Raw genomic sequence first — 922,746 nt, 5'->3', positions numbered from 1 at the left:
GGACGCGGTAGAGGCCCTCGGGTGGCAGGGGCTCGAGGTGCTCGGCCCAGGTGGCGTCCGGGAGCGGCGTGCCGTGGGAGTGCCAGCGTGCCCGGTTGGCTGCCCAGCCGCTGGGCAGGTAGAGGCCAGGGCCCGGCTGTCCGTGATTGTGGAAGTAGACGAGTCGGCCCTCGGGGATGTCTGTGCCGAGCGCGCGGCGGGTGCGGTACAGGCCGCAGGGGGGAAGGCTGGCCATGGCGGGGTTGTAGTGCGGTTGGGAAAGGTTTTTCCCTCTCCACGGAGTTTTTTCCGGGCTCCGAACCCCCCGTCACCGTCCCGTGTCCGGGACTCTCCCTCAACCCCCTGGAATCACGAGGAGGGCGTCTGGGCAGAGCTGTCGGCACGGCATGTGCTCATGCCTCAGTGCGCAGGACGGGGCGGTGCTGCTGGATGGGCGGGATGGGGTTGGGTGAGCGGTACCGTGGGGGGCCTCGCGACGGGGCGGTGGTGAAGGGGTTGGGGGCGGATGGACCGCCCGTCGCGAGGTAGGCGGGTGGGAAGGGCGAGGGGTCGCCCTGTGTGGAAGCCCGGCCGGGTCACACCGGCCGGGTGTTCGCATTGCGGGAGGAGAAGAAGGCCAGCACCTGGGCCTCGCCCCAGTAGGACGGGGACAGGGGGCTGCCGGCGACGAAGCCGACGTGGCCGCCCCGCTCGGTGACGACGAAGTGCAGCAGGGGGTTGGCGCTCACGTCTCGGGGGAGGGTGGCCTCGGGAATCATCGGGTCGTCCTTGGCGCTCAGCAGCAGGGTGGGGCGGCGGATGGCGTGGAGGCGGGGACCCGAGGAGGCCTCGGCGTAGTAGTGGGCGGCGTCGCGGAAGCCGTGGAGCGGGGCGGTGACGGCGCCGTCGAAGCCGCGGAGGGTGCGGGCGCGCTCCATGGCGGCGCCGTCGAAGGAGCCGGGAAAACGGCGCAGCTTCTCGCGGGCCTTGCGCTTGAGGGTGCGCAGGAAGCGCTCGCGGTAGAGGAGCTGGAAGGGGCCGGGTCCGTCGATCGTGTCCGCGCAGACGCCCAGGTCGAAGGGGGTGCTCACTGCGGCGGCGGCGTCCACGGGCGAGGTGTCTCCCGTCTCCTCCATCAGCCGCAGCAGCACGTTGGCGCCGAGCGAGAAGCCCGCCGCGTAGAGCGGGCCGGTGAGGCGCTCGCGCAGGTGCATCAGCACGGAGAGCGCGTCGCCGATGTCGCCCGAGTGGTAGGAGCGGGCGAGGCGGTTGGGCTCGCCGCTGCAGGAGCGGAAGTTGATGGCGGTGGCGCCCCAGCCTCGCTCGGCGGCGCCGCGGAGGATGGCGGCGATGTAGCCGGAGCGCGAGGAGCCCTCCAGGCCATGGAGGGTCACCACGTGGGGGGCGCCCCGGACGCCATCGAAGGAATCCAGGTCGACGAAGTCCCCATCGGGCAGCTCCCAGCGCTCGCGCTTCAGGGGCGGCAGGTGCGTGGGGCGCGCGAGGGTGGCGAAGATGGTCTGCGCGTGCGGCGAGGCGAGGCTACGCGCGGGGGCGAAGGGCTCGGTGGGCTGGAAGGGCACGGGCGGGGGGATATCACCCGCGGCGGGCCTTGCGCATGGAGGAACAGCCGTGCTCGCGGACGGTGCGGGCCTCGTCCGTCAGCTCGAAGAGGGCGAGGTACTTGCCCACGCGCTCCTCGAGGGTGGGGGCCTCGATGAGGCGGCAGACCTCGTCGGCCTGGTAGGAGCGGCAGACGTCGGGGCGCCGGTCGTAGACGGAGCAGAGGTTGTCGGCGGTGAGGTGGGGGCAGCGCACGCCCAGGGGCTTGTCGAGGGCGGCGATGTCCGGCGCCACGCAGCAGGCGCCACAGAGAGTGCATTCCATGGGGACTCGAGCGGGAGGGGGCTTCAGCGCACGGCGTCACCGGCCATGATGGTGGTGGAGCCGAAGTTGTTCACCTGGAGGGGGACGGACTGGCCCTTCTTCCAGGCGAGGAACTCGGCCTCGTTCTTCGGCTCGTGCAGGTGCTCCTTGGCGCCGTCGTCGTCGTAGCCGATGCGCACGGCGTACTTCTCCTCGCGGCGCAGCCTGTCCAGGGAGCCCGGGGTGAGCTGGGGCCAGCGGGGGGCGCAGTCGTGGTCGGACTCCACCTTGCTGTCCACCTGGTTCCACACGTAGGTGTCGTAGGTGCAGCTCACGTCGAAGACGGGCTCGGAGCGGTAGCGCGTCCGCGTGTCGCAGTCCTGGTAGGACTTGCTGCAGTACTTGGGCTCGTCCCGGCAGGTCTCCTTCATGTAGCCGTTGGCCATCTTCTGGCGGGTGCACTTCTCGGTGGTGCCGCACTGCTCGCGGCGCGTCTTGGTGGTGCACACGCGCTCGGTGCCGTCGGCGACCTGGCGGGTGCCTCGCTGGCGGGGGAAGCAGCTCCGGATGTTCTCCACGCCGGCCACCTCGCCGGTGCCATTGACGGGCATGCGGGGCGAGCGGACGCTCAGGTCGCTGCGCCAGCCCTCGCGGCTCACCCGCTGGAAGGTCTCCCGGAAGATGGTGCGCGTCCACTCGGTGCGCGTGACCTGGCCGGTGACGCCGTGGGAGCGCGAGCCCCAGACCATGCAGGTGCCGAAGAGCGCCAGGACGCCGAGGCCCACGTAGAGCCACTTGCGCCCGGAGCCCGGCGCCGCCACGGCACGGGAGGGAGGCGGGGCGGAAGGCTCGATGGGCTCCTCGTGCCCCTCGGAGAGGGCACGTGAGGTGGAGGAGCGCTCGGCGCGGCAGTTGCGGCAGATGGGCGTGTCGCCGCGGTTGGACGCGGAGCAGTAGTCGCAGAACCAATCCGCCCCCGCGTTGGCGGCGGAGAGGGCCTTCTCGTCGGTGACGCCCTCGCGCCGGGACTTGCCGGTGGCGGCATCCACCTCACCGAAGTCGAACTCGGACTCCTTGCCCGTCTCCTCGCGCGGGTTGTTGCAGTTGGGGCAACTGCGGTGCCTCGCGAGGATGTCCCGGGTATCGCAGGAGGTGCAGTTCCACGTGCCCTCGATGATGCGAGTGCGGTCGGCCATGACCGCATCCTAGCGGTTCCTTACACCCAGAGCCCACGGGGGGTCGGGAGGAGGGGGGACAGGGGCAGCCCGGGGCGGAGGGGCCGCACCATGGGCAGAGAGCCGTCGCGGGCCACACGGGTGGCTCCCTCGCCCTGGAGGCGAGGAAGGAGCGGGGCATGGGAGGGCTCCTCCCAGACCACCACGCGGGAAAGGCGGGAGCGCGAGGCCTCGCGGCGGGCGGCCTCCAGGAGGGCCTGGGCCTCCGAGGGAGAGCGTGCATCGAGCATCAGCACCGTCAGCTCGGCGCTCCGGCCCACGAGTCCCCAGAGGATGGTGGAAGCGCCCGCATTGGCGCCGACGGAGGCGGGGAGGGAACAGCCGAGGTGCTCGACGTAGATACGGCCGCGCTCCAGGTGCCAGTCGAGCTGGGCCGGGGTGGGCCAGAAGAAGAAGGGCACCTCAGGGAGGCGCAGGCGGCCGAGGGCTGTAGCGAGGTCCTCCTCCCGCAGGAGTGAGTCCACGGGCTCGCCGGGGTTGCCGGGAGTGGGGGGCAGGTGCCAGTCCCAGGCGGGCAGCTCCTGGTAGCCCGAGCGCGCATAGATGCGCGGGCCCACATCAGAGAAGAGGAGGGCGGCATGGGCGTGAGGCTGGCGCTCCAGCTCGGCGGCGAGCAGGTCCATCAGCCGGGTGGCGTAGCCGTGGCCGCGCAGACGCTCCTCGGTGAAGACGCTGGCGATGGCGAAGCTGTCGCCGGGGACGAGCGAGCCCTCGTCGTTGCGCAGGAAGCTGCGGGTGCGGAACGTCTCGCAGGAGGCGAGCACTTCGCCGTCCTCGCCGCATAGCAGCCAGGTGCGCATGTCCGAGCGGGACCAGGGGTGGGCGCGGAGACGTTGCTCCCGGGCGGCATAGCCCTGGGGGGAGAGCAGCTTGCCCCACTCGGAGTACGTGAGCGCGTCGCGTTGGAGCTGCTGTTCGTCGGAGGCGGCAACGAGGTGCATGGGTCAACTCCCTCTCCCTCTGGGAGAGGGTCGGGGTGAGGGTGTTCCAGCCAGAGCCCGCAAATGAAACGCGGCGCCGGGGAGAGCTCCGCGGCGCCGCGTGGGGTGCATCTTGAAGACGCGACTACTTCGGGTTGGTACCCGGGGCCTTCAGGCCTCCACCGTAGCGGCCGGACTGGCCGGGCGTCGACACGGGCCACTCCTGGGGACTGGCGGAGGAGGGCAGGGCGGGGCGGAAGCGGGTGCCGATGTCGAAGAGGGTGAACAGGAGCATGAGCACCACGAACAGCATGGACGTGCCGAACACCAGCCGGCTGGCGCCCTGGTGCTCGGACAGGTGCATGAAGTACAGCGCCACGAGGGCGCCCTTCACCGAGGCGATTACCAGCGCGAGCGCCAGTGCACCGGTCTCGATGTGCATGCGGCCCGTCCACACCGTGATGACGGTGAACACCATGAGCGCCGCCCAGACCAGGATGTACTTCCCGGGTCCGGAGTGGTGCTCCTCGCGCATCTCACGCTCTTCCTTGAACGACTCATTGGCCATGGCGGACATGAGCGGGGGCCTCCGTTAGATGAGGTACAGCATGGGGAAGAGGAAGATCCACACCAGGTCGACCAGGTGCCAGTACATGCTGCCCAGCTCGACGGCGGTGTAGTTGTGGTAGCTGAACTCGTTCCTCATCGCCTTGAGGGTCACCCACCCCAGCACGATCATGCCCACGATGACGTGGAAGGCATGCAGGCCCGTCGAGAGGAAGTAGATGGTGAAGTACGCGGACGCGCCGGGCAGCGTGAGGCCCGGGTAGGCGTAGTACGGACCGGGCAGCGTGTGGTCGTGGAACTTGTGGGCGTACTCGAAGTACTTGACCACGAGGAAGCCCGCGGCCATCACGATGGTGAGCACGAACATCAGCACCACCTGCTTGTTCTTCGCCTCCTTGGCGTAGTGCACCGCCATGGCGGCGGTGAACGACGAGGTGATGAGCAGCAGGGTGTTGAAGGTGCCCAGCTTCCAGTCCAGCAGACGGCTGGCGGCGGCGAACGCCTCCGGGAAGAGGAAGCGGTAGTTCGCGTAGATGACGAACAGGCCGGCGAACAGCAGGATTTCAGTGGCCAGGAACAGCCACATGCCGAGCCGGGCCGCGTGGTGCTGCACCTCGAGCGAGGCGAAGTGAGCAGCCACCTGCGGCCGCGGGGGCACGCCAGCCACGTCGGCGGTGGCGGTACTAGACTGCATCGGGCACCTCGGCCTTCTTGGGCTCCACGTAGAAGTGGGGCTCCTCGGGGTAGGTGGGCTGCGGGCCCACGAAGTTGTGGGTCGGGGGCGGAGACTCGGTCAGCCACTCGTAGCCGCGGCTGCGCCACGGGTTGGAGGCGGCGCGGCGGCCGTACACCAGCGCGTACGTGAGGTAGATGGCGCTGATGAGGAAGCCGAACGCGAGCAGCGAGGCGCCGGCCGTGGAGGCCACGTTCAGCGTCTGGAAGCGCTCCGGGTACTCATAGTAGCGGCGCGGCATGCCCGCGTTGCCCAGGAGGAACTGGGGGATGAACGTGGCGTTGAAGCCCAGGATGATGAGGGCCGCGGACACCAGGCCCCACCCCTCGTGGTAGCTCTTCCCGAACATCTTCGGGAACCAGTAGTGGAGCGCTGCCATGAAGGCCATGATGGTCGCGCCCACCATGATGAAGTGGAAGTGCGCCACCACGAAGTAGGTGTCGTGCCAGGGCACGTCCAGCGACGCCGTGGCGAACGCCACGCCCGTCATGCCGCCGAACACGGTGAAGTAGAGGAAGCCGCAGAAGTAGGCGAAGGGCGTCTTGAAGTCGACCGCGCCCTTGTAGACGGTGCCCACCCAGTTGAAGACCTTGATGGCGGTGAACACGCCCACCAGCATCGTCAGCACCGCGAACACGCCCGCGTTGAACGTGGACTGGCCGGACACGAACATGTGGTGGCCCCACGCGAAGAAGCCCACGAAGGCGATGCCCAGCGACGAGAACGCCACCGCGCGGTAACCGAAGATGTTCTTGCGGCTGAAGGTGGCCACCACCTCGGACATCACACCGAAGGACGGCAGCACCATGATGTACACGGCGGGGTGCGAGTAGAACCAGAACAGGTGCTGGAAGAGCACCGGGTCGCCGCCCTGGGCCGGGTCGAAGATGCCGAAGTGGAACAGGTGCTCACCCACCACCAGGAGCAGCACCAGGCCCAGCACCGGCGTGGCCAGCACCTGGATGCACGCCGTGGCGTACATGGCCCACACGAACAGCGGCATCTTGAACCAGGTGATGCCCGGCGCCCGCATGGTGTGCGTGGTGACGATGAAGTTGAGGCCCGTGGCGATGGAGCTGAAGCCGATGATGAACGCGCCGAAGAGGATGGGCGCCACCGTCGTCGTCGTGTGCGTGCTGTACGGGGTGTAGAACGTCCAGCCCGTGTCCATTCCGCCGTTGATCATTCCCCAGATGGCGATGACCGCGCCCGTCAGCAGCAGGTAGAGCGAGAGCAGGTTCAGCTTGGGGAAGGCCACGTCCTTGGCGCCCAGCATCAGCGGCAGCATGAAGTTGCCGAAGGCGCCGGGGATGGCCGGGATCATGAACAGGAAGATCATCACCACGCCGTGCATGGTGAAGGCGCGGTTGTACGTCATCGCGTCGATGATGGTCGGGCCCGGCGTGAGCAGCTCCAGACGGACCACCAGCGCGTAGATGCCGCCGATGAGGAAGAAGAGCAGGACCCAGATGAGGTACATCACCCCGATGCGCTTGTGGTCGAGCGTCAGCAGCCACGACTTCAGCGTGGTGCCATCGACCAGGTAGCTCGGGTGGTGCTCGTGATGCTCATCCGGCGCGGGCACAGCGCCCGGCTCGGCTGCGATGCTACTGGATGGGCTCATAGACAGGTCCTTGAGAAGCGTCGGTGCGGATGTCCGGAACGCGCAGGGTCTTGATGTACTCGACGATGGCCGCCGTCTGGGGCCCCGTCAGCTTGCCCTGGAAGGTGGGCATGACGTTGGGATAGCCGGCCACGAGGTGGGCACCCGGGTCCATCATCGACTGGGTAATCCAGGCCTCGTCCACGCGGATGTTGCGGCCGTTGTCCAGCGCCTCCGTGCGGCCGTACATGCCCAGGAAGGTGGGTCCGATGTGCGGCTCACCATTGACGGTGTGGCACTTGAAGCAGCCGACCTCGGCCGCCACCTTCTGGCCCTGCTCCGCCATGCGGGCCGGGTGAGGCTCCAGGCTCAGGTCCGCCAGCGCGTCCTGGCGGTTCTGCAGGGCGCCCTTGCGCTGCTCCTTCACCCACGCGTCCCACTCCTCGGCCGAGAGCACCACCACCTCTCCCAGCATCTTGGAGTGCGACAGGCCGCAGTACTCGGTGCACAGAATCTGGTACGTGCCCGGCTTGGTGGCCTCGAACCAGGTCTGCGTGTAGCGGCCCGGAACCGCATCCATCTTGATGCGGAAGGCCGGCACGAAGAAGGAGTGGAGCACGTCGCGCGAGGTGATGAGCAGGCGCACCGGGCGGTTGGCCGGCACGTGCAGCACGTTCACGCCGTTGGGGCCCTCCGGGTAGGAGAACTTCCACATCCACTGCTTGCCCATGACGTAGACGTCCATGGCGTCCTTGGGCGGAGTGGAGACGAAGACGAAGTCCCGGAAGCCGATGACGAACCAGGTGAGGAAGAACACCAGCGGCAGCGAGACGAAGAGGAACTCCGTCTTCACCGACGGGACGACGTACTCCGTCGCCTGGTTCGGCTTCCGCCGGCGGTAGCGGAAGAAGAAGAAGACCGCCGCCGTGCCCACCGCGAGCGAGCTCAGCATCGTCACGGTGACGACGAAGTAGTGCAGGTTGTCCACCCGCTCTGCGAAGGTCGACGCCTGCTCCGGGAGGAACAGGAGATTGTTCAGCAACTCGTTCATGCTGCTGCGCCTTTCTTCAGCTCACGCCTCCAGTAGTAGGCGAGCATGGTAGCGAGCGCGCCGAACACCATGAGCGCGCCTATCCGGAGGAATCCAAAGATGTAGAAGCCGTACCGCCGGGTGGCGGTGTCATACTTGAAGCAAGTGAGGACGATGCGGTCGAAGCTGGTGCCCACGCGGCCACCGGCCGCCTCCAGCAGGGCCAGCTTCATGTCCTTCGCGGGGAAGGACGTGCCGTACAGGTAGCGCGAGATGGACCCCTCGGGGGTGAGCACCATCAACACGGCCGGGTGCACGTACTGCTTGGTGCTCTCGTCGTAGGCGTACTTGAAGCCCACCGTGTCCGCGAGCTGGTGGATGTTCTCCTGGGTGCCGGTGAGGAAGTGCCAGGGTGCCGTCTCCGGCAGGCCCATGGACTGAAGGTGGCGTCGGCGCCGTTCGTGGCTCTGCGCCGGCGTGTCCTTCGGGTCAATGCTCACCGTGACCGCCTCGTAGTCCTTGCCCAGCTCCAGCCCCAGCTCGCGCATGGTGCGGATCTGCTCGTTGATGACGAGGTTACAGAGCAGAGGACAGTTGTAATACACGAGCGTCAGCAGCACCGGTCGGGTCCGCGGCAGCACGTCGCGCAGCCGTACCGACTTGCCGGAGGCGTCGGTGAACTGGGCCTCCAGCGGTGCCAGATCTCCCAAGTGCTCCTCGACGTCCACCCCGCGCACCTGCGGCGGAGCGTCAGACTGGGCGTCGATAATGCTCTTGGGAACTTTGCCGCCACCCGGGAGGGCATACGCCGGCAGCCCGGTGCTCAGCACCAGGAGCAGCGCCGCCATCCCGGCGCGGACAGTGTAGGGAGAAGTGGGGGTGCACATCGCGCTTCTTCTTCTACCGCGAAACTACGGCTGCTGGGGCGCCGGCTGCTGCGGCGCGGGGGAGGGGTTGGCGGGGGCCTGCTGCCGGCTGGCCGCCTGCTCGGCGATGACCTGGTCCATTGCCGTGGAGATGGTGGGACGAGCCACCACGCCGGGCTCGTCCGCCCAGCCGCTCTCCAGCGCCTTCTGCTGGGAGGCGATCTTCTCCTCGGCGTGCGTGTCCAGCTGGAACAGGCGCTGGTTCACGATGCCAATCTCGTAGGCCGTCTTGTGGTCCTTGTCCGGCGTGATGAGCGCCGGAATGGGGGCCGGGCCCTCGGGGACGAACTCCCGCGTCGTCGCCACCTGGATGCGCCAGGCCCAGATTCCGCCGACGATGAAGACGACGAGGGAGACCACGCCCACCTGCACGACCTTGGAGGTGATGATGTGGTCTTCCTCGGCGGCCACGCCATGCGCGCCACGGATGACGCGCGACTCGAGCTCCGACTCGGTCTTCTTCATGGCTGCACGTACCTCAGCGACTCCGAGATGTAGGGATCCTTCACCGGCAGCGTGTAGCGGCCCCGGGCCTGCCAGACGGCCGCGGCCACCGCCAGCCCACCCACGCCCACGAAGGAGGTGATGAGCGTCCAGTGGAACGACGGGCCCTGCGGCGAGTACGCCGGCCAGATGAGCCAGTACATGTCCACCGCGTGCATGATGAGCAGGTAGACGGCCACCACGGCGAGCAGCCGCGGCTTGAGCTTCAGGTTGCGCGAGAGCAGGGTGAAGAAGGGCACCGCGAAGCCCATGACGAAGAGCGCGATGGACAGCGGCCTCCAGTTGCCCTCGATGCGCAGCTTGAACCAGCCGGCCTCCTCCGGGATGTTGGCCACCCAGATGAGGAGGAACTGGGAGAAGGCGATGTAGGCCCAGAAGGCCGTGAAGGCCAGCAGGAGCTTACCCAGGTTGTGGTAGTGCGCCGTCGTCACCAAGGTGCCGTACTCGTCCTTGCCCTGGGCATTCACCGTGGCGATCGTCAGCACGCAGAAGGCGGCCAGGAAGCTCCCGGCGAAGTAATAGACGCCAAAGATGGTGGACTGCCAGAGCGGCGTGAGCGTCATCAGCCAGTCGAAACCAGCAAAAGTAATGGTCAGCGCAAGGAAGGGGAGCGAGCCGGGGGAGAAGCGCCGCTGCTTGGTGGTGAGCTCCAGCGCGCCGGTGGTGTCCTGCTCCATGCTCCAGGTGCGCAGCCGCCAGGACACGAAGATCCACACCCCGAAGTAGATGGCCTGACGGATGTAGAGGAACGTCAGGTTGAGGTAGGGGTGCTTGTGGTGCAGGTGGTGCAGCTCCACCTCGGTGAACTTCACGCCGTCGGTACCGGGGAACACCCAGTTGGCGCCGTCCACCCAGGGGAAGATGTACTTGGCCCCGAAGAGCAGGGGCAGGATCAGCAGCGCGAACACGAACACGCTGGAGCCCATGGTCTCCATGGTGCGGCGCAGGATGGTGATCCACTTGGCCTTGGCCGTGTGGAAGATGGCCACCATGATGATGGCGGCCACCGAGATGCCCAGCCAGTAGGTGAAGCCGAACAGGTAGCTGAACACCGTCGCCTGCGGCGCGGTGAAGAAGCCCACCGCGGTCAGCACCAGGCCGAGCACGCCCAGGCCACCCGCCAGCGTCATCGTCTTGGAGCCGCCGTTGAAACGATCCACGGCAATCATCACCGGTTCTCCTGCGGAAGGGGCTGCTGGCCGCCCACCTGAGTGTTGCGGGCCTTCTGCAGCGCGCGCACGTAGGCCACCACGGCCCAGCGCTCCTGAGTGTTGAGCTCGCCCGAGAAGGACGGCATCACGCCGTAGCCCTCGTTGATGGCGACATAGATGTGTCCGTCCGGCTTGTGGGCGACCTCGAGCAGGGACGGAGGCAGGCGCATGGCCATGTTCTCCGCCACCACGCTGTTCCCGTCACCGAGCCGGCCGTGGCACTGCGAGCAGACGATGTTGTACTTCTTCTGGCCCAGCTCGAGCACCTCACGGTTGAGCTCGAGCGGGATGCCGCTGACGAGCTGCCCGTTGACGCGGCCCGTGCTCAGCCCGGGGTTGCCCACCGGCCGCTCGCGCGGGATGGTGCCCTCGGGCGGGGTGCGCATGGACTGGCCATTCGCCCAGAACTCACTCGTCTCGTAGTACTCGTACTTGGCCTGATCCTCCATGCGCTGGAGGAACTCGGACGGGACGTTGCAGCCGGCCAGGGCGAGCCCGGCCGCGGGGATGAGCCACTTCATTCCTTCTCTCCCGTGACCACGGTCACATGGGTTGCACCCAGGGACGTGAGCTGGTTCTTGACGTCATCGGCCTTCACGGTGGCGGCGGCGGGCACGCTCAGCCAGTAGCCGTGCGTGGACGCGCTGCGGAACTCCTCGCTCTCGAAGACCGGGTGGTACGGCTGGGGCAGACGGCTGAGCCCCAGCAGACCGAAGAAGATGCCGAACGCGCACAGCAGCACCGACAGCTCGAAGGTGATGGGCACCCAGGCCGGCAGGCTGAACGTCGGACGGCCACCCACGTTGAGCGGGTAGTCGATGGTGTTCATGTACGTCTGGAAGGCGAGGGCGGTGATCATGCCCGTCAGCGCGCCACCCAGGGCGATGAAGGGGACGCGCGAGGGCGGCAGGCCCAGCGCCTCGGACCCACCGTGCAGCGGGTAGGGCGAGTAGGTGTCCATGCCTTCGTAGCCCTTCTCCCGCATCTGCCGGGTGGCATCCACCAGGGCCTCGGGAGTGGCGAACTCGGCCAGCACCCAGCTATCCAGAACCTTGATTTCGGCGGACATGGGTCAGTGCGCTCCGTGGGTGGCGCCAGTCTCCGCGCCATGGGCGGCGTGGTGGGCGGCGTGCTTGAGCTCGAGCTGGAGCTCCTTCACCTCGCTCACCGCGACCGCGGGGACGAACTTGAGGAAGAGCAGGAACAGCGTGCCGAAGAGGCCCAGCGTTCCCACGTAGATGGACCAGTCCACCCAGGTCGGGCTGTACAGGTCCCACGAGGAGGGCAGGAAGTCCTGCGTCAGCGACGTCACGATGATGATGAAGCGCTCGCACCACATGCCGATGTTCACCAGGATGGACGCCACCCACATGATGGGGATGCTGGTCCGGCACTTCTTGAACCAGAAGATGTTCGGGGTGATGACGTTGCAGGCGATCATCAGCCAGTACACGCCGGCGTACGGACCGCGGGCGCGGTTCACGTAGAAGGTCCAGATCTCGAACTCGCTGCCGGAGTACCAGGCGATGAAGTGCTCCATCAGGTAGCCGTAGGAGACGATCAGGCCCGTCGCCAGAATCACCTTGTTCATGTTCTCCAGGTGGCGGTCGGTGATGACGTCCCGGAGCTTGAGGTACTTGCGGGCGGGCACGATGAGCGTGATCACCATCGCGAAGCCGCTGAACACGGCGCCGGCCACGAAGTAGGGCGGGAAGATGGTGGCGTGCCAGCCGGGGATGAGCGAGGTGGCGAAGTCGAAGGACACGATCGTGTGCACGCTGACCACGAGCGGGGTGGAGATACCGGCGAGCAGCAGGTAGCCAATCTTGTAGTTGTGCCAGTGACGGCCGGAGCCGCGCCAGCCGAGGGCGAAGAGGCCGTAGATGGTGCGCTGCAGCTTGCCCTTGGACGAGTCACGCAGGGCCGCCAGGTCGGGGATGAGACCCACGTACCAGAAGAGGGCGGACACGGTGAGGTACGTCGAGATGGCGAACACGTCCCACACGAGCGGCGAGCGGAACTGCGGCCAGGCGCCCAGGGTGGAGGGGTAGGGGAAGAGCCAGAAGGCGAACCAGGGACGGCCCGTGTGCAGCAGCGGGAAGAGACCCGCGCAGCACACGGCGAAGAGCGTCATGGCCTCGGCGAAGCGGTTGATGCTCGTGCGCCACTTCTGCTGGAAGAGCAGGAGGATGGCGGAGATGAGCGTACCGGCGTGACCGATACCGACCCACCAGACGAAGTTGACGATGTCGAACGCCCAGCCGTTGGGCTGGTTGTTACCCCACATGCCGATGCCGCGGGCCAGGGTGACAGTCACACCCAGGACCAGCAGGCCGAGCGCCGAGAGGGCCAGGCCGAACAGCATGAACCAGCCCTTACCGGGCTTGGCCCACACGTGGTCGAGCAGGGTCTCGTTGAGGGACTTGTCGTCGTGGTGCGGCGCGACGAGGGGCCGCGGCTCGAGCGGATCGAGCGAAGCGGCGTTATGAGCAGCGGTCTCGGCCATGGCTCAGTGGCCTCCTTCGTGCGACTCGCCGGCGGGCTTGGCGGACGCGAGGGCAGGATTGGGATTTCGCAGGCGGATGAGGTGGGCGGTGCGCGGCTTGGTGCCCAGCTCGTTCAGCAGCTTGTAGGCGCGCTCGTCGTGGTGGTGCTTCGTCACCTGGGCGTTCGGGTCGCTCAGGGTGCCGAACACGATGGCCTCGGTGGGGCACGTCTGCTGGCAGGCGGTCTGCAGCTCCTTCTCGAAGATGGGCCGCTTCTCCACCCGCGCCTTGATGCGGACGCGCTCGATGCGCTGCACGCAGTAGGTGCACTTCTCCATGACGCCGCGGTTACGCACCGTGACGTCCGGGTTCATCATCATCTTCTGCGTGGGCGTCTTGTCCGCGGTGTAGTGCAGGTAGTTGAAGCGGCGGACCTTGTACGGGCAGTTGTTGGAGCAGTACCGCGTACCGACGCAGCGGTTGTACACCATGTCGTTGAGGCCCTCGTCCGAGTGGACGGTGGCGTTCACCGGGCACACGTACTCGCAGGGCGCCTTCTCACAGTGCACGCAGGCCACCGGCTGCATGACCATCTCGGGGTCGTGCAGCTCCTGGCCGGAGAAGTAGCGGTCGATGCGCAGCCACTGCATCTCACGGCTGCGGGACACCTGCTCCTTGCCCACGACGGGGATGTTGTTCTCCGCCTGGCAGGCCACCACGCACGCGGCGCAGCCGGTGCAGCGGGCGAGGTCGATGGCCATCGCCCACTTGTAGTCCTTGTACTCGAAGTCCGGCAGCAGGTTGGGCTTCTCGACGTCGCCGCGGACGCGGAACATCAGAGGGCTCGCGTGATGCTTCTCCTGCTCCAGCTCCTTGCGGAACTGCTCCACCGGCATGTCGAGGGCGATGGGGCGGCCCTCCGTGCGCCAGTGGCTCTGGGTCAGGGAGAACTTGTGGGTGGCGCGCGCATCCTTCTCCAGCGACGCACCGCCGTCGAACCAGGGCGCGTCGGAGTTGCGCACCAGGTTGGCGTTGAAGCCGACTTCCTTGGCCACCGTCTCGAAGAGACCCGTGCGGCCGTAGCCCAGGGGCAGCACCACCACGCCGTCGGCGATGCCGGGGGTGATCCACACCGGAACCTTCAGCGAGGCCTTGCGGTACGTGAGCGTGGCCATGTCACCCGGCTGCAGCTTCAGGCTCTCGGCGGTGGCCGGGCTGACGTAGGCCGCGTTGTCCCAGGTGATCTTCGAGATGGGGTCCGGCAGCTCCTGCAGCCAGGACATGTTGGCGAACTGGCCGTCGAAGACCTTGTAGTCCGTGACGAAGTTCACCTCGAGGCCGCCGGAGGCAGGCGGGGTGTAGGCGTCCACCAGGGCGCGGGCAGCGTCCAGGTTCGGGGTGCTGGTGATGGCCGCCGAGGCGGTGTCGGGGACGATGCCCACCGACACCCACGTCTCCCAGGCCGTCTCGAAGTCGGCGAGGGCGGCGGAGCGGCCACGCCAGAAGTCGCGGAGGATCTGGTAGCTGCTGCGGTACGGCTCACCCAGGAAGAGCGCGAGCAGCTCCGAGGCGGGCACGCCGTTGTAGAGCGGCTGAATCAGCGGCTGCACGACGGACACCGTGCCGTCCATGGACCGGCCATCGCTCCAGGACTCCAGCTCGTGCGCGGCCGGGATGAACCAGTCAGCGTACGTGCTCGTCTCGTCCTCGAAGAGCGAGGTGTAGACGACCGTGAGCTTGCTGCGGTTGGCGTTCTCCGGGCTCAGCGCCTTCTGGAGCTCCAGGTCCACCGGCGCGCGGTAGACCGGGTTCCAGGAGGTGATGACGAGCACGTCCACCGCGCCGTTGTTCAGCTCCTGCACCAGCGAGCGGAGGCTGGCGTCGTTGGTGCTCTCCGTGACGGTGGCGGCCACGTAGCGCACCGTCTGGGGCACGTTGCCGAGCGCCGAGTTGATGGCGGCGGCCAGGGCGTGCACCGCGGCGGGCTGACGCTCGCCTGCGACCACCGCGCTGCGGCCAGCGGCGGCGCGCAGGTCAGCGGCGACCGCATCCACCCACTTCTGGTGGTTGGCGTTGAGCTGGGCCTTCGCGGCGGCAGCGGCGCCCAGACCCTCGGCCCCTCCGCCCACGCGCGAGGCGATGGCGGCGGCGATGGCGAGAATCTCCTGGGACTTCGCGCGCAGGCGGTGGTCCGCCATGCCGCCGGTGATGGTGAAGCGCGGCTCGGCGACGTAGAGGCGGTTGAGGTTGCCCTCGGCCGGGTCACGCCGCTTCGCGAAGGCGCGGGCGTAGGCCAGGTTGGCCGGGCGGCTCTCCAGGAAGTCCGCGTCCAGGGAGAGGACGACGTCCGCCTTGGAGAAGTCGTACACCGGGGTGGCCGGGGCGCCGAGCACCGCGCGGGCACCCTCGGTGGCCGCGTCCTGGGCGACGGACGTGTAGCCGACGAACTTCGCGTTGGGCAGCCGCTTCTGGATGCGCTCGCGCAGATCTCCGAGCACCGGAGAGGTGTTCGGCTCGGTGAGGAAGCGCACGCGCGCTCCGCCGTTCTCCTGAGCCGCCCGGGCGATGACCGTGCTGATCTCCTCACCGAAGGTGCGCAGCGAGCGCGGGTCCTTGCGGTGACGCAGCACGCGGGCGCGCTGCGGATCGTACAGGGACATCAGGAAGGCCTGCTCGAAGACACCGGCGGCGCCCAGGTTCACCGGGTGCTGCGGGTTGCCTTCCACCTTGACGGGGCGGCCCTCACGCGCGGTGACGAGGATGCCGGAGGTGTGGCCCCCGAACGTCATGCCCGAGGCGTAGTGCAGGGGGTTGCCCGGCACCATCTCGGGAGGCGTGCGGGTGTAGGGCACCATGCGCTCGTCCACCGGGCGGGTGGAGCAGGCGGTAGCGCCGGCCAGCGCCATGGATGCGCCCAGCAGCTGCATGAACTCACGGCGGGCCACGCCGGTGGGGGGCAGGTCCGCGCCCGTGGGGAACTCGGGGCGGGTCTCCTCGAGGTACTCGGCCTGGCCGAGCCTCTCCTCGAGGCTGCGCCAGTACGTCTTGCCGTAGGCGCCCTCGGACGTCACGGCGTTCGCGGCGGCGTGGTCCAGCGCCTCACCCACGACGTCATGGTGATGGTCGTGGTCGTGTGCGGCCTCAGCCTTGTCGGAGACGACCGGCAGGGCGAAGGAGGTAGGGGTGTCCTTCATGGGGGCTCCGTCGAGCTTGGGCTTCAGCGATGGCATGTGGAGCAGCTCGTGCGCGCGTGAACGTCGTACTGTTCATACAGCGTGTCGGCGAGCTTGGCGGCCTCTTCATGGTCGGCCGGCGGCTGCCAGGTCATGCTGGTGATGAACTCCTGCGGGCGCAGGTTGGGCTTCGGGTTCCGGTGGCAGTCCAGACACCACTGCATGGTGAGCGGCTGGTACTGCTCAATGGCGGCCATCTGGTCCACGCGGCCGTGGCAGCTGACGCAGCCAACGCCCTTGGACACATGGATGGCGTGATTGAAGTAGACGAAGTCCGGCAGGTTGTGGACGCGCACCCAGGGGATGGGCTGGTCCGTGAAGTACGCCTCACGCACCATCGCCAGGTACGGGCTCTTGTTCCACACCTGCGCGTGACACGACATGCACACGGTGGTGGAAGGGATGCCCGCCGACGGCGACTTCTCCACGGAGAAGTGGCAGTAGCGACAGTCGATCTGCTCGTCACCCGCGTGGTGCCGGTGATCGAACTCGATCGGCTGTTCGATCGGCCGGTTCTGGTTGGTGACGAACGGAGACCGCACGTACGCCATCAGACCGCCCAGTGCGATCGCGGGAATTGCAAGTAGCGCCGCGGCCGAAGCTCGCGACACCGTGTTCGTCCAGCGTGGGAAGAGAGGACCACTCATATCCAGGACCGGGGGCTAGTCATTGGGCGGCTCCAGAGGACGCGACCGGGAGGACGGTGCGGCCGGACCGGAGATGGCACAGGGAGACTGGAACAAGAAGCTCATGCACGGCGTTGCTGTGGCTGCGACGGCTCCTGCCCTGGCAGGAGACATGCGGACACGCCCGACCCCATCCGACTGATGATTTGCGATGGGCGGGGTCCCTCCTCCTCGTCCCGTCCCAACGCGGCGCGTGACCATCGAGCATCATTATCCAGGTGTCAACCTTTCTCTGTCCGCGCGCGGGGGGATACCACGACCCGCCACGTTGTGGCGCGGCTGGAAACTTGTCCGGATGATGTTCTCTTCTACGAGATGGAAGGGGGGTTGAACCTGAGGGGATTTCAGGTGGCGTCCGGGTCACGCCAGCGCTCGCGGCGGCGCTCCAGCAGCCGATCCACCAGCTCCCGGACCCGGGGATCCCGATCAAAGTGCCGATCGTGCCGGCTGCCCTTGCCCTGGTTGCAGCGCGCACACGCCAGGCCGAGGTTCTCCAGCGCATCCGTGCCCCCATGAACCCGGGGGATGATGTGCTCGATGGTGGCGCGGCTGATGGGCTCGCCGTCCAGGCTGACGGTGAGGTACGCGTTGCAGTGCAAGCACTTTCCGAGCCACACCTCGCGCCCGCGGTAGTCGGTGCGCTCGAAGGTGGCGTCGGTGGCCACGATGTCGAGGATGCGGCGGCGCTTGGAGGTGCTCACACCTCTTCTAATAGATGGAAGAGGCGTGGGGTGCCATGGGGGGTGGGGTGGAGCGAGCATGCGGCCCCATGCAAGGAAAGACGGTGGTCATCACCGGGGCGTCCTCGGGAATCGGTGAGGAGCTGGCGGTGGCGCTCGCGGAGCGCAGGGCCCAACTGGTGCTGGCGGCCCGGAGTCAGGCGGAGCTGGAGCGGGTGAAGCAGCGGTGTGAGCAGGCCGGAGGCCGCGCCTTGGTGGTCCCCACGGACGTGGGTAACCCCGAGGACTGCCGGCGCCTGGTGGAGCGGGCAGTGGAGACGTTCGGCGGCATCGACGCCTTCGTCAACAACGCCGGGATGGCGATGCGGGGGCGCTTCGAGGACGTGACGGACCTCTCCATCTTCGAGCGCCTCATGCGGGTGAACTACCTGGGCTCGGTCTACTGCACGCACGCCGCGCTCCCGCACCTGAAGGCACGGAGGGGCCTGCTCGTCGCCATCTCCTCGCTGACGGGCAAGAACGGCGCGCCCACCCGTACCGGGTATGCCGCGACGAAGCACGCGATGCAGGGGTTCTTCGACTCGCTGCGTATCGAGCTGAGCGGCACGGGCGTGGACGTGCTCGTCGTGTCGCCCGGGTTCGTCACCAGCAACATCCGCTCGCGGGCGCTCGGTCCCGACGGCTCGGCCGGCCATGCGGACATCGCCGAGGAGAAGGGCAACCGGATAATGGATACGCGCACCTGCGCGGACCTCATCCTGCGTGCCATGGAGCGCCGCGAGCGCGAGCTGGTGATGATGCCGGCCGCGAAGCTGCTGCTGGCCCTCAAGGCGCTCGCGCCGGGCGTCATCGACCGCCTCGCCTCGCGGATGTTGAAGCAGGCGCGGCCCTAGGAGCGTGTCGGCGAATCGGCCAGAGGTACGGTAGCGCGTAGCGGGAGCGATATGGCGCCCCAGGTGCGGATGCCGTGGAGCCGCGACCGCCGTGCGGCGACCTGCTCCGCTACGCCGCCTGCGCGGCCAGGCTGGGCAGTTCCCACCCCAGCTTCCACAACTTCTTCAGGTTGTGGACGGCACACGCCAGCGAGAATTCCCCTTGCACCTTGGTGAGGCCCCTCAGCGAGAAGCGTGGCAGGACTGTGTTCTTCACCTGCCCGATGACAGGCTCGGCTGTCACCTTGCGCCGCGCGTACGCCTTGCGTCCCCGCTTCGTCAAAATCTTGCGCTTCATTCGCTCCTTGAAGCTCAGTCCCGCCGGCGGGCGTCCTCGAGGAGCTGGCGGCGCTTCCTCTCCGTGCTTGCCGCGCCCGGTGGCCACAAAGCACTCCACCCCCTTGTCCTCCACCTTCTCAATGTCCTCCTGGCTCAGGTAGCCCGTGTCCGCACTCAGCTCCTTGGGCACCAGTCCCGTGTTGGCTTCCACCTGCTCCACCATGGGGGCCAGCTGGCGTGCATCACTGGTGCTCTGCCCCACTTCCTGGGCCACTATCAGTTGCGTGTCCGCGTCCGCTGCCACCTGTGCGTTGTAGGACTGCTGGAAGGCGCCTGCCCGCGGCATTATTCTCGATTCCGGGTCGGTGAAATTGCGCTGCGCCTTCTCGGAGGGCTTCGCCTCCTCCGGGTTTTCACCCCTGGCCCCAGCCTTCTCCCTGGCCTCCTTCTCCAAGTCCTCCTTGGCCTCGCGAATCTTCTCCCGGCGCTTCTCCTTCTCCACCGCCAGCTCGAGCTTCTTCTCCGCCTCCAGCTCACGCGCGGCCTGCCGCAGCCGCTCGGCGCGCTTCTCTGGATTCTTCAGCTCCTCGGGCAGCTCATCCCCGCGTCGCCCCTTGCCGTAGCGCCTGTCCTCCTCCGCATCCAGCGCCGCGGCCTCCGCAAGCAGCCTGTCTATCTGCTCGTCCAGCTTCTTCATGGACTCCTCCATTCGTCCGTAGCTCATCGCCTTGTGCTTGCTGGCGTTGGCCTTCCATTTCGAGCCATCCACCGCCAGGTGCCCCAGCTTCTTGAGCCCCGAGCCGCGCGCCAGCCTCAGCGTGTCCACGAAGAGCGCTCGGAAGGCTTCCAGGTGCCTCACCCTGAAGGTGCACACCGTGTCGTGGTCCGGCCTCTCTCCTCCCGTCAGGTAGCGGAAGGCGATGTCCGTCTCGCACCTCCTCTCAATCTCCCGGCTGCTCGTAATGCCTCGCGCGTACGCGTACATGAGCAGCAACGTCATCATCACCGGGTGGTAGGGCGGCTGACCGCACTCCTGGGTGTACGCCTTCAGAATGGCGCTGAAGTCGAGCGTCTTGCGCAGCTCGACGAAGAAGCACGCCAGGTGCCCCTCTCCCAGCACTTCCCTCGCGTACTGCGGTAGCAACTGGCCCTGCTCCGGCTGCCACTCCCGGAACGGTCTCGGCGAGGCGTAGCGGGCGGAGCTCTTCGTCTCCTCCCGCTCCGGCTTCTCGCTGGTTGCTACTTCCAACAGGGCGGCCTGCTCCGGCTTCTTCCTCGAGGTGGTGCTCACCCTCCACCTTCAACCAGAACTCGCCTCCCCTCTGAAGGACCACCTGGGGCGTCACTCCTCTTCCCCACCCTCCAAGGTGGGGTTTTCCGACACGCTCCTAGCGGCTCCCAGGGGCGTCCGCGGCGAGAAGATCCTCACGCAGGCGCGTGAGCACCTTCCCAAGCAGGTTCTGGCCCCGCCACGTCGCGGGGTCCTGGATGCGCGGGTCCTCCGCCGAGAGGCCCACGCCCCAGATGCGATCCATCGGACTGGCCTCCACCAGCTCCGTGCCCGCCGTGGCCAGCAGCGCCGCGAGTAGCTCCGCGTTCTGCGTGAACTTGGCGTGGCTGCCCTCATAGACGATGCGCTCGCGCTCGCGCTCCCACACCGCGCCCTCGAAGCCGCGCACCTTGCGCCCCAGCGCCTTGTGCTCCTTGGGCGTCCGCGCTTTCAGGATGCGCGTTGCCATCTCCTCGTCAGCGAAGAGCACCGCCTTGCCATGCATCATGTACTGCTCGGCGCACGTGAACCGCACGCCCCCCACCACGAACTCCACCGGGTACCACTGCGAGAAGGGGGACTGCTGTCTCCAGAAGAAGGTGAACCTGCGCTGCGCGTCATTCATGGGAGCCCTCGAATGGTTGGTGTTATTATGACACCAAGTCTGACGCAGCAAGCGCGTGTCCCTGACAGCGCCTGCGGTGCTCAGGATGTGGGGGGCCGGTAGGACACCCCAGTGACGGTGTACTCCATGGCGCCACGTGGACGCTCGACCCGAACGGACTCGCCTGGCTCCTTGCCCAGGAGGGCCCGCGCGAGGGGAGAACTCGACACTGAGGCGGCCCGCCTTCACATCCGCCTCGTCCGGGCCGACGATGCGGTACGCCGTCTCCTCACCCTCCTCGTCCTCGAGCGTCACCCACGCACCGAAGTAGACGTGCTCCTCGTCGGGGTGCTCTGAGGACACCACCTTGACCTCCTCCAGGATGGCGGCCAGTTGCTGCGCGCGGCGCGTCCGCTCACGGGCACGTGCCTCGCCTTGAAGCGCCGGGGTGTCCTTCTGCTGAGACGCGGGAGCCGTCAGCGCTGCGAGCTCCTCCTGCAGGGCCCGGTAGCCTTCGGGAGTGATGTACCGCTTCTCGCCGGTCGCCGAGCGGGGCCGAGGAGGAAGCAGAACGTCCTCTCCGCCTGAGTCTTCTTTCGTGAAGGCCTTCGACATGGTGCTCCCTCCCGGACGGTCGCCATCCTGCCTGGAGGCTCGTGCCTTGTCCCGGAGGACAGGGCGCCCTTGGGAGCTCGCGCGAGCACACCGACATTCAAACAACCTTGGGGCTCGCTCAGCTCATCGCTACCTATAAACAGGAAACCCAGGCCACGGGGCCGTGACGCCTTCCGGCTGCTCTCCTGGCTGCCCTCCGGACCAGGGAGCGTGGAATGCCGAGTGCGAGAGGGATGCCGACGATTCCGCGGGAAGAAAACTGGGAGGCGCGGGCATGGCGAGGAAGACATTGAGGGGCATCCGAGTGGGCGTGCTGGCTACGGATGGGTTCGAGCAAGTGGAGCTCACCCTTCCCGTGCGGGCGCTGCGCAAGCGGGGCGCCCAGGTGGACATCATCTCCCTCCACAAGGGGCACATCCGCGGCATGAACCTGCTATGGCCGGGCAAGAAGGTCCCGGTGGACGAGACGGTGCACAAGGCCCGGCCCAAGGACTTCGACGCGCTGCTCATCCCCGGGGGCTTCGTCAATCCGGACTCTCTCCGCCAGAGCGAGGACGTGCTCGACTTCGTGCGCGAGTTCGACCGGCACGGCCGGCCCATCGCCACGCTCTGTCATGGCCCTTGGGTGCTCGTGTCCGCGGGCCTGGCCAGTGGACGCAAGCTGGCCTCGTGGCCCGGTATCAAGGACGACATCCGCAACGCGGGCGGCCAGTGGATGGATGAGCCGGGCGTCCGCGATGACCGGTGGTTCTCCAGCCGCAGCCCTCTCGACATGCGCCACTTCATCAAGGGCATGGTGCAGCTCTTCGAGGAGTTCGCTCCGCGCAATCACCCGGTGGAGAAGCGCTCGCGCTGGGGCCGCTGGCTGTTCGCCGCCGTGCTGGGCCTGGTGGCCATCCGCCCGGCTCGTGCCGCCCTCGCGCGCTAGGTGCGAGGTGTTGGCAGGGCGCATCCGGGGCGGCTACCGTCCGCCCTGGAGCGAGCCATGGACAGCATGACGTTGGAGCAGCGGGCCCGCGCGGAGGGCTCGCCGGTCATCGATGGAGAGACGGCCACCTTCGTGTGGCGCGGGCGCAAGCCTGTGTCCGTATCGGGTGACTTCCGGGACTGGTCGGGCGAGCCCATCCCCCTGAAGGAGGTGGCGCCCGGGCTGTGGACGCACACGCTGAAGCTGCCTCGCGATACCTATGTGGAGTACGCATTCCAGGACGCGAAGGGCCGGCGGGTGAGAGACCCCCTCAACGAGCGTCTCGTCTCCAACGGCTTCGGGGACTTCAACCACTTCTTCCACATGCCCGAGTCGCGCCCTACACCCCTCGCGCAGCGGCAGCGTGGCGTGCCGCGCGGCACTGTCACCCGTCACATGGTGGAGACGAATGAGCTGTGTGTCGGCCGCCAGCGCGCGGTCCACCTCTACGAGCCTCCCACCTCCAAGTCCTGCCCGCTGGTGGTGGTGTTCGACGGGCCGGATTTCCTTCGGCGCGCGAAGCTGCCCACCCTGGTGGATAACCTCATTGCTCAGGGCCGCATCCGTCCCGTCGCCCTGGCGATGGTGGCCCACGGTGGCCCCGCGCGCACCGTCGAGTACACCTGCAGCGAGGCCACTCTGGCCTTCCTGTTGGACAAGGTTCTGCCGCTCGCCCGCCGCGAACTGCGGCTCGTGGATGAGAAGCGCGAGCCCGGCGCCCATGCAGTCCTCGGTGCGTCGTTTGGCGGGCTGATTGCCTTGTACGCGGGATTGCGCGCGCCCGAGGTCTTCGGACACGTACTCTCCCAGTCCGGGGCCTTCAGCGTGTGGAACCGCGACTTCGTGGTGTTCGACCTCGCCCGCCGTGCTCCCTCCCGGCCACTCGAGGTGTGGATGGATTGCGGCCACTTCGAGGCGCTCGCCGAGTGCAACCAGCGCATCCTCCCCGTGCTTCGTGCCTCGGGCCACCGCGCCGAGTACCGCGAGTACCACGGCGGCCATAACTACACGGCCTGGCGGGACGATGTGTGGCGCGGGCTGGAGTGGCTGTTCGGCCCTCGGGAGCGGGCTCGCGGCGAGGATTGAGACGCTCGCCTGGCGGGCGCGAAGGTCTGCCTGCTCGGCGAGGGGTCGAGGTGATGGTCCTGTCAAGACGGGCAGGTGGGTCCGTATCGGACGCCCGGAGCCCTTTTCCGGCCGCGCCGGACGGGGGATAACGGAGGGGTAGTTTCCCGTGCCGGAGTGTCGGTCTGGAAGACCCTCACCCCAACCCTCTCCCAGAGGGAGAGGGGGCATACACAGAGGAACGTGATGAACGCTCAGGAGCGCAAGGCGGCCTACCGCCAACGCGCGGAGAAGGGCGAGGCGGTCCCCGTCTCGGTCGTGCTCCCCGCCGACCTCGACACCCCGCTGTCTGCCTACCTCAAGCTCGGTGGTGCGCGAGGTTTCATCCTCGAGTCCTGCCATGGTGGCGAGCGCTTCGGTCGCTACAGCCACATCGGCACCGCACCCTCCGGTCGTCTCCGGCTCGACCGCACTGGCGGCACCCTCTGGCGCGGCGACCAGCAACAGCGTCTCGAGGGCGCTCCTCTCGACGTCCTGCGCTCCGTCTGGCGTGAGCATGCCGTGGCCAAGCTCCCCGGTGAGCCCCCGTTCGTCGGCGGCCTCGTCGGCTACCTCGGCTACAACTGCATGTCCTGGTTCGAGCGCCACGTGCCAGATCGGCACTCCCGCGACATCTCCTTCCCCGACTCCGAGTGGCTGCTGTGCGATGAGTTCGTCACTCACGATTCGCGCACTCAGACGCTGCATGCCACCGCCATTGCCCGGCCGAACCGTCATGGCAGCGTCGCCCAGGCGCTCGCGGACGCGGAGGCTCGTGCCGAGGCCCTCGCCGCGCGGTTGCTGCGGCCCCTCCCGGTGGACGCCTATGTCCCCAATCCGCCCATGCGCGGAGAGGCCGAGATCTCTGTCCACTGGGACCGCGCCGGCTACGAGGCCGCCGTGGAGCGCGTGAAGGAGTACATCCGCGCCGGTGACTGCATGCAGGTGGTGCTCGCCCGCCGCTTCGAGGCGCGTGGCGCGCCGCCGCCGCTCTCCCTCTACCGGGCGCTGCGCCGCATCAACCCCTCGCCGTACCTCTTCCACATCGAGCTGGGTGATGCGCGCGCACTGGTGGGTGCTTCTCCGGAGCTGCTCGTGCAGGTGCGCGACGGAGACGTCGTGGTACGCCCCATTGCCGGCACCCGGCGCCGCGGCACCACCGAGGCCGAAGACCAGGCCCTGGAGAAGGAGCTGCTCGCCGACGAGAAGGAGCGCGCCGAGCACATGATGCTGGTGGACCTGGGCCGCAACGACGTGGGCCGCGTGGCGGCTCCGGGCTCGGTGCGCGTCGAGGACCTGATGGTCATCGAGCGCTATAGCCACGTGATGCACATTGTCTCGCAGGTGCGCGGGAAGCTCGATGCGAAGTACGACGCGCTCGATGCGCTGGCGTACACCTTCCCGGCGGGCACGGTGTCCGGGGCTCCGAAGATTCGCGCGATGCAGATCATCGACGAGCTGGAGCCCACGCGTCGTGGCCCCTACGCGGGCGCGGTGGGCTACCTGTCCTTCTGCGGCGCGCTGGACCTGGCCATCGCCCTGCGCACCTTCTTCATCGACGGGGACCGCACGATGTGGGAGGCGGGCGCGGGATTGGTGGCGGACTCGGTGCCCTCGAAGGAGGCGGACGAGACGGAGGCCAAGGCGCGGGTGCTTGCCACGGCCCTGAAGCAGGCGCGTGAGGGAGGTGTGCGGTGATCCTCGTCATCGACAACTACGACTCGTTCACCTTCAACCTCGTGCAGCTCCTGTACACGCTGGGAGCCGAGGTGAAGGTGGTTCGCAACGATGAGATCGACGCCGCGGGTGTGGAGGCCTCGGGGGCCTCGCACCTGGTGGTGTCACCGGGACCGTGCACGCCGACGGAGGCTGGGGTGAGCATGGCGGCCATTCGCGGCGCGAAGGTGCCGGTGCTGGGCGTATGCCTCGGTCACCAGTCCATCGGGGCCGTCTTCGGCGGCAACGTCGTGCGAGCGCCGGAGCCGGTGCACGGCAAGACGGCATCCATTCGCCATGAGGGCCGGAGCATCTTCGAGGGCATGCCCGCGGGCTTCCAGGCGGCGCGCTACCACTCGCTGGTGGTGGACGCGGCAACGCTGCCGGCGGAGCTGGAGGCGACGGCGTGGACGCTGGATGGGCTCATCATGGGGCTGCGGCACCGTGAGCGGCCGGTGGTGGGCGTGCAGTTCCACCCGGAGAGCGTCCTGACGCCCGAGGGCCCCCGGCTGGTGCGCAACTTCCTCGAAGGTCGCCTGTAGCCAAAGGCCATCTGTCGCATCCACTCCCTCTCCCTCTGGGAGAGGGTCGGGGTGAGGGTATCGAGCCCCATCTTGTTCAGGTGCGCAGGAAGAACGCGGCGGTCATCGCTACATTGAAGGCCGTGATGCCGAGGCGGAGATGGGATGGGGAGATGCGGCGACCGACTCGCGCTCCGACGTAACCGCCAGCCACCGCCCCGAGAGCCATCAGGAGCGTCTGTGTCCACCAGACTTCTCCTGCGACGATGAAACACGCCACGGCCACGGTGTTCGTCACCCCTACGAGCAGCGTCTTGGCCGCGTTCATCGCCCGGAGGTCGCTGACACCGAACAGACTCCAGACCGCCATCATCATGAGTCCGACGGCACCTCCGAAATAGCCGCCGTAGATGGAGAGAACGAACTGCCCCCCGAGTAGCAGGGCCGGCCCGATGCGGATGCGCTGCCGGAGCCTTGCGCCTGCCTGCTGGCCGAACGCGAAGGCCAGGGTGCCGAGCAACAGCAGCCAGGGAATGACTGCGTCGAAGGTCGTCTGGGGCGTCAGAAGGAGCAGCATGGCTCCGGTGAGTCCGCCGGCCAGGCTCACCGGGAGCAGTGCTCTCACCGAGACGCCTTCGAAGCTCCTGAAATCATCACGGTAGGCCCAAGCGCTGGCGAAGCTGCCTGGGAACAACGCGACGCTGCTCGACGCATTGGCGGCGACCGAGGGCACGCCGCTCCAGACAAGCGCGGGGAAGGTGACGAACGAGCCGCCACCGGCGACCGCGTTCATGGCGCCGGCCAGAAAGCTGGCGGCGGCCAACAGCAGAGGGGAACTCATGCATCCAGCTTGAGGGTGCTGGCGAGGCTGGACAATCTGGGATTGGCTGAGGCTGCCTTCGTCCCAGACGAAGGCTGGCCATTCAGCAAGCCCCGAGGGCCCGATGATGCGTTTCGATCTGACCGACTTGCGACTGTTCCTCCACGTGGCCGAGGCCGGGAGCATCACGGGGGGAGCCCAGCGAAGCCATCTCGCCCTGGCCTCCGCGAGCGCTCGCATCCGCGGCATGGAAGATGCGCTTGGCGTTCCGCTGCTGGAGCGGGAGCGGCGCGGTGTCCGTCCGACTCCTGCGGGACGGGCGTTGGTCCATCATGCTCGCACCGTGCTGGAGCAGCTCGAACGGATGCGGGGCGAGCTCGGCGAATACGCCCATGGCTTGAAGGGCCATGTCCGCCTCCTGTCCAATACCTCCGCGTTGACGGAGTTCCTGCCGGAGGCGCTGAGCTCCTTCCTGACGGACCACCCGAACATCAACATCGACCTGGAGGAACGGCTCAGCTACGAGATTGTCCAAGCCGTGGCCGAGGGGCGGGCGGATATCGGCATCGTCTCTGACTCCGTCGACCTCGAGGGCCTCGAGACCTTTCCGTTCCGACTCGATCAGCTCGTGGTCGTCACCGCGCGAGCACATCCCCTGGCGGCGCGCCGGGAGCTCCGCTTCGTCGAGGTGCTGGACCAGGACTTCGTGGGGTTGGCCTCGGGAAGCGCGCTCCAGGACTACCTGGCCGAGCATGCGGCACGCTCCGGGCGCCGGTTGAAGCTCCGAGTCCGTCTGCGCAGCTTCGATGCGATCTGCCGGATGGTCGAGCGCGACATCGGCATCGGCGTGGTGCCCGCGACTGCCGCCCGCCGGTATCAGAAGTCCATGGCGATCCGCGGGCTCCGGTTGACGGACTCCTGGGCCCGACGGCAGCTCACTCTCTGCGTGCGCCGGTTCGCCGAACTGCCAGGTCATGCCCAGCAACTGGTCCAACATCTAAGAGCGTCAAACTGAGCCCGGGCGAAGCTTCCTCGCTAGGGCGGAGCCACCTCACGGAAGGGTAGCACCCATCCGTGGAGATCGTCCCACGGTCCTACTGCGGCCAGGTTCACCGTGGGGTCCACGAGCCGCTGGCGCGGCCGGCCATTGAGGCTCGCGAAGGCGTCTACGTGTACTTCCACGCTCGGGTGTCCCTGCTCGGCGAAGTGGTGGGACAGGTAGTGCGCGAAGGTCAGCAGCATGTCCGGCTGCGTGGCCATCATCTTTACCTGGTAGGGCGAGAGGTGCTGGCTCGGAGGCACCACCCACCGCTTCCCGGTGGCGGGTTCGCTGACGCGGAACTCGGCCACGCCGTTCTTCTCCATCAGCATGACGTTCCACGAGAAGCGGTAGCCCTCCTCCGTCCACATCACGTCGCCCGGGTAGAGCAGATGCCGCATCGGCATGAGGAACTGCACCCCAAGGAACACCACCGCCAGCGCGGGGCCCGTCCAGGCGCGCCTTGAGGGCAACGCAGGGGATGGCTCGGGAGTGGCGGCTTTCATCGGCTCGCGCCGCAGCCAGCTCGCGAGCCGCCGAGGCCAGTCAGGCGGGAAGAAGAGCAGGGCGCCCGCCATCATCAGCCATGGGAACATGCCGATGGGGAAGAGCATCCGCGTGATGACGTGGAAGCCCACCACGGCTGCGTAGGCCAGCCACCGTGTCCGCCTCCACAGCAGCGCGGGCACCACGCACAGATCAAACACCGCTCCGGCGATGCTGAAGGCGTGTGGCGCCCAGGGTTGTTCGAAGAGTCGTCCAAGCACCGGCAGGTCCGTGCTCGCCGCCAGCCAGATCTTCATCGGCTGAGCATGGACGAGCCAGTCGCTCTTCAGCTTCGCTACCCCGCCGAAGAAGTACACAAGCCCCACTTGCCCTCGCAGCAGCCACATCCACCAGGCGGGCACGTGCGTCCGCCCCTTCATGTCCAACGGCAGCACCACCAGCAGCAGCCCCGCCAGCGAGATGAAGTAGTAGTGGTTGAGGTAGTACGTCTTGTCGATGAGGTGCGCGTACGTGAAGGTCAGTAGGAACGTGAGCGCGCTCGCTCGGTACGCCACGCCCAGCGTGATGCCCAGCGCCCCCAGCCCCATCAGTGCGAAGTGGAGGTACATACCCACGCCCGGCCATGGGCGGATCCACTCGAGTCCTGCGTAGGGAAAGAGCACCTTCGGCGCGAGGTAGTGCTCGTGGATCCACCCGTACGCGAAGAAGCGCGCCACGGCGACCACCATCAGCAGCCCGAAGATGACCCGGTAGGCCACCAGCGAGGATGGATCCACGGGGGTGAAGAGGGATTCGCTGAGCCGCTGGTGGAGCGCGCGGAGGGGGAACCCGGGGCGCTCGATACCCTCACCCCCGCCCCTCTCCCGGTGGGCGAGGGGAGTTTGCTGCTCAGTCTCCATCGTTGTCGTTGAACTTGAGCGTCACTCCCAGGTTCGACACGACCTCGGAGGCGAGCGTGGCTCGGAGCGTTGCGAGTGCTGCTCGGGCGTTCTCCACCGACTCGCGGTCGTTGGTCAGTGCCGTACGCAACGGGGGCGGAATGGCCTCCAACGCCGAGCGCACCGCCGCCAGATCCCCGCGCACCGTCTCGTCCACCTGCTTGTTGGTGGCGGCCACCACCTTCGAGAGTCCTCCGCTCCCGTTCGCTCCCAGCCAGACGCGCTCCATGCCCAGCACCGCGTTCTCCAGGTCCTTCAGCGAGTTGTCGCTGCGCCGCGCCTCCTCCAGCTCCGGACGGACCGTGCCTCCCGTCTCGAAGCCGAGGGGCTTCGACAGCTTCTGCTCCGCTACCTCCACGCTGAAGATGAGCCGGTTGACCACCGTATCCACTGCCTCCTTCTGCGTGGCGTAGGTGCTCCCGTCATTCCCCGCGGTGGAGAGCTGTGCGACGTAGTTGTCCTGCTCGGGCTCCCACGCGGCGAGCACCGCTGCTGCCTCCGTTCGCAGCACGGCCCCGAGCGCCTTCAGGTACGTCCGACGGCGCGTGCCCGCGTTGCTTTCCTCCAAGGCCGCCGCGTCGAAGAGCAAGTACTCGATGGCGAGCATGCCCTTGCGGTTCGCACCCTGCTCCGCGACGGAGGTCTCGGTGAGCGGCGTGTCCTCCGCCAGCAGGCTGTCGATGCCCGTCGTGGAGGGCACCTGGTTCACCGCGGCCGACGTGTGCCGCTCCTCGGCCGGGCCGATGCGGAAGGCTTCCTGTCGCAGCCACGCCCCACGCGTCTCTCTCCAGGCAGCGCGGGCCTCGGTGAGCGTGGTCTCCGTGGGGGTGGCCTCCAGCGCCGTGAGCGCTCCGGCCAGCGTCTCCGTGCGCGTGCTGAAGTCCCGGTACGTGGGAAGGGCCACGTCCCCGGCCAGCTCCTTCAGGAAGGCCGAGCGCAGGGCAGTGCCCTGGGAGTCGCCGCAGCTCGCCACGGCGAGAGACAGCAGGAGGGTGGGGGGAATGAGACGGCGCAGGATGGGGCTCACAGCGACTCCAGGAAGCGCAGCAGCGCGGTGCGATCGGTGGCGGACAGGGTGCGGAAGCGCTCTCGCGAACGCTCGGCCTCGCCACCGTGCCAGAGAATAGCCTCCTCCAGCGAGCGGGCTCGGCCATCGTGCAGGAAACGCGTGTGGCGGTTGACCGTCTCCACCAGCCCGATACCCCACAGCGGCGGCGTGCGCCACTCGTTCCCCGTGGCCTCGAAGTCCGGGCGGCCATCGGCCAGCTCTGGCCCCATGTCATGCAGCAGCAGGTCCGTGTACGGGAAGATGATCTGCTTCGACAGCTCCGGCGCATCCGCGACCGTGCCTGTCTCATGGCGCGGCACGTGGCACTTCGCGCAGTCGAGCTCCCGGAAGAGGCGCCGTCCGCGCAGCACCTCGGGCTTGTCCACGTCCCGGCGTGCGGGCACGGCCAGCATCTGCGTGTAGAACGTGAGCTGCTCCAGCTTCCGCGCTTCCAGCTCGGGCGTTCCTCCTGAGATCGAGGTGCGGCAGGCCTCCTGCGCGGGAGGGCAGTCCTCCTCGGGGAACAGGTCCGAGGTGATGCCGATGTCTCCGCGGAAGGCGCCCGCATTCTGCTGGCGCAGGGACGGCTGATTGGCCTTCCAGCCGAAGCGGCCCACGCGCAGCTCGCGGTGCTCCACGTCCCAGACATGGTTGATGCGTCCGGAGATGCCATCTCCATTGCTGTCGTCCGGATCCGCGAGCGCCTCCAGCGTCGCGTCCGGGATGGCCTCCAGCAGGCCGAGCCCCACCATGACCGGAGCCACCCGCGGGCTCATCATCAGCTCCGGGTGTACGGGGCCGAAGGCCAGGTTCGCGAGCGTGTAGTGTGGCTCCTCCAAGGAGTACCCCGTCCCGTCCTCGTATCGGCCGTCGCGAAGCGAGTGCGTGAGGGTCACCTCGCCCTCCTTGGGCACGCCGAGGATGGACTGGGGCTGGAGCTGCCCGCCATAGGTAGGGTCCCCGAGCGGCCCGCCGTGGACGTCTTGCCCGGGGATGCTCAACCGGAAGAGCAGCGACAGCGGCTTCTCGTCCGGCTCGGTCGGGGGCTTGCCGCGCCCGTCCTTGAAGTGGCATGCGGCGCACGAGGGCGCGTTGAAGGTGGGACCCAACCCGTCCAGACCCTCGGTGGAGGAGGGGGCCGTCACCCAGTTGCGGTTGAAGAGCGCGTTGCCGGTGAAGAAGGCATCGCGTCGGTCACCCTGGAGGTTGCGCGCCGCCAGTGTGAAGGCGTTGCGCGTGGTGTCGTGGACGGTGGTGGCTCCGCCGGATAGTTCCTCGCCCGGCTCCGGCCCCTCCTCACCGCAGGCGCAGGCGAGGAGGAGCAACAGGCTGATCGTGCGCCGCATGAGTCGTTCTCACTCCAGGTTGAGCGTGATGCCCAGCGCGGTGGCCACGTCGACGAGCGTCTCCGTCTGCGCCTCCAGGGCCTCGATGGCCGCCTTCACCTTCTGGCGGCCCTCGCTATTGTCCGCGCCGAGGATGGCCTGGTCGAACGGGCCGGGAATCGCCTGGATGGCGTCGATGCTGGCCTGCAGGCGCTTCTTCAGCTCCTCGTCCAGCTTCGGGTCCACCGCCGCGACGAGCTCGTCCAGGCCCTTGCCGTCCTGGGAGCCGTAGCGTCCCAGGTACACGTTCTGGATGCCGAGCGCGTTGGCGTACAGGTCCGCCTTCGTGTTATCGCTGAAGCAGGAGTGCTCGTCCTCCTGGTCCTTGTTGTCGTAGGCCACCGTCATCCGCTCGCCGGACAGCTCGGCGCCGCTCAGGCTGCCCAGGCCGGTGAGCATCGCCAGCACCGACTCCTCCAGCTCCTGCGCGCTGAACTCCTTCGCGTAGTTGCTCGCGCCCGGGGCCCACTGCGCCTTCACCGACTCCAGGTCCTTCACCAGCAGGTCCGTCGCGAGCTTCAGGTACTCGCGGCGGCGCGCGGCGTTGGCGCCGTGCCCCCGTCCTCGAAGTCCGAGGCCGGCCGGTTGCCCGGGCCCGTCGTGCTCCGGTCCTGGCCCCACAGCAGGAACTCGATGGCGTGGTAGCCGGTGGCGATGTTCGTCTCACCATCGCGCTCGTTGAGGGAGATCAGCAGCTCCTCGGTGAGCGTGGGGTACTCGGTGGTGGCGTTGATGATGCCGGCCTCCGGAGCGCCCTCCACCGAGTCGATATACGCCTCGTCCAGCGGCCAGGCGTTGATGCGGCCCTCGGGGCCCGTGTCCTCGTTGTCGATGGGGCCGCCGTAGAAGCGGAAGGCCTCGCTCTGGCCGTAGGAAGGACGCGACGCGAGCCACGCATTGCGCGCCGCCGCCAGCTTCGCCTCGGTGGGGTCCGCCACGAAGACATTCACCGCCGTCTGCAGCTCCTTCGCCTTCGTCACCGCGTCCGTGTAGTTCTCATTCACCAGCGCCGCGTAGCGCTCCACCACCGGCTGCGCCCGCGACTCCTCCAGTGGATCCGTCCCGCAACCCGTGGAGGCCAGCGCCCCCGCCACCAGTGCCATCCAGCCCAGCTTCTTCATGTGCGGCCCTTTCGCCTACGTTCGTCGAATGGTCGGCTCGATAGCGAATGTGAGAATCAAAGTCAAAATTGGGGGCCCCAAGGAGTGGCGGTGCGCGCTCCATCGCCGCTCCTGCTGTTCAGGCTGGGATCAGCTCCACGGGAAGCACCGCGGGTCCGCGGGTGGTGATGGCCACGTTCCACTTCACCGGACCGGGCTCGCGCACCAGCCGGTCACACCGCGCGAGCAGCGCCTCCATCGCCAGGCGCACCTCCAACCGGGCCAGGGGTGCACCTACGCAGAAGTGGATGCCCTGGCCGAAGGCCAGGCTCGGGACGCCCGTGCGCTCCATGTCGAAGTGGTGGGCGTTGGCGTAGACCGACTCGTCCCGGTTGGCCGAGACGAACTGCACCATCACCGTGGCGCCCTTGGGCAGCCGCACTCCGCCCAGCTCCGTCTCCTGGGTGGTGGTGCGGATGGTGGACTGTGAGGGGGAATGGAAGCGCAGCACCTCCTCGACGAATTTGGGCACGAGCGTCCGGTCCTTCTTCAGCCGCGCCCAGATGTCCGGGTTGTCCGCCACCATCAGCGCGCAGAGCCCCAGCAGGTTGTACGTCGTCTCCAGCCCCGCGACGAGCAGCAGGACGAGGAAGCCCAGCAGCTCGTCATCCGACATCACCCCGCCTTGCGCGCGCGCCTGGAGCAGATCCGTCACCACGTCGTTTCCGGGCTCGCGCCGGCGCAGCTCCAGGACCCCGTTGAGGTGGTGCCTCATATCGTCCAGGCCGGCGACCAGCTCGGCCCGCTTCTGGGTGTCCTCCGGGGAGATGACGCCGACTTCCGTCACCGCATCCGCCCAGCTCCTGAAGCGCGGCGCCAGCGAGGCGTCCAGTCCCAGCAGCGCGCTCATGGCGCGCGAGGGCAGCGTCAGGGCCATCGTCTCCATGAAGTCCACCCGGCGGCGCGCCAGCATGTCGGCGACGATCGACTCGGCCGAGTCGCGGATGTAGGACTCGAGGCGGGACACGCCCGGCGCGGAAAAGGTCCGGGTGATGAGCGCGCGCAAGCGGGTGTGCGTCGGAGGGTCCATCATCAGGAGGGAGTTGGCCACCGGGTTGCCTTGTTCGAGCCAGGCTGGCTGAACGGCGGGGCGGAAGCCCTCGGACGAGAAGAGCTGCGGATTCTTGAGGATGTAGAGCACGTCCTCGTAACGGGTCACCGCCCACATGCCTCCCGGCTCCACCTGGCTGACCGGCGCTTCACGCCGCAGGGTGGAATAGAAGGGGTGCGGGTCGTTCCAGATCTCGGGCGAGTAGATGTTGGGTTTGTCGGCCATGGGCAGGACTCGGAGTGAGTTTCCGAAGCCTAGACCCGGCCGCGCACCGGAGGGAATGGACCCCCCTGCGCCTGTTCTCAGCCACTCAGATGGGTGGTGTCGTTCCAGAGCTGGAGGACCTGTTGGTCCGCGTCGCTGTCCAGGCCGAGCACGCTGATGGAGGCGGTGCTCAGCACGAAGAGGCGTCCCTCGGTCGGAGGCAGCCCGAGCCAGCGGGCGGCGAGCACTCGCAGCAGATGGCCGTGGGCGAAGAGCAGCACGTTACCCCCCACGGAGCGGGCTTCGGCGATGACGCGGTCCGCACGTGCTCCTACGTCCCGCGCGGACTCACCGCACGGCACGCCATCTGTCCACAGTGTCCAGTTGGGGCTGGTGGTGCGGATCTCCACCTTGGTCTTTCCCTCGAAGGAGCCGTAGTCCCACTCCATCAGGTCCGAGCGCAGTTGGGCCACGTCACCGTAGCCAGCGAGGGCGCACGTCTCGCTGGCTCGGCTCAGGGGGCTGGTCCACACCGCGGCGAAGTCCCAGGCGCGCAGTGGCTCGCGCAGCCGGGTGGCCATGCGTCGTCCCTCCTCCAGCAGAGGGATGTCCGTGCGGCCGGTATGCTGGCCGCTGCGGCTCCAGGCGGTGTCTCCATGGCGAACGAGGACGAGCACGGGGGAGCGTGGCTTCATGGCATTCCTCTCGGGACGGGCGCACTCTGCCACCGCACGGGGGCTCGGCGGAACTCCCCCTGGAAAGCTCATACTTCCGCGTGCGCTGCTAGGGTCGGGAGCGTGACGCTCCCTGCTCTGACGTCTCGCGGCTACACCGGCGAGGCGGACCTGTCCCGTATGCATGCCCTCGTCCGCGAGGCGTGGCGGCAACACGGCCCGCGTGTCGAGTGCACCGTGGGTGACCTCGATTGGCGGCTGTATCGAAGGGCGACGGTGGATGCCAGCGCGAACATCCGACTCTGGGAGGCCAGCGGGCTCCTGGTGGGCTTCGCGTGGTTCTTGCCGAATGGCGACCTCGACATCCTCGTGCACCCACGCGAGCACTGTGTCGCCGTGGTCGCCGAAATGGTGGCGTGGGGGGAGGCGCGGCTGCGCATGTCTGGCAACGGCGAGCAACCCGGTCGCCCGCTCCATGCGTGGGCGCTCGCGAGCAACGAGCCGCTCTCCCGTGCGCTAAGGGCCGCCGGGTTGCATCCCACCTCCGCGTGCTACCTGCACCTGTTTCGCGAACTCGATACGCCGCTCGAGGTGCCATCGCTGCCCCGGGGCTTCCACGTGCGAGCTGTCGCCGGGCTGTCCGAGGCCGCCGCGCGCGCCGCGGTGCACCGGGCCGCGTTTGGTTCGGAGCGGGTGTCCACCGAGGTCTACGCGCACCTGATGTGCAGCGCGCGCCACTACCGCCCTGAGCTCGACGTGGTCGCGGTCGCGCCCGAGGGGGCGCTCGCGGCGATGGCCTTGGGCTGGCTCGATCCAGACAACCTCGTGGGCGAGCTGGAGCCGGTGGGCACGGCGCCCGCGTACCGCCGGCTCGGGCTCGCGCGTGCCGTCTCACAGGAGGCCTTGCGATGCCTGCAGGTGGCGGGTGCTCGCTCGGCGGTCATCTACGCGCTGCCTGACAACGCCGCCTCGGTCGAGCTGTACGCCTCGCTGGGCTTTCGTGAGCTCGACCGCAACATCGGCTTCGTCCGCTCGCCCCCATAGTCTTCCAGTCGTCCGCTGGGCCCCAAGAAGGGGTTGATGCCTACTGCTGTGATTGATGTTCCACGGAGATACCGTGACGATGCTCAACATCCTCCGAGAGGTCGACAAGGCGAAGGTCCGGCCCGTGTCCAAGGTGCTGCGTCAGCTCGAGCGGCTCGTGTCTGGCTTCAACTACAGCATCACGCTCGATGTGAAGGCGCTCGACCTGCCGGGGGCTGAGCTGCCCCTGAACGAGGTGATGCTGGCGTGCTACCCGGAGAGTCAGCCGCACCTTGTGCACGTCAGGCAGGTCTCGCTGGAGGAGATGAAGACCGACGTCGACTCCTGCCTGCGCTACGAGGGCGACGAGGCTGCTGGCCCGCAGTTCACCGCCGCTCGCCGGGAAAAGTTGGAGCAGGAGTTGCTCCCGGCGTTCTGGCGCGGTCTGGCGGAGCTCATCCCCTATCCAGAGGCGGAGCTCCATTCCTATCCCGATGAGAGGGGTCTGCCGGGCTACGTCGTGTTCTGGTCCTTCGCCTATGTGCTCCACCATCGCGCGCAGCGGCGGTGTGTGGTCATCACGGGAAGTTCGTCGGACTGAGGGCGCACCTGGCTGGGAAGACCCTCACCCCGACCCTCTCCCAGAGGGAGAGGGAGGAAGGGAGGGGAGGGGCGCGGGGAGATGCGGCTCAGCGCTTCAGGCCGCGCTTGATTTCAGCGCATACCTGACGGGCCGCCGCGGGCCCATCGGCCTGCGCCGCGCGGACGATGGCGCTGCCTACCACCACGCCATCCGCATGGGCACCCACCACCCGAGCCTGCTCGGCGTTGGAGATGCCGAAGCCCGCCACCACCGGCACCGGCGACGAGCGCCGCACCATCTCTAGCCGCTCGGAGAGGTTCGCCGGCAGCTCCGCGCGCATGCCCGTCACGCCCGCCACCGACACGCAGTAGACGAAGCCTCGCGCGTCCTTCGCGATGGCCTCGGCCCGCGCAGGCGGCGTCGTGGGCGCGCACAAGGGGATGAGCTCCAGCCCCTCCTTGTCGAAGGCCGCACGGATGTCCGCGCTCTCCTCGGGAGGCAGGTCCGGCAGGATGGTGCCCGCTACCCCGCGCTCCCGGGCCAGCTTCGCGTAGCGCTCCTCACCCAGGGCCATCACCACGTTGACGTACGTCATCACCACCAGGGGCGTATTCGGGCAGCGCGCGCGCACCGCCGGCACCACCTCGTCCAGCACCCGCTTCAGCGTGGAGCCGGCCTTCAGCGCCCGCTCGGACGCGGCCTGGATGACCGGGCCGTCCGCGATGGGATCGCTGAACGCCACGCCAATCTCGAGGATGTCCGCGCCACCTTCCACGCACGCGGCGAACACGTCCACCGAGCGGGCCAGGTCCGGGTCTCCCGCCATGGCGTACGCCACCAGCGCGCCCTCACCACGGGCCTTCGCCCGGGCGAACGCGTCCGCAATCTCGCCGCTCATGCTTTCTCCTGGACGGCGGCGGGAATGCCCCGCGCCGCGATGGTGGCCACGTCCTTGTCTCCGCGGCCCGAGCAGTTGATGACCAGGTACTTGCCCTTGCCCAGCTCACGCGCCAGCTCGCCCGCGCGCGCGAAGGCGTGCGAGGACTCCAGCGCGGGGAGAATCCCCTCGGTGCGGGACACCTGGTAGAAGGCCGCCAGCGCCTCGTCGTCCGTGGCGGTGCGCACCTCCATCCGTCCCGTCTTCGCCAGGTGCGCCAGCTCCGGCCCCACGCCCGGGTAGTCCAGGCCCGCGGAGATGGAGTGGGCCTCGATGATCTGCCCGTTCTCGTCCTGCAGCACCAGCGAGCGCGAGCCGTGCAGCACGCCCTCGGTCCCCTTCGTCAGGGACGCGCCGTGCTGACCCGAATCCAGGCCGTGGCCACCGGCCTCCACTCCCACCAGGCGCACGCCCGTGTCCTCGATGAAGGGGTGGAGGATGCCGATGGCGTTCGAGCCGCCGCCGATGCACGCGATGATGGCATCCGGCAGCTTGCCGAAGGCCACCAGCGACTGCGTGCGCACCTCGCGGCCGATGATGGACTGGAAGTCCCGGACGATGGTGGGGTAGGGGTGCGGACCGGCCGCGCTCCCAATCACGTAGTAGGTGTCCTCCACCTGCGCCACCCAGGTGCGCATGGCTTCGTTCATCGCGTCCTTGAGCGTGCGCGAGCCCGACTCCACCGGGCGCACCGTGGCCCCGAGCGCCTTCATGCGGAAGACGTTGAGCGCCTGGCGCTCCACGTCCAGCGCGCCCATGTAGACCTCGCAGGACAGGCCGAACAGGGCGCACGCGGTGGCGGTGGCCACGCCGTGCTGTCCCGCGCCCGTCTCCGCGATGACGCGCTTCTTGCCCATGCGCTTGGCGAGCAGCACCTGGCCGATGGTGTTGTTGATTTTATGGGCGCCCGTGTGCGCGAGGTCCTCGCGCTTGAGCCACACCTCGGCGCCTCCCCACAGCTCGGTGAGCCGGCGTGCGGGCGTCAGGGGCGTCTCGCGCCCGACGAACTCGCGCAGCACCTGCGCCACCTGCTCGTCGAAGGCCGGGTCCTTGCGGGCCTCGGCATAGGCCTGCTCCAACTCCAGCAGCGCCGGCACCAGCGTCTCCGGCACGTAACGGCCGCCATAACGCCCGAAGCGGCCCGGGGCGGTTTGCGTGTCCATGTTCTCCATCACTCCCATGCCAGGGTCTTCACGGCGCGCACGAAGGCGCGCACCGCTTCCGCATCCTTGACGCCGGGGCTGACTTCCACCCCGCTCGCCACATCCACGCCATAGGGCCGCGTGGCCCGCACGGCTTCCCGCACATTGCCGGGATTGAGTCCTCCGGCCACCAGCACCGGCACGCCCGCATCCGCCAGCCGTGCCACCAGCGACCAGTCGAACCCCACGCCACCACCCCCGTAGCCCGGCGCCGCCCCGTCCAGCAGCAGCGTGGCCACGTCGCCCGCGCCCACGTAGGTGCGCGCCTTCTCCACGTCCTCGGGGCCTCGTACTCGCAGGGCCTTGATGATCGGCACGCCGTAGCCCGCGCAGGCCTCGGGCGGCTCGTCACCGTGCAACTGCACCGACGTCAGCCCGCAGTCGCGCACCCGTGCGCGGATGACGTCCGGCGACTCGTTGACGAAGACGCCCACCACCGCGCCCAGCGCCGGCCGGGTGCGCGCCAGGGCTGCTGCCACCTCTGGCGTCACGTACCGGGGCGAGCGCAGGTAGAAGTTGAGCCCCAGCGCGTCCGCGCCCGCGGCCCAGGCCATCCGCGCGTCCTCCACTCGGGTGATGCCGCAGATCTTCACCCGCGTGCTCACGGTGCCCCCGCGAGCAGTCGCGCCAGTGCACGGCCCGGCTCCGCGTCGCGCAGCAGGGACTCGCCCACCAGCACGGCGTCGGCTCCCGAGGCCCGCGCCGCCGCGAAGTCCTCGCGCGTCTTCAGGCCGCTCTCCGCCACCAGCGCCTTGGCCCGGCTGCGCAGCGTGGGGATGACCTTCAGGGCCGTGTTGATGTCGGTGCGCAGCGTGGCCAGGTTCCGGTTGTTGATGCCCACCAGCTCCGCGCCTGCCTTCAGCGCTCGCTCGGCGTGCTCCTGCGTGTGGGCCTCGACGAGAGCCGCCACCCGGCAGGACTTCGCCGCCGCCACCATCTCCGCGAGCGGCCCATCCTCCAGCGCGTCCGCGATGAGCAACACCGCGTCCGCGCCGAGCGCCGCGCTCTCCTCCACCTCCTGCGGCGCCACCAGGAAGTCCTTGCGCAGCACCGGCAGCGAGATGGCCGCGCGCACCTGGAGCAGGTCCTCGAGGCTGCCCCCGAAGTCCACGTCGTCCGTGAGCACGCTCACCGCACTGGCCCCGGCGGCCTCATACGCCTTCGCCACTGCGACGAGGTCCTGATGCGGGAAGTTGCCGCCCGAGGGGCTGCGGCGCTTCACCTCGGCGATGACATTCACCGGCAGCCCGGCCCGGTGCTGGGTGAGGGCGGCCGCGAAGTCTCGCGAGGGCGGGCGGGGCGTGCGGGCCACCAGTGGCTTGCGCGCGGCGAGCTCCCGGCGCTTGCGCTCGAAGATGGCCGCGAGCTTGTCCGTCTCGGGCGCGCTCATGAAGTGCCTCCGCCCACGAGGGCTTGCAGCTTGGCCGCCGCGGCGCCGGAGTCGATGGACTCCACCGCTCGCAGCACGCCTTCCTTCAGGTCCGCCGCCTTGCCCACCACCACCAGCGCCGCGGCCGCGTTGAGCAGCACCGCCGTGCGCACACCGGAGCGCTCACCGGCCAGCAGCGCCTTGAGGCGCCGGGCGTTGTCCTCCACGTCCCCGCCAGCGATGGCCTCGGGCGGCACTCGCTCGAGCCCCGCGTCCTCCGGGGAGATGGAGAAGGTCCGCACCGTGCCGTCCTCGCGCAGCTCCGCCACGTCCGAGGCCGTGCAGGGAGAAATCTCGTCCAGCCCGTCCCGGCCGTGCACCACCCACGCCCGCTTGCTGCCCAGCTTGGACAGCACTCGGGCCGTCTGCTCCAGTCGCTCGCCCGCGAAGGTGCCGAGCAGCTGGTAGCGCGCGCCGGCCGGGTTGGTCAGCGGCCCCAGCAGGTTGAAGAGGGTGTGCAGGCCAATTTCGCGCCGCGCGGGTGCCACGTGCCGCATGGCGCTGTGGTGCGAGGGAGCGAAGAGAAAGCCCACTCCGTGCTCGTCCACGTCGCGCGTCACTTGCTCGTGCGCTCGGTCCATGGGCACGCCCAGCGCGGCCAGCACGTCCGAGCTGCCACAGCGCGAGGACACCGCCCGGTTGCCATGCTTGGCCACCGTCACCCCCGCGCCCGCGGCGACGAAGGCCACGGCGGTGGAGATGTTGAAGGTGTGCGCTCCATCTCCGCCCGTGCCGCAGGTGTCCAACACCACCTGGGCCTTGGGGTGGATGCGCGTGGCGCAGGCTCGCATGGCCTCCGCTGCGCCGAGGATTTCGTCCTCGGTCTCTCCCTTCATCCGCAACGCGACCGCGAAGGCACCCACCTGTGCGGGAGTGGCCTCTCCGGCGAGCATCTGTCCCATGATGCGGGTCATCTCCTCGCGGGTCAGGTCTCGCCGACCCACCACCCTGCCCAGCGCTTCCTTGAGCGTCATGTGTGCCTACTCCAGCCGTGCCACGTACTGCCTCTAGTAAGGAGGGGGAGCGACTCGTAGGAAGAATAGCCAACCACGTCTTCCCAAAATTCCCGAAGAGTGTCGCTGGGCGGTATGTGGGAATCAATGTAGGAGGGGGGAATTTTCATCTTTACGGAGGGTGCGCCTTGGCGAAGCCGAGCGTCATCGTGGTGGGGGCGGGGTTGGCGGGATTGACGTGCGCCCGGGTGCTTCATCAGGCCAAGGTGAAGGTGCGAGTGCTGGAGGCGAGCGACGGAGTGGGAGGCCGCGTGCGCACGGACTCGGTGGACGGCTTCCTGCTGGACCGAGGCTTCCAGGTGTTCCTCACCGCTTATCCGGAGCCGCAGCGGTGGTTGGATGCGAAGGCGCTCGACTTCCAGCGATTCTTCCCGGGGGCGCTGGTGTGGCGTGCGGGGAAGCTGCACAAGGTGGCGGACCCGTTCCGCCGGCCGCTGCAAGCTGCGGTGCACGCCTTCAATCCGGTGGGCTCCCTCGCCGACAAGTTGCACGTTCTTGACTTGCGCCAGCAGGCACTGGCGGGCCCGGTGGAGGACGTGTTCCACCGCAAGCAGGGTCCGTCTCGGGAGTACCTGCGCGACGTGGGCTTCTCCGATGAGATGGTGGAGACGTTCTTCCGGCCCTTCTTCGGGGGCATCTTCCTGGAGAAAGAGCTGCGCACCTCGAGCCGGGTGCTGGAGTTCGTCTTCCGGATGTTCACCACGGGCGCCACGGTGGTGCCGGCGCGGGGCATGGGAGCCATTCCCGAGCAGCTGGCGGCGAAGCTGCCCTTCGGCGTGGTGAAGCTGAACACGCCGGTGGAGGAGGCGTGGGGCCACCGGGTGAGGCTGGCCACGGGGGCGAGAGAGGAGGCCGACGCGGTGGTGGTGGCGACGGATGCGCCCGCTGCGGAGGAGCTGTTGCCCGGCATGCCGCCGAGGAAGATGAACGCGGTGACGTGCCTGTACTTCGCCGCGCCGGAGCCGCCGGTGCGAGGGCCCTACCTGGTGCTGAACGGAGAGGGGAGGGGGCCGGTGAACAACCTCGCGGTGATGAGCGAGGTGGCGCCCACGTACGCGCCGGAGGGACAGGCGCTCGTGTCGGTGTCGGTGCTGGAGCCAGCAGGGGACGCGGAGACGCTGGAGGCGCGGGTGCGCGAGCAGCTCACGGAGTGGTTCGGCGGGCAGGTGGCGAAGTGGAGGCACCTGCGCACGTACGCGATTCCGAACGCCTTGCCGGCCCAGCCGCCCGAGGCCTTCGAGGAGCCCCACCGGAAGGTGCGGTTGTCACCGGGCCTGTACGTCTGTGGAGACTACCGGGAGAACGGCTCCATCGAGGGAGCCATGGTGTCTGGACGCCGGGCCGCCGAGGCATTGCTGAGGGACCGTGATCTCGACTGAGCCCATATCCCCTCGCCCACCGGGAGAGGGACGGGGTGAGGGTATCCGTCACCTGGGTTGGTTCGTGGCGGCTGCGCTGGCCGTGCTCCCGTGGACCGCGCTGGTTCACGTGCACCCGCAGCGCTTCTTCCTCTGGGCCGCGCTCTACTGCGCGCTGTGGAACGTGCTCTCGTGGAAGGCGCTCGGGGAGGAGGGGAGAGCTCGTCTCGTCCCAAGACGCGCGGACGTACTGTGGGGCGTGGCGCTGGCGGGAGTGCTGTACGTGGGCTCGCGGGCGGTGCTGTGGGCGATGTGCGGAGGTTTCACGAACGTCCTCTGCGAGCCGCTGACGGCCATCTACGCGACGTTTGGTACAGGCTCACTCGGAGCGGCGTTGGCGCTGGCACTGGTCATTGCCCCGGCGGAGGAACTGTTCTGGCGCGGAGCGGTGCAACAGGCCCTGAGGCCGAAGCTCGGGCGTGTTGGGGGCGCACTGGTGGCCGCGGTGCTGTCGAGCCTCGTGCTGCTCGCCTTCCGTGAGCCGTTGTTGGCGCTCGCGGCGTTCCCTACGTCTCTTGCGTGGGGGCTGCTCGCCGAGTGGCGCCGCAGCCTCGTGGCCTCTTCGGTGAGTCACTCCCTGTGGGACCTGCTCATCGTCATCCTGCTGCCGGCCCTCTGAAGGGCAGTCGGTCACGAAAGCAGTGGTTTCAGTTCGTGCAGGCAGTACCTTTCAATGAGGCTCTCGACGGACATCCCCCGTCGATCCGCGAACTCAGCGGCGACGAGCTTCAGCTCGGCGAGTGCGGCGTTGAAGTTGCCGCCGACGTACTCCAACTCCGCGCGCAGGATGCGTTGAGTTCCCTCGTCGAGAGAGAACTCCCGCAGCATGCTGGCAGGAGACTCAATCGGCTCGAGCCGATCGATGACAGGCGCGAGCGTTGCCCCCAGCCGTTCTCCCAGCGCTTGAGCGTCCGTCTGTTGCGTGACGTCCCACTGAGCCGGAGCCCCCGGAGCAAGCTCCTCGAGCCGAACTCCGAAGTGAACTGCCTCGCCGGCGATCATGAGCAGTCCCGTGGTGCTACCTCCCAGCGCGGTCACCGCATCGAACGAGATCCCAATGTTGACGTAGAAGTCTCCTTCGGCCGCTGTGTTCCCTCGCGAGAGCTGGAAGTTGATGACCTGGGGGGTCTGTCCATGCTTGCGACGAAACGTGAGCCCCTTCTTGCGGAAACCCCGTGACCTGGCCAGACCCGCCACCGCGACAGACACCGCCTCCGAGTTGAGAGGGCGCTCGTGATGTGCCCCTGGGACCCGGCCAAGGGAACATCCCTTTGGAGTGCTGTCAGGACTCCCTGAATGTGCCATGGCAGGCGCTGCGAGCTCTTGCGCGCTGTCCTGCCCGCTTGCCTGCGGTAAAAGGGCCGCCATGACCCGCAAACTCCTCTCCCTCGCCACCGCCGCGCTGCTCTTCTCGGGCTCCGTGGCCGCCGCCGAGGCGCCCTCCCGTCTCCCCAACGCCACCGAGCTCAAGCGCATGACGGCTCGTTTCGCCCCCGTCGACATCCAGGCCGATGTCTCCAAGCTCCCCGAGAACGAGCGCCGCGCCCTCGCGAAGATCATCCAGGCCGCCAAGCTCATGGACCCGCTCTTCCTGCGCCAGGCCTGGGCCGGGAACGAGACGCTCCTGCTCGAGCTCCTGAAGGACACCTCCCCGCTCGGCCGCGAGCGGCTGCACAGCTTCCTGCTCAACAAGGGGCCCTGGTCCCGGCTCGACCACAACGCGCCCTTCGTCTCCGGTGTCCCCGCGAAGCCCGCCGAGGGCAACTTCTACCCGGCCGGCGCCTCCAAGGCCGACATCGAGGCCTGGGTGAAGTCCCTCCCCGAGGCCCAGCAGAAGGAGGCCACCGGCTTCTTCACCACCATCCGCCGCGACACGAACGGCAAGTTCATCTCCGTCCCCTACAGCATCGAGTACCAGGGCGAGCTCGCCCAGGTCGCGCAGCTGCTGCGCGAGGCCGCTGAGCTCACCACCCAGCCCACGCTGAAGGCCTTCCTCTCGAAGCGCGCCGATGGCTTCCTCTCCAACGACTACTACCCGAGTGAGGTGGCCTGGATGGAGCTCGACGCCAGCATCGAGCCCACCGTCGGCCCCTACGAGGTCTACGAGGACGAGTGGTTCAACTACAAGGCCGCCTTCGAGGCCTTCATCGCCCTGCGCGACGACGTAGAGACGCAAAAGCTCTCGAAGTTCAGCGGCGAGCTGCAGGGGCTGGAGAACAACCTCCCCATCGACCCGAAGCTGCGCAACCCGAAGTTGGGAGCGCTCGCCCCCATCCGCGTGGTCAACAGCATCTTCTCCTCGGGAGATGGCAACAGGGGTGTGCAGACCGCGGCCTACAACCTGCCCAATGACGAGCGCGTGGCGGCCGAGAAGGGCACCAAGCGCGTGATGCTCAAGAACATCCAGGAGGCCAAGTTCCAGCGCGTGCTGCTGCCCATCGCCCAGGTGGCGCTCCCCGCGAAGGACCGCAAGGACGTCTCCTTCGATGCCTTCTTCACGCACATCCTCATGCACGAGCTGATGCACGGCCTGGGGCCCCACAACATCACCGTCGAGGGCAAGCAGACCACGGTGCGTCAGGCGCTCCAGGCGTCCTCCAGCGCCATCGAAGAGGCCAAGGCGGACATCTCCGGCCTGTGGGCCCTTCAGCAGCTGGTGGACAAGGGCGTCATCGGCAAGGAGCTGGAGCGCACCATGTACACCACCTTCCTGGCCTCCGCGTTCCGCTCCATCCGCTTCGGCATCAACGAGGCGCACGGCAAGGGCATTGCCCTGCAGCTCAACTACTTCCTGGATAACGGGGCGGTGGTAGTGAACAAGGACGGCACCTTCGCGGTGGTGCCGGGGAAGATCAAGGAGTCCGTCAACGCCCTGACGAAGCAGCTCATGGAGCTGCAGGCCAGTGGCGACCGCACCGCCGCCGAGTCGCTGCTCGGCAAGATGGGCGTGGTGCGTCCCGAGGTGAAGCGCGTCCTGGACAAGCTGAGCAACGTCCCCGTGGACATCGAGCCTCGCTACGTCACCGCCGAGAAGCTCTCCGCCGAGCTCGGGGGCTTCTCCGCCCCGGCCGGGAAGTAGCACCGTCGTCCGCCCGTCCGCCGCGTGCGTTTTCTCGTGCGCGGCGGGCCGGGTCGGGTGAAGAGAGGCGACGGATGCGGAACCACCATTCTCCAGACCCTTGGGGTGTGCTCATCGCGCTGACGGTGCTCGGCGCGTGGCTGGGTCATCTCGCCTGGTTGCTGGTGGCGGCTCGCCTGTCCCTCGCCTCGCCGCTCACGTATCTGCACATCGCCGTGCAGGCGTACCTGAGCACCGGCCTCTTCATCACCGGCCATGATGCGATGCATGGCACGGTGAGCCGCTTCCGGTGGGTGAACCAGGCCGTGGGCACGGTCGCCTGCTTCCTCTTCGCCGGGCTCTCCTACCGGCGCCTGGTGGTCAACCACCGCGCCCACCACGCCGACCCCACCGGCCCGGACGACCCGGACTTCTCCACTCGCACCCAGTCCTTCTGGCTTTGGTTCGCCACCTTCATGGTGCGCTACACCACCTGGCTTCAAATCCTGGTCATGGCGGCCAAGTTCAATCTGTTGCTGCACCTCGGAGTGGCGCAGTGGCGGCTTCTGGCCTTCTGGGTGGTGCCCTCGGTGCTCGGCACGGTGCAGCTCTTCTACTTTGGCACCTTCCTGCCCCACCGGCGGCCGGACACTCCGGACATGGCTCCCCACCACGCCCGCTCCCTGCCGCGCAACCACCTGTGGGCCATGCTCTCCTGCTACTTCTTTGGCTACCACTGGGAGCACCACCAGTCGCCCTCCACCCCCTGGTGGCGCCTGTGGAAGATGAGCGACGCCCGCGAGCCGGTGGCCCGGTTGTAACTCGATTCGGGTTCGGGCGTACTGAAGGGAACCATGCGCCAGACGCCGCCCGAGCCCCTGGGGTCCGAGATCACCTCTGAGTCGCTGTACCTGCGACGGCGCGAGTTCATCAAGAACGCCGCTCTCTTCACCGGTACCGCCGCGGCCGTAGGGGCCAGTCTCCAGCTTCTCAGCAACCGGCCCACCGGTAGTGGAGGTCCCCCGCTGCTGGCTACGCCGGGCGAGGCCCCCAAGGTGGTGCGGCCTCGCGGCCCGTATGACACCGATGAGCGGGCCACGTCCTACGAGGACGCCACCACCTACAACAACTTCTACGAGTTCGGCCTCGACAAGGGCGAGCCCGCCGAGAACGCGCACACCCTCAAGCCTCGGCCGTGGACGGTCGTCATCGACGGCGAGGTGCACAAGCCCCAGCGGGTGGACATGGACACGCTGCAGTCCTGGTTCCCGCTCGAGGAGCGCGTCTACCGCATGCGCTGCGTGGAGGCCTGGTCCATGGTGATTCCGTGGCTCGGCTTTCCGCTAGCGGGGCTGCTGCGGCGCGTGGAGCCCACCGGCAAGGCGAAGTACGTGGCCTTCACCACCCTCAAGGACCCCGAGCAGATGCCGGGCCAGAAGTACCCCGTGCTGGACTGGCCCTACGTCGAGGGGCTCCGTCTGGACGAGGCCCTGCATCCTCTCACGATGATGGCGGTGGGCATGTACGGCCGCGTCCTGCCCAACCAGAACGGCGCGCCCCTGCGGCTGGTGGTGCCGTGGAAGTATGGCTTCAAGGGCATCAAATCCATTGTCCGCATCTCTCTCACCGAGAAGCAGCCGCCCACCACCTGGAATCGCTCCAACCCCAGCGAGTACGGCTTCTACGCCAACGTGAATCCCGAGGTGGCGCACCCGCGCTGGAGCCAGGCCTCCGAGCGCCGCATCGGAGAGCTCCGACGCCGGCCCACGTTGCCCTTCAACGGCTACGCCGAGCAGGTGGCCAGCCTTTACAAGGGCATGGATCTGCGCAGCAACTACTGACGCCCATGGCCGCTCCTCCGCACCCCTGGCTCAAGCCGGCTGTCCTCGTAGGCGGCCTCTTCCCGTTGGCCTTCCTGGCGCTCCAGTTCGCGCAGGGGACGCTCGGTGCCAACCCCATCGAGCGCGTGCTCAACCAGACGGGGCTGCTTGCCCTCATCCTCCTGGTGGCGTCACTCGCGTGCACGCCGCTCAAGGTGGTGTCCGGGTGGACGTGGCCCATCCGCCTGCGCAAGCTGCTGGGCCTGCTGGGCTTCGCCTACGCCTCGCTGCACTTCCTCACCTACGCCGTGCTGGACCAGGGGCTCGCGTTCGATGTCATCCTCGAGGACATCGCGAAGCGGCCCTTCATCACCGTGGGCTTCCTGGCGCTGGTGCTCCTGGTGCCGCTGGCCGTCACCAGCACGAATCGCATGGTGCGCCGCATGGGCTTTCCCGCCTGGCAGCGGCTGCACCGGCTGGCCTATGTGGCCGCCTCGCTGGGCGTGGTGCACTTCGTCTGGCGCGTGAAGAAGGACCTCACCGAGCCGCTCATCTACGGGGGCGTGCTGGTGCTGCTCTTCGCCATCCGAGTGGTCGAGGCCGTGCGCAAGCGTCGAGCGCGCACTGCGGCCTCAGTCCCTGCCCGCTCGGTGTAGAGCGGCACTCCTCCGAGCGGCCAGCTCAGCCCTTCTTGGCCGGCGGCAAGATGGTGTCCACCAGCGTCATCAGCTGGGCGCAGCTCACCGGCTTGCGCACGAAGGCGTTGATGCCCGCTTTCTGGCAGTGGCCGGGAGCACGCCCGGGCCCATCCAGAGAGATTCACCCTCAGCAGACTCTCAATCACACGAGCAGCCAGGTGCTCCACGGAGGCCCTTGGGAGGCTGACGGTAACGTGCGCTCTGGCGAGGGATGGCTGGGGAGGGGCTGGTGGGGAAGCAGGGGTGGGAGTACCGGCGGAGACGGCCGGAGGGGACAGTGTTGTATGCGGCGGTGAGGGACAACCTCGCCACGATGCTGGCGGAGGCGACCGAGCTGGGGCGCGGCCTGCCCTGGTACGTAGAGCGGGACTTCGCCAGGTACCTGGAGTGCGGAGTGTTGGCGCATGGCTTCGCGCGGGTGCGCTGCGAGAGTTGTAAGGACGAACTTCTCGTCGCCTTCTCGTGCAAGGGACGAGGGGTGTGCCCGTCCTGCAATGCAGGAGAAGGAGCCGACCTCCGCGCAGGTGACGGAGTGGGTGGAGATGCTCTACGACCAGGCGCTGCTCACCGAGGGCAGCAGCGTGGAGGATCCGAACCGCTTCGCGCGGCGGATGACGGCGCTGATGACGCAGCTCGCGGGGCAGCCGAAGCACACGCCCGCGGGCGCGGTGGCCGCTGGCCCCGAGACGCCCACGTCGGAGGCGGAGCCCTCTGCGGGAGCCGCGGTGGCCGCCGGCCCCGAGACGCCCGTCCGGCCCAACTGAGCGGCGGGGGCGCGTAGAAAGAAAGGGGCGAGGCACACAGCCTCGCCCCTTTTTCACATCAGGGAGTGGGCCCGCTGGCTACGGAAGCAGCACGCGGAGGCTCACCCCCCCGGGCCCCACACTGAGCGAGGCAGTCTTGGGCGGCTCCTCGCGTTTCCCCAGAATCAAGCCGACGACAGCGGCGCCAACTCCCACGCCCGCGCTCACGCCAGCTACCACGAGGTAGGTCTGGTAGTTGTTGCGGAGAGCAACGATCTCATCCCTGCGATCGGGAGTGGGGGCAGCGCCGTCCTTGTACTCGTTGTCGAGTTTGTTGTAGGCGTCCAAAGACAACACCCCAAAGACGCCCGCCGTGGCAGCGCTCACCCCTGCGACGATCCAGGGAACGACGACCTTCTTGGGCTTCTTATCATCATCTCCCCCGCCCTCCCTCATCACCAGCACGCGCACCGGCGTGCTCCGCTGTCTGGCCCCATCCGCCTGGAGGAAGTACTCACCATCGGCGTCCGGCTTCCACGAGAAGCTGTAGACGCCGTCTTGCTGACGGTTCAGCTTCTCCGTCCGCGCATCACCACCACTCCTTGCCACCGAGAGGCCCAGTTCCTGGGGAGGCTGGAACTTCTCGCACAGGGGCAATTTGTTCATCGCCAGTTCGGCCCGCACCGACACCTCCTGGCCAAGCATCACCACCTGGTCCTGACTGGGCGTCAGGATGCTCAGCCCGGAAGTGCATTGAATCACCGTCACCGTCACCTGCGTAGGCTTCCCCACCCCAGCATGGGACGCCTGGATGATGTATTCGCCTACCTCGGATGGAGTCCATTCGGTGCTGTAAACGCCTTCCTCCATCACCTGGTTGGGCAGCGCTCCGCTCGGCGTCACCGTGAGGTCCAGCCGCTCTGGATAGAGGGGCCACAACCCTTGGATCACTTGCAATCGGGCCTGTACCGGTACCTTCTCGTCGACCATCACCCCCGCGTTCTGCTCGGGCGTCAGGATGGGCACCCCCGAGTAACGCTTCACGTCGAGAAAGCCGGGGAGGTGCTTGCTGATGTTGGGGGACGTGAACAACTGCGCGAGCGCAATGCTGATCCAGCCTGCCCTGTCTGGTTTGAATTTGGAGGGTCCTGGAATCTGACTGGCGGCCAGACTCTCCTTGCCCAGCTCATTGCCTTGAGAGTCAAAGACGCGCCCACTAATCGCCGTCACCCCAGTCTCGTTCAGGTCAAGCGTGATGAGGACGGCTCGCTGGGCCTTGGTGGCGGTGGCGACGCGGCCAAGGCAGGCCGGGCTGCCCGTATCGGACCTGCATTGGGACCTGTTTGCATCGACCTTGAATTGTTTGACCACCTCGTTCGCGGGCACCACCCCCACGGCATTGCGGTTGATCTCCGCGAAACACGCCGTCTGGAGCACCGCGCGCTTCGAGGCCTCGACGCCCTTGATGATACAGGGATGAAGCACCACGCGCTGTGGCTGGCCCAAAGCCAGGGGGGCGAACAAGAGGGCGATTGCTAGCAGGAGGGGGGACCGCGGATGGAAGGAGCGGTTCACGGACGGAACCTCGAGGGCGTAGGGCGGGATTGAAGCCGGTGTGAAGACCGGATTGACGAATGGTGGCTACGTGGATGGCCCGTACCATGCTATCCCCGCTTCTGTCTGGTTCGTCAAAGGGTTTGGAGGTCACCGTGATACTGCGCAAGGTCCTTGGAGCGCTGCTGGTGTTGGGGGCGCTCGAGGGGTGCAAGGCTCCGGGCAGCTGCGAGCAGGACGCAGAGTGCCCTCAGGCACAATTCTGCGACAAAAACGTGAATATGTGCTTTTCCAACCGGTACTCAGCGCTGAGCATCACGCTGTCGCCGCCACTCCAACAGAACAACTTCGTGGGCGGAGGTCCGTTGCGAGTAGAGGGCCGGCTGACGCTCGACCCAGGTTCGCGTCCTGTCTACCCAGCGCAACTGAACCTCAATGTGACTCCTCCCAATGGGACGCCCACGAGCATCACGCTCCAGAGCACGGCGGAAGGGACGTACAGCGCCGAGTGGACGCCCCCTCCGGGGGAAGGGACGTACACCCTCGAGGTGGCCCATCCCGAGTCCTGGGGACCGAGGGACACCCTGCAGGTGAAGGTGGATCGCACCGCGCCGGTGCTGGCGCTGCAGGTGCCCGAGGCGCAGCCTGCGGCACCCAAGGACGGCTTCAGCTATGCGGACCCGCAGGCGGACAAGGCGTGGGCTCGCGACCAGACCGTGACGGCCCGGGTGGAGGTGGAGGAGGATCCAGCGGGCTTTGATCCAGCGGACCTCCGGGTGGTGGTGAAGGGGCACGCCGGAGGTACGAACGTGACGGACCTCACGGTGAATCAGGTGACGACATCGTGCACCAAGGCCTACTGCGGCACGGTGGACGTGCCCCTGTGGCGCCCGGGGCTCGAGGCCTTCCGCGGCGACTTCCAGCTCGAGGTGACGGCGAAGGACAAGGTCGGCAACGAGCGCTCGGCCAGCGGCACCATCCCCGTGACGCGCTGGAAGTGGGTGTTCGATGGGGCGACCGGGCCCATCCTGTCTACCCCCGCCATTGGCGACAAGGGGACCATCTACTTCGGCACCAGCGACACCAACGGCAAGGTCTTCGCCCTCAACCCCGAGGGAACCCTGAAATGGCAGAACCCACTCGGTCCGGTGAGCGGTAGCCCGGCCGTGGGACGAACCTCGGATGGAACCGATCGCGTCTACGTGGGAGCCGCTCCCGCTGTCTCCGGGGGCGTCTTGTTCAGCCTGGATGGCAACAACGGCAATCCGACAGCGCAGTGCCCGGAGGAAGGCCGGAACCTCGGCTGGGAACCTGTCGTCTCAGGCGTGGCGATCACGAGCGCGTCACCCGGTCCAGGTTTTCCATCGGCTGAAACCGGGATTGCCATCACTCGGCAGTTCACGTCGCCCAGGTTCCAGCCTGATTTCCCCGGCTCGTGCTCCTCCCTGGGCGGTCAAACCGCCCTGGTCGGGGCGAGCGTGATCACGAAGGGAGCCGATTACTACTTCAGCACTTTCGCCCCGACGTTGGACCCGTCGCCGGACGCGCCACCGTTCGACATGTTCATCGATGCCTTCAGCTTCGGGAGCGGTGGAGGAGTCACCACCAAGCAGGGATACAACACGCCGAATCCGCGGGCTCCGGTGACGGGCATGGCCCTCGTGGAGAGCAACCGGGGCACCCTGACGCTGGTTGCCGCAGGCTTGACCTCGCCGAAGCAGGGTGGAGTCGAGGCCCACGACGCAACGGAGGGGCGAAGCGCGGCCTGGCGCTACCCGGCCTCCTTCGAGGGAGTGGCGCCTGTGAGGAACCTAGCCATCGGAGCGGGCAATGTCGTGTTCTTCGGCCACGAGGACTCGACGGGCTCAGCGCCACTGACGGCGATCGACCTGTTCTCCACGGCCCCCCGCGCCAGCGTTCCGAATGCGGGTAGCTTTCCTGGGTCTCCGGTCCTGGGGGCTTCCGGTGTTCTCTATACCGCCTCCGCGACAGGGCCCGCCGCTGCTATTGGCGAGGTATCCGTCTGGAGCGCGAATGACCTGACGCTGCGTTGGAAGCTCAGCGACAGCGTCGGACGCGCGCAAGCCTCGCCGTCTCTGGACTGCGCACGCCAGGCGGATGGAACCCCCGCTGCTCAGCCCAAGGGCGTACTGTACGTACCCGGCCTGGACGGTCGGCTGTATGCGCTCGTCGTGGATAGCCCGGGCCTGGAGAAGAATGCCCCCTGGCCCAAGTACCAGCACGATGCGCGCAACACCGGCAATGTCGCGATGCCGATCACGAACTGCCCCTGACAGGCCTTCAGGGGCTGCAATCCATCCCCATCCCAGGAGGCCCGCCCACCCGGGCCTCCCGTGGGCAGGCCCCTGAGTCGGCGTGCCCGCCCACAGCCGCGCCCTGACGCCCACCCAGCTACGACACCGGATGCCGTGGTTGGCGGCCGAGCCAGCGCATCCCCGTGAACCGGGGACGCGCTTGGGGTAGCCTTCGATCCCTGACTTTGCCCCTGGGGGGGCCACGAAGGCCGAGGACATGTCATGCGGCTGAGCGAGGAGCGACACGTGGAGTTCCACTTCAACCGGACATGGGGCGCTGGAGACACGAATTCATGAGACACGCGTATACGCGAGCACTGTTGCTCCTGGCGCTCCTCACCACCGGCGTGGCCGTAGCGGAGCCGGACACCTTCGGTCTGGGAACGAGTCGGGATAGCGACTTCAACGCGGGCACTTCCTCGATCGTCAACGCCTACGCCCGGGTCACGACACCGTTGGCGCCGGGAGACCTGGAGATCTCCATCGACAGCGTGAGGCCTGGCTCGGTAAGTGGACGGGATACGAACGCCAACGCCTTCCAGGCAGGCGATCTGGTGATGGTCCTGCAGACGACCGGCGCCGTGCCCACCATCCCGACCGGCCTGACCACGATGGTCGATCTCGAGGCCTACGGTGTCGGGAAGTGGGAGTTCGCTCGACTCAAGGCGCCCACCGATAGCAGCAAGCTGACCCTCACGGCTCCACTCGTCCATGGGTACCCGGTGTACGTCACCCAGGTCATCCGGGTTCCCGAATACAACGATGTCTCGGTGGGCAACAACAAGGCCATCACGGCCAGGCCTTGGGATGGAAAAACGGGTGGCGTCCTCGCCTTCCTGGCCGATGGAAACGTCACCGTCACCGGCACGGACAGCAACGCCGGCACCATCAATGCCGATGGACAGGGGTTCCGCGGGGGAGCGTACAAGCCGGACTTGGACGACACCTCTGGTTGTACGAACAATTCCGGCCCTTCCCCAGCCTATGCCCAGAAGGGCGAGGGTGTGGATAGCACGCGCTACACCGCAGAAGGCACTGGTGACCTGGGTAGCAATGAAGGAGCGGGTCGCGGCAACTTCGCGAACGGAGGAGGTGGAGGGATCTGCTCCGTTTCAGGAGGAGGAGGCGGCGGCGGAAACGCTGCGAATGGTGGTAGAGGAGGGCCTGCGAGCACGACGGGTGGAATGGGGGGAGTGCCGCTGGTCTACTCCCTGGTCGATCGCCTCACCTTTGGAGGCGGTGGAGGAAGTGGCCATGGACCACGCCTCGACTTGAGTCAGTCGGATGGAGGAAAAGGAGGCGGCATCGTCTTCATCCGGGCACTGACTTTGACCGTGGACGACGAAAACGCCATCAGCGCCTCTGGCAATAAGGGCGATAGCGGCGGCACCAGGGTTCTTCCAAGCACCAGAGCCGATGGTGGTGGTGGTGGCGGGGCGGGAGGCACCATCGTCGTGAGACTGAGGGATGCACTCAACTGTAACAATGAAACCGTCATTTCGGCCAGGGGAGGAGCTGGAGGAACTGCGGACTCCAACGCCAATCCAATACCGGGCGCGGGAGGAGGTGGCGGTGGAGGCCGAGTGCTCTACCAGGTGGGCACGACCGTGGTGTCGTCGGTGGAGAAGTGCTCCAACGCCATCGCGACAACGTCAGGCGCCATTGGTGGAGTGCCGAACGGCTCGGCGGGCGGAGCCGGTTTCATCTCCTCGCTCCCGGGTCCGTTTCCCACGCTGTTGGCACCGACGTTGGACGCGATGGCCGCGTACACCAACCAGCGAAGGCCCACCATCCAGGGAGGGCTCTCGAACACCGCATACGCGGGCCGTCAGGTGGTCATCTACCAGGGCCACTTGGAGGTAGGGCGCACGTACGCCGACGCCACCGGACGTTTCTCCTTCAAGATGCCGCAGAACCTCGTGGATGGTCAGTACTCCATCGCGGCGGCCTTCGCCTATCAGGGGGTCCAGAGTCCGAAGAGCCAGCCCCAGACCTTCACGGTGGATGGGACCATCCCGGCGCAGCCCCTGGTGGATCTGCTCGCCGCGCGGGCGGCCGAGGCCAACATGCTCATCGGCAAGCCTGACCTGGAGACCGGCACCGACAAGCTCTACATCAGCGGAAGGTCGGAGCCGGGAAGCACCGTCACGGTGCAGCAAACCGGTCCGAATGCCTTCTCCGATTCGGTGTCGGGCACCGCGGATGGCTTGGGCAAGTGGAGGGTGAGCATCGCCCAAACCGCCATCGTGGAGACCGTCAATGCCACACTCACGGTGACGGCGGTGGATAGGGCGAACAACGCGAGCCCAGGACCGGCGACCACGCTGACCTTCCGTCTGGACACCCAGCTACCGGCAGCCCCCGCGCTGCTGACAGTGGGAGGGGAGACGCCAGGAGGAGCCGTGCCCGTCAATTCGCTCCGTCCGGTCCTGGAAGGCTCGGCGGATAGCGGAAACCGGGTGGAGCTGACGCTGACCAGGACGGGCGGGAGCCCGGAAGCCCCTCAGACCCTCCAGACGATCTCGGTCGCGGGACGCTGGAAGGCCGCTCCGCCGGTCGATCTGACGCACAATGCCACCTACACCGTGACGATGAAGGCAATCGATGCGGCCGGCAACGAGAAGTCCAATGATCTCCCATCCCCGACCTTCACCGTGGATGCGGAGAAACCCGCCCCCCCCGTGTTCGGCAAACTGGGAATCACCCCAGGAAGAGATGCGAGCCCTGGCATGCTCATCGGCAAGCCCGACCTGGATCCTTCCACGAGGCAACTCGCCATCCGCGGCACCGCGGAATCGGGGAGTCGCGTCACGGTGCGCCAGCTCGACTCGGCCGGCGTGGAGGTCTCGGCCACGACGGTCACCGCCAACGGTGGAGCATGGCAGGTAGACTTCGCGCAGACGCTGGATGTCGCGGGTGCCACGTTCACGCTGGAGGTGAAGGCGGAGGATGCGGCGCACAACGTGAGCGCGGCGACCACGCTGGGGTTCAAGCTGGACACGCAGAATCCCCAACCCCCCACCAGCATCACGGTGGCAGGAGTGACGCCGTACGCCAACTGCACCGTAACTCCTACCAACTACGTCAAGGTCAACCAACCGTTGATCCAGGGAATGGCTGAAGCCAGAGGCACGGTGAGCGTGACCCTGAATCCCGTCGTCAGCATCCCGTCGACGGTGGTGAATGGCCAGTCGGGCCCGGGAAGCTGGAGCGTCTCGCCCACCAGCTCGTCATTGGATGACCGCGCCTATGAACTGACTGTGAAGGTGAAGGACGAAGCAGGGAATGAGAGCGAGGCGGCCACCTCCTGTTTCTTCGTGGATGCGAACAGGCCAGACAAGCCGGGGTTCGTCTCCATCGTGGTGGGGGCGACGACGACACCCGCTGTCAGCGGCATGCTCATTGGCCGCCCCTTGCTGAGCGCGGTCTCGGACACACCGGCGCCGAATGGCACGCTCAGTATCAGTGGCACTGCAGTGGGTGCCAAACTGCACCTGAATCTGATCCCGCAGAACCCGGCGGTGAGTGAGGTTCCAACCACATTGACCCTCACGTCCGGAACCTGGAGTAGCGCCTGGCCCGGGTTGGTGAGTGGCAAGTACGCGCTGGAGGCCAGGGTGGAGGATGCGGCCGGCCACAAGAGTGATCCGGCAACGTTCTACTTCGAGCTGGATCTCATTCCTCCGACCATCACCTTCACCAAGACCCCGGACGGCCTGACCGCCTCCAAGGACTATGTCTTTGGCTTCCAACCTTCGGAGGCCGTGAAGCCGTTGTCGTCCTACCGCTGCTCGCTCAAGGAGAAGGATGGGCCGACGACCGCGTTCCCGAATTGTTCCAATCCGTTCTTCGGTGCGGTGACCCGGTCGGGTGAGTACACGCTTCAGGTCTGGGCAACGGACCTGGCCGGAAACGAGACTGACAATGCAGCGGCCCCTACCTACACCTGGCGGGTGGATGACAACCAACCCCTCGGCAAGATCTTGAATTGGGACACCGGGCTCCTGGGCAAGGACCGCCTCCCCGTTGCCACCGGCGGCGGCACGAGCCTGGATGAGGTGACGTTCGTGCTCCAGGCCGACAAGGACAACATGAAGATCGGGTGCAAGCGGGAGGGCCAGGAGTGGGAGGAGCCCTGTTGCCCAGACGCCGAGCTCATCACCAATCCGGCCCCCGCCACGCCAGAGCGGCCCATCTGTATCAAGACCTATCCAGCTCTCGCGGAAGGCGATCACGTCTTCACCGTGAAGGCCTACTCGAGGGACCTGGGCATCGAAACGCCAGAGAGCTCACGAGTCGAGTACAAGTGGTTCGTGGATCAGCAGGCCCCCATCACCCTCATCACCACCCAGCTCAACAGCTGGATATCCACTGACTATGTCCAGGTGAATTTCGTCACGCCGAACGAGCCCAAGGGAGTGGACCGCTTCGATTGCGAGCTCAATGGTGAGACGTTCACGACGGAAAACAACTTCGTGGTGGTCAACTTTCCCAGGGAGGGAGGAGACAAGCCCTACACCCTCAAGATAAGGGCTATCGACAAGGCCGGCATCCCAGAGGTCACGCCCGTGCAACTCTCCTGGACGGTCGATCGCCAGGACCCGGCGACGCCCGGCGTCGAGTTGCCCACGGAGGGAGGGCGCTACAAGGACCTGACCTTGAAGGGAACGGCGGCCGGAGAAGGCTTCAGCACCATCTCCGCCTACCTGGACGATGATGTCCTGACGCCCGTCGGAACGGCGGTGGCCGCGGACAACGCGAATGGGGACTGGCAGCTCGTCATTCCGGCCGAGCGCAAGCCGAAGGATGGCCCCCATTTCGTCAGGCTCAAGGTCACGGACAGAGCTGGAAATACGGGCGAGCTGTCGGGGCAGATCAACTTCGTCATGGACAATGAGCCCCCCGGCGTGACGATCCAAGGGCCTGACAAGAACTCGGCCAGCCGCTCCGCCACGTTCAACCTCACCTCGAATGAAGAGGGGGTGACCTTCAAGTGCAAGCTGGATGTCCAGGGCGAGCCCACGGATTGCGGCCCGCAGTTGTCGGTCTCCGACCTCGAGGAAGGGCCCCATACGCTCAACGTCTACGCAGTGGACATCGCTGGCAACCGAACGGAGACGAGCTTCAGCTGGAGCGTCTACCTGGGCCGGGACATCCGCGCTGAAGGCGGAGGGTTGGGCTGCTCGACCTCGAAGGGGTCTCCAACGCTGTGGCTGCTCGGACTGCTCGGAATCCTGGGCAAGGCGGTCTCCCGGCGCCGCGGAATGGCGGGTAGCAGGCAGTAATGCGACAACGGGTGTGTGGAGGAGCCGCGACTCTTCCACACACCCGCCACCCGGTGCTCGCCCTGCGCCGTGAGCGAGGAGGTCTCTCGAGCTTGCTTGAGGTGTGGAGGCAGGAGGCGTGTCTTGGCGTACGAGAAGGGAGCAGGCGGGGTGAGAGCGATTGTGGAGCACCTGGGGTTGCCCACGGAGAGTGCGCGCCTGGCCCCTGCGCGAGGGCCACGCCAGGCTGCGTGGTGTTGAAGCTCAAGACACCCAAGAAACCCAGGGCTTCTGCCGCGCACCTCATGGGAGGGCGGCCTGGGCTGGCGTGTACTCAAGGGGGCTGCGCGGCTTCTCCACCAGCCTGGGGCATTGCTCGGCCGGCCTCTGTCCGCGGCCCTCCTCGGCCCCTCCGCTCTCGTCCTCGCCTTCAACAGTCCTTCCATCCTTCTTAGACGTATACGGGCGGAGTGCCAGGCGGCGGGTTCGATTCCCGCCGCCTCCACTCTTCTAGGCCTCGGGTTCTTTGTAACCAGAGGCCATCTTTCTCTTCCACCCCAGGCCGCGAGCTGTTCGCAACCCTTCGTCAGCAATTCTCCTGGCACATCATGGCGTCCGCTTCCAGACCGAGCCCCACCACTGGATGGGTCACGCTTCTGCTCCTGACCCTCCTCGCGGGCTGTACGGCGACAGGCTCGGGCAGGGCCCTCGCGCCAGTGCTTCGGGGGCGGACCGGGTCACCGCCGAGTGGATTGGTCTTCATCCAGGGAGATGCTCGAAAGGGCGCCGACCTCTGGCTCCAATCCATGGATGGCCAACATCAATGGCCCCTGACGTCCAGCGGCAAGGTGAGCTTCTACGCCGGAGCGGCCATCTCTCCCGATGGGAAGCAGGTGGCCTGGGTCGAATTCCAGGCCCCTGGCTCCCGCCGAGGCCCGGAGGGCGGCTGGAACAAGCTCTTCATCGTCAACGCGGACGGGACCGCACGTCGCGAGCTGCTGGACCTGACGCGGCAGCCCCTGCCGGAGGGGCAACTCATGGCGCGGCATTTCCGCTGGTCCGATGACGGGAAGAGCATCGCCTTCGTTCTCGAGCACCTCGCCTCGAAGGAAGACCCCTGGGCATGTGGGCGGGTGTTCCTCTATTCCGTGGACGTGGCGTCGGGCCACCTCTCCCCTCTGCCCGAGGTGGGGCTCCTGGGTCACGTCACGCTGCTCGATTGGTGGCCGGCACGTGAGGAACTCACGCTGTATGTCGAGTGCGCGCTGCGCCCGGAGGAGGGCGTCAGCTACTACCTGCCCCCGATGAGCACCCTCGTGGCCGTGCTCCGGGTGAGCGATGGCGCGCTGCGGACGGAGGTCGCCTCCGAGCCTTCGCTGTCCCCGGATGGGACCTTTGTCTTCCTCCCCTCGCGACCGCGCTTCCGCTCCACGCCCACCGTCTACCGGACGGCGGCTCTCGGAGGACCGCTCGCCCTGACCCTCGCCGCGCCGCTCGTGTTGCCCTACCGGTACGTGGGACGGCTCACCTGGCTGCACCGCTCCCTGGCCGCACTCGTCAGTGCCACGCGGTGGGAGGGGCCTGGCATGGAATGCGTGGGCACGCAGCCGCAACCGCGGACGTTGTTCCGGTTGAACCCGGCAACGGGCGCACTCCAGCAGGTGCGGGCGGATGCCACCGCGCTGAACGTGGTGGCCATCAGCCCCGATGACACGCACGCCCTCGTCGGCATCATCACCGGCATGAGCGAGGAGCCCAGCATCATCTGTGGCAAGAGCCCCGCCGAGCGGCTGTTCCTCGTGCCGCTGGAGGACCTCGCGAGTGAACTGCCCCTCGAGGAGCTCCAGCGCCGCGGCACACCGCTCACGCCCCCTCGCGCGTGGAGTTCCACGCGGGCCTTCTTCGAATACGTGGGCTGGGTGCGGTGAGTCGGCCCGGGTGATGGCCGTCTACGCCAGGAGGACGGCCGGTTCGTTGCTAGTGACGCCCTCCTCGCGGAGCGGCAGGTGCCGACTCGTCTGACACCTTCGCCTGGGCGGGCGCTGATCCCCTCCCCGGATACCTTGCCGCTGCGGAGTGCGTCCTACTCGATGGCGCGGTAGACGCCGCCGGTGGCCTTGGCCAGTTGCAGCATCAGCTCGCGCGACTTGGGCTTGTTGTCACTTTTGAAGCTGCCCATCAGGAAGGCGACGGTATTCACCACCACCTTCCGCTGGGCATTCCAGGCGGCCACGTCCTCGAGGATCTCCGCGTGGGCCTTCTTCTTTCCGTCCGTCGGCATGCCGTCGGTGAGGAAGTAGACGGCGTCCACCTCGGAGTCGGCGAAGGCCTTCTCCAGAGCGCCGTGGATGTTGGTGCCACCCCCCTGCTGAAGCGCGCCCACGTACTGCACCGCCTCCTGCACCGACCGCGGCGTGGCCGCGACGAGGCGAGGCTTCCACGTCTGCACGCGCGTGGAGAAGACGACGAGGTTGAACTTCGCGTCATCCGGGAGCTGCTCCTTCAGCACGGACTGTAACTCGCGCTGCACGAACTGGAGCCGGGTGATCGACTCGCCCCGGTTGGTGGTGAAACGCGCCTCCATGCTGCCGGAGATGTCCACCACGAAGATGGCGCGCTTGCTGCGGAGGGTGCCGTACACCGGGCTGCGCGGCTTGATGGTCTCCAGGATCTTGCGCGCCTCCTCCTTGTGGTCCCCGAAGGTGAACTCGTCGAGGATGATGAACTTGTTCTCCGCGTCGGTGATGGCGTCCTTGAGCACGCGCAGCACCTTCAGCTTGTCATCGTTGAAGGAATACGTTCCCAGCACCCCGCGCACCTCGCGCGACGTCATGCCGAGGATGTGATCGTCCATCATCTTCACCGCCTGCACCATGTCGCCGCTGAAGGTGAGGCTCGGGACGAGCTGCTGGATTTGCGAGGAGCTGAAGCCCTCGGGGCGGCTGGAGATGGCTGTCTGGAGCACGTTCATCTTGCCGTCGGTGAAGTCCTCCTTCTGGAGCGCCGCGGCGAGTGTGCGGACGTCCGCGTCCGGCCATGCGCCCACCTGGTTCACCAGCAGCGGCGTCATCTCGCCAGTGCTGCTGCCCCGGGTTGACGCGCTGACGCTGGTGGACGCGCTGTCGGTGGCCGCTGGCGCGGCGCTGGAGGCCGCGGGCGCGGCCTTCTGGATGTGGGCGAGGAGCGCCTTGGCCTTCTCCTTCTCGTCGTCGAAGCTGAAAAGGGTGACGAGCTTGCGTTTGTTCTCCGGATCCTCGATGCGGTCCTTGAGCGTCGAGAGCGCCTCGAGCTTGTCTTCGCCGAAGGAGAACGGCTCGACCAGGCGCGCCACTTGTGCGCAGGTGAAGGTGTTGGTGGAAGCCGCGGTCTTCAGGATGGTGAGCTTCGCGTCGGAGAGGTGCTCGTCGTCCAAGCGAGCTTTGAGCTGCTGGAAGAGCGCACCGTCCATCGCCCGAGCGGGCGCGGGCAGCACCGCGGCGAGCGTGAGACAGATGACCAGACAACTGGAAAGGTTCATGCCTGGAATGGTGAAGGAAGCAGGGGGGCGCGGCAATGCCCCCGGCCGTGCCCCTCGCGGCGGAGGACTCGCACTGCGAGCAGTCGCTGCGCCACCGCGATGATGAACACCTGCCTCATTTGCGAGCTGCAGAAGGTGTCTGCAGAAGGTGTCTGCAGAAGGTGTCAGAGGATTCGTACAGAGCACCGCAGTTGCGGACTGCCTGCTTAGCCAGGAGGACGGCCGGTTCGTTGCCAGTGACGCCCTCCTCGCGGAGCGGCAGATGTCGACTCGTTTCACGAGTGGCGTGGACCTCCTCACCATCATCAAGTGGAAGGAGCTCTACGCGCTCATCGAGACCGCCACGGGCAAGTGCCTCGATGTCGCCAGCGTCATCGAGGGGGTTGTCCTGGGCCACTCCTGACACGCTCGCGGTTCGCGACGTGGGCGCCCTATGTCTTCGCCGTCAGGCCGGACAGGCGCCTCATGAGTCCATCGGCGCCACGAGCTCGCCACACACTCCCGAGGCCTCGTGGCGTCGAACAGGCATCGTGCTTGCACGGCACGGAGTCCCCCTGATTCAAGGAGATGACCCATGAAATCCCTCGGTGCCCGCCTGCTCCTCCTCGTGCCGCTGAGCCTCGCACTCGAGGGCTGTTGCGATCATGGACCCGAAGAAGCCTTGTCCACTCCGCCCGATCGAGAATGCATGACGGGCGTGGAGGTGGGCGATGACATCGCCATCTGGGATTGCGTCGATCAGCAGCACGTCGTCGCGTTCCGGAGAGCGTCGGCACTCTTCGGCTGCTCGGCGGTCCAGGTGCAACGCGTCCCCTGCGGCCAGCTCACCCCCTACGAACAAGCGCTCGATGGAGACCCCTGCGAATACGGGAGGCCACGCGGCGATTGAACGGGAAGTCCGGTGCGCCTACTTCTTCCCGGGCAACCGCAACCAGACGCCCTGGAAGTGCTTCTTCGCCGCCGAACGCGGCAGGGCTGCCGGCTCCGGCCCGCGAAGCTGGAGCTGCTGGCTGAGGGGCCTCGGCCAGCTCAGCCCTTCTTGGGCGGCGGGAGGATGGTGTCCACCAGCGTCATGAGCTGGGCGCAGCTCACCGGCTTGCGCACGAAGGCGTTGATGCCCGCCTTCTGGCCCTTGTTGCGCACCTCGGCGGCGTTCGCGTCACCCGTCATCATCAGGATGGGAATCTTGGCGACCTTCAGGTCGCGGCTGGCTCGCACCGTCGCCGCGAAGTCCGCGCCGTTCATCCCGTCCATGTGGAAGTCGGTGAGGATGAGGTCCACCGGCTGCGACTCCAGCACCTTCAGGCCCGCCTCGGCCGACTCGGCCTCGATGTACTCGAAGGAGCGCGCCATCAGGTAGATCTTCAGCAGCGTCCGGATGGAGCGGCTGTCATCCACCAGCAGCACGCGCTGCGGCTGCACGCCGGGCTCCGGACGGGCGAAGGCGCGCGACTCGGCGCTCGTCACGGCCGCGAAGGCCTTGGCCGTCTCGGCATTCAGCATGCCGAAGGGACGCGCCGGCTCGGACACCGGAGCTGGGGTATGCACCGGCCCAGTGGAGGCAGCAGTCGGCCGCGCCGGCTCATTGGGAGCCGACGTCGGACGTGGCGATGACGTCGCCGCTGCTTCGGGTACAACAGTTGCCGGCTTCATTGGAGAGTCTCCCTGCACTGTCCCCCCTCCACATCCCTATTCGGGAATTCCTGAGTATGTTGTCCGACGGACAGCTCGAAGTCAAAGCGACCTGCTATCCGCCCTTGGAGTTTTTCGCTCGGCTGGGATGAGCTTTTTTACGGCACTTCGAGAACGAACGACTGGCTCTCCACCGGAGGCAACCCGTCTTCGAGCGCCAAGGTGGGAGACAGCTCGTTGGGTACGCGCCACGTCTGGCCAGTGAACTGGACGAGCGTAATGGCGTAGCGGCCAGAAGGCACCGACTTCAGAGCCTCCCGCTTGAGTGGATTCCTCACATCGAGCGCCTGAGGCAGCACGAGCACTCCCAGTGAACTCACGGGCACGGGATACATGCGCGGAGTGCCATCGGGATTGCGGAGGGCATCCATCAGGGCCGGGTCCGGCGCGAGCGTCGCGGCGAGCACCACCTGGTCCGGCAGTCCGTCGCTGGTGCCATCGGCCCGGGGGTAGTCGGTGCCCACGGCATCGAGGAGGCCATCGCGATCCAGGTCGTTCTCGTCGGCGAGCTTCTGCGCGGCACTGAGTCCTTCCCCGTCCGCCAGCTTGCGCACCAGCACGCGCGGCCACAGCTCCGGCTGGCCGTTCCCGTCGGCGTCGTCGGGCACGCCGTCGGCGTTGTCGTCCACGTAGCGCACCAGCATGGTGGGCGTGTGCGCGTGGATGGACACCACGCCCTCGTTGACCTGCAGGGGCCAGAGCTCGAGCCGTTTGGGGCCCGACGTGGGGTTGAACGAGGTGCCTCCCTCCACGCGGAAGGCGGGCCGCTCGGGGACGGTGTTCGAGTCGCTGAAGCTCACGGAGACGCCGGTGGCAGCCTGGGGCACACCATCCGGGCCCACGGCCACCTCCACCACACGCGGGACGCGGGTGATGGGGTCCACCGCGGCGCCTCCCACGTCTCCGGCGTTGGGCTCGCCGGTGATGCTGTACCAGGGAATGAAGTCCGGGCCGTGGCAGGGCGAGGCGACCGCCAGGCAGGTGTCCGCGTCGATGAAGCCGCGCAGCAGGTAGCGCCCCGGGGCCACGAGGCTGAAGGAGAAGGGCGCGGTGAAGGGGCCGGACGAGCCGGGCTCCGCCGGTCCGAAGAGCTGCTGCGCGGGGATGACGGTGAAGCTCACCGGGCGGCCCGCGCCTTGGGGCGGAGGCGGACGCTCGGCGTCATAGAGCAGGACGATGGCGTTGCCGCGGGCGCGGCTCTGCACCACCACCTGTCCGTCGATGCGGGCCAGCTTCTGGTTCTGGCGCTGGTCCGCGGTGGGCACCACGGGTGGGGGCTCGCAGCCGGTGGCGAGCACGGACGCCAGGGCCAGGCCTACCAGGCTCTTCGAGCAGGGGACGCTCATGGGGTCACCGTCAGGATGGCGAGCACGCGGCGCTCGATGCGGTTGCCGAAGGGGTGCTGGGCGTGCGTGGGGCCCAGGTTGGAGCCCACCAGCGCCACTGACACCCGGTCCTTCACAGGCGTGTAGCCCACGCGGGCGTTGATGACGGTGTAGGCGGGCAGCGAGTTGGCCAGCGGCTCGATGACGGTGGGGTCCTTCGACGCGGGCTCTCGCTCCACCCAGGTGGTGTTGGACGTCCAGGCCACGTCCACGCCCAGCTCCAGCGCCTGGCGCGTGCGGTAGGTGACGCCGCCGTAGAGCTTGAATTGGGGTGCCTGGCTGCAGGGGCCGCACAGGCCATCCTCGCCCTCGGCCGACACCTGCTGGAAGGCGGCGTTGGCCTTGATGCCGAGGCCATCCACCGGGGCCAGCGTCACACCGGCCTCGGCTCCGCGCGCGGTGTAGACGGCCGCTTCGTTCTCGAAGAGGGAGCGGCCCAGCAGGTACGTGCCCGTGGTGGCGTCCCAGGACTCCTCCGCCGGCAGGGGCCTCACCGCGGACAGGTGGATGAGGTTGCTCACCCGGTTCTGGTACAGGGCCACGTCCCAGTCCATGCCCAGGCTGGGGGCCTCGCCGCGGTAGCCCAGCTCAAGCGCCACCATCTGCTCCGCCTGGAGCGCCCGGTTGCCGCTGGAGAGCGCGCTGGCGCCGTTGACGCTCGGGATGGGGATATGCACGTCCATGTAGCTTTCCAGGAACGTGGGCACGCGGAAGGCCGAGGCAGCGCTGGCGCGGAAGGCATGGCCCTCGAAGGGCATGAAGACAGCGGACACGCGCGGCGAGTGGGCGAGGCCCGGCTGGCCCTTGTCCAGCAGCGGGTGACGGTCCACGCGGTAGGAGGCCACCACGCGCAGGGGCTCCGCCAGGCGCCACTCGTCCTGCACGAAGGCCGCGGCGTGGATCTCCTCGCGCAGGGGGCCCAGGTAGCTCCACGCCACGCGCTTGAGGCGGCCCTCCACGCCCACGTTCACATGGTGCTCGCCCAGCAGCTCGAAGCGCTTGCTGTAGAGCACTTCACCGTTGAAGAGGTTGGATTCAACGTGCGTGGCCAGCGAGCGCTGGCCCACGGCCTCGAACTGCGGCCCCGCGTCCACCGAGAGGTGGTTCCAGAAGGCCTTCACCTTCAGGGGCCCCAGCTCCGCGTCCGCCTTGGCGAAGGCGCTCACCCCGTCCAGGTAGAAGTTGCGCAGCACGCCCAGCGGGTAGGCTTCCGTGTAGTAGCGGTTGACGCCGCCGGACAGGCCCAGCGTGGCACCCGAGTCGAACTGGTAGTGGGTGGCCAGGCTTCCCCGTGCGCTGCGCACGCCCAGGTCGGGTTGGGGGTCCACCACCGCCATGTCCGGCCGGTCCCCCGCGAAGTCGCGGCTCCACTTGTCCGCCTGGATGTACGCCGCCGAGGCGCGGTAGCGCAGCCCGCCCGTGCCGCCATGGCTCACGAAGCTGCCGCCCGCGGTGTTGCCGTTGCCGCCCTGGACCTGGAAGCGCGCCTTGGGGCCGGTGCCCGGAGGGCGGGTGATGATGTTGACCACGCCCAGCATGGCGTTGGCGCCGTAGAGCGCGCTGCCCGGGCCGCGGATGACCTCGATGCGCTCGATGTCCTGCAGCTCCACCGGGATGGACGACCAGAGCGTCATGCCCAGGAAGTCCTGGTACTCGGTGCGGCCGTCCACCAGCACCAGCACCTTGTTGGCGACGCGCTGGTTGAAGCCGCGTATCGAGAGGTTGGCGCTGGCCGGCCCCAGCATCATCACCTCGGCGCCCGGCACGCGGCGCAGCAGCTCCGGCAGGCTGGTGGCGCCCGACAGGCGGATGTCCTCGGCGGTGATGACGGTGGTGGCGTTGGGCGCCTCCAGCGAGGACTGGGCGCGGCGGCTGGCCGTCACCACGAGCTCCTCGTAGGGCACCGCTCCCTCGTCCTCCGCGGAGGCTGCCTCGGCTTCGGCGTCGGGGACCGCGTCGTCAAACGTGGGCTTCGCGGGGCTGGCAGCGGGCGGTGCCGTGGGCAGGGACTCGGCGCGGGCGATGGCCTTCTCCAGCCGCTCGACCAGGACCGCGAGCGACCGGGCCGCCTCGGCGCCGGGAGCCGCGGGCATGGGGGGCAGTCCGGGCTTCTTCCCCGGCACCGCTGGCTCGGTGGGCTTCGCCGCCTCGGCCTGCTTTGTCGCCTCGGCGGCCCGCAGCGCCTCCTCCAGCTTCACCAGTGCGGCCTGCGCGTTGGCCATGTCCGGCGGGTTGGCGGAGATGTAACGCCGCAAGTAGTCCGCCGCCTCGGTCAACCTGCCCGCGTCCTGGTAGGCGCGGGCGATGTTGAAGAGGACGTTGGGGTGGGGCTTGATGGAATACGCGACGAGCAGCTCGGCGATGCCCTGGTCGTACTGACCCTGGCCGATGAGGCTCATACCGTTGCGGAAATGACGGCGGGCCTCCAGGCGCGCGTCGCCGAAGGCACTCCCCGCGTACAACACCAGCGCGAGGGCGCCCGCTCGCTTCAGGGCGGTCGGGTTCATCACAATCTCAGTAAGGGTCGTCCTTGTACCCGGCGGAGTTCCTGTCCGACGCGGAGCGGGAACCGGACTTCTTCTTCAGCTTCTGCTGGTGGCGCACCACGGGCCCCTCGCCCTCGGCGATGACGGTGACCCGCTGGTAGCCCTCCATCGCGAACGTGAGGCGGGCGCTCGCGCGGCCATCGGCGCCAGGAGGCACCGGCAGCTCCACGGGCGTCTCTCCCAGCGTGCGTCCCTGGTACAGCACCTTCGCGCCGCCGGGTACGCTGTCGATCAGGAAGCGGATGGCCACGGGCTCGGCGGTGGCGGACGGAGCGGCCACCACCGCGGACTCAGCGGCAGGCTGCGGCGTCGGGACCGCGGGTGCGGACTCCGTGGCGGGGGCGGGCTGCCCGGCCGGAGGCGTCTTCACCGCCGGAGCCACCGCCTGGATGGGCTCGGGAGTTGGCGGGGACTGGGGCGCGGGAGTGCGCAGGGCTACCACCGCGGCCACGCCCAGGCCGAGCACCAGCGAGCCAGCGAAGAGGGCCAGGGGCAGTGTGCGCCGGGCGGCCGGTTTCGCGGGCGCCTCTTCGACGGCGATGTCCAGCGCCACAGTGCTCGCGCCCGTGGAGCCGGGAGAGGGCAGGGGGCCCGTCTGCGGGCCCGACATGGGACCGCTGCCGGGCGAGGGAATGGCGGTGAGTCCGCTGGTGATGGCGCGCGGGCTGGAGAAGGCCCCGCTGAAGCCCGCGGAGGTGGCGGCGCGGCGGATGGCCTCCAGCCTCATCCATGGACTGGAAGCGCTCCTCGGGGCGCTTGTACAGGCACCGCATCACCAGTGCCTCCACCTCCTGCGGCACGGTGTGCGCGGGCCAGACAGCGGCGAAGACGGGCGGGGCCTCGTTGAGGTGCTTGAAGATGACGTCGATGCTCTGCGCCGCCATGAAGGGCGGGCGCCCCATCAGCATCTGGAACATCACCACGCCCAGCGAGTACACGTCGCTGCGTGGGTCCGACACATTGCGCGCCTGCTCGGGCGCCATGTACTGCGGCGAGCCGAGGATGACGCCGGCCTGGGTAATCTCCGTCTCGTTGGGCCCGCCGCGGTCCGGCAGGAAGGACTTCACCAGGCCGAAGTCCAGCACCTTCACCACGTCATGATCCTCCTCCTCGTTGAGGACCATGATGTTGGCGGGCTTGAGGTCGCGGTGGATGAGGCCCACCTTGTGAGCTTCGCGCAGCGAGCGCGCCACCTGCTGGGCGATGTTCATCACCCGCATCCACGGCAGCGGCCCGAGCTGGGTGAGGAGCTGCGCCAGCGTCTGCCCCTCCAGGTACTCCATGGCGATGTACAGCACGCCATCGTCCGTGCGGCCGTAGTCGATGATGGTGACGGTGTTGGGGTGGCGCAGCTTGGAGGTGACGGCCGCCTCCAGGAAGAAGCGCTTCTGGAAGCCCGGGTCCTTGCCCTCGCTGTACTGGGGGTTGAGCACCTTGAGCGCCACCAGCCGCTCCAGGGGGGACTGCACCGCCTTGTACACGCGGCCCATGCCGCCCGCGCCGAGCGCCTCCACGATGCGGAACTTGTCGTTGAGGATCCGGCCGATGAGGGGATCTCCGACGTCGGCCGGTGCGCTCTGAGCTTGCGCGCCGCTTTGTACCATGAGCTCCCCCGCCGCCCGCCGCCGGGCGGGGCGAAATGTGACCTATCCCGTATGCTACCACCAGACGCGCCGGCTCCGAAAAGTCGGGAGCTGCCGGATTCCCCTGTTGTAGGGGGCCGACCATACGGCCCCAGCGCCGAGACGTCACGTACCAGACAGGTTCACCTGCCGGGTCCTTCCCTGACGCGCTGCGTTTCTCAGGATTCCCCTCAGGCCGACGCTGGATTTGCGCACCGCGTCAATGCAGTCTCCGACTCCATGGTGATTTCTCCGTGGGTGCGAAGGAGCCGGCTGTTGGCGCCGGTCATGGGAGTGCTGGCGGCCGGGCAGGCGCACGCCCAGGCGGCCGAGCCGGTAGCGGACTCAGGCGATACGGCGTGGATGCTGGTGGCCTCGGCGCTGGTGCTGCTGATGACGCCAGGGTTGGCGCTCTTCTACGGCGGCATGGTGCGGCGCAAGAACGTGCTGGCCACGTTCATGTACTCGTTCTTCGCGTTGGCGCTGGTGACGGTGCAGTGGGTGCTGTTCGGCTATTCGCTGGCCTTCGGCAAGACGCACGGAGGGCTCATCGGCGGCGCGGACTTCCTCTTCCTGGACGGGGTGTCGCTGGAGGCCAAGGGGAGCATCCCGCACCTGGTCTTCATGGCCTTCCAGCTCAAGTTCGCCATCATCACCCCGGCGCTCATCTCGGGCGCGTTCGCCGAGCGGATGAAGTTCAGCGCGTATGCGCTCTTCATCCTGCTGTGGAGCACGCTGGTGTACGACCCGGTGGCGCACTGGACGTGGGCCGAGGGAGGGTGGCTGCTGCAGTTGGGGGTGCTCGACTTCGCGGGCGGCACGGTGGTGCATTGGACTGCGGGGGTGAGCGCGCTGCTGTGCGCGCTGTACGTGGGCAAGCGCGTGGGCTACGGGCGCGAGCGCTTCATTCCGCATGACCTGCCGATGACGGTGATGGGGGCGGGGCTGCTGTGGTTCGGTTGGTTCGGCTTCAACGCGGGCAGCGCGCTATCGGCGGGGAAGGTGGCGGCACTGGCGTTCGTCACCACGCACGTGGCGGCGGGGGCGGCGGCGCTCTCGTGGACGGTGGCCGAGTGGTCCTTCCGCCGGAGGCCCACGCTGCTGGGCTTCGTGTCCGGGCTGGTGGCGGGGCTGGTGGCCATCACCCCGGCGGCGGGCTACGTGTCGCCCGGGGCCTCATTGGTCATTGGGCTCATCTCCGGCCTGGTGTGCTACGGCGCGGTGCTGCTCAAGGAGAAGCTGCACTACGACGACGCGTTGGACGCCTGGGGCGTGCACGGCGTGGGCGGCCTGCTGGGCGCGCTGCTGGTGGGCGTGTTCTCCCAGGCCGCGCTCAACCCGGCGGGCGCGGATGGGCTGCTGCACGGCAATCCGGCGCTGCTCGGCAAGCAGGCGCTGGCCCTGCTGGTGGTGGGTGCCTACACCGCGGTGGTGACGCTCGGCCTGCTCAAGCTGGTGGACAAGGTGGTGGGCCTGCGCGTCACCGAGGAGGAGGAGCGCATGGGGCTCGACTCCACTCAGCACGGCGAGGCGGCGTACACCTCGTGAGGTCTACTTGCGCTTGCGTGCGAGTGCCTTCTGCCGGGCGGCTTCCCGGGCCTTCTCCCGGGCCGCCTTGAGCTTCTCCATCTTCTCTCGGGCCTTCTCCCGCTTGGCCTGGGCCTTCTCCCACTTCACTTTGGCCTTCTGCACCTTCACCACGGTGCGCTGGGTGAGGCCCGCCTTCTTCTTGCACCCGGCGGCGACGGCCTTGAGCGCCATCGGGCGACCCTTTACGGAGAGCGGGCTGCGCGCAAGCTCAGGCATCTCGGAGAGCAGCTTGTCCGCCTCACTTCCACAGCGGAGGTAACGGTTCCTGACGTCCGTGTAGATCGAGAGCCGTGCCTCGAGGTCCTTCTCCCGTTTCGCCTTCTTCTCCAGGGCCGGCGCCTCCTGGCTCTCGCCGAGCGGCCCGGACACGAAGTCGATCACCCTCCGGGCGCTCTGGAGCCGAGTCTCCGCCTGCTCCAGGCGCCGCTCGGTGCTCCGCGCCGAGGCCGCATAGTCCTCGCTCTTCGCCTCCAGCTCCTTGCCCGTCTTCAGCCGCTCCCGGGTACGTTGGATGGCGTCGCTCGCCGCCGTCACCTGCTCGCTTCCGGCATTCCGGGCCTCGAGCGCATCCAGCGCCTCGGTGACCGCGAACATCGCCTCCACGACCGCGTCTCGCTGCTTCTCCACCGTGGCCTCGAGCGCCTTGCGCTCGCGCTCCGCGATGGCTTCGCGCTCCTTGCGCTCGCGATCCGTGACGGACTCTTTCTCCCGCCGAACCTTCTCCTCGCGGACCCGCGGAACGCGCGCCTGCAGCTCCGCAAGCTCCGAGCGGAGCATGTCCCCCTCGGGCGAGAGGTCCACGTCCGGGTGGGCCAGCACCTTCTCCGCCTTGGCGAGCAGCGGCTCTGCGCGGTCCGCGTTCAGCTCCCGGAGATGTTGCGAGGCCTCGTTGAGCAGCAGGGTGGCCTCGTCGGTCCGCTTGTCGCCGTGAGACTGGCGCTGCTGCTTGGTGCGCGGGCCGCAGGCGCTCGTGGCCACCACCACGAGGAGGAGGAGGACCCAGGTGCGGGAGGTCGTGCGTGCGGGAGTCATATCGATCGCCATCCAGGCCCGGCTCGGGGTAGGGGAGAGCATGGTCCGGAAGGGCCGGTGGAAGGAAGTCCGGGGGAAGACACCGGGCGCCGATCCAGGGCGGTTGAAGCCTTACACTGAGAGTCATATGAGCGACCGACTGAAGGCCTTGCTCTCCTCTGCGCCGCGCTACCCCCAGCGCATCGTCTGCATGACGGAGGAGACGACCGAGACGCTGTACCGCATCGGTGCTGGAGACCTCGTGGTGGGTGTCTCCGGTTTCACTGTGCGTCCGCCCGAGGCGCGCAAGAAGCCGCGTGTCAGCTCCTTCCTGGACGCCAACTTCGAGCGAATCCTCGAGCTGAAGCCGGACCTGGTGCTGGGTTTCTCGGATCTACAGGCGGACATCGGCCGCGAGCTGTGCAAGCGCGGGGTGCCCGTGGTCCTCTTCAACCAGCGCTCCATCGCGGAGATCCTGCAGACGGTGCGCGTGGTGGGGGCAATGGTGGGGCGGGCCGAGGCCGCGGAGAAGCTGGCGGACGAGCTGGAGGCCAACCTCGTGCGGCACGCGGAGGCGGCGGAGCGGCTTCCTCGCCGGCCCCGCATCTTCTTCGAGGAGTGGCACGAGCCGCTCATCTCCGGAATCCGCTGGTGCTCGGAGCTGGTGGAGTGGGTCGGCGGGGAGGACGTGTGCCGCGAGTCGCGCCAGCACCAGGGCGCCAAGGGCCGCATCTTCGAGCCAGCTGAAGTGGCCCGGAGGAATCCCGAGGGTGTCATCGCGAGCTGGTGTGGCCGCAAGGCGAAGCGCGAGAAGATCATCTCGCGGCCGGGCTGGGAGCGGGTGACGGCGGTGGTGGAGGATCAGCTCTACGAGGTGAAGAGCCCGGTCATCCTCCAGCCGGGGCCCGCGGCCCTGTCGGATGGGGTGGAGCAGCTCGCGCGCATCGTGGCGGCCATTGCCCGGGGCGAGAAGCTGCCCTCGCCACGTCCGGGAGACCTGCGTGCGGTGCCGCTACCCACCGACAGCGCGTAATGGGGTGATGGACTCGTAGACCACGCGCAGGAAGTCGTCGATGTCCAGCGGCTTGTGCATCAGGCGCACGCCGGAGGGAGGCCGGACCCGCGGGTGGGCGGTGATCATCAACGCGCCCGTGCTGTGCAGCCGGTGCTCCCGCTCGGCCTGTTCCAACAGCCAGTCACCATTCTGGCCGGGCAGCATGTAGTCGGTGATGACCAGGTGGAAGGACTCCGACCTCAAGCGGGCCAGTCCCTCTTCCGCAGTACCGCTACCGGCGACCGAATAGCCCTCGCTCTCGAGCAGATCGGTCAGCCCTTCGCGGATGTCCTCGTTGTCCTCTACCAGGAGAATCTTCACGTTGAGTCCGGACGTTACGGGGTGCAGCTCTACGAAAGGCTGAAGTCTCCCGCTTCCGGCTACGCCCGGGAATCCCTTCGAGCCCGGTACAGGCCGGAGCTGTTCACTAGCGTATTCCACGGCCCCGGCGGCGTGACAGGATGGGGCCCGTGTCGCTTGCCTGGCTGCCCCTCCTCGTCGCGCCCTTGCTGGCGGCGGACCCCGCTCCGCCCGCCAAGGGCTACGAGGATGCGCTCGTGCAATGGGGCCTGGCCCTCGAAGAGGGCCGGAGCATCGAGCCGGAGCCCGAGGGCAAGCGCCTGGAGTCCGTGCTCGTGGCCTCCGAGGACGTCGTCGCCCCGAGTGACCCCTACCCGTTGCTGCTCAACGTGTTCCACGCGCGCACGCGCGAAGGGGTCATCCGGCGCGAGGTGTTGCTGAAGCCCGGGGAGCCCTACTCGGCGGTGCGGGCCCTGGAGACGGCGCGCAACCTGCGCAAGCTGGGCATCTTCGCGGTGGTGCGCGTGGTGCCGGTGCGCGGCTCCACGCCGGACGCGGTGTCGCTGCTCATCATCACCAAGGACCTCTGGTCGCTGCGGCTCAACCAGGACTTCCAGGTGGTGGGCACGTTGGTTCAGTCACTGCGGCTACAGGGCACCGAGCAGAACTTCCTCGGGCTGAACAAGAAGGTGGCGCTGGACTTCCTGCTGCGCCTGGACTCGGTGAGCCTCGGGCAGACCTATGTGGACCCGCGTCTGGGAGGTAGCCGCTGGTCCCTCAGTGAGACGGCCTCCCTCGTCTTCGGGCGCGAGAGCGGCCAGCTCGAGGGCTCCCGGGGCAACGTGCAGGTGACGCGCCCCTTCTACTCGCTGGACACGCCCTGGAGCTTCCAGGCGCAGGCCGTGTGGCGCGTGCAGCCCATCCGCGTCTTCCGCGGCGCCGAGGTGTGGGCCCTGCCGTACCCCGGGGGCGGCACGGTGCCCTACATCTACGATGCTCGCGAGTTCAGCGGGAGCACGCTGTACCTGCGCTCCTGGGGCTCGCGCTACAAGTTGGACGCGGGTGGAGGCGTAGGCTTGTACCACCGGCGCTATGGGGCTCCCGCGAGCTCCGGGCTGGATGAGGCCCAGAGCGCCTGGCTGCGGGACACCCTCCTGCCACGCAGCGAGGACGCCACGTATGTGCTCGCCTACGCGCGCTTCTGGGAGACGCGCTACGAGGTGATGCGCGACGTGGACTCCTACGCCCTCTCGGAGGACTTCCAGGTGGGGCCCTACCTCACCGCCACGGCGCGCTACGCCCCCGCGCTGTTGGCCTCGGCGGGAAACTTCGCTGAGGTGGGGCTCACCGCCCGCTACCGCGTGCGACTGGGGGATGCGCTCTCCTCGCTGGCCACCGCTGCCTCTGTGCGCCGGGTTCTCGGTGGGCAAGGGGCGGGGACCTGGACCAACCGCCGCTGGGCCGCGGAGTTTCAGCAGGTCTCCCCGAAGGTGCTCGGCGGGCGCTTCGTGGTGAGGGGCCTGCTGGACGTGAACATCGACGACCTGAACGAGCGCGTGCTGCTGCTCGGAGGCGGCAACGGACTGCGGGGGGCGCGACCGGAGGCCTACTCAGGCAAGCGCATGGCGTTGCTCAACGTGGAGTACCGCACCCGGCCCCTCATCCTCTACACGGTGCACCTGGGCGGCGTGCTCTTCTACGACGCGGGCTCGGCGTTCGAGGAGGGCCCTCGCTTCGTGCACTCGGTGGGCGTGGGCCTGCGGCTGCTCTTCCCCCAGTTCAACACCTTCCCGTTCCGCCTCGACTTCGGGTACGTCCTCAACGACGAGCGACCCGAGTTCGGCGGACGCTTCTCCTTCAGCGGCGGCCAGGTGACGGAGTTCCGGCCTGCCTTCCTGGATTCGCCCTAGCCTCAGCGGTTGAGCTGGTAGCGGCGGGCGATCTCCGTCACCTCGCGGGTGACGGCCTGAAGCGTCTCGGTGGCCTGCAGGGTGGTGTCCAGCCGCTTCATCGTCTCGTCCATGCCGGCCGAGATGTGAGCGATGGCATTGAAGATGTGCGAGATGCCCGTGTTCTGCTGGTTCACCGCGACGGCGATCTGCCGCACGGCCGCGGCGTTCTCCTGGATGATGAACGACATCTCGCGCAGGTTGTTGCCCGAGGACTTCACCATCTCCAGGCCGCCCTCCACCTGCAGCGCGCCCTGCTCGCTCATGGAGACCACGTCCCGGATGGCGGTGCCGATGTCCAGCAGGCTCTTGCGGATGAGGGCGTTCTCCCGGATGGTCTGATCCGCCAGCTTGCGAATCTCGCTGGCCACCACGGCGAAGCCCGCCCCCTGGTCTCCCGCGCGCGCGGCCTCGATGGAGGCATTGAGCGCCAGCAGGTGGGACTGGTCCGCCAGGTCCTTCACCGTGACGGCGATGTGGGCAATCTGCGTGGCGCTCTCCTGCAGCCGCAGCACCTTGCCGCGGATGCCGTCCACGAAGTCGCGGATGGTGTTCAGGCCCGTCAGGGTTCTATCCAGCGCCTCCTCGCCGTACTGGCCGAGCTGTCCGGCGTGGCCCGCCACGCTCAGCACGCTCTCGGCCTTGTGGGAGGCCAGCTCGGAGGTGGTGCGAATCTCCTCCGAGGTGAGCTGGGCCTGCTGCAGCATGGCGGCCTGCTCGGACAGGCGCTGACGCTGCTGGTTGCTCGCGGAGCCGAGCGCCGTACTCGCCGACAGCAGCATGGTGGCCGAGGCCTGGAGGCGGGTGGGAATCTCCTGCAGTCGCTCCAGCACCGTGACCATGCCCGCCGCGAGGTCTCCCATCTCATCGGTGGAGGCCCACTGCGGAGCGCAGGGGGCGCCCTTGGCCAGGGCCTCGACGGCTTCCAGCACCGCCGCCGTCGCGCGCACCTGGCGGCGTGCCAGCATCCAGGCGGAGAGCGACAGGACGATCAGCACGAACGCCCCCAGGGTCAGCAGTGGCGGGCCCATCGTCGAGAGCAGGGAGTCGCTGAAGCCGTGCAGCTTCTCGGCGATCAGCTCGCCCTGGGCCTTGGAGATGGCCGGGTCCGCGAGCACGGCGCGCATCTGCTGGTCGCGCAGCTCGAGCGTCTGCAGGATGAACACCACTCCCGTGAGCACCAGGGTGCTCGTCAGGGTGGCGGCGAACACGTAGGGCAGGAACCAGCGCTGCCTCGGCCAGAAGAGCCCCCGTCCGCTGGCATGCACCCGCAGGCGGTTGCGCTCCTCGACCACGAGCGGCATCAACATCTGTTCGAGCTTGATGCCCACGGGCAGTGCCAGCACCTGGCCGATGGTGGCGGCCACCAGGAACCCGAGCCCGATCATCACGGGATGCTTGCCGGTGCGCACGACCAACGGGACGACATAGATGAGGCCGCCCAGGAGGGCAGGGGCCTGGGTCCCCACGAAGGCAAGCTTCCAGGGCAGCATCTGCAGGCGGGCGAGTCGCTCTTGCGGTGGCTCGTCAGGCCACGTGGGGATGTTGCTCCGCAGCAGCGAGGAGATTCCCACCCAGGGGATGAGGAAGGCCGCCACCACGAAGACGACCGGGAGCACATGCGTCAGGGCCCAGAGGTGGTCCTCGGCCGACAACCCCAGCGACAACGCGAGGAGGTATCCGGCGATGGGCGCGGAGGGGGTGAGCCACGCCAGCACGACGAAATGGATTCGTCGGGCGAGCTGCGGGGGAATGACCTTCTGCGGGGGCGAGCCGTTCATGAGGCGGGGGCCATTCTCCCAGAGGGAGGGGGGCGGAATGGAGGGGCGCGGGAAGAAATCTTGGCGCCTGCCTGGATGCTTCCCTATCGGGCCAGATGGTAATCCCGAAGGGCCCGCCCGTCTTCAAATAGAGGAAAACTGGGAAAAAGGAAAATCAGGGCGGGGGCGTGTGCAGCAGCTCCCGGAAGAGCACTTCGGCCACATCCCGGAAGAGCTCCCCCGATGCCAGCAGCCCCCCACAGTGATGAGGCTCGCGCGCCAGCGTCAGCGCGACGCACCTGCTCAGCAGTGCCTCCCAGAAGGACTCCGAGTCCGGTGGCAGGAGGTACTCCCGGATGACACCTCGGGGCCAGGGCAGCACCGTGGTCGGGTCCGCGTCGCTCAGGCTGGTGAAGCAGTCCAGGTCCACGTCCAGGAGGATGCGCTCGGCGGACTCCAGCACGTCCCGCACCGCGTCACCGGGGGCGGGCGAGTTGAAGGCCTCCGCCGCCCGGTCCACCGTCGGTACCACCACCAGCCGGTGCGAGCGCCCCCGCGTGTCCACGTAGACGTCTCCCGCGAAGGTGCCTCGGGGCCGTCCCCGGGCGATCACCAGTGCGTCGCCCACCAGCCCTGCCTCCATCGCCGCCAGCACATGATCGTAGTTGCGCACGTCCAGCGACCAGCGCGCGTGCTCGTCCAGGGCCCGCAGCCCCGCCGAGCGGTCCGGCACTGCTGCCGGCGCCTGGGGCACCACCAGGTCCAGGTGCCGATCCAGCGTCACCAGCAGCGCCGCCGGCCCGTCCTCCAACGCGCAGGCCCACGCGGGCAATGCCAGCCGGTGCGGGTCGAACACGTACGCGTCCGTTGGCCCCCGCCCGCCGCCGAGCGACAACCGAATGATGCCCGCAAGACGCAGGTGCTTCTGGGATTCGTCCATCACTGGGAATAACCGTCCGCGCACGGCATTTGGCGGGCCGCGCGCCGCCAGGAGTGTAGGCTGCTCGCGCTTCCTACCTCAAAGGAGGGAACGCCCGCCTCACGGGCGCCAGCCACGCATGCGCATCCTGCTCGCAGCCGCGCTCCTTTTGACGAGCGCCCCCGTCCTCGCCCAGCAGCCATCCGCCAAGACCATGACCGCCTCGCAAGATGCCTTTCTGCGGGACTACGCGGAGACGCGCCGCTTCATGAGCGGGCGTCCCGTCAACCCCCGCATCACCCCCGACGAGAAGACCGTTCTCTTCCTGCGTGGCCAGCCCCGCGCGCCCATCCAGACCCTCTTCGCCTTCGACGTGGCCACCGGTGAGACGAAGGAAGTGCTCACCCCCGAGGCCATCCTCAAGGGCGCCGAGGAGACGCTCTCCCCCGAGGAGAAGGCCCGCCGCGAGCGCATGCGCGTGAGCGCCAAGGGCTTCACCTCGTACCAGCTGTCCGAGGATGGCACGCGGATTCTGGTGCCGCTCTCCGGCAAGCTCTACCTGGTCGAGCGCGCCACCGGGAAGTCCACCGAGCTGAAGACGGGCCCGGGCGTCATTGATCCGCGCTTCTCCGCGGACGGCCAGCATGTGGCGTACGTGCGGGACAACGACGTCTTCCGCATCGAGCTGGCCACCAACAAGGAGCACCGCGTCACCAGCGGTGGTACCCCGGCGAAGACGCACGGCCTGGCCGAGTTCGTCGCCCAGGAGGAGATGAGCCGCTTCTCCGGCTGGTGGTGGAGCCCGGATGCGAAGTTCATCGCCTACACCGAGTCGGACACCGCGGAGGTGGAGAAGCTCTCCATCATCGACGTGATGCACCCGGAGAAGGGCTCGGAGGACTACTCCTATCCGCGGCCGGGGAAGAACAACGCGAAGGTGCGCCTGGGCATCACCCCCGTCACGGGCGGCAAGACGGTCTGGGTGCAGTGGGACGCGGAGAAGTACCCGTACCTGGCCACGGTGATGTGGCCGAAGAAGGGTCCCCTGACGGTGCTGGTGCAGAACCGCACGCAGACGGAGGAGAAGCTGCTCGCGGTGGACGTGGCCAGCGGCAAGACGCGGGAGCTGCTCACCGAGAAGGATGCGGCCTGGCTCGAGCTGGAGCAGACCTTCCCGGTGTGGCTGGAGGATGGCGGCGGCTTCCTCTGGCACACCGAGCGCAACGGCGGTCCCGAGGTGGAGCTGCGCAATGCGGATGGCAGCCTCGCGCGCTCGCTGGTGAAGCCGGAGGCGGGCTTCCGCAACCTCGCGCGCTACATCGAGAAGGAGCGCACCCTCTACTTCGTGGGCGGCCCCAACCCCACCGAGAGCTACCTGTGGCGCGTGAAGGACGGCGGCGCCCCGGAGCAGGTGCGTCCCGGCACCACCGGCGAGGCCATCGAGGGCGGCAGCGTCGCCCGGTCCGGCAACCTGGCCGTCATCACCCACTCGAGCCCCACGTCCATGCCCCGCACCTACGTGGTGCGCGGGGACGGTACCCGCGTGGGCGAGCTGCCCTCGGTGGCGGTGGAGCCCGGCTTCGTCCCCGTCGTCGAGTACCGCGAGGTGGGCCCGCTGAAGTTCCACTCCTCGCTGGTGCGCCCGCGCAACGCAAAGCCCGGCCAGAAGCTGCCCACCATCGTCGAGGTGTACGCCGGCCCCACCGTCACCGTCGTCCACAAGTCCATGGCCGCGCACCTGCTGTCGCAGTGGATGGCGGACCAGGGCTTCCTCATCGCTCGCTTCGATGGTCGGGGTACCCCGCTGCGTGGCTCCAAGTGGCAGCGCGCCGTGCACCTCGACTTCTCTGGCGTGACGCTGGAGGACCAGGCCGCCGCCGTCCAGGCGCTCGCCGCCGTGGTGCCCGAGGTGGACCTGCAGCGCGTGGGAATCGAAGGCTGGAGCTTCGGTGGCTACATGGGCGCGCTTGCTGCCCTCAAGCGCCCGGACGTCTTCAAGGCTGCCGTGGCTGGTGCCCCGGTGGTGGACTGGCTCGACTACGACACCCACTACACCGAGCGCTACCTCGGCCTGCCCCAGCAGCACCCCGAGGCCTACGAGAAGAGCTCAGTGCTCACCTACGCCCGCGACACCTCCAAGCCCATCTCCCCGCTGCTGCTCATCCACGGCACCGCGGACGACAACGTCTACTTCTTCCACACGCTCAAGCTCTCCGACGCGCTCTTCCGCGCAGGCAAGCCGCATGAGCTGCTGCCCCTGAGTGGCCTCACGCACATGGTGCCGGATCCGCTCGTCACCCAGCGCCAGTACGAGTGGGTGATGAACCACTTCAAGCGGCACCTGGCGAAGTAGGCGCGGGGGACGAGCCCGCAAAGAGAAAGGCCCGGCTCCCCTTTGGGATGCCGGGCCTTTTTCCGAGGCCACCTATCGGTAACGTAGTGGCTCGGGGCGGAGTCAGACCGCGCGAACGTTCTGCGCCTGCAGGCCTTTGGGGCCCTTGGCCAGCTCGAACTCCACCTTCTGCCCCTCGGCGAGGGTCCGGAACCCATCCATGTTGATGGCGGTGTGGTGGCAGAACACGTCCTCGCCCCCACCGTCCTGCACGATGAATCCGAAGCCCTTCGCGTCGTTGAACCACTTCACGGTACCAGTTGCCATTGTGCTTCCTTGTCAGGAGCCAGCGCCTGGCCGGCTCGTTCTCCCGTCCCCCGTCCGTCGGGTGACAAGTGAAGTTGTAGGCGGGCAGCCGAGCGCCTGTCTAGTCGGCTGCCCTGTTTTCCTGCTTGGTGCCGTTTAGCGGGTTTTCAAATTTCCAGCAGGAGCCGAGTGGGATCCTCGATGCAGTCCTTGATGCGGACGAGGAACTGCACGGCCTCGCGGCCGTCGATGAGGCGGTGGTCGTAGGAGAGGGCCAGGTACATGATGGGCCGGATGACGACCTGGCCGTTGCGGGCCACGGGGCGATCCACGATGTTGTGCATCCCCAGGATGCCCGTCTGAGGCGGGTTGATGATGGGGGTGGAGAGCATCGAGCCGAAGATGCCGCCGTTGGTGATGGTGAAGGTGCCGCCCTGCAGCTCGGCGAGCGTGAGCTTGTCGTTGCGCGCGCGGGTGCCGTAGTCGCCGACCTTCTTCTCCAGCTCGGCCATGGACTGGGTGTCGGCGTCGCGCACCACGGGGACGACGAGGCCGCGGCTGCCGCTCACCGCCACGCCGATGTCGTAGTAGTGCTTGAAGACGACGTCGTCGCCGTCGATCTCCGCGTTCACCTGGGGGAAGGCCTTGAGGGCCTCGACGGCGGCGCGGATGAAGAAGCTCATGAAGCCGAGCTTCACGCCATGACGGGCCAGGAACTTCTCCTGGTGCTGCTTGCGCAGGTCCATCACCGCGCCCATGTCCACCTCGTTGAAGGTGGTGAGGATGGCGGCGGTGGACTGGGCCTGGACGAGGCGCTCGGCGACGCGGCGGCGCAGCGGCGTCATCTTCACGCGCTCCTCGCGGTCGGCGCGCGGGCGCGGGCCGGAGGGGGCGGCCGGAGCACGCTGGGCAGGGGCCTCGGCCGGGCGGTTGAGCTGACCGAGCGCGTCCTCCTTGGTGATGCGGCCGCCGGTGCCGCTGCCCTTGAGCTGGGCGACGTCGAGCTTGTTCTCCTCGACGATCTTCCGGGCGGTGGGCGTCATGCGGACGTCGGAGCCGGCGGAAGCAGCGGCGGCTGCGGGAGCCGGAGCGGCTGCGGGAGCGGCGGCCGGGGCCTGGGGAGCGGTGGCGGTGGCGCCAGCGCCGGCCTCGATGGTGCCCAGCACGTCACCCACGCGCACCTTGTCGCCCTCGTTGAAGGCGATGGTGGCGATGGAGCCGGCGGCGGGGGAGGGCACGTCGATGGTGACCTTGTCGGTCTCCAGGACGACGAGGGGCTCGTCGGCGGACACCGCCTCGCCCTTCTTCTTGTTCCACTTCCCGACGACGGCTTCAGTGATGGACTCGCCCAGGGGCGGGACTTTCAGTTCAACGGCCATTCTTGGTTCCTCGGAGGATGGCTTCCTCGACGATGAGCTGCTGCTCCAGGTTGTGCGTCTGCGGGAAGCCCGTGGCGGGGCTGGCGGCTTCCGCGCGTCCGATGTAGCCCACCTTCAGCGGGTTCTGGCCTCGCGCGTTGGCCAGGTCATGCAGGCGGGGCAACATGAAGTACCAGCCGCCCGAGTTCCGGGGCTCTTCTTGCACCCAGAAGAGCTCGGTGAGCTTCGGCATCTTCGCGACGAGGCCTGCCAGCTCGTCGAAGGGGAAGGGGTAGAGCTGCTCCACGCGCACGATGGCGATGGAGTTGTCCTTGCGCTCGTCCCGGGCCTTGACCAGGTCGTAGTAGACCTTGCCAGAGCACAGGAGCAGCCGCGTCACCTCGGCCGGAGCCACCTTGTCCAGGATGACCTCCTGGAAGGTGCCGGTGGCCAGCTCGTCCAGCTTGCTCGTCGCCTCGGGGCGGCGCAGCAGGCTCTTGGGCGACATGATGACCAGCGGCTTGCGCAGCGGGCGCAGCACCTGGCGACGCAGCAGGTGGAAGATCTGCGCGGGCGTGGTGGGGTAGGCCACCTGGATGTTGTCCTCGGCGCTCAGGCTCAGGAAGCGCTCCAGACGGGCGCTGGAGTGCTCGGGGCCCTGACCCTCGTAGCCGTGGGGCAGCAGCAGGGTGAGGCCGCTCAGGCGCCGCCACTTGCTCTCACCGGCCGCGATGAACTGGTCGATGATGATTTGAGCGCCGTTGGCGAAGTCACCGAACTGGGCCTCCCAGATGGTGAGGCCGTCCGGCACGTCGAGGCTGTAGCCGTACTCGAAGCCCAGCACGCCCATCTCCGAGAGGGGGCTGTTGAAGACGTCGAAGCGGGCCTTGCCGGTGGGGAACTGCCGCAGCGGGACGAACTTCTCGGCCGTCTTCACGTCGTGCAGCACGGCGTGGCGGTGGCTGAAGGTGCCGCGCTCGCTGTCCTGGCCGCTCACGCGGATGCTGTAGCCCTCGGAGAGCAGGGTGGCGTAGGCGAGCGACTCACCCTCGCTCCACTGCAGCTCCTCCGTCTGGAGCATGCCCTGGCGCTTCTTGAGCACCGTGCGCTCCACGTCGCGGTGGACGTTGAAGCCCTCAGGCACCTCGGACAGCTTCTTCAGGGCCGAGCGCAGCGTCTCCTTGTCCACCGCCGTGGTGGCCTGGGGGGCGCTCTTGTGCAGTCCGCCCTTGTAGGGCTGCCACAGGCCCTCCAGCGCGTTGGGCTCCTTGAACTGGCTCTCCGCGCGGGCGCGGGTGAGCGCCGCGTCGAACTCCTGCATGCAGCGCTGCTTGATGGCCTCGGACTCCTCCGCGGGGATGCGGCTCTGCTGCGCGAGCTGCTGCGCGTAGAGCGTGCGCACCGTGGGGTGCTTGCGGATGATCTCGTACATCGCCGGCTGGGTGAACGAGGGGTCATCACCCTCGTTGTGGCCGTAGCGGCGGTAGCAGACGAGGTCGACGACGACGTCGCTCTTGAAGGTCTGGCGGTACTCGGCCACCAGGCGCGCCACGTGGGTGCACGCCTCGGGGTCATCCCCGTTCACGTGGAAGACGGGCACATCCAGCATCTGCGCCAGGGCCGTGGAGTAGATGGAGCTGCGCGAGTCGGACGGATCGGTGGTGAAGCCCACCTGGTTGTTGATGACGACGTGCAGGGTGCCGCCCGTCTTGTAGCCCTCGAGCCCCGCCAGGTTGAGCGTCTCGGCCACCACGCCCTGGCCGATGAAGGCCGCATCGCCGTGGATGAGCAGCGGCATCACCCGGGTGCGCTCGCCGTCCCCGCTGCGATCCTGCTTGGCGCGCACGCGCCCCTCCACCACCGGATCCACCGCCTCCAGGTGGCTGGGGTTGAAGGCCAGCGACAGGTGGATGCCCTTGCCGCCGCGCGTGGTGTGGTCCGAGCTGAAGCCCATGTGGTACTTCACGTCGCCGCGGCCCATGTGCTGCTTGGGATCCTGCGGGCCCTCGAACTCGCTGAAGATCTGATCCGGCTTCTTGCCCAGGGTGTTCGTCAGCACGTTGAGGCGGCCGCGGTGGGCCATGCCGATGACGACTTCCTTGAGCCCCAGGTCGCCGCCCACCTCGAGCACGGCATCCAGCATGGGCACCAGCGCCTCACCACCGTCGAGCGCGAAGCGCTTGGCGCCGATGAACTTGGTGTGCAGGAAGTTCTCGAAGCCCTCGGCGTAGGAGAGCTTGGTGAGGATGTGGCGCTGCTCGTCCACCGAGAAGGCCGTGCGGTTCTCGGTGAACTCCATGCGCTTCATCAGCCAGCGCCGCCGCTCGCTGTCGAGCATCTGCATGAACTCGACGCCGATGGAGCCGGTATACGTGCGGTGCAGCCGGCCGAGCAGCTCCTTGAGCTTCACCCGGGCCTCGGGGAAGACGTTGGAGCTCTCCACCATCTGCTCCAGCTCGGTGGGGGAGAAGTACTTCTCGTCCACCATGCCCACGTCGGCCGTGTGGTCCAGGCTCGGGCGGGACCGGCCGAGCGGATCCAGGTTGGCGCGCAGGTGGCCGCGCAGGCGGAAGGCCGAGATGGCCTGGTCCACCCGGGCCTGCAGCTTCATGTCCTGCTCGAAGGCGACCGTGGGGGCCGTCTGGGGGGCCAGCGCCACCGCGGCGGCCGCCTTGCTGCCCTTGCCCTCACCTTTGCCTTCTTTGCCCGGGACTACTGGGGCGGGCGGTTCGATCAGGGTCTTGTTGAAGATGGGACGGCCGGCGCCGTCGTTGCGCGCGAACAACTCGCGCCAGCTCGGGTCCACGCTGGACGGATCCTCGAGGTAGCGCGCGTAGAGCCCCTCGATGAAGTCGATGTTTCCGCCGGAGAGGTACGAGTCCTGGAAATTCGCCATGGCGTGCTGTCTTTTACTGGAAGGCCGCCCCGTTGGGGGGTTTTCGGCACGATTTGTTGATCAGCCAGGCCCCATCTCCCAGTCCTTCCGGGCTGGGGGAGCAGCAGGATTCATGCGCCACGTGAGCGCAACTTCATCCGCTGTCTCCTGCCGGGCGGGGCGCGGGGCCCGGGCTTCTTCCTGGCTTACCCGGGCCCCCGGGAGTGATAAACCCCCCCGCACTTCCTTCTCATTAGCCAGAAAGGCCTGTGCATGCTGCTGCAGGGCAAGAAGCTCCTCATCACTGGAGTGCTCACCCCCCAGTCGCTCGCCTACGGCGTGGCTGAGCACGCGATCGAGCAGGGGGCGGAGATCGTCCTCACCGGTTTCGGTCGGGCGCGCTCGCTCACGGAGCGCAGCGCGAAGCGCCTCAAGGCGGGTACGGAGGTGCTGGAGCTGGACGTGACCAACCCCGCCCACTTCCCCGCCCTCACCGAGGCGCTGCGCCAGCGCTGGGGCCGGGTGGACGGGGTGCTGCACTCCATCGCCTATGCCCCCGAGGACGCGCTGGGTGGCAACTTCCTCAACACCCCCTGGGAGAGTGTCCAGACGGCGTTCCGCGTCTCCACCTTCTCCCTCAAGGAGCTGTCCGTGGCGGCGATGCCGCTGATGACGCAGGGCGGCTCCATCGTCACCCTGGACTTCGACAACCGGGTGGCCTGGCCCATCTACGACTGGATGGGAGTCTGCAAGGCGGCCCTGGAGGCCACCGTGCGCTACCTCGCCCGGGACCTGGGCCCCAAGGGCATCCGGGTAAACGCCCTGGCTGCTGGCCCGCTGGCCACCATAGCCGCCAAGGGCATCCCTGGTTTCAAGTCCCTGGAAAAGGGCTGGGGCACCCAGGCCCCCCTGGGGTGGGATGCCCGCACCAGCCATGACATGGTGGCTCGCACCGCGTGTGCGCTCCTCTCAGACTGGCTGCCTTCCACTACGGGCGAAATGGTACACGTGGACGGCGGCTACCACGCCATTGGGGCGCCCCCGGTGACCCCTGAGCAGGACGAGCAGGGAGGCGGCGAGAGCGGCTCTCCCCCCTCGGCAGGCTGAGTGCTGTACGGCGGGACGGGCTCGCCCGTCCCCTCTGAAGTCCCAGATTCGATCGCCCCCGCTTTTGCTGGATGGCGAGGTCACGCTACAGTCTCACCGTTTCCTTCAGCCGGTTCCCATTCCTGGGCGCCGGCAGGAGCCTGGGTTTGAGCGCCAACATCCTACTCGTGGATGACAGCCCGACCGTACGCAACATCCTCAAGATCTATCTCATGAACCTGAAGATGGGGTTCGTCGAGGCAGAGGATGCGACGCGGGCACTGCAGCTTCTCCGGCTGGTGCCGGTGAAGCTGGTCATCGCGGACATCAACATGCCTGGCATGGACGGCATCACCTTCGTCAAGCAGGTGCGCCAGAGCCCGTTGGCTCAGGTGCGCGACGTTCCGGTCATCCTGCTGACGGGTGAACGGGGCGGCGACCTGCGTCAGCGGGGCGTCGAGGCCGGAGCCAATGCCTTCATCAACAAGCCGGTCTCGCATCACGACCTGACAGAGACCGTGCGCAAATTTCTGTCGCAGAATTGAGAGCTGAGTCGTGAGCCTTCCGTCCCTGCTCCTCGTCGACGACAGTGATGCCATCCTCGCGCTCGAGCGTGCGATCCTCTCGGGCCATTACGCGCTGAATACAGCGAGCAATGGCAAGGAGGCGCTCGAGAAGGTGGCCCGCGTGCAGCCCGAGGCCATCCTGCTGGACCTCTCCATGCCGGAGATGGACGGCGACGAGGTGCTCAAGCGGCTCAAGGCGGACCCCACCACCTCGTTCATCCCCGTCATCATCATCTCCTCGGAGGTGGCGCGGGCGGAGGCGTGCCTGTCGCTGGGCGCGGAGCTCTTCCTGGCCAAGCCTTTCCGGGCCGATGAGCTGTTGAGCGCGGTGGAGAACGCCCTGGCCAACGCGAGGCGCCGGGCCCGGCAGGGCTCTCTGGCCCTGCTGCGGCTGACGGTGGGCGGGTTGGAGTTCGCCATCCCGCTGGACTGTGTGCGCCAGGTCATCCTCCAACCCGCCACGCGCGCGCTGCCGCTGGGGCCGGGCTACATCTCCGAGTTCTTCGAGCTGCGGGGCCAGCCGGTATGCGTGCTGGACCTGGCGAGACGGCTGGAGGTGGCGCACCGGGAGCAGGTGGAGGAGCGCAAGCTGGTCATCCTGGAGATCGACAGCGTGCTGCTGGCGCTGAGCGTGGATACGGTGCAGGACCCCGAGGAGTACCAGTCCTCGGACATTGATCGGCGCGACCGCGTGGGTGGTGCCGATCACGGTCAGCTGCGCGACACGCTGATGGGCATGCTGCGGACGAGTGATCGCCCGGTGCCCATCTTCGACCCGAAGGCTTTCGCCACGCAGGAGCTGTTGCGCGAGGCCGTGGGTGTGCTTCGGCCGGCGGGGGTGGAGCGCAGCGCATGAGTTCGGGGGTGGAGTCTCAGCAGGTGCTCGCGCGGGCGCGTGAGGTTGTCTCGTCGTGCACGGGTTTCCGTGACACGGCCATCTCACCCACGGCGGTGGATCGCGTCGTGCGCGCGGAGCTGGCACGCGGCCGTTCCGCCATGGAGCTGCTGGCGGAGCTGCAGCGTCCTGGCGCACCGCTGGCCCGGGCGCTGCTGGACGCCGTGCTGGTGGGGGAGACGTACTTCTTCCGCCACCCGGAGCAGTTCCGCTTCCTGGCCAACGAGGCGGTGCCCGCGGCGCTGGGCCGCGGCAACCTCACCCTGCGCGGCTGGAGCGCCGGGTGCGCCTCGGGCGAGGAGGCCTACTCCATCGCCGCGTGTCTGCAGAACATGGTGCCTCCGGGCGTGCGTGTGGAGGTGCTCGGCACGGACCTGCACGAGGGCCGCCTGGAGCTGGCGCGCCGGGGCGTGTACGGCAACTGGTCTCGACGCGAGGCTGGACCGCTGCTCCATCCCCTCTACCTGGAGGTCGCCGAGGGCCGGGTGAGCATCCTCGACTCCGTGCGCGCCGTCGTTCGCTTTGCCCAGGGCAACCTGCTGGAGCCGCTGGCCGAGGTCCACGGCAGCTTCGACGTCATCTTCTGCCGCAACGTGCTGACGTACTTCTCTCCGGACGCGGTGCAGGTGGCGTTGGGCCACTTGGCGCGAGCACTCGTTCCGGGTGGCTTCCTGCTGCTGGGCACCGTGGAGGTGGATCATCCGCCCGCGGGGCTGGTGCGGGTGGGGGCTCCGGAGCTGCAGGCCTTCCGCCGTCCGCTGCCTCGGGAGCTGACGCCCCCGCCGACGCCCAAGCCCGTCATCCGCGAGCCCGAGCCCTTCAGGGCCTCCCTTCGCGTCACCGCGCCGCCTCCTCCTCCCGCGCCCACCGCCGTGGGCCTGCACACCGAGGCGCTCCAGCGCATCGAGAGCGGCGACGAGACCGGTGCGGCCTCGCTTCTGGAGAAACTGTTGCAACAGTTCCGTGACTACCTTCCCGGCATGCTGGAGCTGGCCCTGCTGCGTGAGCGCGCCGGGGCTCGCGAGGCTGCCTTCGCCCTCATGCACACCGTGCGCGACAATGCCGCCCGGCTTCCGCCGGACTTGATCATCGAGGGGCCTGAGCCTCTTCCGGCCCGCTTCTACAGGGCGTCCGCCGACGCCTTCCTCACGCTGGGAGCCATCGAATGACATCCACTTCCCGAGGCCCCGAGGAGGTTCAGGATCAGGACGTCCGCACGCTGCTGGAGGAGCGTGCGACGCGCCTGCGTGGGCGAGCCGATGGCTCCGCCGACGAGACCCTGCTCATGGTGGCCGAGTTCCCCCTGGGCGAGGAGCGCTACGCCATTCCCCTGGAGTCGCTGCGCGCGGCGCTGCCGTTGCGCCTGGTGACTCCGGTGGCCCTGTCCCAGCCGCACGTCATCGGCGTGCTGCGCTACCAGGGCTCGGTGCTTGCCGCGCTCAGCCTCGCCGCGATGCTGGGCGGCCATGGCTGGCGGCAGGACCCCGCCGTGCTGCTCGTGGTGGAGCGCGGTGACGGCGAGCTGTGCGCCCTGGACTGCGAGGCCATTCCCCGCCCGCTCAGCCTGCCCACCGCGGCGGTCGAGGCGGCGCGGACGCACTCGGAGGGCCCAGTGACGGAGATCCTCTTGAGCGGTAGCCGTCAGCTCATTCATCTCATCGACCTGCCGCGCCTCTTCACGCGTGGCACCGGGACCACGGGGGCTCGCAATGCCGGTTGATCCCATGCTGCAGAGCCTGGTGGCCGGCTTCTCCACCGAGGCTCAGGAAGTCTGTCAGAAGGTCACCCTGGACCTGCTCGACCTGGAGCGGGAGGGCCTCGACAACGAGGCCCTGGCCAAGGTGTACACGCGCCTGGCTCGGCACCTGCACACCCTGAAGGGCAGTGCCGCCAGTCTCGGGTTGCAGGACCTGAGCTCCATCGCCCACAAGCTGGAGGATGCCCTCGCGCCGCTGCGCAAGGACATCAAGCCCATGCCGCGGTCGATGGTGGACATGCTGCTGCACGGGCTGGATCTGTTCCTGCTCCGTGCGCAGGCCCACGCCGAGGGTCGCGGAGAGGCGCTGCCGGATCCAACGGCCGCCCTGGCGCAGCTCGTGTCGGACGCGCCGCCTCCGGAAGAGGCCGCGGAGGGCAATCCGGACATGGAGGCCGCCCTGGCCGTCCATGCCGTGCCGGCCACCCCCGCTCCCATGCAGGCCGCTCCGTCGCAGGCTCCCGTGTCCGCGGCGGAGGACGACTCGGCGGTGGAGGCCAGCTGGCGCGTGGCCGCGCACCAGGTGACGGCGCTGATGCGCGAGGTGGAGCGCCTGCGCGAGTTCCGCATGCGCCTGGAAGACCGTCTGCGCGACATCTCCAAGGCGGTGGAGCTGCTGACGGCGCGCGAGCTGCTGGCGCCTACGGCCCGTGCCCGCGCGGTGCTGTCCTCCGTGACAGCCGGCGTGCGCTCGGACGGCCACGAGGCCTCGGACATCGTGGACAGCCTGGAGGAGGGCCTCAAGTCCATCACCACGCGCCCGGTGCGCACCATCCTCGAGCCGTTGCAGCGCATGGTGCGCGACCTGTCGCGCCAGCTGGGCAAGCAGGCCCGGCTCTCGGTGGTTGGCGCCGAGGTGTCGCTGGATCGCCGGCTGCTGGATAAGCTCAAGGGCGCCATGGTGCACCTGCTGCGCAACGCGGTGGACCACGGCATCGAGATGCCGGACGAGCGCGAGCGCGTCGGCAAGCACCACGAGGGCGCCCTCACCCTGCGCGTGGAGCAGCAGGGCAACATCCTCGTCCTGGAGCTGAGCGACGACGGGCGCGGCATCGACGTGCAGATGGTGCGCGCGTCGGCCGAGCGCAAGGGGCTCATTTCCGTGGACGAGGGCGCGCGGATGCACGAGGCGCAGCTCCGCGACCTCATCTTCCGCCCCGGTTTCAGCACCCGCTCGGACGTCACTGACACCTCGGGCCGCGGCGTGGGCCTGGACGCTGTGCGCTCCGCGGTGGAGGCCATGCAGGGCCGCATCGAGGTGGTGAGCACCAAGGGCTCGGGCACGCGTTTCATGCTCACCCTGCCCATGGAGCTGGGCAGCTCGCCGGTGCTCACGGTGCGGACCATCGACTCGCAGGTGGGCCTGCCCATGCTGGCCGTGGAGTCCACCCAGCTGGCCAGCCAGGAGAACCTGCGCATCGGCCGCCTGAAGACGCAGCTGGACTACAACGGCCAGCTGGTGCCGGTGATGGACCTGGGCGCGCGCCTGGGCCTGCGCGCCTCGGCGCCTCCGTCCGAGGGCCAGCCGCTCATCATCGTCCAGAGCGGCGGCAAGCGCATGGCGCTCGCGGTGGACGCGGTGGTGGGTGACCGCGACCTCGTCATCCGCCCGCTGCCCGCCGAGGTTCGCGACGTGCCCGCCTACCAGGGCGCGGCCATCCTCAGCCGCGGCGAGCTGTTGCTCATCCTACGTCCCGGCTGGGTGGTGACCGATTCCACCCCGCAGTCGGTGACCATGCCGCAGAGCCGCCGGGCCCTCGTGGTAGACGACTCGCTTACCGCGCGCGCCCTGCACCGGGCCATGCTGGAGGCCGGTGGTTTCACCGTGCACCTGGCGGCCAGTGGCGCTCGCGCCATGGAGCGGTTGCAGACGGAGACCTACGACGTGATCATTTGCGACCTCGAGATGGAGGAGATGAACGGCACCGAGCTCATCGCGAAGTTGCGCTCGCAGCCGGACACCCGGGAGGTTCCCGTCATCCTCGTCTCCGCCAACGACAGCGCGGGCGCTCGTTCGCGCGGTCTGTCCGCAGGGGCGGATGGTTACCTCAGCAAGCGTGAGTGCGCCGCGGGCCGCCTGTTGACCGAGGTGTTGGACGTGATGAGCCGGAGAGGGGCACGGGCATGAGTAGCGGGAAGGAGCCCATCCGCGTCCTGGTGGTGGACGACTCCCCCACGATGGCCGACGCCGTCAGCGCGCTGCTGACGGACGATCCGCGCATCGAGGTGGTGGGGCGGGCCAATACGGGAAGTCGGGCGGTGACGTTGGCGCGGCTGTTACGCCCGGATGTCATCACCATGGACTTGCTGATGCCGGACCTGGATGGACCGGCGGCCATTGCGGCCATCATGGCCGAGGCGCCGGCGCGCATCCTGGTGGTGAGCGCCGTGGCGGACCAGCGCAACCTGGACGTGTGCTTCCAGGCGATGAGCGCGGGTGCGCTGGAGCTCATCGGCAAGCCATCCGTCACCAGTGGTGAGGAGCTGCGCCGCTGGGGCCGGCAGCTGGCCGAGTCGGTGTGCCTGATGGCGGAAGTGCCGGTCATCTCCCGGCGCGTGCGCATGGCCTCCCCGCCGCCGCCCGTCACCGGGGCGCGCGTGGACATCTTCGGCCTGGCGGCCTCCACCGGCGGGCCTCCCGCGCTGTCGGAGGTGCTCTCGCGCCTCCCGGCGGACCTGCCTGTGCCCATCGTCATCGCCCAGCACATCACCGAGGGCTTCACCCCCGGCATGGTGCGTTGGCTCTCGCAGGTGACGTCCCTGAAGGTCGTCATCGGCCGTGAGGGCGAGCGGCTGGAGCCGGGTCGGGTGTACTTCCCGCTCGACGGGCACGACCTGACGGTGGAGGGCAACGGAGTGGTGCGGCTGACGCGTACGCGTGGCGGACCGTGCCCCTCTGGAGACCTGCTGTTGTCCTCGCTGGCGCGCACCTACGGCAGCCGCGCGGGTGGCGGCGTGCTCACCGGCATGGGTGAAGATGGGGCTCGTGGCCTGCTGGACATCAAGAAGGCCGGCGGCGTCACCTTCGCCCAGGACGAGGCCTCCTCCGTGGTGTTCGGCATGCCCCGGGTGGCCATCGAGCTGAAGGCGGCGGATAGGGGCATTCCTCTCTCCGCCATTCCCGACACTATCCGCATGAGCTGCCGCCGCGGCCCCATGCCCAACAGCCGCCCTCCAGGTCCGGAAGGTGTGGCTTGAGCCCCTTTTCGTGCCGGTCCGTCCGTCCGGCCCCGCCCTTCTCCCCTGAGGAGCTTCCGTGAGTACCCACGCTACCTCGAATCAATCGCTCGGCATCGGCCCCAAGATTGTTCTCATCACAGCGGGTGTCGGTATCGCCATCGCCATCCTGCTCACCGCCGTCGCCGCCGGGCGGTTGCGCGGCAACCTCGTGGACAGCACCGTCAGCGAGGGCAAGGCGATCGCCATCGGCTTCTCGGCCGCCGCCGAGCGGGCCTCCGCGGATGGCGCCACCTCGCTGCGGCCCCTGCTCGACACGTTCCGTGACGTCGAGGGCGTGGGCTACATCTACGTGGTGGACAGCGCCAACAACGTCCTGGCCTCCACCTTCTCCGAGGACGTCCCCCAGACGCTGCTCGGTGCCAACAGCCTGCAGCCCGAGGAGCTCTCCCATGGCCAGCGCGTGAAGGTGAAGGAGCTGGTGGAGGTGACCCTCGACGGCAAGCAGATGGCCGCCGCCGATGTGGCCGCCCCGCTGGCCGGTGGGATGCGCGGCGTGGTGCACGTGGGCATGAAGCACGAGAACGTCGGCAAGCAGGTGACTCGGCTGTGGGGCTCCATGCTGGGACTGGGCCTGCTCATCGTCCTGGGCGGCATCGTCGCGGTGTCCATGCTGAGCCGCTCCATCGTGGGCCCGCTGCGCGAGCTGGCGGATGTGGCCGCCCACATCGTCGAGTCCGGTGACCTCACCCGTCCCATTCATGTGTCCGCCTCGAGCGAGGTGGGCCTGCTCGCCCGCTCCTTCGCGCAGATGGTGGATCGCCTGCGCACGGTGACGCAGAACCTCCAGCAGGCCGCCGAGGCCCTCAACGCCTCCACCGAGCAGCTCAACAGCTCCGCTGCCGAGCAGTCGCAGACGGTTTCCCGTCAGGCCTCCGCTCTCCAGGAGACGCAGGTCACCGCCCAGGAGATTCGTCAGACGAGCCTCCTGGCCGCCCAGAAGGCCGACTCGGTGCTCTCCGTGGCCGAGCGCGCCGACGAGCTGAGCCGCGCGGGCGAGGCCGCCCTGGAGCAGACGCTCGTGGGCCTCAACGACATCCGCACCCAGGTGCAGGAGATCGCCCAGAAGATCCTCGAGCTGGGTGAGCGCACGGTGCAGATCGGCAGCATCACCCAGACGGTGAAGGACCTGGCCGACCAGTCCAACATGCTGGCCCTCAACGCCGCCATCGAGGCCGTGCGCTCGGGCGAGCACGGCAAGGGCTTCGGCGTGGTGGCCCGCGAAATCCGCGCCCTGGCCGACCAGTCCATCGAGTCCACGGACCGCGTGCGCGAGCTGCTGGACGATATCGGCAACTCGGTGGCCATGGCCGTGCGCATCACCGAGCGCGGCTCGCAGCGCATGGAGGCGGGCCTGGAGCAGGTGCGCACCTACGGCAAGAACCTGCGCGAGCTGTCCTCCATCATCCAGGACAACGCCGCCGCCGTGCGGCAGATCGCCGCCGCCGTGGGTCAGCAGAACGTGGGCATCAACCAGATCACCACCGCCGTGAGCGACCTGTCCAAGATGATGGACGAGACCGTGTCGCGTATCGGCGCCACTGGCGAGGCCGCCACCACGCTGCAGATCATCGCCGACCAGCTCAGCAGCGCGGTGAAGGCCTACCGGGTTCAGTAGTTCGTCGCCGGTAGGAAAGACGAAGGGCCAGGGGAGGGGAGACCCTCCGACCTGGCCCTTGTCATTTCCGGGGTCCTCCACACCCTCACCCCGACCCTCTCCCAGGGGGAGAGGGACTCACTCGGCTCCCTCTCCCTTTGGGAGAGGGCAGGGGTGAGGGTCTTTGTTCTACGCCGCGGGAGCGGGCTCCGCGGTGGGCAGGGCCTTGAGCTTCAGGCCCTCGCCCTCCACGTCGAAGCGCGCGATGCCTCCGCTCGCCAGCTCGCCGAAGAGCAGCGCCTCGGCCAGCGGCTTCTTGAGCGTGTTGTCCACCAGCCGCGCCATGGGCCGCGCACCGAAGGCCGGGTCGTACCCGTTCTCCGCCAGCCACGCCCGCGCCGCCGGCGTCAGCTCCAGCTTCACGTTCTTCTCCGTGAGCATCTTCTGGAGCAGGCCCACCTCCTTGTCCACCACCTTGAGGATGACCTCGGGCGGCAGTCCGGAGAAGAGCACCCACCCGTCCAGGCGGTTGCGGAACTCCGGCGTGAAGGTGTTCTCGATCGCCTTCTTCGCGCGCTGCGCGTCCGCCGGCGCCTGCTTGTCCCCGAAGCCGATGGACTTGGTGCTCATCTCCCTCGCTCCTGCGTTCGTCGTCAGGATGAGGATGATGTTGCGGAAGTCCGCCTTGCGGCCGTTGTTGTCCGTCAACGTCGCGTGGTCCATCACCTGGAGCAGGATGTTGAAGAGGTCCGGGTGGGCCTTCTCAATCTCGTCCAGCACCAGCACCGCGTAGGGGTGCTTGCGGATGGCGTCGGTGAGCAGGCCGCCCTGGTCGAAGCCCACGTAGCCCGGAGGCGCACCGATGAGCCGGCTCACCGTGTGCTTCTCCGAGTACTCACTCATGTCGAAGCGCAGGAACTCCACGCCCAGCACCGCGGCGAGCTGCTTGGCCAGCTCCGTCTTGCCCACGCCCGTGGGGCCCGAGAAGAGGAAGCTGCCAATCGGCTTCTCCGGCGCGCGCAGGCCGCTGCGCGCCAGCTTGATGGCGTCCACCACCGACTTGATGGCCGGCTCCTGCCCGAAGATGACCTTGTTGAGCTCCGGCTCCAGGTTCTTGAGCTGCACGCCCTCGCTGGCGGACACGCTCTTGGCCGGAATCCGCGCCATCTTCGAGATGACGGACTCCACGTCCGCCACCGTCACCTGCCCGGTGCGCTGGCCCTCGGGCTTGAGGCGCTCGGCCGCACCCGTCTCGTCCACCACGTCGATGGCCTTGTCCGGCAGGAAGCGGTCGTTGATGTGCTTGGCGCTCAGCTCCGCCGCCGCCCGCAGGGCCTCGGTGACGTACTTCACCCCGTGGTGGTCCTCGTAGCGGCTCTTGAGCCCCTCGAGGATGAGGATGGTGTCCTCCACGCTCGGCTCGCCCACCTCAATCTTCTGGAAGCGCCGCGACAGGGCCCGGTCCCGCTCGAAGGACGCCTTGAACTCCTGGTACGTCGTCGAGCCGATGCAGCGCAGCTTGCCGCTGGCCAGCGCGGGCTTGAGCAGGTTGGACGCATCCATGGAGCCGCCGCTGGTGGCCCCCGCACCGACGATGGTGTGGATTTCGTCGATGAAGAGGATGGCGTCCGGGTGCTCCTGCAGCGCCTTGAGCACGCCCTTGAGGCGCTCCTCGAACTGGCCGCGGAACTTGGTGCCCGCCAGCAGCGCGCCCATGTCCAGCGAGAAGATGACCGAGTTCTTCAGCACCTCGGGCACCTTGCCCTCGTGGATGTGCAGCGCGAGGCCCTCGGCGATGGCCGTCTTGCCCACGCCCGTCTCGCCCACGTAGAGCGGGTTGTTCTTGCGGCGCCGGCACAGCACCTGGATGGTGCGCTCCAGCTCCTTCTGGCGCCCGATGAGTGGGTCGATGCGACCCAGCTTCGCCTCTTCGTTGAGGTTGGTGGTGTAGGCCTCCAGGGGGCTCTTGCGCGGGCCTCCCTCACCCTCCTCGTCATCTCCGGCGGGCATGCCCCGGGGCGCGCCCTCGGATTCACCTTCGGAGGGCGGGGCGCCGTCCTTGGTGGTGCCGTGGGAGATGTAGTTGAGCAGATCCAACCGGCTGACCCCCTCCTGCTGCAGCAGGTAGAGGGCCTGGCTCTCCTCCTCGCGGAAGAGCGCGACGAGGATGTCCCCGCCGTCGATGAACTTCTGCTCGGCGGACAGGGCGTGCATGGCGGCGCGGTGCAGCACCCGCTCCACGCCGATGGTCTGCTGCGGTTCGGCCTCCACCCCCTCGGGTAGACGCTCGACAGTCTCCTCCAGGAAACCCTCGAGCCGCTCCTGGAGGCGCTTCACGTTGGCCCCACAGCCCTTGAGCACTTCGCGGGTGCGGGTGTCCTTGGTGAGCGCGAGCAACAGGTGCTCGAGCGTCAGGTACTCGTGACGCATCCGGTGCGCTTCCTCCAGCGCGTTGCGGAAGCTGTCCTGCAAAGCCTTGGCAATCAGCGGTCCTGCCACGGTCTCAACCTTCCTCTGGTTCCATCGAGAGGCGCAGCGGGAAGCCATTCTCCCGCGCCGCCGCCTCCACGGTCCGTACCTTCGTTTCGGCGACCTCGAACGTATAAACGCCAGCTACGCCGACTCCGTTGTAATGAACGTGCAGCATGATCTGCACGGCGTCCGCCTCGGATTTGTGGAAGACCTCCTTCAGGACGGCCACCACGAACTCCCGAGTGGTGTAGTTGTCGTTGTGCAGCAGTACCTTGTAGAGGGTGGGCCGCTTGAGCTTCTTCTGCGGCACCGTCTCCGTGACAACGTTGGAATCCGGGTCGTACTTCTCTCGGGACATGGTCTCCCTCTAACGAGTAGGGGGCACCAACGGCCCCCGCTTGAATCCTGTTTCGGCCCGCCACCGGGGCAGGCCAGCCAGCACGGCCGCCCGTTCGTGCTCCAGGTAGGAGCGTACCGCCCGGTCGACCCCTGGGTGGAAGAGCAAGTGAGCGCTCCGGGTGAGGCTCGGCTCGCACCCCCGGGTGAGCTTGTGCTCGCCCCCCGCCCCCGGCTCGAAGCGCTCCAGCCCTCGGGCGATGGCGTCGGCCATCGGGTGGTAGAGGCACACATTGAAGTGAAGGAAGGGGTTCTCCTCGAGGCTCCCCCAGTATCGGCCGTAGAGCACCCGGGGGCCCACCAGGTTGAAGGCGCCGGCCACCAGCTGGCCCTCCCGGCGGGCCTCCACCACCTCGCAGGCGTGAGAGAAGGTGGACAGCATCCGCGCGAAGAAGTCCGGGGTGAGAAAGCGCCGGCCCCAGGGGTACTTGTCCACCGTGGAGGCATACAGGCGGTAGAGGTCTTCCGGGTTCACTCCAGCCAGGGCATCGCCCCGGAGGGTGCGCAGGGTGAGGCCCTGGGCAGCTGGGGCCCGGAGCTCCCGGCGGAGCTGGTGTCGCCTCCGTGTGTGGAAGCGGGCGAGGAAGTCCTCGAAGGAGCCGTAGCCCGCGTTGCGCCACTGGTACTGGACGCCCAAGCGCACCGCATAGCCAGCGGACTCCAAGGAGGTGGCCTCGGCCTCGGTGGGGAAGAGGACGTGGACGCTGGAGAAGCCCTCGGCGCGGGCGTACTCCAGGGCTGCGCGGGCGAGCTCCGCTTCCCGGGCCGTCCGGTCCTCGCCGGAGGCCACCAGCAGCCGGCGGCTCGTGACGGGCGTGAAGGGAACGGCCAGCACCAGCTTGGGGTAGTAACGCACGCCCAGCCGCTCTGCAGCGGTGGCCCAGGCGCCGTCGGCGACGAACTCGCCGTGGCTGTCGTCCTTGAGGTACGCGGGGGCCGCCGCCACCAGCCGCGTGCCCCTCCAGAGGGTGAGGTGGCGCGGGTGCCAGCCCACATGGGGACCCACGCTGCTACTCTCCTCCAGCGCCGCGAGGAAGGCCCACTCCAGGAAGGGCCGGGCCGCATCGTCGAGCAACGCGTCCCAGGCTCCCCGGGGAACCTCGGTGATGGCGCGATGGATGCGCAGGGTGGGCGGCAGCGGGTCGGACATCGTCGGGCGGCCGCAGCCTATAACGGCCACGCGCCGGGCCCGCCAGCTCGCGCGAAGTTGTCCAACTGTTGGACAACTTCGCGCGGTGCGCGTCCAGAAGGTCGGTGGGAATGGCGGCCTAGCGGCCCCGGGTGAGCTCTGCGGCGAGGAACCGGCCCACTTCTGCGAGTCCTGCCTGGGCTCGCTGCCGGCCCTCGGGCGACTCCATCACCCTGCGCGCGGCCTCGCTGGCGGTGCCGGCCTCCAGGTCCGCGAGCACCAGGAAGGCACTCCACGCGGGCGTCAGCTCCGCCACCCGCCCGGGGCGAGTCGGCCGATCCTTCAGCGTGGTGGCCACCTTCTCCAGCAGGCCCTCGTCGTTGAGCCGCTTGGACTTGCCCCGCATGGCCAGCCACGCCTCTTCCAGCAGCGAGGGCAGCAGCCGGCCCTGAAGGGCGGAGGACAGCCGCTGGGCGGCCTCGTCTTCGTCGATGTTGTGGGCGCGTGCGTAGGTGGGAATCAGCTTCGCCACCACCACCGGGCGCGTGGCCAGGTGCGCCAGCCGAGGGGGAAAGGTCATGGCGCGCTCTCTACCATCGCACGAGGAGGCGGAAGCCCTGGACCAGGCGCTCCTCCACGCTGACGATGGGCTGTACGTGGGCCCGCTCCAGCGCCGCCTCCAGCGCGCCGGCGATGAACTCCGGGCGGTTGTGCATGTCGGGGATGGTGATGCGCCGGGCGCGCTCGCCCACCGACGCCAACTGCACCTCCAGGTCCGGCCGCCCCATCATCGCCAGGTAGCGCGGCAGCCGCTCCACCACACGCGCCGGGCCAATCATGGGGATGGCTACCACGGTCACCCGGCCTATCAGCGTGTCCGCGAACCCCTGGGTCAGCTTGCGGCCGAGGATGCGGTAGGCATCCGCGTCGCTCAGCTCCCCATAGGCCATGTCCCGGGCAATCGCCACGCACCGCTTCCACACCTGCACGGGGTAGTCGACCTCGGGGCACCGGCGGTCATACCCCTCGGCTTCCAGCGCCCGGCTCAGTTCGCTGTTCGGCTCCAGTCCCCGGACGAACAGGCCCTCGAACACGCTCGATGGGATGCGCGGCTGCGCTGCCACTCGGGGGGGGTGCACCAACAGACTCGAGCTCTCCATGGAACGTCTCCCCGGTGGAAAAGCCCACCGTGTTCTCAGCTTATCATGCCTGACCAGTGATTCACTGAAGTCCAGTAAAGTTCTGATTGTCAGATAAAGCAACCCGAGAGGGAGGTAACCCCTCAGCTCGCGGTTGCCACGGAAGGGCGGGCGGCTTAGAGGATGGGCACAGGAGAGATTTCCACATGTCGGTGAACATCCAGCTCGAGTGGACGCCCAACCCCAGCACCTTGAAGTACGTGGTGGACCGGCGGCTCGTGTCATCCGGGGCGGTGAACATCACGAGCAAGCAGGCGGCGGAGGAGAAGTCGCCGCTGGCGCTCAAGCTCATGGGCATCAAGGGCGTGACGGCGGTGATGGTGGGCAGCAACTTCGTCACCGTCACCAAGGGGGACGAGGGCGAGTGGGATGAGCTGAATGACGCGGTGATGGGCACGCTGGACGAGCACCTGACGGCGGGGCTGCCGGCGGTGAACGAGGATGCGCTGGCGGCGGCGCGCACGGCTGTGAGTGCAGGCGGTTCGGTGGAGGCGCGCATCCAGGACATCCTGGACGCGGAGATCCGGCCGGCGGTGGCGCAGGATGGCGGCGACATCACCCTGGACCGCTATGAGGAAGGCATCGTCTACCTGCACATGAAGGGCGCCTGCGCAGGCTGCCCCTCGTCCACGGCGACCTTGAAGATGGGAATCGAGACGCGCCTGCGTGAGCTCGTCCCCGAGGTCACCGAAGTGGTGTCCGTCTGAGGCGGCAAGTCAAAGGCAAGCAGGTCCGGCGGGAGCTTCTGCCGGATCAATCCAAGGAGCTCCTGCGTGAGCTGCACCTGCTCACGCGTGAGGGCAACCTCAACGCGGACGCGCTGCGCAAGCTCAAGCAGGTCAATCACCTGGTGGGCCTGCTGCGGCCTGCCATGGAGGAAGTGCAGTCGCGCCATGGTGCGCCCGTGGTGGTGGACGCGGGCAGCGGCAACGCGTACCTGGGCTTCATCCTCTACGAGCTGTTCCTCAAGGACGCCGAGGCGGGCACGCTGCTGAACGTCGAGGGGCGGCCGGAGCTGACGCAGCGGGCGAAGGAGCGGGCCGGGCGGCTGGGCTTCGGGCGGATGGAGTTCCAGACGGCGCACCTGGACGAGGCGCAGTGGCCCGAGCGCATCCACGTGCTCATGGCGCTGCACGCGTGCGACACGGCGACGGACGACGCGCTGGCGGTGGCCATCCAGAAGGGTGCGGACCACGTGGCGGTGGTGCCGTGCTGCCAGGCGGAGGTGGCCCAGCAGCTCAAGGAGAGCAAGCAGGCGGTGGACCCGACGCTGGCGCTGCTCTACCAGCACGCCTGGCACCGGCGGGAGTTCGGCAGCCACCTCACCAACGTCATCCGCGCGCTGACGCTGGAGGCTTTCGGCTACCAGGTGACGGTGACGGAGCTGACGGGCTGGGAGCACTCGCTGAAGAACGAGCTGATTCTCGGCCGGCGGGTGCACCGGGAGAACCGGCAGGCGCGCGCGAAGCTGGAGTCGCTGCTGGGCTCCTTCGGGGTGCGGCCCAAGCTGGCGCGGGTGCTGGGCGTGGAGCCCGCGCCGCGGACGCTTCCCACTCCTTCCTGAGCGCAACTGGCTCCGAGCCCGTTGCACGGGGCGCGTCCGCGCCTCGTCCTGACGCGTGACCCGGGGTGACGTTCGCGGTAGGGTTGGGCACTGGACCTCCGCCGTCAGTCTGGAGCCCTCTCATGGATTGGTTGTTGTCCACCTCGACGCGCCCGGACGTGTACCCGCGCGCTGTCCTGTCCGTGCTCGTGCTGGGCGCGCTGGTGTGTGCCGCCGCCGCGGTGCGGATGCTGTTGCACTGGAGTTGCTGGTCCCTCTCTTTCCGCCGGGCCTGCCACCAGCTACGCAAGGGGGGAGGATGGCTCCCGCGGGCGGAGGAGCACTTCCAGGCGGCGGCCCGCTGCTCGCGGGGACCCCGACGCACAGCGGCGTTGGCGGGCGTGGGGTTCTGCCGCATGAACCTGGGCGGGTACGCGGAGGCCGCGGCCGTGTTGGAGCCGCTCATGGAGCAGCAACTGCCGCGCTCGATGTGGATGGACGCGCTCATCCTGCCCGCCCACCTCTCGCTGTGCCTCGCCATGCTGGGGAAGACCTCACGCGCCAGACGCTGGCTCGGCGAGGCCCACGCCCGCTTTGGGGCGAAGGTCTCCTTCCTGGTGCTGCCCGAGGTGGCCATCCTCTGCCGTGAGGGGCATCTGGGCGCGGCCTTGAAGCTGATGGAGGCCAGTTGGCCGGTGGTGATGGCTGACAGGCTCGTGTGTACCCGGCTCCGGCTGTTCCGCGCCTATGCGCAATGGAAGGTGGACCCCGAGCGCGACCGCGAGTTCATCTACATGACCCTGTTGTCGCTCGCGCTGCTCCCGGAGCGGGAGTTGGCGTTCTGCCGGGAGCACTGGCCGGTGCTCGCGGACTTCATCCAGATGGGCCAGGAGCTCGTGGCCCGCCACGACCAGCAGCGGGCGCTCAGGCAGGCCGAGCTGGAGGCCCGGCACGCGGAGAGGGGAGCCCAGTCCAAGGCCGGGGTCACGCTGAAGCCGGAAGACGGCGAGGACACCGCCCACTGACTCCTCCGGCCTGGGCGGCTCCTTGAAGACGAAGCGCTTGCCGGCGGTGACAGCTACCCGTACGACTCCCGCTTGATGCGTTTGTCCTCGAGGCCGATCGTGTGGAGGTGGCCGAGCACCGTCTCCATGAAGCGCGGCGTGGCCGGGGTGCGCGTCTCCAGCGCCTTGCGCCGGTCCCATGGGGTGATGGCCGGGCCGCACACGTAGACGAGGCACGTGGCCCGGTCCGGGATGAGCTCCTCCAGCAGGGCCTCGGCGACCCGGCCCTTGCGCACGGCGGCTCCGAAGCGCGACTCGTCCGTCTCTCGGGTGAGGGTGTGCACCACGCGCAGCTTGTCTGGGTGCGAGCGCTCGAGCGCCTCGAAGGCCTCTCGATAGAGGATGTCGCCCCACGTCTTGTTGGAGCAGATGACGGTGTGGCGAGGCTTGAGTGCCCGGTGCAGGGCGTCCTTGATGATGGAGAAGTTGGGGACCGCGCCGGAGCCGGCGACGACGTGGACGAGGTGGTCCGTGCGCTCCTCGATGTCATCCGGCAGCACATAGGGCCCCATGAAGCCCAGCACCTTCATGCGCGAGCCGGTGAGGGGCGCGTGGACGAGGTAGGGGGAGAGCAGGGGCGGGTAGCGGGTGAAGCCGGGGATGTAGTCCTCGTCCTTCACGGTGATGGCCACCAGGGGCTCGTGCGGCGCGGAGGCGAGCGAGTACGAGCGCGCGGGCTCCTTGCGGGCCTTGTGCTCCTGGAGGTAGGCGGCGAAGCGGCCCAGCGCGGGGAACTGGTGCGGGTCCAGGTTGAGGAACTGGCCGGCCTTGTATTCGGGGCGCTCCTGGCCGAAGTCCAGGTAGAGGGTGGCGGTGTCGTGCGTCTCGAGGCGCACCTCGGTCACCGTCACCTCGTACTCCCGGGGGCGATTCCGGGCGGTTGTCACGGCTGCGCTCATGGCCTCCTCCCTACCAGCCCGGTGGACGTTCTTTCGAGGAAAGCGTTGCGGCTGGGCGTCAGCAGCGGACAATGCCCCCTCAGGTGACGAACGTCCAACAGAGGGAACACGTCTTCGTCTCGGCGCTGCCGGGACTGGAGCCCGCCGTGCAGGCCGAGGCCCTGGGCTTTTCTCCCCGCCCTGTCGACGGGGGGGTGGAGTTCATGGGGGCGCCGGGGCTGCACCAAGAGGCCAACCTACGCCTGCGCACGGCGAGCCGGGTGTGGCTGCGGCTGGGGCGCTTCTCCGCGACGGACGCCGGGGCGCTCGCCAAGGGCCTGGCGGGGCTGCCGCTGGAGCGGGTGTGGGACGGGCGGACGACGCCGAGGCTCTCGGTGGCCCTGCATCATGCGCGCTTCAAGGGGCCGGACGCGGTGCTGGCCGCTGCAGCGCGGGCGTGGGGGCTTCCCTCGGTGGAGCGCGCGGGGGTTCTGGATGAGGAGTCCTCCGAGGGCCTCACCCTGCTGGTCCGGGTGGAGGGCGACACGTGCACGGTGAGCGCGGACACCAGTGGTGAGCCACTACATCGGCGCGGGTACCGGCAGGAGGTGAGCCGAGCACCCCTGCGCGAGACGCTCGCCGCGGGCATCCTGGTGCTGGCTGGGTATGACGGGGTGGAGCCGCTGGTGGACCCGATGTGCGGCTCGGGTACCTTCCTCATCGAGGGTGCGTGGATGTCCCAGCGGCGGGCGCCGGGGCTCCAGCGTGCGTTCGCCTTCGAGCGCTTCCCCGGCTTCGATGCGGCGGACTGGGGTGCGCGCAAGGCGAGGGCGGAGGCAGAGGCGCTTCCGGCTCCGCGCTCGGCGTTGAGGGGCCATGACATCAACGCGGGCTCCTTGGGCACGGCGCGGCGCAATGCCCGGCGGGCTGGGGTGACGCTCACGCTGGAGCGCCAGGACGTGCGCACGCTGGCGGCGCCGGCGGGGCTGGGGCCTGGGTTGGTGGTGGCGAACCCGCCCTACGGCAAGCGGGTGGGGGAGGCGGAGGACCTGCCGGGGTTGTACCGGGCGATGGGAAACACCTTCCGGCGGGCCTTCAAGGGCTGGCGAGCCGCGGTGCTGCTGCCAGAGGACCCGGGCCTCATTCGCGCGCTGGGGCTGCCCGAGGGGCGCAACCTGCCGGTGCGCAACGGTGGCCTGCGCTGCCGCCTCTTGGTGAGCACGCTCTAGCGAGTGGGCGGAAGAGGCCGGGGCTCTACCTGGAGCGGTAGCCGCAGCTCGAAGCGCGCGCCGCCTCCGGGCCGCTGGCCCACCGACACCGTGCCTCCATGCGCAACCACCACCCGCCTCACCACGGCCAGGCCCAGGCCCGTGCCCGTGGTGCGCGTGGTGAAGAAGGGCTCGAAGATGCGCTGGGCATCTCCCGATGAGACGCCGGGGCCCTCATCCTCCACGGTGAGACAGAGGCCCTCGGGCACGCTCTCCACCGCCACGCGCACTTGCCCTCCAGGGGGCGAGGCCTGCACTGCGTTGCGCAACAGGTTCTCCAGCGCGAGCTGCAACAGCGTCTCGTCCGCGTGGAGCGTGGGCAGGCTGGGCGCCTCGTCCACTGTCACCCGCACGGTGCCGAGCTGGCGCCGCTCGTGGAAGAGCTCCAGCGTGCGTCGGGCCAGCTCACCCGGATGCAGCGGGCGCGGCCGGGGCTCCAGCGGACGCACCACGTCCAGCAGGTCGCGCACCATTGCGTCCAGCCGCGTGGCCTCCTCCTCCAGCATCTCCACCGCGCTGGTGCCAACGGGGCCCAGCTTGTCCCGCTTCAGCACCGCCACCGCGTTGAGGATGGAGCCCAGCGGGTTGCGCACCTCGTGGGCCACCACGCCCGCGGCCTCACCGAGCACCGTCAGCCGCTCCTGGGCCACCAGCTCCGACTGCAGCCGCGACAGCTCGGCCAGCCGGGAGGCGGCGAGCCGGTGGTGGCGCACGTTCTCCAGCGCTCCGCCCACCTGCCGCGCGAACAGCTCCAGCGTGGCCGCGCTCGTCGGCGTCAGCGTCTCGCCCTGGACGGACAGCACGCCATAGGGCGCTCCCTCCACGAAGATGGGCGCGTCCAGGCCCCGGACGATGGGGTAGGCGCGCCGCATCTGTGCCAGCAGCTCCGAGGGGTGGAAGTTCTCCAGCGACCGGAGCAGATCCTGATGGAAGGCCGCCTTGCGCTGGGTGAGCACCTCCTCGATGTGGGGCAGGCTGGAGCGCGGAAAGCGCACCTCGTGAATGGGTTTTCTGTAGAGCAGCTCTCCGGCGGCCACCTGGGCGGGGTCCTGCCGCATCGGCCCATGGACGACTGCCTCCCCCTCGAGCAGCAGGACCGTGACGAAGAAGCCCTGTTGGTGGATGGCCTCCACGGCCGTCTCCAGCACGCTCTGCTCGTCACGGCAGCGCACCAGCTCACCGGAAGCCTGCACGAGCGCCTCGGTGAGCCGCCGCATGCTGGCCTCGCCCTCGGCGTCGAGGAACATCAGCAGCGTGTCCTCGGGCCGCACTCCAGGGCCCCGGCGCATGTACCAGGTCCGTTCCTGGCCTCCTGCTCCGCGTACGCGCAGCCACACGGACTCGGGAGCGCCTTCCCCGCGCGTGTACTCCTCGTGCATCAGCGCCAGCCATGAGCGATCCGCGGGCGCGAAGCGGGCCATCAGCTCCGTGCTCGTGGTGGCACGCACCTCCTCGAGTCCGACACCCAGCAGCGTCAGCATCGCCGGATTGGCGTAGACCACCTTGTCCCCGCGGACCACCATGGCTGGAGCGGGGAGACCTTCGAGCGGTCGGTACTCCGCCATATCGGACACGGCTTCCTCCCGGATGCAATCACTCCCGCTGTGCTCCGTAGACCAGAGCGTAGGGCAAGACGGGGGAAATGCACATGCGCTTCGCCAACGTGACGAATCCGGACGGGCTGGAACTGAAGGCGGTGGTGGTGGTGGTTGCCGCCTATTTCGTGCTGGCCGCGGTCTTCCTCAGCGGGATGTTGTAGGCGCCCCGGTGCGGTTGCCGCGGAGGAACTCGTCGATGAACGAGCGCTCCTCCGGTCGCAGGTCCGCCAGGCCCAGGCCATAGCCGCGCGGCTGCTTGCCGTCATCCAAGGTGTACTCCCAGATGACGGAGCTGCGCAGTTTGATCTGCCGCTGCTGCTGCTCGAAGTTGAGCACCAGATCCACACGCATCCCCAGCCTCAGCGGCTTGTCGGTGGGGATGAAGAGGCCTCCGGACTGGAGGTTGATGATGCGGTGATCCGTGAAGATGCCCGCGGTGCGCGTGCTCACCTTCACATCCACCTGGAGCCGGTCGTTGCGCGTCTGCTGCAACCCGACGAACTCCTCGGCCGAGTAGGTGTAGCCCTGGGCCTGCTGCTGCTGGCCGGGGCGGGCCGCCGCGTTGGGCGCGCGGGCGGGCGCCTGCTGGGCCTCGGCCTCGCGCATGCGGCGCGCGAGCAGCTCGAAGACCTCGGCGTGCGCCTTGCGCAGCTCGGGGTGGGTGTCAGGCCCCTGATGCTCGGGTGAGTAGCGCTTCGCCAGGCGGAAGAAGGCGCCGCGCAGCTCCTCCATCGGCGCGTCCGGCTTCACGCCGAAGAGCTGGTGGGCCGGCAGTCCCTGCATCTGGCGCACCTGCTGGCGCAGCCGCTCGGCCTGCTGGACCTCGGCGGCCGGGTTGGCCTTGAGCGCGCCCAGCAGATCCTTCACCTCGTTGAAATGCTCGATAGGCTCCCACGAGGAGCCGTCGCGAGAGGCGCGGGTGACAGCCTTGAGCCGCCCCGAGCCGATCAGCTCGCGCAGCGACTGGAGCGTCAGGGGCCCCAGCACGCGACCGATGGAATCTCCGATCCAATAATTCGTCGACACGCGGTCACCTCGTGAGGGATCAGTGGGCCAGGGCCTGGCGGACAGCGAGGGCGATCTCCAGCGGATGGAAGGGCTTGCCCACGAAGCCCACGGCGCCGGCGGACATCGCCTGCTCCACCACGGGCTCGGCATCCATGCTGCTGATGATGAGCACCCGCGTGTCGGGAGACGAGTCCTTGAGGGCTGCGAGCACCTCCAGCCCGCTGCGTCGGGGCATGAAGAGGTCCAGCAACATCACCGCGGGACGCTCGCGCGCCGCCACCTCGAGTCCCTCCTGTCCATCCGACGCCTCGAGGAGCCTCACCTCGAGGCCGCTCTCTTGGATGGCATCCTTGAGGAGGCTGCGGACGAACCGATCATCATCGACCAGCAGAAGAGTCGGAGTGGACATGCTCGTGAATGATAAGCCGAATGGCTCTTGAATGCCCGCGCAACCTGGAAGGCCGTGCATCGATGAACGCAGCGTGAAAGAGGATGGACGGGAAGTCGACGAGTGCTCCACGGTACTGACTGCTTTTGGAGTAAGTGAGGGGGCCATGTCCACTGACAAAGCCCTGGCTCATTTCGAATCTCAGAAGAACAGCTACCTCGAAGATTTGAAGCAGTTGGTGCGAATTCCCAGCGTCTCATTCGATGGGTTTGACCCAGCGCATGTGCGTGCGAGTGCAGAAGCCACAGCGAGACTGTTGAAGTCGCGTGGCTTCGAAAATGTGCAGCTTTTGGAGCTCGAAGGCGCACATCCGTATGTGTATGGCGAGGTTCTGAAGGCTCCTGGCAAACCCACTTTGTTGCTGTATGCGCACCATGACGTACAGCCAGCAGGAGACGAGGCGGCGTGGAAGAGCCCGCCGTTCGAGCCGCAGGTGAGAGATGGGCGCCTGTATGGACGAGGCTCGGCGGACGACAAGGCCGGCATCGTGGTGCACACCTCGGCGGTGGAGGCGTGGCTGAAGGGCGCGGGTGCGCTGCCGCTCAACGTGAAGGTCGTCATCGAGGGCGAGGAAGAGGTGGGCAGCGAACACCTCGAGACGTTCCTGCAGAAGCACAAGGCGCTGCTGAAGGCGGATGCCATCGTGCTGACGGACACCACGAACTTCGAGACGGGGTTGCCGTCCATCACCACGGCGCTGCGTGGACTGGTGACGGTGGACGTGGAGGTGCGCGCGCTGCGGCAGGCGGTGCACTCGGGCATGTGGGGCGGGCCGGTGCCCGACCCGGTGATGGCGCTGTGCCGGATGCTGGCGACGCTGACGAACCCGGACGGGAGCATCGCCATCGAGGGCATCTATGAGCAGGTGCGTCCGCTGAGCGAGGCCGAGCGCAAGAGCATCCAGTCGCTGCCGGGTGACGCGGAGTACTTCAAGAAGCAGGTGGGGATGGTGCCGGGGGCGCAACTCTTGGGAGGTCGCCACCCGTGGGAGATGAACTGGCGGCAGCCGGCGCTGGCCATCAACGCCATCCAGGCCAGCAGCCGCAAGGACGCGCGCAACATCATCTGCGACACGGCCTGGGCACGCGTGGGCATCCGCATCGTTCCCGACATGGATGCCCAGGACGTACAGCGGCGGCTGGTGGAGCACCTGAAGAAGGTGGTGCCCTGGGGGCTGGAGCTTCACATCAAGGCAGACCCGCCGGCAGGCCCGTGGTTCACGGATATTTCGCACCCGGCCTTCCAGGCGGCGTTTCGCGCGCTGCGCAAAGGCTACGGGACGGAGCCGGTGGCCATTGGATGCGGTGCGTCGATTCCGTTCGTGGAGCCGTTCGCCAAGGAGCTGGGTGGTGTGCCAGCGCTGCTCATTGGCGTGGAGGACCCGTACACGAACGCGCACTCGGAGAACGAGAGCCTGCACCTGGGCGACTACGAGAAAGCGGTGCGCAGCGCCATCCACCTGTACGAGGAGCTGGCGAAGGATTTGAAGTAGGCAGGTTGAATACCGGAGGGGCAGTCCCGTCGGAGGCGGTGAGTCGTTCGCTCATCGGGAACTGCCCATGTCCTCGCTCTTCCGTGTCATGTCGTGTGCCCTGCTCGTCGGGGTGTTGCTCGTCTCCGCCTCCGCGGAGGCTCGCTTCGGCAAGCGCTCGAACTCCTCGGAGGACACGGAGGAGGAGTCGGACTCGCGAGTCCATGATGCCACCCCAGTGGGGAGGGGCTCTGGCTCCAGCGGATCCGGGCACGACGACTCTCCTGTGTTTTATCGGTCGAGGCCTTCACGCTCCTATGTGACGTCCCGGCCTTCGCACTCTTTCTGGAGCGAGTCGCGATTCGCATCGCGCCGCCATCGGAATTTCACCCTAGGGCTCGACGCCCAGGTCATGCGGGAGGGCGCGGGAGTGGGCCTGCATCTGGGCGTGGAAGGCGAGCGGTTCGGTGGCTTCCTGCGGACGAGCGGGCTCACGCTGAAGGCGGATGATGGGAGCGGAGACACGGACAACATCTCCGTGACGGAGCTGCACCTGTCGTTCGCTGCCTTGACGGGGCGGATGGGGCGGCTGCGGTTGGAGGGAGGCGTGTCCGTTGCCAAGGCCCCGGACGTCACCTTCGTCGGCCCCAGCGTGGGACTCTCGTCCGAGCTGTACCTGCTGCGCTCCCTGTCCCTGGAGGCCAGAGTGCAGCTCACTCCCTGGCCCCACCGCCAGCTCGATGCCGCGGGCGGCATGGTGTGGTACCTGGGCGCCTGGCACATGTTCGCCCTGCGCGGTGGCATGCGGGTGCTGATGTTGGACGACGCGGGTTGGGTCGATGGTGTCGCCCACCGCGACGTGCTGCCCGGTCCCTACGTCTCGTTCGGGCTGGCCATCTGAGCCCTGCCTCCGGGTGGGGGCGAGACGTCACCCAGGATTCACCGGCGTGCAACACGGCCTTCGCATGGAGGGGGGAGAGTAGAGCCCATGAACGTCGCGTCCCTCTTGAATCCCCCTCGCACCGACGGCCCCACGCCGAGTGCCCTGAAGCTGCTGCGCGTCGAGACTGGCCTGCTCGCCCAGGCCCTCCTCGGTTCCATTCGGGAGAGCACTCGGGAGAGCGTGCTCGCCTTCCGCTTCATGCGCAGCCTGCTGCTCAACGGAGCGGCCTCCGTTCCCTTGAAGTAGGGCCCTGGAGGCACGGGTCCGCTTCCAGGTGGGAACCTGGGGTTCAGCTACCCTCACCCTTTCCCTCTCCCGAGGGGAGAGGGGGAGGGGGCGCAGGTGGGACTCCCTTGCCCGCGTAGGCCACCACCTTCACCTCCGAGGTGTCGTCCAGCGCGAGCCCGTCTCCCTTTGCCTCCGTGTTCGTCACCGAGATGACGTCGCCTCGGTGCAGCTTGAAGAAGCGCTCGTTCTTCTCCGTGCGGTGCTTCTCCTGCATCGCCAGCCCCATGCGGCCCTCGGGTCCACAGCCGATGAATCGCTGCCGCCCCTTGCCCTCGAGCGACTCGGACACGATGCGGAACAGCCGCTCCGGTCTCGGCTCTGGCCAGCCCTCGCCCTTGGGCGCCAGCATCAGGTAGCTCATCTTCAGCGACTCCTTGTGGAGCCCCGCCGCCCGGGCGATCTCCTCCACCACCTTGGGCATCGGCCAGTCGCGCTCCGCGTGGCACCAGTCGCTCTCCTTCACCAGTGCCGGGCACGCGCCTCGGTACATGCACGGCGCGCGGATGGCGTAGCCCTTCTCCACCATCTCGTCCCGCACCTTCAGCAGCAGCCGGGACGTCTCGCGCAGCGCCGGCTCCAGCACCAGCAGGCTTCCGCCCGGTTTCACCTGTGCCAGTGCCTGCTCCAGCAGCGCCGCACGTGGCTTCACCGCCTCGTCCCCTGAGCCGTACAGCTCATTGAGGACATGTCCCATGGTGATCAGGTCGTACTTGCCCTCGGGTGGAGCCGCCTTACGCGTGGGATCCCACTCCCGGGTGGCGAGCGCCTCGCCCGCCTCCGCCGCGAGCTCCCGGGCAAGCGTCAACGCCGGCTTGCTCCGGTCCGCCGCAGTGACCTCGGCGGCCCCGGCATCCAGTGCGGCAAAGGCCATGGGGCCCGGTCCGCTGCCCAGGTCCAGGACAGTGCGCGGCCGGTTGGGCAGCTCCCCGAGGGCCTCGCGGGCCTGGGCATAGGACACGGGCCAGTAGAAGAGCAGGTAGGCGCCCAGGAGCTTCGGGTCGTCCATGTACCGGGCTCCGGCCAGCTTCCGGTCACGCGTCAGCCCGAGGGAGAGCTGCTTCACCCCTGCTCCCACCTCTTTGACTTCCTGCGGCGTCAGGCGCGTCTCGGGCCCGTCCCCCCGCTTCCGGGCCTCGCGCCACACGGCGATGAGCCGCGGTATCCACCGCTCCAAGTCCTTGCCGTAAGCGCCACTCATCCAACCCTGCCTTCCAACGAGGGGTCGCCTCTTGAGGGCAACCGCGTTAAATCCCGTCCCAAATGATTTCCGTCCGAGACCTGCGCAAGCACTACCAGGTCCACAAGCGCCCGCCTGGCCTCAAGGCCGCCCTCCGCTCCGTCTTCCACCGGACCTACACCTCCGTGAAGGCGGTGGATGGCATCTCCTTCGAGATAAAGCCCGGGGAGCGCGTGGGCTTCCTCGGTCCCAACGGGGCGGGGAAGACCACCACCCTCAAGGTGCTCGCCGGGTTGCTCCACCCGTCGAGCGGTGAGGTGCGAGTGGATGGTCATGTTCCCCGCCACCGCGAGGATGCGTTCCTCAAGAAGATCATGCTGGTGATGGGGCAGAAGCAGCAGCTCCTCTGGGACCTGCCGCCCGCCGAGACGTTCGAGCTCAACCGGGCCATCTACGACGTCCCCCGTGCCCAATACAAGCAGACGCTGGACGAGCTGGTGACGTTGTTGGAGCTGGAGGAGCTCATCGGCAAGCCGGCGAGGCAGCTCTCGCTGGGCGAGCGGATGAAGTGCGAGCTGGCCGCGGCGCTCATCCACCGCCCGAAGGTGCTCTTCCTGGACGAGCCCACCATTGGCCTGGACGTGTCCATGCAGGCCATCATGCGGACCTTCATCAAGTCCTACAACGAGCGCAACGGGGCCACGCTCATCCTCACCAGCCACTACATGGATGACGTGGCGGCGCTGTGCCCGCGGGTCATCGTCATCGACAAGGGCCTGCTGTCGTACGACGGCGGCCTGGACGCGCTGGTGCAACGGGTGCGGCCGGAGAAGCGGGTGGTGTTGCGCCTGAACCAGCCGGTGGACGTGAACAGCCTGGCGCCCCTGGGCAAGGTGGTATCGCACGACAACGTCACGGCGGTGCTGCAGGTGCCGCAGGATGCCGTCAACACCACCGTCAGCCGGGCCCTCTCCCACCTGCCGGTGCAGGACCTGACGGTGGAGAACGCGCCGCTGGAGGAGGTCATGAGCGAGTTGTTCGCCGAGACGAAGGCCCACCGGGGAACGGTGGGCACATGAGCGCGGGGAGCACACTGCGGGCCCTGCCCACGCTGCTGCGGGTGGGCCTGTCCGAGGCGGTGGCCTACCGGGCGGAGATGTTCGTCTGGGTGCTGTCCACCACCATGCCGCTCATCATGATGGCGCTGTGGACGGCGGTGGCCCGGGAGGCGCCGGTGGGCCAGTACGGCTCCCAGGACTTCGTGCGCTACTTCCTGGCGGCCTTCGTGGTGCGGCAGATGACGGGGGCCTGGGCGGCCTGGATGATCAACTACGAGGTCCGCCAGGGCACGCTGGCCATGCGCCTGTTGCGGCCCATCTCGCCGCTGTGGGGCTACGCGGCGGAGAACCTCGGGGCCATGCCCATGCGGCTGTTCGTGGTGGTGCCGGTGGCGAGCTTCGCCGTGTACACGGTGGGCTGGCAGTCGGTGCCCCAGACGGCGTGGGGCTGGGTCTTCTTCCTCGTGTCTCTCTTCGGCGGATGGCTCATCACCTTCCTGGTGAACGTGGCCATTGGCACGCTGAGCCTCTACATGGAGAGCAGCACCAAGCTGATGGACGTATGGCTGGCGCTCTTCTTCGTGTGCTCGGGCTACCTCTACCCGGTGGATCTCTTCCCGCCCGTGTGGCGGACGATCATCGACTGGCTGCCCTTCCGCTACCAGATAGGGCTGCCGGTGGAGTTGATGACGAACGCCCACGGATTCGGGGCCGCGCTGGGACTGCTGGGGCGCCAGTGGCTGTGGGTGGGGCTGATGCTGCTCCTCAGCCTGGGACTCTGGAAGCGGGGCCTGAAGCGCTTCGCGGCCTTTGGAGGGTGAGGGAGATGCTGCGGCGCTATCTGAGCCTGCTCGGAGTGCAGCTGAGGGCCTCGAGCCTGTTGGCGATGCAGTACCGGGGGGACTTCGTCATCGAGGGCATCATCTCCCTCTTCTGGACGGCCACCGCGCTGGCACCGCTCTTCGTCGTCTACCGGGATCGGCAGTCCATCGCCGGGTGGAGCTTCGGCGAGGCGCTGCTGGTCATCGGGTGGTTCACCCTGCTGCAAGGGATTCTCGAGGGGGCCATCAACCCGAGCCTCACCGGCGTGGTGGAGCACATCCGCAAGGGGACGCTGGACTTCGTGCTGCTCAAGCCAGCGGACGCGCAGTTCCTGGTGTCCACCGCGCGCTTCCTGCCGTGGCGTTCCATCAACGTGCTGGCGGGGCTTGGCTTGTTCGCCTACGGCTTCCACCTGATTGGCCGCCTTCCCTCACCGGTGGGGGTGCTGGCCTCGCTGGTGCTGCTGGGCACGAGTGTGTTGCTGCTCTACTCATTGTGGATATTGACGGTGAGCGCGGCCTTCTACGTGGTGAAGGTGGACAACCTGACGTACTTCTTCACGTCCATCTTCGATGCGGCGCGCTGGCCGGCGTCGGTGTTCCGAGGGTTCCTGGCCTTCGTCTTCACGTTCGTGATTCCGCTGGCGGTGATGACGACCTTTCCGGCGCAGGCGATGCTGGGGCGGCTGCCGTGGATGTCGCTGGTCTGGGCGGTGGTGGGCTCCATCCTCTTCGCGTTCCTGTCGAGGAGGGTGTGGCTGCACTCGATTGGCCACTACACCTCCGCGAGTAGCTGAGCGCCTCCCACCCCGAGTCGCTGCGCATCTCCTGCTTCGAGCGACTGAGCACCTCCCATCTCTCTCGCTGACCTACCCCTCTCCCCTCGGGAGAGGGACGGGGTGAGGGTGCCCGTCACTCGGGTTGGGCCCCGAAGCGTGGCCCGACATGACTTGAGAAGTCATCTGGAATGGCTATTATCTCGAAGGTCAGGTGTGGGAGCTTCGGGCTGACGGCCCGGCACCTGCACGAGGCGCTATCGAGATGCCATCCCCATCCGACGATCCGCCGCCTTTCGCCGAACGCTTCCACGCGAGACCCCCTTGGTCTGCCCACCGGAGGAGACATAGGTTTCCCATGCACATCATGAGAATCGGGCCCTATCGCATCGATCCGGATGACCCACGCGCACCGTCCCAGGAGGTTTGGGAGCGGCTGACGCCCGAGGAGCGTGCGCGTATCGTCGAGGGACTGCCGTCCGAGTTTCCGGTCTCCGAAGCGGCTCCACCCGAGGGAGACCCGCACTTCGTGGCCAAGGTGGAGACGCGCCAGGTGCTGGGGGACTTCTTCACACGCGCGGGCCGCAAGGTGTACCTGGCCTGTGAGCTGCCCGTGTACTACCCGGGCGAGCGCATGTTCGCTCCCGATGTCATCGCCGTTCTGGGGGTGGAGTCGCACGAGCGCATGCGCTGGGTGGTGAGTGCCGAGGGCAAGGGGCTCGACTTCGCTCTGGAGATTCATGTCGCGGGCGATCGCCGCAAGGATCTGGAGCGGAACGTGAAGCGCTTCGCCCGGCTTGGCATCCGCGAGTACTTCCTGTTCGACCGTGGGCGCTTGCGGCTCAACGGGTGGAGGCTGGAGGAAGGGCGGCGTGGCTACGACGCCATCCTGCCGCAGCAGGGCTTCTTCGCGTCCGAGGTGTTGGGGCTGGAACTGCGGGTGGATGGCGAGCGGCTGCGTTTCCATCACGACCGGGTGCCCCTGCCAGCGGCGGACGAGATGATCGCCATGCTCGAGCGGAGGGCACGGGAATCGGAGGTGCAACTCGCCAGGGAATCCCAGGTGCGCGCCGAGTTGGAGCACCGGCTCGCCGAGGAGGCACGCCTGCGCGCCGAGGAAGCACGGCGCCGGGAGGAATCCGATCATCGGTTGGCCGAAGCCCTTGCCGAGCTGGCGCGGCTGCGCGGCGATCCAGGCTGAAGCCGCCCCTTCGCTCGGGCCCGCGCCGTGCCGGGCAGAGGCTCAGTCGGGGATGATGGCGTCGGCCTCAATCTCCACGAGCATGACGGGGTCGATGAGGCGGCTCACCTCCACCATGCTGGTTGCGGGGCGGATGGTGCCGAAGACCTCGCCATGGGCCCGGCCCACATCTCCCCAGAGGGAGATGTCCATCACGTACATGCGAGTGCGAATCACGTGCTCCATCCGGCCCCCGAGGGCCTCGAGCGCCGCCTGGATGTTGCGCAGCGCCTGGGCGGTCTGGGCGTAGACGTCTCCCTCGCCCACCACCTGGCCCGAGGCATCGGTGGCGGTGGTGCCGGAGACGGAGATGTAGGGGCCCACGCGGACGGCGCGGGAGTAACCCACGCGCGGCTCCCAGGCGGTGCCAGTCGAGTACGTGTTGCGCTGCATGGTGGCTCCTTGGTGGGAAAGGCGGGAAACCCCCACCCTAGCCCTCTCCCAGCAGGAGTGGGGACATACCTGGGGTGCGCCTGGAGGCGGGGAGGGGCCTGGCCGCCTGGAGGCTTTCCGACGGAACGGGTCCGGAATGTGGAACCTCGCGAAAAAACACACGCCCCGTGATAGTTCCCATCCCGATATGGCATCCGAGCTCGACCAGGAAGTCGCCCGTCGGCGCACCTTCGCGATCATCTCCCACCCCGACGCCGGTAAGACGACGCTTACCGAGAAGCTGCTGCTCTACGGCGGCGCCATCCACCTGGCTGGTAGCGTGAAGGCCCGCCGGGCGAGCCGCCACGCGACGAGCGACTGGATGGAGCTGGAGAAGGAGCGCGGAATCTCCGTGACGTCCTCCGTGCTCCAGTTCCCCTACCGGGGCCACGCGGTGAACCTGCTGGACACCCCGGGCCACCAGGACTTCTCCGAGGACACCTACCGCACGCTGGCGGCGGCGGACTCGGCGGTGATGCTCATCGACGCGGCCAAGGGCGTCGAGCCGCAGACCAAGAAGCTCTTCAAGGTGTGCCGCATGCGCGGCATCCCCATCTTCACCTTCGTCAACAAGCTTGACCGCTGGGGCCGCGCGCCGCTGGAGCTCATGGACGAGCTGGAGCAGGTGCTGGGCATCCGCGCCTACCCGATGAACTGGCCCATTGGCATGGGGCCGGAGTTCCGGGGCGTGTATGACCGGCAGTCCAAGGTGGTGCACGTCTTCGCCGCGGAGGGCCGCCATGGCGAGTCCGAGGTGCAGGAGCGCTCCATCTCCATCGACTCACCGGACATCCTCACCGTCCTCTCCGAGCGCGAGCTGGCCACGCTCAAGGAGGAGATCGAGCTGCTGGACATTGGCGGGGACGAGTTCACCCGGGAGAAGGTGGAGCAGGGTCAGCTCACGCCGATGTTCTTCGGCAGCGCGATGACGAACTTCGGCGTGCGGCCGTTCCTGGACCACTTCCTGACGCTGGCGCCGGCGCCCACGTCGCGTCAGACGAAGAACGGGCCGCGCGAGCCCACGCACCCGAAGTTCGCGGGCTTCGTGTTCAAGATTCAGGCGAACATGGACCCGGCACACCGCGACCGCATCGCGTTCATGCGGGTGGTGTCGGGCCGGTACACGAAGGGGATGAGCGCGTTCCACTCGCGGCTGGGCAAGGAAGTGCGCCTGGCCAAGCCGAGCCAGTTCCTGGCGGCCGAGCGCACGGCCATCGAGGACGCGTGGCCGGGGGACGTGATTGGCCTGTTCGACCCGGGGATGTTCCGCATCGGGGACACGCTCTGCGAGGGCGAGGACCTGCTGTTCGACAGCGTGCCGCGCTTCAGCCCGGAGTACTTCGCGATCGTCCGCTCGAAGGATCCGTTGCGGCGCAAGCAGATGGAGAAGGGGCTGGAGCAGCTCTCCGAGGAGGGCACGGTGCAGATCTTCCAGCAGCTCGGGATGGGGATGAAGGATCCCATCGTGGGCGTGGTGGGAGCGCTGCAGTTCGAAGTGTTGCAGTACCGGGTGGAGCACGAGTACGGCGCGCGCATCATGCTGGACCGGCTGCCCTTCAGCCACGCGCGGTGGGTGGTGGGGCCGAACTTCGATCCGAAGACGTTCGACTGGGAAGGCAACCGGCAGACGGTGCAGGACCGTGACGGCCTGCCGCTGGTGCTCTTCCGGGACGACTGGGCCTTGCAGCACGCCGAGGAGAAGCACCCGGAGCTGAAGTTCCTCTCGGCGGCACCGCTGTTGCGCCAGCTGGCCGCGACGGGGAGCTGACGCCCGCCTATCGCTTGCGCCTGGTGTCGTAGGGGGGCGCTCGTCCCCCCTGAACCGGGGGTTCAGCGCCCACGACACGCGTGTTACCGGAGAGTCCTCACATGTTGGCAAGGGGGCCTCATGAACAAGCTCGTGTGGTGTGTCGCGTCGTTGGGGCTCTTGGGGTGTGGGGCTCTGGTGGATCTGACCGGAATCGAGACGAGCTCCGCGCACTGTGACTTCCGCCAGAGCGGCCCGAATGGTCGGGAGGATCGCTGCCAGGAGCGGGTGGAGGTCATCAAGGGGGGCATCGAGCCCTTCAAGGGCCTCTGCACGTCGATTGGGGCAGTCGCTGGAGACGGCCCCTGCCCGCGCGAGGGAGTGGTCGGCGGGTGTTTCATCGGCGAGCAGGGTGACGGCAGCGACGTCAACGACTGGTACTACGCCCCGATGACCCGTGAGGATGTTCGGGGCAAGTGCACCTCCCGGGAGCCGTTCCTCGAGCCGTAGCCCCAACCCGTACCTCGAAGAAATGGGACCCCTAAACCAGCCCGCGCCGTGCTGCCTCCAGTGCGGCTTCGGCGCGGGAACAGATGTTGAGCTTGCGGTAGATGTCCTTCACGTAGCCGGCGACCGTGCTCTCGGCCAGGCCGAGCATCCCCGCCACCTCGCCTATTCGCATTCCGCGGCCGATGTAGCCGAGCACCTCGGTCTCCCGAGGAGTGAGCACCGCGGAAGGCGCGGGCGGTGGGGGCGCTGGGGCCTGCTGGCGGCTCGGCTCGCGTGATCGCTCCCGGAAGAACTCGAGGATGCGGCGGGCCACCGGTGGGGAGAGTGCTGGCGTGCCCCCCTCCAGTTGCCGGAGCTGCCGCAGCCAGAGCTCCTCGGGGGTATCCTTCAACAAGTACCCGTGCGCACCCGCGGAGAGCGCCGGGAAGAGGTGGTCATCGTCCGCGTAGATGGTGACTACGACGATCAACGACGAGGGATGCGTGTCGCCCAGTTGCTTGATGAGCTCGACGCCCGAGCCATCAGGCAACCCGAGGTCGATCAGCGCCAGGTGCACCGTGCTTCGCTCCTGGATGAGCGCACGTCCCGCGGCGACGCTTCCCGCCTCGAAGATGGTGGGGTGAGGATAGGCCTTCTCCAGCCGCAGCCTGAAGCTGGCGCGGAGTTCGGGCTGATCATCGACGATGAGCACCTGCTTCTCGTCCGTCATGCGTGCCCCCTCTCCGCGCCAGCGTACAGACGCTCTTGCACGGGGAGCCGGAACTCCAGCAGGGTGCGCGACGGCCCGGACTCGATTCGCACCTCACCTCCCGCCTCCTCGCCGCGCTGCTTCAGGTTTCGCAGCCCTTCACCGCTCCCAGCGCTCTCATCAAAGCCCGCTCCGTCGTCCCGAATGGTGAGGAGCAACCCCTCCTTGCCACACTGGCTCGTCACCTCCACCTTCCGGGCCCGCGCGTGGCGAATCACATTCGAGATGGCCTCCCGTGTCATCGACACGAGCTGGCGCGAGACATGGTGGCTCAGCTCGGCGCCGTCCGGCTCCGCTGGGGGAATGGGCCATTCGAGCTCGATCCCAGCGGCTTCGAGCCGCTGCGAGGTCTCGTGCCGGATGTCCGCCAGCACGTCCGCCGCCGGGATGAGCCGTCCAGTCAGCGCGCTCACGATGGAGCGGATGTCAGCGATGGCCAGCCGGATGGATTGCCGGGTCCGGTCGAGCGCGTCCTGGTGGAGTGCCGTTAGCAGTCGGGCCCCCACGTCGTCGTGGAGATCTCTCGCGATCCGCAGGCGCTCCTCTCGGACTCCGCGGTCATAGGCGTCGCGGCTGGCTTCGATCTGGCGCATCAGCTCGACCAGGTACTCTCCCAACCGGAGATGCTGCGGGCCAAAGAGGGTGCGTCCCTTGAAGGGATAGGCGGCGCGCAGCGCGGGCGCTGAAGCCGATGGCGGCAGCAGCAGCTCGAGACCATCCTGTTGGAGCTGGACCTGGCGCACCTCGTCGGCCACGGGCTCGAGGGTGAGTGGATCGAAGAGTCGCCGCACCAGGGCCTTCCACCGCTCCGCGCGCTGCTCTCCGGCCGGCGCGAAGGCCACCTCGAGCAGGGCCTGGAAGAGCTGCTGATCACTGAGCTGCCTGCGCGACACCAGGCGGGACCAGAGCCAGTTGCGCAGCGGCAAGTATCCGAGCCCGCATAGCAACACCGCCAGCCCCAGCGAAGAGGACGCCTCGAGCTGGAGCAGGACCGCGAGCGCGGCGTCCAACAGGAGGAGTGCAAGGGCGCCGCCCACCCAGAACAGGATGCGGTAGGCCCACTCGTCGAGCTCGAAGAGGCGGAAGCGGCGCAGCCCGAGCGCCAGGCCCACGTCCATCAGGAGGAAGAACCCGAAGGAGTATCCCTGGGCAATGGGGGGAATGCCGCCCAGCAGGGTCGAGCCCACGCGGGTGAAGACGAAGAGGCTCGCTCCCACCAGGATGGAGAGGCCGAACCACTGCAGCGAGGCCTGCGCGCGCGGGTCACCTCGGGTGACTCGCCACTGCACCACAGCGCACCCGAGGGCGAGCAGCATCTCGGAGAGAATCGGGAGCTGCGCCCCCCATTCCTGATCTGGCGTGAGTCGGAAGAGGTTGGCGAGCAGCCAGGTGACGAAGACGGCTGGCACTGCCCAGAGCCAGCGCGGCCGGACGAGCTGCCGGGGATAGGAGAGGAACAGCGCGACCAGGCCGTTACCGAAGAGGGAGGCACCCGTCTGATTCAGCGCGGAGAGCGTGCGGATCAGCCCACCGTCGAGCGCCAGCTCTCGCGTGCTGTAGACGGCGGCGGTCACGGTGAAGAGCGGAAACATCATGCTCATCACGCCGAACATGCGGACCGCCACGTCTCGCGAGCGGAGCACGAAGACCCAGGCGCCGATCAGGAAGCCCGCGCTCCCGGCGAAGAGCTGGAACCAGAAGACAGGTGGCAGGCTTCGGAGGGGTCTCCGCGCTTCGGGGGAGAGGGTGAACGAGCGAGGCTCACCCTCCTGTCCGATGACCTCCAGCCGCACCGAGCCCGTCGCGAGTATCCGGGCCAGACGGCTCTGCTCCGCGAGAAAGCCGTCCAGCTGCTCGTAGGTCTGGAAGAGATCCGGATCCTCGACGAGTGCCGTCGCGGAGATCACGACGCGCGGATGCTCCGGGGCGCTGATGGCGAGGAGCCTGGCGGGGACGGGAAGCTGGGAAGAAGGACCCTCTCCGTGGACGACGGTCACCGTGCCAGCCTGGAGATCGGCCTCGAGCGTCAGGCCCATCCAGGGCTGCGACAGGGCCAGGAGCACGGCTCCGGTACACCAAAGCACTGCGAGGAGAGCAGCTCCGAGGAGCTTGTGGGCGGGAGAACTCAGATTCACTGTAGACATCGAGTCCGAGTCTAACTCACCTGGAGTGAAGCTCTGTCCTCCCCAATATCCCCTCGCCCTCCGGGAGAGGGACGGGGTGAGGGTATCTCGATTCCTGGGTTGAACCCGTGGCGGTGGCCCTAGCTCTTGCGGCCTGCCGCGCGGATCTCCTTCCACTTGCGCAGCAGATGCGGGAACTCGCCGCGGACGAACTCGAAGAAGCGGCGTGTCTCGTCGAGCCGGGCTCCCGCGGGAGAGTCCACTCCGAGCGCGGCGATTCCTTCCTCGAGTCCCTGCTCCCAGCGAACGAGTGTCTCGTCGCGCCGGGTGAGCGACTCGTACCACATGTCGTTGTGCACCCTGTAATGGTCCCGGCGCTCGCCCGGCTCGCGCTCGCGAGACACCAGCCCGAGCTGCATCAAGTACCGAACGGCGATGGAGATGGCGGCGGGGCTGACGTGGAGCATGGCGGCGAGCTCGGCCGCGGTGCTCCGGCCCTCGTCGGCGATGAGGAGGCCCACGAAGACCCGGGCGGGCATCCGCGGGAATCCTGAGTCCGACATGATCAGGGCGAAGCGCTCGACGAACCGTCCCACCGCCACCTCGTCACGCTCTGCGCGGTCTGCCTTCCGCGTCTTCTTCGATTCCTTCGCCATGTCCCTCCGAGGCTAGCACGGGCCAACATTCTTTCGAACATTTACGAATTTATAAAACAAGTATACGAATAGGCCATGACGACAACGGTCTGCTTCTTTCGGGAACTCACGGCCGAGCAGTCTTCACTGGCGGGTGGCAAGGGCCGGACGCTCGCCCGGCTCCAGCAGGGCGGCCATCCGGTACCGGACGGCTTCATCGTGCTGGCCAGCGCGTTCGAGGGAGACACGCTCCGGCCCTCGGAGTGGGAGCAGGTTCGTGCGGCGCTGGCCCGGCTGCGAGCGGGTCAGCCAGAGCGCTCGTTCGCGGTCCGCTCGTCGGCCCTGAGCGAGGACTCCGCGCGAGCCTCGTTCGCAGGCGAGTTCGAGACCGTGCTCGAGGTGCGCGAGGACAGCGCCGTGCGGTCCGCGATCGAGTCCGTCCGCCGCTCGCGTCACGCGGGCCGGGTGGCGGCCTACAGCCAGGCACAAGGACTCGAGTCCGCCCACGAGGTCGCCGTCGTGGTCCAGGTGCTCGTGCGAGCCGAATTCGCGGGGGTGCTGTTCACCGCGGACCCGGTGACGGGCAGCCACCTGGCGATGGTCGGCAACTATGTGCGTGGCCTGGGCGAGCGACTGGTCGCTGGCGACACGAACGCACCGTCCTTCACGCTGAGCAGACCGCGAGGCGTCTATGCAGGCCCCGAGGAGCTGCGCCGCTACGCGAGGCAACTGTACCGGCTCTCCGCACAGCTCGAGCGGGAGCTCGGCGCGCCCCAGGACATCGAGTGGGCCATCGCGGAGGGCAGGCTCGCCGTGCTGCAGGCGCGGCCCATCACCACCTTGCGCGGCCACGACCCAGCGACGGGCGAGTGGAACGACAGCCTGACGGGCGATTACCTGTGGACGAGCACGAACCTCGGTGAGGCCGTGCCCGATGTGATGACGCCCTGCACCTGGTCGCTCGTTGGGATCTTCATTCGCCAGACGCTGCCGCTCCTGTACCTCTGCGGCTACCAGCCGATTGGCAACATCGGCGGGCGCTTCTACATGAACCTGAGCCTGACCTCGACGATTGGCGCGGCGTTCGGCTTCAGCCGGAAGCGGCTCGCCGAATCGAGCCAGGAAGCCTTCGGGAAGCTCCCGGACGAGCTGGAGATTCCCCTGATTCCGCTCTCACGCTGGAGCGTACTGCGGGCGTTGCTGCCGGCGGTGCTGCGCCTCAAGAGCCGGTTGCGCGCCAATGAGAAACGGGTGCCCGCGTTCCTCGAGACGGCACCGGCGCGCTGCGAGGCGCTGCGAGCCCGGATCCAGGCTACGTCCAGCGCGGCGGAGTTGAGCCAGCTGTGGAAGGCCGAGCTGGAGCCGTTCTTCCACGAGTGCTGTCACATGCTGGAGGTCTGCGCTCGAAAGGAGGGAAACCCCTCGGTCGCACTTCGGCGAGAGCTGAGCGGGCTGGTGGGTGATGCCGATACCAACGCACTGCTCTCGGGGATGAGCGCGGGAGCGAGCCGGCTCGAGAGCCTCGGGCCCCTGCTGGGTCTCACGCAGCTGGCTCGCGGGGAGATCGATCGCGAGACCTATGCTCAGCGATATGGCCACCGCAGCCCGCATGAGTTCGAGGTGTCCATTCCGAGGCCGGCGGAGGAATCGGAGTGGATCGATCGGCAGCTCGCCGGCTTGCGTGATGCACCGGTGGATGTGAACACGCTGCTCGCGCGTCAGAAGGAAGCACATGCCGCGGCGTGGGAGCGCTTCCGGCAACGCTACCCGCGCAAGGCCGCCGCGATCCGGCGCCGGCTCGACCGGGCTGCGGTGGCGGCCCACGCCCGTGAGGCGGGGCGTTCGGAGGTGGTCCGCGTGTTCTGGCCGCTGCGGATGTTCGTTCAACGTGCCGGTGCCCTCACCGGTCAGGGCGAGGCCCTCTTCTTCCTGTCGATTGAAGAGATTCTCTCCGTCCTGGGAGGGGATGACGCGTCGCTCGCCTTCATCCCGGCGCGACGTGAGACCCATGCCCGCTATCGTGCGTTACCGCCCTATCCGGCGCTGATCCGCGGGCGCTTCGATCCATTCCACTGGGCGGCGGATCCGCGGCGGCGCAGCGACAGGTTCGACGCGCGTGGTGACGGCGCGCCCGCCAGCGATTCCATCACCGGCTTCCCCGGAGCGGCGGGGGTCGTCGAGGGGCGGGCGCGGGTGCTGCTCTCGGCCGACGAGGGCGGGCAGCTGCAGGCGGGTGAGATTTTGGTGACGAGTGTGACCAACGTCGGCTGGACGCCGCTGTTCCCCCGAGCGGCCGCGGTCGTCACCGACATCGGGGCGCCGCTGTCGCATGCCGCGATTGTCGCGCGCGAGCTGGGCATCCCCGCCGTGGTCGGCTGTGGAAACGCGACGATGCGGCTGCGCACGGGCGACCGGGTGAGGGTCAACGGCGGGCAGGGGACGGTGGAGGTGCTGTAGGGGACAAGGGACCCGGGTTGTCCCCGGGTCCCGAAGCGCTACTGCTACTTGCTGGCTTGCTGGCAGTACCCGTTACCACCCTCGAAGTGGAAGCCGAGGTTGACGGTGGGCTGATCGACGATGCAGTTGCTCACCACGAACTCCGTGTTCTTCAGATCGCCGCTGGTCACGATGTCGCTGAACTGGCCAGCTTCCGAGAGGTACGAGCCATTCCGATTGACGTAGCTGAACACCTTCGACAGGTCGGAAGCGGTGGTGGGGAGAGCGCCGGAAGGCGAATAGGCCCGGACGCGGATCCGGAAGCGCGTGGGGATCTGCGGGGTGCAGTTCGAGTCATTGGCCGTCAAGGAGAGCAGCTCGGCGGCGTAGATGACCGGGCCGGTGGAGGTGGCCGGGTCCCACGAGACAGGGTACTTGTTGAAGTTATCGCAGGTCGGGGTGGGCACGGTCTGGCAGGTCTCGCTGGAGCCGCAGTACGAGCCGTAGGCGCAATCGGAGGGCTGAGGGTTGGCGAGGGTGCAGGGCGGGCCCGGCTCCTCTGTACCGGCGTCAGTGCCCGCGTCGGTGCCCGCATCTGTCTCGGTACCGGCGTCATTCCCCGCATCCGAGCCGGGGTCCTCGGTCCCCGCGTCGTTGCCAGGGCGCTCACCGGGGTCGTCCGGGTTGCAGGAGGTGGCCGTGAGGACGAGGCCCAGCGAGAGGGGAAGGAGGACTGAAAGGAATCGTCGCAAGGTCGCGTCTCCGGGTAACAGCCAACCGGCACACAGGTGCCGGGGGGGAGACAGATTCTAGCGCTCCACACTGGCGCCGAGCTTGCTCACTTGTATGGCACCACCGTGCCTCCGCGGTGGGCCGAGTCGCGCAGCACCAGGCGGGTCTCCTTGTAGAGGCGCGCGGCCTTGGGGCCGACAAGGAAGGCCTTGGGGTCGCCCTTGCGGAACGTCTTCTTAAGGTACTCCTCAATCTCCCGGTACAGGCGCCGGAACTGGTCCGAGGCCGCGTCCTTGCGACCCGTCTGGGGCGTCACCTCCATCTCGGCCCACATCTGCCCGCTGAGCAGCTCGCCCTCCTCGTTCATCCGGCAGCGCTCCATGAAGATGACGGGCGAGCGCACTTCGTCGATGCGCCAGAAGCCCTTGTCCGGGCCGCGCTTCACCTTGTCCACGATGGCCGGCCCAACGCCCACGGCCACCAGGTAGATGTCTTCCTCGGGCAGCCGGGGGACGTTCTCCTGGCTGGCCCGGAAGGTTTCCCAGTCCGGGGGGACGCGCCGGGGGTACACCTCCAGCTCGAAACGCTCGAGGAAGCGGAAGAAGGCGACCTCGTCGTCGGGGGACATGAAGTACTGAAGCTGGCTGGCCATGGTGAGGCAATTAACCGAATGCCGTCCCTTGCGGAAGTCCGAGGCGATTCAGACTAAAGAATCCGCCATGGAAAAGACCTTCGACGCGCTGCTCGCCCGGATGCAGGAGCTTCGGGACCTCGGTGGACTCATCAGCCTGGCCACTTGGGACCAGGAGACCTACCTGCCCCCCAAGGCGGCGGAGTCGCGGGCCTTCCAGCTTTCCACCCTGCAGGGCATCTACCACGAGCGCCTGGTGGACCCCCGGCTGGGCGAGCTGCTCGCCTCGGCGGTGGGCAACAAGCACCTCACGGATGACCAGCGGGCCATGGCGCGGGTGCTCATCCAGGAGCGAGACCGGGCGGTGAAAGTGCCCAAGGCGCTGGTACAGGCGCTTGCCGAGGCGCAGAGCCGGGGCCTCGTGGCGTGGCGCGAGGCTCGCAAGCAGAACCGCTTCTCCGTCTTCAAGCCCGCGCTGGAGCGGATGCTGACCCTGCGCCGCGAGCAGGCGGATGCCTACGGCCATGACGGGGAGCGTTACGACGCGCTGCTCGAGGGCTACGAGCCCGGCATGCGCGTGGCGCGCCTCAGCCCGGTGCTCAGCGCCCTCCGGAACAACCTCATCCCCCTGGTGGCGGCGCTCCAGTCCGCGCCGCGCAAGGTGGGGGACCTCTTCGAAGGCCGGCGCTTCGACACCGAGACGCAGTGGCGCTTCACCATGCGGCTGCTGGGGGACATGGGCTTCGACCTGGAGGCGGGGCGGCAGGACAAGAGCATCCACCCCTTCTCCAGCGGGCAGCACCCCATGGACGTGCGCCTCACCACGGACTTGGAGGAGGGCTCGCTTACGGCCCTCTTCAGCACGCTGCACGAGGGTGGACACGGCCTGTATGAGCAGGGCTTCTCCGCGGACCACTACCGCACGCCGCTGGCGAACGCGCCCTCCATGGGCATGCACGAGTCTCAGTCGCGCATGTGGGAGAACCTGGTGGGACGCGGTCGGCCCTTCTGGTCGCACTACCTCCCGGCACTGCGCGAGGCCTTCCCCCAGGCGCTCGCGGGCGTGGAGCTGGACGCCTTCCACACGGCCATCAACCGCGTCACGCCCTCGCTCATCCGCGTGGAGGCGGACGAGGTGACGTACAACCTGCACATCGTCCTGCGCTACGAGCTGGAGCTGCTGCTCATCCAGGACTCGCTGCCGCTGGACGAGTTGCCCTCTGCCTGGAGCGAGCGCATGCGAGGCTTCCTGGGCGTCACCCCGCCGGACGACACGCAGGGCGTGTTGCAGGACATTCACTGGGCCTGGGGCGAGTTCGGCTACTTCCCCACGTATGCGCTGGGCAACCTCTATGCCGCGTCCCTCTACCGCGCCGCGCAGCGCGCCATGCCGACGTTGGAGGAGGGCTTCGCCCGCGGCGAGCTCAAGCCCCTGCGCGAGTGGTTGCGCACCCACGTCCACGCAGATGGCTACCGGCTGCCCGCCGAGGACCTGGTGCGCAAGGTGACAGGCCAGGGCCTCACGGACGTGGACTTCCTCGCCTACCTCAAGTCGAAGTTCGGCGCCCTCTACGGCGTGACGCTCTGACGGCGGCTCAGGGCGTGGACGTGCCCTGTCCGCGCCGACGCGCCGCCTCCTCGAGGTAGGCGCGCACCAACTGGGCGAGGGGGAGCTGGAGCGCCGTGTCGAGGTCGATGAACGCGGCCCACACCACCTCGCGGTTGTCGAGGGCGAGGGTGGGCTCTGCGTCGACCTCGAGCTCGGCGAAGTGGCAAAGGTCGCGCTTGTACTCGTCCGTGCCCCGGGCCTCGAAGACCTCGCGCAGCTCGCTCGGGGCGACGCTCAGCCCCACCTCTTCGCGCAGCTCGCGTGCGCCAGTCTCACGAGGGGACTCGCCCCGGTGCTGGCCACCACCCGGCAGGCTGAAGACCTGCTTGTAGGAGTTCTGCAGCAGCAGCACCTTGCGGCCGTGCCACACGCCGACGAGGGTGCCCTCCGTCTCCGGGCGGCGCACGAACCAGTACCCGAGCGCCAGGGTGTAGGCGCCCCGGTAGGCGATGCGAACGAGTGGATCGACAAGAGAGCTCACGGCTCCTCCTCGTTGGCACGGTAACCGAGTGGCCTGGCAGGGTCGATCTGTCGTCTCGATTCCGGGACCTGGTCCGTGGTGTGCCGGAAGGCCCTTGCACCTGGAAATATTCGAGATATTCCGGGAGGGACTGGAGCCGTCATCCATGGCCGCATCCCCGGAAGTCACCGCGCAGCACCCCCAGCCCTTCGAGCTGACCCCTTCCCAGAAGCTGCTCACCCTGCTGGGTGTACTGCTGGGCATGCTGCTGGCCGCGCTCGACCAGACCATCGTGTCCACCGCGGGTCCCGCCATCCAGAAGGACCTGCACATCCCCGCCTCGCTCTACGCGTGGATCACCACTTCGTACCTGGTGGCCTCCACGGTGCTGGTGCCGGTGTACGGGAAGCTGTCGGATGCGTTCGGCCGGCGGCGCATCCTCGTCATCGGCATCGTCATCTTCCTGCTGGGCTCGGCGCTGTGCGGCCTGTCGCAGACGACGCTCCAGCTCATCCTCGCCCGCGCGTTGCAGGGCGTCGGCTCGGCCTCGCTCTTCACCAGCGCGTTCGCCATCGTCGCGGACATCTTCCCGCCCTCCGAGCGCGGCAAGTACCAGGGCATCTTCGGCGCTGTCTTCGGGCTCTCCAGCGTGGTGGGGCCGCTGGTGGGGGGCTTCCTCACGGACCACCTGAGCTGGCACTGGGTGTTCTTCGTCAACCTGCCCGTGGGCGCGGTGGCGCTTGGTTTCATCCTCACCCGCATGCCGCCGCTTCGCCATGCGGGGCGCAAGGCCTCCGTGGACCTCGTGGGCGCGTTCACGTTGTCCGTGTTCACCGTACCGTTGCTGATTGCCCTGTCGCTCGGCCGTCGCACCGTCGCTCCGGGCGAGACGGGTTACGAGTGGGGCTCGCCTCAGATTCTCGGCATGTTCGCGCTCTCGGCGGTGGGGCTCGTTGCCTTCATCCTGGCCGAGCGCACCGTGCAGGAACCGCTGCTCGACCTGAAGCTCTTCCGCAACAAGACGTTCGCCGTGGGCAACGCGGCTGCCTTCATCAGCGGCGCGGTCTTCCTGGGCGCCATCGTCTTCCTGCCCCTCTTCATGGTGAACGTGGTGGGGCTGTCGGCCACGAGCTCGGGCTTCACGATGACCCCGCTCACCCTGGGCATCGTCACCGGCAACATCCTCTCCGGCCAGCTCGTGTCACGGCTGGGCCGGTACAAGGTGCTCATCCTCAGCGCACAGGCCGTGGCGGTGATCGCCTTCGGGGTGATGGCCTTCACCCTCAGGCCCGCTTCCACCCAGGGCGAGCTCACGCTGAAGATGATCTTCGTGGGCCTGGGGCTGGGTCCCTCCATCCCGCTGTTCACTCTGGCCATCCAGAACGCGGTGGCGCCGCACCAGGTGGGAGTTGCCACCTCCAGCGCCACCTTCTTCCGCCAGATGGGCTCCACCATCGGCGTGGCGCTGATGGGCACCGTGTTCGGCGTGGCGCTCTCCTCGTCCATGGCCACGCACATGAGTGAGGCCACCCGGGATGTGCCCGTGGAGTTCCGCCGCCAGTTGCTCCCGCAGCAGGCCGCGGGCGGGCAGGTGAGTGAGGAGGGAGGCCCCTCGGAGCGCTCCTTCGACGCAGCGGCCATCAAGGCCCGCATCGCCGAGGGCTTCGAGAAGCAGCGCGAGGCGCTCGCCCCCGCGGCCCAGGCGGGAGATCCGGCGGCGAAGGATCGGCTCGCGGGCCTGGCCCAGGCGCAGCAGGCCGCCGAGGCCACGGTGGACAAGGTGGCCCTGGCCTTCAAGGAGGCCTTCTCCGAGGCCATCCGCGACATCTACCGCATCACCATGCTCATCGCGCTGCTGGCGCTGCTCGTCACGCTGGCGCTCCCGGAGCTGCCGCTGCGCAAGACGAATGCGCCCGCGCCTCAGGTGCTGGAGTAGGCCCCCTCAGCGCCGGTGTCCGCGCAGCCGCGTGTAGACGTACGAGACGGCCAGCAGCATCACCCCGAGCAGGATGAAGGTGAGGATGCGCTGGTTGGGCGGCAGCCCGGACAGGTCCACGAAGAGCAGACGCCCCAGGGTGAAGGTCAGCACCGCGAGGCCCACCAGCCGGTACCAGCGCTCGCGCACCGCGAAGCCCAGGGCGAACAGGCCGAAGGCCGCCACGCCCCAGCCCAGCGTGGTGAGATCCGAGGGCATCAGCTCGCCCACGAGCCATACCAGCGCCAGTCCCGCGCCGGCCGCGCAGAAGAACTGGAGCGTGTCGCGGCGGCGGCCCTCGGGAGGCGGAGGCAGCCGGTCCATCGGGACCACCGCGGACCGCTCGACGAGCGTGAAGCCCACCACCAGGGCGGCGTACAGGAGGGCTCGGCCCGAGGGCGGCAGCCACGTGGCTCCGAGCGCCACGTAGAGGATGCTCACGCCCACCACCTGCAGGGCACCCGCGCCCAGGACACGCCCGGCGACTCCCGCCACCAGTCCCACCGCCGTCCACGCCCACACCAGCGCGGTGTCCTCGTACTGCGAGGGCAGGCCCAGCGCGAGCGTGAGGATGCTCGTGGCGAGGAAGGCCTGGATGACCCCGGGAGCCGCGCCCCTCCAGTTGGCCACCGCGGCCCCCGCGCCCTGGGCCAGCGCCAGCGCGACGAAGAAGGCGAAGAGGTGCGACTCGCCCCAGCGCGACACCTCCACCGCGCCCAGGGTGAGCATCCCCACCCAGTTGAGCAGCGCGAAGGAGAGCGCCGCCCGCCTCGACAGCTCGCGGGGGTGGACCAGCAGCGCCACCGAGAAGATGAAGTAGTAGAGCGCGAGGAAGGCGAGGCTCAGCGCCAGCCGCTCGCTGTCTGGCTGGCCCGGGGCGATGGCGTCCGTGCGCATCGCCCAGATGACGTGCGTCGAGTAGACGGCCACCAGGCTCGACAGCGGCACGAGGACCCAGCGGTTCTTCACCAGGAAGAACAGCGCCCCGCTCGCCAGCATCGTGGTGGACATGAGCGTGAAGAGGGTGATGTCGCTGAGCATCCCCGTGCGCAACCCGAGGAAGAGCGCGATGCCCGCCACCGTCTCCGACTGCATCCGCTGGGCGATGACGATGATGCCCACCACGTTCATCGCCAGCAGCACCAGCGCGAGCGGCTCGTTCTCGATGACCCGCACCGCCGGCACGAAGTGCAGCGCGTACGTGACGAAGTAGGAGAGCGCGAGGCCTCCGCCGAAGATGATCTGCCCGAAGACCTGGTGCCGCCGTGACAGCCAGTGGCCCAGCGCCGCGAGTCCCCCGCTCAGCAGGTAGCCCGCCCCCACTCGCGCCAACACGCCCAGCTCGCCGAAGTGGTAGATGATGAGGAAGGCGAAGCCGATGATGAGCGCCACGATGCCCACCCGGCTCAGCCAGTACGTGCCGAGGTGCGCCTCCAGGTCTCTCTTCTCCTCGGGCTCGCCGGGCGCTGGGGCTCTGGCCACCGGGAAGGGGAGTGGCCGCGCCGGGGCTACCGTCTCCAGCCTCTCGATGCGCGTCTCCAGCCGGGAGACCGTCTCCTCCAGCCGCCGCACCACCTCCCGCAGGTCCTGCGTGTCTCCCTCCGCCATGCGCTCCTCGTGCGCCGCACCTTAGGCCGGGAGTGGCTTCCACTCCGAGCGCAGAATACCCATCATCAGCGTGTCCACGTACGCGCCGTCGACGTAGTGGTGCTGCCGGAGCACGCCCTCGTGGCGGAAGCCCGCTTTCTCGTAGGCGCGGATGCCCGCCACGTTGTGCTCCAGCACCTGCAGGTCGATTCGGTTCAGGTTCAGCGTGCCGAAGCCGTAGTCCAGCACCATCCGCGTGGTTTCCGAGCCGTAGCCCTTGTGCCACTCGGACGGCTCGCCGATCAGCATGCCGAAGGTTGCTCGCCTGCTTCGGAAGTCCATGTCGTGCAGCCCGCAGGTGCCGATCATCCGGTCCCCATCCCGCAGCACGATGGCGAACAGCACATCCCGTTGACTGGCCGTGAGTGCGTCCACGAAGGACACCTCTTGCGCCGTGTTCATCGGACGGTGAACCAGCAGGTTGCGGCGCACGTCCGGGTGGTTGACGAAGGCCGCCAGCCTCGGAGCGTCGTCACGCTCAACAGGGCGGAAGTACAGGCGTGGGCCCAGCAAGAAGGGCGTCTGCACGGTGGGGTCCTCCTCGAGAGAAGACCCTCACCCTAGTCCTCTCCCAGGGGGAGAGGGGACTTTCATGGGAAGCGCTCTCGGAAGAACGGGGGGTTGCTCCGTCAGGTGAAAAGCAGCGGCCGGCAGGCCCGAGCCAGTTGCAGCGCGTCTCGTGCCAGCACGTGGGAGGACAGGTTGGTGTCCAGCCACGCGGCACGTGCCACCTGGTTGCTCAGCTCGAAGCACAACGTTGCCGTGCGCCGTGCCAGCCGGCTGTCCTTTTGCAAGGCACGGGCGTTCAGTTCACACAGCTCCGCGCATTGGCGCAGCAGGCGCATCGGCTCGCTGTCAGCGCGCATCCCCGTGGAGGCCAATTGCTCCATCGCCGCCTCGCACGAGGCCTGACAGCTCAGGCTCGCAGCGATGCAGTGATGGATGTCGGCCGTCGCGCCACCCAGTCGGACTCCAGACATGCCCACGCCACCTCCACAGCGGCTTCAAAACTACGCACGTTCCCCCCAGCCGCAACCGGATCTGCCGCCCTCACGGACGCATGTTAAATCGGCTCCATGACATTGAGGTTCGTCCCTACTGACCTTGAGTAGGACGCACAGGAGCACACCGAGGTTCCCGCCCCGCTCTCCGAGAAACTCCGGCAAACCTCCTGGCGTGCATGTCGTCAGCGCAGATGCAAGTGGGACGCCTGTCTTCGTGCTCAGTCCGCACGGGCGGAAGATTACGCTCCGTGTGGGTCCGGTGCTGGAGACGCTGAACACCTTTTTCTCCAGCGGCCTTGCCCGAATTTCGGACTCGCGTGTCCCAAGGCGGTGAAGACCCCTTCACCAGAGGACACGCGAGATGAAGACCCCGAAGAAGTTCCAGCTCCGCAACACGCTCACCGCCGCGAGCCTCGGCATGCTCGCCATCACCACGCAGGCCGGATGTGGCGGTGCCGTCGAGGAGTCAGAGACGGAAGAGCTGCCCTCCACGTTCGGCGGAGCCGAGCTCGCCTACCCGGGGCGGACCGGCGTTGCGCGCACCGGCATGCTGCGCACGGAGCGGGGCGAGCTCCAGGTGAGCTACGAGGAGATCGACGGCAACGCGGTCATCGACGGGGACATCGTGATGCCGCTGCACCTCCTGTCCGAGCCGGGCGAGCGTCATGCCAGTGGAACGGCCCGCTCCTATGCCTCGACGCGTTGGCCCAATGGCGTGGTGCCCTATGTGATCGACTCGGGGCTGAGCAGCCCGTCGCGCGTCACCGACGCCATCGCGCACTGGACGGAGAAGACGAACATCAAGTTCGTCGCCCGCACGAACGAGACGGACTACGTGAGGTTCGTGTCGGGCTCCGGGTGCAGCTCGTCCGTTGGCAAGGTGGGCGGCGCGCAGAACATCACCCTGGAAAGCGGCTGCTCCACGGGCAACGCCATCCATGAGATCGGACATGCCCTGGGGGTGTGGCACGAGCAGATGCGCAGCGACCGCGACAACTACGTCACCATCAACTGGAGCAACATCCAGTCGGGCTACTCGCACAACTTCCAGACCTATACGGCCAGTGGGTATGACGGCCTGGACGTCGGCGCGTACGACTACGGCTCGATCATGCACTACTCGCGCAACGCGTTCGGCATCAACGGCGCGGAGACGATCACCCCGCGCACTTCCGGCGTGACGATCGGCCAGCGCGATGGACTGAGCTCGACCGACCTCGAGACAATCAGGACCATCTACGACGGGGTGACGGAGTTCACCAACATCTCTGGCTGGTGGGGGAGCGCCAACGCGGGTGGCGGCGTGGCGATCACGCAGCTCGACAGCGACTCCCGGCCCGACATGATCGTCTTCCACGTGGATGACCCGAGCGGCGGGAACAACGGTCACTACCGGATCGGCTGGAACATCGACAAGGTCACGCTCGCCAACGGCGCGGGCACGAAGTACAGGCCCACGAACTGGAGCGGTCCCACCAGCATCGGCGGCTGGTGGGGCAACACGACGAGCGGTGCCGGCATCGCCGTGGGTGACATCAATGGCAACGGCCGGCCCGACCTGGTCGTCGTCCACGTCGACAATCCGGACGGCGCGGACGGTACCCACTACCGCATCGGCTGGGACCTGACGACGAGCGGCTCCGTCAGTTCATGGAGCGGCCCCTACGGCTTCTCGGGTGGATTCCACGGCAGCCGTACGCAAGGCGCCGATGTCGCCCTGTATGACCTCAACGGCAACGGCAAGCTCGACATGGTCGTGGGCACCGTCGATGACGCGAGTGGCGGGAACGCCATCTACTACAGCGTCGGCTGGGACCTCAGCTCGAGTGGCGGCATCAGCTCGTACAGCGGCAACCACACGAAGACCGGCTGGGTGGGGAACACCACGCAGGAGATGGGTCTCGACGTCGCCGACATGGACGGCAACGGCAAGCCCGACATCGTGATCTCCTGGGTGGATGCACTGTCGGGCGATGACGTCCACGTCTACCAGGTCGGCTATGACCTCTCGTCGTCGACGGGCGCGGTGTCGTCGGGCTGGAGTGGCTCCGGCTCTGCGATGAACACCGCCGCCCGCACGCTCAATGCGCGGGTGGGCGAGCACACCCAGGGGGCCGACGTGGCCGTCTACGACTTCAACAACGATGGGAGCAAGGATCTCCTCGGCTTCCACATCGACCACGTGAACGACAACACGGGCTACCTCTCCGTGCTGATGGACCAGTCGGACAAGCTGTACAGCTTCGCGGCGAAGCACAGCGGCCAGTTCATGGACATCGTGAACGACGACACCCATGACGGGGCCCGGCTGCAGCAGTGGCCCTGGGGGAACGGCGACAACCAGAAGTTCTCCCTCCGCGCCACCGGGGACGGCTACTACTTCGTCGTGGCGAGGAGCAGCGGCAAGTGCCTCGACATCGGTAACAGCTCCACGGCGGATGGGGCCGCCGTCCAGCAGTGGTCGTGGAACGGTAACGACAACCAGAAGTTCTCGCTCGTGAGCCACGGCGACGGCTACTACAGCCTCAAGGCCAAACACAGCGGCAAGTGCCTGGACGTCTTCGCCTTCAGCCAGGAGAACGGCGGCGAGATCCTCCAGTGGTTCTGCAATGGCTACGACAACCAGAAGTTCACGATGACCCGGCTCTAGAAGCCGGCGAGCCGAGCCAGCAGCCCTCCGCGAGCACACCAGCCTCGCGGAGGGCTTCTTCCATTACTGGCGCGAGAGGAAGCGCACCAGTCCGGGCTGGAGGGACTCGCGCTGGGCGATGCACAGGTCCACGTTCTCCAGCGCCTTCTCCAGGAACTTCGGGCCGCCGGGGTAGCGGGCCGCGCGCTCCTTGAAGAAGGTCTCCACATGCTGGCGGTGCTCGGCATCGCAGAATGCGCCACCCAGCCACGGCATGTGGCCGCCTATCTCGTGCGGCATCCGGGCCATGATCGCGTCGAAGTGCTCCGTCACGTAGGTGTAGAAGTGCTCGCGCGTGCTCTCCGCGGACAGCATGGCATTCACCAGGCCCGAGGTGACCTCGAGCGTGGAGAAGTCCTCGGAGAGCATGAGGGCGGTGGTGGCGCGGGCGAGCGCCGGGTCGCGGAAGGAGCCCAGCGCGCCAAACAGCTTGCCGCGCTCGGCCGGTTCCGTTGTCTTCCGGGCCTCGGCGAGCAGGCGCTGGTGGAGCGCGGCATCCCCCTTCACCGCGGCCAGCTGCAGCACCACCTCCACCATCTCCGGTGAGACGGCTCGGCGATCCTCCAGCCACTTGCGCGTCAGCTCGCGGGCTCCAGCCAGGAGTGACGGCTCTTCGCCCAGGAGCGCCACGACCCTCACGACCGAGGGCCTCAGCAGACGCGTGGCCTCGTCCTCGCCCGGGCGCGGCTGCAGGCCGAGCGCGCGTGCCTTGTCGCCGAACGTGTGGCGCACGAAGGCCGCGTACTTGGGCCTCAGCGCCTCGGGGATGAACTCGCGCCGCACCGAGCCCACCATGCCCAGCGCTCGGGTAAGCAGGTCCCTGTCATCCGAGGGCAACAGGCGCGTTACCACGCCGAGGGCTTCGTCCACGGGCAGCTCGTTGCTGGCCATCAGCGCCTGGGCGTCGCCGAGCAGGCCCATGCGCTCGGGCAGGGTGAGCTGCTTGCCGCCACCGCGGGTGAGTCTGCCGAGCAGGTCACCCTCCAGCTTCACCTGGTAATAGCCGCGCGCATCGGCGTTCGGGGCGACCCATTCAGGGCAGCCGGTGGCGCCCTTCAGCACGAGCTCGCCCGTCTTCTCGGTGAGGAGGGTGCAGGCCCGCGCCTCCTGCTTGCCGGTGCCGTAGCGCACGCACACGGGCACGTGCCACGTCTGCTCCGCCGTGCCCGCGCCCTTCGAGCCCACGGGCAGGAAGCGGCGCTGCGCCAGCGTCAGCTTCGGAGGCGCGCCCGCCTCGCATAGCAGCCCCATGGTGACGAGGGGCACGCCGGGCTGGACGAGGAAGGTGGAGAGGGAGGCCGTCATGTCGGTGCCCGAGGCCTCGGAGAGGGCCTGGAAGAAGTCGGCCGCGGTGGCGTTGCCATGGGCGTGCTTGCGCATGTGGGCGCGTACGCCCTCGCGGAAGCGCTCCGGGCCCACCCAGGACTCGAACATGGCGAGCACCGCGTTGCCCTTGTCGTAGGTGATGGCGCCGTCGAAGGCGGTGAGGATGTCCCCCTCGCTCTCCACGGGCTGGAGGATGCGGCGCGTGGTGACGAGCCGGTCCGCCGTCATCGCATTGGCCTGTTCACGCACGCGCGCGGCCTCCATGTTCCACGAGGGCTGCCACTGGCCCGTCACCTTGAGCGCGAGCCAGTCCGCGAAGGACTCGTTGAGCCAGGTGTCATCCCACCAGGCCAGCGTCACGAGGTTGCCGAACCACTGGTGGGCCAGCTCGTGCGCCTGCACCTGCGCGAAGTCGCGCTGGCGCGCCAGCGTGTCCTGCTCGGGCCGGGCCAGCAGCAGGGGCATCTGGAAGGTGATGAGCCCCGGGTTCTCCATGGCCCCGAAGAGGACGGGTTGCGGAATGGTCAATACGTCCAGCTTCTCGTAGGGGTAGGGGATGCCGAAGTAGTCCTCCAGCAGGCCGAGCAGCGGCGGCGTGGCCTGGGCGGCATAAGCGGCCTCGGCCGTGCGGCCCTTGGGCACCACGATGCGCACCGGCGTGTTCTTCTGTCCGGCCGGCGCCGCGTCCACCGTCTCGAAGGGGCCTACCGCGAAGGCCACCACCTCGCTGGGCAGCGGCGGCGTGGGCCGGAAGCGCACCGTCTTCCAACCGTCCGGGCCCGTCTCCTCGGAATCCACCGGCGTGTTGGAGAAGGCCCGCTGGTCCCGCGGCACCCTCAGCGTGAGCTGCCATGGCACCTTGAAGCCCGGCTCGTCGAAGCACGGCATCGCCCGCCGCGCGTCATCCGGCTGGAACTGTGTCAGTGCGTACCAGTTGTCCCCATCCTTCTGGCGGAAGAGGCCCACCGTCTCCTTCGCAGGCGCGAGCCCCTGGTACGCCACACGCAGCGTCGCCGTGCCCGGGCCCACCGGGCGCTCTAGCAGGAAGCCGAGGAGGCTGTTGCTCTCCGTCACCACGCGTGCCGGCTGCGACGCGCCTCCCGCCGTGAGCGTGGCCTCCTTCACCTTCAGGCCATTGCCGTGCAGCCACACCTGCCGCGTGGCTTCAGACACCGTGAGGGCGATCTCCACTACTCCCTCGAAGGCCTCCTGCTTCGGGTTCACCGAGAGCTCCACCTTGTAGCCCGTGGGCTTCACCTGGGTGCCCAGGCGGAACGTGGGGGGACGAGGAGTCTCGGCAGCGGGGGCCGGCGGTGGGGTCGCGGGTGTGGTGAGCGCGGTGCCCTGCTGGGGCGCGGCACAGGCCAGGGTGAGCGCGAGCAGCGCCCACGGGGTGTGGCGGAGGCGGACGATCATGGATTCCCTCTGTTGGGTGGCGGGAGAACGCCTGGGCGCCGTTTCTATTGCGCAGCGCGTGAGGGCTGGGACCCCTCCGTGCGGAGGGGTGCTCGCGGCATGTCGCTGGGAGTTCTGGCCTCCAAGCCCTGAGGTTTGCTCCGCCACCTGTCCCGGGAGTGTTGTCCCGGGGCAGGTTCGCTCGAGGCAGGTTCAGCTCTGCACGGGATGCTGGCCGAGCAGCGCCAGCAGCTCCTCACCGTAGATCTGCACGCGCTTGTCCCCGAAGTAGGGCACCGCCCCCAGCTCGTCCAGGTTCGCCGGAGGACGTGACACGAGCGTGTCGAAGACGGGGTTGGGCAGCACCACCGAGGGTGTCACCTTCCGCGTCGAGGCCTTCTCCGCGCGCCACGCCTTCAGCGCCTCCTCACGCTTGCGCCGGTTCGCGTCCTTCGGCCCCTTCTGCTCCTGCTCCGGCTTCAGCTCGCCCCGCTGCGACTTCTCCAGCAGCTCGCGCACCAGGGCCAGCACCTCGTCTCCGTGCGCCCGTACGAAGGCGCCCCGGACTCCCGCCGCCTTCGTCAGCTCCCTCGGACTGCTCGGCGGCTTCACCGCGATGTCCGAGATGGCCATGTTGGAGAGCATCCTCCCCATGGGCACGTTCTCCGCCTCGGCCCACTCCAGCCGCTTGCGGTGCAGCGCCTGGGCGATGGCATTGCCCAGCACCAGCTGCGTCGGCGTCAGCCCCGCCTTCGGCAGGCGCGGCTTGAAGTCCGCCCCTACTTCTGGCCTCGCCGCCGCCTCGTCGCACATGCGCTGGCAGTCCAGCAGCACCTCTTCGAGGATGTCCGCCTTGCGCGTCTCCTCCCGCACCAGGCGGCCCAGCTCCACCAGGTAGCGCACGTCGTTGGCGATGTAGTCCCGCATCCCCGGAGGCAGCGGCCGCAGCGAGAAGTCCGACTGCTGGTGCTCTTTCGGCAGCTCCACGCCCAGCCGCTCGCGCGCCAGGTCCGCCAACCCCACCTTGGGCCAGCCCAGCAGTGTCGCCGCCCGGTGGGTGTCGAAGAGCCCCCGTACGCGCACCCCCGCCTCGGCCAGGTAGGGCAGGTCTCCCCCCGCGGCATGGAAGAACTTGGTCCGCTCCGGGTCCCCCATCACAGGGGCCAGCAGGACCGGCTCTACCCCGGGCTGGAGCGTGTCGAACAGCAGGACCTCCTCGTCCGTGGCTACCTGGAGGAAGCACAGGCGGGCGCGGAAGGCGTGCATCGCATCCGCCTCCACGTCCACGGCCAGCTCCTGGGCCGCTTCGAGCTTCCGGGCCGCCTCCTGGGCCCCCGGGGAATCAATGATGTCCTGCGCACCTTGTGGGAAGGTCGGCATTGCGGAGAGCAGGCTAGCGGACCAGGTATGTACGTGTAGCGTGTTTTTTCCTAAGTCGCCGCTAGGATGACAACCCCGATGAACCCCGACGTCCTTCGCCTCGAGAAAAGCCTGCTCGGCCACATGGGCCGTGCCATTTCGGACTACTCCCTCATCTCCGAGGGGGACCGCATCATGGTGGGTGTGTCCGGTGGCAAGGACTCGTACACCATGCTGTACCTCCTCCGGGAGCTACAGCGCCGCGCGCCAGTGAAGTTCGACTTGCTGGCGGTGAACCTCGACCAGGGCCACCCCGGCTTCCCCGCCGACAAGCTGGAGGGCTGGTTCAAGTCCGAGGGCTTCGCCTACAAGATGCTCAAGGAGGACACCTACTCCATCGTCCTGGAGAAGACGCCTCCCGGGAAGACGCAATGCGCCGTCTGCTCCCGAATGCGGCGGGGCATCCTCTATACGGCCGCGGTGGAGCTGGGCTGCAACAAGATTGCCCTCGGCCACCACCGGGACGACCTCATCCATACCCTGCTGCTCAACCTCTTCTTCGCCGGCTCGCTCAAGGCCATGCCGCCCATCCTCAAGAGCGACGATGGGCGCAATACCGTCATCCGCCCGCTGTGCTACGCGCCGGAGAAGGAGATTGCCGCCTACGCGGAGGCGAAGCAGTTCCCCATCATCCCCTGCGACCTGTGCGGCACGCAGGAGAACCTCCAGCGCAAGCGCATGCAGAAGCTGATGGAGGAGCTGGGCAAGGAGATTCCCAACGTCCGCCAGAGCGTGCTCTCCGCCATGAGCAACGTGCGGCCGAGCCACCTGCTGGACCGGAGCGTTTTCGACTTCTCTGCGCTCGCGTCCGAGGGTACTCCACCCGAGGAAGCGCAGGTGCAGACGACGGCAGCACGAATCCAGGGAGGGCTGGCGGATGCATAAGGAAGAGGCGGTGAAGGCGCGCAAGGATCGTAACGCGGCGCTGGTGGAGGTGATGCTGCTGGCGGCCATGGCCGATGGCCGGGTCTCGCAGCGGGAGATGCAGACGTTGCTGCGGCGCGTCATCGAGCGCCCCGAGTTCGAGGGCACCAAGCCCGAGGAGCTCAACGCGCTGGTGGAGGCCAGCGCCCAGCGGCTGTCCAAGGCGCACGATCTGGAGGAGATTCTGGCCTCGCTGCGGGCGCGGCTGCCGGACCACAAGAACCGGATGCTGGCCTTCGGGCTGGCGGCGTCCATTGCGTTCTCGGACCACCGGGCCACGCGCACGGAGCTGGGCCTGCTCAAGACGTTCCAGGCGGCGCTGGGCATCTCCGAGGACGAGGTGGCTCAAATCATCGACGTCATCGAGGGCGGAGGCAGTCTGGCGGAGGCGCTGGGTGAGCCGCTGGAGCGCCTGTTCGCCGAGGTGATGGTGCTGGTGAGCGCGGCCGACGGGCACCTGAAGGAGGCGGAGGCGCGGGCGCTGGTGGAGAGCTTCGCGTCGGATCCGCTCTTCCACAACGTGAGCCCCGAGCGGGCGCAGGCCTTCGTGAGCGAGGCGGTGTCGGCCCTGGCGGCCGAGGGGCTGCCGACGCGTCTGCAGGTGATGGCGCGCGGGCTGACGACGCACACCCAGCGGCTGAAGGCCTACCGGCTGGCGACGAAGATTGCCCACGCGGGAGGCCAGGAGCCGAGCCTCAACGAGCAGCGCATCCTCCACATGCTCCAGGCGACGTTCGGACTCGCCGACGACGAAGTGGCGCGGTTGGACCGCGAGGCGTAGACACGGGCTCCCGACCATGTCCGCTCCTCCTCCCAACCCGGCACGATTCTCCTTCCGGTTCGGCCTGCCGCCCTCGCTGGGCAACGCGCTGGCGCGCGAGCGGGCCGAGCGTTTGACCGCCTTCATCGAGCGGGCCTTGAGCCGCAAGGTGGAGGTCAGTGTGGCGGCCAGTTACGAGGCGCTCGCCAAGGACTTGCTGGCAGGCCGGGCGGATGCCGTCTGGGCGCCGCCTTTCGTGTGTGCGCGGGTGGAGGCCATGGGGGTGCGGGTGCTGGCGCGCGGGGTGCGGCGGGGGCGCTCGTCGTACCGCTCGGCGCTGGTGGCACGGGCGGGCTCCGGGCTGACGCTGGAGAAGCTGCAGGGCACGCGCGTGGCGTGGGTGGACCGGGACTCGGTGGGTGGCTACCTGCTGCCCGTGGCGTACCTGAAGGCCAAGGGCCAGGAGCCGGTGAAGACGTTCGCCGCGCAGCAGTTCGCGGGCTCGTACAAGGCGGCCCTGGAAGCGGTGCAGGGCGGGGTGGCGGACGTGGCGAGCATCTTCTGCCCTCCGGAGTCCACGGGGCTGTCGTACGCGGACGGCGTGGAGGTGGTGCTGCCGGGGAAGGGTGGAGCCTTCGAGCTCATCGCCTACACCGAGGAGGCGCCCAACGACGGGGTGCCGGTGGGCATGGGCGTGGCGCCGGAAGTGGTGGGCCAGCTGGAGCGGGCCCTGCTGGGGCTGCACGAGAGCGAGGACGGCAAGCGCCTGTTGGAGGAGCTCTTCTCGGCGGAGCGCTTCGAGCCTGCTCCGCGGATGGGCTACCGGGCCCTCTACCGCGTGGCCCTCGCAAGCCTCTGAGCCCCCACCGCGCGCCAATTCCCCACCCGTTCGCGCATCAACCCCTCTCCCTTCGGGAGAGGGACGGGGTGAGGGTATTGAGCATCCCAGGTTGAGTCCGTGCCCCGTGTCCGTGGTGCTTGCGCACCGCGTCATCCGTGACATGCTGCGCCGGGAGTAACGATTCTTGGAGAACCAACGGATGGCGGACTTTGGCATCAACGTCGACCCGGGTGAGGTCGGCCTGGATGCGCAGCGGCTGCGGCGCATCGACACGCATTTCCGCCGGTACGTTGACGACGGACGGCTCGCGGGCTGGCAGGTGATGGTCTCGCGGCGCAACAAGGTCGCGCACCTGTCGTCGTACGGGTTCGCCGACAAGGAGGCTGGCCGTCCTGTCGAGACGGACACCCTCTGGCGCATCTACTCCATGACGAAGCCCATCACCTCCCTCGCGGTGATGATGCTGTGGGAGGAGGGCGCGTTCGAGCTGTCCGACCCTGTCAGCCGGTGGTTGCCCGAGTTCTCCCAACCGCGCGTCTACGTCGGAGGTCCGGCGGCTCGGCCCGTCACCGTGCCCGCCATCGAGCCCATCCGCGTCTGGCACCTGCTCACGCACACCGCGGGGCTCACGTACGGCTTCCACCGCGTGCACGTCACCGATGAGATGTACCGGCTCCGCGGCTTCGAGCTCGGTGCTTCGGATTTCACGGACCTCGCCGCGTGTGTCCGCGCCTGGGCGGAGCTGCCGCTCACCTTCCAGCCCGGTGCCGAGTGGAACTACTCGGTGGCCACGGACGTGCTCGGCCGCTTCGTCGAGGTCGTGTCCGGACAGACGCTCGAGGCCTTCTTCAACGAGCGCATCCTCGGCCCGCTCGGGATGAGGGATACGATGTTCTGGTGCCCCGAGGACCGGCAGCACCGTCTGGCCGCGCTGTATTCGGCGGACGCCTCGCGCACCCGGACGATCCGCTCCGAGGTGCTCGGCAAGGGCATCCTGAATCCGCCTCCGTGGCTGTCGGGCGGCGGCGGGCTGGTGTCGACGACGCGCGATTTCACGCGCTTCTGCTGGATGCTCCAGAACGGTGGCGAGCTCGACGGCGCGCGGTTGCTCTCCCCGCGGACCCTCCGCTACATGACCCAGAACCATCTGCCCGGGGGCGTGGACCTCACCGCCTTCGGCCGGCCGCTGTTCGCCGAGACGCGCTTCGACGGTGTCGGGTTCGGGCTTGGCTTCGCCGTGGTCGTGGATCCGGTGGCCTACCGCACGCTCTCGACCGTGGGCGAGTACCACTGGGGCGGCATGGCGAGCACCGCCTTCTGGGTGGACCCGGCCGAGGAGTTGGCCGTCGTCTTCATGACCCAGCTGCTCCCGTCGAGCACCTATCCGCTCCGCTCTCAGCTGCGCCAGCTCGTCTACCAGTCGCTCGTCGACTGAGAGCTGCGCTCTACACGCCGTGAGCCTCCGCCCGCGCGGGGCCCAGCGCCCGGCCCTCGAGTGCGCTCGGAGCCACCGGGAGCTGCTCGACCTGGAACTGCGGCAGCGCGCGGAACAGCAGCCAGTCCCCGCTCTCGAGTGGCCCCTTCACGAGTTGCCCGGTGTCGAGCAACTGCCGGCCGAAAGGGACGGAGGTGTCGCCGAGCGAGAGCTGGAAGCGGAGCTGCTCCAGCTTTCCGCTATCCAGCTTCACCTGGCCCTCCACGTACACGCTGTCGTCGCGGAGGAAGAGCCGCGAGGCCCCCTCGACCCGTCCGTAGGAGTTGTCCGCGAGGATGAGCTCGAAGGACTCCTCGCGCAGCACCGAGGGGCAGTCTCCGCTTGGTGTGTGGCCTACCACGACCCGGTGGATACCCGAGTGGGCGAGGGTCGTGATGAGGGCAGGGGAGGGCAGTCCGGGATGATTGAGCGAGTCGGCCATGCGCCCGTACACCACGCTGCCGAGGTTGATGCGCTCACCCGGGGTGGGCGCCTGGTAGGCGATGAGGGGCTCCCAGGCCGGGGTGCCATCCGGGCCTATGCGCTCCTCGCGGAAGGCCGCGAGCTGCTCGCTGTACCAGCGGTTGAGGGCCTCCACCCAGGCATCCACACCCTCCACGAATTCTCCCGTGGGCACCACCCCGAGGCTGCGCTCATGCACCCCACCGTGGACGAAGAGGGTATTGCCGGTGCGGTAGGCGAGCTGACAGACGGACAGGTAGTCCCGTAGCGGCCCTCCAGGGCGGACATCTGCGAGGAAGCTGTCCACGACGTCCTCGTCGCTCACCTGGTCGTTGGTGCGCTCCAGCTCGGCCCGGCGGAACTCGAAGGCGCCTCGCGCGCCCATGGTGTTCTCCATGATCCACCGCAGGAGCACCGGCCGGGGGGCGGCTCGCATGTCGGCGGGGGTGCGCGCCAGGGGGAAGCCGTTCAGCTCGCGCAGCAGGCGCAGCTTGTTGATGTCCCGGTTGCCCGCCAGCAGCACCACCTGGGAGGGCTGCCGCTGCCGGGCTTCGAGGAGCGTGCGCACCACCCGGAGCCCGTCGGGGCCGCGGTCCACGGCATCTCCCCCGTAGACGAAGGTGGAGCCCGGACGCACCACCAACCGCCCCTCGTGATCGAGGTGCACGTGAGGGTTGTCCCGACAGAAGCTGACCAGCTTCTCCCAGATGCCCTCTACGTCCGTGAGGTAGGCGACGGGATGGTGGGACCTGCTCGTCCCGGAATGGGTGTTCGCCATGGGGGAAGGGTGCTCTTCCAGAGGGGGCCTGTCACCCCTATTGCGCTACACCTCATCCCAGAGGGCGGCGAGTTCCAGTTCCAGCGCTTCGAAGGGCTCGGCGCGCACTCGAGCCAGGCCGGTATGCGTGGCCAGCGGCGAATAGCGCGTCCCGTCCAACCGGAATACCTCCAGCGTGCGCGCTTCCGGATCCACGAACCACACGTGCCGGACGCCCTCGCGCGCATACACGGGGAGCTTGGCCGTCCGGTCCAGCCGGCTCGTCGAGGGAGAGAGCACCTCACACACCCAGTCCGGTGCGAGCGTGAAGGCCGCGACACGTGGTACGCGCGGCATCCGCTCCCTGCTCCAGCCGGCCAGGTCCGGCACCAGCACGTCCTGTCCCAGGTGCAGCTCCGGCTTGTACAGCATGACCCATCCGCCAGGGCCTCCCCGTCCCAGGTGGAACGCTTCTCCCAGCTCGGCGCTCAGTATGGAGACCGCCAGCACGTGAGGACTCGCCGGCCGGGGACTGGCGTACAGCTCCCCGTCGATGATCTCCCCCACCACATGCTCCGGGAGTGCCTCCAGGTCTGCATAGGTGGCTGGTCTACGTCCCATGACTTCCCTCTGTTCCCCGACGCCCGTCTCCGTTTCCATGGAGCCGGTCTAGCACTCCCGTCTGACGTGTCACGTCACCTGGAGCCATCTTCCCTGTGAAGTTGCCTCTGCTGTGGGCCGGGCGCAAGCGTTTCTCGGGCGCTGGCCGCCAAGAAGCCCCATGCATCTTCACTCGAAACGCCTGTCTGCCTGCCAGGCAAAGGACAGGGGGACGGTCTACGTCTCCTCAGTGTCCTCGCCGCTGTTGCGAGTGCCGGTGGGACGCCGGGCCGCGGGAAGCGGAGCTGCCTGTGCGGTCCGGCCCTTCGGAGGTGTGGCGCCAACGGGAGCTCGGGCCTGCTTCGCCTGCGGCAGCCCCTGGGCCTGCGCGGGCGCCACCTTGGTCGACGAGGGCGAGCTGGTCTCACGCGCCAGCCGCGGATCGTACTGGATGACGGTGGGCTCGCTGGCGAAGCGCTCCTCCTCGAGCTCCGAGGCGAACAGCTCCTTCATGAAGGCGGTGAGGTGGGCCGGAGTGCCCGGGAGCCGCTCGGCGAGCAGGAAGTCCTCGAGCGCGAGCTGGAACTCCCCGGCGCTCTGGAAGCGCTCCTCGCGCTTGCGGGCCAGCGCCTTCATCACCACGGCGTCCAGCGACTTGGGGACGCCGGGCACCGCCTCGGAGGGCGGGAGCACCTTGGCGCCGACCACGGCCTTGAGGGTGGCCATGTCCGACTCGCGCTTGAAGAGCCGCTGGCTGGTGAGGAGCTCGTAGAAGACGATGCCCAGGCCGTACACATCCGAGCGGGCGTCGAGCTCCTCATCGCGGGCCTGCTCCGGGGACATGTACGCGTGCTTGCCCTTGATGGTGCCCACCACCGTGTGGGACAGCTTCCCGGACACCTTGGCCACGCCGAAGTCGATGATCTTCACGTTGCCGTTGAAGCCCACGAGCACGTTCTGCGGGGACACGTCCCGGTGGATGAGGCCCAGCTTGCGGCCCGAGGGCGAGCGCGCCTGGTGCGCATGGTCCAGCCCCGCGGCGGCGTCCGCGATGATGCGGCACTTGAGCCCCAGGGGCAGCCCGCCCTTGCGGTGGTTGGCGCGCGCATTCACCTGGCTGACGGCCTCGCCCTGGACGTACTCCATGGCGATGTAGAGCACGCCGTCCGCATCCCCCAGCTCGTAGATTTGCGCGATGTTGGGGTGGTTGAGGATGCCGGCGATGCGGGCCTCATCCAGGAACATCTTGATGAAGTCCGTGTCCTCGGAGAGGTGGGGCAGCAGCCGCTTGACCACCAGCAGCTTCTGGAAGCCCACGGGACCCTTCTGGCGGGCCAGGAAGACCTGACCCATTCCGCCAGTTGCCAGTTTTCGCAGCAGCTCGTAACGGCCGAAGGTTTCCACGGGGGACCCAACCATAGCCGCCCCGGGGCCACGAGCGGAAGGGACCCCGTCCTCTTGACGGGGCTCCCGGAAGCCGCTCCGGAGTCCCTCAGGGGGCAGGGGTCCAGGGGGTCGTCACGCAGGCGCTGCGGTAGCGGACCTCGATGGTCTGGCCCGTGGTGGGTACCGCGGCGGAGTCGAAGATGACCGCGTTGCGCGCCGAGTCATAGGTCCACTGGTCGTCCGGGAGCCGCGTGCCCTGGACGCGCACGGACATCTCCGCCGTGCCGTTGGGGGTGGCGCTCAGGGAGAAGTCCGCCTGCGGCTGGCCGGCGCGCTGGAGCAGCTTGTCCAGGAAGGGGCCGTAGTCGCCGGTGCAGATGGAGTCCACCGCGCCGCCGGTGCGCTGAGCCACGGTGGAGAATCGCGGCCCCGGCCCACCCGCGGTGGTGCAGCGCGAGTCCGTGGGCACCAGCGCGTAGAGCTGGGTGCGGTGCGACATGCCGGTGCCCTTCAGGGCCTGGAGGAACTGCACGTAGCTCTCCGGGTCGAAGCCGGAGTGGTCGTCCTCGTCGGACACCACCACCACCGCGAGCCGGGCCGTGGCGCGCAGGAAGCCCAGGTTGCCGTCATTGGGCAGCGGGGTGCGCGGATCATCCGGGCTGGTGGCCAGGGGGGAGGAGAGCCCCTGGCGCATCGTCTCCAGGCCCTGCACCAGGTTGTGGCACAGCCCCACCTCATCGATGTTGGCCTGCACCGTTGCCGCCGCCGTGGCCGAGGTGCTGGAGATGGCCCGGGCGCGGCTGCCATTCACCGGCACGAGCCGCCCGGCCTCACCGCCCTGTGCCGGGCCGCCACACACGCTCCGGGCACCCAGGCCCGTGCTGGTGACGCCCAGCCGCAGGTCCACCCCCTGCTGCCGCGCGCGCTCCACCCATCCGGGCAGGGCAGCCTTCAGCCGTGCCTGGTAGGTATCCATGGTGGTGGTGTTGGACACCACGAAGAGGACGTCCAGCTGGCTGTCCGTGCCCTGGATGAAGCGGTCGAGCTGCAGGCCCTCGTGGTTCGTCTCCGCCAGCAGCGGGACGAGCAGCGGTGCCGGGTCCTGGTCCGCGGACACGAAGTAGGGGGTGTAGTGCTGGCCATGCACGTTGCGCGCGTAGGAGAACTCCACCTCCACGCCCTCGCCGGGGGCCAGCGTGCGCGGCAGGGCGAGCGGCGTCAGCTGCTGGAACTGGTTGCTGGTGCCCGTCCCCATGTGCACGCCGCCCAGGGTGATGGGCGTGGCGCACTGGTTGGAGAGGAGCGTGCGCCGGGGCATCGCCGGGCAGTCGTAGCGGATGGGCCCGAAGTCCACATAGGCGGGTGCGGCCACCAGGCAGCTCGCCAGCGACACGCCGCGGATGGGCAGCGTCACCGTGGGGTACGCCGGGTTGTTCACCGTCATCCTCAGCTCGCCCTGGAACTCGCCCGGGGCCTTGGGCCGGAAGGCGATCATCGCGCTGAAGGCCGTGTCGTACTCCACCACGCCGCCCGCGAGCCGGCCGCCCGGCATGAAGAAGGCGCCTCCGCCGTCATTGGACAGGTGGATGTCCTTCACCGCGCACTCGGCCCGGCCGGGGTTGCGGAAGTAGAAGCCCAGCACGGCGCCGCGGCCCGGCTCCACGTTGCCGAAGTCCAGCATGGGCTGGGGTTTCAGCTCGTAGACACAGGGGCCGGTGGCCCGCGCGCGGCCGGTGAGGACGATGGTGCGCTCGGGGTTGAAGAGGTCATCCGAGACGAGCACCAGCGTGGCCTGCCAGGGCCCCTCGTCCTTGGGCTCGAAGTACACCGTCAAATCCAACCCGTCCGCGCCCGGGGCGATGGGGATGTCCTCCGCGCCCAGCGTTGGCCAGGCGGTGCCGGCCATCCACGGGTAGGGCTGCGTGCCGCGCATGGGCACGTCCACCGAGAAGTGCTGCGCGGCCCCGGTGCCCCGCACGCTCCGGAAGTACAGGTTGCCGTTGCTGCCGCCGTTGGAGAGGCGGATCGTCCTTCCCACCTTGCCGCCCACGGGCAGCTCGCCGAAGTCCAGCGACAGCGGGGCCACCGCTAGCGTGGGCCGGCCACCGCGCGCGTCGAGAATCACCTGCGACTGGCGCGGCTTGTCCGACTCGTAGCCCACCGTCAGCATGCCGAGGTTGGGTCCGGAGGAGCGCGCCGCGAACTCCAGGGGCACATCCACCTGCTCGCCCGGCTGCACCTCCAGGGCACGCAGCGGGTTGAGCGGCGTGAAGGCCCGGTCATTGGTGCTCAGCCCCATGATGGTGACGGGCCGCCAGGTGATGTTGCGCGCGCGCGTGAAGGACTTCGTGCGCTCGTGCACGGGTATCAGGTCAAAGGGCACCGGCTCGGGGTCGAAGACGAAGGCGCTCGCCACGGAGCGGCCCGCCAGCTCCGCCGTCGTCGGGGTGCAGGTGGCACAGGGCTTCACCTCCACCATCGCGCGCATGTCCCCGAGGTCCTTCGGCAGGTAGCGCGTCTCCACCTGCTGCGTGCTGAGCGGCGGCACGGTGATGGTGTCCGTGAGGAAGGAATCGGCCGCCGCTCCCTTCACCGTCACGGTGAGCGGCAGGTCCCCCGGGTTGGTGATGGTGAGGCGCAGCGTGCGCTCGCTGTCCACCTCCAGCGTCTCGAAGTCCAGCAGGGCCGGGTGGATCCGGATGGGCGAGGGCACGCCCTGGCCGCTCACCCGCACCGTGTGCTCCCGGCCCGAGTTGGCGTCCGTGGTGACGTGGACCGTCTCGTCGATGGGGCCCTCGGCCAGCGGGTGGAAGCGCACGCGCACCAGCTTCTCCGAGCCCGGCATTACCCGGCCCTCGCCCTCGAAGGCGATCTCGTACGAGGGGTCCCCCTTCAGCCCCAGCGCGTCCAGGGCATGGAAGGGCACGTAGCCCACGTTGCGCAGGCGCACGATCTTCTCGCGCCATTCGCCGACTGGCACCTCGCCGAAGTCGAGTGCATCCGCGTCCACCGCCGCCTTGGCCAGCACCGAGCGGGTGTTTCCCGGCTCGTGGCATGCGGCCAGATGCGCCGCCAGCAGCAGCAGCGACAGCCCGATGATCCGCCCACTGCCCAGCCCCGTCCTCATTGCCCGTTCTCGCCTCGCGCCCATCCGGCATGGCCACGATGCAAACGGACGACCAGCCCTGTGTCGACTGAAGAGCCCAGTAAAAACAGGGGCTTGAGAAGGGGTGTGGATGTGGGATGCGAACCGAGGGAATCCTCTTACCCTGAAGGGTGGAAGGAGTTTTCCCGGGTTGCCAGAGGGGTGGGGCGGACTAGCGGGCCGGGAGGATGTGCTCCACCAGGGCGCGCGCCACGGCCTCGGGCTGCTCCAGGTGGACGTGGTGCCCGCCGGGAAGGACGAGCGGCGGCCGCGGGAGCCTCAGTGCGTCGAGCCTCGCCCTGGCGCGCTCGTCATCGAAGCGGAAGCCCTCGCTGCCGAGGATCAGCTGCACGGGGCAGGTGACGGCGGAGGAGATGGCGAGCCACTGCGCGTCGTCGTAGCCGAAGGCGAAGCGGCGGCGGTGGGCGGGATCAAAGGTGAAGACGAGGCCACCCTCCACGGGCTCGGTGCCGTAGCGGGCCATGTGGAGCGCGGCGGCCTCTGTCAGGGAGGGGTTGTTCTCTCGCAGGCGGGCGGCGGCGGCCTCCACGTTGGGGTAGCGCTTGCGGTTGGGGGCGCGCTCCAAGTCGTCGAGGAAGCCGCGCAGCCGCACGAGCGCGTTCTCGGGAGGACCGCCCGTGGGGCCGAGGCTCTCGATGAGGCTGAGGCTGAGGACGCGGGAGGGGCGCGCGGCGGCGTAGGCCGTGGCGACGATTCCCCCGAGCGAGTGGCCGACGAAGTGCGCCGACTCGAGCCCGGTGGCGCGCAGCACTGCCTCCACGTCCACCAGGTGCTCGGCGAACTGGTAGTGGGAGTGGGGTGGCTGGTGCGCGCTGCGGCCCATGCCGCGGAAGTCGAGCAGCACCAGACGCCAGGAGTCCGGCAGGTGCTCGGCGACCAGATCGAAGCTGTGGGAATGGTCCAACCAGCCGTGCAGGAAGACGACGGCGGGCGAGCCTCCGGCATTGCGTTGGCGCGCGTGGAGGGCAAGGCCGTGGGCATCGACTGTCAACGACTCGAAAGATGAGGGCAACGGCGGCTCCTTGCGGGCCGGGAAGATTACTCCGGCCGGTACCGCATGACGCATCCGGCCGCCGTTGGAAACAACGAGTGTGGCTCAGGCCTGTGGCTGCATGGCCTCAACAGGAGCCGAGGCGGAGAGCACCAGGGCGAGCTGCTTCGCCTGACCCTCGGAGGTGCAACGGTACTCCTGCACCTTCCCGTTGGCCTTCTCCAGACGGAGAATCCACACATCAGCTTCCTTGGACACGACGGAACGAACTTGCGACATGGCTGCCTCCTCTGAGGGCTGCCTTCCCCCACACTCTCTTCTCAAGCATGCGGCGTGCCGACGCCCGGCTTTTGCCGAGCCACAAGGAATCCAGGGCTTTAGCGCCTGCCCGCCCCTCCCGGAGTGACAAATCTTGCAGGGCTTGTGACAAAACGTGCGTGTAGGACTGCACCTTTTGCGTAGTACCCCGGGGTTACCGCCGAGGTTCACATTTTCTCAAACCCGGACAGACAGGAGCGCCTCTGGGGCGTGAATCATGGCTCTGCCAGTTGTTGGCTCAGCCACTCCTCATGCGAGTAGAGGCTGGTGAAGACCGAGAGGCTCTCGCCCCTACCGTTCTTCGCATTCCCACCCGCGATTCCGATGAGCACCGCGTTGCCATCGCTTCCCGTGCGCCAGCAGCCTCCTCCGCTATCACCTGCGTCCAGATGCGAGGCGACTTGACCGGTGGGCATCCGCTGCTGCGCAACGACGAGCTCGACACTTCCCGAGTCCAGCCTCCTGAGCCAGCTCACCTGGTTCTCGCCAGAATGACGCTCCCCGGCCAATCCGAGGGGCTCACCGGGTCCATAACCCACCATGACGATGGGCTCGCCCACCCGCGCCTCTGCTGTCGTCCGCTTCACCACCGGAAAGTCCTTCACCGGCATGTCCAGGCGGATGACCGCGAGGTCCGCGCTACTCCAGACCACGCTTCCTTCATCGTCGTAGAGGAGCTCGAGCCGGGGATGGGGCCTCACCGAGCCGCTGTACGTCTTCTGCCGCGAACTCTCCGCCTCTCCTGGAACTGGCGGCTCGTAGATGATCGTCCTGACCTTCGCGCTGCTCGCGCACCTCGAGCTGTCCATGACGGCGTCGATACGTTGACCCCGAAGGCTCTCGGCCCTGGAAATGACATTGCCTCGGCGCTCCATCCTGGCAATCGCCTCCTTGCCCAGCGCCTCGCGTTCGGACACGGAGAGCTTCCTCACGATGCAGACACAATGTCCGGCCGTCAGAACGACCTGCGGCGCGATGAGGACGCCGCTGCACTCCCCGCTCGAGCCCTGTTCCTGTGCGGCCTTCTCCGCAACGAAGAGCCTGAGCGTCGACCGGTAGCGATTCTCGAAATCCCGCGAGCTTCCAGGCCTGACGAGAGACGTGCGCCGCAGGAGCGTCCGCTCCAGCGACGAGGCCTCCCCGGCGCATCCGCTCCCAAGGGCCGTCACCGACAGCGACAGCACGGCGAGACGTGTCCGGCAGCGGCCCACCATCATGGAGCGCGTTGCATCCGCTCGAGAATCCAACCCTGGAAGGCATGGGTTTCGATGAGGGAGGCTTCCCGGCCCAGGCTGCGACTCGATATCCCGACGAGCTCCGGCCCCTGAGGAGTCTCTCGAAGGCAAGGGCCCCCGCTCTCGCCCCTGTAGAGATTCCTGTTCGGCTGCTCGAACACGACTCGCTCTCCGCCCGATTCCGCGCGCCTCGCCACCCGTGTCCTGTTGAATCGGCGCTCTCCCCCCATGCTTCCCCGGAGCTCGTCATGCCCGTGTCCCACCACGGTGATGGGCTCACCGGGGGTGACTTCAGTCTTCGCCAACGCCGGGGGAGGCGGCGCATCCTTCACCGGAATCTCCAGGAAGACGAGAGCGAGGTCCGCATGGCTCGAGACAATCCCTCCACCAGCGTCAAGCAGGAGCTTGAGCTCGGGATGGGCGTGAACCTTGCCTTGATGTCTGGTAGCGCGCACCTCCGATGGCTCACCCGGCGTCATCGGAAGGTAGGAGAAGACCTTGATGGTGGCACTCGCCGCGCACGTGGTGCCGTCGACGATGCGTCCATTCTCATCAGCAGGTACACGCGCTGGCCGCTGTGGACACACGCAGTGCCCCGCCGTGAGTACCCACCGAGGAGAGAGCAGCACGCCGCTGCAACCCTTGAAGCTCTTGCCTGACACGGGCTCGTGGGCCACGACGAGGACCGTTGAGAGATAGCGGTTCGCTGAGTCGACCTCGCCAGCCAGCGCCTCTACCGACACTTCCCGGCTCGTGGTCTCCGGGCTCTCATCCTTCGTGTCCTGGTTGGAGCGGTCCGTGCATCCTACAACCGACAGCAACAGCACGAGCCCCGGCCATACGAATGCTTTCATCCCAGGGTTCCATTCGTGCATCCGCACAGGCTAGGTTTGTGCAAATCGTCGCGTCAACCGTCAGGGTGCATCCGCGGGGTCGGGCCACTCCCAGGCGGAGCGGTAGCTGGAGGCCTCCTGGGTGGACTCGATGAAGCGGGCGTAGAAGGGGTGGCCGCTGAGGGTGGCGGAGTCCCCCACGACGAAGAGGTGCCTGCGGGCGCGGGTGAGGGCGACGTTGATGCGGCGCAAGTCGGTGAGGAAGCCGAGCTGGGCCTCGGAGTTGGAGCGGGTGAGGGAGACGAGGATGGCGTCCTTCTCACGGCCCTGGAAGGCGTCCACGGTGTCCACCTCGATGTCAGGGGAAAGCGGCTCCACGCGCTCGCGCAGGGCGTGGGCCTGGGCGCGGTAGGGGGTGATGACGGCGAGCTCGCGGGGCTCCAGGCCGGCGGCGAGTAACTCCTTCACACGGGCGACGACGAGGTCCGCCTCGCCGCGATTGAAGAGGCTGCCGGTATCCTTCTCCTGCTCCTCGTCGAAGCCCTTGCCCGCGGTGTCGAGGAAGAGGACGGGCGGGGCGTCCATGCTGGCCTCCGGGGGCAGCACGTCCGCGAGGGTTCGGTCCGCCACGCTGGGGTGGGCGCGCAGCTCGCCGCCGTACATCTGCTGCGAGGGGAAGGACATGATGGCGGTGTTCATCCGGTACTGCTCGCGGAGCATGCGCTTGACGCCCTCGCCGTGGTCGGAGAGCAGACGCTCGAAGAGGCTGACGGCGAGCCCCTGCTTCGCGGCCTCCTGGGACAGGACGGTGGGGGGAAGCTGCTGGGGATCTCCAGCGAGGATGACCTTGGGGGCGCGCAGGAAGCCGAGCAGGGCGAGCGGCTCGGTGGCCTGGGTGGCCTCGTCGAGCAGGGCGAGATCGAACTCCTCGTGGGAGAGGACGCCGGACTCGAGACTGGCGAGGGTGACGCAGACGACCTGGGCGCGCTCGAGGACGGAGCGTAGAGCCTTGCGCTCGAGGGCGCGGGCCTCGTCGAGAATGCTCTTGGCCTCGGTGGTGGAGGCGCGGGCATTGGCGAAGCGCTCGCGGCTGCGGCCCTGGGTGCGCTGGCGGCGGGCGTAGCCGAGCAGGGAGAAGGCCTCGTCGAAGAGCTCGCGAGAGAGGACGCGGTCGGGGTGCTCCTCCACCACGAGGTCCAGGGTGTGCTCCTGAAGGCGGGGAGTGACGCGGGCAGGGTGGCCAACGCGGATGGCGCGCAGGCCCTTGTCGAGACAGAGGTCGGTGAGGTGGTCCACGGCGGCGTTGCTGGCGGCGGTGCAAAGCAGACGCTGGCCGCGGGAGACGGCCTGTGCGGCGACCTCGGCGAGCACGGTGCTCTTGCCGGTGCCCGGGGGCCCGTGGACGAGGAAGAAGTCCTCGGCGGCGAGCGCGCGAGAGACAGCATCCTGCTGCTCGGGGTTGAGGGGGCGAGTGGGGGTGAATTCGCGCAGCGAGTCGAAGCGAGGATGCTCGTTGCCCAGGAGCACCTCGCGCTTGCGGCGGGCGGCGCCCTTGTCGAGCGCCTTCACACGGGTGAGGCCGGCGCGGACGCGCTCGTAGGTGACGTCGTTGGGGACGCGGTCGAGGCGGAGCAGACCTTCGTGGACGAAGGGAGGGGGCTCGCGGTCGAAGGCGAGCTGGACGCGGGTGGCGGTGGCGCGGGAGACGAGGGCGCGGGCGGGCTCCTTCACCTCGGAGCGGCGAGGGAAGACGGCGACCTGGTCGCCGTTGTCGAGACGTGCGGGGAAGCGGGCCCTGTCCTTGCGTGCGAGCGTGACGAGGACTCGGCCACCGAGGCCGACCTCCTCCTCGATGCTCTCCAAGTCGAGGAAGGAGAGGCCCTGCTCAGCGCGCTGCTGGAGGGACATGCCCTCGGCGAGGGCTTCCATGCGGGCGCGCTCGGCCTCGCGCTCGAGGGTGAGGAGGCGGCCAAGGGAGTCGAAGAAGGAGACGTCGCGAGACATGGGGGAGGTTTATGCCACGCGCGGGACTCCTGCATGACGGGAGTGTGGGCCCGGGCGCTCGCCAGGCGACACCGACGGGGACGGCTGCACTTCATCAGCGTCTGCGGCTTGGGGGAGCGAGTGCTTGTGTCACCAGCCGATAGGCTCGGCTTGCGGCCGCTCGATGAGCCCCGCCCTGTCCAGCAACTCGCGTACGCGTGCGGTGAACGCCACGTGCTCGGGGTTGCTCGCCGTCATGGGCTCGGGGGAGAGGACGAGAAGCCAGCCCAGCTCGCCCATCGGTTCAATGCGCACGGGCGCGGGCAGCGGCGGAACAGTGCCCAGGCGGCGCGACAGGTACGTCAGCCAGCCCACCCGCACCTCGAACCTGCCCTTCTCGATGCGCCTCACCATCTCCGATGAGCTGGCCATGGCGAAGTCAGGGTCCCACGCGGTGACCATGCTGGTGAGCACCTCGGTCAGTACAGGAGTGCGTAGGAGGCGCTCTCGTATCGCGCCCTCCCTGGTCGGTTTGAGCAGGCACGAGTTGGGCCCTCCCCACGGGGAGTATCCACCGCAGGAGAGGCTGATGTCGGTGGCCTCCTTCTTCGCGTTCCACATCATTCGTCTGAAGCCCAGATCCTCGATGACCTTCTTTCCGAGGTCCGTGCGATTCCTGCTGTTCAGCAGGAGCTTTTCCAGGTCCTCCACCTCCGGATGGACAGGGTGGCCTGGAAGTCCTCGGGGGGCTCCACGTCCCCCCCCGGTACCATTGGGCGAAGGACGGGTCACACCGCGCCAGCCTGTGAAGGAAGAGCTCCGCACGCCGGGCACACTCCAGCGCCGTCTCCTTGCGCGGGCCCCAGTACGCCCCTACGTAGTATTTGTCCTGCATGCGTGCGTACTCTTTACCCTATCGTGATGAGTTGGCGGCTCGGGAGACGCATGACGGGAGTGTGGCCCGGGCGCTCGCCAGGCGACGCTAGCGGGGGCCGCCGATGGCGCTATGGGGTGCTGGGAGTTGTACCAGCCCGCGAAGCGCTCCGCCTCAGAAGGCGAGGTGGAAGATGGACATGCCGAGCGACGCTTCGTGGTGCACCACGTCCATCCGGACACGGGACAGGCCGGCTGCGTGGAAGGCGGTGGTGAGCATGCCCCGGGTGAACTGGGGCGGCTCTCCGTGGACCCCGGGTGCCAGGAAGAACTCCGGGAGCGGCCTCACGACGAGCTCCCAGCCGATATGTCCGGGCAGCTCTCGCACGGAGGCACCGAGGAAGTTGTTGAACGCTCGCAGGTTGTGGGTCAGCCGCTGCAGCGTGCGCTGGGGCCCTATCACCTTGGCGTGAGCCATCATCGCCGCGCCCAGCCGGGACTGGAGCGCGCGCTCCATGAACCGCCGCCCGAGTGCGAACTCCGCCTTGGGCGTGCTCAGGTGCGGGTAGAGCGCTTCGGAGAGGATGTGAATGGCTCCCGCCCAGAGGGCACCCGGGTAGGCGGCCCGGAGGGGCTCGTTCAAGGAGAGCCCCAGCCCGGCCAGTGCTTCGATCGCCCGAGAGCCGAGCGCTGCGGCATCGGCAAGCACCAACTCCAGGGCATGGCCGAACACGACAGGCTCGCGCCTGATGGCGCGGTGGGGCACGGACATTGTCCGAGGGTAGAGAGCGCTCGCTGTGTCCTGGGTCTGGAGTTCCATGTCCCCATGACACACCCGGCTCGTTTCGCCTCTTTTGTCCTTTTGTGAAGAAAGATTGTGGCCGCTCGGAGCGACCGCCTGATCCCGCGCGAAGAGGGTGTTTCGCACTGGGAATCGCTCCTCTCGCTGTCGGTCTTCGTGAATCCCTTCGCGCCCTTGCTGGGGGCGGGCCTGGGCGCCAGGCCTCCTGCTGCCAGCGACTCCTACGGCACTTCGCATGGCGAGGAGGTCGCCTCAAACTCATGACACTCCGTTGTAAAACGGCGATGGTGGAGAGCTTGGGCCGTCGACTCGGCCCGTGGAGGCACGAATCGTGAGCTCTTCTTTGCGGCGCTGTGCACTGACGTGGCTGCTGCTGGCCGTTACGCTGCCGGGTTGTACCCCCGATGAGCCGGGACGGCCCTCGGGCGAGCCGGACGCGGGGCAGCCCGAGCCCGCGTGCCCTACGCCCACGGGCGCACCCATCGAGCACCAGGGCTCCATCTTGGCTCCCGAGACCTGGTCCGCTTCCAGCCTGCATGTCGTCGCCGCGGATCTGCTGGTTCGCGCGACGGTGACGGTAGAACCCTGCACCGTCGTGCGCATGGGACCGGCACGCTCCATCGGGCTGGATAGCGGCGGCTCGCTCGTCGCGGCGGGTACGCAGGCGCGTCCGGTGCGCTTCGAGCCCCTGGAAGCGAGCCAGCCCTGGGGCCAGTTCCGCATCTATGCCGGAGGCTCCGCGCGGCTGACGTGGACGGTGCTGTCGGGCGGAGGAAATCCCTCATCCGCCGAGGCCACCGTGCGCGTGAGCGCGGGCGCGGACCTCCCCGGTCCGAGGCCGCTCTTCGTGGATCACGTCACCATCGAAGGCTCGCGAGGGCCGGGCGTGTTGCTCAATGGTACGGGCGGCTTCGCGGAGGGCTCCACGACGCTGGTCATTCGCGACTCGGGAAGCGACGCACGCCCCGAGCCGTTGGCCATCAACGCCAACGCACTGGGCACGTTGCCCTCCGGTACCTATACGGGCAACCGCTCGGACACCATCTTCGTCAGCCCCAACGTGGCGTCCGCCAGCATCACCTTTGTCGGCGCGAATGCCACGGTGAGAGCGCTCGGTGTGCCCTATGTCGTGGATGGGCTGCAGGTGGGCGGCTCCAACGTCTCGGCCACCCTCACCGTGGAGCCAGGTGTCGAGCTGCGCTTCCAGCCGGAAAAGACGCTCCGCGTGTATGACGGCAACAGCGCACTCATCGCCGCGGGCACGACCTCCCGTCCTGTTGTCTTCACCTCTGCTCGGGCCACGCCGGCTGCGGGGGATTGGGCAGGCATCCGCTTCGACGGGCTGAGCCCGGACAGCCGGCTGGAGTCCGTATGGGTCCGCTATGCCGGCGGCGCTTGCCAGTGCTCGGGCTTCGGCTGCAACTACCTGCCGGGCTCGTTCGATGTCAGCTCGGCCATTCTCGTCTTCCAACAACCGGCTGCGCCGTTCATCGCCAACTCGCGCATCGAGGACAGCGCGGGGCACGGCATCCTGCGGGGATGGAACGGCTCCGACGGAGTGGGCTTCCTGGAGACGAACGTCTTCGCCCGGGTATTCGGCTGCACGCAGACGACACCTCGGGATGTCGAAGCGCGCTGCCCGAGCAACCCTCCCTGCCCCCGGAGCCCTTGAGAGGACGCGGACCGCTACTCGTAGTGCTTCAGGCGCGGCCAGAGCGTGGCCAGCGGCACCTTCAGTCCTGAGCACAGGTAGAGCGGCAGGTTGTCCTCGTAAGGCATCACGTAGGGATTGGGCGGTACGCGCCCGGCGACCTCGGCACGCTGGCACAGTGGCTGGAGGTCCTCGAAGTCACCGCCCACCACGAGGAGGTTCTCGGGCTCCTCCCCGGGTCCCCAGAGGAAGTAGTGGTTGTGCCCCGAGCGCGCCGGGGGAAGTCCCTGGGCGCGGCCGAGCCAGTCGAGCGCGCCGGCCTCGCCGTAGTTCTGCGCGAACAAGCCCGTACGGGCCCGAGTCTCCGGCGGCAGGCGCTGGTACACCCCGGCCACCGCCGAGACGAGCTCCTCCCAGCCGTGCTGGTCCGCGTAGTGCTGGGGCAGGACACCGTACGCGTGGCGCTCGTGGCGGGGCGCCTCGAGGCCCAGGGCTCGCTGGTACGCGATGAAGGTCTCCACGGGGAACACGGGCAGCGTCAGGGGCGCCAGGGCCGCGAAGCCCGCCACACCCGGGACGAGCACCGCGGCACGCCACACCGGGCGCGAGATGAGGCGCTCGGCGGCAACCGCGCCCGCGGCGAACAGCATGGGGTAGGCAGGGGCCAGGTAGTAGTCCTTGGCGCGCAGGTACACGAGCAGGCCGAAGAGCAGGACGAATGTGAGGCCGAGGGCCCTGTACGGCCGGCCCGAGGGAGCGAACAGGAAGAAGCCGAGCCCGGTGAGCCACAACGGGGCAGCGAGCGGGTGGAGCATGAGCAGCTGCCCGCGCAGGAACTCACCCAGCTGGAAGGGCGTGTTCTTGTAGAGCTGGCCGTTGCGCAGCAGCTCGAGCATGGGCCAGCCGTGATGGTGCTGCCAAAGGAGGTTGGGCAGCACGAGCGCCGAGGCCAGCAGCACGCCGAGGACGAGCCAGCGGTTGGCCAGCAGCCGGCGCGTGGGCGTGAGAAGAACGCCGAGCCCAAGGCATGCGGCGAAGAATCCCATGGAGTACTTGTTGAGCAGGCCCACGCCGACGAGTGCACCTATGGCGAGCCAGAGGCGGTGCTGCTCCGTCTGCACCAACAGGACGAGCAGGGCGGCGCAGCCCGTCCAGAGCAGGGGCTCGAAGGCGTTCATGGTGAGGGTGTGGCCTTCGAAGAGGAAGAGGGGGGCAAGCGCGGTGGGCAGGGCGGCGAGCCCCACGGCGAAGCCTCCGCCGCCGAGGCGTCGCACGAGGTAGCCGGTGAGGCTCACGAGGCCCGCGGCGGCGAGTGCGGGCAGAAGACGCAGTCCGGTGAGGGAATGTCCGAAGAGCGTGGTGGCGAGCCGGGCGGCCAAGGCGATAAGGGGCGGCTGATCCACGTAGCCCCAGTCGAGCCGCTGTCCACAGGCGATGAAATAGAGCTCGTCCCGGAAGTAGCCGTAGCGATGGGCAAAGAGCAGGTGCAGCGCCGCCGTGGCGAGCGCGAGCCCGGGCAGGAGCAGTGGCGGAACACGGGGGACGAGGGCTTCCGAACGCATGTGCCTCGCACTATAGGCCCGACGGCGCGCGGCGACTCCGTGCGGCAATGCGCCTTCAGGGCGTCTTCCAGTCCCCGTAGCAGCCCACGATGCCGCAGGCGACGCACCGGCAACCGACGTAGAACCATCGGACGTCGGTGCTGTCCTTGTAGAACGCGGCGCCGGTAGAGATCTCGAACTGCGAGCAGCCACAGACGCACTCGCGCTCCTCGAGCTCGGCATCCTCGAGGTAGTCGGCGCTGTCTCCAATCGGCGTCTGACGCTGACAGGCCGCACAGACCTGGACGGCCGCTCCCTCCTCCTCGTCCAGCAGCAAGCCCAGCCGCTCGGAGCCGCACTCGCACTTCAGGTCGGTCATCCGCTCGACGGGGTACCCGTTCGCCGCGCTGTAGCGGGCGAGCTCCGGGGCAATGTCCGCCCGGGAGTCCCCGTAGAAGTACTTGCCCTTCTTCTTCAGTGCCATGGCGCGCGACACTACTCCGCGCGGTAGCGCTCCAGCAGGGCGCCCGCCCAGGTGAGGCCACTGCCCACCACCGCGAGCGCCACTGCGTCTCCCACCTGGGGGTTGTCCCAGTTCTCGGAGAGCACGGTAGGGGCGCCCGAGGCTCCACAGTTGCCTCGATACTCCACGTTGTAGAAGTGGCGCGAGTCGGGCATCTCGGTGCGGCGCTGCACCGCCTCCAGCATGCGCAGGTTGGCCTGGTGCCCGATGAGGCTCAGTCCCTCCGGAGTGCGTCCCGGGGCGGCCGCGAGGTAGTGCGAGCGCAGCGCGAGGAAGGTCTCGCTGGCGCGCTTGATGGCGAAGGTCTGCACCGCGGAGCCCTGCTGGGTGAAGTGGCCGGCGCGAGGCACCTTCACCTTGTCCGCGCCCGAGGGGCTCCCACCGAGCAGGGTCTGAGTGATGCGCCAGGGGCCAGGAATGCGAGGGCTGAGCAGCGCGGCGCTGGTGCCATCGCCCCACAGCACGCAGCTCGAGCGGTCCGAGTAATCGACCACGCGGGTGGAGTTCTCCGGGTTCACCACGAGGATGAAGTCCGGCAGGCGCTCCGGCCGCATTCCGGCGAGGAAGTGGAGCTGAGCGCAGAAAGAGGAGCAGGCGGCGTTGAGGTCCAGGGACGGGGCCTCGATGCCCAACGCCTCGGCGATGCGGCAGGCCTCGGCTGGAATGCACTCGTCGGGCGAGCAGCCGCCAGCCACCACCATCCCCACGTCCTTCACGTCGCGCCCCGCACGCTGGAGGGCCATCAGCGCCGCGCGCCTGCCGGTCTCCGCGTTGGAGTACAGCGCGGCCTCCAGTGCTCCGCGCACGTCACGGTTGCGTGTCTCTCGGATGTAGTCGAGCGGCAGCACCGTGTGCCGGGTACGGATGCCCACCCGCTCGACAATCCACGCGTCGTCCGTCTCCAGGCCGATGTCGTGGAGGAACGCGTTGGTGATGAGATTCTCCGGGTGAAAATGTCCGAGCGCGTGGAGGAACATGCGTGCCGTCTACCCGGGCTACGTCATCGCTCTGCCACGGCCGCACGAATTTCACATGAGCGCCACGGTCTGACGCGGTGCGCGGTGTCCGCGCAATGCGTCATTGCTTCGCGTCGCGTCATGGCGACAGGGCTCCGGGGACCCTCGGCTTCCCCGGAGCCTGCCTGCTCCCACTACTTGCGAGCCGCCAGCACCGACGCCTGGAGCGCGTCGGGCACCGGCTCATAGGTGGCCAGCCGCAGGGTGGCGGTGGCGCGTCCCTGAGTGCGGCCGCGGAGGCTGTTCACGTAGCCGAAGAGGCTGGCCATGGGCACCAGCGCGGAGACGTTCCGCACCGCGCCATGGCCCTCCATCCCCCGCACACGCCCGCGCCGGGCGGACAGGTCCCCGAGCACGTCACCCAGGAACTCCTCCGGCGTGGTGACCTCCACGTCCATCATGGGCTCCAACAACTGCACGCCCGCACTCCGAGCCGCCTCCTGGAAGGCCAGCGAGCCGGCCATGGTGAACGCCTGCGGCGTGGAGTCGCGCACGTGCGTGCTCCCGTCGACCAGATGCACCTCCACGTCCACCAGCGGGTAGCCCGCGAGCACGCCCCGCTCCATGGCGCCAGCCACACCCTTCTCGATGGCCGGGATGAACTCCTTCGGGATGACACCGCCATGGGTCTCATCCACGAAGACGAGCCCCGTGCCTCGCGGCGCGGGAGCCACCTCCATCACCACGTGGGCGAACTGCCCGGGCCCTCCGGTCTGCCGGACGTGACGGTACTCCTGGCGTACTTTCTGGCGCAGCGTCTCGCGGTAGGCCACCCGAGGTTGGCCCACGCTCGCCTCCACGCCGTACTCGGTTCTCAGTCGGTCCACGATGATCTCCAGGTGTAGCTCTCCCATGCCGGACAGCAGTTGCTGACCGGTCTCTGGGTCCACCTCCACTCGCAACGAGGGGTCCTCCGCGGCGAGTCGCGTCAGACCGTCCTCCATCTTCTGTTGCTCCGCCCGAGAGCGCGCCTCGATGGCGAGCTGAACGACCGGCTCGGGAAAACGGAGCGCCTCCAACATCACGGGAGCCTCCGGAGCGCACAGCGTGTCGCCCGTGCGCACTCCGCGCAGGTTGAGCGCCGCGCAGATGTCGCCGGCATGCACCTCGTCCACCTCCTCACGCTTGTTGGCATGCATGAACATGAGCCGTCCCACGCGCTCGCGGCGCTGCTGGCGGGTGTTGAGCACGGACATGCCCGTGCGCAGGGTGCCCGAGTAGACGCGCAGGAACACGATGCTCCCCACGGCCTTGTCGTGCATGAGCTTGAAGACGAGCGCGCACAGCGGCTCCTCGTCCCTGGACGCACGGGTGACGTGCTCCCGCGTCCCGGGAACCTCGCCCTCGGCCGCCGGAAGGTCCGACGGGGCGGGCAGGTAGTTGATGATTCCATCCAGCAGCATCCGCACACCCTTGTTCTTGAAAGCCGCCCCGCAGAGCACTGGCACCAGCTGCCGCTGGAGGGTGCCCTTGCGGAGCGCGTGCTCCAACTCCTCCGCGGTAATCTCCGCCAGCCGTCCCTCCACGTACTTCTGGAGGACGGTGCCATCCACCTCCGCGCAGGCCTCGATGAGCCGTAGACGCAGCGCTTCCGCTTCAGCGCGCAGGTGCGCCGGAATCTCCTGTCCCTCGGCGGGCTCGCCTTGCTCCCCGTTGAAGAGGAAGGCCCGCATACGGGGCAGGTCGATGAGCCCGGTGAACTCGGGGCCCGCTCCGATGGGGAGCTGCACCGGCACCGGGTTGGCATCCAGCCGCTGGCGAATGGAGCGCACGCACATGGCGAAGTCCGCGCCCACCTTGTCCATCTTGTTGAGGAAGGCGATGCGCGGCACCCCATGCCGGTTGGCCTGGTGCCACACCGTCTCGGACTGCGGCTCCACCCCTTGGCTGGCGTCGAACACCGCCACCGCTCCATCCAGGACGCGCAGGGACCGCTCCACCTCGATGGTGAAGTCCACGTGTCCTGGCGTGTCCAGGATGTTGATGCGGTGCGGGAGACCCGCGAAGGGGCCTCGCATCGGCTTCCAGGAGGCGGTGGTGGCCGCCGAGGTGATGGTGATGCCGCGCTTCTTCTCCTGCTCCATCCAGTCCATCTCGGTGGCGCCGTCGTGCACCTCGCCCACTGCGTGGATGCGGCCGGTGAAGAAGAGGATGCGCTCGGTGAGCGTGGTCTTGCCCGCGTCGATGTGGGCCATGATGCCGATGTTGCGGTAGCGCTCGATTCGAGTGGTGCGAGACATAAAAGACTCCCGTTCCCGCCGGGTGTGAGCACCCGCGGGTTGAAGACAGACACTGGTTGAGAGGGAAAAGGCGCTCCGGGGCCTTGGGGCGCGCACACGCATGCCCGGGAGCGGCCCCTCAGGGACGCTCAGGACGGCGTGAGGACACACGAAGGCCCGGGATGATCAGTGGCGGAACCGAGCCCCTACGGCACACGGGAACCAGCAAACCCGCGTACCAGGGAACCCGGTCCGCCTGATCAAATGTCGAGCAGAACCTTGTTGCGGGAGCCGAGACGCACGTCCGCCATCGGCGCGAGCACGCGCACGGACGGCACACCCAAGATGGTGGAGACGGGCCTCATAACGCGGACAAATATAGACGCAGTTCGCCCTTTGTCAATCTGAGCAGACATTGAGACGAGGCACGTGTTGAGCGTCCCACACGCTCCACGCGCCTCCCGCGGCTCGGAAAAAGAACGGACCCGTTGCCCGGATTTTTAGCCCGCGGGTCCAAGCCAGTGTGCTCCCGCCCGGCCGCTCCCTGGCCGTGTGTGGCGGGCATGTTCGCCCCGGCCGGGACGACCCACCCGTACCAAGGAGAAGTCCCCGATGCGTTGGACTCAAACGTCACGCGCCGTGCCACGCCACCTGATGCTGGGGCTGGCGGCGCTCTTGTGGAGCGGTTGCGGCGGACTCGCGGAAGTGCCCGGTGATGCGGACGCCGAGTCTCCGTTGCCGGAGCAGCGCGCGTCCCTCGTCTCCACCGATCGCTGCGCCCCGGCCCCCGCGGCCCAGGCCTCCAGCGGCGAGACGGTCTACTACCGCTACTCCACCAACAAGACCTGGAATGCCGCCAAGGCGGACTGCGAGGCCATGGGCGGCCGGCTCGCCGTGCCGAGGAGCTCGAGCGACAACGAGCTTCTCCGCTCCATCAACGGCGGCCAGCTCGTGCACCTCGGCTTCCGCCAGAACAGCGGGCAGTCGCAGCCGGGTGCCGGCTGGGTCACCGTTGAGGGAGACACGCCCAACTACACCAACTGGAGCTCGGGCGAGCCCAATGACGGCGACGGCTACGAGAGCAGCACCCAGAACTGCGGCCGAATGTGGGACAGCGGCGCGTGGGACGACATCTCGTGCACCTCCTCCGGCAGCCATTATGCGTGTGAGTTCGGGGCACAGCCTGTCACGTGTGGCGGTGGCTCCACCTGCAGCCTGTCCACCGACTCCACCTACCGTTGCAGCTGCCCAGCCGGTCAGCGCTACGACGTGGAGAACAACTCCTGCTTCGGCGGCCCGCTCTCCATCGAGGTCAACAGCCTGAACGTGGACCAGGCCGCGAGCGGCAACGTCTTCGTCAACTTCCCCCTCAAGGCCCGGGTGGGCATCAAGGGCACCGGCAACACCAACAGCCTGGTGGTCTCGCTGGGCCTCATGCAGAAGCCGAGCGGCCCCAATCCCACGCAGGCGGAGCTGGAGAGCCTGAAGAGCTGTCTGGTGGGTGGTACGCGCATCACCCTCCCCGGTGACGGCAGCCAGCAGTTCGTCGACATCGAGGGCCTCGTTCCCCCCGAGTGTCTGGAGGGAGAGCCGCAGCGCGCCGCCAACTTCTTCGTCCTGCTCGACGGAGCCGACGAGTACACCACCGAGGAGGACAAGTGGCTCGTCTACAACGAGAAGGAGGCCCAGACGCCCGTTGGCCAGGCCTGCAAGACGAGGGATCCCGCGACGGGCGTGGAGCGCACGGGCTGCGTCATCAACGTCAACGTCCGGCCGCCCCCGGGCACCGACATCGCCCTGCTCGAGGCCTCTCCGGACTCGTCGGTCGTCGTGCTCGACCCGAATGGCCAGGCCACGGACGTGACCCCGGGTGGCACCGAGGCTCCCCGGCCCCTGTTCGTCGCTGGCATCAATGTCGCCGCCTTCGGCCGTGACTTCAACGAGGCCAATGCCTCCTCGCTGCCCGGCGTGGTGGACTTCGCGTACGACATCATCGCCCAGCCGGATGTTGGCAACGTCGGCTGGAAGCGGCTCAACGCCAACCCCGAGGCCCTCCATGCGCCCATCGGGAACCTCAGACCGGGCGAGGAGCTGCAGCTCGACGCTCGTCTGCATCCCACCCCGGAGTTCCGCACCCTCACCAGCCCCGGCGGACCCTGGGCGGCCTCCATGGACTACCAGGTGCGTGCCTGCGCCATGGTGCCCTTCCCGGAGCACGGGGACCCGATGTTCGCGGGCCCGAACGGTCTCGCCAACAACTGCAAGGTGTTCACGGTCCGCCTCGTGCGCGGCAACTACTCGTCGAGCTCGGCCTCGTCGTATGACGTGACGAAGACCTACAGCAACGCCTGGGGCTCCTCGAGCACCATCCAGCTCGCCCTGTCGGGCGGCTCGACGAACACCTTCAACCTCAGTGGTGCCTCCACGGACAACGAGGCCACGGCTTCCATCAAGGGCTTCTTCGGCAGCTTCGACGTGGCTCAGGCCTGGGGCGATGCCTCCGCCACCGTCTCGCCCGCGCAGGCCTCGATGGATACGGGCTTCAAGGTCTTCGGTGTCTCGCTGCTGAGCTACAGCAAGACCGCGGGCACGGTCACCTACTCGTACGACAAGAGCTACTCGAAGCAGAAGTGCCTCACCTACTCGTACGGAGTGGTGGTGGCCTCCATCAACATCTCGGGCTGCTTCACCGCCTCGGCGGGCTTCGACATGGGCATCACCGCGTCGGCCACCAGCATCAACGCGCAGGTGCGCCCCTACGTGCAGGCCAGCCTCAGTGTGAGCGGGACGCTCAACCTCACCCTCTACAAGGCGACCCTCTCCGCGAGCATCACCATCCTCAGCTTCAACACCAATGACAGCGATGGTGTCTCCGCCGGGCTCTCCTTCGTCATCAACAGCACCAACCCTCTCAAGCTCACCATCGCTTACGACACGGACGCGGTCTTCCGCATCTCCACGCTCGACGGCAGCATCGACCTGACCATCGAGCAGCTCGAGGCCAACTGGTGCAAGAAGAAGGTGTGGGGCATCAAGGTCTACTACGTGTGTTGGAGCTGGGACACGCTCGCTGAGTACAACCTGTTCAGCTACGACGGTTACTCCTTCTCGTCGACGTTGCTGGACCGAAGCGGCTCGGCCATCACCCTTCAGTAACAAGAGGATCGCGACCATGACCCGCCGCACGCCTGTCCTTCTCGGAACCCTCGTCCTCGGTCTCGCCGCTGTCTACTCCCTGGTGCGGCCCTCCAAGCCCGCCCAGGAGCCCACGACGGCACCTCGGCGTCCGCTCTCCTGCCGCTTCTCCGCGGGAGAGGAGCTCGCCTTCCACCTGCGCGCGAACAGCACCGCGCGCGCGTCCGAGACCGCGTCGCCCCAGCAGCTCAACCTGGAGGCCACCCTCTGGTGGCGGGTTCTCGAGGAGCGCTCCGCCGCGGGGTGGGTCGTGGCCGCGACCTTGACCGATGTTCGTCTTGTCGAAGGTGGTGCGGCGGAGTCGGACCCGGCCCGCCGCGCCGCCCTCGAGGCTCCCTTCCTCTTCCAGATCGGCCGCGACTGCCGCTTCCGCGACTTCGCCTTCGACTCCTCCGTGGATGCCGAGGCGCGCCGCCAGCTTCAGGGCACGCTCCAGGCCGCCGAGCTCATTGTCCCGCCGCTCGCTCGCGCCCAGTGGGTCTCCCGTCACCGGAACTCGCTCGGAGCCTTCGACGCGACCTATACGCTCGACGACGCCGCCGCCGCGGATGGTGCTCCCGCCTTCTCGCGCCGGCATAGCCAGTACATCGCCTCCAGCCTGCCGCTGCTCCCGCCCCAGCTCGGCGGCCGGATGCGCGTGGACGTGCTCTCCTCCGGGACCCAGGCCACCCTCGACGCCAAGGGCCGCTGGGTGAGTCACCTCAACGGGGGTGAGCACCTGCGCGTGTGGATGGGCGGCAAGCTCCTGAGCGACGTGAGCTCGCAGGTGGAGCTGGAGCGCCTGGACGGTGCGCGAGGTGCTCCGGCCGTCCTGGCCAGCCTCGACTCCGGGCGCTTTGCCTGGGGGGACGCCGCCGAGGGTGCCAGGCCCTCTGCTCCCGAGCTGCCGCCCGCGCCGGATTCGGCCCTCGCTGCCCTGACGCTCGATGGCGCGCTCGCGGATTTCACCAGCAGGCTCGGCAAGGGCCACAATGCGGTGCACGACGCGACCACGCGCCTCGCCAGCTACCTGTCCGTCCACCCGGAGGCCATCCTGGGCTTGATTGCCCGTCTGCGTGGCGGAACCCTGCCCGAGCAGCTCCACTCCGTGCTGTTCCTGGCCTTGGAGAAGACCGGCACGCTCGCGGCCGAGAACGGGCTTGCTGCGGCACTCACCGACCGCGGCCTGAGCACCCAGGACCGCATGCGCGCCGCCGTCGCGTTGCAGGACATTCCCCGGCCTTCCGAGCGCACCGCGCAGACCCTGATCGCCCAGGCGCGGGGTGACCGCTCGGATGGCGAGGAGCGGCAGGTGGCCGATGCCTCCCTGCTGGCGCTCGGGGCGCTCTCCCACCGCGTCGACGCCCGGATGCCCGAGGTGGCTCGGCTATCCCACGGAGAGTTGGACATGCGCCTGCGCTCGGCCCGCGGGACCGAGGACCTCTCGGTGGCGCTCGATGCCATCGGTAACTCCGGAGATGAGCGTTTCGCCGACACGCTTCGCACCTATACCCAGGACTCCGAGCCCCTGGTGCGCGCTCACGCCGCGCGGGCCTGGCGCCGCATGGAGTCTGGCACCCTGGAGCCGGTGCTCGTCGAGTGGCTCGGCCAGGAGCAGGATGCCCGGGTGCGCCGCTCCATCGCGGATACGCTCGCCGAGCAGGTGCGTGAGGAGGAGCGGGCCGCCTCGCCCGCCGTGCTCGCCGCTGCCGCCGCGCAGCTTGCCTCGGAGTCCGACGCACGGACCCGCGCCGCGCTCATCTCCCTGCTGGGCTCGGCCGCCAGCTCCGATGCGTCCGCCCGGCTCGCCCTGGTGCAACAGTTCCACCGCGAGACGGTCCCCGATTTGCAGGTGCTCATCGGACGCTTCGTCCGTGCGGAGGAACTCCGTTAGTCTCGCTCGGACGATGCCTTCCACCCTGGATGGAGCCTCGCCGATGCATCGATGTGCCGCCGTACTCCCCTTCCTCTTCATGCTCATTCTGGTGCTCGGCGGTTCTCCCGCTGCCGGGCAGCAGGCCCCCCTCCAAGGCTTCGACGGTTACGTCAACACCGCTCTTCGCGATTGGGACGTGCCGGGCCTGGCCGTCTCGGTCGTGAAGGACGGCAAGGTGGTCTTCTCCAAGGGGTATGGCCTGCGCAAGGTGGGCGAGTCCGCGCCCGTCGACGAGCACACCCTGCTGTCGATCGGGTCCATCTCGAAGTCCTTCACGGCCGTGGCCCTGGGCATGCTGGTGGATGAAGGCAAGCTCTCCTGGGACGACCCCGTCAGCCAATACCTCCCGTACTTCCAGCTCCATGACCCCTACGTCACCCGCGAGCTCACCATCCGGGATCTGCTCGTCCATCGTGTCGGGCTGCCCCAGGTCTGTGGCGGCATTCTCTGGTACGGCAGCGATTACAGCCGCGAGGACGTGCTCAAGCGGCTGCGCTACATCAAGCCGGTCTCCAGCTTCCGCAGCACCTTTGCCTATCAGAGCGTGACGTACATGGCGGCGGGAGAGGTCATCCGCGCCGTCACCGGAAAGTCCTGGGACGACTTCATTCGTGAGCGCATCTTCACCCCGCTCGGGATGAACGCGAGCAACTCGCTCTACAGCGATCTGAAGAAGGCGAAGAACCTCGCCCTGCCGCATGTTCGCACCGACGGCAAGCCGGTGGCCATCGCGTATCGGGACTCCGACGCGCTCGGCCCCGGCGGGTCCATCGTGTCCAGCGTCCATGACATGGCCAGGTACATGCAGTTGCTGCTGGCGGAGGGAGCCTTCGGCGAGAAGAAGCTCTACAGCGAGAACGTGGCCCGCGAGCTCTTCACCCCGCAGATGCTCGTGCCCAATCGGCCTTCGTCAAAACCCGAGCTCAAGGCGCTCAACACCCGGTTCAGCGCCTATGGGTTCGGTTGGTTCCTGCGCGAGTACCGCGGGCGCACGGTGGTCTCCCATACGGGCGGCATGGATGGGATGTCCGCCATCGTGATGCTCGTGCCGGAAGAGAAGCTCGGCATCACGGTTCTCTCGCACCAGGATGGCGGCATCTTCTACGCGATGGCGCTCCGGGTGCTGGACGCCTACCTCGGTGCTACTCCAACCGACTGGGCCGGGCTCCTGCTGAAGTTCCGCGGAGAAGGCGAGCAGAAAGCAAAGGACGCCGAGGCCACGTTGGTGGCCGCTCGTGCTCAGGGAACGAAGCCCTCGTTGGAGCTGGGACGCTATGCCGGCAGCTACCGAGACCGGATGTACGGAGACCTCTCCATTGCCCAGGAGAACGGAAAGCTGGTGCTGAAGTTCAGCCACAGTCCTGCCCTCACGGCCGACCTGGAGCATTGGCAGTACGACACCTTCCGCATCCACTGGAGGGATCCCATGCCCTTCCCGAAGGGCTTCCTCACGTTCTCCCTGGATGCGAAGGGGAAGCTCAAGGGCTTCACGTTCGACCAGCCCAGCCTGCTTGACGTGAACTTCGACGAGCTGACGGTCGAGCGCATTCCAGAGGTGCGTTGATTCGCGATGCGCCGGAGCTGCTTCCATCCCTGGCCGCTCCGGCTCAGGCGCTCACCATCTCCTTGTCTTCGGTCACGGGGGCCCGGCGCATGGGCTGCGCCTTGCCGTACGTCAGCGAGCGCGTCACCCACTCAACGGGGCCAAAGCGGAAGCGCGCCAGCCACAGGTGGCTGAAGACGGTCTGGAGGGCGAAGAGCACCAGGGTCAGCGCGATCTGCGCCGCTGAGCCCAGCTTGCCCATGAGCCCCAGCCCGTAGCCGTAGAAGAGGAGCACGCCCATCACCGACGTCAGCAGATAGTTCGTCAGCCCCATGCGGCCCACGGGCGCGAGCACGGCCAGCCGTCTCCGCCACGTGTCGCGCTGGAAGAGCAGGGTGATGCCCGCGACGTAGAACGACGCCATCCCCAGCTCCCCGAGATGGCGCATCGGCTCCATGGCGTACCGTAGCCACGGGAGCGACCCGAAGTTGATGATCTTCCGGGAGAGGAGCTGCCCGATGAGGGTGTCCATGCCGATGGCGAAGAGGCCCAGCCCCAGGCCCCACCCGAGCAGCCGGCGGAAGAAGCGCAGGTGCTGGGGCGCGTCATGGAAGAGGCGGCGGCGCCCCGCCCAGAGTCCAAGCAGGAAGCGGCCGACGATGACGGGCAGGAAGATGCTGAGATTCCAGAACAGGTCTCCGCGGTAGCACGCCGCGCCCATGCGCACCGTGTCGAGCCAGGAGCCGTGCGAGAACGCCTCCAGCGCCTGGGCCCTGAGTGCCATGGCTTTCTCCATGGCGGCCTTCGCGGCAGCCTCGGCGCCCGGCGAGCCGGGCAACTCCGGCAGCCTCAGCCCTATGTTCCAGAGAACGGGGCCGAGGAAGATGAGCGCGGCGGCCCAGATGAGGAGGGTGCGGTCCGAGCGCTTGTGGAACAGCAACAGCGTGAAGCCCAGCAAGGCGTACGTGCTGACGATGTCGCCCTGGAAGAGGAGGAAGAGGTGCGCGAGGCCGACGCCCAGCATCACCACCAACCGCCGCGCGTAGACCGGAATGACGGAGGCGCCGCGGCTCTCGGCGCGCCCGAGCTGTACCGCGAAGCCCAGGCCGAACAGGAACGAGAAGATGGTGATGAACCGGCCGCTGATCAGCGGGACAAAGGCTTGATTGATAGAGGTGTCCAGCCAGGACGCGCTCTCGAGGACCGCCTGCTTCTGGGCGCGCGAGAGGAACATGCGCCCGCTGAACCACAGGTAGACGTTGGCCAGGAAGACGCCGCACAGCGCGAAGCCGCGCAGCGTGTCGAGGAGGTTGAGGCGTTCGCCTTCATCGACGGGACGGGCGTTCGCGCTCGCGGCTGGGGCGGAGGAGAGGGCGGGGGCCATGTTGGGGCAGCCAAGGCAAGGGCCGGGCCAGCCTCGTGGGGTCCCCTCGCTCCCGAGTGACGGACGCGCATGTGCGATGCGGCATTCCCACTTCTGGGACGAGCCCTCTCAGGAACGGACACAGGCGCGGCGGCTGATTCTCTAAGGCTGATCCTCCCAACGTATCGCCGGGTGCCGACGCATGATGCGGAACTGGCTCGCACTGAAGGCCGGTGAGCCGGTGGTGGACGGGCGGAAGTTCATGAGGTTGTCGGCGCCCGTGTCCTCGAGCAGGTCCGTTGTCCCGTCCTCCTCCACGGAATGGTAGAGGCCGAGGTAGTGGCCCAGCTCGTGCGCGATGAGCCGGGCGAGGTAGCTCGTGGGCCACGTGATGGGCTCCGCGCCGTCACGGCAGGCGCGGCCCCGGATGAAGACGCCATGCGCCCGCCCCGGAGCGGCCAGGCCGTCGGGGATGTGCGGTACGAAGCCCTCTGGCTCGCTCGTCTTGTTCAGCACCGGGTCGGTGAGGCGCAGGCAGCCGGAGAGCACCAGGGGGACCCAGCGGTCATCGGGAGCCCTGCCTCCCTCGTCACTGGCGTGCAGCGTGCCGTGGAGTCGCTCGAGTGCCGCGTGATTGCCCCGCTCGAAGTCGAGCGGATCCTCCGCCTCCACGCGGATGACGCGGACTGGCCGCACCGAGAGACGCCCCGGGAGCAGCAGGGCGTTCACCTGGCCGAGCGCCTCGATGAGACCCGCGGGCAGGGGCTCGCTGTCCTCGTGGAAGACGGAGCCGGAGGTGATGGCCACCTCCAGGAGCACCACGCCCTCGCGCGTCTCCTCCACCTCATCCAGGGGCATGACCTCGAGACGTATGCGCTTCGGGTGCTCGCCGGGCCGTGTAGGCAGGAAGGTGGAGCACTCGCGCGCCGCCATACGCACCTCGAGCCGCGAGGCCCTGGGAGGTGGTGGGTCTCCCGAGGGCAGCACGTACAGGCCCGCGCCCACCCCGACCGAGACCCGCTCGGGGCAACTCCGGCAGTACGGGCCATAGTCCTCGAGAGAGGCGGGTGGGGTGACCCAGGCACTTCCGGCCTCGTCCCTCACCTCATGGAGCTGGACGCACACGGGTGTTCCACCGGGCTCGGACACCCGGAGGGCCACGCTCCCTGCGTCCGCCCAGAGTGGAGCCTGTGCCCACTCCGAGAGCCCCCCATTCTCGACCGAGCCCTCCGCTACCGTCTGCCAGGTGGGCCGCCATGAGCTCTTCATCGCGGTCTCGTCGAGCACGGTCCAGCGGGGGGCGGGCGGCTCGGGCGGCGCCGGCTCGCTCGGGGTGCAGGCGCCGAGCAACCCGAGGAGGAGCAGCCAGCCAGAGAAATTCCGCAGGGGGTCTTGCCCGGATTGTCGCCTCACGGGTCCAAGAGCTTGGAAGTGCCAGGAGGAGGCCCGCATCGATGACCACTCTATTGCAACTACAATCCGGCGGCAGCGGGCCTCGGCCGGACGCGCTCGGGTCTGTTAGAGTGTTGACCTCCCCTTCAGCGACTGACGCAGTGAGCCGAGCCGACTCGCAGCAGATATCCCTGCTCTTCAACCAGCATGGACCCCGGGTATACCGCCGGGCCCTGCGGTTGCTGGGTAATCCCGCCGATGCGGAAGAGGCGACGCAGGAGATCTTCATCCGCGCCTTCCGCGCTGCCGGCAGCTTCCGGCAGCAGAGCCAGATGACGACGTGGCTCTATCAAATCACCACCAACTACTGCCTGAACCTCATCCGTGACCGCTCGCGCCGCACCGCGCTGCACGACGAGCACGTGGCGCCGATGGCGGACGAGGCCACCCGGACCGAGCCGGCGCGCCCAGATGATCTCGTGCTGATCCGCCGGCTGCTCGCGGACGCCGACGAGCGCCAGGCCGCTGCCGCCGTGTACGTCTTCCTCGACGGCATGTCGCACGAAGAGGCCGCCTCGGTGCTTGGCGTGTCCAAGCGCACGGTGGGCAACCTCCTGGAGCGGTTCCAGGAGTGGGCGAACGCGAAGATATCTGGAGGCGCGGAGCCCCCCACCCCGCCGGCCCCCCCGCCGCCGGAACGCAAGCCGTTTGGTTTCCTGGGATTTGGAAGGAAGCGCTCATGAGCCCCCCTGACTTCGTCACCTTGCGCGCGGGGCGGCCCGAGTGTCCGTCCGACTTCGCACTGGACCGGCTCCACTCCGGTGAGCTCCCACCCGCGGAGGCCCAGGCGATCGAGCGCCACGTGGCGGGCTGCACGGAGTGTGGCGCACGTATGACTGAGCGTCAGGCTGGCTTCGGAGCCATCGACGGAGTGGACCCGCGTGTGGTGCTGGCGCGCATCCGGACTGGTCTCGACGCACCGGTCCAGACTCCGCTCTCCGAGCGGCTGAGTGTCTGGGCGCGCCGCCTGCTCGCCCCGGTGGCGGTGGCTACAGCGGCCATCATCTTGATGGTGGTGGTGCCTGGCCAGGAGCAGGGGACCCGGATGAAGGGGGCGCTCGCGCTGCACGTGTTCCGGCTCACCGGAGACCATGCCGAGGAAGTGGTCAGCGGTGACATGTTCGCGCCGGGCGATCGGCTCCGCTTCCGTGTGGACCTGCCGGGAGAGGGGCACGTGACGATCTTCGGTGTCGAGGCCTCCGGGACGCTCTACACCGCGTGGCCGCTGGAGCCCGGAGTCCAGACGCGCTTCGAGGAGGTCAATGGCATCGAGCTCCCCGGCGCGGTGTCGCTCGACGCGCAGCTGGGCCGCGAGATGCTCTATCTGGTGCATTGCCCGCTCGAGGTGGGCCCGCCGGAGTGCACCTCGGGGGGTGTTGGCGAGAAGCCTGTGTGCCCCGCTGGCTGCGTGATGACGTCGTTCATCATGGAGAAGGGCGGATGAGACGCGGGACCGTTCTCCTCCTGAGTCTCATCCTCTCGGCGCTCGCGCCCCTCACGGCCCGGGCGCTCCCCGAGCACACCTGGGTGGTGGCCATCGGTCATGACCAGGGTGCTCCCAACGAGGTGAGCCTGCTCTTCGCGGAGCAGGATGCCCGGACCTTCTCTGACGTGCTGCGCCAACACGGAGGCGTCTCGTCGCGGCGGACGATGATGCTGCTTGGAGAGAACGCGGCCTCGGTGCGGCGAGCGCTCCAGGATGTGAACGCCGCCATCCGTGCCACTGCGGGGGCGGGGCACCCCACCGCGCTCGTGGTCTTCTACTCGGGCCATGCCGACGCGACCGCGCTCCATCTCGGTGGGACAGAGTTGCCGCTCGAGGAGCTGAAGACGCTGGTGGCAGGCTCGCCCGCGGGCGTGCGCCTGCTCGTGCTCGATGCGTGCCGCTCCGGAGCGGTGACCCGCGTGAAGGGCGTCAACGCCGCCGAGAGCTTCAACATCACCCTGCGGGACAACATCGCCACCGAGGGCCTGGCCATCCTCACCTCGAGCGCCGCGGGCGAGTCGAGCCAGGAGTCCGACGAGCTTCGCGGCTCGTTCTTCACCCACCACCTGATGAACGCGCTGCGCGGCGCGGCCGACCATGACGATGACGGCAAGGTCACGCTGACCGAGGCGTATGGCTACGCCTACACCCAGACGCTGCGCTCGAGCGGCCAGACGGTGGCGCTGCAGCACCCGACCTACTCCTGGGAGGTGAAGGGGCGCGGCGAGCTGGTGCTGTCCACTCCCGCCGAGACGCAGGGGCGGATGGGGCGGCTGCGGCTCGGCTCCTCCTCGCTCTACCTCATCCTGGAGGGGAAGCGGGGGGGACCCGTGGTGGCGGAGGTCTCGCCGCAGGGCAACCGCCGGGAGCTGTCCCTGCCCGCGGGCCGCTACTTCGTGCAGCAGCGCAGCTCCGATGAGTACCGCGAGTATGAGGTGGCCCTGGCCGCGGGCGCCGTGACGGATGTGGCCTCGCTGCCCTTCGAGACCGTCCGCTATGACCGGCTCGTGCGCCGCCGCGGTGGGGAGAAGCGCTATACCCACAACATCTCCCTGCTCGGAGGCGCCCAGGGCCAGATGCTCGCGGGAGACGGCACCGCGCCGCAGCTCCGCGTGGGCTACGGACTCGACTTCGATTGGGGCTCCGTTGGCGTGCGGCTGCGCGGCATGCGGAGCCAGAGCACCGGGCTGGACGGGCTGCTGCCACGCCGCCATGACGAGCTCGGCCTCGGGTTGACCCTCCAGCGCTTCGTCGACCTCGAGCCGGTGAGCCTGGCGTTCGGGCTCTTCGTCGAGGGCGTGTACCACCGGCAGAGCTTCGACACGGAGCGGGTGTCTCCGGACCGGCAGGCCCTGGGCGCGAGCTTCGGCGGCATCCTGTCGGTGGAGCGGCACCTGGGCGCGGGGCTCGCGCTGCGCCTCGAGGGCGGCCCGGTGACGGGGCTCTTCGAGCGGGCGGTGATGAAGAACGGGGTGGAAACGGATGGCCGTGAGCTGGCGACTCCACTCACCTGGTGGGGCGCGGGAGGACTCGTATGGCGCCGGTGAGCCGTGAGGGAATGACGCACTCCATGCTTCTGCGCGGGCTCGCCAGCGTGCTCGCCGGCGCGGCGCTCGCATGCGGGGATACGCTCGTCGACAAGACATACTCGGGGACGCCGGTCTTCACGGTGCGGGGAAGGGTGGTGGCTCCCTCGGATTACGTCGACGAGGAAGACGCGGAGATCTTCCTCTCGGTGTTGTGGAGCCAGGGGGGAGCGGAGAGGGCGGACAGGCTGGTGGAGCAGCCGGGGACCACGCGCCGCACGGCGTTCTTCCGTTCCTTCGAGATGCCCCTGTTCGACGAGCCCGGGAGCGAGCACTTCTACACCACGCCCTCGGGCGCGCGGTATGCCATCGGGCGGCTCGCGGGCTTCCACGATGACAATGACAACGGGCGGAGGGATGCCTCGGAGCCGTTCATGGGCTACTCCCAGCAGGCCCTGCTTCACGCTCCCGAGGATCTGCCGGCCAGGGACTCGCCCACCGGGGCCTTCTTGCGCGCGGGGTGGCACATCGTCTCGACCCCGCTCATGTGTCAGTCCGCTAGCGGACCGCAGCCCGCCCCAGGGCCCGTCGATCCCGTGGCGGATGGTGAGTGCGGGGTGCCGCTCGGCGCCGGGTGCAAGAAGGACGCGGACTGCGGGGGCGGCGTGTGTGTCACCAACTTCCTCGGAGAGTGGGCCGGTGGCGCCTGCCTCATTCCGGAGCCTCCGCCGAATGGTTGCCGCCAGCGGGGCTCGGTCCTGCTGCGTGCTCCCGCGCCGGATCCGCAGGCGTATTGGATCAAGGCTTGTACGGTGTCGGAGGACTGTGATCGCCTCCATCCCTATCAGTGCGACCAGCAGATTCGAGGTTGCAGGCCCTCCGCCGAGACCGTGGTGGACATCAACGGGCGCGAGCCGCCGCGCTCCTTCTGCGCTGCTCAGGCGCCGCTCCCGCCTCAGTAAGCGAGCAGAGAATACCGCGTCAGGATTTCTCAACCCCGGCGTCTCTTCTGGATGAAAGGAGCGGTGACCATGCGCACGATGACCTCGAAGCACCTGAACAGCCGCTCCAACTGGCGTCGCTCCCGCCGCCTCTTCTGATGTTCCGCCTCCCAGACGTAAGGCAGTCCTGCCTCACCTGTCTGGGGACGTAGAGCGTCACTCCTTCTCCATCCAGCTTTCTGGTCCCGTAGCTCAGTGGAATCAGAGCACTCGGTTGCGAACCGAGAGGCCGCAGGTTCGAGTCCTGCCGGGACCACTCTCTGTAACCCCGCCCCACGCCTCGGGATTTTCCGCTGAGGCGCGGGAGCGGAACCCCGCCTCCTCCGAACTCCGCACCACCGGCGCACCATGCGGGCCGCCGACGGCCAGCGGGAGCACCTCGGCAACCGGCGCCTCGGACGGCTGGAAGCTGAGCTGCTCCAGGCCCGCGCGCATGTCGTCAACGTCGAGGTGTCCGTAGACGCCTGCTGTGATGGTGGGCGTGGAGTGCCCAAGGATGCGCTGCACCACCGCCAGCGGCACCCGTGCCTTGAGCAGTAGCGTGGCCGTGGTGTGCCGCAAGTCGTGGAAGCGGATGGTGCGCGGCTTGGGCGAGGGCCACAGCGTGAAGCCGCAGCCCACCTTGGAGCAGCGGCGCACCTCGGAGGAGGCCGAGTGCTCGACGTGCCCGCAGCGGCGGCACTTGTGGGCCCACCCTTCCACGAACTGGGCCCGGTTCATCGCGGAGCGGAGCAGCGCGGCAAGGTCCACGTTCAGGGAGTGCATCGAGCCATCCGGGCGGGGGAACACCAGCCCCGAGGGGCTCTCCCGCATCGCCTGGACGAGATAGGGCCTCAGTTCGTGGTGGATGGGGACGACGCGGGCGCGGCCGCTCTTCGTGGTGCCCGCCTCCCAGCTTCGCGTGACGACGATTTCCCCCTGCTCAAGGTCCACGTCCCCTTTCTGGAGGGCCACGAGTTCGCCCCGCCGCATCCCCGTGTAGACGGCAGTCGCGAAGAGGCATCGCCACTCGGCGGGCACCTCGGCGAGCACGGGCCCCACCTCCTCGGCCTTGAGGTAGGACGGCGCGCGCTTGGGCACCTTGCGCCGGGGCACGGCACCCGCCGGGTTGGCGCCCTTCCAAAGCCCGCGCTGGATAGCCTTGGAGAAGACGGTCTGCGCGAAGCCCCGCAGGTTGTTGAGCGACTTGGGCGAGAGCGCATCCGCAGCGGCCGAGAGCGCCTCATCGATGCGGGCCGCTGTCACCTCGGGAAGCCCCAGCGCCCCCAGGGAGGGGCGGAGGTGCTTCTCAGCCGCGAGCCGGTCTCCCTGTGAGCGGAGCTGTCCGGCGAAGTTCTGCGCGTACCAGTCGAGCAACTCTCCGAAGGTCAGGGACACGGGCGCCTCGATGGGCTCCAGGCCGAGGCGCTGAAACTCGGCCTTGCGCTCCAACTCGCGCGCCAACGTCTGGGCTTCGAGCTTCGTGGCGCAGTCCGTCCGGCGCTGCATCCACCGGCCCGCCCCGTTCTTCCACTTCACCACCCAGGAACCATCACGCTTGAAGATGGAAGCCACGGTCAAACCTCCTTGAGACGAACCCGCTTCGAGCCAAAGCGGGCGAACACTTCCAGCTCACCTCCGAGCGCTTCGACGTAGCGCCGGAGCGTGGAGAGCCGGTGGTCCTCCCGGCGCTCCGCCTTGGACAGCTCGGATTGATCCATGCCCGCCCCGGCTGCCGCCTCAACCTGGGTGAGGCCGCGAAGCCTCCGGAGTTCGGCCAGGGTGAGCGCCTGGGGAGCGGGTGTGCTGCGCTTGGAGCGGGAGCGGCGGGTTGTATCCACAATTGGGAGCATGCACTTAACCTCCTATCTACGCAACGGGATGACGGCCCCACGGGGGGCGCGCTGGCGATCAAGGAACGCGCGGATCTCCTCGGGCCGGAACCGGAGCGCCGCGCCGATGCGCACGCAGGGGAGCCGCCCCGCCTCGGCCTCCTTGTAGACCCAAGAGGTGGACATGGAGAGGAAGCGGGCAACGTCCTGCACCTTCCAGAGTGGTTCGGGGTTGCTGCTCATGGCTCGCCCTCCGTGGCGGTGTCCGAGGCGAGGATGTATCCGCGCCCTTCCCTCTTGAGTTCGCCCCGCGCTTCCATCGCGTCGATGGCACGGAGAGCATCTTGCTTCCTCCCGCCCACCAACTCGGCCAGCCGCGACTTGTTGAGAGGGGCAGTCGCGGAGACGAGAGCGCGCCGCACCTGCTGCTCCCTGTCCTGCGCGGCTGCCTCGCTCACGTCATCAATCGTCACCGAGCCATCACCGAGTGAGAGCGTGAACCGGAAGCGCTGCGCCGTCTCCACATCCCGTCCCTTCGCCACCTGCGCAACGAAGGCGACACGCATGGAGCCGCGTGGCGTGTCCTCTCTGGAGAGGTTCACCTGCATATCCGCCCACCCCGGAAGCACCGTGCTTCCCCTTGCCGCGTAGATGGCTGGGCCCTCTCCGCGTTCGCCCGCCTTCGAGGTGTGGTGCAGGAGCACGATGAGCGCCCGAGGGTTGACGGTAGCGAGCCGCTGAACGTGTTCCTTCGCCTGGTTCACGGCCTCGGTGTCGTTCTCGTTCCCGAGGAACAGCGAGGAGAACGGGTCGAAGACCACAACGGGCGCTTCGTGGGTGCGCAGAAACTCGGCTATCTGCGCGCGGATCGCCTCGTCCTCGAGCCGCACGCCTTTGCGGTGGGCAATGAGCACGGGGGCATCCGCAGGGAAGGCGAGAGCGGTGAAGCGGTCGAACATGCTGCGCGGTCGTCCTTCCTCCAGCACCAGCAAGGAGGGCCGTCCTGCCGCTGCCGCCGTCTTGGCGATGACGAGCGCCAGGAACGTCTTGCCCGCGCCCGGCGCGGCGACGATGAGGAGGTTGCCGGAGTCGGGCACCACCCCCTCAATGAGCCAGGAGAGGGGCGGCAAGTCCTTGGTGCGTTCGAGGAAGGCCGCGAGGGGCTCGAAGAGGGGGCAACCGGTTCCGCCGGTTCCGGATGGTTCCGGGAACTGGTTCCCGGTTCCGGGGTCTACGGGCGGAACCGGAACTGCTCCGCGCGGGGTGGGCGTGCCTTTGGGCTTCATGCCGCATCTCCCCAGTAGCCAACGCAGTGCAGGATGTAGTTGCTCAGGCGGAACAGCGCGAGCTGTGCCCGCTCAAGCTCACCGTTCATCTCAGGGCTACCCAAGCTCCCGGGTAGCCCCGCCTCGATGCGGGCCCCTGCAAGGGCCAGCTCAAGCGCCTCGGTGAGAAGTTGGAGCCGCCAGAGGCCGATCCGCAGGCGGAGCGGCAACCGGGGCGCGGTTGGGGTCGCTTCGAGCGGAGGCGCCAAGGGCTTCGGAGCCGGTGCGCTCATCGCGTCCCCTCCTTCCGCCCGAGGAGCGTGTCCACGTCCGTCGCCAGCGCTCGGGCGAGGAGGTTGAGCGTCTCCGTGGTGGCCGCGCCAAAGCGCTCGGCATCGCGAAGCCGGGGAATGGAGATGCCCGCCCTCGTTGCGAGCACCTGTTGAGAGAGACCACGACTCGTGCGGAGCGATACGAGGCGCTCTCCGAGCCCGGGAACAGTCCGTTTGCGTGTGCTGATGAGCATGCGCTCAACGTGCATCCGCCCGGATGGCTCCGACGAGATCGGAGGTAGGAGCCTGATCGGAGCCTGGAAGGGGGTGGCCAACCTGCGAAATTCTGGAGCGTCTCCGAGTGAGGTGGGATTTACGGTGGCCACACGGAGGGCCATCGGAGGGCGAACGGAGGATAATCGGAGGCTACTTGGGCCAGTTCTTCCGCCGCTCGCTTTCGGCCAAGACCTTGGGCTCCACTGCCGCAGCGTCGTAGACGCGTCGCCCCTTCTTCGCGTGGTCGTCGATGGGTTTGATCTCGGCTTTCTCGATGAATGCGCGCGCTGCGCGCTCCGAGCCGAACACGAGCCCGCGAACTTCGCAAAACCGCATGAACTCCTTGATGCCCTTAATCTGTGAGGAGGCCGCTGCGCCGGTGGAGGTTGGTCCTGTGCGCTCCGGGGGCTCCAATTCAGGGGGAATCGGGAGTTCTTTCGACCGGGCCCAGTTCAAGAACTCCGACATGAGGACCTCATCCATGCCCGCTCGATGGAAGATGCTGGTAACACGGCAGGAGAGTGCTCCTGCTCTCACGCTCGATTCCGCCATCTCCAGGTAGTCAAGGAAGCGCTCATCCTCGACTCGAAAACGCTTCTCGCCCCAGGAATGCTCCACGTCCTCGAATCCTATGGATTCCGGATCGAGACGGATGAGCAACGCGACCAACTGGTAGAGGGGCGCACAGTCCATGCGCCGCCACTTGTCCCACTTCGGTTCTGATGCCATAGCGCCTCCAGTGCGCACCCCAGGCTCGAAAAAGCGCGGTACCTCCTCGCCTGTCCCCTCCCCGACGACCGCCGCATGATGTGACCATGACCCGAGCTTTCCCCTCGGTGGAGGAAGTTGGGCATGGAAGTGGGAGTACAGGCAGCGAAGCTGAAGGCGGAGCTGGCGCGGAGTGCGGCTCTTGCGCAGCGTCAAGCGGGGAGGGAGACTGCGCGCCTTGTGGAGCCTAGGAGGCCTCGATGGTCTGGCGCGTCGCAGTTCTGGTTGCCGGTCTTCTGGCGGCGGTCCCGGCCGAGGCCGGTGGTAAGGGCGGTGGGGGCGGGTCTGGGCCTGTCCACGTCAATGGGTACGTCCGCAAGGACGGCACCTACGTCGCACCTCACATGCGGTCCGCTCCTGACGGGAACTTCAGGAACAACTGGAGCACTGTCGGCAATGTGAACCCCTATACCGGGGAACCGGGGACCAAGGTGGTGCCTAAGTCCACCAGGTCGAACCGCCTGCGGCGCTCCTCGTTGCCTGACGCTGCAGAGGCTCCGCTGCCCCCGCCGGACGCGCAGCTCCCCGTCGTACATCCATCGAACGCCGGTCCTGCAAAGGCGGGTTTTGGAATCGTCAGCGGGTCATCCACCGAAGCGCAGCACAAGCCGAGCGTGCCCCCGAAACTCCGAGGTGTGCCCGGTTTGTCGTGTGAGAACCCCCTCGACTGGGATTCCGCAAGGGAGCACATCGGGCGGACCCGCGCCATTGCTGGTCGGGTGGTTGCCGTCACCAAGAGTCCGTCGAACACGCGCGGAAATCCGACCTGGATTGAGGTCGGTGCGCCGTTCCCCAGCAGTAGGCGCCTGTCGTTGGTCATCTGGGGCAACCACAGAGCGAACTTCCCCACGGACCTTCAAGAACTGATTGGTACTCGGCCTTGCATCCTGGGCGAAGTCAAAGGCTACAAGGGCGTCGCGCAAATCGAGCTGAAGTCTCCCGACCAGCTTCAGTTCCGAGACGACTGCGGAAGCTAAGAGCGGCTAGCACAACCGTAACAGCTCGCCGCGCCCCGTCTAGAAGGGGCGGGGATGAGCCCAGCAGGCATGGAAGCAAGGCACGGAGACGTCAGTCGGAGCTGGCCGGGAGCGTGACAGTGCCGGGATTCTCGATGGCGGCGAGCGCAGCGCGCAGCACGCAGCCCTCCAGAAACAGCGACAGCTCGGCCACCGTCAGCTCCACGCTCGGCGCTCCCGCCTCTACCCAGGGCCTGGCGAAGCGTCCCTTGAAGAGGCGTTTGGTGAGCAGCACCAGCCCCGTGCCGTCGAAGTACAGCACCTTGGCGCGGCGACGGCACCGGCCGACGAAGAGGAAGACGTCGCCCTTGAGAAGCTGCCCTCCCAACTGCTGCTCCACCAGGGCACCCAGTCCATCGAAGCCCTTGCGCATGTCCACAGGTGCCGCGCAGGCGTACACGCGCACCGCTCGCGTGAGCGTCAGCACGTCAGCCTCCGCAACAGCTTCTCCGCCTCCTCCAGGCCCAGCCCCTCCACACGCCAGCCCTGGGGAGACACTATCGCGAAGGTAGTAGCGGCTGACGGCGGCCTCTCCTCCTTGCGAGGGTGCACCACCACCGGCACCAGTGGCGCTGCCCTCGGCTCACTCCCCTGCGTCTTCTTGCCGCCGGGCGTCTGCCCCCTCCGCCACGCCTGCAACGTCGGCTCCGACACCCCCAGTCTTTCCACCACCGCTTTGAGCGTGTCGCCCTTCTCCAGGGCATACGCCAGGTAGCGCACCGCGAACGCGCGCAGCGGCTCCGGAAATGGGCCCGAGCCTCCCCTTCGCCCCGCTCGCAGCCTCTCCACCTCCTGCCTGAACTGCTCCAACTCCTTCTCCACGTGCACCTCCAGGTTTGTGGCCCGGAGGTCTCACGTCACGCCCCCTCTCGTTATGACGGGGGCCGGCGAGCAGTTACAAAGCGCGGGCTGCCACGGCTGGGGACCGTGACCGGCTGGCCGACCGTGCCCGCGTGCCGCTCTTTTACCGCGACAGGCCGCCGGGGGTTGATGCCCACAGTCGCCTAAGGCCCCTCCAGTGCGCTGGTGCGGGGAGGTAGCCAAGCCGCGCACACGTTCAACGGGCAGAGACGAAGCCCAGGAGACTGGAGCCGTTTGTACCCTCTGCGTCAGCAGCCTGAGAGCAGGGAGTCTGAGGCGTCGGCCCGTTCCAAGGGGGCGCATGTACTGGACCTTGCTGAACCGTCGTGCGTCATGTTGGCGTTCACGAGGAAACGCGGAAATTTGGACTGGGACGCTGGAGGTGTGCCGGGGGTCCGGCATCCCGGTCCGAGGTGAGGCTCAGCGCTTGGACTTCGCCCTCCTGGTCGTCGCGGCCTCCTCGGCCTCGCGGCGGCGGTAGCTCTCGCCTTCGATAGCGAGGACGTCCGCGTGGTGGATGACGCGGTCAATCAGCGCGGTGGCGCACGCGGCGTTGGGAAAAATGGTCGGCCAGTCCGAAAACGCCAGATTCGTGGTCATCACCAATGAGCGTTGTTCATACCTGCGCGCCACGACTTGAAAGAGGAGGTCCGCGTTGCGCGCGTCGTAGGCGAGGTAGCCCATCTCGTCGATGACGAGCAGGCTGGTGCGGCTGGTGTAGTGGCGCAGGCGGCGGTCCAGTGCGCGGCTGGTGTCCTGGGCGCCCAGGTCGAGCAGCAACTGGGAGGCGGTGACGAAGAGAGCGGAGTGCCCCTTGAGGACGGCCTGGTGGGCGATGTTCTGCGCGATCATCGTCTTGCCCAGTCCCTGAGGGGCGACAATGACGACGTTGCGCGCGCGCTCCAGGAAATCCAGGCGCAAGGCGGACTCGACGGCCTCGCGGTCAATCTTCTTGGGCCATCCCCAGTCGTAGTCCGCCATGGGCTTGAAGCGGCCAAGGCGGCTGCGAGACAGGCGCCGCTCGAGACTTCTGCGGCCGCGTTCCTTCTGCTCCTCGTCGGCCAGGTGCTCCAGCAACTCGGTAGCGCCCCATCTGGCCTTCGTGGCGCGGGCGATGAGGTCCGCGAGGCCCTGGGAGGTGGCGTGCAGCCCGAGGGAGGCCAGGCGGTCAGCGAGTGGAGTCGTCATCGGCGGAGTCCTTGTTAAGGAGGCGGTCATAGTCGGCGAGGGAGTGGGGGCGGGTGCGGGAGGCGGCGATGCGCGGGTCATCCGGCAGCACCACGGTGAGTGGTGGAGGCTGACGCTGGCGGCGAGCGCGCTGCTCCAGGAGGTGGGCCACGGCGGGGGCGCTCACCGCCCCCTTGCGCAGGGCCTCGGCGAGGGCCTCATCCAGGGCGCGTGCGCCGTGGAGCGTAAGTAACTTCAGCAATTGAGCAGTGTGGTGTGACAGCGAGAGGTCGCGCTGGGCGAGGGCCGCGAGGAAGCCCTCTGCCTGCTGGCAGGAGGCGCGCAGCAAGTCTCGGCCGCGCAGCTCGTGCGCGCGGGCCTTGGCGTCGGCGAGGGCGGCGAGGTGGCCGGGCTGCTCCAGGGTGCGGCCCTTCTCGAAGCAGCGCGGGTGGGAGGCCACCTCCTCGGAGCCGTCCAGTACGCGTACGCGTGTCTCGGAGGCCACCAGGGTGAGGGGCTTCTTCACCAGGGTGTGTGGAATGGAGTAGTCGTTGGAGTCGAAGCGCACGTAGGGCGTCTTGCCGGAGGCGACGGGGCGCACCACGTCCGTGGGAAACGGGTGTGCGGGCAGGGGCAGCAGCCGCGGGCGTTCCTCCTCGAGGGCCGTGGCGACGGTGCGCCCGGTGACGTCGCCGGGCAATTGGCGCGCGTGGGCCACCTCGGCCGCCCACCGCGCCGCTTGCGCGTTGAGGTCATCCACGCCGCTAAAGGTGCGCGCGGCGAAGAAGGAGTCGCGCAGGTAGCGGATGGTGCGCTCCACCTTGCCCTTCTCGTTGCCGCGGTAGGGGGCGCAGGGCTTGGGTGCGAAGTGGTAGTGGCCAGCCAATTCCAGCAGGCGCGGGTGGAAGCGGATGGCGTCTCCGGCGCGCTCGAGCACCACGGACTTCAAGTTGTCGTACAGCAGCGCGCGCGGCACGCCCCCCAGCGCCTGGAAGGCCAGCACGTGGCCCTTGAGGAAGCTCTCCAGCGTCATGTCGAGGAAGAAGCGCGCATAGAGGGCGCGGCTGTGGCCCAGCACCATGACGAAGCAGCACAGAGGGCGGCGCGTGTTACCCACGGGCAGCGTGCCGAAGTGCCCCCAATCCACCTGGGCCTCCTCGCCCGCAAGCGTGCTGCGGCGCAGGAAGGCCTCGGCGCGAGAGGTGGGACGCACCGTGCGCACGTAGCGGCGCACCTGGAGCGGGCCACCCACGTAGCCGCGCGCCTTCACCATGTGGAAGAGGCGCATGGCGGTGAGGCGTGGGTGGGCCTCCAGGGTGGCTTGGATGAAGCCCTTGTAGGCATCCAGCAGCGTGGGCCTGACGGACTTCACCCCCGTGCCGCTGACGCGCTCGAGCGTCAGGGCGCGCCGGACGGTGTCGTGGTGCACGCCCAGCTCGGAGCAGATGGTGCCCACCTTCCAGTGCTCGGCGAAGTGCAGTCGGCGGATGCGGGCGGCGAGCTCGGGGGAAATCATGGGCCCACCTCACGGCGGACGGGCAGCCCTGAAGCGCCGGCCCACGTGGGTGCGCGCAAGGGTGGTGTGGCGCAGGAAGGGACTCTGACGCCCGCACCAGGTGCAGGCGGGGATGGATGGCGGCGGTGCATGCGGCAGTGGCCTCGCTGCGCTCGGCTCCGCGGCCACCTGCGTGGCGGCCGGGGCCGGCGCGACGGGCACACTGGCTGTCCGCGCCGCGGCAGCGGGAGACTGATGCGTCACTTTCTCTCGCCGCCGCTCCCGCCAGGCCGCCTGCCGCGCGGCATGTGCGTGCCGTCCGTCCCGGGTGCGCTGGTAGCGCGCACCAGCCGCGCGCATTGACTCCGCCCGCGCCCTTCGACTGCACGGCGGCCCGCAGTAGCGCTGGCCACGGTCGCACGCAGAGCAGAGGAAGAACACCTGCCGGCACTCGGGCCGGCCGCACACCACGAAGCGCAGCGCCTCCAACGGGGGCTCCTCGCACGCGCCTGCTTCTGGCGCCGCGCCCCGGAGTGCGCTACCTCTTGCTCACCGGCTCGCCCCTCTCGCACACCAGGGCGCGCCTCCAAGGAGGGCCCTCCAGCCGCTACTGGTGGGCCTTCCGTCTTTTCAGGACGCGCGCGACCGTGGACTCCACCGGCGCACTCTCCCCCCCTCAACTTCTCGGCCACACCCATCTCAGGGAGTGGTCTTGAAGTCAGGCAACTCCCGGCGACCCATGACCAGGAACCTGCGCTTCCTGGTGACCATCAACACGTCAGGATCGTGGCCGGAAATCGTCAGTAGGCTGTTCCCCCACCGTGGGAGGTTCTCAAGTATGCCGCATCTACATGTGCTCGATGACTTCATCGAGGAGATCAGGAACAAGGAGCCGGTCCTCAGGGAGGGCGAGGACCCACCTGACTCCGACTATGACCTGTACTGTGAGAAGTGCCAGGGGCACCGCCGCATGACCATCCACTGCCTCTACCTTGCTCCGCGAATCAGGCAGGCGTGGATGAGCGAGTTTCATGAGCTCCCGCTGGAGTTGGTCCCCTCCTGTTTCCGGCTTACTTGCGTGCAGTGCAAAGCCGATTCCATTGCGGTCATTTACGAGGGCCCCACGGGCCCCACGTTGGCGATACTGCGCAGCACTCGCGGTGGCATGACATCCCGGCATACGCCACCGGCAGTCAGCTACTACCTAGATCAGGCTGCACGGGCCCAGAACGTCGGCGCTTTCAGTGCAGCCGTCGTCATGTACCGTTCTGCGCTAGAGCAACTGCTGGTCCAGCAAGGCTACTCCGACGGCACTTGTGGCACGAAGATCGGGAAACTCCTCAGTGACCAAAAGGCTGGTAAGGCCCCCAAGTGGGTTGACCAACTGCACGAGGATGATCTGCACGTTCTGAATCGCCTCGGGAATGGGGCGGTACACGCGAATGGTGGCGACATCTCCAAGCAAGAGGTACTGGACGCGGAGCTTTACGCCGCAGTTACGTTGACCTTTGAAGCGGTTTTAGATGCCGCCTATGAGCGCCCGAAGAGGGAAGCGGAGCGGCGGGCAAAGCTGGCTGCTGCCGCTGCCAAGATGCGGTGAGGACTGCTGCCCCAGCCGAGCCCTAGCGATGCCCTCCAGGGCCTCCAGGCGCCCCGCTGGGCCTCTTTCGGGGCCTCGGGGGCCATGGAGCGGCGAGGGACTCCCGTTCGTCCCATTCAGTGTCCCGTGCGCTCCCTCTGCCGAACCCCAATCCGGTGCCCCTGGGTTCCGCAAGTTCTCCCGCTGGCTCAAGCTTCCTGTTCTTCCTCAGGGAACAGGTCGCGTAGAGGGACCTTGTAGGCCACGGACGCGGCAACCAGGGTGGCCACCGTGGGGTTCGCGGTGCCTCCCTCTATGCGCGGCATGGACTTGGGGTGGACCCCGATTGCTTCGGCTGCCTGCTCCTGGGTAAGCCCCTGCTTCTCCCGAAGCTCTCGGAGGCGCATGCCGAGGCGCTTCAGCTCCCGCCGGATGACAGGGGCCAAATCCTTCCGCGTCCGAACTTCGGAGGGGCCGTGAGAGTGGGGTGACTTGCGAGCAGCGGGCACAGGGCGACATTGGCCGGGTCAACTTGAGAGTTACACAACTCGCATGTTTCCGACCTGACTGGGCGGCCAAGTCCACATTAGCTCACAGGTAACTCAACTGTTGAGTTACACCACACGTGAGTTACCATGCTGTCAGGCACCAACCGACGGAAGGACCGCCTACATGACCGAAGAGACCGAAGAGACCGAAGAGACCGGGGAGACCTTCAAGGGTTCAGACCGGAACGTGATCAGCCTGGACCTGGAGTTGTCCACCCTCGGGGATGCTACGCGAGCGGCTCAGATGCTTAGCGACCTTCAAGCCCGTGGAGGTTTGATGGATCAGGCGATGGAGAAGGCCGCCCCCATGTGCATCTTCTCCGTCCTGGCTCTCATCGGGGCACGCATCGACCACGTGCGTCGGGTGCTGCGCGGTGAGGACAGCCCGATGAACATCGCGGCGCCTCACAACGAGATTCCCCTCCCCAGGCTCACGGGCGACATTGACGGGGATGTACTCCTGTTCAACTACGATGACTTCCGAGGCCACATGTCCGTTGGCAATGGGTCCGTCTGGCAGAGCATTGAGGAGAAGGCAGAGAGGGCGAGGGAGCGGAAGGCGAAGGTGCCGAGGGAGCCCAGGGGGTCGAAGAGGCCCGGCAGACGGAAGGCGAAGGAGCCGAAGGGGAAGGGAGGGGAGCCGAAGAGGTCCCTTGCCGTTGTTCGGGGTGGGGCATCGAAGGAACCCCCGCCCGCCGCCCCCTAGCCCACTGTAGGTGGCTTTGATGTTCGGCCGATGGGGCGAGTGGGGATGCTCCATCGGTCTCCGATCCAGTGACCTGGGCCGAGCGTAACGCTGCTCTGTTCTGCGACGCGGGCCCCCAGGCCCTCCGACGCTTGGCGTAGGGCGCCAAGGTGAGCGAGGCTCGGGGGATGGTCGATTCCGTCCTCTCCTGGTGCCGAGAGAACTGGTGGCTCGCTCCGGCGTGGCTCGCCGTCGTCATCGCCAGGGCCGTTCACCGTTCCTGGAAGCGCGAGCAGATCCGACGATGGATTGAATGGTGGTGGCCACATCTTCCGCCTGAGCGGAAACTCGCGATCATCCTCGTCCGGGATGCCGTCGCCGACTCCAAGACGGACATTGCTTACCTGTCGCCATTCGGGGAGCAGAACCTCGACCAGTGCCTCAAAAACATGATGGTCAACGAGCGCTCAAACTCTCTGCCTTGGTCCCTCGACATGCTGCACTACCAAGTCGCTGGGCACGTGGTCGCGGCAGCTCTCCACCGAACTGTCGCGTCCTACGGAACCGCAGGCCGCTGGGTTCCAGCGCTCCTGCCGTGGAGATAGCCCAATTCCGTCGGCGACTGACAGGCACGGCAGCGGGGGCGCCCGATTGCTCACCTTTTCCGCAGGTTGCGAGCCGGTGACAGGGGTGGCCAACCCCTGCCAACTCGCTCCCTCCCGGCTCCGCCCGCCCCCTCAATGCGGCTCTACGGGGCAACCAGAGGCCCCGGAGGCCGCCCGGCATCACATCCAATACCGTTCCGGCCGCAGTGCGATTGGCAGCACCCGAGCCCCATTGCCCCACTCCCGGCAGCCCGCCTACCCTTAGGGCCATGATCGGCGTTGCCTTGCTGGTGCTTGTGATCGTCCTCCGCATCATCTTCTGGGCCAAGGGCTGGAAGTGGCGTGACACGCCCACAACCCGCGAGAGGCTGCCCCAATCTCGGGACCACAAAGGACGGTTCACGAGCCCATACGAGTAGGCTCACAACCGCCAAGCGGCGAGGTGAATCAGGCGGTTCCGGTTCCCCCTATAGGGGCGGGAACCGGGAACCACGGGCCGAACCTCAACGCCGCCCCCGGGCAAGTAGAGCATCAAGCGACGCGGCCGGGATGCGGATAGAGCGGCTGACCCACACCCGCTCCAGTTCCCCGCGTTCGAGGAGTGCGTAGACCGTGGCGCGGCACACGGCCAGCTCTTCCGCCACCTCGCGCACCGTGAGCATCGGCGGGCCCACCGGCCGCACCACGTTCCGCACCACGGGCGCACCACGGCCAGTCGAAGCCGTGGAAACTGTGCCAACCGGCACCGCCCCGGCCCCTTGCGGAACCCCAGTCCTTTCCGCAGGTTGCGAGCCGGTGACAGGGGTGGCCAACCCCTGCCAACCCGCTCCCTCCCGGTTGCGAACCGAGAGGCCGCAGGTTCGAGTCCTGCCGGGACCACTCTTCTTCTTCGATGTAGGCCGCGCTCCGGGAGCAGCCTGGACTCCAAATCCGGGCGTGCGGGGTTCAACTCCTCGGCGGCCTGCCAATTTTCCCTCATCTCACTCCACAAGCTCCGTGGCGCCTGAGTCTTTGCGCAGCGGGAGGATGGACGCCCCGGCGTGCTTCTCCAGCGCAGTGGCGAGCTCATGCGCGTGCGTGGTGACGAAGATCTGTCCCTGCTTGCTCGCGGTGGCGATGAGACGTCCCAGCGGCTCCAGCAGAGAGGGATGCAGGCTCGTCTCCGGCTCGTTGAGCGCGAGGAAGGGCGGGGGGCGCGGGGATAGCAGGGCGGCGAGCAAGCACAGGTAGCGCAGCGTCCCGTCGGACAGCTCCGTGGCCTCCAGCGGGCGCATCAGCCCGGGCATGTGCAAGCGGAAGGAGAAGCGCCCGTCCTCGCTGTCCAGCTCCAGCTTCGAGCCGGGGAAGGCGCTCTCCACGGCCGCGTGCAGCGCCCGATCGTCACCGATGTTGTCGATGGTCATCAGCGCTGCCGCCAGGTCCCTCCCATCGTGCGCGAGCGCGGGGGTGCGCACGCCCACCTGGGCCTGGCGGAGGGGCGAGGCCGCGTCGGTGCGGAAGTGGTGGTAGAAGCGCCAGCGGAGCAGCTCCGCGCGCAGCGCGCTCAGCAGCGGGAAGCGGTGGGGCTCGGCGAGCTGCGCCAGCACGGACTCGCTGCTCCACAGCTGCATCGCGAAGGTGGCCCGGTGGCCCTCCGCGTCGCGCGCGAAGACGCTCTGGGACTTGCGCTCGGCCACCACGTGCCGGCGCTTGCCCTCGTGCACCCAGACCGTCTCCTCCTTTACGTCCGGGTCCAGTGAGAAGGGTCCCTGTGGGGGCGGCACGAGCCCGCAGGACAGCTCATAGGCGAGGTCCTCCAGCCGCACACCCACGGTGATCCGCACCGGGGCCGACTTCGGAGCTCCCCTCGGGCGCGGGCCTGCCCACAGGACGGAGGGCATTCCGCCTTCCTCGGCCAGTGTGCGTGCCAGCGTCCCCTCGGCACCGGCGAGCAGCAACTGCAGCGCACGGTAGACGTTCGTCTTGCCACTCCCGTTGGGGCCTACCACCACCGTTACAGGCGCGAGCGGGAAGCGCAGCGTCTGCACCGAGCGGTAGTTTTCGATCCACAGCTCTCGGACGGGCATGTGCTATCGGCCCTTGCGCCAAGCCGCGAGTTCCGCCTTCTTGCGCACGCCCACCTCGTCGAGCCTGTCCTGCCAGGCCTGGCGGTAGGGCCGCAGCGTCTCGACGAGTGAGCGCGCCACCACGAGGTTCCGGTACCACTTCGAGTCCGCGGGGACGATCGTCCACGGGGCCTTTTTCGTCGAGGTGCGCGAGAGGGCCTCCTCGTAGGCCTGGGTGTAGTCGTCCCAGTGTTCCCGGTCCTCCCAGTCTCCGGCGTTGATCTTCCAGGCCTTGCGCGGGACCTGCTCTCGGGCCAGCAGACGCTGCTCCTGCTCCTCGCGACTGATGTGGAGGAAGTACTTGAGGATGATGGTCCCGTGCTCGGCGAGCATCTCCTCGAAGTCGCGGATGTGCCCGTAGCGCTCCTTCCAGAGGGACTCGGGGACGAGTCCGTGCACGCGCACGACGAGCACGTCCTCGTAGTGAGAGCGGTTGAAGATGGCCAGCTCGCCCTTGCGCGGCGCATGACGGTGGATGCGCCAGAGGAAGTCGTGCTCCCGCTCCTCTTCGGTGGGAACGCCGAAGGAGCTGACGTAGACGCCCCGCGGATTGAGGTAGCCCGCCACGTGCTTGATGGTCCCGTCCTTCCCGGCGGTGTCGCGGCCCTGGAGGACGATGAGGACCGAGTTCATACGCGCGCCCCAGAGGAGATCCTGCAGGTCGAAAAGTTCCTCGCCCAGCGCCTCGAGCTCCTGCTTCGCCGCGTCCCGGTCCGACTTCTTCGGCGGCTCCGTGGGGATGCTGTCGAGTTTGACCTTCTCCCCCTGCTTGTCGATGGTGATGAAGTCCATGCGCCCACCTCCCTTGGCTCCCGCGGGCAGGTTTCCACGGGGCAGGGGGGCTGACAATCCGTATGGTCCCTCCGTCCCTCCCAACCGTACAGCGCATGAAACGAGAGCGTGCCAGCGCTTCCGGGTGCTCCCCTTGACAGCTTAGGGAAGCCCGCGCGACACTTCCCTCAACATCTGAGGGGAGCGTGCGCGATGTTCCCCTGAGCATCTGAGGGGAATGGCTACATGGCGGGCAGCTCGCTGGAGTTGGTGCAGGGCACGCTGGACGTGTTGATTCTCAAGAGCCTGTCGTGGGGCCCGTTGCACGGGTACGCGGTGGCGGAGCTGGTTCGCGAGCGGAGCGGGGAGGAGCTGAAGGTGGAGGAGGGGGCGCTCTACCCGGCGCTGCACCGGCTGGAGAAGCGGGGCCTGCTGGAGGCGGAGTGGGGCCTGTCGGAGAACAACCGGCGGGCGAAGTTCTATCGGCTCACCTCGGCGGGGCGGGCTCACCTGAGGGCCGAGACGCAGGCGTGGCAGCGCTACGTAGCGGCCGTGTCCCGCGTCCTGGAAGCGGCCTGATGCCCCCATGCTGCTGTGGCCCGTGCTGGGCTTCACGCTGGTGGCGGTGGCGCGTACCCGGCCGTCTCCTTGCGCGCTGAGTAGGCCCTTGTGCTGGGGGCCCGGTCACGCCCCCGTCACACCCCCGCAGGTAAGTGTCACTCCGCATCAGAACAGGCGCTTGGGGGGGCTCCTGCGCCCGCGAGGAGGAGTGACGCATGAGGAGTGCTGAGGCGACGAAGGTGCTGCAGGCCGCGTGTGACCTGGCTCCGGTGATTGCCGCCCGAGCTGGCGACATCGAGTCGGGACGGCGATTGCCGATGGACCTGCTCGGCCAGTTCAAGCAGGCGGGGTTTTTCCGGGCCTTTGTGCCCCGCAGTCACGGTGGCGACGAGGTGGATCTGCGGACCGGCTGCGAGGTGTTGGAGACACTCGCCCGAGCGGACGGGGCGGCGGGCTGGACGACGATGATTGGCATGGAGAGCCCGCACCTCTTCGCGCTGCTGTCGCGCGAGCGCTTCGATGCCATCTACTCGGCCGGGCCAGACGTCATCATGGGCGGCGCCTTCAACGCGCAGGGACAGGCCGTGGTGGAGAAGGGGGGCTACCGCGTCACCGGGCGTTGGGGCTTCGCCAGTGGTTGCGAGCATTGCGACTGGTTGTTCGCCAACTGCGTCGTCATGCAGGACGGCCAGCCTCGCCCTGGCCCCGTGCCGGGCGTGCCTCTGACACGCGCCATGCTCCTCCCGGCCCGAGAGGTGCGCATCATCGACACCTGGAACGCGCTCGGATTGAGGGGCACGGGCAGCCATGACCTCGCGCTGGAGGGCGCCTTCTGCCCCGAGGAGAACACCTTCGACATCTTCTTCGGCGCGTCCCAGGTGCCGGGGCCGGGCTTCGTCGCGCCGGTGTTGCACTTCGTGTTGCACATGGGCGCGGTGTCGCTGGGCATCGCTCAGGGCGCGGTGGATGAGCTGGTGAAGCTCGTCACCACGGGCAAGCGGCGCATGTACGCCCGCGTCCCGCTCAGCGAATCCCCTGTCTTTCAGCTCGAGCTCGGCCGTGTGGACACGAGTGTGCGGGCTGCTCGGGCGCTCCTGTACTCCACGGCCGATGAGTTCTGGGCCGCATGTGTGGACAACCCTGCCTCCGCTGCCGCGGTGGCGCCGCGCCTGTCCGCCACCCTGGCTTGGGTGACGGAGACTGCCTCGAACGTAGTGGAAACCTGCTATCGCGCCGGAGGGGCCAGCTCGCTCAAAGATGGCTCGGCGTTGCAGAGGCGCTTCCGTGACATCTACACCTTCAGGCAGCATGCGGCTGCCGCTGAGGGGTGGTTTGGTCAGGCCGGGGCCTCCCTCCTCGGGCAGCCGACTGGATTCTGGACCTGAGGACGCTCCTTCGCGGGCGCCCAGGGTGCTTGGCTTGCTCTATGGGTGGCAGGACGGGGGAGGTCGTGACGGACTGGAGGTTGGAAGTGCTCGGGGGCGCGCGGCTCCTGGGCCTGGCGGAGCCCTTGGAGTTGCAGCGGCGCGTGGCGGCGGTGCTGGCGTGGCTGGCATTGGAGGGGCCCACGCCCAAGTACAGGCTGGCGGGCATGTTGTGGCCCGGCTCTGGCGAGGACACGGCGCGCAACAACATGCGCCAGCTCCTGCGCCGGTTGCGAGTGGCCACCGGGACGGACCTGGTGCTCGGCGGGGATGTGGTGTCTCTGTCCGAGCGGGTGGTGACCGATGCAGTGGAACTGGAGGCACACGTCTTCGCGGGTCGGCATGCGCAGGCGATGTCGCTGGCGGGCTCGCTGCTGGGCACCCTGGACTTCGATGACTGCCCGGACTTCGACGCGTGGGTGCGCCGGGCCCGTGAGCAGCTCGAAGCCCTGCGGTGCCGCGCCGCCATTGCCGAGGCGGAGTCCCGCGAGCAGCAGGGAGACCTGAGCGGGGCGCTGCACTTCGCCGAGCGGCTGCTGGTGCTGGCTCCCCTCTCCGAGGACGCCTATCGGCGGTTGATGCGGCTGCACTACCTGGTGGGGGACCGGATGGCGGCGCTCAACCTCTTCGAGCGCTGCCGGAAGATGTTGTTCGAGGAGTACGACGCGGCGCCGCACCCGGACACGCTCGCGTTGGTAAAGGACGTGGAGCGCGGCCAGGTGCAGCCTCGTGCCGCGGTGAAGACGACTGGCCGGACGCTGCCGCTCTCCGTGTTGCGTCCGCCGGTGCTGGTGGGGCGCGCGCGGGAGTGGGCGCAGATGGAGGCGGCGTGGCAGTCGAGGCAGATCATGATGCTCCTGGCCGAGCCGGGCGTGGGCAAGACGCGGCTGGCGCAGGACTTCGCGGCCTCCAAGGGACGCTACACGGTGTTCGCTGCCCGGCCCGGGGATGCGGAGGTGCCGTACTCGCTGTTCGTGCGCCACATTCGGGAGATCTTCACCGAGCGGCCCGAGATACAGCAGGGCCTGGAGCCGTGGATTCGCCGGGAGCTGGCGCGCGTGATGCCGGAGCTCGCCGGGCCTGGGGAGCGGATTTCCCCCGTGCGGGACGAGGGGGAGCGGGTGCGCTGTCTGGACGCCTACAGCGAGGTGCTCCGCCGCTGTGCCGAGGGTCTGGAGTGCTTCATCACCGATGACTTGCAGTTCGCGGACTCCGCCAGCTTGCAGGTGGGGGCCTATGCCCACGCTCGTTTCCACTCGGCCGGCACCTTCCCGATCATCATCGACTGCTGTCGCAGCAGCGATTTCGGGGGCGAGGTGCTCGCCCTGACGCAGCGGCTGGAGGCCGCGGGGCTGGCGATGTTCCTGCACCTGGAGCCGCTCCCGCCCGAGGCGGTGGGTGAGCTGCTGGAGAGTCTCACGTTGCCGGGAGCCGAGTCGCTCACGGCAGAGGTGACGCGCTACACGGGGGGCAATCCTCTCTTCATCACCGAGACGCTCAAACACCTGATGGAGTCGGGGAGCCTGGAGCGCGGGTGGCCGGAGCGGCTGCCTCCACCGGGGCGGGTACGCCAGCTCATCCAGCAGCGCCTGGAGCGGCTGTCCACCCTGGCCTCGCAGCTCGCGCAGGTGGCAGCACTGGCCCTGATGGAGTTCAGCCTGGAGCTGGCCGGAGAGGTGCTGGAGGTGAGCCCCCTGTCGTTCGCCGAGCCGCTGCGCGAGCTGGAGTCAGCGCAGATACTGCGAGGCGAGCGCTTCACTCATGACCTGGTGTTCGAGTCGGTAAAGGACTCCATTCCCTCCGCGATGAGGGCGCTGCTGCACCGGCGCCTGGCCCAGCAGTTGGAGCGGAGGCGGGCGGCCCCGGTCATCATCGCGCAGCACTGGCTGGAGGGGGGGGAGGCTCGGCGTTCGGTGCCCTTCTTGCTGTCGGCGGCCCAGGTGGATGAGTCCCACCTGCGTCGGACGGAAGCCGCCACCCACTATGCACGTGCCGCTTCCATTCTGGAGTCCGCGGGGGAACTGGAGGAGGCGGCTCGGTTGAGGGGCCAGGTTCCCTCGGCGTGAAGCGGGGGGGCGGACGGTCGCCCTCGACGTCAGGGCCCGGGCGTGCACACCGTCAGACGGGAGACGCGCCATGGACCTGGTTCTCTTCATCGGCCTGCAGGGCTCGGGCAAGAGCAGCTTCTTCCGAGAGCGCTTTGCAGCCACGCACGTGCACGTGAGCAAGGACCTGTGGCCCAACGCGCGCAAGCGTGAGGCTCGGCAGCGGAGGCTCATCGCCGAGGCGCTGGCCCGGGGCGACTCGGTGGTGGTGGACAACACCAACCCGCTCGTCGAGGACCGGGCGCCTCTTATCGCGATAGGCCAGGAGCGAGGGGCTCGAGTGGTGGGCTACGTCTTCGAGTCGGACCTGGAGACGTGCCTGGCGCGCAATGCGGGGCGGGTGGGACGGGCGCGGGTGTCGGACAAGGCGATTCACATCACCTACCGCAAGCTGCGGTGGCCCTCGTACGCCGAGGGATTCAATGCGTTGTTCCACGTACGGGCCCGCCCGGAAGGCGGCTTCGACGTGAGGGAATGGAGGGAGGGAGATGAGTCCGAACGAGTTCGAAGACCGGATGCGTGAGGGCGAGTTCTTCCACTCGTTGCGGCTGCTGCGCGGAGCGTGGTGCGTGCTGCGGGTGGACGGGCGGGGCTTCTCGCGCTTCACGGAGGCGCGCTACGAGAAGCCCTTCGATGCGACGCTGCACCAGCAGATGGTGCGCACGGCCTCGGCGCTGCTGGAGGAACTGCAGGGCGTCTACGCGTACACGGAGAGCGATGAGATTTCGGTGCTCTTCCGGCCGGACTGGGAGCTCTTCGACCGGGAGGTGGAGAAGCTGGTGTCCATCTCCGCGGGTGTGGCGAGCGCGACGTTCACGCACGTGGCGGGAGTGCCGGCGGTGTTCGACAGCCGGGTGTGGATGGGGGCGAACGAGAACGCGGTGGTGGACTACTTCCGCTGGAGACAGGCGGACGCGACCCGCTGCGCGTTGCACGGCTGGTGCTACTGGACGCTGCGCAAGGAAGGCCAGAGCGTGGCGCAGGCGTCGCGGGAGCTGCACGGCAAGTCGGTGGGTTTCAAGAACGAGCTCCTCTTCCAGAGAGGCATCAACTTCAACGAGCTGCCGCTCTGGCAGAGACGAGGCACGGGCCTCTCCTGGGAGCAGTACGAGAAGGAGGGAGAGGACCCTCGCACGGGCCGGAAGGTGAGCACGCAGCGCCGGCGGCTGCGTGTGGACGAGTCGCTCCCGATGAAGGAGGAGTACGACACCTACGTCCGTGAGCGGATGAAGTCCCCCGCCTCCTGAGCGCCCCATACCCCACCTCCTCTCCCTCTCCCACCGGGAGAGGGTCGGGGTGAGGGTATCGAGCACCCAGGGTTGCCCCCATGCGCCCCTACTGCTCTTCACTCACTCCCGTGGGGCACGCGGGCTGCCTGCCGCTGGCGAAATACGCCTTCGCACGCTGCAAGAAGTGGCCGTTGTCGGTGGAGGGGTTGGTCTGTCCCTCGGCACCGGAGCCGAAGACCATGCCGAGCCCGTGCGAGGCTGCGACCTGGGCCGGGTGGTCGAAGAAGTAATCCAACCGGTTGTCGCGCCACTGCTCCCAGGTGCCGGGAAGGGACATGTTGCCTACGGGGAGCTGCCACCAGAGGTTGGGCCGACCGAGCCGCTCGGAGAGAGCCTTGGACCACGTGAAGGCCTGGTTGAAGCTGGGCATGTTGTAGTTGGTCGAGTCCCACCAGCGCCGAGTTCCAGTCGTCACCAGGTACCACTGGGAATCACGGTCGCTGGCCTCGATGACGATGAAGTCCCCATCGGCGGCGCCGCACAGGCGGAGGAAGTCGGCTACCTTGCGTGCCTCGGCCGTCACGTCGAGCAGCCGATTGGTGTTGAGGTGGGCGTCTATCTTCGTGGCCCAAGCCGAGGCGTGCAGGCCCACCTTGGCGTTGGGGGCGTACTTGCGAGCCATGGAGATGAGGCAGCGCCCCATGCCGGCCACCGAGTTCTCCTGGTTGGCGCAGTCGGTGGGGTTGGCCGAGGCAACCGCCGCGGGCAGCAGGCGGGGATCCGCGGCGAGGAACTGCGCGTAGGCCCAGAAGTCCGGCTCGAGATGGAGAAGTGCGGTGGTGCTTCCAATCTGCTTCAACACGAAGCGCCAGTCGTTGAAGTAGCGCCGCATCAGGGAGACGTCCGCCACCCGCAGCACCTCGGCGGTCCCATCAGGCACGCCGCTGGTGTGGAGCAGCTCGTAGTAGGTGATCATCGGAATCTGCCTGCGGAGCGCGGCGGTCCGGAGGAAGTTGCGCAGGTACTGTCCCGGAGCCTGCTGGTCCCACTGCCAGCAGCCCCACCAGGCGCAACCTCCGCTCGAGTTGGCGCAGGAGCGCGCTTGGGCGGTGCAGCTCAGACACGAGCCGCAGGGCTCCGCCGAGTCGAACAACCCGCCAGCGATGTAGATGTAGCGGACATCGAACGGGGCCTGCGAGGCGATGTCGTCGCTCATCTTCCCACCGACGAGCACATGGCTCTTCCCGAGGGCGGTCAGCAGGGGCCTGGCGAGGCAGCTCGAGGTGGCGAAGGCGGCACCCCCTGCCAGCGCCTGGGCCACGTCCTCTTGCGCGAGAGCAGGTGCCTCGACGGCGGCTGCGGCATCCTGCTCCGGAGGAGGGGCGAGGCAGGCGGGAAGGGTCAACAGTCCGAGCAGGGACAGGACGAGCCAGCGAGAGACGGATGGCATGGCGACCTCCGGTAGTGAGGTGCGCACCCACGTACTTCAGTGCGACCCGAGTGTCGGACGGGGCGCACAAGCGAGAGCCAGAGGGGTTGAAGAAGTGCAGCGGTTGAGGAAGGGCTCGGCGTGGGGGGGCGCCTCGGGGTTGGGCGGTGAAGCTTTGTCACCTCACGCGCAGGAGGAACCCGCCCTTCGGGCCAGATGCCGCTTCGACTACTTCACGTCTCCAGACTCGGGAGTGTTCGCCTTGTCGACAGGCGAGTCTGCCTCACCGGGTGGTTCCGGCATGGGCAGAACCTTCCACAGGTGGGGCTTGTCGTGCTGAGGCGGAATCATCCCGAGAGGCCATCCCTCGGTGGTGAGCTCCGCGTAGCGGTACACGCGGTTGCCGAGTCGGAAGGGAGGGCCACGCACGGGCAGGGCCACGCCCACGGCCGCATGGGCGAGAGGATCCGAATAGAGGATGGCCGCGTCGATGCCCGCCTGGCGCAGCAGCATCACCGCGAGCACGGCCTTGGAGTCGCAGTCGCCCTCATTCCACGCGGCGACGAGCGCGGGAGGCAGGAGACCGAAGGGCTGGCCGTTGGGCTCGGCGTAGTGGATGCGCTGAACGAAGGTGATGATGAGCTCGGCGGCCTCCAGGGAGTCGAGCTGTTGAGCACGGATGTGCTCGACGAAGCGGGTGCCCAGCACGTGCACGGGCTCGGCGTTGCTGCGCATGAGCTCGGCGTAGATGCAGCGCATGTCCTTCTCGCACTCGGGCGGGGCCTGGTAGGTGAAGCGGGCGGGGCCCAGCGGGCGGAAGCGCATCCTTCGGCCATAGGCGTGATGCTCTCGCTCCAGCGAGCTCGCGAGGGACTCCCCGAGGCCGTAGGCCACGCGGTACTCGGGCGGGAGGAGGGACTCGGCGCGCCACTCGTAGGTGCGGGCCTGCGCAAGCGGGGTGGAGGCAGGGACGAGGGCCACTCCGAGGTGGATGCCCCGGGCGCCGGGAAGCTCGGGAGGTGGGGCCGCGTCCGGGAGAGGGGAGTGCGAGTGCACGTCCCGCGTGACGAGCCAGCGCAGCCCGAGGAAGCCGCAGCAACTCGCGACGGTGAAGAGGACGAGGAAGAGCTGGAGGAGCCTCTTCTCCGGGCTGGACGGCGGGGTGGCCACGAGGCGTCAGGAGGGGGACTGGAAGGTGGAGGGAGGAAGGTCGGGGAAGGGGATGAGGCCGTTGAGGGCGGCCTGGAGGCCCGGCGCGGTGAGCAGGGCGAGCACGATGAGGATGGCGGCCAGCACGAGCGCGAGCGCCACGTTGCCGCGGCGCACCTCGGCGAGCTCATCGATGCCCGGGGTGATTCTGTCGAAGAGGAGGATGCCGAGGGCGAGCACGCCGGTGCCCACGAGGAGGGCGACGCCCACGTGCATGAGGGCGAAGAAGGTGAGCCGTGCCAGGGCGGAGGGCTCGACGGAGGAACCGCGGATGGTGAGGTCCACGGCGTCGAAGGTAGCGTTGACGGCGTTGTGCACCAGGAGCCCGAGCGCGAGCAGGCTGGCGGCGTGGACGACACCGGCCGCGACATTGCCCTGCCGCAGGTCAACGGTGGGATCCGTGCCGAGCAGCCGGTTGAGACCGCGGAACGCGAGCCAGATGCCGAGCGCGGCGACCAGCCCACCGAAGACCACCTTGGACAGCCCGACGGCGACGAGGAGCAGGTTCATGGGAGCGGGCTCACTCTAAGAGGAAGCCCGCGGGTGCGGAATCATTCAGCGCAACGGAATCGACCGGGCCGCACGGTGCCTGCTCGCTCCCTCGCCCGGCAAGCTCCCTCTCCCTCTGGGAGAGGGTTGGGGTGAGGGTCTCTCCGAACGCCCACCCCAGCTCTCAGGCCCTTACTGCGTCTCGCGCAGGATGAGCATTCCGCGGGAGGTATCGACGACGTAGATGAGGCCCGCGTTGGCGGAGGAGACGTCCGGCGCCTTGGGGACGCGGATGCCGATGGAGCCCTCGTAGAAGCCCAGGCCGCGCATCGGGTCCTCGGAGCGGAAGGTGTTGAAGTAGCCGAGCTCGCGAGGCTGAGCGGGGTTGGCGACATCGAGGACACGGACGCCTTCCTGGTAGTAGGCGATGTAGAGCCGCTTGCGAGTCTCGTCGAGGATCATGTTGTGGATGGAGGCTTCCTCGCGGAGGCGGTAGCGGGAGAGCAGCTTCACGTTCTTGGGGTCGGTGACATCGAGCACGCGCAGGTGGGCGCCCCAGGTCTCGCCGCCCTCGAAGGCGATGAGCCGGTCAACGTAGGTGCCCACTGCGCCCGCGTGGCTGCGGGCGTAGTTGGGCGTGGGGCTGCCATCGGGGTTGACGGCGTAGCGGTAGCTGCCGAGCGGCGTGGGCTCCTGGGTGTCACTCAACTGAGAGACGTCGCTGATCTGCATCCCATACGACCAGTAGTAGCTGTACATCCGGCCCTTGTAGACGAAGGCGTCGTGCACGTAGGCGTACGGGTAGGAGCTGGCGCCGGGCGGCTCGTAGCGTCCCAGGAGCCTGGGGGCGCGCGGGTTGGAGATGTCATAGATGCGCGTCGGATCTCCCATGGCGTAGAGGTGGTTGCCCTCGACGAAGAGGGTATGAGCGTCCACGCCCTCCTGGACCTGCACGGGGGTGGGGACGGGGTTGGCGGGGTCGGTGATGTCGAAGGTGATGACGCCGCGCTTGCCGCTGGCGACATACAGGGCGTCCCCCTTGGCCCAGACGCCGTTCCAGTAGCTGTTCTCGGCGGAGATCTGATTGACGAGCCGCGGGTGCGCGGGGTCGCTCACGTCGAAGACCGTCAGGCCGCCCCAGCCCTGGTACGGCTCCTCGAGGGACACGACATAGGCGTGGTTCTTGGTGACGTAGATGTCCACCGGCATGCCGAAGTCGACAATGGGCGACTCCGAGACGAGCGTGAGCCCCTTGGCCTCGCTCTCGTTGCGCGCGAGCACGATGCGGGCGGCCTTGAAGGTGCCCACCTCGGAGGCCAGGCCATTGCGGCATACGGCGTAGCAGCCGGTGAAGTGGTTGGTGTCCTGGGCCGAGCAGCCGGCGTAGCCCACGGTGACGTTGAGCGTACCGCCGTCCGAGAGCCTGCTCGTGGTGTGCCGCGAGACGAACCAGGTGTTGCCGTTGAACTGCTTGGTGAGGTGCATCTCGGGGCTGAGGGTGGCCCAGCCGTTGAAGGTCTCGACCCCGCCGTCATTGCGCAGCGAGTGGCTCTGCGTGAAGTAGCGCACGCCGCCATCGCCCTGGGCGATGCGGCCGTGGGTGGTGAAGACGCCCTCCTGGGCAACGTTGCCGAGCGAGGAGCGCGGGCAAGCGGACAGGTTGAAGCTGTCGAGCTCACCGCACTGCGTGCCCGTGGTGCCCTGGATGAAGTCGCAGGGGGCGTAGAGGCCGGTGGCTTCGAAGTCCCCTGGGTCGATGACTCCGGCGTCCATTCCCGCGTCCATCCCGGCGTCTACGCCGGCGTCGAAGTCGCCACAGCGGGTGTTCTGGCACTTGGGGTCGGGACATCCGGTGGCGAGGGCGAGCGGTAGAAACAGCAGGATGGCGAGACGGCTGCGCTGCATTGCTTGCTCCACGGAATGTGTGGGAATCCCCCGGGAAGACGGGGGCTACGCAGCATAGCGGATGCGAACGAGCGGCCGTTCCGAACCGGAGGCTCAGGGCTTCGCGTCGCGCAGCCGCCAGACGAGGAAGGTGTGCACGCGGCGTCCGTGGAAGTCGGCGGGCAGCTCCACCGGCCCTTCTACTGAGGAGAAGCGTGCGACGAGCTCTTCGGGGGGAGCGCGGTCCTCGGAGAGCCACAGCGCGTCCTGGCCGGGCGTCACCACCAGCTCGGGCCAGAGGTCATACTGGCTGTAGCGCGCCTCGCCCGCGGTGTCCGTGGGAAGCTGCGTGTAGTACGCGACCTCGGAGGCGTGTTGGTAGCTGGGGGTGTACACGCCGGCTACGTCCTCGCGCTCGAGGCCGGGGAAGAGCCGCGAGGGCTCCGTGAGCTGGGACAGCACGGACCAGCCGTGGGTGCGAGCCAAGGGGACATCGCGCTCGAAGCGCAGCACGGGGAAGAGGAGGTGCGAGCCCACCGCGAGCACCACGGCGAGGTTGGCGAGGGCGGCGGCGCGGAACCATCCGGGGCGCATGCCGGCGAGGCCCACGCACGCGGAGAGGTACGCGGTGGCAGGCCAGTTGGCTTCTCCCCGGGTGCCAACGGACGCGTAGCCGAAGAGGAGGAGGGGAGCCGCCGCGGCCGCGCGCAGGAGGAACTGCTCCTTGGGGCCGCGGAGGACGTACACGCAGAGCAGCGGGAGCAGCACGGGACCGCCGAGCGCGAGCTGGCCGGCGAGGAACTCACCAAAGCTGCGCCACCCGCCGGTGCCTCCGAGACCATGCTTGAGCTGGAAGGCGAAGCCCACCCAGTCATGCCGCGCGTTCCACAGCACGACGGGCAAGAAGAGAAGCACGCCGAGGAGTGCGGTGAGCCACGCTCCGGCGGGCAGGCGGCGCGCACGGACGCAGGCGGCGACGAAGGCCACGGCGAGCAGCACGCCCGGGTACTTGGACAGCAGCGCCAGCCCGCAGGCCAGTCCGGCCAGTACCCACCGCTCGCGGTACAGCGCCCACAGCGAGAGGGCCCAGCAGAGCAGCAGGGGCGTGTCGGGGGTGGCCCACACGCTGGCGAGGATGCCCACGGGCACCACGCTCCACAGCGCGGCCGCGCGCCAGGCGGCCTCGCGGCTCCCGTACACGTCACGGGCGAGGCCCCACACGGCGGCCACGGTGCCCGCGCCGCACAGCAGGGCAGTGGGCCGGACGCCGAGCGCGGCGATGAGCCAGGCCACCAGGGGCGGGTGGTCGTAGTAGCCCCAGGCGGGGTGCTGGGCCCATTGCCAGTAATAGGCCTCGTCGAAGTAGATGTCCGTGCCGAACGCGAGCGCTAGCCGCACCCCTGCGCTCACCGCCAGCAGCACGAAGCTGAGCGTCAGGGAAGAGGGCGCGCGGGTGGAGAGGGGCTCGGCCACGACCCAGGACAAAGCGCAACCCGGGGCATTTGCCCAGCCCCTTTTCTGCCCGTCCCTGAACGCTCGGGATTGTACCGGGGAACACGCACGCTCCGAGGAGCTTGCTCGCGCCGTGTGTGCCCCTTATCACAGAGAGCCCTCCCTCTTCGTTCAGGAGCATCCCGTGGCCCAGACTCCTCCTTCCGGTGCGAACAACCGCCTCGCGCGAGAGCCGTCGCCCTATCTGCGGCAGCATGCGTCGAATCCGGTGGACTGGTTCCCCTGGGGGGAAGAGGCCTTCGCGCGGGCCCGGGCGGAGAACAAGCCCATCCTGCTGTCGGTGGGTTACTCGGCGTGCCACTGGTGCCACGTGATGGCGCACGAGTCCTTCGAGGACCCCACCATCGCCGGGCTGATGAACGAGTGGTTCATCAACGTGAAGGTGGACCGCGAGGAGCGGCCGGACGTGGATCAGATCTACCAGGGGGTGGTGCAGCTCATGGGGCAGGGGGGCGGATGGCCGCTGACGGTGTTCCTGACGCCGGAGCTGCTGCCCTTCTACGGAGGCACGTACTTCCCGCCGGGGGACAAGTACGGGAGGCCAGGCTTCCCGAGAGTGCTGGAGGCGCTGCACGACGCCTGGACGGCGAAGCGGGACGAGGTGTTGCGCCAGTCGGAGGAGTTCCGCGAGGGACTGGGCGAGCTGGCCGGCTATGGCCTGGACGCGGTGGCGGCGGCGGTGAAGGCGGAGGACATCGTGGCCATGGGCGAGTCCATGCTGCGCCGGGTGGACGGGGTGAATGGGGGCTTCGGTGGAGCGCCCAAGTTCCCCAACCCGATGAACGTGGCGCTGCTGCTGCGGGCCTGGCGGCGCAACACCGGCAACGAGGCGCTGAAGAAGGCGGTGCTGCTGACGCTGGAGAAGATGGCGCTGGGCGGCATCTACGATCAGCTCGGGGGAGGGTTCCACCGCTACTCGGTGGACGAGCGGTGGACGGTGCCGCACTTCGAGAAGATGCTGTACGACAACGCGCAGCTGCTTCACCTGTACACGGAGGCGTACCAGGTGGAGCCTCGGCCGCTGTGGCGCAAGGTGGTGGAGGAGACAGCGGAGTACGTGCGGCGCGAGATGACGGACGCACGCGGTGGCTTCTACGCCACGCAGGACGCGGACAGCGAGGGCGAGGAGGGGAAGTTCTTCGTCTGGAAGCCGGAGCAGGTGAGGGAGGTGCTGCCGCCCGAGCTGGCCGAGCTGGCGCTGCGCCACTTCCGGGTGACTCCCGGGGGGAACTTCGAGCACGGGGCGACGGTGCTGGAGGCGGTGGTGCCGGTGGAGACGCTGGCGAAGGACTTCCAGCTCCCGGTGGCGGAGGTCGAGGCGCGGCTCGGAGAGGCCCGGCGGAAGCTCTTCGAGGCGCGGGCGAAGCGGGTGAAGCCGGGCCGGGACGACAAGATCCTGGCGGGGTGGAACGGGCTGATGATTCGAGGCCTGTCCTTCGCGGGCCGGGTCCTCGGGCGGGCGGACTGGGTGGCGCTGGCTCGGCGGGCGGCGGACTTCCTGCTCGAGGAGCTGTGGGATGGGCAGCGGTTGCTGCGCTCGTACCAGGAGGGGCAGGCGCGCATCCCAGGGTTCCTCGAGGACTACGGTGACCTGGCCTCGGGACTGACGGCGCTGTACCAGGCGACCTTCGAGCCGAAGTACCTGGAGGCGGCGGAGGCGCTGGTGAAGGTGGCGGAGGCCCTCTTCTGGGATGGGGAGAAGCGGGCGTACCTGACGGCGCCCAAGGCCCAGCAGGACCTGGTGGTGGCGACCTACGCCACCTTCGACAATGCGTTCCCCTCGGGGGCCTCGACGCTGACGGAGGCGCAGGTGGCGCTGGCGGCGCTCACGGGGAACAAGAAGTACCTGGAGCTGGCGGAGAACTACGTGTCGCGCATGCGCGAGCAGCTCCGGCAGAACCCCATGGGCTATGGGCACCTGGGGCTGGCAGCGGATGCGCTGGTGGAGGGCGCGCCGAGCGTCACCTTCGCGGGGACGCGAGAGGTGGTGGAGCCGCTGCTGTCGGTGACGAGAGCCACCTACGCGCCGACCTTCGCCTTCGCGTGGAAGGAGCCGGGAGCGCCGGTGCCGCAGTCGATGCGAGAGACCTTCGAGGGCCGCGAGTCAGTGGGGGGCCACGGTGCCGCCTATCTGTGCCGCCACTTCGCCTGCGAGCCGCCCATGAAGGAGCCGGGGGAGTTCGCGAGGAAGCTGGCCCAGGTCGCGGTGGGCTCCTGAGCCAGCGTACCCCCCGAGCGGGCTTGGGGCCTGCGCCTCAGGCCCGCCCGGGGTTCAACTCTTCGAGGACTAGAAGAGCTGGATGTAATCGATCTGGGTGGTGCTGACGCGCAGGTTCTGGATCGCCGAAGTGGAGTAGCCGGCCACACCGGGGCAGCCCGCCGCGGAGCCGATGTAGCGCACCTGGGTGTTGTCGGCGACGCCGCGCGGACGCACGAAGATGCCGCTGAAGCTGACGTAGGTGCTGCGGTCATCGGGGTCGAACTCGAAGCCGGCCTCCGTCTTGAAGCCGAGCGTCAGGGTGAGCCCGTCCGTGGAGATGTCCGCGCTGACCGACTCCGACGCGTTGGAGTAGGTGGCGGGCGGGTTGTTCCGCACGGTCGCGATGAGCCGACCGATACGGCCGTCGCCGTCCGTGTCGGCGACGCTCTCGGTGGCGATCTGGCAGTCGGCCGTGCCGGGGACGATCTCCACGGCGCGGTTGAAGGTGATGACGAGCTTGCCGTTCGCGCCCATCAGCTTGTTGTTGTCGTCCGCGTTGGAGCGCAGCGCGTAGAGCAGGTCATCGGTGGAGCTGGCGGTGGTCAGCGCCATCCGCTGGTCGGCCTGGGTCACGCCGGCCGTGAAGGTGCCCTGGCCCGACAGCGTCCGCCCGTCCAGGCTCTGGCTCATCACCGCCTCGCAGCGGTAGTTGGCGCCGTTGACGAGCTGCGCGCCCGGGATGACCGCCACGCCATCCGCATCGCTCGTGGCGGCGATGGTGGTGGTCCCGGTGTTCACCGGCGTGAGGAAGTTGCCCGACACCTGCAGCGTGTTGGTCCCCGTCGCCGTGTACTGGCAGATGACCTGGGCGTTGGGCACCGGCTGGTTGTTGAAGCTCACGTTGAACCGGTAGTCCACCGAGAAGCCCTTGGGGAACAGCCGGATGTTGCCCACCGTCTGCGCGTGCTCCACGTCCACGTCGAGCATCGAGTAGGTGTACTCAGCCACGAACCGCTCGTAGCCCGGAGCCTGCGCGAAGATCGGGAAGGACTGCCCCTCGGGGATGTCCTTGATCTGGAAGCACCCGTCCGCCTCGATGCTGTTCTTGTCGTTCAGATCGCCGCGGCCGCAAGGCTCCGCACGGCGGAACTCACCATCGATGACCGCGTACACCTGGCTCTGGCTGTCGCCGTCGTCGCCCAGGTTGTTCTTCTTGTCCGCGGCCTTGAAGAAGTTCAACCGCTGTCCGGTCTGGCCGTCGATGATGAATCCTACGAGCCGGCCACTGTTGGCCTCGCCCTCACAGCCCGCAAGGGCAAGCAGGGAGACCGCCAGGAACTTCTGAGTCAACTTGTTCATGAAACCCCCGTTACTTTTGCCACAAAGGCAGGGGCTGCATAGTCGACTTACCAACGTGTTGCCAAGGGGGGACCTGTCAGATCCTATCGCACCTCGACGACTTTTAGAGTCCCAATGAGAGGGGTAATTTCCGCGTTCCCCTCTTGACCTACACCGAAGTGTGTAGCATCCGCTACCACCTGGTTGAAGGTCGGGTCCATCTGGGTCCACTCGCCTACGAAGGCCTCCACCCACTCGTGCCAGTAGAGGGCCGGCACGCCGTCCTGGTTCACCATGTAGATGACGCCGTCCACGCGGCGGGCGGGGATGCCGGAGGCGCGCAGCAGGGACACCGTCAGCAGCGAGTGCTCCGTGCAGTCCCCCTTGCGCTGACGCAGCACGTCAGTGGCTCGGTCCGCGCTCGCCCCGTAGTCCTTCTTCAGGTTCGTCGCCACCCAGCCGAGGATCTTCTTCGCCGCCGTGTAGGCGTCCTTCTCTCCCGCCACCAGCTGCGTGGCCAGCTCGCGGATCTGCGGGCTGTCGCTCTCGACGATGATGGAGCTCTTGAGGTTCTCGCCGCCCTCCGGGTCCGCGAGGGGCCTCGGTGCGAGGCGCTTCGGCTCGGGCGCTCGAGCAGACAGCGTCACCAGAGCCCGCCCGTCCGCCTGCTTCTGGTACGTCTGCCGGTAGGTGTCGCGCTGGAACTTCTCCGGCAGGTTCTCCATCACCAGCTTCACCTGGCCAGGGATGGCCTGCGCCTCGGGCGGCAGCGCCTTGGGCAGCACGACGCGGGTGAGGCCGAACACCTCCACCATGTCCAGCCGCTTCGCCACGTCCTCGGGCTCGGCCCGGGCCTTCATCGTCTGGCCGTACTCCAGCTCCAGCAGCCGTCCGTCCTCGGCCACCCACGCCGTGACGGGCACCTTCTCCTTCTCCGAGAGGCTGACGGCCTTGCCCACCTTCACCTTGACTCCGCTGATGAGCCGCTCCTCGGCCGGGTGCACCGTGGTGCTCACCTTGTAGGTGCCAAGGTCCGTCCCATCCAGCGCACTGCCGCTCACGTTCGCCTGGCGCAGCAGGGCCACGCGCACCTGGTCGGCGTCCTCCACCACCTCGGCGGTGGGCGGCAGGTTCACCGTCTCGTCCGGCATGCCCGGCCGCTTGCGCACCACGCTCATACCACTCGGGCTGACCGTCCCCACCAGCGTCTGGGTACCGCCGTCTCCCCGCTGCTCGATGGTGAAGGCCACCAGCCTTCCGCCGGGCTGGGACTCATAGACGCGCTCCTCGCGGTGGAGGCGCTCGGAGAGCCGGGCGCCCACCTGCGCCTTGAAGTGCAGCTCGTTGATGCTGCGCATCCGGCCGCTCTGGCCTGGGACGGGGCCCAGGTCGTTGAAGACGTAGCCCACCTTCTTGTCCACCAGGTACAGCCCCATGTACTCGCCGCCCTGCGGACGGGGCGCCTTGAGCACGTCCGAGACGGCGGCCGGAGCCTGCGCCTGTTGCGCCGGAGCCTGCTGCTCCTGCCGGGCCTCGATCCGGGCAACGGGGCCTCCGAGGGTGACGGTCTCGGGCTCCTGCTTCTTGCACTGCACGAGCGCCAGGCTCAGCAGCGCGGCGCCCATGGGGAGGAGGGCTTTTCTGGGAAGTCGCATCGCTCGCGGCGCTCCGGCGCAGGGCTGGGTGCTGCTTCAGACCCGCTTGGTGAGGATGATGAGGTCGTCGCCGACCTTGTAGAAGTCGCGGATGCGCGCCTCCTCGGTGTACTTCATGGAGGCGTAGAAGCCGCGGGTGGGGCCGTAGGCCTCGGTGGCGCTCGTCTCCACGCGGATGATCCGGGCCTTCTGGCGGCGCAGGTCCGCCTCCATGCCGGAGACGAGCGAGGCGCCGATGCCCTGGCCCCGCACCGTGGGGTCGGAGGCAATCCAATACAGATCGTACGTCCCCTCCGTCATCGGCGTGGGGCCGTAGCACACGTAGCCCACCAGCGTGCCGTCCCGGTCCGCGACGAGAATCGTGTAGTCGGGGTTATTCGGCTGAAGCGCGAGATCGACGAGCTCGATTGCGACCCCCACCTCTTCCTGCGAGAACGTTTCGATTCGACGGATCAAGGAGGCGAGCGGCTCCCGGTCCTTTCCTTCGAGCGGTCGGATGTCCATGGGCTCTCTCTAGAGCGATCTCCACCAGTCGGGTGGCCAGGGCGGAGTAGTCGATGCCAGCCGCGCGAGCGGCCTTGGCGAATCCCGCCTCGGGGTGGAGATCGCAGTTGGGGTTGATGTCGATGACGTACGGCACGCCCTCAGGAGTCACCCGGAGGTCCACGCGTCCGTAGTCCTGGCACTCGAGGGCGGCGAAGGCGTCCATCGCCGTCTGAACGAGGCGGGCCTCCAGCGAGGGATCCTCCAGCAGGCAGGGCCCCGTGGGCGTGTTCTGGTAGTCGGGCGACTCGGACTCCCACTTCGCCGCGTAGGTGACGATGTTGGGCCGGTCCTCGAAGAGCTTGCCGAAGCGGATTTCGGTGAGCGGCAGCGCCCGGCGCGGGTGGTTGCCCAGCAGCGGCACGTAGATTTCACGCCCGGGGATGAACTGCTCCACGAGGGCGGGCTGGTGGAAGGTGCGCAGCACTGCCTCCACCGCGCGGCCCAGGCCGGCCCGGTCGTGCACCACCGAGTCGCTCGTAATGCCCACGCTGGCGTCCTCGCGCGCGGGCTTGACGATCAGCGGGAAGGGGAGCTGCACCGTGGCCACGTCCTCGAGCCGGTCCAGCCGGGCGAAACCCGGCGTGGACACCCCGCGCGCCTTGAGCAGCTCCTTGGCCTTGTCCTTGTGCAGCGCCAGGCCCAGCGAGAGGGCGGGCGAGCCGGTGTACGGCAGCCCGAGCATGTCCAGCAGGCAGGGGATGACCATCTCGCCCCGGGCGTCCGCGGCCACGGACTCGCACAGGTTGATGACCAGGTCGGGCTGCATCCGGGCGAGCAGGTCCACGAACTCCAGCCGGGAGCCCTCGATGGCGAGCGGCTCGGCATGGGTGTCGCCGCGGGAGAGGGCCTCCGCCAGGGCTGAGGCCACGCGCGTAACGTCTTCTCGCGCCTCCCGACCCGGGTCGTCCTCCAACAGCTCATGGTCTCGGTTGTACAGGATGGCGATATGCATGCGTGGCGCGTGTGCGGCGGCGAGGGTTAGCACGTCCCCCAGGGGGATGACAGTTCACAGATGGCCCGTTTGGCTGGCCGCCAAGCTGTCCCCGGAAGTATGAGAGGAGAACCATGCGGATTCGCGACCCCATCCACGGCACCATCGACGTGAGTGACGAGGAGAAGGCCGTCATCGACAGCCGCTACTACCAGCGGCTGCGTCATGTACGGCAGTTGGGCTTTGGCGACCTGGCCTTCCCCGGTGCTACCCATACCCGGCACGCCCACTCCCTGGGCGCGATGCACGTCGCCTCCCGAGTGTTCAACGCCGTCACCGCCCGCTCCAGTCTGCCCTTGGACGTCCGGGCCCGCTTCAGTGCCGCGGTGCGTCTGGCCGTGCTGTGTCACGACCTGGGGCACATGCCGCTCTCCCACGCCTCGGAACGCATCGCCCCGGCGCGTGCTTCCCTGCGGCTGCCCTCCTGGCTGGACGCCGTGGCGGAGGGCGAGCAAGCCACGCACGAGGACTTCACCGCCAAGCTCCTGCTGGACAGCTCGCTCACGCCCATCATCGAGCAGCACTACAGCCCGCTGGGCATCACCCCGCTGGCGGTGGTGGGTCTCATCACCGGGGCGCGGGCCCCGCAGGATCCGGGCTTCTCGCATGCTGGGGTGGACTGGACGCCCCTGCTGCGCGCCATCGTGTCCGGCGAGCTGGACGCGGACCGGATGGACTACCTGGTGCGCGACTCCTTCTATACGGGAGTCAACTATGGCCGGTACGACATGGATTGGATCATCTCCAACCTGAACCCGGCGGTGAAGGACGGGCGCGCCCACCTGGCGTTGAGCCGGGCGGCGGCGTTCGCCTTCGAGGACTTCCTCCTCAGCCGCTACCACATGTTCGTTTCCGTCTATTACCACCACACCTCGGTGAACTTTGACTACATGCTGCGGCGCTACTACGAGGAGGCGCCCGGCGAGTTCGAGATTCCTTCGGACCCGGAGGCCTTCCTCTTCTGCGACGACGTGGCGCTCTGGTACACGCTGCGGCGCTCGAAGAACCAGTGGGCCGAGCGCATCTCCACGCGCCAGGGCTTCAAGCTGCTGGCTCAGTTCACCGAGCGGGACGTGGGCTATGACTTGGAAGTGCTGCGCAGCGCGCTGGTGACGGGCGGCTTCGAGCACTTCACGGTGGAGTCCAAGGGAGTGCTCTCCAAGTACTTCACGGAAGGCTCGGGCCCGAGCCTCCTCATCGCCGACATGTCCACCGGTCGGCTGACAGAGGTGGCTCGCTACACGCCGCTCTACCAGCGCTACAGCGGAGCGGTGCGGCTGTCGCGTCTGTATGTGCGGCCGGACCAGATTGAAGACGCGCGCAACATGATGGCGCGACTGTTGGGACAGGCGGTGCAGTCATGAGCGAAGCGATTCCCGGGATGCCTCCTCCGCCCCCCGTGGCGACGACGAGGCCCGCGTCCGTGGTGGTGCTGTACCGCAGGACGCCGGAGGGGGTGGAGGTCTTCTGGGTGCGGCGCGAGAAGGCGCTCGCCTTTGCCGGGGGCTTCTACGCCTTCCCCGGTGGCAAGGTGGACAAGGCGGACGCGCTGGTGCCAGTGCGTGGGGCCTCGGGGCAGGAGGCGGCGCTGCGGGTGGCGGCGGCGCGCGAGCTGCTCGAGGAGGCCGGGGTGCTGGTGGCCGAGGGCTCCTGGCGGTTGAAGCCGGACGAGGTGCGGGAGGCTCGCCGCGCGCTGCTGGAGAACCGGAGCACCTGGTCGGAGCTGCTTCAGCAGCATGGACTGGTACTCCGGGCGGAGGACTTTCCGGACTCGGGACGGTGGGTGACGCCGGAGTTCGCGCCCGTGCGCTTCGACACCTTCTTCTACCTGGTGGAGGTACCGGAGCACGCTCAGGCGGAGTGGTGGCCTGGGGAGCTGTCGGAGGCCACGTGGGTGAAGCCGGCCGAGGCGTTGGCCTGCTGGGAGCAGGGCACCGCGCTGCTGCACCCTCCCGCCCTGCACGTGCTGCGGGTGATGGCGGACTTCGACACGCCGGAGCGGGCCCTGGCGCGCCTGCGCGAGCAACCTGACTGCCCGGACTTCATCGCGCAGCGCATCGAGTTCCAGCAGGGCCTGCGAGTCTTCCCTCTGCGGACGGCCACGCTGCCTCCTGCCACGCACACCAATGCGTACGTGCTGGGCAATGGCGAGCTGCTCATCGTGGACCCGGGGGCGGACGATGAGGCCGAGGTGGCTCGGCTCCTGGCCATGGTGGACGGGCTGGTGGCAGAGGGGTACCGGGTCCAGGCGGTGGTGTTGACGCACCACCATGGGGACCACGTGGGCGGGGTGCGCGCGGTGACGGAGCGGCTGAAGGTGCCGCTGTGGTGCCACGCGCGGACGGCGGACCGGGTGGACGTCCCGACAGCCCGGTTGCTGAAAGACGGCGAGGTGCTGGAGCTCGCGGGGAGCCCGCCCCAGCGCTGGCGGGTGCTGTACACGCCCGGACACGCTCAGGGCCACCTGTGCCTGGTGGACGAGCGGACGCGCGCGGCGGTGGTGGGCGACATGGTGGCCAGCGTTGGCACCATCGTCATTGATCCGCCCGAGGGGGACATGGCCGAGTACCTGAAGCAGCTCGCTCGCCTGCGGGACTGGTCGGTGACGACGCTGCATCCCTCGCACGGGACGGCGATTCCGGACGGGCCGGGGAAGCTCCAGGAGTACCTGGATCACCGGGCGGCGCGCGAGGCGCGCATCGTGGAGGCCGTGCCCGCGGATGGCGCGACGCTCGCGGAGGTGGTGGAGCGCGCCTACTCGGACACACCTCCATTCCTACACCCGGTGGCGGAGCGGAGCGCACTCGCGGTGCTGCTGAAGCTCCAGGGGGAGGGCCGGGTGCGGGAGTCCGCTGGCCGCTACTTCCGGGGCTGAACACGGGCACTGTGTCCGGTTTGAACCAACCACTCTTTTCCAGCCAAAATAAAGCAGTGAGGGCCCTTGGGTGCCTCGTTACACCGCTACGAAGCCATGCCAGGGGGCATCTGTTTGGAAACGCGCCGTAGTGCCGGGGAGGGTTCTCCCGCATCCGGCCCATCCTCGACCCAGGAGACGACTGTCGAGGAGCTGCTCGCGATGATCGCCAGGCTGGCGGCGCATGAGCCCCAGGTCCGGTGCCGCGAGGGCGAAGGGCCGCTGGCTCCACTGGCCACGGCACTCAATCACCTGTCCGCCAGGCTCGACGAGCGCGGCACGGCGTCCAACGAGCAGTTCGGCCTCGATGCGTTGATCGAGCAGTCGCCCGTCATGATGATGACGGCCGACACCAGCGAGCGGATCCGCTTCATCAACTACACCCTTCCGGGCATCTCCCGCTCGGAGGTCGTGGGGCGGAGCCTCTATGAGTTCAGCTCTCCCGAGCAGGCCAAATTCATCCGGAGCCAGGTCCTGCATGTCCTCGCGACCGGCGAGTCCGTGGGCTACGAGATCCCGTCCGTGTTCTCCTTCGGTCCCGAGTGGTACGGGGTGAAGCTGGCTCCGGTCCGCTCGGGAGACCAGGTCGTCGGCGTCACGATGAGCCTGATGGACATCACGGACCTCAAGCGGACTCAGTTCCGCCTGGAGCAGTCCAACCGGGAGCTGGAGAGCTTCGCGTCCGTGGCCTCGCATGACTTGCAGGAGCCGCTGCGGAAGATCCAGACCTTTGGCGAGCGCCTGAAGACGACGTGCAGCGCGGCCCTGAGCCCCGAGGGGCGCGACTACCTCGAGCGGATGAACAGCGCCGCGGGCCGCATGCGCCGGCTGATCGACGACCTGCTCTCCTTCTCGCGCATCTCCGCGAAGGCGCCCTCCTTCGTCCGTGTGGACCTCACGCGGATTGCCCGAGAGGTGCTGGGAGATCTCGAGACGACCATCGAGCAGGCGGGTGCGTCCGTCACGCTCGGTGAGCTGCCCACGCTCGAGGCCGAGCCGATGCAGATGCGGCAGTTGCTCCAGAACCTCGTGAGCAATGCCCTCAAGTTCCGCCGGGAGGACGTGGAGCCCTCTGTCTCCATTCAGGGCACGGCCGACCTGGACGAGGGGCGGTGCGAGCTGCGGGTGACGGACAACGGCATCGGCTTCGACGAGAAGTATCTCGACCGCATTTTCAACGTGTTCCAGCGCCTGCACGGGCGCGGTAAGTACGAAGGGACGGGGATCGGTCTGGCGATTTGCCGGAAGATCGCCGAGCGGCACGGCGGGAGCATCGGTGCGAGGAGCATTCCCGGACAGGGGGCGACCTTCATCGTCACGCTGCCGCTCAAGCCGCCCCAACCCAGGTGAGAGGACGCATGCCACACCGGAAGCTCGTCACGATTCTGATGGCGGATGATGATGTGGACGATCGGGAGTTCGCCCGGACGGCCATGCAGGAGAGCCGGCTCATGAACGAGCTCCGGTTCGTCGAGGACGGAGAGGAGCTGCTCGACTATCTGTACCGGCGCGGCGCCTACACGGAGCCGAAGAACTCCCCGCGTCCGGGGCTGATCCTCTTGGACTTGAACATGCCCCGCAAGGACGGCCGCGAGGCGCTGCGGGAGATCAAATCCGATCCGGCGCTCCGGCAGATCCCCGTGGTGGTGCTGACCACCTCCAAGGCGGAAGAGGACATCCTCCGCAGCTACGATCTGGGCGCCAACTGCTTCATCTCCAAACCCGTGACGTTCGAGGGACTCGTCGAGGTCGTGAAGGTGCTCGACAAACACTGGTTCCAGATCGTCGAACTGCCACGCACAGCCGGTTCCCATGAATCCTGAAGTCGAGCAATCCCTCATCCGCATCCTGCTCGTCGAGGATGATGAGGATGATTTCGTCCTGACGCGTGACGCCCTGAGGACCATCAGCCGGGGCCGCATGGTGCTGGAGTGGGTGGACAACGGAGAGCAGGCGCTCGCGGAGCTGATGACCGGCCGCCATGACGTGTGCCTGCTCGACTACCGCCTCGGTGCCAACACGGGGCTCGAGCTGCTCGAGCGGATGCGGCGGCAGGGGTGGCTCGGACCGGTCATCTTGCTGACGGGGATGGAGGACGAGACGCTCGATGAGCAGGCGCTGAAGGCCGGGGCCGCGGACTTCCTCGACAAGTCGCAGCTCTCGCCGACGCTGCTGGCGCGCGCCATCCGCTACGCGCTCCAGCATGCGCGTACGCTGGAGGAGCTGCGCCGGTCTCAGGCGAGCTTCCGCGAGCTCATCGAGCGGCTGCCCGATGGCATCGGCGTGACGCAGGGCGAGAAGCTCGTCTATGCCAACCCCGCGCTCGTCACCCTGATTGGCCTCTCGTCCGCGGACGAGCTCCTGGGGGGCTCACGGGCCGAGCTGGAGGGCATCTTCATCCACGCGGAGTCGCGCCCGCTGCTCCCCCGAGATGACCAGGCGGGGATGCCGGAGAAGCGTCCCCCCATGGAGATCCGCATGGTGCGCAGGGATGGGACTCCGATCTTCGTGGAGCTCGCCCCTACCCCCAGCGTATTCGACGGCCAGCCCTGCATCGTCTGGCTCGTGCGCGACCTGACGGAGCGCCGGCAGATGGAGGCCCGCCTGGTGCGAGCCGACCGCATGGCCTCGCTCGGGACGCTCGCCGCGGGCATTGCCCATGAGATCAACAACCCGCTCGCCTTCACGGTGGCCAATCTCAGCCATCTGGAGACGGACGTGCTCCCCCGGTTGACGCTGCCCGCGGGCGAGCAGGACGAGATGCGCAAGCTGGTCGCCGACTCGCAGCTCGGCGCCACCCGGGTGCGTGACATCGTCCGGCAGTTGAAGATGTTCTCGCGCGCGGAGGAGCACGTGCGGCCCGAGCCCGTGGAGGTGAACCGTGTGCTCGAGAGCGCCATCAGCATGGCCTCCAATGAGATCAAACACCGCGCGCGGCTGGTGCGTGACTACACGGGCCAGCTCATGGCCGAGGCGCACGAGGGCCGGCTCGGGCAGGTGTTGCTGAACCTGCTCGTCAACGCGGCCCAGGCCATCCCCGAGGGGAACGTGGAGGGCAATGAGATTCGCATCCTCACGCGGACCCACGCCGAGGGCCTGGCCATCGAGGTGCGGGATACGGGCTCGGGCATCTCGGCGGAGAACCTGGCGCGGCTGTTCGAGCCATTCTTCACGACCAAGCCCGTGGGCGTGGGAACGGGGCTCGGCCTGCCCATCTGCCAGGACATCGTGACCAGCTTCGGTGGCCGGATGGAGGTGGAGAGCGAGGTTGGAAAAGGGAGCACCTTCCGGGTCATCCTGCGCGCCGCCAACACCGCCCGCCCGAGCGAGGCGCCGCAGGAGGCCGCGGTGTCCGCCGCGCCCCGGCGGGGTCGCATCCTGGTGGTGGATGACGAGCCCATGATTGGCATGGCCATCCGCCGGACGCTCCAGCGGGAGCACGAGGTCATCACGCTGACGAGTGCGCGAGAGGCCCAGGCGCGGCTCATCAGTGGAGAGCGCTTCGACATCATCCTGTGCGATCTGATGATGCCGGAGATGAGCGGGATGGAGCTGCACCAGGCGGTGGCGAATCACTCGCCCGGGCTGGCCGGGAAGATGGTGTTCCTGACCGGAGGCGCTTTCACGGCCAATGCCCACGCCTTCCTGAACCACGTGCCCAACCGCCGGGTGGAGAAGCCCTTCTCCACCCAGGAGCTGCGCGGGTTGGTGCAGTCGCTGTTGGCCTCCGCCTCGTAACGGTGGGCAGGGCCTCTCGGGCAGCCTCGCGGGTGCTTACCCCTGTTGCGAGGCGTCCGCCAGCCGCGTGGTGCTCGCGCGCCGCTTGATGATGAGCATGGCGAGCGGGATGGCCGTCAGCACGAGCTGCGGAACGAGCGTCATGGCATCCGGGAAGATGCCGAGCGGCTCGAAGGTGAAGAGGGGGAGGGGCTTGAGGGGCACCATGCCCACCTCCTGCAGGGCGCGCAGTCCCTTGCCGAGCAGGATGATGGCGGTGACGACGAGCAGCACCGTGGACGCCTTGAAAAGCGTCTTCATGGGCAGCTTGTAGCCCACGCGGTTGATGAAGAGGACCAGCACGGTGAGGGCCACGGCGCCCGCGGCGCAACCCCAGGCCACGCCGGACGGTGAGTCCAGAGAGAGCCCTTGCAGGAAGATGGCCGTCTCCACGCTCTCACGCAGCGCGGCGGAGAAGGCGATGGCGAACAGGCCGGTGGCGCTGCCCTTGCCGAGCGCGCCCTTCATCTTCTCGCGCAGCTCGCCCATGAACTGGCTCATGTTGGCGCGCGCGTTGAGCCACAGGGCGGCGTACAGCAGCATGACCACGGCGGCGAGCGCGGCCACGCCCTCGAGCATCTCGCGGTTGGCCCCGCCCAGCAGCTGCCGTCCGAAGATGAAGAGGAGGGCGCCCAGCACCAGCGCGGACACCCAGCCGGCGTGCACCACGCGCGCGTAGGAGTCTGCCTGCATCTTGCGCAGCATGGCCAGCAGCGCCGCGACGATGACGGTGGCCTCGAAGCCCTCGCGCAGGAGGATGAGCAGGGTGAGCCACAGCACCGAGACGAAGCCCGCGGTGGTGCCGCTGCTGCGCCGTGCCTCGTCCAGGAGCGACAGCAGGATGCGGCCCTCGTCCTGGAGGTGCGGGCTCTTGTGCTCGGCGGCGAGCCGCGTCTCCAGGAAGGCCTTCTCCAGCTTCAGCACCAGCTCCGGATTGCGGGCCCGCAGCGTCACCTCCACCGGCTCCAGTCCGTTGAGGTAGGCGTCCAGCAGCGCGCTGCGCGCTCCGAGAGAGTCTCCGGCGGCGCCCAGCTTCAGCGCCTGCTCCACGTGGCTGCGCGCCGTCAGCAGGCCGCGCTCCTCGTCCACGTCGGGCAGATTGCGGCGCAGGCACGCGAGGTTCTCCTGCCCGTAGGCCTGGACGAGCTCGGGGTCCGTGGCGTTGGCGAGCTTCTCCAGCGAGACGCGCGGCGGGTTGCCCTCGCACGGGGGCTGGCGCAGGGTGAAGACGTAGAAGGCGACGGCCCAGCGCTCCTCCTCGGAGAGGGTGGGGAAGCCGGGCATGGGCGTACCGGGCACGCCGAAGCCCACGGTGTTGTAGGCCTTGTAGGCGGTGAGCCCGGCCATCAGGTCCGCGTCATGGAAGTTGGCCGGCTGCGGCTCCATCGTCGCGGCGATGGGCACCTGCGCGCGCCCGTCCGTACCGTGGCACGCCACGCAGCTCTGCTGGAACAGCTGTGCACCGAGCGTCAGGTCCGGAGGGGTGCGCGGGCTGCGCGCCAGGCCTCCAGCGAGCACCAGGTTCTCCACGAGCTCGCCGCAGTCACGGCTGACGCCCTCGGGATCCTCCGCCTTGTCCACGCGGGCCTTGATCTCCTTCAGGCGCGGTAGGAACGCCTCGCCCCGGGGACCCAGCTCTCCGGCCGCCTCGGTCGCCTCGGCGATGAAGCTGCGCTGCTCGGCCAGCTCGAAGTCGGACTTCGACTCCACCGCCAGGGGGTAGTCGGCCTGGAGGTACTGGAGGATGCCCACCAGACGGTGCCAGGTGCGCCCCTCGGACGCACTGTCATCCGCGGCAGCCAGAGGTGCTGCGATCAGCAGGGAAAGGATCAGGAGGCCGACGTGCTTCACGAGCAAGTGGTCTACCAGTCCTCAGGCCTCATTTTCAATTTTGATAATCAAATTCAAAATGGCCGCGTCAGGTAGCGGGCGGAGGGTGCGTCCACGAGGGCATTTCGGTATCCGGGAGTCCTCACATGAGCGCGGACGGCGGTGGGCACCTGAAGATGTACATCCTGATTCGCGAGAGCGTGCCCACGGGTTTCGCGGTGCTGGCGGCGGCGCACGCGTCCCTGGCGGCGTACCTGAAGTTCCGGGACGCGCCGGAGGTGGCGGAGTGGCTCTCGGGGCCCTTCTACAAGGCCGTGTGCAAGGTGACGGACGAGGAGTTCGAGAAGGCCAAGGCCTTTGAGGATCACGTGGTCCTCACCGAGTCGGCCCTGGGCGGCCAGGAAGTGGCCATCGCCTTCAAGCCTCGCCGCGAGTGGCCCAAGGCCTTTCGCTTCTACCGCCTCTACCGCTCGTAGGTGAGGAAGGAGAAGGGAGGCTCGGTGGCGGTGGCCGGGTGGTGCTCCTCGGCGATGAGCTTCCAGCCGGACAAGTCCAACTCGGGGAAGAAGGTGTCGCCCTCGTAGTCGCGGCCGATCCGCGTGAGGTACAGCCGCCGCACGTGCTCCATCGCCTGGCGGTAGAGGTCCGCGCCGCCCGCGATGAAGACCTCGTCGCCGCGCGCCTGCTCCAGTGCCTGCTCCAGCGAGTGCGCCACCTGCACGCCCTCGGGCGCGTAGTCCCGTTGGCGCGTCACCACGAGCGTTGTCCTGCCTGGCAGCGGCCGGCCGATGGACTCGTACGTCTTGCGGCCCATGATGAGTGTGTGCCCCATCGTGAGCTGCTTGAAGCGCTTGAGGTCCGCTGGCAGCCGCCAGGGCAGGGTGTTGTCCCGGCCGATGCACCGGTTGGTGGCCATGGCCACGATGGCGGAGATCTTCATACGGCCACGGGCGCCTTGATGGCGGGGTGCGGCTCGTAGGCACTCAGCGTGAAGTCCTCGTACTTGAAGCCGAAGAGCGAGCGGACCTCGGGGTTGAGCGTCATCTTCGGCAGCGGCCGAGGCTCGCGCTTGAGCTGCTCGCGGGCCTGCTCCACGTGGTTGAGGTACAGGTGCGCGTCACCCGTGGTGTGGATGAACTCGTGGGCCTGGAGCCCCGTCACCTGCGCCACCATCATCGTCAGCAGCGCGTAGGAGGCGATGTTGAAGGGCAGCCCGAGGAAGATGTCCGCGCTGCGCTGGTAGAGCTGGCAGGAGAGCTTTCCGTCCGCCACGTAGAACTGGAAGAGGATGTGGCAGGGCGGCAGCTTCATCGCGTCCAGGTCCGCCACGTTCCACGCGCTGATGATGTGCCGGCGCGAGTCGGGGTTCTTGCGGAGCTGCTCGACGAGCTGCGCCATCTGGTCGATGGAACCGCCGCCGGGCTTGGGCCACGAGCGCCACTGGTGCCCGTAGATGGGGCCAAGGTTGCCCTCCGCATCCGCCCACTCGTCCCAGATGGTGACGCCGTGCTTCTGCAGGTCGCGCACGTTGGTGCCGCCCGCGAGCATCCACAGCAGCTCGTGGATGATGGACTTGAGGTGCAGCTTCTTCGTCGTCACCAGCGGGAACCCCTGCGTGAGGTCGAACCGCATCTGGTGGCCGAAGATGCTCAGCGTCCCGGTCCCGGTCCGGTCGCTCTTCTTCGTTCCATGGTGGAGGACGTGCTCGAGCAGGGAGAGGTACTGTTTCATGGTGTCGGATCGATCACTCGGCCAGTGCCAGGCGCCAAGAGGGGAGCGGCTTGTAGCCCAAGAGCTGTGGGGCGCGCGACAGTCGGGAGCACGTGGGATGCCGGATCTTCGACGGATGCGTCCGGTACGAGCCCGCCGTACACGGTGAGGTCGCCTTCCGGTGGCGGTCTCGCACGGGAAGCCCTAGAAGGGCGGCGCCATGAAGATCTACACGAAGACCGGGGATTCGGGAGAGACGGGCCTGTTCGGCGGAGGCCGGGTGCGCAAGGACAGCCTGCGCGTGGACGCCTATGGCGAGGTGGATGAGCTGAACGCCTCTCTGGGCCTGGCGCGCTCCCTGTCCATGCCCTCGGACCTGGACGCGCTGCTGCATCGGCTGCAGGACCAGCTCTTCACCGTAGGCGCAGTGCTGGCCACGCCCACGGGCACCAAGGCCTCCGAGCACATCCCCAAGCTCAAGGCCGAGTGGGTGACGGACATGGAGAAGGCCATCGACACCTTCGAGACCGAACTGGCGCCGATGACGCACTTCATCCTCCCGGGAGGCAGCCAGGCGGCCGCCGCGCTGCACCTCTCCCGCACGGTGTGCCGCCGGGCCGAGCGCCGGGTCGTCGCTGCCCTGCGCGAGGGCGAGGCCCAGCAGGAGGCGGTGGTCTACCTCAATCGCCTCTCGGACCTGCTCTTCGTGATGGCCCGGGTCGCCAACCACCGCGTGGGTGTCGAGGACGTGAAGTGGATACCCGAGAAGCCCACGAAGTAGCGGTTATGTAAGGGACCGTGACTCCGCTGCCCACCGCACATCTCCGCCAGCTCTCCGAGCAGGTCGGCTTCGACCTCGTGGGCTTCGCGCGCGCCGAGCCCATCCCCTCGGAGACGCTCTTCAGGTGGCTGGAGGCTGGTTGCGCTGCGGACATGGACTGGATGAGCACGCGCGCCGCCGAGCGGCTGGATGTCTCCCAGCTTCTCCCGGGCGCGCGCACCGTCATTGCCTTCGCCACCAACTACTACCGCGATGAGCCTCGGGCGGCGGACTCGCCCATTGCCCGCTATGCGCGGGGCCGGGACTACCACTCCACCTTGCGCGACAAGCTCAAGGCCTTCCGTAAGCGCATCTCGGAGGCGTATCCCGAGGTGCATCACTACGGCAGCGTGGACTCGGGCCCGCTGATGGAGAAGGTGTGGGCCGCACGCGCGGGCCTGGGCTACGTGGGCAAGAACGGGTGCTTCATCACCGAGCCCTATGGCTCGTGGGTACTGCTGTCCGCGCTCATCCTGGACGCCGAGGTGGATGCGTACGCAAGTGGCCCCGCCAGCGATCGCTGCGGCTCCTGCCGCAAGTGCATCATGTCCTGCCCCACCGGCGCGCTGCTGGGCCAGGGCCGTGTGGACGCGCGGGCCTGCCTCTCCTACCAGACCATCGAGAACCGTCACGTCGAGGTGCCCGAGTCCTTCCGGGTGGAGATGGACAACATCATCTTCGGTTGCGACATCTGCCAGGACGTCTGCCCCCTCAACCGCAGCCCCGTGTTCACTCCCAACGAGCGCTTCGCGCCCCGGGCGGTGGCGGAGCTCGGCGTGATGGATCTGGCCGCGCTCACCCCCGAGCAGTATGAGCAGCTCATCCCCGGAACCGCGCTCGCGCGAGCCAAGTACGACGGCCTGCGCCGCAACGCCGTGTACGCCTTGGGCGCCGCGAAGCAGGCCGAGGCTCGCTCGCTGTTGGAGAAGTTGAGCCAGGACTCCAGCGAGCAGGTGCGCCACGCCGCGCAGTGGGCGCTTCGGCACCTGGACGCGTAGCTGCCTCGTTCCGCCCTGTGGTACGGGAGTCTCATGCGCTCCTCGCCCGAGACCCCCACGTCCTCCTCCGTGTCCCAGGGCCGTCCGCGCCGTCGTTGGCTGCGCAGGCTGCTATGGATGGGACTCGGGCTCGCCTTCCTGCTGGCCACCGGCACGGTGTACCAGGCCGTGTCCGCCGCGGCGGATGCACGCAACTTTCCCCCTCCAGGGCGGATGGTGGACGTAGGGGGCCACCGGCTGCACCTGCACTGCATCGGCGAGGGCCGCCCCACCGTGGTGTTGGAGACGGGCGCCAATGGCATGTCCTCGGGCTGGGCCTGGGTTCAGCCCGAGGTGGCGAAGGCCACGCGCGTCTGCTCGTACGACCGGGCGGGGACTGCTTGGAGCGAGCCGGGCCAGCAGCCCCACGATGCGGCGCACGTCGCCGAGCAGCTCCACACCCTGCTCGCCAACGCGGGTGAGTCGGGTCCCTTCGTCCTCGTGGGGCACTCGCTGGGCGGGCTCTTCGTGCGCCTCTACGCGGACCGCTACCCGGGGGAGGTCGCCGGAATGGTGCTGCTGGATGCCTCCCACCCGGACCAGATGCAGCGGCTGCCTCAGTCCGCCAGGACGCAGCTCGAGGTGGGCATGAAGGTGATGGCGATTGCGCCCGCGCTCATCCAGGTGGGCCTGGCACGCGCCACGGGTCTCTTCGCCGCGATTGGGCGGGGGCTGCCCGAGCGGGCCTTCGCGGAAGTCGCGGCCTTCGCCTCCACGCCCCAGCACCTGGCGGCCGCGCATGCCGAGATGCTGGTCTGGGAGGACACCGTGGCCCAGGTCCGCGCCACCCGGAACCTCGGGGAGCTGCCCCTGCTGGTGGTGAGCGCGGGCTCGACGGCGGGGGCGGGGGAGGAGCTTCTCCCAGCGTTCCACGCCATGCACCGGGAGATGGTCGCGCTCTCCTCCCGCGGCGAGTACCGCCTCATCTCCGAGGCCAACCACATCTCGTTGGTGACGGATGCGTCTCATGCCCGGCAGACGAGCGCCGCCATCCTCGACGTGGTGAACAAGGTGCGCGCCTCGTCGAAGGCCGAAGCGGTCTCACCCTGAGCACTCCTGCGCCGCGCGTTGTTCCGGGCCACCGGGCAATCTGCTACGTGGCTCCGAGGCCATGGGCGCATCCTCCACTGAAGCTGTCTCTCCTCGTCAGGCGTCGCTCGGCCCCGTCTACGCCGCGCTGCTCGTTCAGGTGTTGATCAACACGGGCACGTACCTCGCCGGTAAGCGGGCCATGGAGGAGCTGCCGCCCGTCACCGTGGTGCTCTGGCGCTTCCTCCTCAGTGCCACCGTCTTCTGCCTGTTGCTCGTCTTCACGCCCGGCCCCAAGTTGCCGCCGCGCTCCGAGTGGCTCCGTGTGCTGATGCTCGGCCTGCTCGCGGGCCCCATCAACCAGATGCTGTTCTTCTACGGCCTGTCTCACTCCACCGCGGCCCACGCGGCACTGCTCTATGCGCTCACTCCGCTCGGCGTGTACCTGGTGAGTCTCGCGCGTGGGCACGAGCTGCCTTCGCTTCGCGCCACGCTCGGCATTCTGACCGCGCTCGGTGGTGTGGTGGTCCTGTTGCTCGGACGCGGACTGGCCTCGGCGCGTGGCACGCTCATGGGCGACCTCCTCATCCTCGCGGCTGTGAGCGCCTGGGTTGTTTACACCACCGAGGGCAAGCCCTTCGCCGCTGCCCACGGCCCCGTGCGCTCCACCGCGTGGAGCATGGTGGCCGCCGCCCTGCTCCTGGTGCCTGTCACTCCCTTCGCGCTGGCTCCCTCTCGCACCTTCTCCGCCAGCATTCCCGCGCTCGGCAGCATCGCGTACCTGGCCATCCTGACGTCCGTGGTCGCGTACCTCATCTGGTACTACGCCCTGTCCAAGGTGCCCGCCTCCCGCGTGGCTGTCTTCTCCAACCTGCAGCCCGCTACTACCGCCATCGCCGCCTGGTTGTTGCTCGGCGAGTCGCTCCACTGGGGGCTCGCTCTCGGCGGAGTGTTGGTGATTTTTGGCGTGCGGCTGACGCAGAGCGCTCCCCTCACGCCGGTGCGGTCGCAGGCCGTGGAACTCGTCGAGGCTTCGCTCTCGCACGGAGCCCATGCTGGGCGCTCGGGTAGACCCTCTCCCTGACCCTCTCCCAAAGGGAGAGGGGATTGACGCGGACTCAACCCGGGCTCTCGATACCCTCACCCCGTCCCTCTCCCGAGGGGAGAGGGGAGATCAGCCCTCGTTGGGATCCCAGTCCGAGATGTCCTTCTTCTTCGGCTCCGGCGGCGGTGCCGGCCGCAGTGGCTCCGTTCTCTTCGGTGCCGGTTTGGGCGCGGGCTCCGGCTCGGGTTCGGGCTCCTCCGCTGCCTCCGGCTCCGGTTCGGCATCGTCGAAGACGCGCATGTCTCCGCTCTTCGCGGACGCCCGCTTTACCTCGCCCGTCGGCTTCGACTTCGACGCGGGCCGGGTCTCGGGCGCTGGTTCGGGTTCTGCCTTCAGCTCGGGCTCTGGTTCCGGCGCGGGCTCCGGCTCCTTCTCTTCGGCCGACTCCGTTTCGGCGGCGGGTTCCGATTCCGCGGCCCGGTAAACCCCACGGCGCACCCCGTCCCGGGGGGGCTCGGGGCGCGAGGCTGGTGTCTCGCTGTCCCTTTCGGGCGCGTCATAGCCCGTGTCCCGGAGCGAGTAGTGTTGCGTGGTGCACTCCGCCTGCTCCTTGTCACAGCCCTGGATGCACAGGCTGAGCTGGCGGTACTTCGTCGTGCTGCCACCGTAGTCGATGGTGCAGTCCTCGCGGCAGGTCTGGAAGTCCTCACGGCACCCCACGGGGACGGTGCGGTCGGGACCAGCGGCGAGCGTCAGGAGGACGACGAGCGGTAACGAATGCATGGTGGAGGGGAAGGCTAGCAGGCATCTCGCCCTTCGGGGATGCCGCCCCAGCTAAGAGCAGGCAAGGGAGGGAGCGGCGAGTGCCTGGCTGCTCTCATGCTGCACGAAGACTCACCCGTGCCCACCTTCCAGGCTTCAATCCGGGACAGCACGGGGGAGGGAATGCCGTTCCGCAAGCCCAAGCACCTGACATGGCGTGAGTTGGGCCGGCGCCTCTGGGTGGAGCTCGAAGAGGACGCCATCACCGAGTGCGCCGCGCAGCTCGCCTTCTACTTCCTCTTCGCCCTCTTCCCCTTCCTCTTCTTCCTCGTGACGCTCGCGGCCTACCTGCCGTTCGCCCCGGGCGCCGTGGACACCATGATGGAGCGGCTCGGCCCGCTCATGCCCGAAGAGGCCCTGCAGGTGGTGCAGGGACACCTCCAGTCGCTCGTCCAGGACACTCAGCCCCGCCTCATCACCCTGGGTTTCCTGGTGGCGCTCTGGACGGCCTCGCGTGGCGTGGATGCGTTCCGCCGCGCGCTCAACCTCGCCTATGACGTCCCCGAATACCGGCCCTTCTGGAAGACCCAGGGGCTCGCCATCCTCATGACCGTGGCGGGCTCGCTGCTCATCCCCCTCGCCTTTGCCCTCTTCCTGCTGGGCGGCCAGGTGGGCGAGTGGATCGCCGGGCGCCTTCACTTCCTCAACGTCTACTACGCCATCTGGTACTGGCTGCGCTGGCCCTTCACCGCGGGCCTCGTCATGCTGGCGCTGGCGCTGTGCTACTGGCGCCTGCCCGCCGTCCGGCACCGCTACAAGTTCCTCTCTCCCGGCGCGCTGCTCGCCACCGTGCTGTGGTTGCTCACCACCTGGGGCTTCACGCAGTACGTCGAGCACTTCGGCCGCTACAACGTCACCTATGGCTCCATCGGCGGTGTCGTCGTGCTGCTGCTGTGGCTCTACCTCACGGGCCTCATCTTCATCCTCGGCGGCGAGGTGAATGCTGTCCTCGAGCACGCCGAAGCCGAGGCTGCCGAGGCCGCTGGAAAGCCTCCACCCATCGAGGCCCCCCACCTCAAGAGCGCTCCCTCTGGCACCCGCTCGGGGAGGGAGCGACTCGCCTTCTGGCGTTGGCGCCGGCGCATGGCCGAGCGCGCCTCGCCCGAGGTCCTTCCTCCCGCCGAGGTCCACGACTCCCCCAGCGACGGAACTCGCAAGGAGGAGCCGGGACAGCACTCCTCCCTGCACTGACCGCCAGGCGGCCTACTGCTTCAGGCGCGCCTTGATGGGGGCCAGACGCTCCGTGCCCGCGTTCGAGCCCGACAGGTTGTTCTTCGCGATGTAGCTGTTGAGGTGCTGCACGCGGTCCGCGCTCGGCGGGTGCGTGCTCAGCCACTTCATGAAGCCCGGCGCCTTGCCCTCGGCCGACGCCAGCTTCTGGAAGAAGCTCACCAGCCCGCGCGGATCATAGCCCGCCGCCGAGACGTACTTCGCGCCCAGCTCGTCCGCCTCCGTCTCGTTGCTGCGGCTGAACGCCAGCCCCGCGCCGGTGCCCGCCAGGCTCGCGGCGATTGCCGCCGCCGTCTTCGTGTCCTTCCCGAGCGCCGCCTCGATGACCGCCTGCTGACCGTACTGGAGCATCAGCGCCTGCGCCGAGTGCCGGCCCGTCACGTGTGCGGCCTCGTGCCCCAGCACTCCGGCCAGCTCCGCCTCGTTGTCCGCCGCCAGCAGCAGGCCCGTGTACACATACAGGTAGCCGCCCGGCGTGGCGAACGCGTTCACCGTCTTCGGGTCATCGATGACGTTCACCTTCCACTTCACGCCCGCCCGGTCCCGGTTCGCCGCCTGGAGGATGGGCGTGGACACGCTGCGCACGTACTCCACCACCACCGTGTCCTCGACGTACTTGATCTTCTCCTTCTCCTCGAGCTCCTTCTTCACCTGCTTGCCGAGCTCCGCCTCCTGCTCATCGGAGATGAACAGCGCCGCCGCCGTGCGTCCCACGTTGATCTTCTTGGCCGAGGCGCAACCCGTCGTGAACCCCATCGCCAGCGAGAGGGTCATGACCACCGAGAGAATCCGCTTCATGCATCGCCTTCCTTGTCTGGTGCTGCCGGGTGACCCGGCGTCGTACTCAGCGTCCGGGGACTCGGCAAGCGCTCATGCTGAGAGTGCCTGGATGGGACGATCCCCTGGGGACGGATATGCACTGCGCGGAGCAGCCGTCCCGGCGGGCCCCCGGCCGTGAGCGAGGAGTGCCTTGCCGCCCTGCCGGGCGCTACGGAGCTTAGGAGATGGCGCCCCTCCGGGTGCCAGGGAGGCCCCACATGTCTCGTCCCGTCTGGACCGGTGCCCTCGGTTTCGGGCACGTGCACGTCCCGGTGCGGCTCTATGGCGCCGTGTTGCCCCGGCAGGTGCAGTTCCATCTCCTTCACGACGCGGACGGTGCCCGCATCCAGCAGAAACGGGTGTGCTCGGACGATGGTGAGGAGGTGCCCTTCGAGCACGTGGTGAAGGGCTATGAGATTCGCCCCGGACATTACGTCGAAGTGACGCGCGGCGAGCTCGAGGCCTTCGACCCCCAGGCCAGCCGCGCTGTCGACCTGGAGGACTTCATCGAGCTGTCGGAGATCGATCCCATCCTCTTCGACACCACCTACCACGTGATGCCGGGGGAGCAGGCCTTACGGCCCTTCGCCACCCTGGCCATGGCGCTGCGAGCCTCGCGCCGTGCCGGTATTGGGCGGCTGGTGATGAACCTCAAGGGGCACTTGTGCGTCGTGTGGCCGCATGGGCGGGGCCTCGTCCTCTCCACCTTGCACTATGCGGACGAGTTCATCTCCCAGGAGAGCTACCCCGAGCTGTCCGTCCCAGCGCCCCGGCCTGTCGAGACCGAAGTGGAGGCCGTGCTGCGTGCCATCGAGGCCCGCACCGTCCCCTTCGAGCCTCAGCGCTACCACGACACGCACCGCGAGCGGCTGCTCGGTTTCCTCGAGCGGCGCGCTCGGACACACGGCACCCGTGAGGTGCCTCCCGAGGCCCCGGCGCCCGAGGAGGAAGAGGTGCCTCGTGCCAGCCGGGAGGGCAGGGGGGCTGGGCGCGGTGCGGGGCGGGAGATGGCCACCCGGGGGAGTCTGCGTGTGCGCCAGCAGGCCGCCCGCGAGGCGAGGAAACGGACTCCCCGCAAGAAGAAGACCTAGCCTTCCAAACGACAACGGCGGATGGGCCCAAGCCCACCCGCCGTCGCAACGTCACTGACGAGCAGTCCTGAAGCGCTACTTCTTCAGGCGCGCCTCGCAGGCGTCGAAGTCGATGTTCTGGAAGTAGGCGTCCACGTACTTGGCGCGCTCGAACGGCTTGTAGTCCGGCACGAAGGCGTGCTCCCACGCGTCCATGACGATGATGGGCGTGTAGCCGGCGATGTTGCCGTTCTCGTGCAGGGTGATCCAGTGGTTGGAGAGCCAGCCGGTGCGCGGATCCTGGAAGGTGACGGCCCAGCCGATGCCCGGCGAGGTGCCCACGGCCTTGAAGTCCGTCAGCCAGTTCTCATAGGAGCCGAAGCTCTGCTCCATGGCCTGCTTCAGCTTGCCGCCCGGCGCGGAGGAGCCGCCCGGCTTCATGTTGCCGAAGTAGTACTCGTGCAGGACCATGCCGTTGTACTCGAAGCCCATCCGGCGGGTCATCTCGGCGTAGGCCGGGTTGGAGCCAGCGGCCTCGCCCTTGGCCTGCATGCCGGAGAGCAGCTCGGTCAGCTTGTTGGTGCGGTTGACGTAGCCCTCGTACAGCTTGAAGTGCGACTCGAGCACCGCGTCGCTGATGCCCTTGAGCCCCTTGAGGTGGGTGAACTGCATGGGCGTGTACTTCTTCTGGATGTCGGCCATGTGGGGGCCTCCGGATGGGGAGAAGTAGCGTTGTGGAAAGGCGTCCCTTCTACCCGACCGGGACACCGCGTTCCGGAAGTTGTTTCGCGCAGATGTGCGGGCGGCAACAAGTAAGAAATGCGTATGGCGTGCGCATGGTGTTATGCCGCACACCCGCATGCCCGAGCTTCCGGAAGTCGAAATCGCCCGGCGCAACCTCGTCCATTGGCTGGACGGTCGTCGCGTGGTACGGGCCGAGGCAGAGGCCTCCCGGGTCTTCCGCGGGGCCCGCCGAGAGGACTTCGCCCTGCTCCGGGGCCGCCTGGAGTCTTTGGAGCGGCGCGGCAAGTACCTCCTCTTCACCTTCGAGGGGGGTAGGGGGCTCATGGCGCACCTGGGCATGACGGGCCGCTTCGTCCGCCGCCCCGAGGGCATTCCCGTCCCCTATAGCCGGGCCCGCTTCCACCTCGACTCCGGCGACGTCCTCCACTTCGCCGACTCGCGCCTCTTCGGCCGCATGGAGCCGTGCGCCGCCTCGCGCCTGCACGAGCTGGACGCAGTGAAGGAACTGGGTCGCGACCCGCTCGCCGATGGCCTCACCGCTGCTCAGCTCCAGGAGGCCGTGGCCCCCTCCCGCCAGGAGCTCAAGGTGGCCCTGATGGACCAGGGCCGCGTGACGGGGCTGGGCAACATCCATGCCGCCGAGGCGCTCTACCGCGCCGGCCTCCACCCCGCGCGCAAGCCCGGCTCGCTCGCCCCCGAGGAGTGGCAGCGGCTGGCGGACGCCATCCACGCCTCCATTACCTTTGGCCTCGAGGAGCAGCAGGGCGAGGAGCCCGCGTACCTGGAGGACGGCGCGGAGAACCGTTTTCTCGTCTACGGCCGTGCCGGGACGGCCTGCGCCCAGTGCGGGACGACCGTGCAGTCCTTCACCCAGGGAGGCCGCACCACCCATTGCTGTCCTCAGTGCCAACCGAAGCACCCTGGCCGTAAACCCCCGGACGGACGGCGGAAGACACCTTCTCGCCGTCGTTGACACCCCCTGCCGGGTCCGCTTGACTCGCCCGCCCTTTGCACCTGCCGCACTCGCGCGGCCTTGGAGAAGAATCCCCTATGTCGTCCAACGCCCTGCTGGCGGCGCTGCTCGTCGCCTCCGCCACGGCCACCGCCCAGACGCCCGCGCCCCAGTCCGGGTCGCCGGCTCCCGCCCAGGAGAATGCCGCTCCCGCCACCCCGGAGGGCGCTGACTCCACTGAGGAGCGCATCCGCCAGGAGGTGGAGAAGCGCGTGGAGGCCGCCAAGCAGGAGATGCGCGAGGAGATCCGCGCCCAGCTCGCCACCCAGTCGCTCGCCACCGACTGGCAAGAGGAGTGGGTCGAGGAGAAGCGCAAGCTGGAGGTCTTCACCATGGACGGCTACTACCGTCTGCGGCCCAACCTCTACTACCAGTTCGGCCTCGGCAAGATCGAGGGACGCCGGCTCTTCCCCTCGCCCCGGGGTGCGGAGAAGACCCAGTCGGGCGCCGACATGCGCCTGCGGCTGGAGCCCACCTTCAACATCTCCGAGGAGGTGCGCATCAAGACCCAGTTCGACGTGCTGGACAACGTCCTGCTGGGCTCCACGCCCTCGCGCAGCTTCCCGGATGACGGCTTCTACGTCTTCGACATCTTCAATGATGGGCAGACGTCGCCCAAGTCGGCCATCAACGCCCTGCGCGACTCCCTCTCGGTGCGCGAGCTCTACGGCGAGGTGTCCACGCCGGTGGGTCTGCTGCGCTTTGGCCGCATGACCGCGAACTGGGGCCTGGGCATCCTGCGCAACGACGGCAACTGCCTGGAGTGCGACTACGGCGACGTGGTGGACCGCGTCATGTTCGTCACCGAGCCCTTCGACGGCTTCTACGTGACGCCCATGTTCGAGTTCAACTCGGAGGGCCAGTACGCCTACCCCAATGGCCAGCAGAGCCAGCCGGTGGACCTCTCCAACGCGGACGACAGCAACAGCTGGGTGCTGGCCGTGGCGCGCCGGGACACGCCGCAGGAAGTGAAGGCCAAGCTGGACAACAACCAGGGCGTGCTCAACTACGGTTTGCACTTCAGCTGGCGCAACCAGCGCTACGCGTCCGCTGGCCTCTACAGCAGCCCGCCCGTGCCCAACCCGGACGGCTCGGTGGGGCCCTCCCAGGGCTACGTCCGGCGCGACGCGACGCTCTACATCCCGGATGTGTGGCTGCGCTACGAGGAACGCGACTTCCGCGTGGAGTTCGAGCTGGCCGCCTACCTGGGGCAGATCAACAACCGGGCGCAGACGCCGGCCGATCAGGACATCCCCGACCTCAACCAGTCGCTGCAGGTGGTGTCCTTCGGCGGCGCGGCGGTGGGCGAGTACCGGCTGCTCAACGGGCAGCTCAACCTCCAGCTCGAGCTGGGCTTCGCCTCGGGTGACCGGGCGCCGGGCTTCGGCGCCTATCCGGGCCAGCAGGGCAGTGGTTCGGGCGGCTTCACCCAGGCGGGTGATTCGGATGGCCCTCAGTTCAGGTGCGGCACCGGCGGCTGCAGCGACAGCGCCATCCGCAACTTCCGCTTCAACCGCGCCTACCGCGTGGACAACATCCTGTGGCGCGAGCTCATCGGTACCGTCACCGACACCGTCTACGCCAAGCCCACCATCCGCTACTCGCTCACCCAGGGCTTCGACCTCTTCGGCAGCGTCATCTACTCGCAGGCCATCTACGCCGAGTCCACGCCGTCCTTCACCGAGCGGATGCTGGGCATCGAGACGAACCTGGGCGCCCGCTACGAGACGGAGGATGGCTTCGTGGCTCGCGTGGACTGGTCCGTGCTCTTCCCGCTCGGCGGTCTGCAGGAGAACCTCGAGGAGAACCGGCGGGAGCTGGCCACGGCTCACGCCATCCGCGGCACGCTGGGCATCCGCTTCTAAGGAGGCGCGATGCTCCGGCCGCGCGGTCTCATCGTGTTGCTCGGGGCGTTGGGCGTGGCGGCCTGCGGTATCAAGGGGCCGCCTCGGCCACCCTCAGCCCCCCAGGAGACGCAGCAGCCGCCGCGCGAGGAGCCGCGCGGCCCGCAGTCTCCGCAGACTTCCCCACCTGACGCTGGGACACCGTGAATCACTTCAGCTATCGCAAGCGCGTCCTGCACGCCGAGGACGTGCCGCTGCCGGCCATCGCCGATGCGGTGGGCACCCCTGTCTACGTCTACTCCACCGCCACGCTGCGCCGGCACTTCCAGGTGGTGACGGAGGCCTTCGGCTCGCACCCGCACCTGGTGTGCTACGCGGTGAAGGCCAACTCCACCCTGGCCGTGCTGCGGCTGCTGGCCGAGGAGGGCAGTGGCTTCGACATCGTCTCGGGCGGAGAGCTGGCTCGCGTGAAGGCGGCCGGTGGCCAGCCGGGCAAGACGGTGTTCGCCGGAGTGGGGAAGACGGCCGACGAGATGGCCCAGGCCCTCTCCGCCGGCATCCTCTTCTTCAACGTGGAGAGCCCCGAGGAGCTGGAGCTGCTCGACGCCGTGGGCCGCGCCCAGGGCAAGCGCGCTCCCTTCGCCTTGCGTGTCAATCCCAACGTGGATGCACGCACCCACCGTCACATCGCCACCGGCCTGAAGACGTCCAAGTTCGGCGTCCCTTTCGAGGACACGGTGGCCCTCTACGCCCGCGCCAAGAAGATGAAGGGCCTCCAGGCGGTGGGCGTGGACTGCCACATCGGCTCTCAGATTACGCGCACCGCGCCCTTCAAGGCCGCGCTCACCAAGATGGCCGGGCTCTACAAGGAGCTGAAGGCCCAGGGGCACGCGCTGCGGTACCTGGACATCGGCGGTGGCCTGGGCATCACCTACACCGAGGAGACGCCTCCCACCCCCGCCGAGTACGCGCGCACCGCCATCTCCGCGGTGGGCGACATTGACGCCACCCTCATCTTCGAGCCGGGCCGTCTGCTGGTGGGCAATGCCGGCGTGCTCGTCACCCGCGTGCTCTTCCGCAAGGAGACGCCGGCCCGCCAGTTCGTGGTGGTGGACGCGGGCATGAACGACCTGATGCGCCCCGCCCTCTATGACGCCCACCATGGACTGCAGCCAGTCGTTCAGCGGCGCGGTAAGGAGGTGGAGGTGGACGTGGTGGGTCCGGTGTGCGAGTCCACCGACGTGCTGGCCCGCCAGCGCAAGCTGGTGCTCCCCCAGCAGGGCGAGCTGTACGCGCTGATGACCGCCGGGGCCTACGGCATGAGCATGGCCTCCAACTACAACTCGCGGCCCCGGCCGGCCGAGGTGTTGGTGGACGGGGACGCCTGGCGGGTGGTTCGCGAGCGGGAGAGCGTCGAGGACCTCTGGCGCGGCGAGCGGCCCTGAACATATAAGCCGCTGCATGAGGACTTTCGAAGGCTCGATGACCGCGCTCGCCACTCCCTTCCGGGAGGGAGCGTTCGATGAGGCTTCCTACCGTGCGCTCGTCCGGCAGCAGATCTCCGGCGGGACGAACGTGCTCATCCCCGTGGGCACGACGGGCGAGGCGGTGACGATGTCCGCCGAGGAGCGCTTCCGCACCATCCGCGTGGCGGTGGAGGAGGCCAAGGGCCGAGTGCCGGTGGTGGCCGGTGTCGGCTCCAACAGCACCGCGGAGACGCTCGAGAACGTGAAGCGTGCCCGCGAGGCCGGTGCGGAAGGCTCGCTCATCGTCACGCCGTACTACAACAAGCCCACCCAGGCGGGCCTGGTGGAGCACTTCAAGGCGGTGGCGAAGGCCCACCCCGGCTTCCCCATCATCGCCTACAACGTGCCGGGCCGTACTGGCGTGGACCTGCTGCCAGAGACGGCGCTGCGGCTGTGCGACTTCCCCGAGGTGGTGGCCATCAAGGAGGCCACGGGGAACATGGCCCGCGCGGTGGACCTGATGGAGAAGTGCGGCGAGCGGCTGACGCTCCTGTCCGGTGATGACTTCACCGTGCTGCCCTTCATCGCCTGCGGCGGCAAGGGCGTCATCTCCGTGTCCTCCAACGTGGCCCCGCGCATGATGTCGGACCTGGTGGCCGCGGCGCGCGCCGGTGAGCTGGCCAAGGCGCGTGAGCTCCAGGTTCGGATGAACGAGCTGCACCGGCTGCTGTTCGTCGAGTCCAACCCCATCCCCGTGAAGTGGGCGCTGCACAAGATGGGACTGTTCGGACCGGAGCTGCGCCTGCCGCTCGTCCCCATGTCCGAGCCCAACGCGAAGAAGCTGGAGGCCGAGCTGCGCAAGCTGGGCCTCATTCAGGGGTGAACCCGGGATTGCGCTACACCCTCACCCCCGCCCTCTCCCAGAGGGAGAGGGACTGACTCAATCCCCTCTCCCTCTGGGAGAGGGACGGGGTGAGGGTTTCGAGGACACCATGATCCGCACCGTCATCACTGGAGTCACCGGCCGTATGGGCGGCACCCTGCTGCGCCTCGTCCGTGAGTCCCGGGACCTGGAGCTGGTTGGCGCCACCTCGCGCCAGCCCACCCGTCTGGAGACGCTCGGTGTCTCCGGGGGCGAGGACCTGGGCCGGGTGCTCGACACGGCGCGCGCCCAGGTGGTCATCGACTTCACCAGCGCGGAGGCCAGCGTGGTCCACGCGCGCCAATGTGCCGAGCGCGGCGTGGCCATGGTCATCGGCTCCACGGGCTTCACCCCCGAGACCCGCGCCGAGGTGGCCTCCAGCGCGAAGTCCATCCCCGTGGTGCTCGCCCCCAACACCTCCGTGGGCGTGAACGTGGTCATCCGCATGGCCGCCGAGCTCGCCCGCGTGCTGGGCGAGGGCTACGACGTGGAGGTGCTCGAGGCGCACCACCGCATGAAGAAGGACGCGCCCTCGGGCACGGCGCTCAAGCTGGCCGAGGTGCTCGCCTCGGCGCTGGGCCGGAGCCAGGAGGACCTGACCTTCGCCCGGCATGGACAGATTGGGGCGCGCCCGAAGCAGGAGATTGGCGTGCAGACGCTGCGCGGCGGGGACGTCGTGGGCGAGCACACCGTGTATTACTTCGGCGAGGGCGAGCGCATCGAGCTGACCCACCGGGCCACCAACCGGGACCAGTTTGGCCTCGGGGCGCTGCGGGCCGCGCGCTGGGTGACGGGCCGCTCGCCGGGGCTCTACGACATGGCCGACGTGCTCGGCTTCCAGAGGTCGTCATGACGACGCGGTATTGCCGTTTCCAGCATGAGGGCCGTGCACATCACGGCCGCATCGAGGGTGAAGAAGTCGTGGTGCTCTCCGGCGCGCCGTGGGCCGGCGGAGAGGACACCGGCCGGCGCGTGGCACTGAGCGCGGTGTCGCTGCTGGTGCCCTCGGAGGCCTCCAAGGTGGTGTGCATCGGTCAGAACTACCGCAAGCACGCCGAGGAGATGGGCAAGCCCGTCCCGGCCGAGCCCCTCATCTTCATGAAGCCCTCCACCGCGCTCAACGCGCACCGCTCGCCCATCCAGATTCCCAAGGCGAGCCAGGAGGTGCATTACGAGGCGGAGCTGGGGCTCGTCATCGGCGAGCGGCTGAAGAACGCCGACGAGGCCACCGCGGCTCGCGCCATCTGGGGCTTCACCTGCATCAACGACGTGACGGCCCGCGACATCCAGCGCCGCGAGGTGCAGCACACCCGCGCCAAGAGCTACGACACCTTCGCCTGCGCAGGTCCGTGGATTGTCACTGGCTTGTCCGCGGCGGACCTGCGCATCCTCTGCCGGGTGAATGGTCAGGTGCGACAGGACAGCCGCACCTCCGACATGGTCTTCAGCCCCGCCCGCCTGGTGTCCTTCATCTCCCACATCATGACCCTCCTGCCAGGCGACCTGGTGAGCACGGGCACTCCCTCGGGAGTGGGCCGGCTGGTGGCCGGGGACGTGGTGGAAGTGGAGCTGGAGGGAATCGGAACGCTGGCCAATCTTGTTGAGATGGAGCCTTGAGCGCCACCGTCTATGTAGGGCTGGGCTCCAATGAGGGAGACCGCGAAGCCCATCTCGTCTCCGCCCTGGAGGCGATGTCCCGAATCGATGCAGTGGCGGTCCTGCACTGCTCGTCTCTCTTCGAGAGTGCGCCCGTGGGTCCGCCCCAGCCGCACTACCTCAACGCCGTTGTCGCGCTGGAGTGCACGCTGCCGCCTCAGCGGCTGCTGTGCATCCTCAAGCAGATAGAGCGCGACCTGGGCCGCCAGCACGGCGGTCCGCGTTGGGGACCACGTCCCATCGACCTGGACATCCTCCTGTGGGAGGGTGAGGTGGTGGCAGACCCCAATCTCCAAGTACCCCACCTGGAGCTGCACAAGCGCCGTTTCGCCCTGGAGCCGCTGTCCGAGCTCGCTCCCGATGCCGAGCACCCCGTGCTGGGCATGACGGTGATAGAGCTGCTCACCCAGCTCGCCCCTCAGGATGTGCGCCGGTGCGAGGCCACCTGGTGGCCCGAAACCCTTCTCCCGGTAACCGAGTGATGACCCTCTCCCTCGCCTTGACCGCCGCGGCCCTGCTCGCCGCTGAGCCCACCAACCTGCCCGCCGGTCACCCGACCCTCGGCTCGGAGTCCCAGCCCCCGGCCGCCACCTCGCAGGGCCTGCCCCCGGGTCACCCCACCTTCGGCTCGGGAGCGTCCGGCTCCGCGGCCCAGGGACCGATGCCCGAGGGGCACCCGCCGATGACGGGCCGGGTGCCGCCCACGGCGCAGGAGCTGCTGGAGCAGCTGGACGGGATGCAGGGCCTGCGCGAGCGGGAGAAGACGTTCGAGATCGCCTCGTCGCTGGGCAAGCTCTACTACACGAATGGCCGGGCGGCGGATGCCATCCCCTACTTCCTGCAGGCGGAGGAGAAGGGGAAGGCCACGCGCGAGCTCTTCCTGGCGCAGCGCAAGAAGCTGGGCAAGGCGGCGGTGCAGGGCCCCGCGGAGGCCAACTGCGGCTTCTCGGCGACGACGCCGGTGGAAGAGATGGCGGTGACGGCCCAGGAGCGCGCGAAGAAGGGCGACACCGCGGGAGCGGCGGCCTGTGCGCGCGCGGCGCTGGAGCCGGTGCTGGAGGTGGAGTCGATGCGCGCCAACGCGTTCTTCCTCTCCGGGGACGCGGCGGCGGCGCTGAAGACGTACGAGCGGGTGCTGGAGGTGTCGCCCACGTACGCGGACGCGCTCTTCGGGCGCTCGGCGCTGCTGTACGAGACGAAGGGCGAGGACCTGAAGGCGTTGCAGGCCGCGCACGAGGGCTTCGAGGCCTTCCTGGCAGCGCACCCGGACTCGCCGCGAGCGACGCTGGCGCGCAAGCTGGGCCGCATGACGGACGAGGCGGTGAAGGCCGGTGGCCTGCAGAAGTGGCAGGCCTCGCGCGCCGAGGACCGGAACATCCGGGCCTCGAAGCTGAACCTGTCGCCCAACCCGATGATGGCGCAGGGGCCGATGGCCGGTGGTGGCCTGCGTGGAGGCGGCCAGGCCGGACCGATGGCCGGTGGCGGTGACAACACGGCGGCGCCCACGGTCTCCCAGGAGACGATGCAGGCGATGCAGAACGTCGAGCGCACGCCGGAGTTCGAGGCCCAGCTCACGCAGACGGTGGAGCAGGGTGAGGAGCTGCTGGCGAAGGGCCGCTACGACGAGGCGCTGGCGGCGTACCGGCAGGTGATGCCGCTGCGGCCGGACGGGCGCGTGAAGGCGGGCCTGGCGTGGACGCTGGTGGGGCTGGGCAAGCCGACGGCGGACCGGGTGTGGGGTGTGGCGGTGAGCTCCGACCCCGCGGCGGTGGACCAGCTCGGCGAGACGCTGAAGGCCAAGGGCGACGCCAATGGCGCGAAGGCGCTCTGGACGAAGCTGGCGGCCTCGGCGCCGGACTACGCGGCCAAGGCCTCTTTGCAGGCCAAGCTGAGCCAGTAGCCCCCAACTCGCCAACAACCCCAACCTGCCAACAACCCCATCCCGCAAACAACCCCTCTCCCCTCGGGAGAGGGACGGGGTGAGGGTATCGAGGACCCCAGGTTGAGTCCCGAATCACCCCTCGGGTCAGCGACTGGAGCCGAGCCTCTCGTCGCACTTCCGTTGAAGAAGTGCGTTGAGACGGTGCCCAACCGCAGCGGTAGGGCAAAACACGCGTGCGCACCTTGCTGAAGGACGGGGCCGTCACATCTTGGCTCCCATGAATCGCGCGGCCCCCTTCACCTTCGATGATTCTCACTGGCCCCTGCTGGGCGTGCGGCTGACCGGAGAACCCTCGCGCCGGGAGTTCGAGAGCTTTCTCGACAGGTGCACTCAATATTTGCAGCGAGGAGAGCGCCACCTCTGTGTCCTCGATGTGAGCGCGCTGTGGCTCTTGTCGACGGAGCAGCGGCAGCGGCACGTGGAGTGGCTCGAGGCGAACGCGGCGTTGATGCGCCAGACGCTGCTAGGGCTCGCCTACGTCATCACCTCGCCCACGGTGGTGCTGACGATGAGCGTCATCTTCCACTTCAAGCCGCCGCCCGTGCCCTACACCATCGTCCCTCACCTGGACGCGGCGAGGGTCTGGGCGGCCCGGCGCCTCGAAGAGGAAGGACTGCGTGCCTCGGCCGAGCGTGTCCGGTACCAGTTATTCATTGGGACTCTCGCGGGGCCCGCGCCCGGATGCGCCTCAGCGGGCCTGCCTGGACCGTGTTAGACCTCCCTGCGGGAGGTCCCTCATGCAGACTCTCACGCAGCCCGATTTCAATTCGCAGCGCTTCAAGGCCAACCCATACCCGTTCTACGCGCGCCTGCGCGAGGAGGCGCCTGTCTTCCGCATCAAGGGTCCCGCCAACGAGGTGGGCTGGCTGGTGACCCGCTACGACGACGCGGCCATGGTGTTGAAGCACGCGAGCGCCAGCAAGGATCGCCTCGGCAACATGACGCCGGAGCAGCGCGCCAAGGTGCCCTGGTTCGTGAATCTCTTCGAGCCGCTCTCGCAGAACATGCTGAGCAGGGATCCGCCGGATCACACCCGGCTGCGCTCGCTCGTGCACAAGGCCTTCACGCCGAAGTTGATCGAGCGGCTGCGCACCCGCGTCCAGGTGCTGTCGGACGGGCTGCTGGATGCGGTCCAGCGCAAGGGCTCCATGGAACTCGTCGAGCAGTACGCGTTCCTGTTGCCCGTGACGATCATCGCCGAGATGCTGGGTGTCCCCTCGGGCGACTATCGGAAGTTCCAGCGCTGGTCCAACCGGCTCATCTCGAACACGACCATGCGGGACGTGTTTCTCTCCATCCCGAGCGTGGTGATGTTCACCCGCTACCTGCGCAAGCTCATCGCGATGCGGCGCTCGTCCCCGGGAGATGACCTGCTCTCGGCGCTCATCCAGGCGGAGGAGGCGGGCGAAAAGCTGACGCCGGACGAGCTGGTCAGCATGGCGTTCCTGTTGCTCGTGGCGGGGCACGAGACCACGGTGAACCTGATCTCCGGCGGGACGCTCGCCCTGCTCCAGCATCCCGAGCAGTTGGAACGGCTGAGGAAGGACCCCGCCCTCATCGGGCCGGCGGTCGAGGAGCTGTTGCGCTATGCGAGCCCGGTGGAGGTGTCCACCGAGCGCTTCGCGAAAGAAGACATCACCGTGGGTGGAGTGACGATTCCGCGAGGAGATCTGGTCTTCGCGGTCCTGGCCTCCGCCAACCGGGACGAGCGCCACTTCAAGGATCCGAACACGCTCGACCTGAGCCGCGAGCCCAACAAGCACCTGTCCTTCGGGCTGGGCATCCACTACTGCCTGGGGGCACCGCTCGCGCGACTCGAGGGGCAGATCGCCATCCAGACGCTGGTGAACCGGTTCCCCAACCTGCGCCTGTCCAAGCCGGCGGACTCGCTGAAGTGGCGCACGGGCATCCTCATGCGCGGGCCAAAGCAACTGCCGGTCTCTCTTAAATAGGTGAGCAGAAGTTCCCGACACAATCGTGTGGCCTCTGCACACTGCGCCTGAAGCTACGGCAGACCGGCCTTCCGGCCGCGCGCTTCAGGAAGTTGTCCAACAGTTGGACAACTTTCTGAAGACCGAGCCCGGCGGAGCTGCTCGCTTCGCCCGACCTCCATCAGATGACGTGGGCCCTTGTGTAATGGAACTTCTGCTCACCTCCTTAGAGGTGCCGGGGGGTTCCTCCGACGTGGCGCTCCTGCTCCCCTGAGCGGAAGAGTGAGTGGAGTAGGATTCGCCAGAGCCACCGTGCGCGTCCTGGAGCGGGGATCCGGCTCGGTGCAAACACGCGTCTCAGGCTTCGCGTTGTTGGGGAGGCCAGTGAGGAGCACGCGTGGAAGAGGGGAAGAAGTCCGAGGCGAGCAGCGAGGACATGGAGCAGTTGGGGCCGTATCAGCTCCACGAGCAGGTGGCGCAGGACGAGCACAGCCGGGGCGAGCTCTACCGGGCCACGCACGAGACGAGCGGGGCGACGGCCCTGGTGCTCAAGCCCGCCGCAGAGGACGGCGCGGTGCCGCTGACGGACTGGCGGGTGCGGTGCATCTCTTCAGCCTCGTTCAGCTACATCGCCGTGGAGGTGGAGCAATCCCCCTGGTCCGTTGAGCCCGTCAGGCACTCGACCGAGGAACTGATGTGCGTGTTCGAGGATGTGCACGAGGGGGTGAAGCGCATGGCCCGTGCTCTCCCCGACTTCGATGAACCTCGTCGCCGGTGGCCTCTGGGTCTGGCGCTGGCTGGCGCCGCCGCGGTGTTCGCGCTGGTCTTCGCCCTGTCCCGTCAGGCTCCTGTGCTTCCACAGCCCGGCGGCCCGGACACCTTGGCGGGCGCCGTGCCCGCGCCCGTGAGCCTTGAGGTGCAGACGAATGGCGCGGTGCCCTCCACGGGCAATTCGTTCTGGGGCGCAACCGATGGTGGGCCATCAGCCATCGCCCACCCCTTTCCGCGTAAGCCCTACAAAGGCCAGCGGCTCCCTCCCTGCAAGCCTCGTATCGAGGTGGAGATCATGGGCGCCTGCTGGGTGCCTCACAAACTCAAGGCTCCGTGCCCGGAGGAACTCTACGAGTACAAGGGCGAGTGCTACACGACCTCCATGCTCCCCCAGCCGCAGCCTCAATCGCTCGAGCAGTGAGTGGCCTGGCCCTCGTGGTACGCGGACTGCAATCAGAGAGTCGGTAGAAGTTGGAACCGACAAAAGGTGCGAACGTGACGCGCGAACTGTGGAAGTGGGGCCGCATTTGGGTGAACGGGTGTTGCCGGTGGGCCACGGTCCTGCTCTCCGTCCTGCTCCTCTCCGGGGCGGCTGTGGCCCAGGAGCCTTCCACCGAGTCGAACGAGCGTCTGGTCGAGGGCTCCTCCCTTGATGGCATCAGCACGAATCGCCGGCTGATCTGTGGCAGCAAGTTCTGCGTCTGGTCCGTCACCGACTCGCTGGGCCCCTGTGTTGTTGGGACCTGCTATTCGACTCATCTGTCGGTGACCGACCGAAAGGGAAAGCTGCTGGGGGCGTCCTCGGACCAGGCTGACCTGTCTGGGGGGCGGGCGCGCTTTCTCGGTCCTCGCCAGGTGGAGTTCGTCGGCCTGGTCAGCCTGGAGGACAACAATGGAGACGACCCAGAAGGCCGGCGCAGGGAGGTGGGGTTCGGTGCGGCGCTGATGATGCGGCGGCTGATCACCCTCTCTCAGGATGGCTCGGCGATCACGTCCGATACCCGAGAGTGGCTATCTCCCAAGCACCACGCGTTGCTCGAGCGCCGGCTCAACAACCAACGCGCTGGCATCGAGCCGAAGATCAAGGGCCGCATGCCTGATTCCGTGTTCGCGAAGGCACGGACGGTGTGTGGCTCGGAAGGAAACGAGGAGCTGAAGCCGACGCTCTACGAGTGTCACGGCGGTGGCATCTGCGTGCTCGTGTTGGACAGGGTCTCGGGGGATCGGTCGTCTGAGGAATCCTCCTGTGTCTTGAAGGTGAAGGAGGGCAACGTGGAGCGCCTCCCCCTGGGCACGTTGATGGGGGTGGATGACGAGTCGTACAAATTCTCCCTGGAGTCGGCCCGCTATTGCTTCACCTGCACCATCTGCGGCTTCAGGGGCAGCAGTGGCAACACGCAATGCGTCTCCCGTGAGCGGCCGGACCACATGGCCTTCGTGGAGACGGCGGGCCTGCATGTCGACAGTGGCGAGTTCTACCCGGTTCAGCAGGCCGGCTCGTCCGCGGCGGGGGCGGCGGCTGCGCTGACGGTCCATGCCTACAGCCTGGCTCACGTGAGCTGGGGGCTCGACAACTGGAAGGACGCCAAGGACCTCTCCTTGGCGTGGCAGGCAATGCGTATCGGCGAAGACCTCCGATTCCACGTCGAGGTCGAGGACGACGTGCTCCAGCCTGCCGGTGACGGTCCGTCCGTGCACTCGGACCACCTGGAGCTCGACTTCAAGGGGCCGCGAGCTCACCTCAAGCTGGGGGTGCTCCTGGCCGCGGACGGGCAGCTCCAGGTCCGGCTCTGGAATCAGGGCGCGGCAGGGCAGGAGCGGGAAGTGGATGAGCAGTATGCCGCGGCCGGCACCTGGTCGAAGACGGCACGTGGCTACCGGGTGGAGGTGTCGCTGCCGCTCGCGCCGCTGCGAGAGTCGTTGGGCGCGCAGAAGACCTTGAGCTTCGAGATGGTGGCCTCCGACTCGGATGGGAAGAAGCGGCAGGAGACGCTGTTGGGGAACAGCGGCTCGCTCGACTTCTGGGACGAGTACCCTCCCACCATCGAGGAGTACACCCGCGTGCGCGCGAGGAACTGAGCCCTCGCCTCCAATCCCTCCAGCCCCTGGGGCTATGCTGTGCGGCCATGGCGAACGCCGGACGCAAGCATCTGGACCTGGGGGCCCTGCGCGACAAGCGGGCCACGGTCATCCTGGCAGTGGTGGCGCTGGGCGTGGCGACACCGTTGGTGGCTCGGCTCACCTTCCCTGGCTGGGTGGAGGCCTCGGCGCTGGCGCAGGTTCGGTTGCTGGTGCGGATGAGCGGGCTGTTCGTGCTCGCGGGCGCCTATCCCGCCGTGTTGGTGCTGGTGCGGTTGGGCCTCACCGACGTGTCGGTGTATCAGCACCGCGCGCTGCTGCGCCTCTACCCCGTCTTCTGCAATCTCTTCCAAGTGCTGGTGGCACTCGACGGCTTCCTGCTCGTCGTCTGGCCCGAGCGCTTCGCCTTGCCCAGCCTGTGGGCCGATTTGCTGCTGTCCGTCGCCGGAGTGGGCCTGCTGCCTTCGGTGCTGCACCACCAGAGCTGGCTGGCGGGCTTCGACCCGCGCGAGGTGCTCTCGGCGCGGAATGCGCTCGACGGGGCCAGGCCCCTGCCGTCCTCCCGTACTCCGCTCGACACGCTCGACTACCGGGTCCTGCAGTTGGTGGCTCACAGCGGCAGTGATGTGGCGGCGGTGATGATCAACGACATGGCCATTGGGGCGAGGGACCTCAACCTGAGGCTGCGCAAGCTGGTGGCGTTCGGCTACCTGGACGTGGTGGACGAGCATCACGGCCCGCAGCTCACCCTTACCTCCCTGGGGACCGATACCCTCGCCCTGCCGGTCTCTCTGTTCACCTGGCAGACCAATGATCTGGAACTGCTGCATGAGCTGGCCTCGGCCCGCCTGGCGCTGGAGGAACGCCAACCGCAGAAGGTGGTGGTGGCGTGCGCCCGGTGCTGTGAGCGGCTGTTGCGCGGGCTGCTGGCCTCCCACGAGCCACCCGTGACGAACGTGGGTGGCAAGGACGTGGGCCGCGCGACACTGGGCGAGCTGGTAGGGGCCTGCCGCCAGCACCGGCTCATCGGTCGTTTCGAGGACAACATTTTCTCGGCCCTCAACGAGCGGCGGAAGAAGATCCACGCCCTGCAGGACGAGCGCCCCATCGACGACCAGGATGCCTTCATCCTCTACACGCTCACGGAGATCGCCGCCCGAGCGCTGCTGACATCGCAACCCAGGGCCGCGGCGCAGTCGCTCGCGGCGGGCGAGGGCGTACAGGGCGATCCCACCGGTTCCTGAGCGGCCGCCGGTCCGTGGAAGGCCGTCTGTCACACTTTCGCGCGCAGTCCGTAACTCCTGTCGGCACTCAACGCCAAAGGAGGCGCACCATGCGCGCAAACCCGTGGAGCCGTATCCTCGTCGCCCTCTGCTTCTTCTCTTTCACTGTGCAGGCGTCCCCTCCGCCGTCCCATGAGTCGGGCACGCGCGTGGCCATCCGCCTCCCCGAGGCGAGCGGCGAGCTGCCTGAGCCAGAGAAGATGGTCGAGCCGCTCATGGTCGACGGCGGTGAGCGCCAGGTCCGGATGATGCGCCGCAAGTCGCCCGGCACGCAGGAACTCACCATGGAGCTGTGGGGCAGCACCGTGCCCCAGGTCGACATCCCTCAGGCGCTCCGGGACGCATTCCCGGTGCTGGCCTCGGCGGACATCCAGGTGTCCACGCTCGACCCGAAGGACCGTCCGAAGCCCCATGGAGAGGGCAAGCTGGAGCGCGAGCTCCACGGTGAGAAGGGCACGGTGGTCAAGAAGGTGGTGAAGATCATCAAGAAGGAGCAGGCGCCCGCGCCGTGAGTCCGGGGGCGCCAGAGGGCCTTTCGAGCCCTGGCGCCCTCTGTTGTCACGAAAATCGGCCGAGTTCGTATTGAATGCCCGGGAGACCCTGGCAATGCCCCGACTTCCCTGGCCTCTACGCGATGCATGGTGGTCCCGACTGGTCGTCCGGAGCCAGCGCGGGGACCGTGAGGCGTTCCGGGACCTGTACCGGGCGCTGTATGGCCCCGTCTCGCGCTACGTCCACCGGCGCGTCCCGAGCGCAGCGGATGCCGAGGACCTCATCGGCCAGGTGTTCTTCCGGCTGCTCGAGTCACTCGACCGCATCGAGCCAGGGCGGGGCAGCGTGCTGTCGTACACCCTGTCCATGGCGCGCAATGCGTTGGTGGACCATGCGCGCAGCCGGGCGGGGATGGTGCCCGAGGAGGCCGCCGCGGTTGTGCCTGACTCGGGGACGGGGCCGCTGGAGCGCCTGATGGGGGAGGAGGACGCGGCGCGGGTGCGGTCGGAGCTGGCGAGGCTGCCGGCCGAGACGCGCGAGTTGTTGATGCTGCGCTTCGGGGACGGTTTGCGCTTCGCGGAAGTGGCCCAGGTCATGGGGCTGAGCGAGGCGTCGGTCCGACAGCGCACCTCGAGAGCGGTGCGCGAGCTGCGGGCACGGTGGGATGCCGGCCCGGCGAGAGGAGAGCTGGCCAATGACGGATGAAGAGCTTTCCCGAGCACTTCGCGGCCGTGAGCCGCCGGCAAACCCGGAGCACCGGGAGCGGATCGAGCAGGAGCTGCTCGCCGCATATGACACGCGGGTGGAGCGTCATGCCCGGCGTGTCAGGTCTCCTATGTGGAGGTACGCGACGGCCGCTGGACTGTTGCTGGGCCTGGTGAGCGCCACCCAGGTCTCCGCCGAATACAAGCTGGAGGTGGGCAAGCGCATCCAGTTGGTGCTACCGGCGGGCCGCGAGGTGCCTCCCGGGCTGGGTGACAGGGTGGCTCGGGCCTTCGTGTCCGAGTCCAGCCGGCTGGTGGATGTCGGGGTGATGATGCGCCGCACTCCGGATGGGGCGGCCACCCTGGTGGTGGACGTCTGGGGCGATCGGCTCACCCAGGGCAGCGACGGGATGGAGCGGCTGCGCGCCGTGCCCGAGCTCGCGGGCCTTCCGATGGAGGTGACGAACCTCGAGGGGCGCGTGCGCGACAACCTGCTCGGGCTGGTGCGCTACCGGCTGTTCCGCGCCGGAGCCTCGCCCGAGGAGCGTGAGGTGGTGCGGCAGCGTGTCATCGAGGAGCTGCGGCGCCAGGAGGGCGAGGAGGCGCAGATCGACGTGCACGTCGAGGAGGATTCGCAGAAACAGCGGATGCGCGTCAGGGTGCGCAAGCAGGTGCCGGCGCCTCCGTCTCCCTCCGAGTAGCCAGCCCAGGTCCGTGGATTACCAGTCCGGGGTCCTTGCCGTGCCCGAGATGCCGCTCAGAAGTAGCGCGCGGCGAGCAGGTCCTGCACATCGAGCAGGCCCACGGCCTTGCCCTCGGCGTCGACCACGGGGAGCTGGTCCACGCGGAACTCGCGCATCAGCTTGGTGGCCGCGAGCACCAGCACCTCGGGCCCCACACAGCGGGGCCGCTTGCCCATCACTTCGCGGATGGGCACGTCGAAGTTCGTCCGCCCCTGCTCGACGAGCCGGCGCAGGTCTCCGTCCGTGAAGATGCCCACGAGCCGTCCCTGCCGGTCCACCACGTTGGTGGCGCCAGGCCGGCCCGGGGTGTTGGTCATCACCACCACTGCCTCGGAGAGCTTCGCGGTGTCACGCACCACGGGGTTGGAGGGACCGGAGCGCATCAGCTCGAAGACGCGCATGACGGAGCGGCCAATCTTCCCGCCGGGGTGGAGCAGGGCGTACTCGGCCGAGCCGAAGGGCCGGGCGCGCAGCACCGCCATCGCCAGCGCGTCGCCGATGGCATGCAGCGCCGCGGTGGAGGCGGTGGGCACCATGCCCATGGGGCAGGCCTCTTCGATGCGTCCGATGTCCAACACCACGTCCGCTCCGCGCGCCAGCGGGCTCTCCGCGTCGCCGGTAATCGCGATGACGGGGGCGCCCAGCCGCTTGAAGGAGGGCAGCAGCCGCACCAGCTCCTCGGTGGCGCCGCTGTTGGACAGGGCGAGGATGACGTCGCCTCGGCCCACTCGGCCCAGGTCTCCGTGTACGGCCTCGGTGGGATGCAGGAAGACGGAGCGGATGCCGGTGGAGGCCAGCGTGGCCGACAGCTTCTGGCCAATGAGCCCTGCCTTGCCCACGCCCGTCACCACCGTCTGCACCGAGTCGCGTACCAGCTCGAGCGCCCGCAGGAAGGAGTCTCCCAGTCGCCCCGTCAGCCCCAGGATGGCCTGGGCCTCCGCCTCGAGCACGCTGCGCGCGTAGTCGAGCGTGGCCTCGCGCTCGTCTGGGGAGGAGGTGGGGGAGGGGGCAGGCGAGGGCCGGGGGCCCGGCTCGGGGGTGGACGTGGCGTGTCCGGGAAGGGCCCTCAGACGGGGCTTCCGGGCGGTGCTTCGAGAGGCTCGGGCCATGGGCGCCCTTGTACCTCCAGCCCCGGCGGGCCTGCCAGCTTGACGCACCGGGGGGCATCGGCTACGCGCCTCCTCGCCTGGCGGGCGGACGGGAGCGCACCCCTGCGACCGCGGGTTTTCAATGACGGGCTTTCCGCCCGACCTGAACCTGGAGAGGGGACGAGATGAAGTTCTTCATCGATACCGCCGACGTCGCGGAGATCCGCAAGGCCCACGAGATGGGCGTGCTGGATGGTGTCACCACCAACCCGTCGCTGCTGGCCAAGGTGGGCCGCGGCCTGGAGGAGACCATCCGGGAGATCTGCTCCATCGTGGATGGCCCCGTGAGCGCCGAGTGCGTCTCCCTGGAGGCTCCCGAGCTCATCAAGGAGGGCCGCGGGCTGGCCAAGATTCACGACAACGTCGTGGTGAAGGTTCCCATGGGCGTGGAGGGCATGAAGGCCGTCAAGGCGCTCACCTCCGAGGGCATCCGCACCAACGTGACGCTGTGCTTCTCCGCCAACCAGGCCCTGCTGGCCGCCAAGGCTGGCGCCACCTACATCTCGCCGTTCGTGGGCCGCCTGGATGACATCTCCCAGGACGGTATGGAGCTCATCGCCCACATCATCGAGATCTACCAGAACTACGACTTCACCACGCAGGTGCTGGTGGCCAGTGTCCGCAACCCGGTGCACGTGCTGCAGGCCGCTCGCATGGGCGCCGACGTGGCCACGCTGCCCTACAGCGTCATCACCCAGCTCGCCAACCATCCGCTGACCGACATTGGCATCAAGAAGTTCCTGGCCGACTGGGAGAAGGTGCCCAAGGCCGCCAAGCCGTAGCATTCTGGCACCTGCCCGCGAAGGCCGTTGCCCGCAAAGAGAGAGGCCACCGCCCGTCCTGGCGCGGTGGCCTTCTCGTTTCAGCGCGGGTGGTTCGTTACTGGTACACCGCGTCGAAGACCTTCATGATGACGCTGGGTGAGAAGCCGTGGTTGGCCCTGAGCTCGATGCTGCTGGTGGCCGGAGCACTCGTAGTGCCAGTGGCTCCCGTCATGCGGATGGTGCCGACGTTTCCGTTTCCAACGCCAGTGAAGTTGAAGTCCACCGTGCGCACGCAACGGGTGGCGACCGGAGAGGTCTCGGAGCCCGGCGGGGTCGGTGCACCCGTGTCACAGAGCCCTCCGATCGTCAGAGTGCCGTCCGACTGGGTCGTGGCCACGCGCGTGTTGTAGTCGACGTTGAACCCGCCGTAACCGAAGGTGGACGCGGTGTTCAAGACCTCGACCTGGCCGCGGCTGCCCGACCTCTGGGCAGTGAATCCCGCAGTGTCCGGCGACATCTGGTTGGAGTGGGCATCGCCCCAACGGAAGTGCACATTCGCGGTCCCATTCAGCGGCACATTGTACATGCCGCTCGTGTCCGCAGGGGTGAGCAGCTCGAAGTTGTTCGGATCCAGGGTCCCGCTGTAGACGAGGTGGATGGGGCGCCAGATCTGCGTGTTGCCGTCCCAGCAGCCGTTGGGTCCGTCCCACTTGCCATTGCGGCTCGCGGGCTTGCTCGGGTCGGTGCAGTCGATGCGCTCGGTGTCGATGAAGAACTCGCCCGAGTCCCAGACGCCGTTGTCGTTGCGGTCCACCAGGGGCTCACCCAGGTCCACGAACCACTCGCCCGGATCCCACCGGCCGTTGAGCGTCTTGTCGGGGCCGGAGCCGTCGGCGAAGTACTCCTCGCCCGCGACCACGGCGATGACCGTCACCACCATGTCGCGGGGGTTTCGATCCCCGATGGACTTCTCCCCCGCCATGGGAGGGACTTCGTAGGGCGGGAAGATGCCCTTGGTGGTGAAGATGGTGCTGGCCTCGCCGGTGTCGGCCGCGGGCGAGCTACCCGTCTGGGCCTTGGAGTCGACAGGGCTATTGATGGAGCCCGCCTCGGGGTACCACTGCACCGGCGTCTTCAAGCCCACGGGCGTGCCGAAGCGATCCACCAGCTTGGCCTTGCAGGTGCTGGTGACTTCCCGAGGAGCGGGAAGGCCGTGGAGCGCGCCCAGGTTCTTCTTGTCGCAGTCCACGGTGAACCCCACGTCGGACGGCTTGCCGCCGACGATGGGGGTGCCCGGGTGGGAGGCATCGACGGGCCGCACGGAGCCGCGCGTGGCGGTGACGGTGGCCTTGACGATGGCCACGCCCACCGAGTTGCCCGCGCGCAGCGTGGTGGTCGCCTGTCCCTGGGAATCCGTCGTGGCACTTGGGGTGACACTCGCACCGGCGGCGCCCGACACCTCGAAGCTCACGTCGATGTCCGGCACGGCCTGCCCGCCAGCGTTGATCAGCTTGAAGGTGATGGGCGTGGTGGTTTCACGTCCGGAGGACTCCAGGCCGAGCTGCGCCTTGGTGGCGGTGGTCACCACGTGGAACATGGAGGACACGCCCAGGAAGGGGTAGGACAGTTCGTGGCTCTCACCCAGCACGCTGAGGGTGACGCGCGCGGTGCCGGCCGTGTCATTGGCCACGTACAGCGACGCGCTGCTCTTGCCTCCCGCCGCGTTGACGGTCGTGGTCCGGGTACCCGCCTCCGGGGCGAAGGAGCCCTTGTCCGTGGTGAAGGTGATGGGGGTCCCATCCGCCACCGGGGTGTTTCCCGCGGTGCGCGTCACCGTCGCGGTGATCACCACGCGATCGCCGGTGCCGGCCACGAGCGCGGGCTTGTCACTCTGGATGTCGAACCTGAAGGTCGTGCTTCCGCCGTCCGAGCCACCGTCCGTGGGGTTGTTCGTGCCACCGTCCGTGCCGCCGTCGCCGCCGCCGCCGGAGGTCGCCACCTGGACGTTCACCTTGGCGGTGACCTGGTCCCACTCCGCCTGGATGGAGACCGGGCCCTTGCAGCTGGCATCCTGCGCCTTCGGGCACTTGAAGACGGTGGTGGCCATGCCATCCGCCAGCGTCAGCGTGACGGTCTTCTGGTCATTCTCGAAGAGGCCCGCCGCGGCCGTCAGCACGACGGAGCCCGTCCCGGCGGCTCCCTTGCCATCCTCGGCGCTGACGCGCAGGGTGCTGGTCTGGCCCTTGTCGTCGATGCTGGGCGGTGTCGCGGTGATCGAGACGAAGGGCTCGCCCTCCTGCGGAGGAGGCTGCGGGCAGGCGGTGATTCCCAACACCAGCAGCAGGGCGCTGGTGAGCTTCAACAAACGGTGCATGTAGACGATTCCCCTCGGCAGTTCCGGCCCAATACTTGACGGCTGGCAGTATTCTGGCGCTCGGGGTATTCGTCAAACAACACATGTGTGATGCCGTACTCGTGGGAGGATGCCCTTCTCCCACAGTGTGCCCGGCCCCACCCGAGCCCGCGAGGAAACTCCATGGACTTCCAGCTCTCCGACTCTCAACGCGCCCTGCAGGAGATGGCGCGCAAGTTCTCCCGCGAGGTGATTCGCCCCAAGGCGGCCCACCATGACGAGACCTCTCAGTTTCCCCGGGAAATCATTGTCTCCGCGTGGGAGAACGGCCTGCTGAACATGGCCACCCCCGAGGCCTACGGCGGCCTGGGCCTGACGCACCTGGATCAGCTCCTGGCGTACGAGGAGCTGGCCTGGGGCTGTGCGGGCATGGCCACCTCCATCACGGCCAATGACCTGGCCAACCTGCCCATCATCGTGGGCGGCAGCGAGGAGCAGAAGCAGCGGCTGCTCCGGCCCTTCACCGAGAAGTTCAAGCTGGCCTCCTTCTGTCTCACCGAGCCGGAGGCGGGCTCGGACGTGGCCAACATGAGCACCACCGCGGTGCGCGATGGTGACCACTACGTGCTCAACGGCTCCAAGTGCTTCATCACCAACGGCGGCCACGCGGACCAGTACACGGTGTTCGCCACGGTGGATAAGGCCAAGAAGCACAAGGGGATTACGTGCTTCGTGGTGGAGGGCCGTCCCAAGGGCCTCACCGTGGGCAAGCACGAGAACAAGATGGGCCAGCGCGCCAGCGACACCGTGGCGCTCACCTTCGAGGACGTGCGCGTTCCGGTGGCCAACCGCATCGGCGAGGAGGGCGAGGGCTGGCGCATCGCCATGGAGACGCTGGACAACAGCCGTCCCATCACCGCCATCCTCTCGGTGGGCATCGCCCGCGCCGCGCTCGAGCACTCGCTGGACTACTCCGCCCAGCGCAAGACGTTCGGCAAGGCCATCCGCGAGCACCAGGGCATCCAGTTCATGCTCGCCGACATGGCCATGAACATCCAGGCCGCGCGTCTGCTCTGCCACCAGAGCGCGTGGCTGCTGGACCAGGGCCAGCGCGCCTCCCTCCAGTCCTCCTACGCCAAGTGCTTCGCGGCGGACATGGCCATGAAGGTCACCACCGACGCCGTCCAGGTCTACGGCGGCTACGGCTACATCAAGGAGTACCCGGTGGAGAAGCTCATGCGCGACGCCAAACTCATCCAAATCTACGAGGGTACCAGCCAGGTGCAGCGCCTCGTGATCGCGCGCGAGCTATTCAAGTAGGCAAGAAAAACTGTCTGCTGCCGACGCTTCTCCGTTGCCGACGCGGGGTGTTGATGCGTAAATCAACGCCCCGCGACGCAGCGCGTTGCGTCATGGCAGCGCGTTGTTTGCGCCATTTCTGGGAGTACCCGCTCTTCTAAGGAGAAGGACGTGAAGATCCTCGTCACCGCCAAGCGCGTGGAAGACCCCGAGTCCAAGATCAAGGTGAAGCCGGACGGCTCGGGCATCGTGCAGGAGGGGTTGAAGTACAAGATCAACCCCTTCGATGAAATCGGGGTCGAAGAAGGCCTGCGCCTCGTGGCCAAACATGGCGGCGAGGTGGTGGTGGTCTCCATCGGCGGCAAGGAAGTGCAGGAGCAGCTGCGGCACGCGCTGGCCATGGGTGCCACGCGTGCGGTGTGGGTGAACCACACGGGCCCGTTGGATCAGATGGGCGTGGCGGGGCTGCTGCAGAAGGTCACGGAGAAGGAGAAGCCGGACCTGGTCCTCCTGGGCAAGCAGGCCATCGACGATGACCAGAACCAGGTGGGCCAGTATCTGGCCGAGTACCTGGGCTGGGGTCAGGCCACGTTCGCCTCGAAGGTGGAGTCGCTGGAGAGCGAGCAGGAGAAGAACAAGGTGCCGGCGCTGACGGTGGGCGCGGACAACAAGAGCGTGCGCGTGGTGCGCGAGGTGGACAACGGGTTGGCCACGCTGGAGTGTGCGCTGCCTGCGGTGGTCACCACGGACCTGCGCCTGAACCTGCCGCGCTACGCGAGCCTGCCGGGCATCATGAAGGCCAAGAGCAAGCCCATCGAGGAGCTGACGCCGGCCAAGCTGGGCGTGGACGTCACCCCGAAGGTGCAGGTGCTGAAGATGGCCTCGCCGCCCCCGCGCAAGGCCGGCATCAAGGTGCCGGATGTGGCGACGCTGGTGGACAAGCTGCGCAACGAGGCCAAGGTCGTCTGACCGGGGCCGTTCCCCCTCTTCTTCGAGAATCTGGAGCTGAACATGCCGATCGTTCTCATCGTTGCGGAGCAGCAGCCGGACGGGAACCTGCGCAAGGCGACCCTCAATGCCGTGGGCGCGGGCAAGCAGCTCGCCGACAAGGCGGGCGCGGAGCTGCACCTGGTGCTGCTCTCCAAGGATCCCTCCAAGGTGTCCAATGAGCTGGCGGGCCTGGGAGTCAAGGCGGTGCACACCGCCGCGGCGCCCGAGTTCGAGCACTACCTGGCCGAGACGTACGCCCCGGCCATCGCCGAGCTGGCGAAGTCCATTGGCGCCAACTACGTGGGCATGGCGTCCACCGCGCAGGGCAAGGACTTGCTGCCCCGCGTGGCCGCGCGCCTGCAGTCCGCCATGGCCACGGACGTCATGGGCTTCAACGGCTCTGGCGCGGACGTGACGTTCAGCCGGCCCATGTGGGCGGGCAACGTCTTCGCCGAGGTGAAGCTCACCACGCCGGTGAAGGTGTTCACCCTGCGCGCCACCGAGTTCCCCGCCGCCGCGGGAGGCCAGGGTGCCGCCGAGGTGAAGGCGTTCTCGCCCAAGGTGGAGACGGGCAAGACGAAGTTCGTGGACTTCAAGGAGGTCAAGAGCGCGCGTCCCGAGCTGACCGAGGCGCGCGTGGTGGTCTCCGGTGGCCGCGGCACCAAGGGCGACTTCAAGGAGATTGAAGCGCTGGCCGACGAGCTGGGCGCCGCGGTGGGCGCCTCGCGCGCGGTGTGCGACGCCGGCTGGGTGCCCAATGACTTGCAGGTGGGTCAGACGGGCAAGGTCGTGGCGCCGCAGCTGTACATCGCCGCGGGCATCAGCGGAGCCATCCAGCACCTGGCGGGCATGAAGAGCTCCAAGACGATCGTCGCCATCAACAAGGACGCCGAGGCGCCCATCTTCCAGGTGGCCGACTACGGGCTGGTGGACGACCTCTTCAAGGTGCTGCCCGCGCTGCGCGAGGCCCTCCACAAGGCCAAGGGCTAGTCCGTCGGGTGGAGTTCCAGGAGGGGCGGGCGCGGGGGAACTCCTCGCCACCGCCCCTTTTGCGTTGCGCATGCTCCCTCTCCCTTTGGGAGAGGGCGGGGGGTGAGGGTTTTGGTCCCCGTGTGTCTCCGCTCCGCACGGTTCGCCTCACGGCACCCCAAGAGGGCATACCCTCACCCTGACCCTCTCCCAGAGGGAGAGGGTACATCAGAGCTCAATGTCCTTCTTGCCCTTCTCGGGTGGCTCTTGAGCGGGCTCCTCGTTCTCGGGCAAGGGCTCCACCTCTGGCAGCGAGTCGGGGTTGAAGGGGACGGTATCGGGCGCCGGCTCGGCCGCGGGTCCGAGCAGGTTGATGACCGGATGATCCGGCACCTCCACCTTCAATGTGGTGAACGTCCACTCCTCTCCGCTCTTGTAGGCCTCCCCGTACAGGGTGCCACTGGCCTTGGGTCCCTTCAGCGGGACGGCGAAGCTGGCCGAGCCCTTCTCATCGCTGGAATTGATGGAGAACTGCTGGGGCACCGAGCCCGACTCGATGGGCTCGCCGAGCACCTCGCGCACGTCGACGGACTGCTTCGCCTGGGTCACCGCGTCGACGAGGACGCCCGAGCCCTGCAGGGACTGCCAGATGGTGGCGCCGAAGATGAGGGGGCCCAGGCACCCGCAGGTCAACAGCAGCGCCAGGCAGCCCGAGGGCAGCGCCCACTTCCAGTTGCGGTTCCACCAGCCCTGCTGGGGGACCAGTTGGCCCTCTGCGCTCGTGTTCATGGATTTCCTGTCTCCTCCCGCCACCCTCGGGCGGCGCACCCGCGTCATAGCGGTTCCCGAGTGGTCGACAACAGGGCCAGCGAGCAGGCGTCGTTCCTGGCTCGGGGGGCGGTGACCGGGTAGCATTCCACCCACTTTGTCGAGGGCCGGTGGGATAAGGGGGCCTAGTGAACGCGCGCAGGGGTGACGTGATGGATGCGGTGCCGCGCCTGCACCCGGAGGCGGGGCTTCAACGTGTCGGGGACCGGATGCTGGCGGTGGGCCCCGATGACACCCTGCACACGTTCGAGGACGAGGGCGGTGAGGTGTCCGAGGTGGCCGAGCGTATCCTCGAGTTGGTCGACGGGTGTCGGACGGTGGGCGACATCGTGGCCGTACTGTGCGAGGAGTTCGAAGTGGAGCCGGCGCAATGCCGCGAGGACACGGTCTTCTTCGTGAGGCTCCTGGTAGAAAAAAAGGTGCTGGTGCTCGGGCCGTGAGCCCGGGCGGGCCGAGACCAGCACGGCGAGAGGTGCTCATGCGTCGAGCGGGATGGCAGTGGATTCTGGCGGTGTGTGCGCTGTGGGTAGCGGGGTGTACCTGCGGCACGCCGCCGGTGGAGTCCGAGCTGACGGTGGCCTTCGAGCAGCCGTTGGACGGCGAGCGGTTGGCACAGGATGACGACGCGGACCCGGCGGCCGAGGGCTTCCAGTACGACGTGGTGGCGGTGGCGGTGGACTCGTCCGGCCGCGCGGTGACGTTGGCGCAGGCGAAGCTGGAGGTGCAGCTCGCGGGTGAGTCGGCGTGGCGTGAGGGCCCGGTCGCGGTCATCGAAGGGGGCCGGGTGCGCTTCCCCGCGGTGACGTTGCCGGGGCGCACCAACGTGCTTCGGGTGACGGTGGAGGAGGCGGGCTCCAAGCGCACGGCCACGCGTAGCATGAGCGTGACGGTGGGCTCGGAGACGTGGAGCGTGGACATCTCCAGTCCTGCCGAGGGGCAGGTGCTGCGCGAGTCGGACGACGTGGACCCGTCGACGCCGGGCTACCAGGTTCGCTTCAAACTGCGCACCAGTGGGCTGGCGGGCCGGGCGGGCACGCTGTATTGCGGCAATGCCTGTGGGATTCCCACGCAGGACTTCACGGTGGCTCCGGGAGGTATCACGGAGGTGTCGGTGACGCTCACCGAGGCCGCGTGCGAGGCGCAGGTGGCCGAGTGCTACGCGGTGGTGCGCTACGTCACCCAGGACGTGGCGAGCGTCAAGCGCAGCTTCACCCTGGACTCGGTGGCGCCGCGCGTGGAGCTGTCCGAGCCCGTGGCGCCCGTGTCCTCCTCGACCTTCAAGGTGGAGGCGGTGGTGGGTTGCTGCGAGGACGGCACGGTGGCCACCCTGTCGCGAGAGGGGGAGACGCCGCTGTCGGCGAACGTATCCGGTGGTGTCGTCTCCTTCCCGGAGGTGACGGTGCCAGGTGGGGGCCTCTACCCCTACACGCTGCGGGTGACGGACTCCGGTGGCAATCCGGTGGAGTGGCCGCTGGAGGTGATGGTGGCGCCTACGCCCCATGCCCTCGAGCTCTCCGCGCCAGCCACGGTCTCGGTGGATGCGGACGGAGATCCCACCAACGGCATCCAGGTGGATGTCACCGCGACGACGAGCGCGACCGACCCGGCGACGGTCATCGAGTTCTCCACGGCCGTCTCCAGCACGCCCGGAACACCGGTGCGCGTGCCCACCTCGGCGGCGGGCGGGGGCGGTCGTATCGCGACTCTTCGCGTCTCGCTCGCCGAGGGCAGCAACGCCGTGCAGGCCTGCGTGCGCAATCCCGCGCTGCCCGCCTCGTGCAAGAGCGCGACGGTGAACGTGAGCACCGGGCGCGCGGCCTGCCGCATCGTCTCGCCCCTGCCGGGCGTGGCGCTGTCCGGTCTGGTCCTGCCCGTCCGGGTGGAGACGAGCTCGGGCTCCGTCTCGGTCCGCCTGCGGGATGCGAACGGGCGGGAGACGAGCGCCTCGGGCAACGTGTCGGGCGGCAGTGCCGAAATGTCGGTCTCCTTCCGCTCGGATGCGCTGCAGGGAGCCCACCAGCTCGTCGCCTCGTGCGGTGGGCTCGGGACGAGCCAGGCGATCACCTTGGTGCGCGACACCGTGAACCCGTCCCTGCTGGTGTCCGTCTCCAGCGAGGACGGGGAGAGTGGCGTGTTGGGGACCCAGACGCGCGACACCTCCGCGCTGCCGGGCACGCAGGTCATCGTCTCCACCCGTACCGAGCCCTTCGCCGCGGTGGCGCTCACGGGCTGCGATTCGGGCAACAACCACCGCGTGGTGGCCGATGCCTCCGGGCTCGCCGTGCTGCGCGAGGTAACGGTGCCCGCGGCGGGCACGTGCACCCTGTCCGTCAAGGCGACGGATGCGGCCGGCAACAGCACCACGCGGGAGAAGCCGCTGACGCTCGGGCTCACGGGCGCACACCTGTCCATCGTCGCTCCGGCCGCGGGCCGGGCGCTGGGCCTCGCGGACGGGACGGTCCGCTCTGGCGGAGGGCTGGTGGTGGAGGTGCGCGTCTCCGTGTCCGCGGGAAGCTCCGGCCAGCTCAAGCTCTTCCTGGGGCCGGCCGAGGTGGCCACCTTGCCGGTCATCGAGTCGGGCTCCGCTCAGGAACTGGTCTTCCCCGGGGTGGAGCTCAATGAGGGGGCCAACGCGCTGCGGGCCACACTCGTCAGCTCCACCGGCGTGGCGGCCTGCGCCACGGAGCTGCTCACCGTGGACACCGCGACGCGCACCCTGACGCTCATCTCGCCCACCCAGTTGGCGTCCACCCTGAGCCTGATTTCGGATCGCAATCCCGAGATACCCGGCATCCAGGCTCCCCTCCAGTACCAGCTGAACGGCTCCGCGGCCGGTACGCGCGTGGACATCTGCACCAGCGTGTCCCTGGCTCCGGCGTCCACTCCGTGCCGGGATGGCTCCGGCTTCTACACGCTCGCCTCGGACGTGCCCGCCTTCGTGCCCCAGTTCACCTACCCGGATGGGGAATACGCCCTCAAGGCGGTCCTCCATGACACGAGCTTCACGGAGACCCCGGCGGTCTCCCTGGTGGTGGATTCCCTCCGCCCGCGCGTCACCCTCCTGAGTCTCGAGCGGGATGCCAATGGGGACGGAGTGCTCAACCTGGCTGAGCTGCCCACGGGCGCCCCGGTCTTCGTCGTCTCCGTCGCCGACGTGGAGGACGGGCGCGTGGTGCAGGTGCGGGATGCCGGAGGCGTGACGCTCTTCGGGCAGGCGCCCGTGTCCGGTGGCACCGCGCGCGTTTCCCTCACCGGCCTGCCCGCTTCCCTGGAGGCGCTCTACTCGCTGGTGGCGACCGTCACCGACAAGGTGGGCAACGCCAACAAGATCGCCAACCCCACGCCCCTGGACCCGCTCAACTCCGCGTCCTTCACGCAGTTCCGGGTGGATCGCCGTGCTCCGACCGTCGACATCGTTTCGCCCGGCAAGGCCGTGCTCGGCCCCGCGGATGACGCGGACCCCGCGGCGGGCTACCAGCTCCTCCTCTCCGCCGTGACGAGCGCGGATGTTGGTGCCAACGGCGTGGAGGTGAGCGTCACGTCGCTCAACGAGACCCGGACGAGCACGCCCGTGTCGCTGAAGGTCTCGGAGCTGTTCACGGTCCCGGCGTCCGGCACCACGGCCTACACGTTCAACGTCCGGGCCACGGACCAGGCGGGCAACCCGACGTCCGCCTCGCGCACCGTGACGGTGGACTTCGACCCGCCCGGGTTGCAGCCGGTGGCTCCGACTCCCACGGCCGGCGCGAAGCTGAGCTCGTCCATCGTGTCGCTGCGCGCCAACGTCACCGGTGCCCAGGGCCAGACGGTCCGCATCTACAGCGACCCGAAGGACGGGAGCTCGCCGTCGCTGATCGGCTCGCCTGTGGTGAACGCCAGCGGAGTGGCCGCCGTGAACACGAACCTGTTGTTCGGCGTCCAGGACATCCGCTTCGTGGTGAGCGACATGGCGGGCAACACCACCACCGTCACCGTGGCGGATGTCGAGGTCTCCACGCTGGGCTGCGACCTGCGCTTCACGAAGCCCTCGGGGACCGCGGTTACCCTGGGCCAGAAGGATGACCTGCAGCCGGCGACGGCGGGTCTGCAGTACCGCCTCGAGGGGGTGACGGGCGCCTGCAAGGGACGGCAGGTCCGCCTGTTCCGCGGCACGGCGACGACGCCGGAGGCCCTCACCACGGCAGATGGGTCCAATGGTGCCTTCGGCTTCGATGTCACGCTGCCAGATGCGGCGACGACCTCTCTGCGCCTCGAGATGGACGACGGGATGGGCCACACCACCTCCGTCTCCGCCAGCATCACCGTCGACATCACGCCGCCCGTCCTCTCGGAGGTGGTGCCGGCCGCGACGACGCTCTTCTTCGTGGCCGATTCGAACGAGGCCCTGTTCCGTACGCCCAGGCCCGCCAACTACCTCGCCGACCTCTCCCCGGATGGGAACGCCGAGGCGGAGCTCTCCCTGCGGATCACCGGTGCCCGCAGCGGCGCGGTCCGCGTGCTCTACAAGGGGGTGGACCTGGTGCCCGAAGCGGCGGTGGACGCGGACGACAAATCACTCGTGCTGCCCATCACTCTGCCCCACGACACCACGGGCACCCTGGAGCTCATCGCGCGGGATGCGGCGGGCAACGAGGCGCGCCGGACCGCCAGTGTCACCGTGGACGTGCGGCCGCCGGCGGCCCCGGTGGCGGCGGCCAACCTGGTGCCCGGTGCCGAGCGCACCGCCTCGGTGGCGCTCAACTGGAGCGGAGTAGGGGACGATGGGACGAGCGGTACCGTCAGTGGGTACGACGTGCGGTGGACGACGCCCATCGTCCAGTCCGGTGGCATCACCACGGACACCATCTTCTTCTCCAACAAGGTGAAGCAGGCTCCCGGTGCACCGCTGCAGCCCTCCGCGACGTCCGTCACGCTCTCGCCGCTGCCGCCGCTGACCACCTACTCCATCCAGGTTCGCGCGGTCGACGAGGTGGGCAACTACAGCCGCATCGCCCCCCCCGTCTCGCTGGACAACTTCCTGCGCACCCGGGACGTGACGAATCCGGGCGGCGGGAGCAACTTCGGTTTCCTCGTGGGCGCGGGCGACCTGGATGGTCAGCCCGGCGATGACCTGGTGGTCGCCAACTACAGCGACGGCTCCAACCGCGGCGTGGTGTATGTGTACTCGGGGACGGACCTCTTCCCCGCGGGAGGTGGAGCGGTCACCGCCGCCAGTACGCTGCTTCCGCCCGATACCTCCGTGCAGTATTTCGGCATCGACTTCGGCATCGGCAACGCCGGGGACGTGGCGGGGGAGGGTAAGGCGGATCTGGTCGTCGGCGCGTCGGGCTGGAGCAGCAACCTCGGCCGGGCCTTCCTCTACTTCGGCCGCACCGGGGCCAAGGGGGTGGACCCCACACCTATCGAGTTCCGTGGTGCGGCGAGCGCCACTCCCGTCGGGCGCCTGGGCGTCACGGCGCGCATCGTCGGGGACCTCAACAATGATGGCCTCGGAGAGGTGGTGCTCAGCTCCTCCTACGAGAACGGCGGCGCGGGCCGGGTGTATCTCTTCTACGGCCGCTCCCGTGCGCAGTGGGAGGCCCTGCGAGTCGACAACACCTCGGGGGCGGCCTGCACCGTGGGCAGCGTGGCGTGCCACATCCCCACGGCGAAGGCGGATCGGATCTTCGTGGGTGATGCGTCCGCTCCCTCGTCGGGAGGCATCAACGCCTTCGGTCGCGCGCGCGCCGTCTTCTCCCTGGGTGACCTCACGGGCGACGGCTACGGGGAGCTCCTGCTGCCCGCTTCCCGCGATACGTGGAACCAAGTCTACCTGTACTCGGGCAAGGCGGTGATCGATGCAACCGCCCCCATTCCGACCAGCGCGGCCCTCCAGACCCTCACGCAGACGAAGGGGACGGGCACGACGACCCGCTTCGACGGCTTCGGTACGGAAGGGTGCGCCGGGGTGAACCTGCTCGGGGGCCCGGGGCCCGACCTGGTGCTCAGCTACCCGGTGTTGGACCGCCTGCTGCTCTATGCGGACGGGAGCACCTCGGGCTACCCCCCGGCCGCCACGCTCACCATCCAGGCGGGCGGCAGCAACTTCGGCAATGGGGTGGCCTGCGCCGACATCAACGGGGACAGCCGGTTGGACCTCGTGGTCGGGACAAATTCGTCCACCACGGGCAACATGGTGTGGTTCTTCTACAACCAGGGCGTGGCGGGGGCGGAGTTCGACAATGCGATCGGCGGTTTCAACCAGGCCCGGGTCTCTGGCGCCAGGTCGCTGGGGGTGAGTGTGGCCACGGGGGACTTCAATGGTGATGGGCGACCTGACATCGTGTCGGGAGACAATGTCGATCCGGCGGGTTCCCGGGTGCGGATCTGGTATTGAGGTGAGGCGATGACGACCCGGGAGACCCGGAAACAGAGGCGCCCCTATCGGCCTCCGATGGTGCGCTCGGAGAAGATCCTCGTGGCGAATCTCTTCGCCTCGAAGGATCCGGGACAGGGGTGCGAGCCCAACTGCGACTTCGCGCCCCCTGACGGCGAGCTCTGATGGCGTGGGAGGTGCTGGCGGGGCAGGGCGTCATCGAGGTGGAGGACGCGCTCGTTCCCCTGCTCGAGCAGCGGTGCGTGGGCTCCCACCTCCGACCCTCCGGACAGTCGGGCGGCTCCCGACTGCGCCTGTGTGCCCGTCCCATGTCTCCCGAGGCCAGCGGCCGGGGTTTCCTCCTGGATGCCCAGCGGCCGGGGTGGGGCTCCGTCGAGGTGGAGGCGGAGCGGGTGGTGGCCCACATCCCCGAGGACCCGTTCGCGGCGGAGGCGGCGCTCCGGGCCGCGCTGCTGGTGGCGGTGCTGCGGCAGGGCGGGCTGCTGCTCCACGCGGCGGCGGTGGCGTTCTCCGGGAGGGCCCTGGTCATCGTGGGCCCGAGCGGCGCGGGCAAGTCCACGCTGGCGCGCTCGGCGGTGGCGGCGGGAGGCGCGCTGCTCTCGGACGAGACGGTGGGGCTGCTGCCCTCGGGCCGGGTGCATGGCAGTCCCTTCCGCTCGGACGCGGACCTGGTGCCCACGTGCGCGGCGGCGCGGCTGGCGCACCTCGTCTGGGTGGTGAAGGGCCCGGCCGAGTTGGTGAGCCCCGTGGAGGCCCCGGAATCGGTGCGCCTGTTGCTGCAACAGGCCTACCGGCCACCTCCGGGAATGGTGTCGCGTCCGGAACTGGCGGCGCGCGCGGTGGCGCTGCTCGGACGCGTGGGCCTGTCGCGCTTCACCTGCCGCAAGTCACCGGACGCGGGTGTCTTCGCGCGCGAGCTCGTCATGGGGATGGCGTGACATCCGTGGTCGTGGGGCAGGTGCTGCGCGCGTTGCCGCTAGGGAGGACGCTCTGGGTGCGAGGGCTGGGCCGCAGCATGTGGCCGCTGCTCCGCAGTGGGGATTCCGTCCAGGTGCTCCGGTGCACGGCGGAGGCGGTGGCCCCGGGAGACCTTGCCGTGCTGCTCCGCGCAGATGGTGGGTTGACCGCGCATCTCGTGACGGGGACATCGCCGGTGCGCACTGCTTCGTTCCTGGGGCTCGAGGACCCTGCCGCCGAGCTGCTGGGCCGGGTCGTCCGCGTGCGGACGCGGGGTCTGGAAGTGCCGCTCCCCGTGCTCGCCCGTCCGTTGCTCCGTGCCGCGCAGCGTCTGGGCACCACGGCCTTCCGGAGTCCCGTGCTGCGAGGGGCTCGGCGGCTGGCGCGTGAGTGGGGAACGTCCTCGTGGACACGGCCCGGGCGGGCCCGATGGCTCGGCGCGCTGACGGTACGTCCGCTGCGTCCCGGTGAGGAGGAGTCCCTGCTCGTCTTCGCGGGACATCACCAGCCCCAGGCCGCGGCGGAGCTGGGGCCAGGGCTCGCTCGGGGCGCGGGTCTGGTCGTGGGGGCCTTCGATGCGAGGGGCCGCCTTCGGGGCTTTACCTCCGCGGAGGCGGGGAGCGAGCGGGTGCGGTGGTTGGTGGTGGCGCCAGTGGCTCGGCGGCTCGGCGTGGGCGGGGCGCTCTTGGGCGGGCTGGCTCGAGAGGCGAGGACCCGGGGCTGGGCGGTGCTGCGAGCGCCTCCCTCCCTGGTGGACAGCCGGCTGTCGCGGCTCCTGCGCGCGCAGGGCTTTCGCGAGGTGGCATCCGGAGAGGCTGGACGCTACTGGGAACTCCCCCTGAAGGACGAACCCCCCCCATTGCATCGGTCCGAGGGGTAGGCCAAAAGCAGGGGGACTTTTTTCCGCGAGCAGCCTCCCGTGAGCAGCACTTCGATTTCCCCTCAGACGGAGCTTCCCTCCCGCCCGGAGGGCCATGCGCGCCTCCAGGCAGATGGGGCCCTGGCCCTCATCACCGCCTTCTGGGGCATCACCTTCGTGGTGGTGAAGGGCGCGCTCAGCCATGGAGACCCGTTCTCCTTCCTCGCGCTGCGCTTCAGCATTGGCGCGCTGGTGCTCACGGCCATCGCTCGGCGCGAGCTGCTCGTCCCCCAGACGCTGCGCCGGGGGCTGTTGCTGGGGAGCTTCCTCTTCCTCGGCTTTGCCCTGCAGACGGTGGGGCTGGTGTCCACCACGCCCTCGCGCTCGGCCTTCATCACCGGGCTGTACGTGGTGCTCGTTCCGGTGCTGGGGCTGGCCCTCTTCCGGCGGGCGCCGCGCGTCTCCTCCTGGGTGGGCGTGGTGCTGGCGGCGGTGGGCATGCGCTACCTCACCGGCGCGGACCTGATGGGGCAGGGGCTCTCCACGGGCGACTGGCTGACGCTGGCGTGTGCGCTGGCCTACGCCTTCCACATCCTCCTCACCGAGCGATACGCGCAAAAGTCGGGCGTGGTGGCGCTCGTGGCGGTGCAGCTCTGGGTGGTGGCCCTGCTGTCCCTGCTCTGCCTGCCCTTTGCTGGGGCGCGGGTGGAGTGGACGCCGTCCTTCATTGGTGCGGCGGCCTTCTGCGGCCTCTTCGCCAGCGCGATGGCCATCTGCATTCAGACGTGGGCGCAGACGCGTACCACCGCGGTGCGCGTGGCGCTCATCTGCTCCATGGAGCCCGTCTTCGCGGGGGCGTACTCGGTGGCGCTCGGCTATGAGACGCTCGGCATGCGCGAGTGGGTGGGCGGTGGCCTCATCGTCCTGGGCGTGCTGGTGGCCGAGCTCGGGGGCCATCTCTGGGAGCGGATGCGTGCACGCCCGTCCCATCCCCTGCCGGACGTCCAGGCGGGCGGGTAGGGCGAGAACGCGTGCATGGCCGTTGGGACACGCTATACCCAGCGGCTCCCATGAGCGTCGAGCTGCGAAGAAACGGACTGCACCTGACGGGGACGCCCCTGTCGCTGGACGCCAAACGCAAGTCCCCGCTGTCCTTCGTCAGCCACGCGCACTCGGACCACATCGCCCGGCACGAGCGCACCATCGCCACCGCCGCCACGCTGCGGCTCATGGCGCACCGGTTGGGCACCATCAACGCGCCCCTGTCCGTGCCCTATGGCCGTCCCTTCGCGCTGGGCTCGCTCACCCTGGAGCTGCTGCCCGCGGGCCATGTCCTCGGCAGTGCCCAGCTTCGTGTCACCCGCGAGGACGGCAAGCGCATCGTCTACACGGGGGACCTCAGCCTCGCGCCCTCGCTCACCGCCGAGCCCGCCCAGGTGGCTGAGTGCGACGTGCTCGTGATGGAGTCCACTTTCGGACATCCGCGCTACGTCTTCCCGCCCCGCGAGGAGGTGCTGGGACAGGTGGAGTCCTGGGTGCGGCGCCACCTGGAGCGCGGCGCGGTGCCGGTGCTGCTGGCCTATGCGCTGGGCAAGGCGCAGGAGGCGATGAAGTACCTGGCGGGCCGCGGCTTCTCCCTGGTGGCCCATGCCTCCATCTATGAGGTGACGAAGCTCTACGGTGAGCTCGGCGTCCCCATCGAGCCGCTGCGGCGCTACGAGGGCCGCGTCGAGCCGGGGGAGGTGCTCTTCTTCCCGCCGCACCTGACGCGGGGCGGCGCGCTCGCGCCCCTCTGGCCCCGTGCCACTGCCGTGCTTACCGGCTGGGCGCTGGATGGGGCGGGGGCCGCTCGGCGCTACGGTGCGGACGTGGCCTTTCCGCTCTCGGACCATGCCGATTGCCCCTCGCTGGTGCGTTACGCCAAGGCCACCGGTGCTCGGGACGTCATCACCCTGCACGGTTTCGCCGAGGAGCTGGCCGAGGTGCTGCGCGGGCAGGGCCTGGACGCGCGTGCGCTCGGTCAACCGAAGCAGCTCGCGCTCCTCTGAGCGGGGACCCTAGAAAAGACCGAACGGGGATACGGTGCCGTGCCGTATCCCCGTCCGGGACTTCTGAGGGGGGTACTACTGAGGGGGTACTGCTAGGAGGAATCCGTTATACTACAATTGCAACTGGGTTTCCTCCATCTTCTGAAAATCTGTTAGCGCACCGTGATGGAGGCAGAGGTGAGCGTGAAGGCCTGCGTCTGGTCCGTGCCCGAGCCGATGGTGACGGGGGCCGGCACGCCCGGGTTGGTGGTGAAGCTCACGCCCTCGGGGCCCACGAAGCTCACCTCGTAGTTGCCGGGGACGAGGAACTTGAAGCTGGCCTCGAACACGCCGTCGCCGTTGGCGTCCGTCAGGGCGAGCTCCTCGGCGGCGGGCTCGGCGGCGCCATCGGCCACGGGCTCGGTGCTCTTGAGCGTGGCGCGGAAGGAGCCCAGCGTCAGCGCGGTGCCGTCCACGGTGGGCAGCGTCACGCCCTCGCCCTTGGCCAGCGTCACGTTCACGCTGCCGCTGAAGATGATCTCCGCGCCCTTGATGACCGGCTTCATCACCCACTTGTCACCCTGGCCGCGGTCCTTGCCGAAGCTCTGGGACACGTCGAAGTCCACCAGGATGACCTTCTGCTCGCCGGCAACCTCCACGTCGCCGTCGAACTTCACCTTCACGCCGGAGGAGCTGAAGCTCGGCGTCTGCAGGATGCCGGAGACGGTGGCGCCCTCGGGCAGGCCCGCGTAGTCGTTGGAGGTGGCGTAGAAGCGGCTGCTGCCGTCCTCCTGCTCGACCTCGATGTACGCGCCGGAGATGACGAAGCGCAGCTCGGAGTACTTGCCCTCGGGGACGACGGCGTCCTTGACGATGTCCTTCGTGTCGTTGGCCAGCGTCAGCAGGTTGGTGGTGGTGGCCTCGTCGCTGAGGACCACGCGGCCGCCCTCACCCTGGAGATAGACCTCGGAGATGGTGACGACGGCGGCCTTGAAGTCGCCCGGGGCGTCGGTGAGCTTGATGGTGACGCTGCCCTGGTTGCCGCAGCCGGAGGTGACCAGGCCGTAGGCGAGCGCGAACAGGGCGAGCGTGAGAAGCTGGATGCGTTTCATGGAGGAGTGCTCCGGGTTGAAGGACGTGTCCTCCCCAAAGCACCCCTCGTGCCGCGCGCCAGGGCCCCGAAATTCAGCCACTTACGTGGCCAGGGGCCCGGCGGGTGTACCGGATGGGACAGGGGAAGTGTCCCGGATCGTTCACTCCCCCTGGCTGCGGGCGCCCGTCACTCCTCGGCGGGCGATTGGACGATGAGCTTCTCCTTGCCGCACACATCACAGCGCAGGTGGACGAAGAGATCGTCGTCGCTCTCTTCGGGCACCTCGCCCTCGGGCACACCCAGCTCGGCCTTGGCCAGGGCGGGCACCTTCCGGGGGATGTCGTCGGCGCGCAGCGACTGCACGTACGTCATCTCCCGATCATGGCACTCGCGCGTCTCGGGGCCGGAGAGCCAGGCCGGCTCCATGCCTTCGGGCAGTCGGCCGATGAGCTCCAGGTGGCCGAGGGCTTCGGCCAGGTAGGCCAGGCGCCGCAGCCGGGCCTCTTCGGGCAGGGCGGAGAACACCTGGAAGCCCTCGAGCAGGGCCTGCCGGTCCTCGCTGGTGGCCAGGTTCGCCAGCTCGATGGCGGGCTCGGCCGACTCCAGGGCCTCCTCCCAGTTGTTGTCCGGGTTGAAGCCGGCCTCCAGCAGCGCGGTGTAGAGCTGGGTGGCGGCCAGTCGGCGGCGCACCTCATGAGTGTGCTCCACCACTTCCTGGGGCAGCCGCAGCTCCAGGAGCGCGCCAGTGGTGCGCGGGTCCACCGAGCCGGTGAGGTCATCCACCGCGAGCTCCTCGCGCAGGGCGTCCTTGAGCACCTTGGCCGCGGAGAAGCGGAAGGAGGGCACCACGCCCACTTCGCGCAGGTACATGGCGGCGAGGTTGGAGTCCTTGGAGCCCATGCGCAGCGAGCGCTGAGAGCGCTCCACGGCCCCGGGGTCCGCCGCGGGCTTCTTGTTCTCCAGGCGCGTCTTCACCGCCTCGCGGTAGAGCGTCTCCAGGGAGCTGCCCGGGGGCAGGCGCGTGGGCAGCAGCGGACGCAGGCCGGGCACGTCCAGCACCCAGAGGGGCGGGGTACCCAGGCGCTTGAGGGCACGGAAGAAGAGCTGGCCCGGGTTGTCCTGGGGCTTGAAGGGCGGCAGCTCGCTCTCCGGGGCCTGCGGCAGCTCGGTGGAGGGGGACAGCAGGGAGGCGGGGCCCATCACCTTCTCACGCTGCTCGCGGGTGAAGGCGGTGATGCCCTGCACCGGGGGCGGCGGGGGCGGCGGGGCCTCCTCTCCGTCCAGGCCGGTGACGCGGTCCATGTCCACGTCGTCGAAGTCGGCCTCGTCCAGGCCCTTGGCGCCGGTGAAGTCACAGCGGAGGAGCTTGAGCTTCTCGAAGGTGACGCCCTCTAGGTTGGCACCTCGGAAGTCACAGTCCTGAAGGCGGCCGCCGTGGAAGTAGGCGTTGGAAAGGTCCGTATCACGGAAGTTTACCTTGGACAGGTCGCAGCGCTCCCACTCGCTGCCCACCAGTCCCAGTCCGGATAGGTCCGCATTGGCGGAGAAGAGCTGCGTGAAGGTAGCGCCCGTGTGCTCGGTGGGGACCTTGCCAGTCTTGCGCAGGCGGTTCCACTCGGCGCTTCCGTTCTGCAGGAGCTGTTCAATCGTGGGGGCTTTCGGCATGGACCCGAATTTATCGGTGTGGTGTGGTCCGTGCGCCAGTCAAATGATCGAGTTCCGAATCGAGGAAGACAGCGCGGGCATGCGGTTGGACAAGTTCCTCCGCAAGAAGCTCGCGAACGTGCCCACCTCACACCTCTTCAAGATGATTCGCGTGAAGAAGGTGCGGGTGAACGGCAAGCGGGCCCAGCCAGAGCAGCCTCTGGCCGCCGGCGACACCATTTCCATCCGGGGGACCGAGGAGCAGCTCCTGGCCCCCGCCACCCCCGAGGAGCGCAAACCCCCACCCCCTCCCCCCGTAGACCCCAGCGAGCTGGTCATCCTCTTCGAGGACGACTGGATGATGGCGGTGGACAAGCCGAGTGGGATGGCCGTCCACACCGGGAGCGGCATCACCGGGGGGACGCTGGTGGACTACGTGCGCGCCTACCTGGGGCCCAAGGCAGTGCGCAACGACTTCGCCGCCAGCCCTGCTCACCGGCTGGACAGGGAGACGAGCGGCGTCATCCTGGTGGCCAAGCGCCGGCCGGCGATGGTCCACTTCACGGAACTCTTCACCAACGGACATCCCCGCAAGAGGTATCTGACACTGGTCAAAGGCCGGATGCCGAAGGACTCCGGGGTCATTAACCTCCCGCTCGCTGAACACCAGCAGACGGCCGAGTCCAAGGCCCGTCGCGGGGTGAACATGCAGGAGGCCGTGACTCGATGGAAGGTCATCAAGCAATCGGGCGAGGCAGCCCTCCTCTCCTGCGTCATCGAGACCGGACGCACTCATCAGATAAGAAGGCATCTGGCCGCCATTGGCCACCCGGTGGCCGGGGACAAGAAATACGGTGACTTCGGTTTCAACAGGGATGTGCGGGCCCGTTGGGGGCTCAAACGCCTGTTCCTGCATGCCGAGTTCATTGAATTTCCCCACCCGGCTCACGGGGGCAAGGTGGCGATGGAGGCGAAGATGCCCCCGGAGTTGAAGGACGTGCTCAAGCGCGCCGCGCTGGAACCCTCATGAGTATGAATCCCGAGAAGACCGATCGCTCCGAGTCGAAGCTGGTGCTCGACGGTGTTCCGCCCAAGCGCCCCATCTGGGTGCGCCTGCTGAAGTTCGCCGCCTGGGCCACCCTGACGGGAGCCACCGCGGCGGTGATTGCGGTGATGGGCGTGTACTACCACTTCTCCCAGGGGCTGCCGGACATCCCCAGGGTGGACCAGTACTGGCCGCCCATCGTCACCGAGGTCTACACCGACGACGCGGTGCTGGCCGGCGAGTTCTACCACCACCGGCGCAAGGTGGTGCCCTACGAGCGCATCCCCAAGCGGCTGGTGCAGGCCTTCATCGCCAGCGAGGACTCCAGCTTCTTCGACCACCACGGCGTGGACGTGCTGGGCACGGCGCGCGCTGGCTTCAAGACGATTCGCAAGAAGCTGGGCCTGGGCGGCAGCCTGCAGGGTGGCTCCACCCTGACGCAGCAGACGGCGAAGGCGGTGCTCATCTCCGCCGAGGGCTACGAGAGCGCCACCGCGAAGAACCTCACCCGTAAGATTCGCGAGGCCATCCTCGCCCGGCGCCTGGAGGAGGCGCTGACGAAGGAGGAGATCCTCTACCTCTACCTCAACAACGTCTTCCTCGGGCACCACAGCTACGGCGTGCAGAGCGCGGCGGAGAACTACTACCGCAAGGACGTGCGCGATCTGACGCTGGGGGAGATGACGCTGATCGCCGGCCTGCCGCAGGCGCCCAGCCGCTACTCGCCCTTCCTCAAGCCGGAGGCGGCGAAGAAGCGCCGCTCGTACGTGCTGCGCCGCATGTTCGAGGAGGGGATGATCTCCGCGCAGGAGCGCGAGCAGGCCGACGCCGAGCCGGTGCAGGTGTACCCGGTGGAGGACGTCTTCCACGAGTTCGCCCCGTTCTTCACCGAGCAGGTGCGCCGGGACGTGGTGGAGCGCTATACCAACAAGGTGCTGCTCAACGACGGCCTCAAGGTCTTCGCCACCATGGACAGCGAGCGCCAGCGTGCCGCGCAGGAGTCGGTGCTCGAGGGGCTGATGGCCATCGACAAGCGCCAGGGCTTCCGCGGGCCGGTACTGCAGCTGGCCACGGAGCAGGAGCGCAAGGCCTTCCTGGACAAGGCGAAGAAGGCGCTGGGCGACGAGAAGCTCCAGGAGAACAAGCTGTACGTGGGCCTGGTGACGAAGGTGGAGCCCGAGGGAGTGGAGGTGCAGGTGGGTCCGCACAAGGGCCTGCTGCCGCTGTTGGGCATGCGCTGGGCGCGCAAGGTGAACCCCGAGGGGTACTACCCGGGGCTGATGCTTACCTCCCCCAAGAAGGTGCTCAACCCGGGCGACGTCATCGTGGTGCGCCACGTGGTGAAGAAGGAGCTCACGGACGACAACGTCCAGTTCGACCGGAAGATGGACAAGGAAGTGCCGGAGGACGTGCCGCTCTTCCGGCTGGAGCAGGAGCCGGAGCTGCAGAGCGCGCTGGTGTCCATCGACCCGCACCGCCAGTACCTCACGGCGATGGTGGGCGGTTACGACTTCGACGCCAACGAGTTCAACCGGGCCTTCCAGGCGTGCCGCCAGCCGGGCAGCTCCTTCAAGCCGCTGGTGTACTCGGCGGCGCTGGAGCAGCTGGGGTGGACGGGCGCCACCATCATCGTGGACTCGCCCATCGTCGAGCACGATCCGGAGAACGGTGTCGCCTGGAAGCCGGACAACTACAGCGACGAGTTCCTCGGGGACGTGCTGCTGCGCACGGCGCTGGTGAACTCGATGAACATCCCCGCGGTGAAGACGTTCGCGGCGGTGGGCGTGAAGAACATGGCCGAGTGGAGCACGCGGCTGGGCCTCACCACGCCGATGAACCAGGACTTCTCGGCGGCGCTGGGCTCCTCGTGCGTGTACCCGTACGACCTGGCCAACGTGTACGCCGTCTTCAACCGCTACGGCCGTAAGAAGCCCACGTACTTCGTCCGCAAGATTGAGGACCGCTTCGGGCGCACGCTGGAGGACCACACGGCGTACGACGACGCGTGGGCGCCGCTGCAGGACCGGGTGGCGGCGGGCTATGCGCGGCTGTTCGAGCCGGGCGAGCAGGTGATGAGCCCCGAGACGGGCTTCATCACGACCACGCTCCTGCGCGGCGTGGTGGCGGAGGGCACGGGCGGCCCGGCGCAGAAGCTGGGCAAGCCGGCGGCGGGCAAGACGGGTACCACCAACGACTCCTTCGACACCTGGTTCGCTGGCTTCACTCGCGACCTGGTGACGGTGACGTGGGTGGGCTACGACAAGAACGAGCACCCGTTGGGCCGCTACGAGACGGGTGGCCGCGCGTCGCTGCCCATCTGGCTCAACTACATGAAGCCCGCGCTGGCGGCGCGTCCCCAGTCCGAGTTCTGGCCGCCCGAGTGGCTGCGCGACAACATGCGGCTGCTGCGCATCGACAAGAAGACGGGGAAGATCGCCTCGTCCGGGACGAAGGACGCCACCAACATCTGGTTCAAGAAGGGCACGCAGCCCGAAGACGTGGCCCCGGAGAAGGGCGCGGTCGGGGTGCAGGACTTCATCATGGGCGCGCCGTAGTCAGCGCGCCTTGCGCATGGCGGCGTCGAAGAGGGCGTTCGGCAGCCGCTTCACCAGGCCCATGACGCCGGCCATCTGCCAGGGGAAGCCGTACTGGGCCTCCCCGCGCAGGATGGCCTTGCCCATCAGCTCCACGGCCTCCTCCGTCTCCAGGAGGAAGGGCATGTTGAACTTGTTCTGCGCCGTCATCTCGCTCTTCACGAAGCCGGGGTAGATGCAGGTGACCTGGACGCCGGTGCCCCGGAGGTCCACTCGCAGGCTCTCCATGAAGATGTGGAGGAAGGCCTTGGAGGCGGAGTAGGCGGCGTTGCGCGGCAGGCCGCGGAAGGCAGCGAGACTGGCCACGCCCACCACGTGGCCCCGCTTGCGCTCCACCATCTGCGGGAGCACGGCGGACAGGGTGGCCGCGGCGCCGGTGACGTTGACGTCGATGGTCTTCTTCACCGTGTCCCAATTGATGCGCTTGCCGGACGTCTCCTGGCCGAAGCCGGCGTTGGCGATGATGAGATCCAACCCGCCACAGGCGGCGTCCAGCTCACGAATGCGGGCGAGGGTGTTGTCCGCGTCGGCGACGTCGAGCTCCACCGGCTCGATGTGAGCGCTGGCCGCGCGGGCCTCGTTGGCGAGCGCCTCCAGGTTCTCGCGGCGCCGGGCCGCGGCGTACACCTTGACGCCGCGCCGGGCGAACCAGAGCGCCAGCCCGCGTCCCAGACCGCTCGAGGCGCCCGTTACCAGCGCCGTGCGATAGCTCATCTCCGCCATGTGTGCTTCCTCCGGATGTGCTGGCGACTTCCTGCCATGGAACCGGGCGGCCTTCCAGGCCCTCGCCTTGAGGGCCACCCCAGGGGCGGGCGCTGGCAGGGGAGCGATCATGCTGTCGAGCGAAGCGGCCAGCCCATCTCCAGCGTGTAGCGACTGCTCCTAGAGGGGTCCGACGAGGAGGGTTCACATGGGATTTCTAGACCGCATCTTCGGTGGGGGCTCCTCCACCACGAGGCCGAGCCGGGGAGGGCCAGCGGTTCCCTCAGCCGATGAGCAGGCGCTGGCCCGTTATCGGTATCTGTTGAGGACGGCGCCGCCGGAAGCCATCGAGCAGGCCCATGCGGAGGCCTTCGCGCAGCTCACGCCCGAGCAACGAGCGCAGGTCCTCCGGGAGTTGGGCCAGGAACTGCCTCCGGCGGAACGGAGGGCGGCCGCCTCGAATGACCCGGATCCTCGAGCACTGGCGCGGATGGCGACGCGAGCGGAGTTGCGTCAGCCCGGGACGTTGGAGCGCTCCTTCGGAGGGAGCAGCCTCGGCGGCATGTTCGCTGGGAGCCTGTTGGGCAGCATCGCGGGGACGGTCATCGGCTCGGCGATTGCCCACCAGTTTCTGGGCGGCTTCGACGAAGGGGGCTGGGGCGAGGAGGGCGGGCTGGAGTCGGCCCAGGTGGAGGACGCGGCTGCCGACGACACTGGCTTCGGGGATGACGTCGGCGGGGACCTGGGTGACTTCGACGTGTGACACCGCTGGACGATGAGCGGAAGGGGGACGAGAGATGGCTTGGAATTCTGCTGTAGGGGGGATGATTGCCGCCGAGGCTCCGGCCTCCGAGAGGGCGACCTTCATCCGGAAGACGTATCTCCATCTCGGGGGCGCGGTGCTGGCCTTCATCGCGGTGGAGGCGGCGCTGCTCAACTCACCGCTGGCGCAGCCGCTCGTGCAGACGATGCTCGGTGGGCGCATGAGCTGGCTCATCGTCCTGGGCGCCTTCATGCTCGTGGGATGGGTCGCTGACCGGTGGGCTCGCTCCGCGACGTCTCCCGCCATGCAGTACCTCGGGCTCGGCCTCTATGTGGTGGCGGAAGCCATCATCATGCTCCCGCTCCTCTACGTAGCGGCCTACTTCTCCAAGGACCCGAACATCATCGCCAAGGCGGGAGTGCTCACCGGGCTCGTGTTCGTGGGGCTGACGGGGACGGTCTTCCTCACCAAGCGCGATTTCTCGTGGCTCCGTCCCGCGTTGATGATCGCCGGGTTCGCGGCACTGGGGCTGATCGTCGTCTCGCTGATCTTCGGCTTCACCCTGGGGACGCTCTTCGCGGCCGTGATGGTCGTGGTCGCGGCGGGGTACATCCTCTACTACACGTCCAACGTCCTCCATCACTACCCGGTGGGCTCACACGTCGCGGCGGCGCTGGCCCTGTTCTCGTCCGTGGCCCTCTTGTTCTGGTACATCCTGCGCATCTTCATGGACCGGCGTTGACGCGCAGGGGTTGGAAGACAACGCCATCCAACCCCAGGCGCTGGCACGCCTCCACGAAACGCCCGGTGCAGACGTTGACGTTGCAGTAGTCCTCCAACCGGAACAGGTCGAGGTGGTTGGGAAGGGTGGAGGCGTCCAGTATCAGGACATCCGGGAGGGGGTGCATCAGGCGGCCACAGCGGGGACAGGGAGGTTGAGGGTTGGGGGGAAGGCAGTCGGGGTGCAGGCGGCCCACGGGCAGGAGCTCCAGCTCGAGCAATTCGGGTGAGTGGCGTTGGCGGAAGCGCAGGGCGGTTGGGCAGCCCTTGAGTCCTCTGAGCCCCTCGGTCTGGAGTTTGTTCAGGGCCTCGCGCTGAATCAGCAGCAGCCCGGAGAAGTCCGTGAACAGTTGCCCGAAACGGCCCTGGGCCTTGCCCTCGAGCGGGCCGAATCCCGCTCCTGGCTCCAACTGCGCACCCGGAGGCAGCAGGGGCCGTACCAGCTCGCACAGCCGCTCATATTCCTCAATGGGTTCGGCCCGGGGAGTCTCGAAGTCGGCCAGAGCGGCAATTGGCGTCAAATCAACCGAAGGGTAAACGTTGGCGCCCCCGCTCCAGGTGTCCTGACACAAGGGGCAGTAGACGCCCGGCAGCCCCCATCGAGGCGAGGCGTCAACAAAGCCCGTGTAACCTGCGGACCTGTCTTCCTGAATGATGAAATAGTCCATGTGCTTGGTCTCGGTTCCCTGGTCAGTTGCAATAGTAGGGAATGAGCGGACCATTCACGCCAAATCGCATCATGAGCTCGCCCGCGAACCGCCAGATGTCCTCGGCTTTGGCGGTTCTGTTGTTCTTGGCCATGAACTGCCGCCAGGCCTCATTCCATTGCCCTCCTTCTGGCCCGCCACTGTGCAGCCATTGGTGGAAGCTCCTGGGCAGACGGACGGTGAAGGCGTGGATGTCGATGTTCCGGCGTTTGACCCATGTCGCAAGGGTTTTTTGTTGAGGAAAGATGTGGTGCTTCTCGTAGGGCTCCTTCGGGGGAATGTTGCACATCCAGTGGCGCAGTTGCCTGGGCACGAACCGGTCGCGCGTCTTCCAGTTGTGTCAGGGGATTTCGAAGACGGGATCCGCATAGGTGGGCGCCGCCACGGGGTGTCCCCACCAGCGATTGGGCGTGTCCGCCAGCGGAGAGCGCAGCTCCGTCGCGACGTTGGAATCCGTTGGAGGACGTAGCCCCGTCCCAGGAAACACCATGGGAGGGCGGGCCACCGGGAGGCTTCCCCTCGCCAGGACGATGGGATGGGCCTCTTCTTCCTCCTCTTCCACTATGTCCTGGCAACGCCAGATGGCGCAGCGTTCCCCGTCACACAGTGGCACCACGCAGGTCGGGTCCGCGCGAGCTTCCTCCCAGGAGGACGACACGGTCTCGGGGACCTCGTCCTCCCGCACGATGGGGGATGAAGCCGCGCAAGCGGTCACCAACAGGACGAGGAGTGGGAGGCCCTTCCTGAGAATCAAGCGGCGCATGGGGCCCAGCTTATTCCCGCGTGTCAGCCCGCTCCATCACCACCACGATGGCGCGTCTCCTACGGATGCTGGCCGAGCCCTCCCGCCTCTACTTCTGCACGATGCTCTGCGCCGCCTTGATGGCCTGGTCCTGGCCGGCGGACGTGTCGAGCTTCACCACGTGCGGCACCGTCAGTCCCTTCTGGGCCGCGGGCCGCTGCTCGATGGCCGCCAGCCAGCGTTGCAGGTTCGGCAGCCCGTCGAGGGACACGCCCGCCCAGTCATGCACGCGCACCCAGGCCCAGTTCGCGATGTCGGCGATGCTGTACTCGCCCGCCAGGTACTCGCTCTCCCCCAGCCGCGTGTCGAGCACCGTGTAGAGCCGCCGGGTCTCGTTCTGGTAGCGCGCGATGGCCGCGGGAATCTTCTCCGGGAAGTAGCGGAAGAAGACGTTGGCCTGTCCCTGCATGGGTCCCACTCCGCCCATCTGAAACATCAGCCACTGTGTCACCCGCGAGCGGCCCTTGCGGTCCGACGGCAGCAGCTTCCCCGTCTTCTCCGCCAGGTAGAGCATGATGGCTCCCGACTCGAACACCGCGAAGTCTCCCTCCTCGCGGTCCACGATGGCCGGGATGCGCCCGTTGGGGTTGATCTTCAAGAACCCCGGTTGCTTCTGCTCGCCCTTGCCGATGTCCACCGGCTTCACCGTGTACGCCAGCCCCAGCTCCTCCAGCGTCACGGACACCTTGTGCCCATTGGGCGTCGCCCACGTGTACAGGTCAATCATGCTCCGAATACCCCCTGCAGCACCTCGCGGTGGTAGTTGCTGCTGCCTGTGTGCGTGGAGTGCCACTTCGCCGACTGGCTCAGCCGGCTGACCACCGCCTCGAACTCGGCCTGGCTCACGTCCCGCAGGGACATGTACAGGCGTGCCGCGCCCTGCAGGTACGAGAAGAGCGGGTGCACATCCGTCCCGTCCGGCCTGCGGCGCAGCTGGCGGAACAGTCGCTCGAACTCGTCATCCGTCTCGGGCCTGCCCTGTGCTGCGCAGTAGTTGGCGGCCGTCGACTCCAGCAGCAGGAAGAAGGGCTGGTACTGCGGCGGGGGCGTCTTCGACAGGTCCGGCGGCACCGCCGAGCCCGTCCAGAGCTGCGAGATGGGCTTGAGCTGCACGAGGATCAACCCCTCGTTGCCCATCACTGGCACCTCCCCGAGCAACTTCATCACCTTCTTGTTCTCGTCGCGCTGGATGGCCACGCGCAGCATCTCCGGCTGCTCCACCTTCAGGCCCGCACGCTGCAACTTCTCCACGGCTTCACGATCCACGTCTCACCCCAGCACCTGTGAACGTCATCCAGGTCTCCACTCCGGCGCGCCTCACCGGCCCAGTACGGACCAGTAGGGTTTGAGCGCCTCACGGCTGCGCTGGAGCGCCGCCGCCGCTTCCCTCGAGACCCCCTTCGGGAAGCTGTCCTTTGTCTCTCCGGCCATCACCTCCACACAGGCGTGCACCGATTGCGAGAGGCCCTCCAGCGAATAACCTCCCTCAAGCATCAGCACCAGCCGCCCCTTGCAGGCGCTCTCCGCCACGTCCCTCAGCGCCGTGCACATGGCCGCGAAGCCGCGCTCGGTGAGCATCATGTCCGCGAGCGGGTCATCCCGGTGCGCGTCGAAGCCCGCGGATACCAGCACCAGGTCCGGCTTGTAGGCCTGCGCCACCGGCAGAAAGAGGTCTTGGTAGAGCGCCCCGTAGTCCGCGTCCGTTGCACCCCCCGGAAGCCCGCAGTTGAGGGTGTAGCCAGCGCCCGGGCCCTCGCCCACTTCGAAGGGCGCGCCCGTGTCCGGGTAGTAGGGATACTGGTGCACCGACATGTACAGCACGTCGCGCCGCTGCCAGAAGGCCGCCTGCGTGCCGTTGCCATGGTGCACATCCCAGTCGAAGATGAGCACTCGCTCGGCGCCCTGACGGCGCGCGGCCTCCGCGGCGATGGCCACGTTGTTGAAGAGGCAGAAGCCCATGGCCCGGTCCGGCTCGGCGTGGTGCCCTGGTGGCCGCACCAGTGCGAAGGCGTTGTGTGCCCGCCCCGCCAGCACCTCCTCCACTGCCTGCACCGAAGCCCCCGCCGCCAGCACCGCCGCGTCATACGTGTCCGGTGAGGTCAAGGTGTCCGGGTCGATGACCTCGTGTCGGCCTCGCAGCCCCCGCAGGTAGTCACGCAGCCGCTGGGTGTGCACCGCGGCGAGCTCCTCCTCGGTGGCCGGGCGAGGGGCCCGCCGCTCGGCCCCCGAGATGGGCTCCATGTTGAGCAGGTCCAGGATGCTGGACAGCCGCTCGGGGCACTCGGGGTGCTCGGGGCCCGGGTCGTGCCGGAGGAAGAGGGGATCGGTCAGCAGCAACGTCTGGGTCATGGCACGGGCTCCCACCCATCCAGTATGGCGCGGACGCACTCTGGGCGCCTGCTCTCTCTCTCCCCGAGCGGGGGATTGGCACTCCTCGCCCCAGGAGGGACCGCCGGTTTCTTGCCCTTCGAGGCCCAACCTTCCTACAGTCGCGAGGCCTTGCTCCGACGCCTGAAAAAGCCCGGCCTCCGGGTCGCCCTCTTCGGTATCTTCACCTTCGCCCTGGTCATCATCCTCGGGGCCCTTCACATCTCCATCTCCTGGATGGTCTCGAGCTACCTCGAGTCCAGGCTCCTGGAGCATGGCCATGCCAAGGCTCGGGAGCTCGCCAGCATCCTCACCCGGCCGGATGCGGACACGCTCGCCATGCGGGCCATCGGCGGGTTGGCAGAGGCGGACAAGGACTTCAAGTACGCTGCCATCGTCGCCAGCAATGGGAGCATCCTCCTGGAGGGCGGCGAACAGCCCGAGCGGCTCACCGAGTGGCTCGGCCAGCTCTCCCGGTTGGGGCCCTCGTCGGAGTTCACGCTGCCCAACGGGGACCGGCTCCTGTCCGAGTCCGCGCAGGGGCCGCAATGTGGGACCGGGGAGTGTCGGCTCATCGTGGTGGTGGACTTCGCGCCCCTGCGCGACATCCTCAGTGAGCTCTTCTTTCTGCTGTTGGCGGCCTTCGTCATCGGCCTGTCCTTGGTGGTGGGCCTCATCTACGTCGTCACGCACAAGCTCATCCTCCGCCCGCTGGACCGCATGATGGCGGTGGCTCGCAAGATGGCCGAGGGCGACCTCACCAGCCGGGTAACGGTGGACGGCATCGGGAGCGGCGAGCTGGGCCAACTGGCCGAGGCGCTCGACGGCATCGGCCAGTCGTTGCGCAAGACGCTCGGCCAGGTGCGCGGCGTGTCCGAGGTGGTCTCCGGCGTCATCGAGCAGCTCTCTCGCGCCGGCACCACGGTGTCCTCGGGTGCCTCCACCATCCAGGGACGCGTGGAGGAGACGTCCTCGTCCATGGAGCAGATGCTGGCCAGCTTGCGCGGCATCGCGGAGAACGTGGAGGTGCTCTACCAGAGCGCCGAGGAGAGCAGCTCCTCCATCATGGAGATGGCCGCCACCAACGACGAGGTGGCCGAGAACGTCCAGGCCATGGCCGCCAGCGTGGAGGAGACCACCAGCGCCATCGAGGAGATGACCTTCTCCATCAAGGAGGTCGCCAAGAACATCGACGAGCTGCGCGACTCCACCCAGGAGACGTCCTCCTCCATCAGTCAGATGGACAGCTCCATCGGCCAGGTAGAGGCCAACGCCAACGAGACGGCGCGCCTGTCCGAGCAGGTGTCCGAGGACGCCAAGACGGGCGTGGACGCCCTGCGCAAGACGATGCAGGGCATGGACCGCATCAAGGAGTCCAGCCTCGGTACTTCGGCCGTCATCGACAGCCTGGGCCGGCGCATCTCCGAGATTGGCAACATCCTCAACGTCATCGACGACGTGGCCGAGCAGACCAACCTGCTGGCGCTCAACGCCGCCATCATCGCCGCGCAGTCGGGCGAGCACGGCAAGGGCTTCGCGGTGGTGGCCGATGAGATCAAGGACCTGGCCGAGCGCACCGGCGCGTCCACCAAGGAGATCGCCGACCTCATCAGCCGCGTGCAGGATGAGAGCCGCAACGCGGTGCAGGTGATGAACCAGGGCGTGCGCAACGTGGAGGAGGGTGTGCAGTTGGGCCGCGAGGCCGAGGGCACCCTGCGCAAAATCAACGACAGCGCGCAGAAGTCCACGCAGATGGTGAAGGCCATTGCCCGGGCCACGGTGGAGCAGGCCAAGGGCAGCAAGCAGGTGACGCAGGCCATCCACCGCATCTCCGAGACGGTGCAGATGATCTCCAAGGCCTCCAACGAGCAGGCCAAGGGCGGCGAGCAGATCATGAACAGCGCCGAGCGGATGAAGGCCATCACCGCTCACGTGCAGCGCAGCAGCCAGGAGCAGGCGCACGGCAGCAAGCAGATCACCCGCTCCATCGAGAACATCAACGAGATGGTGACGCACCTCAACCGCGCCCAGAAGGAGCAGACCAAGGGCAGCGAGCAGGTGCTCAAGGCGGTGGAGGCCATCAAGGGCGTGTCCGAGCACCAGACGCGCTCGGTGAAGGGGCTGGAGGAGGCCATCGACAGCCTCCAGCGTCAGTCCGAGGTGCTCCGCGCCGAGATCCGGCGCTTCAAGGTGTGAGGGCGGGGGCGCGCGAGGAATCTCGTGCGCCCGGCCCGGCACTCAAATAGTGGAGGGGCACCATGTCCTCGCCCCGAGCGGTGTCAGAGCGTGCGGTCGTCTTCCTGATCGGCGCGGTCCAGTTCGTCAACATCCTGGACTTCGTGATGGTGATGCCGCTGGGCCCTGATTTCGCGGCGGCGCTGGGCATCCCCACCAACCAGATTGGCAACATCGGCGCGGCGTACACGGCGGCGGCGAGCGTGGCGGGAGTGGCGGGCAGCTACTTCCTGGACCGCTTCGACCGGCGCAAGGCGTTGGCGGTGGCCATGCTGGGGCTGGTGGTGGCCACGGCGGCGGGAGGCTTCGCCACGGGCCTCACGTCGCTGCTGGTCGCGCGGGCGATGGCGGGCCTGTTCGGTGGTCCGGCCACGTCGCTGTCCATGTCCATCATCGCGGACGTCATCCCCGCGGAGCGGCGCGGGCGGGCCATGGGCGGGGTGATGGGGGCCTTCTCGGTGGCCTCCGTGCTGGGCGTCCCCCTGGCCCTGAAGGTGGCGGTCTGGGCGGACTGGCGCATGCCCTTCTTCGTGGTGGCGGGCCTGGGGTTGCTGGTGGTGGCCGGGGCCATCTTCTTCCTGCCCCCCGTCCGCGGGCACCTGGAGCGCGAGCGAGGCCCCACGGTGAGCGTGAGGGAGTTGTTCACCCGGACGGATGTGCTCCTGTCCTACTCGCTGACGATGCTGCTCAACGTGGCGGGCTTCGTCATCATCCCCCACATCTCCGGCTACGTGCAGCACAACCTGGGCTACCCGCGCGAGGAGCTGGAGTTCATCTACTTCGCCGGTGGGCTGGTGAGCTTCGTGACGCTGCGGGTGGCGGGCAAGGCCGTGGACGCGCTGGGCTCGTTCCGGGTGGGCGCGGTGGGCGCGGTGCTGTTCATCGGCACGCTCTACATCACCTTCATCCACTTGCCGGCGGGTGTGCCCCTGGTGGCCATCTTCGCGTGCTTCTTCCTCTCCAACGGGGTGCGCAACGTCGCCGCTAGCACGCTCACCTCGCGGGTGCCGGAGCAGGCCATCCGCGCGCGCTTCATGTCCTTCCAGTCGGCCGTGCAGCACCTGGGCGCCGCGGCTGGGGCCTCTTTGTCCTCGAGGCTGCTGACGACCCTGCCCGACGGACAGCTCGTGGGGCTGAACCGGGTGGTGCTGGTGTCCATGGCCGTCACGCTCACCCTGCCCGTCATGTTCTTCCTGGTGGAGCGCCAGGTGCTGGCGCGCAGCCGGGGGGCCGCCACCCCGCTCGTCGCCCCCGTACCTGTGGCCTCCGACGGTGGGGCTCCTCATGGCTGAGCACACCCCGGGTGGGGGTGGGGCGATCTGCCCCGTGCTCACCCCAGGGGGATGGAGAACAGGGAGGCAGGCGAACAGAGGGTAGACCAATCGGGTTGCACCCCGCCGCTCGGGGCGCGATAACCCCGGGGCGGTTCTGGAGCCATCCGTTCATGTTCAACATCGGCGCAGGCGAGCTCATCCTCATCGTGGTGGTGGCACTGCTGGTCCTCGGGCCGCAGAAGCTGCCCGAGTTCGCGCGGACCATCGGCAAGTTCGTGCGCGAGTTCCGCCGGCAGACCGATGAGGTCCGCACCGTGGTGGAGCGCGAGTTCTACAAGATGGACCAGGAGATCCTCGACGACCCCCGTCCTCCGGTCCACCCGGCCACCCCGGCAGTGCTGCCCTCGCCGGTGCCCGCGGCAGTGCCCGTGACGCCGGCCGTCCCTCCGGAGACCCAGGCCGCCGCTGCCCCTCTGGAGACCGCGGGGGCCGTGGCCGTGGCCTCGGAAACCCCTTCTCCCACCGCCGAGCCGTCTGCCACCGAGGCCGCGGAGCCGGATGCCCTCCCGCGTCTGGAGCCCGTTCCGGGCACGGTGGCGCGCAACGCCCCCAAGAGCGGCTAGCCCTCGAGATTCGAGCCCGTGGATAACGAACTTCGGATGAGTCTGGCGGAGCACCTGACGGAGCTCCGCTCCCGCCTTCTCAAGTGCACGCTGGCGGTGTTGGTGCTGGGCGCCGCGGCGCTGGTGTTCGCCAAGCCCATCTTCGGCGTCCTGATGAAGCCGGTGCTGGACGCGCTGCCGGCCGAGGGCCGTTCGCTCGTCTACACCTCGGGCATCGAGGAGCTGAACGTCCTCATGAAGGTGGGCGTCTACTGCGGCATCTTCCTGACGACGCCCGTCATCCTCATGCAGATCTGGGGCTTCGTGTCGCCGGGGCTGTACCCGGACGAGCGCCGGTACGCGGGACCCTTCGTGTTCCTGGGCTCCTCGGCGTTCCTGGCGGGAGCGCTGTTCTGCTACTTCGCGGTGCTGCCCTCGATGTTCAAGTTCCTCCTCAACGACGAGGAGGGCCTGGCGATCTCCCAGCGGCTGGACGTGGGGCGGCTGAGGGCGGACGACGCGCTGCGCTTCCTGCGCATTGGTGACGCGGAGCGGGCGGGACTGCTGGCGAAGGATGCGAGCACGGCGCTGAAGGCGGACGGACTGGGGCAGATGCCAGAGGCCACGCGGGCGCCCTCGGAGAGCGTGGAGCTGGCGGCACGGCTGGACGGGCTGGGGCGGCTGGTGGACGCGGCGGCGGACGGTTTCGGGGTGCCGGCGCGCAGCGTGCTGCGGCAGACGGTGGAAAAGCGGGCGGAGGCGGTGGAGGCGTACGCGAAGGAAGACTACGGAGCGTCGGCGAAGGCCATGGACGAGGCGGCGAGCCTGCTGGCCGGGGTAGCGCCTACGCGCGCCGAGGAGCTGTCGGGGCTGTGGCGGCTGGAGAAGGAGCTGGCGCTGGGCAAGGCGCGGCACGTGGCGGCGGCGTGGACGAAGCCGATGCTGACGATGAACGAGCAGCTCTCGCTGGTGCTGCTGCTGCTCCTGTCGTTTGGCGTCATCTTCGAGCTGCCGCTGGTGATGGCGCTGCTGGGCCTGGTGGGCATCGTGAAGTCGGGCTGGCTGATGAAGTACCAGCGGCACGCGTTCGTGGTGTGCCTCATCGCGGCGGCGATCCTCACGCCCACGGGTGACGTGGTGAACCTGTCGCTGATGGCCGGTCCGATGCTGCTCTGCTACGAGATGGGCGTGCTGGCGGTGTGGCTCATCGAGCGCAGGCGAGGGAAGCAGGAAGCCGAGACGAGCATCACCCCGACGACGGGAGCCTGAGCCGCTATCTCCCCGCCCCATTTCCTCCGCCCCATTTCCCCTCTCCCTTCGGGAGAGGGTCCCCCCGTCGTTCAAAGGGGGGGCAAGCCCCCCGGGGTGAGGGTATCGAGGGCCCCAGGTTGAGCCCTCTCCCTTTGGGAGAGGGACGGGGTGAGGGTATCGAGGTTCCCAGGTTGAGCCCCCCGCTACGGGCGCACGGACTGCCACTCCGAGTCGCTCGCGCTCTGCATCTGGTTGAGCCAGTTCATGAGGGACACGCCCTGTGAGCTCAATGCTGCCGGCCTGACCAACATCGTGTGTCCCTGTCCGGTGGTGAGGAAGGAGCGGGTATTGGGCAGCGGCTCGAGCACCGTGGAGTCGAGGTCCCGAATCGCGCTCTGGAATTCGTCGGCGGACAGCCCCAGGTAGGTCCGGATCGTCTGGTCCCGCTCCGAGGACAGGAGCGCCATCCGGTCGTTGGGGTACTTCCTGGAGAGCGCCGTGTAGAGCGCTGAGAAATCATCCTTCACGGCCGGATCGATGGCATCGAAGACAGGGGCATAGTTCCAGGCGTTGGCCCAGGCCTCGCGGAGGGCGGGGGAGATGGCGTTGTTCTTGAGCATCGGCCCGGAGTCATCGATGAGGAAGACCTTCGCGTTGGGGAAGGTGGAGCGGACGAGATCGTAGTTGAGCGTCGCGCCGAAGCCGCCCGCGCTCGAGCCGGTGACGACCACCTGCTCGGGGTTGGGGACGGTGGTGGCGATGCGGGCGAGGAAGGCCTCGGTGTTCGCCCGTCCCCTGTGGTGGAACGTCGTGGTGGTGGTGCCGTTGGTGTAGACGGCATCCGCGTTGCCGATGTGCAGGTCTCCGGTGCAGTACGGGATGAAGAACAGGTTCCAGTCCTTGTACGGGTTGTTCGCGAGCCGCCGGTCGAGGATGGAGTCCGGGAGGATCGTCGAGGCGAGGGACTCGAACTGGGTCTGGGTGAAGGGCCCGTGCGAGGAGGTATTGCGCTGCACGCAGGTGCTGGAGTCCCAGCAGGCGCCGCCGCCATTGAAGAAGATGAGCAGGTTCTTGCTGTCGCTGAGGTTGGTGCCGATGCCGGTGGGCGTGCCCTCGTCGCAGGTGGAGTTGGGGAAGTCGACCCAGCTCCACGTGTTCTCCGGGGGGGTGATGGGAGGCTCTTCCCGCTCACACCCCGTGCCCATCACCAGTACCGCGCTGAGTACAGCCAACAGGTCTCTTGCCATCAGCGGCAGCCGCATCTTCTGTGTCCTCGTCGGTTGCAGGGAGGTCACATGGTAGCGAAGACTCGTCTCGGACGACGCTCCAGGAGGGTGAGATGTCGCTGCAACGGATGGCCAGTCCAGTCTCTCGATGGGTCTTGGGATGGGCGCTGTTGATGGGCCTCGCGGGCAGCGGTACGGCCCGGGCGCAGTGGGATTGCTACTCGCCCCAGCCCGGCCATCCCACATTGGCGGAGAAGACAGCGTTCATCGATGAGCTCAAGACCTACGCCCAGGAGGCGGAGGCGAGCTGGGGCACGCCCGCAGCCGCGCTGCTGGCCATGGCCGCCAATGAGTCCGGCTATGGATTCACGCGCATCGGTCTCTACGCCAACAATCTGTACGGGTGGAAGTGGACCAGCTCGGAGGCGGCCGGCGGGCGGCCCTCGTATGTGCTGGCGTGCCAGCCCTCGTGGGACCCGAACAACAAGTACGTCAGCTTCAGCAGCCGGCGCGAGGCGGTGCTCTTCATCGGGATGAAGCTGGCCACGCTCGCGCGCTACAAGCCCGTCACCGAGCGCTACGTCTCGGACATCCGCAACGGGGTGGCCGTCACCACGGCCGTCAACCGCTGGGTCCAGGGGATTCAATCCGCTGGCTACAACCCCTACGCCTCCTACGTCACCAAGACGGTCTCCTACCTCAACAACTACCTGTCACCGAGCAGCACGTACTCGGCCACCTCCAACCTCTACAAGTACTCGCCAGTGACGGGGGCGGTGGAGGACGTCTGGGTCTCTATCGACGCGCCGACTCCGGGGGCCACCGTGTCCGGGAATGTGGCCTTCAACGCCTCGGTGGGCGGCGGTGCCGTGGATACCGTGAAGCTCTACAGCCGCCGTGATGGCGCCACCGAGTGGTACGCGCTCGCCTCGGACACCACCGCGCCCTACGGGGCTACCTGGGCCACCAACCCCTGGGTGGCCGATGGAGCGTACGAGCTCAAAGCCGAGGCGTGGAAGGGCACGGTGCTCAAGGCCACCGGCACCGTCCGGGTCCTGGTGAAGAACGCAGCGGCCTCCGTGTCCTTCTCCTCGCCCTCCAGTGGCGCCCTCGTCTCGGGCAACGTCTCGCTGCAGGCCGGGGTGAGTGGAGCCACCGTGGAGGGCGTGCGCTTCTACAGCCGGACCGCGGGGACCTCGGACGCGTGGTACCTCCTCAACACGGACACCACGTCGCCCTACGCCATCTCCTGGGCCACCAACCCCTGGGTGAACGACGGCGACTACGAGTTGAAGGCCGAGGCCTTCCAGGGCTCCAGCGTGGTGGCCACCGGCCTCACCTCGGTGACGGTGAAGAACGCCACCGCGCAGACGTACTGGGTGGACTTCACCTCCCCGAGGAACGAGGCCCAGGTTGCGGGCTCCGTCGGGGTCCAGCTCTCCGCGGGCGGGCATCCCCTCAACGACGCCGATACCGTCAAGCTCTACAGCCGCGCAGCCGGCTCCACGGGGAGTTGGTACCTCATCACCACCGACTCCAGCGCGCCCTTCGAGCCCACCTGGGCCACGAATCCCTGGGTCGCGGATGGCAGCTACGAGCTGAAGGCCGAGGCGTACCGGGCGGGCTCGCTGGTTGCCAGCAAGGTCATCACCGTGGCCGTGCAGAACGTGGACACCACGCCTCCCTCCGTGTCCCTCACCGCGCCGGCGGACGGCTCCATCGCCCAGGGCAACGTCACCCTCTCCGCCAGCCCGAGTGACGCGAGCAGCATCTCCCGAGTGGAGTTCTACAGCGACTCGGGCAACTACCTCCTGGCGACTCGGACGAGCGCGCCCTGGTCCATCTCCTGGGCCACGGACCCGTGGGTGAAGAATGGCTATCAGACGTTGGTGGCGCGGGCGTGGGACACCGCGGGCAACGCCTCCGAGTCGCGCGTCACCGTGACGGTGGACAACCCGGGCAGTGGCATCACCCTCAACAACGGCCTGGACAACACCAGCCTGTCCTTCCGTGTGGGAGGCAGCGCGTACTGGTACGGCGACGACAAGTACTACTACACGGGGAACGACTCGGCCCGGAGCGGGCAGGTGGGCCACGGCCAGACGAGCACGCTCGAGTTCACCGCCGAGGGCCCGAGGACGCTCCGTTTCATGTGGCGGGTGAGCTCGGAGCAGTACGCCGACTACCTGGAGCTGTGGATCGACGGCGTGAAGAAGAACAGCATCTCGGGCGAGACGGTGTGGGCCGCCCAGTCCTGGTGGCTGGCCGCGGGGAGCCACTCCGTGCAACTCATCTATCGCAAGAGCGGCAGTGGCTCGGCCGGCACCGACGCGGGCTGGGTGGACTTCCTGCGGCTGGAGTGAGGATCAGAACGGCGTCTCGTAGCGGATGCCCGCGCGCAGCATTTCCGTGGGGTACAGGGTGCCGCGCCACACGATGCCTCCGCGCCGCCACCCGAGCCACCCCGAGCGCAGCATGAGGAACACGAAGAGCAGCGTGCCCACTGGGTACGCGAGCGTGGCCAGAAGGGGGCGTCGAAGCACATGGCTGGCCAGGGCACACGTTGCGAGCGCCATTCCCGTGCCCGCCAGCCCCGCCACGCGCAGCCACTCGGGCCACCCGGGAGCCAGCGCGAGCAGGGGCGCGGTCTCGATGAGCAGGAAGAGGAGGCACGAGAGCACGAGGCGCGTGTTGCTCAACTGCCCCAGCACTCCGAAGCCGCTCTTCTCGCAGCCACGGGCCATGGCCCTCATGGACGGGTAGAGCTCCACACTCACGCGGTCGAGCGCGTGGGCCACCCCGCAGCGGCCCCCGGCGCGCTTGACCATCTGCCCGAAGGCGGCGTCATCGGCGATCTCCAGCTTGAGCCACTCGAAGCCGCGGGTGCGCGCGAGCATGTCGCGGCGCACGAGGTTGAAGACGCCAGCGCCCATCGAGGCGGAGGAGGTGGGGTCCGCCACGCGGTGGAGCCGGGCCGCGGTGCCGATCATCCGCATGGTGGTGGAGACAGCCGTGTCCAGCAGGAAGGTCGTGGGCCGCAGGCGGAAGAGCACCGTGAGGAAGTCCCAGGAGCGGGCCTCGCACAGGGCCATGGCGCGGCGCACGGTGTCCGGGGCGAAGTGCACGTCCGCATCCGTGAAGAGCAGCCAGTCACCGGTGGCGGCCTCGGCGCCGCGGTGGAGCGCGTGCAGCTTTCCGAGCCAGCCCTCGGGGAGGTGGGTGATGTGGAGTGCCTTCACCCGCGCGTCCGCTGCGGCGAGCCGGTCCACCAGGGCGCTCGTCCCATCGCTGGAGCGGTCGTCGATGAGCACCACCTCCAGCTCCGGGTAGTCCTGCGCGAGGCGCGAGGCCACGGCGGCCTCCAGTGAGTCCACCTCGTTGCAGGCGGGAATGACGAGCGACACCCGGGGCCACCGGGTCGGCTCGGGGATACCGGGTGCTCCCAGGCGAGGCAGCGCCTGCTCCAACCGCATGAAGCCCCACATGCCCATGAGCCAGTACACGCAGCTCAGGCCCACCAGCACCGCGAAGGCTCCCACCAGGATGGTCATGTCCGTTTCTCTCCCTGGACACCCCCTGTTTTCAAGGGACGTGCCGCTCCCGTCTCCTCGGAGGGCACTGGAGCTGACAGGGGCCTCGCGTGTCAGGGAGTCCGGGCGGGGGCGGAGGCGCCTGACATCGTGTCTCGCGCCCGGTGGGTGACCGAGGTGTCTCGGCCGTGGTACGCAAGCACCCGATGGTGACTCCCCGCCGCCGCCTGGCGATGAATCTGCTCTACCTTCGTGCGCTGCTGCGTCGCTTCCGCACGACGGTCCTCATGGCGGTGTTGCTCTTCGGCTGCATGCCGCTGGTGTACCGCTGGCGCCATATCGGGCCAGACGGGCATGGGGTGAGCCTGGGCAAGGCGCTGCGCCACGTCTACTTCCTGCTCTATGGGCAGCCGTCGCTGGACGTGGATGACAGCCTGCTGATGTTCCTCGACATGGTCATCCCGCCGGTGGGCATCGCGGTGCTGGTCGACGGAGTGGTGCGCTTCGCCTATCTCTTCTTCGCCAAGCACCGGCAGGACAAGGAGTGGTTCGAGGTGATCGCCGAGACGTTCAATGGGCACGTGGTGGTGTGCGGCGCGGGGCGCGTGGGGTACCGGGTGGTGGTGCAGCTGCGCTCGCTGGGCAAGGACGTGGTGGTGGTGGAGAAGCGCGAGGAGGCTTCCTTCGTGGCCGTCCTGCGCGACGAGCAGGTGCCGCTGCTCATCGACGACATCCGCAGCCCGCAGTGTCTGCCGCGCACCAACGTGAAGAAGGCGGCGGCCATCGTCTGCGCCACGGACGACGACCTGGCCAACCTGAACATCGCGCTGGACGCGCGGCGGATGAACCCGAACATCCGCGTGGTCATCCGCCTCTTCGACGATGACCTGGTGGCCAAGGTGCGCGACACCTTCAAGGCCGAGGCGCTGAGCAGCTCGTCGCTGGCGGCCCCCGCCATGGCGCTGGCGGCGTTGGATCCGCGCATCATCCACTCGTTCCGAATCGGCACGCACCTGATGGTGGTGTCCGTCTTCGAGGCGCGGCTGGGGTTGCCGGGGCTGACCATCTCCGAGGTGAGAGATCGCTTCGGAGGGCTGGCGCTGTCCATGCGCCGGGGGGGCAGCGGTGACGAGTGGCTGCACCCCGCTGGCGACACGCGCATCCAGGCGGGGGACATGGTGACGCTCCAGGCCGAGTACAAGGAGTACAAGCAGCTGCGCGCCTTCACCATGGAGGCGGAAGCCCCCGTGTATGCCCATCACGGCGGGAGCTGAGCCCGGACTTCACTCCTCGCGGTGCTGGAGGCGCTCCAATTCGGCCGTCAGCTCCGCGATGCGGCGCTCCGCCTTCTCGCGCTGCCGCGCCTCCTCCGCGCGCAGCCGTGCCTCCTCGTCCACCCGCTGCTGCACCTCCTCCAGCTTCTCCTTCATTCGCGCCACCAGTTCCCCCGACTCGAGCAACAGCGCGTTGCCCGCCCACACCTGCAATTGCGCCCCCACCACCTCCAGCTCCAGTCCCAGCACCTCCGAGGTGTAGCGGCCCTGGTTTGTCTTCATCCGCTCGTACCGCCGCGCCCCGGGTTCTGGTAACCGGTAGCCTTCCAGCCTCTCCCGGGCCCGGTCGTAGATGAAGTACTCGGGTATCCCCAGCCGCGCGTAGCGCTCCACGTTGTATTCGGCGTCCTTCTTCCGATCGCCGCCCACGTGGACCTCCAGCACCCAGTCCAGCCCCTTGCCTTCGTGGCTCACCACCCACTTCTCCCGCTCGTGCGTCTCCACATCCAGCACCGCCAGCAGGTCCGGCGCGAAGCGGCGCTCGCCCGGGTAGTAGATGGGCAGCTCCGCTCCCAGGTACACCCTGCGCCGCTGGTGGCTGAAATAGCCCTCGAGCACGTCCAGCGTGCGCACCTTGGCCCGGAAGTGCTTGTCGCCCTCCGGCATGGCCATCTCGTCCCACGTCACCTCGCCGGGCAGTGATGCCACCACCCGCTCCCTCTCCTCCGGCCCCATCGCCTCCCACTCCTCTTGGGTAGGCGCCCGGGGGAAGGCATCCCCACCCTCATTCGTGTTTCGTCCCATGGCTTCAAGCCTGCGACGTGTGACCTCTCCGGTCAACCTCCCCCACGCTACTTCTCAGCAAGGAGCGGGCCGAGTGGACAAAGCGTACGTCTTCGAGGGCAGCGAGGCTGGGCACACGGCCTCCGCCGTTTCGGGCGTGGAGGGGGAGTCCCCTGGCGTGGACGTCCCCGCGCTCCTGGGGTGCCGGGAGGAGGGCAGGGCGAGTGCGCGCCTCAGCAGCCCCTCGAGCGGCTCCCACTCGATGAGGAAGCCGTCGTGCCCGTGGGGGCTGGAGAGCTCGGCGTACTCCGCGTGGCGCCCGAGCGCCTGCAGGCGGCTCGTCAGTCGCTCCATGTGCTCGGGGTAGAAGAGCTGGTCGTTGTCGATTCCCACGCACAGGGCGCTCGCCCGGATGCGCGGCACGCCCCAGGTTTCGCGCGTGTCCCCTTCGGGTGCACGCGCGAGATCGTGGTGGTCCATCGCGCCCAGCAGCGCCAGGTACGTCCGCGCGTCGAAGCGCGCCCGGAGCTTCGCCCCCTGGTACTCCAGGTAGCTCTGGATGGGGTACAGCGCCCGGGATGACCAGCCGGAGCCCTGGGTCTGTCCCGGCCGGGGTTGGTTTCTTCCGTGGCGCGATTGCAGGCCAGGCTCCGCTCGGTAGGTGAGCATCGCGAGCTGCCTCGCCAGCTCCAGGCCTCGCACGGGCGCCACGGGGAACTCCGGGTCCAACAGCAGCGCCTGTCTCGCCACGTGGTTCCACCCCACCACCCACGGGCTTGCCTCCTCCGCCGCCGCGATGGGACAGATGCGCTCGAAGCGCTCCGGTGCCAGCACCGCCAGGCACAGGACGATCATTCCTCCTAGCGAGCCCCCCACCACGAGAGAGATGCGCTCGAGGCCCAGGGCGTCCAAGGCCTGCAAGATGGCCCGCGCCTGGTCCCACGGCGTGACGGTGGCCGGCAGCGAGTGCTCGTTCTGCCGCAGGTCTCCCTTGAGCAGCGGCTTGGGTGCACCGAAGCGGCGATCCTCCACTCGCTGGGGGAAGCCCTCGTCCGCCGGGCCCGAGCTCCCGTAACAGGAGCCCAGGTTGTTGAAACAGAGCAACCGCACCCGCTCTGGGTCCAGCGCTCGTCCTGGGCCAATGACCGGCTCCCACCACCCGCCCTCTCCCCCCGCGCGCATGTCTCCCGTCAACGCGTGGACCAGCAGCACCGTGGGCACCGTGGGGTCCGGGCTCGCGGGGCGCTCGCTCCTTGGGGACACGGTGAGTTGGCGCAGCTCCTTCTTCGTGCGGCGCACGACTCGCAGCGCGTTCTTTCGCACCGTCTCCTCGGGGAGGACGTGGCCTCGTGCGCGCAGCCACGGCAGGTCCTTCTCGGGTCCCCACCACCAGCCTCGTGCCACGTGGGACATGACCCGCGCTCCTGCCTCCAGCGGCAGGTCGGGGAGTGAGAGATCGAAGACACTGGGCGATGCGGTCATGGCGGAGTTCCTGTGAGTAGAGATGCGCGGGCGGTGACCCTCACCCCAGCCCTCTCCCAGAGGGAGAGGGGGCATTCACGGGGGCAACCCGGGAGGCGTGGCACCCTCACCCTGTCCCTCTCCCGGAGGGCGAGGGGAGAGTGGGGGAGGAGTGGGAGTTCAGGATCCGGCGAGCGCTTGCTCCAGGTCCGCCTGCAAGTCGTCGAGATGTTCCAGGCCCACCGACAGTCGCACCAGTCCGTCCGATACTCCCGTGCTCTGCCTCTCCGCGGGGGTGAGCTGCTGATGCGTCGTGCTCGCCGGGTGGATGATCAGCGAGCGCGTGTCTCCGATGTTCGCCAGCAGGCTCCACAGCTTCACGCCATCGATGAGCTTCCGTCCCGCCTCCACTCCGCCCCGCACCCCGAACGTCACCAGTCCGCCCGCTCCGTTGCGCAGGTACTTCTTTGCGTTCGCGAAGGACGGATCCTCCTCCAGTCCCGGGTAGCGCACCCACTCCACCTTGGGGTGCCGCCGCAGCCACTTCGCCACCGTCAGCGCGTTCTCCGAGTGTCTCTCCACCCGCAGCTTCAGCGTCTCCAGCCCGAGGATGAAGGCGTGCGCGTTGAACGGGCTCAGCGCCGGCCCGAGGTCTCTCAGGCCCTCCAGCCGCGCCTTGACGATGAAGGCCGCCGGCCCGAGCGCCTCCGTCAGCCGCAGTCCGTGGTAGCCCGGGTTGGGCTCGGTGAACTCGGGGAAGCGGCCGTTGTCCCAGGGGAAGTTGCCGCCGTCCACGATGACGCCGCCAATCGACGTGCCGTGGCCGCCGATGTACTTCGTCGCGCTGTGCACCACGATGTTCGCCCCGTGGCGCAGCGGGTTGAACAGCGCCGGCGATAGCGCCGTGTTGTCCACGATGAGCGGAATCCCCGCCTCGCGCGCGATGGCTCCCAGCACCTCGAAGTCCGGAATGTCCAGCCGCGGGTTGCCCACCGACTCGATGTAGAGCGCCTTCGTCTTCGGGCCGATGGCCGCCTTCACCTCGTCCGGCTTGTTCGCATCCACGAAGCGCGTCTGGATGCCCAGCCGCGGCAGCGTCACCTTGAACAGGTTGTACGTGCCTCCGTAGAGGCTCGTGGCCGAGACGAGCTCGTCACCCGCCTTGAGGATGTTCAGCAGCGCGAGCGTCTCCGCCGCCTGTCCCGACGCCACCGCCAGCGCTCCCACTCCGCCCTCGAGCGCCGCGATGCGCTTCTCGAAGACGTCCGTCGTGGGGTTCATGATGCGCGTGTAGATGTTGCCCGGCTCCTTGAGCGCGAACAGGTCCGCCGCGTGCTGCGCGTTGCGGAAGCGGTAGCTCGTCGTCTGGTAGATGGGCACCGCGCGCGAGCCCGTGGTGGGATCGGGCTCGTAGCCAGCGTGAAGGGCCAGGGTCTCGAAGTGCTTGGACTGCGACGGATTCGTGCTCATGGAGGTGCTCCTCGGGTGGGCTGAAAAAGCCACGAGGGCACCGGAGGCCAGACACGACAAAGCCCACCGACCCTCGCGGGATGGTGGGCTCCGCTCTGCTCGCCACGGGTCGCCGAACGTCGGTCAACCGGCGGCGGGCACAGGCCCACCACTCGGCATCTGCATTCGACGACAGGCGATGGGCGCGAAGGTCATGACGGGCTGCAAGATGGACCTCCTCCGTCATCCTGTCAAGACGTCCGTTAAACAGGATATCCGTCATGACGGACGGAATATGATGGCCGGTGTGTAGCGGCCAGGCGAGCGCGAGGGGGGTTCCAACCCCGCAGGTCGGGTCTTTATTCCGGTTCAAGCATGGACTCGCTCGGAAGCGAGGTGGCAAAATAACGGAGTGAGCCCCCCTGCCTCGCCAGTCCCTCCCCCCGGGACGACCACCGCGTCGGGCCGATTCCTCGCGGTCGCGGTCCCAGCCAAGCCTCTCTGGTTGGTTCCTCCTCGTGTCGTGTTGCAGCGCCGCGCCTCCCGCACGCTGCTGATGCATGCCCTACGGGCCTCCTCGCGCACGCTGCTGCTGCTCGTCGCCGACATCGTGGCCTTCCTCATGGTCCGCACGGCGCTGAACCTCGTGCAGACCAGTCACAAGCTCGAGCCGCTCGATGCCGCCACCCGCTGGGCCGTTCCCCCGCTCGGGTCCGCTGGCGGATGGCAGATGGGCGGAGCCCTCGTGGTGGGCCTGCTGATCGCCGGGGCCTACCACTCGGGAGACGACTGGCGCTCGCTGCGGCGCATCTTCAGCGGCGTGCTGCTCGCGGTGGGCCTGGTGCTCTGGCGAGACCTGTGGCTGCGCGGCATTGCCCCCGTGGTGGTGCACTACCTGACGGCCGTGGCGGGTCTGGGCGCCGGCGTCATGCTGAACCGCTTCCTGCTCGACCGGGTCATCGCCCGGCTCATCCGCATCCCCGCCTTCCACTCTCCCGCCGAGCGCGTGATGCTGGTGGGCTCTCCGGATGACCCCGCCTGCCAGCGGGTGCACAAGCGCCTGGAGCACTTTGGTGTGCTGGAGGTGGTGGGGTGGGTCTCCCCCTCCGTGCCCGAGCTGCCTTCTGACGGGCAGGGCAAGGTGCTCGGCTCCGTGGATGACCTCTGGACCGTGCTGCAGCACAACGCCGTGGACACCGTGGTGCTCTGCGGCCTCGTGGACGACGAGCAGATCAAGCTGCTGATGGAGGCCGTGGTGTCCTCCGGCGTCCGCCTGTTGGCCGTGTCCCGCTATGACCGGCTCGGCTGGGTGCGCCCCTCGCCCATCTCCTACCGCTCGCTCTCCTTCATGGAGCTCACCGTCCCCTCGCTGCGCGCGCAGCAGATGTGGGTCAAGCGGATGGTGGACCTGCTGGGCGCGGGCCTGGGGCTGCTGGCCATCTCCCCGCTGCTCACGCTCATCGCGATCGCCATCAAGCTCGACTCGCGCGGGCCCGTCTTCTTCGCCCAGGAGCGGGTGGGGCAGGGCGGCCGCACCTTCAAGATGATGAAGTTCCGCACCATGCGGGTGGGCGCCGACGCGGAGAAGGCCAAGCTGGCCCACCTCAACACCAGCGGTGACGCGCGCCTGTTCAAGATTCCGAATGACCCTCGCGTCACCCGCGTGGGCGCCGTGCTGCGCAAGTGGAGCCTGGACGAGCTGCCCCAGCTCTTCAACGTGCTGGGCGGGGAGATGTCGCTGGTGGGGCCCAGGCCCTTCTTCGAGTCGGACCTGGCCACCTACCGCGAGCACCACTTCGGCCGGCTGGGCGCCCTGCCGGGCATCACCGGCCTGTGGCAGGTGAGTGGCCGCAGCTCCATCACCGACTTCGAGGAGGTGGTCCGGCTCGACTGCGAGTACATCCACCGCTGGTCGCTCTGGCTGGACCTGGAGATTCTCCTCAGGACGTTGCCGGCCGTGTTTCGGCGCACCGGCGCCTACTGAGCGGCGGCTACGTCCAGGGCCAGTTCGATCATCTCGTCGAACGTGGTCTGCCGCTCTTCGGCGCTGAGCTTCTCGCCGGTGCGCAGGTGGTCCGAGACGGTGAGCAGAGCGAGCGCGCGGGCGTTGAACTCGGCGGCCACGCCGTACAGGCCCGCGACCTCCATCTCCACGGCGAGCATGCCCATGCGCTCGTGGACCTCGTAGTTCTCCCCGCCCGGGGCGTAGAAGAGGTCCGAGGTGAACACGGAGCCGGCGCGCACGGGCTTGCCGCGCTTCTCGGCGGCCTCGACGGCCTGCCGGGCGAGGGCGAAGTCCGCCACGGCGGGGAAGTCCTGGCCCTTGAAGCGCATGCGGTTGACGTTGGAGTCGGTGCCCGCGCCGACCGCGACGATGACCTCGCGCAGCTTCACGTCCTTGCGGAGGGCGCCGCAGCTTCCCACGCGGATGAGCACGCGGGCGCCGTACTGCTGGATGAGCTCGGTGGCGTAGATGGAGATGGAGGGGACTCCCATTCCATGGCCCATGACGGACACCTTGCGGCCGCGGCTCTGGCCGGTGAAGCCGTACATGTTGCGGACCGAGTTGACCTCGCGGGCGTCCTGGAGGAAGCGCTGGGCGATGTAGCGGGCGCGCAGCGGGTCGCCGGGCATGAGCACCACGTCGGCGAAGTCTCCCGGCGCGGCGGAGATATGGGGAGTAGGCATGGCGCGAGAGCATAGCCCCTCCGCCGTCCAGGCGAAGAGGTTATGGCCTTCCGCCGCTTATGAGGCCGCTCACTCGCCGTGTTTCCAGTACAGCGCGTGGAGGGTGTCGTCCCAGGGATGGAAGTCGAAGAGGAATCCGGCGCCTGTCCTCGTGAGTGGGACCCGGATGACGGGAAGATCCATCCGTGTCTCCTGGGCGTAGGGCACCCCGTGGCGCGTCAGCTCTGTTTCGAGCCCGGCCCGGGTCGTAGTGCGCTCCAGGAACCAACCCTCGAAGCGGAGGCTGGTGAAGTCTCCTGCTCCGCGGTCGATCTCCAGGCTGTAGAGGGCATCGTCGATGAAGAGCAGCTGCACGGAGCCATAGAACCAGCAGACCACGCCCTTGGAGACGCGATGCACGCTCTCGGGCATCCCGAGGTGTTCCACCAGGGCTCGCGATGACATTCCCAGGGCGAGGGGGCCCAGCGCATTGCTCCGGAGGGCCTCGATGAAGTCGAGGGTCACCCTTCGGCCCAGGTGGATGTCGCCGAAGGCCTCGGGGGGAATCCGCCAGTGCTCCCAGGCGCTCTGGAGGGCACTGTCCAGGGACGGGAAGGACTCGGGGAGACCTGCGGGGGGACGGCGATGCCGGGGGGCGGCCGTCAGATAGTTCCAGTACTCGGAGAGCTGATAGCTCGGTCCCTCCTCCGCGGAGTCGAAGCGCCGGAGGATCAGGGTGTGTCCCTGTGGCGTCGTCGCGGCCAGTGTCCGTGGCGCTTCTTCGTGCGTGTGCATGTGCTCGCCAGACGGCGAAGGGCCCGGAAACCTGAGGTCTCCCTCGCGGTTCCGAGCCCTTCTTCCTACAACCGGAGCCTCGTGCTTTCGGACCCGGGGCCTACTGCCCCATGTACGGGTAGGGGACGCGGGTGGGCGGGACGAGGTTCTCCTTGATGGTGCGCGGCGACGTCCAGCGCACCAGGTTCAGCATGGAGCCCGCCTTGTCGTTGGTGCCCGAGGCGCGCGAGCCACCGAAGGGCTGCTGGCCCACGACGGCGCCGGTGGGCTTGTCGTTGATGTAGAAGTTGCCCGCCGCGTGCCGCAGCTCACGCATCATCGTGCTGATGGCCTTGCGATCCCTCGCGAACACCGCGCCCGTGAGCGCGTACGTGGCGCTCGAGTCGCACTCGCGCAGCGTCTCCTCGAACTTCGCGTCCGGGTACACGTACAGGCCCACCACCGGCGCGAAGATCTCCTCCTGCATGATGCGGTGGCGCGGGTTGGTGAGCTGCACCAGCGTGGGCTTGATGAACCAGCCCTCGCTCCGGTCCGCCTCGCCGCCGGCCACGATGGTGGCCTCCGAGCCGCTGTTCTTCGCCAGCTCGATGTACGAGGACGTCCGCTTGAAGGACTTCTCGTCGATGACCGCGCCCATGAAGTTGCGGAAGTCGGTGACGTCGCCCATGCGCAGCTCGGCGATCATCTCCTGCACCCGCGTCTTGAGCTTCGGCCACATGGACTCGGGCACGTAGATGCGCGAGGCCGCCGAGCACTTCTGGCCCTGGTACTCGTAGCCGCCGCGGACGATGGCCGTGGCCACCGCGTCCAGGTCATCCGCCGCCGAGGTGTGCACGAAGATGAAGTCCTTGCCGCCCGTCTCGCCCACCAGCCGCGGGTACTGCTTGTAGCGGGAGATGTTCTCGCCCACCGTGCGCCACATGCTCTGGAAGGTGGGCGTGGAGCCGGTGAAGTGGATGCCGCCCAGGTGCGGGCTGGCCATGACAGGGTTGCCCACCGTGGGGCCGTCACCCGGCAGCATGTTGATGACGCCGTCGGGCAGGCCCGCCTCGCGCAGCAGCTCCAGGTTGTACCAGTTGCTGAGGGCCGCCGTGTTCGAGGGCTTGAAGAGCACCACGTTGCCCATGATGGCCGGGGCCACGGCCAGGTTGAGCGCGATGGACGTGAAGTTGAACGGCGCCACCGCGAACACGAAGCCGTCCAGCGGACGGTAGTCCAGCATGTTCCACGTCTGCGCCGGGCTCACCGGCTGCTCGCTCAGGAGCTGCTGCGCGAAGGCCACGTTGTAGCGCAGGAAGTCGATGGCCTCGCACGAGGCGTCGATCTCCGCCTGGTGCGCCGTCTTCGACTGGCCCAGCATGGTGGCGGCATTGAGGATGGGGCGGTACTTCGTGGCCAGCAGCTCCGCGGCGCGCAGGAAGATGGCCGCGCGCTCCACGAAGGGCATCCGCGCCCACTCGTCCTTCACCGACAGCGCGTTCTGGATGGCCTGCTCCACGTGGCTCGCGTCCGCCTCGTGCAGCGTGGCCAGCACGTGCGAGTGCTTGTGCGGCATCCGCACCGTGTCCGTCTTGCTGGACTTGATGCGCTTGCCGCCGATGAGGATCGGAATCTCGATCTGCTCGGAGGCCATGCGCTTGAGGGTCGCCTGCAACTCGGCGCGCTCGGGGCTACCGGGCGCGTGCGAGAGGACGGGCTCGTTCTGCGGCGGGGGAACGCGGACGTTGGCGTTGATCACGCGGAGCTCCTCGGGGGAGAAATTGGGAAAAGGGCGCTGGAGCATAGCCCTTCGTCTCGATGGTTGAATCCTCGGGGTATGTAAAACCCGTACCTGTGAACATCACATCCATCACCCAGACTGAGGCTTCCATGTCAGGCGAACGACCGCTTCCTCGCTTCCAGGCTCGACGGCAGCTCGGGCGTACCGGCTTTCAGGCCACTCGGGTGGGGATGGGTGACCTGGCGGACCGCTCGGTCCCCTTGGCGCAGTGCGTGGCCACGCTGCACCGCGCTATGGACGCCGGGCTCAACGTCATCGACACCGCCCCCGGCTACGAGGACGGCTACAGCGAGCAGATCGTCGGCGAGGCCCTGCGAGGTCGGCGCGAGGGTATGTTCGTCATCGACAAGGTGGACTTCCTGGATCAGCCGGTGACTCCGCAGGTGGAGGAGAGTCTGCGGCGGCTCGGGCTGGAGGCGGTGGACCTCTTCGTCTTCCACAACCTCTCGAAGCTGGACACGTGGGAGCGGCTGGCGGCGCTAGGCGGGGGTCTGGAGGAACTGGAGCGGTGCGTGCGCCAGGGCAAGGCGCGATTTCGGGGCCTCTCCAGCCACCACCCGGACGTGCTGCGCGCCGCGCTCGAGTCCGGCCGCTGTGACGTGGTGATGTTCCCCGTGGGGCCCTTCGTCCACCCGCGCTACGTGGAGGAGATCCTCCCGCTGGCGAAGGCAAAGGGGGTGGGCACGGTGACCTTCAAGACCTTCGGGGCCGGCAAGTTGCTCGGGGACACCGAGGGCTACGGGCGCCCGCTCCAAGCACGTCCGCGCGGCAAGGTGAGCTCCGGTGGGGCCGAGGCGGGGGCGCCCTCGCTGCCGCATCTCGGCGTGGAGGAGTGCGTGCGCTACACGCTCACTCTGGATCCGGATGTGGCTCTGTTGGGGATGAGCTTCCCCAACGAGCAGGACGCCGCGCTTCACGCCGCCGTGGCCTTCGAGCCCCTTTCGGCCGAGCAGATGGCGGAGGTGCGCCGGCGTGCGGTGCAGGCCATCGAGGGCAAGGGCGCCGTGTGGTGGAACCCCTGACACTCAGGCGCATTGCCTGTGTCGCGTCAGCTGACTACGTCCTGGCATTCATCCAGGAGAGTTATGACCGCGCTGACCGTCAGTCGCATCCTGTTCGTGGGTCTTCTGCTCAATGAAGCCATCGTCCTGGCGCGCACGCCGCCAGAGGAGCGCCAGCGCATCATCATGCCGCGTGCGATGCCGCTGCTGCTCCTGCTGCTGGTGGCTCCGTTCTTCTTCGCGCTGGAGCTGCCGGGTGGGTGGGGCTGGTTCGTGGTGGCCGTGCAGGCCATGGGGCTGGGGATGGAGCTCGCGGGGGAGATTCAGCTCGCGCGCGCTCGCTCGTTCTCGGTGTCGGCCAACCTGCCGGCACAGCCTCAGACCACGGGGCTCTATCGCGGCCTGGAGAATCCCATCTACGTGGGAATCCTGCTGCAGGTGACCGCCTGGTCCTTGTGGATGCCGCTGGCCTTCGTCGCGGTTGCCCTACAGCTCGAGTCCTTCCGGCGGATGGTGCGCGAGGAGCGCAAATACCTGGCGCAGCTGGGCGTTGCCCACCGGGGTGCGGACAGCTTCTTGTGGAATTGAGGTCCGGCGCTTCCGCCGGGGCGATCAGCTCTGGGCCGCGGCAGCCGCGAGCGGGCGCGGCTGGAGCAGCTCATTCAGCCGCGCGATGAGGACGGCGGGCTGGACCGGCTTGATGAGGTAGGCGTCGCCGGCCTCGGGCATGCCCAGGCGGGGGGCGTGGCCGCTGATGAAGAGGAAGGGCACGTTCTGGAGCGGAGGCTCGGCGCGCACCCGGCGGCACAGCTCATACCCGTCCATGCCGTCCATGTTCACGTCCGACACGATGATGTCGGGCGGGTTCTGACGCACCTGATCGAGTGCGGACATCCCGTTCTCGGCGAGCGAGCAGTCGAAGTCCGGAGCGAGCAACAGCCGCAGCGTCTGGCGCATGGACCACGAGTCATCCACGATCAGGACTCTGGGCTTCACGGGGCTCTCCACCTTTAAGGGTCTGCTTCCGCATTCCGATTTCACCGGGGGTATTCGCGGGCCCATAACCCCCGTCGCGGAGGTGTTCAGTTTCGCTCGAATAGTGAGGATTAGGAAGAGGGACGGATCGTCTTTTCCGAGTGGGGCGGGGTGAATCTGCTCCGAGGTCCGCTGGCTCCTACCTTTAGGGGGACGTGGTGCAGCGCGGCCCTTCAGGAGGAGTCCCATGTCGGTGGTGTCCCTGGACAGCAAGAGCTTTGGGCCGACGTTGGGGCGGCCCGGCATCCTACTCATCGAATGGTGGGCGAAGTGGTGCTCGCCCTGCCGAGCTTTTGGCTCTGTCTTCGAGGGGATGGCCGAGCGGTATCCGGACATCACCTTCGCCCGGGTGGAGGTGAACGGGCAGCCGGAGCTGGTGGAGGTGATGGGCGTGCAGGTGCTGCCCTCACTGATGGTGTTCCGTGACGGCTTCCTGCTGCTCAACCACGTGGGGGCGCTGCCGGAGCCGATGTTGGAGGATGTCATCCAGCAGGCGCGCGCGCTGGACATGGGCGAGGTGCGGCACAAGCTGGCGGAATACCAGGCCAGCAAGGCGCGGGTCCGGGTGGGGCTCCACGGGGCGTGAGCCGGCGAGCCCTCTTGGGGAAAGAGACTACTGGCCAGCGCCTCCGCTGCCGCCGACGCCTTGCTCAGCTCCGGGCCGGGCCAGCTCCGCAACGAGCGTGTCCAGCACGGGCGCCATGTCAGCGGTGGGCGTTGCGATGCTGCACGCCGCGCCTCCATGCACCAGGCCCACCACCTGGAGCTGCCGGTCCACCACCGGCGCGCCGGAGTCTCCCTTCTCACCGTCCAGGCTGGTGAAGAGCGCCTGGGGCACACCTGGCAGCGAGGGGCAGCGTCCGAGCCGTTTCAGCTCCACCTCCTGCGGCTCGTTTGGGCGGTCGGTGCGGCCGAAGAAGAGGAGCCCCTCTCCGGGAATGGGCAGGGTGGTGGCCACGTGCAGCGGGCGCACCGGGGCCGCCTCGTCGAAGCGGATGACGGCCAGGTCCCGCATGCTGTCCACCACCTTCACGACGCCGCTAAGCATCCGCCCGCTGCGCAGCACCACGGGCTGGCGCTCTCCTGGAGGGACGTCGATGCAGTGCGCGGCGGTGAGGGCATGGTGCCCGTCCTCGACAATCACGCCCGCGCAATGCCCGGGGAAGAGCGTCACCGTGGCATCCCGCAGGGTGAGGAAGGCCTGCTGCGTGTCCTCTGGCTCCTCCTGCTTCTTCGACGAGCCGCACGCCACCAGCCCCGCCACCACCAGCACCCCGGCCAGCCTCGAGAGTCTCCTCGCTCGCATCCCCGTCCTCCCGCGGCGCAGCCGTTGCCCCGCTGGCAGAGACGATGTGCACGGCCGGACAGTGGGTATTCCCGCAGGTCCGCTCAGCTGGCGTGCGGCCGGGCAGTTGCCGCGCTAGGGTGCGCGCCCCATGTCGCCGGGAGCTCCACCATGAACCCCCTCGCCGAGCTGCTCCTCGTGCTCGTCGTGTTGGGCATGGCCGTGAAGCTGCTGCTCCTCAATTTCTGGCGTGCCGTCCTCTTCCTCTCCCCTGGCAGCGTCCGTCTCCGGCCTGAGACGGACGCCGAGCGGATGCAGCTCCCACCGGAGCTCGCTCCACTGGCGGGCCAGCTCCAGGCCCTGGGCTTCATGCCGCTGGGTTGTCATGTGGAGAAGCCCCGCTTTCAGAAGGGGACCGCCTCCTACGATTTCGCACACCCTGGCGAGCACACCTTCGCCACCCTTCATTTCTCGCCTCAGGGTGAGCCTCGCGTCTATCTCCTCACCCCGCTCGCTCCCGAGGGGTTCGTGCTCACCGCCGATTACAAGCGGCCGGGTTTCGAGGTCCCCGGCCGTTATCGCTCTGGGGGATTTCCGGGGGTTCCTCCCGAGCGCCTGCTTCAGGCTCACCGGATGCGACTCCAGGGGCTCAAACCTTTGGAAGATTTCACCTGGGCAGAGCGGTTGCGGTCGGGGCAGGCATGGTACCGGGGGCTCGGCCAAAGGGAGATTCGCCGACAGAACCTCCAAGGAGTGTTGTGGACGGTCGTGGCCCTTGCCATCGTCGCCGGTCTCTTCCTGGGGAGCGAGCGCCCGGTCTGATGCACCTGGGGCGTGCACGGCACTCGTTTGGAGAGTAGGAAGAACGAATCTTTTCAGCCCGTCTGGAGTCGTCCCGCGATGAAGAGCGTGTCCAAGAGCGAAGAAATCTACTTCCTGTCCGGTAAGCGTACGGCCTTCGGTACGTACGGCGGCTCGCTAAAGGAGCTGAGCGCCACCGATCTGGCCGTGGAGTCGGCCCGGGCCGCGCTCGAGCAGGCGAAGGTGTCGCCTGAGTCCATCCAGCACGTTGTCTACGGCAACGTGGTCCAGACGAGCGCGGATGCCATCTACCTGCCGCGGCACGTGGGGCTGCGCACCGGAGTGCCGGTGCCGGTGCCGGCGCTGGGTGTCAACCGGCTGTGTGGCTCGGGCTTCCAGGCCTTCGTCACCGCCGCGGAGATGATGCTCACCGAGCAGGCCGACTGCGTGCTGGCCGGTGGCACCGAGTCCATGAGCCAGGCGCCCCACGTCATCCGCGGCGCTCGCTGGGGCATTCCGCTGGGCAAGGGCGGCATGGAGGACATGCTCTGGACGGCGCTCACGGACAGCTACACCGGGCAGCCCATGGCGATGACCGCCGAGCAGCTCGCGATGGACTACTCCCTGTCCCAGGACGCCGTGGACGAGTACGCCGTGCTCACGCAGAAGCGCTTCGCCGCCGCCCAGGAGTCGGGCCGCCTGGCGGAGGAGATCTGCCCCGTCACCCTGAAGAGCAAGAAGGGTGAGACGCAGTTCGCCAAGGACGAGCACAACCGGCCGGACACCACGGTGGAGGGTCTGAAGAAGCTGCCCAAGGTCTTCAAGAAGGACGGCGTGGTGCACGCGGGCGCGGCCAGCGGCATCAGCGACGGCGCGGGCTCCATGGTGATGGCCACCCGGAGCTACGTGGAGAAGCACGGCCTCAAGCCCATCGCCCGGCTGGTCAACTGGGGCATCTCCGGGTGCGACCCGAAGGTGATGGGCATCGGCCCGGCCCCGGCCATCCGCCGGCTGCTCGAGCGCGCCCAGTGCAAGCTGTCCGACGTGGACCTCTTCGAGGTGAACGAGGCCTTCGCTCCGCAGTACCTCGCGGTGGAGAAGGAGCTGGGCCTGCCGCGCGAGCGGACGAACGTCAACGGCGGCGCCATCGCCGTGGGCCACCCGCTGGGCGCCTCGGGCGCGCGCATCACCATGACGCTCGCCTATGAGCTCAAGCGCCGGGGTGCCCGCTACGGCATCGGCTCGGCGTGCATCGGCGGCGGCCAGGGCATCGCGCTGCTGATCGAGGCGCTCTGAACCTCGCGGTCTCCCAGATGAATCCAACGGAACCTATGACGATGAGCAACGAGCTGGATGCGAAGGCGGCCCGCGAGCGGGCCAAGGCGATCGCCGAGCAGCGACGCGCCGAGCGCCGCAACCGCAAACGCAAGTGCGTGGTGTGTGGCGTGGAGGAGAGCGACAAGACGCCGCTGGGGGCTCACCCGGATGGCATTGGGCCCTCGTGCAAGGACGAGCTGTCCTGCCAGGCGCGCCGCGCCGCGGCCTCCCGGTAGCCGAGCCTGGAGGGCAGCTGCCCCACGTCTCGGGCTGGCTGCCCCTCCTGCGGGGTAGGGTGGGGTGTCGTGCACCGAGCAGGAAAAGGGCCGGAATTTCGGGCCGTTTCCTTGATGGCCGTCAAGACTCGCGGTAAACCTGCGGAATCTCTTCGGCTACACGAGGGTCGGGAATGGCCGTCATCAACTTCACGGGAGTCAAGGTGTTCTCCACGACGCTCGCGCGCGATCGCGAGAACATGGGAGAGAACATCACCAAGTGGCTCAAGGAGAACTCGAACCTGGACGTGGTGGACAAGATCGTTACGCAGTCCTCCGACAAGGAGTTCCACTGCCTGACCATCACCTTGTTCTACCGTCCGAAGGCTTGAGCGGGACGTCCTGCCGGTGACGGCGGAGACCCCGGGGCGCTCTTCCCAGTGATGGGGGCGAGCGCCCTTCGCTTTGGTACGCCCGGAAGTGGACGGAAACGGTTGCGAAGCGGGCGGTGTTCCACCACCTTTGGACGACTCTCGGGTGTCCCGAGTGAGGAGGGTTGGATGCGACCGATGCGTAGCTATGGCGGCGGCGGATTCGGCTTCGCCGGCATGGAATCCATGGCGGCCAAGCTGGCGATCGGGCTCGTGGTGGGCTCGGTGCTGTTCGCGCTGCTCCAAGGGGTGGGCAGCCTGCTGTTGCTCGTCCCCAACCAGGTCTTCTACGGGTTCAGGCTCTGGCAGCCTGTCACCTACGCCTTTATCGAGAATGATCCGGTCGGCATCATCTTCAGCGCCATCATCATCTGGTCCACCGGTGGGGCCCTGGAGTCCTTCTGGGGCTCGAAGCGCCTGCTCCAGGTGGCTGTTGGCGGCACGGTGCTGGCGGGATTCCTGACAGCCGTGCTCGGCCTCTTCCTCCCCCTGGGGGTGTATGCGGGCGGCAACGTGATGGCCACCATCATCTGGGTGGCGCTCGGCCTCTCCATCGGCCGGGGCCAGACGAACTTCTGGGGAATGCCCGTCTCTGGCAATGTCCTCGCCGGCATCGGCGCGGGCTTCATCCTCCTCAGCACGCTCTTCTACGGCTTTGCGAGTCGCCTGCCCGCGTTGATCTCCCTGGTTCTCATCTTCGCCTACGTGCGCGGCGGGAGTCCTCGGAACCTGTGGCTGCGCTTCCAGCACTGGCGGCTCCAACGGCAGCTGCGCGGGCGCTCGCGGCACCTGCGCGTCATCTCTGAAGATCGCCCGGATGACCGGTTTCTGAACTGATTCCGAGTGGGGCTCCCGGGGGGCAACCCGGGGGCCGAGATACCCTCACCCCGTCCCTCTCCCGAGGGGAGAGGGGTGCTTGCTCAGTTGGGGGGAGGGGGCTCAGTTGGGGGCCTCGGGTTCTCCGTACTGCTTGAGCTTGCGGTAGAGCGTGGCTACCCCGATGTCGAGCTGCTCCGCCGTACGCGCCCGGTTTCCTCCGTTCCGCGCCAGCACCGCCAGGATGTACTCGCGCTCCATCGCCTCCAGCGTCCGCGGCGACTCTCCCGGCACCAGGCTCGGCGGCGCTGCCCGCACCTCCTCCGGGAGATCGTCCTTCTCCACCCGGTTGCCCTCACTCAACGCCACCGCGCGCTCAATGGCGTTGCCCAGCTCGCGCACGTTGCCCGGCCACCCGTAGCGCAGCAGCTGGTCCGCTGCCTCCGGTGACAGTCCCGACACCCGCCGCCCCAGCCGCTCCGTCGCCTCTGCCAGCAGCATCCGCGCGAGCGGCAGGATGTCGTCGCGCCGCTCCCGCAGTGGCGGCACCTTCAATTCAATCACCCGCAGGCGGTAGTAGAGGTCCTGCCGGAAGCGGCCCGCCACCACTTCCGCCGCCAGGTTGCGGTTGGTGGCCGCCACCACCCGCACGTCCACCTTGCGGCTCTGGTTCTCTCCCACGCGCCGCACTTCCTTCTCCTGCAGCGCTCGCAGCAGCTTGGCCTGCATCGACGCCGGCACCTCGCCCACCTCGTCCAGGAAGAGCGTGCCCCCATGTGCCGCCTCGAAGAGGCCCGGCCTGTCATGCGTGGCTCCCGTGAAGGACCCTCGCGCGTGGCCGAACAGCTCGCTCTCCAGCAGGCTCTCTGTCACCGCCGCGCAGTTCACCGCCACGAAGGCTTTGTGTGCCCGCCCCGACTCCTCGTGGATGAGTCGCGCCACCCGCTCCTTGCCGACGCCACTCTCGCCGGTAATGAGCACCGTCGAGTCCACCTTCGCCGCCCGCTTCGCCAGGCTCAGCACCTGCTTCATCTCCTCGGTGCGCGCCACCATGCCCGCTGGGTCCTCCGGCACTCCCGACACCCGCGCCAGCGACTGGCGCTTCGCCCTCAGCTTGCGCTCGGCCTGCTTCAGCGCATCCGTCACCTGCGCCAGCGCCCCCTCCATGCACTGCGTCTCGTAGAAGCGCAGCGCCTCGCGGCACTCGGGGCTCCACTCCTCCTCCGGCTTCCCCATGATCTGGCAGACCGGGTCTCCCTTGCCCACGCAGCGCGTCTCGATGCAGTACACCGGCTTGCCGTTGCAGTAGCTCATGTAGCCACTGGCGAAGCCCGTCAGCGCCCAGCACACGGGCTCCTCCGCTTTGCCCAGGTGCAGCAGGTGCTGCTCCGCCTCGTATGAGTGGTGCCACATCGCCTCGGCGAAGGGCTCCGGGCCGTCCTCCGCGCGGCGCTCCACCGGCTCCAACACCACCTGTCCCTGCAGCGTGTGCAGCCGCCCGCCCGCCCGGCGCCACTGAGACTCGTCCTCCCACGGGAAGGCGCTCTTCATCGTCTCCGCCGTCCGCCAGCCGTGCGCGAAGCCCAGCCGCGTGAGGATGCCCCTCGCCGCCGTCATCCCCACCGTCCCGATGAGCTCCTTGCGCAGCAGCCCCAGCGCCACCGGGTCCAACAGCAGCACCCGCTGGCCCGCGAAGTGGATGAGCCCCCCGTTTGGATCAAACGTCAGCAGCTCGCTCAGGTTCAGCTCCAGTTTCGGCGCCACGGCTCCTCCCTCTCAGGATGATGGGATTGTCTATCGTTTTGAGAGCCGTGACGCGAGCTGAAGTAGAGGAGATAAGGAATTTCAATGGGTTGGAGCGTTGGGTTTCCTGGCCCGAGGGTTGCTATGGAGTCACCACGAGAAGAGTTCGGAGCTGAATCGGCGCGAGGACCCCGGCACTTGGAACCTCGCGGCATGTCAGTTCACCGGAGTAGCTTCCGCTCCTCGCTTTTGTCCCCGCGCGGCCTGACGCCGCGTGGCTGAAACCCCGCTGTACGCAGTTCACTGGAGAGAAACACATGAAGCTGTCCTTCAAGCCCGTCGTTGCCGCCCTCGTGCTCGCTTCCCCGTCGATGGCCTTCGCCGCCGAGTTCGCGATCGACTCGGCCCACTCGGCCGCGCAGTTCTCCGTGAAGCACATGATGGTGTCCAACGTGCGCGGCGCCTTCTCCAAGGTGACTGGCTCGGCCAACATCGACGAGAAGGACATCACCAAGTCCACCGTGGAGGCGACCATCGACGCCACCACCATCAACACCAACGAGCCCAAGCGCGACGAGCACCTGCGCAGCGCGGACTTCTTCGACACCGCGAAGTTCCCCACCATCATCTTCAAGTCGAGCAAGGTGGAGAAGGCCGGTCAGAACCTGAAGGTGACGGGTGACCTCACCATGCACGGCGTGACCAAGCCGGTGACGCTGGACGTGGAGGGCTTCACCACGGAGGCGAAGGATCCCTGGGGCAACATCAAGCGCGGCGGCACGGCCACCACGAAGATCAACCGCAAGGACTTCGGTCTGGGCTGGAACAGCGTGCTGGAGACCGGCGGCGTGGCGGTGGGCGAGGAGGTCACCATCACGCTGGACCTCGAGCTGAACAAGAAGGCCCCCGCGGCTCCGGCGGCCCCCGCGGCCAAGCCGGCTGCTGGCAAGAAGTAGTCAGCTGAGCAGGGCGTGAGTCCGGAGGGGCCTCGGTGACGAGGCCCCTCTTTTATTTTGGTGGGAACCGCCGGTGCGTGAGGCCACCGGCGGTGGGGCGTGGGGCTCAGCCCTCGGCGACGGCCTGCACGCTGGCGCGGTAGATGAAGATGCGCGAGGTGTTGGTGCGCGTGTCCGCGGGGATGACGAAGAAGCCCTGGCCCGAGTTCTTGTAGTCGTCGGAGAAGCCGGCCACCTGGCGCCCGTCGGTGAAGGTGATGCGGACCTTCTGCCGTCCATCCGGCTGTGGCGGACGGCTGCCCGTGGCCAGCATGAAGAAGATGGCCTTCACGCGGGAGACCGGAATGCGCTCGGGGGCGAAGCCGGTCTGCTGCTCGAGCGGGATGACCTCGTCGAGCAGGTTCACGTCGCGGATGGCGCCGCGCTTCACCTGGCCCTCCACCGTGTGAATGATGACCCGGTGCTCGCCCTCGATGAACGCATTGATGGGAGCGATGACGGCCGCGGCGGACGAGCTGGCCGGCACGGCTGGGATGGCATTGAGCGTCGCGCGAGGCGGCGGCGCCCCAGGCACGAGCACCTGAGCCGCCGGCGCGGCGGAGACGGGCCGAGCCGCGGGTGCTGCCCTCGGGGTCGCCACGGCGGCAGGAGGCGGCGGGGGAGCGGCGGGCATCCTCGGAGCCGGAGGCTGCACGGGCGCCGGCGCGCTCCTCGCCACCGGGGCGGGGGCCACGGGCGCAGGAGGCGGGACGATGACTGGCACCGCCGCGGGAGGCAGCTCCACGCTGTCCTCCGAGAGCTCGATCTCCGTCATCTCGGGCTCGACCTCCATCACGGGCAGCTCGGGCTCGGCTTCCATGACGGGAAGCTCGGGCTCCATCTCCATGATGGGGATGTCATTCTCCGTCGTGGGCCGATCGAAGGCGGGCGGCTGGGGGCTGGCCAGCTCCTCGGCGGGAGTGGCGTGGCTGTCGCCGTGACCCCACGCCGGAGCCTCCTGCTGGCTGGACCAGTGCGGCTGTGCCTCGGGCTCCGGCGCGTCGGCGGACCAGCTGGTGCTCGCGCCGAACAGGGACGGATCTCGGTCGGAGCTCACGGGCTCGGCATCCTGGGCCGTGGCTCCCCACTCTCCCTGGTTCTCGGTGGTGGGCGCGTTCCAGTCGGTCTGCGTGCCACTGGCCTGCTGCGCATCCCAGCTCGAGGCCTCTGGAGCGGGCTCGCCCCACGCGTTGTCTGCAGGAGCGCTGGACCACTCGCCCTGAGCCGAAGACTCGCTGCCCCAGGTCGCTGCCTGTTCCACGGGCGCCGCCTCCATGAGCGGCTGCGCGTCCGTGGCAGGATCGCTCCATTCGGACGCAACGGCCGGAGCCTCGGAGGACTCCGACGTTGCCCACTCCGGCTGCGCCTCTTCGACGGGTGCGCTCCACCCGCCTTGTCCCTCGGCGGAGGCGTTCCAATCCGCGCTTGGCGCGGCTTCCGAAGTGGCGCTCCAGTCTTGCGTGGCTTCGTTCGAAGCCCACTCGGACTGCGGCTCGGTGCTCTCCGCCGGCGCGGCGGCAGCCATCCACGGCTGTTGCTCTGCGGGCGCGGCCCACTCGGCCTGAGCCTCCATCACGGGCTGCTCTTCAGCGGGAGCGGCCCAGTCGGGCTGAGCCTCCATCACAGGCTGCTCCTCAGCAGGAGCGGCCCAGTCGGGCTGAGCCTCCATCACGGGTTGCTCTTCAGCGGGAGCGGCCCAGTCGGGCTGAGCCTCCATCACGGGTTGCTCTTCAGCGGGAGCGGCCCACTCGGGCTGAGCCTCCATCACAGGCTGCTCTTCAGTAGGAGTGGCCCACTCAGCCTGCGCTTCCATCACGGGCTGCTCTTCGGCGGGAGCGGCCCACTCGGGCTGAGCCTCCATCACAGGCTGCTCTTCAGCGGGAGCGGCCCAGTCGGGCTGAGCCTCCATCACAGGCTGCTCTTCAGTAGGAGTGGCCCACTCGGGCTGAGCCTCCATCACAGGCTGCTCTTCAGCGGGGGCGGTCCACTCAGCCTGAGCCTCCATCACGGGCTGCTCTTCAGCGGGGGCGGTCCACTCGGGCTGAGCCTCCATCACGGGCTGCTCTTCAGTAGGAGTGGCCCACTCAGCCTGCGCTTCCATCACGGGCTGCTCTTCAGCAGGGGCGGTCCACTCAGCCTGAGCCTCCATCACAGGCTGCTCCTCAGCAGGAGCGGCCCACTCGGGCTGAGCCTCCATCACGGGCTGCTCCTCAGCAGGAGCGGCCCACTCGGGCTGAGCCTCCATCACAGGCTGCTCTGCGGCAGGTTCGGCCCACTCAGCCTGAGCCTCCATCACAGGCTGTTCCTCGGCAGGAGCGGCCCACTCGGGCTGAGCCTCCATGACAGGCTGCTCTTCAGCGGGAGTGGCCCACTCGGGCTGAGCCTCCATTACAGGCTGTTCCGTGGCAGGAGTGGCCCACTCAGCCTGGGCCTCGGCAGCAGGCTGCTCCTCAGCAGGAGTAGCCCATTCCGCCTGCGCCTCCATCACGGGCTGCTCTTCAGCTGGCGTAGCCCACTCGGCCTGCGCTTCGAGAACAGGCTGCTCCTCGGCAGGAGTGCCCCACTCGGGCTGGGCCTCAGCAGCGGGCTGCTCCGCAGCGGGAGTGGTCCACTCGGCCTGAGCCTCCATCACGGGCTGCTCTTCAGCGGGAGTGGCCCACTCTGACTGCGCCTCCATCACGGGCTGCTCTTCAGCTGGCGTAGCCCACTCGGACTGCGCTTCGAGAACAGGCTGCTCCTCGGCAGGAGTGGCCCACTCGGCCTGCGCCTCCATCACGGGCTGCTCTTCGGCAGGAGTCGCCCACTCAGGTTGGGCCTCGGCAGCGGGCTGCTCCTCGGTAGGAGTGGTCCACTCGGCCTGCGCTTCGAGGACGGGCTGGGGCTCGGTGGTCGTCCACTCGGCCTGCGCCTCCAGCACGGGCTGCTCCTCGGGCGGCGCTTCCCATCCGGGCTGGGCCTCGGTGGCAGCGGCGGGCTCGGAGGTCATCCACTCGCCCTGGACTTCGATGGCGGCCTGTCCGTCGTCAGACGTCGTCCACTCGGGCTGGGCGTCGACGGCTGGCAGGCCCTCGTCCCCGCTCAAGGGTGCACCGTACGCCGAGGTGCTTTCGGTCTCGGCCGGGGTCTCCGGCTGGTGGCCCCAGGTCGCGCTGTCCGTCGCGAACTGCGGAGAGCTCATGTACTCCGCGGCGCTCTCCAACTGGAGGCTCTCCCCGGTGCTCTCGCTCTCGCTTCCGCTCGCATCCATCGTCTCGAGCGGGACGGGCTCGTCCGAAACGCTTGTACCCGTCTGCTCCGAGTGACCCAGGAAGTCGGAGGCACTGGCGAGCGGGACGGTGTCATCCGGGTTGCCCGACGCGTATGTCTGCTCGTCCGCGGGCATCGCCTCGAGCGTGTCCGTCTGCGCGCCCCACTCCGAGGGCCGTGCGGCCTCGGGGTCGAACGAGTCCGCGACCTCGACGGTGTCCGCCTGCAGGTCGGGCGCCACCTGCACGGGGTGCAGGTCCAGCGTGGTCACCCGCTCGCCATACCCAAAGTCCGAGGTGGGAGCTGGGGGCTCGACCTCGGCGCCAACCTCCGCCATGTCGAACGTGGGCGGCTCCGAGTCACCGCTGGTCGCGGACTCCTCGGCAGAGGTCTCCCAGGGCGTCTCGGCCGCGGGGGCCGCGTCCTGGCCCGGCGAGGCCTCGAGCTCGGAGACATCGAACGTGGGCGTTCCGTCGGCCGCGGAGGCCTCGGACTGGACGTCGCTCGCCTCCAGGGTGGGGAGCGGCTCCGCTTCAGGTGAGGGCACCGGGTACGCGGGGATCGCGTACGACGCGGTGATCTCCATCCGGTCTTCATCGCTCTGGGCGGGGTCCAGGTTCTCGATGTCGGTGACGCGCGGCGAGGTGCCCGGCTCCGAGTCCACCGCGAGCGGCGCGGAGGCCCACTCGTCGGCAACAGGAGGCGTGGAGTCTTCGGCGAACACCGGCTCGGCCGCGAGCGGCGCATCGGCATCGGCATCGAGCAGCTCGATGTCGGTGGATTGGATCTCGATGGTCCGGATGGGGGCCAGCGACGGCTCGGCCACGGGCGGCGCCGAGGCGGCAGCGGGATTCTGCAGGTCGGAGTTGAGCGCGGAGAAGTCGTCCTCGCCCAGCTCGATGGGGTCCGAGGTCTCCGGCTGGGACTCGGCCGCGTACTCCTGATGCCGCGCCGCGAGCGAGGCCGCCGAGGGCGCGGTGACGTCGTTCCAGTCGCTCATGTCGACCGACTCGGGAACGCTCTCGGGGATGGGGATGGCCTCGCTGACGGGCGAGACGTCGGTGTCAGTCACCTCGAGGACGTCCTCGGTGGCGGGCTCCGCCTCATCGAGCATCATCGGCTCGGAGCTGCTCTCGGCCTGAGCTTGAGGCTCCGGCGCGGGCTCCTCCCAGGGAGCGGGCTCGTTCAGCGCGGGGACCTCGAGGTTCTCGCTCTCGAGGCTGAGCTTGACCGGATCCGGCATCGGCTGCGGCTGCTGCGGCACGTACCCGGGCACCGGCGAGGCGTAAGCGGATTCGGACTGCTGTCCGGCGTCGTAGGGCTGCTGCGGGTCGCTCGGGTAGGCCTCGCCCTGCTGCGGGGCGGCATAGCCCTGGTTGGGATCGTAACCCGCGTAACCCTGGTTGGGGTCGTAGCCCTGGTTGGGGTCGTAGCCCGCGGCCTGGTTGGGGTCGTAACCGGCGGGGTAGGCGTACCACTGGCCATCCTCGCCGTAGTAGCCCTGGGGCTGCTGCGCGTAGCCCTGGTTGGGGTCGTAACCCTGATTGGGATCGTAGCCCTGGTTGGGGTCGTAGCCCGCGGCCTGGTTGGGGTCGTAACCGGCGGGGTAGGCGTACCACTGGCCATCTTCGCCGTAGTAGCCCTGGGGCTGCTGCGCGTCGCCCTGGTTGGGATCGTAGCCCTGGTTGGGATCGTAGCCCGCGTAACCCTGATTGGGGTCGTAACCGGCAGGGTAGGCGTACCACTGGCCATCTTCACCGTAGTAGCCCTGGGGCTGCTGAGCGGGGTCCATGACCGCGGCATGCTCGTGCGTGGGCTGCCCCTGGTCACCCAGGAGCCCCCACAACTCGTTCCAACGAGTCTCCTCCGAGGGGGAGAGATTCCCCCGCGTCCGCTTCTCATCCAGGAAGCGAAACTCCCTCATCGCCGCACGCGTGTCGGACATCGTCACCTCGCTGCGGACTCGGGGCCGGGACTCCAGCCGCAGCGCCATTGCAAAAAATTTCCGTGCGCGAGTGTAGGGGACTCAGGGGGAGGGGTAAACTTCGCGAACGCGGATTCCGCCTGCCTGTTACCTCCGCGAGAGAGCGGCCTGGACGGCCTCGTCCAGCTCGGGCACACCGCGGCCATAGCGCTGCCGGAGGGCCTCGTCGAAGGGCGTGCCCCGGCCCACCTCGCGGATGAGCTCGAGCAGGCGGCCAGGCCCTCCCTCGTTCAGCAGCTCGCGGACGGCCACGGCCGAGGTCCCATAGGCCAGGGCCGGGTCGCGCTGCTGGATGAGGGCCCCGCCGGACATGTTGGCGAGGCGCGGGAGCTGACCGGCCTGGGCGGCGGCGCGCATGCGGGTGGCCAGGCCGTGGGGTGGTTTATCGCTGCCGAGGTAGCGCCATTCCACGTACTCGGCAAGGCCCTCGTTGAGCCAGATGGGGACGTGCTGGCCCCCCTCGGCGGCGCGCACCAGCTCATCCACCAGGGCGTGCACGTACTCGTGGACGAGGGTGGCCTTGGTCTGCTGGGTGAGCTCGGCGGCGTCGTTGATGCGGATGGCGCCGGCCGAGTACAGCCCGGCCACCATGCGCGCGAGCGCCGCGCCCTGGTGGGTGCGGAACTCCTCGCGGGTGTAGAGGACGACGTCCACGGGGGACTCGCGCGCCTCGCCCAGCACCTGGCGGGTATGGGCATGGGCTTCGTCGAGTGTGGAGACGATGCGGCCCTCGTACTCGGCGCGCTGGCCGAAGTCGCGCGCGTTGTTGAAGTACTTCACCACGAAGCGGCTGTTGGAGCGGGTGCGCATGCCGTCCGCGGACACGCCGGACTCATAGGAGAGGCTGGTGGACGCGGAGGCGGGCTCGACGGAGCCCTGGGGGGTGTTCTCGGTCTCGCCGGTGAAGCGCCGCTCGATGGCGCGGGCCTGGGCGCGGGCGGCGTTCTCTTCGCTGGAGGCGGCGCGAGCCTTCTGCATGAGGGCCTTGGCCTTGGCTGCCTCGGGCGAGCGCGGCGGCACCTTGCCCAGTGCCGCGAGGGCGCCCTGGGGATCCTTGTCTTCGAGCAGGAGCCGACCCAGCTCCAGTCCGAAGTGGCCGTCCTTGGGGAAGTGCTCCAGGCCACGGCGCAGAGCATCCTCGGCGGTGCCGCGCTGATCGGTGGTGAGCGCGGTGCGGGCCAGGCAGCGCAGGGCCGGGGCCGTCTCATCGAAGAGTGCCGCGCGCTCGCCGAGCGAGTACGCCATCACGGCATCGGAGCTGGCGAGGGCCTCGCAACCCTTGTTGAGCGAGGCGGAGATGGTGCGGCGATCGGGCTGGGAGTAGCCCTTGGGGTCCACGGCGGACCAGGCGAGGTAGAGGTCCTCCCAAGCACGCTGGGCCGCGAGCTTCTGGGCCTCCGCGGGCGTGGGCGGATTGGAGGACAGTAGGGCGAGGAGGAGCAGGGCGCGCATGGCCCGCGATTATGGCCGAGCCCATCTGCCCGGGCGAAGAGGAGCCCGCGAGGGCAGAGGGGGCAGCTCGAGCGAGGACCTTCGGCTCTTGCTTCACTGGTAGACGCCTATCAGTGGTGTCGCATAGCTGCCTACAGCGCTGGTAGACGTCTACCAGTGGTGCCCTCTTCGAGGATGCGAGCATGTCCCCTGCGTTCATGAGTTCGGGTTCACGTGAAGCGTGGTGTCGCGCTCGTTCGAGTCTCCTGGCCCTGGTTGTGTTGGTGCTGAGCGGGTGCGCCACCACTCGAGCCAGCCCAGTGCATGCAGCGGCGTCGCGCACATGGGCAGAGGCGGAGGGCAGCGCGGGCGGCTTCTTCGAGCAGGAGGCGGATGCCTTCCAGGTGTTGCAGGAGGTGAGTGGCCTGGAGGCCAAAGCCCGTCACCCAGCGGGCGCGGCGCTCTACGTGACGCAAGCGCATCAACTCCGGGACAGGCTGACGAAGACGACGGTGACGCAGCGGAACTTCGGTCCGCGCCTGGTGCTCTCCTGGCTGCTGCGAGAGGTACTCGCGGGTGGCGAGCGCGTGGCGTACGCGGAGCTATTGCGCCGCACCGAGCGCTTCCACTTCCTGACGGTGGTGCGCCCGGATGGCTATCTCGTGGTGGCACTCAATGGCCAACCCATCCAACGCCTGGGGCAGGTGAAGCTGGAAGAGGGAGTGTTCAAGGTGGGCCGCCTCGTGGTGGGCGCCTTCTACCATTCGCACAGTGGTGTCCTCTTCCCGGTGGATGATGCGCTCCAACGCATCGACACGTCTCCCTGGGCCGAGGTGGGGTTGGGGCGAGATCCGCTCAACGCCGCGCTGGACGGGGCGCAGGATGCGATGGGGGAACTGGTCTTGGCGCTTGCCGAGTCCGTCCTCGACCCCATCCATACCGTGGAGGGCCTCACCCAACTGCCTACCGCGGTGGCCCAGCTGATCTCCTCCTCACCCGAGTACTTCGCGCGCTACGGCGCCATGTCCTTGCAGGACCAGATACGCGAAGCGGCGCGGCTGTCCACGCACCTGCTCATGATGTACGGCGGCGCAGCGGGGACGGCTGGCACCGTGGGGCGCATGGGCGAGCTGGGCATGGAGATGCGAGTGCTGTCGCTCACGGCTCGGGGCGAGCTGGCGGAGCGGCTGGTGGTGGTGTCGGGGGGGACGGTGACAACGACGCTCGGCGCGGGAGTAGGCGCCATTTCCATCCTCCACATGGCCGCCGGAGGCGATGGGGGTTGGGAGCCTCCCGTCGGTGGACCTGGTCAATGGGTGGAAGACACCACCAGCATGTCCGAGCGAGCCAGGGACTATCAGGCCCAGGTGACAGGCGCGCCCAAGGGGTGGTGCTACAAGGTCTGCCGCAATGGCAAGTGCGTGGAGTACGACGGGTATGACCCCAAGACTGGCACGCTGCTGGAGGCCAAGGGACTCGGGTACGACCATTTCTTCGGGCCCGAGGCTAGTGGACCCGTGAGCGAGACCTACTACGCAGCAGCTTATTGGGGATGCCGCCCGGAGCCGGTCCAGGAGTGTGCCCGGCGTGCGGAGACCTTCTTCCGCCTCCTGTCCATTTGCCACCCCGATTACAGCCGCTGGTACGAAAAGCACACCTCCAGGAAGCGCTCTCTCCAACTCCAGATCGAGCCCACCTACGACACCTTCGTGCGCCTTTTTGGCAAGAAGCAGTACGAGGATGAAGAGGGGGGTGTCAGTTTCGACGCCTGGACGGGCCACGTTCCTGTGAATCAGGAAGGTGGGATGGTCATGCTTCGGTGTGGAACACCCGCCGAGGCGGTTCCGAACAGCAGCATTCTCTACTTCCCCTCGCCAGGACCGGGGTTGGACCGCCTGCTCACCCTCCCGGTGCCCACCGGCGTCATGCGCGCCATGGTCCTGGCCTGGGAGCCGGATTGGGCCGTCCTCGTCTCCGACGACTTCCGGGATGCGCTGTCACAGCAAGGCTCCGTGGGCACCTTCGTGGGCTGGCTGACGTACTTCTCGCGCCAGCGCGGTGAGGTGCCGCCCCTACCGGAACCCGTGCGCGTAGAGCCAATCGAGGACAAGGGCACGCTCATCACCCTCGGCCCGGAGCCTTTTCGCGCGGCGAACCCCGAGCACGTTGCCTTGGGCCACCGGATCCAGCTGCTACTCGCGGAGCGCGGTCTGCTCAGGCGGGTGGTAGAACGGCAACCCCCGCCTCCCGCGTGACCGCGGTCCTCACGTCTCTTCCGCGACCTGCCAGCCCTTCTGTCCCAGGCTGCCGATCAGCTCCTCGATGTGGCCGCGGCCGCGCGTCTCCAGCGTCACCTCCACCGCCACCTCGCCCAGGCCCGCCTTCGAGAAGGCGCGGTTGTGGTAGATCTCCACCACGTTGGCGCCTGCCTGAGCGATCTCCGCCGTGAGCCGCGCGAGCATCCCCGGCCGGTCCGGCATGCGCACCACCAGCCGCACCAGACGCCCGTCCTTCACCAGGCCGCGCTCGATGATGCGGCTGACCAGGTTGACGTCGATGTTGCCGCCCGAGATGAGCAGCACCACCTTGCGCCCGCGCGCCGAGGGAATCTTCCCGTTGATGAGCGCCGCCAGGCCCACCGCGCCCGCGCCCTCCACCACCGACTTCTCCCGCTCCAGGAGCAGGAGGATGGCGTTGGCGATCTCCTCCTCATCCACCGTGACGATGTCGTCCACGTAGCGGCGGATCATCTCGTAGGTGTATTCGCCGGGGCGCTTCACCGCGATGCCGTCCGCGATGGTGGTCCCCGCCGGCAGATCCACCAGCTTGCCCGCGTCCACCGAGGCCTTCATGCTCGCGATGGCCGCCGCCTGCACGCCAATCACCTTGATGCGCGGGTTGGTCTCCTTGAGCGCGCACGCCACGCCGGAGATGAGTCCGCCGCCACCGATGGGCACCACCACCATGTCCATGTACGGGCACTGCTCGAGCAGCTCCAGGCCGATGGTGCCCTGGCCGGCGATGACGAGCGGATCATTGAAGGGGTGGATGAAGACGCGGTTCTCCCGGTCCTGGATGCGCAGGGCCTCGGCGTAGGCCTCGTCGAAGTTGGCGCCGTGCAACACCACCTTGGCGCCGTAGGAGCGCGTGCGCGTCGCCTTGATGAGCGGGGTGCGCTCGGGCATGACGATGGTGGTGTTCACCCCCTGGCGGCCCGCGTGGTAGGCGAGCCCCTGCGCGTGATTGCCTGCCGAGGCGGCGATGATGCCGCGGGCCCGCTCGTCCGGCGTGAGGGTGAGCAGCTTGTTGAGCGCCCCGCGCTCCTTGAAGGCACCCGTGCGCTGCAGGTTCTCCAGCTTGCAGAACAGGGCCGCGCTGTCCGTGAGCTCCTTGAACTGCTCCGACTTCGGGCAGGGAGAGCGGTAGACGGCGTCACCAATGCGCTGCTGGGCGTCTTCGATTTGCTGGAGCGTGACCATGGATATGTCGCGCCTGATAACCGATGCGCCGCCAGGGCGAAAGGGGAGGGCGCCTCGGGCTGACGGCTGCCCGGTTGCTCGTCAGATACCGCGCAACACCGTGGCTTTTCCCACGCGGCCGATGGCCAGGATGAATGCCGCGGTGCGCAACGTCACCTTGCGCGAGCGCGCCAGCTGCGCCACCCGGTCGTACGCCTCCTTCATCGTCTTCTCCAGCTCGGCGTTCACCCGGTCCTCCTCCCAGGAGAGGTGCTGGAGGTTCTGGACCCACTCGTAGTAGCTGACCGTCACACCGCCCGCGTTCGCCAGGATGTCCGGCACCACCAGTACGCCGCGCTTGTCGAGCATCTCGTCGGCCTCGGGGTCCGTGGGGCCGTTGGCGCCCTCGATGATGAGCCGGGCTCGCACCGCGTTGGCGTTGTTGCGGTTCAAAGCATGACCGAGTGCGGCGGGGATGAGGACGTCGCAGTCGGAGACGAGCACATCCTGGCTGGCGCAGGCCTGGCCGCCGCCGAAGCCAGTGACGGTGCCGGTGCGCTTCACGTGCTCGAAGAGGCCGGGGACGTCCAGGCCCTGCGGGTTGTACACGCCGCCGTACACGTCCGACACGGCCACCACCACGCCTCCGTCCTGCCAGAGGAGCTGCGCGGTATGGCTGCCCACGTTGCCGAAGCCCTGGATGGCGAAGCGCGTGCCCTTCATCGGCATGCCCGCGTCGCGGAGGATTTCGCGGGTGATGTAGAGCAGGCCGCGCCCGGTGGCTGAGTCACGGCCTCGGGTGCCGTAGAGCTCCGGGGGTTTGCCGGTGACGACGGCCGGCGAGTGCCCGTGGTAGCGCGAGTACTGGTCCATGTACCACGCCATCACCTGGGGGTTGGTGTTGATGTCGGGGGCGGCGATGTCGCGAGTAGGACCGATGACGTCCTGTATCTGGTCCACGTACTTGCGGGTGAGCCGCTCCATCTCCTTGAGGGAGAGCTGGGTAGGGTCCACCGCGATGCCGCCCTTGGCGCCGCCATAGGGGAGGTTCACCACGGCCGTCTTCCACGTCATCAGCGAGGCGAGCGCCACGCACTCGTCCTGGGTGATGGTGGGGTGGTAGCGCAAGCCGCCCTTCATGGGGCCGCGGCTGTTGTCGTGCTGGGTGCGGTAGCCGATGAAGGTGCGGATCTCCCCGTTGTCGAGCTCGATGGAGACCTGGACCTTGACCTCGCGAAGGGGAGTGGCGAGCAGCGTCTCGATGCGCTCGCCTACGTCCATGATGCGCGCGGCCTTGCGGAAGTAGTAGTGAATCCCTTCGAGGGCGTGCATGGCCGGGGTGCTCTCCTGGGTCGGCTCCGCGGGGGTGACGGACGACGGCGCGAGACCTTAACAGATGGGGTGCGCTAACATGGGTTGGCGATGCGCTCCAGTTCCCCGCCAGCCCAGGATACGAGCGGGCACCTGCAGGGGCTCGCGAGGCGCATCCGGGGCCTGCGCGAGCGGCGGGGCCTGACGCAGGAGGAGTTCGCCGAGCGGAGTGGTATTTCGGTGAGCTTCGCGTCGCTGCTGGAGCGAGGGGAGCGCAGCCCCAGCTACGAGACGCTGGTTCAGGTGGCAGGGGCGCTGGGAGTGCCCCTGGCGGAGCTCTTCCGGGTGGAAGAGGACGAGGCGGCGGGGGCACACCGGCTGGTGGAGTTCGCACGGGCACGCCAGCTGACGAGGGCCGAGGTGGACCGGCTGCTGGCGGTGGCGGAGGCCATGTTCACCGAGCGGGCGTCCGAGGAGCTACCCACCGAGGAGGCGCCGCGCTGCAAGGAGCCGGACTGCGGGAAGCCGGTGCTGGCCAAGGAGCTGTGCGTGGCGCACTACCACCGCGCACGCCGGGCGAAGCCCCCCGCGTCCTGACCACCTCATGTCCTCGCGTGCCTCGCTCCGACCCGCTGCCGGGTCTTCCCATCGCTCGCCAGAGGAGCTGCGCGTCCAGCTCGAGGGCTCCTGGGAGGTGCTCGAACGGGCCCTGGCCCACAAGGCGGCCCTGTTGAAGGGGCTCGACTCCTTCCGGTGGAGACATCACCTCCAGCGTGACCCCGAGCTGCCGCGGCGGGTGAGGGAGCTGGAAGCTCCGCTCGCGCAGGCCCTCGAGCGTGTCGAGCACCGGCTGCGCCAGGAGTCCTGGCCCGAGCATCATCCCCTGCACCGCCTTACCCGTCAGCTTCACGCCTTGGACGCTCGGCTGCGGAAGCGTGTGCGCCAGCGGTTGGCCTTCTGGGAGCCAGAGGGGGCGTGGACCTTCACGGAGGCACTTGCGCGCTTGGAAGCCTGGGCGCGCGCGCCGCTCCTCCAGGTTCCCGGTGAGGCAGAGCCCGTGCTCCTGACAGGGGGAGTCGACTACTTAGCGGGCGGCCAGGCCGCGTTCCTCTTGAGTATGTTCTGGGCCATTCCCGCCCGCGCGCTCGGCCTGACGCAACTGGGGTACCAGGTTTCAGGCTTCCTCATCCTCGTGGGCCTACCCCTGCTCCTGGGGCTCCTGCGGTGGCGGACACGGTTCTGGCTCACGCCTCGGAGGCTGGTGTGGCGCACGGCACGTGGCCAGGTGAAACAGCTGGCTTTGGACTCGCTCCGTTACGCCTTCACCAATCCCCTTGTTGTCAGGGGCGGGCTGGTCGTGCGGCGGGAGGGCGGGCCGAGGTCGTTCCTGGTGGGGATGAAGAATCTCGAGGGCCTGAGAGTGGTGCTCACACTGCGTGGGCTGCCTGAGTTGCGCGGACAGGCTCAGAGCGCTCCCACGTACGCCCTGGCCATGTTCACCGCCGTGCGTCGCGAGAAGGCCGGCTTGTTCAAGGGGCGCTACTCCGGAGTGCTCGTGATGCGCCCCGGCCAGCTCATCTTCCTCGAGGACAGGCACATCTGGAGCATGGTGCGGGTATTGTTCCGCGAAGCTCCCGACAATCTTTACGGGTTGACCCCGAGCATGCTGCTGCAACAGCTACAACTGCTCCCCGAGGCGGAGTTCGACAGGTGCCTGGAGCGGCTCACCCCCGCCGGTGGAGGCTCCCGCTGGTCCTTCTCCGAGGTGACCCACGGCCTCACCGCCGACGATAAGTTCCAGGTCCTCCTGCCGGATGGCACGGTGCTCATCGGGACGCCCGATGACACGCAGCACGCGGCCATCAGCCGCGTCCTCCAACTCAGTAGAGCGCGGACTTGATGCCCCCCACATGACGTGAGGGTGCATCCCGTGCCGCGTGGCGCACTTCGCCCCGACTACCGGCGCCGGGCCCGCTCCAGCTTCAGCGTCTTCTCGCCGTGCTGCTTGCCGTTGAGGGCCTCGAAGGCCGGCACATCCTCGTCGGCGACGAAGACGTACGAGTAGGTGGGCTTGAGCTCCACGCGCTGCACCTTGCCCGCAGGAGCCCCCATGGACTCCAGGGTGCTGGTGACGGCGGCCTCGTCCTGCACCTCGGAGCGGCCCAGGCCCACCCACAGGCGCGCCTGGCCGGGCACCTCGGGCGTGGACTCGGGACGCTCGGAGCGCTCACGGCGCGGAGGACGCTCGCGGGTGCCGCGAGGCCGGTGCTTATCCACCTTCAGCGCCTTCTCGCCGTGCTGCTTGCCAGCGAGGCCCTCGAAGGCGGGAGCCTCCGCCTCGGGCACGTAGGCGTAGCCGTAGTCGGGACGGAGCAGCGCCTTGTTCACCTTGCCCGCAGGAGCGCCAGCGGCCTCCAGGGCGGCGATGAACTTCGCCTCGTCCAGGCCGTCGTTCATGCCGAGGTTGAACTTCAGCTTCACCTCGCCAGGGCCGGCGTCGGGAGAGGGCGGCGGCCGGTTCGGATCGCGCTCGCCGCGCGGCCGGCTCTTCTCCACCTTCAGCGTCTTGTCCTTGTACGTCTTGCCGGTGAGGGCCTCGAAGCCCGCCAGGTCCTCCTCGGCGATGAAGACGTAGGCGAAGCCGGGCTTGAGGTCGGCACGCACCACCTTGTTGGCGGGAGCGCCTGACTCCTCCAGGGCAGTGACGATGCTGCCAGGCCCAAGGCCATCCTCGGTGCCCAGGTTGACCCACAGCTTCACCTCGCCGGGGCCGGCCTCGATGGACGCAGGGCCGCGCTCACTCCGCTCGGGGCGCTCACGGCGGCGCTTGTCACCCCGCTCGCCGCGCTCACGCGACTCGCCGGACGGCTCCCCACGGGACTCCCGGCGCTCCTCGCGCCGCGGCGGCCTGTCCCGATCCCGCTCGCGGTCACGGGGACGCTCGCGCTCGCGGTCCTTGCGGCGGCCCTCGGGCTTGGGCTCCTGCTCGGGACGCTCGGCCTGCTGGGCGGCCTGTGCCTTCTCCATGCGCAGGTGGCTGAAGAAGTACTTCAGCAGGAAGGCCATCAGGTCATCCGCATCCGGCCGGGCCTTGAGCTGCGCGGCCAGGGGCAGGAAGCCCTCGAAGATGGCGCCGGAGGCGGCCTCGCGGATTTCACGCACGTGGCGCTCGGCCCACAGGCGCATGGCCTCCTCGGGGGCGGGCATCTCGCGCTTCTCGAACTTGATGCCGAACTTCTTCTCCAGCGTGGTGTACGTGGCCAGCTCGCGGCCGGAGAAGAGGTTGATGGCGGTGCCCTTGTTGCCGATGCGGCCGGTGCGGCCCACCCGGTGCAGGTACACGGCCGGATCCTCGGGCAGCGAGTAGTTGATGACGTACTCGAGGCCGGAGATGTCGATGCCGCGCGCCGCGATGTCCGTGGCCACCATGAAGGCCACTTCCCCGCGCTTCACCTTGCCCATCACCCGCTCGCGCTCCTTCTGCGGCAGGTCTCCGTTGAGCAGCTCCGCGTCGAAGCCGTTGCGGTTGAGCACCGCCGTCACCAGCGCCGTGTCATCCCGGGTGTTGCAGAAGATGATGGCGTTCTGCGGCTCCTCCGCCTCCAGCACGTAGATGAGGTTGCGCGGCTTGGGCAGCGCGTCCGACACGTCGTAGCGGATGTGGTGGATGTGCTCGACGGTGAAGACGTCGCCGGAGAGCAGCAGCGTCTCCGCGTTCGTCGTGTACCGGGCAATCAGGTTCTGGATGTCCGTGGGCACCGTGGCGCTGAAGAGCAGCACCTGCCGGTCCTTCGGAAGGCGGTCGAGGATGCGGGTGACTTCCTCGTAGAAGCCCTGGTTGAGCATCTCGTCGGCTTCATCGAGCACCGCGTGGGTGCAGCCCTCGAGCTTGAGGTTGCCGCGGTTGATGTGATCGAACACCCGGCCGGGCGTGCCCACGATGATCTGGGTGCCCTCCTCGAGGGCGTCCTCCTGCTGCTTCATGGAGGCGCCGCCGTAGATGGCGGCCACCTTGACGCCCTTGTGCTTGCCCAGGGCGGCCAGCTCCTCGGACACCTGGAGGGCCAGCTCGCGGGTGGGGCAGAGGATGAGGGCGCGCACGCGCTTGTCCTCGGGGGAGATCTTCTCCAGCAGGGGGAGGCCGAAGGCGGCCGTCTTGCCCGTGCCGGTCTTGCTGCGCACGATGAGATCCCTGCCCTGCATGACGGGGCCAAAGGCCTTGGCCTGGACAGGGGTGGGGTTGGTATAGCCACGGTCCGCGATGCCGCGACGGAGGGGCTCGGACAGGTTCAGGTCATCGAAGCTGACGTCCGCGACGTACTCGGCGGGGCGCGACGGGGCTTCGGCAGTGGTTTCCGGCTGGTCCGGAGATTGAAGGTCACTCATCAAGCTTGGGGCATAACCCCTGCATTAGGCTCTGGCAACAATCGGCTCACTTTGCTTAAGGAACTCCTCATGGCGATTGGGAGGAAGAAGACGGCAGGAACGGGGACGAGGACCCGGGCGAAGCGGCCCGCCGCCGCCCCGCCCCCCGAGGAAGCCGAGGTGGTGGAGGCCGAGTCCGCCGAGGTGGAACCCGAATCCCTGGAGCCCGCCCCCGAGGAGCTGGAGGAGGTAGAGGCCGAGGTGGAGGAGGTCCCGCGGCCCCCTAGGGCTGCCCTGGTGAAGGCGGGGGAGACGGGGCTGGCCCGGACCGACCCCCTCCAGGCCTACATGAACGAGGTGCAGCGCCACCCCCTGCTCAGCCGGGAGGAGGAGGTGTCACTGGCCAGGCACTTCCGGGACACGGGGGACGTGAAGGCGGCCTACCGGCTGGTGGCGGCCAACCTGCGACTGGTGGTGAAGTTGGCACACGAGTACCACCGTAACCCCCTGTCCTTGCTGGACCTGGTGCAGGAGGGCAACATCGGGCTGATGCAGGCAGTGAAGAAGTACGACCCGGAGCGGGGGGTGAAGCTCAGCTCCTACGCCGCCTGGTGGATACGCGCCTACATCCTGCGTTACATCATGGACAACTGGAAGATGGTGAAGCTGGGGACGACGGAAGCCCAGCGGAAGCTCTTCTTCAAGCTGCGCCAGGAGCAGGACAGGTTGATGGCGCAGGGCTTCGAGGTGACGCCGAAGATGCTGGCCGAGCGCCTCAACGTCTCCGAGCAGGACGTGGTGGAGATGGACCAGCGGCTGGGCCACGACGAGATGTCGCTGGACGCGCCGGTGGGAGGAGACGACTCGACGGCGACGCGGATGGACCGGTTCCTGCCGTCCTCGTCGGTCGGCGCCGAGGAGCGGCTGGGCAACGAGCAGCTCAAGGCGCTGTTCCGCGAGAAGCTGCAGGACTTCGCCCAGTCGCTGGAGGGCAAGGAGCGCTACATCTTCGAGAACCGGCTGATCTCCGACGAGCCGCTGACGCTCCAGGACATCGGGGACAAGTACGGGGTGAGCCGCGAGCGGGCGAGGCAGATCGAAGCGGCGCTCATCAACCGGATGCGCGACTACATGCGCGAGCACATTCCGGACTTCGACCTGGTGGCCAACCCCAAGGGGTGAGCGGGCGGGGCTACTGCGCCGTGTTGCGCCGGTGCCGGCCCCGGAAGTGACGGTCGAGGTAGTCCTCGACCTCGGGTCCACGCTCTCCATTCGCGGAGGCGAGCAGGGCGTGGGCCCCATCCACCACCGAGAGCGCCTCCTCGAGGGACACCTCCCCCTCGGAGAGCGCGCTGAAGAGGTGGCAGTGGTAGCGGCGACACTCCTCGGGACGCGCCGCGTAGGCGGTGCACTTCCGTCCGTCCAACGCCGCGCAGCGCTGCGGGAGGATGGGCGTGCCGTCCTCGCGCTCCTTCACGGGCAGCCCCAGGGCCTTCAAGGGACCGGTCTCGGTGCTGCGCAGCGGGACGTGGGTGAAGAGGGTTCCGTCGCAGCACAGACCGCAGCGCAGGCAGAGCGTGGACAGGGGCATCAGGGCACGGCTTCCGGGGAGCGAGAAGTCCCCTTGCTAGTGGTGAACAGCCTATCGAGCAAGGGCCTCGCCGTGCGCCTCAGTCCTTCTTCGCCTCCTGGTAGTCGCGGAACGTCGCAACCTCCTCGATGCGGGCGTCGGTATAGCCCCAGTGCTCGACATCCACACTGTACTGCCCCTTGGCGATCAACATTCCCCGGCAGAGCTTCTTCTTCTCGGGCTCGTTGTGCTGGTCGCGGGCTCGCTCGAGCAGCTCGTCCCAGACCCAGCGGGGCACATGGTCGCGCTGGCCCGGGTAGCTGAAGCGGTAAAAGGTCACGTGGGCCAGGAGCACCTCCCAGTGCGGGTCGAATCGCGCCATCAGGTGCTTCCAGTCCATCTGCTTGCCGCGGGCGAGGATGAGGTGGTTGATGTCGGTGCCGTCGAAGCGCTCGCGCTCGCAGACGAAGGCCTTGGACCAGATGATGTCCTCGGGAGGCGCCACCAGGATGGGCAGCCCGTGGATGACGCCCGGGTGGGCCTCGTCGATCCAATGGTCATCCACTACCGCCACGCCGTTGCCCGAGCTGAAGATGAGGTCGGCGAAGTACTCGTCGTTGGCGTAGGCCTTCGCGATCCACACGGGGTCATGCATCTTCGTCTCGAAGCCCATGGTGTGCAGGGACTCCATCGCGCGCTCCACGTGCTCGCGCTTGAGGAAGATGTCCAGGTCCTTGGTGTCGCGGTAGATGCCCGTATAGAGGTGGAGCGCATAGGCGCCCGCGACCACGAAGGGAATCTCGGCGTTCTTGAGCGTGCTGAGCGCCAGCAGGTGCGCACCGCGCTCGATGGGAGGACGCTGATCCGCCTGCATGGGCGGCGGCGCCTTGCTTGGCCTGCTCGACTGTTCGGGAGTGTCCTGGCTGCTGCCCTGCCCAACAGTCGGCTGCTCGTTCTCTTGAATGCTCATGGCACGCTCCGGTGTCCTGGCAGGTAGGTTAGGACTGGGGACCGATGGGGGCAGGACGGCAAACGGTGCTCCAGCCCGCCCGGCTGCTCCTCTGGCGAGTGGAGCGACTCATGGCCTCGCCCAGAGCGCCCTTCCCGGTTCCGAGCCATTCACCTGCCGCTCCGCATGGCGGTAGGCGCGGGCCTTGTTGGGGGCATCGACCTTCATCTGCTCCCCTCGCGGACCATGGAGCTCCAGGTGATAGCCCTGCTCCTGCTGGCCCTCGGTGGTGATGCTCCAGCCCGCCTGCTTGATGTGCTTCTTGCACACGCGCTTACGTCCTCGCATGGTCGGCCTCCATTCCATTTGTCGCGGCCATGACGGGCCGCGTCACGAAGCTGGAGGATTCGTCCGCTTCCTCATGGGTGCATGCGGTGGCGAAAGGGTGAGGCTCGAATGCCCGCCCATCGACCCGGCGTACGGAGGTGCATGGACGCCAGGCTTCCTCGGGGCGCCAGAGGGGAGCGCCTTCCGGCGTGTCCGCGGGGCCCTCCGGCACGCGGCCCCACCCTGGCACATCGGGGAGGGCAAGTCCCATGGTGGGGGAGAGGGAGACGACCATGGCACTTCCCAAGCACCTGGACGACGCGGCCGACAGGCTGCACGAAGCCTTCGCACGAATCGAGGACGCTCGCGCGAAGCCCACGAGCCCGGAGAGTCTGCACGAGTGGCTGGCCGCGCTCACAGACTACGCCCAGGCCTTGATGGACCTGCACGAGTACAGCAACGAGTCGGTCCACGAGAAGCTGCACGTGCTCGCGGGCCTGCTCAAGCTGAAGTCCTTCCCGGAGGAGCCCCTCAAGAACCTCGAGCCCGAGGAACCGCGGACGCCATCGGGAGGCATCTGAGCGGGCTCGTCACGCTCCGCGCCGCGTGGGCATGCCGCCGAACGGCCACGTGAAGCCGGGGTACTGGATGAGCTCGGGTGCCTTACGGCCCTGCCAGCCGAGGGCCTCGCCGGGGCGCATCAGCAGCGCCTGCGGCCCGTGCCCCACTTGTCGGCGCACCTGCTTGAGCCGCTCGGGGTAGGGGTCTGCGTCGGGGTTCTCGTCCAGGGTGCTGGCGCCACTCACCGGCTCGCCAGGGTAGCCCGGGTAGCGCGGGCCCATGCCCTCGCGCCAGTACCAGGGGGCGCCCCCGTCGGCACATGGCACCACGTAGCGCGCGCCGAGCAGCTCGCCATAGTGCAGGGCCTCCTCCGGCCCGGCCATGAGCTGCTGCGGCTTCACCAGTGATTCCACGGGCACGTCGACCAGGTAGGCGTCCAGCGTGGTGTAGCCGAAGAAGAGGGGCTCGAGCCGGAAGCCGCGCACCCCGCAGAAGAGCACGTCCACGGGCGCCTCCTTCTTCAGTGCGCGGCAGACGGCGCGCATGTCCCCGCGCACGTCGTGCCCGGCATCGGCGAAGAAGGCCGCGGAGAAGCCCGGCGCGCGCACCAGCCAGGTGTTCCCCTCGTTGAAGAGGTCCGGGTAGAGGCCCTCTCCGTCGGTGGGCTGCTCGCCGTAGAAGGGCAGGGCGCGCACGGTGATGTCTCCCACGAGCCGCTCCTCGCCCCATCGCAGCGCCTCGACGCGGGTGTAGCCGAGCTGCTTCAGCCGCAGCACGCAGTCGGTGGAGAAGAGACTCTCGCGCTCCACCGCTGGGACGAAGAGGCGCGTGTCACGCGGCAACTGCAGCAGCGAGCCCAGGTGGAAGTGGTCCCCATGCGAGTGGGTGATGACCACCGCGTCCACTCGGCCGAGGTCTCTCGGCTGCATGGGCGGGTAGTCCGGCCGGTCGAGCTGGCTGGCGGGGCGGAAGTACGGGTCCACCAGGACGCGCGCTTGGGTGCTCGACACCAGCACGGTGTTGTGGCCGACGAAGAGGGCGCCGGGGGCGGGCACCTCCACGGGGCCCTCGTGGCGCACCAACCAGCCCGCGCTGGACATGTCCGCGAGCAGCTCGCCCACCGCGGGCACGGCTGAGAGGGCGCGCAGCTCAGCCCGGGTGGCTCCGCGCGCCAGTGAGGCGAAGAGCTCGGCGAGGGCCGGCCACTCGCGGGCCTTGACGGGGAAGTCGAGCCCCAGCTCCTCCTGGCGCAGGTGGAGGATGCGGGGCTTGTGCTGCGCCGCGTTGGGGAACAGTACTTCGGGGCGCAGCGGGCGCCGGCCTCCACGCCGTCGGCCCTCGCCGCAGAGCGCGGCATAGCCGGGCGTCTCCTCCAGCCAGCGCACGAGGGCCTTCGCCTCGCGCAGGGAGCGCTCCGGGCCCAGCTCGGCGAGCCGTTGCTTCAGGGGTGCATGGGCCTGTCGCACGGGGCGGGCGGTGGGGCCCTGGATGCTGCAACCCAGGTCCTCATGGTGCTCCGCCTCGGTACGGGCCGAGGCGAGGACGGCGAGGCTGACGCCACGGTGGAGGGTGAGCCGCATGGAGGGTGCTGCTAGCAGGGGCGCGGTGCAGGTGGCCAGCGTATTCACGGACCTGCTTGCTCGCTCCCGTGCTTTCCGATGATGCTCCGCGCGCGACCGGGACGGTGGGCCAGAGGAGTGCGGCTGGCGTCCGGTGAGCTCTACGTTCCCGTCAATTCTTGTGGAGGGGGAGATGAACAGTTTTCTCAGGACGATTCCCGTCGTGATGACGGGGTTCCTCCTGCTAGGTGCCGCGGGGCCAGAGGGCGCACGGACTTTCAGTCCGTACCGGCGCTACAACAGCAACGCCTTCGTCCACGGCAACTTCAAGCCCTTCTTCCAGAGGCAGTGGAAGCCCACTCCCAATCCGCCACCGGGGGATGGTTCCTCCGTGCCGCCGTTGCTGCTGCCGCTCTCGGTGTCCTCGTTCCGCATGGATGGTCGCTCTCCCATCATGCCCAAGCGGATCGCCGAGGGCGCGAGGGACCTCGAGTCGGAGCACCGCAAGGCGCTCGAGGACGCCCTGGTGCAACTGCTCCATGGGTACGAGCATCTGCTGGAGCAGCAGGATGCGTCGCAGCTCAAGCACAACCTTGCCGGGGCCTTCAACCACCTCTTCATGTCCTCCTACTACGCGCTCAGGGACGGCCAGGAGCTGAACGGAGCGCAGCAGCGGTCCATGCTGGCGCAGCTCAACGCGGCTATCGCCATGGGCCTCAAGGAGCGGCGCCTGTCGGATCGTGACAAGCAGGAGCTGTACGAGTCGGTGGTGCTCTCGGGCTCCATCATCCTCGGGCTCTACAACGAGGGGCGCGACACGGGGCGCCCGGAGCAGCAGAAGCAGGCGCGCGAGCTGGCCAAGGAGTTGCTGGAGCAGATGATGGGCCTCCGCATCGAGAAGGTGTGCCTCGAGGACACCGAGGTGCGAATCTGTGATTAGCGTGCCGGGGCACGGAGTCCTGATGCCGTGCTGCTGCGCTGACGCGATAGGGGGCCTGCCTCAGGCTCGCGGGTAGAAGGCGAACGCGCCGTAGCCGACGACCTCGCTCTTGTCACCGGCGGTGTCTCCGGAGCTGCGCAGGTCGAGCAGCTCGGCGCTCAGGCCCCGGCGCCGGGCCACGAGCAGCAAGCCGTTGATGGCTGCGGCGCCGCACGCGCGATCGTCCTCGAGCGGCCCGTCGAGCTGGAGGATGTGGTCGGCCGTCTCGCGGTCCACCTGCCGGCCGATCTCATAGGGCAGGTAGTGCGACAGGTCCGAGCTGATGATGGGCAACACGTCCTGCGTCCAGAGCGCGTCGAGCACCTCGGCCACTTCTTCAGGTCGGGCGGAACCCACCACGAGCGGTAACACGTCGAAGTCACCCAGGACGCGTTGAAGGAAGGGAAGCTGCACCTCGAGCGAGTGCTCCTTGCGGTGAGCGAGCGTGGAGGCGGCGACATGGCGCGTGGCCTCGGCCCGCTCGCACAGGGTGCCATCGACGGCCACGTCTCCGAGCGGCGTGCGGAGGGCCTCGGCGTCCGGATGGGCCAACCCGTTCATCAGCACGAAGTGGCAGGGGCCGAGCAGCAGCACATGCCTCACCTTGCCCCTCAGCCCGCGAAGGCAGGCGTAGGCGCTCGCGGCCACCGGGCCCGAGTAGATGTATCCGGCATGGGGGACGATGAGCGCCGCCGGGGACAGAGGCGAGCAGGCCGGGGCCTGCTCCAACCACTGGTCCACCTGCTGGGCGAGGAGGGGAGCGGTGGCAGGGTAGAACGAACCCGCCACCGCGGGAGTGCGAACGCGAGCGGCCATGGTCCTTATACGGGTAGGGCCGCTCCGCGCTCAGCGCCAGGGGCGCGAGATGACACAGGCGTTGATGCCGCCCACGCCCATGGAGAGCTTGCCAGCGCAGCCCTGCGGCGCGGCCACCGGCTTGTCGAAGACGTAGCGGGGGTGCACGCGGCCGATCTCCTTGTTGAGCTCGGCCTCGGACAGCGGGGTGGGGAACATCTGGCCCCGGGCGTAGCCGAGGTACTGGGCCGTCAGCTCCCAGCCGCCGCCAGCGCTCATGCCGTGGCCGAAGGTGCCCTTGCGCGCCGTCACCAGCACCGTCTCGGGCAGCACCGTGCGCAGCGTCTCCATCTCCAGGTAGTCGCCCGGGGTGGCGGTGGCGTGCAGGTCCCAGCTCCCGAGCTCGGACGGGTCCACGCCCGCCTTGCGCAGGGCCTCGTGGATGGCCACGGTGGGGCCCTCCTTCGAGGGCGTGATGATGTGGTCCGCGTCCGCGGTGACTCCCACGGTGATGGGCTCCATGCCCAGCGGCTTGAAGCCCTTGGAGGTGAAGTGCTCCAGGTCACCCAGAATCCACACCACCGAGCCGCCGGCCACGTGCGTGCCACGCAGCTGCGTCAGCGGCTTGGACACGGCGCCGTCCGCGCTCACCACGCGCGCGTTGTAGAAGCCACCCACCGTGAGCGGGTGCGGCGGGGGATCCGTCATCCCCATCACCACCGCCTTGGCATCCCCGCTGGTGATGGCGTCGAGCGCCAGCTTCAGCCCGTAGCCGAACGAGGAGCACGCCGCCACCGGCGCGAACGTCATGCCGGTGAGCTTCCCCATCATCGAAATCTGCGACGCGGGGGTGTTGTGGATGTTCCAGAGAATCTCGGACGGCACCGCATTCCACGGCGGCTCGGGGGCGCCCCACTTCTTCTGCAGGCGCTGATTGCGCGTCCGCTTCTCCTTGATGACGGCCAGCTTGGCGGCCTCCACGTTGCCGCCTTCGACGCCCAGGCCCTCGATCTCCTTCTGCTCGGCGAGGTACTCGCGCAGCTCGGGGGACTGGCCGGCCCAGAAGTGCCACCAGGTCTCCTCCGCCACGTCCCGGTCGGCCTCGTCCACGGTGGAGGGCTCGGGAGGCAGGCCGGGCAGCGGCTCGCGCGTCTCCAGCCAGCGGCGCAGCGCACCGTTGCGCTCGGGAGAGGCCCAGAAGCGGTCCCACCGCCGCTGAGCGCGGTGCAGGTTCAGGGTGATGTCGTGGATGGTCGGCAGATCACCCAGGCCGGTGCCAACGTAGACGTGGGAGCGGGCCCCCAGCGCCTGCAGCTCCTGCTCCAGGCCGGGGTTCTGGCCCAGCGCCTGGATGAAGGAGCCGATCGCCATCTTCGTCGGCATGCCCATCTTCTTCTCGAGCTGGGCGAAGCGCGTGGCGGGGAAGCGCGCGTCAATCCACGGCTTGTACTCCGCGAAGTCGAAGTCCGGGTTGCCGACGAGGAAGTTGTCCGGACCGAAGCCGTTGAACGGGGAGAGCCAGCTCTCCGACGATGCGAGGTTCTTCTCGAAGGCTTCGATGTTCCGGGACCGGGGCGCGACCACTCCCCAGCCAAAGATTCCGACTCTGCGCACGTTGTGACCTCTGATTCTTGATTCGCCGCTGAACCGCGAGCAGCCGGTTACAGCGGTTCGATCTTCAGGTTGTCGAAGAAGAGCTGGGAGTCCCAGCTCGAGAACCCGAAGCGATCGTGACCCTTACCCTCGAGCTTCAGGGGGTCATCGAACTCCATGAAGGGCTTTCCATCGATGGACCAGCGTAGCAGCGAGCCCCTGCGCTCGATACGCCAGTGATAGGTGCGGCCGACTTCCACCGGGTAGGGCCGAGCCTCTACGCGCATGTGCGTGTTCTTCTTGAACACGCCCGTCTCCACCAGCCCCGAGCCCTTGCCGCCATTCTGCTCAGCCACCCGTCGGGCCTGCCGCTGGAGCGCGTCCAGCGAGGTGCCGTGCTCGTCCAACCGCGCGATGATGGACAGCGAGTTGTTCCACCCGCCGTGAATGAAGATGTACCCCGAGGCGTGGTCCGTGCCGTCGCCGAAGACCTCCGCCTTGATGTCGCCCTCCTGGGACTCGGAGCGCACATCGAACTCGATGGCCACGTTGGGAGGCAGGGCCGCCTGAAGCCAGAGCGGGTTGTTCTTCACGCCGGGGGACAGGAGCTGCCCGTTCACCACGCGCCAGTGGCCGCCGGTGGAGAAGAAGTCGCGCTCCACCACGGACGGATCCGAGAAGTCCTGGCTGTAGGGGACGGAGGCGGTGGTGGCCGCCTCACCGCGGAAGAGGGCGTAGTGGATGAGCGGGAACTGGATGGCGAGGATGACGACGGCGAGCACCGCCCAACCCCGTCGCGACAGCCCCTCGGGCTTCTTCCAGGCGACGGTGGCCTCGGCGTCCGCGTTGGGAGCGCCATCGCCCTCGGGGCCCTGCGGCTCCCGGGTGTCGAGGTTCTTCTCCTTGCGTCTGGCCTGGCCCATTGTCGCTCGTCCCCAGGGGGGTGGAGGGGGCGCGGACTGTATGCGCGGCCCCAGTGGAGGTAAAGGCTGCTCCCGGCCGCCTACTTACCACCCCGGGGAGCGCTCCAGCGCTTCTCGGTGGCTTTCAGCTCCGCCTGGCGGATCTTCAACCGCTGGCGCTCGGCGTGCTGGCGCTCGGCCTCCTCGGGCGAGGGGCGCACGGCAATCTGATAGACGCTGCCGGCGATGGCGAAGAGGCCCGCGGCGATGATGATGCCCCAGGGCTGGCTGGCCATGGCGCTGACGAGCCCTCCAAACTGATGCAGGGCCGCCATGGCTCCGATGACGAGCAGCCAGCCGCCGAGGATGGAGGCGAGGATGGCCGACACGTGGCGGTGCAGCACCGCGGCCACCAGCCCGCCGAGGATGAGGCCGGGCGCGAAGCCAACGAGGAAGTCGTTGGGCCCAGCGATCTGTCCACCCAGCAGGCCAATGGGGATGCCCACGCCGAGGTAGACGATGGCAGGCGGGAAGATGAAGCCCAGCGCCGCGAGCACCGCGGCGGCGGCGGCGGGAAGGCGCGGGTCGCCCGCCACGCCGAACTTCGTGAGCAGCACGCTCGTCCAGCCCAGGCCGATGAGGGCGCCCATGGGCCCCGCGATGATGCGGAAGATCCGGCCGCCCCCGAAGAGCAGCAGCCCGAGCCCTATCACGCAGCTCACGATGCCGGCCCACATGGGCATCAGCCGGTAGATGGCCACCCAGCCGGCGGGGTTGAACGTCTGGTAGGCCTTGAGGGCTTCGAGGTACGAGTCCACGACGGTGTCCTAGTAGCGCGTGGCGGCGAGCACCACGAGCAGCACGAGGATGACGGCGGCCACGAGGGCGAAGCCGAAGAGAGAGCGGGACGTGGTGGAGCGGCGCAACAGCTCCTCGGCCTGAGCCTTGTCCTCCGGGCTGGGATTGTCCGCCAGGATGCGCTCGGCCTCATGCCGGGCCGCGACCACGTCCCCCGAGTCCTTGAGCTTCCACGCCGCCTGCATCCGGGGGGAGGCAGGATCCTTCGGCGTTTGTCCGCCTTTCGCCATGGGGCCTCTCTATAGCGGGGAATGCAAGGGCGCGTCGACGGTATATAGAAACCCCATGCCCGTGCGCCCCCTCAGCCGTCGAACCCTCCTGCTCGGGAGCGCGGCGCTCGTCCCATTGCTGTCCGGACGTGCGCGCGCCTTCGGAGAGAAGAGCCGCTTCATCCCCGCGGTGGCCCGGCACGGCGGCCGCTGGGACGCCCGATTGTCGGGGCTCCGACGAATTACCTGGGAGCTGCAGCGGCGCACCTCGGTGGAGGTGCTGCCGGACGCCCGCCCCTTCGCCCTCTCCAGCCCGGACCTCTTCGACTACCCCTTCCTGTACCTGGGGGGCGATGGGGCCTTCCCGCCCTTCAGCGAGGCCGAGGTGGAGAACCTGCGGCGTTATCTCACCTTTGGCGGGTTCCTCCTGGCGGACGCCAATGACGGCAGCGATGGGGAGGGCTTCGACGCCAGCTTCCGCCGCGAGATGGCGCGGGTGCTGCCTCAGAGCCCGCTCACCCCGGTGCCCTCCGGCCATGTCGTCTTCAAGAGCTTCTTCCTGCTGGACTCGGCGCCGGGCCGGTTGCTCAACAAGCCACAGTTGCTGTCGGCGAACCTCGGCAAGCGGGCGGCGGTGATGTACTCGCAGAACGACCTGGCCGGGGCGTGGAACCGCAGCGAGATGGGGGACTACGAGTTCGACGTCTCCCCGGGCGGTGAGCCCCAGCGCGAGCTGGCGGTGCGGCTGGGGGTGAACCTCTGCATGTACGCCCTCTGCCTGGACTACAAGGACGACGCCGTCCACCTGAACCTCATCCTCAACAAGCGCCGCTGACATAAGGCCCCTGACTCATTCATGGACACCACCCCCTTCAATGCCTGGAAGCTCGTCAGCCTTTCGCCGCTGCCCGTGTGGGCACTGGTGCTGATGGGCGTGGGACTGGTGCTCGGCGTGGGGCTGGCGGCGTGGGGCGTGCGGCGCGAGCCGTCGCGGCTGCGGCGCTGGGCCCTCTGGACGTTGCGCGCGGGCGCGGGCCTGGCGGCGCTCTTCTTCCTGCTGGAGCCCGGCATCCGCAACCTGCAGGTGGCGCGGATGAAGAACCGGCTGGCCGTGCTGGTGGACCGCTCGGCCTCGATGAACTTCCCGGTGGAGCCGGGAGGGGTGACGCGCTCGGCGCAGGTGGCCGCCTTCCTGGAGAAGGCCGCGCCGGGGCTGGCGGGGCTGAACGACCGGTACACGGTGGAGGTGTACGGCTTCGACCCGGAGCTGTCGCCCACCTCGGCCGAGGTGCTGGCGAAGGAGCCGGCGCGGGCGGGCACGTCGGATCTGCTGTCGGCGCTGCGCTCGGTGGGGGCGGGGGCCCAGGGGGCGAAGAAGCTGGGTGGCGTGCTGCTGGTGAGCGATGGCGCGGACAACGTGGAGCTGGCGGGAGGCGCGGTGGGCCGGGCGCGAGCGGCGTTGGCGGACCTGAACGTGCCGGTGTCCACCTTCCTGGTGGGCCGCGAGGCGCTGAAGGATCTGGCGGTGGAGCGGGTGAAGGTGGACGACTTCGCCTTCGTGCGCAACTCCATCACGGTGGAGGTGGAGGTACACGGCCGTGGCTTCTCGGGGCAGGACGTGCCGGTGGTGCTCAAGCAGGAAGGCAAGGTGGTGGCGAGCAAGACGGTGCGCTTCGAGTCCTCGGACGATGTGAAGCCGGTGGGCTTCACCTTCACGCCGGACCAGACGGGGCGCTTCGTCTACACGGTGAGCATGCCCGTCTTTCCGGACGAGGCGGTGGGAGACAACAACACCCGCTCCTTCGTGCTGAAGGTGATTCGAGACCGTGTGCGCGTGTTGCTGGTGGTGGGCCGGCCCTCGTGGGACGAGCGCTTTTTGCGCGGGTTGCTGCGCCAGGATGCCAACGTGGACCTGGTGTCCTTCTACATCCTGCGGACCATGTCGGATGACCCGGGCGTGGTGAGCCAGGAGCGCGAGCTGTCGCTGATTCCCTTCCCGATGGAGGAGATCTTCGACACGAAGCTGGACACCTTCGACGTCGTCATCTTCCAGAACTTTGGTTACACGGACACGTCGCTGTCCATCGCCCAGTACGAGCGCAACCTGGAGCGCTACGTGCACAACGGCGGAGCGCTGGTGATGATTGGCGGGGACAGCGTGCTGGGCGAGGGCCGCGCGAGCATGCCCACGCTGTACGAGACGCTACCGGTGGAGGGAGCGGGCCCGGCCAACGTGGAGCCCTTCAAGGTGCGCCTGACGCCCGAGGGAATGCGTCACCCGGTGACGGCGATGGCCTCGGGAGGGGCGAGCACAGAGACGGTGTGGGCGGACCTGCCAGCGATTCCGGGAGCCAACCAGACGCGGGCGAAGCCGGGGGCGACGGTGCTGATGGACCACCCGTTCATGACGGTGGACGGGAAGAACGCGCCGCTGGTGGCGGTGTGGGATTACGGGCGAGGCCGGTCGATGGTGGTGGCCACGGATGCGAGCTGGTACTGGGCCTTCACGGCGCACAAGGGCGGTTCGCCCAGCCGCGCGTATGACCGGTTCTGGGGCAACGCGCTGCGCTGGCTGGTGAGGGACCCGGACCTGACGACGCTGAACGTGACGGCGGATCCGCCCTCGGTGGAGCCAGGCAAGGCGGTGGGCGTGGTGGTGTCCTCGAGGACGTCGGACTACCAGCCGGCGCAGGACGCGCAGGTGAGGGTGGAACTGGTGGCGGTGGAAACGCAGAAGCCGGTGGCGGTGCAGACAGGGCAGACGGGCCCGGACGGCGTGGTGCGGCTGGAGTTCGCACCGCCGGCGCCGGGGCCGTACAAGCTGGTGGCCACGGCGAAGAAGGGCGAGACGGACCTGGGCAAGGGTGAGGACGCGGTGGCGGTGCGAGCGGTGGGCCCGGAGCTGTCGGACGCTTCGGTGCGGCCGGAGCTGATGGAGCAGATCGCGAAGTACACGGGAGGCAAGGCGTTCCGGCTGCCGATGGATGGGCTGCCGGATGACGTGCCCCTGTTGGACCCGCCGGTGGTGGAAGTAGGCCGGGCGAAGGACAGGCCGCTGTGGGACCGCTGGTATTACCTGGTGGCGCTGGTGGGGCTGCTGGGCACCGAGTGGTTCCTGCGCCGCCGCTTCGGGTACGTGTAAAGAATCACGCCTGAAGCACCCCTCATCAGGAACCAACCCAGAAGAATCACCCCTCTCCCTTCGGGAGAGGGACAGGGTGAGGGTATCGGAAGGACGTGGGTTCAATTCCTGCCGCCCTCACTGCTCCAGGTCGAGCCGGAAGAGTGACGCGCGGAGCGGGGACCTCTGGAACAGAGCGAGCATTTCCCAGGAGTGCACCAATGAAGCTCTACTGGGAAGTTGCCATGACAATTGTTTACATCGAGCGCGCAAAATGAGAGCGAGTTTCGTCATTGGCAATGGGGTAATCCTGGGGCTGCTGGTGGCGTGCTCTGGCAAGAGCCCTTCGGCGCGGACGGAGAACGCTCGTTCCGAGTTGGAGCAATATTTCTCCTGCGATGTCCGGGTCGTTGCTGTCCGACCCGGGCTGTGCAGGGTTTTCGAGACGCGGATGGCCAAGGAGTCCGCGGACTTCATGTACGCGTTCCACACCCTGCGCTGCGGCCAGCGTGAATCCATCTGCGCCCAGGAGGTCTCGTGCGATTGCAACCAGACCCTCCCCGCTCATTCCTGCGAGCCGGAACGGGCGGAGCACTGGCCTTATGAGGAGGGCAGGCTCTACACCTCTCAAGAGCGCACGCGCCTCGAGAGGCAATCACCCGATCCCACGAAGAGCCAGCTGGGCCCCAAACTCATCGATTTCGAAAATGGGGGCTGTGAAACCGCCACATCGGTAGATCCTCCTGAGTACGGACGCTGTGAGGTGAGAGGGGTTGCAATCACTGGAGAGCAATCACATCACGTCTTCCGCTCGTTGGAATTGGGAAAGACCCTTGATATCTGCGGCATCCCCGTGGCCTGCGAATGCGAGGGGTAACCCGCCAGCGGCTCCCAAGAAGTAAAAGCCCTCGTTTGAGCTTCCCGCCTCTTACGTCCCATGCCAACCCCTCTCTTCCGCGTCGCGCTCCTCCTGCTTCTCCTCACGGGCTGTCGGGCGGCTCCGCCCATCCCCCAGTCCCCCGATCTCGAGGTCGAAAAGCTCCTGCAGAGGCTCCGGGCAGCTCCTGACGATGGTCTGGCCACGTACGAGCTGGCCGCGCGCTACGCCGTGTTGGGGGAGAAGGAGCAGGCGCTCCGGTGGCTGGAGCGGCTCGAGTCGCTGCGTTGGAGCTTCGCGCTTGGAGATCCTCACTTCGGTGCGCTCGCGCAGACGCCGGAGTACCGCGCGGTCGCGGCGCGGCTCGCTGGCCTCCAGCCGCACGTGGCCCGCAGCCGCCCCGCCTTCACCCTCTCCGAGAAGGCTCTCACCCCTGAAGGCATCACCTACGATGCAGTCACTGACACCTTCTTCGTGAGCAGCATCCGCAAGCGCAAGGTGGTCGCCATGGCCCGGAATGGCCAGCTGCGTGACTTCACGGCCTCGGGGCAGGACGGCCTCTTGGGCGTGCTCGGCATGAAGGTGGATGCTGCGCGTCGCCACCTCTGGGTGGCCAGCTACGCCAGCAGGGGCATGGAGAACGCGAGGCCAGAGGAGCGGGGACACTCCGGACTCTTCCAGTACGATCTGCGCTCCGGCGTGCTGCTTCGCAAATTCCCCCTGGGCAACCAACCCCGTGCGAACCTGCTCAATGACATCGCGCTGAGCGCCTCGGGAGATGTCTTCGTGACCAACAGCGAGCGGGGCACGGTGAGCGTCCTACGCACGGGAACAGAGGCACTCGCCCTGCTCATGCCCGAGGGGACGCTGCCCTATCCCAATGGCATCGCCCTGTCGGAGGATGGGGCTCGGCTCTACGTGGCGCACGCCCACGGCATCGCTTCGGTGGATACTTCGACGGGGCAGCACACCCCCGTGCAGGCGCCGCCGGGCGTGCTGCTGGCGGGCCTCGATGGACTGTCTGCCTACCGAGGCAGCTTGATTGGCATACAGAACGGCTTCGGACGGGGGCGTATTGTCCGCTTCCATTTCGGCGCAGACCCCACCCGTGTGGAGCGCGCGGAGATCCTCGAATCCGGCAACCCGCTGTTCGACATCCCCACCACGGGCACGGTGGTGGGCAATACCTTCGTCTACATCGCCAACAGCCAGCTTCGCAGGCGGGGTCCTCAGGGTGAGCTCCTGCCCCCGGAGCAGCTCGACGAGACCGTGCTGCTCCAGGTCGAGCTGGGAGAGTGACGCGCGATAGGGGCCTCTGCCCGTCATCGAGGCGAGCGGCGGGGATGGTTATGAGGCCGCAGGCGCGTGGGCGCCCAGGAAGCGCGCAACGCGTGCGCGGAACTCGTCGCGGTGAGTGCGGAATCCCGCACTCCGGCCGGGTTGCATCGGTTGAGCCATGGTCAGGGGAAAGGGCCGCCACCACACTCGAAGCTGATGCAAGAGTAGGTGCAGAGGCTCCACATGTTCGAATCATTCGGGTAGCGCTCGTAACAATCCATGGAGCAGTTCTCCTGGCAGGTCCCTCCCGACATGCTCGAAACCGGAGCTCCTGACAGGGCGGCACCCACTCCGCGACGGCAGACCCAGCCCGGGTCGCAGTAGTAGCCCGTCGGGCACTGGCCTTCTTCATCACACGGCAGAAGCATTTCTTCGACGTCACCATCCCGTGACTCGTGGCTGCCCGGCTCCGACACCTGCGCCGGCTCCAGGGTCTCTTCCGCACCGCCACAGGCGCTCACCGCCAGTGCAACCGCAACGAATGCCGCGCTCAGCCATTGGCTCTTCATGTGCGACTCCTTGTTCGGGCTCATGGAGATGAGCCGACGAGACCGAAAATGATGCAGACAATACGCGGGCTGCCCGGCAAGACCGATTCGGTGTCCGCCCCCTGGTGCGCAAAAGTAAATGGAATCAAACACTTCCATCGTCGCTGCGCACAGCCTTCAAAGGCACGCTGGTCGTGGTCGACTGCTCCAGGCCGAGTTGGAAGAGTGACTTCGCTGCGGGCCTGGGTTCCAATCCGCGCCCATGCACGCGCTCTCGCTCCGTGAAGACCGGTTCCTGGAAGTGCTCCGGCGTCTCATCGCCATGACGCCGAAGCTGCAGAACAACCCGAGCGCGGGGCTGGTGCCCGAGGAGCGGCTCGCCGCGCAGGTGGTGCTGGAGACGCTCGCACCGCACATCCAGAGTGGCTTCATCCAGGCCGAATCGCTGGCGGCCTCGGGCAAGGAGTCGCGGCCCAGTCTGGTGCTCACCGTGAAGGGCACGGGCGAGGGGGCGCTCGGCTTCGTGGGCGCGCACTTCGATGTCGTCCCCGCGGACGAGAAGGGGGAGGGCTGGGAGCGCAATCCCTTCGCGCTGTGGGAGGGGCCCGGAGGTGTCCTCTACGGGCGTGGTGTCACCGACTGCCTGGGCCACGTGGCGGTGCTGACGGACCTGCTGGCGCAGCTCGCCGAGCGCGGTGTGCGCCCGCGCCGGACCTTGAAGGTGGTGCTCATCTCCAATGAGGAGTCCTCGGACCTGCCGGGCCTGGGCCTGACCTACGTGGCCGAGCAGGGGCGGCTGAAGGACCTGGCGGGCCAGCCGGTGTATTGGCTGGACAGTGCCAACTTCGGCCCCACGTTGGGCACGGGCGGCATCTCGCTGTGGGAGCTGAAGGTGACGGGAGTGGGCGGGCACTCGGGGATGCCGCAGAACTGCGTCAACGCGCTGGAGCTGGGCATGGCCGCGTCGCTGGAGCTGGCCCGCTGGTTCCACGCGCGCTTTCCCCCCACGCAGGACGAGAAGACCTGGGGCTTCCTGTCCTCGTCCAGCCTCAAGGCCACCGTGGTGGAGGGCTCCAACACCAAGGAGTCGAAGATTCCCGCCGACGTCACCCTGCGCGGAGATCTCCGCCTCACGCCCTTCTACGACATGAGTGAGGTGCGCAAGGCGGTGACGGACTTCATGCGCGAGCTGGACGCCCGCCTCGAGCGCGATGAGGTCATCCCCGGCTTCCCCCGCACCCGCACGGCGGCGGGGAAACGCGGCTCGCTCGAGTTCCGCTTCCAGGGTGGCGGCATGGAAGGCATTGCCTGTCGGCTGGACTCGCCGGGCCTCCAGGCGTTGAAGGAGGCGATGCAGGCGGTTCGCGGCGTGGCGCCCACGCCTTTCTCGCTCACCGGCTCGCTGCCACTGGTGAGGGACCTGCAACGCCAGGGCTGCGACGTGCAAATCACCGGTTTCGGGGAGATGGCGTACTACCACGCGCCCAACGAGCAGGCCCGGCTGGAGGACTTCCGCCAGGGCTTCTCCATCCTCCGCGAGCTGCTCGTGCGGCTGTGAGCCGATGGGGCGGCGGGCCTCAGTGTGCGGTGGCCTCAGCCCGCATCGCTCGGACCGCGTCCTGCTCGGACAGGCTCGTGGGCGGCTCGGCCGGATTGTTTCGGGCGATGCGCTGGGCCAGCAGCTCGGTGAGCGGTGCCAGGATGTTGAAGTGCGTGCCTCCTGGCACAGCGACGAATCGCACGGGCGCGTCCTTTGAAGCCTCGCGCAGCTCATCGAAAGCGAAGGTGTTGCCCTTCTCCCCCTCGAGGATCAGCGTCGGCACGCGGATGTACTCCATGAAGACCACCGGGCTGCGTATTGCCAGCTCCTTGCCTTCGGCGCGATCCAGCGCGGTGCCCGTCTCCCCATAGTAGGAGACAGCGACGGGACCGAAGGCGAAGACACCTCGCACGCGGGGCCCGCTGGCCGCGGCGAGCAGGGCCATCGTCCCACCGGTGCTGTGGCCCCCGAGGTAGATGCGCTCGGGGTCCACGTCGGGGCGGCGCGCCAGGAACTCGAGCGCGGCGAGCACGTCGTCCACCTCGCCGAGGAAGTACTCGCGGGAGCCGGGATTCCCGCTGCAGCCGCGCAGCGCGGGCATCATCATCACCAACCCCGCCTCGCGGAACGCACGAGCACTCTGGTCGTTGCTGCGAGGCCTTGCCTCCCAGGCGCTCGCGTCGATGCCCCAGTTGAAGCCGCCCTGAATCCACAGCACGGCCGACCGTCGGGGCCCCTCGCGAACCGGGGTGACGTAGGCCACGTTGTTCCCGAGCGGCGCGGGATACATCACCTTCTCGAACACCCCTGGCGGCGGCGGCGGGGCCGGCTCATGGTCGGTGGGTGCGTCCTTGAGCTGCGTCTGGAAGGCTCTGCGCGCCTCCGCCACCGGGTCCACGGTCTTCTGGCTCTGGGGAGCGGGGGACGGCGTGGGAGCCGGGGCGGGGCTCGCGGGCTCGTTCTTGCGGCAGGCGCCGAGCAGGAAGAGGGCGAGCAACGACAGGGTGGGAACGGAGCGGGACAGGGTCATGGAAGGCCGCGGAGCATGACCTGTCCCGGTGTGGAGGAGAAGTGACTCGGGGCGTGGGGCTCAGAGCTGTGGAACACCCAGTGTGTAGTGTAGGCCTTATAGATGTCGTGCGCGCAGGCGCGAGACAGCTCGCCTTCGCCGCCGGCACTGTTCGCCCGGTAGCGCGCCAGGAGCATGTACTGGCTCTTTCCTGCCTCCACCCATGGGTAGAACCCGAACGCCCCGGGCGAGGAGTGGCCCGACACCTTCCAGGTTCCGCTCACGAGCTCGCGCTCCAACCAGTGTCCGAGCCCGTAGTACGCCTGTCCTGTCACCCAGGGGGTGTACGCCACGCCGGGGCCACCGGGCCATGCGGGCACGGCGTCCGCATTCAACCTCACGGACATCGCGTACTGGTTGGTGAGCAGCTTCTGCAGGAAGACGCGGTAGTGCTCGGCGCTGCCCCAGAACCCGCCGGCCACCGCCACGGCGCCATGGGACTCCGGCAGGCTGGTGCCGAGCTGACCATTGAGCCAGTCGATGACGCTGGCCAGGCCCGTGCCCAACCTGGCCCCCATGTCATCCAGGGCGAGCTTCTGCATGTGCCCGCCGTCGTAATAGAAGTTGCCGTCCTGGAGGAGGCGGTACGAGACGTCCTTGTAGCTCGGGCCGTAGCAGTCCGAGACGGTCGTCCCCGCGTCTCCACAGGAGGTAACGGTATTGCCGCTCTCGAGGTAGCCGCTGGTGAAGTTGAGCTGCTTCTTCTCGGCTGCGCTGAGGTTCGCGTAGCCCTTGGACTGCACGTAGGCGCTCGCGTAGAGCCACTTGCTCGCCGAGGCGAGCGGCATCACCGTCGTCTCCGACACGGTGCTGCCTCGTGAGAAGCCGAAGAGCTTCGCCGTCCCGTTCCCCACCTCCCAGTAGAAGTCCCCGAGCGACGTGCAGTCCGGTGAGGCGTTGGCTGTGTCCACCGCCGCCTGCTCGTACACCGTCAGGGCCGCACGGACCATGCCGGGGGTCGTGTCGGGCGGTCCTTCGAGGCTGTCACCTTCAGGTCCACAACCGGTGAGACCCGCCGTCAACAACCCGCCTGCCAGGATGAGGCCCCTCTTCCATGTCTGCGTCACTCTAAATTCCTCCGTGAATGGAGCCTCCAACACGGAAGGGGGCGCAAGGTTGCGCGCGAAGCGAAAAAATTGTGCTCGAAAAGCGATGAACGAAATCGGGAGTGCTTGAGCGGTCAGCGCGCCTGGAACACGTTTTGGAGCTCACAGCGATGGTCCAGGAGGACTCATGAAATACGTTGACGGTTTCATCCTGCCGGTACCCAAGGACAACGTGCAGGCCTATCGCCGCATGTCGCAGAAGGCGGGGAAGATCTGGATGGAACACGGTGCACTCGAGTACATCGAGTGCGTTGCTGACGATGTGAAGCCGGGAAAGCTCACGTCGTTCCCGCAGAGCGTCAAGCTCAAGCCGAACGAGACCGTGGTGTTCTCGTGGATCGTGTTCAAGTCGCGCGCTCATCGCGACCGCGTCAACAAGAAGGTCATGGCGGACCCTCGCCTGTCCTCCATGATGAGCCCGAAGGACATGCCCTTCGACAGCAAGCGGATGGTCTACGGCGGCTTCAAGACGATCGTCGAGCGTTGAGCGGCTCGACTCCCAGGGAAGACCGCTCGCCTCTTCACCGTGTCCGGGCGGCCTTCCCACCTATTAGGTGAGATGAATAAATGAGCGGGAAACCGGAGCGTCCGTCCGTCGGGCTGGGGGTCATCATCCAACGAGGGGAGGAGATCCTCCTGGGCCAGCGCAAAGGTTTTCAGGAGGGCTATTACTCCATTCCTGGCGGGCTGCTGGAGACGGGCGAGACCTTCGAGCAGGGCGCCATCCGAGAGGTCCAGGAGGAGACCGGTCTGGAGTTGATCGACCCGAGGGTCATCGCCGTCACCAACAACCTCGAGACCTTCGGGCAGACCGGCAAGCACCACGTCTCGGTCATCCTCTACACGAACCAGTTCCGGGGAGAGCCCCGGGTCATGGAGTCCGACAAGTGCGTGGGCTGGAGCTGGTTCGATCCGCGCCGGCTTCCCGAGCCCCACTTCGAGGCGAGCAGGCGTGCGGTGACGTGTCTTCTCAAGGGAAGCTTCTACGAGCGTGATTGAGGAATGACGCAACGGTCTTGCACTTCACGAACGGTGCGTGTTGATTGCGCCGCCAGCGGAGGCCCTCCCCGGCCTTCGTGACACATGTCTCAGGACATCGTCATACGGAGGGGTGCAATGTCGAAGTTCGTTCGTGGAACGGTTTTGTCGGGTGTGCTCGCGAGTCTTCTGCTGGCTCCGGCCATGGGCGCAGCGCAGGGCCGTACGTCCGTGAAGGTGGGCAACGGCAACGTGGAGGTCAAGACGGGCGACACCGAGGTGAAGACCGGTAGCTCCGGGACGCGCGTCCGGACGGGTGGTACCGAGGTGGAGGCACAGGGCGACGAGGAAAGCGCGAGCGAGCAGGGCGAGGAGAAGTCGGGCGACGCGCAGATCGAGATCTCGGGTACGGGCAGTCAGGAGACGCACCGTTGCTCGCCGAAGACCGCGGTGAGCATCAGCGGCAGCGGCAACGAGATCACGCTGACGGGTGAGTGCAAGAGCGTGAGCGTGGAGGGTGCCAGCAACACGGTGAAGGCGGAGGCCGTCGCCGCCATCAGCGTGGAGGGCGCCGACAACACGGTCACCTGGAAGCGGGCCGTGGGTGGCAAGAAGCCCAAGGTGAGCCGCACCGGCACCAACAACAAGGTGTCGCAGGCGCGCTGAGCCCTGGGCGCTTCGGCTGGAGCGGAACAGGCACCCGAGGGCGCGCCTCGGCTCTCGGGTGCCTCCCGGCCTCAGCGGTCGGCGAGCTCCAGGAGCTTCGTGACCGTGTTCCAGTTGCGGGCGGTCGGGGTGACTCCCAGGCGCGTTCCGGTGAGCACGGTGGCCAGCTTCGATTCCCCGATGCCCTTTGGAAAGCGGGCGTAGATCTCGCGCCCGACCAGGCGGAACTCGTCCGGCAGGTATGCCGCTGGATCGATCGCCTCGAGCCGCTTCGGCTCCGGTACGTCGGACAGAAACGTCACCAGGAACTGGGAGGGAGCGTCCTCGGCACCAGGAAGGGGGTTCGCCTTGATGACGGCGGCCAGCTCGTCCCTCGTCCGGAGGACGACGGAGACCTCGAAGCCGAACTCCTTGGCAATGGCCGTCTCGAGCTGCTGGATGACCTTCGCCGGGTTCTTCTCCTTGCTCGTGAACACGGCGTTGCCGCTCTGGAGGAGCGTGGCGACGTCGGTGTAGCCGAGCCCTTCCATCAGCTCCCGGAGCTGCGCCATCGGGACCTTCTTGTTCCCACCGACGTTGATTCCGCGCAGCAGCGCGACATACCTGGCCATGAGGGGGGGTCCTAGCACACGCGGGACCTGCGCTATCATCCCTCCATCCATGAGAACGACGCGCCGACAGTTCCTCCGCGATTCAATGCTGGCAACGGTGGCCATGGCGGTGGGCTGCCGCTCCGGAGCGGAGTCCGCGTCACAGGCTCCCGCCTACATTCCCACGTCCGACCGGACCGTGGTGCAGACGTTGGCGGGCGTCCCGACGACGGACGGGGCGGGCGTGCAGCTAACGCGCGTCATCGGGCAGTCCGCGCTGCGCAACCTTGATCCGTTCTTGATGCTCGACCGCTTCCACTCGGATGATCCGAACGCGTACATCGCTGGTTTCCCGTCCCATCCGCACCGCGGGTTCGAGACGGTGACGGTGATGCTCGATGGGCAGATGCGCCATCGGGACAGCCAGGGGAACTCGGGGCTCATCCGGGGTGGAGGCTCTCAGTGGATGACAGCGGGGCGAGGCATCATCCACTCCGAGATGCCGGAGCAGGTGCAGGGGCTGATGTCTGGCTTCCAGCTCTGGCTCAACCTGCCGGCGAAGGAGAAGATGTGTCCTGTGTTCTATCAGGACCTCGGGCCGGAGCGGCTCGCTGAGTCGATGCTCTCGTCCGCGGGGAGCAGGATGCGGGTCATTGCTGGCGCGCCGAACGGTCTCGCGGGCCCCGTGCGCGAGCGCCCGACTCAGCCAACCCTCCTCACCCTGACGTTGGAGGATGACCAGCCCTTCGAGCTCGAGCTGCCGGAGGGGCACACGTCCTTCGCGTTCGTCTACAACGGTGAGGTCAGCTTCGGTCCGGAGGCGAAGACGAAGCCGGTGCGTTCGGGCAACCTCGCCATCTTCGGTCCGGGCAAGCGGCTCCGTATTCGCGCGACGAACCAGCGGAGCGCGGTGCTCGTTGCCGCAGCCAGTCCGCTTCGGGAGCCCATCGTCCAGCGCGGTCCTTTCGTCATGAACACCGAGGCGGAGATCCAACGGGCCATCCAGGACTACCGGAGCGGCGTGCTGGACAAGGGGTAAGCCGGTTTCTGGGCCACGTCCCTGAATAAATGGCCAGAGCCCACGTCCACGGCTCTGCTCATTGGTTCTCTTGCTCGCGTCCTACTGCCCCATGCGTTCCCATCCCCTGATTTCGCGCTTCTCCCTGCTCTTCGTGCTCGTGGCCTCGAGTGGCTGTAACACCGCGTACCGTGAGGCCATGGCCCAGGCCAAGGAGGCGGCGGTGCGCGGTGACTTCATGACCGCTGCCCGGGCCTACCGGAGTGCCTGTGCCGCCGCCCCCGATGACAAGGACGCGTGTGGCCGCTTCCCCATCTTCGCGCAGAAGGCGACGGACCAGGCCCTCGAGTCCGCGCGCCCTCCCTGCGAGGCGGGGGAGCTCGACCGGTGCCTCCCTCCGCTCGTGGCCGCCAAGGATCTCATTCCTGACCACGTTGAAGTGAATGCGCTGCTCGTGAAGGCCAGCAAGCTCCACGTGGAGCGCTGCTCCAAATGGCAGGCGGAGGGCCCGCTGAGCACGGCCGTGGCTGGTCTGGCCTGTCTCCAGTCCCGTGGTCACCAGCTCCCCGTCACCAGCTACCAGACGCTGATCACGGAGAGCGCGGCTCGGCTCGCCGCACGCTTCGCGGAGCTCGCCACCACCGCGCGGAACGAGAGCTCGCACGGTGCCTCCACCGTGCTGATGTCCACGGCGCAGTGCCTCTCTCCCGGCTCCGAGACGGCCTCGCGGACCCAGCAGGCCCGCCAGAGCTTCCTCGTCCAGAGTTCCATCCCCGTCCTGACCCACCTCGACGGCAGGATGTCGCCCCGGATCGCCAACAGCCTCTCCGACCTGTGTGAGCGCATGTCCTCGAAGTTGCCCTCCTGGGCGCGGTGCGTAGCGTCCACCGGAACGCAGCCCGGCCAGCCGGATGTGTTCCAGGTCTGGGTGGATGCGCTCATCCAGCGCGCCGTGCAGACGGTCTCCGAGGACGTGCAGAATCTGGATTACATCAGTGGCACGCGGCAGGTCTCCAATCCCGAGTACGACAGGGCTCAGGAGCGCGTCGAGCACGCCGAGCGCGCCCTCAGGCGGGCCGAGAAGGAGAAGGAGAAGAAGGCGGCCGAGTGTGAGAGCGAGAAGCACTCGCACGAGGCGAGCTGTGTCGGCTGCCCCAAGCCCTCCGACAAGAAGACCGCCTGCGAGGAGGCCGACAAGGCCGCTGACGAGTACGTGAGCTGCTCCAGTGAGCTCTCCGCGGCGCGCCAGAACCTGTCCGACACCCCCGAGACGGTGCTCGAGGACGTGCACGACACCTTCACCTACTCCGTGTTCAGCTACCAGTGGTCGTCGGACTACCGCTTCACGCTCCAGTCGAGCACGCCGTCCAGTGAGCCTTCCGGGGGCGCGGGCTCGCTGCGCTTCCAGGACGAGGAGCATGTGGGCTTCAGGCCCGCCGGGCTCTCGGCGGATCCGCTGGTGGTTCCGAACGAGCAGGCCTATGCGGATGCCTTCGTCTCGCAGCTCACGCCCTACGTGGTGGCGGCGGTGAAGCGGGACGCCGAGGCTCGCGGGGCCTGGCGCCGGAGCCAGTGCAACACGCTCCCGGCGGACTGGAGCACCCCCTGGGTGCAGTGCTGGGCGGAGTCCGCGCTCTGGTCCGTTGGACAGGAGCCCCAGGCGAGCGAGTTCCTCAATATCCTCGCCACCAGCGCCGGTGCGACCTCGATGCCTGTGTGCCGTTGAGCACGCTTCTCCTCCGTGGGGTCTCCCCGGGGGAGCCGCGGGTATTACATTGGAAGGGTGAACACGCTCCCCCTTCCCGCCATGGCACTCGAGGCCGCCCAGTCGGCGGAGGCCGCACGCAGGCAGATCTCCCGCTGTGAGGCGGCCTTTGCCGAGCTGGGTGAGCGGTTGCGTCAGCGGCCTCCGCGTTTCGTCGTCACCTGCGCGCGCGGCAGCTCCGACCACGCGGCCAGCTACGGCAAGTACCTGATTGAGACCACCCTGGGGCGCGCCGTGGCCTCGGTGGGGCCGAGCGTGGCCTCGGTCTACAACACCCGGGGTCTCGAGCTGCGGGAGTGCCTCTTCATTGCCGTCTCGCAGTCCGGCCGCAGTCCCGACCTTCTGCGTCTGACGGAAGCGGCTCGCGCGGGGGGCGCGCTGGTCCTCGGCTTCGTCAACAACGAGGACTCTCCGCTGTTCTCCCTGTGCGACCTCGGGCTGCCGCTGTGCGCCGGCCCCGAGCAGAGCGTCGCCGCCACGAAGTCCTATATCCTCTCAGGGCTTGCGTTCCTGCAGTTGGTGGCGCACTGGTCCGGAGAGTCGGTGCTGCGGGATGCGGTCTCGGTGCTGCCGCGGGCGCTGGAGGCGGCGCGGGAGTTGGATTGGTGGCCGGCGCTCAAGCGGCTCACGGAGGCGCGCAACCTGTTCGTGCTCGGGCGGGGGATGGGTCTTGGTGCGGCACTCGAGATGGCGCTGAAGTTCAAGGAGACCTGCCGGTTGCACGCGGAGGCCTTCAGCACCGCCGAGGTCATCCACGGTCCGCTCGCCCTGGTTGGCCCCGGTTTCCCCGTGCTGGCCCTGGGGCAGGAGGACAGCTCGGCCGAGGGCACGCGGAGCGTGGTGCGCCGCATGGTGGAGTTGGGGGCGGATGTTCTCTCGGTGCTCGAGGTGCCGGGGGCTGAGCCGTTGCCAGTGGTTTCGGGTGTACCGAGCGTTATCGCGCCCCTGTGCCAGGCGCAGAGCTTCTATATGTCGGTCCATCGGCTGGCGGTGGCGCGCGGACTGGACCCGGATGTTCCCGCCCACCTGCGCAAGGTGACGGAGACGGTGTGATGAGACAGGTTCTGGTTGGGGCACGGCTCTTCACCGGTGAGCGGATGCTCGATGGTCATGCGGTGGTGGTCGAGGGCGAGCGCATCCGCGCCGTGGTGCCTGTGGACGCAGTACCAACCGATGCCCAGATTCAGAGGTTGCCCGAGGACGCGCTGCTGGTGCCGGGCTTCCTCGATGCCCAGGTCAACGGGGCTGGCGGGGTGCTGTTCAATGACACGCCCACGGTCGAGGCTGCGCTCGCCATTGCGGCGGCAGCCCGGCGCTCTGGCACCACGGGACTGTTGCCCACCTTCATCACCGACGAGCCGGGGAGGATGCGTCAGGCCTGCGAGGCCGCCGTCGAGGCCATGGCCCGTCCTGCCAGCGGGGTTCTCGGCATCCACCTGGAAGGACCCTTCATCAGTGGCGAACGGCCGGGCGTGCATGAGTCGCGGTTCATCCGCGTGCCCGATGCCGGGGACCTCGACTACCTGGGCGCTCTGCCGGCGCGTCTGGCAGGGCAGGGCGGGCGCCTGGTGGTGACGTTGGCGCCCGAGTGTGTGGACGATGCTGTCATCCAGCGGCTCACCTCGGCGGGGGTGGTGCTCTCGGCGGGCCACACGGCGGCGACCTATGAACGAACGCGTGAGGCCCTGGTTGCTGGCGTGCGGGGCTTCACCCATCTGTTCAACGCCATGCCGCCCGCCCAGAGTCGTCAGCCGGGCCCCGTGGTGGCCGCCCTCGAGGCCGACGAGGCGTGGTGCGGTGTCATCGCCGATGGCATCCACGTCCACCCGGCGATGCTGCGCCTGCTCTTGCGGGTCAAGCCACCCGGCCGGGTCTTCCTGGTCACCGACGCCATGCCTCCGGTTGGAACCGAGGTGACCTCGTTCACGCTCTATGGCCGCACCATCCTGCGCCGCGAGGGCCGCCTGGTGACCGAGAACGGGACGCTGGCGGGTGCCGATATCGACATGGTGTCGGCGGTGCGTAACTGCGTCCGTCTTCTCGGGCTGCCTCTCGAGGAGTGTCTGCGCATGGCATCGCTCTATCCCGCGAGCTACCTCGGGTTGGACGGACACCTGGGTCGGGTGGCGCCGGGCTATCGCGCCGATCTCACGCTGCTCCGGGCGGAGCTCTCAGTGCTTGCCACCTGGGTGGGCGGTCAGCAGCAGCAGCACTGAGCTTTTTCGGGGAACCCGGGGCCTGGCCTCGTTGTCGGTGGCCACGTCACCATGGATGATTCCTCTTCGAAGCGATGGTTAGAGTTCCCCCGAGCCCTCTGGCTCTCCCTCGTCGTGGCCCTGGTGCTCGGCCTGCCCACGCTGGGGATGGGGTTCGCCCTGGATGACAACCTGCACCTCCTCATCTTCGAGGGCAGGTGGCCTCTGGGCTCGCCGATGGACCTCTTCCGCTTCGCCGGAGGGGATGCCGAGGGCATGCGGTTGGATCTCTCCGCTCTGTCAAACCCACTGTGAGTCAGAATCGGGCGGACGGAGAGCGCTTGCCGTTCCCCGAGGAGGCTGGAAGGGGGCCTCATTTCTGGGTGGCACGGCTCAGGGTCTAGACTGCGCCGAGCCCCTCCGGTTTGGGGCCACAGGGGGATGACTCACATGCTGGAGCTTCAGAAGAAGCTGGTGGCGCTTGCCACCGGTCTGGCCCTTGCTGCATCCACGGGTGTGTCGCATGCGCAGGAGCCGGTCCCGCAGCAGCCAGTGACACAACAGCCCGTCATGCAAGAGCCGGCTGCTCCGCCACCCGCCGCGCCGAAGCCGTTCCTGGCCTTCACCGCGCGCCGGATGGTCCTGCCCGAGCGGACCCTGTTGCCGTATTCACACCTGCTCGTTGCGCCGGCCTCGACTCCCCAGGGGAGCACGAGCATCGGTTTGAACATCGGGATGATGTATGGCTTTGGCTCGGGCTGGATGCTGGATGCCGTCTTCGCGCCCCTCAAGCTGGCCTCGGCATTCAGCTACGGAAACCCCGAGCTCGCGTTGACCCGGGAGATCATCCGGTCCAAGCCCTTCGAGCTGAGCGTGAGCACTCGGGCTCTGTTTCGCTCGAACATCGCCGATGGGGGCCCGCTGGGTGGTTTCGAGCTGGGCGTGCCCATGTTCTTCCGGCTGGGTGAGCGCTTCCGCCTGGACGTGGCGGCCTATCTTCCCTTCAGTGTCTCGCAGCGGCCTATCGGTGCGCTCGGCGTCACGCGGGCCGGTCTTCGGGCGCCGATGGCCTTCTACTATCAGGTTCACCCCAACTTCCTGGTGGCGCTGGGCACGGGGCTCAATGCCCGGGAGCTCAGTGACGTCTCCGGCACCTTCTCCGTTCCGGTCAGTTTCAACGTGGGCTTCAACACCAACATCAACGGCTTCTGGTTGGATGTCTTTCCCTACGTGGCCCTCCCGGCCTTCTACAGCCAGGCCGGAGTGAACATGAAGGCGGTGGCCATAGGCCTTTTCGTCGACGTCGCTCGGCGTCTGTAATTCGGCGCCCTATTGGCCTGCCACGCACACTCCGGATTCGCAGCGCAACACACTCGGAAATCCGTCGCAGGCCAGGACCGGGGCACTCCACCCCGGTCCCAAACCCTTCACTTACAGATGATGGCTACTTCTGCACCTGCACGACGCCGCAGGCGATGCGGTCCCCTGCGTTGCCGGCGGGATCGCTCTTGTAGTCATCCACTCCCGCGTGGACGACGACGGCCGCGCCGTCCTGGTCCTGGACGTCCTTCAGCTTGAGGTCGTGGGCGAAGGCGTCGAACTGCACCTTGCCGTCGGCGCCCACATGGAGGTTGGGCAGGTCACCCTCGTGCTTGCCCTCGGCCGCGAGGACTCCGTGCTTCTTCTTGTTCGGGTTGAGGTGGCCACCGGCGGTCTGGAAGGGGGCCTCGCACTTGCCCGCCTCGTGGATGTGGATGGCGTGCTCGCCCTCGGGGATGTTGGAGAGCGTGCCCTTGATGAGGACGCCGTGGGGCGTCTCGGTGAGCGTCACCTCGCCCACTGGCTGGCCCTTCTGATCCTTCAGCTCGGCCTTGGCGGTGGCGCCAGCGGCCGCGGCCGCGGTCTTCTCGGCGGCCTTCTCCTCCTTCTTGGCGGCGGTCTTCTCCTTGGCGGCGGGGGCCTTGCCCTGGGCGAAGGCCGGGCCGGCGATGCAGAGAACGGCAGCGGTGAGCAGCGCGCGAGTCTTCATGAAGATGTCTCCTTCACTGCGGGAATTCCCGATTCCGGACCTCCGGAACGAGAGTGAAGGTGGACACTAATGCGCTGAGCGCGTTCCTCAAGGCTGGAGAGCAGCCAAGGGTACGGGCACAACACGTGAGGCGCCGTACACGGGAGCCCAGCGCTGCTGCACGTCGGGGCCGTTGAGGAAGCGCACGATTGCCCGGTAGGCAGCGAGTGGACCGCCGAGCTGCTCTGCCCAGGCCAACCCCCGAGGGGAGAGGTTGGGCACGAGCGGGCCCAGTGCCGCTTCGGCGTGGGTAACACGGGTGATGTTGATGCCCTCGTCGCGCACGCGCTGGGGCACGAGCAGGGGCGCGAAGCGGGCATGCCGGTGGTCGTGCACGCAGCCCTCCTCCTCCAGGAGCGCGGCGGAGAGGGGCAGCTCGCGCACGTTGAAGAGGAGCTTCACCGCGCCGCGATGGGGATCCCACGGACCGCGCAGGCGGTGGTCTCCCCGGGGGATGAGGCGCCGGTCCAGGTAGCAGAAGGCCCGAGATTCGGGGGGGAGGGTGCCTCGGTGGCGAGCTCCGGCATAGCGGAAGAAGGGGCGCACGCAGGACGGCTCCACCGTGAAGGGCGGCCCCTCTTTCAAGGCGCGCAGCTTGGGCAGCAGGGCCTGGGGAATGCCATGGCGCCGGGCGAAGTCCTCGAGCGTCTCCAGGGGCGTGCGTGCGAAATCCTCGAGCCGGGCGAGGAGCCGTTGGGGATTGTCATCCACGAGCAGCTCATCGAAGCGCGTCTTCACCCCGGGAAGGCTCACGGGGACGAGCGTATCGAGGGGCTCTCCCTCGGAGCGCCAGCGGGCATCCAGCAGCGCGGCCTCGGGAGGAGTCGGGGCGAGACGCCACTCGGGGGCTTCGGGAACGAAGGGAACCCCATTCCCCTCTCCCTCTGAGAGAGGGACGGGGTGAGGGTATCGAGAGTCCTCTGTCCGCGAGTACACGGGCCGTGCCCTCGAGTCAGGGGGCGACGTCCACACGGTGATGCAGGTGCGTACCTGGGTGCCGGCGAAGGCACCAGGGCCGAGGTCCACCACCTCGCGGAGCGACAGCATGCGCAGCAGCGTGGCGCGCAGGGGAGCGTAGAGGAAGGCGTCGAGGAGGCTGGTCGGGGTGATGAAGGCAAGGACACCCGGGCGCGAGGCGAGCCGGTGCGCGGCGAGCAGCAGGAAGAACGCGAAGTCATCGCGCAGGCTGGTGCCTTGAGGGAGCGCGAGGGGTAGCAGGGCGCGGAGGCGAGCGTAGGCGTCGCGGTCCTTCAGGAGCGAGGAGGTTCCGTTGTAGGGCGGGTTGCCGATCCACACCTCGTGGCGGGCCGGGGGGAGGCTCGCGAGCAGGGGCTCGAGCCCGCCGCGCAGGGCATCACCCACGCGGATATCGGCGCCGGGCAGGCGGGTCTGGCAGGCGCGGGCCACCTCGGGGGAGAGCTCCAGGCCCGAGAGGGAGGCCTCGGGCCGGGCATGGGCCGCGGCGGCGAGGAAGGCTCCGGCACCACAGGCGGGGTCCACCACCGCGAGCGGCCCGTCTCCAGCGTGCGCGAGGGCGAGCGCCAGCGTGCGCTCCACGAGCGGCGCGGGGGTGTAGAAGGCACCGAGCGCGCGCCGGTCGAGGCCGGGGAATTGGTGGACGAGCGCCTCCTCGTCGAGGACGGGGGGCGCGTTGGGGGCACGCGGCATCCGCCTCCATCCTACTCCGTGCGGCTTTCCTTGCCGTGCCATGCCGTAGCAACATGGCCTCCAGGTACCCATGCCGCCACCTCCGTCGAAGCCAAAGGTTCCCACCCGGGGTGTGCCGCTGGGGACTGATGACGATGAGCCCACGAAGATCGAGCCGCGCAAGCTCTTGCTCCCACGAGCCCCCGCGCGCTCGAAGGGGGATGGTTTCGACACGTCCGACATCCCCACCAACCCGGGACGGCCGGTCTTCGACAAGCCGCGCGCGAGCCCCTCCATGCCGTCCCTGAGCGGAGAGACCACCAGCCCAGGCAGCCCGGCCTTTACTGGGGTGGCTCCGGAGGTGAGGCAGAGCCGCTGGCATGATCGCTCCGCGGCGCCTCGTGGCGTGCTTCCGGCCGAGGCCGTCCTGAAGGGCCTGGACGAGGCGCTCCAGAAGGCCGCGCGGGACAAGGCTCCGGTGGGGGCGGTTCGCGAGCAGCTCAAGGCGGACTGGCTCCCCCTGCTGCGCCAGGTGGTGGAGCAGGCTGGGGGTGACGGGATGGATGCCTACGTCACGCAGCTGTTATCCCCGCCGGGCCGTCAGGCGGTGACTGCCCTGGTGGATGTATTGGCCGCGGGCATGGAGCGCCTGGACGCCGCCGCGGACGCCGGCACGCTGCTCGCGGTGGCTCAGGAGCTCCGGGCCGTGGTGGCCAGGACCCTGGGAGACCCCGCGCCGCGCACCATCTCCCTCGAGCTGCAGGAGCGCGAGCTGGACGGCCGGGTCGACGTGGACACGATGTTGTCCATCCGCTTCGCCTCGAACGCGGAGCTGGCCACGAGGCGGGCGCGGGCGGAGAAGACGCTGGAGGATCTCCGGCAGCAGATGCGTGCCTTGCAGGGGATGCAGCCGGACGGGTTGTTCTCCAACTTCGCCCGCGTGAAGGTGGAGAAGCGTGTGATGGATGCCGAGGCCCGCCGCCGGGGCGGGCGCTGAACCGGCTCTGAACTCTCGAAACACAGGAGGCGACGCAATGGAAGGGGTGCAGCGGCTGGTTGCACGTCGCGTGGAGAAGATGCTGGATGCTCTCGCCGCTCAGGTGGCTCGCGGGCGGGCGGGAGAGGACGTCCCCTCCTTCACTCTCACCCTGCACCTGGCCCAGGGGGTGAGGCTGTCAGGGGTGTTGTTGGACTACCTCCCTCGCGAGGCCATTCTCCTGGCGTCCGCGAAAGAGGGCCTGCTGTCGCGCAGCGAGTCGGTGACCTATGTGGAGTTCACCTCGGTCATCGCCGTGACGGTCGATTCCCCGATGGTGCTCAACCAGGTGCCCTTCCTCTTGCGGCCCGCGCTCAACCGGGAGGATCTGCTGCGGCACGCGGACCGACTGGCCCACGGCATCACCGAGCAGTTCTGGCCCGGGGAGCAGAAGCTGGGAGGCAAGCCGCTGAGCTTCGAGGTGGACTGGGTGGAGCTGGACACGGAGGCGGGGCGGCGCGCGCTGGAGGACGCGATGAACGCGGTGGCGCACGCGCTGCGCCTCATCGGCAAGGAAACCAACGGGCGCGACACCCTCCGGCGCATCGCCCGGGTGCAGTTCTCCAAGGGCCGCAATACGGTGGCGGCCTTCGAGGGCGACACGGGCCGGGTCTCGGTGGATCCCTCCGCTCCCGTGCCGCCCGCGCAGACGCTGCGCAAGGGGCTTGCCGCGGGCCTGTGAGCCCGCGGGGCCTGCTCAGGGCACGTCTTTGGCCGTGCCCGTCGCCTTCGGATTCTCCTTCGGAGGCTCGGGCACGACGGTGGGCGCCTCGGGCAGGGCCTTGGCGCCCGCCTGGAGCTGCAGCTCCACCATGCGCGTCCACAGGGAGGGCGCGCTGCCCACCAGCACGTTCTCCTCCACCTTCAGCTTCCGCTCATTCTGAGCGCGGCGGTAGAGGCGCTCGGGGATGGACGGCTGCTTCGGGTCCGAGTCGCTCACCGACACCTGCTCCTGAATGGTGACGTCGTCGGAGTTGAAGACGAGGGTGGACGTCAGCTCGAACTTGCGGCGCAGGCCGCTGGGCATCTCGAAGGTCTGCACGCGGCTGAGCGGGAACCAGCCGGCGCCCAGGCAGGCGCGCTCGGAGTCGGACACGGCTTCCGAGAAGAAGCGCCCGCTGCGCAGCGGCAGGATGCGGGCGGCCCGTCGGCACACCTGGGGCTGCTCGTTCGTGCACGTGTCGCCCTCGGCCACCAGTACGTCCGTGGAGCCCACGCGCTCCATGCGCAGCCGGACGTTCTCCGTCATGCCGCGCAGCGAGCCCAGGCCCCGGACGATGAAGCCCACCTTCGTCCTCTCCACCAGGGCCACCGGGCCCAGGCCCTCTCCGTTGTCGAAGCGCCGGGTGATGACCCACACCAGCCGCTCATTGGCCTGGGTGGTCTCCAGAATCAGATCCTTCTCGTCCAGCCGCTCCTTGGGAGGCAGCGGCTTGGGCTGGGGGCCCGCCTCGCGGCACTCGTCCGCCGAGGGCTCCTCCCACGCCACGGGAGCGCCCGAGCAGTCCACGGGGGGACGGGGGGCGGCCCCACCATGCTTTGGGTCGAAGCCATGCAGCAGCAGGGTGAACCACGTGTCCGGCGTGGGGTACGAGCGCTCTTGGGCGCCGACCGTGGCCTCACACAGCTGGGGTCTCGGAACAGTGGCGCAGCCCACCAGTGGGGTGGCGAGTGCGAGGGCTGCGACCAGGAGTCGTCGTTTCATCGTTTCCTCATGCCTCAGCGAACCGGATGTCCCAACCCCCCTCGGGGTCGAGCGAGATGTTCAGCCGCTTGGGGACCGAGCCGCCAGCCAGGCGCTCGAGCAGCTCGCGCGAGATGGCGGGCATCAGCGAGCCCTGAAGGATGTGCTCCGCGTTGCGAGCACCCGTCTCGGCCTCGGTGCAGCGCTGGGCCAGCTCGTCGAGCAGCTCGGGGGCGAGCGTTGTCTCCACGCCGTGAGCCGTGAACAGCCGCTTGGAGAGCTTGTCGAGCTTCATCGCGACGATCTCCCGCATGATGTCCGTGCCCACGGCGGAGTAGGGGACGATGGTCATGCGCGCCAGCAGCGCGGGCTTGAAGTGCTTGCTGAGGGCGGGGCGAATCTTGGCGACCATCTCCTCGGCGGTGGGCGTCGCGCCCGTCTCGTGCATCTTCATGAGGATGTCCGAGCCCAGGTTGCTGGTGAGGATGACGACGGTGTTGCGGAAGTCGACGGCGCGGCCCTCGCTGTCGTTGAGCACGCCCTTGTCGAACACCTGGTAGAAGAGGTTCATCACCTCCAGGTCGGCCTTCTCGCACTCGTCGAGCAGCACGACGGAGTAGGGGCGCTGGCGCACGGCCTCGGTGAGCAGACCGCCCTCGCCGTAGCCCACGTAGCCGGGCGGCGAGCCGATGAGCCGGGAGACGGTGTGCTTCTCCTGGAACTCGCTCATGTTGAAGGTGGTCATGAAGCGCTCGCCGCCGTAGAGGACGTCGGCCAGTGCCAGGGCTGTCTCCGTCTTGCCCACGCCGCTGGGGCCCACGAAGAGCAGCACGCCAATCGGGGTGTCCGGGTTGCGGATGCCCGCCTGGGAGATGCGGATGATCTCCGCCACCTTGCGCAGGGCCGGCTCCTGGCCGCGCACGCGCTCGGTGAGCCGCGTCTCGAGGCTGAGGACCGCCGTGAGGAGGTCGTTGCGCATCTTGCCCACGGGGATGCCCGTCCAGCTGGCCACCACGCGCGCCACGATGTCCGCGTCCACCTCCGCGTGCACCAGCGGCTCCTCGCCGCGCGCCTGGGCCAGCTTCGCCGCGGCCTCGTCCACCGCGGACTTCAGAGGGGCCTTGTCCGCCTCGGCTGGAGCGGAGAGCAGGGCCTTGCGCGCCTCCATCAGCGCGCTCACCGCGGTGCGCTCCGTCTCCCAACGGCCCTGCAGCGAGACGAGGTTGTCACGCACGGAGGCCAGCTTCTGCTCCAGCGTCTCGACCACCTCCGTGTCACCCGGGTGGCCCTCGGCGAGATCTCTCTTGCGCGCGTCACGCTCGCGCTCCAGGGCGGAGATCTCCTGCTCGAGCGCTACCAACTCATCGGGCTTGGTGGACAGCTCGATCTTCACGCGCGCGGCGGCGGTGTCGAGCAGGTCCACGGCCTTGTCCGGGAGCTGGCGGCCGGAGATGTATCGGCTGGACAGCCGCACCGCCGCGGAGACGGCCTCGTCGCGGATGGTGACGCCGTGAGACGCCTCGTAGGTGGGCCGCAGGCCGCGCAGCATCAGCTCGGCCTCCTCGACGCCCGGCTCGTCTACCTTGACGGGCTGGAAGCGCCGCTCGAGCGCGGCGTCCTTCTCGAAGTACTTCTTGTACTCGCCCCAGGTGGTGGCGGCGATGGTGCGCAGCTCTCCGCGCGCGAGCGCCGGCTTGAGCAGGTTGGCGCCGTCGCTGCCGCCCGCGCTACCCCCGGAGCCGATGAGCGTATGCGCCTCGTCGATGAAGAGGATGATGGGCGTGGGTGACGCCTTCACCTCGTTGATGACGGACTTGAGGCGGTTCTCGAACTCGCCGCGCACGCCCGCGCCGGCCTGCAGCGCACCGAGGTCCAGCCCCAGCAGCTCCACGTTCTTCAGCGCGTCGGGCACCTCGCCCTTCACGATGGCCCAGGCCAGGCCCTCGACGAGCGCCGTCTTGCCCACGCCCGGCTCGCCCACCAGGATGGGGTTGTTCTTCCGGCGCCGCGAGAGGATGTCCACCATCTGGCGGATCTCCCGGTGGCGGCCGAAGATGGGGTCAATCTTCCCTTCACGCACCCTGCCGGTGAACGACGTGGCGAAGCGCTGGAGCGCCTCACCGCCGACCGCACCCTGCGCCGACGCGGAGGGAGCAGCACCGCCGGCGACGGGCTCGGGGCCCACCTCCACCGTCTCCGGCGAGGGCCGCAGCACCACGTCCAGCGCGGCCATCAGCTCGTCGCGGGAGATGCTGTCCAGCTCGGGGAAGAGCTCGGCGGTGTAGCGGTTGCGGCGGCTGACGAACTGGGCGAAGAGCGCCCCAGAGCGCAGACGGGTTGCTCCCTGCTCGACGGAGGCCATCAGCCAGGCGTCCTCGAACCACTGGAAGAGCGTCTCGGAGAAGACGGGCCGGCCCGCGCTGCCGGAGCGCAGACCCTGGAGGGCGCGCTCCATGCTGGAGGCCAGACGGCGACGGTCCACCTGGAAGTGCTGCAGCAGGCGGGCGACGTCCGAGTCCTCGGGCTCGAGCATCTGCGCGAGCATGTGCTCGGGCACGATTTCGTAGAAGCGCCCGCTGCTGGCGCGCGCGACTGCGGCCTCCAGCGTGCGGGTGGCAGTGGGCGTGAGGCGGCGGACGAGGGCTTTCGGTTCGACTCGGATGGCGGCACCCTCCAACAGGGGACGGCGGAATCGCTAGTTGAGGAGCGCCAGCGCCGTCGGTTGCCGGCGCTCCCGGGGTCGTGCTTCACACGACGGGAATCGAGAGGCGTATCTGCTTGCCCTTGCCCAACCACGTGTCCCGCCCCAGTTGGGCCGACTGTGTGCTCGAGAGGTTGAACGTCTGGGTGACGCCCTCCGTCAGCCCCAGCTCGAACTCGTACTCCAGCGGGTCCTTCAGGAAGAGCTGCGCCACCTCTCGTGCCTGCGGCAGCAGGTCTCCCCCGGGCATCATCCTTCGGTACACGGTGGTGGGCAGAGGCTCGATGTGAATCTTGATCTTCCCCATCCGATCATAGGCCTTGCCGCCCAGGACGGTCGTCTTGCCGAGGATGTGGTTGTTGCGGCCAAGCTGCAGCCGGGCATCGATGTCCACCCAGCGGCCCACGAACTGCTCCACCCGCACCCGCGCTCCATCCAGTTGCTCGCCGAGCACGTCCTCCAGGGCCGCCTCCAGCTTATCGGCGGTGCGCGCGCGGGAGGCCAGCAGCGGGACGATGCGCAGCAGCCGCCGCGTGGGCAGCTTGCTGGTGCGTTCTCCCTCGTAGGTGTCGAAACCGGCGAGTGCCAGCAGCCGGCGTGACCATTGATCCGTATTGGTGGAGTTGGACTCGCTGGTGACGCGGTACTTGGACTCGATGCGGTAGAGAAGGGACAGCAGCCGGTGGTGGAAGAGGTCCAGGAACTCCCGGCGCACCGCCTGGTCCGGATCCTCCTGGGCAATCTCCTCCGCGATGTACATCGGCAGCGGGCTGACCGAGCCGGTGAGTCCGAGGAAGTGGGTGACGACCTCGAAGAGCTGACGCCGCGCGTACGGCTCCTCCGCGCGCACGGGCACCTTGCGCAGCGTCACCTCACTGACGTCTCCCGAGGAGAAGCCCAGCGAGGGATCATGCCGGAAGCGGATCATCTCCTCGATGACCGGGCCGACGCTGCCCACCCGGGCCGCCCCGGCCGTGAGTCGCTCGATGTACGACACGAGTTGGAAGAAGCCCACCTCGGAGGCCATTCCCGCCAGGAGGCGGGACGCCTCTACAAGAGGGTCAGGAAGCCGTTCCTCGGAAGCCATGCGAACTCTGTCTGCGAGGGCTGGAGCCGGATGGCCAGCTCGTTGAAGGAGTTGAGGGTGACATGCGACGCCAGCAACTCATCGAGAATGCACCCGAAGAGGAATGCATCTCCCACTCCCATGAAGTTCGTCTCGTCGAGGTCCACCAGCGTCCGGTTGCCGCGCACGGGTGAGCCCTCGAGGAAGCGGGTGAGGGGTTTGCTCTCCACATTGCGGATGGCGTTGATGCGCAGGCGGCTGGCGCGGGCGGCCAGGTTGTCTGCCAGCGCTTGGAAGTTGTACAGGTCCAGCAGGCGGCGCAGCGCGGCACCATCTGCGATGGAGTGTTGGTTGATGGCCAGGTGAGAGAGCAGCCGCCAGTGGAGCTCCGTGCCCAGCGGCGCGCGGGCTGGACGGCTCACCGGCGTGATGTTCTTGAACTTGGCGTTGGTGGGCGAGGCCGGAGTGGACTGGGTGATGTCCCCCACCTGCAGCCGCGCGGGCAGCGAGCGGTTGGTGCAGGTGAGATCGATGGACAGCACCTCCTCGGCCCCGAGCGTGGGCGCCACGTCGCGTGGCGTCTCCAGGGAGAGGTAGGTGTCGACACCGTCATCCACGGGGGAGTGGATGCGCCTGAGGCGGTAGAAGGCCGGCTCGGAGCCTTCGCCCTGGGTGTGCTCGAACTCGTGGAAGGGCCGGTAGGTGCGGCGCTCGCTGCGTCCGGCCGTCAGTCCCGTCACCGAGTCCACGGAGTACACCTCCGCGTGCTGGGGCTGCAGCTCAGACGCCCGCACCAGGTGCTCGCGGCCCAGGGCATGGTGGAAGAGGGGATCCGCCGGAGCCTGGAAGAGGTTGATGACCGGGGCGCAGTGCAGGCGGAACATCTCCCGAGTGATGCGCGCGTCCAGGGGCGGCGGGCGCTCCAGGTGGAAGGAGATCTCGAAGCGCTCCTCCAGCGCGGACGCGGCCGCCTCCAGGCCATGCACCTCGAAGAAGAGGAACTTCTCCGGCAGGGTGAAGTACTCCTGCAGCAGCCGGTAGCCATCAAAGGCCCGGGGCCAGGGCAGCAGGCGGAAGTGGCGATCGAAGCCCGCGGGGCGGATGCTTCGCTTCGGATCCAGCACCACCTCGTTCCCGCTGGAGGCTCCGCGCACGCGCACCTGGCGGCAGTAGCGCAGCAGCCACAGCAGGATGAGCGCGCTGGCAGACATCTCCCCGTGAATGAAGAGGCGCAGGCCGTGGGGCTTCTGCAGCTCCTCGCGTCCCTGCTCCGTTGTCTGGAAGGAGATGCGCAGCACCGGCGAGGACACGGACGAGCGGTCCAGCATGGCGTCTTGCACGGTGAGCGGCAGCAGGTCCACGTCGTGCGTGGTGCGGAAGACGCAGCTGGTGCCATCCAGAGGCGTCGAGGCCACCTCGGCACCCGCGGAGATGCGCGAGCGGCCGCGCAGGGCGCGCATCTGAGGCGAGAACTCGACGATGGAGCAGGCGGGCACCGGGCGCAGGTAGTGGGGCAGCAGCAGCTCCGTGAGCCCCTGCACCATCTCCGGGACGTCGTCCTCCACGCGCTCGCGGATGCGCGCGGTGAGGAAGGCGAAGCCCTCCAGCAGTCGCTCCACGTCCGGGTCCGCGCCGCGCTCCACCAGCAGGCCGGCGACGCTCGGGTTGGCCAGACCGAAGGCTCGGCCCATCTCCCGGAGGTAGTTGAGCTCGCTCAGGTAGTACTTGCTGAACATCCTCGCCCTTTCACCAGAGTTCCATCCGCCCGCCGGGCTTCAGCTCGGTATGGAAGCGGATCGTGCCGCGCGCATCCTTGAGGTTGAGCTGCGCGACGATGTCGAACCGCAGGGCGGTGGGGTCCTGCTCGTCGGGAACGTGCGTGACGATGACGTTCTTCAACCGCGGCTCGAACTCCTGGATGGCCGTGCGGATGGACTGCTGCATCCTCGGGATGGCCGCCGGGAGGATGTGGATGATGTCGTTGAAATCCATGATCCCGAAGGAAGGAGTCGCGACGGACTCTCCCTTCCGGGTGTTGAGCAGGGCCCGCAGGTGCTCGGAGATGGCGGCCACCGCGTTGCCGCGGGGCGCCAGCGAGCCGTGGCTGCTGGAGGCCAGACGTGTCAGGAGTCCTCGTTCGGCCATGGCGGGCGGGCTCGGCCTCGGAGCGCCCGGGGTTTACCCGGGCGCTCAGAAGGCACTTCAGACTAGCGCTGGGTATCCCAGGTGTCGGTGTGCGTCACGCCGCCGTTGGTGATGGTCCAGTCGATCGTGTGGAACACGAACGTGATCTCCTCCATGGCGGGCAGGTTGGTGCTGGTCGGCACGAAGCTGTCCGGCACGTGCTGCTTGACGCTGTTGATGCGGCCCTTCTTGATGGCGATCGTGTAGAACTGCTCGGTCGTGCCATCGCCAGTCGGGTTGGGGCGGAAGAACTTGAAGCTCGCCTCGATGACCTGGTTCTCGCACAGCGCCTTCAGCAGGAGCGGCGAGGCCTTGTCGATGCGCTTGACGATCTTCATGGGCGGGTACTGACGGCGGCCCGTCGCCAGACCGGAGCCCGACTCGCGCGCGGTGATGACCTCGTGCTCGAAGGACACGCACTCGATGGAGCCCTCGCGGCCCAGGCTCGTCTGGGTGCTGTCACCCTTGATCTCCGTGCCGTTCGCCTTCAGGTACAGGTGTACAGTCTCAGCCATTCGCCACCTCGTTGTTTGCGCCGCGTACGGCGCGGAAGACCGGGCCTCTCAGAGGCCCGGTGTTGATGGAGCCCGTAATCAGCGATACCACGCGTCACGGGTGCGACGGGCTCACTCCTTGTCCAGCTTGCCTACCAGCGACAGCGTGAAGGACGCGCCCATGTACTTGAAGTGCGGGCGCACCTGCAGGCTGCAACGATACCAGCCAGGCTGACCTTCCACGTCCTCAACCGTCACGCGGGCGGCGCGCAGCGGGCGGCGCGAGCGCACGGCAGGGGCCGGGTCATCCATGTCGGCAATGTACTGGCTCATCCACTGGTTCAGCTCGCGCTCCAGGTCCGAGCGCTCCTTCCAGCTGCCGATCTGCTCACGCTGGAGCACCTTCACGTAGTGTGCCAGCCGCGTCATGATGAACATGTAGGGCAGCTGCGTACCGAGTCGGTAGTTGGTCTCCGCCGCCTTACCCTCCGGCGTGCTGCCGAAGAACTTGGACTTCTGCGACGAGTTGGCCGAGAAGAACGCCGCGTTGTCCGCGTCCTTGCGGAACACCAGGCCGATGAAGCCCTCCTCGCTCAGCTCGTACTCGCGCCGCTCGGTGAGCATCACCTCGGTGGGAATCTTGGTCTGGATCTCCCCCATGGCCTCGTACTGGTGCAGCGGCAGCATCTCCACCGCGCCACCGGACTGCGGGCCGATGATGTTCGGGCTCCAGCGGAACTTGGCGAAGGAGTCCGCCACGCGGGTGGCGAACGCCGTGGAGGCGTGGCCCCACAGGTACTTGTCGTGCTGCCCGACGACGTCCTCGCTGAAGTTGAAGGCCTTCACGGGAATCGTCTTCTCACCGTAGGGCAGGCGCAGCAGGAAGCGCGGCATGCAGAGGCCCACGTAGCGCGCGTCCTCGCTCTCGCGGAACGAGTGCCACCGGGCGTACTGCGGGCCCTCGAACAGGGACTTGAGGTCCTTGAGGTTGGGCAGGTTGAGGAAGTTCTGCTCGCCGAACATCTCCGGGCTGGCGTTGGCGATGAAGGGCGCGTGGGCCATGGCCGCCACGGACGCACACTTGCGCAGCAGATCGATGTCCTGCGGGCCCGGGCCGAAGTCGTAGTTGCCCAGCATCAGGCCATAGGGCTTGCCACCGAACACGCCGTACTCGTTGGAGTACACCAGCCGGTACAGGCCGCTCTTCACCACCTCGGGCGAGTCCTCGAAGTCCTTGAGCAGGTCCTCCTTGGAGACGTTGAGCATCTCCACGCGGATGTTCTCGCGGAAGTCCACCCGGTCCACGAGGAACTTCAGCGAGCGCCAGGAGGACTCCAGCTTCTGGACCTCCTCGTGGTGCATGATCTCATTGACCTGGGACGACAGGCGCTTGTCGATCTCCGCGATCATCGCGTCGACGAGGGCCTTGTCGATGCGCTCCTCGGAGCGGTTGGGAGCCAGCATCTCGGCGATGAAGGCCTCCACGCCGCGGCGGGCAATGTCATAGCCCTCGTCCTTGGGCTTGATCTTCGCCTCGGAGAGGATCTCGTCCAGCAGGGAGGGCGAAACGGCGGCCGTGGTGGCCGCGGAATTCTGGGTCTGGGTCTGAGTGCTCATGATTCTCGCTCCCGCTGCTGGGACTACTTGGTCTCACCACCGTTGAGGCCGAGCTCGCTGATGAGGCGCTTGCGGCCCTCGTCATCGGCCAGCATGGCCTGGAGCTTCTTGCGGAAGGCCGGGACGTTGCCCAGGGGCCCCTTGAGCGCGTTGAGCGCGCTGCGCAGCTCCAGCAGCTTCCGCAGCTCGGGCACCTGGTTGACGATGCTCTCGGGAGCGAAGTCCGCCAGGCTCTTGAACTGCAGGGACACCGGCAGGCTGGCGCCGTTCTCGTTGGACAGCTTGTCCGCGACGGAGACGTCCACCTTGAGGTTCTGCTGCGCCATCACCTCGGTGAAGTTCATCTTGTCCACGTTGATGGGAGCGCGCTCCTCCAGCGGGCGGTCATCCTGCCGGCCGGTGAAGTCGCCCATCATGAGCATCTTCAGGGGCAGCTCGACTTGCTCCTGCATGTTGCCCGTGGCGGGCTTGTAGACGATGTTGACGCGCTCGGTAGGGGCGACGGAACTCTCTTTGCTCATCTGCTGCTTCTCCTCTCAACTGAGGTGGGTGGTACGTGGGTTCGTCGCCGGTGGTGCTCGTCAGAGGCCGCTGTCAGGGTTGAACGCGCAAGGCGGCAGCGGGGTCGAGCTGGGCGAGACGACGATAACGGATCCAGAAATCTCCTACCAGGAGGTCCTGTGTTTCTTTTCCGGCGAGGGCGCAGGTGAGGAAGCCCTCGAGGCACGCGGCGGCGAGCGCCGGTTCCCAGGAATCGAGAGAGTGCGCGGTGCATTCAGCATCGAGCACCTCGTAGAGCGCGCGGGCTGTGGTGAGTTGTCCTGCCTGGGCATGCATGCGCGCCAATTGCAGTCGTGCGACGAAGCGCGCGCGGGCCGTGGTGGCGGAGGTGAGCAGCGCCTGGGCTTCCCCCTCGGGGGATGCGCCCTGCGCGGAAGCTTCGAGCTCGCGAGGCAGGGGCATCGCGATGGCGGGCCGTGGGGCGGCGCCAGACTTCGTGAGCACCTCGCGCTTGAGCCACTCCTTCGTGGCCTCGTCCGCCAGGGCGGTGCCATCTGTTGCCACCAGGTCTACAACCGCTGGCAGGCGCTTGAGCAGGTTGGAGAGCTCCAGCAGCAAAGCCTCACGTGCGGGTGCATGTGTGGAGCCAAGCGATGCCAGGGCATGAGCACTGAAACGTTGCAGGTCCAGCGCAAAGCGATACTGCGCCAGGGTGGACTCGGCCTCGTCGAGCAGCTCTGCCCAGCGGGAGTGGGTTGAGAGGGTTTCCAGCTTGGTGCGCAGGTTGGCGGGCAGTGGCGGGAGGGATGTCCTGCCATTGGCGCCGGTGGGAGGTGGCTGTGTGATATGCAGCCACAGCCCGGTGCGCAGCAGCCGGTAGGCGAGCGGGTTGGCCGGGTTGGCGCGGCGGAGCACGCCGGAGGCACTCGACAGCGACGAGCCGATATTGCGCAGGAAGTCCGTAACGGCATCCGCGCTGGTGAGCTCGCCGCTCGGTGCGGTGGGGAGCTGAGAGGCCTGAACGGTTGCGACGGGAGGGGGCGGGGTCGCGACGGGAGGGGGTGGGGTCGTGACGGGCGCGGGGGGTGGCGTGACGGGAGCGGGACTGGCGGCAGCCGGCGCCTCCGCGGGCGTGACGGGCGCAGGAGTGGTGGCGGGCTGGGCGGCCACTGGCGCGGGGGGCGTAGGCGCGGGAGCCGTGGGCGGCGCGGGCTCGCTGGGCATGCTCGCGCGCAGCCGCTCGAGGTGGGTGAGCAGTGGTCCCATCGCCGGGCTGTGGGAGGCGAGTCGCGCGCGCGTCACCTCGGCGAGCTTCGACACGGCGGAGGACAAGCCCTCCACCACCGCGGGCGAGGTGCTGTCGGCCTGCACGGTGGGGAGCACATGCTTCATTCGCTCCACGTACCAGGAGAGCGCGAGCCCGCGGCTGCGCAGGCGCGAGGCCTCCGGGAAGAGGCCCTGCCAGTAGCGCTCGGTCAGCTCCGTCAGCACCGTGGCGCCGGTGATGGCGCCGGGCAGGCCCTCCACCATGTACAGCCCGTAGGCGAAGTAGGAGGCCAGCCAGAGGTCCTTGGTGGTCGTCCGCAGCAGCTCTCCGGCGTCGCGGACGACCTCGTCCCAACGCACGGAATCCCCCGTGGGGGACTCGAGCTTGGCCACCTCCGAGAAGACGCTCTCGTAGGTGGGGTGGTGCTTGGACGAGGCGCCACTGGGGGCTTGGGCGGAGATGGGCTCGAGCCACTTGTTGGCGCGCTCGCGAAGGCTGTCGGTGGAGGGCGTCATGGTGGGCGCGCCTTCAGCGGGCAAGGGCACGCAGGAGCTGCTCGAGCGTGCTCTGAGAGGAATCGATGACCTGGCGCTGCGAAGCGGACAGGGCCTGCTTCGCCTGCGCCATGGCGGCGGGCTTGTCGGTGCGCAGGGGCCAGACGTTGGTGCCCGTGCGCGTGGGTTGGGCCAGGTGAAGCAGAAGGGTGGGGGGCGCGGCGCCCAGACAGAGCAGGAGCCGGGGCTGCTGCCCGTCAGACCAGAAGAAAGAGGGAGGCTGGGCCGACCAGCGCAGCAGCCGCGTGGCGAGCTCCAGCCAGGTGATAGGCCCCATATGCGAGGGATAGGGGCAATCCAGCATCACGCCGGCGAGGCCCTGTTCGCGGTGGCGCTCGCCCGCGCAAGCGGTGAGGAAGGTGTGCAGCGCGTAGTAGCGCCCCTCGGCGGGACGGTCTCCGAGGACGTGCTGGAGCAGCTCCGTACAGCGCTTCTCGGACAGGAGGGCCTCCCGGAGCCGCTCGGCCACGCGGAGGTCTCCAGGACGTGCGGTGGGCAGCCTCGCCGTGCGCTCCTGCAACTGAGGCACGTCGAGGGTGGCGGCCTCGCGCAGGAGCGCCTCGCTGGCCCGGAGGAACGGCTGGTAGGTCTCCGGCACCAGCGCATAGCTCCCGGCCACCTCTGCAGCGGGCAACTCCCGGAAGAGTGCCAGCGGAAAGGCACGCCCCACACTGTCCGCGCTCGGCGCCAGCACGCCCACCAGCACCGAGCTCTCGCCGGGTGCGGTGAAGACAAAGCTGACGGGAGTCGTGGGCAACGCGCTCCGGGCCCCGTGCAGCCGGCCGGTGCTCTCCTCCATCCAGCGGAAGAGGTACCGCGCCAGGGGGCTGGCCGCGTTGTGCCGGACAAACTCCGCGTGGCGCGGAGCCTTGCCCAGCAGTCCAATGTGAGGCGCCTGCGTCATCCTCAGGGCGCTCCGTTCGTGCTCACCATCTCGATACAGCCCTTGCCCCCGCGAGCAATCCCGAGCGGCGGCGTCAGGCCCGGATCCCGGAAGATCTGCAGCAGTCGGGAGGTGTTGTTGCCCGACAGGCCGAAGAACGGGTTGGCGGTGCGCTCAGGCCGGAAGTCGATGGCGACGAGCGCCCCGTTCATGTCCTCGATCTCCCAGACGGCGGTGAAGAAGCGGCCGTCGCCGCTGGGCTCGATGCGCTTCACGCGCTCGAGCAGGCGGAAGAGGCCCCACTCCCCGGGCTCGTCGATGTCGGCGGTGGCCCCGGAGGCGTTCTCCACGTGGATGTGCGCGCCCAGCTTGCCGGCCTGGCCGGGCCAGCTCATCGGCTTCCAGACGTTGTCCGGGCCGTTGCGGTAGAGCTCATCCGTCCCGTCGATCGTCAGGGTGATGGCGGAGATCTCCGAGGGCGCCGTGTCGGGCGACGTGCCCGCGCGGACGCGCACCTGGAAGCGGACGAGCGGATCCACCGTGTCACCCGGGTAGAGGGTGGTGGACAGGTTGTTCGCCTTCTCCAGGAAGGTGAGCAGGTCGTCGCGGTACATCTCGCGCGTGTTGATGTTGTTGAACGTCCACTTGCGGCCGGAGGAGATGACCTCGTCGGCCAGGTGCTGCTGGAGGAACTTGCGCAGGGTTCCGCCCGAGGGCCGCAAGAACTCGGAGAGCTCGGCCAGGGGCGCGTCCTGCATCGACTCGCGGACGAACGGGTAGCGGTTGGCCATGATGGCGGAGAACGGCTTGGCCACGGCCTCGCAGAAGTCGTTGCTCTTGTTCTGCGCCACGCCGGCGAAGACGATGGAGCGCATGTCCTGGAAGGGCGGCAGCAGCAGCTTCTCGAGGATGGGGACGCCGCTCTCGTACTTCTTGACGAGCATGGCCACGCTCTCGCGCGTGGTCTTGATCTTCTCGAGCAGTGCGCCGGACTCCGAGGGCTTCTCCTTCACACCCAGCAGGGAGTTGAGCACCAGCGCGAGCTGGTCCTGGTAGAAGTCCATCGCCGTCAGCTGCTCCTCGCCGTCTCCCGAGGGGGACTTCTCGTTGCTGAACCGGATGAGCGTGGCGAACTCCTTCTCCACGTCCCGGGGCCCGAGCGTGTACTCCCCCGTGGCTGCGTTCGGATCCAGCAGCTTCTGCTCGTCCTTCTTCTTGTCGTCCGGGAGGACCTTCTCGAGCATCCTTCGCGCCGTGCTCTTCTCCTCCTCCTTGGGGGTGCGCACCAACTGCACGTTGTAGGCGAGCGCCCGGAGCAGCTTGCCGAAGGCTGGCGGCTTGCCGCGCGTGAGGCTCTCGAGCAAGGCCTGCATCTGGTCCACGTCATCCGGAGGCCGGACGGTGATGGACTGGAGGAAGTCCTTCCACTCCTGGATGTACAGTTGGTAGTAGCGCGTGCGCAGCTCGGCGCGGGACTGCTCCTCGTCCTCCTTGGCGTCCCGATCCAGCACCCAGGCCTCCTTGTTCTTGAAGGCGGACTCCAGGCGCGAGCGCACCACCTGATCCCAGGCGGTCTTGGTGAAGGCCCCGCGGACGCGCTTGGCGCCACGCATGGCGGGCACGGCGCCGACGATGTCGTCCAGCGTCTGGTCCGGGTACTCGCGGCCCACGTCGGCGACGATACGGTCCAGCTCCAACGTGGTCACGGGAACACGGTTGAGCGCCCGGCGCGAGGCTCGCACGATGTTGTTGTTGCGGGCGAAGCCGAGCTGCTCTGGATCCGCCGCCAGCATCTGGATGTACGTGCGAGCGTGGCGACTGATGGCCTGTTGCAGGTTGGCCTCACCGCTCGCGCCCTTCACGTGCGTCCAGTGCCGCACCATCTGGTCCACCAGCCAGTCCCGATGGGCCTCGTCGAGCTGGGGCTCACGCGGCGTGTGCGGCCAGGTGATGAGCAGGTACATCTTCAGCGCATCGAAGTGGTGCGCATAGTCATCGGATCCGGGCTTCCACTCCGGCGAGTCCTGGTTGTCCGAGAAGATCTTCAGGTTCTGCTCGATGCGCTCGTACTGGTTGCCGAGCAGCACCCGGCGCAGGGCGGTGTTGTAGAAGGACTGCGCCAGCGGGAAGAGCTTCTCACCCTGATACATTCCGAAGCGCAGCCAGAAGGGAGTTCCCTCCGTCTTGTACTTCGTCAGCTCCTGGAGCTGCGCCTGCAGCGGAGACAGGTCCTGGATGCGCGCGAGGTCGTCGCGGGCATCGAGCTGCACGGCGGTGATGGCATCGCGCACGTCGCGCGCCAGCCACCTGTTCTGGAAGTAGGAGACGATGGGCAGCACCAGCATCAGCGCCGCGGCCGTGAAATAGGTGGCCGTGAGCACCAGCTGCCGCCGCCGGTAGCGCTGCTCCTCGATGGAGCTGCGGACGGCCATCTCCTGGTCCTGGAACATCACCTTGGTGAAGATGTCCCACAGGAAGTAGCTACGTCCCTCCGCGCTGGTTTCCGGCTGCGGGCGCGAGTCGCCGAAGAGCTCACCTGAGCTGTTGGCCAGCCGCTCCATCGGCTTCACGTCTTGGGTGCCGCTGGTGAAGTACAACCCGCGCATCACCGGCGTGTCCTGGTACACGTTGTCCAGGAAGAGCGGCTGGATGAACTCGGCCAGGTTCTTGCGCAGCGAATCGAACTTCTGCGGGAACTGGTAGATGTGCTCGCGCGACTCCAGCCGGCGCTCCTGGCCCAGCCGCTTCAGCGTGCGCTGCTCCAGCACCGTCACCAACTCGTCGAAGCGCTCCAGCAGCAGGTCCGTGGAGGCCTCCGCCTGCGCGTTCATGGGCGAGGTAAAGCCCCAGATCTGCCCGCGCTCGGAGCGCGTCAGGTCCGCGTACATCTCCGTGAAGCCGGGGATGAGATCACACTTGGTGATCATCAGGTACACGGGCACCAGCGTGCGCAGGCGAGAGGTGATCTCATCCAGGCGCTCGCGGATGCTCTGTCCCAGCTCACCCGCGACCTGGGGATCCACCCCCATCAGCTCGCTGACGCTCACCGCCACGATGAGGCCGTTGATGGGCCGCTTCGGGCGGTACTTCGTCAGCGTGTCGAGGAAGGCGAACCACTCGGGCTTGTCGTCCTCGCTGCTCACGTACCGGCCAGCGGTGTCGAGGATGACGGCCTCGTTGGTGAGCCACCAGTCGCAGTTGCGCGTGCCGCCCACACCCCGGATGCCGCCGCCCTTGGCGGACAGGTAGGGGAACTTCAGCCCCGAGTTGCGCAGCGCGGTGCTCTTGCCCGCGCCCGGCGGACCGACGATGAGGTACCAGGGCAGGACCGCGAGGGCGTCCTTGCGGCCCCGAGACAGCTTGGAGTTCTTGAGCGCATCCACCGCCTTGGAGAACTCGGCCTGCATGGCCTTGATCTCTGGCTGCAGATCCGGCCGGACTGTCTTGACCTGCTCCTCGGCCTGCTGCTCCAGCGCGCCCTCGAGCTGCTTGGCCGCCTTGCGCGCCTTCACCTTGCCGACGATCCACCTGCCGAGCGCGAACAGCAGCAGCATGCCCGTGGCGACGAGTCCGGCGAAGATTGGCGGCACTCCGAGAAGGGCGATGGCACCATAGGCCATGCCCGTCAACATCGTGATGACGATGGCCCAGATCACCGCGTATCCCCCGTGTTGGTGGCCATGTGCAGCTTGATCTCGTTCAGGAAGGTGTCGACGTTGCCGTTCAGGCCGAGCATCAGCCCGCCATAGACGAGCAGCGCGAGCATCATCGCCCCCAGCGAGATGATCATCGGCGAGATCCTCCGCTTGCCGGCGAGCATGGACTCGGTGGGCCGCTCACCGTGCGGCGACAGCAGCTCGTAGTCGAAGGGCTTGGCGCGCTCGAGGTCCTTTTGGACCGAGTCGATGAGCGTCATCAGCTCCAGCTCTCCGCCGCGGATGCGGTAGCGGCCCTGGAAGCCGAAGAGCATGCACAGGTAGTAGACCTGCAACACCTCGGCGCGGTGTGGATCCTTCCGGATGGACTGCAGGCGGTGGAAGAAGCCGTCACCGGCGACGTTCTCGTTGAAGTACTGGAGCTGCAGCAGGTTGGTCATCCAGAACGAGCGGTAAGGCTCGGGCCGGGTGAGGGCGACCTCGTCGAGCAGGGCGACCATGGCGTAGGCCATGTCCTGGGCGTCCTGGTGGCTGAAGCCCAGCACGGCGGCGCGCCGCAACAGCTCATCCACAACGCCGCGCAGCCGGTGGTGCAGCACCTCTGGAGGGGGAACCGAGGCGGCATCCGAGTTGCGGATGCGGATGGCCGCGTCGAAGCAGTCCTTGGTGGCTTCGGTAACTCGTTGCATGGCGTGAGCTTGTCAGCGGCTGGCGGTGGGGACGGCGAGCAGCTCCACCGTCGTCTGTGCGGCGTCGAAGGGATGCGGCAGGTAGAGGGCGAGCGTGCGATCTCTCATCGCGCTCCTCCAGTAGCCGTCCGAGGTGAAGAGCGAGAAGTAGAGCGTGCCCGGCTGGATGGGCACCTCGGGCGGGGGACGGTAGTTGACCTGGATGGGCACGCCAGGAGAGGCGGCTTGCACCAGGCTCTGGATGTCCACCCAGCTGGCCAACTTGGCGAGCTTGGGGAGCTGCTCGGCCACCACCTTCTCCGGCAGCTCGCTGCGCACGGAGAGGAAGAACTGGCCGCAGCGATCCAGCCGCTCGTCCTCCAGCTTGCCGCGGTAGAGCCGATCCTCGCCGGACTGCATCTGCACCGAGAGGCACTGCTCGAGGGCCACGGAGCGCAGCAGCGACTGGAGGCGGCGGAACAGCTCCTCGAAGGTGGCGCGCAGCTGGATGAACTGGAAGGGCGGCAGCGTGGTGGGGTCCGCGTCCGCCACGAACGTGCACAGCTGGCCCGCGCACTGGCTGAGGGCCAGGTAGAGGGCGTGCGGCCGCATGTTGCCCGCGTCGATGGCGTGCTGCAGCAGCGGGATGACGCCGTTGAGGGCGCTGAGCTCCAGGAAGAGCGTCACGTCCGAGGCGGTGAACTCGAGCGCGGACGCGTCCCGGTGCTTGCGCCGCGAGGCGAGCTGGCGCTGCTTGGCCACGATGAGCCGCAGCAGGTTGCGCAGCTCGCTCATGATGTAGGGCGAGGCGTCGATGCGCAGCGTGGGAGGGATGTAGTTCTCGACGAGCGTCAGGCTGCCGGAGCGGTCGCGCGACAGCTCGGCGATCTTGATGGCGTCGTAGTCCTCGCGCGGCTCGGTGCCGAAGAGCAGCCGCACGTTGCGCTGCGCGAAGGCCACCGGAACGATGGAGGTGGACGAGGTCAGGTCGTTCACCGGCCGGTTGGTCGGGCTGAAACGCGGATTGCCGCTCGTGCGGTCGCTACCGCCGTAACTCTCCACGCCACTGCGCTCGCGCGGGACGCCGATGTACACGTCCAGCACCTGCTGGGCCGGCGGGAAGGCGCCTTCCGTCGGGCGGGACGGTGGGGCCTCGGGATCTCCATTGTGGAAGGCGATGGGCATCCCGTCGGGGAGCACGCCGTTGAAGTGGCGCATCTGTACCCGGCCGGCGCGCAGCGCCTCCATGTCGAACTCCAGGGAGAAGATGCCCCAGGGGTACGGCTCCACCGCGCCCAGCCGGAGGTCCAGCAGGTTCTCGTGATAGAGGTCGAGCTGCTGGAGGTGGTGGGGACTCATGAACATCCCCTCCGACCAGACGACGCGTTGTGCGTTCTTCATGCACTCCCCTTGGGGTGAGCTGGCACCTCTGCCTCGGACGGGACGGCGGGCGCCGGCTGCGTCAGCGAGAACTGGGTGCGAAGGATGTCGATCTGATAGCCCTGGAGCCGGTAGCGCAGCTGCACGTCACCAAGCTTGGGCTCGCCCTGGTCTCCCGCGGGCCGCTCGACGCAGAAGGGCTCGGGCACGGGGTCGAGCGCGGAGACGGTGCGCCACGAGTAGCCGAGCGGCTGGCGGAAGTGGCCCATGGTCAGGATGAAGCGGGCCTTGGGATCTCTCTGGATCCACCGCTGGAACTTCTGGCCTGGGGCGACGGTGAACTCGGCCACCTGGAGTAGATCCTCTCCGAGGAACTCCTTGGGGCGGCCCCACAGGTCGCGGAAGCTCGCGCGCTCCAGCTTCGCGCTGTCCTTGAGCTGGATGACCTGGACGACGGTGGGCAGCGAGCGCCCGCGTGGATCAGGATTTACCTGCTCGGACACGTCCAGGAAGACCTGCATGGGAGGAGGGGTCTCGCACGGCTTGGGCCCCAGGCGCTTCGCGCATGAGGTGCCAGCGGTGGCCGCGAGCAGGATCGTGAGCAGAACCCTCTTGCTTCGACTACCGGAACGGACGCACGCCTCGGGGCATGCGTGTGGCTGTGCCTTCACGAGTCCTCTTCTCACGTGCGGTGGCTCCCCCCTCCACAGGTCTGATGGACAGGGTGAAACCTGCCAGAGTGTACGAAATGCCGCAAGTCCACGCCTATGCATACTCGGAGCGTAACGGGTTCACGAGTGGCAGGGGCAAGCATGTAGCAGGACGTACTGACGTGTTGACGTCTTCGAGGAGGGGCCTCCTCGATGAGAACGAAGCCGGGACGCATTTCCAGTGAGAGCCCTGCTAGAGTGCGGCGGCTTGCTGCACAGTAGCTCTACGCCGTGGCGCGCTGGTGTTGCGCCGCGATTCACCCGAAGCGGGGGAGTCATGGGACGAAGGATTCTCGCGCCTGGCGCACTGGTTCTGTTGCTGTTGCTGCCTGGGATGGCGGCCTTCGCGCAGCAGACCTCATTCAAGTCCTTCGAATTGGAACGACTGGAGTTGAACCCCGGCGCCGAGGGCTCACTGGTGGTGGGCATGGGGGAACTGCTTCAGGCCGGGCAATTCCGGCTGTCTGCCGTGGGCCACTACGCGCACCGGCCGCTGATGCTGTACCGGCAGGGCAAGCAGGAAGAGGTCATCGGTGGGCGAGGCACGATGCACCTGTCCGCGGCCTATTCAGTGATGAACTGGTTGCAGGTGGGGGCACAACTCCCGGTGGTGATGTTGCAAAGCCTCGGGCCGAGCGTTTCGAACCCGGATGCCGCGAGGTCCTTGTTGCTGGGGACGCCCACGGTGGGCGTGCGCGTGGGACTGCTCACCCAGGACGCTCAGGGCGGGTTTGATGTGGCGGTGGGGGGAGACGTTGGGCTGAATGTGGGCAACGCGGATGGGTACGCGCGCGATGCCGGGTTGCGCTACCTGCCGAGGGTGATGGTGGGCCGGCGCTTCGGCTTCCTCCGCGCGGCAGTGGATGTGGGAATGATGGTGCGCCCGGGTGGACGCATCACCGAGGTCGGCTCTGAGGTCCAGGATGAACTGGGCAATGAGTTGCGCGTTGGTGCCGCATTGGTGTCGACGGGGGCTCGGACCCGGTGGGAGATCAACGTCCGGGGCATGGTGCCTCTGTCGAAGCAGCCGGGCTCCATGGAGTTGATGCCTGGGGTGCGCTACCTGGTGAATCCGTCGCTGGAAGTATTCGGGCTGGCGGGCATTGGGGTTGGCAAGACGCCAGGGACGCCTCTGTTCAGGGTGCTCGCGGGCGGCTCCTTTGGACATGTGACACCGCGCCAGGGGCCGGGCGAGTTCTCCGTCAGGTGCGAGCTGGGGCTTTCCCTTCCGCCCGCGGAGTGCCCGAACAAGGACTATGACGGGGACAGTGTGCCCAACATCCGTGACGAGTGTCCGATGCTGGCCGGTACGCCCGATCGCAAGGGCTGTCCGCCTCGGGATACCGATGGCGACGGCCTCGAGGACACGCTGGACGCCTGCCCGGCGCAGCCGGGACCTGCCGCCAACCAGGGCTGTCCGGTGCCCGATGATGATGGTGACGGAGTGAGGAACGAAGAAGACAACTGTCCGACGGAGCCAGGTCCGGCGGAGAACCGGGGTTGCCCCGTGATGGACCGGGACAAGGACCTCATCCCCAACGATGATGATGCGTGCCCGGACGAGCCCGGCCCGCCCGAGCGTCAGGGGTGCCCGGAGGAGGACTCGGACAAGGACGGCGTGCCCAACAGGGCGGACAGCTGCGTCAACCAGCCTGGCCCCGAGAGCAACCTGGGCTGCCCGGAGCACGAGAGCCCGCTGGTGTCCCTCACGCACAAGCAACTCGAGCTGCGTGGCAAGGTGTACTTCGATGCCTCGCAGGCGCGGATCCAGCAGCGTTCCTTCTCGGTGCTGGATTGGGTGGCGAAGGTGATGAACGAGCACCCGGAGATTCCCCGGGTGGTGGTGGGGGCGCACACGGATGACCGTGGCCTGGGTGATGAGAATCGCCGGTTGTCCCAGCGGCGTGCCGATGAAGTGAGGCGTTACCTCATCAGCAAGGGCGTGGCCGCTGAGCGGCTGGATGCCAGGGGTTATGGTCCGGACCGGCCCCTCGACAGCAACGCCACCTCCATCGGTCGTGAGAACAACCGCCGGGTGGACTTCTTCATCATCCGTGACGGCGAGTCGGGCGCGGGGGCTCCGAAGTAGCAGGCGAGTGGCCGCTCTTCTTCCAACCTCCTTCCACCTGAGGATTCCTTTCCCTGGTGGAAGGAGCGAGGGCTCCGGACCGGTTGGCTTTGCGGTGGCGATGACCGCGAACTGACGGGTCCTGCCCCGGTCCTGTTTCGCGCGCTACGAAGGCTCGTGGCTGCGTCGGGCCGGGCCGGGTGCCGGGCGCCGTGGGGGCCAAGCACAACCAGGTAAGGTGGACGCACCAGTCCCCTGGCGAGCCATGCGTCTGCAAGGCGCGAGGTGTCTCTGGCGGCGCCCGTCCCAGACTGGTCTGGAGGAGGTCACTCCCGGCGTTGCCTCGCTGGCGCGAGAGGCGCTCTGGCTCGAGAGACCTCCTCGCTCACGGCGCAGGGCGAGCACCGGGTGGCGGGTGTGTGGAAGAGTCTCGGTTCCTCCACACACCCGTTGTCACATTACAGCCTGCTACCCGCCATTCCGCGGCGACGGGAGACTGCCTTGCCCAGGATTCCGAGCAGTCCGAGCAGCCACGGCGTTGGAGACCCCTTCGAGGCCGAGCAGCCCAACCCTCCGCCTTCGGCTCGGATGTCCCGGCCCAGGTAGACGCTCCAGCTGAAGCTCGTCTCCGCTTTGTTGCCCGCCTCATCCTCTGCGTAGACGATGAGCGTATGCGGACCCTCCTCCAGGTCGGCGAACGACACATTCGTTTCGCAATCCGCAGGGTCTTGGATATCCAGCTTGCACCTGAAGGTCACACTTTCATCTGCGGAGAGGCCGAACGTGGCGGAGCGACTCGACGAGTTCTTTTCAGGCCCGTCGATCGTTATGTTGGGGGACTTGTTGTCCATGACGAAGTTGAGCCGCCCCGACATCTCGCCCGTATTTCCGGCTCTGTCTGTGAGCCTGAACCTCACGGAGTGAGGACCATCCGTTGGCTTCCGATCAGCAGCGATGGTGAGCTCCCAGTCCCCATTGTCATTGTCGCCGACTACTGTCGTTCCAAGGGGCGTCTGTTCGTCATCAAGGTACACGGAGAGCGTGCTGAAGCGCTCACCAGCCGCAGTCCCCTTCACGGTCAGCTCCTTGTAGCGCCTTCCTTCTGTGGGTAGCTGAACGAGGGGCGCGACCGGGTCCTGTCTATCCACCGTCCAGGAGAGCTCCACGGGCTCGACCTCCACGTTGCCTGCCTCATCGGTCGCCCTGATCTGGAGCGTGTAAAGCCCATCAGGTTTGTCCGTGAACGAGAGCGCTCGGAGCTTCTCCTTCGATACGCTTACATTGGTGACACCGTTCGGGTCTTTCAGTGTGAACTGGAAGGTTGGCGTCTTTGCTTCAGTCGGTGCGGTGACTTCCACGGTCGTGAAGTCGCCGGACACCCAGGCCTCTGGCGCCCTCGTGACGAAGGTGAAGGGCGCCGTCGTATCCACCACCCATTCATGCTTTGCCCAGAACTTCTCGGGGGTCTCGACAGTGGTTACGGACGAGTAGGCTTTCGCCAGGAACGTGTGGGGGCCCTCGGAGAGCGGATAGGTCTTGATGCAGATGGGGCGATCCGGAGCCGCTGGATCTATTTCAGTGGAGGTACAATCACAATCATCGTCCCAGGCCAGGAGATCCAACTGACAGTCAATCCGCAGGCCTGCCTTGTTCGCCTGCAGCCTGAACGTGATCGTCGTCTCTCTCGTGTCACCCGGGGGGAAGTCATTGTTCAAGATGAAGACCGTGGGCTGATTGGTGTCCACGGTCCATCTCCGCGTGGCAATCTGCGCCTCGGGGGTCGTGTTGCCGGCGCGATCCGTCGCCTTGACCTTGAAGGTGTAGGGACCTGACTCCACCGTGTCGAAGAACGGGTTTCCGCACGGCGTCACCAGCCTGCCGTTGAGCGTGCACTCATAGCTCGCCACGGGTTCGGAGAACGCGAAGGCGAAGGCCATTTCGGGAGAGGCGGTGGTGACGCCTTCGTCCGGTTGTCCGGAGCTGGTGACGGTTGGAGCAATCAGGTCCAACTCGAAGAAGAACGCCAGCGGGGTGCTCTCGTTGCCAGCCTCATCCCTTACCGAGGCTTCCACGGCGTAGACTCCGCTCTCCTTGCCCGTCCAGTCGTGCTGCCAGGAGCCGCTCGGGGCGGTCGGCATGGACTCGTCCACCAGCTTCGTTGGATCCAGGGGGATCCGCTTCAAGACCACCGAGCTTCCGGGCTCCGCGCTGCCGCTGATGCGGAGATTGTTGTTCGTCAGGCCGGCCAGACCGATCGTCAGCTTGGGCTTGCCGATGAGCATGCCCTCGGTCGCTGGCGTCAAGGTGCTGCCGAGCGTCCCCACTACGGGTCTGAGGGGGGGCGTCACATCTACGCGGATCTTGCGCGCCGCGCCGTCCCTGGGATTGCCCGCATCGTCGAACGCCTTCACGTCCAGTGTGTACTCGAACTGGCTCGTGGTGGGATTGAACTCACTCAGTGCTTCGGGTGCAACGACACTCCAGTTGCCCGCGTTGTCCGCGGTCGTGGTGATCACCGTCTGCGTGGTTCCTCCCGTCCAGCTCAGGGTCAGTTGCACCCGGTTCCCGGGATCCGACCTCCCCTTGAGCCGTGGCCACTGTGTCTGGATGCGTACCGGGGTGGTCCCCGCCGTCGTCACGTCGATGCTGGCCACGTGCGTCAGAGCGGGGATCGCAGGAGCTTGTGTGTCCAGCCTGAATCCCAGCCTGGCTGGAGCACTCACGTTGGCCGTGGGGGTCGCGGTGTCCGGCTGTGTCGCGGCGGGGACTCCGAGCAGCTTCACCGTCACCGTCACCGTCACCGTCACGTTGCTATTGGCCTCTGCCTTCCCGCTGACCAAGAGTGTATTGCTTGGGGTTGTCTCCAGATCGGGTCCGCCGATGAGCATGCCCTCACTCGCCGCTCTTCCCGGTAACTTCCCCAACTTCTCCACCACGGGCACCAGGGGGGCCGTGGTGTCCACGGTGAAATTCTGGCCCGTGCTCTTGGTGCTGTAGACTCCTTGAGTCGTGATGGCCGCCTTCATTGTATAGAGGCCGTCAGAGAGGTTTTGCGGCACCGTGAAGTTGAAGGCGCCACTGCCATTGGAAAAGGTTCGTCCCACCTCGACATCGTTCAGGTAGAGGACGACCTGGTATTCGCCGGCGCGTTGTTGCCTATGATGGTCGGGCGCCGGTTGGAAATGATCCCGCTTGGGCTGCTGAACGTGAGCGTTGACGCCTGAGGATTGGGGAGCGCGCTCAGAAGCGAGGAGACGGTTCCAGTCGACCCAGCTAGGAGCTTGTCGGAGTACCCCACCGTAGAGGGTGGGCCAGGAGGGTGATGCCCCAGGTGGTTCTTCAGAGGGAAGGCGAGCTCTGGTTGAAGGTGGAGGGTGAGCGCCACCACGACGAAGACGCCGGAGCAGGCCGACCTGTTGAAAGTTGCCGCCAGCGAGAAGCCGGAGCGGGAGGAGGCGAAGAGCTCCGCCCGCTTCACCTCGCCGAGGCCGTTCCGGGAATGGCAACCGGAGCAGGGGCAGCTGCTGCCGCAGTACGCCCGGGAAGTACTGGGAGAGGGGCACCTGGCGTGCTTCTTCGTCGACTTGAGGAAGACGCTGGATTTCAGCACCACCTTATGGGCCCCTGCCGCGACGGGGGAGCACACCCTCATGGCAGAGGTGGGCGGGCTGAGCGCGAAAATGAAGGTCGAGGTGGGCCTCGGGTGGAAGAGGGGGCTGGCCTGGGGTTCCGTAGGTGTGGGTGCTGCCGCCTTGGCGGCGGGCGGGGTCCTCTTCGGCATGTCTCTCTATGACACCGGCAAGATCGAAGAGAGGTACCAGAACGGCGCGGCCCCGCTTCCCAGCGAAGCCCATGAGGTGGGGGCCCTCCGTGATCAGGTCAAGAGCACTCGCACCTGGGCTGGCGTAAGCATGGGCGTGGGCGTCCAAGTGCTGCTTCCGTAGTCAGCGGGTCCACTCCCTGATGTGAAAAAGGGGCGAGGCTGTGTGCCTCGCCCCTTTCTTTCTACGCGCTCCCGCCGCTCAGTTGGGCCGGACGGGCGTCTCGGGACCGGCGGCCACCGCGGCGCCCTCCGAGGGCTCCGCCTCCGACGTAGGCGTCTCGGGGCCGGCGGCCACCGCGCCCGCGGGCGTGTGCTTCGGCGGTCCCGCGAGCTGCGTCATCAGCGCCGTCATCCGCCGCGCGAAGCGGTTCGGATCCTCCACGCTGCTGCCCTCGGTGAGCAGCGCCTGGTCGTAGAGCATCTCCACCCACTCCGTCACCTGCGCGGAGGCCGGCTCCTTCTCCTGCAGCGCCTTGAGGTGCTCGATGATGGGGTGCGTGGGATTCACCTCCAGGATCCGCTTCGCGCGCGGCATGCCCCGGCCCCGCTCGCGCAGCAGCCGCTCCACGTAGGCGTGCGAGCCGCCCTCGGGAACCACCAGGCAGCACGGCGAGTCCGTGAGCCGGTCCGACACGCGCACCTCGCGCACCTGCTCCTTGAGCACCTCCTTCATCCGGTCCGCCAGCGGTCCAAGCCCCTTGGCGCGCTGCTCCTTCTCGCGCTTCTCCTCCTCCGTCTCCTCGAGCTTCAGGTCCGCGTGCATCGCCGACACCAGCGGCTTGTCCTGGAAGTCCTTCAGCCCCTGCGCCGCCCACTCGTCCACCGGGTCCGTCATGTACAGCACTTCGTACCCGCGCTTCTTCAGCGCCTCCAGGTGCGGCGAGTCCACCACCGCCTTCCTCGACTCGCCGAAGACGTAATAGATGGCCTTCTGGCCCTCCTTCATCCTCGACACGTAGTCCGCCAGCGAGGTGAGGCCCTCCTCGCGCGAGCTCTCGTAGCGCACCAGTGCGCCCAGCTTCTCGCGGTACTCGGTGTCGACCGCCAGGCCCTCCTTGAGCACCGTGCCGAAGCTCTTCCAGAACGCCCGGTAGTCCTCCGGCTTGTCCTTGGCCAGCTTCTCCAGCATGTCCAACGTCTTCTTCGTCACGTGCTTGTGGATGGCCTTCACCACCGCCGAGTCCTGCAAGAGCTCGCGCGACACGTTGAGCGGCAGGTCATCCGAGTCCACCACGCCCCGCACGAAGCGCAGCCACTGCGGCAGCATCTCCTCGCACCGGTCCATGATGAGCACGCGCTTCACGAACAGCCGCACCCCGCGCTGCTGCGCCGCGTTCAGGTCGAACGGCGGGTTCTTCGGCAGGAAGAGCAGTCCGGTGAAGACCTGGTTGCCCTCGGTCCGGAAGTGCGTCCACGCCAGCGGCGCCTCCCAGTCGTGCGTGAGGTGCTTGTAGAACTCCTGGTACTGCTCGTCGGTGATCTCACTCTTGGACCGCTGCCACAGGGCGCTGGCCTTGTTCACCACCTCGAGCTTCGTCTCGGTCTTCTGCGCATCCCCCTCGCCCGTGGTCTTCTTCACCTGGAGCTTGATGGGGTGGTTCACGTAGTCCGAGTACTGCGTCACCAGCGAGCGCAGGCGCCACTCGTCCAGGAAGTCCTTCTGGTCCTCCTTCAGGTACAGGGTGATGGAGGTGCCGCGCGTGGTGCGCTCGGCCGGCTCCACCGTGAAGGAGCCCTTGGCGTCCGAGATCCATTTCCAGGCCTGGGTGTCCTTGCCCGCCGCCCGGCTCACCACCTCGACATGGTCCGCCACCAGGTAGGCGCTGTAGAAGCCCACGCCGAACTGGCCAATCAGGTTGACGTCCTTCTGGCCCCGCTGCGCCGCCAGCTCCAGGAACTCGCGCGAGCCGGAGTGGGCGATGGTGCCCAGGTTCTTCACCAGCTCGTCACGCGTCATGCCGATGCCGGTGTCCTCGATGGTGAGCGTGCCCTTCTCCGCGTCCGGGATGAGGTGGACCTCCAGCTCGGAGGCTCCCTCGAGCAGCTCGGGCTCGGTGACGGAGCGGAAGCGCAGCTTGTCGAGCGCGTCGGACGCGTTCGAGACGAGCTCGCGCAGGAAGATCTCCTTATGGCTGTAGAGGGAGTTGATGACCAGGTTCAGGAGCTGGTTGATCTCCGCCTGGAACTTGTGGGTTTCCCGCTGGGTGTCGACGGACATGTCTCCTCCGGGCGCCCATCGCGGGGCGCGATCGCCCTCCCTGTAACCATGCAAAACGGGCTGTCCAGCGGCATGAGGCGGTTTCCGAGGAGGCCCTGGCGTGCCTGCCCGGTGGGCCGGGGAGGGCGGAGGCGATTCGGGCCGCTCGGGTGGGGTCCATCTGTCCTAGGCTGCGCCTCCTCTGACTCCGGGAGGTCAGCTTGGATACGACGACGTCGCACTTTGGTCCGCCGCAGGGGGAGCGGGAGCTCGCCGCGGCGGAGGACATCCGGTCCCAGGCCTTTGCCCTTCCCCCCGAAGAGACCCGGGGCTGGTCGCAGAAGGCCGAGGCAGCCGGGGCCCACGCGCGGGTGCTGCGCGAGGGGGGCGGGGTGGCCGCCACCATTGTCCTCATCCCCATGGGGCAGTGGTTCTGCGGACGCCGGGTGCCCATGGTGGGCATCGGCGGGGTGGGCGTGGCGCCCGCCTGCCGCGGCAAGGGGACGGCCACCCGTCTCATGCAGGAGGCCCTCCGGGAGCTGCGCGGCCAGGGGGCTCCCCTCGCCAGCCTCTACCCGGCCACCCAGCCGCTCTACCGGCGCGTGGGCTTCGAGCAGGCCGGCTCGCGCTTCGAGATCCGCGTGCAGCTCCATGGAATCGACCTCCAGGAGCGCTCCCTCTCTCTGCGGCCCGTGGAGGCGTCCGACCTGCCGGCCCTCCGCGAGGTCTACCGCCGCTACGCTCAGCGTCAGCAGGGGTGGATCGACCGCACGGCCTATACCTGGACTCGCGTCACCCACCCCAGGGGGGAGACCGCCTATGGCTACCTGGTGGAGGGCAGCGCCGGTATCGAGGGCTACCTCTTCCTCACGCGCCGGACCCAGCCGCACAACCTCCTCCAGGAGTTGAACCTCACTGACCTGATTGCGCTCACCCCGGCGGCGGGCCGGCGGCTGCTGAGCTTCATCGGAGATCACCGCTCCCTGGCCCGGGAGGTGGTGTGGCGGGGCGGGCCGGCGGATCCGCTCCTCTTCCTGCTGCGCGAGCAGTCGTACGAGGTAAAGCACCTCTTCCACTGGATGCTGCGCATTCTGGACGTACCCGCCGCGCTCCAGGCTCGCGGGTACCCGGCTGGGCTCTCGGGGGCGCTGCACCTGGAGGTGGACGATGACCTCTTCCCAGAGAACCGCGGCCGCTTCGTGCTGGAGGTGGAGAACGGCGAGGCCGAGGTTCGCCCCGGAGGGGATGGCGACATGAAGCTGCACGTGCGGGCGCTCGCTCCGCTCTACAGCGGCTTCCTCTCGCCCGCTGCCCTCCAAATCGCCGGGGCGCTCGAGTCCGACGAGGCCTCCCTGCGCACGGCCACGGTGCTCTTCTCCGGACCCCCGCCCGCCATGCCCGACATGTATTGAGGCTCAGAGCACCCACGGCCCGAGCCCCGCCGGCGCTCCACCACAGGCCTCGCGCAGCCGCGCGAGCGCCTCGTCATAGGTGAGGGACTCGGCAGCCTCCTCCACCGTGGGAGAGACCCAGTCCCTCCAGGAGCGCAGGACGGTGACGTGGTGGCCCTCCTCGGGCTCGGCCTCGGAGACGTGGACGAGCAGCCGCTCCTCCAGGGCCTCGCGCCCCTTCGTCCACTCGCTGTTCTTCTCCAGGCGCACCACTTTGTCCCGCTCCACCGCCGTCAGCAGGGCGCGGGCCTGGGGCGAGAGTCCCTCCAGTGAGCGGCGGCGGCGCGAGGGCTCCATGGCCACGCGGTACACCACCGCCCACAGCACGGGGTCCACGAAGGCTACCGTGCCTTCCACGAGCCGCACCGAGAGCACGTCCTCCGATGCCCTCAGTATTCGGCCGAGCCGGTACATGAGCCGGCCCTTGGCGTGCGTGCGCCAGCTGCCGTGCACGGCGCCTCCGGCCACCGCCTCGACGAGCGAGGTCATCCCGCTGGCCGGCACCTCGGTGACGACACGCTTCGTGCGGATGAGCTCCAGTGCGTCGTGCTCGGTGCGGACCACGTTCTCGCTTGCCTCGAGCTCAGCCCTGGGGGCCGTCGCCGTGAGTGGAGCCGCCATGCTCCTCGTGCTTGTGCGAGCAGCCGCAGGCAGACGCCTCGCCCTCACCGCCCTTGGCGGCGTGTCCACAGTGCGGGCAGCTACATCCCGTGGCATGGCCCTCCGCCGCCTGCGCGGTGCCTTCCTGGGCCTTGTGGGCGCAGCTACACGCCTTCGCTTCCGTCTCGCTGTGCGAAGCCTCCGACTTCGTGGCCGTGGCCGGGGTGCTGGCACAGCCGAGCAGGGCCGTCAGCGCCGTGGTGGAGAGAGCCAGCAACATCGTACGTACGCTCATGACAAGACTCCTCAGGGGCGGGGTGATGGGAGGCCGAGCATGCCAGCCTCACCGGGCGGGAGCTCATCTCCGCGCCCGTCCATCCCACGTGCGGATGGCTGGGGGCGTCCTGTACTGAACGCGGCCCATTGCGAGAACGCGTGGTAGACACGCCCCTCTGGAGGTCTCCATGGCTCGCCGCACGCTGCACTCCGACAAGGCCCCGAAGGCCATTGGTCCCTACTCGCAGGCCGTTGAGGTGGGCCTGGGGAGGATGGTTTTTCTCTCGGGACAGACGCCCATTGAGCCCGCGACCGGCGAGCTGGTCCAGGGGAGCGTGAAGGTGCAGACCGCTCGGGCGATGGAGAACTTGCGGGAGGTGCTCGCGGCCGGCGGCCTGGACTTCTCTCACGTGGTCCGCTGTGGCGTCTTCCTCGTCGACATGGCGGACTTCGCCGAGATGAACGAGGTGTACGGGCGCTACTTCCCGGGCACTCCGCCCGCGCGCACCACCGTGCAGGTGGCGGGTCTCCCCAAGGGCGCGCGGGTGGAGATCGACTGCATCGCGGTGGTGCCACCCACCTGAGCGGGGGGAGGGAAGACCCTCACCCCAACCCTCTCCCAGAGGGAGAGGGGGCATTGCTCAGGTGGTCTGGGTGCCCGGGGTCCTCACGGGTGTGGCCTCCGCGGGAGTGGTGGTGCCCGAGGGCTCGGACGCATCAGCCTCGGCGCCCACGTGCATGCGGTGCTTCACCTCGGCGTAGCGGCTGGAAGCCTCGGGCTCGGGGGCGACCAGCGACACCACCCAGCCCACCAGGAAGGCCAGCGGCATGGTGATGATGCCGGGGTTCTTCAGCGGGAAGAACGCCTCCTTGTTGCCCAGCAGATCCACCTGCACCGTGGGCGACAGGAAGATGAGCAGCACCGCGCTGAGCGTGCCGGTGACCATGCTGGCCACCGCGCCGTGGGTGGTGAAGCCCTTCCACGACATGGACAGCAGCAGGGCAGGGAAGTTGGCGCTCGCGGCGATGGCGAAGGCCAGGCCCACCATGAAGGCCACGTTCTGCCCCTTGAAGATGATGCCCAGGAGGATGGCGAGAATGCCCAGGCCCAGGCTGGCCAGCTTGGCCACCCGGAGCTGCTCGTGCTCGGGCGACTTGCCCTTGCGCACCACGTGCGTCCACAGGTCGTGCGAGAGCGCCGCCGCGCCCGACAGCGTCAGTCCGGCCACCACCGCGAGGATGGTGGCGAAGGCCACCGCGGAGATGAAGCCCAGGAAGGGTGTGCCGCCCACCGCCTCGGACAGCATGGGCGCCGCCATGTTGCCGCCCTTGTCCACGCTCGTAATCGCCCCGCGGCCCAGCAGCACCGAGGCGCCGAAGCCGAGGATGAACGTCACCAGGTAGAAGTAGCCGATGAGGCCGGTGGCGTAGAACACGGAGCTGCGCGCCGCCTTCGCGTTGGGCACCGTGTAGAAGCGCATGAGGATGTGGGGCAGGCCCGCCGTGCCGAACATCAGCGCCAGGCCCAGCGACACCGCCTCCAGCGGGCTGGACACCAGCTTGCCCGGCGCCAGCACCTCTGGGCCGTACTGGTTGGCCGCTTCCTGGAAGAGCGCCAGGGGGCTGAAATTGAACTTCGCGAGCACCATCACCGCCAGCGCCGACGCTCCGCCCAGCAGCAGCACCGCCTTGACGATCTGCACCCACGTGGTGGCGATCATCCCGCCGAAGAGCACGTAGAGGATCATCACCACGCCCACGATGAGGACGGCCGCCTCGTAGCTCAGGCCGAACATCATGCGGATGAGGTTGCCGGCGCCCACCATCTGGGCGATGAGGTAGAAGGCCACCACGGTCAGGGTGCCCAACGCGGCGGAGATGCGCACCGGCGTCTGCTTCAGCCGGTAGGCCACCACGTCCGCGAAGGTGTACTTGCCCAGGTTGCGCAGGGGCTCGGCGATGAGGAACGTCACCACCGGCCAGCCCACCAGCCAGCCCACCGAGTAGATGAGGCCATCGAAGCCAGAGAGCGCCACCAGTCCAGCGATGCCCAGGAAGCTCGCGGCGCTCATGAAGTCGCCCGCGAGCGCGAAGCCGTTCTGGAGGCCGGTGACGCCTCCTCCGGCTGCGAAGAACTCCGAGGTCGTCTTCGTCTTGCGCGCCGCCCAATACGTGATGGCGAGCGTGAGGCCCACGAAGGCCAGGAAGAAGACAATGGCCGTGGTGTTGGGCTCGCCGATCGAGGTCTGTGCCTGTTGAGGATTCATTCGCGTGGCTCCTGGTTCAGCGGCGGAACTGGTGAAGGGCCTTGTCGTAGCGGTGGTTGGCCCACAGCACGTAGATGCCGGTGAACACCCAGGCGGAGGCGATGACCAGCGCTCCGAGCAGGATGCCGAGGGACAGCCCCGGGGCGATCTGCTTGCCCATGAGGGGCTTGTCGAACGCGACGAGCAGGATGAAGCCGAAATAGGAAATCAACATGGCAGCGGTGAGGACAGCGGCCACGCGCCAGCGCGCCGCCGCCAGGGCTTCAAGCTCATCCGCCTTGGATTTCTGGGACATGGTGATGGGGTCTCCTCGAGGGGTTCTCAGCGGCGCTGAGGGTGCAGCTTCATCGCGGGCCTTCTATGAGCAACGCTCATTCCAGGCCGCAGCATGAATGTTCTCGGGAGCTTGGCGCCTGCCACGACGCGTCAGACGTTTCGAAAGGTAACGTCTCCGGTCACCAAGGTAACGCCGGTAACACCAGCCCCCCGCCTCGCTGGAACCCCGCCGAGCATTCGGTGGCGGGACGGTTCATGGGGCACATTGCCCTGGGTCCGCCAGGTGTCCATCCCTTCACACATCCAGGGGGCAGACACCCATGAGGCGCGAGCGGTACCAGAGGGAGGGGCAGCCGGCCGTGCCGGATGGGTCCGCGGCGCTTCCCTTGCCGAGCCTGCGTGTCGTGGACGCTGTCGGGCTCGTGGTGGGCATCGTCGTGGGGGCGGGCATCTTCCGGACGCCCTCCCTGGTGGCGCAGAACGCGACGGGCCCCGTCTCCGTGGTGCTGCTCTGGGCGCTCGGCGGGCTCATCTCCCTCATCGGGGCCATGTGCTACGCGGAGCTGGCCAGCACCTGGCCTCATGCCGGAGGGGACTACCACTACCTGCGCCGGGCCCTCGGCAGGTCGCTGGCCTTCCTGTTCGCCTGGGCGCGGTTGACCGTCATCCCCACCGGCTCCATTGCGCTGCTGGGCTTCATCTTCGGGGACTACGCCTCCCAGTTGCTGCCGTTGGGTGAGCACTCCTCCGCTCTCTATGCAGCGCTCTCCGTGGTGGTGCTCACCGGGCTGAACGTGGCCGGCATCCAGTTGGGCAAGTGGACGCAGAACCTGCTCACGGTGGCCGTGGTTGCGGGGCTGGGGCTGGTCATCATCGTCGGGCTCTTCCTTGTCCCCGCTGCTCCGGCTCCCGCCGCTCCGGTGACGTCCGACGGGCCTCCCCATGCCGCCTGGGGCCTGGCCATGGTGTTCGTGCTGCTGACGTACGGCGGTTGGAACGAGGCGGCCTATATCTCCAGTGAGCTGCGCGGAGGCCGCCGAAGCATCGTGTCCGCGTTGCTGTGGAGCATGGTGGCCGTCACCGCGCTCTACCTGCTGGCCAATGCGGCCTACTTGCGGGGGTTGGGACTGGCGGGGGTGGGGCAATCGGACGCGGTCGCGGCGGAGCTCATGCAGCGCGTGGCCGGGCCCTCGGGGGCCCAGTTCATCAGCGTCATCATCTGCGCGGCGGTGCTCACCTCGTCCAACGCCACCATCCTCATGGGCTCTCGCACCCACTACGCGCTGGGGCGGGACTTCCCGCTGTTCTCCCCCCTGGGGCGGTGGAGCGCGCGGGCGGGTGCTCCAGTCAACGCGCTGCTGGTGCAGGGCACCATCTCCCTGGCTCTGGTGGGCGTGGGCTTCATCACCCGCCGCGGCTTCGAGACGATGGTGGAGTACACCGCGCCCGTCTTCTGGTTCTTCTTCCTGCTGTCGGGTGTCTCGCTGCTGGTGCTGCGCAGGCGCGAGCCGCATGTGGTTCGGCCCTTCCGCGTGCCGCTCTACCCACTCACCCCGCTGCTGTTCTGCGCCTCGTGCGCGTACCTCCTCTATTCGAGCCTGGCCTACACCGGGGCCGGAGCGCTCGTCGGAGTCGCGGTTCTGGCCACCGGACTGATTCCTCTGGCGCTCATGCACCGGCGCACGGGCCACCCACGCAGCAAACCCTCACCTGGAGGTCGCAAGTCATGGGGATTCGGAAGGCCACGGTCGGTATAGCGCTGTTGAGCGCGCTGGGGCTCGCGGGTGGGGCGCCCGCCGTGGGACAGGAAGGCGAGTTCATCTACAAGCCGCCCAACCTGGGCCGGTCGGATCTCCCCGAGCGTGCGCCGGATGTGCCGTACGTGCCCACCCCGCAGGGGGTGGTGGACGCGATGCTGGAGCTGGCCGACGTGAAGCCGGGGGACGTGCTTTATGACCTGGGCTCCGGAGACGGGCGCATCGTCGTCACCGCGGCGCAGCGGTTCGGGGTGCGCGGGGTGGGCATCGACATCAACCCCGAGCGCGTTCAGGAGGCGGAGGCCAACGCCAAGGCGGCGAACGTGGAGCAGCTCACCGACTTCCGACAGGAGGACCTCTTCAAGTCGGACTTCGGCGAGGCGACGGTGGTGACGATGTACCTGCTGCCGAGCGTCAACAACCGGCTGAAGCCGAAGCTGCTCGAGGACTTGAAGCCGGGGACACGCATCGTCTCGCATGCCTTTGACATCGAGGGGTGGGAGCCGGACAGGATTGTCGAGGCCGACGGGAGCACCCTCTACTTGTGGATAGTGCCGGAGAACCCCTCCCACGTCCGGTGATGACCTCGGTGCCGGAGCTGGAAGCGGGGCGGACCCGGTGTTAGGGCTCGCCCCATGAGCGAACGCGAGCAGGCCGTGCCGCCCCCTTCGGAACCTTCACGGATCGCCGTGCTCGACCGCGCGGAGGGGAAGTGCGTTGTCACGACCCGGGCCGTCGCGAGCGGCCAGGAACTGCTCGTGTTCGACGGCTCGCTCTGCCACGAGCCCGGCAAGTACACGCTCCAGGTGGATGAGGCGCTGCACGTCGAGTCACCCAAGGCGGATTGGCACTTCATCAACCACGCGTGCGCACCCAACGCGCGGATCGACCTGAGCGCGGGGCCTGGTCGGGCCCGGCTGATCGCTGCTGTGGACCTCGAGCCGGGTCAGGAGGTGACGTTCAACTACCTGACCACGGAGTGGGACCTGGCGACGCCCTTCCGATGCTTCTGCCAGGCCCCACACTGCGTCGGGTGGATTCGGGGCGCCAGGTACCTCGACGAGGCCCAGCTCGCTGCCTTCCGCTCGGACTTCGCCCCGCACATCCTGCGGCTGTTGCGTCGCACGCGGGCCTCCTGGACGGGATGACCCTGACGGGCGCCGCCTCAGTTTCGGGGCTCCCCTCCGTTGACCGGCAGCTCGATGGTGAAGGTGGCTCCCTGGCCGGGACCCGCGCTCATGCACAGGAGCGTGCCCCCCAGCTCCTCGGCCGACAGCGCGCTGATATGCAGGCCGAAGCCGTGCCCATCCTCCTTCGTCGTGAAGCCCTGCGTGAAGATGCGCGGCAGGTTCTCCGGGAGGATGCCCACGCCGTTGTCGGCCACCTGGATGCGCAGCCGATCCCCGGGGCTGCGTTCCACTCGGAGAGAGAGGTGCTTGTCCGGCCGGTGGCTGTTGAGCAGCGCGTGCCGTGCGTTGCTCAGCAGGTTGATGACAATCTGCAGCAGCTTGTATCGGTCCACCATCACCAGGGGGAGCCGGGCGGCGTAGTCGGTACGTACCTGGATGCCCACCCGCTCGAAGGACGCGGCGTGCAGCCGCAGGGCATCGTCCAGGAGTTGGGGCACGGACACCTGCTCCACCATGCCCGTCACGCGCGCGTGCGCCTGCTGCATGGCCACCACGGCTTTGATGTGCTCCACGTTCTGATCGAGCATCTGCGTCTCGGCCAACAGTCCCTCCTTCTCTTCGGAGAGGTGCCGGGAGAGCAGCTCCAGGTACTGCGGGAGCTGCTGGCCTCGCGGGTCCCGGGAGAAGAAGGCGCCCAGGTCCTGCGCGTGCTCGCGCAGCATCTCCGAGGCCCTGGTCAGGCCGGACACCCGCAGGTTGCGCAGCCGCTGGGCGAGCAACCCCGCGGAGACGTTCACGCTGTTGAGCGTGTTGCCCACGTTGTGGAGGATGCCATTGGCCACCTCCGCCATGCCCGCATGGCGTGACACGTCCAACAGGTTGCGGTGCGTCTCGCCCAGCCGCGCCTCGGCCTCCTTGAGGGCGGTGATGTCCCGCCCGAAGAGCGTCATCCCTACCGGGCGCCGATCGGCCCCGAGGATGGGGTTGAGGTTGATGTCCATCACCCGCGGCCGGCCCTCCAGCGTGAGACCCTGCTGGACGCGGACACGCTCCCCGGCGAGCGTCCGTTGGGCCCGCTCCTTCCAGAGGGCCCGCTGCCCCGGGGAGAGCGCATCGAAGAGGGAGGTGCCCGGGAGGGGTTCTCCCCCAAAGAGCTGGCGGCACAGCTCCGCTCCCGCCTGGTTGAGGGTGAGGATCCGGCCCACCGTGTCGAGGGAACACACCGGATCATCCGTGCTGTCGACGAGGCTGACGAGCTGCTCCTCGCTCTCGCGCAGCGTTCGCAGCGCTTGCTCGAGCGCCGCGTCTGCCTCGTCGCGCGAGGCGAGGAACATCCAGCTCACCAGCCACCCGCACAGCACGAAGAGTGCGGAAAAGAGGTTGAGCGCCAGGCCGCCGGGCGGAGGGAAGAGATACGGGTGGACGAGGCCCATGTTCGCGGCGGCGAGCAGGGTGAAGAACAGGCCCCAGCGCACGCCCAGCAGGTACACGGTCAACATCGGTACCAGCATGGCCATGGTGTTCACAGCCACCGCTTGCGTCCCCGCCTTCCAGGACTCGACGCTGATGGCGGCCGTCACGAGGAAGCTCAGGATCCAGGCCGGCACCCGGATGGAGCTGGCCCGGCGCAGCCTCCACAACGTGGCGAGGAAGATCACCAGACATGTGAACTGGACGACACCGGTGCGCAACGGGTCCGGGCTCCTCCCCACGTAGAAGAAGAGGGCCAGCAGGTTGAACAGCAGCAACATCCCGAGGATGCCCACCAACAGCCGGCCGCGGCTGAGCTCCACGGGAGAGCCCTGGCGCAGTGGCTCCGAGAGACATGCGTCCAGTCGTGTCAGCACTCGGGCCCATAGGCCACGGCGCGATAACGAGGGCACGGAGGATTGCGACGACCTGGCGCCGTGCAGCCTTGTCTCCAGCGTGGACGTGATGGGCATTGGTGTCTCCCTCCGTGCTTTTCGGCGTCCGGAGATGCCTGAGATGCCAGGAGAACACGCTCGCCCACCGCACGGCGCCTGACCGGCGCTTCAGGCGGATTCAGACGTTGATGGCCCAACATGGCGCATCACGGTGCGTGGTGTGTTGGACAGGGCACACACACCCACTCGGAAGTTTTCTCTACGGACGAGAGTCGGGGACTGGCCTCACGGTTGGACAGCCTGCGGCTCGCGACTCCTCAGCGACACCGGCAGGTAGCACTTGCCCTGGTACTCGGCATGGTTCTCGAAGCAGGGTGGTTTCTTGGCGACTTCTACCCAGCACCCGCCGCTGATCTCCACCTCGCCCTCTCTGGGTTTGCAGGGGGCCTTGGCCTGGTTGCGGAACGGCCTGTCTGGCAGGGGATAGGCGAGAACCTCCATGCCAGAGGCGGGCTTGTCGATCAGCATCGGCGCATCGACGTAGGGCAAAGCCCCCTGGGCCACGCCATGGGCGGGAGTGGTGGAGCTGGGTGCCTGGCCTCGACCCGGGAGGAGCAGCCAATGCCCCACGCCCAGCGCTAGCACGGCGAGCCCCGCGACGGCGAGGCCCTCCCAGGAAGACAGCCAACGGTACGCGCATCGAGCCCGGTGCAGCAGGAGCCCCCACCGCCCCTCCAGCAGGTGGGTGCGCGCCTGCGCGTTATCCTCTACCCGCTTGAGCGCGGCAGCCATCACATCCAACATCCGAGACAGGGCCCTCAGCTTCCCGGAGGCGGGGGCTCGCACTACCTCCAGCACCATGTGAGGAGGCTCTGCTCGCGAGGAGGCGCGCACCTCCCAGGCCTCCTCTGATTCCCAGGCCGGGCTGGGGAGCAGCACCATGGCGGCGTTACCCGTGTCCACATGGTACGCCTCGTAGAGGCGACCGAGCTCCGCCTCCATGTTTCCGTCCTTGTACCGCCTGCCGAGCTGGAATGAGCCCAGCCGACCGTTCTCCTGGCTCTTCTCGTCCGCCATGCGCGCCGATTCCTCCTGATGTCCCTTTTACCCCTACTCACTTCCAGAGTCGCACTCTACTACCCGACTGGAGACGTGGTGGATAGTATAAGCTGGAGCGCCGACTGGTCCGCGCTGGCCTCCGCCGTGAAACGCGCACGCATGCCGCGGGCGCGCAGTTCGTCCATCCAGCCGAGTGCCCGTGCGGAAGGAACACGACGCCGGAGCAGCGCGAAATAGAGATACGTGTATTCGTCAGCCAGCCGCGTGGCGAAGGTGATCGGGTCGTCCGAGTTGATGGAGACCAGCAGCTCCGAATGGTCACCCCCGCCGGCTCCGGTCTCCGCTGCGGCACCGCCAGGCATCAGCCATCGCTCCGCGAGTTGGAAGACCGGGTGCTCCTCTACGCCGAGGAGATCTCCAATAAGGAGATTGCTGGACGGGTTGGTCTCCACCGTGATTTCGAGCCTGGCCAGTTCACTTCGGAGCCAGCGCTGCACATCCTCGAGGAAGCGGACCTCGGCATCATCGACCCGTACCTCCACGGGTTGCTGCCCTCGGCGGAACACATTGGAGTCCGTGAGGTACAAGGACAGCGGGAGCGGGTCCTCTCTGAGTGTAGGTCCATCTGGGAAGCCCCGCAGCAGGAGCTCGTTAGGCTGATGCCGTCTGCGGCGAGCGAATGACAGAGCGGTCAGATTCGAGTTGGCGTCACCATAGATGCGCCATGCCAGTCGATCCGCTTCCGCGCGAACCCGCTCCACCCGGCCTGGATGGGCCGGGACATTCCCACTCCCGTAGCGATCCAGCTCCCAGAGCAGATCATCCAGGCGATCCTCGGCGGTCTGCACGACGAGGGTGGCCGAGTCCGCCCAGAGTCGCGGGACGATTCCCAGGGCCAGTCCATGCCCGATGCGGTCTCCGTTCCGCAGAAGGCCGGCCTCATACAACTCGTGGACCCGGCGCACGCCTTCGACGAGCCGGGAGAACTCCTCCCCAACATGGCAGGTCAACCGCATCGGAGGCACGTTCCAGCTGGGTCTGAGCTGGCGCAGTGCTTCCGAGGCGGTGACCGAGGCCTGGCGAACCGAGGCGAGCAGCTCCACCGTCGCCCACGTGGGGACGGCCAACTCGGAGCTCGCGACGTCCATGCCCCGGATCAGCAGTAGCAGCTCCGGGTGGTTCTCGAGTGCCTCCTGGAGTGCGAGCACCTCACGCCTGCGATCGGAGAACCATGAGCCATGGCGATACCCGGTGGGATCCTGGCTGGGGTCCGCGTAGAGCTGATTCGTTCCGCGCGCCTGCTTCCTCTTGATGAAGTGGAAGACGAGGCCCAGCTCGGGTCTCTTGCCGTCCGTCCCCGGAGTGGGCCTCCGCTGCTCTCCCGCCGAGGCCAGCCGCCGGACTTCATCGCGGATTTCCGTCCAATCCGAAGGGGGCGCGGTGCGTACCTCCAGCGCTCCGAGCGTCAGGTCCACGGACTGGTGCTGCAAGGCCGCCACGTACTTCTGCCCGTCTAGCGGCCCGCGCAATGCGGAGATCCGATCGTAGAAGCGCCGGAACCAGTCCAGGCCAGAGGTGCCGGGTTCCTGGACGAGATAGCTGTGCGCGAGGCAGCGGATGCGCTGGTACTGCCAGAAGATCTCGGCGAACCCCGCATCCGTGGAGCCTTCCTGGAGGAGATACCGGAGCGCGCGCGACGCGAAGAGTGTCTCGCAGCATGCTCCGTCCCGTTGGGGTTGAAGCCAGCTGTCGAGGGGATCTGCGCGGAAGAGGTCATCGTACTCCCGCAACTCCATCCTTCCTGACTCGTCGCAGAGCTGCGAATAGAGCAGCTGCGCGTTCGCGAACGCGGGGCCCGGAGCGGTCCCCGCAACATCCGCGAGGGCCTGGTGGCACACCTGCAATGCCAGCTTCTCGCCTTCCGGCCAGTCGAGCCGCTCGCAGATCCGCCGCAGCCCCGAATACGAAAAGGCGCCGAAGTCTTCCGTGGTGGCGCCTACCTCGCGAGCACGGAGGAAGGAGGCGAGGAAGAGACGGCAGAGGGCGGCTGCCAGCAGCTTCCCCCGGAAGGCCTCGCCTGTGCCAAACGGGACATGCTCGTCGGAGAGGTCTGACGGTATCGGACCGTTGCGGGCCAGCCAGACCATCCAAGTGCTCCAGAGAACCGGGAAGCCGAAGGCCGCACCGACGTGCAGGTGGCTGTCCGCCACGGGCTGATCCTTCAGCACGCGCCGAAGGTGCTCCGTCGCAATCGAGACGTGGTCCGTGGGAGGTCGCGCCGAGTTGGGGGCGTACAACGCGGAGACGAGCAGGTCGCACGGCAGCCGCAAGGACAGCCAACGCCAGTGGGCGGCACGTTCGGCGGTGCCCCTGCCTGGCTCGGACGCATCGGTGTTGAGGACGGTGCGGATACCACCCCGCTCGAGATACAGCTCCGCGCGTTGAACCAGGTACCGCGCGAGTGTGACAGTGCATGGACCCGTGACCGAGTCATCGGCCATCAGGAACCAGGCACTGTCCCTGAGCACCGAGAGGTTGGCCAGGCTCATTCCGCTCGCGCGTATGCGCAGGTGTTCGTCCAGCCCCGCGGCGAGCCGCGCGGTGGCCGGGTTCAGGATGGCCATGTCCGTGCGGACCAACTGTGTCGTGCGTTGCTCATAGGCAAGCACCGAGCCGAGTGGCCAGGCCTCGATCTCTGCGAGCAATCTGCCGTGCGGAACCTGGGACATGCGCGGGGGCCCTGGAGGAGTCTAGCTCTGCGGTGGCTTCTTCCGGCTGCCACCAGCTGGGCCGGAACGAGGGGGGCGTGGCTTTCCCATCAGCGAGACCCACGGGTGGTCCTTCCGCTCATCGTCCATGCTGCGCAGGAAGTCCTTGACCCTGGCCTCTGGAACCCCCGCCTGCACCAGCCGCTTTTCACGCCGCTGGTGCCAATAGCCGGGCAAATCAATTTCCTTGGCGAGCGTTGATTCGATGACAGAGTTCAGGAGCGCCTCCGCCGCTACTTGGGAGAGCCCATACTCGGGGGCCGCCATCAAAGGCAGCTCCTCGATCCATGCGTTGAACACCGAATCCCGAGATTGGTGGGGTTCACCCTGCTTTTGGAAGTATGGCTTTATCACCTGTTCCCAGTCGTAGGGGGTGAGTGCCATGTTCAGCTCCCTCTCGAGGTTCCCCCTCCTGAAGAGCAGTTGGTTGGAGCGAAGGAGCCAGTAGGCCAGTGCGTCCACATACTGACCACCCTCTCCGCGAGCCCCGGAGGGATTGGCGTTCTTCACATCCGCCACCCGCTCGTTCCAGGCGAGTTCGAGCAGCTCCTTCTCCAGCAAGGTCTGCCAGCCCGGAATCATCCAAGGGAAATAGTCATGGTTCATGTAATGGAACTTCGTACCCGGCCAAGCCATGCGCTTGGTGGAGGCGAAGAGCATCGGGTTGCTCCTGCCCTGCTGGTCCATGCTGTAGTCATGCACCATCCGGAGGAGCACCTCGAGCAGTGGGGTCAGCTCTTCCAACCTGCTCCGGGCTGCCCACACCTGGAGTGTGCTCATTTCGGTCTGGAACTCTTCTGTCGCCCACAGCCGCACCCGCTGCGCGGTTTGGTCGGTGCCCACCATGTAGGTTGCGACCAGCCGCTCCTCCCCAGAAATTCCGTTCAGGAATCGCTGATCGATGACCAACGTCCCGCGTTCTTCCCGGACCGCATTGCGCACGTGCTCGTCGACACCACTCCAATCACATGCAAAACGCCAGAGTGCCATCAGGGCTGGTGTGGCTTCGCCCGAGATATTCTGATGCCGGAGCAGGATTTCCGTGGCCGGGCTGAAGAATGAAGGAGGTACATCCTCCAACAAGTTCAGTCGGTAAGGAGTGAGATAGGTCAGTAATGATGCGGAGCCAGATTCTCCGGTGATCGAGCGTAGCCAGCGAATCCGAACACTATTGAGTGCATTCCGGAATTCTCCCAGCATGTGGTCCGTTGCACGTTGCGAGGAGCGCTGCTCGACCACATTTCCGAATTCATGCTCAGGAAACAGCTCGTCGATTTGCTGAATCGAGGTGTTCTTGTCTGTGGGGATGTCTTCCTGTAGCGGGTTCAGTGCAAGGCGTGCACGACGCGTCTTCCGAAGTTCCCTTCTTACCTGCTCCCAGTTCTTGCCGAAGGCAGTGCGCAGAACTCGCAGAAACTCATTGGCGACCTTCGGTGGGAGTCCTGACTCGGGCGCCGCGAGCAGCCCTGCTCTCGAGATGGCCCATTCTGACATCGAGGACAGTCGTGGTGAGTCATTCGGCCTACGCGTAAGCGCAACCAATTTCTCAGCCAAGGGAGCCCAATCGAGCAGCACGTAGTCCTGCTCGGACTTCGAAGTTGCTTCCGCTACGTGATTCGCCTCCAGCGCCGATTTTGTGGCAAAGCGTGGACGCTTTCCCACGCTGAGTACGGAGGACAGGAAGTGGCGTGCAAGGTAATCAGGGATTGTCGGCCTTTCGTCCGTGAATATCAGGCCGAGTTCCCAGCTTTCCTTCAGCTCGTAAAGATCCTCGAACGAGGCCCACTCAGGAATGAGCCAGGGCGCTACGATCTGGACTCCCTGTGCCAGGGAGCCAATGCCATGGGCAAATACTGGGATACGTAAACCCAGAATCGCGGGTGAACGCGCGCCAAATGCACCGCGAATATCGTCTGCGGCGAAATCAGTCGCCAGGATGATGGCAGCTGTCGTCTGAGGATCCAACTCCTTTCCCCGCAGTGCCAAGCGGAATTTCTCGGGCGTTTCAGTCACCAGTCGCCATCCATTGCCGACCGGGTACGTGGTCCAGCTTCGCAGGGATGGTGTGGCGATGAGACCTTCCTCTATTCGTAGCTGCCATGGCTTCGACCGCGAGCGATGAATCACCTCACGGAGGTTTCTCTCCAGTTCGGAATTCCCGTGAACGTCGCGTAACACGGAATGCCAGAATGTTTCGATTGCCGTAGCAGCCCGGGCGTCCTCAGCACCTGTCTGCTTTGCCCGCGTGTCGGCGAGTGCGAGTTCACCGTAGAGATCCCATAAAGTCCTGAGCCGTTCGGGCATCGCTTCCCGTACCTGCGAGCCGTACTGAAGATAATCGCGGAGTGACAGCGGTTGCTTGTCAGCGACCCCCCTGCGCGGCTGGATGGGGATGGTCCTCAGGAACTTCTCGAGCTCCGGGAGTGCGGAGAGACGCTCCTCTTCCGGCAGGGCAGGCAACATGCACCTGTGCCCCTGCGGAATCACCTTCGCGTAGATCTCCAGTGCCAGTGTTTCGTAGCGCGCCTTCTCGTCGTCCGTCAGCGGCTGTGAGTCCCGTCGCACGTCCCGGGCCAGTTCCTGCTTCAGCATCTCAACGAAGAGCGAGCTGTCACCCGTGAGGAGGAATGCAAGCCGCGGGTGGTACAGCTTGCGGATCACCTCCAACAACCCTGCGGAAAGCCACGGGTTCATATCGGCATCGTCGATGGCGAGTAGGAACAATGGCTGGGGGCCGGAGCTCTGATGGGTGAGATTGAGGTAGTCCTGCGTCAATGCATCCATGAATTCACGGAACACCGTCTGCAGGTCGAGCCGCCGGAAGTCCTCCTTCGCTTGCTCGAGGGCGAATGCCTCGGGGTCGAGCACCTTCTTGCGATCCTGAACGTTGCCGCCCCCGCTGCTCGCGGCGACACGAACGAAGTTACGCCAGTACCTCAGAGAGGTGGGCTCGTCCGGCGCGGGGATGTGCCACGGCTGGGCCCCGGGCTTACCTCGCTCGCGTTGTGGCCAGAGCGTGTGGACCACCCGCTCCAGGCTCGCCATCAGCAGGAGCAGGAGGTTCGTGGAGGCGGGCTGGGGCTGAAGGTCCACGTGCCCCACCGGCACAATCCGGTCCGCGGGATCGAACCAATCTTCAAACCCCGGGAGCGGCTGTCCATTCAGCAGTGTCTCGGAATACCCCATCAGCAAGGTGAGCAGGAGCGCGGATTTGCCCGAACCACGTTTTCCATCGAGCAGGATGATGTGATTGGTCCGCACTTCATCGATGACGGGCAGGAAGCGGCGTGCCTCCGGAATGGGGCGCCGCGTTAGTGGGCTTGCTTTGGCTATCGCGCGAAGGAGTGCCGAGGCCTGATCACCGGCGGAGTCCTGCTCCGCAGTGAGTTGCTTCCTCTCTCTGATGGGGCCTGCTTCACTGCGAGGCTGCAGTTTCGTTCGCTCACGCTGCTGCGGCATCAACATCCCCCTAGTGGAGCCCCTGCTGGTCCACTTCATGTCTTAGCGTAATTCGACGAGAGCGCCACTTGCGTCATCTCGCGGATGGGTCCTGGGACTGGTGCTCGGAGTCGGCTCAGGCGCGGGTGCGAGGAATGCCGAGCCGCTGACGCCGCTCCCACAACGCCTTGCGGCTGATGCCCAGCCGGCGTGCCAGCTCCGTCTCGCCCAGCTTGTCCTGGTGCTCCAGCACGAAGCGGCGGAAGTACTCCTCCAGCGAGTCCGGTGAAGCGCTGCCCTCGATTCCGAGCCCCGGCTCGGGCAGCTCGGGCGTTTCGAAGGCGCCATTGCCGCCGGGCTCCAGCGCGAGCAGTCCGGGGGTGATGACCGGCCTGTCGGCGAGGATGACGGCGCGCTCGATGGCGTTCTCCAGCTCGCGCACATTGCCGGGCCAAGGGTGCGCGGTGATGGCCACGAGCGCCTCGGGCGAGAGCGTCGCGGGCGGCTGGTGGAGCCGCTGACACGCCTTCTCCAGCAGGTGCCTGGCGAGCGCGGGCACATCCTCACCGCGCTCGCGCAGGGGCGGCAGCTTGATCTCCACCACGCGCAGGCGGAAGTAGAGGTCCTGCCGGAAGCTGCCCTCCTGCACGCGCCTGGGCAGGTCCCGGTGCGTGGCGGCGATGATGCGCGTGTCCACCTTGCGCGAGCGCGTGGCGCCCACCCGCCGCACCTCTCCGTCTTGCAGCATCCGCAGCAGGCGCGCCTGGGCGGGCGCGGGCAGCTCGCCAATCTCGTCGAGGAAGAGCGTGCCTCCATCCGCGCTCTCCACCAGGCCTGCGTGCGCCGCCTGCGCTCCGGTGAAGGCACCCTTCTCGTGGCCGAACAGCTCGGACTCCAACAAGCTGTCGGGGATGGCGGCGCAGTTGACGGCCACCAGCGGACCGTCGCGCCGCGGGCTCTGCGCGTGGATGGCGCGCGCCACCAACTCCTTGCCCGTGCCCGACTCGCCCAGCACCAGCACCGTGGCCGGCGAGGCCGCGACCTTGCGGATGCGCTCGAAGACGTCACGCATGGCCGTGCAGTGGCCCACGATTCCGCCCACCGCGTACACGCGCTCCACCTCGCGCTTGAGCGCGGCGTTCTGGCGCGTCAGCCGGCCCTCGCGCAGCACTCGCTCCACCTGAAGCAGCAGCTCGTCGTGGTCGAAGGGCTTGGCGATGTAGTCCACCGCTCCTAGCTTCATCGCCTCCACCGCCGAGCGCACCGTGGCGTAGCTGGTCATGATGAGCACTGGCACGCTCGGCGCCTTGGCGATGACGTCCGTGCCCGGCGAGCCTGGCAGGCGCAGGTCGCTCAAGATGAGGTCGAACGCGTCCAGCTCGTAGCCAGCCTCGGCCTCGTGCACCGCGCCGGCTTCGGCCACCTCGTGCCCCGCGCGCGTCAACAGCCGCTTCAGCTCGGTGCGGATGATGGGCTCGTCCTCGATGACCAGGATGCGGCTCATGCGCTGTTCGAAACCCTCGGAAGTCCTGACCATCAGGCTAGTCTCGTGACCCCGCCTCCTGTCTACCTCTCAGGTGGGATGACGAGGTGCGTCATGAGAGGGTGGCGCTGATTCGTGGTGGCACCGGGTGCGCGCAGAGGTTATCCGGCCGCGACTCTCACCCCAGGCACCTCACCATGCGCATCCTCTTCACCGCGATTCCCGGCTCCGGCCACTACCATCCCCTTGTCCCCGTTGCCCGGGCGCTCCAGCAGGCGGGCAACGAGGTCGCCTTCGCCACCTCCGAGAATCTCCGCAAGAGCGTCGAGAGCGGCGGCTTCCGCTTCTTCCCCGCCGGAGGCGATTGGCCGCAGCTGCAGGACGCGGGCGCGATGGCACAGATGGCGGAGAGCGCGATGCGGATGTCGCGCGAGGCCCGGTTCGAGCACATGGCCAACAACTTCGTCGGCCGCTTCGCGCGGAACATGGTGCCCGACCTGGTCTCCCTGGCGTCCACCTGGCGCCCGGACCTGTTCGTTCGTGACTCGATGGAGTTCGGCGCGGCCATCGCCAGCGAGCACCTCGGCATCCCGTGCGCCTCCGTCCAGGTCGGTGCCGCCCTGCCCGAGGATTTCGACAACCCGGTGGTGATCACCCGGCTCGACGAGGTGCGCGCCACGGTGGGGCTACCGCCAGACCCGGAGCTGCGGTCGCTGTACCGCTACCTGCACCTGTGCTTCGTCACGCCGCACTACCTGGGGGGCAAGCTGCCCTCCACGACGCACTACTTCCAGCCGGCCATCTTCGACCAGTCCGGTGACGAGCGCCTGCCCGAGTGGGCCGCGCAGCTCGGTACGAAGGGGAAGCCGGTCGTCTACGTGACGCTGGGGACCGTCTTCAACAAGGTGGTCGGCGTGTTGCGGACGCTGGTGCAGGGCGTCCGCGAGGAGCCCGTGGAGCTGGTGGTGACGGTGGGGCGCGATCTGGATCCGGCGGTGCTCGGTCCACAGCCGGCCCACGTGCACGTGGAGCGCTACATTCCCCAGACGCTGCTCTTCCCCAAGGTGGACCTGGCCATCCTGCACGGGGGCTACAACAGCACGACGGCCGCGCTCGACCAGGGGCTGCCCCTGGTCCTCGTGCCGATTGCCGCGGACCAGCCGATGAACGCCGCACGGTGCAGGGAGCTGGGCGTGGCACGCGTGGTTCCTCCCCTCGAGATGACGCCGGAGAGCATCCGCGAGGCGGTGCGGGACGTGCTGCACACGCCCTCGTACCGGGAGAACGCGCGGCGCTTCCAGGCGGAGGCTCGGGCGCTGCCGGGCCTGGCCAGGGCGGTGGAACTGCTGGAGAAACTCGCGAAGGAGAAGACTCCCCAGCTCGCCGGGGGTTGAGGTGCCTGCCGCCTCGACGGGTCGTGCCCGGAGGCGGCCACTCCCTCGTGTCCCATCACACCGATGACGTGGTTGCTTCCTGCTCGGGGTGGGGCTGCCCACCCTGGCGTCGGCGCATCACCCACTGGCCGAGGCCCACCATCGACAGGACGGGCAGAGGCAGGACGAACGGCATCAGTGGGCCACAGCCGAAGGGCGCGGAGGAGTAGGACGTGAACGCTCCGTTGATGACCATGTCGCCGGAGCAGGACATCGTGGCGGTGAGCCACACGCCCCCCATCCCGGCCAGCAGTAGCAGCAGGGTCACGGGAATCCAGCGCCGGCTTGCCTGCCACGACAGCATTGCCAGCGCGAGGGGGAACAGGCCCAGGGTCAATTCCTGTGGGCTGAGGGAGGAGAAGAGCGCGGTGCTCATCGCCTTCCTGGCCATGGCCACGTACAGGATGACGAGCAGGAGGCCTCCCACGTAATTCCGGGCACGAGGCCGTTCGCGCCGCGCCCAACTCACGACCCCCGCCAGTGACAGGATGGGCATGGGAAGGACGCTGGCGATTGCGAGGCTCCACCAGAGGGGGCCGAGATACTCGTGGTAGGGCATGCCGGCCATCAAGGGGAAGCGCTCCCGCAGGAGGAGCCCCGCCAGGGTGGTGCTGGCCACGAACATCAGGAAGGTCACCGCGATCGACCGCTGGCTGGCCTTCCAGGACGACAGCCCGCTGGCGAGGGCGGCCAGGCCTCCGATCAGCATCCGCACGTATTCAGATGTCGGGATGATGGGCTCCACGATGGGTTCCATCGTTCGGACTCTACACGGCGCTCGCCGCCGAGCGGTTCGCGTTTGGCAGGACGACGGTGAAGGTGGTGCTGGCGCCGGGCTGGCTGTCCACCTCCAGCGTGCCGCCGTGCTCCCGGACGATGCTGGACACCAGCGCGAGTCCGAGCCCCGTGCCCTCTCCGGGCTGCTTGGTGGTGAAGAAGGGCTCGAAGATGCGCTGCGCCAGCTCGGGCGGAATCCCGTGGCCCTGGTCCACCACGCGCACTCGCACCTGCTCCCCGTCCTCCCCGGCGAAGAGCTCCACCTGCCCGCCTCGCGGTGAGGCGTCGATGGCGTTGGTGACGAGGTTCACGAAGACCTGCTCCAGCCGCTGCGTGTTGCCCACCACCTCCAGGCCCTCGGGGCAGTGGCTCACGCACCTCACGTCGGCTTCTTTCCGGCCCAGGCGCGCGAGCTGCGCGGCCTCGGTCAACAGCGGCGCCAGCGGCACTCGGGTGACTGGCACGCTGTTGCCCCCCGTCACCCCCGCGTGGCTGAAGGTGACGAGCGCCCGCACGATGGCGTCGATGCGCCGGGCCTGCTGGAGGATGAGCTGCACCCGCTCGCGGATCTCCGCTGGGTCCTCTTCGTAGCGGAGGTTCTGCGCCACGCTGGTGATGGCCGTCAGCGGGTTGCCAATCTCGTGCGCCACGCCCGCGGCCACCCGCCCCACCGACGCCAGCCGGTCCTGGTGCGCCAGCCGCGCGTCCATCGCCTTGCGCTCGGTCAGGTCCTCCACCAGCAATACCGCGCCTTCCATGCGCTCGGACTCTTGCTCCGGGGTCTCCGAGGAGAGAGCCAGCGAGCGGTGCAGCCGGAGGATGCGCTCCCGGCCTTCCAGCTTCACCTGCATCTCGGCATTCGCGTCTGGACCCGAGGCGAAGCCGGCGAGCAGCTCGCCCCACGGTTCTGGCAGTCGCGCTAGTGTCTGGCCTCGCACCTCCTTGGACCTCAAGCCGGAGAGTCGCTCCAACGCCTCGTTCCAGATGACCACGTCCTGGTCCGGCCCCAGCGCGCAGGCTCCCAGCGGGAGCTCCTCGAGAATGCGCTGGAGGTAGCGCCGTACTGCCTCCAGCTCGCGCACCGGGCCCGTCATGCCCCGCGCGTCGCGCAGCCGCTCCTCCACGAAGCGAAGCTGCTCGGCCAGCGCCGTGCGTGCCCGCGGGTCCACCTGCAGCGCCTCGCTCACCGCCAGCCGCGCCAGCACCGGCCCGAGCAGGCCGGACAGGTTGCGCTCAATCTGGTCCCTCAATCGGCGCAGCTCGGCGGGGCGGCGCTCGCCCTCGGACATCCCCAGTTCGTGGAGTGCCCGGTCCAGCTCGGCGGTGGCGGCCTCCGGTCCCAGCACGGGGGCGAGCTGGCGGCGGAACTCGTCTGGAGAGCCAGCCGTCACGCTGCCCGCGGCGAGGGAGGGAGCCTCGCGCGCGCACAGCCTCGCCGCCTCGGCCTCCTCGGGCGAGGAGCGCGTGGCCAGCGAGAGTCCCATGAAGGCCAGGGTGTTGAGGGTGAGGGAGACGAAGGTGACGAAGCTCCAGGGCTCGATGGTGTCGAAACCCAGGAGCACCTCTAGCTCCCGGGCCCAGGCGGGCAGGCCGCGGCCACTCAACAGGGGTCCGAGCAGCAGCAGGACCCAGGCGGTGGTGCCAGCGGCCAGGCCCGAGAGGAATCCCGCGCGCGTGGCCCGAGGCCAGAAGAGCAGCCCAAGCAGGCCGGGGATGAACTGCGCCACGCCAACGAAGGCGACGAGCCCCAGGTCCACCAACCCCGCGGCCCGTCTGTCCAGCTGCAGGTAGAAGCCGTAGCCGGCGAGGATGATGGCGGCGATGAGGACACGCCGGGCCCAGAGCAGCCGGCGGTACAGGTTGCCCGGAGCCCGTGCGTAGCCCAGCGGCAGCACCAGGTGCGTGAGGCACATCGGCGCCATGGCCAGGGTGGTGACGATGACCATGGCGCTGGAGGCGGAGATGCCGCCGAGGAAGGCCAGCAGCGCGAGCGCGGGGGCTCCTCGGGCCGCGGGCACGGCGAGCACATGGAAGTCCGCGGACCCCGGCAGGCCCAGCGCGATGCCGGACCAGAGGATGAGCGGCACGGCCATGTTCATCAGCAGGAGCAGGAGCGGGAAGGCCCAGGTGGCGGTGGAGAGGGTGTCTCGCTCGGGGCTCTCCGTGAAGGCCACGTGATACTGGCGCGGGATGAGGAAGGCGGCGGCGCAGGAGATGACGAGCATCGGGGCCCAGGAGCCCTCGCGCGCGGGTTGCTGCATGGCGCGCAGGGCCTCGGGGTGCGCGTCAAGCCAGGCCTGGAGGCCCTCGGGGCCACCGAAGACGGACGTCACCGCCCAGGCTCCCGCGAGCACCAGGGCTACAACCTTCACCAGGGACTCGAAGGCGATGGCGAGTGCGAGCCCCTCGTGACGCTCCCGCGGGGTGACGTAGCGGGCGCCGAAGAGGACGGAGAAGACGATGGTGATGGCGCAGAAGCCCAGGCCCAGCGTGGTGGCAGAGGCCGAGGGGCTGAGGACTCGCGCGGACTCGACGACGGCGCGCACCTGCAGGGCCAGGTAGGGCAGGGTGCCGGCCAGCAGCACCAGCGTCACCCCGGTGCCGGTGGCCTGTCCCGGGTAGCGGAAGGCGAGGAGGTCCGCCAGCGAGGTGAGCTGGAGCTGCCGGGTGAGCTCGAGCAGCGGGCGCCACAGCACTGGGACGAGCAGGCAGGAGAGGGTGGCACCCAGGTAGATGGCCAGGTAGCGGAAGCCGTGCTGGGCGGCATAGCCCACGCTGCCGAAGTAGGACCAGGAGGTGGCGTAGACGCCGAGCGCCAGGGCATAGGCGAGTGGGTGCTGGGTGATGCGGGCGGGGATGAGCCCGCGCTCGGCGGCGTAGGCGATGAGGAACAGCACCAGCAGGTAGGCGAGGGAGACGATAACGAGCGTACCGAGCTCGAACGTCATGGTGCGCTCCGGCGAGCGGCCCAGGCGCCGAGCACGATGACGCCGAGCCACACGGCGAAGGGCTGATACCAGGGGGCGCCCTCGCGCAGCCAGACCTGGCGCAGCGGCGAGCCAAAGAGCAGCGCCGCCACGGCGAAGACGAACAGCGAGAGCATGACCGGCTGTCCGCCCGGCCCGGAAGCCTGCTTCATCGTCACTCCTGGATGCCGAGCTGTGCCATCAGCAGGGGCCGTGCCTCCGCGTAGGCCTGCTCCACCTGGACCAGCAGCGCCTCCGCTCCGTCCAGCGACGGGCTCCGTGCGAGGTTCTCCAGCGCCTTGCAGTGCTGACGCACCCGCATCATCCCGAACATCCCGCTGCTCGTCGCCAGGCCGTGGGCCTCATTCGCGAGCTGGCTGGCGTTTCCCGCGGCCAGCAGCTCCCGCATCCGGCTGATCCTCGGAGGGGTACGGCCGAGATAGCCACGGGCCATGTCCGCCACCAGGTTGGGGGCGTCCGCGTCCTGAAGCACGCTCAGCTTATCCAGTTGCCGCACATCCATCGCGAGGACCTGCTGCTCCATGGGCCGGCATTCTGCCCTACCTGTGTAAGGCGGAAAAACCCCTTCCTCGGGGCTCACTTCGCCCGGGCGGCCTCGATGAGCTCGGCGAGGATGGTGCGGTGGCACGCCTTGTCGATGATGCAGTCCTTGGAGCACAGCAGGGTGATCGTCTCTCCGCGGTCCACGCGGGCCGCGAGTCCGGCGATCACCTCGCTCTGGGGCTCCATCTCCTGCAGGTAGCGCTCGCGGTAGGCATCGAGCGTGATAGGCGTCTGCCCCTTGCCCTGGAAGGCGGCGAGGAGCGGCGGACTGGGACCCAGGTCCTTCATCCACACGTCCCAGGTCTCTTTCGCCTTGGGGAGCCCGCGTGGACGGAAGCGGCAGATCAGGATGCGCAACCCGTCATCGGGCTCCGCGGGAACGCACCAGCGGCTGGTCTTGATCGGCATCTGTTGGAAACACCGGGATGGTTCCAGGCCATCCTGTCACGAACGCCCGCTCGCTCCTATGGATACCGGGCGGCCTCCAGTGCCGCGCCGGCAGCATCTCGTGGCTGGGGATCACCTCCAGGCCCCTCTCCTGCACCCGCCGCGCCTGCGTCGTCTGGCCCCGGCGTACCGCAAGCTCGGTTCAAGAGGGTGCTTGTGGTAGGGGGACCGGTCAGAGGCCTTCGCTCCACGGCGGGGGGAGTGCGTATGCCCGTCACCTTCGATGATTCACTCTGGCCCCTGCTCACCATCCGCTACCCGGCGACCCAGTCGGACGAGGAGTACGAGGAGTGCCTGACGCGGCTGTCCAGCTACGTTCATCGGCAGGAGCCGTACTTCTGCATCGTCGACACGAGCCAGGTCAGCATGCCCAACAGCACGCAGCGCCGGCGGCAGATGGTATGGGACCAGAGCCACGCTGTGCTGGTGCGCACCTGGGGGCGCGGAACGGCCTTCATCGTTACGTCGCCTTTCGTGCGAGTGGCCATGAGCCTTTACTTCCATATCCGGCCGCTGGCCGCGCCGTATGTCATTGTCTCCGACATGGGCTCGGCGCTGACCTGGATGGCAACCTTGATGGAGCGCACCGGTTTCGTGGCCGAGGCCGCGAGCGTGCGTCATCAGCTTCAGTCACACGCTGAGCGGAGTGATTGAGCGCCAGGCTCCGGGCCCCTCTCGAGATGCTAAGACGGCGCTTCCATGCGCAAGGCACTCGTCATCGGAGCACTCCTCATGAGCACGGCTACCGTGGGGGCACCACCCCCGAAGGACACGGGGCGTCAGCGCGCCCGTGAGCTGGGCGTTTCCCCCGGCATCTTCAAGCCCGGCACGCACAATGCCCTCACGGATGTCTCTGGGGTGCGCGTCGGCCATGCCACGCTTATCTCCGGGGACACCGTCCGCACGGGCGTGACGGCCATCCTCCCGCACGAGGGCAATGCGTACCTGGAGCGCGTCCCCGCGGCCATCCACGTGGCCAACGGCTTCGGCAAGCTGGTGGGCAGCACGCAGGTGAACGAGCTTGGGGAACTCGAGTCGCCCATCCTCCTGACCTGTACGCTGTGCGTGTGGAAGGCGGCGGATGCGCTGGTGGAGTGGATGCTGGAGCAGCCGGGGATGAAGGACGTGCGCTCGCTCAACCCTGTGGTGGGGGAGACGAACGACGGCCGCCTCAACGCCATCCGTACGCGGCCCGTGGGAGCCAAGGAGGTACGCGCTGCCCTGGCCTCGGCTACCAGTGGCCCGGTGGCTGAGGGCAGTGTCGGAGCGGGCACCGGCACGGTGGCCTTTGGATGGAAGGGAGGCATTGGCACTTCCTCGCGTGTGTTGCCTCGGCGGCTGGGTGGCTGGACCGTCGGGGTGCTGGTACAGAGCAACTATGGTGGCGTGTTGCAGGTGATGGGCGCGCCAGTGGGCCAGGCCCTCGGTCGTTATGCCTTCAAGCAGGACATCGAGGCCGAGCGCGGGGATGGCTCCATCATCATCGTGGTGGCGACGGACGCCCCCATCACCCACCGCAACCTGCGCCGCCTCGCCGAGCGCGCTGTGTTGGGTCTGGGGCGTACTGGCTCGTCCGCCTCCAATGGTTCGGGGGACTACGTCATCGCCTTCTCCACCGCGCCCCAGGTGCGCCACGCCTGGACTGCCGAGCAGTTGAAGGGGGAGGAATTGGGCAACGATGCGCTCTCCCCACTCTTCCAGGCGGTAGTCGAGGCCACCGAGGAGGCTATCTACAACTCGCTCTTCATGGCCACGCCGATGAGCGGCAATGGCCAGACGGTAGAGGCGCTTCCGCTCGACCGTGTGCGGGACGTGCTCGTGCGCCACGGCATCGGACAGGCGCCGGGCGCGGCGGGGGGCTCCGACGGTGGTGTGAAGTAGACGCCCGACGGGTGAGTTTTCCGCCGAAGCAGGGACGGCGCGGCTACGCTGCGGGCCCGTCATTCTTCCCTGCCGGAGCGCTCTATGTCCGTCGTCTACCTCAACGGCCAGTTTCTCCCCTCGCACGAGGCCCGCATTCCGGTGGACGACCGGGGCTTCCTCTTCGGTGACGGCGTGTACGAGGTGACGCGCGCGCTGGGCGGGCGGCTCTTCGCCGAGGAGGCCCACTGGCGCCGGCTCGAGAGTGGCCTCGCGCAGCTGCGCATCCAGCCTCCGCCGGACTTCACCCGTGAGCACGTGCGCGCCCTCAGTGAGCGGCTGTTGGCGGAGAACGGGCTGACGGGTGGCGAGGCCACGGTGTACATGCAGGTGACACGCGGCGCGGCTCCGCGCACCCATGCCTTCCCGCCCGCGGGCACGGCCGCCACGGTGTACCTCGCGGCTTCCTCGTTCCAGATTCCGTGGGAGATGCGTCAGCGAGGTGTCAGCGCCGTCACGCTCCCCGACCTGCGCTGGGCGCGCTGCGACATCAAGACGGTGAACCTGCTGCCCAACATCCTTGCCAAGCAGCAGGCGAAGGAGGCCGGCGCGTGGGAGGCCGTGCTGGTGCGAGATGGCGTCGTCACCGAGGGCGCCTCCACCACGGTGATGGTGGTGATGGAAGACACCCTCTTCACGCACCCCAAGGGCCATCACATCCTTCCCAGCGTTACGCGCGACGTCGTCCTCGAGCTGGCGCGTGACATGCAACTGCATGTCGTCGAGCGCCCGGTGCGGCTGGATGAGCGCCCGCGGTGGGAGGAGCTGTTGCTGGTGGGCACGACGACGGACGTGCAGCCGGTGGTGTCGCTCGATGGTCAGCCGGTGGGAGAGGGGCGTCGGGGGCCCATGGCGCTGCAGCTTCAGCAGGCCCTCTACCAGTACATGGGCGTGCCGTGGCCCGTGGGTGATTAGCCCCTCGGGTGCATGTCTTCAGGCGGGATGGGGGGAGGGCACGGCGGTCGCATCGGGGTTGCCCGGGTAGAGGACCTGTCTGCCGTGCAACTCCGCGAAGGGCGTGAGCTTGTGCGGCTCGGCGCGGGTTCGGCTGGTGATGTGCCGCGCCTCCACGCCTCGGGCATACAGCGCATCCGCCACGAGCGTGCGGTGGCACCTCCAGCGCACCGCCTCGGCGCACATGAGCGCCAGCGGTCCGTCCGGTGTGAGCTCCCGTAGCTCCTCGAGTCCCTGTACGAACTCGTCCGTCTGCATGTAGTCCGCATAGCCTCGGAAGCTGGCGTTGCGCCACGCGCTGTTGGGTGAGTCCTTGCGCGCTCGCCGCAGTCCTCCGAGCCTGGGCAGGTGCACGTACCGGATGTCCGCCTTCGCCAGTGTCCGGGGCAGCGTGTCCCGGTTGAACTGGGGATTCGTGCGCGAGCGCGGCACCGTGCGGATGTCCACGAGCGTCTGGATGCCGTGCGCTTGGAGCAGCTCCACCAACTCCTCCGCCGTGCGCGTGGAGTGGCCCACCGTGTAGATGCGCGCCTTTCCCCAGCCTGGCGCCTTTCGTCTCGGTCGCTCGGTGCCCATCGCGGGTATTCCTCTTGGGCGAAGGTGGGCATGGGGGGGCGCGGTGGGAAGGACATACCCTCACCCCAGCCCTCTCCCAGAGGGAGAGGGGGCTTGCCTCAGTGGGCTTGTCTCTGCGGGTTTGTCTCAGTGGGCTTGTCTCAGCGGGGCTCGATGCGCACTCGCGCTCCCCGGCCTACCCCGAGCACCTCTGCCGCGCTGCCGTCCCGCACGGACACCTCCAACAGTCCCGCGCTGCCCACCAGTGATAAGGGTTTTCCCTGCGCGACCGCCTGGTAGTGCGCTTGGGGCGCGTTTTCGATGACCGTGTTGCCGAGATGTACTCGGAAGCGGGCTGGCAGCACCGCTCCCGGGAGATTGGTGATGAGGTTGCCGTAGGTGTCCACGTGGAGCACCTCGCCCACCGGGCACCCGTCCTCCTCCTTCGGTGGTGGGAATGAGAACGGTCTCTCCAGGTCCTGTAGCGCCCGGCCGAGCTTCTCCAGCGGTACTTCCGCCGCCAGGTGTCCCACCACTGGAGCGAACACGTCTCGCCCGTGGAAGGTTCTCGACTGCTTCGGTCCCCAGTATTCCGGCGCGGTCAGCTCGACCGCCGCAGCCAGTCCTCCGAGCTGCTCGAGCGCCGGCACCAGCAGCCCGTTGTCCGGCCCCACCAGCACGTCACCTCTCCGTGTCCTCGCCGCCACAGCGCGTCGCGTCGAGCCCACGCCCGGATCCACCACCGCCAGATGCAGCGAGCCCTCGGGGAATGCCTCCACCGCACTCCATAGGAGGAAGGCTCCTGCCTTCACGTCTTGTGCGGGTACTTCGTGCGTGAGGTCCACGAGGAGTGCATTCGGAGCAATCCGGAGCAGTGCCGCCTTCATCTGCCCTACGTAGGTGTCCGTCAAGCCGAAGTCCGTCAGCAGGCTGATGAGGGGTGCTTGCATCGCGTCTGGAGGATAGCCGCACCGCCCCGGTTCAGGGATTCAGCGGGGGGGCATTCACTTCCCGGGCCTCATCCGCGATAGAACAGGGAACTGCCCCCTGTCTCCCATGCGCGTCGTCATCCTCGGCTGTGGAGTCTCTGGCCTGTCCTGCGGTGTCCGGCTGCTCGAAGCCGGGCACTCGGTGGAGATTTGGGCGCGCGAGTTGCCCCCGCACACCACGTCCGATGTCGCGGCGGCCGTCTGGTACCCGTACCGCGCCTTTCCCCAGGAGCGTGTCACCGCCTGGGCCGGGCGCACCCTCGAGGAGCTGTGCACGCTCGCCACACAGCCCGACACCGGCGTGCGGCGTGTCCTCGGAATCGAGCTGCTGCTCTGGCCCGCGCCTGACCCGTGGTGGTCTCCGAGCGTGCCCGGCTTCCGCCGCGCCACTCCCGCCGAGCTGCTCCCGGGCTTCGTGGATGGCTTCGTGTTCGAGGCCCCCGTCATCGACATGCGGCGCTACCTCCCGTACCTGCTGGCGCGCTTCCGCCGGCTCGGCGGCTCCGTGCTCCAGCGCGAGGTGCGCTCACTCGACGAGGCCTTCGAGGTGGCTCCGCTGGTGATCAACTGCACCGGCCTGGGCTCGCGCTCCCTCCTGGGAGACGAGACGCTCTTCCCCATCCGCGGCGAGGTGCTCCGCGTGGCGCCGCTCCCGCTGGAGCGCTTCCTCCTCGACGAGCAGGACGAGGCGCGGGGCATGACCTACCTCATTCCTCGCATCGACGACTGCATCCTCGGTGGCACGGCGGTGGAGGGGAGCTGGTCGCTGGAGCCGGACCCGGCCCAGGCCGAGGCCATCCTCGCGCGCGCGGCGCGGCTGCTTCCCCCGGGCACTCGCCTCCAGGTGTTGCAGCACCTCGTGGGGCTGCGGCCCGGACGGCCCGCCGTACGCCTCGAGCTGGAGCAGGTGGGAGGACGTCACGTCCTTCACAACTACGGACATGGCGGGGCGGGCGTGACACTCTCCTGGGGATGCGCCGAGGAGGTGGTCTCGCTCGTGAGCCAGGTCGCCGGTGACGCGTCCCGTGTCGGACCGGCCAGACATCCTTCGAGCACTGGGAGGACCCATGGAAAGTGAGCAGAGCCAGGATCGCATGCAGGCCGTGCTGCGGTTGCCCGCAGCCCGGCGCTACGCATACTTCCTCCAGCGGGTGGCGGAGTCCGGTGAGGTCTGGGGACTGGATGGCGAGGGCTGGGCGCTCGCGCTCGATGACGCAGGGCGGGATGTGCTGCCGCTCTGGCCCGCACCCGAGTTCGCCGCCATCTGCGCCACGCGGCTGTGGTCCGGTTTCCAGCCTCGCGCCATCAAGCTGCATGAGCTGTTGGAGAACGTGCTGCCGCAGCTCGAGGAGGAGGGGATGCCGGTGGGCATCTTCTTCACGCCGGAAGGGCAGGGGCACCCGGTGTCCGCGGGCGAGCTCATCGAGGCCCTGCGCGGGGCGAGCGGACCCCTGGCCTGAAACTTCGGGCCCCGGCTGTAAACGAGCGGCGTGGAGCGGCTGACGCTCCGCCGTTGGTGGAACGTTGCACCTCCAGACACCTGTGCGTACCTGCAACGCCTTGAGGCGCACCGGGTGGGGCTTCTAGCTTGCGCGCCATGCCTGGAGATTCTGAAAAGACTGTGTATGCGAAGGGGGTTGGCCCCAAGGGCGAGAGTGGTGGTTCGAAGCCCTGGGTTCCGTGGCTGGTGACGGCGACGGTGGTGTTGCTCGCGGGGGTCGCGGGCTACTTCGGGTTCGGCGCGTATTCGGTGCAGAAGGAGCGTGCGGAGGCGGCGGAGAAGGCGGCCGCGGATGCTCGCGCGCAGACGGAAAGCACGGAGCAGGCGCGCAAGGCCCTGGAGGAGAAGCTGTCGGGGCAGCTCGCGGCGAAGGACCAGAAGCTCACGGCGCTCGAGGACGAGCGCACGCGGCTGTCCACCGAGCGCGAGCAGCTCCAGCAGGCGGTCCAGGAGAAGGACGCCGAGCTGGCGCGCCTCAAGGCGACCTATGAGGACATCGAGCAGAAGCTGAAGGCGGAGATCTCCGACGGGGAGATTCGCCTGTCGCAGGCCGAGGGCCGCATCCAGGTGGACCTGGTGGACAAGATTCTCTTCGACTCCGGCGAGGCGAGCCTGTCGCAGCGCGGGACGGAGGTGCTGGCGCGGCTGGGCGCGGTGCTCGCCAAGGTGGAGAACCGCTCCATCCTCGTGTCGGGCCACACGGATGATGCGCCGCCTTCGCAGCGGCTGGCGGCCACCTTCCCGACGAACTGGGAGCTGTCGGTGGCCCGCGCGGTGAACGTGGTGCGCTTCCTCGGAGAGAAGGCCAGCGTTCCCGCCAGCAAGCTGGTGGCCGCGGGCCATTCCGACACGAAGCCCGTGGCCAGCAACGCCACGACCAAGGGCCGCGCCCGCAACCGGCGCATCGAGATCCTCCTCATTCCGGATCTCCCCGCGGGCAAGCAGGGCGGGGCCAAGACGGCAGCGGACGCGCGCTAGTGCGCGTCAGGGCGTGCTCGGACGGTGAGGCGGTTGCCTGCGCTTGGAGAGGCGGAAGGACACCACCGCGAAGGCCACCGCCGCCACCACGAGCATCGCCACCCAGTACCAGAGCGCCGAGCTGTGGGTGACATACTGGTTCACCTTCTGGCTGTCCGTGATGGGCGCCGTCTGCGCGAGCGCCATCATGGGAGTGAGCAGGTACAGCACCCAGGCCGGAATCGTCGCTGAGGTCTTCATCGCCCCCCAAAGTTGGGCATGTGTCCGGAAGGGAACAAGCGGAGGGACCCGTGCTGCTCGCTCGGTGGCCAGGGGCTCCAGGAAGGGGTCCTGGCCCCGCCAGCGGCCGGCGATTCCACGCCTCCCCGGGCTTTTCCCCGCGCCCTCGAATCCCCGGGGGTGGGGGCGCCCACCGCGCGCGCTGGTGTACAACGACTCCGCCGGAGTGCTCCTGCTGTCTTGGACAGGACAGGGCGCCGGGAACCAGACGGCGGGTTCTCCCGCGCCGTCACGGGTGCGACGGCTCTCGGGTAGAGAGCGGCACGTCCGAACCACGAGGGTAGGGAACCCATGCCGTTTGATAACCACACGAAGAGCTGGGGCGGCCTCCGCTACCGGATGCGAATGGTCCTGGGCGTGCTGTTGCTCACGGCCTGCGGCGGTGAGCTGGCACCGGATTCGGACACCGAAAGTCCGTCGCCCGAGCTGGTGGCCCCCACGGCCGCGAGCACGCGCCCGCAGGGTCTGGGTAGCACCAGCAAGGTGCTCATTCTCGGCAGCTCGGTGACGGGGGGCGACAACAGTGTTGAGGCAGTGTCCGCCCGGAGCCTGGGCTACGCGGTGGATGTGGTCTCCAACTCCGCCTGGGCCGCGATGAGCTCAGCGGACTTCGCTGGCTACCGCGCCATCATCCTGGGCGACTCCACGTGTGGCGGCAGCTTGAGTTTGATCTCCGCGGCGTCGAAGAGCCGCAGCATCTGGGGCCCCGTGGTCGACGGCAACGTCATCATCGTGGGGACGGATCCCGTGTACCACTACAAGGATCAGGTCACGAAGAACGCCGTCGGGTTCGCCGCCGCTCAAGAGGGCAAGACGGGCGCCTATATCAACCTGAGCTGCTACTACCACGACACCGATCCCAGTACTCCGGTGCCGGTGCTGGAGCCATTCGGTACCTTCACCGTGACGGGCGTGGGCTGCTACGACGACGCGCACATTGTTGCCACGCATGCCGCTTTGTCAGGCCTGACGGACACCCTCCTGTCCAAGTGGAACTGCTCCGTGCACGAGGCCTTTGATTCCTACCCGGCCGCCAACTTCACGCCGCTCGTCATCGCGAGAGATCCAGTGAATGGTGCCCGCCTGCCGGGCTCGCAGGACTTCGCGAACGGCTCGCACGGAGTGCCCTACATCCTGGCTCGTGGTGCCATTCCCCTGCGCTGTGGCGATGGCGTGGTGCAGTACCCCGAGGAGTGTGACACCGGCTCCAGCAACGGTGTGCCGGGCACGCTGTGCTCGTCCGTGTGCCGCCCGCACTGGTGTGGTGACGGCACGCTGGACCCGGGCGAGCAGTGTGACACCGGCGCGGCCAACGGCTCCGGCTCGTGCAGCGCTTCCTGCCGTTCCGTCTCTACCAACCGTCCGCCGGTGGCTCGGTGCAAGGACGTGGCCCTGTCGGCTGGCTCTACCTGTAGCGCCCAGGTCCCCTCGGTGAATGACGGCTCGTATGACCCGGATGGGGATCCGGTGCAGTGTACCCAGGGGCTGGTTGGCTCTTTGGGGTTGGGCTCACACCTCGTGGGGTTGACCTGCCTTGATCCCTCCGGCCTGCTGTCGAGCTGCGCGGGCACGGTGACCGTCGCTGACACCACGCCGCCGAGCATCACCTGCCCGGACAACATCGTGGCCGAGTGCGCGGGCAATCGTCACACCGTCCTCTACGCCCCCGTCTCGCGCTTCAGCGACAACTGCGGGGCGCTCTTCGGTGGCCCCACCACGGGCCCCGTTGTCATCGTGGGCCAGACGGAGACCTTCTGGCACTTCGCCCAGGACTACGGCAGCAACGTCACCTCCTGCCCCTTCACCATGACGGTGCGGGACACCCTGGCTCCTGAGGTGTCGCTGGTGGGCGCCTCGTCGGAGATGCTCGAGTGCGGCGCGCCCTACGTCGAGGCGGGCGCGGTGGCCACCGACCGTTGCTACGGGGACCTGTCGTCCACGGTGACCGTGTCCGGCTCGGTCAACACCCGTGTGCCGGGCACCTATACCCTCACGTACTCGGCGAAGGACGGGGCCGGCAACGCGGGCAGCGTCACCCGGACGGTGACGGTGGTTTCGGACGCCTCCGGCACGTGCGAGGGCCGGGGTGGCAGTTGGATTCCGACGGGTGGCCTGGCCCTGCCCCGGCTGATGCACACCGCTACGCTGCTGGATGACGGCCGGGTGCTGGTGGCCGGTGGATTCAACACCACCTCCGAGCTCTACAACCCGGAGACTCGGACCTGGTCCGCCACGGGTAACACGCTGGCTTCTCACCGCGGCCACACGGCCACGAAGCTGCCGGATGGCCGGGTGCTCATCTCGGGCGGCGGTTCGAGCCCCATCACCAACGCCACCGCGGAGCTGTATGTGCCGACCCAGGGCAAGTGGAGCTCCGCGGGCCAGCTCAACACCCTGCGCTTCCACCATGCCGCTGTTCTACTGCCCAATGGCAAGGTGCTGGTGACCGGTGGTCGCGTGGGTGAGTACGACAACAACACGCTGGCCTCGGCCGAGCTGTATGACCCGGCCACGGGTGCCTGGTCCTATACCGGCGGCCTGAACACGGCGCGCGCCTTCCACACCATGACCCTGCTGCCCGATGGCAAGGTGCTGGTGGCGGGCGGCAGCGATGCTTCCAACAACTTGCTCTCCTCCGCGGAACTCTACGACCCGGCTACTGGAACTTGGACGGTGGTGGCGGGGCTGGGCACGGGCCGCGCTTCCCATACCGCGGTCCTGCTGCCTGGCGGCAAGGTGCTGGTGGCGGGTGGCTCGGGCTTCGACATGGCGCTGAGCGCGTCGGCGGAGGTGTATGACCCGGCTCGCAATACGTGGTCAGCCACGGGCAGCATGGGCTCTCCGCGCCGGTTCCATACCGCCAACGTGCTCCCGGATGGCCGGGTGCTGGTCGCTGGTGGCTACCACGAGCTGACGGGTCTCATGACCTCGGCCGAGCTGTATGACCCGGTCACGGGCACCTGGAGCGACACGGCGGCCATGAACGTGGACCGCTACTGGCACACCGCTACGTTGCTCAACGATGGCGCGGTGCTCGCGGTGGGTGGGGTGAGCAACCACGACCAGTCGTCCGCAGAGTACTACGACCTGACCGGGCTGTAATCCGTGTGTCTCTCGTTGGAGGCCCGGGAGGGCGGTGCTCGCCGCTCTCCCGGTGGTGCCTCCGAGTCTCGCACGGGTGGTGTATGGCGCAGGGGCCAGGGGTGATGCGGTCCCCGGGTTGTGGCCGCCCTCGTCCGCTGCTGTACTCCGGGCCCTCCATGAAGAAGCCCACTCCTCCTCCCGGAAGCTCCCAGGGACTGAGCCGCCGCACGCTCCTCGGTGGCGCGGCCGCCGCCAGCACGCTGGTCGCCCTGGATGTCCATGCGCAGCCCTCTCCGAGCAACGCCGCGCGTGCTCCCGCCCCCGCTCCGCACGGCGGCTCCTTTGAGCTCGAGGAGGCCACCGTCTCCGAGCTCCAGGCCGCCATGGAGTCGGGACGGCACACCGCTCACAGCCTCTCCGAGCGCTACCTCGCGCGCATCCAGGAGCTGGACCGCAAGGGCGACCTCCCGCTCAGGTCTGTCATCGAGCTCAACCCGGACGCTCTTGCTATCGCCGCGGCGCTCGATGAGGAGCGCAAGACGAAGGGGCCTCGCGGTCCTCTTCATGGCATCCCCGTCCTCATCAAGGACAACATCGGGACCGCGGACAAGATGCAGACCACCGCGGGCTCCCTCGCCCTCGTGGGTGCTGTTCCCTCGCGCGATGCCTTCGTGGTGGAGCGCCTGCGCGCCGCGGGCGCCGTCATCCTCGGCAAGACGAACCTCAGCGAGTGGGCCAATTTCCGCTCGACGCATTCTTCCAGCGGGTGGAGCGCGCGCGGTGGTCAGTGCCGCAATCCCTATGCCCTCGACCGGACACCCTCGGGCTCCAGCTCGGGCTCCGGTGCCGCCACCGCCGCCAACTTCTGCGCCGTGTCCGTTGGCACCGAGACGGATGGCTCTATCGTCTCTCCCTCGGCGGCGTGCTCGCTCGTTGGTCTCAAGCCCACCCTCGGGCTCGTGAGCCGCTCGGGCATCATCCCCATCTCGCACAGCCAGGACACCGCCGGCCCCATGACGCGCACCGTGGCTGATGCTGCCGCGCTCCTGGGGGTTCTCGCGGGCAACGACCCGACCGATGCCGTGACGGCCTCGAGCAAGGGCCACGCGCATGTGGACTACACTCGCTTCCTTGACCCCAATGGGTTGAAGGGGGCTCGCATCGGCGTTCCTCGCCAGCGCTTCTTCGGCTACCACCCCGCCACCGATGCGCTCGTCGCTCAGGCTCTCGAGCTCATGAAGGCCCAGGGCGCTGTCATCGTCGATGAGGCCAACATCCCCACCGCCTCGAAGATGGACGAGCCGGAGATGGAGGTGCTGCTCTACGAGTTCAAGGCCGATATCGAGGCCTACCTCGCTGGGCTCGGGGAACGGACCCGGCTGAAGACGCTCGCGGACCTCATTCGGTTCAACGAGGAGAACCGCGACACCGTGCTTCCCTGGTTCGGCCAGGAGCTTTTCCATCAGGCTCAGGAGAAGGGGCCTCTCACCGACAAGAAGTACCGCAAGGCGCTCGAGGCCTGCCGGAAGCTCTCGCGCGAGCAGGGCATCGATGCCGTCATGGCGAAGCACAAGCTCGATGCGCTCGTTGCTCCGACCCAGGCGTCACCAGGGCTCATTGACCTGGTGAATGGTGACCACTGGCTGGGCAGCAGTTCCACGCCGGCTGCCGTCGCGGGGTATCCCAGCATCACTGTCCCCGCTGGTTATGTGGCCGGTCTGCCCGTGGGCCTCTCCTTCATCGGGCGCGCCTGGAGCGAGCCCGTGCTCCTGCGACTCGCCTTCGCCTACGAGCAGGCCTCCAAGCACCGCCGCGCCCCTGGTTTCGCCCCGACCGCGGACTTGCGTCAGGTGCCCAAGGTCTAGCGGAGAGTCAGCGAGTTCTTTGAGTCGGTCGGGTTGCGCATGCTCCCTCTCCCTCTGGGAGAGGGCGGGGGGTGAGGGTTGTCCCTGTGTTCGCGGAACGTCCCTCATCCCGATGTAGCCACATTGAGGCTGGGAAGACCCTCACCCTAGCCCTCTCCCAGAGGGAGAGGGGACATCTCACGGCGGGGCGGGATGCGCCATGGCCTCGGGCGGGGCTGATTTTGGCTCGTACCGCTTCAGCACCGCATCGAGCTGCGCCAACTCGTTCGCGCGAAGGATAGGCGTCCGGGCGTACGTGGCTCGTGCCGCCATGGCGAGCTTCAGCACCCGCTCGGGCGTCTGCCTCGCGTCCCACAAGGCTCGGGCCAGCGCGGATTGGACGGTGGCCTGGTACTCGGGACGGCCCTTGTGGTTCGCCACGATCTGTAGCGCGCTCTCGAGCAGGGGAATCGCCTCGGTGGCCCTGCCCAGCTTGCGCAATGCCTCGCCCTTGCCTGCCATCAACAGCGCGCCTACCGGCGACTCCAGGTCCGCCGTCTTCTCGAAGAGCGTCCGCACCTGCTCGAAGAGGGTGAGTGCACGCGCGGGCTGCCCCAACTCGAGCTGGCTGTTGGCCACGTCCATGCGGATCAGCGACGTGTTGAAGTGCTCGGAGCCGAGGAATCGCTCGCGCAACTCCAGCACCTGCTGGCGCAGCCGGAGCGCCTTGTCATGCTGGCCCCGCACCGCGTGGAGCGTCGCCAGTCCGCTCAGGGCCTGCGTGTAGATGTGCTCCTGCTGCTGCGGATCCTTCTTCGTCAGCTCCAGCACCTGCTGGAAGGTCTGCTGGGACTGGTTCAGCCGCTCCAGCGACATCTGGGCCTCGGCCACCCGCACGAGCGACTGCAGCGCATCCGGGCTCTCCGGTCCCGTGAGTGTCCGGTACAGGCGCGCGGCCTCCTCGTAGTGCTCGAGCGACTCGGCGTCCCGGCCCTGCTCGCTGTCCAGCTCTCCCGCCGAGAGGTGGTAGTGCGCCCACTCCTCTGAGTTGGGCCGGAAGGCCCGCTTCACGATCTCCCGCACCCGGTCGAGGATCCGCCGTGCATCGGCGAGCCGCCCCTGTATGACGTACGTGTTCGACAGGTTCATCATCGGCTGGACGAGGAACGGGTGCAGGGGTCCGAGGTTGCTCTCCCCCACGGAGACGAGTGTCTCCAGGGCCCGCAGAGACTCGTCCATGCGGTCCAGGTTGCCCAGCGCGGCCAACGAGTTGCTGGCATAGCGCAGCGTCGTCGAGTGCGCGGGGCCGAGCGTCTGCTCCGCCAGCGCGAAGGCCTTGTCGAAGGACTCGTACGCCTCGGCGAAGTGGCCCTGCTGATAGAAGGAGAGGCCCCGGTTGTTGTGGTAGATGGCCCGCAGCTCCCCGTTCTCTCCCAGCCGGTCGAGCGAGGCCTGCGCGAAGGACTCCCAGCGGCGCGTCTCCTCCTCGGGACCGCGCTGGCTGTAGTAGCCCATCAGCCGGACGGCGGCGGAGGTGGCTACCGAGTCGTGCCGGGAGGCGTGCGCCAGCCACAGCGAATCGGTGAGCAGCGGGGGCACGCCCTTGTTCTCCCCGGAGATGATCTGCACCCACGCCTGCATGAAGAGCGCCTCGGCGTGCACGGGCGAGTAGCCCAACGTGGGCGCCTTCTGGGCCACCTCGGTCGCCAGCTCCAGGGCCTCCTTGAACTTACCGGCCTCGGTGAGCGCCTTGACGCGGGCGAGCTGGGCGCGCACCGCCTCCACGGCCTTGCGGGTGGTGGCGTCCTCGGGCGGCTTCACCTCGGACATGAGCGCCTCCACGTCCGCGCAGCCCCACAGCCGCCGCAGGGAGCTGGTGGCGAAGATGGCCTTCTCCACCACCGTCTCGTCCGCGTCGGTGAAGACCTCGGTGAGCGCGGCCAACTCCTGCCGACGGCCCTCCAAGCACGCCATGCGCAGGGACATGACGGCCTCGGACTGCTCGCCCCGGATGCGAGTGGCCGCGCAGGTGTCCTGGTACATGTTCCGCCACTCGCCGGTGTACGCGTCGAGCGCCTCGCGCACGCGCACCCAGGTGTCGCGGGCATAGTCCCGGCCCGTGGCGAAGAAGGCCTTCTCGATGGCTGCCTTGCTCCGTGCGTCCCAGATGCCCACCAGCTTCTCCGGGCCGCCGGTGCACAGCTGCGCCTGGCGCTGGTGCCAGGTGGACCAGGCCAGCACGCCCGAGCCCGTCACCAGCAGGCCGAGGCCCGCGACCGCCAGCCAGCGGCGGCGCACCCGAGCGGGGTCCCTCTCCAGGATGGTCAGCAGCGCGTCCAGCGAGGGGTAGCGGGCCTCTGGCGCCGTGTTGAGGGCGCGCAGCATGGCGCGGTTCACCCACGGCGGCACCTTGGAGTAGGGCGGCGGAGGGTTGATGCGCCCGGCCAGCACATTCTCCCGGCGCTCGCTGGGCGAGGCGCCTTCGAAGGGACGCACGCCGTAGAGGGCTTCCCACAGCGACACGGCGAAGGAGAACTGATCGCTTCGCGCGTCCGCGGTGGCGCCGCGGAACTGCTCGGGCGCCATGTAGGCCGGCGTGCCCAGCACCGCACCCCGCTGCGTCAGGTTCAGCTCCAGCAGGCTGTGCGTCTTGACCGGGCTGGTGTCCGGGGCCGGCGCCGCGGTGTCGGACACGGGCTCCGGTGGGGCGTTGTGCGGGCGCGCCAGTCCGAAGTCCGTCACCCGGACACGGCCGTCCTTGCCCACCAGGACGTTGGTGGGCTTGAAGTCGCGGTGGACGAGCCCGGCGGTATGCGCGGCGGCCAGTCCCCGTCCCGCGGCCAGGTAGGCGGTGAGCAGCTCCCTCCAGCTCCGCGGCTGCTCCCGCTCCCACTGCAGCAGCGTCTGACCATCCACCAGCTCCATGGCCATGAAGACCTGGGAGTCGTGCTGGTGCACGTCGTAGACGGCCACCACGTTGGGATGGGACAGCCGGGCCATGGCCTGCGCCTCGCGCAGCAGCCGGGCCCGTCCCGAGGTCATCTCGGGGCCTCCGTCGGGATCTCCAGGAGGCAGCAGCTTCAGCGCCACCTTCCGGTCCAGCACCGAGTCGTACGCGGCGTACACCATCCCCATGCCGCCCTCGCCCAGGGGATCCAACACCACGTACCGGTCCAGGGGCGTCCCCCGGCCGAGCGTGGGTGCCTCATGGGGTAGGGTGTGGGATTGAGGCCTTGCTGCGTCCCCCGCGCCGATGTTCACCGTGCGCCGGTCGTCCGTCACGACCGTGCGCCGGGGCTCCTCGGGCACGAGCGTGTGCCGGGGCTCCTCGGGCACGAGCGTGTGCCGAGGCTCCTCGGGCGCGAGCGTGCGGCGCTCGTCACTCACGAGAGTGCGGCGCTCTTTGTCATCGAAGGACTTCATGCGGCCTCGTTACTCCGCAGAATGTCACGCCCGCGTGGACGCGAGAACGCATCGTTACACCGATTTGGCAATCAACGCCCGGCGATGCTTCGTGGCAGGTTGGCTGGAGGGCGGACGGGCTCAGGCGGCTCGGGCCAGCCGCTGCAGCGCGTCCCCGGTGACGCGGAAGACGGTCCAGTCGTTCATCGGCACCGCGCCGAACGACTTGTAGAACTCGATGGAGGGCGTGTTCCAGTCGAGCACGGACCACTCGAAGCGCCCGCAGCCCCGCTCCACGGCGAGCTTCGCCAGGTGCGACAACAGGCGCTTGCCGTGCCCCCGTCCGCGCTGCTCGGGCAGCACGAAGAGGTCCTCCAGGTAGATGCCCGGCTTGGACAGGAAGGTGGAGTAGTTGTGGAAGAAGAGGGCGAAACCCACCACCTGTCCGCCGTCCTCGGCCAGGACGACCTCGGCGTAGCGCCGATCACCGAAGAGATGCTGCTGGAGGTCCTCCTCGCGCAGGACGACCTCGTGGGAGAGCTTCTCGTACTCGGCCAGGGCTCGGATCAGCCGGGCAATGGCGGGGACATCCGCGGGGGTCGCCGAACGAATCATGTGCGCGATGCTAACGCCCTGGCCGCGAGTGTGGGGCTGCTCGTGTCTTCTGGAGTGGGAGCGCCACCGCCGCTCGTAGTAGCGTCCGGCCAGCATCCGCACACCGGGTACGGGAGGGGCAGCACCATGCGCAGGTTTGAGTTCGTGGAGGGCACCAGCGCGAAGTTCTGGATGGCCGACGTCCAGGGTAACACCTTCATTGTGGTGTTCGGGCGGTTGGGCACCGACGGGCAGCGCAAGGAGAAGGAGTTCGACGACGAGGCGGGCGCCCGGCGCGAGTACGAGCGCAAGGTGGCCGAGAAGCTGCGCGAGGGCTACCACGAGGTGTCCGCCGAGCCCGCCCCAGCCCCCAAGGGCGCGAAGGGTGCGGCCGCGGCTGCTCCGAAGCTCTCGCTGCCTCCCCGGGTGCGTGGGGGCAAGCCCTCCGCCGAGCAGGTGACGGCGGCCGCCGAGGCGCTCGCCGCGCTGGACTCGCGGGTGGGGGGACGGAGCTGGCGAGTGTCGCTCCAGGCCCGCCGGGCGCGGAGTGCGCTCCGGGCGCTGGGCGGCGTGGACCCGGCCAGCCACCCGGCTCTGGGCCCGGTGTTCTCGTCGTTGATGGCGAAGGTGGTCGCGCCCCAGGGCGAGTCGCGGCTGCCGCTCTGGGTGGCCATGGAGCTGCTGTCCGAGCTGGAGGCCGCGGCCTTCCTCCGGACGCTGGAGCAGTGGAAGCGCGCGCCCGCTGGTGCGACGGCCCAGGCCGCGATTGGGCTGCTGTCCCGCCAGGCCGAGGTGCTCGGTGAGCCCGAGCTGGCACTGCGCCTGGGCTCGCTGCTGGAGACGCGGCCCCGGGCGAAGGGTGCTCCCGAGGAGGGCTGGGAGAAGCGTTGGAGCGCGCTGCGCCCGCACGTCGAGGGGCACCTGGTCTCAGGGGGCAGCTCGCTGCCGGCCCTCTTGCGCTCCCTGGATGCCGGAGGCGATGCCCGCCTCGCCGAGCGCCTGTCCCGTCTGGGCGGGTGAGCGGGTGGTACCCTGCGGGCCATGAACATGTCCCGCTGGTGTTGGCTGCCCGTGCTCGCGCTGTGCGCGGCCGGGTGTGCTTCAGGCAGAAGTGGCTCCCGTGCGTCCTCGGGCTCTTCCGCGGAGCAGCGCGCCGAGGCGCTGGAGGCGCGCAACGAGGAGCTGCGCGCGGAGCTGAGCCGCAAGAAGGCCGAGCTGCAGCAATCCTTCCAGGGGGTGACGCAGGTGGAGGGCGCCGCCGGCCTGAACAACCTGGGCTGCGTGGGAGTGGCTCCGACCAACGCGCAGGTGCAGGGGCTGCCCCGTTCGGGTGCCATCCATGCCCAGTTCCAGCTGCGCGGCCAGCCCCACCGCATGACGGCCACGTTCTCCTCGCCCCGGACGGTGGGCGGCTGGCGCGTGGCCCAGGGGAACTGCAAGGTGGTGGGGCCATGAAGGCGCGCTCCCTGGGCCTGCTGGTGCTATGGGCCTTCGCGAGTGCTGGCTGCGTCACCGACCCCGCCACGCGGATGCGGCAGGCCGAGAAGGAGAACCAGCGCCTTACCCAGGAGCTGGGGGAGACGGATCGGGCCCTCCAGTCCGTCTCCGCTTACACCGAGGAGCTGCGCTCACCCGGCAAGGCGGGGCGCTCCTTCACCATGTACTACTCGCCCGCGGCGCTGGAGCAGATGGCCTCGCAGCTGCTGCCCATGCGGATGGCCGCGCGCAACTTCCACAAGCAGCTCCAGGGTGAGGTCATCATCGAGCGCATCTCCGACGTGCGCTTCGGGCCGCTCAACACGCTCACTTGCCGCGCCGAGATGCGGGGGGACAACATCCGCTACACCGGCAGCGTCCCCAAGGCCTACCAGGCCGAGGTCCGCAAGTTCCAATCGGGCGTGGCCGCCGGCGTGGTGGCGGACCTCGTGGTGGAGCTGTCGATAAGCTCGGAGAACGCCCTGGTGGCCCGAGCCAACGCCACGAGGACGCGGCTCAAGGCCAACTCGAACAGCCAGGCGGAAGGCATGCTGCGGGATGCGATGAACGAGCGTGTGCTGCGCCTGCCCTTCGCCTTCGATCTCACCATTCAGGGCGGCAACGCCGTGCCGCGCCGGATGGTGCTCACCGCCAATCACCTGGCGGTGACGTACGCGCCGTAGCTCAGTTGCCGCCCGCGGCCGTGCTTTGCGCGGGCGCGGGAGCCGGAGCCGCCGCGTCCGCGACGCTCTTCGGCTGCTTGTCGATCTCCTCCGCCGGGTAGCTCTGGGCCGCCTCGAGGTAGCGCGGCGGCTTCACCTTGCGGCGGTCCTTCGCGCTGAGGCCCTCGGGTGAAACCAGCGTCGGCTCGCCTCCGGTGGCGGCGGACTGGACGACGTGGCCATCACAGAAGAGCCACTCGGTGCGGCCATCGGCGAACTTGCGCGCGTAGTACAGGTCGGTGCTGCCCACCTCGGGCGTCTTCGCGCACCACGTCTGGCGTGCCGTCTGCTCCCGCTGCGGCGCCTCTTCCTTCCACTTGCGCTGGACCTCCTCCAGGGCGAGCAACTGGCCACCACCGGCCAGCCGCGCCCGCGACTGCTCCAGCAGCTCCGTGCCGCGCTTGGCGATGTCCGGGAAGGCTCCGGACCTGGCGAAGCCGCACTTCTGCATCGCCTGGAGGTTGGTCTGGTGCACCTTCAGCACCTTCTCCAGCGAGCCCGCCGCCTCCTTCAGCAGCTCCACGGACCGTGCGTAATCCACCGACTGCGGGTTCTTCACCTGCTCCGTCTCGGACAAGAAGCGCGTCATCAGTCCGTTCATCGCGCTCAGCTCGTCCGTCAACCAGCGGGGCTCCGCGTCACAGATGTTGGACTTGGCTCCCGTGTAGTCGCGGTAGTCCGCGCGGGACACTCCCAGGCTGTACCGCTGCACCGGCACTACCTTCCCCGCCCCACACGCACCCAGCGCCAGGCTCATTCCTCCGACGATCCACAGCTTCCGGCTTACGAAATTCATGGCTGCGGACTCTATCGGACATGGTGGACACGGTCGATGTGCTGTGAGTTCAAATCAAGTTGGACTTTGGCGTGAAAATCCAAGTAATCAGAAATCTTGGGTGACGTGGCTATCACGCGCTGAGAAGCGCTGGCCGCCTGCCTGGAGTCCAGCCAGAAGGGGAGGGGTTGGTACTCCGTAGCATCCTGCCCCCCCCTTTCGGACCGGCACTTCGCCCGTCCGGAGCTACCCCTGGAGATGATGGAATGAATCGCCTCATCGTTCGGCTCGCTGCTCTGACTCTGCTGTCGGCCTGTGCCCATACCGCGTCCACCGAGACGCCCGCGGCCACCGCGCCCGCTGCTGCTTCCGCCCCCGCTGCCGCTGCTCCAGAACCCACGGCCGAGGCCCGCAACCTGGCGCGCCAGGCGGATGCGTTGGCCATGCAGGGAAAGGCCGCCGAGTCGCTCCCGCTCTACCAACAGGCGTGGGAGCAGGGCGTGCGCAACGAGGGCGTGAGCTACAACGCCGCCTGTGCTGCGTCGCTCGCGGGCCAGAAGGCCGAGGCCCTCACGTGGCTGGAGCGCGCCGCTGACAGTGGCTTCGCCGCGGCTGGGCACATGAAGATGGATCCGGATCTCGCCTCGGTGCGCGAGGACCCGGCCTTCGCGCGCATCGCCGAGAAGGTGGCCGCCAACGAGGCGAAGCTCAGCGCGGCCCAGAAGCCGGAGCTGCGGGACGAGCTGCTGCGCATGGCGGACGAGGACCAGGTCGCCCGGCGCGCGGCGGGCGCGGCGAACTTCAAGGACACGGCGGTCAACGAGCGCATGAAGGCCGTCGACGTGAAGAACACCGCGCGGATGAAGGAGATCATCGCGCAGGAGGGCTGGCCGACGAAGACGCTGGTGAGCCAGCGCGGAGCACAGGCGGCGTGGCTGCTGGTGCAGCACGCGGACCTCGACCCGGCCTTCCAGAAGGAGTGCCTGGTGTTGCTGGAGAAGGCAGTGGCGGCGGGTGAGGCCTCGGGGGCGAACCTCGCCTACCTGACGGACCGGGTGCTGGTGGCCGAGGGCAAGCCGCAGCGCTTCGGCACCCAGTTCCATACGGTGGAGGACAAGCTGGTGCCTCGCCCCATCGAGGACGAGGCCAACGTGGATGCGCGCCGCGCGGCCGTGGGCCTGGGCACCATGGCCGAGTACACCGCGCAGATGCTGCGCATGGCCTCGGGCGGCAAGTAGTCCGTTGGTGGCTCAGCTCGCCAGGGTGATGGACCCTGGCGGGCCGATGTGCTGGGGACGAGGAGTCTCTGGGAGTGCGTAGTGGATGCGCCAGAGGGTCAGGTAGGCGCGGGCCTCTGCCTCCCAGCGAGAGTCCTCCCAGCCCAACTCCTGCTGGCAGATGGCGCGGATGACGGGCAGGTACGCCTCGCCTCCCCGCGGCAGCAGCAACCCCAGCCGTACGCGCCGCAGCAGCAGGTCATCCAGGTGGACGACGCTCTCGTTCCGGGCTGCCCAGCGCAGCTCCGCCCAGAGCGTGGAGGTGCCGGGGACGGGGTGCAGCTCCCCAGGACGGGCCGCGGCCACCAGCGCGGGTGCGTCCGCCCCATAGCGCCCTTGCAGGCGCGTGCGAGCCTCCGGGGAGAGAGACACCTCGTTCAGAGCGGGCGCCGTGCCGAGGAACGGTCCCTCTGGCTTCAAGGCGGCCAGCTCGGGAATCCGGCGCCGGAGGGCGCGCAGGGCATCGTGCGCGATGGCTCGGCAGGTGGTGAGCTTGCCGCCGGTGACGGTAACCAGCCCCTCTTCCTCGAGGACGAGGTGCTCGCGGGACTCCTTGGACGGGTCGCTCGCGCCGGAGGAGATGACAGGCCGCACGCCGGCGTAGCACGACACCACGTCATCGAGGGTGAGCCGCAGCGAGGGGAACCGGGACTCCACCGCTTCCATGAGGTAGGCCACCTCCTCGGGGGAGATGGAGGGCTCCTGGTCCAGCGAGGGGTGGTGGTCCAGGTCCGTGGTCCCGATGAGCGTGGAGTCCTCCCAGGGCATGATGCACACGAAGCGGTCGCCGCGCGGGTGCCGGAAGCTGATGCCGTGCGAGAGGGGAAACCGCTCGGACGAGAAGACGAGGTGGCTGCCGCGCAGGGGGCGCAGCTTGGGGGCCGCGGACAGGTGTGCTCGCACCGAGTCGGCCCACACGCCCGTGGCGTTGACGACGGCCCGGGCGCGGACGGTGGCGGAGCGCTGCCCGACGGTGTCCGTCAGCTCGACGCCCGCGACCCGGCCTTCCTCGCGGAGCAGGCCAGTGACACGCACGTGGTTGAGCGCCGAGCCTCCCGCCGCCACGGCCTCACGGAGGATGCGCAGCACCAGCCGTGCGTCGTCGACCCAGGCCTCGTCGTAGGGGACGCCGATGAGTCCCTCCTCCTGCACGAGCGAGGGCTCCAGCTCACGCAGCCGGTTGGAGCCATGGTTGCCGCGAGGCCACCTGCCGGTGAGGAGCTCGTACAAGAAGATACCGGCGCGGCCCTGCCAGTGCTTGCCGCCCTCCTTGGGGTGGCTGGCGAGCATGAAGTCGAGGGGCACCACGAGTCCGTGGCCCTCGGCCATGAGCCGTTGGCGCTCGCGAATGGACTGGCGGACCAGGGGCACGTCGCCGTTGGCGAGGTAGCGCAGACCTCCGTGGACGAGCTTGCTGGAGCGGCTCGAGGTGCCCCAGGCGAAGTCTCGCTGCTCGACGAGCAGGGCCTTCAATCCCGCGCGCGTGGCCTCGCGGAGCACGGAGGCGCCGGTGATGCCGCCTCCGATGATGAGCAAATCCCAGGGCCGTGCCAGCGCTCCCCAGAGCGCCTCTCGTTCAGTGAATGCGGACATGGTGTTGCGACTCCCCCCTACGGCCTGTGCTCAGACGAGCTTGCCCGGGTTGAGCAGGCCCTCCGGATCGAACGTTCCCAGGAGCTGCCGGATGGCGGAGAGGCCGAGTGCGCCTTTCTCCGCTTCCAACCAGGGCCGGTGGTCCGTGCCTACTCCGTGCTGATGGCTGATGGTTCCGCCGTTGGCAATCATGGCACGGCTGGCGGCTGTCTTGAGCGCGAGCCAGCGTGCATGGGTCTCCCCGGCATCCGTCCCCAACCGGAAGATGAACGTCGTGTACAGGTTCGAGCCGGTTGGATAGACGTGCGACAGGTGCGTGAAGACGAGCGCTTGCTCGCCCTGGTCCTCGAGGGCCCCGCGGAGGGCGCCCTCCACGGCGGTGAGCAGGCGAGGGACGTTGCTCCAGGAGGTGGCCGTCTCCACGGTGTCCACGCCCCAGCCTCGCTCCCAGGCGGCGTTGCGCAGGTAGGGGGCGCGGAAGCGGCCCTTGAGCCACTTCTGTCCCAGCAGGGGGATGCGCACGCCGCCATGCCGGCCCGCGATACCCATGGCGGTGTGCTCGGCGGACTCCACGGTGCGCTGGCTGCCGGACACGCCGAGCACCAGCATGCAGCCTTCCGAGCCGACACCCCACAGGGAGAGCGCACCGGACAGCAGCCCCACCATGCGCGGGTGGCCGGACAGCGCCAGGTTGATGGCCGTCTCCTGGGCGGTGCTCAGGCGCAACATGGAGAGCGGAGTCCCGCTCTGCACCAGCTCGCGGACGGCGGTGCGAGCGCGCTCCCAGTCGGGGAAGAAGAGGGCGTGGAAGTCCTCGCGCTCGGGCCGCGGAGAGATGCGCACCGTGGCCTCGGTGAGGATGCCCATGCGCCCCTCGGAGCCGAGCACGAGCTCACGCAGGTCCGGCCCGGTGGCGCTGGCGGGGAAGGAGGGGAGCACCATGGTGCCGGCGGGGGACTCGAGCCGCCCTCCGGTGAAGAGGTTCTCGATGCGTCCGTAGCCGAGCGACTGCTGCCCGCGTGAGCGGGTGACGATCCATCCACCGAGCGTGGACAGCTCGAAGGACTGGGGGAAGTGCCCGAGCGTGTAGCCGCGGGCGCGCAGGGCGTCCTCGAGCTGCGGGCCGCTCACTCCGGCGCCGAAGGTAGCGAGCCGGTCCTCTTCGGAGAGCGAGTGGAGCTGCTGGAGGTGCTCCAGGGACACGGTGAGCACAGGCGCGTCACCGGGCGCGACGTTGACGTGACCGACGACGCTGGTGCCTCCGCCATAGGGGATGAGACGGGCGCCCGCGTCGCGCGCACAGGAGAACAAGGCGCGCACTTCCTCGGAGTTCCGGGGGAAGGCGACACCGTCTGGGAAGGCGGGAACGCGCCCGCTGCGCATGACGATGAGGTCGGGGAAGCTCTGCCCGCGCGCATGGCGCAGGCGGACCTCGGGCTCGGTGGAGACGAGCGGGTGGGGCGGGAGCCGGGAGGGAGGGACGGAGGCGAGCACCTCGGCGAGAGAGGCATCGCGGGGAGGGATTCCGGGCCCGACACGTTGAGTGAGGACAGCCGCGGCGGAGTCCGGCAGCGGGTAGCTGACGGCGGCATCTCCCCAACCATTCCAGCGCCTCACGACTGCCTCCTGGCGAGTGCGCTCGGCCCTGGCGCTCCTCACGATGGAGGGCAGTGTGCTGGGAGCCCCCATCGCTGGCAAGGGCGGGCTCTCGCAGGGTTCGCTCCAGGAGGACCTCGCTGGAGATGAGGTTCGAGGCAGCGCCCTGGTCATTACCGGACACCCCTCCGGCAACAGCCTCGGGCTGATTGTCGCTCTCCGGCCAGACCTTCTCTTGCGCCGTTGTCTGGTACGCGCAGCAGCACCTATCTCACCCGTCTGCCATGGCCCTGCTCGCCCTTCTCCTCGTAGGCTTTGCCTCCTCCTCCCTGGCGCCTGTTGTCGTCAGGGTGGGTCGGCGTGCCAGCGGCCTCGTGCTCGGGCTGGTGCCCCTCGGCCTGACCGTATGGCTGGCCACGTTCGTGCCCACCGCTCTCTCCAGTACGCCGTCCACCTTTCATGCGGACTGGGTACCCGAGCTGGGCCTTGCCCTCACCCTGCGCGCCGATGGGCTGGCCCTTTTCATGGCCCTGCTCATCTCCGGGTTGGGCACCCTCGTCGTCATCTACTCGGGGGACTACCTCCGGGAGCATCCCCGGCTGGGGGAGTTCCTGGGGTGGCTGCTGTTCTTCATGGCCTCCATGCTGGGCCTCGTCCTCGCGGACAATGGCCTGCTCCTCTACGTCTTCTGGGAGCTCACCACCATCAGCTCCTTCTTCCTCATCGGCTTCGAGAGCGAGAAGGAGGAGGCACGCCAGGCCGCCCTGCGCGCCCTGCTGGTGACGGTCCTCGGGGGCCAGGCGCTGCTGCTGGGGCTGTTGCTCCTGGGCGCGGGGGCTGGGACGCACACTCTCTCGGCGCTGCCCGCGGCCGGGCCTGCCCTGCGCGAGAGCCCGTACTTCCTCGCCATCCTCCTGCTGGTGCTCGGCGGTGCCTTCACCAAGTCCGCTCAGGTGCCCTTCCACTTCTGGCTCCCCGGGGCGATGGCGGCGCCTACTCCGGCCAGCGCCTACCTGCATGCGGCCACCATGGTGAAGGCCGGCGTGTACCTGCTGGCGCGCCTCTCTCCCGTGCTGGGCGGCACGCCCGTGTGGCAGGGGACGCTGGTGGCCGCGGGGCTGGTGACGATGGTGGTCGGGGCCCTGCTTTCCTTCGGCCAGACCGACCTGAAGCGGGTGTTGGCCTATGCCACGGTGAGCGTGCTGGGCACGCTGGTGCTGCTGCTGGGGCTGGGCACGGCCTGGGCGGCGTGGGCCATGGTGGTATTCCTCGTGGCGCACGCCTTCTACAAGGGGAGCCTCTTCCTGGTGGCGGGCGCGGTGGACCACGGGACGGGCACGCGCGAGCTGCCGCGGCTGGGCGGGCTGGGGCGGGCCATGCCCTTCACCGCGAGCGCCGCGGGGCTGGCGGCGCTGTCCATGGGGGGCTTTTCGCCTCTCTTTGGCTTCATCGGTAAGGAGCTCGTCTACGAGGCCTCGTGGCGCGCGCCGGGCGGCGGAGTGCTGGCGCTGGGGGTGGGGCTGGGCTTCGCGCTGCTGGTGGGCACGGCGCTGCGCGTGGGCATACGCCCCTTCCTGGGCCTTCCGCGTGAAGGTGGGCTGCAGGTGCATGAGGCCGGGCCCGCCCTCTGGGGACCCTCGTTGCTGCTGGCGGTCGGCGGGCTGGTGCTGGGCCTGGTGCCGGGCCTGGCCGAGCCGCTGCTGGTCCGCGCCGCGCGTGACATCGCCGGCTCCGAGGGGAGCATTCCCCACCTCTCGCTCTGGCACGGGTTGACGCCGGCGCTGGGGCTGAGCGTCGCCAGTCTCGTGGTGGGAGGAGGAGCCTTCGCGCTGCGCGGCCCATTGCGGCGGGCACTCGGCGCGCTGCACCTGGAGCGCTGGGGCGCAGAGCGCCTGTACCACCTGTCCATCTCCGGGCTGACGCGGCTGGCGGACGTCCAGACCCGGGTGCTGCAGAATGGCTCGCTGCACCGCTACACCTTCATCACGGTGGCCGCGCTGGTGGGGCTGCTCGCCCTGGTGCTCGTCTCCCGGGTCCGTTGGCTCGAATTCCCTCGAGAGGAGCTGCGCCTCTACGAGGCGGTGTTGCTCATCCTGCTGGTGGTCTCCGCATGCGTGGCCATCCGGATGAAGTCGGTGCTCACCGCCGTCATCGCGCTGGGCGTGGTGGGCCTGGCCGAAGCCATGGTGTACGTGTTGCTGGGCGCACCGGACCTGGCGCTGACGCAGGTGGTGGTGCAGACGCTCACCGTCATCCTCTTCGCGCTCGTCTTCTCGCGCTTTCCGGTGCGGGCCCACCGCGAGGAGCACTCGCGCCGGTGGGATGCGGCCCTGTCCCTGGCGGCCGGCGGCCTCATTACCTGGGCCCTGATGAACATCACCGCCCAGCCTCGTCACACCGAGCTGGCCGAGACGTATGCCGCCCGCAGCGCCCGGGACGCCCATGGGTTGAACATCGTCAACACCATCCTCGTGGACTTCCGGGCACTCGACACGATGGGAGAGACCACCGTGCTGGCCACCGCGGGGCTCGGCGTCTACCTCCTCTTCCGCAAGCAGCGGCAAAGGAGCCAGGCATGAACCCGGTGGTGCTACGCACGGTGGCGAGGATGATGACGCCCGTGCTGTTGCTCCTGTCCCTGGTGATGCTGGTGCGTGGGCACGACGCACCGGGTGGGGGCTTCGTGGGCGGGCTGCTGGCGGTCTCCGCCTTCATCCTCTACCTCATCGCCTGCGACGTGAAGACGGTGCAGCGGCTGGTGCGGGTCCATCCGGTGATTCTCATGGCGGTGGGGCTGCTGGTCCTCCTGGGCAGCGGCACGCTCCCCATGCTGCTGGGCCGACCCTTTCTCACCGGGCTGTGGACGTCCGTGCCGGCGCCCTGGGGCGGCCAGGTGGACCTGGGCACGCCGTTGCTCTTCGACCTGGGGGTGTACCTGGTGGTCTTCGGCACGGCGCTCTGCTTCATCCTCTCCATGGAGAAGGGCAGCGAGGAGGAAGAAGACAACCAGAGGAGGGGCATCTAGATGGAGACGGCCCTGGTGCTGTCCATCGGCGTGCTCTACTCGGCCGCCATCTACTCCCTGCTGCGCCGCAGCGCGGTGCGGTTGGCGCTGGGGCTGGTCCTGCTCGGAAGCGCCACCAACCTGACGCTGTTCGTCACCAACCGGGTGACGCGGGCCAACCCCCCGCTGCTGCCACCGAGCGGCGTGCCGCCCCTTCACCTGATGGCGGATCCATTGCCCCAGGCGTTCGTCCTCACCGCCATCGTCATCAACTTCGGCTTGCTGGCGCTGTTGCTGGTGCTGGTGCACCGCACCGATCAGGCGGTGGGCAGCGACGACATGGACGAGATGCGCACCGAAGTCCCTCCTTCTTCCTCCCACCCACCTGGCGAATGAGCGCGCTCCTCATCCTTCCCATCCTCCTGCCCCTGATCGCCGCGGCGCTGTGTCTGTTGCTGCCACGGCGGGCAGGACCACGCCGCGTCCTGGCGCTGGCCGCCACGTGCGGCCTCTCGGGTGTGTCCGCGGCCCTGTTGTGGGAGGTGTGGCACGTTGGCGCGCTGGCCCTGCGGGTGGGCAGCTGGGAGGCCCCCCTGGGCATCATCCTGGTGGCGGACCTGCTCGGTGCGCTGAACGTGCTGCTCTCGGCGGTGATGACGCTGGCGGGGGTGGTGTACTCGGCGGGCTCGCTGGAGCCGCGGCAGGAGGCCGGGGCACATTACCCGCTGGTGCTGGTGATGGTGGCCGGGGTGTGCGGCGGCTTCCTCACCGGGGACCTCTTCAACCTCTTCGTCTGGTTCGAGGTGATGCTCGTCGCCTCGTTCGTGCTGCTGGCGCTGGACGCTGGCAGGGCGCGGCTGGAGGCCTGCCTCAAGTACGTGACGCTCAGCCTGCTGGGCTCGGCGCTCTTCCTCACCGCCCTGGCCTTGCTCTACGGGCTGGCGGGGACGCTGAACCTGGCGGTCCTGGCACAGCGGTTGCCCAGGTTGGAGTACCCGGGTCTGGTGACGGTGACGGCCATGCTGCTGCTCATCGTCTTCGGGCTGAAGGCGGGTGCCTTCCCGCTCTTCTTCTGGCTGCCGGCCTCGTACCACACGCCCCCGGTGGTGGTGACGACGCTCTTCTCCGCGCTGCTCACGAAGGTGGGCGTCTACGCGCTCTTCCGAACCTTCTCCCTGCTCTACCCGGGGGACACGGACTTCACCCACCGGGTGCTGCTGGCCATGGCGCTGCTCAGCATGGTGACGGGCGTGCTGGGCGCGGTGGCCCAGTACGACTTCCGGCGGTTGCTCTCCTTTCACATCATCAGCCAGATCGGGTACCTGCTGGCCGGACTGGCGTTGTTCTCTCGGGTGGCCCTGGCGGCGGCCATCGCGTATTGGGTGCACTACGTCTTCGCGAAGTCCGCGCTCTTCTTCGTCACCGGGGTCACCTGGCGGGTGTCGGGCACCCATGATTTAGCCCGGATGGGCGGCCTGGCGCGGACCCACCCGCTGGTGGCGGCGCTCTTCCTGGTGCCCGCCCTCTCGCTGGCGGGCATCCCTCCGCTCTCGGGCTTCTTCGCGAAGATGTCGCTCATCCGTGCGGCGCTGTTGGGCGAGGCCTGGCTGGTGGCGGGCACCGCCGCGGCCGTGGGGCTGCTCACGCTGTACTCGATGATGAAGGTGTGGCGCGAGGCCTTCTGGAAACCACCGCTCCAGGAGGCGCGGGGAAGCGCGGGCCCGGCGGCGCTGCTGGGGCCCTGCGTGGCGCTGGCGCTGGTGATGGTGGCGCTGGGCGTGGGAGCGCGTCCCCTGTTCGTGCTGGCGGATGCCGCGGCGGAGCAGTTGTTGAACCCGAGCGCCTACATCCAGGCCTCGCTGGGAGGTGGAGCATGAGCGCCTTCCTGTGGAACGTCGTCCTGGCCTTCCTTTGGGCCGCCATGCTGGATGAAATCACCCCCACCAACCTGGCCATCGGCTTCGGGGTGGGGTTGCTGCTGCTGGCCTTCTCCACCACGCAGCAAGGTGCCTCCCCGTATGCCATGAAGCTGCTGTACGTGGGCCACCTGCTGGCGCTCATCTTCTGGAACGTGCTCACCGCCAACTGGCGGCTCGCCCACGAAATCCTGACCCCGGGGGTGAACAACCAGCCGGCCATCTACGCCTACGAGATGGAGGCCCGGACGGACATGGAGGTGACGCTGCTGGCGCTCATCGTCAGCTTCGCTCCGGGCTCCCTGGGGCTGGACGTCTCGCAGGACAGACGGCTGCTGTACGTGCATGTGATGTTCACCACCACGCGGGAGCAGTTCACCCGGAACCTCCGGGAGCAGGTGGAGCGCCCGCTGCTGAAGGTGCTGCGATGAGCATCTGGTTCGAGATGCTTCTGCGGGGCGTGTTGGTGACCCTGGGGCTGGCGGCGCTGCTCTCGCTCTATCGGTTGGTTCGTGGGCCGTCGCTGCCGGACCGGGTCGTGGCGATGGACCTCATCTCCCTCCAGATTGTGGGAGGCATCGCCGCGTATGCGGTGCTCATCGATGAGCCGGGCCTGCTGAACGTGGCGATGGTGCTGGCCATCATCAGCTCGCTGAGCACCATCGCCATCGCCCGCTACCTCTCCAGTGGCGTCACCGAGAACAGTGGCGAAGAGGAGGAGTCATGAGGGAACTCATCACTGCGTTCCTCCTGGTGTTCGGCACGCTGGGAATGCTGCTGGCGGGGTTGGGCATGGTGCGGCTGCCGGACCTCTTCATGCGCATGCAGGCGACGGCCAAGGCCGCGACCATCGGACTCGGCGGATTGCTGGGCGGGGCGATGGTGGCGATGTGGAGACTCAATGTCGTGGCGCTGGTGCTGCTCACCCTCATCTTCACCTTCGCCATCATCCCGGTCGCCGCTCAGCTCATCGCCCGGGCCGCGTTCCGCATGGGCGTGCCGCTGTGGGAGCGGACCCGGGAGAACGACCTGTCCCGGAAGAAGCCCTTCCGGACGCGCTACTTCATCGACTAATCCCTTTCAGGTAAGTCCGTGAAGAGTGCCTGCGGCAATTTCCCCTCGCCCCCCGGGAGAGGGAACATTCATCCTCTTTGGTCACGTTTCTGACGGGGATTGGAGCGGCGGCTTTTCGGCGCCCGCTCTCCACGTTCCTGGTGGGGCGGAACGACGAGGACATCGCAGGGTACTTCTCGCAGCACATCTCCCGCGACGGTCCCCAGCATGGCGTGTGCGACACCGGAACGGCCATGGGTTCCGAGCACCAGGAGATCGGCGCGTCTCTGGGTGACGGTCTTCGGAATGACCGTCCTGGGCGAGCCATATCGCACGTAGTGCCTCCAGCTCACCTCCTCGAGCCCGGGAACCCTCCCCGAGAGCTGTGCGAGGCTCATCATGCTCGCGATGCGATGGACGGCCTGTTTCTGGTAGTGCCGCCGGTGCTCCTTCGACTCCTCCTGCGAGAGGCTCGGGTAGATGAGCCCATGGATGGGTGGATCGTAGGCGTGCACCAGGGCGAGCGGGGGGCGCGGCGCAGGAATCATCTGGAACCCGAAGGCGAGGATCTCCTGGGCCGCCAAGTCGTCATCCAGCGCGAACAGAGGTCGCTGATAGGGGCTGCGCGCCGGAAGACGCACGACCAGCACTGGGAGCCCGGCCTGTCGGATGACACGCTCCGCCGTCGAGCCGATGAAGAGCTCGCGGAGGGCGCGTCTGCCAACCCGCCCCATCACGAGCAACTCGGCTTTCACGGACCGGGCGCGCCTGGCGATCTCGACGGTGGGGGTGCCGGTCTTCACGACGGTGGTGAGCTCGGCCGTCCTCGGGAGCTCTCGTGCCAGTCTCCTGCGGATGTCCTCGAGTGCCTTCCGCGCATCGCTCTCGGCACGCTGTCTGGCTCCTCGCGGAAGCAGTTTCGGGACGACGTGCAGCAGGGAGACCCGCGCAGTCTTGGTGAAAGGCAGCAGCGCGGCTCGTTCCACCACCCGCTCGGAGTTCGGGCTGAGGTCCACGGGGATGAGCACTGAGCGAATCATCCAGGAGTCGTACCACCCGTCAGCGCCGGGGTATGCCTTCCCCGCATGCGTTGAGTGAGGGGTTCAACACTCAGATGAGCCCGTCCCAGCCGTGGTCATGCTGGCGGAACGCGCCGCGGATGCGTTCCACGATGGCCTCGGGCAGCGGGCCCTTCTCGAGGGCGTGCACGTTGCGCTGGAGGTTCTCCATCCGCGTCGTCCCCACGATGCAGCTGGCCACGCCGGGCACGAAGGCGGCGAAGCGCAGGGCCAGCTCACTCCAGTCGAGGCCTTCGGTCTCCAGCCCCATGGCGCGCATCCGGCCCCAATACGTGGCGACATCGGGAGCCGAAGGCCGCTCGCTGTGACGCCAGGGCGCATTGCCCAGGGGGCGCTTGGCGATGACCCCAATCCCTTTCTCTCGGGCCACGGGCAGCGCCCAGTCGAGCACCTTCTGGTCGAAGAGATTCACGGACGTCTGCACGGAGCCGAAGGCCCCCGAGTGCAGCGCCCAGCCCAAGGGGGCGTTCTCCCCCGAGTACGCGGCCACGCGCACCTTGCCTTGCTGCACGGCGTGCCGAAGCGCGTCCACCACACCGGGGCGCTCCAGCACGTCCACGGGGCACGAGTGGAAGTGCACGAGGTCGAGGACATCGGTGCGCAGCCGGCGCAGGGCCAGGTCGATGCCCTGGGTAATACAGGGGGCCGTCCAGTCCTCCACGCCGGGCACGCCATATCCACACTTGGTGGAGAGCACGAAGTCCTGCCGCCGCCCTTGCAGCGCGCGGCCGATGCGCTCCTCGGACTGCCCGTAGCTGGGGGCGGTGTCGAGGAGGTTGATGCCCGCGTCCAGCACGCCCTTCAAGAGGGCCTCGGCCTCGGACTCGGACAGCTCTGGACTGCCCACCGGCCCTGCTCCAAATCCCAGCGCGGAGACCTGCAGACCGGTGTTGCCCAGAGGACGGCGAATCATCATGTGCTCCCGCTTCCACGCGCGGCCAGGTCGATGAAGCCGCGAATCCAGATGAGGTTGATGGCGTGGCAGGCTTCTAGCGGAGTTTTCGTGGTGGTCTCCAGTGCCGTGGTGTGCGGCACGCCGCAGCGCATGAAGTAATCGGTGACGCTGCCATCGTGGTACTCGATGAGTCCGTCCGGATCGGCGCGGTTGTGCTCGTCCACCTTCTCGTTGCGGATGACCTGGGCGTGCGCCGAGGCGGCCTTCATGAGGGGCCGGTAGGCGTTCTTGTCCCCGAAGGTATAGGCGTAGGTGGCGGGCTCCGGCAGGTAGTTGTCCTGGTGGATGTCGAGCGCCGCGGCGGGAGCGGGGTAGCGCGCGATATCCGAGCGCACCGCGCGCGTCTCCTTGGGCCCACCCTCGTAGAGCGCCCAGCGCAGGATGGACTCATCGCGGGTGAGCTCGCCCTTCCACACTCCGGGCGCCGTCTCGTAGCGCATGAAGTCGTTGTTGGGCTTCTCCCCGCTGCGGTTGTACCGGGTGCCGTCCACGAAGCCCGAGGGGTTGATGCACGGGTACACGCGCAGGCCCACGTCCCGTTCGCGGGCGTAGGCGGCGATGTCCGCGAAGTAGTGGCACAGCGTGAGCGGGCCGGCGGGCTCCTCACCGTGGAAGCCGGAGGTGATGACCAGCCAACGCTCGCCGGGTGTCGTGAGCCGGAAGAGTGGGTACTCGACACCACCCTCGACGACACGGGCGTATTCGTTCACCTCGGCGAATTGGGCGTAGCCGCGGATGCGGCGGCTGTACTCGTCGTAGTTCTGGGGCACGCCTCCAGGGTACTCATTGGAGGCACGCCCCGAACTGTTCTCCGGGTCGATTGTGCCCGGATGTGTGCATGGATGGATAAGCGGAGGTCGGGGGGGCGCTAGCGAGCGTTCATGTGCTCACGGACGTGGCCCGTCACCTGCTGGCGCTGCTCCGGGGTGAGGATGCGGTGGGCCTCCAGGGCGGCGTCTGCCACCTTGTGGGCGAAGGCGCGGAAGGCGTCCACGCGCGCGTCCACCATGGAGTGCACGGCCCGCGAGTCCGGGTTGGCCGATTCCCACTGGTCCAGCATCTGCGTCCGGGCCCCCTTGTTCTCCTCGAAGAGGCGCTTGCCGTCCTCGAAGAGCGAGTCCTTCAGCCCGTGGATGGCCTGCTTCTGGTCCTCGGTGGCGTTCAGTTCCTCCAGCCGGTCATCCAGCCGCCAGGAGATCATCTGCTTCACGCGCTCGGGGTCGCGAGGGCCGCCGAAGTGGCCACCGCCGAAGTGGCCACCGCGGAAGCCGGTGAGGAGGACAAAAGCGAGGACGGCGGAACCGGCGACGAGCAGCTTGTTCTTCGTGGTCATGACATATGCTCCCAGGGCCTAGGAGGCCCGCTTTCTGTTCGTGGACGCCGTCAATCGGCGACGGTGTACAGAATGCGAGAGGCCCGTTGCGGGCGCTTTGGGGTGGGGTAAAGAAGTGTGAAGCCCGCGCGGGAGGCTCCGGCCCGGCGTGGACTCCGGCCCCACACGCCTGCCCGGCCGCCCGGCGGGAGGGCTTCTGAGGGGCTTCTCAGATGCCAGGCCGTGTAGGTGGTGCCCAACCTGATGGCTCCTTCACGCACTGTGCGGGGCGTGGCACAAGGCTCCGGGGCCGATTTTCAGGCTCCAGACGCGCACCAGACGCGACGCTTGTCCAGAAACTGGCGGGCGTCTCCACGCTGAACAAATGTGGTGCTAGGCCCTCTTCTCCTGACTACTTTCCAGCCATGTCCTTTACCCACCTCCACCTGCACTCCCTGTACTCGCTCCTCGATGGGGCGATCCGGATGAAGGACCTCATCAAGACGGTGAAGGAGAAGGGGATGACGAGCGTGGCCGTGACGGATCACGGCAACATGTTCGCCACCATCGACTTCTACAAGAAGGCCAAGGACGCCGGCATCAAGCCCATCATCGGCATGGAGACGTACGTCGCCGGTCCGAAGGGGCGCAAGGACCGCACGGAGAAGGTGGGCCACCACCTCATCCTCCTGGCCAAGAACAAGGACGGGTACGACAACCTCAAGTACCTCTCGTCCATGGCGTACCGCGAGGGCTTCTACTACCACCCGCGCATCGACAAGGAGCTGCTGAAGGACCACAGCAAGGGTCTCTTCGCGCTCACCGCGTGCCTGGGTGGTGAAGTCACCGGCGCGGCCTTCCGCGGAGACATGGACCACGCCCGCAAGGCGGCGCTCGAGTACAAGAACATCTTCGAGCCCGAGCACTTCTTCCTCGAGGTGCAGTCCAACGGGATGCCCGAGCAGGAGAAGGCCAACGAGAACCTGAAGCAGCTCGGCCGCGACCTGGGCATCGGGCTGTGCGCCACCGCGGACGCGCACTACATCAAGAAGGAGGACGCGCGCGCCCACGAGCTCCTCATGTGCATCGCCAGCGGCAAGACGCTCGCGGATGGCAAGCGCATGAAGCACTCCACGGACAAGCTCTACGTCACCAGTCCCCAGGAGATGCTGGAGTACTTCAAGGACACGCCCGAGGCTGTTCACAACACCCAGCGCATCGTCGAGCAGATCAACCTGGAGCTGAAGCTGGGCAAGCCCATGCTGCCCACCTTCAAGGTGCCCGACAGCCACACGCCGGACAGCTTCATGGCGGAGCTGGCGCGCGCCAACCTCGAGGAGCGTTTCAAGGAGATCGACCTGGCGACCTTCCGCGCCGGCCAGCCGCCCGTGGACCGCGAGCCCTACAAGGCCCGCCTGGAGCTGGAGATCGGCGTCATCCAGAAGATGGGGTTCAGCGGCTACTTCCTCATCGTTCAGGACTTCATCAACTGGGCCAAGCAGCACGGGATTCCGGTGGGTCCGGGCCGTGGCTCGGGCGCTGGTTCCCTGGTGGCTTACTGCCTGCGCATCACCGACCTGGATCCGCTCCCGTACAACCTGCTCTTCGAGCGCTTCCTCAACCCCGAGCGCGTGTCGATGCCGGACTTCGATATCGACTTCTGCCAGGACCGGCGCGACGAGGTCATCAAGTACGTGGGCCGGAAGTACGGGGAGAACAACGTGGGGCAGATCATCACGTTCGGCTCGCTCAAGGCCAAGAGCGTGCTGCGCGACGTGTGCCGCGTGTTCGCGCTGCCCTTCAGCGAGGGTGACCGCATCGCCAAGCTGGTGCCCGAGGTGCTCGGCATCACGCTCAAGGAGGCCATCGAGCTGGAGCCGCGTCTCAAGGAGATGATGGAGAAGCCCACCGCCATCGGGCAGGTGGAGGGCAAGGACGTCACCACCAAGGACGTGTTGGAGATCGCCCTCGCGCTGGAAGGCCTGCACCGCCAGCCTGGCATGCACGCGGCCGGTGTCGTCATCGCCGACAAGCCGCTGTGGGAGTTCGTCCCCACCTACCAGCCTCCGGGGGAAGACACCCTCATCACCCAGTTCGCCAAGGACGAGGTGGAGGCGGCGGGCCTCGTGAAGTTCGACTTCCTCGGCCTCAAGACGCTCACCGTCATCCAGAACGCGCTCAACCTCATCAACCGCAACCCGCCGGATGGCAAGCCCATCCTGCGCGATGACATCCCACTGGTGGGGGACGCGGAGGTCTGGAAGCTGATGGCCGAGGGCGACACGGCCGGCGTCTTCCAGATGGAGTCCAGCGGCTTCACCGAAATGGTGATGAAGCTCAAGCCGTCCTGCTTCGAAGACGTGGTCGCCGCCGGCGCGCTCTACCGCCCGGGTCCGCTCGACTCGGGCATGGTGGACGTCTTCATCAACCGAAAGCACGGCCGCGAGCCGGTGACGTACCCGCACCCGGCGCTGGAGCCCGTCCTCAAGGACACCTACGGCGTCATCGTCTACCAGGAACAGGTGATGCAGATCTCCCAGGTGCTGGGAGGCTACACCCTGGGCCGCGCGGACCTGCTGCGCCGCGCGATGGGCAAGAAGAAGGCCGAGGTCATGCAGGCCGAGCGGGCCGGCTTCCTCGAGGGCTGCGCGAAGAACAACGTCGACCTGAAGGTCGCCGGAGAAATCTTCGACCTCATGGAGAAGTTCGCCGAGTACGGCTTCAACAAGAGCCACTCGGCGGCCTACGGCCTCGTCACCGTCCACACGGCGTGGCTCAAGGCGCACTACCGCGTGGAGTTCATGGCGGCCCTTCTCACCAGTGAGAAGGACAACACCGACAAGGTGGTGCTGCACATCGGCGAGGCCCGGCAGTCGGGCGTGCAGGTGCTGCCGCCGGACATCAACCAGTCGGACCTGGCCTTCGGCGCGGTGGAGGGGAAGATCCGCTTCGGCCTGGGCGCCATCAAGGGCGTGGGCGAGGGCGCCATCGAGGCCATCGTCGAGGCGCGCAAGGAGGGCTCCTTCAAGAGCCTGTTCGACTTCTGCGAGCGCGTGGACTCGCGCAAGGTGAACCGCAAGGTGCTCGAAGCGCTGGTGAAGGCCGGAGCCTTCGACTTCGAGAACCGCCCGCGGCGGCAGCTCTTCGAGAGCATCGAGCGTGCGATGAGCCGCGGCTCCAGCAGCCAGAAGGACAAGGCGGCGGGGCAGAGCTCGCTCTTCGGCATGCTGGGCGGTGGCTCCTCGGGTGGCGGTGCCGCGATGAAGGACGACTACGTCCAGGCGGAGGAGTGGCCGGAGAAGGAGCGCCTGTCGCTGGAGAAGGAAGCCATCGGCTTCTACGTGTCGGGCCACCCGCTGCACCAGTACGACAAGGAGCTCAAGCGCTACGCCCGGCCCATCACCGCGGTGGCGCGTGCGCGCAAGGACGAGAAGCTCACCATCGCCGGCATCGTGGCGGCGCTGCGCGAGCGGCCCACCAAGACGGGCAAGCGCATGGCCTGGGTGACGCTGGAGGACCTGTCCGGCTCCATCGAGCTGGTGTGCTTCCCCGGCAAGGACGGCACGCGCAACGTGATGGGCAAGGACGGCAAGTGGTCGAAGCAGGGGCCCAAGCCCGGCTTCGAGCAGTGGGAGTCGCTGCTCAAGAGCGATGACCCCATCCTCGTGACGGGCACGGTGCAGATCAACCAGCGCGACGAGGACACGCCGGTGGTCGAGCTCATCGTTGACGACATCCAGAGCCTCAAGGCCGTGCGCGAGAAGCGCACCAAGCGGCTGGAGTTCCGGCTGCCGGTGGACCTCGCCACGGACGAGCGGATGGAGAAGCTGGCGAAGATCGTCAAACAGTACGAGGGCGCCACGCCGGTGGCCGTGAGCCTGCTCTTCACCAACGAGGCCGAGGCGCTCATCGGCAGCACCTCGCTCAAGGTGCAGGTAAGTGACGAGCTCATCCAGTCCGTGGAGCGGCTCTTCGGCATGAAGGTGGTCGAGTTCGGCTGAGCGCGGGCGTGGACGCTGCCCGCCCGTTCTGCTCAAGTGGCCCTTCCTCGCGAGGGAGGGTCTGAATGACGGCGACATACCAGTCTCTTCGCATTGAGCAGGCGGACGGCATTGCCGAAGTGGTGCTCACGGGTCCCGGCAAGGGCAATGCGCTCGGGCCGGCCTTCTGGCTCGACATGCCCGAGGCGCTTCGGGTGCTCGACGCCGATGAGTCGGTGCGCGTCATCATCCTGCGCGGTGACGGCGCTCACTTCACCTACGGCCTGGATTTGATGGCGATGTCGGAGTCGCTCGGGCCGCTCATCCTGGGCGAGGGCAACCTCGCGCTCGAGCGCACCCGGTTGCTCCAGCTCATCGAGAAGATGCAGAGCGCCACCGAGGGGCTCGCCCGCTGCCGCAAGCCGGTGCTGGCGGCGGTGCATGGCTGGTGCATCGGTGGTGGCATGGATCTCATCGCCGCGTGCGACTTCCGCTTCTGCTCGCGGGAGGCGAAGTTCTCCCTTCGTGAGGTGCGCGTGGGCATCACCGCGGACCTCGGCGCCCTGCAGCGGCTGCCGCGCATCATCGGCGAGGGGAACACCCGCGAGCTCGCCTATACGGGCGGGGACGTGGACGCGGAGCGCGCCCTCCAGATGGGGCTGGTGAACCGGGTCTTCGCCACCCCCGAGGAGCTGCTGGCCGAGGCGCGCGCCACCGCGCGGAAGATCGCCGAGAACCCGCCGCTCGTGGTCCAGGGGGCCAAGCAGGTGATGGAGTATTGCGCGGACAAGTCCGTGGCGGACGGCCTGCGCTACGTGGCGGTGTGGAACTCCGCCTTCCTTCAGTCGCAAGACCTCGCCGAGGCCTTCGCCGCGTTCGCCGAGCGGCGGCCTCCGCGCTTCCAGGGGAGATGAATCACATGTCGGACGTGTTCAAGTCGGGGCTGCTCCAGGGCAAGGTGGCGTTCATCACCGGTGGCAGCAGTGGCATCAACCTCGGTATCGCCGAGGCGTTCGTGAAGGCGGGCGCCAAGGTGGTCATCAACGGCCGCAACGTGGAGAAGCTGGAGGGGGCCGTGAAGGGGCTCCAGCAGCACGGCACCGCCATGGGCCTGCCCGCGGACGTGCGCAGCTACGAGTCCGTGGAGAAGGCCATGAAGGCGGCCCGCGATGCGTACGGGGAGCTCGACATCCTCGTGTGTGGCGCGGCCGGCAACTTCCCCGCCCCCGCGCTGGGCATGTCCTCCAACGGCTTCAAGTCCGTGCTGGAGATCGACGTGCTCGGCACCTTCAACGCCTGCCGCGCCGCCTTCGAGCACATGCGCAAGCCGGGCGCCTGCGTGCTCAACATCTCCGCGCCCCAGGCCTACCTGCCCATGGCCATGCAGGCCCATGTCTGTGCCGCCAAGGCCGGCGTGGACATGATCACCCGCACCCTCGCCATCGAGTGGGGTGGGGTGGGCGTGCGCGTCAACTCCATCACCCCCGGTCCCATCGAGGACACCGAGGGCATGAACCGGCTCGCTCCCAGCGACGACACTCGCAAGAAGCTCACCCAGGCCCTGCCCCTGCAGCGCTTCGGCACCAAGCAGGACATCGCGCAACTCGCGCTTTTCCTGGCGTCCGATGCGGCCTCATACATCACCGGCTCCATCATGGTGTGCGACGGAGGCCAGTCGCTGCTCGGCTCCGGTCTCATGCTCCAGGCCATGGGCATGTGAGCCCGCCGCGGCCAGAGGAAGCAGACGGCTTGATCTGCCCGCATTGAGTTTTTCCAGGTAGGGAGTGTCTGGTACAAAGCAATTCACGCCCGTTTGGTCTGCGGCGGGCGGAGTGCCCCCCTCTTTGCCTGGAGCTGTTCATGACGCATTCCCTCCCACCTTCGCGCGGCTGGTCGCGTGGAGCGTGTTGTTGTTCGGTCTGTCGATGGGATGTGGGGGAGGGTGTGGAGGAGATCCCATCGTCAACCCGCCGCCGCGGGAGATGCCGGACGCGGACCGCTCGACGGTGGCGGTGAGCAGGACGCAGGGAGTCCGCGCCAATGGCGAGGACTCTGTCGACATCCAGGTGACGGTGCTCAAGTCGGACGGGACGCCGTTGTCGGGCCGGACGGTCCAGGTGTCGGTGTCCGGCGAGGGCAACACGGTGGCGCAGCCCGCGGGTCCCACCGATGCGCAGGGCCTGGCGGTTGCGAAGCTGGTCTCCACCGCGGTGGGCGTGAAGACGGTGACGGCGTCGGTGGAGGCCGAGGGCGGCGCGGTGACGCTGTCGTCACGGCCCACCGTTGAGTTCATCCGCCTGCCCGCCTCGAAGCTGGTCTTCACCGCGGCGCCTTCCTCTGGGACGGCGGGCGTGGGGCTGGGGGCCTTCGAAGTCTCCATCCAGAACGCCGATGGGGACACCATCAGTGACGCGACGGACACCGTGACGGTGGCGATCGGCTCCGGTCCGGGGACGGCCACCCTGAATGGGACGTTGTCGGTGGCGGCGGTGAATGGCGTGGCGCGTTTCGACGGCTTGGTGATCGAGAAGGCCGCGCAGGGCTACACCCTGTTGGCGAGCGCCGGGAGCCTCACGGGCGCGACGAGCTCCACCTTCGACGTGGTATCTGCCGCGCCTGCCCAGTTGGTGCTGAGCCACTCGGGGCTGCCCGTGACGGCGGGCTTCGCGGAGAGCGTCGAGGTCGTCGTGCGCGATGCCTTCGGCAACGATGCGGCCGGCTACACCGGCACCGTGCACTTCTCCTCAGATGAGGGCTCGACCACGCTGCCGGCGGACTACACGTTCACCGCGGTGGACCAGGGCCGCCATGTCTTCACTGGCGGCATCACGGCGACGCGCGCGGGAACTCGGCGGCTGACGGTGACGGACCTGGCGCAGGCTGCCTTCACTTCGTCGCTGGAGCTCAACGTGGTGCCGGGGCCTGTGAGCAAGCTCGTCTTCGCCGAGACGCTGGCCAACCGCTCGGTTCGTGCATCCTTCGACGTGCAGGTGGTGCTGACGGATGCGTTTGGCAACCGGGTGCCGGCCGGCGATCCCTCCGTGACGCTCTCGGCCAACAAGGCGGTGACGGGCCTGGGTCCCGTTGCGCCAGTGGATGGTGTGGCCACCTTCACGGGCCTCTCCAGCACCGAGGAGGGCACGGGTTACATCCTGACGGCCTCGGCTGGGAGCCTGGCCCCCGCGCCCAGCAATCCCTTCAACATCATCGACGATGTGCCGCCCTCCAGGCCGGTGCTCGCCCAGACGGCCAACACCAACTCGTCCGTCACCGTCTCCTGGGAGCCGGTGGGTGATGACGGGATGTTCGGCACGCCTTCCAGCTACGAGCTCCGCTACTCCTTGTCGGACATCGTCTCGGACCTGGACTTCCAGAACGCCACTCCGGTTTCGGTGGCGGCCCCCACGTCGTCCGAGACCACCCGGGTGGTGACGATCCCGGGCCTCCTCTCCAACACCACCTACTACGTGGCCCTGAAGGCGACGGACAACCAGGGCAACGCGGCGCGCTCGACCACGCTCGCGGCCTCCACGAGGAACCTGACGGCCACCCAGCTCGCCTTCGTCGCTCAGCCGGCGAACGGGAAGGCCGGCGTGGCGCTGGCCCCCATCACCGTGGAGATCCGGGATGCCGCCGGACTGCGCGTCGACAACGCGGCCCTGGCGGTGACGCTGACGGTGCAGGGCACCACGGGCTTCGGTCCCTTCACCGTGACGTCGGACAAGGGCGTGGCCACCTTCAGCAACGTGCGCATCGACACGGCGGGCCAGGGCTACACCCTGCGCGCCACCGCGATCTCGCTCACCCACGCGGATAGCCAGCCCTTCGACATCGCTCACGCCGACGCCGCGCGCCTGGAGCTGGCGGGGCTGGGTTCAACGGTGCTCGCTGGCGCCGACAACACCGTGACGGTGTCGGTGCGCGACGCCTTCGGCAACCTCGCCGAGAGCTATGCCGGCACGGTGTCGTTCTCCTCCACCGATACCGCCGCCAGCACGCCGTCGCCCTACACCTTCGTCACCACCGACAAGGGCCAGCACACCTTCGGCCAGGTGGTGCTGCGGACCTCGGGCCCGCAGTCCCTCACGGTGTCCGCCTCGGGCCTGGTGGACGCCAGGCAGGACACGACGGTGGGCCATGCGAACCCGAGCACGCTGCTGCTGACCGGGCTGCCGGCCGAGCTGCGCGCGGGTGATTCGCCCCAGGTCTCGGTCGAGGTGCGGGACGGCTTCGGCAACCGGGCCACGGGCTACACCGGCACGGTGGTCTTCAGCTCCACCGACAGCAGGGCCACGCTGCCGAGCGAGTACACCTTCGTCGCGGCGGACCTGGGCTTCAAGCAGTTCCCCGTGACGCTGGTGACCGCGGGCGCTCGGTCCGTCACGGTGGAGGACAAGGCGACTCCGGCGACGCTCAACGCGAAGGCCGATACCACGGTGAAGTGGGCCCCGGCGGCGAGCCTCGTGCTGGAGGCTCCGAGCTCCGTGGTGGCTGGTAACCCGCTGAGCATGAAGGTCACCGCGACCGATGCCCATGGCAACACGGTGGAGGACTACGCCCAGACCGTGACCTTCTCCGCGGATACCGACAGGGTCACCCTGCCGGCGGCCTATCCCTTCACCCTCGCGGACCTGGGCAGCCGCCGGTTCGACTTCACGCTGGAGAAGGCCGTTCCCACCCAGCTCACCGTGACGGATGGGGCGGGCCTGAGTGCCACCCATTCCGTGTCGGTCTCCGCCTCCTCCGCCGCTTCGCTCGAGCTGGTGGCTCCCTCCGTGCCCGTGCAGGCGGGTGTCTCCTTCAACGTCGACGTGACCCTGAAGGACGCCTACGGGAACGCGGCCACCGGCTACGCGGGCACCGTCGGCTTCACCTCGAGCGACGCGCAGCTGGTTCCCCCCGCGGACGGCGTCTTCACCGGCGGAGAGGCGGGTCACAGGACCTTCGCCGTCACGCTGAAGACCGCGGGGGCGCAGTCGTTGACCGTGAGCGATGTCGCCAGTCCCTTCCTGACGGCGACGGCTTCCTCCCTCCAGGTCGAGTCCGGCCCGGCCCGGAAGCTCGCGTTCCGCGACCCGCCCACGAACGGCAAGGTCCGCGCGGCGCTGGCGCCGGTGACCGTGGTCATCACCGATGAGTTCGGCAACACCGTCGACACGAACACGCCTGACATCACGCTGGCCCTGGCCGGCGGCAATACCTCGGCCGTGCTCAGCGGGGGCTCGCCGGCCGTGACGCCCGCGAATGGCCTCGCGACCTTCGCCACCCTCACCGTGGACCAGCAGGGCACGGGCTTCCGGCTCGACGCCACGGGCGGGGTGTTGACCGGTGCCAGCAGCACCACGTTCGACATCGTGGACGACGTCGCGCCGGGAGCCGTGTCGCTCAACCTGGTGGACAAGACGAGCGTCCAGGTGGAACTGCACTGGTTGGCAGTGGGTGATGACGGGATGGCCGGCATCGCCTCCAGCTACGAGCTGCTCTACGCGACGAGCCCCGTCGCCACCGCGCCGCCCGGCACCGTCACGTCCGTGGCCCTGGGCCAGCCCCAGGCTCCGACGCTCGATGAGTCGGTCCTCATCACCGGGCTGAGCCCCGGCACCACGTACTACTTCCAGTTGAAGGTGACGGACGACGCCGGCAACACGGCCATCGCCACCCTGAGCACGGCGACGACCGCGGACCCGTGCGCCGGCTACGTCTGCCCGGTGCCCGCGCCCACCTGCTCCCCGGATGGTGTCTCGTATGTCACCTACACGGTGACCTGCGTCGACGTGGCGGCCACCCCCACCTGCCAGCAGTCGGAGACGCCCACCGCCTGCCCGGGTGCCAATGCCGTCTGCTTCAACGCGGCGTGCGGCACGGCGGCCAGTCCGGAGGCCAACCAGCTCAGCCTCTCCGAGCTGATGCACTCGCCCTCGTCCGGCGTCACCGAGTACATCGAGCTGACCAACAACACGGGCAACCTGCTCAACCTCAACGGCCTCACGGTCCTCTACAGGAACAGCGCGAGCCTCACGTCCTCGTTCGTCGTGGGCTCCGGGAGCAGCGTGCCGCAGGTGGTGGGCCCCAACGGCACCTTCGTGCTGGCGCAGAACAAGGACACCGCCTCCAACGGTGGCGTCTCCGCCAACTACGAGTACGGCAGCGGCTTCGACCTGGAGGGCTCGGGGCATTTCGTCCTCCAGACCCAGTCCGGCGTCACGGTGGAGGACTTCCAGTACACGCCGTCCTTCCCGCAGACGCTGGGCAGGTCGATGAACCTCTCGGCGCTCGTGGTGGGGACCAAGGCCTCCGCGCAGCAGTGGTACTGGTGTGACTCGGAGTCGCCCATCCAGGCGGGTGGCGACCTCGGGACGCCCAACGCCCGCAACTCCACCTGCGGCATTCCGGAGACCCCGGCCGTGGAGTGGTGCAACCTCCAGTACCCCAAGACGTTCCCGTCCGGTGATGGCAACTACCCGGCCACTGTCGCTCCGGGCTCCTCGTGGGACATCTTCAGCCACTCCTACTCGCCGGGCGTGACCAACAAGAACACGGTGGGCAACGACTACTACCCGCACGTGTTCTCCGAGCTGGGTTACGGCACGGACCCCGCCGACCCGGCGGGCTGGACGTGGACGCCGGCCTCGCCCAACGGGGGCTACTCCAGCGCCTCCAGCAACGACGACGAGGCGATGGGCATGCTGAGCATCGCCACCTCGGGCACCTACCGTTACGGCTTCCGCTACCGCATGTGGAATCCGGCCACGAGCAGCTACTCCGCCTACGTGTACTGTGATCAGAACGGTGTGACCACGCCGCCGGCCGGCACCTACGGCACCGTGACGGTTGCCTCGCTCGTGCTGACGAACCACGTGGTCATCAGCGAGTTCTCGGGAGGCAATGGTACCGGTACCGGCGCCACGGATGAGTTCATCGAGCTGTACAACCCGACCGACAGTCCGGTGGATCTCAATGGGTGGACGGTGCAGTACAAGTCGGCCACCGGTACCACCTACTCGGGCTCGGTGACGATCAACTCCACCACGGCTCCTTTGGGCACCATCATCCAGCCCAAGGGGTACTTCCTGCTCGGTGGCGCCAACTACAGCGGCTCGGCCAGCGCCGATGCCCGTTACGCCTTCGACTCGTCGGCATCGACCACGGCTGGTGGTCACGTGCGCATCGGTCCCGGCCTCGTCGGGAGCAATGTCAATGACCCGAACACCGTGGACAAGATGGCGTGGGGCACCGGGAACTCGCCAGAGGGCTCGGCGGCTCCGAGCCATCCGGCGGCTGGTGGCAGCCTCGAGCGCAAGGCCTACAGCACCTCCACCTCCGCCACCATGGCGGACGGCGGTGCTGACGCCAGCCATGGCAATGGCACCGACTCGGACAACAACGCGAACGACTTCGTCACGCGTGCGGTGCGTCAGCCGCAGAGCTCCCAGAGCCCCGGCGAGTTGCCGTAACCCGCCGCTCGTCCAGCGGAGGTGAGAAGAGGCCGCTCCGGGTGACCGGGGCGGCCTCTTGTTTTCTGGCGTCCGCATCCGCACGGGTTGAACTCCGTGCCGCCAGGTGATGCACCCGGGGTGAATGGTGTCCCAGTATTCCCAGGTGTTAGATGGCGGGTGCCTCCACATCCGGAGGCGTGAGGGGGGGAATCGTCTTGGAAAGCGCCTGGGTCACCTGTCCGTCCTGCCAGCTCAATCACCGCGGCCGTCCCGAGGGGACGTGTCCACGGTGTGGTGGCGCCATCGGAGTGGCTCCAGAGGGTTTCTCCCCACCGGCACCGGCTGGCGAGGCCGCGGCGCTTCCGTTGAACGCCGGTGAGTTGGCTCAGGACTCCGGCTCCGGGGAGGTGGATCCGGCGCTGCGCCTCGCGGGCGGCGTCCTCCTTCTCAATGCCGTGCTCGTCCTGGCGGAGCGGGTGCTGCTGTCCGGGCCTGTCGGGAACGGGCCGGGCGGAGCGGGCGCGGGCCTCGTCTCCGCCGTCATCGATGCCGGCCTGGGCATCTCGCTGCTGACCGGGAACGATCGCTACCGGAGCCTTGCCTCCCTGCGCGCCGCGTTGGGGCTGCTGGTCTTCACCGGGCTCCATGCGTTCCGGGGGGACATGGTGTCCGCGGCGGTGCAGCTCTTCTTCTCCGGCTCGCTCCTCATGCTGCTGGTCGGAACGCCGTCCGGGCTGCGCCGCACGCTGGCGCTGCTGGGGGTGAGTCTCTGCCTGCTGCTGGAGGGGGCGGGGCTCTACTCCCTGCGCACTGGCCGTGACCTGTTCGGCGGCGTGTTCTCCGGCGCCCAGGAGGTGAAGGGCGGCGTCATCACGGGACGGAAGTTCCCCTTCCGCATGAATGTGCCGGGTGCATCCTGGCGCATGCGCAGCGAGGAGTCCGCGGCCAAGGACAACCCGCTGGTGGATCGCTGGCTCATCCATCCCAAGACGGGGGCCAACCTGCTTCTCATTGGCGAGGAGATTCCCGCGGGCAGCCAGGTGAACCTGGACGCGTTCGGGAAGGCCGTCGTCAACAACCTCCGCAAGGGGATGAGTGTCTACGAGACGCAGCCGCCCGTCTGCGACAACTTCGGGGGCATTCCCACCTGCCTTATCCGCGGCAGCGGCAACGCGAACATGGTGGCGGTCGAGTACGAGATCCGCGTGTTCTCCACGCCGGGCGCGGCCTACCAGTTCATCGCCTTCGGCCCCACCGAGAGCTTCTTGCCGCTCCAGGACGAGCTGCGGCAGGCGGCGCAGTCCTTCGCCATCGAGTGAACCCCGGCTTCGGGGGACCTCGGGGCGAGGGGAGGGAGCCCGCGGCGTCAGCGCGCCGCGGGCACCTGCGAGGAGCTCAGGGACTCACGAGCCCACGGGGGTCTGCTTCACCTGCCAGATCTCCTCGGCGTACTGCTTGATGGTGCGATCCGAGGAGAAGATGCCCGCCTGGGCCACGTTGTGGATGGCCATGCGCGTCCACTTCTCCTGGTCCTTGTAGGCCCGTGCCACGTCCTGCTGCCTGGCCGCGTACGCGCCGAAGTCCGCCAGCAGCAGGTAGCGGTCCTCGTTGAGCAGGCCGTCCACCAGCGGCTTGAAGAGGTGCTTGTCCTCCGGCGAGAAGAAGCCCGTGGCGATGAGCTCCAACGCCTCGCGCAGCTCCACGTTGCGCTCGTACTCCTCGAGGGGCTTGTAGCCGGCACGCTTGCGGGCGATGACCTCGTCCGCGGTGAGGCCGAAGAGGAAGAAGTTCTCGTCGCCCACCGCCTGGCGGATCTCCACGTTGGCGCCATCCAGCGTGCCCAGCGTGAGCGCGCCGTTCATCATGAACTTCATGTTGCCCGTGCCGGAGGCCTCCATGCCCGCGGTGGAGATCTGCTCGGACACGTCCGTGGCGGGGATGATGCGCTCGGCGAGGCTCACCCGGTAGTTGGGCACGAACAGCACCTGCAGGCCGGTGGTGCCCGCGTCGCTGTTGACCACCTCGGAGATGCCGTTGATGAGGCGGATGATGAGCTTGGCCTCGTGGTAGCCCGGCGCCGCCTTGGCCCCGAAGAGGAACACCCGCGGGGCGATGATGGTGCTCGGATCCCTCCGCGCCTTCATCCACAGCGACACGATGTGCACCGCGTTGAGGAGCTGGCGCTTGTACTCGTGCAGGCGCTTGATCTGCACGTCGAAGATGGCATTCGGGTCCAGGTCCACCTGGCACGTGTCGCGGAGGTACCGGGCCAGGTCCTCCTTGTTCTGCTTCTTCACCTGGGCGAAGGCCTTGCGGAACTCCGCGTCCTCCGCGAGCGGCGCCAGCTTCTGGAGCTGATCCAGGTCCGTGGCCCACCCGCCGCCGATACGGCTGGTAATCAGCTTGGACAGCCGCGGGTTGCTCCACGCCAGCCAGCGCCGGGGCGTCACGCCGTTCGTCTTGTTGTTGAAGCGCTCGGGGAACATCTCCGCGAAGTCCGGGAGCACGTCTCGCTTCAGCAGGTTGCTGTGCAGCTCCGCCACGCCGTTGACGCTGTGGCTGCCCACCACCGCCAGGTGCGCCATGCGGATCTTCTTCTCCGGGCCCTCCTCCACCAGGCTCATCCGCCGCATCCGGTCGCTGTCGAACGGGTAGCGGATCTGCACCTGCCGCAGGAAGCGGTGGTTGATCTCGTAGATGATCTCCAGGTGGCGAGGCAGCAGCCGCTCGAAGAGCGTGGCGGGCCACTTCTCCATGGCCTCGGCCAGGAGCGTGTGGTTGGTGTAGCCGAAGGTGGCCTGGGTGATGGCGAAGGCCTCGTCCCACTGCAGGCGCTTCTCGTCCACGAAGACGCGCATCAGCTCGGCCACGGCGATGGCCGGGTGGGTGTCATTGAGCTGGATGGCCGCCTTGTTGGGGAAGTCGCGGAAGTCCGTATGCGTCTTGAGGTAGCGCCGGACGATGTCCGCGATGGAGCAGGCGACGAAGAAGTACTGCTGCTTGAGGCGCAGCTCCTTGCCGGCCTGGAAGGCGTCGTTGGGGTAGAGGACCTTGGAGATGACCTCCGAGTCGTTCTTCTCCACCACCGAGCGCTCGTAGTCACCGGCGTTGAAGAGGAGCAGATCGAACTCCTCGCTGGCGCGCGCCTGCCACAGCCGCAGGGTGTTGACGGTGTTGTTGCCGTAGCCGGCGATGGGCGTGTCGAAGGGTACGCCGATGACCGTCTTGCCGCCCACCCAGCGCGCCACGGGCCGGCCGTCAGCGCCCTGGTGGTGCTCCACGCGTCCGAAGAAGCGCACCGGCACCGCCTTCTCGGGGCGGACGATCTCCCAGGGGTTGCCGAACTTCAGCCACTCGTCGGCGCGCTCCACCTGGTAACCGTCGACGATGTCCTGGGTGAAGATGCCGAACTCGTAGCGGATGCCGTAGCCCATGCCGGGGTAGCCCAGCGTGGCCAGCGAGTCGAGGAAGCACGCCGCCAGCCGTCCCAGGCCGCCGTTGCCCAGACCCGCGTCCGGCTCCATCTCGACGAGCGTGGAGAGGTCCACGCCCATCTCACGCATGGCCTGCTCGGCGGCGTCGTACATGCCGATATTGATGAGGTTGTTCCCCAGCGCGCGACCCAACAGGTACTCGGCGCTGAGGTAATAGGCGCGCTTCACGTCCTGCTCGTAGTAGGTGCGGGCCGTGCGGACCCAGCGGTCCGCGAGCCGGTCGCGCACCGCGAGCGCCAGGGCCATGAAGCGGTCGTGGGCGGTGGCAGTCTCCGGGTTCTTGCCACGGGAGAAGCGGACGTGCTCGAGCACGCCCCGGCGCACGTTGCGCGGGTCCAGCCCGGTGCGGCTGGGCTCACGCCCCGAGTCCTGCGTGTCGGACGCGGAGGTGGGCGGCACTTCGGCGGGAGCGAGGTTGGACATAGTCGTGGGACTCTTCATGCGATGTGAGGCGGGTCAGGGTATCTGGCACCGCGTTGTCTCGCACCGAAAGAAAAAATGCGTGCTCCCAGGGCGAGCAGGCGCGCCCGGCATCCCTTCTGATCCGGAGTTGCGGGCTGCCGGCGAGCGCGTTTTGAGGAGGGCGGGCGAGGGGAGAGAGACTCCGCCGATCACTCGCCGATCTGGCGAAGAGTCTGGTAGGAAGCGAGAGCATCCAGGTTCTGCCCCCGGCCTGGGACCCGGAAGGTTCTTTCATGCCTAGTGACAAGAACGACCTCGCTCGGCGGATAGCCATCTGCAAGCCCGAGGACACCGTGCGAGGCTTCATCTTCAAGGCCGTGTATGGCCTTGTGGAGCAGCGCGTGGGCAGCGCCGGGACGGATCGCATGCTGCAGCAGCTGCGCATCAACAAGATGCCGGTGGACTTCTTCTCCTACCCGGCGGCGGACTTCCTGCGGATGCTGTACACGGCGGCGGACGTGCTCGAGCCGCAGTACCCCACCATCGAGGACGCCATCCGGGCGTGCGGGGCCTCGACGGTGACGGGCTTCTTCAAGTCCTACGTGGGCAACACGCTGATGAAGCTGGTGGGGGTGGGAGACCCCAAGCGCGTCTTCTCCTCGGTGGACACCATCTATTCCACGCTGGTGAGCTACGGGAAGCGCTCGTTCGAGGACCTCGGGGAGAGCCGCATGCGCCTGCACTACCGCGGGGACATGCAGCCCATCTACTTCCACGAGGGCGCCCTCACGGAGGCGCTGCGCGTGCTGCGGGGCAACGGCTCCGTCACCGGGACGGCCGTGGCCCTGGACTACGGGCAGTACGTGCTCGAGTGGACCTGAGCACGTACCCCGGGCCGCTCAGCGCTTCTGCCCAGCCCAGAAGATGTTGGTGTCCGTCGCGTCCGTGGCGAGCTCCAGGGTGCGCATGCGCCGCTCGGCCGGGCCTTCGCAGAGCGCCTGGAACTGCTCGCGGGTGCGGTGCAGCACATACCAGTCGCACACGTACTCCATGAGGGCGCGCCACGGGTTGTTCTGGTTGAGGTTCGTCAGCAGCAGCACCCCGCCCGGGGCGAGCAGGGACGACATCATGTCCAGGAAGCGGGCGATGACGTTGTCCTTGAGGTAGTCGAGGATGCCGGCGGCCACCACCACGTCCATGGCGCCTCCGTCCGGATGGCGCAGCTTCTCCAGGGAGTCCCGGTAGCGGATGAGCTGGTAGGTGGAGACCTGGGTGAAGCGCAGCTGCGGCGCGGGGATGCCGCCGCGAGGCATGCGCGCGAGCTTCTCGAACTGCCGGCGGCAGTAGTCGAGCGGGGCGGGATCGAAGTCGCAGAGGGTGTAGTCGCCGGTGCCGCCCATGGCGGTGTGCTCGCGCAGCGTGTGCTCGGGGCCGCAAGCGAAGGAGAGCACCCGCAGGGGGCGTCCCAACTCCTGCTCGCGCTTGCGCAGGTGGCCGATCAACCAGGGCGGCCGCGCGCGGTGGGCCTGGGCCGGCCCGACGTTGAGCGCGTAATGGGAGAGCAGCCTCGACATGGTGGAGACGCCCTGATCCTCGCTGCCGAAGAGCATCTCCACCGTCACGTAGTCGCCGGGGTAGCCCAGGGGCTTGTCCACGCAGCGCCGGATGAGGGGGCACTGCAGGAAATAGGGCTGCACGGCGGAGCGGTGGTGCTCCATTGCCCGCTCGCGCTCCTCCTCCGTGAGCTGGGCGTCCAGCTGGGCGAGCCGCCGGTACTTCCCATCCAGCCAGGCCGTCACTTCCGGGATGCGCCGCCGGAGAATCTCCTGCTGCTCCTGCTGCATGACAGTGCGCTGCTGCGGATCACGCGGAAAGCGCGCGAGGCGCTCGGGCAGGCCGTGTTGGAACTCGTTGCTCAGCTCGGTGAGCCCTTTGCGGAGCTCCTCGGCGATATCAATAAAATCGGCGATGGCGGACATACTGTCAGAGGCGGCGGAGGGGGGTCTAACGCGGGGGTAACACCCCATCCTATCAGACAGGTCAGCCTAGAAATACAGCGCCTGCCTGGTTCCCTGGTTTTTCCGACAGACGGGGAAGTAGGGAGCAACCCTACATTTCAGGTCAGCCTGGAAAAATCTATTGAGAGGCGCTCGCCGAGGCCACGGAGACGGCGTCGAGCTGCTGGGCGAGCGGGGCAACCTTCGAGCGGAAGTCCTCCAGCAGGCTCTTGGGCAGCGGCTCCGTGCGCGGGAAATTCTGGTTGAGCGGGTTCACGTAGCCCCCGTTGCGCTTGAGGGCGTAGTGCAGGTGGGGGCCGGTGCTGCGGCCGGTGTTGCCCGAGTAGGCGATGATCTGCTTCTGGCTTACACGCGCGCCTGAACGCACACCGGAGCCGTACTTGGACAGGTGCAGGTAGCACGTCTCGAAGCCGTTGGTGTGGCGCAGGCAGACGGTGTTGCCGCCCGCGCCGGTGTTGTTCGCCACGGTGACGGTGCCGTCGGCCACGGCCCACACGGGCGTGCCGATGGAGGCCGCATAGTCCACGCCGTTGTGCGCCTTCACGTACTTGAGCACCGGGTGCACCCGGCTGCCGAAGCGGCTGGTGACATGGGCGTACTTCAGCGGGCTCTTGAGGAAGGCCTTGCGCGCGCTCGCCCCGTCCTCCTGGAAGAAGCTGGCCTTTCCGTCCGGCAGCTCGTAGCGGAACACGCGCTTGGTGCCCACCGACTCGCCCTCGTACGTCGCCGCCAGCACCTCGCCGTAGCGCAGAATCCGCCCCTTGGAGATGAACTTCTCCACCAGCGCCCGCGCCCGGTCTCCCTTGCGCACGTCCCGGTAGAAGTCGATGTCCCAGGCGAACACGTCCGCCAACACCATGCCGATGACCGGGTCCTCGCCCGCGGCCAGCGCCGCCTCGTAGAGCGAGTTGTTGATCTCCAGCGACACCAGCCCCACCTGCTTCTCCACCTCGATGGAGCGCTTGCTGCCGACGAACTTGTTCCCGTCGCGGCGCACCTGCCACTCGTCCACCGCGCTCTGCCGGTAGTCGAAGAAGTCCAGCTCGCCCTCGCGGATGACCAGGCGGAACTGGTCCCCCGCTCGTGACTTGCGGAAGTCGAACACGCCCTCGAGCGCGGAGATCAGCGCCCCCACCTGCTCCGGAGGCAGTCCCGCCTCCTGCAGCGCCACCGCCATCGGCTGGTTCGGCTCGATGCGGCGGTTCTTCACGGTGTAGCGGACGGTCGAGGCTTCAGCGAAGGGCGCGGCGAATAGCAGGCCCAGGCACACAAGGGCGGTGGCAAGTCTCATGGGGCCCGCGCAGTGTAGTGGAGCTACAGGCCTGTGCCTAACTTCTGGCAGAAGGTTTTCGCATCTCAGCCGGGGCTCGGCTGCCCGGCCGGGTTCTCGCGTGCACGGTGACGGTGGTTTTCCGGCACGGTGGGAACCCGGGGCCTCGATACCCTCACCCCGTCCCTCTCCCGGAGGGAGAGGGGTATTTGCGCGCGGGTGTTTGCGCGCGGGTGTTTGCTCGCGGGTCCTCGGCTAGAGATCGATCTTCTTCTCGGTGTGGTTCTGCCCGTCGAAGCGCAGCATCACGCCCTTGTTGTCGTAGCGCGTGATGATGCACGTGGGCCTTCGCCACAAGGACTGGAGGTTGCGCAGCGTCTCGCGCGCGTAGTCCCCCTTCAGATCCTGCCCGTCGTGCTTGTGCGCCAGCAGCAGCTCGCCCCGGTTCTCGTAGTTGCCGTCCACCACCTCGATGATCGGCTGCCCGAAGTTGGTGAGCCCCTGCAACAGCTTGTTCTTCACCTTCCGGAACTCGCGGTCGAGGATCTCCCACGAGTTGCGCTTCTCGTTGAAGCCGTACACGAACAGCTTCTGCTCGATGGCGAACTCGGGCGTCAGGAACGTGTCGATGAAGGTGATGTCGTTGTAGTGCTTGCGCACCTCGAAGATCTTCTCGCGGCCCACGCCCAGCTTCTTGTCCCAGGAGCGGCGCGCCCGAAGGTCATCGCACTCGTCCCACTCCTTGCCGAAGCGGCCCTTGTTCCAGCGCTCTTCGATATCCCGCCACAGCTCGATGCCCAGCTTGTACGGGTTGAGCGCCCCGGGGCGCGTCCCCATGGTGCCCGAGTGCCGGTCCGCGTAGTCGATGACCTCGTCATCCTTGAGCGCGCGCCGGGTCATGATGGTGGAGTGCCAGTAGCTGGCCCACCCCTCGTTCATGATCTTCGTCTGGCCCTGGGGCGCGAAGTAGTAGGCCTCGTCGCGGATGATGGAGAGGATGTCCGACTCCCACGGCTCCATCGGCGCGTGCTCCAGCAGGAAGAGCAGCACGTCGCGCTGCGGGCGCTCGGGGAACTTCTTGGCCTTGAGCTTCTCGTCCTCCACCTTCTTGCGCTGGCTGTCGAGGAACTCGGTGGGGTTGATGAAGCCGCGCATGTACTCGCGGTTCACCTTGAAGCCCTCCACCCGCTCGTTGGACTTCATCTCGTCCTCGGCCCGCTTGGGGTCCGGGTTGCGGCGGATGTGCGGCGCGTGCTGGTCAATGAGGTTCTCCAACGACAGCGTCCGGTCGATGAAGTCCTCCACCTTCTCCACGCCAATCTTGTCCACCCACCGGCGCACGCGCGTGGCGTGGTTCGCCATGTCGTCGATCATCCGGCGGTTGGTGTGCCGGAAGGAGAAGTTGTTCTTGAAGAAGTCGCAGTGGCCGTACACGTGCGCCATCACGAGCTTCTGATCCACGTCCGAGTTGCTCTCCAGCAGGTAGGCGTAGCAGGGGTCGTTGTTGATGACGAGCTCGTAGATTTTCGAGAGCCCGTACTCGTACCCCTTCGAGAGCTGCTCGTACTCCATGCCCCAGCGCCAGTGCGGGTAGCGCGTGGGGAAGCCTCCGTAGGAGGCCACCATGTTGAGCTCGTCGTAGGTGAGGACCTCGAAGATGGTCTCGAAGAAGTCGAGGCCGAACTCGCGGGCGTAGCCCTCGATCTCCTCCTTCAGTCTACTCAGTCCGGGGGTGAGGCTCTTGGGCATCGCGAGCTCCAGGGGTCCGCCGTCAGCGGCCCTTACCGAGGAAATCCTTGATGGAAGAGTAGATGGCGTCCTTGTCCGCGATCTCACTCAGGGCGACGTTGGTGGAGTCTCCGATGGCTTCGCGCAGGTCCTTGATGAACTGCCCGCTGCCGTAGGGGCTCTCCACCTGTCCGTAGGCGAACTGGTTGACGCTGGGGATGATGTCCTCGCGAAGCATCTCGATGCACTGGCGCGTGTCATCCGCGCTCCAGTTGTCTCCGTCCGAGAAGTGGAACGGGTAGATGTTCCACGCGCTCTTCGGGTAGTCCGCCTTGATGATGTCCCGGCACAGCTTGTAGGCACTGGAGATCATCGTGCCGCCGGACTCACGCGTGTGGAAGAAGGTGTCCCGGTCCACCTCGCGCGCCACGGCGTCGTGGATGATGTAGCGCGCCTCCAGGCCCTTGTACTGGTGGCGCAGCCACGTATCGAGCCAGAAGCTCTCGATGCGGACGATCTCCTTCTGCTCGTCACCCATCGAGCCGGACACGTCCATCATGTAGATGATGACCGCGTTCGTCTCCGGCAGCTCCTGCAGCTTGTAGCTGCGGTAGCGCCGGTCCTCGCGCGTGGGGATGATGATGGGCCGCGCCGGGTCATACGTGCCCATGGCGATCTGCCGCCTCAGGGCCTGCTTGTAGGTGCGCTTGAAGTGGCGCAGCGACTCGGGGCCCGTGGTGTTGACCCCGGTGTACTTGATCTTCTGGGTAACGATCTTCTCGTTGTGTCGGCGCTCGATGTTGGGGAGCTGCAGCTCCTCCCCCAGAATCTGCGCCAGCTCATCGAGCGTGACGTCGACCTCCAGGGAGTGGTCGCCCTCTCCCTGGCCGGCCTGGTGCCCGTCCCCGGGCTGTACCGCGCCCGGGGAGAGCTGCTGACCCACCTCACCGTCACCCTGTCCGACGCCACCCTGCTCCTTGTGGCCGTACTTGAAGTGGGGGATGTCGATGAAGGGAATGGGGATGGAGATGGTGTCCTTCCCCTTCTTGCCGACCATCTCCCCCTTCTGCACGTACTTGCGCAGGTTGGATTTGATCTTCCCGCGGACGATCTGTTTGAAGCGTGAGTGGTCCTGGTGGATCCGCAGCGACACGACAACCCCCTTGGGTGACTACTCCTTGGCGTCACCGCGCGCGAAGATGCTGGCCACGAAGTTCAGCACGTCCGTGGAGCAGATCTCACAGTACCCGTAGTTCTTCATCAGCCGGTCCTTGACCAGGTCGATCTTCTCCTGGGTCTCCTTGTCCACCACGCTGGACACGAGGTTCTTGAGCTTGATGCTGTCCTTCTGGTCCTCGAACAGCTTGAGCTCCAGCGACTTGTGGAGCCGCTCGTTGGTCCGGTAGTTGAAGGTCTTCCCCTCGACGGCCAGGGCGCCGATGTAGTTCATGATCTCCCGGCGGAAGTCGTCCTTGCGGCTGTCCGGGATGTCGATCTTCTCTTCGATCGACCGCATCAGGCGCTCATCCGGCTCCTCGTAGAGGCCGGTGTACTTGTTCCTGACCTTCTCCTTCTGGGTGTAGGCCTTGATGTTGTCGATGTAGTTGCCGCACAGCTTGCCGATGGCGTCCTCGTCGGCGCTGATGGCGCGCTGGACCTCGTTCTTGACGATGTCCTCGTACTCCTGCTTCACGGAGGTGAGCATCTCCTTGAAGCGCTTGCGCGCGTCCTCGCTGTTGATGAGCGAGTGGCCCTTGAGACCGGCCTCCAGCTCGTTGAGCACCATGAAGGGGTTGATGCAGCCCTCGCCCTTGTCGCTCACCAGGGCATTGGAAATCTTGTCCTGGATGTAGCGGGCGCTGATGCCCTCGAGGCCCTCACGGATGGCCTCCTTGCGCAGCTCCTTGATGTTGTCCTCGGTGAAGTTGGGGAGCGTCTTGCCGTTGTAGAGCTTGAGCTTCTGCAGCAGCGAGAGGTTGTGCTTCTTGGGCTCCTCCAGGCGCGTGAGGACGGCCCACATGGCGGCCATCTCCAGCGTGTGCGGGGCGATGTGCTTGCCCTTGATGGCCCGGGAGTTGAAGTCCTTCTCGTAGATCTTCACCTCCTCGGTCAGCTTGGTGATGTACGGGATGTCAATCTTCACCGTACGGTCTCGCAAGGCCTCCATGAACTCGTTGTTCTCGAGCTTCTTGTACTCGGGCTCGTTGGTGTGCCCGATGATGACCTCGTCGATGTCCGTCTGGGGGAACTTCTTGGGCTTGATCTTGTGCTCCTGCGAAGCCCCGAGGAGATCGTAGAGGAAGGCCACGTCGAGCTTGAGCACCTCGACGAACTCGATGAGGCCGCGGTTGGCGATGTTGAACTCGCCGTCGAAGTTGAAGGCGCGCGGGTCGGAGTCGGAGCCGTACTCGGCGATCTTCCGGTAGTTGATGTCGCCGGTGAGCTCGGTGGAGTCCTGGTTCTTCTCGTCCTTGGGCTGGAAGGTGCCGATGCCCACGCGGTCCTTCTCGCTGAAGACGAGGCGGTTGACCCGGATGTGCTCCATGACCTTGGCGAAGTCGCCCTTGTACTGCGTCATCAGGTCCTTGAAGACGAAGCGGCAGGCGGGGCACAGCTCGCTGCCATCCGGGATGGTGTAGCCGGACTCCGGAGGGCTCAGCTCGGTGAGGACCTTGGAGCGCCACTCCCGAGGGATGAGGTTGAGCGGCTCCTCGTTCATCGGGCACTTCATCTTCTCGCGCACGGTGACGCCGTCCGTGCCCTTCTTGTCGGTGAGCCAGGAGAAGGTGTACGAGGCGCCCTCGGGCGTCTTGGAGTACTCCTCCAGCCCCTTCTTGAGGAGGCGGGCGATGGTGGACTTGGAGGAGCCGACGGGGCCGTGCAGCAGGATGACGCGCTTCTCGGTGCCGTAGCCCTGGGCCGCGGACTTGAAGACGTTGACCAGCTTCATCAGCGGCACGTCCAGGCCGAAGATGGCGTCGCGGCCACCGAACTTCTCGTCACTGAAGAAGTGGTAGCGGATGAGCTTCTTCTTGTTGTCGATGTACTCCGTCTTCCCGTGCGAGAGGATCATGTCGTAGATCCTCTGGAAGGCGGTGCGGGTGACCTTGGGGTTCTTGCGGACGATCTCGAGGTAATCCTCGAAGGACCCCTCCCAGTGGAGCTCCGCGTAGGTCTTCGCGTCTTGCAACGCGGCGATCTTCGCGACCCACGAACCCTTGCTCTCTACGTCCTTCATGACGCTCCCTCGGGCCACCCGGAAGCGCGGAATTTCGCGCCTTTGGAGGGCCAAAAAGTGAACCTGGGGGGGTAATGGGCCATTCCAATTCCCACCCACGACGGGTCCCAGACGACACGAACGTCAGACCTGCCCTTTCGGGACCCCGCCGCGGGGTGGGACCGCGTGGCCAGCTCGTGTCGGAAGGGCTCGTCGCCGATGCGGCGGGCCCCGCCTCCACGGGGTGAAAAGGCACACTCCATTATAAGGGTGTACGTCTCCGCGGGGAGGGGGGATGCGATTTCTCCGCTATCAGTGAACGACAGTACGAGAGGAAGGGTGGAAATTGGACGGTCAACTGTGGGGCAGCGTCCCCGCCTGCTCTACATGTCGGCGCGCGGCGGACAGGGCCCACGTGGCCAGCGGCCAGAGGACAAGGCAGAAGACGAGCAGGGTGACCCAGGTGGGCAGCAGCTCTTGCGGCCCCGCGCCGCGCAGGGCGGATTGGCGCAGGCCATGCAGGGCATGGGTGGCGGGGAGCAGGCGGCCCATCGTGCGCAGCAGCGGGGGCAGCACGTCTGTCGGGTAGAGGACGCCGGCGAAGAGGTAGCTGAGTGCGTCCAGGGCGTAGGTGAAGGGATCTCCCCGCTTGAAGACGAGCACGAAGGCGGCTGACAGCAGGCCGAGCGCGCCGAAGGTGAGGGTGCTAAGGAACAAGGTGAGGATGAAGGAGACGGGGTGGAGGTTCAGCCGGGCGCCAAAGAGGAGCGCGCCGAAGCCGAGCAATCCCACCGCGCGCAGCAGGGCGTTGGCCACGGGCCAGGCTCCCATGAGGGTGACGACATGGACGGTGGACAGGGGCGCGCCCAGCAGCGGCTCCAGGGAGCCGTCGTTCTGCGCCGCGCGCACCGCACCGCCAAAGCCCGTCTGAAGGGCACGCAACAGGGACGCGGTGGCCAGCCCCACCAGCGCGAAGGAGAAATAGTCCGCGCCGTAGTGGCCGCGCACCACCGGGGACTCGCCCACTGTGCGGGCGAGGAAGTAGAAGAGGGTGAGGGTGGAGAGGCCTCCGGTGAGGAGCAGCAGCGCGTTGAGCCGGTAGGCCGTCATGATCTGCAGGTCGCGCCGCAGGAAGGCGAGCAGCAGGCGCATCACGCTTCCTCCCGGGGCACGGCGGCGAAGACGGACTCGGCGGCTGGCCGCACCTCGGCGAAGGTGCCCGAGGCGGCGATGCGGCCCCCATCCAGCAGCAGCACCCGGTGGGCCACGGCCTCCACCTCGGCCAGGTCGTGGCTGGCGAAGAGCACGGCCGTCCCCCGTGCGGCCACGTCCGACAGCAGGCGCGTGCGAAGCCGGCGCGCGGCCCCCGGGTCCAACGAGCGCGTCACCTCGTCCAGCAACAGCACCCGCGGCCGGTGGAGCAGGGCGCGCATCATCACCACCCGGGCCTTCTCCCCAGTGGAGAGCGTGCGCACTTCCCGGTCCATCAGGCGCCGGGCCTCGAGGACTCCCGACAGTTCTTCGATGCGGCCGTCCACCTCGCGCGGGGGCACGCCGTAGAGCGCGGCGTAGAAGCGCAGGTTCTGGCGCGGGGTGAGGCGCGGCGACAGGCCCCGGTCATCGGCGAGCGCGGCGCCCACCTCGCGGCGACAACCGGGGCGCTCGCGCACCACGTCGCGCGAGGCCACCCGCGCAGAGCCCGCCCCCGGCAGCAGCAACCCCGAGAGGATGCGCAGCAGGGTGCTCTTCCCCGCACCATTGGGACCGATGAGGGCTACCACCTCGCCCGCCCGCACCTCGAAGGAGACACCGCGCAGCGCGGTCCGAGGGGCCTCCTTCCGGCCACGCAGGCGAGCCCACGACCACCAGGGCCTCGGGTACGTCTTCTCCAGGGCGATGACCTCGATCTCCAGCTCCGGGGGCATCCGCCCATCTCAACCCGAAAACGCTGCCCGGGTGAATGCGAGAGTCTGGCCGCTCGGGCTGCTAGCTCCCCGAAGAGAGCGTCACCAGGTTGGAGAGGATGGACAGCAGCTCGGTGGGCTCCACGGGCTTGGCCACGTGCATGTTGAAGCCCGCCGTCAGGGCGCGTGCTCGGTCCTCCACCCGCGCATAGGCCGTGAGGGCCACCGCCGGCACTCCGCCTCCCTCCTCGACCGAGAGAGCGCGCACCTGGGCGATGAGCCGGTAGCCGTCCTCCCCCGGCATGCCGATGTCCGAGACGAGCAGCTCGGGCCTTCCCTCGCGCACGGCCCGGAGAGCCTCGGCCGCGGAGGCCGCGGTGACGACGTGCGCCCCGTACTCCTCCAGCATCACCTTCAGGACCTCGCGGTTGTCCTCCTCGTCGTCCACCACGAGGATTCGCCGCTGGGCGAGCACCGCATGCGTGGGCGGCAGGGTGGGGCGCGCGGCGGGACGCTCTGGCGGGGCCAGCCGGGACTGGGCGAGGGGCAGGTGAATGGTGAAGCTGGCCCCCCGGCCTGGCCCCTCGCTCGCGGCCTGCACCGTCCCTCCGTGCAGCTCCACGAGATGGCGGACGATGGAGAGCCCCAGGCCCAGTCCCCCATGCCGCCGCGTGGTGCCGCCTTCGAGTTGGCGGAAGCGCTCGAAGATGTGCGGCAGGAAGTCCGCCGGAACCCCCGGCCCCTCATCCGCCACCGTCACCTCCACCGAGGACTCCACGCGCCGCAGCCGTACCCAGACGCGGCTCCCTCCGGGCGAGAACTTCACCGCGTTGGAGAGCAGGTTCCACATCACCTGCTGCAACCGGCCCGCGTCCCCCATCACCAGGTGCTCGTCCGGTTCCAGCTCGGCCAGCAGCCGGATGGCCTTGGCGTCCGCCGCGGGACGGACCGACTCCATCGCCGCCTGGACGGTGTCCGCCAGGTGCACCGGCTGCGTCTCCATCCGCAGCTTGCCGGAGATGATGCGGCTCACGTCCAGCAGGTCCTCGATGAGCTGGGCCTGTGCCTGGGTGTTGCGGTCCACCGTCTCCAGCGCCTTGGCGTGCTTGTCGGGGGAGAGCCGTCCGGTACGCAGCATCTTCAACCAGCCGATCATCGCCGTGAGCGGGGTGCGCAGCTCGTGGCTGACGGTGGCCAGGAAGTCATCCTTGAGCCGGTTGGCTTCCTCGGCGCGCTGGCGCTCCTCCTGGGCCAGGGAGAAGAGCCGCGCATTGTCGAGCGCCAGCGCCACCCGGCGCGCCACCTCCTCGGCCAGCAGTACGTCCCCGCGCTCGTAGCGGCGGCCAGAGCCCTCCGTGGTGAGGAATGTCAGCACGCCGAGCGTCCTCCCTCGCGCCACCAGCGGCACGGACAACATGGAGCGGCACCTCGTCTCCCGGATGGCCAGCAGGTGCTCGGTTCCCTGGGCCGAGTGCTCCTCGAACTCGCGCGTCACCTCCGCCACGTAGACGGTCTGGTCCAAGCGCATCGCCCGAGCGGACGGGTGCTCGGGGTTGTGGACGGGCGGGAAGTGACGCAGCCGATTCGCCAGCTCGGTCAGGGAAGGGTCCGCGTGCGTGACATCGACGCGCTCGACGCGGCCGTCCTCTCCCACCAGGTCCACCATGCACCAGTCCGCCAGCACCGGCACGGCGAGGCGAGCCACCTGTTTGAGCGTGGCCTCCTGGTCCAGTGAGGTGGCCAGGGCCGCGCTTGCCTCGGAGAGATAGCGCAGGGACTCCACGCCGCGCTTCTGGTCGTCGATGTCCGTGCTGGTGCCGAACCAGTGCTTGATGCGTCCCAGGCCATCCCTCAGGGGCAGGCTCCGCGCGATGAACCAGCGGTACGCGCCGTCCGAGGCCCGTCGCATGCGGTACTCGACGGCGTAGGGCTCACCCGTGGAGACCGCGCGCCGCCACGCAGCCAGCGTGTCCTCCTGGTCCTCCGGGTGGAGGGCCTGGAGCCAACCCTCGGCCAGGGCCTGCTCTGGCGTCTGCCCCGTGTACTCGTACCAGCCCGGGTTGAGGTACTCCACGTGCCCGTCCGTCCGCGCCCTCCAGATGAGTTGGGGGAGCGTCTCCGCGAGCAACTGGAAGTGGGCCTCGGTCTCACGCTGCTGCTGCTCGGCGTGCTTGCGGGTGGTGATGTCCAGCACCACGCCCGACAGCTTCGTCGGCTGTCCGTGCTCGTCGAGCAGGACCCGTCCGCGGCTCTCCTGCCAGCGCACACGGCCATCGGCGCGCAGGACGCGGTACTCCAGCTGGTACTCGCCCCGCTCTCGCGCCGTCTGCTCCAGCGTGCGCGCCACGAGCTCGCGCTCCTCGGGGTGGACGAGCGCCAGGCAGGCGTCGAGGGTTCCGCCGAAGGTGCCGGGCATCATGCCGTACATGGCCTCGAGGTTGGGGGACCACACCACGCGCTGGCTGCGAAGTTCCCACTCCCAGGCCCCCACCTCCGCCGCCTTCAACGTCCTGCGCAGATGGGCCTCGCTGTCGCGCAGAGCGGCCTCCGCTCGCTGGCGGTGGGCCAGGGCCTCCTCCGCCGCCTGACGGGCATACACCTGCTCCGTCACCTCCACCGCGAAGAGCAGCACGGCCTCTACCTGGCCCCCCGTGTCCAGCAGAGGCTGGTAGGTGAAGTTGAAGTAGCCCTCGACGCGCTGGCCGTCGTTGTTCCGGTCCAGCATCAGTCGGCGCGCGGTGGCTGTGTACGGCTGCCCGGTGCGGAAGACGTTGTCGAAGACCTCGAAGAGGCCGGCATTCGCGTATTCGGGATGAGCCTCCCGTGCGGTGCGACCGATCAGTGTTCGGCCTCCATGGAGCCGCTGGAGGCCGGGGTTGGCCAGCTCGCACAGCTGATCCGGCGCCCGGTAGACGCCCACCGCCGCGGGCACCTGCGTGAGGATGGCCTGGAAGCGGGCCCGCTGCCGCTCGGCCTCGGCCTGTACCTGGGCGGCCTGCTCGCGCGCCAGCACCGCCTCTCGATCGGCCACCTCTCGCTCCCGCGTCCGGAAGTCGCGCAGGAAGGAGACGGCCGTGAAGCCGATGAAGGCCAGCAGGAAGCCGCTGCCCGAGAGCACGAGCACGTCGGCGCTCCTGGATGTTCTCTCCAGCCGCGCGTTCTGCCGCTCCAGGCGCTTTTGCGCCTCTTCGCGCAGCTCCCGCTCCAGCACGCGCAACTCGTCCATGAGCCGCTCGCCCGCGCCGGAGCGGATGGCCTCGAGCGCGGCGGCGGATTGCCCCTGCCGTTCGAGCTGGACGGTCCGTTCGATCAGCACGAGCTTGCGCTGGATGAGTGCCTCCATCCGCTCCAGCCGCTGCTGCTGGCGGGCGTCGTCCGAGGTGAGGGTGCGCAGGCGCTCCAGTGAAGGGCGGATGTGGCGCTGGGCGCCCTCATAGGGGGCGAGGAAGTGCTCCTCGTGGGTGAGCAGGTAGCCCCGCTGGCCTGTCTCCGCGTCCTTCATCAGCGACAGCAGTTGCTCCGCTTCGTTGATGACGTCCAGGGTGTGCGCCACGCGGCCCGAGCTCCACGCGAGCTGTCGGGTGGAGCGCAGGAAGAGGCCGGCGATGAGGACCACGGCGAGCGAGGCTGCGAAGAGCCCGGCCAGCACCGGCAGCGGTAGCCGGCGGGAGCGCCTGATGGCGGGGACACCTCCCTTCTCGGAGGGGCCTGGGGTGGGCGTGCTCGGGGGGGGTTGAGTCATTCAGGCTGCCTTCGGGACGGCTTACTCCACCGCCCACCTGGACCGCGGTCCATGTACGGCGGGACAGGCGTCCACGTCGGGTCGGTAACACATGACGGGTGCCCAAATGACAACCGGGTCGCCACCAGGGGACAGTGCCCTGGGGACGGCCCGGTCGTGGGACAGCTCAGCGGTGGCTTACTGCGCCAGGGCCTGCTGATCGGCCAGGCGCTTGGCGCACTCGGCCTTCATGTCCACGTAGTAGTCCTTGGCCGACAGGGAGATGGCCTTGGTGTACAGGTCCAGGGCCTCCTGGTACTTGCCCGAGGCGTCGAGCAGCACCGCGAGGTTGTAGAGCGCCGCGGAGTTCTGCGGGTTGGTCTGCACGTAGGACTCCATCTCGGTGATGGCCTGCGGCACGTTGCCCTTCTCCGCCACCTCGATGATGGGCTTCTGGGCCTTGTCGTCACCGTCCATGCGGATGGCCTTCGTCACGTACTTGGGCGTGATGTCATAGAGGATGCGGGCCACCAGCGCGCGGGCGGCGTTGCCGATGGCGCCGTCCTTGTCCTCGCCACGGCCAACCATCTCGTACTCCTCCTCAGCCAGCAGCGCCTTGCCCGCGGTGTTGAAGGCCGTGACGCTCACCACCGTCTTGGCCTCGTAGAACTTCTCCTCACGCTCGGTGGCGTTTCCCTTGCTGTCGGTGCCCTTGATGACCTCGGTCTTCTTCTCGGCGTCCCAGTCGTTGACGTCGATGCGGATGCCAATCTCATCCTGGCCCTGGGCGGGGCCGCTGCCGGTGTTGAGGATCTGCACGGAGCGGCCGGCCACCTTCACGACGATTCCCTCGTCGGAGCGGTCCGTCACCTGGAAGTAGCCCGCCCCGCGGGCCTGGCGGGTCAGCTCGTCGATCATGAAGTCGCGGGCGCCCTTGCGGCCTTCGGTCTGCACCACCGTCAGGCGCTTGGAGGCACCCAGGTTGACGCGGGCCGGCTGCAGAACATTGACCTTCAGAGTCGGCGCGCAGCCCACCGCCAAGGTGGCCGCAAACGCCAGCACGACGTGACGCAGAGAACGGGAAGACATCATGTCGGGTGAATCCCCCTTTGGACCGCCCGGGAAGGGCGGGGAGCGAAGGCTACACGTCTGATTATCTGGCCTACAACCCAGGGGGGAGGGTAGGAAAAGACCCGCGGATGGGGATGCTCCCTTGGCTTTGGGCCGGGCCTGCGTATTCTGCGCGCCCTCATGTCGTCTGCTTCGTCCGTTCCCGCCTCCCCCCCGCGCCCATCGGGCGCCACTCCCGTCCTCTCCGCGGTGCCCGATATGGCCCCGGAGCCGAGCACCCGGCTGCTGCTGCTGTTGCTGCTCGGCGCGGCGCTGCTGCCGCGCCTGGTGCTGATGCCCTTCAACGAGAACTACTACGGGGACGCGGTCGCGCGCACGGAGCTGGCCGAGCGTTGGGCGCGTGAGCCGCACGTCATCACCTCTTATGGGGATGGGGCCTACCAGTTCGGGCCGCTGCACCTGTACGTGGTGGGGGCGGCGCTGAAGGTGGTGGAGGACAAGGCGCTCGCGGGGCGGCTGGTGAGCCTGCTCTTTGGAGTGCTGTCGGTGGTGCCGCTCTTCGCGCTCACCCGGCGGCTCTTTGGCTGGCGCGCCGGGGTGTGGGCCTCCCTGGCCTTCTCCGTCTGGGGCATGCACCTGCAGATGTCCACGACGGCGGCCAGCGAGGCGCTCTCGCTCTTCTTCATGCTGTGGGTGTTCGCGCTCATCGCCGAGGGGTTGGACGAGAACCGACTGGGGCCGCTCTTCGGGGCCGGGGTGGTGCTCAACCTGGCGTGTGCCGTGCGCTACGACGCGTGGATGTTCATCCCGCTGCTGTCCGTCGCGCTGCTCTTCTGGGGCGAGGACCGGGTAGCCGCCCTCACGCGCGCGGTGGGCTTTGGCCTGCTGTGTCTGCCCTTCCCGCTGCTGTGGATGCAGGGCAACGAGATGGCGCATGGAGATCCTTTCTTTCCCATCACCGCGGTGGAGCAGTTCCACGCGGACTGGACGCGCGAGGGCGTGGCCCGGGTGGGGCAGTTGCGCTACCGGCTGGAGAGCCTGGGCTTCTGGCCGGGCGTGGCGCTGCTGACGCTCTCGCCGGGCGTGGCGCTGCTGGGCATGGTGGGCATGTGGCGCTCGTGGCGCGAGCGGCCGGACACGCGCTGGCTGGTGCTCGCCGCGCTGGTGCCCACCGCCTACTTCACCTTCCGCGCCGCGGTGCTGCTGAACTTCCAGCCGCTGGGCCGCTTCACGGTGACGGAGGTGGCGGTGCTGCTGCCCTTCCTCGTGCCAGGCCTCGAGGCGTGGCGCGGGGCCGGGGCGCGCAAGGCCGTGGCCGGGGTGTCCGCGGTGCTGGCCGTGGCCGTGCCCCTGGCCCTGGGCCTCTACACCTTCCGCGCCGATGGTCGCTGGCAGGACAGCCTCCGCCCGGTGAGCCCTACCTCCACCAACCCGGTGCCGCTCATGCAGGTGGCTCGCTTCCTGAAGGAGGAGGTCGCCGCCAAGGGAGGCGCCGCCGTGGTGGATCAGGACCCCAGCTATATGGATCTCCAGCTCGCCTTCTTCTCCGGCCTGCCGGATGAGCGGCTGGCCCGCGTGCGCTGGGAGACCTTCCGCAAGCACCTGCGCGAGGCCCAGCCGGAGTACCTCGTGCGCTTCGACCAGGGCACGCTGGTGAGCGACCCGGGCGTGAAGCTGGAGGGCCGCACGCTGACGCTCGACGGCGTGGCGTATGAGGAGCAGGACGGCTTCTCCGCGCCGCTGCACGTCTACCGTCGCCGCTGAATCGCGTTCCCGGGCGAGCGCGCCTGCTGCGCCTCATAGGAGAACTCAGCTGCCCTTGGGGGGCGGACGGCGGGGCAGCCGCACCGTGAAGGTGGTGCCGTCCATCGGGGTGGAGCGCACGTCGAGGGTGCCTCCATGGCCGAGGACGATCTGCTGGGTGATGTAGAGGCCCAGGCCCAGGCTGCCCCGGCCCGCGCCGGCCTCTGGCCCCCGGTGATAGGGCTCGAAGAGCGTGGGCAGCAGCTCGGCGGAGATGGCGGGACCCTCGTTGTGCACCTCGAGCAGGAAGCTGGAGTCCATGCTTCGGGTGGACACGCGCACGGGTGTGCCCGGAGGACTGTGCTGGAGCGCGTTGCCCACCAGGTTGGTGACGACCTGGGCCAGTCTGCCCTCGTCCCCTTCGCCCTGGCCGTCGCCGCTGGCCTGGAGGTCGATGTAGCGCCCGGGCCAGGCCAGCCGCACTTCCTCCACCGCGCGTCGCACCTGCTCATGGAAGTCCAGGGGCTGGGGGTGGATGGGAATGCCGCCCCCCGCACGCGCCTGGGTGAAGTCGAGCAGATCGCGGATCATCCCGCTGGCCCGCTCCGCCGCCGCGGTGATGCGGTAGGCCGCTCTGCTGGCGCGCTCGCTCACCGCTTCGCGCTCGAGCAAGGTGGCCGACAGGGCGATGGCGTTGAGGGGATTGCGCAGGTCATGGCTGACGATGGCCACCACGTCCTCGCGCACCCGAATGGCCTCCTGGGCTTCCTGGTAGAGGCGCGCGTTGTCGATGGCCATGGCGGCGCGGTCCGCGAGCCCCTTGGCTACTTCCAGGTCCGCGGCGAGCTCGTTGGCGTGGGGCCGGGTCCAGATGAGGTTGATGAGCCCGAGCTTGCGGCCGCGGGCCACCAGGGGAACGAGGGCCACGGACTTGGGGTCGAGCGCCTCCAGCAGGGCGCGGTGCTCCGCGTTTCGGGCCGCGGCATCCAGCCATGCGGCGGTGACCGTTGGCACGGCCAGGGCCTCGTTGTTCGCCAGGGCCCGGGCCATGGGGCTGTTGCTTCCCACCATGGGAGGGTAGGGCCGCGTCCGATAGAGCGGCTCCTCCATCGCGGGATTCCGGGACGCCACCTCCAAGCGGTGCAGCTGTCCGTCCTCCCCCAGCAGATCCACCGTGCAGTAGTCGCACAGGTGCCTGACGGCCAGCGAGGCGAGCTTCTTCAGGGTGGTGGTGACGTCGAGCGACTGAGAGAGCAGGGTGCCCGCCTCGAGGAAGAAGGCCTGGGTCTGCTCGGCGCGCTTGCGCGCGGTGATGTCGCGCACTCGCCCCGTGAAGAGTCGTCCCTGGGGCAGGAGCGTCTCGCTGACGGTGAGCTCCAGGGGGAAGATGCTCCCGTCCTTGCGCCGGCCCTCCGCCTCGCGTCCGATACCGATGACCTTGCGCTCGCCCGTGAGCAGGTAGTGCTTCATGTAGCCGTCATGCTCGCTGCGGTAGGGCTCGGGCATGAGGAGGCTGACGTTCTGGCCGATGAGCTCCTCGGGTGCGTAGCCGAAGAGGTGCGTGGTGGCGAGGTTGACGCTCTGGATGAGGCCCTGCTCGTCGATGGTGATGATGCCGTCCACCGCCGTATCCAGGATGGCCTGCAGCCGCTGCGTCGTCTCGCGCAGGGTCTGCTCGTTCCTCTTGCGCTCGGAGATGTCGCGGGTGACCTTGGAGAAGCCGTGCAGCATGCCGGCCTCGTCGCGCAGGGCGGTGATGATGGCCTCCGCCCAGAAGCGCTGGCCGCCCTTGCGCACGCGCACCCCCTCCGTCCGGCAGTAGCCCTGGGTGGCTGCGGTTTGGATGCACTCGCCAGGCAGTCCAGCCGCCACGTCCTCGGGCGTGTAGAAGAGGGAGAGGTGCTGGCCGAGCACCTCCTGGGCCGTGTACCCCTTGATGCGCTCGGCGCCCGCGTTCCAGCTGATGATCCGCCCCTCGGTGTCCAGCATGAAGATGGCGTAGTCCTTCACCCCCTCCACCAGCTGGCGGAAGCGCTCCTCGCGCTCGCGCAGGGCCCGCTCGGACTGCTTGCGCGCGGTGATGTCCGTGGAGATGCCGCCGAGCGCGGAGGGACGGTCTTCGCCCCCGTGCAGGGGGAACTTCACCGACAGGTACGTGCGCGGGCCCGAGGCGAGCTCGACCTCCTCCTCGAAGGTGCAGGTGTGGCCGGCGAACACCCACGCGTCATTGGCCCGCAGCGAGTCGGCCAGCGCCTTGGGGAAGAGGGCGGAGTCGTCCCGGCCCAATATCTCCTCGAGCGGACGGCCCACGAGCTGCTGCTGGTAGCGGTTGCTGTAGAGGTAACGGCCTTCGGCGTCCTTGGCGAAGATGGCGGCGGGAGCCTGGTCCAGCAGGGCCCGGAGCCGCTCCTCACCCAGGCGCTGCACGGCGTCGCGCTGGCGCAGGTACTCCGCCACGCCCTCGGCGATGCTGGTGGTGATGAAGGCGCTCAGGGCCCGCACCTCTCCCAGGGTGACGCGCACCCTCGCCTCCTTCACCAGGTCCAGGATGCACTCGCGCAGCACGTGGTACTCACGCACCAGGGCCTGCACGTCGAAGCCGATGCGCAGCCGCTGACCACCGTGCTCGCGCGCCACGGGGAGCCACTCTGGCACCGAGCTCTCTCCGGAGGTCGTGTGCTGGCGCAGCACCCGCGTCATCTCCCACAGGTACTCGCCGATGTGGTCCTCCAGCTCGGCCTGTGAGCGGGGACCGGGAGCGAGCCCCTCGCGCAGGTGTTCCATCCACCGATGGATGATGTCCTCGTGCCGGGTCTCCAGGAGGTCCGCCAACGTGATGGGCGAGGACTCCGACGTGTGCGGGTCGAAGTTCACCGCGGCACCTCCCCGGAGATGGCGAACTGCCTGGCCATGAGCCTGTCCCGTTCTCTCCGGGGCGAGGCCTCGATGGTGCCGGTGAGGGTCGGGTGCGGGCTCATGGAGAAGTTCCGGTGTCCCGGTCATGCGTGGAACGGGCCAACCTCCCAGGCAAGCTCATGGATGTGAGGGGTCGTCATTCACGGGACATATGCAGGGGAACCCCGGTTCGCACTGGCGGCCGTCCCTACCCGGGAAGAGCCGCCGGCCCCGCGATTCCCCGCCGGTCTGAGCGCACACCTGCCGGGGGAGCGAACTGAAGAATTTACTGGTCCTTGCTTGTAAGGACTTCAGTCCGACTCTCAACCCCAGGGATAAGTGCTGAAGAGGACAGACAGGGGAGCTGGCCTGGTTCCTGCTTTATGCAGGCCCGGAATGCGTAGACCCGAGAGTCTCTACAAGTACACCGTGGAAGTCAGCCCGAACGCCTGGAGGCAGATGGCTCACTTGCCACTGGCGACGTACCAGCGCATTCGCGAGGAACTGGATGCAGTCGCGGCCCGAATGAGGCCGGAGACGCCCGCTCCCTTGCCGCAGAAGTACGTTCGGCCCGTGGAGACTCGCTCCCTGTTGGTGGAGAACCACATCGCGCTCTATGAGGTAGACACTCTGCGCAAGCGGCTCACGCTGAGGGAGATTGCCTGGCGTCCGGTGCAGGGCACGTAGGAGCCCGAGCAGGGGCGCGTGGGCCTTGGGGGCGACTGTCAGATCCGCGGCCTGATGGCGGTTGCTGTTCCCGGCATGGTCAAACACGACGCGCGCAGGGTGGAACAGGGTCGATGGGAGCTCGGCACCTTTATTCGGGAGAACCGCTCTCGGCTGCTGCAAGAGTGGGAGGGGGCGGTGCGCCAACTTCCGTATGCGCGGGAGCTGTCGAGACCCCGGTTGCTCGATCACCTGCCGGATCTCTTGGACCGGATCGCCAACGTCGTGGAGACCGTGCGGACCGGAGGGGACGAGTCCCTCGAGGAGCTGCCGGAAGTGCATGCTCTGGAGCGGCTGGACTCGGGCTTCGACCTGGACGAGGTGGCCGGGGAGTACGCCCTGCTTCGGGGCTGCATCCTCCAGCTCTATGCCGAGCACGTGGAGTCAGCCGGCGCGGGGTTGATGGCGACGGCGATGCGGGAGGTGGTGCGTTTCAACCGGACGTTCGATGAGGCCGTGGCCGCGGCTGTCTCGCGCTATGCCCGGGCGCGTGAGCGCACGCTGGTGGCGCTCGACCGCATCTCCGAGGCAGCGCTCGGGACGGAGGACGCGGACACCTTCCTGCCGACCCTGCTGCGCGTCATTCTGGAGACGACCGAGGCGGTGGACTCCGTCACGCTGCTGCTGCGCGAGGGGGACATGCTCCATGTGCGCGCCTCGGTGGGGCTGGAGGAGGAAGTGGCCTCCGGTTTTTGCCTGCAAGTGGGCGAGGGCTTCGCCGGGACGATCGCCGCCGAGCGGTGCCCGAAGGAGGTGCACTGCGCGGCGAAGGATCCGCTGGTGAAGAGCGAGGCCGTCCGGGCCCGGGGCACTCGTGCCCTGTATGGGGTGCCGCTGCTGTACTCGGGGGAAGTCATCGGCGTGGCCCATATGGGCAGCCGCACGACCTACGAGTTCTCCAACGAGGACAAGCTGCTCTTCCGGGCGATGGTGAGTCGAGCCACGGGCCTCATCGTCCAGGCCCAGCTCACCGCGCGGGAGAGGGCGGTGGAGCGGCAGCAGGCCGAGACGCTCGCGTTGTTGGACACGCTGCTGGCCACGGCTCCGGCGGGCCTGGCGCTGCTCGATACGGAGCTGCGCTACGTGCGCATCAACGAGGCGCTGGCCACCGCCAACGGCCATCCGGTGGAGGCCCACCTGGGGCGGACGGTGGCCGAGATGATTCCGGACGCCGCGCCGATGATCGAACCGCTCCTGCGGCGGGTGCTGGAGACGGGCGAGGCGCTGCGCGGCAAGGAGTTCAACCTCGTTCCCGCCACGGACCCGGGAGTCCCGCACTGCTGGGTGGGGGACTACTTCCCGGTGCGTGCGCGGGATGGGCAGGTGCTCGGGGTGGGCGGTCTGATGATGGACATCACCGAGCGCAAGCAGCAGGAGGAGCGGCTGCGCCAGACGGCGGAGTTCCGCGAGCGCTTCCTGGGGGTCGTCTCGCATGACCTGCGCAACCCGCTCAACGCCATCCTGCTGTCAGCCAACGCGCTGCTGCGCACCGAGGGCATCCCGGCCAGTCACACGAAGATGGTGCGCCGCATTGTCACCAGTGGGGAGCGCATGGTGCGGATGATTGGGGAGCTGCTCGACTTCACGCGCGGGCGGCTGGGGGGCGGCATTCCCATCCATCCCCAGCGCGCCAATCTTCGTCACCTGTACCGCCATGTGCTGGAGGAACTGGAGATCGGCTTCCCTGGCAGGGAGCTGCGGCTGCACGCGGAGGGCGACTTCATGGGGGAGTGGGACCCGGACCGGCTCGCCCAGCTCCTGGGCAACCTGGGCAAGAACGCGCTCGACTACAGCCCGGCGGATACCCGCGTGGACTTCTCGCTTCACGATGAGGGCGACTGCGTGCGCATGGAGGTCCACAACGCGGGTCCGCCCATTCCGAGGCCGCTGCTGGCGGGCATCTTCGAGCCGTTCCGGCGGGCCGTGGAGGGCGACGCCCATCCGACCTCGGGCCTGGGGCTGGGTCTGTTCATCGTTCGGGAGATTGCTCGGGCCCACGGCGGCACCGTCGAGGTGCGCTCCACGGAGGCGATGGGCACTACCTTTACGGTGCGGCTGCCGCGCTACAGCGGGCGAGGGGCGGAGTCCGTCGGGACCGTGCATTAGTGGAGTGTCCACGAAGTCTTTGGACATAGTCCGCAGGCGCCGTGGATGTCCCCTCTCCCTCTGGGAGAGGGCTAGGGTGAGGGTCTTCCCTCTGTATGACGTCGCTGCAGCGAGAGACACGCAGGGGACTACCCTCACCCCCCGCCCTCTCCCAGAGGGAGAGGGAGCATGCGCAACACGACTATGTCCGTCTCGGCGGCTGCTTCTACTGGGCGCCGCTCATCCGCTGCTGGCGGCGCTTGTTGCGGAAGAACTCCACCTGCCACTTCCGCACCGCCGCCTCGTGGCAGTCCAGGGTGGGGCAGAAGATATGGGTGCCGTCGTTGCGCGACACGAAGAAGAGGTCGTCGCAGTCCAGCGGGTTGAGGGCGGCCTGGAGCGCGGCGGCGCCCGGGCTGGCGATGGGTCCTGGCGGTAGCCCCGGCGTGGTGTACGTGTTGTACGGGTGCTGCGTCTCCAGGTCCTTCCGGGTGATGTTCTTCGAGTACACCCCGCGCAGCAGCTTCATGGCGTAGATGACCGTGGGGTCCGTCTGTAGCTTGATGCCCTGGCGCAGCCGGTTGTGGAAGACGCAAGAGATGCGGGGCCGCTCCTGGGGCTGGCCCGTCTCCTTCTCCACGATGGAGGCCAGGGTGAACGTCTCCAGCAGCGAGAGCTTCACCCCGTTCTTCCGCAGCCCGTCCGCCTTCCGGTACTCCTCCAGCGAGCGCTCCACCATCTTCGTCAGCACCCGCTCCGCGGTGGCGTTGCGGGTGAAGCTGTACGTGTCCGGGTAGAGGAAGCCCTCGAGCGAGCCCGCGGGGACTCCGGCCTTGCGCAGGAAGGTGCGATCCGAGGCGAGCCGCTCCAGCGTCTCCAGGTCCAGCTTCAGCTCCGAGCGCGAGAGGATGGGGAGGATCTCCTCCACGCGCAGGCCCTCGGGGACGGTGAAGCGGTAGAGCTTCACCTTGCCGGAGGCGAGCTGCTCCACCACCTGGGCGGGGGTGAGGGTGCCCTCGAAGAGGTACTCGCCGGCCTTGAGCCGGGGGCCGGCTTGCTCGCGGCGGATATAGAGGTAGAGCAGCTCCGGGTCGGTGACGATGCCCGCGTCCGCGAGCTGCTTCGCGAGCGTCTTCGGGCCGGTGCCGTTGGGCACGATCAGGGTGACGCCGTCGCTGGGGAGGGTGACGGGGGCGGCGGCGAACTCGGTGACCAGTCGCTCGCGGCGCAGGTACCAACCGCCCGCGGCGGCCACCGCGAGCACCACGAGGACGAACAGGGCGAGGAGGACCTTCTTCACTTACATCTCCGGGTCGTAATCGTCGGCATCGTCATGCGCTCCCAGGGACGGTGGGTGCCTGGCGTCGAGCCAGCCCTGGAGGATGAACTGGGCGGCCATCTGATCGATGACCTCACGGCGCTTGGCGCGCGACAGGTCCGCCTCGAGCAGGGTGCGCTGGGCGGCCACGGTGGATAGGCGCTCGTCCCACAGCTCTACAGGCAGGCCAAGGGCCTGGGTGAGGGTAGCCACGAACTTGTGAGTGGCCTCAGCGCGGGGGCCCTCGCTGCCATCCATGTTGAGGGGGAGCCCGACGACGAAGCGCTCGACTTCGTACTCGTGCACCAGATCCTTGAGGGCAGCCAGGTCTGCCTTGAGGCTGGTGCGGCGGATGGTGGTGACCGTCTGGGCGGTGAGGCCCAGGGCGTCTGAGGCCGCCACGCCGATTGTCTTGGTACCAAAGTCGAGGCCCAGGGTGCGCATGCGCGGCGGAATCTAACCGCAATCCCCGGCCGTGGACCGCCCCGTCCGCGAAGCAGGACCGTGCTCGGCCGGTGAGCGGGCTAAACCACTGAATTCGTTGGAGCCAGGCCGGGTGCCGGGCTCGGCATCGCCGCTGCAATCCGTAGGCGCGGAACACGGTGCGCGGCACCCGGAGGCATGGAGCCTCCGCACCGCGAGGGAGGCACCATGAGTGGTGACTTGTTGAAGGGACTGGGCAGTGCACTGGGGGGCGTGACGAGCCTGCTGTCGGGAGGCGCGCTCTTCGATGCGGCGGGCAACGCGCTGGGGCTGCCGCCGGCGATCACCAACGCGGCGAAGGTGGCCGTGGGGGCGATGACGGGCAACGTGATGCTGGCGGCCGATGGCGCGATGGGGCTCGCGCAGGAGCTGACGAAGAACCCGCCGGCTGCCACCGAGTACAAGCCGTCCAACGACAACGCGCGGGCTTGTGAGGGCTACGCAAGCCCCGCGGAGCACGGGTCGTCGGCGGTGGGGACGGGTGGCTCGGAGAAGGCCTGCGGCGACACCCGGGACAGCCATCTGGACCCGAAGATGAATGGCTACTACGAGTCGCTCCAGACGGTGCAGCAGAACTTCCGTTACCTGGACGCGACGGACGGGAAGCTGGACGGCTCGCTGTCGCGGGCGGACCTGAAGCGCATCTCCGACGACTCGCGCGTGTCGCCCGAGCTGCGCAAGGCGGCCCGCTTCCTCGTGGACAACCCGGGCTACTTCGAGCGGCTCGACACCTCGATGGGCCCCCTCAATAGCTCCCTGGGGCAGATGGTGAGGGACGCGCGCAACGACGACCGCATCACCCTGAGCAACGTTCAGAACGAGCTCAACAAGGTGAAGGCGGACTTCGCCCAGTACGGGCGGCCCGAGCGCCCGGGGACGTCGGCGCCCTCCACGCCGCCGCCGGGCAGCTCGACGGGGAGCTCGCCTCCCGGCTCCACGAGTGGCACGGGCAGCTCGAGCATGCGGGGCATCATCAACGACCCCAGCATGAGCCTGGAGGAGAAGATCGAGGCCATCCTCATGGCGCTCACGGAGAAGATGGACGGGGAGATCCTCCAGACGATGGATGACCTGGCGGCGGCGCAGGACAAGCAGGCCAGCATCAAGAACGGCAAGGGGGACGAGAAGGCGCTCTCCGACTCTCAGCGCGACATCGACCGCATCAACATGCGGCTCCAGAAGCTCGTGGAGAAGCGGAAGATGATGTTCGAGATGATGAGCACGCTGTCCATGAAGTTCAACGAGATGGCGAAGACGGCCCTCTCCAACATGCGGAGCGCGTGAGCGGCGATGGGACGCGTCATCAAGTACGAGGGAGGAGCCATGGATACTGCGACGGCGGAGAAGCTGAAGGCCTTTGTGCGCGGGGACCTGACGTGGTCGGAGGTGGAGGGGATGACCTTCGAGGAGGCGAAGGCGATCGCACAGGTGGGGTGTGACCTGGCGGCGGCGGGGCGCTACGAGGAGGCGCGCATTCTCTTCGAGGGGCTGGTGGAGGGGAACCCGAAGGACTCGGCGAGCCGCGCGGCGCTGGGCACGGTGTACCAGAAGCTGGGGAGGCTGGAGGACGCCGTGACCGAGTACTGCGCGGCGCTGGAGAGGGATCCGTCCAACCCGGTGGCGCTGGTCAACCGGGGCGAGCTGTACCTGCGGCAGGGCAATCGGCAGGGCTTCACGGACCTGGCCAACGCGGTGGAGGCGGATCCGAAGGGGGAGACGTCCGCGGGGCGGAGGGCGAAGGCGCTGGTGCGGGCCATCGCGCTGGCGGCCGCGGAGAAGCTGCAGGTGGACCCGCGGGCGAAGGCGTAGTCCGCGGAACCGCGAGGGACCGCCGGGCCACGGAGGGGCTCAGGCACGGGTGGCCCGGGGGGAGGGCGTCAGTGGGAGGGCTCCGTGAGGACGGGGAGCCCTTCCGCTGGCGCTCTTTTTTCAGGAGCGGGAGGAACGGCGGCCAGCCGCTCGCCAATGGGCGGATGGCTGTGGCCCTTGAGAACGACCCAGCGGGGTGGGTCGGGGTCCATCTTGTTGACCCGGGCAGCCTTCACCAGCATGCGTCGGAAGGCGGCGGGATCCTGGGTGAGCTGGAGGGCGTAGCGGTCCGCCTCGCGCTCGCGCTCGCGCGAGAAGGCCGAGGAGATGGGCGCGCTCAGGAAGAAGACGAAGAAGGAGAGCAGCCACAGCAGCGGGAAGGTACGGATGTCCGCGAAGCGCGTGGTGCCGAACCAGCCCCGAGTGGCGGAGAGCCGCAGCAGTCGGTCGATGACGAAGAGGAGCGCCACCAGGGCCAGCGAGGCGGCGATGCGCCCTGGCCACTTCGGCTCGTGGACGTGACCGGCCTCGTGGGCGACGGCGGCCAGGACCTCGTCCGGTTCGAGCTCCTGGAGGATGACGTCGTTGAGCACGATGGTGCGCGTGGGGCCCTGGCCCGCGAAGTACGCCTGGAGGCGCTTGCTGGCCACGGACGTCTTCTCCACCCGCACGTCCTGGAAGGGGACCTCCGCGCGGGCCATGAGCGCGGTGATGCGCTCGCGCAGGGGGCCTTGCTCCAGGGGCGCCTGCTCGAAGAAGACCTGGCTGCGGTATGGGTCCAGCGCCGAGGCCCCCAGCATCAGCAGCGCCGTGGGAAGGCCCAGCACCAGCCACCAGCGGTTCATTCGCCGGGCCAGCCCGTACAGGCCCAACGCCAGTGCGGAGACGGCGAACCCCTCCAGGGCAATGCCCTTGAGCTCGTCCAGCAGGAAGCGCAGCGGGGTGTACGCGGACATGCCGTGGCGATGCTCCAGCACGTAGCCGAAGTAGATGGTCGCCGGGACGTAGATGAGCTCGATGAAGAGCTCCACGAGCAGCGCGAAGAGGATTGCCGCGCCCCAGCCCGGCTCGCCCCAGAGTCGATCCAGCGACTGGATGAGGACCCGGCTGACCGGCGCCGTCCGGAGGAAGGCGAGCCGCTGAGACAACCCGTCCGCGCAGGACTCGGACCACCGGTAGAAAGGACGCACCAGGACGCCCAGGATGAGCGCCAGGACGCCCAGGTAGACGAGGGGGCTCACCGCGCTCTTGATGTAGAGCGGCAGGTGGTAGGCCTGAATCTCGGCGAGCTGCTCGGGAGTGAAGATGGGCTCCATGGACAGGGAGGGAGCGTAGACCCTCACCCAGGTTCGCTCCCAGGGGGTCCGTGCTTTCCGGCGCCATGATGGGAGACCGTCGGGCCGTCCGCTCGCCATCACTCCGAGTGTGCCTTGGCGCCGGCCAACGGCCGGACGTGTCACAGGGGCGCTGTGGTAGCTTGTGCCAACCGCCATTGAGGGGTTGTGGGACTGACACTGAACTCGCGAGCGCGGTGCCGGGCACCTCTTTGATGGGATTAAGTGGACCCAGCAAGCGGTAGGGAAGACCCTCGAGTTGAATGCTCTCTGGGTCACTGAGGACACGGTCTGGGCTGGAGGGCTCTTTGGGACGATCATCAAGCGGCAGTGACGACGCCCTCGAGCCGCTCGAGCGGACCGTATTGCGCGACCCGCTCATTGGGGCGCAGCTGGGCGAGTACGTCATCCGGGAGCGGGTCGGCGAAGGCGGCATGGGCATCGTCTACCGGGGCGAGCAGCCGCTGATCGGCAAGCAGGTGGCGGTCAAGGTGCTCCGCTCCGAGGTGGGGGAGAAGTCCCATCACGTGGAGCGGCTGCTCGCCGAGGCCCGCGCCGTCAATGCCATCCGCCACCGCGGCATCATCGACATCTTCAGCTTCGGCCGGACGCCGGATGGTCGGCAGTACTTCGTCATGGAGTACCTGGAGGGCAGCGCGCTCGACGCCCACCTCGCCGAGCATGGCCTGCTGCCGCTCCGGGAGGTGCTGCGCATCTCCAACGAGCTGCTGGACGCGCTGGCCGCCGCGCACAAGGCGGGTGTCATCCACCGCGACCTCAAGCCCAACAACCTCTTCCTGGTGCGCCAGCCCGGTGGCGGCACCTACGTCAAGGTGCTCGACTTCGGTCTGGCCAAGCAGACCTCCAGCAGCTACGGCAACACGCCGCAGACGCAGCAGGGGCTCGTCATGGGGACGCCGGAGTACATGGCGCCCGAGCAGGCCTGCGCGCAGCCGGTCAGCCCCAAGACGGACCTCTACGCCTTCGGGGTGATGCTCTTCCAGATGCTGACCGGGCAGCTTCCCTTCACCGCCCGGTCGTCGATGGAGCTGCTCATCCAGCACGTCACGCAGCCTCCGCCCTCTCCGCTCACGCTGCGGCCGGAGCTGTTCCCTGAGCTCGCGGAGCTCACGCTGAAGCTGCTGGCGAAGGCGCCGGAGGAGCGGCCCGCCATGGCGAAGGTGCGCTCCGAGCTCCAACGGCTCATTCGCTTCCTGGAGCAGGAGGACGGCCCGACGAAGGTCGTGCGCGTCTCGAAGAGCCACCCTGTCCCGCGGCGTCCCCCCGAGCCCCGGCCCCTTCCCGTCCCGGAGGAGAACAGCCCCTCGGCGGAGACCGTGGAGGAGGAGAAGGTCCTCCTGGCGCCACGCCGGTCCCGCGCTCCCCTGGTGGCGGCGGTGGGCGGAGGGCTCCTGCTCACCCTGGGCGTGGGGGTGATCCTCTTCCCGCGTGCGGAGCCGAAGCCAGTGGCCCCTCCCGTTGTCGCGGTTCGCCCCTCGGTTCCGGCGGAGCCACCTCCCACCCTCCCACCGAGTGAGCCCGCAGCCGTTCCCGAATCCGCGACTCCCACCGCGGCCGTGGCCTCCGCGACCGGGCCGGAGCCGACTGCAGCCAAGCCCACCGAGGCCGCTGAGCCTGTCAGGCCCGCCGAGCCCTCTCCCACCGCTTCCCCCGAGACGCCGCCTCCACCGGAGCCTGCTTCAGGCTCTGTCGAGGGCCCCCGTCGGAACACCGCCCAGGGGAGCGTCCCAGCCAAGGGACGCTCCGAGCGCAATCCGCTCCTCGTGAGCATCGAGCGAATGGAGAGGAAGTTGCGGTTGGCCAGGCTGCCGGCTGATGAGGAGCAGCGTGCGCGCGAATCGCTGGACAAGGCGCGGGCCAGTGTGGGGGAGGTGAAGACCTCCGAGGACCGAAAGCAGTTCTTGAAAGACCTCGCCAAGTGGGAGCGGTGGTACCTGGGGGCGAAGAGCTCCGCGCCTTGACAGTGCGAGCGCAGCGTGTGCGACCATGCGGTCATGCTTTCGTTAGTGCTGGCACTGGTCGCCGCGCAGACAGCCGTCCCTCAGGAGGCGGCCCCGGCGCGTGGAGTGGTGGTGATGAGCTCGCGCAGCGAGGGTCTCACGCCCATCGAGGTCGTCACGCTGACGGAACGGTTGTCCAAGGCGCTCCAGGACGCACGCGTCGAGGTGGCGATGAGCCCCGACGAGGCCACCTCCAGGCTCGGCCCCGATCGGCGCCCGGAGCTCTGCCAGGTCAAGCCCGAGTGCATCGCGGAGCGGGGACGCGCGCTCGGGGTGGGGGCGGTGGTGGCCCTCGACTCCAGCAAGGTCTTCGGTGACCTGCCCATGCGCGTCATCCTGGTCGAAACCGGTCGGGGGCAGGTCCTCCTGCGGCGCAGCTATACCGTCTCCCCCGCGCGGCTGGCGGACCTGGACACCGCCTTCCGGGATGCCAGCCAGGAGATCAAGAAAACCCTCTCGGGGCGGCCCGGTTTCGAGGAGCCCCTGCCCGCGGATGCGCCCAAGGAGCCTCCGCCCGTGGCCCTCACGCCCAAGCCCGCGCAGGAGCAGCCTCCCGCCCTCGTTGTGTCCTCTCAGCCCTCGCGGGTGCCCGTGTACCTCACCCGAGGTGGCGCCGCGGTGGCTGGAGGCGCCGCCGTCTACTTCCTGGTGCGGGGGTTGATGCTGTCCTCGGAGCTGCAGCAGGAGGGGGCGACATCTGGAGTCTCCAGGTGGACCTACCCGCATGCGCTCGAGCTGAAGGATGACGCCAACCGCAACCTGCTGATCTCGGGCGTGCTCGCCGGGGCGGCGGGGGTCCTGCTCGGCACCAGCTTCCTGCTGCCTTCGCCGGAGCCCGCCCCCGCCCAGTAGTCCCGAGCGGCCGGGGACGCGTTGAAAGGACAACGCCTCTCCCTCGCCGTACTGGCGTGAGACGTGGGTCTTCAGCACCTTCGGGGGCGAGGAAGGTCCACGGCATGACGACGGTCGCGGAGTTCATCGAGAAGAACCGGGAGCGGCTCATCGAGCGCTATACGGAGGAGGTGGGCAGGTTGGATGCCGCCCGGGGTCTCTCCCCGTATGAGCGGACCGACACCTTCCCCGAATACCTCTCGACCCTGGCGGCCATCTCCCGGCAGGGCCATCGGGGCGACACCACGAAGACGGCGAGGCGTCTGGAGGAGACGCACATCGGCCAGCGCGTGCGGTTGGGCTTCAACCAGGAAGAGGTGACGAGCGAGTACGTCCTCATGGGCCGTCTCATCTCCGGCCTCTGGGAGGATCTTCCCCTGGAGCAGCAGCCCTCGCAGGAGGACACGCGGCTCCTGTTCGAGGAACTCAAGGGGGCCATGGACCAGGTGGTTGTCACCTTCAGCGGCTACTCGCAGGAGGATCGGCAGCGCGAGAAGCGCTTCCTGCTCCGCCTCAACGCGCTGGCGTCCGAGGTGATGGGAGAGGACGAGCACTCCATCCCGCTCGAGGAGCGGCTGGGTGCCCTGGTGGAGGTGGTGCAGGAGGCCATGCGGGCGGATGGGGCCGCGCTCCTGCTCCTGGGCTCGGGTGGACGGACACTCATTCCCGCCACGTACACGGGCAGGTGGCGCGCACTGACCGAGACCGAGACCGAGCTCGTGCCGGTGGACGCTCCCTCCTTCGTGGCCAGCCTGGCCGCCTCCGAGGAGCCGCTGGAGCTGCCGGACGCGGCGAGTGCCGGCCCCGCGGTGGCCGAGGGGGTGCGCCAGAGTGGCCTGCACTCATTGCTGGGCCTGCGGTTGTGGCCGCACGGCAAGCTGCTCGGGGTGTTCTACCTGGGCATCGCGGAGCTCCGTCCCTTCGAGCCCCAGGCGAAGCGCTATCTCGAGACGCTGGTGGATTACCTCTCCGGCATCATCCAGAAGGCCCTCCTGCTCCAGCAACTCCGGCAGACCAATGAGCGGCTGCGCAAGTCCGAGACACTCCATCGGCTGGCCACCGAGGCCATCAGCGATGCCATCTGGGAGTGGAATATCCAGACGGGCACCATCACCTGGAGCGGCGTGGTGGAGAAGCTCTTCGGATATACCCGGGAGCAGCTCGGAGGGCCCTTCTCCAGTTGGAGCGACAAGATCCACCCGGAGGACCGCGAGCGTGTCGTGCACGGCTTTCACGAGGCCCTCGCCCGTGGCGAGCTGCGGTGGAGGGACGAGTACCGCTTCCTTCTCCGGGACGGCGGCTATGCCCACGTCACCGACCACGGCCTCGTCGAGCAGGACGCGAGTGGCAGGCCGGTGCGGATGGTGGGGGCGATGCAGGACATCACCGCGCGCAAGGCCGCGAGTGAGGCGCTCCGGGCGAGCGAGGACCGGCTGCGGATGGCGGTGCGCGCGACGGAGCTGGGGACGTGGGACTTCAATCCGGTGACGGGCATTCTGCGCTGGGACGATCGGTGCAAGGCGCTCTTCGAGCTGCCCCTGGAGTCGGAGGTGACGTACGACGGCTTCATGGCGGCGCTCCACCCGGAGGACCGCGAGCGAGCGCGCACGGCCGTTGAGTGGGCACTGCAACCGGCCAGTGGCGGGGAGTACGACATCGAGTTCCGCCCGCTGGGGCGGATGGGCCAGGGGGCGCGCTGGGTCCGCTCCATTGGCCGCGCCTATTTCGAGGGAGGACGGGCCGTGCGCTTCATCGGCACCGCCCAGGACATCTCCGAGCGGAAGCATCAGCAGCAGGAGGCGCAGAAGCGCGCGGAGTTCGCCGAGCAGCTCATCGGCATCGTCTCCCACGACCTGCGCAACCCCCTCAACGCCATCACCCTGTCCGTGGCGGCGCTGCTGCGGCAGGAGGACCTGGGCGAGCGCCAGGCGAAGGGGCTCGCACGCATCTCGGCAGCGACGGAGCGGGCGACCCGGATGATCCGCGACCTGCTCGACTTCACCCGGGCCCGGCTCGGAGGAGGCATTCCCCTCGAGCGCAGGCCGCTCGACTTCCACTCCCACTGCCGGCAAGTGGTGGAGGAGGTGCGGCTCGCCCATCCGGATCGGGAGGTGGAGGTGGTGGGGAGAGGGGAGGGCGCGGGCGAATGGGATGGGGACCGGCTGGCCCAGGTGATCACCAATCTGGTGAACAACGCACTGGCCTACAGTCCCTCGGGAACACCTGTTCGCATGGAGACGCTGGGGGAGGACGGTACCGTCATGCTCTCCGTGCACAACGCGGGCAGGCCCATTCCTCCCGAGCTCCTCCCGCGCCTGTTCGAGCCGATGACGCGGGGCAGGCTGGGAGGAGACGCGGCCAGCCGCAGCATCGGCTTGGGGCTATTCATCGTGGCCAACATCGTCCACGCGCACAGAGGCACCATCGAGGTGCGCTCCGAGGAGGCCGCAGGCACGACGTTCACGGTGCGGCTGCCGCGGCACGCTTCCTAGTGGGAGTGTCCACGAAGTTCGTGGACTGCGCATGCTCCCTCTCCCTCTGGGAGAGGGCGGGGGGTGAGGGTAGTCCCCTGCGTGGCTCTCGCTGCAGCGACGTCATACAGAGGGAAGACCCTCACCCTAGCCCTCTCCCAGAGGGAGAGGGGACATCCACGGCGCCTGCGGACTATGTCCAAAGACTTCGTGGACACTCCACGAGCGGGAGGCCCGCTCAGGAGTGCGGCTTGGACTGCTCGGGCTCGCTCTGCTCCGGTGCCGACTCCGTGTCCGCCAGCAGCAGCGCCTTCATCTTCTCCAGGCTCTGGCGCGTCTTGACCACGAACGCATTCTGCGAGCCGATGCGCTCGGCCGCCTCCAGCGTGCGCTCGTAGATGTTGATGGACTTGGTGAGCAGCACCCGCACCTTCTTGCGCAGCTCCTCGCGGTAGATGACCGCCTCCTCCGCGTCCAGCTCCACCGGGGCCGGCGAGTTCACCAGGTGCTCATAGAGGTTCTCGTAGAGCGCGCCGATCTGCGACCCGGCCGCCGTCGCCCAGTGGCCGTTGCCCACCCGGATGGCGCGCAGGTAGTTGCCCTGCGCCGACAGCAGCAGCTCGGCCTTGTAGTTCAGGTCGTTGGCCAGCGCGTCGCTGCCCTTGGCCGGGTCCAGCTTCACCGCGTCGTAGTGCTGCCGGTAGATCTCCCCGATGAAGAAGTGCGCCTGCGCCGGGAAGTAGTCCTCGACCTCATCCTTGTCCTGCAGGGCCTCGTACGTGGAGAGCGCCTGGCGCAGCGTCTTCTCCGCCTTCTCACTCTGCCCGGTCTCCAGCTCGCACACGCCCTGCTGCACCTGCGCCTCCAGGCGCTTGCTCACCGGCAGGTCCTCGCGCCTGGCGATGGTCGCCAGCACCTTCGCGGCCTCGGCGAACCGCTCCAGGTGGTACTGCGTCTCGGCCAGGCGGAAGGCCGCGTCCAGCGCGTCCCCCGTGCCCTTCTCCGCGTCCGCCAGCTCGGAGAAGCGCAGGTAGGCCTCGTCCCAATGCTCCAGCCGCTCGTACGCCAGGCCCGCGTTGTAGAGCGCCTCCTCGCGGTGCTTGCTCTGCGGATGGAAGTCCGCCAGCCGCCCGAAGTAGCGCGCCGCCTTGGCGAAGTCGTTGGCCGCGAAGGCCGACGTGCCTCCCGCGAACAGCTCCTCGTCGTTGAGCGAGGCCAGCTCCAGGTCCGCCGTCACAGTCACGGGGTCGAACTGCACTTGCTGCCGGGGCGTCTCCGGCGTCTCGCGCACCGCCGTGCCCGTCGTCCGACACCCCACCAGGCCCAGAACTCCCACCAACACCCACTTGCGCCAGGTGGCCAACATGTATGTCCTCCGCTGCAAAGCTCGTCAGGGGCCCGCTGGGGGGCCGTCCGCGTTTCCAGCCTCCATGACAGCGAGAGCTGTCCCGGAGTTCCCAAGCGGCCCGCAGCTTAACCTCCACCCGGGCTTCCCGCCCGTATGGCTCGACGCCGGGCGGTCAGGCGGGCGGTGCCGTGGACACTTGGAGGAGAGACGATGTTGGCGTGCATGGATGTGGACTACCGGCCTGAGCTCACAGTGGCCGCCTGTGTGCTCTTCCGGGACTGGGCCGATGCCGCCGAGGCCTCGCACGTGGTGGAGCGCGGCCCTCCCGCCGAGCCCTATGAGCCCGGCCAGTTCTACCGCCGCGAGCTGCCTCATCTGTTGAAGGTGCTCGCCACCCTTCAGGAGCCACTGGAGACAGTGGTCATCGACGGGTACGTGTGGCTGGACGAAGAGCGGCCCGGGCTTGGTGCGCACCTGTATGAGGCGCTCGGGCGGCGCGTGCCCGTCATCGGCGTGGCCAAGACGGCGTTCCACTCCAGCCAGCTCGCGGTTCCGGTGCTGCGCGGGCAGAGCCAGCGTCCTCTGTTCGTGACGGCGGTGGGGGTGGATGCTCGCGAGGCCGCGGAGCATGTGCGGCACATGCACGGGGCCTCGCGCATCCCCACGCTGCTCAACCGGGTGGACCGGTTGTGCCGGGATTCGTGAGGCGGGGCTTCCGGGCGCGCTCATCACGAACTGGTCCGATGGTCGGACCAGTTGCTCGAGGCCGGGCCCGGAGGGTGCTCCCGGGGTTCAACCTGGGGAACTGGTACCCTCACCCCGTCCCTCTCCCGAGGGGAGAGGGGAAGTGGGCTTGGGAATCACTTCGTCACCGATGAGGTAGCGCCCCGTTCTCCACAGCGCTCCTATCTCGTGCACGTCCATCTCGAAGCGCGGCACCTGGATGAGCGGGGTTCCACCCACCGCTGCCTGTAGCTCGGCGATGCCCCGGGCGTCCTGCTCGGCCAGGATGGTCAGCTCCCGCAGCGTCTCCTCCATCTTCGCGCGCCGGGCGGGAATCAGTCCCTTCATCTCCTCCCACAGCTGCGGCCCCGGCATCGGGTGCACCCGGTTGACCACCACCGCCACCACGTCCATCTCGTTCTGCTTCAGCAGCCGGTGGAAGTGCATCACCTCGTCCAGCCGCTCGCGTCCGGGGCTCGTCACCAGCACGAAGCCCGTCTGCTCCGCCTCCAGTAGCTCGCGCACCCCACGCGCCCGCTCCCGGAAGCTCTCGTTCATCGGGGCGATGGCCATCATGAAGCCGGCCAGCTCCTGCAGCGTCTCCGTGCCGGTGAACTTGGAGATCGTCTTCGCCGCGTAGCTGCTGCCCAGGCTGAAGAGCGACAGGCCAATCTTTCCCGCCGCCAGCGCCGGGGTGAGCAGCCACTTCGCCGCCTCGTTGTCGAGGAAGTCCAGCACCCGGTTGGGGGCCTCGAGGAAGTCCAGCGCGTGCGCCGTGGGCGGCGTGTCGAGCACGATGAGCTCGTAGTCGCGCTTGTTGCGCAGCTCCCACAGCTTCTCCATCGCGATGTATTCCTGGCTGCCCGCGAGCGCGCTGGAGAGGGACTGGTAGAAGCGGTTGGAGAGGATCTTCTCGCGCTTGTCCGGTGGGGCGTACTTGAGGATGAGGTCGTCCCACGTCTGCTTCATGTCCAGCATCATCGCGTGGAGGCGGGCCCGGGGCTTGAGTCCCAGGGGCTCCAGCGCGGAAGCGGGGACCTCGGCCTCCACGTTGCCCAGGGCATGGAGCCCCAGCGAGTTGGCCAGCCGCTTGGCCGGGTCGATGGTGCACACCAGGCTGCTGCGCCCATCCACCGCCGAGCGCAACGCCAGCGTCGCCGAGATGGTCGTCTTCCCCACGCCGCCCGAGCCGACGCACACCAGGACGCGCTTCTTCTTCAGGGCCTCGGAGAGCGCGTTCATGCCCCGTCCTTCCCCGTCACCAGGGGCTCCAGATACCCCATCACCTGCTCGATGGCCTGCCGGCCGAAGTCCGGCGTGAAGATGCGCGGCACCTGGTACACCGGCACGTGCAGGTTGCGCTCCAGCTTCATCTCCGCCAGCACCGTCTGCGCTGCCCGGTCGTGGTGGGCCTGTGCCACCGCCAGCAGCTCCGGCTGGTCCACCAGGGCCTCCAGGTCGTCCTTGTTGAAGCGCTCGAGGAAGGCCGCGTTGAGCACCGCCGCGTGCGTGCGCACCTTCACCTGATCCTTCAGCGCCGCATGCAGCTCCAGCGTCTCGTTCACCGGCAGCTCCTCCGGCAGGGACACCAGCACCGCCGCCGTCACCGCCCGGTCCTCGAGGATGTCGCGCATCTTCATGGCCTCGCGAGTCATCGGCCCGGGCGGCAGCGTCTGCAGCAACACCTGCGGCACCCGCAGGAAGGTGATGGCGTGGCCCGTGGCTGGCGCGTCCATCACGATGGTGTCCCACAGCGGCCTTCCATCCGGCCGCTTCTCCTGCGCGTGGTAGAGAATCTTCCCCAGCAGCACCAGCTCCTGCAGCGAGGGGATGAAGCGCAGGAAGTAGCGCACCACCTTGTTCTCGAAGACCGTCTTGTAGAGGGTCTCGAAGCGCAGGACCATGATCGCGTACTCGCGCATGGCCTCCTGGGGGCGCACGTCCACCGCCCAGAGGTTGTCCTCCAACTTCGTCACTTCGGGGCCCACGGGCTTGTGCCCGAGCAGGCGGCTGATGCGCTCCTGGGTATTGATCTCACACACCAGGGTGCGTCTACCGGCGCGCGCCGAGCGCAACGCCAGCGCTGCGGCGATGGTGCTCTTGCCCACGCCACCCTTGCCAGAGACGATCCACAACCTCTTGTCGAGCAGGCCGGCCATCGGGAGCGGCGAACCGTAAGGACGCCCCTCCCCCCTGTCAACGCGCTCTGTCATCTGTCTTCCATCGCTTGACACGTCGCGTCGCGTCCTTCCAGAGTTCGCGCGTTTTCTCCAGAACCTTCCGCGTCCCCCGTGTCGAAAACCCGCGGACCGATGGATACCCCCATGCTCAAAGACAATCCGGTGGTGAAGAAGCTCGTCGAGACCGGCGAGGAGCGCGTTGGCAAGCTGGCGCAGCAGCTCATGTCCAACGAGAAGTTCGTGGCGACGGTGCAGACACTGGTGGCGCGCTCGCTGGCCGCCAAGGGCACGCTGGACGGAGCGTTGCGCTCGGCACTGTCGGCGATGAACCTGCCCTCCAGCGCGGACGTGGAGCAGCTGCGCAACAAGGTGGATGACCTGGAGCGGCTACTGTCCTCGGTGGAGTCCAAGCTGGACACGCTGGTGTCGGCCCGGAAGAAGTAGAGGCCACCCATGCGGCGCATCGCCTTCATCAACGAGAAGGGTGGCACCTGCAAGACGACGCTGGCGGTCAACACCGCGGCGTGGCTCGCCAGAGAGCGCGGGCTCAAGGTGCTCCTGGTGGACCTGGACACGCAGGGGCACTCGGGCAAGTCGCTCGGCCTGGACGTGCGTACCCTGCCGCGCAACGTCTTCCACCTGCTCACCGACCCGGCCGTGCGCCTGGAGGACGTGATTCAGCCCTCGGCCATCGAGGGCCTGTCCGTCCTGCCCGCCTACAAGGAGATGGCGGACTTCCCCCTGGTGGTGGCCCAGGACGAGCGCCGCGCGTACCGGCTCGCCGAGCGGCTGGAGCCCGCGGAGGCCGCTGGCTTCGACGTCATCGTCTTCGACGCACCTCCGTCCATGGGCATCACCACGCGCAACATCCTCGTGGCCGCCACCGAGGTGGTGGTGCCCGTGGCCCTCACGTACTTCGCGCTCGATGGCTGCGCCGAGGTGGCTGACACCGTTCGCCAGGTCGCCGAGACCGAGGGCCGCCCCGGGCTGCGCATCACCAAGGTCGTGCCCACCCTCTACCGGCGCACCGCGCTCGCCACCGCCATCCTCGAGCGCCTCAAGGCCTACTTCCCTGAGTCCCTCGCCGCCACGCCGCTCGGCTACAACGTCAAGGTGGATGAAGCCCAGAGTCACGGGAAGACCATCTGGGAGTACGCCCCGAGCAGCACTGGCGCTCAGATGCTCGCCGCCATCGCCACGGAGATCTTCGACGGCGCGCCCGCCAAGGCCTCGAAGCGCGGGAAGAAGGCTCCCCGCGTGGCGTAGTTGCCACGCCGCTGCTCTTCCTCGGACTGGAGATGTCCCCGGCGCACCGCTCCCAGGAGGGCGTCACACGGGGATGAGCGCAGGCCTTGATACCCTCACCCAGACCCTCTCCCGGGGGGGAGAGGGAAGGGGGGCGGCTACTGCTGCTTGTTCTTCTCGAGCTCGTCCAGCTTCTTCTCGAGCTCTTCCAACCGCTGCGCCAGCACCTGGATGTCGCGGCCCAGCGCCGGCAGGTTGCCCGCCAGGTTCTCCACGGCGTGCTTCACCCGCTCGTCAATCTTCCGCTGCCAGTCCTCCAGCGCCCGCTGGCTCGCCTTGAGCAGCTCCGCCGCGCCGCCTCCCGCCTCCTGCTGCTGCTGCTGCTCGGCCGGCTGCTCAGCAGGCGTGGGCTCGGCCACCTGCTCGCCTTCCTCGCCCTTCTCGCGCCTCAGCAGCTTGTCCAGCCGCGACTCGGCCTCCTCCCGGATGGACACCACCCTCGGGGTGACTTCCTTCTGGATGAAGCCCGTCAGCGACTCGCCCGGATGGCGGATGATCTCCCGGAGCACCGTCAGGGGCATCCGGTTCCGCTTCTTCTCCTCCTCGAAGATGATCTGCGCGAGCGTGACGGAAGTGAGATCCTCTTTCGTCCGATTGTCGACGATCTGGACCTCCACGCCCTCCTTGATCATCGCGGCGATCTCATCCAGGGTCACATATCGGCTCTCGACGGTGTCGTAGAGCTTGCGGTTGGTATACCGCTTGATGACCTTGGGCTCCTTGCCCGGCACGCCTGCCTGCTCTGGCTCGCTCATAATCTCGGTTCTCCGCCCACTCCGGGCGCTTGCGTACACGGTGTGGGACGCATGCCTGTAGCAGAGGGGTGGGGGGCGGGCAAGCCGGGTGGAGGCATGCTCGCGATGGAGCGCCACTGCGCCTATACTCCGGGACCGGCCGAGCCCTGAATGATCGTCAAGTGTGAGCGGTGTCAGACGCGGTTCAAGATCCCCGACGAGAAGGTGACGGACAAGGGGGTCAAGGTCCGCTGCACGAAGTGTCAGCATACTTTCCGGGTCGCGCGGGAGGACGTCTCGTCCACCGCGCCGGCTCCGGCAGTGCCATCCCCAGACCCGGCCGTGAAACCGCCGGCTACTCCTCGTGCGGGCACGCCCCTCGAGGTGCCGCGGGCCTCTCCGCCCTCGGGTAAGCCGGCACGTCCGGTGGGACTGGATAACCTCTTCGATGGGCCCGTGAGCGCCGCGTCGACTCCGGGGATCGCCTCTCCTCGCGGAGGTGCTCCGGCCGTTGTGCCGCGGGTCTCCTCGCTGGAGGCGCCGAAGACCCCGGCGACCATCGACCTGGATCCATTGATGGAGTTCATGGGGGAGAACACCCCCACTCCCGCCGAGGCGCTCAAGCTCGCCGCCAAGGCCCCCATTCCCAACAAGCCCGCTGGGGCGCTCGCGACCGGACCGGTCCAGCCTCCCAGGCCGGCGGCTCCGGCCCCCAAGCCGGCGCAGGCCGCCGCGCCCGTGCCTGTTCAGGTTCCGACGAAGAGCCCCGTGCCCGTGCAGGTTCCGGCGAAGAGCCCCGCGCTCGCGCCTGTGAGCAGCGCCCCCTTCTCCTTCGACGAGAACAATCCGTTCGGCTCGACCGACACGGAGGCGACGCTCCCTGCTCCGGTGCCCACGCTGCCGCCGGCACCCAAGCCTGTCCCCATGACGGTGCCCACCCGGAGCGCTCCGCCGGCCCCGAAGCCGGCGCAGGCCGCCGCGCCCGTGCCCGTGCAGGTTCCGGCCAGGAGCCCCGCGCCCGCGCCTCGCAAAACCGCTCCGGTGGCCTTCGAGGAGAACGATCCGTTCTCGCTGCCGCCGGACAACGCGCCGACGGTTCCGGCCACGCCCACGCTGCCGCCTCGCGGCGCTGCGCGCGCTCCGATGGCCTTCGAGGAGAACGATCCGTTCTCGCTGCCGCCGGACAACGCGCCGACGGTTCCGGCCACGCCCACGCTGCCGCCTCGCGGCGCCGCGCCCTCTCCGGCCTATGAGGAGATGGACGGGCTCGAGGGCAACAACCCGTTCGTCTCGTTCCAGCCCCAGCCGCCGACTCCGGCTCCCACGCCGGTCCGGAGGCCCGCGCCCGTGCCGGTTCCGGCCGCGGACCCGAACGAGATGGAGGGGCTCGAGGGCAACAACCCGTTTGCCACGTTCGACCCGGTGGCGGCGCTGCCTCCGGCTTCCGCGAAGGGCCCCGCGCCGGTGCCGGCCGCGGCTCCGAACGAGATGGAGGGGCTCGAGGGCAACAACCCGTTTGCCACGTTCGACCCGGTGGCGGCGCTGCCTCCGGCCTCTGCACAGCCTCCAGCGCCCGCTTCGAGCCCTGCGCCCTCGGGCATCCCGGACTGGGGTGCTCCGCAGCAGGGCGCTCCATCGGGCATCCCGGACTGGGGTGCTCCGCAGCAAGGTGCTCCGTCGGGCATCCCGGACTGGGGGGCCACGCAGACGGTTCCGGCCACCCCCATCGCCAAGGCGGGCGCGCCCACGGAGCGCAACCCGTTCCCCGACTTCCCAGGGCCGGGCGAGGGTGCTCCGGGCCGCGAGGTGCTCGCGGATCTGCCGCCCGCGCCTCCGCCGCCGGTGATTGCCGCGCCGCCCCCGAAGCAGGAGACGCCACGCAGCGAGAGCCATGGCCCTAGCCTGGTGCAGCGTCTGGCCGGGGTGGCCGCTCAGCTCGTGGTGGGAGCGGTGCTCTTGGTGGGCCTGGTCGCCGTGGCCATCGCCTGGCTCAACGGTGGGCGGGTGGAGCTGTCGGCCCTGTCGCCCTCGCGCATGCGCGAGCTGGTGTCGCCCACGCGGCCCCTGGTGGCGAAGGATCTGTCCAACGGCCTCTATACGACCCGTGACGGGCGCAGCCTCTTCTTCGTCCGCGGCGAGGTGGAGAACCGTGGCACCTCCGCCATCCGGGTGAAGGCGGGGGTTGCACTGTACGACGGGGACAATCAGGTGAAGTCCGCCGAGGGGCTCGTGGGCGCTGTTCCCACGCCGGAGGAGCTCCACGTGATTGGGAGCGCGGGCGAGGCCGATGCGCTCCGCTCCCGTCTGGATGCCGCCGCCAAGGAGGTGGCTCCCGGTGCCCGGGCGCCCTTCATCGTCTTCTTCTACGAGTACCCCGAGGACCTGAGCGGTATCCGGCTCGAGGTGACGCTCGAGCCGCAGGCTGCCGTTGCCAGTGGAGGGGCCAAGGAGGGTAGTGCCGGCAATGCCCAGCCGTGAGGAGGCCAGAGTTGTCGTTCGGCGGCTCCATGTGCTGAGCGGGGGAGCGGAGATCGTCCGCAAGGCCGCCGCGCGAGAGCTCGCGCGGAGGGATCCGCTCGACGCCAACGAGCTGCTCCATCACGTCATCTTCCTGGCCCGTTCCGCCTGGGAGCCGGCCACCTGCGTCCTCTCCGCCTTCGTGGCGGCGCTGGGCCGGGAGGCCGCGAGCATTCCCTACGCGGACTCCATGAGGCGCATGGCCGAGGTGCAGTCGCTGGAGTCGGTGGCGGACCTCTTCGAGACGGCGCCGGCCCAGAAGGAGTTCGACGAGGGCGCGGCCGCCAAGGCGGATGCGAAGCTCCTCACCCAGTCCCTGGGGCACCTCAAGCAGCAGGCCCGGCTCACGAGGGACCCGGACATGCTCGCGCGGCTGGTCACCGCGAGCAACCCCGCGGTGGTGCGCAACGCGCTCCTCAACCCTCGCCTCACCGAGCCGCTGGTGGTGCGCATGGCGGCGCGTCGTCCGGCCCGCCCGGAGCCGCTGGTGGAGATCTGGCAGTCGCCGCGCTGGTCCTCGCGGCATGGAGTGCGCCGGGCGCTTGTCTTCAACCCGTACCTGCCGCCGGAGGTGGGGGTGAAGATCGTCCCGCTGCTCAATGGGAGTGATCTGGCCGAGCTGGCCGGGGACACATCCGTGCACCCCTCGCTGCGCGAACAGGCCGCGCGCCTGTTGGCCGGGGATGCGCCGGTAGGTTCGAGCTAGCCGCGCTTGGGGCCGGAGTCGGTGTAGTCAGCGTCGGACACGTCCTGGCCGCGCTTGGAGCGGGGCAGCGTCTTCACGTCCACCAAGTCCTCACCCTTGGAGGCCTTCTTGAACGAGTAGACGAACTTGCCCACGGCATTGCCGAGCTGACCCATCCGAGCGGCGGAGAACACCACCACCAGGATGAACGCGATGAACAGAATCTCCCCGGTACGCAGCCCCAGCATGTCGCGCACAGTGCAGCAAAGCCGGGGGTGAGGCAAGCCGCCTGTCGCCGGAGACGGGGCCCTTCAGGACGCTCGCTCCGGGGGCCGGGCTGTTGCACATTGCGAGGCATGCTCCTGCTCGCCCACCGAGGTGCCAGCGCTGATGCCCCGGAGAACACCCTCGCCGCCTTCCAGGAGGCCGTAGCCCAGGGGGCCGACGGCGTGGAGCTGGACGCCATGGTGTGCGGCTCCGGCGAGGTGGTGGTGTGCCACGACGAGCATCTGGAGCGGCTCGCCGGGTTGCCCTGGGAGGTGCGCACCACGTCCTGGTGGAAGCTGAAGGGGGCAGACGTGGGCAGCCGGCTCGGCTTCGCGCCCGCCCGCATTCCCCTGCTGGAGGAGGTGCTGGACGCGCTGCCCTCGCACTTCCTCATCAACATCGAGCTCAAGTGCGATCACGCCAACGACGGCGGCCTCTCCCAGAAGGTGGCGGAGCTGGTCACCCGTTGGGAACTGGCCGAGCGGGTGGTCATCTCCAGCTTCAACCCGCTGTGCCTCTTCCGGACGGCGGCCGCCGCGCCCGCGCTGCGCCGCGGCTTCCTCATCGACCCGGACAAGAGCTGGGGGCTGCAGGCGAACGTGGTGACGCCGCTCGTCTCGTCCCACTCGGTGCACCCGTACCACAAGCAGTGCACCCCGGAGCTCGTGGAGGAGTGGCGGCGCCGGGGCCTGCGCGTGGCGGTGTGGACGGTGGATGACGCAGCGCGCGCCCGGGAGCTGGAGGAGATGGGCGTCTCCTACCTCATCACCAACAAGCCCCGCTTCATTCGCGAGGCCCTGCGCGGCAAGGCGGCCTAGAAGTCCAGGCCGAGCGTGGTGCTGAAGGCGAACACGGCGGGCAGGGCGCGGCTCCTCGTCTCGCCCGTCTGGGTGTTGGCCACCTCGATGGCGCCCTGGTTGCTCAGCGAGATCTCGGCGCCGAGCTGCAGCGCGCCGCTGATGAAGCGCGCGCCTCCGTAGAGGCGGCTGTTGATGTTCTCACCCAGCTTCACCTCCTGGTAGACGCCGGTGTTGTCCAGGCCGGCGTAGGGGCTGGCCGGGTTGAGGGTGTCGCCGCGCGTCCGGCTCTGGTTGAAGTCGAGCGTGTCCGTGCTGGCCGCCACGCCCACCAGGTCCAGGCCGCCGTAGGGGGTGATCGTTACCATGCCCCCGAGCGGGAACTGCTTGCCCACGCCGATGTCGAGGCCGGCCGCCGTCAGGTCGAAGTCCTTGTTGCCCATCAGCCGCGTCACGTGGGCGCGCACGCCGACGTCCGGCAGCCAGGTGAAGCCCTCGTTGACGGCCCACTTCACCTCGCCGGTGGCGGCGAACATGCTGCTGCGGTCGATCCACCCCACGCGGGCGCCCAGCTCGAAGGAGAAGGGCAGGCCCTTGCGCACGTGCACCGAGGGGAGCAGCAGCGGATTCGTCGCCGCCCCCTCGGTGGGAAGCGTGACCTGGCCGTCCTGGTTGCCCGGCGAGGGCAGGGCGATGACGCTCAGCTCCGCGTTGAGCGAGAAGCCCGCGTGCCCCAGCGTCTCCGGGGGCATGAGGTTCGCCGACGTCATCACCGCCGCGAAGGTGCGGGCGAAGGCACGGAAGTCCCCGTGGGCCTCCGGGTTATAGTTGGTCGACGGCGTGGTCGAGCCGGAGCTCGCGAATTGGTTCGGGTTGCCGAGATTCGTCAACCTGAAGTCGTTGCGATCCGCGTACGCGGCGGAGCCGCACACCAGTACCGCGAGGGCCATCCCACGGCTGAACGTCCGCATCCTCAGTACCGCCTCCCAGGCGCGCGTCCGGCGGTGGCGCCAATCGGGGGTCGACGCTAGCGTGCGTCCGAGGAAAGCGTCAATAAAACGGGCGGCTTCCGAGGGGGCGTAAGGGCCCCGACGAAAGCCGCCCGGAATTCGGACGTTCAGTCCAGCTACCTGCTCACGGCGTGGCCGACTTGGTCGGCTTGGTGGCCGTGGCCGGCGCCGTCAGCTTCTGGGCCACCTCGGCCGGACGGCGGCGGATGACCAGGGTGCGGCGGCTGGCGAAGTCGGTGCTCTCGCGGGCCACCACCAGCACGCTGTTGTTGCCCTCCTTGAGGGAGAACTCGGTGGAGAACTTGAGCTTGTGCGGCTCGCCCGCCTTGGCCTTGGCGTCCACGCCCTGGAAGTAGACCTTCTGGTCGTTCACCAGCACGTACATGTCCAGCAGGCCCTGGGCATCGTCCACCTCACCCGTGAGGGTGTACTTCTCGCCGTTGGCCACCAGGCCACCCTGGCCCAGGTCCACGTCGAGCTTGATCTCCGGCGGCGAGCGGCGGGCCACGTACGCCATCTGGGGCGCCGCGGCCTTGCCGCGCGTGTCGCGGGCGTTCTCGGTGCTCACGAAGGCGAAGCGGTCCTTGTCCAGCTCCACCCGGTAGAAGCCCTTGGTGACCGCGTCGGTGTTGAGCACCGCCGGGCGCGAGAGCTTCGCCACCACCGTGGCGCCCTGCTGAGGCGAGGCCAGCAGCTCGGCCTTCTCCGACACCCGCACCAGGCCCTTCTTCGGCTCCAGCCTGGCCACCGCGGCGTCCGACACGGGCAGCTCCAGCTTCTCCATGGCGAACTCCTCGAGCGGCTCGTCGACGATGGCCAGCCGCAGCGGGAAGGTCTCCTCGCGGTAGCCCTTCTTCACCGACAGCTGGAAGCGCGCCGTCTTCGTCTCGCCCGGGGCCAGCTCGCCAATCTTGAAGCGACCCTTCTCGATGAAGATGTTCGGGTCTCCCAGGTTCTTGATCTGCGCGAACGAGTCGAGCGCCTTGCCCTTGCCGGTGTTCGTCACGTCCATCACCAGGGTGATGTCCTCGCCGCGCTGGGCCTGGCCGTCGCCGTTGCACGACTCGCACGTGTCGACGACCTGCCAGTTGAAGGCGAAGGCGGGACGCGGCAGCTCGGCGAAGTTGAGCTCGCTCACCAGCGTGGTGGGCAGGGCCCCGTGGTCGTCGTGGAACTTCACCGTCACCTCGTCACGGCGGGAGGTCAGGTCCTTGGGCAGCTTCACCTTCACCTTCCAGGTCTTCTTCTCACCCGGGGCCAGGCTGCCGATGAGGAACTCGCGGCGATCCAGGTAGTAGTTGTCGCTCTCCGTCCAGGCGCGCACGCGCTTGAGCGGCTCGAGGCCCTTGTTCTCCGCGGTGAGCGTCAGGTCGAACGTCTCACCCGCGGCGATGCGCTGGTCGGCGGTGGGGGCGAAGGTGGCCGCGAGCTTCACGTCCTTGGGCGTGGTGCCCGCGCTCCAGTCCACGTTGAGCGCCTGGATGGCGGAGTTGATGCGCAGCTCCTCCTCCTCGCGCTTCTTCTCCACGAAGCCCTTGCCCTTCTGCAGCATCTGGCGACGGTCGTTGTAGGGCATCTGCAGGACGTAGTCGCGAGCGAACTGCACCTCGAAGTCCTCCTTCACCTCTTCCTGGCTCTCGGCGTCCATCTGGTCGTCCAGCTCCTCGCCGGTGCTCACCGAGTCGATGTCCAGCAGCGGGTGCGCCTTGGTGTCCTTGGCGGCCGTCTCGGGATTCTTGGCGGCCTCCTCCTGCTTCTTGGCGGCGGCCTGCACCTGCTTCTCGTCCAGCTTGAGGTACTTCACCGTCTCCAGCGGCTTCTCGCGGCCCAGCACGTCCTCGCGCTTCTTGGCCACCGAGTCCGAGTTGGGGTTGCCGAAGTGCTGATCCAGGTCCGCCTCGCCAATCGTCTTGCGCGGGGCGAACACCAGCACGCGCTCGTCGGTGACGGCCGAGGGCACCAACTCGATGTCCGGGACGATACCCACCTCCTGGATGGAGACGTCACCGGGGGTGAGGTACTTGGCGATGGTCAGCTTCAGCGCGCTGTCGTCCGGGAAGTCATAGAGCACCTGCACGCTGCCCTTGCCGAACGTCTGGCGGCCGATGATGACGGCGCGGTTGAGGTTCTTGAGCGCGCCGGCGACGATCTCCGAGGCCGAGGCGCTGCCCGCGTTCACCAGCACGGCGACGGGGTAGGTGTCCTCCCCCTCGTCCGGACGGGCGCGCTTCTCCTCGCGCAGCTTGTCGGACAGGCCCACCGTCGAGACGATGGTGCCGTTGGACAGGAAGGTGTCAGACACCTGGATGGCCTGCTCGAGCAGACCGCCCGGGTTGCCGCGCATGTCCAGCACCACACCCTTGAGCCCACCCTTGGGCTCGGCCTGACGGCGCATCTCGGAGAGCGCCGACTGCAGGTCGCGCGTGGTGTTGCCCTGGAAGTTCTTCAGTCGCACGTAGCCCACGTTGCCGGCCAGCAGCTTGTGCTGGACGCTCTCGATGGAGATCATCGCGCGGTTGAGCGTCATGGCGCGCGGCTTCTCCCAGCCCTTGCGCTCCACGGTGATGCCCACGCGGCTGTCCACCGGGCCGCGCAGCTTGGACACGGCCTCGTTGAGGTCCATGTTGACCGTGGACTCCTCGCCAATCTTCTTGATCTGATCATCCTTCTGGATGCCCGCGCGCGCCGCCGGCGTCTTGGGCAGCACCTTCACCACGGTGAGGTTGCCCTCGCGCATCTGGATGACGAAGCCCAGGCCACCGAACTCACCCTTGGTGGACAGTTTCATCTCCCGGTACACCTCGGGGCGCAGCAGCACCGAGTGCGGATCCAGGGTGGAGAGCATCCCGTTGACGGCCGCGTACTCGATGTCGCGGGTGTCGTCGATGGGACGCATGTTCTTGTTCACGAAGTCGAAGACGTCCTTGAGCGTGAAGGACATCTTCCACAGCGAGTCGACGTGGCTGATGTCGAACTCGCGCGTCTTGCCGTTGACGTTGACGTTGAGCTTGCCCGTCTCGGCGTTGCCGTCCACCAGCACGTCCGGGACGCTCTTCTCCACGTACTCCAGCGCGGAGATCATCATCTCCTTGGGCTTCACGCGCTTGGGGTCAACGTAGTTGTCCTTCACATAGAGGATGACCTTGGTGAAGACGCGCAGGGAGGAGAGGTCATGCTGAGGGCCTCCCTTCTCACCGGCGATGCGGGTGGAGTCCGAGCTTCCCTGGCCGGCCTCCGCCACGCCGAGTGTCAGGGGGAGGGGGGCCCGGTCGTTGCCCACGAGGGCCCAGGCGCCAAGGAGAACGGCGACGGCGGTGATCCGGCGAAAGAGTCGCGGCATGGTTCATCCAGGGTGGGGCCCATGGGCCCCGGGGGTGATACGTGAAAAGCCCAGCAAATCCGAGCGGTTGGCGTGAAGAACGAGTGCCGGGAGCAACCGGGCAAGCCTAATCATGGCCTCTTGGTGCTTCAAGCCGACGCCTTCCCGCAGCGTTCGATAACGCCACGAGCGCGTGCTGCGTTCCCGGCTCGGGGCCTTCGGACGTGACAACCGGGCTGGGGGATTATTTCCCGACAAGCCCGGACGAGGGGGGAGGAGGCACGCTGCCCGCTGCGAGCAGCCCCCGGTAGAGGAGGGTGCCGCCGACAATGGCCACCGGCAGGAAGAGGCTGTTGAGAATCGGTACCCAGAGCAGGACGTAGACGCCCGCCCCGAAGCCCAGGCAGAGCAGCCAGCGCTGGCGCAGCACCTGGCGCACCTCGGCGAAGGGGTACAGGCGGCGCGTCATGGGCGCGGCCAGATGTTCGCCCCCCAGCCAGAGCATCGTCCACACGGCCCCCAGCACCGTCCAGGCGATGCTGCCCACCACGGGGATCAGGTTGAGCGGGAAGAGCACCGCCAGGCCCAGCACCAGGAAGAAGATGCGCGAGAGCGTATGCCCCACCCCGGTGGCCAGCCCTCGGAAGAAGGAGCCGAGCCGGAAGGGGGGAGCGGTGAAGTCGCCACATTGGGCCTCGGTGAGCTCGGACAGCGGATCCTGCAAGGGCGCCAGCACCAGGGGCACCACCACGTTGGCCCCCACCACCAGCAGTACGAGGAACAGCAACACCAGGACGAGGTACCAGACAGCCTGGGCGTACCAGGGCTCGGGCCGGGTCCACATCCATCCCAGCATGTCCGGCGAATACATCCAGAGGAGGACGAAGAGCGCTCCCAATGTGACCAGGGTAACAGCCGCGCACAGGGCCGACAGCCGCATCAGCGCGGGGGTGCGAAAGATGAGGCTCCAGGCCCGGTAGATGAGGCCGAGCCCCTGGATTACGTCCGCAGGACCGGCCCGGTTGGAGAAGGTGGGCACCGGTGAGGGGTGGGTCATTGCCGCCACGATGCTCAAATGACGGCAGCGGGGTCAACGAGCGTTATATAGGGCGGCCATGTCTCTCGACCTCCAGCGCGCATCCTCCGAGCCGATCACCTCCGTCGACATGCTGTTGGCGGGCTTCAGATCCGCCGAGAAGCCTCCGTCACAGCACCTGCTGGGGCTCGAGCACGAGAAATTCGTCTACCCCGTCGGCTCCGCCCGGCCCGTGCCCTATGAGGGGCCCTCGGGCATCGGCGCGCTGCTGGAGCGGCTGGCGCCCAACGGCTACACCCCCTTCCGGGAGACGCCGTCCTCCCCCGCCATCGCCCTGCAGAAGGGGATGCTCACCATCTCCCTGGAGCCCGGCGGGCAGCTCGAGCTGTCCGGCTCGCCCCTGCGCACTGCGCGCGAGGCCCACGCGGAGAACCTCGCCCACCTGGCCGAGGTGAAGGCCGCCGCCGCCCCGCTCGGGCTGCGCCTGGTGGCCCTGGGCTACCGGCCCTTCAGCACCCCGGCCGACATGCCGTGGATGCCCAAGACGCGCTACGTCGCCATGCGCCAGAGCCTGCCCGAGCGCGGCCGGTTGGCGCACAACATGATGTTGATGACCTCCACCGGCCAGGTCTCCCTCGACTGGGAGAGCGAGGCCGACTGTGTGCGCAAGACGGTGCTGACGGCGCGCCTGGCCCCGCTGATGGTGGCCCTCTACGCCAACAGCCCCATCGTGGACGGCAAGCCCTCGGGCTACCTGTCCTTCCGCAACCGCGTCTGGGACGAGGTGGACCCCACCCGCTGTGGATATCTTCGCTCCTTCTTCGACGGCTCCTTCTGTTACCGCGCCTACGTGGACTGGGCCCTGGCGGCCCCCATCCTCTTCCTGCGCCGGCGCGGCGAGTACCTCCGCCCGAAGATGACTTTCGGCCAGTTCATCAAGGAGGGCTTCGAGGGCGCGCCCGCCGACATGTCCGACTGGACGGACCACCTCTCCACGCTCTTCCCCGAGGTGCGGCTCAAGAAGGTGATGGAGGTGCGCGGCGCGGACTGCGTGTCGGCCCCGATGACGGGCGCGCTCGCGGCGCTGTGGCGGGGCCTGCTGTACGGCCTGGGCGCCATGGACGAGGCCGAGAAGTTGCTGCCGAAGCTCTCCTATGAGGAGCACCTGGCCTTCCACGACACCGCGCGCCGGCAGGGCCTGGCCGGGCGGCTCGGCAACCAGGAGCTGCACCGGCTGGCGGGGGAGATGGTGGCCATCGCCCGCCGGGGCCTGGAGCGCCTGGACCCGGAGGACGCCCCCTTGCTCCAGCCGCTCGCCGAGGTGGCCGCTTCGGGCCGCTCGCCCGGCCAGTGGGTGCTGGAGGCCTGGGAGAAGGATCCCCGCCCCGAGGCGCTCCTCGACCGCGCCCAGTTGTGATAGGTTCTCGACAAATACCGCCCTGTTGGATAATTCCGGTATGGCTTGATTGGCGGGTTTGAGGTATTGGCGGCTCGGTTTTAGGGCACCGGGGAGGCCCCGGGGTCCATCCGAGAGGCCAATGCGATGACGGTACGCGGCAAGATCCTGCTGTTCGCTGCGGTGGCGGTGGGGCTCGTCGCGGTGGTGGGGGGCGCGCTGTACACCCTGGCCACGCGGGGACGGGTGAGCACGGAACAGATTTTCGCCATGCAGGAGCAGAACACCCTGTACGGCAAGCTGACTGGCGACGCGGTGTGGGTGCCGCACACGTTGCTGGAGGCGCACGGGAAGGGGCAGGCGCTCCGGGGGGTGCTCGAGGAGGAGCAGCGGCGCGCCGAGGCGGACTTCGCGCACCTCCGGGAGCTGGTGGCACTCGAGAAGCTGCCCGAGGAGCTCGCCGGAGATCTCTCCCTCATCGAGGCGGCGCAGCGGGCGCACCTGGGCTGGATGGGAGGCCTGGAGGCGCGTGTGCTGCAGGCCGGGACGGGAGGGGCGGACCGGGTGCTGCACGAGTCGATCGACTCCTACCGCTCGGAGGTGATGCCGTACCTCGACAAGGCCTGGGTGACGAAGCGCGCGCGGCTGTCGCGGCTCAAGAGCAGACAGCTCGAGGCCCTCCGGGCCAGCCAGGTGGCCGGCGTGGTCGTGCCGCTGGTGGCGCTGGGCCTGGTGCTCTCGTTGGCTGCCACCGTGCTCATCACGCTGCGGCGCTCATCGTTGGAGCTGCTGCGAGGGGCGGCGCGCATCGGCCGGGGTGACTTCACCACCGAGCTGCAGGTGAAGGGCCGGGACGAGTACGCCACGCTGGCACGGGCCTTCAACCGGATGGCCGCGGAGCTGCGCGACACCGTGCGCGAGAAGGAGCGACTGGCGAAGGCCGAGGCCGAGGCCGCGGAGCGGGAGATGCGCCGCTACAACACCTTGCTGGAGGAGACCGTGCGCCAGCGCACCACCGAGCTGGAGGAGGCCAACGCGCAGCTCCTCTTCGCGGACCGGCTGGTGACGGTGGGCCAGCTCGCGGCGGGCGTGGGGCATGAGATCAACAACCCGCTGGCCTTCATTCTCGGCAACCTCGGCTACGCGCGCGAGGAGTTGGAGCGGATGCATGGCGCGCCTTCGCCCATGGAGCGCGAGGAGTTGCTGGCGGCGCTCTCCGAGGCGCACGAGGGGGCCGAGCGGGTGCGCATGCTGGTGCAGGACCTCAAGATGCTGGCGCGCGCGGACGACGCGGTGGGCGGCCCGGTGGACCTGGAGGCCGTGCTGCGGAGCGCGTCGAAGATGGCGGCGCACGAGGTCCGGCAGCGGGCGCGGGTGGTGATGCTGACGGAGGGGGCGCCCCGGGCGCATGGCAACGCGGCCCGCCTGTGCCAGGTGTTCCTCAACCTGCTCATCAACTCGGCGCACGCGATTGCCCCGGGACAGGTGGACCAGAACGAGATCCGGCTCGTGGCCCGGCGGGGTCCGGACTCCCGGGTCCTCGTGGAGGTGAGCGACACCGGCTGTGGCATTCCGGCGGAGAACCTGGAGCGCATCTTCCGGCCGTTCTTCACCACCAAGCCAGCGGGGGTGGGCAGCGGGCTGGGGCTCTCGGTGTGCCATCGCATCATCACCATGCACGGCGGGGACATCACCGTGGAGAGCCAGCCGGGACGGGGCACCACCTTCCGCATCTCCCTGCCGGTGCACACCGCCGGAGTGGCCCCGGAGCCCGGGACCCTGGCGGCCTAGAAGACGAAACCCCACCGCACCTCGGCTGGAGGCACGGTGGGGCTCGCTTCAGTGGGACCTGCCGCGGACCGGCTAGAAGCTGCCGCCGACCGTCAGGTTGAAGTTGAGCAGGCCGCCCGTGGTGTCGCCCGCCGGGGTGGCATCGTTCGCGAAGGACGTGCCGATGAGGGCCCGGTATGTGGCGCGCGCACCCGCGAAGACGTTCCGGGAGAAGCGGTAGTCCACGCCGGCCGCGAGCGGCACTTCCCCGATGAAGTCGTTGTCGTAGAGGCCCTCGGCGCCTTCACTGGCGTTGAGGTAGCTCAGGCCGACGCCGGCTCCCACGTACGGAAAGAGCTTGGCTTTGAGCAGGGGTGGGCCGGCCTTGGCCAGGAGGCCGACGTTGTGGCGCCACATGGCCTCTCCATCGCCGACACGCCCGTCATCGATGGGCAGGCGCTGTCCCTCGTAGCCCGCCTCGACGCCGACGGACGGCCAGGGCTGGGCATCGGCGGTGATGCCGAGCAGCGGGCCCCCCTTTGTCCGGTCTCCTGAGTTCCCGGTGAAGTTACCGAAGCCGCCGCGCACATCGATGCCCACCGGCACCTGGTTCTCTTCGTAATCGATTCCGCGGCCGACTCGCGACGCGTCCACGGCTGCGAATGCCGAGCCCGCGGTGCAGAAGGCCACCACTGCGATACCACCCATCCACGAACGGAACTTCATCTCGTCCTCCCGTCACGAGTGACTGCTGGGCGAAATCTGGGCATTCGTCTGGAATGAGAAGGAGTTGACACCACACCGCCCCGGACGCTCGTGCCCGACTCGGGCATGACGTGGAGCGGCCGTCTGGCCTCTCGCTCTACCCGGACAGTGGAGCGGCTCAGCGGCGGCCGAAGAGCTTGCGCAGACCGGAGAGGAGCCCGCCCGGACGCGCTTCGGGCTCTCCCTCCAGTGGCGAGCGGGCGATGACGGCCTCCAGCTCCGCGTCCTCGGGCATGTCCATGGCGGGGAAGACCGTGTGGCGCTTCACGCCGGGCAGCGTGGCCGCGAGGGAGAGGGTGCCGTCCTGCGAGAGGCTGAAGTGCACCTCGGCCTCACCGGGGCGCTCGATGGAGAAGGCGAGCGTGCCCAGGTACTCGTTCTCCGCGGCCACCGGCGAGGGACCCTGGAAGAGGGCGAGCGTGAGCGGCCCGGGTGTGACGGGGAGGACGAGCGTCTTCTCCGCGGGCAGGCGGGTGTTGCGCTCGAGGACGCGGCGCAGCGTGCCCCCGCGCTCGGCCACGCCGATGGGGACGGAGAGCACCTCGGAGACGGTGGCCCCGGGCTTGCCCGCGGCGGCATCGAGCAGTCCCTGGCCGAGCAAGGCCGCACCGAGCGCCACGGAGTGGGTGGCCTCCACGTCCGCGCGCACGGGCACGCCCAGGCTCTCCTCCAGCCGGCGACGCACCAGCGGTGAGCGGCCTTGGCCTCCCAGCAGCAGCACCTCGTCGAGCCCCTGCGGCGAGAGCGCGCTGGATTCGAGCACGTGACGGACGACGAGGGTGACGCGCTGCACGAGGTCCGCGGTGATGGCCTCCAAGCGCTCGCGGTTGAGCGAGAACGGCGCGGGGGCACCGGGGATCGGGAGGGAGACCTCCTCGCGCTCGCTGAGGGCCACCTTGGCGGCCTCGGCGGCGGTGAGCAGGGGGAGCCAGTCGGCGGGGTGCTCGGGGCGGGGAAGGCCCTGGGCCTGGAGCTCGTTGGCGAGGGCCTCGGCGATGCGCGCGTCGAAGTCCATGCCGCCCACGGTGGGATCTCCCCCGGTGGCGATGACCTCGAGATCATCTCCCGTGAGCTGGACGACGGACACGTCGAGGCCACCGCCTCCGAGCTCCACCACCAGGAGACGCTTGCGGGCGAGCCCCCGCTCATGGCCGAAGGCGAGCGCCGCGGCGGAGGGTGCGTTGAGAATGCGCAGGACGTCGAGCCCGGCGAGTGAGCCTGCCTCGCGCATGGCGGCGCGCTGGCGGTCGTCGAAGTGGGCGGGGACGCAGAGGACGGCGCGAGTGGCCTCGTGGCCGAGGAAGGCGCTGGCGGCGGACTTGAGCTCGCGCAGGAGCTGGGCGGCGAGCTCTGGGAGGAGCTGGCTGCGGCCGTGGAGCTCGATGCTGGCGTCGCCGTGTGGGCCGGCGGAGATGGGGAAGGGCAGGGGACCGCCCAGTGCGCGCATCAGGGGCGAGCGGGCGCGCAGGCCAAGGAATCGGCGGAGGCCGTGCACGGCGTGGCGAGGAGAGCGCTCGGCCTCGGCCTTGGCAGCGGCACCCACGAGGAGCTGGCCCGAGGCGTCCACTGCGACGAGGGAGGAAAGGGCCTGGGCCTCGCCGGGGGAGATGAGCTGGAGCGTGCCTTGGAGGTGGACGGCGACGCGGGCCCGCGAGGTGCCGAGGTCGATGCCGAGCACCACCTCGGGGTGGGTGGCTGCCACGGGCGTGGAGATGGGCACATCGAGGATGGCACGCCGTCGACCCTTGAGCTCGGGCGAGATGGAACGGCGGGGCTCCTCGGCGGGAGGCGGTACTTCGCGCGCAATCTCCGGACGAGCGGGAGTGTCCTGCGGAGGGGGAGGTGCGGGCTCGCGAATGGCGGGAGCGGCGGGCGGCTCCGGGGGCGCGGAGACAGGTGGCTCCGACGGGGCCGGAGTCTCGGCGACGGGCGGCTCCGGGTGCACGGCGATGGGGGGCGCCACCGGAGCGGGAGCTGCGGGCGCCTCGTTCACGGGAGTGAGCGCGGCGGGAGGCTCGGGCTCCACGGAGATGCTCTCGGGGGAGAGCAGCTCTTCATCCGGGGCGAGATGCTCCAGGACGGCGTTGGCGATGAGGTCCTGGGTCGTGGGCCGCGCGGTCAAGGCGGGGAGCTCCACGGGGGTGGGCACTCTCGCGGGCGGGGACGCGGCGGGCGTGGGCTGCGGGACGCTCTCTGGCTTTGGAGCCTCGGGGAGTCGGGGCGGCGTGGGCGGGACTTCCTGTTGCGCGGGGAGGGCCGCAGGCGGAGCCATTGCCTCCCGCGGAGCAGGTGCGGCCGGTTTCGGTGCGGGCGCGCGGGGTGGAGCAACGGGCGCCGCGGGCTTCGCAGCGGCCGGAGGAGCCATCTGCGCGGGAGCCGGGACCTTCGGCTCTGGCGCACGGGTGGGGGTCTGCTTGGGAGTGGCCGGAGCTGCCGGGCGTGGATCGGTGGCCGGTCCGGTCGGCGTGGGAACTGCCGGTGTACGGGGGGCGGCCTGCTTCGGCGCGGCTGGCTTTGGCGCAGCCGGCTTTGGCATGGCCTGCTTCGGTGCGGCTGGCTCCTGTGCGGCGGGGACGCCAGGGGGCGCTCCAGGGGGAGCCGAGGCCTGCTTGCGAAGCGCCTCCGCGGAGATGACCGGCCGCCCGCGCTTCCCCGTTCCCGGTGCTGCCTCTGGGCGCGGAACCTGCTCCGGCCCAGGCGCCTCCGCGCGCGGCGTCTCGACGGGCGGGCCCGCTGCGGGCTCGGGGACCCCGGCGAGTGTCTCGGTCATGGCCTCCTGCGTCTGTCCGGGTGCCAGCTCCGGCGCGGGTGCGCGTGCCTGGGCCGCCATGTCTCCAGCCTTGGCGGTGTTCTCGGCGCCGTGGTTGCGGCGGGCGAGGATGCGGTCGATGAGCGCCTTGCTGTACGCATCGAGGCGCACGAAGCGCACGGTCATCCCGGCGCGAGGACCCTCGGCCTGGGACTTCACCACCACGCCCTCGCCGCGCAGCAGGCGCCCGCCATCGGCCAGCACCAGCTCGAAGGCGAGTCCCGTGCCCTCGGGCTTGGGCGAGCGCGTGGCGAGGAAGAGGCCCCCGCGCGCGACGTTCACGCCGTACTTCTCGACGAAGTCCTCCTCCGTCGCGTACGGGAGGCGGATGCGCAGCGGGAGCAGCTTGGGCTCGACCGTCACCGTGCGTCACCGTCTCCCGGAGGGCCTCATTGCAGCGGGATGCGAGCGTCCTCGCCGCTGCTGGTGGGAATCAGGAGGGACAGTCCCGGAGCGATGGCGGCCGGTGGCACCTCGAAGACGAGGACCACCGAGTCGCGCTGTTCCTGCTCCCAGGTGCGGTCCAGCTTGCGTGTTCCTCCAACGGTCTGGGCATCTCGGGCGAGGGGGTACTCCTTGCCCCCCGCGTCCACCACCCGCGCTGTCGAGAACGCCACGTGCACGGGCTTCTCGCCGGCGTTCTGCGCATCGAGCTTCACGCGCAGGAACAGCTCGTCGGTGGTGAGGGCCACCTTGCCCGAGCCACGCAGGGAGTGCAGCGACTCCAGTCCCGAGGGCTGGAGCGCGAGCGTGTCCGCCTTGACGGTCTCCCTGGAGGGCAGGGCATACGTCTTCGCCTGCTCCTGGTCCTGTCCGGCGGCGAGCCCCGCCAGCCGGGCGTTGGGGTCGGTCTCGTCGGGCGAAGCGGCGGGCGCACCGCCCTGATTGACGCGGTCCACCTCCTGGCGAAGCTTCTCCAGGGTGCGGTCCTCGCTCGGGGCGGGCTCCTCCTTCTTGCAGCCCCCGAGGAGGGCCGCCGCGCAGAGGAGCACCGCGAGTCCTCGGGTGCTCAGGGTCATGAGAGGCTCGTTCCCTTCACCAGCTCGTAGAACTTGTCGAAGGCGGCGGGGATGCGCGAGGGGTCCTCGCCACCACCCTGGGCCAGGTCCGGCTTGCCACCGCCGCGGCCGTTGACCTCCTTGGCCATCTCCTTGAGCAGGTTGCCCGCGTGGATGCCCCGCGCCACCACGTCCTTGGTCGCCGCCACCAGCAGGACGACCTTGCCGTCCTTCTCGCCGCCGATGACGATCACGCCGGACTTGATGCGGTCGCGCAGCTGGTCCGCCAGGCCGCGGAACACGTTCGGGTCCGCCGGGTCCATCCGCGTGGCGAGCACCTTCATGCCGTTGATGTCGCGCGCCTGCTCGAGCAGATCCTTGCTGGAGCCGGCCTGCGCCTTGACGGCCACTTCCTCGACCTTGCGCTCCAGGTCCTTGATGCGCTTCTGCGCGGACTCCACGCGCTTGACCAGGTCCTTGGGCGAGGTCTTCAGCAGCTCGGCCGCCTTCTTCAGCTCGCGCTCGGTCTCGCGCACGTACTGGAGCGCGCCCGTGCCGGTGACGGCGGTGACACGCCGCACGCCCGAGGCCACGCCGCTCTCGCTCACCAGCTTGAAGAGCCCGATGTCACCGCTGCGCCGCACATGGGTGCCGCCGCACAGCTCGGTGGACTGCGGGTGCACGGTGACGACGCGGACCGTCTCGCCGTACTTCTCGCCGAACATGGCGACGGCGCCGGACTTCTTCGCGTCCTCCAGGCCCATCACGCGCGTCTGGGCCTCGGTGTTCTCGCGCACCCAGCCGTTGACCAGATCTTCCACCTGGTCCTGCTGCTCGGGCGTCAGGGGCGAGAAGTGCGAGAAGTCGAAGCGCAGGTAGTCGGGCGCCACCACGGAGCCGGCCTGCTTGACGTGCTCGCCGAGCACCATCTTGAGCGCCTTGTGCAGCAGGTGCGTGGCCGAGTGGTTGGCACGGATGGATGAGCGCCGCTCGCCGTCCACGCTGGCCTGCACCATGTCACCCACCTTGAAGGTGCCCTCGGTGACCTTCACCTGGTGGACGATGAGGCCCGACACCGGGCGCTGCGCGTCCTGCACCTGCGCCTTCGCCTTACCGCCGTGGCCCACCACGCGGCCGGTGTCGCCCTGCTGGCCGCCGGACTCGCCGTAGAAGGGCGTGCGGTCCATCACCAACTCCACCTCGTCGCCCGCGCTCGCCTGGGGCACCTCGGCGCCGTCCTTGATGATGGCACGTACGGAGCCCTCGCCTTCGTGGCCCACGCCCTCGTAGCCGAGGAACTCGGTGGGGCCGAGTTTCTCGAGCAGCTTCTGGTAGACGGCGCCTACCTGCTTGTCTCCAGTGCCCCCGAACTTGTTCTTCTGGGCCTCCTTCTCGATCTCCGTCCAGAAGCCCTCGATGTCGGCCTGGATGCCCCGCTCCCGGAGGATGATCTCCGTCAGGTCCCACGGGAAGCCGTAGGTTCCGTGCAGGTAATAGACGTCGGCGCCCGACATCTTCGTCTCACCCGCCTGCTTGAGCTTTGCAACGCTCTCATCAATCAGCTTCATGCCGCGGTCGAGCGTGCGGCGGAAGCTCTCCTCCTCGTGCTTGGTGACCTCGAGGATGAAGGTGCGGTTCTCGCGCAGCTCGGGGTAGGCGTCACCCATGAGCTCGAGCACGCGGTCCACGACCTTGAAATAGAAGAGCTCGTCGAGCCCCAGCAGCGAGCCGTGACGGATGGCGCGGCGCATGATGCGGCGCAGGACGTAGCCACGGCCCTCGTTGGAGGGCTGCACACCATCGGCGATGAGGAAGGCGGCCGCGCGGCTGTGGTCCGCCACCACGCGCATGGAGGCCCCGCCCTCCTGGGTGTAGGGCTTGCCCACCAGCTCGCTCACGCGCGCCAGGATGCTCTGGAAGAGGTCCGTGTCGTAGTTGGAGCGCTTGCCCTGGACGACGGACGCGATGCGCTCGAGGCCCGCGCCGGTGTCGATGGACGGCCGGGGCAGCGGGGTGAGGGGGCCGTCGGCCTCCTTGCGCTCGAACTGCATGAACACGAGGTTCCAGATTTCCAGCCACCGGTCACAGTCGCACGCCACGCCCTGGCAGGGACGGCCCGCGGCCACCTCGGCACAGGGCAGGTCGTCTCCCTGGTGGTAGTGGATTTCGGAGCACGGACCACAGGGGCCGGTGTCACCCGCGGCCCAGAAGTTGTCCTTGTAGCCGAGCTTGTAGATGCGGTCGCGCGAGACGCCCTGCTTCGCCCACAGCTCGAAGGCCTCCTCGTCCCAGGGGATGCCCCGCTCTCCGTTGAAGACGGTGACGGCGAGCCGGTCCTTGGTCAGCCCGAGCGTCTTCGTCACGAACTCCCAGGCGTAGGCGATGGCCTCGCTCTTGAAGTAGTCGCCGAAGGAGAAGTTGCCAAGCATCTCGAAGAACGTGTGGTGACGCGCGGTGAAGCCCACGTTGTCGAGGTCGTTCTGCTTTCCGCCGGCGCGCACGCACTTCTGCGAGGAGGTAGCGCGGGTGTAGTCGCGCTTCTCGCGGCCCGTGAAGACGTCCTTGAACTGGACCATGCCTGCCACCGAGAAGAGCAGGGTGGGGTCGTTCTGGGGGACGAGTGAGGACGACGCAACGCGGCGATGGCCGCGCTCTTCGAAGAACTTGAGGAACGCCTCTCGAATCTGGGAGGCGGACAGGACAGAGGGCATGGTGAGGGTATATGCCACAAGTGGTGGGTGCGCTGCGTTTCTTATGGACCAAGCTAGGATCCAACGACTGACATGCGCTCCCCATCCCACCTTGTCACCCTCCTGCTGCTCGTCTGCCCGGCGACAGTCCTGGCCCAAACCGATCCCGAGACGGCCTCACTCGCCCGGAGGCTGAAACAGGGGGCCGAGCCCTCGCACCGCGTCCAGGCGGCCCGGGTGCTGGGGGCGTCGGAGGACCCCGAGGCGCTCCAGCCTCTGTGCGCGGGGCTCCAGGACGAGAGTGGGGAGGTCCGGGCGGCGGCGGCCGGGGCGCTGGAGAAGCTGGGGGAGCTGGGAGGGGTTGAGTGCCTGGAGGCCCGGAAGGACGAGCCGGACCCGGCGGCCAAGGCGGCCGTGGAGTCGGCGCTGGGCCACCTGCGGCGGCTGAAGGCCCGGCCGCCGAAGCTCTACGTGATGGTTGGCGAGGTGAAGGACACGACGGGGACGCTGTCGCCGGAGCTGGTGAAGGCCACGGAGGCCCGGCTGAGGCGGAAGCTGGTGCAGGAGGGGGCGTGGCTGGCCCCGGAGAAGGAGAGCGAGGCGGCGGCGAAGGGGGTGCTGCGCAAGAAGAAGCTGAAGGGCTATCGGCTGATGACGGAGATCCGCCCGGGGCCCTCGGGGGGGTTGAAGCTGTCGGTGATGTGCCTGAACTACCCGGGCAAGCCTAATCTCCTGGGGACCGTGGAGGTCCAGGCGTCGGGGGGCGAGCCCTACGAGCTGCTCAGGGCGCTGGCGCCGGGGGCAATCGACGAGCTCGCGGAGTCCTTCAAGTGGAAATAGCGCACACCCCTGGTGCGCTGCGTTCCTCACTCGCTGGACGCTAGGATTCGGATCCCCGCATGCGGTGTCCACCCTCGTTCCTTTCCCTGCTGTTGCTCACCCTGCCTGCGTCTGTGCTGGCCCAGGTGGATTCCCGGACGGCCTCGCTGAGCAAACAGCTCGGCCAGGGGCAGGAGCCGCGTGTGCGCACCCAAGCCGCGCAGGGGCTGGGGTCCTCGGATGATCCAGAAGCGGTGAAGCCGCTGTGCTCAGGGCTGAAGGATCCGAGCGAGCAGGTGCGCGCGGCGGCGGCCCAGGCGCTGGGGAAGCTGAAGGAAGTGGCCGGACTGGAGTGCCTGAAGGCTCGCAAGGGCGAGACGGACACGGCGGCGCAGGCGGCCATCAAGACGTCCATCCAGACGCTGCAGGAGCTGAAGAGTCAGGCGCCGCGGGTGTACGTGCAGCTCGGTGGGGTGAAGGACAAGACGGGAGAGCTGAAGCCGGAGGTGGTGAAGTTCGCCGAGGCGCGGATGCGGCGGAAGCTGACGCAGATGGGCGTGCTGCTGGCACCGGCGAAGGAGAGCAAGTCGGCGGCGCAGGGGGTTCTGCGCAAGCACGGCATTCACGGCTTCCGGGTGCAGGCGGAGATCCACTCCACGGAGGCGGGAGGCTTGATGGTGCGGATGGTGTGCATCGGCTACCCGGACCAGGCGCTGCTGGGAGACGTGGAGGTGCAGGCGTCGGGAGCGAAGCCCGAGGAGCTGCTCAAGGTGCTGGCCCCGCGCATCATCGAGGAGGCCGCGGACACGTTCGAATGGGACACGTGAGCGGGTGGTAGCCTGCCGGGCTTCGGTCATGGCCGGGGAGGAGCCACGTGTTCGCGAGCCTGTTGTTTCTTCTGCCGGCCTGAGATGCGTGCGAGGTTCCCCCTTGGTTTCTGAGCTGTCTGCCTCCTCGCGCTTCTTCGTCTTGCAGAAGGGCTCGCTCTGGTCTCGTTTCGATGTCGATGCCGGGAAGGTCGAGCCCGTCAACCGTGAAGAGGGAGCCGACTGCCCGAAGTGCGGTGAACCGATCGGGATGATGCGGTGGTTACCCCCCTACCGTGTCGAACTGGTACTGCACGGTGAAGAGTCTGGGGACTACCTCGAAACCTCGGGGGATGACCTTCTCGTGTCCGAGCGTTTCGCCAAAGCATTCAGGGAGGATGCGCTCATGGGACTGGAGGGCTTCCACCCTGTGGAAGTGGTGCGAGTCCGTCGGAAACGGCGGGGCCCCAAGCCCACCGACATCCCACGTTACCTGGCAGTCTCGGCCTGCTTCGGCCGCGCGGCGGTGGACGTGACGCGTAGCCGCATCCGCTATAACAAACCTCCTACCTGCGATGAGTGCCGCTCCGAGGGAGTGGATTCCATCCATGGCTTCACCTTGGAGCCTGGCTCCTGGCAGGGAGAGGACATCTTCCGTCCCCGCGGGCTGTTTGGGGATGTGGTCGTCTCCGAGCGCTTCGCACGCTTCGTGGAGCGCCATGGCTTCACCAACATGCGGCTGACGCCTACTGAGGAGTTCGTGTGGGACCCGCTGGCGCGAGGTCCCCCGGACCCGAAACCGACCTCCGCGTGAGGCTCTGGGCGGGAGCACGTGTTCGCGAGCCTGTTGTTTCTGCTCACCCAGCGCTAGACAGCCAGGTCATGACTCAGGAGAAATCTGCTCGGGAAGAGCTGGAGTACTGGTCCACGGTCGAACTCGACTCGGCGGAGGTCGCGCGTCGGGCGAGTCTGCTCATTCTCGACTTCGAGGCGCACCCCGAGAAGTACACGGACCCCGAGGACGTCGCATCGCCCTTCTGTCAGATCGTGGGGCTCTTCCAGCAGCCCACGGACAAGGATGCGGCGGTCACCCTTCGTACCGAGGCGCTCCCCGCCCTGCTCCGTCTCTATGACGCGCGGCTGCGGGAGTGGCGGAAGGTCGGCCCTCAAGAGGGCTACGACTCTGCCGCCAGCGATCTGCTCTTCGTCCTGAAGATCTTCGCGATGTACCGGGGGGAGGAGCCGCTCCAGCGCATCATCGACGCGGCGCGAATCCCGCTCGATTCCGATGGCTACATGTGGTCGGTCGTCCTGTCCGCGCTCGTCAATGCCGAGCCGGAGGCCGCCACTCATGTCGTCTCCGCGCTTCGAGAGCCGCTCCCTCCAGGGTTCATCGCCGTGGCTCTGCTCGACATGGCCAATACGCTTGCGCGCGAGCACGGCGTCACCTCCCACTCCTTCGACACAGCGCAGGGGCGCGAGCTGCTCCGAGCCTTTCTCACCGACAAGGACCCAGAACACTTCTCGTACGCCCACAGTGCGGCGGCCAGCCTGCCCTTCCTGACGGACTCGCGGGAGTTCTTCACCCTTGCCATGGAGCACCCCGACGTGGGGGTCCGCATGGAGGTCGCCTGGGCCGCCGCCCGGGGGGGCGATGCCCTGGCCGTGGCCCGGCTCCAGGACTGGTCGAAGGACCCGAAGACCCGGAAACGCGCCGTGACCTACCTCACGGAGCTCGGGATCCAGCCGGCTCCTGTTCCGGAGGAGGATCGCGCCCGACTCGAGGCGATGGCCGAGATGATTCAGTGGCTCGAGTACCCGACGGAATTCGGTCGGGTGCCCGACCACCTCGAGGTCTACGACCACCGCCGGCTCTTCTGGCCGCCCACGAAGGATGAGCGCGACGTCTGGCTCTTCCGCTACCGCTACGAAGACGAAGGGAGCGAACCGGAGGAAGGCGTGGGCATGGTGGGCTCTGTCACCTTCGCTCTCTTCGGCGAGACGACGGCCGAGCTGCCTCCCGAGGACATCTACGCCCTGCACTGCGTCTGGGAACTCCAGCAAGAGGGTGACGAGCGCGCACCGAAGGAGCGGACGATCCAGGCAGGCCGGAAGCTCCTCGGGTTTCGGTGAGCTCGATGGTTCGGTGCACGCAGTAGCGTCCTGGAATCAGGCCAGTGCCCGGGAGGGGCCAGATGTTCGCGAGCTTGTTGATGTTGTTGCTCACGCAGCAGCCGGCCACTCCTGGCGAGACGCTGGTGGAGTGCCTCTGCGAGAAGGAGGCCCTGCAAGAGCAGGCGGTTCTCGAGGTCATGGAGTGGTTCGAGCCGCGGGCCAAAAGGGAAGAGGAGGCTGGCCAGAAGGCGGACAGCGCGGCCGAGGCCGAGGTTGCCCCTGACTGTTCCGAGCCCAAGGAGTGCAAGGGTCAGTTGCACCATGTCATTTCCAAGCCCATCGCCAAGGCGTTGACGCGACACAGAACGCTTCGCGGCCAGTACAAGGCGCGCGACCCGCGCTTCGTCACGCGGGCCGTAGATGAGCAGGCCCACTGTGGCTACCAGGAGTGGCACCGCAAGGTGGACGCGGAGGTCGTTGAATGGCTCAAGGAGCACCGCGATGCGACTTCGAAGCAGTTCGAGGCCTTTCTGCGGACAATCTATGACCGGCCTGACATGCGCGTGAGGTTCCCGCATGGTTTCTGAGCTGACTGTTTCCCCGCGTTTCTTTGTCCTGGAGAAGGGCGCACTCAGGTCCCGTTATGACGTCGATGCCGACACGGCCGAGCCCGTCAACTGCGAAGAGGGGGCCGACTGCCCAAAGTGCGGGTACCCCATTGGAATGATGCGGTGGTTGCCTCCCTACCGCATTGAGTTGGTACTGCATGGGGAGGAGCTCGGGGACTACCTCGAAACCCAGGGGGATGACCTTCTCGTCTCCGAGCGGTTCGCCCAGGCCTTCCGGGAGGACGGGCTCACGGGGTTGGAAGGCTTCCACCCGGTGCAGGTGGGGCGGGTGCGCCAGAAACGGCGGGGTCCCAAGCTCACCAACATCCCCCAATATCTGGCCGTCACCGCCTGCTTCGGGCGTGCGGCGGTGGACGTCGCGCGCAGCCGCATCCGCTACGACAAACCACCAACCTGTGAGGAGTGCCGCGCCGCGGGCGTGGATTCCATCCATGGCTTCACCTTGGAGCCTGGCACCTGGCAGGGGGAGGACATCTTTCGTCCCCGAGGGATGCAGGGGCGCCTGGTCGTCTCCGAGCGCTTCGCGCGCTTCGTGGAGCGCCACGGCTTCACCAACATGCGTTTGACGCCCACCGAGGAACTGGTGCGTGACCCCCTGGCACTCGGCCCCCCGGGCCCGAAGCCGGGTTCCGCCTGAGCTGGCCCGAAATGTCCGCTCTTTGTCCGGGGCTCGGCTGGGCACGCGGCCCCGAGGCTCTCTAGAGTACGCGGTATGGCGGCACTCCAGGGGGAAGGACAGCGCGCACGAGGCCGGAAGACGGTCCGGGCCCGGAACGTCGCGGTGCTCGTGCTCCCTCACGTCCATCTGCTGGATATGTCCGGTCCGGTGCAGGCGCTCTTCGAGGCCAACGGGTTCGGGGCCGACTACCGGTTGAGCTATTGCGGCCCTGCGGTGGAGGCCACCTCGGCCCAGGGTCTCATGCTGGGGCGGCTCGAACCGCTGCCCGACCCGCGCTCGCTGGACCTCGTCCTGGTGCCGGGCATGGACTCGCGCACCTTGAAGGAGCTGAGCGCCGTACCGGTGGCGTGGCTGCGCGAGGTTCACGCGCAGGGCGTACGGGTCGCCTCCATCTGCACCGGTGCGTTCGCACTCGGGCACGCGGGGCTGCTCGATGGACGCTCGTGCACCACGCACTGGAAGCTCTCCGCGCAGCTCCAGCAGTGGCACCCGGCGTCGAAGGTGCTGCACGACCGGCTCTTCGTCCGCGACGGCAACGTCATCACCAGCGCGGGAGTGGCCTCGGGCATCGACATGGCGCTCTCGCTCATCCTCGAGGACCATGGCCCGCTGGTGGTGGCGCGCGTGGCGCGGGAGATGGTGATCTACCTGCGGCGTAACGGTGAGCAGACGCAGACGTCCGTCTTCCTCGAGTACCGCACCCACCTGGACCACGGTGTCCACAAGGTGCAGGACTGGCTCGTCACTCACCCGAACGAGCGGGTGACGATCGACGGGCTGGCGAGGATCGCCGCGATGAGCCCGCGCAGTCTCACGCGGGCGTTCCGTCGCGCCACTGGCATCACGGTCAAGTCCTACACCCAGAAGGTGAAGCTCGAGGTAGCCGCGAACATGCTGAGCAATCCCGCGGAGAGCGTGGAGAGCGTCGCCTCGCATTGCGGCTTCATGGATGCCCGCCAGCTCCGCCGCCTCTGGAAGGAGGAGTATGGCGTCAGCCCCTCCCAGTGGAAGGTGACGCGGCGGGGTCCGCACACGAGGCCCGTGTAGTGCGCGGTCCTCTCGCAACAATCCGTTTCAGTTCAGCCGGGGCCCTCGTCCCGGAACAGGGGGAACTCATGTCCAGAGTCTCATGGTGGATGTCGCTCGTCGTGTGTCTGCTCCTTGCCTCGTCCACGGGGGAGGCTGCTCCCGAGACGAAGTCACCTCGCAAGCCGTACACGCGCAATGTCGCCATCGTCCTCTACGAGAGCGTGGAGGTGCTCGACTTCGCCGGGCCGGCGGAGGTGTTCCAGGCGGCCAGCGGCTTCGGTGCCTCGGGACAGGAGAAGGCCTTCAAGGTGTACACGGTGGGGCGCACGAAGGCGCCGCTGACCAGCCAGCAGTTCCTCAAGGTGGTTCCCGAGTTCTCCATCGAGGACGCGCCCAGGCCGGACATCGTGGTCATCCCGGGCGGCGGCACCCAGGTGGTGCTCCAGGACGCGGAGTTCATGAAGTGGATCTCCAAGGCCGCCGGTGAGTCCGAGCTGGCGCTGACGGTCTGCACCGGCGCGATGACCCTGGGGAAGGCCGGGCTGCTGGACGGGCTGGACGCCACGACCTACTTCCGCTCCATCGACAGCCTCCAGAAGATGGCTCCCAAGGCCCGTATTCACCACGGGCGCCGCTTCATCGACTCGGGCCGTATCGTGACGACCGCGGGCGTGTCCGCGGGCATCGACGGCTCGCTGCATGTCGTCGCCCGGCTCCTGGGCAAGCGCGTCGCGGACGAGACGGCTCAGTACATGGAGTACAAGTGGACGCCGGAGCCCTACCTGCTGACGGAGTACTCGCTCTTCAACCCGAGCCTCGACGAGCGGGGCCGTGCCATCCAGCAGGCCGGCGTCTACGCCCAGGACAAGAACTGGAAGGCGGCGGTGGACACGTACCGCGAGCTGCTGAAGGCGCAGCCTGGCGATGCGAACCTGTGGAGCCAGCTCGGCCAGACGCTCACCGCCATGAAGGAGTATGACGGGGCGATCGACGCCTATGCCCGCGCGGCCGAGTCGAAGGACCAGCGGCTCCTGTCGCTCTACAACACGGCGTGCGTCTACTCGCTGAAGGCGGACAACGATCGGGCGCTCGAATACCTCGGGAAGGCCCTGGACGCGGGGCTCAAGAGCAACTGGCCCCTGTCCGATCCGGACCTGGAGAACGTGCGCAAGGACCCGCGCTTCCAGAAGCTGGCCACGCGCTTCAAGTGAGGCGCCTGGAGCCGTTCAAGGATCTGCGGCGGTCCCGATGAGCCGTTTCGCCTCCTGGAGCATGGTCGAGAGCCCGGGCTCCTTCGAGTTCGGGTTCGCGAGGCCTTCATAGAGGCCGTAGCCCCAGCCCAGGAAGAGCATGAGCACCAGCGTCATGCCCCAGGCTGGCACGGAGTTGCTCCGTATCTGGGGCCTCAACACGGCCAGCCAGAGCTCGCGCAGGAGCATGTAACCGGTGAGCGGAGGCAGCGGGAGCAGGTTGAGGGCCGCGAGCTTCGCCGAGAGCACGCCGAGCGCCGGCACGAAGCCCTCGGTCCTCAGCAGCGCGAAGAAGGAGACCACCCGCTCCCGCGCGAGGAAGACGTTGACCACCTGCTCGAACCCCGAGGTGAACGCCGCGAGGCCCCGCTCGGGCGACAGGCACGCCACGGCGAGCAGGAGCATTCCGGCGACCGTGCTGGCAAGGGCGATGAGCCGGAGCGGCAGGGCGAGCCGTAGGAAGCTGTTGTCGTCCGTCCCATCCCTGCGGATTCCGAGCGGTTCGAAGGTGACGCTCGCACCGGTGTTGATGAAGCCGAAGCTCCACTTGACGCCCCGGAGGCGGACGGTGAGCAGCGGGGGGCCGAGATGGAAGCGAACCTCCGAGAGGGAGGCGCCCACGCCCCAGCACACGAGCGCCATCACCACGCCCGAGACGAGGGAGATGACGGTCATCAGCAGCCACAGCCACGCGAGAGCCATCCAGGGAGACATGGCCATACTCTCGGCCATCCCCAGGTGAGAGGAAAGACCCCCCCGGCCTCAGGCCCTGCGGATGAGCCCCATCTCCTCGATGGCGGAGTAGAGGCGTACGCGAGCCTCGGACCAGGGGAGCAGCTCCACGCGGTAGCCGGCGAGCGCGTCCAGCAGGAGCTGCCGGTAGCTGGGGTGACCCGGATCGGCGATGACGACCACACCCCGGTCCCCATGCGAGCGGATGAGCCGGCCCACACCCTGGCGCAGCATCAGCATGGCCCGGGGCAGCCGGTAGTGGAGGAAGCCCAGGTGTGTGTTGTTTCCGCGGGCGAGTGGCTCCTCGCGCGAGGCCACCAGCGGGCGGCTGGCGGGCTCCAGCGGCAGCTTGTCGATGAAGACGCACCCCACGCCCCGGCCGGGAATGTCCACGCCCTGCCAGAAGCTCTTCGTGCCCAGCAGCACCGTGCCGGTGTCCTTCTCCTGCCTCGCCGCCAGCGAGCGCCCGTGCCCACGTGACTGGCGCATCACTTCGATGCCCTGCGGCTCCAGCTTCGCCCGCACCAGGTCTCCCACGCGCTCCATCCGCCGCGTGGAGGCGAACAGTCCCAGCACTCGCCCGCCCATCACCTGGGCTATCCCAGACACACGCGTCGCGGCCCAGTCGATGAAGGGCTCCTCGTGCGCGCGCGGCGCGTCCATGACGAGCACCACCAGGGCCTGCTTGCGCAGATCAAAGGGCGTGGGCGCGCGCAGCAGCCGAGGCGCGGGAATCCCCTCGTTGCGCCCATCCAGTCCCAGTCGTCCGAGCACGTACGGCGTCCGCTCGGTGCCCGTGCTCAGCGTGGCCGAGGCCAGCACCAGGGCCCGCTTGTGCTGCGCGAAGTCCCGGGACACGTAGGGCGCCACGTTCACCGGCTGCGCGCTCAGGCTCCAGCGCTGCTTGCGAGGCACCGCCGTGGCCGCGTAGCACCGGCCCTCCGCCGGCTCATCGGACAGCTCCGAGGTCAGCGTGGTCAGCTCCAGCACCTCCGACACGCCTCCCGCCAGCTCGCGCTCCAGCGGCGGAATCTTCACCGCCAGGTCCGGGAGTATCTCCTGCAAGCCCACCGTGAGCAGCTTGTGCAGGTGCTGGAGACACTCGCGCAGATCCAGCAGTCCCTCGCGCACGGGCTCCCAGGCGGGTGAGGTCCGCACCTGGGGGGTGATGCGCAGCTCCGGTGCGTAGGCGGACTCGTCCGCGTCCTCGGAGGCGTTCGCCGCGGCCGGCTCGCACAGGGCCGTCACCCGCTCGCCGAGGGCGCGCGAGGCCGAGCCCACCGAGAGCAGGGCGCTGTCGATTTCGCTCATCAGCACGCGGGCCTCGGCGCGCCGTGCGGCGAAGAGGGCTCGCCGCAGCTCGGCGAAGAGACCGCGCCGCCCGTCGCGCCCGTGCAGCCGCTCGGCGAGCCGGCTGAAGGCCAGATCCGATAGCTCCGAGGAGAGCGCGGTGGTGGCCACGTCCTCCACCTCGTGGGCCTCGTCGAGCACGAGGTGCTCCAGCTTCGGGTACCGGGCGGGCCAGGCGAAGGCGAGCGACTGGTTGATGACGAGCACGTCCGCGTCGCGCGCCTGGGCCACCGCCGAGTGGTAGTAGCAGCGGCGGAAGTGGGGGCAGCGCTCGCCGAGCGTGGTGGAAGCCTCGGAGCGCACCGCCGGGGCCAGCGCGTGCAGCACGGGGAAGCGCTCGCGGAACCAGTGGCTCAGCCGGTCGAGGTCTCCATCCGGGCCGCGGCGCATGAGGGCGCGCAGGTAGGCGCGAGGAGCGCGAGCGGCGTGGCCCATGCCGGGCTCCACGCGGGTGACGTCCAGCGCGCGGCGGCGGCAGAGGTAGTTCGTCTGGCCCTTGAGGAGCGTGTACGAGAAGGCGCCGCCGGTGGCGCGGTGCAGGCGGGGCAGGTCCTTTTCGATGAGCTGGTCCTGCAGCGTCTTGGTGTGCGGGGCCACGCCCACCTTGCGTCCGTTGCGGGCGGCGAAGAGGGCGGCGGGTGCAAGGTACGCGAGCGACTTGCCCGTGCCGGTGCCGGCCTCTACTGCGAGCTGTCCACCGTCGGAGAGCGTGCGGGCCACGGCCTGGGCCATCTCGAGCTGGGCGGGGCGGGCCGCGAAGCCCTCCTGGGCGCGCTCCAAGGCTCCTCCAGGGCCGAGCAATGCCGACACTTCCTCGGAGCGCACGGGCAGCACCGGGGTGCTCTCATCCGGCTGCTCGGGAGGGGGCTTCGAGCCATTGGCCCGCTGGCGCTCGGCACGTCCGGGGAGGAAGCCCGTGGCCTCCAGCTTCAGCGGGGCAGGCTGGGCCCGGCACAGGTTCCACAGGCCGGTGAGCATCGAGACGAGGGGCGCCGCGTCTGGGTCGATCTCTCCGTCCAGCTCCACCCCGGACTCACCGGCTTCAATCTGCGCCAGCCGCAGTGCGGCGCGTGGATCCAACGTCTCCAGCAGGTCGGCGAGGTCATCGGCGCGCCCGTCGCGGATGCAGCCGTCCAGTGCGTGCAGCAGCACGGCGTAGGTGGCCTCGCAGTCCGTCATGGCGCGGTGGCGGGCACGAGGTCCCTTGCCGGCCCAGCGCATCAGGGATTCCAGCGAGTGGCTGGATAGCTCCGGATGCAGGTAGTGCATCAGCTCGCACGAGTCGAGCACCGGGGCGCGGATGGGGCCGAGCAGGTCCGGCAGGAAGCCCTTCTCGAAGGAGGCGTTGTGGGCCACCACGGTCCAGCCGGTGAGCTTCTGGCGCAGCTCGGGCACCTTCTCGGCGAGCCGGGGCTGACCGGCGAGCATCGAATCTTCGATACCCGTGAGCCTGCGGATGGTGAGGGGCAGGGGACGAGAGGCGGCGAAGAAGTGGACGTAGCGGTCCACCACCCGGCCGTTTTCGATGAAGAGGGCCCCGAGCTCGATGACCTCGTCGACACGCGGATCCAACCCCGTCGTCTCGAGGTCGAGGAATACGTGCCGGGTGAAGAGCTCCGCCGCGCCGCCCATGGTGAAGAGGGGCCAGCCTACCCGTCTTCGGGCGTCATGCCGAGAAACCGGCCGTCCGGGGTCCACCGGGGAGGACGCTTCGTGGAGTTTCTTCACGGCCGGTATGGACCGCGGTGGGCCGGGGAGGGCGTGGTCTCAATAACGGAATCCCAGCAGGTTCCACACGTGCATCCACCAGATGAAGGCCACCGCGGCGAGCGCGATCATTGTGTAGTGCACGCGCCCGGTCATGCTCCAGTCGCGCCGCACCCAGGCCCGCACGGCGAATCCCAGGGTGGTGAGCGCCAGCACGGCGAACACGAGCCCCAGGGCCAACATCGCCTTCACGGACAGCGGAATGTGAGAGAGCGGCTGGGCGGAGCTCAGGGCCACTGTGATTCCAGGCAGAAACAGCAAGCCCAGGGCACTGGTTGTCACCGCCACCCCGCGTGCCATCCGGGAGCGGGGTGGCGCGTGCGGGTCCTCTGGCTTGTAGCGGCGCAGGACGGCGGTGAACGGCCAGAGCACCAGGGTCGATAGGAAGAGGCCCATGCACGTGGCCCACAGGACGTCTGTGAGGACTCTGCCCTCGTACCAGGGTCTCTTTTCATGTGCGGCCGCGTACGTCTCCTTGAACAGGTGCGAGATGCGGCCCTGCGAGTCCTCGCGGAACGCCATCCGGGCTGAGACAGGCCAGCCTTCCGCCCTCTGGAACAGCAGGGGTTCCACCTCGACCCACCGGATGGGAACGCCTTCGGATCCACTCAGCAGCAAGGCTCCATCGGGTGCGACGCTCACGTAGGTGTCCAGGTTCCGCTGGAAGAACTTCTGGAAGGTGGCGGCCTGGGTACGGGTGAACCGGTAGGAACCCGCGAATCGCTCGGCACGTTGTGCGGCGCCCGCCATGGGGAGGGGTCGTGGAGGCACCGGTGCCGGGTAGTAGCGATCGATGAAAGCCTGTTGGAGTACCTCGCTCGCTGCCTCTCCCAGGTTGCCCTTCCCCCCGCTGTTGTAGGCGACGAACAGGCCGACATCGCTCACGGGCAGCAGCACCAGCAGGCTGTTGACGACCCCCGTTCCTCCGCTGTGCGTGAGCACTCGCTGGCCGTTGTGCGACTCTTCGATGAATCCATGGGCACAGCCACTCAGTCTTGGATCCGGAGTGAAGAGCTGGTGGTGCATCCGCTCAGCGGTCTCCTCTCGCAGGATGCGGTGTTCGCCGTACCGGCCCCGTTGCAGGTGGGCCATCATGAACTTCGCCATATCGGTGACGGTGGCGCTCACCGAGCCCGCGGGCCCCAACTGGAGGTATTGGAAGGGCTCCGTGAGCGGGAGACCGCCCATGACGGTGTACCCCTTGGATAGGGAGGCGGCCAGCTCAGGGGGGGGCGGTTGCCGGGCGGTGCTGTGGCGCATGTCGAGCGGCGCGAGGATGTTCTCCTCGATGTACTGCTCGTAGGGCGTCCCCGTGACCTGCTCGATGATGTAGCCGGCCAGGGCTGCTCCGTAATTGGAGTAGGCCTGAATCTCTCCCGGAGGGTGGAGCCGGGCGGGTATTTCCCGTGCCAGGGCGCTCCCCAGGGGCTGAAGTTTCTCGGGAGGAACGGAGGCCGACAGCGGCCATTCATCGAACCCCGCCGTGTGACACATCAGGTGGTGCGGAGTGATGGGTTGGGGCTGGGTCGCGGGGATCTTCCAATCCTCGAGGTAGGTGTTGATGTCGGCGTCCAGGGAGAGCTGGCCCCGTTCGGCGAGCTGCATGAGCGCCGTCCAGGTGAAGAGCTTGGTGACCGAGCCAATCTGGAAGAGGGTCCTGTCGGCGATGACGGCCTGGCGCGCGTCGAGATCGGCATGGCCATAGCCCTTGGCGACGAGGAGTTGCTCGCCTCGCACCACCGCCACGGCGGCTCCAGGGATGTGGAAGTCCTCAAGCTGGGCGGACAGCACGCCATCCAGGAAGCCCTCCAGCTCCCGGGCATCCGCGGGCCCCCGGGTCGTTGACGTCCTTGGAGGGGACCCTTCCGAAGGGGAGGGCGAGGCGGGTGCCGGGAGCGCCAGGCCGAGCATCAAGAGGCAGGACCCGAGGTACGCGGTCACCGCACGGACACGGTCCGTTGTCGACATGGTCCTCCTCCACGGGGTTGCCCATCAGTGTCGAGCGAAGTGGGCAGGACGCCCATCGTGCTCGGGGGAGGGGTCGGAACATCTGTTGGTCGGTGGATGGTGCAGGTGCAAGCAGAGGGTGGCTCGTCGGCCGCAGCGTGGCAGCGCGGACACGTGGGGGCAGGGGAGTGGAGCCAGTGCTCAATCGGGGTCTCCCTGGTTCCGACCGCTCGGTGCCGCGAACCGACCGTTCGGGGCGTGGGTGCTCGCCGCGACCGTGGCTGGGCCCAACCTTGCACAACACAGCGCGAACTCGCTCTCGGAGTCCCGTATGACGACCGCCGCCACTGATTTCTCAACCCATGATGCCGAGGCTCCCTCGGCACCTGCCGTTCCGCGACTGCGCCGGCCCCTCGCGACCTTGCTCGCGTCGCTCGGGCTGGGCGCCTGTGCCGAGGTGCTCTTCGATGGGCCCGCGCTCGGCCTCTCCTTCCCGCTGTTCATCGTGCTACTCCTCGCGGTGCTGCTCGGCCTGGGAGGGCGCGAGGGCTGGCAGCGGGCCCGTCCCAATGCGTGGCTGCTCGTGCCGCTGCTGTTCTTCTCCGGCATGGTGTTCGTGCGTGCGAGCCCGTTCCTCACGACGCTCAACGTGCTTGCCTCGGGCTTCTTGCTGCTGCTGGTGACGCACTTCTGGGCGGCGGGCCGCGTGGAGCGGCTCGGGCTGTGGAGCTATCCGTTCACTGCGCTCGGCACCTTCTTCCGAGCTGTGCTCCTACCTCCGGGCGTGGTGCGTTCGGAGGTGGACCTGTCGGCGGCCCGCAGGCAGGTGCCGAAGCTGATGCCGGTGGTGCGGGGAGCGCTGCTCGCGGTGCCCGTGCTGGGCATCTTCACCGCGCTGCTCGTCTCGGCGGACGCGGTCTTCGAGGAGGCGGTGGCGCGGGTGCTGGCCTTCAACCCGGGCATGACGTTCCTGGATGGGGTGGGGCGACTGGTGTTCGTGGGGGGCAGCGCGTTCGGAGTGCTCGGGCTGCTCGCCCATGCGCAGCGTCGGCGTCGCAATGGTGCCGAGGCGGGTGAGGCGGAGGTGACTCCGGCCGAGGGCCGTCTGGGCTTCACTGAGAGCCTCACGCTGGTGGGGTTGGTGGACCTGCTCTTCCTGGGCTTCACCGCCATCCAGCTCGCCTTCCTCTTCGGTGCGGCGCAGCTTCCCGCGAGGTTCGTGAGCTATTCGGAGTACGCCCGGCGCGGCTTCTTCGAATTGCTCGCGGTGTCGGTGATGACGTTGGCGCTCAGCCTGGCGCTGGCGCGCTGGACTCGGTTGCAGGGCCAGGGGCAGGTCACTGCCTTCCGGGTGGCGTGCTCGGTGATGGTGGGGCTGGTGCTGGTCATCCTCGCCTCGGCGATGAAGCGCATGGCGCTCTACGAGTCCGCCTACGGCTACACGCACCTGCGTGTGTACACGCACGTCTTCATGGTGGCGCTGGCCGGGGTGCTCGTGTGGCGCGCGGTGACGCTGTGGTGGCGCCCGGAGCGCTTCGCCATCGGTGCCTTCGTGGGGGCGCTCGGCTTCCTCGCTGCGCTGAACGTGCTCAACCCCGACGCCTTCATCGCGCAGGGCAACCTCGCTCGGGCCGCGGAGGGGTACGTGCTGGACGAGTCGCACCTGGTGTCCCTGTCCGAGGACGCTGCGCCGGAGCTGTCCGCGTACCTGGCGCAGTCGCCCGACAGCGTGTTCTCGCGGAACGTCCACGGCATGTTCTGCCGGTTCACCGAGCCGATGCCGGGCGGCTGGCCCGCCTTCCACCTCGCACGTCACCGGGCCGCGAAGTGGGCCCACCCGCTCCAGTGTCCGGTTTCGATGCCGGCGCCCGTCGCGGAGCAGGCGTCCGCCGTCGAGGAGACGGATGATTCCTTGAAGGTGACGTATTGAAACACGAAGGGGGCCTCCACACCGCGCGGGTGTGGCCGGCCCCCTCGTGAAGGCAGCAGCGAAGTGGTGGACTCACTCCACCATGAACACGCCGCTGATCATCTTCCCCATGGCGCAGCCGTAGACGAGCTTGCCCGTCTTGTTGGGGGTGAAGGCCACCTCCACCGGCTGGTTGAGGGGCAGCGGGGTGTTGATGTTGTACTCCTCGAGGACGATCTCCGTCGCGCAGGTGTGGTCCGTGGTCCGGGTCAGCACCAGCTTCACGGGCTCGCCCTGCTTGAGGGTGACAGGGCTCGGCTCGTAGCCCTTCTCCGTGACGGAGAGCGCGATGGTGCGCGGCTCACCGGGCTTCGCCGCGGGCTGGGAGGGCGCTGCAGCGGGAGCCGCGGTGGGAGTCTCCGCCGGCTTCGAGTCCTTGGAGCATCCCTGGGCGCCCAGGACGGCCGCCGACAGGGTGAGGGCCAGCAGCGGCTTGATGATCTTGGAGAGGAAAGGCATCACAGGGGGTCCTCGCGGCTACTCGTTCTCCCCAGCCTCATCGCCGGGAGTCTCTGCGTCCAGGGCCTCTTCCTCGGCCGAGAAGCGCACCAGGGCGTGCAGGGGGATGAACACCTCGTGTCCGTCCTCGCCGACGATGAGGTCGAAGCGTCCCACTACGCGCAGGCGCATGGAGAGCTGGATGCCATTGCGCAGCGTCAGGTGAACGAGCTGGCTCTGGTGGGGGAGGAAGGGACGGGGATCCGAGAAGGGGCGCTTGTCCGGCTGGCGCGCGACATTGGCGGGCTTCTGGGCCAGCTTCTGGTCGCGATCGAGCTGCGGCGTGAGCTGCTCCCAGTCCGAGCGGCGGGTGACCATGACGACCTGGAGCTTCTCCAGCCGGCCACTGCGTCCGAGCACGAAGGAGATGGGCTCCACGGTCGCGAGGGTGTCGAGCACGGTGCGCTCGCCCAGCACGACGGCCAGCTCCGTCTTCGACTCCAGCAACCCGTTGATGAAGGCGCTCACCGAGGTGTCGTCCACCTCGCCGCGGGCCTGCTTGACGGCGGCCTTGCGCTGGGTGCGCTCCTTGCGCGCGAGGAAGTCGGCCACGGTCAGACCGCTCTGCAGCACGCCGAAGGCATCGGGGAGCGACAGGCCCGGATTCTGGCCCATCAGCGCGTACACCTGGTCAAAGCGCTTGGCTTCCTCTGCGTGCAGCTTGCGCCACACCCGGCACTTCATCTTGCCCTCGAGCTCACCCTTGGCGATGCGCGCCGGCACATGCTCCTTGGTGGCGAGTGCGAGGATCTGCTCGGGAGTGGGAGGCGGCCGGGGTGTCCGGGGGCGACCGAAGCCACCACCGGGGCGCGCGCCCATGGGTCCCCCAGGTCCGCGGCCAGCCGGGGGGCCAGAGCGGGGCAAGCTGGGGGAGGGGATGGGCCGGGGCGCGACGGGCGCTGGGCTGGGCCGAGGCGCGACGGGGGCCACGGCCGCTGGATCCTCGGTGGGCCCAGGGGGCGTCGAAGCTGGCGTTGGGCTCGGGGTGGGCCGCGGCGTAGGTCGGGGCGCCACGGAGACCGTGGGACCCGACGCGGCCGGCGTGGGCGTAGGCCGCGGCGTGGGGGTAGGGGTGGGTCGAGGCGAGACTGAGCTCGTGGGCGTCGGGCTCGGCGCGGTGCCGGGAGTGCTGGCGGGGCGCCGGATGACCTCGACCGCGGGGGCAATCCGCCGTGTCTTCCGATCGTTCACGTTCGTAGGCTACCTGAAGCGCGAGCGGCCTGGGGAAGGCCTGTTCTCACGGCTGCTGGAGGGACTGCGTAAGGTCAATCTTCCATCCAGACGGTTCACGGACCATCCGGACCTGACTCTTAACATTTGAGGAATCCACGACCACCACCGCCACGTCCCCTTCCTCGTTCAATACCGAGACCCCCGTAACATCGGGTGGGAGAGGAACATTCGCGAAGAAGAAGGCTACCGGATCCGCCTTGACCGCGCCTCCAGAGGCCTTGGCGGCGGCCTCGGCCCGGGACTTGAGTGCCTCCTGGGTGGGCTGGGAGAGGAAGGCATAGGCCTTCTTTTCATCCTGCCGCCGCATGTGCTCGAGGAAGACCAGGTAGGCCTTGTCAGGCGGCAGGGAGCTGGGTCGGTCACAACCACCGAGGGCCAGCAGGGCCAGCAAGAGGAGCGACATCGCGGGCAGCAGGCGCATGGTCCTGCCATCTAGGCCAAAGTGCTCCGCTCGCCAAGGGGCAGCATCACTCCAGGGATTCGTCCTGGTACTGGCGGACGCAATTCCGGCCCGCGGCCTTGGCCTCGTAGAGGCAGGTGTCGGCCACTCGCAGCAGCTCCTCCACCACGGGCAGGGTCTTGGACGGCACGCTGGCCACTCCCAGGGAGGCCGTGCAGCGCACCTGCTGGCGCGTCCCATCCTGGGCACGGTGCTCCAGTTGGATGGAGGCGATGGCCTCGCGCACCCGCTCGCACGCCCCGAGCGCCTCCTTGGGCCCCGTCTCTGGCAGCAGGGCGATCATCTCCTCGCCGCCATAGCGCGCCACGAAGTCCACCTCGCGCAGCTTGCCCTTGATGGTCTGGGCCACCTTGCGCAGCACCTCGTCGCCGAAGGGGTGCCCGTAGGTGTCGTTGAGCTTCTTGAAGTGGTCGATGTCCATCATCACCAGCGACAGCGGCGAGCGGTAGCGCGTGGAGCGGACGAACTCCTCGGTGAGGCGCTCCTCGAAGTAGCGGCGGTTGTAGAGGCCGGTGAGCGCGTCGATGCGGGTGAGGGCCAGCAGCTCCTCGCGCTTCTGGGCCAGCTCCTTGTTGGCCCGGTCCAACTCGCGGTTCTTGTGGTCCAGCTCGCGGTTCTTCTCCACCACCGCGTCCTGCAGGGCCTTGAGGCGCAGCATGGACTTCACGCGCGCGGAGAGCTCCGGCATGTCGAAGGGCTTGACCAGGTAGTCATCCGCGCCCAGCTCCAGGCCTTCCACCTTGCCCGCGGCCTGTCGGGCCGTCACCAGGATGACGGGGATGAAGCCAAAGCCGCCCTCGCCCCCGTTGGCCTTGATGATGCGGCACACCTCCACCCCGCCCAGCCGTGGCATCTCCACGTCCATGATGATGAGGTCCGGCCTCACCTCCCGGAGCGAGCGCAGGGCCTCGGTGCCGTCGTTGGCCTCGCGGAAGCGGTAGCCGTGCGAGGCCAGGCCCTCGCGCACGTGCTGGATGTTGGCCGGGTCATCGTCGACGAGCAGGATGGTGCGGTCAGCGAGCGCAGAGGTGGACACCGTCCGGCGTGCCACCTCTCCCATCTTCTTGATCGAGCCGTCCGCCATGTGCTGCTTCCACCCCGCTTGTCCCTCGACTTGCGGGGACGTCCGATTCTTCCCCGGAAGCGGTGTGACTGCCAAGTCACCCCCTGGCCCGGCCGCTCCTCAGGCTGGCTTGCGCAGGCGAGCCCGGTAGACAGGCTCTCCGCTGGCCAGGTAGCGCCGCTCCCGAGTGGAGGGAACCTCCTCGGGGTCATAAGGATGGAAGATACCCTTCCCCAGGGGGTTGATGAAACCGGCGTCCTCCAGGATGGCCAGCATGGACACGCCCCGGTCCTGAACGTCCGTGCGCATGTCGAAGAGACCGCCGGGCTTCAGCTTGTCCAACAGCAGCTTGGCGAACTCGGGCTGGATGACGGCGCGCTTGAAGTGGGAGCGCTTCCACCACGGGTCGGGGAACTGAAGGTGGATGGTGTCGAGCGAGCCGGGCGCGAAGAGGAGGGGCACCACGAAGCGCGCGTCCGCCTCGAGCACGCGCAGGTTGCGCAGGCCCATCTTGGTGCCGCGGTCCAGGGTGTCTCGCGCGTACTTCTTGCGCCACTCGAAGGCGACGAAGCGCACCGCGGGGTTGCGCCGGCAGTACTCCAGCGCGTGGCCGCCGGCGCCGGAGCCGATCTCCAGCTCGAGGGGTCCAGAGAAACCGAACTCCGCGTCCCAATCGGGAGGGGTTTCGAGCTTGGCCAGGTGCAGGCCGACAGGATCGGGGAGGAGGCGGGGGCGGGCCATGGCGGATGCGTGACGCTGGGGGCCTCTTCGCATGGGCCGGGGCGGTCTGGCCAGGGCAAAGCGATGATTTTGGCGCTATACCGGCGCTCCATGAAGGTCTTCCACAGTGTGACGGAGGCGCGGGAGCTGACCGGCTGTTCGCTCGCGCTGGGCAACTTCGATGGTGTGCACCTGGGCCACCAGGCTCTCTTCGCCGAGGCTCGGCGCCAGGGCACGCCCACCGCCGCGCTCACCTTCCAGCCCCACCCGGGCAAGGTGCTCCAGCCGGAGCTGGCCCCCAAGCTCATCACCCTGCTGCCGCGCAAGCTGCAGCTCTTCGAGCACTTCGGGCTGGATGCGGCCGTGGTGCAGCCCTTCACGCGCGAGTACGCCCGTCACTCGCCGCGCGACTTCGAGGCCTCGCTGCTGGACGTGCTGGGCGCGCGCCACATCGTGGTGGGTTACGACTTCACCTACGGTGCCGCCCGGGCCGGCAACGCGGACACCCTGCGCGAGGCCGCTGCGGCCCGAGGCGCCCAGGTGCACGTGGTGTCCCCCGTCACCGTGGATGGGGTGGTGGCCTCGTCCTCCAAGGTGCGCGAGTACATCCTCGAGGGCCGGGTGAGTGCGGCGCAGCGCCTGTTGGGACGGCCCTTCGACCTGGATGGCACCGTTGTCACCGGCCATGGACGGGGTCGCGGCATTGGCATCCCCACCGCCAACGTGGACACCCAGAACGAGCTGCGGCCGGCCCCCGGCGTGTACGCCATCCGTGTGCGCATTCTCGACGCTCCGGAGTCCTCCTGGCTTCCTGGGGTGGCCAATATCGGTGTCAAGCCCACCTTTGGCGTCAACGAGGTCACCATCGAGGCGCACCTGCTGGACTTCAGTGGTGATCTCTACGGGAAGGAGCTGCGGGTGCAGTTCCTGGATCGGCTGCGTGCCGAGCGCCGTTTTGGCTCGGTGGCAGAGCTCGTGGGGCAGATCAAGAGGGATGTCGAGGCTGCTCGGGCGGTAATCGCACGGGCGTCCGACTGAACTTTTCCCGAGTAGATTCAACGGTTTGCCGGGAGAGCGGGCCTCGTGCGCCGCCTTGACAGGTCTGCGCGTCCCTTCCTTTAATCTCGAACCATCGATGCGCTCGTATCCGCGCGCATCCAGGTGTCCTCCCGCGTTGACGCGCGGGAGGTGCCATCAAGCCATTTCAACGTTCGAGGCCATTTGAATGTCCGGTCGACTTGGTGAACTGCTGGTTCGTGAGAACCTGATTTCCGTCCAGCAGCTGCGCAAGGCCCAGGAGGAGCAGCAGAAGAACGGCACGCGCATCGGCACTGCCCTCATCAAGACGGGAGCCATCGAGGAGTCCAAGCTCACGGACTTCCTCTCCAAGCAGTACGGCGTCCCGGCCATCAACCTGAAGGACTTCGACATCGACGCGGAGATCATCAAGCTCGTGCCGAAGGAAGTGGCCGAGAAGCACCTGGTGATCCCCGTCAACCGCGCCGGCCCCTCGCTCATCGTGGCGATGTGCGATCCGTCCAACATCTACGCGGTGGACGATCTGAAGTTCCTCACCGGCTACAACGTGGAGCCGGTGGTCGCCTCTGAAATCTCCATCCGCGAGGCCATCGAGCGCTACTACGCCGAGAAGGGCCCGGACATGAACGCGCTCGTCGAGGAGATGGCCGACGACATCGAGGTGGCCAAGGAGGAGGAGGAGGATGGCAACGTCGAGCAGATGGCCCGAGCCGCGGACGACGCGCCCGTGGTCAAGCTGGTGAACCTCATCCTCCAGGACTCCATCAAGAAGGGCGCCTCGGACATCCACGTCGAGCCCTACGAGAAGGACTTCCGCGTCCGCTTCCGCATCGACGGCTCCCTCTACGAGGTGATGCGCCCGCCGATGAAGCTGCGCAACGCCATCACCAGCCGTCTGAAGATCATGGCGAACCTGGACATCTCCGAGCGCCGCCTGCCGCAGGACGGCCGTATCAAGATCAAGCTCGGCGGTGGCAAGGAGATGGACTTCCGCGTCAGCGTGTGCCCCACGCTCTTCGGCGAGAAGGTGGTGCTCCGCCTCCTGGACAAGTCCAACCTCCAGCTGGACATGACGAAGCTGGGCTTCGATCCGCAGCCGCTGGCCTGGTTCAAGGAGGCCATCGAGCGCCCCTACGGCATGGTGCTGGTGACGGGTCCCACGGGCTCCGGCAAGACGACGACGCTCTACTCGGCGCTCTCGATGCTGAACCAGATCGACACCAACGTCGCCACCGCCGAGGACCCGGTCGAGTTCAACTTCGCCGGCATCAACCAGGTGCAGATGCATGAAGACATCGGCCTGAACTTCGCCGCGGCGCTGCGCTCCTTCCTCCGTCAGGATCCCGACATCATCATGATCGGTGAGATCCGCGACTTCGAGACGGGCGAAATCGGCGTCAAGGCGGCGCTCACGGGCCACCTGGTGCTCTCCACGCTGCACACCAACGACGCCCCGGGCACGGTGAGCCGTCTGCTCAACATGGGCATCGAGCCCTTCCTCGTGACGGCCTCGCTCAACCTGATTCTTGCCCAGCGTCTGGCGCGCCGCCTGTGCGCCGCCTGCAAGCGGCCGGCGGAGAGCGTGGACGAGCAGGCCCTCCTCAACGCCGGCGTGCCCGCGGAGAAGATCGGCACCTTCACCGTGTACGAGAAGGTCGGCTGCCGCGACTGCAACGACCGTGGCTACCGAGGCCGCGTGGCCATCTACGAGGTCATGCCCTTCTGGGATGGCCTCAAGGAGCTGGTCATCAACGGCGCCTCCGCCGCCGAGCTCAAGCAGGAGGCCATCCGCCTGGGCATGAGCTCGCTGCGCATGTCGGCCCTGGCGAAGATGATGGACGGCGTCACCACGCTGGACGAGGTGGTGGCCAACACCGCGCCCGACAACTTCTAACCCTCTCGCACCACCCGCCACACCCCCTACCCGAAGGACGGTTTTCGTGAATCTGCACCAGCTGCTCAAGGCGATGGTCGAGAAGGGCGCTTCCGACCTCCACATCACCACCGGCTCCCCGCCCCAGCTCCGCGTGGACGGCGAGCTGGTGCCGCTCAAGACGGCCCAGCTCACCCCGGTGGAGACCAAGCAGCTCTGCTACTCCATCCTCACCGACGCCCAGAAGCACAAGTTCGAGGAGGAGAACGAGCTGGACCTGTCCTTCGGTGTGAAGGGGCTCTCCCGCTTCCGCGCCAACGTCTACATGCAGCGCGGCGCGGTGGCCGGGGCCTTCCGCACCATTCCCTTCAAGATCCTCACCTTCCAGGAGCTGGGTCTTCCTCCGGTGGTGGCCGAGCTGGTGAAGAGGCCGCGCGGCCTCATCCTGGTGACGGGTCCCACCGGCTCGGGCAAGTCCACGACGCTGGCCTCGATGGTGGACAAGATCAACACCGATCGTCACGAGCACATCATGACGATCGAGGACCCCATCGAGTACCTGCACCCGCACAAGAACTGTCTGGTGAACCAGCGCGAGGTGGGCGCGGACACGCGCAACTTCAAGACGGCGCTCAAGTACATCCTCCGCCAGGATCCGGACGTGGTGCTGGTGGGCGAGCTGCGTGACCTGGAGACGATCGAGGCGGCGCTCGTGATCGCCGAGACGGGCCACACCTGCTACGCCACGCTGCACACCAACAGCGCGGTGCAGACCATCAACCGCGTGCTGGACGTGTTCCCCCCGTACCAGCAGCCGCAGGTGCGTGCCCAGCTGTCGTTCGTGCTGGAAGGCGTGATGAGCCAGTCGCTCATTGCCAAGGCGGGCTCTCCGGGCCGCGTGCTGGCGCTGGAGGTGATGATTCCCAACCCCGCCATCCGCAACCTCATCCGCGAGGACAAGGTGCACCAGGTGTACTCGGCGATGCAGGTGGGCCAGGCCAAGTTCGGCATGCAGACCTTCAACCAGGCCCTGGCGCAGCTCCTGGCGCGCCGGCTCATCACCCAGGAAGAGGCCTTCGGCCGCTCGAGCGACCCGGACGAGCTGCGCAACATCCTGGCGAGCGTGGGCGCTGGTGGCGTGGCTGGTCAGCGGCCGGCCGGGCCTGGCGGACGCTAATTCGCGAAATTCGTCGGAGGGGATAGACTCGCATCCCCTCGGAGGGCTGTATGGCTGCAACGGCAACCCAGAAGTCGGCATCCCCCAAGTCCAAGAATACGGCCCAGTTCCTCTGGGAGGCCAAGACCAAGTCTGGCGAGACCAAGAAGGGCGAGATGGAGGCCTCGGACATCGAGGCCGTCAATGCCCGTCTCAAGTCGCTGGGTCTCAACCCCGTCAAGGTCCGCAAGAAGGGTCTCCTCGACTCCGACCTGAACCTCGCCCTCGGTTCGGCGGTCACGGGTAAGGACATCCTCGTCTTCACCCGTCAGTTCGCCACGATGATCGACGCCGGCCTTCCGCTGGTGCAGTGCCTCGACATCCTCGGCAGCCAGATGGACAACCCGGCCTTCCGCAAGGTCGTGTTCGCCATCAAGAACAAGGTGGAGCAGGGCTCCACCTTCGCCGACGCGCTGGCGGACCACCCCAAGGTCTTCGACGAGCTCTTCGTCCAGCTGTGCGCGGCAGGCGAGGTGGGCGGTATTCTCGACAACATCCTCAACCGGCTCGCGGCCTACCGCGAGAAGAACGAGAAGCTCAAGCGCAAGGTCAAGGGCGCCATGACCTACCCGGTCATCGTGCTCCTGGTGGCCTTCGGCGTGACGGCGCTGCTGCTCCTCAAGGTGACGCCCACGTTCGCGAAGATGTTCTCGGACTTCGGCCAGGCGCTGCCCGCGCCCACCCAGTTCGTGGTGGACTTGTCCGAGTGGTGCCAGAAATACGTGCTCCACGCGTTCGGCGGTATCGCCGCCATCGCGACGGCCTTCACGTACACGTACCGTCACCCCCAGGGACGGCGCTTCCTGGACAAGGTATTCCTGATGGCGCCCATCTTCGGGCCCGTCATCCGCAAGGTGGCGGTGGCGCGTTTCACCCGTACGCTCGGCACGATGATCTCCTCGGGTGTGCCCATCCTGGATGCCCTGGACGTGACGGCCAAGACGGCTGGTAACCGCTCCGTGGAAGAGGCCATCTATTACGTGCGCGGGAAGATCGCCGAGGGCAAGAACATCGCCGGTCCGCTCCTGGAGACGAAGGTGTTCCCGCCCATGGTGGTGCAGATGATCGGCGTGGGTGAGGCCACGGGCGCCATGGACACGATGCTCAACAAGATCGCCGACTTCTACGACGACGAAGTCGACACGGCAGTCGCGGGCCTCACGGCGATGATCGAACCGCTGATGATGGTGTTCCTCGGCGGCGTGGTCGGCGGCTTCCTCATCTCGATGTACCTGCCCATCTTCGCCATCGCCGGTGCCGTCAAGTAGCGTCGGCGGGCTGGTGCTCGCGGCGCCTCCAGAGGCGGACGCGCTGCGAACGCGGCTGGTCTGGCTCACCGTGTTCCGCACGGTGGCCGTCAGCCTGTCGCTGGTGGCGGTGGCGGCCCGGCTGCTGATGCAGCCGATGGTGGAAGAGCCCAGCCGGGTGGACACGCTGTCCTTCTCGGTCATCGGGCTCGTCTACCTCTTCACCCTGGTGTACGGCCTCATGCTGCGCGGAGGCCGCGCGGACCGGGTGGCGGCGGTGATGCAGGTGGTAGGCGACCTGCTCATCGCCTCGGTGCTCGTCTTCCTCACGGGAGTGGGGGACAGCCCCTTCACCTTCCTCTACCTGCTGGCCGTCATCGGCGCGAGCATGCTCCTGGATGGCCGGGGCGCCCTGCTCGCCGCGGGGGCTGGTGCCATTGCATATGCCTCGCTGCTGGTCGCGGTAAAGCTCCAGTGGCTGGAGCCGCCCCTGGGCGTGGGAGACGTCAGCCGGCAGCGCCTGGCCTTCCTGCTGGGCAGCAACGTGCTGGCCCTCTTCCTCATCGCCGCGCTGGCTGGCTACCTGACGCGCCAGCTTTCGGCCACGGGCGGGCGGCTGTCCGAGCGCGAGGCGGACCTCAAGAAGCTGGACCACCTGCAGCGGCAGATCCTGGCCTGCATGCCCTCGGGGCTCATCACCTGTGACGAGGGCGGGCGCGTCACCTTCGTCAACCGGGCCGCCAGCGCCATCCTGTCCCTGGAGGGGCGGCTGTCGCCGGGCTCGCATGTGGATGCGCTGCTGCCGGGGGTGTTGGAGCGCGAGGTTCGCCAGCGCCGCCGGGAGCTGACGGTGCAGACGCCCTCGGGCCTGCGCATCCTCGGGCTGACGGTGACGGCACTGGAGGCCGGTGGTGGCGGGGGCACGCTGGTTGTCTTCCAGGATCTCACCGAGCTGCGCCGCATCGAGGAGGACCTGAAGCGCGCGGACAGGCTGGCCGCCTTGGGGACGCTGGCCGCCCAGCTCGCCCATGAGATTCGCAATCCCCTGGCTTCCATGCGGGGCTCGGCGCAGCTGCTCGTCCAGGAGCCCGGCGGCGATCCGACCTCCGCCAAGCTGGTGGAGATCCTCCTGCGCGAGTCGGACCGGCTGTCCAAGCTGGTGGAGGACTTCCTGCGCTTCGCCCGCCCGCCGCCTCCCGTCAAGCAGGCGCTGGAGTTGGAGGTGCTGGTGGCGGAGACGGTGGACATGCTGCGGGTGGACCCACTCGCCTCACAGGTGGGGGTGGAGATGGCGCTGGCCCCCATGCGCGTGCCGGTGGATGCGGATCAGCTCCGGCAGGTGCTCATCAACATCCTGCGCAACGCCTTCCAGGCGGCCGGCCCTGGAGGCCGGGTGCGGGTGACGCTGGAAGCCGCCGACGAGTTGGCCCTGCTGCGCATCTGGGACTCAGGAGGCCGCATTCCCGCCACGGATCTGTCGCGCATCTTCGAGCCCTTCTTCAGCACCCGGGAGGGCGGTACCGGGCTGGGCCTGTCCACTGCGTACTCCATCGTGCGTGCGCATGGTGGCAACATTCGGGTGTCCTCCTCCCCGCAGGAGGGGACTGAGTTCCTCATCCAACTGCCTGTGCAGGGTTGAGGGGGAAAGGGAGAGCGTGGCCGTGCACATCCTGGTGGTGGACGATGAGCTGTCGATGCGCGAGTTCCTGGAGGTGCTGCTGGCCCGGGCGGGCTACCAGGTGACGTGCGCGGACAGCGTGCGGGCGGCCCGGGAGGTGCTGAGCTCGGCGCAGGTGGACCTGGTCATCACCGACATGAAGCTGGGCGCCTCGCAGAGCGGCATGGACGTGCTGCGCGCCACACGCTCGCTGGCCGAGCCGCCCGAGGTCATCGTCATCACTGCCTTCGGCACGGCGGCCTCGGCGGTGGAGGCCATGCGCGAGGGGGCGTACGACTACATCGGCAAGCCCTTCGACAACGAGGAGCTGAAGCTGCTGGTGCAGAAGGCGCTGGAGAAGCGCTCGCTGCGTCGGGAGAACGTGTCGCTGCGCGAGCACCTGGTGCCCGGCGCGGGCGTGATGGGGGTGGGCCGCAGCGAGCGGATGCGCGCCGTCTGGAGCCTGGTGGAGAAGGTGGCGCCCACGCGCTCCACCGTCCTCATCCACGGGGAGAGCGGTACGGGCAAGGAGCTCATCGCCAAGGCCATTCACCTCAAGAGCCAGCGTGCTGGCCAACCCTTCCTCCCCGTCAACTGCGCGGCCCTCAACGAGGGCGTGCTGGAGAGCGAGCTCTTTGGTCACGTGAAGGGAGCCTTCACCGGCGCCACGCAGGAGCGTCCGGGCCTGCTGGTGCACGCGGGGGAGGGCACGGTGTTCCTCGACGAGATTGGCGAGGTGCCGCTGGCCACGCAGGTGAAGCTCTTGCGGGTGCTGCAGGAGCGCAAGGTGAAGCCGGTGGGCAGCTCGGCGGAGATTCCCTTCCAGGCGCGCGTGGTGGCCGCTACCAACCGGCGCCTGGAGGCCGAGGTGAAGGCGGGGCGCTTCCGGGAGGATCTCTTCTACCGCCTCAACGTCATCACCCTCGAGCTGCCGCCGTTGCGCGAGCGGTCAGGGGACATCGCGCTGCTGGCCGAGCACTTCCTCGAGCGGCAGCGCAAGGAGCTGGGCCGGCCGGGGTTGCGCTTCTCGCCGGAGGCGCTGGCGGTGCTGTCCGCCTACTCCTTCCCGGGCAACGTGCGCCAGCTGGAGAACATCGTCGAGCGCGCGGCCACGCTGGCGGATGGAGACGCGCTGACGCTGGCCGCGCTCCCGCCCACGCTGCGCGGTGAGCCGGCTCCTTCGCCGGCGGCCACTTCCTCCTCGGCGGAGGTGTCACTCGGCGCTGGCTTCTCGCTGGAGCACCACCTGGACGACGCCGAGCGGCGCTACCTGCTGGCCGCCCTGGCCCAGGCTGGCGGGGTGAAGATTCGCGCGGCGGAGCTGCTCGGCCTGACGTTCCGCTCCTTCCGCTACCGGCTGGCCAAGCACGGGCTGTCCGACCGGGAGGACGAGGCCTGAGCCTCGCCGCCCCGGGTCGGGCACCTCAGCGGAAGTCGCGCCGGTTGAAGAGGATGACGGCCAGCGCCACCAGCACGCCGGTATAGGCCATGCCGTACAGGGCGGTGGACAGCAGCTCGCTGGACGCGATGCTCGCGTAGTACGTCGCGTGCGGCCGGTAGTTGAAGCGCGACAGGTCCGGCATCAGGTAGTACACGGCCTTGCCCAGTGCCTGGATTCCGTCGCTCTTGGACCTTCCGGCCAGCGCGTAGATGTCCGAGGCCAGGTGGCCCGCGAAGTAGGTGCTCACGGTGACGAAGGCCGACACCATCTGGCTGGAGAAGCTGGACATCAGGAAGCCCACGGCGCTGAGCACCCACAGCTCGAACCACAGCATGCCCACCGCCGCCAGGTGAGCGGTGCTGATGGGAGAGCCGTAGAAGCGCATCATCAGGAAGAAGAGCGCGGCCATGAGCAGCTGCAGCACCGTCACGGTGAGCATGTTGCCCATCAGCCGGCCCACCAGGAACGCGCCACGCGACAGGGGCTTGGACACCATGAGGAAGATGGTGCGCCGTTCGATCTCCCGCGAGATGAGCCCGCTGGAGAGGAAGATGGTGAGCAGCACCAACATCAGGCTCATGGTCCCCAGGCCCACGTCGGTGATGACGCGGTCGAACGTGCCGACGGTGACCTCCAGCACGAGCGAGGTGGACATCAGCATGGCCAGCGCGAAGATGGCCACCAGCAGGGTGACGCGGTTGCGCCGGGCTTCCCGGAAACCATTGAGCGCCAGGGCGACGAACGGACCCATCACGAAATCTCTCCTCCAACGGGACCCTGCTTGGCCTCTTCCAGCGCACGCAGGAACAGTTCTTCCAATGAGAAACGGGCGGGCTGGAGCTGGGTGACGCGTCCGCCGGACTCCAGCACGCGCTTGAGCAGTGGCTGGGCATCCGCCTCGCGCACGTGCAGCAGCACGCGGTTCTCCAACTGCCGGGTCATCTCCAGGGGAATCTCCATTGCCTGGATGCGCTCCAGCGGCAGCCCCTCCACCGTCAGCTCCACGTGCGTGGCCTGCGAGCTCACCAGCTCGGCCACGCTGCCCTCGCGCACGCGCCGGCCGCCCACCAGCACGGCCACTCGATCACAGAGCGCTTCCACGTCCGGGATGATGTGCGTGCAGAAGAGCACCGTGGTGCCTCGGTGGCGCTCCTCGAGGATGAGGTCGCGGATCTGCCGGCGGCCCACGGGATCCAACCCCGAGGTGGGCTCGTCCAGGATGAGCAGGTCGGGCTTGGCCACCAAGGCCTGCGCCAGCGCCACACGCTGCACCATGCCCTTGCTGTAGCGGCGGATCTGCAGGTTGGCGGCGCGGGTCATCTGCACCATGCCCAGCACCTCGGAGACGCGGTCATCCAACTCCTTGCCGCTCATTCCCGCCAGCCGTCCCGACAACGTGACGAACTCACGGCCGGTGAGGTACTCGTAGGGCGCTGGGTTCTCCGGCACATAGCCCACCCGGCGGCGTGCCTCCCGTTGCGTCGGTGGAAGGCCGAACAGCCGCGCCTCTCCTCCCGAGGGCTGCACCAGGTTCAGGAGAATCTTGATGGTGGTGGATTTGCCGGCGCCATTGGGCCCGAGCAGCCCGTACACCTGGCCTGGCCTCAACGAGAGATCCAGCGACTGGAGGGCGCGCACCTGCCGGTTCATGAAGAAGCCGAGCCGGTACGTCTTGGACAGGTTTCGGATTTCGATGGGGGAGGGAGAGTCCATGGGTCACTTCTCCATGGGCATGGCCCATTGGTAACCACGGTTGTCGGGGGTGAAGACTTCGAGTCGCCGCTGCTGGGTTTCCGAATAGGCGCGCTCGTCAGTGCCAATGACGAAACCGCCGCCCTTGGGGTCGTACGGCGGCCTGTCCAGGAAGCCCAGCCACAGCAGCGTATCGATATCGGGCGGGGCCGCGCCGAACGTCTGGCGGAAGCGGTCGATGGCGGCGTCCACGCGCCGCAGCTCTCCTTCGATCTCCAGATCGAACACGCGCTGTTTGAAGATCGCGCGCGTCTCCTCATCCTCGGCGGAGTCCACGAGGGAGCGGGCCAGCGCGAGGCCGGCGTTCACGCTTCCGGATTGGGCATAGAGGCGGGTGGCCAGGGCAGGCAGGTAGGAGGGCGCACCCGGGAGTTTCGAGGCCTGTTCCAGCACCTGGGCGGCCTCCTGGTACTGCTTGTGGAAGGCGCTCAGGTTGTAGGCCAGCAGCATGTGCATCTTGAGATCGTTCGGGAACAGCTTCAGTCCCTTGCGCAGCAGCCGGGTGGACTCCTCGGTGTTGACCCAGATCTCACGCCCCAGGTTGGTAGGCATCACTCCGGCGGCGAACGGGTAGACCATGCCGAACTTGGGATCCAGATCGGTGGTGAGGTCCGCATAGGGGTAGATGTCTCGGTATTCCTCGGCATCGATCGCACTGCCAGTGGTCTGGACGAGTTGGAGCCAGAAGTAGTCGGCGACCAGCTCCAGGTAGCCACGGCCAACCAGGCGGAGCAGCTCCTGACGGGGGAGCAGGGGCTCCTGGTGGGGGCCACGGGGAGGCTTGCGAGGAGGCGATGCGAGCAGGACGAGGGTGGTCAGGCTGAGTAGGCCGACCAGCAGGGCAGGCAGATAAGTTCGCGACCTCATAGCGGCATTAAAACAGAAAGGACACCCGGGTTTATGCCCGGATGTCCTTTTGTATCCAACGGCGGCTCCTGAAAGCCAGACCGATGGCGGGGGTATTACTTGTCGCAGTCCACGTCGTTGTAGTTCATGAACGGCGTACCGGCGACGGCCATCTTCTCATCGGCGTTGCCGCAGTTGGCAGAGCCCTTGGCGTCGGACGTGGAGATGTACCAGGTGTCGTTGCCGACGATCTCGTTGTCGACGTTGCCGGCCGCGACCGCGTCGATGTTGCAGCCAGGGCAGGTGCCGGAGATGCCGGGCTGCTTGGGAGCCGCGCCCGTGCCGACGTGGGACAGACCACCGAGCGGAGCGGGGGTCGGGTCGGTGGTCGCGCCCTTGAACTTACCGGTGTCAACCGTGATGGCGGTGGCGGAGTCGAGGTCCGCGATCTTGTCCTCGCCACGGATCTCGAACGTCTTGGTCTGCGAGAAGTAGTAGGCGTAGCGGTTGCCGCGCTCGGGGGCGTAACCGATGATCTTGATGTCCTCCTCGTAGCGGTCCTTCTCCTGGAGGAAGGCGCGCTGCGTGGTGAACCAAGCCTTCAGGTTGGCCTTGGCCTCACCCTGCTTGGAGCGAGCCTGGAACTTGATGAAGTTCGGGATGGCGATGGCAGCGAGGATGCCGATGATGGCCACCACGATCATGAGCTCGATCAGGGTGAAGCCGCGGTTCTTACGAGCGAACAGACGGGTCATGGGGTGTTCCCTTCGGGTGAAGGATGGGTTGCGGCCGAAGCCGTTGTGAGGAATAGCACGAACGGTGCCAGCGTCAAAGCCACGGACCTGCCACGCTGATCCAGGTACTTGCGTTGGATCACGCGCCAAGTGACGCGATGCGGGTGCCAATTTTTGTCACTGGAGTGACAGGAATCGTCTGCCCGGGTGACGCGCTCGGGCCCTATGCTCTGCCCTCCGGAGCTTCTCGAGGAACGAAGGGACGCAGAACGTGACTCCTCAGGCGGTGGAAGGCTTGGCCGTGACGGTGATTGTCGTCCTGGGCCTGCTCTTCGGCAGTTTCTTGAATGTCGTGATCGCTCGCGTGCCCGCGGACGAGAGCATCGTGCATCCCCGTTCGCGGTGTCCCAAGTGCGGGCATCAACTCGCTTGGTACGAGAACATTCCAGTCTTGTCGTGGCTCGCACTGCGCGGACGTTGCAGCTCGTGCGGCCAGTCCATCTCCTGGCGCTACCCGCTCATCGAGTTGCTCACCGCGCTGCTCTTCCTGGCTTGCCAGCGCCGCTTTGGTTGGACGCCCGAGCTGGTGGCTGCCCTGGTGATGGTGCTGCTGCTGGTGCCGCTCTCCTTCATTGATTTGGAGCACTGGATATTGCCGCACCAGCTGACGTGGCCGGGCATCGCCGCGGGCGTGGTGCTCTCCGCGCCCATGGGGCTGGACCGGGTGCGCGACTCCATCATCGGCGCCGTGGCTGGCTTCCTCGTCTTCTGGTTCATGGAGTGGCTGGGGGAGAAGATCTTCAAGAAGGAGGCGCTGGGCGCGGGAGACAAGGATCTGCTCGCGCTCATTGGCGCCTTCCTCACGTGGAAGTCGCTGCTCGCCGTCATCTTCCTCTCCTCGTTGCAGGGGGCGGTGGTGGGCTCGCTGCTGCTGCTCTTCCGCGGGCGTGCGGGACCGGCGCCAGAGCCCGAGTCTGAGTCCGCCACCACGCCGCCGCCCTCGGCCCCTGGGACGGAGACAGCCTCGGCAGGCGAGCCCGGGCCGGCGCCAGAGCAGGTGGGCGCTCCCTCGGCAGGCAACCGGGAGGAGGAGGAGGACGAGGATGAGGAGGATGACTGGGAGCCGGGCCCCACCAGCATCCCCTTCGGCCCGTGGTTGTCGGTCGCGGCGCTCGAGGTGATGCTGCTCGGCCCGTGGCTGCGCGAGGTGCTGCCGGTTCCGTTGGATCTGTTGTTGGCGGGAGCTCCGTGAGGGAAGGCGGGCACGGATGAAGTGGCGCATCGCCAGCGTCGCCTTCCTGCTCAGTGTGGTGGGCACGGGCTTCACCTGGCTCACCCTGCAGCGGCCGCTGCTGGCACTGGTGGAGGTGGCGCGCCATTGCGCGGTGACTGGCTCGCCAGAGGCCGCGGTGTTGGCGCGGACGATCGGCTCGCTGCCCTTCCTCCTGCTGCTGGACCTGGTGCTGCTCACCGTTCTTGCGTACGGGGTGCTGGACTTCATGGTGGGCCGGCCCCTGCGGCGGACCGAGGTGGTGGTGGAGCAGCTCGGCCGGCTGGAGCTGGATGTGTCGGTGCCGGAGCGTCCGGGGCCGCTGCTCTCGCGCATCCAGCGGGCGCTCTCACGGATGGCGGCGGCGCTCCAGGAGGAGCAGGACACCACGCGGCGTCAGGTGGAGGCGCTGCGGGCCGCCAACGCGCGGCTGACCCAGGCGCAGACGGAGCTCGTCTCGGCGGAGCGGCTGGCCACCGTGGGCCGGCTCGCCGCGGGCGTCGCCCATGAGGTGGGCAACCCGTTGGCGGGCATCCTCGGCTACCTCTCGCTGGCCGGAGCCCGCGTGAAGGATCCCGAGGTGCAGGAGTACCTCGGGCGCATCGACCATGAGGTGCAGCGCATCGACCGTATCGTGCGGGGCCTGCTGGAGATTGGCCGCCCCGAGCGCGAGCGGCAGGGGCCGGTGGAGGTGGGGCACGTGGTGGAGACGTGCGTGCAGCTGGTGAAGGTCGGACGGGACTTCTCACGGGTGGAGCTGGTGCTCGAGCTCTCGCCCGGACTGCTCGTGCGCGCGGACTCCGGCCCGCTGTCACAGATCGTCATCAACCTGTTGCTCAACGCGGTGCAGGCCATGGGCGGGAAGGGCTGTGTCCGACTCTCCACCTGCAGTGAGGCGGGAGAGGTGCTGCTGGTGGTGGAGGACACGGGGCCTGGCATTCCGGAGGAGGTGATGCCTCGCCTCTTCGAGCCCTTCTTCACCACGAAGGAACCCGGTCAGGGCACGGGGCTGGGGCTGGCCGTCTCGCTGCACCTGGCGGAGGGAATGGGCGGGCGGCTGGTAGCGGAGAACGTGCCGGGAGGCGGTGCTCGCTTCTCTGTCCGGCTGCCAGCCATCTGAGGCGGAATCTGGCCGCGCACCCTGGAGTGGGCTACTTCTGTGAGGTCTCATGGCCCTCTTTCGCAGCATCCTCGTCGCTGACGACGAGCCCTCTGTCCGCCACGTGCTCACCCTGGTGCTCTCCGGGCTGGGCTACGAGGTGCGGGCCGTGGCCGACGGGGAGGAGGCGCTGCGGGAGCTGTCGGCGCGCGGCTACGACGTGCTGCTGTGTGACGTGCGCATGCCCCGGCTGGGCGGCCTGTCCGTGCTGCGCCAGGCGCTCGCCGAGCACCCGGGGCTGACGGTGGTGGTGATGAGCGCCTATGGCTCGCAGGAGCAGGCGCTCGAGGCGGTGGGGGCCGGCGCGTACGACTACGTGCGCAAGCCCTTCAAGCCCGAGGAGATCGTCTTCGTCCTGCGCAAGGCGGAGGAGCGCGAGCGGCTGCTGCGGGAGAACCGGCGCCTGCAGGGGGCCGGCAGGGCCACGCCCGTGGAGGGCATCCTCGGCGAGAGCGAGCCGATGCGCGTGGTGATGCGGCAGGTGGAGCGGCTCGCGCCGGTGGGCACCACCGTCCTCATCACCGGCGAGAGCGGGACGGGCAAGGAGCTTGTCGCGCGGGCCCTGCATGCGCGCTCGCCCCGGGCCGCCATGCCCTTCGTGGCCGTCAACTGCGGCGCCATTCCCGCGGGCCTCATCGAGAGCGAGCTCTTTGGCCACGCCCGGGGGGCCTTCACCGATGCGCGCACCGCTCGGCGCGGCCTCTTCAGCGAGGCCGATGGCGGCACGCTCTTCCTCGACGAGGTGGGGGAGCTGCCCCCGCCCGCGCAGGTGAAGCTGTTGCGCGTGCTACAGGAGGGGGAGATTCGCCCGGTGGGGGAGAACCGGGCGGAGAAGGTGGACGTGCGCGTCCTGGCCGCCACGCTGCGCGACCTGGGCCGGCTGGTGGAGCGGGGCGAGTTCCGCGAGGACCTCTACTACCGGCTCAACGTGGTGAACGTGCGTGTCCCTCCGCTGCGCGAGCGCCACGCGGACATCCTCCTGCTGGCCCGCGCCTTCCTCTCGCGCTTCAACCGCGAGCTCAACCGCGAGCCGCCCGTGCTCGGCTTCAGCCCCGAGGCCGAGGCGCTGCTGTCCTCCTACGCCTGGCCCGGCAACGTGCGAGAGCTGGAGAACGCGATGGAGCGCGCCGTCCTGCTCGCCGAGGGAGAGCTGATCCTCCCGGAGAACCTGCCAGAGCGGCTCTGGGCCGCCCCTCCACCGGCCAGCGCGCCCGCTCCCGCTCCGACACGTCCCCCGCCCGAGGCCAACCTGTCCCTCAAGCAGGCCATCCGGGACCTGGAGGAGTCCTACATCCGCGCTGCCCTGCGCCGCACCCGCGGCAACCGCACCCGCGCCGCCGAGGTGCTGGAGATCAGCCATCGGGCCCTGCTGTACAAAATCAAGGAGTACGGAATCGACGCGGACGCCGAGGGGGAGCGAGGCTGACTGGCCGCCCGGCAGTGGACGGAGCGTGGAGCGGGCCGATTTGACGGAACGCGTCCGAAGCCGGAAAATCGGCCCCACAAGAGCGGCGTGGGTGTACCGCCGTGGGATTCCGGGGGACAGATTGGCCGCCTGCTGCGCGGGCAGGCGCGGAGCACTTTTTAGGAGGGCTCGCGGGCCGGTGCTACGCTGGCGGCCCCTCCAGGAGCAACGACTGTATGGCGAAGGGAAAGCTGGCTCTCGGTCTCGATATCGGATCGACCTCGGTGAAGATGATCCTCCTCAAGGAGCAGCGCAAGCGTGGCCAGGTGAGCTACGCGCTGCAGAGCTTCGGCATGAAGCCGCTGCCTCCCGAGGCCATCGTCGACGGCGCGCTCATGAACTCCACCGCCATCGTCCAGGCGCTGCAGGAGCTGATGACCGAGCTGAAGGTCAAGAACAAGGAGGTCGCCATCGGCGTCTCCGGTCACTCGGTCATCATCAAGAAGATTCAGATGCCGCGGATGACCCAGGAGGAGCTCGAGGAGAGCATCCAGTGGGAGGCGGAGCAGTACATCCCCTTCGACGTGAAGGACGTGAACATCGACACGCAGATTCTGGACGCGGGTGGCAATGACGCCACCGGCCAGATGGACGTGCTCCTGGTCGCGGCCAAGAAGGACATGATCAACGACTACACCACCGTGGTCTCCGAGTCGGGGCTGCAGCCGGTGGTGGTGGACGTGGACGCCTTCGCCGTCCAGAACATGTTCGCCTCCAACTACGACGTCCCCGACAAGGAGACGGTGGTGCTCATCAACGCGGGCGCCTCGGTGGTGAACATCAACATCATCTCCAATGGCATCACGGTCTTCACCCGTGACGTGACCATCGGCGGCAACCAGTTCACCGAGGAGATCCAGAAGCAGCTCAACGTCTCCTACGAGGAGGCCGAGGCGCTGAAGATCGGCGGCACCCGCGGGGACTCGGACGCAGTGGTTCCCCAGGAGGTGGAGCGGGTGCTGATGAGCGTGGCCGAGCAGGTGGCCGGTGAAATCCAGCGCTCGCTGGACTTCTACGCGGGCACCGCGGTGGACGCCAACTTCACCAAGGTCTACCTCTCTGGTGGAACCGCCAAGATTCCGGCGCTGTTCAAGACCATCGAGACGCGAGTGGGCGTGCCGGTGGAGATTCTCAACCCCTTCCGGAAGATCGACGTGGACAACCGCAAGTTCGACCCCGCCTTCATCATGGAGGTGGCGCCGATGGCCGCGGTGGCCGTGGGTCTGGCATTGCGCAAGCCTGGCGACAAGCTCGGCTGATCCCTCCCCAGCATCTCCGTCTTCGAAGGACCGACGCACATGATGATTCGTATCAACCTGCTGCCAGTCCGGGCCAAAGTCAGGCCGAACGCGGGCCGCCAAGTCCTGGCGCTCTTCGTGTTCGTGCTCGTGGGTGCCGGCGTGGGCAACTACATGTGGTACGCCGACCGCGATGGGGTGGTGCAGGCGCAGGCCGAGGGCCTGGCCAACACCCGCCGCCGCATCGCCGATCTCGACAAGACGATCGGCGAGGTGAAGAACATCAACACCCGCAAGATCGAGGTGGAGAAGAAGCTGGCCGTCCTGGACGAGCTGCGCCGCGGCCGCTCCGGTCCGGTGCGCTTGCTGGACGCGCTCTCCACCGCCCTGCCCAAGAAGGCGTGGATCAAGGCCTTCAACGAGGAGCGTGGCAGCGTGAAGCTGACCGGTTCGGCCGTCAGCCACGACGACGTGGCCGAGCTGATGCGCAACCTCAACGGCATGGTGTGGACGCCCAAGGGCATTGGCCGGCTGGTGGAGCAGCGCCGCGAGGCCAAGACGTCCCGCGTGGAGCTGGTGGCGGCCGAGGCCGCCATCGAGGAGTTCCCCGTGACGGACATCAAGCCCTTCTTTTCCAACGTGGACCTCAAGAGCACCCAGCAGGGCAGCAACCCCAAGCCGGGTGAGGTGAGCACGGTGGACTTCGACATCTCCCTCACCGCCAACTACGCTATCTGAGAGGAACCTGAGCCATGGACAAGCAACTCGAAAGGCTCGCGAAGGCGCCTCCCGCCGTGCGGTTCGGCGGACTGGCCGCCCTGGTGGTGCTGCTGACGGCCGCCAACTTCTTCTTCGGCATCCAGCCGCTGGAAGTGGAGATGGAGCAGCAGCAGGCCGAGCAGCGCAAGCTGGACCTGGAGCTCGCGGAGAAGAGCGAGATCGCCCAGAACCTCAACGAGCGCCGGCGAGAGATGGACGTGCTGGAGCAGAAGCTCGCCGAGGCGCTCACGGAGCTGCCGGAGAACAAGGACATCGAGGAGCTGCTCGCGCAGCTCAACGACATTGGCAAGAAGTCCGGGTTGGAGATTTCCCGCGTGGAGCCGGGCCCGGAGACGGTGGGCGGTGGCGACTTCTTCGCGCGCATCCCCATCAAGATGGTGGTGAGCGGCAACTACCACGAGATCGCCATGTTCCTGCAGGAGGTCTCCACCATGCGGCGCATCGTGAACGTCAACAACATCAAGCTCGATGGCGCCAAGGTGAAGAACGAGAAGGTGATGCTCAACAGTTCGTTCCTGGCCACCACCTTCCGCTTCGTCAACACCGCGAAGCAGCCTGCTGATCCGAAAACCAAGAAGTAGTAGCAGAAACTTGATCGGTCCTGGAAATGGGGCGACAAGGGGACCCGAGGATGAAGACGTTCCAATCCATGTTCATTTCGGGGGCGCTGGCCCTCGCGCTCGTCGGTTGTGGCGAGGAGGAAGCTCCGCCGCCCGCGCCGGCCGTTACTGCGCGCCCGAAGGCCGAGGCCCCGAAGGACAAGCCTGCGGAGGCGCCGGTAGCGACCGGGCCGGCCTACGTCTACAGCTACAACCCGGTGGGCAGGCGCGATCCGTTCCGCAGTCCCATCCAGGACATGGTTCGCGAGAATCCGCAGAACGGTCCTCAGGTGGCGGCCTGCAACGAGGCGCTGTGCCAGTGGGACATTGACCAGCTCAAGCTGGTGGCGGTGGTCACGGGTGACGCCAACCCGATGGCGATGGTGGAAGATCCCATGGGTCGCGGGCACATCGTGCGCCGCAATACCCGGATGGGCCGCCAGGGTGGCAAGGTGACGCAGATCCTCCGCGACGAGGTCATCGTCACCGAGACCACCACCACGGCGGATCGGGTTGTCTACAACCCGGTGAAGCTGGAGCTGAAGCAGCAGGATAAGGCGGACCCCGCCTACGACCTGATGACGGGCAAGAACTGGGAGCCGTAGTGGCCCGGTGACCTGGGAGCCGGAGTCGCTCTGGCTTTCATGGCCCATTGCAACTTGTTGAGGGGAAGCATGCTCGAGGAGAGCGCTGTGACGAGGGGCAAGTTGATGAGCTTGGTGGCCGCCCTGGCGGTTGCCTTCGTGGGTGTCGGGGCCGAGGCCGCCGAGCTCAATACGCTGCGCGACCTGAAGGTCACGCAGACGGGTTCGGGCGCCCAGGTGGTGGTGTCCGGCACGCGGGCTCCTACCTTCACCGTCTTCCGGCTGAGTGGGCCGGAGCGGCTGGTGGTGGACCTCTCGTCGGCGGACGCCACGGGCATCAAGGGGCACCATAACGGACAGGGACCTGTGTCCGGAGTGGTGGCCTCCCAGTTCTCGGACGAGCGCGCAAGCGTGGGCCGAGTGCTGGTGGCCCTGCACCAGGCCGCGCAGTATGACGTGCGCGCCGAGGGTAACCGGGTCATCATCTCCGTGGACGGAGCGGCGGCCGAGGCGAAGGTGGCCTCTGCGCCGGCGGCCGAGCCGAAGGCGGAGCCGGTGACTCCCGCCGCGGCCGAGCCGAAGGCCGCGCCCGTCGTGGCCAGCGCCGCGCCCGCTCCGGAGGTGGCTCCCGCGCCGAAGCCGGCCGCTGCCGAGCCTCAGGAGAAGAAGTCCGCTCCGCTGCCCGAGAACGTGGTGGCGGCCGAGGCGGACGAGCGCGAGGTGTCGAACCCGGCCCGCCGCATCACTGGCTTGAACTTCTCCCGGGACACGCTGAGCATCCGCGCGGATGGCGAGGTCGCCCGCTACGAAGTGCTGGAGCTGGCGGATCCTCCGCGGCTCGCGGTGGACGTGTACGGCGTGGGTCTGGCCGCTCGCGCGCCGCGCATCCGCTCGGGTGTGCTGAAGGAAGTGCGCGTGGGTGCCCACTCGGACAAGGTCCGGCTGGTGCTCGACGTGCGCGGGCAGATGCCCGGCTATGAGGTGGAGCGCACCGGCCGCGGCCTCGAGGTGGTGCTCGGGGGCAAGGTGGCCCGCAAGCCATCCGCCCAGGCCGACACCCCGGAGAAGGTGGTGGCGGAGAACGAGCCCCTGCGGGCCAAGCCCGTGGACGCGCAGCCGGCGACCGTGGAGGTCAAGGACCTGACCTTCGACGAGAACGAGTCCGGTGGCCGGGTGAACCTGAAGCTGTCGGGCGCGGTGGCGTGGAAGGTGGAGCGGCCGGATCCTCGCAGCGCGGTGCTGTCGCTGGAGAATGCCCGGCTGCCGCGCCGCCTGGAGCGCAGCCTGGACACCAGCGCGCTGGAGACGCCGGTGAAGATGATCAGCGCCTTCGCGGTGCCCGGTGAGGGCAACCGGGTGCGCGTGGTGGTGGCCGCCGACGGCGCCATCGAGGAGAACGTGAGCCAGGTGGCCGGTGGCCTGTCCTGGCGGCTGAGCGTCAAGGGCGTGAAGACGGAGCAGGTGACGGTCACCCAGCGCACCGCCGGCTTCACCGCCGAGGCGCCCACCTATGCCTCCGAGGGCGCGCCCCAGCAGGCCCGCTACCGCGGCAAGAAGGTGTCCTTCGAGTTCAAGGACATCGACATCCAGAACCTGCTGCGCGTCATCGCGGAGATCTCCAAGAAGAACATCGTCGTGGCCGATGACGTGTCGGGCAAGGTGACCATCCGCCTGCGCAACGTGCCTTGGGATCAGGCGTTGGATCTCGTCCTGCGCACCAAGTCGCTGGGCAAGGAGGAGATCGGCAACATCGTGCGCGTGGCTCCGCTCAAGACGTTGGAGGAGGAGGCCAAGCTGCGCCAGGAGCGCAAGAAGTCGCTCGTGGCCCAGGAGGAGCTGCTGGTGAACCTCCTCCCGGTGAACTATGCGACGGCCACCGAGATGGCGACCCGCGTGAAGGACGTGCTGAGCGAGCGTGGCTCGGTGACGGTGGATACGCGCACCAACGTGCTCATCGTCAAGGACGTGCGCGCCAACGTGGAGAAGGCGCGGGCCCTGGTGCGCAACCTGGACACGCAGACGCCGCAGGTGCTCATCGAGAGCCGCATCGTCGAGGCCAACACCTCCTTCAGCCGCGAACTGGGTGTTCAGTGGGGTGGTCAGGCCGCCGCCAGCCCGGCTACGGGTAACAGCACCGGCCTCGTCTTCCCCAACACCGCCGTGGTGACGGGTGGCGTTGAAGGCACCGCGCCGGGCGTCTCGGACATCCCCAACTTCGCCGTCAACCTGCCGGTGGGCGCGGGCCTGGGCAACGGTGGTGCGCTGGGCTTCGTCTTCGGCTCGGCCGGTGGTGCGCTCGCCCTCAACCTGCGCATCTCGGCGGCGGAGAACGAGGGTGTCGTGAAGACCATCTCCGCGCCCAAGGTCACGACGCTGGACAACAACACCGCTCGCATCAGCCAGGGTGTGTCCATCCCGTTCAGCCAGGTGTCCGCCTCTGGCGCCAACACCACCTTCGTCGAAGCGCGCCTGTCGCTCGAGGTGACGCCCCATGTCACCCAGGATGGCAGCATCCTGCTGAGCATCAACGCGGCCAACAACCAGCCGGATCCCTCTCAGACTGGCGCCAACGGCCAGCCCGCCATCCAGCGCAAGGAGGCCAACACCCAGGTGCTGGTCAAGGACGGCGATACCACCGTCATCGGTGGCATCTACGTCCGCCGTGGCAGCACCCAGAGCAACGCGGTGCCCTTCCTGTCGAAGATCCCGGTGCTGGGGCTCTTGTTCAAGAACTTCCGCGAGCGTGATGACCGGCAGGAGCTGCTCATCTTCATCACGCCGCGCATTCTCAACCGGCAGACGATTGCCCAGTCTCTGTAGCAGGGCGCTCAGTTCGGCCCAAGGAGTCGACCTCCATGAAGCGATTGATGGCGATTGCGGCACTCGCAGTAACGCCGCTGGCCTGTGTGGCCAATCAAGGTGACAACCCCGTGCGCTTCGTCCAGGCCCGGGCTCTGGATTTCGATGACACGGAGGGTTGCACGGGAAACGAGGACGCCTTCATCACCGAGGGCAACCTCGATATCTCCGGTGGCTCGAACTACCTGCTGGCGATGAGCGTCGAGACGAATACCTTCCAGCAGCCCATCACCATCGGGCAGGAGCCTTTCTCGGGAGAGGGACTCGGCGACATCACCCTGAACGAGGTCGTCTACTCCTATCAGGCGTCGCGTTCGGGCGTCTCCCTGCCCGCGGACGAAGTGGATCGCGTCTCCATCTACGCTGTCTTCCGTCCCGAGACGGATCCGGAAGAGAGCTACATGTTCGTCCGGGCGTTTGGCCCGCAGGCACTCACGCGGCTGGCGTCGACGATCACGTTTGGTGCCGAGCCGGTGACCATCCTCACCACCGTCAAGGCCCGCGGCCGGCTGAGCGGGGGGCAGGTGGTGGAGAGCAACAAGTTCACCTTCCCCGTCACCGTGGTCAACAGTGGCTATACCCCCGGCGTCGGAGGCGCCGCCGGAACGTGTCCAGTGGGGACTCCCAGAAACGGGGTTTGTGCGATTCCTGGCCAGGACATCCGCATCTGCCTCTAGTGCATTGCTTGACCTGCTGAGCTCACCCTCCTAGAACCCATCGCCCATGTCCTTCCGCACACACCTCGAGTCGGTGGTCAACCAGGTAGACGGGGCCCTGGCCTGCAGTGTGATGGGTTTCGACGGTATCTCCGTGGACACCCATCAGAAGGAGGATGCGGCCGAGCTGGAGCTGAACGGGGCCTGGGTGGAGTATGCCAACCTGCTGGGTCAGCTCCGCCAGGCCGCCGAGACCCTCAAGACGGGAGAGGTGCAGGAGGTCAGCGTCAACAGCGAGCGAGTGTTGACACTGATGCGCCTCATCTCCCCGGAGTACTTCCTGGTGCTGGCGCTCCGGGCGGACGGTAACTACGGAAAGGGCAGGTATGTCCTCCGGGTGATCGCCCCCAAGATCCGCGCCGAGTTGTAGTCCGCCGAGCGAACGGCGCAGCGCGCCGCGCCTTTCCACTTTGCAAGGTGCGGCGCCATCGGCTAGACACCCCGGACTTTTCAAGCTGTCCGAAGGAGCCTGTCCATGGCCGGTGTCATCGATACGTCCGATTTCCGTAAGGGCATGAAGATCGAAATCGACGGTGAGCCGTTCGAAATCGTCGAGTTCCAGCACGTCAAGCCGGGCAAGGGCTCGGCCTTCGTGCGCACGTCCATCCGCAGCCTGCTGACCGGGCGCGTGCTCCAGCCGACCCTCAAGTCCGGCGAGAAGGTGGGCAAGCCCGACATCGAAGAGAAGGACATGCAGTTCCTGTACGAGCAGGGCGGCGACTTCTACTTCATGGACACCCGCAACTACGAGCAGACCTTCATCAGCGCTGAGGTCCTCGGGGAGGCGAAGAACTTCCTGAAGGAGAACATCAACGCGGCCATCATGTTCTACAACGGCAAGGCCATTGGCGTGACCCTGCCGAACTCGGTGGACCTGAAGGTGGCCAAGTGTGATCCGGGCGTGCGTGGCGACACGGTGTCCGGCGCGCTGAAGCCGGCCACGCTGGAGACGGGCTACTCCGTCAACGTGCCGCTCTTCATCAACGAGGGCGACATCCTCAAGATCGACACGCGCGACGGCAAGTACCTCACGCGCGTGGCCACCGCGGGCTAAGCGACCACTGCGGTTCAGGGAGGGGACGGAATTGGCAACCAAGCGTAAGGCAGTCCGAACGGAGCCCGCGGCCCCCGCGCAGAGCGGTGGCGTCCGCGTGGAGGGCAACACCACGTCGCTGGACGTGGAGTCGCTCCGGCAGATCGTGGAGATCCTCGAGGCCTCCGAGGTGACGCGGCTCGTCTGGCAGCGCGGCGAGGAGCGGCTGTTCATCCGCCGCGGCCCTGTGCCGGCGCCCACCATCGTGCACGCGGCCCCGGTGACGCCCTCGGTGAGCCCTGCTCCGGTGATGGCCGCCGCCCCGGTGATGGCTGCTGCTCCCGTGGTGCACCATGCTCTGGCCCCGGCCGTCGCTGCTCCTGCGGCTGCCGCGGCTCCGGCGGCGGAGAAGCCCGGTCATGTCGTCACCAGCCCGTTCGTGGGGACGTTCTACCGGACGCCCGCCCCGGATCAGCCGCCTTTCGTGGATGTGGGCTCGGTGGTGAAGAAGGGCCAGGTGCTTTGCATCATCGAGGCCATGAAGCTGATGAACGAGATTGAAGCCGACGTGGCGGGTCGCGTGGTGGAGATCCTCGTGGAGAACGGGCAGCCGGTCGAGTTCGGCCAGGCGCTGTTCCGCATCGAGCCGGTCTGACATAGCGGGCGCTGAGCGCCCCGCGGAGGCACGACATCGTGTTCAAGAAGGTGCTGATCGCCAACCGCGGGGAGATTGCCCTGCGGGTCATCCGTGCCTGCCGTGAGCTGGGCATCGCCACCGTGGCGGTGCACTCCACGGCTGACGCCAATGCTCTGCACGTGCGGTTCGCCGATGAGTCGGTATGCATCGGTCCGCCCCCGTCCAAGGAGAGCTACCTCAACATTCCGCAGCTGCTCTCCGCGGCGGAGATCACCCGTGCGGACGCCATCCACCCGGGCTACGGCTTCCTCTCGGAGAACGCCGAGTTCGCCAAGGTGTGCCGCGACTGCAAGATTCATTTCATCGGCCCCCGGCCGGAGATGATCTCGCTGATGGGCAACAAGGTGCGTGCCCGCAACGCGGCGCGCGAGGCCGGCCTGCCCCTGCTGCCCGGCAGCATGGGCACGGTGAAGGATCCGAAGGAGGCCGAGGCCTTTGCCAGGGAGATCGGCTTCCCGGTCATCCTCAAGGCGGCGGCCGGTGGTGGCGGCAAGGGCATGAAGATTGTCCGCGAGCCGCACGCGCTGGCGCAGGCCTTCTCCACGGCGGCGGCCGAGGCCGTGGCGTCCTTCGGCAACGGCGACCTCTACATCGAGCGGTACGTGGAGAAGCCCCGCCACATCGAGATCCAGATCGTCGCCGACGAGCACGGGCGCATCATCCACCTGGGTGAGCGCGAGTGCTCGGTGCAGCGGCGCCACCAGAAGCTCATCGAGGAGAGCCCGTCTCCCGCCCTCACCCCCGAGCTGCGCCAGCAGATGGGCGAGGTCTCCATCCGCGCCATGGAGAAGCTCGGCTACAACAACGTGGGCACCATCGAGTACCTGCTCGACGAGAACGGGCGCTTCTACTTCATGGAGATGAACACCCGCATCCAGGTGGAGCACCCGGTGACCGAGCTCGTCACCGGCATCGACCTGGTCCGCGAGCAGATCAAGCTCTCCTCGGGTGAGCCGCTCCAGCGCAAGCAGGAAGACATCCAGATGCGCGGCCATGCCATCGAGTGCCGCGTCAACGCCGAGGACCCCGTCACCTTCGCGCCCTGGCCGGGCAAGATTACGGCCTACAGCGTGCCCGGCGGCTATGGCGTGCGTGTGGACTCCAGTGCGTACGAGAACTACACGGTGCTGCCGTACTACGACAGTCTGCTGGCCAAGCTGATCGTCTACGCGGAGGACCGGCCCACGGCGATCCGGCGCATGCAGCGGGCGCTGGGCGAGTACGTGGTGCAGGGCATCCGCACCAACATCCCGTTCCACCGGGCGGCCATGGCGGAGGACGCCTTCGTCGAGGGCAACTACGACACGCGCTTCGTGGAGCGGCTGCTGGCGTCCGAGACGGGCACCCACCGACTCAAGAAGGCCATCGAGGAGACCCCGTAGCAGGGCCTGCTCGCCTGCCCATCGCGCAACCCCCTGATCCTCCAGGGAGTTGGGGCGGGTGGATTCCTTGACCCGCGAGGGAAGATTCCGTTAGCCTCGGGCCTCCCTCGCTGTCTCCTTGAAGGAAGCAGAAACCCCGGATTTTCCTGGGAGTTTCGCTCGGCCGGAAGCCCACGCTCGATGGACAAGAACAAGATCATCGAAGCCGCCGCCAAGCTCGTCGCGAAGGGCGCCTACGACAAGGCCATCAAGGAGTACCAGAAGGTCCTGGAAGTAGACCCCAGGGACGGCCGCGTCCTCCAGAAGATGGGGGAGCTGTACCAGAAGAAGAACGACAACGTTCAGGCGGCCCACTACTTCACCAAGGTCGCCGAGGGCTACTCGACCGACGGCTTCTTCCTCAAGGCCGTCGCGCTCTACAAGCAGGTTCTCAAGCTCAACCCCAACCTGCTGGACGTCAATCTCAAGCTGGCGGAGCTCCATCAGCAGCTCGGACTGATGTCCGAGGCCATGGCGTATTTCCAGATCGTCGCCAACCACTACGACAAGGCCGGCGACGTCAAGAACTCCCTGGATACGCTCAAGAAGATGGTGGATCTCGACCCCGAGAACGTGGCGTCGAAGATCAAGCTGGCCGAGCTGTACGCGCGCGAGAACATGCCGCGCGAGGCCACCCAGGAGTTCAAGAAGGCCGCCGAATACCTCAAGCGCAACAACCGGATGGATGACTGGTTCCGCGTCGCGGAGCGCCTGTCCACCCTGGATCCGGACAACGTGGCGCTGGCCAAGGACTTGGCCCAACAGTACCTGGCACGCGGAGACCAGAAGCGCGCGCTGGCCCGGCTCCAGGTGTGCTTCAAGGCGGACGGGCGCGACGTCGAAACGCTCAACATGCTGGCCCAGGCCTTCCACGGGCTCGGCCAGACGGCCAAGACGATCTCCGTCTACAAGGAGCTCGCCAAGGTCTACCAGGAGCGCGGCCGCCACCAGGACGCCAAGGGCATCTGGAACCAGGTCGCCGAGATGGATCCGGCTGATCCGGACTACGAGGCGTACAAGGCGGAGAGCGCCAGCGCCGCTCCCGCGCCCGCCGCAGCGGCTCCTGCTCCCGCGCCCGCCGCAGCGGCTCCTGCTCCCGCGCCCGCCCCGGCTCCCCAGCCGGCTCCTGCCGCCAAGGCTCCGGTGGCGGCGGCTCCCGCGGCGCAACCCGCTCCGGCCGCTGCTCCTTCGGGCCCTGCTGCGCCTCCTCCGGCCGCGGCTCCGGCGGCCCCGGCCCCGGTGGGCAAGGAGCAGTTCTCCAAGCTGCTGACGGAGACGGAAGTCTACGTCAAATACGGCCTGCACGACAAAGCGCTCGAGCACCTGCGGAAGATCTTCGCGGTGGACCCGGAGAATCTCGACGCGCACGAGAAGGCGTTCCACATCTACGTCGCCTCCGGCAACACGGCCCAGGCCGGCGAGCAGCTGTTGAATGTGCTGCGCCTGTGCACGCGTCGCGCGGACGTGCAGCGCGCCCAGCCCTACCTGGCCATCATTCTCCAGCAGAACCCCGGCCACCCCGAGGTGCCGGCGTTCTTGTCCGTGCTGCAGTCGGATGAGGTAGCGCCGGTGGAGGGCGCGCAGGTGGAGTCGGTGGGCGAGGACGCGATCCTCGTGGACTCCAGCGACGAGGAGATCGTCGTTGCCGACGCGCCCGAGGATGCCCTGGAGCATCCCCCCGGCGACGAGCTGGCCCTGGTCTCCGCGAGCAGCTCGGACGAGGAGGAGGGGCAGATCCTCTCCGGCGAGTTCGGCATGGCGGCGGACTCCGACGACGGCGTGGTGCTCGCGGACGAGCCGGGCGCGGTGGTGTCCGACGACGAGCCCCTCTTCGGAGCCGGCGACGAGCCCGAGGAGGCGACGACCGTCTTCATGGAGCCGGCCGGCTCGGACGAGGACGCCCTGGCTGCCTCCGCCGCCATGGACGACGAGCCGCTGCTGGCGGACGTCGATGAGCCGCTGGCACTCGGCGACGACGAGCCTCTGCCCACGCAGGTGGCGGCGCCCTCGGCGCAGCTGCTCCAGGATTCCTACACGGACGACTCCAGCCTCTCGGAGCCGGACGACATGCCCACGCGGGTGTCCATGCGCCCGGCGGAGCTGGATGAGCTCGACGCCGAGCCCACCTCGTCCGGTTCCCCCTCGCTGGTGTTCGAGGACGAGGGCACTCCGGTGGATTCGCCGGCGCTCGTCGGCTCCTACGAGCTCGAGGAGCCCGAGCCCGCCCCCGCTCCCGTGGTGGCGAAGGCTCCGCCTCCGGCCGCCGCCCCCAAGGCTCAGCCCCAGGCCGCCGCCCCCAAGGCTGCGCCTCCGGTAGCCGCGCCCAAGCCGCAGGCCGCTGCCCCCAAGGCCGCGCCTCCGGTCGCCGCTCCCGCCAAGGCCCAGCCCGCGCCCAAGCCGCAGCCCGTCGTCGCTCAGGTCGAGGAGCTCGCGGAGGAGCCCGCCGGCGAGGAGTGCGACGAGGCCAGCTTCTTCCTGGACCAGGGCCTCTACGAGGAGGCTCGGGAGATCCTCGAGACGGTGCAGATCGCCTTCCCGGGCCACGCGCGCGCGGAAGAGCTGATGGCTCGGCTCGAGGCGCTCGAGGCCGGTGGAACTCCGGCGGCCGAGGAGCCCGAGGAGAGCACCGAGGCGCTGTCCGTGCCCGCGGTGCCCGCGCTGGGCGAGTCCCCCGCGGAGCGCGACGCGTTCGATCTGGCGGCGGAGCTGGCCGGCGAGTTTGGCGACCTGGGTGGAGAGCAGCCCGCGGCGCCTGCCGTCGAGGAGGACTTCCAGTACTCGGTGGAGGAGGTGTTCGCCGAGTTCAAGAAGGGCCTCGCCAAGGTGGTCAAGCCCGAGGACGTGGACACCCACTACGACCTGGGCATCGCCTACCGCGAGATGGGCCTCATGGACGACGCCCTCAACGAGTTCGCCGTGGCTCGCGAGGGCTGCATGGGCAAGAAGCGTGAGGTGGACTGCCTCACGATGATTGGCCTGCTGCAGGCCCAGAAGGGTGATGCCAAGGCGGCGGTGGGCACCTTCAAGCAGGCACTTGCCAGCGAGCACGCCACCGGTGAGGTTGCCAAGGCGATTGGCTTCGAGCTGGGTCTGGCCTACGAGGCCATCGACGAGCGGGGCAAGGCCCTCTACCACTACCAGCGCGTGGCCGCGCTCGACCCGAAGTTCCGGGAAGTCTCCGGCCTCGTGGAGCGGCTGGCCGCCACCACCTCTCCGGTGCCGGATCCTCTGCCTCCCAGCGGTGGCAAGGGGCCCAATGGCGCTCCTCCCCCAACGGGTGGCGCGCGGATGCCCGTTCCTGCTCCGGCTGCTCCCGCTGCGGCCGCCGGAGCCGCCAGGCCTCGTAAGGTAGGCTACGTCTAGCGCAGTCCGAGGTTCGCCGAGCCCATGTCCACCTACCTCGACTATTTCGAGCTCACCCAGGAGCCCTTCTCCAACGCTCCGGTAAGCCGCTTCTATTACAACTCGGCCCAGCACTCTCAGGCGCTGACCCGGCTCATGCACTCGGTCAGCTACATGAAGGGTCTGTCGATCCTCATCGGCGACATCGGGGCGGGCAAGACGACGCTGGCACGCCGCATGCTCGACTCGTTGCCCGAGTCCGAGTACGAGGCCGCGCTGCTCGTCATCATCCACTCGGGCATCACCGCCAACTGGCTGCTGCGCCGCATTGCCCTGCAGCTGGGCGTGGAGAACCCGGCCCAGGAGAAGCTGGCCCTCCTGTCCCAGCTCTACCAGCGGCTGCTTCAAATCTACGAGTCCGGCAAGAAGGCCGTCGTCCTCATCGACGAGGCCCAGATGCTGGAGACGCGCGAGCTGATGGAGGAGTTCCGGGGTCTGCTCAACCTGGAGGTCCCCGAGCGCAAGCTCATCTCCTTCGTCTTCTTCGGGCTGCCGGAGATCGAGAAGAACCTCAAGCTGGACCCGCCGTTGGCTCAGCGCGTGTCGCTCCGCTACAAGCTGGAGCCCTTCACCGCCGAGTCCACCGAGGCCTACATCAAGCACCGCCTCCGGCTGGCGAGCTGTCCGCGCATGCCCTTCACCACCGAGGCCCTGCTGGCCGTACACCAGCGCTCGGGTGGTACCCCGCGCGTCATCAACAGCATCTGCGACAATGCCCTCTTCGAGGCCTTCCTGGCCCGGGAGCAGGTCATCACCGACAAGCTCATCCATCGCATTGCCGACAACCTGGGACTCCAGGGCTCGACGCTGCCGGAAGGGCAACAGAAGCCCGCCTCCGCCGCCAGCGCGAGCAGTCGAGCAGGCGGCAGCTCGAAGGTAGATCTCGCGGAGATCGACCGCTACCTCGAGGGACTGGGTAAGCTGTAGCCGTTTTGGCTCTCCGGAACAGGCAGCAGGGCGCGCGCAGGCCGCCGCTGTGGCTCATCGTCCTCTCGCTCGTGCTGGGGACGGTGCTGGTCCTTCGTACGCGCACTGCCTGGGACCAGTTGTGCACGCAGGCCCGGCGCCAGCTTCCCACGTTGCTGGGGATGGAGGTCGGCATCGGGCAGTGCGAGGTGGATCCGCTCGGCCAGCGGCTCATCCTCCGCGGGGTGTCCGTCTTCGAGAAGGGCGCGGACACGCCGCTGTTCGCCGCGGACTCGGCCGAGGTGCAGCTCGGTCTGCCCAATCCCTTCTCCGGCCAGCTCGCCATCGACCTGGTGAAGGTGCATCGGCCGCGAGTGTCGTTGGACCTGTCACGTCCCAGGCCTCCCGCGGGTGAGCCGGGAGAGTGCCCGCTCAAGCCTCTGCGGCGGCTGCGTCTGGCGAGGGTTGCCATCACCGGCGCGGAGGTGCGGCTGGCGCTGCCCGGAGGCCGGCACGTGGAGGTGTCCGAGCTGGACGTGAGCCTGCGCGAGCGCTGGGGCGAGGAGGAGTTCGAGGTGGAGGCCCGGCGTGGCCTGGTGCGGCTGGGTCCGGGACAGGAGCTCGCCCTGGGACGGCTGGCGCTCTCGGGCGCGCTGGACGTGGACGAGGAGCTGCTGGAGCTGGACCGCGCCGAGGTCGCGCTGGACGACGTGACGGTGAACATCTCCGGCCGCGTGGAGCAGCTCTGCGAGCCCATTCTCGCGCTGGACGCTCAGGTGTTCCTGCCGCTGCGCACGCTGTCGCGGGCCGGGCTGCTGCCGAAGCCCGCCCAGGGGCACCTCTGGACGCGTCTGACGGCGAATGGCCGCCCAACCGCGCCCAGCGTGTCCGTGGATGTGTCGGGCAGCGGGATTACCTATGCGCAGTACTCCCCGGGCTCGTTCACCGCGCGGCTGGCGTACGCCGGCGAGCTGGTGACGGTGGAGGAGCTCGTCGTCCCCATCGGCTCGTCGGGAGACGCACGCATCACCGGTACCCTCGCGCTTCGTCCAGGGCTGCCGGTGGAGGTGGACCTGGAGACGCATGAGGCGCAGTTCGGCCGCATCCTGGAGAAGGCTGGCCTGACGGGCTCCTGGGTGGACTTCCCGGCCAACGCGAAGGCCCACCTGTCCGGCACGCTGCTGCCCAAGCCCAACCTGTCGGGCGACCTGGACCTTCGCCATGGCCGCTTCATGCTGGCCTCGCGCGCCTTCGATGCGCCCGTGGACTCGGGGCGCACCCTCCTCACCTACGAGCGGGGCCACGTGCGCACGCAGGTGTCGATCCTGTCGGACCGCGTCTCCTTCTCCGACATCCAGATTGACTCGGGCCGCTCGCGCATCGGCGGCGACGTGACGCTCTTCTACGACACGCAGAAGGGCCTGCTCGTGAATGCCCACGGCGACGCGGACCTCTCCGACTTCGGCCACATCGCGCAGCTCCCGTGGTCGGGACATGGCTCGGTCAGCACCACCGTCGAGGGCCCGTACTCGCAGGTGAAGATTGGCGCGAGCCTGTCGCTGCGCGACTTCATGTTCTGGGACTTCGACCTGGGCGTGGTGCAGGGGAAGATCACGTACGCGGACAAGGTGCTGGGCTTCCCCACCATCTCCGGCCAGAAGGGGCGCACCCAGTACTTCGGCAACGCGGAGCTCACCTTCGGGCGCTCGCTGCACGCGCGGGCCGAGGTGGAGGTGCCTCGTGGCCGCACCGAGGACCTGATCGACATCATCGCCCCGCTGCACTCCAACATCTCCGTCATGCAGGGGCCGATGCAGGGGGAGGTCTCGGGTCGGGTGGAGATCGACAGCCCGATTGATCAGTTCTCGGGACTGGTGGCCTTGGACTTCAAGGACACCCTGTACTACGGGCGGCACATGGGCAGCGGCTCGGCCCGGCTGCGCTTCGACGATGGCCAGGCCATGGTGCTGGAGCGCACGACGTTGGAGGGCCGGCTGGGCCGCACCTGGGTGGATGGAAGCTTCTTCTTCTCCGGGCCCAAGAAGGGCGTGCTGGACTACCGCTTCGGCGGCGACAACCTGTCCTTGGCGGAGCTCGTTGGTCCGGAGTCCGCGGAGCGCATGGGCCTGCAGGCCACGCTGGCCCTGGAAGGCACCGTGTCGGGCAACACGGACGTGCCGGTGACGACGGGCCGGGTGTGGGGCCCGCAGGTGACGTTCGGTGGCCGGAACCTGGGCAACATGGGCTTCGAGGCCCGTCTGGAAGGGCGTGAGCTACAGCTCGCCGGCCGTCCCTCCCGCGACACCAGCGGCATCTTGATGATGCGCGTGAAGGAGCCCTATCCCTTCAACGCGGCGGTAACGCTGGAGCTGCCGGAGATCCGCCCGCTGCTGCCGGCCAATGACTTCACCCAGGGCCTGTCCGGCTCCGTCAAGGCGGTGGTGCGGGCCGAGGGCGCGCTGAAGAACGCGCAGGCCATCCAGATGAACGCCACCGTGGAGCGCCTCACCCTGGCCCGCGGGGCGTTCTCTGGCGCGAACGATGGTCCCATCTCCTTGAGCTACGCCAACGGGCGGCTGGATGTGCCCTCCTTCACCTTCCGCGGGCCGGACTCCGAGCTGTCCGCGGAGGGCTGGGTGGGCTCCGACAAGATGGAGCTCTTCCTGCGCGGCGCCATGGAGCTGGGCCTGCTCGAGTCCCTCTCGCCCATGCTGGTGCGCACCGGTGGACGCGTGGAGCTCAGCGCCGTGGCCACGGGCAGCCCGAGCAAGCCGGCGCTGGAGGGCTCGGCCATCATCTCCAACGCGAGGCTGTCCCTGCGCGACCAGCCCCTGTCCGCCCGGGATGTGAAGGGGCGGGTGGCGTTCACCGGGCAGCGCATCCTCCTGGAGTCGCTGGAGGGCAAGCTCAACGAGGGCGGCCTGCTGGCCAGCGGTGAGGTGAACCTGGTCGACTTCCGCCCCTCGGAACTGCTGCTGAACGTGGCCCTCACCGACGTGGCCACGCGCTTCCACGAGGACATGCCCTTCACCACCAGCGGTCGGCTATGGCTCACCGGCAACCTGGACGCGCTGCGGCTGGGCGGCGTGATGGACATCCGCAACCTGCGCTACCGTCGCGGCCTGGAGCTGGATGACATCCTCAAGCGGCTCGCCCGGCGCAGCGTGCTCGCGACTCCAGCGGAGAAGCCCCGCGAGTACCTCACCTTCGACGTGGGCCTGCTCCTCACCGACGTGTGGGTGGACAACAACCTGGCCCGTGCACGGCTCCTCGGCTCGCTCAAGCTCACCGGCACCAACGCGCGCCTGGGCGTCCTCGGCTCGGTGGAGACCGCCGAGGGCAGCCAGGCCTTCTTCCGCAACAACCAGTTCACCATCAACCGCGGGCAGATCGAGTTCCAGGACCGCTACGGCATCGACCCTACCTTCGACCTGCGCGCCCAGTCCCAGGTGCGCGAGTACCTGGTGAAACTCCATGCCTTCGGCCGCCCGGCCGCTCCCCAGGTGCTCCTCACCTCGGAGCCGGGCCTGACCGAGGGCGATGTGCTGTCGCTCCTCACGCTGGGTCTCACCAGCACCGACAAGGAGACGGCGGCCTCCGCTAGCGCGGGCCTGGCCGCCGAGGCCTTCTTCAACATCTCCGGCCTGGACCGGCAGGTGCAGCGCTTCATCCCCAACAACCCGGTCCTCAAGGACCTGTCCCTGCAAATCTCCACCACCTACAACGACGCCACCCAGCAGGCGGAGCCAACTGCCCGCTTGGAGTCGAAGTTCCTCACGGAGCAGCTTAAGATTGGCTTGACGCAACCCGTCAGTGGGCGCGGAACTCGCGCACGCGCCGAGTACCTTTTCGACAATCGCTTCTCCGTGCGGGGCCAGTGGGACAACGAGAACAGCGAGACCGCCTTCGGCAACCCTGGGATCGAGCTCAAGTTGAGCTGGGAGTCCCAGTAACGCTCGTGCTTTGCCTGCTGCTGGCAGGTGGCGCGATGGCGAGGCAGCCGGACAGGGCGGTGGAGCCGGCGAAGACCGTCGAGGCTCAGGCCTCCGAGACGGAGCGGATTCCCGTGCGTCCAGAGGCCCCGGTGCTCCCCACGCCTCCCACGGTAGTGGCGGTGGAGCTGCACCTGCCCGCGGACGAGGACTCGGCGGGGTTGGTGGAACTGGTGGCGGTGCGCAAGGGACAGGCGCTGTCGGCCCGCGCGGTGCGGCGCTCGGTGGAGCGGCTGTGGACCAGTGGGCGCTTCTCCGATGTCGTCGTGCGCACGGTGGACGTGCCCGAGGGCGTGCGCGTCGTGTTCGAGCTCACGTCCATGCGGAAGATCCGCCGCATCGACGTGGAGGGCAACGTCGTGCTCAGTGACGCTGCGCTCCTGGCGGTGCTGCGCGCGGACGGCATCGAGGAGGACAAGCTGCTCGACGAGGACGTGCTGCGGGCGGCCTTGAAGGGCCTGACCCGAGCGTACGAGCGCCAGGGCTACAACGAGGCGCGCATCCAGCTCACGCGCGAGTCCGTCGCCGGAGGCGTGGCACTGGCCTTCACCCTCTTCGAGGGCACGCCCACGCGGGTGGCTGCCGTCTCGTTGACGGGCAGCCCCGGACTGCCGCTGCCCGAGCTGCTTGCCACGCTGGGCCTGCGCGTGGGCGGCGTGCTGGACCGCGGCGGCCTGGACTCCGGCTTGGAGCGGCTGCGGACGATGCTGCGCTCACGCGGCTACTGGCGCGCCAGTGTGGGCCAGCCCCAGGTGCAAGGGGAGGGTGAGGCGGCGACGGTGGTGGTCCCCATCTCCGCCGGGCCTCGCTTCACCTTCCACTTCCACGGCAACCATCGCTTTCCGGACGCAATGCTGGCGGGGCTGCTCGGCTACGACGGCTCGGAGCCGCTGGACACTGCCACGGTGGCGCGGCTGGCGCGGCGGCTGGAGTCCTTCTACCGCTACCGGGGCTTCAACGACGTGCACGTGGAGACGCGCGAGGTGCACCGCCCGGACGGCGAGGCGGCGGTGCTCGCCTTCGACATCGAGGAGGGCCATCCGCTGCGCGTGCGGCGCGTCATCTTCCGGGGCAACAAGGTCATCCCCAGCGAGGAGCTGCGCGAGATGCTCACCGAGCGCATCCGCTCCAACGTGCCCCAATCGACCACTCTGAAAATCCTGTCGGACGCGGTGGAGATGGGGCCCGGCAAGCGCCGCATGGGGCCTTCCGAGTGGGTGCACGATCCGGCCACCGTCTTCGTCGAGGAGGCCTGGCGGGACGCGGCGGAGCTGATGACGGAGGCGTACCGCGAGCGCGGCTTCCTGGAGGCCCGGGTGCGCTTCACCCGGCTGCGCGTGAACGTGGGCCGGCGCTCGGCGGTGGCCTGGTTCGACGTGCACGAGGGGCCGCAGATGCGCGTGGCCGAGGTGCGCATCGAGGGCGGACCGCAAGGCTTCGACGGGCGGGCACTGGTGCCCGTCAAGGTGGGCGAGCCGATGAGCCGCGAAGCGGTGGAGCGCGGCCGGCAGGCGCTCGTCGCGGCGCTGGGGCGCATGGGGTACCTCTTCACCCGCGTTGATGCGGAGCCGAACCTGGCGGCCAAGGGTGTGAGCGTCCTCTACCGCCTGGAGTCAGGGCCTCGGGTGTCGGTGGGCCGCATCCTCGTGCGCGGGGCGGCTCGCACCGACGAGGAAGTGGTTCGCGCCACGGTGCGCCTCAAGGAGGATGAGGTGCTCGACCCGGACAAGCTCTTCGAGAGCCAGCGCCGGCTCGCGCTTCTCAACATCTTCCGGCAGGCGACGGTGCGGATGGAGAAGCCGGACGTGCCGGAGTCCACCAAGGACGTGGTGGTGGAGGTGCGGGAGCGCCCGCGCTGGGAGGGTGAGGTCGCTGGCGGTTACTTCCTGGCGGAAGGTCCTCGCCTGGGTCTGGACGTGTCTCGCGCCAACGTGGACGGGCGCGGTCTCAACCTCTCGGGCCGGTTGAAGCTCAACTACATCGGGTGGAGCGCACAGGGTTGGGAGAAGACCTCGCTCGCCCGGGCCCGCTGCACGGCGGTGCCGGAGGAGTGCAAGGCGCCCGAGCCCTATGCCTGGGTGAGTGACTTCGGTGGCCGCGCCGTGCTGTCGGCCGCCCAACCCCGGCTCTACGGCCTGCTTCCCTTCGAGGTGGGCGCGCGCTTCGACCTCATCGGCGAGCGCGTGCACCGGCCCTCGTACCTCTCCACCCGAGCCGCGGCGGTGACGGGCCTGGACTGGTCGGCGACGCGCTGGCTGAGCTTCGGGTTGCAGTACGAAATCGAAGGCAACCTGCTGGAGCGCGGAGACCGGCAGCTCACCGCGCCCAGCCGCGCGGACCAGGAGCGGCTGCGCTTCCCCACCGGCTTCTTCATCCTCCACTCGCTGCGCGCGTCGGGCGCGGTGGACCTGCGGGATGACCCGGCCAATCCGCGCAGGGGCCTGGTGGTCTCCACCAGCGCCGAGCTGATGCGCGACATCCGCTCGCTGCCGACCACCGCCTCCGGCGAGCCGCTGGAGGCCAGGCCCATCAACGGCGTGAAGCTGTCGGGGAACGTGAGCGGCTACGTGCCGCTGCCGTCCCGCTCGGTGTTCGCGCTGTCCCTGCGTGGCGGCACCATCGTGCCCCTGGAGCAGGAGTCGTGGGTCATCGGCTCCAAGCGCTTCTACCTGGGCGGCTCCTCCAGCCTGCGCGGCTTCCGGGAAGACGGCATCCTCGGTGAGGACCGGCGCACGTTGCTGCGGCGGCAGTTGGCCGATTGTCGCTCGCTGGTCCACCCGGCCAGCTGTTCTCCGGAGTTGCTCACCATCCTCGCCGGCCAGCCGCCCACCAGCGAAGGCGGGCAGGTGTTCACCCTCGCCAAGGGCGAGCTGCGCATTCCCGTGGGCTCCTCGTTCGACGTGGGCCTCTTCCTGGAGGCGGGCAACCTCTGGGAAGACCTGACGCAGTACAAGTTCGCGGCGCTGCGTTACTCGACGGGCGTGGGCGCTCGCTACCAGACGCCGGTGGGTCCGTTGTCCTTCGACGTGGGCGTCAACCTGGACCCGGACGAGACGCTCAACGAACCGCTCGTCCAGTTCCACTTCAGCATCGGTACCTTCTGAGTCGGGAACAGCAGGATGCCGCCGAACGACACAGCCGAGTTTCGCGGGGCCGGGGTGCTCGTCCTCGGGGCGCCAGACAAGCGGATGAAAGTGCTTCCTGCTCCCTTCGTCCGCAACGGTCCCCCGGATCAGGCTGCCTTTCATCGAAGGCTCCTCGAGCTACAGAGCGAGTCGCCGCTTCCGCTCGCGAGCCTTGGCCACCGGCTCTCGATGGTCGAAGAGGTCGAGGCTGTCGGTCAGCCGAGCCAGCATCGACTCGAGAAGCCCCGTCCCATCTCCGTGTCGTGGAATTCGAACTACGGCAGCCATGGCTGGCATCGGTACGTCGGGCGCTTTCCTCCGCATGTCGTTCGCGCGCTCCTGAATCACTTCGGCGCGGACTCGCGGTCCGTTGTCTGCGATCCATTCGCGGGCAGCGGAACGACTGCGGTCGAGTGCCGTCTGCTCGGCATTCCGTTCGTTGGCATCGAGATCTGTCCGCTGTCAGCGATGATGACCCGGGCGAAGGCCGCATTCCCCAGCGACTCGAAGTTGCTCTTGACCCTCGCGCAGTGCTTCGTCGCTCACTACGACGCGGCGTGGAAGGCATTCGTGGGCAATCGCAACATCGCCAAGATCTCGCACGCGGAGGTGCTCGAGCGGAAGGGCAACCAGATTCCTCCCTTCGCGAACGTCGAGCGCTGGTTCACCCGCGAGGCGCTGCTGGGGACTTCGATCGCCGTTGAATTCGGGATGCAGCAGCAGGGATTCGCTCGCGAGGCTGTTCTCCTCGCGATCTCCGCGAAGATGCGCAGCATCGGCAACGTCGATGTGGACGTGGTCCGAGCCGAGTACAGCAAGACCCCTCGCCGCAATGTGAACGTCGGCAAGCTCGTGGCCCGCCAGCTTATGAAGATGGCGGGTGATATCTCGGCGAGCCTGGCGACACACGAGGGGCTCATCAGCTCCGGCTCGGACATCACCGTTCACGAGGGCTCCGTCCTGGACGTTGAGCTGGGCGAGGGGAGCATCCATCACATCATCACGTCGCCTCCCTATGGCATCGAGGCCATCAGCTACCTCCGGACACACCTGCTCTCGTACCGGTCTCTCGTCGCGCACCTGGGCCATGATCCGTATGACGCCCGCAACAAGACCATTGGCTCCGAGTACCTGACGGACATCGAGAGCGATGCCGGTCGCCGCGCTCGGGAGCGCTCAAAGGCGTTCCGGGCCTTCTTCGAGAAGAACCCGCAAGGTGATGACGCGAAGTACGAACAGCGTCGGGCCGCGATGATGCAGTTCTGCGACGACATGCTCTCCGTTGGCGAGAGAATGGCGCGCTGGCTGAAGCGCGGCGGGCAGGTCGCCTTCGTGATCGGCAACAAGCGCCTCGGTGATGAGATCCTCCCGATGGACACCATCGTGACCGAGTTGTTCGCCACGTGCGGCCTCGAGCCCGTCGACGCCATTCGCCACAAGCTCAAGACCAACAACAGCAACTCGCAGGTTCCGTGGCAGGAGCGGATCATCCAGGAAGAGAGCATCCTCCTCTTCAAGAGGACGACGTGAAGAGTGCCCTGGCCGCGGAGGTGCTCGGAGAGTCCTGGGAGTATGCGGACGCTGATACCCGGCACCTCACGCACAACATCCATCGCTACTCCGGGAAGTTCATTCCGCAGATCGCGGCGCGCGCGATTTCTCTCCTGACCCAGCCTGGCGAGCGGGTGGTCGACCCGTACTGCGGCTCAGGTACGACCCTGCTCGAATCCGCGCTGCTGGGCCGTCGTGCAACTGGGGTCGACCTCAATCCGCTTGCCGTCCTTATCGCCCGGACAAAAACCACCCGGATTCCCAAGGCGAAGCTGGAGGGGTTGGTTCGCACGCTTCACAAGGCGCTTACTGCAGCCAGCGCTTCCAAGGTCGAGAAGGACCCTCGATTCACCCACGACTGGTACCGCAAGTGGTTTCAGCCTCACGTGCTACGAGAGTTGCTCGAGATTGATCTGGCGATCCGCGAGGTTGATGACGAAGCGCTCCGAGCTGTCGCCCGTGTCGCCTTCAGCGACATCCTTCGCCGAAATAGCAACGCGCACTCGGGCTATCCCAACGTGATGTTCGACAAGAACGCGCCCGAGAAGGACTCACCCATCCAGCCCTTCCTGAAGGCACTCGAGCGCATCGCGGACATGGTCGCGTCGCTCTCGACGGTGAGCGCATCGTGGTCGGACGTCGAGGTGGTGCACGGAAGCGCGACCGCGTTGCCCATGGGCGAGGCCACCGTGGATGCCGTGGTCTCCCATCCACCGTATATCGGCTCGATTCCGTATGCGGAGTACGGAGCGCTGAGCCTCCAATGGCTTGGGTCCGATTCGAGGCAGCTCGATCGGGAGCTCACGGGGGGGCGACGTCAGTCTGCATACGTTGTTCAGCGCTTCGAAGACGGCTACGGCCAGATGCTGAAGGAGGCCGCGCGTGTCCTCAAGCCGGGCCGGCATGCCTTCCTCATGGTCGGCAACCCGGTGGTGCGAGGCGAAGTGGTTGACCTGGCCGAGATGACGCTCCGGCTTGCCCGTGACGCGGGTCTCGACCTGGTTGTGCGCACGGATCGCCAGGGGGTGAATCGCCGGGCCAACAAGATGGGCGCGGAGCACCTTCTCTTCTTCCGCAAGGTTTCGGAGAAGCGCGCTGAGCCGTGAAGAGGCTCGCGTCGGTGGCCGCTGCCGGGGCCGGGCTGCTACGACGGAGGTTGGCTCCCTGGCCGGCAGGTTGGCTCCAGAGGCTTGCCTCCTCGTAGGGTAGGGGGCTGCCCTTGGCTCCACCCGGTGTACACTGTGCGCGTGTTCTACAGCTTCGTGCGTGCGGTGGTGGCCCTGGCGCTTCGGCTCTTCTACCGGGTGAAGGTGAATGCCCCCCCGGCCGAGCCCGAGGGTCCGGTCATGTTCGTGGGCAACCACCCCAATGGTCTTATCGATCCCGCTCTGATCTTCATCCTCACGCGCCGGCACGTGACGTTCCTGGCCAAGGAGCCGCTCTTCCGGATTCCTGTCATCGGCTGGTTGCTGAGGGGACTGGGGGCGCTGCCGGTGTACCGCAAGCAGGATGACCCCTCGCAGATGGGGAAGAACGAGGGGACGCTGGAGGCGGCGCGCGGGGCTCTGGTGGAGGGCCGAGCCATCACCCTGTTCCCCGAGGGCAAGAGCCACTCGGAGCCCTCGCTCGCGGAGCTGAAGACAGGGGCGGCGCGCATCGCGCTCGGGGCGGCGAAGCAGGGGGCGCCGGTGCGCATCGTCCCGGTGGGCCTCACGTACGCGGACAAGAACCTGTTCTACAGCGAGGTGCTCATCGAGATGGGCACCCCCATCGAGGTGAAGGACTTCCTGCCGGCAGACGCGGCAGGGGAGGGGGACTCGGTGCGCGGGCTCACCGAGCGCATCGCCGAGGGGCTCCGGGCCGTCACGCTCAACCTGGACAAGTGGGAGGACCTGCCGCTCATCCAGCTCGCCGAGCAGCTGTTCGCCTTCCGGAACAAAGAAGCGAAGGACCCCGAGCGGCTGCGCAACTGGGCGCGGGGACTCCAGCTCTTCCGTGCCGCGGAGCCCGAGCGCTTCGAGCAGGTGCGCGCGGAGATGATGTCCTACCACCGCCGGCTAGAGCTGGTGCGGGCGGACCCCGGGGACCTGGCGCTGGAGTACCGGACGGGCCCGGTGGCGCGCTTCGTGGTGAAGAACCTGCTGCTGCTGGTGTTCGGCATGCCGCTGTTCGCCCTGGGGCTGGGGCTGTTCTACGTGCCGTACCTCTTCCCCAGGTGGGTGAGCCGCAAGTCCGAGCTGGATATCCAGGCCACGGTGAAGTTCCTTGCGGCGCTGGTGATATCGCTGGCGTGGTGGGGAGTGCTGACGGTGGGGGCGTGGCTGTGGCGCGGGGCGCCGCTGGGACTGCCGGTGCTGCTGGGAGTGCCACCGCTGGCGCTCTTCACGCTGTACTTCTCCGAGCGCTGGCAGGTGTTGCTCCATGACGTGTCTGTGTTCTTCACCCTGGGTAACCGGGTGCGGCTCAAGGCGCGGCTGCTCACCGAGGGCGAGCGCCTGGCGGCGGAGGTGGAGAAGCTGGCCGGGGAGTACAAGCCGCGTCTGGGGCAGGGCGGAGCGTCATTGGCTGTGGTAGCAGAGCAGTAATCACTCGCACTCGACCATGCTTCCCGGCGACGACAGGTGGCCTGAGTCCATTCAGGCACTCTATGAGCAGGTGACGGGGGCCAGCCCCGACGCCGTGCTGTCGTCGCGTCCTCAGTGGTCGGAGCGGCTCGCCGAGTGGGTGCGCGGTGCCACCCTGGACGAGCGCGAGATGGCGCAGACGGCCGCCTGGTCCCGGCTGGACTCCGGCGACCGCTCTCCCGGCGAGCTGTTGTTCCTGCTGGTCCACTGCGGCGAGCTGCTGTGGCCCTACACGGAGCCTCCGAAAGAGCTGCTCCAGCGGCTTCTCTCTCGGCGGAAGCAGCTCCTCCAAGCGCTGAAGGCGGAGGGGCAGGGCGAGCCCGTGGAGCCGCTCGTGCAGCAGGTGGAGGCCGAGGTCTCCAAGGTGCTGACGCGCTACCTCAAGCGTCACCCCGAGGCGCTGCGAGAGCTGGTGAGCGGCGTGCGCTGCACGTTCGACGGCAGGGTGCTGCGCTTCCACGAGACGGTGGAGCTGGACCTGAAGGTGCTGTTGGGCTCGGAGCGGCGGGTCATCGGGCGGTTGGATCAGCTCCGGGCGCTGTTGCCGCACCTGCGCGAGGGCCGCGACAAGCTGCTGGCCTTCATCCGGGAGCGGGCGGCGCGGATTCCCTGGCGCGAGTGCCGCGACGTGCTGGAGGAGAAGCTCTTCCAGATGGTGGCGTCGCCCGAGGGCCGGAGCGAGCTGCGCGGCTTCCTGGGGTGCTACGCAAGCGGGAAGGGCGAGGCGCGCTGGTGCACCCGGGCGAGCCTGCTGCTGGCCAGGAACCTCGAAGAGGGAGGAGCGTTGGCGGTCATCGAGAACCTCAGTGAGCTGCTGGCGTACTTCGACGCCCCGGTGGAGGGCCTGCGAGGCGCCCTGCAAGCGCTGGTGGCCAGCATCCACGAGGACAAGGACCTCGAGCGGCACCGGCTGGTGGCGGACAAGTGCTGGGCGCACCTGAACCCGAAGAGCGAGCCCGGCCTGGCGCTGGTGCTGTTGTGGTTGGAGGAGCGCATCTTCCGGGTGGCGCTGCGCCAGGGCTCGGAGGACGCCTTCGAGCGGCGGAACCGAGCGCGGGAGCGGGTGCGCGAGCTGCCGGTGGCGGAGGCCCTGTACTGGCTGTCCGAGGAGTGCGCGGACCTGTGGCCGCGCGTGGAGTCGGAGCGCCGGCCCGGAGCGGATGACCTGGCCGCTTGGAGGCAGGAAGTCACCCGGCGGTTCGTGAAGAAGCCGGTGCTGCGCAAGGCGGCCATCGAGTTCTTCCTGTGGTGCGCGCCGGACGCGGCGGCCTCCGAGGCCGAGCTGGTGACGCTGTCGCTGGTGAAGACGGGCACGGACCGGCGGCAGCTGCGCCGGCTGGGCGAGCACCCCTCCACGCGTGTGCGCTTCCGCGTCAGGGCCATCAACGCGTGGCTGACCCACGGGCCCGAGTCCGCACCCGAGCCGGCGACGCCCGGGACGTTGACGGGGGCGCTGCGCCACCTGAGGGCCTCGGGGGCGATGACGCTCGGCGGGGGGCGGACGTGGCTGAAGGACCGGGACCTGGAGGAACTGCTGCTGGGCGCGTTCAGCCGCGTGGAGCGGGACTTCTCCGCTCGCTATCCGGAGCACTTCCGGGAGGATGAGGCGCGGCTGGTGACGCGCCTGCTGGAGGACCTGAAGAACGAGTTCGAGAGCATCCGCTCGGACCTGTCGATCCTGCTCTCCCAGGGGCAGCCGGTGCCACTGGAGCTAGACCTCCAGTACCGGAGGACGCGGGAGCCCGTGGAGGGCGAGCCGGCGCCGGAGAACCCGAGACCCGCGGGAGTGGAGCTGGCGTTCGTGCTGAAGGTGGAGGTGGACTCCTTCCTGACGACGAAGCGCGCGGTGCTGGTGCTGGCGAGGAAGCTGGAGCACCGGGGGGAGTGGGCGCCGAACATCCGGCTCGCGCGTGAGCAGGTGGATGGGCTGCTGGGGCAGACGGAGGCCTCGTTCTGCCTGTTCCTGGTTCCGCCCTCGCTGCGAGCCGAGTGCTGGATGGTGCCCGCGCGGCTGGTGCGAGGGCTGATGGATGCCCAGGAATCGCTCTCGACGGTGTCGCGCGAGGGAGCGCAGCGGGTGGCGCGCTCGCTGGCGCAGTGGATGACCTACGATTTGCTGGGCCTGTGGACCGGCGACGACAGGCCCGCCGTGCTGGCGCGGACCGAGGCAGGCGCGGAGCGGAGCCCGGACTTCATCGTGGAGATCTCCGTCCGCAAGCGCGGGCAGTGAGGGACGCATAAGCAGCATCCTCCATAGAATCGAGTCGCGAGCGGGCTCTATCCTCTTTCCATGCCCCTGCTTCCTCGCCTCCAACTCTTCGAGTTCCTCGACCAGTCGTGGCTGCCCGAGCCGTTGCGCCGTGGCGAGGTCGACTACCTGCGCGTCGTGCTCGACCGCATGCGGCCCTACGACAGCGTGGCGCCGCAACTGGCGGAGCTGCTCCGCACGGCGGGCACGGACCGGGTCGTTGACCTCTGCTCCGGCGCGGGAGGCCCGTGGCGCACCCTGCTCCCGGCGCTGCAGGCGGTGCACGGCCGAGCCGAGGTGGTGCTCACCGACCTCCATCCCACTCCCGCGCAGGATCTGCCTCCCGGCGCGCACTACCGAGACACCCCGGTCGACGTCACTCGCATCCCCGAGGAGCTGACGGGAGTGCGGACCCTGTTCGAGGGGCTGCACCACTTTCCTCCTGAGCAGGCCCGCGCTCTTTTCGAGGACGCCGCCGCGCGCGGGGTCCCCTTCGCCGCTTTCGAGCTCACCCAGCGCTCGCTGCCGTACCTCCTCGGCCAGCTCCTGCTCGTCGGCCCCCTCGTGTGGGGCTTCACTCCGCTCATCCGCCCGCTGCGCTGGTGGCGCCTGGCCCTCACTTATCTGGTGCCGATCCTCCCCCTGCTCATCCTCTGGGATGGCGTGGTGTCGTCGCTGCGGACCTATGCTCCCGAGGACCTCGAGAAGCTGACAACGGGGCTCGGCGGCGACGGGTACCGCTGGAGTAGCGGAGTCCATCGCGTGCAGGGGATGGCCATCACCTACCTCATCGGACAGCCTGGCCGCCCGGGGTGACGGCGACTCGAATCCGCCACCACGTCGGTTGCATGAGGGGACTCAGCCCTGTGTCCTATGGCGCCGTCGCTACGCCTGCGCGTACGCCTGCTCGAGGCGCGAGATGTCGAACTTCTTCATCGTCATCATGGCCTGCATCACGCGCTGCGCCTGCTTCGGGTTCCCGTCCTTCATCATCTGCTTGAACCGCTTCGGGACGATCTGCCAGGAGAGGCCATACCTGTCCTTGAGCCAGCCACACTGGCTCTCCTGACCTCCGTTCGCGGTCAGCTTGGACCACAACATGTCGACCTCTTCCTGCGATTCACAGTCCACCATCAGGGAGATGGCCTCGGTGAACTTGAAGTGCGGACCGCCGTTCAGCGCCTGGTAGGTCTGACCCGCGAGCTGGAACTCGACCACCATGGCCGACCCCTTGGGGCCCGGTCCCCCCTCGCCATAGCGGGACACGGTCAGGATCTTCGAGTCCTTGAAGAGCGACACGTAGAAGTTCGCAGCCTCCTCCGCCTCCTGGTTGAACCAAAGGAACGTCGTGATCTTCTGGGTCTCTGCCATGGTCATGCTCCTTTGCGGCTGGGTGTGAACTGCGTTTCGAGGTAGCGGCGCAGGTGACGCAGGGACTCGGCCGCGACGTCCGGGCCCTGCTTCCCCTTGGCGAGAATGAACGAGCCCTGGACGACTGCCGTCATGAACAACCCGAGGCTCTCCGGGGTCCACGGTGCGTCCGGCGCGTAGAGCGTCCTGGCTTCGGTGATGTCCCGCGCCAGCGTCGCGGCATGCGCGCTGATGTGTTTGTCACAGGCGGCGCGGATCGTCGGATGCGTGTCGTACGCCTCCTGGAGCATCGTCCCGAGCAGGCACGTGAAGTCCCACAACGCGCCCTGAAGCATGGCGATGCGGAAGTCCACGTAGCCGAGCAGTCGCTCGCGCGGGTCCGTCTCGCGCTGATAGGGCGCGGAGGCGAACGCGCGATCGGCCATTGCCGCGAAGTGGTCGGCCGCCGCGATCGCGAGCTCTTCCTTGCTCTTGAAGTGGTGGAAGAAGCTCCCCTTGGTGAGGCCCGCCGCCGCGCAGACGTCCTCGACGCGTGTCGCCGTGTAGCCCTTGGTCCGAATGACCTGAAGGGCCGCGTCGAGGAGCTTCGTCTTGGACTGGTGGAGAGCCGTGGTGTCCATGGGCATACCAACTGGTTGGTATATGCGTACCAACTGGTCGGTATGGTGTCAACCCGGGGCCTCCGGCCGAGGGGCCGTGCAGCATCTTCCCAGCAGGCCATTTGGCCTATCCTTCGCGAGGCGGGCTTTTGGTTAGCGAGGCGGGGGAACCATGGACATCGGCCAGTACCTTCGGCGGCTGGGATACGAGGGGCCCTGGGAGCCCACGCTCGAGACCTTGCGTGGGCTGCACCTGCGGCACCTGGAGTCCGTTCCCTTCGAGAACCTCGACATCCACAGCCGACGCCCCATCGTGCTCGACGAGGCGGCCTTCTTCGACAAGGTCGTTCGGAACCACCGAGGTGGTTTCTGCTACGAGCTGAATGGCCTGTTCGCCGCGCTCCTGCGCGCCCTGGGCTTTCAGGTGACGTACCTGTCCGGGCGGGTATCCCCGGATGGCATCCACCCCTCGGGCCCCGAGTTCGACCACCTCCTCCTGGAGGTCACCCTGAACGGATCCTGGCTCGTCGACGTGGGGTTCGGTGAGGGCTTCGTGGAGCCGCTGCCCCTCGAGCCAGGAAGGTGGGACTCGGGAGGAGTGCGGTTCCTCCTGGAGCGGCTCGAGGACGACTGGTGGCTCTCGCGGGAGGGGCCGGACGATGCCAGGAAGCTCCTCTATGTGTTCTCGCGCGTGCCGAGGCGGTTGGAGGAGTTCTCGGAGATGTGCCGGTACCACCAGACTTCGCCCGACTCGTTCTTCCTCAAGAGCACGCTCTGCACGCGCAAGACGCCCACGGGGCGGGTGACGGTGAGCGGCCACCGGCTCATCGTCACCGAGCAGGGGCAGCGCACGGAGCGGACGCTCGAATCGGCGGAGGAGCTCGAGCGGGCCCTGCGCGAGCACTTCGGGATTCCTCACGGAGCGCTTGTGCCGGCCGTTGCTCCGTGAGGAACAGGGTGCGCCTCAGTCCTGGGCGCGCTCGTACTGCGGCGGCCAGGCCACCTTGGCGTGGAGCTCGCGCGCAGCGCGGAGGGGCCAGTACGGGTCGCGCAGCAGCTCCCGAGCGAGGATGACCACGTCCGCCTGTTCCGTGCGCACGATGTGCTCGGCCTGGAACGCGGAGCGGATGAAGCCCACGGCACCGGTGGCGATGCTGGCCTCCTTGCGGATGCGCTCGGCGAACATCGTCTGGTAGCCGGGCCCCGAGGGAATCTTCACCCCCGGCACCAGGGCACCCGAGGAGCAGTCGATGAGGTCCACCCCGTCCTGCTTCAGCAGCTTCGCGAGTGCCACCGACTCGTCGATGTTCCAGCCGCCTTCGGCCCAGTCCGTGGCGGAGATGCGCACGAAGAGAGGCAGCTCCTCGGGCCAGCGCTTGCGCACCGCCTGCACCACCTCGCGGGTGAGCCGGACGCGGTTCTCGAATGAACCTCCGTACCGGTCGGTGCGCCGGTTGGACAGCGACGAGAGGAACTCGTGGAGCAGGTAGCCGTGCGCGGCGTGGACCTCCACATGGCGAAACCCCGCGGCCCTGGCGCGCTCGGTTGCATCGACGAAGGCCCGGATGATGTGTTGGAGGCCCGCCTCATCGAGCGCCTCGGGCACCGTATGCTCCGTATCGAAGGGCACGGGGCTCGGTCCCACGGGCTTCCACCCATTCTTCACACCGGGAGGAATGGGGCCACCGCCCTCCCAGGGCCGCGCGGTGGATGCCTTGCGTCCCGCGTGCGCGAGCTGGATGCCCGCCACCGCACCCTGCTCGTGGATGAAGCGCGTGATGCGCGCGAGCGGCGCGATGTGCTCGTCCTTCCAGATGCCGAGGTCCTGCGGCGAGATGCGCCCGATGGCCTCGACCGCGGTGGCCTCGAGGATGATCAGCCCCGCGCCGCCGACGGCCCGGCTGCCCAGGTGGACGAAGTGCCAGTCGTTCGCGAAGCCGTCCTCGCTCGAGTACTGGCACATGGGCGAGACGACGATGCGATTCTTGAGGGTGACCCCGCGAAAGCTCACGGGAGTGAACAGCAGACCGCCCATAAGGCCTCCAGCATGCCGGTGCCGGGCTGAGAGGAGCCCGGCCCGGGCGGGGACATACTGGGTCTGCTCGAGCGCCCTGTCCTGATTTCTCGGGCGGACTGTTCGGGGCCGACGTGGACTTCAGGCCGAGACGTGTCGGAACAGTTTGCCTGCCATCAGCAGCGCGAGACCGCCCAGCATCACCGGCAGGGCATTCAGCTCGATGGCGAAGCTCAGGCTGCTCAGGTCAGCCACCTTGCCAATGACGGTGGGCGAGATGGCATCACCCAGCATGTGGATGAACAGCACGTTCAGCCCCATGGCGAAGGCGCGGAATGCCGGGGGCACGCCGTTGACGATGGCCGCGTTGATGGGGCCGCTGTTGAGGAAGATGAAGAACTGCGCCAGGAAGATGATGACGAACATGGGCGCGAGCGAGCTCACCTTCATCGAGAGGAACATGAGCGGGGCCGCGATCAGCAGTCCCACGCCCGACATGCGCAGGCCACCGCCCTCCATCCGCCGGTCCATCTTGTCGCCCAGCAAGCCTCCGGCGAGTGTGCCCAGCAGGCCCGCCGTGGCGGTGACTCCGCCTGAGAGCAGGCCCGCCTGGCCCGGGGTCATCCCGCGCTCACCGACGAGGAAGGTGGGCAGCCAGTACCCGAGCCCTCCGATGGAGAACGTCATCAGCGTGTAGCCCCCCGTGGTCCACCAGAAGGACTTGTTGTTCGCCAGGCCCTTGAGGCCCACGAGGAAGGGCAGCTTCGTTTGCGCCTCGGGACCGTCCATGGCTCCGCGCTGGGGCTCGGGCATGAAGAAGGCCATGGCGCCCAGCACCAGGCCCGGTGCGCCGCCCACGAAGAAGGCCACGTGCCACGAGTAGGCCTCGCTCAGCCACCCACCCAGCCCGTAGCCCGCCGCCGCCCCCACGGGGATGGCGATGTAGAAGAAGGACAGCACCCGCGTGCGCTGCTCGCGCGGGAAGAGGTCGGAGATGATGGACGGGGCCACCGCGCCGTACCCCGCCTCGCCGATGCCCACGCAGGCCCGGGCCACCATCAGCGCGGCGAAGGTGGTCGCCAGCCCCGAGGCCCCTGTCGCCAGGCTCCACAGCAGCACGCCCGCGGCCACCAGGTAGCGCCGTGGCAGCCGGTCTCCGAGGAAACCGCTCACCGGAGAGGCCAGCATGAATACCAACATGAAGAAGCTGCCCAGGTAGCCCGCCTGGGTGTTGGTGAGCTGGAAGTCCTTTTTGATGTCCGGCAGCGCGACCGTGACGATGTACCGGTCGAGGTAGTTGACCAGGTTGATGAGCGAGAGGATGAACAGCGCGTAGTAGCTGTTGCGCGCGGAAGAGGCTGTGGTGGGGGCGGCCACGGCGGTGGTCGAGCTCATGGATGGGGGGCTCCGAAACGGTACGCGAGCAGGCCCCAACGCAGGCCGCGGTCGCTCACCCGGCAGCGCTCGAGCCCAAGCGCCCGCAGGCTCTCGAGCAGGATGAGGGCTCCGGCGGGAATCACGTCCGCGCGCTTGGGCTGCAGGCCGGGCAGTTTCTGGCGCTCGGCGAGCGGCTGTCGGCACATCTTGTTCGCCAGCGCCTCCAGCTCGGCGCGCGTGAGGGTGCCGCCGTGGACGCGTGCGGCGTCATACGGGTCGATGGCGTGCTGCACGGTGAAGAGCGTCGTCACCGTGCCGGCGATGCCCACCAGCACCGCGCCCGGAGGGCAGGGCGGCAGCTTGGAGAACGTCTCGCGCAGGTGTGACTCCAAGCGGGCCCGGTCCTCCGCGGACATCGGGTCCGACTTCACGTAGCGCTCGGTCATGCGCACCGAGCCCACGTCGAAGCTGTGCCGGAAGGCCATGCGGCCCTGCGCGTCCCCGTAGATGAACTCGGTGGAGCCGCCGCCGATGTCGATGACCACCAGGGGCGCGGAGGACTCGCGTCCGAAGTCCGCATGGGCCGAGGTGAAGGAGAGCTGCGCCTCCAGCTCGCCGGAGATGATGTCCACCGTCACCCCGGCGCGCTCGCGGGCTCCGGAGAGGAAGTCGGCGCCGTTCTCCGCGTCGCGGGCCGCGCTGGTGGCGGACACGGCGATGGCCTCCGCGCCCAGACGCCGGGCCTCGCTGGCGAAGTCGGACAGCACCTGGAGGGTGGCCTCCAGGCCCTCGGGCGAGAGACGGCGGCTCTTGTCCACGCCTCGGCCCAGGCGGGTGATTTCGGCGCGCTCCTGCACGGCCTGGAAGCGGCCATCCGGCAGGCGGTCGGCGACGAGCAGGAGGACCGAGTTGGTCCCCACGTCGATGGTGGCGTAACGAGGCATTGCGCGGAGCTTACTCAGCGCAGCAGCGCCTCCAAAGCTTCGGCGAGCTGTTGGTACTCCGCGTGCGTGTTGTAGAGCTGGGCAGACAGGCGGACGTGGCGGTGGGGGGGACGGGGCCAGGGGGTGATGGGCACCTCGATGCGGTGCTCGAAGAGCAAACGGTCCTGGAGCGGGTCCAACCCGAGCACCGAGGGCTCCGCGGGGAAGCCGTCCGGGAGGGGCACGGTGGCCATGGCGCCCACCATGTCCTCCGGGCAGCGGGGAGCCACCCGGAGCCGCTGGCACAGGAAGGACCGCGCCGCCAGCGCCTTGGCCCGGTTGGAGGCCATCACCTCGGGCCAGCCGCCGGGCAGCATTCCGCCCATCACCTCCAGCGCCTTGGGGATGCAGAGGAAGGGGGTGGGGTCGGTGGTCCCGAGCCAGTCGAACTCGAGGCGGAAGCGCGAGCGGTCCGTGCGCCGCGAGTTGTACCCGTGGCTGATGACGAGGGGGCGGATGCCCGGCTGCAAGTCTCTGCGCACGTAGAGGAAGGCGGCTCCCTTGGGGGCGCACAGCCACTTGTGGCAGTTGCCCGTGTAGTACCCGGCACCGAGCTGATGCAGGGACAGGGGCACCTGCCCGGGCCCGTGGGCGCCGTCGATGAGCGTCTCCACGCCCCGCTGGCGCAGCGCGCGGACGAGCCCGGCCACCGGCATCACCAGCGCCGTCTGGCTGGAGATGTGGTCGATGAGCAGGAGCCGGGTGCGGTCGGTGACATGGGCGAGCACCGTGTCCACCACGGCCTGGGGCGAGGGCACGGGCCAGGGCAGCTTCGCCACCACCACCTTCACGCCCCACTGGCTGGCCACGAAGTCGAGCGCGTTGCGGGAGGCGTTGTACTCATGGTCCGTGGTGAGCAGCTCATCGCCGGGAGCGAAGCGCAGCGAGCGCAGCACGGTGTTGACGCCGGTGGTGGCGTTGTTGACGAAGGCGAGGTCGTCCGGGTTGACGTCCAGGAAGTCCCCGAGCGCCGCGCGGGCCGCATCGGCGAGGGCCTCGAGCTCCCGGTGGAGGAAGCGAACGGGCTCGGCCTCCAGGCGGGCGCGCAGCCGGGACTGCTCCTCGAGCACGCGCGTGGGGCAGGCGCCGAAGGAGCCGTGGTTGAGGAAGGTCACCTCGGGATCGAGCGACCAGTGGGAGCGGAAGGGGGACGCGTCCATGGCGGGACGGGACAATGCCGGGCCCCCGGGCCATGTCAACGCGTAGCGCGGCGCCCCTCCTTACCAGTCCACCCTTCTACTCCAGCCAGGCGTCGAAGAGCTTGACCAGCATCTCCGCCAGCCGGGGGTGTTGGTAGAGCTCCTTCATGATCCGGATGGGCGAGGAATAGAGCGAGTCGCCGGCGAAGATCGCGCGCCAATCCAGAGCGTCCGGATTGATGGGGACGCCATGGACCTGTACACCGGCGGCGCGCATGACCTTCAGGATCTCCCAGGCGATGAGTCCCTGGCCGATCGCGGTCGGATGGACACCGTCGAGACTGGCCAACCCACCCTGGCGAAGCCGGCCGGTCTCGTCCGCGTGGTAATACTTGGAATCCACCTTGGGATAGATGAAGTCGAAGTAGCTCGGATACTGGTATTGCGGCTGGCCGTCGTTCCTCTTCCAGGCGATATCATGAAGTGCCTTGCAGAGGTCGACGACGAAGAATCTCTGCTGTCCCGCTCGCGCGTTCGCGGCCTTGACCAGGCTCTTGATGGTGTCGTTGTACTGGTGGATGCACCGATCGACGTGTAACGCCTCCTGGGTGGTCAGCTGGTATTTCGTGGTGAGGGCAAACTCTTCCTCGAATGGGAAGTATGTGTAGTATTTGTAATAAGTGGAGCCGTCGATCTTGAACGTCTCTCCGACGCCCTTGGCCACGGGAGCGATGGTCACCTCCGGCACCGTGCCCACGAAGACGCGCCAGTTCTTCTGGGTGTTCCTGGCCATGATCCGCTCGACTTCGCTCAGGAGCTGTTCGTACTCCTCGGCGAAGTCATTGGGATGCCACAAGTTCCATCCGAAGGCCTTCCGCTCGAAATAGCCGAGCCGGTATGGGCGATTGCTGGGATTGTTCGGAGTCTGCTGGATACGCAGCCGGAGCACTGTTTCCAGTGCGTTGTTCGCTCCCAGCCAGAGGAGCAGGTTCTCCACACCCTCATTCTTGTCCTGGGCGTGCTGTTCCAGCCAGCCGAGCTGGCTGATGCCGTCGAGTGCCGGATCGAGCTGCGGATTCAGCACCTTCAGCGCGGTCCGATAGAACGCGGCATTCGGTGGTCCCAGGAACTCGTCCTGGTTGTTCTTGGCGGCGAGGATGGATTGCTTGCAGACGGCGGGCGTCACCTGCCAGGCATCGGCGACGGTTGCTCCCCAGAAGGCCGTGTTGTGCCAGAAGCGGTCGTCGCTGGGATAGGGCCTGTGCTCGTTGCCCTCGCCTCGTTCGTAGTAGTCCTCTGCCTCGTCCAGCACGCCATTGATGGTCTGGAGAACGGTCGTCCACTCGAAGCCGCCGATGTCGCTTCCATAGCGCGACTCCAGCCGGCGCATGAGCAGCTCGAGATCGACGGGGAGCCCTCCGTGCGGCCACGACGGGTAGCGGTAGGGGTCTGCCCGGAGCACCCGGGCGATCAACGTCGAGTAGGATTGATCCGTCCGCGCGGCGGCCAGGGAGCGGAATCCCTGCGAGATGCTGTCCCCGATGGTGAAGAGCTTCATATCCCCCCTCCGTGGATGCCGTTGCTCACTCGGAGTGAACCATGACAATGCCAGAGCAGGCCCTGGCTCGCGAACGGAGCCATGCCAGGAGTGCAAGTCACTGTCCGGTACTTGAAGCTGCCAGGGGCGTCTGTGCATTCGTGCGCAAGGAAATCGCACGGACGTGCAGCAGGCTTGGCGCGGGCGGCCTGGGGGGATTCGGCTCGTCTACCCGGCCCGGGGTCCGGTAGCGCACTTCTCCTGGAAGTGCGCCCTGTATGGGGTACCCCCGCCCATTCGCAGAGGGCGGGGAAGGGGGCTCAGCGGCCCCAGTCGGGCGTGAGCAGCGCGGCCTTGTCCTGCGCCGGCAGCTGGACCTGGTTGTTGCCGTCGGCCGTCATCACGAAGAGCTGCGGCGAGCCGGTGCGCGTGGAGGTGAAGAGGATGAGGCGGCCGTTGGGCGAGAAGGAGGGCTCCTCGTTGTTCGCCTGGTCCTGCGTGAGGCGTGTCACCTTGCCGCTGTCCACGTTGACGGTGAAGAGATCGAACGCGTTGCGCTCGTCGCGCGCGGTGAAGGCGATGAGGTCTCCCCGCGGGGACCAGTCCGGCGTCTGGTTGTAGTTGCCCTGGAAGGTGAGTCGGCGCACGCCCGAGCCGTCCGCATTCATCACGTACACCTGCGGCGAGCCGCCCCGGTTGGACACGAAGGCGATGCGCTTGCCGTCCGGCGACCACGAGGGGCTGGTGTTGATGCCGAAGCGCGTGTCGGTGAGCTGCTTGGGCTTGTCGCCATCCGCCTCGGCCACCCAGATTTGGGTGCTCTCGCCCGTGGCGAGCGAGTACGCGATGCGCTTGCCATCCGGCGAGAAGGCGATGCCGGTGGCCATCTGCCCCTCGGACGTCTTGACCCGCGTCGTGTTGCCGTCGGGCCGGCGGATGTAGATGTCCGGCTCGCCCTGCTGGTACGAGGTGTAGCCCACCGTTCCATCCGGCCCGAGCGAGGGCAGCAGGTTGATGCCTCCGCGGGTCACCTGCTTCGCGTTGCGGCCGTCCCAGTCGGCCACCCACACGTCGCGGTTGTTGCCCGTCTTGCGCACGTAGGTGATGCGCGAGAGGAAGGGGCTCGGCTCGCGGGTGAAGTGGCGGTAGATGGCGTCGGCGAGCTTGTGGGCCACCTGGCCCGCGTCCGCGGCGGGGGCGCTCTGGGCCGTCTTGAAGTCCTCGCGGCCGGTGCCCACGTTGAACACGCGCGCCTCGGCCTTCAGCTCGCCGCCCTCCTGGGCCAGCGAGTACTTCACCAGTGACTCGGCGCCCACGTCCGCCCAGCGCGAGAAGTTGATGCTGCCCGCCGCCATGCCCTCCTTGGGGTCCGCCAGGAAGCTGGCCCGGTCCAGCACCTGGAAGATGCCGGAGGCGCGCAGGTCGTACATCAGCGTGTTGTCCACCTCCTGGGCGGACGCCTTGGCCTCCTCGCCCTGCACCAGCGGCGCAGTGGCGGCCAGGGGCATGGGCCGGAAGTTGGCGCCGGAGATCTGGATGACGGGCGCCTGGGCGAGCGCCGCCACCGGCAACAGGAGGAGCGAGAGGAGAAGGGCTTTCGCGTTCACGGGCTGAACTCCAGGACGATGCCGCTCTTCTGCAGCGTGTCCCGCAGATGGTCAGGGGGAGGAGAGAAGGGAGACGCCTTCTTCACCGCGGCCAGTACGGCCGAGTCGAAGAGGTCATTACCACTGGCCTTGGCCAGCCGCGCCTCGATGACCTCACCGGTGCGGTTGAGGCGCATGGCCACCTGCGCTTTGAGGTACAGGCGCTCGTTGTCGGGGATGGTGTCCGCGACGTTGTAGTGGCGGCGCACCTGCGAGGAGAGCAGGCCGAAGTAGCGCTCGCCCTCGGCCGTGGCGGAGTCGCCGTTGGGGTCGCCATCCTCGGCGCCGTCCAGCTCCTCCTCCGGCTTCGAGTTCTTGGACAGCTTGTCGAAGGCCCCGAAGAGCTTGTTGCGCCGGTCCTCTCCCTTCGTCTCGCCCTTCTGGGGCGCGGGGGCGGGAGTGGGCTCCGGCTTCATCCCGGGGATGGGCACGGCCACCTTGGCCGGCTCGGGCGCAGGGGGCGTGGGAGTGGGCGGGGCCTCCACCTTCTTGGGCGGAGGCGGAGGCGGCTGCTCCTTCCGGGGCAGCAGCTTCTCGTCCCGGGGCTTGCCCAGGCGTACCAGGGTGGCGCGGATGGGCTTCTGGTCCAACTGCACCCGGGGGCCCTCGAAGAAGGCGTTGTACAGCCCCACGGCGAGCAGGATGAGCACGTGCCCCGCCAGGGACACCCCGAGGAAGAGCCCAAAGCGGGAGCTCCGCTCAGTGAGCAGGCTGTGATTCACGGCCGGTTGCATGGGCTAGCGCCTTGCTTCCTTCGTTTCCTTCTTGCCCTTGTTGGACGCCCGACCCCCGGCGGTGGGGTCCGTGATCATCCCCACGTTGGAGATGCCAGCGCGCTGGGCGGCGGCCATCACGTCCACCACCACGCCGTACGGCACGTCCCGGTCCGCGTGCAGGTAGAGCTCCTTGTCCGCCTGCGCCTTGGCGTTGCTGGCCAGCTTCTTCTCCAGCTCGTCCGCCGCGACCTCGGCCTCGCCGATGTAGATGCGCCGCTGGGCGTCGATGGACAGCACCAGCTTCTTCTCGGCGGCTTCCACCGGGGCCGCCTTGGCCTCCGGCAGGTTCACCTTGACGCCCTGCTGGATGAGGGGCGCCGTCACCATGAAGATGATGAGCAGCACCAACATCACGTCCACCATGGGCGTGACGTTGATCTCGCTCATGGTGACGCGGCCACTTCCGCGATTGGAGCCCATGCCCATGGCGCGTCTCTCCTAGCGGAAGAAGTGCCGCTTGATGATGTTGAGGAAGTCCGCGGAGAAGTTGGCCATCTCCGTGTCGAACACCTTGATGCGGCTGACGAACGAGTTGTAGGCCACCACCGCGGGGATGGCCGCGAACAGGCCGGCCGCCGTGGCGAAGAGCGCGTTGCCCACCGGCGCCGCCACCGTGGCCAGCGTCGCGTTGCCCTGCTCGGCAATCGAGTTGAAGGCGTTGAGGATGCCGATGACCGTGCCGAACAGCCCCACGAAGGGCGAGGCCGCGCCCACCGTGCCCAGGAAGGACACCCGCGACTCCAGCTCGGTGAGCTGGGTGGTGGACGCCCGGTTGAGCGCTCGCTCCACGTTCTCGATGCCGCCCAGCCGCTCGGACATGGCCCCTTCGGCGCCTTCCTTGGCCTGGGCCAGCTTGCTCAGCTCCTCGTAGCCGGCGCAGAACACCTTGGACAGCGGCGAGCCGTCCAGCTTCTGGGCATCCTGGTAGATGGTCTCCAGCCGGGAGGCCTTCCAGAAGGAGTCCAGGAAGGTGAGGGACTGGCTCCGGGCGCGCGACAGCTGGGTGTGTTTGAGTGCGATGAGCGCCCAGGAAGCCACCGAGACGACCATCAGCAGGCCCAGGACGCCCAGCTCCAGGAAGGAGGCGTCACGGAGGATCTGCAGGTAGTTCATGGCGCCGAGCGCCAGGGGAAGATGGGGCAGCATCATGGGGGTCAGGCCGTAGCATCCGGGTGGGGGGTGGTCAAACAAACCCCAGGGGAGGGGTGGGCTGGCAGGTTGCTGTTGCCGGGCTTTGAATAAATTCCCGGAGGGGGCGTCCGAGGGGTTGTGTGACGGGCCGCATGCCCGTTCCCGACCTCCGTCGATCCAGAATCGAGGGCGCCCCATGAACGCCAGAATCCTCGCCGCATTCCTCCTCTGCCTCACCTCCACCACGGGCTGCATCATCGTCGACCACGACGACGACGACGATGGGGGTCCGTGCTGCAACACGCCCGCCCCCACCTACCCCGGTGATGTCACGTTCCTGTGGACGTTCGCCAACGGCCGGTGCGCGGACGAGCCGGACGTGAAGAGCATCAAGATCACCATCCCCGGAGAGACGCTCCACAACGGTGGCGTCTACGCCTGCAACACCGCCGGAGTGGACGGCATCGTCCTGCACGACTTCGCGCCCGCCACCTACAGCTACAACATCCAGGCCATCAGCTACTCCAACGAGACCCTGTACGAGGGTAGCGGCACCTTCACCGTGAACGGGGACGTGCGGGTGAACGTCGACCTCACGCCCGACGGGATGTCCTACGCGCTGGTGGGCTGGGCCTTCCCCCCCACCACCACCAGCCAGAACCCGTCCTGCGGGCAGGCCGGCGTGGACTACGTCAAGGCGCAGATCGACGGCGGCGAGTGGGTCACCCTGAACTGCGCGGACGGCATGACCAACGGTGGCGTGGAGACGCCCTGGCTGCAGGATGGGTCGCACGGCATCTACCTCATCGCCTATGGCCGGGATCTGGGGGGCCGGAGTGACATGCCGCTGTACACCTCTCAGGGCACGTTCGTGACGAGCGCGGGTAGCCCCCGGTCCGAGACGTTCCGGTTCTTCGCGGTGGGTGGCCTGTCGGTGCGCTGGGAGCTGTGGGACGGCAACACGCGCAAGACCTGCTCCGAGGCGGGTGTCACGGGGATGCTCATCAACCTGAAGGACCGGACCACCGGTGAGTTCCTCTACCCGGACGGGGACCCTCAGGCCTGCACGGGCGCGCCCATTCTCTACCAGTACCTGAAGCCGGGACAGTACGAGGTGCACATCCGCGCGATGAAGGGCTCGACCATCGCCTACAGCAACGAGGTCCTCCCGGATGTGCTGACGGTGGAGGCCTTCCGGCAGAAGACGACCGCGGATAACTCCCACACCGTGGACCTCGTCCGTCAGTACTAGCCGACAGTCCGCCTGACTGCTGACCGGAGGGCCGGGGCATCCGCCTCGTCCCTTCTTGCTTTGCGGGCGGGCGGATGGGCGTTGGCATCAAACGTGATAGGGAGCCCGGGTATGCGGCAAGCCAGCCACAGTCCCATTGGGGTTTTCGATTCGGGTGTCGGAGGGCTCACGGTCCTCAAGGCGCTGATGTCCCACCTTCCCCACGAGAGCACGCTCTACCTGGGTGACACCGCGCGGGTGCCCTACGGCACGAAGTCCGGCGAGGTGGTGACGCGCTACTCGCTGAAGAACGCGGAGTTCCTGCTGGAGCGGGGCATCAAGCTGCTGGTGGTGGCGTGCAACACGGCGTCGGCGGTGGCGTTGCCGGCGCTGTCGGCGGCGCTGCCGGTGCCGGTGGTGGGGGTGATTGCACCCGGGGCGAGGGCGGCGCTGAGGCGCACGCGGGGTGGGGGAGTGGGCGTCATTGGGACGCCGGGCACCATCCGCTCAGGGGCCTACCAGAGGGAATTGGAGGCGGCGGCGGGCTCCGAGGGGGTGAAGGTGAAGGCGAGGGCCTGCCCTCTTTTCGTGCCGTTGGCGGAGGAGGGGTGGCTGGGAGGAGACGTACCGCGGCTGGTGGCCCGCGAGTACCTGGCGGACTTCGCCCGGAGCGGGGTGGACACGCTGGTACTGGGCTGCACCCACTACCCGCTGCTCAAGGAGGTCATCGCCGAGGCCGTGGGGCCACAGGTGTCGCTGGTGGACTCGGCGGAAGCCACGGCGGAGGTGGTGGGGGCGCTGCTGGAGGAGAAGCAGCTGCTGGCGGCGGCGGGTGATGCTCCGACGCACCACTACTTCGTGACGGACGTGCCGGAGCGGTTCGTGGAGGTGGGGGCGCGGTTCCTGGGGCGGCCCATCCACTCCGCGGAGCAGGTGGACCTGTCCTTCTGAACCCCAACATCCCCTCTCCCCCTGGGAGAGGGACGGGGTGAGGGTATAGAGGCCCCGGGTTCGGACCCAGGGCCCCGCGGGTCAGGAAGGCCGCGCGGGGGACACCGGCCGATTCTCATCCGGGGAGGCCTCGAGCAGCTCCTTGGCGGCCTGAACGACGGGAGGAGTGGCGGTGGAGGTGGCCTCGAAGAGCTCCAGGGCGGCCTCGGTACCGATGTCGTCCTTACGGGGAATCAGGCCGGTCACCCGCGTGATGAGGCGCTCGAGGGTGGGGAAGAAGGCGATCATCATGAGCGGCTTATTCATCCAGCCCACGGTGATGCAGTAGTACTTGTTGAAGGGCGCGGTGTGGTGGATGCGGTGGTGTTCCGGGGGGAGGATCAGGTGCACGCGCTGGAGGAATCCGATGAGCGCGGGGGGCTGATCCATGTGGGACCACTTGTGGAACTGGTTGGTGGCCATCACCCAGAAGATCATCGCCCCGAGGAAGGCGGAGACGAACACCTGGCCGGTGCTGGAGTGGGGGAGGAGGACGGCGAGGATGGCCACGGGGATGGAGACGAGGCAGTTGTTGCCGTTGGTCTCCACGAAGTCATGGCGGGTGATGGCCTTCTCGTCGACGTGGTGCTCGCGGAAGGGCCGGATGAAGGCCTTGCCGAGCACGGGCATGTCGGTGGAGCCCCAGGTGTCGCCCATCCAGTGGACGAAGCCGGAGACGAAGTCGGCCGCCAGGTAGCCCAGCAGCAGGGCGCTGAGAACGAGCCAGGGGCCGGTGTGGGGGCCGTTCCACAGCCGCCAGACGAGGGCGGACTCCAGGCCCACGAAGGTGACGATGCTGGCGATCTCCATGGCGCGGATGGCGGGCGAGTAGCCCTGGGCCAGAGCCGTGGCGTCCTGCTGACGCAGGTGGTTCTTGAGATCGTTCTTCATCGTCATGAGTCCCGTCGTGCTCGGGTGGGTTCCGGCAGAGCCCGCGCCCACGTCCAGGAGGACTCTACCCGCAGTCGGATCTCCGACGAAGTCATCTGGTGAACGGTCCAGGTGCCCGGCCTTCCAGTTGGGAGGCCACCAGGCATCCGTCCGAGCCAGGCCGACGCGTTCCTTGTGTCCCCTGGGAGCCGCTGGTACGTTCCGCAGCCTCGGGCATGGCGAAAACCTTCGAAAAAGCCGTCACTGGCTTCAACCACAACATCAAGTACAAGGGGAAGGTCTACCACGTCCAGACCGAGGACTCGGGCGTCAACAACCCCCACATCATCACCCACCTGTTCGTGGGCGGTAACATCCTCGCGTCCAAGAAGACGTCGTATGCGGACATCCTCAACGCCGAGAACCTGGGCGAGGTCGTCCGTGAGTTGATGGAGGAGCAGCACAAGGAGATGCTGCGCAACCTCATCAACGGGGTGTACGACGGCTTCGACATCTCGGGCGTGCGCCACTACCAGCCGGGCCAGCTCGGCTCGGCCGAGGACACCGCCCATGCGCGGCAGGCCGCCCCGGCCGCCAAGGCTCCCCCGATCGCGGCGCCAGCCGCCTATGTGCCTCCGGAGATCGCCGCGGCGCGTGCCTTGAAGGTGGCGCCGAAGATCAACGAGGTGGGCGTGGAGACGCTCTTCGGCGAGGACCTCATCTCCGAGAAGAGCTTGGACGAGGTCATCCTCAGCTACCTGGCGGGCGAGGACAACAACCAGTAGTCCCCCGTGCGGCCGTGCTCAGCCGAGCACGAAGCGCACCCAGACGAGCCCGTAGACGGTGAGGAGCGCGGAGGCCATCAGGTCCAGCGCGACCCCCGCCTTCATCATCGTGGGCAGGCGCACGTAGCCGCTGCCGAAGACGATGGCGTTGGGCGGAGTGCCCGCGGGCAGGGCGAAGTCGCACGACGCGGCGAAAGTGCTCACGGCGAGCAGGGGCAGCGAGCCGGGCAGCACGTTGAGCATCACGTTCACGGTGGCGGTGTTGGAGGCCACGGCGGACAGCAGCACGGTGGACAGGGCCACGGCGCCGTACTGCGCGGCGGCCCCCAGCGACTCCAGTCCCTCCAGGCGCGTGGCCATGTAGGTGGACAGGCCGCTGCCCTCGATGCCGGCGGCGAGCGCAAAACCACCTCCCAGGAGCAGCAGAGTGTCCCAGGGTACCCGGGTGAGGGCCTCGCGCGACAGCCGGCCCAGCAGCACCAGGGCCCCGGCGGCGAGCAGCGCCACACCCGCCTCGTAGTGCTTGCCGAGCAGCTTGAAGCCCCCGAAGGCCGAGGCGACCCATGTCGCCAGCATGGGCCGCAGGAAGTCCCCGCCTATCCACAGCACCGCGGCCACGAGGAAGACGGTGCCCACTACTTTCTCGCCCCCGGAGAGAGGCCCGAGCGCGGCCAGTTCCCGCTGGATGACGTCCACGCCCTTGCCGGGGCCGAGCGCGTCCTTGCGGCCCTTGCGCCACAGCACCCACCAGGCAATTGGCAGAAAGAGGATGACGAAGGGCAGGGCCGCCGCCATGTACTCGAGGAAGCCCACGTCCGTGCCCAGCCGCCGCGAGGCCACGCCCGCGAAGACGGAATTGGTGGGACTGCCGATCTTGGTGCCGATGCCGCCCACGTTGGAGCCGTAGGCCACGCTGAGCATGAGCGCGGCGCCGAAGTGCTCCAGCCGTCGGCCCTCGCCGGCTTCGAGCTGGGCGATGAGCGCCATGCCGATGGGCACCATCATTACGGCGGTGGCGGTGTTGGAGATCCACAGCGAGACGGAGGCAGTGGCCACCAGCATGCCGAGCAGCAGGCGCTGGGGCTCGGTGCCGATGGCGCGCATGATGAGCAGGGCGATGCGCCGGTGCAGGTGCCACTGCTCCAGGGCGGCGCCCAGGGCCATCCCTCCGAGGAAGAGGAAGATGTAGGGGTCCACGTAGGGCAGGGCGGTACGGCCGAGGGAGACGGGCAGGCCGTTGGTGTCGAAGACGCCCAGCGCGGGAAAGAGGACGAGGGGGAGGAGGGCGGTCCAGGCCATGGGGACGGCCTCGGTGAACCACCAGAGGGCCATCCATGCGGCGACGGCTGCGGCGGCGGCGGGGCGGTAGCCCATGCCGGGCACGGCGTGGAGCCCCGAGGGAACGAGCAGGATCGCGGCGGCGGCAAGCGGCCCGGCGAGCAGGCCAACCAGGCGCACACGGGACGGCGAGGTGGGGGTCGCACTCCGGGTCGAGCGGGAAGCCACGTTCCCACCGTGGCACAGATGGCGTGCGCGGGGCCATGGGCCCGGGGTTGGTCCCTGTAGGCGGGCCTACTTCGAATCTGGAGGTTCCAGTTCTTCCGGCAGCGGCCTCGGGACGAACTTCAATCCCTTCGGCATGTCATACACGACAAAGCCCTGGTCAGCGATTTTGACGAGATCGCCATCCCTGGCATTTCCACTGGCGAGCCACTTGTCCGCTTCCTCTCTCGTTGCGAACGTTTGAGCAATGGTCACCGGCTTATAGGTGAAGAACCTCTGAAAATAATCGCGGTATTCATCCAGTTTCTGGATGTCACGGAGGTAAAGCAACGCCACCGAGGCAATCCGGAGCGCCTCGTCTTCCGGCGTGCCCTCCGGGTATTTCGCGCCCACGGTGCCGAGCGTCTTCATGACAGCGTCAATATCGAAGTTTGAATGATAGGTCATGGGTGCGCCAGGTTAGAGGGCAAGAGGAGCCAGAATCAGTGCGCCAGAGCCGCCAGTCGTAATGACGAAGGCAACGCCAGCGATGATGACGACCGTACCAAGCGCCACTTCGGCCTTGTGCGCCCGGATCCATCCAACCGCGTCCTCAACGCGCGAGAACTTCAGCTCTTTCGCCTTCTTCTCATTCTCCTTTTCGCATTCCATATACTGCTTGCGGCATTCCCTGGTGCAATACTCGTTATACCATTCGTCCCGTTTCGTGTGAGGCCATGGCAGAGTAGGGGCGTTCCAACACTCTTTGAAGCATTGGACATGCTCCGCATCGCAGTCGCGGAAGCCAGCGCCGCCTGTGCCGAGAGCGGAGCCGACTCCACGCGCATCCTCGGAGATGACGTAGATTCGGTTTTCTGGCCGTTGCCCGTGGGCGCATCCGACGCTGAGCACAGCCATGGCGGTCATCAAAACAATCAATCTTATCTCTTTGTCCGCCTCGTACTCATTCGTTCTTCCTGACACTCATGCTCAACAACCTTCATGGTACGGAAGGCGTACGGGAGGAGGCCGGGAGTCCAATGAGTTTGTTCCGAAGAAGACATGTGCTTGGTGCCGATTCCTCCGACGTTGGAGCCGTAGGCCACGCTGAGCATGAGCGCGGCGCCGAAGTGCTCCAGCTTGCGGCTCTCGCCGGATTCGAGCTGGGAGATGAGGGCCATGCCGATGGGCACCATCATCACCGCGGTGGCGGTGTTGGAGATCCACAGGGAGACGGAGGCGGTGGCCACCAGCATGCCGAACAGCAGCCGCTGAGGAGCGGTGCCGATGGCGCGCATGATGAGCAGGGCGATGCGCCGGTGCAGGTGCCACTGCTCCATGGCGGCACCCAGGGCCATGCCGCCGAGGAAGAGGAAGATGTAGGGGTCCACGTAGGGTAGGGCGGTGCGGCTGAGGGAGGCGGGCATGCCGCCGGTGTCGAGGACGCCCAGCGCGGGGAATAGGACGAGGGGGAGGAGGGCGGTCCAGGCCATGGGGACGGCCTCGGAGAACCACCAGAGAGAGGGCCATCCAGGCGGCGACGGCTGCGGCGGCGGCGGGGCGGTGGCCCATGCCGGGCACGGCGTGGAGCCCCGAGGGGATAAGCAAGAGGGCGGCAGCGGCAAGCGGCCCGGTGAGCAGGCCAACCAGGCGCACGCGGGGCGGCGAGGTGGGGGTCACACTCCGGGTCGAGCGGGAAGCCACGAGCCCACCGTGGCACAGGCGGCACGAGCGGGGCCATCATCGGCCCCGCAGGTGGTCATCAGTGGACGATGCAGTCGAACCCCTCACGTCTGCGGGGTGGGCTGCTCTCCGGCGGGCTGCTCTCCGGCGGGCTGCTCTGCCTTCACGGTGTCGGCGCGGATCTTCTCGGAGCGCTCGCACAGGTCATTCCAGGCGGCCTCGTACTCCTTCTTCAGCCGGGGCCAGTCCTTGCCCTTGCTGGTCATCAGGTCCTTGAGCACCGCCTGGGTGTTCTGGAGCGAGCGACGCAGGAAGTTGAACTCCTCGCGCGACAGCAGCGAGTCCTCGGCACGGGTTCGGGCCATGGACGCCTCCCAGCCATCGAACTGGGCGCCAAGGCTTCGCAGCTCCGCCTCCCGCTTGCGCTCATAGCCCGCGCGGATGACCTCCACCTTTGATTCCATCTCGATGACGGCCTTATCGAGGTCCGCGTAGGCCCTGCGCAGCTCCACCTTGCCGTTCTCGAAGTCCTCGGTCCCCCGCTTGCGGATTTCCTCCAGCTTGCGGCGGAAGTTCTCGGCCCGGCGCTTCGCCCCGGACAGTTCCTTGATTTCGTCAGCTGCCTGGCGGACGTCGGCCTCGGCCTCGGTTTCGGCAATCCGGGCGTCGATTCGCTGCTTCTCCGCCTCCATCTTCTTCAAATAGGCCTCTTGCTCCGTCATGGCTGCCGGCTCCTTCGCTGCACCTCTCGGTCGCGGCTCTGTGCAGCTCAGGTGATGGATAGGGACGCCCCCTCGGATACGTGCATGGGCCGGTGGGCGTGCGCCGGCAATCTGGAGCCCAGGGGCGGCGGGTCGAGCACCGGCGCCTTGCCTGTCCGGGTGCCCGCTCCAGGCCAACACCTCCCTGAGGGCCGAAGATGTGGCCGGGCAAAATCTCGTTCATGTGAGGGCCGGCCGCGCTTGCCTGGCGAGCAGGCCGACGAGGCACCTACGGCCCGGGGGGGGGAGGCGCACTCCGGGTCGCGCGGGAAGCCACGTTCCTAACGTGGCCAGGTGGCGTCTACGGGTCCATAATCGGACCCGCCGATGATCCAGATGTTCCACGTCTACAAGGCGTATCCAGGCGATCCGCCCGTCCTCTCGGACATCAACCTGCACGTGCAGAAGGGCGAGTTCGTCTTCCTCACCGGGCCCTCGGGCGCGGGGAAGACGACGCTCATGAAGCTCATCTTCTGCGGCGAGAAGGCCACCAAGGGACAGATTCTCGTGGGCGGGCGGAACATCGCGCGCATCCGCGAGTCGGCCGTCCCCTACCTGCGGCGCAACATCGGGGTGGTGTTCCAGGACTTCAAGCTGCTGCCCCACCGCACCGTGGAGGACAACGTGGCCTTCGCCCTGGACGTGCTGGGCGTGCCCCGCTCCGTGGCTCGCGAGCGCGTGCAGCGCATGCTCAAGCTGGTGGGTCTTCAGCACAAGGCGGGCTCTCTGCCCCTGAAGCTCTCCGGTGGTGAGCAGCAGCGCGTGGTGATTGCCCGGGCGCTCGTCAACGATCCGACCATCCTCCTGGCCGACGAGCCCACCGGTAACCTGGACCCGGCGCTCACCCTGGAGATCATGGACCTGCTCATGGATGTGAACGCGCGGGGCACGACCGTGATGGTGGCCACTCACGACACCAGCCTCATCACCCGCTACCAGAAGCGCACCCTGCGGCTGGAGAATGGTTTCATCGTCTCGGACGAGGACGGCGTGAAGGCCGCCCGGCGGATGGCCCAGGGATGAGCGTGCTCGCGAAGGCGGCCTATTTCTGGCGCTCGGCGGCCTCGGGCCTGCGGCATGCGCCCTTCATCCACTTCATCGCGGTGACCACCATCGCCATCGCCCTCTTCTCCGCGGGGCTGGCTCAGGCCACGGGCCGGATGGTGGATGCGCTCATCGGCTCGCTCGGCGGTGAGGTGCAGGTGACGGTCTACCTCTCCCCCGAGCTCGACGAAGAGGGCGCCGAGGTGCTTCGCGAGCGGATGGTGACCGTCAGTGGTGGCCGGGCCTCGCTGGTTCCCCCTCAGGCCGCGCTCATGCGTCTGGCGAACGAGCTGGGTGACCTGGGCGAGGCGTTGGCGCAATTGCCGGAGAACCCGTTGCCGCCCTCGTTGGAGCTGGAGGTCCCCGCGGACCGGCGCACCCCTGGCGCGCTCAAGGCGCTGGCGCAGCAGTTGCGCGCCATGCCCGGCGTCACCGGCGTGGACTACGGCGAGGAGGCGGTGGAGCGGCTCTCGGCCATCTCGAAGGCGCTGCGCTATGGCGGGTGGGTGGCCTTCGCCGTGGTGCTGCTGGCCACCGTGGTCATCGTGTCCGCGACGCTGCAGCTCGCCATCTACGCGCGGCGCGGGGAGATTGAAATCCAGAAGCTGGTGGGCGCGACGGACCGCTTCGTCAAGGCGCCCTTCCTCATCGAGGGCTTCCTGCAGGGGCTGCTCGGGGCCGGGGTGGCGCTGGCGGGATTGGTTGCCTTCGAGCGGCTGGCGGGGCCGGGGTTGGCCTCGCTCTTCTCCTTCCTGGTGGGGCCCGGCGGCATGGTGCCGCTGCTGGAGCCGGGCATCGCCCTGCAACTGCTGGCGGCGGGCTGCGCGCTGGGACTGGGCGGCAGCTTCATCGCGGTGGGGCGCTTCCTCCGGGTATGAGCCGGCTCGTCCTCCTCTCACTGCTGCTGTGGGGTGGTGCGGCCCTCGCTCAAGAGGAGCAGGCTTCCCCGCCGTCCGCCCAGGAAGGGGCAGCGGAACAACCGCCCGCGCTGGACGAGGCGGCGGAGCGAGCGGCGGTGCGCGAGAAGCTGACCACGCAGCGGGCGGCACTTGCGCTCATCGAGTCTCGCAAGGTGTCCGCACTGGAAGTGCTGGAGATGGTGGAGCAGCGGGCGGTCACCAGCTCGCAGCGGGTGAAGGCGCTGGAGCGCGACCTGACCGTCTTCCGCAAGCGCCTGGCGGTGGCCGAGCAGGAGGACGCGGTGACGCAGGAGATGCTGCGTGGGCAGATGCGCCGGCTGTCCCCGCGCCTGTGGGGCATGTACCGGCTGATGCGCCGTCGGCCTCTGGAGGTGCTGCTGAGCGCGCGGGACTTCTCCGCCATGGTGTGGCGCTCGCGTGCGCTGCGGGCGACGCTCGAAGAGGACCTGAGGTTGCTGCGCACGGTGCAGCGGGTGGCGCGGTTGCGGCGCCAGTCGGCGGCCGAGCTGCGCCGGTTGAAGGGCTCGCTGGACGTGCGGCTGGGCTTTCTGCGCGAGCAGGAGGCGTTGTCGAGGGCCCAGCAGGCGGCGCTCGAGGAAGTGGTCGGCGCCATCAAGGGCGAGGCGGAGTTGGCTCGGCGCATGGTGCGCGAGCTGGAGCAGGCGGACGCGGACCTCACCCGCGTCATCCAGGACCTGAATGAGGGCCCGGCTGCGTCCGGTTTCGGCTCACTCAAGGGCAAGCTGCCGTTCCCCTCGCCGGGCGTCATCGAGGTGGGCTTCGGCAAGGTGGTGAACCCGCGCTTCAACACCGTCACCGTGCAGAAGGGCGTGGACATCCGTGCGTCCGCGGGCACGCCAGTGAAGGCCGTGGCGGAGGGCACCGTGGCCTACGCGGGATGGATGCGCGGCTACGGCAACCTGCTCATCCTGGACCATGGTGGCGGCTATCACACGCTGGTGGCGCACCTGGCCTCCGTGTCCCAGGAGGTGGGCGCCCAAGTGGCCGCCGGTGACGTGGTGGGCGAGGTGGGCGACACGGGGTCGCTCAAGGGCGCCTACCTGTACTTCGAGATCCGCCGAGCCGGGCAGGCGGTGGATCCTGCCCCCTGGTTGGCGCGATGACTCCTCCCATTCGCACGGGATTGATCGGCTACGGCCTGTCCGGTGCTCGCTTCCATGCGCCGCTGCTCGCCTCGGAACCTGCCTTCACCCTCGCGGCGGTCGCCACTCGCCGGGCCGAGGAGGTCTCTCGCGACTGGCCGGGCGTGCGCGTGCTCTCTCAAGACGAGCTGCTGGCGGACCCGTCGCTGGACCTTCTCATCATCGCCACGCCCAACGACTCGCACGCTGCACTGGCGGAGCGGGCACTCCTGGCCGGTAAACATGTGGTGGTGGAGAAGCCCTTCACCCTGAGCTCAGCCGAGGCCACGCGGCTGGATACGCTGGCCCGCGAGCGCAGCCGGTGCCTGACCGTCTTCCACAACCGGCGCTGGGATGGGGACTTCCTCTCCGTGCGCCAGTTGCTGGAGCAGGGACGGCTGGGCCGGCTGTACAGCTTCGAGAGCCACTTCGATCGCTTCCGGCCTCAGGTGAAGGCGCGCTGGAAGGAGGAGGACATCCCGGGCGGCGGCACGCTGTGGGATCTCGGCTCGCACCTGATCGATCAAGCCCTCCAGTTGTTTGGTCTGCCAGAGTCCATCAGCGCGGACCTCGGCCGGCAGCGGACGGGAGCGCGGGCCACGGACTGGTTCCACCTGCTGCTTCGCTATGGCGAGCTGCGCGTCATCCTGCACTCGGGCTCGGTGGTGCACGAGCCCTGGCCTCGCTTCGTGCTGCAGGGCGAGGCGGATGCGTGGAGCAAGTACGGGTTGGATCCGCAGGAGGAGCAGCTCGGGGCGGGACTCCGGCCGGGTCAGGCTGGTTGGGGCGTCGAGTCCTCTGAGCGTTCCGGTCGGCTGAGCCGCGGCGGGAGCGTGCCGGGCCTGCCGGGCCTGCCGGGCCGCTACGAGGAGTTCTACCGTCAACTGGCCGCGGCCATCGCTGGCGAGGGGCCGGTGCCTGTGACAGCGGAGAGCGCTGGCCAGGTCATCCGGGTCATCGAGGCGGCGGTGCGCAGCGCGGAAGAGGGCCGGCGCATCACGCTCCAGGGCTGATTCCCTGGATTCCTCGGCGGCCGGGCGTCCACTCGTGGAAGGATGCAACGCGGAAATGATGCGATGCGGCATGGAGATCATTAATCTCCGGCCGTGGATCTCATGTCAGGGCTACAGGAAGTCACCCGGCGGATGCTGGTAGCGCGCGGGGTGCGGTCGAGCATGGTGGACGTGGCCGGACAGCGGCTGCACCACTACGAGCTGAAGGGGAGCGGGAAGGGGCCGACGCTGCTGCTGGTGCACGGGCTGGGAGGGACGGCCAACGGCTTCGCGCGCGTCTTCTTCGGGCTGGCCAGGCGTTTCGAGCGGGTGCTGGCGGTGGACCTGCCGGGGCACGGCTTCTCTCCCGAGTACTGCCTGGGGCCTGTATGCGTGCGCGGCCAGTACGACATGTTGGTGGAGTACTGCCGCAAGGTGGTGGGGGGCCCCTCCTTCGTGGTGGGCAACTCGTTGGGCGGAGCCTTGTCCGTACAGCTGGCGGCCGAGCATCCTGAGCTGGTGAAGGCGTTGGGGCTGGTGGCGCCCGCGGGCGCGGACGTGGGGCACGAGTTCTTCGTGGAGGTGCTCCAGGCCATGGATGTGCGCACGGCCGAGCAGTCGCGCGCGCTCACCCGGCGCCTCTTCCACCGTCCGCCTCTGATGATGATGCTGCTGGCGGACATGGTGCGCGGCATCTACTCCACTCCCGCGGTGAAGGCGCTGAGCGCGGACGCGCTGGCCACGCGCGAGTACCTCAAGCCCGACGTGCTTCAGTCGCTCGCCATGCCCGTGCTGTTCGTCTGGGGTGGGAGTGAGAAACTGCTGCCCCGGCAGAGCCTGGACTTCTTCCGCTCGCACCTGCCGGAGCATTCGAGGGTGCGGGTGGTGGAGCGGTTCGGCCACATCCCGCAGATCGAGCGGCCGAACGAGCTGGTGTCGGAACTGGTGCAGTTCGCGGACGCGGCGGGGCTGTAGGAGGGCCGGGGAGAGGGCCGGGTGCTAGAGTCGGGGCCTATGAGCTCCCTGCACTCCTGGCGCGCGGCACTCGCCGCGGGCCTGTTGCTCCTGGCTCCCGCGGCGCGGGCGGATGGACGTGAGCCCGCCTCCGCTCCCAACACCACCACGTATGAGCAGCTCGAGGTGTTCGCCCGGGTGCTCTCGTACGTGGAGAACAACTACGTGGAGCCGGTGGATGGCAAGAAGCTGATGTACGGCGCCATCCAGGGAATGTTGGAGACGTTGGATCCACACACCGTCTTCATGCCGCCCGAGATCTTCAAGGAGATGAAGATCGACACCTCCGGTGAGTTCGGAGGGCTGGGCCTCGAGGTGTCGCGCAAGGGCGACAGCATCGTGGTGGTGGCGCCCATCGACGACACGCCGGCGGCGCGAGCGGGCATCCGGGCGGGGGATGAGCTCGTGGCCATCGACGGCGAGAACACCCAGGGGCTGGGCGTGCCGGAGGTGTTGCAGCGCATGCGGGGCCCGGCGGGCAAGCGGGTGCTGCTGACCATCATGCGCGAGGGCTTCACCGCACCGCGCGAGCTGGCCATCATCCGGGACCACATCCGCATCATCTCGGTGGAGGGTGCGCTGTACGGAGGCATCGCTCACCTGAAGGTGAAGAACTTCCAGGACCGCACGGCGCTGTACCTGCGCAAGGAACTAGACCGGCTGCGGGAGCAGAACGGTGGCAAGCCGTTGCGCGGGGTGGTGCTGGACCTGCGCAACAACCCGGGAGGGCTGCTGGACCAGGCGGTGGCGGTGAGTGACCTGTGGCTGCCAGGGAACCTGCCCATCGTGAGCACTCGCGGGCGCAAGGGCGGCCGCGCGACCGAGGAGCTGAGCAAGGACCGGGACACGGAGCCGGGGTACCCGATGGTGGTGCTGGTGAACGCGGGGAGTGCCTCGGCGTCGGAGATCGTCGCGGGGGCGCTGCAGGACTACGCGCGGGCGACGATCCTCGGCACCCAGACCTTCGGGAAGGGGAGCGTGCAGACGGTCATCGAGCTGGAGGACGGCTCGGGGCTGAAGCTGACGATTGCGCGGTACTACACGCCGAAGGGGCGGAGCATCCAGGAGAAGGGCATCACGCCGGACTACGTGGTGCCGGAGACGCCGGGAGGGAAGGGCACGAAGGACCAACCGCGGGAGAAGGACCTGGACCGGCACTTCAAGGCGGAGCCGGTGGCGGTGGTGAGCGAGTCCGACGCGGTGGCGAAGTCGAAGAGCCTGCCCGAGAGCGTGCGGGACTGGGACGTGGCGGCGAAGCTGACGGACTACCAGCTGAAGATGTCGCTGAACTACCTGAACAGTGTGGCGAACAGCGCCACACGTCCTCCCGCGAAAGCCAGCACCGAGACCCGCTGAACCCCCAACATCTCTCCAACTCCCAACACCTCCCCACTCCCCCAACATCCCCTCACCCCTCGGGAGAGGGACGGGGTGAGGGTGTCCGGGCCCCGGGTTGAACCGGAGGACCTCTACTGCGTCCCTCCCGGCCACACGGGAGCATCCGCCTGGTCCGCGGGCCAGACCGTACCCCTGTTGCCAGGAATCTCGCGGCCCTCGGGGTCGGTCACGAAGTTCCCCATGTCTCCGAAGGCCCGCTCGGCATTCACCGTCCCTCCACGCTGACGCATGGGCCCGAGCGCCGTCCCCTGCCGCACCGCGACCACTTCATGAGGCCCTGGCCTCAGGTCCACGAGCGCGCCCTTGCGTGCGGCGTCCAGCAACTGCTGCTCGTTGCCAATCGGATCGGCCACCGTCTTGGCCTTGAATGTCCAGACCAACAAGCTCGTGGGCTCGCGCCCGGCGAAAGCCTGCTCGAGCAGGTCCTTGCTGCCGAAGAACTGCTTGCCGATGTCGTTCTGGTTCACGGGCCCGGCCATCAGACACACGCCCCCGCGAAGATCACACCCCTCGGGAATCTCCGCCGTACCGGACACCTCGGCGACCAGCGCACCGCGCGCCGCGGCCGCTCCAAAGGCTCGCACCGCATGCGCGAAGGACAGCCCCGACTGCTCCACCTCGCGGCGGGACAACCCTCCGACGTAGATGCGCTGACCTGCGAGCGCGAAGGCCTTCCGCCCGCGCGCACTATTCCGCGAGAGCGCACGCCCGAGCGCCAGGTCCGCCCACAAGGGCAGCCGGGCGATGAGCTTCTCAGTGATCTGCTCCAACTCCTCGCGCACTGCGCGCAACCGCTCCTTGCCATGGGGCGTGAGCACATCGATGCGCTCGAGCAGCACCAGCTCCTTGGCCCGCTCGCGGGACACTCCGGTGAACCGAGAGAAGGCGTTGTAGGCCGCACGGCCCGCCTGCACCGTCAGCTCCTCGGGCACGTCCATGGGCTGGCGGGTCTGATAGGCCGGGGGAGCACTCGACTCGGCATTGACGCCGGGCTGGATGCGCTCGCTGCGCAGGGCGAGCAGGGCCGCGCCCAGGCGCCGCGCCGTGGTGCGCTCCATCGGCACGCGCTCGTCCTCGGACGCGTAGCCCACCTGGGCCACCAGCGAGATGCGCCAGCCCGCCGCACGCTCCGCCGTGCTGAGTCCGACCAGGGCCTCCAGCTCGCGCAGGGCCGCCGCGTCCGCGGGCTGCTCGAAGGGCTCCAGGAAGACCTGGGCACGCCGTGTCCCCGCGGAGGCAATCACGGTCGCACGCTCCATGGCATCCGCGAGGACGCCAAGGTGCAGCTCCTTGAGGTAGCCGATGGTGGGGATGTCATCCGCGTGGCGGAAGCGCTTGGCCCAGGCGCGCAGCGGCACGGTGATGAGGCTGGCCAGCGGCTTGTGGCCGACGAAGGTGAGCAGGAAGGTGAAGGGAGTGCGGTAGGGGCGCGCGAGCACCACGTGGGTGAAGGCGGCGCCGTCGAGCACGGGCGCTTCCTTGCGGCCGATGCGCCTCAGCAGAGAGGCTGCCTGCTCGGAGTCCTTGGGGCCGAGGAGTACCTCGCGCTGCCCGCGGAAGTTGGTGGACTGTCGCGCCGAGAGCACCCCCAGCGAGCACTCCTCGAAGAGCTCGCGCTCGGTGAGGGCGGGGCCGGGGACGAACCGAGACGGCCTCGGGAGCGAGAGGAGCGACAGCATCGTGCTGGCTTCCTCCCGAGAGAGCGAGACACGCGTGCGGTAGCCGACGGGCGAGGATGACTCGAGCGACTCGGGCAGGTGATAGCGCGTGCGCTTCTCGTCGGCGGCAGCGAAGCGCGCATCCCGGCGGACGCGGAACTCGGACGGGGGGGCGGGGATCGTCACCAGCTCGAGCGGCTTGCTCACGGGTGACTCCTCGACATGGACGGGCTTCCTCATGGGAGCGCGAGAGTGCCAGTGCCGGGGGCTGGCTGTCGCCCCCCACGTGCGGTGAACACATCGCCAGCCCCCCCAGGCAGACCCGTGAGCAAGAGCCCTTGCCTGCTCAATGCTCTGCTTCCGGATAAGAAGGAGGGTTCCCGGATGTCGATCCTCCTGATGCGGTGCGACGAGCACGCTGCACCGCATCAGGCTCTGCGAGGTCGACCGGTAGGCTACCTGGGCACGAGCCGGATGTGGAACAGCTTGGGCCAGCGCTTGCCGGTGACGAGCAGCCGCTCCCGGGCCGCATCCCAGGCGATGCCGTTGAGTACGTCCTCGTTCCCAGTCCGGTTCTCCGGAGGGAGCAGGCCCGAGAGATCGATCCACCCGGTCACGCGTCCCGTGGCCGGGTCGATACGGGCGATCTCATGGCGCATGTACACGTTGGCGTAGATCTCACCCTTCACGTACTCCAGCTCGTTGAGCTCGGAGATCTCCCGGCCGGCGTCGGTGACCCGGAGGGTGCGCTGCACCGCGAGCGTGGCGGGGTCGAGGAAGCGCAGCGTGCTGGTGCCATCGCTCATGATGAGGGAGGTGCCATCGTCGGTGAGCCCCCAGCCCTCGGTGGGGTAGTTGAACTGGCCTACCTGCTGGAACGTCGCGGCGTCGTAGATGAAGCCCACCTGCGAGCGCCAGGTGAGCTGGTAGAGCCTGCCCTTGAAGAAGGTGACCCCCTCGCCGAAATACTGCCGCTCCAGGTTGTGCCGGCGCAGGACCGCGCCGGTCTCGAGCTCCACCTCACGCAGGCTCGACAGGCCATTGAGTCCCGTGCCCTCGTACAGCTTGCCATCGCGGTAGACGAGCCCCTGCGTGTAGGCACTGGGATCATGGGGCCAGCTCTGCACGACAGCGAAGCCGGACACGGGCGTGCTCGCCGTGGGCTGAGGAGGGCGCTCGCTCCGGCAGGCCAACACGGTGAGCAGCACGAGGGAGGTGAGCCACGCGGGAGGAAGACGTCGGGGAATCACGAAGAGGCTCCTGGGGGAGGAAATGCAGGCTACCTCGAAGAACACGGATGCGGAGGGGCCCTGTGCTTGTCGTACTCTCGCGGCCCATGCCCCCCTTCCCCAACCCTAGATGTCCGCTCGCGCTCGGGCTTGCCCTCGTCGCCGTCTTGACGCTCGCCGGGTGCGGCCCCACAACCGCTCAGGAGTCCGAGCCGTTCCACTCCACGCTGCTCGAACGTGACTTCATCCTGCACTCCTACGTCCCCGCGGAGCACGGCGGCGAGCTGCCGGTGGTGCTCGTGCTCGACGGCAACTCCATGTTCGACCCCGTCGTGGAGGCGCTCGAACAGGGCCTGGCACGTGGCGAGCTCGAGCCGGCGGTGGTCATCGGGATTGCGTACGCCGGGTCGCAGAATGCCCGCAGCACGGACTTCACCCCCGTGCCGGACGACCGGATACCGGACAGCGGCGGTGCCTCCCAGTACTTCGATTTCGTCGAGCAGGAGCTGCTCCCCCACCTCGAGTCGCGGTTTCCGATCTCCCGGCGCAAGGAGGATCGCGCGCTGTTCGGACATTCCTTCGGAGGGCTCGCGGGAGCATACGCCCTCTTCGAGCGTCCGGAGCTGTTCGGCCGTTACGGGCTGGCGTCCCCTTCATTGTGGTACGGGGATGGCATCACCTACTCCTGGGAGGAGACGCGTGCCGCGGGCAGCCGCGAATGGCCGGTGACCATCTGGATGTCGACGGGCGCATGGGAGGGGGCGGAGATGGCCGGGGGCTTCGAGTTCCTCGACGAGAAGTTGCGCTCGCGGAACTACACGGGCCTGCGGTACGAGTCGGCGCTCATCCCGGCGCAGGGGCACCTTGGGAGCTTCACCGAGTCACTCCAGCGCGCGACCGAGTTCGTGCTGAAGAAGGAGGAGCAGCCATGACGATGGGACTCTCCCTGGCGACCGCGCTGCTCCTGGCGGGCGCCCCCGAGACGGACGTGCGGGTGGTGGATCAGGTCGATCTACAGCTCGACCTCATCAACTCCGCTGGAATCCCGCTGCCCACGCCCTTGTATTCCCTCGGGCTGGCGGTGCAGGTCCGGAAGGAGCTGCCGTGGGGTTTCTACCTGGGCCTGCGCGAGCACGCCGTGATGCCCTGGCACACACTCACCAGCTCCTCACAGGCTGCGCGCTTCGACACCCAGGCCATCGGCGGCATCGGCTGGCCGGTGGGCCGCTCGTGGCAGCTCTCCCTCGGGCTCCAGGCGGGAGTCCGCGTCGGATACACAGGAGGCCGGGTGTCCTACCAGGAGGGGCGCTACGCCTTTACGTACGACAACTGGGGCGCCCGGTTCTCCTCCCAGGCCATCCTCGGCTACCGACACAACCTGTCCGATTCGTTTGGCCTTACCGCGCAGCTCGCCTTCCCACTCACCAACATGATTGGCGAGCTCTTCGATGGCGACACGGGGCTGCTCTCGTTCGGCGTGGTGTGGCGGCCCGGCGCGTAGGACGTCAGGGGTACTTCGTCGAGAAGTCGCTGGACGGCCAGAAGAAGCCCCACTCTGTCTCGATGACCACCGGACCGCGAGCTTGCGCACCATGGACCTGGACACGCAGGTCCGTGGGCTTCTCCTTGATTCGCGCAGAGCCCCCGGGCCAGGGAGGCGTCGCGAGCAACACCTCGATGTCCGGGGTGGGCTCTGTCCGGTTCCGTTCCAGGCGGAGATCCGCGTACGGGCTGCTCGAGTCGGTGCCCTTTTCGATGCGGATCGTCATGTACATCGTCACCGGCCGTCCAGCGGCCACGATGCGCCGCAGGCGCCTGTAGTACCGCGGTGCGCGTATCAGCTGGAGCACTCCGAACACGACGGCAATGAGTCCCCAGAGCGGAAGTTGTCCGGGAAACTCCATGTGTTCGATGCGCTCTCCCATGTCGAGCTGCTCCAGGAAGCTGTGTCCGCCCACCAGGATGAGGGCCAGCCCGGTGAGGAGCCACCCGAGGCCCCAGCGGGAGGAGGAGACGATCTGTTGGTGGATCCAGTGCTGGAATTCGACCTGTCGGGCCTCGGCGGATAGCGGTACGGGGGGAATGTTCATGGGGCCCCGAAGCCATAGCTGCTCGGGGCGGTGGAGGAAAGCCCGCGTTGCTCAGAAGCCCAGCGTGCGGATGGCCTGGCGGATCGTATCCGCGCTCCGTTTCAGGCCCTCGCGCTCAGTGTCATTGAGCGGCATCTCCAGCACCGTCTCCACGCCCGTGCGGTTGACGATGCTCGGCACGCTCATGCACACGTCGCTGATGCCCTGGTAGCCCTCCAGCCGCGAGCTCACGGGCAGCACCCGCTGCTCGTCGTACAGCACCGCCTCGAGGATTTGAACCGTGGCCAGGCCGATGGCGTAGTTGGTGGCGCCCTTGCCCTGGATGATCTGATAGGCGGCGGTGCGGACGTCGTCGAAGATGCGGGTGCGGTCCTCCTCCGTCAGCCGGGAGTGCCCTGGCGCCGCCCATTGCGTCAGCGGAACCACCCCTACCGTCGCCGAGCTCCACAGGGGAATCTCCGAGTCCCCGTGCTCGCCCGCGATGAGGGCGTGCACGTTCTGCACCGCCACGTTCAGGTGGCGGGCAATCAGGAAGCGGAAGCGCGAGGAGTCCAGCACCGTTCCGCTGCCGAACACCCGCCGTGCCGGCAGGTCGCTCAGCTTCTGCACCACGTACGTCAACACGTCCACCGGGTTGGTCACCAGCAGCAGCAGCGCATTCGGGGCCACTTTCAGCAGTTGCGGTATGAGCGAGCGGCACAGCTCCACGTTCGAACCGGCCAGCTCCATCCGCGTCTGCCCCGGCTTCTGCTTGGCACCCGCGGTGATGACCACCACGTCCGCGTCCGCGCACACGCTGATGTCGTCCGAGCCCACCAGCGTGGCCATGGGCACGAACTGCAACCCGTGGTTCAGGTCCAGCACCTCCGCGTCCACCTTGGCCCGGTTGATGTCGTAGAGGGCGAGTTGCTTGGCCACTCCACGAATCATGGTGGCATAGGCAATGGTGGCCCCCACCGAGCCGGCTCCGACGATTGCGATCTTGTTCACACGCTCAGCCATAGGTGACGCAGCCAACCACATCCCGGCGTCGAGACTCCAGGCGCTTGGGACAGCAGGGTTGCGCATGCACCCTCTCCCAAAGGGAGAGGGGACTTCTTGTTACGCCGCGGCCGAGGGCCGGCACTCGGCGACGAGCACCGCCACTGCCTCGTCCCACGGCAGGTCGCGCTGCTCTCCGTCCCTCCTCCGCAACCGGAGGGCATTCTTCTCCACCTCCCGGTTACCCACCACGACGAGCCACGGTACGCCGGCGTGGTGCGCGTCGACGATCTTCCGGGACAGCGATTCGCCCCGGACATCCACGCTCGCGCGGCAGCCGACCTCGCGCAGCTTCGCGGCGAAGCGCTCGGCGTAACTGGCGGCCGCTTCACTCACCGCCGCCACCACCACCTGCTCCGGCGCGAGCCACGCGGGCAGCGAGCCCTCATGGTGCTCCAGCAGGATACCGATGAAGCGCTCCAAGCTTCCGAGCATCGCCCGGTGGAGCATCATCGGCCGGCGCTTCTGTCCCGAGGCATCCACGTAGCTCAGGTCGAACCGCTCCGGCAGCACCAGGTCGAGCTGGATGGTCCCGCATTGCCAGGCACGGCCGAGCCGGTCCTTCAGCACGAACTCCAGCTTGGGCCCGTAGAAGGCACCCTGGCCGGGCTGCATGAGGCATTTGAGTCCTACCTGTTTCGCCGCATCCAGGAGCAGGGACTCAGCCAGGTCCCACACCTCGTCACTTCCCGCGCGCTGGGCGGGACGGCTGGAGAAGGCCACCTCTACGTCCTCGAAGCCGAAGTCGGCATAGAAAGACTGGAGCGAGCGGCAGAAGCGGAAGACCTCCTCCCGCATCTGCTCCTCGGCACAGAAGACGTGGCCGTCATCCTGGGTGAACTGGCGCAGGCGGAACAGGCCGTGGAGCGCTCCGCCTGGCTCGTTGCGGTGCACCAGCCCGAACTCGCCCAGCCGCAAGGGCAGGTCCCGGTAGCTGGGGGCCATGCGGTGCACGAGCTGGATGTGGCCGGGGCAGCTCACCGGCTTCACCGCGAGGTGCCGCTCGCCCTCTCCGACGAGCTGGAACATGTTCTCGCGGAAGTTCTCCCAGTGGCCGCTGCGCTCCCAGATGGGCTGGGAGAGGATTTGAGGGGTCCTCACCTCGCTGTAGCCCTCGCGTTGCATCTGCTGCCGGACGCGGCTCTCGATGAGCCGGTAGAGCAGGTAGCCGCGCGGGTGCCAGAAGACCATGCCGGGGGCCTCCTCCTGCAGGTGGAAGAGGTCCAGGCGCTGGCCGAGGGAACGGTGGTCGTGTTCGTCGAGCATTGCGTACTCCGATACGGGAAAGAGGCCTTCCGGTCGGAGCACTGAGCGCTTGCACGGACGCCCCGGCCGGTGAAGGCGGGGCAGGGAACCGTGCGTTCGTCAGCTCACACGCACGAGTCCACTCCCGCCGGTTGAGTGGCGGTGGTGGTCGTCGTGGTCGTAGCGCTGAAGAAGCTCACGTGACGCAAGGTGCGCGTGCACGCATTTTTTGTCAAGCCGGGTTGCGGTGACTGTCCGGCCGCCGTGCACGGAGCGCGGCGGGCGAGGTGAAGCGTTGTCAGGCGCGGTGCTGCTCGTGCGTCACTTGCTGATCGCGAGCCATTCCGTGAGCCGCTCCGGCGTCCGGCGGGCTCCCATGGCACGGGCGTAGTCGAGCGCCGTGCGGCCCTCGGCGTCCCTGCGCTCCGGCGACGCGCCCCGTGCGAGCAACAGCTCGAGCACCTCCACCTGGTCGAACATCGCCGCGAACATGAGAGGCGTCTTGCCGTCGGGTCCCGAGCCATCCACCCGGGCCCCGTAGTCCAGCAGCAGCCGGGCCATGGTGGCGTTCCCCTTGAAGGCGACTCCGGCCAGCGGCGTCTGTCCGCGATCGTTGGTGCGCTCTGGGTCGGCTCCTCGCTCCAGGAGGGCCAGGGCAACGCCCTCCTGGCCGAGGTAGCTGGCGAGCATCAGCAGGGTGTCCCCCTTCTCGTTGCTGAGGTTGACGGGCAGCCCCGAGTCGACGAGCCACGCCAGGTTGGCCGTCTCCCCGGCCCTCGCGTGCTGGAACGCCATCCGCGCCAGGGCCATCACGTCGTCGTCCGTCACCGTCATCTGCGAATCAGGAGTCTGGTTCTTCATGGAGAGAGCCTCGAGAAAGGGGGAAGGGGAGGGGAACTCAGCGCGAGCGGCGCTTGTCGTGAACGGCCTTCGCCACGCGCGCGCCGTACTCCTCGTCGGCGTTGCGGAAGTGGGCGATGCTGCGCGTGATGACGTCTTCGCGGCTCACCTGGGACAGGCTGCCCGAGATGTTCTCCACCAGGCGCTGGCGCTCCGGCTCGCTCATCAGCCGGTAGAGGTTGCCGGCCTGCACGAAGTCGTTGTCCTCGGCGTGCCGCACCGGGACGTAGGTGCCCGTGGAGCCGGTGACGGAGACCCCGAGGCCCGTGGCGTCATGGGTCTGCGCGGGGCCGTTGTAGCTGTTCGGCTCGTAGTTCTTGCTGCGCCCGCCGTTGCCGTCGAAGGTCATGGTGCCGTCACGGCCGTAGTTGCGCGCGCCGCCCTGGACGCCCTTGGGCGAGTTCACCGGCAGGCGGGTGTGGTTGATGCCGAGCCGGTAGCGCTGCGCATCTCCGTAGGCGAAGAGGCGCGCCTGCAGCATGCGGTCTGGCGAGGGGCCAATGCCCGGCACGAAGTTGCTCGGGTCGAGCGCTGCCTGCTCCACGTCAGCGAAGTAGTTGTCCGGGGCTCGGTTGAGCACCAGCTTGCCCACCTCGATGAGGGGGTAGTCCTCGTAGGGCCACACCTTGGTGAGGTCGAACGGGTTGAAGCGGTAGGTGGGCGCGTCGGCCTCGGGCATCACCTGCACCTTGAGCGTCCACGAGGGGAGCTCGCCGCGCTCGAGCGCCTGGTAGAGGTCGCGCTGGTGGTGCTGCGGATCCTTCCCGCCAATGGCCGAGGCCTCATCGGAGGAGAGGGTGCGGATGCCCTGGTCGGTCTTGAAGTGGAACTTCACCCAGAAGCGCTCGCCCTTCGCGTTCACCCATTGGAAGGTGTGCGAGCCGAAGCCGTCCATGTGGCGCAGCGTCGCGGGGATGCCCCGGTCACCGAAGAGCCAGGTGAACTGGTGCGTGGCCTCGGGCGAATGGGAGAAGAAGTCCCACTGGTTGTCGGGCTCCTGGCAGTTGGTGAACGGGTCGTACTTCTGCGAGTGGATGAAGTCCGGGAACTTGATGCCGTCGCGCAGGAAGAAGACGGGCGTGTTGTTGCCCACCACGTCCCAGTTGCCGTCCTCGGTGTAGAAGCGGACCGCGAAGCCGCGGGGGTCTCGCGCGGTGTCGGGCGCGCCCTTGGAGCCGGCCACGGTGGAGAAGCGCAGGAAGACCTCGGTGCGCTTGCCCTTCGTGTCGAAGAGCTTCATGAGCGTGTAGCGGGAGATGTCCGGGTTGGTCACCTCGAAGTAGCCGTAGGCGCCCGAGCCCACCGCGTGCACCACGCGCTCCGGGATGCGCTCGCGGTTGAAGCGGGCGAGCTTCTCGAGCAGGTGATGGTCCTGAAGGAGCACCGGCCCCAGGGCGCCGGCGGTCTGCGAGTGCTGGTTGTCGGAGACCGGAGCACCGGCCTCGGTGGTCAGACGGGGACGATTGGACACGAGATGTTCTCCCTGCGAGTGGCGTCAGTTCGTGTGTGACGTCGCAGAAAGTAGAGAGCGCGCGCTGATTCGGCCAAGACATCGTCCAGATGGGATTGATAGGGTGGGGTTATCAGTTAGGCCAGAGCCATGCCCTCCCTGAACGACATCTCGCTGAGGCAGTTGGAATATCTCGTCGCCGTCGCCGACCTGCTGGGCTTCCGGCGGGCGGCCGAGCGGTGCCATGTCTCCCAGCCCGCCTTGAGCGCGCAGATTCAACAGCTCGAGGACGTGTTGGGGGTGAAGGTCTTCGAGCGGGACAAGCGCCGGGTGTTGCTGACGCCCGCGGGGGAGGAGTTGGTGGCGCGGGCCCGCCGGGTGCTCACCGAGGCCGGAGATATCCTGTCCGCTGCGTCTCGGCTGGCGGATCCCTTCGCGGGGCCGCTGAGCCTGGGGGTCATCCCCACCATCGCGCCCTATGTGCTGCCCGAGGTCATCCCCGCCCTGGTGAAGCAGTACCCCCGGTTGAAGTTGCGCCTGCGCGAGGACAAGACGGAGGTGCTCGTGCAGGACCTGGCGGAGGGGAGGCTGGATGCGGCCCTGCTCGCGCTCGTTCCCGAGGTGGGAGAGGTGGAGCACGCGGTCATTGCGGAGGACCCCTTCGTCGTCGCGGCGCCCCCCGGGCACCCGCTGGAGAAGAAGAAGCAGGTGCGGTTTCAGGACCTGGATGAGGAGAACGTGCTCCTGCTGGAGGACGGCCACTGCTTCCGGGGACAGGCGCTCGCCCTGTGCACACGCATCGGCGCGCGCGAGGTGGACTTCCGGGCCACCAGCCTCACCACCCTGGCGCAGATGGTGATGTCGGGCGCAGGAGGCGTCACGCTGCTGCCCGCGCTCTCGGTGCCCATCGAGAACCGGCTGGGCCAGCTCGTGGTGCGTCCCTTCGCGGACCCGATGCCGAGTCGCACCCTCGCTCTGGTGTGGCGCCCCGGCTATCCCCGGGCCGATGCGCTCCGAGCACTCGTCGGCACGCTTCGCTCCGTGTGGCCCGGGAACAAGGCAGTCGCGAAGCGCTCGTGACGCGCTCTTCGGGCCCGATCGCGAGCAACTGGTCCGACCATCGGACCAGTTGGTGAAGCGCGCGCCCGGGAGGCCGGTCGGGCCCGGTGTTCCGAAAGTTGTCCAACTGTTGGACAAGTTCGCGAAGAGCGCCTCCGGCGGGTTGCCGGAGTCCTGCTTCGGAGGGCTCAGCGCATCGAGTACGTCAGGCGCATCGGCTGCCCGTTGCGCTCCACCTCCAGTTCGATGTGTGAGGACTCTCGCAGCTTCTGGAAGGCCTCGAGTCCACGCTCCGCGCTGGCGAGCGAGAGCCCGTTGATGCGCTGCAGGACGTCCCCGTTCTGGAGGCCGATGCGGCTGTAGAGCGAGCCTTGCCGGATAGAGAACAGCTTGAAGCCCTGGGGCTCCCCGTTGCGCATGGCGGGGATGACCCGCGCCTGCATGAGCAGTTCACTGGGGTTGGCGAGCACGACATCCAAGTCCTTGCGCGAGACTTCGTAACTCTGAGGGCCGAGCTGCCGGACATCGATGGAGGACTTCGGGTCCGTGGAGGCCGGCGCCGTAGCAGCGCGCGGCTCCACGGGTGGGGGAAGTGCATCCGTCGCCGTGGGGTTGATGTATTCCAGCCGTCCCGAGTTCATCAGCAGCACCCGCGTGCGCTCGATAGCCACCACCTGGGCACCCAGGATGTCACCGCCCATCCACACCGAGCGTGTGCGGTGCGTGGAGCCCTCGTACACGGAGGCGAAGGTGGCGGTGGGATGGGTCCCGATCATCGTGCCCAGCAGCTTCAGGCCCAGCGTGTTCGGCGCCGCCTCGTCTTCGGAATCCGGAGGGGGAATGACCTCCTCGCGCAGCTTGTCCGGCAGTCCCAGGAGGCGGGCGAGCGGTGCCAGGGAGAGCGGTGTCTGCATCTCCTCCTTGGGTGCACGTGCCTTCCTGGGCGGCTCCTCGATGGATGGGAGGGGCTGGAGCCAGGCGTCCACCACCGAATTCACGGAGTGCGCGGCCACCATGCATGTGCACGCGATGCAGAGCAGCGTGAGCACATGGAATGTAGGGCGGATGAGCGTGGACATGAGTGGCCTCCTGAGCGGGTGCGTGGATGCACTCCCCCAGAGCAAGGCCGGGACCAACGGCTGCGCCACGGGCTGCCCCAGAGGGAAGAGGGGGGCTCTTCCCCGCGTGCCACCCCCCGCGAGCGCGACAACCTGTCAGAGGTGTTTCGCGGGGCGTGACAGCCCGTCGTTCTCATCCACCTCTCAGGGGAGCTCGAAGGTGACCCGGGGCTTCCCGGGGAGCCTCTCGTCCAGATACTCGGCCAGCACCCGGCGGGTGCGCAGCGCTTCGTCCCCGGCGAGCTCCTTCAGCTCCGCCAGGTACGTCAGGCCCTCGAACGCATGGACCTCGGCGACGCCGAAGTCGATGAAGCACGCCAGCTCGTCCGCTCCTGCCTCCATCAGCCGGTCCACCATGGGCAGGCACGAGGTGGGCGTGCCAATCAGCGCACTCATCCGGTAGTGCTGCTCGAAGGCGAAGGTGGCCAGCGAGTCGAGCCACTTCGGGTCGTCGATGTCCACCTGGATGTCCAGGCTCCGGACGCGCATTTGCTGGAGCCGCAGGTGCGTGCGCAGGTAGTGCGTGAGTGGCCCGCGGACCCGATCGAGCACTTCGCCGGAGTCCCGCCCCACGAAGGTGTGCAGCATGACTGACACCGTGCCCGCCGCCGGGTCGTGCCCCGCTCGCGCCCGGGCCGCACGGTAGAGGGCAATCTTCTCCCGCACCTCTTCCACCGGTTGCGAGGCCAGCGAGGTCAGCACGTGGAAGCCCAGCTCGCCCGCCTTCTCGAAGAGCTCGGGGTTGCCGGGGCAGGTGAGCCACACTGGCAGCTCGGGCTGGACCGGCCTGGGGAAGGTGCGGAGCTGGACCTCGTTGCCCGCTCCGTCCCGGGTGGCCACGGCACCGCCGCGCCAGAGCTCTCGCACCTGCTCGAGCGAGCGGAAAAGCACCTCGCGCTTGTCCTCGAAGTTGTCCGGCGCCAGCGCGAAGTCGCTGGGCATCCAGCCGGACGTCACCGACAGGCCTACCCGGCCCTTCGACAGGTTGTCGATGACCGACCACTCCTCCGCCACCCGGAAGGGATTGTGCAGGGGCAGCACGACGCTGCCGGAGCGCAGGGCGATGCGCTCGGTGATGGTGCTCAGCGCGGCGCTCAGCACCGAAGGATTCGGGTAGAGCCCTCCGTGCTCGTCGAAGTGGCGCTCGGGCGTCCAGATGGCCGTGAAGCCGTTGCGGTCCGCGAACTTCGCGCCGTCGAGATAGAGGCGGTACTTGTCGCTCGTGCCAGCGCCCTCGTTGGCGAAGAAGAAGAGGCCGAAGCCGGGTTTCTTCCGGGCCGCGCCCGCCGGACGCGCGGGCTCCACGCGGGCCACGAGTGCGCCAGAGCCCGGAGCCTTCGCATCAGGAACCACGGACACTCGGGCTACCGCCGGGTGCTGCGCGAGAACGGCCTCGACCTCGGTTGCTCCGAAGCTCTTGCCTACCGTGATTGAGCTCGCCACCGGGCCCGCCGGGACTTCCACCAGCTTCACGGGCGGCGAGAGCGCGGACAGTTCCTGCTCCGCTCGGAGCGCCAGCTCCTCCATCAGTGTCCCGAGGTGGCCGGCGGCGTGGGCCACCGCGGCGGAGGCGAGCTGCTCGGGGTCGTAGTGGAACCGCAGCTCCAGCCGGGGCCCCTGCGCGGCGCGGACGACGAGCGGAGCGGGGAGCGCCGCGTCATGGATGATGGAGTGGAAGCCGAGGCTCCTGGCAAGAGGTCCTAGCGCTTCGTCCTCGGTCTCGGTGGTGACGATGCTCTCGAAGAGTGGCCTGTCCTCCGGGACGTCGAGCCAGCTTCGGAGCTGGGAGGGCGCGAGGTAATCGGAGGCACGTGTCTCGGAGTGCTCGGCCTGGAGTCCTCGGAGCCAGCGCAGCAGCGTGCCCCGTGAGGGTACTTGGAGGCGGCAGGGCATGAGGGTGGCGAAGCGCCCCACCAGGGGACCGCCGCCGGACAGTGCGGGCGGGAGTCCAGATGTGAAGGTACCGAAGAGCAGATCATCTCCCTGTCCATGCTGGTGGAGGAGCACTGCCCATGCGGCCTGGAGCAGCGTCGAGAGGTCCAGCATGTGCTGCCGCAAGAACGCCTGCACATGAGCGGTGGCCGCGGGACTCAGGAAGAACCGCTGCAACGACACTCCCTCTCCCTCTGGGAGAGGGTCGGGGTGAGGGTCTTCCCGCCGTGCCACGTACCACGCCTCGGGAAGCCCTGAACGCCGCGCGCCCCGGAGCAGCTCCCGGACCCGCTGTTCCGCCTCGTGCGCGTCCTGTTGCTCGAACCAGGCCATGAAGTCCCGCTGGGGCCGACTCTTCCCGAGCCCCGGCTCGCTCCCCTCGCGAGCAGCGCGGTAGAGCAGGAACAGCTCCCGGAGGCAGACGCGTGCCGAGCCCTCATCGAGGATGAGCGGGTGGTACGTGAGGACAACCGCGCCCGTCTCCGGTGAGGTGCGCAGCACAGTGGTGCGGAACAGGGGCGCGTTCGCGGGATTCAGGGGCCGCCGCCGGTCCTCCGTCTCTTCTTCCAGGCGGGGCTCGACCTTCTCTCGCACCACCTGCACGGGCTCGTTCATGCCCTGGGCAAAGAAGGCGGTGCGCAGGGTGGTGTGGCGGGCGAGGAGCTGACGCAGGGCGGACTGGAGAGCCGTCTCGTCCAGCCCCTGGCGGAAGCTCCAGTGCAGGTGGGCGAGCCGGGCCTCTGGTGCCGAGGGCCGCGAGAGAAGCTCTCGCTGCACAGGCGAGAGCCGGTAGACATCCTGGACGTTCTTCATGGGAGGGCGGCCTGCAGGTAGCGGGCGAGCTCCGACACGAGGGGCTCGGCCATCACGGAGTAGTGGTCACCCGGCATCCTGATGAGCTGAGGTGGCTGCTGCGTCACGGTGTCCCAGCCGCCCATCGGTCCCGAGGCAGCCGCGAGCGCGCCGTCCTCCGGGCGGAAGAGGAGGACTCGCGCGGGGTGGCTCCGGTTGGGCACGTACTCCTGGAAGGCGCGGGCGTGGGCCCGGTAGACGCCGAAGCGGGCCCTCAGCACCTCGGGCCCCACGCCGGGAGGCAGCGCGCCCACGCTCCGGGCCCGCTCTCCCAGCAGGGCGAGCCGTGCCTCGGCATCGAGCGGCGCGAGCTCCTCGGCCGAGAGGGTGAGCTCGTGTCCGGCGATGCGCCCCAGCTCCATCGCGAAGCCTAAGAGCAGGGTCGTGTCATCGAGCCGTGCGGGTCCGGCTCCGGGCTGAAGCGTCGGTACCCAGCTGTCGATCAGCGCGACGAGCTCAACAGTCTGCCCAAGCCGAAGCAGCTCGCGCGCCATCTCGAAGACGACCAGGCCACCCATGGACCAGCCCGCGAGGAAATAAGGGCCCTCGGGCTGTACCTTGCGCAGGACCTCGAGGTAGGCCGCCGCCATGGCCTCGAGTGAGGTGAAGGGCTCGCGGGTGCCATCGAGCCCCGGAGCTTCGAGACCGTAGAGGGGCTGCTCCATCCCCAGCCGTCGGGAGAGCGGCACGTAACAGAGTGCGCTGCCACCGATGGGGTGCACACAGAAGAGAGGCCGCCGCTTGCCTCGGGTCTGGATGGGAACGAGTGGTGTCCAGTCCGTGGTGGCCGAGGGCTCCTGGCGCAGCAGCTCGGCGAGCCGCTCGACGGTGGGGTGCGTGAAGAGCACCGACAGAGGCAGGGTGCGGCCCATCCGTTTGGAGACCTGGGACAGCAAGCTCATCGCGAGCAGCGAGTGCCCTCCCAGCGCGAAGAAGCTCTGGTCGATGCCCACCGGCCGCACGTTCAGCAGCTCCTCCCAGAGCTCGACGAGCCGCAGCTCCACGGCGTCACGTGGAGCCGTGGGAGGCGTCTCGGGAGCGCGGGCGCCAGTGGGGACGGGCAGGGCCTTGCGGTCCACCTTGCCGTTGGGGGACAGCGGCAGGACGTCCAGCACCACCACGGCCGAGGGCACCATGTGCGCGGGCAGCTGCTCTGAGAGAAAGGCACGCAGCGTCTCCGCCTCTGGGGAGTGGCCCGCGCCCGGCACGACGTAGGCTACCAGGCGTCTGTCACCCGGCACGTCCTCGCGAGCCACCACCACCGCCTCCTTCACGGAGGGGTGCTCCAGGAGCCGTGATTCGATCTCCCCCGTCTCGATGCGGAAGCCGCGGATCTTCACCTGGTGGTCGGCGCGGCCGAGGAACTCGATGCGGCCATCGGGCAGGTACCGGGCGATGTCGCCCGTCCGGTACATCCGCTCCCCCGGCTCGTGGCCGAAGGGGTTGGGGAGGAAGCGCTCCGCGGTGAGCTCCGGCCGGTGGAGGTAGCCCGCCGCGAGCCCGTCGCCGCCGATGTAGAGCTCTCCGGGCACGCCCACTGGCACGGGCTGGAGCTGCCCATCCAGCAGGTACACCTGGGTGTTGGCGATGGGCCGGCCGATGGAGACGGTGCGCTCTACCTGTCCTGGCTCCTTCATCACGTAGCAGGTGGTGAAGGTGGAGCTCTCTGTCGGTCCATAGCCGTTGATGACCCAGCCCGCACGCGAGAGTCTCTCCCTCACCCGGCCCGGTGGAATCACGTCACCGCCGGCGAGCACCTGGCGCACGGAGTCCAGGGCCTCGGGGTGGTACGCCACCATCTGGTCGAAGAGGGGCGCCGTTAGCCACAGCGTCGTCACCGCGAACCGCTCCAGCACCCGCCCCAGCTCCTCGAGCGAATGCATGTGCGGAGGGCACACCGCCAGCTTCGCTCCATGCAGCAGGCTGCCGAAGAGCTCGAAGGCCGAGGTATCGAAGGAGATGGGGGACAGCAGCAGGAACGTCTCTCGCGGCCCGGTCTCGAAATAGCCGGTGTCCATCGCCATGCGCATCACGCCGCGATGAGGCACGCACACGCCCTTGGGCCGTCCCGTCGAGCCCGAGGTGTACATGACATACGCGAGATCCATAGGGCCGATGCCCGCGGACGGTGGTGGTTCCTCGCGCAGCGCGGCGAGCTTCTCCCGGTCCTCGTCCATGAGCACTCGCCGCTCGCCGCCCGCGGGCAGTAGCTCCGCCAGGGAGCGCTGGGTAACGAGCACGGAGACGCGGGCTTGATCCAGCATGAAGGCCAGGCGCTCGCGGGGATAGGCGGGGTCCAGGGGAAGGTAGGCACCGCCCGCCTTGAGGATGCCGAGCACGCCCACCACTGTTTCCGGCGAGCGCTCCAGACACAGGCCGACGATGGCGCCGCGCCCCACCCCGAGCGAGCGCAGGTGCCACGCGAGCTGGTTGGCGCGCCGGTCCAGCTCCCGGTACGTGAGGCGTGCGCTTTCGGCCTCCACTGCTACGGCGTCGGGGGTCCGGGCTACCTGGGCCTCGAAGACCTCGTGCAAGCAGGCGTCGCGAGGGAAGGGCCGCGTGGTGTCGTTCCACTCCACCAGCAACTGGCGTCGTTCCTCCTCCGTTACCAGGGGCAGCTCGCGCAGCCGCCGCTCCGGGTGCGCCACCATGCCCTCGAGGAGGACTCGCACGTGCCCCAGCATCCGGTCGATGGTGGCAGTGTCAAAGCGGCCCGTGTCGTGGACGAGCTGCAACTCCAGCGTCTCGCCCAGGTCCGCCACGAAGGTGAGGGGATGGCCCGTTCGGGGGTCCGCGTATCCGATACCGTCTAGAGACACCGTCCCTCCGGCGATGGGCGCGAGCTTCGGCTTCGGGCCGCCGTGGATGGCAATGACGCTCTGGAACAACGGCTGCCCACGTGGCACCTGGCCGAGGCCCTGTACCTCTACGAGCGAGAGCTGATCATACCGGCGCGCGGCGACCTGGTCCGCCTGGAGCTGCTTGAGCCAGGGGATGAGCCGGGCCTCGGGAGGCACCGCCGTGCGCAGCACCAGCGTGTTGATGACGAGCCCCAGCATCATCTCGGAGCCGGGGAGGGACGGAGAGCGGCTGGACGTCACGTTGCCGAAGGCCACGTCGCTCTCTCCGCTGTAGCGGGAGAGCAGCAGGGCCCAGGCCCCCTGTACGAGTGTGCCCGGTGTGAGCTGATGCTGCCGCGCGAGCGCCGTGAGCCACTCCACCGTGGTGGCGGGGACCTGGAGTGAGCGGGCGGCATAGGTCGCATCCGCCTGGAGTGGCAGCTCCGCGCCACGGTCCACCCAGAAAGGTGTCGGTGCGGTGAAACCCTGGAGCGCCTGTCTCCAGTACTGCTCTGACTCTGCCCGGTCGCGCTTCGATTGCCAGGCGATGAAGTCTCGGAAGGGGCGGACCGGCTCCAGCTCCGGCTCTCGCTCCTGGGAGAGCGAGTCATAGTGGAGGGCCAGCTCCCTCAGGCACAGCGGCAGCGACCAGCCGTCGAGCAGCAGGTGGTGGTAGCTCCACAGGCACCGGTACAGCTCCGGCCCGAGCTGCAGGACGGTGAAGCGCATGAGGGGCGCCGCGGAGAGGGTGAAGCCCCTCTGCCGATCGGTGCTGAGCAGGGCGGCCCACTTCGCTTCCTGCTCGCCCTCCGTCAGGCCCTGCCAGTCCTGCTGCTCCCAGGGGATCTTCACCTCGCGGCGCACGGCCTGGATGGGCTCGGCGAGTCCCTCCCAGAAGAAGGCGGTGCGCAGTACGGCATGGCGCTCCACCATCCGTTGCAGGGACTGGCGCAGCAGCGCGGCATCGAGCGGCCCGCGCCAGAGCCAATACACCTGCTCCACGTAGGTGCCTCCGCGTGGCGAGTAGAGGCTGTGGAACAGCATGCCCTGCTGCATCGGCGAGAGCCGGTAGACATCATCGACGTTCTTCATCGCTTCCTCGGGGATGCTGTGCGGTCACTCGTCGGACTGGTCGGCCTGCTCGAGCAGGAAGGCGAGGGTGTCCATCTGCGCCTCGTCCAGCCGGGCCAAGGGGAAGTCGGAGGCTGTGAGGGCGGCGCGGGTGTCCTGGCCGCCGGCGCTCAGCGCGCGCAGCGCACCGAGGAGCTCCGTGGCGAGCTGCTCCACGTCCGAATCACGGCAGGCACCCTGGGTGTAGGTACAGCGCACGTGGAGCTTGCCGCCGGACAGACAGCCTTCGAGCACCAGCGCGTGCCCGCCTGATGAGCATTGGCTGGAGAGCCCTTCTGGGAGCTCCTCGCCCGCGCTCAGGAGTCGCAACTCCACCTCGGCGTGGGAGCGTGCGCCGCCTACCGGGAGCTGACGGACCTGTTCCTTGATGGTCTTGAGGAGCGCGACCTCATCGGAGCCCTCGGGGGTCTCGAGTCGCAGCGGCCAGCTCACGTCGAAGCAGCCCACCGTGCGGGAGCAGTCGAGGCCATCGAACGCTCCGCGCCCATCGCGGGTGAAGTCGACGCAATGCGCGCGCCCACCCGTCCAGGCCGGGAGCGCTCGGGCCAGTCCCATGAGCAGGGCCTCGCCCAGATCGGCGCGCCAGGCGCTCGTGAGCTTCTCGCGGAGCGTTCGCGTCTCCTCTGCGGAGAGCGACACCGTGAGCTCGCGCAGGGGTCCTCGCTCAGTGCGTTCCAGGGGCAGGCGCGTGAAAGTCCCTGATGGCTCCGAACGCGAGGCGCTATCCGCGCTCCGGGATGCGGCGGTCTCCGCCAGGCGCTCCGCCCAGCGCTTGAACGAGGCGGTCTTCGGGCGCGGGCTCTCGCCGTCCTTTCGCCGCAGGGCCTCCTTCAGATCCTCGGCCAGGATGCGCCACGAGGTGGCGTCGAGGGTGAGCGCGTGGCCGGCCAGCAGGAGGCGATCCTCCTGTCCGAGGCGGTGGACGAGCGCTGCCGCGAGCAGCGTTCCCTGGCCCGGGTCGAGTTTCTCTCGGAGCTGCTTCTCCATGTCCTCGGGTCGCATGCCGGGGTCACTCTCCAGGAGCGGCACGGCTATCCCTGGGGGTATGCCCTCTTGCTTCCAGTCCAGGCCCTCCCGGATGAAGCGGTGGCGGAGCGCATCGTGCTGGGAGAGCAGCTCCCCGAGAACCTTCTCCACCCGGATCCGCTCGAAGGTCCCGGGGAGATCGAGCCAAAGCACTCGGCTCGCCTTGGCGACAGGCGGAGGGGCTTCTCCCAGGAGGCGGTGCTGCTCCGGCGTGAGAGGCACTGGGCCCACCACTGGACCCTGGAGCGTTAGCAGTCCGTCCAGCACCCGGGCGAGCTGCGCGATGGTCGAGCTCTGGAAGAACTGCTCCGGGTTGAGCTGGAGTCCCTGCCGGCTTCCCTTGGCCATGATCTGGATGGCCATGACGGAGTCGCCTCCGAGCTCGAAGAAGTCGTCGTGGACGCCAATGCCCTCGATGCCCAGCACCTCTTGCCAGGCGGCGGCGAGCTTCTGCTCGAGCTCGTTGCGGGGTGCCTCGTAGGCCGTCTTGAGGCCTGGCCGGGGCTGGAGCCCGCTCTCCGCACTCGGACCACCCACCGCCTCGGCGATGCGCTCGCGGACGACCTCGTCGGTGCGCTCCTGGGTGGCCCTCAAGTCTCGTACCGAGACCACCACCTGCGGCATGACCCGCGCCGCCAGCAGCCGTTCGAGCGCGGCCACGCCTTCGTGCGGAAGAATCTCCTGCCGTTCGTTCTCGGGCCGCCCGGTGCTGGGCTCCGCTTCCTGCTCCGAGGTGGCCAGCGCTCGAAGCTCGGCGGCGGGGTCGTTCACCCGCTTCTGGGTCAACCGCTCCACCTCGGCGACAACCCGGCCCTGCTCGTCCATCAGCACGGCCTCGAAGGCGAGCGTCTCGCCGTCGGAGCCCGCCTGCTCCAGGTAGCGCGCGTGGGCGTGGATGCGTCGCGGAATGGGACCGAGGAAGCGCAGGCGCCCATAGCCAAACGGTAGGTAGAAGCCGTGCTCGGCGAGGAAGCTCTTCGCCATGCCCGAGGTCCGGTCCATGAGCGAGGGGTGGAAGAGCATCCGCTCGAAGTCGGCGGAGAACTCCGGCTGGAGCTCCAGGGTGACGAGCAGCTCGCCCTGGCCAACGTGGAGCTGACGGACGCTGCGCCACCGGGGCCCGAGGTCCTCCTCGTACTCGGCCTCGAAGGAGGCGGGCGTGTGGCCGCACCGGCGGCGGAGCGCGTCGAGGTCGACGGCTCGGGGCTCCGGAGCGTCGATGAACCGGGCGTGGCCGGTGGCATGGGCGGTGGCCTTGCCGGTGCCGTCCTTCGGTTGCGAGCGCACGACCCAGCGGTAGTCCTCGCCCTCCTTCTCGATGACGAGCCGGATTTCGCGTGTCTCGCCGTCCGGCACGCGCAGCGGGAAGAGGAAGAAGGTATCCACCAGCTCGAGCGCCTTGCCCTGGGCGGCCCGGCCGGCGAGCGCGGCCCGGACCAGCTCGAACCAGGCGACGCCGGGGACGGTGGGAACGCCGACGATGCGGTGCTCGTCCACCACCCAGCGGGAGGGGCCATTGCCGATGTCGCTGGCGAAGACGAGGCGCTCCGGAGTGTCCACGAGACAGCGGTGGAGGAGGGGATGGTCGAGCACGCGGAGCGGCGCCTCTTCGCGGGAGCCCTTGCGCGCGGCCATGCCGACCTCGTCCCAGGCGCCCCAATTCACCGCGACCGCGTGGATGCCCGTGCGCGAGTGCCAGGAGCGCAGGAAGGCATCCAGGAAGGTGTTGGCTGCTGTGTAGTCCACCTGGCCGAGCCGGCCGACGACGGAGGACAGCGAGGAGCAGGCCACGAGGAAGTCGGGCCGGGTGCCCTCGATTGCGGCCGCGAGCACCTGCGTCCCCTTCACCTTGGGGGCGAGCACAGCGGCGGCGGCCTCGGGCGTCTTGAGCTGGATGAGGCCTCCGCCCGGAACGCCCGCCGCGTGAATGACGCCATGGAGCGCACCGAAGCGTTCCCGGGCCGCGGCCACGACTCCGCGCATCACCTCCAACTCGGTGACATCCGCGCGGCACACCAGCACCTCCGCGCCTAGCTGCTCGAGCCGCTGGACGGCGCGAATCCTCCGGCGCGTCTCCTCCTGGCCGGGAGTGTCGAGGAGCCGCGGCCACTCCTCGCGCGGAGGAATCCCGGTGCGGCTGGTGAGCACGAGCCGCGCCTTCACCCGGGTGGCGAGGGCCTCGGCGAGCGAGAGCCCCATGCCGCCGAAACCGCCGGTAATAAGGTAGACGCCGCGCTCGCGCAGGGGCGGCGTCCCCTCGGCGATGTGGAGCGGTTCGAAGCTCTGCACCCAGCGGCGGTTGTGGCGGTAGGCGACCACCGGCTCCTCGGAAGCGGAGGCGGCCTCGGCGGCGAGCAGCTCGGCGAGCCGGTCGAAGTGGAGGCTGTCCGCGGGAGGCAGCGAGACGTCCACGCTCCGGCAACGGAGGCTGGGGTACTCGCGGGGGATGACGCGGACCGGGCCGAGCACCGTGGCCTGCTCGGGCCACACCAGGTCTCCGCCGGTGACCTCCTGCATGCCGTTGGTCACGGTCATCAGGTGCACCGGGCGCTCCAGGCCCTGGCTTCCGAGTGCCTGGGCCAGCAGCAGCAGGCTGTGGAAGGAGCGGGAGAGGACGTCTTCGGAGGAGACACCGGTGGCTTCGGGGGTGAGGCCAAAGAGGTGGAGGATGCGCTCCGGGGAGCGTCCCTCGGTGCGCAGCTCCGAGAGCAGGGCGGCATGGCCCTCGCGGGTGAGGGCCAGCTCGAAGGTGTCTGCCCCCGTGCGCCGGAAGGTGCGTCCCAGCCGGGCCTCGACCACCTCCGCGCCCTGTTGCCGCAGCCGCTCGGCGATGCGCGCACCGAGCCCAGCTCCATCTGTGAGGAGCAGCCATGTCGTGGGCTTCGTCCCTGCACCCGAAGGCTTCGGGGCAGCCGCGGGCACCGACTCCTTCCAGACCGGCAGGTAGAACCAGCTCGCCAGGTCCGTTCGTTTCTCGAGCGAACCCACCGGAGCAGACAGCGAGGCGCGAAGCTCGACCCAGTGCCGTTGGCGCTCGAAGGGGTAGGTGGGTAGCGACAGCCGGTGGCGTGTCTCAGCGGAGTAGAGACCCGGGGCGTCCACCCCGTACAGCCAGAGCTGGCCCACGGTGCGCAGCAGGTGCTCTACGTCCGAGGTGCGCTGCTCGTCGGGAGCCGGCAGGCAGCTCAGCACCGCCATGTCCGGCTTCTTGCGCGGGTGCCACCGTGCGAGCGTGCGCAGGGCTCGCCCTGGACCCACCTCGAGCAGGATGGCCTTGTCCTCCTTCAGCAGCTCCTCCAGCCCCTCGGCGAAGCGCACGGGACGGCGCAGGTGCTCGGCCCAGTAGCCCGGATCCATGGCCTGCTCCGCGGAGAGCCACGTGCCCGTCGTGCCGGACAGGAAGCGGAGCTTGGGCGGGTTCCGCTTCACTCGCGCCACTGCCTCGCGGAAGGGCGCCACCGCGGAATCAACCCGGGCGCAGTGGAAGGCATGGGAGGTGTGCAGCCTGCGGCACGTCACCGAGCGCTCCCCGAGCCGCCGCTCCAGTGCGTCGATGGCCTCGGTGGCACCCGCGGCCACGCACGAGGACGGGCCGTTCACCGCGGCGATCTCCAGCTCCTGCCCGAGCAACGGCAACAGCTCGCGCTCCGGGAGCTGGACGGCGAGCATCGCGCCCGGAGGACAGGCCTGCAGCAGCCGGCCCCGGAGTGCGACGAGGTCGAGCGCATCCTCCAGCGAGAACACGCCCGCGAGGCACGCGGCAACGAACTCTCCGATGCTGTGACCGATCATCGCGTCCGGCCGCAGACCCCAGGATTCGAGCAGCCGCGCCAGTGCGTACTCGACGACGAAGAGAGCCGGCTGGGCGAGGGCCGTCTGCTCCAGGCGCTTCGCCGCGTGGGGGTCGTTCCGGTCCGCGGAGAAGAGCACCGGCCGCAGGTCCAGGTCATGACGCCGCCGCAGGGACTCGAGACAGCGGTCCAGCTCCTGGCGGAAGACGGGCTCGGAGGCGTAGAGGTCCGCGGCCATCGCAGTGTGCTGGGAGCCCTGGCCGGGGAACATGAACACCAGCGAGCGGCGGACGGGCTCCTGCACGCGGGAGAGGACCTGGCCCGGATGGAGGCTCGCGAGCGCTTCCCGCGCGTCCGAGGCCTCACGGCACACCACGATGCGGCGGTGGTCGAAGGTCCGCCGCCCCACGGCGAGCGTGTACGCCACATCCGCGAGGGAATCGCCGGGGTGCTGCTCCAGGTGCTGAGCGAGCCGGGCCGTCATTGCCTCCAGGGCCGCATCTGAGCGAGCCGATAGCCGGAGGAGCTGGAAGGGCCGCGAGGGGGCGGAGGCCATCCGCTCCGGAGCCTCCTCGAGGACCACATGCGCGTTGGTACCGCCGAGGCCGAAGGCGCTCACGCCCGCGCGCCGGGGGGCCGGACCCTCCCAGTCGCGCAGACGCGCGTTGACGTAGAAGGGGCTGGTGTCGAGGCCGAGCTCCGGGTTGGGGGACTCGAAGTGCAGGCTGGGCGGGAGGCGCCGGTGCTGAAGGGCGAGGGTGGTCTTGATGAGTCCGGCGACGCCTGCCGCGGTGTCCAGGTGGCCGATGTTGGTCTTCACCGAGCCGAGCGCGCAGAACCCCTGGCGCTGGGTGTGACGGCGGAAGGCCTGGGTGAGCGCCTGGACCTCGATGGGGTCGCCAATGGGAGTGCCCGTCCCGTGGGCCTCGACATAGGAGATGGAGTCGGGGGACACGCCAGCGACGGCCTGGGCCATGGAGATGACCTCGGCCTGACCTTCCACGCTCGGGGCGGTGTAGCCGACCTTCGAGGCACCATCGTTGTTGAGGGCGCCGCCGCGGATGACGGCGTGGATGATGTCGCCATCGGCGAGAGCATCTGCGAGCCGCTTGAGTAGCACCACGCCCGCGCCGCTGCCGGCGACGGTGCCCTGGGCCCTGGCGTCGAAGGCGCGGCAGTGGCCGTCCGGAGAGCCGATGCCGCGCTCGTTATAGAGGTAGCCGGTGCGCTGGGGGAGGGGGAGGGACACGCCGCCGGCCAGCGCCATGTCGCACTGGTGGCTGAGCAGTGACTGGCAGGCGAGCACCACCGAGACGAGTGACGTAGAGCACGCGGTCTGCACGGAGAGGCTCGGGCCCTTGAGGTCGAGCTTGTACGCGGTGCGCGTGGTCAGGTGGTCGTTCTTGTTGTGGAGGATGGTCTGGAAAGCGTTCGCTGTTCCCACCAGGCGCCCGGCCGGAGCCAGGTGGTGGAGCAGGTAGCCGTTGGCGCCAGCGCCCGCGAAGACACCGATGGGTCCCTGGAAGGCGGCGGGGTCATACCCGGCACGCTCGAAGGACTCCCAGGCGCACTCCAGGAACACGCGCTGCTGGGGGTCGGTCAGCTCGGCCTCGCGTGGCGAGAAGCCGAAGAAACGCGCGTCGAACAGCTCGAGGCCCTCGAGGACGCCGCGAGCCTTCACGTAGCGTGCATCGCTCAGCTCCGCCGGGTCGATGGCCGCGCGCTCCAGCTCCGCGTCGGAGAAGAAGGTGATGGATTCGATGCCGTCCTGGAGATTTCGCCAGAACTGCTCCACCGTGTTGGCGCCGGGGAAACGGCAGGCCATTCCGACGATGGCGATTCCTTCCACGTCCAGAGGCTGCTGCTCGATGCTCATGCTTTCTTTGTACACCTGCGTATCGGGGAATTCGGGGAGAAAATGAACATGACGTCATGTTCAACTTGGAATGGCGCAGCGTGTTAAGCCCCGCGGCCCACACACGGAGAGAAAGGCGTACGTCATGACGGTCACTACGCGAGAGGCGCCGGGGCCGAAGGGACACTGGTTCTGGGGGAGTCTGCGCGAGCGACGCAGTGAGTCACTCGGATTCCTCGTGCGGATGCACCGCGAGTACGGCGACGTGGTGCAGTGGCGGATGGGGCCCGTCAACCGGGTGGTGTCGCTGGTGAACCCGGAGCATGTGCGCCACGTCCTGGTGGAGAACGTAGGCCGGTACTCGAAGGGCTCGGGGGCGCAGCGGTTGAGCACCATGCTGGGCAACGGCCTGCTGACGAGCGAGGGCCCGTTCTGGATGAGGCAGCGCCGCCTCGCGCAGCCGGCCTTCCATCGCGAGCGGCTGATGCGGATGGTGGGGATGATGGGCGAGGAGGTGGAGTGCATGGTGGAGCGGTGGCAGGCGCGCCCCGACACCTCCGCCCCGGTGGAGATGGCGGACGAGATGGCTCGGACGACGCTCTCCATCGCGAGCCGAGCGCTCTTCTCTACCCAGGTGTTGGGTGAGGCGGACCGTGTCCTGCCCGCGCTGACGGTGGGGCAGCAAGTGGTGAACCAGCGGGTGCTCTCGCTGCTGCCGTTGCCACTGTCCCTGCCGACGCCGGGCAACCGCGCCTTCCTCCGGGCACGCCAGACGCTCGACTCGGTCGTCTTCGACATCATTGCTCGGCGGCGCCGCGGGGAGACGGAGGGGCAGGACCTGCTGGCGATGTTGATGGAGGCGCAGGACGCGGAGACGGGGGAGCGGATGACGGACGCGCAGCTGCGCGACGAACTGATGACACTCTTCATCGCTGGGTACGAGACGACAGCCAACGCTCTGACGTGGGCGTGGTACCTGCTCTCCCAGCATCCGGAGGTGGAGGAGCGGGCGCGCGGCGAGGTGGCCCAGGTGCTCGGGGAGCGTGCGCCCGGGCCCGAGGACATTCCGCGGCTGCGCTACCTCTCGCAAGTGCTCGAAGAGAGCATGCGCCTGTATCCGCCGGCCTGGGTCATGGTGCGGCAGGCCCGGGAGGAGGACGTGCTGGACGGCATCCGCATCCCGGCGGATCCTCGGCTCATCGTGGCCGTCTCTCCCTACGTCATCCATCGCCAGCCCCGCTTCTGGCCGGAGCCGGAGCGGTTCGATCCGGAGCGCTTCTCACCCGAGCGCGCGGGTGAGCGGCCCAAGCTGGCGTACCTGCCTTTCGGGGCGGGGCAGCGCCACTGCATCGGGAGCCACTTCGCGATGATGGAGATGGTGCTGGTGCTCGCGGGGGTGCTGCGGCGCTTCCGGCCGAGGCTGGTGCCTGGGCGGAAGGTGGAGCTGGAGCCACTGGTGGCGCTCCGGCCGAAGGGCGGTCTGCCCATGCTGCTGGAGCCCGTCACCGCCACCGGTTAGCCTCCCGGGATGCTCACCGAGGTCAGCGCGGGGCCCTATACGATTCGAGGCATTTCGGTCGGCGGCGTGTACACGTCGCTGCAGGTGCCGGAGCTCGGCGTGGTGTTCGACGCCGGAGTGCCCATCCGCTCCTTCGCGGGGACGGACCGTATCTTCCTGAGCCATGGCCACTCCGACCACGCGAGCGCGCTCGGCTCGCTGCTTGGCATCCGCACCCTCATCGGCAAGCCACCTCCGCAGGTGTTCCTGCCCGCGGAGATCGAAGCGCCCGTGCGCGAGGCCCTCACGGTGCAGGGCCGGCTGCACCGGACCGAGACCGACATCGAGACCGTGCCGATGCACCCGGGAGATACGCACCACCTCGGACATGGCCTGTGGGTTCGCGCCTTCCGCACGCACCACAAGGTCCCCTCGCTCTGCTACCAGTTCTTCCGCCGTGTCTCGAAGCTGAAGCCAGAGTTCCAGAGCCTGCCCCCCGCGGAGATCGGTCGGCGGCGCCAGGCGGGTGAGCCCCTCTTCGACGAGGTGGATCGTCTGGAGCTGGCCTATGCCACGGACACGCTCTCGCACGTGCTGGAGACCGCGCCCTCATTGCTCGAGTGCCGGGTGCTCATCCTGGAGTGCACGTTCATCGACAGCAAGCGCACGGTGCAGGATGCGCAGGAGCGCCTGCACATCCACCTGGATGAGATCCTCGCCCGGGCGGAAAGCTTCCGGAACGAGGCGCTGGTGTTGATGCACTTCAGCCAGGCCTACAGCCCGGACGAGGTGCACGCCGTGATTCAGGCGCGCACCCCAGAGAGTCTGCGAGACAAGCTGCGGATCTTCGCTCCCACGTCGGGCCGCTGGTTCGGGTGAGCGGCTCTATTTCCAACCAGGGACAACAGCAGCGAGACGCACGCCTGCATGCCGGGTCCTGGCGCGGTTCGCGGGACACGCCGTGGTCTCCCGGACACGCTCCCTGCGTGTGTGTCTTCTCGCTCCAGGTCTCGAAGTGCCCGAGAAGACGGCACTTTCGAGCAGCCAGGCGAGTACGCGCGCACTCACGCGCCGCTGGCATCCCTCGTGCTCTAGCCCCCTGACGAGGAGGAATCCAAAGTCATGGGCAAGCGCGTCGGTGTTCTGATGGGTGGTTGGGGCGAGGAGCGGGAGATTTCCTTGAAGACCGGTGAGGCCGTGGTGGCGGCCCTCGAGTCTCGCGGCAACACGGTGAGCCGCATCTTCGCTGGCCCCGGTCTGGACCGTGCTCTGCGCTCGGCCGAGCTCGAGGTGGCCTTCATTGCGCTCCACGGCCGCATGGGCGAGGACGGCAAGGTGCAGGGTCTGCTGGAGCTGATGGGGCTGCCGTATACGGGCTCGGGCGTGCTGGCCTCCGCGCTGGCCATGAACAAGCCCATGGCCAAGAAGCTCTTCCGCCTGCATAACCTCCCCACGCCCCTGGGCTACCGACTCGGCCGCGCCGACGCTCCGCGCGCCCTGGAGCTCCACGGCGACCTGGGTTTCCCCTGTGTGGTGAAGCCCGCGTGCGGCGGCTCCTCGGTGGGCCTCTCCGTGGTGCGTGAGCCCGAGGCGCTCGCCGCCGCCGTGGCCCAGGCCTGCCGCTTCGGTGGTGAGGCCCTCGTGGAGCGCATGGCGCGCGGCCGCGAGGTGACGGTGGGCATCCTCGGTGAGGAAGTGCTCGGCACCTGTGAGATCGCCACCCCGCGCGAGGGCTTTGACTACGACGCCAAGTACAAGGGTGGCTCGCGCTACTTCCTCCCCGCGCGTCTGTCCCCCACTCGCGTGGCCAATGTGGAGTCCCTGGCGCTCGCCGCCTACCGAGCCCTGGGTTGCCGCGGCTACGGCCGGGTGGACCTCATCTGCTCGGAGGATGAGAATGACGTCATCCTCGAGGTGAACACGCTGCCGGGCATGACTCCCGTCAGCTTGCTGCCGAAGATTGCGGCTCAAAAGGGGATGGACTTTCCTGCGCTGGTGGAACACATCCTGACGCTCGCCACCCGCGATGAAGTGGACGTAACCGAGGCGCCGCTGGCTCCGGAAACGCCCTCCGCGGTGCCTGTGGTGGTGGCTCAGCGCGCGGCGAGCTGAGTCAGGGACGACGTCGGAGGAAGCCCCACCCTCCGTGCATCTCCCGACAACCATTTGACAGTCACTTGACGCGTCCCTATTGTCCGGCGCTCGTTATGTCCCGGGAATGACAAACCCTTGTCATTCCGGGCACATACGTGGCGGGGGGCTCCGCGGGACCGAGTGCGGCGGTTCACGCGGGTCGGTGTTTCAAACTCCGCCGAGCAGCGTAAGGACCGCGGCGACTTCACCCGCGGTAGGGGCCAGGTCAGATGACCACCGTCGAGATCATCTTCTTGGGCGTGTACTTCAGCGTCCTCTGCGTGCTCGCGGTCTACGGATCGCACCGCTACCGGATGGCGTATCTGTACTACCGCCACAAGTTCAGGCTGCCCACGCCCAAGGGCGTGCTGCCGGCAATGCCTCGGGTCACCATCCAGCTTCCCATCTTCAATGAGATGTACGTGGTGGAGCGCCTGGTGGAGTCGGTGTGCCGCATCGACTACCCGCGCGAGCTGCTGGAGATCCAGGTGCTGGATGACTCCACGGACGAGACGTGCGGCATCGCCCGCGCGTGCGTGGAGCGCCACCGGCAGAAGGGCCACGACATCGTCTACATCCACCGCGAGAACCGCCAGGGCTTCAAGGCGGGCGCGCTGGAGAACGGCCTGAAGACGGCCACCGGCGAGTACATCGCCGTGTTCGACGCGGACTTCGTGCCCAGCCCCGACTTCCTGCTGCGCACGGTGCCCTTCTTCGCCGACTCCAAGGTGGGCATGGTGCAGGTGCGCTGGGGCCACCTCAACCGCGAGTTCTCCATCCTCACCCAGGCCCAGAGCATCTTCCTCGACGGCCACTTCATCATCGAGCACACCGCGCGCAACCGCGCGGGCTGCTTCTTCAACTTCAACGGCACGGCCGGCATCTGGCGGCGCATCACCATCTCGGACGCGGGCGGCTGGCAGCACGACACGCTCACCGAGGACCTGGACCTGAGCTACCGCGCCCAGGTGAGGGGCTGGCAGTTCATCTTCCTGCCCGAGGTCATCTCCCCGGCCGAGCTGCCGGTGGACATGAACGCCTTCAAGAGCCAGCAGCACCGCTGGGCCAAGGGCTCCATCCAGACGGCGCGCAAGCTGCTGCCGATGATCCTCAAGAGCGACCTGCCCTTCGCCGTCAAGCGCGAGGCCTTCTTCCACCTCACCAACAACATGGCCTACCTGTTGATGGTGCTGCTCAGCGCGCTCATGCCGCTGTCCATGGTGGTGCGCTTCCAGCACGGCCTCTACGGCACGCTCTTCCTGGACCTGCCCTTCTTCATCAGCGCCACCGCCAGCGTGTGCGTCTTCTACGTCGCCGCCCAGCGCGAGCAGGGTGCCAAGGGCTGGGCCCGCTTCAAGTACCTGCCCTTCATCATGAGCCTGGGCATCGGTATGGCCATCAGCAACGCCAAGGCCGTGCTCGAGGCGCTCCTGGGCCAGCAGTCCGCCTTCGCCCGCACCCCGAAGACTGGTGCCGAGGGCAAGAAGATCACCGCCATCAAGAAGAGCTACCGCGGCAGCAAGACCCTGCTGCCCGTCATCGAGCTCTCCTTCGCCACCTACTTCATGGGTGCGCTCTGGTTCGCCATCGAGAAGAACATCTGGGGCTCGGTGCCCTTCATCTTCCTGTTCCTCGCCGGCTTCCTGTACGTCGGCCTCTCCAGCCTCCTGGAGGGCCGCCTGAAGGTCAGTGAGTCCGCTCCTGCTCCCGTGAAGGTGTCCGAGGAGCAGACCCGCCGCGCGGCGTAGGGTGAGCGGGGTGGGGAAGACCCTCACCCCAACCCTCTCCCAGCGGGAGAGGGGGTTTCACACGGGGTAGAATGAGGGGTTTCAGGGAGTGGGAGTTCCCGCGTCCGGTACTCCCGCGTCCGGGACTGCCCTCAGCAGCCGCTGCTCCTTCCACACCGGCTTTGGACCGCTGGGAGCCGGGCGGCAGTCCTCGTCGATGGACGTCGACGCCACCGTGCGCAGCGTCAGGCCCTTGTCGTCACACACCATGGCCTGCGTCGGGAAGCGCACTGGGCACGCCATGCCCCCGGTGGTGAACGTCGTGGACCGCGTCTCCCCCACGAAGCCGTCCGGCGTCCGGTTGAGCACGATGCTCACCGTCGTGCCCCCATCCGCCTGGGCCTCTACGCCCTCCCGGGTCCGTGCCAGCGTCAGCGTCAGCGTGCCCCCGTCATCCTCGCCGAGGTAGCGGAACGCGGGGTTGTCCGTGTGGTGGTACTCGCCTGCCTGGTTTTTCTCGCACCCGGAGGGGACCCGGATCGGCGGGGACGCCGGGGGCGGGGAGGGGGTTCGGGCCGGACAGGCCATGAGGGCGGCGGCGAGGCCACCCGCTGCAATCCAGGGAATCGCTCGTGACATGGGGCTGATCTTCCCCCAATCCGCCTCCGGGGTGGACTCCAGTTTGACCCCTCTCTCCCGACTCTCTAACCTTTGTCCCGCCATGCTCCTGTGCCGCGCCTTCCTGATCGCGTTGGTCCTCTGTCTCGCCGCGCCTTCTGCCTATGCGCAGGGGATGGATGATCTGCTCGCCCCCCTGACGCCTTCCGGCAAGAAGGGGAAGGGCAAGGCCAAGACCACCCAGCGCCGCACGCCGAAGGCTTCCAAGAAGGCCACCAAGGCCACGAAGGGCAAGAAGGGCAAGGGTGCCAAGGCCACGCCGCCGGAGGAGTCGGAGCCGGAGCAGGCCGAGGGCTCTGATCTCCTCCTCGCGCCGCTCGTGAAGAAGACCGAGCTGCTCGTGAAGATGAATGGCTCTGTTCGGGGCGCGCGCTTCTTCCTCAACGAGAAGGAAATGGGCGCCATGCCCAAGGGTCCCATCGAGGTGGACCCTGGCGAGCACGTGGTCTCCGTGCGCAGGCCCGGCTACCGCAATTTCACCCAGCGCATCAACGCGAAGGAGGGCGAGCTCACCGAGCTGGCGGTGCTGATGGAGCCCACCGCGGGCTTCGTCTCCGTGAAGGCGGATGTCGAGGGGGCCCGCGTCCTCATCAACGGCGAGGACAAGGGCGTGGCGCCGCTCGACAGCCTCATGCTCGCGGCCGGCTCCTACGAGATCGTCGTCCAGCGCGAGGGCTTCCGCCCCGAGTCGCAGCGCATCGCGGTCCGCGCCGGCAAGGAATACAACGTCGACGTCAACCTGCGTCCCGAGGCCGTCGCGCAGGCTGATTCACCGCGGGCACCGGTGCTCACGCCGTCCTCTGTCTCCGAGCCCTCGCCGCTCACCCAGCAGCCCGTGGCCGAGCTCTCGTCGCGCCCGCTGACGAGCCGTTGGTACTTCTGGGCCGGCGTAGGCGCCGTGGTCACCGCCGCTGCCGTCGGCACGGTGATGGCCACGCAGCAGCAGCCGCTCGACCCGGACAAGGTCTGCGGTGGCACCTGCGATGGCGTCATCAACCGTCCCACCAGCGGCGGGTTGTTCCAGTTCTGAGGCGGGGGCCGAGGCCCCACTCCCTCGGCCAGCCGAAAACCATCGCCAGCGCCCGCCTTCGAAAGGGAGTTCAGGAGCCCCGTTCTTCCCGCTCGTCTCCGAGGCTTCGGGCGGATACGGGGCGCAACTCCGGCAACGGCCCTAGCTGCAGCGCGAGCTCGGGTTGCCCACGGGCGAGGAGCCCGAGGGTCGAGGGCATGGTGTGAACGCGTGCTATCACGCTGCCATGTCCAAGCCACCGAACAGGCAGGGGCGGCGCGGTCCTGGCTCGCGCGAGCCGGCGGAGACCGCTCCGGTGGATCCACGTGTCCACCGCAGCCGCGCCATGCTCCGCGATGCGCTCCTCGGGTTGATTCGTGAGCGGGACTTCGACGCCATCAGCGTGCAGGACATCACCGAGCGCGCCCAGCTCAACCGCAGCACCTTCTACCTGCACTACCGCGACAAGGACGAGCTGCTCACGCACATCATGCGGGACATGCTCTCCGAACTCTCGCGGAGGAGTCAGCGGCTGGGTGACTCGCCCGAGCGCCTCCATCAAACCCTGATGGAGTGGTTCCAGCACGCCGCCGGGCACGCCGAGCTGTATCACCTCATGCTCGGCCGGAGCGGCATGCGCGCCTACTCGGTCCAGTTGCGCAACATCCTCGAGCAGCTCATGAAGCGCGAGCTGACGGGAGCCAGTCTTCCCCCCCGGCTCGAGGGAGTGCCTGGGTCCGTCCTGAACCGCTTCATGACCTCGGCCTATCTGGGGGTGATGGAGTGGTGGTTGGATCGACGCTCGCCCCATCCACCCGAGGAGATGGCGCGGTGGCTGGGGGCGCTCACCGCCTTCTTGCTGGAGCGCTCACCGGCCGGCTCTCCTCGAGTGCCCCGGGGCAGGTAGCCCCCCTTCCAGTCAGGGGCGGACTTTATCGACACTCGCGAACATGTGTCGATTAAGCGGCGCCCCGTCAGGGATTGTCGGTTGAGCTCCACTCGGAGCAATGACACATCATCGTGGCGGGACGGACTTCCAAGGACCTCGATGATGCTGACCGAAGCACGAAAAGACGAACTGGCGCGGCTCCTCCGCCCGGTGGCTCCGCCGCGCGAGTTGGATGATGTCTATTCGCAGGAGCAGTTGCAGCGTTTGCTGGGGGTGGTTCGGAACAGCGGGCCGCACAAGCTGATCATCGCGCAGCACTTTGCTTCCGCCGAGGAACTGATCGCCACCTCCGCGGGCGGTGTTCCGGAGGGCGTGACGCCGACACTCGAGATGTTCCTGTCGCCTACGTTCCGCAACTTCTTCGGGAACCATGCGACCTGTCTCTTTCCCGAGATCAACGACTGCTTCTACAACGACAAGTTTCTGGAGATCGCGAAGAACTACTGGGGGGCCAGGTATGCCAGACCCCAGATGATGCTCTTCAATGTGAACGGCCCGTGCGGCAATACGGACCCAGGGCACCTGGACTCTCCAAGCTTCCGCGGCATCCGCTACGAGAATTCGCCGACCTGGCTGTGCAGCGTCATGGGGAAGTCGGGGCTGTTCCGCGACCACCTCATCAAGATGGCTCAGGTCATCACCTGGTTCTCACATGACCCCGGGAGCGGCTTCACCTATTGGCCCGAGGGCCCGCGTGCGCCACCCAGGCGCGTGAATCCTCCCATCTACAATCGCGGTGTCGTCGTCCAGAATGAAATGATGGTTCATCGCGGTGAGGCGAATGGGCCTGCCGAGCAGCAGTTCCCGGAGGGGCTGGACTTCTCCAGCGTGTTCGCCGGAGACCCGGACAGTCGTGAGCACTGGATCGTGAAGACTGGTGACGCGGTGATCGCGCGTTACCATACGGACCAACTGCGCTTCCTGGCCCACTGGTCGGCCGAGGTCTACGAGGACTTCGCGGAGTTGAAGAAGAACATGGACCATACCGACGATCTCACTTTCGATCAGGTCTTCGACACGCTGATCAAAGACGTACGCTCCAAAGGCATCCATGTCGAGACGCCCACGGATCCGCTGCATGACCCCGTGTTCATCCGCACCATCAACGCCGCCTACGACATCGGCCGTCCCACGTCCTATCCGCCCGAGGCGCTGGTGACGCGGTTCCGTGCCACAGCCTGAGAGACAGCTCCATGCCCGAGCTCAATTCGTCCCTTCCCACGCTCCCCGAGAATCCCTCGCTGTTCACCCGCTTGCAGGTGGGCCTCCAGGCGCTCAAGGTCCTGCAGGCCGAGCCCACGAATCCCGCTTATGGCGCCCTGTTCTACGACAGCGTGGAGATAGGCCTGTGCGCGGCGCTCGCCCGGGACTTCTCCCGCCATGAGGAGGGCCGCCGCCTGCTGGCCGAGAAGCCCTCGTTGCGTTCCTCGGCCCTGGACCTGGATGCGCTGGAGAAGCTGCCCCCGGGGTCGCTTGGCCACACGTTCGCGCGCTACTTCCGGGACCAGGGGCTGACGCCGATCGACACCCTCTCACCGCCGAAGAACGACGCCCAGTACGTCGCCACTCGCCTGCGGGAGACGCATGACTTCCACCACATGGTGACTGGCTACACCACCGATGTCATGGGCGAGATGGAGTTGCAGGCGTTCACCCTGGGCAACCTCCACCTGCGCACCTCGCTCCTCATCCTGCTTCAGTCGGCGAAGGCGACCCGGATGATGCCCGGATTCAATTGGGCCTGGTATGCCCGGCGGTTGTGGGCCGCGTTCCGGCGCGGCAGTCAGTCCCGGCAGCTCGCCAGCTTCCGATGGGAGGACCACTGGGCGACGCCGCTGACCCTGCTGTGCGAGCAACTCGTCGCGCCCGCTCAGCAGTGGAACTGACCGGAGCAGGTGCCGGCCGGGGCCTCGCACAGTTCGCGGATGTCCCGCGTGTGCCCAAATGGGGCTGAACGGCCTCTGCACCGGCCTGGCGCATGGCCCGCACGGCACCCGTCAGCGCTCAGCGCTCCTCTGATCTCGCCCCGGTCGGAAGATCGCATACAAGGTCCGCCACCTCAGGCACTCGCTGCCTCCTTCGGCGCGGCTGTCCCAGACGGTGCTCGGGCGCCGATCATCCAGCAGGCTGCGGTAAAGCGGACTTCCGCTCCGTGCACATAGGGCTCGAAAGCGGCGCGGACCGTTTCGATGACCTGAGTTCGTGTCCGGTCGTCCGCCTCGTGAAGAATCAGGCCGAGGGGTCCGAGCCGGGTCAGGTAACGGACCAGCTCCTTCTCGGGCAGGGTGAAGGCCACATCGATCGGCCGGATGTCGATCCCAGCCCAGCCGCTCTCCTCCAGAATGCGGTGGACCCGGCGCTGGTCCGCGAAGGCGAACTGCCCCGGCGCGTCTGGCCGGCGGGCGGGGAGGTTTGGCAGGAGCGGTGCCGCGGCGCGCTCGGCCGTCGTCATGAACGGATTTTCCGAAGGACTTCGCCAGGCGACGAGCCGCACTTCGGCGTCGTTCTTCGCGGCACGCCTCAGGTTCGCGAAGGCCCGGACCGCGTCGTCGAAGAACATGACGCCGAAGCGCGAAATGATCATGTCGAAGCTCGCGGGCTCGAAGGCGTGGTTCTGCGCGTTGGCGCGGATGAAGCTGGCCGGCGCGCCTTCCCGTTCGGCGCGGGCCTGGGCGGCGGTGATCATCGGCTCTGAAATATCGATGCCGGTGCAGCGGCCCTTTGTGCCGAGCAGCCGCGCGACGGCGAGCGTTGTGCTGCCCGTACCGCAGCCGATGTCGAGCACCTGGCGCCTGGAGCCGGCGAGGACCGCTTCGACGAGCAGGTCTTCAATCGGCTTGAACATCTGGTCGAGCAACTCCTGCGCCTCGACCCAGGCTCGTCCCGCGGGGCCATTCCAAAGCTTCGTCTGCTCGTCATCGGTCTGTAGCGCGACACTCATGAGCGGCTCCTTTTGCGTGCCTTCAAGAATCGAAAGCTGTACGGTGCCACTTCAAGTCGACTTGAGGTCAAGCGGGTGAGAGACCTGGACATCACCGAGGTGGCACAGCGGTCCGGCGTTCCTGCCTCGACGCTGCGCTTCTATGAGGAAAAGGGGCTGCTCGCCTCTATCGGCAGGCGGGGCCTGCGCCGCCTGTTCGAGCCCAGCGTGCTGGAACGGCTGGCGCTGATCTCTCTGGGGCGCGCCGCCGGCTTCTCGCTCGATGAGATCGCGCGGATGTTCGCGCCCGACGGGCGGCCACGCATCGACAGACAGATGCTCGCGGCCAAGGCGGAGGACTTGGACAGGACGATCCGCGAACTCAGCGCCATGCGCGACGGCCTACGGCACGCCGCTGCCTGCCCCGCGCCGAGCCACATGGAATGCCCCACCTTCCGCCGCCTCCTGCGGGCCGCCACGTCTGGAGCGACTGGCGCGCGAAGGAAGAGGGCCCCACCTTCCGGCCGCGCGGCTCGCTGACGGGTCCGACCATCGGACCCGTTGCTGCCGCTCGCGGCCGGAAGCTCCCTCGGGTGGGAACTGCTCGAGCTATATGAGCCCGGAGGTGATGCCGCCGTCGGACAGGTACACGCCGCCGGTGCAGTAGCTGCTGTCGTCGCTGGCGAGGAAGAGGTACATCCGGGCGATCTCCTCGTTGGTCCCGTAGCGCTTCATGGGGACGCGCGCCGCGAGGGTGCTCTTCATCTGCTCCTCGGCGCCGGGGGCGAGCAGCCGGTGGGTGGACGCCATCATGTCGTTGTCGATGACGCCCGGGCACACCGCGTTCACCCGGATGTGGAACGGCGCGCCGTCATGCGCCAGCGCGCGCGCCATGCCCACCACCGCGTGCTTGCTCGAGGTGTACGCCGAGTGCGCCGGGAACCCCGCCACGCCCACGATGGACGAGGTGAGGATGACGCTGCCACCCCCGCGCTTCTGCAGCTCGGGGAAGGTGTACTTGATCGCCAGCCACGAGCCCCGCACGTTCGTGGCTATCACCTTGTCGAAGTCCTCCACGGTGTGCTCGAGGATGTGCTTGTAGGGGCCCACGGTGCCCGCGTTGCTCACCAGCACGTCGATGCCGCCGTAGCGCTCCACCGCGTGCTGCACATAGCGCTGCGTGTCCTCCTCCTTTGACACGTCCGCCACCGTGTAGCTGAGGTTCTCGTGGTTCACGTCCTGCATCGTCTTGCGCAGCTTCTCCTCGCTGCGACCCACGATGAGCACCTTCGCGCCCTGCTCCACGAACAGCTTCGCCGTCGCCGCGCCGATGCCGCTGCCCCCGCCCGTGACGATGGCGACCTTGTTCTCCAGTTTCTTCATGATGGCCCTCTGCTCCCTCTGAGTCCCGGGACTCCCCGGTGGCGGGATTGTTCGGAGGAAGACAGCTTCCCGGCAAGCAAGGAACAGGGCTCGTTCCGATGAACGGCCGGGCAGATTGTTTTAACGTCCGTGCACGTATGTCTAAAACCAATGCCCCTTCAGGACTCGGATCCGAGTACCACCCGCTCGATTCTCCCCAGCTCGAGGAGCCCCACCCGTTCCTCTCGCGTGCACGGCGAGAGGAGCCGGTGTTCTTCAGCCCAGTGCTGGGGTCATGGGTGGTGACGCGCCATGCGGATATCAGCGCCGTGGTCGCCGATACCGCACGTTTCTCGTCCGCTGAGTCCATCACCGTGGGCGCCGCGACGACGCCGCCGGAGGTGGTCACCGCGCTGATGGATGGCTACCCCCTGGTGCCCAGCCTCGTCGACAATGATCCGCCAGCGCATACGCGCTTCCGGAGCCTCGTCAGCAAGGCCTTCACCGGGCGGCGGCTCGCGGAGAAGGAGCCCTTCATCCGCACCCTCGTGGACGAGCTCATCCACTCCTTCAGGCAGGAGGGGCAGGCGGACCTGTTCCTCCGGTTCGCCCATCCGCTGTCGTGCAGCATCATCGCGGAGATTCTCGGAATCCCCCGCTCGGACATTCACAGGTTCCGGCGCTGGTCCGACGACTTGTCCACGGTCCTCGCGGCGCATGGCCCCGTCGAGCACCAGGTCGCGTGCGCGCGAGGCGTGGTCGACTTCCAGCGCTACCTCGCCTCGGCGCTCGAGGAGCGGAAGGTGTCTCCCCGGGAGGACCTGCTGAGCGACATCGTCACCGGGGCGCAGGGGATGACGCCGCCCATGAGCATGGCGGAGCTCGTGAGCCTGTTGATGCAGGTGCACTTCGCGGGTCACGAGACAACCGCGGGCCTCATCGTGGGAGCGGTGGAGCTTCTGCTCAACCATCCGGAGCAGCTGCAGGCACTTCGGGACGACCCGGGGCTCATCGCGGGCGCGGTCGAGGAGGCGCTGCGAATGACCTCCCCCGTGCATGCCATGTTCCGTACAGCGCTGGAGACGGTGGAGCTCGGGGGAGTCTCCATTCCCAAGGGCGCCCACATCCGGATCGTCTACGCGTCAGCCAACCGCGACGAGGCCCGGTTCCACGAGCCGGAGCGCTTCGACATCCGACGGCCTGACATCAAGAAGCACCTGGCCTTTGGCCAGGGCCTCCATTTCTGCATCGGCGCGCCGCTCGCACGGCTTGAGGCACGCCTGGCACTGGAAGCCCTGCTCCGGAGTCTCCCGGGGCTACGGCTCGTGCCGGGGCAGAAGCCGGGCTTCCTGAAGAGCGTCACCGTCCGGAGGCACGAGAGCCTCCAGGTCGCGTGGGACGTCCAGGTGCTCTAGCAATCAGAGACGTACTGCGTGTAGGCCGACGTCCGGCCCCAGCTCTCCCACCAACCGCAGTGGCAACCCCGGCCTCCGATCTGCACCGTATAGGTCGCGTCACTCCAGTAGGTGACCAGGGAATCCGACATGCCGCTGCAGTCGGGAATCGGGGCCTCCTGCGTGGCCAGATCGGGTCCCTCCTGCTCGATGGGCGTGCCGCCACAGCCCACCGCCATCAGCGCCATCGACAACAGACCACCGAAAATGCTTGCTCGCATGTGTCCTCCGTTGGGGTTGCGCCCCAAACTCTAACGGAGTCCCGCTTACTTTGAAGTTTCTGACGTCCGCGCTTCAGCCTCCACGTGGGTCGGCGACGGCGCGCCGCCGTTGGGGTTGCAACGATTTCAACGCAAAGATGTCAATTGCAACGGCTCCATCTTCAGGTTGGCAATGACTGGCGCCGAGGTGCGGGGTCACCGGATGTCTTGAGGCTGTCTGGGGTTGGAAGACCCGCGAAGAGCATGGCCACCATTGCGTACCAGCCCAGGACAGGGCCCGCCCCGGCGCCCATCACGGGCACCGGGAAGTTGCCCAGGAAGGTCACGCCCAGGGTGGTGGCGAAGTAGAGCGTGAAGCCCAGGCCCCATCCCGCGGGAGCGGTGCTCGGCCGTCCGAGCGCGAGGAGCAGCGGGAGGAACAGGAGGCCTCCCGCGACTCCGGCCGCCAGTATCCAGAGCGCTCCCCGGGAGGACGCGAGCACCAGCACGCGCTCGACGTGGTCGACCGCGAGCAATGGATCCGCGCGTGTCCAGCTGGCCGCGGCGAGCAGGAGGAATACCCCCGCCAGGGCGAGCCCCGTGCCGCGCCGCACGAGCGTTCCGTTCGCGAGCAGGGGAAGCAGGCCAAGGGCGAGCGCGGTGGCCTGGGCGGCATCGGGCTGCGCGAGGTGGATGAGCTGGGCGCCCAGAGCGAGCGCGAGGCCGAACGCCCGGGCCCGTGCGCTCGACGACATCAGTCCGCCCAGGATCCACGGCAGGAACGCCGCCGAGGCGTGAAGGCGCACGGGACCGAAGGAAATCCAGCGGTGAACATGTTCGCTCCCGGGTGACAGCAGCGTCGCCAGGAGCGCCAGGAAGGCCAGCCCGGGCAGCCATTGGAGCACCCGCGCTCGCGGCCCCGCTCCGGCACGCGGGAGCGTCAGCGCGATGGCGCCACCCACGAGCACGGCGAGCAGGTTGGGGGCGAACACCCGGGCGGGCACCGACAGGGTATTCGCCACGGCCGCCCCCAGGGCGATCGCCGGGAGGGGGGCGAGCAGGAGCCAGGTGCGAGGAGCCAGGAGCATTCCACCGCCTCTACCACGCACGCTCTACGCCGCGTGCTTCCACCATGCCCCGGACCTCCGCGAGCGCCTTCGAGCCCGCCATCACGGGGGGGTCGTGCGTGCGCCAGCGTCCTTTCAGAACGCCTCGCCCACGTTCAGGTAGAAGCTCAGCTCCGAGCCGTAGGCCACATCGAGCCGGATGTTCACGGGAACGTCCTCGAGCGGAGCGAACCGCAGGCCCACGCCCCCGGCGGGCTTGAGGGCCTCCGCTTCGAGGTCCTCCAGGTTCCGGGCCACCATCGCCGCCGAGGCGAAGGCCACGCCGCCCAGGCGCCAGAAGAGGGGCGCGCGGTACTCCACCTGTGCGGCCAGGTGCTGTCGCTCGCGAAAGCGCCCCTCCAGGTGGCCCCGGCTCATCTCCATGCCCCCGAGCCGGCTGGTGTCATAGAAGGGCGGCTCGCCCCGGCGGAGCTCGACCAGTGCCTGCATCGCGAGCACGTGCCGCTCCGCCCACGGGAGCGTGAGGTACCGCCGGGCGTCGAGCCTCAGCACGTCGAACGTGTAGTCGGAGCCCCAAGCCGCGCTCGCGCTGCGCAGGTTCATCCGGACCAGCAACCCCGTCATGGGATTCAGGGTGTTGTCCCGCGAGTCATACTGGGCGGTGAGCCCGAGCTGGAGCGTCGTTCCCCCGGAGGAGCCCGTTACGGCTCGGAGGGCGCTCGGCTCCGCCACGTCCGAGATTCGCGCGTGCTGGTAGCGCAGGGTGGGGCCGACATACAGCCCGGGCGCCACCCGCCACTTCGGGCTCAGCTCCACCTCGAAGTAGATGGGCGTGTAGGGCTCCGCGTCCTCGGCCCGGGTGTACGCTCCCATTCCGAAGAACCGATCCGGGAACCTCGCCGCGCTGGCCGTCGCGGTCAGGTTCAGCCGGTCGTCGAGGAAGTACACGTCCGGCTGGAGCAGCAGGGAGAATTGTCCCCGGACGCTCGCGGCGCCCGCCAGCATGACCTGGGACTCTCGGAGGCCACTCTCGCCGGGCGGCTGGTACACCAGGGACGCCGCGCCTCCGAGGAGGAAGCTCGTCTCGGGCTGGTACGCGGGCAGCACGAAGGGGACCAGGCGGAACCGCCCGGCCTCCTCGGCGTGGGCCGACGTGACGCTGAGGAGCGCGAGGACGACGGCGAGGGAACGGAGGGAAGTCATCACGTGCCTCACACGTTCTCGTCGAGCCAGTCGAACAGCCGCTGCTCCGCCAGTGCCGCGGAAGCCGCCTGACAGTGGAGTGGCCCAGCGTCCTCCTGGGTGAAGAGCATCAGGTGCTTGGGGCTGCGGAGCGCGTCGTAGAGCTTCTGGGACTGGCCCGGTGAGGCGTCCTCCGCCACCCCCTCCATGATGAGCATGGGGCACTGGATGCGCTCCACGATGGACGTGTTGTCGAACTCCTCCAGCTTCCGGAAGAGCTCGGAGGGCGTGCGGGCGCCATGCTTCCAGAACACGTCCCGCAGCCAGTACTTCGCGGTGGGCCAGCCGTCCGCGAGCCGGAAGATCGCCTGGTCGAAGCGCTCCGGATTCGATTTCAGGAACGAGAGCACTCCGGGGATGAACCGGTCGAAGTGCCGGGACGTCGCCTCCCACCAACTGAGGACGCCGGGGTTGGCGATGCACAGCGCGATGCGCTTCTCGAAGGCCGTGGCTCGGGGCGCCAGCGCGCCGCCAAACGACAATCCCATCAGCAGGATGCGCTTCGGATCCACCCCGCTGATCCGCTCGGCCGCGTCGATCACCGGAGTGACGGCCTTCTCCCAATCCGGCCGGAAGGAGAGTCCCCGCTCGCGCAGGGCCCGCCCCTGGCCGGGGCCGTGGAAGAGGAGCACGTGATAGCCCCGCTTGTACGCGCCGTCCCAGACCCACTTCGTCTCTTCGGGCCAGGCGTGCAGGCCCTGATGGAGCAGGAGGATGGGCGCGCTCGGCTCCGCGTGGGGCGAGCGGATGAAGTAGGCGGGGAGCGTGGTGTTCTCGTACGGGATGTCGAGCGGCTCCACCGCATAGCCGAGCAGCCCGTTCGACTTCTCGAAGGTGGTGGCCGCGCTCCGGGTCACCTCCAGCAGGCGCGGATCGGCGGTATCGGTGTAGTGCATCGTCGCCGCGCGGTAGTAGTTCGCGGCTCGCGCATAGGCCGAGCCCGCGCTCAGCCGGTGGCCCTTCTTCTCGGCGGCGCTGGCGAGGCCGTGGACCCGCTGGGCCGTCCTCAGCCACTCGTCGAACCAGCTCTTCTCGTCGCCCGCCTGGATGCGCTTCGCCGTCTCCAGACATTCGCCCACGTCGCTCTGGCCATGGGCCGTGTGGCCCAGGAACCATAGGAGCTGGTTGTCCATCAACCCGTCGCCGGTGAGGCGCAGGTCGTACCAGGCGTCGCTCCGGGGGTTGATGCCAGGAACGTCGACCGGGGCCGGAGCCAGCAACCGGCGCGCTCCCTCCGCCACCGCCGCGCCCCCCAGGAAGAGCCCCGCGCCCGCCAGCGCGCCTCGCCGCGAAAACCGTCCTGCGCTACTGTCCCCACCGGAATGACTCATTGGATTGAACCTCCTGGTTTAATCAATTGATTCAATCATTTGGTTGAATCGGTGGCGGCGTCAAGGGCGCCACGGATTCTCACGTCATTTCAGGGGTTTATCTGGATGGGGAACGAGGAGCAGAACGCACGGGACCGCATCATCCGGGCGACCATCACCTGCATCGAGCGCGACGGGCTGGACGCGACGGGCATCCGGGAGATCGCCCGCGAGGCGCAGGTGAACAGCGCGGCGATCAGCTACTACTTCCGCAGCAAGGAGAAGCTGATCTCCCTGGCCATCGAGCAGACGCTGGACCAGGCCTTCGGCAACGTCCTCACGGACTTCGACAAGCTGCGCGCCGGTGGTGCCGGTGTGCGCGAGGCCTTCGAAGCCGTGCTCGAGGACATCGTGGGCAACACCACGCGCTGGCCGCGCATCGCGCATGCGCACTTTCGCGAGGTGCTCGTCCACCAGCGCTATGAGGGCATGGCCATCCAGCGCCTCAACGCCTTTCTTGGCGAGCTCGCCGCGAAGCTCGCTCCGGCGGCACCGCACCTCACCCCGGACATGCTTCGGATGGCGCTGGCGCAGCTCTGGTCCTCCCTGCTCCTGCTCTCGATGATGCCGAAGCTGTTCGACCCGTTCATCCTTCTCGACTTCGCCACGCTCGAGACGCGGCGCGCCTGGGTGAAGCAGGCCTCACGGCTCATCTTCGCCTGCTCCTCGTAGCGCGGAAGCTCCTCGGGCAGCTGCCCTGGAGGTTCCCTCAGACGCCGTGTATGCCTCGTTCAGTCGCGGGGATCAGGGGCGAGGCAGAAGGATCACCGCCGCCAGCGCAGCCGCGAGCCCGGTGCACAGCGGTATGTAGAGCCGATTGTCCATCTGGGCGAACCGCGTCCCTCGCTGGCGCTTGAACAGGCCGACGTAGCGAAAATCTCCCACGGCGCGCAGGAAGAACGCGGCGGAGAGCAGCCCCGTTCCGACATGCACCACCTCGAGAGGCAGCGGCAGGACGCGCACTCCTGCCGCTGTCAGCGCCACCCCGGCTGCGCCGAGCAGAAGGGCGCCGACCACTATCGTGGCTATCGGCGTAGGCGTGAACGCCGCCTTGCCGTTGAACTCGGGGATGGCCACGGAGGCACCCCAGCGCCCTCCGGAGGCCCAGAAGAAGTGGAGCCCCGCAAGGGCTCCTAGCACTGCAGCAGCGGCGACACCCAGGACCATCGTCATGGCAGGAATCCTCCAGGCTCCATACGGATGCGTATGGAACATTCACCGGAGGGCTGGCGTCTGTCAATACGGTGGCGTATGGTGCCAAGGGTGAAGAAGGCTCGGGTCAGGCGGAAGGCGGCGGACAGGCTGGGGCCGGAGAGCTGGGTGCGCGCGGGGTTCGACGCGCTGGTCCGTGGTGGGGCGGAGGCGGTGCGGGTGGAGCCCCTGGCGGTCGAGCTCGGAGTCACCAAGGGGAGCTTCTACTGGCACTTCGTGGATCGTGGGGACCTGCTTCGGCAGATGCTCGCGCGCTGGGAGGCCGGAGGGACGCACCAGATCATCGAGAGGCTGCGAGGCAGTGGTGTGCCGGCGCGCGAGCAGCTCTCCTTGCTCATGGCCATCTGCCAGGAGCACGGGAATGGAAGCCTCGAAGGAGCGGTGCGCGCGTGGGGAGTCACCAGCCCCGAGGCTGGAGAGGTCGTGGCTCGGGTCGATCGAACGCGCGAGGGCTTCGTCGAGGGACTCCTGCGGGAGATGGGACTCTCCGCGGGCTCCGCGCGGCACCGCACGCGCGCGCTCTACCTCGCGCTGCTTGGAGAGTTCGCCCGCACGGCCAGCGGCGCCGAGCCGACCTCCCCAGGGGTCTGGCAGGAGCTGCTGACGCTCCTGACCTCGGAGTGATGCGTGCGTCCCCTGGTGCGCCTGGGCTTCGGGCTCACCAGCGGACGGGCAGCGAGTCGAACCCACGGAACAGCAGGCTGTTGCACTTGAGGCGCGGCGGCTGCTGCTCGTCGAGCCGGAGGTCCGGCATGCGGCGCAACAGGGTCCGCAGGGCCTGCTCCAGCTCGCGGCGGGCGAGCCCGGCTCCGAGGCACAGGTGGGGCCCGAAGGCGAAGGCCAGGTACTTGTTGTTCTGGCGGGTGATGTCGAAGCGGTCGGGGTTGGCGAACACATCCGGGTCCCGGTTGGCGGCGGCGATGCCGAGGAACACCAGTTGGCCCTTGCGGAGGGGGCGCCCGCGCAGCTCGAGGTCCTCCGCCACCACGCGGTGCATGAAGGGCACGGCGGGGGTGTAGCGCAGCAACTCCTCGACGGCCGACTTGCACAGCTCCGGCTGCTGCTTCAGCTGCTCGAATTGCTCGGGGTGCGTCAGCAGTTCGTACACGCCGTTGCTGAGCTGGTCGATGGTGGTGACGTGCCCGGCGGTGAGGATGAGGACGGCGTTGGACACCAGCTCCTCGGTGCTCATCCGGCCCTGCTCCTCGTAGCGCAGCAGCAGGCTGAGCAGGTCATTGCCAGGGCGCTCGCGGCGCGCCTCGATGGCCGCCGTCAGGTAGCGCGAGAGCTGGGCCGCGCCCTCGTTGGCTCGGATCGCGGCGCTCCTCACGTCCCCCACCGCGGCGCCAAAGAAGGTGGCTGTGTCGTTGGACCACCGCTGGAAGCGATCGTGGTCTTCGGCGGGAATGTCGAACAGCTCGGTCATCACGAGCGCGGGCAGGGGCTCGGAGAGGTCCACGGCTACGTCCATCCGCCGCCGCTCCTGGACGCGGTCGAGCAGCGAATCGATGATGCGCTGGATGGCGGGACGCCACCCCTCGAGCACCTGCGCGGTGAAGCCCGTGTTGGCCTGTCGGCGGAGGCGGGTGTGCTCGGGGCCGTCCTTCATGAGCATCATTCCCTCTGACACGCGCAGGTAGTCCTTCACCAGCTCCGGTCCGAGTCCCCCGAGCTGGTGCTCGGCGAAGAGCTGGGTGCGGTTGGCGCTCAGGCGTGGGTCGCGGAAACACCCGGTGACATCCTCGTGGCGGGTGACGAACCAGGCCTGGAGCTCCTCCGACCAGTGGACCGGGTCCTCCTCCTGCAGTTGCCGGTACACGGGCCAGGGATTGCTCAGGGTTTCGGGAGTTAGGAGCGCGGGTGCTGCGGGCGAGGGCATGGGTCCTCCTCACAAAGGGCGACTGTCTTTGTGGAAGGACCACATCCCGCTTGTGACCGCTGCCGTGTCGCCTCCCAGGTGAGCACACCGGGGTAGAGGCCCTCGCTCCGTCGGTTGAATGGCGAGGAGCGAGCCGGAGCGAGAGGCGCGGGAGCTTCTCGGGCAGGTGCCCTGGAGGTTCCCTCAGCGGACGGAGCTCACCGGGCCATCACCCTTCTCGAAGACGTAGCGCTGCTGCGGCATCTCGAGCACGAGCGTGGTGCGGCCCGCCTCCCGCTGGACCTGGAAGTCGAACCCGGCCAGCGGCGGGTCGAGCAGAATGAGCCTGCTCGAGCCGTCCGCTTCCCGCTTCTCGCCCACGGAACTGCGCCACTCGCCCGCGTCGAACATGGCGCGGGAGCCCTCGAGCTGCAGGGTGACGCGCCCGAGCCCCTTGTTGTACCAAGAGCCGGTCAGGGGCTTGAGCCACTCCAGCTCCGGCTGCTCGCGCAGTCCCGTCATCTCCTTCGCGAACGCCTCCTTGCGGCTCTTCAGGGCGAAGTCGAGCTTCGCCTGGGCCTGGTCCTCGCCATCGAAGAGCACCTCGAGGAACTTGCGGCGCACGGCGTTGCGGAAGGGGCCATCGCCCTGGACGTTCGTGAGCAGGACGACGCCCACGTTGGCCTCGGGCAGGAAGAACATGTCCGAGCTGAAGCCCAGCGTATTGCCGCCATGGTGGATGAGGCGGGCGCCGTGGTCCTCGCCCACCATGAGCCCCAACCCGTAGCTCATCGTGTCGTTGATCTTCACCTGCGCCTCACGGCGCGCGAGCAGGTTGGCCTCGGAGACGAACGGCTTGCCCTCGGGCGTACGGCCCTTGGTCAGCTCGAGCATCACGTAGCGCGCCATGTCGCGCGCGTTGGACCATGCACCACCCGCGGGGCGGACGGGGATGAGCGCCTCTTCCGTGGACACGGGCAGGGTGACGTAGTCGAGCTTCAGGGTCATCCCGTGCGGCGAGGCGTGCTCCTGCTTCCTGGCGCGGGCGAAGTCGAAGGTGGTGGACTTCATGCCCAGGGCATCGAAGACGCGCGTCTGCATCACGCGGTCATACGCCTGACCCAGCGGGAGCTTCGGCTCGGCGGCGTGCGCGGCCATGTAGCCTCCCGCCGTCACCATGGGGTTGCTGTACTGGTAGGTCTCGCCGATGCCCGTGGTGGGCTTCATCTGGCGCATCTCGGCGATGCGCTGCTCGCCGGTGAAGCCCGCGGACTCGAAGATCATCTCCATGTCCTGGCGGGGCATGCCGGTGCAGGCACACACGGTGTTCCGCACGGTGAGCTTCTTCGTCATCTCGGGGTCGCCGAGCGCGAAGTCGGGCAGGAGCTGGGTTGCGGGGGTGTCCCAGCCGAAGCGGCCCTCGTCCACCAGCCGCGCCATCATCAGCGTGGTGAGCGACTTGCTCGTGGAGCCGATGAGGAAGAGCGTCTCGGGCGTCACCGGCTCCGACCTGCCGAGCTCGCGCACCCCGAAACCCTTCTCGTAGAGCACCTGGTTGCCCTGGACGACGGCGAGGGCCACGCCCGGAATCTTCATCGTCTGGCGGGTCTGCTCGACGAAGGACTCCAGGGACTTGAGGCGCTCGGCGGTGAGCGGGAGCGGAGCCTTTCCGGCGAAGGACTCCTCGGCGAGCCGGGCCGACTTGAAGCCAAGCAGCACCTGCGCGGCCTGAGCGCCCCGGCGATCCATGGAGGCGGCGGAGCCGTCCAGGAGGATGACATAGTTGGTGTCACCCTTGCGCCGTGCGAGGCCCGCGATGACGCGCGCCTCCCGAGGCGGAGTGTCGTAGGTGTTCTGGAAGATCTCGTCCCAGCCGTCCTGCGCGGGAGGGTGGGCGGAGAGCTTCACGGGGAGGGCGAAGTCGGGGCGGGTCTGCTTCCAGGCCTCGGTGATGGCGCGCTCGGCGGAGGTGCCGGGCACCTCGAGCAGCGTGATGCGGAGCTCCCGTTCGGGGTCCTCGAGCAACAGCCGCCCGTGGTCCTCGGTGACGTACCAGCCGGCGGACACGGTGAAGGGAGTGCTGGACGCCGTCTGCATGGGCGTGGCCGCCTCGAGCTTCCGGGCCCGCGCGGCGGAGGCCTGAGGTGCCGGGGTGGAGGACGGCGGAGTGACGGTGGTGCTGGCCGCGGTACACGAGGTGAGCAGCAGGAGGGGAAGTGCGCGAATGCGCATGGACGAGAGACTCCAGTCGGAGTGAAGGGTGTGGCCGCTAGAACGCATGGGCGGGCGCCCGATTGCACGGGTTGGACACCTGGCGACGCTCCCCCAAGCAGGTGCGCAGTGGCCAATGGTCGACATCAAGCTGAAAAACAGGTATTCCAGTGACAGTCAAATTAACTGGAACATTGCCTATGCACTCCTTGCGTCGTTGCTTCCTCTGGATGAGCGCCGTCTGCACCGGGCTGTTGTTCACCGCCTGCGGTGTGACCCCTGAAGAGTTCGCCCCGGACGAGCGGCTCGGTACGCACCAAGCTGCGGTGTGCACCGGCGCCCAGGTCTCCAGCCTGGTGCTCCTTGGCTACAACTTCTACCAGGGGACGCTGTCCTCGGGCGGGACCTGGGCCGTGACGACGCCCTCCAATGCCATCTATCTCGAGTACTACGTGGATGGCGTGAGGGTGGGCTCCGAGGATCGCCCGGGGACCTCGGGGAGCTGGTACCACAGCAGCACGGGCTGGACGTGTAGCACGCAGGCTTTCGAGGTCCGGGCCTGGCCCCTGGTGGTGGATGGTTCGGGCGTCCGCTCCCTCTGCACCGCCAACGGTCCGGTGACGATGGGGACGAGTGTCAGGGATCAGAGCTGTTGCATGCCGGAGACGGATGCTCAGTTCTGCGCGCGCCTCGGGAAGCAGTGTGGTCCGGTGGGGATGGGCACGGACAACTGTGGCAATCCCCGGTCGGTCGACTCCTGCGGCAACTGCCCGAGTGGCTCCCAGTGTGACTGGGATTTGAACGTCTGTGTCCCCAGGCCGTGTGAGCCGGAGAGCTCGTGTGTTGGCCGGTGCGGGTGTGTCTCCGACGGGTGCGGGGGGATGGTCAACTGCGGGATCTGTCCGACGTATGCCTGCCCCCAGGCGACTCCGTTTCCTTGCTGTGACGGAAGCTGCTCCAAGAGCCGGCTCTGCCCGGGGATTGCGTGTGACCCCTGGCCGAACACCTGCTGGCCGACGGAGTGAGCTGCTCCAGACCTTATCCAGGGCCGCTAGCACGGAAAGTCAAGAAAACCTCACAAACCTCGGATGAGATGCTTTATCTTGCATGCCCCTCGGGCCGGGAGGGGAAGCCAGAAGCTGAAGGGCTTGCATGACGATGTCTGACATCCAAGCGGCTCGGTGCCGGGTGTCTTCCCGGTGCTGAGCTGATTGGGAGGGGGTGTATCCAGATGAGATGCCATCGAATTCCTGGGCGTGGCCCGGGAGCCTGGGTGGGGCTGTTGTTGGGGCTGTGCCTGGCGGTGGGGTGCGTCCCCCCGGAGGAGGGCGGAGCGGAGCTCTCCGAGGTGTCGACGATTGAAGTCGCGTTGACCACGCCGGCGCTCGGGCAGGAGCAGGTCGCGGCGGGCGCTGCCCATTCGCTGCTGTTGCGCCGCGACGGCACGGTGAGGGCCTGGGGTGACAACACGTTTGGCCAGCTGGGGGATGGCACGGACGTGACGCAGCGCCTCTTGGTGCCGGTACAGGGACTCGACAGCGTGGTGGCTCTCGCGGCGGGCTACCAGCACTCACTGGCCCTGCGCTCCGACGGCACGGTGTGGGCCTGGGGCGACAACTTCTTCGGCCAGTTGGGCGACGGCTCGGACTTCCAGAGCCCGGTGCCCGTGCAGGTGCTGGGCCTGAGTGGCGTGGTGGCCATTGCCGCGGGAGACAATCACTCGCTGGCCCTGCTGTCCGACGGCTCCGTGTACGCCTGGGGCTTCAACAACTATGGGCAGCTCGGAGATGGAACCACCTATTCGAGCCCCTTTCCCCTACAGGTGCAGGGCTTGAGCGGTGCAGTGGCCATTGCCGCTGGCAGCGGGCACTCGCTGGCCGTGCTCTCCGACGGCAAGGCCAAGGCCTGGGGCGACAACTACTATGGCCAGCTCGGTGATGGCTCCGGCTTCGGGCAACTGACGCCCGTGCTGGTGTCGGGCCTTACCGGGGTGAAGGGAATCGCCGCGGGCACCTTCCACTCGCTGGCGCTGCTCGCCGATGGCTCGGTGCGCTCCTGGGGGGAAAACGGCTCGGGCCAGCTTGGAATTGGCTCCACCACGCGGCGTCCGGTACCGGTGCTGATTCCAGGCCTGACTGGGGTGAAGGCCCTCGCGGCGGGTTCCCAGCACTCGCTGGCGCTGCTCGCGGATGGCACGGCGCGCGCCTGGGGCTACAACGACTTCGGCCAGGTGGGAATCGGCGTGCTCGGCTCGCAGCTCACACCGGTGAAGGTGTCGGGCCTGGGCCTGGTGAAGGGCCTCGCGGCGGGAGGTGCCCACTCGCTCGCCGTGCGCGTGGGTGGACTCGCATGGGCCTGGGGCGACAACTCCCAGGGCCAGCTCGGTGATGGACAGGTCAGCCAGCAACTGAAGCCGGTGCGGGTGCTGGGTCAGCGGGTCAGGACGCTCATGGCGGGTGGCGGCGAGCACTCGCTGGCGGTGCGCGCGGACAGCACGGTGTGGGCCTGGGGTGACAACCGCAATGGTCAGCTCGGGGCGGGGACGATTCCGCAGAGGAGCCTGCCCGGTCAGGTGCCGGGCCTGACGGGAGTGGAGGTGCTGGCCGCGGCCTTGGACCAATCGCTCGTGGTGCGCATGGACGGGACGCTGTGGGCCTGGGGCAACAACGCCAATGGTCAGCTCGGGGATGGGACGACCACCCAGCGGCTGACGCCCGTCCAGGTGACAGCCCTGAGCGAGGTGGTGGCCGTCGCCGCTGGGGGCAATCACACGCTGGCCGTGCGCATGGATGGGACGCTGTGGGCCTGGGGCAACAACATCGAGGGCCAGCTCGGGGATGGGACGACCACCCAGCGGCTGGCGCCCACCCAGGTGCCGAGCCTGGGCTCCATCGTGGCCGTCGCGGCCGGCGGCTCGCACTCGCTGGCGGTGCGCGCGGACGGGACGGTCTGGGCCTGGGGCTACAACGCCAAGGGTCAGCTAGGCGATGGGACGACTCTCCGGCGTCTGACGCCGGTCCAGGTCGTGGGGCTGAGCAACATCGTGGCCGTCGCGGCTGGAGACAGCCACTCCCTGGCCCTGGGCGCGGATGGGACGGTATGGGCTTGGGGTCTCAACGCCTCCGGCCAGCTCGGGGATGGGACGACCACCCAGCGGCTGACGCCCGTCCAGGTGCCGGGTCTGGGCTCCCTCGTGGCCGTCGCAGCCGGCAACGAGCACTCGCTGGCCGTGCGCGCGGACGGGACGGTGTGGGCCTGGGGCTACAACATTCGAGGCCAGCTCGGCGATGGGACCCTCTCCTCTCGCAAGTCGCCCGTCCAGGTGCCGGGTCTGGCCAATGCGGTGTCCGTTGCGGCCGGATACACCCACTCCCTGGTGTCGTACTCGGACGGGTCCTGTTCGTCCTGGGGCGACAACGAGTACGGCCAGCTCGGAGATGGGACGGCCGCTCTGTATCTGGTGCCCCTCCAGGTGCCGGGCCTGAGCGGGCTGAAGAGCGCAGTGGCCGCGGGCTTTCACTCGCTGGCGGTGCGCTCGGACGGGACGGTGTGGGCCTGGGGCCTCAACCACTTGGGCCAGCTCGGGGATGGGACGACCACCCAGCGGCTGACGCCCTTCCAGGTTCCGGGTCCGAGCCAGGTGTCGGCTGTCGCAGCGGGAACCAACCACAGCCTGGCATTGCAATCGGATGGGACGTTGTGGGCCTGGGGTTACAACTACAACGGCCAGGTTGGGGATGGGACTTCCTTTACGCGTTACGTGCCAACCCGGGTGCTCCTGAGTGGCGTGGTGTCCATCGCGGCCGGGAGCATGCACTCGCTGGCGGTGCGCTCGGACGGGACGGTCTGGGCCTGGGGTTCCAACTCCTCCGGCCAGCTCGGGGATGGGACCCTCACCCAGCGCTTTGCACCGGTCCAGGTGCAGGGTCTGAGTGGCGTGGTCGCCATCGTGGCGGGCCAATCTCACTCGCTAGCGGTGCGCTCGGACGGAACGGTGTGGGCCTGGGGTTACAACTACTACGGCCAGCTCGGGGATGGCACGAGCCTGACGCGCCAGACGCCCGTCCAGGTGCCGGGCCTGAGTGGCGTGGTCGCCATCGCGGCGGGCCAGGCTCACTCCCTGGCGCTGCGTGCGGACGGAAGGGTGTGGGCCTGGGGTTACAACGCCTTCAGCCAGTTGGGAGATGGCACGACCACCCAGCGGCTGATGCCCGTCCAGGTGCCGGGCCTGAGTGGCGTGGTGTCCATCTCGGCGGGCATCTATCGCTCGCTGGCGGGGCGCTCCGACGGCACCGTGTGGGCCTGGGGCAATAATTCCTATGGCGAGCTCGGAGATGGCACCACCACCTCCCGCGCAACTCCCATCCAGACGAGCCCCCTGAGCGGCATGACGTCCATCGTCGTTGGAACCACCCACGGGTTGGCGCTCCGGCCGGATGGAACGCTTTGGGCCTGGGGCCTCAGCGCCTACGGCCAGGTCGGGGATGGCGTGCCGTCCATGCGCCAGGTGCCGGTGCGCGTGTCCGGACTCTGAGAGAGCCGCGCGAAGAAGTGCACGCCTTCACGACGTTGAACGACAGGGGAGAAGCCAGATGAGAGGCAATCGGATACCCGGGAGTGGTCCGGGCGCATGGATGGGTGTGTTGCTCGGGCTGTGTCTGGTGGTTGGGTGCGGCGCGCCCTCCGAGGAGGGCGGTGCGCAGGCCACCGAGCCCGTGGAGTTGGAGCTCTCCCTGACCACGCCCTCCACGCCGCCGCTGGGGCAGGAGCAGGTCGCGGCGGGGAGCTCTCATTCGCTGCTGTTGCGCGCCGATGGCTCCGTCTGGGCCTGGGGTGACAACGCCTTCGGTCAGCTCGGCGACGGCACGGACATGCAGCAGTCTCTCTGGGTGGCGGTGCAGGGCCTCGACAGCGTGGTGAGCCTCGCGGCCGGTGCCCAGCACTCGCTGGCGCTGCGCGCCGACGGCACCGTGTGGGCCTGGGGTGACAACAGCTTCGGCCAGCTCGGCGACGGTACGGACATGCAGCGCATGACGCCCGTGCAGGTCGCCTGGCTCGACAGCGTGGTGGCCATCGCGGCGGGGGAATTCCACTCCATGGCCCTGCGTGCCGATGGCAGCGTGTGGACGTGGGGGTACAACAACTATGGCCAGCTTGGCGACGGCACCACCAACATCAGCCCGTTCCCCGTGCAGGTGGGCCTCAATAGCGCCGCGGTGGCCGTCGCGGCCGGCAACGCCCATTCGCTGGCCCTGCTCACCGACGGCAAGGTCCAGGCCTGGGGCGACAACTACTACGGCCAGCTCGGCGACGGCTCCGTCAACGGGCGCCCGACGCCAGGGGCGGTGGCCAGCCTCTCCGGGGTGAAGGCCATCTCCTCCGGCACCTACCACTGCCTGGCTCTGATCTCCGATGGCTCGGTGCGCTCCTGGGGCGAGAACGGCGCCGGACAGCTCGGCGTCGGCTCCACCATCCGGCGCCCGGTGCCGACGCTCATCACCGCGCTCTCCGGGGTGAAGGCCATCGCGGCCGGTTACCAGCACTCGCTGGCGCTGCTCAACGACGGCACGATGCGCGCCTGGGGCCACAACGACTTCGGCCAGGTGGGAAATGGCACCATCAACCATCAGCTCTCCCCGGTGGCGGTGGCGGGCCTGGGCTACGTGAAGAGCATCGCGGCGGGCGCTTCCCACTCCATGGCCCTGCGCTCGGACCGCCTCGTGTGGACCTGGGGCGACAACTCCCGCAACCAGCTCGGGGATGGCCAGTTCAGCCAGCAGTTGAGGCCAGCGCGGATCCTCGGTCAGCGCGTCCGGCTGCCCATCGCCGGTGGAGGCCGTCACTCCCAGGTGCTGCGGGCGAACGGGACGGTGTGGTCCTGGGGCGCCAACGCCGTGGGCCAGCTCGGGGATGGGACGGCCCTTCCGAGGAGCGTGCCCGTCCAGGTGCCGGGTCAGACGGGCGTGCAGCTCCTGGCCGCTGCCACGAACCACTCGCTGGAGGTGCGCGAGGACGGCACGGTGTGGTCCTGGGGCGACAACACCAACGGCCAGCTCGGGGATGGGACCACCACCCAGCGCAGGCAGCCCGTCCAGGTGCTGCGCCTGGTGGGCGAGGTGATGGACGTCGCCACCGGGCACAACCACTCGCTGGTGGTGCGCAGGGACGGCACGGTGTGGTCCTGGGGCTTCAACGGCGCGGGCCGGCTCGGGGATGGGACGACCTTCCAGCGTCTGGCGCCTGTCCAGGTCCAGGGGCTGGACACCATCGTGGCCGTCGCGGCGGGTTACGATCATTCGCTGGCGGTGCGCTCGGACGGCACGGTGTGGGCCTGGGGTGACAACTCCGATGGCGAACTGGGCGATGGGACGGTCACCCGGCGTCTGACGCCGGTGCAGGTCCAGGGGCTGAGCAACATCATGGCCGTGGCGGCCGGCAACGGCCACTCGCTGGCGCTGGGCGCGGATGGGACGGTGTGGGGCTGGGGCTACAACCTGCTCGGCCAGCTCGGGGATGGGACGGCGGATCAGCGCCTGACGCCCGTGCAGGTGCAGAACGTGGGGGTGATGGTGGCGATCGCCGCGGGCGACTACCACTCGCTGGCGGTGCGCTCGGATGGGACGCTGTGGTCCTGGGGCAGCAACGATCAGGGCCAGCTCGGAGATGGAAGCATTCTCGAGCGCGCGTCACCCTTCCAGGTGCCGGGCCTGGCCAACGTGGTGGCCGTGGCGGCCGGTGACGGCCACTCGCTGGTGCTGCACGCGGATGGCACCGCCTCCTCGTGGGGTGGCAACGAGTACGGCCAGCTCGGCAATGGGAAGGCCACCCTGCATCCGGTGCCCGTCCAGGTGCCGGGCTTGAGCGGGATGAAGGGCGTGGCGGCCGGCGGTCTCCACTCGCTGGCGGTGCGCGCGGACGGCACGGTGTGGGCTTGGGGCAACAACGGCTCTGGCGAGCTGGGCGATGGGACGGGAGTCCCGCGCACGCAGCCGGTGCAGGTGTCGGGCCTGGGCTCCGTGGCGTCCGTCGCGGCGGGCGTCAACCACAGCCTGGCGGTGCAGTCGGACGGCACGGTGTGGGCCTGGGGCAGCAACTCCCAGGGCCAGCTCGGGGATGGGACGTCGAGCGCGCGGTTCTCGCCCGTCCGGGTGCTGGGGGCGACGGGCTTCATGGTCGTCTCCGCTGGTAGTGCTCACAGTCTGGGCCTGCGCTCGGACGGTACGGTGTGGGCCTGGGGAGGAAACACCTACGGCCAGCTCGGGGATGGCTCGGTCACCCGGCGCCTGACGCCGGTGCAGGTGTCGGGCCTGAGTGGCGTGGTGGCCATCGCCACGGGGCTGCACCACTCGCTGGCGGTGCGCGGGGACGGCACGGTGTGGACCTGGGGCTACAACTTCTACGGCCAGCTCGGAGATGGGACGAAGACGCAGCGCCTGACGCCGGTGCAGGTGCCGGGCCTGGGGGGCGTGGTGTCCATCGCGGCGGGCACCTACCACTCCCTGGCGATCCACGCGGACGGGACGCTGTCCTCCTGGGGCTACAACCTCTACGGCCAGCTTGGGGATGGCACGGTCACCGAGCGCCTGCTGCCGGTGGCGGTGCCCGGCCTGAGCGGGGTGCTCGCCGCCGATGCGAACTGGAGCTCCCTGACGGTGCACATGGATGGCACGGTGGCCGCGTGGGGGAGCAACAACACCAGCCAACTCGGGGAGGGGAGCACCGCCGATCGCCGGAGTCCCGTGCAGTCGTCCGTCCCGAGCAGCATGAAGTCCGTCTCGTCCGGCTCCAACCACTCCCTGGCACTCCGGTCGGATGGAACGGTGTGGGCCTGGGGTTTTGGCAACTACGGCCAGATTGGGGATGGCGTGCTGTCCATGCAGCTCGTGCCGGCGCACGTGTCCGGCTTCTGAGTGGAGGTTCCTCCCGCTCCCCCCTCGGCCGCTGGAGGGGAGCGGGAAGGCCCGCCACGCGGGGAGGGCGCCTAGGGTTGGCCCAGCATCGCGCGGCAGCCCGCGTCGTACATGTTCCACGTCACGCTGCCCTGCTCGAAACCACCGAGGAGGCAGGAGATGTTGAGCGTGGTGGCGGCGCTCACGTTGGTCACGCCCGGGTTGTAGGTGACGTAGATCAGCTCGTTCTTGTTGAGCGAGAGCTTGTCGTAGTTGGCGCGCAGGGTGAAGGCGGCCGTGCGCTGGTCGAGCACCTGCCCGGGCACCGGCGTGGTGTACTTGCGCACCTCGTTGAACAGCTCATCCTGGAGTCGCCGCTGGACGGAGGTCACCATGTTGGCGGGGTTGCTGCCGGAGGGCGCGAGGGGACCCCAGGTGCCGTTGGTCTGCTGGTATTCGAGCCGGAGGCCGCACGTGTTCTCCGCGCCACATGTCACGAGCTGCTCGAAGAAGGTCCGCACCTCGGTGTCCACGCACGAGTTGGCGTGATAGGCGGCGAAGATGCCCGCCCGCTCGAAGAGCACCTGCCAGTTCACGTAGAAGCGGGCCTGGCGGTTGATGTCCTGGGTCTTGATCTCCCAGTCGATCTTCGCCGTCAGGATGTGGTCCCACTGGCCGCCGGTGGCCATGAGGAACCGGAGATGATTGACCCAGCCGGGCAGGGTGGTCGCCTGGAAGGAGATGTCCTGGGCCACGACGCTGCCACTGGACGCGTTGGTGCTGGTGAAGCGGTACATCACGTTGGTGTCCAGGTCATACGGCTGGGTCGGATCCTGGCGGGTGAAGCACTTGGGGACAGGCACCTGGCGGATGGCGCCGCTGGGGGTGACGACCTCGATGAACTCGTGCGTGCACGCCACGTCGATGCGGCCAGTGGTCACCTCGTAGCCGGCGACCAGGAACCGGGTCTTCGCCTTGGAGGCCGGAGCGGGGGTGATGTACATGCCTTGCGCGCTGGCCTCGCTCTGGAGCTGCTGGAGCATGCCCAGGTCGCTGGTGGTGGAGAGCGTGCCGTTCAAGTTGGTCAGCTCCTGGTACGCGAAGAAGCCGGAGAACGGCGTATAGGCGTTGAGCTGGAAGCGCGGAACGGGGGAGGTGCTCAGCGGATACTGGACGGCCACGCCACCGCGGCGCGGGATGTAATAGACGAGCAATGGATCATCCGTGTCCGCCAGCAGCGTGAAGGCGTCCTGGACGATGGGCGAGAAGTACTGCGCCACGTTGCCGGAGCTGGGGGACATTGGCGCGGCGACGGCCTGCGTGGAGGAAACGACGGAGACCGCAGCCACTGCCGCGGACAGCAATGCCTTCTTCATGGGTTTGCCTTTCGGGTACGGCGCTGTCTGTGTCTGCCCGGAGCCGGGCACCTATCCATTCACCCAGACGCATCGCGGAAAAGCAGGTGAAAAGTGTCTTTTCGGTAAGAACTGGAAGAATGCGTGGGGAGGTTGGAAAGTTTTCGCGAAGGCGGAAAACTCGTTAAACAGATTTTACTGGAGGTTCGTTGGAACTTCGCGTATTGTGCGTTTCGTCCCGAGGAGCGGCCTGTCGTGTGTCTTGTGCGCCCTCGTGTGTGTCAGTCCATTCGTGTGTTCGCTGTGAATGCTTTCCGGCGGCGTCGGGTCTCCTGTCTGGTTTGCTGTGAGGGAGTCCAGGTCTCACGGGTAGTCCAGCTATTTCAGATCTGCGCCTGACTTCACCCGGGTTTCTGGGGGAGCAGGGGCAGATGGTACGGGTTGGCGGCTCGTGACCTCCTCCCCCAGAGGGTCGCGCCGAGCGATTCCCCCCGCCAATGCGTCGTCAGTCGCCGTGGCAGTGGCAGTCGCAGGACCCCGCGGCTCTCGTCCGTGAGAGCAGGGGTATGTCCATTCATTGGGAGGGAGTCCGACATGATGCCGTCTTGGAGCAAGGTGTTGTTGAGCGCGGCCGCTGGGGTGGGGTTGCTGGCGGGCTGTGGGGGGCCGAGCGAGCCGGGGGCGCGGAATGACTCGTCTGAGCTCGGGACGCTCGGCCAGAAGGTGCTCCCGGCCTGTCCCTACAGCTCTCCCATCATCGACATGGACAAGTCGTTGGTGATTCGGGATCTCTCCGTGGTGAACGATGCCTGTCGCACCCAGTTCAGCGGCACCACCGCGTCGAACTGTGCGACCAGCTCCAGGGGCAAGTGGTCCTTCGGCTATCTGATGTCGCAGATCGCCGGCAACAGGGACGTGGTGGGGACCTCGGAGTTCGTGCTGAACTGGCTCAGCACGTGGCAGACCGACCAGGTCATCAATGGCCATCAGGTGCTCGCCCGCGGCGGTATCACCAACCGGCTCATCAACACCTGGCGGACGAAGAGTGGCTGCGCGTTGACCGGTCCGTGCACGCTCGACTTCAACCAGGCGCCCTTCCGGCTGCTGGCCATCGTCAACCGCCTGGACCTGAGCGCGGGCGCCTACGGCTCCTCCAGCCCCGGCGAGATGCGCTTCGTCTTCGGCTTCGTCGATCTCAACAAGCTCAGCGACACGGTCTCGAACAACGGCGCCATGAAGGGCACGGTCATCTTCGAGTACAAGCTCACCCAGCACAACGACTCGTTCGGCTGGGCCTATGATTGGCACGACCTCGCCTCGTACTCGTTCGGCGATGCCTACAACAACAGGCTGGAGTGGCTCACGAACCGGGTGACCACCTACAACCCGTCGGTGATCCCCGGCGGCTCCGCCATCAGCCAGGTGCGCACCAACGAGCTCGAGTTCGACACGGCCTCGCTCGCGAACCGGACGTGGGAGCTGCGCGAGCAGGTGCGCGATTGCACCTCGGGGACGTGCATCCTGCGGCCGGACACCGTCAAGCTGACGCCCGACAGCCGGTACAACAAGAACGGCGAGGAGCAGGCGGATCCCGCCTATGCGGGCCTCCTGGATGCCTACCTCCTCAACAACGCGTCTCTCATCGACCAGGAGAATCTCGCCACCCTGCCGGCGCACATGATCGGCGGAGCCTCGCGGTCCAAGGGCGCGCTGGGTCAGCAGCTCGTGTGGGATCTGTCCCTCGAGGCCCAGAGCAGCTACGAGCCGAATGGCGGCACCTTCAAGACGTCGACCCGGCACTCGTTCGCCCTGCAGACCTGTGGCGGCTGCCACTACGCCGAGACGGGGACGAGCAACTTCCACGTCGCCCCGCGCGGCGTCAACCAGATGACCCAGCTCTCGCCGTTCCTGGCGGCCTCCGGCTCCGACGCGCTCTTGCCCAACGCCAGTGAGACGTCGAAGCCGCTCTACTACGCCTCTCCCACGGATCCGGTGGACGGTGAGGTGCGTCAGTACAACGATCTGTGGCGCCGCAAGTGTGAGATGCAGCGGCTGCTGCACTTCGATCCGAACCCCCTCTTCAAGCCGAGCGGCGCCCACTAGCGCGGAGCAGTGCCAGTCCCGGCCATCCGCTTCAGGGGTGGCCGGGCTCTCACCACGGAACGTCGTCGAGGAGAAGGAACACCGTCATGTTGGACAGCGTTCGCAAGGGGCAGGTGGGGCCAGCGGCGGGCCTCGTGGGCCTGACCGTACTGTTGCTCGTGTTGCAGGGGTGTGAGAGGCCGGAGGCAGCCGGGGAGAAGGGGTATGTGGAAGGGGAGCTGCTGGTGCGTTTCCGGGAGCCGGCCCTCACGAGCGCTCAGTCCGCGCTCCATTCCGTCTGGGGCGCGGAGGTCGTTCATTCCTACGAGTCCATACCGGGCCTGCAGGTCATCCGACTGCCGGAGGGGGCGGACCTGGAGCAGGCGCTCGCCGCCTACCGGAAGGACCCGCGCGTGCTGCAGGCCGGGTACAACGCCGTCTACTCCAGCGACAACGTGGCGCCGGTGGTGCCGGACGATCCGCTCTTCGGGAGCCTGTGGGGCCTGAAGAACACGGGACAGGATGGGGGCGTGGCGGGGGCGGACATTGGCGCCACCCAGGCCTGGAGTCTCACGACCGGCAGCGAGGAGGTCGTCCTGGCGGTCATCGACAGCGGCCTGGACTACACCCATCCGGACCTGGCCGCCAATGTGTGGGTCAACCCCGGGGAGATCGCGGGCAACGGTCTCGATGATGACAACAACGGCTACGTGGACGACGTGCACGGCATCAACGCCATCACGGGCACGGGCGATCCCATGGATGACGGCAACCACGGGACGCACGTGGCGGGCATCCTCGGCGCGGTCGGCAACAACGAGGCGGGCATCTCCGGCGTCAACTGGAAGGCGAAGATCGTCGCCTGCAAGTTCCTCGACAAGTCGGGCAACGGGACGGAGGCGAACGCGCTCAAGTGCATGGACTACCTGCTGCGCCTGAAGCAGCGCGCGCAGAACCCGGTCAACATCGTCGCGACCAACAACTCCTGGAGCTGCCGGTTGCGCACCTGCAACTCGGAGCTGATGCGCTCGGCCATCCTGAAGCACCAGGAGGCGGGCATGTTGTTCGTGGCGGCCGCTGGCAACGTGAACGCCAACATCGACAGCGCCGAGAGCTGGCCCGCCAAGTACCAGCTGCCGAACATGCTCGTGGTCGCGGCCACGGACCGGAAGGATGCCCGGTGGAACCTGTCGAGCTATGGCCCGCACACCGTGCACCTGGCGGCTCCGGGCGTGGACATCGTCAGCACGGTGCCGGGCAATGCCTACCGCAGCTTCAACGGCACCTCGATGGCCTCCCCGCACGTCGTGGGGGTCGCCGGTCTGCTCGCGGCCCAGGAGCCCACGCGGGACTGGAGGGCCATCAAGAACCTGCTGATGGCCGGGGCGCGGCCGGTGCCGGGCCTGTCGGGCGTCACCATGACCGGCCGGCGGCTGCGCGCCTGGGGCCCCGACGGCAGTGGCGCGCTCAATTGCGAGAACCAGATCGTCACCCAGCGGCTGAGCCCCCTGGCGACCTCCGGCCGCGTGGCCACCGTCGTCGGGTTTCCGCTCCCCATCTCCGTGCTGAACATCCGCTGCGCCGAGCCCGCGGGGGCGGTCTCCGTGAGCGTCGCGGGCCATGCGGAGTCGCTCGTCTCCCTCTCCGATGATGGGCAGGGAGGAGATCTGGCGGCCGGTGACGGGGTCTACTCGGGACACTTCGCCCCGGCCCGGCCGGGCACCTATACGCTCACCTTCCCGGGAGGCGAGGTGCTCACCGTGGATGTGCTCAACCCTTACGTCCCCGCGGAGACCCGGCCGTTCACCTACGAGGCGATGACCGGGGCGAACATCCGCGTCGACGGCGCCAGCGACGAGACGACCAGCGTCATCCCCGTGCCGTTCCCCATCCGCTTCGCCGATGTGTCCTCCGGGTTCTCCACGCTCTACGTGAACAGCAATGGCTACATCGCCTTCGCTCCGGTCCCGTCCGCCTCGGCCAACTCGCCGCTGCCCTCCACCTTCTTCCAGACGGCGATCCTTCCCCTCTGGCAGAACCTGGAGGTGCCGGGCGTGGAGCCCTCGGGCCTGTATTACGAGACGCTGGGCACTGAGCCGAACCGGAAGTTCGTCATCGAGTGGCGTGACGTGGCCATTGCTCCCATCTTCCCGGTCCAACCCCTCAAGTTCCAGGTGGTGTTCTTCGAGAACAGCTCGGACATCGCGTTCAACTACGCCCAGGTGTTCTACGGCGACCCGGACTACCCGGAGCTCGACAACGGGGGGAGCGCCACGGTGGGTATTCAGCTCCTGCCGACGGTCGTCCAGCAGTTCAGCCACATGGAGCCCGTCCTGACGGATGGAACGTCCCTGCTGTTCAGGACCGTTCCGTCGCCGAACGTGCCGGTGGTCACCGCCCCGGCCGTCACGAACGGGCCCCCGGCTGAGGGGCGTCCCGTCTCCGTCCAGGCCTCCTTCAGCGTGGCCAACGGGGAGGATGGTCCCTGGAAGATCGAGTGGAGCTGCCACTACGACGGGGTGGCCTTCGTGCCCGAGCAGGAGTCCTTCGCCTCGGTGCAGGGGAGCGTCAGCCACGCGTGTGACTCCTTGAGCCAGGGGGACTACCGGGTGGCCCTCCGGGTCACCGGCCAGTCCGGCGAGGCCTCGCCGGTGCAGTGGACGGCCTTCACCGTCGCCGATGTCAGCCCGAAGGTCCTCTCGTTCACGGCCACTCCGTCGAGTGGAAACGTGCCCCTGGTGGTGGACTTCTCGGTGAGTGCCACGACGGGGGCCGCGGATGGCACGACCGAGCCGGTGGTCGGCTATGCGTGGGATTTCGAAGGAGATGGGACCTTCGAGGAGACGGCGGTTTCCACGGCCCGGCACACGTACCCGGGGAGCGGCACCTTCACGGCCAGGGTTCGGGTCCTCGACAGGGACAGTCACACCGAAGCGGAGGTGCAGGTGGTGGTGGGGGCCATGGCCAACAGGCCGCCCACGATCGACTCGAGTCCCCCCAACCAGACGGCCTGGTGTGGCGCTCTGTACACGTATCAGCTCGTCGCGTCGGACCCCGACGGGGACACGCTGTCCTTCTCGTTGCTCCAGCCTCCCTTGGGCATGACGATCAACGCCTCCACGGGGCTGATCCGTTGGACTCCCATCGGCCTGCAATGCGGGTGGAAGAAGGACAACTTCCACACCATCAAGGTCCAGGTCTCGGATGGCCTGGGGGGGGTGGACACCCAGGAGTTCTCGGTCAATGCGCGCACCCGGGCCGTCCTCACGGTGCCGCAACTCGTGGAGCCCGTGGGGGATGCGCTCGCTGGGTCCACGCCCCTGACCTTCACCGTGCTGAACGTTCCCCATCCCACGGAGGAGCCGTTCACCTATGACTTCGAGTTCCTGGATGTCACGGAGGGGGACAGGGTGGTGCACGCGCTCCTGGGCATCCAGGAGCAGCCGGACGGGAGGACCTCCGTGACGCTTTCCGGCGAGCAGCTCGTCCAGGGCAGGCCCCTGGCCTGGAGGGCACGTGCCGTTTCGGTCACGGAGGGCGCGGGGGAATGGTCGGCGCCCCTCCGCTTCCTGCTCCGCGAGCAGGAACCGGGGAAGGGTCAGCCCCTCGTCCCGGAAGAGGGAAGGGCGGGGTGCGGTGCGATGCCGGGGGCGTCCGCTCCCTCCCATCTCCTGCTACTGCTCGCGCTGACGGGTGTCACTCGCTGGCGGCCCCGCCGGGGCCGTGGCGCAGGCGGTGGAGTGGGGGGTTGAGGCCGCCCCCACCCCAGCCCGTGTTCAGCCCACCACCAGGTTGATGATGCGGCCGGGCACGTAGACGAACTTCTTCTCCGTCTTGCCCTGGGTATGGGCCAGCACGTTCGGGTCGTTGGTGATGGCGGCGCGCACGTCCGCCTCGGTGGCGTCGCGGCGCAGCTTCACCTTGCTGCGCAGCTTGCCGTTCACCTGCACACCCATCTCGACGACGTCGTCCACGGTGAGGGCCGGGTCGTAGGTGGGCCACGGCTCGTAGGCCAGGCTCTTCGTCCCGCCCAGCCGCTCCCACAGCTCCTCGGCCAGGTGCGGCGCGAAGGGCGACAGCAGGAGCGCGAACGTCTTCGCCGTCTCGAGCGGCACGCGGGGAATGTCGGCGAGCCGGTTGGTGAGGATCATCAGCGCGCTCACCGAGGTGTTGAGCCGCAGCGCCTCGATGTCCTCGCCCACCTTCTTCACCGTCTTGTGCAGCAGGCGCAGCGTCTCCTCGTCGAGCGTGGCCTCCGCGGCCCCTGGCTCCTCGCGCACGAAGGCCAGCGTGTTCCAGGCGCGATCCAGGAGGACTCCTCCCCGGCGGGGAGCTTCTCCACTCTGCCGGCGTCCTACTCTCCCTGCATCAGCCCGGTAATCCGGCCATCGCCGTGGACGACGATGCGGCGCGCGGACGGCTCTCGGGGGAGGCCGGGCATGGTGAGGAGCTCCCCCGTGAGCGCCACCAGGAAACCTGCGCCCGCCGACAGCCGCACCTCGCGCACCGTCAGGGTGAAGCCTCGGGGCCGGCCCTGCTTCGCCGGGTCGTCCGACAGCGACAGGTGCGTCTTCGCCATGCACACCGGCAGCCCCGCCCCGCCCAGCGCGCGCACCGCCTCCAGGTCCTTCACCGCCCCCGGTGTGAATGCCACGTCATCCGCGCCGTACACCGTGCGCGCGATGGCGCGAATCTTCTCCTCGGGCGGCTGCTCCAGCGTGTAGAGGAATCGCGGCTTCGGCGGCGCCTCGTCCGTGGCGTCGAGCATCGCCAGCACCGCGTCCGCGAGTTCCAGCGCGCCCTCGCCACCGCGCGAGAAGCTGTCACATACCGCGATTCCCACCCCTCGCGCCTTCGCGAACGCCCGCAGCTCGTCCAGCTCCGGCTCCGAGTCTTGTGGGAATCGATTCACACACAGCACGGCCGGCAGGCCAAATGCCGCCACCGACTCCAGGTGCTTCTCCAGATGGTCGAAGCCCCGCGCCAGCGCTTCGCGGTCCGGCTCGGCCACCTTCGCCAGCGCCGCGCCCCCGTGGTACTTGAGTGCGCGCAGCGTCACCACCACCATCACCCCCCGCGGCCACAGCCCGGCACTCCGGCACTTGATGTCGAGGAACTTCTCCGCGCCCAGGTCGAAGCCGAAACCCGCCTCCGTCACCACCTCGTCCGCGTAGGTCAGCGCCAGCCGCGTGCCCACCACCGAGCTGCACCCGTGCGCGATGTTGCCGAAGGGCCCCGCGTGCACCAGTGCCGGTCCCCCCTCGCGCGTCTGCGCCAGGTTGGGCATCAGCGCGTCCTTCAGCAGCGCCACCATGGCCGCCGCCGCCTCCACGTCCTTCGCCCGCACCGCCGAGCCATCCGGTGCCTGTCCCACCACGATGCGGCTCAGCCGTGCCTCCAGGTCCTGGAGGTTCCCGGCCAGCGCGAGGATGGCCATGACCTCGCTGGCGGCGGTGATGTCGAACGCCGTCTCGCGCGGCACGCCGTGCGCCCTGCCGCCCAGCCCGACGATGACGTTGCGCAGGAACCGGTCGTTCATGTCCAACGCGCGCCGCCAGCGCACGCGCGTGGACTCCAGCGCCACCGGGTGGCCGTAATAGACGGTGTTGTCCACCAGGGCCGCCAGCAGGTTGTGCGCGCTGGTGATGGCGTGCAGGTCTCCTGTGAAGTGCAGGTTGATGTCAGCCGCGGGCTCCAGGCTGGCCTCGCCACCACCCGTGCCGCCCCCCTTCACGCCGAAGACAGGTCCGAGCGACGGCTCGCGCAGCGCCGCCACCGCGCGTCGGCCCCGCCGCCGCAGGCCCATGGCCAACGCCACGGACATCGTCGTCTTGCCCTCGCCCGGCGGCGTGGGGTTGATGGCGGACACGAGCACCAGCCGTCCCTGGTGCGAGCGGCGGTCGAGTGCCTCCAGAGACACCTTGGCGCGATCGCGCCCCCACGGCAGCACATCCTCTGGAGAGAGGCCCAGCTCGGCACCGACTTCGGCGATGGGACGCAGTTTCATGCCGCGGACTCTCGGTGCCCGGGCGTCCCCGGTCAACGCTCACGAGAACGAGTCGTCTGACACCTCTGAGGAGGCTGCTCGCGCTGACGGGTGTCACTCGCTGGCGGCCCCGCCGGGGCCGTGGCGCAGGCGGTGGAGTGGGGGGTTGAGGCCGCCCCCACCCCAGCCCGTGTTCAGCCCACCACCAGGTTGATGATGCGGCCGGGCACGTAGACGAACTTCTTCTCCGTCTTGCCCTGGGTATGGGCCAGCACGTTCGGGTCGTTGGCGATGGCGGCGCGTACGTCCGCCTCGGTGGCGTCGCGGCGCAGCTTCACCTTGCTGCGCAGCTTGCCGTTCACCTGCACACCCATCTCGACGACGTCGTCCACGGTGAGGGCCGGGTCGTAGGTGGGCCACGGCTCGTAGGCCAGGCTCTTCGTCCCGCCCAGCCGCTCCCACAGCTCCTCGGCCAGGTGCGGCGCGAAGGGCGACAGCAGGAGCGCGAACGTCTTCGCCGTCTCGAGCGGCACGCGGGGAATATCGGCCAGCCGGTTGGAGAGGATCATCAGCGCGCTCACCGAGGTGTTGAGCCGCAGCGCCTCGATGTCCTCGCCCACCTTCTTCACCGTCTTGTGCAGCAGGCGCAGCGTCTCCTCGTCGAGCGTGGCCTCCGCGGCCCCTGGCTCCTCGCGCACGAAGGCCAGCGTGTTCCAGGCGCGATCCAGGAAGCGCCGAACGCCAGTGACGCCCTGGGTCTGCCAGGGCTTCACCGCCTCGAGCGGGCCCATGAACATCTCGTACACGCGCAGCGAGTCCGCGCCGTGCTTCTGGACGACGTCGTCCGGGTTGACGACGTTGCCGCGCGACTTGGACATCTTCTCGTTGTTCTCCCCGAGAATCATGCCCTGGTGGACGAGCTTGCCGAACGGCTCGGGGTGCGAGACGACGCCGCAGTCGAAGAGCACCTTGTGCCAGAAGCGCGCGTACAGCAGGTGCAGCACGGCGTGCTCGGAGCCGCCGACGTACAGGTCCACCGGCATCCACGCGTCATAGGCCTCCTTGGAGAAGGCGGCCTGCGTGTTGTGCGGGTCGATGAAGCGCAGGTAGTACCAGCACGAGCCCGCCCACTGGGGCATGGTGTTCGTCTCGCGCGCGTACCACTTGCCGTCCTTCTGGAAGAAGCGCCAGTCGAGCGCGCGTGACAGCGGGCCCGCGGGGTCGTCCGAGGGCTTGAAATCCTCCAGCTCGGGCAGGCGCACGGGCAGCTCGCTCTCGGCCACTGCGATGGGCTCGCTGTAGCGCACCGTGTGCGGATGCTTGCGCGGGTCCGTGGAGCCGGGCGGCAGGTCCACGGGGAAGTAGACGGGGATGGGCTCGCCCCAGTAGCGCTGGCGGGAGAAGACCCAGTCGCGCAGGCGGTACTGCACGCGGCGCGTCCCCAGCCCCTTCTGCTCCAGGTGGGAGATCATCGTCGCCTTCGCCTCGGGCGTGCGCTGGCCATCGAGGAACCCCGAGCGCACCGCCACGCCCTCCGCCGTGAAGGCCTCGGTCCAGGCGGCGGTGTCGTGGAGCTGGCCGTCCGGCGAGACAACCTCCACCACCGGCAGCCCGAAGGCCCGGGCGAACTCGAAGTCGCGCTCGTCGTGCGCCGGCACGCTCATGATGGCGCCCGTGCCGTAGGAGCCCAGCACGAAGTCCGCCACCCAGATGGGCAGCCGCGCCCCGGAGATGGGGTTCAGCGCGTAGGCCCCGGTGAACTCGCCGGTCTTCGTCTTGGTGAGCGCCGTGCGATCCATATCGCTCTTGCTCACCACCGAGTCGCGGTAGGCGAGCACCTTCTGCCGGTGCTCCGGAGTGGTGAGCGCCTCGAGCAGCGGGTGCTCGGGGGCGATGACCATGTACGTGGCCCCGAAGAGGGTGTCCGGGCGCGTGGTGAAGATGCGCAGCTTCTCGCTGCGGCCCTCCAGCGCGAAGTCCACCTCGGCGCCCTCGCTGCGGCCAATCCAGTGGACCTGCTTCTCCTTCGTCTCCGGCCAGTCGAGTCCCTGGAGCTCCTGCTCCAGCCGGTCCGCGTAGGCGGTGATGCGCAGCGTCCACTGCCGCAGCGGCAGGCGCACCACCGGGTGGCCTCCGCGCTCGCTCTTGCCGTCGATGACCTCCTCGTTGGCCAGCACGGTGCCCAGTACCGGGCACCAGTTCACCGGCAGCTCCGCCTGGTAGGCCAGCCCGCGCTCGAAGAGCTTGAGGAAGATCCACTGCGTCCACCGGACGTAGGCCTCGTCCGTCGTCGCCAGCTCGCGCGACCAGTCGTACGAGAAGCCCAGCGACTTGAGCTGTCGCTTGAAGGTGGCGATGTTCTTCGCCGTCGTCTGCGCCGGGTGGGTGCCCGTCTCGATGGCGTGCTGCTCGGCGGGAAGGCCGAACGAGTCCCAGCCCATGGGGTGGAGCACGTCCACGCCGCGCATGCGCTGGAAGCGCGCCACGATGTCCGTGGCCGTGTAGCCCTCCGGGTGGCCCACGTGGAGCCCCGAGCCGGACGGGTAGGGGAACATGTCGAGGATGTACGCCTTGGGCCGGCCCGGATGACGCCGGGCCTCGAAGGTCTTCTCCTGCTCCCAACGGGTCTGCCACTTGGGCTCGATGGCCGAGGGATCGTACTTGGGACGCTCGGTAGACATGGCGGCGGTGTGTAGCACGTGCCTCGGGGCGCCGGTGGCTCCGCCCTGTCACCCGGGCCCCGGTGCCGCCCGGGGATTCTTGACATTTGAGACTGTCTCGTAATTCCATGAGAACATGCGAAGCCATCTATTCACGATTTGCACTGTTGCTCTGGTGTCCTCCGCGTGCGGAGGCGAGGCGCCCCTCGAGGAGGGCGCGACGGCTGGCGAGGCGGTCGCGACGCGCGAGCAGGCGGCCTACTCGGGAGTGAACGGCACGTACTGTCTGGAGAGCCCGTTCAACTGCAAGCTGCGGGAGTCCGGCGGCAACCGGGTCGAGACCAACGATCCCGCCGATGACCTCTGGGGCATCATGACGGGCATCGCCATCCGCGATGGTCACGGCAACATCCTGGGCACCAACACCCGGACGAGCGCCCAGTTCAACCATGGCCAGACGCGCACCTTCGCTGGCGAGCTCCATGCGTTCGCGGTGTCGACCTCGAACTCGAGTGCCGGGTGGCTGCCGATCTCGGCCATCTACGGGCGGACATCCTTCGAGCAGAAGGTGGGGCACGTGTCGGCGCTGGGCTCGGGGCTGGCCAAGCTGGGTTGCTACGCCGTGCGCAACTGGCATGACACCACCCTGGAGCCCAAGAAGGTGGTCTACGACAGCACGTCGAGCAACGAGCGCGCGGGCGACTACCTGCCGCTGGTGCGCGCCAATGGCAAGCGCTCGGCCAACCTCGCCTTCAACGTGCCGGGCTTCGGCCTGGGCGGCCCGGCGGTGGACCACTGGCCGGCGGGCACGAAGTTCCAGCGCCTGGACGTGCCGACGGATGGCGGCGCCCCGTCCATCGACATTCCGCTCTGGGTCGCGGACAGCTCTGGCCGCTACCGCGTGCAGTCGGGGACGATGAAGTTCATTTACGGCTACGTCATCGCCGCGACCACCACCAAGCGCAACGGGTGGATGGCGTACGACGCGCTCGAGGTCAGCTCCGGCTGCCCGTGAGCCGCTGAAGCTCGCTGCCCCGCCTCACCAGAACTTCCACCACGGTTTCTGTGCTGGGGTGGGCGTGACGGGCGGCGGTGGGGCAGGGGCCGGGCGCCGGATGGCTGGCGCCTGGCTGTGCAGCTCCGTCGCCGCCTCGGTGGACAGCGGGATGATCGACGGGGCGAAGACGAGATCCTCGGGCTTCGAGCCCGCGTTCAGCGCGTTGTTGAGGGCGTGAATGGTGCTGCTGCGCAGGGCAATGGCGCCGAACTGATCGCGCGTCAGGGAGCGGCCCTCGAGCGCCGTCTTCGCGAGCCGGATGGCTTCGCGCCACAAGGGATCCTCAGGCAGGAACACGGGCCGCTCGTTTGGCGTGCCCTCTGTGACAAAGATGGCCGAGTCGGGGATGCGGGGCCCCATGTCGTGCACCATCATCTGTCCGAAGGCCAGTGGTAGGTAGGCCACCACCTTCTCCGCCTCCAGCGGCGTGGCGCCCTGGGCGCGGAGCTCCTCGAGGATGAGTTTATCGTCGCGGTCGGGAGGATCGACGAAGGCCGCCACGCCCCGGCTCACGTCCACGCCGCCCTGAAGCACCAGGAACAGCCGCTGGCTGAGGAACTCCGGCGCGCGCGGCCAGGGCGCCTGGAGGAGCGCCTCCTTCAGCTCGGGCCACTCCTCGTTGTCGAGGAGGACCTCGAGCATCTTGGGCTGCGATTGCATCTGCGCGTAGTAGACGCGCAGCCAGTGGGTGCCGGAGACCAGGGGCAGGGTCTTGAGCGCACGCTCCAACACGTCGAACCAGGCGCGGGAGGCCTCCCTGGAGACCTGCACGCCACGGCCCTGGATGTCCCCGAAGATGATCCGCCGGCGTACTCCTGAGAGCTCCCACTCCTCGACGGTCACGTGCTCATCCGGCGGCCGGACGAACGCGCTCAGGAGGACGTGCAGGGAGCCGCGCGCGAAGTTCTCGAACGCATCCCGCTCGGCCTCCTCTGCCGTCTCTCCGACGCCTCCAAAGGACTCGATGAGCACCCGCCCCGTCCACAGCTCGAGCACCACGTCGAGCTGTACGGCGCGGTGATTTGGGTGGGTCTGTGCGTTCACGAACCACGCCTGGGCACGAGGGCCGGAAGGACCCAGGCGCAGCCAGTCGCCCTCTTCGAGGCAGATCACTCCGTGGGGTTGCAACAGCATGCTGAGGAGCGGAGTGGCGGAGGTCGCGGTCATGGGGGTTCAGGGCTCGTAGGCGCGCAGTCGAAGACGGGCAGCACCAGGACGCGCAGGGGGCGGGTGGGCTGACGGGTGGGACCCGGGCACGGATGGTAGTGGTGGACTTTCACAGGTGGGAAGGCACGCCCGGTTGTACGGAGTGTTCACGGGGTGGGAGCCAGGTGACAGGAACCCTCACCCCGGGCCCTCTCCCGGGGGGAGAGGGAGGGAAGGGCGGTGTAACATCCTCCCCATGTTCGCCCATCTGCGTCGCTGGCCGCTGCTGGCTCTGCTGCTCGTGCCCGGGGTTGCCCCCGCCGGGGACTTCATCCCGCCCGAGGTGCAGTTCTCCCTTCAGCACCTCAAGTCCGAGGAGCGCGCTCGCGCCGCACAGGCGCTCGGGCCTCTGCAAGACCTGCCTCGCTACCAGGTCCAGCTCGAGCTGGATCCGAAGGCGCGCAAGGTGAAGGGCCACCTCCGGGTCGAGCTGTTCGTGCGCAACCGCCCCCTGGAGGTCGTCCACCTGCGTGCCACCCCCAACGCCTTCGACCCGAGGATGGAGCTCTCGGAGGTGAAGGTGAATGGGCAGCCCGTGAAACCAGAGCGCCCCGAGGACGGCCTCTACAGCCTGGCGCTGGCCAGTCCTGTCACCCCGGGCAACTCGGTGGTGGTGGAGCTCGACCTGGAGGCGCGGGTGCCTCGTGCGCAGTCCGGCTCCACCTCGCTGCTGGGCTCGCTCGGCTCCACGGGTGGGGGAGGGGACTACGGGGCCTTCGCCGCCATGGACGACTTCATGAGCCTGGTGGGCATCGTGCCCCTGGTGCCGCCCGTGGATGGGCGCGGCAACCCCTGGGCCGGTCCCACGGGCGTGGGTGACCTGGCGCTGTACGAGCCTTCGAACGTGCTCGCCAACGTCATCGTCCCGGCAGGCTGGAAGGTGCACGCCACGGGAGTTCCCATGGGGGAAGTGCCCCAGAAGGACGGCCGCGTCCGCTACTCCTTCGCCGCGGGCGCGGTGCGGGACTTCCCGGTGTTCGCCTCGCGCGGCTACGACAGCGCCACCACGACGGTGAATGGTGTCACCGTGGAGAGCCACTTCGCCGCCCGCGACGCCGCGGTGGGCAAGCGCGTGCTGAAGTACGCCAGTGACGTGCTCACCGAGTTCGAGCGCCGCCTCGGGCCCCTGCCTTTCAAGTACTTCCGCGTGGTGGAGGCCCCGCTGGCTGGCGGCGCAGGCGGCATGGAGTTCCCCGGTCTCGTCACCGTGGGCACCGCCCTCTACCGCGGGGTGGCGGATCCGGGCAGCGTGCTCCAGGGTGCACCGGGGATGGGGCAGATGCAGCAACTCCTCCAGGCCATGGGCGGGGACACGGCGCCGCTCGATCAGCTCGGCAAGTCGCTGGAGCGCACGCTCGAGTTCACCGTGGCCCACGAAGTGGCGCACCAGTACTTCGCGGCGCTGGTGGGCTCGGACCCCATCAACGCGCCCGTGGTGGACGAGACGCTCGCCCAGTACACGGCGGTGCTCTACATGGAGTGGAAGTACGGGCGCGCGGTGGCGCAGCAGCTGCGTGACGAGACGCTCGTGGGCGCCTACCATCTGTATCGTATCTCGGGCGGCAAGGACGGCCCGGCGGACCGGCCCACCTCCGACTTCGACGACTCCATGCAGTACGGCGCGCTGGTGTACGGCAAGGCGCCCTTGCTGCACCACGCCTCGCGCAAGCTCATCGGAGACGAGGCCTTCTTCAGGGCCCTGCGCACCTACGTGGACACGTACCGCTTCAAGTGGACGTGCGACGACTGCTTCACCCGCGAGCTGGCCAAGGCGAGCCCCTCGAAGGCTCAGGAGCTCGAGAAGCTGCGCGTGCGCTGGTGGCAGGAGGCCCACGGCGACGAGGACCTCGGCAAGCCCAACATGGGCGGCCTGCTCGGCGCCGGGATGAATGGGGAGGCGCTGGACCCGGAGACGTTGAAGCTCATGGAGGAGCTGCTGCCGGGCCTCATGAAGGGGCAGGAGGAGTAGGCGTCAGTCGAACAACGCCTGGACGAACTCCCGAGGCTCGAAGCGGCGCAGGTCGGCGACCTTCTCGCCGACGCCCACCCACACCACGGGAAGCTTCAGCTCGTCCGCGATGCCGATGATGACGCCGCCCTTGGCGGTGCCGTCCAGCTTCGTCAGCGCGATGGCCGTGACGCCCACGGCCTCGTGGAACTGCTTGGCCTGCTGGATGGCGTTCTGCCCGTTGGTGGAGTCCAGCACCAGCAGCACCTCGTGGGGAGCCCCGGGAAGCGCCTTGTCGATGACGCGCTTCACCTTCTTCAGCTCGTCCATCAGGCTCACCTTGGTGTGCAGCCGGCCCGCCGTGTCGGCGATGATCACATCGGCGCCCGTATCCCGGGCCTTCTTCACTGCCTCGAAGATGACCGAGCTGGGGTCCGCGCCCTCGGCTCCCTTCACCAGCTCCGCCTTGGCCCGGTCCGCCCACACGTCGAGCTGCTCGGTGGCAGCGGCGCGGAACGTGTCGCCCGCGGCCAGCACCACCTTCTTGCCCTGGCCCGTCAGCTTCGCGGCCAGCTTGCCAATCGTCGTCGTCTTCCCCGCGCCGTTGACGCCCACCACCATCACCACGTGCGGCGGGCCTCCGCCCTCCAGCGTGCGCGGCACCGGCAGGTCCACGATGCGCGTCACTTCCTGACGGATGAGGTCCTTGATGCGGTTGGCATCGCTCAGCTCGTTGCGCTTGAGCTTGTCGCGCGCCACCTCCACCAGGCTGGACGCGGTGCGCACGCCGATGTCCGCGGTGAAGAGGATCTCCTCCATCTCCGCTAACACCGACTCGTCCACCTTGCGGTTGGAGCCGAAGAGGCCGTTGAGCCGCGCCATGAAGCCCTGGCTGCGCGTCTTGTCCAGGCCCTGCGCCAGCGTCCGACCCGCCTCGGCTTCAATCTTCGCCCGCGCTGCCGCCTCCTCCGCGCGCCGGGCCTCCTCGGCCGCCGCTTCCTCCCGGGCCTTCTGCTCGGCTGTGAGGCGCTCTGCTTCCTCGCGCTCGCGCTTGCGCCGCTCCTTCGCCTCGTCCTCCGCGGCCTTCTTCGCGCGGTACTCGGCGCGCTTCTCCTCCTCCTCGCGCTCCTTGAGGGCTCGGGCCTCGGCCTCCAGACGGGCGCGCTCGGCCGCGTCCGTGGTGGTCTTCGCGGCGCGCGTGGCCTCCTCTCGCTGGCGGGCGAGGGTCTCGGCGCGGGCGTGAATCTCCTCCGCCTCCCGTAGCTTCGCGAGCTCCGCCTCGCTGGGGGGCAGCTCCACGCGCAGCTCCGGACGCTCCGCGGGCAGCTCGGGCTTCTCCTTCACGGGCGGCACCGGTGGCCGCCTGCCGGGCTCCTCGGGGCGCTTCTTGAAGAAGAGCTTGCGCGCCGCCGCCACCATCAGCGCCACCACCAGCACCGTGAGCCCCACGCCCACCACCGTGTCCACGGTGCTGCTCTCGGGCGGCGGGGGCGTGCCTGTCTCCGGCACCCCGGGCTGCGTCGGCGGGGGCTGCTGGGGCAGCGGGGAGGGCTGCGGCGACGGCGCCTGCGCGAGGAGGAAGGGGAGGGCGTTGGGCGTCTTCATGGCGCGCACCGAATACCTCAAGATGCCGCCGCGAGTCCCCCCTATCTTCCGCCCCCGCCACACGGCGAACACGTCCCGGGAAGGACGCCGGGGTGGCGGGCGGAAGGGCCAGGGGGCTTCAGGGGCGGGGCCCGAAAGACCACGGGCCGGTGGATGCCGTACCCGGAAGCCGGTAGAAACGGGGGTGCCCATGCGTCGCACGCTCCTCGCCCTCTTCGTTTCCGCCTCCCTGCTCAGCGCCTGCATCGTCGAGGCGCCCGGTGGTGCCAGCCCCAACGAGCGTCGCCAGGCCACGGTGACGCAGGTGCCGGCGCTCTCGCTGCGCAGCGGCGCCAACTTCGAGGACAAGGTGGAGCTGGTAGGCGCCACCGTGCAGCCCGGCCGTCTCTCTCCCGGCGAGGGCGCCCGCGTCACCGCCTACTTCAAGGTCCTCAAGCCCCTGGAGGAGGACTACCTGATCTTCGTCCACGTGGAGGACGCCGAGGGCCGCGCCGAGCGCCTCAACGTCGACCACAAGCCGGCCGGAGGTCTCTACCCCACCACCCAGTGGAAGCCCGGCGAGACGGTGAAGGACGAGTTCAACATCGCGCTCCCGCCCGGCTCCTCGGCCCGCGCCCTCAACATCTGGATGGGCTTCTGGGAGCAGAAGACAGACGCGCGCCTGCAGCTCAAGAATCCGGACGCCGTGCGCAATGACGGGCGCAGCCGCGTCCTGCTCGCGCAGGTGCCCGTGGCGCAGCCGTAGGTACAGGGAAAAAAACCGGAGTGGCCCTGTAAGCCGAGTCCTGTCCCCACCCCTTTCGGGATGGGCGGTGAACATTCATCTAGGGCCCTGGTTGCCCAGGGGCCTCATCAGCGAGCAACCCGAACGCATGGGGCGGGCAACCCCTGTCCCCTTTCGGGGACGCGCTCCTATTGGCTCTTGCTCCAGGTGGGGTTTTCCGTGCCGCTCGAGTCACCCCGAGCGCGGTGCGCTCTTACCGCACCGTTTCACCCTTACCGGCCCCTTGCGGAACCGGCGGTTTGTTTTCTGTGGCACTGTCCTGCGAGTCACCTCGACTGGCCGTTAGCCAGCACCCTGCCCTATGGAGCTCGGACTTTCCTCCCGTCACCCATTCCTGCAGTGACCAGCGTTCACCCGGACCACTCCGGCACACGCCTCATACAACAGCGGCGGGGCTGAGGTCACTCCGGATGGGAGGCTCCGGTTCACATCCGTTCATCGATGGCCCGGTTGCTCATCTCGTCGGCCGCCTTGTTCTTCTCGCGCGGCACGTGGGTGAGCTTCGTCCGGGGGAAGTGCTTCAGCAGGGCGACTGCCTCCTCGTAGAGGGGGCGGAGGGTCGGGCTCTTCACCTGGTAGCGCCCCTGGAGCTGGCGGATGAGCAGCTCGCTGTCCGCGAGCACTTCCAGCTCCTTCGCACCGAGAGTCCGGGCGTGCTTCAGGCCGAGCAGCAGGCCCATGTACTCGGCGTAGTTGTTCGTCTGGACGCCCAGGAATTTGCCGAGCCGGGCCACCACCCGTCCCTCGGCGTCCATCAGCACCGCGCCGGCGCCCGCGGGGCCTGGATTGCCCCGGGCGGCTCCGTCCGAGAAGAGCCTCAGGCTGGAAGGTACCTCGGCGGGGCTCCGCGACTCCACCGGGAGGGTCGGGGTCGCGCGCGAGGGGCGCCGCGGCTCCGAACGGGGCTCGGGTGAGGACGGAGGAGGATTGGGCGCGAGCTGACTGGCCGCGGCTTCCAGGAGGCGGCCCAGGTCCTCCCGGGTGAGTCCCGGGAAGGCCCGCACCGTCCCTGTGAGCGGCTCCTCGCGCCCGATGTGGCGGAGGATGTCGGCGAGGTCCGGCGGGGCCATCGCGCAGGGACTACTTCGCTGCCGGCGTCTCGAGCGCCTCGACGGCGTAGATGATGCGGTTGCAGGACGGGCAGATGTCCGTGCCCAGCGACACGCGCAGGTTGTTGTAGAGCTGCGGGGGCACGTTCATGTTGCAGCCCTGGCAGGTCCCAGCCACCACGCCCACCATCGCCGGCAGCTTCTTCTTGCGGATGGTCTCGTAGCGGCGCAGCAGCGTGGCGTCCACACCCGAGGCCACCGAGGAGCGCTTACCCTCGAGCTCCTTCACCTGACCTTCGGCCTGGCTCTGCTTGCCGCGCAGCTCCGCCATCCGGCTGGAGAGCTGCTCCTGGCGGGTGGCGAACTCTGCCTCCTTCGCCTTCACCGCCTCGCGCGCCGCACCGAGCGTCTTGGCCAGCTCCACCAGCTCCTCGGACATCGTCTGGTTGGCCTTCTTGGCGATGTCGATCTCCCGGGCGAGGGCGGAGTATTCGCGGGTGGAGCGCTGCTCGGCGAGCCGCGCCTCCCACTTCTTCACCTTGTCCTTCTCGTCCGTGATGTTCTGCTCGAGTGTCGTCTTCTGCCGCTCGATGTCGGCCACCCGGTTGCGCTCCGCCTCGATGGCGCTGCGCGCGGCACCTAGCTCGCGCTCCAGCTCCGCCAACTGCCGGGGATGCACGTCCGCGGCCTTCCGGAGCGAGGCGACCTCCAGGTCCACCTTCTGCAGCTCCGCCAGCGCCTTCAGTTTCTCCCGCAAAATCGCTGCCTCCATGGAGGGCCCTACCGCGGAGCCCGCGCCCTTCTACCAACAAGGATCTGCACGGTCCAACGCACAAATCAGTCTGGTGTCATCCCTTGCGTACCAGGCGGACGGCCGGGGCTCGCCAAGCCGCCGTGTCTGGCCGCTCGGCGTCCGCACGGGCAACGCCATCCAGGGTGTCCAGCTGGCCTGAACTCCTGGCGGGCCACTTCCTCCACGTCCTCAGGGCAGGGTGCACTCGTCATCATGACAAGTGAAGAGTTTCTTATATGTGAGATTGATTCTTCTTCAATGCCGCCTCCAACCCCGAGCACCTCGCCGGAATGCGCCGCTCCTCCTCGGTGGAAGGAGAATGTAGCGAAAAGTTTCCGTCGTGGTGGAAACCTGCTACATGTCTGGGGCGATGCGATCCGGGGGACAGAGACCCATGCAGCCGAAGAAGCGACCGAACCCGAGGCCAGGAGCAGCCCCTACGCGGCTGCACAAGGGTCAGGGACCGCGGCGGCCGGTGGGCGTGCAGGCCCTGGGCCCCGTCCGCTACGAGCAGCTGCGCCGCGCGCTCCACCTGCTGAACGCGACAGCGGAAGCTCGCTAGAGCCGCGACAGCCGCCGGAAAAGCCGAAGGGGGCACCGCCTGGTGGCGGAGCCCCCCTCGTGCCGGGCTTAGATTTCCTCGTCCTCCTCGCCGGGGCTTGCTGCCTCGGCGTCCTCGTCCTCGAACTCAGCGAGCTCTTCCTCCTCGCTCTCCGCTGCCGGCTCCTCAGGCTCGATGGGCTCGATGACCTTGGGGATGGAGGACAGGCGGCCCCGTCGGCCTTCCGAGGGCGGCTTGAGGGCGGGACTCTCCCGCTGATCCGCGCCGCACTTCGGGCACAGGGGGTCCGGCTTCTTCATGTCGTAGAACTTCGTGCTGCATTTGAAGCAGACGTACTTGTTCCCGAGGTCCTTCGCGGGCATGCGCCACCTTCTGTGTCAAGAGGGTAGGGGGAGGCGGCTCTTAGTTGGGCCGGCAGGCGGAGTCAACCCGATGGTTTGCACTCCTCGGCCCAGGCGCTAGCATTCCGGGCGCTCGCCCTTGATGTGCGCGCGCGGGACCCCCCCCTTGAACTTCTCCTGCAACAAGTGTCAGCGGCGGTACTCCATTGCGGACGACAAGGTCCGCGGCAAGACCGTCAAGGTACGTTGTAAGAACTGCCAGAACGTCATCTCGGTGGAAGGACCCCCCGCCGAGGCCGAGGAGAGCACGCGCGTCGTGTCCCTGGCGGACGTGGAGCGCCTGCGTGAGCAGGACCGCTCGCTCGCCGAGGAGGAGACGGCCACGGCTGTTTCCCAGCAGGCGCCTGCGGCGGCCGCGAACATGTCCTGGGAGGACGAGCCCACGCGGACCATGCCGCTGCGTGATGCGCGCTCGCCGTGGTTCGTGATGGTGAAGAGCAAACAGGAGGGGCCGCTGGATGATGGCGCCCTGAGTGAGCTCGTGGTCTCGGGCGCCGTCACCGCGCGCAGCTACTTCTGGCAGCAGGGCATGCCGGACTGGAAGCGGGGGCAGGACATCCCCGAGCTGGCCGGCTTCTTCGCGCCCGCGGAGCCGCCGCCGGCTCCTCCGCCGCCGCCCGCGCGGGCCGCGCCGCCACCCCCCATCATGATGGCGCCGGAGCTCGAGCCCGAGCCCGCCCCGGTGGCGCAGTCCTCCACCTCGTGGCAGCCGGAGCCCCCCGCGCCCTCGCAGACGACCTGGCAGACCGAGCCCGCGCAGCGCCGCCCGGCCGCCCAGCAGGACGCCACCCCGTGGGAGGACTCGCAGCCGGAGGCCGCCGCTTCCTCCGATATGAATGGCGCGCCCCTGGGTGAGCTGTTCTCCGACCTGGATCTCCCCCAGTCCGAGCAGCAGGACGGGGGCGAGCTGGGCATGGACATGATGGCGGGCTCGTCCCAGCAGGAGGATCCGCTCGCGGCGCTGGGCAAGGAGCCGGAGAAGAAGCGCGCGCCGGCGGAGAACACCCAGTACTTCGTGAAGAAGGCGGGGATGCACCGGCGCAACCCGCCCTGGAAGATTGCGCTCTTCGTCGTGCTGCTGCTGGGCCTGCCGGTGGGCGTGCTGTACGCGCTCACCGAGATGCAGGTGGTGCCTCTGCGTGTCACGCGTGTGGACTCCAAGGGGCAGGTGGTGGAGGAGCCGGTGTCCGTCTTCTCGCCCGAGGGTATCGGCGAGCTGAGGGACCTGATGCTCGGCCGCACCAAGCCGCCGCCGCCCGTGCCGCCGCCCGCCCCGAAGCCCGAGGCGAAGCCGCGCCCCACCGAGGAGGCCGCGAAGCCAGAGACGCCGCCGCAGGAGCCCTCCGCCGCTGAGCCCCAGGGTGAAGAGCAGCAGGCCGTGGCCGCCCTCTATGCCGAGGGGGAGAAGAAGGACGTGGGCCCCGAGGTGCGCGAGAACACCGAGGTGGCCGCCACCGACTCGGCTGCGCAGTCCGGCCCTCCTCCCGAGGAGCTCGACCGCGTGGTGAAGCAGTCGCAGTCCGCCTTCAAGTCCTGCATCGACGCGGCGCTGCGCAAGAACCCGAAGCTGCGCGACGGCACGCTGCTGCTCACCGCCACCGTGGGCAGCTCCGGCACGGTGAAGAAGGTGTCGTTCGACCGCGACGACGTCAACGGCTCGCCCATGGGCAACTGCATCAAGGCGCGCGCCCGCCGCATGGTCTTCCCTGCCTTCGAGGGCGAGGACGTCGAGGTCGAGATCCCGCTCGTCCTCAGCAAGTCCATCTAGCGAGGAGGCCTTCCGTGGACGCCGTCGCTTCCCGGGAGGGTGGGGGCCGCCTGCCGCGCACCGTGGTGGTGCTCGGCGTGGTGAGCCTGCTCACGGACATCAGCAGCGACATGATCTTCCCGCTGCTGCCGGCCTTCCTCGCCGCGAGGCTGCCAGCGGCGCCCCTGCTGCTGGGGCTCATGGAGGGCGTGGCGGACCTGGTCTCCTCTCTCCTCAAGTACCAGTCCGGGGTGTGGGCGGACCGGGCGCGCCGCCTCAAGCCGATGGTGCTGGTGGGCTATGGCCTGTCCAGCCTGATGCGCCCGCTGATGGCCTTCGTCACCCTGGCCTGGCATCCCATCGCCATCCGCGCGTTGGACAGGGTGGGCAAGGGCCTGCGCTCCAGCCCGCGCGACGCGCTCATCGCCCACTCCGTCCCCGAGGGCTCCCGCGGCCGGGCCTTCGGTTTCCACCGGGGCATGGACCATGCGGGCGCCGCCGTGGGCTCGCTCGCCGCGATGGTGCTGGTGGCCGTGGGCCTGCGCGTGGAGCAGGTGTTCTTCGTCGCCGCGGTGCCTGGCCTGCTCGCGGTGGTGGCCCTGCTGCTCGTGCGCGAGCCGCCGCTTCCGGAGTCCGCTTCCGCCCCGGGCAGCACCCGCGCGCTCGCCCCGGTGCCCCGGCGGCTGGCGTATTACCTCGTCCCCATCACCCTGTTTGGGGTGGCCAACTCCACCGATGCCTTCCTCCTGCTGAAGCTCACCGAGGAGGGCGCGCAGCCTGAGTTCCTTCCCCTGGCGTGGCTGCTGCTGCAGGCGGTGAAGTCGGCCGTGTCGTTCCCGGCGGGCCGGCTCGCGGACCGGCTGGGCGCCTCGCGACTCGTGGTGACGGGCTGGTCCCTGTACGCGCTGAGCTACCTGGCGCTCGCGTGGGCCCGGGGCGTGACGCTCACCCTGGTGGTGATCAGCGTCTACGGGCTGTACCACGCCCTGGCCGAGGGCGCGGAGAAGTCGCTGCTCACCTCGCTGGTGCCGGCGGAGGCCCGCGGGCGCGCCTTCGGCCTGTACAACGGACTGACTGGGGGCTCGTCGCTCGCCGCGGGACTGCTCTTCGGTGTGCTGTGGACGACCCGGGGCAGCACCACCGCTTTCGTCACCGCCGGGGCGCTCGCTGGGCTGAGTGCGCTGCTGCTCGTGCTGCTGCTGCCGCGCGCACGTCCTCCGGCCCAGGCTTTCTCAGCTCTCGAGTGAGTCGAGGCTCCGGCGTAGCAGGGCCGCTGCTTCCCCCAGGGAAATGGACTCTCCGCGTGCCACGAGCTCCCGGCAGCGTGAGATGTCCGCGTCGAGCTCCTGGAAGTAGAGGGACACGTAGGTACAGGCTGCCTCGATGAACGACGCGCGGTCGCAACCGGACGCAAGGGCCGCGCCGAGGACCGAGACCCCGAACAGCGGTGGCCACTCCAGGACCTCGAGCTCCTGCCGCAGCAGCTCCTCGGCGGCAGCGGAGGCCGCATCGGTGCCCTCGCTCGCGGCGAGAGCACGGAGACCGCGCGGAAGCTCGTCCTCACGAAGTGTCTCGCCTGGCGTGGCCTCTCCGCGCTCCCTGGCCAGGGCTCGTGCGATGCGGGTTCTGGCCGAGGCCATGTTCATCCCATCACCCGGGCTACAGGTCGAAGTCTCCGGGCGGCGGCGTCTTGCCCTTCATGGCTTGCTCACGGGCCTGGCGGACCTCGGTGCGCAGACGCTCGGTGGCCGCTGTATCCACTTTCAGCGTCGTCAGGTCGAGCACGTCTCCCTCGCGGGCGTCGGGGGGTAGCTCCTCGCGGCGGCGCGTCACCTGCCGGCCATCCACGATGAGCACGGCGAGCTCGTCCTCGAAGCGGTCCAGGGTGGCCGTGGGCCTTGCGCGCGGCTGCTTCTTCTTCATGGGTTGCAGTCCTTGGCGGGACGGCGCTCGCGCATGGCGGAGGCCCGGTCCTTGTACTCGTTACGCTGCTGCGTCTTCGCCCGCTCGAGCGTGCGGCAGTCCTCGCGGTGGAACACCTCGCTGCCCTTGAGGCTCACGTAGCGCGTCCCCGATCGCTCCGGGAGCGTCCCCTTCGCGGGCACGACCTTGCCCTTGGCGGAACTCGTGTCGCCCAAGGTCATGGGGCCCTTGGCGACGGGGCCGGTCGTCTGGCCGGTGACGACGGTGGGGGTGCTCTTGCCCTTCTGGGGAGTGAGGGTGACGGTGGTGCCGTTGCTCACCGCGAGCACCTCTCCTTGGAGGTCGGTGCGGAAGATGCGCGCGCCCGTGGCGCCGAGCCGCTGGAGGGCCTCGGGGGTGGGGTGGCCGTAGTCGTTGCCCGAGCCGCAGGAGATGACCGCCGCCTGGGGCTTCACCGCTGCGAGGAAGGGCGCGGTGGAGGAGTGCTTGCCTCCGTGGTGCGCCACTTTCAGCACGGTGGAGGTGAAGTCGATGGGCCTGGTCAGCAGGAACGCCTCGGTCTCCGGTTCCGCGTCCCCAGTGAAGAGGAACGCCGTCTTGCCGTACGTCAGCTTGGCGACGATGGAGTTGGCGTTGACGTCCGAGCGCGTATCGTCGAGGAACGGGTTGAGCGGAGTGCGCGGCCAGAGAATGGTGAGCGTTGCGCCCTCGCCCAGGCCAACGGTGAGGAGCGTCTCGGGCGGGCTCGGGTCGGGCATTCTTGTCTTGCCCTCCTTCTGGTCCTTCTTGTCCTTGTCGCCCACCGTCTCGCTCACTACGGCCAGCAGATCGCGGTAGGCCTCGCTCGGGTGGATGAAGCCCGGGTCCCAGAATCGCCTGGCCCCAAACGCCTGGAGGATCTTCGCGAGGCCGCCCAGGTGGTCCAGGTGCGGGTGCGTGAGGATGACCAGGTCGATGGGCCCCTGGACGAGCTGGCGCAGGCGGGGCACCAGGGCCTCGTCGGCCTCGGGCGGGCCGCCGTCGATGAGGACCGTCTTGCCCGTGGGCGAGACGATGAGCGCCGCGTCGCCCTGGCCCACGTCGAAGAAGTAGACCGTGAGGGGCTTGAGCGCGGGCGCCTGGGGGGCGGCAGGCGGGGCAGCCCAGCCCGGGAGGGCGGCGAGCAGGGCGAAGAGGGCGAGGAGCAGCCGGGCGAAGGCCATGAGTGGCGCGGACTCTACCTCAGAGGATGAGAGTCCGTTGCGTGTCCGGCAGGCATCCGTCTCTGCGCTTCCCGAGCGGGCCGGAGTGGGCTACACCGCGCCCCATATGGCCGAGGCCCAAGACATCCAGCGGGTCGTCGAGGAGATCGCCGACCACGTCCGCCAGAACATGCACGGTTCCCAGGTGGGCAAAGCGCCGCCAGCACCCCCCGCCAGCGCTGAGCCCCCGCGCCCCGTGCGGACCGCGCCCATCGCGCCCGAGTCCATCCGCGACAACGCGGACCTGGCGCCGTACATTGACCACACGCTGCTCAAGCCCGAGGCCACGCGCGAGGATGTCGCCCGGGTGGCCCGTGAGGCGGCGGAGCACGGCTTCGCCACGGTGTGCGTGAACTCGAGCCACGTGGCCACGGTGGCAGGCATCCTGGCGGGCTCGCGCTCGGTCCCCATCGCCGTGGTGGGCTTCCCGCTGGGTGCGGCCCTCACGAGTGCCAAGGCCTTCGAGGCTCGCGAGGCCATCCAGGCCGGTGCCCGGGAGATCGACATGGTCATCAACGTCGGTGCCCTCAAGGCGCGGGACTACGCGTTGGTGCTCACGGATATCGCGCAGGTGGTGGAGGCCAGCCGGCCCTGGCCGGTGAAGGTCATCCTCGAGACGAGCCTGCTGTCCCAGGACGAGAAGATCGCCGGCTGTGTGTTGTCCAAGGCGGCGGGGGCGGCGTTCGTGAAGACGTCCACCGGCTTCAGCACTGGAGGCGCCACCGTGGAGGACGTCTCGCTCATGCGACGGGTGGTGGGCGAGGGCGTCGGCGTGAAGGCCTCTGGAGGCATCCGCTCAGCCGAGGACGCCCTGAAGATGATTCAGGCGGGGGCCAACCGGCTGGGCGCCTCGGCGTCCGTGGCCATCGTCACCGGCCAGAGGTCTACCGCGAAGTACTAGCCACCCGGTTGGGAGAGGCCCGTGACCGAGGCACAGCGCGAGAAGTACAGGCAGAAGTTGCTGGCGCTCCACGCGGAGCTGACCGGCAAGGCGCCCTTGAAGATAGAGCCCAACCGCACGGACGACGCGCGGGTGGGCGGCGACGAGGACGAGCAGCCGCTCAACGAGATGATGCAGGCCATTGCCTCCAAGCGGAATCGGAACACCGACGGCGTGCTCCAGCTCGTGGTGAAGGCGCTGGGCAAGCTGCGCGATGACCCGGAGTCCTTCGGCGAGTGCGAGGAGTGTGGCGACGACATTACTCCCGGCCGGCTCGAGGCCATGCCCTATGTGGGCTTCTGCGTGAACTGCCAGGGCCAGAAGGACGCCCCCAAGGGCGGCCCGACTCGACGCAAACTCACCGATTACACCTGAGTCCTCGCTCAGGTCTGATCATCGCTGAACAGACGGGGAGGGCGGACGCGGCTGCACCGCCGCACCAGCCTTAAGGAGGGGAGCACATGGACGCGACTGGATTGAAGGAGAAGGCGGAGGCGTGGCTTCGGGCGGACCCGGATGCGGCCACCGTGGCGGAGCTGCGGGACGTGCTTGCGAGTGGAGACCTCGCGGACCTGGCGGACCGTTTCGCGGGCGACCTGGAGTTTGGCACCGCGGGCCTGCGCGGCGTGCTGGGCGCGGGGCCCAACCGGATGAACCGTGCCGTGGTGCGCCGGACCACCGCGGGCCTGGCGCGCTACCTCAAGGCCACCGTCCCCGACGTCACCACCCGGGGCGTGGTGGTGGGCCGCGATGGTCGGAAGTTGAGCGCCGAGCTCGCCGAGGACGCCGCCTGCGTGTTCGCCGCCGAGGGCATTCCGGCGCACGTCTTCCCCTCGCTGGCGCCTACGCCGCTGGTCGCCTTCGCCACCCTGCACCTCAACGCCGCGGCGGGGGTGATGGTGACGGCCAGCCACAACCCGCCCGAGTACAACGGCTACAAGGTGTACTGGGAGAACGGCGCTCAAATCATCCCGCCCCATGACAAGGGCATCGCCGACTTCATCTCCCGGGTGGAGCCCGCCAACCAGGTGGAGCTGCTCACCCCGACGGAGGCGCACGCCCGCGGCCTGTGGCGGGATGTGCCGGACTCGCTTGGCGACGCGTACCTGGACGCCATCCTCAAGCTGCGCGTGCATGGGCGCGGCTCGGACTCGCTCTCCATCGTCTACACCGCCATGCACGGCGTGGGCGGCGTGTGGATGGAGCGGGCCCTGGAGCGCGCGGGCTTCAGCAACGTTCACCTCGTGGCCGAGCAGCACCAGCCGGATGGCACCTTCCCCACCGTGCGCTTCCCCAACCCCGAGGAGCCCGGGGCCATGGACCTGTCGCTCGCCACCGCCGAGCGGGTGAAGGCGGACCTGGTGCTCGCCAACGACCCGGACGCGGACCGGCTGGCGGTGATGGTGCGCGAGGGCTCCGGCAAGCTGCGCATGCTCACCGGCAACGAGGTGGGCGTGCTGCTGGGCCACTACGTGCTGGTGCAAGGGCCCACCCGGCGCTCGAAGCCGCACCTCGTCACCACCATCGTGTCCTCGACGCAGCTGGGCGACATCGCCCGCGAGCTGGGTGCCGCCTATGACGAGGTGCTCACCGGCTTCAAGTGGATTGCCAATCGCGCCGTCGAGCGCGAGCGGCAGGAGGGCACGCAGTTCGTCTTCGGCTACGAGGAGGCGCTCGGCTACTGCGTGGGCGCCGTGACGCGGGACAAGGACGGCATTGGCGCGGCGCTGGTGTTCGCGGACCTGGCCGCCTGGTGCGAGACGCGGGGGAAGACGGTGCTCGGCTACCTGGAGGAGATCCAGCGCCGGTTCGGTCTCTACGTGAGCGCGCAGCGCAACTTCACCTTCCCGGGCGCCGAGGGCGCTCAGGTGATTGCCCGCATCATGGAGGGCTTCCGCCGCTCGCTGCCCTCGCGCGTGGGCGAGCTGCCGGTGCGCAACGTCCTCGACTACAAGAAGGGGGAGCGGCTGCCTCCCTCCAACGTGCTGGCCCTCGAGCTGGAGGGCGGTGGGCGGGTGACGGCGCGTCCGTCCGGCACGGAGCCCAAAATCAAATACTACTTCGAGCTGAAGGAGACGCTGGCCACCGGCGAGTCGGTGGAAGCCGCGCGCGCCCGGGGACAGGCCCGGCTCCAGAAGCTCATCGACGCCTTCATCGCGCTCGCGCGCGAGCGGGGGCAACCGGAGGTGGGTGCGTGAAGCGCAATGTTCCGAGTTGGGTGCTGATGGGTCTCCTCCTCGTCTCCAGCGCCGCCATGGCGCAGGAGGAGGGGGCGGGCTACAGCCGCGGTCAGGGCTGGTCCGTGCTGTCGGGTCAGACGATGGGGCAGGGCGGCACCGCGCTGACGGGCCAGGTAGGTTGGCCGGGCGTGTCGCTGGGGCTGCTGCACGGGGCCACGTCGCGGTTCGACATCGGCGGCAAGCTCACCTTCAACTATGGCCGCGAGGGCATCGTCACCAGCGTGGTGCCGGGCCTGAAGCTGCAGGCCTGGGTGCGGCTGATGCTGCTGCAGACCGCCAGGTTGAACCTCGGGCTGACCTTCGCCCCCGGGCCCTTCTTCTATTTCTACGAGGTCGGCACCGACGTGGGCCTGACGCTGCCCATCGCCTTGACGGTGGGCATCCCCGTGGGCAGCGCCCTCATGCTCAACGTGGGCCTGGACATCCCCTTCTACGTCATCTTCGGCACGGGCGGCGGCGCCGTGGTGCCCATCCTCCTGGGCGGCGGGCTGGAGTACTTCCTCGACCGCAACCTCGCCGTGAACTTCAACGTGCGGATGGGACCGTCCGTCGGCGCTTCCGGAGTCTTCGGGGTCCGTGGCCGCGCCAGCTTCACCTTGGAAGCGTTGCTGGGCATCGCCTACAAGTTCTGACCGGAAGGGCCACCGGGCCCGCGAGCCCTACCAGCTCGCGGTGCCCTGGTCCTCTAGCTCCACGGAGATGGTGACGGTGGTGCCCGTCAGCCCGTGGGTCTTCACCGCCAGTTGCCCACCCAGCGACTCCACCAGCTCGCGCGCCGCCGTCAGGCCCGGCAGGGGCTCGCCCCCGCGAGCTGCGTAGCGCACCTGGAGGGTGGGGCCGTAATCCCCGAAGTCGTCCTGGGGCTCCACCACCAGCCGCACTGCGCGGGCCGTGGCGCCCATGCTCCTGCGCTCCTGCACGGCGTCGGTCAGGAGGTGCAGCATCACCTGCTCCATCCTCCGCCGACTTACCCGCGCGAACACCGGCTCGTCCGGTAGCTCCAACCCCACCTCGGTGCTCTCCACGTGCCCGGTGGCATGGAGCAGGGCCAGCGCGTGCCGCGCCAGTGCGCACAAGTCCAGGTTCTGCACGTTGGCGCCATCCAGCGAACTCACGGCGCTCAGGTGGTCGCGGCCCTCGTCGCTCGTCACCGTCGTCTGCCTCGGCCAACAAGCCATCGCCACCGCGCTCATCGCCTCACCTCGTGCCTTGTGTTTCGTATCCGGTTTCATGTCGGCTCCCCCCTCGCGTGTTTCGGACGCCGACCTCCCTCCTCCATCCGCCTTCCCCCCTGACAACCCGCGCGTCCAGAGCCCGTCAATGCTGCGCGGTGCCCTCGCGTGCCATCCATTCCATGCGATGTGCGTGCCGTTTGCTCTTTGACCGTGCCGCAAATGTACAGTGAGAGACAGATTCTCGTTTCTTCCTTGAGTTTCAAGTCTTTGATTGGTTGCACGGATGAATACTCACTCCCACCTCCCTGGGAATACATGGGACCCAGTGGGTCGTGGGTGATTCACGGTCGAGTGTGACCCGGGTTTGAAATGACCCGCAGCCTGGCAGACCCGCTCCCAAGGCCCCGCGTGGGGCCGGAAACGGAAGGGAGGGCGAGGCTTCGCGAGGGCGTGCCGACGAGGCAGCGCGCCGGGGTTAGCGCGACTCCTGCTCGTAGGGCGTGCCGAGGGCGGCGGGCGCGTGGGTGCGCTGGCCCTGGAAGGCGAGCAGCGCGAGCGTCAGGACGTAGGGCAGGGCGAGGAGGAAGCCCTGGGGCACTACCTCCAGGAGGCCGGGGGCGCTGGAGGCCAGGCCGATGCGCAGGGCATTGCCGGTGGCGAAGAAGAGGGTGGCGAGGAAGGCACCCAGGGGCGTCCAGCGGCCGAACACCATGGCGGCCAGGGCCATGAAGCCGAGGCCGGCCGGGGTGTGTTGCTCGAAGCGATCCAGCACGGCGGTGGAGAGGGTGGCTCCGCCCAGCCCCGCCAGCATGCCGCTGCCCACCACTGCGAGCCAGCGCAGCCTCGTCACGGACAGGCCCAGGGTGGCCACGGCATGGGGCTTCTCGCCCACGGCGCGCAGCCGCAGGCCGAGGGGCGTGCGGTAGAGCACCCAGTGGAAGGCGAAGGGCAGCACCAGGGCAATCCACGTGAGGGCCGAGTGCCCGGAGAAGACGCGCAGCAGGGGCACCTCGGACAGGCCGGGCAGGTGCCAGCGGGTGAGCTGCTGAATGGGCGGCGTGCCGTTGGGCCCGTAGAGGGCCTCGAGGAGGTAGGTGCCGCCGGCGAGCGCCACGAGGTTGATGGCCATGCCGGACACCACCTGGTCCGAGCGCCAGCGGATGCAGAGGGACCCGTGCACGGCGGCCATGCCAGCGCCGGCGAGCATGCCCATCAACACGCCCACGGGGGTGGGGAAGGTGATGGAGGCCACGGCCGCGCAGAAGGCGCCCGTGCGCATCATCCCCTCGATGCCCACGTTCACCACGCCGGCGCGCTCGCAGAGCGTGCCTCCCAGCGCGGCGAAGAGGAGCGCGGGGAAGTACTCCAGGGTGGAGGACAGGAGGGCTTCCAGAATCTCAAGCACGGGGCACCTCCGGGCTCGGTGCCGGCTGCTTCTGGGGCGCTACGGGCACGACCTTTCGCGGGCGCAGCAGCGAGAGCCACACCAGCCGGCCCGCGACGAAGAGCAGCGCCAGGCCCTGGATGAGCTCGGGGTAGCTCTTGTGCACGCCGAGCAGCTGCATGCGCGTGCCTCCTGCGCGCAGCGCTCCGAAGAAGAGGGCGGACAGCGCCACACCCAGCGGGTGGTTGCCGCCGATGAGCGAGATGGCGATGCCGTCGAAGCCGTAGGGGGCGCCCAGCGAGCCCGGGTACTTGTACTCGGTGCCCAGCACGAGCACCGCGCCGGCCATGCCCGCGAGCGCTCCGGCCAGTCCCATGGCCTGGGCGGTGCGCCGCGCCACCGGAATGCCCGCGGCTCGAGCCGCCTCGGAGCCCAGGCCCACCGCGCGCGTCTCGAAGCCCGAGCGCAGCCGCGAGAGCCACACCCAGATGGCCAATGCCACCGCCAGCGCCAGGGGGAAGCCGAGGTGCAGGCGGGACATCTCCCCGAGCAGCCGGGGGAGCTGCGCGCTGGTGGCGATCTCCGCGGTGCCCGTGGTGGAGAGGTGGGTGCCAGCGCCGGCGCGCAAGGGGCCTACCGCCAGCCAGTTGTCCACCAGGCTCACCGCCACCCAGTTGAGCATGATGGTGGAGATGACCTCGTGGACGCCTCGGGTGAGCTTGAGCGCCGCGGCGATGAGCGCCCACAGGCCTCCCGCCATGCATGCCGCGAGCACCGCCGCCGGGATGTGCAGCACGGCAGGCAGCGACAGCTGAGCGCCGACCACCGCCGCCGCGAGCGCGCCCACCAGCATCTGCCCCTGAGCGCCGATGTTGAAGAGGCCCACCTTGAAGGCCACCGTCACCGACAGGCCGGTGAGCAGCAGCAGGGCGGCCTTGATGGCGGCCTCGCCGATGGGCCGGGTGAGCACGGTGACGCGCCCGCCCTCGAGGTACATGGACCAATCGCCCAGGCCACCGCGGAGCATCTGGAGGTAGGCCTCGCTGGCGACCTCCGGGTCGCGCGTGAGGGCGATGAACCCCCAGCACACGGCCAGGGCCAGGAACACGGAAAAGATGGAGGGCAGCACCGCGCGCAACCGCTCACCCATGTGCCACCTCCCCGCTGGTGCCGAGCATCCGCCGGCCAATCTCCCGCTCGTCGAACTCCGGCCGGGTGAAGGTGCCGGTGATACGCCCCTCGAAGAAGACGTAGATGCGATCCGCCAGGGCCAGGACTTCCTCCAAATCCAACGAGACGAGCACCACGCCTGCTCCCCTGTCCCGCGCCTCGCGCAGCTTCGCCTGCACCTGCCCCACCGCGCCGATGTCCAGGCCGCGCGTGGGCTGCACCACCACCAGCAGCTTCGGCGACGCGTCCAGCTCGCGCGCCACCACCACCTTCTGCTGGTTGCCTCCGGAGAGCGCCTGCAACGGCACCTCGGGATCCGGCGGCCTCACGTCATAGGCCTTGAGCAGCGCCTGGGTGCGCTCGCGCCGGCCCGCGAAGTCCACCTGGAGACCCCGGGCGAAGGGCGCCTGCTGCTGCCGCCCCAGGGCCACGTTCTCCTCCACCGTCATGGCCTTCACCACCGCGCGCCACAGCCGGTCCTCGGGCACATGGCCCACCCCTCGGCGCCGGGCCTCGGCGGGGGTCAGCCCCGTGAGCGGCTTGCCCAGCAGGTTGCCTCCGCCTCCGTCCAGCGCGCGCAGGCCGGTGAGCACCTCGGCGAGCTCGCGCTGGCCGTTGCCATCCACCCCGGCGATGCCGACGATCTCCCCCGCGTGCACCTCCAGGGACGCCCCGCGCAGCGCCGGCCGGCCGTCGGAGCCCCGGGCCCGCAAGTCCTTGGCCTCCAGCAGCCGCTCGCCTCCGGGCGGGTGGTACGTCTGGGCCTCGGCATGGGGAACGCGCGACTCGCCCACCATCAGCGCGGCCAGCTCTTCGGGGCGGGTATTGGCGGAGCGCACCTCGGCGACGAGCCGGCCGCGCCGCATCACTGCCACCCGCTCGGCCACGCTGAGCACCTCGCGCAGCTTGTGGCTGATGAAGACGACGGTGCGCCCTCCAGCCGCCAGCTCGCGCGCCACCCGGAAGAGGTCATCCGCCTCCTGGGGGGTGAGCACGGCGGTGGGCTCGTCGAGGATGAGCACCTGGGCACCCCGGTGCAGCGCCTTGACGATCTCCACCTTCTGCTGCGAGCCCACGGTGAGGGTGTCCACCCGGGCGCGCGGGTCCAGCTTGAAGCCGAAGCGCTCGCAGGTGGCGGCCACCTCCTGGCAGGCCCGGTCCAGGTCCATCCGGCCCCAGCGCGAGGGCTCGCGGCCGAGCACCACGTTCTCCGCCACCGTCAGGGTGGGCACGAGCATGAAGTGCTGGTGCACCATGCCAATCCCCTTGGCGATGGCGTCCCGGGGGCTGCGCAGGCGGACCGGCTGGCCGTTCACCAGCACGTCGCCGGAGTCGGCCTGGTAGAGCCCGTAGAGGACGTTCATCAGGGTGGACTTGCCGGCGCCGTTCTCGCCTACCAGGGCGAGCACCTCCCCGGTACCGATGTCCAGCGACACGTCGTCCAGGGCGGTCACGGCGCCGAAGCGCTTGTGGATGTTCCGGAGGGAGATCAAGACAGTCCACCTTTATCAGATGGATGGCAGGATGGCGTACACGCCCGCCCGGCTTCCTGCTATGGCCTCTCCCCGTGAGACCCTACGAGCTCATCAAGGCCAAGCGGGATGGAAAGCGTCTGGCGCCCGAGGACATCCGGGCGTTCATCGAGGCGTATACGGCGGGCGAGGTGCCGGACTACCAGATGTCCGCCCTGTGCATGGCGGTGTTCTTCCGAGGACTGGACTCGGTGGAGCTGGGCGCCTGGGCGCGGGCCATGCTCGAGTCCGGCGAGGTGGTGGACCTGTCGGATACACCGGGCGTGAAGGTGGACAAGCACTCCACGGGCGGGGTGGGTGATAAGGTGTCGGTGAGTCTGGCGCCCCTGGCGGCGGCCTGTGGCGTGCCGGTGCCGATGATCTCCGGCCGGGGCCTGGGGCACACCGGAGGGACGGTGGACAAGCTGCTGTCCATCCCCGGTTTCAAGATGGATGTGCCGGTGCCCGAGTACCGCCGGCTGGTGCGCGAGGTGGGGTGCTGCCTCATCAGCCAGACGGACGCCATCGCCCCCGCGGACAAGAAGCTCTACGCGCTGCGGGACGTGACGGCCACGGTGGACTGCATCCCGCTCATCGCCAGCTCCATCATGAGCAAGAAGCTGGCAGAGGGCATCAACGCCCTGGTGCTGGATATCAAGGTGGGCAGCGGCGCCTTCATGAAGACTGCGGAGGATGCGCGCGTGCTGGCCCGGACGATGATCGGCATCGGCGCGGAGATGGGGCGCAAGGTGACGGCGCTGCTCACGGACATGAACCAGCCGCTGGGTCGCGCGGTGGGCAACGCGCTGGAGATCATCGAGGCCGTGGAGATGCTGCACGGCCGGGCTCCGGCGGACTACACCGAGGTGACGCTGGCCCTCACCGCCGAGATGTTGGTGCTGGGGGGCAAGGCGGCCTCCGTCGCCGAGGCGCGTCAGAAGCTGGGGAAGGTGATGGCGGATGGGAGCGCGGTGCGCAAGCTGAAGGAGATCGTCCAGGCCCAGGGAGGAGACCCGCGCGCCATCGACGACTACTCGCGGCTGCCCCAGGCGCGCTCCACCGTGGACGTGGTGGTGGCTCCGAAGGACGGCTTCGTCACCGTCATCGACACGGAGGCGGTGGGCCTGGCGGCGGTGGCGCTGGGGGCCGGACGCCAGCGGGTGGACAGCGTCATCGACCCGGCCGTGGGCTTCACCCTGCTGCGCAAGGAGGGCGAGGCCGTCAAGGCAGGGGAGCCCGTGGTGCGGGTGCACTACAACGACCCGGCTCCGCTGGAGGAGGTGAAGGCGCGGCTGAACGCGGCGTACCACTTCGGGCCCCAGGCTCCCGCCCCCCGACCCTTGGTCATCGAGCGGCTGGAGTAACCTCGCGACGCGATGTGTCGGGGTCACCGATTCCACACCCGCCTCCGTGAGTCCGTGCGGAGGGCTCGGGGGTGGGTATGATGGAGCCACGGTGGCCCGTGCGGGAGCGAGCAAAGCATGAGCGAGCAGTCCAAGGATGGTAGCCAGCGGCCGGCGGAGGACCGGCGTGAATCTCCCCGGGTGCCAATGCGCATCCGCGTCAGGCGGGAGAACACGTCACTTCCGTTCGACTCGCGAGAGGGCAACATCTCGCTCGGGGGCTTTGCCTGGTTCGGCGCCGCCATGTCGGTGGGCACGAAGGTGGAGGCTCGCTTCACGCTGCCCGGCTCCAGTGAGGAGATCCAGGTGCGCGGCGAGGTGCTGCACGTGGGCCATGGCTCACGCGGCACGTCGGCGCACGTGCGCTACCTGGACCTGCCGGCGGAGACAGAGTTGCTCATTGCGCGCTACCTCGACGACCTCGAGCTGGCGGAGTCCAAGGGAGGAAATGGAGCATGAGTGCGGAGATTCCCTGGGAGCAGTTGTTCGAGGCGGCGAAGAAGGTACGAGAGCGCGCCCATGCGCCGTATTCGAAGTTTCCGGTAGGGGCGGCGATCCTCTACGCGGACGGCTCGGTGGTGGCGGGCTGTAACGTGGAGAACTCCTCGTACGGACTGTCCGTATGTGCCGAGCGCGGTGCGTTCGCGGCCGGAGTGGCGCAGGGGCGGAGCAAGCCGGTGGCGGTGGCCATCGTGGTGGACACGCCCACTCCGTGCCCGCCGTGCGGCATGTGCCGGCAGGTGATGCTGGAGTTCGCCACGAAGGATCTGCCCGTGCGCAGCCGCAACCTCAAGGGGGATGAGGCGCGCTACTCGCTGGGGGAGCTGCTCCCCCACGCCTTCACCAGCGATTTCCTCTAGAGTGCCCTCGTGGATCTGCTTCTCACGAACGGCACCGTTGTGACCATGAACCGCGGGCGCGAGGTGCTCGCGGAGGCCGATGTCCTCATCCAGGATGGACGTATCGCTCGGGTGGGACGAAACATCCGGACGCGGGGCGGGGGCCTGCGCGTGCTGGATGTCACCGGCAAGGTCGTCCTGCCCGGCCTCATCCATGGCCACCTGCATGCCTGCCAGACGCTGTTCCGCAACCGGGCGGATGGGCTGGAGCTGCTGGACTGGCTGCGTGAGCGCATCTGGCCCTTCGAGGCCGCGCACGACGCGGACTCCATGCGGGCCTCGGCGGACCTGACCTTCGCGGAGCTCATCCGCTCGGGGGCCACGGCGGCGCTCGACATGGGCTCGGTGCGCCACTACGACGCCGTCTTCGAGTCCGCTCGGGACTGCGGCTTCCGGCTCACCGGTGGCAAGGCGATGATGGACGCGCCCGACGTGCCCACCGGGCTGCACGAGTCCACCGAGGCCTCGCTGGCCGAGAGCCTCGCGCTGCTGGAGCGCTGGCACGGCACGCAGGGCGACCGGCTGCGCTATGCCTTCGCGCCGCGCTTCGTCCTCTCCTGCACGGAGAAGCTGATGCGCGAGGTGGGGCGCCTGTCCCGGGAGAAGGGCGTGCGCATCCACACCCACGCCAGCGAGAACCGCTCCGAGATTCAGGCGGTGCGCGAGCTCACCGGCAGGGACAACGTGGCCTGGTTCCACGAGCTGGGCCTCACCGGCCCGCATGTGACGCTGGCCCACTGTGTGTGGGTGTCCGAGCAGGAGCAGCAGCTGCTGCGGGACACGCGCACGGTGGTGTGCCACTGCCCCGGCTCCAACCTCAAGCTGGCCTCGGGCATTGCCCCGGTGCCCGAGCTGCTGGATGCGGGGGTGTCCGTGTGCCTCGGCGCGGACGGCGCGCCCTGCAACAACAACCTGGACATCTTCATGGAGATGCGGCTGGCGGCGCTGCTGCACAAGCCGCGGGTGGGGCCTCGGGGCATGCCGCCCGAGCGCGTGCTGGAGATGGCCACGCTCGGCGGGGCCCGGGCGCTGGGCCTGGAGGCGGAGCTGGGCTCCATCGAGGAGGGCAAGCGCGCGGACATCACCGTGGTGGACCTGTCAGGTCTGCACTCCACCCCGGCGGACCCCCGGGACGTGCTCTCCCCGCTCGTCTATGCCGCCCGCTCCACCGACGTGGTCCACGTGCTCATTGACGGCAAGCCCGTCCTCAAGGACCGGGCCCTCCTGACCCTGGACGCGGCCTCCGTGGCCTCGAGCGCCCGCCAGCACTCCATGCGCATTACCTCCCGGGTTCGCTGAGACCACGGTTTTGTCACGGGTAGGGCTCGCTCGCACTCCGAGCGAACCAGCCTGGGAAGTGGGTGTATCGTTCGGCAATCAGCATCGTTCGCCGAGCGTAAGCCCAAGGCGTTCGTCATACGTGGAATACGGTGGGATGGTGTAAGGTCCCCACGAGACTTCGATTTGCAGGAGGTAGACACCCGCCATGTGGAACCGGTTCACAAGGGCCATGCGCAGCTTCTTCGGATTCTTCGTCTCCTCCATCGAGGACCCGGAGCTCATTCTCGAGCAGAACATCCGTGACCTGAACGATCAGGTCCCGAAGATGAACGAGTCCATCGCCATGGTGCGGGCGAACCTGACGCTCCTGGAGAAGGAGAACGTCAAGTACAAGAATGACATCCGCGACCTGACGGCGAAGGTGAAGGCGGCCATCCAGGCGGGGCGTGACGACCTGGCGGCGCAGTACGCCACCAAGCTGCAGACGGAGAAGGCGGCGCTGGAGCGTAACGAGCAGCAGCTCGAGACGGCCAAGCAGGCGTACGAGAAGTCGCTGAACCTGAAGAAGGCCTTCATGCGCGAGAAGGACCGCAAGACGCAGGAGGCGATGAACGCCATCCGCGACGCGCGGCGCGCGCAGTGGCAGTCCAAGGTCGCCGACGCCATGGAGTCCTTCCAGGTGGCCGGCATCGACGCCACGCACGACGAGATGGTGCGCAAGGTCAACGAGAAGGCCGCCGTCAACGAGGCGCGCATGCAGATGGCGCTCGAGTCGGTGGACCACCAGGCCGTGCAGATCGAGGAGGATGCCGAGCGCCTCCAGGCCATGGATCTCGTCAAGCAGATGAAGATGGAGATGGGCCTGCAGAGCCCCGCGCCGGTGTCCGAGGTGGGCGGCGGCACGGAGAAGACGATCGGCAAGAAGGTGGAGATCAAGTAGTCCCGTGGGACGGAGGAGGCCGAGCTGATGGCGTTGCGACGCGGACCCGGCCTCTATCCGTTCCTCGTGTTGTGCCTCCTGGGGGCGGGGTACCTGCTGGCCTCACGGCTGGGGTACTTGGATAGGCTCCAGGCGCGGTTCTTCCCGGCGGCGAAGGAGGCAGTGCGCCTGTCGCCAGGAGACTTCCCCGCGGGAGTGGCGGCCCCGGTGGCGGACCTGGCCTCGGTGCCGCTGAGGCCCACGCTCATTGGCTTCACCGCGAGAGGCTCGGCGGCGGCGCTGCTGCTGGCCACCGGCGGGGCCTCGACGCTGGACAACCCCGAGGTGCCGGCGGGCGCGGCGCAGGGCCTGCTGAAGACGGCCTACGCCATGGACGCGCGGGCTGTTGTCTTCGCCACTGACGAGGAGCTGCGGCAGGCGCTGGCGGTGGGCGCGGAGCATGGCGGGGTGGACATGGCGGCCATCTCGGTGGACCGGCTGGCGGCCTGGCTGCCGTCGCTGCGGGACGCGGCGCCGCGCACGGTGATGCTGCTGGGGCGCAGTCGCGGGCAGGAGGCGCTGGCGGCGGTGGGGGTGGCGGACCTGGCCTCGCTGCGTGGCAAGCGGCTGGGTGTGTATGCCTCAGGCTCCTCGTACTACTTCTCGCTGTGGGTGCTGTCGCGTGCGGGCCTGCGCATGACGGACGTGCGATGGGTGGACCTGCCCTCCACGCTGGATGCGGGCCGGGCGCTGCGCGAGGGCCGGGCAGACGCGGTGGCGGGGCTGTGGGGCGACGTGGAGCTGGCGGCGAGGGACCGGGGCGGCGCGGTGCTGGCCACCACGGCGGATGCGCCCCACCTGGTGGCCACTGTGCTGGTGGCTCGGGGTGACTATGCTGCGCGCTACCCGGACGCGGTCCGCCGCGTCATCCGCGGGCTGTTGGATGCGGGGGCCAGCGTCCAGAAGGACCCGGGGCCCGCGGCGCGGCTGTTGGGCGAGGTGGCGCCGTACCTGGGAGACCCCACCGAGGCCATCCGCAGCGCACCTCCGACGACGCTGGCGGACAATCGGGCCTTCTTCGGGCTTTCCGGCGAGGCGCCCGTCACCTATGACGAGCTCTTTCAGAGCGCGTCGGCGCTCTACCAGAAGATCAGGCGCACGGCGGTGGCCCCGCCAGCCGAGGACACTCGCGACCTCGGCGCGCTGAAATATGTGTCGGAGGCGCGAGGGCCCTGAGCCCTCTGTCCGTGAGGCGCCTCCCTGGCGAGGACTTTCGTGGCCCGCACTCCCAACTTCTTCAAGGCTGCCCTCCTGTTGCCCGCCAACCTGGTCGGGCTGTTGACCGCGGGGGCTTCGGCGGCGATGACCGGGGATCCGACGCCCGCGCTGGTGGCGCTCGGGGCGGAGGCGCTGTACCTGGGGGTGGTGCCCTTCTCGAAGCGCTTCCAGCGGGCGGTGCGCTCGCGCACGCCAGAGGCGCAGGACGAGGAGGCCGCACAGAAGCAGGTGGACACGTTGCTGTCGGAGTTGGCCGCCTCGCAGCGCGAGCACTACCAGGTGCTGGTCGGGCTGAAGGAGAAGATCCTCGCCAACTACGCGAAGCTGCCCGGAGGGCGGGTGCTAGCGGCCAGCAGCGAGCAGCGGCTGGACGCGTTGCTCACGTCGTTCCTGCGGCTCATCTCCACGCTGAATCAGTACCGCACGTACCTCAACTCGTCGGAGCGGCAGTCGCTGGAGAAGGATGTGCGCTCGCTGGAGGCGGAGCTGGCGCAGGAGGCGAACCCGCGGCTGAAGGACGTGAAGGAGAAGCGGCTGGAGATCCTCAAGAAGCGGCTGGCGCGCTTCGAGCAGGCAGGGGAGAGCCGCGAGATGGTGAGCCACCAGCTGGCGAGCATCGAGGACCTGATGCGGCTGACGCACGAGCAGTCCATCGCGATTCGGGACCCCGAGAGCGTCAACCGGCAGCTTGAGGCGCTCAGCGCGGAAGCGCACGCCACGGACGAGACGGTGCGCGACATGGAGCGCTTCCTCGAGTTCACCGAGGAGACCTCGAGCCCGCTGCCGCACGGCACGCGGGTGCGGTAGGGCAGGGGCCAAGAGGTTCCTCTTCCAACTCCAGACAGCGTAGGGGTGGTTTCGTGAGTCATATCGCGCGGACTGCTTGCGGTGCGCAGGGCGCGGGACGCGCAGGAATTGCCGTCCCTGTCGCGGCCATCTTCCCGCTAGACAGACTGGCGAGCTTCATTCACATTGCCAGGAATTGAACTGGCAATGTTTCGTGAGTCCGTTCAAGACACTGATTGCCAGGAGAATGTCTTGCTGAAGAAGCTGAGCCTCGTGGTGGGGACGGTGCTGTTGCTGGCGGCCTGTGGCGCGAATACGGCCGAGGAGTCGGTGGAGTCTGTGGGGACGGTGACTGCGGAACTGGCGGTTTGCCCGGGTAACCCCTATTGCCCTGCGGGTTATCACCCGGTTGGCTACGTATGTGACTCTTCGTGCAGTTGGGCCTGTAGCGGCAGCCCGCACCCCTACAGCGTTACAAACTGCGACGCCAATACGAGTGATTTCTGGCAGTGCAGCAATTGGTACTGCCCCAGTGGCTATTCAGACCGGGGGTTGGCCTGCGACAACTCGATGTCGGATTGTGGTTCCTGCAACAACGGCTACAATGCGAACGTGCGTCGCTGCACCTTGTAGAGCTGAGCCCTCATGACGCATGGGCATGGATCCGTGCGCATGCATCGCGAGCCGGTCCCTTGTAGTCGCCCAGCACCTGTCTCCAGTTCCCCGTCAAGGCTATCGGTTCCGCCACGCGGGTCCTTCCGCTGCGCCGCGGCGGTGGTGCTGCTCGCCGCCGCGGGCATGCTTCGGCGCGGCTCCCGAAGGCGGGCGGAGCCGGCTCAGTAGACGGTGCTCTGCCAGGGGAACAGGTACGTCAGCGGGATGTTGAGCCGCGCCGCCCAGGAGGACTCGTTGTGTCCCGCGCCCTGGGCCACGTAGTAGTACAGGTCCTGGCCCTGCACGTACCCATCCGCCACCAGCGCGTCCCGCATCCGCGTCGTCTCGGTCAGCCCGTCGCTGCTCGTCCCCGCGTCGATGTAGAAGTTCACTGCCACCTTCGTGGTGGCGGCTTCCACCTGCTGCGTCAGGGCTTGGTTGTTCCACCAGAACGAGCTCGACAGCGCCGCCAGCTTCCCGAAGGCGGTGGGGTTGCGCCGCCCGATGTAGAACGACACCAGCCCTCCCAGTGACGAGCCGATCAGCGCCGTGTTCGCCTTCGTCGTCAGCGTCCGGAAGTTCTGGTCGATGTACGGCTTCACCGTGTCGAGGATGAAGCGCTCATACTTGTCCGCGCCCCCGCCTCCGTACTGGGAATCGCAGCAGGGCGTGTACTCGTAGATGCGGTTGGCCCCGCCGTTGTCGATGCCCACGATGATGACCTCGTCCATCGCGCCGCTGCCGATGAGCGAGTTGGCCGTCTCGTCCATCCGCCACTCGACGCCGTAGGTGGCGGTGGAGGCACTGAAGAGATTCTGCCCGTCATGCGCGTACAGCACCGGGTAGCGCTTGAGCGGGTTCAGCGAGTAGCTCGGCGGCAGATAGATGCGGAGCGTCCGCACGTTGCCGAACTGCGGCGAGGAGAAGTTGGAGACGTATTGCATCTGGCCTGAGGCCGCGCCGAAGAACGGGTAGATGTCCACCGTGGCGCCAGCCTTGATGCGGTAGTTGGCGCCGGTGGACCAGCTCGTGTCATTGACGAGAGGCTTCACCTCCACGTCGCCCACGCTGTTGGCCCAGGACAGCGTCCAGACATTGCCCGTGGTCCACGTGGCGTTGGTGCCGGTGGTCCAGGACAGGGGCGTCTTGCTGCCCCGGATGGTGATGCGGTTGCCGTAGCCAACGTCGTAGTGGACCCGGACGGTGGTGGCCTCTGCCGCCGTGCCCATGACCAGCAGCAACATCGCTGCCAGCAGGCCGGCCCTGCGCGTGACGGACTCGAACATGGTGGTGCTTGCCTCCTGTGGGGGATCGCCGCCCCCCCTGGACTCGCCGGGTCGCGGGTTGATCACCCACTCTCCCAGTACGCTTCCGGGTAGGGCAAGGTCACCCCCTGGACGGCCGTTCCAAAGCTCCCGCACGAAGAATTTGACTCCGGGCCCGGGGCCGTCTGCACTCCCGTTCCTATGCTCCGCCGCGCTTCGCCTTTACTCCTGCTCGTGCTGCTCGTGTTCGCCGGCTGTTCCCGTTGCGGCGACAAGCAGGGGGCCCAGGGGGTGAAGACGACCAACCCCGCCCGTTTCCTGCCTCGTGGCGCCCAGGCCGCCCTGGTCGTCCCCGATCTCGGCACCTTCGGCGAGAGGCTCGCCCGCTTCCAGAAGCTCAAGCTGGCCAACTTCGTCGCCCAGCTCCAGAACGCCTCATCCGCCGAGGCCTACGTCTCCAGCATCATGCGCCAGGTGGGCGTGGACCTGCGCAGCCGCCAGGCCATGGAGGCCGCGGGTATCGACCCCGCCCGGGGCGCGGGTGCGGCCCTGCTCGGTGACAACCAGGCCTTCTCCGTGCTCGGCGTGAAGGACGAGAAGACCCTTCGCGAGACCTTCTCCAAGCTCGCCCGCGACCGCCTCGGCGCCTCTCAGACCGCCGAGCAGAAGGTTGCCGGCGGGACGCTCGTCACCTTCACTCGGACCGGCGCCCAGCAGCCCGCTCTGGGGCTCCTCTTCACTGGCGACTACGCCCTGCTGGGCGCGGGCGCCATGGTGTCGCAGCTCTCCGGTTACGCCACGCTGCCCGCGGAGAAGTCTCTCGCCGAGGAGCCGCTCCTCAACGCCTCCCTCAAGCGGCTGCCCGCCGAGCGCGACTTCTACGCCTTCCTCCCCGGCGGCATCGGCTTCCTCGTCCCGGCCGGTACCGTTCAGTCCGTCACCCTGGTGGGCTCGCTCGGGGATCGCGCGGTGACGCTGCGCATGGACACTCCGTGGCCGGACACGCAGGCCTCGCTCGCCGCGCTCGTGCCGCAGCAGGCCACGGACCTGAGCGGCTACCTCCCGGAGGACAGCTTCCTCGTGGCGCGCTACCGGGGAGACCCCGCGCAGCTCGGCGGCGTCTGGCCCTACCTCGTCGGCCCCTATGTCACCCGCGCGGTGCAGGAGAGCGGCTTCGACCTGAAGGGCGAGGTGCTGGACAAGCTCAAGCCCGGCCTCGTCGCGGGTGTGTCCCTGGCGCCCACCGTGCAGCTCAGTGCTGGCGTGCCGTCCCTGGACTTGCGGCGCACCAATCCCTTCCGCTTCGTTCACCTGGTGGTGGTGGGGGAGGGGAAGGACGCGGCCGGCCTCTCCTCCACGCTGGAGAAGGTGCCCCCCATCGCCCAGCGCTTCGGCGCCGAGGTGAAGCCCTCGGACGTCAACGGCCAGCGCGTCTACCTCACCTCGTACAAGCAGGGCGAGGGCGCGCACTTCGCCTCGGTGGGCGACAAGGTGGTGCTCGCCGCGCCCCAGTCGCGCCTCGAGGCCGCGCTCACCCGGCTCCAGGGCACACCGGGCACCAGCTCCGTGGCCGAGGACCTGCGGCCGGCGCTCGAGAAGCCGGTGCTGGGGGCGGTGTTGGACCTGAATCGCCTCTCCGACGCGGTGAGGGCGCTTCCCTCCGAGGCCTGGGGCATCGGCGGCTTCGCCATCAAGGCGACCACGGTGCGCTGGTTGGACGCCACGGATGACCTTCGCGCGGTCACGCTGGGCCTCTCCGAGAAGGAGAAGGCCCTGCAGGCCGAGCTCACCCTCTGGTTGGCACCCCATTGATACGCGCACGCGACATCGTCAAACAGTACGTGGATGGGGACGGCACCGAGGTGCGCGTCCTCGATGGGCTCTCGCTCGACGTGGCGGATGGTGACTTCGTCGCGGTGGTAGGCCCTTCCGGCAGCGGCAAGTCCACCTTGCTGCACCTGCTGGGCGGGCTGGACGTGCACTACCAGGGCGACGTGGAGGTGGCCGGAGTGAAGCTGTCCGGCCTGAAGGACAAGGAGCTCGCGCGCTTCCGCAACGAGCACGTGGGCTTCGTCTTCCAGTCCTTCCACCTCATCCCCAACCTGTCCGCGGTGGAGAACGTGCTGATGCCCTCGCACTTCGGCGCCGCCTCTTCCGACGCCCGCAAGCGCGCCGAGTCCCTGCTTGACCGGGTGGGCCTGCTGGCCAAGAAGGACCGCGCCCCGGTGCGGCTCTCCGGTGGCGAGCGGCAGCGTGTGGCCATTGCCCGCGCCCTCTTCACCGGCCCCAAGTTGCTGCTGTGTGACGAGCCTACCGGGAACCTCGATGCGGCCACGGGCGCCGGGGTCATCTCGCTCTTCGAGGAGCTGAACCGCGAGGGCATCACCCTGCTCGCCGTCACCCACGAGGAGCGGATGAGCTCGGCGGCCCGGCGTGTGCTGCGCCTCAAGGAGGGACGGCTCGTCGAGGAGCCCCGGGCCGCGCTGGCGGGAGGTGTGTCATGAGGCTGGCGGCGCTGTCCCAGCTGGTGCGGCTGAGCCTCGCGCGCGAGCGGCGGGGCGCGTTCTTCTCCGCCTTCGGCGTGGCCATGGGGGTGGGCGCGCTCGTCTTCTTCCTGGGCCTGGGCCTGGGCGTGGGCCGCGTCATCCGCGAGCGCATCTTCCCCAACGACGCGCGGCTGGTGGACGTGGTGCCCCCCGCGGTGTCGCTCGGCTCGTTCCTCGGGGGCGGCAAGCTGGACGCGACCATGGTGGAGCGGCTCCAGGCGCTGCCCGACGTGGAGAAGCTCTATCGGAAGATGAGTGTGCGAGCCCCCGCGGCGAGCCTCTACAACGGGGACTTCTTTGGCCGGAAGCTGCGCATGGGCATGGATGTCCTCGCGGTCGGAGTGGAGCCCGGCCTCGTCGAGGGGGACGTGCAGCTCGGCAAGTTCGTGGACCCCGGACCGGGCCAGCCGCTGCCGGGCCTCATCTCCACGCGGCTGCTGGAGATCTACAACAACACCTTCGCCCCGGCCCGCAAGCTGCCAACGCTCACGCCGGGACTGCTCGTGGGCTTCACCCTTCCGGTGGACTTCAACCGCTCCTATGTGACCGCGCCGTTGCCCAACGTCGCGGTCATCTCGTCCCAGGTGCAGGTGGTGGGCGCGTCCGACCGGGCGCTGCTCGCGGGTGTCACCATCCCCCTGGACGCCGCCATCCGCCTCAACCGCGAGCTGGGCCAGGACGCGGAGACGTACTCCGGCATCACCCTGGTGGCCACCAGCCCTGGCGCCGTGCCGAGCATCGTGGCGGCGGTGAAGGAGATGGGTCTGGAGATTGACGACCAGGAGCGGCGGCTCGCGGAGAACGTGGGCGCGGCGGTGACGCTCACCACGTCCGCGCTGGCGCTGCTGTCCATCCTCATCTGCGTGCTCGCGGCGGTGAACATCGCCCATGCGCTGAGCGCCTCGGTGCGCGCGCGGGCCAAGGAGATTGGCGTCATGCAGGCGGTGGGGGCCTCGCGCTCGGATGTGCGCAACATCGTCCTGGCCGAGGCGGGTGTGGTGGGGCTGGCCGGTGGCTTCCTGGGGACCGTCTTCGCGCTCCTGCTGGCGCTGCTCATTGACCGGCTCGCCGTCTCCTACCTGCCGCAGTTCCCCTTCAAGCCCGAGAGCTTCTTCTCCTTCCCCTGGCCTGTGGTGGTGGGCGGCGTGTTGCTCGGGCTGGTGGCCGCGGTGGCGGGTGCCTGGTTCCCCAGCCATCGGGCCGCTGCCACGGATCCCGCCCGCACGCTCGCCGGATGAAGCTGCCCCCGCTCAAGACGCTCCTCGCGAACGCCATCTGCCTGGCCACCCTCGCGTGGCTCTACGGGGGCGAACTGCTGGACGCCTCGCGCGCCCGGAGTGCCGAGGTGTCCGCCTTCCTGGAGCCGCCCGCCGTGCTGTGGCCCGCCGTGGTGCTGGCCGCGACCGTGGGGGTGCTGGGCGTCGTCCTGTGGGGACTGGTGCGAGGCAGGGGCGAGGACTTCAAGGGCTACCGGCTGTTGCCCATCCTCCTGGTGTGTGCGCTCTTCTTCGACTTGTTGCTTGCCGAGCAACAAATGCCGCTGCGCCCCGAGGACGTGGCCGCCATGGTGGTGAGCCAGTTCAAGGACAAGGCCGAGGCGCTGGCCGATGGGCGCACCGTCCCCTCGGAGCCGGCGGTGTTGCAGCCCCTGTTGGCGGAGCTGGAGCCACCCCCGTACCTCGTCCGGGGACAACGCGTACCGGCCTGGTCGCTCCAGGTGCGTCAAGCGTGCCAGGGCCCTGTCCGGGAGGCGCCGGGCCTCGCCGTGGGGACGCTCATCTACTGCGTGGCACCAGGGCGCGAGCGGGCCTGGGTCTCCCTGGTCGCCCTCCCAGCGGGCGAGCGCTTTGGCCTCCCCTCGGTCTTCAGCGTGGAGGGCGAGCCGTACGTGGCGGTCGTGCAACCCACACTGTCCGAGGAGGGAGCGCCGCTCGCCCTCCCGCTGGAGCCCCCTCCCGAGGCTCCCACTCCCTCTGTAACTCCTGCGTCAACAGACGCCGGGGCCCTGGCACCGGCTCCCACTCCCTGAGCATGACGCGAGAAGTTCTGCGGGTGGGGGACGGCGCGCGGTTGACCCTATGGAGGGGCGGTCGATAGGCTCGGCCTTCAAACACCGAGCCACGCACCCACGTGACGACCACTCAACCGAAGCGGCAGCCCATCCCGTTTGGGAAATACCTCCTCCTCGACCGCATCAACATCGGCGGCATGGCGGAAGTGTGGCGCGGAAAGATGTTCGGCGCGGGAGGTTTCGAGCGCCTCGTCGCCATCAAGCGCATCCTCCCGAATATCGCCGAGGACGATGAATTCATTTCGATGTTCATCGATGAGGCGAAGATCAGCGTCCAGCTGAACCACGCCAACATCGCGCAGATCTACGAGCTGGGGCAGATCACCAACAGCTACTTCATCGCGATGGAGTACATCCCCGGCAAGGACATGCGGGCCATCTTCGACCGGTGCCGGAAGAAGGGGGAGCCCGCGCCCGTGCCGCTGGTGGCCTTCATGGTCTCCAAGATGTGCGAGGGCCTGGACTACGCCCACCGCAAGAAGAGCAACCAGGGCCAGGACCTCAACATCGTCCACCGCGACATCTCGCCGCAGAACGTCCTCATCTCCTTCGAGGGCGAGGTCAAGGTCATCGACTTCGGCATCGCGAAGGCGGCGGGCAAGGCCACCAAGACGCAGGCCGGCATCCTCAAGGGCAAGTTCGGCTACATGAGCCCGGAGCAGATCCGCGGCATGCCGCTGGACCGGCGCTCGGACATCTTCGCCATCGGCGTGTGTCTCTACGAGATGCTCACCGGTGAGCGGCTCTTCGTGGGTGACAGCGACTTCAGCGTGCTGGAGAAGGTGCGCAAGGCCGAGGTGGCCCCGCCCTCTACCTACAACCGGCGCATCCCCGAGGCGCTGGAGAAGATCGTCCTCAAGGCGCTCGCGCGAGACGTGGACGAGCGCTACCAGTACGCCAACGAGCTGGGCGACGACCTGCAGCGCTTCCTGCTCACCTCGGAATCCATTTTCGGGCGCAAGGACCTCATGCAGTACATGAAGTCCACCTTCGCCGAGGACGTGGAGCGCGAGAAGCTGCGGATCCAGGAGTACGCGGACATCAAGGCTCCCGAGGGCATGGTGGCCGCCATCGAGATGGGCTTCAGCGGGGTTCCCTCGGCTCCGCAGGTGCAGGTGCCGACGAGTGCGCCGGTGCCTCCGAGCCCGCCGCCCGTGTCGCCTCCGATGCCCGCCACCCCGTCGTTGGGAGGGGTCCGCCGCGCGCCCACGCTCGGGGCCATGCCCAAGCTGACGGCGCCCGTGCCCACGGCTCCGCCGGTGCCGGACGAGGAGGAGTCTGGCGCGACCATGGTGGTCAGCAGCCCCGAGTACCTCGAGGAGCCCACCACCCAGCCGGGGCTCGTGGGCCCTGGGCGGACGGTGACTCCGGTGGAGGTGCCGCGCCCGCCCGTCATCGACGAGCAGCCGGCCCAGCGCATGGCCAGCCTTCGGTCGCCGGCGGTGTCGCAGCCGCCGCGGCCGTCGATTCCGACGCTCGCGCCCGCCCCTCCGTCCGCGGAGAGCACCACCGTGGCCCGCCAGGGCCGCAACACGATGGATGGGTTGCGCGCCGTCCGGCCGACGGATCCTCCGGTGGCCGAGCTGCCCGTGGCCTCGCCGCGGCCCTCGCTGACGGCCATGCCCGTGGCGTCCGTGCAGCGGCCCCCACTGGCTCCTCCGCCTCTCATTGAGGATGAGCCGGATTCGCAGGACGCGATGGAGCTCACGCCAGCCACCCCGCTGCGAGCGGCCGCCGCTGCCCATCGCGCGGGTATCCCAGTCGCGGCTTCTGCTCCGACCCCAGCGTCGGCGCCCACCCCGGCTCCCGCGAAGGCGGCGCCCAACCGCCTGCCGATCCTCGTGGGGATCGCCGCCGTGGCGCTGCTGCTGATCGCGGGCGGGGCCGGCTTCGTCATGTCGCGGCCGGCGCCCATGGGCTACATCCTGGTGAACGTGCCCTCCGACCTGAAGGTCCCGGTGCGGGTGAGCTTGGGCGGCCAGGATCTGGACACGTCCAAGCCCGGGCCCGTGCTGCAGCAGGTGAAGGTGGGCCCGGCGCTGGTGATGGTGAGTGCCGAGGGCTTCCATCCCTTCACCCAGCAGGTCGTGGTCGAGGAGGGGATGACGCCCGCACGGGTGGATGTGAAGCTCGAGCGCACGGTGCAGATGGCGCGCGTGGTGATCGTCACCCAGCCGCCGGACGCGGAGCTGAAGGTGGAGGGCAAGGTGGTGCGCGAGAAGGGCAGCAGCTCCACCTACTTCGGTGAGCTGACCGCGGGCACCGAGGTGCTGGTGGAGGCCAGCGCCCCGGGCTTCAAGCCTGCGCAGCAGCGCATCAACCCTCCCGCTGGCGACAAGCCGATGGACGTGCAGCTCAAGCTCGAGGCGGATGGCTTCGAGGTGGAAGTGGCGTCCACTCCCTCCGGAGCCACCATCTTCGCGGCTGGCAAGGAGTGGGGCGAGACGCCGGCCCGGGTGCGCTTCCCCAACGGAGTGAAACAGGTGAGCCTCAAGCTGCGTTGCCACGATGAAGTGGACGTGGCCGTGGCTCCCGGTTCGGGCCAGGTGAAGGGGCGGCTGAAGAAGCAGAAAGGCTGCCGGTAGACAGGCAATCAGAGAGGCGCCCGCCCGGATGGGGCGGGCGTGAGCGCCCCGTGAGGGGGCGGGAGGGGTGTGTCGGTGACCAAGTCACGCAAGGCCAATGCGGATCCGCTCGCGGATCTGCCCGTTTGGGCCCAGAAGCTGGCCCAGAAGTACTACACGAAGACCGTCAGCACCTTCCTGCTCTACGGAGCGGTGAGGGACCTGCAGCCCACCTCGCAGGAGGATGGCAGCCGGAGCTTCGGAACGCTCCGCACCTTCCTGTCCGAGGAGCTCTTCGGCGGACGCGACCACGTCATCTTCTATGACCGCTCGTCGGGCATCCGCTCCGCGTCTCCGGAGACGCAGAAGGACTTCCAGCGGACGATGGCCGGGTACGACGCCATGTACGGCACGGACTACGCCAAGAGCCTGCCGAGGGACCCGGCCCGCGCGCTGCAGATTCTGGAGAACTTCCTGCGGATGCGCCTGAGCGAGGGCAAGTCGCTGGCGCTCATCATCGACTTCGCCGAGACGCTGGTGCCGGGCGGGGAGATGAGCCACCTGTCGGCCGAGGACCGGTTCGTCCTGGCCACGCTGGAGAAGTGGGCGCACGACCCGCAGTTCCTCGCGGGGGACACCTCCGTGGTGCTGCTGGCGGAGAACCTGGCGGACGTCTCCCAGCGCTTGTCGCGCAACCCGTACGTGGCGGCCATCGAGCTGCCCCTGCCCACCGAGGAGGAGCGGCTGGAGTACGTGCGCTACAAGCTGGAGGGCAAGAAGCTGGCGGCGGTGTCGGACGTGCCGCTGGCGGGCCTGGCGAAGATGACGGCGGGCCTGTCGCGCATCAACCTGGACCGAGTGCTCACCGAGGCCCTCGAGCGCGACGTGCGCATCACCACCGACCTCCTCAAGGAGAAGAAGAAGGAGCTCATCCAGGCCGAGTGCCACGGGCTGCTCGAGTTCATCGAGCCGGTGCACACGCTGGACGCGGTGGCGGGGCACGGTAAGGCCAAGGACATGCTGCGCCACGCGGCCAATGCGCTGAAGAAGGGGCGCATCGAGGTGATGCCCATGGGCTACCTCGTCAGCGGCCCGGTGGGTACCGGCAAGACGTTCATGGTGTCCTGCTTCGCCGGAGAGATTGGCATTCCGGTGGTGAAGTTCCTCAACTTCCGCAGCCAGTGGCAGGGCGTCACCGAGTCCAACCTGGAGAAGATCTTCAACCTGCTCAAGGCGCTCTGGCCGGTGGCGGTGATGGTGGACGAGGCGGACACCTTCCTGGGCAACCGTGACTCGGGCGGGGACTCGGGGACGAGCAGCCGCATCTTCGGCTCCATCGCCTCGTTCATGGGCAACACGGTGTACCGCGGGAAGATCGTCTGGTTCCTGCTGACGGCCCGGCCGGACCTGCTGCCCATCGACCTCAAGCGCCAGGGACGCGCCGAGGAGCACCTCGCGCTCTTCTATCCGGAGACGGAAGCGGAGCGGGAGGAGCTGTTCAAGGTGATGCAGAAGAAGACGGGCCTGAAGCTGGACGTGACGTCCATCTCGGATCTGATTCCCACGGGGACGCGGCAGCTGAGCGGCGCGGACATGGAGGCGGTGCTGGTGCGCACGCGCTTCCGGGCGCTGGCCAATGGGCGCGAGCAGGCCACGGTGGAGGACCTCAAGGCCGTCTTCGAGGACTTCGTGCCGCCGAGCTATCCGCTGGAGATCGAGCTGCAGAACCTGGTGGCGGTGCAGGAGTGCACCAGCCGCGAGCTGCTGCCCGAGAGCTTCCGGCGGCTGGACCGCGACCATGTCACCCGCCGCATCCGCGAGCTGAAGATGCTGCTCGAGGAGGGGTGAGGTGAGGCGTCCGGGCCTCCCAGCGAGGGGGGCCCGGGAGGCTCGGTTAGTTGAAGAGGTGCTTCAGGGCGTCGAGCGCACGCCCGAGCATCGAGCCAGCGGTGGGCGGTGCCACGGTGACCTCGATGAACCCGGGGCTTCCCCCGCGCTCCTCCTCGAACATGTTGCGCACGCAGACCGCGAAGCGCGCGGGCGACAGTTCACCCTTGGGGCCTACGGTCACTCCCGTGGCCGCCAGCGGAATGCGCAGCTCGTTCTCCCCTTGGAAGTCGATGGAGAACTGCTTCACCTGTCCGCCCCCCATCACGCGTGAGAGCGCGTCGGGCAGGCACACCCAGACGAGATCGCCAGGCTCGTAGCCGCTCTCGAGGCGCACCCGCAGCTCCAACGCGTCCGCCGCGTTCACGCGCCGCGTGACGCTCTCCTGCTTGTGGAGTGAGACCGCGATTGGGAGCTTCGTGTGGAACGTGCCCCAGTCCTCCTCGCGGAGGCGGGTGACTTCCACCGCGACACGGGTCTCGAGCGCACGCACCGAACGGGCCTCGCGAGCGCTCGCCGCTGCCTTCGCGACGGGGAGGTGCTCTCCGTCCAGCTCGACGATGCCATCCGCTCCCACCACCTGCGCGGCCTGCAGCTCGACGAGGAGCGCGATCGCCGCCACCGAATCCACCGTCGAATACAACCGCCCGTTCTCTCCCAGTTGCGCCACCACCTGGTTGGCGAGCGCGATCGCCCGTGGCAGCTCCGCCGGGCCGCCCGCGCGCAGCAGGATGGCCGCCGCATAGGCCTGCTCGGTGCGCATCGCCACGGCGCCTCGGTGGTCCTCTTCCTGCGACCCGTTCCACCGCCGCGCCACGTCGAGCACCTGCTCCCTGTCCGCGCCATCGCCGAACCGCAGCGCCAGGTACGCGTCCTCGCAGCTCCCCAGGCGCGTCGGCGGCCAGGTGAGCCCGTACGCGCGCGTCGCATCCCTGGCCATCGTGAGCCCCTCCTCGACCGCATGCGCGAGCGCGGGACCGATCGTCGCCGTGCCGCGCAGGTCCTTCAGGAGCGCGAGGTGGTGGAGGTACATCGCCGCCTTCGCTCCCCAGTACGGGATCGGCTCGGCCTCGGACTCCGGATACATCTTGAACCCGAGGCCGGGGAGGAACATCGACCGCTCGCGAGCGATGCCCGCGTGGATGATGGACTCTGCCTTCGCCCTGCGCTCGTCCGAGAACGCGTACATCGCGCACGCCGCCAGCATCTTCGCCGCGGTCTGCTCACAGCACGCGTGGCCATAATTGGCCGTGGCCTCCACCAGTGCGCGGAAGGGGCTCTTCAGCCCCGGGAGCACGCGCAGCGAGACGATTGTCGCGTCCTCCTCCAGGCTCAGCGCCTTTCCCGGCTCCAGGAGGCAGACCGTTCGCGCGAGCCGCCGCAGCTTTCCGGGCTCCTCCACCTGCTTCGCCGTGCGCACCAGGATGCCCGAGGCGTCCTCCATCAGTGCCTCGTAGTGGCCCGGCCCCGCCAGGAACGTGAGCTCCCCGCGTCCCGCCCCGAGCTCCTCGCCCGAGGTGAGCAACCGTCCCTCGTGGATGAGCGGCACCTCGACGCCGTCGCGCAGGACGCGGACCCGCACACCCGGGAGCCGCGAGCCCACGTGCAGGCGCGCGAGTGCCGCATCCTCGCGGTGCACGAACGCCGGCAGCTCCAGCGACACGTACTGCTCCTGCTCCGCACGGAAGCGCGCCTCGGTCTGGGCCCAGTCCATCCCGGCGATGACGAAGACCTCGATCAGGTAGTCGGCGGGCTCGGGAGCGGTGTGGAACGTGAGGGAGGCACGTCCCCGCCGGGTCGTGACGAGCCCCGCGAACAGCACCTCCGGCTCCTGCACGGCGCGTGGGGTAAGAGTGCTCTCTTGCGCGGCCCGGGGCTCGCTGGCGGAGGGGTCCCTTAGAGCGAGGTCGTCGAAAGCGTCGTCCTCCTCGAAGAGCATGGCGCCCCCGGCGGGCGCGTCTGAATAGACGATGCCCCGCTCATACTCAAAATCCAAGGGGGAGGGCTTGGGCATGAGCTGGGTGAGGCGCGTGTCCGGCTTGCCGAAGTGCAGCACGCCTCTGGCGCCTTCCGCATGCGCCTTGAGCCCGGCCGCGAGCCGGCTCGCGGGCGTGTCCGTCGAGAGCAGCCGTGCGTCCTTCACCACCACGTACACGGACGCGTCGTCCTCCGTGCGTCCGGTGTCGAGCTCGAGTTGCGCTTCCTCTCCGGGCACGCTCCGCTGGGGCACCGTGAGCACCGGTTCCACCGAGCTGGGGGTCAGCACCGCCGCCCAGCCCTCCCAGGGCTCACCCCCGACGAACGCGCCGATCGCCAGCAGCCCCATCGGCTCGGGAACGTCGACCTCGACAATCGTCCCGCTCGCGAGCCCGCCGAGCGCGAGCTCCCGCAGTCCCCCTTTCGCGTCGATGACCACGAGCAGCGCCGTGTCGATGGCCGTCTTCACCTTGAGCCGCGCCTTCTTCGCCTCCACACGCTCGAGGTGGAAGGGCGTCGAGCGCATCGGTCCGCCCTCCAGCCACAGTCCGCGCACCGGCCTCGACGAGTTTCCGGGAAGCAGCGACGCGCCGATCTCCTCGCCCAGCATCGACAGCACCGTGCGCGAGCGCTCCTCCTCGCGGCTGCCCACGATGGGGACCGTCGCCGTGCGCGATGGGTCGCTCAGGAGCTGCACGTTGATGGCGTGGGGCCCACGGCCCGTCAGCTCGAAGGAGACCTCCGTGAATCCATCGCGTGCCACCCCGATCTTCTCCTCGCGCCGCATCCCGCGATCCATGAGCTCGAGCCGCACGCGCGAGGTCACCGGGGTGCCGAAGCTCTCCAAGAACAGCTTCGTCGTGAGGGTGTCGAGCTCGAGCTTCCGCTCCACGAGGCGGGCGACGAGCGGGGCGAGCCGGTACTGCGCGACGGTGAACTCACAAGCGGGCGCGTCGTCCGGAGCACCTTGGAAGCGCACCGTGTAGTCGCCCACGGGCAGCTCGCGCAGCGTCACCGCCGCCGCGCCACGTGCATCGAGCCGTGCCGGATGGGTCGCGAAGAGCGCGCCGTTGACGAGGAGCTCCAGCACCACCTCGGCGCCCGGAGCGAGCGGATCGAGCGCGAGCAGGTGCACCTCGTCATGCCCCTCGCGGTAGAGCGCCTTGTCACTGGTGACGGCTGCGAGCGAGAGCTGGGGCGGTGAGACGGCCCGGAACTTGATCCCCGGGAGCGCGGGGACCTCGCGTCCGAGGAGCGAGAGCACCCGCGGCCCCTGCTCCTCGGGACCGAAGAGCTGCGAGGTCCACGGGTGCGAGGACTTCGTGAAGGCCTTCCGGTGGAAGAAGGCGAAGGCACCGCCGGCGAAGATGTAGTCGCCGATGCGGTCCACGAGCTCCTGGTTCGTGACGACGATGCGATCCGAGTCCCTCATACCCGCCTCCGTGGCATTGCTACCTCAGTCGAGCATCGCTTGCAGGGCCTTCAGGTCCATCTCCTGCAGGGAGGCGCGCATGACACGTCCCAGGGTGTTGGGCATCCGGTCATCCTTCGGGAGCACGCCCCACGTGGTGCTGATGGTCATGAACTGCAACGTGCCCTTCGGCGACGGGCGGGCGAAGATGTCCTGGTTGGCCACCATCAGGGGCGTGGCATTGGGCGGGCAGGTGAGATCCAACCCCGTGGGGTCGCCGCGCTTGCGCTTGGCGCTCTGGCAGGCTCCCGCCTGACGCTGGGCGGGCGAGAGCTGGGCGAGCTGCTGCTTCAGGCTGTCGATGGTGGCCTGGCGCTCGGCGAGCGTCTTCTCGAGCTCCGCCCGATCGGGCCCCTTGGTGGAGGACAGCTGCTTCTTGAAGAGGTCCTGGGTCTCCTGCTCCTGGGAGATGAGCATCTGGAAGTAGCTCTCCACCGGGAAGGGCCGCCAGGGCAGGGTGTTCCCCTTGCTGATCATCAGCACCTCGTTGCCCCCCACGGCGTACACCGGGAAGCCCTGCACCTCGCCCACCTGGCGGGGCGCGGAGAAGAACTGCGCCGGCTTGGAGAGGTCCAACGTGTCGTTGTTCAGGAAGACGCCGAGGTCATTGGCGTTGAGGCGGAGGATGGGCCCCTCGCCGGTCCCCATCCAGGCCCCCGTCTTCTTGTCCTGGCTGGAGCTCTTGTCCTCCAGCTTGATGGGCTTGGCGAGGAGGGTGGTGCGCACGAGCGCTGGGTGGTGTTTCACGGCGTGTGCGGGTGGCCCCTCTACCGTGATGGTGGGGTGGAGGCTCATTCCCTCGGGTTTGAGCAGGGGGGCCTGCATGACCACCTCCAGCATCTTCTTCGCCCGATCGGTGAGCTGCTGACCCTCGGCCGCGCTGATCCCGCCCCTGGCCACCTTGATGGCCGGTTTATCCACCACACCCGGGGCGTGGCAGGAGGCCTGGCTGCGCCCCGCGCAGGGGTCCGCGGCGGGGGGCGGGCCGGCCCAGGCGGTTGATCCCAGGCTGAAGACGGCGGCAGCGGCGAGCAGGCGAAGACGTGGCGTCATGTCGAGGACCTCCGTGGAGAAAGGCCCTCATATACCCCCCTTGGAGGGAGGCCGGAAAACAGGGAAAATACTATACCAGTGTCCCATCTTCCCACACTCTAAGAGCGGGACGTGGGCCACTGTGCGTCCACTTGACCGATGGTCGTACTGGCCGGAGTGGAATCAGATGGGAAACATGAAGGGTGTGCACCAACAGAAACCCGGAGGGCGTGAGTCGGGGCAGGTTGCGGTCGAGTCTGCCATCGTCCTGCCCCTCTTTGTGTTCCTCATCCTCGGCACCTTGCAGTTGGGGCTGATGCACCAGGCCCGGCTGATCACCAAGTACGCCGCCTACAAGGCGGTGCGTGCCGGTTCGCTGAACAACGCCCAGACGTCCGTGATGGAGCGCGCGGCCATCTCCGTGCTGCTGCCGATCATCAGCAAGGACTCAGGTGGTGGCGAGTTCATCAAGACCATCAACAACGCCACCGACTTCCAGAGCAAGTGGAACTGGCCGGGCGTGAAGGCCAACGCCATGCCGGACACCGGCATCCCCTACGTGGAGGTCACCACGTGCGGTCCCAGCACCAAGGAGGTGGGTGGGAACGAGCTCGACTTCGATGATCCGCGCTTCGCGGCCAGCATGTCGTGGCAGGCGAGCCATCGCACGAAGCTGCGCATCCAGGTGACGTTCAACTACCGGATGCCCATTCCCTTCGCCAACTGGGTCATCCACGCCGCGGCCTTCAACCGGGAGATTCCCTGGCTGATGCGCATGGGGGAGAAGTCCTCCAAGGCCGCCGGCAACTTCGGACCCCAGAACTCCAAGTACATCTCCGCCGCCTCCAACGGCAAGTACGTCCTTCCCATCCGCGCGGCCTACACCATGCGGATGCAGTCCAACGTCTTCGTCAACCAACTGCCGAGTTCGAACCAATGCCGCACCACGAACAAGTACTGAGGAAGAAGCGTGCGCGCCTCACGGCTCCGCGCGGGCAGGCTCTGGTCCTGGCAGCCCTCTCCCTGCTGTTGCTGGGGTTGATGGTGGCGTTGAGCTTTGGAATCAGCCACTCGCTGCGCAACAAGACGCGTCTGCAGCAGCACAGCGACGCCATGGCCTACTCCATGGCCGTTGTCGAGGCGCGCTCGCTCAACTATTTCGCCGTCAGCAACCGCGCCATCGCCGCCTCCTTCGTGGCGATGAACAGCCTGCACGCCTACATGGCCGCGTCCACGGTGACGTCCTCCATGCTCACCCAGGGCAAGGACAACTTCGTGGCCATCGCCGTCATCGAGCTGGTGCTGTGCTTGCCCTGCCCCTGGACGGGCTCGGCCTGCAAGCACTGCAAGGACGCCGCTGAGGCCTACAAGATCTCCAAGAAGTTCGACAAGAAGCGCAAGGAGTTCGACAAGGAGATCAAGAACGTCGACCAGCGCTTCGACCAGGCGGTGCGGGCGCTGGACATGATGATCGACTCCATCCACATGTCCCAGCAGACCGTCTTCACGCAGACGGCGAACCTGCTGCGCAGTGGCACGGCCAACGACATGGGGAAGATCAAGCAGGCCAATGCCAAGGAGGCCAGCACCCTGAGCTCGGCCGTGGGCGGGCTCAACGCGACAGAGTTCTCCTGTGTCATCGACGGCATGCCCTGCGTGGGCTCCGGCAAGCCCGGCAACAGCGCGCGGACGGCGCGGGCCAAGGTGATGACCGAGGTGGCCAACGCCACCCGGCCGGAGTGGCCGGCCACTCGCGGCAAGAACCCCATCCTCTACCTGCACCCGCAGTTCATGAAGGACCTGATGAACGGCATCCAGGGCTCGGGCATCAGCGTGGTGACGGGTCACGAAGGAACCGCCAAGACGATCAACAATGCCAGCACCGGCGAGGTGGAGGGCGGCCAGACCTCCAACAACGAGGGCAAGGTGGTGGGAGCGGACGAGCACGGCCGGCTCACCAGCACCTGGCGCCATGGCATCTGGACCGGGCGGTACGAGGCGTCCATCTTCTCCGGCAAGAACGCCAACGGCCACAATCCCAGCAGCGCGCACACGAGCGGCAAGCACGACAAGTTCGAGGGCGTTTACAGCAAGGACCTGATGGCGTGCGCGGCGGGCGGCAACTGCTTCATGAAGTTCCGCGCGGATCCGGACCCCAGCCACGACTTCGGGCAGCCCCACGTCTACAGCTACGTCACCATGAAGATGCGCACGGGCGACGTGAAGAAGGCCCCATGGGAACTCAACTCCAATTCGGAGGTGAAGTTCACGCACGGGAAGAATGGGACGGGAAAGATCTCCATGGCGCCCGACCAGGGCGCGGCGATCTCCAACGCGCTCGTCTACTACCACCGGTTGGGTGACTGGCAGGAGCAGCCCAACATGTTCAACCCCTTCTGGCGGGCCAAGCTCCACCCCTTCACCTCGACCCAGGCCTCGGCGGTACTGAGTGCCGCGGGCAACACGGACGCGGCGCAGATTGCCGCGGCCGTCTCCGACCTGCCGCTGTAGCGGCTCCTTTCAGGAAGACATCCCATGCGTACCGCACGCCATTCCAAGCAGCGCGGCGCCGCCTCGGTGGAGGCGGCCATCAGCATGCTCATCATCATCCCCGCTTTCATGTATGCCCTGTTCCTGGACGATCTGCTGCGCTACGCGGGCGATCTCCAGGAGGCGGTGGTGAGCACGCCCTGGGACTTCGCGGGGCAGAACTACACGCAGCCGAACAGCCGCGGCCTCAAGGGCGGCGCGAGCGACAAGAAGCCGCTCGGTGGAAACCTCGAGGTCCAGCATCAGGCGCGCCTGATGTACTGCGACCACGAGTCCAGTGGCGACTCCTACACGGCCAGCAACGGCAAGACGAACGACTGCGACGGTGAGGACCACCACAAGGGCAAGGCCCTCAGCGGCCATGTCTGCTGGCTCAACGAGGGCGCCCACCAGGTGACGTGCGAGGCCGTCCAGCGGAACGTAGGAGTGCTCGGGGCGAGCCTCTACCAGGACTACCACAACCAGTTCGCGCGGGCCGGCGGCATGTACGAGTGCCACGGCCAGGAGGTCGTGGAGAACTACCTCCTGCCCAAGAGCTTCCTCCAGGAGTTCGCTGGCAGCGAGAAGATGAGCAAGGAGAACTGGAGCAACAACGGCAGCAGCATCCACGACAACGCCACGGCGGGTAAGGCGGACACCGCCTACTACCTGGCCGAGCAGCGCTACGCCATCCTGATGGACTCGTGGGCCGTGAACGAGGTCCCGGCGAACGGCGGCGAGGGGGAGTCGCAGGTCGACATGGCGGTGGCGCCCGGCACCAAGAGTGGACCGCTGTATGATCGGGTGGACCTCGTCTACAGCGGCAACATGCTCTACACGCCCTTCCAGCTGGCCACGACGGCCTTCCTCACGCAGGCGAGCAACAAGCTGCTGAGCCCCATGATTGCTTTCAGCAGGCCGGATGACCCCGTCACGCCCAACGTGTCCCTGACGAAGATGGGCACGTCGCCGCCCCTGCAGAAGATCCAGCAGGACAGTGGCTCGCCCCAGTACTACTCCACGCCCTGGAAGGACTGGTCGAACAACCCCTACGAGAAGACCCACGGCAAGCGTGGCAAGTACTACATGGGCTGCAAGACGGCGCAGAAGAAGAAATGCTGATGTCTCGAGGTCCATCACCGCTGCTGCGGACCGTCCTGCTGGTCTTCTCCATCATGGTGGTGGGGTCGCTCATCGGCTTTGGCTGGGAGATGGGCGTCCATGGGAATGTGCTGGATGAAGAGGAGGCCCTGGACGGCATGATGGAGGCTCAGGCCGGGGAGGACACCTCGCCGGACTGGCGCAAGGGCCCCTCGGAGGAGGAGAAGGAGATCCTCCAGCGGGCCACTGGCGGGCTGCCTCCCTACAAGGACGCGGTGCCCCAGGCTCTGGCGGCGGACTTTCTGCCGGGCTCGAACCTGGCCGCGGCCTGGTTCATGACGCCCGACTCGCCGCAGCAGGTGCTGGGCTTCTACCGCGAGGCGCTGGAGAAGGCGGGCCTGCCGCCCGTGGAGCACTACTACAACAGCAATGCTGGCTATGTGGCCTACATGGAGCCTGAATCCAAGCGGGTGCACACCGTGTCGGCGATGGCCCAGGGCGGGGAGACGGCGGTGTTCGTCTCCGCCGGACAGGTGGATTCGTTCCTGAAGGGGGGCACCCCGGTTCCCGCCGGGCTCCCCATGCCTCCCGAGGTGGAGGAGCCGGTGGTGCTCACCCTCCGCCGCGAGGGGCGCATCCAGTACTCGGTGCTGGCGGAGCTGCCCGAGGGACAGGTGAAGGCGCTGAGCGACTTCTACCGCGAGTCCTTCGCCGTGCAGGGGTGGACGCTGGAGTCCTCGTCGGAGGCGAGCCCCCGGGAGACGCACCTGCAGGTGAGTCGGGGAAGCTCCCGCGCCACCGCGCTGGTGCAGCAACAGGACGATGGAGTGAAGCTGTACATCACGCTGGATCAGCCCTTGTAGCGCGCGCCGCGCCAACACACGAGAGACGGAGGACGAGATGAAGCGGATGTGGATCCTGGTGATGATGGGCGCCTTCGTTTTGGGCGGGGGCCTCGCGGTCGCCCAGGGCAAGCGCAAGCAGACGCCCGAGGCCTGTGAGGCCGAGTGCAAGGCGGACGTGAAGGACTGCACCGTCCAGTGCCAGAAGCGCTCGAAGACCTCGGCGTCCGACTGCGCCCGGGTCTGCAACATGATGGCCCAGGAGTGCTCGAAGGACTGCCGGCAGGGCGGCGGAGAGGAGGAGTGACATGAAGTCCCGGATGCTCCCGCTGCGCCGTCGCGGTCAGGCCATGGTCGAGTACGTGGTCGTCTCCGCGGCCTTGTTGGGCTTTGGCACCCTCGGCTGGCCCTTCCTGGTGCAGATGATCGACGCACTGGGGAAGTACTTCCAGTCGATCTACTACATCATCCAGTCGCCCGTTCCCTGAGCGGGAAGGCCCCTCTCCGGGGCCTTCGGACCTCTACGGGGCCTTCACCGTGAGGCGCAGGCCGGTGGGCAGGCGGGTGGTGTCCTTGATGTTGTTCCAGCGCTTGAGGTCCTCCACGGAGACACCGTAGCGCTGGGCAACGCTCCAGATGGACTCACCGGCGGCCAGCTCGTGCACGGTGCCGGGGCGGCCCGCGTTACCGGCCGGGGCCCGCTGGGCGATGACGGTGCCCGCGCGCTCCTCCACCTGCTTGGGCGCGTTGTCCGGCCACACGTACAGCACCGAGCCCACCTTCAGGGCCTTCTTGCTGGCGCGCACCGTGAGGTTGTTCCACTTGCGCATGTCGTCCACGTTCACCTGGAAGCGCTGGGCGATGGCCCACAGGCTGTCTCCGGACTGCACGCCGTAGGTGATGCGCTTGCGGCCGCTGATGGTCTCCGTCTTGATGGGGCCGGTGGCCACGGGGCCTCGAGGCGTCCCGGCGGGCACCTCGTCCTCGGGCCGCAGCACCGTCACGCCGCTGCGCCGCGCCTGCGCCACCTTGCGCGCCAGCGCGTTGTCCCCCTCCGTCTTGCCCCCGCCGCGCGAGGCCGGCACCGGAATCACCAGCTCCGCGTTCAGCCGCAGCGTCTTCACGCTCTTGAGCCGGTTCATCTGCAGGATGGCTTCAGGCGCCGTGCCGTAGGTGAGGGCGATCTGCGACAGCGTGTCTCCGCGCTTCACCTTGTGGATGCGGAAGGTGAGCCGCTCCTTGGCCGGCAGCTTGGCGAAGTTCTCCGCGAAGCGCGCGGCCGTGCCCTGGGGCAGGCGCAGCACGTAGGGGTTCTTCGCGCTCGCCGGCGGGGTGCACCAGCGCCGCAGCTCGGGGTTGAGATCCTGGAGGTCCACCACCGACACGCCCGCCGCCCGGGCAATCACGTCCAGGTCCGTGGCGTCGTTGATCTTCACCTCGTCGAACGAGAGGGCTTGCTCGTAGACGAACTCGTCCTCGGAGAAGCCGAAGGCCGAGGGGTGCTTGGCGATGAGCGCCGCGGCGATGAGCTTGGGCACATAGTGCTTCGTCTCCAGCGCCAGCCCCTTCTCCGCGGAGATGACCCAGAAGTCATCCGAGCCATGGCGCTCCACCAGCCGGCGCACCCGGCCGCTGCCGGTGTTGTAGCCCGCCCACGCCAGGTACCAGTGGCCCAGCTCCTTGTGCAGATCTCTCAGGTAGCGCGCGGCCGCGTAGGTGGCCTTGATGGGATCTCTCCGCTCGTCCACCCAGAAGTCCTGGTGCAGTCCGTACTGGCGGCCGGTGCTGGAGATGAACTGCCAGGGCCCGGAGGCGTGCGCCCAGGAGTAGGCGGTGGGGGAGAAGCCACTTTCAATCATCGCCAGGTACACCGTGTCGCGCGGCAGCCCCTGGGCCTCGAGGATGGGCTGCATCACCGGCAGGTAGCGGGTGGAGCGGCTGACCCACTTGCGGAACCACTTGCGGCCCGGCCCCTGGAAGAACTGGATGTACTGGGCCACCAGCGGCTGCATCTCCACCGGGATGTCGTACTTGGGCTGCACCCGCGCCACGTCGAAGTTCGACAGGTCGGTGATGAGGGGCAGCTCGCCCAGCTCCTCGTCCTCGTTGAAGGTGGGCTCCTCCAGCGCGTCCAGCATGCGCTGGCGCAGCGGGTTGGCCAGGCCCAGGCGGCGCAGCGACTGGAGCACCTCGGCGTTGGGCCGGGCACCCGGGTCCAACGTGGCGCCCTCCAGCGCTCGCATCTCCTCCAGCTCGGTGGACTCCTCCTCCGGAGGCTCCTCGATGCCGGCGGCCTCGTTCCGCAGATCCTCCAGCACCTCCTCGGCGGATTGGATGGGCGGCTCGGGATCCTGGGCGGTGCGGGCGGCGCCCACCAGCTGCTGCTTGTCCTGCGCGCCGAGCACCCGCATTCCGGGCGGCGTCGTCGGCGTCGGCACCGCGTCCTTGGCAGGCGGTACGGAGGTAAGGACCAGGAGAATCAGGCTGAAGGACTGCATGGTCACCTGGGAGCCGGCTGCCAGAGGGGCCGGGTTGGTTGGAGACTCAAGTGTTCGATGCTTTTGGCTTCATACAAACAAGCATCCGGGCGGGCCATCTTCCCCTTGGATGATTCCAACGGGAAGAAACGCACCGCCTGGATGTGCTCTAGGGCTTCGGCTTCACCGTCAGTGGCTGGCCGTGGCCAGGGCCGAGAATCCTCGGCACGTAGGTGGCGAAGTCGAAGTGGGGCGAGTTCTCCCGGTTGTGGCAGGTGACGCACATGTCCTGACCGGGGCGGGCGACGATGTTGTCGGCGGACGGGTCCTCGGCGTGGAGCGAGCCCGGCCCGTGACAGCTCTCGCAGCCCACGTTCTCGCGGCCGGCCACCTTGTCCAGGCGGCACACCCCGCCGGGCTTCTCCCAGCCGGTGACGTGGCAGCCGGTGCAGTTGAGGTGGAACTGCTTGCCCACGTCCTCCAGCGTCTTCCAGGCGTGGTGGTGCTTGGAGGCCTCCCACACCGGGAAGGACTCCGCGTGGCACTCGGCACAGGCGGTGTTGCCCACGAAGGCGGCCTGGCCCTTCTCCGGGGCGGGGCAGTCCTGGCCATGGGCCTTGGCCCACTCGAGGTTCATCTTCCCCACGTCCGCGTCGTAGGTGTTCACCACCGCCTGGGCCGCCGGGTCCGAGGGGAGGGTGGACTCCAGGGGGACGAAGCGCACCGAGAAGCTGTCGCCCTCGCCAGCCGCGGCCACCGGCGCAGTGAGCAGGGTCTGCCGGCGCGCTACCAGCTCCTCTCGCTTCTGCTGCAGCAGTTGCTTGCGGTCCGGGGAGATGCCGGGGAGGTTGATCTCCTTGTCCATCAGCGCCAGACGCCGCTCGATAGAGGAGGCCTCGCGCTCGCTGTCCTCCGCCGTCTTCTGGAGGGTGAAGTGGCCCGGCTTCGCGCCATAGGCCAGGTCCACGCGCAGCAGCGAGCGGCCCTTGCTCTGCAGCGCCACGATGGGCACCGCGTCGCGCACCAGCTTGTTCTCCTCGCCATCGAACTCGGAGGCGGTGTGCGTGGCCAGCACCAGGTCCACCCCCAGCTCCGGCGTGGACACGGCCTGCTGGGCCTCCTGCACGGTGCCATGGAAGAGGCCCACCACGAAGGCGGCACCCCCAGCGCGGGCCTTGGCGGCAGCCTGCTTCAGCCCAGCCGCGTCCGCGGCGCTCACCACGCCCACCTTGCGCGCTCCAGCGGCCAGCACCTTCACGCCACCGGGCTCCAGCTCGGGCAGCCCCAGTCCCTGACGGAAGCCGGCGCCACGCGCGTCGTCCAGCTCTCCCGTCGCGCGCACCGTCAGGCCCATGCCCTTCATGGCCTCGGCGAGCGCCTTGGCCTTGCGCTCCTCCTGGGGCACCTGCTCCGGCTTCAGCTTGGGCTCTCCGAAGAGGCTGTCACCGCCGTCCACGTAGAGGACGGGCAGGGCGCCCTTGCGCGCCTCCTTCACCTGCGAGGCCGCGCGCGCGATGCCTCCGCGCATGTTCTCGCTGCAGCCGCAGGGGCCCAGGTAGCCGCGGGTATCCGCGGACAGCAGGAGGATGGCTCCCGGTGCGTCCGCCTTCGCGGCGCTGTCCACGGGGGCTGGGGTCGCCGGCTCCACGGACCGCTGCTCCTTGCGCGAGCACCCCGAGAGGGCCGCCAACAAGGCCAGTCCGGTGACGAGCCGTCTCACCCCGTCACCAGATGATGCTCTGCACCAGCTCGTCGATCTTCTCACCCATCTTCTCCAGTCCGTTCACCTTGGACAGGCTGCCGTCGGCACCGACCTGCTCGGCCAGCTTGCTCAGCTCGTCATCCGGGAGGCTGGAGAAGAGGATGATGGGGATGTCCTGCGTGCCGTACTCGTTCTTCAGCGTGCGGCAGATGTCCGTGCCCTTGGCCTCGGGCATGTGGATGTCGGTGAGGATGAGGTCCGGCTTCCACGCCTGCAGGGTCTTCTCGAACTCCATCAGCGTGGACGTGGCGACGACCTCGTAGCCGCGCGCTTCCAGCACGGCCTTCTCCATGGCGAGGGTGATCTCGCTGTCGTCGATGAGGAGGATCTTTCGCTTCTCTTGCACGGCAACCTCTTCCTGGGCGGCCTTTTCTAGCCCAGGGCTTCTATGGCTCCAAGGCTTTCTCGTGAGGGTGGAATCCACGGGGAGGCGAGTCGCCAGCTACCTTGGAGGACGAGCGGCCTGCCGGCACATTGCTGTTGCCGGGAGAGAGGTGGGGGGGCAGTAAGAGGCAGCCATGCGCCGCGCTCTGACTGGACTGAGTCTGCTGTTGTCCGTCCTCCTCCTGCCGAGTGCCTGGGCCCTCAATTCGGGCCTCGGGGAGGCTCCCTTGTTGGACCGGCAGACGCCCTACGCCTCGGCCCAGGGCTTCTACGCCGCCGTGCACCGGGGGGATTACGAGCTGGCCGCTCACTACCTGGACCTGGATTTCATTCCCCCGGCCGAGCAGAAGGCCCAAGGGGCCGCGCTGGCCCGGCGGTTCAAGTTCGTCCTGGACCACAAGCTGCCCACGGCCCTGACCAACCTCAGCAAGGATCCCAAGGGGGACGAGGAGGGCAGCCGCACCGACCAACTCGACGTCCTCATGGTGGGGGATGCCGCCTACCCCATCCGCCTGGCCAACGTCCCCGCAGCGGGTGGGCGGGTGTGGGTGTTCAGCGAGGCGACGGTGCGGGCCATTGATCCGCTCTACGAGGAGTACGGGCCATCGGCGTTGGGCGAGGTGCTGCCGCCGTGGTTCTTCGAGAAGCCGGTGCTGGGGCTGGAGCCGTGGCAATGGCTGGGCCTGGTGGTGACGCTGCTGGGAGCGGGGCTGCTGAGCGTGCTGCTGGAGCGGCTCACCCTGGGGGTGCTGGGGAAGCTCGCGGCTTGGACGAGCAACGCCTGGGACGATGCGCTGGTGCCCGCGGGCAAGGGGCCCACGCGGCTGCTGTACTTCGCGCTGCTCGGGGCGCTCGGGGCGACGCTGCTGCTGTTACCGCCCACGGCCCGGTTCCTGACGTCCCACCTCTTCACCTCGCTGCTCATCGTGGCGGTGGCGTGGTACGTGCTGCGCTTCCTCCGGGTGACGGCGCAGTTCGTCCAGCAGTCGGTGTCGAAGGAGGGGAAGGACGCGGCGCGCGCACGGGGGCTGCACACCCAGCTGGCGGTGCTGCGCTCCGTTTTCGAAGCGGCCACCTACATCATCGCGGCCGCGCTGCTGCTCATGCAGTTCGAGACGGTGCGCAACGTGGGCGTGTCGCTGCTGGCCTCGGCCGGTATCGCGGGCCTCGTCATCGGTCTGGCCGCGCAGAAGTCCATCTCCTCGCTGCTGGCCGGCATTCAGCTCTCCATCACCCAGCCCATCCGCATCGGGGACACCGTCATCGTGGAGAACGAGTGGGGGACGGTCGAGGAGATCACCCTCACCTACGTGGTGGTGAAGGTGTGGGACGAGCGTCGGCTGGTCATTCCCATTCCCCAGTTCCTCGACAAGCCCTTCCAGAACTGGAGCAAGGGCGGGCAGAGCATGCTGGGCCCGGTGCTGCTGCTGGTGGACTTCACCACGGACATGGACGCGCTGCGGGAGGAGCTGCGGCGCATCCTGGAGAACGAGGGCAAGGCGTTGTGGGACGGCCGGGTGGCCACGGTGGTGGTGCTGGACATGCTGGACCGGACGCTGCAGGTGCGCGCGCTGGTGAGCGCCGCGCCGTCGAACCTCTTCGACCTGCGCGCCCTGGTGCGCGAGAAGCTGATTGCATACCTGCGCGCTCGGCCCGAGTGGCTGCCCACCACGCGCACCGAGTCCCGTGCCGCGGCCACACCGCCCGCTCCCGCGGCAGCGAGCGAGCAGGCACAGCCTTCTCCGCCAGCCACCCCTCGGGCGTGAGCTGGGAGATCAGGGGGCGAGCTCGGGGGGAAGGCCGAAGCGAGGGAACAACGTCTCGGTGTCGAGGAACGAGTTCATCGCGGCGATGCGGTCGCCCGAGAGCTCGAGCACGATCAGCGCCCACGGCTTGTGGGGGCCCCCCGGCTCGGCAGGAGGCCGGTACTGCCCGAACGCGGGCGATCCGCAGGCCGAGGTCGCCACCAGCCGTGAGCCGCGGCAACCCGAGCCCCGTCCCAGCAGCCACTGGCTGATGGACTCGTGACCGCGGAGCCAGAGCGAGAAGGGCGGCATCGAGAGCGTCGCGTCCTGGTGGAGCAGCCCGGTGAGGGCCTCCACGTCGTACCGCTCGAAGGCCTCGACGTAACGGTTCAGCAGCGTGGACTGCGCGTCGGACAGCGGCGCGCGGTCCTGGGTGAGGTCGCGCGTGGCAAGGGTCGCCCGAGCCCGCTGCAGGGCGCTGTTGACCGAGGCCACCGAAGTTTCAAGGTTGTCCGCGACTTCGGCGGCGGACCAACCGAGGACCTCCGTGAGGATCAGCACCGCGCGTTGCCGTGGAGGCAGGTGCTGGAGCGCCGCCACGAACGCGAGGCGGATGCTCTGGCGCAGCACCAGGAGCTCGGAGGGATCGGCGTCCGCGGGCAGGGCGAGCGCATCGGGGACGGGCTCGATCCAATGAGTGCGCGGCTGCGTGGTGAGGGTGTCGTCGACCGAGCCGACGGGACCCGTCTCCATGGGGCGGAAGCGGCGCGAGTGATCTCCCAGCGCGTCGAGGCACACGCGGGTGGCGATGCGGTACAGCCAGGTGCGCATGGACGAGCGCTCCTCGAACCGGTCCAGGTTGCGCCACGCACGCACCATCGTCTCCTGGACGGCGTCATCGGCCTCGGCGGCCGAGCCCAGCATTCGGTAGCAATGGCCGGTCAGCGCGGCGCGGTGTTCCTCGAGGTTGTAGGCGGTGGCCATTGCTTCTCCATCTATCAGGCACCCCCCTGCTCGCAAGGGCCGAGGTTTCCGATATTCCGAGAAGTATTTGGAAAGGGCCTTTTTCCTTTTTGTTGACGGCTCCCGTGATGGCGGGGCACGCGATAGGGACTCCTGCCACCCGAAGCGCCAATCTGTGCTAGGTGTCGGGCCCCCCATGCATCTTGCAGTAGCCCTCTCCTCCTATTCACTGATCATCCTGTTGGGCGCCGTCGTAGGCGCACTGGTAGTGGTGCTCACCCGAAAGCCGACACGGCTGGTGACGTTCCTGGCCTTCGCGGCGGGAGTGATGTTCGGGGCGGCGTTCTTCCACATGCTGCCGGAGGCGTACCACGGGGGCGGGTTCTGGGCGTTCGCGCTGGTGCCAGCGGGATTCGTGTTCCTGCTGGTGTTGGAGCGCTACGTGCTGACGCATGCGTGTGAGGAGCCGCCCGAGTGCGAGGAGCACATGCACGGGAACACGCTGGGGCTGACGGCGTTCCTGGGGCTGTCGGCGCACACGCTGTTCGATGGCATCGCGCTGGGCTCGGCGGTGAAGGAGGGCGTGGGGGTGATGGCGCTGCTGGCGATCACCTCGCACAAGGTGCCGTCGTCGCTGTCGCTGGCGTCCATCCTCAAGGCGGAGGGGAAGAGCTCGGGACGCATCCTGGGGTTCTCGGTGCTGTACGGGCTGATGGTGCCGGTGGGGGCGGTGCTGTACTTCGCCTTCGACGCGGTGCTGCGCTTCGAGTCCCTGGCTCCGAGGGCACTGGCCTTCTCGGCGGGCACGTTCCTCTACGTGGCGGTGTCGGATCTGCTGCCGCACGTGAACCGGCACGGCAAGGAGAACCGGGGGCGCAACCTGTTGGCGTTGGCGGCGGGCCTGCTGCTGATGCTGGCGCTGTCGCAGGTGGCGGAGCACCCCGGTCACTGAGCCCCGCTCGAGGGCAGGGGAGGGGAGTGGACGCCCGCGGTGTATGCAGGCAGCGGGAGAAGCCCCGGCATGGCTGCGCGCCCGAGGGCTGCACGGGGCCCTCCGAGGTCGCACCCTGAGTCGTGGACCTGGAGCGACCGCGAGGACCCCATGCTCACCGTCGGTGAATTGATGACCCGAGATCTGGTCACCTTGAAGGAGGACGATGACGTCGTCCTGGGGGATGACCTGCTGGCCGAACATGACATCCGCCATCTGCCGGTGGTGAAGGAGGGGAAGCTCGTCGGGCTGGTGACCCACCGGGACCTGATTCGAGCCCTGGCGCGTCATGAGCGGAATCCAGGCTCGCCGCCAGTGCAGGTGCGGGACATCATGTCGCGCTCCCTGGAGACGTTGAAGCCGCTGAGCTCGGCGCGCGAGGCCATCCACAAGCTGCTCGACCACAAGTTCGGCTGCGTGCCGGTGGTGGAGGAGGGGGGGCGGCTGGTGGGCATCGTCACCGAGACGGACCTCATCCGGCTCGCGGACCGCCTGCTGGACAAGGAAGAGCGGCACTGAGACGCCTCACCCCATCGGTTGCGCCTCCTGCTCTTCCATCCCGTGCACCGTCAGCACGGGACAGGTGGCTCGGGCCACCACCTTCTGCGCGATGCTGCCCATGAAGAGTCGGGCGAGCCCGGTCCTCCCATGGGTGCCCATCACCACCAGGTCATATCCACTGTTCGCGAAGTGGACGATGGTGTCGGCGGCCGGTCCACGCTCCAGGTGGACCTGGAAGGGCACGGTGCTGGAGTGGTAGCGCTCGGACCAGGCGTGCAGGAGGCGCTCCGCCTGGGCGAGGCCGATCGATTCCAGCGGTGTCCCCGGCTCTCCGGGCACCATCACCAGGCTCTCGGATTCCAGGTGCTGCGGGGGCTCCCAGACGTGGAGCACGTCGATGGAGGCGCCCATCCGTTCGGCCAGCGAGAGGGCGTACTCCATGGCGCGCCGCGAATACTCCGAGAAGTCAGTGGCCACCAGGATGCGGCGGATGGGCTGGGGCATCATGGCTTCCTCCACGCGAGCGGACTCGTTGGCCTGCGACTCGACTCCCTCTCTGGAACATGAGCCGTGAGGCTTTTCGAGTCCGACCCCTTGGCGGAGCCGGGAGGCTGTCCGCATGGCCGACGACCGTGCTTGCTTTTCAGCCCGGGGCGCCGAGGATGCGCGCCGCCGCGAGCGCGGCATCCCGTCCATGGAACGACTCTCCGACTGGTACGATCATCCCGAGTATTACGAAGCCATCTTCGGCACCGACACCGAGCGGGAGATGGACTTCTTGCTGGAAGTGGGCCGCCGCTACGGCACGGGAGGCAAGCGGCTGCTCGAGCCTGCGTGTGGTGCGGGGCGGCTGGTGGCCGAGGCCGCGCGCCGGAAATGCGAGGTGGTGGGCTACGACATCTCCGAGAAGATGTTGGCCCACGCACGCCAGCGCCTCACTCCAGCGCAGCGCCGGCGGGTGCACCTCTACCCCTCGCGCATGGAGACCTTCTACCGGCCGGAGCTGGAGGGCCAGGTGGACATGGCGTTCAACATGGTGTCCACGTTCCGCTATCTCGACAGCGAGGCGGCGGCGCTCGCGCACCTGGAGGGGACGCGGCGGCTGCTGAAACCCGAGGGCGTGTACGTGCTCGGCTTCCACCTCACGGACTATGACCGGCGCAAGCCGGAGCATGAGCGCTGGGTGGAGCGGCTCGGGAAGGACACGGTGGTGTGCAACACCCATGAGGGGTTGCCGGAGCGCCGTGCGAGACGCTCGGCAATGCGCAACCGGCTGCGGATAACGGGGCCGGGGAAGGACCTGCTCATCGAGACGCACTGGTACTTCCGCACGTATGACCTGGCACAGGTGCGGCGCCTCTTCCGCCGGGCGGGCCTGCGAGTGCTGGAGGTCTTCGACTTCGACTACCAGGTGGAGGTCCCGCGCAAGCGGGGGGAGATCCGGCTCGACAGCATCTTCGTCCTGCAATCCATGAAGAGCCCCGCATGAAGGCTCCGCTCAAGCCCCTCTTCCTCCTCGCGGACAGCTCGCTGCTGTTCTGGCGCATCGGGGACAAGCCGTTCCTGGACTGCCTTCGCGCGCTGACGGGGGCCGACCTCTCGGTGCCCCCCATCCAGGCGGCCTACCTGGGCGCTTCCAACGGAGATGTGCCCGCCTTCTTCGAAATCTTCACCGCCGCCATGGAGCTGGCTGGCATCTCCCGCTGCCGGATGATTCCCTCCCAGCCCACGACCGAGGACCTCGCCTGGCTCGCGGAGTCACAGGTCATCCTCCTGGCGGGAGGAGACCCGCTGCTGGGGTGGGAGACGTTCCAGCGGAACGGCGTGGCGCCCGTGCTCCGGGAGCGCTACCTGGAGGGGGCGGTGCTCATGGGCATCTCCGCGGGCGCGATGCATCTCGGACAGCGGGCGTGGAGTGAGGCGGATCCAGGTGCAGCGGAAACATTTCCGGTTCTCGGGCTGGCTCCCTTCATCGTGGGGGCCCACGAGCAGCCGGAGTGGACGGGGTTGAAGCGGGCCGTGCGGGACGCTGGCCCGGGAGTGCGAGGGATTGGCATTCCCGCGGGGGGTGGGGCCCTGCTGCACCCGGACCAGAGCCTGGAGCCCGTGCGCCACCCACTGGTCGAGCTCCGCCACGAGGAGGGCACGTTGTGCGAGACTCTGCTCTACCCACCGCGAGAGCCCTACCGGGGTGAGGTGCGGCTGCTTTCCTCCACGCTTCTTCACTGACAGGCCGTGAGGCCCGCACGCGCTCCCTGTGCACGGCCCCGAAGGGGCGCGGGCCGGAGAGGTGAGGGGCCTGGGCCATTCGCCGGATGGAGCCCGGTCTCTTCTCTTCTCCCTCGCGGGCTTTACAATCCCCAGCGTGATGAACTTTCGACCTTCATGCCGGGGTGCAGTGCTGTCTCTCGCTCTGGTGCTCGGGCTCTGCATGCCAGGGCCGAGTGCCTGGGCCGCCAGGGGAGCGCGGAGCACCAGCGCGGCCAAGAAGGCCAAGAAGGCCAAGGCCCGCAAGGGTCCCCAGCCGAAACTGCTCTTGCCCGCGGAGGATGCCGAGTTCAAGCCGGGCAAGGTCACCTTCAAGTGGCGCGTGGTGGCGAAGCGCGTACGCCTCGAGGTGGCGCGCGACGAGGAGTTCACCGATATCGCCGTCGACCGGCCGGTGAACGGGCGCCAGGCGGCGCTCTTACTCGAGCCCGGCACGTACTACTGGCGGGTGACGGGCCCGCGGGGAATGCCTTCCGACCCGCGCATGCTGACCGTGGCCGCCACGCCGGAGCCGGAACTGGAGCCACAGCCGCAGCCGCAGTCGGAGCCGCAGCCGGTGGCGAGCGAAGGCCTGGGGCTGGACCTCACCGGCGCCACCCCCTCGAGCACAACCAGCGAGGCAGCTCCGAGCGAGGCGACCGCCCTGAGCCTCAACCTCTCCGAGACCACCCAGGTATCCGCCGAGGTGCCGAGCGGCTCGATCGCGCCGAAAGAGCCCACTGAATCGGTGGTGGCCGAGGCGGAGCGTACGCCGTCTTCCTCTCAGTCCAGCTCGAAGAAGCGGTGGAGCCTGTTTGTCGGCGGCTCGGCCGCGTATGGAGCGAGTGCGCCCCACTCGATGGCGACGCTGCGGTACGAGGCCAGCGTCGCGTATCGGCTCGCGAATCCCTTCGAGCTGAGCCTCGGGGTGGGTGGCACGTCGATCCAGGCGCTCGGCACCCGCGATGCGAGCTGGCCCTACTACACGTGGATCGGGCAGGTCTACGCCGACCTCGGAGGCCGGTTCCGGCTGGCGCGCTTCGGGAACGCAGCGCTGTACGGGCTCGTGGCGGGGCGGTTCTCCCTCTTCACCGGCGAGGAGGAGCACCGGGGCTTCCTCGTGGATCGCGGCCCGTTCTCGGCCGGTGCCGGCCTTGCCTACCGCTTCCGGGCGGGCCTCCCGTTGGAGCTCGGCCTGCGCGGCAATCTCCTCACCGGCAACAAGCTGGGCGGCGAGCTCGAGCTCGGCCTGCGCGTGCTGATCTTCTAGGCTGTCGGTACTTCAGCGCCGCGCGTAGGAGCCGCGGCTGAGCTCCTCCAGAATGCCAGGGCCCTTGGGCACCCAGCCCAGGAGCTGCTCGGCCCGGCGGGCGGAGAACTGCTGGTCGAGCGCCAGCGCATCGGCGAAGCCACCGAGCTGCTTCCGGGCCTCCTCCAGGGGCCAGGAGACGGTCTTGCCTCCCTTCCCAGCCCCCTGGCTCGCCGCGGTGGCGATGTCCTTCAGCTTCACCGAAGGGCCTTGCACGGCAAGGAGGACCGTTCCCGCGGGAGCCTGCTCGATGGCGCGCAGGTACAGCTCCGCCAGATCCTCGATGAACACCACGGGCCAGTGGTTCTCTCCGGTGCCCACGAAGCGGGCCGCATCTCCCTCGCGGGCGGAGGACACCAGCATTGCCGGGATGCTACCCGCGCGCCCGTAGACGAGCCCGGGGCGGAGGACGATGCCCCGGATGCCGGGAGTCGAGAGCACCCGGCGCTCCACCGCTGGACGCCAGGCGACGAGCTTCGCCGCGTTCAGCGGACGGGTCTCGTCCGCCACGACTCCTTCCGTGTCGCCGTGCACCCAGATGCCGCTCGTGTAGAGGAAGGCCTTTCCCGTTCCCGCCATCCGCTCCAGCATCGCCGCGACGGCGGGCGCATCCACCTCCTCGCTGTTGGCGGTCGCGGCCCAGATGACCGCATCGACGCCCTGGACGAGCGCCGCGAGCGCGGCGGTATCCGAGAGGTCTCCGCGAACGGGGTGGATGCCGTGCGACCGCAGCGTGTGCTCCGCGCCGTCCGAGCGGGCCAGCCCCTGAACCTGATGTCCAGCACGCGCCAGTGCCTCCGCCACGGCCGAACCGATGTACCCCGTTGCTCCAGTGACAAGGATCTTCATGACGACCTTCCTCCCTCCATGTTCAGGGTGGTTCATCCACACCCCCTCGAGCCGGTCGGATCCCTCGGCCCGTCATGAAGTGGTTATGGGTGTTTCCCCTGGTGGACACAATTCGCTGAATCGAAAAGGATTGTTTCCCGGAGAGTGCCAATGGAGGACGTGGGTCTCTATTTCGCCTTCGCAGAGGTGGTGCGGACCGGGAGCTTCACCGCCGCGGCTCGCTCGCTGGGGGTGTCCAAGGCGACGGTCAGCAAGCAGGTCATGCATCTGGAGGAGACGCTCGGTGTGCGGCTCCTTCACCGCACGACGCGCAAGCTGTCCCTGTCGGCCGAGGGTGAAGCGCTGTACGTGCGCTGCCGACGCATGGCCGACGAGCTCGAGGCGGCCAAGGCGGAGGTACTGCGGCTGAGGGGCAAGCCTCGCGGCCGGCTGCGTGTGAGCGCGCCCATGACCTTCGGGCTCCTGCATGTCGTCCCCGCCGTCCCGGAGTTCCTCGAGCGCTATCCGGAAGTCACCCTCGATCTTCAGCTCGATGACCGCATGGTGGATATCGTCGAGCACGGCTTCGATGTCTCCATCCGCATCGCCCAGCTCCCGGACTCGTCGCTCATCGCGAGGAAGCTCGCCATCGCGCGGCGCGTGGTGTGCGCGACACCCGAGTACCTGAAGAGACATGGCACACCCCGCGGACCCGAGGACCTGCGCCAACACCGGTGCGTGCAGTATGCGTATCTGTCCACGGGAGCGACCTGGCGGCTGCGCGGGGCCGAGGGGGAGTTCCTCGTCCCGGTCGCGGGTCCCTTGCAGGCCAACAGCAGTCTGGCCCTCAAGACCGCGGTGCTCGCGCACATCGGGCTCGGGCAGTTCCCCCGGTTCGTGGTGTCCGAGGAACTGCGGAGCGGCAGGTTGGTGACGGTGCTCGATGAGTATGCGCTTCCCGACATGACCATCTGGGCCGTCCACGCGCCTGGGCGGATCGTGGCTCCAAAGCTCCGGGCGTGGATCGACTTCCTGGCCCGTCGCTTCGCCCGGGAGATGGCGGGTTAGGGAACTCGGCGTTCAGGGACCCGGGCCGAGCCAGAAGGCCGGGCGGCGTTGCATGTGCCCCGCTATATGAGGCCGCCATGAGAGCAATTCGCTACCACCGGACGGGTGGGCCCGAGGTGTTGAGTCTCGATGAGGTGCCAGAACCGGAGCCGGGACCGGGTGAGGTCCAGCTCCGGGTCCACGCGGCAGGTGTGAACTTCGCGGATACGGAGCGGCGGCGCGGGCTCTATGACGCCCAGGTGCCGTTGCCGCGGATCCTGGGGAGCGAGGCTGCGGGAGTCGTCTCGGCGGTGGGTCCGGGCGTAGACAAGGCCCTCGTGGGTCGGCGGGCCATCGTGCTGACCACCGGGGGCTACGCCGAGCGCGTGAAGGCTCCGGCGAGCGAGCTTGTCCTGCTGCCCGACGGCGTGTCCTTCGAGGTCGCGGCCGCCGTGCCGGTGCAGGGGCTGACGGCGTACCACCTGGTCCGCACGGTGGGGCAGGTGCGCGAGGGGCAGTCCGTGCTCGTCCATGCCGCAGCGGGGGGCGTGGGCGTGCTGGCGGTGCAACTCGCGAAGGCGGCGGGTGCGCGCGTCTTCGGCACGGTGTCGAGCGACTCGAAGGCCCGGCTCGTCCGGGAGCTGGGCGCGGACGAGGTCATCCGCTACGACCACGAGGACGTGGTGGCGGAGGTCCACCGGCGCACGGGAGGCCGGGGCGTGGACCTCGTCCTGGACGCGGTGGGCGCGAGCACGTGGGCGGGGAGCCTCCAGTCACTGGCGCCCTTCGGCCACCTGGTGAGCTATGGCTCGGCGAGCGGTTCCCCGCCACCGGTGGACGTGGAGGCCCTCTTCGAGAAGTCCCTGAAGGTGAGTGCGTACTGGCTGCACACCGTGCATCCTCCCGGGCTGAATCACCAGTCCCTGGAGTCGCTGATCCGGGATGTCTCGGAGGGAAGACTCCGGATCCTCATCGGCTTGAAGCTCCCGCTGGCCGAGGCGGCTGAGGCGCATCGGCGGCTGGAGGGGCGCGAGACGGTGGGCAAGGTGGTGCTGACCGTGTCGGACGAGGGGGGAGGACGCTGATCAGAACCCCTTGTCGAGCAGGGTGCTGCGATAGACCGTGAGGTCCCCAGAGGGCGGCGCCGCGAACGTGAGCCACGGGCGGGGCGGCAGTGGCAGATCGACACAGCAGACGCGAATCGGCCTCGTGCGCGCGATGGACTCGAGGTTGTCCAGCACCTTCTCCAAGCGCTCGCCACTGAATGGGCAGTACAAGAAGAAGATCGACCCGATGGTGATGTAACTGGTGAGCACCGCCGCATCACCCTGGACGGGCGAAAAGCGCAACGCGTTCAAGCGCGTTGTGAGCGCACGTGCGGCGCGGACGAGCGCAGGCTGGATCTCGATGCCAATCGCCGCGGCCCCGGTCAAGAGGTGCACCAGCGCGGCAGTCCGCCCCACGCCCGAGCCAACGTCGACGAACACGTCGGAAGCCTGCACCCCTGCGCACTCCACCATCCGAAGGAGCGCATCGACGGGACAGGGCAGGTAGGGAACGCAGCCTCGCGGAAGCTCGGGGCCATCGTCGGGAGACGAGTCGAGCCCCAAGACCCGATCGAACCAGGCATCCCGCTCGGCAGGTGGAACACTCGTCAGGGCCGTGCGGAACACAGCCGGGGTTGCCTGAGCGTTCAAGAGCAGGGAACGAATCCTCTCGGCGCTCTCGCGGTGCGTTTCTTCCACGGGCTCCACGGTACCGGACGTCTGGCGTGACGTCGAGCCAGGGGGGGCGGCCTGGCCCAGGCGCCGGAGCTCACTCGAGCATTGCGTTGCCCACGGCGAGGTAGTCGTTCAGGTCCAGGTCTTCGCGGCGCACCACGGCGCACAGCCGGGTGAACCAGGCCTCGAAGCTGTCGAACCCGAACGTCAGTGGGGCGTTCGAGTCCAACCACTCGCCGTCATCCACGTAGTGCCCCGCCAGCGCCTCGTAGTCGTTGTCCTCCAGGAGGAGGGGCAGCTCGCCGCCTTTCGGCTCCGTGCGCGTGTAGAAGCACCAGCGTGCAGCCTCGACGCCCAAGTACGCGTCCGCGAAGGAAATCAGGTCCGTGGTCGTGATTTCCCGGTCATCCACCGTTGTACCGGAGGGCGTCCACGAGGCCGTGAGGGACTTCAGCGTGGGCGCCCAGACGTGGAACGGGCGATAGGTCTCCCACTCCTCCCCGTCTGACTGGTGCTCCAGCCGGACCTCACGGTGCAGCAGCAGGAACTCGCGGTAGCTCTCTGGGACGACGAAGGCTTCCTCGCGGTAGGGCGTCGGCAGTTCGTACGGGTAATCGGACAGCAGGTGAGGCAGCGCATCCACCTCCTCGCGCGTCAGGGGCGCCTCCCGCACCAGCCGCCATCCCCGCTGCCGGGCCCAGGTGTCCATCCCATCCAGCAGGGCCTTCAAGTCCTCTCGCCATGTCGCGCTCGCCATGGGCGGCCTCTACCTTGGCTCGAGGGTGAACGGAAGGCTCTCGGGACACGACGAGGCCCGGAGCCAGGGCTCGAAGGTGCACGACGACTTTCGAGGGTTGCCCGTCAGGCGAGCGCTAGGGGAGTGTCAGAGCCGGGTGGCGCATGCGCCCTCTCTTGCTGGAGAGGTGGGCTGGGTATCACGTTCGCGCCCACCCCCCTCCACCCATGGAACCCCAACGCAAGGAGGTATCCATGGCAACGCCTGCACCCGCAGCTCGACAGGCATTGAAGGACGCCAACGCACGTTGGCCCCGCAGGAAGAAGGCCTCCGATGGCATCATGGGTGACGCTCGTCACCAGCGGACCAAGTCAGACCATAACGTGGGCAACGCCGTCGACATCACCCACGATCCAGCATCGGGCGCGACTGGCACGGTGATCGCCCAGCACGCGCTGAAGGACAACCGGGTCACCTACGTCATCTGGAACAAGCGAATCAATTCCAGGGATGGACGCGGGTGGCGGCCTTACCGGGGGTCCAATCCGCACACCCATCACTGCCATATCAGCATTCGCGCCGCGGCCCGAAACGACACCCGGCACTGGGGCTGGGTGAAGGGGCCTGGCGCGCCGCGTCCCTCCCCGAAGCCGCCACCTCCCGCCGGGATGCCCACGAGGAACCTGAAGCGTGGCATGCAGGGACCGGACGTCAAGCAGCTCCAGGCCGTCCTGGTGAAGCTGGGCCACATGACACAGGCCCAGCTGAACACGGGTCCGGGCATCTTCGGCCCGCAGACGCAACAGGCCCTCAAGCAGTTCCAGGCCAAGCATGGCGTGCCAGCCACGGGCTTCTACGGGCCGTTGACACGCGCAGCCTTCGCGAAGCTGGGCGCGAAGCCGGGTGGCGCGAAGCCCCGGCCGAAGCCTGACCCCAAGCCAACGAAGGGCGGAGTGACGCTGGCACAGCTCAAGGCCATCATGCCGCACCTGACGACCCCGCGGGCGACGCAGTGCCTGCCTCACCTCAACAGGGCGATGCAGGAGGCGGGCATCACCACGCGGAAGCGGCGGGCGGCGTTCCTCGCGCAGCTCGCCCACGAGAGCGGCGAGCTCCGGTACTTCGAGGAGCTGGCCTCGGGCGCAGCGTATGAGGGGCGAAAGGATCTCGGGAACATCCGCCCGGGTGACGGCAGGCGCTTCAAGGGCCGTGGCCCCATCCAGCTCACCGGCCGCAACAACTACCGCGCCGCGGGCAATGCGCTGAAGCTCGACCTGGTCAACCACCCGAAGCGTGCTGCCGCTGTGAACGTGGGCTTCCGCACGGCGGGGTGGTTCTGGAACACGCGGAAGCTGAATCGCTACGCGGACCAGGGCAACTTCCGTGAGATCACTCGTCGCATCAACGGCGGGTTCAACGGATTGGCTCATCGCCAGGCGTTCTACAGCCGCGCGCTCAAGGTGTTGGCCTAAGCCTCCCTTGCGCAGCGGCGGAGCCAAGGTTGGAAGAGGTGCGCCCGCGCCCTTCTTGTCGAGCGTGTTGGCAACGCCGGCATGGGGCGCGGGCCGCTACCACATCACATCAGGCATGGAGTGGCTCCATCTCTGAGGCCGCGGCAGTCATGAGGGTTTGGCCAGCGCGGCATGGCCAGCAACGAAAGGAGCGAAGTAACCGTCGATAACACCACAACAGCGCAAAGCATCACACCACAAGAGCGCACAGGAGGATGCCATGGGTGAGCAGAGGAACGAGCGGGAGATGCAGAACTCCATCGACGATCGTGAGCTGTCACTCGAGGAGCAGAACCTCGATGAGCCAATGGTGGGGATGGAGGACGAAGCCGAGCTGAGTGACGACTCCGGCCTGGATGTCGATGAGTCTCAGTCGGTGGGGAATGGGCAGGGCTCTACGCGAGAGGTGCAATCGAAGGGGCAGGAAGCTCCGTTCCCCGCCCTCTTCGAGGGCATCCAGATGAGGATGCGCAAGGGGAAGGCCGGGAGGTGCGTCGTCGGCCTCGAGGTCGAGCTCGACCTCGATGAGGCGAAGCTGAGAGGCGAGGAACGCTCTCCGGGCGACGATGACGAGCTGAGCGAGCTGGAAGGTCAGGCGCCGGATGGCCTCTCCGCCGAGGAGGACAGCTCCGAGATGGGCGCGCAGGACGACGGCATCGAGGATGAGCTCGAGGCAAAGCCGGGCGGGAAGGGCGACGACATCGAGGATGAGCTCGAGAAGCCCGGGTCCCATGAGGTCAAGGTCGCCGACGTGCAGCCGGGCAAGAAGAACCCGAGCGTCCTGATCGTCCAGAAGGCACTCGCGAAGGCCTTGGGCCAAGACTCCTCGTCCGGTTCGGGGACCTTCGACGACCGCACGACGAAGGCGTACGCCGCGTGGCAACGCAAGTGCGGGGTCTCCAGGGCCGCTGCGAACGGCAAGCCGGGGCTCAGGTCGCTGAAGATGCTGGGTGACAAGTACGGCTTCACCGTGAGTGGTGGCACCAAGCCCCCCTCCGGTCCAAGGGAGCCGTCCCCGGAGCGCGGGTAGAAGAGGGTCTCACCTTGGCCCGCGTGGTAAGGGATTGGGCTTGAGCACGGCAAGGGCCCCAGGTTCTCTGGAACCTGGGGCCTTTTGTGCGCACGCTCTTCGGCTCCTCCCCATCAGGAACGCCTGGGCACCCGATGGGGCACACGCCGGAGTACCACCCGAAGCACATCAACCCCACGGTCTCAGGGGTCGGCGCTCACTACGGGGTACAGACGAAGTTCGAGCCGTTGTTGTTGTTCCAGGTCCGAGTGCCGGACGCGTCATCGACGTAGATGGAGTACTCGATGACGATGGGGCTCACCCAGGGCGGGACGTTGAAGTTGCCCGCCCACACTTCGTCTTTGGAGCCGTAGGCGTTGGGCTGGTTGTACTGCCACTGCAGGGTGCCCCAATTCGTGGTCTGCCAACCGTCCCAGGTGTAGGCGACGCCCGCCGAGTGGCCCGGCGCCACCGGCCAGACGCCGGTGTTCAGTTTGAACTGGTGATACACGGAGCCGCCGCCCGCCCCCACCACGGGCACGGAGGACGTGATGACCCAGGTCGTCTCGGCGGTGGCCAGGCCCGGCAGCAGGAGGGACAGGATCGCCGGCAGGCTGCGAAGCAACTTCCTCATACGAAGCACTCTCCTTGGAGGGGTGTGCTTCCGGCTTTAGGGAACTTCAGCCTCTGACTCAACCGGTTACCCGCACACGCTCCTTCTCAATGCCAGGAGTTCGGCGGCGGCGTGTCTTTCGTGAAGGATTTCAGCCAGGCGCGCAGGGCCTCCGGCTCCAGGGGCAGGTCGTCCGGCCAGAGCCGGATGCTGCCGTCCTGACCGGTGGAAGCGAGGCTCTTGCCGTCCGGGAAGAAGGCCACCGCCTCCACTTGTCCGGTGTGGCCTCGCAGCGCGCGACTCTCCCGGGTGGTCACGTCCCAAAGCCGCACGGTCTTGTCGAGACTCGCCGAGGCCAGGCGGGTCCCATCCGGCGAGAACGCGAGGCCCAGGACATCTCCCTGGTGTCCTCGGGATTCGGGGTGCGGCTCTCCCGTTCGCCCGTTCCAGAACATCACGCGGCCATCCTTCTTGTTGCGGCCGGCCACCACGTCACCCCGAGGCGAGTAGCGCAGTTCCAGGACGCCTCCACTGTTCGTGTCTTGGGGGTGACGGAGCTGGCTGATTTTCAGCTCCCCTGGGCTCTGGCCACTCTCCAGCTGCCGGAAGATCACGAGCTGGTCCATTCCGCCCGTGACGAGAAGATCGCCTGTCGGGGAGAAGGCCACGGCACGCACGGCGTCCGTGTGCCCGTCCAGGGGTCGGAACTTGCCCGTGCTCACGTCCCACAGCCGCACTGTCTTGTCTTCGCTCGCGGAGGCGAGGTTCTTGCCGTTGGGGGAGAACGCGAGCTGCCACACCTTCGCTCCGTGTGAGCCGAGACGGTGTCCCTTCCCCGAGGCGAGCTCCCACAGCCACACCTCTCCCTTCTCGTCCGCGGAGGCGAGACTCCGGCCATCCCCGGAGAAGGTGAGCGCAGTGATGTGCTCTTGATGCTCTGCCGGGAGCGGCCGCTCGCTTCCGGTGGCGGAGGCGTACAGGTGGAGTCGTCCATCGGCTCCACCCGCGGCCAGCCAATGGCCATCCTGCGAGAAGCTCATCGCGCCCGGGGCGAAGCCGGGCACCTCCAGGAGGGCCTTTCCCGAGGAGGCCTCGAGGAGCCGGAGGACTCCCTGCTCGGACATCGATGCCAGCCGCTGGGAGTCGGAGGAGAGCATCAGCGAGACCTGGGGGGCGGAACCCGCCGAGAGCACGCGGTGGAGTTTCGTCTCCATGGAGAACACGCGCATCTGCCCGGTGAAGCTGGCGATGGCCAGCCGCCGGTCATCCGGCGAGAACTGGACGAGGTGGGCTTGTTGCCGGGGCCCGCGGAGCACGCGGGATTCTCCGGTCGCGAGCTCCCAGAGGATCGCGGTCCGGTCGGCGCTGGCCGAGGCGAGGTAGCGGCCATCCGAGGTGACGTCCAGGCTGTTGACGAGCCCTTCGTGACGATGGAGTTCCCTCGTCTGGCCCGTGGCGGAGTTGTGCAGCCGGATTGCTCCCTCCTGGGTACCGATCGCCACCCACGGGGTACCCGGTACGAAGGCGAGCGCCGTTCCGATGCCGAGGTTGCGTGCGAGCAGCTCCCCCTTGGCGGTTCCGGGCCTCCAGGTGTGGAGCTCTCCCTGGGTGTCCACCGTGAAGAGGCGGCCGTCCGCGGAGAAGCCCCCCACGGTGGGTCGGGCTTCCTTCAACACCTGGAAGGAGCCTGTCTCCGCGTCTCCCACGGCCGAGGTGGCATTGCGGTGGCCTCGTACGAACACCCAGGAGCCGAGCGGCGAGGCCAACAGCTCCTCGATTCCCTGGACGCCCGTGTGGAACGTGCGGAGCTCGCCCGTGGCCAGGTCCCAGCGGTGGAGCACGTCGTCCGTCTCCGTCTGGGTGGCGGCGAGCAGGCACCGGCCCTGACATCCCACGGTGAGCGCCGAGACGGGACCCGGTAGGGTCGCGAAGACCTTGCCGTCCTTGGCCGTGAGGCTCCATTGGCGCAGGACACCATCCTTGTCGCTGGAGATGAACCCCTGGCCGTTCGGGAGCATCCGGACCCGCCACACTTCGTCGGAGTGGCCCTCCAGGAGGAGGTGTTCCCTGCCTGTCTCGGGCTCCCAGACACGCAGCGAGCGGTCGTCGCTGGCGGAGACGAGATACCTGCCATCGGCCGTGAAGGAGATGTCGTTGACGTGCTGGGTGTGGCCGCGCAGCACCCTTGCGAAACCCTGGGCCTGGGCATCCGCCGCGATCGTCCGCGCCGCCGACCACTTCTCGAAGCCGGACGAGAGTTCCCGCAGCGATTCGAGGGAATCGTTGGGCGCTTCCTCCACGGTGTCACGTGCCTGGGTCAGCCGGAGCTCATCGGATTGGGCCTGGACGTGATCCCGCTCGGCCCAGATCTGTCGGATGCTCTCTTCGCCCAGGGTGGCGAGCAGCAGCAGGGCCACCCCCGTGACCATCAGCGTGGCGCGGTAGCGGCGCACGAAGCGGCGCAGCAGCTCCATCCGCGAGTACTCGTGTGCTCCGACGATCTGTCCCGTCTGGAAGCGACGAAGATCCTCCGCCATCTCCCGCGCGGTGGCGTAGCGCTCGGCGGGACTGCGCGCCATCGACTTGGTCACGATGGCCAGCAGATCCCTCGGGATGCCGTCCAGGAGGCTGGCCAGTGGCGGCGGTGGGCCCTTGATCACCCGCGCCAGCACCTGATCCGAGGTATTCCCCTCGTAGGGACGGGAGCCCGCGAGCAGGTGATAGAGGATGGCCCCCAGGGCGTAGACGTCGGCGCGCTCGTCCACGGGCTGGCCCGCGGCCTGCTCGGGCGGCATGTACGCGGGAGTCCCCATCACCGTGCCGACCCGGGTCATGGTGCCGTCCATGGCGGCGCCCGCGGAGGCGAGGCCGTTCGTGGACGCGGCGTTCTCCGCGCGCGAAAGATCCTTGGCCAGGCCCCAGTCGATGATCACCGTCTCGCCGAACCCTCCCACCAGGATGTTGGCCGGCTTGAGGTCGCGGTGGATGATGCGCTCGGAGTGCGCGTAGGCCATGGCCTCGGCCACCGCCAACACGTGGGGCAACAGGGCCAGTCGTTCCTCCAACGTCTTCAACTCGGAGACGACGTCCGCCAGCGAGCGTCCGGAGACGAGCTTCATCGAGTAGAAGAGCTCACCGTCCGGCCAGCGTCCTGCCTCGTACACCGGCACGATGGCGGGGTGTTGCAGCCGCGCGGTGACGAACGCCTCGGTGATGAATCGGGACTCGGTGTCCGGGGAGGGGGAGAGCATCTGCTTGATGGCCACGGGCCGGCCGAGCCGCAAGTCTCGGGCGCGGAGGATGCGGCCGATGCCGCCCTGCGCGAGCTCCCCCTCGAGGGCGTAGTGCGCGGGGTCCACCACGGGCACCAGGTCACCTGGAAGAGGTTGCTCCAGGCGCGAGGGCAAGGTCTTCCGCACCGTGGGCGCGTCGCCGATGCCGGAGGCGTCCGGCTCGCTGGCGGAGTCGGTGGGTACTCCCTCCTCGACGGGTTTGGCTTCGCTCATGACTGTGCTCCCAGCAACTTCCGACTCCTCGATGAAGCGCCTCCTTCTTATAGGCCGTCTGACGCCCAGCGTGTGCGATTGGATGCTGGCTCGCCCCTCCAGGCGGATTGCGCCCTTGACGGGCGGACATGAGGTTGCCCCCCATTCCTACCGGAGGGGGGGCATATGGGACAGATCAGGAGACGAGCCGCGTGGCTCGCGTGTTGGGGTGCGGCCTTGCTCGGGACGCTGACGCTCGCGTGTGGACCGGCGCCAGGGGACGAGCCGGACGTCGAGAACCCGTTACTCGAGACCGAGGAGGGGGGCGTGCGGTCGCTGACCTCGGAGGCTCAGTTCTCCTCTGGTGTCTCCAGCCCCTTCGACGTGAGCCGCCCCGTCCTGGAGGCGCAACGCACGGGTTCCACCGGGCCCTCCGTGGCCTTCGACGGCGAGGTGTACCTGGTCGTCTGGAGGGACGAACGCACCGGCGGCGTCTTTGGCTCGCGCGTGAAGCCCAATGGCCACATCCTCGACCCGGCGGGCATCCCCCTCAACCTCACCACCGGTGTTTCGGGCGGCCGGCCCCGCGTGGCGTATGACGGCACTCAGTTCGTGGTCGTCTGGGTGAGCTCGGATGGCGTCTTCGGTGCCCACGTAGAGGGCGACGGAGACGTGCGCCGTCACTTCACCCTCAGCTTTAGCGACGAGACGGGCGGGCCACCTTCTATCGCCTGTACGAAGAAGCTGTGCCTGGTGGTCTTCACCGTCTCCGGTGACGACGAGAATGTCGTCTCCGCCACGCGCCTGGACTCCCGGGGCACGGTGCTCGATCGGCGGTCGCTCTCCCCCGGGTTCAACGACGCGTCCGGGCCCGCAGTGGCGTGGGACGGCAAACAGTTCCTGGTCGTCTGGAGCGATGAGCGCGGCGGGGACGAGGGAGACATCTACGGGTCTCGAATCAGGAAGGACGGCACGGTGTTGGACGGAAGAGGCGTGCCACTCATCGAAGCGCCCGCCGGCCAGGTCCGCCCCGATGTGACCTGGACGGGGGAGCGCTTCCTCGTCGTCTGGGATGATAGCCGTGATGGGGAGCCGGACATCTACGGCGCGCGGGTTCGTGGCGACCTGAGGGTGGTGGAGCCCGGGGGTTTCCCCATCGCCACTCATCCTGGAGCACAGTCCGCTCCGCGGCTGGCTCACGACGGCCGCGAATCGCTCGTCGCCTGGGTCGACTCCCGCGGCGAGGACTCCCTCATTCGTGGCGCCCGTGTGTCGGATGATGGAGAGGTACTGGACCCGGCGGGATTCTCCCTGCCGTCCTCCGGGGACTCCCCGAAAGTGAGCGCCCCGGCGGTGGCCTCGAACGGCCGCCACTACTTCGTCGCGTTCAGCGCCCAGGCCGCGGACGCCGAGCCCTTCGGCGCGGGGAGCCACATCCTCGGAACCCGGGTGAAGCACGACACGACGATCCAGGACTCGCCGCCGCTCCTGTTCACCCGCTCGGCCACCGCGCAGAAACTGGCCGCCTCCGCGTATGGCGATGGCCAGTACCTGGCCGTCTGGCGGGAGGCACGCGCCGACGAGGAAGAACGGCTGATGGCCACCCGCGTGGGCACGGATGGACGCCGCCGCGGCTCTCCCGTTCTGCTGCCCACCGGGCTCAATCCCGGAACCGTCTCGGTGGCCTTCAACGGAGCCACCTTCCTCGTGGTCTGGGATGAGGACGTCTCGCCGGATTCCTTTGGACGAGACATCCGGGGGGCCCGGGTGAGCAGCGCGGGCGTGCTGCTGGACGCCACCCGCCTGCCCATCGCCGTGCTGGAGGACACCCAGAGTAATCCCGCGGTGGCCTCCTCCGGGGATGGGTTCCTGGTGGTCTGGCAGGACGGGCGGACCAGCGGCGAGTTCGGCAACGTCTCCGACATCTTCGGGACTCGCGTCAGCTCCGTCGGCGCGGTGTTGGACCCTGGCGGCTTCCTCATCGCGGGCACCCTCATCTCCGAGGAGACGCCCTCGGTCATCGATGCCGGTGGCCACTCCTTCGTCTCCTGGGTGCACTTCGACTTCACGAAGTTCGACACGGAGACGAGCATCCGTGGCGCGCGCGTGACGGAGAGCGGCACGGTGCTCGACTCGCCGGGGCTCCTCATCGCTCCGGGTCCGGCCTCCATCTTGCCGCCCGCGCTCTCCTTCGACGGGACGAACGTGCTGGTGGCGTGGGCGGAAGGTCCGTTCTTGGTTGGCACGGGGATCGCCGCGGCCCGCGTGAGCGGGGCGGGTGCCGTCCTGGACGCAGTGCCCATCACCGTCGCGAGGGATGAGACGCCCCGGGCGCGGCCCACCGCCACCTTCGATGGCTCGAACCATTGGCTGGTCTGGGAGGAGAACGGGCAGTCGATCCCCGAGAACGAGCCCGTGGACGTGCACGGCGCGCGCATCCGGCCCGACGGCTCGGTGCGCGACCCCGGTGGGCGGCCCATCGCCCGGCACGACGAGCCCGAGTACAACCCCATCGTCGTCTCCGACGGGGCCGGGCGTACGGCGGTGTTCTACACGGAGTTCGTGACGGAAGAGGACGTGATGAACACCCGTGTCCAGGGGCGGAGGCTCTCCGGCTCCTCGGTCCTCTCGTCCTCCCCGTAGACGCAGCGGTTGGTGCCCGGGGCTCGACATCCCACCTGCTGACGTGGCCAGGGCTGCATTGGGAGCGTGACAGTCCCGAGGCTGGCCACGTGCGCCTACAGGGATGCGAGTACCTCCGCCCCGTCTTGCGCGCGGCACCTTTCCCCGTCTTCTGGCCGCTGTCCGCTTTCGTCCGGTGGAGTTTCCAGACCTGTACAAGGTGGCTCTTCCGTCACGGAACCGCGCGGCCGAGTGGCTGGCGTCCGGCGTCTCGCAAGCCCACGAGCACGCTGGAGCTGTCACCGGCCACGCGGAGCTCGCCATACCATGGTTCCTTCCCTGACTTCACACCGCACCGGGAGGAGCATGTTGGCCATGAAAAGCAGTGGAAGCAGGACGAGGAGCACCTTGGGGCTGGCGGGTTTTCTCCTGGTTGTCGTGGCGGCCCTCGGTGCCCGGGCGGAGCCGCCCTCCTCCAAACTCCCTGGCCGCAAGCCGGACTCCAGGGAGCCCTGGGGCGCTTTCCTTGGCAACGCCGCACATGACGCCATTGGCAGGGAGTACCGCATGCAGCACCCCTTCAACGCCGTCTTCCTCGATGCCAACCTCTCCACCATTGTGGGGGATGGGAAGTTGGGGAATCCCAAGCGTCTTTCGAAGTTCGTGGGGCTCTTGCGCCCGGACATCACCGATACCCGTCTCCTCGTGCTGTTCGAGATCAAACCGGACGATGAGGAGTCGCGCAGCGAAGGGAGAGAACAGGTGGGGCGCTACCTGGCGGCCCTGAATGAGGCCGTCGAGGCTGACAATAAGCTCACGAGAGGCACCGGCTTCGAGGGGACCCTCTTCCTCGAATTCGAGAACGGGGGCGTGCTCTGGAAGTTGTCCTGGCGCACGCCAGAGCCCGGAGTGACGCTGTACCGCTGGAGCTACCGGCGCAAGCAGCCCGGTGCCTCCTGGAAGGAGCGGGCGGCCCAGAAGGAAGAGGAGTTGCCCAGGGAAGAGGTAGAGCAGCGCGGCGAATTGGCCGAGCAGGCGGTCCGGGCTGCCTATGGAGGAGGCGAACGCCCCAAGGGCTTCCAGGGCCAAGTCTACCTGCCCGCGGACTGCCGCTGAGCGGGTGGGAGGTGTCTGCGCCCTCGGTGTGCGCAGAGCCTGGCGCTTGAGGCGAATCTGACCGCTGTGGTAGGGCGAAAGGCCATGAACGCGGAACGCTCCCCGGCGCTCGAGTTTCCAGCGATGCTCTTCGGCACCAAAGCCACCACTCGCCGCAAGGTGAGCGCCGAGGGCCACTGGTGGGCCCGGCAGTACCTCGAGACCGGTGCCTTTCCCCAGCCCCGGCAGATGCGCCAGGTGCTGCCCGGCGAAGTGCTGGTGATGCACTCGGGGGCCGACTTCGACACGGGCGACCCCCGCTGGCGGATGCACGTGTTCGTCGAGGTCTTCATGGGCTTGGATGAAGGCGTCCCGGAGGAGGAGCTCCCGCGCATGAGAGACGCCTTCGAGTCCTTCTGCCTGAGCACCCCTTGGGGGGCTCTCGACCATGCCGTGTCTCCGCCCCCGCCGCAGAGCGCTGAGCGCATGGCGAACCGGCTCGCCTCGGTGCTCCGCTTCTGGGAGGTGCTCCAGAGCCTTCGCTACGCGTTCTGGTCATTCGATCAGAAGTACACGCTGGAGGAACTCATGGATGACATCTACCGCAGGACCCTGGAGGCCTGGTGCCCCGGGGGCCCTGCCCCGGTGCGCGAGCACCTGGCCCTGACGGTGGAGCGCATGGCTCGCGCCACGCGCGAGGAGTGCCTGGAGGCCGTGCTCCGGGTGATGTCTGGCATCGTCGAGGTGGACACCGATATCAAACACCGGGAGGTGCTCGGCGATCCGGACTTCCTGCGTGAGCGCCTCTCCGCGCTTCCCCCGAGGAAGTTCGAAGCTCTCTCCAGCGCCTACAAATACGCGGTGGCCACGCAGTTGTCGGACTGGGACAGGAAATTGGAGCGGCATTAGAGCGGCTGGCGTCCGGCGTCTCGCAAGCCCACGAGCACGCTGGAGCCGTCACCGGCTACGCGGAGCTCGCCATACTTCGCCTGCTCGTAGCGTTCCGCGTGTCCTTCCTGGAAGAAGAAGGACTCCGCGCCCAGGCGGACGCGGTGCCCGCGCACCTTGTAGCGCAGCAGCAGCTCCCCCGGGGCGAGCGGGGTGCCGGGGGCGTCGTGGCGGACGAAGCGCCCTACGCCGTTCTCATCGAGCTGGAGCACGAGGCGCCCCTCTTTCGGGCCCGAGCCGGAGTCATCGGCCAGCCGGGCCTCGCGGCTGACGGCGTAGTCGAGCACCATGTAGTCCCCCTGCATCAGCGAGCGGGGATCCACGGGGGCGAGCTCCAGCAGCACGGACGTGCCGTGAGCCAGGACCTGCTCCTTGCGGACGACTTGGAACACGAGGACCACCACCACCAGGAGGAGTCCACCGAAGATGACGCGGGCGCGCATCAGCGCACCTCCTCGGCCGCGGGGAAGCGGCGCAGGATGAAGAGCCGCAGGCCGAGCAGCACCAGACCGCTGCCCAGCAGCGCGAGCGACTTGGCCAACAGCGTGAGCTGGAGGTCGTAGTAGTAGCCCACGCCAAACGCGAGGATGAAGACCACGGCCATGCCGAGCAGCACCACGCTGCGCCGGTGGAATCCCAGCAGGAGCACGCCGATCGTCGCGATGATGCCGGGCGTGTGGAGCGTGAGGAGGGCCATCAGCCCCAGCGAGGCGAAGGTCGTCACGCCCGTGAGGCCACCGGGATTGGAGTTCGTCTCCTCGAGCACGCGCCAGGCCGAGTACATCGTCACTACGGCGAGCCCGAGCGTCAGGACCCCGACGGGCAGCTCCGTCGCGCCCTCGCGGAAGAGGCTCCCGTAGAGGTCATGGAACCAGGTGCGCATGACCAGCGAGAACAGGAGCGTGGTGACGAGCCCGAAGGCCGCGGGAGTCACCAACCCGCCCCAGCGCTCGCTCTGGAGCCGGGCCTGCTGGAGGAAGAGGAGGTGCGCGAGCACAGTGAGGCCCACCAGTGCCACGTCCACCAGCACACCCGGCGCGGTGGTGCGCAGCAGGAAAAGCAGCGCGAGGCTGCCGAACAGCGAGGACAGGAAGCGCTGGATGGCATCCGGGTAGACGAAGAGCAGCACCGTCTGGAGGACGATGGTAGCGAGGGCCGCCACCTTCTCGCTCTCCGTGAGGGCTCCCACGCCGCCGATGAAGAGGCCCTGCCCAGCCAATCCTGTGGACAGGGCGAGTTGGGTGAGGAACACGTTGCTCCCCGCGTGCCGCACGAAGACGGCGCCTCCGGTGAGGAGCAGGCCCAGGACGATGGCTCCTACCTCCTCGCCCACCACCACCCCGATCGAGATGAAGGCGATCAAGAAACAGGAGGCCAGCCAGGCCCCGAAGCCGGTGAGGACTCGCACGAACCAGGGCATGCTGGCCGTGGCGTCCTTGCTGGTGGCGAGCGTGGCGCGTGCCTGCTCCTGGAGCTCGACGGGCAGCACGTCCCGCAGCGAAGGTTTGAACGCCATGGTCAGGCCTCCTCCGGGCCGCGTGCCTCAGCGCGCAGCCACCAGACTGTGAGCCCCACTTCGCCGATGATGAGCAGGGCCATCACGAAGAAGACGCCCGCGTCGAAATCGCTCGTCTTGAACAGGATGCGGCCGATGAAGGTGGTGAGGAGCGTCATCACACTCACCGCGTCCAGGGTGAGAAGGAAGAGCTCGGAGCGCACCTGCCGGTGGAAGAAATACGCTGCGATCATCACCACCACCAGCAGGCCGAGCCCAAAGCGGCTCGAGGTGTCCGCCTCCCGGGGTACCGCTACCAGCAACTCCGACAGACCGAGCAGCGGCGCCATGGTCATCATCGCGAGCACTCGGGGCAGCCACCGGCCACTCAACCAGGGAAGGCCGCGCGCCGCGAACACTTCATGCACCAGCCAGGCTGCGCCATTCACCAGCGCGAGCACTAGCATCAGCGTGGTGCCTTCGCCGTCGGCGACCTGGAACCAGAAGAGGCCTAGCCCGGTGTTCACGAGCAGGAGCATCAGCAACCACAGGGGGCTGAAGCGTGCGAGCACCACCCAGGGCAGGATGAGGAAGCCCCACCCGAGGAAGAGCTCATAGGGATCCGCGCCCGTCTGGTACGCCTGTCCGTAGACGGCGAGGAGCGGCCCCACGAGTACCGCGGCGAAGAGGAGGGCGAACTGTCCGGCGAGGGTCTCGCCCAGGCGCCAGGCGGCGATGCAGGCCGCGAGGATGGCGCCCAGCAGCAGCCCCATCTTCCCGAAGCGGTGGAGCTCCGCCCAGTTGTAGGCGAAGAAGTAGATGACGCCGGAGAGCACCAGCAGCGAGCCGAAGCCCAACAGCACGGCGGACAGGAAACGCCGCCAGGCGGGCCGCTCCGGAGTGGCGATGGCGAGCCGCAGGGCATGCTCCAGGCCCTGGGGCGTCAGGACACCGGCATCGGCGAGTGCGCGGAGGCGCTCGGGCGTGGCGGCGAGGTCGAGCAGATCGTGGGACACGGCGGATGACGCTAGCCTCCCGGGTCATGTCCCCGCCAGACTCCTGCGCGTGAGCACCCCATCCATCAAGGCCATTCGGGACGAGCTGGCGCAGGCGGCCGACCCCGAGAAGGCCGCCTTCTATCCGAAGTTCTTCAAGACAGGTCCGGGCGAGTACGCCGAGGGAGACGTGTTCCTCGGAGTGACTGTGCCGGAGCAGAGGAAGATCGCTCGGCGCCACAAGGCGCTCCCCCTGGATCAGTTGAGCGAACTGTTGCGGAGCAAGGTCCACGAGCACCGGCTCACCGGCTTCCTCATCCTCGTGGCCCAATTCGAGCGGGCGGACGAGGCCGGACGCAGCCAGCTCTTCGCGTACTGCCGGGAGCACCTGGCGGGGCTGAACAACTGGGACCTGGTGGACACGGTGGCGCCCCGAATCGTGGGCGCCTATCTGCTCGAGCACCCCGAGCTCACGCCGCTGCTCTACGAGCTGGCGCGCTCGCCGGTGCTATGGGAGCGGCGCATCGCCATCCTCTCGACCCAGGCCTTCATCCGCGCGGGGGAGTTCAAGGACACGCTGAAGCTGGCGGAGCTGCTGCTGCACGACAAGCACGACCTCATCCACAAGGCAGTGGGCTGGATGCTGCGCGAGGTGGGCGACAGGGACCTCGCGAGCGAAGAGACCTTCCTCGACCGTCATGCCGTGCGGATGCCGAGGACCATGCTGCGCTACGCCATCGAGAAGTTCCCCAAGGCGAAGCGCGAGCACTACCTGAAACTGAAGGCCTAGAACCGCGAGCGCCGGAGCTCGAGCAACCACGCCTCCAGCGCCTCGGCGCCCTGGGGCTCCTCGGGAAGTACGGAGCGCTCGCAGGCGGAGTCGAGCTGCTCGAAAGCCCGCCCCACCTGACCGCGCCAGTGCTTGGAGAGCGACTCGGGCAACTCCCCCCGCTCGCCCTTCCGCTTCCAGGCGACGAGCTCACCCGCCTCGCCGAAACCATAGCGGTCCATCAGCGCGGTGAGGTCCGTCTCCACCTCGCCGGTGAGCAGCGCGTGGGTGCCGGTGATCGTCGTGCGCAACACGTAGAGGAGCTTCTTGGTGGAGCGGAAGCCTGTCTTCTCCCACTCGCGCAGCTGACCGTGGGCGAAGCCGCGGTAGTGCCGATGCAGCCGCCGCGACAGTACGCCGCGCACCAGCGGGCGCACGGCTTCCAGTTCAGGTGAGCCGCGCAGGGTGTTGGCCCCGAGCAGGCGCTCCAGGTAGTTGCCGTTGCCCTGGAGGACGCCGTGCAGCACGGGGCCGAGCTCGTTGGACGAGTAGTCCACCTCGACGCCATCCACCACCTCCAGACGCTCGGCGGACACGGGGCCGCGCTGCTCCAGGCGAAGCAGGTGGGAGGTAGGGGTGACGTGGATGCACTTGAGGTCCAGGTCACTGTCGGGCGAGGGGAAGCCGTAGGCGTGCGCGCCCGAGAGCGACACGACGAGGTGCCACCGCCGGGTGGACTCCTCGTCGAGCACGGCATTGGCCACCTGGGTCTGGTGCTCCGTCATCAGGGTACCGGTCATGACTCCTCCTCCTTCCATTCAACGGCCGGAGGCGCGGGGGCCTCACTGCCGAACGGCCCGGGCTCCTTCATCACCCAGCGCCGCGCGAGCTCCTCGCCCACGCGCCGCACCAGGCGGTCCGCGCGCCCGTAGTCTGGGAGCTGCGGCAGCTTGCTGGTGCGGTGGGCCTCTTCCAGCTCAGGTGCGAGGGCCTCGGCGTCCCGCAGCACCTCCTCCAACGGGACGCGTCCGGCCTTGATCTCCAACATGCGCGCCTTGTAGGTGCCGGTGACTTCAAAGGTGGGCACCCCCTCCCTCAGCCACCCGGTGGCGAGTACCACCAGGCGCAGCAGGTTGTAGGCGTTTTTCGGCCGCAGCTCGCGAGCGCTGGGAGGCCGCTGGCCGCCGCTCCGCGCATAACGGGTGAGGGCGGCGAGATCGTTTGCCTCGATGAGGCCCTGGTCCCACAGCGAGCGGTAGAGCTGCTTGAGGTACGTCTTGGCCGCGAGCAGCGCGTCCTCGGGCGAGGGCGCGGAGCGCGGAGAGATGGCCGCGAGCCGCCTGGCCACCTCGTCGAGGTTGGGAGCGGGCTCCTCGCAGAGCCACTCGAGCACCAGATCCCGGTGCTCGGCGAGCCGCTGGCTGCGCGTGAGCTTGTCGAGCTGGCTCATGGCGTACCGGCCGAAGCTGCCGAAGATGGCCTTGGACACGAAGGCCTCGCGCTCGGCGAGCAGCCACTCTCCCAGCTCGTCCGTGGCGCGTGCGCTGGGGACGAAGAGCATCTCCAGGGTGTTGGGATCGGCGCGGAGGGCCTGCTCCACCGCCTTGGAGATCTCCCAGAAGGTATGGCTGCCATCGGCGCTGACGAGGTCGCGCGCCTTGTCGGCGAGGCCGAAGTGCCAGGGCAGGGGCAGGCCGAAGACGCCGCGCATGTCGACGTCGGAGGCCTCGTTGGCGAGGCCCCAGGCCTGCGAGCCCACCACGGTCTCCAGCACCACGCAGGGGCGCAGGGCGTCCCAGGTGGCGGCGCGCCGGAGCGCGAACTGGAGCTGACCTGGCTTGCGAGGCACCAGCTCGTCGCGGGCGTACCAGAGCTCGCCGACACCGACGATCTGCACGTCGAAGCCGCCGCCGCGGGCGCGCACCACGCGGCCCACCACTCCCTGGGGGATCTGCCGGTCACCAGCCACGCGCTCCACGCGCGTCGTCACCTCGGTGCCGTGGGGGAGGGGGACGGACAGCTTGTCCACCTGCTCATAGCCACGGGGACGGGCGGTGCCCTCGGCTCGGTCCTGCTCGGGAGTCTTGGATCCGCGGGTCACGGGCGCCTCCGGGTCGGGAGTACAGGATACCCAGGGACGTTACAGGCGCGGACTCCTGACTCAAACCCGCTTCAGAACGTCACGAGCGACAGCACCGGGCTGCGGCGTGCCACCGCCTGCCGGGCGAACTTCACCATCTCGGCGAGGAATTCGCGCAGCTCCTCCGGTGCGTGGTGCTCCTGGTCGATCCGTTCCACCCAGGCAGTGATGAGGCCGGGGACGTTCTCATCCTTCACTCGGGCGAGCGCCTGGATGAAGGACTCCATCACGCGCGCGATGATCAGACCGTCTTCCTCCCGGAAGATGAGCGGATCCTCGGAGGTCCGCTCGTCCGTGATGTCCTCCGTTCCCCGGAGCGCGGCGGAGAGGGCCATCAGCTCCATCTCGATGAGCGGGAGCTCGAGATTCGTCCAGTCCTCCGGGGCGTGCTCCTCGGTCGTGACGATCGACTCGATTGCCTCTGCCTCATCTTCCTTCGCGATGAACCAAGTCGTTACTTGCATGAAGGGGCTCCGATGCCGTTGTGCGGGCGCGGACCCTATCACGACATGACCTGGGAAGTAGATTTATCCGTCCAGTCCTCGGAGGACGGGAGGAGGAGGCGTCGAGTCATGTTAGCTTCCAGACTTCGGAGGTAGCCTCCTTGAAGAGAGCCGCATTGAAGAGAGGGCAGGTCTACAGGCTGCCCCAGTCCGAGGAAATGGTGGGCCAGTACCGTGTGGTGGGCCCGCTGGGACAGGGCGGCCAGGGTCTCCTCTTCCTGGCCGAGTGGGAGGGCTGCTTCTATGTCCTCAAGCTCTACCGCAGCAACCCGACGGATCCCTGCGGCGAGCTGGAGCTGGATATCCTCCGCCACCTGGAGCACCCCAACGTGGTGCGGGTGCTGGGCCATGGCCACTGGCCGTACCCGGAGGATGGCTACCTCTACATCGCCATGGAGCACGTGGAGGGGCAGACGCTGTTGAGGCACGCGCTGGAGCACAACCCCTCGGCCCGCAAGAGCGCCACGTTGATGCTGGAGGCGGCGCGGGCGCTTGGGGTAGTGCACCGTCGGCGCGTGCTGCACCGAGACATCAAGCCGGACAACCTGATGGTGAGGGAGGAGGACGGCAAGCCCGTGTGGGTGGACTTCGGGGTGGGCCACCTGGAGGGTCGCACCACGCTGCCGCGGATGTGGAGGCTGCCGCCGGGGACACCGGAGTACACCAGCCCGGAGGCTTACCACTTCCTCCAGGAGAACCCGGACGAGGATGCGCGCTACCAGCCGGGCGTGGCCGACGAGGTGTGGGCCTTCGGTGTCACCCTGTACGAGCTGTTGACGGACGAGCTGCCCTTCGGCTCGCGCATGAGTAATCCCCACATGGTGAAGGACATCCGCACTCGGACACCGCGGGCGCCGCACGAGCGCAACCCGCGCGTGCCGGTGGCGTTCAGCCGGGTGTGCATGCACCTGCTGGAGAAGGAGCCCGGGGCTCGGCTGGCGGATATGGACGCGGTGGCCGCGGCGCTGGAGGAGGCGCTGGCCGGGGCGGACGCGAGCTGGGACGTGCCGTTGATGGACCCGGATGCGCCGCAGGTGCTCACGACGGAAGAGATCCCGGGCAAGGTGGTGGACCGCAACACGTGGGAGCGCGTCCAACAGGAGATGAAGGCGGCGATGCCTCGGCGCGGGCGGGTGCGCAAGGCCCGGCGCAAGCCACCGCCCCCGCCGCAGGCTTCTGCCGCCGTCGTGGCGCAGTTGAAGCAAGAGGCGCCAATTGCGCCCCAGCCAGTGGATGCCCCGGTGCTCGAGGTGGAAGGAGCTGCCCTCGTCGTGGCGGCGCGCGCGTCCGCCCCTGCTTCTCCCGTGCGCTCGGGCCCGCCAGCGCGTGTGCTGGCCGTGACGCTGCTGGTGGGGGCGCTGGTGCTGGTCGGCGCGTGGGCCCTGCGCTCGCGCACGGACTCCTGGGATGCGCGCGGCCCGGTGCCAGCGCCACCGGTGGTGCCATTGCCTCCTGGGTGGTTGGCGGACAACCCGGCTCCGCATGCCTCGCTTGTCCGTGAAGTGGCGGCGCCACGCGGGCCGTCCGAAGCTGGAGGGGGCGCGGCTGCCTTCCTGTTTCCTCCCCCCGCGTCCACCTTCGCCACCATGCTCCGCGAGAACGACACCCGACGGAAGTCCGACGAGAAGCCCGCCGCCCGGCTGCAGCGCGGGGCGTTGCGCTGTGTGCCCATGCGCCAGGAGACATGCGTGGTGGGCATCTGCACCGTGTTGCTCACCGGCTGCACCAGCACGCCCCAGGTGGTGCGCCCTCCGCCCAGGCCCGCCGACTGCCCTCCGGGTGCGGTGAAGACCATGGAGGAGTTGGGCATCCGCATCGGCAACGATGCCGGTGGCACCTTCCTCACTGTCATTGAGAGTGCGCAGCGCATCACCGTGCGCGAGTCCTCCCCGTTTTGGATCAGGACCGAGGGGCTGGGGGAACTGACGGGTTGCGAGCTGACCGGCAGACTCTACCTGGGAGCGGAGCGTGTCTACGGCCGCTTCACCCAGGCCAGGGATCCAGAGTCCGGGAAGACGTACCCGGTCTGCCTGGAGTTGGTCCAGCGCGATGGGCGGACGCTTGGCGTGGACAGGAAGGACGTTGGCGGCCCCGCCGACGCCGCTGTGGTCTTCTCCTCTCAAGGTGTCCGGGCGGTGGACCGTTTCGAGTAGCCCCTGCACGGGCGGCAGGGCGACGGGGAGGTGTGGTAGAGGCCAACGCCTCTGGTCACCACGCCCCGCCTTTCCCTGGAGGTTGACTCCCCGTGCCCCCCGCATCCGCCATGGGCCTGCTCGCGCTGGTCCTCGCCACTTTCCCCGAAGCCGTCACGCCGCCCCAACCGGACGCTTGTGAAACGGCGAGCCCCCGCATCGAACTGACGGCCGAGTCCCCCGCGAAGACGCCAGTGGTGTGCATCAGCCCGGACGTGCCTCTCACGTTTCGCTTCGACACGCCGCTCCAGCCAGATTCCGTGCGGACTCAGGAGCGCGAGCGCTTCGTGGACGTGTCCCCCGGGCAGCAGAGCCTCACGCTGGTGCCGCCGGAGAAGCTGGAGGCTGGGGAGCGATTCAAGGTGGAGGTGTGCTTCGCGGACAGCGCGGCCCCCGCGTGTGCCAGCTTCGTGCTGCTGGCCCACCCAGCACTGGGCATGTCGCAGGTGAAGGTGTTTCGCGAGCCCCGCTCGGTGGCCTCCTTCCGGGAGGGGGAGCAGGCGGCCCAGGCCGAGGCCCGGCAGTGTAGGGCGGAGGTGCAGCAGTTGCGCGCCGAGCGCGGTGGGCCCGAGGGGCTGAGGGGGGCGCTGGCCTCGGGGTTGCTGGGGAAGGAGGGCATCACATCCAAGGACCTATTGGAGATCGTCACCGAGGTGAAGGGCAACGCCCTGCGCTTGGGCGGCGTCTACAGCTACTGCGGGGAGGACCGCATCGCCGTGGAGGTGGAACTTGAGAATCCCGGCACGGAGCCCTGGACGGCGGTGGGCGCGGTGCTGCGCGGTCCCAAGGGCGAGGTGTTGAAGCCGCTGCCCCTTTGGCAGTCACAGCCCCTCCTCCCTGCTGAGCCGGGAAACAAGATTCAGCGGGGCCGCGTGGTGGTGGAGGTGCTGGCCTCGCAAACGGAGGCCCGGGGCACGTACACCCTCACGCTCTGGGACGCGGACCAGAAGCGCACCGTCATCCTTGGCAACGTCACCTTTCCGTAGTGCTCGTGCCGCTCGTCAACCGTCTACGTCCTCCACCGCTCTGCCTACCTGGTGGCTTGACGGCCGCGCCCGTGTTTCCGTGTACTCCCGGAAGCAACCCGCGCCCGCCTCCACGGCTGGCAGAAGAGGTGCGGCATGTTTCCCCGTCTGAAGAATCCCTCTCCGGCGAGCCCGCCGCGCCGCTGCTGGGCGCTGCTCGTCCTGTTCCTCTTCTCGGCGTGCGCCACGGGCCATCCCCCGGGCGGCCAATTCGAGGGCCGGGTAGCGTCCAGTGAGGCGCTTCATTCGGGTACCGACTCCGGCCTCGAAGGCTCGGCGCAGTACGAGATGGTGGTGCTGGAGCCTGGTTCGGGCGCCAGCCGAGCCGTGCCGGTGAACCGGGCGGACTTCCTGCGAGCAGTGCGTGAAAACGCCCGGCAGGTGCAACGGGAGGGCAGAAGTCCACGGGAGGCCGCACTCGAGTGGCTGAAGGGACAGGTTGAGCAGCACCCGGAGTGGGAGCAGCGGAGTGGAACGTGGGTTGCCGAGGTGTACAAGGGCCGCATCCTCACCCTGGTGCCAGTGGACGAGGACAGCGGCCTGACGACCGAAGCGAACGAGGCCCTGCGCCGCCACTACCTGGAGTGGTGCACCCGCGGCCAGGGCGGAGGCGACTGCCTGCGCCTGCTGGACGACGCGCCCTACCTCCGCACAGACGACCGGCGCACCCTGGCGCTCGCCCTGTCCTTCGGCTCGGTGCTGGAGGAGACGAAACAGGCGCTGGGGCGGGAGTTGGACCCGCAGGTGCTGGTGGCCTCGTGCATGTGGACGCTCGGGGCGTACCTGGCCCTCTGGCTGGTGCCCGAGCCAACGACGAAGCTGCTGGCCGCCGGACTGTCCGTCGTCCTGGTGGCGTGGCTGGGGGTGGATACGCTCTGGGGGCTGATGGACGGCTGGGCGTTCATGGCCACCCGGGCGCACGAGGCCACCACCTTCGCGGAGTTGCGCGATGCGGGCGAGGGCTTTGCCCGGGTGCTGGGCACGGACGCGGCGCGGACGATGATTCTGGCGGTGGGGGCGTTGACGGGGCGCACGCTGGGGGACGTGGCGACGAGGGTGCGTGCGCTGCCGGGCTACGGCTTGGCCAACGCGCGGTGGCAGGCGCAGGGCGGAGCCGCGGTGCTGGGGCAGGTGGAAGTCATGGCGGCCCAGGAGGGCGCGCTGGCCCGGGCGGTGGCGGCGGTGGAGACAGTGACGGCCACCCCGCACGGCCCCATGGCGGTGGTGATGCTCAAGAAGGGACGGGGCGGAGGGGCGTCCTCCGGGGGCGGCTCCTCTGGCACCGTCGCCATCCGCCACCGGGGCGGCAACCAGCAGGTGATTCTGCCCAATGGCCAGAGGTGGCACCTGCCTCCTGGCAAGTCAATCCACGACATTCCCGCCGAGGATGAGGTGGGTGACATGCTCCAGAAGGCGGTGACCGAGGCGGCCCGGCAATGGGGGCCACACCGGCTCTCGGATAAGGAGGTAAAGGCCATCGACGACGCCCTTGAGAAGGGCAAATACTGGCTGGCGCACTTGCTGGAGCGCGAGGCCCGGGGCCGCTTCGTGCACGAAACGGTGAAGGCCCAGTTCCGAGGGCGCCTGCGGTTCAACCAGGAGGGAGTCGACGTGATTGACCTGGGGCAACAACCGCCGGTACGAGATTCTCTCCGGGACGGCGTCGAACCTGGCGCGGCATGGCAGGCGCATGGCGGGCGAGTTCTTCCGGATGCTCACCTTCTGAAAGGGGCGGCCATGGGGTGGCTCACCAACGTTCTCATCGAGAATAAGGCCTTTGAAAACGAGCGGCTGGAACTGACGGATAAGAACTCGCTCTACTTTCTTGGACCCAACCTGACGCTGCGCAACTGCACCGTTGTCCTGAAGGTATCCGCCAGGAACCTCATCATCATCGGAGCACAGTTCACCGACTGCACCTTCGAGGTGAAGCAGGAGTTGAAGAACCACCAGCAATGGCTCAAGGCCTCCCTCAAGGGCTGCCGGTTCAAGGGGCGGCTGTCGGGGTGCGACTTCGGGCACTGGCCCGAATACGGGAATGAGCCGGAGTACAAGCTGGGGGCCATCGAAGACTGCGACTTCTCAGAAGCCCGCCTGGACGGCTGCCGCATCATGGGTTGCGACCCCCGCACCCTCACGTTTCCCAAATGGCCCTGCTTCACCATTCTGGATCCTGTTGGACGAGCTTCTGAACTGAGCAGGGTCAAGTGGCCGGGCCGGTTCGGCCGTGTGGTTGTGGAGAACCTCCACAAGCGACCATCCGCCACCAGATCCTTGACTGAATACGCTCCTACTATTGCCAGACAGTTCGAGACCACCCCGGAGGAAATCAAAGCCGTCATCGAGCAATTCGACTTCATCGTCTACTGATGCAGCCGCGACACTCTCGGGAACGGCGTCGAACCTGGCGTGGCATGGCCGACGCATGGCGGGCGAGTTCTTCCGGATGCTCACCTTCTGAAAGGGGCGGCCATGGGGTGGCTCACCAACGTTCTCTTCGAGAACAAGGTCTTTGAAAACGAGCGGCTGGAACTGACGGATAAGAACTCGCTCTACTTCCTTGGACCCAACCTGACGCTGCGCAATGGGTACGGACGCGGCGCGGGCGATGGTTCGGTTGGTGGGGGCGCTCACCGGGCGCACGCTGACCGAGGAGGCCGCCCAGTGCGCGCGCTGCCCGGCTACGGCCTGCCCAACGTGCAGTGGCAGGCGAGCCTGCCGTTGCGGCCATCGCTCCGCGTGGGGTCAGTGCGCTCCTGATATGTTCATGTCATGTTGACTGCTGCCCAGTTCGCGCGTGTCCGTGACAGGATGATGAAGGCCCTCGTCGTGCCACGAGGGTTCGAGGCCAACCGCAGGACCTACACCCGTCGTGGTGAGCAGGTGCACGTCATCGCCTTCGAGGCTGCGAGATTCGGAGGCAGCTTTACGGTGGATATGGGCGTGCACTTCGCGGAAGTGCCCCCTTTCCCTCCGTTGAGTGGTGCCCCTGGCGGTGCGAACGAGTGTTGGTTGATGCGCCGTCTCCGAGACCACGAGCGCAGCCAGTTCTTCGGTTACGGTAACAGCCACGAGGAGGCAGAGGAGTTGGTGCGCAACCTGGCTGACGAGGCTCTGACGGAGTTCGCCATGTTTGCGAAACGCTGGGGCGACGGAATTGTACTGCTTGATATCCTGACTCCAGAGGTTCTGGATGCAGACCATCAGATCTTCCGCCGCGTCCTCACGGCCAAGTCTCACGGTGAAGTGGAGCAACTGCGGCAGCAGATGACCATTTGCCGCCTCTTTACTGGATGGTTCCCCCAAGTGGGTCCGACAGCGGTGATGCTTGCCTTCCTCTCACTTGCATGTGGCCGGAAGGAGCTGGTCCGCGACTATCTGGCTTTCTACGACATCGACCACACGACGTGGGCTGACCGTTGGGTTGCGCTGGTGCGGAGTCTCAAGCGCAAGGCCAGGAAGTAGCGGAGCCGCTCACCCACTCAGCGGAACAAGTCCGCCGAGAGAAAGCTCTCCGGTTGCTCCAGGTGTGGACTATGCCCAGCCGGCACCCGCACGAGCCTCGCGTCGGGCATGACCTTCACCGAAGCCTCGGCGGAGGCGCGCTAGCGCTAGCGCTTGCGCTCGGTGAGCTCTAGTCGGCCCGCCTGGGCATCGAGCCTCATCTCGAAGCGCGCCAGGAAACCGAGCCCCAGCAGTCCGTCCACGTCCGGAGGCAGGGTGGACATGACGGCCACCTCGACGTTCTCGGCCTGAGCCCCCTGGAGCGCGATGCTCGGGACCCGGACCACCGGAGCCTGGATGAGGCCCTTGGCCGTGTGGAACGAGAGCTTCCGAGCGCCCTCGAGCTTCAATCCAAGCCGGTCCGCGAACGCCTGCGAGATGGCCACCGAGTTCGCTCCGGTGTCCAGGATGAACCGGCCGCGCGTCTTGCCATTGACCAGCGGCTCCACCCACATGGTGCCCGTCTTGCTGACCGGCACCACCGCCTTGCCCTTCCCGGACTCGCACCCCATTGCAGCCAACTGGGCGATCCGTTTCGTCACTTCGGGGCGTCCGAGGGACTCGATGTTGGACTGCTGATGCTCCAGCATCACGAGGTGGCCCTCACACGGCCGGTCCAGCCGCTCGTAGGCGGTGGCCAGCTGGTTGGCCACCTGGAACTGCTCAGGCTGGAGGCGGAAGGCTTGCTGGAAATCGCCCAGGGCCTGCTCGGACTGCTCGCGGGACTGGTGGGCCATGGCGCGCCAGACCCAATACCCGGCATTGCCCGGCGCGCTGTCGATGAGCTCCGTGGCATCCCGGATGGCGAGGTCGAACTCACTCAGCTGCATGTGCGCCGAGTAGCTGATGGACCGGAGCTGGGGGAACTTCCCGCACCGCGCGCTGAAGTCGTCGGCGAACTGGATGCTTCCCCGCCAGTCCCCGGCGGAGAACACGGTCTGGATGTACTGCACCGCCTTCGTCCGGTCGCAGGGCTCCTTCTCGAGTGCACTCCGCAGTTGCGCGACGAGCCCACGCTTGGGCCCATAGTCAAACGTGGGCTCCGTCTTCGCCTGCTCGCAACCCAACAGGGAAGCACTGCTCATCAAGACGGCGAGTACGCGGGCGGAGAATGGCATGGGGCGGGGCTTCTATCCCGCCCCTTTGAGAGGGGTCAAATCCAACTTCGGAGGTCAGTTGCTTGCTCCAGGTGCGGACTGTGCCCGGCCGGCACCCGCACGAGCCGTGCATCGGGCATGACCTTCACCGCCGCCTCGGCGAGTGAAACAGGCAGCACCGTATCGTGCTCGCCCCAGTAGAGCAGGGTGGATTGCTTCACCTCGCCCAGCCGCTCGGAGCGGTGGAACACGCCGCCCGTCAGCGGCACCAGCGTGTTGAAGGCCCGCGTGGCCTCGGGTCTGCCCCCGGGCACCGTCATCAACTCGTATCCCAGCGCCGCCAGTCGCCGGTTGAGCGGCGTGTCCGGCAGCGGCGCGATGCGCCCGAAGAGCTTCGGTCCCAGCACGCGCGCCACCCGCTCCGGCCCCACGCGGAAGAAGAGCCGGGCATCCCGCGCCATGTCCGGGCCCAGCCCCATCGCGTCCACCAGTACCAGTCGCTCCACGGGCATTCGGCCTCGCAGCGCCAGCTCCAGGGACACCAGCCCGCCCAGCGAGTGCCCCACCAGCGTCATCGGCCCCGGTGCCCGCGTGGACAGCACCTCCTCCACTGGCTCGACGAAGAAGAGCAGCCCGTCCTCGGCCGTGCGCACAGGCCCCGCAGGCACCGAGGAGCACCCGAAGCCCGGCAGATCCACCGCCACCACCCGATGTTCCCGCGCCAGCTCGGTAAGGAGCGGGAACCACATGCTCGCCGCGTTCCCCCGGCCGTGGAGGAGGACCACCGTCGGGCCCTCCCCACCCTCCAGGAGCCGCAGCGCTCCTCCCCCGGCCAGCGGGCACATCCGGGCGCTCACCTTGGGGGCCAGCTCCCCCAACAGCCCTGCCTCCACCGGCCCCGGGAGACGGGGTGCCCCGAGGTCGCCCGCTGCTCGAAGGAGCGGCTCGTCCCCATCAGAAGGTTGGCGTTCCCCGTCCCGATGTGGTTTGGGGTACTCCTGCGGGTCATTCCTGGGTGGTTCCGGGGGCATGGACGCCCGAAATTACTGGAATGCCCGGCGTGATGGGTTGTTGAGCGGCGTACCTACACACCCTAGGCTGCCCGCCTCCTCCAGGGTCAGTCGAGACGGCACATATGAACACGGACATCCGGGCGCTCACCGAGCGCGTCCAGCAGGAGAGCAGCTTCGTCGAGCTCCTCAACCAGGAGGTCGGCAAGGTCATCGTCGGCCAGCGCTACATGCTGGAGCGCATCCTCATCGGCCTCTTGTGCAACGGCCACGTCCTGCTCGAGGGCGTGCCGGGCCTCGCCAAGACGCTCACGGTGCGCACCATCGCCGACAGCATCAGCGCCTCCTTCATGCGCATCCAGTTCACCCCGGATCTGCTGCCCGCGGACGTGGTGGGCACGATGATCTACAACCAGCAGGCGGCGAACTTCACGGTCCGCAAGGGTCCCGTCTTCGCCAACGTGCTGCTGGCCGACGAAATCAACCGCGCTCCAGCCAAGGTGCAGTCCGCCCTGCTGGAGGCCATGCAGGAGCGCCAGGTCACCATCGGTGACACGTCCTTCCCGTTGCCCTCGCCCTTCCTGGTGCTGGCCACCCAGAACCCCATCGAGCAGGAGGGGACCTACCCGCTGCCCGAGGCGCAGGTGGACCGCTTCATGCTCAAGGTGAAGGTGGGCTACCCCACGCGCGAGGAGGAGAAGGTCATCATGGACCGCATGAGCGGCGGGAAGCCCCCGCAGGCTCAGAAGGTCATCGACCTGCAGCACCTGGTGCGCGCCCGCGAGCTCGTCACGCAGATCTACATGGACGAGAAGGTGAAGGACTACATCCTCAACGTGGTCTTCGCCACGCGTGAGCCGGGGCGTTACGGCCTCAAGGACCAGGCGGACTACATCCAGTTCGGGGCCAGCCCGCGTGCCACCATCGCGCTGAGCCAGGCCTCTCGGGCCCATGCCTTCCTGCGACACCGTGGCTTCGTCACCCCCGAGGACGTCAAGGCCGTGGCCTTCGATGTGCTCCGCCACCGCATCGCCCTCACCTACGAGGCCGAGGCCGAGGAGCTCACCACCGAGAAGCTCATCCAGCGCGTCTTCGATCGCGTCGAGGTCCCGTAACCCGACCCAGGAGAGCCCAGGGGGCGCGTCGTGCTCGCCAAGGACATCATCCGCCGCATCCGTAAGCTGGAGATCCGCACCCGCAAGGTGGTGTCGGACATGCTCGCCGGCCAGTACCACTCGGTCTTCAAGGGCCGGGGCATGGCCTTCTCCGAGGTGCGGCAGTACCAGCCCGGTGATGAAATCCGCATCATCGACTGGAACGTCACCGCCCGCATGAACGAGGCCTACGTCAAGGTCTTCACCGAGGAGCGCGAGCTCACGGTGATGCTCCTGGTGGACGTGTCGGCCTCGAAGGAGTTCGGCTCGCGCGAGCACTCCAAGTCGGAGGTGGCCGCCGAGGTGGCCGCCCAGATTGCCTTCAGCGCCATCGCCAACAACGACCGGGTGGGGCTCATCCTCTTCTCGGACCGGGTGGAGAAGGTGGTGCCGCCGCGCAAGGGCCGCACGCACGTGATGCGGCTGGTGAGCGACATCCTCACCTTCCAGCCAAAGGGGAAGGGGACGGACCTGGCCGCCGGCCTCACCTACCTCAGCCGCCTGGCACGCCGGAAGACGGTGACGTTCCTCATCTCGGACTTCCTCGCCGATGGCTACGAGCCGCCGCTGCGCCTGGTGGGCCGCAAGCATGACCTGGTGCCCGTGGTCATCGAGGATCCGCTCGAGCAGGAGTTCCCCCGGCTGGGCCTGGTGGAGATGGAGGACCCGGAGACGGGCGAGCGCTTCGTGGTGGACACGAGCGACCCGCTCGTCCGTGGCCGCTTTGCCCGTGCCATGCAGGCGCGGCGTGAGGAGCGGCGCAGGCTCTTCAAGAAGCTGGAGCTGGACCACGTGGAGCTGAGCACCGGCGATGACCATGGCATGGCGCTGGTGCGCTTCTTCCGCGCCCGCTCCCGGAGGATGGCGGCATGAAGTGGCTGGCCCTCTGCGCATTCCTCCTTGTCTCGCCGGCCCTGGCCCAGGCACCGGCACCCGCCCCGGCTCCGGCGCCAGCCAGCGCGACGCTGCCGGACGTGGAGCCCACGGGTTTCCAGGCCCGCGTGCAGCCCGAGCAGGTGCTCCTCGGTGAGCCCTTCGTCTACGAGCTGGTCATCACCCACCCGGCGGACCAGCGCTACGAGCTGGAGCTGCCGCCGGACCTGGGGGACTTCGAGCTGCTGTCCCAGGCGCGCACGCCCCCGGAGGCTGGCAAGGAGCCCGCCGTCACCACCTTCCGGTTGAAGCTGTCCGCCTTCAACCTGGGCATGCTCACGCTGCCCGAGCTTCCCTTCCTCGTGTCCTCCACGCAGGAGGGCCCCAGGCGCTTCGTGGCGCCGGCCCGCACCCTGGAGGTGGCCTCCACCTTGCCCCAGGACGCCGAGGCGGAGGGCGCGGACCTCAAGGACATCCAGCCGCCCACCGAGGTGGCCATTCGCTCCTGGACGCTCCTGTGGTGGCTGCTGGGACTGCTGGGCGCCATCGTGGTGGGCCTCGTGGCGTGGCGGCTCTTCGAGAAGTACCGCAACCGCCCCCAGGTCGAGGTCAAGCCGCTGCTTCCCCTGGACGTGCGCACCCGCCAGGCGCTGGACACCCTCAAGTCCGAGGACCTGCCCGCCCAGGGCAGGGTGAAGGACTTCTACTTCCGGCTGTCGGAGATCATCCGTGGCTACCTGGGCGAGCGTTACGGCTTCGACGCCCTCGAGTGCACCAGCTCGGAGCTGATGGTGGCGCTGCGGCGCAAGCAGCCCCTCAAGTTCCCCGAGGACGGACTGATGCGCTTCGTCTCCGAGTCCGACCTGGTCAAGTACGCCCGTGCCGAGTCGTCGCCGGAGTCGTGCCGCGAGGCGCTCGCCTTCGGCTACGAGCTGCTGGACAAGACTTGGCCCCCTCTCGTGCCGCCTCTCCCCGAGGCCGCTTCCGTGTCCCATGCCTCCGGTCCCCGCGTTTCATAGCCCCGAGTTCTTGTGGGGATTGCTGCTCGTGCCGGTCCTCCTCGCGTGGGCCTGGCGTGAGCGGCGCTCCCGTGCCGTGCTGCGCTTCTCCGCGGCGCACGTACTCGCCAGCCAGGGCCGCGGTCTGCGCACGTACATGCTGCCGATGCTGCCCTTCCTGCGCGTCTTCGCCGTGGTCGCCGCCGTCGTCGCGCTCGCCCGGCCCCAGTCCCGCGATGCACGCGTGAGGGACGCGAGCGTGGAGGGCATCGACATCGTCGTCGCGCTCGACCTGTCCACTTCCATGGAGGCCGGCGACTTTCGCCCGCAGAACCGTCTCCACGTGGCCAAGGAGGTGCTCGCCGAGTTCATCACCAGCCGCGTCAACGACCGCATCGGCCTGGTGGTGTTCGCTGGCGCGGCCTACACGCAGGCTCCGCTGACGCTCGACTACGGTGTGCTCAAGGAAGTGCTGCGGCAGCTGCGCACCCGTGTGCTCGAGGACGGCACTGCCATCGGCGACGCGCTTGCCACCGCCCTCAATCGCCTCCGGGACTCGGAGGCCAAGAGCCGCGTGGTGGTGCTCATCACCGACGGCGACAACAACGCCGGCAAGATTTCTCCGCTGGACTCAGCTTCCATGGCGAAGTCGCTGAACATCCCCATCTACACCATCCTCGTGGGCAAGGGCGGCAAGGTGCCCTTCCCTCAGGGGACGGACCTGTTCGGCAACACCGTCTGGCGCGAGACGGAGATTCCCATCAACCCCGAGCTGCTCCAGGACATCGCCGACCAGACGGGCGGCGAGTACTACCGCGCCACCGACCCGGAGAGCCTCAAGCTGGGCCTCCAGAAGGTGCTGGACTCGCTGGAGCGCTCCAAGCTGATGGAGGGTGGGGCCACGGCCAACTACCGTGAGGACTACCACTCGTACCTGCTGCTGGCCTTCGGACTCGCCGCGCTGGAGCTGCTCCTGCGCGCCACCTTCCTGAGGGTGTTCCCGTGAATCCGACGGACCTCTTGCGCACGCTGTCGGAGCCCTGGCGCTTCGTCTTCCTGGGCTACCAGATGGGGCTGGCCAAGCCTCTCTTCCTCGCGCTGTGCGTGGTGGGCGGGCTGGTGGGCACCCTGGCTCTGCTGTCGGCGCTGCGCCGACGCTCCCGCGTGAGCGCGCTGCTCAACGAGCGGCTCGTGGACAAGCTGGCTCCCGGTACCTCGCGCTGGCGCCCGGCGGTGCAGGGCGGCTTTTACGGGCTGGGACTGCTGCTCTTCGGGTTTGCGCTGGCCCAGCCTCAGTGTGGCACCAAGAGCGAGCTGACGAAGCGCCGCGGCATCGATGTGGTGGTGGTGCTGGATGCCTCCAAGTCCATGCTCGCCCGCGACGTGCAGCCCAGCCGCCTGGAGCGCGCTCGGCTGGAGCTCACCACGCTGCTGGACGAGCTGAAGGGGGACCGGGTGGGCCTGGTCGCCTTCGCTGGCGATGCCTTCATCCAGTCGCCCCTCACCTCGGACTACTCGGCGGTGAAGCTCTTCCTGCGCGCGGTGGACCCGGAGCAGATGCCCCAGGGTGGCAGCAACATCGGCGACGCGTTGATGCTGGCCAAGCAGGTGCTGGAGAACGCGGACCGGGGCGCCAAGGAGCGCGTGGTGGTGCTGCTGTCCGACGGCGAGGACCTGGTGGGCCAGGTGGACGAGGCCGTGGCCGCGCTCAAGGACGCCAACGTCCAGGTGCTCACGGTGGGCGTGGGCTCCGAGCAGGGCGAGCCCATCCCCGTCTACAACCGCCGTGGCGAGTTCGTGGACTACAAGAAGGACAGCAGTGGCGAGACGGTGATTACCCGCATGGACCGCGCGGGACTCGCCTCCATCGCCGAGGCCACCGGCGGCACCTTCTATTACCAGCCGCGCGGCGTGGCCATGTCCCAGGTGCTGGAGCGCATCGAGCAGATGCAGAAGAGCGAGCTGGAGAGCCGCGTCACCGTCCGTTACGACGAGCGCTTCCAGGTGTTCGCCCTGCCGGGGCTCGTGCTGCTGGTGATGGGGATGTTGCTGCTGCCGTCCGCGCGCCGGAGGCCGTCGTGAGCAGGGACGTCATGGGCATGCGTGGAGGGCTGTGGTGGGTGCTCGCTCTGGGGCTGATGCTGCCGTCCGGAGCATGGGCCGCCGGGCCTTTCGAGAAAGAGCACCCGCTGATCCAGAAGGGGCGCGAGGCGTACACCGCCGGCCGCTACGAGGACGCGCTCTCGGCCTTCGAGGAGGCGAAGAAGGAGCGTCCGAACGACCCCGCGGTGGAGTTCAACCGTGGCGACGCGTTGATGAAGCTGGGCCGCTATGACGAGGCGCAGAAGGCCTTCCAGAGCGTGGCGGAGACCCAGAGCCAGCCAGAGCTGCGCCAGAAGGCCACCTACAACCTGGGCAATGTCCACGCGGCGACGGGCAACACACGCGAGGCGCTGAAGGCCTACCGCCGCGCGCTCACGATGGACCCGTCGGACGCCCAGGCTCGGCACAACTACGAGGTGCTGCTGCGCAACCTGCCTCCACCCCAGAAGGGCGGCCCAGATGGTGGCACGGATGGCGGCCAGGACGGCGGGCAGGATGGCGGCCGCCCGGACGCGGGTCCGGATGCGGGTCAGCAGGATGGTGGTACGCCAGCGGATGCGGGCCAGGACGGTGGCAGCGACGGTGGCCTGGATGCCGGCATGGACGGTGGAATGGATGGGGGCCAGCAGGATGGGGGCCAGGGTGATGCGGGTCAGCCGGATGGAGGCCAGGGTGATGCGGGCCCGGGTGACGGCGGCCAGGAGGATGGGGGCGCCGATGCGGGCCAGGGCGATGGTGGCCAGGGCGACGGAGGCCAGAGTGATGGTGGCGAGGGTGACGGCGGCCAGAGCGAGGAGGAGGGCACCGAGTCGGACGGGGGCACCGAGGGCGAGGCGGAGTCGGTGGATGCCGGCATGAGCCAGGAAGAGATCGATCGCCAGGAGGCGGAGCGGCTCCTGGATGCGATGAAGCAGAACGAGAAGAATCTCCAGCTGTGGCGTTTCCAGCAGAAGAAGCGGCCGAGGAATCCCAATGAGAAGGACTGGTAGCGGCCACGCGGCGCTGGCCGCTCTCGCCTTGTTGCTGGTGGCGATGCCAGCGTGGGCGTCCATCGAGTTCTACCAGACGGCGGATCGCACCGAGGTGGGCACGGAGGACGTCTTCCAGCTCACCGTGGTGGTGGTGGAGCCTCCGCGCGATGCCCAGGTGCAGTTCCCGGCGCCCGAGGACTTCGAGGTGTTGTCGTCCGCGCAGAGCGAACAGCGCTCCATCGAGATGAGCGGGGGCGGTCCTCCCGTCATCCAGACGGTGCGCAAGCACGTCCTGATGATGCGGGCCAACCGCACGGGCACTCTCACCATCCCTCCGGCCGTGCTCACCTCGGGGGGCCGCACCTGGCGCACCGAGCCCATCAAGATGACGGTACGCAGGGGGCACGTCGAGCCTCCTCGTGCCCAGGCGGGGCGTCAGCGGACACAGGATCCGTTCCGCAACTTCCCCACTCCATTTGGCGGCATGCCGGACCCGTTCGCGGATGAGGAGGACGAGGGTTCCGACGACCGGCAGCAGGACGACGTGCGGATTCCCCGCGGGGACTCGGACCTCTTCCTGCGCGCCACCATCGACAAGAAGCAGGTGTACGTGGGCGAGCAGGTGACGCTGTCGCTCTACATCTACTCGCGCGTGGACCTCTCCAGCGTGGATGCGGTGACCATGCCCAAGCTGGAGGGCTTCTGGAGCGAGGACGTGGAGAGCCCTACGCAGCTCACCGGCGAGCAGCGTGTCGTCAACGGCATCCCCTACCGGACCTACCTGCTGAGGCGGCGCGCGCTCTTCCCCGTGAAGAGCGGCACCCTGTCCGTCACCGCCGCCGAGGCGGACATCACCACCGGCTTCCTCTTCGCCGGCCACCGGGTGCACCGCGTCTCCAATGCGCTGGACATCGAGGTGAAGCCGCTGCCGCCGGGCGGGCCCAAGGGCATGCCGAGCGCCAACGTGGGCGAGTGGGCGCTGTCGATGGAGGTGTCCCAGACGCGGGTGGAGCTGGGCCAGCCGGTGACGGTGAAGGTCATCCTCGAGGGCTCGGGCAACGTGAAGAACGTCACCCCGCCCAAGCTGGAGGCGCCCGCCGCGCTCAAGGTGTACGACCCGACCACCACCGACAAGGTGGTGCCCAACAGGTGGCGCATCCAGGGCCGCCGGGTACAGGAGTACCTGGTGATGCCGCAGCGCACGGGCACCTTCACGCTGCCGGCGCTCGAGTTTCCTTACTTCGATCCGAAGACGGGCCGCTATGAGGTGTCCCGCACCGAGCCGGTGGTGCTGACGGTGGAGCCTGGCGCGGGTGGGACGACCTCCGCGCCGGTGGTGGCCTCGCCCAGGCAGATGGCGGATGCCGCGGCTGAGCAGAAGAATGTTCTCACCGCGAGTGGCCTGCGCCCGCTGCGCTACCAGGCGCGCTTCGAGGAGCCCGTGGCGGCCGTGTGGCAGCGGCCCTTCTTCGTGCCGGTGGTGTTGTCGCCCGTGGGGCTGATGCTGGCGCTGGGCCTGGTGGGGCTGGTGCGCGGGCGGATGTCCAACCCGGACGAGAGCAGCCGCAACCGGCAGCGGGCCAAGGCCGCTCGCAAGCGGCTGGCCGAGGCGGAGAAGCTGCGCGAGGGCAGCTCCAGCGCCTTCTACGGTGAGGTGGAGAAGGCCGTGTTGAACTTCCTGGAGGCTCGGCTGCACGCGCCGGTGGGTGGCCTCACGCGCGACGCGCTGGACGCGAAGCTGGCCGGGGCCGGGGTGGATGCGGAGCGCCGCCAGCGCGTGCGCTTCGTGCTGGAGGCCTGTGACGCCGGACGCTTTGCACCCGGCGCGGAAGCGGCTGCTCGCGAGCGCATCCTGGATGATGCCGCGGCTGTCATGGAGGGTTGGGACAAGTGAGCGCCATCACCGCCATCCTCGTGGCCACGCTGCTGGGACAGGCCTACTACTCGCCCGAGGAGGCTCAGCTCCTCTTCCAGCAGGCCAACGAGTCCTTCCTCAAGCAGGACTACACCACCGCGCGCGAGGGCTACGAGAAGCTGCTCTCGCGAGGCTTCGGGGGCCCGGACATCCACTACAACCTGGGCACCACGTACCTGTCGCAGGGCGACCTGGGACGCGCGGTGCTCGCCTTCGAGCGTGCACGCAGGGCCGGTGGCGAGGGGCCCGATCTGGAGGCCAACCTCGCAATGGCTCGAGCTCAGCAGCTCGACAAGGTGGTGGGCACCGCGCCCGAGGAGCCCTTCCTCCAGCGCGTGGTGGCCGCCACGCATGGAAACTTGGTGGCGTGGCTCTTCCTCGGGACGTGGCTGGCGGGCTTCGCCTTCGTGTTCCTCTTCCGTGTGCTGCGTCCTGGCGGGCGGGCCTGGGCCGCCGTGGTGGGGGGCCTGCTGCTGACCGCGTCGGTGCCATCCGGCGCTCTGCTGGCCGCGCATGTCTGGGTGCACGAGACGCTGCACGAGGCCGTGGTGATCGCTCCCACGCTGCGCGCTCGGGAGTTCCCCAAGGAGGAGGCCAAGGTGGCCTTCGAGGTGCACCCCGGGTTGAAGGTGCGCGTCATGGAGGAGACGGGGCGCTACGTGCGCATCCGTCTGCCCAACGGCCTGGAGGGCTGGGCCGAGCGCGAGGGTGTGGCAGAGATATGATCGAGGCGGTCGAGGTCGCGAAGGTGTATCAGCGCGGGCGCACGGAGGTGCGTGCGCTGGCGGGCGTGTCGCTGACGGTGCCGAAGGGGGAGTTTCTCTCGGTGATGGGACCGTCGGGCTCGGGGAAGAGCACGCTGCTGAACCTTCTGGGCGCACTGGACGTGGCGGGCTCGGGGTCGCTGCGCATCGACGGGCGCGAGCTGTCTCGGATGAAGGACGAAGAGCTGTCCGCCTTCCGCCGCGAGCGGCTGGGCTTCGTGTTCCAGTTCTTCAACCTGATGCCCACGATGACGGCGCTGGAGAACGTGATGTTGCCGGGCCTGCTGTCGGGCCGGGGGCAGGCGGAGCTGCGGCGGCGGGCCGAGGCGTTGCTGGAGACGGTGGGGTTGAGCGGCCGCACGCACCACCGGCCGGACGAGCTGAGCGGTGGAGAGATGCAGCGCGTGGCGGTGGCGAGGGCACTGCTGATGGAGCCGGCGGTGCTGTTGGCGGACGAGCCCACGGGGAACCTGGATTCGCGCACGGGCGCTGAGGTGCTGCGGATGCTGCGCGAGGCCACGCGGGAGCGCGGGCTGACGGTGGTGATGGTGACGCACGACCAGAAGGCCGCGGAGGTGGGAGACCGCATCGTGCGCCTGGCGGATGGGCGTGTCGTCGGTGACGAGCGGGTGATGCACGAGCAAGCCGCCTGAATCCCCTCTCCCTTTGGGAGAGGGCCAGGGTGAGGGTCTTCCCGTAGTCAGCGGGCATCGCTCGCGAGGAGATGAGGGCATGTCAGGGCCGGCGCGGGAGTACGGTTTCTCCCTCTCCTCCGAGTTGCGAGCGCCACCCGAAGAGGTCTGGTCCCACGCGACCGACATGCAGGGCGTCAATCGGGAGTTCTTCCCGCTCGTGCGTATGACGTGGCCAGGACCAGACAGCCGGCTGCATGCTCCACCTGCGCTCGGCCAGCGGATGTTCCGGAGTTGGATCCTGCTCTTCGGGCTGCTGCCCATCGACTACGACGACCTCTCGCTCGCCGAGTTCGAACCCGGCCGCCGCTTCCTCGAGTGCTCGGTGATGTTCTCGCAGAAGCAGTGGGTGCACGAGCGCATCGTCACCCCCACCACGACGGGGTGCCGGCTCACGGACTCGGTCCGATTCATCCCGAGGCTGCGCGCGTTGGGGGCGTTACAACTTGCCGTCTTCCGGTTGTCCTTCCGCTGGAGGCATCGCAACCTGCGGCGGCTGTTCTCGCGCGGCCAGAGGAAGGCGGCTTGATTTGGAGGAGAGCGGACGTTCAGCTTACCGGGCATGCTGCAGGCGATGAGTCTTGTCCCGTTGTTGCTGCGCCTGACCCTGAGTTTGAGCCTCGTTTTTTCTGCTGCGTGCGCCACCTCGCGGGCGCGGATCCCAGCGGATGGAGGGCCGACGCAGGCCCAGGCCTCGGCAAGTGCTTCCCACGGTTCGAAATCTCCCGCGAACGGGCCATCATGGACACGGGGACCTGCCATCACCCGACTCTCCGGGTCCGAGCTCCCGCCGGTGCTCATCAGCCCCCTTCCCGGAGGCCGGCTACGACTCTCCTTCCCTGTCTCGCTGCCCCACCCCAACCTGGAGAAGCTGAGCGCTGAGGAGATACGCCCGCTGATCGCGGCGTTCGAGTCTTTCCGGCCGCATGCCCGCCCTCGGTTGCGGCTGATGCTGGAGGCTCCGGGAGCGACCGGCTCGGGCCTGGAGCCAGCCGCCCCGTGGGAGCTGCGGCTGCGTGAGGACTTCCTCTCCCGCTTCGGGCCTGCGCTCCTCCCCATGCCCGCGTCCCTGGAGACGAGCCGCCTCTACCTCGCCCTCAAGCTCTCCACCCGCTACATGGATGACGGCATTCGCGAAGCCGCCCAGGAACTCTTCAGCGCCCCGGCCTTCCTGGTCAGTGTCTCGCTCTCGGTGCTGGTCTACTTCGCTGCCTGGCTGGCGCCCGAGCCGTTCTTCTCAAAGGCATTCGCGGCGGCACTCACGGTTCGTCTGTCTCTGCTGGTGGGGTTGGTGGAGTTGAGTCGCCTGGCCGTGGCGTGCCTGCGTCTTCACCAGGAATCCGAAGCCGCCATCACGCCCCAGGAGCTTGAGGCTGCGGCCGAGCGCTTCGGCAAGGCGCTGGGGGGCACAGCCCTGCGGGTTCTGGTTGTCGTCGCCAGCCTCGGAGTGCCCCAGGTGCTTCCCAAGGTACCCGAGGGCGGCCTGTGGAGCTTGCTGAGTACCCTGCGCCATGCGCCAGCGGGTGGGCCATTGCTGGAGTCCATCGCGTCGGCCCAGGTGGTGGCTGAGGGCTCTCTTATCGTCACGGGGGTTGCCGTGGGCACCTCCGCCGTGTCCCTCTGCGGCGAACTTGCCGTCTGCGCGATGATGGATGGCGCGGGTGGGGATTCAGGGGGTGGCCCGAAGCTCTCCACTCGCTATGGCAAGCCCCACACACGGCAGAACCCACCGCACAACGAGGCAATTGAAGAGGAGTTGGCCAGACGCGAGGCTACTGGGCATATCGACTTGAGGAAGAACAAGCCGCAGCAGAACGCCAGCAAAGTCGATGTCCGTGACCGGGAACCCGTCAAAGGGGTTGGTTTTCGCAAGCCGGATGTCTCATCAATCCGGCCGGATGGTGTACGGCATAACACCAACTATGTCTCCAATGCCCGGGACTTGCAGCGTGAGCTGGATGCCTTCGAGTCGATGATCCGCGCGGATCCGAAGGCGATCCACGAGCTGTACTTGCTCAATGGCCGCCTGGTCCGGCGGTATGTGCCTCCAGGTGTCAGCTTTCCATAGGCAGGTGAGAGATGACTCACGGGATGGACGCGGAGCAGTTGCGGGACGAGCTGGTTGACGCGTGCTCTTGGGGAGAAGAGGACCGGGCTCGCGAGGTGGTTTCACGGTTCGGAATGGAGCCGAGGGCGAGGGCCTTGCTGGAGGCCATGCTGGAGGAGCCCGATGCGCTCATACGACAAGCCGCAGCATTCGGCTTGGGCGTACTTGGCGGTTCAGCCAGCGCCAAGCGCCTGGAGCAGCAGCTCGCTCTCGAAGAAGCTCGGGGGGACTACGACGGGGACTCCGTTGCCGAGGAAATCATCAGGGCGCTGGGGCGGCTCGAAGACGCAGATGCACGGGCCGCGCTCGTACGAAAGTTGGAGCGATTGGCCGCTGCCGGGCCGGAGCCTGGAGACGTGAACCCGGTGGCAAACGCACTGTGGAAGAGACGCCACCCGGACCTCCTGCCCATCCTCCGGCGAAGTCTGGACCAGATGGACCCTAAGGACTGGGGCGCCCTGCAGGGGCTGCTCGTTCTTCTGGAGAAGACTCCGGATGAGCTCCAGGCGTGGGCACGTGACCCCTCGGTCCCCGTGGAGCACAAGACACGAGTCGTCACGGTGCTCGACGCGGATCTGCCAGCCCCACTGGCCGCCACGTTGCCCTCCTTCATCTCCGCGGCCTCCTCCACGGTCGAGGAGGCCGTGAGTCAGGAGGGCGAGGCCTCCAGATACTGTGACCGCCTCTTCTCCCTGTTACTCCTGTACAAGGAGCAGGTCCTCCCCTCGCTCCTAGAGGAGGCGCGCACCGAGTTGCGAACCCTTGCCCGGAGGCTGGTGGCCTCGGTCGACCCCAGTTGCTCCCTCGGTGCTGCGGTCGTACTCAAGCATGTCGGGCGCCCGGAGGACTCCGCGTTTCTCGATGCCCACCGTCCAGCGGAGCCGGTCCTCGCCAAGGTCTTCGACGATGCCTCACGAGCGCTGCGCGGCATCCCGCAGGGCTGAGCTTCGACCGAGGCTGTCAGGACCGGCGGGTGCAGGGCGTCGGGTGGGGCGCGAGGGAGCCACTTCCCCGCGTACGCGAGGGTACCTCCCATGTCTCAGGACAGATTTCAGACCAGCCGCGAGGTGTACCACCGCATCCGCTGGGACTCCCGATTCGACGCGCGCGAGTTCGTCATCGGCTACGACACCCATGGTGAGACGCTGGAGGAGATGCCCTTCGGAGCGTTCACCCCCGATGGGGAAATCCCCTGGCACCGCGTCTGGTACTTCAAGCGCGGTCACGAGCTGGTGTGGGACCGCCGCGAACGCATCGACCGGCTGTCTTCCCTCACGTTCAAGACCTCGGAAACGCCTGCTCCGCTGCCTCCGACGCTTCCCGCTCCCACCACCGAGGCCGCTCCCCGCTTTACGCCCCTGCCTCTCCATCGCTACGACCCGCGCGCCAATGCCTGGGTCGAGATGGAAACGCCGGTTGGCGCCGAGGCGCTGCCTTCTCCGGCGGAGCTCACAGTCGCTACGTTCAACGTCCTGTTCGACCTGTACGACCCGGAGTTGCTCGCCACGCACCGGCGGACTGCCGCGACCAGTTCCCTGCTGCGCTCGGTCGATTCCGACCTCATCGCCTTGCAGGAGGTCACCGCGCCTTTCCTCCGCGCGTTACTCGAGAAACAGTGGGTGCGTGAGCACTACTTCGTCTCGGAAGGACCGAACGCCTCCACCGTCGAGCCCTATGGACAGGTGCTCCTCTCCCGCTTCCCGTTTGCTTCGCTGAGTCAGTGCGTCTTCTCCCGTGACAAGCGCATCATCGCGGGTGAGCTCGCGCTCCCGGGAGGCTCGCTGTGGGTGGCCACGCCGCACCTGACGAGCAACCGCGACCCCTCTGGAGGTAAGGCGCGGGCTGTCCAGGTCCAGGCGCTCCTCGACTGGGCCCGCTCTCTCGGGGAGGAGGGACGCGAGGCCCCCGACATTGCCCTGGTGGGTGATTTCAACTTCGGCGACGACGCGCCCGAGGTTCAGGACTTCGCGAAGGCTGGTTTCGTCGATGCCTGGACGGCGCTGAGGCCCGGTGACGCGGGGTATACGTTCGACCCATCTCGCAACACGCTCGCCGCGCTCACGACCACCACCGGTCGGCGCCAACGTCTCGACCGCGTGCTCGTGCGCTCGGCTGCCGGACGGCTCATCCCTCAAGAGGTGGGGCTCTTCGCCGAGGCGCCGCTCTCGGGTCCTCCTGGTCCCGGCGGGGATGCACTCTTCGCATCGGACCACTTCGGACTGAGCTGTGTGCTTCGACGCGCGCCCAGAGCCAGGCTCCGGTCGCTCTCAGTGCCGCTCGTTCGCCAGTCGTGTCTGGTGCTCGTCCCTCCCGAGGAGGTGTGGGCTCCCATCCAGGCCCTGCGTGCGGTGCACGACTCGAAGTTCGAGCGCTGGATGCCCCACGTGACGCTGCTCTTCCCCTTCGTGCCAGAGGATTCCTTCGGCGAGGCGGAGGCGCTCATCACGGAAGCGCTCCGGAACATCGAGCCCTTCGACGTGGTGCTCTCGGGCTTCGGGTATTTCGAGCACAGCAGCGATGTCACGGCGTGGCTCCGTCCGGATGATCGCCCGCACGGTGCTCTGAAGGCGTTGCGCGCTGCACTCGAGCCGCTGTTTCCCAAGGGCGAGGCGCGAGGTCACGAGCCTGAGTTCGACTTCACACCGCACCTGACCGTCGGGCAGCTCCCGCGTGCGCCAGCCGCCACCATCCGGCGCACGTTGGCCACCTGGGAGCGGGATTGGCGCCCGCTTCGTTTCGAGGTGAGTGAGGTATGCCTCACCAGCAAGCGCGGCGATGGCCCCTTCGAAGTTCGCCGGCGCGTGCCGCTCGGCGGAAGGCCTCGCTCCGGGGCTTCCCGCTCCACCACGGCGAGCACCGCCACGAAGGACCGTTCCTCCGTTGAAGAGGGAGACGTACTCCGAGCCGTGCTGTCGGCTCGCGGGGAGTGGCCCTCCGCCGAGACGCGGCAGGCTCGTCAGGCGGTGGTGGGCAGGCTCGAGGCCCTGTGCGCCCGGCTCGGGGCAGAGCTCCTTCGTATGGCTCGTACCTGCTGGGGACGGACAACGCTGGGAGTGACGTGGACGCAGTGGCGGTCGGGCCCGCGAGCCTCTCGCGCGAGGACTTCGGGCACGCGCTCACCCGACTCGTGGTCGAGCAGGAGGGACCCTCGGCCGCGCGCTTCGTGGCCGATGCCGCGCTTCCCCTGGTGAAGCTGTCTCTCGATGGGGTGCACTTCGACGTGTCCTATGCGAGTCGGCCCGAGGGGGTGGCACCTTGCCCGCCGACGGAGTTGCTGACGCGGTACGGCGAGCGGCTGGATGCCCCTGGTTTCCGCTCGCTCAATGGCTGGGCTGATACGCGGGCGCTGCTCGACTCCGTGGGGCACGAAGGCGTGGGAGCCGAGCGCTTCCGCACCGTACTTCGCGCCGTTCGCTCCTGGGCGAAGGCTCGTGGGGTGTACTCACACGCGCTGGGTTATCTGGGAGGGTTGTCGTGGTCGGTGCTGGTGGCCTGGGCGTGTACGCATGCGCCCCGAGAGGCCTCTGCCTCGGACAGCGGGCTGCTCGCGTACTTCTTCGAGACGTTCTCCGCCTGGCAGTGGCCTCGGCCCGTGACGCTGACCTCCGAGACGGCGGGTTACCGCGCTGGCGATCGGAGGGACCTCATGCCGGTGGTGGCTCCCGCGCTGCCTCCACGAAACACGGGGCGCAATGTGTCGCGCTCGACGCATCAAGTGCTGCGCGACGAGCTCACCCGAGCGCGTGAGGTGGTGCGGCGGGCCCGCGCCGAGGGAACGGAAGCCTCCTGGGCCGCGCTGTTCGAGCCGGTGGACCTCGAGAAGGAGCTGCCCGTGCGGCTACGGGTGTCCGTCGAGGCATCTTCGCCCGAGGCGCGCGAGATGGCCGCGGGCTGGGTGCTTGGGCACCTCACAGCGCTGGTGTACCGGATGGAAGCCGACCGCAGACTCTTCGCTCGGCCCTTCCCAACCCCTGCGCCGGAGGGCCCCTTCCTCATTGGTCTCTCCACGCGTGACCCGGGTGGCAACGAGGCCCTCTCGGTACGCCCAGGGAGCGCACTCGCACGGACGATGAACGAGTTCCGTACGTCGTTCCTGGAGTGGAGCCACCGTCCGCAGGGGGCAGCGCTCTCTATCGGGCTCGTCCCGCGCTGAGTCGCTCAGAACGTGGCGAAGACGAGCACCTTGCCCAGGGCTTCTGCGCCGCGTCCCGGACCCACGAGTCCTTCGGCGAGCGCGAGGAAGTCCGGCGACTGCTCCACGTGCTTGGCCACGAGCTGAAAGGTCTCCACCGCCGCTCGGTCCAACTGCTCCCGGGCCTCGGCGGTGGGGGAGGACTCCTGGCAGAGCTTCGCCACCCGGGGATGGCCCACCAATGACAGGCGGAGCAGTCCCACCCGTAGGGCCAGGCGGAACACGTACGCGAGCAGGCTCGGCGCGTCGATGAGCGGGCCGCGCCAGAGGGCATGGGCGGCGTAGTTGTCGAAGTACCGGTGCACCCGCTCACCATGCAGGGCTTTCAACTGCTGCCACCGCTCCGCATAGGTGCGCCAGGCTGCATCCAGGTCTCCCGGTGCGCCTTGCTGGAGCCCGAGTGATTCCAGGACGCCTCGGGCCAGGATGGAGAAGCGCTCGCCTCGACCCGCCGCCAGCCGTGCCCGCAGCACCGAGCTGAACAGGCCCACGCATGGGCCACCCGGGAGCGCCAGCCCCATGAAATCCCGGTGCACCGCCTCCAGCACGTCAGGTGATTCGAAGCGCTGAAGCACCTCGCTCAATAGCGTCTCGGCTGCGGCCCGGTCCTCACCTCGGAAGGACTCCGTCCCTCGGAAATAGAAGCCGTCCAACCCGTGGGCCAGGTGTCCAAGCATCGCGAGCCGCGAGGCGAGGGGATACTCACGCCGGTGCAGCAGCCGCAGCAGGGCCTCGCGCACAGTCTCCGCGTGGAAGGCGTAGGCGTCCTCCTCGTCCACGGGGATGTGTCTCTCCGTCCCCGGCCGGGGGATGGGCGAGTCCTCGCCGGGCGTGGGCACGGGCTCCACCGCGTCCTCCTCCAGCAGGCACAGGCGCGCCACCTCCGGGCAGGCCAGGGTTCCCGACACCTCCAGTCGCTCGCCCCACCGGGTGACGACACGCGGGAAGGTGGCGCAGATGTCCGGCAGCAGCGCGTCCCCGTGGCGGCGCTGGAGCGAGCAGAGCCGTTCCGTGTCCAGCAAGGGGCAGTACCCGTCCGGCCTCATCTGGATGAAGGCGTGCTCCGTGGAGGCTCCGCCTGGATTCGGGGTGATGCACTGGTGCAGGCGTTCCGACTCCTCGGGGCTGCCCGCCACCGCCGCCCGCATCCGGGCCCACTGCGGCTCGCTCACCGGTACCTTCAGCCCCGAGCAGCAGGTGTCCTCACAGCGCTCCGCGATGCAGCGGAAGCGTGTCATGTAGCGCAGAAGGGTGGGCTCGGTGGGCATGGGCAACCCTCACTCCAGATTCCGGGTGGAGGCATTCTGCCACCCGGGGCTGGTCATGATTTCGGGGTTGTCTCCCGCGAAAGCCGCTCTGGCGGCCGGGTCATCCTTGAGCTGATAGGACATCCAGGCGGTCAGGTAGCCTCTGTGATTGTTTCCGTTTCCTTGAATGGCATTGTGGTCCGCATCGATGGCCATCGCCATGGCGGCTGGCAGGGTGGACGGTGCGTTGTCGTAGGCGAGCTTGTTGCTCGAGAGCGGTGAGATGAGCCCATCGCCCGTTCCTCCCATGATGAAGAACGGAACCGCGATCCTCGAGGTCTCATAGACGTCTTCCGGCTCGCACCAGTGGAGCGCGGGGAGCGCGATGGAGACGACGGTCTTGATGAGCGCTCCAGCGGCGAAATGGGTATGGGCGTTGATGGCGCCGGTGGAGCCCTGGGAATGGCCCGCGACGCCCAGCCGGGTGGGATCGAGCCTTCCGTGGAAGGTGCTGCTCGGGGTGTCGTTCTGCTCGGCCATGTATTGAGCCGCTGCCACCAACTCCGCTCCCGTCCCGGTGGAGCTGGAGTAGGTATTGATGACGACGAATCCCCAGGTGGCGAGATGGGTCAGCAGACCGTCGTAATCCGGCGGGAGTGCATAGCTCCCATTTCCCCAGACGATGATGGGATGGCCGGAGGTGAGCTCCTTGGGATGGTATAGCTTGTAGAGCTTCTTGCCCGAGCTGTCCTGGATGTCCTGGGTGGTGACCTCGGATGGCCCCGTCTGGGCATACATGGCTTCAATGGGCGCCATGACGGGTTGGGGCGTACCGCATGACGCGAGGAGCATCGCCATCATGCCCAGACAGATGACCGCTGGGAGCTTCGCGAGCAAGAACTTCACCTTTCGGCCTGAACTCTCCATGAGCGCACCAGGGTAACATGGACGAGTGCCCGCACTTCACCGGAGTGGAGGCGGGCGACGGGAGAGCTGGCGGCACCGAAGGCGGCGCCGGGTCTGAGCGTCAGCCTGTGCCCATCACGGCAACTGCTGGAGCGCGTCGAGCGCCGCCTTGGCCTGCACCAGTCCGTAGCCGTAGCTCGGGTCACGACCTGTATCGCCCAGGTCCTTCGCGGTGCGCTCCAGCAGCACGCGCACCTCGGTGGCCGTCAGGCTCGGACGCGCGCTCCACACCAGCGCCGCCACGGCGGACACATGAGGCGCGGCCATCGACGTGCCCGGCAACTCGGCATAGTCCACGCCCCGCAGGTTCACATGCACCGGCTTGCCCAGGTTCTTGAGCACGGTCGCTCGCGACTCCCGGCCCACAGCCAGCGAGGGCACCCACTTGAGCCCCGGTCCATCCAGCGCCTTCAGCCAGGACTCATTCTCGGATTCGTCGATGCCGAAGATGATGGCCCGCGCGCCCTGCTTCATCACGTTCTTCGCGGCGGAGCTGGCCCTGGAGCCCGGCAGCCGCACGTAGGCCACGAAGCCGTCGCACGTGGCGCCTTTGCAGCCGTGGGGCTCGCCCTGGCCGCAGTCGACGAGCGCTCCCGTGTATTCACCGGCGGGAGAGAAGAAGAGCGAGCGGGAGGTGTACGGCTCGCCCTCCACGTCGAGCGCCGACACCGTAGCCCCTTGCAGGCTGATGCTGGAGAGCACGTCCACCCCGGGCGCCACCAGGCTCAGCCCACTGCCCCGGTTGGAGAAGAAGGCGACCTCGCCGTCCATGTCCACGGCCCCAACGGCCAGCACGGACGGGTAGGCCGCCGGATAGCTGATGGGCGCCTCGTAGCCCAGACCGCTGTCGTTTCCCGAGGCCGCGACGATGAGCATCCCCTTGTCGTGCGCGGTCTGGAAGGCCTCCCGCGCGATTTTTCCCAGGTCCATCGAGGTCCCGAGTGACAGCGAGGCGATATGGGCGTTGTTGTTCCAGCACCACTCGAGCCCCTCGAGCACGGCGCTGATGCTGGCGGTCTCATGCACGTTGAGCACCCGGGCGATCAGCAGCTCTACTCCGGGGGCCACGCCCACCATGCCACCCTGGTTCATGCCCGTGCGAGTCACGCCGCCCGAGGAGAGCTGGGCCGCGATGATGCCCGCCACGTGCGTGCCATGGCCAAAGCCCCTCACGCCATCCGTCTCGTCGCTCGGGTCCTCGTCCTCGTCCACGAAGTCGTAGCCGCCCGCGTAGGGGATGGACAGCTCGGGGTGCCGCCGATCCAACCCGCTGTCGATGACGCACACCCGGATGCCCGAGCCCACGGGCGCTCCCGTGTCGAGCATGCCGTCCTCGTTGGCGTCCCACACGCGCGGGGCCTGAACGAGCCGCACCGCGTGGGTGTACTCCTGCACGGAGCCCACCGCCGAGGGCAGGCCGAGCGCCCGCAGCTCCACGTCCGGTTCGATGCGCTCCACGTCGGGATGCGCGGCGAGCTGGGCTCGCTCCTCGGGTGTCAGGCGCGCGGCCACCGCGGGGACGAAGTGGTACTGGGCCGTCACCTGGCCTCCCAGGCGCTGCACCGCGGCTGCGCTCACCCGGGCGCCGGAGCGGTAGCGCACGAGGAAGGACTCGCGGCCACTCTTCGCTTCGGGCTGGGCCGGAAGGGCGCCTGCCTCCACATCCCTGCACTCGTTCTGGCCTTGTCCCGAGACATCGTCCACGCCCGAACACGCCGCCAGGGCCAAAAGCCCGAGAAGTGCCCAACCCCGCCTCATCGACGCCCTCCTTTGCAGCTTCGGAAGGAGGTGGGGTTGCGCGGGTACGGAAGCCAGGGGAGCGCGAGCTTTCCCAGGGCATCCACGTGCCCGGGTACACAGAGCGCGAGTCGTTCCGTCGGTTGCAGGACGAGCGAGCAACCCCTTCGTGCTACACAGCGAGGGTGTCCGAGTTCTCCCTTCCACCGGAGCTCCCGCTCGAGCCCGAGGTCCTGATCGAATCCCCCCGCTTCTCCGTGGTGAAGCGGCGCGCGGACGGAGGCGTGGACTTCATCTCCCCGCTGCCGTGTCCCTACAACTACGGCTGCATTCCCGGGCTGGGCTCAGGGGATGGAGATCCGCTGGACGTGGTGGTGCTCGGCCCTCGTCTGCGCCGGGGCGAGCGCCTGCGCGTACCGGTGGTGGGGGTGATTGGCTTTCTCGATGCGGGCTGCGCCGACCCCAAGGTCATCTGTAGCGCCCGTCCTCTGCGCCCGGTGGACCGGGCCGGCCTGGAGGCCTTCTTCCGCGTCTACGCCCTCTTCAAGCGGGTGCTGCACCTCGTGCGGGGCAAGCGGGGAGGGGACACCCGCTTCGTGGGCTGGCTCCCAGACGTCACGCGCCGGTCAGCATGAAGCGCCGCAGGAGCGCGGGCGGCACCGGGCCGAACGAGAAGAGCTCGTCGTGGAAGGCGGCCTCGTTGAAGCGGCTCCCGCGCTCGCGCCGGCAGTCCTCCTCCAGCCGCTCGAATTCGAGCGCGCCCAGCAGATAGGTGATGGCCTGCATGGGGATGCGCTTGTAGCGGAGCACCTCACGCCGCGCGTTGGGCTCCGGCATGCAGGCGCGGTGCACCAGGTAGTACACCGCCTCCTCGTCATCCATGCGCCGGGTGTGCAGGCCGATGTCCACCACCACGCGCACGGCGCGCAGGGCTCGGGCCACGAGTGCCGTGAGGGCCTCGGGGGCGGTGTAGAAGCCCGCGCGCCGCATCCGCTCCTCGGCGTAGGTGGCGTAGCCCTCGATGTTGAGCATGGGGCCGAAGTGGCCGCGCGCCATGGCCACGTGGTCCGTCACCAGGAGGAAGCGGACCGGGGCGGGGTGCTGGGAGAAGCCGCGCTGCCAGGCGACGCTCTGGAGGAAGTGGCCAGGGATGCCCTCGTGCACGGCCAGCAGCGCGGCCCAGACGGTGGGGTGTGCCGCCGCCATGGGGGCCAGCACGAACCAGCCCACCTTGCGTGGATCCATCAGCGGCGCGGGCCAGTTGGTGCCTCGGACGTCCACCATGCCCGGGGGAAGCGGCTTGAGGCCTAGCCGGATGCCCTCGGGCACGTTGAACAGCTCCTGCTCGTGGACGAAGCGCTCGGCGCGAGCAATGAGCGCTCGGTACAGGGGGATGACGTCCTCGTCGTGGTCGGGGTGCTCCGTCTCGAGTCCGGTGAGAAGTGCTCGGGCCTCCGCCAGGTTGGCGAGCGTGGACGGTGCACCGGGAACCTCTCGGGCGAGCTGGCCGGCGAGCTGGACGATGGCGCTCTGGGCTCGGTTCAGCACGTCCTCGGCTTGCTGCACCAGCTCCTCGGGAGAGGCGGTGATGCCGAACATGTGCCGCAGGCGCCAGCGGTACTCGTCCTCACCGAGCACGACGTTGGGGTTCGCGTGGGGCAGGACGTGCTGGAGGAGGAACTGGCGGTGGGCGGCGAAGGCCTGTCGGGCCTCGCGGGATGCGTGCTGGAGCTGCCGGGCCTCGGAGGCGGAGAGCGTCACCTGGTGCGCGCCGGGCAGGGCCGGCAGGTGCTCGAAGTACCGCACGATGACGGGGAGCTGTTCCTCCGTGAAGTCCTGGACGATGTGCGGGTCCGGTACCTCCCGGGTGGCAACGCCCTCGGCGAGCAGCTGCTCCTGCTGCTGGAGGAAGGCGGGGATGCGCGCGGCCCGGCTGGCGATGGCCGCCCAGTCCCCGGCCGTCTCGGCCTGGCCGATCTGGTACTGCAGCATGGTGTGCGGATAGGTCGACAGCTCGACATTCCGCCGGTGGCTGCGCAGGTCCTCGTAGGTGTGGACGTGGAAGCGGGTGACGTCGAGCATCGCCAGCCGATCCAGCTGCGCCTCGGGGGAAAGCTCCTCGGGAGAGAGGTGCTCGAGCCGCGCGAGGACGTCGCGGTGGAAGGCGTACTCGTCGCCCAGGGCGGAGGCGGAGAGCTCCTTGAGCCGGTCATCCAGGTGGTGGAGCCCGAGGGTGGTGGCCTCCTCGGGCTGGGTCTCGAGGTAGCGCTCGAAGAACGAGGCACGGAGCCGCAGGAAGGTCTCGAGAGCGGGCGAGGGGGCCTTGTTCATGGCCCCTTGAAGCTAGTCATTGCCCTCGGGAATGGTGAATGTCTCCAACTGGTCGATCGGGCAGAGGGAGACATTTCGGCCCACGCGGATCATGCGCTTGTTGTGACGCGGGAAGTCGGCAACCTCCATTTCGCGGCGCTCGCCACCGGAGATGTAGACGAGGTCCTCGGAGAAGGGGTTGCGCAGGTGATGCCCGACGGACGGGGTGGCGAAGCCGAGGAAGTCGCCCGGGCCAAGCTCGTGCTGCTCGTCGCCGACCTCGGCGATGCCGCGGCCGGACAGCACGTACATCCACTCCTCTTCCAATTGGTGCGAGTGGAAGACGAAGGACTCCTTGCCGGGAGGGATGCGGAGCACGTGCACGCCGAGGCGGCGCAGGCCCACGAGGTCGCTCAACGAGTGGCCGTGGATCTCCGAGTTCGGGTTGAGCGGGTGCTGTTGCGACTGCTCGGTGGCGCGGGTGCGGTCGGCGGCGCGGGAGAGTGGGGATTTGGGGGCCGCGGGACTCTTCTCGGACAAGGGAGCCTCCTGGTGATGGAGCGGCCCATCTTGCCCGGACGGACGCGCTTCAGTCGAAATAGACGGGGCGGACGTGGAACTCCGGGTAGGCCTTCGCCTCGAGCGGCTTCCCGGGGCGGTGGACGAGCTTCATCGTCGCCCAGCGCAGGAGCTGGCTCGGGTTGCGCAGTCCCGGCAGGAGCACCCGCTTCTCCTCGCCGAGCCACGCCACGACGGCCTCGCGCTTCTCCGGCGTGCAGATGCCCCACTCGATGAGGCGGCTGAAGAGGAAGGGAATCCTCGGCTCATCCGGCGCCAGCAACCCGCAGCCGATGCCCACCGAGGACAGGACGCTGTCCGCCACGTCGAGGTAGAGCTCCACCTCGCTGGTGGCCTGGAAGGGTTCGAGCATGCGCTTCACGTCGGTGCGCCTGCCCGGCCAGCCGAGGCGCGAGAGGTATGCTCCCACCTTCCGGGAGGGAGTCGTCAGCACCAGCCGGAAGGTGCGTGTGCCTCGTGCATAGGTGGGGGCGACGTGCAACAGCGCGGCCCCGGCGGGAATCTCCTCGAAGCAGCGCGCCAGGGCGCGGCGGACTTCTGGTTCCAGCGGACCTTGCCCGAGCAGCTCCAGCGAGCGCCACACGGTCTGGCGGATGGGATGCGCCCTGGGCAGCGCGCCCCGTACCAGGCGGCGGTGGGCATAGTCGGGCTGCACGCACACGGTGGTGAAGGGCAACGGCTCATGCGGTGCGGGCCGGTCATGGTCGAACTCCAGCCAGATGCAGGGAACCGCCGCGTGGAGCGGGCCCTGTTTCGGAGCCCACTCCGCGCAGAGCGCGCGGACGCCGTCCCAGATGGGGCCGGAGCGCTCGGGAGGAGGTGCATCTGCCTCCTGTGCCAGCTCCTCTCCGCCCCAGGCGGGCGTGACGGTCCCGAGGAAGTCCACTCGAGAGGCCCCCGCGTCCAACCGGCACTCGAAGGAGAAGTCGCGCAGCGAGGGGAGCCGGTGCATGAGGGGCTCGAATCGAGCCATCGTTCGCCGGGGAACGAGCACCTCGGGGACGCGCGGTGCCATCCAGGCGAACGTCTTCGGGACCGAGGGAACCACGAAAGGTCTCCGGGGGCGGTGGGCCTACTTCTTCGGAGTCTTGCCCCGGGCTCCGCGCGTCGGAGTCTTCTTCGCGCCGGAGGTCTTGCTGGCTGGGGCCTTCTTCGTGCCGGCCGGGGTCTTGCTTTCGCTGCTCGCCTTCACCGTGAAGCCCATGCTGAGCGTGGAGCTCGTCTTCGTGTCGGAGGTGACGCGCACGGTGTACGGACCCGTCGGAAGGCTCGCGGGGAGCACCAGTGAGCCCGCGGCCTGGCTCTTCTCCTCGCCGGCTCCCGTCACGCTCTGGATGGTGATGGGCACCTTCTGGGTGTTGTTCTCGATGTTGGCCGTCATCGGCACCGTGAACCACTGCCCGGTGAGCGTCACCTGGAGCGTCTGACCCTGGCTGCCCGACGAGGGCTTGATGCTGAGGAGGTTGATGTCCGGGTAGACCCAGGTTCCGATGATGGGGGACTGGCTCAGCTCGTCCAGCATCGCGTTGAGGATCCGCTGGCGATTCCGGCTGTTGAACACGGACTGCTGCCGCGCCGAGAGGCCCGCCTGCTTCATCGCCTTCTTGGGGTTCTCGGAGAACGCGCGCTGTACCTTCTCGTCATTCTTGAGGTCGTGGATGAACTTCAACAGCATGGGAATCAATCCTTGGAGGTGGTCCCGCATCCCGGGACGGTGGCGTAGGAAGAGTAGATGTAGTCGCCGAGCTGGCAGTCCTGGTTGGCCATGACGACGTCCACCGAGAGGGGGTGGGTATAGGCGACCTGGAGCTGTTCGCCGGGCTTGAGCCGTCTGGCGAAGGAGATCCACGGCGCGCCCGGGACGGTAGTGTACTCGCGTGGGCTGAGCACCTTGCCGTTACGCGTCACCCGCGAGATGCCGCTCACGAGGGGCAGCGGGAGGGTGACCACCGCCTGGGGGCGGGTGAGGGTCGTGCTCCAGGACGCCGGGCAGGTGAAGCGCTTGCGCAGATCCGCCGCGTCGATGGACTGGATGAAGCCGCGGGAGAGGGGGCTGGAGGTGAGCGCGGGCTGGGAGGAGAAGGCGTTGCCCTGGCCCAGGTAGAGCTGGAAGAAGCCGCCGGTGAGCGACTGATCGCCCCAGGAACCTCCGAGCAGATCCGTCATGCCATCTCCGTTGACGTCCGCCAGCTTCACCCCGGAGCCGAGGTTGATGGGCGTGGACGTCCACACGGGCTGGCCGGCGTCGGGGGCGGGGACATAGGCCTCGTAGCGGGGCGGCGTGCCCCCATCGCCGCTCTGGATGGCCTGGACGTTGTTGCGTGAGACGACGAGGGTCCACGTGCCCTCAGTGCCCAGGGGTCCCGCGGAGAGGTAGGGCACCAGCTCTCCCTGCTGGGAGCTCCACGCGGGCGTGGTGGGCAGGGAGATGCCACCGTCCGCGCCGAGGGTGCCCGGGAAGACCATCACCTGGGGCGCGCCGAGCACCAGGTCCAACAACCCATCCTGCTGCGCGTCCGTGAAGAGGATGCCACCGCCGAAGACCTCGGGCTTCGAGCGCCAGCCAGGGGTGGTGGAGAGACTCCCGCCCCGATTGAAGTAGATGCGCGCGGGGCCGCCGCCCGGTGGCGACATGTCCGACGCGGCCAGATCCAACTTGCCATCCCCGTTCGCGTCACCCAGCGCGCAGGCGAACGAGCTGTAGCGATCCTTCGAGCGGAACGAGGGGAGCTTCTCCAACGTGCCGTTCCGGTTGAAGTAGACCTTGACGCCGCCGCTGCCGTAGGGCGGGGCGAAGGTGGACACCGCGACATCCAGCCATCCATCGCCGTTGATGTCTCCCACGGCGAGGTTCATGTGGGCGTCCAGGTCCGCGGAGAGCCAGTCCGGACGCTGCATCGGGTTGAAGAAGTTGTCCCGCCGGGTGTTCAGGTAGACGGCGAGCGGCTGGAGCCCATCGTCGTTTCCGCTCGCGGTGATGAGATCCGGGTAGCCATCGCGGTTGATGTCCGCCAGGGCGAGCCCGGTCTCATAGAAGCCCATGGGCGCGCTCTTCAGGTCGGGCCGGGTGGCGTAGGGGACGGGGGGGCCACCGTCCACGGATGCGGAGTCCGCGGCGGCCAGTGCGAGCGAGGACAGGGACAGCAGCGCGAGCCAGTTCATCGGATTCACCGGCCCGTGAAACCAGGAGCGAAGGTGGCGGCCCAGCGCGCGGGCTCGGTGATGCCGTTCGCCGTCATCACCGCATGCGCCGCTTCCACGAGTGCGCGGCCCTCGTCTCCGCCGATGAGTCCTCCCTGATGGTGGCGGGCGATGGCCGCGTGGACCGCCATGCCCGCGGTCTCGAAGCCCTCGATGGCCGTGGACAGGTGGGAGCGCGTCCCAGCCGGGTCCCCTCGGAGACGGGCGATGCAGGCCCGGAGTAGATGCGTCATCGCCGCGGCGTCGCTCCGCCCCTGGCGTGAGAGCAGGTCCACGTCCTTCTCGGCGCTCGCGAGCAGTTTCTCCCGGAGGCTCGGGTTGTGCTCCGCGTGCGCGATTGCGCCGCACGCTCGCAGGGTATGCAGCTTCATCCGGCCCACCAGCGCGCGGAGGAGCTGCGCGGACTTCACCTGGGGCCACGTCTGGGTGATGCGCTGCCACGCCTGCGCGTGCTGTCCCTGGTAGAGGTCCGCCCAGGCCTCCACGATGAAGACGGTGATGTGATGGATGGTGCCCGTGCGCGGCCAGGCAGCGACGGCCTCACGCAGGCGTTGGCGGGCGCCCTCCGCGTCTCCGGTGGCGAGCAGCCCCAGGCCGGTGCCCAGCAGCGCCGTCATCTGCGAGTACACGTTGCCCTGTTCCACGGCCACGCGGTACCACTCCGCGCCGCGCTCGCGCAGCTCTCCCATCCGGTGCGTGGCTTCCAGGGTGATCATCACCACCGTGCGCGCCATGCTGCCCTCCCAGAGGGCATCCCGGTGGCTCTTGCGCATCCGCTCCAGGCCTTCATCCGCGCGCTCGAGCGCCTCGGCCCAGTTGCCCACGGTCAACGAGCGCACGCTGTTGAAGATGTCCGTCAGGCCGAGCAGGTCTGGCGAATTCAGCCGCCGGGCGAGCTCCACGCCTCGCTCGAGGTCGCGCGTGCCCGACTCCAGCGCGCTCTTGGAACCCTGGAACAGCCAGTTCCCGCCGAAAGCGATCAACGGGCGCGCCACGCGATGGGGCTCCCCCACGTCGAGCGCCAGCAGCAGGCCTCGCAGCAGGAAGAGCATGCCGCGCGTGGGCTCCACGTTGAACAGCGAGCGCCCGAGCGCCCAGAGCAGGTCGACGCGCTGGAGCTCCACGGGCGGCACCTCGGACTCGGCCCGCTCGGTGAAGCCGATGCCGCGCAGCTTGAGCCGGGCCAGCAGCCAGACGACCTCCAGCAGTGTCCTTGCGGTGGAGCTCGGGTAGCTCAGGCCGAGCCGCTCGAGCACCGGTCCCAGCAGCGCGAGACCGTCGTCGAGCCGTCCCCCCTCCAGATAATGTTCGATGGCGCGGCACTGGAGCTGCAACCGCTCGCCAGCGGGGGCGCTCTCGGCGAGGCGCAGGAAGATGGGGGCCGCCGCGGTGCCGTGGCCGGCGAGCACGAGGACTTCCGCCCGGGCCCGCTCCAGCTCGTGGCGGGGAGGGAGGCCGGAGACGGGTGTGCCCTGGCTCCACTCGAGGGCGAAACCATACAGCTCCGCGGCCCGGGTGAACGCCAGTGCCTCGCGGGCGCGCTCGGCGGCGCTGAGTGCGTAGAGGGACGCCCGCACGAGCTCGCCCGCTCCGTGCAGGTGCAGCGCGAGCCGCTCTGGATCTGTCTGGGGCAGGGCTTCGAGCACCTCGGCGAGCCGGCGGTGGTGACCCTGGACAGCCGGGGCCTGGAGCGTCTCCACGAGCCGCTCGCGAATGCGGTCATGGCTCACCTCCAGGTCCACGCCGCCGGGGGTCGCGCGGGTGCGCAGCAGGTGGGTGGAGCGCAGCAGGGCGAGCGACGACAGCGCGGCCTTCAAGGGCCGAGCCGCGTCCAGCGCGAGCGTCTGCTCCAGGGGATGGCCGGCCACCGCCAGGAGCTCGAGGAGCTGGCGTGCGTCCTCGGGCAACTGGTGGACACGCGCGTCGATGACTCGGCCCAGCGACAGCTCTCCCGAGTTGGCGCGCTCACCGTCCAAAGTGACGTAGCGCACGAACTCCTCGGTCAGCAGTGGGCTGCCCCCGGCTTCACGCGCGATGCGCTCGGCCTGGGCGCGTGTCCCGGCGTCCTCCACGCCCAGCCGCTCCAGGGCGAGGCGCGCGGACTCCTCCGGTGAGAGGGGCGGAAGCGCTACCTCCACGGGCGGCACCGTCCAGGACAGCGGCTCCAACAGTTGTCGCAGCGCCTCCAGGCACGGACTGTCTGCGGCCTCGTCGCTCCGGTAGCTGAGCACCAGCAGCAGCGGCGGTGCGGACGGCGGCGACAGCAGCTCCGCGAGGAAGCGGGCGCTGTCCAGGTCGCCCCACTGGAGATCATCCAGCAGCAGCACCAGCGGCTGGTGCTGGGCGAGTCGCCGCAGCAGTTCCTTCGACACGCGCACGGCGAGGGCACGAGCCAGGAGGGGATCCTCCGGAAGGGGTTCCGCGTGCTCCTGCGGCAGCAAGTCCTCGTTCAGCCGGAGGACGGGGAAGAGGCGGGCGAGAGCCTGAAACTGCTCCGGGATGACATCGCGCACCTGCTCGCGAGGGAGCTGAGAGATGGCGCGGCTGAGCGAGTCCATCAGGCTGTCGAGGGCCTTATAGGGAACGGACTCCCGCTCGTAGCAGCGGCCAGAGACGACCAGGGCGCGTCCCTCGCGGCGCAGCTCCTGGGCGAAGGACTCGAGCAGTGCGCTCTTGCCCAGGCCAGCCAGGCCGTGGACGCGGGCCAGCACGGTTTCGCCCGCGGCGCTCCGCGAGGCAGCACCGCGCAGTGCGGCCAGCTCCTTCTCACGGCCCACCAGACGGAGCTCGCGAGAGGTGGGGGCCGGTGCCTCCGGGGTGCTTCCCCCGAGTCGGCGCACGACCTCGGCTCCAGAGGGGCGCGCGGCGGGGTCCTCGCGGAGCAGTTCCTCGCACAGGGAGACGAGGTCCGCGGGCGCGTCCACCACGAAGAGCGAGATAGGGGGAACACCGCGCCGCTGGGTCTGCCGCATCTCGTGCATCTGACCGGAGAAGGGCCGCTGCCCGGTGAGGGCCTCGTAGAGCATGACGCCCACCGAGTACCAGTCAGTGGCCTCGGTGGAGGGCTGGAGCGCCCACTGCTCTGGGGCCATGTACGGGGGCGAGCCGGCGAGGGGCTCGGGGGAGCCCATGACGGCGGAGGGGTACATCAGCGGCTTGGCGAGCCCGAAGTCGAGGATGACCACGCGGCCCTGGGGCGTGACGCGGACGTTGGAGGGCTTGAGGTCGCGGTGGATGAGGCCGGAGGCGTGGAGTGCGCGCAGGCCCTGGACGAGCTCCCGGAACACCTGGCGGAGGCGCTCGGCGTCGACGGTGCGGGTGGGAGCGGTTGGGACGACGGGAGCCTGAGAGCCGGTGGTGGCGGCGTTGAGACTGGTGGCGGTGTTCTCGTCCGGCGACGAGTTGCTCGAGCCGTCGCTCTGCTTCGTCTCGGAGCTGGGGGCGGAGGCGGCGGGCAGGGAGGTCCCGTAGGCGGGCATGCCGGGCGGGGGCGCCGCGGGGTGCCGCAGCGGGCTGGTGGCGGTGTCCTCGTCGGGTGACGAGTGCGTCATGCTCTCCGCCGAGGCTCGTAGCCATAGGTAGTCGAGGAAGGCGTGGCCCTCGATGAGCTCCATGGTGAAGAACCAGGTGGAGCCCTCGGAGAACAGCTCGTAGAGGGTGACGAGGTTCGGGTGGGCGAGCTCCGTGAGCAGGCGGAACTCCTGCTTGAAGCGGTAGAGCGCTCCGGGGGCGGCCTGGTGCAGCGTCTTGAGGGCTACCACCGAGCCCGTCCGCCGGTCGAACGCCTCGCACACGATGCCGAAGCCACCCACGCCCAGGGTTCGCCGGACCTCGAAACGCTCGTTGCCCGTGAAGCCTTGTAGTGCCGCGATTCTCACTGGCCCCTCCCCTGTGATGGCGTCGACGCTACACCACGCTCCCTGGGGCGGAAAATGAAGCGACGGGGAGGGGCTGGGTGGCAGTGCCCCGGCCAGCCTGGATCCACGCGCCTGCCTGCCCTTCATGCGAGCACCCCAGCCCATCCCGGAGGGGATAAGGTGGCCGGGACATGCTCTCGCTGCTCCGGCTCGTCTCCCTGCGTCACATCCTGGGTGCACCGCTGCGCACCGGCCTCACGGTGCTGGGCGTGGCCGTGGGTGTGGCGACCATGGTGGGGGTGATGTCCATCAATGGCTCGGTGCTGGACGCGTTCCGCTCGACGGTGGATGCCATCGCGGGGAAGGCGGACCTCACGGTGGCGGGCACCCAGGTGGGCTTTGACGAGTCCGTGCTGGAGCAGGTGCGGGCGGTGCCCGGGGTAGCGCATGCCTCGGGGGCGATGACGGTGATTGGCCCGGTCCAGGGTGCGCCGGGAGAGCGGCTCTACGTGATGGGGGTGGACCTGCTGGATGACGGCCACTTCCGCACGTACGAGGGCGTGGACAAGGACCTGGGCGCGCTGTCGGATGACTTGGAGTTCCTCAACTCGACGGACCGGATGCTGGTCTCGGAGCGCTTTGCGCGCGAGCGCGGGTTGAAGGTGGGGGACACCTTCCAGCTCATCACCGGGAGCGGGCCGCAGGACTTCGTGGTGCACGCGCTCATTCGCGAGGCGGGGCCAGTGAAGGCCTTTGGCGGCTCGGTGGGCGTGATGGATGTGGCGTCTGCACAGGCGGCCTTCGGGCGCGAGCGGACGCTGGACCGGATCGACGTGGCGGTGGACCCGCAGGTGGGCGTGGACGCGGTGGCGGAGCGTCTGCGAGCGGCCCTGGGCGGAGGCTTCGAGGTGGAGCGCCCGTCGCGCCGGGGAGGCTCGGTGGCCACCATGGTGCGCAGCTTCCAGATGGGGCTGAACCTGGGCTCCGGGGTGGCGCTGCTGGTGGGGGTGTTCCTCGTCTACAACACCATCGCCATCAGCGTGGTGCAGCGGCGGAGGGAGATTGGAACGCTGCGTGCGCTGGGGGCCACTCGCCTGCGCATCCGTTCCCTCTTCACGCTGGAGGCGTTGGTGCTGGGCGGAGTGGGGACGGTGCTGGGGTTGCCGCTGGGGGTGCTCGTCGGCCGGGCCGCGATCGGCTGGGTGTCCAGCGCCATCTCCAGCCTCTACATCCAGGTGAACGCGCGGGATGTGACGGTGGGGCCGTTGGAGCTGGGGCTGGGCGTGGCGCTCGGCGTGCTGGGCAGTGGCTTCGCCGCCCTGAGGCCGGCGTTGCAGGCCTCGAGCGTGCTCCCGGTGGAGGCGCTGCGCCGCGATGCGGCCCAGGGCGCGGGAGTGGGGAGCTCACACCAGTCCACGGTGCTGGGCGTGGGGTGCCTGCTGCTCGTCTATCCAGTCACGTGGCTGCCGGTGCCCGTGGAGAACCTGCCCGTGGGCGGCTACATCTCTATCTTCCTCGTGTTGATGGGGACCACGCTGCTGGCGCCGCAGGTGCTGCGCCTGCTCTGGCACGTCTACCATCGTCCGGGAGAGGCCCTGCTGGGGGTGAGTGGCCGGCTGGCGGCGGACAACTTCGCGCGAGCGCCCGCGCGTACGGCGGTCCCGGTGTCGGCGCTGGCCATCGGAGTGGCCATGTCGGTGTGCATCGCCGGCTTCGTGGGCTCGTTCCGGTCCGCCGCGCACCGGTGGTTGGATCAGTCAGTGCCGGCGGACCTCTTCCTCACCTCCGCGGCCCGCATCGCGGGCAGCCGCAACCAGCCCATGGCACCGGAGCTGGCGGAGGAGCTCGCGGCGCTGCCCGGGGTGTCCCAGGTGGACCGGGTGCGCGTGCTGCCCCACGACGTGCTCGGGCTGCGCGCGTATGTCATCTCCCTCACCCCCGAGATTTACGAGAGCCATGGCAAGCCCCAGCTCCTCGAGGGTCGCCTGCCCACGCGCGAGGAGCGGTTGGCCGGGCGGGTCATCATCTCGGAGAACCTCTCTCGCCGCAGGAAGCTGCACGTGGAGGACACCTTCGAGATGTCCACGCCCACCGGCGCGCGTACCTACACGGTGGCGGCGGTGGCGGTGGATTACACCTCGGACCAGGGCGTCGTCTTCCTGGCGCGCGAGGTGTACCAGGAGCACTTCCAGGACGACCGGGTAGACACCTTCGAGCTGTACCTGTCGGACCGCTCACGGCTGGACGAGCTGCGCCGCACCATCAGCGAGCGGTGGGGTGAGCGCCATCAGCTTTACGTGTTGAGCAACGCGGACCTCCGTCAGGAGGCCACGGCGCTGATCGACGAGGCCTTCTCCGTTTCCTATGCGATGGAAGTGGTGGCGGTGCTGCTGGCGCTGCTGGGGGTGGTCAACACGCTGCTGGCGGCGGTGCTGGACCGGACCCGGGAGATTGGCCTGTTGCGGGCGGTGGGAGCAGCCCGGTCCCACATCGTCCGGCTGTTCGTGGGAGAGGCTGCCTTCATCGGTCTGTCAGGAGGACTCATCGGAGCGCTTGCGGGCCTTTGGATGGGAGTCCTCATCACCGATGTGGTAGGCGGCCAGGCCACGGGATGGAGCTTCCCCTACATATTTCCAGTCCAGCTGGCGGTGGTCATGGGGGTTGCATCGACCCTGTGCGCCATCCTGGCCGGGCTGTATCCTGCGCGTCGTGCCGCCACCCTGAACGTGGTGGAGGCGCTCGCCTACGAGTGAGTCCCATGGCTGCCAACCTGCAGAGTCCCTTCCACATCCTCCTGGTCGAGGACGAGCCCGTCATCCGGGAGCTCGTACGTTCCATGTTGAGCGACGGGGCCGTGGAGGTGGTGTGTGCGGCCAATGGCATCGAGGGTCTGAAGCTGGCCAAGAGCCGCCCCTTCCAACTCGTGCTGATGGACGTGGTGCTGCCTCAGCTGGACGGCATCTCGGTGTGCCGGATGCTCAAGAGCGATCCCACGACGTCGAAGGTGCCGGTGTACATGCTCACCGCCAAGTCCAAGAAGTCGGACATGGAGAGCGCCACGATGGCGGGGGCGGACGGCTACATCCAGAAGCCCTTCAAGGGCGCGGAGCTGATGGCGCTGGTGGACCGGCTGCGCAGGACGGTCTGAGCGCGCCGGGCTCGGCTCAAGGCAGGCGCGGGTGGAGGTAGCGCGCCAGTAGCAGGAAGTGGTCCCAGTCCAGATCCACGAACTCGAGCGCCACGCCATGCGCCTCACGGCGGACGATGGTGCACGTGGTGTCGATGTCCCCGATGCCGGGCAGCGGCAGCGTGAGGGAGAGCTGCTTCGTGGTGTCGGGGGGGTGGCCGTGAAGGAACAGGCCCGCCATGGACAGGTCGCGCGCCTTGACGAGCACGGTGCGCTCGCCCAGGCGCACCTTCACCATCCAATTGGCGTCCACGCGCGGGTGGTAGCGCGCCACGGGGCGGGTGGGGATGCTGGACGGCGTCATGGGGAGCTCCTCTGAGGTGCGACAGGGGACTACGAGTCTGAAGCAGCCCTGGGAGGCCGCAACTTTTCGTCCGGAGCCGTGCCCGTCCACCTGACCGTCCACGTGCGTGGATGCACGCTCCACGATGTGGAGGGTTACCTGGGTGGGGGGAGTCGCCATGTGCCCGGGATGACTCGGCCCGCCGGTTGGCACGCCGGCTGAAGAAGCCCAAGCACATCCCAAGCGCAGGAGGCTTCACGTGGAGAACGGCAACAATCGGATTGGCTCGCTGTCCATCACCCCCACCGTGGCGAGGCAGACGCCGCAGAACGACTTCGGCACGGTGTTCGCGCGCGCGGCGCAGGAGGTGGTGAAGGTGGGGGCGGGAGTCGCGGCGTCGATGCTGCCGGGGGCTCCGATGGTGAGCGCGGCGGTGGCGAGTGTCAGCTCGGTGGTGTCATCGACGGCGTCGTCCGTCCGGGGCGCGTCGACGCTGCCGGTGTCTGGCGGCTCGGGCGGGGTAGGGGGCACGGCGGGGCAAGGGGAGCAGTGGGACCTGCTCGCGGCCCAGAAGGAGATGCAGGCCGAGGGGGCGAAGATGAACCTGGCCTACATGAACCTGCAGAACGAGATGCAGGCGGAGAGCCGGGCGCACAACGCCATCTCCAACATCATGAAGGTCCGCCACGACTCGGCGAAGGCCGCCATCAACAACATTCGGTAGGGGCGAGCCATGGCCATCGACAAGGTGGGGGCGATTGGCGGGGCGGGAGCGACGCCCGCGCTGGAGCCCTCGGGGAAGGCGCAGTTTGGCAAGGTGCTGGAGGGGGTGAAGGGTCCGGCGAAGCAGCCGGGGCCTCGGGTCGCCACCGAGGGCAGTCCGCAACTGGCCTCCGCGGAGCGGACGGAGGCGACGCGCGGGACATGCAAGGCGGAGGGAGTGGAGAAGGCCACGGGCGGGACGGCGGAGGTGCGGGCCGGGGGACGGGTGGACTCGGTCCAGGCGGCGAGGTCTCAGCAGGCGGTGCAGGTGCTGGACCGGGTGACCGAGGCGCAGAAGCGGTTGGACAACCTCCTGGCACTGGCCGAGTCCGGCAGGTCGTTCTCCCCGGCCGAGCTGCTCGCCGTCCAGGCCCACGTGTACCGGGCGAGCCAGGAGCTCGATCTCGCGGGGAAGGTCGTCGAGAAGGCGACCGGTGGCGTCAAGCAGGTGCTGCAGACCCAGGTGTGAGGACTCCCATGGACTTCCGACGCTGTCTCTTCCTGCTGCTCCTGTGCGCCACCGGGTGCCGGGAGCGCATCCAACACGGCCTGGACGAGCGCCAGGCCAACGAGTTGCAGACGGTGCTCGTCGAGCGGGGGTTCGACGCGCGCAAGGTGCCCGAGGCGGGCAAGAAACCCACGTGGGCCATCGAGGTGAATGAGGAGCAGTCTTCGGACGCGGTGCGGATCCTCGCCGAGCTGGGGCTGCCGAGGCCCACGGCGGACGAGGGCTGTGACGTCTTCGGCGGAGGCGGGCTGGTGCGGACGCCGGTGGAGGAGCAGCTCTGCCGGGTGAGGGTGATGGAGCAGGGGCTGGAGAAGACGCTCCAGACGGTGGAGGGGGTCCTCCTCGCGCGCGTACACCTGGTGGTGCCACCGCCACCGAGGCCCGGACAGCAGCCGGTGCCCGCGAAGGCCTCGGCGATGCTCCGCGTGGCGCCGGGCTATGCGGAGACGATCAAGGGCTCGCGGGAGCTGCTGAGGTCGCTCATCGCGGGAGGCGTGGAGGGGCTCTCCTCGGAGTCGGTGTCCCTCATGGTGGACGAGGTGTCCACGCGGGTGGTGGCGCCTACGCCAGGGACTTCTCCGCTGACCCGGCTGCGGGTGCTGCTCGCGGTGTTGTCCCTGGCGGTCACGGGGCTGTCCGTGGGGTTGATCCTCATGACGCTGCGTCTGCGGCACTATCGAGCCAAGGCGGAAGCGAAGTCCGCGGCTCCTCCTGCTCCCGCGCGTCCGGTGGTGACCCCGGGGGCCGCGCGCAAGGTGGCGTGAGCTTGCAGGGAGGGTGAGCCATGGAGGTGACGCGTATCGAGCGTCCTGGTGCGAAGACGCCAGGGCCGGAGCAGACGGTGGCACTTCGGGTGCCCAAGAGCCCGCCGCCGGAGCCCGCGAAGAAGCCGACGTACCCGGAGCCGGCGAAGAGCCCGCCTCCGGTGTCGCTGCCCCTGGAGCGGATTGCCCTGGTGGCGCTCGTTTTCGGGCGGGAGCGGGCGGGAGCGCTGCTCGAGGGCTTGCGGGGGTCCGAGGTGCAGCAGGCGAAGAACCACCTGGCCGGGTTCTCCGCGCTCTCCTCGGCGAGGCGGCAGGCGCGGGTCGCGGTGGAGTTCGGAGTGAGGCCGGATGCCGCGGCGAGGCTGCGGGCGGTGATGGAGGAGGCTCCAGAGGTGCTGAGGCAGGAACTCTTCCGGAGGTTGCCGCCCTATCACCGCAGCCTCTTCCCGGAGCGCCAGGTGGAACCGCCCGACGCAGCGGCCACTCCGGCGGTGTGCGCATTGGCCGAGCGGCTCATCCGCGAAGCCACGCGCTGAGACTCCCCGTCCCGACTTGGGACGACCCCTGACATTCAACCCCTCGTTTTCGCGGGCACGGCCGTTGGCATCGGCCGTGAACAGGAGCGGTGCGTCCGCGGCACGGAGCAAACCATGCAGAGTCCTTTCGGAGAGAGCAGCCAGTCCACGACGTTGAAGCCGATGAAGCTGCGCCGACTCGGCACACGCCGGCTGTCGCGGGCCCACGTGACGCTGAATGAGCGGCCCCAGGTGGTGCGGCTCGCGCGGCAGGCACTCCAGGGCGTGTGCGACGCACTCGGCCGGGAGCTGGGGTGCCCCGTACGAGCGGAGGCGCGGTTGCTGGAGGCTGTGGTGATGCCGGCGACGGGGCTGGCGCATACGGCGGCCTTCGCCCTGGTGGACCTGTCGGCGACGGGAGGGATGGGGGTGCTGGAACTCGAGCCGCTGGTGCTCTTCGCCGCGTTGGAGCGCCTGGCGGGGGCGGGGACGAAGCCCGGCCCCACCACGGAGCTGACGCGCCTGGAGGAGGCCTCCTTTGCCTTCCTGGGCCTGTCGGCGCTGTACGCGCTGCGCGGCCAGGCGGAGCTGCAACGGCGGTTCGGTCCGCGCCTCGTGGGGGTGACGATGAGTCGCACGGAGGCGTTGGCGCGCCTCGATGCCCGGCAGCGCCACCTGGGCATAGAGCTGACGGTGACAGTGGGGCAGACGACGGCGGGTGGGCGGCTGGTACTCCCTGCGGTGGTGCTCGAAGGGGCGCTGAAGGAGCTGCCGGCGGAGCGTGATGCGGAGCTTGCCCCTGAAGTGCTGGCGGCGCGGTTGGAAGCCCGCTGCTTCGTGGGCTGCACCTCACTGCCGCGTACGGCGCTGGAGTCGCTCGGGGAGGGGGACGTCGTTCTCTTTGAAGGGATGCGGCGGGAGGGCACGGACCTGTTCGGTCCCGGGCGCCTCGTCCTGCGCGGCTTCGAGCTGATGGGGGAATTCACCCCCGAGGGTTTCTCGCTGAACCACGCGCGTAAGCGCGAACTTTTCCAGGAGTCGGACATGGCGACCGTAATCGAGCGGAGCGAGGGCATGCCCCCGCTGCCGGTGGAAGTGGAGATCGAACTGACGAGGCTGCTGCTGCCGCTCTCCGAGCTGGCGGGGCTGAAGCCGGGCGTACTGTTGCCGCTGCGCATCAACGCGAGCGAGCCGGTGCTGCTGCGAGTGGGTGACCGGGTGGTGGCTCGGGCGGAGCTCGTGGACATCGAGGGCGAGGTGGGGGCCCGCATCCTCACCCTGCTGCCGTGAGCGCGCCCATGAAGACCCTGTTCGATTCAGTGTCTCCGCGGAACAAGCTGCTCCTGGCACTGGGGCTCGTGCTCGGGCTGGGCGCGCTGGCCCCGATGGGAGGAGTGTCGGCGGCTGCATTGGCCCGGGGGCTGCTGGGGGCAGTGGCCCTGGTTGGCCTGGGGTGGTGGCTGGTGCGGCGTGGCCGGACCGACGCCCGTTTCGCACTCACCGAGCGCATGAGGGTGGTGTCCCGGACGGGTCTGTCCCAGCGTTGTGGTCTGGCTCTGGTGGAAGTGGAGGGGAGCCGCTACCTCGTAGCCTTCGGGGACTCCTTCGCGGAGATCCGCCGGGCGCACGCGCCGGTGCGAGTGAAGTCCCGGTCGCGGCGGCGCACGGTGGCCCGCTCCTACGAGAAGGAGACCCTGTCATGAGCCGCGCATTGCTCGTACCAGGCCTGCTCGTTTCCGGTGTGGCCTCAGCGGCGGAGGCGTCACTCTCGCAGCAGTCCTTCGCCGGCAGCCCATTGTCGATGATGGGGATGCTGGCGCTGATGTCGCTGCTTCCCTTCGCGGTGCTGATGCTGACCAGCTTCTCGAAGATCGCCGTGGTGCTGTCACTGGCACGTTCGGCGATGGGGACGCAGCAGGCGCCGCCCACCATTGTCCTCACTGGGCTCGCCGCGGTGTTGACGGGGCACATCATGGCGCCGGTGATGGAGCGCATGTACGACGCGGGGCAGGCCGTCTACCAGGATGTCGGCTCCGGTGAGCAGATTCTCAGCGCGGCGGGCAAGGTGGCCGAGCCGCTGCGTGTCTTCCTGGTGAAGCATGGCAGCCCGGAGGAGCGGGCCAGATTCCTGGACCTGGCGCGCGAGCTGCGGCCGCCGGACGAGGCTGGCGAGGTCCACGAGGACGACCTGTTCGTGGTCATTCCGGCCTTCGTCATCACGGAGCTGACAGAGGCCTTCCAGATTGGCTTCCTCGTCTTCCTCCCGTTCCTGGTGCTGGACATGGTCATCGCCAACGTCCTGCTCGCGCTCGGGATGCAGTCGTTGTCGCCGAGCCAGGTGAGCCTGCCTTTCAAGATCCTCCTCTTCGTCGCCGTGGATGGCTGGGCGCTGCTCGCGCGGGGCCTCATCCTCGGCTACCGGTGATGCCATGACTCAGGACGTCCTGCTCGCGCTCGGCCGCGAGGCGTTGCTGCTGATGGTGCTTGCCTCGCTGCCGCCCATCGGAGCCAGCCTGGTGGTGGGGTTTCTGATGAGCCTCTTTCAGGCGACCACGCAGCTTCAGGAGAGCACCCTCACGGTGGTGCCCAAGCTGTGCGCAGCGGTGCTGTCGCTGGTGGTGGCGGGGCCGTGGATCGCCGGTCAGCTCACCCTCTTTGCAAACCACGTCTTGAGGGTCATTGCGGAGGTAGGCGGGTGACCCTCGAGCTCCTTCGTGCACACCTGGCGCCGCTGGGGCCGGGCATGGTGGCGGTGGCTTTGTGCTCCGCGCGCCTGCTGCCGGTGGCCTTTCTCTGCCCGCTTCTGGGGGGACAGGCGGCTCCGACGACGGTGAAGCTGGCCTTGGTGCTGAGTCTCGCGCTCTTCCTCCACCATGTCGCGGGAGTGTCCCTGCCGGAGCCGGTGGAGACACCGATGCAGCTGGCCGCTCTGGCGATGAAGGAACTCACCTACGGCACCTCCGTGGGGCTGGTGGCGGCGCTGCCTTTCGACGCGGCGCGGATGGGCGGGCGCTTCATCGACCTGTTCCGGGGTACCTCGGCGGAGGCGAGCCTTCCGGTGGCCGGGACGCGCGAGTCCGCCACGGGGGATGCGCTCTACCAGCTCCTCGTCGGGCTGGTGGTGACGGGGGGGCTGATGCCCGTCGTGCTCTCGGGGCTGGTGCGTGGCTTCGGGTGGGTGCGGCTCGGCGGGTACGTGCCCACCGAGGCGGCGGCGATGCATGTGGTGGGGCTCGCTGGGGGAGCGATGGCTACAGGGCTCGCGGTGGGAGCGCCCATCGCCGCGGCGGTGATGGCGGTGGACTGCCTGCTGGGCATGGTGTCGCGCGCCGCGCCCCAGGTGAACCTCCAGGAGATGGGGGCGCCGCTGCGCATCCTGGCGGGGGGCGCAGTGCTGTGGCTCGCGGTGGGGATTCTCTGTGAGCGACTGCTCGCGGGCTTCCTCTCGGTGGAGGGCGCGCTGTTTCGGCTCGGAGAGGTGGCGCGGTGAGCGAGAAGACGGAACAACCCTCGGCGAAGCGCCTGCGCGAGGCGCGCCGGAAGGGACAGATTCCGCGCAGCCGCCTCCTGACCTCCAGTGTGGTGACGCTCGGGGGGTTGCTCGGCCTCACCGCTTCAGCACCCGCGGGATTCGCGAGGCTGAAGGAGTGGACAGCCCGGTTGATGCTGCACCAGGAGCCCACGGGAGCATTGCAGGAGGCGGTGGTGTTGATGGCACTCCTGGTGGGCCCTGCACTCGGTGGAGCGCTGCTGGCTTCCATCGCGGTGTCCGTGGCCACGGTGGGCTTCGAGCTGAACACGGAGCACGTGATGCCCAAGCTCGAGCGCATCAACCCGGCGGAGGGCCTGAAGAAGCTCTTCAGTGTGAGACCGCTCATCGAGCTGGGCAAGGCGCTGCTCGTGACCGCGGTGGTGGTGTGGCTCGTCTGGAGCGCGGCGGTGGAGGCTGGACCGGACGTGCTCCGCACGGCCTGGTTGGAAGGGCCGCTGGGGCTGGAGCACATCATGGGCCGGCTGGGTCCGCTTACCGTCCGGCTCACGTGCGTCCTCGTGGTGCTGGGCGTGGGGGACTACGCACTCGCGCGCCGCAAGCACGTGAAGGACCTGATGATGACGCGCGAGGAGGTGAAGCGGGAGTACAAGGAGAGCGAGGGCGACCCGCACCACAAGAGCCAGCGCAAGGCCCTGCACCGCCAGTTGGCGGCGGGAGGCCCGGCACGTGGAGTGCAAAAGGCGAGCGTCGTGGTCGTCAACCCCACGCACATCGCGATCGCGCTTCGCTATGCCACGGAGGAGTGTGAGGCGCCCTATCTCGTCGCCAAGGGGCGAGAGGCGGATGCTCTCGCGCTGAGGCGGGAGGCCGAGCGGCTCGGAGTCCCGGTGGTCCGGGACGTGCCGCTGGCTCGCAGCCTCATCCACTACGACGTCGGGGAGGAGATCCCCGAGGAGCTTTACCAGGCCGCCGCGGCGGTCCTCCGGGCAGCGCAGGAGTCGCAGGACGTGGACGACCATCCACGGAGGCAGACGTCATGAACCGACTGATGAAGATTCTCATGAGGGCGCGAAAGTCCTCGGATGTGGTGCTCGCGGTGGCGATGGCCTCGGTGCTGGGTGCGCTCATCATCCCGCTGCCGCCCTGGCTGCTCGACCTGGGGCTGGCCATCAACCTGGCGGCGGCAGTGGCCCTGCTGGTGGCGGCGCTCTATGCCCGGGACGCGCTGAAGGTGACGTCCTTCCCGACGCTGCTGCTGTTCACCACGCTCTTTCGGCTCGCGCTCAACGTGTCGTCCACGCGGCTGGCGCTCGCGGAGGGACACGCGGGAGAGGTCATTCAGGCGTTTGGCGAGTTCGTGGTGCGGGGTGACTACGTCGTTGGCGCGGTCATCTTCGCCATCCTGACGCTGGTGCAATTCCTCGTGGTGGCCAAGGGCGCCGAGCGCGTGGCCGAGGTCTCCGCGCGCTTCACCCTGGATGCGATGCCGGGCAAGCAGATGTCCATCGACGCGGATCTGCGCGCAGGGGCCATTGATCAAGCGCAGGCCCGCCGCCGGCGCCGGAACCTGGAGCGCGAGTCACAGATGTTCGGCGCCATGGATGGCGCGATGAAGTTCGTGAAGGGAGACGTCATCGCCGGCCTGGTCATCGTCGCGGTGAACCTCCTGGGAGGCATCTGCATTGGCATCCTGCAGAACGGAATGACGATGGCCGAGGCGGCCTCCACCTACGCACTCATCGCCATCGGCGACGGGCTGGTGTCGCAGATTCCCTCGCTGTGCATCGCGGTGGCGGCGGGCCTCGTCGTTACGCGCGTGGCCTCGGAGAAGGAGGACGACTCGCTTGGTGCGGAGATCGGCTCGCAGCTCTTCGGCGAGGCCAAGGCGCTGTGGGTGGTGGCCGCGCTCTGTGTGGCTCTCGCCGCGATGCCGGGGATGCCGCACCTGACGTTTTTGGGGCTGGGGGCGGCGCTGGGAGGACTCGCATATGGCCTCACTCGGATGAAGGCCGCCGTGACGGAGGAGGAGGCTGCCGCGGCACAGGCCGAGGGCAGACCCGAAGCAGGGGAGGCGGCACGGGGCGGGCCGGGAGCGCCTCCCGAGAGCACGGGGATTCCGGTGGGGGTTGCTCCGCTGACGGTGGATCTCGCGCCGGACCTCACCCCGCTGGCCCAGGAGCAGGGGAGTGCGTTCGTGCACCAGGTGCTCAACCGGGTACGGGATGAGGTCTTCTACGAGCTGGGCGTGCGCGTGCCGGGCATTCGGGTGCGGACTGATGCCGCGTACCTGCCGGCGGGGACCTACCGCATCTTGCTCGACGAGGTGCCCGCGGCGATGGGACAGGTGGTGCCCGGGGCGCTCTACGCACTGGCACATCCGGAGGAGCTGGCCTTCCTGGAGCTGAAGGCGGAGGCCGCAGTGGAGCCCTCCACTGGCAAGCCCATCAGCCGCGTGTTGGCGGATGCTCGCGCACGTCTAGAGATGGCACAGGTACCGCTTCGGAGTGCCGGGGAGCTCATCTCCGAGCATCTGCGGAGCATCATCCGCGCCCGGATGGCGGCCTTCCTCGGCATCCAGGAGGTGCAGGGGTTGCTGGACGGACTCGAGGCCCAGGCTCCCACCCTGGTGAAGGAGGCGCTCCAGAAGGTCCCGCTGCCGCTGCTCACTGAGGTGCTGCGCAAGCTCGTGGAGGAGCAGGTGAGCATCCGGAACATGCGCGCCATCCTCGAAGCGCTGGTGGCCCCCACGACGGAGGGGGATGCCATGGCCCTGGCCGAGCGCTGCCGCCAGGCGCTGTCGCGCTACCTCAGCCACAAGTTCGCCCCGTCCGGGCCGCTCTTCGCCTATCTGGTGGATCCGGAGATCGAGGAGACGCTGCGCTCTGGCGGGCCACGTGGGCCGGCGCCCTCGCCCGAGCGGGTGGCGGAGATTCTGGAGGGGGTGAAGCACATCGCCACGGGAGGGCAGACGGTGCTGCTCACCGCTCCCGACGTCCGGCGGACGCTGCGCAAGCTGTGCGAGGGGGCCTTCCCGGACGTCGCGGTGCTCACCTATGGCGAGCTGGACATGAACCTGCAAATCCGCCCGCTGGGGCGGCTATCACCCGTGGCCCTGGGGCGCTGAGCAGCGGCTAGTAGGTGCCGCTGCCGCTCTTGGGATCGAAGGAGATGTCGGACTGCGGGGTCTGGGGCGCCGGCCGGTTGACCCGGTCGCGCAGCTCCTTGCCCGTGCGGAACAACAGGCCCCGCTTGGGCTTCACGGGGATGATCTGCCCCGTCTTCGGGTTGCGGCCCTGGTAGCCCTGGTAGTTCTTCACATGGAAGGCACCCAGCCCGCGGATCTCAATGTTCTCCCCGCGGCAGAGCGCCTCCTTCATGGACTCGAAGATCGTCTCGACCGTGGCCTCGGCCTGTTTCTGCGTCATCCCCTTCTTGGCGACGAGGACGTTGATCAGATCGGACTTCAGCATCGCGCGCTCCCGCAAACCGCGTAACCCCTCGGAAACAGGGCGCTTGGCCCGTGGTCGAATCCCGGAAAGATAACAGAACGGATGCGACGCGCAAGGCGTGGGGTCCGCCAACCTCCTAGAAACGTTACGGATTTCCGTTTTCCGCCACAGTCTTGGCCGGGACTGGAATCGAGGCGGCCGCCGCCTGGGTCTCCGCCAGCCCGGGGCGCACCAGGATGGCGAGGTCCAACCACCGGGTCCGGCGCAGCACGTCGAGCCCGGCCCGGTCCGACTCCAGGAAGAAGGCGTCCAGGACCTCGAAACCGGGGGCTCGCGGGGCGTTTCGGGCTTCGGGCTTCACGGGGTTGTAGACGCCGTGGACGGCGAGGGTCAGGTCGGCCAGGGTGAGCTCGGCTGGAGCACGGGCTGGCAGGATGCCCCCCCGCCGGTGTCGCTCGAGCAGGCCCGCTCGTTCGAGGTCATCCACCACCTCGTGGACGAGCGACTCGGCAACCCGGAGACGCAGGGCCAGGTCCCGAGGTTCGGGCGGGGTTCCGCCGTCGAACCAGACGAGCGTGGTCTCCTGGGCCACTCGGGCGGCCACCAGCTCCCGGGCGCGCGGGTGGGCACCGAAGACCCAGAGCGAGTCTCGGAACGTGGCGTGCTCCACCGCGTAGGAGAGGCGGGCGCCGATGAGGAAGAGGAGCCAGTCCACGTACAGCCACGCGAGGAACATGGGCAGGGCGCCCAGCGAGGCGTAGAGCGGGTTGTGGCGGAAGCTGTACGCGGCGATCCCCGTGTACACATGCCTCGCCACGCTCCAGGCTGCGCCCGCCACCAGCCCGCCCGAGAGCGCCGAGCGCAGGCGCAGGTGGGTGTTGGGCGTCACGTAGTAGAGCAGCGTGAGCCCCCCTGCCGCCATGAGGGGAGACAGGGCGCCGAACGTCAGCTCGAAGAGGTCCAGGACGAACGGGGTGTGGGTGCCCTCGAGGATGGAGCGGACCACGCCCGTCCCCGCGAACGAGATGGCCAGCATCAGCGGCCCCAGCAGCAGCAGCCCCGCGTAGACGAGCCCGCGCACCAGCCAGGAGCGGTGGTTCTTCACGCCCCAGATTTCGTTCAGCGAGACGTCGATGTTGTGCAACAGCGAGCCCGCCGAGAAGAGCAGTCCGAGGAAGCCCGCACTTCCGATGGCCGTCGTGTGGCCCGGCTCCAAGAAGCCCTCGAGGAAGGCCGCCGACTCTTCGCGCACGCCGGGAGCCATCACCGCGAAGATGAGCTCCCGCAGGCGGTGCTGGAACGACTGTTGGTGGTAGGCCCCCAGCAGGGCCAGCACCACCGTCAGCAGCGGCACCAGGGAGAAGACGCTGATGTAGGTGAGCGCCGCGGCCCGCAGGCGGATGTTCTCGCCCTGGAAGCCCCGTGCGAGGCCGCGCACCGCCAGGAAAGTGTCGGTCGCGAAGCGGCCCATTCGCGTCCGCTCCAGCGGAGCCCAGGTAAGCCGGGCCCACTGAAGCGCGCTAGCGCGCAATCGCAGGAGAAAGAGGGGGGTGAAGGGCCGCATCCGAGGGGACGCCAAGGCTATCCAATGCCAGGGATGCTCGGCCAGGGGGAGGGGGGCTCGTGGCCCGCGGTGGGTGCTCCACGGCGGGCCCGGCACCCTCACCCCGTCCCTCTCCCAGGGGGAGAGGGGATGTCGGGTTCAGCTATTGCCGCCGGACTCGTTGCCGCCGTCAGACGACTTCGGCGGTGTACCGCCCGCGTTGGGCTGCTCGCTCGCCTGGCCCTGCTGCGCCTGCTGCTGCTGTCCACGCCCCTCGCGCTGCTCGGGACGGCGCTGCTGCTCGCCTCGGTTGCGGTCGCGGCCACCACCACCCCGCTCACGGTCGCGGTCGCGGCCACCACCACCCCGCTCACGGTCGCGGTCACGGCCACCACCACCCCGCTCGCGGTCGCGGCCACCACCACCACTCCGCTCGCGGTCACGGTCACGCTCACGGCCGCCCTCGCGGAAGCCGCGCTCGCCTCCGCCGCTCTCGGGCCGACGCTGCATCGACAGCTCGCCATCACCCGAGCCCGGCGACGAGGCCACCTTGTGGTCCCCGCCCTGCGCGCTGCGGCCGTAAATGTCGTACTGCTCGCGGTGGTAGTTCTGCTGCGCCTTCACCTGGATGGACTTGTTGTAGCGGTCCATCAGGTGCCGCAGCTCCTGCCGCTCCTCTCCCTGGAGCAGCCGCGCCACCTCGGCGTTGCAGTTGATGACCAGCGTGGGGTCCTTGTAGCCCGGCGCCTCGCGGCGGATCTCCCCGAAGATTTCGTAGGCCACCGTGGTCGCCGTCTTCACGAAGCCCTTACCGTCGCAGTACGGGCAGTCCTCGTGCAGCACGCGGCCGATGGACTCGCGCACGCGCTTGCGCGTCATCTCCACCAGGCCCAGCTCGGAGATGCGCAGCACGTTCGTCTTGGCCTTGTCCCGGCCCAGCGCCTCCTGCAGCGACTTGAAGACCTTGTCCCGGTTCTGCGGCTTCTCCATGTCGATGAAGTCGCAGATGATGATGCCGCCGATGTTGCGCAGCCGCAGCTGGTAGACGATCTCCTTGGCCGCCTCGACGTTGATCTTGGTGATCGTCTCCTCGAGGCTCTTCTTGCCGACGTAGCGGCCCGAGTTGACGTCGATGGCGGTGAGCGCCTCGGCCTGGTCGATGATGAGGTAGCCGCCGCTCTTGAGCCACACCTTGCGCTGGGTAGCGCGCTGCAGCTCGTGCTCAATCCCGTAGGCGTCGAAGATGGGCTCGTCCGACTCGTGGAGCACCACCCGGTCCTTGAGCGCCGGGTCCTGCGCATTCACGAAGCCGAGGATGCGCTCGTACTCCTCGCTGTCATCGACAACGAGCTTCTCCACGTCGTGGGCGAAGAGGTCGCGCGTGGCGCGCAGGATGAGGTCCAGGTCCGGGTGCAGCAGGCCGGGGCCACCGCGCTTCTCGTTGCGGCGCACCACCTGGTTCCACACCTCGATGAGGAAGCGGATGTCGCTCTCGAGCTTCTCCTGCGGCACGTTCTCGGCCACCGTGCGCACGATGAAGCCCGTCCCGGGCGGGCGCAGCCGGTCCACGATTTCGCGCAGGCGCTTGCGCTCCTTCTCGTTGGAGATGCGGCGGCTGATGCCCACGTGGTCCACGGTGGGCATGAACACCAGGTGGCGGCCCGGGATGGAGATGTGCGAGGTGAGGCGCGCGCCCTTGGTGCCAATGGGGTCCTTGGAGATCTGAACCACGACCTCCTGGCCTACCTTCAGCAACTCCTCGATCTTCGCCGTCTTGCGCGGCTTGGACTTCTCCTCGTCGCGCTTGCGCTGCTGGTCCTCGCGCTGCTTGCGGGCCTTCTCCTTCTCCTTCTCCCGCTCGCGATCCTTCTGGTCGCGGCGTGCCTCACGGGCCTCGCGAGCGGCCTCGCGGTTCTCGCGCGGGGCCCGGCGCTCACCGGCGGCCGTCTCGGTCCGGGGCGCGGCGGCCTCGGTCGGGGCGGCGGGGGCCGGGGCGGCCGACTCGCTCGGGTTGGTGGCCGACTCGGGAGGCAGCGCCAGGGCCACGGAGCCCTCGGTGGCGGGCGTCGACTCAACCGCCTCCGGGGTCGCCTGAGCCGTCGCGCTCACGGGCGCGGACTCCACCGGGGCCACCGACACCTCAGAGCTGCTCACCGGCTCAGCGGGGGCAGAGACGGACACCGGCTCGGCGGGGGCGGACACAGACACCGGCTCGGCCGGGGCCGCCACGGATGCAGGCTCGGAGGCCGCCGACACCGGCTCGGCCGCCGCGGAGGCCACGGGCGTCGGCTCCTCGGCGCGACGCTCCTCGGTGGGATGCTCGGGCTCCTCGAGGGCGTGGGGCAGGTCGCCACCGGCGGTGTGCTCGTGAACCTCGGCTTCCACCTCGGCGCCCGACTCATGGGCAGCCTCGGCAGCCACGGCCTCGGACTCCTCAGGGACTTCCGGGGCGTCGTCGTGCTCACCCTCGGTCAGCTCGAACTGGGCGCGAGCGAAATCCGGGTCGTAGACGACGTCACTGACGTAGAGGAAGGCCGCCTTCTCGAGCCCGATATCCACAAAGGCCGCCTGCATGCCCGGGAGTACCCGGACAACGCGGCCCTTGTAGATGTTTCCGACGATTCCCTTGTCCTTCTTACGCTCGAGGTAGAACTCCGCGATGTGCCCACCTTCGACCAGGGCCACGCGGGTCTCCCGGCCCGCCGCGTTGATGACGAGGATGCTGCTCATTGACGAATCCTGGGCGCGCGCGCGGATGCGTGAGCTCCGGCGGACGGGAGGCGACGGCGTCTCCCGCTTCCGAGCGCGCTGCGAGGGGAGAGGTGGCCCCGGGTCCTCGGTGCGCGCGGACGCAGGACGGCCCGGTTCTCCGGGGTCCGGCTGTCTCCGCGCGGGTGAGGGTTGTGGGGACCAAGACCTGCTCCTCCGAGTTCATGTGGCCCCGCGGGCACCCTGCCGGGCGGGGACTTACTTCCAATCGAGCGTTCCGATGTCCCCTGGCGCGCCTACTGCCCGTCCTCTTCCTTCCACACCCGGTCGGAGCCCTTCCGCGGGCGCCTTGGGGGGGAGACAGAGATCCGGTGCAGCGGCGCCCCCTGGTGTCCTGGGAACGCACCCGTCTCAAAAATCAAGAATCCACTTGGACCCCGAACGCCCCACCCCTGGCGGAACGTTCCAAGGCCCGAAAACAGCAAAAGGTTTTCACGCCTGATACGACCTGTAAAGGCGAGACATGGAAAATGTCGGCCGTTCGGCAGCCCGCCCGGCCGCCCCTAGGCTTGGGCGGTGGGGGCCCGTTTCCGGTTCTCCGGCTTATCCAGCCGTCCCCGAGGGCGGCGCACCAGGCGTAGGCCCGTCCAGGTGCTGTCGATGATGCAGATTTTGTTGTCTACCAAACCAATGTCGAGCGCGGCCTGACGGATGAAGTCCTCGGAGAGGGCCGTCTTGATGCCCTCGCCGCTGGGCCAGCACACCCAGATGCCCCCGGTGAGGGCCATGGCCCGCGAGAGGGCCGGCAGGCGCTGGACCAGCTCGTGGGTGTCCTGGGTGAAGAAGAGGATGACGTCCAGTCCCGTCTGGGCAGTGATGAGGAACTCCACGCCCTCGGGCAGCGGGTTGAGCCGCTGGACAAAGCCCCTGGGGGGGTTGATGACGGAGACCTTGCTACCCGACTTGATGCCCAGCATGGCCGGCAGAGATGCCAGCGCGTAGGGAGTCATGAGCTGCGCTCCACGGTGAAGGTGCTGAATTCCCCACGCGCCGGTTCATCGGCGCGCTCCACGTCCGTTACACGGGCCTGGACAGGGCCGCGGTGACACCAGGTAACGAACGCCTCGATGGCCTCTGGCGCCCCCTCCACGATGGCCTCGACGGACCCATCCGAGAGGTTGCACACCTGACCCGTCAGTCCGAGACGCAGGGCCTCGGTGCGGGCGCTCTCCCTATAGAACACCCCTTGCACCTTGCCTCGAATCCGGAGGCTTGCTCGCCGCCTGTCCATAATTACCGGCCCCTCTACCCTCTGGCGTCGGACTGCAAGAGCTGCAGGAACGCCTGCTCGTCCAGGATTCTTACCCCGAGTTCCTGTGCCTTCTTCAGCTTGCTGCCGGCGTCCTCGCCCGCCACCACCATGTCAGTCTTGCGCGAGACACTTCCAGACACCTTGCCGCCCCGGCGCTCGATTTCCTCTTTGGCCTGGTCGCGGCTCATCCCGCTCATGCCGCCGGTGAGCACCACCGTCTTGCCGGCGAAGACGCCGCCCTTGACAACGCGGGGCGCGGCGGGAGTGACGCCCGCGGCCAGCAGCGCCTCGATGGCCTCGCGGTTCTGCGGCTCGCGGAAGAAGGAATAGATGACCTGGGCCATGGTGGGGCCCACGTCCTTGACGCGGGTGATGTCCTCCAGGCTGGCCTCGAAGAGCTGGCGCGCGTCGGGGAAGACCTCGGCGAGCGTCTTGGCGGTGGCCTCGCCCACGTGGCGGATGCCGAGCGCGTAGAGGAAGCGGGCCTGGGTGGTCTGCTTGGAGCGCTCGATGTTGGCCAGCAGGTTGTCGGCGCTCTTCTCGCCCATGCGCTCCAGCTCGAGCAGCCGGCCCTTGGTGAGGTGGTAGAGGTCCGCGAAGCTCTTCACCAGCCCCGTCTCCACCAGTTGAGCGGCCAGCTTCTCGCCCAGGCCGTCCACGTCCATGGCCGTGCGCGAGGCGAAGTGGCGCACCTTCTCCACCAGCTGCGCGGGGCAGGTGGCGCCCGTGCAGCGGATGATGGTGCCCTCGTCGTCCCGGACAGCCGCCGCGTGGCAGACGGGGCACTCGGTGGGGAAGACGAAGGGCTGGGCGTCGGCGGGGCGCTTGCCCTCCACCACCTTCACAATCTCCGGGATGACGTCACCGGCGCGGCGGATGAAGACGGTGTCGCCCTTGCGCACGTCCTTGCGGCGCAGCTCGTCCTCGTTGTGCAGGGTGGCGCGGCTGACGGTGACGCCGCCCACCTTCACCGGCTTGAGGTGCGCCACCGGCGTGAGCGCTCCCGTGCGGCCCACGTACACCTGGATGTCCTCCACCAGGGTCGCTTCCTCCTCGGGCGGGAACTTGTAGGCCACGGCCCAGCGCGGGCTCTTCGAAATCTGTCCCAGCCGCTGGCGCAGGTCCTCCTCGTCCACCTTCACCACCATGCCGTCCACCTCGAAGGGCAGGGCATGGCGGCCCTCGACGGAGGCGCGATACTGCTCGCGCACCCCCTCCACGCTCTGCGTGCACACGTACCGGTTCACCGGCAGACCGAGCGACTTGAGGTACTCGAGCTTCTCCGCGTGCGAGCGGAAGGCAGGGACGCCCTCGCCGGGTACGCACTCGTACAGATAGACGGAGAGCGGGCGCGAGGCGGTGATGCGCGGATCCAACTGGCGCAGGCTGCCGGCGGCGGCGTTGCGCGGGTTGGCGAAGAGGGGCTCGCCCTCCTGCTCGCGCGCGTCGTTGAGCTTCTTGAAGTCCTTCTTGGCAATGAAGACCTCGCCGCGCACCTCGAGCCCGCCGGGCACCTTCACCCCGTCCTGGGGCAGCATCTCCATGGGCAGGCTCCGGATGGTGCGCAGGTTGCTGCTGACGTCCTCGCCCTCGGTTCCGTCACCGCGGGTGGCGCCCCGGACGAACCGCCCCTGCTCGTAGTGCAGGGTGATGGCCAGGCCGTCGAGCTTGGGCTCGCACACGTAGGCGACCTGCGCCAGGCCCGTCTGGCGGCGGATCCGCTCGTCGAAATCGGAAAGCTCTTCGTCGTTGAAGACGTTGGCCAAGGAGAGCATCGGAGCTCGATGGACCACCTTCTCGAACTTGTCGGCGGGGGCGCCGCCCACCCGCTGAGTCGGCGAGTCCACCGTGATGAGGTCCGGGTGCCGGGCCTCCAGCTCCTGCAGCTCCCGCATGAGCCGGTCGTATCCCGCGTCGCTGATCTCCGGCGAATCGAGCACGTAGTAGCGATGGTTGTGGTAGGCGAGCTCGCGGCGGAGCTGCTCGATTCGGGCGGCGTCGGCGGTCTTCGAGGTGTTCACGGATGAAGGCTCGGCGGCTGGACTGAAAAAATTCGGGGCGTCGGCTGCCTGACTGGGCAGGAAGCGAGGATGCCTTGACAGCCTCGGAGGTGGTCAATAACCTCTTGCAGCGGCTCATGAGGGTGGTTGTCCCACCTCCAGGCCCCATCTCTTCCCAGCACTAGGTTCCATCACTCGTGAGGTCCCGGCAAGAAGGGATCCCGAGTGCCGCCCCGAGGGTGTGTCGCCAACCGCGTACCCCAGGGCGCCAAGCCAGCAGTATCCCCCCGCAAGCACATGGCCAAAGCCCGTTCCCCCAAAGAGAAGCTCCTGGTTCCCGTCGAAGTCGAGGACAAGCCCAAGCGTCGTACGACGCGGGCCAAGACGGCGGACCGGGACGACACCGAGAAGCCCGCACGCCGCCGGACGACGAGCCGTCGGGAAGAGGACGTTGAGTCCGACTCCGAGACGACCGAGGTCGTCGAGACGCCGCGCCCGGTGCTGACGCCGATTCCCTCCCATCCTCTTAGAGACGAGGAGTACCAGGAGGTCCGCGCCCATGCCGCACACGAGCAGGAGGAGCCCGCCGTGCAGCCCGCGGCTCCCGAGCCGTCCGAGGCGCCCGTGGTCACCGAGGTGACGCGCGACGGCGCCCCCATGCAGGTCATCAAGCTCAATGACCTGAAGCGGATGAAGATCACCGACCTGGCGAAGATGGCCCATGACTTCGGTGTCGAGGGCTACCAGGGCCTGAAGAAGCAGGACCTCATCTTCTCGCTGCTGTCGGGCATCGCGGACAAGAAGTTCGAGGTGCACGCCGAGGGCGTGATGGAGCTGCTCAGCGACGGCTTCGGCTTCCTGCGCAGCGCGGACAGCGACTACCAGCCGAGCCCGGACGACATCTACGTGTCGCCGTCGCAGGTGCGCCGCTTCAACCTGCGGCCGGGCGACACGGTGACGGGCCCCATCCGCCAGCCGCGCGAGGGCGAGCGCTTCTTCGCGCTGCAGAAGGTGGACAGGGTCAACTTCACGGATCCGCTGTCCGAGGCGGCGCGCGAGCGCATCCTCTTCGACAACCTCACGCCGCTCTATCCGACCCGCAAGCTCAAGCTGGAGCACGAGGGCTCGGAGATGACCACGCGCATCATCGACATGTTCTGCCCCATCGGTCTGGGCCAGCGCTGCCTGATTGTCGCGCCGCCGAAGGCCGGTAAGACGGTGCTGCTGCAGAACATCGCGCACGCCATCTCGAAGAACCACCCGGACGTCTACCTGATCGTTCTGCTGGTGGATGAGCGCCCCGAGGAAGTGACGGACATGGAGCGCAACGTGCGCGGCGAGGTGGTGAGCTCCACCTTCGACGAGCCGGCCACGCGTCACGTGCAGGTGGCGGAGATGGTCATCGACAAGGCCAAGCGCCTGGTCGAGCAGAAGTACGACGTGTGCATCCTCCTGGACTCCATCACTCGTCTGGCGCGCGCCTACAACACGGTGGTGCCGGCCTCGGGCAAGATTCTGTCCGGTGGTGTGGACGCCAACGCGCTGCACAAGCCCAAGCGCTTCTTCGGCGCCGCGCGCAACATCGAGGAGGGTGGCAGCCTCACCATCATCGGCACCGCGCTCATCGACACCGGCAGCCGCATGGACGAGGTCATCTTCGAGGAGTTCAAGGGCACCGGTAACTCGGAAATCGTCCTGGACCGCAAGCTGATGGAGAAGCGCATCTTCCCGACGCTGGACATCAACAAGTCCGGTACGCGTAAGGAGGAGCTGCTGCTGCCCCAGTCGGACCTCATCCGCATTACGGCGCTCCGTCAGGTACTGCACCCGTTCACGCCGATCGACGCGATGGAATTTGTGCTCAAGCACATGCGTCCGACGGCGTCGAACGCCGAGTTCCTCGGCTCGATGAACCGGTAGCACCGGTAGGGAGTCGACATATGCGCCGCACCCGCTCAGTGTCTCTGTCCGCCCTCGTGCTGGGGGCGGTGCTCGGATTGGCTGTCGGGTGCTCGCCGGTCGATCCGGACTCCTTCGGCAATCCGGCGCCGTTGTCCAACCGCATCTGCTACCAGGACTCGGATTGCACGGGGAACGCCTGCTGCGGGGAGGGGACCAACCCCACCCACGTGCAGGACGGGCCCAACTGCAGCAACGTGCGGTGCACCAACAACTGCCCGGCGGACATGCTCGACTGCGGGCGTTGCTACATCTTCTGCCGGGACTCGCGTTGCGAGGCCGCCTGCCAGGGCTGAGTTCTCTCCCCCTCCTCCCTCTCCCTCTGGGAGAGGGTCGGGGTGAGGGTCTGCCACTCGCTTTTCGCGTTGCCGTGATGCACAGCGTGGGGAGGGGAACACCCTCACCCTAGCCCTCTCCCAGAGGGAGAGGGGACATCCACAGTTACTTCGGCGACTCGAGGTGCACTTCACCCAGCTTGGGCTGCGCCTTGACGCGGGCGTAGTCGAAGCAGGCCACCACGATGGAGGCCACGGGCACCGCGAAGAGCGCGCCCACCAGGCCGAACATCTTCTCCCCGGCAATCAGGCTGAACGCCACGATGACCGGATGGATGCGCGCCGCCGAGCCCATGATCTTCGGGTTGAGGAAGTACGCCTCCAGCGCGTGGATGCCGATGATCCACAGCAGGATGGCGAACCCCTTCTGGAACCCATCCGCCAGTGCAATCAGCACGATGGGCACCGAGCTCAGGATGGTGCCGAAGATGGGGATGAGGCTGAAGACCGTGGCGATCGTGGCCAGCAGGAACGCGAACTTCACCCCGAACAGCACCAGGCCAATCCCCGTCAGGATGCCGTTGACCACGCAGATGGTCACCTGCCCACGCACCACCCCGGACAGCGAGCGGTCGATGCGCTCGAGCAGCAGGTTCGCATCGGAGGCGTACTCCACCGGCACCAGGCTGGTGAAGTACCGCACGATGGCCTGCGCATCGATGGAGAAGAACGCCGCCACCATCAGCATGAAGAACATCATGAACACGCCGGCCACCACCGACGTGATGATGTTGCGCGACACGGTGACGATGTCGCCCAGGTGCTCGCGCGCCAGGGCCGTCAGGTGCATCGCAGCGTCCTGGAGCGTCTTCTCCAGGTTCAGCGACAGGCCCGAGGTGGGCACGCCGGAGCGGATGTCCTCGGGCGTGGAGATGGCCAGCGGAATCCCGTTGGCGCGCAGCCAGTCCTCGGCGCGGTCGGCGAGCACGTGGACGCGCTCGGGCGTGAGCGAGTTGGCGAACGCCACCCCGTCCCGGCTGATGCGCGCCAGCTCCCGGTAGAGCTGCGGCACCATGGTGATGAAGAAGATGTACGCCACCAGGAAGAACAGGGCGTAGATGAGCAGGATGGCCACCCACCGGGGGATGTTCCGCCCTCGCACCTGGATCCGGCTGAGCCGCGTCACCAGCGGGTGCACCAGGTAGGCGATCAGCGCCGCGCTCGCAAAGGGCAGCAGCACCGAGTGGAAGAGGACCAGCACCGCCACGACGGTCAGCCACAGCCCCGCCAGGATGTAGAGGCGATTGCGGCGCTGTTCCGCCGGGATATTGAGCTCGTGAGGCTGCAGCATGCGCGGCTTATCGCAGAGGGGACGGCCAGTCTCAAGAGAAGGGCGTCTGAACCAGCCTCAGGCGACCTTCCAGGCGGTCGAGACACTGCAACATCAGCCGCCGGTTGACGCGTCCCTCCGTAGCCTCACCCAGGCCCAGCATGTGGTCCACGAGCCACCGGTTCAGGAACAGCAGCACCAGCCGGTCGGTGGGCGCCAGCCCCCGCTCCAGGTAGCGCTTGTTGCGCATGTAGTCGTCATACGCATCTATCTCCCGGGCCAGTTCCCAGCGCGACAGCCGGAGCGCCTCGTCATAGACGGCCCGGGCGGGGCGCGGGGGTGGCTCGGTGAAGAGCGTGGCGAACTGACCCCCCACGTCCAGGTCTATCTCCTGCACGGGCGGCGGCCATTGCTGGAGGTCCTTGGCGAGCAGCTTCGCCACCTCCTCCAGCATGTGGTCCATGAGGGGGACGGGCTTCGTCTCGAAGAGGTAGTCCCAACGCGAGGCCATACCCTCTACCTACTCCACCCCCACCCTCAGGTGAACCGCTCGACGAAGTTGCGCAGGATTCGTTGCCCGGCGGGCGAGGGAGCGAGCCCCGCCAGCAACCGGTTCACCCGCTCCCCGGGCGCATGGCCTCGGCTCGTTGCTTCGACCTCCAACTTGTCCGCGCGCGCCAGAATCAGCGCCCGCATGGCGGCGGGGTGCACCTCCGGGTGGAACTGTACGCCCCGAATCAGGGGCCCGAAGGCGAGTGCCTGCACGGTCGTGTTCGCGTTGCCCGCGAGCACCGTCGCCCCGATCGGGGCCTGTTCGACAATGTCCTCGTGGGTGGCCTGGACGGTGAGCCGCTCGGGCAAGCCGTGGAAGAGCGGATCCTCGCGTCCCGCCTCGCTCAGGGCGACCGCCACGGTGCCGATCTCCCGTCCCTGGGTGTTGCGCACCACACGCGCCCCGTGGGCGTACGCGAGCAATTGGTGCCCGAAGCACACCCCGAGCACAGGAATCCCCCGGGCCGCCGCGTCCACCATGAACTCCGCGGAGCGCTCCATCCACGGCTCCGGCTGCGTCACCGAGGCCGGCGAGCCGGTCATCATTACCGCGTCATAGCCCGCCGCGTCGTCCGGTAACTGGGCGCCCCGATGCACGTGGAGGATGTCGAACCGGCAGCCTCCGGGCCCCAGCGACTCGACGAACCAGTGCTCGTAGTCCCCGACGCTCAGCTTCACCGCGTGGGCGGCGTCACCAGCTTTCAACAGCAGAACGTTCTTCATTTCGCCTCTCGGTGGGTCGGGTTGCCGCGACGGGGGCCGGTTCCTAGCTTCCGCTGCCGCTTCCTGTTGACGCCTGCACGTGCCACCGGTGCGCGCCCGGGCTTCCGAGGATTCTTCATGACCGACGCTCGCTCGCTCACTCCCCAGTTTCCGGCCCTCAAGCTGCTCATTGATGGCCAGCATGTGGACCCCGTGGAGGGAGGAACCTTTCCGGTGATGAACCCCGCCACGGGTGCGAAGTTGTGCGACGTGCCGTCGGCCACCGCGGCCGATGTGGACAAGGCAGTGAAGGCGGCTCGCCGGGCTTTCGAGTCCGGCCCCTGGGGGCGGATGAACGCCAGCGAGCGCGGCCGCATCATCCGCCGCTTCTCCGAGCTGCTGTGGCAGCGCCGCGAGGAGCTCGCCCTGCTCGAGTCGATGGAGAACGGCAAGACGTTTCGCGAGGCCCTCCGCGGCGATGTGGGGCCGGGCGCCGCGACGCTGTCCTACTTCGCCGACTGGGCGAACAAGATCATCGGCGAGGTGCTGCCGGTGGACGGGCCCTTCCTCACCTACTGCCTGAAGGAGCCGGTGGGCGTGGTGGGCGCCATCGTGCCGTGGAACTACCCCACGTGCCTGGCGTGCTGGAAGTTGGGCCCCGCATTGGCGGCTGGGTGCACGGTGGTGCTCAAGCCCTCCGAAATCACCCCGCTCACGGCGATGCGGTTGGGGCAGCTCGCCCTGGAAGCAGGGATGCCGCCCGGCGTGCTCAACGTGGTGACCGGCTACGGAGACCCCACCGGCGAGGCCATGGCTCGCCACCCGGACCTCGACAAGATCTCCTTCACCGGCTCAGGACGCACGGCTCGGCGGCTGTTGCAGGCCTCGGCGTCGAGCAACCTCAAGAAGCTGACGCTGGAACTGGGCGGCAAGAGCCCGCAGATCATCCTCCCGGACGCGGACTTCGACAAAGCGGTGGAGGCGTGCTTCTGGGGCATCTTCAGCAACAAGGGGGAGATCTGCAACGCGGGCAGCCGCGTGCTGGTGCACGAGCGGGCCTATGACGCCTTCGTGGAGCGGCTGGCCGAGCGAGCTCGGAAGATGAAGGTGGGCGACCCGCTGGAGGCGAGCACCGAGATGGGCGCGCAGGTGAGCGCGAAGCAGCTCGAGACGATCCTCAGCTACATCGAGAGCGGCAAGCAGCAGGGCGCGAAGGTGCTGGCGGGCGGCGCGCGCGACACCGAGGGCGCCAAGGCGAAGGGCCACTTCGTGAAGCCCACCATCTTCGGAGACGTGCTGCCGCACATGCGCATTGCCCAGGAGGAGATCTTCGGCCCGGTGCTGAGCTGCCTGCGCTTCAAGGACGAGTCCCAGGCCATCGAGATCGCCAACGGCACGCAGTACGGGCTGGCGGCGTCCATCTGGACTCGGGACGTGGCCAAGGCGCACGCGATGGCGCGCCGGGTGAAGAGCGGCGTGGTGTGGGTCAACTGCTTCAACGAGTTCGACGATGCCGCGCCCTTCGGTGGCTACAAGGAATCCGGGTGGGGCAGGGATCTGTCGCATCACGCCCTGGAGGGTTACCTCCAGACGAAGACGGTGTGGACGAAGCTGCCTTCGGAGAGTTGAGGAAAGGCCGGGCGCGGTCATGGGCGTCGGGCGAAGGAGGAGGAGGAGGCCAATGGCGAACCGTTCCAAGGCGAAGGTCATCACCCTGCCGCAGCCCGCGGGCAGGCGCGTGCGCGCGAAGGACAAGGAGCGCGGCAATGTCAGGCCGCTGCGCGAGCCGTCCGACATGGACGTGCTGCAGAAGTGGCTCGAGGACAACGGCGTCCGCCAGGTGAAGATTGGTGGCGTCGACGTGGACGGCGTCTGGCGCGGCAAGTACGTGTCCGTGGAGAAGTTCCTCTCCGCGTGCAAGAGCGGGCTCGGCTTCTGTGACGTGGTGTTCGGCTGGGACATCACCGACGAGCTGCTCGACAACACGCGCGTGACGGGCTGGCACACGGGCTACCCGGACGGGCAAGCCAAGGTGGACATGTCCACCGGTCGCATCATCCCGTGGGAGCCGGACACCGCGGCCTTCCTCCTGGACTTCGTCAACCCGGACGGCTCGCCCTTCGAGCCCAGTCCGCGCCAGCTCCTGCAGAAGATGGGTGCGCGGGCCCGGGAGATGGGCTTCCTGCCGAAGTTCGGCGCCGAGTACGAGTTCTTCATCTTCAAGGAGACGCCTCAGTCGCTGAAGGAGAAGGGCTACGAGCACCTGACGCCGCTGACGCCGGGCATGTTCGGCTACTCGTGGCTGCGCACCTCGCTCAACGCGCCGCTGGTGCACGCCCTCATCGACGGGTGCCGCGACTTCGGGCTGGAGCTGGAGGGCTTCCACACCGAGACGGGCCCGGGCGTCTTCGAGGGCGCCATCCGCTACGACGACCTGGAGAAGGCCGCGGACAAGGCGGCGCTTTTCAAGACGGTGGTGAAGGAGATCTGCTCGCGCCATGGGCTCACCGCCTGCTTCATGGCCAAGGTGAACGAGAAGCTGCCGGGGTGCTCGGGCCACATCCACCAGTCGCTGTGGTCGCTCAAGAGCCATGACAACGTCTTCCACGACCCCGAGTCTCGCGACGGCATGAGCACGACGATGCGCCACTACATCGGCGGCCTGCTGGAGCTGATGCCGGAGCTCACGGCGCTCTATTGGCCCACGGTGAACAGCTACAAGCGCAGCGTGGAGAACACGTGGGCCCCGGTGTCGGCCACGTGGGGCCGGGAGAACCGCACCACGGCGGTTCGGGTCATCGGTGACAGCCCCAAGTCGATGCGCATCGAGTACCGCCAGACGGCCTCGGACATGAACGCGTACATCGGCATGGCGGTGAGCCTCGCCGCGGGCCTGTGGGGCATCGAGAACGAGGTGGAGCCCCCCGAGCCGTGCGCGGGCAACGGGTACTCGGCCGACGCGCCGGTGCTGCCGCGCTCGCTCAAGGAGGCAGTGTCGCTCCTGAGGGGCTCGAAGCGGGCGAAGCAGATTCTGGGCGAGGAGTTCGTGGACCACTACGTGCGCACGCGCGACTGGGAAGCGCGGCGGTACGAGCGCGCCGTCACGAACTGGGAGCTCGAGCGCTACATGGAGCTCATTTAGGAGGCACCGATGAAACCGTTCGACATGCCGAGCGAGCCGCGCATCACCGAGCTGTCCTGGCCCACGAAGATTGTCCTCGGAGCCGGAGCCCTGCAGCGGCTCCCCGCCCAGGTGGCGCGGCTGAACATGAAGCGCCCCCTGGTGGTGACGGACGCGGGCGTGGTGAAGGTCGGGCTAGCTCAGCGTCTGTATGACGTGTTGAAGGGCGCCGGAGTGAGCTTCGCCACCTTCGAGGCGGTGAAGCCCGATCCCACCGAGCGCGATGCCTTCGCGGGGCTGGAGGCCTACCGGGCCAACAAGTGCGACGGCATCATCGCGATTGGCGGCGGCAGCCCGTTGGACGCGGCGAAGCTGGTGCAGGTGCTCACCACGCACGAGCCTCCGCTGTCGCGCTACGACGACGCGACGGGCGGGGATCAGTATGTGCGCGACAACATGCCGCCGCTGATCGCCATCCCCACCACCGCGGGCACGGGCTCGGAGGTGAGCCGCTCGGGCGTGGCGACGCTCTCGGACACCGGGCGCAAGACGGTCATCTTCAGCCCGTTCCTCATGCCCAAGGCCGCCATCTGCGACCCTGAGCTGACGCTGGGTTTGCCTCCCGGGCCCACCGCCGCCACGGGCATGGATGCCTTCACGCACTGCTTGGAGGCCTACCTGTCCAACGGGTTTCATCCGCTGGCGGATGCGGTGGCCATTGATGGCATCGCTCGCGTGGCTCGCTCGCTACCCAGGGCCGTGGAGGAGGGCCGCAACCTGGTGGCCCGCACCGACATGATGGTGGCCGCCCTGGAGGGCGCCATGGCCTTCCAGAAGGGGCTCGGGGCCTGTCACTCGCTGGCGCACGCGCTCACGCCTATCTCCGGCGTGCACCACGGTCTGGCCAACGCCATCGTCCTGCCCGTGGTGATGGAGTTCAATCGCCCGGTCAGCACCGCGCGCCTCGCTCGCGTGGCCATGGCCATGGGCGATACCTCGAACTCCCGTGAGGAAGTGCTCGCGGGCAATGCCATCGAGCGGGTTCGCAAGTTGAACGCCACCATCGGCATTCCCTTGCGCCTGCGTGACGCGGGCGTGAAGGAGAAGGACCTGGTCCGCATCGCAGAGAAGGCCTTCGTGGATGCCTCGCACCGCGCCAATCCGCGGCCGTGCACCCAGGAAGATCTGCTCGCGATGATCCGCGAGTCGTTCTAGCCAGCCACAGGGCCCTCTCCTTGCTCACAGCAGGGAGAACGGGTCCGGATACCCTCACCCCGTCCCTCTCCCGAGGGGAGAGGGGATGTTGGGGTGAGTGGGGGCGCGTTGGGCGCGTTGGGACAAGGTTGAGGCGGAGGGGGTTACTTCACGGTGTCCGTGGCCGTCGCCGAGCCGCTTCCTCCACCATTCGGCGGCGCCATCTGCGGCGGCGCCGGGTTCTGCCCCGGATCCTCCACCTCGGCCTCCTCGGTCTGGGTGCCTTCCGCCTGGCCTCCCTCCGCGAGATCCGTGGTGCCCACCACCGCTCCCGTCACCGGCTCGCCTCCCGGCTGCGGCGTGAACTCGAGCATCTCCACCGTCACCGACCCCGGCAGCCGGAAGTCCATCGCCGTCAACCGCGGCTTCTCCCTCAGGTCATTCAGCTGCTGTGCCACCGAGCCCGCCTGAATGCGCTGGTCCGAGAAGAAGACGTACGCCCGGACCTTTCCCTCCTCCACCGGGATGCGGAAGCTCGAGTTGTAGATGCGCTTGCCGGTGTCGCATTTGATCGACCGGTTCTCGCGCGTCATCGTCAGCTGCCGGATGATGCCCTTCTCCGACACCGTGAAGAGCATGCAGTAGGGGTGCTGCCCTTCCTTCGGGATGATTTCTACCGTCGAGCCACCCATCGTCTTCAGCTCCGCTCGCGCGGTCATCGTCGGCTTCTGCTCCTGCGTGCAGCCCACCGCACCCAGCGCCACCACCGCTACGGCCCTCATCCACCGAGTCATGTGCCCCTCCTGGAGACGTCCACCATGGTCGTGGCCCGAGCCTAACCCGGAATCCGGGTCTCTCGTCCCAGGGGGCCTCTCGCCGTCTCGCCTTGAACAGTCAGTGAAATCCACCGTCGTCTCTGTCGCGCCGCGTCATGTCTCAGCGTCGCTGGTAGACGATCACCTGCGGTGTCTCGTCCAGGTACAGCCCCGTGGCGGGCGTCCGCGTCCCGTAGGCCTGCCAGACGTTGAACTCGTGCTCACGGAACTCCTGGTGGTACTGGTACGCCGCGATGTCCGAGTCGAACGGCCCGCCCGGCTGCAGGTCGCCCCGCAGCATCCCGTTGCGCTGGTAGTCGCGGAACGACAGGCCGTTCACTTCGTGCAGGAAGACGCGTCCGTTGCGCGGTGCGTGCTCGTTGATCCACGGCAGCACCGCCGTCACGTTGCTCGACCAGAACTGGCGCTGCATCCCCAGCGAGGCCGCGCCCGGCACGCCCCCCGCCAGCTCCGAGTAGTAGCTCGTCCCGTACGGGAACACGCGCACCAGCCCGATGAGCGCCGGCAGCATCAGCAGCGCGAAGACGGGAGTCACCACCGCCGCCAGGGACAGCCCCGGCCAGCGCACGCGCAGCCTCTCCACGAGCGCCTCGCAGCCCCGCATCACCGCCACGCCCGCGAGAATCCCAAGGAAGGGCATCGACGGCAGCCAGTGCTTCACCCCACCGAAGTGCGGCACCTGCGGGTGGCTGATGATGAGGATGGCGGCCACCGCGTTGACGCCTACCAGGGCCTCGGCCAACGAGGGCGTGCGCACCAGGGACTTCGTGCGCTCGAAGAGGCTCAACACCGCGCGTCCGGCGAGCACCAGCCAGCCCGTCACCATCGGCACGAAGAGGCTGGTCGGCACGGTGAGCGCCGTCTTCACCACCACGTACTCGAGCGGGAAGGGCGGCTCGCGCAGCAGTCTGCCCAGGTAGAACCAGGTGTAGTGGTTATGGGTGGCGTGGAAGTTCAGGTACCAGGCCGTCCTGTCCACCGGCGAGTGCCAGAGGTAGGGCCAGTGCAGGTAGAAGATGATCGGCCCGAACACCGCCATGGTGGCCAGCGGCAGCAGGGCGAGCGCCGAGGGCGGGTGCACCTCGTTCTGCAGGTGCAGCATCCCCAGGGCGCCCACCGCCAGCACCACGAAGAGCAGCGTGTGCGGGCTGAGCAGGATGAACTTCCGCTGGAAGTCCTCGGGCCCGAGGCTCACCACCAGCAGCCCGTACAGCACCGCCACGGCAGCGAAGAGCCCCAGCACGCGCCACAGCCAGACGCGTGCGTCCGGCCGGTCCACGGTGGTGGTCCATGCGCGCCACAGCGCGAAGGGCGCGAGGATGAAGGGGAGGAAGAGTGCGTTGTGTTTGGTGCACAGCGCCAGGCCGAAGAAGACGCCACACAGCACGCCCCAGTTCCTGTCCTCCAGCGCGCGCCAGAAGGCATAGACCACCAGCAGCCACATGGCCGCGATGGGCATGTCGAAGCAGGCCAGCTCCGCGTTGAAGTACTGCCGCGGCACGAGCAGGAAGGAGAGCGCGGCGAAGAGTCCCACGGTGCGGCCATACACCGCGCTGCCCAGCAGGAAGGTGAGCGCCGGCACCAGCGCCGACAGGGCGAAGGCCGGAAGCCGGAAGGCCGCCGTCGGGCGCAGCCACCCGAGCGTGTTGTGGAACAGCAGGTGCGACAGCCCGAACAGCTCCTTCATCAGCGCCGGGTGCTCGTGGTTGTAGTCCCAGGCGCGAACAATGGCCGCGTCAGTGAGGGCTCGCGCAGGCTCCCGGAAGAGCTGCTGGAACCAGCGGGCATAGCTCTCGCCCGCGTAGAAGTAGACGCTCTCGTCGCGCGTGAAGCCCACCGCGGACTCGGTGGCCCACAGCGCCACGAAGGTCAGCACCCACAGCCCCAGCGCCAGCCAGCGCTCGTCTCGCGTCGGAGCCCGGCCCGCCGTCATGTGCCCTCCCTCGAAACCACCGCCCCGTCTCCGAGCGCGAAGACATCCAGGCACACCTGCCGCCTCTCCGGATTCTCCGCCCGCACCCACACCTTCACGGTGCGGGGCTCGCCCTGCGGCAGCGCGCGCGACGCCTTCTGCACGCCCTCCAATCCCGGCGGCTGGGCGATCTCCAGCAATGGCTCGTGGCTGGCCGCGTCCTCCACGCCGTAATACGTGGTGCTCAGGCGCGGCTCGTGGTGCGAGGCGAACTCGAAGATGATGCCGCCTTCGAGCCGAAGCTCCGTGCCCGCGGGCACTCCGTCGAACTCAGCCACCAGCCGCTGCGTCCCGCCCGGTGCGTGCATCCACAGGCAGCGGCGCGGCTCGAGGTGAATCTCATGCCACTCGGGGGCCACGTACAGGTGCGGCGGTCCGGGGCAGCGGTGCACGCTCCCGTCGAAGGGGCAGTCGCGCCTCGTGCCGTCCGGTGACTCCAGGTAGACGCGGGCCTTCGCGTACGCCTCCGACGCCACGAAGCGCCGGGGCCGGTAGCGGCCGTTCTCGTACAGCGTCAGCTCCAGGTTGCCCGCGCGGCGCGAGGCTCCCACTGCGGTGCGCTTGGGGAGGAAGGCCGCCCTGAAGTCTGCTTCATCGGCGCGCGGCAGCTCCGGCTGGCCCAGCACCCACACCCGAGGGTGCGCGCTCAAGTCGTCCTTGTCCGAGCCGAGGTAGCCGTACACCGGCAGCTCCGGCGGTAGGTAGAGCCGGGCCTTCTCGCTCCACCACGGGAAGAGGAGCACCGCGTCGCCGGGACGGGCCTCGGCCTGGAGCCAGCCGGCCACCGTGCGGTAGTCCGCCTCGGAGGCCAAACGGCTGGGCAGGCGGAGCTGGAAGACGAGACAGGCGAGCGCGACGAGCAACAACCCCCCCAGCTCCACCAGGGGAAGGGCGCGCAGGAGGGACTTAGGACTTCGCAAGGCGGAGCTTCTGCTCGCTCTTGTCGCGGCAGAAGGTGCAGAAGGTGGGCTCGCCCGAGGAGAACGAGGGCGTCCAGGGCGGGTACATGGAGCAGCGCGGATCCAAGCAGTGGTGCAGGCCCCACAGGTGGCCAATCTGCTGCAGCGCGTTGCGGGCCACCGGCTTGAAGGACGCCTCCAGGTCCTTGAACCCGTGGGTGCTGATGATGGCCCGGCTCTTGTTGTACTGGGCGAAACCCGGGGTGGGCCCCTTGCCGCCCGCCAGCTCGCGCTCCTTCAGCTTGCGCGAGGTGATGAAGAGGACCTTGTCGTCCTCATAGGCCCGGATGCCCTTCATTTCCGTGAGCAGCTTCTCGGCATCCAGCGGCTCGGACATGCCCTCGGGCACTTCCTTCTGACCCGAGTGCTCGCTGCCCACGCCAAACGCTGTGTAGAGCGTCTGGCAGAGCTTCGCGATCTGCTTTTCGTCGAAGGAGTCCAGCGTTACGACGCGAATCACAGGGCGTCACCTCGGAAGACGGGTGTCACTCATCGGCCTCGATGTCGTCATCGAGGTCGGCTTCTTGGTCGGCCTCCTCGGACTCGGGAGGCTTCGCCTTGGGCGGGCGGCCGCGCTTCTTGGGTGCGGCGGCCTCGGCGCCCTCGGGCTTGGGCTTGGGCGGGCGGCCGCGCTTCTTCGGCGCGGGAGCCTCGGCGCCCTCGGGCTTGGGCTTGGGCGGACGGCCACGCTTCTTCGGCGCGGCGGCTTCGGCACCCTCGGGCTTGGGCTTGGGCGGACGACCACGCTTCTTCGGTGCCGCCTCGGCACCTCCCTCGGCGGGGATGGCCGCGGCCTTCTTGCGGGGCTTGGCCTCGCCCTCCTCCTCCTCCTCGCCTTCTTCCTCGGAGGCCTCTTCCTCCTCCTCGGCGGGGGCCTCCTCCTCGTCCGGAGGCAGGTCCAGCTCGCTGTCGAGCCCGAGCAGGTCGGCGTCCAGGCCGAGATCCTCGTCGCCCTCGCCGCGGGGAGCGAACTCGGCGGCGGTGCGCTTGGGGCGCTCGCGGCCGGGCGGGAAGAGCACGAGGTCGATGGAGTCCTCGGCGTTGCATTCAGTGGTGTTGAGCGCGGCGGAAATCTCGGACACCAGCAGGTGGCGAGCGTTGTCGTACAGCTCACGCTCCTTGGTGGGCAGCGGGCGCAGCTCGCTGAGCACCTGCAGGCCCTTGACCACCTCGGCCAGGCCGATGAGGCCACCCTGGGCCATGCGGTCCTGGTTGGTCCGGGCGCGCATCTTCCAGTCCAGGTCCGCCTTGTCGCTGTCGGAGCGCAGGAACTCGAAGACCTGCGTGACGTCCTCGGGGCCCGCCACCTTGCGGACACCGATGGAGATCACCTTGGCCTGGGGCACCATCACCTTCGCCCCATCCTCTTCCCGGTGCATGGTGACGAAGGTGAGCTTTTGACCCGCCACCTCCTTCACATCGATGGCCGAGACGCGGCAGACCCCCTGGTTGGGGTAGACCACCCGGTCGCCAACCGCGAGCTGGAGTGACGCGGAGCCTTCTGGCATGTCCCCCTCGTGAGACGCGAGATCAGTGTGAGGTCGTAGCATCAACCCTCACCAGATGCCACGACTTACGGGAAGCGGATGTCAGGTCCCTGGAGCTCCGGACGGCCAGCCAGGCGTGCGCCCCGGGGCTGGTGGGGAGGGGAGGGTGGTTTTCCGCTACAGGATGCAACGGGTTCGTAGCGGCGCAACCCCTCCAGCACGGTGGCCGCGGGTATCATGCGCCGCTCAACACTTGTCCTTGGGACCTCCAGGTGAACGTCTCCGCCCGCCTCGCCGCGCTCGTCCTCGCCCTTGCCTCCGCTTCCGCGCTCGCGGACCCGGCGGTGCTGCTCTCCCCGGCGCTCGGCCGCCCCGGCGCTGTCACCCTCCAGGGTCGGGTCCTCGCCGAGACCCCTCACGGGAGCACCGCCCTGACGCGCAACCTGCGCAGCCTGGCGGCCCGCAACTGGAAGGGCGCGAAGGTGGAGGTCTCCTTCCAGGGCGTCTCGGCCACCGTCACCAGTGGGGATGACGGCAACTTCCAGGTCACCCTCCAGCCGTCCACGGGCCGCACGTTCCCCCTGGGCCGCCATTCCGCCCAGGCGAGCGTGAAGGGCGCGACGGCCATGGCCCAGGTGGAGATCCTCGCGGACTCGACGCCCTTCCTCGTCATCTCCGACTTCGACGACACCCTGGCCATCTCCGAGGTGACGCAGCCGGACAAACTGGTCACCAACGCGCTGCTTCGCGACGAGGACACCCAGAAGGTCGTCCCTGGCATGTCGGGCTTCTATGGATGCCTCGGCCCGAGCCCGAAGGCGGAGCCGGGCTTCGCGCTGGTGAGCGGCTCGCCCGTCCAGTTCATGCCTCGGGTGGGGGCCTTCCTCGCCCGCCACCAGTTCCCCACGGGCTTTGGCCTCTTCCTGCGCGACCTCGGGCCCGGCTCGCTCTCTGACTACAAGCAGCCCCTCATCCGCGACTTGCTGCGGCGCTTCCCCCAGCAGGTGGTGCTCGTAGGCGACTCGGGCGAGAAGGACCCGGAGGTCTACGCGCAGATTCGCGAGGAGTTCCCCGGGCGCGTGCGAGCCATCTACATCCGCGATGCCGGGAACAGCGCGAACGCCACCCGCTTCAGTGACATGGTCCTCTTCAAGGATGCGAGCACCGCCGCGCTGCATGCGGTGCAGGCGGGACTCGCCCGGAGCGCGTGCGTCACCGCCGCGTTTCCCCAGGCGGCTCCGCGGACGGAGCAGGGGACGCCATGAGCTTGAAGCACGTGCTGATGGTGGCCGCGGTGCTGGCGGCGGGCTGTAAGGAGGAGAAGCCCGCCGAGCCGCTCTCGTCGCTCAAGCCGCAGCCGCTTCCGGAGCTCGTCGCGGAAGCGGGGAGTGGTGGGGCGGAGGGGGACTCGCGCTTCCGAGTGGCTCCGGCCGAGGTATACGGCGAGCCCGTGCCCGACAAGGTCCTGCGGGTGGAGCTGGCGGGAGAGGCCGTGCGGCTCGGCGGGGAGCGATTCGTGCCCTCCCGGCCCGAGGACCAGGCCCGGCTGCGCGAGCGTGTGAAGGAGCAGGGAGTGCTGCTCGTCCCCGACGCGGACACGTTCCTCGCTCAGACCTCCGAGCTGTTCGCCGTCTTGCGTGAGTCCGCGCGCGAGGTGTGGCTGCTGCACCCGGACGCCCTGGTCGCCTATCGGCTGGTGCTGCGGGACGAGCAGGGCTTCCAGGCCTGGCTGGCCGAGGTCGCCCCCGGCAAGCTGCGCATCATCCAGCGGCAGGACGGCTTCGAGCTCACCACCAGCGTGGGGAAGCTTCCGGGTCCCGATACCAACGGTCCCTCCGTCCCCGTGCGCGGCGGAAAGCAGGACATCGCCACGCTGCGTACAGGGCTGGGGAAGCTGAAGGGGCGCTTCACCACCTCCGAGGACATCTGCCTCGTGCCGTCGTTCGGCATGGAGCTGGCGCAGGCCGCGAGGGCGCTCAGCGGGGTGTACGTGGCTCCCGGCGAGCCCCTCTTCGAGACGCTGTGCTTCATCTACCCGACGCCCCGGGCTCCCACTGTGGCCGGCGCTCCAGCGGGACAGTAGGGCCCGGGCGGCTAATCGATGGTGATGGGGAGTTGCACTTCCTCGATGAGGCTCAGTTCGTGGCAACGCAGACGGAGTTGGGGTTGCCCTTGAACCCCCCCGAGCACCGGTAGCCAGTGCGGCAGTCGTCGTTCGAGCTGCACTTGAGGAAGCAGGCAGACACGTCCCCGGCGTAGCCCTGGCTCACACAGCTGCTGCCCGTGGGGCAGGTCTCGTCCTTGCCGGGCACACAAGACTGCGAGCAGTAGCCTCCCGGCGTGTACTCCTGGTTGTTGATGCACAAGCCCTTGTCGCCACAGTCAGCATCCGTGGTGCAGGCATCGCCCACTGTTGCGCCACAACCCACCAGCCCCAGTCCCAGCAGCACCACTCCCAGCACATTCCAGCGCAGCTTCATGGCGTCACTTCCTCCGCGAGTCCAACTCGGTTGAGAAGGGGCGGGCCTGTCGCTACTACCGCCCTGATGCACCGCGCCATATCTTGCCCGACGCGGTAGCACAACTGCCTCCCGAGCAAGGAGGCGCACTCGAGGAGGTTTCCGAATGGCAGCAGTGCTCGAGCAGAACCGTTCCGGCGCGGTCCCCGTGGGTGGTGCCTTCCTGTTCAATGACGTGGGCTCGGCGCGTATCAACACTCCCGAGCTGTTCACCGAAGAGCAGCGCCTCTACCTGAAGACGGCGCTCCAGTTCTCCACCGAGCAGGTCCTCCCGCAGGCGGAGAAGATCGAGGCCAAGGACAACGCGCTGCTGCGCGACCTGCTGCGCCGCGCTGGAGAGCTCGGCCTGCTGATGATCGACATCCCCGAGGCGTACGGGGGCCTGGGCCTGGACAAGACCACCTCGCTGCTCATCGCCGAGGCCATGAGCATGCAGGGCTCCTGGTCCGTGTCCTTTGGCGCGCACACGGGCATTGGCACGCTACCCATCGTCTGGTTCGGCAACGACGCCCAGAAGCAGAAGTACCTGCCGAAGCTGGCCACCGGTGAGCTCGTGGCGGCGTATGCCCTCACCGAGCAGGGGAGTGGCTCGGACGCGCTCGGGGCCAAGACGAAGGCCGTGCTGTCCCCGGACGGCAAGGAGTGGCTCCTCAACGGCTCGAAGCTCTACATCACCAACGCGGCCTTCGCGGACGTGTTCGTGGTGTTCGCCAAGGTGGACGGCGACAAGTTCACCGGCTTCATCGTGGATCGCGGTACGCCCGGCTTCACCGTGGGGCCCGAGGAGCACAAGATGGGTATCCGTGGCTCCTCCACGTGTCCTCTCTATTTCGAGGACGCGCGCATCCCCCGCGAGAACCTGCTCGGCGAGGTGGGCAAGGGGCACAAGATTGCCTTCAACATCCTCAACTACGGCCGGCTCAAGCTGGGGGCAGGCGTGCTCGGTGGCATGAAGCTACAGCTTCGCAACGCGCTGCTCTTCGCGCAGGAGCGCAAGCAGTTCCAGACGTCCATCGCGAGCTTCCCGCTCATCCGCGAGAAGCTGGCGCGCATGACCACGCTCGTCCACGCGGTGGAGAGCATGACGTACCGCACGTCGGGCCTGGTGGACACGGCGCTGGCAGGGGCGGACAAGACGGCTGCGGACTACGAGGCGCGCCTCATCGCCGCCATCGAGGAGTACGCCATCGAGTCCTCCATCATGAAGGTGTACGGCTCGGAGGCGCTCGGGTACCTGGTGGACGACGCGGTGCAGATCCACGGTGGTGCGGGCTACATCGAGGAGTACCCGGTAGAGCGCTCCTACCGCGACGCGCGCATCAACCGCATCTTCGAGGGCACCAATGAGATCAACCGGATGCTCATCGCGGGGATGCTGCTCAAGCGCACGATGAAGGGCACGCTGCCGCTCTTCGAGGTCGCGCAGGCGGTGGACGAGGACCTGTCGGCGGGGCGGTTGCCGAAGGCGCGGGTGGAAGACGAGCTGGCCGCGGAGGAGCAGGCGGCGGAGAACCTGAAGCGTCTGGCCATCTACACGCTGAAGGTGGCGGCGGAGACGTTCGGCGCGGAGATAGAGCAGCGCCAGGAGGTGCTGGCCACGGTGGCGGACATCGTGATGGACGCGTACGCGATGGACTCGATGGTGACGCGCACGCGCCAGGCGGCGGACGGGAAGCTCGATGCGGCGCGGGTGGCGATGACGCGGCAGTACGCCACTGAGGCCAATGCCCGCTCCTACGACCGGGCTCGGCGCGCGCTGTGCGCCACCGTGAAGGGCGACACACTCAAGGAGCACCTCTCCAAGGTGGCGCGGCTGGAGCTCTTCACGCCGTACGATCCGGTGGAGCTGCGCGAGACGATTCTCCAGGCCGTGGAGAAGGCCACCGGCTATCCGTTGTCCGCGGTGTAGGCCAGAAGGTCATCCAACTCGCTCTGGGCGGTGTGCCGGTAGAGCGGCACCACTTCCACCGCGAGCAGGTCCTCGAGCACCTTCCGGGCTCCTTTCAGATCTCCTGACTCCTGGAGGCGATAGACTTCCAGGAGCGCACTGCCCAGCCGCCTTGAGCCTTCGCGGATTCTCTGGCGAATCTCCCGGACGAGGCTGGCTGCACGGGTGGGATCGCGCAGTTCCTGCTCCGAGACCTCTGTGCGGATGGCCACGTCCAGGGCGACCCGGCGTACGAGGGTACGCACCTCATCGGAGTCGAAGGTGACGGGCTCGCCTCGCTGGAGCTTGTCGTGGAGCTCCACCAGCCGGTTCCAATCGTGAGGCTGTCTCCTCACGGCATGCGCATCACCGCGTCCATGCCGAAGCAGACGCGGGCGCGCCAGGGCGGCGGCGGCATGGACTCGAGCGAGAGCAGCTTCTCCAGCCGCTCCGACGTGTCCGGGCGCAGGGTGCCGAAGGTGACACCGAAGGTGGGGAGCACCTCGGGTCCGCCAGCGGACGTCCACGCCACCTCGCCGTGCAGCATGAGCGTGCCCAGCGTCAGGTCCATCTCCAGCAGGAAGGGCATGCCCACCTTCACCGAGGTCGGCAGCGCGGGCGCCTCTACCTCCAGGCCCACGCCCCCGCGCGACAGGTCGCGCACGAAGAAGGGCGGCGCGAAGGGCGTCTCCTCCTCCATGGCCGGCAGGTGCAGCGGCACGCGCGGGTAGCGGCGAAGCTTCTCGAACTCCTGCAGATCGAAGATGCGTTGCAGCACCGCGTCCAGGCCGCCCCGGTCCTGCCCGGGGTCGTACTTGACGGTGATCATGAAGCGCCCGTTGGGCTGGGGCGTCACTCGCACCACCTCGCCCACCACCTCCACCGGCGTGGCCACTCCAGGGTTGTGCATCTCGAAGACGAAGCGCGTTCCTACTGGCAGGCCCTTCTGGGTCTGCAGCGTCACGCCTCCCCGGCCGATGCTGCGCGTGTACTCACTCAGCAGCGCCTCGGGCTTCTTGTAGGCCACCTTGAGGCGTACCTCGCCGAGGGCTCGGTTCGTCGCGGACTGGCTCATGGCAGCGGTTCTCCCCTGGAATGACTGGGCGGATGAATCATAGGGCAAAAGCAAGGCCGGGCCTCCAGATTGGAAGTCCGGCCTCGGAAAGACGACAGCGGGCGGGCGGCTAGGCCTTCGGCAGCTCGCCAGCGGTGATGGCGATCGCCTTGTTGGCGTAGACGTAGCTGCCATCGGAGGTCTTGATGGTGCCGTCCACCACCAGCGAGATGCTGCCGCTGTGCGCCGAGGTGGCGGAGAAGTCCATCTTCAGCTTCACGTCGGCGTCGATGAAGTCGGAGACCTCACCCTCGATGGTCAGCTTGCCCTTCATCGCGATGACGAAGGCACCGCTGGCGTACTTCGGGTCGATGGTGATCCCCAGCGAGGTATTCATGGTGCCGTTGTACTCGCTCTTCCCGTCCTCGCTGCAGGCATCGTAGGTGATGCTGTAGTTGATCAGCCCGTCGAGCTCGCCGCCGGCGGCGTTCAGCGTCAGGCTCGCCTTGCCGCTCTTGGCACAGTCGGCCGAGATGGTGATGGACAGGGCACCGCTGGCCAGCGCCTGCTCCACGAGCGCCTGACCGGTCTTGCTGCCACGGCCCGCCGGCTGGGAGGCCTGGAACGCGGCCGCGGCCGCGCCCTCCTCACCACCAAGCTTCGCACCACCACAGGCCACCAGGCCCAGGGTCATCGCGGAGAGCACCATCAGACGAGTCAAGCGGATCATGCGCGCACCTTCATTTCCAAATGAGGACCTCGTCCCCCGGCCGGGTTACGAGGCGTGAGTCGCCCTGCACAGGCGCTCAGCGGCGGCAGTTATGCAGAGGGCGTTGGCCCGGGTCAAATCCGCTCTGGCCGATCCACTCCTTCCCACCGGCCCCCCTCCCCCCCTTGTTTCCCCGTGCGACACGGACCTGTACGCGCCTGTTGCATTTCTTGACCGGGTAGGGGGCCACGCGTATTTTCCGCCGCCCAAAGTGGATCGGAGTGGGAAGGGGTGGCGTAATGTGGATCGGCCGGGCTGACAAGGTGGACCTCTTCGCGTGTTCCGAGGCGTCTATGAGCACCAGATTGACGCGAAGGGGCGCACCAGCCTCCCGGCCCGGCTGCGCGAGACGCTCGTGGGCTCGTACGACGAGCGCCTCATCATCACGACGGCGTTGGACCCCTGTCTCCACGCCTATCCGGTGCGCGAGTGGGAGCAGCTCGAGGCCGCTCTCGCCAAGCGCAACCCGATGGAGCCAGGGGTGAAGACGCTCATGCGGCTCTACGTGGCCAGCGCCCAGGAGTGCCCGCTCGACAAGCTCGGGCGCGTGCTGATTCCGCCGTCGCTGCGAGCCCACGCGGGGTTGGACAAGGACCTGGTGTGGGCGGGGATGGTGAAGGTGATCGAGCTGTGGAGCCGCGAGGGCTGGGCCAAAGCCCAGGAGGAGGCCCGGAAGGAAGCCTCCAGCGCGGACGTCATGCGCGTGCTCACCGAGCTGCGCCAGTAGCGGGACGATTTTTCGACGGGAAGCAGGAATCCCGGGAAGGTGGTGTCATGAACCAGGTAGCCGAAGCACAGGGCATTCGCGCGGTCTCCAGTGGGCGCGTGGAGACCCTCATGCTCGAGGGGGAGCTTCTGGAGAAGGACCTCACCCAGCTCTGCGAGGAGCTCGGGCTGCGCATGCAGCGGGGTCTGCGCAACGTGGTGCTGGACCTCAGCGAGGTGCGCCACCTGGATTACCGCGGGGTGAGGCCCCTGCTGGCGCGCACCGAGTCCTTCCGCAAGGCGGGTGGAGACATCAAGCTGTCCGGGTTGTCCCCCTACCTGGCCGCCATCCTCCGGGCCGCGGGCGCTCATGATGTCTTCGAGCTCTACCCGCATATGAACGATGCCCGGGCTGCCTTCGCGCTCGCGCGGGCTCCTTTCGTCTAGTGCGGGCGCCCCTTGGCTGACTTCAGCCACCAGACCGTCCTCCTGAATGAAACGGTGGACGTCCTTCGACCGGGAGCGGGGAAGGTGATCATCGACGGCACACTGGGTGGTGGTGGTCACACCGAGGCGCTTCTCGCCCGGGGTGCGACCGTCCTGGGTGTGGACCGGGATCCGGTGGCGCTTCAGGCCGCTCGCGCCCGGCTCGCCGGCTACCCGTCCTTCAGCACCCGCCAGGGCAACTTCGGGGACCTGCTCGACGTGGCGGCGGACTTGCTGCCGGTGGATGGGGTGCTGGTGGACCTGGGCGTGTCCTCGCCCCAGCTCGACGTGGCCGAGCGCGGCTTCTCCTTCCAGAAGGAAGGCCCGCTGGACATGCGCATGGGCGACACGGGCCGCACCGCCGCCGAGCTCATCGCCGAGGAGGACGAGGCGGAGCTCATCCGCATCCTCAAGGAGTACGGCGAGGAGCCCTTCGCCCGGCCCATCGCCCGAGAGCTCAAGCGCTCGCTGCCCACGCGCACGCTGGAGGCCGCCGAGGTCGTCAAGCGTGCCGTGCCGCGCAAGGCCTGGCCCAACAAGATTCACGTGGCCACCCGCACCTTTCAGGCGCTGCGCATGGCGGTGAACCAGGAGCTGGAGTCCCTGGAGTCGCTGCTCGCCGCGCTGCCCCGGCTGCTGAAGGTGGGGGGCCGCGCCGCCGTCATTTCGTTCCACTCGCTCGAGGACCGGAAGGTGAAGGAGACCTTCCGGGAGCTGGTGGGCACCTGCAAGTGCCCGCCTGGGCTGCCGGTGTGCGCCTGTGGCGGCCAGGGGGATTTCGCCCTGGTGTCGCGCAAGGCCATCGCGCCCTCGGACGAGGAGATTGCCGCCAACCCCCGTGCCCGCAGCGCGCACCTGCGTGCGGTGGAGAAGATCCGATGAGCCGTCTCAATCCAGTCTCTCGTGCCAGTGGGGGTGGGGTGTCGGTAGGCCAGGTGCTGCTGCACCTGCTGCCCGCGGTGTTCCTCTTCGCTCTCTTCGCCTGCGTGGGCCTGCTCCACGTGACGAGCCGCGTGCTGGTGGTGGACATGGGCTACCGCCTCTCCAAGGCCGAGGCCGAGGAGCGTTCGCTCATCCGGGAGAATGATCGGTTGAAGTTGGAGCTGGCCACGCTGAAGAACCCGGCGCGGCTGGAGAAGCTGGCCCGTGAGAAGCTCGGCATGTCCATGCCCGCTGGCTCGCGGGTCGTCGCCCTTCCGGCGGAGCTGCCGGGCAAGAAGCGCAATGTCCGCGTGGAGGCCCGCGATGCTCGCGGCGTCCGCGTGGCCGAGCGCGGCGCACCGCACTGAGGGGGGGCTGGCTGTGAGGGACTTCAAATCGGCGCGGGCCCCAGAGCCCAACCAGAAGTGGCTGCGGCTTCGTGTGAAGCTGCTGGCCTTCTTCTTCGTCGCCCTGCTGCTGGCCGCCTTCGGCCGCGCCGTGCAGCTCCAGGTGTTCGAGCGCGACAAGCTGCGCGGGCTCGCCCAGGACCAGTACGTCCGCCAGATTGAAATCCCCGCCCGCCGTGGCGACATCTTCGACCGCCGCGGTACGCCGTTCGCCCAGAGCGTGGAGGTGGACTCCATCTGGGTGGACCCCTCCATGCTGCCGGATGTGAAGCAGGCCGCGCGCTCGCTCGCCAAGGTGCTGAAGCTGGACGTGGAGGACCTGCAGGCCCGGCTCGGCCGCGCGAAGCGCTTCGCCTGGGTGAAGCGCCAGGTGACTCCCCGCGATGTGGAGGCGGTGAAGGCCCTCGGGCTGCCGGGCTTCGGCTTCACCAAGGAGCCCAAGCGCTTCTACCCGCAGAAGGAGCTGGGCGCGCACGTGGTGGGCATGGTGGGCCTGGACGGCCATGGTCTGGAAGGCCTGGAGCTGGCCTTCGAGGACGAGCTGTCCGGGCAGAACTCGCGCCTGTCCGGCTTCCGCGACGCCAAGGGACGCAAGCTGCTCGTCTCCGGCGCCCCGGACACCATCGAGCGCCAGGGCGCCGCCGTCACCCTCACCATTGACCGCCACCTCCAGTTCGTTGCCGAGCGCGCCCTGAGCCGCGCCGTGGAAGAGGCCAAGGCCGTAGCGGGCATGGCCATCCTGTTGGAGCCGAAGACGGGCGAAATCCTGGCCATCGCCAACCACCCGCGCTTCAACCCCAACGCGCCCGAGAAGGAGGCTCGCGCCAGCATGCGCAACCGCGCCGCGCTCGACACCTTCGAGCCCGGCTCGACGATGAAGGCCTTCGTCGTGGCCAGCGCGTTGGATCAGAAGGTCATCAAGACAGAGGATCTCTTCTTCTGCGAGAACGGCGCTTGGACCGTCGGCCGGCACACCATCCACGACACCCACCCGCTGGGCTGGCTCACCCCGCAGCTCGTGCTGCGCGAGTCCTCCAACATCTGCTCCTCCAAGATTGCCCAGCAGCTGGGGCGGGAGCGGCTGGTAAAGGCCTACCGCGACTTCGGCTTCGGTGAGCGCACCGGCCTGGCGCTGCCCGGCGAGGGCCGGGGCTCCATCCCGTTCCCCAAGGCGGAAGTGTCGCTCGCCACACAGTCCTTCGGGCAGGGCATGACCACCACCGCCGTGCAGATGGCCGCCGCCTGGGGCGCGCTGGCCAATGGCGGTTTGCTGATGCGCCCCTACCTCGTCTCCAAGGTGGTGGACCCGGACGGGGTGGTGCTGCTGGAGAACCGGCCCACCGAGGTGCGCCAGGCCGTCTCCCCCGCCACCGCGAAGAAGATTGTCTCCATGCTCGAGAGCGTGGTGACCAAGGAGGGGACCGCCCCCAAGGCCGCCATGGAGGACTACCGGGTGGCTGGAAAGACGGGCACCGCCCAGAAGGCGGACCCGGTGGCCCGGGGGTACTCCGACAAGCGGCTCGCCTCCTTCGTGGGCGTGGTACCGGCCGAGAATCCTCGCGCCGTCATCCTCGTGATTGTGGACGAGCCCAAGACGGACGTGTACGGGGGGAACGTGGCCGCCCCTGCTTTCAAGGAAATCGCTACCGCCGCCATGGCTCACCTGGCCGTCCCTCCCTCGCGAGAGGTGCCGCTGCCGCCCACCGCCCTGCCGGTGGCGGCCGCTCAGCCCCCTCCCTCGAAGGTGGAGACGGCCCGGCCCATGGTGTCGGAGGCTGTCACCGAGAACGTGGAGCCTGGCTCCGTCCGCGTTCCAGATGTTGTTGGTCAGGCAGGGCGTGAGGCAGTGACGAAGCTGCTCTCTTCGGCCCTGGAGCCTCGATTGTTAGGTAGTGGACGCGTTGTTTCGCAGACTCCCGCCGCCGGTGCGCTGGTGGAGAAGGGTGCACGAGTGACGCTGGAGCTGGCGGCGCGGCAATGAGGCCGCGGCGGCACAGCTCAGCCTCGCGCTCGCAGCTGCATGTGAAGGGGAAACGATGAAGCTGACGGATGTCCTTGCAGGGTGTGGTGCCGAGCAGACCTCGGGCGGCCGGACCCCGGTCGACGTGACGGGGGTGTCGCAGGACTCTCGCAAGGTGAAGCCGGGCGACTTGTTCGTCGCGGTGCCGGGCACGAAGGAGGATGGCGCCCAGTTCGTGGGTGAGGCCGTCTCCCGCGGTGCCGTGGCGGTGGTGTCGGAGAAGTCCCTGTCCTCACAGGTGCCCTTCTTCAAGGTGTCCAACGCCCGCAAGGCGCTGGCGCTCATTGCGGCCAACTTCCATGGTCGGCCCGCTGACAAGCTCACCATGCTGGCGGTCACTGGCACCAACGGGAAGACGACCACCACCTATCTGCTCGAGGCCATGGCCACTGCGGCCTACTCCTCTACGGGGGTTATCGGCACGCTGGGCTACAAGGTGGGCGGCCAGTTCCACCCCACGGAGCACACCACGCCGGACCCGCTGGAACTCCACCGCATTCTCAAGGAGATGGTGGACGCGGGTGTGGAGACGGTGGTCATGGAGGTGTCCAGCCACGCCCTGCTGCAGGAGCGCGTGCACGGCATCACCTTCAAGGCGGCCGCTTTCACCAACCTGACGAGGGATCACCTCGACTACCACAAGGACCTGGAGGAGTACTTCCAGGCCAAGCGCAAGCTCTTCGTGGAGAACCTGGCGCAGAGCGGTGTGGCGGTAGTCAACGGGGACGACACCTACGGCACCCGCATCTACAACGAGCTGCGCGGCCAGAAGCGCATGGCGTGGAAGTTCAGCCGCCAGGGCAACGGGGAGATCTCCTCCGCGGACGCCTCCTTCACCCTGCAGGGAATCAAGGGCGTGCTGAAGACGCCCGCGGGCGACATCCCGGTGAAGAGCCGGCTGCTGGGGCCGCACAACCTGGAGAACATCCTCGCGGCAGCCGGTCTGGCGCTGGGCGCTGGCTTCGCTCGCCGCAAGGACGTGCAGCTGGGCATCGAGCGCATGGGCAGCGTGCCTGGCCGCATGGAGCAGGTGGAGAACCACGGGCCCGCGCAGGCGCCGGCGGTGCTGGTGGACTACGCGCACACGGACGACGCTCTCAAGCGTGCGCTCGAGGCGGCGCGGGCCATGGCCAAGGGCCGCGTCATCGTGGTGTTCGGTTGCGGTGGGGACCGGGACCCGGGCAAGCGTCCGCTCATGGGCTCGGCGGCTGCCGAGGCCGCGGATCTCGCGGTGGTGACGAGCGACAACCCGCGCAACGAGGATCCGGAGGACATCATCTCCCAGGTGACCCCGGGCCTGGAGAAGGGCGGCCTGCGCCGCATCTCGGCTGGTAAGGCCAAGAGCGGTGAGAAGGGCTACCTGGTGGACGCGGATCGCAAGGCCGCCATCGAGACGGCCATCTCCCTGGCGAAGGAGGACGACGTGGTCCTCATCGCCGGCAAGGGTCACGAGACGTACCAGCTCATCGGTACCGAGAAGCGCGCCTTCGATGACCGCCAGGTGGCGGCCCGGGCGCTCGCCATCCGCACCTGACGGAGAGCCGCGGACCCCTTATGGGCGTACGATTCACGGACGAGCAGGTGGTGCAGGCGACTGGGGCCACCCGGCGCGGCGTCAAGCCCGCGGCGGAGTTCCAGGCCGTCTGCACCGATACGCGGGCCCTGGTGCCCGGGTGCCTCTTCGTGGCGCTGCAGGGCGAGCGCTTCGATGCACACGACTTCCTCGCGCAGGCCGCAGCAGGTGGGGCGGCCGGCGCGGTGGTGAAGAAGGGCAGGGCGCTCCCCCAGCTCCCGGAGGGCCTGGCCCTCTATGAGGTGGAGGACACCCTGGCGGCACTCGGTGGACTGGGGCGTGCGTACCGCGAGCGCTTCCGGATTCCGGTGGGCGCGGTGGGCGGCTCCAACGGGAAGACGACGACCAAGGAGATGGTGGGCGCCATCCTCGCGGTGCGTGGCTCCGCGCTGAAGACGGAGGGCAACCTCAACAACGAGGTGGGAGTGCCCCTCACGCTCTTCCGCTTGGAGCCCTCGCACGTGGCGGCCGTGGTGGAGATGGGGATGAACCAGCCCGGCGAGATGACGCGGCTCACCCGCGTGTCGAAGCCGGACGCAGCCGTCATCACCATCATCCAGCCCGAGCACCTGGAGGGGTTGGGCAGCATCGAGGGCGTGGCCGAGGCCGAGGGCGAGATGTTCCGTGAGCTTCCGCCCGAGGCCGTGGCCGTAGTGAACGTGGATGACCCGCTCATTCCGCCGCAGGCGGCGCGCAGCCGGGCGAAGAAGCTCACCTTCGGCCGGGCCGCGAACGCGGACGTGCGGCTGGCCAGCGTGACGCCGCTTGGTCGGGAAGGGCTGGCCATCACCGTGCGGTACCAGGGCAAGGACTGGCCGGTGAAGCTGTCCTTCATCGGCGAGCACAACGCTCTCAACGCCACGGGCGCCTTCGCGCTGGCGGTGGCACTGGGTTACTCCCCCGAGGAGTGTGTGAAGGGCCTGGAGGCGGCGAGGCCGTACGCGCGCCGGCTCAACGTGGTGGACGGCCTGCACGGCATCACCGTGGTGGACGACTGTTACAACGCCAACCCGGCCTCCATGGCCGCGGCGCTGGACACGCTGCGCTCGCTGGTGCAGCCCGGTGGCCGGACGGTGGCGGTGCTCGGGGACATGTTGGAGCTGGGCCCCGGCGAGCTGGAGGAGCACACGCAGCTCGGCACGCTGGCAGCGGGCAAGGCACAGCTGCTGGCCTTCTTCGGCCCGCGCTCGCGCAAGGGCTACGAGGCGGCGGGGCAGGGCGGCAACACGGCTCACTTCACCGAGGTGGAGCCGCTGCTGGCCTGGCTGACGCCGCAGTTGAAGGCTGGGGATGTGGTGTTGGTCAAGGCGAGCCGTGGCATGCGGCTCGAGCGGGTCGTGGCGGGTCTCACCGGGACCGCCTCTTCTGGAGGGGGCCACTAGGTGCTGCTCCTCATCTACGAGTGGATTCAGGGCACGGACGCAGCGCGGTTTCTGAACTTCCTGCGCTACCCCACCTTCCGCATCGTCGCGGCGGCGGTGGCCTCGCTGCTGCTGGGCATGTTCGTGGGCCCGAGGCTCATCGCCTGGTTGCGCCTCAAGCAGCACGGGCAGAGCAACGTGCGCGAGGACACTCCAGACACCCACCAGAAGAAGAAGGGCACGCCCTCCATGGGTGGCGCGCTCATCCTCATGTGCATCGCGTTCGGCACCTTCATCTTCGCGGACCTGAAGAGCCGCGCGGTGTGGGCGGCGCTGGTGCTCACGATGGGCTACGGCTTCATCGGCTTCCTGGACGATTGGCTCAAGCTGTCCAAGCGCAACTCCAAGGGGCTGGCCGGCCGCTACAAGATGGTCCTCCAGACGGTCTTCTACCTGGTGGCCATCTTCGGAATCATGTGCACGTGGACGGGGCCGGATGGCGCCTTCACGGGGCCGAAGCTCCTCATCGACACGAAGCTCACGCTGCCCTTCGTGCCCACGCGCTGGTTCAATCCGGACTTCGGCTGGTTCTACGTGTTCTTCGCGTGGATCGTCGTGGTGGGCACGTCCAACGCCGTCAACCTGACGGACGGTCTGGACGGCCTGGCCATCATGCCCACCATCATCGCGGCCTCCACCTTCGCCATCCTCTGCTACGTGGCGGGCTCGGCGACGCGCATCGCCGACGTGGAGACGGTGGGGGGCGTGACGCGGCTGGTGGGTGTGCCCCTGTGGCGCTACCTCGGCGTCCCCGAGGTGCCCGGCGGCGCGGAGCTGGCCGTCTTCTGCGCCAGCATCGTGGGCGCCGGCATCTCCTTCCTCTGGTTCAACGCCTACCCGGCCTCCGTCTTCATGGGCGACATCGGCTCGCTCGCGCTGGGTGGCGCACTCGGTGGGCTGGCGGTGCTGTCCAAGAACGAGGTGGTGTCCGCCATCATCCACGGCGTCTTCTTCGCTGAAATCCTCAGCGTGATGATCCAGGTGACGTCCTTCAAGCTCACCGGCAAGCGCGTCTTCAAGATGGCGCCGGTGCACCATCACTTCGAGCTGAAGGGCATGGCCGAGCCGAAGATCATCGTCCGCTTCTGGATCGTCGCCATCCTCTGTGGCGGCGTGGCGCTGCTGTCACTCAAGCTTCGGTAGGCAGTTGTTGGAGGGGTGGCGCGCATGACGCCCGACCTGAAGGACTGGAAGGTAGTGGTGTACGGGCTCGCGAAGAGCGGGCTGGCCGCCATCCGCCTGTTGAAGGCGAAGGGCGCTCGGGTGACGGCGCTGGACGCGCGCACCGAGGAGGCGCTGGGGGAGACGGCGCGCGAGCTGAAGGCTCAGGGCGTGACGCTCGTCACCGGCCCCACGCCGCCGGGGCTGCTGGAGTCGCAGCAGCTCGTGGTGGTGAGCCCGGGCGTGCCGCTGGCGTTGCCGGAGATTCAAAAGGCGCGCGCCGCGGGAGTGCCCGTCTGGGGCGAGGTGGAGCTGGCCTGGCGCTACCTCTCGCACCTGCCGTTCATCGGCATCACCGGCACCAACGGCAAGAGCACCACCACGGCGCTCACCGGTGAGCTTTTTTCGCGCAGCGGCCGGCGCACCTTCGTGGGCGGCAACCTCGGGCGCCCGTTGGCCGAGGCGGCCCTGTCGCCCGGCGAGTGGGAGGCCCTGGTGGTGGAGCTCTCCAGCTTCCAGCTCGAGGGCATCGACACCCTGCGGCCCCGTGGCTCCACCATCCTCAACCTCACGCCGGACCACATCGACCGGTACGCGAGCCACGCGGCCTATGGCGAGGCCAAGGCCCGCATCTTCCGCAACCAGGCGCAGGGCGACTTCGTCGTGGTGAACGCGGACGACGCGGACGTGATGCGGCTGGCCGAGGCCGCGAAGGTGCCCGTCTACGGCTTCAGCCTCACCGGGCGTCCCGTTGCCGCGGCCCCCAAGCTGGCCGGCATGGCGGTGGCGCAGCCCGGGGGCTTCCGTTTCGAAGGGGCAGGGGACAAGGGCGAGTCCTTCACCCTCACCAACCGCGCGCTGCGCGGGGGCCACAACGCGCAGAACGCCATGGCGGCGGCACTGTTGGCGCGGCTGGCCGGCGTGGCGCACGAGGCGGTGCAGGCCGGGCTGGACAGCTACCCGGGCCTCCCCCACCGGCTGGAGAGCGTGCGCGTGCTGGACGGCGTGGAGTGGGTGAACGACTCCAAGGCCACCAACGTGGACTCGGTGCTGGTGGCTCTGCGCGCCTTCCAGAAGGACGTGCTCCTCATCGCCGGTGGCAAGGGCAAGGGCGCTCCCTACCAGCCCATGGTCGACGAGGGCCGCGGCAAGGTGAAGGGCGTGCTCACCATCGGCCAGGACGCCGAGGCGATTGCCCAGGCGTATGAGGGCAGCGCTCCGGTATACGCCTGCGGAACGCTCGCGGAAGCTGTACGGCGGGCCAAGGCCCTGGCAAAGTCCGGCGACACTGTACTTTTGTCGCCCGCATGCGCCTCCTACGATCAATTCCAGAACTTCGAGCACCGGGGCGACACGTTCAAACGCCTCGTCGGGGAGCTCTGAGCCCATGAAGGCCACCGCTGCTCCGTCCTCCGCCCCGGTGCGGTTCGACGCGTTGCTCTTGTGTGCCGTGCTGTCGCTCGTGTCGCTTGGCCTGGTGATGGTGTACTCGGCCAGCGCTGTCATGGCGCAGGACAAGCTGAAGGACAGCCTCTACTTCCTCAACCGGCAGCTCGTGGCGGCCGGCATGGGCGTGGTGGCGATGGCGGTGGGGATGAAGGTGGGCTGGCGCCGGCTGGCGCGGTTCGCGTACCCGCTGCTGCTGGTGACGCTGGTGCTGCTGGTGCTGGTGCTCATCCCGGGCATTGGCACCTCGGCGGGCGGCGCGCGGCGGTGGATCCGCTTCCCGGGCTTCGGCCTGCAGCCGGCCGAGGTGGCCAAGGCCGCCTGGGTCGTCTACCTCTCCTACTCGCTGGCCAAGAAGCGCGAGAAGGTGGCCAGCTTCTCCGTGGGCTTCCTCCCGCACCTGCTGCTGTGCGGCTTGCTGGTGGGCCTTTGTATGTTGCAGCCGGACTTTGGCAGCTCGGTGCTGTTGGTGTTCCTGCTGTTCGCGCTGTTGTTCGCCGCCGGCACCAAGGTGAGCTACCTGGTGGGCTCGGTGCTGCTGGCGCTGCCGCTGGCGTACGCAGCCATTGCCTCCAGCCCCTACCGCATGAAGCGCGTGCTGGCCTTCCTGGACCCGTGGGCCCACCGCCATGACATCGGTTACCAGGTGGCCGAGTCCCTTATGTCCATCGGCTCGGGCGGCCTCACCGGCCTGGGGCTGGGAGATGGCCGGCAGAAGCTCTTCTTCCTCCCCGAGGCCCATACGGACTTCATCTTCGCCATCATCGGCGAGGAACTGGGGCTGGTCGGGGTGGTGCTGCTGGTGTCGCTCTACGGCATCGTCATCTGGCGGGGCATCCGCGCGAGCCTCGCGGCCCCGGAGGCGTTCGGCACGTACCTGGGCCTGGGCCTCACCTCCATCATCGCGTTCCAGGCCACGGTAAATATGTGCGTGGCCATGGGGTTGTTGCCCACTAAAGGACTGACGCTTCCCTTCGTGTCCTACGGAGGCACCTCGCTGGTGGTGCTCATGGGGGCGGCCGGTGTATTGCTCTCGCTCAGTGCCAGCGCGGAGGGTGCTGGCAACCGGACCTTGCGCTCCGGCGGTGACATGAGGGAGGTGGCGGCGTGAAGGTGCTCATCGCGGGAGGCGGTACGGGCGGTCATCTCTACCCGGGCATCGCCCTGGCCGAAGAGGTGGTGACGCGCCACCACGCCAACAAGGTGGTGTTCGTGGGCACCGAGCGGGGTCTCGAGGCCCGCGTGGTTCCCCGTGAGGGCTACCCTCTCGAGACCATCCGGGCGCAGGGCCTCAAGGGCAAGGGTCTGCTGGGCCTCATCAAGGGCCTGCTCGCGCTGCCCCTGGCCTTCATCGAGTCCTTCCGCATCCTCAAGCGCCACAAGCCGGACGTGGTGGTGGGCGTGGGCGGCTATGCCAGCGGACCCGTGGTGCTCGCCGCGGCGCTGATGGGCATCCCCACCGCCGTGCAGGAGCAGAACGCACTGCCGGGGCTCACCAACAAGGTGCTCGGCAAGTTCGTGCGTGTCGTCTTCACCGCCTTCGAGGACGCCGCCCGCTTCTTCCCCTCGCGCAAGGTGCAGCTCGTGGGCAACCCCATCCGCCGCAAGCTGATGGAGAACTTCCTGCGCTCGCGCGTGGCGCACGAGAAGTTCAGCCTGCTCGTCTTCGGCGGCAGCCTCGGCGCCCGTGGCATCAACCAGCGGATGATTGACGCGCTGGACCACCTTCAGGACATCAAGGATCAGCTCCACATCGTCCACCAGACGGGCAAGAACGACCTGGAGACGGTGCGCAAGGGCTACGCCGACAAGGGCTTCTCCTCCCAGGCCGAGGTGGTGGAGTTCATCGAGGACATGTCCAACGCCTACGCCAAGGCGGAGCTGGTCGTGTGCCGGGCGGGTGCCACCACGCTGTCGGAGCTGACGGTGGCCAAGAAGGCCAGCATCCTCATTCCCTTCCCCTTCGCCACGGACAACCACCAAGAGGTGAATGCCCAGGCGCTGGTGAAGGCCGGGGCGGCCCTCATGTTCCGCGAGTCGGAGCTGACCGGGGAGAAGCTGGCCGCGGAGATCCGCCGCCTCAAGGACGAGCCCGACAAGCGCCGCCAGATGGAGAAGAAGGCCGGTCTGCTGGGGCGTCCCGAGGCCGCCAAGGAGCTGGCGGACGTGCTCGTGGACCTGATGGTGAAGACGTACGGTCCTTACGGCCGGGCCGAGGCTCGCGGCGAGGACCCGAACCCGAAGAAGCCGAAGAAGTCCAACGGCGGCGAGAAGCCGTCCGGCGACAGCGAGAAGCAGGCTGGCGGTAACGAGAAGCAGGTCTGAGGAGACGACATCCGTGACGAACAACCGCCCCGCCAGGCCCGCGAGCCTCTTCAAGACGCGCCATGCCGCGCACGTGCACTTCGTGGGCATCGGCGGCATTGGCATGAGTGGCATCGCCGAGGTGCTGCTCAACCAGGGCTACAAGGTGTCCGGCTCGGACCTCAAGGCCAGTGACATCACCCGCCGCCTGCAGAGCATGGGCGCCACCATCTTCGAGGGCCACCGCGCGGAGAACCTCGTCCACTCGGACGTCGTCGTCATCTCCTCGGCGGTGCGCAAGGACAACCCCGAGGTCGTCACCGCGCGCCAGCGGAAGATTCCCGTCATTCCTCGCGCGGAGATGCTCGCCGAGCTGATGCGGCTCAAGTACGCCGTCGCCGTCGCGGGCAGCCACGGCAAGACGACCACCACCTCCATGGTCGCCACCGTCCTCTCCGCCGCGGGCCTGGATCCGACGGCCGTGGTGGGCGGCAAGGTGAACGTGCTCGACTCCAACGCCAAGCTGGGCAAGAGCGAGCTGATGGTGGTGGAGGCCGACGAGAGCGACGGCAGCTTCCTGCACCTGCACCCGTCCATCACCGTGGTCACCAACATTGACCCGGAGCACATGGACCACTACGGCACGCTGGATAACCTGAAGGACGCCTTCACGGCCTTCTGCAACCGAGTGCCCTTCTACGGCCTCAACGTCCTGTGCCTGGACAACCCCAACGTCCAGTCGCTGCTGCCGCGCCTGGAGAAGCGCTTCGTCACCTACGGCAGCTCGCACATGGCGGACTACCGGCTGGAGGGCATCCGGCTGGAGGGCTTCACCACCCGCTTCGAGGCCTTCCGGCGCGACGAGCCGCTCGGTGAGTTCCGCGTCCGCATGGTGGGCGCGCACAACGCCCTCAACGCCCTGGCCGTCATCGCCGTGGCCGAGGAGATGGACATCCCCCTGGACGTGGTGCGCACCGCCCTGTCCGAGTTCGGCGGTGTGCAGCGGCGCTTCACCGTGCGCGGCGAGGTGGCCGGTGTCACCGTGGTGGACGACTACGGGCACCACCCCACCGAGGTGCAGGCCACGCTCGCGGGCGCCCGGCGCGCCTTCGGCCGGCGGATCGTGGTGGCCTTCCAGCCCCACCGCTACACGCGCACCCATGACCTGATGAAGGAGTTCGCTACCTCCTTCAACGACGCGGACGTCGTCTTCGTCTCCAGCGTCTACGCCGCGGGCGAGGAGCGCATCCCCGGCGCCACCGGCGACGCCCTGGTCGAGGCTGTCCGTTCCCACGGCCACCGCGACGTCACCTTCGTGGAGAAGCGCACCGACCTGGCCAAGACGCTGCTGCCTCGGCTGCGCGAGGGCGACATCGTCCTCACCCTGGGCGCTGGCGACATCACCCAGGTGGGCCCGGAGCTCATCGAGCTCCTCAAACAGCACGGCACGGCGAAGGGCGACTAGGGCATGGCCGCGGGCTTCTCCTCATCGTCCCTGCCCGAGCGGCTGGGGCGCCTGTCCGGCGTTGAGGTGACGGCGAATGCGCCGCTCGCGCCTCTCACCAGTGTGCGCGTGGGGGGCCCCGCCGAGGCGCTCGTCCGCCCGCGCTCCCCGGATGCCCTGGTGGCATTGCTCCGCTTCCTGCGCGAGGAGGGCGTGCCCCTCACCGTGCTCGGCGGAGGCGCCAACACCCTCGTGGGCGATGGCGGCATCCCCGGCGTCACCGTGAAGCTTCCCAGCGACCTGTTCCCCGAGCAGGCCGAGGTGGGCGCGGAGGAGGGGAGACTCACCCTCGGCGCGGGCGCGGCCATTGTTCGGCTCTGCAACCAGATGCGAGCCCACGGACTGGTGGGGGCGGAGTTCCTCGCCGGGATTCCCGGCACCCTGGGCGGCGCGGCCACCATGAACGCGGGCACCAAGAATGGCGAGTGCTACCGCGTGGTGGAGGCCGTGGAGGTGGCCACCGCCGACGGGGTGGGGTGGCTCTCCAAGGCCCAGATTCCCCACCGCTACCGGCACACGGAGCTGCCCCCGGGCGGCGTGGTGACGCGCGTGCGCTTCTTGCTGCCCAAAGGAGACCTCGAGGTCTCCAAGAAGGTCATGGACGAGGACCTGGCCTACCGCAAGCGCAGCCAGCCACTCAGCCAGCCCAACTTCGGCAGCGTCTTCGCCAATCCGCCGGGCGACTTCGCCGGGCGCCTCATCGAGAGCGTGAGCCTCAAGGGCCACGTCATCGGCCGCGCGCAGGTGTCCACCCTGCACGCCAATTGGATCGTCAACCTGGGCGGCGCCACCGCCCATGACGTGCTTTCCCTCCTCACCCTGATGCAGACTCGCGTGCGCGAGGAGCGGGGTGTCGAGCTCCAACCCGAAGTCAAGCGTGTAGGGGTCTTCCAGCCATGAGCGGCTTCTCCAAGGACGAGCTGAAGCGGAAGCGGGTGGGTGTGTTGTTCGGGGGCCTGTCCTCCGAGCGCGAGGTGTCCCTGCGCACGGGCGCCGCCGTGTCCAAGGCCCTGCGCGGGCTTGGCTACGACGTGGTGGACATCGACGTGGGCAAGGACCTGCCCGCGCGCCTCGCCGCCGAGAAGGTGGAGGTGGCCTTCATCGCCCTCCACGGCCGCTACGGCGAGGACGGCTGTGTCCAGGGTCTGCTGGAGTGCATGTTCATCCCCTATACGGGCAGCGGCGTCATGGCCTCCTCCCTGGGCATGGACAAGGTCTTCGCCAAGCAGGTCTTCATCGCCCACGGCATCCCCACCCCTCCCTATCGCGCCTTCCGCACCGGGGACGAGGCCCGGGCCGCCGCCGACTCGCTCCCCTTCGGCTTCCCCGTCGTCGTCAAGCCCTCCCGCGAGGGCAGCAGCGTGGGCGTCTTCATCTGCAAGACGCGTGACGAGTACCTCACCGCTGTCGAGGCTGCGTCCAAGCTCGCCGGCTCCATCCTCGTGGAGCAGTACATCAAGGGCCGCGAGGTGCAGGGCGGCGTCCTGGACAACGAGGCCCTCGGCGTCATCGAGGTGGTGGCCGCCCGGGAGTTCTACGACTACCAGGCCAAGTACCAGTCCGGCGGAACGACACAGTACCTCTTCCCTGCACCCCTCCCGCCGGATCAGTATGAGCGGGTGAACCAGGTCTGCCTTGCCGCTCATCGTGCGCTCGAGTGCAGTGGATGCTCCCGCTCGGACGTCATCCTGACTCCGTCCGGAGAAGTCTTCCTGCTGGAGATCAACACGCTGCCTGGAATGACCGAGTCCAGCCTGCTGCCGAAGATCGCCGCGGGCCGGGGCATCGACTTCCCGGGCCTCTGTGAGCGGCTGCTGCAAGGGGCCACTCTCAAGGCCTGAGAGGCCCTCCCCCTCAGAATGAAGTGGACTTGCTGGTCCCCTTCAGGGGACCCGGGCGCTACAGCGACGTGTCTGTAGCGAAAAACTGGCGTGGAGATCCAACCGGGCGCAGCATGCGCCGACGCACACCATGGCTTTCGGTAAGTCCAAGAATCGTCGTCGCCAGGACGCCGCCCAGACGAAGGAGGCGGTGACGGGAGCCGTGCGCTCTCACGGTCCTGGCGTGCTCAAGGTGATTCTACTGACCGGTCTGACATGCGCTTTGGTGTGGGGCGGTATCGAGCTGCGGCGCTGGGCGCTGTCCTCGCCCACCTTCCTCTTGAAGGAGACCTCCTTCAGCGGGCTGCAGCGGGCCACGCCGGGCGAGCTGCTCAAGCTGTCCGGGCTGACGGTGGGGCAGAACCTGTGGTCGCTGGACGTGGAGACGCTGGAGCGCACCATGTCCACCCACCCCTGGGTGCGCACCGTGGAGGTGCGGCGCCACTTCCCCTCCAGCGTGTCCGTGGAAGTGGTGGAGCACATGCCGGCGGCGCTGGCGGCGCTGGGAGACCTGTACCTGGTGGCCGAGGACGGCGAGCCCTTCAAGCGGCTGCAGCCCGGCGACAAGCTGGACCTGCCGCTCGTGACCGGGATGGACCGGGAGGGCTACCTGGCGGACGAGGCGAAGACGCGCGAGCGCTTCCGCCAGGCGCTGGAGGTGGCGCGGGCCTACGCGGCCACCGAGCCCGGCAAGCGCGAGCGGCTGAGCGAGGTGCGGGTGGCGGCAGAGGGGCTGGTGCTGGTGCTGGCGGACGGGACGGAGGCGTGGCTGGGCGAGGGTGAGACGGACGCCAAACTTCAGCGGCTCTCGCGCGTGCGCGAGGAGCTGCGTGCCCGCGGCCTGGCCGCGGAGGTCATCCACCTGGAGAACCGGGCTCGGCCCGGCTGGGTGGCGGTGAAACTTTCGAGCCCCGTGTCCGAGAGGAGCGGGGCCTCGCAGTAGGAACGAGCCCCTTTCACGAGAGTGGGGGGCCTGGGAGGGTTGTTATGGCGAAGCAGAAGTCCGGGGAGATCATCGTCGGCCTCGACATCGGCACGACGAAGATCTGCGCCATCGTCGGCGAGCTAACCGACAACGGGATTGACATCATCGGCATCGGTACGCACCCGTCGAAGGGCCTCCGCAAGGGCGTGGTGGTCAACATCGAGGCGACTGTGTCCTCCATCCGCCGCGCGGTGGAGGAGGCCGAGCTGATGGCAGGAGCGGAGATCTCCCACGTGTACACCGGCATCGCCGGTGGCCACATCAAGGGCTTCAACTCGCAGGGGATTGTGGCGGTGAAGGACAAGGAGGTGCGCGAGCCGGACATCGCCCGCGTCATCGACGCCGCCAAGGCCGTGGCGATTCCGCTGGACCGCGAGGTCATCCACGTCCTGCCGCAGGAGTTCATCATCGACGACCAGGGCGGCATCAAGGAGCCGCTGGGCATGGCGGGGGTGCGCCTGGAGGCGAAGGTGCACATCGTCACGGGTGCGGTGTCGAGCGCGCAGAACATCGTGAAGTGCGCCAACCGCACGGGCCTGAACGTGGCGGACATCGTGCTGCAGCCGCTGGCCTCGGCCGAGGCCGTGCTGGGTGAGGACGAGAAGGAGCTGGGCGTGTGCCTCGTCGACATCGGCGGGGGGACGACGGACATCGCCATCTTCTCGGGCGGCTCCATCGTGCACACGGCGGTGATTGCGCTGGGCGGCAACAACCTGACGAGCGACATCGCGATTGGCCTGCGCACCCCGGCGCACGAGGCCGAGCGCATCAAGCAGAAGTTCGGCTGCGCGCTGGCATCGATGGTGAACAAGGACGAGACCATCGAGGTGCCGAGCGTGGGCGGCCGGCAGCCGCGAGTGCTCGGGCGGCAGATTCTGTGTGAGATCCTGGAGCCGCGCGTGGAGGAGATCTTCCAGCTCGTGCACCGGGAGATCCAGAAGTGCGGCTACGAGGACCTGCTGGCCTCGGGCGTGGTGATTACCGGTGGCTCGACGCTGCTGGCGGGCATGCCGGAGCTGGCCGAGGAAGTGATTGGCTTGCCGGTGCGCCGGGGCATGCCGCGCGGGATTGGCGGGCTGGTGGACGTGGTGAAGAGCCCCATGTACGCCACGGGCGTGGGTCTGGTGGTGTACGGGGCAAAGCACCTGGACCGGCGGATGTTCCGCATCCGCGAGGAGAACGTCTACAAGAAGGTCAAGGGCCGCATGCGCGAGTGGCTCGAGGAGATCTTCTAGGCAGTTCTGTCAGTCTTTGCCGTACCCCACCGGGGCCGCTCTCCTCCCAGCGGCCCCGGTTTTTTTAGTGAGACGCGGGCGAAGCTATTCAAGAACCCGGCACTTTTGCGCAGGTGTATCGGGCGCGAACAATGATTCCCTTGAGAACTGCGGGCGATAATCCATGGCCAATGACCGGGCTCTTCGTCTGACTCTCGCTCTGGGTCTGTTGCTGGTGCACGCCTCCTGTGCAATGCCCGCCAGCACCCTTCGGGAGTGGCCCTCTCATTCCAAGGAAGGGCCGGATGTGCAGGTGAGTCAATTGCCGGATGGCAGACTCCGTCTTGCCTTCTCGCCCCTCTCATCGGAACTGGCCCTACAGCATTTCTCCGAGGAGGAGGCTCGGAGCGCGCTGAGCGAGTTCCGGGAGGCGCTGGCCAGGCAACCGCCCAGGATCCTGAGGACGGCTTCGTTCTCAGAATGCTCAGGTTCGCGAGGGGCTGATCTTTGGGATCACTCCTTGCACGAGCAGTTTATCGCCCGCTACGGCACTCCGTTTGTTCCATTGCCCGACTGCCTGAAGGAGAGCGCCCTGTTCATGGCCCTGCGCCTGTCACCCCGTTACATGCCCGTTGGCATGCGTGAGGCCGCCCAGGCTCTCTTTAAGGACCCCGCCTTCCTCGCGGGAGTTGCTACCGCTCTGGTTGTCTACCTCATCGCCTGGGCAGCGCCCGAGCCCATTTTTACCAAGAGCTTCGCTATGGCTGCCACGGTGCTGTTGGCCTCTGTCTTCACCATCGCGGAAATCGCTCATGCGGGTGCTGCTGCCTGGGCCCTATATCAAGACACTCAAGGGCTCCGTACTCTGGCGCAGATCGAGGCGGCCGCAGAACGGTTTGGCAGGACGATGGGCGGCGTGGGTTTCCGGATACTGGTGGCGGTGGCAAGTTGGGGAGTGGCCAAGGGGCTACCGAGGGTGCCTCCAGGCGGGGCTTGGGCATGGCTCAAGCAGCGGCGCCTTGCTTTCGTGGGAGGGATGGAACTGTCCGAGGTTGTCTCCGTTCAGGCCACGTCGGTCCAGGCCATGGCGGATGGCTCCTTGTTGGTAGCGGGAGTGTCAGCCGGCAATACGGCACAGGTATTCCGCAGTGCTTGCAAGGATGGCTTGCTCAAAGTGACAGGCTTCACCTGGCACCACCTTGCTACGAACAAGAACGAGATATCCGACCTGAGAGGTGGCCCCTGGACACCCTTGTTCGAGGCGATCTTCGCACAAGCTGGAATGACCCTGGATGCAGGTGAGAACCAAGTCTTCTTGAAGGACCATGGAGGCCCTCACCCCGAGGCGTATCATGAGGAGGTCCACAGACGGCTCAGGGAAGCCATCAAGGGCTGTAAGACCAAGCAGTTGTGTCGAGCCAAACTGGTGGACGAGCTGAAACGGATTTCAGATGAAGTCTGCACTCCCGGAACCAGACTTCACCGTCTGTCGACGAAGTCTTGAAGCCAGACCTGAGGATGTTCATGAGGTATTACGATCTGCTCAGTGACATGCGCATTCGTGGTCGCTGGGTCCTCGCGGATCCCGTCGATGAGCACGGCGAAGAGGTTGACCCATGGCAATTCGATAAGGGGTGCTTCATCAATGCGCATGGCAAACTCGTGCTGCGTCAGGCTCGTCCTGGGAGTGCTCTCGACTTCAGCTTCACCACGCTCACGATCCCGGTGGTCCATGGCCGGGTTGTGTCCCTCTGTGCGCGCCTTGGCTTGCTGCAACAGGTGCAGTTCCTACCCGCTCAGGTGGAGGGGCAAGCCGAGCCGTACTTCATCCTCAATGCGCTTCGCGTCATCCGTTGCATCGATGATGCGCGCTGCGAAGAGGTGCGCTACTGGCGTCCGGAGGACGGAGACCCTGACAAGGTGGGGCAGTACCGAGTCGTTGCCGGCATGCGCATCGATCCAACAAAAGTGGGTGATTCCCACATCTTCCGTCCCTGGGGCTGGAGTGTGGCCCTCCTCGTCTCCGAGCGCCTCAAACAAGCAATGGAGGAGGAGGGCATCACAGGCACGAAGTTCGTCGAGGTTTCGTAACTCTGGTATCCAGTAGGGTGCTGCGTCATGGCGCTGAGGGCCCTGACCTCACGGTTGGATGGCACTCGGCTCGGGCTTCGGGCGCTCGGCGACGGGCAGGTAGCATTTGCCCTGGTACTCGGCCTGATCGTCGTAACAGGGCGGGCGCTTCTCCAACGCCACCCAGCATCCGCCGTTGATTTCCACCTCGCCCTTCCTGGGTTTGCAGGGGGCCTTGGCCTGGTTGCCGAAGGGCTTCGCGGGAAGCGGGTAGGTGATGCCAGAGGGGTTCGGGTCTTCCGTCTGGACCAGGGTGAGCGCATTGGGCGGGGCATCGGAATCCACGGCCACACCGGTGGGTTCCTCGTGGCACATGGGCGCTGGTGGAGCGCTCGTCAACGGCTCCGGGCTGTTCGGGGGCCGGGACTCGGGGGCCAGATGGACTAGCGCCAGGAGCAGGGCGCACACCGCAGCGGCGCTCGCCATGCTCAATCCCAGGCGCCACCGGGGGCGGGATTCATAATTCTCAGGGACGGCGCGGGCCATGCGCCGCACGGCCTCGCTCACACTTTCGAACGTGAATACCAGCGACTCCACCGACTGCCTGTCGGGGGCCCTGGACCATGGGGTTTGCTCCACTTGCATGGCGACGTAGCCAGTTGAGGCCGACGAGGAGATGAGACTCACCCGCCAATCCTTCAGCGCTACCGCCCCCTGATCGGCGTTGAGCTTGAGCACCAGGGCCGTTGCCCCGCTCGTCTCGTGCGTGGCCCGATAGAGCTCCTCCTGGCCGCGAGCGGCCTGCGGCACCTGCTCCTGGAGTTGGTACGGCCCCAACTGCTCCGGATTCTCCTCACTGGTCTCGGCCTGCTTCTGCTCGTCCACGCATGCTCCTCCCTAGGCCCCGAGCCTGCAGGGGGCCTGATGCCCTTGTTCGCATGGGCCGGGCCCGACTTCCAGGAGGTACCCGGTGCATCAGGGGGCGGCCTACTGCACAGGTGCACTCTCCTGCGATGAGGGAAGGTTCGTCGAGATCTCATCGATTCATGCTCCATCGCGCCGGCATCGGGTTCGCGGTAGGGAGCGGTCCACCACATCGGAATCCACTACACTCGAAGTACACCCCCCTGTAGGAAGCTGAGGTATGTCCACCCGGTCCCTCGCGTCCGACATACCGCTCCTGCTCATTCTCCTGCTGCTGGCCGGATGCGCCACGGGAGGGCCGGTGGTGAGTATGCTGAGCCCCAGCCGCCGTGCACCGGTCCAGTACGCACAGTCCACGGATTCTGCGACAGCTGGCTGCCTGCGCAACCCTGCCTGCTACAAAACCCTGCCGGGAGAAGAGGCAGTCATTCCCTGGGTGTCTCGTGCCGTGGACGCCGCCCACGCCGCCACCACCATGTCAGTGATGCTGGAGGGCGCGGACATTAAGGTCATCGAGCAGGTGCTGACCGACTGCGCCCAGAAAGCCAATGAGAAGGTCAACAGTGAGGATGAGGAACTCCAGGGACGGGAGCCCACCAGGGAACAATGCAAGAAGGTGGTGCGCATGGAGGGCGGCAAGGAGGTGACGCGCGCCATGGAACTCGGAGCCAAGAAGCACGAGGTGGCCCTCGATTGCGCGCGGAAGGCATTCGCTGAACGTTTCACGCAGAACGTCAGGGTGGAGCCCACCTACCAGAAAGACTCCCGCACGAGGCTGTGGCGATGGGTTGACCCCAAGCAGGTGGAGGAGTGGCTGCAGCTCGGGCTTACCAGCATGCTGTGGGGGGCCTTGGTACCCGATATCGTGATTCACGTATCGGGCAATCCGAACCAGGTTCGGCACGTCTACGACTTCAAGTTCACCTGCCCGGCCGAGAATCCGCCGTCCTGGCGGCCGTCCACCAGGGGTCAACCTCATTACCCATACGATCAAGGCGCGATGTACAAAGAGGCGCTTCTTGAGGGGAGAAGCAAGCCCAGCTTTGCCACGCCTCAGGGGATCAAATGATGAGTGATCACTATCCACGCGTTCGCCTCTACTCGGTCCTGGGCGGTGAACGCCATTCCCTGTACATCCGGGAGAGCGTGAGCATCACCTTCTACATGCGGCGCTCCCACCAGGAGATCATCCAGCAGGTGATGCGCTGCCTGGAGGTGTACCTCCGTGCCATCGGGCCCCAGGTACTCGGTTGGTATGTCGATCCGTACAGTGGCGATTGGGAGGAGCTCGACGACAAGGGCTGGGCGTTTCTTCGGCGCGAGATGTTCGACGAGCCAATTGCCCAGGTCTGGCTGAGAGAGTTTGCTGGTGCCACCACGGGGTACGAGGTCCTCTACCATGGCCGGCTGCTCGAAAAGAATGTGACAAGCGCGCTGTCCTTCATCCTCCCCACGGAATACCTGGAAGCGCACGGACCGGGACGCGTGCGGGAACTGGCGCTGGAACTGGCAGCAGAGTTGCCCTTCAGTTCCGGACATGGGGGCTTGTGCTTCAACTTCCCAGAGAGCGTCGTCGGAACGACCGGTGCCATCCGCGACATGTCCTTCCGCTATCCCGGCCTGGACATTCCAGGCGTGCATTTCGACTCGCTCTCCATCGGCACCCGGGTGAAGGGAGTGCACTGGCTGAACTTCCTGGGCCAGCCCGTGTTGGGGGCGCTCGGAGGCGCCGCGGGCCTGCGCGAGCGCCTGCGCGCGCCTGACACCACCGTGCAGGAACTCGATGGTGAGCGGGCCGTGGTGACGCTAGGGGAATGGCCGGAGGCGGGTGACTTGGAGCAGGGCCGCACGTTGCCTGATTACCGCGAGCTGGCACACGTGCTGGAACCCTGGCTGTACATGGACCGCGGCAACTGGAGTGGCTTCTCCGACGAAGACGTGCGCCGATGGGAGCGTCGCTTCCTCGACTGATGCCTCATCTGGACCAGAGTAGGGCCAGCTCGAGCTCGATGGCCTCGAAGGGCTCAGCGCGAACCCGCTGCTCGCCAGCGAAGGTCTCGACCAGAATCCAGTGGTTCCCTTCGAGCCGGAACACATCGAGTGTATGGGCCAGCGGGTCCACGAGCCACAGGTGCCGCACCCCTTCGCGGGCGTAGATGCGCATCTTCGGGCCCTTGTCCATGTGCCGCGTGCGCTCGGAGAGCACTTCGCACACCCAGTCCGGTGCGAGCTCGTAGTGCGCCGGTGCCTCGTCCCCTCCGAGGGCATCAGGCATGCGCTCGCGCCTCCAGCCGGCGAGGTCCGGGACGAGCTTGTCCGGGCGTGGGCCGAAGTGCAGCTCCGGCTCATAGAGGATGACCCATCCACCCGGTCCCCCTGTGCCGAGCCAGAAGGGTCCTCCGATGATGATCCCCAGTCGTGACGCCACGTTGGTGTGGGGACGCGCCGGGCGGGGGCTGAGGTGCAGCTCCCCATCGAGGAGCTCCGCCACCATTTCCGCAGGCGCCGCTTGGAAGTCCGCCTCGACGGACGGCGCGTTGCGCTCGCTAGACTCGGACTCAGGAGGGCGACGGGTGGCCATGAGGGATGATTTCAGCATGTCCCTCGTGTCGTGCAATGCCGAGGCCGCGTGCGCCAGACCCGCCGAGCACAGGAGGGCTCGATACAGCGCTCAGAGCGGGTTCGAGCCGGGAGGCATGCGCTGGGCGCCGTAGGTGTAGACGTACTCCTCCACCTGCAGGAACTCCTTGAGGGGTTGAGCGCCGCCGTCCTCGCCCCAGTCCACCCTGTCCATGCGCATCAACCGGGTGGAGTAGGGCACCAGCGTGTCCGGGTCCGTGACGAGCTCGAAGCGCTTGCTCGCCATGGGGCCCGTCCCCGCCTCGGACTGGCCGACCGGCTGCAGATCCACGGTCAATCGCACGCATCGCCGCTCCTGGGCGTCTGGTGTGCAGGGGACTCCCACTTCGATGGAGGTGTGCTCGTCCGCGGCCACTTCCTTCTTCTCCATGAAGCCCGTGCCCACCACCATCGTCGATTCGCGCCGCACCGGCTCGCCGGGCACCAGGGTGACACCGCGCCAGTTCCCCACCAGCCGATCCCAGTACTCCAGTGCGGACTCTTCCTGCGCGGCCACCAGGTTCTCGAGGAGCTCCGCCTTCTTCTCCGGCTCCATGGGCAGTACCTCCAGCATCTGCTGGCCCGGCAGGTTCTCGGAGATGTCGATGCCCTGGAAGCAGCCCTCGTCGTCGAAGTGCACCGTGGGCACCGGGTCCACCATGGCGGCGAACTGGGGCGGAGACACCTCGATGTCACTCGGGACGAACTGGTAGTGGCCCTGCTCCTCCGTCGGCGCCACGGTCAGCCAGTAGCGGCGCTGGACCTGGGTGTTGCCCAGGGGGCTGTTCATCGTGACGGAGTAGGAGACGCGAGCGGCGAGGTGCTCGGGCCAGGCGAAGCGGAGGGTGACGGCGTCCTTTGGGGCGCGCTGGGTGGATGCGGGTGTGGCGCAGGCGCAGAGGGCAGGAAGGATGGCCGCGAGAATCCGGGAGCGAATGGCGCGTGTCATGAGAATGCGCGCTACAGCACCGGCCCGCCCGAAACGCCAGTGACTTCGAGCCGGGGCTTTCCGCGCGTCTGGAGGAGTGTGTAGGGCACACGGCCGGAGGTGAAGGTGCTACGCTTCCGGGATTGAGCCGACATGGAGAGTGACACAACTGAGTGCCACGTGGGCCGTGGCATCACCTGCGGTGCATGTGCCAGCCAGACATGTGTTGCAGCTCTGCACGTCTCAGCGGGACCTCTCAATGCAGTTGGTGAGCGAGTTGCCATGAGCCCTGTGAGACTCAATGCAGGAAGCCTGTTCGAGCACATACGCCACATCTGCTTGCGCCCGAGGATGTTCGCTCCGAACTTCGAGCTCGATCATCTTCACATGTATATTTATGGCTATGAGAGTGCCCTTGGAGATACAGGGCAGAAGAGCCAGCACGAGCAATTCAGGGAGTGGATCTACAAGCGGCACCCCAAGTGGCGGTATCTCCCCACATGGTGGGCCCAGCAAGTCTACGAAGCCAACGCGTGCGACCTGGAGCGCACGCTCGAAGCAATCATCCGTCTCCTGGATGAATTCCTGGCAACGGAGGGAGCGGAGTTCGTCCGCTTCCCCGAGCGGGAGACCGAATACGAAATCACCATCCAGAAGCCAGAACGACGCCCGAAGCGGAGTCCTCGCGCCAAGCGGCGACGCGCTGAGTGAGCGCCGTTCTCCTGGTTCCAGCTCCTACTGCTTGTTGGCCTCGGGGGCCCGGAAGGCGTGCATATGAGCCACCTCGTCGCGCATGGATGACTCAATCATCTCCTTCCGCAGAGAGGGCAGGGGCCAGCGGTGGGGCACCGCGCTCTGCCAGGCCGCGTAGCTGGCCCGTGAGTCCGTGCTGCGCTCCGTGGCCTGTCGCAGGCGCTCCTCGTCCCCCAACTCCGTGGCGGCCTTCTTCATGACGTTGAGCCCCACGAGCCGCTCGACGATGGAGGACTCCTCGGAGAGGCGCGAGCCGATGCGCCACAGGGCCTCGCCCAGGCGCTGGCGCTCGGTGGGCGTGAGCGTGTCTCGCGAGGCCTCGGTGCGCTTCTGGAGCAGCCAGGGCACGGGGCTGACCAGTGCCATGACCGCGACTGTGTACGCATGGTTCTCCGGGCGGGAAATCCCGGTGGCCTCGAAGTGGCGCAGCGCGTACCCGTTGAGCGAGACGAAATCGCTCTGGCGCCAGTCGCTCAGCTTGGACAGAGCCTCGAGCTCCTGAATCTCCCGAGCAGTGAAGGGCGCCTGGGAGTCCGTCCCCTCCAGGAGGAGCAGGGCGCGAAGCTGCATGGACTCCGGGTAGTTGGTGGAGAGCGCGGCGAGCCGGGCTCGTAGGGTGGTTCGGAGCTGGGCTCGCATCGGGGCGGGCAGCTTGTCTCGCTCGATGTACTCGGCGATGGGGACGAGCAACTCGGGGAGCGTGACCACGGGGATGTGTTGGATGAGTGCGCGGGCTCGCTCGGCATCCAGGGGCATGGAGAGCGCGACCACGAAGCGCTGCTCGGCCGAGAGCTCCTGCTTCCAGACCTCCTCCGGGCCGGGGCCCGTGGCGAGCGGCTCCTCCTCCTCCGGCAGCAATGGCGACTCGCTGAAGTCGGGCCGGCCGATGCCGTTCCATGCCTGGGTGAAGGCGTCATGCCAGCCCAGTGAAGGCCGGGTGCGTCTGAGCGCGAGGAGTGACTCCAGCAGGCGTGGCTCGGGGCGCTCGGGAAGACTCTGGCGCAGCGTGAGGATGTGGCTCGCCGCGCCGTCCAGGTCTCCGGCCTCGAGAGCGTCGCAGGCGCGGGCGAAAAGGACGGAGGGCGCGGGAGCTTGCGCGGAGGCCTCGGACGGAGCGGGGGCTGCCCGCGCTTCGAGACACAGGGGTCCGAGTGCGAGGACGAACAGGGCTCGGCGCAGGTTGCACGCCAGGTGCCAGGAGCGGCCGTGGAGCGAGAGGACTCGTGTCATGCGTCCAAGCATAGCCGGGCTCGCGAGCCTCAGAGGTCTCTCCTGTCTGCTGGAGGCCCGGCCCGGCCCGCGAGCCCTCGGGTGTACGCAACAGGCCCTGACAGCGGACTTCCCGGCGTTTGTGGGTATTCCCCCCAACCGTTATTCACACGCGTGTATTCACTCACTGGAAGGGGAAGGCCATGTCCTGGCTGAATCCACGACGTGCCCTCTCGGCATTGCGTTTTCTCCTGGTTGCCGGGCTCCTGCTGGGCCTTACCGCCCGCGCGCAACCGTTACAGATCCCTCAGTTCAGCACGCTGCCCATCGAGCCCGGCCTGAGAGCAGAGATCGAGCTCTTCTTCTCTCGTTGCGGCTTCCTGGCACCCCCTCTCCCCGGGCGGCCATTCGCCTTATACGACGTGGTGCTCTCGGGGCTGACTCCGAGCGGGCCATTCCAGCGGACCGGGGTGCTGTTCCTGACGGGCCCCATCACCCTCGTCGGGACCGACAACGGCATCAACCCGAACGATTTGATCCTGCTCTCTGGCACCCCCGACACGTTCCCCGAGCCGGGCGCCATCCGCTTCGCAACGAACTCCGCACTCACCAACCTCCTCCAGGCCCGGTGCTCCCAGGCGGCAATCGATTTCGCCTTCGTGGGAGCCGACCCGGTGGCCGGGCGATTGGACATCGTGCCCGACATCAACATCGCCGCCGCGGGTCCCTTCAACCAGTTCAACCTGAACGGTGGATTGTTCGCCAACGTGCTTCAGATCAAGGACGGTCTGATGCAGGTGTTCTTCCTGCAAGACGGGACCCTCCTGACCGGGCAGATTCAATTCCTCGGCACTGGATTCATCTTCCCCTCCACCGTCCTCTATCAGGCCAACATCGTGGGGCAGTTGAGGGGCACAGGCATCTTCTAGCCGCTTCCCCAGAGTCGAGCCGGGAGATCGCCCGTGGCCACCCAGAAGGCGTCGAAGCTGGACTCGCTCGAGAAGTTCCATCCGAAGAGCCGAAAGGAGTGGCGCGCCTGGCTCGCCGCGAAGAACCACCGTGCCAGCCAGTAGCGTCAATGACTCGTGCCCGGCTGCTCGGCGGTCGGGGATGAGCGGCTTGCCCCCGGACGCGCCAATGCCGAGCGTCCTCGTATGGATCCGATCGAACTCCTGACGCGGCAGCACGAGGAAGCCGAGCTCCTCTTCCAGCAGGTGGCGGTGGCGAGTGGTGAAGAGCGAACCCACCTGTTCCGCCGCCTCGCCTACCTGCTCACCCTTCATACCCATCTCGAGGAGCGCTTCTTCTACCCCGAGGTGAAGCTGGCCGAGACGAGCGAGCTGATCCGCCACTCCTATGACGACCATGCCGAGGCCACGGCGCTGATCACCCAGATGTTGCACCTCGACGTCAGCGACATGCAGTTCGAGCCCGCGCTGATCAGCCTCCGCGAGTCCGTCGAAGCGCACGTGGCCGAGGAGCGGTCCGTTCTCTTTCCCCAGGTGCGACGGTTGCTCTCCGCCGAGCACTTCGCGCGCTTGGGCAATGAGCTGGCGCGGGGAGTAAGCGAGCTGACGCAGCCAGGAGCTCTTCCGGCCGTCTCGCATGACTCTCAGCTCGGAACCTTCTAGCTCGGCTAGCGCCCAAGAGGAGCGGGGTACGGCTGCCTGCCCGTGCGGCTACCGCTAACGCAGGTAGCTGGAGAGGAGCGTGAAGCCAGCCTCCTCGACGGGCACTCGCCCCAGGAGAGAGGCGAGGAAGGAGCCTGCGTGGTCCGACAGGAGGACGACCCCGGTGTCCGCCTCCGCCGAGAAGCCGATGAAGCCGGCGTAACCGCCCGTCATCGCGGAGCGCCACACCACGGGCTTGCCACCCATGTTGGAGACGAGCCACCCGAGCCCCACGCGCTTGCCGCGAGCCTCCACGCGCGGGCTGTGCGTGAGCCGCAGGGCCTGGCCGAGTCCGGCATCCTCGCGCCCGAGGTTCGCGTCGAGGAAGCGCAGCAGGTCAGGCACCGTCGAGCGGATGGCTCCCGCTCCGGGCAGTGCCGGCCAGGTCCAGCCCGGTACCTGCATGCCCCGGGCGGTGTGGCCGGGAAGCAGGCGCCGCTCCTGCTCCTCGGAGAGGCGGACCGCGGTGGTGTCGCCCAGCTTCAGCGGCGTGCAGAGGAAGTCCCTCACCGCATGCCCATAGTTGAGCCTCACCCGGCGTGAGAGGGCGTGACCGAGCACGCCCAATCCAATGACGGACTCGGCGTACTTTTGCGGCGGCGGGTGACGAGGGTGGTAGCTCCTCAGGAAGGCCCCGAAGAGCTCCGCGGTGTAGTGGCCGTAGGGATCGGCCGGGTTCTGCTGAGGGGTCCGCAGGTTGGGCGGGAGGCGCGGCATGCCAGAGGTGTGCGTCGCCAGTTGCTCGAGCGTGATGTGGCCCGCGGCCTCATCCGGCAGGAGCGGCAGCGGGAGCAGCTCTTTCAGCGGTGTGTCGAGCTTCACCTCGCCCCGGTCCACCAACAGCGCGAGCAGGGTGCCGGTGAAGACCTGGGTGAGCGCGCCCAGCTCGTATAGCGAGTTCGTCGCGGGGAGCGGCCCTTCGCCACGGAGGGCCTGCACGTGGTGCTCTCCGCGGTGCGTGAGGCCCACGCACAGCGCGGCCGAGGGGTACGCGCGCAGGTAGCGCTGGGTGGCACGGAGGATTGTGTCGGCGGGCGAGCCAGGAGAAGCGGAAGTAGGCATGGGGGACGGTCACCAGCTTACGTCGACGTCGAAGTCCTGCCCGTTTCGCATCGTCACCGTGGTGGTGGCTCTGACGCCTGTCCTGCCCAGTCCCGCATCCAGGAGCCCGGCGATCAGATCCGGCTTGGCGTCTGGGTCCTTCCGGATGGAGACGCGGTACTGGCGCTGGCCGAGCGGCAGCACCTTCACGTCGTAGCGGAAGGTGTCGAGCGCCAGGAGGCTGGGGACTCGCGCCATGAGGCGATCCGGGCCGAGCATGGGCAGGCCCATGTCCACCACCTTGCCCATCCACGTCCGCAGGAAGCCCAGCCCGAGCTGGCGGCCCATTTCACGGTAGGCGGCCTCGCGAGCCATCCCGGGGTAGCAATGGCGCCAGGCCACCTCGAGCGCCGCGTTCCACACTTCGATGGGGTAGATGGCCTTGGGGTGGCGCGGGTCGTAGCCACACTCCCTCAGCGCGTCCGCGAAGGGCCCACTTGCCTTGAGCGAGTGGACGAACAACCCCTCGAAGAAACTGCCCTGCGTGGCCCGACCGGAGAAGGAGTCCTGCATGATACGCGTGCCAACGGCACGAGTCCGTATACAGGACCCTGTCCTCCTCGAACAGACTACCGGCACCTCATCCCGCTCGGCGCCACTCCGCGGGGCGGGCTTTGACCTGCTCGCGTACCGCCTGGCTCAACAAGTCCGTGCGCAGAGGACTCGACAGGAAACCCTGTGCCCCCAGGGCCCACGCCTGCTCCTCCTCTCGCGCCCGGCCCGCCAGCAGCAACCTTGCTTGGATGCCCCGCCGCTTCACGCTCTCCACGGACTGCACCGGAGCCAGGACCACGGTGTTCGAGCTCGCAGCTCGCACGTCCTGCGTGCGAGCCACACGCGCTCGCAGGCCCGCGTCCTCCAGCAGCTTCAGCAGTCCCTGGGTCGCGTGGACACCCCAGCCGTACACCCAGACCTCTGGCTTGGGCTCCATCGTGGGTTTTCCTGACGCTTCCACCCTCGGCAGTTCCCGCTCCGCGAGCCGAGTCTGGGCCGGGAACTCCTCCGTCAGCGGATCCAGCACCGGCAGGCCGCTCTCGCTCCGCTCGACGGTGGACGCCGCCTTACTGCCAGCCATGAGGCGATCCAGCATCAGGTACTCGGCGCGATCCGTGACCAGGGGCAGGTGCTCATCCGCCTCGGGGAGGGGAATCGGCTCCACCGGGCGCCGCGCGTCGAGGAGATGGGGATGGTAGAGCCGATCGATGGCGCGGGAGATGGAGGCATCGGTCGCAAGCAGCGTCACCACCCGCGCCTTGCCGCTCACGCGAGCCACTTCGTCCAGGGCGAGCGGATGCGCCGGAGCCGTGGTGGCCACCACCAGCACCGAGTCGCGTGGCCCCTCCTGCCGCAGCGGGACGACCCGGCAGTCCTCCGCCACTCGGGCCGGAATCACCTCCGCGAGCCGCGGGTCCAGCACCTCCGCGTCCAGGTCTACCGTTGGAAGCCGCACCTGCCGGGCCAGGGTCTCGAGCACCTGCTGTGCGGTGCAGAAGCCCATGTCCACCACCACCTGCCCCAGGGGCACGCCCCACTTGTTGTGGAAGCCCAGCGCCGCGCGCAGTTGCAGCTCATCCACGAGCCCGTCCTCCCGAAGCAGCTCTCCCAACCGTCTCTTCATCGCAGCGCCCTCTGGTGGTGACTCCCGAGGGCTCTTGCGTCTCGTGTGCCAACCCATGAAGGGCTCCGCGCTGCTGGGAACTGCCCCACTTTCAAGTGGTTGGCTCGGCCAGGGAGGTGCTCGGCCTGGTGACGGCACCCATCACCTGGTGACCGCTGTCATCACTCCAGGGCTGTCGTCATCGCTCCTGGCGGGAGCGTTTGTTAGGGTCCCGCCTCCCGATGCCTGCTGGACCCGACCTGTTCGCCGCTTCCGTTGATGTGAACCGCTTCGCCCCCCTGGCCGAGCGCATGCGCCCGCGCACGCCCGAGGAGTTCATCGGGCAGTCGCACCTGCTCGGCCCGGGCGCTCCCCTGCGCCAGCTCATCGAGCGCAAGGCGATTGTCTCCTGTCTCTTCGGTGGGCCTCCTGGAGTGGGGAAGACCACGCTGGCGCGCATGCTGGCGGCGAGCGTCGATGCGGAGTTCGTCATCCTCTCGGCGGTGTCCGATGGCATCCCCCGCATCCGCGAGGTGGTGGCCGAGGCCGAGCGCCTGCGCAACCAGTACCACCGGCGCACCGTCGTCTTCGTGGATGAGATCCACCGCTGGGCCAAGAACGTCCAGGAGCAGGCGCTGCCCCACGTCGAGAGCGGCCTCCTCATCCTCCTCGGAGCGACTACGGAGAACATCAGCTTCGAGGTGCGGCCCGCACTCGTCAGCCGGTGCCGCGTCTTCCTGCTGCGTGAGCTCACTCCGGCGGACCTCCGGACCGCGCTCCTGCGGGCGCTCTCTGACGAGAAGCGAGGGCTGGGGGCGCGGCGCCTGACCGTGAATGACGAGGCGCTCGGCGTGCTGGTGGAGGGGAGCGGGGGAGACGTGCGCAAGGCGTTGGGCGCGCTGGAGCTCTCGGCCCAGCTCACCGCGGACGGCGCGGAGATCTCCCGCGAGACGGCCCTCCAGGCCACGGGGACTCGCCTGGCCCGACACAACAAGGATGGGGACGAGCACTTCGATCTCCTCAGCGCCCTCCAGAAGTCGTGCAGGGGCTCCAACCCCCAGGGGGCCATCTTCTGGGCGGCGCGGCTGCTGCAGACAGGGGACTTCGTAGCGCTGTGGCGCCGGCTCAAGGTGATCGCCGTGGAGGACGTGGGCCTGGCGATGCCCGAGGCCATCAGCATCGTGCGCGCGTGCGAGGAGGGCTTCCACTCGGTGGGGATGCCGGAGGGGCGCATCTTCGTGGCCCAGGCGACCCTCACCCTGGCCACGGCGAAGAAGAGCAATCGCGCCTATCAGGCGATGGATGCGGCGCTGGCGGCCGTGGAGGCCCACCCCAACGCGGCCCCGCCGCTCCACCTGCGCAATGCCCCTACCGAGCTCATGAAGGAGCTGGGCTACAAGAAGGGCTACGAGGCGCCGTGGAACCACAAGGACCACTACGTGCCCGGGCAGACGTACCTTCCCGAGCCCCTGGATCGCTCCGTCTTCTACCGGCCCAGCAAGGAGGGCCATGAGGCGGAGATCCACGAGCGGATGAGCCACTGGTGGCGCGAGGACAAAGCCTCTCGCGGGGAGTGATGGCCGCGCGGAGGTCTCGCCATTCTTGTTGAGGCGCAAGCACGGTGCGGTGCGTCGAACCGCAGCCTGCTTGCCCCGACTCCGCGTGGGCTGCCTGTCACGGATTGTGCGTGGCGGATCGCCTCAGTCCCCAAACGCCAGACGGGCAGCGTGGTGCGCTACCAGTGGCCAACGACTCGAGTGCGCCGGACAGCGGCGAGACGCTCACCGTCTCTGCGGTCAGCATGCCCGCCACGGGTGGCTCGGTGGTGGTGTCCGCGGATGGCTCGGCGGTGGAGTTCACGCCGGCTCCGGGTTTCGTGGGGACCGTGACCTTCACGTAGCGTGGAGTTCACCATCCTCAAGATGAAGGGCATCGAGGTGGAGCGCGAAGCTCCCTGAGTCCGGACGCGAGGGGAGGGGAGCCAGGTACGTCCCCTCCGCCTCGGGGGGCTCGCTTCCCGTTCAATATGTTTTTATTGGGATTCAAGTCATTCTGAGAAAATAGTTTAGGCCGATTTTTCCAGGTCAGACCTATGGGCTAGAGCCTTGGGGGAGCGGCGTATCTGGCGCCGCATCTCTCACGGTTCTGAGCTCGAGGGGGCCATGGAAGCGACAGGAACAGCCTGGCGGGTGAAGTGTGCGGTAGCGGTGCTGGTCGGAGTAGTGGGTTGCGGAGGGGCGCGAGAGCCTGCCTCCGAAGCGACTCGACCGCGGAGCACGCCTGAGGCGTTGAGCTCGGCTCCGCCGGACTTCGTGATCACTCAGGTGAGCGGGCCCAACGGGCCGAATGGGCCGCAAGGAGTTACTGGCGGGTCCTCGTTCCGGGTGAACGTCACGGTCTGCAACCGGGGCGGCGAGACGCGCGGGGTGGAGCTGGGGCTCTACCTGTCGCAGGACGCGAACATCGTCCCGGGGCAGGATTCCTCCGTTGGCACGCTCTCGTCGAGCGCCCCCCTGGTGCCGGGGGAGTGCGCGGTGCGTGAGGTCATGGGCAGCGCCAATGTCCCCACGGGTGCCTGGTACGTGGGCGCGGTGGCCGATCCCACCAACCAGGAGCCGGAGCTCAACGAGAGCAACAACGCCCTGGCGGGTGGCCTGCTGGGCGTGGGCTCGCGGCCGGACTTCGTCGTCACTCAGGTGACCGGTCCCTCCAGCGTGAGGATAGGCCAGACCTTCACGGCGAACTTCACGGTGTGCAACGCGGGCACGGTCTCCGACAACACGACGGTGAACCTCCTGCTGTCCTCGGATGCGGTCATCACGGAGACGGACCGGGTCATCGTCGGCGGCTATTCCGTGGGGACGGTGCCAGCGGGTCAGTGCGTCTCACGTGCGGTGCAGACCGCTGTTCCGTCGAGTGTCGCGCAAGGAGCCTGGTACCTGGGCGCCTTCGCCGACCAGAGCAAGGTCCGAGTGGAGCTCATTGAGTCCAACAACACGCTCGCCGGCACGCTCATGGGCGTGGGCTCGCGGCCCGACTTCGTCATCACGTCGGTGACGGGCGCGCCGCGGATGGCGCAGAGGAGCGAGCAGTTCCCCGTCACTGTCCAGGTGTGCAACCAGGGCTATGCTCCTGGCAGCACCGTGGTGGAGCTGTACCTGTCCCCGGATGCGCTCATCACCCGGGAGCAGGACTACGTCATGGGCGGGACTCCCGTGGGCTCGCTGAACCCGGGGGCTTGCGCCACCGTGGTGGTGTCGGCCAAGGGCACGCCGCCCGCGGATGGGGAGTTCTTCCTGGGGGCCATCGTTGATGTCCCCAATGCGGTGGTGGAGCTCATCGAGAGCAACAACACGTTCACGGCCGGGCGGATCGGCATTGGCAGCAGGCCGGATCTCACCGTCACGAAGGTGACGGCGCCGGCCTACGTGGCCCTGGGGTCCCTCTTCGATGCCTCCGTCACGGTGTGCAACCAGGGCAACGCCCCGGGTGGCGCCCCCCTGGAGCTCGTCTTCTCGAAGGACGCGGTCATCGTCCCGTCTGCTTCGGTCCTGGGCGAGGGGGACCTCTCCGCGCTTCAAACGTCGGTGGCCTCCCTGATGCCCGGGCTGTGCACCACGCTCGCGGTGAAGCTCCAGGCGAGCTTCCCCTTCTCGCAACCGGACGGCGAGTACCGGCTGGGCGCGATCGTCGACCCCGGCAACATCCTGGTGGAGTTCTTCGAGAGCAACAACGCGTATGCCGGGAATGTCATGGGGATTGGCAACGGACCGGACCTCGTCGTCCAGTCGTTGAGCGCACCCACGAGCGTGGTGGCGGGCGCGAGCTTCGAGTTCTCTGCCACGGTGTGCAACCGCGGCACTGTGATGTCGGGCGGCACGGACCTCGTGGTCGCGCTGTCGTCGGACACGGAGCTCCTCCCGCCGGTGCCCCCGTCGCCGAGCGGGGACGTGTTCATCTACGGGACGTATGTGAATCCCCTGTTGCCGGGCCAGTGTTCCCAGGTGATGCGGTCAGCGGGCGCCTCCGTGCCGGAGGGCGCCTGGTATGTGGGCGCCCTCATCGACCCGCCCAACAATCAGTGGGAGCTCATCGAGAGCAACAACATGGCCGTGTCCGCCCTGATGGGCGTGGGCAGCAAGCCGGACTTCGTCGTCACGAAAGTGCAGGGGCCGGCGAGTGTCCACGCCGGTGAGCCCATCGTGGCGTCCGTCACGGTGTGCAACCAGGGCACCGTGAGTGGGTCCTCGGACGTGGCGCTCCTGGTGTCTCCCGACGAGACCTTCACCGCGCCGGGGCCGACGGGGGACCTCCTGGTCGATGAGCTGCCCACGGCCATGCTCGCCGCGGGTGCCTGTCAGACGATGCAACTGGGTGGCAGCGTCTTCGTGCCCGAGGGGCAGTACTTCCTGGGCGCCGTCGCCGACGTGAAGAACCTCCGGCCGGAGCTCATCGAGAGCAACAACGCGCGCTCGGCGGGCCTGCTGGGGATCGGCTCGAAGCCGGACTTCATCATCACTGCGCTGACGGGCCCCGCCACCGCACGACCGGGGGATTGGTTCCCCGCGACCGTCGAGGTGTGCAACCAGGGGACCGAGCCCGCCGCCACGAACGTGGAGCTGCTCCTCTCCCAGGATGAGTTTCCCACCGTGCCGGGGAGCCCGGGCTGGGATGGAGACTCGTCCATTGGCCGTTTCGCCACGCCCTATCTGGCGAGGGGCCAGTGCACGAAGGTGCCCGTCGAGACCTCCCTCCCCTGGAGTGGAGGGCCGGGCCGCGAGCTGCGCCTGGGCGCCATCGTCGACTCGCGCCAGGAGCGGCCGGAGCTCAACGAGAATAACAACGCGTACATCGGGGGCGCCGTCGGCGTGGGCCTGGAGCCGGACTTCGTCATCAAGGAGGTGAAGTCGGTTCCGATTGTGCCGCGGGGGAGCTCTTTCGAGGTGAGCCTCACCGTGTGCAACCAGGGCTTCAGCCCGGGCGGCACAGAGGTCCTGGTGATGCTGTCCTCCGATGCGATCATCACGGCCCCGCAGCCGGGAGGCACCATACCGGACGAGCTGCTGGGCTCGCTGTATACGGGGTCGCTCCAGCCGGGCCAGTGCTCGACCCAGAATGTGCAGGCGTATGCCAGCTCCGGGGTGGCCGATGGGGCGTACTACCTGGGGGCTGTCGCCGACCCGGGTGGCTCCATGGTGGAGCTGCTCGAGAGCAACAACACACGGGTGGGTGGGCTGATTGGACTCGGCGATGCTCCGGACTTCATCGTCACGAAGGTGCAGGGGCCCCCGAGCGCGAGGCCCGGCTCGCCCTTCGACGTGTCCGCCACGGTGTGCAACCAGGGAACCATCTCGGGTGCTCCCGTCGTGTCCTTCTTCCTGTCCCGGGACACGGTCTTCGATGGGCCGGGTGTTCCGCCGTTTGGGGACCGGATCGTCCACAGTGTGCCCGTGGGTAACCTGATGCCACGGCAGTGCCTCACGGTCCCGGCTCGTCCCCAGGCCCCGGAGGTGGGCGCCTGGTACGTGGGGGCGAGCGCCGCCAGTGGGAGCTCTCCGCCGGAACACATCGAGAACAACAACGTATACGTGGGAGGCGTGATGGGAGTCGGCGACGGGCCGGACTTCATCGTCACGAAGGTGGAGGGCCCGGTGGTGTCGCGGCAGGGTGAGCCGCTGCGTGTGTCCGCCACGGTGTGCAACCAGGGCACCGCATTCGGTGGTGCGTCCCTGGAGCTGCTCCTCTCCCGCGAGCCCCTGTCCTATCTGCCGTATCCTCCCTCCGCGGAGCCGTACCCGCTGGGCCTGGCGAATCTGAGCAATCTGGCGCCGGGGCGGTGCATCTCCGTATCGATGGATGGGTCCGCTTTCGTGCCCCAGGGCCCCTGGTATCTGGTGGGCAGCATCCACGACCACGCTGGTTCGGAGTTGCTCCAGAGCAACAACGTGCTCACGGGTGGGGTGGTAGGTCTGGGCTCCGGGCCGGAGCTCGTCGTCACGAAGGTGACGGGTCTGAAGAACGTGCTGCCGGGTGAGTCGCTCGCGCTGAGCGCCACGGTGTGCAACCAGGGCACCACCGGAAGTAGCTCCACGGACATAGTGCTCGTGTTGTCCTCCGACACGACCATCTCCGCGCCGCCGCAGCCGGACCCGGGGGACGTGCTCCTCGGGGGGGCGTCCATTGGCCCGCTGGAGCCGGAACAATGCTCCACGGTGCCGGTACCGGGCTCCGTGCCCTATCTGCAGGGGGTGGTGCTCTGGAATCTGGGCGCTGTCGTGGATCCGAACAACTTCGTGCAGGAGCTCATCGAATCCAACAACGTGCGTGTGGAGGGCCAGCTTGGCGTGGGCCATGGGCCGGACTTCGTCATCACGGAGGTGACGGGGCCGGTGCGCGCGTACCCGGGTGAGCAGAGCTCGCTGTCCGCCACCGTGTGCAACCAGGGCACCACCGAGGGGTATACGGGGCTCGCCATCGGGCTGTCCTCCGACGCGGAGCACCTGTCGCAACCCCCTGACGTTTCGTGGCTCGTGGACACCTTCGTGGGCTTCCTGCTGCCGGGCCAGTGCTCCACGCAGCAGTTGTCCGTTCCCATCTACACGCCCGGTGAGGGGGAGTATCTCCTGGTGGCCATGGCCGATTCGGGCAACTTCTCGTGGGAGCTCCTCGAGTCCAACAACCTGCGCGTGGGCGAGGTGGTGGGCGTGGGCCACGGGCCGGACTTCGTCGTCACGGAAGTCACGGGGCCTACGAGCGTGCGCCCGGAGGAGCCCTTCGAGGTCTCCGCCACGGTGTGCAACCAGGGGCTCGCGGTGAGTTCTCCGGAGGTGTCCTTCTACCTCTCGCAGGATGCGCTCATCGTCCCGCCGGGCGTGCCCTTCGAGGATTGGGACAACGAGTTCATCCGCACCTTCGTGGGCACGCTCGTGCCGGGACAGTGCACGACGGTACAGGTGCTGTTCCCCGGCCTGAGCGCTCAGATGGGGTCGCACTACCTGGGGGCCGCCGCCGATCCAGGCAGGTATGTGGTGGAGCCCCTCGAGAGCAACAACACGCGGGTGGGCCCGAGGCTGGGCGTGGGTAACGGGCCGGACTCCGTGGTGGTCCAGCCGTAGTGCGGAGCGCGGATGAGGTCGAGTGAGGAGACCTCATCGCGCGAGTCAAGAGGCGTGATGCACCCACCGCGCCGCACTGAAGTGCGGTGGGGCTTCCACGTAAGTGCCTGTGACGACTTGGTCCCGCGACGTAGCGCTACATGTTCGTAGCTGAGAACTTGCCAAAGATCGCGACTTGCTGAAGATGTGGGTTGCAGGGGCGCGCGCGGGCACGTGCGACCTGCGCCGAAAGAAGGAACACATGGACCAGTTCGACCAGAACAAGCAGGCCGCAAAGATTCGTGTCGTCGGCGTGGGTGGCGCCGGCTGTAACGCCGTCAACACGATGATCCTGGCGAAGCTTGAGCGGGTCGACTTCATTGCCGCCAACACCGATGTGCAGGCGCTGGCCGCCAACAAGGCGCCGGTGCGGCTGCAGATCGGCCAGACGCTGACCAAGGGTCTGGGCGCTGGCGCCAACCCGGAGATGGGCCGCGAGGCCGCGCTGGAGTCGCGCGACCAGATTGCCGCCATGCTCGAGGGTGCGGACATGGTGTTCGTCACGGCCGGCATGGGCGGTGGCACCGGTACGGGCGCCGCGCCCATCATCGCGGACATCGCCAAGAGCCTGGGCTGCCTCACCGTGGGCGTGGTCACCAAGCCCTTCCTCTTCGAGGGCAACAAGCGCCGCAAGCAGGCGGAGCAGGGCCTGGTGGAACTGAAGGCCGCGGTGGACACCCTCATCACCATCCCCAACCAGCGCCTGCTCACGCTCAGCAACGAGCCCATGCCGCTGCTGGAGACCTTCAAGCGCGCCGACGAGGTGCTCCTCAACGCCGTGCAGGGCATCTCGGACCTCATCCAGTACCACGGCTACATCAACGTGGACTTCGCGGACGTGAAGACCATCATGAGCGACAAGGGTCTGGCGCTCATGGGCACCGGTCACTCCTCGGGCGACAAGCGCGCGATCAACGCCATGCAGCAGGCCATCTCCAGCCCGCTGCTCGAGGACATCTCCATCGACGGCGCCACCGGCCTGCTCATCAACATCACCGGCGGCCGCGAAATGACGCTTCAGGAGGTCAACGAGGCGCTCACGCTGGTGCACGACGCGGCGGACCCGGACGCGGAGATCATCTTCGGCTCGCTCATCGACGACAACATCCGCGACGAGGTGAAGATCACCATCATCGCCACGGGCTTCGTGTCGCGCGACGCGAAGGTGCGCCAGCCGGCTCAGGTGGTGCAGGTGCCCCTCGTCACCCGGCCTCCGCCCGTGTCCCTGAACGTGGCGCGCGAGGAGGTGGCCAGCCTGGTGCCCGCCAAGGCTGGTTCGCGCTCCCTGCCCGCCGTGGACAGCCGTACGCTCTCCAACCGCACCGCGGTGGTGAAGGACGCGGCGCTGCCTCTGGACGAGGATCAGTTCGACATCCCCACGTTCCTGCGCCGCCAGGGCCAGACGGAGATGCCGTAAGGTGAGCTAACGCCCGGGAAGGCGGGCCACGCTCGCCGCCCGGTGGTTGCGCCCGGAGAGCGCATCGCTGCGCGAGAGCATCGTGTCCACCTCGCGGTAGAGCTCGTCGATGCGCTCGGGCAGCCGCGGGGCGGGAACCACGCCGTCGCCGGAGAGCTGCTCCAGCAGGGCGCTGGCCCTCTGAAGGAGCTGATGGGCTCGGAGTAGTGCCCGTCCCGCCCGCGTGCCTTGGGGCGAGAAGAGCGTGCCACCCTGGTAGAGGGTCTCGACGGCTGCGCGGTTGGTGCGAAGGCGCTCGGTGACTCGCGCCCGGTACATCTCCAGCCGCCGCTCGTGGCGCGCGCCTTGGAGATCCACCACTGTTCCTGTCGTGGAGGGCTTCACGGCCGAGGACGCTACGCCATTTACCTACATGCCCGCAACTTCCCGGCTGGCGGCGCGTTGTCTCCTTGTCACGCCGCAGGTGGGGGTTTAGGTTCGCGCGCCTCACACGTGGAGGGGTTGCGGGCCATGTTCAAGAAGCTGCTCATCGCGAACCGAGGTGAGATTGCCCGGCGGATCAACGCCGTGGCGAAGGGGATGGGGATCTCCACCGTGGCCGTCTATTCGGACGCGGATGCGGAGCTGCCGTTCGTGCGCGAGGCGGATCAGGCGGTGCGCCTGGGGCCCGCTCCGGCCAAGGACAGCTACCTCAACATTCCCGCCATCCTCGAGGCGGCGAAGTCCACCGGGGCGGATGCGGTGCATCCCGGCTACGGCTTCGTCTCGGAGAACGCCGAGTTCGCCAGCGCGTGCAAGGCCGCCGGCATCACCTTCGTGGGTCCGCCGCCCGAGGCCATGCTGCGGATGAAGGACAAGAGCCAGGCGCGCAAGCTGGTGGCCGCCGCGGGTGTGCCGGTGGTGCCCGGTACCGAGGATGTGCTTCCGGACGTGCAGTCCGCGCTGGCCGCTGCCGAGAGCATCGGCTACCCGGTGCTCTGCAAGGCGGCGGGCGGTGGTGGCGGCATCGGCATGGCCGCGGCCAACAACCCGGCCGAGCTGGAGAAGGTCTTCCGTCAGTGCACGGACCGGGCGAAGGCCGCCTTCGGCCGTGAGGGCGTGTACATCGAGCGCTACTTCCCGGCGCCGCGCCACATCGAGGTGCAGATCCTCGGTGATCACCACGGCCACCTCATTCATTGCCTGGAGCGCGAGTGCTCCATCCAGCGCCGTCACCAGAAGGTGGTGGAGGAGGCTCCCTCGCCGCTGTTCGCGGACGGGCGCAACGCGGAGCTGTCCCAGAAGCTGTTCACGGCGGCCATCGCCGCGGCGAAGGCCTTCGGCTACGCCAACGCCGGCACGGTGGAGTTCCTCTACTCGGATGGCGGCATCTACTTCATCGAGATGAACGCCCGGCTCCAGGTGGAGCACCCGGTGACGGAGCTGACCACGGGGTTGGATCTCATCGCCTGGCAGCTGCGCATCGCCGCCGGCGAGAAGCTCACCGTGAAGCAGGAGGACGTGAAGCGGCGCGGGGCGGCGCTCGAGTTCCGCATCTACGCGGAGGATCCCGTGAAGTTCTTCCCCTCGCCGGGCCCGCTCAAGGTGTTCCAGCCGCCCACGGGCGAGGGCGTGCGCCTGGACTCGGGCTACGCCGAGGGCAACACCGTCACGCCGAACTACGATCCCATGATCGCCAAGCTCATCGTCTCGGGTGCCACGCGCGCCGAGGCCATCGAGCGCTCCATCGGGGCGCTGCAGGGCTTCCGCGTCGAGGGCATCAAGACGAACATCCCCCTGCACCTGCGCATCCTGCAGGACCCGGTCTTCCGCGCGGGAGACCTCAATACGCGCTTCCTGGAGCACCACGCGAAGCCGTAGGCCAGGCAGCATCTAGAGCAACGCAGCACCTTACCTTGCGAAGGAGCACAGCGATGGCGGACGTGGCGGCGCACATCACCGGGACGGTGTGGAAGATCGAGGTCAAGGTCGGGCAGAAGGTCTCCGCGGGAGAGACGCTCGTCATCCTCGAGTCCATGAAGATGGAGATGCCGGTGGAGGCGGAGGAGGGCGGCCTGGTGAAGGAGATCCGTTGCAAGGAGTCCCAGTCGGTCAACGAGGGCGACGTCCTCGTGGTGCTCGAGTAGCGGGAAGCGCGCGGTGCAGCCGTCAGCTCTGCATGTGGAGGACCGGGACGACGGTGTCCGTGTTCTCACCCTGTCCAACCCGGCGCGGCGCAACGCGCTCGATGACAGCCAGGTGGCCCGCTTGGACGAGGCGTTGGCCTCGGCTCCCAGCAAGGCACGCGCTGTCCTCATCCGGGGAGAGGGCGCTGCCTTCTGCTCGGGCTATGACCTGAACCTGCTGGCGGCCCCTACCGAGGATCGCCTGCCGGACGACGCCCTGATGGCGTGCCTGGCACGGCTGGAGGCGCTGCCTCTGCCCAGCGTCGCACTGGTGCGAGGGCCGGCCTTCGGGGCGGGCTTCGATCTGTCAGCCTCGTGTGACTTCCGCGTGGGAGCGGAGGACGCACTCTTCAGCATGCCCCCGGCGCGGCTGGGCATTGTCTACTCGCCGGATGGGCTGATGCGCGCGGCCCGGCTGGTGGGCGTGGCGCGTGCCAAGAACCTCTTCCTCACCGGACGCCGGCTGGACGCGAAGGAGGCGCTTGGCTGGGGCCTGCTGGACGAGTGCCTTCCGGCGGCCGACGCCGAGGCCCGGGCACTGGAGTTGTGTCGGACGCTCGCCGCCCAGGCACCGCTGGCAGTGTCAGGGATGAAGGAGACGTTCCGGTTGCTCACGCGAGCGGCCTTGTCCGACGAGGAGCGGGCCCACCTGCGAGAGGTGAGGGCCCGCGCCTTCGCCAGCGAGGATGCCCGAGAGGGCAAGGCGGCGTTCCTGGAGAAGCGCACGCCCCGGTTCCGCGGCCAGTGAGGCGGGCCGCCCGCCCGCGGCTCAGGTGTCGCCGAAGAGCTCGCCCATGCGCAGCTGCAGCGCGGAGGCGATCTTGTAGAGCGACGAGATGGAGGCCGAGGACTCGGCGCGCTCGATCTGCGACAGCAGCGACACGGACAGGCCAGTGCGGCGAGCCAGCTGCTTGAGCGTGAGGTCCTGCGTCTTGCGCGCGTCGCGGATGGTGCGGCCGATGGCGCGGTGCAGGTCCGCCTCGGGATCCTGCGACAGGCCCTTCTTGGCCAGCGCGTTGCGCACGGCGCCGAGGAACTGGTCCGGCTCCATGGGCTTCTTCACGTAGTCGCTGGCCTGGTTCTTCAGCGAGGCCACGGCCGTGTCCACCGTCGGGTAGGCGGTGGCGACGATCACGGCGACGTCCGTGTCGTGCTTGCGGATCTGCTCCAGCACCTCGGTGCCGGACATGACGGGCATCATCATGTCCAGGATGACGAGGTGGAAGTCGGCGCTGCGGAGGAGCTCCACCGTCTTCGTGGGGTCCGTCGTGGTGACGACGTCATAGCCCTCGCGCATCAGGACGAGCTTGAGGTAGTCGCAGTTGTCCTGCTCATCATCGACCACCAGGATACGAATCTGCACGAACCTTCTCCTCGTTTGAGGGATGGAAGCCCGCAGACCGGACTCCGTACACGCCACGGGGGCGGCGTACGCGAGTTGCCCGGCCTACTTGCCGCCTCCCGGTTGTTTCTGACTCTTCTCGTAGTCGGCAACCAGCTTCCTGACGCTGGCGGCCATCTCGTGATCCGGCGCGAGCCGTAGGAACTCGCGGTAATACTGGGCGCCTTCGTCCGGGCGGTTGCGCCGGGCCACCGCCGTGCCGAGCGCGAGGTAGCACTGGGCGTAGGTGGGATCGAGGGCGATGCACTTTCGGAGGACGGACTCGGCCTCGGGCAGCTGCTGCTTGCGCAACAGCATGTAGCCGTCGTCGAAGAGCTGCTTGGCCTGCTGCTCCGTGTTGGGGCGGCGCGGCGGCGTGCCCGCCACCGGAGGCTTGCCATTGTTGGCGCCGGCCTTGGAGGGCGGCGCGAGCGCGGCCTCCACCTTCTCCTTCAGGGCGGCGTGCTCCTCGGCGAAGGCGAGCGTGCCCTCGGAGGCCTCCAGGTACGGCAGGGCCTCCTGGAAGCGGCCCGCGTCGAACTCCTTCTGGGCCTGGTCGAGGCTCTGCTTCGACTCCTGCTCCGCCTTGGCCTGGCCGAGCAGCTCCTGGGCCTCGGTGGGGCGCTGGCCGTTGGCGTCCTGGATGGACTCGAGCGTCTTCACCGCCGCGTCGAAGTCACGTGCGTCGATGGAGGCCCGGGCGCTCTGGAGCTTCTCCGCGAGCGGGACGGCGGGCTCGGTGGGCGTCGTGGCCGGGTTCTGCGCCTGCACCGGGTTGGACGGCTGCTCCTGCTCGGGCTGCTTCCTGTCCACCGCGACCGGCTGCTGCGGGGTGTCGGGGGTGGCCGACGGCTGGCCGAACAGGAACCAGGCGATGCCTCCGCCTCCGACGAGCAGCAGCACGCCCGCGATGGCCAGCACGAGCCCCTTCTTGGAGCCCTTGGCGGAACCCTCGTGCGCCAGCCCCTCGGCGCTCTGGCCCGGGCCGATGAAGCGCATCTTCACATGGCCGAGCTCGATGATGTCGCCATGCGCGAGCGGCGCCTGCGCGTAGCTCTCGCCGTTGACGGCCATCCCGTTGGCCGACTGCATGTCGATGATGCGCCACTCGCCGGAGTCCTCGCGGACGAGCTTCGCGTGCGTGCGCGACAGCGAGCGGTGGTCGATGGTGATGTCGTTGTCGTCGGTGCGGCCGATCCGCATCTCCGTGCGGATGCAGGCGAACTCCTGGCCCTTGAGCTCGGCACTCACCACCAGCAGGAGGGGCGCCTCGTCGGCCTCCACCGTCGCGACCTTGCGCGGCCGGTTCATCTCCACCTGATCCATCCGGATCACCGCGGTGGAGTGACGGCGCTGGTCCGCCGACGGGGGAGTGGGAGCGTCGTCGTCCTCCTCCTCTTCCTCCTGGTGGGCGGGGACGTCCATCTCCGTCTCGGCCTCGGAGGCCAAGGCGGGCTTGCCCTGAGCTTCGTTCAGGGCGGCCTGCAGGGCCGAGGAGGGCAGTCGGATGGTGGGCGCACTGACTGGAGTCTGCGCCTGGGCCTGGGCTTGCGCCTGGGCCTGCGCGGCGGCCTCCTTCTGTACCGCCAGGTCGTAGTCGCCGATCTGGATGAGATCTCCGTCGGCGACCTGGGTCTGCCCCTGGATGCGCTCGCCGTTGATGCGCACCCCGTTGTAGCTACCCAGATCTTCCACCAGCACGTGCCCGTTCTGGCGCATGAGGCGTGCGTGGCGGCGAGATACGTTTCGCTCCGTCAGGCGGATGGTATTCCCCTCCTGGCGGCCGATCGTGATTTCGTCGCGCACAAAGGGGACTACAGTCTTTCGCCCCTCGTCGTCTTCGATGATGAGCTTCAGCACGGGTCAGGTCCCCTTACAGCTATAGCAGAATCCCCCCGGCCACCTCAAGGAGGGCATCCGCCCAAAATAACAGGGCTTTTCCCGTAGGAAGCGGCCTTGTTGGGTCGGTTGTCTATCGGACAGATGGCCGCGGGCTCGGATCAGGGCTCTCCCGTATCCGGATCAGGGCTCTCCCATATAAGGAGGGAAAGCGGGGGTTGGCGAGCGGCCGTGCACCAGGAGGGCAGGTGGCAGAGGGGCCTCGGATAGAGTGCGCGCCATGCGGAACAAGCTTGCCTCCCTCCTGTGCGCCGCGGTGGTGGTGCTCCTGCTGGCCCCCCCGGCTCGGGCCGAGGACTCCGCGGCGGACATCGCCCGCCGCAGCCGTGAGCGGGGTGCTCTCAACCTGCTCGGCGTGCGCGCGGAGCTGAAGCTCACCACGGTGCTGAAGGACGGCCGGCGCAAGGAGCAGGTGCTCTCCTCTACGGCGAAGCGGGTGGGGGGACGGCTGCATTCGCTGGCGCGGTTCTCCCAGCCGGCGGGGGTGGCGGGCGTGGCGGTGCTCACCGTGGAGGGCGCCCCGGGCGAGCCGGCCGACATCTCCCTGTACCTGCCCAAGCTGAAGCGGGTGCGCAAGGTGGCGAAGGGACAGCGCGGCCAGTCCTTCATGGAGACGGACTTCAACTTCGCGGACCTGGGCGGCTCGGGTGGCGAGCGGGATGAGTCGCTCCGGCTGGTGGGGGAGACGAAGGTACTGGACCGGCTCGCCCACGTGCTGCGCGGGAAGGGCGGGCCGGACTCCCCCTACGGCGAGGTGACGCTCTACGTGGACAAGGAGACGGATGTCCCGGTGAAGGCCGAGTACTCGGACCGCGAGGGCAAGCCCCTCAAGGTGTACCGCGCCGTGCAGATCAAGAAGTTCAAGGACCGGGTCGTCGCCGCGGAGTCGGTCATGGAGAACCTCCAGACGGGCTCGCGCACCACGTTGGAGGTGCTGAAGCTGGAGGAGGTGCAGCTCGGTGACGAGGCCTTCACCGAGCGGGCCCTGGAGCGCGGGTGAGGGGCGGACCGACGACACTGCTGGCCCTGGTACCCGCGCTCGCCCTCGCCTCTCCGCAGGAGGCGGCGCCGCTGCAGGAGTTCTCCTCCGATGCACCCGTGGCGCCCACGGTGAGTGTGCGCGGTGACGTGCGGTTGATGGGGGGCGTGGACACCGGCTTCGAGCCGGCTCGCGAGGATGGCCTTGGTGAGCATGTGGTGGACGGGTGGGGGAGGGCGTCGCTCGCCACGGACGTGAAGCTGAGCCCCTCGCTGCGGCTGGTGGTGGAGGGGCGGGCCTTCTGGCGTGGCGGTGCCCAGAAGGGCTTCGAGCGCGCGAAGTCCTCCTTCGAGCCCTTCGTGGGCGAGGCCTTTCTCGACGTGTACACCCGGTGGGTGGACGTGCGGGTGGGGCAGCAGACGCTGGCCTTCGGGGCCAATCCGTTCTTCGCGCCCACGGACATCCTCAACCCGCGCGAGCTGCGCCAGAGCTTCGTGCAGCTCGAGCCGGAGGACCTGAAGCAGCCTGTCTTCGCCGCGCGGGCGCTCGCCACGGTGGGGCCCCTCTCCATCACGGGCGCATGGGTGCCCTTCTTCTTCGCGGACCGCTACGACGTGTTCGGCCAGGACCTGGCGCTGCTGCAGCCGCCGCTGGGTGTGGGGGTGCCCATCTCCGTGGATCCCTCCGTGGAGGACGGATTGCAGCCGCACCTGCTGGAGACGGAGCGGCCGGGCCTGCCGGGAGACGTGGGCCTGCGCGTCACCAGCGACGTGGGCCGGGTGAAGGTGGGTGGCTCGTGGGTGTGGGCCAACGAGAAGCTGCCCCAGGTGACGTTCGACCCGGAGCTGGAGGCGGTGCTGCGCGCCCGGGAGCGTGGCGAGCCGGTGGATGCGGCCCTGCTGCTCTCCTTGCAGGAGCGGTTGAGTGCGGGCGAGTCGCTCGTCACCGGCCGCTACGCGCGCCAGCATGTGGTGGCCGCGGAGGCGAGCACGTTGGTGGGGCCCGCGCAGCTCGATGTGGATGTGGGCTTCAGCCCCTCGCGGACGTTCTACGATGACCGGCTGCAACCGCTGCGCAAGCCCGCGGTGTCGTGGGTGGTGGGTGCGTCGCAGGCGGAGGAGTCGGACCTCGTCTACTCCGTCACCTATACCGGGCTCGCGGTGCCGGGCGTGGGTGCGCAAGAGGTGCTCTTCCTGATGGAGCCGGGCACAGCGCGCGGACAGGAGCGCACGGCTTTCTTCCACCTGCTGGTGGCGGACGTGGGGTATTCGCTGCTGGGAGGCCGACTCCAGGTGGGGATGCGCGGGGCATTCGAGCCCATTCAGCGCTCCTTCCTCGTGGCGCCGCGGGTGGGGTGGCGCGTGAGCGAGCATGTGCACCTGGGGCTCGCGGCCGAGGTGTACGGCGGCCCATCCTTCAGTGCCTTCGGCTACTTCAACCGCAACGACCAGGTGCTCGCCTCGCTGCGTCTGGTGCTGTAGCGGAGCAAGGCGAGTGATTGCCTCGCCTGAGTCATCGTGCAGGCCCGACGGGGACGCTCAGCCCAGGCGTCGCACTTCGCGAGTCCGCTCTTCGATCTCGAGGAAGAACCCCTTCACGGCCTCGACGATCTGCTCAGGCTGATCCAGCGGCGCCGCATGGCGGGAGTCCTTCAGCTCCTGGAGGCGAGCGTCCGCGAGCTTTTCGACATACGCCTTCTTCGCAGACAGCGGCGTGTAGTCGTTGTCGGATGCGAGGACGAGGACCGGGCAGGAGATGTCCTTCAGCCGATCCAGGACGGTCCAGCCGACGAGCCCTCGGGTCGCACGCGCGTAGGCGTCTGGCTCGTTGGCGCCGATCGACTCCACGACCCTTCGCCGGAGCTCCGCCTGCTCCGGCTTGGGGAAGAGCTTGGGCGCGAGTATCCGAGCCAGCGTCCTCGGCCCGAGCGCCTTCAACAGCAGCATCCGCGTCGCGAACATGAGTCGTAGGCTCAGCGTCCGCGGAACCATGTCTGGCCCGCTGTTGATGACGGTCAGGCTGCGCACCAACGCTGGCCGGTCCACCGCGAGCTGAAAGCCAATCATGCCGCCCATCGAGAGCCCGACGACATGCACATGGGTGAGACCCAGGCGATCGCAGAGGTCGCGGATGTCCCGCGCGAAGAGTGGCACGCCGTAGCGCCCTGCTGGCTTGTCGCTGCGTCCGTGGCCTCGCACATCGGGAATGATGACGCGGTAGCCAGCGGCGGCGAGCCGAGGGGCGACGAGCTCCCAATCCTGTCCCGAGGAACCGAGCCCGTGGAGGAGCAGAACCGGCGTACCCGTACCGGACTCCTCGAAGTGAAGGGATGAGCCATCGAGCTGGATTCTGGGCATGGCGGGGCCTCGCGCTCCGGCAGGTGCCTGAACGATCGATCATCCATTCGAGCGATTGAACAGGGCCATTAGGTTGTGTTAGAAATCCTAACTGAACGATCGATCGTTCAGCAAGGCCGAACATGCGCTCCCTCCCCCGGTCACGTCTACAGGCACAGAAGGCAACCCTGCCGGGGACGGTGCCCGAGGGCACGCGGCGACGAATCCTGGAGACGGCCCTGCGGCTCTTCGCGAGCCATGGCTTTCACGGCACGTCGATCCGGGACGTCGCGAAGGAGTTGGGGCTCCAGCCGAGCGCCCTCTACTCGCACTTCCCCGCCAAGGAGAACATCCTCGCCGAGCTCGTCCAGGTGGGCCATGAGACGCTCCACGAGGTGCTGCGCACGGCGTTGCTGAACGCGGGCTCCGAGCCGGCTGAGCAAGTGCGAGCGCTCGTCCGGGCCCATACCATCCTGCACGCGACCCATTCGCAGTTGGCGGTCGTGGTGAATGAGGAGCTCCACGCCCTGCCGCCCGAGCTCGCCGCACCGGCCCTGGCGCTGCGCCACCAGGCTTCCGCGCTCCTGCTCGAGGTGGTGAAGCGAGGCGTGGCGATGGGACGGTTCTCGCCTCCTCACCTGGAGGCAACGGCGGCGGCGATCTCCGCGATGGGCGTGCGCATCCCGTACTGGTACGAGCCCGCTGGCGCGCTCACCGCCGACAGCCTCGCCGAGCTTCATGCCGAGCTGGCGCTCCGCATGCTCGGAGGCCGCTGAACGCGCGGTACCTGCTCACCCTCCCGGCGATGTCGCCGGGTGCACCGATGTAGTGCCCACACCGAAGCAGGTAGCAAGGAGATGACCATGAAGCGGAGTTCTGGCGCCTTGGCGCGTACCAGTGCGTTGCTGCTCGTCCTTTTTGCGCTGTCTGGAGCCCCTGCCCATGCTGGTTCATGGGTGCATGGCAGCTATACGAATCTCTGGGGCTCTCGCGGCTTCCAGCTCTGGGTCCCCACCGGGTATCAGCCGGGCGAGGCGCTGCCGCTGGTGGTCGCACTTCACGGCTGTTTCCAGAATCCCGATCAGTTCGCTGGCCTTTCGCGCCTGAACCAGAAGGCGGACGCGGAGAAGTTCCTGGTCCTCTACCCAAACCAGGCGACGCTCTTCAATGGCACACAATGTTGGAACTTCATGATCGCCACCAACCAGGAGCGCGACCGCGGTGAGCCCTCCATCGTCGTAGGCATGGTGGATTGGGTAAAGAGTCGCTATGCGGTGGACAGCCGTCGCGTCTATGTGGGCGGAGTCTCCGCTGGTGCGGTCCTGAGCAGCATCCTGCTCGCCTGTTATTCGGATGTGTTCGCCGCCGGCATGGTGGGGGCGGGAGCGATGTACAAGGCCGCGACCACCGCCTCTGGAAGCGTCTATGCCATGGCCTTCGGCAGCATCTACAGTCCCGATGATCGGGGGGCTGATGCCTGGGCGTGCTCGCGCAAGCCGCGCTGGCAGGTGCCGGTGCTCGTCCTCCATGGCACCGAGGATGATGTCGTCAACCCCATCAACGGCGAGCAGGCGGTGCGGCAGTTCCTGCAGACCAATGACTATGGCGACGATGGTGCCAACAATGACAGCGTGCCCTACGCCCCCACTCGGGTCTGGTCTGGTCGCTCAACCGGCGGCCGAGACTACCTCGTCAAGGAGTACGCCTACGCTGGGCGGCTCCTGGTCCAGAAGTATGAGCTCAAGGGCATGGGGCACGCGTGGCCCGGAGGAGATCCCTCCTACCTGTTCGCCGACCCCTCGGGTCCCGATGCGACCACCCTGATGTGGGACTTCTTCAAACAGCACATCCGCTGAGGCGAGTCGGTAGCCACGGGCTTCCTCACCGCGCGCTCCAGACCCGCACGGTGAGCCCCAGTCCGGCGGACCACTCGTTCACCCGGGCAACTCCCGCATCCGCATGCGTGTGCGCCGCGGAGAGTCGCAGCCACACTGGCTGGTCATTCACGGCGATGAGGAGCCGCTCCAGGCTCACCTCCTCGCGCGTCCGGAAGCGCATCCCGCCGTCGAAGCCCAACGTCCACCCGGCGAACGCCGTGACGCGTGTAGCCCACCACCCGTCCTCCGTCTCGTAGCCCGCATCGAGCAGGAGCGTGGTGAAGGGGGACAGCTCGTGCACCGTGCCCTGCCGCGAGCTGCGCAGCATGTGGCTCGCGGCGGGCCCCAGGCCGAGCCACACCCGTGCCGTAGGGGCGCGCACTGGGTCCAGCAGCAGCGCGGCGCGCCCTGTCTCCAACGTCCAGCCAGGCCCCTCCCAGACGCGCCGCTCATAGTGTCCCAGGCGCATCGCCAGGGTGAGGTCAAACGGGAAGGGGATGCGCACGGGGCGCGCTGTGGGGACGAGGATGAAACCCTCCTCCAGGTGGCGGCGCAGGTTGCCTTCGTAGAGCGTGGCGATGAGGCCCTGGCGCGCCATCCCGCTCCGGGCTCGGGTGACGAACAGCCGGTGGGTGTTGAGCCAGGGCGTGCCCTTGCTGCGGCTGGTCCGCTGGGTGCGCACCAGGATGCCGGCGTACAGCTCGGGTGTTGCCTCTCCGTCCTGCACCGCGGCCCCGGCCCCGGCGAGCAGCCCGTTGCCCGGGTCGAAGCAGATGGGGAAGGGCTCACCGGCCTTGTCCGTACCGACGCACGCCTCTCCCTCCCCGGCGGCGCCGGCGAGCAGCAGGGCGAGTGTGAGTGCGAGCATCCCAGCCCCTCCTCAGCGAGAGGTCGTCAGGGGCGCGGAGCGGCGAGCGGGCGCCCACAGCGAGAAGCGCAGACCCATGTTGGCGGACCACTCCCAGCCGGGAGGCTCGTCCAGGAGGTCGGTCCGCCACTGGCCCCGTCCGTCGACCACGAGGCTCAAGGGCTGGTCGTTGATGGCCAGGAGGATGAGCTCGTAGCCGGCACGCACCCTCAGCCGCTCCGGGTGGTGCGCACGGCCCCCCACCTCCGGATCCAGCAGGAGCTTCTCGGCCTCTGCTCCGAAGGTGAAGTGGTGGAAGCCATTCGGGTCGAGCGTGAGGCTCCCCTCGAAGACGGCACCGGGGACGAGCGCGAAGACGCCGTTGGTCCGGTCATACTCCACCGAGGGGCCGGCGCGCAGGCGCACGTACGAGACCAGGTCCCGCGAGTGCCAGAGGTCCAACGTCAGGTGCCCGGTGGCGAAGGTGTAGAAGATGTTCTCGGTGCCACCGCGGCGCAGGAGCTCCAGGCGCAGCACCTCCAGCCACGCGCCCATGTCGAAGGTAAAGTCCGAGCGGCGCGGCTTGCCGAAGAAGGTCGTCACCCGGATGGGCGGCTTGTCCTGCCGGACGTTGGTGTCGTAGCGCAGCAGCGTGGAATCGAGCGACGACTGCTCCCCCAGCACCAGCTCGGTGTCGAGCACGGTGATGCGGCGCATCATCTTCTCGCCATCGGGGAACTCGGTGATGATGCCGAAGTCCACCCGGCCCCGGGAGAGGTTCCGCTCCTCGCCCGAGCGCCACAGCGGCGACCACGCGCCTCCCAGCCAGACGCGCCGGTGCAGATCGAAGTTGTACTGCATCACCCGGCCGCGCTCGTCGCGGTACCAGCCCGGAGGCGCCTCGGCGATGGCGGGCACGAAGGTGTAGCCCTCCTCCACGCGCTGGCGGAGGTACTCGTGGTCCTCCCGGCAGGGCGTCGCCCGCTCGAGGGGCCGGTCACTCTCCGTCCCGTCCGCCTCCAGCTCTTTGTCGGGCACGGCGAGGCAGCGTCGGGCCGCCGCGTCGCACTGCACCCGGTAGCGGCCCGAGGGCACCTGGAGCGAGCTCGCGAGCCGGCCGCACCAGATGGGCTCCCGGTACTTCAGGGAGGGAAGGGGGGACTCTGGAGGAGCGAACGTCACGGTGCTGCCCGTGGGGGCTGGCCCGGGGGGAGCCTCGACGCCTCCGGACTGGGAGAGCAGGAGGGCGAGGAGCACGGCCGTCATCATGAGCTGGCCTCCGAGGGGGGGGTCCGCGACGTGCGAGGAAGGCGGGTCTGTTGGATTCAAGGCGCATGCCCTCGCCTGGTTGAGAGGTCCGGCGAGAGGTGGGTGTGCATCCGGGTGTGCAGTTCCTGGCACGCTGAGCGGCAGACTACACGGTACCGGGCTCTGGCGGAGGTCGACCGGGGCGGGAGGCGGGGATATAAGGCCGCGACCCATGCTGGGCGCGTGGGCCCATGCGGACGGAGGCGGAGTTCCCCGTGTCGAGCAACGGAGCGCAGCAGCAGGAACCGCAGACCTTCACCGAGGCCGTCCTCGGCAAGGGCATCCACCAGGAGTCGTGGGCGAAGCGCTGGATGGCGCTGGAGCCGACACTGCGCGTGGCGTTGGCGACAGCCGCCTTCGCGGCGCTGCTCTTCATCCCCTACCTGGGGGCGGTGGGGCTGTGGGACCCCTGGGAGACGCACTACGGCGAGGTGGGCCGCGAGATGGTCCAGCGCCGCGACTACGTGTACCCCTTCTGGGAGAACGCGTGGTTCTTCTCCAAGCCGCCGCTCACCATGTGGATGCAGGCGCTGGGCATGCAGGTGGTGGGCACGCTGCGCACCGAGGGCGCCCTGGGGCTCTACACCGAGTGGGGCATGCGGCTGCCCTTCGCCCTGCTGAGCATCACCGCGGTGTCGCTGCTGTCCCTGGCTGTCGCGCGGGTGGTGAGTCGGCGTGCGGGCCTGGCCACTGGCTTCGTGCTGGCCACCATGCCGCTCTACTTCCTGCTCACCCGGCAGACGGTGACGGACACGCCCTTCGTCACCACGCTGGTGTGCGCCATGGCGTGCGCGATGATCGGCCAGCTGGACGACACCACGAAGCACCGCGCCGGGTGGTGGTACGCCTTCTACGTCTTCGCGGGCCTGTCCACCCTGGCCAAGGGCCTGCTGGGCGTGGGCCTGCCGGCCGTCATCCTCGTGCTCTATGCCCTCTTCGCCGTCATCCCCTACGACGCGAAGAGCCTCAACGGGCACCTGCGCTGGCTGCTCGAGGCCCCCTTCCGCGCCGAGGTGCGCGAGGGCAAGCGCCCCATGCCCGTGCTCTGGGCGCAGATGTACCGGATGAAGCTGGGCACGGGCATCCTCGTGTTCTGCGCGGTGGCCGTGCCCTGGTACCTCGTGCTGAGCCTCTTCGACGGCGTGGACGACGAGGGCAAGCTCTTCTGGTACCGCTTCTTCATCCACGACCACCTCAACCGCCTGAGCGCGGGCGTGCACACCACCACGCCGGGTGGCACCTTCATCTACTTCATCGAGCAGGGCGGCTTCGGCATCTTCCCCTGGGTGGCGCTGGTTCCGGGCGCCTTCGCGCTGGTGTCCCGGCTGCGGCCCCGCTCGCCGGACAAAGCGGACCAGCTAGCCCTCATGGCCGCGCTCTGGGTGGCCTTCTCCTTCACCCTGCTGGCCTCCTCCGCCACCAAGTTCCACCACTACGTCTTCCCGGTGCTCCCGGGGCTCGCCGTCCTCATCGCCCTCTTCGTGGACCGGCTCTGGGAGGAGGGCATCTCCGCCCACGCGATGAGCCTCGTCTTCGGGCTCATCCTCTTCATCCTCGTGGGCCATGACCTGGCCAACAACCCGAAGAACTTCACCGACCTCTTCGTCTACAACTACGACCGGCCGTACCCCTCCGACCTCGTCACCCGGCCCATCGCCATGTTCGCCTCCCGCCCGCTTTGGATGGGAGACCTGCTGACGCTGGTGCTGCTGTCGGTGGGCGCCTACCTCGCCGTGGGGGTGTTCCCGGTGAAGGCGGAGGGCTCGGTGTATGCGCGTGCGGTGGCGCTGCTGTGCCTGGCGGTGGGCGGGGCCTTCCTCGTGCCCATGGCCCTGCGCGGCACGGTGGCCGCCACCCCCTTCATGGGCGGGGCCCTGTTCCTCGTGGGCGCCTGGGTGGCCTGGCAGGCCTACAAGGCCGGAGAGGAGTCGCGCACCGCGCTGTGGATCCTCGCCGCGGCGCTGCTCCTGGGCGGAGCCATGGGCTTCGTGCGCACCGTCCGCCTTCCGCCGGCGAGCGACTCGCTCCTCAAGTCCCTGTCCCAGCCCGTCAACGTGAAGATGGCCCTGGGCTTCGTCTTCACGGTGGCCGGAGGCCTGGCGGCAGTGGCGGCGGTGCAGCGCTCGCGGGTGATGCTGTACGGCACCTTCTGGGCGCTCGCGGCCAGCTTCGCTCTCTGGTTCAACTGGGGCCATTGGGTGGACCTGTCCCACCACTGGACGCAGCGTGACCTGTTCTGGCGCTACTACGCCCAGCGCAAGCCGTCCGAGCCCATCACCGCCTTCATGATGAACTGGCGTGGTGAGACGTTCTACTCGCGCAACCAGGTGAAGCAGATCCGCGAGGCGCCCCGGCTCAAGCCCTTCGTGGACCAGCCCGGTCGCGAGTGGGCGCTCGTGGAGCACAACCGGCTCAGCGTCCTCAAGCAGGCCGCGGGCGGCGACAAGACCGTCACCGTCATCGACCGCGACATCAACAACAAGTTCATCCTGGTGACCATCGATTGAGCGGCATCTCCGTCCAGGGACTCGCCAAGCGCTTCGGCGCGCGCACCGCGGTGGAGGGGCTGGACTTCGAGGTCCGCTCCGGTGAGGTGTTCGGCCTGCTCGGGCCCAACGGCGCGGGGAAGACGACCACGGTGCGCATGCTCACCGGTCTCCTCCAGCCTTCGGAGGGGGAGGCCCGCGTCTGGGGCCACTCGGTGCGCACGGACGGTGAGGCGCTGCGGCGCGTGGTGGGACTGCTCACCGAGCAGCCCGGGCTCTACGAGCGGCTCAGCGCGCGCGACAACCTGCGCTTCTTCATGAAGCTGCACGAGCTGGACGAGCGTCAGGTCTGGCCGCGGGTCAGCGCGTACCTGGAGCGCTTCGGGCTGGCCGGCCGCGAGAACGATGCCTGCGGCAGCTTCTCCAAGGGCATGAGGCAGAAGCTGGCCATCGTGCGCACGCTGGTGCACGACCCCAAGGTCATCTTCCTGGACGAGCCCACCAGCGGCCTGGACCCTGAGTCGGCACGTACGGTGCGCGACGCGGTGGCGGAGCTGGCGGCGGAGGGGCGCACCATCGTGCTGTGCTCGCACAACCTGTCCGAGGTGGAGCGGCTGTGCACGCGGGTGGCGGTGGTGAAGGGGCGGCTGCTGGCGATGGCCCCGGTGAACGAGCTGCGGCGCACGGGCAGCGCGCTGGAGGTGAAGGTGGAGGGCGAGGCCGGACACTATGTCCAAGCCCTGACCGCGCTGCCCTTTGCCCCCAACGTGCTGGCTGAGGGAGCGCGGCTGCGGGTGATGCTGGAGGACGAGGCCCAGGCCCCGGATGTGGTGGCGTGCCTGGTGGGGGCGGGAGCGCGTGTGCGCAGCGCGGTGCCGGCCCAGCGCCCGCTCGAAGAGGTCTACCTGGAGCTCATCCGCGAGGGGAAGGTGTGAGCATGGCGTTCCGTCCCCGGCGCGCGTTGGCCGTCTTCTGGAAGGACTTCCTGGACCTGCGCAGGAACCCGGCGCTGCTGCTGGCCATGGCGGCGCTGCCCATGGTGCTGGTGGTGGTGCCGATGGTCGTCGTGTGGACCTACGTGCGGGACCCGAGCGACCCCAACCTCCGGGTGATCGCCCTCTACTACGACCCGACTCTGCCCCTGAACGCGAACGCGGGGCGCTTCCTGGTGGAGCGCACGCTGCTGGACTGGTTCGGCATGTTCCTGGTGATGCCGGTGTTCGTCCCCATTCTCATCTCCTCGCAAAGTGTGGCGGGGGAGAAGGAGCGGCGCACGCTGGAGCCGCTGCTGGCCTCTCCGGTGACTGCGGTGGAGCTGGTGGCGGGCAAGAGCCTGGCCTCGTTGGTGCCGGCGGTGTTGATCACCTGGGTGGCCTTCGTGCTGCTGTGCGTCGGCGTGGACGTGGTGGCGTGGCCGCTGGGCCAGGGGCTGATGATGCCCAACACGCTGTGGCTCTTCGGCGTGGTGGTGCTGGCGCCGCTCTTCGCCTTCTTCGGCAACGGCGTGGCGGTGCTCATCTCCGCCCGCGTCGCCGAGGCCCGCACTGCGCAACAACTCTCCGCACTCGTAGTGTTACCGCTCGTGGGGCTGGTGGCCGGCCAGGTGGCGGGCTTCTTGAATGCCGGGCTGGCCTATTACGCGGTGCAGGGTGCGGTGGTGCTGCTGCTCGACGCGGCGCTGCTGTGGGCGAGTATCCGCCTGCTGGACCGGGAGCAGCTGATCAGCCGTTGGGGGTAGCCGAGCGGACGGCGGATTGCCGGGTTGACTGGCCAAGGGTGCGTAACCTCTGGCATGTTCCCAGGGCAGGCCGGGGGAAGTCCGATCGGCGGGCATGCAATGGACCCGGTCGCTATGCGTTAGAGGGTAGGGCGGCGTGGGCACCCGGTAGTCGACGCGGTCTCAGGAGGCTTCGAAAGCACGATGGGATTCTTCGGTACGATCAAGGACGAGGCGCAGCGCAACTTCATCGCGCGGGCCGACGAGGCGAAGGGCGAGATTGTCTACAAGTATCCGGAGAAGAACATCCGGATGCTCACCCAGCTCACCGTCGATGCGGACGAGGTCGCCCTCTTCGTCAAGGACGGGAAGGTGGAGGGCAAGCTGGGGCCGGGGCGGCACCAGCTGGACACCAGCAACATCCCGTTCCTGTCGCGCTTCGTGGAGAAGTTCACCGGCGGCAACATGTTCATGGCCGAGGTGTTCTTCGTCTCCACGCGCGAGTTCACGGGCGTGAAGTTCGGAGGCCCCATCGGTGACGTGCGTGACCCGGAGACGGGGCTGGGCATTGGCACCATGGTGTACGGCGACTTCTCCATCCGGGTGACGGAGCCGGAGAAGCTGGTGGTGGGCCTGGTGGGCATGGGCCGCACCAGCAACGCGGACTTCCTGGGCTGGTTCAAGGGCCAGGTGCTCAAGGTGACGCGAGATCGCATCGCCGAGCTGCTGGTGAAGAAGCGCTGGCCGCTGCTGGACGTGACGAGCGGCGCGTACACGGAGGAGATCGAGACCGAGGTGATCGCCGGTCTCAAGCCCCACGTGGACACCTACGGCATGACCGTGGTGCGGATGGGGAACTTCCACGTCAGCATCAAGGAGGAGGACGAGGCGACGCTGAAGAAGCTGTCGAAGGACGTGGCGTACTCGCGTCTGGCGGGCGGCTTCCAGCAGTACGCGCAGGGCCAGGCGATGCTGGGCGCGGCCGAGGGTATGGCCAAGGGCGGTGACGGCAGCGGTGCCGGCGCGGGGCTGCAGGGCATGGGGATGGGCATGGGCTTCGGCATGGCCCAGATGTTCACCAACCAGCAGCAGCAGAATCAGCAGCAGCAGCAGCAGCAGCAGAATCAGCAGCAGCCGGCACCCGCGGCGGCGCCTGCGGACACGCGCAGCCCGGCGCAGCGGCTGAAGGAGCTGAAGGAGCTGAAGGACGCGGGCGTGCTGTCGGATGACGAGTACAACGCCAAGCGCGCGGAGCTGATGAAGCTGCTGTAGCCCTTCCCCTCTCCCCTTGGGAGAGGGACGGGGTGAGGGTATCGAGGACCCCGAGTTGTACCCCGAGGCCTCCGTCCGTGTTACCGGGCGGGGGCCTTCGTGTTTCCGGAGGTCGACCTACCGCCGGGACTTGTGTCCGTGTGCCGGGCGGGAGCCAGCCTTCTTCCGGGAGGTGACGCTCTGGGCGGACTTCGAGGCGCGGGCCTGCCGGGAGCCCGGTTTCCGGGCCTTCGCGCTCTTCGATGCGGGGACCTTGGCCATCTTCGAGGCCGGGGCCACCCGGGGCGCCAGGCGGGGCGCAGCCGAAGTGGGCTGTGATTCGGAGGCGGGCGCGGGCGTCACCGGAGCCGGAGCCGGAGCCGCCGGAGCGGGCTCCTGTGCAGGAGCCGCGGGCGCCTCCGCCGGGGTGTTCTCGGGAGAGGCGGGGGCGGTGGGCATGGGGGCCTCGACGGGCGGGGCCTCGCTCTCATCGCGGGCGTCCAGCTTGATGGGCACGCCCAACGTGGTCCCCAGCCGCAGCAGGAGCACGTCTGGGGAGATGCTCTTCTCGCCCATGCTCTCGGCCACTTCGCGCGCGGAGAGCGCATTGCCGTGGGCCCACAGCCCCTTGAGGAACTTGCCGGCCTCTGGTTCGTGCCACCAGGCCGGGCCGAAGCGCGCCTTGAGCTGACCCTGGAGCTGGCCCGCGAGGAACCACGCGCGGAAGCTGTCCGCGGACTGGAAGAAGTCCTCCTGCTCCACCAGGTAGCGAGCGACGTCATCATTCGTCGCGGGCATCTCGTCCACGCGCTCGAGCATGGCCTTGTACAGCTCGCGGGCATCCACGCCCTCCTCCCGGTGCAGCGCGAGCTGGTACAGCAGCCGGCCCGCGGCGCGGCGGATGAGGAACAGCTTGTGGGCGCTCGTGGCCGCCAGGTACGCGGTGCGGTCCTTGCCCGTCAGCCCCGCGTGCTCCTCCAGCCAGACGGGGTCCTCCATCAGGTCCTCGAAGAGGGCCGCGTACGCCTCGGTGACGGTGGGGTTGCCCAGCTTGGCCAGCTCGAAGCGCGGCTCCTTCGTGTACGCGTAGTGCACCGCGTGGCCGACCTCGTGCAGCAGCCGAGCCTGTGCCAGCGCGCCCTCGACGGGCCGTACGGACAGCCGCACGTCCCCGGGCACCTCGATTCCCAGCGACAGCGGGCGCGGGTTCTTGCGCTTCACGTCGTCCCGCGCGTCGATGCGCACGTTCTTCATCTCGCCCAGGTCGATGTCCATGCCCGACAGGGTGCCGTGCGCGCGCAGCAGCTGATCCCCCTTGGGGAAGAGTCCATCCACCTCGCGTGGGCGGAACAGCCGTGGCAGGTCCGCACGGGTGAGGTTGGCGAAGGGCATCCCCAGCTCGCGCTGGGCCAGCCGCTCCATCACCTCTTTGTAGGGCGCCTCGGTGGCCTGCAGCACCTCCTCGGCCAGCAGGGCCAGCCGGCCCAGGTCCGCCTGCCGCAGCTCGCCGCCAAAGGCCTCGTAGGAGGCGTAACCCAGCTCGCGCACCAGCTCCTTCGTGCGCTCCTCGCGCCGCTGGATGAGCGGGTTGAGCCGCTCCAGCGCGGGCGTGGCCGCGGTGTAGAGGGCTTTGCGCCGGGGGGCACTGCGCTCGTTGGCCAGCAGCCGCTCCAGCTCCCTCCACCGCACCTCGCGGCCGTCCACCTGGAAGGTCAGCGACGCCTCCAGGTTGGCGATGGCGTCGTTCATCTCGGCGAGCTGTTGCGCCAGGTACTCGCCCGCGAAGTGGGACTGGAGCGCGGTGAGGGCGCGCAGCTCGCGCGGCTCCGTGGTGCGCTGGCGCAGCTGGTCGAGCTTCCGGATGCTGTCGAGGCTGAACAGCGCTTCCTTGCCCTCGTACGTGGAGACCATGTCCGCGTGGCCCCCCTCGGCCCAGTAGCTCCACACCAGCAGGTCCTGCGATTTGAGCAGGGCCGAGGCTTCGGCGGCGAGCCGGGCCCCCTCGGTGGCGAGCTGCTGCTCCTCGGTGAGCGGGGCAGGGGCGGCCTTGGTGGTGATGCACCCACCGAGGGCGCTGAGGCTGAAGGTCAGGAGGAGTGCGGGAAGCCTTGGGCGCATGGGACGCGCAATGTAACTTCACCCGCGCTCATGCCCAATCCAGTCCAGTGGCGCTCGGCTGCAGGTAGGCAGGCGCTCTACGGAGCCCTCCGCCGTTTCTTCACCCAGCTTGGCTACCTCGAGGTGGACACCCCGCTGCTCATCCCCGCCCCAGGGATGGAGCCCCACATCACCGCCTTCGAGGCCCCCTTCGTCCCCGAGACGGACGTGGGGCAGCGCCGCACCCTCTACCTGCACACCAGCCCCGAGTACGCGATGAAGCGGCTGCTCGCCGATGGCGCAGGTCCGATCTTCCAGATTTGTAAGGTATTCAGAAACGGGGAGGTCTCGAGGACCCACAACCCCGAGTTCACCATGCTGGAGTTCTACCGGCCCCAGGCGGACTACCACGCCATCATGGCGGACCTGGAGGGGGCGCTGGCGGAGGCGGACCGGGCGGTGGGGGGCGATGGCTTCTTCAGCCGCACGCCCTACGAGCGGCTGTCGGTGCGGGACGCGGTGCTGCGGGAGACGGGGGTGGACCTGCGGGCCTGTCCGGACGGGGCCTCGCTGAAGCGGGCGGCGGAGGCGGCGGGGGTGCGCACGGGCGACGCCACCAGTTTCGATGATGTCTTCTTCCACCTCTTCTTGCAGAAGGTGGAGGGGAAACTGGGGGGGGAGCGACCTACCTACCTGACAGAGTACCCCGCCTCCATGGCCTCGCTGGCGCGGCTCAAGCCGGGAGACCCCACCGTGGCCGAGCGCACGGAGCTGTACGCGAGAGGGCTGGAGCTGGCCAACGGCTTCTCCGAGCTGACGGACGCGGTGGAGCAGCGCGCCCGCCTGGTGGAGGAGCAGGAGTTCCGGCGCAACGCGGGTCGAGCCGTCTATCCACTGGACGAGCGGTTCCTTGACGCGGTAGGCCGCATGCCACCCTCGGCGGGTATCGCCGTGGGGTTGGATCGTATCTTGATGCTGTTGCTGGGCGTGGAGTCCATCTCGGATGTCCTCCTGTTCCCAGCGCATGAATTCGTCTGAGAAGTGACATGGCCACCAAGAAGCCGCAGACCCACAGTTTCCAGGCCCATCCCTGGCACGGCATTTCCCCTGGCGACGAGGCCCCCGAGGTCGTCACCGCCTACATCGAGATGGTGCCCACCGACACGGTGAAGTACGAGCTCGACAAGGAGACGGGCATCCTCAGGCTGGACCGGCCCCAGCAGTTCTCCAGCCAGTGCCCCACGCTCTACGGGTTCATCCCCCAGACGTACTGTGACGAGCTGGTGGCGAAGCGCTGCGCCGAGCGCACCGGGAACAAGGGCATCAAGGGCGATGGGGATCCGCTCGACATCTGCGTGCTGACGGAGAAGGTGATTCCGAGCGGTGCGTTGCTGGTGCGCGCCGTGCCGGTGGGCGGCTTCCGCATGGTCGACGGCAACGAGGCCGACGACAAGATCATCGCCGTGCTGGAGTCGGACCTCGTCTACGGGGCGCTGCAGCACGTGGCGCAGCTGCCGACGACGCTCGTCGAGCGCCTCAAGCACTACTTCCTCACGTACAAGCAGATCCCCAGCCAGGCGAAGCGCTCGGTGGAGATCGTCGAGATGTACGATCGGAGCGAGGCGCACGAGGTCATCATGCGCAGCATGAAGGATTACCAGCGCGTGTACGGCCAGGCCACGCCCGCGCGCAAGCCGCGCGGCCGCAAGGGCTGATTCCCCCTCAGTGATGTGAACGAAGGGGGCCAGATATTCCCTCTCCCGAGGGGAGAGGGGAAATGGCCGCGGGCAAGTGGTCGGTGTCCCGGGGGAACTCCTCATCGCACCTTCCTGGAAGGGCTAGCGCACCTCGAGCAGTCGCACGCGCTTGTAGAGCCGACGGTCGAGCGGCATCCGCAGGTCCGTGAGCTTCATCTCCGCGTCGAACTCGATGCTGACGGTGGGCACGGGCGGGCTGATGGAGATGATGAGCTCGATCTGCCACAGGCTCACCAGTTGCGTGCGACCCTGGAGGGCCTCGGGCGGCGGAACGGGGAGGCTCGCGGCGGCGTTGCGGATGTCGGCGACTGCCTCCCGGTCTATCTGGATGTCATTGCTCGGGGTGACGAGCTCTATGCTGAGCAGCCTCCCCTCGGTGTCCTGAACGACGCGCACGGTGGCGCGGCGGGTGGCGCGGAACTGCTCCTTCATCTGCCGACGCAGGGTGCGGCGGGCCTCGAGCGACGCGTCTCCCCCGGGCGGCAGCCGGTCGTAGGCCTCCGGGGTGTCGGCGTCGAGCACTGAGCCCGTATTGGCATAGGCCGAGGCCCTCTCTGACCAGACGCGCATCCACTCCTTCGAGTTGCCGCGGGTCTGGTCGAGAAAGCCCTGGAGCCCTTTGGCGCTGACGGCGCGCTCGGCATCCCAGTTCTTCAGCAGCGACTTGCCCAGCTCGGAGAAGTAGGGGTGTACGAGGCCTCTGTCGACCCGTCCGCGGCGCACTCCCTCCATGACCATGTCGGCCACCTTCTCCTCCGGTGTGGAGGGACCGGGCACGCCCGCGTCCAGCACGCTGACGCCTCTGTCTGGACTCCACGACAGCGAGGGTGAGGGCAGGAGTTGTGGGGCGTCCAGGCGGGGAACCTCGGACCGAGGCACGTCCGCGCGAGGACTGTCACCCGCTGGAGGCGCCGCGGTGATGGCAGGCGGCTCAGCCGGGGAGGGCGGCGGCTTCGGGGCCTGCGCGACGGAGGGGAGAGGGCGGCGCGGCGGTTTCGGCGGCGGGGGACTCGGTGGCGTGGGCTTGGGCGGCTCGGGGGGGGGAGCCACCTCTACTTCGACGAACTGGAGTGTGGCCGGAGCAGGGGGGAGGGGCCTCTGCTCCGCGAGCGGGGAACGCCGGGCCTCCATCCACAGCCATACCCCGACGTGCAGGCCGAAGCTGAGGAGGAGCGCGAGCAGCAGTCGGCGGCGGGAATCCGGCATCGCGGGAGCGATTCAAGCACCCATCGCGCCCATTGGTTAGAGTGGGTGTCCTGGAGGCAACACCACATGGGGAGTTCGCTGCTCGCGACGGACGGCTACAAGTTCAGCATGGCGGAGGCTGGCTGGCCGCTTCGCCGGGAGACTTTCTACTACTCGCACCGTAAGGGCGGACAGCAGGTGATGCCCTTGGACCTCGAGTCCTACGTGCGCAGTCTGCTCCCAGCGCCGACCGAGAGCGATTACGTCTACCTGGCGCACAACAGCTACGAGATGGGGGCAGGCTTCAAGGCAGCCATCCAGCGCAAGGACAGTCTGGTCATCCGTGCCTTGCCGCGAGGCGCACGTTTCTACTCGCGCGAGCCGGTATTCACGCTGACGGGGTCCTCGGCGCTGGTGTCGTGGCTGGAGCCGCTGCTCTTGCAGCTCAACTTCCGCATCCAGGTTGCCACCCAGGCGCTGGCAGATCGCGAGGCGCTGGCGAAGGCGCTTGCGGTGTTGTCGTGCGAGGAGGAGAAGCGCATCGTCCTGGAGACGCTGGACGCGGTGGGGGTGAAGCCAGTTCCCATCTCCGTGGACACCGAGGGTTACCACGCGCGTGTGGTGGCGGTGGTGCGCGACCTGGTGGACGCGGTGCAGGACCCGAGCCGCATCTTCGAGGTGGGGCTGCGCGCGGCCACGTGCCTGGAGCAGCATGAGATTGCCCTGCGGGCCTGCAAGGAGGCCGGGGTGATGCGCACCAGCAACGTGTACCTGGCGCAGAAGCTGGGGATGATTCCGGTGGGCACCATGGGGCACGAGCACGTGCAGCGCTACGGCGCGGACGAGGCGGCCTTCCGAGCCATCCGCGAGCGGCGGCCGGAGCGCTCCAGCTACCTGCTGGACACCTACGACACGCTGAGCTCGGGTCTGCCCACGGCCTTCCGCCTCATCCACGAGGAGCCCGGGGCGGGGGACTCCATTCGCTTCGACTCGGGAGACAAGAAGAAGCAGTACGTACAGGCGGTGTCGCGGGCGAAGGAGGAGGGCATCAAGCCGGTGCTCATCCTCGAGGACGGGTTGGACGCACAGACCACGCGCGAGTTCGAGGCGCTGCGGACCCAGTATGGCTGGGAGTCCTCCAAGCAGTTCTACGGTTATGGTGGCTTCATCGTGGCGCGCACCATGGCGAGCCCCTTCACGCGGGACCGGGTGGCGGCGGTGTACAAGCTGTCACGCACGGGCCACCAGCCGACGATGAAGTTCGGCAACGAGCTGGCCGAAGGCAAGCAGAGCATCCCGGGCGTGCCGGTGGTGTTCCGGCGCCGGAGCGGCTCGGGCCCCATCGGGCTGATTGGGCAGGAGGGCGAGCCGGTGCCCGAGGGCTATGAGCTGCTCTCCGGTGCCACGCCCGAGGCTGCCGCCGCCATCCCCGCATCCGGGGCGGAGGAGCACCGCGTCGCCTACACGCCGGCCACGCAGGCACTCGTGACCGAATTGCGCCACCGTCACTTTCCTCAGGGTCCCGCGCACCATTCCTGAGAGTCCCTGGAGAACGCCATGCCGCTGCCCCTTCCCGAGTTCCATGACGACAAGCGCGTGGGCACGCTGTACCTGGAGCGTGCCGCGCTGGTGACCGAGGCGGCCCGCCGCTACGCGGTGGCTCACCAGGTGAAGCCCGCGCGCGAGGACAGCCTGCGCATTGCCGCCTTCGGTATCGACGTGCAGGTGGCCTTCTGCCAGCCCGAGGCGAGCCTCTTCGTCCCGGGAGCGGTGGAGGACACGCAGCGCACGCTGCGCTGGCTGTACGCGAACCTGGACCGAATCACCGGGCTGGTGTTCTCCCTGGACACCCACCGCGTCTTCCAGGTGTTCCACCCCGCGTGGTGGCAGGACGCGGAGGGCCGTCCGCCCGCGCCGATGACGCCCATCACCGCGGCGGACATCCGCGCAGGGAAGTGGCGGGCCACGCGCCACCCGGAGGAGAGCCTGGCCTACTGCGAGCGCCTGGAGGCCGCCGGGAAGTACATCCTGACGGTGTGGCCGTACCACGCGCTGCTCGGCGGGCTCAGCCATGCGCTACTGCCGGCGATGATGGAGGCGAGCCTCTTCCACGCAGTGGCCCGCGACACGCAGACGCGCTTCGAGGTGAAGGGCGAGGAGCCGTTGACGGAGAACTACTCGGTGCTGTCTCCCGAGGTGACGGAGCTACCGGGGCGCAAGGTGGGCGAGTTCAACCAGGAACTCTTCGACCACCTGCTGACGTTCGACCGGGTGTACGTGTTCGGGCAGGCGAAGTCGCACTGCGTGCTGTCGACGCTGATGGACCTGAAGCAGCACATCGAGGCGACGGACCGCTCGAAGATGGGGCGCATCCACATCCTCGAGGATGCGATGAGCCCGGTGCCGGCACCGCCGTTGGACCCGCTGCCTCCCGGGCTGGACTTCCCGCGCGTGGCCAATGAGGCGATGCGGACTTTCCGGGAGGCGGGAATGAAGGTGGTCCGGACCACCGACTCGCTGGACGGGTGAGGGCCTGCCCCCACTCCGTCAGTTGATCTGCACCGAGCCGCCCTTGATGCGCTGGGTGCCCGAGGCGTGGGACTCGACATAGGTCCCCTTGATGATGACCTTCCCGTTGCGGCGCAGGGTGATGCTGGCCTGGCCGCACTGCAGGACGATCTCATCCTTGCCCTCGATGACGACCCGCTTGCCGTCCACGTGGGCCTCTACGGGCTGCTGAGGGGTCGGCGCGGGCAGCGAGGCCTCCAGCACCGCATCCGTCAGCGGCGTGGGGCTCTGCACCTGCTCCACGCCCACCACCACGGGCAGGCGCGGGTCTCCGTTCTCGAAGACCAGCACCGCCTTCCGGCGTGCCGTGATGGCCTCCCGAAGCTCCTGCGGCTCGAGCGCGATGGTTCTCCGGGCCACCAGCGGGCCCGCGCGGTTGCCGTCGTAGTCCACCAGGAAGCGACCCTCGGTATCGCTGCCGACGAGCCATCCCAGCCGGGTTCCCCAGATGGGCTCCTGCTGCTCCCCGGACTCCGGTGCCCGCGCCGCCAATGGATTCGTGGGTGAGGTCATGGTGTTCCGACTCCCTGCTAGTTCTCGGAGATCTTCGAGCCCTTGATGACGACATCACCACTGGCGGTGATCTCCACCTTCGCGCCCTTGATGACGACGTCGCCGTTCTTCTTCACCTGAAGGGTCGCCGAGCCCACCTTGAGGGTGAACTGCTCCTGGGCCACCAGGGAGATCTCCTTGGCCGAGAGCGTGTACGCATCCTTGACGGCGTGGTTGTGCTTGCCGCCCACGCTCACCAGCAGATCCTTCTCCACCTTCAGGGTGCGGTTCTTGTCGATCTGCTCGGACAGGTCTCCGCCCACCTGCAGGCTGCGCGAGCCCTTGACCGTCTCGGACTTCTTACCGCCCACCACCTCCATCTTGGCGCCGCCCACCTGTTCGGACTTGAGGCCGCCCACCATCTGATTGAGCGCCGCGCCCACCGTGACGGCGTAGGCGCCGCCCACGTTCAGCATCTTCCCGAGTCCCACCGTCTCCGCGGAGGCCATCGCCACCGACAGGTTCTGGTTGCCTCCCACCGAGATGGACTGGTCCCCCACCACGGCCTCGGTGTGGTTGCCCGTCACCGTCGTCGAGCGATTCTTGATGACCTCCAGGCTCTGGTTGCCGCTGATGACGCTGTCGTCGTTCTTCTTCACGTTGAGGGACTGGTTGCCCTCGATGGTGCGGCTGCGGTCCTTCTGCACCCTCAGCGTCTCGTTGCCGCCCACCAGCTGCGTCTTGTCGTTCTCGATGACAATGTTGAAGTCCTTCTGGGCGTGCAGGTAGATCTCCTCCTCGCCCGCGGAGTCCTCAATGCGCAGCTCGTTGAAGCCGTTGCCACCAGGGCTGGAGCTGGAGCGCAGCGTGCTCTTCGTCTTGCTGTCGGGCAGCGAGATGGGCGCCGGGTTCTGGCCGTTGTAGACGCTGCCGGTGACGATGGGCCGGTCCGGATCTCCCTCGAGGAACTCCACCACCACTTCGTGCCCGATGCGCGGCAGGTAGAGCGCGCCCCAGCCCGGTCCCGCCCACGCCTGGCTCACCCGAATCCAGCACGAGCTCTTGTCGTTGTTCTTGCCCTCGCGGTCCCAGTGGAACTGAACCTTGATGCGGCCATGCGGGTCAGTGTGGATCTCCTCACCCGAGGGGCCCACGACGATGGCCGTCTGGGCGCCCGCGATGGTCGGACGGGGCGTGGCGCGCGGCGGACGATAGGGCACCTGCGCGGGGATGCAGAGGAACTCGTTGCGGTAGCCCTCCTGGCCGTCCTGCTCCGTCTGGTCCACGGTGAGCACCTCCGGCTGGCGGCCCGTGTGCCGCACCGACACCGGCAGGTAGCCCCGGTTGAGCGAGGTCACCGAATGCTCGTCCAGATCGAAAGTGTGGCCCGGTACCAGGCGGCGGCAGTTGCTGGCGCCCGTCACCAGCTCCGTGCGCGCGCGCAGCTCCTCCATGCGCACCTTGGCGAAGGCCTTGCCCACGTGCGAGTCACCGTAGCGAGCCGGATAGTCGTAGATCTCCAGCGCGGGCTCGCCCCCGTCGGCCTCGGTGGCGGTGGTGAGATCCAACGAGGGCCGCATGAAGTCGAAGTCGCGCAGGGTGACGGCGCCGGGCTGTACCTCCAGCCGCGCGGCGAACTCGTGCACGGACTCCTGCTCCGCCACCATCTTGCTGCGCTCACGGAAGACGAGCTTCGACTCGCCCGCCATGGCCGCGCAGGTGAGCGAGGCGTCGTTGAGCACCATCTTGTGCCCGTCTTCGGTGTGCTCGAAGTAGTAGAAGATGCCCTCTTCCTCGAGCAGCCGGGACACGAAGTCGAGGTCCGACTCGCGGTACTGCACGCAGTACTCGCGCGGGGCGTACTCGCCATTGAGCGACAGCTTGTGCTCGACCATGGCCTCGTTGAGCACCTTGTGGACGATGTCCGGGACGGTCAGCTCCTGGAAGATGCGGCTCTTGCGGGTGTGCCGCAGCGTCCACAGGAGGGGCACCACCGTGACGCGGATGCGCTGGCGCTCCGGCCCCTGGTTGGCATCCCAGCGCACCACGCGCGACACGATGCCGTTGAAGAAGCGGGCCGTCCCATCTCCCAGCTGCACCGTCAGCAGCGCCTTCTGGCCCAGCAGGGCCTTCTCGTCCACCTCCACGTCGGGCGGTGGCGCCAGGAGGACGTCGACGGAGTAGGGCTGGGAGAGGGTCTCCTCGGCGTCAAAGCCCACGACGGCCAGTTCGCCCGCGGCGTGGGGACCTACCTGGAAGTCAAATTCAGCCTGGTTTGCCTGGAGCGGAGCGGTCGCGATCATGTGAGTCCCCCCTTCCGGGTATGCATCAATCACGCGGAGTGTAACGCAAGACAGGTCCCGCGGGGGATTGTGGCGCGAATTGTTTGCTCCCCCCTCCGCTCAGAGGCTGAACTCCGAGAAGGGCTCCAGGCAGGCTGGCCCCGCCGCCACCCACATGGTGCGCTGCGCGGGTGCCATCACCACCGTGGCCTTGGTGGCCCGCGGCAGGGCTCCCGGGGCGGGTGGCGTGTCGTGCAGGCAGATGCGGCCCTCGGGCGTGCCGTGGTCCGCGAGCATCCGCTTCACCGACTCGGCGGTGTGCTCGCCGTGCCCGGCCGCCACCAGCTCTGAGATGCGTGTCTGGCGCCCGAAGGTGCAGGGGACGTAGTGGTGGGTGACGTCCCGCTCGCGGAAGCGCTCGGACTGGTAGTGGTTGGCGTGGACGAGGACCCCTCGCTCAGGCCGCAGTAGGACATGGTCGTCATACGTACTCTCAAGGCCCACCACGTGCCCATGGGCGTCCGCGAGGTGGTAGTAGCCGAGGCCCCGCGCCGCCGTGACGAGCACCTCCAGGGCTGCTGGGAGGCTCGGCTGGCGCATCGCCTTCGGGACGTACACGGACAGCGGCACCAGCGAGGCGCACGGCCTCGGCTCCACGAGCGTGAGGTTGGCGCAGTTGCCCACCCCGTCACTGTTCAGGTGGTAGTACGGCGAGCCATCCAGGCACAGGGAGAGCTGCTCGCGCCCGTCCGCGTGGCGGATGCGGAGCAGGTCCATCCGCGCGTCCGGATTCCAGTCGATCGTCTGTCCGAGGAGCGCCTGCCCATCCGCCGTGGCCTCGCCGGTGAGGGCCATGGAGGTGCACATGCCGCCGATCTGCGCGCCATTGACGGCCAGCTCCAGCATGCAGTGGAGCGCGAAGGTCTCCTCGTAGGGGAGGCCGGTGCCCTCGGCCTGTCCCCGGATGAGCTCGAGCGCCTCCGGGTCGAAGGCGCGCACGTTGGCCTCCAGCTTCAGCGCCGTGCGCACCACCTCTTCCCGCGAGGCGCCCAGAGGGCTCATGGACAGGGCGAGGAAGAGGTTCTCGGCCGAGGCGCGCAGGCTCTCACGGCACGCCTCCCCCCACTGCTGACCTATCCGCCGCGGCGTCCCACGGCACTCGATGACCTGAAGTGTCTGCGTCGTCATGGCACGCAAGCTACGGGGTGGGTCTCCGTCGTGCTTGAACGATTGCGACACACGTGGAGTACGCATGCTCCCTCTCCCTCTGGGAGAGGGCGGGGGGTGAGGGTGGTTGCCTGCGGGAAGACCCTCACCCTAGCCCTCTCCCAGAGGGAGAGGGGACATCCACGGGGGCTCAGGCCGCCCGGCGGTAGTCGCTCGGGGTCCGGCCCGTCAGCTCGCGGAACTCCCGCGTCATGTGCGCGTGGTCGGCATAGCCAATCCGATGCGCCACCTCGGAGAGCGAGCGGGTGGGGTGCTCGCGCAGGGCAGTCAGGGCCTCCTGGAGCCGCGTGATGCGGGTGTAGGTCCTCGGTGAGAAACCCACACGGTCTTTGAAGGCGCGCTGCAGCGTGCGCGTACTGAGGTGGAGTGCCTCCGCCAGCGCGCTTGGGCGCAGGGGTTCCGGACGAGTGAGCAAGTGGCGCAGCGCCCGGTCAAAGCTGTCTCCGGGCGGGTAGGGCGCTCGGGTCAGGAGTGGTGTGAGCTCCTCGCGCATCCGCTGCGGTGAGCCGGCGGCCAGCAGCCGTTCCCCCAGCTCATCCAACGAGAGGCCCGCCACCTCGCGCAACTCCACGGACTCGTTGACCAGCTCCGAGGGGCTGGCGTCTACGAGCCTGGGCATCGCCCCCGGGCGGAAGTGCGCGACGAGGTAGCCCCGGCCGGCCTGTGAGGCGACGTGGATGGTGCGCGTCAGGGGACCGTAGAGGACGGCCCGGCAGCGCTCGCCCGACAGCTCGAGGAGCAGATCCACGTTGGCGTCGGGGACGACCTCGTGCTCGTGGGTGACGGAGACCTCTGGCGGCACCCACAGCAGGAACTCCACGCGGTCCACCAGCGAGGCGGGGGCGGGCATCCACTGCGACCACGGGAGGGGCGGCGTCGTGGCGGGCATGGTCGGAATATAGTCCCGGGCCTTGCCGATGACCTCCCTGGACAAGAAGACCCGAGGACGTACCTCCCACGGGCGCCTGCGAGCACTCGACGTGTACCTGGTCCACCAGGAGCGTGAGCTGCTGGTCCGGAGCGAGGGAGACTGGGCTCGGGCCGCCTTCGTGGACGTCGGTTTTGGCGAGCACCCGTGGACTACGCTCGATAGTGCCGAAGCCTTCCGTGCGCTCCATCCGGGGCTCCCGGTGGTGGGTGTAGAGCTGGAGGCGCCCCGCGTGGAGACCGCCCAGGCCCATGCCGATGCACTCACGTCCTTCCGGCAGGGTGGCTTCGACCTACCCCTGGTGCCCGGGGAGCGCGTCCGCCTCATCCGCGCCATGAACCTGCTGCGCGGGTACCGCCCCGAGGACGTGCCCGGCATCCACCAGACACTGGGGGCGCCGCTGCTCGAAGGGGGCCTGCTCGTCGAGGGCAGCACGGACACACCCGGGGCCGTACTGGTGGCGCACCTGCTGCGGCGCGTTCCCGAAGGGCTCTCACGCGAGGCCCTGCTGTTCCATACCGACTTCAGCCGGGGCTTCGCGCCCGTGTTGTTCCGCGACTGGCTGCCCCGGGACTTCCGCCGCCGGGTGAAGCCAGGAGAGCCCATTCACACCTTCTTCGCGGACTGGACGGCGGCGTGGCAGGAGGCGCGCGAGGCAGGACATGGGGAGCCCCCCGAGGCCTTCCGACACTCCGTCCTTCGACTGGCCTCGCGTGTCGAGGGCCTCGTCACGGATGTGTGGCTGCTCGACAACGGCTACCTGCTCTGGAAGCCCCCAGGCGGCGTCTTTCGATGAGCCCGGGCAGGGGGGCATCCGCCTCCGGAGCGAATGCCGGTAGAATTCCTGGTTGTCCGGCAAGGAAGTCCACCTTAAATGCCCCCCACCGTGGCCCCGACTCGCTCCGTCCTCTGGTTGCTGCTCGCCGTCCTCTCCCTTACCTCCGCTCGGGCGTGGGCCCAGGCCTATGACGGCGCACGCCGGGAGGAGGTGGACGCCGGTGTCCATACCCCGGTGCTGACGAAGGCTCCCGAGCTCGTCCAGTTCGTGGAAGCCGTCTATCCACCCGAGGCCGCCGCTGCGGGGAAGACAGCCTCGGTGGAGATGCTCGTCACCATCGACGAGAAGGGCCAGGTGTCCGACGTGCAGGTGGTGACGCCCGTCGGCGACGGCTTCGACGAGGCGGCGCTCGCGGCGGTGCGGCAGTTCCAGTTCTCTCCGGCCGAGGTGGACGGCGCACCGGCCCCCATTCAAATCCAGTACGTCTACAACTTCGTTCTCCAGCCGCCGAAGGTGGAGGAGTCCGCCCCGCCGCCCCCGCCGGAGGCCACCCTCACCGGACAGCTCCTGGCGCGGGGCAGCCGCTCGCGCGTGAACGGCGCCACGGTGCGCTGTGGCGATGACCCGGCGGCTCCCGAGGCGCTCTCGGACGAGGATGGTCGCTTCACCCTCAAGGTGACGCCCGGCACCTGCGAGGTGCGAGTGGTGGCCAACGACTTCCACCTCTTCACCACGAAGGAGGAGCTCGCCCCGAACGAGACGACGGAGGTCATCTTCTATCTGATGCCCAAGGCTCCGGGTTACGAGACGGTGGTGCGCGGCGCTCGCGAGAAGAAGGAGGTGGTGCGCCGCACCCTGGAGCGCCAGGAGCTACAGAAGGTGCCGGGCTCCTTCGGTGACCCCATCCGCGTGATCCAGAACCTGCCCGGCGTGGCGCGTGCGCCCGCCATCTCTGGCCAGCTCATCGTGCGCGGTGCCGCGCCGGACCAGACGCTCACCTTCTTCGATGGCGTGGAGGTGCCGCTCCTCTATCACCTGGGCGGTGGGCCCTCGGTGCTCAACGCCGAGTTCATCGACCGGGTGGACTTCTATCCGGGTGGTTTCGGCTCGCGCTACGGCCGGGCCGTGGGCGGTGCGGTGGACGTGGCCACGCGCAAGGGCTCCAGTGACACGCTGCACGGCTCGGCGAAGGTGGACCTGCTGGACTCGGGCTTCTTCCTCGAGGCCCCCGTCACCGACGGCATCTCCATCGCCGGTGCCGCGCGCCGCTCGTACGTGGACGTGCTCCTGCCGCTGGTGCTGCCCGAGGACCCCGAAGGCGGCACGCTGCTCGTGTTGCCGCGCTACTGGGACTACCAGGTGCGCATGGACTTCGGCGCGAAGCGCGGCAGCGAGCCGGGTCCTGGCGGGCGTCACACCGGGTACGTGATGGCCTTCGGCTCGGACGACCTGCTCAACGTGGTGGCCTCGGGAGGCGGGCGCAACCGCGACATCTCCGTGGATGCGCGCACGCTCTTCCACCGCATCAAGGGTGACTGGACGTACCGCAACGGCGGCTTCACCTCGGTGTTCACCCCGTACGCGGGCTATGACCTGGGGAGCTTCGGCTTCGGCGAGACGAAGCTGGATGCGAGCATCTGGTCGCTCGGGGCGCGTGAGGACCTGGCGCTGGAGGTGCTGTCCTGGCTCACCGTGCGCGGTGGTGCGGACGTGAAGTTCGAGCACCTGGTGGGCGAGGGGCGGATTCCCTTCCTCGGTGGCATTCAGTACCCGGCCTTCCCCGGTGGAGAGCCCAAGGTGGAGATGCAGGACATCTTCCGGGTGGCCAATACCTTCGACGGCGCGCTCTACACGGAGCTGGACGTGAAGATCGGGCCGGTGACGGTGACGCCCGGCCTGCGTGCCACCTACGCCCGCATCTACGGGCAGGACCGCTTCGCCTATGACCCCCGGCTGTGGGTGCGCGTGCAGCCTACGGAGAAGACGGTCTTCAAGGGCAGCGCGGGCCTCTACAGTCAGCCGCCGGACGCCTTCAACCTGGAGGCGGCGCCGCTGGGCAACCCGGCCCTCACCCACGAGCGCTCCTTCCAGTCGAGCGTGGGCGTGGAGCAGCAGCTCACCGACGCCATCAGCGTGGACGTGACTGGCTACTTCAACCGGCGCTACGACCTGGTCGTCTCTCCGGGAGATACGGTGCGCAACGAGGACGGCACGCTCACGCGCTACCAGTACTCCAACCGCGGCTTGGGGCGCGCCTACGGCATGGAGGTGATGCTGCGGCACGCGGTGACGCGCGACTTCTTCGGCTGGCTGGCCTACACCCTCAACCGCTCCGAGCAGCGGCGCGTGGGTGGCGATGACTACCGCCTGACCACCTGGGACCAGACGCACATCCTCACCGCGGTGGCCAGCTACCGGCTGCCGTATGGCTTCGAGCTGGGCGCGCGCATGCGCTACGTCACCGGCCGGCCCACCACGCCGCTGCAGCACACCTTCGACCGCTACAACGTGGACCGGAACAACTTCGGCGGCACCTTCGGCCCGACCAACTCCATCCGCTTCCAGCCCTTCCACCAGCTCGACTTGCGGCTGGACAAGAATTGGATTTTCCAGAGCTGGACGCTCAACGCCTACATCGACGTGCAGAACGTCTACAACGCCTCCAACGTGGAGGCGACCTTCTACGACTACCGCTACCGCGAGCTCTTCGAGGTGCCTGGCATCCCGATCCTCCCGGTCGTTGGCGTCAAGGGGAGCTTCTGAGTCATGCGCCACCTGTCCGCCCTCCTGGGCCTGCTCCTGTGCGCCGCCTGTGTGGGGCCCGAGGACACTCCGTCGAACGTGAAGGATCTGCGCGTGCTCGCGATGCGGATGGATCCGCCCGAGCTGATCGCCGAGACGTGCTCCACGGACCCCACGGTGCTCGCCGATACGCTCGTGCGTCCGGTGCGCCTCACCGCGCTCATTCCGGACCCGGCCGGCGAGGGCCGCGACCTCGATTACACCCTGTGGGCCTGTGCCTCGCAGAATGACGACACGTGCAGCAAGGACCGCGTGGAGCTGGCCCGCGGCATCACCAAGGGCGGCGAGCTGGTGGTGGACCTGTTCCCGGGACCGGGCGCGTCGCGGCTGCCGGATGGCACCTTCCTGGCGCAGCGGATTCTGGAGGAGGACCTCTACAACGGCCTGGGAGGCTTGCGGATGCCGCTGGTGCTCTGGGTGCGCGGCGGCGGCGAGCAGATCTACGCGCAGAAGCTGATGGTGTACGGCTGCCGCTTCTTCCCGGAGATGAACGCCAACGTGCAGCCGGAGCTGCCGGACCTGTTGCTGCAAGGCGAGCCGTGGGTGGAGGGCGTGCCGCGCGAGCTGTCCGGCCCGGGGCCCTTCGAGGTGCAGGTGCCGGACCTCACCGGGCGGGAGGAGGCGTACGTGGTGCCCTCCTTCGAGCTGAAGCCGGTGAATCTGCAGGAGGCGTGGGAGGTGGCCTGGCACACCACGCAGGGGACGTTCTCGCCCAACCAGACGGGCGGGGCGGACCTGGGCGGTGGGGTGGCGAGGCACCGGGTGGAGTGGACGCCTCCGCGCGGCGCGCAGGCCCAGGAGGTGCGCTTCTGGGTGGTGGCGCGTGACGGGCGCGGCGGCATGTCCTGGCTGGAGCGCACGGTGAAGTACACGCCGTGAGCCATGGGCGCTGAGGGGCTCAGGGGGTCGCCGTCACCATGAGCTCCTGGAGCCTGGCTACGTCCGGATCCATGACGGCCGAGAGCTGCTGGAGGTGCGACTCCTCCGGGACGACGACGAGAGAGCCGGCCTCTCCCGGCTGGAGCGTCAACGCCGTGGGAAGCAGGACCTCGTGCTCGGGATAGAGCGCGGGGAGTGCCGCGGGCCACGAGCCGCTCTCCGCGCGGTGGGCCTTCACCAACGCCAGGGCGAGCAGGAGGTCCGCCTGGGCCCGCTGCCGGTCCACCCGCGCGGTGAGCCTGCTGAAGTCGGGCACGCCGCCCATCTTGAAGATGGGATTCCACGACTGCTCGAGTTCTCTTTCCATTCCGTCGAACCAGGCATTGCGTTCCGCGATGGGACGGTCGACGAATGGCATGGCCTTTTCTTGGTAGCGCATGAACTCGATGAGGGCATGGCGCATGAGGACGGGCGCGAAGATGGGGACGTCCCCACCCTGGTAGGCCGAGCCCTGCTTCGCGATGGCCCGTGCTCCAGCCGGAAGGGCGTCGAGCTGCTCCTGGTCGAGCAGATGCCCGAACGCGTCCAGGGGCCCGTAGACGCGCTCGGCGCGCATGGCGGACGAGAGGGGGCTGAGACCCTCGCGGATGCGCCGCAGGGCCACCGTGGCCTGTTTCAGACCCGCGGGCGAGGCGTGCTGGAGGGCATCCGCACAGGGCCGGAAGAGAATCGTGTACCCGGTCGCGGAGGCCATGGCTCCAATCAGCCCGCTGCCGTGCCCCAGGTCCCGCGAGAGCGCGAGCCCATCGAGGCAATGCTCCAGGGCGGTGTCGGCCTGCCCGTCCTCGAGCTGGAAACGCATCTCGAACGCGGTGAGCTTGAGAAAGTGCTGGAGCGCGAGGATCCCCTTCATTTGGTGGGGGAGGTTGGGGTCGCCAAGGGCCTCGAATCCCTCGGGCAGGCCGCCTTCCTCGGTGCGGGTTGCCCGCAGCGTGCGCTGCATCAGCGGACGGCCGCGCTCCAGGGCCTCGCGGCACGCCTCGGGTAGCTCCGCGAGGGGCCGCTTTCCATCGCGGACCTCCTGGCACTGCTCGTTCACCGGCTCCTCCAGCCTGGGCTCGGCCTTCTGGAGGAGGAGCTCCGGCATCAGCGGTCCGAGCGTCTGGGAGAGCGGGCCGGGTGTGGAGGCGTCCGTATGCGCGGGGCGCACCACCCGGATGGCCATGAGTGCCCGGGCCTCCGCGACCAGCTCATCCCCCGCCTTCCGGGTGCGCTGGTGCAAGCGCCAGAAGGCACCCGCGGCCATCAACAGCAGGAGCAGCACGGAGGCCGCCACGATGGTGAGGATGGTTTGAGCCTTGCTCGTCGCCGTGTCGCTCATGCCCGGTATTGTGAGGAGGTGGCGAGTCAGGCAGCAAGGCCACGGACTGCTCTTCACCGGGTCTCAGGGGGTTGCCGTCAGCGCGAGCTCCTGGAGGGCCGTGGCTTCCGGGACGAGGCGCAGCGTGTCTCCCTCGGCGGGCTGGAGCTTCAGCACCGTGGGGAGCAGCACCTCGCGCTCGGGATGGAGCGGGGGCAGGGTGGTGGGCCACGTGCCGTGCTCCGCGCGATGGGCCTTCACCAGGGCGAGTGCGAGCAGCAGATCCACCCGGGCCCGCTGCCCGTCCACGTGCGCGGCGGACTCCTCGTAGCTCGACGCCCATGAGGCACCAGCGCCCAGGGCCCACATGCTTTCGGAGAGCCGCTCCAATGCCACCAGCCGGGCGTGGCGTTGCTCCGAAGGGAGATCCATGAGCGGTGCGGCCTGCTGGAGGTACTCCATTCGCTTGGGCCAGTCATGCAGGACGTAGATGAGGAACTTGAGGTCGGGCTCCATGCAGCTGCTGGGCGGATGGAGGGCCTGGTACCTGGCTCCCTCCGGGAGCGCCTCGAGCTGCTCCGGGGCGAGCACCTCACCGGCCAGGTTGAGGGAGAACGAGACGCTCTCCTCACGCAGGGCCCAGGAGAGGGGGCGTAGTCCCTCGCGGATCCGCCGGAGTGCCAGCGTGGCCTGCTTCCGGCCCTCGGGGGTGGCACGGCCGAGTGCATTGGCACACGGGTGGAACAGGGACTCGTAACCCGAGGCGGAGATTCGCGCGCCGGAGGTCCCGCTCCCGTAGGCCACGTCTCGCGAGAGCGCGAGCCCGTCGAGGCAGGTCTCCAGCGCGGCGCCGGCCTGACCGTTCTCGAGGTGACTCCACACATCGAGCGCGGCGAGACCGAAGACGCTCGAAAACAGCTCGATCGAGACGCGGTGGTCGGGCTCGTCGAGGTCTCGGAGCCCCTTGGGCAGTCCTCCCATTTCGGTCCGGGAGGCCCGCAGCGCGCGCTGCATCAACAGCCGGTCCTGCTCGAACAGCTCACGGTAGGGACCGGGCAGTTCCGAGAGGGGGCGCCTCCCATGCTGGACGTCTTCATACTGTTGGAGCAGCGTGTTGTCGCTGCTCAGCATCCCCTCGTCCGCGCGGAGGCTGCGGAGCTCTGGCATCAGCGGCTCGAGTGCTTCATGGAGCGTGCCGGGCAGGGGCGGGTCTGTGTGGGAGGGACGTGCCACCCGCTCGGAGGCGGTGGTGAGGGCCCAGGCCTCCGCAGCCAGCACGTCACCGGCCTGACGGGAGCGATACTTCAACCGCCAGTACGTGCCGAGCATCATCACCAGCACCAGCAGGACGCAGCCTGCCAAGAGGGTGAGGATCGTCCGGAGCGTGCTCTTCGTGCTCGTTCCCATGGAAGTACGAGTCTACCGCTGTCTGGAAGCCCACCACCTACCGGCGTGACGCAGGGCCTCGGCATGGGAGACACCGGGCGGAGCGAGCGCGGACACCTCGACCACCTCGTCGAATGGTGCGCCGTCCGTGCCGGGCGCGACGGCTCCCGCGAACATCACCGTGTGCCTGCCGAGTGCCCGCGCCTCCCTGGCCAATGCGCCGGGCCCCTTGCCGAGTGCCGTCTGCCGGTCGAAGCGTCCCTCTCCGGTGAGCACGGCCTGCGCAGCGGCGAGCCGTTCGGACAATCGGAGCGTCCGGGCCACCAGCTCGTAGCCGGAGGTGATCTTCCCACTGGCCAAGGCGAGGAGCCCGTAGCCGAAGCCTCCGGCCGCGCCCGCGCCAGGCGTCTGCGCGAGAGCGGGCGCCACGACTTCGGCGAGCCGGGCCAGCGCCGACTCCAGCCCGGCGACGGCGGCCTCGTCTGCTCCCTTCTGGGGGCCGAAGAGACGCGAGGCTCCGTCCGGCCCCAGCAACGGCGCGGTGACGTCCGTTGCCACCAGCAGCTCCACCTCCGAGAGCCGCGGGTGCCGTCCGCTCGTGTCCACTCGTGCGAGCCGCTTCAACGCGGCGCCCCCGGGCGGAAGGGGCTCACCGTTCGCGTCGAGGAACCGGAACCCGAGCGCGGAGAGCGCCCCCGTTCCCCCATCGTTGGTGGCGCTGCCCCCGAGCCCGAGGATGAGCCGTGCGCAACCTCTCTCCAGCGCGTCGCGCATCAACTCGCCAGTGCCGGAGGTGGAGGCGTGCCGGGGGTCTCTTTCTCCTGGCGCGAGCAGGGTCAGCCCGGAGGCCGCGGCCATCTCGATGATGGCGGTGCGCCCCGAGTCCAGCAGCCCGTAGGTGGCTCGCACGGGAGCGCCGAGCGGCCCCTGGACGGTGCACGTCACCCGTTCGCCGCCCAGGCCCGCGAGCAGCGCGTCCACCGTGCCGGGCCCGCCGTCCGCGAGAGGTGCCACGTCCAGCTCCACGCCGGGTGCCCCCTGGCGCAACCCTTCGGCGAGGGCAGCGGCGGCCTCGGCAGCCGTGAGTGTCCCCTTGAATTCCTGCGGTGCGACGAGCCAGCGGCTCACTGCGTGGGTTCCGCCGCGGTCTGTTCCGACGGAGGTGGTGGGGTGAGCAGCGGCGCGTCGGCTCGCAGCTTGGTGGCCCGGGGCACGTCGGTGCGCGGCGCTTCGGTGCGTGGCGCGTCGGTTTTCGGCGCGGAGGACGAGGACGCGGAGGAAGTGGACGCGGAGGCCGGCGGCTTGGGGGGGTTGACGATGATGTCCCCGTTGTACGGGGTCCGGGCGACGCACTGGTAGACCAGCTTGTCCTCGATGCACTCCTCGAAGGGAGAGCACTCGCCGCGGCAGGGGAGGGGATCGCAGTAGCCCGTGGCCTCGTTGCACTCGGTCCCCGCGGGGCACGCGGCGTAGCAGCCCCCCTGGGAGCGGGAGATCGCGGACGCACCGAGCGCGATGCCCGTATTCACCGCGGCATTGAGGACGCCCCCGCCCGCGGCACCGGCGGCACCGGCGATACAGCCGGATAGGAAGAGGGCGGCTACGGGCACGACGGCGCTGCGCCACGGCTTCGGGTTCATGGTTCCTCCTCGCGGAGAGAGGCCTCCGCGTGCCACTCGAGGATGGGACGAGGTCCGGTCAATGATGGCAGCAGGCGCTGCGAGACTCGCTCCAGGCGCAGCAGCAAGGCGCTCACCGTGTCTGCTGGCTGACGTGCCGGGCCCCGGATGCGCTCGCAGAAGAAGGTGCGACAGCCGAAGGGGCGCTCGGCGTACACGGTGCACCGCTTCCCCGCGGCGTCCAGGTAGGGACAACCGCCGTCCTCCCTCGGGGGCGGCAGCGGATGGTGGCGCGCCAGCAGCAGCCACTCGGGGTACCAGAGCCAGGGCTGCCGCTGCGTCTTCGAGAGCTGGCAGCACTCGCCACTCGCGGGGCACGAGAAGGGCGCATACGCCGCATCCGCCTGCCGGTAGATGGCGCGCAGCTCCTGAAGGGCCCGCGCCTCCTCGCGCGCGCCCGGGGCCGAGGGGGCCTCGTCGTTGTCGTCGTCCCAGTCGGGGTTTCGCATGGCTTCCGCGGCTGGGATCATCCCACCGGGCCGGGCCGGCTCACAACACGCGGAGCACGAAACACTTCAGGTAGCGCGTCTCGCGCAGGTTGAGCAGCACCGGGTGGTCCTTGCCCGCGCCCCGCTTCTCGATGATCTGCACCCGCCGCTTCGCGTCCGCCGCCGCCGAGGCCAGCATGTCCTCGAAGGACTGCTCGTCGATGTGGTACGTGCAGCTCGCGGAGATGAGGTAGCCGCCCGGCCGCAGGAGCTGCATGGCGCGCAGGTTGATCTCCTTGTACCCGCGCAGCGCTCCTTCGATGGCGTCCTTGTTCTTCGCGAACGAGGGCGGGTCCAGGACGATGGTGTCGAAGCGCCGGCCCTCGTCCACCGCGTCGCGCAGGAAGTCGAAGGCGTTGGCCACCACCACCTCCACGTTGGGCAGCTTGTTGGCCGCCGCGTTCTCGCGAAGCTGAGCCGCCGCCTGCTCGGAGATCTCCACCGCGGTGACCTTCTGGGCCCGCGTGGCGAGCTGCAGCGCGAAGCCGCCCACGTACGAGAAGCAGTCGAGCGCCTCGCCGAAGGCGTACTGCGACGCCATGACGTGGTTCTCCCGCTGGTCCAGGAACGAGCCCGTCTTCTGGCCCTCGAGCAAGTCCGCGCGCACGCGCACGAGGCCCTCGTCATAGGCCACCGGGCCGGGCAGGGTGCCGTACAGCACGCCCTTCTCCTGGGGCAGGCCCTCCAGCGCCCGCACGCCCACGTCCGAGCGGTTGACGATGGCGCGTGGCTTGTACAACTCCACCAGCAGGTCGGTGATGAGCTGCTTGCGCTGCTCGGTGCCCGGGATGAGGAACTGCACGCTCAAGGAGTCGCCATAGCGGTCCACCACGAGGCCGGGCAGCAGGTCCGCCTCGCCGTGCACCACGCGGTAGGTGTTCTCCCCGGGCAGGGCGCGTCGACGCATCGCGTCGGCCTGGGCCAGGCGCTGGCGGAAGAAGTCGGTGTCCACTGGCACGTCCTCGTAGGAGAGCCAGCGCAGCGAAATCTTCGAGTGCTTCGAATAGAAGGCCTTGCCCAGGAACCAGCCGCGGGTGTCGACCACGCGCACCACCTCGCCGCCCTGGAGGGCAGGGTCGCCGTTGAGGTCGGCGCGGTAGATCCACGGGGGGCCGGCCTGCCAGCGCTCGACACCCCGGCGGATGAGGGAGACCTGGGGCAGCCCATCCTGGCCGATGTCCGGAGTGGTCCGGTCCGGGGCGGGCTTCTCCGGGCGCTGCTGGGGGCGCTTGTTGCGGCCGGGGGGGCCACCGGGGCGGCGATCGTGACGGGGTCCTGGAGTTGGCTTGGGCATGGCTGGTGCGGCGTATACTCCAAACCGCGTGAGATACGACCTGCTCCTTCAATCCATGGTCCCGGGGACGCCTTTCGACAGCGACCGGGTGGAGGCCCTTCTGGAAGCCCGGGGGGCGAAAGTCCTGCCGAGCGGTGGGCGTACCTGGCTGCTGGCGCATGGCTCGGTGGAGTTCCATCCGCTGCGCGAGGGGGGCCAGTGGGTGGCCACCGAGGTGCGCGTGCCCCTGGCGGACCGGACCGAGCTCATTCGCGAGGTGGTCTCCAAGGTGGCGGAGCTGGCCCGGGAGGCCGAGGTCCGATTCTTCGACCCGCAGCTGGGGCGCGAGTTGAAGGTCCACGACGAAGGCGCGGTGGCGGACCAGTACGAGCGCACCGCGCGCTACGCGGGGGAGATGCTCGGGCTGGCCTCGGCCATGCCTATCAGCACCACCGAGAGCGAGGGCTTCCAGCCGACGACGAAGTTCCTGTTGGGGGCCATCGGGCTCTTCACGCTGCTGTACCTGCTGGTGAATTGGATCAACAGCCAGCTCGGCGGCTGAAAAAAGCCAACGCCGCGCGCATCCATACGTTCCTGCAGGCGCTGGAGGCCTCCGGGCGTTAGGTTGGGCAGGTGTTCAAGTACCTCCTTCTCGCGTTCACGGTTGTCCCGTTCATCGAGCTGTACCTGCTCTTGGCCATCGGCCGCGAGGTGGGCTTCTGGCCCACGGTGGGCGGGGTGCTGCTCACGGGCCTGGTAGGTGCCTGGCTGGCCAAGAAAGAGGGCCTGCGCGTGCTCCGCCGCTGGCAGGAGTCGCTCGCACAGGGGCGGATGCCGGAGGAGGGCCTGGTGGGTGGGGTGCTCGTCCTGGTGGGCGGGGTGCTGCTGGTGTCACCGGGCGTGCTCACCGACGTCGTGGGGCTCTTCCTGCTGTTCCCGCCGACGCGGAAGCTCGTGGCTGCGGTGGTGCGCCGGAGACTCGAGCGCCGTATGGCGGCGGGCACGCTGCGAGTCACCAGCTTCCAGTCAGGTCCATTCGGTGGGGGCCCATTCGGGCCGACACCAGGAAACGAGCCCTTCTCGCCCCACTCCTCACGGCCCCGCATGGAGCGGAGGCCAGGGAACGAGACGGACGCAGAGTTCTCCGAGGACTAAAGTTCCCCTCACATTTCCCCTCTCCCCCCGGGAGAGGGACGGGGTGAGGGTGCCCGTCCCCGTCCTGCTGCCTGTGCGTCAGAGGACGCGCTGGTACTCGCGGACCCAGAACTTCATCGAGCCCTCGCAGATGGATTCCAGCCGCTGGCATTCGAGCTCGCGGGGCTTGTCCATCTCCAGCGTTGCATCCACGAGCAGCTCCTTCCGAGCGTTCCAGAGCTGGAGGCGGACATGGGAGGCATCGGTGCGTGAGGCGCGGGCGTACAGCGTGAGGCGCCTGCCGCGGTGCTCGAAATCCAGCGAGATCGGCTCCGGCTCGGAGGGTGAGAGGGTATAGACGCCGGTGACAGCGGGAATCTGGAGCAGCAACTGCACGGGCGGCTGATGCTCGGTAGGCGTCTCCAGCTTGAGCGAGTGCTGGCCGGTGATGCGCATGGCCATGAAGTCCAGGGTCGGGGCGTGCTGAGGGGAGACGGGCTTGACGGTGAGCAGCTTCCGGGAGCCCTGGATGAGGGCAATGGCTCCGTCCCGAGTGCGGATCTCGCCTGAGCAATGAGCGTCGTCGGTGCAGTCGACGGAGAGGCGCCAGTCGGCCTTGGCATCGGGACAGTCCTTGGGGACCTCGAGCTGGACCTGGGCCTTGGGGGTGAGGATGAGGCTCAGGGTGCTCGGGGTGCGGCAGACGAAGTCCACGTCCACGGCGAGCGCGGTGACCTCGACGGGAGCGACCGGAGCGGCGGGGGGAGCCTTCTTGGGTTGCTGGGTTCCGTCCGCGGCGAGCAGCAGGGCGATCACGGAGAGGGCGGAGAACATGGTCCCGGTCTAACACGGGGCAGGTGGGCCGCCAGCCTCTCACCGGATGGCACTCGTACGCCGAGAATACCGTTTGAACGACAGAGCGGAATCCCCGTACGTCCAGAAGGAGTCGCACTGCCCTCCTGGGCATGGTGCAGGGAAATTCTTTGCCCAATTTGCCGGGCACTGGCGGCCACGCGTCTCGACCCCCCGAGTCCGGTGGCCGGCCGTCCTCACGGAGTGCTCCATGTCGAACGTTCTCCCCCGCAGCTCTTCCCTGCTGCCCGCCCTGCTTGCCCTCGTCACGGGCCTCGTCTCCGGATGCATCATCACCGACTACCACGGTGACCACGGAGACTGGTGCGAGGACACGCATCATTCCTGCACCGACAACTCCGACTGTCACTCCACCCAGTACTGCATGCGCGGGATGTGTGAGGACATTCCCCTGGACTCCCAGTCCTGCAGCACCTCGAAGGACTGCTCCTCCGGGGACACCTGCGTCAACGGGGTGTGCAACCACGCGTGCTCGCGTGACTCGGACTGCGCTCGCGGCTCCTACTGCGATGGCCACTACTGCCGCGTGAGGAGGGGAGATGGTGGCACCCGGCCTCCGCCGCCTCCTCCGGCGGATGGCGGAACCTCCTGCCCCCGGCCGCCTCCTCCGGCGGATGGAGGCACGCCGCCTCCTCCGGTGGACGCGGGCACTCCGGGCAGTTGCGTGCGCAACACCGACTGTGCCTCGGGCACCTACTGCATCAACGGCGCCTGTGTCCGCGGCTGCTCCTACGACTCGCAGTGCGCCTCCACGGAACAGTGCTCGAGTGGGCTGTGCCGTCCGCGCCCGTCCCCCGCGTGTACCAGCGCCGCGCAGTGCACTGGCGGCACCGATTGTGTGGATGGCGCGTGCCGCCCGACCTGCACCTCCAGCACTTCGTGCCCCAGCGGCTCCGTCTGCAAGATTGGCTACTGCATGCCCTCGTCCACCCCGGGCAGCGGCCAGGCCTGCTCCGTCAACTGCGACTGCCCCTCGGGCGAGCGGTGCGTGGAGGGGGTCTGCAGCATCTGAGCCCGCGGCTCAGCGGCGTCCGGCGCGAGGCGCCACCATGCGCCAGCAGCGGTGGATCTCCTTGCGCTGGAAGTCCTCGGGGATGGAGTCGGGCGTGAGCTCCTCCACCCCTTCGAAGTCGCGGGTGGCGGAGTCCTTCAATTCGAAGCCCAGGAAGTTGGTGGAGAAGTAGAGGACGCCGCCGGGGGACAGCAGCTCCCGGATGCCCTCCAGCAGGCGCACGTGGTCTCGCTGCACGTTGAAGGAGCCCTGCATCTTCTTCGAGGTGGAGAAGGAGGGCGGATCACACACCACCAGATCGAAGGTCTGCTCGGGCTCCTTGCGCTGGTCCTGCACCCAGGCCATGGCATCGGCGCGCAGCAGGGTGTGACGCGGGTCCGATAGCTTGTTGAGCGCGAGGTTGTCCTCGGCCCAGTCGAGGTAGGTGTTGGACAGGTCCACGCTGAAGGTGCGCGAGGCCCCGCCCGCGGCGGCGTACACGGTGAATGCGCCCGTGTAGCAGAAGAGGTTGAGGAAGCTCTTTCCCTTCGCCTCCTCGCGCACCCGGGCACGCGTCAGCCGGTGGTCCATGAAGAGGCCGGTGTCCAGGTAGTCGCCGAGGTTCACCCAGAACTTCAGCCCCTGCTCCTCCACCACGAGGCGCTCGGTGCCCTCGCCCACCCGGCCATACTGCGAGCGGCCCCAGGGCTGGGGCAGGTGCGTCTTCACGTGAATGCGCTCTGGGGGCACCTCCAGCACCGCCGTCACCGCGGCCAGCACCTCGGCCCGTTGCTCCTCCAGGCTCTTGAGGGCCCGCCGGCGCGGGTACTCCACCAGGTGCACCCGGTCTCCGTAGAGGTCCACCGCATAGGTGTACTCGGGCACGTCCCGGTCGTACACGCGGAAGGCGGTGAGCCCGCGGGCCTTGGCCCACTTGCGGAAGTGCTTCACGTTCTTGCGCAGGCGGTTCTCGAACATCCCCACCGCCGTTCCGGTGCCCTGCGTCATGACTGCCCTGTCCTCTCCCGTACAACTGCCGCCCCCTCTTCTCCGAGTCCCCGCCGCCGGGCAAGTCTTCTAGACGGACGGTCGGGCTCGGCTAAACCTCCCGGGGGGAAGGGGAGTGTGATAGGCCCCCGGCCATGCGCTTCGACACCCTCGCCATCCATGCCGGTCAGGAGCCGGATCCCACGACGGGCGCCATCATGACGCCGGTCTACCTGACCTCCACCTACGTCCAGGCAGGCCCCGGGGAGCACAAGGGCTTCGAGTACAGCCGGACGCAGAACCCCACCCGCAACGCGCTTCAGGACTGTCTGGCGGCCCTCGAGGGCGCGAAGCACGGTCTTGCCTTCGCCTCGGGTCTGGCCGGCTCGGACATGCTGATGCACATGCTGGAGACCGGGGACCACGTGGTGGTGTCCGACGATGTGTACGGCGGCACGTTCCGCATCTTCGACAAGGTCTTCCGGCGCCACGGGCTGAACTTCTCCTGGGTGGACCTGTCCAACCCGGACAACTTCGAGAAGGCCATCACCCCGAAGACGAAGATGGTCTGGGTGGAGTCGCCCACCAACCCGATGCTCAAGCTCATCGACCTGGCGCGCATCGCGGAGACGGCGAAGAAGCGGAACATCCTCTCGGTGTGCGACAACACGTTCATGACGCCGTACTTCCAGCGTCCGATGGACCTGGGGTTCGACGTGGTGACGCACTCGACGACCAAGTACATCAACGGCCACAGCGACGTGGTGGGCGGCTTCGTGTGCACCAGCAACGAGGAGCTGGCGCAGAAGATGTACTTCCTGCAGAACGCGGTGGGCGGCGTGCCTGGCCCCATGGACTGCTTCCTGGTGCTGCGCGGCGTGAAGACGCTGGGCGTGCGCATGGAGCGCCACGCGCAGAACGCGATGAAGGTGGCCCAGTACCTCGCCTCGCACCCGAAGGTGCAGAAGGTCACCTATCCCGGCCTGGAGAACCACCCGCAGCATGCGCTGGCCCGCAAGCAGATGAAGGGCTTCGGCGGCATGATGACCTTCGACATCAAGGGCGGGCTGGAGGCGGCGCGCAAGTTCCTCAAGACGGTGAAGATCTTCGCCTGCGCCGAGTCGCTCGGTGGCGTGGAGTCGCTCATCGAGCACCCGGCGATCATGACGCACGCGTCGGTGCCGAAGGAGACGCGCGAGCAGCTGGGCATCACGGACGGGCTCATCCGGCTGTCGGTGGGCATCGAGGATGCGCAGGACCTCGTGGACGACCTGAAGCAGGCGCTCGAGGTGGCCTGAGCCGCACCACCCCCACCCATTTCCCCTCTCCCCTCGGGAGAGGGACGGGGTGAGGGTATCGGGAGTACCCGGGTTCAAATCCCGGCTGAGGGCCTCACGCTCCCGTGTCAGGGAGCGGAGGCCTCCGTGTGACTGGCAAGACTCGCGCGCTCGCGCTCCTGCGTCGAACCGGGCCCCGGTGCCGTCGGCCAGCTTGCCCTCTCCTGCCGTGTGAAGTGCAGCTCCTCTCCGTCTCTGGGGATGAGCACCTTCTCGAGCAGTCCCTCGGCCTTCATCCGTTCGCGCAGCCCTTCGCGCGTGGTCGGACAGTGGTCGAGCGCTTCCAGGTGATTCAGCACCACCCGTCCGGGTGCCCGCCTGACGAGCGTCACGAGTTCGTCGACGGAGAACAGGATATCGCCGCCCACCCCGAAGTTCGCCGCGCCCGCCGGGGCGATGATGACATCGGGCTGGAGACGCTCCACTGCCTCCAGGAGGTCCTCCGTGAGCACTGCGTCCGACGTGAGGAACACGCTCGGCTCGTCCGGGTGCGCCAGGTAGTAGCCCGAGACGCGGCCCAGCAGCCGTGCGAGCAGTCCGCGGCCGTGCCGGACCGGGATGCGCTCCACTCTCATCCCGAGCGCACCGTCGTCGAGCTCCCGGACGGCGAGTCCCCTCTTCCTGAGGTTCGGCGCCTCCTCACGGCTCGTCCACACGGGTAACCCGTGCTTCCGGATCCATCGGAGGCCCGCCGTGTCCAGATGATCCGGGTGGGCGTGGGTGACGAGTACGCCCGTTGCCTCCTCCAGCCACGAGAACGTGTCGGGCGGCAGTGGGACCAGGGGATTGGGGCGGCGGCCTCCTCCGAAGAACTTGAAGCCAGTAAACGCCCCCTGCCTGGCGAGCATCGGATCGATCAGCAGACGGTGCTCTCCCAGCGTCAGCAGGGCGGTGGCATTGCGCAGGTGGTGGATCTTCATGGAGCGCTCCAGTGAGACGGAATGGACCCGTAAACTAGAGACCGCACGGATGGATGGAAATCGCTAGATTGGGAAGCCAGGCATCCATTTTTGCATGGGGGTCCGGATGGAGTGGGAGCTGTTGCGCACGTTCGAGGCAGTCACGCGCCTCGGGAGCCTGACGGCCGCGTCGAAAGCCCTGGGCGTGAGCCAGTCGACCGTCAGCAGACACCTGGCGCGGCTGGAGGAGAGCGCCGGTTCCCCGTTGCTGCTGCGCGAAGCGCCGCTGCGGCTGACGGAGCGCGGGTCCTCGTTGCTGGCGGCGGTGCAACCCATGGTGGAGGCCGCGCTGGCGGCGCGGTCCGCGCTGGAAGACACGCCGGAGCTTCGCGGCGAGCTCACGCTGACCACCATCGGCGAGATGGTGCGCTGGAAGCTGACCCCCCGCCTGCCCGAGTTCTACCGGGCCTTTCCCCACCTGCGCCTGCGCATCCTGGCGGATAACCGGATCAACAGCCTCGCCGCCGGAGAAGCCGACGTGGCGCTCCGGATGATGCGCCCCGATCGTGGCGAGCTCGTCGCGAGGAAGGTGGGCTCGGCCTCCTATGCCTTCTTCGCGGCCTCCTCACTGGACCTCCACGCCGAGAGCCCATGGATGGGCCTGACGGGCTCGGTCGCCGGCATCCCCGAGCAGCGCCACGCGGAGCGGGTCTTCGCCACCCGCGCCCCACGGCTGCTCGTCGAGGACCTCGAGTCCCTCGGGCTCGCGGTCGAAGCAGGGCTCGGCGTGGCCCTGCTGCCCCGGAGTCTCGCCGCGAGGCTCCATGGAGTCGTGGAGGTGGCTCCGCGGCGGATTGGAGCCCGGAGCAGCGACCGGCTCCCCTCGCGCGACATCTGGATGGTCGTCCACCGCGCGAAGCAGCACGTGCCCAAGGTGCGGGCCTTGATGGGGTGGCTTGGAAGCGTCATGAACGACGCGCGCCCGTAACACTCTGCTAGACGGGCTGTCACACCCCGCGAGCCACCGCTGACAGATTGTTGCGCTCGGCGTGTGCGGCACCACACGGAGAAGAAGAACATGTCCCGAATTTCCCACCTGCTTTTTTTCATGCTCATGCCCGTCCTTTGCACCGCTTGCGCCGGGGCGAGGGCACCCGCAGCCGGCGCGCCGGCCTCCGCCGCCGGGGAGCCACCTCCGATTCGTCTCTACGTGCTGGACTGCGGTCGGATCGAAATCAATGACATGGGTTTCTTCTCGGGCAGCGGCGAGCCCACGGGCCAGGCCGGTACGCTCACCGTCCCTTGCTTCCTGATCCAGCATCCCCAGGGCGTGTTCTTGTGGGACACGGGGCTGAGCGACTCCATTGCCCAGGCGCCCGGAGCCGACCCGGTGGGGAATCGGACCTACGTCGATACTCCGCTGAGCACTCAATTGCGGCAGCTCGGCCTCGACCACCAGGACGTGCGCTATGTCGCCTTTTCGCATCTGCATGCCGACCATGCCGGCAATGCCAATGCGTTCACCTCGTCCACGTGGATCCTCCAGCGGCGCGAGTTCGACTGGGCGACCCAGACCCCAGCGCCACTCGGTGTGGATGCGACGGTGTTCTCCGCGTATCGCACGGCGAAGCTGCAACTCCTCGACGGTGATGCCGATGTCTTCGGCGATGGCAGCGTGCGCATCATTCAGACGCCCGGGCATACTCCCGGACATCAGTCGCTCGTCGTCCGGCTCCAGCGGGCGGGCACGTTCGTCCTATCAGGCGACCTCTGCCATACGCGCGAGAACTGGCGGAGCCATGTCGTGCCGCACTTCAACCTCAGCCGCCCGGAGACGCTCGCATCCTTCGAACGGGTCGAGGCGCTCATCCAGGACACCCACGGGAGCTTACTGGTACAGCATGCGCCGGAGGACATTCGCGCAATGCCAAAGTTCCCGGCATATCTGGAGTGAGGGGGCGGACGGTCCCCATCAGTCTGTCGTTGGCATGCAGATGCGTATGGGCGGGCAGGGAGAAGCCCTCCGGCTGCCAGCGCTCGGACACCTCCTCCTGGACGAGCCGCTCCCGGGGGTCCTGGAACTCCTTGGTGGCAGGTGACCGCATCGCTTTTCGGAGTCCCACGCTACGGGAAACTCACCATGGGGAGGGTAATAGAGCGGCCATCCGCGCCCCACAGGCGAAGCGTCACCTCTCCGCGTGGAACGCCATTCGCCGCGTCTGCTTCGACAAACACTCGCATGGTCTTCCCAGGCAGGATGGGGCCGATTTGTCCGATGCGCACCCCCTCCAACCTCTCGCCCGTGGTGTTCACCAAGGAGGCTCCAGCCATGCTCCATGGCTCTGCGCCGGAATTCCTGAGCCACACCTCCACCGCCACGCTGTTATTGGAACGGTACGTGACGACCCGCGAGAGCGCGAGGGTGTCGTCCGAGTGCTGCTCATCCAGTGACAGGCTGGGTTGCTGCGCTGAGATGCCCGTGTCTCCCAATGCCGAGGAAAGCAAGAGGCCCATCATCCCGCTGGACTGGTTGAGCAGTGCTCGCAGTTGCTGGACTTCTTCGCGGAGTTGCTGACTCTTCGCGCGCTCCTGCTCTATCTCCTGAAGGTAGGACTCCCGGGTCCGTTTGTCGTGGTACACCTCGACCTGCCGGGCTGCGCGCCCGCGGTGCCCCACCAGCACGAAAGTGGCGCTCTGCCGGGCCGGGCCTTCTTCGAAGCGCACCGTGAGACGTATTCGCTCCCCTGGAGTCATGTCCGGAGGTGGCACCAGTGTAAGGAGTTGACGGGCCCGGACCAATTCCTCGAAACGCACGTCGTCCTGCACGTCCACTGCAGCCGGTGCGTCGAAGCGGAAGCTCGTCGAGAGCCCTGGACTGACGCACACCTCAACATCCGCTGCGGGTGTGAGCGACAAGTCGTGGCGT

773 protein-coding genes, 2 tRNA genes, 1 other RNA gene and 8 pseudogenes (2 of these 784 only partly in view) are annotated in these 922,746 nt (G+C 68.3%); 410 read left to right on the top strand and 374 right to left on the bottom strand.

The genetic code is table 11. From position 1 onward, the window contains the following. From OV287_RS44825 to OV287_RS44740, 18 genes are all read right to left on the bottom strand, one after another. Positions 1-235, bottom strand: partial view of a hypothetical protein gene (locus OV287_RS44825; protein WP_267540190.1) — the beginning only. 239 nt of this gene lie to the left of the window's left edge; 235 of the gene's 474 nt are visible here — the first part of the coding sequence; it begins with the start codon at positions 233-235; its stop codon lies beyond the left edge, outside the window. 340 nt (positions 236-575) lie between these two features. Continuing rightward, positions 576-1,562 (bottom strand): YheT family hydrolase, encoded by a 987-nt coding sequence (locus tag OV287_RS44820; protein WP_267540189.1) that lies wholly within the window; start codon positions 1,560-1,562, stop codon positions 576-578. A gap of 13 nt (positions 1,563-1,575) precedes the next feature. Then, the gene (locus OV287_RS44815) at positions 1,576-1,866 is read right to left on the bottom strand and encodes a YkgJ family cysteine cluster protein (protein ID WP_267540188.1); all 291 of its coding nucleotides are present in this window, start codon (positions 1,864-1,866) and stop codon (positions 1,576-1,578) included. A gap of 23 nt (positions 1,867-1,889) precedes the next feature. Further along, positions 1,890-3,041: a hypothetical protein gene (locus OV287_RS44810; RefSeq protein WP_267540187.1), complete on the bottom strand. Its 1,152-nt coding sequence runs from the start codon at positions 3,039-3,041 to the stop codon at positions 1,890-1,892. A gap of 20 nt (positions 3,042-3,061) precedes the next feature. Next, positions 3,062-4,021, bottom strand: coding sequence for a GNAT family N-acetyltransferase (locus OV287_RS44805; RefSeq protein WP_267540186.1), 960 nt, complete (start codon positions 4,019-4,021; stop codon positions 3,062-3,064). A gap of 124 nt (positions 4,022-4,145) precedes the next feature. After that, complete coding sequence (locus OV287_RS44800) at positions 4,146-4,577, bottom strand: cytochrome C oxidase subunit IV family protein (RefSeq protein ID WP_267540185.1); 432 nt, start codon at positions 4,575-4,577, stop codon at positions 4,146-4,148. Between the two features lie 15 nt (positions 4,578-4,592). Continuing rightward, entirely contained in the window at positions 4,593-5,261 is a 669-nt protein-coding gene (locus OV287_RS44795) for a cytochrome c oxidase subunit 3 family protein (protein ID WP_267540184.1), read from the bottom strand. Next, entirely contained in the window at positions 5,251-6,924 is a 1,674-nt protein-coding gene (locus OV287_RS44790; RefSeq protein ID WP_267540183.1) for a cbb3-type cytochrome c oxidase subunit I, read from the bottom strand. The genes OV287_RS44795 and OV287_RS44790 overlap by 11 nt, the downstream gene beginning before the upstream one ends. Next, positions 6,908-7,954, bottom strand: a complete 1,047-nt coding sequence (gene coxB, locus OV287_RS44785) for a cytochrome c oxidase subunit II (protein ID WP_267540182.1) — start codon at positions 7,952-7,954, stop codon at positions 6,908-6,910. The genes OV287_RS44790 and coxB overlap by 17 nt, the downstream gene beginning before the upstream one ends. Continuing rightward, on the bottom strand, positions 7,951-8,820 hold the full coding sequence (locus OV287_RS44780; RefSeq protein WP_267540181.1) for an SCO family protein: 870 nt from the start codon (positions 8,818-8,820) through the stop codon (positions 7,951-7,953). Before OV287_RS44780 ends, coxB begins: the two co-directional genes overlap by 4 nt. 24 nt (positions 8,821-8,844) lie before the next feature. Beyond that, positions 8,845-9,324, bottom strand: coding sequence for a hypothetical protein (locus OV287_RS44775; RefSeq protein WP_267540180.1), 480 nt, complete (start codon positions 9,322-9,324; stop codon positions 8,845-8,847). Then, the gene (locus tag OV287_RS44770) at positions 9,321-10,532 is read right to left on the bottom strand and encodes a hypothetical protein (protein ID WP_267540179.1); all 1,212 of its coding nucleotides are present in this window, start codon (positions 10,530-10,532) and stop codon (positions 9,321-9,323) included. Before OV287_RS44770 ends, OV287_RS44775 begins: the two co-directional genes overlap by 4 nt. Beyond that, positions 10,532-11,095 carry a c-type cytochrome gene (locus tag OV287_RS44765; protein ID WP_267540178.1) on the bottom strand — a complete coding sequence of 188 codons (564 nt, stop codon included), beginning with the start codon at positions 11,093-11,095 and terminating at the stop codon, positions 10,532-10,534. The genes OV287_RS44770 and OV287_RS44765 overlap by 1 nt, the downstream gene beginning before the upstream one ends. Further along, a complete protein-coding gene (locus tag OV287_RS44760) occupies positions 11,092-11,643 on the bottom strand; it encodes a DUF3341 domain-containing protein (RefSeq protein ID WP_267540177.1) in 552 nt (183 codons plus the stop codon). Before OV287_RS44760 ends, OV287_RS44765 begins: the two co-directional genes overlap by 4 nt. 3 nt (positions 11,644-11,646) lie before the next feature. Then, positions 11,647-13,080 (bottom strand): NrfD/PsrC family molybdoenzyme membrane anchor subunit, encoded by a 1,434-nt coding sequence (gene nrfD, locus OV287_RS44755; RefSeq protein ID WP_267540176.1) that lies wholly within the window; start codon positions 13,078-13,080, stop codon positions 11,647-11,649. Between the two features lie 3 nt (positions 13,081-13,083). Then, positions 13,084-16,281: a TAT-variant-translocated molybdopterin oxidoreductase gene (locus OV287_RS44750; protein ID WP_267542550.1), complete on the bottom strand. Its 3,198-nt coding sequence runs from the start codon at positions 16,279-16,281 to the stop codon at positions 13,084-13,086. Next, on the bottom strand, positions 16,278-16,940 hold the full coding sequence (locus tag OV287_RS44745) for a cytochrome c3 family protein (protein ID WP_267540175.1): 663 nt from the start codon (positions 16,938-16,940) through the stop codon (positions 16,278-16,280). Before OV287_RS44745 ends, OV287_RS44750 begins: the two co-directional genes overlap by 4 nt. A gap of 383 nt (positions 16,941-17,323) precedes the next feature. Next, positions 17,324-17,680: an HNH endonuclease gene (locus OV287_RS44740; RefSeq protein ID WP_267540174.1), complete on the bottom strand. Its 357-nt coding sequence runs from the start codon at positions 17,678-17,680 to the stop codon at positions 17,324-17,326. 68 nt (positions 17,681-17,748) lie between these two features. On the opposite strand from OV287_RS44740, the gene OV287_RS44735 reads away from it, so the two are divergent. Continuing rightward, positions 17,749-18,552, top strand: a complete 804-nt coding sequence (locus tag OV287_RS44735; protein ID WP_267540173.1) for an SDR family oxidoreductase — start codon at positions 17,749-17,751, stop codon at positions 18,550-18,552. Between the two features lie 109 nt (positions 18,553-18,661). On the opposite strand, the gene OV287_RS44730 is transcribed toward OV287_RS44735, so the two are convergent. Next, positions 18,662-20,161 (bottom strand): IS1182 family transposase, encoded by a 1,500-nt coding sequence (locus tag OV287_RS44730; protein WP_267535556.1) that lies wholly within the window; start codon positions 20,159-20,161, stop codon positions 18,662-18,664. Positions 20,162-20,258: 97 nt separating this feature from the next. Next, positions 20,259-21,359 carry a riboflavin biosynthesis intermediates N-glycosidase gene (ybiA, locus tag OV287_RS56745; RefSeq protein WP_444546335.1) on the bottom strand — a complete coding sequence of 367 codons (1,101 nt, stop codon included), beginning with the start codon at positions 21,357-21,359 and terminating at the stop codon, positions 20,259-20,261. Positions 21,360-21,633: 274 nt separating this feature from the next. Between ybiA and OV287_RS44715 the strand changes: the two genes are divergently transcribed. The 4 genes from OV287_RS44715 (at position 21,634) to OV287_RS44700 (ending at position 25,688) form a co-directional block, all read left to right on the top strand. Further along, entirely contained in the window at positions 21,634-22,287 is a 654-nt protein-coding gene (locus OV287_RS44715) for a type 1 glutamine amidotransferase domain-containing protein (RefSeq protein WP_267540171.1), read from the top strand. Between the two features lie 57 nt (positions 22,288-22,344). Beyond that, positions 22,345-23,412, top strand: coding sequence for an alpha/beta hydrolase-fold protein (locus tag OV287_RS44710; RefSeq protein WP_267540170.1), 1,068 nt, complete (start codon positions 22,345-22,347; stop codon positions 23,410-23,412). A gap of 225 nt (positions 23,413-23,637) precedes the next feature. Beyond that, positions 23,638-25,128: an anthranilate synthase component I family protein gene (locus OV287_RS44705; protein WP_267540169.1), complete on the top strand. Its 1,491-nt coding sequence runs from the start codon at positions 23,638-23,640 to the stop codon at positions 25,126-25,128. Beyond that, positions 25,125-25,688 carry an anthranilate synthase component II gene (locus tag OV287_RS44700; protein WP_267540168.1) on the top strand — a complete coding sequence of 188 codons (564 nt, stop codon included), beginning with the start codon at positions 25,125-25,127 and terminating at the stop codon, positions 25,686-25,688. The genes OV287_RS44705 and OV287_RS44700 overlap by 4 nt, the downstream gene beginning before the upstream one ends. 76 nt (positions 25,689-25,764) lie before the next feature. Here the strand turns inward: OV287_RS44700 and OV287_RS44695 are convergent, their stop codons facing one another. Next, the gene (locus tag OV287_RS44695) at positions 25,765-26,508 is read right to left on the bottom strand and encodes a sulfite exporter TauE/SafE family protein (protein ID WP_267540167.1); all 744 of its coding nucleotides are present in this window, start codon (positions 26,506-26,508) and stop codon (positions 25,765-25,767) included. 103 nt (positions 26,509-26,611) lie between these two features. On the opposite strand from OV287_RS44695, the gene OV287_RS44690 reads away from it, so the two are divergent. Then, positions 26,612-27,502 carry a LysR family transcriptional regulator gene (locus OV287_RS44690; RefSeq protein ID WP_267540166.1) on the top strand — a complete coding sequence of 297 codons (891 nt, stop codon included), beginning with the start codon at positions 26,612-26,614 and terminating at the stop codon, positions 27,500-27,502. Positions 27,503-27,522: 20 nt separating this feature from the next. On the opposite strand, the gene OV287_RS44685 is transcribed toward OV287_RS44690, so the two are convergent. From OV287_RS44685 to OV287_RS44655, 7 genes are all read right to left on the bottom strand, one after another. Further along, the gene (locus OV287_RS44685) at positions 27,523-28,809 is read right to left on the bottom strand and encodes an HTTM domain-containing protein (protein WP_267540165.1); all 1,287 of its coding nucleotides are present in this window, start codon (positions 28,807-28,809) and stop codon (positions 27,523-27,525) included. Between the two features lie 112 nt (positions 28,810-28,921). Next, on the bottom strand, positions 28,922-29,998 hold the full coding sequence (locus tag OV287_RS44680; RefSeq protein WP_267540164.1) for an imelysin family protein: 1,077 nt from the start codon (positions 29,996-29,998) through the stop codon (positions 28,922-28,924). Further along, the gene (locus tag OV287_RS44675) at positions 29,995-31,365 is read right to left on the bottom strand and encodes a di-heme oxidoreductase family protein (RefSeq protein WP_267540163.1); all 1,371 of its coding nucleotides are present in this window, start codon (positions 31,363-31,365) and stop codon (positions 29,995-29,997) included. The genes OV287_RS44680 and OV287_RS44675 overlap by 4 nt, the downstream gene beginning before the upstream one ends. Before the next feature lie 9 nt (positions 31,366-31,374). Beyond that, on the bottom strand, positions 31,375-32,025 hold the full coding sequence (locus OV287_RS44670; RefSeq protein ID WP_267540162.1) for an imelysin family protein: 651 nt from the start codon (positions 32,023-32,025) through the stop codon (positions 31,375-31,377). Further along, positions 31,923-32,525: an imelysin family protein gene (locus tag OV287_RS44665; protein WP_267540161.1), complete on the bottom strand. Its 603-nt coding sequence runs from the start codon at positions 32,523-32,525 to the stop codon at positions 31,923-31,925. The genes OV287_RS44670 and OV287_RS44665 overlap by 103 nt, the downstream gene beginning before the upstream one ends. Before the next feature lie 118 nt (positions 32,526-32,643). Further along, positions 32,644-33,840, bottom strand: coding sequence for a cytochrome P450 (locus tag OV287_RS44660; protein ID WP_267540160.1), 1,197 nt, complete (start codon positions 33,838-33,840; stop codon positions 32,644-32,646). A 77-nt stretch (positions 33,841-33,917) separates the two neighbouring features. Further along, entirely contained in the window at positions 33,918-34,514 is a 597-nt protein-coding gene (locus OV287_RS44655; protein WP_267540159.1) for a histidine phosphatase family protein, read from the bottom strand. A 102-nt stretch (positions 34,515-34,616) separates the two neighbouring features. Here OV287_RS44655 and OV287_RS44650 point away from each other — a divergent pair, with 102 nt between their 5' ends. Continuing rightward, complete coding sequence (locus OV287_RS44650; RefSeq protein ID WP_267540158.1) at positions 34,617-35,537, top strand: GNAT family N-acetyltransferase; 921 nt, start codon at positions 34,617-34,619, stop codon at positions 35,535-35,537. Positions 35,538-35,610: 73 nt separating this feature from the next. After that, a complete protein-coding gene (locus OV287_RS44645; RefSeq protein ID WP_267540157.1) occupies positions 35,611-36,117 on the top strand; it encodes a hypothetical protein in 507 nt (168 codons plus the stop codon). Between the two features lie 88 nt (positions 36,118-36,205). On the opposite strand, the gene trpA is transcribed toward OV287_RS44645, so the two are convergent. Genes trpA through trpD form a run of 5 tightly spaced genes read right to left on the bottom strand, consistent with a single transcriptional unit; the run spans position 36,206 to position 40,641 of the window. After that, positions 36,206-36,997 (bottom strand): tryptophan synthase subunit alpha, encoded by a 792-nt coding sequence (gene trpA, locus OV287_RS44640; RefSeq protein ID WP_267540156.1) that lies wholly within the window; start codon positions 36,995-36,997, stop codon positions 36,206-36,208. After that, positions 36,994-38,199 (bottom strand): tryptophan synthase subunit beta, encoded by a 1,206-nt coding sequence (trpB, locus tag OV287_RS44635; protein WP_267540155.1) that lies wholly within the window; start codon positions 38,197-38,199, stop codon positions 36,994-36,996. Before trpB ends, trpA begins: the two co-directional genes overlap by 4 nt. A gap of 8 nt (positions 38,200-38,207) precedes the next feature. After that, entirely contained in the window at positions 38,208-38,843 is a 636-nt protein-coding gene (locus tag OV287_RS44630; protein WP_267540154.1) for a phosphoribosylanthranilate isomerase, read from the bottom strand. Continuing rightward, complete coding sequence (locus OV287_RS44625; RefSeq protein WP_267540153.1) at positions 38,840-39,628, bottom strand: indole-3-glycerol phosphate synthase TrpC; 789 nt, start codon at positions 39,626-39,628, stop codon at positions 38,840-38,842. Before OV287_RS44625 ends, OV287_RS44630 begins: the two co-directional genes overlap by 4 nt. Then, the gene (trpD, locus tag OV287_RS44620; RefSeq protein WP_267540152.1) at positions 39,625-40,641 is read right to left on the bottom strand and encodes an anthranilate phosphoribosyltransferase; all 1,017 of its coding nucleotides are present in this window, start codon (positions 40,639-40,641) and stop codon (positions 39,625-39,627) included. The genes OV287_RS44625 and trpD overlap by 4 nt, the downstream gene beginning before the upstream one ends. A 167-nt stretch (positions 40,642-40,808) precedes the next feature. On the opposite strand from trpD, the gene OV287_RS44615 reads away from it, so the two are divergent. Together OV287_RS44615 and OV287_RS44610 are read left to right on the top strand one after the other, a co-directional pair. Beyond that, on the top strand, positions 40,809-42,059 hold the full coding sequence (locus OV287_RS44615) for an NAD(P)/FAD-dependent oxidoreductase (RefSeq protein ID WP_267540151.1): 1,251 nt from the start codon (positions 40,809-40,811) through the stop codon (positions 42,057-42,059). 64 nt (positions 42,060-42,123) lie between these two features. Then, positions 42,124-42,717 (top strand): CPBP family intramembrane glutamic endopeptidase, encoded by a 594-nt coding sequence (locus OV287_RS44610; protein ID WP_267540150.1) that lies wholly within the window; start codon positions 42,124-42,126, stop codon positions 42,715-42,717. Positions 42,718-42,728: 11 nt separating this feature from the next. On the opposite strand, the gene OV287_RS44605 is transcribed toward OV287_RS44610, so the two are convergent. Next, positions 42,729-43,307: a DUF4304 domain-containing protein gene (locus OV287_RS44605; protein ID WP_267540149.1), complete on the bottom strand. Its 579-nt coding sequence runs from the start codon at positions 43,305-43,307 to the stop codon at positions 42,729-42,731. 157 nt (positions 43,308-43,464) lie between these two features. On the opposite strand from OV287_RS44605, the gene OV287_RS44600 reads away from it, so the two are divergent. From OV287_RS44600 to msrQ, 4 genes are all read left to right on the top strand, one after another. Beyond that, entirely contained in the window at positions 43,465-45,177 is a 1,713-nt protein-coding gene (locus OV287_RS44600) for a DUF8614 domain-containing protein (RefSeq protein ID WP_267540148.1), read from the top strand. A 74-nt stretch (positions 45,178-45,251) separates the two neighbouring features. Continuing rightward, positions 45,252-45,977 (top strand): fatty acid desaturase, encoded by a 726-nt coding sequence (locus OV287_RS44595; protein ID WP_267540147.1) that lies wholly within the window; start codon positions 45,252-45,254, stop codon positions 45,975-45,977. 33 nt (positions 45,978-46,010) lie between these two features. Next, positions 46,011-46,997, top strand: coding sequence for a protein-methionine-sulfoxide reductase catalytic subunit MsrP (gene msrP, locus OV287_RS44590; RefSeq protein WP_267540146.1), 987 nt, complete (start codon positions 46,011-46,013; stop codon positions 46,995-46,997). Positions 46,998-47,002: 5 nt separating this feature from the next. After that, positions 47,003-47,632: a protein-methionine-sulfoxide reductase heme-binding subunit MsrQ gene (msrQ, locus tag OV287_RS44585; protein ID WP_267540145.1), complete on the top strand. Its 630-nt coding sequence runs from the start codon at positions 47,003-47,005 to the stop codon at positions 47,630-47,632. 25 nt (positions 47,633-47,657) lie between these two features. On the opposite strand, the pseudogene OV287_RS56605 reads toward msrQ, so the two are convergent. Then, positions 47,658-47,756: pseudogene (locus tag OV287_RS56605) on the bottom strand (response regulator); the annotation flags it as partial. Between the two features lie 129 nt (positions 47,757-47,885). Between OV287_RS56605 and OV287_RS56600 the strand changes: the two are divergent. Both OV287_RS56600 and OV287_RS44575 read left to right on the top strand, forming a co-directional pair. Beyond that, positions 47,886-48,119, top strand: a pseudogene (locus OV287_RS56600) (hypothetical protein); the annotation flags it as partial. A gap of 46 nt (positions 48,120-48,165) precedes the next feature. After that, positions 48,166-48,438, top strand: a pseudogene (locus tag OV287_RS44575) (hypothetical protein); the annotation flags it as partial. Positions 48,439-48,516: 78 nt separating this feature from the next. On the opposite strand, the gene OV287_RS44570 reads toward OV287_RS44575, so the two are convergent. Further along, entirely contained in the window at positions 48,517-49,902 is a 1,386-nt protein-coding gene (locus OV287_RS44570) for a hypothetical protein (RefSeq protein WP_267540144.1), read from the bottom strand. A 224-nt stretch (positions 49,903-50,126) separates the two neighbouring features. Here OV287_RS44570 and OV287_RS44565 point away from each other — a divergent pair, with 224 nt between their 5' ends. From OV287_RS44565 to OV287_RS44555, 3 genes are all read left to right on the top strand, one after another. Further along, positions 50,127-52,265, top strand: a complete 2,139-nt coding sequence (locus tag OV287_RS44565) for a PQQ-binding-like beta-propeller repeat protein (protein ID WP_267540143.1) — start codon at positions 50,127-50,129, stop codon at positions 52,263-52,265. Between the two features lie 314 nt (positions 52,266-52,579). Further along, on the top strand, positions 52,580-57,571 hold the full coding sequence (gene agmC / locus OV287_RS44560) for an adventurous gliding motility protein AgmC (protein ID WP_267540142.1): 4,992 nt from the start codon (positions 52,580-52,582) through the stop codon (positions 57,569-57,571). A gap of 785 nt (positions 57,572-58,356) precedes the next feature. Continuing rightward, on the top strand, positions 58,357-59,478 hold the full coding sequence (locus OV287_RS44555; protein WP_267540141.1) for a TolB family protein: 1,122 nt from the start codon (positions 58,357-58,359) through the stop codon (positions 59,476-59,478). 155 nt (positions 59,479-59,633) lie between these two features. Here the strand turns inward: OV287_RS44555 and OV287_RS44550 are convergent, their stop codons facing one another. Beyond that, positions 59,634-61,067 (bottom strand): DUF4476 domain-containing protein, encoded by a 1,434-nt coding sequence (locus OV287_RS44550; RefSeq protein ID WP_267540140.1) that lies wholly within the window; start codon positions 61,065-61,067, stop codon positions 59,634-59,636. A gap of 262 nt (positions 61,068-61,329) precedes the next feature. Between OV287_RS44550 and OV287_RS44545 the strand changes: the two genes are divergently transcribed. Both OV287_RS44545 and OV287_RS44540 read left to right on the top strand, forming a co-directional pair. Continuing rightward, positions 61,330-61,470, top strand: coding sequence for a hypothetical protein (locus OV287_RS44545; protein WP_267540139.1), 141 nt, complete (start codon positions 61,330-61,332; stop codon positions 61,468-61,470). 171 nt (positions 61,471-61,641) lie between these two features. Then, a complete protein-coding gene (locus OV287_RS44540; RefSeq protein WP_267540138.1) occupies positions 61,642-61,956 on the top strand; it encodes a hypothetical protein in 315 nt (104 codons plus the stop codon). 140 nt (positions 61,957-62,096) lie between these two features. On the opposite strand, the gene OV287_RS44535 is transcribed toward OV287_RS44540, so the two are convergent. From OV287_RS44535 to OV287_RS44520, 5 genes are all read right to left on the bottom strand, one after another. Then, the gene (locus tag OV287_RS44535; RefSeq protein WP_267540137.1) at positions 62,097-62,597 is read right to left on the bottom strand and encodes a response regulator; all 501 of its coding nucleotides are present in this window, start codon (positions 62,595-62,597) and stop codon (positions 62,097-62,099) included. 260 nt (positions 62,598-62,857) lie between these two features. Beyond that, on the bottom strand, positions 62,858-64,105 hold the full coding sequence (locus OV287_RS44530; protein ID WP_267540136.1) for a hypothetical protein: 1,248 nt from the start codon (positions 64,103-64,105) through the stop codon (positions 62,858-62,860). Beyond that, complete coding sequence (locus tag OV287_RS44525) at positions 64,102-66,651, bottom strand: TonB-dependent receptor domain-containing protein (RefSeq protein ID WP_267540135.1); 2,550 nt, start codon at positions 66,649-66,651, stop codon at positions 64,102-64,104. The genes OV287_RS44530 and OV287_RS44525 overlap by 4 nt, the downstream gene beginning before the upstream one ends. Before the next feature lie 7 nt (positions 66,652-66,658). Beyond that, on the bottom strand, positions 66,659-66,970 hold the full coding sequence (locus tag OV287_RS56275) for a PEGA domain-containing protein (RefSeq protein WP_308809791.1): 312 nt from the start codon (positions 66,968-66,970) through the stop codon (positions 66,659-66,661). Between the two features lie 10 nt (positions 66,971-66,980). Next, positions 66,981-68,294: a serine/threonine-protein kinase gene (locus OV287_RS44520; RefSeq protein ID WP_308809790.1), complete on the bottom strand. Its 1,314-nt coding sequence runs from the start codon at positions 68,292-68,294 to the stop codon at positions 66,981-66,983. A 294-nt stretch (positions 68,295-68,588) separates the two neighbouring features. Here OV287_RS44520 and OV287_RS44515 point away from each other — a divergent pair, with 294 nt between their 5' ends. Beyond that, positions 68,589-69,860, top strand: a complete 1,272-nt coding sequence (locus tag OV287_RS44515) for an ammonium transporter (RefSeq protein WP_267540134.1) — start codon at positions 68,589-68,591, stop codon at positions 69,858-69,860. A gap of 3 nt (positions 69,861-69,863) precedes the next feature. Here the strand turns inward: OV287_RS44515 and OV287_RS44510 are convergent, their stop codons facing one another. Then, on the bottom strand, positions 69,864-70,934 hold the full coding sequence (locus OV287_RS44510) for a hypothetical protein (RefSeq protein ID WP_267540133.1): 1,071 nt from the start codon (positions 70,932-70,934) through the stop codon (positions 69,864-69,866). A gap of 127 nt (positions 70,935-71,061) precedes the next feature. Between OV287_RS44510 and OV287_RS44505 the strand changes: the two genes are divergently transcribed. Further along, positions 71,062-71,946, top strand: a complete 885-nt coding sequence (locus OV287_RS44505; protein WP_267540132.1) for a cobalamin-binding protein — start codon at positions 71,062-71,064, stop codon at positions 71,944-71,946. Here OV287_RS44505 and OV287_RS44500 read toward each other — a convergent pair. Further along, a complete protein-coding gene (locus OV287_RS44500; RefSeq protein ID WP_267540131.1) occupies positions 71,926-72,288 on the bottom strand; it encodes a response regulator in 363 nt (120 codons plus the stop codon). The genes OV287_RS44505 and OV287_RS44500 overlap by 21 nt on opposite strands. 140 nt (positions 72,289-72,428) lie before the next feature. Here OV287_RS44500 and OV287_RS44495 point away from each other — a divergent pair, with 140 nt between their 5' ends. After that, positions 72,429-74,177, top strand: coding sequence for a BamA/TamA family outer membrane protein (locus tag OV287_RS44495; protein WP_267540130.1), 1,749 nt, complete (start codon positions 72,429-72,431; stop codon positions 74,175-74,177). A 2-nt stretch (positions 74,178-74,179) separates the two neighbouring features. Here the strand turns inward: OV287_RS44495 and OV287_RS44490 are convergent, their stop codons facing one another. Beyond that, positions 74,180-75,997: a methyl-accepting chemotaxis protein gene (locus OV287_RS44490; RefSeq protein WP_267540129.1), complete on the bottom strand. Its 1,818-nt coding sequence runs from the start codon at positions 75,995-75,997 to the stop codon at positions 74,180-74,182. A 154-nt stretch (positions 75,998-76,151) separates the two neighbouring features. Continuing rightward, the gene (locus OV287_RS44485) at positions 76,152-76,916 is read right to left on the bottom strand and encodes a hypothetical protein (protein ID WP_267540128.1); all 765 of its coding nucleotides are present in this window, start codon (positions 76,914-76,916) and stop codon (positions 76,152-76,154) included. A gap of 118 nt (positions 76,917-77,034) precedes the next feature. Here OV287_RS44485 and OV287_RS44480 point away from each other — a divergent pair, with 118 nt between their 5' ends. Beyond that, on the top strand, positions 77,035-79,248 hold the full coding sequence (locus OV287_RS44480; RefSeq protein WP_267540127.1) for a S9 family peptidase: 2,214 nt from the start codon (positions 77,035-77,037) through the stop codon (positions 79,246-79,248). Between the two features lie 102 nt (positions 79,249-79,350). On the opposite strand, the gene OV287_RS44475 is transcribed toward OV287_RS44480, so the two are convergent. From OV287_RS44475 to OV287_RS44465, 3 genes are all read right to left on the bottom strand, one after another. Continuing rightward, positions 79,351-79,554 (bottom strand): cold-shock protein, encoded by a 204-nt coding sequence (locus OV287_RS44475; protein WP_073558789.1) that lies wholly within the window; start codon positions 79,552-79,554, stop codon positions 79,351-79,353. 146 nt (positions 79,555-79,700) lie between these two features. Beyond that, a complete protein-coding gene (gene odhB / locus OV287_RS44470) occupies positions 79,701-80,912 on the bottom strand; it encodes a 2-oxoglutarate dehydrogenase complex dihydrolipoyllysine-residue succinyltransferase (RefSeq protein ID WP_267540126.1) in 1,212 nt (403 codons plus the stop codon). Continuing rightward, positions 80,902-83,787, bottom strand: coding sequence for a 2-oxoglutarate dehydrogenase E1 component (locus tag OV287_RS44465; RefSeq protein WP_267540125.1), 2,886 nt, complete (start codon positions 83,785-83,787; stop codon positions 80,902-80,904). The genes odhB and OV287_RS44465 overlap by 11 nt, the downstream gene beginning before the upstream one ends. Positions 83,788-84,039: 252 nt before the next feature. Between OV287_RS44465 and fabI the strand changes: the two genes are divergently transcribed. The 8 genes from fabI (at position 84,040) to OV287_RS44425 (ending at position 92,924) form a co-directional block, all read left to right on the top strand. Continuing rightward, entirely contained in the window at positions 84,040-84,873 is an 834-nt protein-coding gene (gene fabI, locus OV287_RS44460) for an enoyl-ACP reductase FabI (RefSeq protein WP_267540124.1), read from the top strand. A gap of 146 nt (positions 84,874-85,019) precedes the next feature. Beyond that, positions 85,020-85,397 (top strand): response regulator, encoded by a 378-nt coding sequence (locus tag OV287_RS44455; RefSeq protein ID WP_267540123.1) that lies wholly within the window; start codon positions 85,020-85,022, stop codon positions 85,395-85,397. Positions 85,398-85,407: 10 nt separating this feature from the next. Continuing rightward, positions 85,408-86,274 (top strand): response regulator, encoded by an 867-nt coding sequence (locus tag OV287_RS44450; RefSeq protein WP_267540122.1) that lies wholly within the window; start codon positions 85,408-85,410, stop codon positions 86,272-86,274. Further along, positions 86,271-87,482, top strand: a complete 1,212-nt coding sequence (locus OV287_RS44445) for a CheR family methyltransferase (protein ID WP_267540121.1) — start codon at positions 86,271-86,273, stop codon at positions 87,480-87,482. Before OV287_RS44450 ends, OV287_RS44445 begins: the two co-directional genes overlap by 4 nt. Next, positions 87,479-88,033 (top strand): chemotaxis protein CheW, encoded by a 555-nt coding sequence (locus OV287_RS44440; RefSeq protein ID WP_267540120.1) that lies wholly within the window; start codon positions 87,479-87,481, stop codon positions 88,031-88,033. Before OV287_RS44445 ends, OV287_RS44440 begins: the two co-directional genes overlap by 4 nt. After that, positions 88,023-90,197 (top strand): hybrid sensor histidine kinase/response regulator, encoded by a 2,175-nt coding sequence (locus OV287_RS44435; protein ID WP_267540119.1) that lies wholly within the window; start codon positions 88,023-88,025, stop codon positions 90,195-90,197. The genes OV287_RS44440 and OV287_RS44435 overlap by 11 nt, the downstream gene beginning before the upstream one ends. After that, a complete protein-coding gene (locus tag OV287_RS44430) occupies positions 90,194-91,267 on the top strand; it encodes a chemotaxis protein CheB (protein ID WP_267540118.1) in 1,074 nt (357 codons plus the stop codon). The genes OV287_RS44435 and OV287_RS44430 overlap by 4 nt, the downstream gene beginning before the upstream one ends. A gap of 106 nt (positions 91,268-91,373) precedes the next feature. Then, complete coding sequence (locus OV287_RS44425) at positions 91,374-92,924, top strand: methyl-accepting chemotaxis protein (RefSeq protein ID WP_420932659.1); 1,551 nt, start codon at positions 91,374-91,376, stop codon at positions 92,922-92,924. Positions 92,925-93,092: 168 nt separating this feature from the next. On the opposite strand, the gene clpA is transcribed toward OV287_RS44425, so the two are convergent. The 5 genes from clpA to OV287_RS44400 all read right to left on the bottom strand — a co-directional run bounded on the left by clpA (position 93,093) and on the right by OV287_RS44400 (position 98,060). Further along, positions 93,093-95,402, bottom strand: coding sequence for an ATP-dependent Clp protease ATP-binding subunit ClpA (gene clpA, locus OV287_RS44420; protein ID WP_267540116.1), 2,310 nt, complete (start codon positions 95,400-95,402; stop codon positions 93,093-93,095). Positions 95,403-95,406: 4 nt separating this feature from the next. Then, positions 95,407-95,733 (bottom strand): ATP-dependent Clp protease adaptor ClpS, encoded by a 327-nt coding sequence (locus tag OV287_RS44415; protein ID WP_267540115.1) that lies wholly within the window; start codon positions 95,731-95,733, stop codon positions 95,407-95,409. Between the two features lie 9 nt (positions 95,734-95,742). After that, entirely contained in the window at positions 95,743-96,921 is a 1,179-nt protein-coding gene (locus tag OV287_RS44410) for a GNAT family N-acetyltransferase (protein ID WP_267540114.1), read from the bottom strand. 118 nt (positions 96,922-97,039) lie between these two features. Further along, positions 97,040-97,480 carry a hypothetical protein gene (locus OV287_RS44405; RefSeq protein WP_267540113.1) on the bottom strand — a complete coding sequence of 147 codons (441 nt, stop codon included), beginning with the start codon at positions 97,478-97,480 and terminating at the stop codon, positions 97,040-97,042. Positions 97,481-97,490: 10 nt separating this feature from the next. Continuing rightward, positions 97,491-98,060: a DUF2378 family protein gene (locus OV287_RS44400; RefSeq protein WP_267540112.1), complete on the bottom strand. Its 570-nt coding sequence runs from the start codon at positions 98,058-98,060 to the stop codon at positions 97,491-97,493. A gap of 185 nt (positions 98,061-98,245) precedes the next feature. Between OV287_RS44400 and OV287_RS44395 the strand changes: the two genes are divergently transcribed. The 3 genes from OV287_RS44395 (at position 98,246) to OV287_RS44385 (ending at position 100,667) form a co-directional block, all read left to right on the top strand. Next, positions 98,246-98,806, top strand: coding sequence for a NifU family protein (locus OV287_RS44395; RefSeq protein ID WP_267540111.1), 561 nt, complete (start codon positions 98,246-98,248; stop codon positions 98,804-98,806). A gap of 143 nt (positions 98,807-98,949) precedes the next feature. Continuing rightward, positions 98,950-99,663: a class I SAM-dependent methyltransferase gene (locus OV287_RS44390; RefSeq protein WP_373371874.1), complete on the top strand. Its 714-nt coding sequence runs from the start codon at positions 98,950-98,952 to the stop codon at positions 99,661-99,663. Positions 99,664-99,785: 122 nt separating this feature from the next. Beyond that, on the top strand, positions 99,786-100,667 hold the full coding sequence (locus tag OV287_RS44385) for a hypothetical protein (RefSeq protein WP_267540110.1): 882 nt from the start codon (positions 99,786-99,788) through the stop codon (positions 100,665-100,667). Between the two features lie 53 nt (positions 100,668-100,720). Here the strand turns inward: OV287_RS44385 and OV287_RS44380 are convergent, their stop codons facing one another. After that, on the bottom strand, positions 100,721-101,605 hold the full coding sequence (locus OV287_RS44380) for a ferredoxin reductase domain-containing protein (protein WP_267540109.1): 885 nt from the start codon (positions 101,603-101,605) through the stop codon (positions 100,721-100,723). Positions 101,606-101,676: 71 nt separating this feature from the next. On the opposite strand from OV287_RS44380, the gene OV287_RS44375 reads away from it, so the two are divergent. Then, entirely contained in the window at positions 101,677-102,813 is a 1,137-nt protein-coding gene (locus OV287_RS44375) for a THUMP domain-containing class I SAM-dependent RNA methyltransferase (protein ID WP_267540108.1), read from the top strand. On the opposite strand, the gene OV287_RS44370 is transcribed toward OV287_RS44375, so the two are convergent. From OV287_RS44370 to OV287_RS44360, 3 genes are all read right to left on the bottom strand, one after another. Next, positions 102,810-104,417 (bottom strand): sensor histidine kinase, encoded by a 1,608-nt coding sequence (locus OV287_RS44370; RefSeq protein ID WP_267542548.1) that lies wholly within the window; start codon positions 104,415-104,417, stop codon positions 102,810-102,812. The two genes, OV287_RS44375 and OV287_RS44370, sit on opposite strands and share 4 nt — an antisense overlap. 177 nt (positions 104,418-104,594) lie before the next feature. Then, entirely contained in the window at positions 104,595-105,476 is an 882-nt protein-coding gene (locus tag OV287_RS44365; protein ID WP_267540107.1) for a TIGR02266 family protein, read from the bottom strand. Between the two features lie 19 nt (positions 105,477-105,495). Then, positions 105,496-105,867, bottom strand: coding sequence for a response regulator transcription factor (locus OV287_RS44360; protein WP_267540106.1), 372 nt, complete (start codon positions 105,865-105,867; stop codon positions 105,496-105,498). A gap of 145 nt (positions 105,868-106,012) precedes the next feature. Here OV287_RS44360 and OV287_RS44355 point away from each other — a divergent pair, with 145 nt between their 5' ends. The 3 genes from OV287_RS44355 (at position 106,013) to OV287_RS44345 (ending at position 108,566) form a co-directional block, all read left to right on the top strand. Further along, entirely contained in the window at positions 106,013-107,398 is a 1,386-nt protein-coding gene (locus tag OV287_RS44355) for a M20/M25/M40 family metallo-hydrolase (RefSeq protein WP_267540105.1), read from the top strand. Between the two features lie 409 nt (positions 107,399-107,807). Then, on the top strand, positions 107,808-108,278 hold the full coding sequence (locus tag OV287_RS44350; protein WP_267540104.1) for a hypothetical protein: 471 nt from the start codon (positions 107,808-107,810) through the stop codon (positions 108,276-108,278). A gap of 87 nt (positions 108,279-108,365) precedes the next feature. Then, positions 108,366-108,566, top strand: a complete 201-nt coding sequence (locus tag OV287_RS44345) for a hypothetical protein (protein ID WP_267540103.1) — start codon at positions 108,366-108,368, stop codon at positions 108,564-108,566. Positions 108,567-108,609: 43 nt separating this feature from the next. Here the strand turns inward: OV287_RS44345 and OV287_RS44340 are convergent, their stop codons facing one another. Further along, positions 108,610-109,806, bottom strand: a complete 1,197-nt coding sequence (locus OV287_RS44340) for a small ribosomal subunit Rsm22 family protein (protein ID WP_267540102.1) — start codon at positions 109,804-109,806, stop codon at positions 108,610-108,612. A 62-nt stretch (positions 109,807-109,868) separates the two neighbouring features. On the opposite strand from OV287_RS44340, the gene OV287_RS44335 reads away from it, so the two are divergent. The 4 genes from OV287_RS44335 (at position 109,869) to OV287_RS44320 (ending at position 113,641) form a co-directional block, all read left to right on the top strand. Continuing rightward, a complete protein-coding gene (locus OV287_RS44335) occupies positions 109,869-110,864 on the top strand; it encodes an ABC transporter ATP-binding protein (protein WP_267540101.1) in 996 nt (331 codons plus the stop codon). Then, on the top strand, positions 110,861-111,664 hold the full coding sequence (locus tag OV287_RS44330) for an ABC transporter permease (protein WP_267540100.1): 804 nt from the start codon (positions 110,861-110,863) through the stop codon (positions 111,662-111,664). Before OV287_RS44335 ends, OV287_RS44330 begins: the two co-directional genes overlap by 4 nt. Before the next feature lie 5 nt (positions 111,665-111,669). Next, complete coding sequence (locus OV287_RS44325; RefSeq protein ID WP_267540099.1) at positions 111,670-112,461, top strand: ABC transporter permease; 792 nt, start codon at positions 111,670-111,672, stop codon at positions 112,459-112,461. Positions 112,462-112,798: 337 nt separating this feature from the next. Next, a complete protein-coding gene (locus OV287_RS44320) occupies positions 112,799-113,641 on the top strand; it encodes a Uma2 family endonuclease (RefSeq protein ID WP_267540098.1) in 843 nt (280 codons plus the stop codon). A gap of 42 nt (positions 113,642-113,683) precedes the next feature. On the opposite strand, the gene OV287_RS44315 is transcribed toward OV287_RS44320, so the two are convergent. Next, positions 113,684-114,073, bottom strand: coding sequence for a RidA family protein (locus OV287_RS44315; protein WP_267540097.1), 390 nt, complete (start codon positions 114,071-114,073; stop codon positions 113,684-113,686). A 187-nt stretch (positions 114,074-114,260) separates the two neighbouring features. Between OV287_RS44315 and OV287_RS44310 the strand changes: the two genes are divergently transcribed. Together OV287_RS44310 and OV287_RS44305 are read left to right on the top strand one after the other, a co-directional pair. Continuing rightward, entirely contained in the window at positions 114,261-115,880 is a 1,620-nt protein-coding gene (locus tag OV287_RS44310; RefSeq protein ID WP_267540096.1) for a peptide chain release factor 3, read from the top strand. Between the two features lie 120 nt (positions 115,881-116,000). Next, on the top strand, positions 116,001-116,369 hold the full coding sequence (locus tag OV287_RS44305; protein WP_267540095.1) for a hypothetical protein: 369 nt from the start codon (positions 116,001-116,003) through the stop codon (positions 116,367-116,369). A gap of 31 nt (positions 116,370-116,400) precedes the next feature. Here OV287_RS44305 and OV287_RS44300 read toward each other — a convergent pair whose 3' ends face one another. From OV287_RS44300 to OV287_RS44290, 3 genes are all read right to left on the bottom strand, one after another. After that, positions 116,401-117,078, bottom strand: coding sequence for a response regulator (locus OV287_RS44300; RefSeq protein ID WP_267540094.1), 678 nt, complete (start codon positions 117,076-117,078; stop codon positions 116,401-116,403). Further along, a complete protein-coding gene (locus OV287_RS44295; RefSeq protein WP_267540093.1) occupies positions 117,075-119,180 on the bottom strand; it encodes an ATP-binding protein in 2,106 nt (701 codons plus the stop codon). Before OV287_RS44295 ends, OV287_RS44300 begins: the two co-directional genes overlap by 4 nt. A gap of 200 nt (positions 119,181-119,380) precedes the next feature. Further along, complete coding sequence (locus tag OV287_RS44290; RefSeq protein WP_267540092.1) at positions 119,381-119,896, bottom strand: GbsR/MarR family transcriptional regulator; 516 nt, start codon at positions 119,894-119,896, stop codon at positions 119,381-119,383. A 75-nt stretch (positions 119,897-119,971) separates the two neighbouring features. Between OV287_RS44290 and OV287_RS44285 the strand changes: the two genes are divergently transcribed. Next, positions 119,972-122,332: a PEP/pyruvate-binding domain-containing protein gene (locus OV287_RS44285; RefSeq protein WP_267540091.1), complete on the top strand. Its 2,361-nt coding sequence runs from the start codon at positions 119,972-119,974 to the stop codon at positions 122,330-122,332. A gap of 44 nt (positions 122,333-122,376) precedes the next feature. Here OV287_RS44285 and OV287_RS44280 read toward each other — a convergent pair whose 3' ends face one another. Together OV287_RS44280 and OV287_RS44275 are read right to left on the bottom strand one after the other, a co-directional pair. Next, positions 122,377-123,063, bottom strand: a complete 687-nt coding sequence (locus tag OV287_RS44280) for a hypothetical protein (protein ID WP_267540090.1) — start codon at positions 123,061-123,063, stop codon at positions 122,377-122,379. An 86-nt stretch (positions 123,064-123,149) separates the two neighbouring features. Beyond that, the gene (locus OV287_RS44275; RefSeq protein WP_267540089.1) at positions 123,150-123,695 is read right to left on the bottom strand and encodes a hypothetical protein; all 546 of its coding nucleotides are present in this window, start codon (positions 123,693-123,695) and stop codon (positions 123,150-123,152) included. 67 nt (positions 123,696-123,762) lie between these two features. Between OV287_RS44275 and OV287_RS44270 the strand changes: the two genes are divergently transcribed. Beyond that, positions 123,763-125,262: a carboxypeptidase M32 gene (locus OV287_RS44270; RefSeq protein ID WP_267540088.1), complete on the top strand. Its 1,500-nt coding sequence runs from the start codon at positions 123,763-123,765 to the stop codon at positions 125,260-125,262. A gap of 7 nt (positions 125,263-125,269) precedes the next feature. On the opposite strand, the gene OV287_RS44265 is transcribed toward OV287_RS44270, so the two are convergent. Further along, positions 125,270-125,764, bottom strand: a complete 495-nt coding sequence (locus OV287_RS44265) for an NUDIX hydrolase (protein WP_267540087.1) — start codon at positions 125,762-125,764, stop codon at positions 125,270-125,272. 145 nt (positions 125,765-125,909) lie between these two features. Between OV287_RS44265 and OV287_RS44260 the strand changes: the two genes are divergently transcribed. Then, the gene (locus OV287_RS44260) at positions 125,910-127,679 is read left to right on the top strand and encodes an MDR family MFS transporter (protein ID WP_267540086.1); all 1,770 of its coding nucleotides are present in this window, start codon (positions 125,910-125,912) and stop codon (positions 127,677-127,679) included. 6 nt (positions 127,680-127,685) lie between these two features. Here the strand turns inward: OV287_RS44260 and OV287_RS44255 are convergent, their stop codons facing one another. The 3 genes from OV287_RS44255 to OV287_RS44245 form a co-directional block, all read right to left on the bottom strand. Further along, positions 127,686-129,326, bottom strand: a complete 1,641-nt coding sequence (locus OV287_RS44255; RefSeq protein WP_267540085.1) for a DUF2339 domain-containing protein — start codon at positions 129,324-129,326, stop codon at positions 127,686-127,688. Between the two features lie 21 nt (positions 129,327-129,347). Further along, positions 129,348-129,893 carry a GNAT family N-acetyltransferase gene (locus OV287_RS44250; RefSeq protein WP_267540084.1) on the bottom strand — a complete coding sequence of 182 codons (546 nt, stop codon included), beginning with the start codon at positions 129,891-129,893 and terminating at the stop codon, positions 129,348-129,350. A gap of 101 nt (positions 129,894-129,994) precedes the next feature. Then, a complete protein-coding gene (locus OV287_RS44245; protein ID WP_267540083.1) occupies positions 129,995-130,345 on the bottom strand; it encodes a four-helix bundle copper-binding protein in 351 nt (116 codons plus the stop codon). A gap of 385 nt (positions 130,346-130,730) precedes the next feature. Here OV287_RS44245 and OV287_RS44240 point away from each other — a divergent pair, with 385 nt between their 5' ends. Next, positions 130,731-133,019, top strand: a complete 2,289-nt coding sequence (locus OV287_RS44240) for a M12 family metallopeptidase (protein WP_267540082.1) — start codon at positions 130,731-130,733, stop codon at positions 133,017-133,019. A 63-nt stretch (positions 133,020-133,082) separates the two neighbouring features. On the opposite strand, the gene OV287_RS44235 is transcribed toward OV287_RS44240, so the two are convergent. Further along, positions 133,083-135,800, bottom strand: coding sequence for a M1 family metallopeptidase (locus tag OV287_RS44235; protein ID WP_267540081.1), 2,718 nt, complete (start codon positions 135,798-135,800; stop codon positions 133,083-133,085). 192 nt (positions 135,801-135,992) lie between these two features. Then, entirely contained in the window at positions 135,993-137,159 is a 1,167-nt protein-coding gene (locus OV287_RS44230; RefSeq protein ID WP_267540080.1) for a ribonuclease D, read from the bottom strand. Positions 137,160-137,225: 66 nt separating this feature from the next. Between OV287_RS44230 and ttcA the strand changes: the two genes are divergently transcribed. The 4 genes from ttcA to OV287_RS44210 all read left to right on the top strand — a co-directional run bounded on the left by ttcA (position 137,226) and on the right by OV287_RS44210 (position 141,158). Beyond that, on the top strand, positions 137,226-138,083 hold the full coding sequence (gene ttcA / locus OV287_RS44225; RefSeq protein ID WP_308809789.1) for a tRNA 2-thiocytidine(32) synthetase TtcA: 858 nt from the start codon (positions 137,226-137,228) through the stop codon (positions 138,081-138,083). Continuing rightward, entirely contained in the window at positions 138,076-138,903 is an 828-nt protein-coding gene (locus tag OV287_RS44220; RefSeq protein WP_267540079.1) for a TerB family tellurite resistance protein, read from the top strand. The genes ttcA and OV287_RS44220 overlap by 8 nt, the downstream gene beginning before the upstream one ends. A gap of 16 nt (positions 138,904-138,919) precedes the next feature. Beyond that, complete coding sequence (locus OV287_RS44215) at positions 138,920-139,741, top strand: phosphate/phosphite/phosphonate ABC transporter substrate-binding protein (protein ID WP_267540078.1); 822 nt, start codon at positions 138,920-138,922, stop codon at positions 139,739-139,741. A gap of 181 nt (positions 139,742-139,922) precedes the next feature. Then, positions 139,923-141,158 (top strand): serine hydrolase domain-containing protein, encoded by a 1,236-nt coding sequence (locus OV287_RS44210; RefSeq protein ID WP_267540077.1) that lies wholly within the window; start codon positions 139,923-139,925, stop codon positions 141,156-141,158. 10 nt (positions 141,159-141,168) lie between these two features. Here OV287_RS44210 and OV287_RS44205 read toward each other — a convergent pair whose 3' ends face one another. The 12 genes and pseudogenes from OV287_RS44205 to OV287_RS44155 all read right to left on the bottom strand — a co-directional run bounded on the left by OV287_RS44205 (position 141,169) and on the right by OV287_RS44155 (position 154,621). Next, positions 141,169-142,437, bottom strand: coding sequence for a metallophosphoesterase family protein (locus OV287_RS44205; protein WP_267540076.1), 1,269 nt, complete (start codon positions 142,435-142,437; stop codon positions 141,169-141,171). Between the two features lie 45 nt (positions 142,438-142,482). Beyond that, on the bottom strand, positions 142,483-143,037 hold the full coding sequence (locus OV287_RS44200) for a Uma2 family endonuclease (RefSeq protein ID WP_267540075.1): 555 nt from the start codon (positions 143,035-143,037) through the stop codon (positions 142,483-142,485). A 216-nt stretch (positions 143,038-143,253) separates the two neighbouring features. Next, complete coding sequence (locus OV287_RS44195; protein ID WP_267540074.1) at positions 143,254-144,420, bottom strand: serine/threonine protein kinase; 1,167 nt, start codon at positions 144,418-144,420, stop codon at positions 143,254-143,256. An 88-nt stretch (positions 144,421-144,508) separates the two neighbouring features. After that, a complete protein-coding gene (locus OV287_RS44190) occupies positions 144,509-147,529 on the bottom strand; it encodes an ASH domain-containing protein (protein ID WP_267540073.1) in 3,021 nt (1,006 codons plus the stop codon). A 190-nt stretch (positions 147,530-147,719) separates the two neighbouring features. After that, the gene (locus OV287_RS44185; protein ID WP_267540072.1) at positions 147,720-148,580 is read right to left on the bottom strand and encodes an alpha/beta fold hydrolase; all 861 of its coding nucleotides are present in this window, start codon (positions 148,578-148,580) and stop codon (positions 147,720-147,722) included. 84 nt (positions 148,581-148,664) lie between these two features. Further along, a complete protein-coding gene (locus OV287_RS44180; protein ID WP_267540071.1) occupies positions 148,665-148,838 on the bottom strand; it encodes a hypothetical protein in 174 nt (57 codons plus the stop codon). Positions 148,839-149,092: 254 nt separating this feature from the next. Then, positions 149,093-150,094 carry a trypsin-like serine protease gene (locus OV287_RS44175; RefSeq protein WP_267540070.1) on the bottom strand — a complete coding sequence of 334 codons (1,002 nt, stop codon included), beginning with the start codon at positions 150,092-150,094 and terminating at the stop codon, positions 149,093-149,095. Continuing rightward, a complete protein-coding gene (locus OV287_RS44170; protein ID WP_267540069.1) occupies positions 150,091-150,966 on the bottom strand; it encodes a S1 family peptidase in 876 nt (291 codons plus the stop codon). The genes OV287_RS44175 and OV287_RS44170 overlap by 4 nt, the downstream gene beginning before the upstream one ends. Positions 150,967-151,026: 60 nt before the next feature. After that, entirely contained in the window at positions 151,027-152,949 is a 1,923-nt protein-coding gene (locus tag OV287_RS44165; RefSeq protein WP_267540068.1) for an AAA domain-containing protein, read from the bottom strand. A gap of 129 nt (positions 152,950-153,078) precedes the next feature. Beyond that, the gene (locus tag OV287_RS44160) at positions 153,079-153,639 is read right to left on the bottom strand and encodes an Imm52 family immunity protein (RefSeq protein ID WP_267540067.1); all 561 of its coding nucleotides are present in this window, start codon (positions 153,637-153,639) and stop codon (positions 153,079-153,081) included. 106 nt (positions 153,640-153,745) lie between these two features. After that, positions 153,746-153,823: pseudogene (locus OV287_RS56595) on the bottom strand (Imm52 family immunity protein); the annotation flags it as partial. 153 nt (positions 153,824-153,976) lie between these two features. Beyond that, positions 153,977-154,621: a DUF2378 family protein gene (locus OV287_RS44155; protein ID WP_267540066.1), complete on the bottom strand. Its 645-nt coding sequence runs from the start codon at positions 154,619-154,621 to the stop codon at positions 153,977-153,979. 313 nt (positions 154,622-154,934) lie between these two features. Between OV287_RS44155 and OV287_RS44150 the strand changes: the two genes are divergently transcribed. Continuing rightward, the gene (locus tag OV287_RS44150) at positions 154,935-156,275 is read left to right on the top strand and encodes a beta-helix domain-containing protein (RefSeq protein WP_267540065.1); all 1,341 of its coding nucleotides are present in this window, start codon (positions 154,935-154,937) and stop codon (positions 156,273-156,275) included. Between the two features lie 14 nt (positions 156,276-156,289). Here the strand turns inward: OV287_RS44150 and OV287_RS44145 are convergent, their stop codons facing one another. From OV287_RS44145 to fusA, 4 genes are all read right to left on the bottom strand, one after another. Continuing rightward, positions 156,290-157,816 (bottom strand): ArnT family glycosyltransferase, encoded by a 1,527-nt coding sequence (locus OV287_RS44145; protein ID WP_267540064.1) that lies wholly within the window; start codon positions 157,814-157,816, stop codon positions 156,290-156,292. A 55-nt stretch (positions 157,817-157,871) separates the two neighbouring features. Further along, positions 157,872-158,279 carry a hypothetical protein gene (locus tag OV287_RS44140; RefSeq protein WP_267540063.1) on the bottom strand — a complete coding sequence of 136 codons (408 nt, stop codon included), beginning with the start codon at positions 158,277-158,279 and terminating at the stop codon, positions 157,872-157,874. Positions 158,280-158,290: 11 nt separating this feature from the next. Then, on the bottom strand, positions 158,291-159,295 hold the full coding sequence (locus OV287_RS44135) for a 3-oxoacyl-ACP synthase III family protein (protein WP_267540062.1): 1,005 nt from the start codon (positions 159,293-159,295) through the stop codon (positions 158,291-158,293). 173 nt (positions 159,296-159,468) lie between these two features. Beyond that, complete coding sequence (fusA, locus tag OV287_RS44130; RefSeq protein WP_267540061.1) at positions 159,469-161,574, bottom strand: elongation factor G; 2,106 nt, start codon at positions 161,572-161,574, stop codon at positions 159,469-159,471. Between the two features lie 591 nt (positions 161,575-162,165). Between fusA and OV287_RS44125 the strand changes: the two genes are divergently transcribed. Genes OV287_RS44125 through OV287_RS44115 form a run of 3 tightly spaced genes read left to right on the top strand, consistent with a single transcriptional unit; the run spans position 162,166 to position 168,227 of the window. Next, positions 162,166-164,709, top strand: a complete 2,544-nt coding sequence (locus OV287_RS44125; RefSeq protein WP_267540060.1) for a lectin-like protein — start codon at positions 162,166-162,168, stop codon at positions 164,707-164,709. Between the two features lie 16 nt (positions 164,710-164,725). Next, positions 164,726-166,621 carry a HEAT repeat domain-containing protein gene (locus OV287_RS44120; protein ID WP_267540059.1) on the top strand — a complete coding sequence of 632 codons (1,896 nt, stop codon included), beginning with the start codon at positions 164,726-164,728 and terminating at the stop codon, positions 166,619-166,621. A gap of 43 nt (positions 166,622-166,664) precedes the next feature. Next, positions 166,665-168,227 carry a serine hydrolase gene (locus tag OV287_RS44115; protein ID WP_267540058.1) on the top strand — a complete coding sequence of 521 codons (1,563 nt, stop codon included), beginning with the start codon at positions 166,665-166,667 and terminating at the stop codon, positions 168,225-168,227. A gap of 43 nt (positions 168,228-168,270) precedes the next feature. Here the strand turns inward: OV287_RS44115 and OV287_RS44110 are convergent, their stop codons facing one another. Together OV287_RS44110 and OV287_RS44105 are read right to left on the bottom strand one after the other, a co-directional pair. Continuing rightward, complete coding sequence (locus OV287_RS44110; RefSeq protein WP_267540057.1) at positions 168,271-169,590, bottom strand: DUF418 domain-containing protein; 1,320 nt, start codon at positions 169,588-169,590, stop codon at positions 168,271-168,273. A gap of 141 nt (positions 169,591-169,731) precedes the next feature. Then, positions 169,732-170,838 carry a hypothetical protein gene (locus OV287_RS44105; RefSeq protein ID WP_267540056.1) on the bottom strand — a complete coding sequence of 369 codons (1,107 nt, stop codon included), beginning with the start codon at positions 170,836-170,838 and terminating at the stop codon, positions 169,732-169,734. 284 nt (positions 170,839-171,122) lie between these two features. Between OV287_RS44105 and OV287_RS44100 the strand changes: the two genes are divergently transcribed. The 6 genes from OV287_RS44100 to OV287_RS44075 all read left to right on the top strand — a co-directional run bounded on the left by OV287_RS44100 (position 171,123) and on the right by OV287_RS44075 (position 175,574). Then, positions 171,123-171,704 carry an RNA polymerase sigma factor gene (locus OV287_RS44100; protein WP_267540055.1) on the top strand — a complete coding sequence of 194 codons (582 nt, stop codon included), beginning with the start codon at positions 171,123-171,125 and terminating at the stop codon, positions 171,702-171,704. Continuing rightward, a complete protein-coding gene (locus OV287_RS44095) occupies positions 171,701-172,465 on the top strand; it encodes a zf-HC2 domain-containing protein (protein WP_267540054.1) in 765 nt (254 codons plus the stop codon). The genes OV287_RS44100 and OV287_RS44095 overlap by 4 nt, the downstream gene beginning before the upstream one ends. Then, positions 172,462-174,054, top strand: coding sequence for a caspase family protein (locus OV287_RS44090; RefSeq protein ID WP_267540053.1), 1,593 nt, complete (start codon positions 172,462-172,464; stop codon positions 174,052-174,054). The genes OV287_RS44095 and OV287_RS44090 overlap by 4 nt, the downstream gene beginning before the upstream one ends. Further along, positions 174,042-174,995, top strand: a complete 954-nt coding sequence (locus OV287_RS44085; RefSeq protein ID WP_267540052.1) for a hypothetical protein — start codon at positions 174,042-174,044, stop codon at positions 174,993-174,995. The genes OV287_RS44090 and OV287_RS44085 overlap by 13 nt, the downstream gene beginning before the upstream one ends. 220 nt (positions 174,996-175,215) lie before the next feature. Continuing rightward, positions 175,216-175,290 (top strand) — tRNA-Arg (locus OV287_RS44080). Positions 175,291-175,382: 92 nt separating this feature from the next. Next, positions 175,383-175,574, top strand: a complete 192-nt coding sequence (locus tag OV287_RS44075; protein WP_267540051.1) for a hypothetical protein — start codon at positions 175,383-175,385, stop codon at positions 175,572-175,574. On the opposite strand, the pseudogene OV287_RS56590 reads toward OV287_RS44075, so the two are convergent. The 11 genes and pseudogenes from OV287_RS56590 to OV287_RS44020 form a co-directional block, all read right to left on the bottom strand. Next, positions 175,539-176,006: pseudogene (locus OV287_RS56590) on the bottom strand (tyrosine-type recombinase/integrase); the annotation flags it as partial. The gene OV287_RS44075 and the pseudogene OV287_RS56590 sit on opposite strands and share 36 nt — an antisense overlap. Positions 176,007-176,590: 584 nt before the next feature. Next, positions 176,591-176,866: a helix-turn-helix domain-containing protein gene (locus OV287_RS44065; RefSeq protein ID WP_267540049.1), complete on the bottom strand. Its 276-nt coding sequence runs from the start codon at positions 176,864-176,866 to the stop codon at positions 176,591-176,593. A 12-nt stretch (positions 176,867-176,878) separates the two neighbouring features. After that, positions 176,879-177,088 carry a helix-turn-helix domain-containing protein gene (locus OV287_RS44060; protein ID WP_267540048.1) on the bottom strand — a complete coding sequence of 70 codons (210 nt, stop codon included), beginning with the start codon at positions 177,086-177,088 and terminating at the stop codon, positions 176,879-176,881. Beyond that, positions 177,085-178,131 carry an AAA family ATPase gene (locus OV287_RS44055; protein WP_267540047.1) on the bottom strand — a complete coding sequence of 349 codons (1,047 nt, stop codon included), beginning with the start codon at positions 178,129-178,131 and terminating at the stop codon, positions 177,085-177,087. The genes OV287_RS44060 and OV287_RS44055 overlap by 4 nt, the downstream gene beginning before the upstream one ends. A gap of 268 nt (positions 178,132-178,399) precedes the next feature. After that, complete coding sequence (locus OV287_RS44050) at positions 178,400-178,651, bottom strand: helix-turn-helix domain-containing protein (protein ID WP_267540046.1); 252 nt, start codon at positions 178,649-178,651, stop codon at positions 178,400-178,402. Between the two features lie 157 nt (positions 178,652-178,808). Continuing rightward, positions 178,809-179,387, bottom strand: coding sequence for a hypothetical protein (locus OV287_RS44045; RefSeq protein WP_267540045.1), 579 nt, complete (start codon positions 179,385-179,387; stop codon positions 178,809-178,811). Between the two features lie 1,107 nt (positions 179,388-180,494). Further along, positions 180,495-180,869, bottom strand: a complete 375-nt coding sequence (gene tnpB / locus OV287_RS44040) for an IS66 family insertion sequence element accessory protein TnpB (protein WP_267540044.1) — start codon at positions 180,867-180,869, stop codon at positions 180,495-180,497. Continuing rightward, the gene (locus OV287_RS44035) at positions 180,863-181,264 is read right to left on the bottom strand and encodes a hypothetical protein (protein WP_267540043.1); all 402 of its coding nucleotides are present in this window, start codon (positions 181,262-181,264) and stop codon (positions 180,863-180,865) included. Before OV287_RS44035 ends, tnpB begins: the two co-directional genes overlap by 7 nt. Before the next feature lie 459 nt (positions 181,265-181,723). Continuing rightward, on the bottom strand, positions 181,724-182,491 hold the full coding sequence (istB, locus tag OV287_RS44030) for an IS21-like element helper ATPase IstB (RefSeq protein ID WP_267533277.1): 768 nt from the start codon (positions 182,489-182,491) through the stop codon (positions 181,724-181,726). Beyond that, positions 182,472-183,986 (bottom strand): IS21 family transposase, encoded by a 1,515-nt coding sequence (istA, locus tag OV287_RS44025; RefSeq protein WP_267540042.1) that lies wholly within the window; start codon positions 183,984-183,986, stop codon positions 182,472-182,474. Before istA ends, istB begins: the two co-directional genes overlap by 20 nt. Positions 183,987-183,995: 9 nt before the next feature. After that, complete coding sequence (locus OV287_RS44020; RefSeq protein WP_267533275.1) at positions 183,996-184,325, bottom strand: hypothetical protein; 330 nt, start codon at positions 184,323-184,325, stop codon at positions 183,996-183,998. Positions 184,326-184,704: 379 nt separating this feature from the next. On the opposite strand from OV287_RS44020, the gene OV287_RS44015 reads away from it, so the two are divergent. Then, complete coding sequence (locus OV287_RS44015) at positions 184,705-185,565, top strand: DUF4145 domain-containing protein (RefSeq protein WP_267540041.1); 861 nt, start codon at positions 184,705-184,707, stop codon at positions 185,563-185,565. Between the two features lie 188 nt (positions 185,566-185,753). Here the strand turns inward: OV287_RS44015 and OV287_RS56585 are convergent, their stop codons facing one another. Further along, positions 185,754-185,951 carry a helix-turn-helix transcriptional regulator gene (locus OV287_RS56585; RefSeq protein ID WP_373371873.1) on the bottom strand — a complete coding sequence of 66 codons (198 nt, stop codon included), beginning with the start codon at positions 185,949-185,951 and terminating at the stop codon, positions 185,754-185,756. 265 nt (positions 185,952-186,216) lie between these two features. Here OV287_RS56585 and OV287_RS44010 point away from each other — a divergent pair, with 265 nt between their 5' ends. Further along, the gene (locus tag OV287_RS44010; RefSeq protein WP_267540040.1) at positions 186,217-186,798 is read left to right on the top strand and encodes a hypothetical protein; all 582 of its coding nucleotides are present in this window, start codon (positions 186,217-186,219) and stop codon (positions 186,796-186,798) included. Positions 186,799-186,965: 167 nt separating this feature from the next. Next, on the top strand, positions 186,966-187,382 hold the full coding sequence (locus OV287_RS44005; protein ID WP_267540039.1) for a hypothetical protein: 417 nt from the start codon (positions 186,966-186,968) through the stop codon (positions 187,380-187,382). A 503-nt stretch (positions 187,383-187,885) separates the two neighbouring features. On the opposite strand, the gene OV287_RS44000 is transcribed toward OV287_RS44005, so the two are convergent. Then, the gene (locus OV287_RS44000; RefSeq protein WP_267540038.1) at positions 187,886-188,128 is read right to left on the bottom strand and encodes a helix-turn-helix domain-containing protein; all 243 of its coding nucleotides are present in this window, start codon (positions 188,126-188,128) and stop codon (positions 187,886-187,888) included. Positions 188,129-188,278: 150 nt separating this feature from the next. Between OV287_RS44000 and OV287_RS43995 the strand changes: the two genes are divergently transcribed. Beyond that, a tRNA-Trp gene (locus tag OV287_RS43995) sits at positions 188,279-188,349 on the top strand. Positions 188,350-188,362: 13 nt separating this feature from the next. On the opposite strand, the gene OV287_RS43990 is transcribed toward OV287_RS43995, so the two are convergent. Both OV287_RS43990 and OV287_RS43985 read right to left on the bottom strand, forming a co-directional pair. Then, positions 188,363-189,448, bottom strand: coding sequence for an AAA family ATPase (locus OV287_RS43990; protein ID WP_267540037.1), 1,086 nt, complete (start codon positions 189,446-189,448; stop codon positions 188,363-188,365). Between the two features lie 3 nt (positions 189,449-189,451). After that, positions 189,452-190,279 carry a polyphosphate kinase 2 family protein gene (locus OV287_RS43985; RefSeq protein ID WP_267540036.1) on the bottom strand — a complete coding sequence of 276 codons (828 nt, stop codon included), beginning with the start codon at positions 190,277-190,279 and terminating at the stop codon, positions 189,452-189,454. A 225-nt stretch (positions 190,280-190,504) separates the two neighbouring features. On the opposite strand from OV287_RS43985, the gene OV287_RS43980 reads away from it, so the two are divergent. The 5 genes from OV287_RS43980 to OV287_RS43960 all read left to right on the top strand — a co-directional run bounded on the left by OV287_RS43980 (position 190,505) and on the right by OV287_RS43960 (position 195,595). Continuing rightward, on the top strand, positions 190,505-190,837 hold the full coding sequence (locus tag OV287_RS43980) for a PadR family transcriptional regulator (RefSeq protein ID WP_267540035.1): 333 nt from the start codon (positions 190,505-190,507) through the stop codon (positions 190,835-190,837). A gap of 197 nt (positions 190,838-191,034) precedes the next feature. Beyond that, on the top strand, positions 191,035-192,204 hold the full coding sequence (locus OV287_RS43975; protein WP_267540034.1) for an acyl-CoA dehydrogenase family protein: 1,170 nt from the start codon (positions 191,035-191,037) through the stop codon (positions 192,202-192,204). 65 nt (positions 192,205-192,269) lie between these two features. Next, positions 192,270-194,309, top strand: coding sequence for an ATP-binding protein (locus OV287_RS43970; RefSeq protein WP_267540033.1), 2,040 nt, complete (start codon positions 192,270-192,272; stop codon positions 194,307-194,309). Between the two features lie 70 nt (positions 194,310-194,379). Beyond that, the gene (locus OV287_RS43965; RefSeq protein WP_267540032.1) at positions 194,380-194,871 is read left to right on the top strand and encodes an ATP-binding protein; all 492 of its coding nucleotides are present in this window, start codon (positions 194,380-194,382) and stop codon (positions 194,869-194,871) included. Continuing rightward, positions 194,837-195,595, top strand: a complete 759-nt coding sequence (locus OV287_RS43960; RefSeq protein WP_267540031.1) for a tRNA(His) guanylyltransferase Thg1 family protein — start codon at positions 194,837-194,839, stop codon at positions 195,593-195,595. The genes OV287_RS43965 and OV287_RS43960 overlap by 35 nt, the downstream gene beginning before the upstream one ends. 88 nt (positions 195,596-195,683) lie before the next feature. On the opposite strand, the gene OV287_RS43955 is transcribed toward OV287_RS43960, so the two are convergent. The 5 genes from OV287_RS43955 to OV287_RS43935 all read right to left on the bottom strand — a co-directional run bounded on the left by OV287_RS43955 (position 195,684) and on the right by OV287_RS43935 (position 202,073). Then, a complete protein-coding gene (locus OV287_RS43955) occupies positions 195,684-197,027 on the bottom strand; it encodes a hypothetical protein (protein ID WP_267540030.1) in 1,344 nt (447 codons plus the stop codon). A gap of 207 nt (positions 197,028-197,234) precedes the next feature. Continuing rightward, positions 197,235-198,176 (bottom strand): transglutaminase domain-containing protein, encoded by a 942-nt coding sequence (locus tag OV287_RS43950; protein WP_267540029.1) that lies wholly within the window; start codon positions 198,174-198,176, stop codon positions 197,235-197,237. A 6-nt stretch (positions 198,177-198,182) separates the two neighbouring features. Next, positions 198,183-198,725: a DUF350 domain-containing protein gene (locus tag OV287_RS43945; protein WP_267540028.1), complete on the bottom strand. Its 543-nt coding sequence runs from the start codon at positions 198,723-198,725 to the stop codon at positions 198,183-198,185. Positions 198,726-198,896: 171 nt separating this feature from the next. Beyond that, the gene (locus OV287_RS43940; RefSeq protein ID WP_267540027.1) at positions 198,897-200,609 is read right to left on the bottom strand and encodes an LVIVD repeat-containing protein; all 1,713 of its coding nucleotides are present in this window, start codon (positions 200,607-200,609) and stop codon (positions 198,897-198,899) included. Positions 200,610-200,702: 93 nt separating this feature from the next. Next, the gene (locus OV287_RS43935; RefSeq protein ID WP_267540026.1) at positions 200,703-202,073 is read right to left on the bottom strand and encodes an ArnT family glycosyltransferase; all 1,371 of its coding nucleotides are present in this window, start codon (positions 202,071-202,073) and stop codon (positions 200,703-200,705) included. Positions 202,074-202,224: 151 nt separating this feature from the next. Between OV287_RS43935 and OV287_RS43930 the strand changes: the two genes are divergently transcribed. Continuing rightward, a complete protein-coding gene (locus OV287_RS43930; RefSeq protein WP_267540025.1) occupies positions 202,225-204,318 on the top strand; it encodes a thioredoxin domain-containing protein in 2,094 nt (697 codons plus the stop codon). 69 nt (positions 204,319-204,387) lie between these two features. Here OV287_RS43930 and OV287_RS43925 read toward each other — a convergent pair whose 3' ends face one another. From OV287_RS43925 to OV287_RS43910, 4 genes are all read right to left on the bottom strand, one after another. Further along, positions 204,388-205,659, bottom strand: a complete 1,272-nt coding sequence (locus OV287_RS43925) for a hypothetical protein (RefSeq protein ID WP_267540024.1) — start codon at positions 205,657-205,659, stop codon at positions 204,388-204,390. 83 nt (positions 205,660-205,742) lie between these two features. Further along, positions 205,743-207,293, bottom strand: coding sequence for a transglutaminase-like domain-containing protein (locus OV287_RS43920; RefSeq protein ID WP_267540023.1), 1,551 nt, complete (start codon positions 207,291-207,293; stop codon positions 205,743-205,745). Between the two features lie 36 nt (positions 207,294-207,329). Beyond that, positions 207,330-207,713, bottom strand: coding sequence for a GNAT family N-acetyltransferase (locus OV287_RS43915; RefSeq protein ID WP_267540022.1), 384 nt, complete (start codon positions 207,711-207,713; stop codon positions 207,330-207,332). Next, on the bottom strand, positions 207,667-208,791 hold the full coding sequence (locus tag OV287_RS43910) for a D-alanine--D-alanine ligase family protein (protein WP_267540021.1): 1,125 nt from the start codon (positions 208,789-208,791) through the stop codon (positions 207,667-207,669). Before OV287_RS43910 ends, OV287_RS43915 begins: the two co-directional genes overlap by 47 nt. A gap of 113 nt (positions 208,792-208,904) precedes the next feature. Between OV287_RS43910 and OV287_RS43905 the strand changes: the two genes are divergently transcribed. From OV287_RS43905 to OV287_RS43885, 5 genes are all read left to right on the top strand, one after another. After that, complete coding sequence (locus tag OV287_RS43905; RefSeq protein ID WP_267540020.1) at positions 208,905-210,194, top strand: HD domain-containing protein; 1,290 nt, start codon at positions 208,905-208,907, stop codon at positions 210,192-210,194. Continuing rightward, a complete protein-coding gene (locus tag OV287_RS43900; protein WP_267540019.1) occupies positions 210,191-211,705 on the top strand; it encodes an MBL fold metallo-hydrolase in 1,515 nt (504 codons plus the stop codon). Before OV287_RS43905 ends, OV287_RS43900 begins: the two co-directional genes overlap by 4 nt. Before the next feature lie 201 nt (positions 211,706-211,906). Continuing rightward, positions 211,907-213,094: a PAS domain-containing sensor histidine kinase gene (locus OV287_RS43895; protein WP_267540018.1), complete on the top strand. Its 1,188-nt coding sequence runs from the start codon at positions 211,907-211,909 to the stop codon at positions 213,092-213,094. Between the two features lie 8 nt (positions 213,095-213,102). After that, positions 213,103-213,567, top strand: coding sequence for a response regulator (locus OV287_RS43890; RefSeq protein WP_267540017.1), 465 nt, complete (start codon positions 213,103-213,105; stop codon positions 213,565-213,567). Continuing rightward, positions 213,557-215,482 (top strand): response regulator, encoded by a 1,926-nt coding sequence (locus tag OV287_RS43885; protein ID WP_267540016.1) that lies wholly within the window; start codon positions 213,557-213,559, stop codon positions 215,480-215,482. The genes OV287_RS43890 and OV287_RS43885 overlap by 11 nt, the downstream gene beginning before the upstream one ends. A 36-nt stretch (positions 215,483-215,518) precedes the next feature. Here the strand turns inward: OV287_RS43885 and OV287_RS43880 are convergent, their stop codons facing one another. After that, positions 215,519-217,372: a cytochrome c/FTR1 family iron permease gene (locus tag OV287_RS43880; RefSeq protein WP_267540015.1), complete on the bottom strand. Its 1,854-nt coding sequence runs from the start codon at positions 217,370-217,372 to the stop codon at positions 215,519-215,521. A 125-nt stretch (positions 217,373-217,497) separates the two neighbouring features. Here OV287_RS43880 and OV287_RS43875 point away from each other — a divergent pair, with 125 nt between their 5' ends. Beyond that, positions 217,498-217,827: a hypothetical protein gene (locus OV287_RS43875; protein ID WP_267540014.1), complete on the top strand. Its 330-nt coding sequence runs from the start codon at positions 217,498-217,500 to the stop codon at positions 217,825-217,827. Here OV287_RS43875 and OV287_RS43870 read toward each other — a convergent pair. After that, positions 217,815-218,291 carry a dihydrofolate reductase gene (locus OV287_RS43870; RefSeq protein ID WP_267540013.1) on the bottom strand — a complete coding sequence of 159 codons (477 nt, stop codon included), beginning with the start codon at positions 218,289-218,291 and terminating at the stop codon, positions 217,815-217,817. The two genes, OV287_RS43875 and OV287_RS43870, sit on opposite strands and share 13 nt — an antisense overlap. Beyond that, positions 218,288-219,082 carry a thymidylate synthase gene (locus OV287_RS43865; protein ID WP_267540012.1) on the bottom strand — a complete coding sequence of 265 codons (795 nt, stop codon included), beginning with the start codon at positions 219,080-219,082 and terminating at the stop codon, positions 218,288-218,290. Before OV287_RS43865 ends, OV287_RS43870 begins: the two co-directional genes overlap by 4 nt. A 199-nt stretch (positions 219,083-219,281) precedes the next feature. Between OV287_RS43865 and OV287_RS43860 the strand changes: the two genes are divergently transcribed. The 4 genes from OV287_RS43860 to OV287_RS43845 all read left to right on the top strand — a co-directional run bounded on the left by OV287_RS43860 (position 219,282) and on the right by OV287_RS43845 (position 223,031). Beyond that, complete coding sequence (locus OV287_RS43860) at positions 219,282-219,842, top strand: cob(I)yrinic acid a,c-diamide adenosyltransferase (protein WP_267540011.1); 561 nt, start codon at positions 219,282-219,284, stop codon at positions 219,840-219,842. Positions 219,843-219,859: 17 nt separating this feature from the next. Further along, a complete protein-coding gene (queG, locus tag OV287_RS43855; protein WP_267540010.1) occupies positions 219,860-220,879 on the top strand; it encodes a tRNA epoxyqueuosine(34) reductase QueG in 1,020 nt (339 codons plus the stop codon). Between the two features lie 33 nt (positions 220,880-220,912). Beyond that, entirely contained in the window at positions 220,913-221,968 is a 1,056-nt protein-coding gene (locus OV287_RS43850; protein ID WP_267540009.1) for an alpha/beta hydrolase, read from the top strand. Positions 221,969-222,029: 61 nt separating this feature from the next. Beyond that, entirely contained in the window at positions 222,030-223,031 is a 1,002-nt protein-coding gene (locus OV287_RS43845; protein WP_267540008.1) for a DMT family transporter, read from the top strand. 90 nt (positions 223,032-223,121) lie between these two features. On the opposite strand, the gene OV287_RS43840 is transcribed toward OV287_RS43845, so the two are convergent. Then, on the bottom strand, positions 223,122-223,775 hold the full coding sequence (locus tag OV287_RS43840) for a hypothetical protein (protein ID WP_267540007.1): 654 nt from the start codon (positions 223,773-223,775) through the stop codon (positions 223,122-223,124). Positions 223,776-223,937: 162 nt separating this feature from the next. Here OV287_RS43840 and OV287_RS43835 point away from each other — a divergent pair, with 162 nt between their 5' ends. Further along, entirely contained in the window at positions 223,938-225,005 is a 1,068-nt protein-coding gene (locus OV287_RS43835) for a YihY/virulence factor BrkB family protein (protein WP_267542547.1), read from the top strand. 12 nt (positions 225,006-225,017) lie between these two features. Here OV287_RS43835 and OV287_RS43830 read toward each other — a convergent pair whose 3' ends face one another. Next, on the bottom strand, positions 225,018-225,842 hold the full coding sequence (locus tag OV287_RS43830; protein ID WP_267540006.1) for a M48 family metallopeptidase: 825 nt from the start codon (positions 225,840-225,842) through the stop codon (positions 225,018-225,020). Positions 225,843-226,081: 239 nt separating this feature from the next. On the opposite strand from OV287_RS43830, the gene ku reads away from it, so the two are divergent. Continuing rightward, positions 226,082-226,954, top strand: coding sequence for a non-homologous end joining protein Ku (gene ku, locus OV287_RS43825; RefSeq protein ID WP_267540005.1), 873 nt, complete (start codon positions 226,082-226,084; stop codon positions 226,952-226,954). A 75-nt stretch (positions 226,955-227,029) separates the two neighbouring features. On the opposite strand, the gene OV287_RS43820 is transcribed toward ku, so the two are convergent. Further along, positions 227,030-227,635 carry a superoxide dismutase gene (locus tag OV287_RS43820; protein ID WP_267540004.1) on the bottom strand — a complete coding sequence of 202 codons (606 nt, stop codon included), beginning with the start codon at positions 227,633-227,635 and terminating at the stop codon, positions 227,030-227,032. A 157-nt stretch (positions 227,636-227,792) separates the two neighbouring features. Between OV287_RS43820 and mutM the strand changes: the two genes are divergently transcribed. The 16 genes from mutM to OV287_RS43735 all read left to right on the top strand — a co-directional run bounded on the left by mutM (position 227,793) and on the right by OV287_RS43735 (position 244,480). After that, a complete protein-coding gene (mutM, locus tag OV287_RS43815) occupies positions 227,793-228,650 on the top strand; it encodes a bifunctional DNA-formamidopyrimidine glycosylase/DNA-(apurinic or apyrimidinic site) lyase (protein WP_267540003.1) in 858 nt (285 codons plus the stop codon). A 77-nt stretch (positions 228,651-228,727) separates the two neighbouring features. After that, positions 228,728-230,554, top strand: a complete 1,827-nt coding sequence (locus OV287_RS43810; protein WP_308809788.1) for a TIGR04551 family protein — start codon at positions 228,728-228,730, stop codon at positions 230,552-230,554. Positions 230,555-230,736: 182 nt separating this feature from the next. Beyond that, the gene (lysA, locus tag OV287_RS43800; RefSeq protein ID WP_267540001.1) at positions 230,737-231,978 is read left to right on the top strand and encodes a diaminopimelate decarboxylase; all 1,242 of its coding nucleotides are present in this window, start codon (positions 230,737-230,739) and stop codon (positions 231,976-231,978) included. Positions 231,979-231,994: 16 nt separating this feature from the next. After that, entirely contained in the window at positions 231,995-232,882 is an 888-nt protein-coding gene (dapA, locus tag OV287_RS43795) for a 4-hydroxy-tetrahydrodipicolinate synthase (protein WP_267540000.1), read from the top strand. Positions 232,883-232,991: 109 nt separating this feature from the next. Beyond that, the gene (gene dapB / locus OV287_RS43790) at positions 232,992-233,774 is read left to right on the top strand and encodes a 4-hydroxy-tetrahydrodipicolinate reductase (protein WP_267539999.1); all 783 of its coding nucleotides are present in this window, start codon (positions 232,992-232,994) and stop codon (positions 233,772-233,774) included. Continuing rightward, positions 233,771-234,538, top strand: a complete 768-nt coding sequence (locus OV287_RS43785) for a fumarylacetoacetate hydrolase family protein (protein WP_267539998.1) — start codon at positions 233,771-233,773, stop codon at positions 234,536-234,538. Before dapB ends, OV287_RS43785 begins: the two co-directional genes overlap by 4 nt. After that, entirely contained in the window at positions 234,535-235,059 is a 525-nt protein-coding gene (gene folK / locus OV287_RS43780) for a 2-amino-4-hydroxy-6-hydroxymethyldihydropteridine diphosphokinase (RefSeq protein WP_267539997.1), read from the top strand. Before OV287_RS43785 ends, folK begins: the two co-directional genes overlap by 4 nt. Beyond that, positions 235,059-236,477 (top strand): tetratricopeptide repeat protein, encoded by a 1,419-nt coding sequence (locus tag OV287_RS43775; RefSeq protein ID WP_267539996.1) that lies wholly within the window; start codon positions 235,059-235,061, stop codon positions 236,475-236,477. Before folK ends, OV287_RS43775 begins: the two co-directional genes overlap by 1 nt. A gap of 259 nt (positions 236,478-236,736) precedes the next feature. Further along, positions 236,737-237,234 (top strand): hypothetical protein, encoded by a 498-nt coding sequence (locus tag OV287_RS43770; RefSeq protein ID WP_267539995.1) that lies wholly within the window; start codon positions 236,737-236,739, stop codon positions 237,232-237,234. A 22-nt stretch (positions 237,235-237,256) separates the two neighbouring features. Continuing rightward, on the top strand, positions 237,257-238,471 hold the full coding sequence (locus OV287_RS43765; RefSeq protein WP_267539994.1) for a cytochrome P450 family protein: 1,215 nt from the start codon (positions 237,257-237,259) through the stop codon (positions 238,469-238,471). A 376-nt stretch (positions 238,472-238,847) separates the two neighbouring features. Then, positions 238,848-239,642, top strand: a complete 795-nt coding sequence (locus OV287_RS43760) for a hypothetical protein (RefSeq protein WP_267539993.1) — start codon at positions 238,848-238,850, stop codon at positions 239,640-239,642. A 74-nt stretch (positions 239,643-239,716) separates the two neighbouring features. Beyond that, the gene (locus OV287_RS43755) at positions 239,717-241,300 is read left to right on the top strand and encodes a sugar-binding protein (RefSeq protein ID WP_267539992.1); all 1,584 of its coding nucleotides are present in this window, start codon (positions 239,717-239,719) and stop codon (positions 241,298-241,300) included. Between the two features lie 47 nt (positions 241,301-241,347). Further along, on the top strand, positions 241,348-242,544 hold the full coding sequence (locus tag OV287_RS43750; RefSeq protein WP_267539991.1) for a hypothetical protein: 1,197 nt from the start codon (positions 241,348-241,350) through the stop codon (positions 242,542-242,544). Positions 242,545-242,633: 89 nt separating this feature from the next. Continuing rightward, positions 242,634-243,095, top strand: a complete 462-nt coding sequence (locus OV287_RS43745) for a hypothetical protein (RefSeq protein WP_267539990.1) — start codon at positions 242,634-242,636, stop codon at positions 243,093-243,095. 94 nt (positions 243,096-243,189) lie between these two features. After that, on the top strand, positions 243,190-243,780 hold the full coding sequence (locus OV287_RS43740; protein ID WP_267539989.1) for an RNA polymerase sigma factor: 591 nt from the start codon (positions 243,190-243,192) through the stop codon (positions 243,778-243,780). Beyond that, entirely contained in the window at positions 243,770-244,480 is a 711-nt protein-coding gene (locus OV287_RS43735; protein ID WP_267539988.1) for a hypothetical protein, read from the top strand. Before OV287_RS43740 ends, OV287_RS43735 begins: the two co-directional genes overlap by 11 nt. A gap of 56 nt (positions 244,481-244,536) precedes the next feature. Here the strand turns inward: OV287_RS43735 and OV287_RS43730 are convergent, their stop codons facing one another. Further along, entirely contained in the window at positions 244,537-245,631 is a 1,095-nt protein-coding gene (locus OV287_RS43730; RefSeq protein WP_267539987.1) for a KpsF/GutQ family sugar-phosphate isomerase, read from the bottom strand. Positions 245,632-245,795: 164 nt separating this feature from the next. Between OV287_RS43730 and fsa the strand changes: the two genes are divergently transcribed. Next, positions 245,796-246,452, top strand: coding sequence for a fructose-6-phosphate aldolase (gene fsa, locus OV287_RS43725; protein ID WP_267539986.1), 657 nt, complete (start codon positions 245,796-245,798; stop codon positions 246,450-246,452). Between the two features lie 97 nt (positions 246,453-246,549). Here fsa and OV287_RS43720 read toward each other — a convergent pair whose 3' ends face one another. Beyond that, positions 246,550-248,808 carry an Ig-like domain-containing protein gene (locus tag OV287_RS43720; protein ID WP_267539985.1) on the bottom strand — a complete coding sequence of 753 codons (2,259 nt, stop codon included), beginning with the start codon at positions 248,806-248,808 and terminating at the stop codon, positions 246,550-246,552. A gap of 162 nt (positions 248,809-248,970) precedes the next feature. Here OV287_RS43720 and OV287_RS43715 point away from each other — a divergent pair, with 162 nt between their 5' ends. From OV287_RS43715 to OV287_RS43705, 3 genes are all read left to right on the top strand, one after another. Then, a complete protein-coding gene (locus OV287_RS43715; protein WP_267539984.1) occupies positions 248,971-250,107 on the top strand; it encodes an acyl-CoA dehydrogenase family protein in 1,137 nt (378 codons plus the stop codon). A 150-nt stretch (positions 250,108-250,257) separates the two neighbouring features. Continuing rightward, complete coding sequence (locus OV287_RS43710) at positions 250,258-251,055, top strand: electron transfer flavoprotein subunit beta/FixA family protein (protein ID WP_267539983.1); 798 nt, start codon at positions 250,258-250,260, stop codon at positions 251,053-251,055. A 42-nt stretch (positions 251,056-251,097) separates the two neighbouring features. Next, a complete protein-coding gene (locus OV287_RS43705; RefSeq protein ID WP_267539982.1) occupies positions 251,098-252,066 on the top strand; it encodes an electron transfer flavoprotein subunit alpha/FixB family protein in 969 nt (322 codons plus the stop codon). A 207-nt stretch (positions 252,067-252,273) separates the two neighbouring features. Here the strand turns inward: OV287_RS43705 and OV287_RS43700 are convergent, their stop codons facing one another. Then, on the bottom strand, positions 252,274-252,834 hold the full coding sequence (locus OV287_RS43700) for a cytochrome c oxidase assembly factor Coa1 family protein (RefSeq protein WP_267539981.1): 561 nt from the start codon (positions 252,832-252,834) through the stop codon (positions 252,274-252,276). Between the two features lie 167 nt (positions 252,835-253,001). Between OV287_RS43700 and OV287_RS43695 the strand changes: the two genes are divergently transcribed. Genes OV287_RS43695 through OV287_RS43665 form a run of 7 tightly spaced genes read left to right on the top strand, consistent with a single transcriptional unit; the run spans position 253,002 to position 263,113 of the window. Next, positions 253,002-253,313: a PqqD family protein gene (locus OV287_RS43695; protein ID WP_267539980.1), complete on the top strand. Its 312-nt coding sequence runs from the start codon at positions 253,002-253,004 to the stop codon at positions 253,311-253,313. Between the two features lie 38 nt (positions 253,314-253,351). Then, positions 253,352-259,249, top strand: a complete 5,898-nt coding sequence (locus OV287_RS43690) for an Ig-like domain repeat protein (protein WP_267539979.1) — start codon at positions 253,352-253,354, stop codon at positions 259,247-259,249. Positions 259,250-259,258: 9 nt separating this feature from the next. Continuing rightward, positions 259,259-259,414 carry a hypothetical protein gene (locus tag OV287_RS43685; protein ID WP_267539978.1) on the top strand — a complete coding sequence of 52 codons (156 nt, stop codon included), beginning with the start codon at positions 259,259-259,261 and terminating at the stop codon, positions 259,412-259,414. Beyond that, positions 259,414-260,187 (top strand): potassium transporter TrkH, encoded by a 774-nt coding sequence (locus OV287_RS43680; RefSeq protein WP_267539977.1) that lies wholly within the window; start codon positions 259,414-259,416, stop codon positions 260,185-260,187. Before OV287_RS43685 ends, OV287_RS43680 begins: the two co-directional genes overlap by 1 nt. Then, positions 260,184-261,086, top strand: coding sequence for an N-acetyltransferase (locus OV287_RS43675; RefSeq protein WP_267539976.1), 903 nt, complete (start codon positions 260,184-260,186; stop codon positions 261,084-261,086). Before OV287_RS43680 ends, OV287_RS43675 begins: the two co-directional genes overlap by 4 nt. A 39-nt stretch (positions 261,087-261,125) precedes the next feature. Continuing rightward, positions 261,126-262,085 (top strand): DMT family transporter, encoded by a 960-nt coding sequence (locus OV287_RS43670; protein WP_267539975.1) that lies wholly within the window; start codon positions 261,126-261,128, stop codon positions 262,083-262,085. Between the two features lie 50 nt (positions 262,086-262,135). Continuing rightward, positions 262,136-263,113 (top strand): MBL fold metallo-hydrolase, encoded by a 978-nt coding sequence (locus tag OV287_RS43665; protein WP_267539974.1) that lies wholly within the window; start codon positions 262,136-262,138, stop codon positions 263,111-263,113. Positions 263,114-263,265: 152 nt separating this feature from the next. Here OV287_RS43665 and OV287_RS43660 read toward each other — a convergent pair whose 3' ends face one another. Continuing rightward, complete coding sequence (locus OV287_RS43660) at positions 263,266-264,204, bottom strand: DUF4382 domain-containing protein (protein ID WP_267539973.1); 939 nt, start codon at positions 264,202-264,204, stop codon at positions 263,266-263,268. 167 nt (positions 264,205-264,371) lie between these two features. Beyond that, complete coding sequence (locus OV287_RS43655; RefSeq protein ID WP_267539972.1) at positions 264,372-265,850, bottom strand: pentapeptide repeat-containing protein; 1,479 nt, start codon at positions 265,848-265,850, stop codon at positions 264,372-264,374. Between the two features lie 43 nt (positions 265,851-265,893). Between OV287_RS43655 and OV287_RS43650 the strand changes: the two genes are divergently transcribed. Next, entirely contained in the window at positions 265,894-266,859 is a 966-nt protein-coding gene (locus OV287_RS43650; RefSeq protein WP_267539971.1) for an RluA family pseudouridine synthase, read from the top strand. Further along, positions 266,856-269,429: a penicillin-binding protein 1A gene (locus OV287_RS43645; RefSeq protein ID WP_373371872.1), complete on the top strand. Its 2,574-nt coding sequence runs from the start codon at positions 266,856-266,858 to the stop codon at positions 269,427-269,429. Before OV287_RS43650 ends, OV287_RS43645 begins: the two co-directional genes overlap by 4 nt. Here OV287_RS43645 and OV287_RS43640 read toward each other — a convergent pair whose 3' ends face one another. Then, entirely contained in the window at positions 269,430-270,191 is a 762-nt protein-coding gene (locus tag OV287_RS43640; protein WP_267539970.1) for an SDR family NAD(P)-dependent oxidoreductase, read from the bottom strand. Between the two features lie 187 nt (positions 270,192-270,378). Between OV287_RS43640 and OV287_RS43635 the strand changes: the two genes are divergently transcribed. Further along, the gene (locus OV287_RS43635; protein WP_267539969.1) at positions 270,379-270,933 is read left to right on the top strand and encodes a hypothetical protein; all 555 of its coding nucleotides are present in this window, start codon (positions 270,379-270,381) and stop codon (positions 270,931-270,933) included. Between the two features lie 34 nt (positions 270,934-270,967). Next, a complete protein-coding gene (locus OV287_RS43630) occupies positions 270,968-271,675 on the top strand; it encodes a Bax inhibitor-1/YccA family protein (RefSeq protein WP_267539968.1) in 708 nt (235 codons plus the stop codon). Here OV287_RS43630 and sitI6 read toward each other — a convergent pair. The 5 genes and pseudogenes from sitI6 to OV287_RS43600 all read right to left on the bottom strand — a co-directional run bounded on the left by sitI6 (position 271,659) and on the right by OV287_RS43600 (position 275,571). Beyond that, positions 271,659-272,381 (bottom strand): SitI6 family double-CXXCG motif immunity protein, encoded by a 723-nt coding sequence (gene sitI6 / locus OV287_RS43625; protein ID WP_267539967.1) that lies wholly within the window; start codon positions 272,379-272,381, stop codon positions 271,659-271,661. The two genes, OV287_RS43630 and sitI6, sit on opposite strands and share 17 nt — an antisense overlap. A gap of 22 nt (positions 272,382-272,403) precedes the next feature. Next, positions 272,404-273,183, bottom strand: a pseudogene (sitA6, locus tag OV287_RS56740) (SitA6 family polymorphic toxin lipoprotein). Between the two features lie 88 nt (positions 273,184-273,271). Then, complete coding sequence (locus tag OV287_RS43610) at positions 273,272-273,949, bottom strand: glutathione S-transferase family protein (RefSeq protein ID WP_267539965.1); 678 nt, start codon at positions 273,947-273,949, stop codon at positions 273,272-273,274. After that, complete coding sequence (locus tag OV287_RS43605; RefSeq protein WP_267539964.1) at positions 273,946-274,488, bottom strand: hypothetical protein; 543 nt, start codon at positions 274,486-274,488, stop codon at positions 273,946-273,948. The genes OV287_RS43610 and OV287_RS43605 overlap by 4 nt, the downstream gene beginning before the upstream one ends. 51 nt (positions 274,489-274,539) lie before the next feature. Continuing rightward, positions 274,540-275,571 (bottom strand): histone deacetylase family protein, encoded by a 1,032-nt coding sequence (locus OV287_RS43600; protein WP_267539963.1) that lies wholly within the window; start codon positions 275,569-275,571, stop codon positions 274,540-274,542. A gap of 150 nt (positions 275,572-275,721) precedes the next feature. On the opposite strand from OV287_RS43600, the gene OV287_RS43595 reads away from it, so the two are divergent. From OV287_RS43595 to tatC, 4 genes are all read left to right on the top strand, one after another. Continuing rightward, complete coding sequence (locus OV287_RS43595) at positions 275,722-277,785, top strand: methyl-accepting chemotaxis protein (protein ID WP_267539962.1); 2,064 nt, start codon at positions 275,722-275,724, stop codon at positions 277,783-277,785. A 62-nt stretch (positions 277,786-277,847) separates the two neighbouring features. Next, the gene (locus OV287_RS43590; protein WP_267539961.1) at positions 277,848-279,116 is read left to right on the top strand and encodes an MFS transporter; all 1,269 of its coding nucleotides are present in this window, start codon (positions 277,848-277,850) and stop codon (positions 279,114-279,116) included. Between the two features lie 152 nt (positions 279,117-279,268). Continuing rightward, on the top strand, positions 279,269-279,721 hold the full coding sequence (tatB, locus tag OV287_RS43585; RefSeq protein ID WP_267539960.1) for a Sec-independent protein translocase protein TatB: 453 nt from the start codon (positions 279,269-279,271) through the stop codon (positions 279,719-279,721). Positions 279,722-279,757: 36 nt separating this feature from the next. Then, positions 279,758-280,969, top strand: a complete 1,212-nt coding sequence (tatC, locus tag OV287_RS43580; RefSeq protein WP_267542544.1) for a twin-arginine translocase subunit TatC — start codon at positions 279,758-279,760, stop codon at positions 280,967-280,969. Positions 280,970-281,154: 185 nt separating this feature from the next. Here the strand turns inward: tatC and OV287_RS43575 are convergent, their stop codons facing one another. Continuing rightward, positions 281,155-282,213: a pectin acetylesterase-family hydrolase gene (locus tag OV287_RS43575; RefSeq protein ID WP_267539959.1), complete on the bottom strand. Its 1,059-nt coding sequence runs from the start codon at positions 282,211-282,213 to the stop codon at positions 281,155-281,157. Between the two features lie 77 nt (positions 282,214-282,290). Between OV287_RS43575 and OV287_RS43570 the strand changes: the two genes are divergently transcribed. Beyond that, positions 282,291-284,540, top strand: a complete 2,250-nt coding sequence (locus OV287_RS43570) for an Ig-like domain-containing protein (RefSeq protein ID WP_267539958.1) — start codon at positions 282,291-282,293, stop codon at positions 284,538-284,540. 3 nt (positions 284,541-284,543) lie between these two features. Here OV287_RS43570 and OV287_RS43565 read toward each other — a convergent pair whose 3' ends face one another. Then, a complete protein-coding gene (locus OV287_RS43565; protein WP_267539957.1) occupies positions 284,544-285,728 on the bottom strand; it encodes a glycosyltransferase family 2 protein in 1,185 nt (394 codons plus the stop codon). 185 nt (positions 285,729-285,913) lie between these two features. Here OV287_RS43565 and OV287_RS43560 point away from each other — a divergent pair, with 185 nt between their 5' ends. Continuing rightward, complete coding sequence (locus OV287_RS43560; RefSeq protein WP_267542543.1) at positions 285,914-286,981, top strand: potassium channel family protein; 1,068 nt, start codon at positions 285,914-285,916, stop codon at positions 286,979-286,981. Positions 286,982-286,990: 9 nt separating this feature from the next. On the opposite strand, the gene OV287_RS43555 is transcribed toward OV287_RS43560, so the two are convergent. The 3 genes from OV287_RS43555 to OV287_RS43545 all read right to left on the bottom strand — a co-directional run bounded on the left by OV287_RS43555 (position 286,991) and on the right by OV287_RS43545 (position 290,695). After that, positions 286,991-287,785, bottom strand: coding sequence for a Uma2 family endonuclease (locus OV287_RS43555; protein WP_267539956.1), 795 nt, complete (start codon positions 287,783-287,785; stop codon positions 286,991-286,993). Between the two features lie 54 nt (positions 287,786-287,839). Further along, on the bottom strand, positions 287,840-289,246 hold the full coding sequence (locus OV287_RS43550; RefSeq protein WP_267539955.1) for a homoserine O-acetyltransferase family protein: 1,407 nt from the start codon (positions 289,244-289,246) through the stop codon (positions 287,840-287,842). Between the two features lie 159 nt (positions 289,247-289,405). Beyond that, positions 289,406-290,695, bottom strand: a complete 1,290-nt coding sequence (locus tag OV287_RS43545; protein WP_267539954.1) for an O-acetylhomoserine aminocarboxypropyltransferase/cysteine synthase family protein — start codon at positions 290,693-290,695, stop codon at positions 289,406-289,408. A 502-nt stretch (positions 290,696-291,197) separates the two neighbouring features. Here OV287_RS43545 and OV287_RS43540 point away from each other — a divergent pair. Continuing rightward, complete coding sequence (locus tag OV287_RS43540; RefSeq protein ID WP_267539953.1) at positions 291,198-292,658, top strand: sugar transferase; 1,461 nt, start codon at positions 291,198-291,200, stop codon at positions 292,656-292,658. On the opposite strand, the gene deoD is transcribed toward OV287_RS43540, so the two are convergent. The 3 genes from deoD to pruA form a co-directional block, all read right to left on the bottom strand. Beyond that, on the bottom strand, positions 292,652-293,362 hold the full coding sequence (gene deoD, locus OV287_RS43535; RefSeq protein ID WP_267539952.1) for a purine-nucleoside phosphorylase: 711 nt from the start codon (positions 293,360-293,362) through the stop codon (positions 292,652-292,654). The two genes, OV287_RS43540 and deoD, sit on opposite strands and share 7 nt — an antisense overlap. Before the next feature lie 69 nt (positions 293,363-293,431). Continuing rightward, the gene (locus OV287_RS43530) at positions 293,432-294,136 is read right to left on the bottom strand and encodes a hypothetical protein (RefSeq protein WP_267539951.1); all 705 of its coding nucleotides are present in this window, start codon (positions 294,134-294,136) and stop codon (positions 293,432-293,434) included. Between the two features lie 100 nt (positions 294,137-294,236). Further along, positions 294,237-295,874, bottom strand: coding sequence for an L-glutamate gamma-semialdehyde dehydrogenase (gene pruA / locus OV287_RS43525; RefSeq protein WP_267539950.1), 1,638 nt, complete (start codon positions 295,872-295,874; stop codon positions 294,237-294,239). 131 nt (positions 295,875-296,005) lie between these two features. Between pruA and OV287_RS43520 the strand changes: the two genes are divergently transcribed. Together OV287_RS43520 and OV287_RS43515 are read left to right on the top strand one after the other, a co-directional pair. After that, a complete protein-coding gene (locus OV287_RS43520) occupies positions 296,006-296,938 on the top strand; it encodes an aldo/keto reductase (protein ID WP_267539949.1) in 933 nt (310 codons plus the stop codon). 63 nt (positions 296,939-297,001) lie between these two features. Then, a complete protein-coding gene (locus OV287_RS43515; RefSeq protein ID WP_267539948.1) occupies positions 297,002-297,505 on the top strand; it encodes a methyltransferase in 504 nt (167 codons plus the stop codon). 24 nt (positions 297,506-297,529) lie between these two features. Here the strand turns inward: OV287_RS43515 and OV287_RS43510 are convergent, their stop codons facing one another. Continuing rightward, positions 297,530-297,913, bottom strand: a complete 384-nt coding sequence (locus OV287_RS43510; protein ID WP_267539947.1) for a response regulator — start codon at positions 297,911-297,913, stop codon at positions 297,530-297,532. A 226-nt stretch (positions 297,914-298,139) separates the two neighbouring features. Between OV287_RS43510 and OV287_RS43505 the strand changes: the two genes are divergently transcribed. Then, complete coding sequence (locus OV287_RS43505) at positions 298,140-298,538, top strand: thioredoxin family protein (protein WP_267539946.1); 399 nt, start codon at positions 298,140-298,142, stop codon at positions 298,536-298,538. A 27-nt stretch (positions 298,539-298,565) separates the two neighbouring features. Here the strand turns inward: OV287_RS43505 and OV287_RS43500 are convergent, their stop codons facing one another. Beyond that, positions 298,566-299,258 carry a S1 family peptidase gene (locus tag OV287_RS43500; RefSeq protein ID WP_267539945.1) on the bottom strand — a complete coding sequence of 231 codons (693 nt, stop codon included), beginning with the start codon at positions 299,256-299,258 and terminating at the stop codon, positions 298,566-298,568. A 150-nt stretch (positions 299,259-299,408) separates the two neighbouring features. Here OV287_RS43500 and OV287_RS43495 point away from each other — a divergent pair, with 150 nt between their 5' ends. The 5 genes from OV287_RS43495 (at position 299,409) to OV287_RS43475 (ending at position 302,838) form a co-directional block, all read left to right on the top strand. Beyond that, positions 299,409-300,059 carry a hypothetical protein gene (locus tag OV287_RS43495; RefSeq protein ID WP_267539944.1) on the top strand — a complete coding sequence of 217 codons (651 nt, stop codon included), beginning with the start codon at positions 299,409-299,411 and terminating at the stop codon, positions 300,057-300,059. A gap of 78 nt (positions 300,060-300,137) precedes the next feature. Beyond that, entirely contained in the window at positions 300,138-301,334 is a 1,197-nt protein-coding gene (locus OV287_RS43490) for an acetyl-CoA C-acetyltransferase (RefSeq protein WP_267539943.1), read from the top strand. Between the two features lie 41 nt (positions 301,335-301,375). Then, positions 301,376-301,591 (top strand): hypothetical protein, encoded by a 216-nt coding sequence (locus OV287_RS43485; protein ID WP_267539942.1) that lies wholly within the window; start codon positions 301,376-301,378, stop codon positions 301,589-301,591. Between the two features lie 173 nt (positions 301,592-301,764). Next, positions 301,765-301,962, top strand: coding sequence for a hypothetical protein (locus tag OV287_RS43480; protein ID WP_267539941.1), 198 nt, complete (start codon positions 301,765-301,767; stop codon positions 301,960-301,962). A gap of 168 nt (positions 301,963-302,130) precedes the next feature. Then, positions 302,131-302,838, top strand: coding sequence for a DUF1751 domain-containing protein (locus tag OV287_RS43475; RefSeq protein ID WP_267539940.1), 708 nt, complete (start codon positions 302,131-302,133; stop codon positions 302,836-302,838). Positions 302,839-302,940: 102 nt separating this feature from the next. On the opposite strand, the gene OV287_RS43470 is transcribed toward OV287_RS43475, so the two are convergent. Beyond that, entirely contained in the window at positions 302,941-304,581 is a 1,641-nt protein-coding gene (locus OV287_RS43470) for a sigma-54-dependent Fis family transcriptional regulator (protein WP_267539939.1), read from the bottom strand. 296 nt (positions 304,582-304,877) lie between these two features. Here OV287_RS43470 and OV287_RS43465 point away from each other — a divergent pair, with 296 nt between their 5' ends. Beyond that, positions 304,878-305,516 carry a YceI family protein gene (locus OV287_RS43465; RefSeq protein WP_267539938.1) on the top strand — a complete coding sequence of 213 codons (639 nt, stop codon included), beginning with the start codon at positions 304,878-304,880 and terminating at the stop codon, positions 305,514-305,516. Between the two features lie 106 nt (positions 305,517-305,622). Here OV287_RS43465 and OV287_RS43460 read toward each other — a convergent pair whose 3' ends face one another. After that, positions 305,623-310,746 carry a DUF6982 domain-containing protein gene (locus OV287_RS43460; RefSeq protein WP_267539937.1) on the bottom strand — a complete coding sequence of 1,708 codons (5,124 nt, stop codon included), beginning with the start codon at positions 310,744-310,746 and terminating at the stop codon, positions 305,623-305,625. 126 nt (positions 310,747-310,872) lie between these two features. Then, a complete protein-coding gene (locus OV287_RS43455; RefSeq protein ID WP_267539936.1) occupies positions 310,873-312,237 on the bottom strand; it encodes a peptidase MA family metallohydrolase in 1,365 nt (454 codons plus the stop codon). Between the two features lie 299 nt (positions 312,238-312,536). Here OV287_RS43455 and OV287_RS43450 point away from each other — a divergent pair, with 299 nt between their 5' ends. Then, positions 312,537-314,471 carry an Imm52 family immunity protein gene (locus OV287_RS43450; protein ID WP_267539935.1) on the top strand — a complete coding sequence of 645 codons (1,935 nt, stop codon included), beginning with the start codon at positions 312,537-312,539 and terminating at the stop codon, positions 314,469-314,471. Between the two features lie 9 nt (positions 314,472-314,480). Here OV287_RS43450 and ilvA read toward each other — a convergent pair whose 3' ends face one another. After that, complete coding sequence (gene ilvA, locus OV287_RS43445) at positions 314,481-315,695, bottom strand: threonine ammonia-lyase (protein WP_267539934.1); 1,215 nt, start codon at positions 315,693-315,695, stop codon at positions 314,481-314,483. A gap of 81 nt (positions 315,696-315,776) precedes the next feature. Then, a complete protein-coding gene (locus tag OV287_RS43440) occupies positions 315,777-317,006 on the bottom strand; it encodes a Glu/Leu/Phe/Val family dehydrogenase (RefSeq protein WP_267539933.1) in 1,230 nt (409 codons plus the stop codon). 90 nt (positions 317,007-317,096) lie between these two features. Between OV287_RS43440 and OV287_RS43435 the strand changes: the two genes are divergently transcribed. Both OV287_RS43435 and OV287_RS43430 read left to right on the top strand, forming a co-directional pair. Continuing rightward, on the top strand, positions 317,097-317,582 hold the full coding sequence (locus OV287_RS43435; protein ID WP_267539932.1) for a helix-turn-helix domain-containing protein: 486 nt from the start codon (positions 317,097-317,099) through the stop codon (positions 317,580-317,582). A gap of 514 nt (positions 317,583-318,096) precedes the next feature. After that, positions 318,097-318,885: a hypothetical protein gene (locus tag OV287_RS43430; RefSeq protein WP_267539931.1), complete on the top strand. Its 789-nt coding sequence runs from the start codon at positions 318,097-318,099 to the stop codon at positions 318,883-318,885. 56 nt (positions 318,886-318,941) lie between these two features. Here the strand turns inward: OV287_RS43430 and OV287_RS43425 are convergent, their stop codons facing one another. Beyond that, entirely contained in the window at positions 318,942-321,371 is a 2,430-nt protein-coding gene (locus tag OV287_RS43425; RefSeq protein ID WP_267539930.1) for a DEAD/DEAH box helicase, read from the bottom strand. Between the two features lie 69 nt (positions 321,372-321,440). Between OV287_RS43425 and OV287_RS43420 the strand changes: the two genes are divergently transcribed. Beyond that, positions 321,441-322,532 (top strand): sigma-70 family RNA polymerase sigma factor, encoded by a 1,092-nt coding sequence (locus OV287_RS43420; protein WP_267539929.1) that lies wholly within the window; start codon positions 321,441-321,443, stop codon positions 322,530-322,532. 10 nt (positions 322,533-322,542) lie between these two features. Here OV287_RS43420 and OV287_RS43415 read toward each other — a convergent pair whose 3' ends face one another. The 3 genes from OV287_RS43415 to OV287_RS43405 all read right to left on the bottom strand — a co-directional run bounded on the left by OV287_RS43415 (position 322,543) and on the right by OV287_RS43405 (position 324,217). Beyond that, positions 322,543-322,941: a YkgJ family cysteine cluster protein gene (locus OV287_RS43415; protein ID WP_267539928.1), complete on the bottom strand. Its 399-nt coding sequence runs from the start codon at positions 322,939-322,941 to the stop codon at positions 322,543-322,545. A 79-nt stretch (positions 322,942-323,020) separates the two neighbouring features. Then, entirely contained in the window at positions 323,021-323,890 is an 870-nt protein-coding gene (locus tag OV287_RS43410; RefSeq protein WP_267539927.1) for a nucleotidyltransferase, read from the bottom strand. A 108-nt stretch (positions 323,891-323,998) separates the two neighbouring features. Beyond that, complete coding sequence (locus OV287_RS43405; protein WP_267539926.1) at positions 323,999-324,217, bottom strand: hypothetical protein; 219 nt, start codon at positions 324,215-324,217, stop codon at positions 323,999-324,001. 272 nt (positions 324,218-324,489) lie between these two features. Here OV287_RS43405 and OV287_RS43400 point away from each other — a divergent pair, with 272 nt between their 5' ends. Beyond that, positions 324,490-324,777, top strand: a complete 288-nt coding sequence (locus OV287_RS43400; RefSeq protein ID WP_267539925.1) for a hypothetical protein — start codon at positions 324,490-324,492, stop codon at positions 324,775-324,777. A 9-nt stretch (positions 324,778-324,786) separates the two neighbouring features. Here the strand turns inward: OV287_RS43400 and OV287_RS43395 are convergent, their stop codons facing one another. Continuing rightward, positions 324,787-326,337 carry an MBL fold metallo-hydrolase gene (locus tag OV287_RS43395; RefSeq protein ID WP_267542542.1) on the bottom strand — a complete coding sequence of 517 codons (1,551 nt, stop codon included), beginning with the start codon at positions 326,335-326,337 and terminating at the stop codon, positions 324,787-324,789. A 172-nt stretch (positions 326,338-326,509) separates the two neighbouring features. Here OV287_RS43395 and OV287_RS43390 point away from each other — a divergent pair, with 172 nt between their 5' ends. Continuing rightward, on the top strand, positions 326,510-327,256 hold the full coding sequence (locus OV287_RS43390) for a DUF6683 family protein (protein WP_267539924.1): 747 nt from the start codon (positions 326,510-326,512) through the stop codon (positions 327,254-327,256). Positions 327,257-327,316: 60 nt separating this feature from the next. Here OV287_RS43390 and amrB read toward each other — a convergent pair whose 3' ends face one another. The 5 genes from amrB to OV287_RS43365 all read right to left on the bottom strand — a co-directional run bounded on the left by amrB (position 327,317) and on the right by OV287_RS43365 (position 331,673). Next, positions 327,317-328,111, bottom strand: a complete 795-nt coding sequence (gene amrB / locus OV287_RS43385) for an AmmeMemoRadiSam system protein B (RefSeq protein WP_267539923.1) — start codon at positions 328,109-328,111, stop codon at positions 327,317-327,319. A 30-nt stretch (positions 328,112-328,141) separates the two neighbouring features. Next, complete coding sequence (locus tag OV287_RS43380; RefSeq protein ID WP_267539922.1) at positions 328,142-329,704, bottom strand: beta-ketoacyl synthase N-terminal-like domain-containing protein; 1,563 nt, start codon at positions 329,702-329,704, stop codon at positions 328,142-328,144. A gap of 47 nt (positions 329,705-329,751) precedes the next feature. After that, positions 329,752-330,606 (bottom strand): hypothetical protein, encoded by an 855-nt coding sequence (locus OV287_RS43375; protein WP_267539921.1) that lies wholly within the window; start codon positions 330,604-330,606, stop codon positions 329,752-329,754. A gap of 80 nt (positions 330,607-330,686) precedes the next feature. Continuing rightward, positions 330,687-331,403 carry a hypothetical protein gene (locus OV287_RS43370; RefSeq protein WP_267539920.1) on the bottom strand — a complete coding sequence of 239 codons (717 nt, stop codon included), beginning with the start codon at positions 331,401-331,403 and terminating at the stop codon, positions 330,687-330,689. Positions 331,404-331,412: 9 nt separating this feature from the next. Then, positions 331,413-331,673, bottom strand: a complete 261-nt coding sequence (locus tag OV287_RS43365; RefSeq protein WP_267539919.1) for a molecular chaperone DnaJ — start codon at positions 331,671-331,673, stop codon at positions 331,413-331,415. 55 nt (positions 331,674-331,728) lie between these two features. Here OV287_RS43365 and OV287_RS43360 point away from each other — a divergent pair, with 55 nt between their 5' ends. From OV287_RS43360 to OV287_RS43345, 4 genes are all read left to right on the top strand, one after another. Then, a complete protein-coding gene (locus OV287_RS43360; RefSeq protein WP_267539918.1) occupies positions 331,729-332,487 on the top strand; it encodes a DUF4159 domain-containing protein in 759 nt (252 codons plus the stop codon). A 21-nt stretch (positions 332,488-332,508) separates the two neighbouring features. Next, complete coding sequence (locus tag OV287_RS43355; RefSeq protein WP_267539917.1) at positions 332,509-334,794, top strand: glutamine amidotransferase; 2,286 nt, start codon at positions 332,509-332,511, stop codon at positions 334,792-334,794. 430 nt (positions 334,795-335,224) lie between these two features. Beyond that, positions 335,225-335,650: a hypothetical protein gene (locus tag OV287_RS43350; protein WP_267539916.1), complete on the top strand. Its 426-nt coding sequence runs from the start codon at positions 335,225-335,227 to the stop codon at positions 335,648-335,650. Between the two features lie 60 nt (positions 335,651-335,710). Continuing rightward, positions 335,711-336,949, top strand: a complete 1,239-nt coding sequence (locus OV287_RS43345; protein WP_267539915.1) for a hypothetical protein — start codon at positions 335,711-335,713, stop codon at positions 336,947-336,949. Between the two features lie 161 nt (positions 336,950-337,110). On the opposite strand, the gene OV287_RS43340 is transcribed toward OV287_RS43345, so the two are convergent. Continuing rightward, positions 337,111-337,497, bottom strand: coding sequence for a hypothetical protein (locus OV287_RS43340; RefSeq protein ID WP_267539914.1), 387 nt, complete (start codon positions 337,495-337,497; stop codon positions 337,111-337,113). A gap of 241 nt (positions 337,498-337,738) precedes the next feature. Between OV287_RS43340 and OV287_RS43335 the strand changes: the two genes are divergently transcribed. Further along, complete coding sequence (locus tag OV287_RS43335; RefSeq protein ID WP_267539913.1) at positions 337,739-339,034, top strand: M20/M25/M40 family metallo-hydrolase; 1,296 nt, start codon at positions 337,739-337,741, stop codon at positions 339,032-339,034. 19 nt (positions 339,035-339,053) lie between these two features. Here the strand turns inward: OV287_RS43335 and OV287_RS43330 are convergent, their stop codons facing one another. Continuing rightward, the gene (locus OV287_RS43330) at positions 339,054-340,046 is read right to left on the bottom strand and encodes an alpha/beta hydrolase family protein (RefSeq protein WP_267539912.1); all 993 of its coding nucleotides are present in this window, start codon (positions 340,044-340,046) and stop codon (positions 339,054-339,056) included. Then, positions 340,043-341,152 carry a hypothetical protein gene (locus OV287_RS43325; RefSeq protein ID WP_267539911.1) on the bottom strand — a complete coding sequence of 370 codons (1,110 nt, stop codon included), beginning with the start codon at positions 341,150-341,152 and terminating at the stop codon, positions 340,043-340,045. Before OV287_RS43325 ends, OV287_RS43330 begins: the two co-directional genes overlap by 4 nt. Positions 341,153-341,318: 166 nt before the next feature. Between OV287_RS43325 and OV287_RS43320 the strand changes: the two genes are divergently transcribed. From OV287_RS43320 to OV287_RS43310, 3 genes are all read left to right on the top strand, one after another. Then, entirely contained in the window at positions 341,319-341,678 is a 360-nt protein-coding gene (locus OV287_RS43320; protein ID WP_267539910.1) for a DUF1428 domain-containing protein, read from the top strand. An 80-nt stretch (positions 341,679-341,758) separates the two neighbouring features. Continuing rightward, positions 341,759-342,190, top strand: a complete 432-nt coding sequence (locus OV287_RS43315; RefSeq protein ID WP_267539909.1) for a nucleotide triphosphate diphosphatase NUDT15 — start codon at positions 341,759-341,761, stop codon at positions 342,188-342,190. A 117-nt stretch (positions 342,191-342,307) separates the two neighbouring features. Beyond that, positions 342,308-342,835: a DUF3060 domain-containing protein gene (locus OV287_RS43310; protein WP_267539908.1), complete on the top strand. Its 528-nt coding sequence runs from the start codon at positions 342,308-342,310 to the stop codon at positions 342,833-342,835. A gap of 71 nt (positions 342,836-342,906) precedes the next feature. Here OV287_RS43310 and OV287_RS43305 read toward each other — a convergent pair whose 3' ends face one another. Beyond that, positions 342,907-343,446 carry a DUF1697 domain-containing protein gene (locus tag OV287_RS43305; protein ID WP_267539907.1) on the bottom strand — a complete coding sequence of 180 codons (540 nt, stop codon included), beginning with the start codon at positions 343,444-343,446 and terminating at the stop codon, positions 342,907-342,909. 49 nt (positions 343,447-343,495) lie between these two features. On the opposite strand from OV287_RS43305, the gene OV287_RS43300 reads away from it, so the two are divergent. From OV287_RS43300 to OV287_RS43275, 6 genes are all read left to right on the top strand, one after another. Beyond that, complete coding sequence (locus OV287_RS43300) at positions 343,496-344,464, top strand: pirin family protein (RefSeq protein ID WP_267539906.1); 969 nt, start codon at positions 343,496-343,498, stop codon at positions 344,462-344,464. A gap of 91 nt (positions 344,465-344,555) precedes the next feature. Continuing rightward, the gene (locus OV287_RS43295) at positions 344,556-346,169 is read left to right on the top strand and encodes a hypothetical protein (RefSeq protein WP_267539905.1); all 1,614 of its coding nucleotides are present in this window, start codon (positions 344,556-344,558) and stop codon (positions 346,167-346,169) included. 57 nt (positions 346,170-346,226) lie between these two features. Further along, positions 346,227-347,261: an SIS domain-containing protein gene (locus tag OV287_RS43290; protein ID WP_267539904.1), complete on the top strand. Its 1,035-nt coding sequence runs from the start codon at positions 346,227-346,229 to the stop codon at positions 347,259-347,261. Next, positions 347,261-348,424 carry an N-acetylglucosamine-6-phosphate deacetylase gene (nagA, locus tag OV287_RS43285; RefSeq protein WP_267539903.1) on the top strand — a complete coding sequence of 388 codons (1,164 nt, stop codon included), beginning with the start codon at positions 347,261-347,263 and terminating at the stop codon, positions 348,422-348,424. Before OV287_RS43290 ends, nagA begins: the two co-directional genes overlap by 1 nt. A 51-nt stretch (positions 348,425-348,475) precedes the next feature. Next, complete coding sequence (locus OV287_RS43280; RefSeq protein WP_267539902.1) at positions 348,476-348,718, top strand: hypothetical protein; 243 nt, start codon at positions 348,476-348,478, stop codon at positions 348,716-348,718. 135 nt (positions 348,719-348,853) lie between these two features. Further along, the gene (locus OV287_RS43275; RefSeq protein ID WP_267539901.1) at positions 348,854-349,723 is read left to right on the top strand and encodes a hypothetical protein; all 870 of its coding nucleotides are present in this window, start codon (positions 348,854-348,856) and stop codon (positions 349,721-349,723) included. A 124-nt stretch (positions 349,724-349,847) separates the two neighbouring features. Here the strand turns inward: OV287_RS43275 and OV287_RS43270 are convergent, their stop codons facing one another. Both OV287_RS43270 and OV287_RS43265 read right to left on the bottom strand, forming a co-directional pair. Beyond that, positions 349,848-350,432 carry a superoxide dismutase family protein gene (locus tag OV287_RS43270; RefSeq protein ID WP_267539900.1) on the bottom strand — a complete coding sequence of 195 codons (585 nt, stop codon included), beginning with the start codon at positions 350,430-350,432 and terminating at the stop codon, positions 349,848-349,850. 87 nt (positions 350,433-350,519) lie between these two features. Continuing rightward, positions 350,520-352,139 (bottom strand): N-6 DNA methylase, encoded by a 1,620-nt coding sequence (locus OV287_RS43265; RefSeq protein ID WP_267539899.1) that lies wholly within the window; start codon positions 352,137-352,139, stop codon positions 350,520-350,522. A 112-nt stretch (positions 352,140-352,251) separates the two neighbouring features. On the opposite strand from OV287_RS43265, the gene OV287_RS43260 reads away from it, so the two are divergent. Both OV287_RS43260 and OV287_RS43255 read left to right on the top strand, forming a co-directional pair. Continuing rightward, entirely contained in the window at positions 352,252-353,115 is an 864-nt protein-coding gene (locus tag OV287_RS43260; protein WP_267539898.1) for a hypothetical protein, read from the top strand. Positions 353,116-353,152: 37 nt separating this feature from the next. Continuing rightward, complete coding sequence (locus OV287_RS43255; protein ID WP_267539897.1) at positions 353,153-353,836, top strand: DUF4908 domain-containing protein; 684 nt, start codon at positions 353,153-353,155, stop codon at positions 353,834-353,836. 15 nt (positions 353,837-353,851) lie between these two features. On the opposite strand, the gene OV287_RS43250 is transcribed toward OV287_RS43255, so the two are convergent. The 14 genes from OV287_RS43250 to tssJ all read right to left on the bottom strand — a co-directional run bounded on the left by OV287_RS43250 (position 353,852) and on the right by tssJ (position 372,363). Next, entirely contained in the window at positions 353,852-354,859 is a 1,008-nt protein-coding gene (locus OV287_RS43250; RefSeq protein ID WP_267539896.1) for a hypothetical protein, read from the bottom strand. A gap of 7 nt (positions 354,860-354,866) precedes the next feature. Next, positions 354,867-357,515 carry a type VI secretion system ATPase TssH gene (tssH, locus tag OV287_RS43245; RefSeq protein ID WP_267539895.1) on the bottom strand — a complete coding sequence of 883 codons (2,649 nt, stop codon included), beginning with the start codon at positions 357,513-357,515 and terminating at the stop codon, positions 354,867-354,869. Positions 357,516-357,585: 70 nt separating this feature from the next. Then, positions 357,586-358,566 carry a type VI secretion system baseplate subunit TssG gene (gene tssG, locus OV287_RS43240; protein WP_267539894.1) on the bottom strand — a complete coding sequence of 327 codons (981 nt, stop codon included), beginning with the start codon at positions 358,564-358,566 and terminating at the stop codon, positions 357,586-357,588. Between the two features lie 23 nt (positions 358,567-358,589). Next, positions 358,590-360,341: a type VI secretion system baseplate subunit TssF gene (gene tssF / locus OV287_RS43235; protein WP_267539893.1), complete on the bottom strand. Its 1,752-nt coding sequence runs from the start codon at positions 360,339-360,341 to the stop codon at positions 358,590-358,592. A gap of 10 nt (positions 360,342-360,351) precedes the next feature. Then, positions 360,352-360,750: a type VI secretion system baseplate subunit TssE gene (tssE, locus tag OV287_RS43230; protein WP_267539892.1), complete on the bottom strand. Its 399-nt coding sequence runs from the start codon at positions 360,748-360,750 to the stop codon at positions 360,352-360,354. 62 nt (positions 360,751-360,812) lie between these two features. Next, positions 360,813-361,304, bottom strand: coding sequence for a type VI secretion system tube protein TssD (gene tssD / locus OV287_RS43225; RefSeq protein WP_267539891.1), 492 nt, complete (start codon positions 361,302-361,304; stop codon positions 360,813-360,815). Between the two features lie 111 nt (positions 361,305-361,415). Further along, a complete protein-coding gene (gene tssC, locus OV287_RS43220) occupies positions 361,416-362,900 on the bottom strand; it encodes a type VI secretion system contractile sheath large subunit (protein WP_267539890.1) in 1,485 nt (494 codons plus the stop codon). Positions 362,901-362,923: 23 nt separating this feature from the next. Next, positions 362,924-363,421 (bottom strand): type VI secretion system contractile sheath small subunit, encoded by a 498-nt coding sequence (tssB, locus tag OV287_RS43215; RefSeq protein ID WP_267539889.1) that lies wholly within the window; start codon positions 363,419-363,421, stop codon positions 362,924-362,926. Between the two features lie 73 nt (positions 363,422-363,494). Further along, the gene (tssA, locus tag OV287_RS43210) at positions 363,495-365,183 is read right to left on the bottom strand and encodes a type VI secretion system protein TssA (protein ID WP_267539888.1); all 1,689 of its coding nucleotides are present in this window, start codon (positions 365,181-365,183) and stop codon (positions 363,495-363,497) included. Between the two features lie 13 nt (positions 365,184-365,196). Beyond that, the gene (tagF, locus tag OV287_RS43205) at positions 365,197-366,126 is read right to left on the bottom strand and encodes a type VI secretion system-associated protein TagF (protein ID WP_267539887.1); all 930 of its coding nucleotides are present in this window, start codon (positions 366,124-366,126) and stop codon (positions 365,197-365,199) included. 2 nt (positions 366,127-366,128) lie between these two features. Beyond that, on the bottom strand, positions 366,129-369,761 hold the full coding sequence (tssM, locus tag OV287_RS43200) for a type VI secretion system membrane subunit TssM (RefSeq protein WP_267539886.1): 3,633 nt from the start codon (positions 369,759-369,761) through the stop codon (positions 366,129-366,131). Further along, positions 369,758-370,450: a DotU family type IV/VI secretion system protein gene (locus OV287_RS43195; RefSeq protein WP_267539885.1), complete on the bottom strand. Its 693-nt coding sequence runs from the start codon at positions 370,448-370,450 to the stop codon at positions 369,758-369,760. The genes tssM and OV287_RS43195 overlap by 4 nt, the downstream gene beginning before the upstream one ends. A 12-nt stretch (positions 370,451-370,462) precedes the next feature. Beyond that, complete coding sequence (gene tssK / locus OV287_RS43190) at positions 370,463-371,830, bottom strand: type VI secretion system baseplate subunit TssK (RefSeq protein WP_267539884.1); 1,368 nt, start codon at positions 371,828-371,830, stop codon at positions 370,463-370,465. Further along, positions 371,827-372,363: a type VI secretion system lipoprotein TssJ gene (gene tssJ / locus OV287_RS43185; RefSeq protein ID WP_373371935.1), complete on the bottom strand. Its 537-nt coding sequence runs from the start codon at positions 372,361-372,363 to the stop codon at positions 371,827-371,829. Before tssJ ends, tssK begins: the two co-directional genes overlap by 4 nt. Positions 372,364-372,796: 433 nt before the next feature. On the opposite strand from tssJ, the gene OV287_RS43180 reads away from it, so the two are divergent. Beyond that, entirely contained in the window at positions 372,797-374,608 is a 1,812-nt protein-coding gene (locus OV287_RS43180) for an OmpA family protein (RefSeq protein ID WP_267539883.1), read from the top strand. A gap of 437 nt (positions 374,609-375,045) precedes the next feature. Here OV287_RS43180 and OV287_RS56735 read toward each other — a convergent pair whose 3' ends face one another. Then, a complete protein-coding gene (locus OV287_RS56735) occupies positions 375,046-377,241 on the bottom strand; it encodes an Ig-like domain-containing protein (protein ID WP_267539882.1) in 2,196 nt (731 codons plus the stop codon). Between the two features lie 31 nt (positions 377,242-377,272). Between OV287_RS56735 and OV287_RS43170 the strand changes: the two genes are divergently transcribed. From OV287_RS43170 to OV287_RS43160, 3 genes are all read left to right on the top strand, one after another. Next, on the top strand, positions 377,273-377,584 hold the full coding sequence (locus tag OV287_RS43170; protein ID WP_267539881.1) for a hypothetical protein: 312 nt from the start codon (positions 377,273-377,275) through the stop codon (positions 377,582-377,584). A 5-nt stretch (positions 377,585-377,589) separates the two neighbouring features. Continuing rightward, complete coding sequence (locus OV287_RS43165) at positions 377,590-377,811, top strand: hypothetical protein (RefSeq protein WP_267539880.1); 222 nt, start codon at positions 377,590-377,592, stop codon at positions 377,809-377,811. Positions 377,812-377,961: 150 nt separating this feature from the next. Further along, positions 377,962-378,531, top strand: a complete 570-nt coding sequence (locus OV287_RS43160; protein WP_267539879.1) for a hypothetical protein — start codon at positions 377,962-377,964, stop codon at positions 378,529-378,531. 78 nt (positions 378,532-378,609) lie between these two features. On the opposite strand, the gene htpG is transcribed toward OV287_RS43160, so the two are convergent. Then, positions 378,610-380,628: a molecular chaperone HtpG gene (gene htpG, locus OV287_RS43155; RefSeq protein ID WP_267539878.1), complete on the bottom strand. Its 2,019-nt coding sequence runs from the start codon at positions 380,626-380,628 to the stop codon at positions 378,610-378,612. Between the two features lie 200 nt (positions 380,629-380,828). Between htpG and OV287_RS43150 the strand changes: the two genes are divergently transcribed. Further along, positions 380,829-382,019: a GNAT family N-acetyltransferase gene (locus tag OV287_RS43150; protein ID WP_267539877.1), complete on the top strand. Its 1,191-nt coding sequence runs from the start codon at positions 380,829-380,831 to the stop codon at positions 382,017-382,019. 3 nt (positions 382,020-382,022) lie between these two features. Here OV287_RS43150 and OV287_RS43145 read toward each other — a convergent pair whose 3' ends face one another. Both OV287_RS43145 and OV287_RS43140 read right to left on the bottom strand, forming a co-directional pair. Further along, complete coding sequence (locus tag OV287_RS43145) at positions 382,023-382,679, bottom strand: RNA methyltransferase (RefSeq protein WP_267539876.1); 657 nt, start codon at positions 382,677-382,679, stop codon at positions 382,023-382,025. Continuing rightward, positions 382,642-382,953: a hypothetical protein gene (locus OV287_RS43140; RefSeq protein ID WP_267539875.1), complete on the bottom strand. Its 312-nt coding sequence runs from the start codon at positions 382,951-382,953 to the stop codon at positions 382,642-382,644. The genes OV287_RS43145 and OV287_RS43140 overlap by 38 nt, the downstream gene beginning before the upstream one ends. 169 nt (positions 382,954-383,122) lie before the next feature. Between OV287_RS43140 and OV287_RS43135 the strand changes: the two genes are divergently transcribed. Beyond that, complete coding sequence (locus OV287_RS43135; RefSeq protein WP_267539874.1) at positions 383,123-383,518, top strand: RidA family protein; 396 nt, start codon at positions 383,123-383,125, stop codon at positions 383,516-383,518. 57 nt (positions 383,519-383,575) lie between these two features. Here OV287_RS43135 and OV287_RS43130 read toward each other — a convergent pair whose 3' ends face one another. Both OV287_RS43130 and OV287_RS43125 read right to left on the bottom strand, forming a co-directional pair. Beyond that, positions 383,576-385,201 carry a sodium:solute symporter family transporter gene (locus tag OV287_RS43130; protein WP_267539873.1) on the bottom strand — a complete coding sequence of 542 codons (1,626 nt, stop codon included), beginning with the start codon at positions 385,199-385,201 and terminating at the stop codon, positions 383,576-383,578. A 16-nt stretch (positions 385,202-385,217) separates the two neighbouring features. After that, positions 385,218-385,496: a DUF485 domain-containing protein gene (locus OV287_RS43125; RefSeq protein ID WP_267539872.1), complete on the bottom strand. Its 279-nt coding sequence runs from the start codon at positions 385,494-385,496 to the stop codon at positions 385,218-385,220. 301 nt (positions 385,497-385,797) lie between these two features. Here OV287_RS43125 and OV287_RS43120 point away from each other — a divergent pair, with 301 nt between their 5' ends. Genes OV287_RS43120 through OV287_RS43110 form a run of 3 tightly spaced genes read left to right on the top strand, consistent with a single transcriptional unit; the run spans position 385,798 to position 388,382 of the window. Next, positions 385,798-387,234, top strand: a complete 1,437-nt coding sequence (locus OV287_RS43120) for an APC family permease (RefSeq protein ID WP_267539871.1) — start codon at positions 385,798-385,800, stop codon at positions 387,232-387,234. After that, complete coding sequence (locus OV287_RS43115; protein ID WP_267539870.1) at positions 387,204-387,815, top strand: SAM-dependent methyltransferase; 612 nt, start codon at positions 387,204-387,206, stop codon at positions 387,813-387,815. Before OV287_RS43120 ends, OV287_RS43115 begins: the two co-directional genes overlap by 31 nt. Before the next feature lie 54 nt (positions 387,816-387,869). Then, positions 387,870-388,382, top strand: a complete 513-nt coding sequence (locus OV287_RS43110) for an SET domain-containing protein-lysine N-methyltransferase (RefSeq protein WP_267539869.1) — start codon at positions 387,870-387,872, stop codon at positions 388,380-388,382. 17 nt (positions 388,383-388,399) lie between these two features. Here the strand turns inward: OV287_RS43110 and OV287_RS43105 are convergent, their stop codons facing one another. The 5 genes from OV287_RS43105 to OV287_RS43085 all read right to left on the bottom strand — a co-directional run bounded on the left by OV287_RS43105 (position 388,400) and on the right by OV287_RS43085 (position 398,998). Continuing rightward, positions 388,400-390,211, bottom strand: a complete 1,812-nt coding sequence (locus OV287_RS43105; protein ID WP_267539868.1) for a two-component system sensor histidine kinase NtrB — start codon at positions 390,209-390,211, stop codon at positions 388,400-388,402. Positions 390,212-390,514: 303 nt separating this feature from the next. Next, positions 390,515-391,306, bottom strand: coding sequence for a hypothetical protein (locus OV287_RS43100; protein WP_267539867.1), 792 nt, complete (start codon positions 391,304-391,306; stop codon positions 390,515-390,517). A 59-nt stretch (positions 391,307-391,365) separates the two neighbouring features. After that, a complete protein-coding gene (locus tag OV287_RS43095; RefSeq protein WP_267539866.1) occupies positions 391,366-394,017 on the bottom strand; it encodes an amidohydrolase family protein in 2,652 nt (883 codons plus the stop codon). 21 nt (positions 394,018-394,038) lie between these two features. Continuing rightward, complete coding sequence (locus OV287_RS43090) at positions 394,039-397,515, bottom strand: hypothetical protein (protein WP_267539865.1); 3,477 nt, start codon at positions 397,513-397,515, stop codon at positions 394,039-394,041. A 115-nt stretch (positions 397,516-397,630) separates the two neighbouring features. Beyond that, positions 397,631-398,998: a sigma-54-dependent transcriptional regulator gene (locus tag OV287_RS43085; protein ID WP_267539864.1), complete on the bottom strand. Its 1,368-nt coding sequence runs from the start codon at positions 398,996-398,998 to the stop codon at positions 397,631-397,633. 176 nt (positions 398,999-399,174) lie between these two features. On the opposite strand from OV287_RS43085, the gene OV287_RS43080 reads away from it, so the two are divergent. Beyond that, positions 399,175-400,371, top strand: a complete 1,197-nt coding sequence (locus OV287_RS43080; protein ID WP_267539863.1) for a glycosyltransferase — start codon at positions 399,175-399,177, stop codon at positions 400,369-400,371. Positions 400,372-400,426: 55 nt separating this feature from the next. Here OV287_RS43080 and OV287_RS43075 read toward each other — a convergent pair whose 3' ends face one another. From OV287_RS43075 to OV287_RS43055, 5 genes are read right to left on the bottom strand one after another with little or no spacing between them, the layout of a single operon-like run. Then, positions 400,427-401,167, bottom strand: a complete 741-nt coding sequence (locus tag OV287_RS43075) for a hypothetical protein (protein WP_267539862.1) — start codon at positions 401,165-401,167, stop codon at positions 400,427-400,429. A 10-nt stretch (positions 401,168-401,177) separates the two neighbouring features. Beyond that, entirely contained in the window at positions 401,178-404,135 is a 2,958-nt protein-coding gene (locus OV287_RS43070; RefSeq protein WP_267539861.1) for an ATP-binding protein, read from the bottom strand. Continuing rightward, positions 404,132-404,326 (bottom strand): hypothetical protein, encoded by a 195-nt coding sequence (locus OV287_RS43065; RefSeq protein WP_267539860.1) that lies wholly within the window; start codon positions 404,324-404,326, stop codon positions 404,132-404,134. The genes OV287_RS43070 and OV287_RS43065 overlap by 4 nt, the downstream gene beginning before the upstream one ends. Before the next feature lie 2 nt (positions 404,327-404,328). After that, positions 404,329-404,697, bottom strand: a complete 369-nt coding sequence (locus OV287_RS43060) for an Hpt domain-containing protein (protein WP_267539859.1) — start codon at positions 404,695-404,697, stop codon at positions 404,329-404,331. A 53-nt stretch (positions 404,698-404,750) separates the two neighbouring features. Then, positions 404,751-405,125 (bottom strand): DUF488 domain-containing protein, encoded by a 375-nt coding sequence (locus OV287_RS43055; protein ID WP_267539858.1) that lies wholly within the window; start codon positions 405,123-405,125, stop codon positions 404,751-404,753. Between the two features lie 246 nt (positions 405,126-405,371). On the opposite strand from OV287_RS43055, the gene OV287_RS43050 reads away from it, so the two are divergent. The 3 genes from OV287_RS43050 to OV287_RS43040 all read left to right on the top strand — a co-directional run bounded on the left by OV287_RS43050 (position 405,372) and on the right by OV287_RS43040 (position 407,999). Then, positions 405,372-405,818: a hypothetical protein gene (locus tag OV287_RS43050; protein WP_267539857.1), complete on the top strand. Its 447-nt coding sequence runs from the start codon at positions 405,372-405,374 to the stop codon at positions 405,816-405,818. Between the two features lie 45 nt (positions 405,819-405,863). Beyond that, complete coding sequence (locus OV287_RS43045; protein ID WP_267539856.1) at positions 405,864-407,045, top strand: P1 family peptidase; 1,182 nt, start codon at positions 405,864-405,866, stop codon at positions 407,043-407,045. Positions 407,046-407,129: 84 nt separating this feature from the next. Beyond that, positions 407,130-407,999, top strand: a complete 870-nt coding sequence (locus OV287_RS43040; RefSeq protein WP_267539855.1) for an aminotransferase class IV — start codon at positions 407,130-407,132, stop codon at positions 407,997-407,999. Between the two features lie 18 nt (positions 408,000-408,017). Here OV287_RS43040 and OV287_RS43035 read toward each other — a convergent pair whose 3' ends face one another. Together OV287_RS43035 and OV287_RS43030 are read right to left on the bottom strand one after the other, a co-directional pair. Continuing rightward, positions 408,018-408,614, bottom strand: coding sequence for a DUF488 domain-containing protein (locus tag OV287_RS43035; RefSeq protein WP_267539854.1), 597 nt, complete (start codon positions 408,612-408,614; stop codon positions 408,018-408,020). Between the two features lie 140 nt (positions 408,615-408,754). Continuing rightward, complete coding sequence (locus tag OV287_RS43030) at positions 408,755-409,543, bottom strand: SAM hydrolase/SAM-dependent halogenase family protein (RefSeq protein ID WP_267539853.1); 789 nt, start codon at positions 409,541-409,543, stop codon at positions 408,755-408,757. Between the two features lie 106 nt (positions 409,544-409,649). On the opposite strand from OV287_RS43030, the gene OV287_RS43025 reads away from it, so the two are divergent. The 3 genes from OV287_RS43025 (at position 409,650) to OV287_RS43015 (ending at position 412,061) form a co-directional block, all read left to right on the top strand. Next, the gene (locus OV287_RS43025) at positions 409,650-410,660 is read left to right on the top strand and encodes an FAD-dependent oxidoreductase (RefSeq protein ID WP_267539852.1); all 1,011 of its coding nucleotides are present in this window, start codon (positions 409,650-409,652) and stop codon (positions 410,658-410,660) included. After that, on the top strand, positions 410,650-411,042 hold the full coding sequence (locus OV287_RS43020; RefSeq protein ID WP_267539851.1) for a DUF2750 domain-containing protein: 393 nt from the start codon (positions 410,650-410,652) through the stop codon (positions 411,040-411,042). The genes OV287_RS43025 and OV287_RS43020 overlap by 11 nt, the downstream gene beginning before the upstream one ends. A gap of 161 nt (positions 411,043-411,203) precedes the next feature. Further along, entirely contained in the window at positions 411,204-412,061 is an 858-nt protein-coding gene (locus OV287_RS43015) for an OmpA family protein (RefSeq protein ID WP_267539850.1), read from the top strand. Positions 412,062-412,067: 6 nt separating this feature from the next. Here the strand turns inward: OV287_RS43015 and OV287_RS43010 are convergent, their stop codons facing one another. Next, positions 412,068-412,301 (bottom strand): hypothetical protein, encoded by a 234-nt coding sequence (locus tag OV287_RS43010; RefSeq protein WP_267539849.1) that lies wholly within the window; start codon positions 412,299-412,301, stop codon positions 412,068-412,070. A 330-nt stretch (positions 412,302-412,631) separates the two neighbouring features. On the opposite strand from OV287_RS43010, the gene OV287_RS43005 reads away from it, so the two are divergent. Continuing rightward, positions 412,632-415,442 carry a Kelch repeat-containing protein gene (locus tag OV287_RS43005; RefSeq protein WP_267539848.1) on the top strand — a complete coding sequence of 937 codons (2,811 nt, stop codon included), beginning with the start codon at positions 412,632-412,634 and terminating at the stop codon, positions 415,440-415,442. Between the two features lie 158 nt (positions 415,443-415,600). Then, on the top strand, positions 415,601-417,289 hold the full coding sequence (locus tag OV287_RS43000) for an amidase (RefSeq protein ID WP_267539847.1): 1,689 nt from the start codon (positions 415,601-415,603) through the stop codon (positions 417,287-417,289). A 177-nt stretch (positions 417,290-417,466) separates the two neighbouring features. Here the strand turns inward: OV287_RS43000 and OV287_RS42995 are convergent, their stop codons facing one another. Both OV287_RS42995 and OV287_RS42990 read right to left on the bottom strand, forming a co-directional pair. After that, positions 417,467-420,691 carry a serine/threonine-protein kinase gene (locus OV287_RS42995; protein ID WP_267539846.1) on the bottom strand — a complete coding sequence of 1,075 codons (3,225 nt, stop codon included), beginning with the start codon at positions 420,689-420,691 and terminating at the stop codon, positions 417,467-417,469. Between the two features lie 120 nt (positions 420,692-420,811). Next, positions 420,812-421,285: a GNAT family N-acetyltransferase gene (locus OV287_RS42990; RefSeq protein WP_267539845.1), complete on the bottom strand. Its 474-nt coding sequence runs from the start codon at positions 421,283-421,285 to the stop codon at positions 420,812-420,814. A 126-nt stretch (positions 421,286-421,411) separates the two neighbouring features. On the opposite strand from OV287_RS42990, the gene OV287_RS42985 reads away from it, so the two are divergent. From OV287_RS42985 to OV287_RS42975, 3 genes are read left to right on the top strand one after another with little or no spacing between them, the layout of a single operon-like run. Then, positions 421,412-422,284 carry a WGR domain-containing protein gene (locus OV287_RS42985; RefSeq protein WP_267539844.1) on the top strand — a complete coding sequence of 291 codons (873 nt, stop codon included), beginning with the start codon at positions 421,412-421,414 and terminating at the stop codon, positions 422,282-422,284. 27 nt (positions 422,285-422,311) lie between these two features. After that, positions 422,312-422,719 carry a hypothetical protein gene (locus OV287_RS42980; protein WP_267539843.1) on the top strand — a complete coding sequence of 136 codons (408 nt, stop codon included), beginning with the start codon at positions 422,312-422,314 and terminating at the stop codon, positions 422,717-422,719. Beyond that, positions 422,716-423,423 (top strand): hypothetical protein, encoded by a 708-nt coding sequence (locus OV287_RS42975; RefSeq protein ID WP_267539842.1) that lies wholly within the window; start codon positions 422,716-422,718, stop codon positions 423,421-423,423. Before OV287_RS42980 ends, OV287_RS42975 begins: the two co-directional genes overlap by 4 nt. A 1-nt stretch (position 423,424) precedes the next feature. Here the strand turns inward: OV287_RS42975 and OV287_RS42970 are convergent, their stop codons facing one another. Continuing rightward, positions 423,425-424,258: a hypothetical protein gene (locus tag OV287_RS42970; protein WP_267539841.1), complete on the bottom strand. Its 834-nt coding sequence runs from the start codon at positions 424,256-424,258 to the stop codon at positions 423,425-423,427. A gap of 245 nt (positions 424,259-424,503) precedes the next feature. Between OV287_RS42970 and OV287_RS42965 the strand changes: the two genes are divergently transcribed. Then, complete coding sequence (locus OV287_RS42965; protein ID WP_267539840.1) at positions 424,504-425,475, top strand: DUF6624 domain-containing protein; 972 nt, start codon at positions 424,504-424,506, stop codon at positions 425,473-425,475. 12 nt (positions 425,476-425,487) lie between these two features. Here the strand turns inward: OV287_RS42965 and OV287_RS42960 are convergent, their stop codons facing one another. Both OV287_RS42960 and OV287_RS42955 read right to left on the bottom strand, forming a co-directional pair. Further along, a complete protein-coding gene (locus OV287_RS42960) occupies positions 425,488-427,107 on the bottom strand; it encodes a glycerol-3-phosphate dehydrogenase/oxidase (protein ID WP_267539839.1) in 1,620 nt (539 codons plus the stop codon). Positions 427,108-427,137: 30 nt separating this feature from the next. After that, on the bottom strand, positions 427,138-428,724 hold the full coding sequence (locus OV287_RS42955; RefSeq protein WP_267539838.1) for an FAD-binding oxidoreductase: 1,587 nt from the start codon (positions 428,722-428,724) through the stop codon (positions 427,138-427,140). A 329-nt stretch (positions 428,725-429,053) separates the two neighbouring features. On the opposite strand from OV287_RS42955, the gene mbhE reads away from it, so the two are divergent. The 7 genes from mbhE to mnhG are packed head-to-tail and all read left to right on the top strand — an operon-like array spanning position 429,054 to position 434,697. Next, on the top strand, positions 429,054-431,282 hold the full coding sequence (gene mbhE, locus OV287_RS42950) for a hydrogen gas-evolving membrane-bound hydrogenase subunit E (protein WP_267539837.1): 2,229 nt from the start codon (positions 429,054-429,056) through the stop codon (positions 431,280-431,282). Further along, a complete protein-coding gene (locus tag OV287_RS42945; protein ID WP_267539836.1) occupies positions 431,279-431,728 on the top strand; it encodes a Na+/H+ antiporter subunit B in 450 nt (149 codons plus the stop codon). The genes mbhE and OV287_RS42945 overlap by 4 nt, the downstream gene beginning before the upstream one ends. Beyond that, on the top strand, positions 431,729-432,103 hold the full coding sequence (locus OV287_RS42940; RefSeq protein WP_267539835.1) for an NADH-quinone oxidoreductase subunit K: 375 nt from the start codon (positions 431,729-431,731) through the stop codon (positions 432,101-432,103). It abuts the gene before it with no gap. Continuing rightward, positions 432,100-433,584, top strand: a complete 1,485-nt coding sequence (locus tag OV287_RS42935) for a proton-conducting transporter transmembrane domain-containing protein (RefSeq protein ID WP_267539834.1) — start codon at positions 432,100-432,102, stop codon at positions 433,582-433,584. Before OV287_RS42940 ends, OV287_RS42935 begins: the two co-directional genes overlap by 4 nt. Further along, positions 433,581-434,054 (top strand): Na+/H+ antiporter subunit E, encoded by a 474-nt coding sequence (locus OV287_RS42930; protein WP_267539833.1) that lies wholly within the window; start codon positions 433,581-433,583, stop codon positions 434,052-434,054. The genes OV287_RS42935 and OV287_RS42930 overlap by 4 nt, the downstream gene beginning before the upstream one ends. Continuing rightward, positions 434,051-434,350, top strand: coding sequence for a cation:proton antiporter (locus OV287_RS42925; RefSeq protein WP_267539832.1), 300 nt, complete (start codon positions 434,051-434,053; stop codon positions 434,348-434,350). The genes OV287_RS42930 and OV287_RS42925 overlap by 4 nt, the downstream gene beginning before the upstream one ends. Beyond that, positions 434,347-434,697 (top strand): monovalent cation/H(+) antiporter subunit G, encoded by a 351-nt coding sequence (mnhG, locus tag OV287_RS42920; RefSeq protein WP_267539831.1) that lies wholly within the window; start codon positions 434,347-434,349, stop codon positions 434,695-434,697. The genes OV287_RS42925 and mnhG overlap by 4 nt, the downstream gene beginning before the upstream one ends. Positions 434,698-434,765: 68 nt before the next feature. Here the strand turns inward: mnhG and OV287_RS42915 are convergent, their stop codons facing one another. The 4 genes from OV287_RS42915 to OV287_RS42900 all read right to left on the bottom strand — a co-directional run bounded on the left by OV287_RS42915 (position 434,766) and on the right by OV287_RS42900 (position 438,043). Continuing rightward, positions 434,766-435,716: a universal stress protein gene (locus tag OV287_RS42915; protein ID WP_267539830.1), complete on the bottom strand. Its 951-nt coding sequence runs from the start codon at positions 435,714-435,716 to the stop codon at positions 434,766-434,768. A 70-nt stretch (positions 435,717-435,786) separates the two neighbouring features. Further along, entirely contained in the window at positions 435,787-436,671 is an 885-nt protein-coding gene (locus tag OV287_RS42910) for an aldo/keto reductase (RefSeq protein ID WP_267539829.1), read from the bottom strand. After that, positions 436,668-437,480 carry a M14 family metallopeptidase gene (locus OV287_RS42905; RefSeq protein ID WP_267539828.1) on the bottom strand — a complete coding sequence of 271 codons (813 nt, stop codon included), beginning with the start codon at positions 437,478-437,480 and terminating at the stop codon, positions 436,668-436,670. Before OV287_RS42905 ends, OV287_RS42910 begins: the two co-directional genes overlap by 4 nt. Before the next feature lie 98 nt (positions 437,481-437,578). Next, a complete protein-coding gene (locus OV287_RS42900) occupies positions 437,579-438,043 on the bottom strand; it encodes a Spy/CpxP family protein refolding chaperone (protein ID WP_267539827.1) in 465 nt (154 codons plus the stop codon). Positions 438,044-438,447: 404 nt separating this feature from the next. Here OV287_RS42900 and dnaE point away from each other — a divergent pair, with 404 nt between their 5' ends. From dnaE to OV287_RS42875, 5 genes are all read left to right on the top strand, one after another. Continuing rightward, entirely contained in the window at positions 438,448-442,023 is a 3,576-nt protein-coding gene (gene dnaE / locus OV287_RS42895; RefSeq protein ID WP_267539826.1) for a DNA polymerase III subunit alpha, read from the top strand. 65 nt (positions 442,024-442,088) lie between these two features. Beyond that, positions 442,089-442,916: a crotonase/enoyl-CoA hydratase family protein gene (locus OV287_RS42890; protein ID WP_267539825.1), complete on the top strand. Its 828-nt coding sequence runs from the start codon at positions 442,089-442,091 to the stop codon at positions 442,914-442,916. Positions 442,917-442,921: 5 nt separating this feature from the next. After that, entirely contained in the window at positions 442,922-443,722 is an 801-nt protein-coding gene (locus OV287_RS42885; RefSeq protein ID WP_267539824.1) for an SDR family oxidoreductase, read from the top strand. A gap of 190 nt (positions 443,723-443,912) precedes the next feature. Next, positions 443,913-449,456, top strand: a complete 5,544-nt coding sequence (locus tag OV287_RS42880; RefSeq protein ID WP_267539823.1) for a lamin tail domain-containing protein — start codon at positions 443,913-443,915, stop codon at positions 449,454-449,456. Positions 449,457-449,746: 290 nt separating this feature from the next. Beyond that, the gene (locus tag OV287_RS42875) at positions 449,747-450,757 is read left to right on the top strand and encodes a hypothetical protein (RefSeq protein ID WP_267539822.1); all 1,011 of its coding nucleotides are present in this window, start codon (positions 449,747-449,749) and stop codon (positions 450,755-450,757) included. Positions 450,758-450,841: 84 nt separating this feature from the next. Here OV287_RS42875 and OV287_RS42870 read toward each other — a convergent pair whose 3' ends face one another. Further along, positions 450,842-453,355: a glycogen/starch/alpha-glucan phosphorylase gene (locus OV287_RS42870; protein ID WP_267539821.1), complete on the bottom strand. Its 2,514-nt coding sequence runs from the start codon at positions 453,353-453,355 to the stop codon at positions 450,842-450,844. Positions 453,356-453,627: 272 nt separating this feature from the next. Here OV287_RS42870 and OV287_RS42865 point away from each other — a divergent pair, with 272 nt between their 5' ends. Then, positions 453,628-454,215 (top strand): TIGR02265 family protein, encoded by a 588-nt coding sequence (locus OV287_RS42865; protein ID WP_267539820.1) that lies wholly within the window; start codon positions 453,628-453,630, stop codon positions 454,213-454,215. Positions 454,216-454,233: 18 nt separating this feature from the next. On the opposite strand, the gene OV287_RS42860 is transcribed toward OV287_RS42865, so the two are convergent. From OV287_RS42860 to OV287_RS42820, 9 genes are all read right to left on the bottom strand, one after another. Next, complete coding sequence (locus tag OV287_RS42860; RefSeq protein WP_267539819.1) at positions 454,234-455,313, bottom strand: class I SAM-dependent methyltransferase; 1,080 nt, start codon at positions 455,311-455,313, stop codon at positions 454,234-454,236. Between the two features lie 157 nt (positions 455,314-455,470). Next, entirely contained in the window at positions 455,471-456,643 is a 1,173-nt protein-coding gene (locus OV287_RS42855; RefSeq protein ID WP_267539818.1) for a peptidoglycan DD-metalloendopeptidase family protein, read from the bottom strand. Positions 456,644-456,877: 234 nt separating this feature from the next. Further along, positions 456,878-458,371 (bottom strand): SpoVR family protein, encoded by a 1,494-nt coding sequence (locus tag OV287_RS42850; protein WP_267539817.1) that lies wholly within the window; start codon positions 458,369-458,371, stop codon positions 456,878-456,880. 22 nt (positions 458,372-458,393) lie between these two features. Further along, positions 458,394-459,503 carry a DUF444 family protein gene (locus OV287_RS42845; RefSeq protein ID WP_267539816.1) on the bottom strand — a complete coding sequence of 370 codons (1,110 nt, stop codon included), beginning with the start codon at positions 459,501-459,503 and terminating at the stop codon, positions 458,394-458,396. Positions 459,504-459,521: 18 nt separating this feature from the next. Next, positions 459,522-461,588, bottom strand: a complete 2,067-nt coding sequence (locus OV287_RS42840) for a PrkA family serine protein kinase (RefSeq protein WP_267539815.1) — start codon at positions 461,586-461,588, stop codon at positions 459,522-459,524. 333 nt (positions 461,589-461,921) lie between these two features. Continuing rightward, positions 461,922-462,719 (bottom strand): ABC transporter permease, encoded by a 798-nt coding sequence (locus OV287_RS42835; protein ID WP_267539814.1) that lies wholly within the window; start codon positions 462,717-462,719, stop codon positions 461,922-461,924. Further along, positions 462,719-463,492 carry an ABC transporter ATP-binding protein gene (locus OV287_RS42830; RefSeq protein ID WP_267539813.1) on the bottom strand — a complete coding sequence of 258 codons (774 nt, stop codon included), beginning with the start codon at positions 463,490-463,492 and terminating at the stop codon, positions 462,719-462,721. Before OV287_RS42830 ends, OV287_RS42835 begins: the two co-directional genes overlap by 1 nt. Positions 463,493-463,553: 61 nt before the next feature. Next, on the bottom strand, positions 463,554-467,213 hold the full coding sequence (locus OV287_RS42825) for a PAS domain-containing protein (RefSeq protein ID WP_267539812.1): 3,660 nt from the start codon (positions 467,211-467,213) through the stop codon (positions 463,554-463,556). Positions 467,214-467,390: 177 nt separating this feature from the next. Beyond that, positions 467,391-468,284, bottom strand: coding sequence for a tetratricopeptide repeat protein (locus OV287_RS42820; protein WP_267539811.1), 894 nt, complete (start codon positions 468,282-468,284; stop codon positions 467,391-467,393). Between the two features lie 159 nt (positions 468,285-468,443). On the opposite strand from OV287_RS42820, the gene OV287_RS42815 reads away from it, so the two are divergent. Then, positions 468,444-470,027, top strand: coding sequence for a glycosyltransferase family 39 protein (locus OV287_RS42815; RefSeq protein WP_267539810.1), 1,584 nt, complete (start codon positions 468,444-468,446; stop codon positions 470,025-470,027). Between the two features lie 45 nt (positions 470,028-470,072). Here the strand turns inward: OV287_RS42815 and OV287_RS42810 are convergent, their stop codons facing one another. After that, on the bottom strand, positions 470,073-472,880 hold the full coding sequence (locus OV287_RS42810) for a PAS domain S-box protein (protein ID WP_267539809.1): 2,808 nt from the start codon (positions 472,878-472,880) through the stop codon (positions 470,073-470,075). 417 nt (positions 472,881-473,297) lie between these two features. Between OV287_RS42810 and OV287_RS42805 the strand changes: the two genes are divergently transcribed. Next, a complete protein-coding gene (locus tag OV287_RS42805) occupies positions 473,298-473,588 on the top strand; it encodes a hypothetical protein (protein ID WP_267539808.1) in 291 nt (96 codons plus the stop codon). Positions 473,589-473,765: 177 nt separating this feature from the next. Further along, positions 473,766-475,733 (top strand): ATP-binding protein, encoded by a 1,968-nt coding sequence (locus OV287_RS42800; RefSeq protein WP_476693146.1) that lies wholly within the window; start codon positions 473,766-473,768, stop codon positions 475,731-475,733. Between the two features lie 205 nt (positions 475,734-475,938). Here the strand turns inward: OV287_RS42800 and mltG are convergent, their stop codons facing one another. Then, complete coding sequence (mltG, locus tag OV287_RS42795) at positions 475,939-477,012, bottom strand: endolytic transglycosylase MltG (protein ID WP_267539806.1); 1,074 nt, start codon at positions 477,010-477,012, stop codon at positions 475,939-475,941. Continuing rightward, complete coding sequence (gene ruvX, locus OV287_RS42790; RefSeq protein WP_267539805.1) at positions 477,013-477,474, bottom strand: Holliday junction resolvase RuvX; 462 nt, start codon at positions 477,472-477,474, stop codon at positions 477,013-477,015. A gap of 207 nt (positions 477,475-477,681) precedes the next feature. Between ruvX and OV287_RS42785 the strand changes: the two genes are divergently transcribed. Both OV287_RS42785 and OV287_RS42780 read left to right on the top strand, forming a co-directional pair. Beyond that, a complete protein-coding gene (locus OV287_RS42785) occupies positions 477,682-478,797 on the top strand; it encodes a hypothetical protein (RefSeq protein ID WP_267539804.1) in 1,116 nt (371 codons plus the stop codon). A gap of 6 nt (positions 478,798-478,803) precedes the next feature. Continuing rightward, positions 478,804-479,322 (top strand): tetratricopeptide repeat protein, encoded by a 519-nt coding sequence (locus tag OV287_RS42780; protein ID WP_267539803.1) that lies wholly within the window; start codon positions 478,804-478,806, stop codon positions 479,320-479,322. A gap of 68 nt (positions 479,323-479,390) precedes the next feature. Here OV287_RS42780 and OV287_RS42775 read toward each other — a convergent pair whose 3' ends face one another. Then, positions 479,391-480,638 (bottom strand): M48 family metalloprotease, encoded by a 1,248-nt coding sequence (locus OV287_RS42775; protein ID WP_267542540.1) that lies wholly within the window; start codon positions 480,636-480,638, stop codon positions 479,391-479,393. Between the two features lie 326 nt (positions 480,639-480,964). Here OV287_RS42775 and OV287_RS42770 point away from each other — a divergent pair, with 326 nt between their 5' ends. From OV287_RS42770 to OV287_RS42760, 3 genes are all read left to right on the top strand, one after another. Next, positions 480,965-482,638 (top strand): serine/threonine-protein kinase, encoded by a 1,674-nt coding sequence (locus OV287_RS42770; RefSeq protein WP_267539802.1) that lies wholly within the window; start codon positions 480,965-480,967, stop codon positions 482,636-482,638. A gap of 33 nt (positions 482,639-482,671) precedes the next feature. Then, entirely contained in the window at positions 482,672-483,529 is an 858-nt protein-coding gene (locus OV287_RS42765; protein WP_267539801.1) for a hypothetical protein, read from the top strand. 104 nt (positions 483,530-483,633) lie between these two features. After that, entirely contained in the window at positions 483,634-486,060 is a 2,427-nt protein-coding gene (locus OV287_RS42760; RefSeq protein WP_267539800.1) for a sensor histidine kinase, read from the top strand. A 217-nt stretch (positions 486,061-486,277) separates the two neighbouring features. Here the strand turns inward: OV287_RS42760 and OV287_RS42755 are convergent, their stop codons facing one another. Beyond that, positions 486,278-487,405: a tetratricopeptide repeat protein gene (locus OV287_RS42755; RefSeq protein WP_267539799.1), complete on the bottom strand. Its 1,128-nt coding sequence runs from the start codon at positions 487,403-487,405 to the stop codon at positions 486,278-486,280. A gap of 192 nt (positions 487,406-487,597) precedes the next feature. On the opposite strand from OV287_RS42755, the gene OV287_RS42750 reads away from it, so the two are divergent. Beyond that, complete coding sequence (locus tag OV287_RS42750) at positions 487,598-488,092, top strand: endonuclease V (protein ID WP_267539798.1); 495 nt, start codon at positions 487,598-487,600, stop codon at positions 488,090-488,092. A gap of 87 nt (positions 488,093-488,179) precedes the next feature. On the opposite strand, the gene OV287_RS42745 is transcribed toward OV287_RS42750, so the two are convergent. Further along, complete coding sequence (locus OV287_RS42745; protein WP_267539797.1) at positions 488,180-489,352, bottom strand: ArsA family ATPase; 1,173 nt, start codon at positions 489,350-489,352, stop codon at positions 488,180-488,182. Next, positions 489,349-490,269: an ArsA family ATPase gene (locus tag OV287_RS42740; protein ID WP_267539796.1), complete on the bottom strand. Its 921-nt coding sequence runs from the start codon at positions 490,267-490,269 to the stop codon at positions 489,349-489,351. Before OV287_RS42740 ends, OV287_RS42745 begins: the two co-directional genes overlap by 4 nt. A 165-nt stretch (positions 490,270-490,434) precedes the next feature. Here OV287_RS42740 and OV287_RS42735 point away from each other — a divergent pair, with 165 nt between their 5' ends. Beyond that, positions 490,435-490,734 (top strand): hypothetical protein, encoded by a 300-nt coding sequence (locus OV287_RS42735; protein WP_267539795.1) that lies wholly within the window; start codon positions 490,435-490,437, stop codon positions 490,732-490,734. Between the two features lie 9 nt (positions 490,735-490,743). Continuing rightward, a complete protein-coding gene (locus OV287_RS42730; RefSeq protein ID WP_267539794.1) occupies positions 490,744-491,556 on the top strand; it encodes a ParA family protein in 813 nt (270 codons plus the stop codon). A 137-nt stretch (positions 491,557-491,693) separates the two neighbouring features. Here OV287_RS42730 and OV287_RS42725 read toward each other — a convergent pair whose 3' ends face one another. After that, positions 491,694-492,350, bottom strand: a complete 657-nt coding sequence (locus OV287_RS42725; RefSeq protein WP_267539793.1) for a polyhydroxyalkanoate synthesis regulator DNA-binding domain-containing protein — start codon at positions 492,348-492,350, stop codon at positions 491,694-491,696. 150 nt (positions 492,351-492,500) lie between these two features. Between OV287_RS42725 and OV287_RS42720 the strand changes: the two genes are divergently transcribed. Both OV287_RS42720 and OV287_RS42715 read left to right on the top strand, forming a co-directional pair. Continuing rightward, on the top strand, positions 492,501-494,807 hold the full coding sequence (locus tag OV287_RS42720) for a zinc-ribbon domain-containing protein (RefSeq protein ID WP_267539792.1): 2,307 nt from the start codon (positions 492,501-492,503) through the stop codon (positions 494,805-494,807). After that, positions 494,794-495,552 (top strand): hypothetical protein, encoded by a 759-nt coding sequence (locus OV287_RS42715; protein ID WP_267539791.1) that lies wholly within the window; start codon positions 494,794-494,796, stop codon positions 495,550-495,552. Before OV287_RS42720 ends, OV287_RS42715 begins: the two co-directional genes overlap by 14 nt. On the opposite strand, the gene OV287_RS42710 is transcribed toward OV287_RS42715, so the two are convergent. Beyond that, positions 495,549-495,779, bottom strand: a complete 231-nt coding sequence (locus OV287_RS42710) for a twin-arginine translocase TatA/TatE family subunit (protein WP_267539790.1) — start codon at positions 495,777-495,779, stop codon at positions 495,549-495,551. The genes OV287_RS42715 and OV287_RS42710 overlap by 4 nt on opposite strands. 108 nt (positions 495,780-495,887) lie before the next feature. On the opposite strand from OV287_RS42710, the gene OV287_RS42705 reads away from it, so the two are divergent. After that, positions 495,888-496,616, top strand: coding sequence for a glycerophosphodiester phosphodiesterase (locus tag OV287_RS42705; protein ID WP_267539789.1), 729 nt, complete (start codon positions 495,888-495,890; stop codon positions 496,614-496,616). Here OV287_RS42705 and OV287_RS42700 read toward each other — a convergent pair. The 3 genes from OV287_RS42700 to OV287_RS42690 all read right to left on the bottom strand — a co-directional run bounded on the left by OV287_RS42700 (position 496,613) and on the right by OV287_RS42690 (position 501,981). Then, positions 496,613-497,566: a hypothetical protein gene (locus OV287_RS42700; RefSeq protein ID WP_267539788.1), complete on the bottom strand. Its 954-nt coding sequence runs from the start codon at positions 497,564-497,566 to the stop codon at positions 496,613-496,615. The two genes, OV287_RS42705 and OV287_RS42700, sit on opposite strands and share 4 nt — an antisense overlap. Before the next feature lie 163 nt (positions 497,567-497,729). After that, a complete protein-coding gene (locus tag OV287_RS42695; RefSeq protein WP_267539787.1) occupies positions 497,730-500,945 on the bottom strand; it encodes an MXAN_5808 family serine peptidase in 3,216 nt (1,071 codons plus the stop codon). Between the two features lie 223 nt (positions 500,946-501,168). After that, the gene (locus OV287_RS42690) at positions 501,169-501,981 is read right to left on the bottom strand and encodes an EI24 domain-containing protein (protein ID WP_267539786.1); all 813 of its coding nucleotides are present in this window, start codon (positions 501,979-501,981) and stop codon (positions 501,169-501,171) included. Between the two features lie 58 nt (positions 501,982-502,039). Between OV287_RS42690 and OV287_RS42685 the strand changes: the two genes are divergently transcribed. Together OV287_RS42685 and OV287_RS42680 are read left to right on the top strand one after the other, a co-directional pair. Beyond that, the gene (locus OV287_RS42685) at positions 502,040-503,377 is read left to right on the top strand and encodes a glutamate--cysteine ligase (RefSeq protein ID WP_267539785.1); all 1,338 of its coding nucleotides are present in this window, start codon (positions 502,040-502,042) and stop codon (positions 503,375-503,377) included. A 126-nt stretch (positions 503,378-503,503) separates the two neighbouring features. Next, positions 503,504-505,147 (top strand): sensor histidine kinase, encoded by a 1,644-nt coding sequence (locus tag OV287_RS42680; protein WP_267539784.1) that lies wholly within the window; start codon positions 503,504-503,506, stop codon positions 505,145-505,147. 72 nt (positions 505,148-505,219) lie between these two features. Here the strand turns inward: OV287_RS42680 and OV287_RS42675 are convergent, their stop codons facing one another. From OV287_RS42675 to alaS, 4 genes are all read right to left on the bottom strand, one after another. Continuing rightward, positions 505,220-505,852, bottom strand: coding sequence for an outer membrane beta-barrel protein (locus tag OV287_RS42675; RefSeq protein ID WP_267539783.1), 633 nt, complete (start codon positions 505,850-505,852; stop codon positions 505,220-505,222). A gap of 157 nt (positions 505,853-506,009) precedes the next feature. Continuing rightward, positions 506,010-509,063 carry a TIGR02266 family protein gene (locus tag OV287_RS42670; protein ID WP_267539782.1) on the bottom strand — a complete coding sequence of 1,018 codons (3,054 nt, stop codon included), beginning with the start codon at positions 509,061-509,063 and terminating at the stop codon, positions 506,010-506,012. A gap of 26 nt (positions 509,064-509,089) precedes the next feature. Beyond that, on the bottom strand, positions 509,090-509,719 hold the full coding sequence (locus OV287_RS42665) for a DUF4352 domain-containing protein (RefSeq protein ID WP_267539781.1): 630 nt from the start codon (positions 509,717-509,719) through the stop codon (positions 509,090-509,092). Then, positions 509,716-512,409, bottom strand: a complete 2,694-nt coding sequence (alaS, locus tag OV287_RS42660; protein ID WP_267539780.1) for an alanine--tRNA ligase — start codon at positions 512,407-512,409, stop codon at positions 509,716-509,718. Before alaS ends, OV287_RS42665 begins: the two co-directional genes overlap by 4 nt. 72 nt (positions 512,410-512,481) lie before the next feature. Between alaS and OV287_RS42655 the strand changes: the two genes are divergently transcribed. The 8 genes from OV287_RS42655 to OV287_RS42620 all read left to right on the top strand — a co-directional run bounded on the left by OV287_RS42655 (position 512,482) and on the right by OV287_RS42620 (position 519,676). Further along, on the top strand, positions 512,482-513,228 hold the full coding sequence (locus tag OV287_RS42655; protein WP_267539779.1) for a HEAT repeat domain-containing protein: 747 nt from the start codon (positions 512,482-512,484) through the stop codon (positions 513,226-513,228). A gap of 59 nt (positions 513,229-513,287) precedes the next feature. Beyond that, on the top strand, positions 513,288-514,034 hold the full coding sequence (locus OV287_RS42650; protein ID WP_267539778.1) for a HEAT repeat domain-containing protein: 747 nt from the start codon (positions 513,288-513,290) through the stop codon (positions 514,032-514,034). Positions 514,035-514,137: 103 nt separating this feature from the next. Then, complete coding sequence (locus OV287_RS42645) at positions 514,138-514,827, top strand: hypothetical protein (protein ID WP_267539777.1); 690 nt, start codon at positions 514,138-514,140, stop codon at positions 514,825-514,827. 68 nt (positions 514,828-514,895) lie between these two features. After that, on the top strand, positions 514,896-516,146 hold the full coding sequence (locus OV287_RS42640) for a HEAT repeat domain-containing protein (protein WP_267539776.1): 1,251 nt from the start codon (positions 514,896-514,898) through the stop codon (positions 516,144-516,146). Between the two features lie 62 nt (positions 516,147-516,208). Beyond that, positions 516,209-516,715, top strand: a complete 507-nt coding sequence (locus OV287_RS42635) for a Wall-associated protein precursor (protein WP_267539775.1) — start codon at positions 516,209-516,211, stop codon at positions 516,713-516,715. Beyond that, complete coding sequence (locus OV287_RS42630) at positions 516,705-517,394, top strand: imm11 family protein (RefSeq protein ID WP_267539774.1); 690 nt, start codon at positions 516,705-516,707, stop codon at positions 517,392-517,394. Before OV287_RS42635 ends, OV287_RS42630 begins: the two co-directional genes overlap by 11 nt. Positions 517,395-517,469: 75 nt before the next feature. After that, positions 517,470-518,483, top strand: coding sequence for a GlxA family transcriptional regulator (locus OV287_RS42625; RefSeq protein ID WP_267539773.1), 1,014 nt, complete (start codon positions 517,470-517,472; stop codon positions 518,481-518,483). Between the two features lie 68 nt (positions 518,484-518,551). Beyond that, the gene (locus tag OV287_RS42620) at positions 518,552-519,676 is read left to right on the top strand and encodes a DJ-1/PfpI family protein (RefSeq protein ID WP_267539772.1); all 1,125 of its coding nucleotides are present in this window, start codon (positions 518,552-518,554) and stop codon (positions 519,674-519,676) included. A 15-nt stretch (positions 519,677-519,691) separates the two neighbouring features. Here the strand turns inward: OV287_RS42620 and OV287_RS42615 are convergent, their stop codons facing one another. From OV287_RS42615 to OV287_RS42605, 3 genes are all read right to left on the bottom strand, one after another. Further along, positions 519,692-520,429 carry a site-2 protease family protein gene (locus OV287_RS42615; RefSeq protein ID WP_267539771.1) on the bottom strand — a complete coding sequence of 246 codons (738 nt, stop codon included), beginning with the start codon at positions 520,427-520,429 and terminating at the stop codon, positions 519,692-519,694. 48 nt (positions 520,430-520,477) lie between these two features. Further along, positions 520,478-523,429: a helicase C-terminal domain-containing protein gene (locus tag OV287_RS42610; RefSeq protein ID WP_267539770.1), complete on the bottom strand. Its 2,952-nt coding sequence runs from the start codon at positions 523,427-523,429 to the stop codon at positions 520,478-520,480. Positions 523,430-523,564: 135 nt separating this feature from the next. After that, positions 523,565-525,532 carry a serine hydrolase domain-containing protein gene (locus OV287_RS42605; RefSeq protein ID WP_267539769.1) on the bottom strand — a complete coding sequence of 656 codons (1,968 nt, stop codon included), beginning with the start codon at positions 525,530-525,532 and terminating at the stop codon, positions 523,565-523,567. A gap of 310 nt (positions 525,533-525,842) precedes the next feature. Between OV287_RS42605 and OV287_RS42600 the strand changes: the two genes are divergently transcribed. After that, complete coding sequence (locus tag OV287_RS42600; protein WP_267539768.1) at positions 525,843-527,441, top strand: DUF4153 domain-containing protein; 1,599 nt, start codon at positions 525,843-525,845, stop codon at positions 527,439-527,441. A 72-nt stretch (positions 527,442-527,513) separates the two neighbouring features. Here the strand turns inward: OV287_RS42600 and OV287_RS42595 are convergent, their stop codons facing one another. The 5 genes from OV287_RS42595 to trmB all read right to left on the bottom strand — a co-directional run bounded on the left by OV287_RS42595 (position 527,514) and on the right by trmB (position 531,475). Beyond that, positions 527,514-527,939 carry a cupredoxin domain-containing protein gene (locus OV287_RS42595; protein ID WP_267539767.1) on the bottom strand — a complete coding sequence of 142 codons (426 nt, stop codon included), beginning with the start codon at positions 527,937-527,939 and terminating at the stop codon, positions 527,514-527,516. Positions 527,940-527,957: 18 nt separating this feature from the next. Next, entirely contained in the window at positions 527,958-528,797 is an 840-nt protein-coding gene (locus OV287_RS42590; RefSeq protein WP_267539766.1) for a hypothetical protein, read from the bottom strand. A 418-nt stretch (positions 528,798-529,215) separates the two neighbouring features. Then, positions 529,216-529,632: a hypothetical protein gene (locus OV287_RS42585; protein WP_267539765.1), complete on the bottom strand. Its 417-nt coding sequence runs from the start codon at positions 529,630-529,632 to the stop codon at positions 529,216-529,218. Positions 529,633-529,678: 46 nt separating this feature from the next. Continuing rightward, positions 529,679-530,755 (bottom strand): diguanylate cyclase, encoded by a 1,077-nt coding sequence (locus OV287_RS42580; RefSeq protein WP_267539764.1) that lies wholly within the window; start codon positions 530,753-530,755, stop codon positions 529,679-529,681. 99 nt (positions 530,756-530,854) lie between these two features. Continuing rightward, complete coding sequence (gene trmB, locus OV287_RS42575; RefSeq protein ID WP_267539763.1) at positions 530,855-531,475, bottom strand: tRNA (guanine(46)-N(7))-methyltransferase TrmB; 621 nt, start codon at positions 531,473-531,475, stop codon at positions 530,855-530,857. A gap of 90 nt (positions 531,476-531,565) precedes the next feature. Between trmB and OV287_RS42570 the strand changes: the two genes are divergently transcribed. The 6 genes from OV287_RS42570 (at position 531,566) to OV287_RS42545 (ending at position 539,884) form a co-directional block, all read left to right on the top strand. Continuing rightward, entirely contained in the window at positions 531,566-532,492 is a 927-nt protein-coding gene (locus OV287_RS42570; protein WP_267542539.1) for a bifunctional riboflavin kinase/FAD synthetase, read from the top strand. 187 nt (positions 532,493-532,679) lie between these two features. Beyond that, the gene (gene pilB / locus OV287_RS42565; protein ID WP_267539762.1) at positions 532,680-534,386 is read left to right on the top strand and encodes a type IV-A pilus assembly ATPase PilB; all 1,707 of its coding nucleotides are present in this window, start codon (positions 532,680-532,682) and stop codon (positions 534,384-534,386) included. Between the two features lie 46 nt (positions 534,387-534,432). After that, positions 534,433-535,542, top strand: coding sequence for a type IV pilus twitching motility protein PilT (locus OV287_RS42560; RefSeq protein WP_267539761.1), 1,110 nt, complete (start codon positions 534,433-534,435; stop codon positions 535,540-535,542). 50 nt (positions 535,543-535,592) lie between these two features. After that, on the top strand, positions 535,593-536,849 hold the full coding sequence (pilC, locus tag OV287_RS42555; protein ID WP_267539760.1) for a type IV pilus assembly protein PilC: 1,257 nt from the start codon (positions 535,593-535,595) through the stop codon (positions 536,847-536,849). Next, positions 536,836-538,467 carry a two-component system sensor histidine kinase NtrB gene (locus OV287_RS42550; protein ID WP_308809787.1) on the top strand — a complete coding sequence of 544 codons (1,632 nt, stop codon included), beginning with the start codon at positions 536,836-536,838 and terminating at the stop codon, positions 538,465-538,467. The genes pilC and OV287_RS42550 overlap by 14 nt, the downstream gene beginning before the upstream one ends. Positions 538,468-538,489: 22 nt before the next feature. Continuing rightward, positions 538,490-539,884: a sigma-54-dependent transcriptional regulator gene (locus OV287_RS42545; RefSeq protein ID WP_267542537.1), complete on the top strand. Its 1,395-nt coding sequence runs from the start codon at positions 538,490-538,492 to the stop codon at positions 539,882-539,884. 25 nt (positions 539,885-539,909) lie between these two features. On the opposite strand, the gene OV287_RS42540 is transcribed toward OV287_RS42545, so the two are convergent. The 4 genes from OV287_RS42540 to OV287_RS42525 all read right to left on the bottom strand — a co-directional run bounded on the left by OV287_RS42540 (position 539,910) and on the right by OV287_RS42525 (position 543,279). After that, positions 539,910-540,677 (bottom strand): ABC transporter permease, encoded by a 768-nt coding sequence (locus OV287_RS42540; RefSeq protein ID WP_267539759.1) that lies wholly within the window; start codon positions 540,675-540,677, stop codon positions 539,910-539,912. Then, a complete protein-coding gene (locus tag OV287_RS42535) occupies positions 540,677-541,639 on the bottom strand; it encodes an ABC transporter ATP-binding protein (protein WP_267539758.1) in 963 nt (320 codons plus the stop codon). Before OV287_RS42535 ends, OV287_RS42540 begins: the two co-directional genes overlap by 1 nt. A 3-nt stretch (positions 541,640-541,642) precedes the next feature. After that, a complete protein-coding gene (locus OV287_RS42530; RefSeq protein WP_267539757.1) occupies positions 541,643-542,545 on the bottom strand; it encodes a tetratricopeptide repeat protein in 903 nt (300 codons plus the stop codon). A gap of 95 nt (positions 542,546-542,640) precedes the next feature. Then, positions 542,641-543,279 (bottom strand): prepilin-type N-terminal cleavage/methylation domain-containing protein, encoded by a 639-nt coding sequence (locus OV287_RS42525; RefSeq protein ID WP_267539756.1) that lies wholly within the window; start codon positions 543,277-543,279, stop codon positions 542,641-542,643. 250 nt (positions 543,280-543,529) lie between these two features. On the opposite strand from OV287_RS42525, the gene OV287_RS42520 reads away from it, so the two are divergent. The 22 genes from OV287_RS42520 to OV287_RS42415 all read left to right on the top strand — a co-directional run bounded on the left by OV287_RS42520 (position 543,530) and on the right by OV287_RS42415 (position 575,743). Continuing rightward, on the top strand, positions 543,530-544,510 hold the full coding sequence (locus OV287_RS42520) for a prepilin peptidase (protein WP_373371871.1): 981 nt from the start codon (positions 543,530-543,532) through the stop codon (positions 544,508-544,510). Between the two features lie 16 nt (positions 544,511-544,526). Continuing rightward, positions 544,527-545,648: a sensor histidine kinase gene (locus OV287_RS42515; RefSeq protein ID WP_267539755.1), complete on the top strand. Its 1,122-nt coding sequence runs from the start codon at positions 544,527-544,529 to the stop codon at positions 545,646-545,648. Positions 545,649-545,697: 49 nt separating this feature from the next. Continuing rightward, on the top strand, positions 545,698-547,113 hold the full coding sequence (locus OV287_RS42510) for a sigma-54-dependent transcriptional regulator (protein WP_267539754.1): 1,416 nt from the start codon (positions 545,698-545,700) through the stop codon (positions 547,111-547,113). A 215-nt stretch (positions 547,114-547,328) separates the two neighbouring features. Next, complete coding sequence (pilM, locus tag OV287_RS42505; RefSeq protein ID WP_267539753.1) at positions 547,329-548,411, top strand: type IV pilus assembly protein PilM; 1,083 nt, start codon at positions 547,329-547,331, stop codon at positions 548,409-548,411. 39 nt (positions 548,412-548,450) lie between these two features. Beyond that, complete coding sequence (locus OV287_RS42500; protein WP_267539752.1) at positions 548,451-549,128, top strand: PilN domain-containing protein; 678 nt, start codon at positions 548,451-548,453, stop codon at positions 549,126-549,128. Between the two features lie 14 nt (positions 549,129-549,142). Then, a complete protein-coding gene (locus OV287_RS42495) occupies positions 549,143-549,751 on the top strand; it encodes a type IV pilus inner membrane component PilO (protein WP_267539751.1) in 609 nt (202 codons plus the stop codon). 50 nt (positions 549,752-549,801) lie between these two features. After that, positions 549,802-550,374: a pilus assembly protein PilP gene (locus OV287_RS42490; RefSeq protein WP_267539750.1), complete on the top strand. Its 573-nt coding sequence runs from the start codon at positions 549,802-549,804 to the stop codon at positions 550,372-550,374. 69 nt (positions 550,375-550,443) lie between these two features. Further along, the gene (locus OV287_RS42485; protein ID WP_267539749.1) at positions 550,444-553,173 is read left to right on the top strand and encodes a type IV pilus secretin PilQ; all 2,730 of its coding nucleotides are present in this window, start codon (positions 550,444-550,446) and stop codon (positions 553,171-553,173) included. Between the two features lie 35 nt (positions 553,174-553,208). Further along, positions 553,209-553,889 carry a hypothetical protein gene (locus OV287_RS42480; RefSeq protein ID WP_267539748.1) on the top strand — a complete coding sequence of 227 codons (681 nt, stop codon included), beginning with the start codon at positions 553,209-553,211 and terminating at the stop codon, positions 553,887-553,889. Between the two features lie 46 nt (positions 553,890-553,935). Continuing rightward, positions 553,936-554,298, top strand: a complete 363-nt coding sequence (locus OV287_RS42475; protein WP_267539747.1) for a roadblock/LC7 domain-containing protein — start codon at positions 553,936-553,938, stop codon at positions 554,296-554,298. Between the two features lie 105 nt (positions 554,299-554,403). Beyond that, positions 554,404-554,982 (top strand): elongation factor P, encoded by a 579-nt coding sequence (efp, locus tag OV287_RS42470; protein WP_267539746.1) that lies wholly within the window; start codon positions 554,404-554,406, stop codon positions 554,980-554,982. Between the two features lie 31 nt (positions 554,983-555,013). Then, entirely contained in the window at positions 555,014-555,616 is a 603-nt protein-coding gene (gene accB / locus OV287_RS42465; RefSeq protein WP_267539745.1) for an acetyl-CoA carboxylase biotin carboxyl carrier protein, read from the top strand. Positions 555,617-555,654: 38 nt separating this feature from the next. Beyond that, positions 555,655-557,040: an acetyl-CoA carboxylase biotin carboxylase subunit gene (gene accC, locus OV287_RS42460; RefSeq protein ID WP_267539744.1), complete on the top strand. Its 1,386-nt coding sequence runs from the start codon at positions 555,655-555,657 to the stop codon at positions 557,038-557,040. Between the two features lie 180 nt (positions 557,041-557,220). Next, positions 557,221-560,442 (top strand): tetratricopeptide repeat protein, encoded by a 3,222-nt coding sequence (locus OV287_RS42455; RefSeq protein ID WP_267539743.1) that lies wholly within the window; start codon positions 557,221-557,223, stop codon positions 560,440-560,442. A 24-nt stretch (positions 560,443-560,466) separates the two neighbouring features. After that, entirely contained in the window at positions 560,467-561,408 is a 942-nt protein-coding gene (locus OV287_RS42450; protein ID WP_267539742.1) for an ExeA family protein, read from the top strand. Between the two features lie 5 nt (positions 561,409-561,413). Continuing rightward, complete coding sequence (locus OV287_RS42445; RefSeq protein WP_267539741.1) at positions 561,414-565,340, top strand: translocation/assembly module TamB domain-containing protein; 3,927 nt, start codon at positions 561,414-561,416, stop codon at positions 565,338-565,340. A gap of 35 nt (positions 565,341-565,375) precedes the next feature. Further along, entirely contained in the window at positions 565,376-568,483 is a 3,108-nt protein-coding gene (locus tag OV287_RS42440) for an outer membrane protein assembly factor (RefSeq protein ID WP_267539740.1), read from the top strand. 15 nt (positions 568,484-568,498) lie between these two features. After that, entirely contained in the window at positions 568,499-570,034 is a 1,536-nt protein-coding gene (locus OV287_RS42435; RefSeq protein WP_267539739.1) for a DNA methyltransferase, read from the top strand. After that, on the top strand, positions 570,031-571,161 hold the full coding sequence (locus OV287_RS42430) for a DNA methyltransferase (RefSeq protein WP_267539738.1): 1,131 nt from the start codon (positions 570,031-570,033) through the stop codon (positions 571,159-571,161). The genes OV287_RS42435 and OV287_RS42430 overlap by 4 nt, the downstream gene beginning before the upstream one ends. A gap of 141 nt (positions 571,162-571,302) precedes the next feature. After that, complete coding sequence (locus OV287_RS42425) at positions 571,303-572,640, top strand: lysophospholipid acyltransferase family protein (protein WP_267539737.1); 1,338 nt, start codon at positions 571,303-571,305, stop codon at positions 572,638-572,640. A gap of 16 nt (positions 572,641-572,656) precedes the next feature. Then, positions 572,657-574,909, top strand: a complete 2,253-nt coding sequence (locus OV287_RS42420) for a hypothetical protein (protein ID WP_267539736.1) — start codon at positions 572,657-572,659, stop codon at positions 574,907-574,909. Between the two features lie 60 nt (positions 574,910-574,969). Further along, on the top strand, positions 574,970-575,743 hold the full coding sequence (locus tag OV287_RS42415; protein ID WP_267539735.1) for a hypothetical protein: 774 nt from the start codon (positions 574,970-574,972) through the stop codon (positions 575,741-575,743). Between the two features lie 69 nt (positions 575,744-575,812). On the opposite strand, the gene OV287_RS42410 is transcribed toward OV287_RS42415, so the two are convergent. After that, positions 575,813-576,298, bottom strand: a complete 486-nt coding sequence (locus OV287_RS42410) for a VOC family protein (RefSeq protein WP_267539734.1) — start codon at positions 576,296-576,298, stop codon at positions 575,813-575,815. A gap of 2 nt (positions 576,299-576,300) precedes the next feature. Beyond that, positions 576,301-576,918 (bottom strand): TetR/AcrR family transcriptional regulator, encoded by a 618-nt coding sequence (locus tag OV287_RS42405; RefSeq protein WP_267539733.1) that lies wholly within the window; start codon positions 576,916-576,918, stop codon positions 576,301-576,303. A gap of 151 nt (positions 576,919-577,069) precedes the next feature. Here OV287_RS42405 and OV287_RS42400 point away from each other — a divergent pair, with 151 nt between their 5' ends. Continuing rightward, positions 577,070-577,846, top strand: a complete 777-nt coding sequence (locus OV287_RS42400) for an arylamine N-acetyltransferase family protein (RefSeq protein ID WP_267539732.1) — start codon at positions 577,070-577,072, stop codon at positions 577,844-577,846. Between the two features lie 15 nt (positions 577,847-577,861). Here OV287_RS42400 and OV287_RS42395 read toward each other — a convergent pair whose 3' ends face one another. The 9 genes from OV287_RS42395 to OV287_RS42355 form a co-directional block, all read right to left on the bottom strand. After that, entirely contained in the window at positions 577,862-578,932 is a 1,071-nt protein-coding gene (locus tag OV287_RS42395; RefSeq protein ID WP_267539731.1) for an NADH:flavin oxidoreductase/NADH oxidase, read from the bottom strand. Between the two features lie 120 nt (positions 578,933-579,052). Further along, complete coding sequence (locus tag OV287_RS42390; RefSeq protein ID WP_267539730.1) at positions 579,053-580,306, bottom strand: spinster family MFS transporter; 1,254 nt, start codon at positions 580,304-580,306, stop codon at positions 579,053-579,055. Next, the gene (locus OV287_RS42385) at positions 580,303-581,232 is read right to left on the bottom strand and encodes a Ppx/GppA phosphatase family protein (RefSeq protein ID WP_267539729.1); all 930 of its coding nucleotides are present in this window, start codon (positions 581,230-581,232) and stop codon (positions 580,303-580,305) included. Before OV287_RS42385 ends, OV287_RS42390 begins: the two co-directional genes overlap by 4 nt. 14 nt (positions 581,233-581,246) lie before the next feature. Further along, complete coding sequence (locus tag OV287_RS42380) at positions 581,247-582,431, bottom strand: aminotransferase class V-fold PLP-dependent enzyme (RefSeq protein ID WP_267542535.1); 1,185 nt, start codon at positions 582,429-582,431, stop codon at positions 581,247-581,249. Between the two features lie 76 nt (positions 582,432-582,507). After that, the gene (locus tag OV287_RS42375) at positions 582,508-583,968 is read right to left on the bottom strand and encodes a hypothetical protein (protein WP_267539728.1); all 1,461 of its coding nucleotides are present in this window, start codon (positions 583,966-583,968) and stop codon (positions 582,508-582,510) included. A 299-nt stretch (positions 583,969-584,267) separates the two neighbouring features. Then, complete coding sequence (gene tolB, locus OV287_RS42370; RefSeq protein WP_267539727.1) at positions 584,268-585,554, bottom strand: Tol-Pal system beta propeller repeat protein TolB; 1,287 nt, start codon at positions 585,552-585,554, stop codon at positions 584,268-584,270. Continuing rightward, positions 585,551-586,327, bottom strand: a complete 777-nt coding sequence (locus tag OV287_RS42365; RefSeq protein ID WP_267539726.1) for an energy transducer TonB — start codon at positions 586,325-586,327, stop codon at positions 585,551-585,553. The genes tolB and OV287_RS42365 overlap by 4 nt, the downstream gene beginning before the upstream one ends. A 3-nt stretch (positions 586,328-586,330) precedes the next feature. Next, positions 586,331-586,795 (bottom strand): protein TolR, encoded by a 465-nt coding sequence (tolR, locus tag OV287_RS42360; RefSeq protein WP_267539725.1) that lies wholly within the window; start codon positions 586,793-586,795, stop codon positions 586,331-586,333. Positions 586,796-586,807: 12 nt separating this feature from the next. Next, positions 586,808-587,515 carry a MotA/TolQ/ExbB proton channel family protein gene (locus OV287_RS42355; protein WP_267542534.1) on the bottom strand — a complete coding sequence of 236 codons (708 nt, stop codon included), beginning with the start codon at positions 587,513-587,515 and terminating at the stop codon, positions 586,808-586,810. Positions 587,516-587,696: 181 nt separating this feature from the next. Here OV287_RS42355 and OV287_RS42350 point away from each other — a divergent pair, with 181 nt between their 5' ends. Both OV287_RS42350 and murI read left to right on the top strand, forming a co-directional pair. After that, on the top strand, positions 587,697-588,752 hold the full coding sequence (locus tag OV287_RS42350) for a hypothetical protein (protein WP_267539724.1): 1,056 nt from the start codon (positions 587,697-587,699) through the stop codon (positions 588,750-588,752). A gap of 111 nt (positions 588,753-588,863) precedes the next feature. Then, the gene (murI, locus tag OV287_RS42345) at positions 588,864-589,682 is read left to right on the top strand and encodes a glutamate racemase (RefSeq protein WP_267539723.1); all 819 of its coding nucleotides are present in this window, start codon (positions 588,864-588,866) and stop codon (positions 589,680-589,682) included. 81 nt (positions 589,683-589,763) lie between these two features. On the opposite strand, the gene carF is transcribed toward murI, so the two are convergent. After that, positions 589,764-590,612 (bottom strand): plasmanylethanolamine desaturase, encoded by an 849-nt coding sequence (carF, locus tag OV287_RS42340; protein WP_267542533.1) that lies wholly within the window; start codon positions 590,610-590,612, stop codon positions 589,764-589,766. A 215-nt stretch (positions 590,613-590,827) separates the two neighbouring features. On the opposite strand from carF, the gene OV287_RS42335 reads away from it, so the two are divergent. Further along, entirely contained in the window at positions 590,828-591,376 is a 549-nt protein-coding gene (locus tag OV287_RS42335; protein WP_267539722.1) for a RomY N-terminal domain-containing regulatory protein, read from the top strand. An 18-nt stretch (positions 591,377-591,394) separates the two neighbouring features. Here the strand turns inward: OV287_RS42335 and OV287_RS42330 are convergent, their stop codons facing one another. From OV287_RS42330 to OV287_RS42310, 5 genes are all read right to left on the bottom strand, one after another. Next, positions 591,395-592,882 (bottom strand): SLC13 family permease, encoded by a 1,488-nt coding sequence (locus OV287_RS42330; RefSeq protein WP_267539721.1) that lies wholly within the window; start codon positions 592,880-592,882, stop codon positions 591,395-591,397. A gap of 66 nt (positions 592,883-592,948) precedes the next feature. Continuing rightward, complete coding sequence (locus tag OV287_RS42325) at positions 592,949-593,290, bottom strand: hypothetical protein (protein WP_267539720.1); 342 nt, start codon at positions 593,288-593,290, stop codon at positions 592,949-592,951. A gap of 48 nt (positions 593,291-593,338) precedes the next feature. Further along, on the bottom strand, positions 593,339-593,797 hold the full coding sequence (locus tag OV287_RS42320) for a hypothetical protein (protein ID WP_267539719.1): 459 nt from the start codon (positions 593,795-593,797) through the stop codon (positions 593,339-593,341). Positions 593,798-593,799: 2 nt separating this feature from the next. Next, positions 593,800-594,351: an SLC13 family permease gene (locus OV287_RS42315; protein WP_267539718.1), complete on the bottom strand. Its 552-nt coding sequence runs from the start codon at positions 594,349-594,351 to the stop codon at positions 593,800-593,802. Positions 594,352-594,645: 294 nt separating this feature from the next. After that, entirely contained in the window at positions 594,646-595,263 is a 618-nt protein-coding gene (locus OV287_RS42310) for a sll1863 family stress response protein (RefSeq protein WP_267539717.1), read from the bottom strand. Positions 595,264-595,629: 366 nt separating this feature from the next. On the opposite strand from OV287_RS42310, the gene ftsE reads away from it, so the two are divergent. The 6 genes from ftsE to OV287_RS42280 all read left to right on the top strand — a co-directional run bounded on the left by ftsE (position 595,630) and on the right by OV287_RS42280 (position 601,770). Beyond that, on the top strand, positions 595,630-596,325 hold the full coding sequence (gene ftsE, locus OV287_RS42305; protein ID WP_267539716.1) for a cell division ATP-binding protein FtsE: 696 nt from the start codon (positions 595,630-595,632) through the stop codon (positions 596,323-596,325). Beyond that, positions 596,322-597,224, top strand: a complete 903-nt coding sequence (locus OV287_RS42300) for a cell division protein FtsX (protein WP_267539715.1) — start codon at positions 596,322-596,324, stop codon at positions 597,222-597,224. The genes ftsE and OV287_RS42300 overlap by 4 nt, the downstream gene beginning before the upstream one ends. Continuing rightward, positions 597,221-598,390 carry a murein hydrolase activator EnvC family protein gene (locus tag OV287_RS42295; protein ID WP_267539714.1) on the top strand — a complete coding sequence of 390 codons (1,170 nt, stop codon included), beginning with the start codon at positions 597,221-597,223 and terminating at the stop codon, positions 598,388-598,390. Before OV287_RS42300 ends, OV287_RS42295 begins: the two co-directional genes overlap by 4 nt. Continuing rightward, positions 598,387-599,421, top strand: coding sequence for an oxidoreductase (locus OV287_RS42290; protein WP_267539713.1), 1,035 nt, complete (start codon positions 598,387-598,389; stop codon positions 599,419-599,421). The genes OV287_RS42295 and OV287_RS42290 overlap by 4 nt, the downstream gene beginning before the upstream one ends. A 102-nt stretch (positions 599,422-599,523) precedes the next feature. Continuing rightward, positions 599,524-600,375: an alpha/beta fold hydrolase gene (locus OV287_RS42285; RefSeq protein ID WP_308809786.1), complete on the top strand. Its 852-nt coding sequence runs from the start codon at positions 599,524-599,526 to the stop codon at positions 600,373-600,375. Positions 600,376-600,414: 39 nt separating this feature from the next. Next, entirely contained in the window at positions 600,415-601,770 is a 1,356-nt protein-coding gene (locus OV287_RS42280; protein WP_267539711.1) for a S41 family peptidase, read from the top strand. Between the two features lie 113 nt (positions 601,771-601,883). On the opposite strand, the gene OV287_RS42275 is transcribed toward OV287_RS42280, so the two are convergent. Both OV287_RS42275 and OV287_RS42270 read right to left on the bottom strand, forming a co-directional pair. Continuing rightward, the gene (locus OV287_RS42275; RefSeq protein WP_267539710.1) at positions 601,884-603,677 is read right to left on the bottom strand and encodes a hypothetical protein; all 1,794 of its coding nucleotides are present in this window, start codon (positions 603,675-603,677) and stop codon (positions 601,884-601,886) included. 248 nt (positions 603,678-603,925) lie between these two features. After that, entirely contained in the window at positions 603,926-604,720 is a 795-nt protein-coding gene (locus tag OV287_RS42270; protein WP_267539709.1) for a glutaminyl-peptide cyclotransferase, read from the bottom strand. 62 nt (positions 604,721-604,782) lie between these two features. Between OV287_RS42270 and OV287_RS42265 the strand changes: the two genes are divergently transcribed. Together OV287_RS42265 and OV287_RS42260 are read left to right on the top strand one after the other, a co-directional pair. Beyond that, positions 604,783-605,631, top strand: a complete 849-nt coding sequence (locus tag OV287_RS42265) for an alpha/beta hydrolase (protein ID WP_308809785.1) — start codon at positions 604,783-604,785, stop codon at positions 605,629-605,631. Then, positions 605,628-606,200 carry a hypothetical protein gene (locus OV287_RS42260; RefSeq protein WP_267539708.1) on the top strand — a complete coding sequence of 191 codons (573 nt, stop codon included), beginning with the start codon at positions 605,628-605,630 and terminating at the stop codon, positions 606,198-606,200. Before OV287_RS42265 ends, OV287_RS42260 begins: the two co-directional genes overlap by 4 nt. A gap of 4 nt (positions 606,201-606,204) precedes the next feature. Here the strand turns inward: OV287_RS42260 and OV287_RS42255 are convergent, their stop codons facing one another. From OV287_RS42255 to OV287_RS42235, 5 genes are all read right to left on the bottom strand, one after another. Next, positions 606,205-606,789: a hypothetical protein gene (locus tag OV287_RS42255; RefSeq protein ID WP_267539707.1), complete on the bottom strand. Its 585-nt coding sequence runs from the start codon at positions 606,787-606,789 to the stop codon at positions 606,205-606,207. 51 nt (positions 606,790-606,840) lie between these two features. Beyond that, on the bottom strand, positions 606,841-607,779 hold the full coding sequence (locus OV287_RS42250; RefSeq protein ID WP_267539706.1) for an L-lactate dehydrogenase: 939 nt from the start codon (positions 607,777-607,779) through the stop codon (positions 606,841-606,843). 111 nt (positions 607,780-607,890) lie between these two features. Beyond that, entirely contained in the window at positions 607,891-609,096 is a 1,206-nt protein-coding gene (thrS, locus tag OV287_RS42245; RefSeq protein WP_267539705.1) for a threonine--tRNA ligase, read from the bottom strand. A gap of 300 nt (positions 609,097-609,396) precedes the next feature. After that, positions 609,397-609,936, bottom strand: a complete 540-nt coding sequence (locus OV287_RS42240; RefSeq protein ID WP_267539704.1) for an ankyrin repeat domain-containing protein — start codon at positions 609,934-609,936, stop codon at positions 609,397-609,399. 37 nt (positions 609,937-609,973) lie between these two features. Beyond that, positions 609,974-611,446, bottom strand: a complete 1,473-nt coding sequence (locus OV287_RS42235) for a catalase (RefSeq protein WP_267539703.1) — start codon at positions 611,444-611,446, stop codon at positions 609,974-609,976. Positions 611,447-611,575: 129 nt separating this feature from the next. Between OV287_RS42235 and OV287_RS42230 the strand changes: the two genes are divergently transcribed. Further along, positions 611,576-612,505: a LysR substrate-binding domain-containing protein gene (locus tag OV287_RS42230; RefSeq protein WP_267539702.1), complete on the top strand. Its 930-nt coding sequence runs from the start codon at positions 611,576-611,578 to the stop codon at positions 612,503-612,505. 167 nt (positions 612,506-612,672) lie between these two features. On the opposite strand, the gene gspC is transcribed toward OV287_RS42230, so the two are convergent. The 4 genes from gspC to OV287_RS42210 form a co-directional block, all read right to left on the bottom strand. After that, entirely contained in the window at positions 612,673-613,563 is an 891-nt protein-coding gene (gene gspC / locus OV287_RS42225) for a type II secretion system protein GspC (protein WP_267539701.1), read from the bottom strand. Positions 613,564-613,746: 183 nt separating this feature from the next. Continuing rightward, entirely contained in the window at positions 613,747-616,347 is a 2,601-nt protein-coding gene (locus OV287_RS42220) for a MupA/Atu3671 family FMN-dependent luciferase-like monooxygenase (protein WP_267539700.1), read from the bottom strand. Continuing rightward, a complete protein-coding gene (locus OV287_RS42215; protein WP_267539699.1) occupies positions 616,344-620,318 on the bottom strand; it encodes a non-ribosomal peptide synthetase in 3,975 nt (1,324 codons plus the stop codon). Before OV287_RS42215 ends, OV287_RS42220 begins: the two co-directional genes overlap by 4 nt. A gap of 24 nt (positions 620,319-620,342) precedes the next feature. After that, the gene (locus tag OV287_RS42210; RefSeq protein ID WP_267539698.1) at positions 620,343-627,050 is read right to left on the bottom strand and encodes a type I polyketide synthase; all 6,708 of its coding nucleotides are present in this window, start codon (positions 627,048-627,050) and stop codon (positions 620,343-620,345) included. Between the two features lie 124 nt (positions 627,051-627,174). Between OV287_RS42210 and OV287_RS42205 the strand changes: the two genes are divergently transcribed. The 4 genes from OV287_RS42205 (at position 627,175) to OV287_RS42190 (ending at position 632,408) form a co-directional block, all read left to right on the top strand. Then, positions 627,175-628,548: a cytochrome P450 gene (locus tag OV287_RS42205; RefSeq protein ID WP_267539697.1), complete on the top strand. Its 1,374-nt coding sequence runs from the start codon at positions 627,175-627,177 to the stop codon at positions 628,546-628,548. Between the two features lie 9 nt (positions 628,549-628,557). Further along, a complete protein-coding gene (locus OV287_RS42200) occupies positions 628,558-629,406 on the top strand; it encodes an MBL fold metallo-hydrolase (RefSeq protein WP_267539696.1) in 849 nt (282 codons plus the stop codon). A gap of 243 nt (positions 629,407-629,649) precedes the next feature. After that, positions 629,650-630,639, top strand: a complete 990-nt coding sequence (locus tag OV287_RS42195) for a D-alanine--D-alanine ligase (RefSeq protein ID WP_267539695.1) — start codon at positions 629,650-629,652, stop codon at positions 630,637-630,639. Between the two features lie 251 nt (positions 630,640-630,890). After that, positions 630,891-632,408, top strand: a complete 1,518-nt coding sequence (locus OV287_RS42190) for a cellulose synthase family protein (protein ID WP_267539694.1) — start codon at positions 630,891-630,893, stop codon at positions 632,406-632,408. A gap of 81 nt (positions 632,409-632,489) precedes the next feature. Here the strand turns inward: OV287_RS42190 and OV287_RS42185 are convergent, their stop codons facing one another. Beyond that, the gene (locus tag OV287_RS42185) at positions 632,490-633,026 is read right to left on the bottom strand and encodes a hypothetical protein (protein WP_267539693.1); all 537 of its coding nucleotides are present in this window, start codon (positions 633,024-633,026) and stop codon (positions 632,490-632,492) included. Between the two features lie 82 nt (positions 633,027-633,108). On the opposite strand from OV287_RS42185, the gene OV287_RS42180 reads away from it, so the two are divergent. From OV287_RS42180 to OV287_RS42165, 4 genes are all read left to right on the top strand, one after another. Next, complete coding sequence (locus OV287_RS42180) at positions 633,109-634,095, top strand: PEGA domain-containing protein (RefSeq protein WP_267539692.1); 987 nt, start codon at positions 633,109-633,111, stop codon at positions 634,093-634,095. A gap of 226 nt (positions 634,096-634,321) precedes the next feature. After that, positions 634,322-634,981, top strand: a complete 660-nt coding sequence (locus tag OV287_RS42175) for a TetR/AcrR family transcriptional regulator (RefSeq protein WP_267539691.1) — start codon at positions 634,322-634,324, stop codon at positions 634,979-634,981. Positions 634,982-635,122: 141 nt separating this feature from the next. Beyond that, a complete protein-coding gene (locus tag OV287_RS42170; protein ID WP_267539690.1) occupies positions 635,123-636,205 on the top strand; it encodes a hypothetical protein in 1,083 nt (360 codons plus the stop codon). Between the two features lie 11 nt (positions 636,206-636,216). Next, positions 636,217-636,909 carry a Coq4 family protein gene (locus tag OV287_RS42165; protein ID WP_267539689.1) on the top strand — a complete coding sequence of 231 codons (693 nt, stop codon included), beginning with the start codon at positions 636,217-636,219 and terminating at the stop codon, positions 636,907-636,909. A 173-nt stretch (positions 636,910-637,082) separates the two neighbouring features. Here the strand turns inward: OV287_RS42165 and OV287_RS42160 are convergent, their stop codons facing one another. After that, entirely contained in the window at positions 637,083-637,964 is an 882-nt protein-coding gene (locus tag OV287_RS42160) for a class I SAM-dependent methyltransferase (RefSeq protein WP_267539688.1), read from the bottom strand. Between the two features lie 12 nt (positions 637,965-637,976). Here OV287_RS42160 and OV287_RS42155 point away from each other — a divergent pair, with 12 nt between their 5' ends. Further along, positions 637,977-638,483 (top strand): helix-turn-helix domain-containing protein, encoded by a 507-nt coding sequence (locus tag OV287_RS42155; RefSeq protein ID WP_308809784.1) that lies wholly within the window; start codon positions 637,977-637,979, stop codon positions 638,481-638,483. A gap of 69 nt (positions 638,484-638,552) precedes the next feature. On the opposite strand, the gene OV287_RS42150 is transcribed toward OV287_RS42155, so the two are convergent. Continuing rightward, entirely contained in the window at positions 638,553-639,326 is a 774-nt protein-coding gene (locus tag OV287_RS42150) for an SDR family NAD(P)-dependent oxidoreductase (protein WP_267539687.1), read from the bottom strand. Positions 639,327-639,574: 248 nt separating this feature from the next. Here OV287_RS42150 and OV287_RS42145 point away from each other — a divergent pair, with 248 nt between their 5' ends. Beyond that, positions 639,575-640,720: a cytochrome P450 gene (locus tag OV287_RS42145; protein ID WP_267539686.1), complete on the top strand. Its 1,146-nt coding sequence runs from the start codon at positions 639,575-639,577 to the stop codon at positions 640,718-640,720. On the opposite strand, the gene OV287_RS42140 is transcribed toward OV287_RS42145, so the two are convergent. From OV287_RS42140 to OV287_RS42125, 4 genes are all read right to left on the bottom strand, one after another. After that, positions 640,717-640,980, bottom strand: a complete 264-nt coding sequence (locus OV287_RS42140; protein ID WP_267539685.1) for a hypothetical protein — start codon at positions 640,978-640,980, stop codon at positions 640,717-640,719. The genes OV287_RS42145 and OV287_RS42140 overlap by 4 nt on opposite strands. A gap of 161 nt (positions 640,981-641,141) precedes the next feature. After that, positions 641,142-642,047, bottom strand: coding sequence for a hypothetical protein (locus tag OV287_RS42135; RefSeq protein WP_267539684.1), 906 nt, complete (start codon positions 642,045-642,047; stop codon positions 641,142-641,144). A gap of 114 nt (positions 642,048-642,161) precedes the next feature. Next, positions 642,162-643,229: a BamA/TamA family outer membrane protein gene (locus OV287_RS42130; RefSeq protein WP_267539683.1), complete on the bottom strand. Its 1,068-nt coding sequence runs from the start codon at positions 643,227-643,229 to the stop codon at positions 642,162-642,164. An 8-nt stretch (positions 643,230-643,237) separates the two neighbouring features. Beyond that, a complete protein-coding gene (locus tag OV287_RS42125; protein ID WP_267539682.1) occupies positions 643,238-644,599 on the bottom strand; it encodes an alpha/beta hydrolase family protein in 1,362 nt (453 codons plus the stop codon). A gap of 105 nt (positions 644,600-644,704) precedes the next feature. Between OV287_RS42125 and OV287_RS42120 the strand changes: the two genes are divergently transcribed. Beyond that, positions 644,705-645,310, top strand: a complete 606-nt coding sequence (locus OV287_RS42120) for a TetR/AcrR family transcriptional regulator (protein WP_267539681.1) — start codon at positions 644,705-644,707, stop codon at positions 645,308-645,310. Positions 645,311-645,382: 72 nt separating this feature from the next. On the opposite strand, the gene OV287_RS42115 is transcribed toward OV287_RS42120, so the two are convergent. Beyond that, positions 645,383-645,811, bottom strand: coding sequence for a DUF3995 domain-containing protein (locus OV287_RS42115; protein ID WP_267539680.1), 429 nt, complete (start codon positions 645,809-645,811; stop codon positions 645,383-645,385). 90 nt (positions 645,812-645,901) lie between these two features. On the opposite strand from OV287_RS42115, the gene OV287_RS42110 reads away from it, so the two are divergent. Then, a complete protein-coding gene (locus tag OV287_RS42110) occupies positions 645,902-646,474 on the top strand; it encodes a TetR/AcrR family transcriptional regulator (protein WP_267539679.1) in 573 nt (190 codons plus the stop codon). A gap of 34 nt (positions 646,475-646,508) precedes the next feature. On the opposite strand, the gene OV287_RS42105 is transcribed toward OV287_RS42110, so the two are convergent. Together OV287_RS42105 and OV287_RS42100 are read right to left on the bottom strand one after the other, a co-directional pair. After that, a complete protein-coding gene (locus OV287_RS42105; RefSeq protein ID WP_267539678.1) occupies positions 646,509-647,729 on the bottom strand; it encodes a cytochrome P450 in 1,221 nt (406 codons plus the stop codon). A 183-nt stretch (positions 647,730-647,912) separates the two neighbouring features. Further along, entirely contained in the window at positions 647,913-649,940 is a 2,028-nt protein-coding gene (locus tag OV287_RS42100; RefSeq protein ID WP_267539677.1) for a serine hydrolase domain-containing protein, read from the bottom strand. A 179-nt stretch (positions 649,941-650,119) separates the two neighbouring features. On the opposite strand from OV287_RS42100, the gene OV287_RS42095 reads away from it, so the two are divergent. The 3 genes from OV287_RS42095 to OV287_RS42085 all read left to right on the top strand — a co-directional run bounded on the left by OV287_RS42095 (position 650,120) and on the right by OV287_RS42085 (position 657,829). Next, on the top strand, positions 650,120-650,944 hold the full coding sequence (locus OV287_RS42095; RefSeq protein WP_267539676.1) for a hypothetical protein: 825 nt from the start codon (positions 650,120-650,122) through the stop codon (positions 650,942-650,944). A gap of 248 nt (positions 650,945-651,192) precedes the next feature. Beyond that, positions 651,193-654,453 carry an RCC1 domain-containing protein gene (locus tag OV287_RS42090; protein WP_267539675.1) on the top strand — a complete coding sequence of 1,087 codons (3,261 nt, stop codon included), beginning with the start codon at positions 651,193-651,195 and terminating at the stop codon, positions 654,451-654,453. Positions 654,454-654,511: 58 nt separating this feature from the next. Then, positions 654,512-657,829 (top strand): RCC1 domain-containing protein, encoded by a 3,318-nt coding sequence (locus OV287_RS42085; RefSeq protein WP_267539674.1) that lies wholly within the window; start codon positions 654,512-654,514, stop codon positions 657,827-657,829. A 71-nt stretch (positions 657,830-657,900) separates the two neighbouring features. Here OV287_RS42085 and OV287_RS42080 read toward each other — a convergent pair whose 3' ends face one another. Beyond that, entirely contained in the window at positions 657,901-659,184 is a 1,284-nt protein-coding gene (locus OV287_RS42080) for a hypothetical protein (protein WP_267539673.1), read from the bottom strand. A gap of 573 nt (positions 659,185-659,757) precedes the next feature. On the opposite strand from OV287_RS42080, the gene OV287_RS42075 reads away from it, so the two are divergent. Further along, positions 659,758-661,266 (top strand): hypothetical protein, encoded by a 1,509-nt coding sequence (locus OV287_RS42075; RefSeq protein WP_267539672.1) that lies wholly within the window; start codon positions 659,758-659,760, stop codon positions 661,264-661,266. 86 nt (positions 661,267-661,352) lie between these two features. Continuing rightward, positions 661,353-664,997, top strand: a complete 3,645-nt coding sequence (locus OV287_RS42070) for a S8 family serine peptidase (RefSeq protein ID WP_267539671.1) — start codon at positions 661,353-661,355, stop codon at positions 664,995-664,997. Between the two features lie 24 nt (positions 664,998-665,021). Here OV287_RS42070 and OV287_RS42065 read toward each other — a convergent pair whose 3' ends face one another. From OV287_RS42065 to leuS, 3 genes are all read right to left on the bottom strand, one after another. Then, a complete protein-coding gene (locus OV287_RS42065) occupies positions 665,022-665,525 on the bottom strand; it encodes a class I tRNA ligase family protein (RefSeq protein WP_267539670.1) in 504 nt (167 codons plus the stop codon). A gap of 74 nt (positions 665,526-665,599) precedes the next feature. Next, positions 665,600-667,252, bottom strand: a complete 1,653-nt coding sequence (locus OV287_RS42060; RefSeq protein ID WP_267539669.1) for a formate--tetrahydrofolate ligase — start codon at positions 667,250-667,252, stop codon at positions 665,600-665,602. A 173-nt stretch (positions 667,253-667,425) separates the two neighbouring features. Continuing rightward, complete coding sequence (gene leuS, locus OV287_RS42055) at positions 667,426-669,912, bottom strand: leucine--tRNA ligase (RefSeq protein WP_267539668.1); 2,487 nt, start codon at positions 669,910-669,912, stop codon at positions 667,426-667,428. A 115-nt stretch (positions 669,913-670,027) separates the two neighbouring features. Between leuS and OV287_RS42050 the strand changes: the two genes are divergently transcribed. Beyond that, positions 670,028-670,906, top strand: a complete 879-nt coding sequence (locus tag OV287_RS42050; protein ID WP_267539667.1) for a hypothetical protein — start codon at positions 670,028-670,030, stop codon at positions 670,904-670,906. A gap of 24 nt (positions 670,907-670,930) precedes the next feature. Here OV287_RS42050 and OV287_RS42045 read toward each other — a convergent pair whose 3' ends face one another. After that, the gene (locus tag OV287_RS42045) at positions 670,931-672,115 is read right to left on the bottom strand and encodes a DUF6348 family protein (RefSeq protein WP_267539666.1); all 1,185 of its coding nucleotides are present in this window, start codon (positions 672,113-672,115) and stop codon (positions 670,931-670,933) included. A gap of 235 nt (positions 672,116-672,350) precedes the next feature. Here OV287_RS42045 and OV287_RS42040 point away from each other — a divergent pair, with 235 nt between their 5' ends. Continuing rightward, complete coding sequence (locus OV287_RS42040) at positions 672,351-674,123, top strand: M1 family aminopeptidase (protein WP_267539665.1); 1,773 nt, start codon at positions 672,351-672,353, stop codon at positions 674,121-674,123. A 3-nt stretch (positions 674,124-674,126) separates the two neighbouring features. Here the strand turns inward: OV287_RS42040 and ftsY are convergent, their stop codons facing one another. After that, positions 674,127-675,707, bottom strand: coding sequence for a signal recognition particle-docking protein FtsY (gene ftsY / locus OV287_RS42035; RefSeq protein ID WP_267539664.1), 1,581 nt, complete (start codon positions 675,705-675,707; stop codon positions 674,127-674,129). Positions 675,708-675,897: 190 nt separating this feature from the next. On the opposite strand from ftsY, the gene OV287_RS42030 reads away from it, so the two are divergent. Next, complete coding sequence (locus OV287_RS42030; RefSeq protein ID WP_267539663.1) at positions 675,898-676,452, top strand: hypothetical protein; 555 nt, start codon at positions 675,898-675,900, stop codon at positions 676,450-676,452. Positions 676,453-676,465: 13 nt separating this feature from the next. Here OV287_RS42030 and rnpB read toward each other — a convergent pair. From rnpB to OV287_RS42015, 3 genes are all read right to left on the bottom strand, one after another. Continuing rightward, positions 676,466-676,857: RNase P RNA component class A (gene rnpB / locus OV287_RS42025), an RNA gene on the bottom strand. A 59-nt stretch (positions 676,858-676,916) separates the two neighbouring features. Continuing rightward, positions 676,917-677,561 carry a ribonuclease HI family protein gene (locus OV287_RS42020; protein ID WP_267539662.1) on the bottom strand — a complete coding sequence of 215 codons (645 nt, stop codon included), beginning with the start codon at positions 677,559-677,561 and terminating at the stop codon, positions 676,917-676,919. 10 nt (positions 677,562-677,571) lie between these two features. Further along, on the bottom strand, positions 677,572-678,297 hold the full coding sequence (locus OV287_RS42015; protein ID WP_267539661.1) for a zinc ribbon domain-containing protein: 726 nt from the start codon (positions 678,295-678,297) through the stop codon (positions 677,572-677,574). 430 nt (positions 678,298-678,727) lie between these two features. Here OV287_RS42015 and OV287_RS42010 point away from each other — a divergent pair, with 430 nt between their 5' ends. Then, positions 678,728-678,895 (top strand): hypothetical protein, encoded by a 168-nt coding sequence (locus tag OV287_RS42010; protein WP_267539660.1) that lies wholly within the window; start codon positions 678,728-678,730, stop codon positions 678,893-678,895. Positions 678,896-678,963: 68 nt separating this feature from the next. On the opposite strand, the gene OV287_RS42005 is transcribed toward OV287_RS42010, so the two are convergent. Further along, positions 678,964-679,257: an FYDLN acid domain-containing protein gene (locus OV287_RS42005; protein WP_267539659.1), complete on the bottom strand. Its 294-nt coding sequence runs from the start codon at positions 679,255-679,257 to the stop codon at positions 678,964-678,966. A 145-nt stretch (positions 679,258-679,402) separates the two neighbouring features. On the opposite strand from OV287_RS42005, the gene OV287_RS42000 reads away from it, so the two are divergent. Continuing rightward, the gene (locus tag OV287_RS42000) at positions 679,403-681,064 is read left to right on the top strand and encodes an AgmX/PglI C-terminal domain-containing protein (RefSeq protein ID WP_267539658.1); all 1,662 of its coding nucleotides are present in this window, start codon (positions 679,403-679,405) and stop codon (positions 681,062-681,064) included. Between the two features lie 14 nt (positions 681,065-681,078). After that, positions 681,079-682,290 carry an MFS transporter gene (locus tag OV287_RS41995; protein ID WP_267539657.1) on the top strand — a complete coding sequence of 404 codons (1,212 nt, stop codon included), beginning with the start codon at positions 681,079-681,081 and terminating at the stop codon, positions 682,288-682,290. Here the strand turns inward: OV287_RS41995 and OV287_RS41990 are convergent. Genes OV287_RS41990 through OV287_RS41980 form a run of 3 tightly spaced genes read right to left on the bottom strand, consistent with a single transcriptional unit; the run spans position 682,276 to position 684,168 of the window. Next, the gene (locus tag OV287_RS41990) at positions 682,276-682,683 is read right to left on the bottom strand and encodes a hypothetical protein (protein ID WP_267539656.1); all 408 of its coding nucleotides are present in this window, start codon (positions 682,681-682,683) and stop codon (positions 682,276-682,278) included. The genes OV287_RS41995 and OV287_RS41990 overlap by 15 nt on opposite strands. Before the next feature lie 19 nt (positions 682,684-682,702). Continuing rightward, on the bottom strand, positions 682,703-682,966 hold the full coding sequence (locus tag OV287_RS41985) for a DUF3006 domain-containing protein (RefSeq protein ID WP_267539655.1): 264 nt from the start codon (positions 682,964-682,966) through the stop codon (positions 682,703-682,705). Next, complete coding sequence (locus tag OV287_RS41980) at positions 682,963-684,168, bottom strand: ComEC/Rec2 family competence protein (RefSeq protein ID WP_267539654.1); 1,206 nt, start codon at positions 684,166-684,168, stop codon at positions 682,963-682,965. The genes OV287_RS41985 and OV287_RS41980 overlap by 4 nt, the downstream gene beginning before the upstream one ends. 106 nt (positions 684,169-684,274) lie before the next feature. On the opposite strand from OV287_RS41980, the gene deoC reads away from it, so the two are divergent. From deoC to OV287_RS41960, 4 genes are all read left to right on the top strand, one after another. After that, positions 684,275-685,108, top strand: coding sequence for a deoxyribose-phosphate aldolase (deoC, locus tag OV287_RS41975; RefSeq protein ID WP_267542530.1), 834 nt, complete (start codon positions 684,275-684,277; stop codon positions 685,106-685,108). Between the two features lie 21 nt (positions 685,109-685,129). Next, entirely contained in the window at positions 685,130-685,522 is a 393-nt protein-coding gene (locus OV287_RS41970; RefSeq protein WP_267539653.1) for a TraR/DksA family transcriptional regulator, read from the top strand. Between the two features lie 86 nt (positions 685,523-685,608). Continuing rightward, the gene (locus OV287_RS41965) at positions 685,609-687,345 is read left to right on the top strand and encodes a phospho-sugar mutase (RefSeq protein ID WP_267539652.1); all 1,737 of its coding nucleotides are present in this window, start codon (positions 685,609-685,611) and stop codon (positions 687,343-687,345) included. After that, on the top strand, positions 687,342-688,019 hold the full coding sequence (locus tag OV287_RS41960; protein WP_267539651.1) for a hypothetical protein: 678 nt from the start codon (positions 687,342-687,344) through the stop codon (positions 688,017-688,019). Before OV287_RS41965 ends, OV287_RS41960 begins: the two co-directional genes overlap by 4 nt. Before the next feature lie 27 nt (positions 688,020-688,046). Here OV287_RS41960 and OV287_RS41955 read toward each other — a convergent pair whose 3' ends face one another. The 4 genes from OV287_RS41955 to OV287_RS41940 all read right to left on the bottom strand — a co-directional run bounded on the left by OV287_RS41955 (position 688,047) and on the right by OV287_RS41940 (position 692,552). Further along, positions 688,047-688,619, bottom strand: coding sequence for an ATP-binding protein (locus OV287_RS41955; protein ID WP_267539650.1), 573 nt, complete (start codon positions 688,617-688,619; stop codon positions 688,047-688,049). A 418-nt stretch (positions 688,620-689,037) separates the two neighbouring features. Next, a complete protein-coding gene (locus tag OV287_RS41950; RefSeq protein WP_267539649.1) occupies positions 689,038-689,967 on the bottom strand; it encodes an ABC transporter permease in 930 nt (309 codons plus the stop codon). Then, positions 689,960-691,096 (bottom strand): ABC transporter permease, encoded by a 1,137-nt coding sequence (locus tag OV287_RS41945; protein ID WP_267539648.1) that lies wholly within the window; start codon positions 691,094-691,096, stop codon positions 689,960-689,962. The genes OV287_RS41950 and OV287_RS41945 overlap by 8 nt, the downstream gene beginning before the upstream one ends. Then, entirely contained in the window at positions 691,089-692,552 is a 1,464-nt protein-coding gene (locus tag OV287_RS41940) for an ABC transporter ATP-binding protein (protein WP_267542529.1), read from the bottom strand. The genes OV287_RS41945 and OV287_RS41940 overlap by 8 nt, the downstream gene beginning before the upstream one ends. Before the next feature lie 131 nt (positions 692,553-692,683). Here OV287_RS41940 and OV287_RS41935 point away from each other — a divergent pair, with 131 nt between their 5' ends. From OV287_RS41935 to OV287_RS41900, 8 genes are all read left to right on the top strand, one after another. Then, a complete protein-coding gene (locus tag OV287_RS41935; protein WP_267539647.1) occupies positions 692,684-693,991 on the top strand; it encodes a thymidine phosphorylase in 1,308 nt (435 codons plus the stop codon). A 117-nt stretch (positions 693,992-694,108) separates the two neighbouring features. Next, entirely contained in the window at positions 694,109-694,489 is a 381-nt protein-coding gene (locus tag OV287_RS41930; RefSeq protein ID WP_267539646.1) for a PilZ domain-containing protein, read from the top strand. Further along, positions 694,486-694,890 (top strand): cytidine deaminase, encoded by a 405-nt coding sequence (locus OV287_RS41925; RefSeq protein ID WP_267539645.1) that lies wholly within the window; start codon positions 694,486-694,488, stop codon positions 694,888-694,890. Before OV287_RS41930 ends, OV287_RS41925 begins: the two co-directional genes overlap by 4 nt. Positions 694,891-694,899: 9 nt before the next feature. Then, positions 694,900-696,228 (top strand): 5'-deoxyadenosine deaminase, encoded by a 1,329-nt coding sequence (locus tag OV287_RS41920; protein ID WP_267539644.1) that lies wholly within the window; start codon positions 694,900-694,902, stop codon positions 696,226-696,228. A 187-nt stretch (positions 696,229-696,415) separates the two neighbouring features. Beyond that, positions 696,416-697,150 (top strand): PspA/IM30 family protein, encoded by a 735-nt coding sequence (locus tag OV287_RS41915; RefSeq protein ID WP_043391843.1) that lies wholly within the window; start codon positions 696,416-696,418, stop codon positions 697,148-697,150. A 27-nt stretch (positions 697,151-697,177) separates the two neighbouring features. Then, positions 697,178-698,365, top strand: a complete 1,188-nt coding sequence (locus OV287_RS41910) for an ABC transporter substrate-binding protein (RefSeq protein WP_267539643.1) — start codon at positions 697,178-697,180, stop codon at positions 698,363-698,365. Positions 698,366-698,404: 39 nt separating this feature from the next. Further along, positions 698,405-699,214 (top strand): magnesium transporter CorA family protein, encoded by an 810-nt coding sequence (locus tag OV287_RS41905; RefSeq protein ID WP_267539642.1) that lies wholly within the window; start codon positions 698,405-698,407, stop codon positions 699,212-699,214. A gap of 231 nt (positions 699,215-699,445) precedes the next feature. Then, positions 699,446-699,826 (top strand): hypothetical protein, encoded by a 381-nt coding sequence (locus tag OV287_RS41900; RefSeq protein ID WP_267539641.1) that lies wholly within the window; start codon positions 699,446-699,448, stop codon positions 699,824-699,826. Positions 699,827-700,029: 203 nt separating this feature from the next. Here OV287_RS41900 and OV287_RS41895 read toward each other — a convergent pair whose 3' ends face one another. Continuing rightward, positions 700,030-701,133 carry an alpha/beta hydrolase gene (locus OV287_RS41895; RefSeq protein ID WP_267539640.1) on the bottom strand — a complete coding sequence of 368 codons (1,104 nt, stop codon included), beginning with the start codon at positions 701,131-701,133 and terminating at the stop codon, positions 700,030-700,032. Positions 701,134-701,313: 180 nt separating this feature from the next. Between OV287_RS41895 and OV287_RS41890 the strand changes: the two genes are divergently transcribed. From OV287_RS41890 to OV287_RS41865, 6 genes are all read left to right on the top strand, one after another. Next, complete coding sequence (locus OV287_RS41890) at positions 701,314-702,924, top strand: hypothetical protein (RefSeq protein WP_267539639.1); 1,611 nt, start codon at positions 701,314-701,316, stop codon at positions 702,922-702,924. Continuing rightward, positions 702,921-703,616 (top strand): ABC transporter ATP-binding protein, encoded by a 696-nt coding sequence (locus OV287_RS41885; RefSeq protein ID WP_267539638.1) that lies wholly within the window; start codon positions 702,921-702,923, stop codon positions 703,614-703,616. Before OV287_RS41890 ends, OV287_RS41885 begins: the two co-directional genes overlap by 4 nt. Continuing rightward, on the top strand, positions 703,613-704,896 hold the full coding sequence (locus OV287_RS41880) for an ABC transporter permease (RefSeq protein ID WP_267539637.1): 1,284 nt from the start codon (positions 703,613-703,615) through the stop codon (positions 704,894-704,896). Before OV287_RS41885 ends, OV287_RS41880 begins: the two co-directional genes overlap by 4 nt. Beyond that, the gene (locus OV287_RS41875; RefSeq protein ID WP_267539636.1) at positions 704,893-705,687 is read left to right on the top strand and encodes a hypothetical protein; all 795 of its coding nucleotides are present in this window, start codon (positions 704,893-704,895) and stop codon (positions 705,685-705,687) included. Before OV287_RS41880 ends, OV287_RS41875 begins: the two co-directional genes overlap by 4 nt. 101 nt (positions 705,688-705,788) lie before the next feature. Then, positions 705,789-708,314, top strand: a complete 2,526-nt coding sequence (locus tag OV287_RS41870) for a serine/threonine protein kinase (protein WP_267539635.1) — start codon at positions 705,789-705,791, stop codon at positions 708,312-708,314. A 75-nt stretch (positions 708,315-708,389) separates the two neighbouring features. Further along, the gene (locus tag OV287_RS41865) at positions 708,390-710,141 is read left to right on the top strand and encodes an ATP-binding protein (RefSeq protein WP_267539634.1); all 1,752 of its coding nucleotides are present in this window, start codon (positions 708,390-708,392) and stop codon (positions 710,139-710,141) included. 46 nt (positions 710,142-710,187) lie between these two features. Here OV287_RS41865 and OV287_RS41860 read toward each other — a convergent pair whose 3' ends face one another. Both OV287_RS41860 and OV287_RS41855 read right to left on the bottom strand, forming a co-directional pair. Next, on the bottom strand, positions 710,188-713,589 hold the full coding sequence (locus tag OV287_RS41860) for an alpha-2-macroglobulin family protein (RefSeq protein ID WP_267539633.1): 3,402 nt from the start codon (positions 713,587-713,589) through the stop codon (positions 710,188-710,190). A gap of 24 nt (positions 713,590-713,613) precedes the next feature. Further along, positions 713,614-714,681: a hypothetical protein gene (locus OV287_RS41855; protein WP_267539632.1), complete on the bottom strand. Its 1,068-nt coding sequence runs from the start codon at positions 714,679-714,681 to the stop codon at positions 713,614-713,616. Between the two features lie 166 nt (positions 714,682-714,847). Here OV287_RS41855 and OV287_RS41850 point away from each other — a divergent pair, with 166 nt between their 5' ends. Genes OV287_RS41850 through OV287_RS41825 form a run of 6 tightly spaced genes read left to right on the top strand, consistent with a single transcriptional unit; the run spans position 714,848 to position 719,620 of the window. Beyond that, entirely contained in the window at positions 714,848-715,621 is a 774-nt protein-coding gene (locus tag OV287_RS41850) for a TadE/TadG family type IV pilus assembly protein (protein ID WP_267539631.1), read from the top strand. Then, positions 715,597-717,171 carry a hypothetical protein gene (locus OV287_RS41845; protein ID WP_267539630.1) on the top strand — a complete coding sequence of 525 codons (1,575 nt, stop codon included), beginning with the start codon at positions 715,597-715,599 and terminating at the stop codon, positions 717,169-717,171. The genes OV287_RS41850 and OV287_RS41845 overlap by 25 nt, the downstream gene beginning before the upstream one ends. A 24-nt stretch (positions 717,172-717,195) precedes the next feature. Next, positions 717,196-718,311, top strand: coding sequence for a hypothetical protein (locus OV287_RS41840; protein ID WP_267539629.1), 1,116 nt, complete (start codon positions 717,196-717,198; stop codon positions 718,309-718,311). Continuing rightward, positions 718,311-719,153, top strand: coding sequence for a hypothetical protein (locus tag OV287_RS41835; protein WP_267539628.1), 843 nt, complete (start codon positions 718,311-718,313; stop codon positions 719,151-719,153). Before OV287_RS41840 ends, OV287_RS41835 begins: the two co-directional genes overlap by 1 nt. A 37-nt stretch (positions 719,154-719,190) precedes the next feature. After that, positions 719,191-719,439, top strand: coding sequence for a hypothetical protein (locus OV287_RS41830; protein ID WP_267539627.1), 249 nt, complete (start codon positions 719,191-719,193; stop codon positions 719,437-719,439). A 1-nt stretch (position 719,440) separates the two neighbouring features. Further along, the gene (locus tag OV287_RS41825; protein ID WP_267539626.1) at positions 719,441-719,620 is read left to right on the top strand and encodes a hypothetical protein; all 180 of its coding nucleotides are present in this window, start codon (positions 719,441-719,443) and stop codon (positions 719,618-719,620) included. 33 nt (positions 719,621-719,653) lie between these two features. Here OV287_RS41825 and OV287_RS41820 read toward each other — a convergent pair whose 3' ends face one another. The 3 genes from OV287_RS41820 to OV287_RS41810 form a co-directional block, all read right to left on the bottom strand. After that, positions 719,654-721,630, bottom strand: coding sequence for a LysM peptidoglycan-binding domain-containing protein (locus OV287_RS41820; protein ID WP_267539625.1), 1,977 nt, complete (start codon positions 721,628-721,630; stop codon positions 719,654-719,656). A 148-nt stretch (positions 721,631-721,778) separates the two neighbouring features. After that, on the bottom strand, positions 721,779-723,329 hold the full coding sequence (locus OV287_RS41815) for a multiheme c-type cytochrome (RefSeq protein WP_267539624.1): 1,551 nt from the start codon (positions 723,327-723,329) through the stop codon (positions 721,779-721,781). A 4-nt stretch (positions 723,330-723,333) separates the two neighbouring features. Then, on the bottom strand, positions 723,334-723,717 hold the full coding sequence (locus tag OV287_RS41810; RefSeq protein WP_267539623.1) for a response regulator: 384 nt from the start codon (positions 723,715-723,717) through the stop codon (positions 723,334-723,336). Between the two features lie 172 nt (positions 723,718-723,889). Here OV287_RS41810 and OV287_RS41805 point away from each other — a divergent pair, with 172 nt between their 5' ends. Then, entirely contained in the window at positions 723,890-725,521 is a 1,632-nt protein-coding gene (locus OV287_RS41805; protein WP_267539622.1) for a mechanosensitive ion channel family protein, read from the top strand. Positions 725,522-725,530: 9 nt separating this feature from the next. Here OV287_RS41805 and OV287_RS41800 read toward each other — a convergent pair whose 3' ends face one another. Beyond that, positions 725,531-726,484, bottom strand: coding sequence for a sigma-70 family RNA polymerase sigma factor (locus OV287_RS41800; protein ID WP_267539621.1), 954 nt, complete (start codon positions 726,482-726,484; stop codon positions 725,531-725,533). A 175-nt stretch (positions 726,485-726,659) separates the two neighbouring features. Here OV287_RS41800 and OV287_RS41795 point away from each other — a divergent pair, with 175 nt between their 5' ends. Both OV287_RS41795 and OV287_RS41790 read left to right on the top strand, forming a co-directional pair. Beyond that, positions 726,660-727,415 carry a ZIP family metal transporter gene (locus OV287_RS41795; protein ID WP_267539620.1) on the top strand — a complete coding sequence of 252 codons (756 nt, stop codon included), beginning with the start codon at positions 726,660-726,662 and terminating at the stop codon, positions 727,413-727,415. Between the two features lie 171 nt (positions 727,416-727,586). Then, positions 727,587-727,973, top strand: coding sequence for a CBS domain-containing protein (locus OV287_RS41790; protein ID WP_267539619.1), 387 nt, complete (start codon positions 727,587-727,589; stop codon positions 727,971-727,973). Between the two features lie 6 nt (positions 727,974-727,979). On the opposite strand, the gene OV287_RS41785 is transcribed toward OV287_RS41790, so the two are convergent. After that, positions 727,980-728,462 carry a universal stress protein gene (locus OV287_RS41785; RefSeq protein WP_267539618.1) on the bottom strand — a complete coding sequence of 161 codons (483 nt, stop codon included), beginning with the start codon at positions 728,460-728,462 and terminating at the stop codon, positions 727,980-727,982. 187 nt (positions 728,463-728,649) lie between these two features. Here OV287_RS41785 and OV287_RS41780 point away from each other — a divergent pair, with 187 nt between their 5' ends. From OV287_RS41780 to OV287_RS41770, 3 genes are all read left to right on the top strand, one after another. Next, positions 728,650-729,444 (top strand): class I SAM-dependent methyltransferase, encoded by a 795-nt coding sequence (locus OV287_RS41780; protein ID WP_267542528.1) that lies wholly within the window; start codon positions 728,650-728,652, stop codon positions 729,442-729,444. Continuing rightward, positions 729,441-730,184 carry a Type 1 glutamine amidotransferase-like domain-containing protein gene (locus OV287_RS41775; protein ID WP_267539617.1) on the top strand — a complete coding sequence of 248 codons (744 nt, stop codon included), beginning with the start codon at positions 729,441-729,443 and terminating at the stop codon, positions 730,182-730,184. The genes OV287_RS41780 and OV287_RS41775 overlap by 4 nt, the downstream gene beginning before the upstream one ends. Positions 730,185-730,386: 202 nt before the next feature. Next, positions 730,387-731,472 carry a hypothetical protein gene (locus OV287_RS41770; RefSeq protein WP_267539616.1) on the top strand — a complete coding sequence of 362 codons (1,086 nt, stop codon included), beginning with the start codon at positions 730,387-730,389 and terminating at the stop codon, positions 731,470-731,472. Between the two features lie 12 nt (positions 731,473-731,484). Here the strand turns inward: OV287_RS41770 and OV287_RS41765 are convergent, their stop codons facing one another. Continuing rightward, positions 731,485-732,360, bottom strand: coding sequence for an NAD-dependent epimerase/dehydratase family protein (locus tag OV287_RS41765; protein WP_267539615.1), 876 nt, complete (start codon positions 732,358-732,360; stop codon positions 731,485-731,487). Positions 732,361-732,510: 150 nt separating this feature from the next. Here OV287_RS41765 and OV287_RS41760 point away from each other — a divergent pair, with 150 nt between their 5' ends. Together OV287_RS41760 and OV287_RS41755 are read left to right on the top strand one after the other, a co-directional pair. Beyond that, on the top strand, positions 732,511-733,407 hold the full coding sequence (locus tag OV287_RS41760) for a LysR family transcriptional regulator (protein ID WP_267539614.1): 897 nt from the start codon (positions 732,511-732,513) through the stop codon (positions 733,405-733,407). Positions 733,408-733,484: 77 nt separating this feature from the next. After that, positions 733,485-734,471 carry a quinone oxidoreductase family protein gene (locus tag OV287_RS41755; protein ID WP_267539613.1) on the top strand — a complete coding sequence of 329 codons (987 nt, stop codon included), beginning with the start codon at positions 733,485-733,487 and terminating at the stop codon, positions 734,469-734,471. Here the strand turns inward: OV287_RS41755 and OV287_RS41750 are convergent, their stop codons facing one another. Both OV287_RS41750 and OV287_RS41745 read right to left on the bottom strand, forming a co-directional pair. Next, the gene (locus OV287_RS41750; protein WP_267539612.1) at positions 734,472-735,083 is read right to left on the bottom strand and encodes a class I SAM-dependent methyltransferase; all 612 of its coding nucleotides are present in this window, start codon (positions 735,081-735,083) and stop codon (positions 734,472-734,474) included. A 118-nt stretch (positions 735,084-735,201) separates the two neighbouring features. Further along, entirely contained in the window at positions 735,202-735,864 is a 663-nt protein-coding gene (locus OV287_RS41745) for a hypothetical protein (protein WP_267539611.1), read from the bottom strand. A gap of 233 nt (positions 735,865-736,097) precedes the next feature. Between OV287_RS41745 and OV287_RS41740 the strand changes: the two genes are divergently transcribed. Together OV287_RS41740 and OV287_RS41735 are read left to right on the top strand one after the other, a co-directional pair. Beyond that, positions 736,098-737,315 carry a peptidoglycan-binding protein gene (locus OV287_RS41740; RefSeq protein ID WP_267539610.1) on the top strand — a complete coding sequence of 406 codons (1,218 nt, stop codon included), beginning with the start codon at positions 736,098-736,100 and terminating at the stop codon, positions 737,313-737,315. Positions 737,316-737,574: 259 nt separating this feature from the next. Further along, positions 737,575-738,384, top strand: coding sequence for a hypothetical protein (locus tag OV287_RS41735; protein ID WP_267539609.1), 810 nt, complete (start codon positions 737,575-737,577; stop codon positions 738,382-738,384). Positions 738,385-738,583: 199 nt separating this feature from the next. Here the strand turns inward: OV287_RS41735 and OV287_RS41730 are convergent, their stop codons facing one another. Further along, the gene (locus OV287_RS41730) at positions 738,584-738,997 is read right to left on the bottom strand and encodes a hypothetical protein (protein ID WP_267539608.1); all 414 of its coding nucleotides are present in this window, start codon (positions 738,995-738,997) and stop codon (positions 738,584-738,586) included. An 86-nt stretch (positions 738,998-739,083) separates the two neighbouring features. Continuing rightward, positions 739,084-742,482 carry a serine/threonine-protein kinase gene (locus OV287_RS41725; protein ID WP_267539607.1) on the bottom strand — a complete coding sequence of 1,133 codons (3,399 nt, stop codon included), beginning with the start codon at positions 742,480-742,482 and terminating at the stop codon, positions 739,084-739,086. A 165-nt stretch (positions 742,483-742,647) separates the two neighbouring features. Here OV287_RS41725 and OV287_RS41720 point away from each other — a divergent pair, with 165 nt between their 5' ends. The 3 genes from OV287_RS41720 (at position 742,648) to OV287_RS41710 (ending at position 747,087) form a co-directional block, all read left to right on the top strand. Beyond that, positions 742,648-745,104: a hypothetical protein gene (locus OV287_RS41720; protein WP_267539606.1), complete on the top strand. Its 2,457-nt coding sequence runs from the start codon at positions 742,648-742,650 to the stop codon at positions 745,102-745,104. Positions 745,105-745,458: 354 nt separating this feature from the next. Continuing rightward, positions 745,459-746,199 carry a hypothetical protein gene (locus OV287_RS41715; protein ID WP_267539605.1) on the top strand — a complete coding sequence of 247 codons (741 nt, stop codon included), beginning with the start codon at positions 745,459-745,461 and terminating at the stop codon, positions 746,197-746,199. A gap of 84 nt (positions 746,200-746,283) precedes the next feature. After that, positions 746,284-747,087, top strand: a complete 804-nt coding sequence (locus tag OV287_RS41710) for a hypothetical protein (RefSeq protein WP_267539604.1) — start codon at positions 746,284-746,286, stop codon at positions 747,085-747,087. Here OV287_RS41710 and OV287_RS41705 read toward each other — a convergent pair. Genes OV287_RS41705 through OV287_RS41695 form a run of 3 tightly spaced genes read right to left on the bottom strand, consistent with a single transcriptional unit; the run spans position 747,084 to position 749,637 of the window. Continuing rightward, positions 747,084-747,569 (bottom strand): GDYXXLXY domain-containing protein, encoded by a 486-nt coding sequence (locus OV287_RS41705; protein ID WP_308809783.1) that lies wholly within the window; start codon positions 747,567-747,569, stop codon positions 747,084-747,086. The two genes, OV287_RS41710 and OV287_RS41705, sit on opposite strands and share 4 nt — an antisense overlap. Then, the gene (locus tag OV287_RS41700) at positions 747,569-748,642 is read right to left on the bottom strand and encodes a DUF4401 domain-containing protein (protein WP_267539603.1); all 1,074 of its coding nucleotides are present in this window, start codon (positions 748,640-748,642) and stop codon (positions 747,569-747,571) included. The genes OV287_RS41705 and OV287_RS41700 overlap by 1 nt, the downstream gene beginning before the upstream one ends. A 2-nt stretch (positions 748,643-748,644) precedes the next feature. Next, a complete protein-coding gene (locus OV287_RS41695) occupies positions 748,645-749,637 on the bottom strand; it encodes a DUF2157 domain-containing protein (protein ID WP_267539602.1) in 993 nt (330 codons plus the stop codon). 49 nt (positions 749,638-749,686) lie between these two features. Here OV287_RS41695 and OV287_RS41690 point away from each other — a divergent pair, with 49 nt between their 5' ends. Beyond that, positions 749,687-750,406: a DNA alkylation repair protein gene (locus tag OV287_RS41690; protein WP_267539601.1), complete on the top strand. Its 720-nt coding sequence runs from the start codon at positions 749,687-749,689 to the stop codon at positions 750,404-750,406. Here OV287_RS41690 and OV287_RS41685 read toward each other — a convergent pair. The 3 genes from OV287_RS41685 to OV287_RS41675 all read right to left on the bottom strand — a co-directional run bounded on the left by OV287_RS41685 (position 750,403) and on the right by OV287_RS41675 (position 752,989). Beyond that, entirely contained in the window at positions 750,403-751,185 is a 783-nt protein-coding gene (locus tag OV287_RS41685) for a nucleotidyltransferase domain-containing protein (protein WP_267539600.1), read from the bottom strand. The genes OV287_RS41690 and OV287_RS41685 overlap by 4 nt on opposite strands. After that, a complete protein-coding gene (locus tag OV287_RS41680; protein ID WP_267539599.1) occupies positions 751,182-752,486 on the bottom strand; it encodes a DNA polymerase beta superfamily protein in 1,305 nt (434 codons plus the stop codon). The genes OV287_RS41685 and OV287_RS41680 overlap by 4 nt, the downstream gene beginning before the upstream one ends. A 71-nt stretch (positions 752,487-752,557) precedes the next feature. Further along, on the bottom strand, positions 752,558-752,989 hold the full coding sequence (locus OV287_RS41675) for a hypothetical protein (protein ID WP_267539598.1): 432 nt from the start codon (positions 752,987-752,989) through the stop codon (positions 752,558-752,560). 155 nt (positions 752,990-753,144) lie between these two features. On the opposite strand from OV287_RS41675, the gene OV287_RS41670 reads away from it, so the two are divergent. The 6 genes and pseudogenes from OV287_RS41670 (at position 753,145) to OV287_RS41650 (ending at position 759,710) form a co-directional block, all read left to right on the top strand. Next, positions 753,145-755,181: a serine/threonine protein kinase gene (locus OV287_RS41670; protein ID WP_267539597.1), complete on the top strand. Its 2,037-nt coding sequence runs from the start codon at positions 753,145-753,147 to the stop codon at positions 755,179-755,181. 92 nt (positions 755,182-755,273) lie between these two features. Beyond that, positions 755,274-756,206 (top strand): DUF2381 family protein, encoded by a 933-nt coding sequence (locus OV287_RS41665; protein ID WP_267539596.1) that lies wholly within the window; start codon positions 755,274-755,276, stop codon positions 756,204-756,206. A gap of 135 nt (positions 756,207-756,341) precedes the next feature. Next, a pseudogene (sitA5, locus tag OV287_RS56730) lies at positions 756,342-757,971 on the top strand (SitA5 family polymorphic toxin). An 11-nt stretch (positions 757,972-757,982) separates the two neighbouring features. Then, positions 757,983-758,615: a hypothetical protein gene (locus OV287_RS41660; RefSeq protein ID WP_267542526.1), complete on the top strand. Its 633-nt coding sequence runs from the start codon at positions 757,983-757,985 to the stop codon at positions 758,613-758,615. Between the two features lie 102 nt (positions 758,616-758,717). Next, positions 758,718-759,005, top strand: coding sequence for a hypothetical protein (locus OV287_RS41655; RefSeq protein ID WP_267542621.1), 288 nt, complete (start codon positions 758,718-758,720; stop codon positions 759,003-759,005). Between the two features lie 51 nt (positions 759,006-759,056). Continuing rightward, on the top strand, positions 759,057-759,710 hold the full coding sequence (locus OV287_RS41650) for a hypothetical protein (RefSeq protein WP_267539595.1): 654 nt from the start codon (positions 759,057-759,059) through the stop codon (positions 759,708-759,710). Between the two features lie 146 nt (positions 759,711-759,856). Here OV287_RS41650 and OV287_RS41645 read toward each other — a convergent pair whose 3' ends face one another. Together OV287_RS41645 and OV287_RS41640 are read right to left on the bottom strand one after the other, a co-directional pair. Then, complete coding sequence (locus OV287_RS41645; RefSeq protein ID WP_267539594.1) at positions 759,857-760,867, bottom strand: TIGR02281 family clan AA aspartic protease; 1,011 nt, start codon at positions 760,865-760,867, stop codon at positions 759,857-759,859. A gap of 35 nt (positions 760,868-760,902) precedes the next feature. Beyond that, the gene (locus tag OV287_RS41640) at positions 760,903-761,724 is read right to left on the bottom strand and encodes an alpha/beta fold hydrolase (protein WP_267539593.1); all 822 of its coding nucleotides are present in this window, start codon (positions 761,722-761,724) and stop codon (positions 760,903-760,905) included. Positions 761,725-761,981: 257 nt separating this feature from the next. Between OV287_RS41640 and OV287_RS41635 the strand changes: the two genes are divergently transcribed. The 14 genes and pseudogenes from OV287_RS41635 to OV287_RS41570 all read left to right on the top strand — a co-directional run bounded on the left by OV287_RS41635 (position 761,982) and on the right by OV287_RS41570 (position 777,586). Next, a complete protein-coding gene (locus OV287_RS41635; RefSeq protein ID WP_267539592.1) occupies positions 761,982-762,971 on the top strand; it encodes an AAA family ATPase in 990 nt (329 codons plus the stop codon). A 30-nt stretch (positions 762,972-763,001) separates the two neighbouring features. Further along, positions 763,002-763,883, top strand: a complete 882-nt coding sequence (locus OV287_RS41630) for a DUF58 domain-containing protein (protein WP_267539591.1) — start codon at positions 763,002-763,004, stop codon at positions 763,881-763,883. Beyond that, positions 763,880-764,902: a DUF4381 family protein gene (locus OV287_RS41625; RefSeq protein ID WP_267539590.1), complete on the top strand. Its 1,023-nt coding sequence runs from the start codon at positions 763,880-763,882 to the stop codon at positions 764,900-764,902. Before OV287_RS41630 ends, OV287_RS41625 begins: the two co-directional genes overlap by 4 nt. Positions 764,903-764,930: 28 nt before the next feature. Beyond that, positions 764,931-765,887 carry a vWA domain-containing protein gene (locus OV287_RS41620; protein WP_267539589.1) on the top strand — a complete coding sequence of 319 codons (957 nt, stop codon included), beginning with the start codon at positions 764,931-764,933 and terminating at the stop codon, positions 765,885-765,887. 62 nt (positions 765,888-765,949) lie between these two features. Then, entirely contained in the window at positions 765,950-766,963 is a 1,014-nt protein-coding gene (locus OV287_RS41615) for a VWA domain-containing protein (protein WP_267542525.1), read from the top strand. Then, positions 766,960-767,973, top strand: a complete 1,014-nt coding sequence (locus OV287_RS41610) for a tetratricopeptide repeat protein (protein ID WP_373371870.1) — start codon at positions 766,960-766,962, stop codon at positions 767,971-767,973. Before OV287_RS41615 ends, OV287_RS41610 begins: the two co-directional genes overlap by 4 nt. Beyond that, on the top strand, positions 767,957-769,849 hold the full coding sequence (locus OV287_RS41605) for a BatD family protein (RefSeq protein WP_267539588.1): 1,893 nt from the start codon (positions 767,957-767,959) through the stop codon (positions 769,847-769,849). The genes OV287_RS41610 and OV287_RS41605 overlap by 17 nt, the downstream gene beginning before the upstream one ends. Continuing rightward, positions 769,846-770,595: an SH3 domain-containing protein gene (locus OV287_RS41600; RefSeq protein WP_267539587.1), complete on the top strand. Its 750-nt coding sequence runs from the start codon at positions 769,846-769,848 to the stop codon at positions 770,593-770,595. The genes OV287_RS41605 and OV287_RS41600 overlap by 4 nt, the downstream gene beginning before the upstream one ends. Beyond that, complete coding sequence (locus OV287_RS41595) at positions 770,592-771,287, top strand: ABC transporter ATP-binding protein (RefSeq protein WP_267539586.1); 696 nt, start codon at positions 770,592-770,594, stop codon at positions 771,285-771,287. Before OV287_RS41600 ends, OV287_RS41595 begins: the two co-directional genes overlap by 4 nt. Positions 771,288-771,366: 79 nt before the next feature. Further along, positions 771,367-771,855 carry an Rv1443c family protein gene (locus OV287_RS41590; protein ID WP_267539585.1) on the top strand — a complete coding sequence of 163 codons (489 nt, stop codon included), beginning with the start codon at positions 771,367-771,369 and terminating at the stop codon, positions 771,853-771,855. 264 nt (positions 771,856-772,119) lie between these two features. Continuing rightward, positions 772,120-773,394, top strand: coding sequence for a hypothetical protein (locus OV287_RS41585; protein WP_267539584.1), 1,275 nt, complete (start codon positions 772,120-772,122; stop codon positions 773,392-773,394). An 11-nt stretch (positions 773,395-773,405) separates the two neighbouring features. Further along, positions 773,406-774,377 carry a HEAT repeat domain-containing protein gene (locus tag OV287_RS41580; protein ID WP_267539583.1) on the top strand — a complete coding sequence of 324 codons (972 nt, stop codon included), beginning with the start codon at positions 773,406-773,408 and terminating at the stop codon, positions 774,375-774,377. 90 nt (positions 774,378-774,467) lie between these two features. After that, positions 774,468-776,150: pseudogene (locus OV287_RS41575) on the top strand (RNA repair domain-containing protein); the annotation flags it as partial. A 209-nt stretch (positions 776,151-776,359) separates the two neighbouring features. Continuing rightward, positions 776,360-777,586 carry a poly(A) polymerase gene (locus OV287_RS41570; protein WP_373371869.1) on the top strand — a complete coding sequence of 409 codons (1,227 nt, stop codon included), beginning with the start codon at positions 776,360-776,362 and terminating at the stop codon, positions 777,584-777,586. Positions 777,587-777,591: 5 nt separating this feature from the next. Here OV287_RS41570 and fliB read toward each other — a convergent pair whose 3' ends face one another. The 3 genes from fliB to OV287_RS41555 all read right to left on the bottom strand — a co-directional run bounded on the left by fliB (position 777,592) and on the right by OV287_RS41555 (position 781,596). Further along, a complete protein-coding gene (fliB, locus tag OV287_RS41565) occupies positions 777,592-778,893 on the bottom strand; it encodes a flagellin lysine-N-methylase (RefSeq protein ID WP_267539581.1) in 1,302 nt (433 codons plus the stop codon). A 9-nt stretch (positions 778,894-778,902) separates the two neighbouring features. Then, positions 778,903-779,778, bottom strand: a complete 876-nt coding sequence (locus tag OV287_RS41560) for a poly(ethylene terephthalate) hydrolase family protein (RefSeq protein ID WP_267539580.1) — start codon at positions 779,776-779,778, stop codon at positions 778,903-778,905. A gap of 135 nt (positions 779,779-779,913) precedes the next feature. Further along, a complete protein-coding gene (locus OV287_RS41555) occupies positions 779,914-781,596 on the bottom strand; it encodes a S8 family serine peptidase (protein WP_267539579.1) in 1,683 nt (560 codons plus the stop codon). Positions 781,597-781,760: 164 nt separating this feature from the next. Between OV287_RS41555 and OV287_RS41550 the strand changes: the two genes are divergently transcribed. Continuing rightward, positions 781,761-782,210 (top strand): inorganic diphosphatase, encoded by a 450-nt coding sequence (locus OV287_RS41550; protein ID WP_267542522.1) that lies wholly within the window; start codon positions 781,761-781,763, stop codon positions 782,208-782,210. Here the strand turns inward: OV287_RS41550 and OV287_RS41545 are convergent. From OV287_RS41545 to OV287_RS41520, 6 genes are read right to left on the bottom strand one after another with little or no spacing between them, the layout of a single operon-like run. Next, a complete protein-coding gene (locus OV287_RS41545; protein WP_267539578.1) occupies positions 782,191-783,906 on the bottom strand; it encodes a DUF885 domain-containing protein in 1,716 nt (571 codons plus the stop codon). The genes OV287_RS41550 and OV287_RS41545 overlap by 20 nt on opposite strands. Before the next feature lie 12 nt (positions 783,907-783,918). Next, entirely contained in the window at positions 783,919-784,425 is a 507-nt protein-coding gene (locus OV287_RS41540) for a cupin domain-containing protein (RefSeq protein WP_267539577.1), read from the bottom strand. Positions 784,426-784,474: 49 nt separating this feature from the next. Beyond that, complete coding sequence (locus tag OV287_RS41535) at positions 784,475-785,512, bottom strand: hypothetical protein (RefSeq protein ID WP_267539576.1); 1,038 nt, start codon at positions 785,510-785,512, stop codon at positions 784,475-784,477. Between the two features lie 24 nt (positions 785,513-785,536). Then, on the bottom strand, positions 785,537-786,139 hold the full coding sequence (locus OV287_RS41530; protein WP_267539575.1) for a hypothetical protein: 603 nt from the start codon (positions 786,137-786,139) through the stop codon (positions 785,537-785,539). 5 nt (positions 786,140-786,144) lie between these two features. Next, complete coding sequence (locus OV287_RS41525; protein ID WP_267539574.1) at positions 786,145-787,626, bottom strand: FG-GAP repeat domain-containing protein; 1,482 nt, start codon at positions 787,624-787,626, stop codon at positions 786,145-786,147. Between the two features lie 5 nt (positions 787,627-787,631). Further along, the gene (locus OV287_RS41520) at positions 787,632-791,543 is read right to left on the bottom strand and encodes a serine/threonine-protein kinase (protein WP_267539573.1); all 3,912 of its coding nucleotides are present in this window, start codon (positions 791,541-791,543) and stop codon (positions 787,632-787,634) included. Positions 791,544-791,713: 170 nt separating this feature from the next. Between OV287_RS41520 and OV287_RS41515 the strand changes: the two genes are divergently transcribed. Both OV287_RS41515 and OV287_RS41510 read left to right on the top strand, forming a co-directional pair. Then, the gene (locus OV287_RS41515) at positions 791,714-794,275 is read left to right on the top strand and encodes an ABC transporter permease (protein WP_267539572.1); all 2,562 of its coding nucleotides are present in this window, start codon (positions 791,714-791,716) and stop codon (positions 794,273-794,275) included. A gap of 5 nt (positions 794,276-794,280) precedes the next feature. Then, complete coding sequence (locus tag OV287_RS41510; protein WP_267539571.1) at positions 794,281-794,670, top strand: response regulator; 390 nt, start codon at positions 794,281-794,283, stop codon at positions 794,668-794,670. A 16-nt stretch (positions 794,671-794,686) separates the two neighbouring features. Here OV287_RS41510 and OV287_RS41505 read toward each other — a convergent pair whose 3' ends face one another. Next, positions 794,687-795,013 carry a PilZ domain-containing protein gene (locus tag OV287_RS41505; protein WP_267539570.1) on the bottom strand — a complete coding sequence of 109 codons (327 nt, stop codon included), beginning with the start codon at positions 795,011-795,013 and terminating at the stop codon, positions 794,687-794,689. A 238-nt stretch (positions 795,014-795,251) separates the two neighbouring features. Between OV287_RS41505 and OV287_RS41500 the strand changes: the two genes are divergently transcribed. The 11 genes from OV287_RS41500 to sctV all read left to right on the top strand — a co-directional run bounded on the left by OV287_RS41500 (position 795,252) and on the right by sctV (position 804,158). Then, the gene (locus OV287_RS41500) at positions 795,252-795,716 is read left to right on the top strand and encodes a hypothetical protein (protein ID WP_267539569.1); all 465 of its coding nucleotides are present in this window, start codon (positions 795,252-795,254) and stop codon (positions 795,714-795,716) included. A gap of 9 nt (positions 795,717-795,725) precedes the next feature. Continuing rightward, a complete protein-coding gene (locus tag OV287_RS41495) occupies positions 795,726-796,223 on the top strand; it encodes an EscF/YscF/HrpA family type III secretion system needle major subunit (protein ID WP_267539568.1) in 498 nt (165 codons plus the stop codon). An 8-nt stretch (positions 796,224-796,231) separates the two neighbouring features. After that, positions 796,232-797,026, top strand: a complete 795-nt coding sequence (locus tag OV287_RS41490) for a flagellar M-ring protein FliF (RefSeq protein WP_267539567.1) — start codon at positions 796,232-796,234, stop codon at positions 797,024-797,026. A gap of 20 nt (positions 797,027-797,046) precedes the next feature. Further along, positions 797,047-797,562: a hypothetical protein gene (locus OV287_RS41485; protein WP_267539566.1), complete on the top strand. Its 516-nt coding sequence runs from the start codon at positions 797,047-797,049 to the stop codon at positions 797,560-797,562. 114 nt (positions 797,563-797,676) lie between these two features. After that, the gene (sctQ, locus tag OV287_RS41480; protein ID WP_267539565.1) at positions 797,677-798,831 is read left to right on the top strand and encodes a type III secretion system cytoplasmic ring protein SctQ; all 1,155 of its coding nucleotides are present in this window, start codon (positions 797,677-797,679) and stop codon (positions 798,829-798,831) included. Between the two features lie 8 nt (positions 798,832-798,839). Further along, entirely contained in the window at positions 798,840-799,244 is a 405-nt protein-coding gene (locus tag OV287_RS41475; protein ID WP_267539564.1) for a flagellar biosynthetic protein FliO, read from the top strand. Continuing rightward, complete coding sequence (gene sctR / locus OV287_RS41470; RefSeq protein WP_267539563.1) at positions 799,241-799,966, top strand: type III secretion system export apparatus subunit SctR; 726 nt, start codon at positions 799,241-799,243, stop codon at positions 799,964-799,966. The genes OV287_RS41475 and sctR overlap by 4 nt, the downstream gene beginning before the upstream one ends. A 4-nt stretch (positions 799,967-799,970) precedes the next feature. Continuing rightward, positions 799,971-800,240 carry a flagellar biosynthetic protein FliQ gene (locus OV287_RS41465; protein WP_267539562.1) on the top strand — a complete coding sequence of 90 codons (270 nt, stop codon included), beginning with the start codon at positions 799,971-799,973 and terminating at the stop codon, positions 800,238-800,240. Further along, positions 800,237-801,031, top strand: coding sequence for an EscT/YscT/HrcT family type III secretion system export apparatus protein (locus OV287_RS41460; RefSeq protein WP_267539561.1), 795 nt, complete (start codon positions 800,237-800,239; stop codon positions 801,029-801,031). Before OV287_RS41465 ends, OV287_RS41460 begins: the two co-directional genes overlap by 4 nt. Then, positions 801,028-802,074: an EscU/YscU/HrcU family type III secretion system export apparatus switch protein gene (locus OV287_RS41455; RefSeq protein ID WP_267539560.1), complete on the top strand. Its 1,047-nt coding sequence runs from the start codon at positions 801,028-801,030 to the stop codon at positions 802,072-802,074. Before OV287_RS41460 ends, OV287_RS41455 begins: the two co-directional genes overlap by 4 nt. Beyond that, positions 802,071-804,158 (top strand): type III secretion system export apparatus subunit SctV, encoded by a 2,088-nt coding sequence (gene sctV / locus OV287_RS41450; RefSeq protein WP_267539559.1) that lies wholly within the window; start codon positions 802,071-802,073, stop codon positions 804,156-804,158. The genes OV287_RS41455 and sctV overlap by 4 nt, the downstream gene beginning before the upstream one ends. A 7-nt stretch (positions 804,159-804,165) precedes the next feature. Here the strand turns inward: sctV and OV287_RS41445 are convergent, their stop codons facing one another. The 6 genes from OV287_RS41445 to ligA form a co-directional block, all read right to left on the bottom strand. After that, a complete protein-coding gene (locus tag OV287_RS41445) occupies positions 804,166-804,504 on the bottom strand; it encodes an HU family DNA-binding protein (protein WP_267539558.1) in 339 nt (112 codons plus the stop codon). A gap of 124 nt (positions 804,505-804,628) precedes the next feature. Further along, a complete protein-coding gene (locus OV287_RS41440; protein ID WP_267539557.1) occupies positions 804,629-805,954 on the bottom strand; it encodes a YihY/virulence factor BrkB family protein in 1,326 nt (441 codons plus the stop codon). A 231-nt stretch (positions 805,955-806,185) separates the two neighbouring features. Further along, positions 806,186-808,756: an Rne/Rng family ribonuclease gene (locus OV287_RS41435; RefSeq protein WP_267539556.1), complete on the bottom strand. Its 2,571-nt coding sequence runs from the start codon at positions 808,754-808,756 to the stop codon at positions 806,186-806,188. A 542-nt stretch (positions 808,757-809,298) separates the two neighbouring features. Continuing rightward, entirely contained in the window at positions 809,299-809,745 is a 447-nt protein-coding gene (locus OV287_RS41430; RefSeq protein WP_267539555.1) for a DUF3052 family protein, read from the bottom strand. Continuing rightward, positions 809,742-810,026, bottom strand: a complete 285-nt coding sequence (locus OV287_RS41425; RefSeq protein ID WP_267539554.1) for an acylphosphatase — start codon at positions 810,024-810,026, stop codon at positions 809,742-809,744. Before OV287_RS41425 ends, OV287_RS41430 begins: the two co-directional genes overlap by 4 nt. A 14-nt stretch (positions 810,027-810,040) precedes the next feature. Continuing rightward, a complete protein-coding gene (gene ligA / locus OV287_RS41420) occupies positions 810,041-812,068 on the bottom strand; it encodes an NAD-dependent DNA ligase LigA (protein WP_267539553.1) in 2,028 nt (675 codons plus the stop codon). 276 nt (positions 812,069-812,344) lie between these two features. On the opposite strand from ligA, the gene rho reads away from it, so the two are divergent. Together rho and OV287_RS41410 are read left to right on the top strand one after the other, a co-directional pair. Next, positions 812,345-813,967: a transcription termination factor Rho gene (gene rho / locus OV287_RS41415; protein WP_267539552.1), complete on the top strand. Its 1,623-nt coding sequence runs from the start codon at positions 812,345-812,347 to the stop codon at positions 813,965-813,967. 20 nt (positions 813,968-813,987) lie between these two features. Next, positions 813,988-814,302 carry a hypothetical protein gene (locus OV287_RS41410; protein ID WP_267539551.1) on the top strand — a complete coding sequence of 105 codons (315 nt, stop codon included), beginning with the start codon at positions 813,988-813,990 and terminating at the stop codon, positions 814,300-814,302. A gap of 145 nt (positions 814,303-814,447) precedes the next feature. On the opposite strand, the gene OV287_RS41405 is transcribed toward OV287_RS41410, so the two are convergent. Genes OV287_RS41405 through OV287_RS41395 form a run of 3 tightly spaced genes read right to left on the bottom strand, consistent with a single transcriptional unit; the run spans position 814,448 to position 816,886 of the window. Further along, the gene (locus OV287_RS41405; protein ID WP_267539550.1) at positions 814,448-815,632 is read right to left on the bottom strand and encodes an AI-2E family transporter; all 1,185 of its coding nucleotides are present in this window, start codon (positions 815,630-815,632) and stop codon (positions 814,448-814,450) included. Positions 815,633-815,663: 31 nt separating this feature from the next. After that, positions 815,664-816,122: a hypothetical protein gene (locus tag OV287_RS41400; RefSeq protein WP_267539549.1), complete on the bottom strand. Its 459-nt coding sequence runs from the start codon at positions 816,120-816,122 to the stop codon at positions 815,664-815,666. 26 nt (positions 816,123-816,148) lie between these two features. Then, entirely contained in the window at positions 816,149-816,886 is a 738-nt protein-coding gene (locus OV287_RS41395) for a glutamine amidotransferase (protein WP_267539548.1), read from the bottom strand. 117 nt (positions 816,887-817,003) lie between these two features. On the opposite strand from OV287_RS41395, the gene OV287_RS41390 reads away from it, so the two are divergent. Genes OV287_RS41390 through OV287_RS41380 form a run of 3 tightly spaced genes read left to right on the top strand, consistent with a single transcriptional unit; the run spans position 817,004 to position 821,201 of the window. Then, positions 817,004-818,494, top strand: a complete 1,491-nt coding sequence (locus OV287_RS41390; RefSeq protein ID WP_267539547.1) for an aldehyde dehydrogenase family protein — start codon at positions 817,004-817,006, stop codon at positions 818,492-818,494. 52 nt (positions 818,495-818,546) lie between these two features. Further along, the gene (locus OV287_RS41385; RefSeq protein WP_267539546.1) at positions 818,547-820,007 is read left to right on the top strand and encodes a glutamine synthetase family protein; all 1,461 of its coding nucleotides are present in this window, start codon (positions 818,547-818,549) and stop codon (positions 820,005-820,007) included. Positions 820,008-820,016: 9 nt separating this feature from the next. Next, positions 820,017-821,201 (top strand): iron-containing alcohol dehydrogenase, encoded by a 1,185-nt coding sequence (locus OV287_RS41380; RefSeq protein WP_267539545.1) that lies wholly within the window; start codon positions 820,017-820,019, stop codon positions 821,199-821,201. A 143-nt stretch (positions 821,202-821,344) separates the two neighbouring features. Here OV287_RS41380 and OV287_RS41375 read toward each other — a convergent pair whose 3' ends face one another. From OV287_RS41375 to OV287_RS41355, 5 genes are all read right to left on the bottom strand, one after another. Beyond that, on the bottom strand, positions 821,345-821,974 hold the full coding sequence (locus OV287_RS41375) for a hypothetical protein (protein WP_267539544.1): 630 nt from the start codon (positions 821,972-821,974) through the stop codon (positions 821,345-821,347). A gap of 142 nt (positions 821,975-822,116) precedes the next feature. Continuing rightward, positions 822,117-823,949, bottom strand: coding sequence for an ArnT family glycosyltransferase (locus tag OV287_RS41370; RefSeq protein WP_267539543.1), 1,833 nt, complete (start codon positions 823,947-823,949; stop codon positions 822,117-822,119). Further along, positions 823,946-824,908 (bottom strand): hypothetical protein, encoded by a 963-nt coding sequence (locus OV287_RS41365; RefSeq protein ID WP_267539542.1) that lies wholly within the window; start codon positions 824,906-824,908, stop codon positions 823,946-823,948. Before OV287_RS41365 ends, OV287_RS41370 begins: the two co-directional genes overlap by 4 nt. Continuing rightward, a complete protein-coding gene (locus OV287_RS41360; protein WP_267539541.1) occupies positions 824,895-825,407 on the bottom strand; it encodes a zinc metalloprotease in 513 nt (170 codons plus the stop codon). The genes OV287_RS41365 and OV287_RS41360 overlap by 14 nt, the downstream gene beginning before the upstream one ends. 25 nt (positions 825,408-825,432) lie before the next feature. Continuing rightward, complete coding sequence (locus OV287_RS41355) at positions 825,433-826,455, bottom strand: CarD family transcriptional regulator (RefSeq protein WP_267539540.1); 1,023 nt, start codon at positions 826,453-826,455, stop codon at positions 825,433-825,435. Between the two features lie 251 nt (positions 826,456-826,706). On the opposite strand from OV287_RS41355, the gene OV287_RS41350 reads away from it, so the two are divergent. Together OV287_RS41350 and OV287_RS41345 are read left to right on the top strand one after the other, a co-directional pair. Next, positions 826,707-827,699 carry a phosphatase domain-containing protein gene (locus OV287_RS41350; RefSeq protein ID WP_267539539.1) on the top strand — a complete coding sequence of 331 codons (993 nt, stop codon included), beginning with the start codon at positions 826,707-826,709 and terminating at the stop codon, positions 827,697-827,699. After that, positions 827,696-828,517: a hypothetical protein gene (locus tag OV287_RS41345; protein ID WP_267539538.1), complete on the top strand. Its 822-nt coding sequence runs from the start codon at positions 827,696-827,698 to the stop codon at positions 828,515-828,517. Before OV287_RS41350 ends, OV287_RS41345 begins: the two co-directional genes overlap by 4 nt. A gap of 52 nt (positions 828,518-828,569) precedes the next feature. On the opposite strand, the gene OV287_RS41340 is transcribed toward OV287_RS41345, so the two are convergent. Then, entirely contained in the window at positions 828,570-828,914 is a 345-nt protein-coding gene (locus OV287_RS41340) for a hypothetical protein (protein WP_267539537.1), read from the bottom strand. Between the two features lie 145 nt (positions 828,915-829,059). On the opposite strand from OV287_RS41340, the gene OV287_RS41335 reads away from it, so the two are divergent. Next, positions 829,060-830,862 (top strand): acyl-CoA dehydrogenase FadE, encoded by a 1,803-nt coding sequence (locus tag OV287_RS41335; RefSeq protein ID WP_267539536.1) that lies wholly within the window; start codon positions 829,060-829,062, stop codon positions 830,860-830,862. Here OV287_RS41335 and OV287_RS41330 read toward each other — a convergent pair. From OV287_RS41330 to OV287_RS41320, 3 genes are all read right to left on the bottom strand, one after another. Further along, positions 830,841-831,236 carry a DUF2379 family protein gene (locus OV287_RS41330; protein ID WP_267539535.1) on the bottom strand — a complete coding sequence of 132 codons (396 nt, stop codon included), beginning with the start codon at positions 831,234-831,236 and terminating at the stop codon, positions 830,841-830,843. The two genes, OV287_RS41335 and OV287_RS41330, sit on opposite strands and share 22 nt — an antisense overlap. Continuing rightward, a complete protein-coding gene (locus OV287_RS41325; RefSeq protein ID WP_267539534.1) occupies positions 831,233-831,955 on the bottom strand; it encodes a PilZ domain-containing protein in 723 nt (240 codons plus the stop codon). Before OV287_RS41325 ends, OV287_RS41330 begins: the two co-directional genes overlap by 4 nt. 109 nt (positions 831,956-832,064) lie before the next feature. Continuing rightward, complete coding sequence (locus OV287_RS41320) at positions 832,065-832,664, bottom strand: hypothetical protein (protein WP_267539533.1); 600 nt, start codon at positions 832,662-832,664, stop codon at positions 832,065-832,067. A 316-nt stretch (positions 832,665-832,980) separates the two neighbouring features. Between OV287_RS41320 and mraZ the strand changes: the two genes are divergently transcribed. From mraZ to OV287_RS41230, 18 genes are all read left to right on the top strand, one after another. Further along, a complete protein-coding gene (gene mraZ, locus OV287_RS41315) occupies positions 832,981-833,430 on the top strand; it encodes a division/cell wall cluster transcriptional repressor MraZ (RefSeq protein WP_267539532.1) in 450 nt (149 codons plus the stop codon). Positions 833,431-833,477: 47 nt separating this feature from the next. Continuing rightward, the gene (locus tag OV287_RS41310; protein ID WP_267539531.1) at positions 833,478-833,855 is read left to right on the top strand and encodes an STAS domain-containing protein; all 378 of its coding nucleotides are present in this window, start codon (positions 833,478-833,480) and stop codon (positions 833,853-833,855) included. A 12-nt stretch (positions 833,856-833,867) separates the two neighbouring features. Continuing rightward, positions 833,868-834,776: a 16S rRNA (cytosine(1402)-N(4))-methyltransferase RsmH gene (gene rsmH / locus OV287_RS41305; RefSeq protein ID WP_267539530.1), complete on the top strand. Its 909-nt coding sequence runs from the start codon at positions 833,868-833,870 to the stop codon at positions 834,774-834,776. Then, a complete protein-coding gene (ftsL, locus tag OV287_RS41300; RefSeq protein WP_267539529.1) occupies positions 834,773-835,183 on the top strand; it encodes a cell division protein FtsL in 411 nt (136 codons plus the stop codon). The genes rsmH and ftsL overlap by 4 nt, the downstream gene beginning before the upstream one ends. Positions 835,184-835,196: 13 nt before the next feature. Then, the gene (locus tag OV287_RS41295) at positions 835,197-837,203 is read left to right on the top strand and encodes a PASTA domain-containing penicillin-binding protein (RefSeq protein ID WP_308809847.1); all 2,007 of its coding nucleotides are present in this window, start codon (positions 835,197-835,199) and stop codon (positions 837,201-837,203) included. Positions 837,204-837,258: 55 nt separating this feature from the next. Beyond that, a complete protein-coding gene (locus tag OV287_RS41290) occupies positions 837,259-838,776 on the top strand; it encodes a UDP-N-acetylmuramoyl-L-alanyl-D-glutamate--2,6-diaminopimelate ligase (protein ID WP_267539527.1) in 1,518 nt (505 codons plus the stop codon). Positions 838,777-838,796: 20 nt separating this feature from the next. After that, positions 838,797-840,197 carry a UDP-N-acetylmuramoyl-tripeptide--D-alanyl-D-alanine ligase gene (locus OV287_RS41285; RefSeq protein WP_267539526.1) on the top strand — a complete coding sequence of 467 codons (1,401 nt, stop codon included), beginning with the start codon at positions 838,797-838,799 and terminating at the stop codon, positions 840,195-840,197. Continuing rightward, on the top strand, positions 840,198-841,379 hold the full coding sequence (gene mraY / locus OV287_RS41280) for a phospho-N-acetylmuramoyl-pentapeptide-transferase (protein WP_267539525.1): 1,182 nt from the start codon (positions 840,198-840,200) through the stop codon (positions 841,377-841,379). Positions 841,380-841,403: 24 nt separating this feature from the next. Further along, positions 841,404-842,780, top strand: coding sequence for a UDP-N-acetylmuramoyl-L-alanine--D-glutamate ligase (murD, locus tag OV287_RS41275; RefSeq protein WP_267539524.1), 1,377 nt, complete (start codon positions 841,404-841,406; stop codon positions 842,778-842,780). A 4-nt stretch (positions 842,781-842,784) separates the two neighbouring features. Further along, positions 842,785-843,954, top strand: coding sequence for a putative lipid II flippase FtsW (gene ftsW / locus OV287_RS41270; RefSeq protein WP_267539523.1), 1,170 nt, complete (start codon positions 842,785-842,787; stop codon positions 843,952-843,954). After that, the gene (murG, locus tag OV287_RS41265) at positions 843,951-845,168 is read left to right on the top strand and encodes an undecaprenyldiphospho-muramoylpentapeptide beta-N-acetylglucosaminyltransferase (RefSeq protein WP_267539522.1); all 1,218 of its coding nucleotides are present in this window, start codon (positions 843,951-843,953) and stop codon (positions 845,166-845,168) included. The genes ftsW and murG overlap by 4 nt, the downstream gene beginning before the upstream one ends. A 13-nt stretch (positions 845,169-845,181) precedes the next feature. Then, positions 845,182-846,612: a UDP-N-acetylmuramate--L-alanine ligase gene (gene murC / locus OV287_RS41260; RefSeq protein ID WP_267539521.1), complete on the top strand. Its 1,431-nt coding sequence runs from the start codon at positions 845,182-845,184 to the stop codon at positions 846,610-846,612. Between the two features lie 3 nt (positions 846,613-846,615). Continuing rightward, positions 846,616-847,551: a UDP-N-acetylmuramate dehydrogenase gene (murB, locus tag OV287_RS41255; protein ID WP_267539520.1), complete on the top strand. Its 936-nt coding sequence runs from the start codon at positions 846,616-846,618 to the stop codon at positions 847,549-847,551. Beyond that, a complete protein-coding gene (locus OV287_RS41250) occupies positions 847,548-848,492 on the top strand; it encodes a D-alanine--D-alanine ligase (protein ID WP_267539519.1) in 945 nt (314 codons plus the stop codon). The genes murB and OV287_RS41250 overlap by 4 nt, the downstream gene beginning before the upstream one ends. A gap of 130 nt (positions 848,493-848,622) precedes the next feature. Then, on the top strand, positions 848,623-849,474 hold the full coding sequence (locus OV287_RS41245) for a cell division protein FtsQ/DivIB (RefSeq protein ID WP_267539518.1): 852 nt from the start codon (positions 848,623-848,625) through the stop codon (positions 849,472-849,474). Between the two features lie 44 nt (positions 849,475-849,518). Continuing rightward, the gene (gene ftsA / locus OV287_RS41240; protein WP_047859677.1) at positions 849,519-850,751 is read left to right on the top strand and encodes a cell division protein FtsA; all 1,233 of its coding nucleotides are present in this window, start codon (positions 849,519-849,521) and stop codon (positions 850,749-850,751) included. A gap of 499 nt (positions 850,752-851,250) precedes the next feature. Beyond that, a complete protein-coding gene (locus OV287_RS41235; RefSeq protein WP_267539517.1) occupies positions 851,251-852,234 on the top strand; it encodes an AHH domain-containing protein in 984 nt (327 codons plus the stop codon). Next, a complete protein-coding gene (locus OV287_RS41230) occupies positions 852,231-852,821 on the top strand; it encodes an imm11 family protein (RefSeq protein WP_267539516.1) in 591 nt (196 codons plus the stop codon). The genes OV287_RS41235 and OV287_RS41230 overlap by 4 nt, the downstream gene beginning before the upstream one ends. 48 nt (positions 852,822-852,869) lie before the next feature. On the opposite strand, the gene OV287_RS41225 is transcribed toward OV287_RS41230, so the two are convergent. Next, positions 852,870-853,685, bottom strand: a complete 816-nt coding sequence (locus OV287_RS41225) for a hypothetical protein (protein ID WP_267539515.1) — start codon at positions 853,683-853,685, stop codon at positions 852,870-852,872. Positions 853,686-853,944: 259 nt separating this feature from the next. Here OV287_RS41225 and OV287_RS41220 point away from each other — a divergent pair, with 259 nt between their 5' ends. Both OV287_RS41220 and OV287_RS41215 read left to right on the top strand, forming a co-directional pair. Beyond that, positions 853,945-854,793 (top strand): hypothetical protein, encoded by an 849-nt coding sequence (locus OV287_RS41220; protein ID WP_267539514.1) that lies wholly within the window; start codon positions 853,945-853,947, stop codon positions 854,791-854,793. Then, positions 854,790-855,695: a type VI immunity family protein gene (locus OV287_RS41215; protein WP_267539513.1), complete on the top strand. Its 906-nt coding sequence runs from the start codon at positions 854,790-854,792 to the stop codon at positions 855,693-855,695. The genes OV287_RS41220 and OV287_RS41215 overlap by 4 nt, the downstream gene beginning before the upstream one ends. 4 nt (positions 855,696-855,699) lie before the next feature. On the opposite strand, the gene OV287_RS41210 is transcribed toward OV287_RS41215, so the two are convergent. Together OV287_RS41210 and OV287_RS41205 are read right to left on the bottom strand one after the other, a co-directional pair. Further along, on the bottom strand, positions 855,700-856,305 hold the full coding sequence (locus OV287_RS41210; protein WP_267539512.1) for a Uma2 family endonuclease: 606 nt from the start codon (positions 856,303-856,305) through the stop codon (positions 855,700-855,702). Positions 856,306-856,395: 90 nt separating this feature from the next. Next, positions 856,396-857,292 carry a hypothetical protein gene (locus tag OV287_RS41205; RefSeq protein ID WP_267539511.1) on the bottom strand — a complete coding sequence of 299 codons (897 nt, stop codon included), beginning with the start codon at positions 857,290-857,292 and terminating at the stop codon, positions 856,396-856,398. 330 nt (positions 857,293-857,622) lie between these two features. Between OV287_RS41205 and OV287_RS41200 the strand changes: the two genes are divergently transcribed. Beyond that, positions 857,623-857,982: a hypothetical protein gene (locus tag OV287_RS41200; protein ID WP_267539510.1), complete on the top strand. Its 360-nt coding sequence runs from the start codon at positions 857,623-857,625 to the stop codon at positions 857,980-857,982. Positions 857,983-858,006: 24 nt separating this feature from the next. Here OV287_RS41200 and OV287_RS41195 read toward each other — a convergent pair whose 3' ends face one another. Continuing rightward, positions 858,007-859,254 (bottom strand): hypothetical protein, encoded by a 1,248-nt coding sequence (locus OV287_RS41195; protein WP_267539509.1) that lies wholly within the window; start codon positions 859,252-859,254, stop codon positions 858,007-858,009. Between the two features lie 182 nt (positions 859,255-859,436). On the opposite strand from OV287_RS41195, the gene OV287_RS41190 reads away from it, so the two are divergent. Both OV287_RS41190 and OV287_RS41185 read left to right on the top strand, forming a co-directional pair. After that, positions 859,437-860,162: a hypothetical protein gene (locus OV287_RS41190; protein WP_267539508.1), complete on the top strand. Its 726-nt coding sequence runs from the start codon at positions 859,437-859,439 to the stop codon at positions 860,160-860,162. 225 nt (positions 860,163-860,387) lie between these two features. Continuing rightward, positions 860,388-860,864 (top strand): hemerythrin domain-containing protein, encoded by a 477-nt coding sequence (locus OV287_RS41185; RefSeq protein WP_267539507.1) that lies wholly within the window; start codon positions 860,388-860,390, stop codon positions 860,862-860,864. A gap of 54 nt (positions 860,865-860,918) precedes the next feature. Here the strand turns inward: OV287_RS41185 and OV287_RS41180 are convergent, their stop codons facing one another. From OV287_RS41180 to OV287_RS41170, 3 genes are all read right to left on the bottom strand, one after another. Next, positions 860,919-861,965, bottom strand: a complete 1,047-nt coding sequence (locus OV287_RS41180) for a serine hydrolase domain-containing protein (protein WP_267539506.1) — start codon at positions 861,963-861,965, stop codon at positions 860,919-860,921. A 9-nt stretch (positions 861,966-861,974) separates the two neighbouring features. After that, on the bottom strand, positions 861,975-862,517 hold the full coding sequence (locus OV287_RS41175; RefSeq protein ID WP_267539505.1) for a DUF2378 family protein: 543 nt from the start codon (positions 862,515-862,517) through the stop codon (positions 861,975-861,977). Between the two features lie 67 nt (positions 862,518-862,584). Further along, a complete protein-coding gene (locus OV287_RS41170; protein ID WP_267539504.1) occupies positions 862,585-863,622 on the bottom strand; it encodes a GspE/PulE/PilB domain-containing protein in 1,038 nt (345 codons plus the stop codon). Between the two features lie 221 nt (positions 863,623-863,843). Here OV287_RS41170 and OV287_RS41165 point away from each other — a divergent pair, with 221 nt between their 5' ends. From OV287_RS41165 to ftsZ, 4 genes are all read left to right on the top strand, one after another. After that, a complete protein-coding gene (locus OV287_RS41165; RefSeq protein WP_267539503.1) occupies positions 863,844-865,178 on the top strand; it encodes a replication-associated recombination protein A in 1,335 nt (444 codons plus the stop codon). Positions 865,179-865,222: 44 nt separating this feature from the next. Further along, positions 865,223-865,501 carry an Ig-like domain-containing protein gene (locus tag OV287_RS41160; protein WP_308809781.1) on the top strand — a complete coding sequence of 93 codons (279 nt, stop codon included), beginning with the start codon at positions 865,223-865,225 and terminating at the stop codon, positions 865,499-865,501. 262 nt (positions 865,502-865,763) lie between these two features. Next, entirely contained in the window at positions 865,764-870,716 is a 4,953-nt protein-coding gene (locus OV287_RS41155) for a CARDB domain-containing protein (RefSeq protein WP_267539501.1), read from the top strand. A gap of 241 nt (positions 870,717-870,957) precedes the next feature. Beyond that, a complete protein-coding gene (gene ftsZ / locus OV287_RS41150) occupies positions 870,958-872,172 on the top strand; it encodes a cell division protein FtsZ (protein WP_267539500.1) in 1,215 nt (404 codons plus the stop codon). 6 nt (positions 872,173-872,178) lie between these two features. On the opposite strand, the gene OV287_RS41145 is transcribed toward ftsZ, so the two are convergent. Further along, a complete protein-coding gene (locus OV287_RS41145) occupies positions 872,179-872,529 on the bottom strand; it encodes a hypothetical protein (RefSeq protein WP_308809780.1) in 351 nt (116 codons plus the stop codon). Between the two features lie 153 nt (positions 872,530-872,682). On the opposite strand from OV287_RS41145, the gene OV287_RS41140 reads away from it, so the two are divergent. The 3 genes from OV287_RS41140 to OV287_RS41130 are packed head-to-tail and all read left to right on the top strand — an operon-like array spanning position 872,683 to position 875,085. Further along, positions 872,683-874,032 carry an acetyl-CoA carboxylase biotin carboxylase subunit gene (locus OV287_RS41140; RefSeq protein ID WP_267539499.1) on the top strand — a complete coding sequence of 450 codons (1,350 nt, stop codon included), beginning with the start codon at positions 872,683-872,685 and terminating at the stop codon, positions 874,030-874,032. A 53-nt stretch (positions 874,033-874,085) separates the two neighbouring features. Continuing rightward, a complete protein-coding gene (locus OV287_RS41135) occupies positions 874,086-874,298 on the top strand; it encodes a biotin/lipoyl-binding carrier protein (protein WP_267539498.1) in 213 nt (70 codons plus the stop codon). A gap of 13 nt (positions 874,299-874,311) precedes the next feature. Then, a complete protein-coding gene (locus tag OV287_RS41130; protein ID WP_267539497.1) occupies positions 874,312-875,085 on the top strand; it encodes an enoyl-CoA hydratase/isomerase family protein in 774 nt (257 codons plus the stop codon). A gap of 21 nt (positions 875,086-875,106) precedes the next feature. On the opposite strand, the gene OV287_RS41125 is transcribed toward OV287_RS41130, so the two are convergent. Then, complete coding sequence (locus tag OV287_RS41125) at positions 875,107-875,700, bottom strand: response regulator (protein ID WP_267539496.1); 594 nt, start codon at positions 875,698-875,700, stop codon at positions 875,107-875,109. Between the two features lie 84 nt (positions 875,701-875,784). Beyond that, on the bottom strand, positions 875,785-877,578 hold the full coding sequence (locus OV287_RS41120; RefSeq protein WP_267539495.1) for an FHA domain-containing protein: 1,794 nt from the start codon (positions 877,576-877,578) through the stop codon (positions 875,785-875,787). A 259-nt stretch (positions 877,579-877,837) separates the two neighbouring features. Here OV287_RS41120 and OV287_RS41115 point away from each other — a divergent pair, with 259 nt between their 5' ends. Both OV287_RS41115 and OV287_RS41110 read left to right on the top strand, forming a co-directional pair. Continuing rightward, positions 877,838-878,617 carry an outer membrane lipoprotein-sorting protein gene (locus OV287_RS41115; protein ID WP_267539494.1) on the top strand — a complete coding sequence of 260 codons (780 nt, stop codon included), beginning with the start codon at positions 877,838-877,840 and terminating at the stop codon, positions 878,615-878,617. Then, positions 878,614-880,077, top strand: coding sequence for a hypothetical protein (locus tag OV287_RS41110; protein ID WP_267539493.1), 1,464 nt, complete (start codon positions 878,614-878,616; stop codon positions 880,075-880,077). Before OV287_RS41115 ends, OV287_RS41110 begins: the two co-directional genes overlap by 4 nt. A gap of 57 nt (positions 880,078-880,134) precedes the next feature. On the opposite strand, the gene OV287_RS41105 is transcribed toward OV287_RS41110, so the two are convergent. Further along, on the bottom strand, positions 880,135-880,953 hold the full coding sequence (locus tag OV287_RS41105) for an alpha/beta fold hydrolase (protein WP_267539492.1): 819 nt from the start codon (positions 880,951-880,953) through the stop codon (positions 880,135-880,137). 122 nt (positions 880,954-881,075) lie between these two features. Here OV287_RS41105 and OV287_RS41100 point away from each other — a divergent pair, with 122 nt between their 5' ends. Then, positions 881,076-881,708 (top strand): TetR/AcrR family transcriptional regulator, encoded by a 633-nt coding sequence (locus OV287_RS41100; protein ID WP_267539491.1) that lies wholly within the window; start codon positions 881,076-881,078, stop codon positions 881,706-881,708. A gap of 87 nt (positions 881,709-881,795) precedes the next feature. After that, positions 881,796-882,788, top strand: coding sequence for an extracellular catalytic domain type 1 short-chain-length polyhydroxyalkanoate depolymerase (locus OV287_RS41095; RefSeq protein ID WP_267539490.1), 993 nt, complete (start codon positions 881,796-881,798; stop codon positions 882,786-882,788). 25 nt (positions 882,789-882,813) lie between these two features. On the opposite strand, the gene OV287_RS41090 is transcribed toward OV287_RS41095, so the two are convergent. Together OV287_RS41090 and OV287_RS41085 are read right to left on the bottom strand one after the other, a co-directional pair. Continuing rightward, entirely contained in the window at positions 882,814-883,677 is an 864-nt protein-coding gene (locus OV287_RS41090; protein WP_267539489.1) for a hypothetical protein, read from the bottom strand. 12 nt (positions 883,678-883,689) lie between these two features. After that, positions 883,690-884,925 carry a hypothetical protein gene (locus OV287_RS41085; protein ID WP_267539488.1) on the bottom strand — a complete coding sequence of 412 codons (1,236 nt, stop codon included), beginning with the start codon at positions 884,923-884,925 and terminating at the stop codon, positions 883,690-883,692. A 230-nt stretch (positions 884,926-885,155) separates the two neighbouring features. Here OV287_RS41085 and OV287_RS41080 point away from each other — a divergent pair, with 230 nt between their 5' ends. The 4 genes from OV287_RS41080 (at position 885,156) to OV287_RS41065 (ending at position 890,439) form a co-directional block, all read left to right on the top strand. Beyond that, on the top strand, positions 885,156-887,471 hold the full coding sequence (locus OV287_RS41080) for an ArnT family glycosyltransferase (protein ID WP_267539487.1): 2,316 nt from the start codon (positions 885,156-885,158) through the stop codon (positions 887,469-887,471). Next, positions 887,468-888,385 carry an ABC transporter ATP-binding protein gene (locus OV287_RS41075; RefSeq protein WP_267539486.1) on the top strand — a complete coding sequence of 306 codons (918 nt, stop codon included), beginning with the start codon at positions 887,468-887,470 and terminating at the stop codon, positions 888,383-888,385. Before OV287_RS41080 ends, OV287_RS41075 begins: the two co-directional genes overlap by 4 nt. A gap of 2 nt (positions 888,386-888,387) precedes the next feature. Continuing rightward, positions 888,388-889,188 carry an ABC transporter permease subunit gene (locus OV287_RS41070; RefSeq protein WP_267539485.1) on the top strand — a complete coding sequence of 267 codons (801 nt, stop codon included), beginning with the start codon at positions 888,388-888,390 and terminating at the stop codon, positions 889,186-889,188. Positions 889,189-889,371: 183 nt separating this feature from the next. After that, a complete protein-coding gene (locus OV287_RS41065) occupies positions 889,372-890,439 on the top strand; it encodes an SPFH domain-containing protein (protein ID WP_267539484.1) in 1,068 nt (355 codons plus the stop codon). Positions 890,440-890,556: 117 nt separating this feature from the next. On the opposite strand, the gene OV287_RS41060 is transcribed toward OV287_RS41065, so the two are convergent. Further along, complete coding sequence (locus tag OV287_RS41060; RefSeq protein ID WP_267539483.1) at positions 890,557-892,536, bottom strand: chromosome segregation protein SMC; 1,980 nt, start codon at positions 892,534-892,536, stop codon at positions 890,557-890,559. A gap of 30 nt (positions 892,537-892,566) precedes the next feature. On the opposite strand from OV287_RS41060, the gene epmA reads away from it, so the two are divergent. Beyond that, positions 892,567-893,553: an EF-P lysine aminoacylase EpmA gene (gene epmA / locus OV287_RS41055; protein ID WP_267539482.1), complete on the top strand. Its 987-nt coding sequence runs from the start codon at positions 892,567-892,569 to the stop codon at positions 893,551-893,553. 8 nt (positions 893,554-893,561) lie between these two features. Then, positions 893,562-894,230: an inorganic pyrophosphatase gene (locus OV287_RS41050; RefSeq protein WP_267539481.1), complete on the top strand. Its 669-nt coding sequence runs from the start codon at positions 893,562-893,564 to the stop codon at positions 894,228-894,230. Positions 894,231-894,353: 123 nt separating this feature from the next. Here OV287_RS41050 and OV287_RS41045 read toward each other — a convergent pair whose 3' ends face one another. Continuing rightward, the gene (locus OV287_RS41045; RefSeq protein WP_267539480.1) at positions 894,354-895,478 is read right to left on the bottom strand and encodes a TonB C-terminal domain-containing protein; all 1,125 of its coding nucleotides are present in this window, start codon (positions 895,476-895,478) and stop codon (positions 894,354-894,356) included. A 66-nt stretch (positions 895,479-895,544) separates the two neighbouring features. Here OV287_RS41045 and OV287_RS41040 point away from each other — a divergent pair, with 66 nt between their 5' ends. Then, positions 895,545-896,996 carry a nicotinate phosphoribosyltransferase gene (locus tag OV287_RS41040; protein ID WP_267539479.1) on the top strand — a complete coding sequence of 484 codons (1,452 nt, stop codon included), beginning with the start codon at positions 895,545-895,547 and terminating at the stop codon, positions 896,994-896,996. An 18-nt stretch (positions 896,997-897,014) separates the two neighbouring features. After that, positions 897,015-897,986, top strand: a complete 972-nt coding sequence (locus OV287_RS41035; protein ID WP_267539478.1) for a nicotinamidase — start codon at positions 897,015-897,017, stop codon at positions 897,984-897,986. An 18-nt stretch (positions 897,987-898,004) separates the two neighbouring features. Here the strand turns inward: OV287_RS41035 and OV287_RS41030 are convergent, their stop codons facing one another. From OV287_RS41030 to OV287_RS41015, 4 genes are all read right to left on the bottom strand, one after another. Further along, a complete protein-coding gene (locus tag OV287_RS41030) occupies positions 898,005-898,538 on the bottom strand; it encodes a DUF6484 domain-containing protein (RefSeq protein ID WP_267539477.1) in 534 nt (177 codons plus the stop codon). Between the two features lie 17 nt (positions 898,539-898,555). Then, on the bottom strand, positions 898,556-900,820 hold the full coding sequence (locus tag OV287_RS41025) for a type VI secretion system Vgr family protein (protein ID WP_267539476.1): 2,265 nt from the start codon (positions 900,818-900,820) through the stop codon (positions 898,556-898,558). Positions 900,821-900,919: 99 nt separating this feature from the next. Further along, the gene (locus tag OV287_RS41020) at positions 900,920-902,053 is read right to left on the bottom strand and encodes a C45 family autoproteolytic acyltransferase/hydrolase (RefSeq protein WP_267539475.1); all 1,134 of its coding nucleotides are present in this window, start codon (positions 902,051-902,053) and stop codon (positions 900,920-900,922) included. 103 nt (positions 902,054-902,156) lie between these two features. Next, complete coding sequence (locus tag OV287_RS41015) at positions 902,157-902,915, bottom strand: AraC family transcriptional regulator (RefSeq protein WP_267539474.1); 759 nt, start codon at positions 902,913-902,915, stop codon at positions 902,157-902,159. Positions 902,916-902,943: 28 nt separating this feature from the next. Between OV287_RS41015 and OV287_RS41010 the strand changes: the two genes are divergently transcribed. The 3 genes from OV287_RS41010 to OV287_RS41000 all read left to right on the top strand — a co-directional run bounded on the left by OV287_RS41010 (position 902,944) and on the right by OV287_RS41000 (position 907,413). Further along, positions 902,944-903,750, top strand: coding sequence for a methylase (locus OV287_RS41010; RefSeq protein WP_267542520.1), 807 nt, complete (start codon positions 902,944-902,946; stop codon positions 903,748-903,750). 78 nt (positions 903,751-903,828) lie between these two features. Further along, positions 903,829-906,495 (top strand): TonB family protein, encoded by a 2,667-nt coding sequence (locus tag OV287_RS41005; protein ID WP_267539473.1) that lies wholly within the window; start codon positions 903,829-903,831, stop codon positions 906,493-906,495. A gap of 3 nt (positions 906,496-906,498) precedes the next feature. Continuing rightward, positions 906,499-907,413 carry a hypothetical protein gene (locus tag OV287_RS41000; RefSeq protein ID WP_267539472.1) on the top strand — a complete coding sequence of 305 codons (915 nt, stop codon included), beginning with the start codon at positions 906,499-906,501 and terminating at the stop codon, positions 907,411-907,413. 19 nt (positions 907,414-907,432) lie between these two features. On the opposite strand, the gene OV287_RS40995 is transcribed toward OV287_RS41000, so the two are convergent. The 6 genes from OV287_RS40995 to OV287_RS40970 all read right to left on the bottom strand — a co-directional run bounded on the left by OV287_RS40995 (position 907,433) and on the right by OV287_RS40970 (position 913,620). Beyond that, positions 907,433-908,794 carry a hypothetical protein gene (locus tag OV287_RS40995; RefSeq protein ID WP_267539471.1) on the bottom strand — a complete coding sequence of 454 codons (1,362 nt, stop codon included), beginning with the start codon at positions 908,792-908,794 and terminating at the stop codon, positions 907,433-907,435. A 63-nt stretch (positions 908,795-908,857) separates the two neighbouring features. Continuing rightward, entirely contained in the window at positions 908,858-910,180 is a 1,323-nt protein-coding gene (locus tag OV287_RS40990) for a resistance to Congo red protein (RefSeq protein ID WP_267539470.1), read from the bottom strand. A 12-nt stretch (positions 910,181-910,192) separates the two neighbouring features. Next, entirely contained in the window at positions 910,193-911,287 is a 1,095-nt protein-coding gene (locus OV287_RS40985) for a glycerate kinase (protein ID WP_267539469.1), read from the bottom strand. After that, positions 911,284-911,799 (bottom strand): hypothetical protein, encoded by a 516-nt coding sequence (locus OV287_RS40980; protein WP_267539468.1) that lies wholly within the window; start codon positions 911,797-911,799, stop codon positions 911,284-911,286. Before OV287_RS40980 ends, OV287_RS40985 begins: the two co-directional genes overlap by 4 nt. Further along, on the bottom strand, positions 911,796-912,287 hold the full coding sequence (locus tag OV287_RS40975; RefSeq protein WP_267539467.1) for a YkgJ family cysteine cluster protein: 492 nt from the start codon (positions 912,285-912,287) through the stop codon (positions 911,796-911,798). The genes OV287_RS40980 and OV287_RS40975 overlap by 4 nt, the downstream gene beginning before the upstream one ends. A 40-nt stretch (positions 912,288-912,327) precedes the next feature. Then, positions 912,328-913,620, bottom strand: coding sequence for a class I SAM-dependent rRNA methyltransferase (locus OV287_RS40970; RefSeq protein WP_267539466.1), 1,293 nt, complete (start codon positions 913,618-913,620; stop codon positions 912,328-912,330). Positions 913,621-913,648: 28 nt separating this feature from the next. Between OV287_RS40970 and OV287_RS40965 the strand changes: the two genes are divergently transcribed. Together OV287_RS40965 and OV287_RS40960 are read left to right on the top strand one after the other, a co-directional pair. Then, positions 913,649-914,161: a hypothetical protein gene (locus tag OV287_RS40965; RefSeq protein ID WP_267539465.1), complete on the top strand. Its 513-nt coding sequence runs from the start codon at positions 913,649-913,651 to the stop codon at positions 914,159-914,161. Positions 914,162-914,232: 71 nt separating this feature from the next. Continuing rightward, entirely contained in the window at positions 914,233-914,754 is a 522-nt protein-coding gene (locus OV287_RS40960) for an FxsA family protein (protein WP_267539464.1), read from the top strand. A 78-nt stretch (positions 914,755-914,832) separates the two neighbouring features. On the opposite strand, the gene OV287_RS40955 is transcribed toward OV287_RS40960, so the two are convergent. After that, positions 914,833-915,567, bottom strand: a complete 735-nt coding sequence (locus tag OV287_RS40955; RefSeq protein WP_267539463.1) for a hypothetical protein — start codon at positions 915,565-915,567, stop codon at positions 914,833-914,835. Between the two features lie 229 nt (positions 915,568-915,796). Here OV287_RS40955 and OV287_RS40950 point away from each other — a divergent pair, with 229 nt between their 5' ends. Further along, positions 915,797-916,618 carry a DUF7107 domain-containing protein gene (locus OV287_RS40950; RefSeq protein WP_267539462.1) on the top strand — a complete coding sequence of 274 codons (822 nt, stop codon included), beginning with the start codon at positions 915,797-915,799 and terminating at the stop codon, positions 916,616-916,618. 9 nt (positions 916,619-916,627) lie between these two features. Here the strand turns inward: OV287_RS40950 and OV287_RS40945 are convergent, their stop codons facing one another. After that, complete coding sequence (locus OV287_RS40945) at positions 916,628-917,605, bottom strand: class I SAM-dependent methyltransferase (protein ID WP_267539461.1); 978 nt, start codon at positions 917,603-917,605, stop codon at positions 916,628-916,630. Positions 917,606-917,739: 134 nt separating this feature from the next. Here OV287_RS40945 and OV287_RS40940 point away from each other — a divergent pair, with 134 nt between their 5' ends. Continuing rightward, on the top strand, positions 917,740-918,882 hold the full coding sequence (locus OV287_RS40940) for a cystathionine gamma-synthase (protein WP_267539460.1): 1,143 nt from the start codon (positions 917,740-917,742) through the stop codon (positions 918,880-918,882). 107 nt (positions 918,883-918,989) lie between these two features. Here OV287_RS40940 and OV287_RS40935 read toward each other — a convergent pair whose 3' ends face one another. Then, positions 918,990-919,841 carry an MBL fold metallo-hydrolase gene (locus tag OV287_RS40935; RefSeq protein ID WP_267539459.1) on the bottom strand — a complete coding sequence of 284 codons (852 nt, stop codon included), beginning with the start codon at positions 919,839-919,841 and terminating at the stop codon, positions 918,990-918,992. A 106-nt stretch (positions 919,842-919,947) separates the two neighbouring features. On the opposite strand from OV287_RS40935, the gene OV287_RS40930 reads away from it, so the two are divergent. Beyond that, complete coding sequence (locus tag OV287_RS40930) at positions 919,948-920,808, top strand: LysR family transcriptional regulator (protein WP_267539458.1); 861 nt, start codon at positions 919,948-919,950, stop codon at positions 920,806-920,808. A 90-nt stretch (positions 920,809-920,898) separates the two neighbouring features. After that, a complete protein-coding gene (locus tag OV287_RS40925) occupies positions 920,899-921,774 on the top strand; it encodes an N-acyl homoserine lactonase family protein (RefSeq protein ID WP_267539457.1) in 876 nt (291 codons plus the stop codon). 170 nt (positions 921,775-921,944) lie between these two features. Here OV287_RS40925 and OV287_RS40920 read toward each other — a convergent pair whose 3' ends face one another. Then, positions 921,945-922,746 carry the 3' portion of a DUF2381 family protein gene (locus OV287_RS40920; protein ID WP_267539456.1) on the bottom strand. Its footprint extends 92 nt past the window's final position, so only the last 802 of its 894 coding nucleotides appear in the window; its start codon lies beyond the right edge, outside the window — the gene reads right to left on this strand; it ends in the stop codon at positions 921,945-921,947.

Source organism: Archangium lansingense (genome assembly GCF_026626635.1).
Classification (GTDB): domain Bacteria; phylum Myxococcota; class Myxococcia; order Myxococcales; family Myxococcaceae; genus Archangium; species Archangium lansingense.
Note: the sequence above shows the minus strand (reverse complement) of the source record. Positions and strands in the feature narration are given on the sequence as shown.

Coding starts and splice junctions, on each gene's coding strand:
- OV287_RS44815 (WP_267540188.1), bottom strand. CDS start 1,866: ATGGAATGCACTCTCTGTGGCGCCTGCTGCGTGGCGCCGGACATCGCC.
- OV287_RS44810 (WP_267540187.1), bottom strand. CDS start 3,041: ATGGCCGACCGCACTCGCATCATCGAGGGCACGTGGAACTGCACCTCC.
- OV287_RS44805 (WP_267540186.1), bottom strand. CDS start 4,021: ATGCACCTCGTTGCCGCCTCCGACGAACAGCAGCTCCAACGCGACGCG.
- OV287_RS44800 (WP_267540185.1), bottom strand. CDS start 4,577: ATGTCCGCCATGGCCAATGAGTCGTTCAAGGAAGAGCGTGAGATGCGC.
- OV287_RS44795 (WP_267540184.1), bottom strand. CDS start 5,261: ATGCAGTCTAGTACCGCCACCGCCGACGTGGCTGGCGTGCCCCCGCGG.
- OV287_RS44790 (WP_267540183.1), bottom strand. CDS start 6,924: ATGAGCCCATCCAGTAGCATCGCAGCCGAGCCGGGCGCTGTGCCCGCG.
- coxB (WP_267540182.1), bottom strand. CDS start 7,954: ATGAACGAGTTGCTGAACAATCTCCTGTTCCTCCCGGAGCAGGCGTCG.
- OV287_RS44780 (WP_267540181.1), bottom strand. CDS start 8,820: ATGTGCACCCCCACTTCTCCCTACACTGTCCGCGCCGGGATGGCGGCG.
- OV287_RS44775 (WP_267540180.1), bottom strand. CDS start 9,324: ATGAAGAAGACCGAGTCGGAGCTCGAGTCGCGCGTCATCCGTGGCGCG.
- OV287_RS44770 (WP_267540179.1), bottom strand. CDS start 10,532: ATGATTGCCGTGGATCGTTTCAACGGCGGCTCCAAGACGATGACGCTG.
- OV287_RS44765 (WP_267540178.1), bottom strand. CDS start 11,095: ATGAAGTGGCTCATCCCCGCGGCCGGGCTCGCCCTGGCCGGCTGCAAC.
- OV287_RS44760 (WP_267540177.1), bottom strand. CDS start 11,643: ATGTCCGCCGAAATCAAGGTTCTGGATAGCTGGGTGCTGGCCGAGTTC.
- nrfD (WP_267540176.1), bottom strand. CDS start 13,080: ATGGCCGAGACCGCTGCTCATAACGCCGCTTCGCTCGATCCGCTCGAG.
- OV287_RS44745 (WP_267540175.1), bottom strand. CDS start 16,940: ATGAGTGGTCCTCTCTTCCCACGCTGGACGAACACGGTGTCGCGAGCT.
- OV287_RS44735 (WP_267540173.1), top strand. CDS start 17,749: ATGCAAGGAAAGACGGTGGTCATCACCGGGGCGTCCTCGGGAATCGGT.
- ybiA (WP_444546335.1), bottom strand. CDS start 21,359: ATGTCGAAGGCCTTCACGAAAGAAGACTCAGGCGGAGAGGACGTTCTG.
- OV287_RS44715 (WP_267540171.1), top strand. CDS start 21,634: ATGGCGAGGAAGACATTGAGGGGCATCCGAGTGGGCGTGCTGGCTACG.
- OV287_RS44710 (WP_267540170.1), top strand. CDS start 22,345: ATGGACAGCATGACGTTGGAGCAGCGGGCCCGCGCGGAGGGCTCGCCG.
- OV287_RS44705 (WP_267540169.1), top strand. CDS start 23,638: ATGAACGCTCAGGAGCGCAAGGCGGCCTACCGCCAACGCGCGGAGAAG.
- OV287_RS44695 (WP_267540167.1), bottom strand. CDS start 26,508: ATGAGTTCCCCTCTGCTGTTGGCCGCCGCCAGCTTTCTGGCCGGCGCC.
- OV287_RS44690 (WP_267540166.1), top strand. CDS start 26,612: ATGATGCGTTTCGATCTGACCGACTTGCGACTGTTCCTCCACGTGGCC.
- OV287_RS44675 (WP_267540163.1), bottom strand. CDS start 31,365: ATGCGGCGCACGATCAGCCTGTTGCTCCTCCTCGCCTGCGCCTGCGGT.
- OV287_RS44665 (WP_267540161.1), bottom strand. CDS start 32,525: ATGAAGAAGCTGGGCTGGATGGCACTGGTGGCGGGGGCGCTGGCCTCC.
- OV287_RS44660 (WP_267540160.1), bottom strand. CDS start 33,840: ATGGCCGACAAACCCAACATCTACTCGCCCGAGATCTGGAACGACCCG.
- OV287_RS44655 (WP_267540159.1), bottom strand. CDS start 34,514: ATGAAGCCACGCTCCCCCGTGCTCGTCCTCGTTCGCCATGGAGACACC.
- trpA (WP_267540156.1), bottom strand. CDS start 36,997: ATGAGCGGCGAGATTGCGGACGCGTTCGCCCGGGCGAAGGCCCGTGGT.
- trpB (WP_267540155.1), bottom strand. CDS start 38,199: ATGGACACGCAAACCGCCCCGGGCCGCTTCGGGCGTTATGGCGGCCGT.
- OV287_RS44625 (WP_267540153.1), bottom strand. CDS start 39,628: ATGAGCGCGCCCGAGACGGACAAGCTCGCGGCCATCTTCGAGCGCAAG.
- trpD (WP_267540152.1), bottom strand. CDS start 40,641: ATGACGCTCAAGGAAGCGCTGGGCAGGGTGGTGGGTCGGCGAGACCTG.
- OV287_RS44600 (WP_267540148.1), top strand. CDS start 43,465: ATGACCCGCAAACTCCTCTCCCTCGCCACCGCCGCGCTGCTCTTCTCG.
- OV287_RS44595 (WP_267540147.1), top strand. CDS start 45,252: ATGCGGAACCACCATTCTCCAGACCCTTGGGGTGTGCTCATCGCGCTG.
- msrP (WP_267540146.1), top strand. CDS start 46,011: ATGCGCCAGACGCCGCCCGAGCCCCTGGGGTCCGAGATCACCTCTGAG.
- msrQ (WP_267540145.1), top strand. CDS start 47,003: ATGGCCGCTCCTCCGCACCCCTGGCTCAAGCCGGCTGTCCTCGTAGGC.
- agmC (WP_267540142.1), top strand. CDS start 52,580: ATGAGACACGCGTATACGCGAGCACTGTTGCTCCTGGCGCTCCTCACC.
- OV287_RS44555 (WP_267540141.1), top strand. CDS start 58,357: ATGGATGGCCAACATCAATGGCCCCTGACGTCCAGCGGCAAGGTGAGC.
- OV287_RS44550 (WP_267540140.1), bottom strand. CDS start 61,067: ATGAACCTTTCCAGTTGTCTGGTCATCTGTCTCACGCTCGCCGCGGTG.
- OV287_RS44545 (WP_267540139.1), top strand. CDS start 61,330: ATGTCGACTCGTTTCACGAGTGGCGTGGACCTCCTCACCATCATCAAG.
- OV287_RS44540 (WP_267540138.1), top strand. CDS start 61,642: ATGAAATCCCTCGGTGCCCGCCTGCTCCTCCTCGTGCCGCTGAGCCTC.
- OV287_RS44530 (WP_267540136.1), bottom strand. CDS start 64,105: ATGAGCGTCCCCTGCTCGAAGAGCCTGGTAGGCCTGGCCCTGGCGTCC.
- OV287_RS44525 (WP_267540135.1), bottom strand. CDS start 66,651: ATGAACCCGACCGCCCTGAAGCGAGCGGGCGCCCTCGCGCTGGTGTTG.
- OV287_RS44520 (WP_308809790.1), bottom strand. CDS start 68,294: ATGGTACAAAGCGGCGCGCAAGCTCAGAGCGCACCGGCCGACGTCGGA.
- OV287_RS44510 (WP_267540133.1), bottom strand. CDS start 70,934: ATGACTCCCGCACGCACGACCTCCCGCACCTGGGTCCTCCTCCTCCTC.
- OV287_RS44505 (WP_267540132.1), top strand. CDS start 71,062: ATGAGCGACCGACTGAAGGCCTTGCTCTCCTCTGCGCCGCGCTACCCC.
- OV287_RS44495 (WP_267540130.1), top strand. CDS start 72,429: ATGGGGCCCGTGTCGCTTGCCTGGCTGCCCCTCCTCGTCGCGCCCTTG.
- OV287_RS44490 (WP_267540129.1), bottom strand. CDS start 75,997: ATGAACGGCTCGCCCCCGCAGAAGGTCATTCCCCCGCAGCTCGCCCGA.
- OV287_RS44485 (WP_267540128.1), bottom strand. CDS start 76,916: ATGGACGAATCCCAGAAGCACCTGCGTCTTGCGGGCATCATTCGGTTG.
- OV287_RS44480 (WP_267540127.1), top strand. CDS start 77,035: ATGCGCATCCTGCTCGCAGCCGCGCTCCTTTTGACGAGCGCCCCCGTC.
- OV287_RS44475 (WP_073558789.1), bottom strand. CDS start 79,554: ATGGCAACTGGTACCGTGAAGTGGTTCAACGACGCGAAGGGCTTCGGA.
- odhB (WP_267540126.1), bottom strand. CDS start 80,912: ATGGCCGTTGAACTGAAAGTCCCGCCCCTGGGCGAGTCCATCACTGAA.
- OV287_RS44465 (WP_267540125.1), bottom strand. CDS start 83,787: ATGGCGAATTTCCAGGACTCGTACCTCTCCGGCGGAAACATCGACTTC.
- fabI (WP_267540124.1), top strand. CDS start 84,040: ATGCTGCTGCAGGGCAAGAAGCTCCTCATCACTGGAGTGCTCACCCCC.
- OV287_RS44445 (WP_267540121.1), top strand. CDS start 86,271: ATGAGTTCGGGGGTGGAGTCTCAGCAGGTGCTCGCGCGGGCGCGTGAG.
- OV287_RS44440 (WP_267540120.1), top strand. CDS start 87,479: ATGACATCCACTTCCCGAGGCCCCGAGGAGGTTCAGGATCAGGACGTC.
- OV287_RS44435 (WP_267540119.1), top strand. CDS start 88,023: ATGCCGGTTGATCCCATGCTGCAGAGCCTGGTGGCCGGCTTCTCCACC.
- OV287_RS44430 (WP_267540118.1), top strand. CDS start 90,194: ATGAGTAGCGGGAAGGAGCCCATCCGCGTCCTGGTGGTGGACGACTCC.
- OV287_RS44415 (WP_267540115.1), bottom strand. CDS start 95,733: ATGTCCCGAGAGAAGTACGACCCGGATTCCAACGTTGTCACGGAGACG.
- OV287_RS44410 (WP_267540114.1), bottom strand. CDS start 96,921: ATGTCCGACCCGCTGCCGCCCACCCTGCGCATCCATCGCGCCATCACC.
- OV287_RS44405 (WP_267540113.1), bottom strand. CDS start 97,480: ATGACCTTTCCCCCTCGGCTGGCGCACCTGGCCACGCGCCCGGTGGTG.
- OV287_RS44400 (WP_267540112.1), bottom strand. CDS start 98,060: ATGGAGAGCTCGAGTCTGTTGGTGCACCCCCCCCGAGTGGCAGCGCAG.
- OV287_RS44395 (WP_267540111.1), top strand. CDS start 98,246: ATGTCGGTGAACATCCAGCTCGAGTGGACGCCCAACCCCAGCACCTTG.
- OV287_RS44385 (WP_267540110.1), top strand. CDS start 99,786: ATGGATTGGTTGTTGTCCACCTCGACGCGCCCGGACGTGTACCCGCGC.
- OV287_RS44380 (WP_267540109.1), bottom strand. CDS start 101,605: ATGAGCGCAGCCGTGACAACCGCCCGGAATCGCCCCCGGGAGTACGAG.
- OV287_RS44375 (WP_267540108.1), top strand. CDS start 101,677: ATGCCCCCTCAGGTGACGAACGTCCAACAGAGGGAACACGTCTTCGTC.
- OV287_RS44370 (WP_267542548.1), bottom strand. CDS start 104,417: ATGGCGGAGTACCGACCGCTCGAAGGTCTCCCCGCTCCAGCCATGGTG.
- OV287_RS44360 (WP_267540106.1), bottom strand. CDS start 105,867: ATGTCCACTCCGACTCTTCTGCTGGTCGATGATGATCGGTTCGTCCGC.
- OV287_RS44355 (WP_267540105.1), top strand. CDS start 106,013: ATGTCCACTGACAAAGCCCTGGCTCATTTCGAATCTCAGAAGAACAGC.
- OV287_RS44345 (WP_267540103.1), top strand. CDS start 108,366: ATGAACGTCGCGTCCCTCTTGAATCCCCCTCGCACCGACGGCCCCACG.
- OV287_RS44340 (WP_267540102.1), bottom strand. CDS start 109,806: ATGAGTGGCGCTTACGGCAAGGACTTGGAGCGGTGGATACCGCGGCTC.
- OV287_RS44335 (WP_267540101.1), top strand. CDS start 109,869: ATGATTTCCGTCCGAGACCTGCGCAAGCACTACCAGGTCCACAAGCGC.
- OV287_RS44330 (WP_267540100.1), top strand. CDS start 110,861: ATGAGCGCGGGGAGCACACTGCGGGCCCTGCCCACGCTGCTGCGGGTG.
- OV287_RS44325 (WP_267540099.1), top strand. CDS start 111,670: ATGCTGCGGCGCTATCTGAGCCTGCTCGGAGTGCAGCTGAGGGCCTCG.
- OV287_RS44320 (WP_267540098.1), top strand. CDS start 112,799: ATGCACATCATGAGAATCGGGCCCTATCGCATCGATCCGGATGACCCA.
- OV287_RS44315 (WP_267540097.1), bottom strand. CDS start 114,073: ATGCAGCGCAACACGTACTCGACTGGCACCGCCTGGGAGCCGCGCGTG.
- OV287_RS44310 (WP_267540096.1), top strand. CDS start 114,261: ATGGCATCCGAGCTCGACCAGGAAGTCGCCCGTCGGCGCACCTTCGCG.
- OV287_RS44305 (WP_267540095.1), top strand. CDS start 116,001: ATGAACAAGCTCGTGTGGTGTGTCGCGTCGTTGGGGCTCTTGGGGTGT.
- OV287_RS44300 (WP_267540094.1), bottom strand. CDS start 117,078: ATGACGGACGAGAAGCAGGTGCTCATCGTCGATGATCAGCCCGAACTC.
- OV287_RS44290 (WP_267540092.1), bottom strand. CDS start 119,896: ATGGCGAAGGAATCGAAGAAGACGCGGAAGGCAGACCGCGCAGAGCGT.
- OV287_RS44285 (WP_267540091.1), top strand. CDS start 119,972: ATGACGACAACGGTCTGCTTCTTTCGGGAACTCACGGCCGAGCAGTCT.
- OV287_RS44275 (WP_267540089.1), bottom strand. CDS start 123,695: ATGGCCAGCCAGCTTCAGTACTTCATGTCCCCCGACGACGAGGTCGCC.
- OV287_RS44270 (WP_267540088.1), top strand. CDS start 123,763: ATGGAAAAGACCTTCGACGCGCTGCTCGCCCGGATGCAGGAGCTTCGG.
- OV287_RS44260 (WP_267540086.1), top strand. CDS start 125,910: ATGGCCGCATCCCCGGAAGTCACCGCGCAGCACCCCCAGCCCTTCGAG.
- OV287_RS44255 (WP_267540085.1), bottom strand. CDS start 129,326: ATGGCGGAGGGAGACACGCAGGACCTGCGGGAGGTGGTGCGGCGGCTG.
- OV287_RS44245 (WP_267540083.1), bottom strand. CDS start 130,345: ATGTCTGGAGTCCGACTGGGTGGCGCGACGGCCGACATCCATCACTGC.
- OV287_RS44240 (WP_267540082.1), top strand. CDS start 130,731: ATGAAGACCCCGAAGAAGTTCCAGCTCCGCAACACGCTCACCGCCGCG.
- OV287_RS44235 (WP_267540081.1), bottom strand. CDS start 135,800: ATGATCGTCCGCCTCCGCCACACCCCGTGGGCGCTGCTCGCGCTCACC.
- OV287_RS44230 (WP_267540080.1), bottom strand. CDS start 137,159: ATGCCGACCTTCCCACAAGGTGCGCAGGACATCATTGATTCCCCGGGG.
- ttcA (WP_308809789.1), top strand. CDS start 137,226: ATGACAACCCCGATGAACCCCGACGTCCTTCGCCTCGAGAAAAGCCTG.
- OV287_RS44220 (WP_267540079.1), top strand. CDS start 138,076: ATGCATAAGGAAGAGGCGGTGAAGGCGCGCAAGGATCGTAACGCGGCG.
- OV287_RS44215 (WP_267540078.1), top strand. CDS start 138,920: ATGTCCGCTCCTCCTCCCAACCCGGCACGATTCTCCTTCCGGTTCGGC.
- OV287_RS44210 (WP_267540077.1), top strand. CDS start 139,923: ATGGCGGACTTTGGCATCAACGTCGACCCGGGTGAGGTCGGCCTGGAT.
- OV287_RS44205 (WP_267540076.1), bottom strand. CDS start 142,437: ATGGCGAACACCCATTCCGGGACGAGCAGGTCCCACCATCCCGTCGCC.
- OV287_RS44200 (WP_267540075.1), bottom strand. CDS start 143,037: ATGGGACGTAGACCAGCCACCTATGCAGACCTGGAGGCACTCCCGGAG.
- OV287_RS44190 (WP_267540073.1), bottom strand. CDS start 147,529: ATGAGGACGGGGCTGGGCAGTGGGCGGATCATCGGGCTGTCGCTGCTG.
- OV287_RS44180 (WP_267540071.1), bottom strand. CDS start 148,838: ATGTCGCAAGTTCGTTCCGTCGTGTCCAAGGAAGCTGATGTGTGGATT.
- OV287_RS44175 (WP_267540070.1), bottom strand. CDS start 150,094: ATGATGGTGGGCCGCTGCCGGACACGTCTCGCCGTGCTGTCGCTGTCG.
- OV287_RS44170 (WP_267540069.1), bottom strand. CDS start 150,966: ATGAAAGCATTCGTATGGCCGGGGCTCGTGCTGTTGCTGTCGGTTGTA.
- OV287_RS44165 (WP_267540068.1), bottom strand. CDS start 152,949: ATGTCTCGCGACGTCTCCTTCTTCGACTCCCTTGGCCGCCTCCTCACC.
- OV287_RS44155 (WP_267540066.1), bottom strand. CDS start 154,621: ATGGAACTCCAGACCCAGGACACAGCGAGCGCTCTCTACCCTCGGACA.
- OV287_RS44145 (WP_267540064.1), bottom strand. CDS start 157,816: ATGCGTTCGGAAGCCCTCGTCCCCCGTGTTCCGCCACTGCTCCTGCCC.
- OV287_RS44140 (WP_267540063.1), bottom strand. CDS start 158,279: ATGGCACTGAAGAAGAAGGGCAAGTACTTCTACGGGGACTCCCGGGCG.
- OV287_RS44135 (WP_267540062.1), bottom strand. CDS start 159,295: ATGTTCCTCCACGCGCTCGGACATTTTCACCCGGAGAATCTCATCACC.
- fusA (WP_267540061.1), bottom strand. CDS start 161,574: ATGTCTCGCACCACTCGAATCGAGCGCTACCGCAACATCGGCATCATG.
- OV287_RS44125 (WP_267540060.1), top strand. CDS start 162,166: ATGCGTTGGACTCAAACGTCACGCGCCGTGCCACGCCACCTGATGCTG.
- OV287_RS44120 (WP_267540059.1), top strand. CDS start 164,726: ATGACCCGCCGCACGCCTGTCCTTCTCGGAACCCTCGTCCTCGGTCTC.
- OV287_RS44115 (WP_267540058.1), top strand. CDS start 166,665: ATGCATCGATGTGCCGCCGTACTCCCCTTCCTCTTCATGCTCATTCTG.
- OV287_RS44110 (WP_267540057.1), bottom strand. CDS start 169,590: ATGGCCCCCGCCCTCTCCTCCGCCCCAGCCGCGAGCGCGAACGCCCGT.
- OV287_RS44105 (WP_267540056.1), bottom strand. CDS start 170,838: ATGAAGAGCTCATGGCGGCCCACCTGGCAGACGGTAGCGGAGGGCTCG.
- OV287_RS44095 (WP_267540054.1), top strand. CDS start 171,701: ATGAGCCCCCCTGACTTCGTCACCTTGCGCGCGGGGCGGCCCGAGTGT.
- OV287_RS44090 (WP_267540053.1), top strand. CDS start 172,462: ATGAGACGCGGGACCGTTCTCCTCCTGAGTCTCATCCTCTCGGCGCTC.
- OV287_RS44085 (WP_267540052.1), top strand. CDS start 174,042: ATGGCGCCGGTGAGCCGTGAGGGAATGACGCACTCCATGCTTCTGCGC.
- OV287_RS44075 (WP_267540051.1), top strand. CDS start 175,383: ATGCGGGCCGCCGACGGCCAGCGGGAGCACCTCGGCAACCGGCGCCTC.
- OV287_RS44065 (WP_267540049.1), bottom strand. CDS start 176,866: ATGCTCCCAATTGTGGATACAACCCGCCGCTCCCGCTCCAAGCGCAGC.
- OV287_RS44060 (WP_267540048.1), bottom strand. CDS start 177,088: ATGAGCAGCAACCCCGAACCACTCTGGAAGGTGCAGGACGTTGCCCGC.
- OV287_RS44055 (WP_267540047.1), bottom strand. CDS start 178,131: ATGAAGCCCAAAGGCACGCCCACCCCGCGCGGAGCAGTTCCGGTTCCG.
- OV287_RS44050 (WP_267540046.1), bottom strand. CDS start 178,651: ATGCACGTTGAGCGCATGCTCATCAGCACACGCAAACGGACTGTTCCC.
- OV287_RS44045 (WP_267540045.1), bottom strand. CDS start 179,387: ATGGCATCAGAACCGAAGTGGGACAAGTGGCGGCGCATGGACTGTGCG.
- istB (WP_267533277.1), bottom strand. CDS start 182,491: ATGACGACTCCACTCGCTGACCGCCTGGCCTCCCTCGGGCTGCACGCC.
- istA (WP_267540042.1), bottom strand. CDS start 183,986: ATGATTTCCCCCGAGCTCGCCGCCCGCATCCGCCGACTGCACTTCGCC.
- OV287_RS44020 (WP_267533275.1), bottom strand. CDS start 184,325: ATGCGCGCGGCTGGTGCGCGCTACCAGCGCACCCGGGACGGACGGCAC.
- OV287_RS44015 (WP_267540041.1), top strand. CDS start 184,705: ATGACCAGGAACCTGCGCTTCCTGGTGACCATCAACACGTCAGGATCG.
- OV287_RS56585 (WP_373371873.1), bottom strand. CDS start 185,951: ATGCGCCTCCGAGAGCTTCGGGAGAAGCAGGGGCTTACCCAGGAGCAG.
- OV287_RS44010 (WP_267540040.1), top strand. CDS start 186,217: ATGACCGAAGAGACCGAAGAGACCGAAGAGACCGGGGAGACCTTCAAG.
- OV287_RS44005 (WP_267540039.1), top strand. CDS start 186,966: ATGGTCGATTCCGTCCTCTCCTGGTGCCGAGAGAACTGGTGGCTCGCT.
- OV287_RS43990 (WP_267540037.1), bottom strand. CDS start 189,448: ATGCCCGTCCGAGAGCTGTGGATCGAAAACTACCGCTCGGTGCAGACG.
- OV287_RS43985 (WP_267540036.1), bottom strand. CDS start 190,279: ATGGACTTCATCACCATCGACAAGCAGGGGGAGAAGGTCAAACTCGAC.
- OV287_RS43980 (WP_267540035.1), top strand. CDS start 190,505: ATGGCGGGCAGCTCGCTGGAGTTGGTGCAGGGCACGCTGGACGTGTTG.
- OV287_RS43975 (WP_267540034.1), top strand. CDS start 191,035: ATGAGGAGTGCTGAGGCGACGAAGGTGCTGCAGGCCGCGTGTGACCTG.
- OV287_RS43965 (WP_267540032.1), top strand. CDS start 194,380: ATGGACCTGGTTCTCTTCATCGGCCTGCAGGGCTCGGGCAAGAGCAGC.
- OV287_RS43960 (WP_267540031.1), top strand. CDS start 194,837: ATGAGTCCGAACGAGTTCGAAGACCGGATGCGTGAGGGCGAGTTCTTC.
- OV287_RS43955 (WP_267540030.1), bottom strand. CDS start 197,027: ATGCCATCCGTCTCTCGCTGGCTCGTCCTGTCCCTGCTCGGACTGTTG.
- OV287_RS43945 (WP_267540028.1), bottom strand. CDS start 198,725: ATGAACCTGCTCCTCGTCGCCGTCGGGCTGTCCAAGGTGGTCTTCGGT.
- OV287_RS43940 (WP_267540027.1), bottom strand. CDS start 200,609: ATGCAGCGCAGCCGTCTCGCCATCCTGCTGTTTCTACCGCTCGCCCTC.
- OV287_RS43925 (WP_267540024.1), bottom strand. CDS start 205,659: ATGAACAAGTTGACTCAGAAGTTCCTGGCGGTCTCCCTGCTTGCCCTT.
- OV287_RS43920 (WP_267540023.1), bottom strand. CDS start 207,293: ATGCGACTTCCCAGAAAAGCCCTCCTCCCCATGGGCGCCGCGCTGCTG.
- OV287_RS43910 (WP_267540021.1), bottom strand. CDS start 208,791: ATGCATATCGCCATCCTGTACAACCGAGACCATGAGCTGTTGGAGGAC.
- OV287_RS43905 (WP_267540020.1), top strand. CDS start 208,905: ATGCGGATTCGCGACCCCATCCACGGCACCATCGACGTGAGTGACGAG.
- OV287_RS43900 (WP_267540019.1), top strand. CDS start 210,191: ATGAGCGAAGCGATTCCCGGGATGCCTCCTCCGCCCCCCGTGGCGACG.
- OV287_RS43895 (WP_267540018.1), top strand. CDS start 211,907: ATGATCGCCAGGCTGGCGGCGCATGAGCCCCAGGTCCGGTGCCGCGAG.
- OV287_RS43890 (WP_267540017.1), top strand. CDS start 213,103: ATGCCACACCGGAAGCTCGTCACGATTCTGATGGCGGATGATGATGTG.
- OV287_RS43885 (WP_267540016.1), top strand. CDS start 213,557: ATGAATCCTGAAGTCGAGCAATCCCTCATCCGCATCCTGCTCGTCGAG.
- OV287_RS43875 (WP_267540014.1), top strand. CDS start 217,498: ATGAGCGCGGACGGCGGTGGGCACCTGAAGATGTACATCCTGATTCGC.
- OV287_RS43870 (WP_267540013.1), bottom strand. CDS start 218,291: ATGAAGATCTCCGCCATCGTGGCCATGGCCACCAACCGGTGCATCGGC.
- OV287_RS43865 (WP_267540012.1), bottom strand. CDS start 219,082: ATGAAACAGTACCTCTCCCTGCTCGAGCACGTCCTCCACCATGGAACG.
- OV287_RS43860 (WP_267540011.1), top strand. CDS start 219,282: ATGAAGATCTACACGAAGACCGGGGATTCGGGAGAGACGGGCCTGTTC.
- OV287_RS43850 (WP_267540009.1), top strand. CDS start 220,913: ATGCGCTCCTCGCCCGAGACCCCCACGTCCTCCTCCGTGTCCCAGGGC.
- OV287_RS43845 (WP_267540008.1), top strand. CDS start 222,030: ATGGGCGCATCCTCCACTGAAGCTGTCTCTCCTCGTCAGGCGTCGCTC.
- OV287_RS43840 (WP_267540007.1), bottom strand. CDS start 223,775: ATGCATTCGTTACCGCTCGTCGTCCTCCTGACGCTCGCCGCTGGTCCC.
- OV287_RS43835 (WP_267542547.1), top strand. CDS start 223,938: ATGCCGTTCCGCAAGCCCAAGCACCTGACATGGCGTGAGTTGGGCCGG.
- OV287_RS43830 (WP_267540006.1), bottom strand. CDS start 225,842: ATGAAGCGGATTCTCTCGGTGGTCATGACCCTCTCGCTGGCGATGGGG.
- ku (WP_267540005.1), top strand. CDS start 226,082: ATGTCTCGTCCCGTCTGGACCGGTGCCCTCGGTTTCGGGCACGTGCAC.
- OV287_RS43820 (WP_267540004.1), bottom strand. CDS start 227,635: ATGGCCGACATCCAGAAGAAGTACACGCCCATGCAGTTCACCCACCTC.
- mutM (WP_267540003.1), top strand. CDS start 227,793: ATGCCCGAGCTTCCGGAAGTCGAAATCGCCCGGCGCAACCTCGTCCAT.
- OV287_RS43810 (WP_308809788.1), top strand. CDS start 228,728: ATGTCGTCCAACGCCCTGCTGGCGGCGCTGCTCGTCGCCTCCGCCACG.
- dapA (WP_267540000.1), top strand. CDS start 231,995: ATGAGGACTTTCGAAGGCTCGATGACCGCGCTCGCCACTCCCTTCCGG.
- dapB (WP_267539999.1), top strand. CDS start 232,992: ATGATCCGCACCGTCATCACTGGAGTCACCGGCCGTATGGGCGGCACC.
- OV287_RS43785 (WP_267539998.1), top strand. CDS start 233,771: ATGACGACGCGGTATTGCCGTTTCCAGCATGAGGGCCGTGCACATCAC.
- OV287_RS43775 (WP_267539996.1), top strand. CDS start 235,059: ATGACCCTCTCCCTCGCCTTGACCGCCGCGGCCCTGCTCGCCGCTGAG.
- OV287_RS43770 (WP_267539995.1), top strand. CDS start 236,737: ATGAATCGCGCGGCCCCCTTCACCTTCGATGATTCTCACTGGCCCCTG.
- OV287_RS43765 (WP_267539994.1), top strand. CDS start 237,257: ATGCAGACTCTCACGCAGCCCGATTTCAATTCGCAGCGCTTCAAGGCC.
- OV287_RS43750 (WP_267539991.1), top strand. CDS start 241,348: ATGGCGAACGCCGGACGCAAGCATCTGGACCTGGGGGCCCTGCGCGAC.
- OV287_RS43745 (WP_267539990.1), top strand. CDS start 242,634: ATGCGCGCAAACCCGTGGAGCCGTATCCTCGTCGCCCTCTGCTTCTTC.
- OV287_RS43740 (WP_267539989.1), top strand. CDS start 243,190: ATGCCCCGACTTCCCTGGCCTCTACGCGATGCATGGTGGTCCCGACTG.
- OV287_RS43735 (WP_267539988.1), top strand. CDS start 243,770: ATGACGGATGAAGAGCTTTCCCGAGCACTTCGCGGCCGTGAGCCGCCG.
- OV287_RS43730 (WP_267539987.1), bottom strand. CDS start 245,631: ATGGCCCGAGCCTCTCGAAGCACCGCCCGGAAGCCCCGTCTGAGGGCC.
- fsa (WP_267539986.1), top strand. CDS start 245,796: ATGAAGTTCTTCATCGATACCGCCGACGTCGCGGAGATCCGCAAGGCC.
- OV287_RS43720 (WP_267539985.1), bottom strand. CDS start 248,808: ATGCACCGTTTGTTGAAGCTCACCAGCGCCCTGCTGCTGGTGTTGGGA.
- OV287_RS43715 (WP_267539984.1), top strand. CDS start 248,971: ATGGACTTCCAGCTCTCCGACTCTCAACGCGCCCTGCAGGAGATGGCG.
- OV287_RS43705 (WP_267539982.1), top strand. CDS start 251,098: ATGCCGATCGTTCTCATCGTTGCGGAGCAGCAGCCGGACGGGAACCTG.
- OV287_RS43700 (WP_267539981.1), bottom strand. CDS start 252,834: ATGAACACGAGCGCAGAGGGCCAACTGGTCCCCCAGCAGGGCTGGTGG.
- OV287_RS43690 (WP_267539979.1), top strand. CDS start 253,352: ATGCGTCGAGCGGGATGGCAGTGGATTCTGGCGGTGTGTGCGCTGTGG.
- OV287_RS43685 (WP_267539978.1), top strand. CDS start 259,259: ATGACGACCCGGGAGACCCGGAAACAGAGGCGCCCCTATCGGCCTCCG.
- OV287_RS43680 (WP_267539977.1), top strand. CDS start 259,414: ATGGCGTGGGAGGTGCTGGCGGGGCAGGGCGTCATCGAGGTGGAGGAC.
- OV287_RS43665 (WP_267539974.1), top strand. CDS start 262,136: ATGAGCGTCGAGCTGCGAAGAAACGGACTGCACCTGACGGGGACGCCC.
- OV287_RS43660 (WP_267539973.1), bottom strand. CDS start 264,204: ATGAAACGCATCCAGCTTCTCACGCTCGCCCTGTTCGCGCTCGCCTAC.
- OV287_RS43655 (WP_267539972.1), bottom strand. CDS start 265,850: ATGCCGAAAGCCCCCACGATTGAACAGCTCCTGCAGAACGGAAGCGCC.
- OV287_RS43650 (WP_267539971.1), top strand. CDS start 265,894: ATGATCGAGTTCCGAATCGAGGAAGACAGCGCGGGCATGCGGTTGGAC.
- OV287_RS43645 (WP_373371872.1), top strand. CDS start 266,856: ATGAGTATGAATCCCGAGAAGACCGATCGCTCCGAGTCGAAGCTGGTG.
- OV287_RS43640 (WP_267539970.1), bottom strand. CDS start 270,191: ATGGCGGAGATGAGCTATCGCACGGCGCTGGTAACGGGCGCCTCGAGC.
- OV287_RS43635 (WP_267539969.1), top strand. CDS start 270,379: ATGGGATTTCTAGACCGCATCTTCGGTGGGGGCTCCTCCACCACGAGG.
- OV287_RS43630 (WP_267539968.1), top strand. CDS start 270,968: ATGGCTTGGAATTCTGCTGTAGGGGGGATGATTGCCGCCGAGGCTCCG.
- sitI6 (WP_267539967.1), bottom strand. CDS start 272,381: ATGGACTATTTCATCATTCAGGAAGACAGGTCCGCAGGTTACACGGGC.
- OV287_RS43610 (WP_267539965.1), bottom strand. CDS start 273,949: ATGATTGACCTGTACACGTGGGCGACGCCCAATGGGCACAAGGTGTCC.
- OV287_RS43600 (WP_267539963.1), bottom strand. CDS start 275,571: ATGACCCAGACGTTGCTGCTGACCGATCCCCTCTTCCTCCGGCACGAC.
- OV287_RS43590 (WP_267539961.1), top strand. CDS start 277,848: ATGTCCTCGCCCCGAGCGGTGTCAGAGCGTGCGGTCGTCTTCCTGATC.
- tatB (WP_267539960.1), top strand. CDS start 279,269: ATGTTCAACATCGGCGCAGGCGAGCTCATCCTCATCGTGGTGGTGGCA.
- tatC (WP_267542544.1), top strand. CDS start 279,758: ATGAGTCTGGCGGAGCACCTGACGGAGCTCCGCTCCCGCCTTCTCAAG.
- OV287_RS43575 (WP_267539959.1), bottom strand. CDS start 282,213: ATGCGGCTGCCGCTGATGGCAAGAGACCTGTTGGCTGTACTCAGCGCG.
- OV287_RS43570 (WP_267539958.1), top strand. CDS start 282,291: ATGTCGCTGCAACGGATGGCCAGTCCAGTCTCTCGATGGGTCTTGGGA.
- OV287_RS43565 (WP_267539957.1), bottom strand. CDS start 285,728: ATGACCATCCTGGTGGGAGCCTTCGCGGTGCTGGTGGGCCTGAGCTGC.
- OV287_RS43560 (WP_267542543.1), top strand. CDS start 285,914: ATGGTGACTCCCCGCCGCCGCCTGGCGATGAATCTGCTCTACCTTCGT.
- OV287_RS43555 (WP_267539956.1), bottom strand. CDS start 287,785: ATGGGACGAAACACGAATGAGGGTGGGGATGCCTTCCCCCGGGCGCCT.
- OV287_RS43550 (WP_267539955.1), bottom strand. CDS start 289,246: ATGACCGCATCGCCCAGTGTCTTCGATCTCTCACTCCCCGACCTGCCG.
- OV287_RS43545 (WP_267539954.1), bottom strand. CDS start 290,695: ATGAGCACGAATCCGTCGCAGTCCAAGCACTTCGAGACCCTGGCCCTT.
- deoD (WP_267539952.1), bottom strand. CDS start 293,362: ATGCCTACTCCCCATATCTCCGCCGCGCCGGGAGACTTCGCCGACGTG.
- OV287_RS43530 (WP_267539951.1), bottom strand. CDS start 294,136: ATGCACACGCACGAAGAAGCGCCACGGACACTGGCCGCGACGACGCCA.
- OV287_RS43520 (WP_267539949.1), top strand. CDS start 296,006: ATGTCAGGCGAACGACCGCTTCCTCGCTTCCAGGCTCGACGGCAGCTC.
- OV287_RS43515 (WP_267539948.1), top strand. CDS start 297,002: ATGACCGCGCTGACCGTCAGTCGCATCCTGTTCGTGGGTCTTCTGCTC.
- OV287_RS43505 (WP_267539946.1), top strand. CDS start 298,140: ATGTCGGTGGTGTCCCTGGACAGCAAGAGCTTTGGGCCGACGTTGGGG.
- OV287_RS43500 (WP_267539945.1), bottom strand. CDS start 299,258: ATGCGAGCGAGGAGACTCTCGAGGCTGGCCGGGGTGCTGGTGGTGGCG.
- OV287_RS43495 (WP_267539944.1), top strand. CDS start 299,409: ATGAACCCCCTCGCCGAGCTGCTCCTCGTGCTCGTCGTGTTGGGCATG.
- OV287_RS43490 (WP_267539943.1), top strand. CDS start 300,138: ATGAAGAGCGTGTCCAAGAGCGAAGAAATCTACTTCCTGTCCGGTAAG.
- OV287_RS43485 (WP_267539942.1), top strand. CDS start 301,376: ATGAGCAACGAGCTGGATGCGAAGGCGGCCCGCGAGCGGGCCAAGGCG.
- OV287_RS43480 (WP_267539941.1), top strand. CDS start 301,765: ATGGCCGTCATCAACTTCACGGGAGTCAAGGTGTTCTCCACGACGCTC.
- OV287_RS43475 (WP_267539940.1), top strand. CDS start 302,131: ATGCGACCGATGCGTAGCTATGGCGGCGGCGGATTCGGCTTCGCCGGC.
- OV287_RS43465 (WP_267539938.1), top strand. CDS start 304,878: ATGAAGCTGTCCTTCAAGCCCGTCGTTGCCGCCCTCGTGCTCGCTTCC.
- OV287_RS43460 (WP_267539937.1), bottom strand. CDS start 310,746: ATGTCCGACACGCGTGCGGCGATGAGGGAGTTTCGCTTCCTGGATGAG.
- OV287_RS43455 (WP_267539936.1), bottom strand. CDS start 312,237: ATGCGCGCCCTGCTCCTCCTCGCCCTACTGTCCTCCAATCCGCCCACG.
- ilvA (WP_267539934.1), bottom strand. CDS start 315,695: ATGGTCACGCTCCAGCAAATCGAAGACGCCCAGCAGCGCATTGGTGAC.
- OV287_RS43440 (WP_267539933.1), bottom strand. CDS start 317,006: ATGCACGCCCTCGAAGGGATTCACTACTACTTCCGCAAGGCCGCGCGC.
- OV287_RS43435 (WP_267539932.1), top strand. CDS start 317,097: ATGCGCTCCAGTTCCCCGCCAGCCCAGGATACGAGCGGGCACCTGCAG.
- OV287_RS43425 (WP_267539930.1), bottom strand. CDS start 321,371: ATGAGTGACCTTCAATCTCCGGACCAGCCGGAAACCACTGCCGAAGCC.
- OV287_RS43420 (WP_267539929.1), top strand. CDS start 321,441: ATGGCGATTGGGAGGAAGAAGACGGCAGGAACGGGGACGAGGACCCGG.
- OV287_RS43415 (WP_267539928.1), bottom strand. CDS start 322,941: ATGCCCCTGTCCACGCTCTGCCTGCGCTGCGGTCTGTGCTGCGACGGA.
- OV287_RS43410 (WP_267539927.1), bottom strand. CDS start 323,890: ATGAGCATTCAAGAGAACGAGCAGCCGACTGTTGGGCAGGGCAGCAGC.
- OV287_RS43405 (WP_267539926.1), bottom strand. CDS start 324,217: ATGCGAGGACGTAAGCGCGTGTGCAAGAAGCACATCAAGCAGGCGGGC.
- OV287_RS43400 (WP_267539925.1), top strand. CDS start 324,490: ATGGCACTTCCCAAGCACCTGGACGACGCGGCCGACAGGCTGCACGAA.
- OV287_RS43395 (WP_267542542.1), bottom strand. CDS start 326,337: ATGCGGCTCACCCTCCACCGTGGCGTCAGCCTCGCCGTCCTCGCCTCG.
- OV287_RS43390 (WP_267539924.1), top strand. CDS start 326,510: ATGAACAGTTTTCTCAGGACGATTCCCGTCGTGATGACGGGGTTCCTC.
- amrB (WP_267539923.1), bottom strand. CDS start 328,111: ATGGCCGCTCGCGTTCGCACTCCCGCGGTGGCGGGTTCGTTCTACCCT.
- OV287_RS43375 (WP_267539921.1), bottom strand. CDS start 330,606: ATGGGCCAGGCCAGACGCAAGGAGAAGAACCTCGACACCCGGGAGCCG.
- OV287_RS43365 (WP_267539919.1), bottom strand. CDS start 331,673: ATGGCGAAAGGCGGACAAACGCCGAAGGATCCTGCCTCCCCCCGGATG.
- OV287_RS43360 (WP_267539918.1), top strand. CDS start 331,729: ATGCCCGTGCGCCCCCTCAGCCGTCGAACCCTCCTGCTCGGGAGCGCG.
- OV287_RS43355 (WP_267539917.1), top strand. CDS start 332,509: ATGGACACCACCCCCTTCAATGCCTGGAAGCTCGTCAGCCTTTCGCCG.
- OV287_RS43350 (WP_267539916.1), top strand. CDS start 335,225: ATGGCCAAGGAGTCCGCGGACTTCATGTACGCGTTCCACACCCTGCGC.
- OV287_RS43345 (WP_267539915.1), top strand. CDS start 335,711: ATGCCAACCCCTCTCTTCCGCGTCGCGCTCCTCCTGCTTCTCCTCACG.
- OV287_RS43340 (WP_267539914.1), bottom strand. CDS start 337,497: ATGAAGAGCCAATGGCTGAGCGCGGCATTCGTTGCGGTTGCACTGGCG.
- OV287_RS43335 (WP_267539913.1), top strand. CDS start 337,739: ATGCACGCGCTCTCGCTCCGTGAAGACCGGTTCCTGGAAGTGCTCCGG.
- OV287_RS43330 (WP_267539912.1), bottom strand. CDS start 340,046: ATGACCCTGTCCCGCTCCGTTCCCACCCTGTCGTTGCTCGCCCTCTTC.
- OV287_RS43320 (WP_267539910.1), top strand. CDS start 341,319: ATGAAATACGTTGACGGTTTCATCCTGCCGGTACCCAAGGACAACGTG.
- OV287_RS43315 (WP_267539909.1), top strand. CDS start 341,759: ATGAGCGGGAAACCGGAGCGTCCGTCCGTCGGGCTGGGGGTCATCATC.
- OV287_RS43310 (WP_267539908.1), top strand. CDS start 342,308: ATGTCGAAGTTCGTTCGTGGAACGGTTTTGTCGGGTGTGCTCGCGAGT.
- OV287_RS43305 (WP_267539907.1), bottom strand. CDS start 343,446: ATGGCCAGGTATGTCGCGCTGCTGCGCGGAATCAACGTCGGTGGGAAC.
- OV287_RS43300 (WP_267539906.1), top strand. CDS start 343,496: ATGAGAACGACGCGCCGACAGTTCCTCCGCGATTCAATGCTGGCAACG.
- OV287_RS43295 (WP_267539905.1), top strand. CDS start 344,556: ATGCGTTCCCATCCCCTGATTTCGCGCTTCTCCCTGCTCTTCGTGCTC.
- nagA (WP_267539903.1), top strand. CDS start 347,261: ATGAGACAGGTTCTGGTTGGGGCACGGCTCTTCACCGGTGAGCGGATG.
- OV287_RS43280 (WP_267539902.1), top strand. CDS start 348,476: ATGGATGATTCCTCTTCGAAGCGATGGTTAGAGTTCCCCCGAGCCCTC.
- OV287_RS43275 (WP_267539901.1), top strand. CDS start 348,854: ATGCTGGAGCTTCAGAAGAAGCTGGTGGCGCTTGCCACCGGTCTGGCC.
- OV287_RS43270 (WP_267539900.1), bottom strand. CDS start 350,432: ATGAAGACTCGCGCGCTGCTCACCGCTGCCGTTCTCTGCATCGCCGGC.
- OV287_RS43265 (WP_267539899.1), bottom strand. CDS start 352,139: ATGCCGCGTGCCCCCAACGCGCCCCCCGTCCTCGACGAGGAGGCGCTC.
- OV287_RS43255 (WP_267539897.1), top strand. CDS start 353,153: ATGGAAGGGGTGCAGCGGCTGGTTGCACGTCGCGTGGAGAAGATGCTG.
- OV287_RS43250 (WP_267539896.1), bottom strand. CDS start 354,859: ATGAAACGACGACTCCTGGTCGCAGCCCTCGCACTCGCCACCCCACTG.
- tssG (WP_267539894.1), bottom strand. CDS start 358,566: ATGGCCTCCGAGGTGGGCTTCTTCCAACTCGTGTCGTACATCGAGCGA.
- tssF (WP_267539893.1), bottom strand. CDS start 360,341: ATGTTCAGCAAGTACTACCTGAGCGAGCTCAACTACCTCCGGGAGATG.
- tssE (WP_267539892.1), bottom strand. CDS start 360,750: ATGGCCGAACGAGGACTCCTGACACGTCTGGCCTCCAGCAGCCACGGC.
- tssD (WP_267539891.1), bottom strand. CDS start 361,304: ATGGCTGAGACTGTACACCTGTACCTGAAGGCGAACGGCACGGAGATC.
- tssC (WP_267539890.1), bottom strand. CDS start 362,900: ATGAGCACTCAGACCCAGACCCAGAATTCCGCGGCCACCACGGCCGCC.
- tssB (WP_267539889.1), bottom strand. CDS start 363,421: ATGAGCAAAGAGAGTTCCGTCGCCCCTACCGAGCGCGTCAACATCGTC.
- tssA (WP_267539888.1), bottom strand. CDS start 365,183: ATGACGCCCTCCACCGACAGCCTTCGCGAGCGCGCCAACAAGTGGCTC.
- tagF (WP_267539887.1), bottom strand. CDS start 366,126: ATGACGCAGGCGCCTCACATTGGACTGCTGGGCAAGGCTCCGCGCCAC.
- OV287_RS43195 (WP_267539885.1), bottom strand. CDS start 370,450: ATGCAACGAGTTACCGAAGCCACCAAGGACTGCTTCGACGCGGCCATC.
- tssK (WP_267539884.1), bottom strand. CDS start 371,830: ATGAAGAACGCACAACGCGTCGTCTGGTCGGAGGGGATGTTCATGAGT.
- OV287_RS43180 (WP_267539883.1), top strand. CDS start 372,797: ATGGGACGAAGGATTCTCGCGCCTGGCGCACTGGTTCTGTTGCTGTTG.
- htpG (WP_267539878.1), bottom strand. CDS start 380,628: ATGTCCGTCGACACCCAGCGGGAAACCCACAAGTTCCAGGCGGAGATC.
- OV287_RS43145 (WP_267539876.1), bottom strand. CDS start 382,679: ATGGCGGCTCCACTCACGGCGACGGCCCCCAGGGCTGAGCTCGAGGCA.
- OV287_RS43140 (WP_267539875.1), bottom strand. CDS start 382,953: ATGAGCGTACGTACGATGTTGCTGGCTCTCTCCACCACGGCGCTGACG.
- OV287_RS43135 (WP_267539874.1), top strand. CDS start 383,123: ATGGCTCGCCGCACGCTGCACTCCGACAAGGCCCCGAAGGCCATTGGT.
- OV287_RS43130 (WP_267539873.1), bottom strand. CDS start 385,201: ATGAATCCTCAACAGGCACAGACCTCGATCGGCGAGCCCAACACCACG.
- OV287_RS43125 (WP_267539872.1), bottom strand. CDS start 385,496: ATGTCCCAGAAATCCAAGGCGGATGAGCTTGAAGCCCTGGCGGCGGCG.
- OV287_RS43120 (WP_267539871.1), top strand. CDS start 385,798: ATGAGGCGCGAGCGGTACCAGAGGGAGGGGCAGCCGGCCGTGCCGGAT.
- OV287_RS43115 (WP_267539870.1), top strand. CDS start 387,204: ATGGGGATTCGGAAGGCCACGGTCGGTATAGCGCTGTTGAGCGCGCTG.
- OV287_RS43110 (WP_267539869.1), top strand. CDS start 387,870: ATGAGCGAACGCGAGCAGGCCGTGCCGCCCCCTTCGGAACCTTCACGG.
- OV287_RS43100 (WP_267539867.1), bottom strand. CDS start 391,306: ATGGCGGACGAGAAGAGCCAGGAGAACGGTCGGCTGGGCTCATTCCAG.
- OV287_RS43095 (WP_267539866.1), bottom strand. CDS start 394,017: ATGTCCCAGGTTCCGCACGGCAGATTGCTCGCAGAGATCGAGGCCTGG.
- OV287_RS43090 (WP_267539865.1), bottom strand. CDS start 397,515: ATGCCGCAGCAGCGTGAGCGAACGAAACTGCAGCCTCGCAGTGAAGCA.
- OV287_RS43085 (WP_267539864.1), bottom strand. CDS start 398,998: ATGAGCCGCATCCTGGTCATCGAGGACGAGCCCATCATCCGCACCGAG.
- OV287_RS43080 (WP_267539863.1), top strand. CDS start 399,175: ATGCGCATCCTCTTCACCGCGATTCCCGGCTCCGGCCACTACCATCCC.
- OV287_RS43075 (WP_267539862.1), bottom strand. CDS start 401,167: ATGGAACCCATCGTGGAGCCCATCATCCCGACATCTGAATACGTGCGG.
- OV287_RS43070 (WP_267539861.1), bottom strand. CDS start 404,135: ATGACGTTCGAGCTCGGTACGCTCGTTATCGTCTCCCTCGCCTACCTG.
- OV287_RS43065 (WP_267539860.1), bottom strand. CDS start 404,326: ATGAAGCAGGCTTCCGGGCCGGGCGGACAGCCGGTCATGCTCTCGCTG.
- OV287_RS43060 (WP_267539859.1), bottom strand. CDS start 404,697: ATGGAGCAGCAGGTCCTCGCGATGGATGTGCGGCAACTGGATAAGCTG.
- OV287_RS43055 (WP_267539858.1), bottom strand. CDS start 405,125: ATGCCGATCAAGACCAGCCGCTGGTGCGTTCCCGCGGAGCCCGATGAC.
- OV287_RS43050 (WP_267539857.1), top strand. CDS start 405,372: ATGCCCGTCACCTTCGATGATTCACTCTGGCCCCTGCTCACCATCCGC.
- OV287_RS43045 (WP_267539856.1), top strand. CDS start 405,864: ATGCGCAAGGCACTCGTCATCGGAGCACTCCTCATGAGCACGGCTACC.
- OV287_RS43040 (WP_267539855.1), top strand. CDS start 407,130: ATGTCCGTCGTCTACCTCAACGGCCAGTTTCTCCCCTCGCACGAGGCC.
- OV287_RS43035 (WP_267539854.1), bottom strand. CDS start 408,614: ATGGGCACCGAGCGACCGAGACGAAAGGCGCCAGGCTGGGGAAAGGCG.
- OV287_RS43030 (WP_267539853.1), bottom strand. CDS start 409,543: ATGCAAGCACCCCTCATCAGCCTGCTGACGGACTTCGGCTTGACGGAC.
- OV287_RS43025 (WP_267539852.1), top strand. CDS start 409,650: ATGCGCGTCGTCATCCTCGGCTGTGGAGTCTCTGGCCTGTCCTGCGGT.
- OV287_RS43020 (WP_267539851.1), top strand. CDS start 410,650: ATGGAAAGTGAGCAGAGCCAGGATCGCATGCAGGCCGTGCTGCGGTTG.
- OV287_RS43010 (WP_267539849.1), bottom strand. CDS start 412,301: ATGAAGACCTCAGCGACGATTCCGGCCTGGGTGCTGTACCTGCTCACT.
- OV287_RS43005 (WP_267539848.1), top strand. CDS start 412,632: ATGCCGTTTGATAACCACACGAAGAGCTGGGGCGGCCTCCGCTACCGG.
- OV287_RS43000 (WP_267539847.1), top strand. CDS start 415,601: ATGAAGAAGCCCACTCCTCCTCCCGGAAGCTCCCAGGGACTGAGCCGC.
- OV287_RS42995 (WP_267539846.1), bottom strand. CDS start 420,691: ATGAAGTCCTTCGATGACAAAGAGCGCCGCACTCTCGTGAGTGACGAG.
- OV287_RS42990 (WP_267539845.1), bottom strand. CDS start 421,285: ATGATTCGTTCGGCGACCCCCGCGGATGTCCCCGCCATTGCCCGGCTG.
- OV287_RS42985 (WP_267539844.1), top strand. CDS start 421,412: ATGCGCAGGTTTGAGTTCGTGGAGGGCACCAGCGCGAAGTTCTGGATG.
- OV287_RS42980 (WP_267539843.1), top strand. CDS start 422,312: ATGTCCCGCTGGTGTTGGCTGCCCGTGCTCGCGCTGTGCGCGGCCGGG.
- OV287_RS42975 (WP_267539842.1), top strand. CDS start 422,716: ATGAAGGCGCGCTCCCTGGGCCTGCTGGTGCTATGGGCCTTCGCGAGT.
- OV287_RS42970 (WP_267539841.1), bottom strand. CDS start 424,258: ATGAATTTCGTAAGCCGGAAGCTGTGGATCGTCGGAGGAATGAGCCTG.
- OV287_RS42965 (WP_267539840.1), top strand. CDS start 424,504: ATGAATCGCCTCATCGTTCGGCTCGCTGCTCTGACTCTGCTGTCGGCC.
- OV287_RS42960 (WP_267539839.1), bottom strand. CDS start 427,107: ATGTCCGCATTCACTGAACGAGAGGCGCTCTGGGGAGCGCTGGCACGG.
- OV287_RS42945 (WP_267539836.1), top strand. CDS start 431,279: ATGAACCCGGTGGTGCTACGCACGGTGGCGAGGATGATGACGCCCGTG.
- OV287_RS42940 (WP_267539835.1), top strand. CDS start 431,729: ATGGAGACGGCCCTGGTGCTGTCCATCGGCGTGCTCTACTCGGCCGCC.
- OV287_RS42935 (WP_267539834.1), top strand. CDS start 432,100: ATGAGCGCGCTCCTCATCCTTCCCATCCTCCTGCCCCTGATCGCCGCG.
- OV287_RS42930 (WP_267539833.1), top strand. CDS start 433,581: ATGAGCGCCTTCCTGTGGAACGTCGTCCTGGCCTTCCTTTGGGCCGCC.
- OV287_RS42925 (WP_267539832.1), top strand. CDS start 434,051: ATGAGCATCTGGTTCGAGATGCTTCTGCGGGGCGTGTTGGTGACCCTG.
- mnhG (WP_267539831.1), top strand. CDS start 434,347: ATGAGGGAACTCATCACTGCGTTCCTCCTGGTGTTCGGCACGCTGGGA.
- OV287_RS42915 (WP_267539830.1), bottom strand. CDS start 435,716: ATGATTCGCTCAGTGCTCATCCCCGTGGACCTCAGCCCGAACTCCGAG.
- OV287_RS42910 (WP_267539829.1), bottom strand. CDS start 436,671: ATGATGATTCGCCGTCCTCTGGGCAACACCGGTCTGCAGGTCTCCGCG.
- OV287_RS42900 (WP_267539827.1), bottom strand. CDS start 438,043: ATGACCACGAAGAACAAGCTGCTCGTCGCCGGTTCCGCCGTCCTCGCT.
- dnaE (WP_267539826.1), top strand. CDS start 438,448: ATGTCCTTTACCCACCTCCACCTGCACTCCCTGTACTCGCTCCTCGAT.
- OV287_RS42890 (WP_267539825.1), top strand. CDS start 442,089: ATGACGGCGACATACCAGTCTCTTCGCATTGAGCAGGCGGACGGCATT.
- OV287_RS42885 (WP_267539824.1), top strand. CDS start 442,922: ATGTCGGACGTGTTCAAGTCGGGGCTGCTCCAGGGCAAGGTGGCGTTC.
- OV287_RS42870 (WP_267539821.1), bottom strand. CDS start 453,355: ATGTCCAACCTCGCTCCCGCCGAAGTGCCGCCCACCTCCGCGTCCGAC.
- OV287_RS42865 (WP_267539820.1), top strand. CDS start 453,628: ATGCCTAGTGACAAGAACGACCTCGCTCGGCGGATAGCCATCTGCAAG.
- OV287_RS42860 (WP_267539819.1), bottom strand. CDS start 455,313: ATGTCCGCCATCGCCGATTTTATTGATATCGCCGAGGAGCTCCGCAAA.
- OV287_RS42855 (WP_267539818.1), bottom strand. CDS start 456,643: ATGAGACTTGCCACCGCCCTTGTGTGCCTGGGCCTGCTATTCGCCGCG.
- OV287_RS42850 (WP_267539817.1), bottom strand. CDS start 458,371: ATGCCCAAGAGCCTCACCCCCGGACTGAGTAGACTGAAGGAGGAGATC.
- OV287_RS42840 (WP_267539815.1), bottom strand. CDS start 461,588: ATGAAGGACGTAGAGAGCAAGGGTTCGTGGGTCGCGAAGATCGCCGCG.
- OV287_RS42835 (WP_267539814.1), bottom strand. CDS start 462,719: ATGCGCCTGCTGCTCGCCTTCCTGCGGCGCGACCTGCAGATCATGACG.
- OV287_RS42830 (WP_267539813.1), bottom strand. CDS start 463,492: ATGCCCCCGGAGCTGGAGATCGAGGTCATCGCCCTGGAGAAGACGTAC.
- OV287_RS42825 (WP_267539812.1), bottom strand. CDS start 467,213: ATGACTCAACCCCCCCCGAGCACGCCCACCCCAGGCCCCTCCGAGAAG.
- OV287_RS42820 (WP_267539811.1), bottom strand. CDS start 468,284: ATGATGTCTTCCCGTTCTCTGCGTCACGTCGTGCTGGCGTTTGCGGCC.
- OV287_RS42815 (WP_267539810.1), top strand. CDS start 468,444: ATGTCGTCTGCTTCGTCCGTTCCCGCCTCCCCCCCGCGCCCATCGGGC.
- OV287_RS42805 (WP_267539808.1), top strand. CDS start 473,298: ATGCGTAGACCCGAGAGTCTCTACAAGTACACCGTGGAAGTCAGCCCG.
- ruvX (WP_267539805.1), bottom strand. CDS start 477,474: ATGCGCACCCTGGGCCTCGACTTTGGTACCAAGACAATCGGCGTGGCG.
- OV287_RS42785 (WP_267539804.1), top strand. CDS start 477,682: ATGAGTGGTGACTTGTTGAAGGGACTGGGCAGTGCACTGGGGGGCGTG.
- OV287_RS42780 (WP_267539803.1), top strand. CDS start 478,804: ATGGGACGCGTCATCAAGTACGAGGGAGGAGCCATGGATACTGCGACG.
- OV287_RS42775 (WP_267542540.1), bottom strand. CDS start 480,638: ATGGAGCCCATCTTCACTCCCGAGCAGCTCGCCGAGATTCAGGCCTAC.
- OV287_RS42765 (WP_267539801.1), top strand. CDS start 482,672: ATGCTTTCGTTAGTGCTGGCACTGGTCGCCGCGCAGACAGCCGTCCCT.
- OV287_RS42760 (WP_267539800.1), top strand. CDS start 483,634: ATGACGACGGTCGCGGAGTTCATCGAGAAGAACCGGGAGCGGCTCATC.
- OV287_RS42755 (WP_267539799.1), bottom strand. CDS start 487,405: ATGTTGGCCACCTGGCGCAAGTGGGTGTTGGTGGGAGTTCTGGGCCTG.
- OV287_RS42750 (WP_267539798.1), top strand. CDS start 487,598: ATGTTGGCGTGCATGGATGTGGACTACCGGCCTGAGCTCACAGTGGCC.
- OV287_RS42745 (WP_267539797.1), bottom strand. CDS start 489,352: ATGAACGCGCTCTCCGAGGCCCTGAAGAAGAAGCGCGTCCTGGTGTGC.
- OV287_RS42740 (WP_267539796.1), bottom strand. CDS start 490,269: ATGGCCGGCCTGCTCGACAAGAGGTTGTGGATCGTCTCTGGCAAGGGT.
- OV287_RS42735 (WP_267539795.1), top strand. CDS start 490,435: ATGCTCAAAGACAATCCGGTGGTGAAGAAGCTCGTCGAGACCGGCGAG.
- OV287_RS42730 (WP_267539794.1), top strand. CDS start 490,744: ATGCGGCGCATCGCCTTCATCAACGAGAAGGGTGGCACCTGCAAGACG.
- OV287_RS42725 (WP_267539793.1), bottom strand. CDS start 492,350: ATGAGCGAGCCAGAGCAGGCAGGCGTGCCGGGCAAGGAGCCCAAGGTC.
- OV287_RS42720 (WP_267539792.1), top strand. CDS start 492,501: ATGATCGTCAAGTGTGAGCGGTGTCAGACGCGGTTCAAGATCCCCGAC.
- OV287_RS42715 (WP_267539791.1), top strand. CDS start 494,794: ATGCCCAGCCGTGAGGAGGCCAGAGTTGTCGTTCGGCGGCTCCATGTG.
- OV287_RS42710 (WP_267539790.1), bottom strand. CDS start 495,779: ATGCTGGGGCTGCGTACCGGGGAGATTCTGTTCATCGCGTTCATCCTG.
- OV287_RS42705 (WP_267539789.1), top strand. CDS start 495,888: ATGCTCCTGCTCGCCCACCGAGGTGCCAGCGCTGATGCCCCGGAGAAC.
- OV287_RS42700 (WP_267539788.1), bottom strand. CDS start 497,566: ATGCGGACGTTCAGCCGTGGGATGGCCCTCGCGGTACTGGTGTGCGGC.
- OV287_RS42695 (WP_267539787.1), bottom strand. CDS start 500,945: ATGCCGCGACTCTTTCGCCGGATCACCGCCGTCGCCGTTCTCCTTGGC.
- OV287_RS42690 (WP_267539786.1), bottom strand. CDS start 501,981: ATGACCCACCCCTCACCGGTGCCCACCTTCTCCAACCGGGCCGGTCCT.
- OV287_RS42685 (WP_267539785.1), top strand. CDS start 502,040: ATGTCTCTCGACCTCCAGCGCGCATCCTCCGAGCCGATCACCTCCGTC.
- OV287_RS42680 (WP_267539784.1), top strand. CDS start 503,504: ATGACGGTACGCGGCAAGATCCTGCTGTTCGCTGCGGTGGCGGTGGGG.
- OV287_RS42675 (WP_267539783.1), bottom strand. CDS start 505,852: ATGAAGTTCCGTTCGTGGATGGGTGGTATCGCAGTGGTGGCCTTCTGC.
- OV287_RS42665 (WP_267539781.1), bottom strand. CDS start 509,719: ATGACCCTGAGCACCCGAGGACTCGCGGTGCTCCTCTGCGCGGCGGCC.
- alaS (WP_267539780.1), bottom strand. CDS start 512,409: ATGCCCTCTGTCCTGTCCGCCTCCCAGATTCGAGAGGCGTTCCTCAAG.
- OV287_RS42655 (WP_267539779.1), top strand. CDS start 512,482: ATGCGCTCCCCATCCCACCTTGTCACCCTCCTGCTGCTCGTCTGCCCG.
- OV287_RS42650 (WP_267539778.1), top strand. CDS start 513,288: ATGCGGTGTCCACCCTCGTTCCTTTCCCTGCTGTTGCTCACCCTGCCT.
- OV287_RS42640 (WP_267539776.1), top strand. CDS start 514,896: ATGACTCAGGAGAAATCTGCTCGGGAAGAGCTGGAGTACTGGTCCACG.
- OV287_RS42635 (WP_267539775.1), top strand. CDS start 516,209: ATGTTCGCGAGCTTGTTGATGTTGTTGCTCACGCAGCAGCCGGCCACT.
- OV287_RS42630 (WP_267539774.1), top strand. CDS start 516,705: ATGGTTTCTGAGCTGACTGTTTCCCCGCGTTTCTTTGTCCTGGAGAAG.
- OV287_RS42625 (WP_267539773.1), top strand. CDS start 517,470: ATGGCGGCACTCCAGGGGGAAGGACAGCGCGCACGAGGCCGGAAGACG.
- OV287_RS42620 (WP_267539772.1), top strand. CDS start 518,552: ATGTCCAGAGTCTCATGGTGGATGTCGCTCGTCGTGTGTCTGCTCCTT.
- OV287_RS42615 (WP_267539771.1), bottom strand. CDS start 520,429: ATGTCTCCCTGGATGGCTCTCGCGTGGCTGTGGCTGCTGATGACCGTC.
- OV287_RS42610 (WP_267539770.1), bottom strand. CDS start 523,429: ATGGGCGGCGCGGCGGAGCTCTTCACCCGGCACGTATTCCTCGACCTC.
- OV287_RS42605 (WP_267539769.1), bottom strand. CDS start 525,532: ATGTCGACAACGGACCGTGTCCGTGCGGTGACCGCGTACCTCGGGTCC.
- OV287_RS42600 (WP_267539768.1), top strand. CDS start 525,843: ATGACGACCGCCGCCACTGATTTCTCAACCCATGATGCCGAGGCTCCC.
- OV287_RS42595 (WP_267539767.1), bottom strand. CDS start 527,939: ATGCCTTTCCTCTCCAAGATCATCAAGCCGCTGCTGGCCCTCACCCTG.
- OV287_RS42590 (WP_267539766.1), bottom strand. CDS start 528,797: ATGGGCGCGCGCCCCGGTGGTGGCTTCGGTCGCCCCCGGACACCCCGG.
- OV287_RS42585 (WP_267539765.1), bottom strand. CDS start 529,632: ATGCGCCTGCTGCCCGCGATGTCGCTCCTCTTGCTGGCCCTGCTGGCC.
- OV287_RS42580 (WP_267539764.1), bottom strand. CDS start 530,755: ATGGCGGACGGCTCGATCAAGAAGATGGGAGAGGTGGCACGCCGGACG.
- trmB (WP_267539763.1), bottom strand. CDS start 531,475: ATGGCCCGCCCCCGCCTCCTCCCCGATCCTGTCGGCCTGCACCTGGCC.
- OV287_RS42570 (WP_267542539.1), top strand. CDS start 531,566: ATGAAGGTCTTCCACAGTGTGACGGAGGCGCGGGAGCTGACCGGCTGT.
- pilB (WP_267539762.1), top strand. CDS start 532,680: ATGTCCGGTCGACTTGGTGAACTGCTGGTTCGTGAGAACCTGATTTCC.
- pilC (WP_267539760.1), top strand. CDS start 535,593: ATGGCTGCAACGGCAACCCAGAAGTCGGCATCCCCCAAGTCCAAGAAT.
- OV287_RS42540 (WP_267539759.1), bottom strand. CDS start 540,677: ATGGGTCCGTTCGTCGCCCTGGCGCTCAATGGTTTCCGGGAAGCCCGG.
- OV287_RS42535 (WP_267539758.1), bottom strand. CDS start 541,639: ATGGACTCTCCCTCCCCCATCGAAATCCGAAACCTGTCCAAGACGTAC.
- OV287_RS42530 (WP_267539757.1), bottom strand. CDS start 542,545: ATGAGGTCGCGAACTTATCTGCCTGCCCTGCTGGTCGGCCTACTCAGC.
- OV287_RS42525 (WP_267539756.1), bottom strand. CDS start 543,279: ATGACCCGTCTGTTCGCTCGTAAGAACCGCGGCTTCACCCTGATCGAG.
- OV287_RS42515 (WP_267539755.1), top strand. CDS start 544,527: ATGAAGTGGCGCATCGCCAGCGTCGCCTTCCTGCTCAGTGTGGTGGGC.
- OV287_RS42510 (WP_267539754.1), top strand. CDS start 545,698: ATGGCCCTCTTTCGCAGCATCCTCGTCGCTGACGACGAGCCCTCTGTC.
- pilM (WP_267539753.1), top strand. CDS start 547,329: ATGGCGAAGGGAAAGCTGGCTCTCGGTCTCGATATCGGATCGACCTCG.
- OV287_RS42500 (WP_267539752.1), top strand. CDS start 548,451: ATGATGATTCGTATCAACCTGCTGCCAGTCCGGGCCAAAGTCAGGCCG.
- OV287_RS42495 (WP_267539751.1), top strand. CDS start 549,143: ATGGACAAGCAACTCGAAAGGCTCGCGAAGGCGCCTCCCGCCGTGCGG.
- OV287_RS42490 (WP_267539750.1), top strand. CDS start 549,802: ATGAAGACGTTCCAATCCATGTTCATTTCGGGGGCGCTGGCCCTCGCG.
- OV287_RS42485 (WP_267539749.1), top strand. CDS start 550,444: ATGCTCGAGGAGAGCGCTGTGACGAGGGGCAAGTTGATGAGCTTGGTG.
- OV287_RS42480 (WP_267539748.1), top strand. CDS start 553,209: ATGAAGCGATTGATGGCGATTGCGGCACTCGCAGTAACGCCGCTGGCC.
- OV287_RS42475 (WP_267539747.1), top strand. CDS start 553,936: ATGTCCTTCCGCACACACCTCGAGTCGGTGGTCAACCAGGTAGACGGG.
- efp (WP_267539746.1), top strand. CDS start 554,404: ATGGCCGGTGTCATCGATACGTCCGATTTCCGTAAGGGCATGAAGATC.
- OV287_RS42455 (WP_267539743.1), top strand. CDS start 557,221: ATGGACAAGAACAAGATCATCGAAGCCGCCGCCAAGCTCGTCGCGAAG.
- OV287_RS42450 (WP_267539742.1), top strand. CDS start 560,467: ATGTCCACCTACCTCGACTATTTCGAGCTCACCCAGGAGCCCTTCTCC.
- OV287_RS42440 (WP_267539740.1), top strand. CDS start 565,376: ATGGCGAGGCAGCCGGACAGGGCGGTGGAGCCGGCGAAGACCGTCGAG.
- OV287_RS42435 (WP_267539739.1), top strand. CDS start 568,499: ATGCCGCCGAACGACACAGCCGAGTTTCGCGGGGCCGGGGTGCTCGTC.
- OV287_RS42420 (WP_267539736.1), top strand. CDS start 572,657: ATGCTTCCCGGCGACGACAGGTGGCCTGAGTCCATTCAGGCACTCTAT.
- OV287_RS42415 (WP_267539735.1), top strand. CDS start 574,970: ATGCCCCTGCTTCCTCGCCTCCAACTCTTCGAGTTCCTCGACCAGTCG.
- OV287_RS42410 (WP_267539734.1), bottom strand. CDS start 576,298: ATGGCAGAGACCCAGAAGATCACGACGTTCCTTTGGTTCAACCAGGAG.
- OV287_RS42405 (WP_267539733.1), bottom strand. CDS start 576,918: ATGGACACCACGGCTCTCCACCAGTCCAAGACGAAGCTCCTCGACGCG.
- OV287_RS42400 (WP_267539732.1), top strand. CDS start 577,070: ATGGACATCGGCCAGTACCTTCGGCGGCTGGGATACGAGGGGCCCTGG.
- OV287_RS42395 (WP_267539731.1), bottom strand. CDS start 578,932: ATGGGCGGTCTGCTGTTCACTCCCGTGAGCTTTCGCGGGGTCACCCTC.
- OV287_RS42390 (WP_267539730.1), bottom strand. CDS start 580,306: ATGAGCTCGACCACCGCCGTGGCCGCCCCCACCACAGCCTCTTCCGCG.
- OV287_RS42385 (WP_267539729.1), bottom strand. CDS start 581,232: ATGCCTCGTTACGCCACCATCGACGTGGGGACCAACTCGGTCCTCCTG.
- OV287_RS42380 (WP_267542535.1), bottom strand. CDS start 582,431: ATGGACGCGTCCCCCTTCCGCTCCCACTGGTCGCTCGATCCCGAGGTG.
- OV287_RS42375 (WP_267539728.1), bottom strand. CDS start 583,968: ATGAAGCTCTTCACCATCGGGGACAGCATCTCGCAGGGATTCCGCTCC.
- OV287_RS42365 (WP_267539726.1), bottom strand. CDS start 586,327: ATGCAACCGGCCGTGAATCACAGCCTGCTCACTGAGCGGAGCTCCCGC.
- tolR (WP_267539725.1), bottom strand. CDS start 586,795: ATGGGCATGGGCTCCAATCGCGGAAGTGGCCGCGTCACCATGAGCGAG.
- OV287_RS42355 (WP_267542534.1), bottom strand. CDS start 587,515: ATGCTGCCCCATCTTCCCCTGGCGCTCGGCGCCATGAACTACCTGCAG.
- OV287_RS42350 (WP_267539724.1), top strand. CDS start 587,697: ATGAACGCCAGAATCCTCGCCGCATTCCTCCTCTGCCTCACCTCCACC.
- murI (WP_267539723.1), top strand. CDS start 588,864: ATGCGGCAAGCCAGCCACAGTCCCATTGGGGTTTTCGATTCGGGTGTC.
- carF (WP_267542533.1), bottom strand. CDS start 590,612: ATGAAGAACGATCTCAAGAACCACCTGCGTCAGCAGGACGCCACGGCT.
- OV287_RS42335 (WP_267539722.1), top strand. CDS start 590,828: ATGGCGAAAACCTTCGAAAAAGCCGTCACTGGCTTCAACCACAACATC.
- OV287_RS42325 (WP_267539720.1), bottom strand. CDS start 593,290: ATGAAGACGCTCGGCACCGTGGGCGCGAAATACCCGGAGGGCACGCCG.
- OV287_RS42315 (WP_267539718.1), bottom strand. CDS start 594,351: ATGGCCTGGACCGCCCTCCTCCCCCTCGTCCTATTCCCCGCGCTGGGC.
- OV287_RS42310 (WP_267539717.1), bottom strand. CDS start 595,263: ATGACGGAGCAAGAGGCCTATTTGAAGAAGATGGAGGCGGAGAAGCAG.
- ftsE (WP_267539716.1), top strand. CDS start 595,630: ATGATCCAGATGTTCCACGTCTACAAGGCGTATCCAGGCGATCCGCCC.
- OV287_RS42300 (WP_267539715.1), top strand. CDS start 596,322: ATGAGCGTGCTCGCGAAGGCGGCCTATTTCTGGCGCTCGGCGGCCTCG.
- OV287_RS42295 (WP_267539714.1), top strand. CDS start 597,221: ATGAGCCGGCTCGTCCTCCTCTCACTGCTGCTGTGGGGTGGTGCGGCC.
- OV287_RS42290 (WP_267539713.1), top strand. CDS start 598,387: ATGACTCCTCCCATTCGCACGGGATTGATCGGCTACGGCCTGTCCGGT.
- OV287_RS42285 (WP_308809786.1), top strand. CDS start 599,524: ATGTCAGGGCTACAGGAAGTCACCCGGCGGATGCTGGTAGCGCGCGGG.
- OV287_RS42280 (WP_267539711.1), top strand. CDS start 600,415: ATGAGCTCCCTGCACTCCTGGCGCGCGGCACTCGCCGCGGGCCTGTTG.
- OV287_RS42260 (WP_267539708.1), top strand. CDS start 605,628: ATGACGATGGGACTCTCCCTGGCGACCGCGCTGCTCCTGGCGGGCGCC.
- OV287_RS42255 (WP_267539707.1), bottom strand. CDS start 606,789: ATGAACATTCCCCCCGTACCGCTATCCGCCGAGGCCCGACAGGTCGAA.
- thrS (WP_267539705.1), bottom strand. CDS start 609,096: ATGCTCGACGAACACGACCACCGTTCCCTCGGCCAGCGCCTGGACCTC.
- OV287_RS42240 (WP_267539704.1), bottom strand. CDS start 609,936: ATGAAGAACCAGACTCCTGATTCGCAGATGACGGTGACGGACGACGAC.
- OV287_RS42230 (WP_267539702.1), top strand. CDS start 611,576: ATGCCCTCCCTGAACGACATCTCGCTGAGGCAGTTGGAATATCTCGTC.
- gspC (WP_267539701.1), bottom strand. CDS start 613,563: ATGTCCACGCTCATCCGCCCTACATTCCATGTGCTCACGCTGCTCTGC.
- OV287_RS42220 (WP_267539700.1), bottom strand. CDS start 616,347: ATGAAGAACGTCCAGGATGTCTACCGGCTCTCGCCTGTGCAGCGAGAG.
- OV287_RS42215 (WP_267539699.1), bottom strand. CDS start 620,318: ATGAAGAACGTCGATGATGTCTACCGGCTCTCGCCGATGCAGCAGGGC.
- OV287_RS42210 (WP_267539698.1), bottom strand. CDS start 627,050: ATGAGCATCGAGCAGCAGCCTCTGGACGTGGAAGGAATCGCCATCGTC.
- OV287_RS42205 (WP_267539697.1), top strand. CDS start 627,175: ATGACGGTCACTACGCGAGAGGCGCCGGGGCCGAAGGGACACTGGTTC.
- OV287_RS42200 (WP_267539696.1), top strand. CDS start 628,558: ATGCTCACCGAGGTCAGCGCGGGGCCCTATACGATTCGAGGCATTTCG.
- OV287_RS42195 (WP_267539695.1), top strand. CDS start 629,650: ATGGGCAAGCGCGTCGGTGTTCTGATGGGTGGTTGGGGCGAGGAGCGG.
- OV287_RS42190 (WP_267539694.1), top strand. CDS start 630,891: ATGACCACCGTCGAGATCATCTTCTTGGGCGTGTACTTCAGCGTCCTC.
- OV287_RS42185 (WP_267539693.1), bottom strand. CDS start 633,026: ATGTCACGAGCGATTCCCTGGATTGCAGCGGGTGGCCTCGCCGCCGCC.
- OV287_RS42180 (WP_267539692.1), top strand. CDS start 633,109: ATGCTCCTGTGCCGCGCCTTCCTGATCGCGTTGGTCCTCTGTCTCGCC.
- OV287_RS42175 (WP_267539691.1), top strand. CDS start 634,322: ATGTCCAAGCCACCGAACAGGCAGGGGCGGCGCGGTCCTGGCTCGCGC.
- OV287_RS42170 (WP_267539690.1), top strand. CDS start 635,123: ATGATGCTGACCGAAGCACGAAAAGACGAACTGGCGCGGCTCCTCCGC.
- OV287_RS42165 (WP_267539689.1), top strand. CDS start 636,217: ATGCCCGAGCTCAATTCGTCCCTTCCCACGCTCCCCGAGAATCCCTCG.
- OV287_RS42160 (WP_267539688.1), bottom strand. CDS start 637,964: ATGAGTGTCGCGCTACAGACCGATGACGAGCAGACGAAGCTTTGGAAT.
- OV287_RS42150 (WP_267539687.1), bottom strand. CDS start 639,326: ATGAAGAAACTGGAGAACAAGGTCGCCATCGTCACGGGCGGGGGCAGC.
- OV287_RS42140 (WP_267539685.1), bottom strand. CDS start 640,980: ATGCGAGCAAGCATTTTCGGTGGTCTGTTGTCGATGGCGCTGATGGCG.
- OV287_RS42135 (WP_267539684.1), bottom strand. CDS start 642,047: ATGCTCCTGGCTCCTCGCACCTGGCTCCTGCTCGCCCCCCTCCCGGCG.
- OV287_RS42130 (WP_267539683.1), bottom strand. CDS start 643,229: ATGACTTCCCTCCGTTCCCTCGCCGTCGTCCTCGCGCTCCTCAGCGTC.
- OV287_RS42125 (WP_267539682.1), bottom strand. CDS start 644,599: ATGAGTCATTCCGGTGGGGACAGTAGCGCAGGACGGTTTTCGCGGCGA.
- OV287_RS42120 (WP_267539681.1), top strand. CDS start 644,705: ATGGGGAACGAGGAGCAGAACGCACGGGACCGCATCATCCGGGCGACC.
- OV287_RS42115 (WP_267539680.1), bottom strand. CDS start 645,811: ATGACGATGGTCCTGGGTGTCGCCGCTGCTGCAGTGCTAGGAGCCCTT.
- OV287_RS42105 (WP_267539678.1), bottom strand. CDS start 647,729: ATGCCCTCGCCCGCAGCACCCGCGCTCCTAACTCCCGAAACCCTGAGC.
- OV287_RS42100 (WP_267539677.1), bottom strand. CDS start 649,940: ATGCGCATTCGCGCACTTCCCCTCCTGCTGCTCACCTCGTGTACCGCG.
- OV287_RS42095 (WP_267539676.1), top strand. CDS start 650,120: ATGCACTCCTTGCGTCGTTGCTTCCTCTGGATGAGCGCCGTCTGCACC.
- OV287_RS42085 (WP_267539674.1), top strand. CDS start 654,512: ATGAGAGGCAATCGGATACCCGGGAGTGGTCCGGGCGCATGGATGGGT.
- OV287_RS42080 (WP_267539673.1), bottom strand. CDS start 659,184: ATGAAGAAGGCATTGCTGTCCGCGGCAGTGGCTGCGGTCTCCGTCGTT.
- OV287_RS42075 (WP_267539672.1), top strand. CDS start 659,758: ATGATGCCGTCTTGGAGCAAGGTGTTGTTGAGCGCGGCCGCTGGGGTG.
- OV287_RS42070 (WP_267539671.1), top strand. CDS start 661,353: ATGTTGGACAGCGTTCGCAAGGGGCAGGTGGGGCCAGCGGCGGGCCTC.
- OV287_RS42060 (WP_267539669.1), bottom strand. CDS start 667,252: ATGAAACTGCGTCCCATCGCCGAAGTCGGTGCCGAGCTGGGCCTCTCT.
- leuS (WP_267539668.1), bottom strand. CDS start 669,912: ATGTCTACCGAGCGTCCCAAGTACGATCCCTCGGCCATCGAGCCCAAG.
- OV287_RS42050 (WP_267539667.1), top strand. CDS start 670,028: ATGCGAAGCCATCTATTCACGATTTGCACTGTTGCTCTGGTGTCCTCC.
- OV287_RS42045 (WP_267539666.1), bottom strand. CDS start 672,115: ATGACCGCGACCTCCGCCACTCCGCTCCTCAGCATGCTGTTGCAACCC.
- OV287_RS42040 (WP_267539665.1), top strand. CDS start 672,351: ATGTTCGCCCATCTGCGTCGCTGGCCGCTGCTGGCTCTGCTGCTCGTG.
- ftsY (WP_267539664.1), bottom strand. CDS start 675,707: ATGAAGACGCCCAACGCCCTCCCCTTCCTCCTCGCGCAGGCGCCGTCG.
- OV287_RS42030 (WP_267539663.1), top strand. CDS start 675,898: ATGCGTCGCACGCTCCTCGCCCTCTTCGTTTCCGCCTCCCTGCTCAGC.
- OV287_RS42020 (WP_267539662.1), bottom strand. CDS start 677,561: ATGGCCCCGCCGGACCTCGCCGACATCCTCCGCCACATCGGGCGCGAG.
- OV287_RS42010 (WP_267539660.1), top strand. CDS start 678,728: ATGCAGCCGAAGAAGCGACCGAACCCGAGGCCAGGAGCAGCCCCTACG.
- OV287_RS42005 (WP_267539659.1), bottom strand. CDS start 679,257: ATGCCCGCGAAGGACCTCGGGAACAAGTACGTCTGCTTCAAATGCAGC.
- OV287_RS41990 (WP_267539656.1), bottom strand. CDS start 682,683: ATGGCCTCGGCCAGAACCCGCATCGCACGAGCCCTGGCCAGGGAGCGC.
- OV287_RS41985 (WP_267539655.1), bottom strand. CDS start 682,966: ATGAAGAAGAAGCAGCCGCGCGCAAGGCCCACGGCCACCCTGGACCGC.
- OV287_RS41980 (WP_267539654.1), bottom strand. CDS start 684,168: ATGGCCTTCGCCCGGCTGCTCCTCGCCCTCTTCGCCCTGCTCGCCGCC.
- deoC (WP_267542530.1), top strand. CDS start 684,275: ATGGCCGAGGCCCAAGACATCCAGCGGGTCGTCGAGGAGATCGCCGAC.
- OV287_RS41965 (WP_267539652.1), top strand. CDS start 685,609: ATGGACGCGACTGGATTGAAGGAGAAGGCGGAGGCGTGGCTTCGGGCG.
- OV287_RS41955 (WP_267539650.1), bottom strand. CDS start 688,619: ATGAAACCGGATACGAAACACAAGGCACGAGGTGAGGCGATGAGCGCG.
- OV287_RS41945 (WP_267539648.1), bottom strand. CDS start 691,096: ATGGGTGAGCGGTTGCGCGCGGTGCTGCCCTCCATCTTTTCCGTGTTC.
- OV287_RS41930 (WP_267539646.1), top strand. CDS start 694,109: ATGAGCGAGCAGTCCAAGGATGGTAGCCAGCGGCCGGCGGAGGACCGG.
- OV287_RS41925 (WP_267539645.1), top strand. CDS start 694,486: ATGAGTGCGGAGATTCCCTGGGAGCAGTTGTTCGAGGCGGCGAAGAAG.
- OV287_RS41915 (WP_043391843.1), top strand. CDS start 696,416: ATGTGGAACCGGTTCACAAGGGCCATGCGCAGCTTCTTCGGATTCTTC.
- OV287_RS41910 (WP_267539643.1), top strand. CDS start 697,178: ATGGCGTTGCGACGCGGACCCGGCCTCTATCCGTTCCTCGTGTTGTGC.
- OV287_RS41895 (WP_267539640.1), bottom strand. CDS start 701,133: ATGTTCGAGTCCGTCACGCGCAGGGCCGGCCTGCTGGCAGCGATGTTG.
- OV287_RS41890 (WP_267539639.1), top strand. CDS start 701,314: ATGCTCCGCCGCGCTTCGCCTTTACTCCTGCTCGTGCTGCTCGTGTTC.
- OV287_RS41880 (WP_267539637.1), top strand. CDS start 703,613: ATGAGGCTGGCGGCGCTGTCCCAGCTGGTGCGGCTGAGCCTCGCGCGC.
- OV287_RS41875 (WP_267539636.1), top strand. CDS start 704,893: ATGAAGCTGCCCCCGCTCAAGACGCTCCTCGCGAACGCCATCTGCCTG.
- OV287_RS41860 (WP_267539633.1), bottom strand. CDS start 713,589: ATGAGGGACTCGGATCGCATCGTCGTCACGAACCAGGAGCTCGTGGAC.
- OV287_RS41855 (WP_267539632.1), bottom strand. CDS start 714,681: ATGACGCCACGTCTTCGCCTGCTCGCCGCTGCCGCCGTCTTCAGCCTG.
- OV287_RS41850 (WP_267539631.1), top strand. CDS start 714,848: ATGGGAAACATGAAGGGTGTGCACCAACAGAAACCCGGAGGGCGTGAG.
- OV287_RS41845 (WP_267539630.1), top strand. CDS start 715,597: ATGCCGCACCACGAACAAGTACTGAGGAAGAAGCGTGCGCGCCTCACG.
- OV287_RS41840 (WP_267539629.1), top strand. CDS start 717,196: ATGCGTACCGCACGCCATTCCAAGCAGCGCGGCGCCGCCTCGGTGGAG.
- OV287_RS41835 (WP_267539628.1), top strand. CDS start 718,311: ATGTCTCGAGGTCCATCACCGCTGCTGCGGACCGTCCTGCTGGTCTTC.
- OV287_RS41830 (WP_267539627.1), top strand. CDS start 719,191: ATGAAGCGGATGTGGATCCTGGTGATGATGGGCGCCTTCGTTTTGGGC.
- OV287_RS41825 (WP_267539626.1), top strand. CDS start 719,441: ATGAAGTCCCGGATGCTCCCGCTGCGCCGTCGCGGTCAGGCCATGGTC.
- OV287_RS41820 (WP_267539625.1), bottom strand. CDS start 721,630: ATGCAGTCCTTCAGCCTGATTCTCCTGGTCCTTACCTCCGTACCGCCT.
- OV287_RS41805 (WP_267539622.1), top strand. CDS start 723,890: ATGCGCCGCGCTCTGACTGGACTGAGTCTGCTGTTGTCCGTCCTCCTC.
- OV287_RS41800 (WP_267539621.1), bottom strand. CDS start 726,484: ATGGCCACCGCCTACAACCTCGAGGAACACCGCGCCGCGCTGACCGGC.
- OV287_RS41795 (WP_267539620.1), top strand. CDS start 726,660: ATGCATCTTGCAGTAGCCCTCTCCTCCTATTCACTGATCATCCTGTTG.
- OV287_RS41790 (WP_267539619.1), top strand. CDS start 727,587: ATGACCCGAGATCTGGTCACCTTGAAGGAGGACGATGACGTCGTCCTG.
- OV287_RS41785 (WP_267539618.1), bottom strand. CDS start 728,462: ATGATGCCCCAGCCCATCCGCCGCATCCTGGTGGCCACTGACTTCTCG.
- OV287_RS41780 (WP_267542528.1), top strand. CDS start 728,650: ATGGAACGACTCTCCGACTGGTACGATCATCCCGAGTATTACGAAGCC.
- OV287_RS41775 (WP_267539617.1), top strand. CDS start 729,441: ATGAAGGCTCCGCTCAAGCCCCTCTTCCTCCTCGCGGACAGCTCGCTG.
- OV287_RS41770 (WP_267539616.1), top strand. CDS start 730,387: ATGCCAGGGCCGAGTGCCTGGGCCGCCAGGGGAGCGCGGAGCACCAGC.
- OV287_RS41765 (WP_267539615.1), bottom strand. CDS start 732,360: ATGAAGATCCTTGTCACTGGAGCAACGGGGTACATCGGTTCGGCCGTG.
- OV287_RS41760 (WP_267539614.1), top strand. CDS start 732,511: ATGGAGGACGTGGGTCTCTATTTCGCCTTCGCAGAGGTGGTGCGGACC.
- OV287_RS41755 (WP_267539613.1), top strand. CDS start 733,485: ATGAGAGCAATTCGCTACCACCGGACGGGTGGGCCCGAGGTGTTGAGT.
- OV287_RS41745 (WP_267539611.1), bottom strand. CDS start 735,864: ATGGCGAGCGCGACATGGCGAGAGGACTTGAAGGCCCTGCTGGATGGG.
- OV287_RS41740 (WP_267539610.1), top strand. CDS start 736,098: ATGGCAACGCCTGCACCCGCAGCTCGACAGGCATTGAAGGACGCCAAC.
- OV287_RS41735 (WP_267539609.1), top strand. CDS start 737,575: ATGGGTGAGCAGAGGAACGAGCGGGAGATGCAGAACTCCATCGACGAT.
- OV287_RS41730 (WP_267539608.1), bottom strand. CDS start 738,997: ATGAGGAAGTTGCTTCGCAGCCTGCCGGCGATCCTGTCCCTCCTGCTG.
- OV287_RS41725 (WP_267539607.1), bottom strand. CDS start 742,482: ATGAGCGAAGCCAAACCCGTCGAGGAGGGAGTACCCACCGACTCCGCC.
- OV287_RS41720 (WP_267539606.1), top strand. CDS start 742,648: ATGGGACAGATCAGGAGACGAGCCGCGTGGCTCGCGTGTTGGGGTGCG.
- OV287_RS41715 (WP_267539605.1), top strand. CDS start 745,459: ATGAAAAGCAGTGGAAGCAGGACGAGGAGCACCTTGGGGCTGGCGGGT.
- OV287_RS41710 (WP_267539604.1), top strand. CDS start 746,284: ATGAACGCGGAACGCTCCCCGGCGCTCGAGTTTCCAGCGATGCTCTTC.
- OV287_RS41705 (WP_308809783.1), bottom strand. CDS start 747,569: ATGCGCGCCCGCGTCATCTTCGGTGGACTCCTCCTGGTGGTGGTGGTC.
- OV287_RS41700 (WP_267539603.1), bottom strand. CDS start 748,642: ATGGCGTTCAAACCTTCGCTGCGGGACGTGCTGCCCGTCGAGCTCCAG.
- OV287_RS41685 (WP_267539600.1), bottom strand. CDS start 751,185: ATGACCGGTACCCTGATGACGGAGCACCAGACCCAGGTGGCCAATGCC.
- OV287_RS41675 (WP_267539598.1), bottom strand. CDS start 752,989: ATGCAAGTAACGACTTGGTTCATCGCGAAGGAAGATGAGGCAGAGGCA.
- OV287_RS41660 (WP_267542526.1), top strand. CDS start 757,983: ATGGGGTGGCTCACCAACGTTCTCATCGAGAATAAGGCCTTTGAAAAC.
- OV287_RS41655 (WP_267542621.1), top strand. CDS start 758,718: ATGGGGTGGCTCACCAACGTTCTCTTCGAGAACAAGGTCTTTGAAAAC.
- OV287_RS41650 (WP_267539595.1), top strand. CDS start 759,057: ATGATGAAGGCCCTCGTCGTGCCACGAGGGTTCGAGGCCAACCGCAGG.
- OV287_RS41645 (WP_267539594.1), bottom strand. CDS start 760,867: ATGCCATTCTCCGCCCGCGTACTCGCCGTCTTGATGAGCAGTGCTTCC.
- OV287_RS41635 (WP_267539592.1), top strand. CDS start 761,982: ATGAACACGGACATCCGGGCGCTCACCGAGCGCGTCCAGCAGGAGAGC.
- OV287_RS41625 (WP_267539590.1), top strand. CDS start 763,880: ATGAAGTGGCTGGCCCTCTGCGCATTCCTCCTTGTCTCGCCGGCCCTG.
- OV287_RS41615 (WP_267542525.1), top strand. CDS start 765,950: ATGGGGCTGGCCAAGCCTCTCTTCCTCGCGCTGTGCGTGGTGGGCGGG.
- OV287_RS41605 (WP_267539588.1), top strand. CDS start 767,957: ATGAGAAGGACTGGTAGCGGCCACGCGGCGCTGGCCGCTCTCGCCTTG.
- OV287_RS41595 (WP_267539586.1), top strand. CDS start 770,592: ATGATCGAGGCGGTCGAGGTCGCGAAGGTGTATCAGCGCGGGCGCACG.
- OV287_RS41590 (WP_267539585.1), top strand. CDS start 771,367: ATGTCAGGGCCGGCGCGGGAGTACGGTTTCTCCCTCTCCTCCGAGTTG.
- OV287_RS41580 (WP_267539583.1), top strand. CDS start 773,406: ATGACTCACGGGATGGACGCGGAGCAGTTGCGGGACGAGCTGGTTGAC.
- fliB (WP_267539581.1), bottom strand. CDS start 778,893: ATGCCCACCGAGCCCACCCTTCTGCGCTACATGACACGCTTCCGCTGC.
- OV287_RS41555 (WP_267539579.1), bottom strand. CDS start 781,596: ATGAGGCGGGGTTGGGCACTTCTCGGGCTTTTGGCCCTGGCGGCGTGT.
- OV287_RS41545 (WP_267539578.1), bottom strand. CDS start 783,906: ATGAACAAGGCCCCCTCGCCCGCTCTCGAGACCTTCCTGCGGCTCCGT.
- OV287_RS41530 (WP_267539575.1), bottom strand. CDS start 786,139: ATGCTGTTGAAGTTCATCCACGACCTCAAGAATGACGAGAAGGTACAG.
- OV287_RS41525 (WP_267539574.1), bottom strand. CDS start 787,626: ATGAACTGGCTCGCGCTGCTGTCCCTGTCCTCGCTCGCACTGGCCGCC.
- OV287_RS41515 (WP_267539572.1), top strand. CDS start 791,714: ATGCTCTCGCTGCTCCGGCTCGTCTCCCTGCGTCACATCCTGGGTGCA.
- OV287_RS41510 (WP_267539571.1), top strand. CDS start 794,281: ATGGCTGCCAACCTGCAGAGTCCCTTCCACATCCTCCTGGTCGAGGAC.
- OV287_RS41505 (WP_267539570.1), bottom strand. CDS start 795,013: ATGACGCCGTCCAGCATCCCCACCCGCCCCGTGGCGCGCTACCACCCG.
- OV287_RS41495 (WP_267539568.1), top strand. CDS start 795,726: ATGGCCATCGACAAGGTGGGGGCGATTGGCGGGGCGGGAGCGACGCCC.
- OV287_RS41490 (WP_267539567.1), top strand. CDS start 796,232: ATGGACTTCCGACGCTGTCTCTTCCTGCTGCTCCTGTGCGCCACCGGG.
- OV287_RS41485 (WP_267539566.1), top strand. CDS start 797,047: ATGGAGGTGACGCGTATCGAGCGTCCTGGTGCGAAGACGCCAGGGCCG.
- sctQ (WP_267539565.1), top strand. CDS start 797,677: ATGCAGAGTCCTTTCGGAGAGAGCAGCCAGTCCACGACGTTGAAGCCG.
- OV287_RS41475 (WP_267539564.1), top strand. CDS start 798,840: ATGAAGACCCTGTTCGATTCAGTGTCTCCGCGGAACAAGCTGCTCCTG.
- sctR (WP_267539563.1), top strand. CDS start 799,241: ATGAGCCGCGCATTGCTCGTACCAGGCCTGCTCGTTTCCGGTGTGGCC.
- OV287_RS41465 (WP_267539562.1), top strand. CDS start 799,971: ATGACTCAGGACGTCCTGCTCGCGCTCGGCCGCGAGGCGTTGCTGCTG.
- sctV (WP_267539559.1), top strand. CDS start 802,071: ATGAACCGACTGATGAAGATTCTCATGAGGGCGCGAAAGTCCTCGGAT.
- OV287_RS41445 (WP_267539558.1), bottom strand. CDS start 804,504: ATGCTGAAGTCCGATCTGATCAACGTCCTCGTCGCCAAGAAGGGGATG.
- OV287_RS41440 (WP_267539557.1), bottom strand. CDS start 805,954: ATGGGCCGCTTCGCGACCGACACTTTCCTGGCGGTGCGCGGCCTCGCA.
- OV287_RS41435 (WP_267539556.1), bottom strand. CDS start 808,756: ATGAGCAGCATCCTCGTCATCAACGCGGCGGGCCGGGAGACCCGCGTG.
- OV287_RS41430 (WP_267539555.1), bottom strand. CDS start 809,745: ATGACTCCCTACGCGCTGGCATCTCTGCCGGCCATGCTGGGCATCAAG.
- OV287_RS41425 (WP_267539554.1), bottom strand. CDS start 810,026: ATGGACAGGCGGCGAGCAAGCCTCCGGATTCGAGGCAAGGTGCAAGGG.
- rho (WP_267539552.1), top strand. CDS start 812,345: ATGGCCAAAGCCCGTTCCCCCAAAGAGAAGCTCCTGGTTCCCGTCGAA.
- OV287_RS41410 (WP_267539551.1), top strand. CDS start 813,988: ATGCGCCGCACCCGCTCAGTGTCTCTGTCCGCCCTCGTGCTGGGGGCG.
- OV287_RS41405 (WP_267539550.1), bottom strand. CDS start 815,632: ATGCTGCAGCCTCACGAGCTCAATATCCCGGCGGAACAGCGCCGCAAT.
- OV287_RS41400 (WP_267539549.1), bottom strand. CDS start 816,122: ATGGCCTCGCGTTGGGACTACCTCTTCGAGACGAAGCCCGTCCCCCTC.
- OV287_RS41395 (WP_267539548.1), bottom strand. CDS start 816,886: ATGAAGAACGTTCTGCTGTTGAAAGCTGGTGACGCCGCCCACGCGGTG.
- OV287_RS41390 (WP_267539547.1), top strand. CDS start 817,004: ATGACCGACGCTCGCTCGCTCACTCCCCAGTTTCCGGCCCTCAAGCTG.
- OV287_RS41385 (WP_267539546.1), top strand. CDS start 818,547: ATGGCGAACCGTTCCAAGGCGAAGGTCATCACCCTGCCGCAGCCCGCG.
- OV287_RS41380 (WP_267539545.1), top strand. CDS start 820,017: ATGAAACCGTTCGACATGCCGAGCGAGCCGCGCATCACCGAGCTGTCC.
- OV287_RS41375 (WP_267539544.1), bottom strand. CDS start 821,974: ATGACTCGGTGGATGAGGGCCGTAGCGGTGGTGGCGCTGGGTGCGGTG.
- OV287_RS41370 (WP_267539543.1), bottom strand. CDS start 823,949: ATGACGGCGGGCCGGGCTCCGACGCGAGACGAGCGCTGGCTGGCGCTG.
- OV287_RS41355 (WP_267539540.1), bottom strand. CDS start 826,455: ATGCCAGAAGGCTCCGCGTCACTCCAGCTCGCGGTTGGCGACCGGGTG.
- OV287_RS41345 (WP_267539538.1), top strand. CDS start 827,696: ATGAGCTTGAAGCACGTGCTGATGGTGGCCGCGGTGCTGGCGGCGGGC.
- OV287_RS41340 (WP_267539537.1), bottom strand. CDS start 828,914: ATGAAGCTGCGCTGGAATGTGCTGGGAGTGGTGCTGCTGGGACTGGGG.
- OV287_RS41335 (WP_267539536.1), top strand. CDS start 829,060: ATGGCAGCAGTGCTCGAGCAGAACCGTTCCGGCGCGGTCCCCGTGGGT.
- OV287_RS41325 (WP_267539534.1), bottom strand. CDS start 831,955: ATGAGCCAGTCCGCGACGAACCGAGCCCTCGGCGAGGTACGCCTCAAG.
- OV287_RS41320 (WP_267539533.1), bottom strand. CDS start 832,664: ATGATCCGCTTGACTCGTCTGATGGTGCTCTCCGCGATGACCCTGGGC.
- OV287_RS41310 (WP_267539531.1), top strand. CDS start 833,478: ATGAACCAGGTAGCCGAAGCACAGGGCATTCGCGCGGTCTCCAGTGGG.
- ftsL (WP_267539529.1), top strand. CDS start 834,773: ATGAGCCGTCTCAATCCAGTCTCTCGTGCCAGTGGGGGTGGGGTGTCG.
- OV287_RS41290 (WP_267539527.1), top strand. CDS start 837,259: ATGAAGCTGACGGATGTCCTTGCAGGGTGTGGTGCCGAGCAGACCTCG.
- OV287_RS41285 (WP_267539526.1), top strand. CDS start 838,797: ATGGGCGTACGATTCACGGACGAGCAGGTGGTGCAGGCGACTGGGGCC.
- murD (WP_267539524.1), top strand. CDS start 841,404: ATGACGCCCGACCTGAAGGACTGGAAGGTAGTGGTGTACGGGCTCGCG.
- ftsW (WP_267539523.1), top strand. CDS start 842,785: ATGAAGGCCACCGCTGCTCCGTCCTCCGCCCCGGTGCGGTTCGACGCG.
- murB (WP_267539520.1), top strand. CDS start 846,616: ATGGCCGCGGGCTTCTCCTCATCGTCCCTGCCCGAGCGGCTGGGGCGC.
- OV287_RS41250 (WP_267539519.1), top strand. CDS start 847,548: ATGAGCGGCTTCTCCAAGGACGAGCTGAAGCGGAAGCGGGTGGGTGTG.
- OV287_RS41245 (WP_267539518.1), top strand. CDS start 848,623: ATGGCTTTCGGTAAGTCCAAGAATCGTCGTCGCCAGGACGCCGCCCAG.
- ftsA (WP_047859677.1), top strand. CDS start 849,519: ATGGCGAAGCAGAAGTCCGGGGAGATCATCGTCGGCCTCGACATCGGC.
- OV287_RS41220 (WP_267539514.1), top strand. CDS start 853,945: ATGTCCACCCGGTCCCTCGCGTCCGACATACCGCTCCTGCTCATTCTC.
- OV287_RS41215 (WP_267539513.1), top strand. CDS start 854,790: ATGATGAGTGATCACTATCCACGCGTTCGCCTCTACTCGGTCCTGGGC.
- OV287_RS41210 (WP_267539512.1), bottom strand. CDS start 856,305: ATGGCCACCCGTCGCCCTCCTGAGTCCGAGTCTAGCGAGCGCAACGCG.
- OV287_RS41205 (WP_267539511.1), bottom strand. CDS start 857,292: ATGACACGCGCCATTCGCTCCCGGATTCTCGCGGCCATCCTTCCTGCC.
- OV287_RS41200 (WP_267539510.1), top strand. CDS start 857,623: ATGTTCGCTCCGAACTTCGAGCTCGATCATCTTCACATGTATATTTAT.
- OV287_RS41195 (WP_267539509.1), bottom strand. CDS start 859,254: ATGACACGAGTCCTCTCGCTCCACGGCCGCTCCTGGCACCTGGCGTGC.
- OV287_RS41190 (WP_267539508.1), top strand. CDS start 859,437: ATGTCCTGGCTGAATCCACGACGTGCCCTCTCGGCATTGCGTTTTCTC.
- OV287_RS41185 (WP_267539507.1), top strand. CDS start 860,388: ATGGATCCGATCGAACTCCTGACGCGGCAGCACGAGGAAGCCGAGCTC.
- OV287_RS41180 (WP_267539506.1), bottom strand. CDS start 861,965: ATGCCTACTTCCGCTTCTCCTGGCTCGCCCGCCGACACAATCCTCCGT.
- OV287_RS41175 (WP_267539505.1), bottom strand. CDS start 862,517: ATGCAGGACTCCTTCTCCGGTCGGGCCACGCAGGGCAGTTTCTTCGAG.
- OV287_RS41170 (WP_267539504.1), bottom strand. CDS start 863,622: ATGAAGAGACGGTTGGGAGAGCTGCTTCGGGAGGACGGGCTCGTGGAT.
- OV287_RS41165 (WP_267539503.1), top strand. CDS start 863,844: ATGCCTGCTGGACCCGACCTGTTCGCCGCTTCCGTTGATGTGAACCGC.
- OV287_RS41155 (WP_267539501.1), top strand. CDS start 865,764: ATGGAAGCGACAGGAACAGCCTGGCGGGTGAAGTGTGCGGTAGCGGTG.
- ftsZ (WP_267539500.1), top strand. CDS start 870,958: ATGGACCAGTTCGACCAGAACAAGCAGGCCGCAAAGATTCGTGTCGTC.
- OV287_RS41140 (WP_267539499.1), top strand. CDS start 872,683: ATGTTCAAGAAGCTGCTCATCGCGAACCGAGGTGAGATTGCCCGGCGG.
- OV287_RS41135 (WP_267539498.1), top strand. CDS start 874,086: ATGGCGGACGTGGCGGCGCACATCACCGGGACGGTGTGGAAGATCGAG.
- OV287_RS41115 (WP_267539494.1), top strand. CDS start 877,838: ATGCGGAACAAGCTTGCCTCCCTCCTGTGCGCCGCGGTGGTGGTGCTC.
- OV287_RS41105 (WP_267539492.1), bottom strand. CDS start 880,953: ATGCCCAGAATCCAGCTCGATGGCTCATCCCTTCACTTCGAGGAGTCC.
- OV287_RS41100 (WP_267539491.1), top strand. CDS start 881,076: ATGCGCTCCCTCCCCCGGTCACGTCTACAGGCACAGAAGGCAACCCTG.
- OV287_RS41095 (WP_267539490.1), top strand. CDS start 881,796: ATGAAGCGGAGTTCTGGCGCCTTGGCGCGTACCAGTGCGTTGCTGCTC.
- OV287_RS41090 (WP_267539489.1), bottom strand. CDS start 883,677: ATGCTCGCACTCACACTCGCCCTGCTGCTCGCCGGCGCCGCCGGGGAG.
- OV287_RS41085 (WP_267539488.1), bottom strand. CDS start 884,925: ATGATGACGGCCGTGCTCCTCGCCCTCCTGCTCTCCCAGTCCGGAGGC.
- OV287_RS41080 (WP_267539487.1), top strand. CDS start 885,156: ATGCGGACGGAGGCGGAGTTCCCCGTGTCGAGCAACGGAGCGCAGCAG.
- OV287_RS41070 (WP_267539485.1), top strand. CDS start 888,388: ATGGCGTTCCGTCCCCGGCGCGCGTTGGCCGTCTTCTGGAAGGACTTC.
- OV287_RS41065 (WP_267539484.1), top strand. CDS start 889,372: ATGGGATTCTTCGGTACGATCAAGGACGAGGCGCAGCGCAACTTCATC.
- OV287_RS41060 (WP_267539483.1), bottom strand. CDS start 892,536: ATGCGCCCAAGGCTTCCCGCACTCCTCCTGACCTTCAGCCTCAGCGCC.
- epmA (WP_267539482.1), top strand. CDS start 892,567: ATGCCCAATCCAGTCCAGTGGCGCTCGGCTGCAGGTAGGCAGGCGCTC.
- OV287_RS41050 (WP_267539481.1), top strand. CDS start 893,562: ATGGCCACCAAGAAGCCGCAGACCCACAGTTTCCAGGCCCATCCCTGG.
- OV287_RS41045 (WP_267539480.1), bottom strand. CDS start 895,478: ATGCCGGATTCCCGCCGCCGACTGCTGCTCGCGCTCCTCCTCAGCTTC.
- OV287_RS41040 (WP_267539479.1), top strand. CDS start 895,545: ATGGGGAGTTCGCTGCTCGCGACGGACGGCTACAAGTTCAGCATGGCG.
- OV287_RS41035 (WP_267539478.1), top strand. CDS start 897,015: ATGCCGCTGCCCCTTCCCGAGTTCCATGACGACAAGCGCGTGGGCACG.
- OV287_RS41030 (WP_267539477.1), bottom strand. CDS start 898,538: ATGACCTCACCCACGAATCCATTGGCGGCGCGGGCACCGGAGTCCGGG.
- OV287_RS41025 (WP_267539476.1), bottom strand. CDS start 900,820: ATGATCGCGACCGCTCCGCTCCAGGCAAACCAGGCTGAATTTGACTTC.
- OV287_RS41020 (WP_267539475.1), bottom strand. CDS start 902,053: ATGCGTACTCCACGTGTGTCGCAATCGTTCAAGCACGACGGAGACCCA.
- OV287_RS41015 (WP_267539474.1), bottom strand. CDS start 902,915: ATGCCCGCCACGACGCCGCCCCTCCCGTGGTCGCAGTGGATGCCCGCC.
- OV287_RS41010 (WP_267542520.1), top strand. CDS start 902,944: ATGACCTCCCTGGACAAGAAGACCCGAGGACGTACCTCCCACGGGCGC.
- OV287_RS41005 (WP_267539473.1), top strand. CDS start 903,829: ATGCCCCCCACCGTGGCCCCGACTCGCTCCGTCCTCTGGTTGCTGCTC.
- OV287_RS41000 (WP_267539472.1), top strand. CDS start 906,499: ATGCGCCACCTGTCCGCCCTCCTGGGCCTGCTCCTGTGCGCCGCCTGT.
- OV287_RS40995 (WP_267539471.1), bottom strand. CDS start 908,794: ATGAGCGACACGGCGACGAGCAAGGCTCAAACCATCCTCACCATCGTG.
- OV287_RS40990 (WP_267539470.1), bottom strand. CDS start 910,180: ATGGGAACGAGCACGAAGAGCACGCTCCGGACGATCCTCACCCTCTTG.
- OV287_RS40980 (WP_267539468.1), bottom strand. CDS start 911,799: ATGAACCCGAAGCCGTGGCGCAGCGCCGTCGTGCCCGTAGCCGCCCTC.
- OV287_RS40975 (WP_267539467.1), bottom strand. CDS start 912,287: ATGCGAAACCCCGACTGGGACGACGACAACGACGAGGCCCCCTCGGCC.
- OV287_RS40970 (WP_267539466.1), bottom strand. CDS start 913,620: ATGCCCAAGCCAACTCCAGGACCCCGTCACGATCGCCGCCCCGGTGGC.
- OV287_RS40955 (WP_267539463.1), bottom strand. CDS start 915,567: ATGTTCTCCGCCCTCTCCGTGATCGCCCTGCTGCTCGCCGCGGACGGA.
- OV287_RS40950 (WP_267539462.1), top strand. CDS start 915,797: ATGTCGAACGTTCTCCCCCGCAGCTCTTCCCTGCTGCCCGCCCTGCTT.
- OV287_RS40945 (WP_267539461.1), bottom strand. CDS start 917,605: ATGACGCAGGGCACCGGAACGGCGGTGGGGATGTTCGAGAACCGCCTG.
- OV287_RS40940 (WP_267539460.1), top strand. CDS start 917,740: ATGCGCTTCGACACCCTCGCCATCCATGCCGGTCAGGAGCCGGATCCC.
- OV287_RS40935 (WP_267539459.1), bottom strand. CDS start 919,841: ATGAAGATCCACCACCTGCGCAATGCCACCGCCCTGCTGACGCTGGGA.
- OV287_RS40930 (WP_267539458.1), top strand. CDS start 919,948: ATGGAGTGGGAGCTGTTGCGCACGTTCGAGGCAGTCACGCGCCTCGGG.
- OV287_RS40925 (WP_267539457.1), top strand. CDS start 920,899: ATGTCCCGAATTTCCCACCTGCTTTTTTTCATGCTCATGCCCGTCCTT.